Origin of the sequence: Trichodesmium erythraeum IMS101 (genome assembly GCF_000014265.1) — a bacterium.
GTDB classification, from domain to species: domain Bacteria; phylum Cyanobacteriota; class Cyanobacteriia; order Cyanobacteriales; family Microcoleaceae; genus Trichodesmium; species Trichodesmium erythraeum.
Genome location: NC_008312.1, coordinates 2537545 through 3460290 on the forward strand (window position 1 = coordinate 2537545; position 922746 = coordinate 3460290).

565 protein-coding genes, 7 tRNA genes, 2 rRNA genes and 27 pseudogenes (2 of these 601 cut by a window edge) are annotated in these 922746 nt (G+C 34.7%); 300 read left to right on the forward strand and 301 right to left on the reverse strand.

The annotated features are described in order from the left end of the window. From TERY_RS07770 to TERY_RS07780, 3 genes are all read left to right on the forward strand, one after another. A protein-coding gene (locus TERY_RS07770) for a protein kinase domain-containing protein (RefSeq protein ID WP_011611314.1) crosses the window boundary here: on the forward strand, positions 1-1148 show its 3' portion. The gene continues 148 nt to the left of window position 1, outside the view; only the last 1148 of its 1296 coding nucleotides appear in the window; the start codon falls outside the window, past its left edge; the stop codon is at positions 1146-1148. A gap of 491 nt (positions 1149-1639) precedes the next feature. Beyond that, entirely contained in the window at positions 1640-3667 is a 2028-nt protein-coding gene (locus TERY_RS36520) for a CHASE domain-containing protein (protein ID WP_011611315.1), read from the forward strand. Positions 3668-4133: 466 nt separating this feature from the next. After that, positions 4134-4763: a precorrin-8X methylmutase gene (locus tag TERY_RS07780; protein ID WP_011611316.1), complete on the forward strand. Its 630-nt coding sequence runs from the start codon at positions 4134-4136 to the stop codon at positions 4761-4763. A gap of 350 nt (positions 4764-5113) precedes the next feature. On the opposite strand, the gene mfd is transcribed toward TERY_RS07780, so the two are convergent. Then, positions 5114-8656, reverse strand: coding sequence for a transcription-repair coupling factor (mfd, locus tag TERY_RS07785; RefSeq protein WP_011611317.1), 3543 nt, complete (start codon positions 8654-8656; stop codon positions 5114-5116). 261 nt (positions 8657-8917) lie between these two features. On the opposite strand from mfd, the gene TERY_RS07790 reads away from it, so the two are divergent. Then, on the forward strand, positions 8918-10033 hold the full coding sequence (locus TERY_RS07790) for a hypothetical protein (RefSeq protein ID WP_370496829.1): 1116 nt from the start codon (positions 8918-8920) through the stop codon (positions 10031-10033). A 338-nt stretch (positions 10034-10371) separates the two neighbouring features. Here TERY_RS07790 and TERY_RS07795 read toward each other — a convergent pair whose 3' ends face one another. Together TERY_RS07795 and TERY_RS07800 are read right to left on the reverse strand one after the other, a co-directional pair. Beyond that, the gene (locus TERY_RS07795; RefSeq protein ID WP_011611319.1) at positions 10372-10992 is read right to left on the reverse strand and encodes a hypothetical protein; all 621 of its coding nucleotides are present in this window, start codon (positions 10990-10992) and stop codon (positions 10372-10374) included. Positions 10993-12288: 1296 nt separating this feature from the next. Continuing rightward, positions 12289-14100, reverse strand: a complete 1812-nt coding sequence (locus TERY_RS07800) for a hypothetical protein (protein ID WP_011611320.1) — start codon at positions 14098-14100, stop codon at positions 12289-12291. A 231-nt stretch (positions 14101-14331) separates the two neighbouring features. Between TERY_RS07800 and TERY_RS07805 the strand changes: the two genes are divergently transcribed. Beyond that, positions 14332-15399, forward strand: a complete 1068-nt coding sequence (locus TERY_RS07805; protein ID WP_011611321.1) for a hypothetical protein — start codon at positions 14332-14334, stop codon at positions 15397-15399. Positions 15400-15415: 16 nt separating this feature from the next. On the opposite strand, the gene TERY_RS07810 is transcribed toward TERY_RS07805, so the two are convergent. The 9 genes from TERY_RS07810 to TERY_RS07845 all read right to left on the reverse strand — a co-directional run bounded on the left by TERY_RS07810 (position 15416) and on the right by TERY_RS07845 (position 28390). Beyond that, positions 15416-16774, reverse strand: a complete 1359-nt coding sequence (locus TERY_RS07810) for a hypothetical protein (RefSeq protein ID WP_370497177.1) — start codon at positions 16772-16774, stop codon at positions 15416-15418. Positions 16775-17524: 750 nt separating this feature from the next. After that, the gene (locus TERY_RS07815) at positions 17525-18778 is read right to left on the reverse strand and encodes an SGNH/GDSL hydrolase family protein (RefSeq protein WP_011611323.1); all 1254 of its coding nucleotides are present in this window, start codon (positions 18776-18778) and stop codon (positions 17525-17527) included. A 505-nt stretch (positions 18779-19283) separates the two neighbouring features. Next, a complete protein-coding gene (locus TERY_RS07820) occupies positions 19284-20639 on the reverse strand; it encodes a hypothetical protein (protein ID WP_011611324.1) in 1356 nt (451 codons plus the stop codon). Between the two features lie 282 nt (positions 20640-20921). Then, positions 20922-22145: an SGNH/GDSL hydrolase family protein gene (locus TERY_RS07825; protein WP_011611325.1), complete on the reverse strand. Its 1224-nt coding sequence runs from the start codon at positions 22143-22145 to the stop codon at positions 20922-20924. A gap of 802 nt (positions 22146-22947) precedes the next feature. After that, complete coding sequence (locus tag TERY_RS07830; protein ID WP_011611326.1) at positions 22948-24177, reverse strand: SGNH/GDSL hydrolase family protein; 1230 nt, start codon at positions 24175-24177, stop codon at positions 22948-22950. Beyond that, positions 24177-25394, reverse strand: coding sequence for an SGNH/GDSL hydrolase family protein (locus TERY_RS07835; RefSeq protein WP_011611327.1), 1218 nt, complete (start codon positions 25392-25394; stop codon positions 24177-24179). The genes TERY_RS07830 and TERY_RS07835 overlap by 1 nt, the downstream gene beginning before the upstream one ends. Before the next feature lie 314 nt (positions 25395-25708). Then, positions 25709-26911, reverse strand: coding sequence for an SGNH/GDSL hydrolase family protein (locus tag TERY_RS07840; protein ID WP_011611328.1), 1203 nt, complete (start codon positions 26909-26911; stop codon positions 25709-25711). Between the two features lie 900 nt (positions 26912-27811). After that, positions 27812-27976 (reverse strand): DUF5989 family protein, encoded by a 165-nt coding sequence (locus TERY_RS34765; RefSeq protein WP_011611329.1) that lies wholly within the window; start codon positions 27974-27976, stop codon positions 27812-27814. Then, positions 27977-28390, reverse strand: coding sequence for an SxtJ family membrane protein (locus tag TERY_RS07845; RefSeq protein ID WP_011611330.1), 414 nt, complete (start codon positions 28388-28390; stop codon positions 27977-27979). It abuts the gene before it with no gap. 538 nt (positions 28391-28928) lie between these two features. Here TERY_RS07845 and TERY_RS07850 point away from each other — a divergent pair. Beyond that, on the forward strand, positions 28929-29708 hold the full coding sequence (locus tag TERY_RS07850; protein ID WP_196797242.1) for a lipase family protein: 780 nt from the start codon (positions 28929-28931) through the stop codon (positions 29706-29708). A gap of 1451 nt (positions 29709-31159) precedes the next feature. Here TERY_RS07850 and TERY_RS07855 read toward each other — a convergent pair. Beyond that, positions 31160-31600: a hypothetical protein gene (locus TERY_RS07855; RefSeq protein ID WP_011611332.1), complete on the reverse strand. Its 441-nt coding sequence runs from the start codon at positions 31598-31600 to the stop codon at positions 31160-31162. Between the two features lie 299 nt (positions 31601-31899). Between TERY_RS07855 and TERY_RS07860 the strand changes: the two genes are divergently transcribed. The 3 genes and pseudogenes from TERY_RS07860 to TERY_RS34780 all read left to right on the forward strand — a co-directional run. Beyond that, positions 31900-32940 (forward strand): class I fructose-bisphosphate aldolase, encoded by a 1041-nt coding sequence (locus tag TERY_RS07860; RefSeq protein ID WP_011611333.1) that lies wholly within the window; start codon positions 31900-31902, stop codon positions 32938-32940. Between the two features lie 552 nt (positions 32941-33492). Next, complete coding sequence (locus TERY_RS36525; RefSeq protein WP_370497179.1) at positions 33493-33582, forward strand: hypothetical protein; 90 nt, start codon at positions 33493-33495, stop codon at positions 33580-33582. Positions 33583-33899: 317 nt separating this feature from the next. Next, positions 33900-34049, forward strand: a pseudogene (locus tag TERY_RS34780) (transposase family protein); the annotation flags it as partial. Between the two features lie 7 nt (positions 34050-34056). Here the strand turns inward: TERY_RS34780 and TERY_RS30255 are convergent. Further along, positions 34057-34269 (reverse strand): annotated as a pseudogene (locus tag TERY_RS30255) (transposase family protein); the annotation flags it as partial. Between the two features lie 263 nt (positions 34270-34532). Continuing rightward, positions 34533-34916: a helix-turn-helix domain-containing protein gene (locus tag TERY_RS07870; RefSeq protein WP_044137270.1), complete on the reverse strand. Its 384-nt coding sequence runs from the start codon at positions 34914-34916 to the stop codon at positions 34533-34535. 472 nt (positions 34917-35388) lie between these two features. On the opposite strand from TERY_RS07870, the gene TERY_RS34785 reads away from it, so the two are divergent. From TERY_RS34785 to TERY_RS34795, 4 genes are all read left to right on the forward strand, one after another. Then, entirely contained in the window at positions 35389-35532 is a 144-nt protein-coding gene (locus TERY_RS34785) for a hypothetical protein (protein ID WP_196797244.1), read from the forward strand. Between the two features lie 514 nt (positions 35533-36046). Continuing rightward, positions 36047-36295: a transposase family protein gene (locus TERY_RS36530; protein WP_011610837.1), complete on the forward strand. Its 249-nt coding sequence runs from the start codon at positions 36047-36049 to the stop codon at positions 36293-36295. Next, entirely contained in the window at positions 36282-36524 is a 243-nt protein-coding gene (locus TERY_RS36535; protein WP_052845808.1) for a transposase family protein, read from the forward strand. The genes TERY_RS36530 and TERY_RS36535 overlap by 14 nt, the downstream gene beginning before the upstream one ends. Before the next feature lie 157 nt (positions 36525-36681). Further along, complete coding sequence (locus tag TERY_RS34795; RefSeq protein WP_196797245.1) at positions 36682-36837, forward strand: hypothetical protein; 156 nt, start codon at positions 36682-36684, stop codon at positions 36835-36837. Between the two features lie 129 nt (positions 36838-36966). Here TERY_RS34795 and TERY_RS07880 read toward each other — a convergent pair whose 3' ends face one another. Then, entirely contained in the window at positions 36967-37815 is an 849-nt protein-coding gene (locus tag TERY_RS07880; protein WP_011611335.1) for a class I SAM-dependent methyltransferase, read from the reverse strand. Positions 37816-37987: 172 nt separating this feature from the next. After that, a pseudogene (locus tag TERY_RS30275) lies at positions 37988-39033 on the reverse strand (transposase). A gap of 801 nt (positions 39034-39834) precedes the next feature. Between TERY_RS30275 and TERY_RS36540 the strand changes: the two are divergent. Together TERY_RS36540 and TERY_RS30285 are read left to right on the forward strand one after the other, a co-directional pair. Next, the gene (locus TERY_RS36540) at positions 39835-40032 is read left to right on the forward strand and encodes a hypothetical protein (RefSeq protein ID WP_044136577.1); all 198 of its coding nucleotides are present in this window, start codon (positions 39835-39837) and stop codon (positions 40030-40032) included. A gap of 488 nt (positions 40033-40520) precedes the next feature. After that, a pseudogene (locus tag TERY_RS30285) lies at positions 40521-41368 on the forward strand (IS630 family transposase). A gap of 250 nt (positions 41369-41618) precedes the next feature. Here the strand turns inward: TERY_RS30285 and TERY_RS26220 are convergent. The 12 genes and pseudogenes from TERY_RS26220 to TERY_RS07965 form a co-directional block, all read right to left on the reverse strand. After that, positions 41619-42572, reverse strand: a pseudogene (locus TERY_RS26220) (IS5 family transposase). 265 nt (positions 42573-42837) lie between these two features. Beyond that, positions 42838-43089 (reverse strand): annotated as a pseudogene (locus TERY_RS36545) (hypothetical protein); the annotation flags it as partial. A 284-nt stretch (positions 43090-43373) separates the two neighbouring features. Next, positions 43374-44330 (reverse strand): FAD-dependent oxidoreductase, encoded by a 957-nt coding sequence (locus TERY_RS07925; RefSeq protein ID WP_011611339.1) that lies wholly within the window; start codon positions 44328-44330, stop codon positions 43374-43376. 1013 nt (positions 44331-45343) lie between these two features. Further along, a complete protein-coding gene (locus tag TERY_RS07930; protein WP_011611340.1) occupies positions 45344-45823 on the reverse strand; it encodes a hypothetical protein in 480 nt (159 codons plus the stop codon). Positions 45824-46454: 631 nt separating this feature from the next. Continuing rightward, the gene (locus TERY_RS34810) at positions 46455-48668 is read right to left on the reverse strand and encodes a hypothetical protein (RefSeq protein ID WP_196797246.1); all 2214 of its coding nucleotides are present in this window, start codon (positions 48666-48668) and stop codon (positions 46455-46457) included. A 202-nt stretch (positions 48669-48870) separates the two neighbouring features. After that, positions 48871-49347: a hypothetical protein gene (locus TERY_RS32710; RefSeq protein ID WP_011611342.1), complete on the reverse strand. Its 477-nt coding sequence runs from the start codon at positions 49345-49347 to the stop codon at positions 48871-48873. A 245-nt stretch (positions 49348-49592) separates the two neighbouring features. Next, complete coding sequence (locus tag TERY_RS07940; RefSeq protein ID WP_011611343.1) at positions 49593-51545, reverse strand: carbamoyltransferase N-terminal domain-containing protein; 1953 nt, start codon at positions 51543-51545, stop codon at positions 49593-49595. Positions 51546-52424: 879 nt separating this feature from the next. Continuing rightward, the gene (gene leuS, locus TERY_RS07945; protein WP_011611344.1) at positions 52425-55214 is read right to left on the reverse strand and encodes a leucine--tRNA ligase; all 2790 of its coding nucleotides are present in this window, start codon (positions 55212-55214) and stop codon (positions 52425-52427) included. Between the two features lie 647 nt (positions 55215-55861). Continuing rightward, a complete protein-coding gene (locus TERY_RS07950) occupies positions 55862-56653 on the reverse strand; it encodes a hypothetical protein (RefSeq protein ID WP_011611345.1) in 792 nt (263 codons plus the stop codon). A 272-nt stretch (positions 56654-56925) separates the two neighbouring features. Next, positions 56926-58617 carry a hypothetical protein gene (locus TERY_RS07955; protein WP_011611346.1) on the reverse strand — a complete coding sequence of 564 codons (1692 nt, stop codon included), beginning with the start codon at positions 58615-58617 and terminating at the stop codon, positions 56926-56928. 340 nt (positions 58618-58957) lie between these two features. Next, positions 58958-62230, reverse strand: coding sequence for a tubulin-like doman-containing protein (locus TERY_RS07960; RefSeq protein WP_011611347.1), 3273 nt, complete (start codon positions 62228-62230; stop codon positions 58958-58960). 315 nt (positions 62231-62545) lie between these two features. Continuing rightward, the gene (locus tag TERY_RS07965) at positions 62546-63685 is read right to left on the reverse strand and encodes a vWA domain-containing protein (protein WP_011611348.1); all 1140 of its coding nucleotides are present in this window, start codon (positions 63683-63685) and stop codon (positions 62546-62548) included. A gap of 750 nt (positions 63686-64435) precedes the next feature. On the opposite strand from TERY_RS07965, the gene gntT reads away from it, so the two are divergent. From gntT to TERY_RS08000, 6 genes are all read left to right on the forward strand, one after another. Next, a complete protein-coding gene (gene gntT / locus TERY_RS07970) occupies positions 64436-65803 on the forward strand; it encodes a guanitoxin biosynthesis MATE family efflux transporter GntT (protein ID WP_011611349.1) in 1368 nt (455 codons plus the stop codon). Between the two features lie 479 nt (positions 65804-66282). Then, positions 66283-66972 (forward strand): hypothetical protein, encoded by a 690-nt coding sequence (locus TERY_RS07980; RefSeq protein WP_011611350.1) that lies wholly within the window; start codon positions 66283-66285, stop codon positions 66970-66972. 153 nt (positions 66973-67125) lie between these two features. Further along, a complete protein-coding gene (locus TERY_RS07985) occupies positions 67126-67857 on the forward strand; it encodes a DUF429 domain-containing protein (protein ID WP_011611351.1) in 732 nt (243 codons plus the stop codon). Between the two features lie 14 nt (positions 67858-67871). Further along, complete coding sequence (locus TERY_RS07990) at positions 67872-68417, forward strand: hypothetical protein (RefSeq protein WP_011611352.1); 546 nt, start codon at positions 67872-67874, stop codon at positions 68415-68417. A 1248-nt stretch (positions 68418-69665) separates the two neighbouring features. Then, positions 69666-70730, forward strand: coding sequence for a uroporphyrinogen decarboxylase (gene hemE, locus TERY_RS07995; RefSeq protein WP_011611353.1), 1065 nt, complete (start codon positions 69666-69668; stop codon positions 70728-70730). A 164-nt stretch (positions 70731-70894) separates the two neighbouring features. Then, the gene (locus tag TERY_RS08000; RefSeq protein WP_011611354.1) at positions 70895-71869 is read left to right on the forward strand and encodes an NAD-dependent epimerase/dehydratase family protein; all 975 of its coding nucleotides are present in this window, start codon (positions 70895-70897) and stop codon (positions 71867-71869) included. A 130-nt stretch (positions 71870-71999) separates the two neighbouring features. Here TERY_RS08000 and TERY_RS08005 read toward each other — a convergent pair whose 3' ends face one another. The 9 genes from TERY_RS08005 to TERY_RS08040 all read right to left on the reverse strand — a co-directional run bounded on the left by TERY_RS08005 (position 72000) and on the right by TERY_RS08040 (position 82605). Then, entirely contained in the window at positions 72000-72539 is a 540-nt protein-coding gene (locus TERY_RS08005) for a tetratricopeptide repeat protein (protein ID WP_071820662.1), read from the reverse strand. Between the two features lie 206 nt (positions 72540-72745). Continuing rightward, positions 72746-73495: a transposase family protein gene (locus TERY_RS08010; protein WP_011611356.1), complete on the reverse strand. Its 750-nt coding sequence runs from the start codon at positions 73493-73495 to the stop codon at positions 72746-72748. Between the two features lie 53 nt (positions 73496-73548). Further along, positions 73549-75948: a tetratricopeptide repeat protein gene (locus tag TERY_RS08020; protein WP_011611357.1), complete on the reverse strand. Its 2400-nt coding sequence runs from the start codon at positions 75946-75948 to the stop codon at positions 73549-73551. A 4-nt stretch (positions 75949-75952) separates the two neighbouring features. Next, a complete protein-coding gene (locus tag TERY_RS27615; RefSeq protein ID WP_081432419.1) occupies positions 75953-76210 on the reverse strand; it encodes an NB-ARC domain-containing protein in 258 nt (85 codons plus the stop codon). 6 nt (positions 76211-76216) lie between these two features. After that, entirely contained in the window at positions 76217-76840 is a 624-nt protein-coding gene (locus TERY_RS34815) for an ATP-binding protein (protein ID WP_196797247.1), read from the reverse strand. A gap of 126 nt (positions 76841-76966) precedes the next feature. Then, the gene (locus TERY_RS34820) at positions 76967-77329 is read right to left on the reverse strand and encodes a hypothetical protein (protein WP_011611359.1); all 363 of its coding nucleotides are present in this window, start codon (positions 77327-77329) and stop codon (positions 76967-76969) included. A gap of 1674 nt (positions 77330-79003) precedes the next feature. Further along, positions 79004-79207 carry a DUF192 domain-containing protein gene (locus TERY_RS25020; protein ID WP_052845770.1) on the reverse strand — a complete coding sequence of 68 codons (204 nt, stop codon included), beginning with the start codon at positions 79205-79207 and terminating at the stop codon, positions 79004-79006. 292 nt (positions 79208-79499) lie between these two features. Further along, positions 79500-81017, reverse strand: a complete 1518-nt coding sequence (locus TERY_RS08035; protein ID WP_011611360.1) for a GUN4 domain-containing protein — start codon at positions 81015-81017, stop codon at positions 79500-79502. A 103-nt stretch (positions 81018-81120) separates the two neighbouring features. Continuing rightward, positions 81121-82605 (reverse strand): GUN4 domain-containing protein, encoded by a 1485-nt coding sequence (locus TERY_RS08040; RefSeq protein ID WP_011611361.1) that lies wholly within the window; start codon positions 82603-82605, stop codon positions 81121-81123. Between the two features lie 1082 nt (positions 82606-83687). On the opposite strand from TERY_RS08040, the gene TERY_RS08045 reads away from it, so the two are divergent. The 3 genes from TERY_RS08045 (at position 83688) to TERY_RS25025 (ending at position 88345) form a co-directional block, all read left to right on the forward strand. Then, positions 83688-85289, forward strand: coding sequence for a DUF4070 domain-containing protein (locus TERY_RS08045; protein ID WP_011611362.1), 1602 nt, complete (start codon positions 83688-83690; stop codon positions 85287-85289). Between the two features lie 438 nt (positions 85290-85727). Further along, on the forward strand, positions 85728-86900 hold the full coding sequence (gene recF, locus TERY_RS08050; RefSeq protein ID WP_011611363.1) for a DNA replication/repair protein RecF: 1173 nt from the start codon (positions 85728-85730) through the stop codon (positions 86898-86900). Positions 86901-87331: 431 nt separating this feature from the next. Further along, complete coding sequence (locus tag TERY_RS25025; protein WP_011611364.1) at positions 87332-88345, forward strand: hypothetical protein; 1014 nt, start codon at positions 87332-87334, stop codon at positions 88343-88345. A 724-nt stretch (positions 88346-89069) separates the two neighbouring features. On the opposite strand, the gene TERY_RS30310 is transcribed toward TERY_RS25025, so the two are convergent. After that, positions 89070-89273 (reverse strand): Uma2 family endonuclease, encoded by a 204-nt coding sequence (locus TERY_RS30310; protein ID WP_081432534.1) that lies wholly within the window; start codon positions 89271-89273, stop codon positions 89070-89072. A gap of 22 nt (positions 89274-89295) precedes the next feature. Between TERY_RS30310 and TERY_RS34825 the strand changes: the two genes are divergently transcribed. After that, positions 89296-89538 (forward strand): hypothetical protein, encoded by a 243-nt coding sequence (locus tag TERY_RS34825; RefSeq protein ID WP_044136581.1) that lies wholly within the window; start codon positions 89296-89298, stop codon positions 89536-89538. Between the two features lie 4522 nt (positions 89539-94060). Here the strand turns inward: TERY_RS34825 and TERY_RS08065 are convergent. Beyond that, the gene (locus TERY_RS08065; RefSeq protein ID WP_044136583.1) at positions 94061-94939 is read right to left on the reverse strand and encodes a formylglycine-generating enzyme family protein; all 879 of its coding nucleotides are present in this window, start codon (positions 94937-94939) and stop codon (positions 94061-94063) included. Between the two features lie 116 nt (positions 94940-95055). Here TERY_RS08065 and TERY_RS32715 point away from each other — a divergent pair, with 116 nt between their 5' ends. Continuing rightward, positions 95056-95241 (forward strand): hypothetical protein, encoded by a 186-nt coding sequence (locus TERY_RS32715; protein ID WP_155994365.1) that lies wholly within the window; start codon positions 95056-95058, stop codon positions 95239-95241. A gap of 94 nt (positions 95242-95335) precedes the next feature. Here TERY_RS32715 and TERY_RS08070 read toward each other — a convergent pair whose 3' ends face one another. From TERY_RS08070 to TERY_RS08125, 12 genes are all read right to left on the reverse strand, one after another. Further along, complete coding sequence (locus tag TERY_RS08070) at positions 95336-96268, reverse strand: RNA-directed DNA polymerase (protein WP_370497182.1); 933 nt, start codon at positions 96266-96268, stop codon at positions 95336-95338. A gap of 156 nt (positions 96269-96424) precedes the next feature. Then, the gene (gene avd, locus TERY_RS08075) at positions 96425-96766 is read right to left on the reverse strand and encodes a diversity-generating retroelement protein Avd (RefSeq protein ID WP_011611367.1); all 342 of its coding nucleotides are present in this window, start codon (positions 96764-96766) and stop codon (positions 96425-96427) included. A gap of 96 nt (positions 96767-96862) precedes the next feature. After that, positions 96863-99496 carry an SAV_2336 N-terminal domain-related protein gene (locus TERY_RS36550; RefSeq protein ID WP_011611368.1) on the reverse strand — a complete coding sequence of 878 codons (2634 nt, stop codon included), beginning with the start codon at positions 99494-99496 and terminating at the stop codon, positions 96863-96865. Positions 99497-99499: 3 nt separating this feature from the next. After that, positions 99500-100552 (reverse strand): AAA family ATPase, encoded by a 1053-nt coding sequence (locus TERY_RS08085; RefSeq protein WP_011611369.1) that lies wholly within the window; start codon positions 100550-100552, stop codon positions 99500-99502. Beyond that, positions 100549-102480 carry a trypsin-like peptidase domain-containing protein gene (locus TERY_RS25030; protein WP_011611370.1) on the reverse strand — a complete coding sequence of 644 codons (1932 nt, stop codon included), beginning with the start codon at positions 102478-102480 and terminating at the stop codon, positions 100549-100551. The genes TERY_RS08085 and TERY_RS25030 overlap by 4 nt, the downstream gene beginning before the upstream one ends. A 62-nt stretch (positions 102481-102542) precedes the next feature. Continuing rightward, complete coding sequence (locus TERY_RS08095; protein WP_044137279.1) at positions 102543-102893, reverse strand: CU044_2847 family protein; 351 nt, start codon at positions 102891-102893, stop codon at positions 102543-102545. Positions 102894-103326: 433 nt separating this feature from the next. Next, entirely contained in the window at positions 103327-103677 is a 351-nt protein-coding gene (locus TERY_RS08100; RefSeq protein WP_011611372.1) for a hypothetical protein, read from the reverse strand. A gap of 293 nt (positions 103678-103970) precedes the next feature. Next, positions 103971-104120, reverse strand: coding sequence for a hypothetical protein (locus TERY_RS32720; protein ID WP_155994366.1), 150 nt, complete (start codon positions 104118-104120; stop codon positions 103971-103973). Between the two features lie 2180 nt (positions 104121-106300). After that, positions 106301-107488 carry a glycosyltransferase gene (locus TERY_RS08110; RefSeq protein ID WP_011611373.1) on the reverse strand — a complete coding sequence of 396 codons (1188 nt, stop codon included), beginning with the start codon at positions 107486-107488 and terminating at the stop codon, positions 106301-106303. 797 nt (positions 107489-108285) lie between these two features. Further along, entirely contained in the window at positions 108286-108477 is a 192-nt protein-coding gene (locus TERY_RS08115; protein ID WP_044136585.1) for a hypothetical protein, read from the reverse strand. Between the two features lie 338 nt (positions 108478-108815). Next, a complete protein-coding gene (locus tag TERY_RS08120; RefSeq protein ID WP_044136586.1) occupies positions 108816-109052 on the reverse strand; it encodes a hypothetical protein in 237 nt (78 codons plus the stop codon). Between the two features lie 354 nt (positions 109053-109406). Next, a complete protein-coding gene (locus tag TERY_RS08125) occupies positions 109407-109673 on the reverse strand; it encodes a hypothetical protein (protein WP_011611374.1) in 267 nt (88 codons plus the stop codon). A 126-nt stretch (positions 109674-109799) separates the two neighbouring features. On the opposite strand from TERY_RS08125, the pseudogene TERY_RS30320 reads away from it, so the two are divergent. From TERY_RS30320 to TERY_RS08155, 7 genes and pseudogenes are all read left to right on the forward strand, one after another. Continuing rightward, positions 109800-110193, forward strand: a pseudogene (locus TERY_RS30320) (SPFH domain-containing protein); the annotation flags it as partial. A 559-nt stretch (positions 110194-110752) separates the two neighbouring features. Then, positions 110753-110947, forward strand: coding sequence for a hypothetical protein (locus tag TERY_RS34835; protein WP_196797249.1), 195 nt, complete (start codon positions 110753-110755; stop codon positions 110945-110947). 422 nt (positions 110948-111369) lie between these two features. Then, positions 111370-111765 (forward strand): photosystem II protein Psb27, encoded by a 396-nt coding sequence (gene psb27, locus TERY_RS08140; protein ID WP_011611375.1) that lies wholly within the window; start codon positions 111370-111372, stop codon positions 111763-111765. Between the two features lie 1376 nt (positions 111766-113141). Then, positions 113142-114647, forward strand: coding sequence for a hypothetical protein (locus TERY_RS08145; protein ID WP_044137281.1), 1506 nt, complete (start codon positions 113142-113144; stop codon positions 114645-114647). 1549 nt (positions 114648-116196) lie between these two features. Next, the gene (locus TERY_RS08150; RefSeq protein WP_011611377.1) at positions 116197-117111 is read left to right on the forward strand and encodes a 2-keto-4-pentenoate hydratase; all 915 of its coding nucleotides are present in this window, start codon (positions 116197-116199) and stop codon (positions 117109-117111) included. A 72-nt stretch (positions 117112-117183) separates the two neighbouring features. Next, positions 117184-117315 (forward strand): hypothetical protein, encoded by a 132-nt coding sequence (locus TERY_RS36555; protein WP_370496848.1) that lies wholly within the window; start codon positions 117184-117186, stop codon positions 117313-117315. Between the two features lie 977 nt (positions 117316-118292). Then, complete coding sequence (locus TERY_RS08155) at positions 118293-119522, forward strand: bifunctional sterol desaturase/short chain dehydrogenase (RefSeq protein ID WP_011611378.1); 1230 nt, start codon at positions 118293-118295, stop codon at positions 119520-119522. Positions 119523-119859: 337 nt separating this feature from the next. On the opposite strand, the gene TERY_RS08160 is transcribed toward TERY_RS08155, so the two are convergent. The 4 genes from TERY_RS08160 to TERY_RS08175 form a co-directional block, all read right to left on the reverse strand. Continuing rightward, positions 119860-120450, reverse strand: a complete 591-nt coding sequence (locus tag TERY_RS08160; RefSeq protein WP_011611379.1) for a hypothetical protein — start codon at positions 120448-120450, stop codon at positions 119860-119862. A 186-nt stretch (positions 120451-120636) separates the two neighbouring features. Continuing rightward, positions 120637-121770, reverse strand: coding sequence for a type II secretion system F family protein (locus TERY_RS08165; RefSeq protein WP_011611380.1), 1134 nt, complete (start codon positions 121768-121770; stop codon positions 120637-120639). A gap of 435 nt (positions 121771-122205) precedes the next feature. Then, positions 122206-123318, reverse strand: a complete 1113-nt coding sequence (locus TERY_RS08170) for a PilT/PilU family type 4a pilus ATPase (RefSeq protein WP_011611382.1) — start codon at positions 123316-123318, stop codon at positions 122206-122208. 346 nt (positions 123319-123664) lie between these two features. Beyond that, the gene (locus tag TERY_RS08175; protein ID WP_011611383.1) at positions 123665-125836 is read right to left on the reverse strand and encodes an ATPase, T2SS/T4P/T4SS family; all 2172 of its coding nucleotides are present in this window, start codon (positions 125834-125836) and stop codon (positions 123665-123667) included. A gap of 1073 nt (positions 125837-126909) precedes the next feature. Between TERY_RS08175 and grpE the strand changes: the two genes are divergently transcribed. The 6 genes from grpE (at position 126910) to TERY_RS34840 (ending at position 136870) form a co-directional block, all read left to right on the forward strand. After that, positions 126910-127638 carry a nucleotide exchange factor GrpE gene (gene grpE, locus TERY_RS08180; RefSeq protein WP_011611384.1) on the forward strand — a complete coding sequence of 243 codons (729 nt, stop codon included), beginning with the start codon at positions 126910-126912 and terminating at the stop codon, positions 127636-127638. Positions 127639-128502: 864 nt separating this feature from the next. Continuing rightward, positions 128503-130575, forward strand: a complete 2073-nt coding sequence (dnaK, locus tag TERY_RS08185) for a molecular chaperone DnaK (RefSeq protein ID WP_011611385.1) — start codon at positions 128503-128505, stop codon at positions 130573-130575. Between the two features lie 972 nt (positions 130576-131547). Then, positions 131548-132672: a molecular chaperone DnaJ gene (gene dnaJ / locus TERY_RS08190; RefSeq protein ID WP_011611386.1), complete on the forward strand. Its 1125-nt coding sequence runs from the start codon at positions 131548-131550 to the stop codon at positions 132670-132672. A gap of 367 nt (positions 132673-133039) precedes the next feature. After that, complete coding sequence (locus TERY_RS08195) at positions 133040-133309, forward strand: sulfurtransferase TusA family protein (RefSeq protein ID WP_011611387.1); 270 nt, start codon at positions 133040-133042, stop codon at positions 133307-133309. Further along, positions 133306-134430 carry a small ribosomal subunit biogenesis GTPase RsgA gene (gene rsgA / locus TERY_RS08200; RefSeq protein ID WP_011611388.1) on the forward strand — a complete coding sequence of 375 codons (1125 nt, stop codon included), beginning with the start codon at positions 133306-133308 and terminating at the stop codon, positions 134428-134430. The genes TERY_RS08195 and rsgA overlap by 4 nt, the downstream gene beginning before the upstream one ends. 973 nt (positions 134431-135403) lie before the next feature. Further along, positions 135404-136870, forward strand: a complete 1467-nt coding sequence (locus tag TERY_RS34840; RefSeq protein ID WP_011611389.1) for an FkbM family methyltransferase — start codon at positions 135404-135406, stop codon at positions 136868-136870. A gap of 172 nt (positions 136871-137042) precedes the next feature. Here the strand turns inward: TERY_RS34840 and csaB are convergent, their stop codons facing one another. Continuing rightward, positions 137043-138086 carry a polysaccharide pyruvyl transferase CsaB gene (csaB, locus tag TERY_RS08210; protein WP_011611390.1) on the reverse strand — a complete coding sequence of 348 codons (1044 nt, stop codon included), beginning with the start codon at positions 138084-138086 and terminating at the stop codon, positions 137043-137045. 79 nt (positions 138087-138165) lie between these two features. Here csaB and TERY_RS08215 point away from each other — a divergent pair, with 79 nt between their 5' ends. The 6 genes from TERY_RS08215 to TERY_RS36570 all read left to right on the forward strand — a co-directional run bounded on the left by TERY_RS08215 (position 138166) and on the right by TERY_RS36570 (position 142827). Then, positions 138166-138483: a DUF2499 domain-containing protein gene (locus tag TERY_RS08215; protein WP_011611391.1), complete on the forward strand. Its 318-nt coding sequence runs from the start codon at positions 138166-138168 to the stop codon at positions 138481-138483. 171 nt (positions 138484-138654) lie between these two features. Then, entirely contained in the window at positions 138655-138975 is a 321-nt protein-coding gene (locus TERY_RS08220; RefSeq protein WP_011611392.1) for a DUF3593 domain-containing protein, read from the forward strand. 565 nt (positions 138976-139540) lie between these two features. Next, complete coding sequence (locus TERY_RS08225; RefSeq protein WP_011611393.1) at positions 139541-141184, forward strand: SWIM zinc finger family protein; 1644 nt, start codon at positions 139541-139543, stop codon at positions 141182-141184. Between the two features lie 968 nt (positions 141185-142152). Then, entirely contained in the window at positions 142153-142383 is a 231-nt protein-coding gene (locus TERY_RS36560; RefSeq protein ID WP_011611394.1) for a peroxidase family protein, read from the forward strand. A gap of 6 nt (positions 142384-142389) precedes the next feature. After that, positions 142390-142521 (forward strand): catalase/peroxidase HPI, encoded by a 132-nt coding sequence (locus TERY_RS36565; protein WP_011611395.1) that lies wholly within the window; start codon positions 142390-142392, stop codon positions 142519-142521. Between the two features lie 111 nt (positions 142522-142632). Then, a complete protein-coding gene (locus tag TERY_RS36570; protein WP_011611396.1) occupies positions 142633-142827 on the forward strand; it encodes a catalase/peroxidase HPI in 195 nt (64 codons plus the stop codon). A 1223-nt stretch (positions 142828-144050) separates the two neighbouring features. Here TERY_RS36570 and TERY_RS27625 read toward each other — a convergent pair. Further along, the gene (locus TERY_RS27625; protein WP_081432421.1) at positions 144051-144323 is read right to left on the reverse strand and encodes a DUF4209 domain-containing protein; all 273 of its coding nucleotides are present in this window, start codon (positions 144321-144323) and stop codon (positions 144051-144053) included. 662 nt (positions 144324-144985) lie between these two features. Between TERY_RS27625 and TERY_RS08235 the strand changes: the two genes are divergently transcribed. Next, positions 144986-147028 carry a hypothetical protein gene (locus TERY_RS08235; protein WP_011611397.1) on the forward strand — a complete coding sequence of 681 codons (2043 nt, stop codon included), beginning with the start codon at positions 144986-144988 and terminating at the stop codon, positions 147026-147028. Between the two features lie 97 nt (positions 147029-147125). Here the strand turns inward: TERY_RS08235 and TERY_RS08240 are convergent, their stop codons facing one another. Then, a complete protein-coding gene (locus TERY_RS08240; protein WP_011611398.1) occupies positions 147126-147443 on the reverse strand; it encodes a hypothetical protein in 318 nt (105 codons plus the stop codon). Positions 147444-148141: 698 nt separating this feature from the next. Between TERY_RS08240 and TERY_RS08245 the strand changes: the two genes are divergently transcribed. After that, positions 148142-149467 (forward strand): four-carbon acid sugar kinase family protein, encoded by a 1326-nt coding sequence (locus tag TERY_RS08245; protein WP_011611399.1) that lies wholly within the window; start codon positions 148142-148144, stop codon positions 149465-149467. A gap of 851 nt (positions 149468-150318) precedes the next feature. Here TERY_RS08245 and TERY_RS08250 read toward each other — a convergent pair. Continuing rightward, positions 150319-150519 (reverse strand): cytochrome b6f subunit PetP, encoded by a 201-nt coding sequence (locus tag TERY_RS08250; protein WP_011611400.1) that lies wholly within the window; start codon positions 150517-150519, stop codon positions 150319-150321. Between the two features lie 522 nt (positions 150520-151041). Between TERY_RS08250 and hisF the strand changes: the two genes are divergently transcribed. From hisF to fmt, 5 genes are all read left to right on the forward strand, one after another. Then, positions 151042-151812 carry an imidazole glycerol phosphate synthase subunit HisF gene (gene hisF / locus TERY_RS08255; protein WP_011611401.1) on the forward strand — a complete coding sequence of 257 codons (771 nt, stop codon included), beginning with the start codon at positions 151042-151044 and terminating at the stop codon, positions 151810-151812. A 108-nt stretch (positions 151813-151920) separates the two neighbouring features. Next, positions 151921-152133 (forward strand): hypothetical protein, encoded by a 213-nt coding sequence (locus TERY_RS08260; RefSeq protein ID WP_011611402.1) that lies wholly within the window; start codon positions 151921-151923, stop codon positions 152131-152133. A gap of 735 nt (positions 152134-152868) precedes the next feature. Continuing rightward, positions 152869-152941 (forward strand) — tRNA-Ala (locus tag TERY_RS08265). A 163-nt stretch (positions 152942-153104) separates the two neighbouring features. After that, complete coding sequence (locus tag TERY_RS08270) at positions 153105-154352, forward strand: DnaJ domain-containing protein (RefSeq protein WP_011611403.1); 1248 nt, start codon at positions 153105-153107, stop codon at positions 154350-154352. 332 nt (positions 154353-154684) lie between these two features. Continuing rightward, positions 154685-155692, forward strand: a complete 1008-nt coding sequence (gene fmt / locus TERY_RS08275) for a methionyl-tRNA formyltransferase (protein WP_044136590.1) — start codon at positions 154685-154687, stop codon at positions 155690-155692. 485 nt (positions 155693-156177) lie between these two features. Here the strand turns inward: fmt and TERY_RS08280 are convergent, their stop codons facing one another. The 9 genes from TERY_RS08280 to TERY_RS08320 form a co-directional block, all read right to left on the reverse strand. Then, positions 156178-157107, reverse strand: coding sequence for an NAD(+) kinase (locus TERY_RS08280; protein ID WP_011611405.1), 930 nt, complete (start codon positions 157105-157107; stop codon positions 156178-156180). Positions 157108-157528: 421 nt separating this feature from the next. Then, entirely contained in the window at positions 157529-159751 is a 2223-nt protein-coding gene (locus tag TERY_RS08285; protein WP_011611406.1) for an SMP-30/gluconolactonase/LRE family protein, read from the reverse strand. 467 nt (positions 159752-160218) lie between these two features. Beyond that, entirely contained in the window at positions 160219-164241 is a 4023-nt protein-coding gene (locus TERY_RS25040) for a Calx-beta domain-containing protein (RefSeq protein WP_011611407.1), read from the reverse strand. Positions 164242-164760: 519 nt separating this feature from the next. Beyond that, positions 164761-167430, reverse strand: a complete 2670-nt coding sequence (locus TERY_RS25045; RefSeq protein WP_011611408.1) for an FG-GAP-like repeat-containing protein — start codon at positions 167428-167430, stop codon at positions 164761-164763. A gap of 1744 nt (positions 167431-169174) precedes the next feature. Continuing rightward, a complete protein-coding gene (gene surE, locus TERY_RS08300; protein WP_011611409.1) occupies positions 169175-169873 on the reverse strand; it encodes a 5'/3'-nucleotidase SurE in 699 nt (232 codons plus the stop codon). 1343 nt (positions 169874-171216) lie between these two features. Further along, on the reverse strand, positions 171217-172386 hold the full coding sequence (locus tag TERY_RS08305; protein ID WP_011611410.1) for a methyltransferase domain-containing protein: 1170 nt from the start codon (positions 172384-172386) through the stop codon (positions 171217-171219). Positions 172387-173413: 1027 nt separating this feature from the next. Further along, positions 173414-174049, reverse strand: coding sequence for a cytochrome c oxidase subunit 3 (locus TERY_RS08310; RefSeq protein ID WP_011611411.1), 636 nt, complete (start codon positions 174047-174049; stop codon positions 173414-173416). Between the two features lie 338 nt (positions 174050-174387). Continuing rightward, positions 174388-176160, reverse strand: coding sequence for a cytochrome c oxidase subunit I (gene ctaD / locus TERY_RS08315; protein WP_011611412.1), 1773 nt, complete (start codon positions 176158-176160; stop codon positions 174388-174390). 86 nt (positions 176161-176246) lie between these two features. Then, on the reverse strand, positions 176247-177266 hold the full coding sequence (locus TERY_RS08320; protein ID WP_011611413.1) for a cytochrome c oxidase subunit II transmembrane domain-containing protein: 1020 nt from the start codon (positions 177264-177266) through the stop codon (positions 176247-176249). 1771 nt (positions 177267-179037) lie between these two features. Here TERY_RS08320 and TERY_RS08325 point away from each other — a divergent pair. From TERY_RS08325 to TERY_RS08360, 9 genes are all read left to right on the forward strand, one after another. Continuing rightward, entirely contained in the window at positions 179038-179952 is a 915-nt protein-coding gene (locus TERY_RS08325; protein ID WP_011611414.1) for a COX15/CtaA family protein, read from the forward strand. A 552-nt stretch (positions 179953-180504) separates the two neighbouring features. Next, the gene (locus TERY_RS08330) at positions 180505-181491 is read left to right on the forward strand and encodes a heme o synthase (protein WP_011611415.1); all 987 of its coding nucleotides are present in this window, start codon (positions 180505-180507) and stop codon (positions 181489-181491) included. 982 nt (positions 181492-182473) lie between these two features. After that, positions 182474-182641, forward strand: coding sequence for a hypothetical protein (locus tag TERY_RS32725; protein WP_155994367.1), 168 nt, complete (start codon positions 182474-182476; stop codon positions 182639-182641). Positions 182642-182994: 353 nt separating this feature from the next. Continuing rightward, positions 182995-184224, forward strand: coding sequence for an AAA family ATPase (locus TERY_RS08335; RefSeq protein ID WP_011611416.1), 1230 nt, complete (start codon positions 182995-182997; stop codon positions 184222-184224). 89 nt (positions 184225-184313) lie between these two features. Further along, positions 184314-187211: an AAA family ATPase gene (locus TERY_RS08340; protein WP_011611417.1), complete on the forward strand. Its 2898-nt coding sequence runs from the start codon at positions 184314-184316 to the stop codon at positions 187209-187211. Positions 187212-187259: 48 nt separating this feature from the next. After that, a complete protein-coding gene (locus TERY_RS08345) occupies positions 187260-188372 on the forward strand; it encodes an ATP-binding protein (protein ID WP_011611418.1) in 1113 nt (370 codons plus the stop codon). A 169-nt stretch (positions 188373-188541) separates the two neighbouring features. Continuing rightward, positions 188542-189819: an AAA family ATPase gene (locus TERY_RS08350; RefSeq protein WP_011611419.1), complete on the forward strand. Its 1278-nt coding sequence runs from the start codon at positions 188542-188544 to the stop codon at positions 189817-189819. Positions 189820-189851: 32 nt separating this feature from the next. Continuing rightward, entirely contained in the window at positions 189852-191099 is a 1248-nt protein-coding gene (locus tag TERY_RS08355; protein ID WP_011611420.1) for an ATP-binding protein, read from the forward strand. A gap of 29 nt (positions 191100-191128) precedes the next feature. Further along, positions 191129-193057, forward strand: coding sequence for an ATP-binding protein (locus TERY_RS08360; protein ID WP_011611421.1), 1929 nt, complete (start codon positions 191129-191131; stop codon positions 193055-193057). Here TERY_RS08360 and TERY_RS36575 read toward each other — a convergent pair whose 3' ends face one another. The 6 genes from TERY_RS36575 to TERY_RS08380 form a co-directional block, all read right to left on the reverse strand. Next, the gene (locus TERY_RS36575; RefSeq protein ID WP_370496861.1) at positions 193058-193183 is read right to left on the reverse strand and encodes a hypothetical protein; all 126 of its coding nucleotides are present in this window, start codon (positions 193181-193183) and stop codon (positions 193058-193060) included. 6 nt (positions 193184-193189) lie between these two features. Then, complete coding sequence (locus TERY_RS08365) at positions 193190-194608, reverse strand: ammonium transporter (protein ID WP_370496863.1); 1419 nt, start codon at positions 194606-194608, stop codon at positions 193190-193192. A gap of 1028 nt (positions 194609-195636) precedes the next feature. Continuing rightward, positions 195637-195837: a hypothetical protein gene (locus tag TERY_RS36580; RefSeq protein ID WP_011611423.1), complete on the reverse strand. Its 201-nt coding sequence runs from the start codon at positions 195835-195837 to the stop codon at positions 195637-195639. An 8-nt stretch (positions 195838-195845) separates the two neighbouring features. Beyond that, positions 195846-195977 (reverse strand): hypothetical protein, encoded by a 132-nt coding sequence (locus tag TERY_RS36585; RefSeq protein WP_370496865.1) that lies wholly within the window; start codon positions 195975-195977, stop codon positions 195846-195848. Positions 195978-196043: 66 nt separating this feature from the next. Next, the gene (locus TERY_RS08375) at positions 196044-196706 is read right to left on the reverse strand and encodes a TetR family transcriptional regulator (RefSeq protein ID WP_011611424.1); all 663 of its coding nucleotides are present in this window, start codon (positions 196704-196706) and stop codon (positions 196044-196046) included. A gap of 787 nt (positions 196707-197493) precedes the next feature. Next, entirely contained in the window at positions 197494-198243 is a 750-nt protein-coding gene (locus TERY_RS08380) for a tryptophan-rich sensory protein (RefSeq protein WP_011611425.1), read from the reverse strand. 48 nt (positions 198244-198291) lie between these two features. Here TERY_RS08380 and TERY_RS36590 point away from each other — a divergent pair, with 48 nt between their 5' ends. Continuing rightward, complete coding sequence (locus TERY_RS36590) at positions 198292-198414, forward strand: hypothetical protein (protein WP_370496868.1); 123 nt, start codon at positions 198292-198294, stop codon at positions 198412-198414. A 314-nt stretch (positions 198415-198728) separates the two neighbouring features. Next, entirely contained in the window at positions 198729-199700 is a 972-nt protein-coding gene (locus tag TERY_RS08385) for a 3'(2'),5'-bisphosphate nucleotidase (RefSeq protein WP_011611426.1), read from the forward strand. 841 nt (positions 199701-200541) lie between these two features. Here TERY_RS08385 and TERY_RS08390 read toward each other — a convergent pair. The 3 genes from TERY_RS08390 to TERY_RS08400 all read right to left on the reverse strand — a co-directional run bounded on the left by TERY_RS08390 (position 200542) and on the right by TERY_RS08400 (position 204278). Continuing rightward, on the reverse strand, positions 200542-201711 hold the full coding sequence (locus TERY_RS08390; RefSeq protein ID WP_011611427.1) for an FAD-dependent oxidoreductase: 1170 nt from the start codon (positions 201709-201711) through the stop codon (positions 200542-200544). Between the two features lie 1238 nt (positions 201712-202949). After that, the gene (gene psbQ, locus TERY_RS08395) at positions 202950-203393 is read right to left on the reverse strand and encodes a photosystem II protein PsbQ (protein WP_011611428.1); all 444 of its coding nucleotides are present in this window, start codon (positions 203391-203393) and stop codon (positions 202950-202952) included. A gap of 90 nt (positions 203394-203483) precedes the next feature. Next, positions 203484-204278 carry an SDR family NAD(P)-dependent oxidoreductase gene (locus tag TERY_RS08400; RefSeq protein ID WP_011611429.1) on the reverse strand — a complete coding sequence of 265 codons (795 nt, stop codon included), beginning with the start codon at positions 204276-204278 and terminating at the stop codon, positions 203484-203486. 242 nt (positions 204279-204520) lie between these two features. On the opposite strand from TERY_RS08400, the gene TERY_RS08405 reads away from it, so the two are divergent. Beyond that, on the forward strand, positions 204521-205534 hold the full coding sequence (locus TERY_RS08405; protein ID WP_011611430.1) for a patatin-like phospholipase family protein: 1014 nt from the start codon (positions 204521-204523) through the stop codon (positions 205532-205534). A 256-nt stretch (positions 205535-205790) separates the two neighbouring features. On the opposite strand, the gene TERY_RS08410 is transcribed toward TERY_RS08405, so the two are convergent. The 3 genes from TERY_RS08410 to petC all read right to left on the reverse strand — a co-directional run bounded on the left by TERY_RS08410 (position 205791) and on the right by petC (position 210213). After that, positions 205791-206639: an alpha/beta fold hydrolase gene (locus TERY_RS08410; protein ID WP_011611431.1), complete on the reverse strand. Its 849-nt coding sequence runs from the start codon at positions 206637-206639 to the stop codon at positions 205791-205793. Positions 206640-208347: 1708 nt separating this feature from the next. After that, on the reverse strand, positions 208348-209325 hold the full coding sequence (gene petA, locus TERY_RS08415) for a cytochrome f (RefSeq protein WP_011611432.1): 978 nt from the start codon (positions 209323-209325) through the stop codon (positions 208348-208350). Positions 209326-209673: 348 nt separating this feature from the next. Next, positions 209674-210213, reverse strand: coding sequence for a cytochrome b6-f complex iron-sulfur subunit (gene petC / locus TERY_RS08420; protein ID WP_011611433.1), 540 nt, complete (start codon positions 210211-210213; stop codon positions 209674-209676). A gap of 290 nt (positions 210214-210503) precedes the next feature. Here petC and TERY_RS08425 point away from each other — a divergent pair, with 290 nt between their 5' ends. Next, positions 210504-210812, forward strand: a complete 309-nt coding sequence (locus tag TERY_RS08425) for a DUF3067 family protein (protein WP_011611434.1) — start codon at positions 210504-210506, stop codon at positions 210810-210812. Positions 210813-212430: 1618 nt separating this feature from the next. On the opposite strand, the gene TERY_RS08430 is transcribed toward TERY_RS08425, so the two are convergent. The 4 genes from TERY_RS08430 to metG form a co-directional block, all read right to left on the reverse strand. After that, positions 212431-213507, reverse strand: a complete 1077-nt coding sequence (locus tag TERY_RS08430; protein ID WP_011611435.1) for a tocopherol cyclase family protein — start codon at positions 213505-213507, stop codon at positions 212431-212433. Positions 213508-213759: 252 nt separating this feature from the next. Next, positions 213760-214908, reverse strand: coding sequence for an LPS export ABC transporter periplasmic protein LptC (lptC, locus tag TERY_RS08435; RefSeq protein WP_011611436.1), 1149 nt, complete (start codon positions 214906-214908; stop codon positions 213760-213762). A 1142-nt stretch (positions 214909-216050) separates the two neighbouring features. After that, positions 216051-216665 (reverse strand): NYN domain-containing protein, encoded by a 615-nt coding sequence (locus tag TERY_RS08440; protein WP_011611437.1) that lies wholly within the window; start codon positions 216663-216665, stop codon positions 216051-216053. Positions 216666-216783: 118 nt separating this feature from the next. Further along, positions 216784-218376 (reverse strand): methionine--tRNA ligase, encoded by a 1593-nt coding sequence (gene metG / locus TERY_RS08445; protein ID WP_011611438.1) that lies wholly within the window; start codon positions 218374-218376, stop codon positions 216784-216786. A gap of 2071 nt (positions 218377-220447) precedes the next feature. Between metG and TERY_RS08450 the strand changes: the two genes are divergently transcribed. Then, a complete protein-coding gene (locus TERY_RS08450) occupies positions 220448-221236 on the forward strand; it encodes an alpha/beta fold hydrolase (RefSeq protein ID WP_011611439.1) in 789 nt (262 codons plus the stop codon). A 31-nt stretch (positions 221237-221267) separates the two neighbouring features. On the opposite strand, the gene TERY_RS08455 is transcribed toward TERY_RS08450, so the two are convergent. From TERY_RS08455 to TERY_RS08465, 3 genes are all read right to left on the reverse strand, one after another. Next, positions 221268-221720 (reverse strand): DUF2996 domain-containing protein, encoded by a 453-nt coding sequence (locus TERY_RS08455; RefSeq protein WP_011611440.1) that lies wholly within the window; start codon positions 221718-221720, stop codon positions 221268-221270. Between the two features lie 14 nt (positions 221721-221734). Continuing rightward, the gene (locus TERY_RS08460) at positions 221735-222625 is read right to left on the reverse strand and encodes a hypothetical protein (RefSeq protein ID WP_011611441.1); all 891 of its coding nucleotides are present in this window, start codon (positions 222623-222625) and stop codon (positions 221735-221737) included. Between the two features lie 186 nt (positions 222626-222811). Then, positions 222812-223321, reverse strand: coding sequence for a hypothetical protein (locus tag TERY_RS08465; protein WP_011611442.1), 510 nt, complete (start codon positions 223319-223321; stop codon positions 222812-222814). Between the two features lie 391 nt (positions 223322-223712). Between TERY_RS08465 and TERY_RS08470 the strand changes: the two genes are divergently transcribed. The 3 genes from TERY_RS08470 to tatC all read left to right on the forward strand — a co-directional run bounded on the left by TERY_RS08470 (position 223713) and on the right by tatC (position 227089). Continuing rightward, entirely contained in the window at positions 223713-224711 is a 999-nt protein-coding gene (locus tag TERY_RS08470; RefSeq protein WP_011611443.1) for an NAD(P)H-dependent glycerol-3-phosphate dehydrogenase, read from the forward strand. A 1101-nt stretch (positions 224712-225812) separates the two neighbouring features. Then, positions 225813-225956, forward strand: coding sequence for a hypothetical protein (locus tag TERY_RS32730; protein WP_155994368.1), 144 nt, complete (start codon positions 225813-225815; stop codon positions 225954-225956). A gap of 275 nt (positions 225957-226231) precedes the next feature. Further along, complete coding sequence (gene tatC, locus TERY_RS08475) at positions 226232-227089, forward strand: twin-arginine translocase subunit TatC (protein WP_011611444.1); 858 nt, start codon at positions 226232-226234, stop codon at positions 227087-227089. Between the two features lie 930 nt (positions 227090-228019). Here the strand turns inward: tatC and TERY_RS08480 are convergent. The 3 genes from TERY_RS08480 to TERY_RS08495 all read right to left on the reverse strand — a co-directional run bounded on the left by TERY_RS08480 (position 228020) and on the right by TERY_RS08495 (position 234219). Further along, positions 228020-229150 carry an AAA-like domain-containing protein gene (locus tag TERY_RS08480; RefSeq protein ID WP_011611445.1) on the reverse strand — a complete coding sequence of 377 codons (1131 nt, stop codon included), beginning with the start codon at positions 229148-229150 and terminating at the stop codon, positions 228020-228022. A gap of 1010 nt (positions 229151-230160) precedes the next feature. Then, a complete protein-coding gene (locus tag TERY_RS08485; RefSeq protein WP_011611446.1) occupies positions 230161-231696 on the reverse strand; it encodes an AAA-like domain-containing protein in 1536 nt (511 codons plus the stop codon). A gap of 1212 nt (positions 231697-232908) precedes the next feature. Then, the gene (locus TERY_RS08495) at positions 232909-234219 is read right to left on the reverse strand and encodes a D-alanyl-D-alanine carboxypeptidase (RefSeq protein ID WP_011611447.1); all 1311 of its coding nucleotides are present in this window, start codon (positions 234217-234219) and stop codon (positions 232909-232911) included. 573 nt (positions 234220-234792) lie between these two features. Here TERY_RS08495 and plsX point away from each other — a divergent pair. From plsX to TERY_RS08520, 5 genes are all read left to right on the forward strand, one after another. Further along, positions 234793-235815 (forward strand): phosphate acyltransferase PlsX, encoded by a 1023-nt coding sequence (plsX, locus tag TERY_RS08500; RefSeq protein WP_011611448.1) that lies wholly within the window; start codon positions 234793-234795, stop codon positions 235813-235815. A 417-nt stretch (positions 235816-236232) separates the two neighbouring features. Beyond that, positions 236233-237222, forward strand: coding sequence for a beta-ketoacyl-ACP synthase III (locus TERY_RS08505; RefSeq protein WP_011611449.1), 990 nt, complete (start codon positions 236233-236235; stop codon positions 237220-237222). A gap of 809 nt (positions 237223-238031) precedes the next feature. Next, positions 238032-238184: a hypothetical protein gene (locus TERY_RS32735; RefSeq protein WP_155994369.1), complete on the forward strand. Its 153-nt coding sequence runs from the start codon at positions 238032-238034 to the stop codon at positions 238182-238184. Positions 238185-238325: 141 nt separating this feature from the next. After that, entirely contained in the window at positions 238326-238961 is a 636-nt protein-coding gene (locus tag TERY_RS08515) for a 1-acylglycerol-3-phosphate O-acyltransferase (protein WP_011611451.1), read from the forward strand. Between the two features lie 20 nt (positions 238962-238981). Beyond that, positions 238982-239290, forward strand: coding sequence for a DUF2288 family protein (locus tag TERY_RS08520; protein WP_011611452.1), 309 nt, complete (start codon positions 238982-238984; stop codon positions 239288-239290). Here the strand turns inward: TERY_RS08520 and TERY_RS08525 are convergent. Then, positions 239287-239862: an ElyC/SanA/YdcF family protein gene (locus tag TERY_RS08525; protein WP_011611453.1), complete on the reverse strand. Its 576-nt coding sequence runs from the start codon at positions 239860-239862 to the stop codon at positions 239287-239289. The two genes, TERY_RS08520 and TERY_RS08525, sit on opposite strands and share 4 nt — an antisense overlap. A 1419-nt stretch (positions 239863-241281) precedes the next feature. On the opposite strand from TERY_RS08525, the gene TERY_RS08530 reads away from it, so the two are divergent. Further along, positions 241282-244215 (forward strand): alpha/beta fold hydrolase, encoded by a 2934-nt coding sequence (locus TERY_RS08530; RefSeq protein WP_011611454.1) that lies wholly within the window; start codon positions 241282-241284, stop codon positions 244213-244215. Between the two features lie 815 nt (positions 244216-245030). Here the strand turns inward: TERY_RS08530 and TERY_RS08535 are convergent. The 4 genes from TERY_RS08535 to TERY_RS08550 all read right to left on the reverse strand — a co-directional run bounded on the left by TERY_RS08535 (position 245031) and on the right by TERY_RS08550 (position 248665). Further along, on the reverse strand, positions 245031-245234 hold the full coding sequence (locus TERY_RS08535) for a hypothetical protein (RefSeq protein WP_044136594.1): 204 nt from the start codon (positions 245232-245234) through the stop codon (positions 245031-245033). Beyond that, positions 245227-245409: a hypothetical protein gene (locus TERY_RS08540; RefSeq protein WP_044136597.1), complete on the reverse strand. Its 183-nt coding sequence runs from the start codon at positions 245407-245409 to the stop codon at positions 245227-245229. The genes TERY_RS08535 and TERY_RS08540 overlap by 8 nt, the downstream gene beginning before the upstream one ends. 829 nt (positions 245410-246238) lie before the next feature. Continuing rightward, positions 246239-247459 carry a geranylgeranyl reductase gene (gene chlP, locus TERY_RS08545; protein WP_011611455.1) on the reverse strand — a complete coding sequence of 407 codons (1221 nt, stop codon included), beginning with the start codon at positions 247457-247459 and terminating at the stop codon, positions 246239-246241. 678 nt (positions 247460-248137) lie between these two features. Next, positions 248138-248665 carry a DUF1499 domain-containing protein gene (locus tag TERY_RS08550; protein WP_011611456.1) on the reverse strand — a complete coding sequence of 176 codons (528 nt, stop codon included), beginning with the start codon at positions 248663-248665 and terminating at the stop codon, positions 248138-248140. A gap of 91 nt (positions 248666-248756) precedes the next feature. Here TERY_RS08550 and TERY_RS08555 point away from each other — a divergent pair, with 91 nt between their 5' ends. Then, positions 248757-249143 carry a nuclear transport factor 2 family protein gene (locus TERY_RS08555; RefSeq protein ID WP_011611457.1) on the forward strand — a complete coding sequence of 129 codons (387 nt, stop codon included), beginning with the start codon at positions 248757-248759 and terminating at the stop codon, positions 249141-249143. A gap of 870 nt (positions 249144-250013) precedes the next feature. Here the strand turns inward: TERY_RS08555 and TERY_RS36595 are convergent. From TERY_RS36595 to TERY_RS36600, 4 genes are all read right to left on the reverse strand, one after another. Next, on the reverse strand, positions 250014-250217 hold the full coding sequence (locus tag TERY_RS36595; protein WP_063823336.1) for a hypothetical protein: 204 nt from the start codon (positions 250215-250217) through the stop codon (positions 250014-250016). A gap of 300 nt (positions 250218-250517) precedes the next feature. Next, positions 250518-251429, reverse strand: a complete 912-nt coding sequence (locus TERY_RS08565; protein ID WP_011611458.1) for a histone deacetylase — start codon at positions 251427-251429, stop codon at positions 250518-250520. A gap of 351 nt (positions 251430-251780) precedes the next feature. Further along, positions 251781-253277, reverse strand: a complete 1497-nt coding sequence (locus TERY_RS08570; RefSeq protein ID WP_196797251.1) for an ABC transporter substrate-binding protein — start codon at positions 253275-253277, stop codon at positions 251781-251783. Between the two features lie 1402 nt (positions 253278-254679). Continuing rightward, positions 254680-254808, reverse strand: coding sequence for a hypothetical protein (locus TERY_RS36600; protein ID WP_370496880.1), 129 nt, complete (start codon positions 254806-254808; stop codon positions 254680-254682). A gap of 462 nt (positions 254809-255270) precedes the next feature. On the opposite strand from TERY_RS36600, the gene TERY_RS08575 reads away from it, so the two are divergent. The 4 genes from TERY_RS08575 to TERY_RS08590 all read left to right on the forward strand — a co-directional run bounded on the left by TERY_RS08575 (position 255271) and on the right by TERY_RS08590 (position 261914). Then, positions 255271-257244, forward strand: coding sequence for an AMP-binding protein (locus tag TERY_RS08575; protein WP_011611460.1), 1974 nt, complete (start codon positions 255271-255273; stop codon positions 257242-257244). Positions 257245-257346: 102 nt separating this feature from the next. Then, positions 257347-257796 (forward strand): YlqD family protein, encoded by a 450-nt coding sequence (locus tag TERY_RS08580; protein ID WP_011611461.1) that lies wholly within the window; start codon positions 257347-257349, stop codon positions 257794-257796. Positions 257797-258413: 617 nt separating this feature from the next. Continuing rightward, positions 258414-259709, forward strand: a complete 1296-nt coding sequence (locus TERY_RS08585) for a 2-oxo acid dehydrogenase subunit E2 (RefSeq protein ID WP_011611462.1) — start codon at positions 258414-258416, stop codon at positions 259707-259709. 1209 nt (positions 259710-260918) lie between these two features. Further along, on the forward strand, positions 260919-261914 hold the full coding sequence (locus TERY_RS08590) for a zinc-binding dehydrogenase (RefSeq protein ID WP_011611463.1): 996 nt from the start codon (positions 260919-260921) through the stop codon (positions 261912-261914). A 1475-nt stretch (positions 261915-263389) separates the two neighbouring features. On the opposite strand, the gene TERY_RS08595 is transcribed toward TERY_RS08590, so the two are convergent. Further along, positions 263390-264097 (reverse strand): hypothetical protein, encoded by a 708-nt coding sequence (locus tag TERY_RS08595; RefSeq protein WP_011611464.1) that lies wholly within the window; start codon positions 264095-264097, stop codon positions 263390-263392. A 1080-nt stretch (positions 264098-265177) separates the two neighbouring features. Between TERY_RS08595 and gnd the strand changes: the two genes are divergently transcribed. Together gnd and TERY_RS08605 are read left to right on the forward strand one after the other, a co-directional pair. Next, complete coding sequence (gene gnd, locus TERY_RS08600; RefSeq protein WP_011611465.1) at positions 265178-266599, forward strand: decarboxylating NADP(+)-dependent phosphogluconate dehydrogenase; 1422 nt, start codon at positions 265178-265180, stop codon at positions 266597-266599. A gap of 843 nt (positions 266600-267442) precedes the next feature. Continuing rightward, positions 267443-273631, forward strand: a complete 6189-nt coding sequence (locus tag TERY_RS08605; protein WP_011611466.1) for a Ser-Thr-rich GPI-anchored membrane family protein — start codon at positions 267443-267445, stop codon at positions 273629-273631. A gap of 323 nt (positions 273632-273954) precedes the next feature. Here the strand turns inward: TERY_RS08605 and TERY_RS08610 are convergent, their stop codons facing one another. The 3 genes and pseudogenes from TERY_RS08610 to TERY_RS32745 all read right to left on the reverse strand — a co-directional run. Next, positions 273955-274659, reverse strand: coding sequence for a matrixin family metalloprotease (locus TERY_RS08610; RefSeq protein WP_011611467.1), 705 nt, complete (start codon positions 274657-274659; stop codon positions 273955-273957). Positions 274660-274957: 298 nt separating this feature from the next. After that, a complete protein-coding gene (gene glgB, locus TERY_RS08615) occupies positions 274958-277288 on the reverse strand; it encodes a 1,4-alpha-glucan branching enzyme (protein WP_011611468.1) in 2331 nt (776 codons plus the stop codon). Between the two features lie 777 nt (positions 277289-278065). Continuing rightward, a pseudogene (locus TERY_RS32745) lies at positions 278066-278239 on the reverse strand (transposase); the annotation flags it as partial. Positions 278240-279947: 1708 nt separating this feature from the next. Between TERY_RS32745 and TERY_RS08620 the strand changes: the two are divergent. Continuing rightward, positions 279948-280520, forward strand: coding sequence for a hypothetical protein (locus tag TERY_RS08620; RefSeq protein WP_011611470.1), 573 nt, complete (start codon positions 279948-279950; stop codon positions 280518-280520). A 1169-nt stretch (positions 280521-281689) separates the two neighbouring features. Further along, the gene (locus TERY_RS08625) at positions 281690-283576 is read left to right on the forward strand and encodes a penicillin-binding transpeptidase domain-containing protein (protein ID WP_011611471.1); all 1887 of its coding nucleotides are present in this window, start codon (positions 281690-281692) and stop codon (positions 283574-283576) included. Positions 283577-284043: 467 nt separating this feature from the next. Here the strand turns inward: TERY_RS08625 and TERY_RS26245 are convergent, their stop codons facing one another. Then, positions 284044-288075 (reverse strand): HEAT repeat domain-containing protein, encoded by a 4032-nt coding sequence (locus TERY_RS26245; protein WP_011611472.1) that lies wholly within the window; start codon positions 288073-288075, stop codon positions 284044-284046. Positions 288076-288168: 93 nt separating this feature from the next. Here TERY_RS26245 and bioD point away from each other — a divergent pair, with 93 nt between their 5' ends. From bioD to TERY_RS08660, 6 genes are all read left to right on the forward strand, one after another. Next, positions 288169-288903 (forward strand): dethiobiotin synthase, encoded by a 735-nt coding sequence (bioD, locus tag TERY_RS08635; RefSeq protein WP_011611473.1) that lies wholly within the window; start codon positions 288169-288171, stop codon positions 288901-288903. A 174-nt stretch (positions 288904-289077) separates the two neighbouring features. Beyond that, on the forward strand, positions 289078-290295 hold the full coding sequence (locus TERY_RS08640) for an amidohydrolase (RefSeq protein ID WP_011611474.1): 1218 nt from the start codon (positions 289078-289080) through the stop codon (positions 290293-290295). A gap of 111 nt (positions 290296-290406) precedes the next feature. Beyond that, positions 290407-291060 carry an SH3 domain-containing protein gene (locus TERY_RS08645; protein ID WP_011611475.1) on the forward strand — a complete coding sequence of 218 codons (654 nt, stop codon included), beginning with the start codon at positions 290407-290409 and terminating at the stop codon, positions 291058-291060. A gap of 567 nt (positions 291061-291627) precedes the next feature. Beyond that, positions 291628-292563 carry a phosphoribulokinase gene (locus TERY_RS08650; RefSeq protein ID WP_011611476.1) on the forward strand — a complete coding sequence of 312 codons (936 nt, stop codon included), beginning with the start codon at positions 291628-291630 and terminating at the stop codon, positions 292561-292563. A 133-nt stretch (positions 292564-292696) separates the two neighbouring features. Next, positions 292697-293284 carry a methyltransferase domain-containing protein gene (locus tag TERY_RS08655; RefSeq protein WP_011611477.1) on the forward strand — a complete coding sequence of 196 codons (588 nt, stop codon included), beginning with the start codon at positions 292697-292699 and terminating at the stop codon, positions 293282-293284. 91 nt (positions 293285-293375) lie between these two features. Beyond that, positions 293376-293963: a methyltransferase domain-containing protein gene (locus TERY_RS08660; RefSeq protein ID WP_011611478.1), complete on the forward strand. Its 588-nt coding sequence runs from the start codon at positions 293376-293378 to the stop codon at positions 293961-293963. A gap of 95 nt (positions 293964-294058) precedes the next feature. Here TERY_RS08660 and TERY_RS34845 read toward each other — a convergent pair whose 3' ends face one another. Both TERY_RS34845 and TERY_RS08665 read right to left on the reverse strand, forming a co-directional pair. Continuing rightward, positions 294059-294205 (reverse strand): hypothetical protein, encoded by a 147-nt coding sequence (locus TERY_RS34845; RefSeq protein ID WP_011611479.1) that lies wholly within the window; start codon positions 294203-294205, stop codon positions 294059-294061. Between the two features lie 268 nt (positions 294206-294473). Beyond that, positions 294474-295424 carry an RluA family pseudouridine synthase gene (locus tag TERY_RS08665; protein ID WP_011611480.1) on the reverse strand — a complete coding sequence of 317 codons (951 nt, stop codon included), beginning with the start codon at positions 295422-295424 and terminating at the stop codon, positions 294474-294476. Positions 295425-297049: 1625 nt separating this feature from the next. Between TERY_RS08665 and ilvN the strand changes: the two genes are divergently transcribed. Then, on the forward strand, positions 297050-297568 hold the full coding sequence (ilvN, locus tag TERY_RS08680; RefSeq protein WP_011611481.1) for an acetolactate synthase small subunit: 519 nt from the start codon (positions 297050-297052) through the stop codon (positions 297566-297568). Between the two features lie 43 nt (positions 297569-297611). Here ilvN and TERY_RS27660 read toward each other — a convergent pair. Together TERY_RS27660 and TERY_RS08700 are read right to left on the reverse strand one after the other, a co-directional pair. Then, positions 297612-298649, reverse strand: a pseudogene (locus TERY_RS27660) (IS630 family transposase). Between the two features lie 1548 nt (positions 298650-300197). Continuing rightward, positions 300198-300542, reverse strand: coding sequence for a Uma2 family endonuclease (locus tag TERY_RS08700; RefSeq protein ID WP_370497185.1), 345 nt, complete (start codon positions 300540-300542; stop codon positions 300198-300200). Between the two features lie 238 nt (positions 300543-300780). Between TERY_RS08700 and TERY_RS08705 the strand changes: the two genes are divergently transcribed. Continuing rightward, a complete protein-coding gene (locus TERY_RS08705; protein WP_011611484.1) occupies positions 300781-301902 on the forward strand; it encodes an amidohydrolase family protein in 1122 nt (373 codons plus the stop codon). Between the two features lie 657 nt (positions 301903-302559). On the opposite strand, the gene TERY_RS08710 is transcribed toward TERY_RS08705, so the two are convergent. Continuing rightward, positions 302560-303609 (reverse strand): sugar phosphate nucleotidyltransferase, encoded by a 1050-nt coding sequence (locus TERY_RS08710; protein ID WP_011611485.1) that lies wholly within the window; start codon positions 303607-303609, stop codon positions 302560-302562. Positions 303610-303770: 161 nt separating this feature from the next. On the opposite strand from TERY_RS08710, the gene TERY_RS08715 reads away from it, so the two are divergent. After that, on the forward strand, positions 303771-305141 hold the full coding sequence (locus tag TERY_RS08715) for an LCP family protein (protein WP_011611486.1): 1371 nt from the start codon (positions 303771-303773) through the stop codon (positions 305139-305141). A 488-nt stretch (positions 305142-305629) separates the two neighbouring features. Here the strand turns inward: TERY_RS08715 and pyrR are convergent, their stop codons facing one another. Further along, positions 305630-306160: a bifunctional pyr operon transcriptional regulator/uracil phosphoribosyltransferase PyrR gene (gene pyrR, locus TERY_RS08720; protein ID WP_011611487.1), complete on the reverse strand. Its 531-nt coding sequence runs from the start codon at positions 306158-306160 to the stop codon at positions 305630-305632. 1040 nt (positions 306161-307200) lie between these two features. Further along, positions 307201-307623 carry an AbrB-like transcriptional regulator gene (locus TERY_RS08725; protein ID WP_011611488.1) on the reverse strand — a complete coding sequence of 141 codons (423 nt, stop codon included), beginning with the start codon at positions 307621-307623 and terminating at the stop codon, positions 307201-307203. 314 nt (positions 307624-307937) lie between these two features. On the opposite strand from TERY_RS08725, the gene TERY_RS08730 reads away from it, so the two are divergent. Next, the gene (locus tag TERY_RS08730; RefSeq protein WP_011611489.1) at positions 307938-308381 is read left to right on the forward strand and encodes an Rrf2 family transcriptional regulator; all 444 of its coding nucleotides are present in this window, start codon (positions 307938-307940) and stop codon (positions 308379-308381) included. 98 nt (positions 308382-308479) lie between these two features. Continuing rightward, positions 308480-309472 (forward strand): adenosylcobinamide-phosphate synthase CbiB, encoded by a 993-nt coding sequence (gene cbiB, locus TERY_RS08735; RefSeq protein ID WP_011611490.1) that lies wholly within the window; start codon positions 308480-308482, stop codon positions 309470-309472. Positions 309473-310047: 575 nt separating this feature from the next. Here the strand turns inward: cbiB and TERY_RS08740 are convergent. From TERY_RS08740 to TERY_RS08755, 4 genes are all read right to left on the reverse strand, one after another. After that, on the reverse strand, positions 310048-310956 hold the full coding sequence (locus TERY_RS08740) for an AAA family ATPase (protein WP_011611491.1): 909 nt from the start codon (positions 310954-310956) through the stop codon (positions 310048-310050). A gap of 448 nt (positions 310957-311404) precedes the next feature. After that, the gene (locus tag TERY_RS08745) at positions 311405-311674 is read right to left on the reverse strand and encodes an RNA-binding protein (RefSeq protein WP_011611492.1); all 270 of its coding nucleotides are present in this window, start codon (positions 311672-311674) and stop codon (positions 311405-311407) included. Positions 311675-312525: 851 nt separating this feature from the next. After that, positions 312526-313632 carry a bifunctional riboflavin kinase/FAD synthetase gene (locus tag TERY_RS08750; protein WP_011611493.1) on the reverse strand — a complete coding sequence of 369 codons (1107 nt, stop codon included), beginning with the start codon at positions 313630-313632 and terminating at the stop codon, positions 312526-312528. A gap of 89 nt (positions 313633-313721) precedes the next feature. Further along, positions 313722-314639: an MBL fold metallo-hydrolase gene (locus TERY_RS08755; RefSeq protein ID WP_011611494.1), complete on the reverse strand. Its 918-nt coding sequence runs from the start codon at positions 314637-314639 to the stop codon at positions 313722-313724. A gap of 649 nt (positions 314640-315288) precedes the next feature. Here TERY_RS08755 and TERY_RS08760 point away from each other — a divergent pair. The 6 genes from TERY_RS08760 (at position 315289) to TERY_RS08780 (ending at position 319812) form a co-directional block, all read left to right on the forward strand. Next, on the forward strand, positions 315289-315546 hold the full coding sequence (locus tag TERY_RS08760) for an ALF repeat-containing protein (RefSeq protein WP_011611495.1): 258 nt from the start codon (positions 315289-315291) through the stop codon (positions 315544-315546). A 235-nt stretch (positions 315547-315781) separates the two neighbouring features. Beyond that, entirely contained in the window at positions 315782-315991 is a 210-nt protein-coding gene (locus TERY_RS08765; RefSeq protein WP_044136604.1) for a hypothetical protein, read from the forward strand. Between the two features lie 54 nt (positions 315992-316045). Next, the gene (locus TERY_RS32750) at positions 316046-316192 is read left to right on the forward strand and encodes a hypothetical protein (protein ID WP_155994371.1); all 147 of its coding nucleotides are present in this window, start codon (positions 316046-316048) and stop codon (positions 316190-316192) included. Between the two features lie 120 nt (positions 316193-316312). Next, positions 316313-317104 carry a hypothetical protein gene (locus TERY_RS08770; protein WP_011611496.1) on the forward strand — a complete coding sequence of 264 codons (792 nt, stop codon included), beginning with the start codon at positions 316313-316315 and terminating at the stop codon, positions 317102-317104. Between the two features lie 484 nt (positions 317105-317588). Then, on the forward strand, positions 317589-319013 hold the full coding sequence (locus TERY_RS08775) for a MotA/TolQ/ExbB proton channel family protein (RefSeq protein WP_011611497.1): 1425 nt from the start codon (positions 317589-317591) through the stop codon (positions 319011-319013). Positions 319014-319050: 37 nt separating this feature from the next. Then, a complete protein-coding gene (locus TERY_RS08780; RefSeq protein WP_011611498.1) occupies positions 319051-319812 on the forward strand; it encodes a hypothetical protein in 762 nt (253 codons plus the stop codon). A 459-nt stretch (positions 319813-320271) separates the two neighbouring features. Here the strand turns inward: TERY_RS08780 and TERY_RS08785 are convergent, their stop codons facing one another. Further along, on the reverse strand, positions 320272-321858 hold the full coding sequence (locus tag TERY_RS08785) for a DUF655 domain-containing protein (protein WP_370496893.1): 1587 nt from the start codon (positions 321856-321858) through the stop codon (positions 320272-320274). A gap of 1510 nt (positions 321859-323368) precedes the next feature. Between TERY_RS08785 and TERY_RS08790 the strand changes: the two genes are divergently transcribed. The 9 genes from TERY_RS08790 (at position 323369) to TERY_RS08820 (ending at position 334519) form a co-directional block, all read left to right on the forward strand. Next, positions 323369-323575 (forward strand): helix-turn-helix domain-containing protein, encoded by a 207-nt coding sequence (locus TERY_RS08790; RefSeq protein WP_044136607.1) that lies wholly within the window; start codon positions 323369-323371, stop codon positions 323573-323575. A 1216-nt stretch (positions 323576-324791) separates the two neighbouring features. After that, positions 324792-324980: a hypothetical protein gene (locus tag TERY_RS32755; protein WP_155994374.1), complete on the forward strand. Its 189-nt coding sequence runs from the start codon at positions 324792-324794 to the stop codon at positions 324978-324980. Between the two features lie 12 nt (positions 324981-324992). After that, a complete protein-coding gene (locus TERY_RS08795; protein WP_011611500.1) occupies positions 324993-325391 on the forward strand; it encodes a DUF7682 family zinc-binding protein in 399 nt (132 codons plus the stop codon). A 23-nt stretch (positions 325392-325414) separates the two neighbouring features. Next, complete coding sequence (locus tag TERY_RS32760) at positions 325415-325552, forward strand: hypothetical protein (protein ID WP_155994375.1); 138 nt, start codon at positions 325415-325417, stop codon at positions 325550-325552. A 924-nt stretch (positions 325553-326476) separates the two neighbouring features. Further along, a complete protein-coding gene (locus tag TERY_RS08800; protein WP_044136609.1) occupies positions 326477-327676 on the forward strand; it encodes a cysteine desulfurase family protein in 1200 nt (399 codons plus the stop codon). 568 nt (positions 327677-328244) lie between these two features. Next, positions 328245-329087: an SPFH domain-containing protein gene (locus tag TERY_RS08805; protein ID WP_011611502.1), complete on the forward strand. Its 843-nt coding sequence runs from the start codon at positions 328245-328247 to the stop codon at positions 329085-329087. Between the two features lie 1300 nt (positions 329088-330387). Next, entirely contained in the window at positions 330388-332199 is a 1812-nt protein-coding gene (locus tag TERY_RS08810; protein ID WP_011611503.1) for an SBBP repeat-containing protein, read from the forward strand. A gap of 741 nt (positions 332200-332940) precedes the next feature. Continuing rightward, positions 332941-333354, forward strand: a complete 414-nt coding sequence (locus tag TERY_RS08815) for a hypothetical protein (protein ID WP_011611504.1) — start codon at positions 332941-332943, stop codon at positions 333352-333354. A 37-nt stretch (positions 333355-333391) separates the two neighbouring features. After that, positions 333392-334519: a glutathionylspermidine synthase family protein gene (locus TERY_RS08820; protein WP_011611505.1), complete on the forward strand. Its 1128-nt coding sequence runs from the start codon at positions 333392-333394 to the stop codon at positions 334517-334519. A gap of 107 nt (positions 334520-334626) precedes the next feature. On the opposite strand, the gene queC is transcribed toward TERY_RS08820, so the two are convergent. The 4 genes from queC to scpB form a co-directional block, all read right to left on the reverse strand. Beyond that, positions 334627-335295, reverse strand: coding sequence for a 7-cyano-7-deazaguanine synthase QueC (queC, locus tag TERY_RS08825; RefSeq protein ID WP_011611506.1), 669 nt, complete (start codon positions 335293-335295; stop codon positions 334627-334629). Positions 335296-335364: 69 nt separating this feature from the next. Next, positions 335365-335904: a DUF2808 domain-containing protein gene (locus TERY_RS08830; protein WP_044136611.1), complete on the reverse strand. Its 540-nt coding sequence runs from the start codon at positions 335902-335904 to the stop codon at positions 335365-335367. A 511-nt stretch (positions 335905-336415) separates the two neighbouring features. Next, positions 336416-336982: a 5-formyltetrahydrofolate cyclo-ligase gene (locus TERY_RS08835; RefSeq protein WP_011611508.1), complete on the reverse strand. Its 567-nt coding sequence runs from the start codon at positions 336980-336982 to the stop codon at positions 336416-336418. A 258-nt stretch (positions 336983-337240) separates the two neighbouring features. Further along, positions 337241-337762 (reverse strand): SMC-Scp complex subunit ScpB, encoded by a 522-nt coding sequence (scpB, locus tag TERY_RS08840; protein WP_011611509.1) that lies wholly within the window; start codon positions 337760-337762, stop codon positions 337241-337243. 607 nt (positions 337763-338369) lie between these two features. Here scpB and rpmI point away from each other — a divergent pair. The 3 genes from rpmI (at position 338370) to TERY_RS08860 (ending at position 340261) form a co-directional block, all read left to right on the forward strand. Beyond that, the gene (rpmI, locus tag TERY_RS08845; protein ID WP_011611510.1) at positions 338370-338567 is read left to right on the forward strand and encodes a 50S ribosomal protein L35; all 198 of its coding nucleotides are present in this window, start codon (positions 338370-338372) and stop codon (positions 338565-338567) included. 29 nt (positions 338568-338596) lie between these two features. Then, positions 338597-338953, forward strand: a complete 357-nt coding sequence (gene rplT / locus TERY_RS08850; RefSeq protein WP_011611511.1) for a 50S ribosomal protein L20 — start codon at positions 338597-338599, stop codon at positions 338951-338953. Between the two features lie 780 nt (positions 338954-339733). Continuing rightward, entirely contained in the window at positions 339734-340261 is a 528-nt protein-coding gene (locus TERY_RS08860; RefSeq protein WP_011611512.1) for a tetratricopeptide repeat protein, read from the forward strand. On the opposite strand, the pseudogene TERY_RS32765 reads toward TERY_RS08860, so the two are convergent. Beyond that, a pseudogene (locus tag TERY_RS32765) lies at positions 340247-340393 on the reverse strand (SUMF1/EgtB/PvdO family nonheme iron enzyme); the annotation flags it as partial. The gene TERY_RS08860 and the pseudogene TERY_RS32765 overlap by 15 nt on opposite strands. A 501-nt stretch (positions 340394-340894) precedes the next feature. Between TERY_RS32765 and TERY_RS25055 the strand changes: the two are divergent. From TERY_RS25055 to dnaE, 6 genes are all read left to right on the forward strand, one after another. Further along, positions 340895-342661, forward strand: a complete 1767-nt coding sequence (locus TERY_RS25055) for a trypsin-like serine protease (RefSeq protein WP_011611513.1) — start codon at positions 340895-340897, stop codon at positions 342659-342661. 2805 nt (positions 342662-345466) lie between these two features. Then, the gene (fdxB, locus tag TERY_RS08870; protein ID WP_011611514.1) at positions 345467-345766 is read left to right on the forward strand and encodes a ferredoxin III, nif-specific; all 300 of its coding nucleotides are present in this window, start codon (positions 345467-345469) and stop codon (positions 345764-345766) included. A gap of 592 nt (positions 345767-346358) precedes the next feature. Next, positions 346359-346856 (forward strand): IS630 family transposase, encoded by a 498-nt coding sequence (locus TERY_RS08875; protein ID WP_011611515.1) that lies wholly within the window; start codon positions 346359-346361, stop codon positions 346854-346856. A gap of 445 nt (positions 346857-347301) precedes the next feature. Continuing rightward, complete coding sequence (locus TERY_RS08880; RefSeq protein ID WP_011611516.1) at positions 347302-348894, forward strand: helix-turn-helix domain-containing protein; 1593 nt, start codon at positions 347302-347304, stop codon at positions 348892-348894. Positions 348895-349259: 365 nt separating this feature from the next. Further along, entirely contained in the window at positions 349260-349574 is a 315-nt protein-coding gene (locus tag TERY_RS08885) for a hypothetical protein (protein ID WP_011611517.1), read from the forward strand. A 1118-nt stretch (positions 349575-350692) separates the two neighbouring features. After that, the gene (dnaE, locus tag TERY_RS36605) at positions 350693-358747 is read left to right on the forward strand and encodes a DNA polymerase III subunit alpha (protein WP_011611518.1); all 8055 of its coding nucleotides are present in this window, start codon (positions 350693-350695) and stop codon (positions 358745-358747) included. A 712-nt stretch (positions 358748-359459) separates the two neighbouring features. Here the strand turns inward: dnaE and TERY_RS08895 are convergent. From TERY_RS08895 to glgX, 5 genes are all read right to left on the reverse strand, one after another. After that, on the reverse strand, positions 359460-361451 hold the full coding sequence (locus TERY_RS08895) for an Ig-like domain-containing protein (protein WP_011611519.1): 1992 nt from the start codon (positions 361449-361451) through the stop codon (positions 359460-359462). A 106-nt stretch (positions 361452-361557) separates the two neighbouring features. Beyond that, positions 361558-365028: a pre-peptidase C-terminal domain-containing protein gene (locus tag TERY_RS08900; protein WP_011611520.1), complete on the reverse strand. Its 3471-nt coding sequence runs from the start codon at positions 365026-365028 to the stop codon at positions 361558-361560. A 113-nt stretch (positions 365029-365141) separates the two neighbouring features. Further along, entirely contained in the window at positions 365142-367733 is a 2592-nt protein-coding gene (locus tag TERY_RS08905; RefSeq protein WP_011611521.1) for a pre-peptidase C-terminal domain-containing protein, read from the reverse strand. 653 nt (positions 367734-368386) lie between these two features. Next, a complete protein-coding gene (locus TERY_RS32775) occupies positions 368387-376285 on the reverse strand; it encodes a pre-peptidase C-terminal domain-containing protein (protein WP_011611522.1) in 7899 nt (2632 codons plus the stop codon). Positions 376286-378715: 2430 nt separating this feature from the next. After that, entirely contained in the window at positions 378716-380833 is a 2118-nt protein-coding gene (gene glgX, locus TERY_RS08915) for a glycogen debranching protein GlgX (RefSeq protein ID WP_011611523.1), read from the reverse strand. Between the two features lie 202 nt (positions 380834-381035). On the opposite strand from glgX, the gene TERY_RS30395 reads away from it, so the two are divergent. The 6 genes and pseudogenes from TERY_RS30395 to TERY_RS08940 all read left to right on the forward strand — a co-directional run bounded on the left by TERY_RS30395 (position 381036) and on the right by TERY_RS08940 (position 390372). Next, entirely contained in the window at positions 381036-381242 is a 207-nt protein-coding gene (locus TERY_RS30395) for a universal stress protein (RefSeq protein WP_011611524.1), read from the forward strand. 140 nt (positions 381243-381382) lie between these two features. Next, positions 381383-381499: pseudogene (locus tag TERY_RS30400) on the forward strand (universal stress protein); the annotation flags it as partial. Between the two features lie 522 nt (positions 381500-382021). Further along, positions 382022-384223, forward strand: coding sequence for a dynamin family protein (locus tag TERY_RS08925; protein ID WP_011611525.1), 2202 nt, complete (start codon positions 382022-382024; stop codon positions 384221-384223). Between the two features lie 198 nt (positions 384224-384421). Further along, positions 384422-385603: a TRAFAC clade GTPase domain-containing protein gene (locus TERY_RS08930; protein WP_011611526.1), complete on the forward strand. Its 1182-nt coding sequence runs from the start codon at positions 384422-384424 to the stop codon at positions 385601-385603. Positions 385604-386223: 620 nt separating this feature from the next. Then, positions 386224-388740 carry a hypothetical protein gene (locus tag TERY_RS08935; protein WP_155994376.1) on the forward strand — a complete coding sequence of 839 codons (2517 nt, stop codon included), beginning with the start codon at positions 386224-386226 and terminating at the stop codon, positions 388738-388740. Positions 388741-388851: 111 nt separating this feature from the next. After that, positions 388852-390372 carry a hypothetical protein gene (locus TERY_RS08940; RefSeq protein ID WP_011611528.1) on the forward strand — a complete coding sequence of 507 codons (1521 nt, stop codon included), beginning with the start codon at positions 388852-388854 and terminating at the stop codon, positions 390370-390372. 125 nt (positions 390373-390497) lie between these two features. On the opposite strand, the gene TERY_RS08945 is transcribed toward TERY_RS08940, so the two are convergent. Then, positions 390498-393119: a DNA topoisomerase (ATP-hydrolyzing) gene (locus TERY_RS08945; protein WP_011611529.1), complete on the reverse strand. Its 2622-nt coding sequence runs from the start codon at positions 393117-393119 to the stop codon at positions 390498-390500. Between the two features lie 1745 nt (positions 393120-394864). On the opposite strand from TERY_RS08945, the gene TERY_RS08955 reads away from it, so the two are divergent. Further along, a complete protein-coding gene (locus tag TERY_RS08955) occupies positions 394865-395263 on the forward strand; it encodes a response regulator (RefSeq protein WP_011611530.1) in 399 nt (132 codons plus the stop codon). A gap of 780 nt (positions 395264-396043) precedes the next feature. Here the strand turns inward: TERY_RS08955 and TERY_RS08960 are convergent. Beyond that, on the reverse strand, positions 396044-398278 hold the full coding sequence (locus TERY_RS08960; RefSeq protein ID WP_011611531.1) for an amino acid permease: 2235 nt from the start codon (positions 398276-398278) through the stop codon (positions 396044-396046). A 433-nt stretch (positions 398279-398711) separates the two neighbouring features. Here TERY_RS08960 and TERY_RS08965 point away from each other — a divergent pair, with 433 nt between their 5' ends. Continuing rightward, a complete protein-coding gene (locus TERY_RS08965) occupies positions 398712-400349 on the forward strand; it encodes a DUF697 domain-containing protein (RefSeq protein WP_011611532.1) in 1638 nt (545 codons plus the stop codon). A 1827-nt stretch (positions 400350-402176) separates the two neighbouring features. Here TERY_RS08965 and TERY_RS08970 read toward each other — a convergent pair. Then, on the reverse strand, positions 402177-403730 hold the full coding sequence (locus tag TERY_RS08970) for a trans-splicing intein-formed DNA polymerase III subunit alpha C-terminal partner DnaE-C (RefSeq protein WP_011611533.1): 1554 nt from the start codon (positions 403728-403730) through the stop codon (positions 402177-402179). A gap of 2912 nt (positions 403731-406642) precedes the next feature. Here TERY_RS08970 and TERY_RS36610 point away from each other — a divergent pair. The 12 genes from TERY_RS36610 to TERY_RS08980 all read left to right on the forward strand — a co-directional run bounded on the left by TERY_RS36610 (position 406643) and on the right by TERY_RS08980 (position 418351). Then, a complete protein-coding gene (locus TERY_RS36610) occupies positions 406643-413227 on the forward strand; it encodes a Calx-beta domain-containing protein (protein WP_011611534.1) in 6585 nt (2194 codons plus the stop codon). Positions 413228-413529: 302 nt separating this feature from the next. After that, entirely contained in the window at positions 413530-413679 is a 150-nt protein-coding gene (locus TERY_RS34860; RefSeq protein WP_196797252.1) for a hypothetical protein, read from the forward strand. 42 nt (positions 413680-413721) lie between these two features. Beyond that, on the forward strand, positions 413722-413871 hold the full coding sequence (locus tag TERY_RS34865) for a hypothetical protein (protein WP_196797253.1): 150 nt from the start codon (positions 413722-413724) through the stop codon (positions 413869-413871). Positions 413872-413913: 42 nt separating this feature from the next. Next, a complete protein-coding gene (locus TERY_RS34870) occupies positions 413914-414063 on the forward strand; it encodes a hypothetical protein (RefSeq protein WP_196797254.1) in 150 nt (49 codons plus the stop codon). A gap of 42 nt (positions 414064-414105) precedes the next feature. Then, the gene (locus TERY_RS34875) at positions 414106-414255 is read left to right on the forward strand and encodes a hypothetical protein (RefSeq protein ID WP_196797255.1); all 150 of its coding nucleotides are present in this window, start codon (positions 414106-414108) and stop codon (positions 414253-414255) included. A 42-nt stretch (positions 414256-414297) separates the two neighbouring features. Beyond that, entirely contained in the window at positions 414298-414447 is a 150-nt protein-coding gene (locus TERY_RS34880; RefSeq protein WP_196797253.1) for a hypothetical protein, read from the forward strand. Positions 414448-414489: 42 nt separating this feature from the next. Beyond that, complete coding sequence (locus TERY_RS34885; RefSeq protein ID WP_196797253.1) at positions 414490-414639, forward strand: hypothetical protein; 150 nt, start codon at positions 414490-414492, stop codon at positions 414637-414639. Positions 414640-414681: 42 nt separating this feature from the next. After that, positions 414682-414831, forward strand: a complete 150-nt coding sequence (locus tag TERY_RS34890) for a hypothetical protein (protein WP_196797256.1) — start codon at positions 414682-414684, stop codon at positions 414829-414831. Positions 414832-414873: 42 nt separating this feature from the next. Then, entirely contained in the window at positions 414874-415023 is a 150-nt protein-coding gene (locus tag TERY_RS34895; protein ID WP_196797257.1) for a hypothetical protein, read from the forward strand. A 42-nt stretch (positions 415024-415065) separates the two neighbouring features. Beyond that, on the forward strand, positions 415066-415215 hold the full coding sequence (locus tag TERY_RS34900) for a hypothetical protein (protein WP_196797258.1): 150 nt from the start codon (positions 415066-415068) through the stop codon (positions 415213-415215). 2200 nt (positions 415216-417415) lie between these two features. Then, positions 417416-418291: a M48 family metallopeptidase gene (locus TERY_RS27680; RefSeq protein WP_011611535.1), complete on the forward strand. Its 876-nt coding sequence runs from the start codon at positions 417416-417418 to the stop codon at positions 418289-418291. After that, positions 418270-418351: transfer RNA gene (locus TERY_RS08980), tRNA-Leu, on the forward strand. The genes TERY_RS27680 and TERY_RS08980 overlap by 22 nt, the downstream gene beginning before the upstream one ends. Positions 418352-419149: 798 nt before the next feature. Here the strand turns inward: TERY_RS08980 and TERY_RS08985 are convergent. The 3 genes from TERY_RS08985 to TERY_RS32785 all read right to left on the reverse strand — a co-directional run bounded on the left by TERY_RS08985 (position 419150) and on the right by TERY_RS32785 (position 421315). Continuing rightward, positions 419150-419443, reverse strand: a complete 294-nt coding sequence (locus TERY_RS08985) for a hypothetical protein (RefSeq protein WP_011611536.1) — start codon at positions 419441-419443, stop codon at positions 419150-419152. Positions 419444-419519: 76 nt separating this feature from the next. Continuing rightward, a complete protein-coding gene (locus TERY_RS08990) occupies positions 419520-420335 on the reverse strand; it encodes a helix-turn-helix domain-containing protein (protein WP_011611537.1) in 816 nt (271 codons plus the stop codon). A gap of 809 nt (positions 420336-421144) precedes the next feature. Next, on the reverse strand, positions 421145-421315 hold the full coding sequence (locus tag TERY_RS32785) for a chlorophyll a/b-binding protein (RefSeq protein WP_011611538.1): 171 nt from the start codon (positions 421313-421315) through the stop codon (positions 421145-421147). Positions 421316-421484: 169 nt separating this feature from the next. On the opposite strand from TERY_RS32785, the gene TERY_RS09000 reads away from it, so the two are divergent. Continuing rightward, entirely contained in the window at positions 421485-422051 is a 567-nt protein-coding gene (locus tag TERY_RS09000; protein ID WP_011611539.1) for a DUF3611 family protein, read from the forward strand. 1364 nt (positions 422052-423415) lie between these two features. Continuing rightward, on the forward strand, positions 423416-424156 hold the full coding sequence (locus tag TERY_RS09005) for a helix-turn-helix domain-containing protein (protein ID WP_011611540.1): 741 nt from the start codon (positions 423416-423418) through the stop codon (positions 424154-424156). Here TERY_RS09005 and proB read toward each other — a convergent pair. Further along, positions 424153-425262 (reverse strand): glutamate 5-kinase, encoded by a 1110-nt coding sequence (proB, locus tag TERY_RS09010; protein WP_011611541.1) that lies wholly within the window; start codon positions 425260-425262, stop codon positions 424153-424155. The genes TERY_RS09005 and proB overlap by 4 nt on opposite strands. Positions 425263-426046: 784 nt before the next feature. Here proB and TERY_RS09015 point away from each other — a divergent pair. Further along, on the forward strand, positions 426047-427117 hold the full coding sequence (locus TERY_RS09015; RefSeq protein WP_011611542.1) for a Gfo/Idh/MocA family oxidoreductase: 1071 nt from the start codon (positions 426047-426049) through the stop codon (positions 427115-427117). Positions 427118-428126: 1009 nt separating this feature from the next. Here the strand turns inward: TERY_RS09015 and TERY_RS09020 are convergent. After that, the gene (locus TERY_RS09020; protein ID WP_011611543.1) at positions 428127-428480 is read right to left on the reverse strand and encodes a phenylpyruvate tautomerase MIF-related protein; all 354 of its coding nucleotides are present in this window, start codon (positions 428478-428480) and stop codon (positions 428127-428129) included. A gap of 126 nt (positions 428481-428606) precedes the next feature. Here TERY_RS09020 and TERY_RS09025 point away from each other — a divergent pair, with 126 nt between their 5' ends. The 4 genes from TERY_RS09025 to TERY_RS32790 all read left to right on the forward strand — a co-directional run bounded on the left by TERY_RS09025 (position 428607) and on the right by TERY_RS32790 (position 433902). Then, the gene (locus TERY_RS09025; protein WP_011611544.1) at positions 428607-429245 is read left to right on the forward strand and encodes a hypothetical protein; all 639 of its coding nucleotides are present in this window, start codon (positions 428607-428609) and stop codon (positions 429243-429245) included. A gap of 10 nt (positions 429246-429255) precedes the next feature. Next, on the forward strand, positions 429256-432870 hold the full coding sequence (locus TERY_RS25070) for a VWA domain-containing protein (protein WP_011611545.1): 3615 nt from the start codon (positions 429256-429258) through the stop codon (positions 432868-432870). A gap of 15 nt (positions 432871-432885) precedes the next feature. Continuing rightward, positions 432886-433293, forward strand: a complete 408-nt coding sequence (locus TERY_RS09040; protein WP_011611546.1) for a GUN4 domain-containing protein — start codon at positions 432886-432888, stop codon at positions 433291-433293. Between the two features lie 417 nt (positions 433294-433710). Then, positions 433711-433902 carry a hypothetical protein gene (locus tag TERY_RS32790; protein WP_155994377.1) on the forward strand — a complete coding sequence of 64 codons (192 nt, stop codon included), beginning with the start codon at positions 433711-433713 and terminating at the stop codon, positions 433900-433902. A gap of 152 nt (positions 433903-434054) precedes the next feature. On the opposite strand, the gene TERY_RS09045 is transcribed toward TERY_RS32790, so the two are convergent. Beyond that, positions 434055-434534, reverse strand: coding sequence for a flavin reductase (locus tag TERY_RS09045; RefSeq protein ID WP_011611547.1), 480 nt, complete (start codon positions 434532-434534; stop codon positions 434055-434057). A 510-nt stretch (positions 434535-435044) separates the two neighbouring features. Here TERY_RS09045 and TERY_RS09050 point away from each other — a divergent pair. Next, the gene (locus tag TERY_RS09050; protein ID WP_196797259.1) at positions 435045-436850 is read left to right on the forward strand and encodes an ABC transporter substrate-binding protein; all 1806 of its coding nucleotides are present in this window, start codon (positions 435045-435047) and stop codon (positions 436848-436850) included. Between the two features lie 1227 nt (positions 436851-438077). Here TERY_RS09050 and hetR read toward each other — a convergent pair. Both hetR and TERY_RS09060 read right to left on the reverse strand, forming a co-directional pair. Beyond that, entirely contained in the window at positions 438078-438983 is a 906-nt protein-coding gene (gene hetR, locus TERY_RS09055; RefSeq protein ID WP_011611549.1) for a heterocyst differentiation master regulator HetR, read from the reverse strand. A 1284-nt stretch (positions 438984-440267) separates the two neighbouring features. Continuing rightward, a complete protein-coding gene (locus TERY_RS09060) occupies positions 440268-440540 on the reverse strand; it encodes a hypothetical protein (RefSeq protein WP_011611550.1) in 273 nt (90 codons plus the stop codon). A gap of 351 nt (positions 440541-440891) precedes the next feature. On the opposite strand from TERY_RS09060, the gene cysC reads away from it, so the two are divergent. From cysC to TERY_RS09080, 4 genes are all read left to right on the forward strand, one after another. Continuing rightward, positions 440892-441455: an adenylyl-sulfate kinase gene (gene cysC / locus TERY_RS09065; RefSeq protein WP_370497188.1), complete on the forward strand. Its 564-nt coding sequence runs from the start codon at positions 440892-440894 to the stop codon at positions 441453-441455. A 22-nt stretch (positions 441456-441477) separates the two neighbouring features. After that, complete coding sequence (locus tag TERY_RS09070) at positions 441478-443133, forward strand: SLBB domain-containing protein (protein ID WP_011611552.1); 1656 nt, start codon at positions 441478-441480, stop codon at positions 443131-443133. Positions 443134-443969: 836 nt separating this feature from the next. Next, the gene (locus tag TERY_RS09075; protein WP_011611553.1) at positions 443970-446375 is read left to right on the forward strand and encodes a polysaccharide biosynthesis tyrosine autokinase; all 2406 of its coding nucleotides are present in this window, start codon (positions 443970-443972) and stop codon (positions 446373-446375) included. A 463-nt stretch (positions 446376-446838) separates the two neighbouring features. Then, positions 446839-448206 (forward strand): aldehyde dehydrogenase family protein, encoded by a 1368-nt coding sequence (locus TERY_RS09080; protein ID WP_011611554.1) that lies wholly within the window; start codon positions 446839-446841, stop codon positions 448204-448206. Positions 448207-448354: 148 nt separating this feature from the next. On the opposite strand, the gene TERY_RS09085 is transcribed toward TERY_RS09080, so the two are convergent. The 3 genes and pseudogenes from TERY_RS09085 to TERY_RS36615 form a co-directional block, all read right to left on the reverse strand. Continuing rightward, positions 448355-448681, reverse strand: a complete 327-nt coding sequence (locus tag TERY_RS09085) for a hypothetical protein (RefSeq protein WP_011611555.1) — start codon at positions 448679-448681, stop codon at positions 448355-448357. A gap of 202 nt (positions 448682-448883) precedes the next feature. Next, the gene (locus TERY_RS09090) at positions 448884-449144 is read right to left on the reverse strand and encodes a DUF4347 domain-containing protein (RefSeq protein WP_071820676.1); all 261 of its coding nucleotides are present in this window, start codon (positions 449142-449144) and stop codon (positions 448884-448886) included. Then, a pseudogene (locus TERY_RS36615) lies at positions 449132-449448 on the reverse strand (DUF4347 domain-containing protein); the annotation flags it as partial. The pseudogene TERY_RS36615 and the gene TERY_RS09090, both read right to left, overlap by 13 nt. 975 nt (positions 449449-450423) lie before the next feature. Here TERY_RS36615 and TERY_RS09095 point away from each other — a divergent pair. Beyond that, entirely contained in the window at positions 450424-452061 is a 1638-nt protein-coding gene (locus TERY_RS09095; RefSeq protein ID WP_011611556.1) for an acetolactate synthase large subunit, read from the forward strand. Between the two features lie 326 nt (positions 452062-452387). On the opposite strand, the gene TERY_RS36620 is transcribed toward TERY_RS09095, so the two are convergent. The 6 genes from TERY_RS36620 to dndC all read right to left on the reverse strand — a co-directional run bounded on the left by TERY_RS36620 (position 452388) and on the right by dndC (position 460546). Beyond that, entirely contained in the window at positions 452388-452522 is a 135-nt protein-coding gene (locus TERY_RS36620) for a hypothetical protein (RefSeq protein ID WP_370496915.1), read from the reverse strand. 280 nt (positions 452523-452802) lie between these two features. Further along, the gene (locus TERY_RS09100; RefSeq protein WP_155994378.1) at positions 452803-453189 is read right to left on the reverse strand and encodes a hypothetical protein; all 387 of its coding nucleotides are present in this window, start codon (positions 453187-453189) and stop codon (positions 452803-452805) included. Continuing rightward, positions 453146-453328 (reverse strand): hypothetical protein, encoded by a 183-nt coding sequence (locus tag TERY_RS09105; protein ID WP_044136626.1) that lies wholly within the window; start codon positions 453326-453328, stop codon positions 453146-453148. The genes TERY_RS09100 and TERY_RS09105 overlap by 44 nt, the downstream gene beginning before the upstream one ends. Before the next feature lie 70 nt (positions 453329-453398). After that, positions 453399-453662 (reverse strand): hypothetical protein, encoded by a 264-nt coding sequence (locus TERY_RS09110; protein WP_011611558.1) that lies wholly within the window; start codon positions 453660-453662, stop codon positions 453399-453401. Between the two features lie 799 nt (positions 453663-454461). Beyond that, positions 454462-456444, reverse strand: a complete 1983-nt coding sequence (dndD, locus tag TERY_RS09115; RefSeq protein ID WP_011611559.1) for a DNA sulfur modification protein DndD — start codon at positions 456442-456444, stop codon at positions 454462-454464. A gap of 2545 nt (positions 456445-458989) precedes the next feature. After that, positions 458990-460546, reverse strand: a complete 1557-nt coding sequence (dndC, locus tag TERY_RS09120) for a DNA phosphorothioation system sulfurtransferase DndC (RefSeq protein WP_011611560.1) — start codon at positions 460544-460546, stop codon at positions 458990-458992. Between the two features lie 495 nt (positions 460547-461041). Here dndC and TERY_RS09125 point away from each other — a divergent pair, with 495 nt between their 5' ends. The 6 genes and pseudogenes from TERY_RS09125 to TERY_RS36630 all read left to right on the forward strand — a co-directional run. Continuing rightward, positions 461042-462661, forward strand: coding sequence for a DGQHR domain-containing protein (locus TERY_RS09125; RefSeq protein ID WP_011611561.1), 1620 nt, complete (start codon positions 461042-461044; stop codon positions 462659-462661). A 685-nt stretch (positions 462662-463346) separates the two neighbouring features. Next, positions 463347-464237: a GlcNAc-transferase family protein gene (locus tag TERY_RS09130; RefSeq protein ID WP_011611562.1), complete on the forward strand. Its 891-nt coding sequence runs from the start codon at positions 463347-463349 to the stop codon at positions 464235-464237. Positions 464238-465195: 958 nt separating this feature from the next. Beyond that, a complete protein-coding gene (locus tag TERY_RS25075) occupies positions 465196-465474 on the forward strand; it encodes a hypothetical protein (RefSeq protein WP_011611563.1) in 279 nt (92 codons plus the stop codon). A 379-nt stretch (positions 465475-465853) separates the two neighbouring features. Continuing rightward, on the forward strand, positions 465854-466201 hold the full coding sequence (locus TERY_RS32800) for a hypothetical protein (protein WP_011611564.1): 348 nt from the start codon (positions 465854-465856) through the stop codon (positions 466199-466201). Between the two features lie 188 nt (positions 466202-466389). Next, positions 466390-466632 carry a polyprenyl synthetase family protein gene (locus TERY_RS36625; protein WP_370496919.1) on the forward strand — a complete coding sequence of 81 codons (243 nt, stop codon included), beginning with the start codon at positions 466390-466392 and terminating at the stop codon, positions 466630-466632. A gap of 452 nt (positions 466633-467084) precedes the next feature. Then, positions 467085-467442 (forward strand): annotated as a pseudogene (locus TERY_RS36630) (transposase family protein); the annotation flags it as partial. Between the two features lie 413 nt (positions 467443-467855). Here the strand turns inward: TERY_RS36630 and TERY_RS09155 are convergent. Both TERY_RS09155 and TERY_RS09160 read right to left on the reverse strand, forming a co-directional pair. Beyond that, positions 467856-468524 carry a hypothetical protein gene (locus TERY_RS09155; protein WP_011611567.1) on the reverse strand — a complete coding sequence of 223 codons (669 nt, stop codon included), beginning with the start codon at positions 468522-468524 and terminating at the stop codon, positions 467856-467858. A gap of 344 nt (positions 468525-468868) precedes the next feature. Further along, positions 468869-469753 (reverse strand): PfkB family carbohydrate kinase, encoded by an 885-nt coding sequence (locus TERY_RS09160; protein ID WP_011611568.1) that lies wholly within the window; start codon positions 469751-469753, stop codon positions 468869-468871. A gap of 1382 nt (positions 469754-471135) precedes the next feature. Between TERY_RS09160 and TERY_RS09170 the strand changes: the two genes are divergently transcribed. After that, positions 471136-472488, forward strand: coding sequence for a DNA phosphorothioation system restriction enzyme (locus tag TERY_RS09170; protein WP_081432539.1), 1353 nt, complete (start codon positions 471136-471138; stop codon positions 472486-472488). 841 nt (positions 472489-473329) lie between these two features. On the opposite strand, the gene TERY_RS09175 is transcribed toward TERY_RS09170, so the two are convergent. Together TERY_RS09175 and TERY_RS30445 are read right to left on the reverse strand one after the other, a co-directional pair. After that, positions 473330-475999, reverse strand: a complete 2670-nt coding sequence (locus TERY_RS09175) for an MGH1-like glycoside hydrolase domain-containing protein (RefSeq protein WP_155994379.1) — start codon at positions 475997-475999, stop codon at positions 473330-473332. A gap of 609 nt (positions 476000-476608) precedes the next feature. After that, positions 476609-476824 carry a hypothetical protein gene (locus TERY_RS30445; protein WP_044136635.1) on the reverse strand — a complete coding sequence of 72 codons (216 nt, stop codon included), beginning with the start codon at positions 476822-476824 and terminating at the stop codon, positions 476609-476611. A gap of 1348 nt (positions 476825-478172) precedes the next feature. Here TERY_RS30445 and TERY_RS09185 point away from each other — a divergent pair. Together TERY_RS09185 and TERY_RS09190 are read left to right on the forward strand one after the other, a co-directional pair. Next, complete coding sequence (locus TERY_RS09185) at positions 478173-478754, forward strand: hypothetical protein (RefSeq protein ID WP_011611572.1); 582 nt, start codon at positions 478173-478175, stop codon at positions 478752-478754. Between the two features lie 255 nt (positions 478755-479009). Then, positions 479010-479792 (forward strand): ABC-2 family transporter protein, encoded by a 783-nt coding sequence (locus tag TERY_RS09190; RefSeq protein WP_011611573.1) that lies wholly within the window; start codon positions 479010-479012, stop codon positions 479790-479792. A 693-nt stretch (positions 479793-480485) separates the two neighbouring features. On the opposite strand, the gene TERY_RS09195 is transcribed toward TERY_RS09190, so the two are convergent. From TERY_RS09195 to TERY_RS09210, 5 genes are all read right to left on the reverse strand, one after another. Next, on the reverse strand, positions 480486-482180 hold the full coding sequence (locus tag TERY_RS09195) for a tetratricopeptide repeat protein (RefSeq protein WP_011611574.1): 1695 nt from the start codon (positions 482178-482180) through the stop codon (positions 480486-480488). Between the two features lie 686 nt (positions 482181-482866). Continuing rightward, entirely contained in the window at positions 482867-483019 is a 153-nt protein-coding gene (locus TERY_RS32805; protein WP_155994380.1) for a hypothetical protein, read from the reverse strand. A 1604-nt stretch (positions 483020-484623) separates the two neighbouring features. Further along, positions 484624-484827, reverse strand: a complete 204-nt coding sequence (locus TERY_RS09200) for a hypothetical protein (RefSeq protein ID WP_044136637.1) — start codon at positions 484825-484827, stop codon at positions 484624-484626. Between the two features lie 684 nt (positions 484828-485511). Continuing rightward, positions 485512-485733: a ferredoxin-thioredoxin reductase variable chain gene (locus tag TERY_RS09205; protein WP_011611575.1), complete on the reverse strand. Its 222-nt coding sequence runs from the start codon at positions 485731-485733 to the stop codon at positions 485512-485514. A gap of 122 nt (positions 485734-485855) precedes the next feature. Beyond that, positions 485856-487793, reverse strand: coding sequence for a protein phosphatase 2C domain-containing protein (locus TERY_RS09210; RefSeq protein WP_011611576.1), 1938 nt, complete (start codon positions 487791-487793; stop codon positions 485856-485858). A gap of 659 nt (positions 487794-488452) precedes the next feature. On the opposite strand from TERY_RS09210, the gene TERY_RS09215 reads away from it, so the two are divergent. Beyond that, entirely contained in the window at positions 488453-488917 is a 465-nt protein-coding gene (locus TERY_RS09215) for an NfeD family protein (protein ID WP_011611577.1), read from the forward strand. A gap of 180 nt (positions 488918-489097) precedes the next feature. Then, entirely contained in the window at positions 489098-490063 is a 966-nt protein-coding gene (locus TERY_RS09220; protein ID WP_011611578.1) for an SPFH domain-containing protein, read from the forward strand. Positions 490064-490324: 261 nt separating this feature from the next. Here the strand turns inward: TERY_RS09220 and TERY_RS09225 are convergent, their stop codons facing one another. Continuing rightward, the gene (locus TERY_RS09225) at positions 490325-490720 is read right to left on the reverse strand and encodes a transcriptional repressor (protein ID WP_011611579.1); all 396 of its coding nucleotides are present in this window, start codon (positions 490718-490720) and stop codon (positions 490325-490327) included. A gap of 83 nt (positions 490721-490803) precedes the next feature. Between TERY_RS09225 and purS the strand changes: the two genes are divergently transcribed. Beyond that, positions 490804-491067 (forward strand): phosphoribosylformylglycinamidine synthase subunit PurS, encoded by a 264-nt coding sequence (gene purS / locus TERY_RS09230; protein ID WP_011611580.1) that lies wholly within the window; start codon positions 490804-490806, stop codon positions 491065-491067. 252 nt (positions 491068-491319) lie between these two features. Continuing rightward, the gene (gene purQ / locus TERY_RS09235) at positions 491320-492015 is read left to right on the forward strand and encodes a phosphoribosylformylglycinamidine synthase subunit PurQ (protein ID WP_011611581.1); all 696 of its coding nucleotides are present in this window, start codon (positions 491320-491322) and stop codon (positions 492013-492015) included. A 2417-nt stretch (positions 492016-494432) separates the two neighbouring features. On the opposite strand, the gene sigC is transcribed toward purQ, so the two are convergent. The 3 genes and pseudogenes from sigC to TERY_RS36635 all read right to left on the reverse strand — a co-directional run bounded on the left by sigC (position 494433) and on the right by TERY_RS36635 (position 498008). Then, on the reverse strand, positions 494433-495665 hold the full coding sequence (gene sigC / locus TERY_RS09245; RefSeq protein ID WP_011611582.1) for an RNA polymerase sigma factor SigC: 1233 nt from the start codon (positions 495663-495665) through the stop codon (positions 494433-494435). Positions 495666-496376: 711 nt separating this feature from the next. Next, positions 496377-497261: pseudogene (lipA, locus tag TERY_RS09250) on the reverse strand (lipoyl synthase); the annotation flags it as partial. 615 nt (positions 497262-497876) lie between these two features. Beyond that, positions 497877-498008, reverse strand: coding sequence for a hypothetical protein (locus TERY_RS36635; protein ID WP_370496925.1), 132 nt, complete (start codon positions 498006-498008; stop codon positions 497877-497879). A gap of 138 nt (positions 498009-498146) precedes the next feature. On the opposite strand from TERY_RS36635, the gene TERY_RS09255 reads away from it, so the two are divergent. Then, entirely contained in the window at positions 498147-498659 is a 513-nt protein-coding gene (locus TERY_RS09255; RefSeq protein ID WP_011611584.1) for a transcriptional repressor, read from the forward strand. A 156-nt stretch (positions 498660-498815) separates the two neighbouring features. Here TERY_RS09255 and TERY_RS09260 read toward each other — a convergent pair whose 3' ends face one another. The 5 genes from TERY_RS09260 to TERY_RS36640 all read right to left on the reverse strand — a co-directional run bounded on the left by TERY_RS09260 (position 498816) and on the right by TERY_RS36640 (position 504558). Next, positions 498816-500279: a peptidoglycan-binding protein gene (locus TERY_RS09260; RefSeq protein ID WP_011611585.1), complete on the reverse strand. Its 1464-nt coding sequence runs from the start codon at positions 500277-500279 to the stop codon at positions 498816-498818. A 775-nt stretch (positions 500280-501054) separates the two neighbouring features. Continuing rightward, the gene (locus tag TERY_RS34910; RefSeq protein WP_011611586.1) at positions 501055-501231 is read right to left on the reverse strand and encodes a hypothetical protein; all 177 of its coding nucleotides are present in this window, start codon (positions 501229-501231) and stop codon (positions 501055-501057) included. 1167 nt (positions 501232-502398) lie between these two features. Next, positions 502399-502557, reverse strand: coding sequence for an HNH endonuclease (locus TERY_RS27710; RefSeq protein WP_081432424.1), 159 nt, complete (start codon positions 502555-502557; stop codon positions 502399-502401). Between the two features lie 767 nt (positions 502558-503324). Continuing rightward, entirely contained in the window at positions 503325-504008 is a 684-nt protein-coding gene (gene trmD / locus TERY_RS09265; protein WP_011611587.1) for a tRNA (guanosine(37)-N1)-methyltransferase TrmD, read from the reverse strand. 400 nt (positions 504009-504408) lie between these two features. Further along, positions 504409-504558: a reverse transcriptase N-terminal domain-containing protein gene (locus tag TERY_RS36640; RefSeq protein WP_011611588.1), complete on the reverse strand. Its 150-nt coding sequence runs from the start codon at positions 504556-504558 to the stop codon at positions 504409-504411. Positions 504559-505149: 591 nt separating this feature from the next. Between TERY_RS36640 and TERY_RS09270 the strand changes: the two genes are divergently transcribed. Further along, positions 505150-506025: a cyanophycinase gene (locus tag TERY_RS09270; protein ID WP_011611589.1), complete on the forward strand. Its 876-nt coding sequence runs from the start codon at positions 505150-505152 to the stop codon at positions 506023-506025. 310 nt (positions 506026-506335) lie between these two features. Continuing rightward, positions 506336-509044 carry a cyanophycin synthetase gene (gene cphA, locus TERY_RS09275; RefSeq protein WP_011611590.1) on the forward strand — a complete coding sequence of 903 codons (2709 nt, stop codon included), beginning with the start codon at positions 506336-506338 and terminating at the stop codon, positions 509042-509044. A gap of 495 nt (positions 509045-509539) precedes the next feature. Here the strand turns inward: cphA and TERY_RS09280 are convergent, their stop codons facing one another. Continuing rightward, positions 509540-509683 (reverse strand): chlorophyll a/b-binding protein, encoded by a 144-nt coding sequence (locus tag TERY_RS09280; RefSeq protein WP_011611591.1) that lies wholly within the window; start codon positions 509681-509683, stop codon positions 509540-509542. 1169 nt (positions 509684-510852) lie between these two features. Between TERY_RS09280 and TERY_RS25080 the strand changes: the two genes are divergently transcribed. Then, positions 510853-513384, forward strand: a complete 2532-nt coding sequence (locus tag TERY_RS25080) for a DUF4912 domain-containing protein (RefSeq protein ID WP_370496930.1) — start codon at positions 510853-510855, stop codon at positions 513382-513384. A gap of 667 nt (positions 513385-514051) precedes the next feature. On the opposite strand, the pseudogene TERY_RS36645 reads toward TERY_RS25080, so the two are convergent. Further along, a pseudogene (locus tag TERY_RS36645) lies at positions 514052-514231 on the reverse strand (IS1 family transposase); the annotation flags it as partial. A 562-nt stretch (positions 514232-514793) separates the two neighbouring features. On the opposite strand from TERY_RS36645, the gene TERY_RS09290 reads away from it, so the two are divergent. Both TERY_RS09290 and TERY_RS09295 read left to right on the forward strand, forming a co-directional pair. After that, the gene (locus TERY_RS09290; protein WP_011611593.1) at positions 514794-515255 is read left to right on the forward strand and encodes a hypothetical protein; all 462 of its coding nucleotides are present in this window, start codon (positions 514794-514796) and stop codon (positions 515253-515255) included. A 2530-nt stretch (positions 515256-517785) separates the two neighbouring features. Further along, positions 517786-518304 carry a tetratricopeptide repeat protein gene (locus TERY_RS09295; protein ID WP_011611594.1) on the forward strand — a complete coding sequence of 173 codons (519 nt, stop codon included), beginning with the start codon at positions 517786-517788 and terminating at the stop codon, positions 518302-518304. Positions 518305-519183: 879 nt separating this feature from the next. Here TERY_RS09295 and TERY_RS09300 read toward each other — a convergent pair. Both TERY_RS09300 and TERY_RS30455 read right to left on the reverse strand, forming a co-directional pair. Further along, positions 519184-519660 carry an MEKHLA domain-containing protein gene (locus TERY_RS09300; RefSeq protein WP_011611595.1) on the reverse strand — a complete coding sequence of 159 codons (477 nt, stop codon included), beginning with the start codon at positions 519658-519660 and terminating at the stop codon, positions 519184-519186. Between the two features lie 1614 nt (positions 519661-521274). Beyond that, positions 521275-521544, reverse strand: a complete 270-nt coding sequence (locus tag TERY_RS30455) for an SDR family oxidoreductase (RefSeq protein ID WP_052845773.1) — start codon at positions 521542-521544, stop codon at positions 521275-521277. 934 nt (positions 521545-522478) lie between these two features. Here TERY_RS30455 and TERY_RS09310 point away from each other — a divergent pair. Further along, entirely contained in the window at positions 522479-524323 is a 1845-nt protein-coding gene (locus TERY_RS09310) for an AMP-binding protein (RefSeq protein ID WP_011611596.1), read from the forward strand. 407 nt (positions 524324-524730) lie between these two features. Continuing rightward, positions 524731-526365 (forward strand): aminotransferase class I/II-fold pyridoxal phosphate-dependent enzyme, encoded by a 1635-nt coding sequence (locus TERY_RS09315; RefSeq protein ID WP_011611597.1) that lies wholly within the window; start codon positions 524731-524733, stop codon positions 526363-526365. A 248-nt stretch (positions 526366-526613) separates the two neighbouring features. Here the strand turns inward: TERY_RS09315 and TERY_RS09320 are convergent, their stop codons facing one another. The 21 genes from TERY_RS09320 to TERY_RS09420 form a co-directional block, all read right to left on the reverse strand. Next, positions 526614-526811 (reverse strand): hypothetical protein, encoded by a 198-nt coding sequence (locus TERY_RS09320; RefSeq protein WP_044136642.1) that lies wholly within the window; start codon positions 526809-526811, stop codon positions 526614-526616. 136 nt (positions 526812-526947) lie between these two features. Continuing rightward, positions 526948-531732, reverse strand: a complete 4785-nt coding sequence (locus TERY_RS09325) for a pre-peptidase C-terminal domain-containing protein (protein ID WP_011611598.1) — start codon at positions 531730-531732, stop codon at positions 526948-526950. A gap of 478 nt (positions 531733-532210) precedes the next feature. Beyond that, the gene (locus TERY_RS34915) at positions 532211-532375 is read right to left on the reverse strand and encodes a hypothetical protein (RefSeq protein ID WP_196797261.1); all 165 of its coding nucleotides are present in this window, start codon (positions 532373-532375) and stop codon (positions 532211-532213) included. Between the two features lie 283 nt (positions 532376-532658). Beyond that, the gene (locus tag TERY_RS09330; RefSeq protein WP_011611599.1) at positions 532659-542558 is read right to left on the reverse strand and encodes a CHAT domain-containing protein; all 9900 of its coding nucleotides are present in this window, start codon (positions 542556-542558) and stop codon (positions 532659-532661) included. Positions 542559-543401: 843 nt separating this feature from the next. Beyond that, positions 543402-544847, reverse strand: coding sequence for a vWA domain-containing protein (locus TERY_RS09335; RefSeq protein WP_052845774.1), 1446 nt, complete (start codon positions 544845-544847; stop codon positions 543402-543404). Next, positions 544789-545877: a hypothetical protein gene (locus tag TERY_RS09340; protein WP_011611601.1), complete on the reverse strand. Its 1089-nt coding sequence runs from the start codon at positions 545875-545877 to the stop codon at positions 544789-544791. The genes TERY_RS09335 and TERY_RS09340 overlap by 59 nt, the downstream gene beginning before the upstream one ends. Before the next feature lie 54 nt (positions 545878-545931). After that, a complete protein-coding gene (locus tag TERY_RS09345) occupies positions 545932-548607 on the reverse strand; it encodes a hypothetical protein (RefSeq protein ID WP_011611602.1) in 2676 nt (891 codons plus the stop codon). A 262-nt stretch (positions 548608-548869) separates the two neighbouring features. Then, positions 548870-551500 carry a hypothetical protein gene (locus TERY_RS09350; protein WP_011611603.1) on the reverse strand — a complete coding sequence of 877 codons (2631 nt, stop codon included), beginning with the start codon at positions 551498-551500 and terminating at the stop codon, positions 548870-548872. Positions 551501-551505: 5 nt separating this feature from the next. After that, on the reverse strand, positions 551506-552402 hold the full coding sequence (locus tag TERY_RS09355; protein WP_011611604.1) for a TRAFAC clade GTPase domain-containing protein: 897 nt from the start codon (positions 552400-552402) through the stop codon (positions 551506-551508). Further along, positions 552395-553213, reverse strand: coding sequence for a hypothetical protein (locus TERY_RS09360; RefSeq protein ID WP_011611605.1), 819 nt, complete (start codon positions 553211-553213; stop codon positions 552395-552397). Before TERY_RS09360 ends, TERY_RS09355 begins: the two co-directional genes overlap by 8 nt. A gap of 13 nt (positions 553214-553226) precedes the next feature. Then, positions 553227-553973 (reverse strand): hypothetical protein, encoded by a 747-nt coding sequence (locus tag TERY_RS09365; protein WP_011611606.1) that lies wholly within the window; start codon positions 553971-553973, stop codon positions 553227-553229. Positions 553974-554661: 688 nt separating this feature from the next. Next, positions 554662-555258 carry a hypothetical protein gene (locus TERY_RS09370; RefSeq protein ID WP_011611607.1) on the reverse strand — a complete coding sequence of 199 codons (597 nt, stop codon included), beginning with the start codon at positions 555256-555258 and terminating at the stop codon, positions 554662-554664. A gap of 508 nt (positions 555259-555766) precedes the next feature. Then, positions 555767-557521, reverse strand: coding sequence for an NAD+ synthase (locus TERY_RS09375; protein ID WP_011611608.1), 1755 nt, complete (start codon positions 557519-557521; stop codon positions 555767-555769). Positions 557522-559478: 1957 nt separating this feature from the next. After that, complete coding sequence (locus TERY_RS25090; RefSeq protein WP_011611609.1) at positions 559479-560024, reverse strand: DUF928 domain-containing protein; 546 nt, start codon at positions 560022-560024, stop codon at positions 559479-559481. 418 nt (positions 560025-560442) lie between these two features. Further along, positions 560443-562359, reverse strand: coding sequence for a CHASE2 domain-containing protein (locus TERY_RS09390; RefSeq protein ID WP_196797262.1), 1917 nt, complete (start codon positions 562357-562359; stop codon positions 560443-560445). A gap of 568 nt (positions 562360-562927) precedes the next feature. Further along, a complete protein-coding gene (locus tag TERY_RS09395) occupies positions 562928-563368 on the reverse strand; it encodes a pentapeptide repeat-containing protein (protein ID WP_011611611.1) in 441 nt (146 codons plus the stop codon). 670 nt (positions 563369-564038) lie between these two features. Then, positions 564039-565025 carry an arsenosugar biosynthesis radical SAM (seleno)protein ArsS gene (gene arsS / locus TERY_RS09400; RefSeq protein ID WP_011611612.1) on the reverse strand — a complete coding sequence of 329 codons (987 nt, stop codon included), beginning with the start codon at positions 565023-565025 and terminating at the stop codon, positions 564039-564041. A gap of 541 nt (positions 565026-565566) precedes the next feature. Then, positions 565567-566028: a DUF2267 domain-containing protein gene (locus tag TERY_RS09405; RefSeq protein ID WP_011611613.1), complete on the reverse strand. Its 462-nt coding sequence runs from the start codon at positions 566026-566028 to the stop codon at positions 565567-565569. A 284-nt stretch (positions 566029-566312) separates the two neighbouring features. Beyond that, positions 566313-566564, reverse strand: a complete 252-nt coding sequence (locus TERY_RS09410) for a hypothetical protein (protein WP_011611614.1) — start codon at positions 566562-566564, stop codon at positions 566313-566315. 372 nt (positions 566565-566936) lie between these two features. Beyond that, a complete protein-coding gene (locus tag TERY_RS09415; RefSeq protein ID WP_011611615.1) occupies positions 566937-568172 on the reverse strand; it encodes a methyltransferase domain-containing protein in 1236 nt (411 codons plus the stop codon). Positions 568173-569236: 1064 nt separating this feature from the next. Next, positions 569237-570043 carry a DUF1838 family protein gene (locus TERY_RS09420; protein WP_011611616.1) on the reverse strand — a complete coding sequence of 269 codons (807 nt, stop codon included), beginning with the start codon at positions 570041-570043 and terminating at the stop codon, positions 569237-569239. A gap of 456 nt (positions 570044-570499) precedes the next feature. On the opposite strand from TERY_RS09420, the gene TERY_RS09425 reads away from it, so the two are divergent. The 13 genes and pseudogenes from TERY_RS09425 to TERY_RS36650 all read left to right on the forward strand — a co-directional run bounded on the left by TERY_RS09425 (position 570500) and on the right by TERY_RS36650 (position 585531). Next, positions 570500-571228, forward strand: a complete 729-nt coding sequence (locus TERY_RS09425; protein ID WP_011611617.1) for a VTT domain-containing protein — start codon at positions 570500-570502, stop codon at positions 571226-571228. Positions 571229-571964: 736 nt separating this feature from the next. Then, entirely contained in the window at positions 571965-572660 is a 696-nt protein-coding gene (locus TERY_RS09430) for an HAD-IA family hydrolase (protein ID WP_011611618.1), read from the forward strand. Positions 572661-574047: 1387 nt separating this feature from the next. Continuing rightward, positions 574048-574284 (forward strand): hypothetical protein, encoded by a 237-nt coding sequence (locus TERY_RS09435; RefSeq protein ID WP_011611619.1) that lies wholly within the window; start codon positions 574048-574050, stop codon positions 574282-574284. Positions 574285-574609: 325 nt separating this feature from the next. Beyond that, entirely contained in the window at positions 574610-575677 is a 1068-nt protein-coding gene (locus TERY_RS09440; protein WP_044136647.1) for an amino acid ABC transporter substrate-binding protein, read from the forward strand. A gap of 845 nt (positions 575678-576522) precedes the next feature. Continuing rightward, entirely contained in the window at positions 576523-577689 is a 1167-nt protein-coding gene (locus TERY_RS09445; RefSeq protein WP_011611621.1) for an ABC transporter permease subunit, read from the forward strand. Positions 577690-579076: 1387 nt separating this feature from the next. Beyond that, complete coding sequence (locus TERY_RS09450) at positions 579077-580288, forward strand: ABC transporter permease subunit (protein ID WP_011611622.1); 1212 nt, start codon at positions 579077-579079, stop codon at positions 580286-580288. Positions 580289-580508: 220 nt separating this feature from the next. Further along, positions 580509-581285, forward strand: a complete 777-nt coding sequence (locus TERY_RS09455; RefSeq protein WP_011611623.1) for an ATP-binding cassette domain-containing protein — start codon at positions 580509-580511, stop codon at positions 581283-581285. A gap of 153 nt (positions 581286-581438) precedes the next feature. Continuing rightward, a pseudogene (locus tag TERY_RS09460) lies at positions 581439-582083 on the forward strand (IS607 family transposase). Further along, positions 582067-583212, forward strand: a complete 1146-nt coding sequence (locus tag TERY_RS09465; protein ID WP_044137330.1) for an RNA-guided endonuclease InsQ/TnpB family protein — start codon at positions 582067-582069, stop codon at positions 583210-583212. Before TERY_RS09460 ends, TERY_RS09465 begins: the two are co-directional and overlap by 17 nt. A gap of 365 nt (positions 583213-583577) precedes the next feature. Next, positions 583578-584183, forward strand: coding sequence for a DNA-3-methyladenine glycosylase (locus TERY_RS09470; RefSeq protein ID WP_011611626.1), 606 nt, complete (start codon positions 583578-583580; stop codon positions 584181-584183). 237 nt (positions 584184-584420) lie between these two features. Further along, positions 584421-584615, forward strand: a complete 195-nt coding sequence (locus TERY_RS34920; protein WP_044136650.1) for a hypothetical protein — start codon at positions 584421-584423, stop codon at positions 584613-584615. Next, positions 584581-584814: a hypothetical protein gene (locus tag TERY_RS32810; protein WP_155994381.1), complete on the forward strand. Its 234-nt coding sequence runs from the start codon at positions 584581-584583 to the stop codon at positions 584812-584814. Before TERY_RS34920 ends, TERY_RS32810 begins: the two co-directional genes overlap by 35 nt. Positions 584815-585402: 588 nt before the next feature. Beyond that, a complete protein-coding gene (locus TERY_RS36650; protein WP_370496945.1) occupies positions 585403-585531 on the forward strand; it encodes a hypothetical protein in 129 nt (42 codons plus the stop codon). Between the two features lie 724 nt (positions 585532-586255). Here the strand turns inward: TERY_RS36650 and TERY_RS36655 are convergent. Together TERY_RS36655 and TERY_RS09485 are read right to left on the reverse strand one after the other, a co-directional pair. Beyond that, the gene (locus tag TERY_RS36655; RefSeq protein ID WP_370496947.1) at positions 586256-586381 is read right to left on the reverse strand and encodes a hypothetical protein; all 126 of its coding nucleotides are present in this window, start codon (positions 586379-586381) and stop codon (positions 586256-586258) included. A gap of 576 nt (positions 586382-586957) precedes the next feature. Next, positions 586958-588526 (reverse strand): SUMF1/EgtB/PvdO family nonheme iron enzyme, encoded by a 1569-nt coding sequence (locus TERY_RS09485; protein ID WP_011611627.1) that lies wholly within the window; start codon positions 588524-588526, stop codon positions 586958-586960. Positions 588527-589611: 1085 nt separating this feature from the next. Here TERY_RS09485 and TERY_RS09490 point away from each other — a divergent pair. Together TERY_RS09490 and TERY_RS09495 are read left to right on the forward strand one after the other, a co-directional pair. Continuing rightward, positions 589612-590748 (forward strand): quinone-dependent dihydroorotate dehydrogenase, encoded by a 1137-nt coding sequence (locus TERY_RS09490; protein ID WP_011611628.1) that lies wholly within the window; start codon positions 589612-589614, stop codon positions 590746-590748. 52 nt (positions 590749-590800) lie between these two features. After that, complete coding sequence (locus TERY_RS09495; protein WP_011611629.1) at positions 590801-591442, forward strand: ElyC/SanA/YdcF family protein; 642 nt, start codon at positions 590801-590803, stop codon at positions 591440-591442. 1234 nt (positions 591443-592676) lie between these two features. Here TERY_RS09495 and TERY_RS09505 read toward each other — a convergent pair. After that, positions 592677-593681 carry a LysR substrate-binding domain-containing protein gene (locus TERY_RS09505; RefSeq protein ID WP_011611630.1) on the reverse strand — a complete coding sequence of 335 codons (1005 nt, stop codon included), beginning with the start codon at positions 593679-593681 and terminating at the stop codon, positions 592677-592679. A gap of 674 nt (positions 593682-594355) precedes the next feature. Here TERY_RS09505 and TERY_RS09510 point away from each other — a divergent pair. From TERY_RS09510 to TERY_RS32815, 3 genes are all read left to right on the forward strand, one after another. Next, a complete protein-coding gene (locus tag TERY_RS09510; protein WP_011611631.1) occupies positions 594356-595069 on the forward strand; it encodes an NnrU family protein in 714 nt (237 codons plus the stop codon). 47 nt (positions 595070-595116) lie between these two features. Continuing rightward, positions 595117-595503 carry a thioredoxin family protein gene (locus tag TERY_RS09515; protein ID WP_044136658.1) on the forward strand — a complete coding sequence of 129 codons (387 nt, stop codon included), beginning with the start codon at positions 595117-595119 and terminating at the stop codon, positions 595501-595503. Positions 595504-595864: 361 nt separating this feature from the next. Then, complete coding sequence (locus tag TERY_RS32815; RefSeq protein ID WP_155994382.1) at positions 595865-596035, forward strand: hypothetical protein; 171 nt, start codon at positions 595865-595867, stop codon at positions 596033-596035. A 1075-nt stretch (positions 596036-597110) separates the two neighbouring features. On the opposite strand, the gene TERY_RS09520 is transcribed toward TERY_RS32815, so the two are convergent. Further along, positions 597111-598097: a hypothetical protein gene (locus tag TERY_RS09520; RefSeq protein ID WP_011611633.1), complete on the reverse strand. Its 987-nt coding sequence runs from the start codon at positions 598095-598097 to the stop codon at positions 597111-597113. Positions 598098-599613: 1516 nt separating this feature from the next. Between TERY_RS09520 and TERY_RS09525 the strand changes: the two genes are divergently transcribed. The 6 genes from TERY_RS09525 (at position 599614) to TERY_RS09550 (ending at position 605902) form a co-directional block, all read left to right on the forward strand. Then, positions 599614-601101 (forward strand): 16S ribosomal RNA (locus tag TERY_RS09525). Between the two features lie 130 nt (positions 601102-601231). Further along, positions 601232-601305, forward strand: a tRNA-Ile gene (locus TERY_RS09530). A 14-nt stretch (positions 601306-601319) separates the two neighbouring features. Beyond that, a tRNA-Ala gene (locus tag TERY_RS09535) sits at positions 601320-601392 on the forward strand. Between the two features lie 178 nt (positions 601393-601570). Beyond that, positions 601571-604451: ribosomal RNA gene (locus TERY_RS09540) — 23S ribosomal RNA — on the forward strand. Together the 16S and 23S rRNA genes with 2 tRNA genes alongside form the textbook arrangement of a ribosomal RNA operon. Positions 604452-604836: 385 nt before the next feature. Continuing rightward, positions 604837-605184, forward strand: coding sequence for a hypothetical protein (locus TERY_RS09545; RefSeq protein WP_011611634.1), 348 nt, complete (start codon positions 604837-604839; stop codon positions 605182-605184). Between the two features lie 52 nt (positions 605185-605236). Then, positions 605237-605902 carry a hypothetical protein gene (locus TERY_RS09550; RefSeq protein ID WP_011611635.1) on the forward strand — a complete coding sequence of 222 codons (666 nt, stop codon included), beginning with the start codon at positions 605237-605239 and terminating at the stop codon, positions 605900-605902. 395 nt (positions 605903-606297) lie between these two features. Here TERY_RS09550 and TERY_RS26265 read toward each other — a convergent pair. The 3 genes and pseudogenes from TERY_RS26265 to TERY_RS09565 form a co-directional block, all read right to left on the reverse strand. Then, positions 606298-607251 (reverse strand): annotated as a pseudogene (locus tag TERY_RS26265) (IS5 family transposase). A gap of 1129 nt (positions 607252-608380) precedes the next feature. After that, entirely contained in the window at positions 608381-608629 is a 249-nt protein-coding gene (locus TERY_RS09560; RefSeq protein ID WP_011611637.1) for a hypothetical protein, read from the reverse strand. Between the two features lie 569 nt (positions 608630-609198). After that, a complete protein-coding gene (locus tag TERY_RS09565) occupies positions 609199-610377 on the reverse strand; it encodes an NAD(P)/FAD-dependent oxidoreductase (protein ID WP_044136661.1) in 1179 nt (392 codons plus the stop codon). An 82-nt stretch (positions 610378-610459) separates the two neighbouring features. Between TERY_RS09565 and TERY_RS25105 the strand changes: the two genes are divergently transcribed. Further along, positions 610460-611041, forward strand: a complete 582-nt coding sequence (locus tag TERY_RS25105; RefSeq protein ID WP_011611639.1) for a hypothetical protein — start codon at positions 610460-610462, stop codon at positions 611039-611041. A gap of 80 nt (positions 611042-611121) precedes the next feature. Here TERY_RS25105 and TERY_RS27730 read toward each other — a convergent pair whose 3' ends face one another. The 4 genes from TERY_RS27730 to ntcA all read right to left on the reverse strand — a co-directional run bounded on the left by TERY_RS27730 (position 611122) and on the right by ntcA (position 613623). Further along, complete coding sequence (locus TERY_RS27730) at positions 611122-611316, reverse strand: pentapeptide repeat-containing protein (protein WP_196797263.1); 195 nt, start codon at positions 611314-611316, stop codon at positions 611122-611124. Between the two features lie 340 nt (positions 611317-611656). Further along, positions 611657-612058, reverse strand: coding sequence for a pre-16S rRNA-processing nuclease YqgF (locus tag TERY_RS09575; protein ID WP_011611640.1), 402 nt, complete (start codon positions 612056-612058; stop codon positions 611657-611659). A gap of 79 nt (positions 612059-612137) precedes the next feature. Then, positions 612138-612731, reverse strand: a complete 594-nt coding sequence (locus TERY_RS09580) for a DUF3084 domain-containing protein (RefSeq protein WP_011611641.1) — start codon at positions 612729-612731, stop codon at positions 612138-612140. Between the two features lie 220 nt (positions 612732-612951). Further along, positions 612952-613623, reverse strand: a complete 672-nt coding sequence (gene ntcA / locus TERY_RS09585) for a global nitrogen regulator NtcA (RefSeq protein WP_063823337.1) — start codon at positions 613621-613623, stop codon at positions 612952-612954. A gap of 646 nt (positions 613624-614269) precedes the next feature. On the opposite strand from ntcA, the gene fabI reads away from it, so the two are divergent. The 3 genes and pseudogenes from fabI to hisB all read left to right on the forward strand — a co-directional run bounded on the left by fabI (position 614270) and on the right by hisB (position 618532). Further along, positions 614270-615046: an enoyl-ACP reductase FabI gene (fabI, locus tag TERY_RS09590; protein WP_011611643.1), complete on the forward strand. Its 777-nt coding sequence runs from the start codon at positions 614270-614272 to the stop codon at positions 615044-615046. A gap of 840 nt (positions 615047-615886) precedes the next feature. After that, positions 615887-617790 (forward strand): annotated as a pseudogene (gene ltrA, locus TERY_RS25110) (group II intron reverse transcriptase/maturase). 100 nt (positions 617791-617890) lie between these two features. After that, complete coding sequence (hisB, locus tag TERY_RS09605) at positions 617891-618532, forward strand: imidazoleglycerol-phosphate dehydratase HisB (protein ID WP_011611646.1); 642 nt, start codon at positions 617891-617893, stop codon at positions 618530-618532. A gap of 164 nt (positions 618533-618696) precedes the next feature. On the opposite strand, the gene TERY_RS27735 is transcribed toward hisB, so the two are convergent. From TERY_RS27735 to TERY_RS30465, 3 genes and pseudogenes are all read right to left on the reverse strand, one after another. Further along, positions 618697-619152 carry an IS630 family transposase gene (locus TERY_RS27735; RefSeq protein WP_081432519.1) on the reverse strand — a complete coding sequence of 152 codons (456 nt, stop codon included), beginning with the start codon at positions 619150-619152 and terminating at the stop codon, positions 618697-618699. Positions 619153-619160: 8 nt separating this feature from the next. After that, positions 619161-619664 (reverse strand): helix-turn-helix domain-containing protein, encoded by a 504-nt coding sequence (locus TERY_RS09610; protein ID WP_011609939.1) that lies wholly within the window; start codon positions 619662-619664, stop codon positions 619161-619163. 1039 nt (positions 619665-620703) lie between these two features. After that, positions 620704-621495 (reverse strand): annotated as a pseudogene (locus TERY_RS30465) (IS1 family transposase). 79 nt (positions 621496-621574) lie between these two features. Here TERY_RS30465 and TERY_RS09625 point away from each other — a divergent pair. Then, the gene (locus tag TERY_RS09625) at positions 621575-623272 is read left to right on the forward strand and encodes an alpha/beta hydrolase (protein ID WP_011611647.1); all 1698 of its coding nucleotides are present in this window, start codon (positions 621575-621577) and stop codon (positions 623270-623272) included. 2169 nt (positions 623273-625441) lie between these two features. Continuing rightward, positions 625442-627643, forward strand: a complete 2202-nt coding sequence (locus TERY_RS25120; protein ID WP_011611648.1) for a protein kinase domain-containing protein — start codon at positions 625442-625444, stop codon at positions 627641-627643. A gap of 453 nt (positions 627644-628096) precedes the next feature. Here the strand turns inward: TERY_RS25120 and TERY_RS32820 are convergent, their stop codons facing one another. Continuing rightward, positions 628097-632188: a Ca2+-binding protein gene (locus tag TERY_RS32820; protein ID WP_011611649.1), complete on the reverse strand. Its 4092-nt coding sequence runs from the start codon at positions 632186-632188 to the stop codon at positions 628097-628099. An 885-nt stretch (positions 632189-633073) separates the two neighbouring features. On the opposite strand from TERY_RS32820, the gene TERY_RS36660 reads away from it, so the two are divergent. Continuing rightward, on the forward strand, positions 633074-633331 hold the full coding sequence (locus tag TERY_RS36660) for a hypothetical protein (protein WP_370497191.1): 258 nt from the start codon (positions 633074-633076) through the stop codon (positions 633329-633331). 214 nt (positions 633332-633545) lie between these two features. Then, positions 633546-633758 carry a hypothetical protein gene (locus TERY_RS30480; RefSeq protein WP_370496955.1) on the forward strand — a complete coding sequence of 71 codons (213 nt, stop codon included), beginning with the start codon at positions 633546-633548 and terminating at the stop codon, positions 633756-633758. A 383-nt stretch (positions 633759-634141) separates the two neighbouring features. Here the strand turns inward: TERY_RS30480 and TERY_RS36665 are convergent, their stop codons facing one another. The 6 genes from TERY_RS36665 to TERY_RS36670 all read right to left on the reverse strand — a co-directional run bounded on the left by TERY_RS36665 (position 634142) and on the right by TERY_RS36670 (position 646261). After that, positions 634142-638260, reverse strand: coding sequence for a S8 family serine peptidase (locus tag TERY_RS36665; protein ID WP_011611651.1), 4119 nt, complete (start codon positions 638258-638260; stop codon positions 634142-634144). Positions 638261-639093: 833 nt separating this feature from the next. After that, positions 639094-641166: an FG-GAP-like repeat-containing protein gene (locus tag TERY_RS25135; RefSeq protein WP_011611652.1), complete on the reverse strand. Its 2073-nt coding sequence runs from the start codon at positions 641164-641166 to the stop codon at positions 639094-639096. Between the two features lie 869 nt (positions 641167-642035). Further along, on the reverse strand, positions 642036-642935 hold the full coding sequence (gene rimK / locus TERY_RS09660; protein WP_011611653.1) for a 30S ribosomal protein S6--L-glutamate ligase: 900 nt from the start codon (positions 642933-642935) through the stop codon (positions 642036-642038). 365 nt (positions 642936-643300) lie between these two features. After that, on the reverse strand, positions 643301-643747 hold the full coding sequence (locus tag TERY_RS09665) for a RimK/LysX family protein (protein ID WP_011611654.1): 447 nt from the start codon (positions 643745-643747) through the stop codon (positions 643301-643303). 233 nt (positions 643748-643980) lie between these two features. Next, the gene (gene gcvT / locus TERY_RS09670; RefSeq protein WP_011611655.1) at positions 643981-645126 is read right to left on the reverse strand and encodes a glycine cleavage system aminomethyltransferase GcvT; all 1146 of its coding nucleotides are present in this window, start codon (positions 645124-645126) and stop codon (positions 643981-643983) included. 1009 nt (positions 645127-646135) lie between these two features. Continuing rightward, the gene (locus TERY_RS36670) at positions 646136-646261 is read right to left on the reverse strand and encodes a hypothetical protein (RefSeq protein WP_370496958.1); all 126 of its coding nucleotides are present in this window, start codon (positions 646259-646261) and stop codon (positions 646136-646138) included. Positions 646262-647409: 1148 nt separating this feature from the next. On the opposite strand from TERY_RS36670, the gene TERY_RS09680 reads away from it, so the two are divergent. Next, positions 647410-648234: a squalene/phytoene synthase family protein gene (locus tag TERY_RS09680; protein WP_011611656.1), complete on the forward strand. Its 825-nt coding sequence runs from the start codon at positions 647410-647412 to the stop codon at positions 648232-648234. 125 nt (positions 648235-648359) lie between these two features. Here the strand turns inward: TERY_RS09680 and TERY_RS30485 are convergent. After that, positions 648360-649630, reverse strand: a pseudogene (locus TERY_RS30485) (IS701 family transposase). A 250-nt stretch (positions 649631-649880) separates the two neighbouring features. Here TERY_RS30485 and TERY_RS09685 point away from each other — a divergent pair. The 3 genes from TERY_RS09685 to TERY_RS36680 all read left to right on the forward strand — a co-directional run bounded on the left by TERY_RS09685 (position 649881) and on the right by TERY_RS36680 (position 652739). Next, on the forward strand, positions 649881-652031 hold the full coding sequence (locus TERY_RS09685; protein WP_011611657.1) for an EF-hand domain-containing protein: 2151 nt from the start codon (positions 649881-649883) through the stop codon (positions 652029-652031). Positions 652032-652406: 375 nt separating this feature from the next. Continuing rightward, positions 652407-652541: a hypothetical protein gene (locus tag TERY_RS36675; RefSeq protein ID WP_370496960.1), complete on the forward strand. Its 135-nt coding sequence runs from the start codon at positions 652407-652409 to the stop codon at positions 652539-652541. A 66-nt stretch (positions 652542-652607) separates the two neighbouring features. Further along, a complete protein-coding gene (locus TERY_RS36680; RefSeq protein ID WP_370496963.1) occupies positions 652608-652739 on the forward strand; it encodes a hypothetical protein in 132 nt (43 codons plus the stop codon). A 61-nt stretch (positions 652740-652800) separates the two neighbouring features. Here TERY_RS36680 and TERY_RS30490 read toward each other — a convergent pair. Continuing rightward, positions 652801-653476 (reverse strand): annotated as a pseudogene (locus TERY_RS30490) (IS1 family transposase). A 163-nt stretch (positions 653477-653639) separates the two neighbouring features. On the opposite strand from TERY_RS30490, the gene TERY_RS09695 reads away from it, so the two are divergent. The 6 genes from TERY_RS09695 (at position 653640) to TERY_RS09725 (ending at position 662095) form a co-directional block, all read left to right on the forward strand. Beyond that, positions 653640-654308 (forward strand): thermonuclease family protein, encoded by a 669-nt coding sequence (locus TERY_RS09695; protein ID WP_196797265.1) that lies wholly within the window; start codon positions 653640-653642, stop codon positions 654306-654308. 1087 nt (positions 654309-655395) lie between these two features. After that, positions 655396-657090, forward strand: a complete 1695-nt coding sequence (locus TERY_RS09700; RefSeq protein ID WP_370496965.1) for a sodium:solute symporter family protein — start codon at positions 655396-655398, stop codon at positions 657088-657090. 223 nt (positions 657091-657313) lie between these two features. Then, on the forward strand, positions 657314-657967 hold the full coding sequence (locus TERY_RS09705) for a COP23 domain-containing protein (RefSeq protein ID WP_011611660.1): 654 nt from the start codon (positions 657314-657316) through the stop codon (positions 657965-657967). 323 nt (positions 657968-658290) lie between these two features. After that, positions 658291-659118 (forward strand): trypsin-like peptidase domain-containing protein, encoded by an 828-nt coding sequence (locus TERY_RS09710; RefSeq protein ID WP_011611661.1) that lies wholly within the window; start codon positions 658291-658293, stop codon positions 659116-659118. Between the two features lie 182 nt (positions 659119-659300). Next, entirely contained in the window at positions 659301-660485 is a 1185-nt protein-coding gene (locus TERY_RS25140; protein ID WP_052845775.1) for a S1 family peptidase, read from the forward strand. Positions 660486-660805: 320 nt separating this feature from the next. Beyond that, positions 660806-662095 carry a protein kinase domain-containing protein gene (locus TERY_RS09725; RefSeq protein WP_011611663.1) on the forward strand — a complete coding sequence of 430 codons (1290 nt, stop codon included), beginning with the start codon at positions 660806-660808 and terminating at the stop codon, positions 662093-662095. 302 nt (positions 662096-662397) lie between these two features. On the opposite strand, the gene TERY_RS09730 is transcribed toward TERY_RS09725, so the two are convergent. Continuing rightward, on the reverse strand, positions 662398-664290 hold the full coding sequence (locus TERY_RS09730; RefSeq protein ID WP_011611664.1) for a prolyl oligopeptidase family serine peptidase: 1893 nt from the start codon (positions 664288-664290) through the stop codon (positions 662398-662400). 401 nt (positions 664291-664691) lie between these two features. Here TERY_RS09730 and TERY_RS09735 point away from each other — a divergent pair, with 401 nt between their 5' ends. Continuing rightward, complete coding sequence (locus TERY_RS09735; protein ID WP_011611665.1) at positions 664692-665357, forward strand: methyltransferase domain-containing protein; 666 nt, start codon at positions 664692-664694, stop codon at positions 665355-665357. A gap of 500 nt (positions 665358-665857) precedes the next feature. Then, complete coding sequence (locus TERY_RS09740) at positions 665858-667192, forward strand: FAD-binding protein (protein ID WP_011611666.1); 1335 nt, start codon at positions 665858-665860, stop codon at positions 667190-667192. Positions 667193-667453: 261 nt separating this feature from the next. Here TERY_RS09740 and TERY_RS25145 read toward each other — a convergent pair whose 3' ends face one another. Next, positions 667454-669412, reverse strand: a complete 1959-nt coding sequence (locus TERY_RS25145) for a CHRD domain-containing protein (RefSeq protein ID WP_011611667.1) — start codon at positions 669410-669412, stop codon at positions 667454-667456. Positions 669413-670045: 633 nt separating this feature from the next. Here TERY_RS25145 and TERY_RS09750 point away from each other — a divergent pair. The 7 genes from TERY_RS09750 to TERY_RS09780 all read left to right on the forward strand — a co-directional run bounded on the left by TERY_RS09750 (position 670046) and on the right by TERY_RS09780 (position 681755). After that, positions 670046-671461: a heterodisulfide reductase-related iron-sulfur binding cluster gene (locus tag TERY_RS09750; RefSeq protein WP_011611668.1), complete on the forward strand. Its 1416-nt coding sequence runs from the start codon at positions 670046-670048 to the stop codon at positions 671459-671461. A 474-nt stretch (positions 671462-671935) separates the two neighbouring features. Continuing rightward, positions 671936-673006, forward strand: coding sequence for a WG repeat-containing protein (locus TERY_RS36685; RefSeq protein WP_011611669.1), 1071 nt, complete (start codon positions 671936-671938; stop codon positions 673004-673006). A 342-nt stretch (positions 673007-673348) separates the two neighbouring features. Further along, positions 673349-674323, forward strand: coding sequence for a caspase family protein (locus TERY_RS09760; RefSeq protein ID WP_011611670.1), 975 nt, complete (start codon positions 673349-673351; stop codon positions 674321-674323). Between the two features lie 304 nt (positions 674324-674627). Continuing rightward, positions 674628-675764, forward strand: coding sequence for a hypothetical protein (locus TERY_RS09765; RefSeq protein ID WP_011611671.1), 1137 nt, complete (start codon positions 674628-674630; stop codon positions 675762-675764). After that, positions 675761-676753, forward strand: coding sequence for an AAA family ATPase (locus TERY_RS09770; protein WP_011611672.1), 993 nt, complete (start codon positions 675761-675763; stop codon positions 676751-676753). Before TERY_RS09765 ends, TERY_RS09770 begins: the two co-directional genes overlap by 4 nt. Beyond that, positions 676729-679254, forward strand: a complete 2526-nt coding sequence (locus TERY_RS25150; protein ID WP_011611673.1) for a hypothetical protein — start codon at positions 676729-676731, stop codon at positions 679252-679254. The genes TERY_RS09770 and TERY_RS25150 overlap by 25 nt, the downstream gene beginning before the upstream one ends. A gap of 1127 nt (positions 679255-680381) precedes the next feature. Next, positions 680382-681755 carry an FAD-dependent oxidoreductase gene (locus tag TERY_RS09780; RefSeq protein WP_011611674.1) on the forward strand — a complete coding sequence of 458 codons (1374 nt, stop codon included), beginning with the start codon at positions 680382-680384 and terminating at the stop codon, positions 681753-681755. Positions 681756-682670: 915 nt separating this feature from the next. On the opposite strand, the gene pheT is transcribed toward TERY_RS09780, so the two are convergent. Next, positions 682671-685124, reverse strand: coding sequence for a phenylalanine--tRNA ligase subunit beta (pheT, locus tag TERY_RS09785; protein WP_011611675.1), 2454 nt, complete (start codon positions 685122-685124; stop codon positions 682671-682673). A gap of 1759 nt (positions 685125-686883) precedes the next feature. Between pheT and TERY_RS09790 the strand changes: the two genes are divergently transcribed. The 3 genes from TERY_RS09790 (at position 686884) to TERY_RS09800 (ending at position 692935) form a co-directional block, all read left to right on the forward strand. Continuing rightward, positions 686884-688506, forward strand: a complete 1623-nt coding sequence (locus TERY_RS09790) for a protein kinase domain-containing protein (RefSeq protein ID WP_011611676.1) — start codon at positions 686884-686886, stop codon at positions 688504-688506. Positions 688507-689177: 671 nt separating this feature from the next. Continuing rightward, a complete protein-coding gene (gene gatA, locus TERY_RS09795; protein WP_011611677.1) occupies positions 689178-690635 on the forward strand; it encodes an Asp-tRNA(Asn)/Glu-tRNA(Gln) amidotransferase subunit GatA in 1458 nt (485 codons plus the stop codon). A 1853-nt stretch (positions 690636-692488) separates the two neighbouring features. Next, complete coding sequence (locus TERY_RS09800) at positions 692489-692935, forward strand: tellurite resistance TerB family protein (protein ID WP_196797267.1); 447 nt, start codon at positions 692489-692491, stop codon at positions 692933-692935. A 77-nt stretch (positions 692936-693012) separates the two neighbouring features. Here TERY_RS09800 and hpsP read toward each other — a convergent pair whose 3' ends face one another. The 11 genes from hpsP to TERY_RS09850 all read right to left on the reverse strand — a co-directional run bounded on the left by hpsP (position 693013) and on the right by TERY_RS09850 (position 708223). Continuing rightward, the gene (gene hpsP / locus TERY_RS09805; protein ID WP_011611679.1) at positions 693013-694197 is read right to left on the reverse strand and encodes a hormogonium polysaccharide biosynthesis glycosyltransferase HpsP; all 1185 of its coding nucleotides are present in this window, start codon (positions 694195-694197) and stop codon (positions 693013-693015) included. Positions 694198-694265: 68 nt separating this feature from the next. Continuing rightward, a complete protein-coding gene (locus TERY_RS09810) occupies positions 694266-694682 on the reverse strand; it encodes a hypothetical protein (protein WP_044136677.1) in 417 nt (138 codons plus the stop codon). A gap of 339 nt (positions 694683-695021) precedes the next feature. Continuing rightward, positions 695022-695867 carry an SUMF1/EgtB/PvdO family nonheme iron enzyme gene (locus TERY_RS09815; protein ID WP_011611681.1) on the reverse strand — a complete coding sequence of 282 codons (846 nt, stop codon included), beginning with the start codon at positions 695865-695867 and terminating at the stop codon, positions 695022-695024. A gap of 265 nt (positions 695868-696132) precedes the next feature. After that, complete coding sequence (locus TERY_RS32840) at positions 696133-696282, reverse strand: four helix bundle protein (RefSeq protein WP_011611682.1); 150 nt, start codon at positions 696280-696282, stop codon at positions 696133-696135. 142 nt (positions 696283-696424) lie between these two features. Next, positions 696425-699103, reverse strand: coding sequence for an SAV_2336 N-terminal domain-related protein (locus TERY_RS36690; RefSeq protein WP_011611683.1), 2679 nt, complete (start codon positions 699101-699103; stop codon positions 696425-696427). 156 nt (positions 699104-699259) lie between these two features. Then, complete coding sequence (locus TERY_RS09825; RefSeq protein ID WP_011611684.1) at positions 699260-700006, reverse strand: TSUP family transporter; 747 nt, start codon at positions 700004-700006, stop codon at positions 699260-699262. 202 nt (positions 700007-700208) lie between these two features. Further along, positions 700209-700679, reverse strand: a complete 471-nt coding sequence (locus TERY_RS09830) for a cupin domain-containing protein (protein ID WP_011611685.1) — start codon at positions 700677-700679, stop codon at positions 700209-700211. Between the two features lie 468 nt (positions 700680-701147). Next, complete coding sequence (locus TERY_RS09835) at positions 701148-702122, reverse strand: AAA family ATPase (RefSeq protein ID WP_011611686.1); 975 nt, start codon at positions 702120-702122, stop codon at positions 701148-701150. Positions 702123-702208: 86 nt separating this feature from the next. Next, entirely contained in the window at positions 702209-703591 is a 1383-nt protein-coding gene (locus TERY_RS09840; RefSeq protein WP_011611687.1) for a hypothetical protein, read from the reverse strand. Positions 703592-703669: 78 nt separating this feature from the next. Further along, positions 703670-705655: an alpha/beta hydrolase gene (locus TERY_RS25155; RefSeq protein ID WP_011611688.1), complete on the reverse strand. Its 1986-nt coding sequence runs from the start codon at positions 705653-705655 to the stop codon at positions 703670-703672. 657 nt (positions 705656-706312) lie between these two features. Beyond that, positions 706313-708223: an SUMF1/EgtB/PvdO family nonheme iron enzyme gene (locus tag TERY_RS09850; RefSeq protein WP_011611689.1), complete on the reverse strand. Its 1911-nt coding sequence runs from the start codon at positions 708221-708223 to the stop codon at positions 706313-706315. A 901-nt stretch (positions 708224-709124) separates the two neighbouring features. Here TERY_RS09850 and mtnA point away from each other — a divergent pair. Then, complete coding sequence (gene mtnA, locus TERY_RS09855; protein ID WP_011611690.1) at positions 709125-710186, forward strand: S-methyl-5-thioribose-1-phosphate isomerase; 1062 nt, start codon at positions 709125-709127, stop codon at positions 710184-710186. 47 nt (positions 710187-710233) lie between these two features. Here mtnA and TERY_RS09860 read toward each other — a convergent pair whose 3' ends face one another. Beyond that, a complete protein-coding gene (locus TERY_RS09860) occupies positions 710234-710824 on the reverse strand; it encodes an HD domain-containing protein (protein WP_011611691.1) in 591 nt (196 codons plus the stop codon). A gap of 119 nt (positions 710825-710943) precedes the next feature. On the opposite strand from TERY_RS09860, the gene TERY_RS09865 reads away from it, so the two are divergent. The 8 genes and pseudogenes from TERY_RS09865 (at position 710944) to TERY_RS09885 (ending at position 716294) form a co-directional block, all read left to right on the forward strand. Continuing rightward, entirely contained in the window at positions 710944-711165 is a 222-nt protein-coding gene (locus TERY_RS09865) for a thymidylate synthase (protein WP_011611692.1), read from the forward strand. 758 nt (positions 711166-711923) lie between these two features. Beyond that, positions 711924-712094: pseudogene (locus TERY_RS36695) on the forward strand (reverse transcriptase N-terminal domain-containing protein); the annotation flags it as partial. 55 nt (positions 712095-712149) lie between these two features. Next, positions 712150-712257: a hypothetical protein gene (locus TERY_RS27770; protein WP_370497193.1), complete on the forward strand. Its 108-nt coding sequence runs from the start codon at positions 712150-712152 to the stop codon at positions 712255-712257. Between the two features lie 184 nt (positions 712258-712441). After that, on the forward strand, positions 712442-713818 hold the full coding sequence (thyX, locus tag TERY_RS36700; RefSeq protein WP_011611694.1) for an FAD-dependent thymidylate synthase: 1377 nt from the start codon (positions 712442-712444) through the stop codon (positions 713816-713818). 116 nt (positions 713819-713934) lie between these two features. Continuing rightward, positions 713935-714363, forward strand: coding sequence for a dUTP diphosphatase (dut, locus tag TERY_RS09875; protein ID WP_011611695.1), 429 nt, complete (start codon positions 713935-713937; stop codon positions 714361-714363). Next, the gene (locus tag TERY_RS09880) at positions 714360-714902 is read left to right on the forward strand and encodes a deaminase (RefSeq protein WP_011611696.1); all 543 of its coding nucleotides are present in this window, start codon (positions 714360-714362) and stop codon (positions 714900-714902) included. The genes dut and TERY_RS09880 overlap by 4 nt, the downstream gene beginning before the upstream one ends. Positions 714903-715711: 809 nt before the next feature. Next, a pseudogene (locus TERY_RS36705) lies at positions 715712-715969 on the forward strand (YfbK domain-containing protein). Between the two features lie 4 nt (positions 715970-715973). Then, positions 715974-716294 (forward strand): YfbK domain-containing protein, encoded by a 321-nt coding sequence (locus TERY_RS09885; RefSeq protein ID WP_370497195.1) that lies wholly within the window; start codon positions 715974-715976, stop codon positions 716292-716294. A gap of 141 nt (positions 716295-716435) precedes the next feature. Here TERY_RS09885 and TERY_RS09890 read toward each other — a convergent pair whose 3' ends face one another. Beyond that, positions 716436-718211, reverse strand: coding sequence for a DGQHR domain-containing protein (locus TERY_RS09890; protein ID WP_155994384.1), 1776 nt, complete (start codon positions 718209-718211; stop codon positions 716436-716438). A 1530-nt stretch (positions 718212-719741) separates the two neighbouring features. After that, positions 719742-720278, reverse strand: a complete 537-nt coding sequence (locus tag TERY_RS09895) for a P-loop NTPase family protein (RefSeq protein WP_011611699.1) — start codon at positions 720276-720278, stop codon at positions 719742-719744. A gap of 470 nt (positions 720279-720748) precedes the next feature. On the opposite strand from TERY_RS09895, the gene TERY_RS36710 reads away from it, so the two are divergent. The 3 genes from TERY_RS36710 (at position 720749) to mrdA (ending at position 724930) form a co-directional block, all read left to right on the forward strand. After that, complete coding sequence (locus tag TERY_RS36710) at positions 720749-720883, forward strand: hypothetical protein (protein WP_370496979.1); 135 nt, start codon at positions 720749-720751, stop codon at positions 720881-720883. A gap of 198 nt (positions 720884-721081) precedes the next feature. Continuing rightward, entirely contained in the window at positions 721082-721798 is a 717-nt protein-coding gene (rph, locus tag TERY_RS09900) for a ribonuclease PH (RefSeq protein ID WP_011611700.1), read from the forward strand. 1338 nt (positions 721799-723136) lie between these two features. Then, complete coding sequence (gene mrdA / locus TERY_RS09905) at positions 723137-724930, forward strand: penicillin-binding protein 2 (protein ID WP_011611701.1); 1794 nt, start codon at positions 723137-723139, stop codon at positions 724928-724930. Between the two features lie 1012 nt (positions 724931-725942). Here mrdA and TERY_RS09915 read toward each other — a convergent pair. Next, entirely contained in the window at positions 725943-728105 is a 2163-nt protein-coding gene (locus TERY_RS09915; RefSeq protein WP_011611702.1) for a transglycosylase SLT domain-containing protein, read from the reverse strand. Between the two features lie 2168 nt (positions 728106-730273). Between TERY_RS09915 and TERY_RS09920 the strand changes: the two genes are divergently transcribed. After that, entirely contained in the window at positions 730274-731329 is a 1056-nt protein-coding gene (locus tag TERY_RS09920; RefSeq protein WP_011611703.1) for a pentapeptide repeat-containing protein, read from the forward strand. A 1075-nt stretch (positions 731330-732404) separates the two neighbouring features. Here the strand turns inward: TERY_RS09920 and TERY_RS34945 are convergent. Beyond that, positions 732405-732929 (reverse strand): transposase family protein, encoded by a 525-nt coding sequence (locus TERY_RS34945; RefSeq protein WP_011611704.1) that lies wholly within the window; start codon positions 732927-732929, stop codon positions 732405-732407. Further along, entirely contained in the window at positions 732917-733303 is a 387-nt protein-coding gene (locus tag TERY_RS34950) for a transposase family protein (RefSeq protein ID WP_011611705.1), read from the reverse strand. The genes TERY_RS34945 and TERY_RS34950 overlap by 13 nt, the downstream gene beginning before the upstream one ends. Before the next feature lie 422 nt (positions 733304-733725). On the opposite strand from TERY_RS34950, the gene speD reads away from it, so the two are divergent. Further along, positions 733726-734142 carry an adenosylmethionine decarboxylase gene (gene speD / locus TERY_RS09935; protein ID WP_011611706.1) on the forward strand — a complete coding sequence of 139 codons (417 nt, stop codon included), beginning with the start codon at positions 733726-733728 and terminating at the stop codon, positions 734140-734142. 673 nt (positions 734143-734815) lie between these two features. On the opposite strand, the gene TERY_RS09940 is transcribed toward speD, so the two are convergent. Further along, positions 734816-735403 (reverse strand): hypothetical protein, encoded by a 588-nt coding sequence (locus TERY_RS09940; protein WP_011611707.1) that lies wholly within the window; start codon positions 735401-735403, stop codon positions 734816-734818. A gap of 237 nt (positions 735404-735640) precedes the next feature. On the opposite strand from TERY_RS09940, the gene queF reads away from it, so the two are divergent. Next, entirely contained in the window at positions 735641-736066 is a 426-nt protein-coding gene (gene queF, locus TERY_RS09945) for a preQ(1) synthase (protein WP_011611708.1), read from the forward strand. Positions 736067-736264: 198 nt separating this feature from the next. Then, positions 736265-737534: pseudogene (locus TERY_RS09950) on the forward strand (IS701 family transposase). A gap of 1311 nt (positions 737535-738845) precedes the next feature. On the opposite strand, the gene TERY_RS09955 reads toward TERY_RS09950, so the two are convergent. Both TERY_RS09955 and TERY_RS09960 read right to left on the reverse strand, forming a co-directional pair. Beyond that, positions 738846-740306, reverse strand: a complete 1461-nt coding sequence (locus TERY_RS09955; protein WP_011611709.1) for a CNNM domain-containing protein — start codon at positions 740304-740306, stop codon at positions 738846-738848. Positions 740307-740799: 493 nt separating this feature from the next. Beyond that, positions 740800-741468: a hypothetical protein gene (locus TERY_RS09960; RefSeq protein ID WP_044136684.1), complete on the reverse strand. Its 669-nt coding sequence runs from the start codon at positions 741466-741468 to the stop codon at positions 740800-740802. Positions 741469-741639: 171 nt separating this feature from the next. Between TERY_RS09960 and TERY_RS09965 the strand changes: the two genes are divergently transcribed. From TERY_RS09965 to TERY_RS09975, 3 genes are all read left to right on the forward strand, one after another. After that, positions 741640-741712, forward strand: a tRNA-Ile gene (locus TERY_RS09965). 841 nt (positions 741713-742553) lie between these two features. After that, positions 742554-742626: transfer RNA gene (locus tag TERY_RS09970), tRNA-Ile, on the forward strand. A gap of 231 nt (positions 742627-742857) precedes the next feature. After that, positions 742858-744189, forward strand: coding sequence for an MFS transporter (locus TERY_RS09975; RefSeq protein WP_011611711.1), 1332 nt, complete (start codon positions 742858-742860; stop codon positions 744187-744189). A 216-nt stretch (positions 744190-744405) separates the two neighbouring features. On the opposite strand, the gene TERY_RS09980 is transcribed toward TERY_RS09975, so the two are convergent. Then, positions 744406-747582 carry an autotransporter-associated beta strand repeat-containing protein gene (locus tag TERY_RS09980; protein WP_011611712.1) on the reverse strand — a complete coding sequence of 1059 codons (3177 nt, stop codon included), beginning with the start codon at positions 747580-747582 and terminating at the stop codon, positions 744406-744408. A gap of 520 nt (positions 747583-748102) precedes the next feature. Here TERY_RS09980 and TERY_RS36715 point away from each other — a divergent pair. Continuing rightward, the gene (locus TERY_RS36715) at positions 748103-750115 is read left to right on the forward strand and encodes an AAA family ATPase (protein WP_011611713.1); all 2013 of its coding nucleotides are present in this window, start codon (positions 748103-748105) and stop codon (positions 750113-750115) included. A gap of 54 nt (positions 750116-750169) precedes the next feature. Beyond that, positions 750170-753541 carry an ATP-binding protein gene (locus TERY_RS36720; RefSeq protein ID WP_011611714.1) on the forward strand — a complete coding sequence of 1124 codons (3372 nt, stop codon included), beginning with the start codon at positions 750170-750172 and terminating at the stop codon, positions 753539-753541. An 821-nt stretch (positions 753542-754362) separates the two neighbouring features. On the opposite strand, the gene TERY_RS09990 is transcribed toward TERY_RS36720, so the two are convergent. From TERY_RS09990 to TERY_RS10020, 7 genes and pseudogenes are all read right to left on the reverse strand, one after another. Next, positions 754363-757338, reverse strand: a complete 2976-nt coding sequence (locus TERY_RS09990; RefSeq protein ID WP_011611715.1) for an AMP-binding protein — start codon at positions 757336-757338, stop codon at positions 754363-754365. A gap of 795 nt (positions 757339-758133) precedes the next feature. Next, on the reverse strand, positions 758134-759027 hold the full coding sequence (locus tag TERY_RS09995; RefSeq protein ID WP_011611716.1) for a sulfotransferase domain-containing protein: 894 nt from the start codon (positions 759025-759027) through the stop codon (positions 758134-758136). Between the two features lie 409 nt (positions 759028-759436). After that, positions 759437-760714, reverse strand: coding sequence for a nucleotide disphospho-sugar-binding domain-containing protein (locus tag TERY_RS10000; protein WP_011611717.1), 1278 nt, complete (start codon positions 760712-760714; stop codon positions 759437-759439). Positions 760715-760760: 46 nt separating this feature from the next. Beyond that, complete coding sequence (locus tag TERY_RS10005; RefSeq protein ID WP_011611718.1) at positions 760761-761645, reverse strand: sugar phosphate nucleotidyltransferase; 885 nt, start codon at positions 761643-761645, stop codon at positions 760761-760763. A 757-nt stretch (positions 761646-762402) separates the two neighbouring features. Then, positions 762403-762615 carry a hypothetical protein gene (locus tag TERY_RS10015; protein WP_044136688.1) on the reverse strand — a complete coding sequence of 71 codons (213 nt, stop codon included), beginning with the start codon at positions 762613-762615 and terminating at the stop codon, positions 762403-762405. Then, positions 762589-762657: pseudogene (locus TERY_RS36725) on the reverse strand (hypothetical protein); the annotation flags it as partial. The pseudogene TERY_RS36725 and the gene TERY_RS10015, both read right to left, overlap by 27 nt. 25 nt (positions 762658-762682) lie before the next feature. After that, a complete protein-coding gene (locus TERY_RS10020) occupies positions 762683-764233 on the reverse strand; it encodes a mechanosensitive ion channel family protein (protein WP_196797268.1) in 1551 nt (516 codons plus the stop codon). A 347-nt stretch (positions 764234-764580) separates the two neighbouring features. Between TERY_RS10020 and TERY_RS10025 the strand changes: the two genes are divergently transcribed. From TERY_RS10025 to TERY_RS10045, 5 genes are all read left to right on the forward strand, one after another. Next, positions 764581-765963, forward strand: coding sequence for an AAA family ATPase (locus tag TERY_RS10025; RefSeq protein WP_044137363.1), 1383 nt, complete (start codon positions 764581-764583; stop codon positions 765961-765963). Positions 765964-766633: 670 nt separating this feature from the next. After that, entirely contained in the window at positions 766634-766807 is a 174-nt protein-coding gene (locus TERY_RS36730; protein ID WP_370496988.1) for a hypothetical protein, read from the forward strand. Positions 766808-766876: 69 nt separating this feature from the next. Then, positions 766877-767083 carry a hypothetical protein gene (locus tag TERY_RS36735; protein WP_011611720.1) on the forward strand — a complete coding sequence of 69 codons (207 nt, stop codon included), beginning with the start codon at positions 766877-766879 and terminating at the stop codon, positions 767081-767083. 518 nt (positions 767084-767601) lie between these two features. Further along, positions 767602-768798: a 7,8-didemethyl-8-hydroxy-5-deazariboflavin synthase subunit CofH gene (gene cofH, locus TERY_RS10035; protein ID WP_011611721.1), complete on the forward strand. Its 1197-nt coding sequence runs from the start codon at positions 767602-767604 to the stop codon at positions 768796-768798. A 1664-nt stretch (positions 768799-770462) separates the two neighbouring features. After that, on the forward strand, positions 770463-772166 hold the full coding sequence (locus TERY_RS10045; RefSeq protein ID WP_011611722.1) for an alpha/beta fold hydrolase: 1704 nt from the start codon (positions 770463-770465) through the stop codon (positions 772164-772166). A 358-nt stretch (positions 772167-772524) separates the two neighbouring features. On the opposite strand, the gene TERY_RS10050 is transcribed toward TERY_RS10045, so the two are convergent. From TERY_RS10050 to TERY_RS10065, 4 genes are all read right to left on the reverse strand, one after another. Next, the gene (locus tag TERY_RS10050; protein ID WP_011611723.1) at positions 772525-772962 is read right to left on the reverse strand and encodes a helix-turn-helix domain-containing protein; all 438 of its coding nucleotides are present in this window, start codon (positions 772960-772962) and stop codon (positions 772525-772527) included. Between the two features lie 477 nt (positions 772963-773439). Then, complete coding sequence (locus TERY_RS10055) at positions 773440-774051, reverse strand: hypothetical protein (protein ID WP_011611724.1); 612 nt, start codon at positions 774049-774051, stop codon at positions 773440-773442. A 1016-nt stretch (positions 774052-775067) separates the two neighbouring features. Then, positions 775068-776190 (reverse strand): peptide chain release factor 2 gene (gene prfB / locus TERY_RS10060; protein ID WP_155994386.1). Its coding sequence is split into 2 segments (ribosomal slippage): positions 775068-776117 and positions 776119-776190, totalling 1122 coding nucleotides; the frame shifts between segments, so codons are not numbered across the junction. Between the two features lie 655 nt (positions 776191-776845). After that, positions 776846-777580, reverse strand: coding sequence for a Bax inhibitor-1 family protein (locus tag TERY_RS10065; RefSeq protein ID WP_011611726.1), 735 nt, complete (start codon positions 777578-777580; stop codon positions 776846-776848). A gap of 2505 nt (positions 777581-780085) precedes the next feature. Here TERY_RS10065 and TERY_RS10070 point away from each other — a divergent pair. From TERY_RS10070 to TERY_RS10080, 3 genes are all read left to right on the forward strand, one after another. Further along, positions 780086-781309, forward strand: coding sequence for a DUF790 family protein (locus TERY_RS10070; protein WP_011611727.1), 1224 nt, complete (start codon positions 780086-780088; stop codon positions 781307-781309). A gap of 670 nt (positions 781310-781979) precedes the next feature. Continuing rightward, a complete protein-coding gene (locus tag TERY_RS10075) occupies positions 781980-782639 on the forward strand; it encodes a L,D-transpeptidase family protein (protein ID WP_011611728.1) in 660 nt (219 codons plus the stop codon). A gap of 110 nt (positions 782640-782749) precedes the next feature. After that, complete coding sequence (locus TERY_RS10080; protein WP_011611729.1) at positions 782750-783400, forward strand: L,D-transpeptidase family protein; 651 nt, start codon at positions 782750-782752, stop codon at positions 783398-783400. Between the two features lie 865 nt (positions 783401-784265). Here TERY_RS10080 and TERY_RS10085 read toward each other — a convergent pair. The 3 genes from TERY_RS10085 to TERY_RS10090 all read right to left on the reverse strand — a co-directional run bounded on the left by TERY_RS10085 (position 784266) and on the right by TERY_RS10090 (position 786402). Then, positions 784266-785027 (reverse strand): YebC/PmpR family DNA-binding transcriptional regulator, encoded by a 762-nt coding sequence (locus TERY_RS10085; RefSeq protein ID WP_011611730.1) that lies wholly within the window; start codon positions 785025-785027, stop codon positions 784266-784268. Positions 785028-785157: 130 nt separating this feature from the next. Continuing rightward, positions 785158-785292 (reverse strand): helix-turn-helix domain-containing protein, encoded by a 135-nt coding sequence (locus tag TERY_RS27790; protein WP_196797269.1) that lies wholly within the window; start codon positions 785290-785292, stop codon positions 785158-785160. 462 nt (positions 785293-785754) lie between these two features. Next, positions 785755-786402 carry a histidine phosphatase family protein gene (locus TERY_RS10090; protein WP_011611731.1) on the reverse strand — a complete coding sequence of 216 codons (648 nt, stop codon included), beginning with the start codon at positions 786400-786402 and terminating at the stop codon, positions 785755-785757. 403 nt (positions 786403-786805) lie between these two features. Here TERY_RS10090 and TERY_RS27795 point away from each other — a divergent pair, with 403 nt between their 5' ends. Next, positions 786806-786904 (forward strand): peptidoglycan-binding domain-containing protein, encoded by a 99-nt coding sequence (locus tag TERY_RS27795; protein WP_071820751.1) that lies wholly within the window; start codon positions 786806-786808, stop codon positions 786902-786904. A 561-nt stretch (positions 786905-787465) separates the two neighbouring features. On the opposite strand, the gene TERY_RS10100 is transcribed toward TERY_RS27795, so the two are convergent. Further along, positions 787466-787963 (reverse strand): pentapeptide repeat-containing protein, encoded by a 498-nt coding sequence (locus TERY_RS10100; protein ID WP_011611733.1) that lies wholly within the window; start codon positions 787961-787963, stop codon positions 787466-787468. Positions 787964-789457: 1494 nt separating this feature from the next. On the opposite strand from TERY_RS10100, the gene TERY_RS10105 reads away from it, so the two are divergent. From TERY_RS10105 to TERY_RS26280, 7 genes are all read left to right on the forward strand, one after another. Further along, positions 789458-789727, forward strand: coding sequence for a cupin domain-containing protein (locus tag TERY_RS10105; RefSeq protein WP_044136692.1), 270 nt, complete (start codon positions 789458-789460; stop codon positions 789725-789727). 663 nt (positions 789728-790390) lie between these two features. Beyond that, positions 790391-791293 (forward strand): hypothetical protein, encoded by a 903-nt coding sequence (locus TERY_RS10110; protein ID WP_011611735.1) that lies wholly within the window; start codon positions 790391-790393, stop codon positions 791291-791293. Between the two features lie 54 nt (positions 791294-791347). After that, positions 791348-793447 (forward strand): CHAT domain-containing protein, encoded by a 2100-nt coding sequence (locus TERY_RS10115; RefSeq protein WP_011611736.1) that lies wholly within the window; start codon positions 791348-791350, stop codon positions 793445-793447. A gap of 1004 nt (positions 793448-794451) precedes the next feature. After that, positions 794452-795399 carry an AAA family ATPase gene (locus TERY_RS10120; protein WP_011611737.1) on the forward strand — a complete coding sequence of 316 codons (948 nt, stop codon included), beginning with the start codon at positions 794452-794454 and terminating at the stop codon, positions 795397-795399. A gap of 289 nt (positions 795400-795688) precedes the next feature. Further along, positions 795689-796171: a helix-turn-helix domain-containing protein gene (locus TERY_RS10125; protein ID WP_011611738.1), complete on the forward strand. Its 483-nt coding sequence runs from the start codon at positions 795689-795691 to the stop codon at positions 796169-796171. Positions 796172-796413: 242 nt separating this feature from the next. Continuing rightward, positions 796414-796842, forward strand: coding sequence for a hypothetical protein (locus TERY_RS10130; protein WP_011611739.1), 429 nt, complete (start codon positions 796414-796416; stop codon positions 796840-796842). A gap of 242 nt (positions 796843-797084) precedes the next feature. Beyond that, the gene (locus TERY_RS26280) at positions 797085-802820 is read left to right on the forward strand and encodes an SAV_2336 N-terminal domain-related protein (protein WP_011611740.1); all 5736 of its coding nucleotides are present in this window, start codon (positions 797085-797087) and stop codon (positions 802818-802820) included. Between the two features lie 607 nt (positions 802821-803427). On the opposite strand, the gene TERY_RS10140 is transcribed toward TERY_RS26280, so the two are convergent. The 5 genes from TERY_RS10140 to TERY_RS10160 all read right to left on the reverse strand — a co-directional run bounded on the left by TERY_RS10140 (position 803428) and on the right by TERY_RS10160 (position 806942). After that, a complete protein-coding gene (locus TERY_RS10140) occupies positions 803428-804078 on the reverse strand; it encodes a hypothetical protein (protein ID WP_011611741.1) in 651 nt (216 codons plus the stop codon). Between the two features lie 163 nt (positions 804079-804241). Next, entirely contained in the window at positions 804242-805225 is a 984-nt protein-coding gene (locus TERY_RS10145; RefSeq protein WP_011611742.1) for an aldo/keto reductase, read from the reverse strand. A 301-nt stretch (positions 805226-805526) separates the two neighbouring features. Continuing rightward, positions 805527-806189 (reverse strand): hypothetical protein, encoded by a 663-nt coding sequence (locus tag TERY_RS10150; protein ID WP_011611743.1) that lies wholly within the window; start codon positions 806187-806189, stop codon positions 805527-805529. A 241-nt stretch (positions 806190-806430) separates the two neighbouring features. Next, positions 806431-806503, reverse strand: a tRNA-Thr gene (locus TERY_RS10155). A 58-nt stretch (positions 806504-806561) separates the two neighbouring features. Then, the gene (locus TERY_RS10160; RefSeq protein WP_044136696.1) at positions 806562-806942 is read right to left on the reverse strand and encodes a c-type cytochrome; all 381 of its coding nucleotides are present in this window, start codon (positions 806940-806942) and stop codon (positions 806562-806564) included. A gap of 578 nt (positions 806943-807520) precedes the next feature. Between TERY_RS10160 and petG the strand changes: the two genes are divergently transcribed. Then, entirely contained in the window at positions 807521-807634 is a 114-nt protein-coding gene (petG, locus tag TERY_RS27800) for a cytochrome b6-f complex subunit V (RefSeq protein WP_011611745.1), read from the forward strand. A gap of 422 nt (positions 807635-808056) precedes the next feature. Here the strand turns inward: petG and rsmD are convergent, their stop codons facing one another. Continuing rightward, positions 808057-808605, reverse strand: coding sequence for a 16S rRNA (guanine(966)-N(2))-methyltransferase RsmD (gene rsmD / locus TERY_RS10165; RefSeq protein WP_011611746.1), 549 nt, complete (start codon positions 808603-808605; stop codon positions 808057-808059). Positions 808606-808979: 374 nt separating this feature from the next. After that, entirely contained in the window at positions 808980-809624 is a 645-nt protein-coding gene (gene hisH / locus TERY_RS10170) for an imidazole glycerol phosphate synthase subunit HisH (RefSeq protein WP_011611747.1), read from the reverse strand. A 1334-nt stretch (positions 809625-810958) separates the two neighbouring features. Between hisH and rnc the strand changes: the two genes are divergently transcribed. The 3 genes from rnc (at position 810959) to TERY_RS10185 (ending at position 815422) form a co-directional block, all read left to right on the forward strand. Beyond that, positions 810959-811660 (forward strand): ribonuclease III, encoded by a 702-nt coding sequence (gene rnc / locus TERY_RS10175; protein ID WP_011611748.1) that lies wholly within the window; start codon positions 810959-810961, stop codon positions 811658-811660. A gap of 360 nt (positions 811661-812020) precedes the next feature. Further along, positions 812021-813469 carry a reverse transcriptase domain-containing protein gene (locus TERY_RS10180; RefSeq protein ID WP_011611749.1) on the forward strand — a complete coding sequence of 483 codons (1449 nt, stop codon included), beginning with the start codon at positions 812021-812023 and terminating at the stop codon, positions 813467-813469. Between the two features lie 1611 nt (positions 813470-815080). After that, on the forward strand, positions 815081-815422 hold the full coding sequence (locus TERY_RS10185) for a hypothetical protein (RefSeq protein ID WP_011611750.1): 342 nt from the start codon (positions 815081-815083) through the stop codon (positions 815420-815422). A 1011-nt stretch (positions 815423-816433) separates the two neighbouring features. Here TERY_RS10185 and glgA read toward each other — a convergent pair. From glgA to TERY_RS10200, 3 genes are all read right to left on the reverse strand, one after another. Next, a complete protein-coding gene (gene glgA, locus TERY_RS10190) occupies positions 816434-817816 on the reverse strand; it encodes a glycogen synthase GlgA (RefSeq protein ID WP_011611751.1) in 1383 nt (460 codons plus the stop codon). 511 nt (positions 817817-818327) lie between these two features. After that, on the reverse strand, positions 818328-818792 hold the full coding sequence (locus tag TERY_RS10195; protein ID WP_011611752.1) for a DNA phosphorothioation-associated protein 4: 465 nt from the start codon (positions 818790-818792) through the stop codon (positions 818328-818330). Positions 818793-819320: 528 nt separating this feature from the next. Next, positions 819321-819671, reverse strand: coding sequence for a nucleoside triphosphate pyrophosphohydrolase (locus TERY_RS10200; protein ID WP_011611753.1), 351 nt, complete (start codon positions 819669-819671; stop codon positions 819321-819323). A 520-nt stretch (positions 819672-820191) separates the two neighbouring features. Between TERY_RS10200 and TERY_RS10205 the strand changes: the two genes are divergently transcribed. Beyond that, positions 820192-820959 carry a methyltransferase domain-containing protein gene (locus TERY_RS10205; RefSeq protein WP_011611754.1) on the forward strand — a complete coding sequence of 256 codons (768 nt, stop codon included), beginning with the start codon at positions 820192-820194 and terminating at the stop codon, positions 820957-820959. Between the two features lie 556 nt (positions 820960-821515). Here the strand turns inward: TERY_RS10205 and TERY_RS10210 are convergent. Together TERY_RS10210 and TERY_RS10215 are read right to left on the reverse strand one after the other, a co-directional pair. Then, positions 821516-823588 carry an AAA family ATPase gene (locus tag TERY_RS10210; protein ID WP_011611755.1) on the reverse strand — a complete coding sequence of 691 codons (2073 nt, stop codon included), beginning with the start codon at positions 823586-823588 and terminating at the stop codon, positions 821516-821518. Then, on the reverse strand, positions 823585-823830 hold the full coding sequence (locus TERY_RS10215) for a hypothetical protein (RefSeq protein WP_044136698.1): 246 nt from the start codon (positions 823828-823830) through the stop codon (positions 823585-823587). The genes TERY_RS10210 and TERY_RS10215 overlap by 4 nt, the downstream gene beginning before the upstream one ends. Before the next feature lie 1664 nt (positions 823831-825494). Between TERY_RS10215 and TERY_RS10220 the strand changes: the two genes are divergently transcribed. From TERY_RS10220 to TERY_RS10230, 3 genes are all read left to right on the forward strand, one after another. Then, a complete protein-coding gene (locus TERY_RS10220; RefSeq protein ID WP_011611757.1) occupies positions 825495-826232 on the forward strand; it encodes a hypothetical protein in 738 nt (245 codons plus the stop codon). Between the two features lie 684 nt (positions 826233-826916). Continuing rightward, positions 826917-827414: an HAD domain-containing protein gene (locus TERY_RS10225; RefSeq protein ID WP_011611758.1), complete on the forward strand. Its 498-nt coding sequence runs from the start codon at positions 826917-826919 to the stop codon at positions 827412-827414. A gap of 6 nt (positions 827415-827420) precedes the next feature. Further along, positions 827421-828401: an aldo/keto reductase gene (locus TERY_RS10230; RefSeq protein ID WP_011611759.1), complete on the forward strand. Its 981-nt coding sequence runs from the start codon at positions 827421-827423 to the stop codon at positions 828399-828401. 118 nt (positions 828402-828519) lie between these two features. Here TERY_RS10230 and TERY_RS36740 read toward each other — a convergent pair whose 3' ends face one another. Continuing rightward, positions 828520-828648: a hypothetical protein gene (locus tag TERY_RS36740; protein WP_370497000.1), complete on the reverse strand. Its 129-nt coding sequence runs from the start codon at positions 828646-828648 to the stop codon at positions 828520-828522. 393 nt (positions 828649-829041) lie between these two features. Here TERY_RS36740 and TERY_RS10235 point away from each other — a divergent pair, with 393 nt between their 5' ends. Next, entirely contained in the window at positions 829042-829803 is a 762-nt protein-coding gene (locus tag TERY_RS10235) for a class I SAM-dependent methyltransferase (RefSeq protein WP_370497001.1), read from the forward strand. A 586-nt stretch (positions 829804-830389) separates the two neighbouring features. On the opposite strand, the gene TERY_RS10240 is transcribed toward TERY_RS10235, so the two are convergent. From TERY_RS10240 to yvcK, 8 genes and pseudogenes are all read right to left on the reverse strand, one after another. Further along, on the reverse strand, positions 830390-830887 hold the full coding sequence (locus TERY_RS10240; protein WP_011611761.1) for a bifunctional alanine racemase/tRNA (adenosine(37)-N6)-threonylcarbamoyltransferase complex ATPase subunit type 1 TsaE: 498 nt from the start codon (positions 830885-830887) through the stop codon (positions 830390-830392). Between the two features lie 91 nt (positions 830888-830978). After that, on the reverse strand, positions 830979-832973 hold the full coding sequence (locus tag TERY_RS26285) for an SUMF1/EgtB/PvdO family nonheme iron enzyme (protein ID WP_011611762.1): 1995 nt from the start codon (positions 832971-832973) through the stop codon (positions 830979-830981). A 121-nt stretch (positions 832974-833094) separates the two neighbouring features. Beyond that, entirely contained in the window at positions 833095-834426 is a 1332-nt protein-coding gene (locus TERY_RS10250; RefSeq protein WP_011611763.1) for a CHAT domain-containing protein, read from the reverse strand. Positions 834427-834693: 267 nt separating this feature from the next. Next, positions 834694-836646 carry an Mg-chelatase subunit ChlI-like gene (locus TERY_RS10255; protein ID WP_011611764.1) on the reverse strand — a complete coding sequence of 651 codons (1953 nt, stop codon included), beginning with the start codon at positions 836644-836646 and terminating at the stop codon, positions 834694-834696. 359 nt (positions 836647-837005) lie between these two features. Next, positions 837006-837452, reverse strand: a complete 447-nt coding sequence (locus TERY_RS36745) for a hypothetical protein (RefSeq protein ID WP_370497197.1) — start codon at positions 837450-837452, stop codon at positions 837006-837008. A gap of 18 nt (positions 837453-837470) precedes the next feature. After that, a pseudogene (locus TERY_RS36750) lies at positions 837471-837755 on the reverse strand (AAA family ATPase); the annotation flags it as partial. Positions 837756-838138: 383 nt separating this feature from the next. Next, positions 838139-838492 (reverse strand): CU044_2847 family protein, encoded by a 354-nt coding sequence (locus TERY_RS10265; RefSeq protein WP_011611765.1) that lies wholly within the window; start codon positions 838490-838492, stop codon positions 838139-838141. Positions 838493-838640: 148 nt separating this feature from the next. Next, positions 838641-840017, reverse strand: coding sequence for a uridine diphosphate-N-acetylglucosamine-binding protein YvcK (yvcK, locus tag TERY_RS10270; RefSeq protein ID WP_011611766.1), 1377 nt, complete (start codon positions 840015-840017; stop codon positions 838641-838643). 190 nt (positions 840018-840207) lie between these two features. Between yvcK and TERY_RS10275 the strand changes: the two genes are divergently transcribed. The 3 genes from TERY_RS10275 to TERY_RS10285 all read left to right on the forward strand — a co-directional run bounded on the left by TERY_RS10275 (position 840208) and on the right by TERY_RS10285 (position 844620). After that, the gene (locus tag TERY_RS10275; protein ID WP_011611767.1) at positions 840208-840993 is read left to right on the forward strand and encodes an ATP-binding cassette domain-containing protein; all 786 of its coding nucleotides are present in this window, start codon (positions 840208-840210) and stop codon (positions 840991-840993) included. 429 nt (positions 840994-841422) lie between these two features. Next, positions 841423-842868 (forward strand): MlaD family protein, encoded by a 1446-nt coding sequence (locus TERY_RS10280; protein WP_155994388.1) that lies wholly within the window; start codon positions 841423-841425, stop codon positions 842866-842868. A 1266-nt stretch (positions 842869-844134) separates the two neighbouring features. Beyond that, the gene (locus tag TERY_RS10285) at positions 844135-844620 is read left to right on the forward strand and encodes a tetratricopeptide repeat protein (protein ID WP_155994389.1); all 486 of its coding nucleotides are present in this window, start codon (positions 844135-844137) and stop codon (positions 844618-844620) included. Positions 844621-844993: 373 nt separating this feature from the next. On the opposite strand, the gene TERY_RS10290 is transcribed toward TERY_RS10285, so the two are convergent. Further along, a complete protein-coding gene (locus tag TERY_RS10290) occupies positions 844994-848038 on the reverse strand; it encodes a tetratricopeptide repeat protein (protein ID WP_011611770.1) in 3045 nt (1014 codons plus the stop codon). Positions 848039-848385: 347 nt separating this feature from the next. Here TERY_RS10290 and TERY_RS36755 point away from each other — a divergent pair, with 347 nt between their 5' ends. Together TERY_RS36755 and TERY_RS10300 are read left to right on the forward strand one after the other, a co-directional pair. After that, entirely contained in the window at positions 848386-853698 is a 5313-nt protein-coding gene (locus tag TERY_RS36755; protein WP_011611771.1) for a class I SAM-dependent methyltransferase, read from the forward strand. A gap of 35 nt (positions 853699-853733) precedes the next feature. Then, positions 853734-855191: an FkbM family methyltransferase gene (locus TERY_RS10300; protein WP_011611772.1), complete on the forward strand. Its 1458-nt coding sequence runs from the start codon at positions 853734-853736 to the stop codon at positions 855189-855191. 876 nt (positions 855192-856067) lie between these two features. Here the strand turns inward: TERY_RS10300 and TERY_RS10305 are convergent. The 7 genes and pseudogenes from TERY_RS10305 to TERY_RS10330 all read right to left on the reverse strand — a co-directional run bounded on the left by TERY_RS10305 (position 856068) and on the right by TERY_RS10330 (position 863863). Continuing rightward, on the reverse strand, positions 856068-856361 hold the full coding sequence (locus TERY_RS10305) for a hypothetical protein (RefSeq protein ID WP_011611773.1): 294 nt from the start codon (positions 856359-856361) through the stop codon (positions 856068-856070). Between the two features lie 39 nt (positions 856362-856400). Continuing rightward, a complete protein-coding gene (locus tag TERY_RS32870; RefSeq protein ID WP_155994390.1) occupies positions 856401-856589 on the reverse strand; it encodes a hypothetical protein in 189 nt (62 codons plus the stop codon). Between the two features lie 815 nt (positions 856590-857404). After that, positions 857405-858646 carry an FAD-dependent monooxygenase gene (locus tag TERY_RS10310; RefSeq protein ID WP_011611774.1) on the reverse strand — a complete coding sequence of 414 codons (1242 nt, stop codon included), beginning with the start codon at positions 858644-858646 and terminating at the stop codon, positions 857405-857407. An 88-nt stretch (positions 858647-858734) separates the two neighbouring features. After that, complete coding sequence (locus TERY_RS10315) at positions 858735-859721, reverse strand: methyltransferase domain-containing protein (protein WP_011611775.1); 987 nt, start codon at positions 859719-859721, stop codon at positions 858735-858737. A gap of 43 nt (positions 859722-859764) precedes the next feature. Beyond that, positions 859765-860541 (reverse strand): hypothetical protein, encoded by a 777-nt coding sequence (locus TERY_RS10320; protein WP_011611776.1) that lies wholly within the window; start codon positions 860539-860541, stop codon positions 859765-859767. A 668-nt stretch (positions 860542-861209) separates the two neighbouring features. Further along, positions 861210-861978: pseudogene (locus TERY_RS30530) on the reverse strand (IS630 family transposase). Positions 861979-862531: 553 nt separating this feature from the next. Continuing rightward, a complete protein-coding gene (locus TERY_RS10330; RefSeq protein ID WP_011611778.1) occupies positions 862532-863863 on the reverse strand; it encodes a dihydroorotase in 1332 nt (443 codons plus the stop codon). 580 nt (positions 863864-864443) lie between these two features. Between TERY_RS10330 and lepB the strand changes: the two genes are divergently transcribed. Then, complete coding sequence (lepB, locus tag TERY_RS10335; RefSeq protein WP_011611779.1) at positions 864444-865094, forward strand: signal peptidase I; 651 nt, start codon at positions 864444-864446, stop codon at positions 865092-865094. 305 nt (positions 865095-865399) lie between these two features. Here the strand turns inward: lepB and TERY_RS10340 are convergent, their stop codons facing one another. The 3 genes from TERY_RS10340 to TERY_RS10350 form a co-directional block, all read right to left on the reverse strand. Beyond that, positions 865400-866698 carry a dihydroorotase gene (locus TERY_RS10340; protein WP_011611780.1) on the reverse strand — a complete coding sequence of 433 codons (1299 nt, stop codon included), beginning with the start codon at positions 866696-866698 and terminating at the stop codon, positions 865400-865402. A 350-nt stretch (positions 866699-867048) separates the two neighbouring features. Next, the gene (locus TERY_RS10345; protein WP_011611781.1) at positions 867049-867441 is read right to left on the reverse strand and encodes a hypothetical protein; all 393 of its coding nucleotides are present in this window, start codon (positions 867439-867441) and stop codon (positions 867049-867051) included. A 268-nt stretch (positions 867442-867709) separates the two neighbouring features. Further along, positions 867710-869068 (reverse strand): histidine phosphatase family protein, encoded by a 1359-nt coding sequence (locus TERY_RS10350; protein WP_011611782.1) that lies wholly within the window; start codon positions 869066-869068, stop codon positions 867710-867712. Between the two features lie 723 nt (positions 869069-869791). On the opposite strand from TERY_RS10350, the gene TERY_RS10355 reads away from it, so the two are divergent. After that, on the forward strand, positions 869792-871327 hold the full coding sequence (locus tag TERY_RS10355) for a CPBP family glutamic-type intramembrane protease (protein WP_011611783.1): 1536 nt from the start codon (positions 869792-869794) through the stop codon (positions 871325-871327). Between the two features lie 305 nt (positions 871328-871632). Then, positions 871633-872538 (forward strand): EamA family transporter, encoded by a 906-nt coding sequence (locus TERY_RS10360; protein ID WP_011611784.1) that lies wholly within the window; start codon positions 871633-871635, stop codon positions 872536-872538. A gap of 1477 nt (positions 872539-874015) precedes the next feature. Here TERY_RS10360 and TERY_RS10365 read toward each other — a convergent pair. Next, the gene (locus TERY_RS10365) at positions 874016-874417 is read right to left on the reverse strand and encodes a hypothetical protein (protein WP_011611786.1); all 402 of its coding nucleotides are present in this window, start codon (positions 874415-874417) and stop codon (positions 874016-874018) included. A 2099-nt stretch (positions 874418-876516) separates the two neighbouring features. Between TERY_RS10365 and TERY_RS10370 the strand changes: the two genes are divergently transcribed. Further along, positions 876517-877422: a shikimate dehydrogenase gene (locus tag TERY_RS10370; RefSeq protein ID WP_011611787.1), complete on the forward strand. Its 906-nt coding sequence runs from the start codon at positions 876517-876519 to the stop codon at positions 877420-877422. Positions 877423-878460: 1038 nt separating this feature from the next. Then, positions 878461-878925, forward strand: coding sequence for an FxLYD domain-containing protein (locus TERY_RS10375; protein ID WP_011611788.1), 465 nt, complete (start codon positions 878461-878463; stop codon positions 878923-878925). Positions 878926-879008: 83 nt separating this feature from the next. Here TERY_RS10375 and TERY_RS10380 read toward each other — a convergent pair whose 3' ends face one another. From TERY_RS10380 to upp, 3 genes are all read right to left on the reverse strand, one after another. Beyond that, entirely contained in the window at positions 879009-879299 is a 291-nt protein-coding gene (locus TERY_RS10380; RefSeq protein WP_011611789.1) for a YggT family protein, read from the reverse strand. A 711-nt stretch (positions 879300-880010) separates the two neighbouring features. Continuing rightward, the gene (locus TERY_RS10385; RefSeq protein ID WP_011611790.1) at positions 880011-880313 is read right to left on the reverse strand and encodes a hypothetical protein; all 303 of its coding nucleotides are present in this window, start codon (positions 880311-880313) and stop codon (positions 880011-880013) included. Between the two features lie 112 nt (positions 880314-880425). Continuing rightward, positions 880426-881076, reverse strand: coding sequence for a uracil phosphoribosyltransferase (upp, locus tag TERY_RS10390; protein WP_011611791.1), 651 nt, complete (start codon positions 881074-881076; stop codon positions 880426-880428). A 449-nt stretch (positions 881077-881525) separates the two neighbouring features. On the opposite strand from upp, the gene crtH reads away from it, so the two are divergent. The 3 genes from crtH to TERY_RS27815 all read left to right on the forward strand — a co-directional run bounded on the left by crtH (position 881526) and on the right by TERY_RS27815 (position 884618). Continuing rightward, positions 881526-883124 carry a carotenoid isomerase gene (gene crtH / locus TERY_RS10395; RefSeq protein ID WP_011611792.1) on the forward strand — a complete coding sequence of 533 codons (1599 nt, stop codon included), beginning with the start codon at positions 881526-881528 and terminating at the stop codon, positions 883122-883124. 421 nt (positions 883125-883545) lie between these two features. Continuing rightward, positions 883546-884049, forward strand: coding sequence for a helix-turn-helix domain-containing protein (locus TERY_RS10400; protein ID WP_011609939.1), 504 nt, complete (start codon positions 883546-883548; stop codon positions 884047-884049). A gap of 8 nt (positions 884050-884057) precedes the next feature. Beyond that, the gene (locus TERY_RS27815; protein WP_155994678.1) at positions 884058-884618 is read left to right on the forward strand and encodes an IS630 family transposase; all 561 of its coding nucleotides are present in this window, start codon (positions 884058-884060) and stop codon (positions 884616-884618) included. Positions 884619-885156: 538 nt separating this feature from the next. Here TERY_RS27815 and TERY_RS10405 read toward each other — a convergent pair. Both TERY_RS10405 and TERY_RS10410 read right to left on the reverse strand, forming a co-directional pair. Further along, positions 885157-885378: a hypothetical protein gene (locus TERY_RS10405; protein WP_011611793.1), complete on the reverse strand. Its 222-nt coding sequence runs from the start codon at positions 885376-885378 to the stop codon at positions 885157-885159. Beyond that, positions 885375-887180, reverse strand: a complete 1806-nt coding sequence (locus TERY_RS10410) for a DUF5942 domain-containing protein (RefSeq protein WP_011611794.1) — start codon at positions 887178-887180, stop codon at positions 885375-885377. The genes TERY_RS10405 and TERY_RS10410 overlap by 4 nt, the downstream gene beginning before the upstream one ends. Before the next feature lie 358 nt (positions 887181-887538). Here TERY_RS10410 and TERY_RS10420 point away from each other — a divergent pair, with 358 nt between their 5' ends. Next, positions 887539-887874 (forward strand): hypothetical protein, encoded by a 336-nt coding sequence (locus tag TERY_RS10420; RefSeq protein WP_155994391.1) that lies wholly within the window; start codon positions 887539-887541, stop codon positions 887872-887874. 2419 nt (positions 887875-890293) lie between these two features. Here the strand turns inward: TERY_RS10420 and TERY_RS10425 are convergent. The 9 genes from TERY_RS10425 to TERY_RS10465 all read right to left on the reverse strand — a co-directional run bounded on the left by TERY_RS10425 (position 890294) and on the right by TERY_RS10465 (position 899744). Continuing rightward, the gene (locus TERY_RS10425) at positions 890294-891238 is read right to left on the reverse strand and encodes a F0F1 ATP synthase subunit gamma (RefSeq protein ID WP_011611796.1); all 945 of its coding nucleotides are present in this window, start codon (positions 891236-891238) and stop codon (positions 890294-890296) included. Between the two features lie 1226 nt (positions 891239-892464). Beyond that, positions 892465-893982 (reverse strand): F0F1 ATP synthase subunit alpha, encoded by a 1518-nt coding sequence (atpA, locus tag TERY_RS10430; RefSeq protein WP_011611797.1) that lies wholly within the window; start codon positions 893980-893982, stop codon positions 892465-892467. A gap of 185 nt (positions 893983-894167) precedes the next feature. Then, on the reverse strand, positions 894168-894716 hold the full coding sequence (gene atpH, locus TERY_RS10435) for an ATP synthase F1 subunit delta (protein ID WP_011611798.1): 549 nt from the start codon (positions 894714-894716) through the stop codon (positions 894168-894170). Next, complete coding sequence (locus TERY_RS10440) at positions 894713-895246, reverse strand: F0F1 ATP synthase subunit B (protein ID WP_011611799.1); 534 nt, start codon at positions 895244-895246, stop codon at positions 894713-894715. Before TERY_RS10440 ends, atpH begins: the two co-directional genes overlap by 4 nt. Before the next feature lie 91 nt (positions 895247-895337). Continuing rightward, entirely contained in the window at positions 895338-895823 is a 486-nt protein-coding gene (locus tag TERY_RS10445; RefSeq protein WP_011611800.1) for a F0F1 ATP synthase subunit B', read from the reverse strand. A gap of 106 nt (positions 895824-895929) precedes the next feature. Further along, positions 895930-896175, reverse strand: a complete 246-nt coding sequence (gene atpE, locus TERY_RS10450) for an ATP synthase F0 subunit C (RefSeq protein WP_011611801.1) — start codon at positions 896173-896175, stop codon at positions 895930-895932. Between the two features lie 213 nt (positions 896176-896388). Continuing rightward, positions 896389-897138 carry a F0F1 ATP synthase subunit A gene (atpB, locus tag TERY_RS10455; protein WP_011611802.1) on the reverse strand — a complete coding sequence of 250 codons (750 nt, stop codon included), beginning with the start codon at positions 897136-897138 and terminating at the stop codon, positions 896389-896391. A 59-nt stretch (positions 897139-897197) separates the two neighbouring features. Continuing rightward, positions 897198-897638, reverse strand: coding sequence for an ATP synthase subunit I (locus tag TERY_RS10460; protein ID WP_011611803.1), 441 nt, complete (start codon positions 897636-897638; stop codon positions 897198-897200). 894 nt (positions 897639-898532) lie between these two features. After that, positions 898533-899744 (reverse strand): methyltransferase, encoded by a 1212-nt coding sequence (locus TERY_RS10465; protein ID WP_011611804.1) that lies wholly within the window; start codon positions 899742-899744, stop codon positions 898533-898535. 177 nt (positions 899745-899921) lie between these two features. On the opposite strand from TERY_RS10465, the gene TERY_RS10470 reads away from it, so the two are divergent. The 11 genes from TERY_RS10470 to TERY_RS10515 all read left to right on the forward strand — a co-directional run bounded on the left by TERY_RS10470 (position 899922) and on the right by TERY_RS10515 (position 915343). After that, on the forward strand, positions 899922-900128 hold the full coding sequence (locus tag TERY_RS10470; RefSeq protein WP_044136701.1) for a hypothetical protein: 207 nt from the start codon (positions 899922-899924) through the stop codon (positions 900126-900128). 10 nt (positions 900129-900138) lie between these two features. Continuing rightward, a complete protein-coding gene (locus TERY_RS10475) occupies positions 900139-900588 on the forward strand; it encodes a GmrSD restriction endonuclease domain-containing protein (RefSeq protein ID WP_011611805.1) in 450 nt (149 codons plus the stop codon). Between the two features lie 313 nt (positions 900589-900901). Further along, entirely contained in the window at positions 900902-901183 is a 282-nt protein-coding gene (locus TERY_RS10480) for a hypothetical protein (RefSeq protein WP_011611806.1), read from the forward strand. Positions 901184-901292: 109 nt separating this feature from the next. Then, the gene (locus TERY_RS27820) at positions 901293-901427 is read left to right on the forward strand and encodes an HNH endonuclease (RefSeq protein WP_081432432.1); all 135 of its coding nucleotides are present in this window, start codon (positions 901293-901295) and stop codon (positions 901425-901427) included. 1632 nt (positions 901428-903059) lie between these two features. After that, on the forward strand, positions 903060-905168 hold the full coding sequence (locus TERY_RS10485) for a phycobilisome rod-core linker polypeptide (RefSeq protein ID WP_011611807.1): 2109 nt from the start codon (positions 903060-903062) through the stop codon (positions 905166-905168). 106 nt (positions 905169-905274) lie between these two features. Next, positions 905275-908016 (forward strand): phycobilisome rod-core linker polypeptide, encoded by a 2742-nt coding sequence (locus tag TERY_RS10490; protein WP_011611808.1) that lies wholly within the window; start codon positions 905275-905277, stop codon positions 908014-908016. 1031 nt (positions 908017-909047) lie between these two features. Next, positions 909048-909800 carry a hypothetical protein gene (locus TERY_RS10495; protein WP_011611809.1) on the forward strand — a complete coding sequence of 251 codons (753 nt, stop codon included), beginning with the start codon at positions 909048-909050 and terminating at the stop codon, positions 909798-909800. Positions 909801-909836: 36 nt separating this feature from the next. Next, complete coding sequence (locus tag TERY_RS10500) at positions 909837-910358, forward strand: hypothetical protein (protein WP_011611810.1); 522 nt, start codon at positions 909837-909839, stop codon at positions 910356-910358. Further along, positions 910330-911712 carry a VWA domain-containing protein gene (locus TERY_RS10505; RefSeq protein WP_011611811.1) on the forward strand — a complete coding sequence of 461 codons (1383 nt, stop codon included), beginning with the start codon at positions 910330-910332 and terminating at the stop codon, positions 911710-911712. Before TERY_RS10500 ends, TERY_RS10505 begins: the two co-directional genes overlap by 29 nt. A gap of 615 nt (positions 911713-912327) precedes the next feature. Then, positions 912328-913932 (forward strand): AAA family ATPase, encoded by a 1605-nt coding sequence (locus tag TERY_RS10510; protein ID WP_011611812.1) that lies wholly within the window; start codon positions 912328-912330, stop codon positions 913930-913932. 376 nt (positions 913933-914308) lie between these two features. Further along, entirely contained in the window at positions 914309-915343 is a 1035-nt protein-coding gene (locus tag TERY_RS10515; protein ID WP_011611813.1) for a Gfo/Idh/MocA family oxidoreductase, read from the forward strand. A gap of 532 nt (positions 915344-915875) precedes the next feature. Here the strand turns inward: TERY_RS10515 and TERY_RS25170 are convergent. Beyond that, on the reverse strand, positions 915876-917921 hold the full coding sequence (locus TERY_RS25170; protein ID WP_052845776.1) for a sensor histidine kinase: 2046 nt from the start codon (positions 917919-917921) through the stop codon (positions 915876-915878). Between the two features lie 1217 nt (positions 917922-919138). Here TERY_RS25170 and TERY_RS10530 point away from each other — a divergent pair. After that, positions 919139-919363: a DUF2811 domain-containing protein gene (locus TERY_RS10530; RefSeq protein WP_011611815.1), complete on the forward strand. Its 225-nt coding sequence runs from the start codon at positions 919139-919141 to the stop codon at positions 919361-919363. A gap of 126 nt (positions 919364-919489) precedes the next feature. Then, positions 919490-920938, forward strand: a complete 1449-nt coding sequence (gene hemG / locus TERY_RS10535; RefSeq protein WP_011611816.1) for a protoporphyrinogen oxidase — start codon at positions 919490-919492, stop codon at positions 920936-920938. A 723-nt stretch (positions 920939-921661) separates the two neighbouring features. Here hemG and TERY_RS10540 read toward each other — a convergent pair. Beyond that, positions 921662-922746 carry the 3' portion of a tetratricopeptide repeat protein gene (locus tag TERY_RS10540; protein WP_011611817.1) on the reverse strand. The gene runs 1078 nt beyond the window's last position, so 1085 of the gene's 2163 nt are visible here — the last part of the coding sequence; its start codon lies beyond the right edge, outside the window — the gene reads right to left on this strand; the stop codon is at positions 921662-921664.

Below are 922746 nucleotides of genomic sequence, written 5' to 3' on the forward strand. Positions count from 1 at the left end.
TATTAGGGCAAGAATTAGATTTATTTGAGACAGAAGCCAAAATTTTAAAGGCTTTAAATCATCCTCATATCCCTCGTTATCGTGATTATTTTTCCTTAGAAAAAGAAGCAAATTTAGATTTGCCCTGGTTTGCATTAGTGCAAAATTATATTCCCGGTTTTTCCCTGCAAGAATTATTAGATAGAGATAAAATTTTCACAGAAGAGGATGTAGAGAAAATTGCCAAGGAGATGTTAGAAATTCTGATTTATCTCCACGAACTAAAGCCTTCAGTTTTGCATCGAGATATTAAGCCTAGTAATTTAATTATGGGTGCAGACCAAAAAATTTATTTAGTAGATTTTGGTGCAGTACAATCTCAAGGTAATGCTCAGGGAGTAACTTTTACTATTATTGGAACAAGTGGTTATGCTCCCCTAGAACAATTTTGGGGTAGAGCAGTGCCAGCTTCAGATTTATATGCTTTAGGAGCTACTTTAATTCATTTACTAACTGGAATTTCTCCGGTAGATTTACCACAAAAAAATTATCATATTCAATTTCCTGAAAATGTTAATATTAATCCCAGCTTGGCTAATTGGATTAACAAAATAACAGAAATAGATTTAGAAATACGCTTTAAAAATGCCCGTGAAGCTTTGAAATGTCTCAACTCAAAACCAAAATATAAAAATTTTTTAAGTCATCAAAAAAGGTCTCTAATTTTTAGCATTATTAACATCAATAAATCTCCAGATATAATAGAAATATATACTCACGCACCTAGTTTAAGAGAAATCAAAAAATCTGGACTGTTTGGTGCAGTATTTTGTATATTTTTTGGTTTACTGCTAACTAATATTGTTTATGGAATCTTATTCTTTATCATATTTTGTGCTGGGGTATTTATCTTATTGGGGGAAAGGAATTATATTTATTTTGACCATAATTATTTTCGGATAGAACGACGTTTATTAGATTTTGTTTACGGAAAATATCAGGGGAAAACTAAAGATATTGTAGAAGTTGTATCATCTAAATTTGAATCAGGTTATCAAGTGATAGTTCTATCTCAAAATAATAAATATCAACTAGATAAAGCAATGAATATTCAAGATAGTACATCCTTAGTTGAGCAAATTAACGAATGGTTGAATCAGATTAACTAACTATCAGTTTTTAGAGTTAGGGGTTGAAAATGCTCGTCAAAATTTAAGCATAGTATTAATGTGTGAGAATTGGTTTTATATCTTAAATTCTGATCACACACTAAGTTAAATACAATAAACCTCTCCCAAATGCTGATCAGAAAATATTGCTATGAGGGTTTCAGAACCATTACTAAGTTTTTTTAAATAATAGATTAGGAGTTTATAGTAAGTTTAAGATTATCAACTACTTAGTATAAAAATCTAAATCATTAATAATTATTATTTTCAATTATTTTTGATAAACAGACTCAAATTAGATTGGATAGTAATAAATACTACATTAATAAACTAAGTGTTTGGGATTATTATTCTTATGTAATATTTGCAGCTAATAAATTTTTGACATGATTAAACTCAGAAAAATATATGTATAAATAACTTTCAACAAATTCTCAAAAAAAAATGTTAAAATCACCATAATCAGATTTTATTAAAAATCAATTCTAATAATGATGAGAAAACTTTTGTACTTATTAAAACAATATCAAGGGACAGGAGTAGTAGGATTAATTGGTATTACTTTTTCGATTACCGCTATGCTCATAGTTGATAACTGGGAACTAGCAATAGATAAAGAGCAGTTTCAACAACAATCTACTGTTTTGGTAAATGAGTTCCAGAGGCAATTAGATGGTTACAACCAACTAACTAGATCCGTAGGTACCTTCCTAAATATGTCTCAAGAATTGACGAGAGAAGAATTTGAAGAATTGACCAGCCCCCTATTACCTTACTATGATGGTTTTTTAGCATTAGGCTGGAGTCAGAAAGTAAAGAATCAGGAACGATCGCTGTATGAGCAAAAATTACAAGCCCAAGGAATAATAAATTTTAAGATTAGCGAACGTAACCACAAAGGAAATCAAGTACTGGCAGGCGATCGCTCGACCTACTTCCCCACAACCTATATTGAACCCTTAGATAGATGGCAAAACTATATTGGTTGGGATGCTGCTGCAGACAGAAAACGTTTGCTGAGTATAGAAAAAGCAGAACGTACAGGAGTAACTGTAAGTACACCTTTAGTGCAGTTAGAAAATGGCGAACCAGGCTTTGTGCTTTACTATCCGGTCTTTGGTTCTAAGAACTTGAATTCTCAATCCCTTGAATCAGAAAAACTTGACAGCAATAGAGAATTGCAAGGAGTAGTATTTGGTTTTTATGAAGTTATGACTTGGGTTGAAAAAGCCATCAAAAATCTTAACCTTAACGGACTTAATTTCTATCTCTATAGTTTACCAGAAGATCAATTAGATTCTGCTTTAAACAAAACCGCTATTACTGCCACTGACTATTTCCTTGTAGCATACAAAGATGATTCCCAAAGCTTGACAGCATCTCCTCAAGTTGCGAATTTAGCACTCATTGATAGCCCTAAAGAGCAGCGATCACATCTGTGTCGTTATAGCGATGAGTGGCAATTTTGTATTCGTTCAATTCATGTAGGGCAACAGGAATTTTCCTTGCTAATATTACCTGCTTCTAATCGTTCTATAACTGTTTGGTCTTCTGAAATAGTTTTGGTATTAGGATTATTAGTGACAGCCTCTTTAGTAATGTATTTCTTAATTTCCCATCAGGCAACTTTAAAAATTGAAACCAAAAACCGGAAGTTAGAAAAACTAGTGCAAGAAATACAGCAGACTAAACTACAACTGGTACAAACAGAAAAAATGTCAAGTTTAGGTCTGTTGATAGCAGGTGTTGCCCATGAAATCAAGAATCCGATCAGTTTTATTTCGGGAAACATTAAATATGCAAGCCATTATTTTCAAGATTTGTTGAATTTAATTCAGCTCTATCAAGTCGAATATCCCAGTCCTACTCCAAAAATTGAAGCAGCTATTGAAGATATTGGTTTAGATTTTATTGTTCAAGATTTACCTAAGTTATTAAATTCTATGAACGTTGGGAGTACACGTCTGCACGAAATAGTTTTATCCCTGCGTAATTTTTCCCGCTCAGATGAGTCAAAAGTAAAGGAAGTGGATATTCACACGGGTATTGAAAGTACGTTAATGATTTTGGCACATCGCCTCAAGACCCAGCTAGCTCACCCAGAAATTATGGTGACTAAAAACTATGGTAATTTGCCTTTGATTGAATGTTATGCAGGTAAATTAAATCAAGTATTTATGAATATTTTGGCTAATGCTATTGATGCTCTAGAAGATTCAATTCTGGTAGGGGAGTTAAAGGAGCGATCGCCGATAATTTCAATTAAAACAGCTCAACTTAACACCGAGTGGATTACAATCCAAATTGCTGATAACGGTCCGGGTATTGCACCAGATATTAAAACTCAGTTGTTTAATCCCTTTTTTACAACTAAACCAGTTGGCAAAGGAACGGGACTTGGACTGTCAATTAGTTATGACATTATTTGTGATCAGCATCAGGGACATTTACTGTGTTCCTCTGAAGAGGGAAAGGGTACAGAGTTTATCATTAAGTTGCCGATCGCATTATCAACTTAATTCAAGCTAGACGTGATACTAGATTCAGTTGTATTGATTAATATCAAAGGATTACGTACGCAATCTTTTGATAAGATAAACCATTGTTTTAACCATAGAAATCTCCCAGCACTCACATGAAACTACTATAAAAAGGTTAAGTCTTAATTTCCGGAGAAGTCTATTATACAAATACTCAAAAGCTTTGCTATACTTTAACTTTATATTTATAAATGCTATTTCTCAAGGTAATTTTATGGTTTAGTAACCTTTGTCATATTTCTAGTAATTTTTACTACATTATAAGTATAGCATAGCATAACTTTTGAGACAAAGTATTAGACATCAAGGAAAAACCAGAGTTTGTGGGTTCGCCGGCATATGAAGTCTCATTAATGAGCCATAATAAACTAGTTACCTTTAGCCATGTTTAGATGATTCTTGACTCGTATGCCATCTTTTTAAATTTTAGACTAAATTTTACTAAATGATTGATTACATTCGCAACGGAAAAGAAATTTACCGCAAATCTTTTGCAATGATTCGCTCTGAAGTAAACCTAGAGTTCTTGCCTATTGATTTAGCTGATATGGCAGTCAGGCTAATTCACGCTTGTGGGATGACAGATATTCTTGAAGACCTAGTAACTTCACTGGATGCAGTAAAAATAGGTTGCGCTGCATTACAAAAAGGCGCACCCATCCTCTGTGATACTCAAATGGTAGCAAATGGAATTATTCGTCATCGCTTGCCTGCCAATAACAAAGTTATTTGCACCCTCAATTATCCAGAAGTGCCAGAAAGGGCACAACAAATTAACAATACTCGCTCGGCGACTGCTATAGAATTATGGAAACCTCTGATTCATGGTTCCGTTGTAGCTATTGGCAATGCACCAACCGCATTGTTTCACTTACTAGAATTATTAGATGAGGGAATGGCAAAACCTGCCCTAATTTTAGGTTTTCCTGTAGGTTTTGTGGGTGCAGCAGAGTCAAAAGTAGAGCTGGCAACCAATAGTCGGGGTGTTCCATTTATCACGCTGCATGGACGACGGGGAGGCAGTGCCATAGCTGCTGCCGCCGTTAATGCCCTAGCAAAGGAAAGCGAGGTATAACATTTATACCAAGGACTCGGAATGTTTGTTACATCCAGTAGGGATGTTCCATGGAACGAACCTAGGTCATATCATGTCTGCCTAGATACTTAAGGCTTGCTGAAAAAGTATGCATGGGTTCGGGTAGGAGTCATATTTTCCGGTTAAATAGTTACACTTTGGAGGAGGTAAGTAGAAGAAGGATGCTACCGGATATTTTGTCAGAGCCAAGTTGGAGTCAATTTTGAAAGCAAGGGGAAAACGATAACGATAACTGCTCTTTTATAACTTAGAGCTGCTCTTATCAAGATCCACCTTCTCCCTGTTCCCTAAAACGATAACTGCTCTTTTATAACTTAGAGCTGCTCTTATCAAGATCCACCTTCTCCCTGTTCCCTAAATTGACTTTTTGGTATTGCACCCTCCATTTTACTTAACCATTCTATTAAACTTTCTAGCTGTTTATCTGCACTTAAAACACCTAAACCACGCACTATAACTTTACCTTTACTAAAAACAAAACGAGATTGTAAATGACCTGGTAATTTCTCTTTTAATAAATTCCATCCAGGTTCCTCCATTGGTGTTTCTAAAATAACGTGTTGTTTACCTTCTACTTTAATCCGAGAAAAGCCTATTTTTTTAGCAACTTGCTTTAATTCCATCATCCTTAATAACTGTAAACCAGCTTTTGGAATTGCACCGTAGCGATCGCTCCAATCAACTTCTATTTGACTCAATTCTTCTCTAGTATTAGCAGCAGCAACCGAGCGATAGGCACTAATTTTTTGATCTAAATCTAAAATATAATCTGCAGGAATAAATGCAGTCAAACTTAGGTCAATTTTCGTATCATCAACTTGAGGAATTTCCTGACCTTTGATTTCCCGAATTGCCTCTTCTAACATTTCCGTATACAGATCAAATCCAATAGCGTTCACCTGACCAGACTGCTCTGCTCCCAAAATATCCCCTGCTCCCCGAATCTCTAAATCTCGTATTGCCAAATGATATCCTGAACCCAACTGAGTAAATTCCTGAATTGCTCGCAACCGTTTTTGTGCATCATCCGTTAGTGCAATTCCACCGGAGCTCGTGGTAGGATAAAACAACCATGCATGAGCTTGCACCCCTGCCCTACCTACTCTTCCCCGTAGCTGATACAACTGAGACAAGCCAAATTTTTGAGCATCTTCTATTAAAATAGTATTAACTCGGGGAATATCTAAACCAGATTCAATAATTGTAGTACAAACTAAAATATCAGCTTCCCCCGCACTAAAAGTCAGCATAATTGACTCTAACTCTGCTGCATCCATTTTACCGTGACCAATATTAATCCTAGCTCCTGGAATCATTTCTCGCAATTTTCCCGCCAATTCTTCAATACCTTCAATACGTGGCACCACATAAAAGACTTGTCCTCCCCGGTTTAATTCTTGGCGAATTGCTGTACGGGCAGTTTCAAGATCATAAGGTGCAAGGTGAGTTTTAATAGGGCGACGCAAAGGTGGTGGAGTTGTAATCACACTCATTTCCCGAATTCCTGAAAGTGCCATATATAATGTTCTGGGAATTGGCGTTGCCGTCAGTGTCAGCACATCCACTTCGGCTTTGAGCGCCTTAATTTTTTCCTTCTGGTTAACACCAAACCGTTGTTCCTCATCCACTACCAACAAACCTAATTCCCGAAACTGGATCGTCTTACTTAAAATTGAGTGAGTACCGACAATAATATCTAATTCCCCCGTTGCTAACCGATGCTGAATTTCTTTCTTTTCGTTAGGAGTACGGAAGCGGTTGAGCAAACCTATTTCTATAGGGTAGGGAGCAAAACGTTCTTTAAGAGTGTGATAATGTTGTTGGGTTAAAACTGTTGTCGGAGCAAGAAATGCTACTTGTTTTTCGGCGATAACTGCTTTAAAAATTGCTCGGATGGCGACTTCTGTTTTGCCGAAACCAACGTCACCGCAAACGAGACGATCCATTGCTCGTTCACTTTCCATATCCCTTTTCACATCTTGGGTTGCTTTTAACTGATCGGGGGTAGGTTGATAGGGAAATGAATCTTCCATTTCTTCCTGCCACGGGGTGTCGGGAGGGAAACTGTAACCTGTTTGTTGAGCCCGTTGAGCATAAAGCTTCAGCAGGTCAACAGCTAATTTTTTGATTGACTTACGAACTTTATTTTTGGTACTTTCCCAGGTTTTGCCAGTCAGTTTATTGAGTTGGGGTTTTTTATGATCAGTGCTTCTCAACCGCGACAGGGAACTGAGTTGGTCGGCAGCAACTCTAAGCAAACCATCAGCATATTGAATTGTTAGATAGTCGCGAGTTTCATTATTTAGAGTCAGACTTTCTAATTTCACAAATTTGCCAATACCATGTTGGCGGTGAACTACATGATCTCCCGGTTGCAGTTTGTTGGGGTTTACCTGTTTGGAGGTCGCTTGACGGCGTTTACGAATATAGGTAGGAGTAGCGAGGGTATGTTGTCCGTAAAATTCTCTGTCAGTGATAACTGATAACCGAAATGTGGGCAAAATAAATCCTTCTAATTCTGCTAGACCACTATATTTGAGAGCAACAGGGGTATATTGGGTTTGCAGTTTGTCAATGGCAGGGTAGTCGTGGGAGTTGGGAATAAACTGAGCAGGACAGTCGTGTTCCTGAAGTAAAGAGACAGAGCGTGATGGTTGAGCCGAAATTAGGAAAACGGAATGTTTACGTTCTCTTTGTTGGCGCAGGTTTTCTGCTAGTTTGGCGTATTGGTGTGGTATGACTGGTAAAGGGCGACTAGCTAGGTTAATGGTATAGGGAACTGAGGTGGTAATATCACTCTTGGTTTCTTTGGTGAGTTCCGATAAATATAGTCTTGGAAAAAGTTCGGCTTCTGCCAGGGAGTCTGCAAATGTACGATGAATTTTTGGTAATGCTTGAGATCTTTTGAGTTGTTGCCAGTTTTCTTCTACCAGTTCAAACCACCGATCGCCATGGGCAGCACATTGATCTGGTTCGTCTATGGCAATCAGAGTATTTTCTGGTAGATAGTCTAATAGGGAAACAAATGTTGAGTCAGTTATTGACTCTAGATTTCCTAACGCCCACTGACTAAAATCTCTAGGGGTTAATACTATTTGGGCAATTTTGTCAAGAGAACGTTGGGTAGAAGGGTCAAATTCCCGAATTTGTCTGAGTTCGTCCCCAAACCATTCTAGGCGTACCGGTAATTCTGAGGCCACGGGAAATACATCTATAATATCTCCTCGCCGACTCCACTGACCCTCAGTTTCGACTAATGGTACTAGTTCGTATCCCATCTGGACAAGTTTTTCCTCTAAAGATGGACGCTCTAAACTATCAGACTCAGAATGATTTATCTCTATATCTGTGTTTGATATCTTAGTTGAGCCTAAGGTTTTTGAGCTACTAGCAATGCTGGCCATAAGGGTCAGGCAGTAGGGTTGAAATTTTTTAACTGTAGGTAGGTGAGGTTGGAGCGATCGCTCTGTTGCTACTACGGCCATTTTTGCTTTATTGCTACTGTTGCCGTTGCTGGTTACATTTTCTGGGACATTCTCACTTATTAAGTCTGCTAAAACCTGCATTTGTCCCCAAATCATTTCTTCTGAGTTGGAAGGTTCATAAGGGAATGCTTCTGAAGTAGGGTAAAAGTGAACTTTAGGCCATCCTATTGCTTCTAACTGTACCGCCCATCGGCCCGCCTCTTCTAAAGTTGCAGTAACTATCAGCAAATTTTGCTCTTGTTGTTGTGCGAGGGTGGATGTGAGTAAACCTTTAGGTAAACGGGAAGCGCCGTTGAGTCCTAAGCATTGGTATTGTTGGAGTTTGTTTAGGAGTTCGGTTGTGAGAGGCGATCGCCCCAGTAGCCTAATAATAGATGATAGTGTCATTTCAGTTATCAGTTATCAGTTTGGAATGCCAGGCAAACAGAGGAACTTCGCTCCAGTTTCAGCAGGAAGCTTGAGACCTTATTGTTTTGGTCATCAGATTTTTAGTAATTTTGATTAGTATGTTATATTATCCCAGATTTATAACTTAGTTGTCATTTTATGGGTAATTATTTCCAATTCATTAAACCGAAAAAAATCAAATTTTTTTTATTATTAACATTTACATGGATAATTATACCTCTACTATTGGTAGAAATTTTGATGATTTTTTTTGAACCATACCTATTTAAAGGGCTGTATCAATATGACCCAGATCTAGGCTTTCGAGTGCGGCCTTATATGAATGGCAATAATCAATTTGGCTTCAACGACCGAGATTATCCTTTAGAAAAAAACCAAAATAAATTTCGTCTGCTAGTTGTTAGTGACTCCTTTAATTGGGCAGGTGGAAAAGAAGGAAATTATACGGCTTTATTGGAGAAAAAATTTGATAGTTATTTTGGTAAAAGTCAGGTAGAGGTAATTAATGTTGGCTATCCAGGAACTCATACTGGTGAGCAACTAGCTATGTTGAAAAAGTTTGGATTACAATATAATCCAAACTTAGTAGTATTAGGCTTTTTTGTCGGTAATGATTTTCAGGATGCTAACCCAAAAAGGAAACGCATTATTGTCAATGATATATATATAGATATAGATAAGAAAGACGAGTTAATTATTTTTGGTTATCCAATTATTGGTAAGTCTAGATTACTAATGTTTTTACAGCAAAAATATCAAGTTTACCAAAAATTACAAAAGGGTAAACAGGATTCTGTAAAGTTACTAAGTAGTTCTCTAGCTCCTAGTTTAAATTTAGGATCAAATCTAATAATTGACAGGGAAAAATCTCCGGGAATTTTATCTAATAAAGCTTTTCTAAGAGTAGAAAAAAGCCGGCTTAAGTTTTGTAATATTAAAGATTTAATTGATGGTAAATGGGATGAGAATATCAACTATATTTTTCACAGTATTTTAGAGATGCAAAAATTACTAAAATCTCGGAATATTGAATTTATAGTCGCTATTTATCCTGACGAATATCAAGTTAATGAGAAGTTATTAAATGAAATATTTGCAGAGTATGATAATTTACAACGAGAGTTTTATAATTTGACTTGTCAGCAAGAAATTTTGAGCAAATTTTTAGAAGTTAATGGCATCCCTTATATAGATATGTTGGATAGATTTAAAATCGAACAAAATACCCGTCATTTATACTTGCTTAGGGAACCCCATTGGAATAGTGCTGGAAATTTATTAGCTGCAAATATTTTATTCAATCATTTAGTTAAAGATATAAATAAATTTTTTTTTGAAAAACCTCTCTCCCTATAGATCCAGAGGTCGAATTAAACCAGGCTAATTTTTTCCATTCAATTTTTTGGTTTTGACGATTCATTTGGCTTAACTCTAAAAGTTCTTTCCGTGATAAATTAAGCAACTGAATTAATACTTTAGCAGACTCATTAGCAAACAAGTAAAATCTAAGTTTATATAAAATTTAATAACTTTTAGTCTACTTCGCCCCCATCCATTTTTTAATAAGCTTTTCAGTACAATCTTTTCTTATTATTCTCCTCCTTATTCTCCGAAATATTCACCTTATTTCAGATGATCTGGCGATCAATTAAAATTAATTTTATCCTCTAATAAAATGTTAATTACTACTTGATTTATAAACGATTTCTCCAAATTGAAACCTGTCCTAGCGCCCGATTTCTTAAATAGTTTTCTGGTGATAAATCAACCAATTCTAATATAGCTGATTCTTGGGTTTTTCCTTTGTCTAAAATTCTCAGCCAAAGAGTTTCTGGAAGTATTGGTAATTGATTAATTACAATTAGATTTGTTTTCCATCCTACTGGAGAAATATAAACTCCTGTAATCTGATTGACTGGGTTAAGCTGAAAACCAAAACTATTAATTAATTTCTCAGAAGTAGCAGTAGCTATAATCAATAAAGAAGGTAAATCAATTTCATTAATCAATTCTTGGTTCTCTGTGGCTTCTCGCTGCAATTCACTCTGAATATAAAATAACTTCAGCAAACAATTACGAACTTCATTCAAGGTAAGTTTATGCCGAAATGTTTCAATTAAACAATCACTCAATAATATTTTACTTAAAATTCCTAAATTAAGACTAGAAATAGGAGGTTTTGAGGCAGGAGAAAAATAAATATCTGCTTGTCTCCCCTCCCCAGCTAACTCTCGACTAATTTCGACTTGACCAAAAGGTGAAAGCAATTCTTTGAGGTATTGTTTTGCAAATTTATCCTGGAGTTGTATTGTCATTATATTTTCAGTTTCTGTTTAGTAATTCTACAGTTTTACGGAAGTTAAGTAGTCGTGCATTCATCCATTTATGCATCAATATTCAATCGGATAAAAACTTTGACTCACTCAGTAATTTAAGGAAATTATTTAACATTTCAGCTATATTTAATTAGTATAGCTTAAGTGAATAACATGGACATTATAATTATTAATAAATAGTCAAGTTTTTTTGAGTAAAAACTCTCTCCTTATATGTTGAGAGCTCAAATAAACTAAGACTAAATTTTACCTTTTAGTTTTTCTGTTTTGACTATTCATTTTTGATTACTCTAAGAGTTTATTCTGTGACGCTACATTAGTTTCAGGAAATTATTCTACATTTCAGCTATATTGAATCAGTATAGCCTAAGTTAATAAAATTGTTATGAAAATTATCAATAAATAGTCAAAATTTTTTGAGTAAAAACTATCTCCCTACAAAGCGGGCATTTTCATTCTCGGCGAGCGAAAAAAAAATCAAGGGCTCTTTTGTTATTTCTATTAAAAAATAGTGCTTAGTTTTTCTGTCAAGATATTATGGTTAAAAGTATACTTTAAAATTTAAAAAAAATTAATCATTTTTACCTAGAGATAAAAATATCAAAATCAAGTATTATTAACCATAATTTTCTTAAGTATTTTCACAGTAAATAGTAGTTATAAACAGATTAATTGTTTAGTAAAATTCATCCTTGGTAAACTGATAAATATCTTAAATATATCCTCAAAAAAAGGCACCTTAATATAGTACTCTTAGGAACGATAATCTATTGTTTTCAAAGTAGGTGCATAAGTTTTGGAACTCAAAAATAGAGAAAGTTATTCTCAAACAACTATCAAAATCAATATCAATTAAATTAATATTTAGCAATATTAGGGATAAAACACAATTATTGTTATCAAAATTGAATACTAACTTTATAGAAAAATAACGTTATGAACCCTATGGTTTGAGTTTACCTACTCTAGTTTGACGTGAAGTATATAATAAAAGGTTTAGTCTCACATATAAGTATAACTAATTTTATATACCTGGTTAACTATATCCTAATACGGTTCAGATAAGACCAAAACTATTATGATATGAAACCATAATTAGAAGGTCACTACTATTACAGAATTGCAAAAAAAACCTTGGCTGAAATTTATTAAATTATATCCAATTCTAATATATGAGTAAAGCTCATCAGCTAACCTTAGGAGTTAGTTAAATATGTTCAAAAAGATGTTTGCGTAGCATGACCAAGGAAAATCTGAATAGTTACTATTACTTATTTAATTACCTAATAAAACACTAATATTTTCACCATTTTTGTTGACTATATAAATACCAGGAATTTGATAAAATTTAGTTGTATTTGTATCTAATGCCCAAGCCTTTATATAAATATTTCCTTGGGGAAACCTATGAGTAGATAATACTTTTTGCCATCCTGATTTAAAATATTTTTGACTCTTAAATTCTTTGACAAGGTTAGGTCTTGACATTGTCATATCTGCCACAGCAGAAACAATAGGTTCACCTTGCCAATTATCATAACTAAGCACTATTGCATCTACAGGTAAATTTGTATCAGTAAATATTGCCCAACCAGTTGCTAATAAATTATTAGCCCCAATAAATTCTAGCTTTTCAAAAGTACCTTCTACTTGTCTACTATTATTCGTGTCTATTAACTCTGGAATTTGATTAGTCTTGATTAAGCCAGGATCTAAAAAGCCTAATTCTGTTAAGTAATGCGCCCGTTGTTTTATATATTCAAAATAGTAAGAATCAATTAGATTTTGACAGTTGTCATGAGTAAAATCAATTAGTAGTAAACAGCCTTTATATTTCAAAAAATCTTGTTTCCATAACTTCATCTTTTCTACACTATAGGTGAAATTATGTACTTGTATAACAGTTATTATACCAATAAACCAGCAAATAACTTTCGAGAATAAACTTCTATTAATTAAAAAAGAATATTTTTTAATAGCATCTTCTCCCACAATTATCATTAAATGAATTATAGAGATAATAATGTATGTTGAAAATGTTGTATATCTTGATGAAAGAGCTTGATCTATACCAAGTGTTACTCGACCAAATGATGTAACTAAAGCACTAATAACTGTATATGAACCAAGCATAATCCAGCTAATAGTTTTATCTCGTAATTCATAGTCTTTAATATGCCATATTACATAAGAAAATAAACCAATAAATAGAATAATAATTACTGCGCCAAGAATAATTGAATTATTTAGAGGTTGTATACTACTACCAATTCCTAGAGAACTACCTAAAAATGCTAGAAAATATTGGAAAGTTTGATCTGGATATTGAAGTGATTCTAATGGACTAGGGTGAGATAATGGTTTTTGATAATCATGAAAGTAAAAGGTTATATTAGCTATAAATCCAATTATCCAAAACAGATATAAAATTATATTTTTCCTGATCTCTGACCAAGATTTTAGTTTGACTAAAGCTAGTATTGGTAAAACTATTACCCAAGCTAATAAACCATTAGCATAAGAAAAAGTGCTGATGGTTGATAAGGCCATACAAATTAAAATTTTGGCTATATTATTTAGTGGAGAATAAGCAATTAATATACAGGTAGTAATGCAGACTATAGGAGTAAAAACGACTATTTGAATACCCCACAACCAATTTTCATATTGAACAGCAGAAAAGATGAATATATTAGATATTAATGCTATGGTTATACTTTTAATATGCGAACCAGATATTGTTAGTCTATTTAACAGATAAATATTTACAGAAACTATACAGGCTAGTAAAAATGTAACTAACATTTCATATCTAATATTCCATTTAGTGATCAATGCTAAGGTCAGAAAAATTAGCCGGGGAAAAAATTTTCTACTTTCATTATGTTGTGCTATTAAATCATTAAAAGATAGGGTTCCTTGATTGAATTTTTCAAAAATAGCAGAGATTTGCCATTGGTCTTGAATTGGTACATTAATACTATATTTAAGGATAAGAATTCCTAAAACTATAGCTGGAATTATTGCTAGACATAAACTGATGCCTAAAATTAATCTATAACTTAATTTATAATTATTTTTTTGCATATTTTTGTGGAGATTATATTTCAATACGCTTCAGTTAATATTTTTTTGGCAATTCTGTAACCTGAAAAGCTCATGATAAATTAGATACACAAACAATTCTGTCTACCTATTTAAAAAGCTAATAGCTAACAGCTAACAGTTATATGTTATATTAATCTCTTACTGATTAGTAATCTAGATTCACTTTGCTTAAATCAAGCAAAAATATTCATCTCGCAAAACTAAAACTTAATGATGAAAAAGATTTTTTCTCTCCTCCGTCAAACAGTAATTATCTCTTTAATAACATTTGGATTCACAGAAGTTGTATTCAGAATTTACCACAAAATTAATCCTTCATTTATGTTTTATGACCCCTCATCTTATAATCGCTGGCGAGGAAAACCCTTGTCTACAGATTATGATTTTCAGTTAAATTCTAGGGGATTTAAAGATGTAGAATTTACCAAAGAAAAAGCAGAAGGTACATATAGAATTATTGGTATAGGTGATTCTTTTGCCTATGGAGGTATTCCCTACAAACATAATTTTTTAACTCTATTGGAGTCTAAACTAAATCAGGATAGTCAGCAATCTATAGAATTAATTAATATGGGAATAATTGCTATTGGACCGAAAGATTATTTATCCCTATTTGTCAATGAAGGATTAGAGTTAAATCCTGATATGCTTTTGTTATCTTTTTATATTGGTAATGACTTTTCTGATAACTATAAATCAAAACAAGATAGGAAATTACTTACAGTTCAAAGTTCTTATGTTTTATCTTTCTTTGATTTTATGATTAAGGTGAATAGTAAGTTTGAAGGGAACCTCTATCATCATGGTATTGAATATCGAGAAGACTTACCTACTGTACCAGATGACTTTCATTTACAAGAGGCTAAAAATAGAAGTTATATTTTTATCAAAAATCTTGAAAAAACAGATTTTCTAGAACATTTTAATGATGCTTTTAGCGACTTATTAAAAATCAAGGAAATCTGCGATCGCCAAAATATTAATTTAGTCGTAGTCTTAATGCCTGATGAAGTACAAGTCATTAAACCACTCAGAGAAAAAGTAATTACTAATTACAATTTTTCTCCAGAACAATTTGATTTCCGACAACCTAATAAATTACTATCTCAAGAACTGAATAAATACAATATATCTCATCTCGATCTTGTCGAAGAATTTGTTAATACTGGTTCCGAAACTGTTCTCTACAAACCCAATGATATTCATTGGAATATTGCTGGTAATAAATTAGCTGCAGAAGTAATATATAAGTATCTCTCTGGGAAAAAATTTCCCTAGTTTTCAGTAGATTATTTTATTCATTTTTACTATCTCCTAATTGATTTTCATTGGCAGTAAGTGTAGTAAAAATTGAATTGGCTATAAAATCTGACAAAATATTTTCTCCAGCTTCAGTATAATGGCAACAACTATCTATATAAACGATTTCTTTGGCATTATCTAAAATTTTCACACCATTGAAAAAATTCACACCATTTTGTTTTAAATTGTCTGTTTTACTTAAAAGTACAGGATATCCTAATTCTGTTGCTTCTCTAAAAGGACTATCAGAGTCAAAAGCAATTTTCTTTTCTGTTTCAGAAAAAACTCGGTTAGTAAAATAATATTGATTAGGTTGTAAAACATGAAAATATAAAATATTATTACTTGCAGCTATTTGCTCCATCATTATTGATGTTTTTTGCCAGTGTTCTGCCATTGTATCATATAACTCTGATTCTTTTAATTCAGGAGACTGTGCATAAAAATAAACTATACTAGCTTCTGTTTCTCCAGCAGCTTGTGACGCTGCTTTTTTTCTTTCTTTATCAAATATTTTGACATTTTTACGATACTTTTTTGCTAAATTTTGCACATAAATTGATGTTAGGGCATAACAATAAGCTACTTGACATTTATCTAAAGTTTCTAAGGTACCCTTTAACTTATTCTTACTATCGTTAATTTTTAACATAGCTTGAATAGATTTTGTGGAGAGACTATTATTTGCTATATTCGTTAATGGTACAACATGGTTAGTACTTGGCATCATAATATTAACAGCATTTTCGTTGTTTGACTTAGCTATAGTTACCTCGTTAAAACCATCTATATTTATGATCATATCAAATTTCTGACCTATGGAAAGAAAGTAGTTTAATAGTATTAATTGTTGTGGTTGTTTATAGCCTCCTATTGCTAAAGATAAGATAATAAATTCCTTGTCCCGAAATTCTGGAAGTTGCTTTAATTTCTTTTCTAAGATTTGATTCTTAATTTCATATATTGAATAGTTTGAGGCAACTGAACCACCAAAAATTCCGATTATATATTGATTATTATTCTTCTTTTTATAAGGGTAATCATAAGGAGAAATAAAACCAGCATCATTATATTTAAAATCTTCTCTAAAATCTGGTCCAGGTTTTTGTACATACCCAAAGTAAGGATGAATTCTTTCTATTACAGAACTTTCTAACCTAATTCCTGCTAAGTTTATTCCCATGGGATTTGTATTGACATTAGCATTTTTATTTTCATTTTCATTTTCTAGTTTTTCTTCTTGATTGTTTTCTGTTACTTTTTCTCTAGTATAGAAAAATTGCTTATATTTGAAAAAATACCAACCTAAAGAACCTAACTCTAAAAATACAAATAAGAAAATTATATTCATCAAAACAATTTTCCATAGTTCTGAGGTATTTTTCAAAAAACTCAATTTTTTCATGGCAATTTTATAGCAAATAATTTATATATTTTTTCAGTTTTACTCCAGCATAAATACTGGATATTTTGGATTTATATTATTTTGATAATAAGAGTCATACGACGAGGTATTTTTATGATTATATACAACATATTCCTAATTAATAAATTATATATTTAGCCAGTAGTAAATAGGGAAAATGGTTTAGAGGATCTGGAACAGAGAAAAAATATTTACTCCGTCAGTTGTACCACATTAATTATCAAATATACTGTAATAGCCTTTAACCTAATTATTTAAAAGATATCTGATAATTTAATTAAATAATACTTATTTTATAAAAAATCACTAAATTCATGGTATCTAAAACAGTGAACTAGGAAACAAAAAACACATAAAAAAGGTTAATTTTTGAAAAATTGTGAGATAAAAATTTGGCTCTGTAATATTTTTAATTTCACATTTTTTAAAAGCAAAAATGCAAAGCAATTGCTTTTTTGATGTCAGGAAAATACGCGGCTATTGCTAATTTTTTCTCAAACACAGAATATGTCATGAAAAAGATTGATTAAATATAAAACTTTACTGTATCAAAGTTTAACGTTATTTTTAACTTATGTTTTGTCTACCCATATAACAATTTTATTTCCTGCTTTAGGGACAATTAATTAATAGCTAATATCTAATATGTGAGAACTAAATGTACAACATTATCAATCATTTAGAATCGCTATACTTTTCCAATTTATACTGATCACATAAATAATTTGACATGACTTCTCCTACAAATTTATGACCTTCTATATTCCAATGACCTCCACAGGGTTCCCCATTATCAAACCCATATAAACACTTGCCTGTTTTTTTTGCTTTATCTCCTAATTGTCCCGCTAAAATATATACTGGAATATTCTCTTGTTTACCAAACGCTTCTATCCTTCTATCTGGATAATATAAATCTGATAAATTATGAGCATTTTTAAATTTTTCACGATACTCTAAATCAGGATGTACTTGATGAGAATCACTAATTGCTATAATCATAAAATCTGCTCTATTTTTATAGACTTCATCTCTCATTAATGTAATCAAACCTTCCGTTACTTGCCAACCTTTATCCCAGTCGGAATTTGATTCAGGTTCTCGATAAAAAGAGATAATAGTTTGACCATTATAATTTAAAAATTGACTTTGTTTATAATCCATATCAACTTTTCTGATTAGCTGTAAAATTCGGGAATTTCTCACCAACCAAATTGGCAATATATCAACCATTGAAAAAACATAACGCCCTCTTTCCCAAGGTTTCATTGTACGGAATGACATATCTGATTCTAACTGACCATTTTTATAAACAAAATAAGGTCTTAAGTGGTCGTGATCTAGAGGTCGATAATTATTCCGAATATCATTACCAGCATAAAAAGCTAATATAACTAAATCTGGTGAATAATCCCAAACATGATGTCTCAATGTCATTAATTCTTGAGCTGTTCCATAACCCTGTACTCCAAAATTCATTACTTCAACTTTCTGGTCTTTTAAGTCAGGACATTGTTGTAAATTTTGCTCTATTATTGCACCATAAGTATCTTCTAATTTTACATGAACTGCTTCTGTAAAAGAATCTCCTAATAAGGCAATTCTTAAGCCATTTTCTGGTTTATTTTTACTACGTTCATAATCACGAAATCCCCCACTATTCATTTTCAACTCTGAAGGTATACCTTCTCCTGTCCAAAATGCTGTAGCGTTAGAATTTCCTGCCCAACCACGATTTGGATCTTTACTAGTATATAGAGACTTACTTTCTGATTTTTCATCTGTTCTTGGTGGTGGGAGATGTTCAATTCCTGCTATTCTTAATCCTATTTCTCCCACAATCACAACAAATGTAAATGTAGCTATTATTATCCCTAGATTTACTACAAAATTTTGTAGCTTGTTTATTTTTTCTGCTAAGTTTTCCATCTATATTTTCGATTCAACCTGAGAAAGTACTGAGATTATTTTTATATTAATTTTTCACGAAATTGGGGAGAGAATTAAAAAGGTAATTGGTTGGAATTATACCTGCCAGTTTACTAATATAAATGCCTCGCCAGCTCCTGAATATTTTCCATAGGCAATTTATTTATTTAGGATTAAGTTTTTTCGGGTTTTCATTAGCTCTATTCAAGTAATTTTATATCTATATTTTCGATTAAACTATAGATAAAATTACCAAGATAATTAACTACAATTGTTTCTCCCAATTGAGTGAGATAAATTCCCAGTCAATTTCCTAATATTTTGCCTCATTAACTTTATAATTTTGGTTAACACATTCTCACTTTTCTCAAAGACAATCACAGAAATAATTTAACTTATGATTACAGTTATAATTATCCTTAAATATATCAATACTAATTCCTATTATTAAGGTAATGAATTAACAGCGAATAACTAATAAGTGAATGCTTAGGATGTTATTACTCTAATTTACTTCTTTCTTTTCCATAATAGTTTTGATAGAATTAGCAACATACCTTTCTAATATTGTCTGGCCAACCATATTATAATGGCAGCAAGCATCTCGATAAACTATTTCTTTTTCCTCATCAAAAATATTCACAGTATTAAATATATTAACTTTTGCCTCTTGTAAGCTATTAATTTTAGAAAGTAATACTGGATAACCTTTTCTAACTCCTACAGCATAAGAATGATCTTCGATAATAAAAATTTTTTCTTCTGGACTGTAGACTTTTTCTGTAGGATAATATTGATTGGGCTGAATAAAGTGAAGGTACAATATATTTCTATCAGCTAGAATTTGACTCATTGTTAGTGATGACTCATACCAATTTTCAGCAACTTTCTCAAAAGCAACTTTTTCCTCTAATACTGCTGGCATTTTCTTCAAATATACTAGACTATTACTCCCATCAATTTTGCTAGAATTCTTGGCAATTTTTTTATCATATTTGATAATTTCTGTTTTATACCTGTCGAATAATCCTTTAACCTGCAAGCTTCTCCAACCATAACACAATGCTAATTTACAACTTTCCAATTTATTAATACCAGTTGATAAATTATTTTTCAGTTCGCTAATTTGAACTATCGCTGCCATTACGGATAAATCATCGCTAGCTAACTGCGTTAAAGGTAAAATATGTTGTATGCTTGGCAAAGATAAATCTATTCTTTTCTGATTATTTTGGTGAGATAGTGCTACTTCATTGAAACCATCTATATTAATAACTAAATCAAATTCTTGCCCAATAGAAATAAAATAGTTAAGCATTAACAACTGTTGCGGTTGTTTATAACCCCCACTAGCAAAACATAAAATGATAATTTCTTTTTCTTTTAATTGGGGAATTTGTTTTAAATTTTGAATAAATCCTTGATCACCTATGGATCCATTGGAAATTGAATTTACAGCAAAATCATTAGCAACTGAACCCCCAAATACACCGATAATAAACTGATTTTTATTGCTTTTAACAAAAGGATAATCATACATAGATACAAGGCCATAATTATTAACCCTTATTCCTAATTCTTCGTTGGCAAAACTTCCTTGTTTTAGTACATAGCCAAAAAAAGGATGTAACCGTTCTAATATTGATTCATTATTTATATTTTCACCTAGTCTAGTTCCAGTTTTTTTCAACTCTTCTCTAACTTGAGAAATCGTATTTTTTCTCGTATAAAATAGTTGTTTTTCCTGATAATAATAAAATCCTAATGAAACAGCCTCTAAACCAATAAATGCTAAAATTAAGTTAATGCTAGCTAAACTCAATCCTGTTTTTATTACCTGAATTAATTTCAAATTTTTCATCGCATTGCCGAATTTTTATTTTCCTATTTTTTAATCGCCAATAAACAATAGTTAAAACTCCAGTAAACTTATTTACAACAGTTTTCAGGTTGGGAAAATTAAAGAATATAATAACTTTGTAGGAAAGTTATATACCACTTCCCTGGGTTGTGGTTTACTAACATTTAAAAATCTTCTATACGAAGAGAAAAAATAACTATTTCAAGACCCAACTTTCCTAGGCCTCAAGCACCTATAACAAACCCCATAAATAAATAAAGATTTTCCCTTATACCTCCTTTATTATTTTTTGAGTAGAGCAGTATATCTTTGGCATAAATAATTTCCCATTATTTCTCCTACAAATTTATGACCTGCTACATTCCAATGACCTCCACAGGGAATTGCATTATCAAACCCATGTAAACATTTACCTGTTTTTTTAGCTTCATCCCAAATGGGTCCCGCTAAAGTATAAACTGGTATATTTTCCTTTTTCCCAAAATTTTTTAGTCTGATATCTGGATAAAATAAATTTGATACATTCAAAGATTTTCTAAATCCATCACGCCTTTCAATATCTGGTAAAACTTGATGAGAATCACTCGCTGTTATCAACATAAAATCTGCTCCTTTTTCAGAGACTTCATCTCTCATTAATTTAATCAAACTTTCAGTCACTTTCCAGGTTTTTTCCCAATCAGAATTTGGTTGTGGCTTTTTATAAAAAGCTAGATTAATTTCACTATAGTCTTTTTGATACTGACGGTATTTACCATCAAGTTCTACTTTTCTAATTAGTTGTAAAATTCGAGAATTTTGCACTAACCAAAATGGTAAAAAATCTACTAGGGAAAAAGCATAACGATCTCTCTGCCAAAATTTTAAATCGCGGAATGACATATCTGTCACAAGTTGACCGTCTTGATAGATAAAATAGGGTCTTAAATGGTCATGTTCTAAAGTACGAGAATTATTACGAAGGTCGTTAGCAGCAAAAAAAACTAATATAACTAAATCTGGTGAATAATCCCAAACATGATGTCTTAATGTCATTAATTCTTGAGCTGTTCCATAACCCTGTACTCCAAAATTCATTACTTCAACTTTCTGGTCTTTTACGACAGGACATTGTTGTAAATTTTGTTCTATTATTGCACCATAAGTATCTTCTAATTTTACATGAATTGCTTCTGTAAAAGAATCTCCTAATAAAGCAATTCTTAAACCATTTTCTGGTTTGTTTTTACTACGTTCATAATCTCGAAACCCTCCACTATTCATTTTAATTTCCGAAGGTATACCTTCTCCGGTCCAAAATGATTTGCCGTTAGCATTTCCTGCCCAACCTCGGTAATAGTCTTTGAAAGTGTAGGGAGAATTCTCATCTAATTCCCCGTCTATTCTTGGTGGTGGGGAATTCTCAATTCCTGCTGTTCTTAGGCCTATTTCACCTACTGCAACAGTAAATATTAATGTAGTGAGTGTGAGTCCTAAATTAATGACTAAATTCTTCAATTTTTTCATTATATATAAGGTTAGTTGAGCAAGAGATTATTTTTAATCTTGAGAAGAAATTTAGTTAAAACTAAATTATATATAGTACCTGAAAATATAAAATAAACAATTAGGGTAAATTTATAATTTCTAGAGAAATACAGCAAATTCCACCTTGGTGAGATACACTCACCCGGGCAAAATGCCCGCAATGGGAAAATTTAATTGTTAATATTTGTACTTCATATACTGAGAATCTGCTGTAAGCACCATTGTCAAGTTGTTTACCTATACTAATTTGACGTGAGGCTTGCAATATAAGGGATTCAGTCTTAAATAAATGTGTAATTAATTTTGTTTACCTGCTTAAAGCGAGAAATGAGGGTGTCTGGTCTTTTAAGGCTGGACATTGCCGTAAATTTTTTTCTATTGTTCCAGCATGAGTATCTTCTCATTTTATATGGACTGCTTCTGTAATTGGAAAGTACAAAGTTATCCTATTATTTTTTTAAAGACCTTATATTTAACTTTATCTGTCAATAGGTAATTCCTCGAAATCATTAAAGTTTTAAGTGATCGCCCTCACGGAATTATAAGTTAGTTGAAAGCTATATAGATACAAGAAGTTTCTGAATAAATTGAAAAATACTTCAACTAGTAAAGAAAATTGATTCCCCAGGGCAGAGTTAATTCACTTACCTCCAACCTTAATTGATTTTTTATTTAAATAAAAAAATACAAGCAAAATTTGATCAAAAAGGGCATAGTTCCAATAGTTTACCTAGAAAATCATATTGCTTTTTGCAAAAAATAGGATTTGGAAGCTAAACACCTACATTTTTTTTCTCACAAATGATTTAGGAATAGTATATTTATCGCAGAAATAATTTGCCATTATTTCCCCGACCAATTTATGACCTTCCACGTTCCAATGACCACCGCAGGGAAGTGCATTATCAAAACCATGGAAACATTTACCTGTTTTTTTAGCCTCATCCCATATAGGACCAGCTAAATTATAGACTGGTATATTTTCCTTTTTCCCAAAATTTTTCAGTCTGATATCTGGGTAGAATAAATTTGACACATTTAAAGATTTTTTCAAATTATTACGCTGTTGAATATCAGGTAGTACTTGAGAAGAATGACTGACTGTTATCATCATAAAGTCTGCTTTTTTTTCATATACTTCATCTCGCATTAGCTTAATTAAACCCTCAGTTACTTCCCAAGTTTCTGACCAATCAGAATTTGGTTTTGGTTCTTTATAAAAATCTATATTAATTTCCCTATAATCTTTGTTATACTGACGGCGTTTAGCATCAATATCTACCTTTCTAATTAGCTGCATAATTCGGGAATTTTTAACTAACCAAAATGGCAAAAAATCCACCAGAGAAAAAGCATAACGGTTTCTCTGCCAAAACTTCAAATTACGAAATGACATATCTGCTACAAGTTGCCCATCTTTGTAAACAAAATAAGGGCGTAAATGGTCATGTTCTAGACTAGGAGAATTATTACTAAGATCGTTACCTGCATAAAAAGCTAACATGACTAAATCTGGTTGATAATCCCAAACATGATACCTTAAAGTCATTAATTCTTGGGCTGTGCTATAACCACTTACACCAAAATTCATTACTTCTACTTTTCGGTTTTTTAACACAGGACATTGTTGTAATTTTTCCTCCATTATTGCACCATAGGTATCTTCTAATTTTACCTGAAGTGCTTCTGTATAAGAGTCTCCTAATAAGGCAATTCTTAATCCATTTTCTGGTTTATTTTTACTCCGTTCATAATCACGAAATCCTGCACTATTCATTTTTATTTCGGAAGGAACACCCTCTTCCTTCCATAACCCTTTCCCATGAGGTTTTCCTGCCCAACCTCTATATAGATCTTGGAAAGTATGAAGAGGATTTTCATCTGCATCCTTTCTTGGCGCTGGATGCTTAATTCCTGCTATTCTTAATCCTATTTCACCTACTGTTAAAGTAAATATTAATGTACCTAATATTAATCCTAAATTGATGGCTAAATTATGTAGCTTTTTCATTATTGATTATAATTAAATTTGAACTGTTTGCAGAGGTTATTAGTAATAATTTCTCCTGCTAATTGATGCCCTTCTATGTTCCAATGCCCAATACATAATGATGTATTTTCAAAACCGTGTAAACAAGCTTGATTTTCCACAGCATAATCTCGAAAAGGTACTACTAAATCTAATACTGGAAAACCTAAGCGATCGCCCAGAGCTTCTATTCTTTTATTGGGATACAACATATCATTAATATTGTATTGTTTCATAAAAGTTTTTTGTAGATATGGTTGGTCGTAATGTACCTGTTTTGGATCTCCTACTAATACTGCCAAAAAATCTTTTTCTCTTTCTCTCACCTCTGCTGCTATTAATGTGATTAATTCTTCTGTAATTTCCCATGCTTGATGCCAATTATTATTGATTGGTGGCTGAAAATTATACGGTACTAAACCCATAAAATATGCGTCTAATTTTTTTTTCTTTAGATTCAAATCTACTTTTTTTACTACTTGCAAGATTCTGGAATTATTTACCAGCCAACCAGGTATTTTGTCTATAAATGAAACAACATAGCGATTACTTAGAGCTGGAATTAAATCCTGAAAAGACATATCGACAACCAACTCTCCATTTTCATATATAAGAAATGGTCTATATTGACTATACTCCAGTTTTTTTGAGTTATTAATAATATCATTTCCTATAAAAAAAGCTAACAATATAATATCTGGATTATAATCCCAAACCTGATGACGTAAAGTCAACAGTTCTTGCAAGGTGCTATAACCATGAACCCCAAAATTAATTACCTCAACTTTTCTATTAGCAATAGAGTCACATTTTGTCAATTTCTGTTCAATTATTGACCAAAAAGTTTTCTCTATTGGTACTTGAACCGCTTCAGCAAAAGAATCTCCTAATATAGCAATTCTTAATGTATTTTTTGGCTTAATTTTACTATATTCGCGGTCTCTTAAACCATCGCTATTAATTTCTATATAAGCTTCCCCCTCCTCTCGCCACCAAGCAGTGAAACCCGGTTGTAATGCCCAACCACGATGAGGATCATGAGTATGAAATATGGTAGGTCTGTGGGGTTCGTTATTGTTGGCTTTTTTCAATCCTTCTATTTTTGCTACCCTTAATCCTATTTCTCCTGCCAAAATACCAGTTATTAAGGCTACAAATATTAATCCAATATTTATGAGTAAATTATTCAGTTTTTTCATTTTATAAAGGTTTACTAAGCAAGAAATTATTTTTCATATTGAGGACAAATTAAGTTACTGGAGAGTAGAAATTTATGGAAAAAAAAATGATTTACTTTATATACTAAAAGTTGAGTATTTGATATCTTTTTTTTGTTTTCTAAGACAATATATTTATGATTCAAAAAAAATTATACAAGGTTTTAAAATAGCAGCCTATAATTTGTGATAAAAAAACAATCATTAGATGCAATATACTCTACATAATTTGAATAGCAGTCTAAGTTTTTTTGACTTCAAATCTACTATTAACTACCTATACCTACAATTTTTTTTTAAAACCTCTGACATGACTTTTTTGCAATAATTTCTCCAGCTAATTTATGCCCTGTAGCATTCCAATGTCCTGTACACATTGCTGTATTTTTAAACCCATGAAAACAAACTGGATTTTTCTCAATATAATCATCAAAAGGTTTGATTAAATCAATCACATAAAAATTATGAATTTCTCCTAAATTTTGCAGTCTTTTTGTGGGATACGACCAGTCTTGAATATCCATAATTTTCATATATCCTTCTCTCCATCCTTTATTGGAATGAATTTGCATAGGAGTCATCACTGTCGCCAACTGAAATTCTGCGCCTTTTTCCTGCACTTCTTTAGCCATAATTCCTATTAGTTCATCTGTAATTTTCCAAGCTTCTTGCCAAGCAAGATTTCGTGGTTCTCTAAAATTATTGGCTTGTAATTTTTCAAAGTGTCTAGCAGCATTTCTCTTTCTTTGATCTGTCTCTACTTTTTTGATTATTTGTAAAATTCTAACATTATTTATCAGCCAAGTCGGTAATTTATCAACCGTTGTTATCATATAACGATTTGCCTGACTAATAGTTAGCTCTCTAAAGGATAAATCTAACTCTAACTTATCATTTTTATAGATAAAAAAAGGTCGGTAATGATTATTTTCTAACTTTCGAGAATTATCCGTAACATCATTACCAATAAAAAAAGCTAAAAGCACAATATCTGGCTGAAAATCCCAAACTTTTTCCCGGAGAGTTAATAATTGTTGGGCAGTTCCATAACCATCAACGCCAAAATTAATTACTTCTACTTTTTTATTTTTTAAATTCGTACATTTTTGCAATTCTTTTTGCATTACTCCTACAAAAGTTTGCTGATAAGAAACTTGGACAGCTGAAGTAAAAGAATCTCCAAGTACAGCTATTCGCAAAGTATTTTTTGGTTTAGCTTTAGTAATTTCTGGTCCTCTAATACCATGACTATTAAACTCTAAATAAGCCTTTCCTTCACTCGTCCACCAGCCAGAAACATTTGCTCTATATTCCCAACCTCTAACCGGATGAGGAATGGTATGAAATGTGGGATAAAATTCTGCATGGGTACTTTCAGGCATTTTTTTTAATCCCTTTAAACCAGCAATTCTTACTGCTACTTCAGCCATCGCTATCCCTACAAATAAACTGGCAAAAATCATGCCTATATTTACTGCCCAAGTTTTTAGCTTTATCATCCTCTTAGCTATAATTTTTTTTGTAATTTAATCATAAAAGTTGAATAATATTCAGTCTATTCTGTTTTCAGCTATAAAGCTATCAGCTATTGTTTTTAATGCCTGATAATCAAGCTTTATTAATTTAGCAAAATAACACGAAAATTTATATTCACACTAAAAATTTATATTCACACTATACCTGTCTTTTAGGCTATGCTTTAGTAAGCTATCAGCTATCAGCTAGAAGGAGTAATTACCATCCAAAAAGAATTAAAATATAATCAAGAAAGGATTAGATGCTTACTCAAACTTTAATGCTTGTCAGCATTTGGCTGTCAGCTATCAGCTATCAGCTATCAGCTATCAGCTAGAAGGAGTAATTACCATCCAAAAAGAATTAAAATAAAATATAATCAAGAAAAGATTAGATGCTTACTCAAACTTTAACGCTTGTCAGCATAAAGTGCTGAATTTACATGCTTTATAAACATTTTGAAAAAATAGACAAGTGATATGTAGGTCTTGATAGTTTTTTGAAGGGGAAAAAGTATATTTAAGAATACTATTTTTTGATAATTTAAGTAGTTCTATACTCTTTCTCCCCAATCCCCAGAAGCTTTTCATAAATTCCTAATTATACCAATAATTCTCATACATTAATGCTAACTTTTTCTATAACTTCAGTTATTAAATAATTAACAGAAAGGGAATAACTTTTTTCTAAGATTCACCCTTTTTAATTGTGCTAAAATTATAAATTTTGTATGGACTTATTGATGCAATATACCTAACTATTTCTCAGCATCAAAGTGCTAAGTATAAAAGTTTTTGATAATATAATGCAAGGGATAAATATTCAAGGGAGGAGTCTTATTGATATTAACTGACAGCTAATACTGAATATTCTTAGAATTTCACTTAAAACAAAGTATAAATGAATGGAGCAATTACAGAAGACTGGCTTAAAATAATCAAAGCTCCTAACAAAACCAAAGTAATAATCAAAGGCAATAACCAATATTTTTTTCGCTCTCTCATAAAACCCCAAAGGTCTTTGAGAAAGTCTAATATTCCTTCAAACATTTAAAAAGGTCGCTCCATACTCTCTTTACTTTTTAATTGACTCATTACCCGATAACTTGATATTTCAGTATGAAATTGTCGATCCATAGGGTCTTTTTTAAGCATTCGCATAATTAAACCCATTGGCATAACTACAAGATAAAATACTAACCCCATCCACAAAGGAGTCATAATCTTACTCAGGAAAATTCCCACTCGCATCCAAAACCTATACACAGGTCCCAAAGTCGGTGGTGAAACAACTGCCAGTACCAATAGAGGAACAGCAATTACCCAAGGCCATGCAGGTAGAGGCCAATGTTTGTGGAGCAGCGGTAGTAATAGACCGAATAAACCTCCAAAAACACCACCTACTATTAGACCAAATTCCCTGAGACCCTTTTTATCAATTTTTGGTATCTCGCGATCGCTCATTAATTTATTAATAATTAAGATTTGATTAATGCTGTAAAAATATCATAAAAGCTTTTAAAAGTCAAAAAAAATCTATTTTTTGTGATGCTAAGAACTGAAGGCTTATAGAACCTATTTGGGTAGTGTTAAACCAGGGCAAACCTCATATTTACTGAATCCCATATATAGTGTTTTAAAAATTAAATTAACACTATATATGGAAAAATATGATCGACAAGCACAATAAAGCCTAGTTTATTGAAAATTAAATAAGGTATATTGACAAGATGTGTTTGCCCTTAGTATTAAATAAGCAATATAGTAATTTTTCCAATTTCACCTGACTCATTGCTCATGATGAAGTAAGTAAAAATTAAAGCTGAAGTATAATCAAGGCTTATCTAAATATACTTTGATTTTTTGATTGTATTGTGATGATTAATACTTTATTATTTTATTAATTAAGTTATACTAGGTAGGTAATGTTTTTGATTAAAGGAATAAAGTTTTGAAAACAATTGAAAACGACCTGAGAACAATTGAACCTTATAAAACCTTTTTGAGCAAAAATAATGCTTACTGGATGGCAAGAATATCCGATCTTACTTATTGTTGTGGTCAAGATAGTAAACCAGATGAAGAAAAAATCATTGCAGATTTGAAGGCTGAAGATAAAAAGTTCATTTCTGTAACTGGAGAATCTAAAAATAGTTCTCAGGCTATTTTAGTTGAACATGAAGACTATCTTTGTATGGGTTTCCGTGGAACTGATGAATTAAAAGACTGGCTCGACAACATTAATGTGAAGAGGAAAAAGATGCTATTTGGTAAGTTTCATGCTGGTTTTGCTAATTCTCTGAAAGATGTATGGAAGCCATTGTTTAACAAATACCAGGAATTAAGACAGAAGAAAAAACGCCCTCTATTTTTGACTGGTCATAGTCTTGGCGGATCTATAGCTACTGTAGCAGCTGCAAGGCTAATTCACCAAGATTTGCCTTTTATTTCTGTTTATACTTTTGGACAACCCCGTACTGTAGATCGTCGAACTGCACGTGTATTCAATGCAGAAGCAAAATCAAGGTTCTTCCGCTTTCATAATAATAATGATATAATTACTCGTGTTCCAAGTCGTACAGCGGGGTATAGTCATGTAGGTACCTGCGTTTATGTTACACAAGAAATTACACTGCATGTTGATCCTGGTTTCTGGTTTCGCTTTGTTGATGGTATTGATGGTGTCGTTAATGATATATCAAAGTTAAGTATTGATTTTATAGCAGATCATGATATGGGTAAATATTTATCAGCAGTGAAAAGTTGGAATCTTATAACTTAGAGTTAATTGTTAATAATATTGCCCTAACTAGGTAATAAGTTATAATTTTAGTGCTCTACCAATACCTGCTGCAATAATTATTACGTATTTTGTTGCTATTTAATTTCTAGCATTTTTAATATAGTTTTTTTAGTCTGTTTTAAAAGTTTTTCTGGTTGTTCATGCTTTATTCCCAATAAACGGATGTGTCTTACATATTTGCAAAAAGCTCATTGATCAAGCACCCTATTGAGATCAGCATAAGGAAAAAAAAGACTCTTCGGAAGATTCTCAATCCAGCAGTTGTGAACTTGAAATTCTAACTCCTAGCGTTAGTCACTGTTGGTTATGATCTAGTATAATCTAGGATAGCCTGTAAGTTTTCCGAGAACTGGAAAAAATATCAACTCAAAATAGCTCAATCACACAGCCAAATAGATAAGTATAGGGGTCTTTTATCTCTCTTTCAAGCCTCATATGAACCTCCTAACTTGTACAAATTTTTCTGAAGTGATATCAATCTGACATTTCCTTTCTTTGTTCAGTCTCTCTTATATCTTCAAACAAATTCTAGAGTGCTTCATAAAACTGCTACAAAGATCAATAACAGGTAACATTTTAATATTTACTTCCTGCTTTAGCTAAGATAGTCGACTGCTACTCATCCACAGGCATTAACACTCAAACCAACTCCATTTTTTACATTAATACTTGCATATCACAGTAGGACTCTTATGGACTGCCACACTTATTACCATCAGAAGTTCTCAGATTTAATGACATGTCTTTATTATTAGTTAACATAACTAGACTATCATATTCCTTTATTACTTGACTTGTAAACTAAGTCAAAACTACTAATTTCACATCTGGTAACTCTAAAAACTATTTTTGTACTAACATCCATAATATCAAGCGTGAATAAAAAATATTATATCATGTCCGATTGAATGCTTACACTTTGGAGGATTTTGACAGAAGGCAGAAGACAGAAGGATAGAATTGGCACTTACAGGAGAAAGTTTTTCATCACTGATTATCCGGACATAATATTATGAATAGTAAGTTCAATAAAAAGATTTGACATTCTTATATTCTTTTGATAAAAAAGATAATTTCCGACTTAAAAAATGGTACTAAAGCCAATTCATTCTAATCCTTCTGACTCGGTCCTCCTGGCTCCTAAAAAAATCCCCTTGGGTGTGGAAAGCTTGGGTTATCGAAAGTGTTTTTCGCACATCAGTAACCTTCTGTTGAGTTTTTCCCTCGTTCCCCATGGTGAAAAATTATCATACCCCCATATCTTTCACCATTACCAGATCACTACTACTAAAGTGTGGTAGAAGAATTAATACCAATCACCCTCCTAGGAGCTAGGGATGAATCCCCTACTCAAGAAAACTTAGAAAAGTTTTTGAGAAATGGTATAATTTAAGATTTTTTTTACTTTGAACTTCTATCTAGATTCATCCCTATTCAAAGGTCTTCACCTGATTCGGATTTTTGAATAACTCAAAAATGTGATGAATTAGGTTCTTGAATTGTACTTGATGTTCAATATTAGGAGTTGATAGGCCAAAAAACGTCCAATCTTCTGTAGAAAACTGCCACTGCTGCTGTGTCAACATATAACCACATGCATGGACAGTTTGGAGTTGGCAGGTGGGCAGCAATAGATCTTGAGAAAAATTCACCTCCATTAAAACACATTGACATGCAAGGACTCTGAGGTTTTGTGGCAAATAGAAGCTCAAATCAATGGAGTGAGGATCCAATTGAGACTGAGTTTGTTCGTCGGTAAGCCACGGACTTAGATCAACCGTTGATCCAGAAAATTCTGCTCGAAAAAGGAAAGCTAGGTGAGCAATCTTACTGGCTAGTTCGGGGGTAATTGCTTGGCTAGTTGCATTCATAGAACTTTATACAAGTTAAATCTTAAATCTAATTTTTTTTATTAATAGAAATACTTTTCAATAATATAATTAATAAATATGCTTCATAAACTCACATAGATTTTTCCGAAAAGCGATGATATGGGAATATTGTAGAGTATAAAGCTGATACAGCAAACAATCGGGAAAAAAACTACTGTGGCCCAGCAACAACTTTTCTTTCATAGGTTAAATATTGAAAAAAATTTTTATTTGATTAAGGTTCTTATTAAGATATTATATCAATAAGGAACAACTATGCAATTACCTTGAGGAGGTTTATGAGCCCATATTTAGAGGAGCTAAAAGTAACAGCTCAAGCAATGGTGGCCAAAGGCAAAGGCATTTTGGCTATGGATGAAAGTAATGGAACTTGCAATAAGCGGTTTGAGAAGCTTGGCATTCCAACGACCGAAGAGTATCGACAGGCCTATCGGCAACTCATTCTAACAACCCCAGATTTATCTAATTACATTAGTGGACCTATTCTCTACGATGAGACTATCCGACAATCGACAACAGAGGGAGTCCCCTTCTTGAAAGTCATTACCGATGCTGGAATGATCCCCGGAATTAAAGTGGACACTGGGGCAAAGAATTTAGCAAATCACCCTAATGAGAAGGTAACAGAAGGGTTAGATGGTTTGGGAGAGCGCATCGCCGAGTATTATCAGATGGGAGCACGCTTCGCCAAGTGGCGAGCGGTCATTACTATCGGTGACGGAATTCCCAGTCGTGCTTGTATCGAAGCTAATGCTCATGGCCTTGCTCGCTATGCTGCTCTCTGCCAAGAAGGGGGACTTGTCCCGATCGTAGAACCTGAGGTGCTTATTGACGGTAATCATACTCTAGAGCGCTGCTTTGAGGTAACAGATGAAACACTTCATACAGTTTTCAATCATCTCTATACTCAAGGGGTTGCTTTTGACCAGATGATTTTGAAACCTAGTATGGTAATTCCAGGTAAGGACTGCCCGACTCAAGTTAGTGTTGAGGCTGTTGCTGAAGCAACAATTAACTGTCTCCTAAAAAATGTCCCTGTAACTGTAGCAGGTATTGCTTTCCTTTCGGGAGGTCAATCTATAGAGCAGTCTTCAGCTCACTTAAACGCAATGAATGCATTGTTTGGCAGTCGGTGCCCTTGGCCAGTTACATTCTCTTATGCCCGTGCTATTCAACAACCTGCACTTGATTACTGGAGTGGTGACAGTGCTCGGGTAGCAGAGGCTCAACAGAAGCTTTTAGCTCGTGCTAAGTGCAACAGTGCTGCTAGCGTTGGCGAATACTCGGCTAGCATGGATGAAACACCTGTTCTCGTCTAATATTTTCACTGTTGTCTCATAACTGTAAACACTTTTCTGTGTGGAGTATTTCTGGGGACAGCATTGTTCCCAGATCCTTTTTCATTACAGCTAATTTGAAGTTTAAACCTTTCATCTAAGAAGCAAAGTTAATTCGAATTAGAAAATGCTTCTGTTTTTCACAAGAGGAAATCAAAAGTCTAGACTGGGATCTTAACGCAACATGAATGCATTTTTGTTATACAACGTTCCTACAGAGGAATAGACATCTCCAAAATAAAAATTAAGGTATAATTGTCATGAAAATTTTGTAAAAATTATATACTCATGACTCAGATATTAGAATATATTAAGAACCACCCAAAAGAAACAAAAAGAGTTATTGGGATTACCGATGAGCAATTTGAAAAATTAGTAGGAAATGCTTAAAAACTTGCATTAAAAAAAAGACAGGCGATCGCTAGTCAAGAACAAAGACTAATTAAGGCAGGAGGAGGAAGAAAAAAAAGCTTAAAAGTCGAGTAATAAATCATCTTAACTTTATACTATTTACGCCATTTTCCCACATTCCAAATACTAGGAATATGCTTTGGTGTCAGTGAGTCAACGGCAAATAATATTTTTTACCTTGTGGATAGATATATTACAAGAGTTACTGCCTAGTAGCTTGTTAGAACAATTTCAAAAAAAAAGAAGACGAATATTTATGGATACAAGAAATTTTAACAGAACAAGAATTAATTGTAGATATTACATAACAAACCATATATAGGCTATACTCTGATGATAAACAGAAAAAATATTACTCTGGAAAAAAGAAAAATTATACATTAAAAAACCAAATAATAACGACAGAAAAAGGTACAGAAATAGTAGATGTAATTGTCGGGAAAAGAGGTCCATAAAGCGATGTAAATTTACTCATAAAACAACAAAAAAACTTTGATAAAGAACAAAAATTTTAGTGAGATAAAGGGTGTCAAGGAGCACAGAGGACTATGACACCCAAAACAAAGCCTAGAAAACAAGAAATGTCGCCAGAAATGAAAGAAGATAACTTGAAATTAGCTAAAAAAAGAATATTCGTGGAACATGTTATTAGGTTGCTCAAAATATTTGGGATAGCTTGATATTGGTTCAAATTAAAGGAATATAATTATGAATTTGATAATTATTATCTTTTAATCTGAATCTTTCTCTAGCAATTCTAAATATTTTAATTAATCTTATTATATGTTCTACAAATATTCTCTTTCTGGCTTTTTCTTGATTTTCTTCTTTGATTTCTAGCGGCATTTCTTTTTTTCTTGGTTTCTTTTTTGGTGTAGTAGTTCTTTCTATTCCTTCATAAGCTTTATCTCCTTAAAATTTTTGTTTTTTATCAAATTTATCCTGTTGTTTTCTTAATATCTTTACCTCACTTACTGGACCTTTTTCTCCTACTATTACATCTACTATTTCTGTTCCTTTTGGTGTCGTTATTATTTAATTTTTAAAAGTATGATTTTTCTTTTTTCATATTTAATATTTTTCTTGGTCTTTATATTCACTTGGTCTTTCTCTACTTTGTTCTGTACTATCTACAATTAATTCTAATTCTGTTAATATCTCCTTTACCCATTCCAATTCATTTTCTTTTTTTTTACTTGTTCTAATAAACTTGCTGGCAGTAATTTTCTGAAAATATCTATCCAGTAATGAAAAATATTATTAGCACTTGATTCACTTATACCAAAGTTAATTCCTAATGTTTGAAAACTTGGTATTTCATGTAAATAAAATAACGTTAAAATTATTTCTTCTTCCTTTGTTAAATTCTTTTTTCTGACTCCACCTGCTTTAATTAGTCTTTTTTCTGTTTTGGCGATTGCCTCCTTTTTCTCTGATTCTATTATTTGGGCATTTGCTATTAATTTTATTAGCTGTTCATAAGTAATGCCAATAATTCTTTTTGTTTCTTTTGGATGATTATAAATATATTCTAAAGTTGGATTCATTTGGGAGACTTCATACATAAATGGTTTTGATAATTTTACCTTATTTTCTATTTTGGAGATGTCTATTAATATTAGTATGAACCCTACTATATGTAGAAAAGAAGATAACAAAAACAATAGCTCAATATGGTGAATAATTAACAGTAACTATCTCTAACACCATAAAGTATGTAAAAAATGACTATCTGGGGGATTAGGCGCTAATTCCTTGAAAGATAGTCACAGTAAGGGAAGTGAGTATTTTTGGAGATGTCTAATAGGGAAAGTATAGATGAGGTAGTTGGATATACTTGTCCCTTAATTTTTCAGTAGTGTATCACTAAAGTGTGGGATAAGTAATTAAGTCGTTCCCACTCCAAGGAGCGATCGCTTTTCATCCCAAAGTACAGTTGAGTAGGGTGGTAAGTCACACTATTTACAATCACTCTTTAATTTATCAAGATATCATCTAGAATTTGTATCTGGCTCCAGAATGTTGAGCAAGTTTTCTGATTTTTTGGTATGGTATGGTTCAATAAGGACTCATTCTTTATCTGTCAAACTGCTTGAATATGGCATTTATCTAACTCTTGTTTATGATAATTGGCGATCGCTACTTAACTATTTACTTAAGTAAATGCCTTTTCCTCAAAAGATACCAAATGGTTTTTATAAGGCTGGTGATGATGAAAAAGATAACAGGTCGATACTCACACTAGGGATATGTGCAGTTGCTGATTCATCTCGCTCAGACTCTTGAAATATAATTTGGTTTCGCGGTAATACTGACCATGAATATTGCCAATGGTAACAGGCATAAAATCTTCCTAAATTGATCGATCAGGCTCAGAATTTACTTTAGAGAAATATATACCATAACTTACCCACACATATAAAATTATGCACCATTTATAGGGCGCTTAACAGGCGTTAATTTCCTAGAATATTTGGTGGTTATGCGTAAGTCCTGATGCAATTTAATTGAGATTAATAGAGTTGTTGGGAAATAAGGTAAAATAATTTCAGAAAAAATTTGCCATAAAAATGCTAAATATTGAACGAGCCTTAAAACAAGACAGATTACTCAGAGCATTAACACCCATTAAACCGTAAAGCATTTGAATCTTTCTTGGAGTCCTTTGGGCAAATGTATGAGCAAACATTGCACTCGCTCACCTCGTCAACGCTCTGTTGGAGGAGGTCTTTTGGCTCGTTTACGCACTCTACAAGACAAATTGTTTGACATTCTCTTCTACTTTAAATGTTACCCGACTTTTGACTTAGCTGGTATCTTGTTTGATATCGACCGTAGTCAAGCACATTATTGGGTTCATCGCTTACAAACTATGTTAGAAGCAGCCTTGGGAGAAAAAAAGGCGCGATGCATTGCGTCAAATTAACAGTGTCCAAGGATTCATAGAGCGTTTCCCTCGAGTAGAACGAGTGATAATGGATGGCACAGAACGGCCAGTACAAAGACCAACTCACTCTGAAAAACCAAAACTGAATTATTCAGGAAAAAAAAAGCGTCACACTCGCAAACATCTAGTAGCAGTTAATCAAAACAAGAAAGTGCTGGTATTGAGTCAGGCACGAGAAGGAAAGCTGCATGAAGTCGAAGTTCCATGACCAGGAAAAATTGATAGGAAATATACCTCTAGAGATTCCGATAGAAGTAGACAGTGGTTTCCAAGGTCTCCACGCATCAGTATGAAAATATCCGAATCCCCCATAAAAAACCAAAAGGGGGAGAGTTAAGTGAGCAACAAAAACAGATTTTCGGAAATTGAGTCAATCAAGGGTAGTCTGTGAAAACGCCTTGGCGGGCGTCAAGCGTTATGGAGCTATCAGTCAGATTTATCGTAATCACAAGTATGATTTTGATGACAAATTAATGCTAACAGCAACTGGTGAGTGGAACTTATATCTGATGACAGCATAAGTAGTCAAATTACTAGGGAAATATGTCAAGTTTTCGTTTGAGTTTTTTCTCTCCTAAGTTATTTCCCAACAACTCTAATATCAACTTACCAGAGAACCGAAAATCAGTTGTTTGTTTAAGATATTTTTTTTAGTTCTGATTTCGGAATGACAATTTAACGATCGATGACGCGAGAATATTTTTTAGAGGAGTAAAAGACAATATTAATAAAGATAACCATTTCATTACACCACGAGGATAGTTATCATAACCAATATCAACTATTTCCTCTATATTTGTTAACCAACTATTAAGGGTTGATTGTACTTCGTTACCATTAAGTCCCCAAGGCATTTGAGGAACTGTATAGTTTTTAGTTAGTTTCCAACCTTGGGTTGACATAGTTTTGCGTGATACCCAATGAGGAACAATATCAAACATTAAATAACCTTGATTAAATGTATTGGCAATATCTTGAATAATTAACTTAACCTCTTCTAGAGGTAAATACATAAATAAACCTTGGGCAGTTATAAAAACTGGTTTATCTAACGGTACATAATCAAACCACCCACTATCTAATGCTGACATAGAGATATGTAAATGTCTTTGATCAGGTTTAATGAACTGCTCCCTGATTTTTATCGCTTCAGGAACATCGACCGTCAACCATAACCCTTGTTCCTTAGCAATTCGGAAACGGTGTGTTTCTAAGCCTTCTCCTAAATTTACAATTGTGCCATCAGGATATGTACTCAAAAATTTATTAATTTCTCGATCAAAAATAATTGACCTAATAGCAAAGCCAGTATACATTGCCCGCCATAGAGTTCCAAAACTTGCCTCATAATCATAATCAATTGAATTATAAATTTCTATCGCTTTTTCATCTTTAATAATAGCGTCTTCACGCATTGCTTCTACTGCTCTACCGTATAAAGTTGCCAACATCGTCTCTGGTACACCTGTTAACATAGATTTAATTTGTGATAGTGCCATTTCTATTTATTACTTGCCTATTTTTGTGTTTATTAAATCAGGACTTACGCAAAGACACTATATATAGCGCATGACAACTTCGACGAACTTCACTATAGTCATGTGCGTTAGCGGAGCTTTGCGTTAGCAATCGCCTAACTATTTTGACTCAAAAAACCTTGAGTTTTTCAAGTCAAATAACTTTCATTTTAATTGAAGGATTTTTCAATTGATCCGTTAGATATTTTGATAATAATTCATGCTTAACTTGATAAATACTTTTACCTATTTTAGTAGCAAATCTTTTTAAGAAGTTCCACGCTAACATTGCACAAACAATATGATTTTTCTGAATTATTCGCAGACGACACTGACAAAATCCTCAACCTGTTAATTGCTTAATTTCTCTATTAAATTCTTCGATTTTCCATCGAGTTTGAGATTCAAACTCTACATCATAAGAGTGATGATTGAGTCAAGTCATTAGTGACAATATATTCTGCTGAAGTTGGCAGATACACCTAATCCAAAATATTTTCACCTTTTGGCAGAGTGGAAACCCTTTAATTTTAATTATTTTTCCTGACTTTTTTTCAGCTTCATTCCAATTTAAATCTTGAACTTTTTTGTATTTTTCTGCACCTCGTGTATCATCAAAGCGCGCGATTACTTTTTAAAGGACAGTAGTAAATTTTTCCTAAGTTATCTATTAATCCCATTAATCTTTGTGTTGCATACCCAAATCCATTAATACTGTTTTAAATGGTATTTTCTTATTATTTATGGCATTAAGTATCATTTCTTCAACACTCTTCTATTTTTGTTTTCTTGTCAGTATCTGGGTCATAAATTCTATAATCTATAATCCATAATTGTTCATTTTGGGGATTAAAATATACACAATTAACTATTCCAAGACCCACGAACTTCGCAGCTGATAGAACGCAAACAACTTGATGAACCTATACCACTATATTGTCGTCGTGTAAGTTCAATATTATATCCATACTTTTTATTAATTACTGTGTCATCAAAAATTAAATAAGCTTCGGTATCACCAAACAAATTCTTCTTGAACATTTCGCCATAAATCTTCTGAATTTAAAGACTCTGCTCTTAAATAGCGATTTATTGTATCATGGCTAATATTTTCACTCTGGATTTGCGGCGTAGCGTTATAGTAAAATTTGTGTGAGATTTAAGTAAATATTGACAGTAGTCAACAAAATTAAAATTCATATTTTTGAACTAATATAATCCTGTCATTATCATCTAATAATTAAAGCTTTTTAGCAAGTTAACTTAACCTAATTGTAACTTTGTTTAAAGATACATTAAAAGTAATATCTATCTGAAAAAAAACTAATTATAGTATGGAGAATTTCATATCGACAGTACGCTATATATAGCGTACTTGCGTAAGTCCTGTAAATGATAAATCTCGCAAAAGTTATAATTTTAGCAGAAATATGATTATTCATCCATTGACTTTCATTTTTCTTAAACCTTATTTATTGGATTAACAAAACAAACCTAGTCTGCAATATAGAATAGAACTCTTATAGGATAAGATCGAAAAATTGAAGGGAAGATGGGAATATGGGGAAGTTAGGAAATATTTTTTAATTTTTTTCCCCTGTTGCCTATCCACCACGGACGAATCCTAAGAGAGATTTTCAGATACATCATATTGTAGCACTCTATTGTAGTTTACTAATAGACCTCTCCAAAATAAAAATCAAGGTAAAATTATAGTGGCAAATTATATATACCCTGTTTCCAAATAAATAATGTATTAGAATATATTTGTAACCATCCAAAAGAAACAAAAATAATTATTAGTATTACAGATGAACACCTAATAAAATTAATAGAAAACGCTTAAAAAATTGAAAAAAAGACAGGCGATAGTCAGCCAATAAAAAAGGTTAATCAAGACAGGAGGAGGAAGAAAAAAGTCTTTAAGCAAGACAGAAGAGATAATGTTGAGCTTATATTATTTGCATCATGTACCAAAATTTCAGCGACTAGAAGCAATATTTGGAGTTAGCTCATCAACAGCAAATAATATTTTTCAGGCTTTGGATAAATATTTTGAGGGAATTATTACCATCTAGTTTACTAGAGGAATTATCGGGAAAAGAAAAGGAATATTTATGGATAAAAGATGCTTTGACAGAAATAGAATTGAGAGTTGATAGTACAGAGAAAGATAGGGAAAAGCAAAAAAAATGGTGATAAACAGAAAAGGTATTATTCAGGAAACCCAAAAAGTAATAGGTTTAAAAATCAAATAGTAATCACAGAAAAGGCAGAAAAAATAGTAGATATAATAGTAGGAAAAAGAGGTCTATAAAGTAATATAAATTTATTCAATAAAATACAAAAAAGTTGGATAAAAAACAAATATTTTAAGGAAAAAAGGGGTATCAAGGTGGTCAAAAAATCAACAAGCCAAACAAAAAAAGAAGCTATAAAATGTCAGAAAAAGTAAAGAAATAGAATCAAATAAAGCTCAAAAAATAATAGTTTTATAACAGACAATAAGACTGATAAAATATTTATAGTGACACGAGAAAGATTAAGATTTAAAGAGAGTAATTATGAAAAATTAATTTTAAAAATATGTAGTTTATTAAGATTAATAAGAGGAGCATTAATATTATTATATAGCAGTCGAAGCAAAGATTAGGACATAATGCTCGAAAAATTATCTAGGAAAGATTATGCCTTCTCCTTATAGCTATGACTTAAGACAAAAAGTTATTAAGGCCATTGATGGTGGGATGAGTAAAACTCAAGTAAGTTCTATATTTAAGATTAGTCGTAATACCATCAATATTTGGTTACATAGAAGAAGAGAAACTGGGGATATAATAGCATTAACAGGTTATCAAAAAGGATATAATCCCAAAATACCAGACTTAGAACAATTCAGAAAATTTGCCCAGATTAATGGCAGTAAAACTCAAAAAGAAATGGCTGATGAATGGCCAGATAAGGTAAGCGATCGCACTATAAGTAAAGCCTTAAAAAAAATTGGTTATACAAGAAAAAAAAACTTACAGTTACAGAGAAAGAGATGAAGACAAAAGAAAGAAATTTCTGGCCAAAATTCGCGATAAAAGGCCGGAGCAGCTAGTGTATATAGATGAATCAGGTATGGATAATAGAGAAGATTATGGTTATGGATGGAATGAATTGGGAAAAAGATATTACGATTTAAAGTCAGGAAAAAGAAGTCTAAGGGTAAGTATTATAAGTGGTTTGTGTGAAGGAAAATTAGTTGCTCCATTAACATTTGAAGGCTCTTGTAACCGTGTAGTTTTTGAAAAATGGTTGGGAGAAAAATTGTTGCCACAATTAAAAACAGGACAATTAGTAATATTAGACAATGCAAGTTTTCATAAATCCCAAAAAGTTAGAGAATTAATAGAATCAGTGCCAAAGTGAACTTGAATATTTACCACCATATTCTCCTGACTTAAATGAAATAGAACATTATTGGTTTCCAATTAAAAATCAAGTCAGAAAGTCAGAAGGAACAATAGAAAATTTTCGCATTGAGAGTTGATTATGCTGTTAAGTTAACGTCCTAACCTTTGCTTCGATTGCTATAAATCATAAATTTTACTCTCAAAAAAACAATAAAAAACTAGATAAAATAGTAAATAACTAACAGTAACTATCTGTCATACTATAAAGCCCGTAAAAAATGACTATCTGGTGGAGCTGGCGATCGCTCCACAAAAGATAGTTACAGTAAGGGAAGGGCTTTGTTGCATGAAAGTAGTAATCGCCAAAAACTTCCATCAGGAAGTTAACTAGATTTTCACTTTGTGACTTTTGGGTTTACCTGTTTGAATCATACGGTTCAGCATGGCACATTGTATGAACAACTCTACTGCTTGATTTTCGAATTTTCGTCGTCGTAACTGACCTCCAAAGCTCACTTTGAGTCTAAACATTGTGGTTTCTGATAGAGAACGCCGATGGTAACCACTTTCATGCTTCCATTTTTGGCGTCCTACCTTTCTGATTCTTCTGAGGTTTTCATCTCTGGGATGAGGTGGGCATTTGCAGTTGCCGTGTTGACCTATTACTGCATTTTTCCTGGGTGGAATTGTTACTTTTGCTCCTAGTTGGTTAGCTTTCTCGTAACATCTATACTTGTGCTCTGCTCCATCTCCTGATACTTGGGCTATTTCCCCATCTACTCCATTTCTCAAGTTCAGAAAATGCTTGTGAATCACTGACATCATTGGTAGTCACTACTCCACTGACAATCTCTCCTGTAGCCTCATTTACTCCTAGGTGTAATTTACCCCATGTACGCCGTTTACTGACACCATGAACTTTTGTTTTCCATTCACCTTCTCCGTAAACTTTCACCCCTGTAGAGTCTACTACTGTACGGAATAGTTTCATTAGTTGGTATAACTGGCAGTTGGATATTCAGTTTGAGCAAGGGACGGGATACAGTGCTATGGTCTGGTACTGGTAAATCTAAGTCCATCAATTGAAATATAGATTCGACAAAACCTTCAGTCTGTCGTCCGGCCAGACCAAACAATGATTGTATAGTGACCATAAATTCAATGGCCGTATTGCTATAGGTATTTGATGCCCCCCTACGTCCAGTTTTTTGTTGATTTACCCACTGCTCTATGACTTCATCATTCAACCAAAATGTGAGGCTCCCTCTCTGTCTTAGGGACGCATCAGACCTACGACCAGTTGCTGAAGAGGTACTTAGACTTGGACTTGGACTTACTCATCTCTACCCTTACTATAGGTTTCTTGTGCCACACGCTTATTGTTACCATATTTTCTATCTTTATACAACAAAGCCTAAGGGAAGTGATAATTTTTGGAGATGTCTAATAATAAGAACCACTGCATAGCTAGGGCGTGTCATCAATTACAGAGATTGACATGCAGGGGTATTATATGCTGTAGATCGATGGCGATCGCTATGCTAATAAAATTACTGAGGCTACCAAATAAATCCCTCCCAGGAAGTTAACCGAACGTTTATCGTATCTAGTAGCGATCGCTCGATACTGTTTGAGTTTGGCAAAGAAATTTTCGCTCAGATGACGTGCTTTGTACAAGCCTCTGATCATAATTACGCTGTTCTTTTCGGTTTTTTTTCGGAGGAATCACTACTTCTATGCCTCTGTGGGTTAAGGGCCCAATTACCCGCTCTTGAGCATCATAAGCTTTATCCCCTAATAGCGCTTCTGCTTCCACCATCGGTAATAAAACATCTGCCCCCTCCAAGTCAGAGGCTTGAGCTGGAGTTAAAAAAAACTAGTGGGATTACCCAGAGCATCTACTACCCCCTGTATCTTGGTACTCAATCCTCCCTTGCTACGACCAATATCTAATGAATCAGATAAACTAGAGGAAAACAATCTGGCATCTAACTCCCTGGGATGGAAATAACATAGAGGGTTCCATACTAGCTTTTCTAGAGGTATTCCTAAGATTTACTACACCTCAATTAACAAAGGTTAGAGCAGTTTATGCTTTCCATATTCTTAAGGGAACAATATGTCAAACAATGATTTCAGCAGTTACGAATGATCCCAATCTCGCTTAATGCCCTTACGTTTATTGAGAAACCTATCAATTGCCATTGCTGCAATACAGCCATCCGAAGCTGCAACCACTGCCTGCTGAAAAGGTGTATTCCGAATATCCCCAATGGCCCAAACTCCTTCTACATTGGTTGCCATCATCTCATCTACTTTAACCCCACCATTATCGATCAAAATAATATCAGGACTAATGTAGTCTGTGATCGGTCTCGATCCACTTTGGTATACAAACACCCCATCTACCTGTAGGGAAGCAACTTCCGGTTCTCCTCTAGTTTTCATCAAAATATTTGTTACCCCCGACTCATTACCTTGGATCGAAGTCAGGCGGGTAAAATTCCAATGCTTCACATTTGGTTGACTCAGCAATACCTGAACATGGGCATCTTCATGCTGTGGTTCTTTATTTGTCAGCCAATGAACAGTAGACACAAATTTCGTTAGGAACTGAGCCTCTTCAACTGCTTCTTGATTAACTCCATAAACGGCGACCTCTTTTTGGCGAAAAAATGCTCCGTCACAAGTGGCACAGTAGCTTACCCCCCGACCTAGAAATTCTGATTCGCCTCGAAGAGAAGATTTGCGACCCATTGCCCCTGTAGCTAAGACCAGAGATCGCCCCAAAAACGTTCCTTCTGGAGTATAAACTTTTTTTAATGACCCTTCTACATCAATACCAAATACTTGTGCTCGCTGATATTTAGTTCCGAAAGAGATAGCTTGCTCTCGCATCTCATCTAGCAACGCATTCCCGCTAATATTACCTGCTACTCCCGGATAGTTAGCAATTTTATGGGTAATCGCCAATGCCCCCACTGCTGGGTTTTTGTCCAGAATTACTGTTTTTAAATCTGCACGAGATGTATATAGTGCACAGCTACAGCCGGCTGGGCCACCTCCAATAATAACTACATCAAATTCATAAGTTTCCAAAATTTATAGTCCTCAAAAATAATACTTTATAAGATTAAAATACATCTATTATGATATGCTCAGCACATGAGAGGAAGTATTGTAGTGATAGTATACTATCAACAATCACTTCTGCAAATCCATAAGTCTAAAGTGCTACAGGCAAATACATTGAATTGAGATAGAAATATTAGTTGAGTAGGTATCTAAACTATTAATTCTATCCCAGTTGCGGTATGATTTTTTATGTTTTGTTAATTTATAACTATTAGTTAACAAAAAAGTTATGAAAAATCAATGTTAGGTTAGGTAAAACTATAGTGAAACTAAACAAATATTTGTGGGTTTTGTTTAGTCGACCTTGGAAAAGCTGTGGGAAAGGGGTATTTCTTAAATTTAATCTTTGCATACCTAAAAATTGTAAATCTATCAAACTTCAGAAAAGTTAGGAGAGAAAAATTAGCTATCATTGTAAAAGAACTAAAGACTATTTGCCTCTAAAAAAACGAAATGATCAGTATTTGCAGCTTCAAAATTTTTTTTTACTTTCCTCTAGATTTTAAGAATTTATAATATATCACAAAATGGAAATAAAATGCTAAAAAATAGTGAAATTTCCTTGATTAATTGAGATTTTTTTGGATTTTTTTATCATCAAATTCTGACAAAATTAAAAATATTCAAACAAAAAGACTAAAACATATAAGTAAAAGTTAAAAGCTAAAGGAATTTTGAGACTTAGAAGTTTTTGTAGGGATCCCCTTGTGGGGAATGAAATATATTAGTCAAGAGCGATCGCTTGTCTCTGGGCTGCACTGAATTGTGAGACTCAATAAAGGCAAGTCAAATACCTGACAAACCCTTGACGTCAATATTACTGACCGTCATTTCTGCTTGCCACATGTTGTACTGGATTTGCAGGTTTTGCTAACTTTCGTCAGATATACCAGCTTGATAAACTCGTCACCTCGTAAGCTAATTGATCGTTCTAGAGTCAAACAGGCGCAATTATTCCACCCCAAGATGGAAATAAACTATATGCAGATTTGTTTGCTAGGTTGTCTTGCAGTAGCTGGATTAAAATTAAACTGGGTATCTACAAATTCCACACAATTATAAGTATTAATCCACAGATGAGCACCACATTTTGCTGGTTCGTAAGGTCGATAGACGATTAGACAAGGACCTGGAATATATAAATCATAACCATAGTCGTTGCGTTTACCATCCTTAACAGAAACAACTGGTTCTAGTTTTTCTGGAGGCTTACGCTTATTACTTTTAATCTTGCTTTGATTAACATGAATCATTTTAGGTTCAGTGGGTTCTTGCTTGTGCCAAATACCTTTCGGACCGCGCCGAGCCGGAATTATTACAGGCATTCCACTCGAATTAGCTGGTATTTCCCATATTCTACCTTTTTTATCAGCACCTTTGACTCTTCCTTGAGCTAATAAAACTAATAAACGTTGACGAGAGATACCTAATAAAAAAGATGCTTCTCTAGTACCCATGATTTTTTTTTCAACTATTGGACAATAGTTATTTTATAATAAAAAGGTAACTTTGAGAGAGTTACGTAACGGGACTTTAGTTAAAAATATGTTTTATGTTTAAAATAGCATTAAAACCTTACACAGCAATTATTTAACCTTAAATCAACCTGTTTCTTGATATATTTGGGTCTAAGCTATTTTTAGCCTCAACAACGTATAACATTATCTATGTTTGGTTTGAAGCCATTTTCACTTCTCTACTATCAAAGTACTGCTAAAAATAATAGTAAATGAAATTGTTGATTTTGTGGTAGTGGCGTACAAGTAGTAATACTGAGAATATTAACTCAACTAGATACCTTAGAGTATTAAGGGTAAAACCTAAGCATTTGGGGTAAAGCGATCGCTTATCTGCTATAATTTTCTTTAATCTTATTTACCACAAAACTATCATTCTGTCAAACTGCTGAACTGAAAGACACTGGCATGAGCGATCGCTATTCTATCTGCTGCATAGAATGGTGAGATTGGATGAAGGTAAATCAAATGGCGGACAATCTCTCTGAGAAATTTTTAGCTACTTGGTTGTAGCCATGCTTGGACAATTGCTTTCCCAACTTTGAGATACTTGTTTTCCAGAAAAAATTCGTCAATTGCAGTTCCACCTCCCGCCCTTAAAGCAGCAATGGTTCGTTGCTTGGTGACTTGGATAAACTGTAACATCAACATAAGCTACTTGTTCAAGCTCAGTTGCAGAAGGGTTAGTTTTCTCAAGCTGCCTTAGAAGTTTTTGGATCTCCTCAGCAGCCTCTGCAAGAATTTGGCGATCAGAGGTATTAATATTGATAATACCTTCATTTTTTCCAGTTGCTCCAATAACTTGACTGTTAAAGTTCATTTCAACTTCAACATTTTTGGATTCTGTCATGGTACTTACCTCTAAATTAATTGGGCGATTTGCATACTGACGATGAGTAGTAAGTTCTCTACTAGGAAGTAAACCAACAATAGTAAGAATTATATTAATAATCTCTTCCCTAGAGCCTACTACAGCATCTAAATCTAACTTTGCTATTGAGTTTGATAGAATTCTCAACTCTTGATCATTTAATCCGCATAGTATTTCTTCAAAATTTTCTGGATAATTTGAATCAGAAAATATTGGAGGAACAGAATTTGGTCGTGAGCTATTCTGAGGGCTTTCCTTGATTTTCAAGATCTCACTTACAAGCCGTGCTTTAGGGGTCACTGTGTAAGACTTCTGTTGGACATTTTGTAACAATTTGACCCCATTTTCAGAATTGGGTATGGTTTTTGCTAATTTTTGTTCTAATTCTCTAGCTCTTGTGTTTGATGTATTTAGATGATTTTCTCGTAATTTTAATTCAAAAATTTGTGGCAGCGGTTGGTCAATATTCACTTGTTGAATTCTGGGATTTTTCTTGTATGGATAAAAAAACTTGTTAGTAGTCTCTCTATACTCATTCAATAGCTTTAGAAAGTTTTCAATATCTTTTGGTTCAACTAAACGCAAAGATTTTTCCAGACTAGAGCTAGAGTTAGCCAAATTGATTAGTTCATTTTCAATTTCATTGCGTAGATTATACATATTGTCAAGGCAGGTTGAGTATGTGTCTATTTCTTCAGTAGATACATCCAATGGTTGTTTTCTTAGCTTGATTAGTTCAGCTAATGCCTCATCTCTATATTGCAATACTATTCTTTCAGTTTCTGATACTAATTTTTCTTTTTTCTTTTTTTGCTCAACCGTCATATTTTCTCTGATCATTTGGCTAATAGGATGCTCATATCCAATTGAGGCCATAACTGTATCAAAACTAATACTATCTCGGCTCTTAAAGGGAAAAAGAATAGAGATTTTTAGATTAGTTCCATCTATCCATTTAGGAACTTGAGTATGTAACTGTGTAAAAAATTCAGTTAATTGCAAAGAGTATTCAGAGAAATCTATATCAGATTCATCACATAATAGTTTAGCTTTCTCTAAAAATATTTCTTGCCTATCTGAAAATGGTAGTTCAAAAATAGATGCAATAAAATTATTATAATTATTATATTTATATTTGAGAATTTCATGAGACTGAGTATGCAATTCAGATTGTTTTTTATGGGCTTTCTTAAACTTATTAAATGATGGAATACATTTCTTGGTATTTCCCCACCACTGAAATAATTGATTTTCTAATGAGATGAATTTTGAGTTGCTTTTTTGCTTTATACGTTTTGCTGCTTTTTCTAAGATTTTTGATGCTTTTGAAGTAAGAAGTTGGCTTGCTGCAAGAAGACATTCATCATAAATATTGGTGGAGATGGAAATTGTCTTGAGTTTGTTAATAGCAACCTTAAGGTTTTCTTGTTCAAGTTGATGCTTTTCTCGTTTTTTGGATATACTTTCCAAGCGAACGCGACAATCAGACACAATCCTGTTGCATCTCCAAGAAGAAGTACTAAGATTATCAATCAAAGATTTATAGTCTGTTGTCTGCTGTCCTAATTTGCGAAGCTTTTCAATAATTTGGGCGACCAATATCAGTTCATCCCATAATCTCTCGCTTTTATTAATCCAATCCTTAATGTCTGTGAGTGATCGATCAATGGAACTTATAAAGGAAATAATATCTTGCTCAACTTGATTCCATTTGTTCAGTGATACCTGGTTTTCTTGATAGAAGTCGTCAATCCAATATCTCATTTGATAGAAAGCCTCATCGGCTGATAAATTTCCCACAGGAAAAACATCAATCGTTAATTCACCTATATCAGTGAAAAAAACAAAACATGGTACATGACGACCAATTCCTAAGCGTGCAGCAAAACGCATGGATTCACCAATTCCAGGCATTGCAGTATTATTTTTTACATTAAAAGATAACTCACGAGTTCTTTCAGGCGCGTCTATGGGAAACATTAAATCGGGGGTTAGATCGCGCCAACGGTCATCATACATTCGTCGAAAGCGATTCCGCCTTGTCCTCCACTCACGACTTCTCATCTCCTCAATAAGTTGGTATATGCCTGCTTCGAGCTGTGTATCAGGATTATCTTTATGTTGGCAAACTAAACGATAAAGGGCGTCTGCGATCTGTAGGGCCAAACCTCTGAGAAATTCTTGACAAAAAGAAATCTACTTCGTTGTAGTTTCGCCAGTGTAGTGCTTCCCAAAAATCATTCAGTATTTCTCCTATACTATATCTGTCTGATCTAGAGAATCTCTCAATTACTTGGTTAAGAAGGCCATTGTTACGTAGTCTTTTAGCCGAAAAGGAATTAGAGTTCATCCTAGACGCAATATCCTCGAAATATGCTTCAGGAAGCTCTGAGAAGAAAATTATGCGTATGCGATCAGCAGTGCGGTGACAGAGATCTATAAAGTAATGGCTAATCAAGTCCTGGCATACAGGTGAGTCATCATTCACAAAAATAATACTTAAACAAAATCCATCAGTAAGCGATCGGCTATAATTGTCTAACCGAAATAGGTAACGATATATATCTTCTGCTGAAGGTGCTCTATATCCCATCGAAGTAATCCTTACTCAAATTATATTTAGAGGGCAACTCGATTAATTACTTGATTGTGAATAGAAGAGGACTGAAAGTACTATCCAACCCTAGCTATTCTCAACAAGGTTTAAATTTTTCGAGAGGCCCTAGAGTATGGGTCCAAGTACTACAGATGACCTGGAAAACAAATTAATTGTGTCAGTCCATTATAAGAGCTATCGGACTCTAGCTTTGAGCCACATTAACGTTTAATCAATTCTTTCTAATCCAACTCAAACTCCTCCTTCCAAGACTCATCCTTTTCCCAAGGAATTTGATCCGTTTTAGCCATCAAAAAATTCTCCACCACCAAATAATCCATCTCAGTCCGCATAAAACACCGATAAGCATCCTCCGGAGTACAAACAATTGGTTCACCCCGCACATTAAAAGAAGTATTCACAATTACCCCACATCCCGTGAGCTTTTCAAAATGACTAATCAAATCATGATAACGAGGATTAGTTTCCTGATGAATAGTTTGAATTCTCGCCGAATAATCAACATGAGTAATAGCCGGAATTTCCGAGCGTGGCACATTCAACTTCTCAATACCAAACAACTGCCTTTGGTCCTCAGTCATAGGAATTAACAAACCCTCCTGCACCGGAGCTACCAACAACATATAAGGACTAGAATGTTCAATATCAAAATAATCCGAAACTCGTTCCGCCAAAACCGAAGGAGCAAAAGGTCGAAAAGACTCCCGATACTTAATCTTCAAATTCATCACCGACTGCATCTTAGTATTTCGAGGGTCTCCAATAATAGACCGCCCACCCAAAGCGCGAGGTCCGAACTCCATCCGACCTTGAAACCATCCCACCACATTGCCATTATCCAAAATTTTTGCCAACCGAGGCATTAACTCTGTATCTGGCAAATATTCATATTTTGCCTGAATAGCATCAAGATATTCCCGAATCTCCTCATCTTCAAACTTAGGTCCGAGATAAGCACCCTGCATCATGTCATTAGGAGCACTACAAACAAGACGTTTTGCCACAGAAACAGCAGAATTTCTAGACTCCACAGAAGCAGAAACATTGTATTCCTTAGAAATATTCCTAGGAACCTTCCTACTATCAAGCTTTTCTATTACCCGCGGTTGGTCATGGTATTCGTACCAAACAGCCAAAGCAGCACCTAAGGCACCACCAGCATCTCCCGCTGCAGGTTGAATCCAAATATCCTTAAAAATACCTTCCCGTAGAACTTTACCATTCGCTACACAATTAAGAGCAACTCCCCCTGCCAAACAAAGATAGTCAGTATCAAGTTCTTTTTGCACCGTTCGACTCAGACGTAATACCACCTCCTCAGTTACTCTCTGAATAGAAGCAGCAATATCCATTTCTCGTTGACTAATTTTAGTTTCAGCTTTTCGAGGAGACCCGCCAAACAATTTATCAAACTTCTCATTAGTCATAGTCAACCCGGTTGTGTAATTGAAATATTCCATATTCAACCGGAAAGTACCATCAGCTTTTAAATCTATAAGGTTATTTAAAATTAAGTCTACATAATTAGGTTCTCCATAAGGAGCTAAACCCATAAGTTTGTATTCCCCAGAATTGACTTTGAAGCCTGTGTAATAAGTAAAAGCTGAGTAGAGTAAACCTAAAGAGTGAGGAAAATCAATTTCCCACTGGGGAGTAAGTTTATTTCCTTCTCCCAACCAAACTGAAGTAGTCGCCCACTCACCCACTCCATCCAGACACATTACCGCAGCACGGTCAAAGGGACTGGGGAAAAAAGCTGAAGCTGCATGAGCTTGATGATGTTCGGTAAACATCAGTTTGGGGATATGGGATGCTTTACACTGACCCAATGTAGCTAATTCTTTTTTTAAAAGGGTTTTTAAATATAATTTTTCTTTTAACCAGATCGGCATTGCCATGAGAAAAGACCGAAAGCCTTTAGGAGCATAGCTGAGGTAAGTTTCCAGAAGTCGCTCGAATTTAACTAAAGGTTTGTCGTAAAAAACTATTTGGTCTAAGTCCAGTAATTCTATGTTGGCTTCTTTCAGACAATAGGAAATAGCATTTTGGGGAAATCTGGGATCATGTTTTTTACGAGAAAATCTTTCTTCTTGGGCGGCGGCGATAATTTTTCCGTCACATACGAGAGCTGCTGCACTATCGTGGTAATAAGCTGAAATTCCTAGGATGTTCATAGTCTATAAGTTTTCTCCTCTCATGGCTTTAATCTAGTTTTGGCCAATATTTAGTTAAATATCCTCAGATTATAGTTCATCACAGCATAGTCATCTAGACTACGGTGAAAAATTTTGACGAGTAATAGTTAACCAAAAACCTTAATAAACATTTTTAAGGTTACTTATATATATTTATAGACCTTTAAAAGGGTTTTCTCTAAAATTCGTCTAATCTTTTGACAAAATTTGAAATTTAATTTATAATATAGTAATTTAGTTTTTAAAAAAATTAAATTCTCAAAAGCTTACTCTTAATAGTTTTGAGGATTTTAATTCTAAAAAGTACTATAAACCTCGACGAATAATTATTTTAGCTTTTTTTTGCTTAATTCCCAACAAGTCTAAATATATAGATATAGTGACCTATTTTAACAAAAGCTAGTAAAGGCAGGAACTTTGCCTACATAAGTAAGCTAGGTATTTATGGCTAAAATTTAATCTTTTAAAGGTATTTATTAATCCGTTATTATGCACCATTTTAGTTGACTTAGTCTAGTAGTGGACTGTTTCAGCTAAAATAGTGCAATATAACCCAGCAGGAGGATAATAATGGGAAAAGTTGGTGAGATAAAATCTATCTGACGGTAAAACAGAAAGATAATTAGCGAAAAAATCACTTCTTTAATTAAATAACTAGACAAAGCTAGACCTAATGAGAGTATTTTTGGTAGCACTTTAATATTTACTTTCTGTTAAACATTTGTTACTGACCTGTAAGCGGTTTTCACTTTTCTAACATACAAAACTTCTGTCCTCTGCATGAGTGCATAAGTGCCTTGAAGCCAAAACCTCTGTATTGTTGAAAAATGAAAACTGCTATAATATTAACAGTTAGTATTAAATAACCACAAAATTAACCAACTTTCTCGGAACTACAATCACTTTCTTAATTTCCTTACCAGCCAAATGACGCTGTGCTATGTCTGACTCCCGTGCCAACTTTTCCAAAGTTTCCTTATCTGCTTGCGCTGGCACCTGAATAGTTCCCCTAGTCTTACCCTTAATCTGAATTACTAAAGTAATTTCATCTACCACCAAAGCTTCCGGGTCAAATTTTGGCCAAGCATGAGTATGTACTGAACCAAAATTACCAGCAATTTGCCATAATTCCTCAGTTATATGTGGTGCAAACGGTGCCAACAACAATAGCAAAGTTTCCAAAGCTTCAGCATAAATAGGAGAATCTTTGCAACTAGCGTCACCGAGAGCATTACTCAATTTCATCATCTCAGAAACAGCAGTATTAAATTGATAATCTCCATCTAAATCTTCCGTTACTTCCTTGATAGCATTATGCACCGCACGTCGCACATCTTTCTCTGCTTTAGTTAACTCCCCACCAAACCTACTTTTGATCCAAGTCAAAACTTTCTGCAAATCATCCTTAGTCTCTTGTTGAGTTTCAGAATAATTGAACTTAGCTTCTATTGCTACCAACACATCCTCAACAGGATAAACTTTCACCACATTTCTAAGTTTAAACGCAGAAATATTTTTAGTGATTTCAGTGATCAAATACCGAGACCAACCCAAATCTTTCAAGTCGGCTTGAGTAATACCATGGTGTTTTGCCTTCAACTCACTAAAACTATGATTTGCCAAAAATTCCATCACCATTGACCACACTCTGTTCAGGAAACGAAACTGCCCTTGTACATCAGCATCATCCCACTCTAAATCTTTTTCCGGTGGTGCTTTAAACAAAATAAACATCCGCGCCGTATCCGCACCATATGTTGCCATCACATCCATTGGATCCACACCATTATATTTAGATTTAGACATCTTCTCAAAGAAGACTTCCAATTTATCCCCAGTTTTTGGGTCTTTTGGTTCTTGCGGGTTAACATCGGCAAATGGAATATATTTACCAGTCACCGGGTTTTTGTAAGTAACACCTTGCACCATTCCTTGAGTCAACAAATTTTGGAAAGGTTCGTCAAAATCACACAAACCCCGATCGCGCAAAACCTTAGTAAAAAATCGCGAATACAACAAATGTAAAATCGCGTGTTCAATACCTCCCACATATTGATCTACAGGCAACCAGTCATTAACAATTTTCGAGTCAAACACCTGTTCTTCATTTGTCGCATCTGGATAACGCAAGTAATACCAGGACGAATCAATAAAAGTATCCATAGTATCAGTTTCTCGTTTTGCTGGAGTACCACAACTAGGGCAAGAAACATTTACCCAATCTTCCAATTTTGCCAAGGGTGACGGACCACGACCAGAAAATTCAACACTTTCGGGCAACTTTACAGGCAAATCTTCATCTGGCACAGGTACAGCACCACATTTTGGACAGTGAATAATAGGTATTGGTGCGCCCCAGTAACGTTGTCTAGAAATCAACCAATCTCGCAAACGATATTGTACGCGACCTTTGCCATAACCTTCATCTTCAGCAAGTTCAATAATTGCTTTTTTAGCAACAGTAGATTTTTCTCCATTAAACGGACCGGAATTAACCATAACCCCAACATCAGTATAAGCTTCTGTTAGTTTATGATCATCATTGGAGTCATCAGGCACAATTACAGTTTTAATGGGTAAATTATATTGTTTGGCAAACTGGAAGTCGCGGACATCATGAGCAGGTACTCCCATAACAGCCCCTGTACCATATTCATAGAGTACATAGTCAGCGATCCAGATGGGAACTTCCTGATTATTGAATGGGTTGATAGCTTTACCTCCAGTAGGAACACCACGCTTGGGTTTATCTTCGGCGGTACGTTCTAATTCACTTTCAGCAGCTACTTCTTTAATGAAAGTTTCCACAGTAATTTGTTGTTCTGGGGTTGTGACTTTTGCTGTCAAAGGGTGTTCGGGAGCTAAAACAACATAACTAACCCCATAGACAGTATCGGGTCTAGTCGTGAAGACTCCGATTTTTTGATCCATCCCCACTATGGGAAATTCCAGATAAGCTCCAACAGATTTTCCGATCCAGTTTGCCTGCATGAGTTTAACTCGTTCCGGCCAACCAGGCAATTTATCCAAATCATTGAGGAGTTGTTCAGCATAATCAGTAATTTTGAAGAACCATTGACGTAACATTTTACGTTCGACTTTGGCTCCAGAACGCCAGGAACGGCCTTCTCCATCTACTTGTTCATTGGCCAGTACAGTTTGGTCGATAGGGTCCCAGTTAACTGCAGATTCTTTTTGATAGGCCAGACCAGCTTGGAAAAATTGCAGGAATATCCATTGAGTCCAACGGTAGTATTCGGGGGTGCAAGTAGCGACTTCTTTATCCCAGTCGATGGAAAAACCCAAACGTCTTAGTTGTTCTTTCATTTGGGCAATATTTTCCAGAGTCCATTTGGCGGGTGGGATACCCCGGTCAATAGCTGCGTTTTCTGCGGGGAGTCCAAAAGCGTCCCAACCCATGGGGTGCAGGACACGATAACCTTGCATCCGTTTGAGTCGGGCAATGACGTCGGTAATAGTATAGTTACGAACATGACCCATGTGTAAGTTCCCGGATGGGTAGGGGAACATGGATAGAGCATAGAATTTAGGCTGGTTATTGTTTATAGGAGTTTGATCTTGGTTTTGTTCAGCCCAGTTTTTTTGCCACTTTTGTTCAATGGATACAGGGTTATATTTGGAGTCCACTGTTTTTTTCTCCGTAATTATCTTCAGTAGTGTTGTTTTATTAATTATTTTGACATATTCTTCGACTATGAGGATTTATGATTATACTGCAATACAAATGTAATATATAACTTGGAAAAATCTTATTAATTCTGTTAGTTTTGATCAAAATTGTTGGGGGCTTCAGCAGTTGGGAAAAATTGTAGTGAGTTTCTGATATATTTTGCCTCTAGAATTTATGATATAGTTGCTCTAAAAATTATCTGATAACTTGTTGAAAAATAAAAAAATTATTTTTAGGTGACATAGCTGAACTGTAATTTTATCAATGTATATATAAGACTATTCCTGGTTTATAGTTATGGGTGTCAACTTTAATTTTAGATATTTACAACAAGTGCATTTGGGGTTATAAAAAAGTTGATAAAAAGTCGAATATCAAGAATTTTTAGTACGGTTAAAATTAAAATAGTTAATAGTATGGAGATGGGAGTAATTTCAGTTATCAGTTGTTATTAGCTCTGACTAAATTCTCTGGTTTAAAATACTCAATTTAATATTTTTTTATCCCTTTAAAAGGGTAGGCTTTATATCTCATTTTTTGGTAAAATAATCCTCGAATTGTAGCAAAAATTTATTCAAATACTATGATTTCAAGTTCACGAGATCTATTTTTTGTCAGCAGGAGGACTGAAACGAATTTCTATACGCCTTCTCTGAGGATCTGGATAGCGCTGTACTCCCGCATATTCTCCTGAAGGTAGATAAAGTTGTGCTGCTGAATAAGCTCGGAATTTTAATTCTAGTTGCTTTAAACGAGGGTTTTTTTCAAGTTCTTTTACTACTGCTAAAGCTCGCATTAAACCTAAATCTGCATTAGAACTTGGGGTGAGATTACTAATATTTATATTGTTATTAACACGAGCAACTTCTTCTAAAAGATTATCTAAATTACTTACTTGAAAACGATTATTTTTTTGGCCATCAGTATGACCAATTACTTGTACGATATAACCTTCTTTCCCTTGAGCATAATTTTCGATTTGCTTCACTAAATTGTTCTCAATAAAATTAACTAACCCATCAGACAATTCGGCACTACCTGATGGAAATTTACGATTAGATACTTCTGTAATTTCAATTGGTGGTTGGGATGTTAAGCTAGAAATTTCTTCATTTTTTCTCTTGATAGTCTTTTCTTGTTGCTTTATCTTTTCAGATTTTTCCTGTATTTCTTTGTCTTTTTCTTTGACTTTATCCTGCAATTTTTTATTCTCTATTTTTACTAATTTAAGTTCAGTATTGACTCTGGAAATATCTGAATTTACAACTCCTGATTTAAGTAATGCTAGGAACAAAAATAAGCTCAAAATCATAAAAGCGCTCGACATCACATCTGTAAAAGATTGCCAGACATTGAGAGCTTGATTTAACCTTGAATATCGTAAACGGCGACTCATAATTTTTACTTCTTTATTGATCTGAAAAAATCAAAAAGTTTTGGTAATTAAATAGTGGTTTAAAACCTATGGGTATTTACCAAAATTATAACCATATTATAGTTTCATAGAGTGAGCAAATCTTTACCCACTCTAAACTTAGTATTAGATTGACTCTGATATTTAATAGTATTAAGTAATGAGGACTTATTAACTTCCAGAATTCTTCCATAGGAGCATTTCAGTGGGATACTAAAGCGCCAATATTTGTGGTTCATATTTTATCCCAATTTCTAAATAGACTTTCTCCTGGAATTTGCTTCTAATTGAGAGTCTTTAAATTCAGTAGTATTACTTGAAGATTGGAATTGCAATTGTAAGTTTGATTCTAACTTTTCAAACTTGTTTTTTATCTGACTCAGATAATCTACAGATTCTTCAATTTTTCCTCTAAGTGTCCTAATTTCTTGACTATTGTTACCTACCTGTTCAACTAAAGTATTAGTCAAGCGATCGCCTAAATTATCTAAACTTGTAATAGATACCTGAAATTTTTCCAATACCTTCTGAATTTCCTGGTTATTAATATCTACTTTTTGGGCTACGTTATCAATTAGCTTGTTACCAAAATTTTGAATTTCTGTATTGACTTCTTGGGAATTTGCTTTCAATGTTTTTACAATATTAGCTAGCTCTGATTGTATATTTACCAGACTTTCTTCTCTAACCTTAATCTCATTCTGTAGGCTTTGAATTATTTGGGAAGCCGACTTAAAATTATTTGCTCCTTCGTTAAGTTTAGGAATAATATTTTGAAGAGATTTTTGATTGATTTTATGTAATTCAAATACCTCACGATAGTTTTGATTAAAGTTGATAATTTCTGCTGTTAAACTTCCTAGAGTCTGACTGTTTTTATTCGATGATTCTTTAATATCGTTTACTGTTTCTTGTAAAGCAGAAGTTGAGCTAGAAAAATTTTGTTGCATGGTAGCTAAATTTTGAGTAGCTTCTGATAATTTTTTAGGAAATTGACTTTGTTGAAATGTTTTAGATGCCTCCTTAAATTCTTTTACTGTAGGTTTCATCTCATCAGCAATAATATTTTGAAAGTTATTAACAACTGATTCAAATCTACCTGCTGCATTAGATATTGTCCCAGAAGATTCAGTAAATCTTGTATAAACTTGTTTAGCGATATCAGCCGCTTCTTTGTTACCTTCGGAAATTTCTCTTGCTATTTTTCCCAAGGATGATTCCACTGCATTTGTTACATTTTGATGAAATCTATTTAAGAAGTAATTTTGCTGTTCTACCATGCGGTTAACAGCCTTATCAAGTCTAGTATTACCTTCTATTTTTGGTTGTAAAATATTATCGAGGTAATCTTCTAAATAGCTGATTAAATCTTCTCTTGCCAAATTAGTATTCCATTTAAGGTTAATTACTGTTAATAAGGAACTACAAGCTACAGCAATTAAGCTAGTAATAAAAGCAATTCCCATACCTTGGATAGGGTCTTGTAATTGCTCGACTAAGTTATTTATATCAGTTGCTTTAACTTGATTAATTGTTTGAATTAAGCTTGATAAGTTAATGACTATTCCAAGAAAAGTGCCTAATATTCCAAAGGATATTAATAGGTTAGGTAATGCTTGAGAAAAGTAATCCCATTGATGGCATCGTAATGGAAATCCTAAAAAATCAAATTTTTCTTGGCTATAAATTCCATCTACTAATGCTGCTGTATTAACTTCTTCTAAATTTTTACTTGCTATGGAAAATCTTGCCTCTAAATATTCAATTATTTTAGGTTTTCGTCCTGGACTTATCTCGCGAATTAGTCTTCTAACTTTATCATTTAAATATATTAAATAATTGTAGAGTCGGATACGCACTATGGCAGTAAATATAGTGGGAAAGATTACCAATACTATACTCAAGATAAGCAATGGAAATGGAATTAGCTGGAATAATTCAACCATAATTAAAACTCCTTTAGATTAAATCCATAAATCTTTTTTTTATTTGCCACTAAAAATTATAATTTTGTGGTAAATCACATCAAATATAGCATTTCTTAGTTTAGTGAAGTACAGTTATATTTTATCTTTTTTCTTAGTATTTGCCTGTTGATTGTTTTCTGTTGACTAAAATCAATAATTTTTACCTCACAAGTATAATAATTTTTAGATGTCCCAGAATAGAAACAAATAAACTTTGTTTTCCTATGTTTTTTGAGTAGATTCTGCAATAACTTTTCGACTCTTTTTTTTTGTAATTATTTAAAATAATTCAACCATAATTAAAGCTCCTTTATCTTACTTAAATACCTAATATATTTTTCTTAGCTGCCTGAAATTCTGCATCTGTCAAAAATCCCTGTTCTTTCATCCTTACTAAATCCTTCAATTGTTTCATCCGGTCATCTCCTGAATTATGTTGCTTATCGCGATAATTTGGAGAATTATCTAAATCAATATCAACGTCAATAATTTCATCCTTTATTACCTCCTTATTTTCCTCTGTTACAGTAGATTTTGACTGAAGTAATTGTATATTTTTTACTTTTTTTTGTATACGACGGCGAAAGCGATTAATAATTCCTTCCTTTCCAGAATTTTCAGTTGTTGGTGGTGTTCCAACTACCGTATCTTTATAAGGATAATTAAGATCATCTTCCGGTAAATTATCAATTTGTTTAACAAACTTTTGCAACTTCGGTAAATAATAGTTTTCCCAGAGCAGAGGTTCTTTATCTATTTTTTCTACTTCTTTATCCAGAATATTTTTCAAAGCCTCTGTCATATCCTGCCGATTAGCTAATTCCTCTAAAGCTTGATTCCAAACTGAACTAAGCTCCGCAGTGTAATAACTATCTCGCATATCATTGTAATACATAAATTCTAATAACTCATCCCCATTTTTTTGAATTAATTCTAAAGCCAAACAAGGATAAAAAATATCTTCTAACTCTTCTATTTTTGCTGCATCTGGAGGAATAATATCAGCAAAGAAAATCCGATTGTTATTATGGAGAAAAGAAGTAGAATAATTCATTTCTCGAATGTAAGAATTTCTCATTTGCTCAAGATTAGTAATTAGTCTCAAAGGAAAAGCTGCATATTCTTTAACGATTAAAATTTGGTCTTCCGCTTGAGTTGGTTTAAGAGTATTATTGTCAACTCCTAAATCTCCCACCAAAATATCTTTAAATTGTTTAACTCCTTCATCATCAGTATCTTTAAATCCTATTAATTGACTGTGTTTAGAATCCCTATCTCTGAAGTAAATAGCATTAAAATCTAAAGGTAAAAGTGGTTCAGCCTCCTGCATAATTTGTCCCAAACGAGTGCTCCTTTCAACCCTAGAATAGTTCTGTAGAAAACGCTTAATTACAGAATTAACAATATTAGTACTCCGAACTCCAAATAACCTATCTACTGTGAGATTAACTTCTTCTTTTACTTGCTCTTCTTCCCTGACTTTTTCTCTGATAAAAATTGCAATTGATTGCCCGTCTTCAGACGATTTAGTAATTTCCGAACTTAGTTGTACCAATTGTGACTTTAGCTCTTCGAGAGGGAGTAAAATTTGAGAACAGTTATTGATATCTTCCTCCGCAAAAATAGCTTCTCCACTCATTTCATCAAAGTCTAGTTGTTTTAAATTTGCTTGTTCTTTTTCATAGTCATTTTTAAGGTTATTAAGTAAGTTTGTAAATTCTCTTAGTTGGGCAGCAATATTTTCAACATGATTTTGTAAATTTCTTACTATTTCAAGAGTTTCTTGGAAAACTATTAAGTCAAAATTATGTCTAATTAAATCGCAAATTTGTCTGACTATTCTTTTAGCTTCAGCTTGAAATTCTCTATTCTTACCTCCCAATAAAGGCAGTTCAAATTTATTCTCAATATCTGCAATTATCTGTTCGCCATCTTGCCATTTTCTGTCTACATCCTCTAATATCTTACTACCATTAAAATCTACAATTTTTTCTTCAATATCCCTTTGATAATTATTCAGTTCATTTTTCATTGCTTCTAGCCATTCCCGACTACTTCTAATAGAAAAATTATCATTACTCGGACTTAGCAAATCCACAATAAAACTATTAATATTTTGTTGAAATTCCACTGTAATTTTCGGACAAATTTGTTGCAACCTTGTCAACCAAACCCCTCTACTACTATCAGTTGTTCCGGGAATAACCTTTCTAAATTGCTCTCGAAAATCTCTCGGTAATCGTTGCTGTAATGCTATCCGGTCATCCTTATTTTGAGACTCAGAAATTGCCCTATCTAATTTATTTCTCCAAGCATTAATTGTACTTTGAAAATTCTTATTAGACTCTTCCACAGATTCGGCTAATCTTCTACTTAATCCATCTCGTTTTTGCAAGTCATCATGCCAGCGATATTGAAGTAAAAATCTTTCCAGTAATAAAACCGAATCTGGGCTTTGACCTTCACCATTTAACCAGAAATTAACTAAATTTAAACTAATACGATTTAAAGCTATTTGAACAATTTTATCCCGTGGAAAATAAATAGCCGCCATACCAAAAGTTAAGTAGCGTTGAATATTAGGACGAGGGTGATTATCATATTGGATTAAATCTTGTAAAAAATTATCTCTCATACCTTTAACTATAGGCGCTAATTCTCCAGAAAAATCCAAAGCAATTTTATGAGCAATAACATTACATAATTTACGTTGCTCAAGAATTTTATATCCTCCTGTTGTCTCATTAGAAACCAAATAAGCATAATCATAAGGAGGTCGTTCTGATTGAACAATTACTAAGTCTTGTATATCGTAACAAGCTTCAAATTTTGTACCAGGAGTAGTGTAATGATTTAGTTCTTTTAAGGCTGCATAAGTATTAGCTTTCATATTAGTATTATTTCCATATAACTCAGGACTAATTACTAAATAACCAACAATTTTAGTGTTTTGCTGACCATAAGAATGTCTCAAACTATAAGCAACATCTAAAAACATTCCACTGCCAGTACCTCCACAAAGAGAACCCACAATAAAAATATTTACTCCCCCATCTACCCTTAACCCCATTTTTAGTAAAATACCCTCATTTCCTCTAGTTTTTTTTTCCGCTATTTCAATTGCTTTTTGAATCTTACGATAGTTATGAAAAAAAGCTAATCTTCCTACTGGTCTAATTCCTTTTGCACCCTCTTCTATTGCCTTAATATTCCGATTAAGTTGAGGAGGAAACCATTGACGAATATGGTCGTAAGGTCCTGTTCTTTCAGAAGTGGAATGTTTTTCTAATTCTTGAGTAAAATTATCCACATCTCTGCTACTCATTGTGGCACTAACTTTCTCAGCTTCCTTAAAACTAAGGTCAACTCCATGATATGTACTGCCAGTTCTTAAACCAGATATTTGACTAGCTGACTTGTCAGTATCAATATGAACAAAACTCACAATTGGCAGTTTTTCTAAATCCCCATAACTATCTACAATTAATCTACGAATTCGCATCAAAATATCTCTACCAGTACCTCCTATTCCGATACAAATAGTACGATTAATTCCTCTAGACTGGCGTTCTTGACTAGTTGATTGAATCATGGTTTTTACCTCCTTTAATATTGACCACTAAATGCTTACTAGCAATTTGAATAAAACCACATAGTTCTACATTTTCATTTCTACCACATTCTATTACAATATTTACAGCACTTGAAGCACAATAACGACGACTTTAATTAGTCAACCCATACAATTATGGGATAGAAAATGTAGATTTTGCTCGATAAACTTCTAAAGTTCAATGATGGGTTTTTACCCATACTTTTAATTCTTTAAAACCTCTCAATTGCTTTTTATTCCTTTAAAAACAATAAAGCTAATAGCTAATAGCTGAACCCTGAATACTTACCTTTACTATTTTTTAATTTTGATAATTATCTCATAATCGCGATTTCTTCCATCAGGACAATTAAGCCTAACTTGAGAACTAGATATTAAAGTACGACTCAAAACTTTTTTCCCATTAAGATAAATTTCTGCATTCCCAGTTGGTTCTAGAGAAAGTCGATTTCCTTTCCTGATTAAAAAACCTCGAATTTCTGGTCCGGGGGTATCTATTGAATCAACACAAAATTCATCATATTCACCAATAGCAATTTTTTTATTATTCGGCAAACGACAAATTTGGTATTCCTCGATTTTACTGCTACTAAAATCAACAATTAACTCCCATTTTTTTTGCAGACTTATCCATTTTTTTACTCCCACTATAAACCCTATAAAAACCAACAAAAAAATTAACCCAGGTAGCCATAATAACTTCCCTAAATAAGAATTAACCAAACAAGTTTCCCTGCCTCCCGGTGCTGGGGTACAAAATTCTTGAACAGTAGGAGCAATATCCACAACCGCTAGTTGATATTCTTCACCATTTTCTGTTCTAATTAACAGCTTTCTCTCGTCTAAAGGTAAAGCATTTATCCAAGATATTCGCCGTTGACTTTCCTCAGAATTTTCTACTCTAAAAGGGCTATCTTTAGGAGTTTCTATCCACACATTTGAATCAATTCCTGCTGCAGTTAAAAGTGGTGCATCAGTAATCCAAATTACCGACTGAGGTTTAATCGATTGATTTTTTTCTAAGCGACATTGATTAATCTGAGCTAGGTTTTGATAAAGAAATAATTCTGCTCCTTGAATATCCGTATTTTGTAGAGTTAAATTTGGCTTAAATGGCACTAACTCCAAAATTTTACTGATGTCTTGTTTGCCATTAAATTTAACTGCCCCTTCAACTGTCAAGGGATTAATTCTTGGTGCGAGAGGATTAATATTTGTGGCAAAAGGTACAACATAGACTTTATCTCCAGGCCGCAAACTATCTTTAACGATCTGACGCAAACGGATACGACCTTCATCATTTAAGCCTACACTTTCTGTTAAGTCAATTGCTAATACTACATCTCGTCCACCATAAATATTGGCAACTAATTCTAGCCCTGTTTTTTGCCAATATTGGATATTTTGTCCTGTACTAACTATGGAACAATTCACTACAAATAAAAAATTAGAAAATGAGTTAATGGTGATTAATAATTGAATTAATTAAACTATAACCCATCATAGGTCAAAAAAATATAGTCACATAAGACATATTCTCCTGCATTGCAGGTGTTAACCTGACTAGGTGAACTACAACTAATAACTAATAACTAATAATTGATAATTGATAATTGATAATGAATAATTACCTCTAATTAAAACCGTATTGATCCTCACAGAAAGTAACATCAAGTGTTCAATAAATGTTATTTTCGATACTCCAATGAGTTTGAATAGCATGGCGAAGGAATTGGATATTACCAGGTAGAGAGGTCATTTTAGTTATTAGTTATCAATGCTTATCCCTGAAATTGGAGACTTGAAATACCGAATATTTTTTTGAATTGACCACTTTATTTACCTATAGTAGTAGTTAAACATAACGGTTTTATAAATCGTAATTTCGTTTCTTGATAACTAACTTTTGTGAGTCAAACGAAAAATAAATCTATAGGTTCTATTTTTGTAGCATTTAGGTACATATCAATTTTGAATAAAGCCAAAAAATTATCACTTTTAAGGAAAACTTAACCGGAAACAAGGAATAGAAAAAAAGTATTTTTGCCAATAAAATATGAAATGCATTCTAACATCTAAATTATCCAGTATCTAAAACGGCAAATAATTTTGCTTATGCTTTACATAAAATCAGCATAAAATTTGTATGAGCAAACTATAAAAAATTATGAAAAATTTGGGAATATGAAATCTATAATTAAAAATAGCTTTATTCGATTAACTTTAGTCAACATTTTATCTAATTTAATGGTACCTTTAGCAAGTCTAATAGACTTAGCTTTTTTAGGTTATTTAGATGAAATTCGTCATTTAGCAGGAGTTTCCATTGCCACAGTTTTATTTAACTATATTTACTGGACTTTTGGATTTTTACGCATGAGTACAACTGGTACAACTGCTCAAGCTAATGGCAGTAGAAATTACCACGAAGTAAAACAAATTTGTCTACGTAATTGCTTAATTGCTTTAACCATTGCCACAATAATTATAATTTTCCAATATCCTTTACGAGAAATTGGCTTTAATTTACTTAGTGCAACTCCAGAAGTAAAAGCTAGTGGTATTAACTACTATAAAAGTTTAATTTGGGGTGCCCCTGCTACCTTATTAAACTTCGTATTAATAGGTTGGTTTTTAGGACTCGAACAAGGAGGAAAAGTTTTACTATTATCAATAGTTAATAAAGGAACAAATATTATCCTAGACTATATTTTTATTGTTCGTTGGGGATGGGAAAGTAGCGGAGCTGGTAGTGCTACAGCAATAAGTCAATATATAACTTTAGTTATCGGTATGATTTGTGTTTTTAAATTCATATATTTAGCAGAAATTCCTCAGTTAATCAAAAATATTTGGCAACCTCAAGTAATTAAAAAAACTTTTATTCTCAATCGAGATATTCTGATTCGTACTTTTGCTATAATTTCTACTTTTGCTGTATTTACTAATTTAAGCTCATACATAAATACTCTAGTTTTAGTAACTAATACTCTGTTATTACAGGTAGTTACATTAGCCGCTTATTTTATTGACGGTCTAGCTTTTGCCACAGAAAGCTTAGCAGGAAAAAGTTATGGTAAAAGAAATCAAAAAGAATTAAAAGCATTGGTAAAATTATCAGGGATAATTGGTATAAGTATCGGATTAATTTTTGCCTTTATTTTCTGTTTATTCCCGACTACTTTATTTAGTTTGTTGACTAATCATACTCAGGTTATTAACAATATTAGTAGTTATGTTTTATGGTTAATACCTATCTTGGGTTTTGGAGGCATAGCTTATATTTTAGATGGTTATTTTCTAGGTTTAACTCAAGGAAATTTGTTGCGCAATTCTACTTTAGTTGCTAGTTTAATAGGATTTTTACCCTTTGCTATAGTCGGTTTATTGTTAAAAAATAATCATATATTATGGTTATCTTTGGCAATGTTTATGGCAACTAGAGCTATTACTCTAGGTAAGGCTATTCCTAATATAATTGTTGAAAAATTTTCGGCTTCAATAGAACTCATCAAAGACAAGAATAATAAAAAACATATTACTCCTAAATAACTCTTTTTATTCCATAATTTACCACTAAATTAGGTTGGAATTCTACCCTTTAAAGGTGATAACAAAAAGCGTAAGTAGGTGGGTTTAATTATTCCTACAATAATAATAAAAATTCAAAAAGGTGAAAAGCTCTTGAAAAGTTACTTATAAGTCTCTTTTCATATTTTTCATTTTAATCTTTATTTGTGCCTACTTACTTAGTCTTGCTCCCATAATAGTTTTTGAGTAAAATGGAGATGTGGAGTCATGAGATGATGGGATGATAGAATGATAGGGGGTATTTTTCCTGTTCTGGGAACCTGATGCCTGATCTTGAATTTTTTCCTCAGACGACCATCAAAAAATTGCCACGCCCCCATCTCTTTCACATCAATATGCATCACCACTAAACAAAGAAAATTCAGTATTTCAAGCCCTCCCTATTGCGCGAGGCACTGTTAACTGATAACTCATAACTAAAACTATATTAGGTGAACATTATGACAGTAATAATTAACTTCTGGAAAGGTACACTTGGATATACTGCATATAATGCTATATATGGGTTAGATGTAGGTCACGCTTCTATGCAGGTTATTAATAACAAAAACCCCAAAGATGAAATTTATATAAGCCATAACCCTAAAATTAAAAACTCTATAGCTTTTTTGCCCAACTCTCGCAAATATCTTTCTTTAGAATCTATTGTAGCAGATAGTTTTATTCCTAGAGAAAAACATATTTCTTTTGAAAAAGATTGTGATAACCGGGATAGTAAACCTAACAATAAAATTGTTATTTATGGTTTAAATGAATCTCCGATAATAAAGTTTTCTCAAAAGTATTTAAATAATGATTTATCAAAAGAAAAAACTAAATATCATTTTATCAAAAATAATTGTTGTACAGTTATAGTTTATTTGATTTCCAAGGGACTAGACCGTAATCAAAAAAACTCTAAGTTGTGTTCACCTTCGAGTTATCAAACCGATTCATTTTTTGGATATGACTCTAATATTGAGAAATTAGTTATAAGTTTTAATAAAAAATTTTGGTCTCCCCGTTCCCTGAAATCTTTTGTTAAAAAAGTCAAAAATAAAACTGATAAAAAATCCTCTTTACTATCCTTTTCTGTGCCTAAAAGAAAACTCTTATTACCACAATCACTTGAGAATTTATTTGATAGGTAATCCATAGAAAAATGCAATGAAAAGTCATAATAAATATAGTTATAAATGCATTGCATTTTTAAACTTATTCTCTAACTATTCTGTATTTTACCTTCTACTTTCAGTAAAGAGATTTTGATAATTTTTTAAAAGTTTCTCAGTAATTTTTTTAGTATGAAATTTATTGGAATAGACCTAGGTTGGCAGTCTGGAAAAAGCGGTCTTTGCTGTCTACAATACTCAGATAATAAATTAAAAATATTAGACATAGACTGCATACTAGAAATTGAAGATATTCTCAATTGGATTGATAATTTAACTCCCCTTTCAACTCCAGCTCTAATTGCCGTAGATGCTCCCACAATAATTCCTAATAAAACAGGAACTAGACTACCAGATAAACTTACTCATAAATATTTTGGTCGTTATCATGCAGGATGTTATCCGGCAAATCTTAACCGTCCTTTTGCTCAGAGAACAGTCAAATTTGGCATTAGTTTAGAAGCTAAAGAATTTATCCATGCACCAACCATTAAGCCTCAAAAAATAGGACGTTTTCAAATTGAAGTTTTCCCCCATCCAGCTATAGTTAATCTGTTTCAATTAGAAAAAATTTTGAAATATAAAAAAGGTAGGTTAGCCGACCGTAAATTAGAACTTTTGAAACTGCAAAAATACATTATAAATATTCTACCAACTCTAGAGCCCGCTCTAGTAATTTCCCACAACTTCCTAAATACCGAAACAATTAATAGTATCACCACTCTCAAAACTACAGAAGATAAATTAGACAGTTTAATTTGTGCTTATATTGGAGCATATTGGTGGTATTGGGGTGAAACAAAAAACTTGGTATTGGGAAATCACACAACTGGATATATAGTAGTTCCTAAAAGATTAGATTAAACCCTGCTAAAGTTATGAAAGAAAATGTAGACGAACTGAAATTAGAAATAGATACTTTACATAGAGAAATAGATAGTTTACAAAGCCAAATAGAGACACTTAGTCAAAAACGTTCCTCTTTCCAAATAAATATTAGCTTTCCTAAAGATAATACTCCTGAAGTACTAGCAGAATTTCGTCAAAAAAATATCGAAGAAGCTGCAAAGTGGCAAGGAGAAATTCAAAAAATTAATCAAGCTCTTAAAGTATTAAAGCCACAACTTAATCAGAAAAAAATTACCCTACAAGAAAAAAAATATCGACTACAATACCTCGAATTACAACAGCAAGTTTACGAAGGAGCAAAAAATCTACAAGAACAAGTGCAAAAAGTCAACGAAAAAGCTAATCAACTTGAAGTCGAAATACAAAATCTTAAACAAATTTGTCAACAATTAAATCCACTTTATCATCAATGGGTGAAAAACCCAGCCAATATAATGGATTTTAATGCCACAACCATCCCTTATGTTTATATTCAAGATAATAGCTTTGAATTAGGCAATAAAAATATTAAGTAAACTGCCATTACAATTTAAAATCTACTTATTTGCACTTATATGACATCCCTATAAATTTACAACAATATTGTAGTCATATCCTAGGTTGGGTTAAGCGATAGCGCAACCCAACAAATATAACCACTTAAACAAAATTGCTTACTTAGTCTAATTTTATGTCAGATATACAATATAAAAAAATGAGCTCCACAAAATGTGTGATTAATTTTTATCTACCTTCTTAACAAAATCAACAAAAAAAACACTGAAACACTACCCTATTTTTGTTAAAGCTCTTTTAGTTCACAACACCTAACTGAACTTTAAACCAATATACAAATACTAAACTTTTTTATTAATTTGATGATGTATTAAAATCAGCAGATAAAAGTCAGCGTAGAAATTTTAATTCATCTTTTAAAATCCCAATAAATCAGCGATCGCATATAATAAATTTTCACACTAATTCATTAATTTTACTATCTTAGATAACCCTAAAAACAAGCATCTAAAAAATCTCATTACTCCCTTTCCTCTTGATTCGTTTGCCTCATAATTTTTCCTGCTTATGTCAGGATTATTAATTACTTAAAATCTTCTTTTTTTATCTTATAAAATCTGTCAATAATCTCATGATAAAACTGTAAAAAAAATCAGTCCCAAAAATAAAAAAACTCATCTCATACGAACAATTTACCCAATACTTTGAATTATTATCTAGGCAAAAACGTTGAAATTTTATTAACAATATCCAAAATATATTTATCAGTTTACATTCTTAAATAGCAACAGTAATTAAACTCAATTCTTAAAGAAAAAAACGACCTGTAGAGCAAAAACTTAGTAACTTCCAAAAGAAAATAACCAATCAAAATTTTGGCAACTCATTGGAGCTTACCCATAATTTACAGCAAGCACAGTCGTTTCTCTAATCTTCTATTCCCACAGAGCCCCACTCCCTACCCCCTTAAATAGCAATAATAATTAAACTTTTTTCTTAAAGACAAAAAAACCTACCTACCCAACTCCACCTAACAGGAAGAGTTAGGCCTTAGCCCCCTGCTCAAAGTGCTAACTAGAAAAGCTTTTGAGACACAGTAGCCATATTATTATTTCTTACTCCCTTAATAACTTTAAGTAAACTTTCGTTACGATCTCAACCTAAATATTTCCACAAGCGTCATGTCCCTGTAAACTTACAATTCAGGACAATTAAATTGACCTAACCAGTTAAAATCAAAGATTTTAGAAGCAAAAGGTAAAGCAAATATGGCCCAATTAAGCCAAGTACCCTATTTATTACGAGCAACTCGGGGTGAATTATTAGATCGTCCACCTGTATGGATGATGAGACAGGCAGGTCGCTACATGAAAGCTTATCGAGACTTACGAGAGAAATATCCCTCATTTCGCGAGCGTTCTGAAAACACAGATATTGCTGTGGAAATATCCCTGCAACCTTTCCACGCTTTTAAGCCAGATGGAGTAATTTTATTCTCAGACATCCTGACTCCACTCCCAGCAATAGGCATTGATTTTGATATCATCGAAAGCAAAGGACCAATTATTGACCCCCCTATTCGCACTGAAGCTCAAATTGACAAGCTTCATCCCATCGAACCAGAAGAGTCTCTACCTTTTATTAGGGAAATTTTACAAACTCTCAGAAGAGAAGTTAAGAACGAGGCAGCAGTTTTAGGTTTTATTGGGGCTCCTTGGACTTTAGCTGCTTACGCCATAGAAGGTAAGAGTTGTAAAGATTATACCAATATCAAAAAAATGGCTTTTTGTCAACCAGAAATGTTACATAAATTTCTAGGAAAGCTGGCAGAAGCGATCGCCGTTTATGCTCGTTATCAGATAAACAGTGGAGCACAAGTCATCCAAATGTTTGATTCTTGGGCAGGTCAACTTAGTCCTCAAGACTATGAAACTTTCGCTTTGCCCTATCAAAAATTAGTGGTGCAGGAAGTTAAAAAGACCCATCCTAATACACCTTTTATTCTATATATAAATGGTAGTGCCGGATTATTAGAGAGAATGCCCCAGACTGGTGTTGATATAGTGAGTGTGGACTGGAGTGTAGACATAGCCGAAGCTAGACAACGCCTTGGTAATAATATTTGTGTACAAGGAAATATAGACCCCGGTGTACTGTTTGGTTCTCAAGAATTTATCAAATCTCGCATACTAGAAACTATTCGCAAAGCTGGCAACCGAGGTCATATATTAAATTTAGGACATGGTGTTTTGAAAGAAACTCCTGAAGAGAATGTAGAGTTCTTCTTTAAAACAGCAAAAGAAATAAGTAGTTTACTAGCATTAACCGCTTAAGTTTAGTTAGGGTAAATTTGAGATTTCCATGATTTTTTCAGGGGTTAGTTATAACCTAGCCCTAAATTTATTAGTAAGCATTCAACCGAATGCTTACCATAACAGAGAATTAGATTTTAGTAAGAACTAACAACTAATAACTGATAACTGATTAACTGATTTGTATGAGCCATAAACGGATTTTTATCACGGGCGCTAGTGGATGTATTGGTCACTATATTGTTGAATCTTTAATTCAAAATACCCACCACGAACTTTACTTATTAGTTAGGAACCCAGATAAATTAAAAGTTGATTATAAAGCTCGTCCAGGTGTTAATCTTTTAAAAGCAAATCTGAGAGAAATTGAGCAATTTTCATCTTTACTTCCAGAAATTAATGTAGCAATTTTAGCTGCCACTGCTTGGGGAAATTTGCAGGAAGTATTTGATATTAATGTGATTAAAACTCTGAAGTTAATCACATTACTCAATCCTGAAGTATGTGAAAATATAATCTATTTTTCAACTGCCAGTATTCTTGACCAAAATAATAGATTGCTCACAAAAGCTGGAGAGATAGGTACTGACTATATTCGTTCTAAGTATGACTGTATGTATCAGTTATCCCAACTGGATAATTTACCTCCTCTAACCTGTCTTTTTCCTACATTGGTTTTAGGAGGAGATCAGGAAAAACCTTATTCTCATCTCTCTGCTGGTTTACCAGAAATAATTAAACATATTGGTTTAATTCGATGGTTAAAAGTTGATGGTAGTTTCCATTTTATTCACGCTGCTGATATTGCTCAAGTAGTTAGTTATTTAGTCGAACATCCACCACATTCAAAAGAATTACAAAAGTTAATTTTAGGTAATCCAAAAGTTACAGTAAATCAGGTTGTTGAAGAAATTTGTGCATATCTGAAGAAACGAATATTTTTTCGTTTTAATTTAGCTCCTTGGTTGATCGAGGTAATAATTTCGGTATTTAAAATTCAAGTAGCAGCTTGGGATAGGTTCTGTTTAGAATATCGCCATTTTACATATCAAAATCCTATTAACCCTGCTAGTTTTAAACTGCCGAGTTATTGTCCTGCTATCCCTGATATTTTGAGAACTAGAAATTTGAAATTCTCACCCTTAAATCAAAAATTATAATGGGAGTAATGGGTGGAATTTATGATAGTTGAAGTCAGCTCTCTCCTTACTCTGCTTATGACTAGAGATTTACAGTGCAAGAATAACAACAGCAGTAATAGCGGGCAAAAACAGTGATGTCAAAATAGTTTTAATTGTTTTTATCGTTTAAAAATATTTGATAGTTTTCCTGAACTTTTTGAGTGTGAGGATGTTCTTCGCCTAATGATTGTTTAAATATTTCAATTGCTTGTAGCAACAACGGTTCTGCCGCTTCGTATTTTCCTTGCTCACGATATAATTCTGCCAGGTTGTTGAGACTAGCGGCAATATTTGGATGATTTTCAGGGAGGGCAATTTTGTAGATTTCAATAGCTTGTAGCAACAACGGTTCTGCTGCTTCATATTTTCCTTGTGCGCGATATAATTCTGCCAGGTTGCTCAGACTAACAGCAATATTTGGATGATTTTCAGGGAGGGCAATTTTGTAGATTTCAACTGCTTGTAGCAACAACGGTTCTGCTGCTTCATATTTTCCTTGCTCACGATATAATTCTGCCAGGTTGTTGAGACTAACAGCAATATTTGGATGATTTTCAGGGAGGGCAATTTTGTAGATTTCAATAGCTTGTAGCAACAACGGTTCTGCTGCTTCATATTTTCCTTGTGAATAATAGAGCTGTTGGGAAATAACTTAGGTTAGCGAAAAATGAAAACTCAAACTAATTAATTTTGGTTAATGATTTTATTATTTATGCTACCATCAGGTACAAGTTCCATAGTCCAGTTGCTGTCAACATTAATTTGTCATCAAAATCATGCTTATGATTACGGTAAATCTGATTGACAGCCCCATAGCGCTTGACACCCGCGAAGGCATTTTCACATATCACCCGCTTATTGACTCAATGTCCTATTTTCGATCTTTTGCTGTTGAGTTAATTCTCCTCCCTTTGGTTTTTTATGGGGTATGCGGATATTTTCATACTGGTGTTGAATACCTTGAAAGCCAGTATCTACTTCAATTGGTATTTCCACAGGTATATTTCCTATCAACTTTTCTTCGTCTAGGAATTTCTTGTCATGTAACTTTCCAACTCTATCTTGGCTTAATACCAGCACTTGTTTGTTTTGGTTTACTGCTGCTAGATGTTTACGGGTATGACACTTTTTTTTTCCTGAATAATTCAGTTTTTGTGTTTCTGAGTCAGTAGGCCGTTTTACTGGCCGTTCTGTGCCATCCATTACCACTCGTTCTACTCCAGGGAAACGCTCTATAAATGCTTGGACACTATTGATTTGGCGTTCTGGTAGTGCCTTTTTTTCTCCCAAGGCTGCTTCTAATATAGGCTGTAAACGATGAGCCCAGTGATGTGCCTGGCTACGGTCTATATCGAACAAGATACCAGCTAAATCAAAGGTAGGGTAGCATTTAAAATAGAACAGAATATAAAACAATTTTTGCTCAAAAGTCCGTAAACGAGCCTTACGACCTCCTCCAACAGAGCGTTGACGAGGTTTATCCCTCAATGTTTGCTCATATACCTGAGTAAAGGTTAAGAGTAAGGATTGAAATGCTTTACTATTTAATCCTGTTAATGCTCTGAGCAACCTATCCTGTTTTAAGGCCCGTTTAATATTTAGCATTCTTCGTCAATTTCTTCTTAACTTAACTTATTTTAACTTATTTCCCAACAACTCTAATATAAATTTGTCAGGTTGTTGAGACTAACAGCAATATTTGGATGATTTTCAAGAAGGGCAATTTTGTAGATTTCAATTGCTTGTAGCAACAACGGTTCTGCTGCTTCGTATTTTCCTTGTGCGCGATATAATTCTGCCAGGTTGCTCAGACTAACAGCAATATTTGGATGATTTTCAGGGAGGGCAATTTTGTAGATTTCAATAGCTTGTAGCAACAACGGTTCTGCTGCTTCATATTTTCCTTGTGAATAATATAAATTTGTCAGGTTGTTGAGACTAACAGCAATATTTGGATGATTTTCAAGAAGGGCAATTTTGTAGATTTCAATAGCTTGTAGCAACAACGGTTCTGCTGCTTCATATTTTCCTTGTGAATAATATAAATTTGTCAGGTTGTTGAGACTAACAGCAATATTTGGATGATTTTCAAGAAGGGCAATTTTGTAGATTTCAATTGCTTGTAGCAACAACGGTTCTGCTGCTTCGTATTTTCCTTGTGCGCGATATAATTCTGCCAGGTTGCTCAGACTAACAGCAATATTTGGATGATTTTCAGGGAGGGCAATTTTGTAGATTTCAATAGCTTGTAGCAACAACGGTTCTGCTGCTTCATATTTTCCTTGTGAATAATATAAATTTGTCAGGTTGCTCAGACTAACAGCAATATTTGGATGATTTTCAGGGAGGGCAATTTTGTAGATTTCAATTGCTTGTAGCAACAACGGTTCTGCTGCTTCATATTTTCCTTGTGCGCGATATAATTCTGCCAGGTTGCTCAGACTAACAGCAATATTTGGATGATTTTCAGGGAGGGCAATTTTGTAGATTTCAATTGCTTGTAGCAACAACGGTTCTGCTGCTTCATATTTTCCTTGTGCGCGATATAATTCTGCCAGGTTGCTCAGACTAACAGCAATATTTGGATGATTTTCAGGGAGGGCAATTTTGTAGATTTCAATTGCTTGTAGCAACAACGGTTCTGCTGCTTCATATTTTCCTTGTGCGCGATATAATTCTGCCAGGTTGCTCAGACTAACAGCAATATTTGGATGATTTTCAGGGAGGGCAATTTTGTAGATTTCAATTGCTTGTAGCAACAACGGTTCTGCTGCTTCATATTTTCCTTGTGCGCGATATAATTCTGCCAGGTTGCTCAGACTAACAGCAATATTTGGATGATTTTCAAGAAGGGCAATTTTGTAGATTTCAATAGCTTGTAGCAACAACGGTTCTGCTGCTTCGTATTTTCCTTGTGCGCGATATAATTCTGCCAGGTTGCTCAGACTAACAGCAATATTTGGAGGATTTTCAGGGAGGGCAATTTTGTAGATTTCAATAGCTTGTAGCAACAACGGTTCTGCTGCTTCATATTTTCCTTGTGCGCGATATAATTCTGCCAGGTTGCTCAGACTAACAGCAATATTTGGATGATTTTCAGGGAGGGCAATTTTGTAGATTTCAACTGCTTGTAGCAACAACGGTTCTGCTGCTTCATATTTTCCTTGTGAATAATATAAATTTTTCAGGTTGTTGAGACTAACAGCAATATTTGGATGATTTTCAGGGAGGACGGTTTTAACGATTTTAAATGCTTGTAGGTACAATGGTTCTGCTGCTTCGTATTTTCCTTGTGCAAAATATAATGCTGCCAAACAGTTATAAACAGTTGCAATATCAGCATTGTTTTTATCTAGACGTCTTTCTGCTATTTCTCTACCTCTATCTAACCAAGGTTGTGCCAGTGAGTACAATGCTTGACAATGATAGAACCCACCTAAGCTGATAAAAGGTAAAATCAAATCATCATCACTCAAATACTCTGCCAAATTTTCTGCTACTTCCGTAATGTGAGGTATATCAACCTTAACTTCTTTAACTTTTTCCACAGTAATATACTCATCATAAGGAATTTTCCTTACCGCATCTGCTATTACCCCACAAATATTTCCCTTCATTTCCTCAACCAAGTCAAACTCAAGCAACTTATTTTTATTTCTGAAAAATTCTCGTATAAGTGGATGAAACTCATAACAATTTTCACCAAGTGATTGCAACAAACTTAAATTCACCAACTTGTCATCTCGCCTATCCTCCAACTCTACTTCATCAACCTCAGGCAAACATCCCTCCACCAAATACCAAGGAATTCGAGCACAAGCAAACAAACTCAAAAAACACCCCAACTCCTGATCATCCTCATCCAACTCTTGCCAACTAAACTCAAAAGCAGCCGCCACCCCTCTCCTCCCTGTCATATCCTGAGAAAACACCTTGAGAGACCTATGTTCTAATCCTAACCTCTCACCTGTTTTTGCCAAAGATAAACTAGTCTTCCGCTCCAAATAACGCGCCACCAACTCCAGCCCCAAAGGTAAAAACCCTAAATCATTACACAATGCCTCAGCCTCCTCTAGCTCCCCCCCCTATCCGACCATCCCCAACAAAAGAAATCAACAACTCTAAAGCAGCATCCTTATCTAAAACCTCCAGCTCCAACCTCTGAAAAGACTGCCTCAACCATTTTTGGCGAGTAGTCATCAAAACCTTAAACCTAGACCCCCCTGGCGGTAAAAAATCTGAAATATCTTCATAATTAACAACATCATCAAAAATCAGCAGTACATCACCATCCTGCCAATGACGCCAACAAAAATCTATCCGACTCTACAAGTCATCATCCTTAGAAAAACTGAAATTAAATTCAGACATAGCAAAACTAATAATTTGAACCCCCACATTCTGCCCACGACATTCCAACCAACATATACCACCAGCGTATGTACTTTGTTCCCAATGAAAATAAGCATATTGGAGAGCAACTTCAGTCTTACCAATACCAGCCATACCACTAACAGAAGAAATAGCCACCATTTCAGTTGCTCGCAACTGTTCGTGCAAAGTCCTTATGACCTCATCCCTACCAACAAACCTCTTAGCTCCTCGTCTGCGACGAAAATTTTCAGGTATACTTTTTGAAACTTGAGTATTCTTCTCAGCAGTAAAAACTTTTTCACAGAACCTTATTGTAGAAACATAAACCAAATCATTCTTGCCAGCTTTAGCAATAGAAACGTGATCCGCAGGAACAGCAATAGAGTGAACATCCGTAATTCCAGGATCAGCACTATCCTCATTCACAACCAAAACCCCACCCATAGGCTTAGTTTCATAAAACACCTTAGTTAGAATTCCCAACCGCCCAGTATTTTGTCGATACCATTGATTCAAATCTCGCAAATGAGGTGAATGTTCTTTTAACTCCTCAACATTTACCCTAGGTTTAGTCAAAAAACCTATATTCTCAATTAAATTAGCCAAATGAATTCCCCTGTGTGGAGTAGATAAAAAGACAATTCCCTTAATATGTCGAAGAATACCTTGATACTGAGGAAAATTTTGAGCAGTACGAATTACCTATTTAACAATCAAACCACCCAAACTATGAGTCACAAAAATAAAAGGGGAAGCTCCAATATGATCAACCTCAATAGACTCTAGCAAATAACTAGCCTGGTCAAAACGTGAAATTCCCTGACCAGAATACTTCAAACCAGGAGCTTCATATCCAAAGCTCCAGACATTAACATCTATTTCCTTTCCCCGTAAAATCTCCCCCAGCCAAAAAGGCCAAAAATCAGAACCTTCTGTTTTACCTTGAGGATGCCATGTAGCCCAAGGATGTCCCGCCAAACCATGAACAAAAACAATATCACCAATAGAATCAGAATTTTGACAATCAAAAATCCTAAATAAGCCAATTTGATTATGTTTTGTCATCTTATCTGAGTTTCGTATAACTCTATTGTACACTCGAAATACTTGACTATGCCCGCTAGCGGGGTGAAAGTTTGCACTTTGCCCGAAAAATTGAACAAATAAAAGCAGTAATCAATTTTAGAAGAAATTCAACCGTATCACCACCTCAACTGAAACTTAACACCTGCCACCTACTAAATTTTTAATTCTTCGAGAATGCTACCCAAACTTATATGACACCTTGACACCACAAACTATATTTGAGCCGATAAATTTTCATTCTATGGAGCTCCAAAAAAATTAGGGAATCTTGGGAAGAAAATTGCTGAATTTTATGATATGATTCAAATAGTGGGGTAAACATGCCTATATGCATGACTTTTTATTCAACACAATAAACTCTATCCTACTATTGCCAATATTTTCACAACTAGAAAAATGAAAAGGAGTAAAAAGGTTTTCCGGGAAAATGCTACCCAAACTTATATGACACCTTGACACCACAAACTATATTTGAGCCGATAAATTTTCATTCTATGGAGCTCCGAAAAAAATAGGGAATCTTGGGAAGAAAATTGCTGAATTTTATGATATGATTTAAATAGTGGGTGAAACATGGCTATATGCATGACTTTTTATTCAACACAATAAACTCTATCCTACTATTACCAATATTTTCGCAACTAGAAAAATGAAAAGGAGTAAAAAGGTTTTCCGGGAAAATGCTACCCAAACTTATATGACACCTTGACACTACAAACTATATTTGAGCCGATAAATTTTCATTCTCTGGAGCTCCAAAAAGATTAGGGAATCTTGGGAAGAAAATTGCTGAATTTTATGATATGATTCAAATAGTGGGGGAAACATGCCTATATACATGACTCTTTATTCAACACAATAAACTCTATCCTACTATTACCAATATTTTCGCAACTAGAAAAATGAAAAGGAGTAAAAAGTTTTTCCGGGAAAATGCTACCCAAACTTATATGGTACCTTGACACCACAAACTATATTTGAGCCGATAAATTTTCATTCTCTGGAGCTCCAAAAAAATTAGGGAATCTTGGGAAGAAAATTGCTGAATTTTATGATATGATTCAAATAGTGGGGGAAACATGCCTATATACATGACTCTTTATTCAACACAATAAACTCTATCCTACTATTACCAATATTTTCGCAACTAGAAAAATGAAAAGGAGTAAAAAGGTTTTCCGGGAAAATGCTACCCAAACTTATATGGTACTTTGACACCACAAACTATATTTGAGCCGATAAATTTTCATTCTCTGGAGCTCCAAAAAAAATTAGGGAATCTTGGGAAGAAAATTGCTGAATTTTATGATATGATTCAAATAGTGGGGGAAACATGCCTATATACATGACTCTTTATTCAACACAATAAACTCTATCCTACTATTACCAATATTTTCGCAACTAGAAAAATGAAAAGGAGTAAAAAGTTTTTCCGGGAAAATGCTACCCAAACTTATATGGTACTTTGACACCACAAACTATATTTGAGCCGATAAATTTTCATTCTCTGGAGCTCCAAAAAAATTAGGGAATCTTGGGAAGAAAATTGCTGAATTTTATGATATGATTCAAATAGTGGGGGAAACATGGCTATATGCATGACTTTTTATTCAACAAAACAAAAAAACGAGTATAATAAATACAAAAATAAAATCAAAAAGTATTTTGAGACAGAAAAACAGACTGAATATTAATGCGATCGCCAACCCTGAAACCCAACTGTATAGCTCTACCAGCCCTGAGCTCAAGAACCCCATCAACAGGAGTATAAGTTCCATAAGTAGGACAAAGCTCAAACGAACAAAGAGGTAAATTAGAAAAAATTGCCCGAACTGCCCCATTCTTCAAAAAAACCATATCCAAAAGAATAAACACATTTCTCCAAAACAAAAATCACATTACGAAGAGGGTCAATAGAAAATAACATACCCTGATTATCTGGCAACTCAGTCCGAAACATCAAACCCACTCACTGCTCAAATGTAGTTCGCGCCACCTCCAAATTAATAACTTGACCAGAAAAAATTTGCCCTGAAATAGGCAACATTTGATCTAACTCCAACCCAACTCCACCTTACCCAAATAAAGAACTAAAATTCGATTCCTCAAGATTTCTCACCCCTGAACTAAAATAACCATATATTAAAACCTACAAATCTTTGCGTGACAGAAGAGATACAGCCCAACTCACTAAACTCAATAAACTCCCCACCGCCATCTCCGGCCAACTCGAACATGATGGGATATGCCCCTTATAATGCGTATTAATTGAAAAATCCAGATCAGAATACCACAACCATTTTCCTTCTTGACGCCATCCAACTTGATCACTAAAAGCTTCCCATATTTTTCGGTCATACTGCCTAGTACCACCCAAGCTCTGATAAATTTGCTTCTGCACAGAAAAACCAAACTTACCATTACTGTATTTTACCCAAAGTTTGTCAATAGTGCCCAAGTCCTCAGAAGGAAAATTATCTATATCTTCAACTCTCAACCAACCCTCCTCTTCTCGCTGTGCCACTGTCAACATACAATTAGTAGTTTCGAGATCTGCCTCTTTCCACTGTTGTGTAGCCAATAAATAACGCAACTTTTGATATTTTATCTCTCTGACTGAAACTAGAGGTACATCAGTAGAAGCAGAATATTGTGGAAGTTGTTGATTTTTTTTATTATGAGAAGAAGACATTTGAGACTGAGGAAAAAACGGAGAAACATAAGAACTATTAACATTAATAGAAACAGATTGTTTTGTAAGTAATAGATTTTGTTGAGAAGGAGAAAAAATTGGTTTTAAATCATCTAAAACAGACTGAACATTCTGATAACGTTTCCTAAGTTTTAGCTCCACCAAACCATCTAAAACTTTCCCCAAATTATCACTAATAAAAGTTTTATTTAAAAAATCTCGCCATACCCATTCCATTTCTATTACATCATATATATCAAAGGGAGTCATCTGAGTCAATAAATATAAACAAACTAGCCCCAAACTATATAAGTCACTAGCTAATTTTAGTTTTCCTACCGACTGTTCTGGAGGGGAATATTCTGCCGAATTAAGAACCGTTCCTGTCACATTAAAACGCTGAAATTTTGGTATTATTTTAGATATTCTAAAGTCAACCAAGACTAACTTTTTATCAGTCTCTCTCCTAATAATATTCTCTGGTTTAATATCCTGATGAATCACATCATAACTGTGCACAAACTCCAAAAGAGATAATAAGTCTATTAAAAATTCTCGAATCTGAGACTCATTAAAAACACCATAATTATCTAACTCTTGTTCCAGGGTTTTTCCTTGAATAAATTCTTGTACTAAATATTGACGACTATCCACAGTAAAATAAGTATAAAGCTCAGGAATTTGTGGATGCTTTCCTAACAACTTCAACTTTTCCCCTTCCTCTGCAAATAACTCAGCAGCTTTTTCCACATTTTCACTTCCCTGAGCTTGAGATAGAAACTGTTTGATCACACAAAAGGGTTTAGAAGGTTTAAGTTCATCAACTGCTAAAAAAGTTCTGCAAAAATTACCTTCTCCGATAATACTTTTGATCCAATAACGTTCTACAAGAAATAATTTATTTCCACATTTCTGAAAAAACTCAGAATTATCGGAATTAGGACTAGGACATTCAGGGTTAAGACATTGAGACATAATAATAAAATTGGGAAAAACTATCTTTAGACTATTATTCTTTCTATGAATTGCATTACTTCTATTTTAAACATTTAACTATTTCTAAAAATTTACTATAATTTTAAAGTCTACAAATATTTGTGTGATAAAAGAGATATCCTATCCCAAAACGACTCCACTTATTTAATGCCACAGCTGCCGGGAGGTGCCCAATATATCCACATATTTTGAGATTAAAACTTAGCTGAGAGTATCCCAACCACCTTCCCTTTCTACGCCATCCAACTTGATCAGCAAAAGCTTCCCATATTTTACTATCGTACTTCCTTGTACCCCCCAAACTCTGATAAATTTGCGTCTGTACAGAAAAACCAAACTGACCATCACTGTATTTTAGCCAAAGTTTATCAATACTGAGCAAGTCTTCACAAGGAAAATTATTTATATCTTTCACTCTCAACCAAAGTTCCTTTTCTCGCTTTGTAACCTTCAACATACACTTAATAGTTTCCTCATCTGCTTCTTTCCATTTTCCTGTAGCTAATAACTCACGCAAATTTTCATAGTTTATTTCTCTAGCTGACACCAGAGGTACATCATTAGAAGCAGAATATTGTGGAAGTCGTTGATTTTTTTTAGTATGAGAAAAAGACGTTTGAGACTGAGGAGGAAACGTATAAATATGAGAACTATTGACATTAGTAGAAACAGATTTTTTTGTAAGCAATGATTTTTTTTGCACAGTAGAAATATCTGGTTGTAAATCATCGAAAACAGACTGAACATTCTGATAACGTTTCCTCAGTTTTGGCTCCACCAAACCATCTAAAACTTTTCCCAATTTATCACTAACAAAATTTCCATTTAAAGAATCTCGCCATACCCATTCCATTTCCATTACATCATACAAATTCAAGGGACGAATATTAGTTAATAAATGCAAACAAACTACCCCCAAACTATACAAGTCACTAGCTAAATGTGATTTACCTATAGACTTTTCTGAAGCGGAATATTCTGCCGAACCAGTAATTGTTAACGTCACAGTATTACGTTGAACTTTTGGTATAATATTAGATACTCCAAAGTCAACCAAGACTAACTTTTTATCAGTTTCTCTCCTAATAATATTCTCTGGTTTAATATCCTGATGAATCACATCATAACTGTGCACAAACTGTAATAGAGATAATAAGTCTATTAATAATTCTCGAATCTGAGCTTCATTAAAAACCCCATAATTATTTAACTCTTGTTTCAGGGTTTTTCCTTGAATAAATTCTTGTACTAAATATTGACGACTATCCACAGTAAAATAAGTATAAGTTTTAGGAATTTGTGGATGCCTTCCTAACAATTTTAACTTTTCCGCTTCCTGTGCAAATTCATTCTTTTGGTAGGGAAGAATAAATTGTTTAATGACACAAAGAGGTTGAGATTTTTGAAATTCATCTACTGCTAAAAAAGTTCTGCAAAAATTACCTTCTCTGATCAGACTTTTTATCCAATAACGTTCTACAAGAAATAATTTATTTCCCCAATTATAACAAAACTCAGAATGATTGGGGTTAGGACTTAGGCACTTAGAGTTAAAAAAATTAGACATGATAATAAATTTTTATAATCTACTAAAATATATTTTTCAATAATAAATAGGAGTTATGCAGCCAAAGAATAAATCTGGTTTATTACCTTAATTATTATTTTTTACTTACCAAATTTTGTTGAGCGGTACAAACCATTAAATTATTTGTAGAGAATAAGAAATAATTATTTCTTCAAGTAATTGGATTAATTAATCTAGTAAAACATAGAGATGAATTATTGAACTTATTATCAGTTATTTTCCTAGAAAAGTTACCATAAATGATGAATCAGGAGTCATAATGTCCATCAAAAAAAATTATAGATTTCCTAACCGCAGGGGCCTTCTACTGAGGAAATGGAGGGAGTGGATAGGGAATGTTGTAAAAAGGTATCCGTACAAGAAAAAAATCAACATTAATCAGCATAAAAGCACAGAAAGAAGTTATTAGTAGAAGAAAAATTATCATACATTTTACTTTAATTTTGAGTAAATGGGATAATTCATTATAATCTCAAATTAATTAGAATTGTCATGAACAAAAAATTCTAGCTTTAGTTTCGCGATCGCTCTAGCAAAACTAGGTAAATAGATTCAAAAACTCCAAGATAACTACTATTAAAATATAATAGAATTTGGGGGAATAATCTATAACAATTATTTAATCTATAAGGTAAAGCTTTAAATTCCCGTGGCACTCGCAAAAAGGGAAGAGCTAACAAAAATCTCTATTTTTACTTGAAAGATAATAGGGGATAGTAAATATACCATAAAATTTGGGAAATTGTAATAGTTAATCCTGTTATTAAATTATAAATTTTACAGAAGGCTCAAAATATTTGGTTAAATCAAACTTGGCACAATCAAAATTCTTAACAATTAACTATTTTTAAGTATTATTTAAGATAATTGCCAAATTTAATAAGGTCAGAAAAATCCCCATTAAATTCCCCCAAGTCATTATGGTTCCAGAATCCTAACTCCTGACTATTGTTAATATTTAGTTATATTTAGTTAATTGCCGAAATTAACTTAATAAGGTTAAAGTTAGGCTGAGTTTATTTAAACTAATATTTAATCCTAATGTGAGGAGTTAATAATTAATGCGAGTCCTATTAATTTATCCCCTATTTCCCAAATCTTTCTGGTCTTTTGAAAAAATTCTAGAATTGATAAATCGCAAAGTAATGCTACCTCCTTTAGGGTTAGTAACAGTAGCAGCTATCTTACCCCAAGAATGGGAATATAAATTAGTTGATAGAAATGTGAGGTCAGTTACAGAAGCAGAATGGGAATGGGCAGATTTAGTCATACTCTCAGCGATGATTGTCCAAAAAGAAGACTTACATGACCAAATTCGAGAGGCAAAACGACGGCATAAATTAGTAGCTTGTGGTGGCCCATATCCCACAGCTTTACCCCAAGAACAACTGGACAGTGGTGTAGATTTTCTGATTTTGGATGAAGGGGAAATTACCTTGCCAATGTTTGTGGATGCTATCAAGAATGGGGAAACTAAAGGCATTTTCCGTGCAGATGGGAATAAACCGGACGTGACAACAACTCCTCTTCCTAGATTCGATTTATTAGAAATGAAATATTATGAATCTATGTCGGTTCAATTTTCCCGTGGTTGTCCGTTCCAATGTGAATTTTGCGATATTATTGTTTTGTATGGTCGCAAACCTCGTACCAAAACGCCAGCACAATTATTAGCAGAGTTAGATTGTTTATACGATTTAGGATGGCGCGGTTCTCTATTTATGGTGGATGACAACTTTATTGGCAACAAGCGTAATGTTAAGTTGTTGCTCAAAGAATTAAAAGTTTGGCAAGCAGAACATCAATATCCATTTAAAATAACTACCGAAGCTTCCGTTAACTTAGCAGAAGATCCAGAATTAATGCAGTTAATGGTAGATTCTAATCTTAGAGCAGTATTTTTGGGAATAGAAACTCCTGATGAAGATAGTTTAGAGTTAACCCATAAATATCAAAATAATCGTAACCCTCTCAATGAAGCAGTAGAGAAAATTATTAAATCTGGTATCAGAGTAATGGCAGGGTTTATTATCGGTTTCGATGGAGAAAAACCAGGAGCAGGCGATCGCATCGTTAAATTTGTGGAAGAGACGACTATTCCCACTGCCATGTTTAGTATGTTGCAAGTCTTACCAAATACAGCACTTTGGCATCGTCTCAAAAAGGAAGGTCGGCTTTTAGATAAAGGTGCTAATATTAATCAAGTAACGCTGACAAATTTTATCCCCACCAGACCAATAGAAGATATTGCAAGAGAATATGTAGAAGCATTCTGGCAGTTGTACGACCATGAAAAGTTTTTAGATCGAACTTATCGGCATTTTCTTATAATGGGAAGTCCCACTGCTAAAAGTATTGCAAAAATGCCAAGTTGGATGGAGTTGCGAGCATTGTTGATTATTTGTTGGCGACAGGGAATAAAACGGAAAACTCGTTGGAAGTTTTGGCATCATTTGTGGAGTATCAGAAAACATAATCCTAGTATTTTGCCACGTTATATTAGTACCTGCGCTCATATAGAACATTTTTATGAGTATCGCAATATTGTTAGAGAAAATATTGAGGTGCAGTTAGCTGAATATTTAGCTAAGAATAAGCAGTTAAATATAATTAAGGAAAAAGTTAACACTCAAAATCAAAAAACAACAGAAGAAGTAGCTTAATACAGAAAAAAAAGTATTTACATGAAGTTTTTGGCAACCTCCTTATAAATTCTGTATGTATAGTATGTATTAAGCTGGAAAATACTGGGCGTTGCTAAAACATTTGTCATGATTTTTACATTACAGTGCTTTTGAAATTGATCAACCAAATTCTTACAACCAAAGCTTTATAGGGATTAATTATTACAGTTAGTCCTTATTGTGGTCTATTAATTATGAAAGCAACTAACTATAGGGTTATATAGCGGTTACTACTTAATGGGATGTACTAAAAGCTTTAATGAACAAGCTTTTTAGCTTAAAATATGTACTTCACTCTTTAAGGAAATGCTATACTGTTTCACAAAAGTTAAAAGTCATACATTCAAAGGTCATCTATTAAGATTTGATCGCCGAAAACACTGATAATTGAAATGACTCCTCTTAACCTTGCTGAATATGTATCTGAAACATTTACATTTACGACAGTTTAGAAACTATCGAGACCAGCAAGTTAAATTTGATGGTGCTAAAACAATTTTGCTTGGAGATAATGCTCAAGGCAAATCTAATTTACTAGAGTCAGTTGAGTTACTTTCTACTCTTAAGTCTCACCGAGCAATTCGCGATCGCGATTTAATTCTAGATAGTAAACAAGCAAGTAAAATTCAAGCATCTTTAGAAAGACAACTGGGAAATATTGACTTGGCTCTAACTCTGCGGAGTCAAGGTAAACGCACTGTAGCAGTTAACGGAGAAACTATTAGTCGCCATTTAGATTTTTTAAGTATTTTGAATGTAGTTCATTTTTCTAGTCTAGATTTAGATTTAGTTAGAGGTGGGCCAGAAGTACGGCGCTATTGGTTAGATAGACTTTTGGTACAACTAGAACCTGTCTATGCTCACATTCTGCTACAGTATAATCAAGTTCTCCGTCAGCGAAATGCTCTGTTAAAGAAAATTCGCCAACAAAAGATGGCTGCAGAAACTACTGGTTCATCACCTTCTATTCTGACTCAGGAGTTGGCCTTGTGGGATGCTCAGTTGGCAACTACTGGGTCTCGAGTGATTCGACGACGACAGCGACTTTTGCAGAAGTTGGCACCTCTAGCTGGTGAGTGGCATTGTGCTATTAGTGGGAGTATGGAAGTTTTCAAAATGGAATATTTAGCAAATGTAATTGTTGATAGTAACGAGTTAATTATTCAGGATAGTTTGGAAGGAGTACGTCAAGCTTTTTTGGAGAAAATTAAAGTCCGGGCGATCGCTGAACAATATCAAGGTACTACGGTGGTAGGTCCTCATCGGGATGATGTAATTTTTACTATTAATGATACTCCCGCACGACAATATGGTTCTCAGGGTCAGCAGCGCACTTTGGTGTTAGCTTTGAAGTTGGCTGAATTACAACTTATTGAAGAAGTGGTGCAGGAACCACCTTTGTTGTTGTTGGATGATGTTTTGGCAGAGTTAGATCTCCATCGCCAAAATCAGTTGTTAGAAGCAATTAGTAATCGTTTTCAAACTTTGATTACTACTACTCATTTGGGGTGTTTTGATGGTCAGTGGTTACAGGATACTCAAATTCTTTCGGTCAAGTCGGGAAATATTAGTTCTTTTTTAGATTTTTAGGTTTTTTAGATTAAATCTGGTACTATTGATATGAATTAGATAATTAATTAGGAGTTAGTACTTATAAATCAAAAGTTAGGAGCCAGAAAAGTCTGGGAATATTGAGCCATCAGCAAATATTCAACATTTCTTGACGCCTAATTAAGTGGGTTTGATATAATATAAAATACTTTAACGTTCCTCATCAAAGATTAATACTATTTTGGGTAAAATGAGGAAATGATTAAGTTCATCTCTAAGTACATTTTTTCTTTTGATATATATTTATATGAAATTTTGGTGTTTGTCCTGAAGTAATATAGCAGTAAATGAACTAATAAAAAATAGTAAGTAAAGGAGGATCTAAATACTAGCTATAAAAGCTACAGTATCTCAAAAAAAAGTTCTTATGAAGGTTAAGTATATTTTTTTTATCTACTAATTACATAATTATGGGGAATATTTCAGATTTAGAAGCAAATATATCACAAATGCAGCAGTTACTAAACGCTGCACAAAATGATATCCAAAAGAAAACTTTTGAAGAAATTATTAATAGATTATCTCAGGAATTAGAAAAGGAAAAGTCTAAATTAAATTATTCTAAAGTCAAGACTATAGAAGTAGATAAACCTTTAGAAGGAAAGGTGAAGAAAAAAATCATTCAACTGGGAAAACATGAAAGTAAAAAAAATCAAAATTTAAAGCTTAAATGTGACTCTAAAATTGAAGAAAAATCACAGCTTGAAACAGAAGAAATATTATACAATAATGAGGAGGAAAGTCTACCTCCAAAACAGGATTATCTTTTCCACGGTTTAGGGGTTTTGTATGGTAGAATAGTTAAACGATATGAGGATAATGATAATTATTATAATGCAATTATTGATGATAAAACTTATCAGTTAATTATTATTAATCCTAGGGTTAGACATTTCATGAAAGTAGATTATAATCCAGAAAAAAATAGATATTTAACTGTTTATCCTAATATAGTACATTATCCTCAACCTAGAGGTGGGAGGAAGGAGCCGAAAGTTAGTTTTACTATTATTGCTGCTAATGATTTCCCTACCTTAGATCTAGAACCTAATGAGTTTAGATTATTTGGATTATGGCAGTTTATCGCTGTGTCAAGATGTCCTGTAATAAGTATTCATAGAAATAGGAAAAATGATGGAAGCGATCGCGTATCAGTTATCAAGGAAAGGTTTAAGAATAATGATAAATTACATAAGAATTTAACTAGGGCTAATCATGTTCCTTTATTATGGAGAGACTCTCCTGTTAAACCTTTTAAGTTTAATCCTAGATTTGATAAGGATAAACAAGGCGATCGCTACTTTTGCAAAATAAAGGCTAAATTTCTGGCATATAGAGGTGTTTGGGGTTTCCAAGAATTACTTGTAGAACCTACTCTTGATATTCCCAAATTTTATAAGCCTATTAAAATAGCTTTCTCTTAAAATTAAAGGGGCAAATATTACAAAGACTCCTCAAAAGTTGACAGCTAGAGATTAAAAGTCTATTAGTAATATCTGACTAAGTTTTAGAGTGTAGCTATGCCAATTATAAATAATTAAAAAGTTCTCTTAACAAAGAACAGTTATGTTTATTCTTAACTGACTATTAGGACTAACTCATTTGTTAAGTTTTAGTAGGTTTGCTGTTAGAAAACAAAAATAAAAAATGATTGAAGTCAAAGGTAATAGAGAAAAACCAGGATAAAAATTAATGTCTTTAGTAGTAAGCCACTATCAATTTGTTAATTTTTAACCTAAGGCCTAAAACCTAAAACTTAAAGTCTAACACCCAAAACCTAATACCTAAAACGCAAGAGATAGCTTCCAAAAAATTCAGATCATCTATTTGAGAAATATCCGATAATAGCCTGACATATTTATCAGCAAATTTGAGTTTTCATCCTATTTCAATTGCTAATAATAATGTCTGTTGAATTTGAACGTTTTTTTTGGACATCTTCAGAATCTTTGTGGGATATCTCAGCATTCTTTTGGGATATCTCCAGACTTTTTTTCTCCTGCTATTTCATCTCCTTTTTTAATTACATTTCCCGGCTTATCCCAGCAACCCAACTATTTACCATTTAGATTTTTAAAGAGATTGTCCCATAGGGTTAATCCTAGATTAATATGGGCCAACTCAGTATTTTTTTTATTTATTTTGTGTCTACTTATAAAATACCACAAAGCCGAAATATTTGCAAGACATTTTGACTAAATTTTTTAATTGGTTATAGACAACATAATAAGAGGCCCGTAACTTTCTATAGTCTATTAATTTACTTCCTAATTCATTGCCTGGAGTGGGAGAAACTATTTCAATGACTAAGTCTGGTGGTTTGCCAAATTTCCAGAATAAATAAGAACGAATATTGCCTTTGGGCTATTCTTGAGTGCCAATAATATTTAAGCTGAAAAATACATCTGGGACTATTGCTGAGTCTCTTATATTGGAGAATAAACCTAATATAGTTTTCGTAATTTGTCTTTTGAAGAAATATGGGGAATTTGAGAAGCGATCGCCTCCAACTGTTTCAGATCATCTACTTGGGAAATATCAGATAATAGCCCGACATATTCATCACCACACTAGAATTTCAATCCCATTTCAACTACTAACAATAATGCCTGTTTAATTTGAGTTTCTTTTTGGGATATCTCCAGATTTTTTGAGGTTTTAGGTTTGAAGTTTTAAGTCTCAATTTTTTGAGGTTTTAGGTTTGAAGTTTGAAGTTTGAGGTCTCAATTTTTTTAGGTTTGAAGTTTGAGGTCTCAATTTTTTGAGGTTTGAGGTTTTAGGTTTTAGGTTTGAAGTTTGAGGTCTCATTTTTTTGAGGTTTTAGTTTTAGGTTTGAAGTTTTACGTCTCAATTTTTTGAGGTGTTAGGTGTTAGGTGTTAGGTTTTAGGTTTTAGGTTTGAAGTTTTAAGTCTCAATTTTTTGAGGTTTTAGGTTTTAGGCGTTAGGCGTTAGTTTTTAAGTTTGAGGTCTCAATTTTTTGAGGTTTTAGGTTTTAGGTGTTAGTTTTAGGTTTGAAGTTTTACGTCTCAATTTTTTGAGGTGTTAGTTTTAGGTTTGAAGTTTTAAGTCTCATTTTTTTGAGGTTTTAGGTGTTAGGTGTTAGGTGTTAGGTTTGAAGTTTGAGGTCTCAATTTTTTGAGGTGTTAGGTTTTAAGTTTTAAGTTTGAGGTCTCAATTTTTTGAGGTTTTAAGTTTTAAGTTTGAGGTCTCAATTTTTTAAGGTTTTACGTTTTAAGCTTGAGGTCTCAAGGTTTGAGGTTTTAAGTTTTAAGTCTCATTTTTTTGAGGTTTTAGGTTTGAAGTTTGAAGTTTGAGGTCTCATTTTTTTGAGGTTTTAGGTTTTAGGTTTGAGGTTTGAGGTTTGAAGTTTGAGGTCTCATTTTTTTGAGGTTTTAGTTTTAGGTTTTAAGTTTTACATCTAAATTTTTTGAGGTTTTAGTTTTAGGTTTGAAGTTTGAGGTCTCAATTTTTTGAGGTTTGAGGTTTGAGGTTTGAGGTTTTAGGTTTGAAGTTTTAAGTCTCAATTTTTTGAGGTTTGAGGTTTGAAGTTTGAAGTTTTAAGTCTCAATTTTTTGAGGTGTTAGGTTTTAAGTTTGAGGTTTGAGGTCTCAATTTTTTGAGGCTTTAGGTTTGAAGTTTTAAGTCTCAATTTTTTGAGGTTTTAGTTTTAGGTTTGAAGTTTTAGGTTTGAAGTTTGAGGTCTCATTTTTTTGAGGTGTTAGGTTTTAAGTTTGAAGTTTGAGGTCTCAATTTTTTGAGGTTTTAGGTTTGAAGTTTGAGGTCTCATTTTTTTGAGGTGTTAGGTTTTAATTTTGAAGTTTTAAGTCTCAATTTTTTGAGGCTTTAGGTTTGAAGTTTTAAGTCTCAATTTTTTGAGGTTTTAGGTGTTAGGTTTGAGGTTTGAGGTTTGAAGTTTGAGGTCTCATTTTTTTGAGGTTTTAGTTTTAGGTTTGAAGTTTGAGGTCTCAATTTTTTGAGGTTTTAGTTTTAGGTTTGAAGTTTTAAGTCTCAATTTTTTGAGGTTTTAGGTTTGAAGTTTGAGGTCTCAATTTTTTGAGGTTTGAGGTTTGAAGTTTGAGGTCTCATTTTTTTGAGGTTTTAGTTTTAGGTTTGAAGTTTTAAGTCTCAATTTTTTGAGGTTTGAGGTTTGAAGTTTGAAGTTTGAGGTCTCATTTTTTTGAGGTTTGAAGTTTGAAGTTTTAAGTCTCAATTTTTTGAGGCTTTAGGTTTGAAGTTTTAAGTCTCAATTTTTTGAGGTTTTAGGTGTTAGGTTTGAGGTTTGAGGTTTGAAGTTTGAGGTCTCATTTTTTTGAGGTTTTAGTTTTAGGTTTTAAGTTTTACATCTCAATTTTTTGAGGTTTTAGTTTTAGGTTTGAAGTTTGAGGTCTCATTTTTTTGAGGTTTGAGGTTTGAGGTTTGAGGTTTTAGGTTTGAAGTTTTAAGTCTCAATTTTTTGAGGTTTTAGGTTTGAAGTTTGAAGTTTTAAGTCTCAATTTTTTGAGGTGTTAGGTTTGAAGTTTGAGGTTTGAGGTCTCAATTTTTTGAGGCTTTAGGTTTGAAGTTTTAAGTCTCAATTTTTTCAGGTTTTAGGTGTTAGGTTTGAGGTTTTAGGTTTGAAGTTTGAGGTCTCATTTTTTTGAGGTTTTAGTTTTAGGTTTGAAGTTTTAAGTCTCAATTTTTTGAGGTGTTAGGTTTGAAGTTTGAGGTTTGAGGTCTCAATTTTTTGAGGTTTTAGGTTTGAAGTTTTAAGTCTCAATTTTTTCAGGTTTTAGGTGTTAGGTTTGAGGTTTGAGGTTTGAAGTTTGAGGTCTCATTTTTTTGAGGTTTTAGTTTTAGGTTTGAAGTTTTAAGTCTCAATTTTTTGAGGTTTTAGTTTTAGGTTTGAAGTTTTAAGTCTCAATTTTTTGAGGTTTTAGGTTTGAAGTTTGAGGTCTCAATTTTTTGAGGTTTTAGTTTTAGGTTTGAAGTTTTAGGTTTGAAGTTTTAAGTCTCAATTTTTTGAGGTCTCATTTTTTTGAGGTTTTAGGTTTGAAGTTTGAGGTCTCAATTTTTTGAGGTTTTAGTTTTAGGTTTTAAGTTTTACATCTCAATTTTTTGAGGTTTTAGTTTTAGGTTTCAAGTTTGAGGTCTCAATTTTTTGAGGTTTTAAGTTTTAAGTTTGAGGTCTCAATTTTTTGAGGTTTTAGGTTTTAAGTTTGAGGTCTCAATTTTTTGATGTTTGAGTTTTAGGTTTGAAGTTTTAAGTCTCAATTTTTTGAGGTTTTAGGTGTTAGGTTTTAGGTTTTAGGTTTTAAGTTTGAGGTCTCATTTTTTTGAGGTTTTACGTTTTAAGCTTGAGGTTTTAGGTTTGAAGTTTGAGGTCTCATTTTTTTGAGGTTTTACGTTTTAAGCTTGAGGTCTCAAGGTTTGAGGTTTTAAGTTTTAAGTCTCATTTTTTTGAGGTTTTAGGTTTGAAGTTTGAAGTTTGAGGTCTCATTTTTTTGAGGTTTGAAGTTTGAAGTTTGAGGTCTCATTTTTTTGAGGTTTTAGTTTTAGGTTTTAAGTTTTACATCTCAATTTTTTGAGGTTTTAGTTTTAGGTTTGAAGTTTGAGGTCTCAATTTTTTGAGGTTTGAGGTTTGAGGTTTGAGGTTTTAGGTTTTAGGTTTGAAGTTTTAAGTCTCAATTTTTTGAGGTTTTAGGTTTGAAGTTTGAAGTTTGAGGTCTCAATTTTTTGAGGCTTTAGGTTTGAAGTTTTAAGTCTCATTTTTTTGAGGTTTTAGTTTGAGGTTTGAGGTTTTAGGTTTGAAGTTTGAGGTCTCATTTTTTTGAGGTTTTAGTTTGAGGTTTGAAGTTTGAGGTCTCATTTTTTTGAGGTTTTAGTTTGAGGTTTGAAGTTTGAGGTCTCATTTTTTTGAGGTTTGAGGTTTGAAGTTTGAAGTTTTAAGTCTCAATTTTTTGAGGTTTGAAGTTTGAAGTTTGAGGTCTCATTTTTTTGAGGTTTTAGTTTGAGGTTTGAGGTTTTAGGTTTGAAGTTTGAGGTCTCATTTTTTTGAGGTTTTAGGTTTTAGGTGTTAGTTTTAGGTTTGAAGTTTGAGGTCTCATTTTTTTGAGGTTTTAGGTTTGAAGTTTGAAGTTTGAGGTCTCATTTTTTTGAGGTTTGAAGTTTGAAGTTTGAGGTTTTAGGTTTGAAGTTTGAGGTCTCATTTTTTTGAGGTTTTAGGTTTGAGGTTTGAAGTTTTAAGTCTCATTTTTTTGAGGTTTTAGGTTTGAAGTTTGAAGTTTGAGGTCTCATTTTTTTGAGGTTTTAGGTTTGAAGTTTGAGGTCTCATTTTTTTGAGGTTTTAGTTTTAGGTTTGAGGTTTTAGGTTTGAAGTTTGAGGTCTCATTTTTTTGAGGTGTTAGTTTTAGGTGTTAGGTTTTAGGTTTGAAGTTTGAGGTCTCATTTTTTTGAGGTTTTAGGTTTTAGGTTTTAAGTTTTAAGTCTCATTTTTTTGAGGTTTTAGGTTTGAAGTTTGAAGTTTGAGGTCTCATTTTTTTGAGGTTTGAAGTTTGAAGTTTGAGGTCTCATTTTTTTGAGGTTTTAGTTTTAGGTTTTAAGTTTGAGGTATCAATTTTTTGAGGTTTTAGTTTTAGGTTTGAAGTTTGAGGTCTCAATTTTTTGAGGTTTGAAGTTTGAAGTTTTAAGTCTCAATTTTTTGAGGTTTTACGTTTGAAGTTTGAAGTTTTAAGTCTCAATTTTTTGAGGTTTTACGTTTTAAGCTTTAAGTTTGAGGTCTCATTTTTTTGAGGTGTTAGTTTTAGGTGTTAGGTTTGAGGTTTTAAGTTTGAGGTCTCAATTTTTTGAGGTTTTAAGTTTTAAGTTTGAGGTCTCAATTTTTTGAGGTTTTAGGTTTGAAGTTTTAGGTGTTAGTTTTGAAGTTTGAGGTCTCAATTTTTTGAGGTTTTAGGTGTTAGGTTTTAGGTGTTAGTTTTGAAGTTTGAGGTATCAATTTTTTGAGGTTTTAGGTGTTAGGTTTGAAGTTTGAGGTCTCAGGTGTCAAGTGTTATTTTTTAATTGTCATATGTTATCTATTGGGCCATGTTTTCTCATTTTCCCAAAAAATTTCGACTCGCCAAAGGCGAGACTAAATAGGGCAAAAGGGCAAAAGGGCAAAGGGCTATTCAGGAGTCCTGGGGGGGAAACTCACAAGACGAAAACCAACAAAGTCGTTGACCGCCTCGACCGAGAAATAGTAGCCGCGGAACGCAGAGCGACACCACCAAGGAAAGTCGTACCAGGAGCCGCCCCGTAATCTTTTTGTAGTATATTTTGTAGTATTTTGATTACTTGATACCCATGGACTACCATCATTAGGTGCGCCCTCGTAATTATCATGCGAGTCATCTTCGCACCATTCCCAGACATTCCCGTGCATATCATATAATCCAAAAAGATTAGCAACTTTGAAGTAACCAACTGGAGTGGTTTGTTCTCTATATTCTCCTTTTGGGCCTCTGCCGTAAGAGCCAGACGATTTTTTTTCCCCATCATCCTTTCCACGATAGTTAGCGAGGTCTGTGGTAATAGTTTCCCCAAAATGAAAAGGCGTAGTTGTTCCTGCACGACAAGCATATTCCCATTGTGCTTCACTGGGTAGCTGATAGTTTCTTTCTGTCTTCTGACTTAACCGGGCACAAAACTCTTGAGCATCTAGCCAAGAAACTTTCTCAACTGGGCGAGTCCAACGATTATATTTTTCATAGTCATCTTTAAAATATGAAGGGTCAGGCTTAAGGTCACGTTCAATTTTTTCTGTAGTTTCAACAACAGCTTTCCACTGGCCTTGAGTAATGGGATAACGCCCCATAAAAAATTCTGGTACTGTAACTTCATGTTGTGGGCGTTCAGAATGAGTCGAATCTAGCTCATTTTCTGGAGCACCCATAATAAACTTGCCTGCTGGTATCTTAACCATAGCCAGTTCAACATTATTGCCCAGGTCTTCGGTATAGTATTCAGCTTGTTCTTTTTTCTTACGAATAGTAATTCTTACCATGGATCTATATATATATGAAGTCGGGCAACAGTTCAGCATTGCTTACTGGGCCGCCCAACTCAATTTGATTTTCGGATGCCGTTACCAACATCGCCGGAACAGGTCTGGACTCTTCTTTGGCACGCCCGACATATTCCCATATGCCAGTTCTGGCACAGAAGAGTGCTGGGGGGGAAACTCACAAGACGAAAACCAATATTGTTGTTGTCCGCCTCGTCCGAGTTATAGTTGTTGCGGTTCGCAGAGCGACACCTCCTAGGATAGTTGTTCCAGGAGCCGCTGTTTGCCTGCCCCACATTTAGTATAGTTCAAATTGATCAAATTTAACGATTAAATGTTCCCTGTCCGGAGGTCTTGCCGGAAATAGATTTACTTTTACCTTGGTGAATTTCTCATTTAACCCTGGGAACGGGAAAAGCCATAGGATGCAAAAATAGATTGGCGTAATTTATAGGTATCTCCGTGGGACAAGTGGGCTTCCCAACTTTGCATTCGTTCTTTCAATTTTTCTAAGGACAGAGTACCGTTTTGATAATCTTTCTGCATTTGCTTTAGTCGCTTTCGCCCTCGCCTGAGGTTGTCATTGCGGACTCGAATTCTCTCTGGAAATACTCGAAAACCTACAAAGTTTGCTCCGTGGCGGGTTTCAAATATTTGAGTTTTAATGGGATGAATTTTTAAACGTAGAGCAGTAAGGTTTTGTTCTATTTTTTGTCTAGCTTGAGTTAAAGTTTCTCGGTGGTCGCTAAAAAGTGCAAAGTCATCAACGTATCGTAAGTATTTTTTGATTTGCAATTTCTCTTTGACAAAATGATCGAGGCTATCCAAGAAAAAGTTAGCTAAAAATTGACTGGTTAGGTTGCCTATGGGTAGACCTTTTCGCCGGAGTACGGGAGTGGTCGGGTTATCTCCTGGAAAATATTCTAGCACAGGTTCTTGAGGGTTACTACCATCAATAATTGTATCGATTAACCATAATGTGTTTTGGTATTTAGTTTTCGGGCGGTTCTTGGTTTTGAGAATTTCTAGGTCAATACTGGGAAAATATTTCTGAATGTCGCATTGCAGAATATATTTGCTGGAACGAGAAAAGTTGATAAAACGTTGCAGGGCTCGGTGAGAACTGTAGTCTATACGGTTAGCATAGGTATGGTGGATAAAATAATGTTCTACTAGGGGGACAATGATGTTACATAGAGGGTGGTGAACGACGCGATCGCGATAAGGTGCGGCAGAAATTAACGGGGGCTTGGGGTCATATATTCTAAAAGTTTTGTAAGCTCCGGGAGAATAGGTTTTATCTCGCAGTTGGGCTGGTAGTTTGAATATGTTTGTTTCTAAGTTTTAGTTAAATTCTGGGATGTTGTCTCGAAGTCGCTTGCCTTTTTGAGCGTAACGAGCGGCTAAAAACAAGTTTTTCCAGGCTACAATTTGGGGCCAAAGGTTTCCATGACGTTTCATTGGATTTTGTTTTAAGTTTGATTATTAGGGTTCAGATAAGTTTTTAGTCCAACTACCTAAGTCAGATCCTATTCCATTGATCTGTATATTTATATATTTGTAGCGATCGCTGGAAATTAATTCAAAATCTGAGAGTAGGCGAGTTTGGTGCCGAATAACATCAAGTTTAATGTTCAGGTTTTGCAAAATCTCTAATTTTTCACTGGTGCTAAAACGGGCACGAATCAGATTTTCCAGCAAATCATAAAGATGATTAATTATCCGCGTTCCTAAACCAAGACGATAATTCCTTGGCAAACGATTTAATACTGGGACATACCATTTAATAAAATCATAGGTCTTTTGAATAATTGGTAATTCATTCATATTTTTATATTTGGGCCATATTTTCTCAATTTCAAAAAAAATTTCGACTCGCCAGAGGCGAGACTGAAAAGGGCAAAAGGGCAAAAGAGCAAAGGGCTATTCAAGAGTCCTGGGGGGGAAACTCACAAGACGAAAACCAAAATTGATGATGACCGCCCCGTCCGAGCTAAAGTCGTAGCGGTACGCAGAGCGACACCACCAAGGATAGTTGAGCCAGGAGCCGCCCCGTAATACTTTTGTAGAATATTTTGTAGTATTTTGATTACCTGATAGCCATGGACTACCATCATTGGGTGCACCCTCATAATTATCATGCATATCATCTTCGCACCATTCGTAAACATTCCCGTGCATATCGTATAAGCCAAAAGGATTGGCCACTTCAAAACTACCAACAGGAGTTGTTTCTTCTCTATACTTGCCTTTTGTCCCTTGGCCATAAGTATAATTGCCATCATAATTGGCCAGGTCTGTAGTAATAGTTTCCCCAAAATGAAAGGGTGTAGTTGTTCCTGCACGACAAGCATATTCCCATTGAGCTTCACTGGGAAGCCCATAGTTTCTGCCTGTATATTTGGATAGTCTGGCACAAAACTCTACTGCATCATACCAAGACACTCTTTCTACAGGTCGATCATTTCCTTTAAAATATGAAGGGTTAGACTTAAGGTCACGTTCAATTTTTGGCACATTATCAACAATGGCTTTCCACTGACCTTGAGTAACAGGGTAGCGACCCATGAGAAAAGCTGAAATATTCACCTGATGTTGAGGACCTTCACGACTTTCTCGTTCCAATTCATCTTCTGGGGAGCCCATAAGAAACTTTCCTGGGGGAATTTCCACCATTTCAAGTTTAATTCCATTCCCCAAGTCTTCCACAATACCTGTAACTTGTCGGCGTTGTTTTTTGATAGCCCATCGATATCCAAATAATCTCAATAATTCTGAACGTCTTTTTTCCAACCTTGCTAGATCAAACTCAAAGGTTACAGTTTCCTGCACTTCAATGAAAGCAACGTCAAAAGTATCAGTTTGAATTTGAGGTTCTGATCTGACTTCTGACTCGGGAGTTTCAAAAATGGGAGGAACAGAAACAGGTCGAATTTTCTGGGCAACCTTCTCAGCAAACTCAGCATATTCTCCACCTAAATTTTCCAATACATCAACAGCAACTTGAGCAAAAGGTAAGACTTGCTCCCGGTCTTCCTCCTCATATTGAGGCAATAAGGTCAACAAAGCTCGAAAACTACGAATAGGTCGGTCAATTTTTTCAGCGATGTAACGAGAAACAGCATCCAGAACAGCCGTAGTTTCGTTGCGCCCCATTGCCTGGTTCAACTCTTTTCGGACACCAGGAAGAAATTCATAAGTTGGTTGATCATCCTTAGAGTCAGTTGGAGCAAGCAAACCTCCCATATAAACTTCCGCCACATGAACGGTGGTAGCTTCCTTTAAGAGAGTTTTGCGAATTAAGTTAACCACAGACAAATTCACCGGAGCCGCCGCCATCATCCCTGCGAGTCGTTGAGCAGTAATAGAAGTTGTTGCCAGAAATTTTCTCACCCTAGTTGTAGGTGAAATTTCTTTTTTAGGGGTGGGTAGCTCTGGTGGAGAGTCTTCTTGTTTTTGGCAAAATTGCTTTTCAACAAAAGATAAATCAAATAAAAATATAGGTACTCGTGAGTTACTAGCTCCGGACACTATCCGACACCAACTTTTCAAAAGTTCAGGTTCAGGCAGAATGACAGGTAAAACCAAAGCATTCTTCCAGTTTATAGGTATCCAGGGAGGTAAATTTTCCAAAACCAACCGGGGGTTAGGAACTCCTGGTGCAACAGCAGTACCAAAAAATTTACTTCCCACTCCCAGTTGAGTGCTATCCCAAAGATATTCAGGGAATAACTGTAATATTGTTGTGGGGTTTTTTTCTGACCAAACTTTTAACCAGTGGTGAACAGTACCATTTTGCCAAATTTTAGAAGTACAGTCACTGACAAAAATAACTACTCCCCGCTGGTTAGAATGAATTAATTCTCGATGACTATGTTGACGTTGCTTTGGTTTACCGCTGTTATGTCGCCGGACTAATTTTAATTTTTTAGTATTTGAACTGAGCAAACTCCAGACTCGGACATTTTTAAATGCTCCCTGAGTTTCCAAGACTTCTTGCATTTCATTCACCGTCTCTCTCCAAATAAAAGCGGAACTCGACTCTTCTACCACCAGTTCTAAGTCAAGCCAGCGTTCGGGTTCTGGTTTAGTAACGGGCAACCAGATATCCTGCTCGGCAATAACATTAACAGTTTCTTCTTCGTCTAGTGTTTTTCTGGAGAGAGAGGGAACTTTCCGCATCAGAGGACGCAAAGCACGACCTAACTCCAGTACATTCTGGAGAGCTGGAGCCGCGGGTGTTTGGAATGGCAAACCTTTAACTGGAGGTTTTTCGGGGGTTTGGTCTATTGATTCCTCCGTGATCACTGATACTTGAGGTTCTCTCTCGGTAACAGGTTGAGGATCACTGTCTTCAAAAATTATCGGCAGTTGTTCCGGTTGCTGTTCATATTTTGGCTTCGGCTTTTGTGGAGTCTTCACCGTACCCATTTGTAAAGCCAACCAAATACTATCAGCAATATTTTCATCGCTGAGTTCCAGACCTTCTAAAATTCCGGTTCGAGCGAGTCGGTCTATCAAAAGTTTAATGGTGTGCTCAAAACTGGAACTACTCATATTTTAATCTTCAGCCTCAGCTCTTCCTAAGTCTTGTAAAAGTTGTTGTACTAATTCGTCGTCAAAAAAACTTTTACCTTCGGTAGCAGGGATACGACCCTTTGTCACCATAAAAATTGCATTCAATAACTGGTCAGTTGCCAGAGTTTTCTCATCCTGGAGGTCAATAAAATTTTTAATTAGTGTTTGAATTTTTTCTTGTTCAGCAGTATTTTGATTAAAATGAGCAATAACTATTTTGGTCAATTCTTCTTGAGTTGGAGATTTCATCCTTAAAGGCAAACACCGCCGTAAAAAAGGTGCCGGAAAATCTCTTTCTCCGTTACTAGTCATCACCACCAGAGGAAAAGCGGTGCAAGTTATCCGCCCATTCTCAATTTCCGCCTCCATCTGAGAACCTGTCTCGGCTTCAGTTTCATCACTGTAAGCAGTACGAACCGTTACCTTGTTTACCTCTTTTTTTATTCTGACCAACTCTGGAATTTCAAACAACCCCTCTTCGAGAATAGCCAGAAGGTTATTAGGTAAGTCAATATCGCTTTTATCAATTTCATCTATCAGAAGAACCCGGGGATATTTTGAAGGCAACAAAGCAGTTCCCAAAGGACCGAGAGTTATGTATTTTTCAATTTGTTGTATCTGTTCTCGATATTGTTCTGAGGAAAAAGTCTGATTATTTAGTCTTTCCTGTTGTTTAACCTCCTGCAACCGACCAATAGCATCATAACTATATAGTCCCTCTTTCAAAATAGTGCGGGTAGTAACTGGCCAGTAAAGCACTTCTCCCAGTTTTAGTTGTCTAGCCACAGCATAAGCGAGGGAAGACTTACCCGTTCCTGGTTTACCAGTGACAAGTAGAGGTCGCCTCAAATATAATGCAGCGTTAACCATTTTGACTTCATCAGAACGTGCCTGAAAAGTTTCACCACGTCGCTTCAAGCGACTTTCCCCAGGTCTGTTTTCTTGACCAAAAGGTCGCCAACTAGGAGGAGGTGGCAAATTTTGAATACCATCATGAGGTTCTGTGTTTTCCTTAAAAATTTCCCAGTTATTCATGACTCCAACATCCTCAGTTCATTAACAGGTGGAACAATATCAGGATCCTCCCAAAGTAATGATAAGTGATTACCAATATGTCTGTCAATATCTTGTTCCCAAGCTTCAGAACGTTTTGCTTTTATAGCTTTAGGTAAATTTGACAAAGAGTTACAAGCGTTACAGATATTTTGCAGTTCCTCAGCACAGTCAATATTTTCTGCTTCTGGCCTCATCCATAGCGCCACAGGAATTCCAGCATAGTAAAAAGCTTCCATAACTGATTCTCGTTTCTCTGGTTGCAGCACTTCTGTTAATCTTACTGCCGCCACATCGTCAGCAAAAATTTGTCGAAAAAACTTCTTCCTATTACCACTAGTAGCCGAAGGATGAAAAATATCAATTACTCTTGCACTTTGTCTGCTAGTTAGCGATCGCCACTTTTGGTTAAATTTATTTAATTCAGCATTAGAATTTCCAGACAGCCTAAGGCGTTCTGAAAACCTGAGAGTGATTTCACACTGTTCTCCCAATAAAGTTTGAAAATACTCAGGTATATTCGGATCACTTATATATTGATCTACCGGCTTAATATCCCGGTCAATTAATTTATAAGGCAAAAATATTGCAATTTTCTCTAGATTAAAATCATAACGTTCCGAAACATCAGCCCAAAAGAACTGTAATAATTCAGTCAAATTTTTAGCTTGGTTAAACTCCGAAGTATTTTTATTACTAACTATAGTTCCTTTTGCATTCATAAGAACATTTTCTTCATCAATAAAAGAATGGAAACCTTGAGGATTTTCCGGAGTATAATTTTGAGGATTTTCAATTAGCCATGCCTTCAAAATAAAACCCTTACTCTTTTCAATAGCAGCTACTAATAGATAAGGTTCTGGTTGTTTAATCTGAAAATTTTCCTGATTTTTCAGAGCTTTCTCTTTTCTTAAAACAGCCTTCAAATCTTCAATATTTTGCGAATATTTTTCCAACCATTCTGTTAATTTCTGGCAAAGCTCAGAAGGTTTTTTTAAATCCTCAAGATGCAGTAATAAAAAACAGATAAATCTCTCCAGCAAAGAATAATTTTCCTTTGTCCGGTCATCCAAATTTTGAATCATCTCATTCAAAGATCCAGGGTACTCATCTAGAGATTTCCCAGAACTTAAAGGAATAGAAATTTCTGGCAAAGATAGGTTGTAAGCATAGCGTATTTCTGTGGTATAATCTTCAAAATAATTTTCCAAAATAGCGATCGCTCCTTGTATCCTACCATCAACGCGACAAACCGTGGCCAAATCCCCAACTTGAAGTATTAGGTCCGTGGGAATCATAAAAGCCACTTTAGCCTCAGGGCGTTCCTGGTCTGCTTTTACCGCCATACCCACAACACCCTGAAGATTTTTGTCCCAGATAGCAGTACCACTAAACCCTGACTCCAAGCGAAGCCCTGTCTGTTTAGTACCCTCAAGTTGGATAAGACCTCGGCCTATTGGTCCCATCAATTTTCCAGTAGCCCACTCCCCATCGCTCCCTTTTTTTGGGAAACCTAATGCTTCAAACTCATTTTCCTTAAGAGATTGATTTCCTATTTGAATTAAATTAATTGGTTTAGCATCTTCGGGAAGTAGATCAGAATTTATTAGTTTTAATACTGCAATATCTTGTATATTTTCCTGATCATTTAGAGGTCGCCAAAAAGTCACTTTTGTCTCAAGTTTTTCACCTATCTTACCTTTCTCAAAAATAGGAAAATTAACCTCAATAATTTCATCAGGAATTTCTTTCTGCCTCATAATTATATGTGCAGTTTTTTTAGGAGTATCTAAACAATAAGCCACTACATGAGCACAAGTTAAAATATACTCATTAGAAACCAAAAAACCAGAGCCAGCGACACCACCTCCAGATTTAAATATCCTAACAATAGATAATTCTAAAACCATTAAACCTTATCCACTTCCAACTTTTTAAACTCTATAGTTATCCATAGCCAACTTTGCCGTTACTAACCCTCCGTCTTATTCCATTTCAGAGTAATTTCATAGTTAACCTCCGCGCTACCTGATGCAATAACAGCTCCCAGTTCACCACTCATTTTTATCCCAAACTTCACCTCTACAGCATCAGCCGGTTGATTTAAGTCCTGAACCTTTTTGATAATTGCGTTGGCCACCGGCTTAATACTAGAAAGTGCCTTTCCCAGTGTTTGTTTAGCCTGTTGAGCGACCTCATCCCCAATGCCAATTAACTCCTCATCTTCATCTTCATTGCTACTGACTGGTAGCTTTTCATCCACTTCCACATAGACAAAAGACTCATCATCATCATCTAACTGAAACTTAACTAATTTTGTCACTTGTATCCTCCCGTCAGTCAATTTTTTTATATTTCCATATATTCTATAACAACTCGGCAGCCACATTGAGATGTCATTTCATTTATTCTTATGTTGGTGTTAAAACTGCCCGTAAAGATAAGAGTAAAAACTAAAAAATATCCTGCCATCCCATTCAAAACAAATGGAAAAATTACTGCTATATTCGTAGCTTAATTAACTAGGATATTATAAATATTATCAACCATCAACTAGAAAGAAAAATTAGCCTCAACTGTTTACCCCTCCCCCATTCCTCCATTCCCCTACTTCCCATCCTGAGAGAGACTAGGGGAACAGAACCTAATCAAAGTGCCAAATTGAAAATTTTTCGAGCTAAATAGTATACATCCTTAATATATTAGGGATAGTATACATCCTTAATATATTAGCGATAGTATACATCCTTAATATATTAGCGATCGCATATCATCAAAATTCCAGCCTCAGAACCTTGAGGAGAAATGAACCTATTACCTTCTAACGTTGTTTCAGCAATAATCTCACCAAGACCAGTTTGTCTTCTAATTAATTGAGAAGCAAACCTGCCAATATTACAATCAATTTCCACCACCATATAGACCTGTTTCATTCCATCATCTGCCTCCTGATCGTATTGCTTTAATACTTCTGCCCTCCACAAATTGTTGCCCAGGCCTTCAATAGTGTTCATATTTATTAACGTTGTTGCCTTAGTATTATAACCTACAGGCTCCCAATCTAAAATCCCTTGTGTAATAATAACACTAGCCAAAAATTCAAACATAAACTTTGCCTTAAATAACTAATTAAACAGACTTCCTTGAAGAACTGTTGTTAGCTTAACTCACTTTGAACTATTAGTTAAGAAGTGAATTTATCTTTTTCTCTCCCTTAACCGCTGTTATTAAGTATAAGCCCTTAAATACAAGCTGATATTTAATTATTAATGGCAAATATTTAGCTAGTATAAATAGGTGATAGGTGTAATATTAGACATAATCAATTTTCAGTAATATCAACTATATCATTAACTCCTATGACCACTATAATTTTCTTCTTACTGTTTGACTTATAATTTTACTGAACCCCTTGCCACAACCCTTTAATTTCTCCCAAAACAGATGGTTGTGGTGCAGCCACAGTATAAACTTGCAGATTAACCTGAGCGCCAGGAATATTCTGATTCCAAGAAATATTTGCAACTGAGAGCAAATCAATATTGCACAAATACTTTTTGTTTTTCTGGTTGAGTTAAGAAATCTACAAACTTATCAGCAGCAGTAGCAGTCGCTTTATTTATATCCCCTTGTACGTTCGCAGCTGTTGTTAAAGTTTCTACAGTCGGGTTGAGATCATAAACTTGATAAGGTTTATTCTGAGAAGCTCCCGACAGTTGCCAACCTTAAAGAGCTATACCTTCATAAACTGTTGCTACATCTGCATCATTAGGACCAGGAGCAATAAACTCTTGAACAACATATAAGTGGAACGGAGTCGCAAATAAACTGACCATTTGACCTTACTGAATAATGATTCAACGGCAGGTGTATTCAAAAAAAAATCATTTTTTTGATAACATCCATCAATTCATAGTTAGTTACCCACTATTGAAACGAGTGTTGTCAGTGGTGACGAAATCAAAACCACCCCACTGCTGTTTACCACCAATTTTTTTGCCAGTTCCCTGCTATCATTGCTATTTCTAATTTTTGCCAGTCAAACTTGCTATTGGGAAACAAAATTTTTCCTCCTTCTGACCAAGCAATACCTACTAGGAAAGTTTTAGCGATCGCTGTTCACTGTTAATAGAAAGCTTCCCTATATTGTTCCTCCTTCTGACCAAGCAATACCTGCTAGGAAAGTTTTAGCGATCGCTGTTCACTGTTAATAGAAAGCTTCCCTATTATTTTGGCTTTGCTAACATTGGTTTAATTCATCTAATAACTCTCCATTTGCTGGAATTAAAACATTAGGATTAAATTCATTTTTTTATCCATATAATTATTGATAATATCCCGAGAACCTTGAATTAAAATTTCAAGTTTAAGATTGGTTTTTTTTCCTCAAATATAGTTTCTAATTCTTGGATTAGTTCAGCAATTTATGTACCACTAACTATGATAAATTTTTGATTTAACCCGATAATTTGTACGTATAATAAAACTTATCAATTTAATTTTAAGAAGTTAGGAAAGTTTTAGCGATCGCTGTTCACTGTTAATAGAAAGCTTCCCTATATTTTTCCTCCTTCTGACCAAGCAATACCTGCTAGGAAAGTTTTAGCGATCGCTGTTCGCTGTTGATAGAAAGCTTCCCTATATTGTTCCTCCTTCTGACCAAGCAATACCTACTAGGAAAGTTTTAGCGATCGCTGTTCACTGTTAATAGAAAGCTTCCCTATTATTTTGGCTTTGCTAACATTGGTTTAATTCATCTAATAACTCTCCATTTGCTGGAATTAAAACATTAGGATTAAAATCATTTTTTTATCCATATAATTATTGATAATATCCCGAGAACCTTGAATTAAAATTTCAAGTTTAAGATTAGTTTTTTTTCCTAAAATATAGTTTCTAATTGTTGAATTAGTTCAGCAATTTATGTACCACTAACTATGATAAATTTTTGATTTAACCCGATAATTTGTACGTATAATAAAACTTATCAATTTAATTTTAAGAAGTTAGGAAAGTTTTAGCGATCGCTGTTCGCTGTTGATAGAAAGCTTCCCTATATTGTTCCTCCTTCTGACCAAGCAATACCTGCTAGGAAAATTTTAGCGATCGCTGTTCACTGTTAATAGAAAGCTTCCCTATATTGTTCCTCCTTCTGACCAAGCAATACCTGCTAGGAAAGTTTTAGCGATCGCTGTTCACTGTTAATAGAAAGCTTCCCTATTATTTTGGCTTTGCTAACATTGGTTTAATTCATCTAATAACTCTCCATTTGCTGGAATTAAAACATTAGGATTAAATTCATTTTTTTATCCATATAATTATTTATAATATCCCGAGAACCTTGAATTAAAATTTCAAGTTTAAGATTGGGTTTTTTTCCTCAAATATAGTTTCTAATTCTTGGATTAGTTCAGCAATTTATGTACCACTAACTATGATAATTTTTTGATTTAACCCGATAATTTGTACGTATAATAAAACTTATCAATTTAATTTTAAGAAGTGCGGAATATTGGTTTATATATAGCCTATATAACCACACCAAACCAAGACCACCCAGCAATATCGCTTCTTGAAATTGGAATTATCTGATAACCTATGCCATACTTTGCCGACCTACTACCAGATATTTAGGAAAGTAAATTAAATAAAACCGGAAATTTGTAGTTTGTACTTAGGAAAATCATTGGGGGGAATTAACTTTCTTTAGTTTTATTTTGTTTTCATTCCTTATCCTGTTTGTCCGAATCTTTCTAAAGATGAAGATGAATACATTGATGTTGAATCATTAATAATACTTAAAATATCCCAAGCCACCCTTGACCAACTGTAATATAGCTCCGCTAGCTCACGCCCTCTTTTCCCCATTTCTTCTCTCTTGTTTGGCATAGACAACAAATAATCTATACAATCTGCAAATGCACCCGAATTTTCATAGTCTGTGATCACAATACCATTCTTACCAGGAATAATTACTTCCGGGTTTCCTCCCCTACCAGTAGTTATAGTACATAACCCAGTTGCCATAGCCTCATAATGCACCCTAGCTAGAGGCTCTTCCCATTGAGATGCACATACAAATACATCACCTAATAAGAAATAATCTGCAACTTCATATGGGGGAATAAAACCAGTCATCTGAACTGCTCCTCCCAATTGTTCAGCCTTGACCTTAATTTCACGGACATAATCGTTTTCCTCATTATTACCATACCATTTACTACCCACTAGCAATAATACAGCAGATGGGTGTTTCTTGATAACTTTGGTCATAGCAGATATCAACAAATGAGGCCCTTTTTTATCTGTTAACCTGCCCACATAAAGGATCACTTGTTTATCTTCTAAACCCAGAGCCGCCAACTTTTCTTTTCGTTTCCCTTCTAATCCTTCTATCCACCTAGGCTGAAAGAGCTTTAGGTCTACTCCTGCATATACAGGTGTTAACTTATGTTCATATCCTGGAAATAATTTAGCTATTCCATCAGCAATAAACTTACTAACTGTCACCACTTTTTCCACTCGTTCCAAACATAGAATTGCTTCTTCAGGTTCAATCTTCTTAGCATGGAACATTTCATTGTGCATACTCAGTATAAAACGACTGTTTGGTGCAACTTCAGCCACCATTGGTAAATACTTAGGACGATTGTAAATTACTATCCAATCAAACTCTCGTCCTGCTACAAAATTGGTTACAGCGTGATAGTATTCCTCTGAAGTTTTTCTACTAGAACGTTTATAGAGAATATTGTCCCTAATTTCCTGATCTGGTAGTTCTGGATCAGCTACAGAGAATACTGTAACTTCATGATCTCGCTTCAGGAAAGGTAGAATACCATCTATATATGTCTGAATAGCCCCGCCTCGGATACAAGGCACTGGCAATTTTTCTGTGCAGACTAGTAGTATTTTCACGTTATCAATTTTAATTCAATAAGTCATTCATAAGTATAAAGCATTTTAAAATATTTTTTATGATAGAATAAATCTAAATAATCGTATTATTTTTTTTCAATGTAATACTCATGATTAATAGGTTTATGGATCCAAATAAATATGTTATCTCATGTACCCCTGAATACTTATACTTTGGAGGATGTTTCCAGAGGACAGAAGGAAATTCTGCTAAAGGGTTTCTGCCAACTGTCACTTAATTTCATACACAAACGATGCTACCGGACATAATATTAATCACTATTAAGTAGGAGGCAAGAACAACAAGATCAGATCTTGCTGAATAAACTACATAATTATTTAGGATTTAAGTTGCGCGTCTAATGATAATTCAATAAGGATAACTCAAGGCCTACATAGGTTAAATCTAAGCCACCTCAAACTACCAAGTTTTCCCGTAGCAGAAACAAGTGCCGCAGTAATATCACAACCTTCATGGAAAAAAACTAGAGAAATAACATATTCAAGAAAAAAAAGCAAAAACTCACCCCAAGAAGGGCGAGGCTTTAAACCAAATTTTTTGGTAATACTTTATATCGGAATTGGTACTTTCTTAAATTCTTAGTGTTACAGTGGTAAAGAAATAGAATACTTAAGCATTTTCAAAAAAACGTTTTTCTTTGATCATCTCTTCAACGGGAGAATAGTCTTCTCAATTTATACGACAAATACGACAAAGAAGAATACCAAACCTTCACCATGATAGCAAGGCTTGATATTCTCTCATTTTCTTAGTTACTTAGTCTAACAATGTTTACCTACTTACTCTTTTTTCTAACAACTACAATTACAGGTTGTGCATCTTCTGGTGTCTGACCTTCTTCCTTTAGTCCTTTCAGCACTTGATTTACACGCCTCATTATCTTACCATTGCCATCATACAAATCACGAATATCTTCCCTCTTTGTCCCTTCCATTTCCAGAATAATGGTGTTGGCCTTTTGCTTCATTTGATTTCTCCTTAATTTTTACTATTTGTATTGCCTTGCAACATTCAAACTACTCAAAACTAACACCCAAATTATCTACCTTAAATCTGTATGACATCAACAGTTAAAGTAATAGCTATTGTAGGTGATCTCTTGCTAAGAGCAACAAGAACCATAGACATAGTTCAAGTTTTCAAGATCGTATCTTAATTCTAATCGTTCTACTAAACTTACCAAAACTTACTCATACATGGTTATAGGAGTGTAGTAAAGAAATAGAATACTTAAGCATTTTCAAAGACACGTTTTCCTTTTATGATTTCTTCAATGAAGGAAGACTTGATGGAATTATCGTGTACTTAATCAAAAAGACCCCTTTTCTTCTTTTTCTTCTTGGTGACTACTATTATAGGTTGTATATTCTCGCCTACGTCACCTTGTTCTTGCAGTTGTGCTATTATCTGTTCTATCCTTTTAAATAACTTGCCCTCGCCTCTTCTCAAATCACTGATATCATCACTGTCAGCCCCCCCGAACTCAAGCACAACGGGGTTTCTATATTGCTTTCTTTCGGAACTATCACTAGTCATCACCATTTTTTTCGTTCTCCTTAATTTTTACTATTTGTATTGCTTTGCAACATTTAGCCTACTCAAAACCAACACCCAAATTATTTACCTTAAATCTGTATGACATTAACAGTTAAAGTGATAGCTATTGTAGGCGCTATCTTGCTAAGAGCAACAAGAACTATAGACATAGTTCAAATTTTCAAGATCATGTTTTAATTATAGCCGTTTTACTAAACTTGCCAAAACCCTATAATATATGGTTATGCAAGTTTTGAAATTAGCTTACTGTTTCAGCGAAGATCACCCAAGTATTCGTACAACAAAGCCCATCAACAGTTAAAGTCATAGCTATGTTAGTCGCTCTCCTTGAAGGAGCAACTAAAGTGGCTCTATAAGAACAGCCCTCAAACTCTTTCCTTGTTTTTTCTTTTTCTTTTTCGGCTTGCGAGTAGAATTTACACCATTCCGGTCTTTAGGAGAATATCCATAGATAGTTTTTGGTGTACCACCAAAACCCCCTTCACTCTCCAAGATAGTAATAGATTTTGTTTTTTCTTTTTTGGATATTTTTTCTATCTTTTCAGGAGGCTCTCCATCAAGATGAAAAGTTTTTGGTTTACCACCAAAATCATCTTCACTGTCCAAGACAGTGACAATAATAGATTTTATTTTTTTCTTCTTTTGTTTTTTGTTTTAACTCCAATTCTATAATCTCATAAAAGCAGATAATTTTTCCATTTTTCTTAGTAAATTTAATTTTTTATATAGAATTCATTTAGTGTAGATGCTGTACTTTATTAGCCAATTATGGATATGAGGAAAGCTTTTGACAAAGTAGAAAATCTCCAATAGTTAATCTAGTTTTAACCCAAATTCGGGCAGAAATGGGTAAACGAGAATTAGATAAAACTTTTACAGCTCGTCAAAAAATTAATGAGGCATTACTAAGAGAATGAGATATTGCTACTCATCCTTGGGAAGTGAAAGTCACGAGGGTAGAGTTAGGAGATATTACCCCATCAAAAGTAGTACAAGATTCTATGGAATTATAGATGACTGCACGAAAAAACAGGGAGCAATTTTAACTTCAGCAGGGGAAAGAGATTCTGCAAATAACTCTGCTAGGGGTAAGGCAGAATCACCAATTATTTACGCCCAAGCTCATTAAAAAGCAACGGTTTTAGAAGCAGCAGCACAACAAAAGGTAAATGACTAAGCAAGTCAAAGTTTTAGCCTTGAAAAATCTTAGTGCATGACTGTTGACTTCCTCCTTTGGGGAATGCTGATTTTTAAATTTCGTGAAAAAATATTAGACCTCTGGTAAAAATCTCTAATAAAATCAATTCTTATCCACACACAAATTATTAATTAATTCTCCCTATTACCTATTTTCTCTTTTGGGGGAAATATCAATTTTATTAACTATTATCTAGACTCTATTTTAGCAAATATTCTAGTCAATTATTTAGCATTCATGATGCATCACGCCCCATCTAAAAATTAGTTCCCTAAAATTACCCCCCGTGCCTAACAGCCAAGGAAAATATCAATTAATATTATATATTATATCCACTCTAAGAATTACATTTTGGGGAAAAAAGATAGAACATAGAATGCAGGATAGTTTCTTCCAGTTGTGACTTGATTTTTAACACAAACGATGATAAAAACATCACATCTCCATCCTCAAAAGTCCCGTAAATAGGAATCAGCATTGGTAGGTATTGCACAATCAAGTTATGCAACCATTATTTGGCCAAACCTCAAGTGCTTTTCAATTAATAGTTAGACATTTCCCTAGGGATGATCAGCATTATCCCCAACATTTGAAAAATCATAGCCACCCATCACAAACCCCGAAAAATCTGATATTGAAAATTAGAATAGAAGAAGCGGCTAACTTTGAAGATTATAAATAGAATAAGCTACAGAGAAATCTAAGCATTAAACATAATTGGAAAAGCTTAGTCCAACCTATTAGTGTAGTGTTTATGCTTTGCCACTTATTTCAGGACTTAAAACAAAATTGTATAGAATTAACTAAAATTGCTAAAATTGGTGAAAATTTTCTAGAACATTGACTTAATCAAAGAATAAGGATTTAATTGAAGGAAAGGGGTCAGCTTGGCCATAGATAACTGTGGATGAGTAACCGCCGATAACTTCAGTAAAAGCAAAGGACCTTGTATAAAGGTATCCGTATACGTTATACTGAAGTACTTATTTGAGGCTTTGTACCAGTTTTTCAGTTTTTAAGAGTAGAGTAAAATTCCAACTTAAGCTAAACTTTAAATTATCAAAGAATCAAGAACAAATCAGATTGCATATTAATAAAAGTTCCATGAAAAGTTTTATTTCTCGTCTATTAGCCTTAGTTTTAGTTTGCGCCATAGGTTTGATGGGTTGTTCTAATCCCTCAACTTTAAGTGGAAATTATTCAGAAGATACATTAAGCTTAATTAACAGCTTAAAAACAGCTATTGAGTTACCAGAAAATACAGAAGCTAAGAGTGAAGCTCAAGCAATAGCACGTCAAGCAATTAATGACTATGCTTCCCGTTATCGTCGTGATAATTCTGTGTCCAGTCTACCATCATTTACCACAATGCGAACTGCTCTTGATTCTCTAGCAGGACATTATAGTTCTTATCCAAATCGTCCTGTGCCTGATAAATTAAAGAAACGTTTAGCACAAGAATTTAAACAAGTAGAACTTGCTTTAAAGCGCGGAGTATAATTGTTAGTTAGAAGTCAGAAAAAATTAACAATATTTATTCTCTATCTAGCTATTAGTTATTAGTTATTTTTAGATTTATTCAAAAATCAAGAAAATTAGTGTTGCTGATTAGGTGGGTATGATTTTATTAAAGAGCAATTTTGTTCCTATTGAATAACAAACACTTGAAATTATTCAGTTTTTATTGTCATAACCTTTTCAGCAATGCTAAGAAAAGATATTAGCATTTTTTTTGTGTCATACATAGTAGACGGAGATAAGCAAAGCAAAAGTAAAGCTACTCACATACACCGTGACCAATTAGTTATAAATATTTAGTTGGCTATCTTAATAGTTGAAGGTGAAAAAACTCAGCCTCAATTAAGCAAAACAGATTTGGCACAAAAGTCTCAAATTATATTTGTATTACTCCTATCTAGTTGAGCTAACCTTATGTAAGTACTCAGGGATTTAATGTTTACATAATAGTTATTTTAATTATGGGTATTCAACTAGATTTTATTTATCTTCTCTAAAGTCGGGTTTGCTCAATTTATCTCAAAGTTAAGTTTTTACAAATAGTCGAAAAAAGTACCAGCTTTAATGTTCAAAAACCTCACCTATTTTAGGATTTTGAGTATAAAATCTGAAAGAAAAATTTAGGGGTAATTATTCCTTTTATTTTCTCTGTAATTACTGCTGCCCTCACACCTCCACCCCTAAGCAACCTCACTTATCAGATTTCTTCAGCTAACCTAAGTCAGTAAGGCTTTGTTGGGTTGTGCTATGGCTTTTCATGTTACATAACAAGACCTAATCTACACTATTGAACTGACTCCTGGAAACATTTGATAAAAAAAAAGAGAATTAGTAGAGACTTCTTTATACAACCTCCCTACAAGAGAAAAAAATGATGATTTATGGGAAATAATTGATTCTATTTTTGATTATTAGGAATATCTATTTGTAGTAAACATTTATCAAATTCTTATGATACCAATTTCTATACATTAATACTATACTTAGGTAACGCTTCAATAATTTTAGTGATTAAGATACTCTTGTAATAACTTCTTTAAATACTTTGATTCTTGTTAATATTAATTTTATACCTGCTGTACGGATACCTTTATGCAATGTCTTTAATTACTACTGTCTCCTGAGAGTAAAAGGGATTCTCTAGTATTAAGAAATGTAGAAAAGTTTTTGATAAATGATACTATATCTTTTTATAGAAGTTAAAAGTCATCCATTCAAAAGTCATGTCTTAAAAATTTTAAGACCAAAAAACTTTCAGGAGCTCAGTAATTTTAGGCAATTATTTGACATCTGAGGTTTAAGACTATTTGTAAAATTATTTTTTCACCCTTAGTATTATGCAAACAAAGTTTACCTCTTTGAAAAAAATTAAATCTAGAAAATATTTTCATATAAATAGTTTGGGAGCTATTTTATTTAGTCTGGCAGTAAATTTATCCCCGTGGTTTTCAGCAAAAGTACAAGCACAAACAGACATTTATTGTAAGTTACCGCCAGAAGCGATCGCCTCTAAAGAAAATCTTCGCCAAGCAGTTTTAGAAGGAAATAAAAATGCAGAAAAACAATATCAAGATATCCTAATTAAGCATAATAGAGAAGTTGGCAATTGTCGCATGAGAAATTGGCCGAGAACTCAAGGTATTTGGTTGCGACTATATCCTTGTGATGCTAGACCAGGAGAAATTGACAGGATACTAGATAAAATTGTTAATCAAGGTTATAACCAAGTATATATAGAAGCTTTCTATGACGGGCAAGTGCTTCTACCCGCAGCAAATAACCCTACAGTTTGGCCTTCTATACTCCGTGTACCTGGTTATGAAAATGTCGATCTATTAGCTGATAGTCTGAAAAAAGCAAAGGAAAGAGGTTTGCGTGCTTATGCTTGGGTATTTACCATGAATTTTGGGTACACTTATTCTCAACTGCCTAACCGTCAACAAGCTTTAGCGCGTAATGGTAGAGGTCAAACAACCCTGGATGTGATTCCAGATAATGTTAGTTTACAGAACCAGTTAGGTGCGAGTCATGCTTTCCATACTTTTATAGATCCTTACAGTCCCCAAGCACGGCAAGATTATAATGTTATGGTGAATGAGGTTTTAAAACGACAACCTCAAGGAGTTTTATTCGACTATATTCGTTATTTGCGGGGAATGGGGAGTGACTCTGTAGCCGACCAGGTAAAAGATTTATGGATATATAGTGAGGCTTCTCAGAATGTGTTATTGCAACGGGCTAAAAATGAAGCGGGAAAGGAATTAATTAGAAAATTTGTAGACAAGGGGTATGTTACTTCTCAAGAAATTAATGGGAGAACTCCCAAATGGCAACGTTTCTTTTCACCCTCTATTAATAGCAGACTAACGGAGCGAGGTTTGGAAACACAAATTTGGGAATTGAGTGTTGCTCATGCTGCTCAAGGAATACTAGATTTTCTCCAGGTAGCTAGTCAACCAGTGCAAGAAAAAGGTCTGCCTGCTGGTGCTGTATTTTTCCCTGGTGGGAATAGAAGAATACAGAGTAATGGTTTTGACTCTCGCCTCCAACCTTGGGATCAATTTCCGACTTCGATGGAATGGCATCCAATGGCGTATGCAACTTGTGGCGATCTCGATCCCAGTTGTATTGTTTCTAAAGTGGAGAGAGTTATGAGTATGACTCCTAAGGGGGTGAAAGTTATTCCGGCGATCGCTGGGGCTTGGGGAGAACCTTTGAAAAATCGTCCTTCTTTGGAAATACAAATGCAAGCTATTAAAGTCGCAACTCCTCAGATTAATTCTATTAGTCATTTTTCTTATGGTTGGCAAAATATTGAAGAAACCAGGGAACGTAAACATTGTCGGTTGTCAACTGGGAATTAAATAAATATCTGGGGATTAAATAAATATCTGGAGATTAAATAAATATCTGGAGATTAAATAAATATCTGGAGATTAAATAAATATCTGGAGATTAAATAAATATCTGGAGATTAAATAAATATCTGGGGATTAAATAAATATCTGGAGATTAAATAAATATCTGGAGATTAAATAAATATCTGGGGATTAAATAAATATCTGGAGATTAAATAAATATCTGGGGATTAAATAAATATCTGGAGATTAAATAAATATCTGGAGATTAAATAAATATCTGGGGATTAAATAAATATCTGGAGATTAAATAAATATCTGGGGATTAAATAAATATCTGGAGATTAAATAAATATCTGGAGATTAAATAAATATCTGGAGATTAAATAAATATCTGGAGATTAAATAAATATCTGGAGATTAAATAAATATCTGGAGATTAAATAAATATCTGGATAAAAGATTCTCAAACTTTTACCCTGCAATTCTCAAATAGGCATTTTTGGAGAGGTCTAATACTTAAAAACTTTCTCCATTTTTACTAAATTCAGCTATCTAAAAATAAAATCATATCATGAAGCTTGTAGTAGGGCTTTAGCTTTCAAATCAAATCTCATTAATTAGTGATATGAGTCAACTACTTTTAGCTATCTTTAGATAACTTATGCTGTGAGCAAATAAATAATTTTCTTAGCAGATGAAAACAAGTTACAAAAAATAGCCAAAATTTAAAAGCCTACAGATTTAAAATTAAGCTCTCTCTAAAAAATTACTCAATTATAGACTCGATATTTTTATATTGTAATTAATCAATGCAACCTGATAGCAATCTCAAATAAGTTGTAATAATTAAAAAAATAACAATCAACTCCGAAATTATTGACCATTGACAATTTACCCAAGTATATCCCTAAAAATTAATAATGCTTTAGACACAAATCAAATAGGATTGCTATAGATATTGTATCGGCTAAGTCTCTACTCTAAAACAGATACTTTTTGAGCACTTATTATCCGGAAATTATATTACTTATTCTAGAGAGATACTATGGAAATATAAGAATAAAAATAATGATCAGTAAGGAACAACAAACCCTGGAAAAACAAACTCGTAAAGTACGAACTCCATTAATTAGAAGTTTTACGAATTGCTCAGAAACAACTCCTATTGAAATTTTTTGATCATATCTAGAATATCTGTTAAAAAATTCTGCCATTCTAAGTGTATAAGTTTGCTTGCTAATTTTACTTTTATTTTTGGTGTAATAGACTGGTTTAGAAAGGCGTAAATACGAAAAAAAAATAAATTTTTTGCTGTTTGGACTAATTGTTAATGATACTAAAGGCGATAGAAGTGAGGTAGCAAAAATGTCTGTAGAACTATTATTTAAAGGTGAATTTGAGCTAAAGGATCTAGAGCTTAGTAACACTAACCTCCCTGAGATTAACTTCAGTGACTGAAAACCTTTTAAATTATGAGTCCTATAAATTGCAAATCAGACGACTCTCCTACTTAACTGCCACCAAAATATTACAACTTAAATAGAATTGCTATATGTCTAAATATCTGGTTTTACTCTTAGTATCATTACTTTCAGCTTGTAGTTTTGAAACATCAAAAATACAAGCTGAAGCAGAAACTTCAGAAAAAAATTCTAAACCTACAGTTACTTTAGATAATAATTCCCAGTTCGTAGAAAATCTAGTAGAAAATTACTTCCAAAAAACTCCAGTCCAAACAAAAGTAGATCTAACTTTATCCCAAGCACAGAAAGTGCAAGATTTGTTTGTAGCAGAAATTAGTCAAGTTCTCGGTCAAGTAGTTGGTTATAAAGCAGCATTAACTAATAAAAAAGCTCAAGAACGTTTTAATGTCTCTCAACCTTTACGAGGTATTTTTCTCGAAAAAATGTTGTGGGAAAATGGTAGTGTTATTTCTGCAAAATTTGGTAGTCGCCCTATTGCAGAAGGGGACTTAATTATGAGGGTAGGAAGTGCAGAAATTAACAATGCTAAAACTCCTAGAGAAACTTTAAAATATTTAGATGCTGTGCTCCCATTTATTGAGTTGGGAGATTTAGTTTATAGTCAAGATGTTAAATTAGATGCACCTGCTCTTTTAGCAATTAATGTTGGGGCAAGATCCGGAATTTTAGGTAAACCTATTCCTGTCTCTGATACTGATGAATGGGAAAATCGTTTGAAAAGTTTACGGATAGAAATATTAGACCAAAATGACAAGGTATTAGCATCAGGAAATGGTAGTAGTTTATTAGGTAATCCTTTGAATGTTGTTTTGTGGATTAAAGATTCTTTACAAGCACAAGGAAAAGAATTAAAAAAAGGAGATTTACTTTCTTTAGGGAGCATAACTAGCTTTATTCCAGTTAAATCAAATTCTACTATTCGTGCCCAATATATAGATTTAGAGCCAAATAAAACTATAGAAATATTTGTCAAATTTGAATAAAATTAGGTTGAGCCTCATAATAAAATCTAACCTATTTTATACTTGATTAATAAAAAATTATCTAAATATAATATGATTTATATAATAATTTTAGAGAAATTAAAATCTAAAAATTATAATTTGGCGATCGCTCAGTATTTTGAGTTTGATAACTTATTAAATTTTTCCATAATTTTAACTTTTTGGTTAGTATTTATGGCTTGATAAATACTTAAATAATTTGCTCTATTTTGTCTTTTTATACAAAATTATTAATGGTAATTAATTCAATTAAGTATAGTAATTTTTTTTTAAATTATATATAATTTAGTTGGGAATGATTGAAAATTAAAGTAAATAATTCTGACGAAAATATCAGATTAAAATCATTTATAAGCATCTTTATAAAGATGTACAAATTTTTACTTAATAGATTCATGAAAAATTATATTTGAAAGTAAATAATTCTGACGAAAATATCAGATTAAAATCATTTATAAGCATCTTTATAAAGATGTACAAATTTTTACTTAATAGATTTATGAAAAATTATATTTGAAGGTAACTAAGCTCCAAGATTGTCATCATTCAATTTTGCACTAATAAATTTAATGTTCCATAATATTTTCAAAAGAAAATTTGATTAAATTCTCCTTTTATCTCCCGATTATTTGTTACATTATTTTTTGATATTTGGTACCAATTTTATAGATGTTTGCTGCAAATAACTAGGGAAATTTTGAGAAACTATAAGTTATGATTCAGAACTCATAATGAATATATTCAATACTATTTCTAATTCGTAAATCATCTTTTTTGCTCAATTATAAATCTCCTGTAAAATATTTTTCCCTCCCTTACTCTTCAAACGCATTCTTATTTCAATATGGTATGAGAGCGCTTTTCATGATTAGTAGACAACAATGTAGAGTCCAGGCATACAATCTCTCTACGTTTTTATCTCATATTATAAAATTTATCGAAAGTAATGCTATTTTTATAAACTGATACAAATAACTGAATAAATTACATATATTTTTTTGAAAAAAAGTTCTGTAAATAAATAGTATTTAGAAATAAAAAAATCGAATTATAGCAAAGTTTTTGAAATCTGATAGAAGTTAATAACTAATAACTGATAATAGTGCTACCCTAAAATATGTTTATCTTAATCTTATTAATCTTATTTTTTAGTAAACTCTATGGAATTTTACCCACTTAACCCTTGGATAATTAACATTTTTCTAGTTCTAGGTTCTATATTTTTTGCTGAACTGGTACGAGACCTCTATCATGTAGTTTCCCATATTTGGTCGCCCCTATATAAATGGCATGGTTGGCATCATCGCGTTTTTCGCCCTGACTTAACTACTGTCAGTACAGAAATTTATCAAAAAGCTACTTGGTATCATGATGTACCTGAATCTGTCGTCATGTTAACCTTTAGTATACTATTGTGGGTTTTATCTTTTGTCTGGATGCCTTCCTATCAATGGGCAACTCTAGCAGGCCTTCTTTATACCCTAACTTTCTTCTTTCCAGCGATCGCCCGCGCCACAGGTATTCCTAATGCTGACAAACTTACGGATATTAATCATCTTCCTGGTGCATTTTTAACTCCTCCAACAAATTGGTTAGTGAACCGCCCTTACCATTGGCGACACCACTTTGACAATCAAAATGCCTATTTTTGTGGAACTCTCACCTTGGTAGATAAACTTATGGGTACAGCTCTTTCCCTCAAAGGAAAAAAAATAGCTGTTACAGGTGCTTCTGGGAGTTTAGGCCAAAGTCTCTTGCAACACCTTCATCAAGCAGGAGCAAAAGTGATCGCTCTGACATCCAAAGATAGGACTATTACCTTAGATATTAACGGTCAGAACCTAGAAGTTAATACCATAAATTGGCAAATAGGTCAAGAAGAAAAATTAGCAGAATTATTAGAAAAAGTAGATATTTTAGTCTTAAACCACGGCATTAATGTACATGGAGAAAAGACAGCAGAAGCGATCGCTAAATCCTACGAAATCAACACATTTTCTAGCTGGCGAATGTTAGAAATATTCCTCAAAACAGTCAAAACAAATTCCGACATTGCCTGTAAAGAAGTCTGGGTAAATACCTCTGAAGCAGAAGTTAATCCAGCTTTTAGCCCTCTTTATGAACTAACAAAAAGAACTCTCGGAGATTTAGTTACATTACGCAGATTAGATGCTCCTTGTGTAATTAGAAAATTAATATTAGGTCCGTTTAAAAGTAATTTAAATCCTGTAGGAATTATGTCTGCTGATTGGGTAGCCAAACAAATAGTTAAATTAGCAAAAGCAGATGTTAGAACAATTATTGTGACAATTAATCCTTTAACCTTTGTGGCAATTCCTATCAAAGAATTTTTAGTTTTTATGTACTTTAAATTATTTACCTCTAAATAAATTTAGAGCTGCTACAAAATAGAGAAAGTAGGAGGTTTAGGAGTCAATACTCAGGAATCAGAAATTAGGAATTAGGAATAATTTTTAGGTGGAATTTTACAGGAATACTCCTTTGTGAAAACCTTGTAATTGGATTTTATATGACACCACTTTACACGACTAAAGATGAACTATCCGTTGCCCTAGAACATCCAGTTTTAGATCTAGTCAACAATGAAGAATAACGACTATTATTTAGATTAATAACAAGCTTATATGCTGCTTTAGTTATTCCTGTCCCTCTAGTTCGTGATATCCAAGACTTGAAAATATCTCCTAATCATACATTATCTGTTTCTTAACTATCATCAACTCCATCATCTATCTGAGATAAAATTGTCTTTATCTCAATATTTGATTGCTCAACCTCTACTTCTAGAGAATCATAAGTTGACTGAATTACAAAAGGCAAATTTGCTCCCATTAATCCTCTTTTAACTCTTTCTGGAGTTTCGGAAAATAAAACAAATAAAGGATAAATTTCCTCTGCCTCTTGAGAATAAATATGTTTATGAACTTGAGGCATTACCCACTCATATTCCCTATCTAATAAAACCTGAGTTTCTCGCCAACGAGTAAGTATATCAGAAAAATCTTCCTGAGGTCGATAAATAAAAATGAAAATTTCTACCCCAGTCTTAACCTTCCATTCCGGGTCACACATAAAAATCCCTAAATCACAGGGTAAAGGAACAGTTTTCCCAGATTCATAACCTTCTTCCCGTAACCGAATAATTGGTAAAGGAATAGTAACTAAACTATCTTCTGGCCGACGAAAACTAGGCACCATTTCCAAATACAATCTATATTGTTTAAGTAGTGCAATTAAAGCTTTCGAATTACTATACTCAGCCAGCAATGCTTCATAATCTGACTTTTTTACAACCATTATAAATAATCATATTGAACTTAAAATCAAGGAAAAAGAATATGTTAAAATATTAATTTCCCAAGAGCAAAATGTTGCTACTGCAGTTTCCATTAACCAAAACCATTACAATTCACCACCATCAGATACTTAAAATAGAGCAAAATCTTTTTATATTCTGAGTTCTGAGTTCCTACTCCCTATTCCCTAGAGACTTTCAAACACCGCAAACATAGGTAAATACATAGATAGCAAAATTGAACCTACCATTCCACCAATACCCACGATCATTATTGGTTCTAACATACTTGAAAGAGACTTAACAGCCTCTTCCACCTCAATTTCATAAAAAGCTCCCACCTTCATCAGCATCTGATCCAATTCACCAGTTTCCTCACCAATAGCCATCATTTGAATTGCCAAAGAAGGGAACACTTGTTTCTCCTGCAAAGCCAAACTAATCATACCCCCACCTTGAATTTCCTGCCTTGCATACTCAATAGACTGAGCGATCGCCTCATTTCCTGCCACATTTCGGACAATTTCCAGAGACTTTAACATCGGCACTCCAGAACGAGTCAAAGTACCAAAAATCATACAAAAACGAGCTACTGCCGACTTTTCCAGAATGTCTCCAAAAATAGGAAGCTTGAGAAAAACCTTGTCAAAAAACAGTCTACCTTGGTCTGTTTTATAAATTATCGAATAGATAATATAAATAGCAATAATTACACTTATAGTAGTGACTTGGGGAATTGGAGGCCAAGTCCTACAAAACTCACTTATACTTAACATAAACTTAGTAAAAGCTGGCAACTCTGTACCAATTTGTTCAAAAATACCAGCAAAAGTTGGTAACAGAAAAGTTGTCATACCAAAAAACACTGCCAAAGCAATAAACATAACAGTTTTAGGATAAGACATCGCTGAATTAATTTCACTTATTGTCTTCGCATTTTTCTCCAACATAACTGCCAAACGATCTAGAACTTCATCAAGCACACCACCTACCTCTCCAGCAGCTACCATACTTATAAATAATTCGTCAAAACAGGCAGGATGTTCTTTCATTGCTTCTGACAATTCATTACCCTTTTCTACTTCTCCACTTATTTGCTTAAGAGCATACTTAATCTTAGCATTAGAAGTTTGGTCTTTTAAAACTCTTAAACACCGAATCATCGGTACTCCAGCATTAAACATTGCAGCAAACTGACGGGCAAAAATAGATAAATCTTTGACCGTCACCGATGCTATAGCAATATTTATTTTTTCTTCTATTATCTCTAACTGTTTTTCTAACTTACTTTGAGGTTTTTTCTTTTTTATATTAACAGCCATTTTATTCCTTCTTTGTGTTATTTATTTAACTTCAAACAGATGAGGTAGAGAGTAGGGAAGATAGGTGGAAGGATAAAAAAACAAGCAACAATTACCCTGTCAGTTGTGCCACACTAATCACTGAATTTGCTATAATTTTTATGATCAAAAACAGATAGTAAGCAGTAGACAAAACAAACAATAAACCTCCCACAATAGAGAAATTAAATTTGCCAATTTTTACTGTAAAATTAACAAGTTTATTCTTATGAGAACAAAAACAAAGTAGATAGGAAATCAGACCAATATATCTCTTGTGCAACAAAACTATAGCACTAGGAAGATAGGGCGCAGACATTTGTGAATTCTCAAACCCAGCCTTCGCAACTTCTGGCTTGCCCTTAGTCTTATAAAATCTTCCTTCCCCCCTTTTCCTTCATTCTTCTTTCTGCAATATTAATGAGCTCTAGCTTTAGCCTTAGTTTTAGCCTTAGTTTCCCTGGGCTCAGGGCCAATCAAAGCCTCTAATTCATCAGGCTTAACTGCCTTAGCCATAGCATTTGCCCAAGTCACATTCCCTTTTTCATAAAGTTTAGCCAAAGACATTTCCATAGTTTGCATTCCTAACTTAGCGCCCATTTGAATTTGAGAATAAAGCTGAGAATTTTTCGACTCCCGAATTAAGTTAGCGATCGCCGGAGTATTCAACATAATCTCATGAGCCGCACAACGACCCCCACCTGTTTTCTTAACTAAGTTTTGACTACAAATACAAACAATAGAGTTAGCCAACTGCGACCTCATTTGTGGTTGTTGTTCCGGCGGGAAAACATCCAACATCCGGTCTACCGTACCCGCAGCTGAGTTAGTGTGGAGAGTCCCAAAAACCAAGTGACCTGTTTCTGCCGCACTACAAGCCAAACCAATAGTTTCCAAATCCCGCATTTCCCCAACCAGAATAATATCAGGGTCTTGACGTAACGCTCCCTTCAGAGCATTAGCAAAACTTTTCGTATCTTCACCTTTTTGTCGTTGATGAAACAAACTTTTTTGATTGGGAAACACATATTCTATGGGGTCTTCCACAGTCAAAATATGTTCAGTACGAGTACGGTTAATCAAATCTATTAAAGCTGCCATCGTAGTTGTCTTCCCAGAACCTGTTTGCCCCGTCACCAAAAACAATCCCCTGGGTCGCTCCGTCATTTCCCGTAAAATCATGGGAATCCCTAATTTATCTGCATTAGGAATTTTAGAAGCCAAAGCACGCATACAAGCAGCCCAACTACCCCGCTCCCGATACACATTTAGACGGAAACGAGCCAAACCCTTAACACCATAAGCGCTATCAAGCTCCCAGTTTTGTTCTAAATGTTTCCGTTGCATATTATTGAGCATTTGGAAAATCAGAGCTTGTACTACCATTGGTTCCATATTTTCCCCAAACTGAGTTTGAGCAGTCAACTGACCGTTAATACGGAAAAAAATTGGTGCTCTTGCTTGAATATGAACATCAGAACCACCTTGTTCAACTAAAGATTCTAAAACATCCTCAATCATCAAAGACATATAATTTAATCTCCCTTTTATTAGTTATTAGTTACTAATTATTTTGACTTATCAGTTATACCAAATTATTCTGACTATTTACTTGTGGAAATAGTTAAACTATTAGTACTTAGACAAAGAAACCCAACTTCTTGGATAAATCATTCTTTTTAACAATACATATCTACTTTAAAAACCTGGTTTCAGAATTCCCCCGTGTAAGTCCTGGCTATTTTTCGCAGACCTTTGTCAAGCTAGTCTTATTAGTCCTGGGAAAATAATTTTTAACTGTTCGTCTTAAGTATTTATTGATAACAAACCTTTTCCACCCCCTTTTGCCCAACCTCCAACCCTTTACTTTCTACTCCTAATCAAAGCGAGGAGTCATACAGTAAGGACATTCTAACCATTCTGCTTGTAACTCAGCGTTACAACACTTACATATTAGATTTTGTTTAGCCAAGCGTTTCATTTCCGCCTCCAGACCAGAATCAGTAAATGTTACCCGTTCCACCTCCTCAAAAGTTGTATAACCTTCTCGTACCAAATTCAGACTATATTGTAACAGAGGCTTCATCCCCTCTTCTACTGCAGCTTCCTTAATTTGTTCCGTCGGTACCCTTTGAGTAATTAAAGTTTGTAATCGCTCAGTAATTTTCATAAACTCATAAACACCTACACGACCTTTATAACCAATACCATTACATTTGGGACATAACTCTCCCCTTTGTTTTAAATCTTCTCGTTGGTCAATTGGTATAGTATTTGCTTTATAGTATGTAAAATCTTTTTCTTGAGAAGGAACCAAACCATAACGACGAAACTCATCAGGTTCAGGGTGATATTCTATTCGACATTTACTGCAAACCCGACGCATCAGGCGTTGTGCTACTACACCCAACAAAGACGCTGAAACCATAAAAGATTCCACTCCCATTTCATCAAGACGAGCGATCGCTCCGGCAGCATCATTAGTATGTAGAGTTGTCAAAACCAAGTGCCCTGTTAACGCAGCTTCAATTGCCGTTTTTGCCGTTTCCTTATCTCGTGTTTCCCCTACTAGTAAAACATCCGGGTCCTGTCGCAGAAATGCCCGTAGAATATTCGCAAAAGTTAAATCCTTTTCCCTAATTACCTGACATTGAGTAATTCCCGGCAAAGCATATTCTATTGGGTCTTCTGCCGTACTAATATTAATACTTGGGTCATTTCGTTCTGCCAAAATCGAATATAGAGAAGTAGACTTACCAGAACCAGTTGGCCCAGTCACCAGAATTAATCCAAATGGACGACTAGCAGTTTCCCTCACCATTGCCAAAGTGGCTTTATCTGTGATTAACTTATCTAACCCCAGTTGGGTACTAGAGCTATCCAAAATCCGCAAGACTATTTTTTCACCATAGCGACTAGGCAAACTATTGACCCGGAAGTCAATTGTACGCCCCTTAAAAACTTTGCGGATACGACCATCTTGTGCTTGCCTTCGTTCTGCAATATCTAAACTTGCAATAATTTTAAATCGTGAAGTAATAGCCGGAATCACCTTTTTCGGAAATCGGAAATATTCCTGTAATACCCCATCTTTGCGCATCCTGATTCTGATAAACTCTTCTTGTGGCTCGACATGAATATCGGATACACCCTCAGTCAGTGCTTTTACTAAAATAATATTTACTGCTTTAATAACAGGAGCATCCTCAGCAGCAGAGATACTTTCAGCAATATCTTCTACTTCTTTTTCATCATCAGCTTCCTCTAACTGATTATCACTTTCAAAGAAATTAGACTCTAACTCTAGCTCTTTTTGTTCTGCCTCTTTTGCCTTAACAATATTCTTCTTGCTTTGTTCCTCTAAGTAATAGTTAATCAGACTTTCATAATCTTGTTTAGTAATAACCAAGCGTTGTAAAGTTAATCCACGATACCTCAAGATATTTTTTAACTCATCCAAAGCTTGAAGATTATGAGGATTAACCATTCCCATCATTACAAATGGTTGCTGATTTTCATAATCTTTCATTAAACTTGATGGTAATGAATCTCCTGCAAACTTTTCTAATTCATCAACTAAACTACTTTCAGAATCACTGCTTTGCCTCAGTGCCTTTAAACTTTTTTCTTGACTTATCTTTCCTATTTGGACGAACTGATTTGCTAAATCAGTTTCGCGACTAAAGAGTGGTATAATCTGATTCCGACGACAAGTTTCAATAGGAATTATCTTGTCGATTAAATAACATAACTGCTCTAGTGGTATTGGAGTAATTTCTGGGTCAAAAGTAGCTACACCATGTAGAATCATCAATTCAAATAGCTGCTGCTTTTTATAATGCCTAATTAAATCTGGCGGTAAGGGATGTCCTATTGCATCTTCGACCAAATCTGTCAGTGATTTGCCTGTCTTACGGCTTTCAATTTGGCAATGTTGGAATTGTTCAATGTTAACTAAGCCTGCCTGAACCAGTTTATTCCCAAAAGGGGACAGATTACCGAGGGCAACTATAGCGGTGCGTGGATTGCGTGAAGAGCTTTGGGCCATGATGAATAAATTTTTTTCCTTAATCTAAATATTCCCTAAGTTTTTGATAAAATTTATACTTGCTTAATAAGCTGTTAACCGAATTTACTGATTCAATATTTGCTGCTTGTTTTCTAGTTTGATTATTGTATGCACCCTAGTATTTCACTCTAGTTTTTTCCCTACAAAGGGATAGTTTATATTGTAAATCCTTATATCAACTTAAGGCCAACAGTTACTATATTGTAATAATCTTAGCAATTACAGAGATATCTTTCCTGTGTTTGGATAGTAGTGGACTGATACACCATTCTTATGTTTATTAGAAAAAAATGGTCAACCCTTGCCATCACAATAATTATGTAAAAAAAGCTAATGTACTATTTTAGCTAGCTGTGTCGATCCAGTAGGCAAAGTTAGCTATCACTAATCAAAATCTAGACTAGAAAAATCTTTTGCTTTATGGTATAATAGTTTGATATAATTTAATTATTAAGCTGTCACTTTAGACTGCAGTATTGGTAAACAATATAAAGTTATAGAGTTAATGATAATTATATCTTATAAGATTATGATATATAAATTCTTTTTATTTATTCTTGAATTTTGATACTCTAGTTAAAGTTTATGTACAAACCAAGAGAGTTTTTCAAAGCACTACTAAACATAGTATGACCATATTTTTTGAACAAAATAGTAAAATGATTACTTATTAATTCAATCAATTAAAAAATTCTAGTTAGTCAAATTTTCACTATAGAAATAGAGAAAATAAATTTGGCAATTTGAACCCATTGAACCTAAATTGAAGACATGGATTTACAGATATTTGGCTAAAGAAGTAATTTATATAATATTGACTGACTTACTTGATGTATGGCAGAAAATAACTGTATTACCACTTAAATTACAATAAAAAGCTATCAAAATAATCCTTACTCATGTAAACTAAAATTTATTCAATATTGTTAAAGCTTAGTGTTTGTCTATTTGTTGTTGATTATGATACGATTAATCATAGTAAAAACAACTATAAAATAAACAATACACCACAATATAAATACTAATAGCCCTAAGTATCAGGAGAGAATTAAATGGCAGGAGAGAACTCCTCTACAGAAACAAAAAATCAAGAAATAAATGAGAAGACTCCAGAGGTTCAAACTTTTGAAACTAATGTAGAATTCGAGTCATCTCAAAAGGTTGAAAGTGATACAGAACTTTCTGCAGATAATGCCTCTATAGATACAGATATTCAGAGCACTGAATCAACCTCAAAAGAAAAAGATCAGGTCTTATTGAAAGAGGCTTATGAATTATTACAAACTCAGTTAGAAACTACCAAGTATCAACTAGAAGAAAAAGAGAGTCAATACAAAAGGCTAGGCGCAGACTTTGACAACTTCCGTAAACGGACACAAAAAGAAAAGGAAGACTTGGATACACAAGTCAAGTGTTCTACAATCATGGAACTATTACCAGTAATTGACAACTTTGAGCGTGCTCGCTCCCATATTAAACCTGCAAATGATGGAGAAATGGCTATCCATAAAAGCTATCAGAGCGTCTATAAGCAAATGGTAGACTCTTTGAAACGCTTAGGAGTTTCTGTTATGCGCCCTGAAGGTCAAGAATTTGATCCTAATCTACATGAGGCAGTAATGCGAGAGGCAACCGCAGAACATCCAGAAGGAACCGTAATAGAAGAATTGGTACGAGGTTATATTCTAGGTGAGCGTGTACTCCGACACGCTATGGTTAAAGTAGCAACAGCACCAGATACAGATGCTGAGACCGAAAATCAAACAGATCCAGAAAGTTGATACTGGTTAGTGATTTTTTATTGAATTATTCTGCTTTAAGTTGTATTCATATCTATCCAAAATCAGCTACAAGAGAAACACATATGCTAATAGAAAATTTTCAATTTTCGGAAATTAACTAATATTTTTTCTGAGTGCAACTTAAAATAACAAAACATAGTTTTTGAGGCTAATTAAGATTAGCAATAACTTGAAAAAATTCTATTATGAGTTGCTAAATTAGCTGATTTTTTTTGCATATTTGAAAAAAAATATAGGAGATTAATATGTAAAAAAAAATAAATATAATTACATCAGATCCCTAGAATTTTTATTACAAATATTAATGATTAAACTTTTTTCGGGCAGGCATCTTTACCAATTTACAAAAAAAATTAATTGGTTAAAAGCCTTATCCATAAGTTAAGCAATAATTTTTTGAGTTGTTTTTTATAAATACATATGCTATGTAAAAAAATTAATTTAGTCGCGGGCAGCTAGCCCGAGATTCAAAACGGACGCACACCGCAAGGGTAACCACCTCAACCAACCCCAATCCTCTCCTGTGAGGATACTAAAATAGGGAAAGCCGTCTATAAAATATTCAGCATGGGTTTTGCCGAACCTCAAACAACCTTTGATATTCGGCTCGGTAGGAATCCCAGGGCTTAAACCCAGGGAGGATGTTAACTGTTTTACCTGTCTTTATGGTCTTGCCAGATATATATCTATGTTTACCCTTGATGAAGTCCACACTTATCAACTACCAAACCAGAAAAAAGCTATCTCTTTTTATTTTTCTAGTCTGAGCATAAACGAAACTAGAGGCTTTAAAGCTTCATTCCAATAAAAAAAAATTTTGACTATTAAGAACGCCGAAGCACTATGGGAAAAGTCATTGGCATTGATTTAGGAACAACTAATAGTTGTGTGGCCGTCTTAGAAGGGGGAAAAGCTGTTGTCATTTCCAACTCAGAAGGTGGACGTACGACACCCAGTATTGTAGGATTTAGCAAAGGAAATGAACGTTTAATTGGCCAACCTGCAAAGCGACAATTAGTAACCAATTCAGTAAATACAGTCTATAGCATTAAAAGATTTATCGGGAGAAGGTGGGATGATACCGAAGAAGAACGCTCTCGAGTTCCTTATATAAGTATTCAGGGTAAAGATGATACTGTAAATGTCCAGGCGAGGGGAAAAAACTATACTCCTCAAGAAATTTCAGCTATGATTCTGCAAAAAATGAAGCAGGATGCTGAAAAATATCTAGGCGATTCTGTTACTCAAGCTGTAATTACAGTACCAGCCTATTTTACAGATGCACAGAGACAAGCAACTAAAGATGCAGGAACTATTGCTGGTCTAGAAGTGCTAAGAATTATCAATGAACCAACTGCAGCTTCATTATCCTACGGTATGGATAAGCAGGAGAAAGATCATAGTATCTTAGTCTTTGACCTTGGTGGAGGGACTTTTGATGTTTCTATCTTACAATTGGGAGATGGAATCTTTGAAGTTAAGGCTACTTCGGGTAACAATCATTTAGGAGGAGATGATTTTGATAATTGTATAGTTAATTGGTTAGTAGATCAATTCAGAAGTCAGGAAGGGAAAGATTTATCTCCAGATAAAATGGCAATACAAAGAGTGCGAGAAGCAGCAGAAAAGGCCAAAATAGAACTATCCTCTACCGAGAGTACAAATATTAATTTACCATTTATTATCGCTGACGAAAAAGGGCCAAAACATTTAGAAGCTCAGCTAACTCGCCCTCAATTTGAAAAATTGGTTCAGCCTTTGATTGAAAGAACGATTGAACCGGTAAAGCAGGCTCTCAAGGATGCTGGGATGAAGCCAGAAGATATAGACAAAATTATTCTTGTGGGAGGGTCTACTAGAATACCAGCAGTTCAAGCAGCAATAGGTAAGTTTTTTCATGGTAAAGTTCATGATAGTTCGGTGAATCCTGATGAAGCTGTAGCTTTAGGGGCAGCTATTCAAGGTGGTATTTTAGGAGGTGAAGTTAAAGATCTTTTGTTATTAGATGTTATTCCTCTGTCCTTGGGTTTAGAAACTTTAGGAGGAATATATACTAAGGTAATTGAGAAAAATACTACAATTCCTACCAGTCGCTCCCAAATGTATTCTACTGCTGTGGATGGGCAAATATGTGTAGAAATTCATGTCCTCCAGGGTGAGCGACCAATGGTTAAAGATAATAAAAGTCTGGGTAAATTTTTACTCAAAGGAATTCCTCCTGCTCCAAGAGGTGTACCACAAATAGAAGTTAATTTTTATATGGATGCTAATGGAATTCTGAAAGTTAACGCTCTAGAACAAGGAACAGGTAGAAAACAAAGTATTGAAATTAGTAACACAGGTGGTCTGAGTGAATCTGAAATTCAACGAATGCAAAAAGAAGCAGAAACTTATGCACAACAGGATAATCAACAAAAACAATTAGCAGAATTGAAAAATCAGGCACATACTCTGTTATATAACTATGAAGCAACTATTAAAGAACATGGTAGTTTTATTGATCAACAGCTGGTTACAGAAATTGGTAATAGTTATGAGGAGTTAAAACAAGTATTGATTAATTATGAAACTGAAGTTAATTATGACCAACTAAGTCAGCAGATTGAAGTATTTAGGGAACAGCTATTTGCTTTAGGTGAAACTTTATATCAACAAGGGGGAAGTGAAAAGCTAAAATTACCAGAAGAAGATAAAAATTCTCAGGTGCTTCAAAATTCAGAAATTACAAAGCCAGAAAGTCCAAAGGAAATATCTGTTGTAAAAGCAGAAATTACAGAGTCAAAAACTTCTTCTAAAGAAGTAGAAAGTGAGATTTTTGTTGATACTAACTCAAATATAAATGATGTAAATTCAAGCAGGGATCAAGAAACAATAAAAGCTACTGAGAATGAACTTAGCCAAAATCCGTTTCTATAGAAATAGAAATTCTTAGTACAGGACAAAATTTATAAATACTCTAAAAATGCAAGGTATTTTAGATTTAAATCATTTCCTGGGAAGATGAGCAGACAGAGCACATAGAGCGAATAAATCCACTTTTTGAGTTCTCCTAAAGATAGAAGGATGGCAAAAATTGGGTGAAAAACCTCCCACAATCCCTACAGTCTTTTGTTTAGTAATTTTTTATTTGTTTTTTTAGAGTATATATGTTATAATATAAATATTTATTTTTGGAAAATTAGTATGAAGTAAAAAATGGATACACCAGGCAGGGGTAATCCAACTTCAGAGGGGTACAGTACAGCAGCTGATGAAATGTGAACCACCCACCAGCCCTTGGGCTTAGGAACGTTATAAACTCGGTACCAATCAGTCGGGGAGGATTTAAAAGAGACTGTATAGATATGGTAGCAACTCAAGCAAGTTACTCTGTTGAGTGGCATAGAGATAAATTAGTTAAGTGTATCTGAATTATGCAATATTTGACCAGATAAAAGCTATGTATCTGGTAAATGCTTGTCTCATTTCTCAGGAGGAGTCCATGTATCCCTAACCTCACTATTCAGTTAGGAAGTGGGACCTATAACACTTTGAACTCCTCACAAATTAAAGTCAAGCTGCTCAAATTAGCATTTTGTACAATCTAGGTTCAGACCCAATGCCTATTATTTCTTGTTGAAAATAAACATCTTTTGAGACTCAGGATTCTACACAAGCAATTGAAATCTGGAATTTTCTTGACTTGTAACCATTGAAACAGAAGGCTTGAGACCTTAATTTATTGATTATTAATAATAAATCTGTAGATTTATCATAAGTTTGTGCTAGACTAGATAAAGGCGAGAATAAATATACTGGGAAATTAAGACCAAAAAAATGATCGCCTAATAAATACATAAAATCACAAAGTATACATATTAACATTATTAATTCTAGGCAAATAGCTCTATGGCCCGCGATTATTACGAAATTCTAGGTGTTTCTCGTAGTGCAGATAAAGAGGAACTAAAGCGTGCCTACCGTCGCTTGGCTCGTAAGTACCACCCAGATGTGAATAAAGAACCAGGATCAGAAGAGCGCTTTAAAGAGATAAATCGAGCTTACGAAATTCTTTCAGATCCAGAAATGAAGGCCCGTTTTGATCGCTTTGGAGAAGCTGGGGTATCAGGAGGAGCAGCATCAGGTTTTTCAACAGACTTTTCAGATAGCTTCGCTGATATATTTGAAAGCTTTTTCAGTGGGTTTGGAGGAGCGGGAACTCAAGGACGTAGGCGAACAGGTCCAGTAAGAGGAGATGACTTACGTTTAGACTTGAATCTGGAGTTTATCGAAGCTATATTTGGTGGTGATAAAGAACTAACAATTAAACACCTGGAAACTTGTGGAACCTGTAATGGTTCAGGGGCTAAACCAGGTACAAAACCTCAAACTTGCTCTACTTGTGGGGGTACGGGTCAAGTTCGCCGAGCGACAAGAACTCCTTTTAGTAGTTTCACTCAAGTTTCAGTTTGTCCCTCATGTAACGGTAGTGGACAGATAATAGAAGAAAAATGTGTTGATTGTGGAGGCCGTGGACAGAAAGAGGCTACAAAAAAAATAAAAATTACTATCCCAGGGGGGGTAGACAATGGTACTAGGTTACGAGTATCTAATGAAGGAGATGCAGGTCGGATGGGTGGCCCACCAGGAGACTTGTATGTTTTTCTATCCGTAAAAAATCACCCAGAGTTTCAAAGAGATGGAATTAATATTATCTCCCAAATAAAAATTAGCTATTTACAAGCAATTCTGGGTTGTTGTTTGGAAATAAATACAGTTGATGGTAAGACGGAATTAACAATTCCATCAGGAACTCAGCCTAATGCAATTTTAACTTTGGAAGATAAGGGAGTACCTAGACTAGGTAATTCAGTAAGTCGTGGGGCTCATCTGATTACTATCGAAATTGATATTCCCACAAAAATTACTCCAGAAGAAAAAGAGTTATTGGAAAAATTGGCAAAGATTAAAGGTGAACGTACTGGAAAAGGAGGTATAGAAGGGTTTCTGGGAAGTTGGTTTCAACAAAAGTGATTGAAATTAAAAAATTTCCTAATTATCTATCACAAAAATATTATCAGCAGGGTAAAAAAACAGAGGCGTTGCTGAATTATTTTATAATTTTCTGGATGTTGAATTAGATTTATATATTGATTGGTATCTATTCATAACTGAAAATCAGCAACGCTAAAACATGATCTTAAATATTACCTAAGTATACTAAATATGCTTGTTGTTGAAATTAAATTATGGTAAAGAAATTACACAACTAATGATTGTGCTTGATGAGTGTTCCTAAATACCTTTGACAACTTGAATTTTAGCTGTACATACCCAAACGACAATAATCAACTTGATATGAGACTTTGTCTCAGTTTTATAGAGCAGAAAATATTTAACTATGGATTCTCAAGCCCAAATCCAAGATGGACAAAAGTCAGATGCTCAAATAGATCTGCGAGGTACTCCATGTCCAATTAATTTTGTGAGGACAAAACTGTATCTGGAAAAGATGATGCCTGGAGAAATTTTAGAGGTGTGGTTAGACTCAGGGGAGCCAATAGAGCAAGTACCTGATAGTTTGATTGTGGAAGGTTATAAAATAGAAGAAATAAAAGAAAAGTGTGAATATTTTGTCCTCAAGGTGCGTCGCCCAGAAATGGTTGCATGAATTGGAATTCAGAAATAGGTGATGTATTTGAGAAGAACTGGTTAGGGACAGTAGTAGCAGTTCAGGCAAATTTTTACCAAGTTAAGATTGAGAGAAGTTATAACTCAGTAAAAAATGCTAGAGAAAATTTACCTCAGTTTCTTCTATGTACCCGTAGATCGCGTTTGAAGAAAATTGGCCAAAAAGTCATGGTGGGCGATCGCGTAATAATAGAGGACCCAGACTGGGTGGGTGGACGAGGTGCTATAGCAGAGGTTTTACCAAGAGAAACAGAGCTTGATCGCCCTCCTATAGCTAATGTAAACCAGGTAATGTTGGTCTTTGCTTTGGCAGAGCCTAATTTAGATCCTGTTGCTTTAACAAGGTTTTTACTTAAGGCGGAGTCAACAGGTTTAGAGATATGTTTGTGCTTGAGTAAATGCGATCTTGTATCTGCAACAAAAATGGAAGAATGGCGCTCTCAAATTTCTGAGTGGGGTTATGAACCATTTTTTATTAGTCTGAAAACAGATGTGGGTTTGGGAGTAGTTAAGGATGGCTCAAATTCTCTGTGGGAAAAACTGAGGAATAAAATTACTGTGGTTTCTGGTCCTTCTGGTGTGGGGAAGTCGAGTTTAATTAATTATTTGATTCCTGATGTGAATTTACGGGTGAGTGCTGTGTCTGGAAAATTGTCGCGGGGACGACACACTACTCGTCATGTTGAGTTATTTGAACTGCCTAATGGGGGTTTATTGGCGGATACACCAGGTTTTAATCAACCACAGTTAGAATGCGAAGCTATAGAGTTGGCGCATTTATTTCCAGAAGCTCGAAAGTATTTGGCAGATGGGAGTTGTCAGTTTAGTGACTGTTTACATCGGGATGAACCTAATTGTGTAGTAAGGGGTGAGTGGAATAGGTATGAGTATTATTTGATGTTTTTAGAAGAGGCGATCGCACGGCAGGAGGCATTACAACAAAAACCTTGTGTTGAGTCTAATTTAAAAGCAAAAATAAGTTCGGGTGGTAAACAAAAGTTAGAACCTAAGTTAGCTAGTAAAAAATATCGGCGTTCTTCTAGAAAATTAGAGCATCAGCAGTTGCAAGATCTGTGTGAGGAGTTAGTTGACTTTGAATAATTGTGAAGTTAGGCGATCGCTACTCAGGTATGTTATATCAAAGCTGAAAATTATTGTGCAATATTTAAATTAATTACTAATTAAAATGAGGTTAGGCGATCGGTGTTATAAACAGGAGCTGATAACTATCTAAAAAACTAGCCTTAGAGACTGTTTTTCAAAGGAATATTAAATGCAGGTTTGGAGTGGGTGTCGGTTATCGCTGACTTGAATTGGCGACAATAGTTATGATATGGAATCAAAATCTTAACTATCTGTCGTCACCTACCAATATTATAGTAGATTCTACTTTGGTAAGGAACACTCGGGAGCGGGGAAGATGCAGGTACTAAAAACATTTAATTGTTAATAGTAGTAGTTGAGCATTAAATAACTTTTCATCACTGGAATAAGTTTCATTGTTGAACAAATCAAAAACTACAACGTTTATACCTTCCTCGATCAAGGCTTCAAATATATGTGATCCAACAAAACCTACTCATCTGGTTACGATCACAGACTTGCAAAACTCTAGAGTATAAGTATTTTTGGCGTTGCATATTTACGGGGTGAATTACAGTTTTAGAGAAATAGGAAGTCAAGGATGGAATTTCCGTTTTCTGCAAATTCTGCAAAGACTCATCTTTTAGTTCAGCAAAACTGCGTTTTTTTTAATACCTTGTTCAAATATCCTCAGATAATGTTCTTGAAGCTTTGTTTGAGCAAAAACCTATTGCAACATTATTTTGTGGTGGGTTCAAAGTTAATTTTTAAGTATCCGTTACTATCAAGACATCGCCACCAAAAAGAGGAAGAGACTGAACTCAATTTGCTGTGACCGACAAGTAGAAAAAGGAAATTAAGTTTTCAAATAAGAACTGTTGTTTAATTATTAAAGATAATTATTCAGTAAAAAAAAAATTATTTAATGATAAAATATTTACAAGTTAAAAATTTACTATTAACATAATTTAACTGCTTAAAAATATAAACTATGAAACTTGATAAATTACAAATTCAAAAACTGGAACAGTTTCTCGAAAAAATCAAAAATGACACCTATCCCGAACCTTCAACCCTACTTCATAGCCAAATAACTCAACAAATGTTTGATGTATGTTTGAAACAAATATCTTTACCTCCTGCGGCAAAAATCTTAGATATTGGTTGCGGTCAAGGTGTGGCTTTGGAGATATTTAAAAAACATGGCTTTGCACCAATTGGAATTACTTTAAATAACGAAGATGTAGCTATTTGCCAACAAAAAGGTTATGAAGTTTATCAAATGGATCAATCATTTCTAGATTTTGCAGATGACTATTTTGATTTTGTTTGGTGCCGACATTGTTTAGAACATAGCATTTTCCCATATTTTACTTTACAGGAAATTTATAGAGTTATTAAAAATGAAGGTTATTTATATATAGAAGTACCTGCTCCCGATACCAGTTGCCGACATCAAACGAATAAAAATTACTATAGTGTATTGGGTAAAAGTATGTGGCTAGATTTAATTAAAAGAAGTGGATTTGAGATTTTACAAGTATTAGATATTCAATTTAATGTGCCTGCTGGTCCTGATATTTATTGGGGAATGATTCAGAAGAAAATTCGTTCTACTATAACTTCAAAAAATTCTGTCAAAATTATCAATTTTAAATGGGTATCTAACTCTGATAATCAAGAAATTAACCTTTCTCTAGACTCTAATGAATTTACTCAAAAAATGATGCTTAACTATTTTGAAAAGGGGCAAGTTTATGAGTCGGAAATTTTTCAATTAATTTCCAGATTTCTCGAAGTCAATGATTGTTTTATTGATATTGGTGCTCATATTGGGTATTATTCGGTTTTGGCTGCCAAAATAGTGGGAAGTAAAGGGAAAGTATTTGCTTTTGAGCCAGAATTATCAAATCATCAAAAAACTTTAGAAAATATCACTCTTAATCATCTGAATAATATCAAACTATTTAATCTGGCTGTGGGTTCGGAAACTAAGCAAACACAAATATTTGTTAATCAAGATAATGATGGGGGTCATGCTTTGTGGGATGTAGGTAAACATCCATTCAATAAAAAAAGTTTGAATAATCAAACAATGCAAAATACTCAACTATCTACACTAGATAATATTCTCAGCCAAGCTGGAAATATTACTAATTTAAAAATCATAAAAATTGATACTGAAGGAGGAGAACTTGATGTGGTTAAAGGAGCTGTAAATACAATTCGCAAATATGATGTTCCATACATTATTTGTGAGATTAATAGATTTGGTTTACAGCAAATGGGAACTAATGAAACTGAACTCCGGGAATTTATGAATTCTTTGGGCTATGAAACTTATTTGCTCACCTCAAACAGCAGTAACCAGTTAGTTAGGTTACCTATGGGCAAGTATTATGAAACATCCTATGTTTTTAATGTTCTATTTACAAGACAAAGTTTTATACCCCAATAGTTTTCAATAATAGGTAAATTAAGCAGTGACATAAAATTAATTAAATCTATCAAGGTTTGGGGAAAAAATAAACTTCAGTATTTCAACCCTAATACTGAGCACTGCTAAACACTAATAACTAATAACTAATAACTAATAACTAATAACTAAAATGACTAATGACTGAAATAACTTATGAATCAAATAAAACAGAATGTAATACCTCTTTATGAATGAGCGATCGCTCCCGAAAAAAAGCTATTCTATCTGATAATAAAACATCCCCATTTACATAATTCTCAATCCAAGTTTTACTAATTAAATTCGGATCTTCTGGTAATTCTGATAACTCCCATCCCGGCATTTCCAAATCAGTCATTAACTGGCTAACTTTCGGATCATAACTAATAGCAAAACAGCGACATTCTTCTGATGCGCCCATAATTAAACTGTGGAAACGCATCCCTATTACCATTTCCACTCCTCTAAAAACTCCCTTTAAAACTTGAGGATTTTCTAAAGTTAAAATTTTACTATGATTAGGTAATTTTTGATGAATAAATTCGGCAATTTTAAAATCTTTTATAGGTTGAAAAGGTAATAACAAAATAAAGGCTTGAGTTGCCTTTTGAAAAGATATGATTGCTTTAGTTAAAGTTGCTAAACGTAGGGGAGTAAGTTGAGGATGGAGTCTCAAGCTCACCGCTACTCTTGGTGCAGGTAAACTCCAAAGACCAGGGACCGGGGAAGTTTCTAAAGCCCAAACCGGGTCAGGGGCTAAAGTAAAAGGAATGTTCCATTTAGCAATTATTCCTGCTGAAGTTGCATCCCTGACGCTAACAATATTGCAATGCTTTAAACATTGTTTTGCCAAAAATTGAGTACTTAAATGATTTAAAGGCCCAATTCCTTGTGCCCAGGCAATAGTTTTTAAGCCCATTTTTTGAGCAATTCCCATTAATCCGGCATAATAAAAAGGACTAGCAATACTGGTAGCATCTTGAATAAGACTTCCACCACCCCAAATAAATATATCTGAAGTTCTCATAGCTTGGAGGATGGTAAATGCATTGAGGCGATCGCTCGCTTCTACTTGGTAGCGTTGTTTGGTTTCGGAGGGGTTGCCAGATAAAACTAATGGTTCAATATTATCGGGCAACATCTGCAATAAAGATGCTAACAATGCCTCATCTCCACCATTTCCTTTTCCATAGTAACCACATAAAATTGCTCGCATTTGTTTGAATTATTTCCTATTTTGATTTAACCTGATAAAAAAGGAGAAATTAATACTTGAAAATTCAGATTTTTTAAATATGCACGCTTTATCAATACCTACTTGGATTATTCATATTTCTAGCGTTATCGAATGGGTAGCTGCCATCTGGTTTATTTCGATTTATGGTAAAGTTACCCACAATTATGCTTGGTATGGTCTATCATTTGCTATGTTACCTGCATTAGTTAGTGCTATGTGTGCTTGTACTTGGCATTATTTTGATAATGACCCTAATTTAGAATGGTTGGTTACCCTCCAAGCATCAATGACTTTATTGGGAAATTTTACCCTATTAGCTGCCGCTTGGTGGATATTTTCTGAGAGTAAAAAACAAGAGATAGATAGTGGAAGTTAAAAAATTTATAGTATATAAAAATCGTAAATTATTTGTGAAAAAAAATTGTAATAGTTTGTTTTCCCAATCCCATTAAAATTGGGCTGGGAGAGCAAATTTTTACGGTAAAATATTACAATCTCAACACTCATTATTATACTCTATATTGTAATTTTTAAGGCTTCTAAAAGTATGATTTCTAAAGATATTTTATTTGCTCTTTCTTTATTTCCATATTTAGGTTTTCTTTGGTTTTTAACTCGTTCTGGTAAAGCACCTCGTTTAGCTTTATTTGGATTTTATGGCACTTTAGTATTTGTGGGTGTTACTATTCCGGCTGGAATTTATGCTCAACAAGTTTATGGTGAAGCTTTAGCAAATATTGATTGGTTACATGGCGGTGCTGAAGTATTTTTAACTTTATCTAATATTTTAGTAGTGTTAGGTTTTAGGGAAGCTATTTTAAAAAAGGAAGAAGTAAGAAATAAGAAGGAAGAAGGAACAACTTATTAGTAAATTTTCATAAAATAGGAAATAGGTATCGGGGCAATAGGAAAAATTAATTAATAATTTCTGGATAAGAATTAATCGTGTTTTTGATGTTTAGAGAGGTCTGTTTTTCATATCATTTACAGGAAAAACTAAAGATACAGTATAGGAGCTTATAGTTTCATCAAATGATTGTCGGGGGTTAGCGATCGCAATCTAATTTTTAAGGTGTAGATTTATAGCAATTTTCATAAAATTTGAAGCAGACTTCTTTAAACAAAAAACTCTTATAAGAAAATTTTTGGAAATGTCTCGAAACTTCATTTATACATCCTAATAGACTAGATAGATTTAATTAATATTCACAACCAAAAATTTCCTCACCTTATACTATTTTATGGCGTTCAAAAGTCAACCCACCCCCTTATCCTCCAAGACCAAAAAGTTAAAATTTAAAAGTCAGATTTAAAAAAAATAAAACTTTAATTCTACAGTAATTGTAGAAAATTATTTAAGAGGTAAAGCTAAATGCTTAGGTTACATCTAAGAAAAAAAACTGTGAAAATTATTCAATAAATGAAAAAAAATTATGGAATTTAATTACTCTTATAAAGGCAATACATATATTACTGACAATGGCAAAAATACTCAGATGTCATTCTCTCCAGATACCAAACGAGAACCTACCTATTTTGTTGGTGAACTGGGAAAAAATGTCGCATTTCGTGAAGCAATAAGTGCCTTACATGACGTAGTAGTTTCCGACCTCCGATACAAACCAAAAGACAAAGCAGCTTATCAAGAATGGCGTGGCAAACAAAAAGATGAAATAGACTGGAAAAATATTGCAGCTAAACATCAAGAAGTAGCTCGAAAAATAGTAGAAATTAGTACAGAATTAAACCAACTATACAAAAACCGAGAACAACGTTTAAAACCATTTAACCAAGCTCAACAAAAATTCTTTCAATATCTTTATAAAATTGATTATGATGCTTGGTTTGTTTTAGACCCAGTAATAACTGTTCATCCTGATGAAATTTTCTTTGAATGTTTCAGTATTGACGAATCAACTTATGGAAGACTTGGAGCCAGTTATGAACTATTCAAAAATATTAATGATTTTGCCTGCGGAACTACCAATATTGACTATTCTTCAGCCCTCTATCAAGAATTTCAAAAAATTCGTAGTTATAAAACAACTCAACTCCAAGTAGACCCCTCCGGTTTTGAACTTAAAACCACCAAAGAAGAAACTTTTAAAGAAGTAAAAATAGACCTCCCCGATAACTGGTTAAGAGGATTTTTACAAGTCAGTTCAGCTATGTCATTACCAGGGACAAAATTCGACTTGCACCCAATGGATATTTATAATATGTGTTTGGTCTTGCGTCGCAACAAAGAAAAACATGGGCCCCGCAGTATTCGCTACTTTTTAGAACCAGGAGAACCAATAGAAATAGTATTTGAACCATGGAATCTGGAAATAATTTGTCACCGTTCTATTTACACTGGAAATTCCCCTCAACAAATCCGAACTTGGGGGCGAAGAAGACTACATATTTTAGAACGTTTAATTCCTATTGCTAAAAAATTTACTGTTCATTTATTAGGCACAGGAATGCCCTCATTTTATGTAGCAGATTTAGGAGATATGTCTTTTACTTTAGGATTATCAGGATGGACGGCAAATGATTGGGCACAAGCTGGTAATTTTGACTTAATGGCACCCCGTGCTGATGTGGATGAATGGACTCAGAAAATAATATTTAATGGGTTGCGAGAAAACTGGTTTGAAACTGCTAATAGTTTAGCAAAAAGACTTAATTTAAGTCGTACTTCTGTATTGGGTGCTTTGGGTGCTTATACTCAAGCTGGACGAGTAATTTATGATTTAAATAAACAGGTTTATCGGGTTAGAGAATTAAGTCGGGAACCTCTACCAATGGAGAGGTTAAGGTTTGCAAATGCTAGGGAAGAAAGTGCTACTAGATTTTTGCAAGAAAATTTAGTTAAGGTAAATTCTGTCAATGATATTAATGGGGTTTTAAGTATTAAAGGAAACGTCAGAGATAAGGGAATAACTTTTTATTCTTCTTTAGATATTGATCGCGATGAGCGGATAATTGAGGCAAAGTGTAATTGTAATTGGTATCAGCAAAATAAATTGTATCAGGGGCCTTGCGAGCATATTTTGGCCTTGCGGATGCAGCAAGCTCGTCAGAGTCGATAGCAGAAGTTATACGGTTTAATAGAAGTCAACAGTCTACTTATGTGGCCTTACATTAGGCGATCGCCTAATTTATGAATAAGACTTATGCAATACCGCTATATATCCTGAATAAATTCGTCTTGCTCAAGACATTGCAACTACAATTATTGCCGTTGCGTAATTCCTGATGAATTCAAAACAGTTTGATATCTTTAATAATTCAGACTTATTGAGCAACTCTGTCAGAACTTACACAGTTCAAAACTCAGTAGGCAGAAGCTTTAAGGAGGTTGACAGTACAGGTTAATTTACACTAAAATCCATTACTGCTTTTATTTTGTGGTTATTTGTAAAGTTTATTGTAAATTTATTTGATTAAATAATCATAGAAAACAGTAAAAATAAATGTCCATTTTCAAGTGTAGTGATCAAGCGTGGAGCTGGAGATGGAACATCAAACCATAATTGGTGACCTAATAAATTGAAACTGAATATCGTACGCCAAAATTATTCACTGTCAAACCTGATGGGTAAAAGCTTTAATTACATTGAAGAATTTAAAAGCCCTGATCTCAATGTTATAAAGCAAGACATTTTTGACTTAATAATTAAGTCTCAAGATTGTTGGCCTACTAATTATGGTCAGCATAGCATAGTACAGGTACTTATCGTATTGCTGATGACTGTGGTGCTGGAAGCTCTAGTATGTAGGGTTTTCCCCATTGAACAGCTAGGCTGATAATACTAATCTTCACAAAGCCCGTGTATTAACTTGGCCAGTCAAACAAAAATATGGTCGGAAAATTTTTTAGGCAGATTTAATCATTCTTGCAGGAAACTGTGTTCTCGAATCAATGAAACTTAAGACGTTTGGATTTGCTGGTGGACGTGAAGATGTTTCGGAAAAAGAAGAAGATATTAATTGGGGTAGTTAATCAGAATAGCTTGGGGATAAACGATATTCAGGAGATCGAGATTTAGAGAATTCTTTGGGAGCTGTTCAGATGGGATTACTTTATGTGGATCCAGAAGAACCAAATAGAAATACTGATCCATTAGCTGCAGCTCAAAATATTCGTGAAACCTTTGGCCGCATGTCAATGAATGATGAGGAAACGGTTGCCCTAATTGCAGGGGGACATACTTTTGGAAAACCTCACGGTGCTCCTGATCCAGAGCAATATATTGACCGAGAGCCTGAAGGGGCAAAGATTGAATAACAAAGCATGGGTTGGAAAAATACCTTTGTTAGTGGTCATGGTGTTGCTACTATTACTAGTCTTCTAGAAGAGGCTTGGACTAATACACCAACACAATGGAGCAACAACTTCTTTAAAAATTTATTTGGCTATGAGTGAGAACTAACAAAAAACCCTGCCGGCGCCCATCAGTGAATTCAATTCCTAAAGGAGGAGCTGGCGCAGTTACTGTCCCTGATACAGGATTTCTCAAAAAGTCATCCTCCATTTATGCTTACTACAAACCTTGCTTTGCCTTTTGATCCTTTTGATCCTATTTATAGAACTATTTCACAACACTTCTATGAGAACCCAGATGAATTTGCAGATGTATTTGTTCGTGCTTTGTTCAAATTGACACATCGTGATATAGGCCCTATTGCTCGTTATCTTGGCCCAGAAGCACCTAAAGAAGAGTTTATTTAGCAAGGTCTTATTCCTACAGTTACCCATGACTTAATTGATCATCAGGATACCACTGCACTAAAAAGGAAAAATCCTTGCTTCGGGATTATTTGTTTATGAATTAGTTGCTACGGCTTGTGCTTCTGCTTCAACCTTCCGTGGTTCTGATAAGTGTGGTAGTGTAAATGGTCGTCATATTCCTCCGATCAAGAAGTCTTTGACGGGGTTGACCGTGCTACTGGTGAAGTAAAGTGGACAGGTACTCGTATTGATTTAATCTTTGGTTCAAACTCAGAGCTTTGAGCACTAGCTGAAGTTTATAGTAGCTCAGATTCACAAGAGAAGTTTTTTGAGGATTTTATTGCTGCATGGACTAAAGTAATAAACCTAGATCGTCTCAATTTGGCTTAATTACATTCAAAAATACTTCAGTCAAAAAAAGCGATCGCTTTCTTTGAGAATGAAATGGTCTTGCTATATCGCCATCTTTACCTTTAAGAGAATGAGACAGCCCTGGGAAAATAACGAGGCTTAACTTCTGTCAAACAGAATAATTCCTATCTTTAAAACCATATTTTCTAATCAAAATTATGAAAAGCTTGTTATAATAATAACAACACCCATAGTCTAATAATTGGCGAACAGCCTTGCAATTTGGGCGGTGGATCGCCGTCCTTGTGTTAAGTCCACACATGCATCACTAGCCTGCTTTTGACTGTTCGGGTCATCCCATCTATACTGGGCAACAGTTTGGCTTCCTGGAAGCTTTTCCAGTTATAGATGGGAGACCCGTTTGAGTTAAGCAGTCTAGTCCTAAGAGGTCTACGAAGGGGCAACCAATGTCTGTGGGTGTTTTTTCAGCATTATTGAAGACGTAACACAAAGGTACTATATATAGAGTTCAAAAACTATAACGTTATAGTTTTATGCGCTATATATATGGTCTCGGCGTAATTTCTATTGCTCCTCCAATGTAACAAATGTAAAAAATATATTGGTAATTCCCACAACTCTTACTCGTTTGTGAATTTTAGGATGCTTATTCTGCAACAAAGTCACATTATCGCCATCGAGAATACATTTGCTCAGTGTAACTGACCTTCCTCCGCAGCAGTGTCTTGAGCAAAAACTTGTTTATCTACTTCACGTCGGTAAGCAGCTATATTTTCTACAAACTCATCAACTAAGAAATTATCTTTGAAAATAGCTGCTTATGTCTCCCAAGGATCGGATAGATCGACTTGCTATTGATAGATGAACAAAGGTAAATAACATAGTCTCAACGTTACCCACCACAGGTAAGACATCAGAAGACTTGAAAAATCTTCATCATCAAGTAAGCCATGAGCCATAAGGTTTCTCAAATTAGAGCCAGAAATATCAACAAGTAAACCTTTCAAGTCAAAAAGCGTATCTTCATCAAAAATGTCTTTTATTTTAGGGAGGTCAAGAGTCTTGTTTAAATCATCTTTATTCTGAATTATTTTTTCATTATAAACCTCTGATGTACCTAGTATTAACTAGATCTTGCGAGCCAGAGTTAATAAAATCTTCTTTAGTAACAGAAGGATCAATAGACAACATATTTTCACCTTTATTCTAAATTTTGCTAGTATAGTCAAAATTAAATATAAAACAGATAATTCTCAAATAAAACTCAAGCAGCTGCTCACAAAGTATTAATATCACAACCACAATTTTCCTGTAAATAATAAGTTATTATCTTAATTATTTCTAATTCCAAAATTTCATTTTTTATAACGATTTAATGGGATATTTATCAATTCTTTCCAAATTTATTAGACCAGGATTTTCACCCACAAAACTGTGTGATTCAACAGTCTTTATAAATACATGATTTATCGTAGTTATTGCTTCATTTACTGCTTAAAGATCGGGTATAATTATTTATCTATAACATCCAAATATTATTACCAATAAAAGTATTGCCTTTGTCTAGCAAATAATCTGGCATAGCTTTTGCTAAACCATCTGAATATTATATCAATTGTCACAACCAATAGGTAAATTGTTACATAAGATAAATGTAAATTTATTTCTGAAAAGCAATAGCTTAAACTAAGCTATAACTTATAAAATTTTACCATAAACTGTTAAAATAATACTTTTGATATTTATCAATTTAAACTTATAAATTTAAGTGACTCGAAAAAAACAGATGAAACAAATCCTCTACCTAGAAGTACCAACACCAGATACAAAAACCGTTTGTCAATGGCTACAATCTAAATTTGAAGCTGGTTTCGGCGAAAAAAATATAACTCCAGATGGCTTTATTATCAAATTTCCAGAAGCTCCAACTCAGGAAATTTCTGTATTTGTCTGGTCATTACAAAGAACTACCTATTTAAAAGTATTTGCCCAAGGAAATATCTCTCCAATACAAAAAAAATTTACCTCAAACTTAACTACCAATTTGCGAAAAGAATTTCCTTTAAATTATCCAGAACCTCCCACAGTCGATCTATCAAATCAGTCAATTTTTACAGCTTTAGCATCAGATTATCCCCTCACAGTCAAATACTTTCAAAAAATGCCTAGAGGAGAATATGACCTCAACCGTTTATATTGGTGGGAAAAACGTTGGCGTGAAGGAGTTAAAAATCCTCAAAAACCAAAACAAGTACTTTGGAAAAAAGAGTCTGGAACAAATAATAATTCAATTGAATATGACTTAATTTATGTTGGTGGTGCTCTGGGAACTATTCATGCAGCAGTCATGGCAAGACTAGGATATAAAGTATTATTATTAGAACGGTTACCTTTCGGTAAAATGAATCGAGAATGGAATATTTCTCGCTCAGAACTTCAGAGTTTAATTGACTTAGGTTTATTTACTAACGCAGAAATAGAAAATTTAATTGCCAGAGAATATAAAGATGGATTTAATAAATTTTTTGATGCTAATAACCCTGATTTTTGTAAGGCAGCAATTCTCCATACTCCCACTGTTTTAAATGTGGCATTAGATTCAGAAAAATTACTGAATATATGCGGAATAAAACTACAAGAAGCTGGAGGAAAAATCGTCGATGAAACAGAATTTATTAAAGCTGAAATTGAACCAGAAAAAGTTATAATTCACACTCAAAATTTATCTAGCAAAACTGAAGAAATTTTCTGTGGGCGTTTATTAGTAGATGCCATGGGTACTGCTTCTCCTATCGCCTGGCAATTAAATGGTAAACGTGCTTTTGATAGTGTTTGTCCGACAGTCGGAGCAATAATTGATGGTGGATTTGAAGCAGGTGTTTGGGATTCAAATTATGGAGATGTTCTAAATAGTCATGGGGATATTTCTCGTGGTCGACAATTGATTTGGGAGTTGTTTCCCGGTGCTGGAAATGAATTAACAATTTATCTATTTCATTATCATCAAGTTCATCCTGAAAATCCTGGTTCTCTGTTAGAAATGTACGAAGATTTTTTCACTATTTTACCAGAATATCGACGCTGTGACATGGAGAAATTAGTATGGAAAAAGCCAACTTTTGGTTATATTCCTGGGCATTTTAGTATTAAAGCCAGCGATCGTCAAATTGCTTTTGACCGTTTAGTTTGTATTGGTGATGCTGCTTCTCTTCAGTCTCCTTTAGTATTTACTGGTTTTGGGTCTTTGGTCAGAAATTTACCTCGTTTAACCGAGCTTTTAGATACTGCTTTAAAACACGATTTACTTAGTGCTAATCACTTAAATAAAATTCGTGCTTATCAAAGCAATATTGCTATTACTTGGTTATTTTCTAAAGGTATGATGGTGCCCACAGGTAAATATTTACCCCCCCAAAGAATTAATTCTATTTTGAATACTTTTTTTGGGTTATTAGCAGACTCGCCCCCGGAAGTAGCAGATACTTTTATTAAAGACCGAGCTAATTGGTGGATGTTTACAAAATTAGCCCTTAAAGCAGCCAGAAAAAATTCTTATCTTTTATTATGGATTCTAGATTTTATTAATTTTCAGGAAATATTACTTTGGACAATAAGTTATATAAATTTTACTTTGTTTAGTTTGGTAAGTTGGTTATTAGGATGGTTGCCTAACTTTGCCCGTTGGATTCAACCTTGGTTAGAACCTCGTTATCCTGGTTTATGGTTTTGGATATTAGCAAATAGTTATGCCTTAACCTATAATGTCGGTCAACCACAGATAAACTTTAAATTACAAAAGCCATTTCAGTCCGAAAGCTTGTCTGGGTAATAATCACCATTACTATGGTAAATTACATTCATATTTCTTGTATGAGCGACAAAATAATTTGACTTTTTCCCAGGGGTAACAATAGTTCCTGTTAGCTTTACACTCTCATCACAAAACGAGCAAGTAATATAAACTTTAACATTGTTTTCTCTTGCATAATTGTTAACTTTATGCATCGCTGGCTCAAAGTCAGTCGGCGATCGCTCTTCAAGTATTTATTCAGCCCATAAGCATCATAACTCAACCCCAAAGAATTAACTCTTGCCCTTAAACTCCAGCCAAAATCAATACCCAAAGGTCCCACCCTAGGAGAATATAAAGGGAAAAATTTTTTGAATCCCATACTAAAGTTTAGTTGAGGAACTTGATAGACAAATAACTTTGCTTCTTGCCCCAACAGCAATTTAAAAGTCATTCAGAAGTATTAGGATTTGAATAAAAACATTGAATACCTAAATTAAACTCATCTTCAGCTACAGATTTCTTTCTATAAACTAGTTGATTAACACCCTTATTTAATTTCTCAAAAAAGTCGCCAATAACATTAGTAATAGTCTCTAATAAACCTTCTAATTTATAATATTTATATAGTTTTTATTAACCATCCAATTTTCCATAATCAATATCTTATTCTTTTTCTTAATTCTCCAATTTTCCATAATCAACATCTTATTCTTTTTCTTAATTATCCAACTTTCTATCATTAACATCTTTTTCTGGAAGGATATTTTTAACTATAAACGATAAATATAGTTAGCGATCGCTCAACTTAAAAAAATCAACATTAATTAACTTATCATGCCCATCATATTGAACTTCTTTGGTATGTTTAATACTTACAACTTCAACTTTAAACTTTAATAATTATAGGTATTACCAAAAAATCACATCTAAAACCTCCCCTTTTAAAGAAATAAAAAAACATTCATTTAGCGCTCCGCACAACTTCATAATACTAACATTTAGCTCCAACAAACCCAGTTGATTATATAATACTTCCATAAAAAGCAGATTTAATCCAATCAATAATTACGCAAACAGTTGACAGTTTTACTAACTCACCAGAAGATAAGAATATCCCAAAAATTTACTATTTCCTATTTATCCAAAAACATGACTACTAAAAAACCAAAAATTATTGTTATAGATGACGATCCCACAGGTTCCCAAACTGTTCATAGCTGCCTACTCCTAACCAAGTGGGATATAGAAACCCTCAAATTAGGATTACTTGACGAATCTCCCATATTTTTTATCCTCTCAAATACTCGCGCTCTGACTCCCGAACAAGCAGCAACTGTAACACGAGAAATCACACAAAATCTGACAGAAGCGATCGCTCAATCAAACATTCAAGATTTTTTAGTTGTCAGTCGTTCCGACTCTACTCTACGGGGTCACTACCCAATAGAAACAGATACTATTGCAGCAGAACTAGGTCAGTTTGATGCTCATTTCCTAATTCCAGCATTTTTTGAATGTGGAAGAATTACCCGTAACAGTACCCACTATTTAATAGTCAATGGTGTAGAAACCCCAGTTCACGAAACAGAATTTGCCAAAGACTCTGTATTTGGCTACACAAGTAGTTATTTGCCTGATTATGTGGAGGAAAAAACTCAAGCTCAGATCAAAGCAGAAATTGTAGAAAAATTTACACTTAATGACATTCGTTCTGGCAGTTTAGAACGTTTAATGAAACTGACTGGCAACCAATGTGGCGTTGTAGATGGAGAAACTCAAGCAGACTTAGATAGATTTGCCAATGATTTATTGGCAGCAGCAAGTCAAGGTAAAAAGTTTTTGTTGCGCAGTGCTGCCAGTATTTTAACTTCCCTCACTGCTTTGAGTTCTCAACCTGTAGCTGCCGAGGAAATGAGACAATATGTCAGAGGTGGGAAACCAGGTGTAATTATTGTTGGTTCTCACGTGAAGAAGTCTACTCAACAGTTGGAAAGGTTATTACAAGAATCTGAAGTAGTAGGTGTAGAAGTAGATGTATCTCATTTAGTTGAAGACTTTCAAGAGCAAAGAGCCACTTTACTAAAAAACATTCTCGAAAAAGTTTCTGCTGTTAATACAGAAGGGAAAACAACAGTTGTTTATACAAGTCGCAAAGAGTTGACTTTTGAAAATGTGCAGGTGCGTTTAGAGTTTGGTGTAGCAGTGTCGGAATTATTAATGGATATTGTTCGGGGTCTGCCAGAGGATATTGGATTTTTAATTAGTAAAGGTGGAATTACTTCTAATGATACCTTGAGTAAAGGTTTAGCTTTAACTACTGCCAGGTTATTAGGTCAGGTTTTAGAAGGTTGTTCAATAGTGCGGACTCCAGATTATCATCCTCAGTTTCCTGAATTACCTGTGGTATTATTTCCAGGGAATGTTGGAGATGTAGATGGGTTAGTAACAGTTTATCAGCGTTTGAGTGGAAAGTAATTCCAGAAATGGCGAATATTACTCATCCATTGAGTATAGTCATTGACCTGCAACTCGTTACTTGGAAAAAATTAGTTAAAAGCTAAATATAGTAAACCTTTGGGAATTAGTATTAGAGAGAATTATATTCGATAAGAAGCCACCAGACTAATGTACCTACTGATGGTAACAATTAGCAATGAATAAAGCTAAAACACCCATGAGTACGAGTAATAATATTTCCAGAAATTTTTGCTCACACACAAGGCAACAAACTTGAGGCTGAACATACCCAGTATATCTATATTTCCTCTAGTTTAGCACATTAGCTAATTAAGGTAATTTATCTGTAGCAAAAACAACTTCTGATGCTATTTTTAACAGGAATTATGTCAACTCCTAGATCATATCCTATCTGTAGGGGTTAACAACTATTAAACCTGACTAGATATAGCAGTTGGTGCGTAAGTCTTCCTTAAATTATCTTACAATTACACGGGGCTTGACTACCTACACCGAAGTTCTTCGAGAGTAGGCATTTCAACCCCGAAAACTCATCTCTCTCTGGCAAGGCTTCCGTCTTTAGCTATGGCTCTGTTTCCGAAAAATCTGGTTCACCTAACTCCTCAAGAACAGACTCAAACTTAAGCTAATCAAGGTTTGTGAATTAATAACCAATGACTATGGGAAAATTGTCGTAAGTTGTTGAAGTAGTAAGGTGAGTGCCATATTAAATATTATCTTATTTTGGACTTTGCTAAAAAATAATTAGAGATTGAGTATTAGGTAAGAGTAAACTAAAGGTCAAGCAGAACTAAAAGTAATACTTTTTTTCTTGACTCTTATACCCAATGCTCCACTTTTAGTATTTGTTAGGAAGTTGGTTCTATTTCATCTTCAAAAAACCAAGTTCCCATTTTTTCTTCAAATTTTACCCAGAAACCGACTCCACTACCATCTACCATTTTGAATTCTGTGATTGTACCAATGGGATTTTCTTTGATTCGGTTAATCATTTTTTCAGGTATTGGTTGTCTAATTCGACACACTTTTACTTTTTGACCTATTTTCATTTTTATTTACGATGTTCTCCTGTTGGTATTAATTAATCCACAGTTTATCTGAAATTAGTGTTTGAGGATAGCTATATTATACAAGTCAAAAGTCGAATTTTTAAAGTCAAGAGTTAAAATCCCAGTGCAACTGAGGTTTTTTATGAAATCTCGTTCATATAGTAGCATTAACAGTCAAAAGCTCAAATTGAAAAGTCATGGATTCAAAAGTTAAAAGTTAAAATCTTGGTGTAATTGAGGTATCTTATCAAACCTCATTGATAAAGTAGATTAATATTAAGCCTCTAACTCAGGAGATTGAATGTATAAAAAATCGGGAGAAGCAATATTTACCAATTAAATCTTAATCTGATCCAGTTCCTAGCAACTGAAATAGATAAAATTCCGGCTTATCTAAAACACAGGATAATTTTTGCTCCCCCAATAATCTCCCATAAAAACCAATTAGAATTAACTTGATCCATTAACCTCTACTCTAAAATCGGTAATAATATACTCTGAATTCTAAAGTAATTGATTTATATGTTGGCCAAAAGAATTTTACCTTGTCTTGATGTTAATGCAGGTCGAGTGGTCAAAGGAGTTAACTTCGTGAATCTTCAAGATGCTGGAGACCCTGTGGAACTAGCCCAAGTATATAATCACGCTGGTGCTGATGAGTTAGTATTTCTAGATATTACGGCCACTCACGAAGACCGAGATACAATCATAGATGTGGTTTATCGAACTGCAGAGCAAGTTTTTATTCCTTTGACAGTAGGAGGTGGTATTCAATCCTTAGAAAACATTAAAAATTTGTTAAGAGCAGGTGCAGACAAAGTTAGTATAAATTCAGCAGCAGTACGTAACCCTAACCTAATTAATCAGGCCAGTGACCGTTTTGGAAATCAATGTATTGTAGTAGCTATTGATGCTTGTCGTCGTTGTGAACCAGACAACCTAGGATGGGATGTCTATGTGCGAGGTGGCCGCGAAAATACTGGCAAGGATGCGATCGCTTGGGCAATAGAAGTAGAAAAAAGAGGAGCAGGAGAAGTCCTCCTCACAAGTATGGATGCTGATGGAACCCAAGCAGGCTATGACCTAGAGCTTACAAGAACTATAGCAGAAAGTGTTCAGATTCCAGTAATTGCCTCTGGGGGGGCAGGTAACTGCCAACATATCTTTCAGGCTTTAACTGAAGGTAAAGCAGAAGCAGCATTGCTGGCTTCTTTACTACATTATGGTCAACTAAGTATAGCAGAAATTAAGGATTATCTGGCGGGCCATGAAGTCCCTGTAAGACAAAGTTGATTTGAGTTGACTTGTAACTGTATATTCAAGATCTTAATATTTCTTGATATTTAGAAGCATTTTTAATAAATATTGTTAGAATAAGAGAATTGTTACAAACTGTAACTTATGCTGGTCACAATTCTTATACTTGATGTTGCTTTAGTTGCTTGGTCTCTGCATTTAATGCAAGAGTCATTCTATCATAAAGAGTGTTCTCTAATGCTTGCAAGTATCTTAGTCGCTATATCTGCTGTAGCAATGATGGTGGTTTATTTTCTTATGGGTACTTGTATAACTCACCTAACTCAAATGTCTCAACATTCCTACACATATTTTTAATCGTACGATAGTGCCAAAATATTTATAAAAATGTTTCATTAGACTCTATTAAACTTTGATTAAGTGATTGTTGAGATTTAATTAACTCTATCTATCTTTGAGCTATTTATGGCCAGAAGCTGCGTAACCCACCTTACCTCTTGATGGGATGACATGGTATTTTCTCTGTGAAAAATATCAAAGTACCATTAGGCAAATTACTATTAAGCTGGTTATTTAAATTATTAGTTATTAGTTTTCATTACTGTGTAATGTTCCTAAATAGGTCTAGCTGATTAATTCTCAAAGCATTAAGAAAAATTATCCTTTAGCCAATACTTTAAGCTCATCAAAGTACTAAAAGTTCGGTAGCTCAATCTCATACATGGCTCTGATTTTTGGCATCCCTAGGCAAAAAAATCAGGGGACAATTCTTACTGGACCAAACCTGGTGACTAACTCATTTATTGGAGCTTCCCTGTTTCCGTTCCTATCCTTATCTCATTAGACAATATATGTGCTTACCAAAATTTGGCCACATAACATACTATGGCTGAAGTTAAAAGTTGAGAGACTGAAACCATTGTCGTGACGAGGGATAGAACTTAAGTTTGTAGCAGCGACTCAATTTGAAAGACTTAAGAATATTCTATAATAATAGTAACTGCTACAGATGATGGGAATGTGGTAGAATATTTTTGATTAATTTATTGACAAAAGAATAAAAACCAGGTATACTAATAAATGTTTTAGTTAGGGGTTATAGCTCAGTTGGTAGAGCACCTCAATGGCATTGAGGGGGCCAGCGGTTCGAGTCCGCTTAGCTCCATATTACTTATGAACATTTAACAGATGATAGCTTTGGTTTGGTAATCTATCACTTAAGAGAATGGAGAGATAAAGAATAATAGGGAACAGGTAAAAAATATTAATTCGGTAAATCGTAGCACATTAACAATGAAATATAGTATTTTTTCTATTCCCTATTGCCTATGGAAAAAGAGTATAACTATTATGAAGTTCTAAGGGTATCAAAAGATGCTTCAGCCGAACAGATAAAAAAAGCCTATCATAGTTTAGCACGTCAGTATCACCCTGATGTCAATTCAGGGGATATAAATGCAGCAGAAAAATTTAAAGAAATTAATTCAGTATATGAAATTCTTTCTGATCCATTAAAGCGGTCTAAATATGACAAAAATGTAGAGGAAGCACAGGAATTATATAAGCGTGGAGTGTCTAAAAGTCAGCGAGGAAATTATCAAGGTGCAATATTAGATTATACAAAAGCACTGGAAATTAATCCTGACTGGTTAGAAGTTTTGTACAATAGAGCATTTGCTAGTTATAAATTGCAAGATTATCGGAATGCAGATATTGATTATACTAAGGCATTATTTTTAGACCCATACTTAGTAGAAGTTTACTATTACAGGGGCTTATGCCGGATGAAATTAAAATCTATTCAAGCTGGTATGGAAGACTATACTAAAGCATTAGAAATAAATCCCAATTTTGCTCATGTTTATTATCAGCGTGGTTTGGTTTATTTAAAATTACAAGAACATCGTCTGGCAAGATTGGATTTCGGAAAGGCTGCTCAACTTTTTGCAGAACAAGGGGATAAAATTAATTCTCAAATATCCCTGAAAGCTATGAGAAGTTTAGAGAATTTTTCTGTGGCAAAAATACTAGAAATATTCCAGAAAACTTTTCAAGATAGTTGGATTACAGTCAAGACTTTTATACCTAATCCCATAGGTGGTTTATTACCAGCTTTTGTGGAATTAGAACTGAAAAGAGCGCTGAATGTGGCAATTTTATTAGGGATAATATTTGAGGTTTGCTTTGTAATAGGAATTAGCTTAATTTTAGGACGATTGGGTGGAGATAATCATACAGGATTTTTATTGTTAATAATTATTGGTATTATTCCTTTTGTAAATCTAACGGTTACAAGTGGTTTTGCTAGACTGATATTTAAAACTAATGGTAGTTTAACAGGAGATTTGTTTGTTGCAGGTACGTCACTATTGCCTCTAGGTTTACTGGTGTTGATTAGTGGAGTTTTAAATAATTGGATAATTAGTTTGATTTTATGTATATTTGCTCTTTGTTATACAATTTTAATTATGTATAGCGGTTGTCAAAAAATTGCCAATGTTTCTGAAGAAAAATCTGCTCTAATAGTACCTATTATGTTATTAGTAAGTGGCTTACCATTTAGTTTGATTAAGTAGATAAATATTAGATTTAATTTAGATTAATATATCTATTGAGTTAGGAAATTTATACATGAGCTCGTTTAAGGCTATTTTTAAATTAAGTTTTCTTTGTACATATTTTTTGAGAATCTACACAATTGTTTCAAAGAATTAAATTCTTAACTAGATAAATTTCTAATCTTGTTTTTTTTGCATAAGATATATAATCAGTTTTCGCACTACAATATGTCAGTATCAGTGAGAACAATCAAGAAAGTTAACTGGGCTATCGGTTAAAAGCGTTCAGGTCGTTTCCATCTAGCTATTACAACTGGCTAGTTTCCAATTTACAAATACGAGTTTTTATGATGAAAATAATATTTTTTGGTACACCTCTATTTGCTGTTCCTACTTTGAAAAAATTGTTAGATAACCCAAAAATAGAAGTTACAGCAGTTGTAACTCAACCTGATAAACGGCGTGGGCGAGGCAATAAACTGATTCCATCTCCTGTTAAGTCAGTGGCAGTTGCCCATAATATCCCTGTCTGGCAACCACGACGAGTTAAAAAAAATCCTGAAACTCTCAATTTATTGAGAGAGGCACAAGCAGATGTATTTGTTGTAGTTGCTTATGGACAAATATTGTCTACAGAAATTTTGGAGATGCCAAAGTTGGGTTGTGTGAATGTTCATGGTTCAATTTTGCCAAAATATCGTGGTGCTGCTCCTATTCAGTGGTCTATTTATCATGGGGAGGCGGAAACAGGTAATACTACGATGTTAATGGATGTGGGAATGGATACTGGTCCAATGCTCTTGAAGAGTATAATTCCTATTGGTTTGTTAGATAATGCTGTATCTATAGCGGAAATTTTGGCAAAGGATGGAGCAGATTTATTGCTGGAAACTTTGTTAAGGTTGGAGGACAAGGAAATTGAACCTATTCCTCAAGATAATTCTCTGGCAACTTATGCTCCACTGATTCAAAATTCTGATTATGAAATTGATTGGTCGAGGAGTGCTTTGGATATTCACAACCAAATCAGAGGATTTTTTCCTAATTGCTTTACCAGTTTTCGGGGTCAGTCTTTGAAGGTAATGGCGACTATTCCTGTGGGGACTGAATATTGGTCAGAGTTACCTCCGGAATTACAGAAGTTGGAGAAGGTTTGGTCTTCTGAGTCTGAGGTTGTGGGAAATATTGGGGAGGTTGTCAAAGTAATTAAGGGTTTAGGACCTGTGGTGCAAACTGGTAGTGGTTGGTTGTTGTTGTGGCAGGTACAGTTGGCTGGGAAAAAGGTGGTTTCTGGTTGGGATTTTGCTAATGGTACTCGTTTGTTAGTGGGGGAAGTTAGTGAAGTTTTCTCCCGTTAAGTTGGAGATTAAATATTTAGAACTGAAGGCTAACCTAACCGACCCCCAATAAGGGGGGTAGGTACAGCAGCTATGAGATGCCAGCTTAAATGAAGGCTACGGTTTGCTTATTTTTCTCTGCCTAACAACTGGAGAGGTTGTCAAGTTGTTAAAAATCTTTGTATATATTTAATACGGCTTTTTTCTGTAATAGGTAAAGACAAATAGTCTACTAGCCTTTCTATTTTGACAGTTTTCTATATAGGAAATTAGATACTATATAAAGTAATAAAGTATATCATCTTATAGAAAATTTTTGGGCCAAAATCAAACATGATCAAGAGTTACGCAAGGGTCTCCCAAGGATAATCATTACAAGGTATGACAAGTATTCAGTCAACTATCTGGGAGGAATTATTTTGGTAGCTTCAGTTATTTTGATAGCATAGCGATCGCGATATTATATTTTCATAAAATACCTATTTTGTAAATTTTTGAGTTGATGATCAGCTCTCACTATTCCGATGGTAGTTTTGATACTTAATTCTAGCACCAGCCCATAGTAGTTTTTCTCTGAGAGTCTGAAAAAATGAATAATTTTCCCGCAGAATAATAAACTTAGCTTGACAATTTGCCATACGCACATTTACTCTTTTTCCTGGCCATATAGAAGTACATAGAACTCCATCTGCCCAGAGTTTAGTACTTAGATCGTGATCATGTAAAGGCCAAATACTAACTACACAACCAGGAGGAAGTACAATAGGGCGGCTCGAAAGACTTAGAGGGCAAATTGGTGTTATGGAAATGGAAGCCATGCCAGAGTGCATAATTGGTCCATTAGCAGAGGCAGTATAACAAGTGGAGCCTGTGGGACTTGCAACAATTAATCCATCCCCTTGATATTGGTCTACTATCTCACCATCAATTTCTAGTTCTAAAATAGAAGTAGGCATTCTGTCAGCAGAAGCAGGTTTAACGCAAAACTCATTTAAGGCTAAAAAGTTATCGCTGACTGGTTTGAGGTTATAGCGATCGCCATCAAATACTGCTGACTGCAACATCATTCTTAGTTGTAATGCATAGCGGTCTTCAAATAACCTATCCCATACTTTTTCTGTATCCTGAAAATCTTCAAAATTATGGGTTAAAAAGCCTAAATGTCCTCCTACATTAACTGCTAAGATAGGAATTCCATCCGGTGCTAAACTTCTAGCTGCAGCTAATATTGTACCATCTCCTCCTAAGACTACTGCCAAATCAATTTTATTATTGCTAGAAGCGAGAAAAACTGGATAAGGATTATCTTGTGGCCCACTTGGGCCCATTAAGACTCGACATCCTCTCTTTTCCAACTCTCTCGCAGATTGTTCTGCATAACGACGGCTTATATCATCTCTAGCCTTATGAGCAATAATTACTCGTTTAAGATCCATAGTTTAGATTTGAAATATAAATTAGGGTAATTCCTGTATAAATTTTTATTATATAGCTTTTTTATTTGGGTTGTTAGGCAGGAAAAAACTTACTGAGCCTTGGCTCTGATGGGGGGTTGAGGTCTTACGGGCTGTTGCACCCAACCCTCTTTTAGATGGGTTGGGCTGGCCTGTAAATTCGTTTAAAGTCTCCAAATACCTGAGGGTGACTTACCAAAAATTCTTGTTGGTTTTTATTTGTACCTTCAGGGGGTGAGCTGCTCAAAAAATCATGACAGTTTCCTAATTTCAGCTCTCAACTTCTGAGAGTTTTCTATAACCTCTTCTTTTTTAGGGTATTCATGAAACCAGGGGGATGGATAACGGGTCTTAATTCAAGTCTCGTACAAATTAAGAATTTTGAACTTGAAGTTAGAAACTTTTATAAATCAATTTCAAAAAGGTATCCTTGTTTTGACTCTTTCAATTCACTTGCATACCAGGGTGAAAGGCTCTTTCCTCCGAGCCAAGAAACTACAGATGAGCAGGCAAACAATTTGTTGGCTGCTTTAGCATTGGGATTACATTCAGAATCAACAACGCTCACACTAGTAATGTTCATTACAGGTAAAGTCACCTCTCTCAGCCTTGCTTCTGATCGCGGGTGAACACAGATGATTTTACCACCAAACCAAAATGTGAGCCAAAGATAACCAGATCTATCTACAGCTAGTCCATCAAGTACTCCTTCATTTTCATTAGCAACAATAAATTTGTGATGGTACTGAACATCTTTTAGGGTTGCTTCCATTTTAGATGATTTGAGGGTGAAGACATGGATCACCCGTTCGAGACTGTCTACAACATAAAGCGATCGCCCATCTGGTGACGTTCCCATGCTATTAGCATAACCAAACCCTTTAAAAACTTCTTGAACTTGCCCCTGGGAATTACAGCATAGCAGTGCTCCTTCTTTTCCAATTCCTGTGGTGTCTTCATTTATTGTATTAAACCATATGCATCCGGTTTTGTCAATAATTACATCATTACAAACTAATTTTTGACCTTGATATTCTTGAACAATGGGCACTAGCTCTTGGGTGTTGAGGTTAAACTCCATCAACCCTAACTCCCCAGATAATAATACGGTTCCTGTTGCAGATACTGCAATGCCATAAAATGCTGCAGGTAATGAAAACCTTTGTATATTGCGGGTTGTCAAGCACAGTTGAATGAGCTGAAAATTGCCATAGTCTAGACAAAGTAGTTGATTATTTCTGGAGTCATAGCAGAGTCCTTCACCTCCCTGGAGAAGAAGGTCTGGTACTACGGTAATTTGATAGGCTGGTGAGCGTCGTTCTAGTAGTAGTGCATTCCGTAGGTGCTCTCCATAAAATTTTAGGGGAAACTGGCTGGTCCCAAAAAGGTTGAGCTCTGCTAGTGGAGTTGAATGATAGGAGCTATTTTTGATTTGCTCTTCTGGTTTGCAGTTAAAGGTAATGAGCTGTGAGCTGCCTAGGGTTTGTTGAGCCAGACTAAAATCAAGTAGTGTTGAGGCGAGGCCACTTTTACGAGTTGAAAGATATAGGCGAATACTTGTGGGTATTTGTTGTTGTAATGGCTGTTTAGGAATTTGGGGGCAAATTCCCTGAGCTAATTTTAGGGCAGCTAATGGTAAGTTGAAGTTAATACTTTGTTTATATAGAAAGCTGAATGTTGCACTCATACGCGCATTCATTTCAATTAAGATGGGAGGCGTTTGCCCTTGAAGCCAAAATTCAGCGCTGAAAAAGCTGTTATCTAAACCGCTATTTTGAATAAAATTAGTGACTCGCTCATAAATAGCTTTTTTTTGGAGTTCACTGACTTGAGAGGGAAAAATATAACAGTCTACGGATCCATTTGGCGCTTCTACAGTATCTACTAAACCCAGAAAATTAATCTCTCCTTTATAAACGAAGCCATCACAGGTTAAGGGTTCACCAGAAATTAGTTCTTCAACTAAAAGTGGAACTTGAGAAGTTACAGCTAAGGGGTATTTTGTAGCATCAACAAATTCTTGGAAGAAAGTTGAATACATTTGCCAATAAGGTTGATAAGCTGTCGCTAGTTCTGTACATACCTGTTCTAATTGCTCAGGGGTATCAACCGGAGCACAAAACATTCCGTAACTAGAACAAACTGGTTTTATAAATACTGGAAAAGTTAGGGTGTTGAGAGTGGGTTGATCAATGGAAACCTTTTTTTCATTTTCCAGTTGCACAAAACTGTAGCCGGGGGGGTATGAGTCAATTTCACGACCATAAAATTTATGAAAACACTGTAATACACTTTCCAGGGAAGGACCAAAAAGATTGAGGTTTTGACAAACTACAGCGGCTATTAAGTTGCTAATATCAAAGCTGTAGTAAACAACTGTAATATGATGGCTTTGGGCATAAGCGATCGCGTCTTGGCAAAAGGCCACTAAGTTGACTGGACCTTTGAGTGATGGTGGTATTGTTTTTAGTGATGAATATTCTAAACAATGAAAGCAATATTCTGAAAAATCAGGGCTAGAAAATAACTGCTTTTCATTTTCAGATGGTAATAATGCTAATACTGGAATTTTTTCATTGGCTGAATTAATTTCCTGAATTACAGTTACTGTTGCTACTTTTAACATTAACTTATAGTAAACAATTTTGTACTGATCATATTGAATTTTATCAGGAGTTGTTAGGTCTTAGGCGGTAGGTTTTAGATGGCAGGTTTTAAACGGCAGGTTTTAGGCGGCAGGTTTTAGGTGGCAGGTTTTAAACGGTAGGTTTTAGGAGGCGGGTTTTAGGAGGCAGGTTTTAGGCGGCAGGTTTTAGGCGGCAGGTTTTAGATGGCAGGTTTTGGGCGGCAGGTTTTAGATGGCAGGTTTTAGATGGCAGGTTTTAGATGGCAGGTTTTGGGCGGCAGGTTTTAGATGGCAGGTTTTAGGTGGTAGGTAGGTTTTACACAAATGATGCTACCGGATATGATATTATTAAATTATGTTTATTGAAATTTTGTTGGCCACCGACTTAGATTTTAGATAATTTATTAGAGTGCCGATCGCCTCATTAATTAAAAATTAGAAATTAAAATTTGAAAAACAGATACTTATTAACTTTCAACAATGTTAATACTCACATTATAGTCAGTCCGACCACTTCCAATGGAGAAAACTTTCAAATAATAAACACCCTTTTCCAGAGTAGTTTGGATTTTCTCTATGGCAATATCTTCTTCATTTGACTGATTTAAAAAACTCTCATCTTCCCCATATAATTCAATTCCCAAATTTTGAATAAAGCTATCTACAAAAATAGTCACTAAACCTTCTTTTTCTACCTCAAAACGAAAATAATCTTCTGTATTCCGATCTACTGGCCCGACGGGAAACCCAATATTATCTCTGCTAGAGGTTTGCTTTAACTCCAGAACTCCCATATCAACAGCATCTTTGAAAACCTCCGGCACTGGTTTTTCGTTATCTCGAATAATACCGACTGCTTTTGCATCTGCATCTGATAACTTAGCATTTTTCGCACCACTGAGTTTGACCTGAAATTTCTCATTTTTTTCATAAACAGTATCTCCTAAAATGGGAACATTCAGAGTCTTTTTCGTCTCCCCTGGTTTAAATGTCAGGACTCCCTTTTTCTTTTGAAAATCTTCTCCCGCCTTAGCGCTACCATTAATAGTCTCATAATTAACCTTCACTGTTTGACTGCTACTATTATCTAGCTTGACTTCAAACTTCATATTTTTCTCACCCCTGTTGGCTTCAGTCACCCTAGCATCGCCGATGGATATTTGCGGAGAAATGTCGTTATCAATAATTCTGCCTACTGCCTTTTCATCTGACAACTTACCATTTTTGGCATCACTGAGTTTGACCTGAAAGTTCTCGTTATTTTCATCAACCAGATCTCCCAAGATAGGAACATTTACAGTCTTTTTCCTCTCCCCTGGTTTAAAAGTCAGGACTCCCTTTTTCTTTTGAAAATCTTCTCCCGCCTTAGCGCTACCATTAATAGTCTCATAATTAACCTTCACTGTTTGAGCACTACTATTATCTAACGTGACCTCAAACTTCATATTTTTCTCACCCCTATTTGCTTCCGTCACTTTCGCATCACTGATAGATATTTGAGGCGGCTGATCATTATCCTGAATTCTGCCTACTGCCTGGCTGTCTGACAACTCCGCATTTTTGGCACGGCTGAGTTTGACCTGAAACTGCTCTGTATTTTCAACCAGAGTATCTCCTAATATGGGAATATTGACAGTCTTTTTCGTCTCCCCCGGCTTGAATGTCACCACTCCCTTTTGGCTTTGAAAATCTTTTCCTGACTTCGCGGTGCCATCTACTGAAGCATAATTTACTTTGACTGTTTGGTCGCTGGGGTTGTTCAACCTGACTGCAAACTCCATATTTTTCTTACCCCTATTTGCTTCGGTCATTTTGGCATCACCAATAGATATTTTCGGAAGTTCGTCGTTATCAAGAATTATGGCTGCACCATATTGTTTTCTGGGGTCTGCTGGCAACTCTGCATTTTGGGCTCTGGTGAGTTTGACTTCAAATAATTCGGTATTTTCATAAAAAGTATCTCCCAAAATGGAAATATTGATGCTCTTTTTGGTTTCCCCTGGTTTGAATGTCACGACTCCACTTTTCTTTTGATAGTCTTTTCCTGATTTCGCGTTGCCATCTACTGTGGTGTAATTTACTTTGACTGTTTGACTGCTGGGGTTGTTGAGTCTGACTTCAAATTCCATATTTTTCTGACCTCTGTTGCCTTCAACAGTTTTGGCATCGCTGATGGATATTTGAGAAACTTGGTCGTTATCAATAATTTTGCCGACTGCTGTGTTGTCTGAAAAATTTCCATTTTCGGCACCGCTGAGTTTGACTTGAAACTGTTCGTTATTTTCATCAACCCTATCTCCGAAAATGGGAATGCTCACTATTTTTTTGGTCTGCCCCGGTTGGAATGTCAGGACTCCCCTTTTATTTTGAAAATCTTTTCCTGACTTAGCGCTGCCCTCTTGGGTTCCATAATTTACTTTGACTGTTTTCCCGCTGGGGTTGTTTAATTTGACTTCAAACTCCATGTTTTTATGACCTCGGTTTCCTTCGGTAATTTTGGCATCGCCGATGGATATTTGGGGAACTGGGTCGTTATCAACGATGGTGCCTGTAGCTCTCCCATCTTTGATGTTGGCATTTTGGGGGCGGCTCAGATCGACTCGGAATTTTTCCTCGGGTTCGTCTCGGTTATCTCCCAAGATGGGAACTGTGATGTTTTTGTTCGTTTCTCCTGGTCGAAAGGTCAGAGTGCCTTTGGTGAGTTTGTAGTCTTGGTTGACTTGGGCGGTTTGGTTGGCTGTGGTGTAGTTGACTTTGACTGTGGTGGTTGTGGGGTTGTCTAGGGTGACGTTGAATTTGGCGGTTTTATTTGTGTTGCCTTCGGTGAGCTTGGTGTCGGAGATGGTGATGTTGGGGATGATGGTTATGGGGGTTTTGTTGATGAGGATGGATACGTTGTCATCCCAATAGTTCGCCACAGCCAGATCAGGAATGCCGTCTCCATTTAAATCTTCTGCTGCTACTGACGCAGGTCCGTCTCCCACCGGAAAATTAGTACGTCGAGCAAAACTACCGTCACCTTTTCCTGATAACACTGATACGTTGTCATCGCCACCGTTCGCCACAGCCAGATCAGGAATGCCATCTCCATTAAAATCTCCTACTGCTACTGAAAACGGATCGTCTCCCACCGGAAAATTAGTAGCTGAACCAAAACTACCGTCACCTTTTCCTGATAACACTGATACGTTGTCATTCCACCTGTTCGCCACAGCCAGATCAGGAATGCCATCTCCATTAAAATCTCCTACTGCTACTGAGATAGGTCCGTCTCCCACCGGAAAATTAGTAGCTGAACCAAAACTACCGTCACCTTTTCCTAATAACACTAATACGTTGTCATCGACCCAGTTCGCCACAGCCAGATCAGGAATGCCATCTCCATTAAAATCTCCTACTGCTACTGACAAAGGTCGGCCTCCCACCGGAAAATTAGTAGCTGAACCAAAACTACCGTCACCTTTTCCCAATAACACTGATACGTTGTCATCCCGATAGTTCGCCACAGCCAGATCAGGAATGCCATCTCCATTAAAATCTCCTGCTGCTACTGACACAGGTCGGTCTCCCACCGGAAAATTAGTAGCTGAACCAAAACTACCGTCACCTTTTCCTGATAACACTGATACGTTGTCTGACCCGTCGTTCGCCACAGCCAGATCAGGAATGCCATCTCCATTTAAATCTTCTGCTGCTACTGACGCAGGTCCGTCTCCCACCGGAAAATTAGTAGCTGAACCAAAACTACCGTCACCTTTTCCTAATAACACTGATACGTTGTCTGAAGAAAAGTTCGCCACAGCCAGATCAGGAATGCCATCTCCATTAAAATCTCCTGCTGCTACTGAATATGGTCCGTCTCCCACCTTAAAATTACGAGCCTTCTCAAAATCAACCTTTTCACTAGCCTCAACCTCAACCTCAACACCCCCGACCCAAATATCTACCCGATCATCCTGACCCCGAAGCATCATCACCTGAAACTGAGTCAACTCCTCACCCCTCACCAAAGCAGCCAATAACTCACCCTCATCTCCAGGGGAGTCCGACTCAGACAACTGAGAGTCCAAAAAATGCCCCAACTCCTCCAACAGCACATCCACCAAAACCCCATCAGTATCAGGCAATAAAGAATCAGCCAAATAAATTGAACCAGTCAAAGGATCATAGGCACCCACCGCCGGCTCCATATCCGCCGCCGGCAACATAATAACCTCCGGCAAATTTTCCCCAGTCAAAACATCCTTTATCTGCTCCTTTGCCAGCTCCGGGTCCACAGTTTCACCAAAAGCCGTTTTAATATAGTCATCGAACTCCGGGGCCAAGATAAAATCAGCCAATTCGTCACGAACCTCACCCCAGGCACCTTGTATCATCGGGTCTGTAACCTCAGGGTTCGAGTCAGCCCCAGGGAGATAGTGGACATTTAGGGATGTCTCATCTGGTTCCTCGGGAAATAAAGAATGGTCATCTGGAGAAAATTCGTCCATGGGAAATTTAGAGTATAGTTTGACTAAATATTATAATAGCTGACTTGAAATTTGAAAAGGTGTTAGGTGGCAGGTTTTTAGTTTTTGGTTTTTGGTTTTTGATTTTTGATTTTAGATGTGAATAATATTATATTTATGACCAAAATAAAAATGAACTAAGTAGCTTTTTACCCTCAGAAAAAAACTGGGAAATAATAAATAAGCTCAATAGATAATTTGGTAAGTCCGACGTTAGGTAGCAGGTTTTAGGTTTTAGGTTGCAAGTTTTAGGAGGCAGGCCGCAGTTCCCAGCCTGGTTTTACACGAATGATGCTGCCGAACATAATATTAGGAAATTATGTTTATTTAGACCTCAGCTCAAACCTCAGAAAGCTGATACCTTCAACCGCCAACATTCTCATAATTAACCTTCACCACTTCACTGCTACTATTATCTAACTTGACCTCAAACTTCATACTTTTCTCACCCTTGTTTCCTTCAGTAACATTGGCATCCCTGATGGATATTTGGGGAATTATCTAATCTTTGGGAACCCCTTCGTCGTTATCAATAATTCTGCCGATCGCGTTGTTATCCGACAACCTACCATTTCTGGCACGGCTGAGTTTGACTTGAAACTGCTCATTATTTTCATCAACCCTATCTCCCAAAATAGGAATATTCACTATCTTTTTCCTCTGCCCTGGTTGGAATGTCACCACTCCCCTTTTATTTTGAAAATCTTTTCCTGACTTCGCGCTGCCATCTACTGTAGCGTAATTTACCCTCACTGTTTTCGTGCTCAGGCTGTTGAGCTCAACTTCAAACTTCATCTGTTTCTTACCCCTGTTTCCTTCCGTCACTTTAGCGTCCCTGATAGATATTTGGGGAAGTGGGTCGTCATTATCAATAATTCTGCCGACCGCTGTTTTATCTGACAATTTTCCATTTCTGGCACGGCTGAGTTTGACTTGAAACTCCTCGTTATTTTCATCAACCCTATCTCCCAAAATGGGAATATTCACTATCTTTTCCGTCTGCCCTGGCTTGAATGTCAGGACTCCCCTTTGATTTCGAAAATCTTTTCCTGACTTGGCGCTGCCCTCTTGGGTTCCATAATTTACTCTCACTGTTTTCCCGCTGGGGTTGTTTAATTTCACTTCAAATTCCATGTTTTTCTGACCTCGGTTTCCTTCCGTAACTTTGGCATCGCCGATAGATATTTGGGGAAGTGGGTCGTTATCAACGATAGTGCCCGTAGCCTCCCCATCTTTGATATTCGCATTCTGGGGGCTCCTCAGTTTTAGCCCGAATTTTTCCTTGGGTTCGTCTCGCTTATCTCCCAAGATGGGAACTGTTATGTTTTTGTTCGTTTCTCCTGGTCGAAAGGTCAGAGTGCCTGTAGTAATTTTGTAGTCTTGGTTGACTTTTGCGGTTTGGCTGGCTGTGGTGTAGTTGACTTTGACTATGGCGTTTGTGGGGTTGTCTAGAGTGACCGTGAATTTAGCGGTTTTATCTATGTTGCCTTCGGTGATCTTGGTGTCCGAGATAGTGATGTTGGGAATGATGGTTATAGGGTTTTTGTTGATCAGGATGGATACGTTGCCATCCAACCAGTTCGCCACAGCCATATCAAGAATGCCGTCTCCATTAAAATCTTCTGTTGCTAATGAGAAAGGTCTGTCTCCCACCGGAAAATTAGTAGCTGAACCAAAACTACCGTCACCTTTTCCTAATGACACTGATACCTTGTCTGAAAAGAAGTTCGTCACAGCCAGATCAGGAGTGCCGTCTCCATTAAAATCTTCTACTGCTACTGAAAAAGGTCCGCCTCCCAACGGAAAATTAGTAGCTGAACCAAAACTACCGTCGCCTTTTCCCGATAACACTGATACATTGTTTGAGTCTCTGTTCGCCACAGCCAGATCAGGAATGCCATCTGCATTAAAATCTCTTGCTACTACTGAGGTAGGTGTCTCTCCCACCGGAAAATTAATAGCTGGACCAAAACTACCGTCACCTTTTCCTGATAACACTGATACATTGTCTGAAAAGAAGTTCGCCGCAGCCAGATCAGGAATGCCATCTCCATTAAAATCTTCTACTGCTACTGATATTGGTTCGTCTCCCACCAGAAAATTAGTAGCTGAACCAAAACTACCCTCACCATTTCCTAATAACACTGATACATTGTTTGAGTCTCTGTTCGCCACAGCCAGATCAGGAATGCCATTTCTATCAAAATCTCCTACTGCTACTGATCTTGGTTCGTCTCCCACCGGAAAATTAGTACGTCGAGCAAAACTACCGTCATCTTTTCCTGATAAAACTGATACGTTGTCTGAACCAGCATTTGCCACAGCCAGATCAGGAATACCATCTCCATTAAAATCTCCTGCTGCTAGTGACTCTGGTCTATCTCCCACAAAAAAATTAGTAGCTGAACCAAAACTACCGTCACCATTTCCTGATAACACTGATACGTCGTCATCAGCCCTGTTCGCCACAGCCAGATCAGGAATGCCATCTCTATTAAAGTCTCCTACTACTAATGACCGAGGCTCATCTCCCACCAAAAAATCATCAACCTTCTCAAAATCAACCTTTTCACTAGCCTCAACCTCAACCTCAACACCCCCGACCCAAATATCTACCCGATCATCCTGACCCCGAAGCATCATCACCTGAAACTGAGTCAACTCCTCACCCCTCACCAAACCAGCCAATAACTCACCCTCATCTCCAGGGGAGTCCGAGTCAGACAACTGAGAGTCCAAAAAATGCCCCAACTCCTCCAACAGCACATCCACCAAAACCCCATATTCTGCCCCATCAGTATCAGGCAATAAAGAATCAGCCAAATAAATTGAATCAGTCAAAGGATCATAGGCACCCACCGCCGGCTCCATATCTGCCGCGGGCAACATAATAACCTCCGGCAAATTTTCCCCAGTCAAAACATCCTTTATTTGCTCTTTTGCCAGCTCCGGGTCCACAGTTTCACCAAAAGCCGTCTTAATATAGTCATCGAACTCAGGAGCCAAGATAAAATCAGCCAATTCGTCACGAACCTCACCCCAGGCACCTTGTATCATCGGGTCTGTAACTTCAGGGTTCGAGTCAGCCCCAGGGAGATAGTGGACATTTAGGGATGTCTCATCTGGTTCCTGGGGAAATAAAGAGTGGTCATCTGGAGAAAATTCGTCCATGGAAGTCAACTGAATTTAGAATATAGTTTTGACTAACATATTATAATAACTGATCTAAAATTTGAAAAGGTGTTAGGTGGCAGGTTGTTGGTTTTTGGTTTTTGGTTTTAGTTTTTAGTTTTTGGTTTTTGGTAGTTTGAAAAAGTATTAGGCGGCAGGTTTTTGGTTGTTGGTTTTTGGTTTTAGTTTTTAGTTTTTGGTTTTTAGTTTTTGGTAGTTTGAAAAAGTGTTAGGCGGCAGGTTTTAGGTTTTAGGTTTTAGGTTTTAGGTTTTAGTTTTTAGTTTTTGGTTTTTGGTAGTTTGAAAAAGTGTTAGGCGGCAGGTTTTTGGTTTTAGGTTTTTAGTTTTTAGTTTTTAGTTTTTGGTTTTTGGTAGTTTGAAAAAGTGTTAGGCGGCAGGTTTTTGGTTTTAGGTTTTTAGTTTTTAGTTTTTAGTTTTTGGTTTTTGGTAGTTTGAAAAAGTGTTAGGCGGCAGGTTTTTGGTTTTAGGTTTTTAGTTTTTAGTTTTTAGTTTTTAGTTTTTGGTAGTTTGAAAAAGTGTTAGGCGGCAGGTTGTTGGTTTTTGGTTTTAGTTTTTAGTTTTTAGTTTTTAGTTTTTGGTAGTTTGAAAAAGTGTTAGGCGGCAGGTTTTTGGTTTTAGGTTTTTAGTTTTTGGTTTTTAGTTTTTGGTAGTTTGAAAAAGTGTTAGGCGGCAGGTTTTTGGTTTTAGGTTTTTGGTTTTAGTTTTTAGTTTTTGGTTTTAGGTAGTTTGAAAAAGTGTTAGGCGGCAGGTTTTTGGTTTTTGGTTTTTGGTTTTAGTTTTTAGTTTTTAGTTTTTAGTTTTTAGTTTTTGGTAGTTTGAAAAAGTGTTAGGCGGCAGGTTTTTGGTTTTTAGTTTTTAGTTTTTAGTTTTTAGTTTTTAGTGTTTGGTTTTAGGTAGCAAGTTTTAGGTAGCAAATTTTAGGTTGCAGAAGTCAATATCAACTCCCATCAAAGCTACAGCTAATTTTTTAAGGTTACACAGCAGCCGGGGAGGATGTCACCATAAGCGAGCCTTAGCTATAGCAATATTTCCCGATAAACACACTCCAACATCAGTTAGTTTTTAGTTTTTGGTTTTTGGTTTTAGTTTTTAGTTTTTGGTTTTAGGTAGTTTGAAAAAGTGTTAGGCGGCAGGTTTTAGGTTTTAGGTTTTTAGTTTTTAGGTTTTTAGTTTTTAGTTTTAGGTAGTTTGAAAAAGTGTTAGGCGGCAGGTTTTTGGTTTTAGGTTTTTAGTTTTTAGTTTTTAGTGTTTGGTTTTAGGTAGCAAGTTTTAGGCGGCAAGTTTTTGGTAGCAAGTTTTAGGTAGCAAATTTTAGGTTGCAGAAGTCAATATCAACTCCCATCAAAGCTACAGCTAATTTTTTAAGGTTACACAGCAGCCGGGGAGGATGTCACCATAAGCGAGCCTTAGCTATAGCAATATTTCCCGATAGACACACATCAACATCAGTCCCTGGATCAGACTTTTAGTTTTTAGTTTTTGGTTTTTGGTTTTAGTTTTTAGTTTTTGGTTTTAGGTAGTTTGAAAAAGTGTTAGGCGGCAGGTTTTTGGTTTTTAGTTTTTAGTTTTTAGTTTTTAGTGTTTGGTTTTAGGTAGCAAATTTTAGGCGGCAAGTTTTTGGTAGCAAGTTTTAGGTAGCAAATTTTAGGTTGCAGAAGTCAATATCAACTCCCATCAAAGCTACAGCTAATTTTTTAAGGTTACACAGCAGCCGGGAAGGATGTCACCATAAGCGAGCCTTAGCTATAGCAATATTTCCCGATAAACACACATCAACATCAGTCCCTGGATCAGACTTTCGGTTAAGATCGTATCCCACATAAAGATATCCGTTCTCTTTTTTAACAAATTCTGTAAGTAGAGGGCGGTTACAGAGGCGACAAAAAACCATTTCAGGCTCAGGTGCATCAGGTTCAAGGTGGGGAAAATTAACCGTCCATAAAGTTCCTTCCTCAGGTGGTTCAGCTAATAACTTCTTCAAGACCATCACCGTCCACTGTATTGCTCTTTCCCAGTCAATTTCCCAGTCATTTCTCTTAAAATGAGAAAAAGCGATCGCTGGAATTCGATGTATTGTAGCCTCTCTAGCCGCTGCAATAGTTCCAGAAGGATAAATATCCGAGCCCATATTACAGCCGCTATTAACTCCAGAGACCACAAAATTGATATCATCATACAGATAGTTTACCCCCAAACGAACACAGTCAGCCGGCGTACTATCAACACTCACCTCAGTTTCAGAACGCCATTCTACTGGTATAACTGTGCGGATATTGACTTGATGGCCACAGCCGGACTGGTGGTGTTTCGGTGCAACCATAACAATGCGGTCCGAAGTCACTTGGGATAGTGCCTTATGTAATGCACGAATTCCAGGAGCGTCAATACCATCATCATTAGTGATTAAAAAAGACGTTACCATAACATCAATAAATTAAAATAAATTAAACAACACAACTTCTATTTTCTTGAGCAGCAAAGAGAATATACCCAATAGTAAAGGTCAGGTACATCCCTAAGCTATTAGAATAACTGTTTTTCTTGTAGTTATCAGCTTTAAACTTAATTAGCTGAAACCCTTGACAGCAAGACTTAAAACTTGCTATAATAAAAATCTTATGAGCTATAAGAATATTTAGTAATAGTTGTAATAACTATCTACAGTATGAGCGATCGCTTATTGTCACAAAGAAAAACCCTAAGTTTCCAGAAACTATTGGGTTTCAAACTCTAACTTCGGTTCAGAAGCGTTATCTTAAATAACTTGAGAAATTTATTTTTCGTGTTTTTGTAACCCATAAAGCCTTGAACTAAAGCAATAGAGAATAGACAAGATATCTTCAACCATTTCTGCCTCTGGAGATAAGCTGATCTCATTGAGAACCAGCACATTGACCTCCAAAAGTGCTCACACAACCATTCAATAAATAGAAATCCAAATTTAACCGAGCTCTTAGCGTAAGGGAGCACAAGGGTTGAAATCTCCCCTACACTTATGCGTTCCAATATTTTCAGGAACTTACACCGTTTAAAATTGAGCCCACTTCCAATTTCTGAAACAACATCAGCATTTGGGTACTTTACCCGTAGAAACTCAATTTGTTGATCAAAGTCATCTTGTTAGCTATGACTAGATACTCTTGCATAAGCGATCAGATAATAAGCTTAGTTTGAGGATTTTTTTCATCAATATAAAATAGCCGTTAATTTCCTGGAGTTTTGATGCTGCAAACTTTCCTCCCTTATCCCATCGTCTAAGACTGCTGATACTAGCACCATAATATTCTGCCGCCTCTTTTAGTGAGACATACTTTTTAATACCCTATTAAACTTGACTAACTATATATTAGCAGTTATAGAAAGGTTTGAAAGACTTTGTTATGGGGTCAGCCATTGTGGCTATAAAAACTATTTATTTACTAGTGTTCCTAAAGAAGAACTTTTTCCTAGCTAATTATAGCAAGCAATAGTTCAAACATCTTCCCTGATCACAAAATTAGTTAACTTAAGCCTTCCCAAAAAGTTAGAGTCCCATTAACTAGAATTACCCAAACTTATATAATTAGAAATTGCATAAACTTTGGAACTAGCTTCCTGGTTTCACCCTTATGCCACTGACCCCAGTTTTAACTTATCTTTTCTCTTCAAGCAACAAAATTACAAGGAAGCTTCAAGCTACTTATTCATATAGTTTTCGCTTATTATTAATACTGCGACAAAATCCATATATATGTGTAAGTTTCAATAAGTATAGTAAGTTCTTATTTAACTATCAAGTCCCCTAGCATCTAACCACATTACCCCAAACAGATCATGACCAACACCATAACCTGGTTGCTGTGTTGCCTCCAATTTTTGCAATACTTGAGCCAACATGAGCTCAACTTTTTGTCGGCGGGCGTCTTTTCCAGAAATCTGTTGGAACTCTTTATCAAGTTCCGCCTTAAACCCTTGAACCTCTTGAGGCAAGTCAACAAGTTCCACCTCTATAGACTCACCTAAGATAGCCCCTGCCTGACTCACTAATAAATTCCACCAACCGGAGAATTTTTCAAAGAATTCCAAAATATGTTTTGGTGCAGTTGTCAACTCCACTTGAAAAATCAGCTTATTCAACTCTGTCTCTTCACCAGGCTCCATTAAACTGTTAATCAAATTACGATAATTCGGTAATTTTGGGTTAAATTGTCCTGTAGAAGTATGACGCCCCACCATAATTGAGCGATCGAAAAACTGAAATCTCTCAACAGGACAGCCAACAGCATCAGCTGCCTTCTGCATAATATTTTGCAAATCATCATGGGAGTAAAAACTCATCCATGTAGGTTCCGCATGTCCTTCGCTCTCAAAAAAGCTCATAGAGTAGTCCCAACGAGTTTCATTCCATTTAGGTGTCCACTCAATGCTGTAGCGTCCCAATACATCTACAACTACCGCACACCTGGAATTATACTTGCGAACATTAGTAACAATTGTTTTGATGGCTTGGTAAAGCTCATCGTTAGTCAAATGAGAGTAAGGAACTCCACAGGAAAGATATACATCAAAAAAATCAGTAATGTTGCTGTGACGAATATCTTCACACTTAAACCTAACATGATTTTCTTTTGCGTACAAATCATTAGCCGCCTTCACCATTTGGGGGCTAATATCAATGCCAAGATATTCTAGTTGATAATTACTAATTTCCTTATATTCCTTGAAGAGCTTTTTAAGCAACTCATATCCATCCCCTGTGCCGGATCCTATATCAAGAACTTTTAGCTTATCTTTTTTAATTTTATGGGACAACCTAATCGCTTTCTTAAAAACCGAACAAGAAAATGGCTCTTCCCACTCAACTTTTACACCATCACGACGATCTTTAGATAGGTAATGTTCAACGGCATTACTTTTATCGTAATTACTTTTGATACACTCTGATGTAACTTTCATAAAAAACCAATAACTTTATAACTATGGGCAACATTCAGGATGAAGGACTTACGCGAAAACACTAATTAATGATAGTGAATGTATTTCAAATAATGATCAAAAATGCACTATACATAGTGTTACTGCCTAACTCCTCTAACTAGTAAAGCCCTAAAAAGAAAATAGTTAACTCTTTAGTTGAAGGAAAACTTATCAAGTTTCAATCACAAAAGTGTTATGTATGAACAAAAATTTTCCTTATATTTTTAGCTTAGTACTGATGAGAACTTATGTAAAGAGACTAATTGTAGTAGGAATATCTAGAATAATGCTGTAATCATAAGCTATATATAGCAAAACTGCATTCATCCCTATTTATCGTATCTTTCTTTACTTCAACTATAGCTTATCAAAATCTTTCTTAATATAAAACTTGACAAAAATCGCCTAATGTGAGATAAAATGTATTTTTGGAATGCGATCGCTGACTACCAAGATGGCCTCTAGCTCATTGGGCCTGGATCCAGAACTATTGCTTTTCCTTGTTTCGTTACTATGAACGTTAAAGTTTGTCAACAATGCATAATAGAAAGTAGTCAAAATTGGAGGTATCTGCGAATATGTAGAATATTTTTGTGGGTATTACTTTTATATCATATCCAGTTAATAATCAGCGCTCACAGAAGTTAATTGGCAAGACCCAAACTAGGGTTAACTTATCAGAAATTCGACCAGTCATAGTAGAAAAGACGCAAGCAAGTTAGCTAAGATTCGCTCATATTGACATTCTCCCCAGCTATTAGACGCGCTTAAACAACTGAGCCCTAGCCCCAATGTAGGTTAATGTTTGATTACTGCTGCCACCTGTCGCCTTTGCTCTACCATCTCTCAAATATTACCTGTTGCCTGTAACCTGCGACCTGCCAACTACCACCTTAACAGGCAGGCCTACATACATCATCAAATCGGAAATTGCTGCAATAAAAAAACCTCCAACGGAGGCACAAAAATAATCAATTGCTTTATATTCAAAACAAAACTGTCTCAATTAAAGTAGAGTCAAAATATATATTAAAGTGAACAAAACAATCCAAATAATATCAACAAAGTGCCAATATATTTCTGCCATCTCAATACCAACATGCTTTTCTTCATTGTAATGACCAGCACGACGAGAACGCCATAACACCCCAAGAATTAGCAATACACCAACAAAAACGTGGAGACCGTGGAAACCAGTCATCAGATAAAAACAGTTAGAAAAAACATTAGTAGTCAGACCATAACCCAAAGTCATGTACTCATAAACCTGGCCACCCAAGAAAATGATACCCATAATTGCTGTAACTAAATACCATAAACGCATTCCTGAAACATCATTCTTTTTAATCGCAGTATCACCCTTGTGAATCACAAAACTGCTGGAAACCAGAATAATAGTGTTAATTGTTGGCAATAATAACTCTACCTCTGTTTCCTCAGGAGGCCAAACCCCTGCATTCGTTCGATAAATTAAATAAGCAGCAAATAGTCCTCCAAACATTAAAGACTCAGAAGCGAGAAAAGTTAATAACCCAAAAACCCTTAAATCCTGATGTTCCTCGTGATGCTCTGCTTCTACTGATGTTGAAGAAACTGAAGTATCAGCTAAATTATTAGTTGTATCAATGGTTGAACCTTGCATAATATTTTATACCTAAATTAACAATTAACAAAATTAACTTATGAATTGGGATATTTGAATAGTCATACAAATTCTCTCAAGAATTACTACACATCATACCCAAGAATTAAATCATATAACCTTATTAAGATTGGCAGTTTAGCCTAAGTTTATGAAATTAGTATTAGTAGCTTTGTATTAGGTTGGCTTAATTTGCCTTAACCCAATACAATAGCAGCTAGGAAACTTAGAAATTGAGGTGAGGACTTACCTGGATAAATCCTTGTTTAATTCAATAAAAATCTATGAAAAAACAGTTTTTTTTAGCTTTATCCCCGTAAGTCCTGTGAGTAAAATAACTAACTTTTCCTAGTAGGATCCTGAGAATCATTAATAGACCCGGAACCACTATATAAGGATGAAGAATCAGCTTCAGAAACAGGTACACCTGTTTCCTTAACCTTTGAACTTGGTGTAGAAATCAGCTTGAACCGCTCTCGAATAGCAAGAGTTTTCTTAGAACCAAAATCATAAGGACCCTCAGTAACTACTGGTAATACTTCCCAGTTTTCAATAATGGGAGGTGAGCTAGTAGTCCACTCTAAAGATAAACCACCCCAAGGATTATCCCCAGCTTTTGGCCCATACATCCAACTCCAAATCATGTTAATTAAGAATGGAAGTACAGATAAACCTAAGAGAATTGACCCATAAGTACAGATATGATTCAGAGATTCAAACTTAGGGTCATACATAGCAATTCGACGAGGCATTCCTTGTAAACCCAATTGATGCATGGGTAAGAAAGTGAGGTTAGTACCAATTAAAGTGAGAACAAAATGAATTCGACCCCAGGTTTCGTTGTACATTCGGCCTGTGATTTTGGGGAACCAGTGATAGATACCTGAATACAGACCAAATACTGAACCACCAAATAGAACGTAATGGAAGTGACCTACTACATAGTAACTATCATGAACGTGAACATCAAAAGGAACCGTTCCCAGAGTCACCCCACTTAGTCCTCCCATAACGAACATTGCTAATAAACCGACGGCAAAAAGCATTCCACTTGTGAAGCGAATTTTTCCCCCCCAGAGAGTAGCTATCCAACTAAAGATTTTGATTCCTGTAGGAACTGCAACAATTAGAGTAGAGATGGTAAAGAACATCCGCATCCAAGGTGGGGTTCCACTGGTGAACATATGGTGTACCCATACGAACAAACCTACTAAGCAAATAGCAAGACTCGAGTAGGCGATCGCTTTATAACCAAATATTGGTTTACGAGCGTGAATAGGAATAACTTCTGAGAGAATGCCGAATATTGGCAGAATCATCAGATAAACTGCCGGGTGAGAATAGAACCAAAATAAGTGCTGGTATACAACTACATCACCGCCCATCTCTGGTCTAAAGAAGCCGGTGCCAAAGTTGATATCAAATAATAACATGATCAACCCTGCTGCTAAAACAGGAGTGGAGCATAAAGCTAAAACAGAAGTAGCAAGAATTGCCCAGCAGAACAGGGGAAGCTGATCCCATTTCATGCTAGGAACTTTCATTTTCAGAATCGTAGCGATAAAATTCAGGGCACCCAGAATGGAAGAAGTTCCCACTAACACAATACTGAGAATCCATAAAGATTGTCCCCCGTTATTGGTAATAACGCTCAGGGGTGGATATGCTGTCCAACCACTTTGTGCCCCTCCCAGAGATAAACTAGCAATTAATAATGCTCCAGCAGGAGGGTTTAGCCAGAAGGCGATCGCGTTCAAGTTGGGAAATGCCATATCTCTTGCTCCTACCATCAGAGGTACGAGATAGTTCCCGAGACCACCGATGGCAGCCGGAATAATCCATAAGAAAATCATTATAGTGCCATGATTTGTCAGGAAAGCATTGTAGATATCTGGTTCCAGAACGTCTGGATCTGGCGTATAGAGTTCTGCTCTAAGGCCCATTGCCATTAGACCACCAAGCAGATAAAAGAAGAAGGCAGTAACAAGATATTGAATACCAATTACTTTATGGTCTATGTTATAGCCGAAGTAGTGATACCATTTCCACGCCTTCGGGTGTGGTTTTTCCGGTTTTGATTGAGTATCTAAAGGAATTTGTGTTTGTGTCATCCGTAATTATTTTTGAGAATTATGAATTAGCTATTATTAAATGAGGGACTTGAATGATTATTTAGCAAATCCCAGGGCACTTTTTTTTAGTGATAAGTTTGATTAATGTGATTTAAGGTTTCAGAATCAATTCCTATTTCCTCAGAGTATGGTTGGAGGTATTCCGAGTCGGATAAGTCAGCAGTGTTTACTGCTATAGCTTGATTCAATTCTTGTTGTTGAGCAAAAGTATTTTCTTCTATCCAAGCTGCGTATTCTTCTTGGGTTTGAACCACCACAGTTGTTCTCATTGCTCCATGATAAGAACCACAAAGTTCGGCACAATAAACTGGATATTCTCCTATTTTAGTGGCTACAAAACGCAGTTGAGTTTCTTTACCGGGAATGGCATCTTGCTTCAAACGGAAAGCCGGTATCCAGAAAGAATGAATTACATCTTGGGCAGAAAGGTTAATTTGAATATCCTTGTTTACAGGAATATGTAATTCTCCTGCAAAAACACCACTATCAGGATAGTTCATTAACCAACCATATTGAATACCGGTGATGTCTACTATCACATCAGCTTGTTTTCCGGCCCCCTGTGGAGTTGCTCCAAAACCATACTTGCTAGCTACTTTTGTTGCTTCCATTCCTTCAGTATCTGCAATTAGGGGAGCAGCAATAGCAGAACCTCTCATTTTCGCCACTTCCTGGTAAGATGGAGCATGATGATGAGCTACCATTGTACTATTTGGATCAAATCCACCCATTTGTCTATATATATCTACACTATAGATACCAAGACCAATTACAATTATGGATGGAATTGCTGTCCAGAATATTTCTAATGGTAAATTTTCTCTAAAGTTGGCACCATCGCTGTCGTCTCCTTGACGCCGACGAAATTTAATCATACAAAAGACTATTGTGCCTTCTACTATTATAAATAAACCTGTTGCTATAGTAAACATAATGTCAAAAAATCTGTCCACCAGAGGCGCTTGTTCAGATGCTGCCTCTGGTAACAGACCATGATTTTGACCTGCCCATAAGCTAATTATGGTGACTACTATACCAACTACTAAAGTTATTATTGAGACTGGTACTTTTTCTTTTTCTTCCATTTTACTTAGGTTGCTTTGTTATTCTGGTGAAATTCACCAAATTAATTCAAATCTCAGGTTTCACTTTTAGATACTGCTTTGATATTTCTCAGAAAATCAAGTAATTGCAGTCCATAAGTTATGTCTTCCACAAACTTAAAATCTGCGTCAACACCATCTACTTTGACTTAATTGGCTTTTGTTTTAGGTTACAAACTTCCCTGTTTATAGTTTTAGTTGTTAACCATAGCCTAGTAGAGGTTCCTCTGACTTGTTGTCATAGTCAACTATTTAGCTTAAAGTAACCATTTACTTATAACTAAAATATAGTTGTCACCCTTTAGGAATATTTTAGGTTCTTTTCATTTAATCTACAATTTTTCTAAACAAAATTTATTTTATTTTAACTATTGCACCAAAAAACTGCCCCATACTTTGGAGCCACAAAATTAAAATTGAAGATGTACTCTTAAGTTTCATACCTTTTTAGTAATTTAAAATAGAGATCTCGGAAAAATAAAGAAGTTATACTATAGTAATCAAACATATTATTTGAAGCGATTGATTATAAGTAGTATATGAGAATAGGTCCACAGTAATCCTGAATTAACCTCACAAGGTTGATTGAGAATCAAGTATAAATAACAGTAGAGATTATTAACATATCTACCAAAAGTTATTAATGAAACTTTAAGAGAGTAAGATTTTATCTATAGATAGGTATTAAAAAGTCAATTAAAGGCAAAAAAATATATGTATAAAAAACAAGAATAATATGACTTGGGGCAGAAAAAAAAATTAGGGAATAAAAAAAACTAATAATTGTGTTTTCTTTTGGTGAATATATTATTGATATAGAAACTAAAAATTTAGGAAAAAGAGTAGCATAAATAATTCATGTAAAACACAATAAAAATTCCCTTAACAACAAAAAAAATACTTGGGATCAAGCCTAAATTGGATTAGGATTAATCAAAATACCTAAAAAAAACTCAAAAATTCAAGAATTAACTAGCAAAAAAAAGCCGAAAAACCAAGAGCAGACATCTGAAATAATTTTGAACGAATCAGCCTTATTCCTCCATCTCTCTATAAATTTTTGTTTTAGCAGTAAACATTAGGGTATTTAATATAGCTATATTTAGGGATGTAGAGTTTTACCGCGATATGGGCATTCCGAAAATCTTGGTAGTTAGATAGCTCTCTTCAAAATAGTTACAGTAAGTATTTTGCTATTTTTACAAGATTTCTAATACCAATGAGCAAAAATAATGATATGTATCAAATGACACTTAAATTATTAAGTAATTAATATAGGCAGCATCACCTTTTTAATTAATAATGTGTTAATTATTCTCATATTGTAGGGAGATTGTATAGAGCATCCCTTCCTATACAGAAGTTTTATAGAACGCCCCTAACTACTCCTATGCTCCCAGGAAAGATAGGAATAGAACAGTTGTTGAGCAATAGTATAAACTTTAGGAGAAAGCCGGTTTATTTCCCTAATTATTATTGTTAAAATTATGAAATTTCGTATCATAACCCTATGATCGTGTGTAATTCTTAAAAAATAAAGTTTTTTGGGAGTCATGGGAAATTAGTAGCATATATAACAATGAATTATTAAAAAAAAATTTAAAATAAAAAGAGTTTGTAAAGATAGATAACTATGCAAACATTATTGTCTATAGTAACAAACAGTAATAAAAATTATTAACCTTTATTACCTTGTCAATAGTTAATTTTTTGTTAAATTAGCAACAATAATAATGTCAATCATATAAGATTTATGGCCAATTCTATTTTAAATAACAATGGAATTATTTACTCCCAGTCTCAAGCACAGGGACGCATTCGTGGCTTAGTATGGAAACTCTGTATAGCAACCCTAGTATTGATGGCTATTGGTAGTGCTACCAGAGTGATGAATGCAGGTTTAGCTTGTCCTGATTGGCCGTTGTGTTATGGTAAGTTGGTACCAATGGCACAAATGAACCTACAGGTGTTTTTAGAATGGTTTCATCGGCTAGATGCAAGTTTAATTGGCTTGGGCGCGATCGCTATGATGGGTTTATCATGGTGGCATAGACAGGAACTACCTAGTTGGCTGCCCTGGGCATCTACCTTTGCTTTTTGTCTAATAGTCTTCCAAGGTGTACTCGGTGGATTAACAGTTACAGAATTATTACGTTTTGATATTGTTACTGCTCATCTGGGTACCGCATTACTTTACTTTATGACTCTATTAGTAATAGGTATATCAATGCTGCCATACAAAGGGACTGGAAATGTTGGTAAATTACCTTGGGTGGGATTAACTGCTGCTATTCTAGTATATTTACAAAGTTTACTAGGTGGGTTAGTTTCTTCTCAATGGGCATTGCATCAATGTTTTGGTCTAGAAGAACTTTGCACGGTAATGAATAGTCATTTGGCTGGGGTTGTTCCTCCGACTTTAGTAACATTAATATTAGTAGTAATGGTATGGCGTACCTCTGCTTTACATCCGCTGCTGCGAAACTTAGCCAACTGTTCTGGTCTATTAGTATTAGCTCAGATAGGTTTGGGGGTTATGACTTTCCGGTTACGTCTGCAAATTGAGCTGTTAACTGTATCTCACCAGGCTGTAGGAGCTGCATTACTAGGAACTTTAGTAGCTTTTACTGTTATAGCTTTACGCGATCGACAAGCTGTAAATGTCTAATTGTTAATACAGATACAGTAATATACCCCTCTTTTGTGAGTTATTATATTAGAAACGTTAGCTATAACTTTAAGCGTTTAGCTATCAGCTAGCCTTCCACGTAGGAACTGCGTTAACAGCTCAAATAAAAACTATTAGCTCTAAAGGATTTTTGCTTTGCTCAATATCCCAATATCAAGTTGCATTGATTAACCACAATATAAAAAGATGGCATACCGATGAGAGAGTCATTTTTAATATAACTCAAGCTAAAAGCTTAGAGATTTAACCCTTGGAGGTTCAGTAGGTTGGAAGTTTTGTAGCGTTCCAAAAATCAATTTCTAGGCTGCACAGTAGAAGTCATCTAATAGATGACCAAAGATAGCTGATAAATTTGGCTAATTAATGAGACTTGATATAACCTAGATGCGTAGTGCTATACAAGTAACTAAATTTTTCAAATTTGCTAACATCCAAAATGGACTGGCACTAAGATCCGTTTCTATATAGCTTATAAACTTTAGATGATGGAAATTATAACCAGTTTCAATAGAAAATTAACAAATAAAATCCATGCAACAAGTTATTTCTCATAGTCTACCACGGCGCCATAACAATATCCTACAGGTATTTAAAAGCTATTATCAACTTACAAAACCCCGCATTATTTTGCTGCTATTAATTACAACTGCAGCGGGAATGTGGTTGGGAGCAAAAGGAGAAGTATCTCTCTTTCTTTTGTTCGTTACATTAACAGGTGGTGCATTAGCTTCTGGTGCAGCTAATGCTATTAACTGTATCTACGACAGCGATATTGACTATATTATGGAGCGTACTCGCTGGCGTCCTATTCCATCTGGGAGAGTTAAACCTCGTGATGCTCTGATTTTTGCGTTGACTCTGGCAGCAACATCATTTACTTTACTCACAGTTTTTGCTAATTTACTAGCTGCACTGTTGGCCATGTCGGGAATAGTTTTTTATGTTGGTGTTTACACTCACTGGTTAAAACGTCACAGTGTTCAAAATATTGTAATTGGTGGTGCTGCTGGTGCTATTCCTCCGTTAGTGGGTTGGGCCGCAGTCACAGGGGAATTGAGTTGGGCTGCTTGGTTATTATTTGCAATTATTGTGGTCTGGACTCCTCCTCATTTTTGGGCATTAGCAATTTATATTCGTGATGAATATCAGGAAGTTGGGGTGCCTATGTTACCTGTAATTGAGGGAAATGAGGAAACAGCTAGACAGATTTGGGTTTATACTCTAATTTTAATTCCTATGACGCTATTGCTGGTTTATCCGTTGCATGTGAGTGGAGCCATTTATGCAGTATTAGCGACTTACCTTGGTGTAATTTTTATTAAGAAAGCTTGGCAGTTGTTGAAAGATCCTTCGAATAAAGATGTAGCACGATCGCTGTTTAAGTATTCTATCTACTATATGATGTTATTGTGTTTGGTAATGGTCATTGATAGTTTGCCTTTTACTCATGGAATTACTACTGCTTTAGCAGATAGTTGGCAAACTTTTATTGGTGGAGCGATCGCAATTTTATTTTAGGAGCTATATCAAAATAAGTTGTATAAATTTCATTTGAGATGAATTGTGAAATTTAGCTTCTATCAAAAAACTGTTTGAGTTATTTTTACCAAAAAATTGGGTACAAATATAAAGGCTCCCCCTTTGAGGGGGACTTTTAATTTTGAATGTACTTTTTAAGATTTGCAAGTGGTGCGCCTCTAACTAAAGTCACATACAGAGGAAGGACTCCAAAGCAGAGTTTTGTGAGTTTTTGTATATTCTGCTGGGCTATATCATCTACTCGAAACATCTTTAAGATGATTGACAATTTTGTGATCTGGATAATTTGGGTGGGTATTTGATAGCTATATGAACATGATAATTTTCGCCATTAAATTTTAGTATCTTGAAGTTTATCTCTTTACCCCAGGAGGGGAGCAAGAGAAGTGGGTGCAGTACCCTATAAAATTTCAGCCGACATAGGAGCTTCGAGTCGGTTCTTTCTCTGTGTCTGCTTTCTTCAGAAGAGCTTCGTTAACAGGTCCCAGAGAATCTCAAATAAGTCTTTAGTTTCAATTAGACAATATAATTTTGTTTTAGGTAGGCAAAATGCTTACCTTTCCTTTTTATTAGCCTGAGATTATCTAAAATTATTTTTCAAAATATGATTTTTAAAACCATTGCAGCTGATTTTTAATGATAATTTCTTGGCACATATTACTAACCCATTGAATAACCACAGCATTATAGGGATAAGGTTGATATTGAGTGCGCAAAATTGTTTTTCGCAGTTCATTGAAAAATTCAGATTTCGTAACTCTGTATCAACTATTGTCTGTGGTTCCATCTCCAATAGAAGAGAGCACAAAAAAATTCAGTTTACTTTTGACATCTAAACCATAGCGATCGCTCATCAAACTTCTATGTTGGTTTTCACAAATTTTTCTTTTAATATTATTGTAGGCTTGATTTATTTCCTGATAATTGAAAAATCAAAAAAACCACTACAAGCTCTAAATTGTTGGCAACTACACCTCCATTAAAAATTCTATATCCAGTGTATAGTGACTCTCCACTCACTATTAGGAATTGTCTTCCAGCAACTTCCGTATTAGCTTTTATAATGCTCATGGCTATAGATGGAGTTTTAGTATTAGGGAATAAAGCGATCGCTTCTGCTTTATCCTAGATAAAAATTGCTCTGCAGAAAATAGGAAATATAGACAATTTTTGACCAAATAAATAATCGCGTTTATGTAGCAATTCATGATAGTTATACCATGGGTAAATTATCTGTATTTAAGTATATAAAATATCTCTATTTTGGGATGATAAAGGATTACATTTTTCAGAATATTTGACTTTTGATAACAACTGTGAGGATTCATTTACCCTAAAGCAATAAGCGTAGGTTAGGTCTCAGAAAAAAGCCCCCACAAAAATATAGCGCGTATTAGGTTTGACTAGAAATTTAACAACCCTGAATACTCTGATATAATTGAGTGTTATAGTCAAACTAAAGTTCAAATAATTTATCTAATTATGTCATCCAATAAATTCTTTCCCAATAAACCTGTTCCTCCAGAGAAGTTTGTCGGTAGAAAATCTGAACTATACACAATTTTTGACCAAGTTAATAATCGTGGTCATGTGGCTATTCATGGTGCTTCTGGTATGGGTAAATCATCTTTACTCGACTATATAAAATATCCTCATTTTTGGGATGATAAAGGATTAAATTTTTCAGAGGCTTTGATTGTTTATCACAACTGTGAGGGTTCATTTACGCCAAATAGTTTTTGGCAAGAAATTTTACAAGAGTTAAGAAATGAAGCTGAAGGTGATACAGATTTACAGAGTAAGATTGATGATGTCTTAAAATTAGAAACAATAGAAATAAGAGATATACGTCGAATACTTAAACAAATTGGGAAAAGAAATAAATTTTTATTATTATTATTAGATGACTATAATGGAATACTTCGTACACCAGAATATTATAGCAAAGACTATCAAAAGTCTAGAGAAGTACAGACGTTTTTAAGTGGGTTGCGTAATCTGGCAGTTCATAGTACAGAAAGTCAATATTTCTCAACAGTTGTTGCTGCATTCCAAAAAGTGGATGAGTTAGGTCCAGAGATTCCTCGTGGTGGTTCTCCTTGGTATAATCATTATCTATATGTAGATTTAAAACCTTTTAGTCGGGAGGATATTAATAATTATTTTTTTAATTCCGATAGTCATTTCTTTATTTCAATTCCTGAAAATATTCAGAAAGAAAAAGTGTTAGAAATTACTAGTGGATATCCAATCTTACTTCAACAGGCAGGTTATATATTTTCTAAACTGGATCGAGTTATTGATATTAATACTTTTAAGGCAGAACTTAAAAATCAAACTGAACAGATATTTAAGGATATATGGAGAGAATTGACTACAGACGAACAAAAGCTTTTACAGCTCATTGTCATTGATAACTTCAAAGGAGAAGTTAATGGAAAGCGTTATTCTCATGATGGTATAGATCAAGTATTTGAGGAAAATAAGTATAAACTGACAACCTTGGAGCAAAAAGGTGTTATCTCTCAGAGCCCAGACCAGGATAAATATAATTTTTCTTCTTCTTTAATGCAAGATTTAGTTCTTCAAAAATTGGCTGAAAGTATTTGGGACCCTAAAAAGGGTAAAATCTTGTTTGACAGCTTTGGAACCAAGATTAACTATGAGCAGTCCATGATTGAAGAATTATTAGGAATAATCCCTTTTAATTAATCAAAAAATCAAGAATAGTCAACTCAATTTTGGCAATTTTCTTTATACTTAAATAAAAAATTAAACCCTAATATGAGGTAGTACTTCAGATGAGTAATTCAGAATTTATTTCTAACCCATATATTATTGGCATTCCCATTCGCCAAAAAGATAAATTTTATGGACGAAGAGAAATATTTGATTTTCTTGAAACTCAGCTCAGGCAAAATGTAAAAATTATCTTATTACAAGGACAGCGACGAATTGGTAAAACATCAGTTCTTGAGCAGATTAGTAATTTTATTGATTTGAATGATTTTGTTTTTATTCAACTTTCTCTAGAAGATAAAAAATCTACAAATATAGAATATTTATTTGAGGAATTAGCAATAGAAATTCAAGATTACATCACAGATAATCTTGAGATAGAAGAGAGTAGTGTCTCTTGTTATAATAGTTCTAAATTTCCTAATACATTAAATTGGTTTGAGAAAATATTTTTGCCGGAAGTTTATGAAACTCTAGACGGTAAAAATGTTGTTTTAATGTTAGATGAATTTGATAGACTAGATAATATTAATCAAGAGACAGAAAACAAATTTTACAAATATTTGAAGCAGATAGTTACAACAGATAAAAAACTTTTTCTACTGCCAGTTATAGGCAAACCTGTTGAGGATCTTTCTGAATATTTTCAGGACTCTTTTCGGCAAGCAATTTTGCAAAAAATTGGATTACTAGATGATTCATATGCTAAAGAGTTAATTATCAATCCAACGAAAAAACTAAAATATCAAGATGAAGCCATCGAGACAATTCTCAGATTATCAGCTAATCATCCTTATTTTACTCAGGTTTTATGTTTTACTTTGTTTAATAGTGCTAAGGCTAGAGATAGATGGGAAGTAACTTCTCAAGATGTAGAAAGTATTGTTGAAAAAGCGATTACTCATTCTCAAACAGGATTAGCATCTTTAAGAAATTCATTACCAATATATGAAAAAGTTGTTTTTTTAGCAGTAGCAAAGTCTCAAGATATAGATGGTATAAAAGAGCAGTTATTAACTTTAGAAGATTATGGTGTTTCTGTAACGGATGCCTTGAAAAAAGCGTTGAAAAATTTGGATAAATGGGGTTTTTTAGAAAAGCAAAGTTCTAGTTCCCCACAGGATTTTTATCAATTAAAAGTAGAGTTTGTTCGACGTTGGTTAATTACAAATAATTTCATCAAAATTTTTGGTGAGGCAATTCGTGAATTAGAAATTGCTGATTTAGAAGCTAATGAGCTTTATCAGGAAGCATGCAAAATAGGAGCAAGCGATATTAATAGTGAGATTGAAAAGTATAAGGAAGTAATTATAAAAAATCCTAACCACTTTAGCGCTAAATTGAAACTGGCTCAACTTTACTACGAGAATAAAAAATTCGACTCAGCAATTGAATTATATGAAAATATTGACAAACTATATCAAAGAATTGATAGGTTTAGAGAGCATAAAAATATCCAGGAGTTTCTACCATTAAAAGTTGAAAATAATTTGCTTGAGGTTCGATGGAAATATATTGATATTTTATTAGCAGATCCAGAGAATTTAGACTCTTTAAGATTTGCAGAGGAACAGCTCAAAAAAATATCTGAACTAGAGCCAAATAACGAGAAAGTTAATAATAAGTTAAATGATATAAATCTGAAAATTCGTCGCCTGACAGCAAATCCTTTTACGATCAAAAAATATGTTGAACCAGAAGATTTTGTTGGTCGTAGAGATATTATTAGTTATGCTTTCAATCAAATTAAATATAATAGTAATGGTCTTTTTTATGGTACCCCAGGGATAGGAAAATCTTCATTGCTCAGATATTTAGTTGAACCTGCATCTTGGGAGATAAAAAAATACAACGTTGATATTAATGATTACTATATATTGCAAATTGATTGTGAATCTATAGAAAATTTATCTGTTACTAACTTTTGGAAAGAAGTTATAAGAGAACTAGATCTGGAAACTGCAGATGATACAAAGTTAAAAGATAACATTCAAAAAATCTTAGCTCAGGAAACAATAACTAAAGTTGACATAGAGTCTTTATTTAGGTCAATTAGCTCTCAAAAATCCTTGGTACTATTGATAGATAATTATGATGCTTTATTCAAAACCCAAAATAATTATTCCTCAAATGAAGCATTGAAGCTTTTGAGACAGTTGAAAAGTATTAATAATCATAAACGTATAAAATGTTCCCTGATCATGACTTCCTCGGAAAAGGTAGAGAAACTGCTTGGAGAGTTAAAAGAAGATACATCAATTTGCGAATATCTTGTTACTTTTCCTCTCGAACCATTTAATGATAATGAAATGGAAGAATTATGGGAAAGAATGCCAAAAGAATATAGAGATAGAAGAGTTCTACAAAAAAAAGTCAAAGATTTGACTGGCGGCCATCCGGCGCTTTTTCAAATTATTTGTTATTATTTGTACGATTTGTGTAAAGTAAATATTGATAAACAGACACAGAAAAATAAATATGAAAACCTAAATAAGTGGTTTTATGATCAGGCAAAGTTAATATTAAAAGGAATATGGAAATCATTAACTTTGGCAGAACAAGGAATGTTACTTTTAGTTATTTTATCTGACTTAGAAGGGCGTATTAAAAGACATAGGAAGTATGACTTAAGTGGAATTAGAAGGTCGTTTAGAGAACAAGATCAAGTTTTAAATAGTCTAAAATACAGAAAAATAATCACAAAAACTGGTACTGATAGAAACCACGAGGATATTTACGATTTAACGTCAGATGCTTTAAAGGAATGGGTAATTAATGAAATTATCATTAAGGATGTTGATGACGATGTTGCACAGCGGGAAAAAATCTTTTTATTTATCAAGCAAAAAGATGTCAATATGATTAACCAGCTATTTAAAGAATTATGGAGTAGCAAAGATGAAGTTAAAGAATCACTGGTTTGTCTTAAGGAAATATTATCCTTATTTTTTGTGGCATGATCAAGAGTTACGATTTAGTATATTAAATATTTTTAACTTTCAAGAAAGATGAACGATTACAAATACAGACCAAATCCTTATATTTTTGGCAAACCAATTTATCAAAAAAAACAATTATTTGGTAGAGAAAATACTGTTAAAAGAATTCAAAATAACATTAAAAATAATATAAAAATAACTTTGTTGCATATCCAAAGACGTATTGGTAAAACTTCATTAATAACTTGTTTGCCTCAGTTTTTCACTGATGATATTAAGTGTGTTACTTTTTCATTTCAAGGTTATAAAAATAGATCAATACTTGAAATCTTAAATAATCTTGCTGATGAGATTGCTAATACTATTGATGGAGTCCCTAGAGAAGTAAGAGAACTAGCTGATAGTTCAGAAAATTTTTTTCGGATTTTTTTGCCAAGGATTATTAATAAATACTTATCTGGTAAAAACCTTGTTCTTCTCCTAGATGAATTTGATGTTTTAGAAGAAGATCAAACAACGTTTATTCATGGAAAATACTTATTTAATGAATTAAAAAAAGCTGTGAACCGAGAAGAAAAACTATTTGCTATCCTGGTTTTTGGTAGACCATTAAAAGATATGACCTATCTAGGAGAATTGTTACAAAAAGAAGGTCAAGAGACTATAGAAGTTGGTTTGCTGGATAAGAAAAGTACACACAATTTGATTGTTGAGCCAGCTAAGGGAACATTAGAATATGAAGCAGATGCAATTGATGCTATTTGGCAACTATCCGCGGGTCATCCTTCTCTAACACAACTACTATGCTTGTATATTTTTAGGTTTTGTATTCAAAAAGGAATAAAAAAGGTAACTCATACTCATGTCGACTCAATTTTAGATGAAGCAATGGAGGGAGGTAAGGCAGCATTAAAAGGCTTTATAGAACCTTTGAATGAAAACGAAAATTTGTTTTTTCGTGCAGTAGCAAAAGCTCAGAATGAAGTTGGAGAAAACCGACTAAAGGCTAATATAAAAAAATCGCAGTCTGTAGGGAAACGTTTAGCTGAAGAATATGGCTTTTTAGAAGAAAAAGAAGATGGAACAGGCTATAAAATTAAAGTCGAGTTAGTCCGGCGTTGGCTAGTAAAAAATTATCCTTTATCTGACAAAGAAAAGCTGCAAGTGGAAAAAGCTATTTAAAAAAATAAAATCCCATATTTTGTGTTTTGGATGTGGAACTGCTATTAAAACCTAGCCAACTTAATTAAAGTATGAAATATCTGAAAGATGCCGAAGATTTAGCAATTCTGAAGACTCTGATATAATATGAAATTATAGTCAAGCTAAAAGTAAAATAGTTGATCCAATTATGCCACGCAATCAATTTTATCCCGATAAATCTGTTCCTCCAGAAAAATTTGTAGGTAGAACATCTGAACTATCCACGATTTTTGACAAAATTAATAGTCGCGATCATGTTGCTATTTTTGGTAGTTCTGGTATGGGTAAAACATCTTTGCTTCAATATATAGAAAACTCTAAATTTTGGGAAGAAAGAGACTTAGATTTTTCAGAAGCTTTGATTGTTTATCACAACTGCGAGCTTTCAGTTATAGATAGTTTTTGGCAAGAAGTCCTCAGAACATTAATAGATAAAGCTACAGGTGATCAAGATTTAGTGAGTAAGATTAATGCTTTATTAGGGTTGGAGAAAATAGAAATAACAGATATACGGGAGCTTCTCAGAGAGATTGGGAAAAGAGGTAAGTTTTTATTATTATTATTAGATGACTATCATAGAATACTTGGTACACGAGAAGAGTATCCGGAAAACCAGGGAAAAAAATCTAAAAAAGTGCTGACTTTTTTAAGTGAGTTGCGTAACCTAGCAGTTCATAATAGAGAAGGTCAATATTTCTCAACTATTGTTGCTACGTTTCAAAAGTTGCATGAACTAGGTCCAACAATTGTTCCTGGTGGTTCTCCTTGGTATAATCATTATGCCTATCTACCTTTAAAACCTTTTTGTAAAAGCGATATTGAGGGTCATTTTTTTAATCGCGATAGTCATTTTTTCATTTCAGATGCTCCGAAAGAAGAAGTTTTAAAAATGACTGGTGGGTATCCAGCGTTACTTCAGTTTACAGGTTATATATTTTCTCGCTTGGAACCAGTTAATGTTGATACTCTGAATACAATGTTAAAAAACGATGCTGATAGAATTTTTCAGGATGTCTGGAACAATTTTGAAAAAAATGAGCAAGAAATTTTGCAGTTAATTTTAATTGATAAATATAAGGGTAAATTCAGGGAAATTTCTTATTCTATTGCTGGCATAGAAAAAGAGTTTATTCGCAATATTAGCATATTGAAGAGTCTTGAAGAAAAAGGATTTATCAGTCAGGTTAAACAAGCAAATAAATATAGTTTTACTTCTTCTTTAATGGAAGATTTTATTGGTGATCAACTTGCAGAAAAAAATGTTTCAAACGCTAAAGACCGCAAGATAGTGATTAATTTATTTATTATCAAGATTACTCTTGGACTATGGAAGAAAGTTAAAGAAAAAATACAGCCTGTTACTAAGTTCATATCACCTCTTGCTAAAATCATCGATTTAATCGCTAACAAAATAGAAGGCAAATAATAGCAAACGTCTAGTTGGATGTAGTTTTGCAAATGAGAAATTTAAAGGCTTTGATTAAAAATCCCTACACTGTTGGTCGCCCAATTTTTGAACCAGAAAACCTATTTGGACGAGAAACAATTTTAAGTTTTATTCAAGAACAACTGACTTCTGGGGCTAAAGTAATTCTATTGCATGGGCAAAGACGTATGGGCATGACTTCATTTATGAACTACATTGCTGAAGATGTTAGTTTAGATGAATTTGTCTTTGTTCGACTGTCTCTAGAAGATAAATATAATAAATCTTTGGATAAAATATTATATGATTTAGCTAGAAATATTACTGATGAGTTGGGAATATCTAGAACCACCATAACTATTCCTAGTCAAGAAGATTTAAAGGTGGAAACACAAGATTTTGTTAATATTTTTATGCTTCAAGTTTACCAACAATTAAAGAGGAAAAATTTAGTTCTACTTCTTGATGAATTTGATATGTTATGGGACAATAGCTGTCAAGAAATTAACCCCTTTGTCAATTTCTTAATTTCAATTATTAATCTACAAGAGAAATTATTTATAATTTTGTTTGTCGGAAGAGGGGAAACTAATCTAGAGTTTATCCAAGATTTATTCCGGGAAGTAGGAAAATTACCTCACCAAGAATTGGGGTTACTTGATAAGTGTAATACTATCAAGTTAGTTACTGAAATTCCTAGGGAAGCCACGAATTATAAGTACGATCCAGATGCAATTGAAAAAATCTGGGAATTATCGGGGGGACATCCTTACTATACTCAATTACTATGTTCTAATTTATTTCACCAAGCTAGAAATAAAGGCAAATGGAATGTGAGTTATCAAGATGTCCAAGGAGTTATAGATAAATCTTTGGAGCAAGGTGAACCTGCTTTTGTATCTCCTCTAGAAGTTTTATCTACTCAACAAAAATTAATTTTGTCGGCAGTAGCTGAAGCACAAGAAAGAGCTACAAATTCAGAGCATATTGTTAGTCCATTGGTGATACTAGAAATGTATGATGTCAAGGTCACATCAAATTTAATAGAAGAACTAATAACAGCAGCAAAACATTTAGTTGATTTGAAGTTTATAGTGGAAATAGGAAAACAAAAATTCAGAAAAATCAGAGTTCCTATCTATAAAGTTAGAATTGAATTGTTTCGACTTTGGTTATTAAAACAATGTCCATTAGACAAACAAAGAGATTTAATTAATGATTTATTTCCTAAGAAGCCCTGGATCCAGAGGCTTTGGTATATGGCCTTTTTAAATGAATAATATTCAGATAATAACTAAACAATCTAATAATGCAAACTAACAATCATTTATCCATAAATCCTTATGTTTTTGGCAAACCAATTTATGAATACAACAACTTATTTGGTAGAAAAAATGATGTTGATAAAATTAAAGATCACATCATTAACAAAGATATAAAAATAACTTTATTGCATGTCCAAAGACGTATTGGTAAAACTTCATTGATAACTTGTTTGCCTCAGTCTTTCACTGAGGAGCAGAATGGTGTTAAGTTTGTTACTTTTTCATTTCAAGGTTATAAAGATAAGCCAATCCCTGAAATACTAAATTATCTTGCTGATGAGATCGCTGGTACTATTCAACTTCCTCAAAAAGTAAGAGATCAGGCTGATACTACGCACAACTTTTTTGAACTTTTTTTGCCGAAAGTTATCGATCAATATTTGTCAGGTCAAAAGTTGGTTCTTCTCCTTGATGAATTTGATGTTTTAGAAGAAAAAGATAAGAAAGGAAAAGTATTATTTGATTACTTAAAAAAAGCTGTTAAGGAACAAAAAAAACTATTTGCTATTCTGGTTTTTGGTAGACCCTTAAAGGATATGAAGTATCTAGAAACATTTTTACAAGAAGAAGGTCAAGAGACTATAGAAGTTGGTTTACTGGATTATGAAGGTACACAAGATTTGATTGTTGAGCCACTTAAGAGAATACAGAGCGTATTTAGATATGAAAAAAGTGCAATAGATAGAATTTGGGAACTATCTGCTGGCCATCCTTCTTTGACACAACTGCTGTGCTCAAATGTTTTTGTTCATTGTAGGAATAAGCAACAGAGTGTAGTTCGGAAAGACGATGTAGACTCAATTTTAAGTCAAGCAATGGAAGAAGGCCAGGCAATATTACAAGGCTTTCTAGAGCCTTTAAGCGATATTGAAAAGTTATTTTTTTTTGCAGTAGCAGAAGCTCAAGAACAAGGCACAGACCCATTAAAGATTCTGAAAATAATACAAAAAACTACAATAACACCGGCAGATTTTAGAAGAGCACGAGAGCGTTTAATAGAGTTAGGCTTTGTAGAAAAAAATGGCAAAGGTCTTAAAATAAAAGTTGAATTAGTCCGGCTCTGGCTAATAGAAAAAAACCCCTTACCCAACAATAAACAGAGGAAACCGAAGGAAGGAAGAAAAAAGATCAAACGTCATATAACCTCAAGTCAACCCAACAGACCTAACCCAGTTGCACAATTCATTGCTTTTATTGCGTTGATAAGCGTTATAGTTTTTATTGGACAGAAGTTACTCTCTAGGATTGATAGCTCCAAAAACTATGAACGCTTTCAGTCTGACTGTTACAGACTATCAGAGGAAATAAGCAACGCTTTAGAAGAGAAAAAAGATACAACGCAGTTGCAAGTCATCAAAAAAGTTAGAACTGAATGGTCGAGAGAAAAAAAAGGCTTATTAGACAAACAATGCCCATATTCTTATGAACTAGATGCAAAATATAATGCATTACTACAGTACTATGGACAAAGTAAAGTAGATACTGGAAACTTTGATGAAGGTATAGAAGCATTTTGTGAGATTACCAGTGAATACAAGAATTTTTCTGACATTAAAAAAATCTTTGAAAGATGGGTACTAATAGACAAAAGATTATCTAATGAAAGTACAAAAAGGGTGCTGAAGCAAATAATTAAGCAAAATCAATCAGGAAATGATTGCCTTGTTTATTCATTTAAAGACGATAGAAATAAAAATGATCTGTATGACCTGAAAGCTCAAGTTCATGCTGATGATTATGAGTATGGCGAAGCGGTCGAGTCATATTGCAAAATTACAGAAAACTATTATAAGTTTGAGACTGTTGTTAAACAGCTAAAAAAATTGAAACGAGAAAATGTAGAGAAAGTAGAGGAAAAACTCAAAGAATTAAACGATCCGTGTCCAGCATTTCCTCCCTCACCAGACAATTAATTAATATTGCTCCCTTGGATTTTCCCAAGAATTATCGCTACCTTGGAACTCTTCTTGAGGTACTACTTTAATTCCTTGCCTAAATACTCTAGCTATTTTCTTCAATAAGTTTCTTTCTTGAGACAAAATTCTTTATTTTCTAAGTATTTTTTCAAATAAGTATAAGGTAAGCCCAATAAATATCCAGATTATACAACTAACTAAAAAAGTAGTGATAAAAACCACGCCCCATCCTGAAAATTGCCATTCTAATCGCTCCAAGAAATTATAAGTTTTCTCATAAACGATAGTGCCTCTGAGGCTAAAAGATACAGCAATAGTACCCCAGCATCCGCAAAAGAGATGAACAGGAATAGCCCCTAATGGATCCTCAAGTTTTATCCACTTTAAAAGTTTCCTAGTTAAAACGACAACCACTCCACTAACAGCACCTATAAAAATGGCAATAGGAATATCTACATAAGCAGCAGAAGCGGTTATCCCAACTAAGCCTCCTAATATACCATTAATTAGTGATGACAGATCTAGTTTTCCAATCTCTGAGTTGTTGCTAGATCTTTGAGAAAATAATGGGCTAAGTAATATAGCAATAATCCCGCCAGTTGCTGCAGACATAATAGTAGTTATGATAATATGACCTACTTCTTTGAGCTCGGTTGTTGAACCACCATTAAAGCCTAACCAACCTAACCAAAGTATCAGACATCCGAGGGTAGCAGACGTCAAATTTCTTTGATCATAGGATTCCTTTTGACCCTGAGGAGAAAGTGCTTCCGAACCTTCATCCGTTTCTAAATCTTCCCAGGGATCATATCCAAGCCAAGACCATCTTGGCTTAAGTAATATAGCAACTGCTAAAGCAGCAGTTCCTCCCACAGTATGAACAACAGTAGATCCGGCAAAATCTATAAAGTTCAGTCCTTGCTTGAGCCAACCATATTCTGACCATACCCAATGACCGACAATAGGGTATAAAAATCCTACCAAAATAAAACTAAAGCAGAAAAATACCCAAAGTTTCATTTTTTCTGCAACTGCTCTAGAAACAATAGTAGCTGCAGTGCCAGCAAATGCTAATTGAAAGAAAAATATAGAGGCGATAGAACGTTTAGGAAACTGACGCTGCAAACAAGAAAATCCTTTGCTAGGATAACCTAGGGGAGTATCATTTTTTGGCGGTAGAATAAATTGTGACTTTTGCTCGAACTCATTATATTCCATTGTTGGAGAAAAATGTCCGTGATAACTCTGTACTTTTTCATTCTTTTGCTCGAAGTTTCCCCTACAAGGAAGATGATATGAGCTATCCCCAAACATCAAGCCAAAACCAAACATCCAAAAGGCGATCGCCGCCACACAAAAAACGATTAAGTTTTTTGCCAAGACATTAACAGAATTATCGCTGCGACAAAAACCTGCTTCCAACAGAGCAAAACCAGCATTCATAAAAAATACCAGAGCCCCAGCTAACAATAGCCAGATATTATCTACTTTCACAAAATCATCACTACCACCATTAGCTAAAGCTACTTGGCAACCTATCAAAACCACGATAGTTCCCAAAAACAAACAGAAATACCTAAAACGTGAGAACCAGTTTTTATCCATCAATTTTCTTAACATCAAACCTCCGTCAAATAATTAATAGTTAGTATTATACCTTAACAAGCAGCTGGAGAAAACAGCATGAGATTGATCAAATTCTCATAAAATAATATTACCCAAGAGTCAAGGTGAACTCAGATTAAATACAGTTACATCATTAACTGTTTTAATAGTCTAATCACCAGCATTTTGACAAACATCAAATAATATGATAGCAGTATAAGAAAATCTAGAGGAAACGACTGATGAAAATTGGGTTTTGAGGTACAGGTTTAATAGGTCTACCAATGGCTTAAAAACTGTTAGAAGGGAATCAATATTATAAGGACTTATAAACCGACTCAATCGAAATTAGTGTACACATTCAGCAGTCAGCTATCAGATATCAGCCTAGTTAGAAAAATTAGCCTCCAAGAAGAATTAAAAGTCTGACACGAAAAAGATGATCGGCTAAACTTGAATTTTTTGCACAGGATGACCAAGCAAAAGCTTAAGCTTTCAGCATTCAGCATTCAGCTATCAGTTATGAGTTATTAACTCATGATATTGGAAGCAGGAATTAGTCTCCAAGGAAAATTAAAAAGTTATGTTGGCATAGCATGACCTTGGCTCTGCAGTTGCTGTAGCTATTAAAAATGTAATTTTATCCAACAGTTCAAAAGCTGAATTATCCTATCGCACAGTAATTCAAATTTAACTTTTAACTTTCAACTTTTGAATGCATGATTTTATTTGTATATTGGCTGAAGAGGAAACATTTTTTTTCACCGAATTAAGTATATTTGATCTGATATCAGAAATTAGTTTTAACTTTTAACTTTTAAGGCAATAAAATCTTACTTTTGAATAGATGACTTTTGAATGCATAATTTTTAACCTGCCATCCAAACTAGAAAGCTCAAAATATTCTCAACAGGTGGCAATGGATAATCTGTCAAATAAATTGTTACAGTTTGCTCTTCTAGTTTAAGAAATCACCAAACTGTACCACTTGTAACTGCACCGTAGATAGTTGAAATTAATAGCCGTTTTTGTTCATTAAAGCGTTGAGCTGCTACCATTTCTGCTAAACATTGTCCAAGACATGGTTTGATATCTTCTTTTTTGGCTTCAACTAAGACGGGATTAATAATACCTTCAGAACGAGCTGTTTCACTACTAACAGCGATGCCCAAGGTACTGTTTATTTTAGGGTATCTTTAAGTAAAGCAGTAGGATGAATTGGGTAAATGTCTGGGAGAAAGCGATCGCCTGTAACCATAGTCAGTTGAAAATCTTCGAGGGCTTTCCTCAGGGTAAATTTACTATAAGGCATAACTTTGATCAAAGTTTCATCTCAGAATTTTTAAGTAAACATAATATTATTAATTGATATCTAAAATCAAACACTAATTCCATAACTTATAAAAGTTACAAGATGCTCTATAAATTGATCAATAGAATTGTCACTTAATATTTCTGATTCTTCAATTTGATTCAAACTGCGCACTACCATTGCAACTATTAAATCAAGATTCCACTTTAATTCTGTAGGATATTTATGGGGTAGCACTTTTGTTAGTATGTATAGAAATCTTTGTTGAATAGTTCTAAATTCTTGTTCTACCCGTTTATGAATTGGGTGGAGTTCGGTGCGGCAACACCCCATAAATTGTGCATGAATTCGAGATTCTTCTGATCCCTGTTGAAGCATCTTTAGGGGAGGGCTGACAAAAGCTGTTAAAATTTCCGGCAGTGAAGGGAGCTGATCTGACTCTTCTAGAATTTTGAGTTGTCGTAGTTGTTCTTGAACAATGGGTTGTCCTACCCGTCGGACTACTGCAATAAACAGTTCCTCTTTGGAACCAAAGTGATAATGAATGGCCGCCAAGTTTACATCGGCTTCCCGGACTATAGCTCTTAGTGAAGTTCCTGTAAAACCCAGAGAGGCAAACCGTTTTTCTGCGGCATTGAGAATTTTTTCCTTTGTATCAATAGTTGAATTTTTACTCATTGAATCCTGTGTTTGTTTTCCAGAATACGCAGCTTGGTTTGATTTAATCATCAATTAGCTACCCTTCCAGTTTATTTTCAATCTATGTTTTCTTTTCGCAAATAATCACGATTATTTTAAATAATACACTTTTATTCTAACAGGAATTACGAAGTAGGATTATATATGTTGGATAATTTAGTTATGATTCCAGATATAACTACTAATATTAGTCTCATTGTGTAGTTTTTGTCCAAGTTGACTAAATCTTGTACAGACTAATAATAGTTGATCTGTACTGTATAAATAAGTAATAGAAGTTAATAACAAAAAATTGAGTAATAATTATTTTTGCCAGATACGAAATTAGACTATATCTTATTGATTTTACTGATTGCTAAATACCTATTGGTAATAATTCTTATTATTAAATATCTAATTAAATGATAGTATACAGCAATAGTGCTGATGAAATATGTAATAAAAGTTAATAGCAAGAAATTAAGTAATAATTCCTATTGCTAAATACGCAATTAAGTTAGAAGGAAAGAAAAGGCACTTGGAGGAGAAAGTTTTTTGATAACTGATCATTGAGAATTAATATTAGAATAATATCCTGAAAATTCTACGCGGTAATTAATTATTCAATCTTCAAGAGCGAGATTTTACCAAATTAAATTAGGTTTGACTATGCCGATATTTAAAGTCGTTATGGTAGATAACTAATTTGTTCTGCTAATATCAAATATGTTGGCTTCGGAGTCATATAATTCCTATTGTCAGTATGAGCTAAAACTATTCGACTTTAAAATTTAGTAGGAGTTTGGCGAAAAAAACTCCTACAATACTTAAGTATATTTTAGCTAACGTTTAATTTTAGTGGGTATAATGGTTCTTGACCATTCAACTGCCAAATCCTAAATACTAATACAACAGCCACAGTTAACCACACACAAGAAGGAGCCAAAATGATTCCAGCTATAGGGTTAATTTGCCAGTAAAGTATAGTAACTATTAATGCAGATAACCAAGGACCTAAAATAACTACAGGAACAGCAGCACCTAACCTCTTTTGTACAGTAAAGATAGTATTCCAAGTATCTCCTAAAGCAAGATGTAGTGCAAAAGCTATAAAAGGAAGCACTAAAAATTGTTGGTTCATCTGCTGCCAAATTAATAGAGAAGAAATTACTCTTAAAATGGAAATTGTCATCCAAACTATGGGAAAAGCTAGAGGTGGAGGTGCCCATTTTGGTCTAACAATATTATCATAGGTTTTCCTAGTGCGGGTATTATCTAAGAACGAAAAAATTCGCGAACGAATACTCAATAATGTGAAAAATAATCCGGCAAATACAGTGCTTAACCAATTGGGAAAAAAGGAGGAATTATCAACTAAAATTACTAATTTTTCCATTCCCCAGAAAGTGAGAATAATTATTCCTATTTGCAGAATAGTTCCTAATTTATAAATTAAAACTGTCTTCAAATCTAGTTCTTTTGTCGGAACTATTTTTCTGTCTAGAGATTGATTTGTATCTTCAGTTTTTACCCCCATTACTGTATTGACAATATGTTCAATTTTTCCACCATCATTTGATTGATTCATAATTACAATACTCAGAGAATTATTAATTTACGGATAATTAATTATACTATGACAAAATTAACCCCAATTCAACTAGAGGATAATACAACTATTTCTCTTGAAGCTACAGAAAATTTGGATATTTCTACGGTAAGCACTCCAGAAAATATAGCAGAAGAAGGGGGGGGATGAAGTTGCTCCCTTTTAACTTCTGTTCTTACTTTTGATTTTTGATTTTTGATTTTTGATTTTGACTAACTTAAGGCGATCGCGGCTTTAGTCAAACTTTCCCAGAAAGTACCATCTATTTATTAACTTGCCAAAGGCTTTGTTATATGAAGGTAGGGATATGGCACTTGGACTTTGATTTGGACTTATACTTGGACTTACTCATATTTACTTTTGTGCCACATATTGTGATTTTTACACTATGGGCATCCGCAACGCAACAAAGCCTTTACCAAATATAATATATGCTATGAGGAGTACCCAAATCTAAACTACTCATGGCTTACGAACGCGAAAAACAAATAGCAATAGAATCTGCCCTAGCAGCAGCCAAACTCTGCGAACAGGTGCGTATCAATATTCCCCCAGCAATGGAAAAGGGCGACAAAAGTCCTGTAACTGTTGCTGACTATGGTGCTCAGGCATTAATTTGTAAAGCTTTAGCTGAAGCTTTTCCCAATGATCCAGTGGTAGGAGAAGAAGATGCTACTGAGTTACAAACTCCGGAAATGGCAGAAAATTTGACAAAAGTGACAAATTATGTGCAAGAACAAATAACAAATGCTACTCCAGAACAGGTAGTACAGTGGATTAACCAAGGTAATGGTAAAGTTGGACCCCGTTATTGGACGTTAGACCCTATTGATGGCACGAAAGGGTTTTTACGTCAAGACCAATATGCAGTAGCTTTAGCATTAGTCGAAGAAGGAGAAGTTAAAGTCGGGGTGTTAGCTTGTCCTGCAATGCCAGTAGAAAATAATCAACCAGGAATGTTATATGTAGCAGTAAGAGGTGAAGGTGCAGCAATGATGCCAATAGCAGGGGGCGAACTGACTCCCATTCAAGTTGTGCAGGCTGATGATACTGCTCATCTTCGGTTTGTTGAGAGCGTGGAAAGTTCTCACGGCGACCAAGACCGTCAGAATGCTGTAGCAAAAGCAGTAGGTATTACAGCAGCATCAGTTAGAGTAGACTCCCAAGCGAAATACGGTATCGTTGCATCTGGACAAGCTGCTTTGTATTTGCGCTTGCCCTCACCAAAGTCTCCAAATTACCGAGAAAATATTTGGGATCATGCTGCTGGTGCGATCGTAGTTGAGGAAGCAGGAGGGCGTGTTTCTGATATTCATGGCAAACCATTAAATTTTGCTGATGGCGCAAAGATGCTTGAGAACAGGGGTATAGTTGTTAGTAATAAAATAATTCATGACCAGGTTTTATCTATTTTAAAACAGCTTTCAGTTAAGTAGACATCAAGTAGGAATGTTGCATTCAACATTCCTACAGGTTTATCTTTTAACTGGGTAAAGCAATTAAATAATTATCACTCCCTAGGAGCTTGAGTAGAAACAAAGAATTGGCAGATCCAGTCAATGGTCTTGTTAAACCAGAAAGAGAATATATACAGCTAATTTGCAGGAAAATGATGTCCGGCTATATTTGGTAAAAATCATGTAGCGCAGCCATTTTGCCCGCGTTAGCTTACCTCATCAACCTGCAAATTAGCTGTAAGAACTAAGTCAAGACAACTGTTCGCCTATGGTGTTGCTTATAGCAGCTTTTACTTAGGTTGACCACAGTAGGGATGTTGCATAAGGGCGTCCCTACAAGGGTTTTTGTTCAAAGAAGTGGGTTCTATCTTTCTGAAAACCTCTATATATATAATCTAACTGGAGATAATAAATATTTTAATTATGCTAAGGATAGTGTAGCCTATTTGCGAACATTTGCTTTAGAGCAATTAAACCGAAGTTACCTCTAAAGCTTATGCAATTCCCGTATAGGTAAGTTTGGGTAACCTTAGCAGAACGGCCTTGGAAAATTTTCTTAATCTAATGTTATTTAGATTATTTGATCTAGCTTTAGTTGGCTTGTTTTCCTGAGTCGAAGTTCTTTTTGTCGGACGACGGTGTCAAAAACTGAAGCCAAGCTGAACCATATAATTCAAGCAAGTAAACCCAAAAGGCACATAGGCTGAAATCTAGTTAAATATAACTAAGAAGGGCTGTCACCTTAGCAGAGCAAGTACAGTAATTATATTGCCACTTTCATCCAACAAAGTCAAGTGTAAGTATTAAAGCTGACATGATATTACTTGACAATCATTTTTTCAACTGCCTCTGCTGTTGCTGGAGCTAACAACACCCCATTCCGATAATGACCTGTTGCCAACAATATATTTCGCCAACCTTCCAGATAACCAACTGCAGGAGCAGCTTGACCTTCTGGACGAGGTCGTAAACCAGACCATTTCCTAAGAATATTTGCATCTGCTAAACCCGGACAAAAACTAATTGCTCTCGCCATCACGTGATCTAATAAACTGGAGTCAGCTACCACCTCACCGATATCGTTGGGAAATTCAACTGTTGCTCCCACCCAATATTCATTTTCTGCTACTGGTATAATATGCACATCATCCCCAGTGATCACTGGTTGAAAATCTGACTTTCCTAAAAGCGTTGACACTTGCAGATGTAAAGCTTGACCTAATACAGGTATTAGAGTAAATCTATTATCAACATTAGACTTGCGCTTGAGTTGCAAAGAGCGTAGCTTACCCCCTTTTATTCCTTGTAAACATGGTAATGAACCCAAGCCGGCGGCAACAACTAACCAGTCTACATCTGGCAAAGTAGGAGTTTTTTTTGTCTCATCCAAATTTTTTATAGATACTTGGCGACAACGATATTCATTTCTTGGCAGAGAAATAGTCTTATATTCAGCAACTGTGACCCCAAAATGAAAATTCACACCATTTTGTTGAGCCGCTTCTACTAAAGCTAAAGTTAATTCAACAGGGTTAACTTGTAAATCTTCGGGAGAATAAATAGCTGCTATCACCTCTGATATTTGGAGCTGGGGGCAGCGATCGCCTAGTCGTTCTACATCCCACATTTCTAATGGCAAATCATCTGCTTCTCGAATATTTATTAATCTTTGCCACTTGTCGAGATCTTCCCCAGGCAAACACAACTGTAAAATACCTTGACGGTTGTGAGAAATAGAGCGATTTATTTTGGCTTCTAGCTCAGGAATTAAATTGTGATAAGCTTGCACACTCATGCGTCTCATTTTCCAAGGTCTGCCTTTAGCTTTTTGACTAATAACTCCCATCAAAACACCCAAAGCAGCACCCGTAGATCCTTGAGCAGGCATTTGTTTATCTAAGACTGTAATTTTTAAACCTTCTATTTTGCTGAGTTGATAAGCGATCGTTGCTCCAACTACTCCACATCCAATAATTACTATATGACTCATTTTGAATAATTTAAAAAATATCAATTTACTATGGCTTTAAGCTCAAGTAATACCAATTCATGCATTAATGCTAACTTTTTGTCAAACTTCAGAAATTTCAGTAATTAACACAAAGGGAATAACCTTTTTGTACTATTAACTAACCCTCTAGAATTATGTTAATTTTAAAATGTTGTTTACCGACGCCCTTATGCAACATCCCTACCCCTCCAAGGTCGGAGTTACAGCCCTGTCCGTTGTTTAACGGGGTCAAAACGGGGTCAAGAACCCCTACTACATGATTTTCACTAAGTAGGTAGGCATGAAAAAACTTAGGTATATTAAGATTTGTATACTGACTTCAAGCTCCTCTAGAGATCTGATTTGAGGCAAATTTACATTTTGTTATATAGCAATTAATTTCAAAACCGACTTGCTTATTTAAAGAGTAAATAATTTGCCCCAAATTTGCTGTATATAGAATCCAATTATATAGTATATATTTATAATTCTATAATTACTTCAATCAATTACTTCAATTGACTGTAAATAATTTTAATTCAGTCAGCTACAGCTATAGTATCCATAAGCCTAAACTACAAAAGTTTGATTCCATATTCTCTATATCAATTTTAAGTATTTATACTATAAAATCATCTTCATTGACTTTCCTCAGGAGTCAAATTATCAGGAAAATATTAATCATAAATGATTGATTATTTACCTTTATTCACCACTATTATTTTTTTCCGGACTCCTAATTTTTTATACTTGGTTTGGAAGTGTAAAATGTAGATTTTATTATTATTAAAAATAGCCAGGCATTTTTATTATATAGGCAAAGTGCGCTAGTGTATTTAAAATACTTGTTGATGAGGATTTATTTTAAAGGGCTTAGACTGTAAGTATGCCTGATTTCACTGCTATAGCTAATTAATAAGACTTAGTCGAAAAATAGATGTAGAGATATTCTCTGGAGTATCTCTACATCTAGATTTTAGATTAAGATAGTGCTTATTTCATGTCTCTTTGAATACCCACAACAAAAATTTTAGGGAGTTTATCATTGGGAGTAATTGATATAATAAAAGCATTTTTATTATGGTTAATTCATGAGAATTTACCTGATAGCTCAATACTTAAACACTACAAAAAAGTTTGAGGAAATTGAGAAAATTGAAATCCTTGAAAACCAATAGTTTTTACTTGATATGATAGCTGATAGCTAAATGATAAAAGCTATAACTACTGAAAACTATTTAACTATTTTTTGGCACTAAATCTAAGAAAGCATCAAAATCAGCTATTGCTTTTTTGTACTCGCTCAGAGCTTGTTTTTTATTGCCTTCTGTTGCTGCTGTATCAATATCCTCTAAGTCATCAAATATCTTTTTTGCTGCATTCAGTACAGGTGTTTTATCTCTTGGCAACAGTAGACTTTGGGTGAGATAATTAGTCTTACTCCGCAAATCTCCCAAAGGCCCGTGGATAAATGTACGAATATTTACCCATTCGCCTTTCTGAATTAGGCTTTCTAGTTCATCCATGCGATCGCGTAAAGCCTGTATTCCTGATTCAGATACTTCTATTTTTTGTAACTGAGCATCTGAGTAGGTTAGCGGTGGAGTCGGAGAACTACAACTTGCCAAAAATGCTACTAACAGCACTATTACCCATGCTACTATCGACCGTTTGTTTAACATAATCTTTTTTGTTTGTCAAAGCTAATTTTAGTATTCTATTCTTAGATTTAAGATGGAAATGACTTTTTTGGCAATAGGAAGTATATTTACTTACTTATTGGAATCCAAACCTTTAAACTGTTTTTCTACCAAACTAACTAAAGTCTCTCGGGGAAGAAAACGAGAAGTATTAACAATTACCTGATTTAAAAATTCTCCTGTAACAACATTAGACTTATCTTTTTCTAATGCTTCAAGAGCATCTCGTACTACATTTTGTGCAGAGGTCAATTTTGCCTCTGAACCTTCTCGAGCAAACTCCGGAAATTCTGCTTTCTTGAAAAAATCTGACTCTGTTGGTCCAGGACAAAGGGCAAATATCTTCACCCCTGAATCTCGATTTTCTGCCCACAAAGCCTCACTAAAACTTAAAACAAATGCCTTAGTTGCACCATAAACAGACATATAAGGCAAAGGTTGAAATCCTCCAATTGAAGCAACATTAATAATCCCACCAGACTGGCGTTGTTGCATTCGGCCTAAAAATAAATATGTTAATTCCACTAAAGCAGTAATATTTAATTGAATCATATTTACCTGCTTTTCTAGAGGTCTTTGAGTAAAATTTCCATAGTCACCAAAACCAGCATTATTAACTAATAAATCTATAGTTAATCCTTGCTCTAAAACTACTTCAAATATAGACTTTGCTGCTGCTGATGCTGTTAAATCTTGAACTATTACATTGGTCTGAATTTGATATTTACTCTCGACCTGATTTGCTAATTTATGTAATTTATCTTCCGAACGAGCCACTAATACTAGATTGGTTTTTCTCGCTGCTAATTCTTTAGCAAAAGTTTCACCAATTCCAGAAGAAGCCCCTGTAATTAATGCAGTTTTCATTTAGATTAAGATCAAATAGGATATAATCATTATATTTTTATAAATTAATCAGGAATTACCCATAACTAATCTAGAGCAGAGTTAATGACTATTAACCCCTCTAAATACTATATTATTTGATCTTTTGCTTAAGTATTATCAATTAAACTTTATTAATAAGCTTAAATATAAAGTGAATTTTAGGATTACTATTTACTTTACATTTTTAGTATCACAAAATCAAACCCTGGAGGTAATAAACTATGGCTTTTCGTATTTTATGCTTAGATGGTGGTGGTATTAGAGGTATTATGCCTGCCCGTATTCTTCAAAAAGTTGAGGAACGATTAGGTGGCCCTTTAAAAGATCATTTTGATCTAATAGCTGGTACTTCAACAGGATCAATATTAGCTGTAGGAATTGGACTCGGAAAAAGCCCTGAAGAAATGTTAAATCTATATCTGGAGAAAGGTTTGCAAATATTCCCCTATCAATCTCTCTTCTCACTTAAACGACTACCAATCATTTTCAAATATGGTCTTTCTGCTCCCAAGTTTTCCCACGAAGGCTTAATGGGGGTACTTCAGGAGCAATTTGGAGAAAATAAATTTTCTGACATTACATCCGATCCTAATAAATTGATGGGCTCGTTAAAAATTCTTGTTCCTAGCTATGATACCATTAGCCGTAATCCTGTAATATTTAAAAGCTGGGACCATGATCGCTGGTATTCTAAAGTTCCACTCTGGGAAATTTGTCTCTCTTCTGCCTCAGCCCCAACTTATTTTCCGGCCCACCGTATCAAATATGATGGGCGAGTTTACTCATTAATTGATGGAGGGGTTTGTGCTAATAATCCTGTTGCCTGTGCTGTGGCAGAGGCTATCAAGCTATTACGTCAGTATTTGGATCAATCTACAGGAGACTCTATTGAGCAGATTAAAGTAATATCTATTGGTACTGGAGATCCCGCATCTCCAATTCCCTGGGAAAAAGTACGAGGTTGGGGACTGGTCCAATGGGGTTTGCGTATTGCAGATGTATTTATGGATGCTCCCCCTGATATACATCGATATGTTGCCGAACAAATCATAGGTGGAATGGATACTGACAGAGAAAAACGCTATCTTCGTCTACAACTACCTCTCAAGGACCCATTACTAGCAATAGATGATGCTCGGCAAGCCAACTTAGAGAGAATCTTAGAGGCAACAGATGCCTACATTAATCAGGGAAAAGTACGAAAACAGTTAGAAACATTATTGGCTAATTGGTAGCTTTTATTGCTGAAGTTAAAAATTTAAAGTTAAAGCTAAAATTTAAACTTATGCCTTGATATTGAAGCCGTTTTGGGGTTAATGGGGTATAAATTTTGACAATTTTAGCTAATAGGGAATAGAGATTAATATTTGGTATAATTTCTAACATTATTTAAGTGAAGTTGTAAGAGTTAGATAGCAATAATTTTATGTTTAAAAACCGCTATATGGCTATTAATAATTCTAAGGATAAAAAAATTGAAATAAATTCTTTCTAAATCTCTATCATCCGCAAAAATAACAGTAGTTCATCTATAATATTTCCTGACCAATGTTCCTGGGGGTAATGTGCTGCTTCTGGCAATTTAACCAACTTTCCATTCTGACAAATATTAGCTAAATTTTCCCCTTGACTAATATCTAACCAAGGATCTTTTATTCCCCAAATAATTAATGTTGGTTGTTGCCATTCTTTAAAGCCAGATTCAATTTCTGCCATTGACTTTTTTAAATCTAAATTTCTCACAATTGCTAATATGGCTCTACCAGCAGCAGAACTTCTTAAATAAGGACTACGATAAACTTCTAAATCTTGATCAGCAACTGTTAAACGACTACCTTTTTCTAAAGTTCTATCCACAAATAGAGGATCTTGAGTCAGCATATCTCCAATGAAAGGTATCCCTAATTGTTTAATTTGCCAAGGTAATTTTGCAGTCGTAGAAAGAGGAGTATTTAAAATAGTTAAACGTTCAATTTTTTTGGGATTTCGTAAAGCATATTGTAAACCTACTGAGCCTAAAAATCCTTGCACAACTAGATAAAAACGCTCAAGTTGTAGATTATTAATTAACTCTGCTAAAACTTCAATAAAAGCTTCACTTGTGTAGGGAAAATCTCTTTTGTCTAGTTTCGGAGAAAAACCACAACCTATCCAGTCAGGAGCGATCGCTCGATAACCTGCTTGAGCTAATTCAGGCATAATGACAGTCCAACTATGGCTTTGAGAAGCTAATCCATGTAATAGTAATACTGGTAGTTTATCTGTTTTCCCATCGGGTTGAGCTTCCCGATAAAACCATTCTATAGAACCAACTGTTACATTTTTTTTCTCAATTGACATTTATGTTATTAATTTCTTGTAGACGAATGTTGGCAATTGTATCATTATCTGACAATTAGCAGTTAGCGATATAGACCTTCAAATTTTAGAGAAGTTTTTGCTATATTTAACCTCTCTCTGTGTCAAATTTATGTTCATTCAATTATTTTATCTATTTAAGTAGTTATGCGTTTAAATTTATCAGTATGTAAAAAAATGTAAATCTCCATAAATCTCCCCTCCACTCAACTGTTTGTAAGAACCTGAACTTGGTCGATAAAAGTTAATCTAATTAAGTTTTTTTTGCCTACCTACTAATGGTTTTTCTAAGGTTTTAAGTTTTACAAAAAACCATAAGATTTAGGAAGTAAGTATTCATTTTCTGGTGAAAAAAAACAAAATTATAGTATAGTTTTTATACACATAAAAAAAGTATCTTTCCATTTTTATATCTACTATTTTCTTCTATTCACCCTCATAATTAATATAATTAATAGGAAAGAAAAAACGCTATATGTATTGTATTAGTTTGTGGTTGCACTAGATAACCTAGATATAATTTGCTGCTTTACCAGATAAATATGACTACTATTCCAGCGACAATATTTCCACAAAATTTTCCAACTTAAATCATGATCAAGTTTAATGAAAAACTATAAAATATCTAAATTATTAGAGAATAAAACTATTCCTTATTCCCTATAATAAATGAGTTTTAATTATATTTACTATTGTCATTGTTTACTCTCATATAAAACAAATTTTATCATAACAAATTTGGCTAATCATATGAAAAAAGTGAGCCCTACTAGAATTAATCTTTGAAGTGTTAAAATTTTGAAATCACAATATTTATGGCAAAATATTCAAAAATAAATTGTTTATAAAACAGAGAGAGCCATATCTAATTTTTGATGATACAGTTATTCCGAAAAAAAACTTACCTATTCTAGAGTAGCCGCGTAAAAAACAGAAGAAAAAAGTATATTTTGACTTATTAAAAATGAGTATAGTGAAATTATTTTCCCTGCTGTCTGCTCCAACTTTAGCAGAATATATTGTTACTAATTATTTGAGATATTCTAGTAATAATGACATATAAATTAAATCACAAACTAGATAAAAAATTGAATAATTTTACATGATAATTAAGCAATTAAATGACATAGAACTTAAATCACAAAATAGATAAAAAATTGAATAATTTTACACGATAATTAAGCAATTAACTGAGCTTTAGTTTAGCAAATGTCGCCGGGGGAAAATTAAAATCAATCTTATGGCTTGTACTATATTAGTCTGGAATTATTTGAAAAAATTGGCAAATATTCTGGGAAAACTATTGCTCAACTTAAATATGAATTATTATCTAACTATCTAGTCTATGAACTAAAATAACCGGCTATAAAACTTACAGTTATTTAAGTTTTATAGATAGAAATAGAGTTAGTAGTATGAGACGACAGCATCTGCATCAAAAATTAACTAGCGATCGCCTAACTTTAGATATCTCCAGAAAAACTTCTCAAACCTTTACTTCACCCTTCTAAAATTGGCATTTTTGGATGGGGATTTTTGGAGAGGTCTAATAACTAAAGTTTTACAAAAAGTTAGCATTTATCTATGAAAATTGGTATTAAAAAGAGCAAAGCTTCAGAAATGAAGTTTACCTCCACTGCTGATGCTTTGCTCCCCATCAGTCAATTTTCAAGGGAAAAACTCAGACAACCTAAAAATTCATTTCAGCAGCTTGAACTTTCTCCACTTGTTTTTTCTTCAAGACCAACATAATTTGAGCTAGCATAACCAAAGCAAAAAATGCCATTAACCATTTAACTCGGTTTGCATCTTGCAGCACAATTTCCGTATCTGCTTGACCAAAACCACCGACATTAGGGTTATTAGTAATAACCTGACCTGCTTCAACAGTATCTCCTACAGCAACTAAAAGTTCAGGGCCTGGAGGAACTAGATCTACAACAGTCTCACTATCGGGAGTTTCAATAGTGATTTGATTACCTACGTATTCTTCAAAAGTAATATCGGTAATCTTACCACTAGCAGACACGTTATAAGTAGTATTATTGCTCTTATTACCAGCAGGATAAACCTGGCCACGTCCTCGGTTACCTCCAGCATGAACAGCATATTTACCAAAGTGGATAGATTTATCTGTTGCAGGATCTGGAGATAATATAGGGAATACAACTTCTTGGTATTCATCCCCTGGCATTGGTCCGAATAGAAGAACATTTTCCTGCTCTTCAGAGTAAGGCATGAAATAAAGGTCAGCTAGTTCTTCTTGCCACTCTTGAGGTATTCTATCTTCAGGTGCAATTTTAAAGCCCTCAGGCAACATCAATACAGCACCTACATTTAAGCCACCTTTGCTACCATCACCTAATACTTGTTGAACATCAGTATCATAGGGAATTTTAACAACAGCCTTAAATACTGTATCCGGTAGTACAGACTGAGGTACTTCTACTTCAGTTAGTTTGGCACCAAGGTGACAGTTAGCACAGACAATTCTGCCTGTAGCCTCTCTGGGAGTTGCTGGAGCAGTTTCTTGTGCCCAGAAAGGATAGGCATTTGCTGCTGGGGAACTTGTGAGAAATAGTGATATGCATGCGATCGCTACTAAAATTGTCTTGGCGATCTTCTTAATGAAACTACTCCACATAGTTGATAAATTTATTTTTGACATTACCTATTATGTCTTCTCTCAAAAATCAAAAAATTCTACAAATTTGACGTTGTACCACCATTAACCATCGGAGCTATCACAAATAGCAGCTACTTGATCCAACTGATAAAAACGTCACTAATTTAGAAATTTTAACGTTTACTTGCTGGTTCTACGGTAATAGTGAGGAGCAAGACCTTGAAAAGCATTCAGGGGTCTTGCCTAAGTGTATCTCTAACCCTTTATAGTTGCAGCTAATATGCCATCTATTAGATAGTCCATATTCTGGGCAACTATAAAGTTAACAGAATTAATGGCATATTCATTACATAGGTGCAGCTTAAACTTGTCTTAAAAAATAGACAAAACTTAAACCCACCAAGGCTTTTCTCCGGTACGGAAATCTGTCTCTTCCCATTGAGTAAAGACCAGTTTATCATCACTAACATTCGCATGAACTAATGCTAGAGATAAAGGTGCTGGCCCCCTCACTACTTTTCCTGTATTGTCATACTGAGAACCATGACAGGGACAAATAAATTTATTCTCACTACCATTCCAAGGTACAACACACCCTAGATGAGTACATACTGCATTTAACCCATATTCAGCCAAGGTTTGCTCTCCTTCGATCACTACATAAGTAGGGTCTCCTTTAAGTCCTTGGGCTAAAGTTCGTTCTCCGGAGTTGTGATTGGCCAAAAATTCACTGACTATAATATCGTTACCAAGAGCATCTTTAGCTGTTACTCCACCACCAGATCCACCACTAGATGGAGGGATAAAATAGTTAACGACTGGGTAAAGTGCTCCAAGAGCTACTCCTGTTACAGTTCCAAAAGTGAGAAGATTCATAAATTGACGACGACCCATACTGGGTACATCTGGTGTTCCTTCTGCTTGAGCCATGAATATGTTAGGTGTTTTTGTTAATTTACATTTCTATTGAATGAATTATATGCAGACAAAAATATAATTGCTGTTAGCCTGCAACTACGGACAAGTTGACAATCTTCTATTAGATAGAATAATTCTGTCTTAACGCCGTTTCCTGATTATTATTACATTGTTTTAACTTATACTCTTGATTGTCAAGAAATGTAAACAAAAGGATTTTGAATTAATAGAAAAAACATATTATTATATCACAATAAAACTGTGATATAAACTAAACTCAATAGAAAATCTTAGGTGTGGATATGAAGGGCGAAGAATTATATCAATTATTATTCGAAAAGTGGGGTAAGTCTTATGATGTTCAAATACGGCGGATAAAGGACAAAATATTTGTGCAGGTGATGTGGAAGTATTTGGAACAAGCATCCTTTCCTATGACAGAACCAGAATATTTAGCTCACTTAGATGATATAGCTACCTATATCAGTGGTTTTGGTAGCGTAGAAACTGTCAGGAATTATATTGAAAATACAAAGGAAAGACCAAGACTAGGCAAGGCCGTTAGTATTCCTTTAGATCTAGGCGAGAGAGCATCAGAATGGATGTTGTAGTGCTAACCAGAACTCAGAAGTCAAAAGTAATTCTTGAGTAAATTTGAGGGTTTATAAATGTCCCCACCCTATCTGCGTAGTGCGATAAAAAAATTCTGGTGTGACAGGAAAATAAAAACCCTACAAAATTTTTTAACCTATTGATAAATCTTAATCTGATTATACTCAGACAACTTCTCTATGTCCATCACTACCCCTAGAACCAAAACTTAAAAATTGACATACTCCCGACATTAAATTAAAAGTTCGCCAGATAAGTTAACCTACCCGACTCGTCTTCAGAACGGGACGTTAGACTTTCACCTCCCTCTCGGCTCCTCTCCCAGACGTCCTTTTTCATTAGTATATCCTTCTATAAGAGTCAACATATCATCCACCTATAAATAGTTTCCGGTAAGTCCTGTCACCTTGGTTTTGACTAGTTATATTATCTAAGGCAGTTTTTGTATTGTGGCCTCAATGCAACATTTATGTATTCTTAAATGTTTTGTCACCAACTTCAGACCTTAGTGTTATGTCCTCTACTGAGGTTAGGTTAGTTAGTCTAAAATTAATCCACAAAATGCGCATTTATTCTTCTGCCATTTTCAAAGCGCGTTGTGACTTCTTTCCTTATGCCTAGATATTTAGCTACCCTATTCCAATACGTCTAGTCACCATCTAATAGTGCTTTAATTACCTTTAACTTTGATGTACTTTATGATAGGTACATCTGAGTGTAGGTTCAATATATATTTCCCATAGTTAAATACCCAACTTCTGGTTTCTTTTACGTTTATATACTTACCTTTCATCCAGACACTAAATTAAAATTAGAGTGTTGGTCTTTTGGTAATTTTAGATAAAGGTCTGCTCAACTCCTTTAAAGTAAACAATATCTATTTATATGTGTTTTCCCTGACTTTCTGATTTAATTGGCCGGGAAGAATAATTACTTAACTTTGATATTTGTAGAATTTTATATACCGATACTCACGTATAATATTACTTGTAATTTTGCTACTTACAATAGACTCAACTTTTGCCTAATATGGTTTTTATCAAAGCCCAACATATTCAGTTTTATTAATTTTTATTTGGAATTATTAAGCCTTCAGCTTGACCCTTATGATGGCCCACTTATTCTTAAACGTTCAAGAATTCTTGTAAGAGTTTTTTTGAGGCCACAATTCTCCACTCACTCTCCATTCTTTCTAAAACTTTCTTTAATTGTCTTGGTTCTTCTTCTCAGCAGTTTTTGAGCCGAGCTTTTTTTTGTGAATTAAGGCTAATAAAATTTACAACCATACTCTACAACACCAAGCATATTCTACAGGTCAACTTGTAACAGAAAAAAGTAGTATAAGAATCAGTGACTTACTAAGTATTTATAGTATGTAGATATAGAGCCTATTCATTAACTTTTCTCATTCCTCAAATTCTCAGAAAAATATTAAGTATAAATACTTAGTCTTAATTCTTGACTCCATATTGACCACTATGTTTTTTTCCTAACTTCTGAATTCTGATTCCTGATTTTATATTACATCTTGTATTATATATGTAGGTTAAAATTATTGTAGCGGGAGCATCCTACCAGACAGAATTTGTACCTCACTCTTACGCAGGAAATTCTGTATCACTTAACCCAAGCTTGCTCCCAAGATCCGCCACCAACTTCTAAACCACATAGATCGCTACGGGCTTCCAAAATTAACTTTGAATGACTATCCCTAACTTCTTTTAACTTCAAAGTTAAATGACCACGCATAGTATCTCGACACAAAAATATTAACCCTTGTTCTGATGGTGCCCGCAAAAGTGTACCAGAATGATTTGTAGTAGCAGTCAACTCTACCTCAAATAAATCATTTTTTGCCTGCATTTGCCATTCTCCCCAAGGCTGAATTTGCCAATATACTTTAGAGTTCCACGGTACAAACTCATAAAATTTGCCTTGATAATGAATACCTATCATAGCCACTTTTTCCATCCACCACAATACTCCTCGCTTACCACCACCAGCAGTTAAAGTTAAATCTGATACATCATAGAAACTATTGCAGTTAAGCCAAAACCACTTTTTGGGAAATGCACCACCCCAATTTTTTTCACTATACGCTGGTGCATTAGTAAACTTGTAGATACGCCCATTCCATTCTATCCAACCAGTAGCCAGACCATGAGCCATTAATATTTGCCATCCCGGCTCAAAAATTTGTAAAAATGATAACCAACCTGCAGTTGACTGTTGTATTGCATTTGGGTTTCCCCAACCATAGATAGGTTGTGTTTTATATTGCCAACGACAATAATTATTTCTTCTTGGATCCCAGAGAACTCCTTGATGCCAATTGGCAGTAGCTTGATACCCTTCTTTGATTTGATCCTCAAATAATTGTGGGTCTAAATAACCAACTGGACTTGTTAAATTTGTTTGTCCCCAATGACCTAATTCTAGAACCTCTGGAGTTGCCCAAAATTTTTTTACATCTGGGAAGGTCCGACAAAGATATTCATCATTAGGGCCAAGAATTTGAGCGCCACCACCACTATAAGGTTGGCCACCGATAGGATCTTCTATAGAGTACATGAAGGCGAAAGTTTGTTTTTCTTCTGGTAGAGTGACTCGATAATACCAGCCTTCAAAAAAACGGCGATCGCTACCATCCCAATGATAGCCACTATGAGGTGTTTGTAGAGGATATATTTTCACAACTGCTTATTAATTTTGTAGAAATTATTAAGGTTTTTTTTATGACTTTGGTAGCGATCGCATTGTTTTATAAATATTGTTTTATAAATATTGTGCCATCGCAGTCAATAGTTAATATTATATTGAGCTATCTAGGAGGAGCCATCTGAGGGATAACTCTCTAAAGGAAGTAAAAATATCTTCTTTTCAATAATCATACTTTCTAAGCTTTACCAATACTTTTGATATTTAGTATAAGACAATTTAAATACATTATTGAGGAATAATTTCTGTCACTACATTACTATTACCACCTTGAATAATAACTGTGTCATTTTTGAGTTGCCCCACTGCTCGAAGACCCCTAACATTAAATGGTGGATCCACTTGACGATAAAATACATTACCCTCTGCTTCAAAAGTTTGATTATTCAAATACCAAGTTAGGCGATCGCTATTTAATTGAGCTTGATTTTCTTGCCCAATACCAACCACATCTCCTGATAAAACAAAAACATTTTTCTGAAAATTTCCTTGACCTTTATTAGCTTGTAAAACTACTTTTTCTCCTTGTTCTAATACCCTTATCGGTCCTGGTGAATCAATCAAATCTTGTGGCATATTCCAAATCATCAAATCACTACTTATTTGTATTTTTGGGTCAATTCGGAGTAGCTGTACATTTTTCTTCATAGTAGCTATTTTACTTTCTAAATTAAACTCTGATTCTTCACCATAAGCTATGCCAATAACTTGTTTATCTTTTAATTCTTCTATTTTTATTGGTTTATTAGCAATCAATTTTTTTTGATCTACCTCCCAAAATAACTGGTCGGTTTTTATTTTAACCACAGGTTCTTTAAACATAGCTACCACTTGACCATAAAACTCTACTCTTTTTTCTAGACTAATAACTTTTGCCATTTGAGCTGATGCTTGTAACTGTTCATTATTACCTGTTATATTGTTGCGAACAATAATTATTCCTGGTTCAGTTAACCATTCTAACTGTTGTCCTCTGATAATTATTTTATTTTGGATATCATATACTTCTATTTCTTCTATAAGTAAAATTTTGTCTCCATCTTGATATACCTCTCCTTGTAATGCAGTAATTTTATATGCTAACCTTCCATCTCGAAATAATTCACCTTCTGGTTTAGTAACTCTAACTAATTCTTGATTTTTTACATACGAAGCTCGTTTAGATTTTACCCGCCACAACATTTCACCTGCTTCAGACGCTTCTTCAAGAGTAACATCATTTAAGGTTAAATCACTTTCTATCGCTTCATTAGAAATAGATTTTTCAGGAATATTTTCTTGATTACAACCAGTTATTCCTATAAATAAATTCACCAATATTAATAAAATTATTGATGACTTTTGGAAATAAAAATAATCATTATTTGGTATTTTCATAAATAGCTTATTATAATTAGATAATCTTACTCAGGATACTTTTTATATACATCCAAAATAAAGACTAGGGAATATCAGTAGTAGAATAGAGAACAAAAAAAATATTTAATCAGTTGTAAATTTTCACCACATTTTTTTTACAACTTAAAAAATAAAACCCTTATTACTTATTACTTGTGACTTACTAAAACGGATTTTAAATTTGCATACGCTTACCCCATTATTTGTAGCACATTAATTACTCAATCGACTGTATTTCTTATTTTTTTTGCCACTTTTCTCAAGGTAAGCAACCACTAACAAGATATGTAATCAAGATTCTATAGTAATACGCGCAATAGTTGTGGCAAAATTCGATACTAAAAAAGTTTAAGAAAATTGAATATTTGACCATAGCACAAAAATTTAAAATCACTTAACTCTTTTCAAATAACTGGAAAGATGATCAAATTGTCTGATAAAATTTCTGACTTGTAAACAAATATCCTTAACAAGGTTTTTCTCCAGGGCATTCGGATAAAACTTTCTACAATTTATCAACCATTCTTCCTCTAATATATCTTGATTAATTATCATCAAATATTGTCAGAATTATATCAAATTATGATAACTTACTCCGTCCAAATATTATCAATCTTTTCCCAGGAATTTTCTGTAGTAAATATTTAATAAATTCAATAGTATTTTCAGTATTTATGCTGATTTTATTTCACAATAAATTCTTTGCTTTGATAGTCTAATTTTCTATAGTAAGTCGTCCTTTATAAATTATTTTTAATGGGAATCTATATTTTTTTATCTATTATTATCCAAACCTAATACTAATATATCTTCCCCATAGAAAATGACATTTCTCAATCATCAACCCTGTAAGCTTTAGTTATATTTAAATAAAAATCAAGGAAAGTTTTGATCATAAGCACAAACTTTTTCCAGCTTTTAGATGGATAATGCTCAGTTTTAAAACTTTCCTTTTAATGAGTAATATTTAAATTTTGTTTTAACGCAACTATAAAATTTAGTTCACAAAATATTCTAGGTATTAATATGCTAATTTCAAGAAAAATTAACACTACTTTTACATTGATTACTATTCTAAAATTTGCCGATTTTTCCAATTTAAACTAAAGCAAATATTATCTTTAATCATGTTCATCAATTAAACCTATCGCTGATAGAGGACGATAAGTATAGCTAGGAGATTTTGAAGTTTTTTGGATGTCTTCTTTAATTTGTTCCAGATCTATATAGCGGTCAGAAACATTAATTAAACTATCGCTAGTCATAGCTCTAAGACTAACAACTTCAACCCTAACACCTCTATAACTAACAGCATCTACAGCATAAGCTAAATCTCCATCTCCACTGACTAATATAGCAGTATCATAAGAACCAACTAAAGCCATCATATCAACAGCAATTTCTACATCTAGATTAGCTTTTTTAGAACCATCAGGTAATTGTACTAAGTCTTTAGAAATAACACGATAACCATTACGACGCATCCACAGCAAAAACCCCTGCTGTTTTTCATTAGTACGATCTACTCCCGTATAGAAAAAGGAACGTAGAAGACGAGAACCTCCAGTTAGACGACAAAGAAGTTTTGTATAATCTATCTCAATTCCTAACTGTAAAGCAGCATAAAATAAGTTAGATCCATCAATAAAAATGGCTACTCTGCCACGATTTTCTAGAATTTGTTCTGGTGTAAATATTTCATTACACTCTATTTGTATCTGTTGATTATTCAACATGGTTTTTAACCTCAGTTTTTTATTAAATAAAAAAAATTAATTCTTAATCAGAGATAATTTGTAACAGAAAAAAAGCTATGCAGTAGAAAAGGGTACAATTATATTTTTAAGCAAAGGTTTATATCATATCTATTCTTTGAAAAATAGGTTGAGGTTGCCCTAGAAGTTGATTTCCTGGTAAAGCTCCCCAACTTACTTGTTTCACAAAAGTTTCTGAACTATTAATTGCTGATTTATCATTAAAGTTATTTGAGAAACCTAGTTGTTGATAGATAGCATTGCTAATATTGGGAATAATTGGTGACAAAAGATAGGCCACTAATCTAACAGACTCCAACACAGAATATAAAACTTCTGTTAAGGCTTCTAATTGGCCTTGTTTATATAAACTCCATGGAGCAGTTTCGTCTATATATTTATTGCCAGTTCTGACTAAAATTAATACAGCTTCACAAACTTGACTAAAGTCTAAAGAAGTGTAAGCTTGGGTAACTTTTTCACCCAAACCCATGCCTATTTTTTTGAGTGGATGGGTAACTTCTACCTCCTGAACATTAATTTTAGGAATTTGACCATTGAAGTATTTATGAGCCATTTTCAGAGTACGATTTAGTAAATTACCTAAGTCGTTTGCTAAGTCAGCATTTAGTACATTGATAAAGCGGTTTTCATTAAAATCTCCATCAACTCCAAATTCGATTTCTTTGAGAAAATAGTAACGAACTGCGTCAGACCCGTATTTTTGGATTAATTCAAAAGGATCTAAAGTGTTATTTAGGGATTTACCCATCTTCTTCCCATCTTTAGTTAGAAATCCATGTCCAAATACACGTTCAGGTAGAGGCAAATCTGCTGACATTAGCATTGCTGGCCAATAAACAGCATGGAAGCGTAATATATCTTTCCCAATTAGGTGCAAATTAATCGGCCACCATTTCGATAAAGCATTCTCTAGAGTTGGTTCACTATCAGGATCTAAAAGGGCTGTAACATAACCTAATAGAGCATCAAACCAAACATAGATAGTATGACTAGAATCAACAGGTAGTTTAAAAGCCCAATCCACATTAACTCTAGAGATTGAGAAGTCTTGCAATCCTTGGTTTACAAAACTTAAGACTTCATTCCTACGGCTTTGGGGTTGAATAAATTCCTGCCTATCTTGGTAGAAAGCTTGTAGTCGTTCCTGATACCTGGAGAGACGAAAGAAATAGTTCTGCTCATCGCGCCATTCTACTTTTTGGTTGGTATGAATAACACAATGTTTATCTTCGGTAAGTTCCCGCTCTTCTTTAAATTCCTCACAAGATACGCAATACCATCCTTTTTGCTGACTTAAGTAGATATCCTCTTTTTCCCAAACTCTTTGGAAAAATTCTTTGACAATTTTTTCGTGGTTAGGTGCAGTAGTACGAATAAAACGGTCATATTGAATATTTAGTTGTTCCCAAAGAGATTCAAATCCTCTAACTACTGAGTCACAGTGTTCTTTAGGGTTTCTTCCTTTATTTTCAGCTGTTCTTTGAATTTTCTGGCCATGCTCATCTGTACCAGTAATCATCAACACCGATCTACCTTGTAGCCTTTGAAAACGAGCTAACGTATCAGCAGCAATAGTTGTATAAGCACTACCTATATGTGGTAAATCGTTAACATAGTAAAGGGGAGTTGTAATTGCAAAAGTGTTTTTATCTGTATACATGTTTTTCATAGAGAATCAGGCTTAAATACTTTTGATTTGAACTAGCAATGGTAATAATCATAATGAGTTTAGTAGTACTAACCTCGAATAATTTACTACGATGGCTAATTACTTGTTCACTTACCGTAAGCATTCATCTAGCTTGCATTTAGCTTTTCCTAGGTTATAGTATGCAAACAGTTTTGAACATATTTAAGCAACTACTAAAGAAGAAGGATTTTATTATTTATACAAGTTAAACTTTTTAAATTCCATATCATCTGAGTTCTGTAAAAAAACTCTGGACTTGATAGAAAACCCATTCTATCAGACGAACTTAATTCATAACTTGATCATTCTTGTTAGAAACTAATTCCTCCTAGGGTGTGGTAATGAGTTAATATCTCATAATTCATAACTCATAGCTCATAATTAATAGCTCATAGCTGATGGGTGAACGCTTACCACTGTCCTAAAAATTTTTAGATGATTCCCTCGTCAGAATATAATCACCCATCGTAACATTAATGCTTTTATGTTGTTGTTATAAAATTTCTCAAAGAAATCTTAACTTTTGGGATTTTGATATTATTATTCTTACAAGAGACTATTTATTTATTTAAAGTCTAGAATTGAATCTCTAGTTAGAAGCAAAATGGCGAAGCAAGCCAATAATATACTGTTAATTTACCGTTTATTCTTAGAAATGATTAGTAGTAGAACTTTTATTGCACATAAATACCAAATTCCTTTACAACTGAGTCCTGGTATTTCTAGGTAATAAGCTAATTTTATGGACTTTTTGTGACTTAAAGTAGCCTTTATAGTCCTACAGGCAAGCTATATTAGGAGTTACGATAATTGAAGACAGAAAAAACTCAAGAGTTTTAAGTAATTTCTGACTAAATTTTTATATTTAGCAATGTCCTATTAAAAGTCATAAGTTATATCATCCTATTCATAGAAAAAAGCATTTCTTCCAATAGACAATACAACTAATGCAAGCTCAGAAAATATTGGGGATTTTTTGCTGAAGGTACTACCTCTATGGTAAAGCACTAAACGCAAAGCAAAAGTCAAAAATACAAATGTCAAAAATAATCAAATCATTTATGACTTAGTTTGATAATTTAGAAATATCCGTGCCCTTTGCTTATATTATGATAGTATTTATTACTCCTAATTTTATTAGGTAATTTTTGATTTCAGGATTTGCTCATTGTTTTTATGGGAGTGCTAGTCTCAAATTTGGCAATATTATCAGTAGTTTTTTGGTTTATTATGGTGAGCAGTTAGTTTATTAAAGAATACTCTTAAAAATTGTTAAGTTTTTTTAATTATTCACAACCTTTGTTTAATCAATCATCGATAGGACCCTACAGTAGTTGATAAATCCTCTAATATTATGTTTTATTCATTTGGGGTAATAAGTTCACACCGTCGGAATATCAAAATAAATATGCTAAATACCTAGTTAATTATATAATATCAAACCTGGTAGTTTTAATATAAAAAAAGTATATTTCATTCGTTTAAAGTATTAAGTGTCCTACTATGGTAACATTCACCTTCCATAAACCCAGTAATTTCTCGTAATACTCTATTTGAATCGGAGATTTATTCTAAATTATTATGTAAGCTAATAAATTACTAACTTGTTGGCAAAAATCTATGTTTATTCCTTGAATATGTGTGATTTTTAGAAGTTTGGCTTATATTTTTATTTTAGGGAATAACAAAAAAAATTACCCTTACTTATGTAGAAATTGAATGATTAAATAATTAAATAATTTGATTTTTTTGTTGATTATATTAACTAAAAGATTACTACTTCTTAAATAAGAAGATTATGTCGGGTAACATCGTTTGCATATAAAATAAAGTCATAATTGTCAAAAACTATTTGGCATTTATACCTTTTTCCCTCTGGCTTTCTTATACTAAAGTTAAATATTCAAAGGGATATGATATAATTGATAAATTCAAAAAAAAACAATAAAAGTCTCAATCTTGAGTATAAATTGAATAATAACTTACTTAGATATATCAACTGTTAGTTATTAATTTATCAATCATTACTAATTTATATCTGTATTTAATCATGCAAGTGGCAAGTGGTAAAATTAGTTTTTTAAGACCAACTCCCTTTCAACCAGAATTACCTCTGTTTGTTTTCCTATGTGCTATGGATGGTACAGGTAAATTGTTGCGATCGCAAATCTCTAGCTTATCAACTGGTTTCGATATTCGATGTCTGAGTATCCCACAAAATGATTTATCGACTTGGGAACAATTATCAGAGAAAACAATAAACCTAATTAAAATTGAACAAAAAGCAGCACCTAAAAGACCTGTTTATTTATGTGGAGAATCATTTGGAGGGTGTTTAGCACTAAAAGTTGCCTTAAATACTCCTGAATTATTGGACAAACTAATTTTAGTTAATTCAGCCACTTCATTTAGCCAACAACCTATAGTAAAATATGGATCATATCTCACCCAATATCTACCAAGCTATTTATATCAATTATCTGTAACAGCAACTCTACCCTTTTTAGGCGCTTTAGGTCGAATAAGACCAGAGGAGTGTCAAGCACTACTCAAAGCTATGCAGTCAGTTTCTCAGAAAACAGCTATCTGGCGGTTTGAACTAATGCGCTCATTCCAGGTCAAGAAAAATCAACTAAAAAATTTCCCAAAATCTACATTAATTATTGCCAGCGCTGCAGACAGACTTTTACCTTCAATATCACAAGCTAAGTTTTTAGTCAAATATTTGCCCAAAGCTGAAATGGTTATTCTCCCAAATAGTGGTCACGCCTGCTTACTAGAAGCAGACGTAGACCTTTATAAAATTATTCGAGACCAATGGGGCAGTAATTTGGTTTAACTAGGAACAGATAGAGTATCTGCTGAAATATTTAGTTTAAACTCAGCCACTTTTGAGCATTTAAACGTTGAGTTACACCGAACACCAATAACTTCAGAGTAATTTTACGTTCATCAATTAAAAAAGGTTCTAAGGTAGCCGGTTTAGATCCATTATCAGCACAAGAGAAAGCTCTAGGGCCTTTAATATCCTTTTTGGGAAAATAGATATTGAACTGACGCTGGCCTTTTTTAAACTTACCCACAACTTGCCAACATTCTTCAGATGAACTAAAGCCTATCATAGGTAATTTTTCCTTGACTAGGCTGAGATCAAGATCATCAATACCTTGCTCAAGAAGAGCTTTTTGTAAAGCTGGCAAATAATCTTGCTGCACAAACTCAGCAAAAGGCTTACTTTCGACAGCAGGGGGCTTTTCTGGTTTGACCTTACCTCCTGCAGGCTTAGTTTCAGTTTTTTTAGCTTTTTGTTGTTCTTCTGGCATAAATGCTTCCTTGCTTAAATTTCTGCATAAGCTCGTTCTACTAGACGACGAGCCAGGGTTTGAACTCCTGTATGTTCATAATAATTGGTACTCATATCTAAGAATGCAGCCAAATAGTCCAATTTATCATCGCTAAATTCTACGAAACCTTGCAAGCTATTGGCCACGTTTCCTGGTGTAATACCCCGATCACTGACAAAATCTCCCATCCAACTAGAAACAGAACCAAAAGCTTCCCCAATAAAACCTAACTTACTATCTTTATCATCCCCTGGAATAGCTTCTTCAATTCCCCGGAAGCCTTCGTTTTCTTCTAAGTCCGAGGTAGAAAGTCCTTCTATCCAGTTAGCGGCGGAATGTAGGAAATCTGGCCCTAAAGGAATTAAACCATCAAAACAAATTAAGGCTGCTAAACGCATTAAAGATTCTCCACTATAATCTCCTAGAGCGCCGACAAAATCACCAATACTATCTCCGGGAATGCCATTGATGGAACAAAAACCTAATAGTTCTGCAACTATTTTGAGAGATAAATCAATAGTTTGGGCTTTTCCTGGTTTAGGAGTAAGGCTAGTTAACAAACCTCCGATCAGAGGTATTTTACCTCCAACCATATTAGCTAAAGAAGCGGTACCTAAAGCACGACCTGCTCCACTAACAGTTTGATAAAGCCATAAGGCCCGTTGATATCCTTGAGCTTTATCATTGAAGAGAATTACAGCTCGATCGCCTATTTGCTGAATTAGGTCTTCGTCATCTTCTCCTGTTACAGTGCGGATAGTATTTTCAAATCCTACCAAGTTATCCCACTCTCCTGGAACAATGAAGTCTAAAGCACGTAAAGCTTTAATTGTAATATTGTCACTGGGCAGTTCATCTACTAATTCAAAGATGGGCTTACTCATTTAAGGCTCCTTAATTTCAGTTATCGTTGATCAGTTATCAGTAACTCTGGCTAACACCGGAGGTTTTAAGTCTGAAATTTCCTTTTTTTATCCTCTTGGAAGGAGAGGTTGTTGACTTTTTTTTAAGGTAAAAGTTAAAAGTGAATAGAGGTAGACACTTTTTTTCGAGTGTTGGGATAGGATTTTTTATTTGAGACTAGCCAGACCTCTTAGGTTAAATTTTTTTAGCCATGCTTCGCGATCATTTGCAGTAAATGAGGGGTCTTTTGATTGAGCTTTTACCTGAAAACGGTTATCTACTAATACTGCAGTAGTTTTTGTACCTTGCTCAACTGCTGGATATCCTCCTATTTTTTGGCTACTATTTTGGAATTTTTTGGCAGCAGTGGAGGAAGCAGAAATATCATTGATAGACATAACTGCTACTTCTTTACCATCTTTTTTCAGACTTGCTTGAGCAAAACCTTTCTTCTCTTGAGCATAGTTTAGTTTATATCCACCACTTGATGATGGGAAGTACTTGTTTAGACTACCACCTGATACTTGTTTGGCTTTAGAAGGACGTTCTGTTTTGCTTTGTTGTTGGGCCTGGTCAAAACGACTAGGTTGTTTAGCTCCACCACAAGCAGATGTAAACAATAATAAGCAGAGCAATATTGGAGCTAGTAACTTCCGGGCATCACGGCTGAGTATCATTTTTATTTCTCCTCAATTTTTTAGATGTCTCCTACCAATTTTTTCTTAAAATTGTGCAATTTGTGTTTACTTAATTTTTTCTGATAACTTAAGAAATTATATCTATTAACGGTATACTCAATTCAGTTAAGTAGGCCTTGCAGAATTCATTATACATACTTTCAAGCATAAAAGTATATATTCTCTGTTATTTGGAAATATATAATAGTCATTAATTTTCCCTAGCCACTTAGTCAGTTATCAGTTATGAGTATTCCTGTAATAGAGATGCAAAAAAATAGGAAATCTTTTTATTTCTTAAGAAAAATTAAACCTTTTTTTATACCAAATTTAAAAAAGATAGTTACAGTATTTGGCATCAAAACTCAGGAATAGGTAAAATCAATAAATTATGGTAGGTAAAATATCTCAAGCTGATAAAAGAAAGGAAGTTATTAGAACTCTAGAATCTGCTTATCCAATATCAACTGAAAAAGCAAATTTAGCAATTCTAGGTGTAGGTGCATGGGGTTCTGCTTTAGCAGGATTAGTAAGTCATAATCAACATAAAATATCTTTATGGTCTCGTAACTTAAATATCAGTTTAGAACAGGTAATAAAAGATGTTGATATGATAGTTTCGGCAATTTCTATGAAAGGAGTTAATGAAACTATTGAGAAAATTCAAAAGATTGGTTTACCAAAAAAAGTAATTATTATTACTGCTACAAAAGGATTAGATCCAGAAACAACTTGTACTCCTTCTCAGATTTGGGAAGCTAATTTTCCAAATAATCCTGTGGTAGTTTTATCCGGTCCTAATTTATCAAAAGAAATTGATGATAAATTACCAGCAGCAACAGTAGTTGCTAGTAAAAATATAGAAGCAGTAACGGCGGTACAAAATATTTTTGCTTCTGGTTTATTTCGAGTTTATAGTAGTTCCGATCCAATAGGTACAGAGTTAGGTGGAACTTTAAAAAATGTCATTGCTATTGCTAGTGGAGTTTGTGATGGTTTGGAACTTGGTACTAATGCTAAATCAGCTTTATTAACTCGTGCTTTGACAGAAATTATTCGTATTGGTACTCATTTAGGCGGAAAAACTGAAACCTTTTTTGGGTTATCTGGTTTGGGAGATATGTTGGCAACTTGTAGTAGTTCTTTGAGTAGAAATTATCGGGTTGGTTATGGTTTGGCGCAGGGAAAAAATTTGGAGGAAATTTTAGAGGAATTACCTGGTACTGCTGAAGGTGTTAATACTACAAATGTTTTGATTAATATTGCGAATAGAGAGGAAATTTCTCTGCCTATTTCTAGTCAAGTTTTTTTATTGTTGAACGGTAAAATTACTCTAGAAGAAGCTGTGGAAGCTCTAATGGGAAGAGATTTAAAATCAGAGTTTTATTGATTTTTAGATTACTCTTGAAAAAAAAGCCCAAACTATTGCAGATTAGTAATTAGTTTTTAGTTTTAATTGTTTGATTAAACAAATATTTGTGATATAAAGTAGGAAAAATTTCTCACATCCTAATTATCTTTGTGGGAAAATTTAGTTTTTTTTCCTGATGCTGAATTTTTTTCAGGACTTGTCTAAAGCCCGAACAAAGTGAAACTTAACCCTAAGATTAAAAAAGAGTAAAAAAGAGTAAAAATTAGCAAGCCATTGACAGTAAGAATTGAGAGTAAGACAGGAAAAATTTCAAGTATTGCAGATGAGTAATTGGTTTTTAGTTTTAATTGTTTGATTAAACAAATATTTGTGATAGAAAGTAGGAAAAATTTCTCACATCCTAATTATCTTTGTGGGAAAATTTAGTTTTTTTTCCTGATGCTGAATTTTTTTCAGGACTTGTCTAAAGCCCGAACAAAGTGAAACTTAACCCTAAGATTAAAAAAGAGTAAAAAAGAGTAAAAATTAGCAAGCCATTGATAGTAAGAATTGAGAGTAAGACAGGAAAAATTTCAAGTATTGCAGATGAGTAATTGGTTTTTAGTTTTAATTGTTTGATTAAACAAATATTTGTGATATAAAGTAGGAAAAATTTCTCACATCCTAATTATCTTTGTGGGAAAATTTAGTTTTTTTTCCTGATGCTGAATTTTTTTCAGGACTTGTCTAAAGCCCGAACAAAGTGAAACTTAACCCTAAGATTAAAAAAGAGTAAAAAAGAGTAAAAATTAGCAAGCCATTGACAGTAAGAATTGAGAGTAAGACAGGAAAAATTTCAAGTATTGCAGATGAGTAATTGGTTTTTAGTTTTAATTGTTTGATTAAACAAATATTTGTGATAGAAAGTAGGAAAAATTTCTCACATCCTAATTATCTTTGTGGGAAAATTTAGTTTTTTTTCCTGATGCTGAATTTTTTTCAGGACTTGTCTAAAGCCCGAACAAAGTGAAACTTAACCCTAAGATTAAAAAAGAGTAAAAAAGAGTAAAAATTAGCAGGCCATTGACAGTAAGAATTGAGAGTAAGACAGGAAAAATTTGTGGTCGCTGGGGATATCTAATGTCAATAGTACTAGGGTTATACGAAGTGGCGATCGCTTCAACCGACTCAGTACTTGCTTTCAACGGCTCCAAGACATCAATGTGTTGTAAAGCCTTACTATTTCAGCTTCGTGGTATATATAATTATCATAGCTTTCCTTAACAAAAATAGTTGGAGCACTTACCGAGTAGTCTTGTCTTTACGTTAATTACTTTTCTCATAAAATAGAGGTATCGGCTTTACGCTACTGTGAAAAATCAGAAGTTTATATGTATAATTAATCTGAAATATCAAATAAATATGATTAAAAATTTAGGTCAATAGCTTCTCCTTTTAAGGTTTGGGAAAAAAAATGTTCACCATACCTATTCTAAGCCTTTGGCTTCAGTAGGAGATAATAAAAACTAATAATTAATAACTGATAACTAATAATTAAAATGACACTTCCAGAGGACTTAAATAAGAATAGTTTAGCACCTACACCTACAGGTCTAAAAAATCCAGAAATTAGCTCTGATAAAGTGGAGGATATTACTTCCCCAGACTTAGAAGATCCCCGGAATTCGGAAGCAGATGATAATCTTGACAAAGTTCCTGATGAAGTTGAAATGTCGATATTTGAGCATCTCGAAGAGTTACGAATGCGGATATTCTCTTCTTTAATAGGAGCAATAGTAGGTATCTTATGTTGTTTCATTTTTGTTAAACCCATTGTCAAATTTCTAGAAGTTCCAGCTCAAGGAGTGAAATTTATCCAACTCGCTCCAGGAGAATACTTTTTTGTCACTATTAAAGTTGCTGCTTATGGGGGTCTTCTCTTAGCAAGTCCCTTTATACTTTATCAAATAATTAAATTTGTTCTCCCTGGTTTAACGACTAGAGAAAGAAGATTTCTCGGACCAATTTTCTTAGGTTCTACAGTCTTATTTGGACTGGGGTTAGTATTTGCTTATTTTGCAATTGTACCAGCAGCTTTAAAGTTTTTTATTGGTTATGGTTTAGAAGCGGTAGAGCAAGCATGGTCAATTGAAAAATACTTTGAATTTGTATTACTATTAATGTTTAGTACGGCATTAGCATTTCAAGTTCCAATTCTACAATTATTATTAGGTATTGTGGGAATAGTTAATTCTCAACAAATGTTATCCAGTTGGAAATATGTATTGTTAGGATCTGTAGTTTTAGGAGCTGTTTTAACTCCTTCTACTGACCCTTTGACTCAAAGTCTATTAGGTGGAGCTGTAGTTGCTCTTTATCTTGCAGGTACTTTTGTTGTTAAGTTAATTGGCAAATAAAAAATACTGCTAATACTTTAGTAAAAGCAGTAAAAGTTGATAGTTTTTGCTCTATAAGTTCTCAGACAATACACAAAATTAACTTAAATATTGTCATGCTTAATCATTTATAATTACAGCCTTATATTAAATTAGGTTATGCCAATGATTTAGCGATAAGTATTGTTATATTATTCATTTTTTGAGCTATTTTAAGATTTTAAACTAATCTTTTGGCTCAAATTTATGATATGAAATAGTAGTTAGTCTTGCTCTAGAAAGGGTAGTTTTGCTATAAAGTTAATTAGGGGATAAAGAATGTTTAGTCTATTGAATAAGTAGTTCATTTGTTAGTTAAAAAAATCTTAGAAAAATGTCTAGAAAAACCGAAAAAAAATTAATCAAACAGTACCTTTATTTAAGCCTTGATATTATCTATTTGGGAAAGATATATTGTGAGGATAATTATGGAGAATAAGTAGTTAAAATTAACCTGTAAAAATATTTATGAACTCAACGGTTGAAAAACTTAAAATAACAGAAAGACTCTAGAGCACGAGCGATGAAAAATTAGATTACAATATAGAGGGTAAATTTGGGTAAGGAAAAAAAAGACTTAGTTTTGAGAAAGTAATGACTATGCTTACTGAAACTTCCTATGACTGCGATAGAAAGACCTGACCCAGTGCGATTATAATCACTTTTTTTAGTAATTAATCTTTTTACCCTCTTAAAAGAGGCTTTTTCTCTTTTTTTTTACTTTTTTGCAGTTTTTTTAATCATTTAAATTTACAGTTGAATGAATGACAATAATAAAAAAATTATCATAACTTTTCTTTGAATAAAGAAATCAATTATTGTCAGATTTATTCAGGAAATCCTAGTTATATTTGAATAATAATTAAGACAACTAGAGATAAACATTACTATATCAATTTTTTAGTCTGCTTTTCAGCCCTTGAGGTTATTAAGTTCTTCTTTTATCCAATCTTGATTAAATATCCTTTTATAGATCTTATTAAATACTTCTAAGCGCCCATCTTTTTTCACAACTAATCCTGACAATGTCAATTTTTGGTAAACATAATCATCTTTTGACTCAATACTGCCTTCATTTAATATCCTTTCATATAAATTTAATAAAAGGTGTACTTGCTGTTCTTCTCTCAGACGGTTTCTAATAGTTCTTAAATGTTCAGGATCGTCTTTTTCTTCACTTAATCCATTTTCAATTATTTTTTCTTGTACTAAATTATCAAGTTTTATTTTTTCTCTTTTTTCTAGAGAAAAATTCAAACCAGATTTTGCCACTAACTCACATACTTTTTGTGTTAAAAAAGGCTGTCCACTAGTCCAATCAAGAATCCATTGTATAACTAACTCTGGTTCAAAAGCAACATTTTTTAATCCTGCTGCTAAATTAGAACATTCATGACTTTTAAAACCTTCTAATTTAATAGTTTTACACTGAATACTAAAAAGACTATTACCATAATTTTTAATTAAATCAGATGGTGTAGCAACTCCTAATAAACAAAAAGTAAGCCTTCTGTCTTCTTGTCTATTAGAATAAATTTTGTATTCAGAATAGCCTCGAATTAAGTCAAAAAAGTTATCTCTCCAAGTGAACTTAAACAACTCATCAATTTCATCAACAAAAATTATAATTTTTATTCTTTTATTAGATGACAAAACTTTTTTGAAAAATTCTGTTAAATCATTACATCCAATTTCTCTGTTTTGAGCAATAGCTATATAATTTCTAATATCAAGAGTTTTGTCTATGTTAGTCTCTAAACATTTATGACCTATCTTTCTCATAAGAGCTTTATAAAAATTTGATTCATCTTTAGGTTGCTCTTGAAGACTATAGTCAATACATAAAATATCTTTGTTTTCTTTCAATTTTTCTTTAATATTAACTATTAGAGAACTTTTTCCCATTTGTCTAGAGTTAAATACATAAGAAAATCGACCATTTTTTAATGATTTTAGTAAATCTTCATCAGCTTTTCTAGATATATAAACCTCTCGCTTGTTAAAAGGAATAGTTCCACCAATGTGATAGAAATTTTCTGTCATTATTTATGTTCGGCTTAGTTGGAATTTAAAAGCTAGAGAAAAATAGTCAAGGTAATTTTTGAGTAGTTAAACTCTAAGTTTAATGTGATTATGTTTATGTTTATTAGTGATGTGTGTCACTGAATATTAAACCCAGTTGTGAAAATCAAAACCAAGTTCGTTTAGGTAAAAAGCAGCAGGCAATAGACAACAGTATTTTATAGCAGTTTTCATGCTAGGTAGAATATGTAGGGAAAAAGCTTCAACCCCCAGGTGATGACCACAAACATACCACAAGAATTTTTTTGAAAAGAATAAGGTCAATTATAGCTTCTATTATTATTAATAATTGTCAATAGTTGATCTAATAGAACTATTTGTAGTGGGAAAATTTAAAATGTTCAAAATTTTACTCTGTAAGGCTTTCCAGATTTTAATCCTTAAAAGTACTATAAACTTTAACTGATAATAATTTTAGATATTTTTATGGCTTAATTCCCAACAACTTTAATCAATATTTTTACTGATAATTTCCATAATTCTTATTAGGGAAAAGTTTAAATGGTTAGTCTAAGATACTGACCAAATTTGGGTTAAACCGTTTGGCTTTGGCGAAGCAAGTTCGGCAGCTATATTGCTTCTTGCCATTATCAGCCATAGTCTTTAACTAGAGCTACTTATTCAACTTCATAAGTTATGGTTAATAGCTAGATAATATGCCACTAAGAATATTCCATAACATCCCGAATGACTTGATCAAGCTTTTCATTCCTTCTGATGAAATATACTCGTTTTAACTCAAAACTTTTCCCGTTTATTTGATGCCTGCTCATTTCTAGTTACATATAGCAAAGTGCGCTGGTGTATTTACAATTTTTGTTATAAGAATTGACTTTAGAAGCTTTGGACCATAAATATGCCAGAGCTCACTGCTATACATATATATAACTTAATCCTATTTTATCCTAGAAACTGGTGGCGTAGGTGGTTTAAGTCCTAACTATTTTTGTCTTTTTTTGTAACAAAGCCCTCTATTGCAAAATACTAACAAAATAATCACGATATAAACGACAACGAGGTTTAACCTTGTTATTATTCTGAATAATTAAACCTGCATTCTGTAAATGAAAATTTGACATTGGCGAATCTAACTTAACATAATCTTGACTATTAACTATTTTTCTTAAGTCATCTGTTAATTTAGCATCATTAACAATGTTGTAAAGTTGCATCAAATAATCTTTATAAATGCTCTCATTTGTAGTTGCTTTTGCTAAGATATTATCTAAAGATTTTCCTTCAATTGCGACATGATACAAAGTTAGTCTTACTAAATATGGATGTCCTCCGATAAAAGACATTAACTTTTCAAGTTGTTTAACTCCCCAGTCTAATTGATGCTTATCTGATAATTCCTTAATTTCTTGATAACTAAAATCACCTAAATTCCAACCTTCTCCTAAATTAAATAAAGGAGAGCTATTAATATTTGACTTGGGATAATTAGATGTTGAATAAATTAAAATTAATACCAAATTTATCCACTTATGATCATTTTTGGCTTTGTTATCATGCCAACATCGTAACATGCTCGCAAATTCATTAAAATTGGAATATTCAAATATTTTATGGAAATTATCAAAGCTCAAAAAAATAGGCTGATTAATCTCAGACAATATGTGTTTTTCAACAAAGAACGTACAATCATAAACACTTTCTATGGCTTTTCCCCATTCTTTAAGTATCTCTTCTGCATTCAAACCTAACTGTTGACAAAGTTCACGACAAAACCAATCATAAGTTTCAAATTTTTCTTTTTGGAAAGAACTAAAATGTTCTGCTAAATCAATATCAACTACTTTAGCCTTATTATTTGTAACTAATTTATTATTTAATAGCCTATTCTTGAAAGATGTTTTACCCCTCAAATGAGGACCTTTAATCCGAATTAATATAGCTTCCTTTCCTGCATTTTCAATCTTACTCAAACATTGATTTTCTAAATAACAATTTTGGTTATAATATCGATATTGATAGTAGGGAGAATAAGTTGGAATAGAACCTCCTGGGTAGGGAATACGCCCTAATAATTCAAACCTGGCTCTAGCTGCAGAAGAAATCCTATATTGCTTATATTCAACGAAATATTTCATGACAATGAATAAATCTTCTTCTATATTTCTTGTGCTTTTAACCCTAAATTTATCACATATAGCTCGTAAATGCTTACTAAGTAAAGCTTTGCTTTTACCAGATGAAGATTTTCGGAAATAATATAAATCTTCCACCTCTAATTTGAGTTTTTTGAGCTTTTTAATTTGATTATCATTTTTGTCTTTTTGAGCTTTTATTTTATCAATTTTTATATTGATCTGTTCGACTATATCTTTAGGGTTATTATACTTATATACATTGAGATATTCATATACATTTAAATTGAACCAAACTGTTTCATCTGTTCTGATCTCCTCATTTGTTTTACCATCTAATATTCTATTTAAAATTCTTTTGAGAATAGGAGTTAACTCTTCCTGTTCAATGCGTTCAAACTGGTCCCTGCTTAACATTACTTACTCTCTCCATATATTTACCAGAAAATAAGATTTCATACCAAGTTTAGTTTGGTATGATGCATCAAAAAAGTTTAGGAATGAGCAGATGATAAACCTCTGCGGAAACTAAGTTTTTATCCAGTTAGTTGAAGAGTTTGAGATTAATTATCCCAGAGGTCTTTCCAGAGGGCTCATAAGCCTATCCCACTAATAAATTTAGATTAATTCAAATATTTATGATAGTAGTATAATTACTACATATGCTGTGTTACGCCCAAAATTCATTAAAGCAATCAGCAATATACTCTTATCGTAAGACCCACCGTCAATATTTGCATTGAAACCAACCAAAGCATCGCTTTTGTTAAAAACGTGGTAAGGAAATTTTGATTGGTCGTTCTCTTTTTCTGTTTACCTTAAAAACTATTTTTGGCAGTTATGGTTTTATGGTTAAGCCAAAGGAGAATTACTAGTTAATAGTAGATAAATATAGCTATTGGTGGTAACCACTTTGAATCTCTTTCTAGATATTAGATGTGGGCCAGTACTGACTTTGATTATCTATCATGTTTAGTATTTATTCTCTTTCATTGCTATTGTCTGCTTTGGTAAAGTTAGCTAGGCAATACATTGTCTTCTGTTAAAGTATGGATCTAAGTTCTTAACTGGAAAGATGCCATATCTGGTAGCATCCTTTGTCTTAAAAATTCAGTGACAAGTGACAATTGAAAGAAACCCTTCTACCTCCAAAATTTTAGACCCTGTCTTCTTTCAACCCAAGTATAAGTACTCCACCAGACATGAGATAACCTAGCATTAACAGAAACTAAACAATAGGAATTACTAAAAATGGCTATAATTTTTCTTGATCTATGACTCTGGACAGGTCTGATAGCTTGATTTAGTAATGTGACAAATACCAAGAAAATAATTATAAAAGCTTCCGTTACTGGGGCAGACATTCAGTCTGTGCTAGGAATTTAACTTTTGATTTCTCCTCTTAAGTGGGGTAATGGAAGGAGATTGACTTCTAACTTCATATGTATTAAAGCTCTTGTGAATTAAGTCCACAAAATAGCTAAAATCCAAAACAAGTCCCGGTTTAAGGGTTCTTTTGAGCATAAAAATCATGAAAGCTTTATAGTGTAAGCTTTTAAGAATTTTCAGTTCTCTCACAACTAACAGAAATATTATATCACTGTTCTTGACTCCAAACTTTTATCAAATTTAATTTATCGAAAAAAAATGATTTCTCTTACTATCTCCTAAACCTAAGCGATCGCCATTAATCTTAGGAGTAATGGCTCTAGGTGATATTGTTGATCCCCACCTATTAACTAATTGTTGTAAAAACTTATCTTGTTCTGCTCGTGTTTCCTGCCAGTAAGGGCTGCGGTTCACTATCGTAAACCAAACTAAACCCTGTTCCCGGGTTGGAAAAACTCCCGCTAAAGCAATAACATCATTCAAAGTACCAGTCTTCACCACTGTTCCTTGGGGAATAGTTCTTGACTGATCGGTTAAAGTTCCTGTATCGTACCCAGATACCGGAAATAGATCAGCAATAACCCACTGAGAAGTTTGTAAATGCCGTTGAATAGCTATGAACATTGCAGTGACAGCTCTTGGGGAAATTTTATTCCCTAACCCCAACCCAGAACCATTAACTAATTGTATTTCAGCTTCCGGTACTCCAGCACCCCAAGCAGCTTTTTGTTGTACAACTTTTGCTCCTCCCAAACTTTTCGCCAATGTCTGAGCTAAATTATTCTTACTTTCTACATTCATTGTTTTAAGAATATATATTAGGGGTAATGACTTGTGTCTAATCATGGGCTTTGTTTGAGATACAGATTTTTGGGATATAACAGAACCAGCAATTACTACTGTTGGCTTTGGTGTTCCTCGTGGCATTCGGTTATAGATACTTTTGACATTTCTTGACCAAGTTGCTGAATTTATACCTTCTTGTAAAAACTTACCAGCTAACACATGGTTATACTGGTTATTCATCCAAAAATTACCTACTATAACTAAATTGCCCCTAACTTGATTAATGCCCAATTTTTGTATAGCGTTACCTAGGGCGATCGCTTCTTCCCAGACAAAATAGGGGTCACTACCTCCATTAATAACTAAATCTCCTCGTAAGATGCCATTGGTAATTGGACCAGTAATACTAATCAAGGTTTCAAACTGATGTTGCGCTCCCCAAGTTTCAAGTGCAGCTAAAGATGTAGCAATTTTAGTTAAAGAAGCACTGGGAATGAGAGTTGTACCTTCGTGGCTATTGAGGGGTCTTAGTTCTGACTGGATCCAAATACCCTGAGTATTAGGAGTTAGTAGTCCTTTTGTTTTTAAGCCTTCTAAGTATTCATCTACTTTTAAAGTTAATGTTTCATCTGAATTTTCAGGGGAAATTAGTTCAGGTATACCTGCTTGCCATTTGAGTATAGCTACAGTATTTTGGCCGATAGTTTGCATTCCTGCCATCTCTAACCACAGATGTATTACTCCGTAGCTGAACAATTCCCACATAACTCAATCCAATCTTTTCAAAACTGTTGTATTTTAACAAACTTCATTGATACTAACTCTCTTAAGGGGATGAAAAAAAATATTTGATTCAATATTTCCAGCCGGACGTTGAAGGTGTTCGGTACTATTTCCTGATGGGATATGAAAAGCCTAGTTATAATCATTGAAATGGTCATAAGAATGGCCATTTTAGTGATCATACTTATGTCCCAGATTTGGCTTCTACTCTTTTGGCAGAAAATTAATGATTCAGAAGCTAGTTTAATCGTTTAATCAAAAAAAACTTGTTAATCACTATTTCTTCATGGACAATAGTTAAGGATCAAATTTTTGTTAATAATTAACTTGAGCTGACCTATCCTTGTTAGTTAAAATACTTAGTAGAGTATGATTAACGTAAATATACTTACGCAGTTACACAGTCTATGTTTTGACAGAGAATATTTTTCTTTGATGAATTATCTTAATGTCATATCAAACAAATCTATGTATCAAAGTAATTTTTCTCAAGACAAAAAGGAATAAGTAATCAATTAGCTGATAGAATTCTAAAGGTTTATCTAACTTTGATAAATGGGAACAATACCTACAAAAATCGCAATTGACGCTATGGGTGGGGACTATGCCCCATCAGAAATTGTTGAGGGAGCAATCAAGGCCCAAGAAGCTTATGGTGTCAAAGTCTTACTAGCTGGCGACCCTCAGCAAATTAAAGCCTCTATGAATCATAGATTAAGTCAACCTCTGCCAGAGATAGTTCCTGCTGAGGATATAGTGGAAATGCACGAAGAACCTTTGATGGCTGTTAGGCGCAAGCCCAAAGCATCAATTAACATCGCTATGAAGTTAGTAAAGGATAAACAAGCAGATGCTGTAGTTTCCGCAGGTAATTCAGGAGCAGCAATGGCCTCTGCTTTGCTTCGTTTGGGAAGAATACCAGGAATTGATCGTCCTGCAATTGGGGCAGTCTTACCTACTATGATTCCGAAAAAACCAGTTCTGATCCTTGATGTGGGAGCAAATGTGGACTGTCGCCCAAAATATTTAGACCAGTTTGCAGTGATGGGGACAATTTACAGTGAATCTGTTCTAGCCACTGATGAGCCAAAAGTGGGACTACTTAATATTGGGGAAGAACCATCAAAAGGAAATGATTTAGCAGTTAGGACTTACCAAATACTACAAGAAAATAATCAAATTAAATTCATCGGTAATGCAGAAGGTCGTGATGTTCTGTCTGGTAAGTTTGATGTGATAGTTTGTGATGGTTTTGCTGGTAATATTTTATTAAAGTTTGCGGAGGCAGTTGGTGATGCTGTGCTGCAAATGATGAGGGAAGAATTGACGCCTGGTCTTAGTGGGAAAATAGGTACGGCAATATTACGACCTAATTTAAAAAACATGAAACAAAGAATAGATCATGTAGAACATGGAGGAGGATTATTATTAGGGGTTGGAGGAATTTGTATTATTAGCCATGGTTCTTCTAAAGCACAATCTATATCTAACGCAGTTCGTTCTGCAAAAGAAGCTGTTGAAAATAGAGTCTTGGAACGAATTAATTCCAAGTATTTACTTGAAGTTGAAAATCAATAGTTAGTAATTAATAATTCCTCATTTTTAACGAATTCAAAAATTATAACTTTTTGGAAGCTATAATGAGGATTTAGTAAACTTAAATATGAATTTTTTTGATGATAAAAATTTAGTTTGAAAAAGCTTTGAGAAGCATTGAATACAAATAGTAAAGTTGACAGTAAGAAGTGAAAATTATACATATTGAGAAGTAAGTGAAAAAAATTACATCATAAAAATTTAGCAAAACCTAGAGATTGATAATTTGTGGTAGTGGTAAATAAATAATTATTTTTCTAGTCTACCTCGCTTAAAATTAAAGGGCTTTAGCAACTAATATCAAGAAAAGTTTAGGAATGTCGAAAGTTGTAGATTAAGTCTACATTGATATGAATAATAAACAATACTAGAAAATTAATAATAATTAAAAACAGATAGATGACAAATATAGGCGTTTCTATAATTGGAAGTGGTTCTGCAATACCAAAAACATCTCTAGATAATCAACAATTATCCCAAATAGTAGAGACTTCTGACGAATGGATCATTTCTCGCACTGGAATTAATAAGCGACAGCTAGTAGATACAACAGAATCATTATGTAGCCTTGCTACTCAAGCATCTCTAGCAGCTCTTAACCAAGCAAATATTACTCCTAAAGATATTGACCTAATTATTCTGGCTACATCTACTCCTGATGACTTATTTGGTACTGCATGTAAAATTCAATGGGAGTTGGGCGCACAGAAAGCAGTTGCTTTTGACATAACTGTGGCTTGTTCTGGTTTTCTCTTTGCTCTGGTTACAGGAGCGCAATTTATTCGTAATGGAGTTTATCAAAATGTTTTGTTAATTGGGGCAGATATTCTCTCGCGTTGGGTAGACTGGGAAGACCGACGGACTTGTGTTTTATTTGGAGATGGGGCAGGGGCAGTACTTTTACAAGCTTCAGAAAGCGATCGCCTGCTGGGTTTTGAACTTGGTAGTGATGGTAGTCAAAATAGCTGTTTAAGTCTTTCTTACCAACCCCAAGAAAAGAGAATAATTGAGGGAGTAACTGTTAGTCAAGGTACTTATCAACCAATAGCTATGAATGGTAAAGAAGTCTATCGTTTTGTAGTACAAAAAGTACCGGAAGCTATAGAAAAAGCTTTATTAAAAGCTAATATTGATATTGATAAACTTGACTGGTTGCTATTACACCAAGCTAACCAAAGAATCCTTGATGCTGTTGCTAATAGATTGAATATTCCACCAGAAAAAGTTATTAGTAATCTACGAAATTATGGCAATACTTCTGCTGCTTCTATACCGCTAGCTTTAGATGAAGTTGTTAGGGAAGGACTTGTTAAATCAGGAGACATTATTGCTGCTTCTGGCTTTGGGGCTGGATTAAGTTGGGGTGCAGTAATTTTTCAATGGAACTGATAGGATTAATATCAAGATTTTCATCTTGCTTTTTACTTTATTCAAAATTTATACCAAAAAAATTTCTCTGAAATATCGTCCATAAGTGGGCGAATTTTTTGTTTTTTTTTCAATAAATATGTAATAGTAAATGTTAATAGTGTAAAACTAAAATTATCAAGACAAAATTTTAAGTATGGCATATATTAAACACCAGGAAAAAAATACTGAAAGCACAAAAGAAGGGCATTTTTGTGTCTGTATTATTGAGAATAATAGTCTAGTAAAGAAAGTGAAAAAAATAAGTTAGGAGAAAAAAATCAACTAATTTTGAAGGATAAAAGCTTTTTATTTCTCAAGCTAAAGAGAATGAATAAAAAGAATGGTTATCAAAAGTTTCAGTTGTATGATTGCAGCAATATTTGAGAGATTTAAACCAAGTCGATCAAAATTTATTGACTTTGTACGGGCTCCCTTTTTTAAGGTCCTTGGGTAAGGGAAAAAGTAGACATATTTTAAATCCAAAACTCACGCCCCAGGAAATCACCGGCTAACTTCTAGTTTAGTTTACTTACCAGAGTATTTAAGTATATCAAGAAAAACCATATTTAGCAAAGATTGGAAAGTTTTAGATGTTTGGGTATTGACCATTCTTCAGTAACAGTAATTAAAAATTCAGCTAACAGATATTTTTTGAATTTTGTAGTAGAAATACAGTCAGAAACTTTATCTAAAAATGATAATTCAATTGGAATAAATTTAGGACTTAAAACTTTTGCAAGAGTAGGAAGTTTGATAAAAAGCTAGACCTCTCAAGCACAAGAATAGGAATGTTTAAACTCTGGTGGCTAACAGCAATGGTCGTGGAAAATACAGTAATAAAAATATTAATTGTTCCTTGGGCAAAAGGAGATAAAAAAACGGAGGTGGAGGTAAAGGTAACTCACCCTCACCAAGAATCTGTGAAACTTCAACCTACATAGGAGCTACGACTTTGTCGTTTCTGTGCGCTGGCGCAGCCGAGGAGGATCTCAACTAATTCCTAAAAACATGAACATAATTATTTAGTTAAGTAATACTAGAAGAGCTAAAAAGTTAATCATTGAAAATTTGTATAAAACCCTGTGACTAGAAACCGTGAACCACTTAAGAATTTGCTTCTTTATCGCTTATTAAAATGGTCAGTAATAGTTCCTATACTGCATTTTTATTTTCGCAATAATATTTATGGTGCTGAAAATGTTCCACAACAAGGACCTTTACTCATAGTTAGTAACCATGCTAGCGATCTAGACCCCCCAATTTTATCTGTTTGTGTCAGAAGACCTGTTGCTTATATGGCAAAAGAGGAATTATTTAATATACCTATTTTGAAGGAGGTAATTACTTTATATGGTGCTTATCCTGTAAAAAGGGGAGCGGCAGATAGAAGTGCTATTCGTGCTGCTATGAATAGTTTAGCAGAGGGATGGGCTGCGGGTATCTTTCTACAGGGAACTAGAACTCCTGATGGTAAAATAACAGAACCAAAGTTGGGCGCTGCTTTAATTGCTGCAAAGGCAAAAGTACCATTGTTACCAGTTTGTGTTTGGGGTACTCATGCAGTGAAACGTCAAGGTCTAATAGCTAATGCTGTACCAGTAACTGTCAGGATAGCAGAGGTGATACCTCCTCCTGAGTCAACTAAAAAAGAAGAATTAGAACGGGTTAGTCTCAAGTGTGCGGATATAATTAACAAAATGCATGATTTGGGACGTTAATAAATTTAATTACAAAAAAAATGCAAGATATTAAAAAACAATTAGCTGAAAATTTGGATGTAGCTGAATGGAACTGGTTAGTACCTCATGTTAAACGTGATTCTGTGGTAATTATAGACCAAAAATTGGATTTGCTAGATGTGGGAGTGGCGATCGCTTCTGATCATAAGTCTTCTGTAGAAAATTGGATCAGCCAAGAACTTATTTATAAGCCAACAACAGAACAGTTATCGACGTGGAATAGCAATGATACTAAAAAGTTTAATGCTTTGATAGTACAACCTTTTGTTTTAGTCCAAGAATATGAGGAAACTCAAGAGGAAAACTAATGGAGAAGGTTGGCTCCTGTATAACCAGTAGTTAACCAAAGAATTCCTCTAATTCCATCTCGAATTGCTTTTTTTATGGGCTCGGGGGATCGCCCGGAGGGAACTGGTAGGGGCTTAAAAGCAATACCCCTACTACTCAAAACAATTTTGCCGATAACTATAGCGCGACGCATATGGTCATCGGAGGTAACTAAATAAACACTTGTAATACCTTGAGATTTTAGTTTATCTACTGTTGTTGTGAAATTAGTGACGGTATCTACGGCGTCATAGTCTAAATGTAAACGGGTTTGTGATATGCCAGCTTGGGAAAATAACCACTCTGCGTATTCTGGGTTACTGCCAGAAGATACCCAAATATCTAAGTTAGGATGTTGGCGGGCAAATTCGGCGGCAAATGCTTCTCTTTCTATGGCTCCACCAAGTACTAATAATGCTTGAGGAGGTTTAATGGTACCACTAATTTGTTGGTAACTAATCCAAAGAGTAGCTAAAAGTCCTAATAAAAACCACGAAATTAGAGAAATTTTTAATCTATGTAATTTCGTATTGGAAGTTACCCTCAAAACCATATGTTTTCAAATCAAAAACCACCTGTAGTTTTACAGATGGAAATAGCTTCAATATCAATATTCAAAAAGTACTATCTACCATCCGGAGTTAGAAGTGGGGAAGTAGGGAAATAGTGAGCAACATTCTATCAAAATCCCTACAGATGGAGACTTTCCATGGAACTGTCTGAGGTTGGAAGTGAGAATTATAGAGAGGGTAGTCGAATATATTTCTGCCTTGATTTTTTTGCATATTTATAGGTATAAAAAAACGACTTGAGTCAATATCAACTTATTTTTTGAGGTTTATTCAGTCAGCCTCTGATTTTTGGAGGAAAACTATGTTTTATAAATATCTTTCTTCAGATAAGACTTGACAAAAAATATAAATTGTGCATTTGGTGTTATATTAATTATATGATTGTTTTTCTACAGTAAATTTATTTCAAAATTGGTTTTTTTCTGCCAGGCCTAATTCTTTGCTCATTCTCTGTCCCTCCCGCCCGTTTCCAGATCCCTCTATTCAGAACAAGCCTTTAGGAGTCCCAGGGATAGGAAGATAGGGAGGTTGAGTTTTGACTTTTGAATTTTGATTTACGGGACTGGCGCGATTCGAACGCGCGACCTAGCGCTTCAGATTTGTGTGAGTTTCCCCACTCTCTGGACTATCCCTTCACCATAGCTTTTATAGCTTTAGGTGGTGGCCTAACGCTTCAGGAGAATTATCATTACTCCTTACAACTCTAGTCTCTGCACCTTCTTTACCTCATTAGGGGTAAAGCTTGGCTCAAGATTACCTTATCTTTGTAAATGACTTAGGCTTCCTTGAGTTTGACCACATTCACTCATGGAGTTTCCTCACATGGTGCCCGATACTTCAGGAGGCGCTTGCTCTATCCATCTGAGCCACAGCCCCATTGTAAAGCTATAGAAATCTATTAACTTTCAATATACAAAATAAAGATTAGCAGTTAAAATTGCTTTCTTATTTATTTATAATAAAATCTAGTTATAAAATTTGTTGTAATTTTAACATTAACTTAATTAACTACTTATATATCTGTATTTGCCTTTCAATAACTAACTATTGGACTGGGCTTCAGTTAACTTCTGATGTCTTAAATTAACAACTAATTTTATTTGTGCGTAATATCACTTAAAAAATAAAACGCTTGATAACTATAGCATGAATTTTGTGGGTTTGTCTATTATTATTAAAGTTTTTTTTCCCAAAAATGATTATTCTTTGATTCAGTCAATATTCTAGACTGGTTTCTGAATGACTAATTAATAATTTTTGGCCTGCTTGACTAAAAAATAAGGTCTCAAAATTGCTCTTTCAAAGTTCGGGGGAAAAAAATAAATTTCAGTATTTGGCTGCAGACTTCAGCTAGAGGTACTTACTAACTGTTAACTGATACTAAAATAACAAAACATTATATGCTCGGTTTCTTTTTGGTATTTGACTGCAAAAATTATCCTCCTCAAGGGGATGTTGTTTTTGTTCATGGTTTGGCTGGTCATCCTTGGGGTACATGGCATCCTCAAAATAAAAAGGATAAAGAAGATGTTGACTTTTTGCTGTGTTGGTTGGGTGAAGAACTACAAGCACATGGAATAGATGTTAATGTCTGGAGTTTTGGATATGATGCTCCTGGTTTTCAATATTTTGGTCAGGGAATGCCGCGTTTTGATCTGGCTAGTAATTTACTGGAGTATCTTCAGGTTTATGATATTGGCAAGACATCCACTAGTTTCCCCAAACGCCCATTGATATTTGTAACTCACAGTTTGGGTGGTTTGGTGGTGAAGGAGGTAATTCGTACAGCTCAAAGTTTTCCTGAGTATCTAGCTATTGTTAAACAGGTTAAAGGAATTGTATTTTTGTCTACTCCACACACGGGAACTCATTTGGCTAATTTAATTGATCACGTCGGTTTTTTGACTAGACCTACAGTGAATGTTGAAGAGTTAAAAGAACATTCCCCTCAACTGCGAGATCTTAATGAATGGTATCGACAAAATGTTGGCAAGTTGGAAATTAAAACTAAGGTTTTTTATGAAACAAAGTCTCTGAATGGGGTTTTGGTTGTGAATGAGGATAGCGCTAACCCTGGTATTCACGATGTTAAACCTATTGCTGTTTCAGCAGAAGACCACAACTCTATTGCTAAACCTGGAAAAAATGATTTGGTTTATCTTTCGGTGAGAAAGTTTTGTCAAGATATTTTTGCTTTAGAGGAAAGCACTTCTTCTCAATATCTTCACCAAAAATACTATATTCCTGGGGAGGCTAGCTTAGAGAATAAAGTTTTTGTAGGTAGGGAAAAAGAATTAGCTGATGTCGACAAGTTACTCAAAAATTATCAGCGGGTTTCTATTGTTTCTGTTTCTGGAATGGGTGGTGTTGGTAAAACAGAACTTTGCCGCCGATATGCTTATGCTCATAAGTCTGCTTACCCTGGAGGTATTTGTTGGTTGGAAGCGCCGACAGAAAATGCAGGTATTCAGATACTTAGGTTTGCTCAGAATAATTTCCAGCTTGTTTTCTCTTCAGATCAAGATTTACCGGAAAGGTTGCGCTACTGTTGGCAAAAGTGGTCTGAGGGGAATACTTTGCTGATCTATAATGATGTAACTGACTACAATACTCAGGCCAAGCCTTTTTTACCTCCGGACTTGTCTCGGTTTCGGGTGTTGCTGACCACTCGTAAAAGTTTTGGCTCGGCATTTCCGGAGTTGCGTCTCGATGTGTTAAAGCCTTTGGCGGGGATGAAGTTGTTAAGGTCTATTTTGGGTAGAAAGAGACTTTTGCTAGAACCTAGGAAGGCTAGAGAACTGCTGATTTTTTTGGGTTATTTACCTTTGGGAATTGAATTGGTGGGGCGATATTTGGATGAGTATTGGCAGAGTTTGAATAGGGATGGTTTGGCTTTGACAAAAATGCTTAAGCGTTTAGAAAGAAAGAGTCTGGAACATCAGGCTATGTCATCTAATGAGTTAATTAATTATCCTTATGGTGTGGCGGAGGCGATCGCTTTGAGTTGGGAGATGTTGGATGAAAATACTCAGGAAATTGGGTTGAAGTTAGGTTTATATGCTTTGGCACCTATTCGTTTGTGGTGGGATGGGATAGAAGATGATGAAGAGTTGGAAGGTTGGGAAATTGCTCTTGGGAATTTGGAAAATCTGCATTTACTGAAGAGTGTTGAGCCTGGTGTTTATATTTTGCATTCTCTAGTGCGAGAGTTTTTGCAGATGAAGTTGAAAGAATATCCAAGGGCAGATGAGTTAAAGCGGGGTATTTGTCAGGTAGTGGCAGAGGCGGCTAGGAATATTCCTGATAACATTACAGTGGAGCAAGTTAAGGAAGTTGAGGTTGATATTCCTCATATTACGGAAGTGGCGGCAGTTTTGACTGAGTATTTGAGTGATGATGATTTGATTTCTCCTTTTAATGGACTAGGTCGGTTCTATCTAGGTCAAGCATTGTACTCACAGGCACAACTTTGGTTAGAGACAGGTAAAGAAATAGCAGAAAAACGGCTAGACAAAGATAATGCTGACATTGGGAATATCTACAACAGTCTGGCTTTATTATATAAGTCTCAAGGAAAATACGAAGCTGCAGAACCTTTGTACCTACAAGCTATTGAAACCGCAAAAATAGCCCTCCCTGAAAATCATCCATCTATTGCCACAGGCCTCAACAACCTGGCAAATTTATATTATTCTCAAGGAAAATACGAAGCAGCAGAACCATTGTACCTACAAGCTCTTGAAATCAAAAAAATAGCCCTCCCTGAAAATCATCCACAACGTGCCAGCGGCCTCAACAACCTGGCAGGTTTATATTATTCTCAAGGAAAATACGAAGCAGCAGAACCATTGTACCTACAAGCTCTTGAAATCGACAAAATAGCCCTCCCTGAAAATCATCCACAGTTTGCCACTCACCTCAACAACCTGGCAAAATTATATAGATCTCAAGGAAAATACGAAGCTGCAGAACCATTGTACCTACAAGCTCTTGAAATCGACAAAATAGCCCTCCCTGAAAATCATCCACAGTTTGCCACTCACCTCAACAACCTGGCAAAATTATATAGATCTCAAGGAAAATACGAAGCTGCAGAACCATTGTACCTACAAGCTCTTGAAATCAACAAAATAGCCCTCCCTGAAAATCATCCAGATATTGCCACTGACCTCAACAACCTGGCTTTATTATATGAGTCTCAGGGAAAATACGAAGCTGCAGAACCTTTGTACCTACAAGCACTGAAGATATTAAAACAATCATTAGGAGAAGAACATCCTAATACTCAAACAGTTCAGAAAAACTATCAAAATTTCTTAAATGAGAAAAAATGAATCAAAACTCCTTCAAATATTGAACTTGCCAAATAATTTGATGACCCGCCTTACCTCCAGCAATAAAATTCTACCCACCCATTAAAAAGTAACCTTCACCTTAAACTTACCTAGGTTTTCTACCTACTATTTATTCAATTTCCTTAGTAGTCAAAATCAAACCTTTTTCACAACAGACAGTCAGAAAAATCTCAGGATATTAGTTGATATATCCCTGAAATTATCATCAAGTAGACGAGAAAAATGATTGCTTGTTTACAACCACCCCAAACATTTGTTTAATCATCTATATTTTTCTCACAGACACTCAAAATATTCGGGATGCAATGATCACAAACCCCACAATTTTCAGGTATATTTGCGATCTTCCTAAATATCCCTAACAGCGCTTTTAAAATTCATGAACTACATCCCCATAACTAAAACCTCGTAAGAACTTAGGAACTTTGGATGTAGAGACGCATCAGGTCGTCCCCACCGTCCTCTACCGATATTAAAACTGCAGCAAAAAGCCAGACTTGAAAAACCCCCCCACTTTTTCAGAGAAGAAGAGCTAAAACAGTAACCCATAGATTAAATAACTGCCAGATATCACCAAATATCGGTTAAACCTTCAAAAATTAATCATGATAAAATGCTGCAAAACTCAGGAAAACTTATAGAAATTTCTGACAGAAACACTCAATATTTTCCCAAAAATAAACAATATATTTCAGCTAAATTGAGCAAAAGTCATTATTGACTGCCAACTTGTAAACATTCAACCATCAGCCATCAGCCATCAACTAGAACAAGAAATTAGCCTCCCAGAAAAATTAAAACTCCCACAGCAAAAAAATTAAATACTGACTGCAAACTTCACCCCAGTCAGGAAGATAGACACCATCAACATTAAGCACTTGTTCAATATTTTGTAGCAAACTTCCTAACCCTAGATATTTTTGCCCTCTAGGTAACATGTCTATACTTAACTTACTTACCTCTTCCTTAGCCGCCAACCTTGCAAAAAAATTAAACAAAAAAATTAAACATAAGATAAATAGCAATATCTGCCGCGAACTTATCCCCTGGCAACCAACTTTTATCCTCTAAAACATGATCATTGAGTACAGTAAAACCTGCTTTTAACCTTAGGAAAACCTCAATAACTTCCCTTTCTTTCCCTGCCAAACCCCCAAAGCAAATTGGAGACATAAGTTCCCATCAACAGAAAGTAACCATATTTTTAACTTCAGATACCTCTTGGCAAACTATAGCTTTTTTAACTAGTCTTACCAAAAATTCCCACTCAGGAAAAAGAGAATCTAAATATGGTAAAATAGCCATAGATATCACGTACCCAAAAACCTCCATGTTTTAGTAAAAGCGCTCTACCACAATAGCTTCAAGCTAAATAATTAAGTTGCTTATATTCCGCAGTAAATGGAGCTAAATTATGAGTAGTATAATAATATTATGAATTACTAAAGCGAGGAGTACTCCCCAAGCAAAAAAACCACCTTAAAAGCTAAAAAATTCTATTATTAGACATCTTTTATTGAATATTATTCCTAATAAAATCATAAGAGCTTAGTCTTTTCATCCTATTTTTTCTCCTAGGCTTGGATACTAAAGCTCCTAGTATCAAATATTCCAACATATTTTGGTAAAAGATTTGACTTTTTTTAAATTTTTAAGTATAGTATTACTTATGGCTATCAAATAAAAAAAGCTTAGGAAAATGGAATAAACAATTTCCGACTTCTGCAGAATCCGAAATTTATTTCTAATCCTATGCTTTGATTTCTAGATAAGATTATTACATAATATGTGTAACAAAGTTAGGCGCTTTTATTTTTTGTTTAACCAAGAAAAAAGACGCCTTTATTTCTTCTTTGTCTATGGCCAAGAATAAAAATTCCCTGGAGATAGGGAGAAAAAAATTAGCTGTAACATCAAGCTGTTCAGGCTTTCCACCAGAGAAATTAACCAGAACAGCAAAGTCATCCCTGTAACCGGCAAAAAGCTCAGGGTCTTGAGGAACTTACGGAGCTAAAGCATGACCCCGGAGCATACTACCAATAGTTTTAGCAGTTATCTTCATTTGAATTAAAGGGTTAGCAGGAACAACAGTCTTGTACAAATAACTATCAAAAGTTAATTTCTGCACATCCCTATCAGCGCACATTTCCACAAATGCCTCTCGAGTCGCATCAGAACGATAGAATACCCTCTGCAAAATATCCAATACTTTGTAAGTCATGCCATATTTCTTATCCCACCGTTTCAGATAAAGCTTTAAGTCTGCTTCAGTAGGAATAATAGCACCATTGTTAGAAGCCTCAACAATAGTTTCAGCACACATCCGAGCAGACTTAGCTGCAAAATAGATACCCTCACCAGAAGACTTAGTAACAGTACCCGCAGCATCTCCGACTAAAGCAACTCTGCCACGAACCCTATGGGGACGAGGATGTTCAGGAATAGGATGAGCTTCTACCTTAATTATTTGGCCACCTTCGAGGCGTTTAGCTGCACGAGCTCGAATACCTGCTTGTAGCTGTTTAATTTTTGCCTGGTGAACCTTCATTGTACCAGTACCTACAGCCACGTGGTCATATTTAGGAAATACCCAAGCGTAGAAGTCTGGGGAAACATCATCCCCCACATACATTTCTGCAAGGTCTTCGTAGTATGCCATAAGATGGTCAGGGAGGCGGATACGCTCTTGGAAAGCGATCGCGTAGTTATAGTCTCCAGCATCAATAGCTTTAGCCACACGGGAGTTTGCCCCATCTGCTCCAATAACTAAATCTACTTTTAAGGTTTTAGCCGTTCCTTGAATATCTCCTTGTGAATGGTCAGAATAATGAATAGTGTAGGGTTCTCTATCATTATTAGGAAGATCAAGTTTATAAACAGTACCATTAATGAGGTTAGCTCCTAGGGAAGCCGCCCGGTCTCTGAGGAAGCCATCTAATACTTCCCGACGGCACATACCGATATATTCATCTTCTTTTTCTATATGAATATCTACCTCAACATTGGAGGGAGATATCATTTTCATTTTTCTAACTCGGCGATCGATAATTTCTGGTGGGAGATCAAATTCACTGACCATACATAGGGGAATAGCTCCACCACAAGGCTTAGCGTTATTTAGTTTTCGCTCAAATAAATAAGTTTCAATACCTGCTTTTACTAAAGTCTCGGCAGCAGAGGAACCCGCTGGACCTGAACCTACAACAGCAACCCTTAAAGTCAAAGGTTTTCTCCTTATTTTTATTTTTATATACAAGTTGGGATAGTACCACGGACTTAAGACTTGTGATTGATTTTGTCAGGGTATATGAAGAAAATGCAATAGACTTTAATATTTTGATACTAAATGCTATGGTTTTTGATGGACTTTTACCTATAAGAACTTAAAAACTAAAATGCAAAATTCAGTTTTTCTTTATTAAGATTTTCTTTTATATTTTAGTAAAATATGTAATAAATTAAGCTTTGTTAAAAGTTGGGAATTTGGGGTTAGTAAATAAAGGTATGATCAAGAAGGAATGCGATCGCTAAAAAGTTAAAAGTAGTTACAAGTAGTTAAAAGTAGTTAAAAGTAGTTAAAAGTTTTTGAGCTAATAGTATTAGGGACATCTCTGAATTTAAGAACTATGAATTAATAATTTCAATTATTTAGGATTAAATAAAGCAAATACTTATCTATATTACTTGAATTATTGAGTCTATTTTTTACCTCTTTGTGTGGTATTTCCTATGAGCCTCAGATAATGCTACCTTCTCCTTCTCCTCGGGTCTAAGAGTAAGTTGATCGGGGTTAGGGGCCTAACCCTGAACTATACAATAATTATTAAACCAAATTTCAACTTAATTGCTTATTGTGAGTTGGAGCTATGGCTTGAGGCAAGGTACTAGGTTTTAACCTTTGCTAAGTATTGGTTTTGAGTTCCTTCAGCTTTTCTCTAATAGTTTCGACTCGTTCCCGGTTAACACCCAGATCTGATTGTCCCAGACGAGAAGCAGAGCGGACTTGAATAGCATTAGCTTCTTGATCCACATAAAACTCGACATCATCCACATAGCCCATAATTTTCGTAGCAAATTCAGCATACAAATAATTCTCTTCTTCCTTTACAATATTAGTTCGAGGCATTGATTCAATTATTTGTTTTAAATTAGCGATCGCCATCTGCGGTTCAGAGTCATAACTCAGAGAAGCAATACCATGTTCTACATCTTGGCTATAACTACTCACACAATTTGGACTACCAGGACAAGGTGCAAGACGTCCAGAGTTTACACCAATATTATCAGGTCTAGTACCTGCAAATAAAGTGAGTTTGCCAGAAGTGGCAATATTTATTCCGACAACAATGAGAATTATTACTAATAAGAGGGCTATAATATTAAGCATTTTCTGAATTAGGTTAGAGGAATTTTTTTCTGTTGTTTCCATAGTCTATCAAAGAAATAATTTGGTTAAGTTTACCAAGTATTATCTTAACCCCAATCATAACAATTATTGTGGCTCTAAAGCAAAAAAAATTATGAAAGACGAAAACCAAGAAATTTTAGAAGTAAACCAAGCATTTTATCGAGCTTTTGAAAAACGGGACATTATAGCTTTGCATGGCATTTTGTCTCAGGGCATTAGTACAGTTTGTATCCATCCAGGCCGTGGTGCAATTTGTGGTTTTGAGAATATTCGTAATTCCTGGGATTTAATATTTAAAAATACGGATTATATTGAAATTGATACTGATGTTATTATAGCAGAAGTTAATGGAGATATTGGTTATGTTATTTTGGTAGAAAATATCATGCAAATTAGTAGAGATACGACAATAAAAGATAAGTCTATAGCAACGAATATTTTTGAGAAGATGGGTGGAAATTGGTATTTGATTAATCATCATGCTAGTCCTGTGTTATAGTAATTAAACTCGAATTTAACGATAAAATTTTACAGTTTTTTTTCTTTAGTCTAAATTAAACTAATTTTGAAGTTGATGATGTACAAAGTTTGATAATGCTTTTCAGATAAAATAATCTCACAAAAAACTTTTATAGGAGCCCTAAAGTGGTCTAAACATATGAATTATTTGCCAAAAATTTTTCTATATTTGAGTCGATAGATATAGTTTTATGTGGAGTTTTTGCCGGGACAAAAATATGACTATCTTTGACTAATTTTTGTGTTGTTTAATTAATTGCTAATTTTTGAAGTAAGATTACCTATTCATTTTTCTGTTGCATGAGCTATCCACTAAAAAAATTAGGGTAAGTATTCAGCTATTGAATGCTTACCAAAAATTAAACAACTGCTTGAGGATTTAATTGTAATTCACATTGCGTAAAAATATAATTTACTACAGCAAATAGTTAGTCTAAATCTTGAAAACTGTAAAAAGTAATATTTTTGATAAAACTATCTGCTGTTAATTTAGCAAATTGTCAAATTGTGGCATTTGAAACAATGCCAAAAACTATCAATTCTAGATTGTTATTTAATTTTTGATCAGCCACCATTTCTGCTAAATATTTTCCCAAACCTTCATCAAATTTATCTTTTTTTTGCTATGACTAAAAGTAGATAAGGTTTGTCAAAGATAACTTTTCCTAGAGGATAAGGTTTAGCCTGAATATATTCATAAAATCCAAACAGATGATGATTGTAAATTAGAGATTGATAACTCCATAAAATCAACTTACTGCAATAAGACTTCCATATTTATTTTAAAACTGGATAAATCAAATTTTCACAGAATTTTCACAGATAGCAAATTCTGAATTATCAACTATATTTATTTTAAAACTGGATAAATCAAATTTTCACAGATAGCAAATTCTGAATTATCAACTATTCCTTCCCCTATGACTATTTGTATGTCATTTTTGAAATACTCAGGAATATTAAACCTTGTCTCAATAATAAAATCAGTTTCTTTGTAAATAATCTGAATTTTTTGGAGAACTGCACTAATACTTTTGTAACAACTAAAAGACATATTTTTTTAGATACAAAATTACTTATATTTTTGTGGGTTGGGTTTGAAAAACTAAAACTAAAACTAAAACTAAAACTAAAACTAATAAGGATATAAAGAGGGAATTTAATATCTTTTTATAAGCTGTTTTAATAGCTAAATTTAAAATAGCTAAATTAAAGGGATATTACCTTGATTATTTTGAATATCAATTTCAATTTATAAATCTCTCACCCGAAAATTTTAGGGTGGAGAATGAAAACTTCCTAGTTCTGACTTCGCGGCTTCTGACTTCTGAGTTGCCCGTAGCCCTATAACTTCTCAAAGCCGATACTGGTAAAACACGTCTCGGGCAGCACGATGCAATAATGAATGAGTGTAAACCAATGAATTCATATCCTTAGTATAGCCACCGCCAATGACAGAAGCCACTGGATAACCTTTTCCTAGACAGGTACTTAATACTTGCATCTCCCGCCGGAATATTCCTGTATCTGTTAAAGCTAATTTTCCTAAAGCATCATGGATATGGGTATCAACTCCCGCATCATACAATACCAAATCTGGCTTGACTTCTGATAGCAAATATGGTAAGTGTTGTGCTAATGTCTGGAGATAAAGCTCGTCATCCATTCCTTCTGGTAAAGGTACATCTAGATCGCTAACTTGTTTTCTACTAGGAAAGTTTATACCACAGTGCATAGAAAATGTAAATACAGTAGGATCATCTTGAAATATCCAGGCAGTGCCATCTCCTTGATGTACGTCTAAATCTACTATTAAAACTTTTTCAACTAATCCTAATTTTTGCATCACACGAGTGGCGATCGCTAAATCATTAAAAATACAGAACCCAGATCCATAACTGGGAAATGCATGATGAGTACCACCAGCAGTATTACAAGCTAAACCATGTTTGAGGGCTAACTGTGCTGTTAATATTGTACCACCCACAGCAATGCAAGTTCGATTTGCTAATGCTTGACTCCAGGGCAAACCAATACGTCTTTGTGCTTTTGGGTCTAAAGTTCCCTGACAATATTTTTTTATATAGTTGGGATGATGTATTAATTCTATCCATTCTAAAGGTGGAAAATTTGGAGTCAAGAAATAGTTTGTTACCTCATCTACCAATAACATTTCATAAAGTAATTGAAATTTTGCCATGGGAAAGCGATGACCAGGTGGAATTGGTGCCACATAATTAGGATGATAAATAACTGGTAAATTCATTAATTAAGTCAAAAAATTAAAACTAAAAAATTAAAACTAAAAAATTAAAACTAAAAAATTAAAACTAAAAAATTAAATTTTTTCTAAGTATTCAGGTCTTTGCTGACGTTATTTTTACTTATTCTAGATTGTGTCATGGTAATTTTCATGCTTTTGAGATAGGAGATACAAATTCGATGTGTCAAATATTTGCTGTCAAAACAGGAAAAAGTATTGATCAAAAATAGCTATGAATTGTAATCATAATATCTGAAAATTGGTGAATTGAAATATCCTTCAATTAAAATGAAACAAACTTTCTCTTGAATAACCTAAGTTTTTTTTAAATAAATATTTAGGCGATCGCCGAGCCTAGCAGACCACCATATCGCCAAAAATAGAAGGTGAAGTTAGTAAAAATATAAACAAATTCACCATATATAGTGCTACCCCTAAATTCTGAAAACAATCAAGTAAAAACTTAACTTCTAACTTCCGTTTCCCAATATTCTCCTCTTCCACTAATTGAATATCAACATCATAGTCGCCAGTATCTAAAAAATTAACTTTTCTGAGAGCTCCAGATACAGACAAATCTAATAATAATTTCTCCCGAACACCTTCAGTATTTGGTTTAGTTTGCTCGCTAATTGTTTTCCTCAAAGCTATAGTTGCATCATACGCAGTCATAGCTCGCCAACTCACACTTGAGGTTCTCCAAATTTCTTGAGAGCGTTTGAGGAAACTTGAATTAGTCTGACCTCCTTCAATATCCCATGGCATAGCTACAACCATTTTTAAAGCATTATCTTGACTTTGCTCAATAGTCTTTGCAGAATAGATACCATCTCCAGTTACTATTGTTAATTTCCCTTTTTTCCCTCGAACTAATTCCAGAGCTTGATCTAAATAATCTGAACTGATAGCTAGTATTACAATATTTGCTGAATTTCTTTTTGCTTTGCTTAGAACATTAGTCGCTTTCTCACCCCAGTCTTCAAGATTTTCTGACCATGTAGCTAGATCGCAGTCTGAGTATTCGCTCAGAACAACATTCAAATTCCCTAACTCAGAGATAAATTCTTGACTTAGGAATTTGCTGTAGTTGCTATCTGAGTTATAAAACACTACTAGTTTTAATGAATTTAACTGACCTTGAGCATATTTGGCTAAAGCATTTGTCGCAGCTTGATCACTAGGTACAGTAAGAAAAAAATAAGAGGTGTTATCTATCAGATCAACAGAGGTAATAATAGGAGAAATAGATACAAGCTGATAATTTTGATAACTCTTAGCTGTTGGCAGGGAAGTATCACTTGAGTAATGTTCAACCACTCCTAGTATTTCCTTTGTCTTTGCTAACTCTGTGGCAACTTCTTCTGCAATTTGTGTACTGTTATTAGGATCATCATCATCATCAACAATTGTTACCTTCAGCATTCTGCTATCAACTAACCTAGAGTTGTTCCCATGAAACTGAGCATGGGGAACTCCATGCAAAACTTCTAGAGAACCATTCAAATTACTACTAATTTGCATAGATACAGCTATGGTATAGTAGGGATATTCGACTTTTAGATTATTGATAAAAATTCGTGCTTCTGGATGATTAGGTTTTGATTTCAAGTAATTAGTGAAAATTTTAATTGCATTATCATAATTGCCGTCGGCAACTGAACGAACTGTTTTTTCTCTTTGAAGTTTAAAGCTTTTTTGGGCAAATGCTAATGATTTTTCTCCAAATGTAATATTATCTGAAACAGTGCTAACTTCAGGTTGAAAAGGATTAAAAACACATAAAATTATAACAAAGAGTATGAAACTAAGGAGTATCAGTCTTAGCAGTTTAATGTTTAATATTTGGCTCATATAAATAGAAATAAGAAAAATTCCCTTCAAATCAACTAACATTAGTTATTAGGGAGATTAGCATATTTTTTTTCACTTCTCTTCTACTCCCACATTCCCCTTCCTAACGAGGGGTTGAAAGACTTTTTAAACTTTTTTTAGAGAGTAATTGATTTTGATAGCTTGAGTTTGAATTAAGTCAAAATTTTCACCGTCAGTGTTAAGGTGTCCTTTTAGAGCATCCATTGTCAACAAATGCTCCTGAGCCCAGAGGTGGCCATTGTTATCCTGAATAGATTCCCGGTTTCCATATTACAGGTATCACAAACCGTCGGCAAGCCCGAACATCGTCTTGAAAAGCTTCCAGGGTCTCCATTTATATAAATTACTTAAAGTTGTTTTGTGTAGGGAAATCTGCCGTTCGATCTTTCTTTGTGTCCAAGTTTGATTAATTTGCTGTCAACCTCGGCCAGAAAATTGCTCTGCTTCTAAAACTTCGGTTAATAGTTTAATGGCTTCATTTTTTGTTAATCTATTCTTAAAATAAATCTCTTTTGCTAAGTTATGTGCTTCAAGAAATTGTTGTACTAAATAACATTGCTTTCCCTCTTCAAAATATTCAAAAAATGTAGGTATTTGATTATGTTGTCTCAGATTTTTTTTTCATGTTTAACAATCTTTATTTATGACAAGCTTTTAGCGACTAGAAAAATTTGTGTTCGGGGATCTGATGAAGGTATTTGTTTGACAATACATTGAGGGTCATTAGGGTGGTCTAAATTAATTGCTAGGTAAGTAGTTATAAAGTTACCTTTTCCTAACTCAGACTCCTAAATCAGATATAATTTTACAATGATTGATAAGTATTTTGTTAATCATTATTTTTCTGATGAAGTTAAATCAATTTTTATAACTCAGGAGCCATAAAATTAAGTTACAGTAGTTTAATGTTTTTATAAGTATTTTGTTAATTATTGTTTTTCTGGTGAAGTTAAATCAATTTTTATAACTCAGGAGTCATAAAATTAAGTTATAGTAGTTTAATATTTTAGTTTAAATATGTTGACTTTTGCGGGGGATTATTACTCTATCTACTGGGTAATATTTTTGACAAATTCTTTGTAAACTGGAATATAAGTTTTAGGTTTATGAAGTACAGCAAAAGTGATTTATCCAGTAGTTTTTGAACTGTTAAATAAAGGTTTCATTTTTGTTTTTCTGATGTACTTTAATTACTATTGTATGTTTACACTAGAAGCCGTATAATTTTTGAGTTGCGCGATCGCTTTTTAGATTAATGAGCCAAACCAAACTAATTTATAATTATAATATTGTGACTAAATCAATTAATTTTCATTAAAAACAACTTGCTCAAATGGAGTTTTAGTAATTTGAAACACTTGGGGTTGTGGAACTGAACAATTCAATTGTTTAACAAAATATTAAGATTATTAGGAGGCTCTAGAACCATAGCTAAATAAGTAGTTCTCAAACTACTATTTCCTAGCTCAGAGATAACTTGATAATTATGCCTAAGTATTTTGTTAGTCATTGTATTTTAAGAAAGTTAATTTTAATCTTTTACATCATTCACATCAATTTGTATGAGCTAGATTTCGTTGATGTAACAATCACAGGGCAGGAATTTTGACAGTTAATGCCCATAAACGTGTTAGATGAATAAATCTTGATTGACTAATAACTAATGACTAATAAATTATGACTTTTGACTGTTAGCTAATAAAAATCTCATGCCCTGGGAAGATTAGAGAAAATCAATAAGGGGAATAAGTTAATAAGCTTTCCCTAAAATTAGCAAAATTCTTTAAAACTCCCAGATACAAGATTTGTAATAAATAGTTTTAGGAAGTAGACAATGACAAGGTCTACAAAATCTCCCACTTCTCTGGAAACGTGGCAGTGGAATAAGTTAATAAACTTTACTTAAAGTTAGCAAAATTCCTGAAAATTCCCAGATACTAAATTTGTAATAAATAGTTTTAGGAAGTAGACAATGACAAAATCTACAAAATCTCCCACCTCTCCCGAAACCTGGCAAATGAGCGATCGCGAACGTGCGAATCTTAAAAAAGTCACCCTCTACGACTCTATTCAATCTCTCTCAGAAATATGGCCCAGAGTAGCCCAATACTTTGGCCCGATCACAGCCCTTCATGACCCTCACGCTCAACCAGAAGTAAAACTTACCTACAAAGAACTCAATGAACAGATTCAAAAGTTTGCTGCTGGTTTACAAGCATTGGAGGTTGTGTCAAAGGAAAATGGAACATCTCTGCCCACAAGAGTGGCCTTATTTGCTGATAATAGTCCCCGATGGATGATTGCTGACCAAGGTATTATTACGGCAGGTGGAGCAGATGTAGTTAGAAGTGGGACTACAGATATAGAAGAATTAATTTACATTCTTAAAGATAGTGGAAGCATTAGTTTAGTCTTAGAAAATTTGGCCTTGTTGGAGAGATTGAGCGATCGCCTGCAAGATCTACCCATACATCTAATTATTCTCCTATCTGAGGAAGACGCAAACTCTTACAAAAGTCTACCCGTGGTCAAATTTTCCCAAGTCATTGCCAAAGGAGAAGAACGTCCCCTCCAACCAACTAACCAAAATCTTGAAACTCTAGCAACCTTAATCTATACCTCCGGAACTACAGGTAAACCCAAGGGAGTAATGGTAACCCACGGCAACTTACTTTATCAAATAAACTTCCTGGGTACAGTCGTTCAACCCTCTCCAGGAGAATTTACCCTAAGTATTCTGCCAACTTGGCATAGTTTTGGACGTACAGCGGAATATCTTTTCCTCTCCCAAGGTTGTACCCAGATTTACACTAATAAACGTTACCTAAAAAAAGATCTTCAAGAACATAAGCCTCACTACCTTATGAGTGTGCCGAGAATTTGGGAACTAATTTATGAGGGAGTACAAAGGCAACTGCGGGAACAACCGGCCAATAAACAAAAGTTAGCCAGATTTTTTCTTGATATTAGTGAACGTTATATTCAAGCTTGCAGAGTTACTCAAGAATTAGTTTTGGAACTCAACTCACCCTCTGAGCTCGAAAAACTAATGGCGACTTGGCAAAGTTGGCTCTTATGGCCTATTCACGCTTTGGGAACAAAAATTGTTTACCAGAAAATACGGCAAGCTACTGGTGGTCGCTTAAAATTTGCAGTGAGTGGGGGCGGTTCCCTAGGGATGCACTTAGAAAATTTTTTTGAAATAATTGGTATTGATCTATTAGTAGGATATGGTCTGACTGAAACCTCTCCGGTTTTGACAGTTAGACACTATTGGGAAAATCTGCGGGGGTCTTCTGGAAGACCTCTTCCTGGAACTGAAATTAAAATAGTTAATCCAGAAACTTACGAAACCTTAGGTTTTGGAGAGAAAGGATTAGTTTTAGCGCGAGGGCCACAAATTATGGTGGGTTATTATCAAAATCCTGAAGCGACTAAGAAAGCTATTGACTCAGAGGGTTGGTTGAATACTGGTGATATTGGCTGGATAAATCCTAGGAATGATTTGATATTAACAGGGCGCGCAAAAGATACAATTGTTTTGACCAATGGGGAAAATATTGAACCTCAACCTATTGAAAATGCTTGTACCCGTAGTCAATATATAGACCAAATTATGTTGGTAGGGCAAGACCAGAAATATTTAGGTGCCTTGATCGTGCCTAATTTTGAGGCGGTGGAGTTATGGGCTACTCAAAGTCAACTTTCAGAGTCTCAACCAAAAATTGACTGGAAAAGTCAGGCACTTCAAGAGTTGTTCCGTCAAGAATTGAATCAAGAAGTAAAAAACCGTCCCGGATATCGGCCTGACGACCGTATTGGCCCATTTCGCTTGATTTTGGATCCTTTTACCATAGAAAATGGCATGATGACCCAAACTATGAAGATTAAGCGTCCCGTTGTCACTGATCATTACCGCGATCTGATTAACGAAATGTTTAATTAATGACTGTTGGTAACTTTTGATTTTAGATAATTTAGAGGAAATCTAAAATCAAACTTTTAACCCATATTTGTCAACACAAAACAAACTAACAAGAAAAAATTTATGGATTATTCTCAAACACAATTACTTCTCAAGCGAGCGATTAATGTTAAAGTAGTTGTTACACCACGTTGGAAAGAGGAAGCTCAACAACAATTGCAAGCTCAAATTAATAATTTAGATAGCCAATTACAACAGCTAGAAATGCAAGGGCAAAAGGCAATTTCTGATATTCAAAAGCAGAGCATACAACCTCCTAGTACGCAAGTACAACAGCAAATCGAAAACATTCAATTGCAGATAAACAAAAATAAAAATGATCTTTTAGAGCAGAAAAACCAGGCTCTACAACAATTACAACAAGTACAAACATTAGAATTAGAACAAGAAGTTAATCAGGGTCAAATTGAAAGCGTATTTACTGCTGATATTGGAGATAATTTAATCAAAAAAATGCAAGTAGAAATTCTGCTAAGAGATGGGGTAATTGAGGAAGTCCGTGGTGATGTTTAAAGAGAAAAAAGAAGGAAGAAAATGAATTTTTTACGGGGATTTAGGGATAATTAGGAAAAAGTAAAAATTGTATCCAATAAATAAAAAATATTGGATACTGGTGCTATATTTCAGATAGAAATTCTATAGGACTAGCTTAAATATATGGGAGTAAGCTTAACTAATTATCAGCTTTTTAGGACTAGCTTAAATATATGGGAGTAAGCTTAACTAATTATCAGCTTTTTTTTGGTGCAATTCTCCGCCAACAGCATTTCGCTATGGGCTAAAAATTCAAGGCTGGGAAATTTCCTATAGTACATCTTGAGAAGCTGATTGCTCATAACTCAATGGTTATAACTACTCAAAGACTCTCAACAAATATAAAATTTGGTAGTCTTTAAAAACTTGGCGGATATAACATTAAATCTCCGGGTATACAAAGTAGGATTATGCCATCACCCCCCATATTTAATAAAGGCTATAATTTGAAAAAATACTCTTTCATAATTGTGATATTTGGAAAAATATCCCCCACTAAATTAATAAATTCTGACTCCCGACTTCTGAACTCTTTTTTCAAAAATTCTTTCTCAACAAGTCATCAACAAAAAAACTATAAATTATAGAGAACTAACATGATCAAAGAAATATTTATGCCTGCCCTTAGTTCTACCATGACCGAGGGTAAAATTGTTTCTTGGCAAAAAACTTCCGGTGATTGGGTAGAAAAGGGCGAAACAGTTGTGGTGGTTGAATCAGACAAAGCAGATATGGATGTGGAATCCTTCTTTTCTGGATATTTGGCCACAATTATTGTGGAAGCAGGAGATGTCGCTCCAGTTGGATCTACTATTGGTTTGTTAGCTGAAACAGAGGCAGAAATTGAGCAGGCAAAGCAACAAGGTGTGACTACTCTAAACAAAGAACCTGCTAATACTTCTAGCTCCACAACTCCTGTGGCCACAGCTCCTATTTCTACAGCCACAGAAAACCAAGAAAATTCTAGTCGTCGTAATGGACGAATTATTGCTTCCCCTCGTGCCCGGAAGTTGGCCAAAGATTTGAAGGTCGATTTGAGTACCCTCAAAGGTAATGGTCCTCATGGTCGTATTGTGGCAGAGGATGTGGAAATGGCGGCGGGTCGTATACCTGCTGTGGTAGCTGCATCAGCAAAGAGTACTATTCCTACTACTCCAACTCAAGTATCTATTCCTGCTCCACCACCACCACCATCTGTAGTGTCTGCTCCAGTAACTCCTGGTCAAGTTGTGCCAATGAATAGTCTGCAAAATGCAGTGGTGCGGAATATGAATGTAAGTTTATCTGTACCGACTTTCCATGTTGGTTATACTATAACTACAGATAATTTGGATAGGTTGTACAAACAAATTAAGTCTAAGGGTGTGACTATGACTGCTATTTTGGCAAAAGCAGTGGCAATAACCTTACAAAAACATCCTTTGTTGAATGCTGTTTATGTGGATCAGGGTATTCAGTATCCCTCTGGGATTAATATTGCAGTGGCAGTAGCAATGCCAGATGGTGGTTTGATTACACCAGTATTGCCAAATGCTGACAAAATGGATATTTATTCTTTGTCTCGTACTTGGAAAGGTTTGGTAGATAGGGCGCGGGCAAAACAATTACAAGCAAATGAATACAGCACTGGTACCTTTACTATTTCTAATTTGGGAATGTTTGGGGTAAATAGGTTTGATGCTATTTTACCACCTGCTCAAGGTTCGATTTTGGCGATCGGCGCATCTCAACCCCAGGTAGTGGCCACTGATGATGGGATGATTGGGGTTAAGCGACAAATGGAGGTGAATATTACTTGTGACCATCGGATTATTTATGGTGCTGATGCTGCTGCTTTCTTGCAAGATTTGGCGAATTTGATTGAAAATAATTCACAGTCTTTGACTATGTAGTTCAGTAGTAGGGTAGCTATCAGTTTTTAGTCACTATTGGTAGCGTTATAGGGTTTGTAGTTTGAAATTCAAAAGCTACTAATCATATTACAACCCAATGCGCTGCCTTTAGTTAAGGGTGCTGGCGCCCTTGACACTATAAGTAACGGAATTTGGTGTATATCAAGCTAACCACCAATATTGCTAATTAACTTCTCTCAGTGCCGATCACCAAGGCGACATATTTAGTAAGAGCTAAACTAAAATTTTCTTCTCAACATTGGAAGATACCTCTAATATAGACAACTTTCTACTGTGGGTTATTAACAAACGTTAGCACTCATAGTATTGGCAATTTTATAAGAGCAAGACAAGAACAAAAATGTATGAGTTTGTATTCTTTTTGTTCCTACTTCCTTGTCTACTTCCTCTCCCCTCCTCCCCTAGTTATCTTGTCTTAACTTATTCAACTTACTGTTCTGGGGATAGAGTGATGGGGTGATCTGGAAAATTTTTCAAGCTTTTTCCTACCTCCTCTATTCCCAGTTCTTGATGACCACTCAAAAATTTGCTCAGGGTTAACTATAGGAATTTAATAAGTTTGACCTTTTTAGATAAAATAGGATTTTCGCCTTATAACTTACACTTCAAAACCCAAAAACCAAGTTCAGTAATGATTTAAGCTTTGGGTGATTAAAAACACTAGGAATTTTTGCTCTGTTTAGGTTAGAGCAATTTTTTTTCCCTGTTTAGGAACAACTCTAATTATACCAACTCTAATAATTTTTACCTACACATGATTAGACTATTTATTTATTAGGAGTCAGGAGTAAAATGAGAATAGCTTCAGTACCATTTTTCAGATGAGAAATTATTTTTTTGTGTGAAAGGAAATCTTCTGTAAAGTCTTTTAATCACACTTATATTATTTAAACATATTCTTTTTTATCCCTTGGTCTTAAATATTTATTGTGATACTATTATAGTACGTCTAGTTTATTACAGAAGTTCAACCTGAAATAGACTTTAATGCTAGTACATTTGGGAAACTATATAATGTACTTTAGCTACCTTTAGTTTCTAGGAACTTTCAGCCTGTTCTTGAACATAAGTTGCTTAAAAATTAAGTCTAAAGACCTATTATTATTTTTCGTCCTCATGCCAAATTTTCTCGATCAGCCTAGTTTATGGGTAAGTCCTAATACTTTTTAATTTCAGGAAAAATCTACTATGAAAGCAGTTGTAATGATATCACCTGGGACACCAGAAGTTTTGCAAGTACAGCAGGTTGCTGATCCTGTAATTGAAAATGATAGAGAAGTCTTAATCCGTTTAAAAGCTGCCGGAGTCAATCCTATTGATACCAAATTAAGGACTCGTGGCACTCTTTACCCAGATAAAATGCCAGCTATTTTAGGATGTGATGGAGCGGGTATTGTGGAAGCTATTGGTAAAAATGTACAAAAGTTTCAAGTGGGAGATGAAGTTTATTTTTGTAATAGTGGTATCGGAGCTGCTCCAGGAAATTATGCAGAATTGGCTGTTGTTGATGAAAGATTTGTCGAGAACAAACCGAGTTCTTTAAGCTTTGTTGAAGCTGCTGCTGCACCCTTAGTTTTAATTACTGCCTGGGAATCTTTGTATGATCGAGGAAAGTTACAAGCTGGTAGAAAAGTCTTGATTCATGGTGGTGCTGGTGGTGTTGGTCATGTGGCTATACAGTTGGCAAAGTTACAGGGTGCTGAAGTTGCTACTACTATTAGTTCAAAAGAAAAATCAGATTTTGTTAAAAGTTTGGGAACAGATTTAGCAATTTTTAAGAATGAAGATTTTGTGAAAGTTGTTTTAGATTGGACTAATGGGGAAGGGGTAGATTTGGCTTTCGATACTATTGGTGGTAAGGTTTTCTATGATACTATTCCGGCAGTAAAAGTTTATGGAGATTTAGTAACAATTTTAGAGCCTGATACTAGCTTAGGAAATTTGAAAGTTGCTAGGCAAAGAAATCTGCGAATTGGGTTGGAATTAATGTTAACTCCAATGACGAAAGGACTGATGGAAGCTCAAGAAGACCAAGCTAAAATTTTGCAGCAATGTAGACGGTTATTTGACCAAGGAAAGCTGAAGATTCATGTGAATAGAACTTTTGCTCTAGACGACGCCATAGAAGCACATCGAATTTTGGAAGCAGGGTCTATGCTTGGTAAGATTGTTTTGACTATTTAATTTTGAATAGGTAGGGATTTTCCATGGAACGGAACTAAATCTTAGGGTTCAAAGACATAAGATATCTTTGCTCTTAGTCTATAATTCTTAAAAATATTAAGTAGTTAAACAAAATTAATTACATAATTTTTTCGTAATGCAATGAGACAAAAGTTTTCCAGTTGACATAAGCATCTATTCCTAGCTATTCATTTTGAGTAAAACGCCACCAAATTTATCTCAAATTCAACGGTGAAGAATAGGTAGGCAATTCAAAGATAGTAATTTGCAAAATTGAGCACTCTTCAAGTTAATCAAAAATCCCATCACTGTTATGAATAGATAATTGCTCTCAAACAATTTCTGTGGGTTGGTTTATATTAGGAAAAAGTTACCTATATAAAAAATAATTACATCAGAATTAATTTTTGCAGTTGAAACATAACTTTCTCTGATTATTTGGGGAAGAGATTCATCATTCTATTAACATTCAGATCGGTTTATATCTATATGGGGAATTTAAGTATTTCCGGGATACTGCCAGACACTGAGAATCCTAGTAATCATACTAAACCATACTTCATCTAAGTAATATAAATTAATTTTTTCCCCAAAAAACTATAATTTTAAATTCTTCTGTTTTATTAGCTTGTTTTATTTATCTTCTTCACCCATGAGGTTGTATTTCTAAAGCTTTACCCTGATGATTCACTCATCATTCTGAAACTTTTAATAATTCTTGCTAGAGTTTTTTTAAGGTCACAATTCTCCAGATTGATACAGTAGTACATCATTAGTTGTTTGTGTAAGTAATTTTGTTTAGTTACTTACTAAACTTTAGTTAGAGATTAGTTAATAAATATATAGCTATTCTATTTTTACATTGTCAAAAATCTAGCAGCTTTTTGGGAATCATGAAGATATAATAGTTTCGGAGTTTATTTCTAGTGTTTTTTATTTTGACAACCTGGGGAATTAGATTACTATAATATCTTGATAATATATCAGTTTCAGTAGTGGCTTACTTCAAGAAAAGTACTAAAAAATGACAAAATTAATATTGGCTCTCTTGGAATTTTTCCTGGATTTTCCCTGACCTGAGTGGAACAAATATAGAAAAATTAATGTGCTGCAACTATTGTTTATTGGTTCTTCGCCGATCCCGGATCTTAACTAATACCAAACCCGGGTCTAATAGCAGGGTTGTTCCATGACCTAATCCCTGACAGTATTTACCTCTGATGTGTGATGTATATTTAACAGCTCTGAAGAAACCTGCTCCACATAGAGTTTTACTATTCATCTCTTCTACTTATAATGTTGATCCCATAATGTATTTACCAACGGCTGTAACTTAAAAAAAATACTCTCTTACTCTTGGCAGGTTTTGTATCATTTGAGAATTCTATATCAGTTTCGGGAACATAGTAAATTATAAATTTAGGGACGTTCTACAGGAGAAATGAAAAAAATATTTGTATAATTTATGAATTATATTAGCAATCAATATAATATTTAGGAATAACTAAAGTTAATAACCAATATAATTTGTACTTAAAAGTGTTTTTATCTACATTTTTTTCTACAGCTGTAGGTTGTTTCATTACTTGTAATAACGAATTTAAAGCATAATTTTCAGATGAGTTTACTTGCTGATCAAAAAGAGCAATATTGATTGCTAAAGGCAGAGCAATAGCAGCTACATCTGGCTCTAATTCTTCAACTAATAAATCAATAGACTGAGGAACTCTAACTGCAGAACGAATTCCTTGCAATATATTTTCATTTAATCCTAACTGCTGTAAACTAGGATATATTTCGTCCCATTTAACTTTCTGATTGGGTTCTCCTGCTTGAATAACGTAAGCTATCAACCTTTCCAGTTTTCCTTGTTGCTTGGTTGTCATATTTTGGATAGGTTCAGTTTTAGTTAACTCTTGAGAATCATTTTGATTTTTTTCTTGTTTTATACCACTGACAATTTTTTCCCAATCTTGACCATCACAAGATTCGGGTTTTTCCACAGTTAAAGAAATAGTTATTTTTTTGTCTTGACTAGCATCTAGCTCAGTTACCTCTGCTCTGACTCCCAAAAAACCTAGCCATTTCGCAATTGTATGAATTAATGTTAGACGGGTTGAGTGACAGTTTGCTAATAACCGAACCTGGGTCCGAACCATAGGACGAACTATTTGTGTCAGCATTAAAATCCACTTACTATCTTAGCTAAAAGTTTACTTTTTTTATAGTATAGTCAAGGCTTTGGTGATAAATAGCAATTTTAGCTACAGATTTTTTTGACTATTGCCTTCAAATTTAGAAATGATGTACTCTATCTCAATTAAATCCATTGGTCTGAAGTTTAATCCACAAAATGCGCATTTACCTTTTTGTGGTTTCAACAGTGTTGTGACTTCTTTCCTTATGCTCGGGTTTTTGCCAATTCTGCTACTTCAGTCAACCTAGTTACTATCATGGAGTGATTTATTACTTTTAACTTTGACATACCTGATAATAAGTACCTCTAAGTGTTGACTTAATATTATGTTTGTCTTGGTTAAATATCCAGTTTTGGGTTTATTTCACATTGGGAAAATGCTTTTTCCAGACCGGGGTGTCTGTTTTGTTTGAGTGTTTCCTACTTACCCATAAAGCTAGTCTTTGACCTAAGAGGTTATCCAGTTTACTAAACACTTTTTTGTCAAATTGCATATATTGACAAGAATTGTGCACCTTGGTTATCAATTTATATTTGAATGGTATCTTAAAGAGGTTTTCTGGTTCCCTTATGCTTTTTTTACGACTTTGAAAATGGTTGAATCAGGGTTTTAAACCCTTGTTTGCTTGACTTAACCTAACCTTGCCTGACTGTAAAATCTAAAAAATTAAATCCATATTCTGATGAGTCAAATTCAGGATGATTCTCTTTATATTCTTCAGTGGGTATGGCCTATTCTGTTTTTTCCGATTTAAGTTCTAATTCTATGCAGCTTAACCATTACCGTCTCAAGGCTTTTGTTACATTACTACTTTGATATCCTTGTGTAATATTTGGGGTATTTATAGTTCAGATATTTTAATTCATAATTTAACTTTAGTTAATATATAGTCAAATATCATAATTGATTCATATTTTTTTTTAAGTATCAATTTATTTGTATCAAACTATACTTTAAATATAAAAAAAAACTTTTTCTACAAAAAGTACACAAAAAACACTTGTAATCTAAAAACGGTGATAAAAATTTAATTAGAGAACTTAATACTCACAAAAGTAAAAAACTATGGGACAGCAAAAATTTGGTGTTATCGGTCTAGCTGTAATGGGTGAAAACCTAGCTCTCAATGTAGAACGCAACGGATTCCCCATTTCTGTATATAACCGCAGTGACGATAAAACTAAGAAATTTATGGCAGAACGGGCACAAGGAAAAAACGTCCACGCTGCTTATAGTTTAGAAGATTTTGTTCAATCCCTAGAAAGACCCCGCAGAATCCTAGTAATGGTAAAAGCAGGAAATCCAGTCGATAAGGTTGTTGAACAACTTAAACCTCTGTTAGATAAAGGTGACATGATCATTGACGGTGGTAACTCTCTCTATGAAGATACAGAACGCCGTACTAAGGATTTAGAATCCACTGGATTAGGTTTCATGGGAATGGGAGTTAGTGGTGGAGAAGAAGGTGCCTTATGGGGTCCTAGTTTAATGCCGGGTGGTACAGAGGCTTCTTACAAAGAATTAGAAGCTATTTTAACTAAAATAGCTGCTCAAGTTGATGATGGTCCTTGTGTCGACTACGTTGGTCCTGGAGGTGCTGGTCACTATGTGAAAATGGTACACAACGGCATTGAGTATGGCGATATGCAGTTAATTGCTGAAGCTTATGACTTGCTGAAAAATGCTGTAGGAGTTAGCAACGAACAACTCCATGAAATTTTTGCTGAGTGGAATAAAACTCCAGAGTTGGAATCTTTCTTAATTGAAATTACAGCTGATATCTTTACTAAGAAAGATACTGAGACTAGCAATCATTTAGTTGACATGATTGTTGATTCTGCTGGACAGAAGGGTACAGGCAGATGGACGGTGATTAATGCTTTAGAATTGGGTGTTGCTGTTCCTACTATTACGGCGGCTGTTAATGCTCGTATCATGTCTGGTATTAAGGAGGAGCGTGTTGGTGCTGCTAAGGAATTAACTGGTCCGAGTGGTCAGTATGAAGGTGATAAGCAAGCTATGATTAATAAGGTGCGGGATGCCTTGTATTGTTCTAAGATTTGTTCTTATGCTCAAGGTATGGCTTTGTTGGCTCAGGCGTCTCGACAGTTTGATTATAAGCTGAATTTGGGTGAGTGTGCGCGAATTTGGAAAGGTGGTTGTATTATTCGGGCTGGGTTTTTGAATAAGATTAAGAAGGCTTTTGATGAAAATCCTGCTCTACCTAATTTATTGTTAGCTCCAGAGTTTAAGCAGACTATTCTTGATCGCCAGAATGCTTGGCGGGAAGTTGTTGCTTTAGCTGGTAAGTTAGGACTGCCTGTTCCTGCTTTTAGTGCTTCTCTAGATTATTTTGATAGTTATCGTCGGGTAACTTTGCCTCAAAACTTGACTCAGGCTCAACGGGATTATTTCGGCGCTCACACTTATGAGCGTATTGATAAGTCTCGTGGTCAGTTCTTCCATACTGAGTGGCCTACTAAGTAATTTAGGACTACCCGCAAACCGAAACTAGAAACCTGGTTTTTCAGAGATGTCTATTGTTAAAACATAAGATTTTTTGTGAAAACTGGGTTTCTTTGGGTAATATCATGTCCGTTGGTATTGGAAGGTGTCAAAGCCGGGGAGATATCTACTATATTTAAGGTTTTTTTCTCTTAATGCTTTTTCCTTTCCTTTGCACTGAGAATACTGATGCTGCTAACGGACATGATTAAAGTCCGATAATTATTTCTGTTTAAAGGTTAGGCGATCGCTCTTTGGTTAAATAGTGGCGATCGTCTTGAGCAATAACTAATTAGACTGATTTTGAGTAGCTTGTTCCCCTTGCTCAAGGGTTAATTCTAACTGTCGTGCTATCTCTTTTTCTGTTAACCTTGTTTCTTAGAATATAGGCACTCCTTGTAAAATTTTTCCAGGGTTGGAGATTGAACAATGAGTTGAAAATAAATATCAGGCATCTCTAAAAAAAATACTCTGTAAAATATTTTGTCTGTTTTCATCTAAAAATATTTTTGTAAAACTTTTAATTAAATCACGGTGAATAACTAGCTATTAAGGTTTGAAGGTAATTTTAATTTTGTGAAAAATTTGTCGATTATTGAGAGTTTTAAACGTCGACAAAAAATTTACTTATTGGTTAGTTATTAATTGATGAATTTAAGTTATTAGTCGTCAAAAAAATTACTTATCAGAATATTTACTGGTATACTATCTTCTTCAGTTTAAGTAGGATAGAAAAAAGAGTAGATCATTTGTTTTTTTCCAGACTTACTTAACTAACTGAAAAAAACAAAGATTGATCTAAAAAATATTTCTAGGGAAGCAATTGTGGATCCTATATCTGAAGAATTAAACAACTTTAGACAAGGTTTTACTTTTACAGGTACAGGCGAAGTGTTAGCCGAGGTAGATAAATTCGGTGATGAGCTGCGATTTTCTAGTGGTCTTGAATTAAGTCCAGCTAGCGAGGAACTAAAAATTGAAAATATAGATACATCTAATGCTGATGAAAATTTCTTGTTGCCCAAGAGTAATTTGGGAAATTTAGATTTAAATATAGAGGACTCAGAAGATAGGACTTTAAAGACTGAAACAGACCCACTGATAGGACAAGACAATGATCCCGTTCAAGAAGTCGACTCTTTAATTAGTGGGACATCTGATCGGGTAAACAATATACAAACTAGGGCTGCTAAAAAGCGGGATAAAGCAGGTAATAGTCGAGGAAAAGCCCACAACTTAGGAGTTTTAGAGGATGATCAAAAGTTACAGGAGTTTGTCGGTAAGTCTGACCGGAAGGACTTTTATAAGTTTAAGGTTAAGAACAAGACGGATATAGATATTGAGTTGGGCGGCCTCAGTGGAAATGCGGATTTGTATTTGCTGAATAATAGGGGGAAAGTTATTGAGAAGTCTAATAAGGGTGGTAAAAGGGCAGAGGATATTGAGCGGACTTTGAACCCAGGGACTTATTATGTGAGGGTGCAGTCAAAAGGTAGAGCAAATGCTAATTACAACTTGAGTTTGGATAGTGAGTTGTCAGATCTGGCGGGTAATAGTTTGAAGAGAGCTCACAACTTGGGAGTGTTGAAGGATGATCAAAAGTTCCAGGAGTTTGTCGGTAAGTCTGACCGAAAGGATATTTATAAATTTAAGGTTAAAGACAAGACGGATGTAGATATTGAGTTAGGCGGCCTCAGTGGAAATGCGGATTTGTATTTGCTGAATAATAGGGGGAAAGTTATTGAGAAGTCTACTAAGGGTGGCAAAAGGGTAGAGGACGTTGACCGGACTTTAAACCCAGGGACTTATTATGTAAGGGTTCAGTCGAGGAATAAGAGGGTTAATGCTGATTATAGTTTGAGTTTAGATACAAAGAGCCCACATTTGCATATTCACGAACCTATAATTATAAACGCCATCGACACTGCTGCAGATCAACCCGGTACATTAGATGACTCTTCAACAATTGATTTGATGGTTGTTTACACTTCAGAAGCTCGCCGAGCGGAGGGGGGTATAGATGCTATCAAAGATCTAATTGAGTTTGCTGTTGATGACGCCAATGAAGCCTTTGCTAAAAGCGGAGTTCAATCCCAGTTACGGCTAGTCCATACAGCAGAGGTTAACTATACCGAGTCGGGTAAAAGTATTAAGGAACTTGAACGGCTAAAAAACGATTCAGACGGCTATATGGATGAAGTTCACGAACTTCGTAATGATTATGGTGCTGACATTGTAAGTTTATTTGTCAGCAGTCTTGACGATGCTGGTGGTATAGCTTATCCAATGGGCACGCCAGCGTATCAATTTGAAAGTCACGCTTTCAACGTTGTCACCAATTATAATGCCAAAACTCGTCACACTCTTGCTCATGAAATAGGACATAATCTAGGATTAGCCCATGATCGCGATAATGCTGAAGGTCAAGGTTCTTTTCCTTACGGCTATGGTTACACTACTCCCAGTGGCGCGGGAACCATAATGTCTTATGCTAGGAACAGACTTCCATACTTCTCTAACCCTGCTATTAGCTACAATGGTGAAGCACTTGGTCAAACCAACCGTGAGAACTCTGCTTTAGCTATTAACAAAGTGGCTCAATATGCTGCTAACTGGCGACCTTCTGGTGGTACAATTAAATCCCAAGACTCTATCACTCTCAACTCCCCCAACGGAGGTAATACCTTAGAACAGGGTTCTAATTATACTATTACTTGGAATGACAATATTAGCGAAAACATCAAACTGGAACTATACAAAGGAGGTTCTTTCTACAGTACCATTAACAGTTCTACTACCAGCGATGGCAGTTACAGTTGGAGCATACCCACATCCATAACCAGTGGCAGCGACTACAAGTTAAAAATTAGTAGTGTTAGTGATAGTAGCTTGTACGACTACAGCGATAGCAACTTCACTATTGAACCAGAAGAGTTCATCACGCTCACAGCTCCCAACGGAGGTAACAGTCTAGAACCAGGGAGAAGCTACTACATCGACTGGGAGGATAATATAAGCGAGAATGTGAAACTAGAACTGTACAAAGGAGGTTCTTTCTACAGTACTATTAATAGCTCTACCTCCAGTGATGGTCGTTACAATATCTGGACAGTACCCACATCCATAACCAGTGGCAGCGACTACAAGATTAAAATCAGTAGCGTTAGTGATAGTGGCTTGTACGACTACAGCGATAGCAACTTCACTATTGAACCAGAGGAGTTCATCACGGTCACAGCTCCCAACGGAGGTAACAGTCTAGAACCAGGAATAAGCTACTACCTTGACTGGGAGGATAATATAGGCGAGAATGTCAAAATAGAACTGTACAAAGGAGGTTCTTTCTACAGTACCATTGACAGCTCTACCTCCAGTGATGGTCGTCACATCTGGGGAGTACCCACATCCATAACCAGTGGCAGCGACTACAAGATTAAAATCACTAGTGTTAGTGATAGTGGCTTGTACGACTACAGCGATAGCAACTTCACTATTGAACCAGAAGAGTTCATCACGCTCACATCTCCCAACGGAGGTAACAGTCTAGAACCAGGGAGAAGCTACTACATCGACTGGGAGGATAATATAAGCGAGAATGTGAAACTAGAACTGTACAAAGGAGGTTCTTTCTACAGTACTATTAATAGCTCTACCTCCAGTGATGGTCGTTACAATATCTGGACAGTACCCACATCCATAAGCAGTGGCAGCGACTACAAGATTAAAATCAGTAGCGTTAGTGATAGTAGCTTGTACGACTACAGCGATAGCAACTTCACTATTGAACCAGAAGAGTTCATCACGCTCACAGCTCCCAACGGAGGTAACAGTCTAGAACCAGGGAGAAGCTACTACATCGACTGGGAGGATAATATAAGCGAGAATGTGAAACTAGAACTGTACAAAGGAGGTTCTTTCTACAGTACTATTAATAGCTCTACCTCCAGTGATGGTCGTTACAATATCTGGACAGTACCCACATCCATAACCAGTGGCAGCGACTACAAGATTAAAATCAGTAGCGTTAGTGATAGTGGCTTGTACGACTACAGCGATAGCAACTTCACTATTGAACCAGAAGAGTTCATCACGCTCACAGCTCCCAACGGAGGTAACAGTCTAGAACCAGGGAGAAGCTACTACATCGACTGGGAGGATAATATAAGCGAGAATGTGAAACTAGAACTGTACAAAGGAGGTTCTTTCTACAGTACTATTAATAGCTCTACCTCCAGTGATGGTCGTTACAATATCTGGACAGTACCCACATCCATAACCAGTGGCAGCGACTACAAGATTAAAATCAGTAGCGTTAGTGATAGTGGCTTGTACGACTACAGCGATAGCAACTTCACTATTGAACCAGAAGAGTTCATCACGCTCACAGCTCCCAACGGAGGTAACAGTCTAGAACCAGGGAGAAGCTACTACATCGACTGGGAGGATAATATAAGCGAGAATGTGAAACTAGAACTGTACAAAGGAGGTTCTTTCTACAGTACTATTAATAGCTCTACCTCCAGTGATGGTCGTTACAATATCTGGACAGTACCCACATCCATAACCAGTGGCAGCGACTACAAGATTAAAATCAGTAGCGTTAGTGATAGTGGCTTGTACGACTACAGCGATAGCAACTTCACTATTGAACCAGAAGAGTTCATCACGCTCACATCTCCCAACGGAGGTAACAGTCTAGAACCAGGGAGAAGCTACTACATCGACTGGGAGGATAATATAAGCGAGAATGTGAAACTAGAACTGTACAAAGGAGGTTCTTTCTACAGTACTATTAATAGCTCTACCTCCAGTGATGGTCGTTACAATATCTGGACAGTACCCACATCCATAACCAGTGGCAGCGACTACAAGATTAAAATCAGTAGCGTTAGTGATAGTGGCTTGTACGACTACAGCGATAGCAACTTCACTATTGAACCAGAAGAGTTCATCACGCTCACAGCTCCCAACGGAGGTAACAGTCTAGAACCAGGGAGAAGCTACTACATCGACTGGGAGGATAATATAAGCGAGAATGTGAAACTAGAACTGTACAAAGGAGGTTCTTTCTACAGTACTATTAATAGCTCTACCTCCAGTGATGGTCGTTACAATATCTGGACAGTACCCACATCCATAACCAGTGGCAGCGACTACAAGATTAAAATCAGTAGCGTTAGTGATAGTGGCTTGTACGACTACAGCGATAGCAACTTCACTATTGAACCAGAAGAGTTCATCACGCTCACAGCTCCCAACGGAGGTAACAGTCTAGAACCAGGGAGAAGCTACTACATCGACTGGGAGGATAATATAAGCGAGAATGTGAAACTAGAACTGTACAAAGGAGGTTCTTTCTACAGTACTATTAATAGCTCTACCTCCAGTGATGGTCGTTACAATATCTGGACAGTACCCACATCCATAACCAGTGGCAGCGACTACAAGATTAAAATCAGTAGCGTTAGTGATAGTGGCTTGTACGACTACAGCGATAGCAACTTCACTATTGAACCAGAAGAGTTCATCACGCTCACAGCTCCCAACGGAGGTAACAGTCTAGAACCAGGGAGAAGCTACTACATCGACTGGGAGGATAATATAAGCGAGAATGTGAAACTAGAACTGTACAAAGGAGGTTCTTTCTACAGTACTATTAATAGCTCTACCTCCAGTGATGGTCGTTACAATATCTGGACAGTACCCACATCCATAACCAGTGGCAGCGACTACAAGATTAAAATCAGTAGCGTTAGTGATAGTGGCTTGTACGACTACAGCGATAGCAACTTCACTATTGAACCAGAGGAGTTCATCACGGTCACAGCTCCCAACGGAGGTAACAGTCTAGAACCAGGAATAAGCTACTACCTTGACTGGGAGGATAATATAGGCGAGAATGTCAAAATAGAACTGTACAAAGGAGGTTCTTTCTACAGTACCATTGACAGCTCTACCTCCAGTGATGGTCGTCACATCTGGGGAGTACCCACATCCATAACCAGTGGCAGCGACTACAAGATTAAAATCAGTAGCGTTAGTGATAGTGGCTTGTACGACTACAGCGATAGCAACTTCACTATTGAACCAGAGGAGTTCATCACGGTCACAGCTCCCAACGGAGGTAACAGTCTAGAACCAGGAATAAGCTACTACCTTGACTGGGAGGATAATATAGGCGAGAATGTCAAAATAGAACTGTACAAAGGAGGTTCTTTCTACAGTACCATTGACAGCTCTACCTCCAGTGATGGTCGTCACATCTGGGGAGTACCCACATCCATAACCAGTGGCAGCGACTACAAGATTAAAATCAGTAGCGTTAGTGATAGTGGCTTGTACGACTACAGCGATAGCAACTTCACTATTGAACCAGAGGAGTTCATCACGGTCACAGCTCCCAACGGAGGTAACAGTCTAGAACCAGGAATAAGCTACTACCTTGACTGGGAGGATAATATAGGCGAGAATGTGAAACTAGAACTGTACAAAGGAGGTTCTTTCTACAGTACCATTAACAGTTCTACCTCCAGTGATGGTCGTTACACCTGGCTAGTACCCACATCCATAACCAGTGGCAGCGACTACAAGATTAAAATCACTAGTGTTAGTGATAGTGGCTTGTACGACTACAGCGATAGCAACTTCACTATTGAAGCAGATGATTCAAACTCTGATAAATACTACTTTACCTACTTTTATGATCTAGGCGACTCCTATGATGGTTTCTTGTACGAAAAAGCAGGAAGATATTCTTTAGATGATTCATTATACAGCAGTAATGGTCGCTACCAGATATGGGATATTGAGAGTGGCGTGGGTAGTAAAAATGATATTGGCGATGTTTACGTTTATAGCTACTACGATGAGAATTATACTGGTGAAACTTACGAACCATCCTGGTGGACTTGGGGACTTACGGCAGGTGAAAATGGCTTAGGTAGTGAGTCTGACACAATATCGGGTTTCTATGGTGAAGAATATTTTGACCCCTATAATGAAGCTGACGGTTAAATTTAGAGATTAATTTGTCTTGTGCTCAATTCAGAGTAACATTATTCGGCGTTGTTGATGGGCGACTATGATTTTTTTAGCAGGGGTCATAGCCTAATAAAGCGATCGCTCCTGCCAAAACCAATCATGTTGAAGGAGCGATCGCCTTTATCCTTTAAGTGCTATATTTGAAGCATACAGGCTACACTGAAAGTATAAAATATAGGTTCTAGTAAGCTTAAAAAGCTTATTTTTGTTATAAACTATGAATAATTTATTGTTCTTAAAACCAGGAAATTTAGTTGCTCAACTCGGTTTCTGTGTAAGTTATGACTATATTTTTTTTAGCCTAGTCTAGTACTTTGCAAATATATCCGCTTCAGAGTATTAATATCCCTAGATGAAATAGGAGGAGGTTCTGCCACCTGAGAATAATACATAACATCAGTTTTCTCAGGACTATGACCCCAAATACCCAAAGCATGACCAAACTCATGACGAGCAGCAGCAGGCAGATATTTACCTACTTGCATAGGACTCAACCAAATCACAAAATTATGAGATAAAATACCATTCTCATCTTCAGATAACTGATAGCGAGCTTCTGCCGAACGCGCTCTTAAATTTCCTGCTCTCAGAGGAGGTCGCTTGTTAAAAATTTTAATATCAGCAACTTCTGGGCTATCTACCACTTGCAAAGGTAAATAAATATTCCATTCCCAAATAGCATCTACTACAGTCTTAACCCATTGACGAGAGCGAGACTCATCATTATCAGAAGATTCGACATAAACCTTGATCGGAAATTGCGACCAAATTAGATAACCTACATCCTGAACTTCAATTTGATCAAAATAATCACCACTACCACTAGGGTCTTGCCATTGTGCCAAAGTTTCTGGTAGAGGATAAACTTTCAGAGAAGGTAAATTTTGAGGAGTAACTGCTGTAGTCGGAATTGAAAACAAAAAATAGAAAGCTACCATCCAAATAGCAAAACCGAAAAAAAAGAACCGTAAATAAACCGATGCTATCTTGTTAGTAAACATTATACCAAGCTTGAGAAGTGTTTGTTAAAGAACTACTCAGAAGTCAGCACTTAGCCATCAACTGTTTTGAACAAAATACGTCTACGCCAGTACCGGGTTTCTGGGTTCCTCTGTGTAAGTCCTGAAAATATTACATTCCTCTTCAAGTCTAAGAGCTTCAAGAGGGATACCGAGATATTTGGGAAGTCTATTAGCCAGCGTCAGCTTAACGCCACTTTTAAAGGTTGGCAGTATTAATTAAAAATTCAACTACCAACCTTCTCAATTTTACCCGAGTTTTTATTGAGCGAGTTGATCCTTAAGATGCATTTTTAGCTTTAGCTTCCACAGTTTCAACATCTTCAGATTCTTGAATCATTGCTATCGTTTTCTTCTTGTCTAACTGAAACACTACAACACCTAAAGGAGGCAAACATAAATCTAAAGACTGTTGATAATCATGGAAAAACCAATCATCAGTCCACTTACCACCCAAATTACCCATATTGCTGCCACCATAGTTACCAGCATCGCTATTAAATATTTCAGTATAAAACCCTGGTTCAGGTACACCGACGCGATAATGACTATGAGGTTGAGGAGTAAAATTACAAACCGTTACCACAAAATCCTTCCCATCTTTAGCGCGACGAATAAACGACACCACACTATGATTATTATCATTGCAATCTATCCATTCAAATCCTCCCTCATTACAATCTTGTTCATACAAAGCAGGTTCAGAACAATAGAGATGATTCAGATCCCGGAAAAATCGTTTCATTCCTTGATGAGCATCAAATTCGAGCAAATGCCATTCTAAATCACCCCAAACATCCCATTCACCCCACTGAGGAAGCTCCATCCCCATAAACATAGTCTTCTTACCAGGATGAGTAAACATATAAGCAAACAAGGCCCGGACATTAGCAAATTTCTGCCAATTATCTCCAGGCATCTTACCCAAAATACTGCTCTTGCAATGTACCACTTCATCGTGAGACAGAGCCAACATATAGTTCTCAGTATGGTGATACCAAATACTGAAAGTAACATTGTTTTGGTGGAACTGTCGGAACCAAGGGTCCATCTCAAAATAGTCCAGCATATCGTGCATCCAACCCATGTTCCACTTAAAGTTGAAACCCAAACCACCAACATAAGTAGGCCAAGTCACCATAGGCCAAGAAGTAGATTCCTCTGCAATAGAGAGAACACCAGGATAGTAACTAAAAAGCAAATGATTAACTTGACGGAGGAAATCAGCAGCTTCAATATATTCTACACCTCCGTATTTGTTAGCAACCCATTCACCATCAGGTCTCATATAGTTGTGGTAGACCATAGAAGCAACAGCATCTACTCTGACACCATCAATATGATATTTGTCAAACCAGAAAAGTGCATTTGCCGCTAGAAAGTTACGAACTTCATTACGACCATAGTCAAATACTAAAGTACCCCATTGCTTGTGTTCACCTTTGCGGGGATCTGGATGTTCATAGAGGTGAGTGCCGTCAAAGAAAGCCAAACCATGTCCATCTTTAGGAAAATGTCCGGGTACCCAGTCTACAATTACCCCAATACCATTTTCATGACATTTATCCACGAAATACATAAAGTCTTGGGCACTACCATAGCGAGAGGTAGGGGCAAAAAATCCTGTAACCTGATAACCCCAGGAACCATCAAAAGGATGTTCTGCTACAGGTAACATTTCAATGTGGGTATAGCCCAAATCTTTAACGTAAGAAACTAGACGATCTGCTAATTCGCGGTAGGTAAGAAAACGGGCATCTGGCCTGAGTTCCGAGACTTGAACTACAGGCTCAGTTTCCCCATTAGGTAGTTTAGCTGGTTCATGAGCAGAAGCATGAATCCAAGAACCAAAATGGCATTCATAGACGGAAATAGGTTGAGTGAGTGGGTCAGTATGGCGACGTTTCTCCATCCATTCTTGGTCATTCCAAGTATAAGAGTCTAAGTCAACAACAATGGAAGCAGTTTTGGGTCTTACTTCTTGTTGATATCCATAGGGGTCGCTTTTTTCATAGATGTGTCCTTCCCAGTTTTTAACCTCATACTTATAGCTTTCTCCAGGGCCAATATCGGGAATAAATAATTCCCAAACTCCTGTATGTCCTTTGCGCATTTGGTGTTTACGACCATCCCAATAGTTGAAGTTCCCTAAAATTGAAACATTACGAGCATTGGGTGCCCAAACAGCAAAGTAGACTCCTTTAATTCCATCAACTTCGGTAATATGCGCTCCTAGTTTTTCGTAGATGCGGTGATGGTTTCCTTCTCCAAATAGTTGAAGGTCGAATTCTGTGAGTTTTGCAGAGCGAAAAGCGTAGGGGTCATGGATAACTCGTTCGTGTTCTCCTTCTTTGATTTTAAGTTGATAGTTGGCCAGTTTTGGGGTGTTGATGACACATTCAAAAAAATGAGGGTTATGGACTGACTGCATTGGGTACTCTTTGCGGTCTATCGGAGAAATGACAGAGACAGCTTCAGCACTTGGTTGGTATGCTCGGATCACTGTCATAGTTTTGCCACTGAGTTCTATCTGGTGAGAACCCAATACTTGAAAGGGGTCGTGATGGTGATTCCAAGCTATTTGGTTAACTTGATCAGCAGATATTGTCATTTTTGTCAATATATATATTTGTTAACAATTAATTAAGAATGCTACCATAATTGGAAAGATATACTATTATATTATGTCAACTAGGTTGACATCCTCCCCAACTGCACTCCTATGAAATAAGCTATTTCTTAATCCATTTTTTTTAGTAGTTTGGACGCATAAATTTTTTGACTATGTACGGACGCTCTTATGCAAAGTCCCTACCGTAGCAAAAGTTTTAATCCTATTACTTATAATACCTACTAAATTATCAGTTACAGATAAGCTTTCTTGATTGATTTCTACTACAAGACTCTGAAAATAGCTATTAGTAAATACCTATTCGCAAAATTTTTGGTTACTTTTGCTGATGATGGAATGAATGTTGACGTCCTTTCCGGCTTGAAGGCGCGGAGATTTCTACTAAGCTTTAGATCCTTAGCTGGTTGACGTTTTATCGGCTATTGATCTACCCCTATTGCTCCCCTCGGACCAGGGAGATGCTGGTGGCTTAAGCTTCCCTCCACGTCCATTTTTTATCTGGTGACTGCCCGCCCGCGAATAATAATATATTTATTACTGCGTTTTGCAAAAAGGTCCTGTTTAGCTCCACAGTTGAGACATTCCTATTCTCTCACTGAAAGGTCTATTTTGCCTGCGGCTGAAACCATAGTATGAGGATATTTTGGATGCTGGATCCCTGAGACTAATTACTCTGAAATCACGATCATATTTGTCGCTTTTCCTTTTAGAAGTGTTCTAAATTTTCTCCAACCTTAAATATAATATTGCTCTGGATCATTTGCAGTTTTTTACCATATTAGAAACATTTAAATCTGCTAAAACTATTACTTGGTTTTTGTCTTTTATTTTAGGAGATAATTTATGCAGAAAATCTATCTTAGTATCTTTCAATTTTCTATGAAATTTATCAACTCTAACCTGTACTTTTTCATATTGTTTAGATGTTTGAGTTTTCCTGCGATAATGACTTACTTAATTTACCCCTTTTGAAGCTCCTCTAAAAAAGACTATTTTTTATCAGTTTTTTAACGGTTTAGGACCATATTTTTTTTGAATATAGTCGCCCTAGAAGGGTGAAGCTTTAGAGCAAATTTTTTAGTAATTATCTTAAAAAAAATAATTTTAATTTTTCCAATTTTTACTAAATAAACTTTAGTTAACCAACTTTAAAAACACTTTTTTTAAATCTTGTAAATTGTTTTAGCTTTCTACTTTTCAACTTAGGGGTTTTTATGAATTTGCATTTTATTTACCCCTTTTATTGATTTTAAAAAGTTTTTATATACCTGGTTTCAATCATTTAAATACTGCTGCAATGAGATACAAGAAATCTCTAACAACTATCCTCTATCTTCAGTTTTTTTTGCTTGAGTAATTAGCTATTTTGACAAATTGTGATAGACATTATTTTTTCTATCCTAGTTTTTATTTTTCCTGGTAGAAGCCTAAGCTATTATTCCAGATTAAGTGAAAACACTCAAACAATTGTATGAGTTTTGTCGTTTTATATTTATGTTTTTTGTGTGCACTTCATATTTATACCTAGCCTTCATATTTTACTTGGTTTTAGCATGGATAGTAGAACTATAGCATAATAAGTTTGATATGCAACATAATTAAAAAAGGAGACATTCTGTTTCACACTTAAATATAAATTTGTTCTGGATAACTAAATACAGAAAAAAGTACTAAGAAAGAAAGGACTAGAGTTGATCAAAGATTTCTGGGAAACTGTAGTTAGTAAAAATAATTTAAAATAATATTAGAGTTTAATGTGGAGGTTGATTATATTCATTTAGCTATAGGATACTCGCCAAAATTGCCAGTATCTCTCAGATAATAAACCGCTAGTAAACCACCATCTGAAGAGTTAATAGTAGATTTTATGGAGCAGGAAGATACAAAAAACTCAAAAAAACTAATTTGCTCAATGGATCCCATCTTATTTTGCGCTTCCATTGGAGGCGCACCTCTGAAAATTATTAAAGATTACATTTGGCATTAATTGTCCCCCACTGAAGGACTATCCCTGATCAGAAACTTCTGAAAATTTTGTTGGAAAAAGGGAGAAAGAGTATAATTAACAAGGGGAACTAGTTAAGTCTTTAAAAAAACAATGTGCTTAACATAACTTGTCTATTTTTTCAAGTATTATGTTCAGAAAAATCTTGATAAAGCATAGCTAAAAGGGGGAAGTTTGATACCCATTTTTTTTATTTACCTTTTTATAATTATAATCTTAAGTATTTCTGAAACGATTGATAGCTATGAAACTAAATTTTTTGTTTCAGATAAATAACATAAATATACAAATTATGAAAATAATTTTTAAATGATTTTTTGACTGTTTAACTGCTTAGATAGAGATAAATAGAATTAAATCAAAAGAAAGTCTGTTTAATGAAAAATATTACTTTGTAAGGTGAGACAAATATTTTAACTGAAATAGGATAGCTATATTAGTATTCTTATTGATATAATTTTGGCTGCAAAATTTTTTATCTATGAAATAGAAGCAAAAATATTAATCAAATAGTTTAGAAGTGGATAAATATAAAAATTAAAAATTTAATTATAATGGCAGGTTACAACACATATTTAGTAGTAAATACTATTGTATTTTAAATTATATAGATTTCAGTATAGGTACACTATAATGGTCGCAGTTAGAAGTTCATTTCCAACCATAAGCAATAAGTCCACAAAAACTAATTTTTCTGTTGCCTCAAAAAAATCAGTTTCCCCACACAAACCAATAGAAAAAAACTTATCTGGTGGTAACTATACCTCTCAAGAGGGTAAAAACTTACACAAAATTCAAGAGCAGAACCTGGCTCAAGTTATCTCCCTACCACAGTCCCAACCACTTTGGTTAAAATCTTTGATGGTGACACAATTTACTTCGTCCATTGTTACGGTATTATTGGCTACTGCAAGTGTGGCCTTTTACGGCTTAACAATTGCTGGCCAGTCTAAATGGACGATAGAATATCAAGAGTTAGAAAAACTTAGAAAAAAAGAACAGGAGATAAGTGTTGCTAATGAACTATTAAAAAATTACATAGCTGAACAGGCATCAACTTCTGAGAGTAGTATAGCTGCAAAAGATTCTGTAAATAGAATATTTTTAGAACCAGCACCTCCACGTCCTGCTCCTAATGCTCCTCAGCCTTATCTAGAATCTAGTTCAGCTCATAAATATTTTTTCAACACACCAATAGGATATTGAAGTTGAACTTAGTACTTAACTATCAATACTATCAATATATATGTTGGAGTTGTTGGGAATTAAACAAAAAAATGGCTAAAATCTAAAATAAGTCACGGTTCATATCATAGTGTTTTCAGGTATAAAATACTGAAAACTTTATAGAGTAACTTTTTGAGCATTTTAAATTTTTCCAGACCTAACAACTCTATTACCTAAAACTTGGGTTTAGAGAAAACCAAGCCATAAAGCCATAGTACTGGAAGATTTAGAAATAAAACATATGCTCAAGGATCACAAGCCAGCCTCATACCCTTTGATGGGAGGGTAACAAAAGAGATGGGTAGTGATGCTAACTGCGGAGAAATAGTCAGGCCACTAGAGTACTTTGGGAAAGGGAATTAATCAAAATTGATGGATATTTTACTAGTTCCAAAGGTTGCTCTAAATGTGGTCATGTAGTAGAAAAATGGGTGGGGCTCGAAGGCTAGTAATACTGCTAAAAGGCAGGTAAAGTAAGCTTTCTATGGCTCATTTTTACAAGAAGGCTTCAAATATATGGCCAGTGAAAAGCTCTTATATCTTTCTTGTATTCTTGGTGGTCAAATTTCATCGGTCCTATTGTTGGGTTGAGGGCATAAGCCATACAGTAGAAACTAAAAATTAAGAGGATGGACTAACTACTTTAGAATTGGACTTACAAGATATTTAGGAAACTGGATATGTTTTTGTGGAAAATACTATGGCCTTGAATGAGGATCATTGAGATATGATTTTCTAGTCAATTCCCTAATGTTTAATAACTGATGTTATACAAAAATAGAATTAGTTCTTGATTAATGGTTCAGCTCTCAGGTATGAGGTTAAGGGTTGCAAATTTGATAAGTTAATAAGGTCTTACTAGCAAATCTATTAATTTTGGTCTATTAAATAACTATAACTTTTTACGTCAATAATTTTCAAAGTTTGCTCTCTACCACTAAACCTACTCCTTTGTCGGCGCCAGATTATAATTAGTAAATTATTATTCTAGTATATAGCTTATAGTCAGATTTGCCTAGGTAATTTTCTAACTCGAAGGGAGTAAAGCGATCAAAACTACTAACTATCTTTGCTCTCTACTACTAAACTAGCAAACCTGAAACTACTAAATTAACTTTTATGATCCCCTATTATTATAAATAAAACAAATGGCTTCTTCTGACTCTTCTTCAAATTCTAAACTTCGTCGTAGGTATTTAAAGCGCAAACAAGCGGAAAAATTTAGTTCTCATCTTAAAAATCAAAGATATCAAGATGAAATATATTCTGTTAGAAATAATGATCACAAATTAGCTTCAACTCCCCCTGATGAAAACTCTGAAAAATGTAGAACATCTAGGCTTTACCAAGTCTGGGTGCTTCTGATGTTGGGCTTAGTAGTATTAATAACTAACCTATTTCGTTTACAAATTTTGCAAGGAAAAGAATTACAAAAGCTAGCTCAAAAACAGCATACCATAGAATCAAATCCTTTTATTCCCAGACGACCAATAGTTGATAGAAATGGGAATCTTTTAGCAATTGATCAAATAGCATATACTCTCTATGCTCACCCTAAAATTTTTAATCGCCAAAAACAAGAAGTTGCTAATAAGTTGTCAACTGTTCTAGAAGGAGCAAGTTTAAAGAAAAATCTAACTTCTAATGATTTACTTCAAATGTTTCATCAAAGAGAGACAGGTATAAAAATTGTTGAGTATATACCTCAAGAAACTGCTAATAAAATTACTGATCTATTTATTGATGGCTTAGAATTAATTCAACACTCACAACGGCTCTATCCTCAGAAGGAATTAGTGGCGGAAATTGTAGGATATGTAGATGGAGAAAGCAAAGGTCAAGCTGGAATTGAGTATAGCCAACAAAATCTTTTAGAGCGCTCTATGGGAGCAATCAAATTTCGGCGCTTAATTAAAGGTGTTTTGGTACCTGATAAACTAACTAGGGGTTTTTTGCAGTTAGATGACCTTTCCCTTCATTTAACTATTGATTCTCCGTTGCAACGATCAGTACGAGCTATTTTACAAAAACAGTTAGAAAAGTATGACGCCAAGCGGGGTACTGTCATAGTGATGGATGCTACTGATGGTTCTATATTATCTTTGGTCTCGGAACCTTCTTATAATCCTAATAAATACTATAATTATGATGTGACGTTGTTCAAAAATTGGGCTGTAACGGATGTTTATGAACCTGGTTCTACTTTTAAACCAATAAATGTGGCTTTGGCTTTGGAGGTAGGAGCAATTGAAGAAGATAGTGTATTTTATGATACAGGAAGGATCAGGTTTGATCGTTGGTCTATATTTAATTCTGGTGGTGGCGGCGGCGCCCGAACTGTGACTCAAATTATTCAACATTCTAGTAATATCGGTATGGTTAAAATTGTTGAAGAAATGCCGCGCGCTGTTTTTTATGATGGTCTCAAACGTTTGGAACTAGATAGTATTACTGGTACGGATTTACCTTTTGAGGCTGCTAATATTTTGAAGGGTAGAAACCAGTTTTTAATGGTGCCGGTGGAAGCAGCGACTACTGCTTTCGGTCAGGGGTTCTCTCTGACTCCTTTGAAGCTAGCACAGTTACATGCGGCTTTGGCAAATGGGGGAAAGTTGGTGACGCCTCATGTTGTTCGTGGATTATTTGATAGTAAGAAGCAACCATATTGGCAGTTGCCAATGCGGGAACCTAAACAGGTTTTTTCTGTTGATACGACGAGAAAAGTTTTGGCAATGATGGAAAAGGTGGTTGAGAGTGGTACTGGTAAAAGGGCTAGACTACGTGGATATCGCATTGCTGGCAAAACTGGTACGGCGCAAAAGGCTTCTGATACTGGAGGTTATTCTGATGATGCTCGAATTACTAGTTTTGTGGGTATTTTGCCAATGGAGTCTCCTCGTTATGTGGTTTTGGCTGTTATTGATGAGCCTATTAAGGGTACTGGGGGAAAGGTTGCTGCTCCTGTTGTTAAGTCGGTGATTAAGTCTTTGATTAATATTGAGCAAATTCCTCCTTCTTCTATTAGGTCTAAGTGAGGTTAAGGGTTGAATGTTAAGGTTTTTTAAAGGCTGTAGTAAAACTGCTATGTATTGAGTTATTATGATTACATTGATATAAGTAATTCAAAAAACGAACCTAGGAATAGGAAAAAAATCAGTTGTTATTGCTAGCTTTTCTATGGCTTTTAGAATGTCTGCTTAATATGCTCAAGCAGCTGTTCTAAGTTTTGATTTTAATAGCGGATCAAGTAATTCATCTGGAGGTGACTTGGTTTTTAGGGAAACTAATGGATTTCAAGTGACTTTTTCAGATGATCACTCAAATGGATATTCTGGGGGTAATGCTGACTGAGTACATGTTACAAATAGAGGTTATGGCAATGTTAAAGTTGGTCATCCAACGCTGACCTCAACTATTTTGGGGGTTAATTTTTTTTGGTTTCATTGCTGTGAGTTGGGGCGGTAATTTGTTTGGTTTCGTTCTTCAACCCCAACAACTTTTACTAACTAAAGGTTATTCCTCCTCCTCCTTCTATCTTGTCAATAAAGACTTGATTTTTAACGTCTCCACCAGCGGCATTACCTTGTTGTACTGTTATTGCGTTGCGAATATTCTCTTGTGCTTCTAGTTGTATTTTTTCCTTTCCCTCTGCGGGTAAACCTTTGCCTCCACGCAATAATGCTACGGGAAAATCTTCTGTTTGGGAAAAGTCGAATATGGGGGTTTGTTCTCCCCCTTGTTGTTGAGCGCTTTGGGGAACGGTTTTTCCTACATGGTGCATTAGGTTGGAAAGGGTGACATATTTGTCTCCTGGTTTGTTGTCTCCACCTTGTAATGCTTCGAGAAGGTGGTATGTGTAGATGCTCATTGTTTGATCTGAGCGGATCCATGATAACTGGTATCCTGTGGATGAGGTGAATACTGCCCGTCCTGTTCCTTTTTTTAGGTCTTCTATTAGGTTTTTGGGGAGGGCGGTTTGACTGAAGTTTTCGGGTAAGTCTAGTTGGTCTGTTTCTTTGGCGGTTGCCATTCCTTGGGCGTGACAACTATCTATAATTACTAATAGTTTTTGGGCGGATATTTCCTGGAGGGCGTTGTTAAAGTCTGTTGCTGGTAATGCTGTTTTTTGTGTTTTTTGTAGTTTTATGGGGCTGGTGTCGTGGGGGATTAAATAATATTTTTCGGTTGATTTATCTAGCCAACCATGACCGGAATAATAGACTAATATTGTTGCTTCTGGGTCGTTTTTTGCTTGTTCTTGGAGCCAGTTTATGTTGTTTAAAATGTTTTGTTTTGTTGCTTGTTCGTTGCATAGTAGGCGGAGATGATTTTCGTCGTCTATGTAACTGCAGAGGTCGGGGTTTGTGAGGAATGATTTGATTGCTTGAACGTCTTTGACTGTGACGGGGAGTGACCAGTCGGGGTATTTGTAGTCGCCGACTCCTATTAGTAGGGCGTAGTTGTGAGAAAGTGATTTAGACATGGGTATTTTGGGGGTTGGTTTGTAGTATTGGAGCCGTTGTTGGATGGTTTGAATAATTTTGATAATTTTATATAAATCTTGTTTTACAAAACTATCATTTTGTAGTTTTTTTGTCAACTTAATAATTGTGTTTTCTGAACCTATTTTACCCAGAGCTTCTGCTACATGGTCGCGCACCCAATAGTCTGAGTCTTTTAGGAGTGGAATTAATTGTTCAATTGCTTTTTCCGAACCTATTTCACCCAGAACATATGCTGCTCTCGAACGCACAAAAGAGTCTGAGTCTTTGAGGAGTGGAATTAATCCCTCAATTGCTTTTTCCGAACCTATTTCACCCAGAGCATATGCTGCATTGCGACGCACATTAGGGTCTGAGTCTTTGAGGAGTGGAATTAATTGCTCAATTGCTTTTTCCGAACCTATTTTACCCAGAGCTTCTGCTGCAGTATAACGCACATTAGGGTCTGAGTCTTTGAGGAGTGGAATTAATTGCTCAATTGCTTTTTCCGAACCTATTTTACCCAGAGCTTCTGCTGCAGTATAACGCACATTAGGGTCTGAGTATTTTAGGAGTGGAATTAATTGCTCAATTACTGTTTCCGAACCTATTTCACCCAGAGCTTCTGCTGCATTGCGACGCACATTAGGGTCTGAGTCTTTGAGGAGTGGAATTAATTGCTCAATTGCTTTTTCCGAACCTATTTTACCCAGAGCTTCTGCTGCAGTATAACGCACAAATTCGTCTGAGTCTTTTAGGAGTGGAATTAATCCCTCAATTGCTTTTTCCGAACCTATTTTACCCAGAGCTTCTGCTGCAGAAAAATTCACAGAAGAGTTTGAGTCTTTTAGGAGTGGAATTAATTGCTCAATTGCTTTTTCCGAACCTATTTCACCCAGAACATATACTGCACTATAACGCACAAATTCGTCTGAGTCTTTTAGGAGTGGAATTAATCCCTCAATTGCTTTTTCCGAACCTATTTTACCCAGAACATATACTGCTCTCGAACGCACAGAAGAGTCTGAGTCTTTGAGGAGTGGAATTAATTGCTCAATTGCTTTTTCCGAACCTATTTTACCCAGAGCCTCTGCTGCAGCATAACGCACATATTCATCTGAGTCTTTTAGGAGTGGAATTAATTGCTCAATTGCTTTTTCCGAACCTATTTGACTCAGAGCAGATCGTGCAGAAAAATTCACATTAGGGTCTGAGTCTTTTAGGAGTGGAATTAATCCCTCAATTGCTTTTTCCGAATCTATTTTACCCAGAGCCTCTGCTGCAGCATAACGCACAAAAGAGTCTGAGTCTTTGAGGAGTGGAATTAATCCCTCAATTGCTTTTTGCGAACCTATTTTACCCATGGCATTTGCTGCACTCCAACACACAAAAGAGTCTGAGTCTTTGAGGAGTGGAATTAATCCCTCAATTGCAGTTTCCGAACCTATTTCACCCAGAGCATATGCTGCACTCCAACGCACATATTCATCTGAGTCTTTTAGGAGCGGAATTAATTCCTCAATTGCTTTTTCCGAAGCTATTTTACCCAGAGCATGTGCTGCACTCCCACGCATATACTTGTCTGAGTGTTCTAGAAATTGAACCAACCTCGGAACAGTAACCTCCGACATCGTTAACCCAGCCAACACAACCTTCGCCAACCCAGGCAACTCCAACCCATCAACCTCAGCAAACGCCGCTTCCTGAAACTTCTCTTTTACCTCACCCACCAACCTCGCCCCCAAAAACCAATCTACCTCCAACGCCAGCCTTACCACCCGCACCGCTAACACCTCATCCTCAACCAACCCCAACATCAACGCCACCACTTCCGTCCACTTCAAATAATTCAAATAATCCCACTGCAACTCATAGTCACTCAAACCAGACAACTGCGACGACAACCTTTCCGCCGCATAATACTCCTGCAACAACTGATGGCGAAACGAAATCTGACCATCATCTCCCACCTGGATCAAATGATACTCCAACAGATCCTCCAACCAACCCATGGCACAGTCAGTCGGAGCCACCACCTGCCCTCGCAAAAAGTCCGCCAATACATCTTCAGCCTTTTTCCGAGGAATAGCAACCATCATCTCAGTTTTCGACCCCCCAGTTGTCATCACCCACGCCAACTCCTGCAATAACCGATCCCACCAACGCCGAGAACTTTCATCAACCAGAACATCCTGCTTAATACGACCACTATAAGTCTGAGTAAAACCACGAAATACCAACCCCAGATGAGCAGGTATGACCTTGTTATAGTCAAACACCGAACACAACATCAACAAAAACATCGGAGTTTCCCCCAACTCCCGCAACCTCCCCTGTAACTGTCCCCACAAATTTTCACCCTGTTCCGGCAAATAAGCACAGACAAAATCCTGCATTTGAGATTCTGTCAGGGGCTGCATTTCCAGCTTTTTCTCAATCCGCAAGTCTCCCCCCAGACTCAAATCTCGGGTCGAAAACACCATAGCAGTTTCTGGGTAGTCTTGCCGGAACATTCTCACCTGTTGTCGCGCCTCCTCCGACGCCATCTCATTAAACCCATCAAATAGCAGCAAAAATTTACCTTGAAGCAGCAAACTTTTCAGAGTCTCTTCATCTATATATGTATTGTGGTTGTGCTTATCAATAAAAGCTTGAATTCTCGAAAGTACAGAAGATTTACTGTAGCGCAATTCTATGAGAATAGGAATTTGGCCATTTTCCCCAGACCAGACCTTATGTGCCTCCTCCAACAACAACCTGGCCAAAGCAGTAGATTTTCCCGACCCCGGTCTTCCCACCAATAAAACATGATTAGCCGCATATTTCCGTAAACCCTCCAAAACCGTCAACCGTTCAATTTTCTCTTGTGGGTCTTTCCCCTGCTTTTCCTCCGACTTAACCCTTTGTACCATCAAACCCAAATCGAAAGAAGGAAAAATATTTTGCCCTTGCTCATGGGGCTTTTTTCCCGCCACATCCGTCAGAGTATAAACCTCCCACCAACGGTCATACTCTCGGCAAACTGATTCTAGATAGGGCCCCCAATTGATCATATTTAGAATTTAGAAGTTAAAAGTTAGAAGTTTAGACCTTAATTTTAACCTTTCATCCAGACTACTGCCGGAGTTAACCAAAATCCAATAATATTGAATAATTATCAATCAAATCTTCCGATAAACACCTTGAAAGAACTTTTAATTACTGGAACTGATACTGACGCAGGCAAAACAATATTGACCATCGCTCTTGCTGCTTACTGGCAAACTTACTACAAAAACCAGAAGTTAGCCCTGTTTAAACCTATTCAAACTGGTATTGGCGATCGCGAACTCTACACCCAACTATTTTCCCTCGAACAATCTCTTGACGAAATCAACCCTTTATGGTATAAGACACCAGTTGCACCACCCGTAGCATCAGAAAAAGAAGGTCGTCTAATACAATTAGACAAAATATGGTCAACTTTTACAACCTTGCGAGAGCAAAAAGATTTTGTATTAGTTGAAGGTTTAGGAGGGCTGGGTTCCCCTGTAACTAAGGAACTCACCGTAGCAGATATAGCTAGAGATTGGGATTTACCCACTATTTTAGTAGTACCAATTAAGTTAGGAGCGATCGCTCAAACTGTAGCAAACGTTGCCCTAGCCCGTCAGATGAAAGTTAACCTCCGAGGCATTATCCTCAACTGTATCAAACCCTGCTCAGAACAAGAAATAGCTGACTGGACTCCAGTTGACTTAATTGAATCCTTAACTCAAATGCAAGTTTGCGGTATTATACCACACTTAAAAGACATTACCGACTTAGATAAATTAGCAAAAGCAGCTTCTAACCTAGACTTAGAGAAATTTCTGCCAGTAGTGTCAAAAGTTAAAAGTTAAAAGTCAAAAGCCAGAAACTAAAAGTTAAAAGTTAAAAGTTAAATTTTTAATTACTAAGAACTGACCCACAACCACCATATCTATTAGGGACATTAGGAATTTGGCCTCTCAAACCCTCAAAAGAAAGAAGTTAGAATTTAGAAATCAGGAGTTAAATTCTTAATTATCAAAAACATGGTCTCAACTATTCCCAACTCAAATTCCCTTATCGAGTCTCAACTGCGCCCAGAGATTAGAAAAATGCAACCTCTATTAGTTGAGTGGCGACGACATTTGCATCAAAGACCAGAATTAGGTTTCAAAGAACACTTAACAGCAAAATTTATTGCTCAAAAATTACAAGAGTGGGGCATCGAACATCAAACAGGAATTGCTAACACAGGAATAGTTGCAACTATTAACAGCAATAAACCAGGACGGGTACTAGCTATTAGAGCCGACCTAGACGCACTACCAATACAAGAATTAAACGACGTCCCATATAGATCCATACATAATGGTGTAATGCACGCCTGTGGCCATGATGGACATACAGCGATCGCCCTGGGTACTGCCCACTATCTCGCTACTCATCCTGAAAATTTTAGTGGCATAGTAAAAATAATCTTCCAACCTGCCGAAGAAGGACCAGGAGGATCCAAACCAATGATCGAAGCAGGAGTACTAAAAAACCCTGATGTAGATGCCATAATTGGTTTGCACCTATGGAATAATCTCCCCCTAGGCACATTAGGAGTCCGCAGTGGTGCTCTTATGGCAGCCAGCGAAAGATTTAATTGCACAATTTTAGGGAAAGGTGGCCATGGAGCCATGCCACATCAAACAATAGATTCTATTGTAGTAGCAGCACAAGTTATTAATGCATTACAAACAATAGTATCTCGGAATATTAGTCCTATAGACTCAGCAGTTGTAACTATAGGTCAGTTGAACGCAGGTAGAGCATTTAATGTTATAGCTAATACTGCTAGAATGGCTGGTACAGTGCGCTATTTTAATTTAGATTATCAAAATTATTTTAGTAAACAAATGGAGCAAATAATTTCTGGAATTTGCGCAAGCTATGGAGCTAATTATGAGTTGAATTATCAACCACTTTATCCCCCATTAATTAACAACCCAAAAGTTACAGATATAGTTAGAAGTGTTGCGGAATTAATAGTAGAAACTCCTGCCGGTGTCATACCAGAATGTCAAACCATGGGAGCAGAAGATATGTCATTTTTCTTACAAGAAGTACCCGGTTGTTATTTCTTTTTAGGCTCTGCAAATTCTGAAAAAGGTTTAGCTTATCCTCACCATCATCCTAGATTTGACTTTGATGAAACAGCTTTAGGAATAGGAGTAGAAATGTTTATCCGTTGTACAGAAAAGTTTAGTATTCAGGAATAATTTTTTGACTTCTTGAAGAAAATAAAACTGATATTTTAAACTTGTTTTTCCGAAGCATTTAGCACTTGAATACCAACTGTTTTTTTTTAGGAAAAATTCATCAAAATATTTATGCACAATAATATTCAACAAAATTTAAATTCTTTAAGAGTATTAACAATTGCTTTCCTATCTTTCTTAGGAAGCCAAATGCTAAATACTGCCAAGGCAGAGCAATGGACTCCAGGAATTAAAAGCACAAATGAGATATTAATTGCTCAACAAAAACAAGTTTGTAAACTGCAGTCTTCACCAGAAGATAACCGTCAGGGTGTAAGTTTCCGAAATCAACCAGTTGGAGGTCAAAGTATTGCTTTTTTTAATAATGGTACTTCTGTAACAGTCATCAATAGGACTAATGACGGACAATGGACCCAAGTGATAGCACCAAATAATATTCAAGGTTGGGTATATAGTCTCTACCTGCAAAATTGCAATACACTCTCTGCTTCGCAACTACCCAATACAGGGAATACCACAGGTGGAGTACCTATAGGAACAATGTGTCAAGTTACAGGTTGGCCTAACTCCCCCAATATTCCAGTTCAAGACTTTCCCAATGCTCGAAGTAAACCTATGCCCTACCTTTTTAATAAGGGTACTCAACTACAAGTTTCACAACCACCAGCAGGGCAACAGTCTCAAAGAAAGTGGGTTTACGTTAGATCTATGGCTAATTCTCAACAAGTAGGCTGGGTATGGAAGAATTATATTCAATGTAATTAGATATTCAAGGGAGTCAGGAGTCAGAAGGGAAAATTAATGAAGGTTTTTTTCATCTTCTATAACTTCTACTGAATCGTTTCATGTTATAATATCGAGCTAAAAAATTAGCGATGTTTATACTTAACTATTGTTTCCTACTGCAAAGTTTTGCTGTTTATATCCCAGAGAAAAACATAACATAATAACAAATATAACTTACAATTTTAGCTGAAACAATCAACTACTAGATTGATATAGTTAAAACTGTAAGTTTAATTTTTTCCTATAATTCTTATTACAGCAAAGAGAGAAGTTGAACCACTTTTGAATAAATATGCTATTCAAAATAACATTACAAATTAACATTATAGGAATAACAGTCTACTACAATAATCAACCCTCAAATATAGTCCATACTGCGAATTTAACCTGAATCTCATTTTGTGCCTTTGACCTTCTAAAAATACTTCCCATTTTCTTTAATTATCAAAAACCTTGCCCCCAGTGCTAAATAAACCATAGAATTAAAGATTATTACAAATTTGAGGTTGTGCCATATAGGCCATTTTCTGATGGGAGAACAACATTATGACTCATAGTCCAATAATATTAGGTGTTGTAGGTGATAGCGCTGCGGGTAAAACTACCTTAACTAGAGGAGTGGCTCAAGTCTTAGGGCCAGAAAACGTTACAGTTATCTGTACAGACGACTACCATCGCTATGATCGAAAACAACGAGCTGAAATAGGCATTACTGCCCTCCACCCAGACTGTAACCATCTTGATATAATTCAGCAACATCTAAGCTTGCTGAGTACCGGACAACCAATTCTCAAACCTATTTATAATCACTCAACCGGAAAATTTGACCCTCCAGAATATATTAAACCTAAAAAATTCGTTATTGTTGAGGGACTATTGGGTTATTCGACTAGGGGGGCAAGAGACTGTTACCACGTGAAAGTCTACTTAGCCCCTCCAGAAAAACTTAGGGCAAAATGGAAAGTAAAACGGGATACGATGAAAAGGGGCTACACTGAGGCAGAAGTCCTGAAACAAATGGAAAAGCGGGAAGCAGACTCAGACGCATTTATCCGTCCTCAACGCAAGTGGGCAGATGTAGTTGTTAGCTTCTATCCCTATTCTAGTGATATAAATAGTTCTCAACTTAATGTCCGTTTGTTGCTTAGACCAACTATTCCCCACCCAGATTTTTTAGAAATTCTCGATCAAGGTAGTCCTAGTTTTCAACCTGCAGTCCGTTTGGGTTTAGACCGAGATATGGGTAAACCAGTAGATGTATTGGAAATTGACAGTAATGCTACTAAGGCACAGGTAAATGAGTTAGAGATAATTCTCTGCAAGGAAATGCCCCACTTAAAAGATTTCTGCTCCCTGGAAACACATCCAGATATAGGTAAGCTAGTTGGTACAACTGGGGAGTTGCTTCAGAGTTATCCTCTAGCTTTGACTCAATTACTTATTTCTTATCACATGATCAAGGCAACTAATATTTATCTGTAGAATTATTATAGAAGTTTTAAGTACGAAACAGGGGTTAAAATTTCTGGCTTTTGTGAGGGGTAAAACGTCACTAAAACTTAACATATAATAGATGGCTAATATCAGTTATTCAGTAAATTTTGAAGTATAAATTATGGTAAATAAAATTTCTGCTGAAGAATTTTTTGATAGTTGGTCTGTCAAGTATGATGATCTGTTCAAAGATCCTAAGTATTATGTGCGTTACCTCAATGAAGCAGCTAAAATATTCCATCAATATAATTACTATCAAGGTAGTATTTTGGATATTGGTTGTGGTACAGGTTTTCTGAGTGAATTATTACAGGGAAATTTTGAATATACAGGAATTGATATTTCTAGTAAAATCCTAGATTATGCAGCTAAAAGAGGATACAAAACTATCCACAAATCCATTGAAACAGCTTTGTCTGAAATTGATACTCAATCCTACGATTTTGTTTTTTGTCTGGGAGCATTATTATTTGTTGAAGATGCTCAAAAAGCTATAGAGCATATTTATCGAATTGCTCGTAAAGCTATTTTAATAAGTCTTGATGAGACAACCGAGGAATATATCAAAAATTTGGCTGTGCCAGTTTATGACCATTCAAAAATTACAATTAAAAATGCCATTGAAGATTATTTGATTATAGGTTGGACTTCTCCAACTACGGGAATTCCTATCCGAACTCGCATGATTTATATTCAGCAAAAAAACTAAGATAATGGTTGACTAAGATTTAATATTTAATGTTGCCTATTGATCGTATTACATGGAAGAGTAAACATAAGTAAATCTTGAACTATAAATTATGGTAAATAAAATTTCTGCTGAAGAATTTTATGATGATTTTGCTCCTAACTATGATGATGTATTAAAAGACCCCAAGTGTAATGCACAGCACGTCTATGAGGCAGCTAAAATATTTCATCAATATAATTACCATCAAGGTAGTATTTTAGATATAGGTTGTGGAACAGGCTTTCTAAGTGAATTATTAGAGGGAAATTTTGAATATACAGGTATTGATGTTTCGGCTAATATGCTGGAATATTCAGCTAAAAGAGGTTATCAAACTATCCATAAACCAATAGAAACGGCTTTACCTAAAATTGATACTCAATCCTACGATTTTGTTTTTTGTCTGGGAGCATTATTATTTGTTGAAGATGCTCAAAAAGCTATAGAGCATATTTATCGAATTGCTCGTAAAGCTATTTTAATAAGTCTTGATGAGACAACCGAGGAATATATCAAAAATTTTGCTGTGCTAGTTTATGACCATTCAAAAATTACAATTAAAAATGCCATTGAAGATTATTTGATTATAGGTTGGACTTCTACAACTACAGGTATTTCTATCCGAACTCGTATGATTTATATTGAACAAAAAAATTAAGGTAACTGTAAATTAGTAGTGATGATTTCTAGTTGATATCCTAAGAGTGAGAAAGGTATACTGAAAGCATCACTACTTCTAAAAATTGTCTTTTGTTAAAAAACAAAAGGTAATATTGAAGTCGGGGCGGGTATCATTTCAGGACCCCGCATGTCTAATAGTTGTACAATAATTAGATAGGCGATCGCCAAGGCAATAGAAATAGCTCCAGTAATAATAGCCACAATTTTTCCACGATCCATTATCTTTTACTCCTAAAATTATATAATAAGCAAAAAAAAAATTAGCTTTTTGCAGGAGGGTATACCCCCTTAATGAACCTATCCAACTTCAATTGAAACCCTTATATTTAGGTAATATAAAAATCGTGAAATCTCCAAAAATCATCCTTTTTGGGATAGACTCATCTGTTGGTTTGCACTAGGGCTTAACCTAACTTAAAATATTATAACTTTATTAATTAATATTTTTAACTTTTGATTCTTAATTTTTAACTTCTGTCTCAGGCTACTAACTTAACCCAAAACGTTTACGTAAAACCTCCACCAAAGTCAGAAAATCTTCTGGTAAAGGAGCGATCGCTTCTACCAACTCCCCAGAAACCGGATGTTGTAACTCTAGTCGCCAAGCATGGAGAACTTGACCAGTTAAATTCACCCCCACCGAACGACCCTTACCATAAATAGTATCACCCACGATAGGATATCCTACTTGAGCACTATGAACCCGAATTTGATGAGTCCGTCCAGTCTCCAAGCGAAACAATATCATGGAAAAATTTCCCAAACGTTCCTTAACTTCCCAGTGAGTAACAGCAATTTTTCCACCTCTCTCAACTGGTGTCACCGCCATTTTTTTGCGGTCTACCCGATGACGACCGATAGGTAAATTTATTATACCACTGTCAGTTTTGGGACTACCATAAACAACTCCTAAATATTCTCGCCTTGCCGTTTTTGCCTGTAACTGAGCCTGCAAATGTTGATAAGCGTGGTCTGTTTTTGCCACCATTATCGCGCCTGTGGTATCTTTATCCAACCGATGCACAATGCCCGGTCGTTGAACTCCCCCAATACCTGCCAAAGAGTCACAATGAGCTAAAAGTGCATTCACTAAAGTACCTTCTGAATGTCCGGGAGCAGGATGTACGACTAAACCTGCTGGTTTGTTGATAATTAATAAAGCATCATCTTCATAGAGAATATCTAAAGGAATATCATTAGCTTCTATTGCCAAAGGTATTGGTGGTGGAATAACTAAAATAATCTTATCCCCTTGGTGTACTATTGCTTTTTTAGAAGTGCAGAGTTGGTCATTTACTTTCACATTGCCTTGGGATATTAACTTTTGAATATGCGATCGCGATAACTCTAGCATTTGTTGAGACAGCCAAATATCTAAACGTTGAGTTATTTCATACTCACTATTCACTTCTAAAATAATTGGACTTTCATCACTCATAATTTTTGATATTGCTTCTTGAGACTAATATAAAACGTCATAATAAATAACATTTTCCAGTTTACTTCCTGCTTAAACTTAGACTGTGGGCAGCTACTCATCCACAAGCTAAGTCCTCAGCTTTAATGGCATATCTTTAACATGACCACAACTACTTCAAGATGGGTGAAGATGGAAAAATATATCTACTACTACATGATCATAACTACACAACTGAGTCTTATACTGAAGTTGTTTCCTAAATTTCTAAAATCATTGCTCTGCAGCTGATACTCTTACTGAGGATGGGTTATGCTCAGCTCACATTTAAATCTTCATTGACTTTAGTGCCGTGGTTTTTGCCTAGGTCAGTTGTCAATTTATGAAGTAGGTTTTTACGAATATTTCCCTGCGCGATATGAAAAGCTATCTTTCTGTGTATCTTGGCAATTTTAAGTTGTGCTTTTTGCAAATTAGCTGAACCAATAACTTAATTCCATTTTAGAGATTTTAATTTGGAAAGCTTGACTTCAAACTTACGTTATGAGTTCCCACTTTCAACAACTTTCCCATTACTTAAAAATTCCTAATTTTTTAATACCTAAGTCTACACCTACAACTTCAGTAGTTTTTTTCTATTGGTATAAAAGTAAGTTTATAGCTGCAGCTTAAGTACGAATAATTTGCCTGTTTACTAACAGTTATTTTTTGAGTAGTTACCTCAATCTTAGGATTGATCAGTTTTTTCCAAACCAATAAAAGGTAATAGATAATTCTAAGTATTAAGTTCTATTGGTTTTTCACAATTATCAATTGTATTTACTCCCTATTTTCCTGGAAAAGAATCCAAGCTAGCTTTCTTTTTAAACCATTGAGTTTCAATGCATAAATTTATTTAAATAGCAAATTGAATATAATAAATATTAGCAAATTCAACTATTCTAACTCGTTTTATTTGGTTGAGTTGATAGTAGTTAAAATCATAAGTTACTTTGAATTTTCAGGTAACTATATTTTTATTTTCTGAAAAAGTAATTGCTTTTCTGTGCTCTGATAATTTCCCACCATAAGTTTTAGATTTTATGGCACAACAATGATTTTTAAATTTTTGATTTTACCCTTAACTTTTTGTTGCAGTTATCGTAAATAAAATCTAGATATTTTAGACAACACCCTCTTCACAGCAGATTATCCAGACATTAAATTTAGTTTACTAGCAAATTTAAACTCTTTAGCTAATCAATACCATGTTTCTTAAGATCATATTTACAGACAAAATTATATTATTGTCCATTCAATATCATAAACACTTGTTGTGAATAAACTTAGATATCTGAATAGCTTTATTTATTGCTTTATATTGCTGAGATTTAACTTGAACTTTAAACTCGTAAATTATCACCCTGGGTTGACCTATTTTTTTATATTTATTATATATATAATAGCATAATTAACTAAGAAAATGTCAAGGGAAAATAAGATATTTTTACAGTAAATCTTTCGCTTTTCATCCAATTTTTTTTTACCTGCTTTTCCAGCTCTCGTTCCCATTCAATAAAAATTGTTTCTGAAATTATTACCTGATCTAATTCATATTTTAGTATAAGATAACTAAATATAAAATACATTTCTACTGAATTTAGATAATGAAACACACTCTTTCTGTATTAGTTGAAGACGAAGCGGGAGTTTTAACCCGTATTGCTGGTTTATTTGCCCGTCGTGGCTTTAATATTGAAAGCCTAGCAGTTGGGCCAGCAGAACAAACCGGTGTGTCTCGAATTACAATGGTAGTACCTGGGGATAATGGAATTATTGAACAGTTAACCAAGCAACTATATAAGTTGGTTAATGTTTTGAAAGTACACGATATTACAGCTGCTCCCTGTGTAGAACGAGAATTAATGTTACTCAAGATTAATGCTACTACAAGTATGCGCTCAGAAGTGATAGAGATCGCAACTATTTTTCGGGCGCGAGTAGTAGACGTAGGAGAGGACTCATTAACTATTGAAGTAGTGGGAGACCCAGGAAAAATGGTAGCTATTGTCCAAATGCTTTCTAAATACGGTATTCGTGAAATTGCGAGAACAGGAAAAATAGCTTTAACTCGTGAGTCTGGTGTTAATACTGAATTTCTTAAACTTCAAACTTCAGAGGTATAAATTAGCAAAAAGTTAATTATGTAGAATAAGAAATATAGCAATCCTAAGTAGGTTGCGGCAAAATTTCATACTGAAAAAGTTTTGGGAAATTGAATATTTGACCATCCGCAAAAAACTTAAATAGCCACTTAACTACTTTAAAAGAACTGCAAAGATGATAAAAAGTAATACTGAAATTTTTGGTTTGTAACCAAATATCTTCAACAGGATTTTGCTCCGGAGCATTGGGAGCAAATCTTGTACAATTTATCAACAATTCTTCTTCTGATAAGTATTGATTAATTGTCATTAAATATTCTCGAAATTCTTGAGAGTTATGGTAAGTTGCCCCATCCCAAAATATTGCCAATTTGTTGCCCGGTCTTTGCTTCTGCAAATATTTAATAAATTCAATAGTATTTTTAGTATTTCCACTCTCATATTCTTGCACAAGAAATTCCTTGGTTTTATAGTCTAAAGCTCCATAATAAGTCTGTCTTTCTTTTTCATTTTTAATTGCAATTTCTATTCTTTCATCTGTTTTTCCCCAAGCATAACCTAATATGTCTCCCCATAGAAGATGACATTCATCAATCATAAACACTGTAAGCTTTCCAGTTTCTATTTCTGGTTGCCATTTAGCTAAAAATTCCTGTATTTCTTTTCTTTTAACTTCTACTAATTAATCATTTTTAGCAGGATTCTTTTTTTGAGTTTTTTTCCAACTTATGCCCGCTTCTTTAAACAAGTTATAGTAACTTTGATTAGACTCAAAAACCACATCATATTGCTCCTGTAAGTAGTTTTTTAAATCTGATAACCTAAGATAATCTTGTGCTCTCAACCACTCAATTGTTTTCTCTTTTTCGACCGTTTTTAAGTAACCTTGTCTCCCTTGATACTGAAGCCTTAAACTTTCTACACCATGAAATAATGCTTGGTTTTTCCATTCACTAATAAAACTGTGAGAAACATTTAATAATTCTTTGACTTCATGGTAGGATTTTCCTGACAAGGTCATTTTTACGGCCAAGGCCCTTTTAATTTCTTTAGACTCTTTTGTTTGATTAATAAAATCATTTAGTTTATCTATAATATTCATTTTTTGTCTTTTTCTTAGATCTGTTATTCTTACTATTATATCTGTTGCGACCAATATGGGATTGCTATAGTAATTTAAACTTTTGTCTAAATTGAAGTCTTACCATTGTACTTTCTAACAACTTTATTTATTTAAATTGCTAATTATCTAAGTTAAATTTTTAGCTAAGTTATCCTCAGTTAAATTTATTAAATTAGTCAATTACTCCTTGGTTTAGTATTAGGTAATTAGGAGTATTTTTTGATATTTATCGAAAGATTAAGTTTACCTTGTCCGCCCATCGGGCAACTTTTTATTTGTTTGTTTTGAATATATATCTTGTCATTTTATTCATTAATTAGTTGTGGGGGAACAGCCCAAGACAAAAAACGGACAGACTAGACCAGGGTAACTTACCCTATTCCGCTTTCGTCCCATTTTGGGAACAGAGTAAAAGGTTCGGAACTTTGGCTCAGTAGAAGTCCCCCCGTACCTAAAACCCAGAGAAGATATTAATTCCCAAATATAAATTACTACCAAAAAGTCCAAGAAGTAAGTTAAAAACACCCAGGAGTGACAGTTGAATTCTGGGCAACGGATAAACATCCCTTAGGGTTAAAGCCTATATCTAGAAGAAGAGTTTGGGCTCAGTTCGGAGAACAAGCGATCGCCTTCAAAAACTAATCATAATTGTCTTTATTCCTCTAGTCTATTTCTAATTTTTATACATTTATTTTCATCAAATTCAACTAATAAAGTTTAATTGTTTAGAAAAGCTGTATCAGGAAAGTTTTGAAATATCCAGCTATTTAGTGGCTTCTCTAGGAGAGTTTCTAATAAAGACTTAATTCGCCTCCCCCCAAGCATTAAGTTCCTTTTTTCTTTCATACGAATTGATAAAACATCTAAAATAGAGGGTTGAAATTCAATTATTAAATTATATTTTTCTTTCGTTAGTTCAATGTATTGTTGCAAAAAATTCTGTCCAATTGCGATGACAAATTCCAAGGGAAGTAAATCAAAAACAACAATATTATCCCCAAGTCTTCCCAGTAATTCTGTTCTGCCTATATAATTACTAAAATACCATCTAACTTCAGTATCAAAATGACGTTATATCTCTGAATAATCAGGAATATTACCTTCACTAAATGACTCCATAATACCACTACAAATTGTTTATCCTGTGTGATTATTAGTTAAATCTGATGCTCCAATATTGCTAGTAAAAATAATTACAGTTTGTTTAGTAATTTATTTAGATATTTAAACTACAATTAGACCTTTGGCTTCAGTCTTGGTTATTATTAAATCGTAGTCAATGTGAGCAAAAATTGCTCTGTCTATCTTCTGCTTTTGCACCAATTTCTATAATAAAAAAAAACTGCCTATACTGTCTCAATAAAATTCTTAGGTCGGTCAAGATGTTAGTCAGACAAATTTTAGGTTTGACGACTTAGGAAAGAAATAATTTTTAGCGATCGCCTTAGGAAAACCCGTGAATTTATCTTGGCTTACTCCCAGTGAATATAAACCATTAATAGAATGTAATAGCCAACGGGAAATTATTTAAATAGTTGGAAAAACAAAATAATTAGCAAGTTTTTGATCAAATAAAATTTCCACTATTAAACAAATATATTTTTTATGATTTGGCAAAGCTTTATCTCTGGCGTCGCAAATTACCATAATATCAGGATAGAAGAATGTATTAGTAATTTCTATATGAGCCTTCATGTCCGACATATAGGTGCGACCACCACTGTGTCCGAGATAATTTATTAACAGTGCAAATAAGTTGCCAGCAATGGTAACATAGCCATCACTAGCACCTGCCATTGCATATAATTGTCCATCAATATATTTGTGTTTAATAGGGCTAAATTCTTCTTTTAAATATTCTTCAGGAGGAATGTAATTTGTGTTTTAGTTAGCAATCATATTTTTAAAAATAGAAGTTTTGTATAATTATATCATTAGCAATAATAATAAACCAGAAAATCCCTTTATTAAAATATATTCCTCAAAAATTTAGCTACTCTAATTTTGTAATAATTCAATAGCTAAATATTTACCTACTTTTTTGGTTTCCTGGTATCTATTATTATTAGTTATAATCCCAAAATATTGTTCATTAAAAATATAAATAAAAATGGAACTTTGGAATATTCCTGCTATTGACCAACACGCTCATAATTTGTTACAACCAAAAGCGATCGCTCATTATCCTTATGCTGCTGCTTTTACCGAAGCCCATCATACCGATATTATTAATTACCATAGCTGTAATACCCTATTTTATCGTCGAAGTTTACGGGATATGGCAGACTTATTAAAATGTGAACCGCAAGAATCAGAAATATTAGCAAAACGAGATAATTTAGGGTTAGAAAATCTAACCAAAACTTGTTTTAACGCAGCCAACCTAGAGACTATTTTATTAGATGATGGTTTTCTCCCAGAAGAAATTTTACCTTGGCAATGGCATCAACAATTTGTAGGTGTAAAAAGATTATTAAGAATCGAAAATCTCGCCCAAAATCTAATTCCTCAAGTAAATAGTTTTGGCGAATTTTTGGAAAGATTTAGAGTAGAAATTGACCCCCCGTCCCAAGAAGTAGTGGGTTTTAAAAGTATTGCAGCCTATCGCACAGGTTTAGAGATTCAACCAGTCAATATAGAATTAGCAAAATCTCAATTTAATACTATTAAAAAAAATTCAGGAGAAAAATTACCACGTCTCAATCATAAATCTTTAATTGACTTTTTAATAATCCAGACATTGGAAATAGCTGCAAAATATAAAATGCCAATACAATTTCACACAGGATTTGGCGATCCAGACTTAGATTTACGTCAATCAAATCCTCTACATTTGCGATTTTTATTAGAAGATAATCGCTTTCAAAATACTCCCATTATTTTATTACATGCTTCCTATCCTTATAGCCGTGAAGCAGGTTATTTAGCATCAGTTTATCCTAATGTTTATATTAGTTTTGGGTTAGCTATACCTTCCTTAAGTATTGCTGGAATGAAACATGTAGTCAGACAATTAATGGATGTAGCACCTATTAGTAAATTGATGTATTCTTCAGATGCTCATTTGATTCCTGACCTGTATTATTTAGGTGCTAAATGGGGGCGAAAAATTTTGGCATACGTGTTAGAGGAATCAGTCAAAGATGGAGATTTAACTATTAATGAAGCTGAGGAAATAGCTGTAGATGTTCTTAGAAAAAATGCTACTGATATTTATCAATTAGATATGTAATAATATGATGCATCATTTATTCTAATTATTCTTATTTTTGTCACGACAATGTTAGCGAGAGTCTCTTGCTCCCTTATTGAATTGATAATGGATAGTTACCCCTTTAACAATTGATTGTGGAGAAAACATCCTTAATCATAATTGATGTAACTTGTTTGTATCAATGTACACTTATTCGCAGTAAAATAGAGGCATTTCTAGTATGGTAAATCAAACCATTTCACTATTTGTAGGTTGGGTTGAGATAACAAAACCAAAAATATATAGCACAACCCACTAAAATTGGGATATCCTACTATTAATATTCCAATGTTTTTTCAACCAAAATTTATTATCTTATAGTACTTTTCAAATTAATGATCTCACGTCAGAAGCAAAATAGGCGTTGCATAAATAGAGAATAATTTTAGTACTTTTGTCAAATGAGCATCTTGCCTGTTCCTGATATTTTTGGGCTAGTAGAATGTCTGCTCCAATTATATTCATCCCTAAATTCAGCAACACCGCAAAATATTGTAGGGATGTTCGATGGAATATCCCTACTAGCTAAAAAAAATACTTTCATATAAGTTTTTGTTAGGTTAAGCGACAGCGCAACCAAACCTACACCTATTCCTACAACTATTCCCTCCTGCTTCCTTCTTCCTTTCTCCTCCCCTACAATAAATCCTTAAACTTAGGATGATTAGCCAAACTCTTCAAAACCTTCTTAATATCCTGCGATCGCTCCTTTTTAACAATCAAAGTCACATTCCCATCCCTAACAACAACCACATCCTCCAAACCAATAGTTACAATAGTATCATCATCATCGGTAGCAAAAAAAATCGACCTCTTCGTATCCAACCCCAAATGATTAGCCAACTCCACATTCACACTATCCCCCTTAACCAAACGTTCCAAACCATTCCAGTCACCCAAATCATCCCAACCAAAAGCCACAGGTAACACAAAAGCCTTATCAGTCTTCTCCATCACTGCATAGTCAATACTCTTTTTCTCCAACTGAGAATAACCCCCAGGACCCATCGTCTCCAAAACAGTCATCATTGTTGGCACATATTTTCGCAACTCCGCCAACATCACCCCCACCCTGAAAACAAAAATACCGCCATTCCAACTAAAACGCCCCGTTGCTAAAAACTCCTCCGCCTTCTCTCGGTTAGGCTTTTCTGTAAACCGTGCCACCTGATAAACGTCAAACCCGCCAAAATTTCCTGCTTTTTTTCCCTGTTCAATATACCCATAACCAGTAGAAGGAAAAGAAGGTTTCACACCTAGGGTGACAATAGCCTCCTGGTTAGTGGCCAATTCTGCTGCTGCCTCCAGAGTCTTATGGAATATTTCTGGCTCACCGATCCAATGGTCAGCTGGAAAAAATCCAACAACTATATCTTCCCCATAACGATGTGCCGCTTCTATTGTTGTCCAAGCAACAGCAGGAGCAGTATCCCTTCCTTCCGGTTCTGCCAATATATTTTCCTGTGGTATTTGGGGTAACTGTTGTGCCACACCTGCGGCCAACATTGCCGAAGTCACAACCCATAAACCACCCCAATCATTAGATAATGGGAGTAGTCTCTGTGCTGTGGTTTGTAACAAACTTTTACCACTACCGTCAAGAGAAAGAAACTGTTTAGGCCGATGCTTACGACTCAGGGGCCAAAAACGTTCTCCTTTTCCACCAGCAAGAATAACAGGTATCATCAGATTCTAGATTATTTAATAGACTTAAATAATTCCATTTTAAGTTTTGATTGTCAGTTTCTCCAAAATTATTAAGTAGATTAGTAAACTTTTAAACTGCAAGGTCTTAGTTAGAGCAATAATCTTACTTATAAGTTTATGTTTTTATTTTTCAATAATTTATGAATAATAGTTCTTCTAATAACTCCCAGCCTATTTTCTTGAAATTGTGGTTCTGGATACTTATATTACTGTTAAGTGGAACCATAACTACTTCTTTGGGAGCAATAACTGCTTTGTTTGCCCCTGTTGAACCAGAATTTATAACTCAGCTACTCCAAGAGTTTATTCCAGATATTATTGTTTGGCGTAAACGCTTACCTTACCAACTTTCACGACCTATGAATATCCTAGTGATGGGAATTGATGAAGTTCCTGGGGTAACAGAAGATTCTCCTAATGTATTTGAAGGCCGTAGTGATACTTTACTATTAGTACGAGCTAATCCTAGGAAGAAGACTGTAAGTTTACTTTCTGTACCACGAGATACTAAAGTCCAAATTCCTGGAATAGGTCTTGCTAAAATTAATGAAGCTAATCTATATGGGGGACCAAAACTGGCAAAAAATATTTTAAAAAATACTCTGAATAATGTTGAGGTTGATCGTTATGTGCGAGTAAGCAAAAAGGGGTTTCGAGAATTAGTAGAACAATTGGGTGGGGTAGAAGTTTTTATTTCTCAACCTATGTTTTATATTGACAATACTCAGCAGTTAAAAATAGATTTACAGCCAGGTTGGCAAACTCTCAATGGAGAACAAGCGCAGCAATTTGCTCGTTTCCGAGACGAAGTTTATGGCGATATTGGGAGGGTGCAAAGACAACAAGTTTTGCTAAAGGCCCTGCGAAGTCGTATTACTAATGTGACAGTTTTACCTCGCCTACCTCAAATTATTCGGGTGATGCAGAAGTATGTTGATACTAATTTAAGTTTTCCGGAAATGCTGGCTTTGATCAGTTTTAGTCTTGACTTGGAGCGAGATGATTTAAAAATGGTAATGTTGCCAGGAAGACCTAGTTCTAGAAATGAGTATTTTGCTAGTTATTGGATTATAGATCAGGCGGGTCGCGATCGTGTCCTAGAACAATATTTCGATTTCAAGTTAGACAAGTTTAATTATGACAATATATATAAAAAATATAAAAATGAAATTTTGCCACAAGAAAAGAAAATAGCCGTGCAAAATGCCTCTAGTCACCCTCAAGTAGCAACAAAATTTGCTCAGTATTTGCGTAACGAAGGATTTGACAATGTTTATGTAGTTCCTGACTGGTCTGACAAACAACATTTGACTCAAGTTATTGTTCAAGGGGGTTATTTAGATTTAGCAGAAGTTTTGCAAAATACTTTGGGTTTTGGTAATATTGAACCAACTTCTACAGGTGAGATAGGTTCTGATTTGACCATTAGATTAGGGGAAGATTCTATTAATAAAATTAATCTTTTAGAAAAAAATGAAGTTGAAGCCAAAATTGATTCATCAGACCTTTAATATAGAGATTAGAGAATAGGAAACCAGGAAAAACTTGAAAGAAAAATTTCCCGACTATAATCAAATCTCATTAATTAGCCATGCTCAAAATGATTTGATCACATCAATTTCTTCCAATTCCCAATTTCCAATTTCGTAATATTTTCCCACAGTGAGTATTCAAAGAGACATGATATTAGGTAGCACTGCTTGATAAAACCAATATCAAACGTCAAAATAAGTAACATTTTAATGTTTATTTTCTCCTTCTACTGAGGCCGTTGCCGGCTACTAACTTACAAGCATCAAACCTCAAGGCGACCACAAAATTTACTCTTTGACTGACTCCAAGATCCCTATTTAGGACAATCATAAATTCTAGGCTTAACAGCATATCTTGAATGTGAATACAGCTACAGCAAGTTGTTGAGGCTGTAACCCCCAATTTTTCGGTAAATCTTCTTTGGTTGTTTCCTATGCTACTTTCCTTCCTCCCAATTTCCTGCTGTCTATCGAAATAACTCTACCCCATCTCTTCCATCAATAGCTTGCATATAAACCTTCACCTGTTCTTCCTTAGAAGTGGGTAATTTTTTACCTGTAAAATCTGGATGAATAGGCAACTCTCGATGACCCCTATCCACTAAAACAACTAATCTAATTACCTCTGGGCGACCATACTCAACAACTGCATTCAAAGCAGCTCGAACTGTTCGACCTTTATAAATCACATCATCAACTAACACCACAATCTTACCAGTAATATCCACAGGAATTTCTGTTTTTGCCGGGGTTCGCATTCCCACTTGGTCCAAATCATCTCGATAAAAGGTAATATCTAATGCTCCCACAGGTACTTTAACTTGTTCTAGTAATTCAATTTGATTTCCTAAAACTTTTGCTAGTGGCACTCCTCTAGTATGAATACCTAATAACAGCAATTGAGATAAATCTCCTGACTTTTCAATTACTTGGGAAGCCAGACGAGTAACACTACGCCGTAACTCTTTTGCCGATAAAATTTCTACTGTCTTGCTCATTTATTCACCAAAAAAAATTGGTCTGAAACGTCCCCCATAAGTGGGCGACTTTGTAAATTTGTTTTTATTCTATGAGTATTTTATCGTATTTTTAGTTTAAATAAAAATAAGGACAATAGTAAAATTTTCTATCATCATTTATTAATGCCATTAGCCTTTATATTGTATAACAACTGGACATTAATATAGTTTTAAAGAGTATTTTCTTATTTTTCATAGCATTAATCATCATTTCTTCAATTAGCCTGGTCTTGGCTATTGTCTAATCAGCCTTTCAGTAAAAATTATCAGACATTCAGCTAATAAACTAGATAGTAAAAGTTCTGGGAATAACTCTTGCGAGCTTTGACTTATAACAATGTTCTCAGTCATAAATTAACTCAACTTGAACTGTAGGTGCTGTAAGCATTTTCCAGTAATACTTTGATTCTTTATTAGCACAAAGCTACCAGATTTTGGACAAAGTAAAAAATGCTATAGAACTATGAGGTCAGCTTTTTAGGTTACAGAACTGTTAAAGGAAATCCTTAAATAGTCCGTATTGGAGCTATATTTTGGATCAAACTGATATATTTTTTAGATGATATTTCTCTCGAATAATCTCATAAACAACGGTAACTAAATATTTGATAAATCGAACAGTTTAATTCCTATTAGTTTCCTAGATTTTCTTAGAGAGAAATATGCTGAAATAACCCTACCCTTCAGAGAGAGTAGGGCAAATGGTTATGATTGACACAAAATACATTGCGTTTATTTTTGCTCTACATCTGCTGAACAGTATATTTTGAGCCAAGGAGCTATAAATCAAATAATATCCTTCTTCCCTGCAAGTCTTTAGCCTGAGTATTCAGAAAAACTTTGCTCCTACTAACAAAGATTCATTTTACTAAAACTTTTTCTGAGTTGGAGTCAGAAATAATAGCAGAGAAAAGCCACAATTCCTTGAGCTGCTTGATTGAATCTACTTATTTTCCCCCCTCAAAAAGAGATGGGGATTTCTCATGATAAATATGACAATATTTAGTCTTAACTTAAAATCATGTTATTGCCATTTCCTCTTCTAACTCCTCTTCTTCAACATCCACATTCCCATCTACTTGACGCAAATGAATATGTTTACGTCCTAAGGAAATTTCAAACTCATCTCCTGGTTGTAAATCCATTTGTTTAGTATAAGCTGCACCAATTAGTAAATTACCATTAGATTGTACGCTAATCCTATAACTAGCAGAACGTCCCCCGCGCCCATTACCATTTTGTTTCCCATCTAATTTAATACCTTCAGCATCAATCAAAGCATTCAAAAATTTCATCATGTTAACTCGTTCAACACCATTTTTTGTAACGGTGTAGTAGCCACATGCCCTAGCTTTATCTTCCTTAGTTTTATTACCTAAGTCTTTTACTTTTGTAAGTAAATCTTCCCCTTGTAAGGGATCAGGATTTTTCTTTTTTGACATGTTTTCATTCCTATATAACTTTACTACATTTATCAACTTTTGTCTTGGCTTTTTTTAATTCCAATAAACAATAGCTTGATGTTTGCTTGTAAAACTATATTACACTAATTATCCAAATATTTCATTTATTCAATTAAATTTTTAATATAAAAATCTAAGAATAGTGATTGATTAAATTCAGCAATCATCTATATAGTATGTAATATAAGCGTTGAGAGATTAACTATCAACTATTAACCTATTTAGTTGAGTGGCCATTTGATATAGTTACAACTATAAATTACTCTAGCTCCTTTGAATTAAGGTAGTATACAATGAAGTTAACTACTCGTGGACATTATAGTGTTAAGGCACTTTTAGATTTAAGCTTACAACAAAGTAATACACCAGTATCTGTCAAAGAAATAGCAGTACGTCAAAACATACCTGTAGCCTATCTTGAAAAGTTACTAATAGAGATGCGTCGTGGAGGTTTAGTTGTATCATTTCGTGGGGCTCAAGGTGGATATCAACTAGCTAAATTACCAGCTCAAATATCTTTAGGAGAAATACTAGAATCTGTTGGTGAAACAATTGAACCTTTGTTTAAATATACTCCTAATGCTAGCCATGCAGAAGACTGGGTTACTTATTGTATCTGGCATCGGATCCATAAAAAACTTTCTGAAGCTCTTTACAATATTTCCCTAGAAGATTTATACTACGATGTTCGTAGTTGGCAAACTGTAGTAGGAGAAGAAACAAATTTTGTGGTTTAGTTTTTGATAGTTTAAGTCTAAAGTTGTAAAAGTTAATCAGTGGTTAAATGATTAGCAAGAATTATTCACTCAAATAAATTTACAATTATTGAATTACTGTGACTTATAACTATACTTTCATTGTTATTTTTATAGCTGCTTGTCTAGATTATTTGATTGGCGATCCTTGGAGTTGGCCACATCCTGTAAAAGTTATGGGATGGATAATTACTCATTACACTCAAATGATTTTTCAACTCAGTAAAAATTATAGAGAGAACTTCCCTAGCTTTGTACTGAGATTTGCTGGTATTTTACTAACAATCACTCTTGTTTTCGGTAGTGGAGTTATCAGTTGGTTAATTGTTCAAGCTTTACGAATAAATTTTGTCCAATTTCCTTTATTAACTGTAATATTAGAAAGCATTCTATTAGCTAGCTGTTTTGCTGGTAAAAGTTTAAATACTGCAGCTAAAGACGTACTTAAACCTGCCCTAGGTGGTAATTTAATTCAAGCACGCCAAAATTTAAGTTTATATGTAGGTAGAGATACAGAAAATTTATCAATTTCAGAAATATTTCGCGCAGTTTTGGAAACAGTCACAGAAAATGCTACAGATGGGGTAATAGCACCATTATTTTATGCTTTAGTAGGAGCAATAATACCTGATGTAGGCAGTATACCTTTGGCCTTTGCGTACAAAGCTGCCAGTACATTAGACTCAATGGTAGGCTACAAAGAAGCACCTTATACTCATATAGGATGGTTTAGTGCCAAACTAGAAGATATTTTAACCTGGTTACCTTGTCGCTTAAATGTATTGACTATAGCGTTCCTCTCTGGCAAACCTCTATATGTTTGCAAAATATGTCAAAGGGATGCAGTCAAAGACCCAAGTCCTAATGCTGGTTGGAGTGAATGTGCCTATGCTGCAACATTGGGAGTACAAATGGGTGGTGCCAACTCTTACAAGGGGACGGTTAAATATAAACCACTATTGGGAGAAGCGACTCATCCAATTACAGCAGAAACTATTGATCGGGCATTACAGTTAACTCGTTACTGTTTTTTAATCTGGTTAGGATTATTTTTTATAATACTAGGCATTTAGGGTATGAACATTGGTAAATTCTGTTTGCCTAGCATTTGAGCACCAAAAACTAAGTAATTTTAGTTATTATCAGTACTGATCCCTGAAGTCAAGCCTTAAAATACATATCGCGAACATTTTTTTCCTCCTTAAAATAGGCAGGAGACCTAGTTTTTTGCTCACAAATTACTTTTGCAGCAGATGAGGGAACTACCGGATCTATAGGGTAAATGCTGAAAATGTACCTTACCAGCAACACCAAACTGCTGTAATATAGAATCTGATGGCCTTGCTATATCAAAGTATGAAAATCAAAATTGAACAATCTAAACTATTTGTTATTCAATAGTTTAGCAATTACCAAAAATACTAATCATACCCACACTAGAGCAACCCTAATCCAATTGATTATATAATCAATACAAGGGTTACACATAACTAACATATCTACAATATCTAGTAGGGGGTTTCCCGCCGGAAAACCCCTAGATATAGTCTATGATTTGATATGCCTAGCTTAGTTATCATAAGTTTATAATTCTATAATTACTTCAACTTTCCCTACTCTCCTACTCCCAATATCCCAAAAATTTCAACTAGGAAACTGTGATAGAACCCAGTAACCTTTCCACAACTGTTTTCGTCTGTCTTCCTCCTACGGTTATTAAACGATGGGAAAGTACATAAGGAACAAGAAACTTGACATCATCAGGAATAGCATAATTTCTTCCGGATAGAAAACCTAAAGCTTGAGTTGCTTGATGTAAAGTAACTGTTCCACGAGGACTAACACCTAGTGTAATTTCTTCATCTTCCCTTGTTGCTCTAACCAGTTTGAGAATATACTTTTTCAAAGACTCATCTACTTTGACTAAGCTGCATAAACGACGTAACTCCTGTACTTCCTCCAAAGTAATGCAAGCTTTTAGTGTCTTAACTCCTGAACCTTCAGAAATTCTTTGTAGCATCTGAAGCTCTTCCGACTCTGTAGGATAGCCTAATGTTAGAGATAAAGTAAAACGATCCATTTGTGCTTCTGGCAATGGAAATGTTCCCTGATACTCAATTGGGTTCTGAGTTGCAATTACAAAAAATGGGTTAGGAACAGAACGCGACACCCCATCTATGGTAACCTGTTTTTCCTCCATTACTTCCAAAAGAGCAGACTGAGTACGAGGTGTTGCACGATTAATTTCATCCGTCAATAGGACGTTTGCAAAGACCGGGCCGGGTAGAAATTCAAATTCTCCACTGCGAGGATTCCAAATATTAGTACCAGTAATATCAGTGGGTAGTAAGTCAGGAGTACATTGAATTCGCTGAAACTTTCCAGCGATCGAATAAGCTAAAGATTTTGCTAGTAAGGTTTTACCTACACCGGGAACATCTTCTAGAAGAACATGACCCCCTGAAAGTAGAGCTACTAATACTAACTTGATGCCATCTTCTTTGCCCACAATAGCTTGACTCAGATTTTCTTTTAGCTTTTCAATACTTTCTATCATAAAATTATTAATGTAGTCATTTCAAATAAGAATAAAATACTTTTTCACCTAAAACCTTTTCAGAGTAAGAAAGCTTTCTTTCAATCTTAACTGAAATAACTATAGTTTCCATGAATCAAGATTAACCATGAAACGTCCCTACTAAATTATAGGAGGAAGCTTTGCGAGCTTCAGTAAAAATGTTTTATAGTACTAACAAACTTTGTGCGATCGCTATGCAGAACACAAAAACCATGAATCAAATTGTGATTACCTAAGAATATAAAAGGAATAGGATTAATTCCCATCCCTTAAATTAAATCTGATTTTACTTACATAATTTCTCAAAATAATTGGGTATTGCCACTCCACCTTGAATGGCAAAATATTTCTGGAGGGTTGCTCACTCCTATATCATTACAAAAACAACTTCTGACTTCTGACTTTGTTATTGGTCACTAGAGAAGCTCTATCTTCTACCACCACTACCTCGTTCTTCTCGTGGCCTGGCCTTATTAACTTTGAGAATACGTCCCATTAATTCAGAACCATCCAGTCCCTCAATTGCTGCTGTCTCTTCATCTTCACTCTCCATTTCTACAAAAGCAAAGCCCCGGGGGCGACCAGTTTCACGATCATTAGGGACTTGAACTCGCTTAACATTACCATATTTAGCAAAGGCAGTCTTTAGATCCTCATCTGTTGCATCATAGGAAAGGTTTCCAACGTAAACCGACATGATTGACCTCCAAAATAGGAATTTAATATAGAGAGATTTCGGAAGGCCAGTAATGCCAGATGAAATATCATCAAAAAGCTCATCACTGAAAGCAAAAACTGCAACCTATACCTATTCTCAAACTAGATTTTATCATAGATAGTTTGGCTTCAAAATTATATAAGTAATAGCAATTCTTATCTCTGAATGAGATACAAAATTCTTTTGTAGCACGGGAGTAGGGACTAGAATAGAACAAAAACAATCGTACCTCAGTAATTGGAGAAATACTATAAAACTTTCATCTAATTGAAAACTAACAATAAAGTTTTTGATATTCTAGTTATATAAAATCTTTACTAAATTTTCAATGACATCTAAAAATTAAAATTAGGAGTGCTATATTTTATATTTTGTAAGTTTGGTATAATTATCAGTATCATGCTATAGAAATAATTAATTTAAAAATAAGTATTAAGGAACTTGTTGAGCAACTAAATATTATTATTTGAATAAGGTCAAGTATTGAAATCAGTCTACAGCTAGTGGTTCTTAGTATTCATACTCATAAAGTCATCGTAAAAAATAGGTAATAAATAATTCTTTTTTCCCCTATTCCCTGCCTTCTTTGTGATATTTCCTGATATATTCAATCTCTTATACCAAAGAGAAAAAAATAATACACAGTCCATGGTGCATCTTAATTATAGTTGCTTAAAAAGAGCGTATCTAATTCATAAAAAAGTAGTTATTTTTATCCATATACCCCTTATTTTTCAAGACTTACTTTCCTATTGGGTCTTTCTTCTGACTTAGGGATGTTTTATAAAACATCCCTACCTTATGTAATAAAGATTCTAATCTGCTTGGTATTATATAGTTTGATTTTTAAGTATACTTCTAGCAATTCTACAATCTTCATATATTTGAGCTTTCAGTAAATCTAGAGAAGCGAATTTTTGTTCAGGTCGCAAAAACTCTATCAAATTTACAGTTAAAGTTTGACCATATAAATCTTGAGACATATCTAATAGGTGAACTTCAACAGTTGGATCTAAACTATTTAATGTAGGGCGGCAACCAACGTTCATTACTCCTAAATAGGGGCTCTCAGCATGAAGTATTTCTTGAGGTTGTTTTTGTCGAGAAAGATAGACTTCCACAGCATAAACCCCAAAACGAGGCAAGAATTTTTGTGCTGCTAGCTGAAGATTTGCTGTAGGAAATCCTAAAGTTCTACCTAGTTGTTGTCCATGCACCACTTCACCAATTAAACTGTAAGGACGACCTAATAAACGATTTGATTTATCTAGATCTCCTTTTTCTAAAGCTTGACGAATTATAGAACTACTAATACGCTCTCCATTTTCACTATGATATAGAGGTACAGTTGTTACATCTATATCATAGTAACCAGCGATCGCCTGCAAATCTTTGGCCTTTCCTGCTCTTTTTTGTCCAAAACAAAAATCACACCCCACGCTTATTTGATGTACTTGTAAGCCTTTTACTAAAATTTCTTCTACAAATTTATTAGGAGTTAGATCGGCCAAATTTCGATCAAATGGCAATAATACTACTTGTTCAACTCCGATATGTTTAAATATTGCCAATTTTTCTTCTAGTGGAGCTAACAATTTTTTTGGTTTTCCACTAAAAAACTCTTGTGGATGAGGATTAAAAGTAACAACAGTGGAATAAATTTTTTGCCTTAGGTAATCATCATTTTTTCCCAATTCATTTTCAAAATGCCATGATGATAATTTTGAATCTTGATGCCATAATTTAAGCTTTGTATCTTCATCTACTTCTGTAGTTCTTGTCAATTCTGATGGACAAACAGAAAGTAACTTTGATCTACCCTTTAAGTTTAAAATTGGTTCTATTACTTGCCTATGTCCTTGATGTAAACCATCAAAGTTTCCTAAGGCAACTGCTGTTGGAGTTAGAGCTGTAGCTAAAGAAGAAGTTATCCACACACTTTATATTTGTATTAATTTACTCACCTTTTACCAGATCTAATCTGATTTTTTATAAGTTTTTTGTTAGTTTACTTACAAAATTTCAATTAAGCAGAAATTTTAAGTTCTTTTACAACGGTCTTTACTTCTAAGTTTTCTTCCTGATCATTATCCGGAGGAATTAATTGAATTGACAGACCTTCCCTTGCCATCAAACTATTAGGAAATTTTTCTGCTACTTTCTCCCCTACATTATCTAAAAAATCATCATTGTGCAAGGGGTCATGGTGAAAAATAACCAATTTTTTGACTTGAGCTGTTTTAGCAATTTTTATAGCTTCCTGCCAAGTGGAGTGGCCCCAACCTATTTTACTAGACTTTTTCGAGTAATATTCTTCATCTGTATAGGTTGCATCGTAGATTAAAACATCTGCATGACGAGCCAAAAATAAAACATTTTCATCCAAGCGATCTGGAAAATGTTCTGTGTCAGAAACATAAGCAGCGGAATAACCTTGCCAATTTACACGATATCCCACGGCTTCTCCTGGATGATTAAGTAAAGCATTTTCTATAAGTACATCATCAATTTTGATTGACCTACCTGTTTCCAGATCAAAAAATTTTAGTTCAGCACCCATAATTTGCAGAGGGACCGGAAAATTAGGGTTAAGCATTTGGTCATTAAGTCTTTGTTGAATAGTAGCTCCATTAGGAGCTACTGGTCCATATATGTGGAAACGATTATTTTTAACAAAGGCAGGTGCAAAAAAAGGAAAACCTTGAATATGATCCCAGTGTGTATGAGTAAATAACATATGGGCATCTACTGGCATGTGAGATATAAGGGACTGACCTAAAACTCGTAGGCCAGTACCACCATCAAAGATGAGGCGATGTCCACCAACTCGCATTTCTAAACAAGGTGTGTTTCCTCCATATCTTACCGTTTCTGTACCAGGGCAGGCAATACTGCCTCTGACGCCCCAAAATATAATTGTGAATTGATTTTGTTTAAGCAACATGAATTTTATGCCAGAATTTATTCCGTTAAACCATAGATGAGTCAAGTTTTTTTTACTCAAATTAAAATGGCTTTGCTTTGGGAATAAATATATAGATTCCTATCATATTATAATTGTAATCTATAATTTACTATCATTGACATACTCTACGACCTAAAAGTGTTGCTATTCGTAGGTTTCCATAGTTCCTGGGCTAGTTGAAGTTTGATAAGGGTGGACATCTTAGGTAACTCTCAATAATTGTCATCTTTTTTTTATTGATTTTTATGATGTGGAATAGTTTAGGTTCACAATGGGAATATTAATATTAGTTGGAAAGGAAAATAACCTAGAAATAATTATAAAAATATTCTGTCAACAACACTATTTCTCATAACATTAAATCAAATTCAACATGATTTATTAATAATAATAAATCCAAAAAGCTATAATTAAGTGATATAATAATTATTTAAGTTTTTATACAGGCTTAGTTGTAAGTTTAACGTGCTAAAATAACTTTTTATTTATCTTTACAAGAATACTTTATACATATATATTTCTGAATCAACCCCATAGAATTTCCCAATCTGTTAGTGGATCATATGGAGTTTCTTAGCAAGCTGCAAGAGGTAACAACAATAGTCAACTAATAAACCAAAGTGTTCATTTGACTGAGCAGCAGAAAACTCTTGCAGAAGCAGCGACAGAAATTCAAAGGCTTCTTAAGCAGCTAGAAGTTAGCGATCCTAATGCTACTGAAGTTGAGATAGTAGCTTATGTTAATGATGAGACGACTCCCAGTCTTAAACGTCGAGCTGTTGCTGCCTTGAAATCTGGTAGTGAGGCTGCAATTGAAGAGTTTTTGGACAATCCTTATATTAATGTGGGGAAAGCTATTGTTAAAAGTTGGATTAAACCTGAATAAATTTCTCAAGCAGCACTTTACAGGACAACTTATTAAAGTTTTTAATTTAAGAGCTGATTTTTAAACTTATGAAACTCCAAAAAAGGAGGATTTCAAATACATCTAAACGAAAATTCGACTGAATATGGTAAAAGCTTTTTCGTTTAAAGAAATTAAGTATCTCTAGATTGAGTAAATAAATTAGCTCCAAAGTTTTTTTTCGTAATTTCTACTCAGTTAAACAAGTATTGTATTTATGAGCACAGACCCGAACAAGGACCCAACTATTGAGGACCCATGGGGAAAAGATTCTGGAACTGAAAATGGTCTAGATAATCTAGGTAAGAGTGGTCAAGAGCAAGGCAAAAACCCAGAGGAGCTATCTGATCAAAACCCAACAGAATCTGATGATGGACTTAGAATAGAACAAAACGTTAAAGATAATCAAGGGGCTGTTTTCCAATAAACTGCATCAGGCAATAATAACACTCAAGAACAGAGCCAAAATTAGCAAGCTGCTGTGAGCAAAAATGCAGGAAGGGAAACTAGAACAACTCAACAAACTACAGATGGTAATAACAACAACCAAAACTATGTTGAAATTTTTGTTCAAAATCAATATTCCCAATATAAGGATGAAAAAAAAGATGGCTTTAGCCAGAATTAATCCAATGTAAACCAAGAAGTAATTGATCCAATAAAACCTTTACCTCCAAAGTCAAAAAGTCTTCCTGATGTCGGAATTGATGATTTATCTGATTATTCCCAGAAATTACAAGAAGACTATTTGGTTGTTGTTACTTGTTCAGATAATAAAACTGCATATTCAGTTGCCTATAGTTTGACTGAGAAAATTTCAGTCTCAAACAAGAGGTTGTTTACAGGAGGGCTAGGAGCTTCTAAAAAATTAGATTACGCAATAAATATAGATAACATTGTTATTAATTCAGCTATTGGAAAAGAGTCAAGCTTGATTCTTGTAGACAGCTATGAAGCACAAACTTTTTTAGATTCTCTGGCTGTAGAATTTTCTACGGCAGAGCAGATCAAACAACAGTTAAGAAATAGTCAAAGATTTTGCATCTGTATAGCTCAATCAAAAGTATTAAAAAGTACACTAGAAAGGAAACAGATTAAATCTCTGTCATTCCCGCACTTGGAAGTTCCGTTTGTAGAGTCAAAAGCTACAAATGAAAATATAGACCAACAGATAGGTATCTATGAAAAAGAAGATGGTGCTGCACTACATGAGAAAGTAGACGTTCTACGCAAGACTGTACTATATGTAGCAAGATTCTTTCAAGGTTTAAGTATCAGTGATTTTGAGCGCATTGTTTGTTTTTTACTAGGAGAACAAACAACTCTAATTGAGGAGAAAAATAAAGTTGAAACTCCTGTGAATTCTGACTCAACAGTTTCATTAACAATTAGAGATATTATCATGCCTAAAGTTTACGTTTTAGAGAATGTGATTAAAAGAATTAGTGAAAATGAAGCTTCTCAAATAAAAAAACAAATAGAAAAATCAGATACCAAAAAGTTGGTGATTATTGATGAAAAAACTCAGACATTTTTTTAGATAGAATTACTTGAACGAGAGACTCCGTTAAATATTCAAGCGAAGAAGTTAATTAAGGCGCAAGAGCAGATAACTCAAGATCAAAAGCTGCGTCTAGTTGAAACAAGTATATCTTTAGATGAAATTGAAACTGTTTAAAAAGAACTTGAGCTACTCCGTGGACACCTTCAGGATCTAAGTAGTCAGTCTGGCAATGAGAAACGCAAAAATAAATATAGACAACAAGAAAAAGAATTAAAGCAGAAATTATCGGAACTTTTACAAACTAATAAAGAGAAAGCTCATAAGCTTACATCCCAACAATATTCTTTATTAGCTCCTAGCGTAAATGATGATGATGATGATGATTTTGATGCTTTAGTTAATAAAGTAGAACTTGAACTACAAGCAAGTGAAAATACACAGAAAAAATTAACTCGCGACCAAGCTTCGCCTAGTGTTGATAATGATAATTAAGTAATTGATATTTAGAGGAGTGTAGTCAATGAAACAAATTTTAAGTAGATATAAAATTGCTAGTTCCTCTCCACAGAATCTAACTAAAAACCCTTTATTTTGGCTTAACAGTCAGATAGATTTCATTTTTGTATTATTATTAGCAATATTAATTTTAATTGCCTTTTTTAGATATACATATTCTCAGGGTTCAACTATATCAAATGTTTTCAATTTCTTGATCCACTGTTTAGGTATTTGGGGGGTTGTTGTTACTGCTATAGCTATAGCTACAGTAGAAATAAATAGAGCGATCGCGAATGAAACTAAAGAACAAGGTGAAGATGGTCTCCGAAAAAAAAGAAAAGTAGACCTAAGCAAATTAGAAGAAAATTATTTGCCAGCAAATATAACTGAACCTACTTTAGCTATGACTCGCCTTTTTCGTCATGTTTGCAATGAAGCTAAAAACTTGAGGTTTGAGTCAAGTATTAATATTGTTGAGCCATATCGTGATGAATCTCTTGACAGTCTTTTTACAATAACAAATATTCAGAAAATTGCCCTAAGAGCAGGAATTTTCGGAACATTTATAGGTTTACTCGAAGCAATAATTCAACTCAGTCAAATTGGTTCTGAAGTAACTCCCATAGAAGCTATAAAAAACCTTTCAGGAGCTTTATTTATATCATTTAGCACGACAATAGCAGGGTTAGAAGTTGCAATATTACTTGGATTTTTACTGATGATATTGCGTAAACGTCAAGAGAAATATTTTCGAGACATGGAAAGTTCTGTTGAAGTTATTCTCTTGCTAGCTCGAAATGCTGATAATGACGATCAATCAAGAATTTTAGGGGAATTAGCAAAAGTTGAAAGCGTTGTAGAGCAGCTAGGAAAAAGGTTTTACGAAAATACTCAAGAGATTCAACGTAGTATTAGTGCTGTTCTAGAAAGAATTGGAGAACAAACCAATGAGATACAAAAAGGTATGGAACAAATTAAGCAAACTAAAGTAGATTTTGATAGATTTATTAATGAAATAAGTGAAGTTCAAAATAACTTTATTGAGGAAGTAAAAGAAATTTACAGTGAACTTTCTCTAAAAAGTTTTAGAGATGACATAAAAAACGGAATAGTATTTGCCGGGCAAACAATTTCTAGTAAACTTGATGAGACAGAAAATAGTATTCAACAACAGACAGAACACATTGATGCAGGTATTAATACTTTGTCAGAAACCAATGCCAAATTTGCAGATTTTTTACGACAACTTGACTCGTCTCAAGTCAACTTTATGAGAAATATAGAAAACTCTCAATATACATTTTCCATGTTAGAAGCCAATGCTAAACTACGAACTACAATTAATCAAGCAATTCAGCGTATGGAAGAAATTACATATACGATGAGGACAGTCAATAAATCTTTGAATAAACCACTCCTACAAAGAATTAAAAACATATTTAATTAGATAATAAATTAACCATAAATTAGAATTTTATTTGAGGATGAAAAAACTTTGGAATTTTGTTAGTAATGAAGAAGATCCTTTCGGTCCAGGAGTCGATTTAATTGTTTCCTTACTTGCTATACTATTAGTAATGTTGGTGATTACTGCTGGAGCTTATCAAGATATTAATACTAAATATCAGGAATCAGTAATATCTTTAGAATCTTCAGAAAATAGAGTTAAGCAATTAACAAAATCACTAGATTTTGAAAAAGAAAAGAGTTCAGAATTATATAAAAAACTAACTGCTGAAACTTCTGCTAGAATTCCACAATTTCCTCCTAATATTGTTATTACTGCTGCAGAAGGATATGATTTTCCTTCAGGTAGTGCCGAGCTAACTGATGCTTTAAATAAATATATTCGTAATAAACTTCTTAAAAATATTGAGGAAAATATTCAAAAATATGACGTTAATACCGTAGTTGTAATTGGTCATACAGATGGACAACCTGTTGCAGATCCTGTCAGTAACCTTGACGGCTTAGTTGAAGAGGTTGCTAGTGGAAGTAAATCTATAAAAGAATTACAAGAAGGGTCTAATATAGATTTAGGAATTATGAGAGCATTAGCAGTCGTTAGAAAACTTCAAGACATTCAAAAGTCAGAGGGAAGACTTAAAGGTATTGACCCGTTGAAGGGTTTTCGCGCATATTCTTCGGGTCCATTAACCTTAAAAAATGGAGAATTTGCTCAACCTAATGAAAACCCTGATCAACAGAGGCGACGTATTGAGATTCGTTTTACTAATTCGGAGTAACAAGCAAGCTATAATTTATACTAACCATGAGCAATATTTTTTACTTTTTATTGAGTAGCAGACTCACCCGTAACCCTTTCGTTGGATAGGAAGTAGGGCAGAGAAATAAACATAAGAATAATTAACAGGTTTTTAGCTTTTTATTATCAAAAATACTTAGAGATAGAGGCAATAAATTCAATAATATTTCAAGTCATATCAATTATGAAAAAAGAATGTAAAAAATAATTCAAATAACTACAAGTAATTAAAGCTTGTTGATTAAATATCAAAGCATTAACAGATAAAAATTTAAAGCTTTTTTATCGTCAAAAAAGCCTTCTATTGTTGGGATTAGGGATGTGTACATTCCCGGTTATTCTTTAGGGATATTGCATATAACTTCCTACCTATCCTCCTATTTCTCTACTCCTTCAAAAGACTGTTTTGGTAATACCTAATTATAGTTTTTGATCTAAATTACCAAGTTACCCGATCGCTTAATTTATCTAATATTTTAGGTCCAATACCAGATATCTGATCTAGATCTGCTAAAGATGTAAAAGGTTTATTTTTCCTAGCTTGAATAATGCGTTCTGCTAATTTTGGTCCGACTCCAGGAAGTGTTTCTAATTCTTCAGCAGTAGCAGTATTGAGATTAATTTTATTATTAGTATTTGTTAGGAAAATTTCAGTTTTTGTTAATCTATCACCACATTCTTGTTGTTGTTTTTCAACTTTTTTTATCAACCATGATGGTATACCCATAGTTGCTGTTTGATAAAGTCTTTGAAACTCACGTTCAAAATGAGCTGCTACTGTGGAACTTTCTATTACTAATAAAGTTTCATCATTGTTTTTATTAGCTGCTTCAGTCCAGTTGTGAGAACCAGTAATTACAATTGAATTATCAATAATTCCAAATTTGTGATGGAGGCGATCGCCAGGGGGTAAGTTAGGTACACCTACTGTATATATAGGTTTTTTCCAAGTCTGATTATTAGTTTCATATTTACATTTATTTGGCAGAGCAATTCCCATTATATCTAACCCTTCACTATAGTAACGATAGGCAAAACTACGGTCAATTAAACCTTGAATTAATACTCCTTGTAGAGATTTTTTTTCTAGGGTATTAACTAATAGTTGTGCTGAAAATATAAATAGGGATAAATTAATAGATTTTTGTGCTTTTTCTAATGTTTGATTAATTAGACCATTTACACTTTTTTGCCAAGATAGACTCTTAGAAGTAGGAGAAAATTGTACTGCAACTTTTGTATCACCAACCAATACTTCTCTTGTCTGTCTAAATGGTTTTTTGATGCCAAATTTACTATCTAGTTTACCTCCAGGTCCGTCTCCCCATAAGAGATTAAATTCTTCTGTGAATAGTTCAGCTAATTCAACACTTTCTATTTTTAAGAGATTATTAGTATTTCCTTGACTCAGAGACTCCGAAAAATCCCCATGAATACCACTGGTAGTAAAATTAGCCGAGGTGACAATGGTGGTTTTACCATCCACAACTAAAAATTTATGGTGCATCAAACCACTACCCTTAGAGCCATCAGCAGTATCATCGATCAAGGGAACTCCTGCATTGCTTAAAATTATTAGAGCATCCCTATGATTCACTTTATATTGACTAATGTCACCATCTATGTTATTGCTAGAGATACTAATAAATTCATTGTAGCGATCGCGCTCCCGTTCAGGCAGTTGAGAGACTTCAGATGGACTTAAACTTTCCCAGGGAAGATTATAGGTATTTTCAATAATAACTCGTACTTTGACCCCAGCTCGATACCTTTCGGCCAAAGCCTGAGTGATACTTGGTAAACTTAACTCTTGAACCGCCACATACACAGTAGAATTAGCATCAGCAATAGTATTAACAATTATTTCTTCAAGATTATCTCCTAGTCGGGTTTGCTGGCGTAGGACTTCAGTATAGCTTGAAGCTTGAGATTGATTAAAGTAACATTTAATTAGAGGTTCTTGTGGCAATGGGGATAGAGGAGGAACTAACTCTTGAGGTTTATTCAGACAAGCAGTTAGGTTCAAAGTTAATAGTAAAACATAGCTAAATCGCAGTTTCAAAGAATAAAGTAGCACTAATATTAGGAAATCAAGTATTTTATTAAACAAAAATTGATGGTAATTAAACAAGAAGTGATCATTAATAATTGCTTCTTGAAAAAGTTAGATGTATTGTAAAGTTATGGTTAGGGTTATAGCTAAAATATTTATTAATATTAATTTGACTAAAAGAGGGAGCCATAAAAAAATTAGTCTTGTGGCATAATAGCCAATAATTTGAAGTTATTATTATTAACTGCTTCTTTGGCTCTAAAGCATTATTGAATAGCTGAGGGCGATAGATTAAAATTATTGCCCAAATTAAGTTTTGTACTTTGGTTTACCAAAGCAAATCTTGTTTGTTTGAAAGATGAGTAAATGTTTAATTGCAACCCCTGATATTCTTCTTCGTTTACCACTCAAAATTATTGTGAACAGGTCGTCGTTCCAATAAACTTTCCCAAATTTACATAAGGATTATTAAATAAGCTTTGGAGCTAGCTTTGGTGTTTCACTCTGATGCTACTGAAAGTAGTCTATAACTTAATCTATGACTTAGGAACAAAATACTAAAGAAGCTCCAAATTATTCATATAGTTTTCCCTCATTATTCATACTGCTACAATATTTCTCAACTATGTATGTGTAAATTTAGATAACTATAGTGAATTTTTATTTAACTGTCAAGTTCCTTTCAAAACTTTTACTTGACTCTTTTTTTACATTTAATGACCAAGCATAGGCTGGTTCCCATGATGCTAGGTGTTTTTTCAAGGGTTCAAGTACCAATACATAATTGCTGGGACTGGACATTTTGTGACCTGCCTAATGTAGTGTACAGTTGGCCTCGTCAGTTGATTTAAACTTTTTACCCTGGGCACACTAGCTTTTTAAATACAAGTAAGGGTTTTGATTAGATTTTTTGTTAATTTTTTGTAGAGATGTTTTTTGTATTGTTCATTCCATAATCTCTTAGTAAATAATACCATTTATCAAAAACTTTTCGACATTTTCTTGTAGGAAAGTAAGAGAGTAGGGCAGTGGAATTAGGGACATTGCATAAAAACATCCATACAATATAATAATAATTAACATTAACATTAACTTATCTTAAATTAATAAAAAAGTTATTCTCTATATTATATATTAATTATTTAACAACTGAAGTTTTACTTAACTAAAGTATTAATGCATGGTAATTGGTATCAGAATGAAGTGAAAAACTCAGAGCAACTTTGTAAGTAGTCTTTGATATTCACCTACGCCAAGCGCTTAATAGCTAGGGACAATGTCAATATATTTTGTTTTCATCTATGTTATGATGTTAAAGATTGTAAATAGCTATCAGCTTTTAGTACTTAACTATCAGCTTTTTTTTAAGCTTGGATTCAAATATAATATTCCTATAAATATGATGGTTGAGAAAGGGTTGAAAGACCCTTGGCTCACGTGAAAAATTATTCTTGAGGACTCAGAGAATTTGTAAACTCAGATTATGAAAGCTAGATTTAAGTACTGTATATATCCAAATGGGGACAAAAATACCCAGGGGGCAAAGCTATTTGTTTTTGTCCATTTTGTCTTAAATGAGAGTCTAGATGGCTATCAACAAAAGTATAAATTAGGCTTAAAGAAACTATTATTATCTAAGTTACAAAAACTCTTTATGACTCAAGCTAAAAAAATTGAATATCAGGAGTGACTCTCATAAATTTCTAATATTCCTTTGCCAAAATATTTGAATTATTTGAGGTAGCCTTTATGAAATTCGGCATTATTCATAGGTAAATATGGTTTTTCTGATTTGCCGATAACCTAACTATTAACTGAAAAATATTTTAGATTTAGTAAAATAATGTTTTCATAGCAATATTTCATCAATGCCCAATTTTTTTATCTTACTTTTAGGTTGATAAAAAAATGCCTGTCTGTTCAGGCTTATAAATTTAAAAGCCAGAAATCACTAGGGGAACTGCAAGGTTAAGAAAAGGTGGGTTGAAATTTTGTTAACATCAACTTTCTAGCAAAATTAAAGTTATAAAAATCAAAATTATTTGTTGAGATAACTACCTAGTCTGCCTCGCTCTGTCAACTACATTAATTTTAATCTAAGAGATATTTTATTGGTTTTGTCGTAAAAATTAATCCATAATCTTTATTTAAAATCGATAATTATGTAGGTATATATTTGGGCATAAAAACTTTTGCAATGTTGAAATGATGAGCAAAAATTAATTCGCTAAAACTATTGAAAAAAAGTAATTAATAACTAGCATATTTTTGAGGAAAAACATTTTCTGAAAATAACAACTTAGTCAGTAGTTGTCTAAAAATTAGTTAAGTTATCAATGGAAAATTACTAATTTTCAAGGTTAACTTAAAGATACAACATATAGCTTTCTACAAAAATTATTAACTAGTATTATTTTGCACAAAAGTTAAGTGATTGTACTCTAAAAGTAAAGTATTATAATTAAACATAATGAAAATATTTTTCTGGAATTTATTGCTGCCAATTCCCAATCCCCAATTCCCAATTGTCTGAAATTTTCCCATGATTTGGGTATTCACAAACAGAGACATGATCTGAAATTTGAATGCTTCTAGAATGATGAAAAATTTTTACTTAGGGAAAAGTATGGTCGCAAGGGAAATCCCGACAAAACAGTAGATGATCCATGGTAGTTAAGTGAGATAGGTAGGCTACAATTAGGAACACTTCTAGAAGGTAAAATAGAAAAATATAATTGTGACTTTAGAATCATTGTATAGATGGTAAATAACATCTCTTACTTTACTATTGTTGTGAAACTTAATGGTGGAAAGTTAGATCTTTCAAGTAAGAATGGTTTTGTCTTAACACTTGATGATGAATACGACTGCGATGAAAATATAGGGATAAATAAGCGATAAGTATATTGCTGACTCTTTCGGTATTTGGAGAAAAAAACGACGTGGAGATAAATGTAACCTACAACGTACCTATTCACCCATCTCTTGGGGGTGGGTCAGGTTCGGTGCAATATTCTATTAGACGTCAACTCCCGGAGGAGCTTGGGCTCGGTAGAATTCCTGTGCCTGTAGGCCAGGGAAGATGTCAAAACTAACTTTGCTGTTTTATGCCGAAAAGAAAAAGGACTTTTCCGTGTGGTCATAAAGGATATGGGAGAAAATGTCATCGCTGTGAACAAGAGAAAATGGTACAGCAAAGAGCTGAGGAAGAAATAGCGGAAAAGCGAGAAAAAAGGTTAGAGTGGGAAGCTTCCTTCGATTGTGATTTGATAGATTTGAAGGGTCTACCAGACTATGTAGTGGTTAAAGCTAGAGCAATTATTTCTGGGTTAAACAATAATCAAAGCTATCGAGAATTTGGAGGTAAACGGCTGCGCCACAATCGTTTTATTGTGAGTATACCTGTTACTCGTAATTATAGAATGATTTGTCAAGATTATGGGAATTTTGTTGTGCCACAGAAGGTGATGTCCCATGAGGATTATAATATTTGTAAACCCAAGTAGTTAGGGGGCAGGAAGTAGAGATAGTGAAACAAATAGTTCTAGTTCAAAAATTGGATAATTTATTTTTTGCTCCTTGCTGGCTTTTAGTCCCTCTACAAGGAAATCAAAAGATAAAAACTCAAGGTATTATTGCTAATGCTTTGAGTAAGAAGTTTACCTAGCTAAACTAGATAGAGAGCATTACTTTAGATTTTGAATTTTGTATTTTGCGGATACTTTGGTTTTCAATTTTCTTATACAAAACTTCTGTTTTCTCCCTTTTACCTTCTTCTTTTAAGTCAAAATTTCTATATTCTTGAATAATTAAGATTCCTGTAATAAGGTGAGCACTTCAAAAAGTCAATTAGACTATAATATGCTAAATACATTTTTGAGCAATTGAATCCTCAGAGATTAAAGGCAATACAACAAGATTAGAAGGTAATTAAAGAGTTTTTCAGATTTCTTTTTATTGAGACTAAATCCTTAAAGGTTTGAGTTGGATATACTTAGAGCTTATTCGTTAGTTGATGAATTACAGTAGTATTAGACTTTTAAATAGTTTTTAAAGAAAGTCTGGAATCAAGTTGTAATTCTTACTTTTGCTAATTTACTATAGTCACTATACCATGCTTTACTAGGAATAGGTTGACTACAAAAATAAAAAATTATAAGTATGCGTTGGATGTTTTAAGTATGTTCAAATATTTAACTTATTTTATAAGTGATGAGATATTCTTTTTATTTAGGTACAGTTGTTTTTATTCTTTTCTATGCCTACAGAACTAGATTGATTATACCATTGATCAAGGACTTTTCAACTAGGCTATCGAGAAGGTAGGGATTTTCCATACAACGTCCCTAAAATATAAAAATAATTAGTATTAGACCTATGGAAAAATAAAAATTTGAGAAGGATAGTAAAGGGTTTAAAAACTATTTGCGGGAGAGGTCTATTAATGAGAGCAAGTGGAGAGATTGAAGGTTATTCCCTTTGTGTTTATTACTAAGGGTTTCATAAATTGTACAGAAAGCTAGCATTAATGCATGCTACTCCCTAAAACCTAAGTCACTAAAACTTAAAAGAAAACAAAAGGAGAAAGATGATGCAAATTTATCTGGACTATAGTGCGACAACACCAACAAGACCAGAGGCAATCACTACTATGCAGCAAGTTTTGACTCAACAATGGGGTAATCCATCTAGCCTACATATGTGGGGCCAAAGATCGGCAACATTAGTGGAAAAGGCCAGAATTCAAGTAGCAGATCTTATTAATACAGTGCCAGAATCAATTATTTTTACTTCTGGGGGAACTGAAGCTGATAATATGGCGATAATGGGAGTAGCACTTTGCTATGGAAAACCTCAACATATAATTATTTCTAGTGTGGAACATTTTGCTATTTCAGAACCAGCAAGGGTATTAGAAAACTGGGGTTGGCAAGTGACCAGATTACCTGTGGATAGACAAGGAAGGTTAGATCCTCAAGAACTACAAGCTGCATTACAACCAAATACAGTTTTAGTTTCAATAATTTATGGCCAAAGTGAAGTTGGGACTCTCCAACCTATTGCAGAATTGGGCAATATTTGTCGTGATCGTGGGGTTTTGTTTCATACTGATGCAGTTCAGGTGGTGGGACGTTTACCAATAGATTTACAAAAACTGCCAGTAGATTTGTTGTCTTTGTCTAGCCATAAAATTTATGGCCCTCAAGGTGTAGGGGCGCTTTATGTACGACAGGGTGTAAAGTTAGTCCCTTTATTGAGTGGTGGAGGTCAAGAGATGAAGTTACGTTCTGGTACTCAGGCAGTAGCAGCGATCGCTGGTTTTGGTGTGGCAGCAGAATTAGCTAATGAAGAGATAGCTACAGAAACGTCAAGGTTGAGTAGGTTACGCGATCGCTTCTTTGCGCATATGGTAGATAATCCTTATGTAATTTTTACTGGTGATCGATTGTACAGGTTACCTCATCATGTTAGTTTTTGTATAGTCCCTCCTGAGGTTGAAATGCCTAAGGGGAATAATCAGGTTACTGGTAAAACTCTCGTACGACAATTGAACTTAGCTGGAATTGGTATTAGTACGGGTTCAGCTTGTCATAGTGGAAAAATAGCTCCGAGTCCGATATTACTAGCAATGGGGTATACAAAAGAGCATGCTATTAGGGGTGTCCGTTTCACATTAGGAAGAGAAACAACGGAAGCTGATATTGATTGGACGGCTATAGTACTCAAGCAAATCTTGACAAGATTGATGCCTAATGTTAATTCTCAAAAATTTTATTGTATATCTTTGTGATAAGGGACATTAAATACTTTTTGATAATTGCTAAATCTTGATGAACTTTAATTTTCTGTACTTAAAGAGAATGTAAAAAATTGGATATCATAAGGTCAGATCAAGTGTTTTGGTCTTAGCATTTAGCGCTTCAGCAATTAATAATCAATAACTGATACCAATTTTATTAACTTAGTTGATACTACTTGAATATAGGTGATTAAATATAGCTAAAATATGAAATAACTTCTTGATATTACTGAACTTGTCAAAGTTTTGATTCCTTTAAATATTAATCTATGAAATCATGATTTTTAACTTCTGTGAAAAAGTATAATTCGGTAGGCATAAATAAACGTTTTACCAAAAAAATAAAAAACTATAAATAAATCATCAACTAGTTATCAAAGTTTTAAATCTCGATTCTTATTGTACTGATAATTAAATACACTTGCTTATTGCTAGATTTTAGGAATAGTAAGAAATTATAAAAATATTATATAATTTTAGTGGTAATTCTAAACTAGAACTAAGATTAACACAGAAAATTAACTAATGAGTGGTAGTCTCAAATTTCGGAGTAGATAAATTGAAAAGTCAACAACAAAGTTTACAAACATTAATATTAGCAATTGTGTTATCTTTAATATTGCTAATTGGCTTCAATTCTTTTGTAATTATTAACCCTGGTCAAGCTGGTGTTCTGAGTGTTTTAGGTAAAGCTAAAGATGGAGCTTTACTAGAAGGAATTCACTTTAAACCTCCCCTGATTTCTGAAGTTGATGTATATGATGTAACGGTGCAAAAGTTTGAAGTTCCTGGGCAAAGTTCGACAAAAGATTTACAACAATTATCCGCTAGTTTTGCCATTAACTTTCGCTTAGATCCACTGCTGGTAGTAAAAATTAGAAGAGAACAAGGTACTCTACAAAATTTGGTTGCTAAAGTAATTGCACCACAAACTCAAGAATCTTTTAAAATTGCTGCAGCTAGAAGAACTGTTGAAGAAGCTATTACAAAAAGGGAAGAATTAAAATCAGATTTTGATAATGCTTTAGGTTCTCGTTTGGATAAATATGGAATTATTGTGTTAGATACTAGCGTGATTGATTTAACTTTTTCTCCTGAATTTGCTAGGGCGGTTGAAGATAAGCAAATTGCTGAACAAAGAGCTCAAAGGGCAGTGTATATTGCGGAGGAAGCGGAACAAGAAGCTGAAGCGGAAATTAACCGCGCTAAGGGTAAGGCAGAAGCTCAAAAATTATTGGCCGAAACACTAAAAGCACAGGGTGGTCAGCTGGTTTTACAGAAAGAGGCTATAGAAGCTTGGAAAAAAGGTGGTTCTCAGATGCCTAAAGTTTTAGTTATGGGTAGTGAAAAATCCCAAGGAGTTCCTTTTATTTTCAATCTTAGTCAAATGGATGAAAATTAATAGTTTATAATTAGGAGTAAGTGAGAAGGAAGGAGAAGGAAGTGTTCAGTTTGAATCAAATATTCAACTGAATACTATCCGATTTTTTAATATGTTTAATTATCTCAGTTTGAGGTCAATAAGAATGATGGTAGTGGTATATTTAATAATATTTGGGTTAAAATATTGGGATTAATTTCTGTATCAGCTATAGAAAACTCAGTTAATTGTACCTTTCTGATAAAAGAAATCTATGATTGCTAAATTGGTTCCAAATTGAAAATCCCACAGGGAATGCTTAGTAATAACCGATGGATAATTAATGCTACTCCAGCTCAAAAATTAGCTACACAAGGGGCAATAATTGAGAAGGTATGTATAAAATAATTTTAAGCTCTGGTCACAGCCTAAGTATCTGGTTTATGACGAATCACAGATATAATTTAAGTTTAATGGGTAAGGGAACGAATTTGCGCCTAACCCATCTTATACTAGGATTTAATTTTTGTTTAGAGATACCCTCATTAAGCCCCCGTTCTTGTAATTTTTTTACCTTTTAGAGTTGATAATATGTAACTTGTATAAGTTGCCAACTATTTTCTCAGCTTCAATTACTATTTAAGGGAAAATAACTTACATATCGCAAAGTTTTCACAGAAAAATCACAGGGTATGGGGGTTTTTCATTTCGGAAACAATCATACTAATTCTTGTACGTTAATACTATATTTAGTTAGTACTTCAGTTATTCAGTAATTTATAGTATATTTAGGATTTTAAGTAAAAAAACTATTCTGGTTCAACGTGGGAATGGTCAGCTAGTTATAAAGATATTTGTTCTTTAGATAAATGAACTATTGAGAAAATATATAAATATGATGGATCTATGATGTAGATCATTATTTTGTAAATATGTCAAATAATGGTTAGATAAACTGAATAAAATTAGTTGGCCATTATTTAGATAAAAGTTAGGCGATCGCTAATAAACTGAAGAAGACAATGAATATTTGAGGTGTTTGAATTTCATTAAGCAATTAATATCCATAAGGATTATTTTTCACTGATATGATCATGATAAAACTGAAACTGTTGAAACTTTCTGAGCTAGTTCAGCTTTTTTTTGTGTTTTTTTGTGTTATGTTGATCAGAAAGTGAAAAATTTTCAAGGAAAAACCTGAGATTTATTATTAAAACTTCTAGGATCTTGATGACTGGGAAAACTTAACATTTTTTACTTTTTCCTTTTTTTCTTCTTAACACCAAAGGTTAAGTATTCAAGCGGACATGATATACAATAATAATAGAATTTGATAGAAATTATGGATGAACAATTCTTAGGAGATAACTCCTCAATAATGTCTAACTTTTCAGAGCCTTCGGTTGAAATTTTTGACTTGTTAGGAGGTAGTAACTTTGATGAAGGAATAGGAATAACTACTGACAATGAAGGCAATATTTATATAACTGGTAGTACCACATCTACAGATTTTGAAGTGACTCCAAATGCGGTACAAAATAGCTTTGGTGGAGGTGATGAATTTCGGGATGGTGATGCTTTTGTTGCTAAATATTCCCCTGATGGAACTCAAGTTTATGCTACATATATAGGTGGAAGTGGTAGAGATTTTGGTACGGATATTGCTTTAGATACTATAACCGGAGATATTTACATTACGGGTAGTACTAATTCTGTTGACTTTCCGACAGTAAATGCTTTGCAAAATACTTATGGGGGTGGTGATTTTTCTGGGGATGCTTTTGTGGTCAAACTATCTAATGATGGAAATAATATTCTTTATTCTACTTATCTAGGTGGGCAAGATAACGATTATAGTAGTGCTATTGCTGTAGATAATAATGGGGATGCTTATATAACTGGAGAAACTGGTGCCCAACTCCGTTTTCCAATTCAACCTATTCCTGGAGTTGGTGATTTTCCAACTACAGAAAATGCTCTACAAAAGACTCTTGTTAATGAACTTAACCGAGATAGTTTTGTGAGTAAGATATCTACTGATGGAAATCAATTAATTTACTCAACTTTATTAGGTGGAAATGACACAGAAATAAGTCAGGATATTACTGTTGACAATAATGGTAATGCTTATATTACTGGTCAAACTCGTTCCTTTGATTTTCCAACTGCAAATGCAGTACAAAATACGATAGGAGGAGATGGAGATGTATTTATTACTCAGCTTAATAGTGATGGTAGTGACCTGATTTTTTCTTCTTACTATGGTGCTGTAGATGGAGATATTGGTAATGGTATTGCTGTAGATGATATGGGTAGTATCTATATAGCTGGAAGTTCGGGTAGTCAAATTATGGGCGGTGATGCGGTAGTACCTGCAGTTGGTGAGTTTCCTATTGTTAATGCTTTGTACAATACTTTTGGTGGGGGTGAAAGTGATGGAATATTGATTAAGATCAATACTGAGCGCTTAGTTACTTTTGGTGATAGTGAAAGTGATGAAATATTACTTAGGGAAATTGATTATCGTTCTGTTGAATATGCTACTTACTTAGGTACGGAAAATTTAGATTTTATTGAGAGTATTGATCTTGATGCTGCAGGAAATATTTATATTGTTAACAACAATAATCTTTTTAATACTGTTGTGAGTAAAATATCTAATGATGGTCAAGTTATAGAATATTCTATTCCCTTTCGGATAAATGACAATATTGGGTTATTTGGTAATGATATTAAAGTAGATGAAGTTGGTAATGCTTATTTTGTCGGCTTGACTATTCCTAATACTGATTTAGATATAGATAATGAAGATGCCTTTATTGGTAAAGTTACTGCCAGTACTTCCTCTCCTGATCTTCCGATCTTTGTTACTCCTCCTAATATTGGTGAGAGTTTCGACGAAAATCTTTATTTAATAGAAAATCCTGGTGTGGCAAATGCTGTGGCAAACGGTTTTTTTGATAGTGGGTTTGAGCATTGGTTGGAGTTTGGTTTTTTGGAAGGGCGATCGCCTCAGTTGGCTTTTGATGAGCAATTTTATTTGGCTACTTACCCAGGAGTTGCTAGTGCTGTAGCAAATGGTGTTTTTATTAATGGTTTAGAACATTACGTTAAGTTTGGTGAAGCAGAAGGGCGTTTACCTATGAGGAGCTAATAAATTTTTAGTGTTCTATAGGGCTGCGTGCAAGTTAAAAGTTAACAGTCAATTTACCCTCGTAATTTAGGGGTGGAAGTCAATATTTAAAAGTAATCTCTGAGTAAGTTTTTATTGTGGAAATGCTTTGCAAAGGACATTTGCTAATGTCTACGCTCTAAATGGGTAGTGCTATGCTATCGGGAACAAATGATTCAAATCAAATGTTTTTGAATGCCTCTTTTTAATACAGGGGCTAGGTTTTAGGAGCTAAGGATTAGGGGAAAATGCAAAATTATTTCCCCATTCCTTTATTTTTCCTAGTTCTCTAGTCAATACCAGAAGCGATCGCTTATCGTCAACTAAATGTTATAATATTTGACAATTTGAAAGTTTTTTTTCGTTGAACAGCTATCATGAAAATATAAACATCCTAAGCACATGATTAAAAAATAAATAAGGTCTTAATTCTGCCCTTTTCAAGCTGAACCATGATTATAAACTCCTAAAATACTTTAGAGAGAAATGGGGAGTTAACCCTAATCCCTCTCAGTAGGAGAATGGGGGTAGAAAAGCCTGTATTTATTGACGTTGACTCTCCCGACATCTCTATTTAATGGCAAATATTATAATTAATATATAATTTCTCTTTTTCATCAAGTTTTATGTTAAGCTTTTGGAAAAATGAAAAAAATGAACATCAGTATTGAAAGCCGGATACTAGAGGCTGTCGGTAGTGATAACTGATAACGGATAACTGAAATGACTGAGCCAAGAAAAATCAAGAGAAGCATTGTTATTACTCTAGTATTAATATCCTCAATTTCTTTAATAGCCTGCGCATCTCGTAGATACAGGCGCGAAGTCTATAGAAGTCTTGAAGACTGTTACAAAGAATGGGGAATTGTAGTTGAATGCGAACCAGTGACAGACGGAAGTTATTCATCTGAGTATTATTATGGTCCTTACTACTATCAGTCTGGGTATAGTGGTAGATACTTTTATCGAAATAGTAATAGTAGCTATCAACCTGTTCCTAGTAATGCAGGTATTCTCCAAAGTCCTTCGGGAAAGTCTACAACTTCTGTTGGTACGGTTAATAGAGGTGGTTTTGGTAGTAGAGGTGGTAGAGGTAGTGGTAGCAGTTTGGGTGGTAGAGGCGGTGGCAAAGGTTGAGCAAACCCCAAATTAAAATTTCAAAATAAAACAGCAAATGAAACGCATAAATATTGAACCTCGTGCTAACTGGCAGCAGAAATGTGAAGCGGTTGGCTTTCATTTTTATAATATGTACAGTCAACCATATTGGTATGAGTCGGCTTGTTATCATTTTAGCACTTCAGAAATAAATGAACTGGAAGTAGCAACCAATGCTTTACAAGAATTGTATATTGAAGCAGCAGAGCTAATTATCCAAGAAGATCGTTTTTCCCAATTGTGTATTCCGCCAGAGTTTGTGGAGTTATGTCGCCAGTCTTGGGAACGGGATGATCCGAGTCTTTATGGTCGTTTTGACCTTGCTTATGATGGTATCAACCCACCGAAATTATTGGAATATAATGCTGATACTCCCACTGCTCTTTTGGAAACTAGTGTGGTACAGTGGACTTGGTTAGAAGAAATATTTCCTGAAGCGGATCAATTTAATTCTGTGCATGAAAAGTTATTGGCAAGTTTTTTGGAAATGAATGGTTTAGGGGGAGAGACTTTATATTTCAGTTGTGAAAGAGAAACTTTAGAAGATTTGGGAACGGTTGAATATTTGAGAGATTTGGCAATTCAAGCAGGATTAAATACTCAACATATTTATATTGATGATATTGGTTGGAGTGAAGATTTAGAAATTTTTTGTGATTTGGATAATCAAATTATTCGTCACTTATTCAAGTTGTATCCTTGGGAATGGATGATGGGAGAAAATTTCGGGAAATATCTATTATTAGAACCAATGAAAATGATTGAACCTGCCTGGAAATTAATTTGGAGTAATAAAGCTATTCTGCCAATTTTGTGGGAATTTTTTCCCGATCATCCTAATTTATTGCCTGCCTATTTCGACTCTAGCAAATTATCTCATCCCTATCTGAGCAAGCCAGTTTTTTCTAGAGAAGGAGGAAATATTACTGTTTATTTTGGAGATAGAGAATATCAAACCGAAGGAATATATGAGAATGAGCCTGTAATTTATCAATCCTATTATCAACTGCCGAATTTTGATAGTTATTATCCTGTGGTTGGTGCTTGGGTTATTGGTGGAGAAGCTGCTGGTATTTGTCTGAGGGAAGACAAAGAAATTGTGACTCAAGATTTAAGTAGATTTGTACCTCATTATTTTACATGAATTATCAAAAAGTAGTTGTTTGTTGTTGCACTCTCAAAAATTAACCTATTCGATGAGTGATTCTCTGAGCTTGGAACATGAGGTCATTCCCGACCTCTCCTACTCTCCTACATCAAGGGATCTGTTAACCCCAATTCCTGAAAAGCAGTCAACCGCAACTTACAAGAATCACATATCCCACAAGGTTTCTCTCCACCTGCATAACATGACCAAGTTTTTTCCCAAGGTACTCCTAAACTATTCCCCAATTGAATAATCTCAGTTTTTTTCATCTCTATAAGTGGAGCTACAATAGCGATCGCTTCTCCCTCTCTCCCTTGTCTAGTACCTAGTCGAAAAACTTCTTGCATTGCTAGAATATAATCAGGACGACAGTCAGGATAACCGGAATAGTCTAAAGCATTCACCCCAATATAAACCCGACTTGCATTTACAACCTCAGCGTAAGCCAGGGCAAAACTCAGAAAAATAGTATTCCGTGCTGGAACATAAGTAATAGGAATATTTTGTGACATTTCTTCAAGGTCGCGATCGCTAGGCAAATCAATTTGACTATCAGTTAATGCCGAACCTCCCCATGATCTTAAATCAAAACTAACAATATGATGTTCTATCACACCTACAGTATCGGCAATTTTTTTGGCTGAGTCTAACTCTCGAAGGTGGCGTTGTTGGTAGTCAAAGGAAATAGCATAACATTCACAACCATCTGCTTTTGCTTGATACAAAACTGTTGAGGAATCTAATCCTCCTGATAATAAAATAACTGCTTTCATTTTTCTATATAATTCATTTGGTATCTTGGTCAAGATTAAGTTTTTTTGATAACTAGCTTAATATCTATATCAATCATAATTATCAGAGCCATCATAAAAATGAAGTCTGCCATAGCCAAGAAAATAACCATAAGGTTTTTCTCCTACAGGAAAAGCTGTTACTCCAAATAAGTATACCCCCCCATATCTGGGAGTTCGCACTGGACGCAAGCCAATTGTAAAAGTTGTACCTGGAGGCACGGCCGGGTTAAAAAATACTGAGATAGTATTAGTTTTTTTGTCTATCCCTACTTCTTCAACTGTTAACTGTTGACCCTTATTCCGATGGGTTCCTTTAAAGGCAATTATTTTCTTTGAATTATATCGAATATTGTCAGGGCCCTCAGTTTTGCTAATAGTTACCTGTTTTAGTGGTACTCCAGCATCAGGTAATAAGTTGAGAGTAAAGTAATAGGTAGCTCCCCAGACATAAGTCTCGCTTCGGGTAGTCACTGCTTTAACTAGGCGAGGTGGTTGAGCAAAATAAACAGTACCATCTTTTGTCTGAACTCCTAAACTAGGAGTGACAAAAAGTAATAAGGGGAAAAGCAAAAGGGAAAATTTTTTCATAAGAAGAAAATTAGAGATTTTAATGGAAGCACTTGATAATTTCCTGTCTACTAAGATTTTTTTTGTAAAAATGTTGATTTTATACTTACTTAGTAACATGTAGGTGCATCTTTGCTAGCTATAGTAGTCTTAAGTCATTATGTAAATTCACTAGCCTTATTAAAAAATAACTCTTGATCCTTTTTTTTCTGCCTTTTAGCTGCCCATTTCTCTCACTCTTCAGATAGAATTGCGATCTATTTTGATAAAAGGATAAGAAAATTCATAAAATGTCTTAACCCTTCTTTTTTAAGAGGATGTTAAGGGATGAAAAGAAATAATTATGTTTAGTATTGCCAGCTTTTGGCTAAAGGAGGTCGTTACTGATAACCGATAACTAAAATGACCGCTGAATACTTACAGTAATAAATCTACTTTATACGATTTTCTGTTATTGCCAGCTTTTGGCTGAAGGAGGTCGTTACTGATAACTGATAACTAAAATGACTGCTGAATACTTACAGTAATAAATCTACTTTATACCATTTTCTGTACAAACAAAATCAAGAGGTTTATCCCAGGAATCTATAGGTAAGTCTTGTAAATAAGCAAATTCAAATACAATGCCAATAGTAGGTTTTGATGCCCATTCTTGTTGACTTAGCATCCGGTCATAAAAACCTCCACCATAGCCTAAACGATAACCATTAAGATTACAAGCCACAGCAGGAACTAAAATTAAATCTACTTTTGATGACTGTAATAATGGTGCATTTACCTCTGGTTCTAGAAGACCATAAGCACCTTTTTGTAGAGGATTTTCTGGTTGCCAAATATGCCAAAATAGAGACTTTTTTTCGCAGCGTGGAAACCCCCAAGTTTTTTGAGAAAATTTTGTTTGTTCTCCAATATTTGTAAATAATAAACTTAGGTCTGGTTCCTGACGGAAACTAATATAAGCTAAAACTGTTTTAGCTTTTTGGAATAGGGAGAAATTTTGTAAGTAGTAACAGAGGCGATCGCTCTTTTCTTTCCATTCCATCTCAGCCATAGACTGACGTTTTTTTAATAGTGAGCTTCTTAATTCTTTTTTGATCATTAATCTACTAAAATTATAATTAGAAAAGTAAAATGAGTAAGTTATGATTTATTTAGACTTATACTCAAATTGTTCGATATTGTACTTTAAAATAAGGTATCAAGCCTTCCTTTTCAATGGGATGAAAAAAAAAATTCCGGTTTTTAAGCCTTTTGTTTCAGCTAGAGATAATGATAACTATTTCCCTATGTGAGATGAAAAAGCCAGTTACTCGGGAGGAGGCTAACTGACAACTGAAATGGCCACTAAATAACTGGATTATTCTTCTTCATTTTCATTACCATTAGATAAAGAAAATAGATCGAGTGATAATTGTTGGGGGAGTTGATCAAGTTGGAAATATTGATGAAACTTATCTGTGACTTGTAACCAATAGGAGCGAGATTCTTTTTGACGACGTTTACGGATAAAACCTAAACTTACAAGTTCAGGAACATGCTGATAAACTCCCGAGCCACGAATATCTACTAATTCTGATTGGGTAATTCCTCCTTTGAGAGCGATCGCTGCTAAAGTCCTTAGAGCGCCGACTCCTAATTCTGGTTCAATCAAACTTTCTATCAACTCTGTAAAAGTTGGTTTTAGTTGAAGACTATAGCCTTTTTCAGTTTCGACAACTTCTAAAGCAGTATGCCGATGGGCATATTCTGACATTAATTCGATTAGGGCATCCTTTATTTGGCCACGCTCGCACTTAGCAATTTCAGCAATTTCAGAAATGGAGAGGGCTTTTCCCTTGAGATATAAAATTGCCTCAATTTTACTAGAAAGACTATACATTTAGTATCGTTAACTCTTACCATGATTGTATTATGGTCAGAAAACTTCCCCAAGAAAGGGTGAAATTATCTAACCTAATTTTTTCTATCATATATTCTCTTTAATACCAATTTAATAAATGTTAGCTTTAAATGGGAATTTTTAATGATAAGTTATGCTTTTTAATCTAAAGTTTTTGATTTCATCTTCAGGATCAAGTTTTCGATTTCTCTTCCTAATTTCTTCTCCAATAATTAAGGTTTAAAGCCTCGAATTTCAAAAATAAAAAAAATTTAGCTCATCCTGTTCTTAAAAATAAGAGGTAATTATTAATTATTAAAATAAAATATTTATAACATTCTTTTTTTTTATAGTCATTGAAGCAAAAGGTACGAAAATTTCTAAATTATAAAACTGAGTCATATATTATTTTTGTATTTTGGACTTTTAAATTGCGCGTAGGACTATAGGACACCATCAAATTATTAAGTATATAAAATATAGTCACAAGAAGAATTTTAATTCTAACTTTTTGCTTCTAACATTTATTAAAATCTATTAGTAGGCATTTGATTTTTGCAAATTTTATGATATAATAACAGCTTGTGTGTAAAATTAGTGCAAATCCATGCCAAAACTAAAAACTCGCAAAGCAGCAGCTAGGCGCTTTAAAGCCACAGGCAGTGGCAAAATCAAACGTCGTAAAGCCTTCAAGAGTCATCTTTTGGAGCATAAAAGTTCTACTCGTAAGAACAATTTATCGAAAACAACTCTTGTCCATAAGACTAATGAAGAAAATGTACGTTTGATGATTCCATATTTATAATATTTTTATAATATTTTAGGAGAAAAATTATGCCGAGAGTCAAAAGAGGTAATGTTGCCCGTAAACGCCGAAAGAAAATACTGAAATTAGCTAAAGGGTTTAGAGGAGCACAATCTAGATTATTTAAAGTTGCTAACCAACGAGTGATGCAGGCGTTACGGAATGCCTATCGCGATCGCCGTAAACGGAAACGGGACTTTCGTCGTTTGTGGATTACCCGCATCAATGCTGCAGCTCGTCAACAAGGTATGACTTATAGTCAATTAATTTGCAATATGAAAAGAGCAAATATTGCAATTAACCGTAAAATGTTAGCACAATTAGCTGTTTTAAATCCTGAAGCTTTTGCAAAAGTTTTGGAGCTGGCTAGTCTTGCCAAAAAATAATAGAAACTAGAGAGCTATTAGCAGTAGAAAAATAATTTACAAAATTAGACATAATTAAATATTTATGGGAATATCACTAGATTTATGTCTAATTTACGAACAGTATCTAAATCAGTATAACTCCTAGTCCTCAATTGTATGCTCACCTTAGGCATGAAGAAAGAATGCCATTGCCGAAAAATTGAGTTTAAAGCTTTGCCCATAAATATACTATTTTTAGTTGTTTTTTTTGAATACATATGTTATTTAAAAATGCAATTAATTAGTCCTAGGCGGGCAGTCCGAAACAAAAAAATGGAGGCAGCAGGCAAGGGTAACCTACCCCTTTAGTTCCCAACATAAGGAGCACGGAGCGCGTACTAAGTGCAAAACCTCAACACGCCTTTGAGTAATAAGACCCTAGAACCTCCCCAGTCCCTAAAAGTCGGGGAGGCTCTTAAACTAAGGGAACTGACAGATTTAGTACTCCTGGTTTTATTACTATTAGAGATAGAGAGTTGAATGCTGCTGTCAACCTAAAAAATTATCTACCTCAGTAGCTTGAGTTTTAAGGACTTTTCAGCCCGCTCTTGAAGGTAAGCTACAGACTAGGTTCAGTGCTCTTCCGTAAAATAGAAACTGACCTGCCAAAGGCCTCAAGGGTAAGTATGGATAAGTTTAGTCAAACCGAGAGAGAATTTACTTAGTCCCACTGCTATTCCCCTTGACTAAAATAATCACAATAAACCACCATTAGAATACATTACCAGCTAAAATTCAAATTAATCCTGGGTAAAGATTATGGATAGCACTCTACCAGTTTTATACTTATTAATACTGTTACTATTATTGTCTATAACATCTATATTTGTTATCCGTCAAATTACGAAGACAAGAAAAACAGAAAGTCAGCTTTCTAAATTGAAAGATAAACTGACAAAAGAACAGGGAACAGTAGATGAATATTATCAACTTGCCAGTATATATTTAGAAAAAAAATTATATGTTCAAGGAATTGAACTGTTGCAAAAAGCTCTGAGATTAAAAGACCCAGAAAATCTAGAAAATATGGCAAAAATTTATAATGCTCTTGGTTTTACATACTTCACTCAAGAGCAGTATGATATTGCTATTAGGCAATATAAAGAAGCATTAAAGATAGATCCTAAATATGTGACAGCTTATAATAATTTGGGTCATGCTTATGAGAAAAAAAAATTAACTGCTCAAGCTTTAGAAGCCTATGAGTCAGCACTGCAATATGACTCCAAAAATGATACTGCGAAAAGACGTGCAGAATCTATGAGGAAACGTTTAACAACTTCTTGAAGTCAGAATATGGCTCATAATTACTGGATATTTTTCTTGAGTCATTGGATATTTACTTATATAAAAAGGTTGAATAGTTACTGTATGTGGTAGTTCTTCATGGCTATATCTCCCTTTTTCTGTCTGGTGAGAACCCCTGAGAAAACTTCTTTAAGGAATATAAACTATTTTGGGGTTTCTGAATGATGGAATGAATTTGAGGAACCGGAATATCTGCTAAAATGCAGGTAGTGGATCAACGACTGAATAGCAGGCCCCTGTATGTCCAGAGTTTTGGAATAAAACAAGATATTGAAAAGAGTTTTTTCTCTCTTTTTGTGTTTTCTTACCCCAAAGCTGTTTTGTTGATCCGTTTCATTATTTAAATTGATATTTTAGCTACAAATAATAATAAAAAACTATCAACAGTTTCAAAGCTAATTTTGCTAATTTTTATTATAGAGTTAATAGGAGATTAACTAGTTTATTTTTAGATACATATCTGGACGTGGATTTTTACAAGTTTCGATTCGGATGTGGTGAAGAACTAATGACAAAACCAAAAAAAATTGGCGACTTTAAGTTTTTAGTTCTTACTGTTAAGAGTGAGGTCAAAGATGATTAAAAGCTTCAAATATTCAGAGTATATTTTTTATGGTAGCAGTTTCTAGCAATAACTATAACGATGAAAAATTTATCCCCTCTTTTGATGAATTTACTGGAGTTGTCTATTTTGAAAATATTAAGACGCAAGTAAGTTGCACAGGGGCTTTACTAGATAGTAATGGCCTTTATATTTTGACGGCTGCCCATTGCTTTAATAAGCAGAATGATTCGGCAAACTTAAATCCTAACCCTAATAATTATAAAGTCTTTTTTGAAGTTAATGGTACTCTTAAATCAAGACTTGTCGAAGAGATTTTTGTTCATCCTGAGTGGACATCTGATGAAAATAGTAATAACGATATTGCTATCATTAAACTCTCTAATGAAGCGCCTGATGTTGAGAGCTACGATATATATCGTGATACTGATGAGGTGGATCAGGTTTTTACCCGTGTGGGTTACGGTTTCCCTGGAACTGGTAGAGACGGTCAGATTGATGATTCAGGAGAAGACCCCCCTGTCAAGCGTTTTGGACAAAATTATTATGATGCCTTGGGTGAGATTTTCAATGATTATGATTATGATACTCCAATAATAAAAGGTACACAGCTAGCCTTCGACTTTGATAATGGGAAACCAAGGAGGGATGCTTTTGGTCGTGAATACGGTTTGGATCAGTTGGGAGTGGATCAAGAGGTTAATTCTACAGCAGGAGATTCAGGGGGTCCGGCCTTTATTGATGGGAAAATAGCTGGGATCACATCCTATGGTTTTTCTTCAGGTATGTATGATACAGATGTAGATGATGAAAGTGGTAATTCTAATTTCGGAGAATACAGTGTTGATATCAGGGTTTCAGCTTATATAGAATTTATTACAGACATTACATCCTTATCACTTGAGGGAAGTAGGGGTGATGATACTATAAAAGGAGGTATTGGTAACGATACTATTAATGGAGCTTCTGGTCAAGATAGACTTTTGGGAAAATCTGGCAATGACTTCTTAGTAGGTAGCTTTGGTAATGATGCTTTGTTAGGGGAAGCAGGTGATGATATTCTAAAAGGCGGTGGGGGTCGCGATCGCTTGAACGGTGGTACTGGCAACGATACACTTACTGGTGATGGAGGTAATGACCGCCTCAACGGTAGTGGAGGTAATGACCGCCTCAACGGTAATACTGGCAACGATATACTTACTGGTGGTGGAGGTAATGACCGCCTCAACGGTGGTGGAGGTAATGACCGCCTCAACGGTAATACTGGCAACGATATACTTACTGGTGGTGGAGGTAATGACCGCCTCAATGGTGGTGGAGGTAATGACCGCCTCAATGGTAATAATGGCAACGATATACTTACTGGTGGTGGAGGTAATGACCGCCTCAACGGTGGTGGAGGTAATGACCGCCTCAACGGTGGTGCTGGAAATGATATACTTATTGGTGGTGGAGGTAATGACCGTTTTATCTTTAATAGTAATGAAAAATTTGACTCCAATGATTTTGGTATTGATACTATCAAAAATTTTGAACCAGACCTCAGACCTGATGAAGATGGAAGCCAAGGTGACTTAATTGTTCTTGACAAGTCAAGCTTTACTGACCTTGGTAGTTCTACTCGTATTGGTTTCAGTGTTGATAGTGATTTTGAAATCGTTAATACTAATAATAGTATAGATGACTCTAATGCTTTTATTGTTTACAATGAAGAGTCTGGAAATCTATTCTACAAATCAGATGGTGAGTATACTAAGTTTGCTATTCTTAATGGTGCGCCCACTATTACTGAAGATAATTTCCAAATTATCAATTAGGAAGAAGATTTTAACTGAACAGTACAAAGTTCTTAGGAGAAAAAAATATTCCCTGCTAAAAGTTAGGGAATGGTGCATACTAGTTAATGATTCTAAATTGTTACTAGCTAATTTCTGGGGATGCACATAACATATAGTCTAGAGTAAATCTTGACCAACTTATATCCAGTATTTAGTTTTCATGACACTTTTGAATCGTTTGTTATGCTAATTTGGGGCATTCTTTTCTGTAGCCAACATCGGGTAGTTAGCAACTATCTCAATGCTGTGGGACTAACAAAAATTACTACACCCAAGCTTTACAGTAGCTGTATGGCTTGATAGCTAACAAATAATTATGCTTTCAAATGAGAGCACTCTTTCGGCAGCAGAAATTTTAACTGCTTACAGTTGGGATCTTAAGATTGAAGTCACTTTCGGGAACTTAATTCAACTATTTTTTTGTACTTAGAGCCTAGACTATTTACTGCTCAGTGCCTCGTAAATTCTATTATTAGCTTACTTGAAACTGAATCCCTGGGAATTGAAATTAGTATTACAGGTCTTTTTTACTGCCTGGGAATTAATGATTATGAGAGTTGTCCCGGAGCGTTTTTTTACCTGTTGACGTGCTTGATAGTGTAATAAATCTCTAATATGTTCAATTATCTCTGATTCTCGCCACTGTTTATAATGCCAAAATACTGTGGTATGGAGTAAGGAGGTAATCTTTATTATGTTTGACCAATTACAACCATTCTTCAGTTAAGAGAGTACACCGTCTAATATTTGTGTTTTACTCCCTATGTATGGGGCAAGTTTTCTTTTTTTTTTGCAACAATGGTTCAATCATAACCTATTCTTTTTCTATTAAACTACTTGAATATACCATTTACCCACCTCTTGGTTAAGTAATTAGCGTTGGCGGAGGATGGTGGTGGTAGCTAATATCGCTATTTAGTATAACCTTGGAACGAAAAGATACCTGTAGGGGTTCTATAAGATTCTACACTGATAAAATGTTGCAAATAAGGGTTTTCTCTAAACTGTTTTTCCTTTACTTTGCGACTTGTACCTAATTCTTTTTGATTATTAATGCTTCCAGTGCCGTTATAGAACTATAGAAAGTGATTCCAAATCAGTTTATTCCAGCAGTTTTCACAAAAATAGACTACAGTTACAAAAATGAGCAAACTAGTTGCGCAATATTTTAGGAGTGATAGGAGCGATCAAAGTAGCGATCGCCTGTTCCAAATCTTTACGAGTTTTTGCTTGATTGTTTTTTAAATGGGCTTTAAGGCTTGACCAACATTGCTCAAATAGAATAGGGTTTCATAATCGCTTATTTGAGTTTTTCTATTTTCTATAATTGTCTTTTATCTTTATGAAAACTCCTATCAATGGTGTTTGTTTCATTACTAAATTTGTACAGCAAAAACTTTACTGTTTTAAATGCTCTGTTATGGGGATGTACTATAAGGCTATAGATGACATAGAGGAAAGTCCTCTAATTTAGACTAATGAGCAAATTGGGGCAGAAACAGATTTAAGGGGTCAGTTAAGGTTCAATGAAAGTGGCGATCGCATTAATGTGATGAAGTATCGTAAATGTTCATAAATAGCCTTATTTTTAGTAGGATCGTGCTTAGGAGGAGATGGCAAATTAGCAAATTAATTGATATTTTTAGAATATTTTTCCAGCTTAATTATCAATAATACGGTGTAATAATCTCTTGAATAAAAGATGATTAAGAGTGAAAATAAACTTTAGTATAAGTATCTTCTTTCTGATGATAAATATTATTTTAAAAAGTAGTACAAGGCAAGCGATCGCTACTAGGAATAATTTACTGATTCTCTTGATCTGTCAGTCCAGCTACATTTTTTAGTTTTATAGGAAGGTACTCTTACCTTGACGTACTAACTTCGCAACATCAGCATTAATTGTGTCGCAATTAAGTCTTTGCCAGAGAGTTTTCCAGGCCTTACGTTATTGAGTAATTCTGTCTAATATTTTCTGAGAGTCAATTGGATCGGGAAGTATTCATCTATCTTCACCAGAGTCGCTATATTTTAACTCTTTGTTTTACAGTTTTTTTCAAACATTTATTTACGACTAAATCTTATCTAATAATTCATCACATTTTGGCTATAATATGTTTTATGATTTACGGAAAATATATTGATATTTTAAATTAAAATAAAGGCTAAAAGATATATTTTTTATAATAATTTATCTAAAACTACTTATCCTTAAAAAAAAATATTTTTGATATTTTTATATAAAAAATAAATTGTAATTGATGATAAATAAATAGAAATTTATTTTTTACTTTTAATATTTTGAGTGTTTTATCTGTAAAAAATATAGACATTATATGCTAGTATTTAGTGTTATTATCCATTTAATATCCGGTTTAAGCTCAAATCAAATCTGAGGTTAATTTTATAGGGTTTTAGAGTAAATTTTAGTTATTTTTAATTCATAAATTCTCGACTAATAAATGAAAATAATAATTGATATATAAGAGATAAATACTTACATTATAGTGAAAGTTTAAAGATTATAAATATCTAAATTGATCCCCAAATATTGTCAAACTTTGTTGATTTTTTTTGGGAAGATATATACCTGTTTTTTAGATAAACAATTGCAAAATATTTCTAATAATTAAATTAGTAATAAATGGTCAAAAAAGTATTAGACTAAAACCTTGAAAAAAAAGTATAAAAAAATACTTTTTTGCAATAATGAATAGCTATTATATAAAAAGATGCAACAAAACAAAACTAAACAATTAGCCTACTAATCAAGGAGAAGAACTGATGGCAATATTAACAGCTTTAACTAAGGGTGGTACAGCTTGGACTCCTCAATATGTTGAATCTATTGACATGAATAAATGTCTAGGTTGTGGTCGTTGCTTTAAAGTTTGTAATAGAAATGTTCTAGAGCTTAGACCCATTAATGAGCATGGAGAGTTTATAGATGATGATGATGATGATGATGATGAAGTATTAAGAAAAGTAATGGCTATTGCTAATGCAGATGACTGCATTGGATGTGAAGCTTGCGCTAGTATTTGCGGTAAAAAATGCTTCACTCATACTTCTGTAGCCGCATAAATTAGCAAAAATGTTAACTCAGAAGTATTGATATAAAGTTTGTAGAGCTTACTCAAAAAGTTAAACACTCAAACAACTGACATAAAGGGCCAATCAAATTAGTTAAATTATATAGTCAGAAATTGACAACAAACTTAACTAAAAAGCACGGCACCGTTGTGATAAAAAGTTGAAATATGAGTGGTATGCTAGCTAACTATAAACTGATACGGTTTAGTGAAGATTTGTTTGGGCAATTATCTAATCTGAAAAGCTCGTGATGATAGTTCAATACCATAATAGTTTTGGTCTGATCTGAACCGTATTCAACGGCTAAGTTGTATTAAATTCAGGACTTACACACACAGACCTAAAAACCCAGTTTTTTGGTAGATATCTATTGAATTAAACAACAATTTAGGCGTTAGTAATTAGTAAAATGATTTTCTACTATGGGTGATACCCATCACTTACCGTAATAAGATATTTAGAGATATCATAGACAGGTTACTCTTAAAGTTTCATCTCTTAATTTACTAACGCCACAATTTATCCTAGAAACTGGTCGCGTGTGTGGTTAAGTCCTATAAGTGGTTAAAAGAAGGTAGCTGTTATGCCTGCAAAAGATTTTCTCAGTTCAATTCAAAAGAAAAGATTGCAGAAAGCTTTGCGAGAGAGCGGTTGCTGTCATTTCCGAGAAAGAGTATTGATGTTACTCCTATTAAATGACGGAAAAACTTATTCCGAGATTTCTGAATTTATCGGTTGTTCTTATAGAACAGTTGCTTATTGGTGTGTACATGGAGACCCAGATAAATTAGATAGTTTACGAGATCAGCGAGAACATGGTAATTTTCGTAAAGCGACAGAAGAATATATTCAGTTATTAATAGAAGTTACAAAAAAATCTCCTAACCAATTAGGTTATGAATGTAGTAACTGGAGTGGAGAACGTTTAGCAAATTATCTTGCTCAACAAACAGGAATTAAACTTAGTGGTACTCAAGTCAGAAGAATTCTCAAACAAAAAAATATTAGCCTTCCCAAAAGTAGAGTACAACTTTATGAGCGAAAAAATAATAGAAAAAATGTTAGTCGTCCATCTAAATAATTAAGATATATAGTGTAAATATTGATAAATATATCTTTAAATTTATGATTTAAGCATTGTTTCTTTGCTTTTTTTATTTTTAATTAGTACATAAATTAAGCTTCAAATCACTAATTATTGCAAATTAAATGTATAAATATAATTATTTAATAAATAATTTAATAATTACTCTATACTAACAATATAAAGAAAATATTAATTTGCTCGTTACGAACATTTGAGCTAAAAAATTTATGAAATATTAATATTTATTATTAAAAGTTTAAATTAAGGCTTAAGTGAAAATAATTAAATCACTCTAGTAAAGTTTAACATTGTAACTGCTTAGATCGTTAGTTATTCAGCAATCAAGGCATCACTATTTAATATTTAATAGGTAGTAAAAGATGACAAGCAGTATGACTAACACCTAAATGCTCAAGCGTAAAAACAGGGGCTTGATATTATGACTCATAAAATGACTGAAAACTGTCTCGGATGTGCCACCTGTCTACCCAAAATCCAGTGCCCAACAGGTGCGATCTTTGTCGAGAATGAACAATATTCTATTAATCCTGAACTGTGTAATGGTTGTGAAGGATATTATGAAGAGCCTCAGTGTGTGGTTCACTGTTCTATTAGTAGTCCTGTTCCTCTCCAACCTAAAAAAGGTAGGTATAAAGTTGAGACAAGAACGCCTACAAGTTCTGACTTATTTCCTGATAACAAGCACAGTCCCTTTGCTTCTTCTATAGTAATGTGGGAAGCTTGCAATATTCTGGCGCAAAGACAATCACTACTTTGGACAATAGATGAAAAAGGTAAGTTTATTTATCAGCGTTCTATTAAGCAAGGTCAGGGTTCAATTAGTTTGAGCCTCCAACATTTGGAGCACTCATGCCAAACTGATAATGCAACTGTTCTACAAGAAATGGATATTAGAGCAGCCTGTATACACCTAATTTATGCGGCTCATGCCACAATTATTGACAAGCCATGGGAGCAAGAATTTGTTATCAGCGATCAGCAAATAGAAAGATACCTGGGGCTAGAAAAACGTAAAGACCTATCTAAAGCAACTAAACTGAGTTTGATTAAAAATCTTGCTCAACAGCCTTGCCGAATTACCACTACTATTGACTGGCCTCAACAAGGTAGAATAAATGCTTTTTCATTGCCAGAAAGCAAACTCTGGCATATGATTGATATTCAACATCACTTTTCTGAAGATTCCACAGGATGCAAACATCTTGTCGGTCTGACTTTTAAAGTTAGAGCGGGTATCTGGGCTAAGTATTTTCTCAACAAGGAAGCTTGCAAAGACCGTACAGCATTTTATCAATATGGGATTTTACCTAAGTCTGTATTGACTACTGTGATGAGCATTTGGCAGCAACATGAGGGAACTGCTCGAATGCTACTATGGTTACTATTCAAAACTAAGATGGGTCGGGAGCAAAGGTTAACTGTACCTACATTAATGCGAGTTGCTTATGGCGAACAAAAGGTGAGACGAGCATCTTCTTTTAGAGATGATCGAAAACGACTCATGAAGACTTTTGAGAGTGATCTCGAAGTTCTTAGCCATTATGGGATTAAACCTGAATTTGACCCTGTAACTTACCCTCAGGAAATTCAACCAATGTGGGCAAAATTAGCATCTTTACCTGATGATGGTGATGCAGCTTTAGATTTTTGGATTGATGATGGTAGTAACCATCGTAGATTAACAGATTATGGTCCAAGGGGTAAGTGGAATATGTTAATGAACGCTCGTATCCTTTGGTTTCAACTTCCCCAAGAATGGGATCGACATTTAGCAGAATTTGAAAAACATAAGCTACGCTATACTATTAAGCGCAAAAGAACAAAGAAGCTTTCTGTTATCTGTGGCGAACAAATTATGATGGCCAGGAAAAATCAACAGTTAAGCCAGAGACAGTTGGCAACTATGCTGGGAAAAAGCCAAAGCTGGATTAGAGATATTGAAAGTGGCCGCTTTCAACTTAAAGGTGAAGATCAAATGCTATTACAAAACCTTTTGGGTTTGGGAGGATAACTATTAATTGAACACTATTGCTGATTTAAATAGGCGGCTAGTAACTGCTGTCTATAATCTGGTCTTATGATAGACAGCAGTTACTAGCCCTTGCCTGGTGCGTTTGTTTTTTTGTCTCGGACTACCCAAAGAATAATAATTAATTAATAGTACAATAATACATCTATTCAAAAAAAACAAAAAGGTCACCCGATGCTCGGGTCTGGCTTTACACCTAATTTTTCGGTAATTTATCTAGCTAGGTTATTAAATAGGCAATTGAGGAAAACCAGGAGTTAAAACTTAGTATTTAATTGTGTATAGTTAAGTAGACTTGATACAATGTTTAAAATATCAATCACTTAATCCCTTGGCTAAAGCAAAGCATGGATAAACCATCAACATCAACAGGCTTAATTACAGGACTAGTAGCGACTCTATTTTTTAGTATTAGTTTTAGCTTACTAGAGTATACAATAAAATCAAGTATTATACTTGGTTTTATTGGGGGAATTTCTGCTGGATTATTAGGGTTTTGGTCCCAAATAGAATCAAGACCAGAAACCCCAGAAAAAGCAGATGCTAAGTCTGTAGATTCTATCAAATTATCAAAATCAACCTCAGTAATTAAACCACGGCTTCAAACACCTAAAGAGCGTAGTGGTGTTTCTGTATTGAGTTGGTTGTTTAAGCAAAAGTAAATGAGTTTGGTCAAAATCTTATATTAACTATTGGTAAACCCTAAGTATTTATGCCAAATTAATTATATATAATTGCTGGTATTGAACAACTTACAAGTGTCAAAATTACATCGTGCTATGGGAATTTTGCCCTGGGATAAAGTTATATACAGCATATTTTGGTCATATAAGGTATGGGGTAAATAGTGAAAATCAGGTGGTGCGGGCATCTTGCCCGCATATGTATGCTTTATAATAAGGGAAAGTTCTGTAGTTTTTGAGGGGGAATTTACTACAATTATGAGGTTTTTTTTGGGTGAATTTAAAAGTTAGGGGGTAAGCGATCGCTATTGAGTTGACTATCAAAAATCAACAGTAAATGAGTTTGGTCAAAATCTTATATTAACTATTGGCAAACCCTAAGTATTTATGCCAAATTAATTACATATAATTGCTAGTATTGAACAATTTACAAGTGTCAAAATTACATCGTGTTATAAGAATTTTGCCCTGGGATAAAATTACATATTTTTTGAAGTAGCAAGAAAAGCGACACAACAAATTTCTAAAGGAATAGGGTGAACAATGGATTATGGTAAGTTATGAAGTCTGCTAATTTTCCATCTTTTTGGAATGAGTATTATGGTCTTCCTTTATAAACTAGAAGTGATTATTGAGGATATTCTCACAAGAGGTATTTATCATAAGCTCATTAATTAATGGCAGTCCTTGACGCGATCACACTCCATACTTAATAATTTTTTTTCATTTTAATAAGCACCTAAGCAGAGCGAGCCGGATATTTCAAATATACACGAAAATTTCTTGAAAAGCAACCACCCTGTGTTTCTTATATATCAAAACTTTTAACAAATGGCCAATGCAAACGCGATCGCACCCTTTTTACCCCCAATTTTCACCCTAAATAGCTCATTTCAACTTTTTTGGCAAAAATTAGTTTAAATTTTAAATATATTTAATGATATTTCATAAGCCTAACTAATATAAAGATTTTTATTTGATTCACTAAACCCTAAAAACCTTGCAGCAATTAGTTTTCAGTCAAACTAATAGTTAAATGCTGACCGTTAATATATAAAATAAAGCTATCTCAAATATTTAATCTAAAATCTAAAAAAATGTCATTTGTTGGCCTACATATTCATAGCGACTATAGCCTATTAGACGGAGCATCTCAATTACCACAATTAATAGATAGAGCAGTAGAACTAGGAATGCCAGCCATTGCCCTGACAGACCACGGAGTTATGTATGGGGCTATTCAATTAATTAAACTGTGTAGAAACAAAAATATTAAACCCATAATTGGGAATGAAATGTATGTGATAAAAGGAGATATTGAGAAACAACAAAGAGGGAAAAAATTTCATCAGGTCGTATTAGCAAAAAATACTCAAGGCTATAAAAATTTAGTCAAATTAACAACTCTTTCTCATCTCCATGGTTTTCAAGGAAAAGGTATATTTGCTCGGCCTTGTATTAATAAAGAATTGTTAGAAAAATATCACGAAGGTCTCATAGTAACTAGCGGGTGTTTGGCGGGAGAAGTACCTCAAAATATTATGCGGGGAGAATTAGAAGAAGCCAAGAAAATAGCTAAATGGTACAAAGATTTATTTGGGGAAGATTATTATCTAGAAATACAAGACCATGGCTTCCAGGAAGATAGAGTTGTAAATACTGGAATTGTCACAATTGCTAAAAAATTAAAGATAAAAATAGTAGCAACAAACGACTCTCATTTTATTTCTTGTAGAGATGTAGAAGCACACGACGCTTTGTTGTGTATTAACACTCAAAAATTAATTGCTGAAGAAAAGCGGATGCGCTATAGTGGCACCGAATATTTAAAGTCTGCTGAAGAAATGAAGCAACTGTTTAGAGACCACTTAGAAAATGAAGTTATAGAAGAGGCGATCGCTAATACATTAGAAGTAGCAAATAAAGTTAAAGCTTATGAAGGAATTTTAGGAGAACCAAGAATTCCTGATTATCCAATTCCACCAGATCATAATGCTGATACTTACCTGGAAAAACTAGCTTGGTCAGGATTATTAGAAAGGCTAAAACTGAAACAAAAAAGTGAAATTTCCCCAATTTATAAAGAGCGGATGGAAACTGAATTAAAAGTTCTTCAGGATAAAGGTTTTTCTACATATTTTTTGGTAGTTTGGGATTATATAAAATATGCCAGAGATAATAATATTCCTGTAGGACCTGGTAGGGGAAGTGCTGCTGGTTCATTAGTTGCCTATTCTTTGCGAATTACTAATATAGATCCGGTGCATCATGGTTTATTATTTGAAAGATTTTTAAATCCAGAACGAAAATCAATGCCAGATATTGATACGGACTTCTGTATTGAAAACCGAGATGTAATGATTAAATATGTGACTCAAAGGTATGGAGAAGAAAGAGTCGCTCAAATTATTACTTTTAACCGGATGACATCTAAGGCAGTATTAAAAGATGTGGGTAGAGTATTAGGTATTTCCTTTGGAGAAGCAAATAAAATGGCAAAGTTAATTCCTGTTGCACGGGGTAAACCAGCAAAGTTAAAAGTAATGATTTCTGATGAAACTCCTTCCCCAGAATTTAAAAAAGCTTATGATAACCAAGAAACACCAATTGAAGATAATAAAGCGGGAAAAATTAGTACAATTTCTGTCCGACAATGGATAGATATGGCAATTAGAATTGAGGGTACAAATAAAACTTTTGGAGTACACGCAGCAGGAGTAGTAATTTCTAAAGAACCTCTGGATGAAATTGTGCCTTTGCAAAGAAATAATGATGGGTCAGTTATTACTCAGTATCATATGGAGGATATAGAATCTCTAGGTTTGTTGAAGATGGATTTTTTGGGATTGAAAAACTTGACTATTATCCAGAATACTGCCGAGTTAATTAAAAAAAATCATCATCTTCCGTTGGTTCCAGATGATTTACCAGCTAATGAAAGAAAGGCAATAGAAATTTTAGCAAAAGGCAATACTAAGAAAATGCCAGAGGATGTGAAAAAGACTTATGACTTGATTAAATCTGGAGATTTAGAAGGAGTATTTCAGTTGGAATCTTCTGGGATGGTAGATGTAGTGAAAAAATTGAAGCCTACTTCTATTGAGGATATTTCTTCTATCTTAGCTTTGTATCGCCCCGGACCTTTGGATGCTGGTTTAATTCCTAAGTTTATTGACAGGAAACATGGCAGCGAAAAAATTGAATATCAACATCCAAAGTTAGAGCCAATTTTAAAAGAAACTTATGGGGTTTTGTGTTTACCAAAGGGAACTTTAATTGATCAACCAGATGGTTCCCGGGAAGCAATTGAAAATATTAAAAGTGGAGAGGTAATTTTAACTTCGGACGGTAGAAAAGTTTGGGAGGCAAAAGTTGCTAAACAATGGCGGAGTGGTGTTAGGGAAATATTGAAGATTACTTTGTCTAGCGGGACGGTAATTTATTCGGGAAAAAACCATCGCTTTTTAACTCCAGAAGGAGATAAGTTTGCCTGGGAGTTACAACCTCAAGTGGGGAGAGTTAAGAACGCTCTTATTTATGGTTCTGCGGTTTATGAAAAATGGCAAGTTTCTAGTAATCAGAAACAACTCCGTAAAAACGATGCTTATTTGTTAGGGTTATTAGTAGGAAAGAGTAATCTGATTTCCTCAACTCCCAATGTTTCCTTTTCCACACAAGGGGCTATTACTTGGGGGAAAAATTTGATTGATGAAACTTGGGGTGGGGAAGCTAAACATTATTTTGATACTTCTCGCCGACAGGTTTATTTAAACTTTAATACTCAATCCAAACCTACAGCCCTAACCGAGTTTTTGGATGGTATTTATGGCGCTCAAAATTGGCAGGTAGAATCTGTTGCCAAGCATTTACCAGAAGATATTTTAGATTATTCGGAAAAAGACCGAATAGATTTATTGCGTGGTCTCTGGGATAGTGGTGGTTTTGATGGCAAAAAGTTGCTTTATTATCCAGGTTCTTCTCCTCAATTATTGTCACAAGTTTGCCAGCTTTTGGGAAGTTTAAAAATTGATTATTATCTGGCAGATAATTCTGTTAGGATTTCCGATAGGTCTCGGTTTATTGATATATTGGAAAACTACCAAATGTCTAGCCAACAAAAAGAAGAAATTAGCGAAAGTTATTTACCTGCTTCCTCTTGGTTTTTGAAAGGTGGTTCTGAAAATAATATTCAGAAAACAGATAGTTCGAGTCGGAAAACTGGGGAGGCTTCCCAGCAGAAAGCAACTTTATTTACCCAGAATTTATTCTCGGCTCAAACTCCGGCAGAAAATTGGGAAAAAGTCGGAGAAAATCATCTACTTTCCTCTTGGTTTTTGACAGATGCTTCTGAAAATAATATTCAGAAAACAGATAGTTCGAGTCGGAAAACTGGGGAGGCTTCTCAGCAGAAAGCAACTTTATTTACCCAGAATTTATTCTCGGCTCAAACTCCGGCAGAAAATTGGGAAAAAGTCAGAGAAAATCATCTACTTTCCTCTTGGTTTTTGACAAATGCTTCTGAAATTTATCTTCAGAGAATAGATAGTTCGAGTCGGAAAACTGGGGAGGCTTCTCAGCAGAAAGCAACTTTATTTACCCAGAATTTATTCTCGGTTCAAACTCCGGCAGAAAATTGGGAAAAAGTCAGAGAAAATCATCTACTTTCCTCTTGGTTTTTGACAGATGCTTCTGAAAATAATATTCAGAAAACAGATAGTTCGAGTCGGAAAACTGGGGAGGCTTCTCAGCAGAAAGCAACTTTATTTACCCAGAATTTATTCTCGGCTCAAACTCCGGCAGAAAATTGGGAAAAAGTCAGAGAAAATCATCTACTTTCCTCTTGGTTTTTGACAAATGCTTCTGAAAATAATATTCAGAAAACAGATAGTTCGAGTCGGAAAACTGGGGAGGCTTCCCAGCAGAAAGCAACTTTATTTACCCAGAATTTATTCTCGGCTCAAACTCCGGCAGAAAATTGGAAAAAATCCAGAAAAAATCATCTACCTTCCTCTTGGTTTTTGAAAGGTGGTTCTGAAAATAATATTCAGAAAACAGATAGTTCGAGTCGGAAAACTGGGGAGGCTTCTCAGCAGAAAGCAACTTTATTTACCCAGAATTTATTCTCGGCTCAAACTCCGGCAGAAAATTGGGAAAAAGTCAGAGAAAATCATCTACTTTCCTCTTGGTTTTTGAAAGATGCTTCTGAAAATAATATTCAGAAAACAGATAGTTCGAGTCGGAAAACTGGGGAGGCTTCTCAGCAGAAAGCAACTTTATTTACCCAGAATTTATTCTCGGCTCAAACTCCGGCAGAAAATTGGGAAAAAGTCAGAGAAAATCATCTACTTTCCTCTTGGTTTTTGACAGATGCTTCTGAAAATAATATTCAGAAAACAGATAGTTCGAGTCGGAAAACTGGGGAGGCTTCTCAGCAGAAAGCAACTTTATTTACCCAGAATTTATTCTCGGCTCAAACTCCGGCAGAAAATTGGGAAAAAGTCAGAGAAAATCATCTACTTTCCTCTTGGTTTTTGACAGATGCTTCTGAAAATAATATTCAGAAAACAGATAGTTCGAGTCGGAAAACTGGGGAGGCTTCCCAGCAGAAAGCAACTTTATTTACCCAGAATTTATTCTCGGCTCAAACTCCGGCAGAAAATTGGGAAAAAGTCAGAGAAAATCATCTACTTTCCTCTTGGTTTTTGACAAATGCTTCTGAAAATAATATTCAGAAAACAGATAGTTCGAGTCGGAAAACTGGGGAGGCTTCCCAGCAGAAAGCAACTTTATTTACCCAGAATTTATTCTCGGCTCAAACTCCGGCAGAAAATTGGAAAAAAGCCAGAGAAAATCATCTACTTTCCTCTTGGTTTTTGACAAATGCTTCTGAAATTTATCTTCAGAGAACAGATAGTTCGAGTCGGAAAACTGGGGAGGCTTCCCAGCAGAAAGCAACTTTATTTACCCAGAATTTATTCTCGGTTCAAACTCCGGCAGAAAATTGGAAAAAAGCCAGAGAAAATCATCTACTTTCCTCTTGGTTTTTGACAAATGCTTCTGAAATTTATCTTCAGAGAACAGATAGTTCGAGTCGGAAAACTGGGGGGGCTTCCCAGCAGAAAGCAACTTTATTTAACCAGAATTTATTCTCGGTTCAAACTCCGGCAGAAAATTGGGAAAAAGTCAGAGAAAATTATCTACTTTCCTCTTGGTTTTTGACAAATGCTTCTGAAATTTATCTTCAGAGAACAGATAGTTCGAGTCGGAAAACTGGGGAGGCTTCCCAGCAGAAAGCAACTTTATTTACCCAGAATTTATTCTCGGTTCAAACTCCGGCAGAAAATTGGAAAAAAGCCAGAGAAAATCATCTACTTTCCTCTTGGTTTTTGACAAATGCTTCTGAAATTTATCTTCAGAGAACAGATAGTTCGAGTCGGAAAACTGGGGGGGCTTCCCAGCAGAAAGCAACTTTATTTAACCAGAATTTATTCTCGGTTCAAACTCCGGCAGAAAATTGGAAAAAAGCCAGAGAAAATCATCTACTTTCCTCTTGGTTTTTGACAAATGCTTCTGAAATTTATCTTCAGAGAACAGATAGTTCGAGTCGGAAAACTGTGGAGGCTTCCCAGCAGAAAGCAACTTTATTTACCCAGAATTTATTCTCGGCTCAAACTCCGGCAGAAAATTGGGAAAAAGTCAGAGAAAATTATCTACTTTCCTCTTGGTTTTTGACAAATGCTTCTGAAATTTATCTTCAGAGAATAGATAGTTCGAGTCGGAAAACTGGGGAGGCTTGCCAGCAGAAAGCAACTTTATTTAACCAGAATTTATTCTCGGCTCAAACTCCGGCAGAAAATTGGAAAAAAGTCAGAGAAAATCATCTACTTTCCTCTTGGTTTTTGACAGATGCTTCTGAAAATAATATTCAGAAAACAGATAGTTCGAGTCGGAAAACTGTGGAGGCTTCCCAGCAGAAAGCAACTTTATTTACCCAGAATTTATTCTCGGCTCAAACTCCGGCAGAAAATTGGAAAAAATCCAGAAAAAATCATCTACCTTCCTCTTGGTTTTTGACAGATGCTTCTGAAAATAATATTCAGAAAACAGATAGTTCGAGTCGGAAAACTGGGGAGGCTTCCCAGCAGAAAGCAACTTTATTTACCCAGAATTTATTCTCGGTTCAAACTCCAGAGTTGGAAAATTGGGAATGTGAAAAAACTTATTTACAGGATGTCAGAGTTGTTCATGTTGTCTCTGTGGAAGAAGTAGGAGAAGCAGAATGTTTTGATTTAGAAATGGAAGACCAAAGCTCACCTTATTTTCTAGCTGAAGGAGTAGTAGTTCATAATTGTTATCAAGAGCAAATTATGAAAATGGCTCAAGATTTAGCAGGATATTCTTTGGGAGAAGCAGATTTATTACGTCGTTGTTTAAGTGGTTCGACAAAAGTAATAGATGCAGCAACAGGTAACTTGTTTAGTCTGAAAGAAATAGCTGCTCAACCTGAGTATTGGTTGAGTCGAAAAGTCTTTTCTTTAGATCTCAAAAGCCAACAAGTTGTTCAACAACCAATAACAGAAATTCATCCTAATGGTGTGCGAGATGTTTGGCAAATTACTACTCGTACAAACCGGAAAGTTTGCGCTACGGATGACCACCTTTTTTATACAGTTTTAGGATGGAAACCTTTAAAAGATTTTTCTGTAGGCGATCGCTTAGGTTTACCAAATAAAATTCCGATTAATTATAGGAGTCAAATATCTGATTCTAAAGTTAAATTTACTGCTTATTTAATTGGTGAAGGATATCTATATACTAATAGTTTTTCTTGTAGTTATTTCTGTAATAGTGATGGGGAATTAATTGCTGATTTTTATGGTTGTGCAGAGGAGTTATTTGGCTCTTCTGCTCCTATTGAAAAACAGCTACATCTAGGAAATAAATCAGTTATTTATGTTCGTATAGGTTTGATTTCAGGGTTGAAGAATTGGGTTGATAGTTATCTTCAATGTGCTAATTCACGGGTTCAAGAAATTCCTAATTGGATCTTTTCTCTTTCTCAGAGTCAGTTACAACTTTTCTTGGGAATTTTATGGTCAACAAGTGGTATTTTTGACGAAACAATTGGGTATACATATTATTCTTCAAATTCAGAGGTTTTAGTTAGACAAGTTCAACATTTATTTCTACGTTTAGGTATTGTTTCTCTATTCAATGTTAATAAGGTTAAAGGTCAAGGTGAACTTGATGTTTCTTATGTGGTTGAAGTTAGAGGGCGTGAGGATATGCTCAAGTTTTATAAGTTAATTAAGCCATATTTGAGTAGTTACAAACAGGGGCTTTGTGAAAGTTGTTATTTAGTGATTAAATATCAGCAAAGTTATCAATTTAAATATTTTCTAACTCCAGATTTTTTTGACCTAATTGTCAAAGCTAAAAAAGCTAGTTCTATGACTAGGGCTTTGGGTGTATGTGGTGGTGAAATTTCATCGGTTTGGAATTTTCAAAATACTTCAAACCGGAGTTTATCCTTTGATAAATTTAATAATTTTTCGACAGTTTTGGCAGATGAGGAATTAACGGCAATAGCTAATTCTGATGTTTTTTGGGATGAGATTATCTCTATAGAATATATTGGCAAAGAAGAAGTTTTTGATTTAACAATTCCCGAAACTCATAATTTTATTGCTAATGATTTTATTGTTCACAACTGCATGGGTAAAAAGAAGGTCTCCGAAATGGAAAAACACCGGGAAAAGTTTATTGATGGTGCAGCTCAAAGGGGAGTTTCGTCTGTAGTTGCAAAAGATTTGTTTGAACAGATGATTAAGTTTGCTGAATATTGTTTAACTTATGAGACTGAAATTATGACTGTAGAATATGGTCCTCTTCCTATTGGTAAAATTGTAGAATATCGGATTGAATGTACGGTTTATACGGTTGATAAAAATGGATATATTTATACTCAGCCAATTGCTCAATGGCATAATCGAGGTATGCAGGAAGTTTATGAATATAGCCTTGAAGATGGAACAGTTATTCGGGCAACTCCAGAACATAAGTTTATGACAGAAGATGGTCAAATGTTGCCTATTGATGAAATTTTTGAGCGTAATTTGGATTTAAAATGTTTAGGGACTCTTGAACTATGAAAATTGCCTATTGTTAGTTAATATTATTCAACAAGGTAGTCCTATAGTATAACCTGGTAGGGAGTCTAAGTATCTATGACTCTAAGGGTTTTTAGGATTACCAAATGGCATTCCTGCTTACGATACAATTGTCCGAGTTTTTCTATCTTTAGCTCCGGAACAATTACAATAATGTTTCCTGTTATTTTCAATCAATTAGTTAAATAACTTATGGTGAAATCGTAGCAACTTATGGTAAAATTATAATGGTATTTTATAATCAGAAAAATTATCAAAAACTAATTCAGATTCTCAGGGCTTGGGCAACAGCAAACTATCTAGTTTTAGGTCTAGTAAAAGTAGATCAAAAATCAAGTTAAATTACTGCAATTTCTAAACTTCTGAAACTTTTATCTCTTTCTAGTTGTTGATTTCCCATAAAGAAATTTTTCAACAAATTAGAGAAAAATAGGTTAACTATGTAATTACTTTATGTGTTACAATATTTTTAGTTTCTTTGCCCATAACTTTTCTTTATAGTCATTCCAAATAATAATGAAAAATTACAGCACTTTTAAAATTGATAAACTACATCGCTATAACTAAAATCTTGTAGGGACGTCCTTATCCAAGGTCCTTACAGTAGTCTACTAACATGAAAACTACTGTAAAAGACGGTTAGCGCCTGGGACGTAAGCCCTAGCTTGGTCGCGTGATTTACGCTCCATAATAGTTATAAGATAGACAGGTTGTAAGGAGTTCCACTACCTTGATCGAATACGCCAACCACATAGGTATCGGGAAACAAGAAGGTGTTAATCTCTTCAGGAGCATTGCCGGAGTTAGTAGAACTATCAAGGGATACTTTGTCGCTATCGTATAGTTCTAGGTTAGCGTTGCTCCTGAGACCGTCAAGTTTGATGCTGACGAAACTAGGCTCCGGAACAACAAAGTTGTAATAGTCGTTTTGATCAACTTTGCCTCCATTCTTGAAGCCAATATCACTGCTTTGGGTGAGAGGATCAACAACTGTACCAAGAGGGATCCCTGGTGCCTTGTCATCTATATTTCCAGTCAGGGAGTCTCTCTTCTCAGAACCAGCGCTACGCTTAGAGCTTGGCAAGTCCCCAACTCTTTTCAGCATCACTTTGGCTGTATCTGTACCGCCTTTGCCGTCGCTGATAGTATACTCAAAACTCCCCTTGCTGAACTTCTTATGCTTTCCACTAGGGGTAAAAGTTATTTCACCGCTTTTAGTTAACTCTACTTCGCCCTTGGTTGCATTACTGACTTTAATAATAGTCAACTTGTCGCCATCTTTATCTTGATCATTTTTCAGTAACTTTTTTGCTTGGATAGCGTGAAAGAGCTTGGGTCTGACAAAAAACACCTTGTCGTCTTTAGCGATGGGGTCAGAATTATCTCTGACTTGAACTGTAACAGTCGCGCTATCACGGCCTTTATTACCGTCGTCGATGGTATATTCAAAACTGGCCTTGCCCGTAAAGTCTTTATCGGGGGTAAAAGTTACCTTACCATTTTTACCCAGGATCACTTTGCCATTTGAAGCTTTACCTACCTTGCTAATACTTAACTTATCCCCGTCTTTATCCGTATCGTTTGCCAATAGCTCTTTTGGTTTAATAACCAATTTGCTTCCTGCATTAGTGGCGAGGTTGTCATTGCTTGCGATGGGCTTGGTGTTAACAATAGGAGTAACATTAACTTTGGTTTCCCCATAACCCAATACTTCCAGGGAAAGACGGTCTTTTTGGCTAGCATCGAGATCTGTAATACCCAGTTTAACTTCAAAAGTCCGACTTTGCCCAGGGCGGACATTTTCGTAAGTCGTAGGCTTAATACTTTTAATGTAACCAAACTCATCGCTTTGGGGTACTATCGTTAAGTCACTAAAGACTTCCTCCAAGCCCTCTGTTACTACCTTAACTAAGTTAGAACTGTCCCGCGATAACCTTTCTACCGTACCAAACCCCAATTTATCTACGAGTTTTTTGTAGTTTCTGACTTGGTTGCCGGTGACTGCAAAAATGGGAACAATGCCGGCTTCTTGTAAAGCATCTCTTACTTGATCGATACTGGGATAGTCTTCCCCAGTACCGGCTGGCTTACCATCAAGAACTGTATCCCCATTATTGGGAGTTTTGATACCTGCTTTTTTGCCGTCTCCTGCTTTGTGGTAGTTAGCATCTGTAGAAAGAACGACAACGCGCCGAGATTTCTTACGGAAGCCTATCTCTTTTTCTCTGAGAGCTAACTGCATCAATGCCTCAAGCTGTGCCTCAGGACCGTCATTACCGTTACCAATTTTCAAGTCATCCATCGCTTTCTGAAAATCAGTGCGAGATTTAGTGATCGCTGACTCCATTCTATACACAAAATCTTTAGGGCCGCCAAAGGGATCTTTGGGTTTATCTATATATGATGCTAGACCGAATTGACTGTTTGGTTGGATGTCTCGAACTGAGGAAACTAGCTTGGGAACTAAATCCTGTAATACTGGCAGGTCATCCCCATAAGAACCAGAAAGATCGCTAAGAAAAACTAGGTCTAGAGGTAATTTTGTGGAACTTTTTTTAGTAACTTTGGCAGTGATATCAAAGGTCACATTGTCTCCAGGTACAAGAGTTACATCTACTACATCTGGATTTAAGCCTCCTTTGCGATCAACTATATTTGTGATACTGCTTTTAGTTTTCTTCGCCATTACTTTTATTTATAGTCATTCAAAATAATAATGAAACATTAAAAAAAGTTAGGGTGTGCAACCCACGCCCTAACTTTGCCGAGCGACCTACGCTCCGTACTAGTTATCAGAGAGAAATGCTCAGGTCGTAAGGAGTTTGATTACCTAGACCGAATACACCCACCACATAGGTAGTATCGGCACTCAAGAAGCTATTAATCTCCTCAGAAGTATTGCCGGAGTTATTAGAACTGCCAAGTTCTACTTCGCCAGTCTCATCGTATAGTTTCAGGTCAGCGTTATCGCTCAGGTCGTCAAGTTTGATATCTACGAAACCAGCCTGGGTAATATCAAAGCTGTAATAGTCCTTGGTGTCAACTACGCCTCCCTCCGTGAAGCCGAGGTCACCGCCTTGGGTAAGAGGATCAGCACCAACTGTAACCGTACCGAGAGCTATCCCTGGTGGCTCATTGTCTATGCTTTCACCAATTTCACTCGCACTCATATTCAGAGTGTAGTCAGTTTTAGCCGCACCCCTGGGAAACACTCGCACACAATAGTCGCCCGCATCCAAAGTAAGGTTGATTTTTTCGTCGTCACTACCACCATTAGCAGAAGTATTTAGCACAGTGCTACCGTCGCCATCAATTAGCTGTAGGTTGGCGTTACCAGTAAGGCCTGTAAGGTTAATATCGACACTACTCTTAGCGCTCAAAGTAAACTTGCGGTAGTCGTTGACATCACGATAACTGTTTTCTTCACGACCGATGGAGTCCTCCTCTTCGTATGAGGTTAACACGCCGATGTCGGTGACGTTTTCTGGAAGTTTGCCTCCGTCCTCATCCACGCTACTGCCTGGCTCAGGAACCTTAATATTTAGGGTATAGTTACCACGAGCGTTACCTTTGGGTTCAACCCCTACATAGTAAGTACCTGGTTCAAGCTCTTCTTCAATTTTTTCGTTTTTCTTCTTCTTATTGCGGGAATCTTTGATCAAAGTATCAGAACTATCAAGCAATTCCAGATCGATATCAGCGCTCAGTTTATTTAGGGAGATAGTCAGATTCTTGTCTTCGCTTAGTTCAAACTTGTAGTAGTCTACTTCGTCCCGACTGCTACCACTGCCGAAACCGACATTATCTATCTTACTGTAATCTTCAGTGAGGTTACCGATATCATTGTACAAAGAAGTCTCTAGCACAGGACCACCATCTGGATCGACGCTCGAACCACTTGCAAAAATGTCCAAATTATACTTAGTTTTAGCTTGGTTCTGGGGCTCTACATCCACATAATAATCGCCTGGATCCAGAGTGTCGCTAATATTTTCGTTCCTTCTACCGCCTTTCCGAGACTCAAGCAATAAAGTGCCATCATCATCGTACAAGGCAATGTTGGCATTTCTTTTCAGCCCTGTGAGGTCAATTTCTACATTCCTCTCGTCGCTTATGCTGAATAAGTGCCGATCAATAACGTTACGAATACCACCAGAGGTAAAGCCGATTTCCTCGCCCCTGATACTGTAACCATCCTCCAAAGACAAAAGGTCACCAACTGTAAACTCTTGTCTCGGTTCTGGGATCGGTTCAGCATTCACCGAAAAACGATAGTTGCTGCGACTGTTTCCCTTTGGCAATATCTGGACATGATAAGTTCCTGCCTCCAATATCTCAGCAATGTTTTCTGATTTACGACCCTTGTTCCGAGAATTATTGAGAAAGGTTCCGTCGTCATCGTACAAGATCATATCTATGTTTTGACGCAGACGAGTCAGGTCGATGTCAACCAAGCTCTCTTCATCAATTGTAAAGCTGACCCAATCTTCTGTGTCACGACCGGAACGACCTTCAGTACGGCCCATTTCGCCGTTGAAGACCCTTGTCTCCCCAATAGGGATATTCCCGAAGTCTAAAGCTTCTTCAACACTAGCATAGTCATCAACATAAGGAGCAGTCGCAGTTATACCCAAGCGATAGTTACTCTTGGCGCCACCATTTGGGAAAACTTTTATGTTATAGGTTCCTGGTTCCAGCCCTTCAAGTTCTATCTTTTCAGCTTTGCGGCCTGTATTTTTACCATCATCAACTAGCTCGCCACCCTCATCATAGATTTCCAGGTTAAGGTCTTGCCTTAGTCTATCTAGAGTCAGGTTGACATCGCTCTCTATCGGCACAGAAAAGTTGTACCAGTCTACCCTGTCTTTGTTAGCACCAAGTTTACCGGTTTTGCTGACGGGAGTAAGCTCCGTAACTGCCCCCAAGCTAATACCTGGTTCCTGGTCATCTTGTTCATTGGAAAGCACATCAGCGCTCAGACCCAGGCGATAGTCTGTCCTGGCAGCACCTTGGGGAGTTACGCGCACAAAATAATCACCGGGTTCTAATTCCTCGTTAATCTTTTCTCTTTTACGACCGCTATTGTTAGACTGGTAGAGAATAGTGCTGCCATCCCCATCTAAAACCTCAACATTAGCATTTCCCTTTAGCTGGTCTAGGGTAAGGAAAAAGTCACTCTTTTCATTGATACCAAACTTATAGTAATCTTCTTGGTCCCGGTTTTTACCCCGACCGAAGCCTATTCTGTCAATTTCGGTTACTTCTTCGAGTCCGATATTACCTAGTTCTTTAGCGGTATCAGTTGTGTCCTTTTCATCTGTCAGGGCATCAGCACTTACCCCTAAGCGGTATTTTGTGCGATCATCTCCTTCAGGATAAACACGGATGAAATAATCACCTGATTCTAAATTTTCGGTAATGTTTTCCCGCTTCCGGTTCTCTTCAGTTGACTGGAAAAGTACTGTGCTACCATCCTCATCTAGAATTTCAACGTTAGCATTGCGCTTGAGTTGGTCTAGAGTGATGTCAACCTCACTATCCTTGCTGAGAGTAAACTTATAGAAATCTTGCAAGTCACGGACACCACCTTCATTAAAACCGATTTCGTCGGTATTGCGGTAGTTCTTCCGGCTGTTAAGATCGCCAAGATTAATGGCACCGTCCGTTTTTGCTGTGGGGTCTTCAAGACGCTCAATATCTCTGGGTGCTAGTCTAATTTTCGCGAACAAGCTAGCTATGTCTACTTCTTGTTCCATCACCCGAAAGCGGTTTACTAGGGTGTCACCACCATCTTGGCTAAAGCCTGTTAGCTCTAAGGTGTATGTTTGTCCATCAAATTTGAAGGTTTCCGTGGGTAAGACTTTGGGAAAATAGACGAAATCAGACCAGTCATCTATCTCGTCAGAGGTATCCTCCGTAGTGTCTAAGTCCAGATTGAAAGTAAAAGTTATGGGAGAATCTAATAATTCAAAAGGATCTAATAATTCAATCTTCAGCGGTACTGACTCTACCGCTGTATCCGAAAAAATTGAACCGTTAAAGAAGGTTAACTTTCCGACTTCAAACTGCTGGTCAGTTTTAATGCCCCCGCTAATGTCTTCCGCATTAAAGAGTAAGCTGTTTGGTTTCAGGTCTTCCTCTACCGACTCTCCCCAACGAAACGTATTCGGAGGATCTGTAGGATAAATTTTAGGATTCGGGTTTGGCCCTGGCTCGGCCTCTCCCCAGGTGCCACTAAATTCAACTTGAAAAGTCTCCGGCATTTTTTTCTTCCTTTGTTTTGCTTACAAATTCGAGTTTGACTTACTTCGTAGTAATCGCTTTAGGAATTTAAAGCTACTTTCCTTAGAGCTAAAGCGCTTACTACAAAATGAGTTTAGAAAAAATTAATTGTATAGTCACTTTGGGCATCACCGACAGCCTCAACTTGCAGGTAATAATCCCCCGCTTCTAAAGTGGCATTGATCCTTTCGGTATTCGTACCGGGATTAGAAGACTTAAAGATTTCGGTAAAGATTTCGGTTTCGCCGTCACTACCCAAGAGAGTTAAGTCAGCATTTTGGGTCAGGCCGGACAAAATTATCCGGATGTCATCGTTTGCGTCGAGAGTAAATTTATAGTAGTCATTGACGTCATCTACTCCGTCTTCCATAAAACCTATTTTACCACTTTGAGTAAGCAGATCACTTCCCAAATCTGTAGCATCCTCCGGGGTGCCATCTGGGTCTCCCGTAATGGGATCTACTTCCGTTTCATCACCATCATCTCCCATGTCATCATCATCCCCGTCATCCATGTCATCAGGAGGATCAGGAAGCGGGTCGGCGTTCATTTTCAGGAAATAGCTAGTTTTAGCATTGCCCACCGGGAAGACTTGCACTGTGTAGTCCCCAGCATCCAAAGTGTCACTCAAAATTTCTGGAGCATTCTCAGGGTTAAAGCCACTAAGGACCATATCACCTTCGCTATCCAACACCATCACATTAGCATCCCGCGTCATTTCGTCTAGGGTGAGCATGAAGTTGCTGTTGTTATCTAAGGTTAAGTTGTAGAAGTCGTTGAGGTTCCGAGAACCATTCTGGAAATCCCCAATTCTTCCTTTCTTTTTGTACTCGTTATTGTTCAGATCAAGTAAAGAACCGACCTCAAAAGTTTCATCTCCCTCGGCGACTACTTCAGTGTCTATACCCAGACGGTAGGTAGTCTCAGCATTGCCCATTGGCATCACTCGCAAAGTGTAATCCCCTGGCTCTAAGACTTGATCAATTATTTCTGGATTATTTCTCTTTTCCTTGGAGCTGTCCACCAGCATGGAGCCCTTATAAAGCTCTAGGTCAACATTTCGCTTGATTTGGTCTAGAGTGGCATTAAACTCAGTTAACTCGTTGATAGTAAAAGTATATTCGTCCTGTGAGTTGCGTACCCCGCCGCCTTCTCCACCTATTTTGTCGTTATTGCTATATTCTGTGGGAGACTCCAGAGTTCCCAAAGGAAAGGTATCTGTTGGTGAGATGGGTTCATCCGCGCTCAGACTCAGGCGATAGTTGGTATTACTACTACCCCTAGCGACTACCTTTACATAATAGGTACCGGCATCTAGGTTTTCGTTAATAGTTTCCCGTTGCTTACCTTTATTTTTTGATTTGTAGAGCCGTGTAGTGCCATCGGCATCATAAATTTCGGCATCTGCCGCATTTACCCGCAGTTCATCTAAGGTTAAATCGACATTTTTCTCAGCGCTGAGGGTGAACTTAAACCAGTCCGCTTGGTCTCGGAATCGATCGTCTGTCAATAGCCCCACATTATTACCCGTCTCATTAGTGGGTGTAGGTACCAACTCCCCCAAGTCCTTCGCCATTTCTGGAGCGGGGAAATCATCTACATTGATCCTGGCGTCCAATTCCAGTCGGTAGTCGGTCTTAGCCGCACCTCTAGGGCGTACCTCTAGGGCATAGTGTCCTTCAGGTAAAAATTCGCTGATGGTATCTGGTCTTCTGCCTTTGCGGGTAGACTTATTCAACCGGGAACCTAGTTCTTCTGGTTCATCAGGATCATATTCGTATAAATAGATATCAGCGTTCCGCTGTAGTTGATCTAGTTCTGCATAAAAGGAAGCTTCTTGACTCAACTCAAAAGTGTAATAATCCTTTGTGTTGCGCTGCCGACCGCGACCAAAGCCGATATCTTCAATAGCAAAGTGTGGTTCTTCTGAAGCTAGAAGGTCCCCAACATCAGTGCCCGGAAGCTTTTCCGGTGGCAATATTTCGTCGGCGCTCAACCCCAAGCGGTAGGAAGTTCTAGCCCTACCCTGAGGGAAGACCCGCACCAGATAATCCCCTTTTTCCAAGATAGCGTTAATCGTTTCTTCCTGGCGTCCCTTATTTCGAGATTGCAGCAACAAGGTCTTCCCTTTATCGTCCCAAATTTGGACGTTGGCATTCTTTTTTAGCTGGTCTAGAGTGAGGCTGACATCACTATCCTGATCTAAGGTAAAGTTGAAGTAATCGTTTTTGTCCCTTTGGCCTCCCTTGGCAAAACCAATTTCATCGGTAAACGTAACCTCTTCTTCACTATCCAGGACTCCTAGGGAGACACCAGGAAGCTCATCGTCAGTTATTGGATCAGCATTAAGACTCAACCTATAATCTGTTTGTGCCATGCCTTTTGGTAAGACGCGGACAAAATATTCTCCTGCATCTAATTCCGCATCAATAACTTCTCGTTGTTTACCAGGTTTTGTCGACTTGAATAATACTGAGCCATCACTATCTAATATTTGGACATTAGCATTCTTATCTAACTTGTCTAGGGTTAGATTAAAGTCGCTTTCCTCGTCGAGCTTAAATTTGTAGAAGTCGTTGCGCTCCCGTTTACCATCTACTCTAAAACCGATCTGATCGTTCGTTACAGTCGGTTCTAGTTCGATGACTCCCAGGTCTAACGCATCTGCTCTGGTGTCGTTAGCCATAATTATTTTTTTGCTATATAAAACTGATACAAAACGTCACAACGTCACATAAGGTGACAATCTAATTTTTACTTCCTGCCTCCATTTAGACCATCGGTGGTTACTTATCCACAGATATTGATAGGCCTTGCCGGCCTGCATTTCTTAATTATTTGAGTCACTATCGTATTTTAAAATCATCCCAGTGCTGCTCTTACGAGACAGCAAAGGATTCTCTAAAATCGCTGTTAGGGTCTTTCTAATTCATAGCAACCGTCTTTAGAGATTTACTCTCTTCAGTTATAAAAAAGCTGACCCACACTGACACTGCCAGCCCCGCAGCCAAAAAGGTAAGGTTTGTTTGTAACCTACTCGTTTTTGTTGTTTATACCAAGCTTAAGTCATGGTAACTTTGGCATTCATCCCGACACTACCTTATCAGGAGAGCGCAGGCTTTTTGACAACATTTAGATAAACCATAGTTTATTAATAATTATCCCCAACTTATGGCCAAATGCATTCAGATTAGAAGATATATCAAAAAACTAAACTAAGTTGAACTGAAATATTTTTCAGTGATACTATTATACCACTACTATCTGAAAAAGCAACATTTTTTCTCAAAATTTTTTTTGATGACATAATGTCCCAAAATCTCCATCTAGAAAAACATATTAAGTAGCAGACATACTCAAACTGTAATTAGTACCCAAACCATTATAACTCTCGTAAAACACTCCGACAAAATAGTTCCCAGAATTTAACAACCGAGAAATAGAACCCATCTCACCAGAGTTAATTTTCCAAACATAGGAACTACCCTGATAATGCCCATTAGCATCGTAACTAAAAGTGTCCCCAGAGGAGTTATAGAGATACAAGGAAGCCTCGTCACTCAAACCAGATAGCTCAATATTAACAGTCCGTTTTTCACTAAGATTAAACTTATAGTAGTCATTCTCGTCAATATTACTTACCCAGTCATTAAAGGTTTGAACTTCTGCTAGATTTTCCACTGGCTTTGAGGTATCGAATGTATTCCCCGCAGCATCTGGATGTGCTACTGCCGATAGTTGTAAATTATAACCAGTACTAGCATCGCCGATGCTTTCGACCTCAACAATATAAGTCCCTGCTACCAGGTTGCGAGTAATATTTTCCGAAGCATTCAAGAAGTTTGTAGAATCATCTAACCAGTAGTATTCGTTATTGCGTAAGGTTAGATCCGCATTGGCACTCAAACCATTGAGACTGAGGCTGACAGTACTATCCTCCGCGAGGGTAAATTGGTAGAAATCTTCCTTGTCACTGTCGATATTCTGGGAGATGCCGACAAAATCAGTAAAGGTCTGGGCCTCACCCAAAGCACCAATATTCTTAGTTTGAGCTTCCGTATTGCCCACTATATTAGGTGCCGAGTAGGTCAGGGGAGTGGCCGAAAAATCTAGGTTGTAGTTAGTGTGACCACTTGACTGCCATACTAAAGCGTAATAAGTACCCGATGGTAGTTTTTCCGTAATTAATTCGTTATTGGTGTCATCATTAGTAGAACTAACTATCTCGTTTTCTTGGCTATCGTACAAGTAGAGGTCGGCGTCGCTTGCTAAACCTGTCAGATTAATGGTTACTTCGCTGTTTTGGGGGATATCAAACTTGTAGTAGTCATTACGATCTATTCTTCCTACCCAGTCACTAAAGGCTTGAGTTGCGCTGACTGCACCGATATTCCGCGCTACATCAAAATCATTTCCGGCATTATCAGAAATAGGAGTTGCAGTAGCGACGAAATTGTATTCAGTTCCGTTGCCCCAGAAGTTGCTTATCTCAACCAAGTAATTACCTGGGGTTAGATTTTTAGCGATCGCCGTCTCAGTATTCTCGTCATTAGGAGCTGAAGCAATTTCCTCCATGGCGCTGTTATAAAGATTGAAATTGATAGCATCTGTCAAACCAGTTAAGTTCAAACTAACTGCACTATTCTCACCTACAGAAAACTTATAATAGTCTTCTTCATCTATTCCTGGGGATACCCAGTTAGTAGCATTAATAGTAGTCAGCGCTCCCAAATCTAGAGGCGAGTCAGCACCACCAGCATTATCCACCCGGACTGTGGGAGACAGTTGCAAACTGTAGTTAGTACCAAAGTTACCCCTATCATTCCAAACTTGGACGTAGTAAGTTCCGGGATTTAAATCAGCAACAATTACATCATCAGCATTCTCAGTATTTTGGGAATAGAGCAGAGGACTTTCCTCAATATCATACAGTCCAATATTACCATTGCCAGTCATTCCTCCCAGGTTAATGTTGACAGTGCTAACAGCATCTATGACAAACTGATAGTAATCCTTTTCATCAACATTCCCGATCCAGTCGTTAAAGGTTTGAGGCCCTGCTAAAGTGCCAATTAGTCGGGCTGTTCCAACAGTATCTCCGGCACCATCTGGGTGGGCTGTTGCGGACAATTGCAAATTATAACCGGTATTCCCATTCTCTATACTCTTGACTCCAGCGATATAAGTTCCAGCCTGTAAGTTACGGATAATCACTTCGTCAACATTGGTAAGCTGACTAGATTCAGTAATCTGGGAATATTCGCTATCAAGCAGTACCAGGTCTGCATCTGCTGTCATACTCCCGAGATTAAGGTTGACAGTGCTAGTCTCTCCTAGGACAAACTGGTAGAAGTCATTCTTGTCACGATCAACATATTGATTGCCGACAAAATCTGTGAAACTCTGGGTCGCACCCAAAGCACCAATATTCTTAGTTTGAGCTTCGGTGTTGCCGACGATATTATCTGGCGAGTAGGTCAGGGGAGTGGCCGAGAGTTCAAGGTTATAATAGGTGTTGTCCCCACCATAATAAGGAGAACGTCCCTCAACTTTAACATAATAGGTATTACCACTTGCCAAATTATAGACAATAGATTCATCAGCGTTACTATCGTTGTCGGAACTCCCTATTAGTTTCTCCTTGCTATCGTACAAGTATAGGCCGGTATTCGCGGTTAAACCTGCAAGCTTGAGGTTAATAGAGCTATTGGCGGCAACGCTGAATTTGTAGTAATCATCATATTGGAGGTCGCCAACCCAGTCCCTGATAGTTTGAGCGGCGCTGACCATGCCTAAATCCCTTGCCGTTTCAAAATCATCACCCGCAGAGTTGGGAAGAGTGGTTGCCGATGCCGTCAAATTGTAGTTGACGCTAGTTGCTTCCCGGCTATATGATTTATAGCGCAAGATCCTGACATAATATATACCCGGGTTCAAGTTAGTGATAATAGCTTCATCCGTATTGCTGTCATTTATGGAACTTGTCAGTACTTCTCCCTCACTGTCATAAAGATAAAGTTGACCATTGTCATCCATTCCTGTTAGATTGAGATTGACGTTACTATCCTCAGTCAACGTGAATTTATAGTAATCGTTGGGATCGGCACTACCTACCCAATTACTAAGCGTCTTAGGAGTAGATATATCACCCATATCCCCTGCTGTTTCTAGGGTGTCTCCTCCAGAGTCAGGAATAGTGGTTGCCGATGCCGTTAAATTATAGTTAACGCTAGTTGCTTCCCGGCTATATGATTTATAGCGCCAGACCCTGACATAATATGTACCCGGGTTCAAGTTAGTGATAATAGCTTCATCCGTATTGCTGTCATTTATGGAACTTGTCAGTACTTCTCCCTCACTGTCGTAAAGATAAAGTTGACCATTATCATCCATCCCTGTTAGATTGAGACTAACATCGCTATCTTGAGTCAAGGTGAATTTATAGTAGTCATTGGGGTCGACATTCCCTACCCAATTACTAAGCGTCTTAGGAGTAGATATATCACCTATATCCCCTGCTGTTTCTCGGGTGTTTCCTCCAGAGTCAGGAATAGTGGTTGCCGATGCCGTTAAATTGTAGTTAACGCTAGTTGCTTCCCGGCTATATAATTTATAGCGCCAGACCCCAACATAATATGTACCCGGGTTCAAGTTAGTGATAATAGCTTCATCCGTATTGCTGTCATTTCTGGAACTTGTCAGTACTTCTCCCTCACTGTCGTAAAGATAAAGTTGGCCGTTGCTATTCATTCCTGTTAGATTGAGGTCAACCTCACTATCCTCAGCCAGACTAAACTTGTAGTAATCACTGACATCGAAGCTACCTACCCATTCAGTCTGGTTGAAAGTTGTTAAAGCTCCAATATCTTTTGCTGTCTCCAAGTCGTTGCCGACCAAATCTTCTGCCCGGGAAGTAGCTGATATTTGGAAATTGTAGGGGGTACCTACGACTCCACTGTAACGCTCTACTTCAACGAAATAGTTACTGGGAGTTAAGTTAATAGCTATCCCATCATCGGCATTACCCTCTTGTGAAGAAGAGGACAGACTTTTTTCCTTATTATCGAACAGTTTCAGATTAGCATTGCCACTCATTCCCGTCAAACTCATATCAACTGTACTATTTTCACTTACAGCGAACATATAGTAGTCAGTGCCATCAATATCTCCCACCCAATCATTAACTATTGTTTCTCCTAAGGTCCCTAAATCTAGTGCTTGGTCAGGATTTTCTCCAGCACCATTATCTGGCAGTGGAGTTCCCACCACCTGTAAATTGTAGTTAGTTTTAGCGTTGTTAATGCTTTGAACCTCAATAAAATAAGTTCCTGGACTCAAATTTTTGACAATACTTTCATCAGCTTTTTGCAGCGTCTCCGACCTGGCGATACTACTACTGCTTTCGCTGTTATAAAGATATAGATCGGCATTCTTGTTCAACCCCGTCAAATCAATTTGAACCTGGCTACCGCTACCCTCTACCTGAAACTTATAGAAATCATTCAGGTCATCTACAAACCCGTGGGGGTTACCCACATATTCAGTTTTTGCTATGGGAGTAGCACTGACCGCACCAATATTCAGGGCAGTATTGCGGTTCCAGCCCGTAATTTGCGGCACTGGATATTCTAGTGGCAATGCTGACATTTCCAAGTCATAGTTGGTGTTGCCTCCGTCATCCTTCCAAACTAAACCATAATAAGTACCAGGTAATAATTTTATATCAATTGCTTCCTCTTTATTCTCCGACTCCTCAGACTTTTGTAGCAAATCTCCATCGCTGTCGTACAAGTAGAGGTTGGCATTAGCGCTCAAACCCTTGAGATTTAAATTGAGACGACTTCTGTCATCAAGTTCTATCTTGTAGTAGTCGTGGGTATCTTCCGAGACGCCATAGAAATCACCCACCCAGTCTGAGAACTTCTGAGTTTTATTACCAAGGACACCAACTTTTCGCCCTTTATTTAGTTTGTTGCCCGCATTGTCCTGGGGTACAGGACTCAGGGAGACTTTTTCTTTGCTAACATTGTTAGTCTCGTTGACTTCCCTCAATACATCTTGGTCGTCAGCGATCGCCCCAATAAAATATTTCTTAACTCCACTGACGCTGGCCACTGGTAAAGTCAACTGCTTGTTGATGGTAGTACTCTTCTTACCCCCCAAAGATGTGACCATCTTAGAACCGAGTAACTCATCACTGGTAGTAATTTCATTATCCTCTGACACATAAAATCCCACCCGGAAATCATCAAGCTTACCACCAGCATTATTCAAAGTGACTTTGGCATTAAACTTTTGTCCGGGGTTAACAGTTTTTTCCTGCACATCAAAACCGCTAACAATCAAATCGCTGGAAAGATCAACACCCACTCTCTGACTGCCGGTATTATTCAGTTCGTTATTTTCGACAATAGCGTCCTGAACATCCACCATCATACCCAGATAGTAGTCTCCAGAGCCCTGCCAGAAATTGTCCCCGGACTCTGGCAGAGTCAATTGCTTCGCCAACTTCTTGGTATTCTTATCACCGGAAAGAGACTTAACCTTGGCAGTCCCCAAGAGGAAATCTCCCTTGTCTATACCCTCATCTTTGGACAAATAAAATCCAACCTCAAAAGCATCTGCCTTAGTATTACCGATGTTATTAACCTGGTAATTAACCTTAAGTCTCTCCCCGGCTTTTAATCCATCTTGCACATCCAGGGCTTCAAACTTCAAACTAGACAAATCTACAGTTTTCTGTGTTACCCCCAGAGTTAATTCGTAATCAGTTTTAGCTCCAGAAACCGGGAAAATTGCCGCATAATAAGTCCCTGCTTCTAACTTTTTCTTAATATTTTCAGCTTTGAGACCTTTGGCAGTAGATTCATCAAGGGTGTTCTTATTATCCAGCAATAACAAATTTGCATCTCCATCCAGGCCATCCAAAGACAAATTAACATCACTGGTTTCAGTCAGTTTAAAACTGTAGAAATCTGCTTGGTCTATAAGGCTACCTTCTTTGAACCCTACCCTATTGTTTTGTGTCACCTGGTCTTGCAAATTAAGAGTCCCTAATTGCTGGGCATTCTGACGATTATTAAAATCATCCTTCTGAAGATTAGTTGTTACTTCTAAATTGTAATTAGTCTTAACCTTTCCCCCATTTGGTTTCACACCAATATAATAATTTCCTGGCTGCAAAATCTCGTTGATAATTTCATTTCTCTTACCTTTATTGTTAGAAACTTCTATTTCTCCCCCATCATTTCCTACCAAGAATAAATTAGCATCACCGGTTAAACCATCTAGAGTAATATTAACCCCCCTTTGTTCTGCTAAACTGAAATTATAGAAATCCCCAACATCCCGGATATTTTGGGAAGATTCAAAACCAATTTCGTCCTTTTTAACAATCTTTTGATTTCCCAATTCTCCCAAATTCGTCCCCGGCAAAGCATCATCTTTTTCTCCTATTTGCGTATTGCCAGTTACGCTCAATTTATATTTGCTACTGCTACCACCCTTAGATTTTACCTTAATGTAGTAGATACCTTTATCCAAGATACTGCTAATTTCTTCTGGTTTTTTGCCCTTTTCTTTTGAACTATAAATCAGAGTAGTTCCATCTTTGTCGTATAATTCTAAATCCGCATTTTGACTCAACCTGTCTAAAGTAATAGTTAAGTCTGTTTCCTTTGTTAACTCAATTCTCCAGAAGTCACTCGTATCTAAAAAACCTTTTTTCTTTAAACCAATATCGTCAATTCGAGAAATAGTTTTTCCCTTTAATTTACCCAGATTTTTCCCCGGTAATTTAGCATCGGGGTCTTGAATTTTACTATCCCCATCTATAGATAAGGTATATTCTGAGCGATCGCTACCCATTGGCTCAACCAAGGCATAATATTTACCCTTATCTAAAATAGTGCTAATTTTTTCTACTTCTTTGCCCTTATTAGTAGAACTGTAAAGCAAATTTCCTTTACTGCCCAACAACTTCAAATCTACATTTTGGTTGAGACCATCCAGGGAAAAATTTACCTCACTATCCCTATTCAAATTAAATTGATAATAATCTTTTTGGTCTCGCTTTCCACCTACCTCAAAACCTATTTCGTCTCGTTTTTTTATCGGTTTATTACCAAGAGTTCCCAAATTCTCTGCCCGTGTTCGAGTACCATCTGGGTCGTCAATTTTATCCCCATCCAAACTTAGCCGATATTTAGTCCTAGCATTTCCGGTTGGAGTAACTTTCAGGTAATAAGTACCCCCTTCTAAAATTTGGTCAATTATTTCTTTCTTCTTGCCCTTGCTTCTTGACTGGTCGATAATTGTTTTGCCATCTTCATCTAAAAGTTGGATATTAGCATCGTCCTTGAGACCATCCAAAACAATATTTAGATTATTTAACTTTTCGGTTAAGGTAAATTTATAGAAGTCCCTATTATCCCGAGTGCCTTTTTCCTTAAAACCTATCTCGTCCGTAATTACTTTTTTCTTCTTACCTAATGGCCCTAAATTAGTGGCTCCAGGTGATTTGCTATCGGGGTCTTGGAGTATTTCTTCCGCACTAATACTGAGCTCATATTTAGTTTTCGCGTTCCCTTTGGGGTAAACCCGCAAGAAATAAGTACCTTGAGCTAATTCTTGCTCAATGGTTTCTGGTTTCTTACCTTTTTGTGTGGAGTTAAATAAAACAGACTTACCATTTTTATTCCGTAATTCTAGGTTAGCGTTATCTTTCAGGCCATCTACTACTATGCTGACATCATTCTCTTTACCTTTTAGGTTAAATTTGTAGTAGTCATTTTTGTCTCTGGCCTTACCAGATTTCATACCTATATTATCATTGTATGTTATGACGTCGTCTCCCACCCGCCCTAAGTTTAGAGCTGTTTTCACATTATTGCCTGGGTCTTTCTTTCTAGCTTTTCTCTGCTTTATAGTATATGCATTTTTTTCTGGGGGAATATTGGCTTCCTCTGTTGTAAGACCAGTGAGAGGATCTTTACCATCAATGTCCTCTGGTGTTGAAGCAACAGTTGTTAGGTCTAGCTGAGACGAATTGATGATTTTACTGGGCACTATAATTTGTGGCAGTTGGTTGTCTACCTCGTCCATAGGTACTTGTTCCAGCACATCAGGTTCCTGCACAGAATAAACTGGGAACATCATATTAACAGACTGATGTTTTGATTCTAATTCAAATCCTAGTATGTTTTGTGATGGTTCTAATCCTATTACTTCTTCTCTCATAAGAATTATATGATTTATCTATGCATATATATAGTACCACAGACAGCTCAAAAGTAAGCCTACTCTACCCCCCAACTAAGGAGATTAAAAATAATCCCTAAATTACGTTTTTTCATTTGTCGTCATCCTAATTATAATTTATGTTGCTATATTATGTTATTTAGATATTTTTTAATACTAACACTTAATTTAATAGCGATCGCTCCACAGAAAAAAAAATTAATTATTTGTTTGTTTCTGTTAGGTTTTTCTAAAAAAATATTGACTAATTATCTCAAAAATGATATTTATCTATAATTTTCAAATTATTTCTAGCAACAAGAACAGATATAGCACTACACATTTAGAAAGTGAGTAAAAACACGTAAGTAATAGGAAGAATAGCGATCGCTCCACAGAAAAAAATTAATTATTTGTTTATTGTTGTTAGGTTTTCTTCAAAAAATATTGACTAATTATCTCAAAAATAATGTATAAAAAATGATAGTCATATATAATATCAAATTTTTATAGCAACAAGAACAGATATAGCACTACACATTTAGAAAGTAAGTAAAAACACGTAAGTAATAGGAAGAATAGCGATCACTACACAGAAAAATAACAGAAAAATAAATGATTTCTTTATGTTAGGTTTTCCTTGAAAACTATTGACTAATTAGCTTAAAAATGATACTCGTATATAATATCAAATTATTTATAGTAGCAACAACAGATATAACACTACATATTTAGGGCGTAGATATTGGTAAATCATGTTTACTAAAAATTTTCCCTCTGAAAAACTCATTCAGATATTACTTCCCCCACTAGGGGTGCTCATTTCAGTTATCAGTTATCAAGACTTCTGAAACTAGCATCATGTATTCAAAAAAAACAAGTAAAAAAATAACCCTAGAAAAGCGAGGCTTTTAACGATATGGTCGATGCTGCAAAATCATAATTCACACCAATATCGGCGGATTTAATATGAATGAAGTAAGTTCCAGGTTCGTTCATTACAACTAATTTTTTCATTGGCATTACCTCTAGCAAAAGATCCATCTATATATAACTCACTATCCTTGTAAAAGTTCAAATTATCATTGCCATTCATATTGTCAAACTGAGGTCAACTGTACTTTTAGTTGGTAACATAAACCTGTAAAAATCGTCTTCGTCAAAACTACCTACCCACTCAGTCTGATTAAAGTTTGTTAAATTATCAATATCTTTAGCAGCTTTGAAATCATTGCCTGTACTTTCAACTAGTGAAGTTGCAGAGAGTTGTAAGTCATAGTAGGTATTGCCAGGAGCACCATTAACTATGGCAAAATAAGTTTCGGGTTCTAACTTGGTATTGATTACTTTATCAGTATTATCCGAATTTTTAGATAAACCTTTAGAAGATATCTGTAAATAAAACCTTAAGCGACAAGACGATTTAACATCAGTGAAATCATGGCTATATAAATAACGTATTCACTTACTTCCGGTAAACCCTCCTAATCTTTACTGAGTCGTTTGTGGGGTCAAAGCCTACCTAAATTTCTCTCCACCACCCAACCTCAAGGTTCAACCTCAAATTTTTTTTGAGAACCTTCAAGCACCTCCTGGTGAAGCTCCCATCCATTCGTGACTTGCTGTAACCCCTGGCTTTTATAGCCTCATTCAGCCCAAAGCTTTTGTAGGCTTGGAACTGACAGGCTATATTCTGCTAGCAACATCTTCCCAGGTGTGACATCTGATATATTAGCAACATGAACTAGCACCACTAATACCAACCCCAATGTTTATACTAGGATATAGCGTTTCCGACCTTTGACTTTTTTGCCTCCATCAAAGCCCCGCTCTGGTTCTCCTATCTCCGTTGTTTTCACTGATAGCCTATCAATTATTGCCCTTGTTGGTTCTGGGTTTCGTCCCTATTGTTGGCGGACATGAGTTCATAGGCTAGGGTGAATCAGTTGCCAGACTCCAAGAGTTCTGCCATTTTCGGCAAATCACCATACGCAGTCAAAGCCGGTGGGAAATCATGGGGTAAAAGTTCCCAGGTACAACCACTACGACGACTCTAGAGAATACTATTAACAACTGCTGGTAACTCCACGGTTTGTTTCCTTCCTCTAGATGTTTCATATTTAGCGACAGGTAGCATGGGATCTATCATTTCCTAAGAGCGATACCTTAAGTCTGTGGAATAGTTCAGAGCGAGTCATATTCTCAATGTTTCACCTCTAGTTGACTAGTTCCATTTTTTCTGTTTTACTTCCCCATGGTTTTATTTTAATCTTTTTTTTAAAGATACCCTCCTACTCTACAAGGTTTTCAGGATTTTAGTTTAAATAGCACTATAAGTTTTGAATGATAATGGTTATAGTCATTTTTTTCTGAATTCCCAACAACTCTATTATATAACTTCTGACTTCTGAGTTCTAACTTCAGGACTGCCTAATCTCTTTTTGTCATTAAAATAACAGCAGCCCGGGGCTCTAAGCGGTATCTAACACCAATAACTTTTGTTGCCACATCAAGGTTATTAAAATCTTTAGGAGAAGTAAAAGCAGTATTAACAATTAAATACCAATTTTCCCCCCTTTCCAAAGGTGGCAATTCAAACATTAAAGGTTTCCAATAAGCATTCAACATAATGTGAAAATATTCACCACTTTCTGGATGTTTTAAACTAAAAGCTAGAGTCCTGGAACCTACATTCCAATCAGGTATACCTAAATGTATTCCATGCCAACTAATATTAGGTACTTTATTCAAGTTAGTTTTCTCTTTAGTGCTAACCAAAGATGATTCGGGTATCGCTCCTACAGTAGCTAAAACCTTATCTAACTGTGTAATTTGTAATTCTTGAGTGAAATGAATAATCTTTTTGACAAATCGTAATAAATCATTTTGTTGATCAATTTGACTCCAGTCAAACCAACTACTTTTATTATTCTGACAATAACTATTGTTGTTACCTAATTGAGTTCGCCTGACTTCATCTCCCATCAAAATCATAGGTGTACCTTGAGAAAAAAACAGTATAGTAAAAAAGTTCTTAATTTGTCGCAGTCTTAACATTTCAATTTCTTCTTGATCTGTAGTTCCTTCAATTCCACAATTCCAACTAAAATTATGATTAGCACCATCGCGGTTATCTTCACAATTAGCTTCATTATGTTTCTCATTATAAGAAACCAGATCATTCATAGTAAAACCATCATGACAAGTAATAAAGTTAATACTATGATTTGGTTCTCGATCTGGTTTAGGATAAATATCAGGACTACCCATAATTCTTGCTGCCAATTTCTCAACTATTTGGGGATCACTTTTGACAAATTGACGAACATCGTCACGATAATGTCCGTTCCATTCAGCAAAGCGATCGCCAATAAATGAACCCACCTGATAAAGTCCGGCTGCATCCCAAGCTTCAGCAATAATTTTTGTGCCTGCCAAAACCGGATCTGACTCAATTGCCCACAAAACAGGAGGATCTTCTAAGGGATCACCAGTCATGCTCCGAGACATAACAGATGCCAAGTCAAACCGGAACCCATCAACATGCATTTCTCTAACCCAGTAACAAAGACAGTCAACAATTAAGCGATGTACAAAAGGATTATTTGTATTGAAGGTATTGCCACAACCGGTATAATTGCTGTAGTATCCACGATCATTCTTTTCTAGAATGTAGTAAGTTGAGTTTTCTAACCCCCGGAAAGAAACTGTTGGTCCGTTTTCGTTACCCTCTGCAGTGTGATTAAAAACTACATCCAGAATGACTTCTATTCCTTCTTTATGCAATGCCTTTACCATATCTCGGAACTCATCCATTGGTCCGAAAATATCTTTGCGGGAACTATAACTGTGGTGAGGTGCAAAAAAAGCGATCTGACTATAGCCCCAATAATTGATTAGGGGTTCGCGCACATCTTGTTCATCAAATTGCTGGACTGGTAATAATTCCACTGCAGTAATTCCCAATTCTTTGAGATAGGGAATTTTTTCTATTAGCCCAGCAAAAGTACCCCGTTTTTCAGGAGCAACACCAGAATTAGGATGACGAGTAAATCCACCAACATGCATTTCATAGATAACTGTTTTAGCATAGGGAGTTTCTAAAGGTTTGTCATCTTCCCAGTCATAGGTAGTTGGGTCAACTACCACCCCCTTGAGAGCGTAAGCACAATTATTACCGTTACCTGTAGCAGCTTTACGACTATATTTTTCTTGTCCCACTACAATTCTAGCATAAGGGTCAAGTAAAACTTTTGTACCATCAAACCGATGACCTTTTTCTGGGTTAAAGGGTCCATAGACTCGATAGGCATATATTTGTCCCGCTCCAATACCAGAAATAAAAATATGCCAGTAATGATGAGTTCTGTGTTGTGTTGGGTCAAGTAAAATTACTTGCTTTGGTTTAGCTGCTAATGGTTCATCAAATAGTAGTAATTCTATTGCTGTAGCATTTTTGGAATAGATAGAGAAGTTTACTCCTTTGGGGTCTTGGCAGACAGTGGCACCAATGGGAAAAGTATTACCGGGTAAGATATTAAGATTCATGATTTTTGAGTTACGCAAATTGTTAGATAAATTCAGTAATTTTATAAGATATAAGTGGATATTTTAAGATTTACCCACAGTAAATCAGGTTTCGGGAAAAATTATAGTTGTTTTTAACAATATATCTCTACAGAAAAAATGTTTTCTAGGTTCGCTTCTGTCAGTTCTGTATTCAAAGAAACTTAGGGAATATTAATTAATTATGTATAAAAACATTTTAGTTGCTATTGATACATCTGTTATCGGCGATCGCATGTTTAATATCGCTCTACAATTAGCAAAACTTGGTCACTCAAGTCTTCTGTTAGTTCATATTCTCTCAGAAGTAGCACAAGAAAGTCCTCTCAGGTTTTGGCCAATGAATATTGGTTATGATCCACAGATCATGAAGGCAGATCATCATCATTGAGAGAAAAACTTGAGAAAGAATGTTGACAAATGTTGCAATCAAAAGTAAGTAGAGGAAAAGATACTGGTTTTCAAACAGAATTTACTTAGCTAAGAGGCAACCCTGGTCGAGAAATTTGTCTAGCCTAAGAATGGAATACTGATTTAATTGTTATAGGATATCGTGGACATTCTATTTTGAGTGCAACTGTATTAGGCGGTGTAAGTAGCTATATGATTCACCGTGCTCATTGTTCTGTTCATATTTTACGGGGTTAGCATTTCATTTATCAGTTATCAGTAAGTAAAAGTAGTAACTGGTGGCAACTGCTTCTAAATATGAATATTGGTAAAGCGTTTTGAAGGAAAGCTACTGGTGAAATACTTACTGCCATAGTCACGAGCAAATTTTTGGTTCTTTTCTTACTAATCATAAATTTTATCCTATTTATTAAGCTGCTTGAAATTGAAAAACAGTTTACTCTTGGAGGTTTCTTTCCTTGATAGTTATCATTTATGGGATTTGAGGATGAAGATAAAAATAATTGTTGGTGGTGGTTATTATTATCGACAAATTTATTTAACCTAGCTATATATATAAAAAGTACATGAATAAGTTATATTAATTAAATGGGATATTTAACCTTAATTTTATATTGCCAAAATTCGATTACAAAACAAGATATATATCTTCTAGTTTTGGCGAATTTTTGCAACAGTTAGGAATCCATAATTTTCTCTGGTAAAACTAACTAAATTACAGTTTTTCTAGTTTTAAGACAATAAATAAGATTAAAAACTATGCCTGAAATTAATGACATCATTAATAATCGCAAAGCCAACGCTACTACTGCGATAAAAAAGAAGGAAGACTTAGAAGAACTTGAGAGGAAAATTAAGGAGCTTCAGAGGTTAAGACCAGAAATTATTAAAGCACCTGGTATTACTTCTGTCGTCTCTGAGCGCTTAGAAAAAGTTGACCTTCAAGGCATCCTTGATATTATTACTCAAGAACGAGAGCTGTGGGGAAGGATTGAGAAACGCCTGAATAGGGATACTATTAATATTGCTGTTGTGGGTTTAGCACGTCAAGGAAAAAGTACATTTCTACAGCAAATAACTTTGTTGACAGATGCAGAAATTCCTGCCAGTGATGGTCAACCTTGCACTACTACTCAAAGCAATATTTATCATTCACCAAACGAAAGTTATGGCAGAGTTTATTTTCATTCTAAAAGTTCTTTTTTGGAAGAAGTAATTATACCTTATTTCAAGAAATTAGGCTTTACAAGTTTCCCTCAAAGAATTGAAGATTTTGGTCGGGCACAACTACCATATTTACGAGAAAATTTTTCTGCTAATGATCAGTCTATTTATAATCATCTAAAAGATGAGTATTACAGACACTTTTCTGACTATTCCCACCTACTAAAAAATGAAAAACATGTCCAGAAAATTAGACAAGATGAAATTAAGGAGTATGTTTCTCAAAAGTATGATTTGGCCAGTCAACCAACCCTTTTTCATCACTTAGCTGTGGAAAAGGTAGAGATTTTTTGCCCATTTCCAAATAGAGGAGTAGAAAAAATTGCTGTAATTGATCTGCCTGGTCTTGGGGATACCCGGCTAGGGGATGCAGAACGAATGATTAAAGCCCTTGCGGAAGATACTGATTTTATTTTGTTTATTCGCAAGCCGAATGCTACTGGTGATTTCTGGGGACAACGAGATGTTGATTTGTATGATGCGGCACATCAAGCTTTGGAAGATAAATTACCTCTGGAACAGTGGTCTTTTATGCTACTTAATTATGATGGAGAAAATGGGAGAGCGTGTCAAGATTTTCAAAATACGATTAAGTCTAAAGGAATTCATGTTAAGGAAGATCTTCAGTCTAACTGCAAGAATTCAACATCAGCGAAAGAAGTGTTAACAAAAATACTTACATATTTGGAAAGAAACCTAGTCAGATTAGACAAACAGTATATGTCGTCAACTTATCAACAATCATTTAAGCGCCAACAGCAAGTGAAACTAGAACTACAAGGACTGGAGCAAGCAATAGCTAGTTATGGGGATATCAATGCTCAGTATGTAGTGCTCAGAGATAAATTTGTGCTTCAACTTTACAATGATATAGAAAAGTTCCGAGAAGAAAAGCGAGAAGAATTGGACACTTCTAACCCAGAATTTAAAGCTGAGGTTGATGCAGCAATTAACCGGTGCCAACAAGAGTTTAATATTCCTGATTTAGAGCGTTTAAATAGTTGGGCAAGAAAAGATGGAATTAATGCTGTTTATTTTCGAGCTAAACAACAAATGCGTCCGGGAATATTGAAGAATTTTCACTTAATGGAAACTGGTCTCAAAGCTGCGGTTGATCAGACAAAATTAGAATTAGCAAATATTCTAATTCAACTAGGAATTGGAAATATAGTGAAAGATAATGGACTGGAGTTTTTCCCTGCTATGGTAGAGATTTTGAACAAAAGTAGTAGTTTGCCGAATCTTAGGTTTGCCTTTGAATTTATTGATTCTTTTGAAGTTACTTATAAAGGAATTATTCAATACCGAGTTTGGAAGGAGATTGTTGATATTTTACCTCCTAATACCATGACTTTTACTAAGGTATCAGATAATATAAATAATGGTGATTTGTCTCCTAATACTATAGATTTTACTAAGGCATCAGATAATATGAATTTGGTTGTTCATGACCTTCAGAAACTCCATCAAAAAGCGATTGAAGTATGTGAAGAGATTTTAGATGATATAGGAATATACTTTAATAATGGACGAATATCAATGGTAGAAGAATTTGCAGATTACATTACACGTGCAGAAGGGGTACAGGGGGAATGGGACATTTTTTTGAGCAATAACCGCAGTAAAGTTTGGCCAGAACTTAAGGAGATGGAAGAACAAGAGCAGTTACGAAAATATTGGCTGTCTTTAGTTCAAGAAGCACTGGCTATTAATGAACAAATTAAGCTCTCTTTTTGATAACTCGATTGATTTAAAGTGAGTTAAACTAGGCAAAATGTTAGCTATAAATTTAGTTGATTAAGCATATTGAGCAAAGTAACTTAGAACAAGTTATTTGCTCAATAAAAATCAAAAAATGTTAGCTATTCGTTGTTCAGAGAGGATTGCTATATTAACTTGTAGTTAGTCAACCAAACACAGGGGTTATTTATAATCATGGTTCAAGAACAACAACGGCAAAAAAACACAAGAATTAAACTGGGAATTTGGGGAACTAGCAGTGCAGGAAAAACAGTTTATATGCTCATGCTATATCATTACCTTCAAAGGTCAAAAAGAAAAGACAGGTTCTTAGTTAAGGCTGGTAATGAACAAACAGACAAGTTTCTGAAAAAACATTTAATTTCAAGGATTTATAAAGGAGAATTTCCAAGCACAACAACAAAGGAAGATAAATATAACTCATATTCTTATAAGCTGAAAAGGAATAATAGCGACACAATAGTAGAGTTGACCTTTCTCGATCTCTCAGGAGAAATCTGGAAAAGCAGAGGATACAAGGTAAAGACAAATAACAAGAAAAACGAGGATGTAAGTGTAGCAAAATACTTGACACAGTGCCATGGAATTTTAATTTTATTGAGTCCCTTAAAGGAAGACTACCCTCCTAAAAACTCATATTTCTCATTATTAGAAGGCTTATTTAGATTAATGCTAAGAGAAATTCCCGAATCCGAATTCAAACTAGAGCAATATGTTGTTTTTGGTATAACTAAAGCAGATCACGATGAAATTTACCAGCGGACAATAGACAGGAATTTTTATCAATTGATTATGGAAATTATAGGACCCCAAGCAAGCCTAGAAGGGCTCGAAAGCTATTTTCATCTAGAAATAGTGGAAGAGAAAGATGGAACAAAGCGAGTGAATGTAAATGGAGAAAATAATCGTTGCTGTTTTCTTCCTATTTCACCCTTCGCAAAATATTACGATGAAGATGGTGGTAAAATGATATCCCCTGTTATTGAAAATAAAACAGAGGAAGAACCAAGGGCAAATGAGTCACAGCAGGAGCCGCCAAAAGCTGCTGGTAAGCGACAGGAGAAACAGCGAGAAGACCCTTTTAAAAAAAATCTAGGTAAGAAGCAAAAGAATAATGATGATTATGAAACACCCAGTACGGCTGACAATTCTGAAGGTGGTCAAAGGGAAGGCCACAGTAGTGACAATGATGACTATGACACACCCAGTACAACTAATGATGATGAACCAAATCAAAAACAGGGAAAATACAAGATTGATACACGCGTTGAGTGGAGACCTCAAAATGTAGTTGAGCCTATTGAGTGGTTGATTCAGCGTATAGAAAATCATCCTCCCAAAATTTTTGATGAATAGCAACAAACAGAGTAACAACAGTTAATCAATTAGGAGAAAAAATTATGCAACAACAGCAAGAACTAGAGCAGTTTATTTACGGTAAATTTGTCGGTCCAGAAAGCGGATATTGCATCGTTGCCCATAGTTCTAACTTAGAAGACAAACAGGCTATAGAAGAGATAGCCGAGCAAGAATGTCGCTTTTGGCAACAGCCTTCGGATTATAATCTCTGGGGGGTTGGCATTTGTCGAAATAATACTCAGATTTGTCCGGAACAGGAAATTATATTTATTCAAGAAAGGTCGGCTCAGAATTTGAACAAAAGCTTTGTTTTTAGCGGAAGTCGTAGATTTTATCAGCGACTTTATATTTTTGCTTCCGAAGCAACAGCGCTGAAATTCAACAAGATCATTTTTCTGTGGCTTACCAAATTTTCCCTCAACAAAGTGCCTACATTTAAAGCACTCAATAAACCCAATGGTTCCGGTGACTCTGGGTCTTGGTTTTTTCCTCAAAGTGACTTCTCATTAACTGACCAACAGACTGAAAAGGCAAACCCAAAAAAAATCATAGCAGATGTTTGGCAGAAACTTAGCAACAATGAACGAAACCTCTGGGTTCAGGCGTTGGATGCAATTATGAGAGGTAAAAAGCTTTTGATTGCGATCGCAGATAATAAAGATGAAATAAGTAAATTCCTGTCAAAACTGGACAATCTTTTATTACTTTTCATTCCGATGGTTTGGCGAAGTAAACTCTCGATCGCAATGGGAAAAGACATCGATCTAGAAGTTTGTAAATGGGCAAATATAGTAGTTAGTTTTCAGGAAGAAAAACCGAGCTATTGGACTGATGATTGGGTTTGTCTAGATTTAGCATCAACAATAATTACTCCAAATCTAAGTATTGAAAGTGAATACGTTAAAGATTTTATTGAACCACTTAAGGATGATTTTGGAAGTTTAACTATTCTATGTAAAAAATTTGCTGAAAATGAAAATGTTGGTCTTAAACTGAAGACCACCAACAATCAGAAAAACTCATCAGGATTTAGGCCAGATTCGTCTAATGTTAGTCTTTTATTACAGGGTAAGCCTTTAGACTTTAGTCATCCATCTGTTGATTTTATAGCTAATTACCCCAAGGACGATACCTATAAAACACAACTATTTTCCAAATACTTTTTACCCATGAAATCCGAGCTAAAAATCTTTCTTGAGAATGTGGGTAAAGATCAAAAGACAGTGTTAATAATCCTTTGGGAGGCTATCAAACAAAATTTAACGACTGATGCTGATATAGCGGTCCTCTGTTTGAGTAAAATGTTTGCTTTATTAACTAAAGATGAGTTTTTAAAGCGACTTCAGGAACTTAAAGCAGCCGATGTTATGGAGCTAATAAGTCATGGCTTATGGAAAGAAACTCAAAAAAATGTCAATAAAGAAGACTCTTTAGAATTCATAAACAAAGAATTACAACTTATTTCCTTAAAATTCATAAAAGAAGAAAGAAAGAGATACAAATACGAAGAATTTAAAAAATTTGTTAGCATTCATTTACAAGAAATATTTTTCTCAGATGTAGAAAAATTTCAACTATGGGATTCATTTTTAGCTCAGGAAATTGATCGGGAAAAGTTTCTGGATTTGTTTAACGAACAACTTATTCCTTTAATGCCTAAAATTGACTTAGAAATCTTTGAAAACAGCTATCTAATTAAATACCTAAAATCTTCATTTCCTATTGTATTTTTAGGATTGCAAGATGTTTTATCAAATCGAAATTTCTCAAAGCTTTGCCTAGTTTCTAGTGACTTAAAAATAAATAATGCCACAACCAATAAGCTTTACCTAAACTTTTTAGAGTCTCAATCACCAACCTATGAAAGTAGCCAGGATTTGTTAATAGATACTATTAATAGGAGTATCGATCTAAAAACAACAGTCCTTAAAATTCAAGATCTTTCTGATGTTTACCAATGGTTTTATAAGAAGAAACCAGGGTTATTCGATAATTTAAGTAAACTTTATAGCACTAATCCATCATGGTCAGACTGGGAAGAACTTGCATCTTTTTTGTACCCAGATGATCATAATCAAGAAAATAGGGTTTATTTTCTTGACAAAATAGTTGCTCAAAAATTCACCGCTGAGGTTTTAAAAACTTGGTTCAACTTATTAAAAAGTGAACCGAATAATCCCAAGATTAAAGAAAGTTTTTTGAATGGAAAAACCTGGAAGAATTTAAGGGACGAAACTATTAAAAATATGTACTGTTATCTAACAACTGAGGTCCCAGATTATGTAAGTAAGTTAATACAATGGGCCTCTGAAAAAAGTAGGTTTGATTTGATTAACGGAAAACTCACCGAATCTGCCATAGAAATTTGGGAAAATAATAAGACAATTGATCAACAAACTTGGCAAATTTTAATGTTTTCACCAGTACAAGCAAACTTATCCAATGAAAAGCGTTTTAGAATGAGAATTGCTGATTTATTGTGTGAACCAAATTCACTATCCTTGACAAATAATGTTGAAATTAAAAGCCAAAATATTTCTAAAGAAAGACAAAATAAAAGCGAGTCACAGCAAAAAAAACCAAGAGATCTTTTTAAGAAATATACTGCACATAAAACTATTCAGGAAAATGTTTCAAGCACTGATGATCCTTTAACAAACTCGACATCTACTCAGATGTCTAATAATAACCAAAATGAGGGCAAAGTCAACGAGTCCAGGAGAGACTTGCCACTCTACAATAAAGAACAAAAAACACTGCATTTATTAACTGAACTTGCTAGAAAAAAAATTAATAAATTCAAGGACGACCCTGAGAAAATTGAAGGTTTTCTTGAGCTTTGTGAAACCTTTGAAATAAAAATACTGGAAGTTTTAGTGGAAGTGGATTTAAAAAATTGCCCTGGTGTCTTCTTCAAGTATCTGCATAGCAAAAATTATGATAGAAACAGCACAGAATATATTCGTTGCTTTGAAAAAATGTTATCTCAAATTCAAAGCAACACTAAAGAGCGAGACAAAATTATCGATTTTGTGAGAGATATAGGAAAGAATATGATTGGGGAAGGAGACAAAGAGCTTCGGGAGCTAGCTGTTGATTCTCTAGCCTCTTGGGCACGTCAGGGATTGAAGTGATTGCTGTCTCACCATTATAAGAAGTGTAGCCAACAGGGTAACTAGGCTTTTTGTTCAGCTTTAAGGTAGTGCAAGTTAATAAAAACTTAGTCAAATTGGAGTTTTTTTTAAATGATTAATGATAACAGCCAAAATCAGGAAACAAATTTTTGGATATGCAATGGAGAGGAAAAAAACCTGCCTCATCCCCCGCAAATGCTTCATTACGGTGATGAGTGTCCTATTTGCCACAATGTCAAAAAAATCAAACGGAACCCACCTCCTCCAAACCCAGACACCATTAATATTACTAGACCAACCGATTTTGAAGTACCCCCAGAGGTCGACACCAATAGTATTAAAGGTACTAGACCAACTGCTTCTCAAGTATCCCCAACAGGACAAAAGTCAAAACGCGACTGGCCTCTTGTTGGGGCACTTACGATTTTGAACCTGGGGAGTGCATTTACGACTGTTCGTGGTGCGTCGCAAATTCTCCCGAGTTTTGTCGCTTATCCTATGGGTATTACTATTCAGGGAGTGCTATTTGCCTTAATTGCTCGTTTATTCCTGAAACACGCCCCCTTAATTAAATGGGTAGTTGTAGGCTGCTTTTCAACTTTTAGCGTTTACACTAGCTTTTTTGCTTACTATGATTTACTAAATCGAGAGACACGGGAAAAGACTCGTATTGAGCTAGCTAATTCTGGTCATCAAAGCTTAGTAGGAGAATTCTTTACCCCGATTCAAAATAAAGTTAATTCCTTGGAAAGCGAGATAGGTATTATTAACAAAAAAATAGAGAAAGAAACTCAAGGAGAGAGGGGAGGAAGACCAAAAGGTTGTGGAAAAGTGTGTCAGCAACTAAAAGAAGAAAGAGAAATACTCGAAGAACAAAAAGCTCAACTTAAACCATTAGTCAACCGCTTACAGCCTTTATTTAACTACAATGTGGAAGGTAAGTCACCAAAAGAAATTTTTGACACTGACTTCAAAGCTTTATCTAAAGTTGGGGAAAATTGTTTACCAAAAGAGCTGTTATCACAGCTAGAGATTACTTGTTTGCCCGATCAATATTTGAAGGCTTTAAACCCACAAAATTCTGAAAATTACGAAAGGCTAAGATTGACATACATCGATCCAGATCTAGAGGTTGATTTTCTTGCGCCCATTCTTAAAGTCATGAAAGGTGAAGGTTCTGCCATAGCATCTGTCATTATGGCTTTGCTAATTGATGGCTGTATCATTTTGTTAGGAATTGGTGTTGAAATTCGCCCCCAGGTAACTCGTCAACGACAACAAACATTGACCTTGCAAATAAAAGATGGTAAAATTGTGGAGTTTTTAAACCTGTTACTATCGAAATCAGAAAATGAAACTATTGAAATAGAAAAAAGCGATAACAATAAAGATGAATACCAAAATTTGCTCACTTGGCTTTCTGTAAACACTCGATGGATTTGGCAAGATGAAGATAAAAGCTGGTACTTTCGATCTTCCAGTAGTAAAGAGAATTTTCAGAAATGGTTGATAAATCAGATAAATTTGCAAAATCAGGCTCGGGCTAGTACGAATTTATTGGAGTCCTGGAAGAAAAAGCCTCCAGAATATTTTGTGCTTGAGATGCCAATAGTTTCAAAAGATCAGGATTAAGTTTGGCAGAGATTGCTTCCTACTTACTAAGGTACACTTGTGCGGGCAATATGCCCGCAATAGCAAGATAGAAGTTTTAATATCTGTACCTCATATACTGGAAATTTGCTGTAACTGATAACTGATTAATAACCAACCACTTTAATAATTTTTTCTTTGGCACCCAACTTCAGTAGACGATGGCCGTGATCATCTTGTTGATCAACTTTTACCCTGTCAGCAATCATTCCAAAAACTCTACCATCAGTTGTCAACACCTGAACCAGAACATTTGAACTACTAGCAACTATCCCCGCTAAAATATCATCTTGTCTGGTAAACTGAAAAACATTTTGACCAATACCACCACGATTAGCTACTCGCAAAGCAGTAACAGGAATTTGCTTACCATAACTGTGTTGAGAAACTAACAATAAATTACTTCCTATATCCAAAGTCACACAACCAACTAACTCTTCTTGTTTCCTTAACCTAGTTGCTTGAGAACCTTGAGCAGCACGCCCCATTAATGGTAATTTTTCGTCATCTATTTGTAATCTTAATAATCGCCCACCAGAAGTAGCCAAAACCACTTGTTCTCCAGTTTTACCCAAACTAACATAACGTAATTCATCATCTTCTTTAAGCTTAATTACTGTCACTCCACGATTTCTCATATCACTCAAATCAGACAAACATAAACGTTTAATTTTGCCATTTTGAGTCAACATAATTAAGTCTTTATTCTCCTTAGCTTCATTTAAAATAAATTGACCAATAATAATTTCTTTACGAGCATCAGTAATTTCTTTTGTAGCTGATGGGGGTAGTAAAGTTACTAAAGGTACCCCTTTATTTTCATTCCGTATTGTCGAACGGTTAGAAGCAGAAGGAATATTATTGACTTTCAAAGGATATGCTTTACCAGTACGAGTTAGTAATACTAAAGTTTTGTCAGTAGTTGCCTCAATTATATTAGTAGTAAAATCCTCACTATTTTCCATAGTTATATGAGATTTTTTATCAATTTTATACTTCTCAAATCCTTTAGCAGGAATTCGTCTTACATATCCTCGGTGGCTAAATTCTATAACAACTTTTTCTGTAGGTGGCGGAGCAGCTTCCAAAGTCAAAATTGGCGATTTAACTGTTATATTTTTTGATTTTATTACTCTACCTTTTGTTTTTATATCTATTTCTTTATTTCCAGCTTCTAGATATTTTTTCTGTTGAGAAATAGATGCAAAATCATCAGCATTTTTTAATTTTATTTGGTCGATAATTCGAGTACGTCTAGGGTCGTTATATTTACGCTTTAGGGTTCGCAATTCTTTTTTGAGGGCTTTGAGAAGTTGATGGCGATCGCCTAATAAATTTTCTAGCTCTTGTATTTTTCCCATGAGTTGCTCATGTTCTTCCTCTAACTTTTGTTTTTCCAAACCAGTTAGTCTTCGCATTGGCATTGCTAGGATAGCATCAGCTTGATTTTCGCTTAAACCCAAACTTTCTTGGAAGCTAACTTTAGCAGTATTACCATCCGGTGCATTTCTGAGAATATCAATTACTCTATCCAATTCTTTTAGAGCAGTTAGTAAACCTGCAACAATGTGACTTCTAGCTTGAGCTATTTGTAGCTCATGGGTATAGTGACGGGTGAGAGTCTCTTCTCTAAAATTGAGAAATTCTTGTAAAAGTGTTCGCAAAGATAATTGCTGTGGTTGTCCATTAACCAAAGCTAGCATAATTGCACCAAATTTAGAAAGTAAGTCAGTATTTCGGTAGAGATGGTGAAGTACAACACTAGGGTCAGCTTCACGTTTTAGCTCAATAACAACTCTAATACCAGAGCGATCGCTCTCATCTCGCAAATCAGCAATACCTTCGATCTTGCCTGCATTAACTAAGTCTGCTGTTTTTTCTATCCAGCCTGCTTTATTAACTTGGAAAGGTAACTCTGTGACCACAATAGCTGTTTTTGTCCGTCGTCCACGACCTGTAGGCACTTGCTCAATAGTTGCCACACCCCTCATGGGGATGCTACCTCGACCCTTAGTATAAGTATCAATAATTCCATCTGTGCTAACAATTTCTCCTCCAGTGGGAAAGTCAGGCCCAGGAATTAATTCAAATAACTTTTGATCAGAAATATTAGGATTGTCAATTAAAGCAATGAGGCCATCTACGACCTCACCTAAATTATGCGGTGGAACATTAGTTGCCATTCCTACAGCAATTCCAGAAGAACCATTTAGTAATAAAAATGGTAATTGTGCCGGTAATACTTTAGGCTCTTGTTGGGAACCATCAAAGTTGTTGGTAAAGTCAACTATAGCTTCACTAATTTGGGTTAATAAACCTTCATTGCCAATTGATGCCAAGCGACTTTCTGTGTAACGCATAGCAGCGGCAGGGTCATTGTCAATGGAGCCAAAGTTACCGTGGCCATCTAGTAATGGATAACGACTAGAAAAATTTTGAATCATCCGCACCATAGCATCATAAACAGCCTGGTCGCCGTGGGGATGGTATTTTCCGAGAACGTCACCAACTACTCTGGCGCATTTGCGAAATGGTCTATCTGGAGTGAGACCAAGTTCGTGCATAGCGTATATTATTCGACGATGAACTGGTTTTTGTCCATCTCTAACATCTGGCAAAGCTCGGCCAACAATCACACTCATGGCATATTCAAGATATGATTGTTGCATTTCTGTATGGAGTGATGTAGTAATAACTTTTCCGGAAAGTAAATTTAATTTTTTGGCCATGAGTTAGTATTTTAGATAGGGAATAGGGAGGGAATATGGAATAGAGAATATAAATGGGAATAGGGAATATAAATTAGTATTAAACTATACCTCACCATCCTAAAAATTGCTTTAATTTTATTAATTGAGATAATTTTGAGGATATTATTAGGAAATTCAGCCAAAGTAAAAAGGCTAAAGTGTTAGATTCCCATTACTAAATAGGAGTTTAAATATAATTAGATAAGTATACAATTAAGCTAGCTAATGGAAGTAATTTTCTCATATTTTTAGACAAGTTTTTCAAATAGTTATTAATTGAGACATTTTTATAAGAAGTTTAGCTAAGGGATTAAAACTTTTGATATTGTTTCTTTAGAAGTTATATTTATGGCCTTTTTCTTGTTATGTAACCTCAGCTATTATAATTAATTATTAGAAATATCTAATAATAGGTTATTTGTAAAGGAGATACAAAAAACGAAGATAGGAAATAGGGAATGTTTAAGATAGTAAATAACACAGCTAAAACCCTGAAATTTTACGAAAATTGTAGAAAAATTTATTGATATTTATCCAACTATTCTAGTTACCTCTTGCTGCAGAAGCTCTGCTAAATCTACTTATCAGGCATCAGCTTTTTTCATGAATAACTTGCCTGGTTGATTTTTTTTGAGCTTAGTTAAAGTATTGACTAACCTAAAAACATTTGAAATAACTATTCCTCTCCATAAATGTCGATTCAGGAAAGGCAGTTTAAGGGTTTGAGAGCCTTTTATGAAGATATCTATTAAGATTGCTAATTACGGACTGCCTTTTTCTAAAATTACTGTCCTAGCACTCTCAAAGCTTACTAGTATTTTTAACAAAAGACAAATCAAAATATCTGCTAGACTAGTCAAAATAAATACCTACACAAAATTATTGGCAAAACTCGATGTTTATACAAGGATTAGATTTCAGCTTTTAAAGTGTGTAATTTATTTTATTTACTCACTTGATAATTAAACTATTTTTAGGCATAGTAGATCTTCAGTAATACTGAAGTAATTTAAGTCTTACTTTTAACTTACAGCTAATTTTAATACTAATCTATATTCCCAAAATTTGTAAAACTTTGCACCTCATCAACTGAAAAACTGCTATAATAAAATATATATTCTAATTTTAAAATTGTCAGTAAGTATGAGTTTTAATATTTTAGGTTATTTTTTGGGAATTGATTATGCCAGTATTTATGGGATACTTATAGTGGGTTTCATCAAGGGTGAGGTATAGTTGTCACGGGCTATATTTTCCCGTAAAAAAGGTTTGATGGTTTAGTATTTGTATTTGATCAGTGTGGGAATCTGTTGTATTTAATTATAATAGCAGTCATAAAAAAATATATCGTTAACTACTTTATTCTAATATTATCTTACTACTAGGCAACTATCAGTGGGTATTTAAAAGTCCCAAATTAATTTTATCCATGATCCAAAAATTAAGATGTCAAACCTCTTCTTGAATAGGGTATGAAAAAAAATCAACTTGCGTATTTCAAACCTTTGGCTTCATTGGTTGGTATTGATAACTGATGAGGTTAGTAAAGCATGATCAAAACTTGGATCATAGCTGTTTATGAGTTGAGAAAGCCTTCGTTTAATTTTTAGTTCGTTTTATGTTAAAGCGAATTAACTATTACTAGTTAAACCTATGGAATTTAGTCTAAACTTTATGATGGTAGAGTAGTGATTACACTTACAAGTATTTAGTAGGAGAATTATATGAGTACCATTTTAATAGTAGAAGATGATCAGGTTAATGCTAAGGTTTTTTCCAAGATTTTGACAAAAAGGGGTGGTTTAAATGTTAAGCATACAGAAGATGTGGAAGAAGTAGTGAAAATTGCTAGGTCAAAGGAAGCAGATTTGATTTTAATGGATGTTTCTCTAACTCGCAGCGTCTATAATGGTAAGGCTTTTGATGGCATTCAAATTACTCAACTTCTCAAATCTGATCCTCAAACATGTAAGCTACCAATTATATTATTAACAGCTCATGCCATGTCAGGTGATCGAGAAAATTTTTTAAATAAAAGTGGCGCTGACGGTTATATTTCTAAACCAGTAGTGGATCATCAAGAATTTGTCAATCATATCAAGTCATTTTTGAGTGAAGATTAATGAATGGATAAATTGGCCACTGCACTTTATTCAAAAGTAAGATATATTTGAAAAGTACTAGAATGTTCTAGTACTAATAGCGACTGATATACAGACATCTAATTACCATCAATTAGGATTTGCGGAAAAAGTCGTTTTGTAAGGATAAGGAATGGCTAATTGACAGTAAACAATCTTTAGAAACAAGGCATTAGGGAGTAAGGAGTAGTGATAAATAATTAATCATTTGTATAAGATAATTGCTTTGATATTTTATGATCGGAGATGTCTAATACCATTCCTCAAAAATTTTTAAACTTTACGCTTTGAGTGGGGGAGTGGGAGAGAAGTAAATATTTATAAAATTAAAACAATTCTAGAGTGTTAATCGTACAATAAGCAAAAAGTTTATTCCCTTGATGTTAATTGCTTAAATTTATGAAGTTTTACCTAAGTAAACTAGAGTTGTTTGGTGTGGGAAAATTTAAAATACTCAAAAGCTTACTCTATAAGCTTTTCAGGATTTTAATGCTCAAAATCACGCTTAAACCTGTACTTGTTTTGGGTTTTAGACATTTTTTGGGCTTAATTCCCAACAACTCTATTATTAATGGATGGGAATTGGTCTAATAAGTAATAGTTGCGATCTGTGAATTTTTATTGATTTTTTATGGGTTTTGTGGGAACAAATCCCAAGTGATCGAATATTAATCTCGTAAGTTTTGGGCACTTTTCTTAAAGTAAACCATTGCTTAAACTGATATATTATCAGGATTTTATATTTATTCAGTTGGTTCGTTCTTATCGATCGCTGAGAACTTCACCATAAGAAAAACCTGGAGCTGCCAGAACAAAAACTGTAGTAGGAAGACCAAGAGTTTTAGACTGTAAATCCTGATAATATTCGGTAAAATTCTCTCCTGGAGTGCGAATACCAAGGAAAATTAAATCTGCATTCCGAGAAGACTCATGCAAAATATCATAAAAAGAACGACCATTAGAGACCAAAACTTGAGAACTTGCACTAATGCGTAAACTTTGAATTAAATTATCAACATTTGCTTGGGTTTTTTGAGCTGCAGTTTGTTCAGGAACTACTAGTTTTAAGTTAATTTGAGCATTCCGCCAATCCATATCCGTACGCAACAAATAGGCCAAAAGTAACATTAAGCCACCATTATTTTGTAAACCGCCCCACCATACATCTATTCGACGATATTGACCAAAGCCGTGATCGCTATTTTCCCGGAAAATTACTACATTTTTTTTGGCTTTATGAATATGAGCAACCAACTGACAGTAGCGATCGCGACGAGAAGCTTCCTGACTATCTCCAAGCACCACTGTATTTGGTGTTAGTGGTCCAATACCATAAGTTTCTACCAAGAGTTTTGCCCCATCAAAAAAGTCTGTAGCTGTTACAACTCTTACCAACACTTGCACTCCACGCTTTTCAACGTACTCACGAATAGTTTCTTCGGTATCACTCTGCTGAGAAACATCGCGAGATGAACTGGGTAAAACACTACAGACTGTAATTATCCCTCGGTTATGGGTTAGGTGATCTGCAAACCGAATTAATAACCAACGTTTTTTTGGTACTCCAGATAAGACTAAAATATGAGGACGCCAGTTTTTAGTATCTTCTTCACCTAGGAGCAAAATCCCTTCCCGTACTAAGGCCATCCATATTCCTCGTCTAGCATCTCCCCAAGTGGTCTCTAATTCCCGTCTTTGTAGCCAGATAAATATTGTTAGCACTATCACAGCAGCAATAACTGTAGCTATAGCATTAATCAGAAACATTACTGCTAAACAACCCAGGGCACCCAGCATTGATAATGACCAATGGACTTTAAATGTAGGACGAAAAGAAGGACTTTGTAAGAAGCCTTCTATACCTGCTGAGACGTTTAAAACCATATATGTTGTTAAAAAGAACATGGTCAGTACTGGGGCAATAATATTTAGGTCGCCTATGCAAACTGTAGCAGTAGCAACTCCTAAAGTCACTGCTGTACCAATTCGAGGTTCGTCTTTAAGCTTACTACCATTGCCAAGAAAAGATAACCAACGTGGTAAAACTCCATCTCTTGCTAAAGCTTGTAAGACTCTGGGAGCTCCCAATATACTACCGATGGCGCTGGAAAGAGTTGCACCCCAAACTCCAAATAAAATAGCTGGTTCCCAAACAGCCATTTCTTTCATGATCAAGGGTTTTTCTATTAACGTAGTTGGATCTGCACGCATGGCCAGAATAATTGGTAATATCATATAGATTACATATCCTGTACCAACTGCTGCTAGAGTACCTATAGGAATAGAACGGTTAGGTTCTTGCAAGTCTCCAGACATACTGACTCCTGCCATTATTCCTGTTACTGCTGGAAAGAAGACGGCAAAAACTGTCCAAAAAGGTTCTGTAGATTGCTCTGGAGTTGCCAAAATGTCTATACTTGTTATTTCTAGGGGATGTCCAAAGGCAAATGAGATTAGGGATAAGGCGATCGCTCCCATAATAAAATATTGGGCCTTAATAGCGATTTCTGCTGAGGTAAAGGCCAATACTGCTACAGCTATGGTGGTAATTAAAGCTACATACAATTTGTTAAAGCTACCAAAAGTATCTACAATGCTTTCTGCAAAACCAATGGTATAAAGGGCAACAGAGAGAGCTTGGGCAAAATAAAGGGGTATTCCTACTGCACCACCTGTTTCAAGACCCAGAGATCGACTAATCATATAGTATGCTCCTCCCCCTCTAACTATTCTGTCTGTGGCGATCGCGCTAACTGACAAAGATGTGAGCAAGGTAATAACTGTGGAGAGAGTAACAATAAGTAAGGTTCCCAATAAACCTACATTACCTACTACCCATCCAAAGCGGAGATACATAATTACACCCAAGATTGTCAAAATTGAGGGAGTATATACACCTCCGAATGTCCCTAAACCTTTTTCATTTATACGCTCGGGAGATGTTTTGGGAGTGGCTTGTGTTTCTTCTGGTAGGTTTGAACTTTTAAATAGTTTCATAGATCTTCAATTTTAATGGCCATCACGAAAAAGTTATAGAAGTCAAAAGTCAAAATTTAAAAGTCAAAAGCAAGGGAGGCTGGGCTGAAAATTTTGACTTGAGAGTAATTTAAAGGAATTATTTGACATAATAACTTTGAAAGTATTTGTGCCATCAAATTCAGTGAATTGCTATTCAAGAATTAATATTTAGCATTTTCTTGAATTTGCTATAGTTTTCTGGTCTAATAGTTCCTTTATCCTGTTTGGAATTTTATTAGTTTTGTTGGGTGGGAGAGCTAGTACCTATCTCTGGCTAAAAGAAATAAGGGTTTTCCCTACTCCTAGTCTTTGTAGTTAGAGAAGATTAGGATTTTGCTATACAGGAAAATTAAATAAGGGGCAAAGGTTTTCCCTACTCCGTACTCTCTTTTTATTAAGTTGATTTTAGTCAATGCCTACTTCTCGCTTGTTAACACTAATTTTAGGTTTTAGTTTAATCTTATTGTTGATAATTTGGCTGGTTGGTTCTTTATCATGGTTGTACAGTCAAATCTTATGGTCAGCTCCTCCACTTGTGGCCAATTTATTACTACTGTTGTTAATTATGCTCATGGGAATTGTCCTTTTTACTCTTGTCTATTATCTGAGACTATACACAATTGGCAAAAATAAAAGGCAACGATCATCAAAAATTACTATTCCTGTTGTTAAGTCTGAGGCGGTTTCCGAATCTCTGAAGGCGGTTAGGCAGCAAATAATTCAAATACAAGATGAAGTAGCTAGACAAGCATTGTTGAACCGTTCTCAAAAAATAGAATATATTGCAGCACAAGGTAATATAAAAGTTGTAGTTTTTGGTACGGGTTCAGCTGGTAAAACTTCTGTGGTTAATGCTCTAATGGGACGAATGGTGGGAAGGGCGGAAGCACCAATAGGATCGACAAAAGTAGAAGAAACCTATTGTTTAAAGTTATCGGCTTTGGAAAGGGAAATTTTGATTACTGATACACCAGGTATTTTAGAGGCAGGGGTGGCAGGTAGGGAAAGGGGTCAACTGGCAAAAGTTTTGGCGACGGAAGCTAATCTTTTGTTGTTTGTGGTTGATAATGATCTACAACAGTCGGAATATATGGCTTTGAAAAGTTTGGCGGCTATTGGTAAGCGATCGCTTGTAGTGTTTAACAAAACTGATCTTTATACGACTGAAGATCACGAAGCAATTTTAGTTCGCTTGAGGGAAAGGTTAGTTGGGGTTATAAGTAAAATGGATATTGTGGCGATCGCTGCTTGTCCTAATTCTGTGCGACTGGAAACAGGGGAAGTATATCAACCGGAACCGGATATTATAGCTTTAATTGAACGTTTAGCTGCAGTTTTACGACTTGAGGGGGAAGATTTAATTGCTGATAATATTTTGCTACAGTCTCAACTTTTGGGGGAGGAAGCAAGGAGTTTAATTGATAGTCAAAGAAGAAAACGAGGGGAAAGGGTTGTCGAAAAGTTTCAGTGGATAGGAGCGGGTGTGATAGCAGCTACGCCTGTACCAGTTATAGATGTGTTGGCAACTGCGGCTGTTAATGCTCAAATGGTAATAGAAATTGGCAAGGTTTATGGTTGTGAATTAAATCTGAAAAGAGGGCAAGAATTGGCAATGTCTTTGGCAAAAACTCTTGCTAGTTTGGGTATTGTTGAAGGGGTAATAAAATTGATTTCTATGGCTTTACAATTAAATGTAGCTACTTTTATTCTTGGTAAGGCTATTCAAGGAGTAACTGCAGCTTATTTAACTAGAATTGCTGGTCAAAGTTTTATTGAATATTTTAGTCAGAATCAAGATTGGGGAGATGGTGGGATTACAGAGGCTGTAAAAAAACAGTTTCAATTGACCAAAAAAGATGAGTTTGTTAAGTTATTTATTCAGGATGCAATCACTAAGTTTGTTGAACCTTTGACTAATATTTATTCTTCTGATGAAAAAGTTGAAACTGAGTCAGAAGCTGAAATAAATTATTATTCTCAGTCTGATAAAAAAGTATATGATTATGATGATTGGAAAACAGAAAGTCGGAATAAAAAAGAAGATTGGTGATTTTAATAAGGAAGTAGAAAAAAAAGGATTTTTGAAAGGGATATACGGATAATATAATACTACCCATTTAGGTCAGGATATTCGTAAATTCTGAAGTTTAGTCAGGGATTACTTTTAACTTTTGAATGCATGACTTTGACTTCCAGGTAGGACTATGTTCTATGTATTGTCAGCTATTTACGGTTAAGTATATACAATCTAAATTCCGAATACTAGCAAAATCAAAGGAGGGATAACTTTTCAAGTAGAAGAGGATATAAAATAATTTGTCTTCAACAGTGCGTAAACGAGCCAAAATGCCTCCTCGAAAAGAGTGTTGACGAGATTTGTCTCTCAATTAAGCAACCGTTGCTTTTGTTCCAACCTCCTATTGTTGTTGGTGGTGGTGACATAGGTGGCGCAATAGCTGGATTTTCTGTTCCTGTACCTCCTTAACTCAACTCTGTGATAAAACTGTGATGGAACCGGAAGTGAAGGCGGTGAAATACTTACTGAATCTCAAGGGTAAGGAGCTGATGTCCATCTGCAGCAATTGGGGGCATCACTCAGCAAATACTCTTGGGTGATATTTGGAAGTACGACGAACCTAACGGTTTATTTGAATGCTTTTTAGATGATGAATGTTTCCTTCCCTTTGAAGGAACGGTACATTATCAAGCTGGCGATTAGAGTTAAGAGGAAAGCGCGGCAGCTACTCAATGGTTTCAAGCTGCTTGTCACTCTGTGAGCTAATTAAGTGTTGTGCATCTATGGTTGAATAAAAAGTCATATATATGGGCGAGGTAACCCTTATAACTTTCATAGTATCAGAATTTTAGTGAGGATGCAACTGAATAACTACCCTATTTTTTTGAGCTTAATGTAATGACAATAGAAATAAAAATTATAGAAATAAAAATTTTGGTGGTTTTCTGTTAAGGAAGAAATGAAGAATGGATAGAAAAATCTCAGTACATTAAGCTGATTTGAGGTTGAATAAAAAGTCATGTATATGGGCGAAGTAACCCTTATAGCTTTTATAGTATCAGAATTTTAGTGAGGATGCAACTAAATAACTACCCTATTTTTTTTGAGCTTAATGTAATGACAATAGAAATAAAAATTATAGGGATAAAAATTATAGGGATAAAAATTTTGGTGGTTTTCTGTTAAGGAAGAAATGAAGAATGGATAGAAAAATCTCAGTACATTAAGCTAATTTGAGGTTGAATAAAAAGTCATATATATGGGCAAGTTGACCCTTATAAATTTCATAGTATCAGAATTTTAGTGAGGATGCAACTGAATAACTACCCTATTTTTTTAAGCTTAATGTAATGACAATAGAAATAAAAATTATAGAGATAAAAATTTTGGTGGTTTTCTGTTAAGGAAGAAATGAAGAATGGATAGAAAAATCTCAGTACATTAAGCTGATTTGAGGTTGAATAAAAAGTCATGTATATGGGCGAGTTGACCCTTATAAATTTCATAGTATCAGAATTTTAGTGAGGATGCAACTGAATAACTACCCTATTTTTTTGAGCTTAATGTAATGACAATAGAAATAAAAATTATAGAAATAAAAATTTTGGTGGTTTTCTGTTAAGGAAGAAATGAAGAATGGATAGAAAAATCTCAGTACATTAAGCTGATTTGAGGTTGAATAAAAAGTCATGTATATGGGCGAAGTAACCCTTATATATTTCATAGTATCAGAATTTTAGTGGGGATGCAACTGAATAACGACGCTATTTTTTTTGAGCTTCATAAAATAAAAACTAAGGGTCAGGATGGATGGAAATATTTGATGGGAAAGCCTGATTCTAATCTTATATATGATGAATATTAATAAGGAAAAGGAATAATCTTGGCTTCAATTCCTATACCTATAAAACGATTAATAGTTGTCTGCCCATCTTCTACCCAAAATTCACGACCGAATTGTACTAGCTGTTGTCGTTGATCATCAAATATTAATGTTCCAACTGCTACCTTTGCTTTTTCCTCATCTCCAGAAGATTGTTCTTTCAAAATAGCTTGAATTTGTTCAAACAAAGAATTATCTTCAGGAATCTTATCTACTGACAGTTCCAAGATAATTATTTGTCTTTGTTTTGCAGAACTATTTTCAGTTTTTGATAATTCAGTTTTTCTAAGATTTCTTTGAGTCTCTAATTGCTCTACTGGTTTTTCTGCTTTTCCAATATCTTGATATTTTTTTATCTCTTCATCTCTTGACTCATTTTGATAATTATCTAATTCTGTCACTGGTTTTTCCTCTTGTTTAACTGCATCTGCCATTACCTTTTCTATTGTTTCTGCACTCTCTACTAATAATTGACTTTCGTCATCTTTATTATCAACTTTTCCTTTCAAAACTAAAAGAGAATTTTCTGTTAGTAATTCTTTAATTTCTTGATATACTTTTGGAAAAACTACGGCATCTAGTTGCCCGGTCATATCTTCTACTTGAATAAATGCCATAGGGTCGCCTTTTTTTGTAACATGAGGTTTAATTCCAGCTAACATTACTACTAATTTTATTTTGGAATTAGATTTTTTTTCTTTCATTTGAGCGATAGAAATAGCATCTTGAATTTGATTTTGTTCTTGTGCATATTTAAGGGGATGATCAGATACATAAAATCCTAGAATTTCTTTTTCATATTCCAATTTTTCTTTGGCTGGAAAATCTGAAACTGGGGAAGATTTAGGAACAGAATCAAAAGCTGAATTTTTTGCTCCAGGGATATGATTATCAAATAAACTTAATTGTCCTATATTGCGGTCTTTATTTCGATCTTGTGCCCATTTCATTACACCTTCTAAGTCTTTAATTAATTGGTGACGGTTTGCTTCAATTTTATCGAAGGCTCCACATTTTATTAAAGATTCTAAAGTACGACTATTAAGGGCATTAAGATTAACGCGGTCACATAAATCTGCTAAAGACTTAAATTCTCCTCCTTCTTTTCTGGCTTTTAAAATTGCTTCTATTGCTCCTTCTCCTACATTTTTTACAGCGGATAATCCTACTAAAATTTTATCTTTTATTTCTTTTGTGGCTACTTTTGGCAAAGGAGTAAAGTCTACTTCTGACTGATTAATATTTGGTGGTTCGACTTCGATATTAAATTTCTGACAATTAGCAAGATATTTTTGTACTTTATCTTGGTCGCCACTATTTGCGGTTAGTAAAGCTGCCATATATTCGAGTGAATAATTAGCTTTTAAATAAGCAGTTTGATAAGCTACATAAGCGTAAGCTGTGGAATGAGATTTATTAAAACAGTTGGAAGCAATTAACCCGTTTGCTAATACAAAATTATGGTCTTTAGTTACACCAATGTCATAAACATTTTCTGTTTTGGCAAGTTTGCGAGAGACAATTTTTACCACGAGAATAACTCCTTTGTTAGACAAAAATAGAATAGGTTTTAGGTTTTAGGTTTGAGGTTTTAGGTTTTAAGTTTTAGGTGTCAATTTTTTGAGGTTTTAGGTTTTAGGTTTTAGGTTTTAGGTTTTAAGTTTTAGGTGTCAATTTTTTGAGGTTTTAGGTTTTAGTTTTTAGGTTTTAAGTTTTAGGTTTTAAGTTTTAGGTTTTTAAGTTTTAGGTGTCAATTTTTTTTTGTGTTAATTTTCTGAGGTTTTAGGTGGTAGGTTTTAGACGTCAATTTTTTGAGGTTTTAGGTGGCAGGTTTTAGGTTTTAGGTTTTAAGTTTGAGGTGTCAATTTTTTGAGGTGTTAATTTTTTGAGGCGTCAATTTTTTGAGGTTTTAGGTGGTAGGTTTTAGACGTCAATTTTTTGAGGTTTTAGGTTGCAGGTTTTAGGTTTTAGGTTTTAAGTTTGAGGTGTTAATTTTTTGAGGTGTTAATTTTTTGAGGCGTCAATTTTTTGAGGTTTTAGGTGACAGGTTTTAGGTGTTAATTTTTTGAGGTTTTAGGTTGCAGGTTTTAGGTGTTAGGTGTCAATTTTTTGAGGTGTTAATTTTTTGAGGTGTTAATTTTTTGAGGTTTGAGGTTTTAGGTTTTAGGTTTGAGGTTTTAGGTGGTAGGTTTTAGGTTGCAGGTTTTAGGTTGCAGGTGTTAGGTGTTAAGTTTGAGGTTTAAAATTAACAAATTCATAACAGCCTACTACTAACTATCTTAGCCTTCGGTTTGGATACAAAAGCCTGTTAGATAAAATATTATAACATAAGGGCAAATTGTTATATAACGAGGAAATTCCAAAGTTTACTTCTCTTTTTTTGACTTTTTTAGATAACCCTACCTCTTGGGAAAGCTTTTTCAATTATTGAAACTTTTTATGTTTATTTATCTACTTTTTATCTGGTCTATGCTTCTCAATATAGTGGTCTTTTTCTTTTTTTGAACTGTTAATTCAAGGAATGGTTTTTCATTTAATAAAGGTTATTTTATTCTATGGCGTCTAGCGATCGCTTGATCAATTTTTCTTTTCATGACCTCTACTGACTATTTACTTAACTATTGCGCTTGAGTTTTTATATTTTAGATAAAGTGGGTGGGGTAGCGATCGCTTGATCAATTTTTCTTTTCATGACCTCTACTGGCTATTAACTTAACTATTGCGTTTGAGTTTTTAGATTTTAGATAAAGTGGGTGGGGTAGCGATCGCTTGATCAATTTTTCTTTTCATGACCTCTACTGGCTATTAACTTAACTATTGCGTTTGAGTTTTTAGATTTTAGATAAAGTGGGTGGGGTAGCGATCGCTTGATTAATTTTTCTTTTCATGACTTCTACTGGCTATTAACTTAACTATTGCGTTTGAGTTTTTAGATTTTAGATAAAGTGGGTGAGATAGCGATCGCTTGATAAATTTTTCTTTTCATGACTTCTACTGGCTATTAACTTAACTATTGCGTTTGAGTTTTTAGATTTTAGATAAAGTGGGTGAGATAGCGATCGCTTGATCAATTTTTCTTTTCATGACCTCTACTGACTATTTACTTAACTATTGCGCTTGAGTTTTTATATTTTAGATAAAGTGGGTGGGGTAGCGATCGCTTGATCAATTTTTCTTTTCATGACCTCTACTGACTATTTACTTAACTATTGCGTTTGAGTTTTTAGATTTTAGATAAAGTAGGTGAGGTAGCGATCGCTTGATTAATTTTTCTTTTCATGACTTCTACTGGCTATTAACTTAACTATTGCGTTTGAGTTTTTAGATTTTAGATAAAGTGGGTGAGGTAGCGATCGCTTGATTAATTTTTCTTTTCATGACCTCTACTGACTATTTACTTAACTATTGCGTTTGAGTTTTTAGATTTTAGATAAAGTGGGTGAGGTAGCGATCGCTTGATCAATTTTTCTTTTCATGACTTCTACTGGCTATTAACTTAACTATTGCGTTTGAGTTTTTAGATTTTAGATAAAGTGGGTGAGGTAGCGATCGCTTGATCAATTTCTCTTTTCATGACCTCTACTGACTATTTACTTAACTATTGCGTTTGAGTTTTTAGATTTTAGATAAAGTGGGTGAGATAGCGATCGCTTGATTAATTTTTCTTTTGATGACCTCTACTGACTATTTACTTAACTATTGCGTTTGAGTTTTTAGATTTTAGATAAAGTGGGTGAGGTAGCGATCGCTTGATTAATTTTTCTTTTGATGACCTCTACTGACTATTTACTTAACTATTGCGTTTGAGTTTTTAGATTTTAGATAAAGTAGGTGAGATAGCGATCGCTTGATCAATTTTTCTTTTCATGACTTCTACTGGCTATTAACTTAACTATTGCGTTTGAGTTTTTAGATTTTAGATAAAGTAGGTGAGGTAGCGATCGCTTGATCAATTTTTCTTTTCATGACTTCTACTGGCTATTTACTTAACTATTGCGTTTGAGTTTTTAGATTTTAGATAAAGTAGGTGAGATAGCGATCGCTTGATCAATTTTTCTTTTCATGACTTCTACTGGCTATTAACTTAACTATTGCGTTTGAGTTTTTAGATTTTAGATAAAGTGGGTGAGGTAGCGATCGCTTGATCAATTTCTCTTTTCATGACCTCTACTGACTATTAACTTAACTATTGCGTTTGAGTTTTTAGATTTTAGATAAAGTGGGTGGGGTAGCGATCGCTTCACTTGAAGAGAAAAATATGTTCAACTACCTAATTCCCAAACTCCCAAATTCCCAAACTTTCCCAGTTCCGAAATTTCCCACTCCCAAACTCCCAAACTCCCAAACTCCTAATTCCCAAATTTCCCAATTCCCGAGTTTCCAAACTTCCAGCAAGGCTGCTAATATATATAGTTAAATCCAAACCCAAATCCAAGTTATTTCAATGGCCGAGTTCTCTAAAGACGATAATTCATACTATCCCGGGGAGCCAGACCCTCTATTCCCAGAAACTAACTATCATCCTGGCACTGACCTAGACCCTGAAATTGCAGACCCCATCATACAATGTGCCTGGGGTGAGGTTCGTGACCAATTGGCGGACTTTATCTTAGCCCCCGAATTAGAGGCCCATATGGAGATGGCTTTTGGTGAAACGGTGGACTCGGATATGGCTAAAAATGAGATTCAGGACATTTTGACTGGGGAAAATTTGCCTGATATTCAAGTGTTGCCTGCGGCTGATATGGATCCGGTGGTGGGTGGTTTTGATTCTTTGACTGGTACTATTTATTTGGCTGATTCTTTATGGCTTGATACTTGTGGGGCTGAAGATGGGGTTTTGGAGGATGTCCTGTTGGAGGAGTTGGGGCATTTTTTGGATTCCCAGTTGTCTGAGTCGGACTCCCCTGGAGATGAGGGTGAGTTATGGGCAGGTTTGGTGAAGGGAGAGGAGTTGACGGAGTCGGAGGTTTTGCGGCTTCGGGCTCAGGATGATAGGGTTGAGATTTGGGTATGGGGTATTTTGGTTGAGGTTGAGGCTACTCAGGAGGTTTATTTTGAGAGGGTTGGTGATTTTCCGGTGGGAGACGAACCTAAGTCAGTAGCAGTAGAAGATTTTAATGGAGATGGCATTCCTGATCTGGCTGTGGCGAACTACAGTTCAGACAACGTATCAGTGTTATCAGGAAAAGGTGACGGTACTTTTGGTTCACCTACTAATTTCCTGGTAGGAGATTCTCCTAGTTCAGTAGCAGTAGAAGATTTTAATGGAGATGGCATTCCTGATCTGGCTGTGGCGAACTACAGTTCAGACAACGTATCAGTGTTACCAGGAAAAGGTGACGGTAGTTTTGGTTCAACTACTAATTTTCCGGTGGGAAGCTTACCTAGGTCAGTAACAGTAGAAGATTTTAATGGAGATGGCATTTCTGATCTGGCTGTGGCAAACAGCTTTTCAGATAACGTATCAGTGTTATCAGGAAAAGGTGACGGTACTTTTGGTTCAACTACTAATTTTCGGGTGGGAAACTCACCTAAGTCAGTAACAGTAGAAGATTTTAATGGAGATGGCATTTCTGATCTGGCTGTGGCGAACACATATTCAGACAACGTATCAGTGTTATTAGGAAAAGGTGACGGTACTTTTGGTTCAACTACTAATTTTCCGGTGGGAGACGATCCTTTATCAGTAGCAGTAGAAGATTTTAATGGAGATGGCATTCCTGATCTGGCTGTGGCGAACTACAGTTCATACAACTTATTAGTCTTATTCGGAAAAGGTGACGGTAGTTTTGGTTTACCTACTAATTTTCAGGTGGGGGATGGGCCATACTCAGTAGCAGCAAGAGATTTTAATGCAGATGGCATTCCTGATCTAGCTGTGGCAAACTATTGGGATGAAAACGTATCAGTGTTATTCGGAAAGGGTGACGGTAGTTTTGGTTCCGCTATTAATTTTCAGGTGGGGGATGGGCCGTACTCAGTAGCAGTAGAAGATTTTAATGCAGATGGCATTCCTGATCTAGCTGTGGCCAACTATTGGGATGACAACGTATCCATCCTCATCAACACCCCCATAAACATCACCATATCCCCTTTAAGCACTACCAGTCTAGAACCAGGAAAGAGCTATACTCTTGAGTGGACAGACAACTTTAGGGATGAAGTAAAGCTGGAACTATACAAAGACAATTTTTTACAAGCAACAATTTCTAGTTCTACCCCCAGCGATGGCAGTTTCTCTTGGACGGTGCCGACATCTTTAACCAGCGGTAGTAATTACAATATTAAGATGACTAAGGTCAACGATAGTAGCATTTACGACTACAGCAACAACTTCACCATCGAACCCAATAAAGAGGTAAACATCACCTTCCCTTCAAATTTTACCAGTCTTCAAACTGGGCAAAGCTACGATATCCAGTGGACAGACAACATAGATGAAAACGTTAAGCTAGAATTATATAAAGGAGGTTCTTTCAACAGTACCATCTCCAGTTCCACGGAAAGCGACGGCAGTTACTCTTGGGCAGTTCCCACATCCGTGACCACTGGCAGCGACTATCAAGTAAAAATTACTAGCATCAGCGACAGTAGTCTTTCCGACTTCAGTAACAGCAATTTTACTATTAAGCCAGAAGACTTCATCACAGTTAGTTCCCCCGACGGTGGCAATACCTTAGAACTTGGAAAAACCTATAGGATAAATTGGAGCGATAATATAGATGAAAATGTCAAGCTAGAATTGTACAAAGCAGGTTCTTTCTTCGGTACCATCTCCAGTTCCACCGCAAGCAACGGCAGTTACTCTTGGGCAGTTCCCACATCCCTAACCAGTGGCAGCGACTATCAAGTAAAAATTACTAGCGTCAGCGACAGTAGTATTTCTGACTTGAGTAACAGCAACTTCACTATTAAGCCAGAAGACTTCATCACAGTTAGTTCCCCCGACGGTGGCAATACCTTAGAACCTGGAAAAACCTATACGATAAATTGGAGCGATAATATAGATGAAAATGTCAAACTAGAATTGTACAAAGCAGGTTCTTTCTTCGGTACCATCTCCAGTTCCACCGCAAGCAACGGCAGTTACTCTTGGGCAGTTCCCACATCCCTAAGCACTGGCAGCGACTATCAAGTAAAAATTACTAGCATCAGCGACAGTAGTATTTCTGACTTGAGTAACAGCAACTTCACTATTAAGCCAGAAGACTTCATCACAGTTAGTTCCCCCGACGGTGGCAATACCTTAGAACTTGGAAAAACCTATACGATAAATTGGAGCGATAATATAGATGAAAATGTCAAGCTAGAATTGTACAAAGCAGGTTCTTTCTTCGGTACCATCTCCAGTTCCACCGCAAGCAACGGCAGCTACTCTTGGGCAGTTCCCACATCCCTAACCAGTGGCAGCGACTATCAAGTAAAAATTACTAGCGTCAGCGACAGTAGTATTTCTGACTTGAGTAACAGCAACTTCACTATTAAGCCAGAAGACTTCATCACAGTTAGTTCCCCCGACGGTGGCAATACCTTAGAACTTGGAAAAACCTATACGATAAATTGGAGCGATAATATAGATGAAAATGTCAAGCTAGAATTGTACAAAGCAGGTTCTTTCTTCGGTACCATCTCCAGTTCCACCGCAAGCAACGGCAGCTACTCTTGGGCAGTTCCCACATCCGTGACCAGTGGCAGCGACTATCAAGTAAAAATTACCAGCATCAGCGACAGTAGTATTTCTGACTTGAGTAACAGCAACTTTACTATTAAGCCAGAAGACTTCATCACAGTTAGTTCCCCCGACGGTGGCAATACCTTAGAACCTGGAAAAACCTATACGATAAATTGGAGCGATAATATAGATGAAAATGTCAAACTAGAATTGTACAAGGCAGGTTCTTTCTTCGGTAATATCTCCAGTTCCACCGCAAGCAACGGCAGCTACTCTTGGGCAGTTCCCACATCCCTAAGCACTGGTAACGACTATCAAGTAAAAATTACCAGCATCAGCGACAGTAGTCTTTCCGACTTCAGTAACAGCAATTTTACTATTAAGCCAGAAGACTTCATCACAGTTAGTTCCCCCGACGGTGGCAATACCTTAGAACCTGGAAAAACCTATACGATAAATTGGAGGGATAATATAGATGAAAATGTCAAACTAGAGTTGTACAAAGCAGGTTCTTTCTTCGGTAATATCTCCAGTTCCACCGCAAGCAACGGCAGTTACTCTTGGGCAGTTCCCACATCCCTAACCAGTGGCAGCGACTATCAAGTAAAAATTACCAGCATCAGCGACAGTAGTCTTTCCGACTTGAGTAACAGCAATTTTACTATTAAGCCAGAAGACTTCATCACAGTTAGTTCCCCCGACGGAGGCAATACTTTAAAACGAGGAAAAAACTATAGGATAACTTGGAGGGATAATATAGATGAAAATGTCAAGGTAGAGTTGTACAAAGCAGGTTTTTTATTCGGCACCATCTCCAGTTCCACGGAAAGCGACGGCAGTTACTCTTGGGCAGTTCCCACATCCCTAAGCACTGGTAACGACTATCAGGTAAAAGTTACCAGCATCAGCGACGGTAGTCTTTCCGACTTCAGTAACAGCAATTTTACTATTAAACCAGAAGACTTAGCTAAAATTTCCATCGGAGACACGAAAATTACTGAAGGCAATACAAATAAAGCGGCTAAATTCAAGGTCACCCTAGACAACCCCACGACGGAAACAGTTAAAGTCAACTACACCACAGCCAACCAAACCGCCAAAGTCAACCAAGACTACAAACTGACCAAAGGCACCCTCACCTTCCGACCTGGAGAAACGAACAAGACTATAACAGTTCCGATATTGGGAGATAAGCGGGATGAAGCGGAGGAAAAATTTAATCTCAACCTCAGCCGCCCCCGAAATGCAAAACTTAAAGATGCCCAAGCCATCGGAACTATTGTTGATAACGACCAACCTCCGCAAATATCTATTGGGGATGCGAAGGTGACTGAGGGAAATAAGGGTAAGAAAAATATGGAGTTTGAAGTGAAGTTAAACGACCCCAGCGGTAAAACGGTGAAGGTGAGTTATGGAACTGTTGAGGGCAGCGCGAAGTCTGGAAAAGATTATCAAAAAACAAGTGGGGTACTGACGTTCAAGCCTGGGCAGAGGAAAAAGATTTTGAATGTTCCCATATTGGGAGATACTCGCGATGAGAAGAATGAGAATTTTCAGGTCAAACTCAGCGGTGCGAAAAATGCTAAGTTGTCAGATAAAAATGCAGTGGGTGTTATTCGGGATAATGATGAAACGGTTCCGCAAATATCTATTGGGGATGCGAAGGTGACTGAGGGAAATAAGGGTAAGAAAAATATGGAGTTTGAGGTGGAGTTGAATAAGGGGAGTAGTAAAACAGTGAAGGTGAGTTATGGAACTGTTGACGGCAGCGCGAAGTCTGGAAAAGATTATCAAAAGACAAGTGGGGTACTGACGTTCAAGCCTGGGCAGAGGAAAAAGATTTTGAATGTTCCGATATTGGGAGATACTCGCGAGGAGAAGAATGAGAATTTTCAGGTCAAACTCAGCGGTGCGAAAAATGCTAAGTTGTCAGATAAAAATGCAGTGGGTGTTATTCGGGATAATGATGAAACGGTTCCGCAAATATCTATTGGGGATGCGAAAGTGACTGAGGGAAATAAGGGTAAGAAAAATATGGAGTTTGAGGTGGAGTTGAATAAGGGGAGTAGTAAAACAGTGAAGGTGAGTTATGGAACTGTTGAGGGCAGCGCGAAGTCTGGAAAAGATTATCAAAAAACAAGTGGGGTACTGACATTCAAGCCTGGGCAGAGGAAAAAGATTTTGAATGTTCCGATATTGGGAGATACTCGCGATGAGAAGAATGAGCAGTTTCAGGTCAAACTCAGCGGTGCGAAAAATGCTAAGTTGTCAGATAAAAATGCAGTGGGTGTTATTCGGGATAATGATGAAACGGTTCCGCAAATATCTATTGGGGATGCGAAGGTGACTGAGGGAAATAAGGGTAAGAAAAATATGGAGTTTGAGGTGGAGTTGAATAAGGGGAGTAGTAAAACAGTGAAGGTGAGTTATGGAACTGTTGACGGCAGCGCGAAGTCTGGAAAAGATTATCAAAAAACAAGTGGGGTACTGACATTCAAGCCTGGGCAGAGGAAAAAGATTTTGAATGTTCCGATATTGGGAGATACTCGCGATGAGAAGAATGAGAATTTTCAGGTCAAACTCAGCGGTGCGAAAAATGCTAAGTTGTCAGATAAAAATGCAGTGGGTGTTATTCGGGATAATGATGAAATAATTGGAAAAACTCCCCAAATATCTATCAAGGATACAAAAATTACGGAAGGAAAGAAAGGTGAGAAAGATATGAAATTTGAAGTCAAGTTAGACAAAAGTAGTAGTCAAATAGTGAGAGTTAATTATGAGACTGTTGACGGCAGCGCGAAAGCAGGAAAAGATTATGAGAAGAAAAAGGGAGTCTTAAAATTCCAACCGGGAGAGACGAAAAAGACTGTAAATATTTCTATTTTGGGAGATACTGTTGATGAAAAGAATGAGAATTTTCGAATCAAACTTAGCGGTGCGAAAAATGCTAATTTGTCAGATAAAAATGCAATAGGTATGATTCGAAATAACCAGGTGCCAGAGAGTTTCAAAGATGCTGTAGATTTAGGAATTCTTTCTTCAGAACAAACTGTAGTGGTTGATGATATTGGGTTTGCAACTGGACCTGTAAATCGTAATACGGAAGATTATTTCTGTTTTAAGGTAGAAAAAGAAGGTTTAGTGAGTATTTTTGTGGATGGTTTTATTCAGGATCTAGGAATTAAATTGTATGGTGATGATGAGAGTTTACTTAACCAGTCAAACGAGAAAGGTAATACAACTAAAGAAAAGATTAATACTATTTTAGATCCTGGTGTTTATTATTTAAAAGTTTTCCCATTGGGAGTGGCTGCAACTGAATATAAGTTAAGGGTTAATATTGTTGATTCGTAATCAAATTTTTCAGTCATTAATTATCAGTAAATATTCTAATTGGATATCTCCAAAATCAGAGTTAATATTGATGTTAATATTATCGAAAAATTTGTTTAAAGCTATATAATAATGACTTAAATTTGAGAATATTTAATAACCACCCGAAAGAAATAAAAATATTTATTGGTTTTACTGAGCCGGCTGTTTCAAAAATTCAGATAAGGTCTTCAAGTTTTAGCCGAAAATACAAAATGGAAATAGCTGAAGGAGAAAAATGATTAATTACAGCAAAAGGCGATAGAAAAAAAATTAAAATTCGAGTGACTCAGGCATTAGAATATCTCAATAACTATCCGAAAGAAATAAAAATATTTATTGGTTTTACTGAGCCGGCTGTTTCAAAAATTCAGATAAGGTCTTCAAGTTTTAGCCGAAAATACAAAATGGAAATAGCTGAAGGAGAAAAATGATTAATTACAGCAAAAGGCGATAGAAAAAAAATTAAAATTCGAGTGACTCAGGCATTAGAATATCTCAATAACTATCCGAAAGAAATAAAAATATTTATTAGTGTTACTGAGCCGGCTGTTTCAAAAATTCAGATAAAGTCTTCAAGTTTTAGCCGAAAATACAAAATGGAAATAGCTGAAGGAGAAAAATGATTAATTACAGCAAAAGGCGATAGAAAAAAAATTAAAATTCGAGTGACTCAGGCATTAGAATATCTCAATAACTATCCGAAAGAAATAAAAATATTTATTAGTGTTACTGAGCCGGCTGTTTCAAAAATTCAGATAAGGTCTTCAAGTTTTAGCCGAAAATACAAAATGGAAATAGCTGAAGGAGAAAAATGATTAATTACAGCAAAAGGCGATAGAAAAAAAATTAAAATTCGAGTGACTCAGGCATTAAAATATCTCAATAACTATCCGAAAGAAATAAAAATATTTATTAGTGTTACTGAGCCGGCTGTTTCAAAAATTCAGATAAAGTCTTCAAGTTTTAGCCGAAAATACAAAATGGAAATAGCTGAAGGAGAAAAATGATTAATTACAGCAAAAGGCGATAGAAAAAAAATTAAAATTCGAGTGACTCAGGCATTAGAATATCTCAATAACTATCCGAAAGAAATAAAAATATTTATTAGTGTTACTGAGCCGGCTGTTTCAAAAATTCAGATAAAGTCTTCAAGTTTTAGCCGAAAATACAAAATGGAAATAGCTGAAGGAGAAAAATGATTAATTACAGCAAAAGGCGATAGAAAAAAAATTAAAATTCGAGTGACTCAGGCATTAGAATATCTCAATAACTATCCGAAAGAAATAAAAATATTTATTAGTGTTACTGAGCCGGCTGTTTCAAAAATTCAGATAAAGTCTTCAAGTTTTAGCCGAAAATACAAAATGGAAATAGCTGAAGGAGAAAAATGATTAATTACAGCAAAAGGCGATAGAAAAAAAATTAAAATTCGAGTGACTCAGGCATTAAAATATCTCAATAACTATCCGAAAAAAATAAAAATATTTATTAGTGTTACTGAGCCGGCTGTTTCAAAAATTCAGATAAAGTCTTCAAGTTTTAGCCGAAAATACAAAATGGAAATAGCTGAAGGAGAAAAATGATTAATTACAGCAAAAGGCGATAGAAAAAAAATTAAAATTCGAGTGACTCAGGCATTAAAATATCTCAATAACTATCCGAAAGAAATAAAAATATTTATTGGTGTTACTGAGCCGGCTGTTTCAAAAATTCAGATAAAGTCTTCAAGTTTTAGCCGAAAATACAAAATGGAAATAGCTGAAGGAGAAAAATGATTAATTACAGCAAAAGGCGATAGAAAAAAAATTAAAATTCGAGTGACTCAGGCATTAGAATATCTCAATAACTATCCGAAAGAAATAAAAATATTTATTGGTTTTACTGAGCCGGCTGTTTCAAAAATTCAGATAAAGTCTTCAAGTTTTAGCCGAAAATACAAAATGGAAATAGCTGAAGGAGAAAAATGATTAATTACAGCAAAAGGCGATAGAAAAAAAATTAAAATCCGAGTCGGAAATAATATTAAATTTATACTATTTAGGTTATATTTTGACGTTCATTTACTCATTTTTTTGGGAAATTTTGGCAAATATAATTTACTAATATCTACGCCATAAATGCGTGCTTTTATATTTTTTTTGCTCCTATTAATAATGATATTTTATATATTATTAGTATTTTTATTTTATCTATCATTTTTTATCAAATTTTTCAATAATTTTTTGATTAAAAACTAACAACAAAAAACAGTAAATTAATTTTTTTGTGTGTAGCGATCGCTATAATATAGCACCATATAAATACTAATATATACGCCATAAATATGTGATTTTATATTTTTTTGCTCCTATAAATAATTTAGTTTATATATATAAAATTTATTTTTTTTGATGTTATTTTTTAGTAAATTAGCCAATAAATTTTTGAGTAAAAACTAACAGAAATAAACAGATAATTATTTTTTTCCTGTGGAGCGATCGCTATTAATAGTATTATATCAGTGTTTCTACTTACTCCTTAAATGTGTGATGCTGCATTTGTTTTTGCTGCTATAAATTTTGATATTGATATTATATATATAACTATAGTCTAACTGACTTGCAGTTTAGTGCAAATCTCTATTTGTTAGATAAAGAGGAGTTGGTGAAGGCTAAACCTTCACCAACTCCCCTCCTATTTTAGGTTTATTATTGATAAAAAAAATACTTTAAATACTCTTGAAAATATGACAAAAAAGGGTTAAAAATCAAACAAAAAAAACAATAAAAATGAAATATTGGATAATTATTGAGGCTAAAAAAAGCAGAAATTAATTATCGCAATATAGTTTAAATATTTAAAAAAAATTATATTTTATATCAGTCTATTAAACTGTAAAAATATCAGAATAATCAGCTTTTTTTTATCACAATTAAATCTACAAAATTGCCGAAAATACATACAAAATTTTTTAGGATTAAAACAATTTATTTTACCTATATTCTGATTTTTTTAGTCAATATTCTGATAAGAAAATGCTTTTATTTCAATCATAAGTAGTATTAACTTTAGATATAAACTAGTGAAAAAATATCAATATATTAATAATAAGTGTAGTTTAGAAAAAAAGAACATTATCTATATACTAAAACAATTAAGTTATCAATATCCAAGTAATATAACAGAACAACAAGGAGTAATTCGTCATATTTTAAGATTATTGAAAAAATTTAACTAATTTTAGTAATAGATAGGAAATTACATAGTATCCATCTATCATGTTGGTTAAAAAATTATCCTCAAAAATATCTATACTTTCCATTTCTACAAAAAAACGAAATTAAGGGTGCTAGTAAATATTGTAAACTCGAGAAATTAAAAGTAAAATTTGGCTAAAAAAATTATTATTAAATCAAAAAAAATAAAAAAATCAAGCAAGTCTTTCTATGCAATTTGTTGATATATAAAAAGCGCAAAATTAACCAGAAAAATATATCAAAACCTAGTAAATTATTAGTAATTTATTTTCGCTAGATAAAATTAATAAAGTATATAGTCAAAAAATAGAAATCAAGGATATGTTTGAAAAAATGTAATAATTGAAATTACAATTTTGAATAAGCAAAAGCAAACAAAAAAAATGAAATAATTTTATTGTAGTTTTATTCAATAATAGGTAGAGAATTTAGTACATTACATTCTCATAAGCTACCCTATTATCGAAAAGGAATTAAAGCTATCTCAAAGATTAATACTCTGTAGAATCGTTTTCTTGTTTTTTTCTTGAATTATCAACTCTTTTTTATAATCTTTTTAAGAGCATTTAGAGTATTTTTTTTGAATAAATAATCAACTAAAATAGAGGGGAGTTTTTGAAAGCGAAGGGTTCACCAACTCCCCCTTATTAAAAATAAGCTTTCCATTGGACTTGAATTACTATTCAGCTTAACCTGTAAATTCCTTGAGATATTTATTTTCCAGCTAGCTTGTCACCCCGTGATCATTTTTACTTAATGTATGGGTATGAAATGATTGTTATACTTTTTAGTTTAAGTCTTTACAAGCCAACAAGTCGAAAATAATCATTAAATTAAAAAAAACTACTAAAAAGTCGCTTTTCTAGGGCAAGGCTTCAAACCAAGTTTTTTGGTAATATATTATTGTTGATAAGCTAAAACTTAAGCAAATATGGCTCTAACAAAAACACAACTAATTGGTTTAAAAGCAAATCATTTTCGGCATCCCTTAGATCTAGAGGCAACAAATGCTTTGAAGCAACTTCCTGGTATAGACCTCTTAGTTAGACAGTTGTTAAGTCCATTAGGTGAGCAATTTTTCTATATGGAAAATATTGCTTCCAGTGTTCTCGTCAGTGAAGCACAACTGCCAAATTTACACAAAACACTATTAGACGCTTGTCAAGCACTTGACATAGAACCACCCCAATTATATATTCGTCAAAATCCTGTACCTAATGCTTATACATTTGCTATGCGAGGGAAGCAACCTTTTATTGTTGTTCATACATCTCTAATAGAGTTGCTCAACTTAGAGGAGATCCAAGCAGTATTAGGTCATGAGCTAGGACATCTTAAATGTGAGCATGGAGTATATCTTACCCTAGGTAACTTAATTGTACTTGCTGCTGGACAAATTTCGACATGGGGTGGCATAATAGCCCAAAGCTTACAAAGCAAAATACTAGAATGGCTAAGATGTGCCGAATTTAGTTGTGATCGCGCAGCCCTACTGGCCACACAAAATTCTCAAGTAGTTGTATCAGCTTTGATGAAGTTAGCTGGTGGTTCTCCAACAATATCACCTCAACTTAATGTAGATGCTTTTTTAGCTCAGGCAAGAGCTTATAATGAACTTAGTAATACAGAAGTTGGTGAAGTATTAAAGGAAGTCCAAACGGCTCAACTAACTCATCCTCTACCTGTATTGAGGGCCAAAGAAATTGATATGTGGGCAAGTAGCAAAAAATATCAGGATATATTGCAAAATTTAGCAAAAGATGTGTATAATAATCAAAGGATTAAGGGCGGGTGGCGAAATTGGTAGACGCACCACACTCAAAATGTGGCGACTTCGGTCGTGAGAGTTCGAGTCTCTCTCCGCCCATAACAGTTGACTATATAGTTTTAGATTTCTAAGTAGGGTTCAGAATATGGCAAAATATATGAAAAGATTGGAGTATTTTAGTCAATAAAGGGGAAATATTAAAGTTAAGTCAGCAAATTATCTGCAAGATTAGCGCAAAATTTAAAATTAGGTTGAATAGTTAATAAAAAGGGAACAACAAATAAATAGTTCCTTTTTATTAATAGATTCGGTGGATTAACAACTTCTAAATAATCTCTAAATATTTATTTGCTTTTCCTATATATTTGACTAGTAATAATCTACAACTAGTGTTTTTTATTTAAATTCCTTATATTGAAAGGTTTTTACTGATAAAGATCACTATACCTATAGAATTACCCTTTGACTTTTTCTATTAGGACAAACAGTCTCTCTAACCTAATCAGTTCATTGCTGTTACTCCTACTAATTATTAAGAATTTCTTCTAACTCAGTTTTTAAGTTTTCCCATGATTCTATTAAAAAATTAGATATTAGACTTTACTGATTAATTTATGCCGAACCTTTCTACCAAGTAATTAACCTTTATCTATGATGACCAAGATTTCAGCAATTTTCCTTAAGCTTAAACCTAAATAACTAGGACTGTTAGAAAAACCCAGTCTATCAAGCACCGAATATTTAAACAAATGATAACTAATTTAGAAAGTTCTGCATTTAATGCAAGTCAACCATTATCATAATAGAGCACTTAATAGAGCGGGAATATTCGTAAATTAAAAGGTCACTAATAGCAACTACTTGGGTAATTTTTCTAGACTATAAATTCTTTCTAATCTAAGGAAGATGTTTTTTATTTATATTTAGAATTGGTAGTTGTGGACGAGACGAATTAGGAGGCAAATAATATTCTGGAACAGCACTAGATTGCTCAATATGAGAACCCTTGAGCAGATAGAGGCGTAATATAATGGCAACTCCTACAGTTCCCATTCCTAGAAAAAATAAAGACCAACTTGATTCGACACCTCCAATGACGGCATCAACTGCTCCCATTGTCACTACAAAGCTGACTACTGGATCTTTTCGATAAGCTGTTTTAAGAATTTTTAGCCATAAAGCATTGATCATAAGCTTAATTTAGTACAAAATAGATTTTCAGTATACTTATTTATTTGACGTAAGGAGATTGACACTCTCCCGACGCTTATCCTACAAGACATTTGCGGAAAATTCCCAATTCATCAATATTAAGGGCTTTCTGCTTCATCGTACTTGCCCTCCGAGATTTACTCTCTTCAGGTCTTACAGTCGCGACCCAGACTGACACTGCCTGTCCGGTAGCCAAAATGTTTATACTTGCGTTTAGATAACTATCATGGTGACTAGCGCTTTCAGGACAGTCCCATTGTCTAATATTTAAAGATAATTTTTCTACTATATGAATACAATTAGAGTAACGTTTAGAACTAGGAAAATATCTGTCAATTTTTATTAATGTACGACTATACCATTGAGCTTTGTATTCTAATTGCTTCACTAATTCTCCCCAATTAGCATCACTTATTGCTATCGTACTGGGTATACAACCTAGTAGTAATTGCCTGCTCCATCTAATATATAATTGTTCTGCATACTTAGCTAAATAGACTTGACCATCTTTACATTTGAAGGCTGACTTTGTAAACGTAGCACTACCAACATTTCTTTTTTTCTTGGAATTAGGATATTTAGTATGTCCACTAAAAAGGTTATTAGAAGCCGTTTTTAAATATCTTAAGCTTTGCTGTAATACTACACTGCTTACTTCAGGGAGAAAACTTAAATATTCCGGTTTTTTCCAAGAAGTCAATATAGCTGAAGTTTGTTTATAGCTCACTCTTTCTGGGTGTTCATGCCAAGCTTGAGTTCTAGTTGCTAAAGCTTTGTTGTAGATGAGGTGTATACAACCCAAAATCCTCAGCAACAGAATTTCCTGCTCTGGAGTTGGATAAAATCTAAATTTGTATGCTTTTTGGACCATCTACTGCTTAACTTTTAATATTTAAATTTTAGAATATTTTTTGTAAGAACACAACATTGATTGGTTTTCATCTCAAAGCTCCCTTAAAGGAGAGCGCGGGTCTTTAAGCAAAATTGATATAAAGCTTAAAGTCTCATTCCTTTAATCTTAAATTATGTAGACTTACAGTTATAAACTATACTAAATATGAAAATTTAAATTAGTTCAAAGCATAATTATATTGCTTTCTATATTTATTAATCATGCAGATGTTTAGATCAAATAATTTTCAGTATTCAAAGTAATTTTGGGAATTACAATAGTTAATAGTTATAAGTATAAATTATAGAAATACTATTTATTATAGTACTGTTTTCTTATTTTATCACTGTAAGATTCATTATACTTAACTGCTTAATAATTGAAAAAATATTCAAAAAGCTTGTTATATAAAAAAATTGTAGCTATTGGAAATCAAACATAATAATTATTGCTTCTGTGTTTACTTGAACAATTTTTGTTACCTCTATTTAGCAACAACTTTCTTAAAGTTAAGCTGGTTTGTTTTTGAGCTATATGTTATAATATAAAAAATATTAAACTCAGGGCAATTTTTGATAATATGTAGTCTTAATTTGTACATATAATTAATTATTGCTTACTCTAGAGATATTGTGCATTATAATTAAATATTGGAAAGTTGTTGGTCAACTTTATGATCAAAATACTTGAGCTGACCAACAACAATCCTGTAAAAAATTAGAGGTAGACTCTAGCTTTAATATCTATTATAATATATATTTAAAAACTTAATGTAGATATTCAGAGCCCTAATTGAGACCCAACCAAGAGAGCAAACCTTCTCCAGTAAAGTATTCGATTGCTAAAGTCAATACAAAACCAATCATTGCTGCTCTACCATTCAGGCGTTCTGCGTACTGGTTAAACCCAAATTTTGGCTCATCCAAGTTAGGTGTATTAGTAGGTTGTGGTTGTTTCATTATCAATTGGCCTTAAAATTAATAGTGTTTGCAAATAGAGTTGTTTGTTTATAATTATTAAGTATATTTTAAAAGGAGTCGACCCAGTGTCAATATCTCTGTGCAAAAATTTTAGCGAGAGAGTCGAGAAGCTCCACAATTAAAGTTTTCACCGAAAAATTTGGTAAGTATGTCAAATTCATTAGACTCCCCTTCTTCCTTACCACCTGCAGTCGAACAAGTAGCCAAAGCTCTGCGACTAGGTGGATGGATTTGTTTTTGGGTACAACTTGTCCTCGGTATGGTTTCAGGTATAATTTTTATTTTTGCTGTAGGTTTACTAAGCCAGAATACTGGAGCTGGCACAGGAGGTGGACTATTTTTTGCAGTTTGTAGTCTTGTGGTACTAGGATTCAGTATTTTCTTGTCATTTCGGTATACCCGCTTAGCAAGGCAATTGCGATCACAAATATCTTCTTTAAGGCCAAGCAGGGCAGATACAACTCAAAAAGTAAAAAGGACTTTAATTATTAACTTAGTTGGGATGAGTCTAGCTTTATTAGGAGGAGAAGCAATTGGAGGTATTTTATTAGGCAAATCCTTAGTGAGTAAGTCATTTGTATTTAACCCTACAGAACTAGAAAAATTTACACTAGATATTTTTATACTCTTGGGTAATACTCACATAATTGTAGCTCATTTTATTGGGATTATAGTAGGGCTATTTTTGCTTGATAGGGTTTACAACAAGCAGTGAAGTTGACAATAGTTTTCTATTTTGGATATCCTCAAAACTATCTTGAAAGCCTACGATAATATGAATATTTTTTTTAGTGATTGATTGCCTCAGTAGTCTTAATTATTAATCACTTCTATAGAAAAATATTTTGAGAGACAATGCACATTGGTAGAAGAAAAGTATATTAATAATGGATATATCAACTTGATAGCTTTTTACCCAATCCTAATCTCTCTAAAAACTAAATTTGTTTGTAGATTGCTCAAGAATTGTATAACCTTATTCTCAACTTATACTCTCAGGTTTTTTAGGAAAGTTTTCTCTTTCTTGTTATGACTGACTGTGTCGGGTCAAATCTCTCGGAGGGTTCGTTATAGTTACTTACCATTAGCACTCATTCATTTGTTAAGTTTGAGTAGGTTTAGTAGTTTGCTGGTTTGGTGGTATGGAGCAAAGATAGTTAGTAGGTTTGCTGATAGGGAGCAAAGATAGAAAATTATTGAAGTAAAAACTTATTGAGAAAAACCCGGGCTAAAATTGATGCATTTGGTAGTAAGGTATTATCAATTTTTTAATTCTTTAACTCTTAACCTGAAACCTGAAACCTGAAATATGATATCTTAAATCAACAACGAATTCTATTTTATAGAAACTCGGAATTATATCCTATATTCGAGTAGTTACTGACTGAATATTTCATATCCTAGAGAGTTTATTACCTACCTTCCTTCGTGTTTGTGAATGTATCAGTTTGAGTTGGAGGTATTGTTTCTGGTAACTGGTATTTTCCCGGGGTTTAATTTAACTTCAGAGATTGATGTTCAGTTACTATTCTGTGGACTATGCTGTCAACCCAACAACAGAACAGTATAAGATTTCAGCCTACTTGGTCATAAGAGTTATTTATAAGTCGAGGTTGTCCTGATATATTGATTTAGAACGGTCATTTATATCCTAATTACAGGTGTTGTAGCTAATGGGTAGTACTTTGAAGTTAGTATTATACCAAATCCGCTTTAATAAGAAGATAGATATTTACAAAATTCAAAACTCTTGCTTAACAAAGATTTGGGTATCTATACCACTTTTAGTTATTAATCCGGAATCAATACTAACTCACAGAATAAATTACTTAGATTACTCCTATTAAGTAAAAATAGAACTACAACCATAGCCATGGAATTTAAACTTGCATCTAGCTATTTTTTTTACATATCTTCGATAAAATCTGATAATGGATAGATCGAGATAGTTAGCGATCGCTACCCACTCAAATTAAAATCGAAGTCAAAAGCAAAAATAGTCAAGTTTACAGTCTTATATTCAGAAACTTAAAATAGGAAAAATTAATCTCCAAAAATAAAAGTCAGGTTCAATAAAACATGAGTACAAACCTAGCTACTACTATAGAATTAGAAACTTCAACTGAATCAATCATCCTATCTAGAAACTCTGATAATACAGACACTAATCTATCAGAAAATAACTACAATTTATCTCAAGAGTTTGAACCAAAAAGATATCTACTAAAATGGAATAAAAAGCCGACAAAAGCAGAACAAGAAGCTTTGTTGCTTGAGGAAAGAAATACATATCTACAGGAACTAGGCGAAAAACTACAAAAAGCGCGAAAAATGCGTTGTTTATCAATAAAACAAATTCATAAACAAACTTTCGTGCCACTTCATTATATAGAAGCAATAGAGAAAGGTGAAACCGAAAAATTACCAGAAGATATATATCTTCGGGGATTCATCTTTCATCTTGGCAATGCTTTAGGATTTGATGGAGTAACTTTAGCAGCAGCCTTACCTATTTCCAATTCACTTCAAGGTTTAATTCCATCTTGGTCTGAGTCCAATAAAGGCTTTGGATTTTATCTACATCCAGCTTACTTATATTTAGGTTATGCAGCTTTAATAGCTGGAGCAGTAGGTGGACTAAATTGGATATCTCAACAACCAAGTCCTGAAGCAAATCTGATTCGGAAGACAATAGAACCTCCTAATTTAGCTGCCCATTCAAATCAGCATTTAGAAACGACTCAAAGACCAGGATTAAAATACACTAAAGATAGTCTAGTTGTTGGTTCTGATATAGCTCCACCAGAAACAATGATTTAATTTGTCAGCAAAAGATTATTTCTATGTACAACTGTTTCAGCTCCCACATAGCCCAAAATATCAGATATATTTTCTGAGCGACAACCTAGAATTTTTTGCAATTCAATACTGCTGTAGTTCACAAGTCCCCTAGCTATTTCCTGGCCTTTTTCATTGCATAGTTTGACAGCATCCGATGAATTAAATTCTCCTTCTACTTGAATAATACCAGCAGCTAATAGAGATTTACCATACTCAGAAATTGCCTTAACTGCACCTTGGTCTAGATATAGTTGGCCTGCTGGAACTAAAACATTGGCAATCCAATGTTTGCGACCATTGACTTGTTCTGGTTGAGGTTCAAACTGAGTACCTATAGATTCTCCATTGAGGATTTTTTGTATATTAGTGGGTACTTTACCATCAGTAATTACAGTTCGGACTCCAGCAGAAGTAGCAATTTTAGCAGCCTCAATTTTTGTAACCATTCCCCCAGTTCCTCGTCCACTAACAGACTCTCCAACTTGAACTTTAAGTTCTTTGAGTTGTTCTATTTCCCCTACTAAGGTAATGGGTAAAGCATCTGGATTTTTTCTCGGGTCGGCGGAGTATAATCTATCGACATCAGTTAGTATGAATAACCAATCAGCCTCTACTAGACTGGCAACTAAAGCTGATAGAGTATCATTGTCCCCAAAATTTAGCTCTTCAACAGCAGTGGTATCATTTTCATTCACTATTGGGACTACACCTAGTCGAAAAAGTTGTTGAAATGTGTTGTAGGCATTGACATAACTACTACGTCGTGACAGGTCACTTTTTGTTAATAAAATCTGGGCAACTGTTTGTTGCAAAGATGAAAACAAGTCATTGTAAACTCGCATTATTTGTCCTTGACCTACTGCTGCTATGGCTTGTTTCATAGAAATATTTCGAGGCTTTTTGGTTAGTCCTAATATATCGCAACCTACACCAACAGCTCCAGAAGATACTAAAACTACTTGATATCCCTGCTGACGTAAATTGATAATAGTTTCAATTAAGCTAGAAATTGTAGATAAGGCTAAATTTCCGGTTTCTGAATTAGTTAGGCTAGAAGTGCCTATTTTGATCACTATTGTATTCATAGAAATAATTGAATTTTCCACTACTAATTCTCAAGCAAAAAATCAGCTTTGAACTAATTACAAAATATTAATTATTACAATCTCTTGTATAGTTAGCATTGTCAATAATTTCTGATTGATTCTCATGCAAACAACTCCCTCAAGATGATAAAAAATGGGGTTTTTGATTGAGAATATATAGTGCTTTTGGTATAATTTTACTGAGTGGATAAAATACTATTATAAATTCCTAAATCTTGTTTGTATAGCACTTGCTCCCAGATTTCATGCCCTCATAATTTTTCATTATAATAATGGGGATGAGATAGTTAAAAATCATTGTTAACTCTCTTGAGCACTAGATATAATAGGTCAAAATTAATCTAGTTTCTATTTATCAAAGTAAATATATTTATAAAATACTACTAATGGTTGTATTTTTATGGCCATGAAGCAAGTAATTGAGGACTTTACAGATTTATAACTTGAGAATCCCAAGCTTTTTATTGGAAAAAAAGGGTAAGGTCAAAGATTCTCAACTCAAAAATACTATTACTAATTTTGACAATTAGAAACTAGTAAATCCATGTTTTTTTAAGATTATGTGGTATAATATCATTCTTTAATGTTTGTTATCGAAAAATTATCATCATCGACACTCCCTAAAAATTGGAAAACCTAAATAGAATTTCATAGCACTAGCTTCAACTAGCAAATTAAGATAAATTTGCAAAGACTAAACAAAACAAATCTTTAGTCTAATTAGTTAGGTGTGCTGGAGGATAATCTAGGAGTGCTAAATAGAATGTCAACACTATATTCAACTGATTTTACCAAAAATAGTCAAGCAAAACTACTTCGTGTAGGGGTAATTGGGGTCGGTAATATGGGGCAGCATCATACCCGTGTCCTAAGCTTGCTCAAAGATACTGAATTAGTAGGTGTAGCAGATATCAATGTTGAAAGGGGACTAGATACTGCCAGTAAGTATGGAGTTCGTTTTTTTGAGGAGTATCAAGAGCTTTTGCCTCATGTTGATGCTGTCTGTGTCGCTGTGCCCACTCTTCAACATTATGCTGTAGGAATGACCTGCTTAAAGGCGGGAGTTCATGTACTAATGGAAAAACCCATCGCTGCCAGTATTGGTGAGGCGGAGTTTTTGGTTAATACTGCTGCTGAAACAAATAGAATTTTACAGGTGGGTCATATAGAAAGGTTTAATCCTGCTTTTCAAGAACTCAGTAAAGTTCTGAAAACGGAAGAATTACTGGCCTTGGAAGCTCATCGGATGAGTCCTTATTCTCATAGGGCTAATGATGTGTCTGTAGTGTTGGACTTGATGATTCATGATATTGATTTATTACTAGAGTTGGTGGCTGCCCCAGTTGTCAAACTGACTGCTAGTGGTAGTAGTGCTTCTAGTTCGGGAAATTTAGATTACGTTACGGCTACTCTTGGCTTTGCTAATGGTATTGTGGCTACTTTAACGGCCAGTAAGGTGACACATAAAAAACTTCGTTCCATCGTTGCCCACTGTAAAAATTCTTTGACAGAGGCAGATTTTCTCAACAATGAAATTCTGATTCACCGTCAAACAACAGGAGATTATGTGACTGACTATGGTCAGGTTCTTTATCGTCAGGATGGTTTAATTGAAAGGGTTTATACTAGCAATATTGAACCTCTTCATGCAGAATTAGAGCATTTTGTTTATTGTGTAGGTGGAGGAAATAAACCTTCAGTTGGAGGAGAACAAGCTCTTAAGGCATTAAGATTAGGTAGTTTGATTGAGAAAATAGCTATTGATGATTTGGCTTACCATCCAGTAGATTCAGAATTTAATTTGTTGAATAATTCTATGCTGAAAGTGGGGTAAAATATTTTGATAATTCTACTAGGAATTTTTGCTAATAAATATTATACTAAATCTCAAAAGTATTGCTATGTATTTTTGAGGTTAGGATGGAATATTGTATCCAACAATTATTTGGGTATTAGGGTTTTACCGAATAATATATTCTCGCTAAATTTCTATAATTGTTAAAGGTATTACTGAACTTTACTTATTACTTAATAGCTGAAGTTTTGGTCAATTTTCCTATTATTTTTGGGAATTAGTATGATTTTTGGCTGATTTTTTTATATATTACTCCGCCTATATTGATAGATTTAGGCGGATTTTTATGCAAGGAAAGTAACCTTGTTAGTTTAAATAGCTCCTAATACCAAGTGTGATAAATATTTGCTACAAATGACTAGGAAATTTATGAGGAATTAGGAATTAGAATTAATGGTTTCAATACCTAATACCATTTTTTAATTTTCAGGTGAGAAATTATCTGTTTTTGCCAAAGAAAAATTTCCTGTAAAGTATTTCATTTAATATGAAATGACTATAGCAGTTCTTTCATCTATGAGGTACAGTTTTAGATACCCCTGCTCTCCTTTTTAAGCTATCCCTGATCGGGAACTACTGATACCCTTTTCTTTTCTGGTAGTGACATGGGGACATAGCCTTAAGCCCGACTTTAGATAGGAACAGGTGGAAGAGCGATCGCTATTTTCACATAGGGAAAAAAATATCTTGGGAAAAACCTATGTTTAAATACATTTACTATTGAGAAATATTCAATTTATAGTAAATTTGTAACTTCTTTCTTTTGTCAAGTTTGACATTAAAAAATATTTTTATAAACCATAGCTAAAAAAGAGAGGCTTAAAAGCAGCCTCTCTTTTTTAGGGAGAAAACAGGGAATCATAAACGCACCTCATAACTGGGGGAATTGCTATATAAGTATTAAAATTCTTTAATAAATTACTTTTGACTTATGACTTTTTAGTTGCCCGTAGCCTTATAATTTCCTCAAAAAAATCAGGAAAAGTTATCAAAAAGTTGAACTATTCCAACCCCAAAGATAACCTTGAGCATCAGAAAATTCTATATAGATTCGATTTTTAGGAACCCCGAGAGTTTTATTAATTTGTTCACAAAAATCTTGACTCATTTCTTTGGTTTGGTTAGGCTTCATACTACCAATACTTTTAATTTCTATGTAGCAAGTCGGCTCATCACTATTTCCACCAAAAGTCATGGGAATATCAGATTCAAAGGCTGTCATTACGTAAGATTCTGATTTACTAAAATGCTTGGCCATACTAGATGAAAGTTGTTTGAGAAGGTTGTCAATTTTATCTTTTTCTAGTTGGGCAACGGAAGTTTTGACTTTGATTAATGGCATAGTTCGATTAATAGTTGAGGATGAACAAAATAAACTATTTACGTAGGTCTTCAATTATAAAAGTTAACTAATCAATTGTCTATAATAGACCTAAAGAAAGGAAGGGAAAACACATAGAAAAAATATATGAATATCAAACGGGCATTGAAAAGTATAACTAAGGGAGTTTCGACCTTTGCTGGACCTCTGGGGGCTCCTTTTGAAGCATTGCTATATTTCGTTGAGGATAAACAAACACAAGAGCGTGAGGCTCAACTAGATGCAATGATCTTTGAGGTACAAAGTTTGAACCGTGAAACTCTTGAGGAGATATTTCAAGCTAGAGAGGAAATTAAGGAATTGAGGGCACAATTTATTTTGGCAATGGAAATTTGTTTTTCTATTTTAGCTGAAAACAGGAAATTGTTGTTTAGTCCAGATTTAGAACAAAATCTTCCTTTTTTTATTGAACCATATAAGGAACGGTTGGAAGCAAGTGGGTTGATTACTAATGATGTTTTGGCTGATGCACTTTATCATTGTTATGAAAAAGATGCTCGACTTTTTTTAGCACATATTTCTGCTGATTTTCCTGTGGGAGAACTTCGTAGTTATGAGGCTTTACCTGTTATTATTTCTGATTTTTTAACAAGATTTTCTGGTCAGGGATTAAATCAACAAGCTAAAATATTTAAGACTTTAAGTAAGAAAAATCCAGGTAGTAGACCTTTAAGGGTAAAAAGCTTGATGCTTCAAGAACAAGTGATTAATCAAATAGGGAAGTGAGAAAATATTTATGCCTAGTGAGTTTGAAAAGGTTCTAGACGAGATTAGAAAACGAAGTAGTAAATATGAAGATATTGGAGATGTTAAGAGGGAAATTATTAATGCGCTTTCACAAAGATATAAAACACAGGAACGTTTGTTTACACATTATGTTCTAGAAAAAGGGGGATTTGATATTCGTAAATTAACTTTAAGTGACCCTCTGCTAGTAATTATATCTGATTTTTTTAATCAGTGTAATGGTCTAAACAAAAACGAATTATATAAATTTTTTAGAGTGTTATATGATGAAAATAAAGGTATTAGTTTGCTAAAAGAAATTAGAGATACACTTGTACAATTTAAACATCAAAGTACTGATACTCCTACATATACACCATCACCATACATATCAGTTATTACTTCAGAAGCAATAGGCTTAGTAGAAGCAAAATATGGACAGTCTCTAGAACAGGGAAAAAACTTTGCTAAAAAAGTTGATTGTAATAATTTTCAGGATGTACAAGCTTTTTTTAATAATGGGGGACAAGCTGGTAAACAGCTTGCTATTTTGGAGCCAGGAACCTATTACATTAACCCCGAAATATTCACTATTCGTACAGTTCCTATTATTAGGATTCTTCAAGGAGAAATAGGACTGGTAATAGCCAATGAGGGGACTTTTAAGTCTGATGAACAAACGTTAGGTAGAGTGGTGGAATGTGATAACTTTCAGGATGCTGAAGCATTTCTGAAAAATGGAGGACAAAAAGGTAAGCAACTTGCTATTTTGACTGACGGTGACTATAAAATTAACACTGATTTCTTTAGCGTAATTACTACTACTAATGCCTATAAATATAATGAAAATCCAAATAATTTAAAGGTTTATAAAATCGACAAAGATAAAATTGGTATTTTAACTACGATGGTTGGGAAAATTCTCCCTAAAGGTGAAATTGCTGGACCAATAATTGAAGGACACGATAATTATCAAAATGCACAAAAATTCCTAGATTTAGGAGGATATAAAGGATTGCAAGAAGAAGTTCTCCAAGAAGGAGCCTGGAGTCTAAATCCTTGGTTTGTTGAAGTTGAGCAGGTACCACTAACTAGAATTGAGCAAGAAGAGGTGGGAGTTGTTATATCTTTTGTTGGAAAAGAATATGACAAAAATTATGATCAACAGCCCATTTTTTATGGTGCAGAAAAGTCTCTATACCAATTAGTTCCAAAAGGGTACAAAGGAGTTCAAAAAGAACCTCTTACTGCTGGTCAATATGCAATTAATACCAGAGTAAAAACGGTCAAATTAGTGCCAACTACCCAAATTATACTGAATTGGTCAGATCAGAAAAAACATCCCTTAAATTATGACTATGAACTGAAACAAATGAAGCTAATTTCTAGAGACCATTTTGAAATTTTTGTTCAGTTTACCCAAATTATTCGTATTGCTGCTGAGAATGCTCCTAAGATGATTTGTATGGTTGGATATTATACAGGGGAAGACAAAATATATGTTACTGATGATTCTGGGCAAGTTGTTAAGAAATATGCAGTTATTAGAAATTTAGTTTCTCGTGTATTAACAAAAGTTGTTTATAGTCATTTTCAACAAGCTGCTACTGGTAAAACGGCAATACAGTTTCTAAACACAAGAGGTGACTCTCAAAAGGAGGCCGAAAATTATATAAAAACACTTCTTGAAATGATTGGTGTTGAAGGATGTGGCACTTTTATGGTTGATACAGTTAATCTACCTCTAGTAGTTGATTCTTACTTACAAGAGAAACAAAAGCAAGAGGCAAGAGAAGCTCAAGCAAAAGCTGCACCTGAACGGCTTCTTGAACCTGAATTTGTTGAGAATCCTGAACAACGGCTTCCTGAACCTGAATTTGTTGAGAATCCTGAAAACCGTTGTCCCATTATCCTCCTACTGGATACATCTTACTCAATGTCAGGAGAAGCTATTACTGAATTAAATCAAGGAGTGAAAATATTTCAGGCAAGTGTAAAGGAAGATGAACTGGCTTCCTTAAGAGTAGAAATAGCTGTCATTACTTTTAACAGTGAAATTGAAGTAGTTCAAGATTTTGTTACTGTAGATAAATTTATTCCCAAAACATTAGAAGCATCAGGAGTAACGCACATGGGAAAAGCTATTGAAAAAGCCCTAGAATTATTAGAAAAGCGAAAACAAGACTACAAAAATAGCGATATTCAATACTATCGACCCTGGATCTTTCTAATTACTGATGGGCAACCTACTGATACTTGGCAAGATGCAGCAAAAAAAATAGAAGAAGCTGAAACTAATAGAAAATTACTTTTTTTTGCTGTTGGGGTAAGAGATGCAGATATGGAGACATTAAGTGAAATTTCTGTATGCCCTCCTAAAAAACTCAACGGCTTAGATTTTCAATCTTTGTTTAAATGGCTAAGTTTTTCACTTCAGCAAGTTTCAGTTAGCAAGATAGGAGAAAAGAATAGACTTCCTCCAACGAATGCATGGGAAGAAATAACTAGTAAAAATCAAAATACTAAACAGACTCAACAAACTCAACAAAAGACAACAATTCCTAATTCTGACCCTAATCCTGAACCAATTATCCCTATCTTAGTTTTAGATAGAGATATTTTTAAAGATCAACGAATTAAGAGTAATTCGGAGGGAGAAATTTGGATAACTCAAAAATATCGCTACCGAAAGAAATACCTAATAAAAATTTATTATGAAGTTACACCAGCAAGGATAAAAAAGTTAGAAGTAATGGTAGCTTATAAACCGAAAAATTTTCATGGTTCTCAACAAGCGTGGGCTTGGCCTGAGTATTTACTAGCAGATAAAACAGGAAAAATTATCGGCTTTGTCATGGAATTTATTGAAGATAGTAAACTGCTATTTAATATTTATAATCCTCAGCGTCGTAAGCAAATAAATAGTCAACTCCACTGGTCAGTAGACTGGCTTTTTCTTCACCATACTGCTAAAAATATTGCTACTATTATTCAGTCTCTTCATAGTCAGGATTATGTTATTGGAGATATGAAGCCACAAAATATTCTAGTTAACCGATATGCTTCTGCTTCAATAATTAATACAGACTCATTTCAAGTTCGCCATCCTCAGACAAAAGAAATCTATCATTGTTTAGTTGGTTCCGAAGAATTTACCCCTCCTGAACTATTAGAAAAAGAATTAGCAAAAATTGTTCAAACTCCTACCCATGATAACTTTAGATTAGCCCTTATTATCTATCATTTATTATTTGGAGGACATCCCTTTAAAGGAAGGTGGATAGGAACAGAAGAGCCACCCAAAATTGATGAACTCATCCGACTAGGTTTCTGGTGCTATGCTCCCAATAGTAAAATTCTACCAGGACCGAGAACTATTCCCCTTGAAATAGTTCACCCCAAAATTCAAAAATGCTTCCAAAAATGCTTCAACGATGGACACTATCATCCAGAAAAACGACCCACTCCTCAGAACTGGGTTGACGCTTTAGAGAGTGCCATTAATGATTTAGTACAGTGTAAAAGAGTTGATACCCATTGGTATAGTAAAACTTATGGCAAATGCTATTGGTGCGAAAGAGAAGAAAAATTAGAGGTTGACATATTTTCTGATTCCAAAACATAACATTCCCTTGAAAAATTGCTTCAAAATAAAAAGTGGAAAGAAGCTGATTTAGAAACTAAATATATTATGCTAAAGTTTGCAGGAAGAATTGATCAAGGATGGTTAGATAAATCATCCCTAGAAAATTTCCCGACTAAAGTTATTCTTCAAATAGATCAACTTTGGCGACAATATTCTGATGAACGTTTTGGCTTTGCTACACAGAAGCGTATCTATTTAGAAACTGGTAATAAATTAGAACAAATAAATTGGGAAACCTATAATCATTTTGGTGAAAAAGTTGGTTGGCGAGAAGGGGGAATGTGGAAAAATTACTTCGATCTAGAATTTTCTCTGAATTCACCAGAAGGTCATCTTCCATTCTGTTGTGCTGGTTTTAATGTTTGCTTCATTGCTCATCTAGCCCTTCTGAAAGACTTATGATCATCTACATGAATCTTTGATTTTCTCTAAATAATCAGTTCTATTCCTGCTTCACCTCGGCAACCTCAGCGTTCTCTCAAAATCTATAATTTTCTATATAAACTTTCAATTATAGTTATCGTAGTGGAAAATCTTCATATCTTAGGAAGAATATCATATCCGAATCATCAGTGATCAAAAAGTTTTTGTTTGTAGTAAAGCGATCGCCTTATTCGCCGTAAGTGCTAATTCTCTCCTCCTGCTTTCTGCCTCCCGCCTTACCTCCTCCAAAGTGTAAGTATTGAACCTAGAGAGCGAATGCCATGTAGAGGGCGAATGCTAGAAAACCCCCACTAGATATGGGGTTTGTGTGTAAGCCCTATAAATTAACTACTTATTTGACTCTTAACCACAGACAAATAGTAATAGAAGACTTAAATGTATCGGGAATCTCAAACTGTTGATTTGTGTTGCAGTCTTTACTGTTATCAGAACTTGTTTTCAATTGCAAACACTGCAATTAAAGCTCGTGAGCGATACTTGAATGCAGCCTTAAATTTAGCTACAGTTAGTCAGTTCATTCCGTGTGCCTGTGAACTAGATCGCACCGACATTGCCAGAATAAAGTAGGAACAAAAATAGATCAAAAATCAGATAATGATAGATTTTATGAATTTTTTGTAGATTTCTGGGAACGGAATGAACTTGCCAAAATTGTGGTGCACACCATGACCGCCAGACACTAAATTAAAATTATAGCGCTAGTCTTTCGGTAATTTTAGCTAGCCACCATAATTCCAGCCTGTATTTTCTAATAACAGAGGATCTCCCTCACGATGCACACCTGCTGCAATTACTTCTCCTACATACACAGTATGATCCCCTTTTTCGACAGCACCCATAACTCTACATTCAACATAGCCAAGAGTATCAGAAATAATTGGACAACCAGTTTCCCCCAAATAAAATTCTACCTCTTCAAATTTATTTCCCACACGACGTTGAGGTTTGAAAAACTGTTGAGCTAAATCTTTTTGCTCTGCTCCTAAGAAACTAAGGGAAAATACTCCACTAGTCTTAATCATGGTATGGGATATAGAAGATTTATTAACACAGTTAACAATTAGGGGAGGCTTAAAAGATGCTTGCATTACCCAACTAGCTGTAAAGCCGTTTACTTCATCCCCATCTTTAACACCACAAATGTATAATCCATGGGGAATTTTACGCAGTATAGTTTTTTTTGCCTGTTCGTCTAGCAAAGTTTTACCCACTATGTACTAAGAATTTAACATTTTTTATTTTACCTGAAGTGATTAAAATTCATCTTACACTAAACATTTTCAGCGCTTACCCATACTTCACATAAGGACCCCATTTTTAGGAATGAATCGCATTTGTCCTCACGGTCATTACATAGCCGTGGGTAAGTCTTAATATTAGGATTTTAAAATTAAACTAATATCATACCTTAAAGTCTATTATCAACAAGAGCCATAAACTAGAGCTTATTGATAGTTGCCAACTTTAAAAAATAGATAACAAGTTTTGTGGTATAATAAAAAATTTTATTAACTAATTAAATATTTTTAATTACACATTTTTGAGTTATAAACTCTAAATATATTGTGGCACTATAGTTTTGATAATTCCTATATAGTTGATTTACACTTATGTATTTGTGAGTCAGGCAGAAATTTCGTACTCATAAAATAAAAACCGCTATAAATTCTAACCACAACAATAAATATCCTATGTCTTCCCTAAACAAATTGATCCAAAAATTCACTCATCACAAAAATTGGCCCTTCAGATTAATAATATTAACAATTGCTTCAATAGCGATCGCCTGCAACAACATCAAAACCCCCACCACAACCTCAGAAACACTCACCGCTCCCGAAACAGATACTTTAGTTTGGGCTAGATATAAAGACTCCGACACCCTTGACCCCCACAAAACAACATCACCCTTATCCAGACAAATAATAGACCAAATCTACGATACCCTGCTTACTTTCGACGACCAAGGCAAAATTCAACCTAACCTAGCCAAAGAATGGTCAGTCAACGACAATGGCCAAGAATATACCTTCAAACTCAACGAAAACATCAAATGCCACGACGGCAAAACCTTTAACGCTAATGCCGTAAAATTTACCATAGACAGAGCCATAGACCCCGAAACAGAAAATAACATCAAAGACAGTTGGGGGCCAATAGAAACAGTAGAAGTCGTAGACGATCTGACAGTTAAAGTAAAAATGACTGAACCCTTTAGCCCTTTTCCTCGTTTTCTAGCCGACCCTTACTCTAGCATGATTTGTCCCTCAGCCATAAAAACTTACAACAACAAATTTGGTATAGACGGAGTCATAGGTACAGGTCCTTTTGAATTTGTAGAATGGACTCAAGGGGAACAACTTGTACTGAAAGCTAACCCAAACTACAAAAATTATGGGAGACCCGTAGAAAATTCTGGAACTCCTTATATCAAGAAATTAGTAATAAAAACCATTCCGGAAATAGAAGCTCGTTTAGCAGGTATTAATTCTGGAAAAATTCATTTAACTGAACCTCCAATAGCAGAAATTTCTAATCTAAAGCAAGACTCTAATTTAAAACTTTATACTGCTAAAAATACTGGGCAAATAGTATTTTTAGAATTCGTTACTTCTCGAGCGCCTTTCAATAAAAAAAAGGCAAGACAAGCAATAGCTTATGGAATAGATGTGAAAAAAGCAACAGAAGAAATCTTAGCAAATTTAGCTAAACCTGCAGAATGTCCCATCGTCAATGTTATGTTCCCTAATGATGGTAAACTTTGTTCAGAGTTTAGTATTAAACCAGACCCAGAAAAGGCAAAAACCCTACTAAAAGAACTTGGTTATAGTAAAGATAAACCATTAGAAGTAACTCTCCTAACTTGGAAAGGAGGAAACCGTGAAAAAATCCTCGAAAATTTTCAAACTCAACTAAAAGTTGTGGGAATAAAAGCCAATTTAGAGACAATGGATATTGGCAGTCTGAATGCCAGAATAAAACAGGAGAATAGTCAAGCAGAAGGCAGAGGTGTTATTGATATGATGGGATGGTCTTGGTACGACCCAGATTTTCTTTATAAATTGTGGCATTCTCCCGGTTGGATGGGAGGTTATCACAGTGATGAACTTGATAAATTACTAACAGAAATGCGCACTGCAACTAATTCTAAAGAACAGCAAGAAAAAGTTGTGGCAGTTCAAAAATATTTGCTTAATAATGCTGTGATGGTGCCACTTTATAGTCCTGGTTGGATGTGGAATTATGTTAGTAGTTTGAATGTAGAAGGTTTTAATATTGGAGCTTTTAATCGACCTTTATTTAATGATATAAAATTATCGACTACTACGGAAAAAAAAGAAGGATTTCAGTCTCCTGCAAGTTCTGAAAAAGAAGTAGTAGAGGAGAAAATTAATTCAGAAAAAAATATCAAAAATAAAGATTCTGTCTCTGAAAAAGAAGTAATAGAAGAGGAAGTTAATTCAGAAAAAAATATCAAAAATAAAGATTCTGTTGCTTCTCCAGAAAATGAATAGGAAGTATAAGTTTTTCCTTGATTTGATTAAATAAATAATTTAGGGTTTGCTGATTAAATCTAAAAGCATTGACAGATAAAGGCACTTGCTTTTTTGGGGATGAAAAAAGTGCCTAGTATCGCATCTAAAACCCTCAAAAAGTTAATATTTTGGACAGAATAATTGCATAAAAATCAAAGGACAAAATATCCGACCACTTCTCCTATAATACTCTTGAGTTGTTTTTCTAATACATATTTTAAGATTGCTTTTCTTCGCGGGTGGGTAGTCTGAGATCAAAAATGTATAGGTTGAAGGACTATAATGTTGATTAGTCTTGTAATTCTTACTTTGATGACCCTTGATGAATGTATGAATTGAATATACAGACTTTTAGAGAAATGAGAAATTAGTGTAATACTAAATCTGGTTTAGACGGGAGCTTTATTCTCAACGTAAGGCAGAGGAAAAAAGGACTTATGCTGAAAGATTAGAAAATAATTTTAAATATTAGCTTTTGATCACTGGATATGGTATTATTTACATATATGGTATTCCTAAATTTGCTTGTTCCACTAGGAAAAATAGTTAGGATTGGGAAATTTTCAAATATTTAAAAGCTTGTATAGTAAGCTTTACAGGATTTTATCACTGAACAACAGAACAGAACAACACTTCTTCATTGACTCTAATTTTGGTTTGAGTCTTTTCTTCTGCTTCTTGAGTACAGCTTACTTTACTAGTACTTTATTTTTGAAAAATTGTATGTAATGACTTTTGAAGTGCTTATGTAGTTAAGTCAGATTAAGGGTAATAGTCTACAAGCAGTTATTTTTGCAGTTAGGCTCCTGAAAGTGAACGAGGAGATTTAATCATCAATATTACTAAATCTGCATAATAACTATTAAGGAAGGAAAAGGAACATTAATATTGTTATGAATCATAGTTTATGTAAAATAATAAAATACATAGATAAATATGGTAAATAATTAATAATAAATAACTATATCTAATATGGTAAAGAGCACAAAAAAAATAACTATCTAAAAGATTTGTGTTTCGCTTCCCAAAATGAAACACAAATCCTAGCTGCTGCTATGTAAGTCCTTTAAACATAGTTATATTAAGTATTGGATAATTTTTAGAGATGTTTATTATAAAAAAAACCTGATAGTTAAATCAAAATTACTATAAACCAGGAGTTAGAAGTTATTCTAGCTCCCAAGCTATAAAAACTTCATAATTAGACTAATCATCCTTTAAACCAAAAACCATCTGAACTACCATTTGTTTTCCACCTGATTCATGATATCTATCAGCCCAATGTCTAATTATTTCATCTAAGTCTTCTTTAGCTTGTTCAAAGCGATCAGGAGAAATATCAAACTCCTCTAAAATGCGCATTACCTTATTAGTATTGTTATTTTCCGCCCAGTCCTTCATTAACCGGAAATAGCGAGCTGTATCTTCAACCATTATATAAGTGCGTTCTTCTTGACCCTCTGGGGAATAAGAAGAACGAGTCAGAGCATAAAAAGGCATTCCCCAAGGAGAATCTATCTTAGTTACCGTACCAGAATAAATCAAACGACGCTTAATATGTTCTGCCAAAGCTTCACTTAGAGGCATCCGGCGTTCAGGAGGGAAATCTTCTTGAGAACGTCTATGTAGGAACTCAATTAATTCCATAAACTGAAAAGAATTAATCAATCTAGCATCAGGCATATTTGAAGGAAGTTTACCTTCAATATATCGCTTTTCTTCTGTAGTAAGATTATTACCAGGAAGGCGAGAACGACTAGGAGTCCAGGGATATTGTTCTAACCATACATAGGGAAACTGAATTAAGTATCGAGGTTCTTGAGAACCCAACATTTTTAACAATTTACCCTTTGTTAGTGCTTCTTCTACTTCCTGCACAATCACTTTAACCCGTTTGGGTTCAATATGATGTAGGTGTCCAGTCATACGAAGATTTTGACCTTGTTCAATATAGGTCATATAAATCGCACACTTAGCTGCTGTTGCAGCGGCATCTAAAAAAGCTCCATGACGATGCCCACTTGTCCTCATGGCACTAAAGGCTAGATATAACATAATCTGATCCATAGCACTTGGACTCAGACTATTTATTAGATCCGTATCGGTTTTCATCATAATCCTCAAAATTATAATTCTCAAAAAAACAAAATTTAGAAGGTATCCTGTCCTCCCTGATTAACAATGAAAAATGTGCTGACTATGATAATCTTTAACAATACCAGAAAACCAGTCAGTTATAGATGATACACCTACCAATATATCTCTTTGAAAACTTTTTTTCATTTTGCCTTAGAGCAATAACCCTAATATGGCTTGTGAATAGTTTGTTATCTTAGTATATTTTTACACCCTGTATAGTTTTATGGAAAGACGTAATAGAAATAATTGTACAAGTATAGTTTCTACTTGCTGTTTACGAGTTTTGGAATCTCTATAAGCTTCAATTCCCGAATATTATCAATAGGTTAATATTTTTTGATATTAATCTATAGTTTTAAATCTCACTTCAAAAGCTCAACTCTTCCTAAAGGCCATATGATTCTAGTAAAATGGACTAAAGTTAAAATATCCAACGAGAATATTCACAATTCTCATTCTTACTTATTTTGTTAGCTTTAACAAAAACTAAGTAATTATAACCAACCTCAACTTAATAATCATAACATAAAATTACCCAATAAAGGAAATAATTTTAACTTAATGTCAGTTCTTGATTAGAATTGGAGAAGTGACATGCTGAAGAAAAGAAAGGAAATAATTTAGCTACCTCTCCATATGATTAATTATAGATGCTTTGTTTTGTCATGTCGATGATTGTTATCAACAACTTTCCGCGTAGTGAGAATTGGCTATTATTGATGTCTTTCAAGCCTAATAGTGTTTCAAAACCTAGCACAAAGAGGCCATACTTCAATTGATTGATTTGGTTTTTTTTCTTTCTGACTTCATCTGGTTGTTAATGAACCAGAAGCTTATAGTTTATTAACAAAAGCTATAAATCATGTTAAAAATAGGATAAAATCGCTTAATTATAGCATGATTATTTGCAAAAAATGCACTAACTTATAAACCTTCTTATTGGATCTTCTTGATCCCAAACATTCCATTATCGAAACAGTTATTGATTGAAAAATCTTAAGAATATTTTTCAAATAAAAACTCGCCCGTCCATCGGGCGAGGCTTTAAAGCTAATACTAAATCCGGGTATAAATCAGGCTTGTCCCATAGCCCAATACCTTATTTAGCAAAGGCTATAACTTTTAAAAATATCCTTTCACTAATGTGAATTTAGTATTATTTCTAGTTAAGTATTGTAAATTATCAAGGGTAAATCAAATTTGACATTTGCAAGAGGCGTAATCCTTATTTAGAAATTTAAAAAGTAGGAAACAGCCTCAGCGTCCACTACCACGATGAGGGATAAGATCCTGATTATCTTGCCCAGAAGTAGGAATTATACTGAAAAATTTATATTTTTTTCGGATACCTTCTCCACTAGGAACAGTTTCTAAATCTCCATGATTGTTTACAGCATTGCCTCTACCTGCGTGTTGTGTTAAAAAATTTGCAGATAATTCAAGTTCATTTGCAGTCATCAAAGCTTGGCTACTAGAAGTATTACCAAGTAATAATAAAAAAGAGATAATGATAGGCGTATAATTTTGCATAGGTTACGTCCGTCTGAGAGTGTCTACTTTCTGATACGGACTGTTAGGAACAAATCAGGATAGTTAGGAAATAATTTGTCAGTTCAATATATAGAAAAGGCTGTAGTGTACAAAGATATTGAGAGAAATTTTTATCAGGAGTAAATATTAACTTAGAACTTAAATAAATCTAAAGATTATTGCAATTAGCCAGTAAAATTTAAAAGTTTATTCCCATAATTATCGGGTGTTTTACCATTAGATAGTAAATAAAAATATCAAGAACTGAATGGCCAAAAAAATATTGTTTTCTGGCAAAAAATTTGGTTAGACAATATGTATTAACTACTAATTCACAAATACAGGTAAAATATAACTTTAGTAAAAACTAAAAAAAATCAAGCTAAAATGGAAAAAGGATTTATTCTGTGGTTTACGGGGTTAAGTGGAGCTGGTAAAACAACTATCAGCAAAATTGTGGCAGAAAAATTAAAACAAAGAGGTCGGAAAGTAGAAATATTAGATGGGGATATAGTCAGAGAAAACTTATCAAAAGGGTTGACTTTTAGCAAAGCGGACCGAGATATAAATATCCGGCGCATCGGATTTGTAGCTCATCTCTTAAGCAGGAATGGAGTAGTGGCGATAACTGCAGCAATTAGTCCTTACAAAGCAGTACGCAATGAAATTAGAGAAATGGATGAAAATTTTATAGAAGTTTATATCAATGCACCTTTAGAAGTATGTGAACAACGTGATGTTAAGGGGTTATATGGTAAAGCTAGGGCTGGAGAAATTAAAAATTTTACCGGTATTGATGATCCTTACGAACCACCAAATAATCCAGAAATTACTTGTTGCACAGATAAAGAAAGTTTAGATGAAAGTGTAGCTAATGTAATTAGTAGTTTAGAAAAACTAGGTTATTTGGTTTGAAATTAGAGCAAGGGAGTGATCAATGAAGCAACAAGAATCAATAAATAAAGAAGATATCTTTAGCCGAAAATTATCTTTATCCCAGGTTTTAAGTTGTGGAATAATAGTTATATTATGCATTTTTTGGGAAGTTTCATATTCGGCACTTGCTCACACCCTACTCCAGGAAGACCAAACATTATCAGAAACCTCAACCTTACCAAAACTAAGAGAATCTTGGTCTAAAGAGCAAGAACCACAACCAACTCTATTAAATCTACCTCCAGAACTAATACTGATTCCTGAAACAGAAACACCTTTAAGTGTTTCAAAAGAGTACACACTTGGTCCTGGTGATCACGTTCAAATAGATGTTTTTAATATACCAGAATATAGTGGACAAAATGGGCAACATCAAGTACAAATTGATGGGACTCTTAATCTACCATTAATAGGTAAGGTTTATGTTCAGGGAAGGACCTTGGAAAAAGCCAAAGGGTTAATTGAAGAAAAATATGGTGAGTATTTACAAATACCTATAGTTAACCTTAACTTATTAGCTGCACGTCCATTAAGAATAGCGATCGCTGGAGAAGTTCAATATCCCGGTTCATACACAATTTCGCCTATAGTAAGTCTTGGGGGTAGTAGTAAAAGTGGGACTCAAATGCCTACAGTTACTAAAGCATTACAGGTAGCAGGTGGAGTAACAACTTCAGCAGATATTAGACAAATCAAAATTCGTCGTTTCCAACTCAACGCCCCAGAAGAACTAATCAATATTAATCTATGGGAACTTTTGCAAAGTGGCAACTTAGTTCAAGATATTTTTTTGCTGGATGGGGATACCTTATTTGTACCTAGTATTGCAGAAATTAACCCGGTAGAGTTAACTCAACTAGCAAGTGCTAACTTTGCTGGTACTAATAATAAACCTCTCAAAATTGCGGTGGTTGGAGAAGTAGCACGCCCTGGCCCATATATACTAGAAACAGATATTGACCAAAGTCAAGTTTTGCCTACAGCAGAGAAATCAGACTCTAGTGAAGCAGATAGCAATATTTCACTCCGTCAGAATACTAGGCTGCATACTGTGACTAAAGCAATTAAAATGGCGGGGGGTATTACTTTAAGTGCAGATATTAAAGAAATTAAGGTGCGCCGACTAACTCGCGCTGGAGAGAAGCAAATTATTAAAGTAAATCTTTGGGAACTGCTGCAAAGTGGTGATTTAAGTCAAGATATAGTCTTACAGACAGGGGATACAATTTATGTGCCAGTAGCAAATGAAGTTGATTTAGATGAATTAGCTGAAGTTACGACTTCAAGTTTTTCTCTAGGTCAGCTCAAAATTAATGTTATTGGGGAAGTAGTTAAACCAGGAACAATATTGATAGATCCTAATAGTACACTTAATCAAGCTTTGTTGGCAGCAGGAGGTTTTAATCCATCAAGGGCAGAAACAAAAGAAATAGAACTTATTCGCCTTAACCCTAATGGTACAGTTACTCGACGAAAAGTGCAAGTAGATTTTTCGGCAAAAGCTAATGAAGAAACAAATCCAGCTTTATTGCATAATGATGTAATTGTAGTTGGTCGTTCTAGTAGGGCAGCCTTTAGTGATAATATAGGAGGTGTTTTAGCTCCTTTTAATCCAATTAATAGAATTTTAGGGATATTTTTTGATATTTTTGATTGATTTAGTAGATAGAGAATATAGAAGGAATAGAAAGGATAAATTATTATAAACTATTAGAAGTTATTATTAAATTTACCTCACAATCATCAAAAATAATATAAGGTTTTTAATAAAAAAATTTAGGTGGAAAAAATTATTTGTATTGGTTTATTTATTGCCAAAATTTAAATCTATTTTTAGTTATCATTTAAGCTTTGCCTTGAGCAATAGTTTACTATGAGTAAAATTAATTTTAATAGATAATTATAGTAGTTCTCACTTAAGTAGTCCATAATAGGGATGTTCTAAGGAAAGTACCTATAAGGGTTTTTTATTTTTAGGAGTGTGTTCCAAATTTGTTCTTAAGTGCTATTAATTTAAGGCTCAATAGGCTGCTAGTATTAAATTACATTAATTAACTATAATTCAGTAACTATTTATATTACTTTAGACTACTAATAAAGAAGGTGATACCTTAAATAAAATAAGTTTTATGAAGAAGATTATTGTGGCACTATTCAATAAAATTTTAAGTTATACACGGAAAAAAAATTGTTTGGCAAGGAAAATAAAATTGATAAAAAGCTATAATATTGTATGATTAATTAACAATAATAAAAATGCTTTTATGTTTCCAATTTCTCCTATTTCCTGATTTTTTCCCTCAGCGAGTATTCAAAAAGATATGATATTAAGGTTAAGGTTAAGGTTAAAGTTAAATGATAAACTTTTCAATAATTTTTAGTTTTGAGAAATTTATCAATTGCTTTTTCCTCCTTTAAAGGTAATAAAACTGATGCTGACTGCTGAAAACTTAGGCAATAACTGAATTTTTACTTTTAACTTTAACTATAGATATGGAACAAAAAAAAACTTCTTGGTTATCTCTGTATAATAATCGGGATAAACCCTTGGATTCATCCCTAAGTTCTATTCCTTACTCTTTACTTCCTAACCATATATATGAAGCTAAGTTTCATGGATCGGAAGAAAAACTATCTGAAAAAGAAAATAAGATTTGGAAATTAATATGTCATTGTTTTTTCTTGATTTTTAGTGTGACAACTACTACGACAACTGGAGCATATTTCTGGAGTTTGAATCAGATTCCTATATATCAAGGAAAATTTCAAATATTGGTTGAAGGAGTTATGGTTAAGAATTCAGCTAATCATCAATTGACTATGGATAAAAAAATATTCGGCACAAATTTTGGAGAAGATTGGGAAAAACAGGCAACAAAAATTATGGATGGTCAAGATGAAGATATAATGACTTCATATTCACATCAAAATATTATAAAAAATCCAGAGTTAAATAACTATAGCTTAGATTATAAATCACAAATTCAAGTGCTAAAAAGTCCGCATATTATGGAGTCAATAATTGCGGAAATTCAAAGGGAGTATCCAGAAATTAATTATAATTTTTTATTTAATAAGCCAAAAAATGTTTTTTTTACTCGGGAAAAAATTAGAATTCAAAGGTTAGGTGATACGAAAATTTTAGAAGTTAGCTATAATGACTCAGACAAAAATAAAATAAAGTTTGTATTAGATAAACTGGCGGAAGCTTATATTAAATATGGTCGTGAATATAGTCAAAATAATACTGGTGAAGGGTTAAAGTTTGTTGAGGAACAAATTCCTAAATATCAGCAAAAAATTAAAAAATTGCGACAGGAATTACAGGAGTTACAACAAGAGTATCTCTTTATTAATCCAGAAATTAAAAGTCAAGAAATAGCAGCAGAAAGGAATCAAATTAAATCTCAAAAAATAGAAAATAAAATATTGCTTGGCCAACAGCGATCGCTCTATACTATGTTGCAAGGTCAGTTGGGAATTAATCCTGAAGAAGCCTTGATAGCTTCAGCTTTAAGTCAAGCACAAAGATATCAATCATTATTAAGTAAATTGCAAAAACTGGAAATAACAATTGCTATGGAGTCAGCTCGCTTTAAAGAGAAAGCACCTCAAATGCAAGTTTTATATAAAGAGCGAGAAAATTTACTTCCTTTGTTAAATGAAGAGGCCGAAAAAGTTATTGGCAGAGATATAGAACAAGTAAATAAAAATGCTTTAGCTTTTCAAGACTCTATTCGCCTAGAATTAATTCATAAAATGATATTAGCTGCAAATCAAATAGAGGTGATTGCAGTTAGAATTAAAGTCTTGGATGAGGCTGAAGCTAAATTAAATGAATACCAAGAAAAAATGCCAGAATTAGTAAGGCGCTACAGGGAAATTCAGGAAGAATTAGCAATATTAAATAAAAGGATTAAAAATTTATTAGAAAAACAACAAATATTACAAATAGAAGTAGCTAATACAAAATTACCTTGGGAATTAATTGCTCCACCAGAATTGCTAAAAACTCAAAAAGGTGAGTTAGTAATAGTCTCTCCCAATATATTATTAAATATGGCTATGGGATTTTTAATAGGGTTAGTGCTGGGAATATTATTAGCTCTGTTGGGAGAGAAATTTAAGCAAGATGTTTTTGAGACACCAAAAGAAGTAAAAAAGTCTCTTGGTTTGCCTTTGTTGGGGGTCATTCCTATACATGAACAAAGAATGTGGATAAATGAAGAATTGAAAGAAAAGAAAAGTTCATCTTTGGTTTTATATCCCTCAGTTTTTCAAGAAGCTTTTCGGACTTTAAATACTAATATTCGTCTACTAAATATCGAAAACCCGATTAATTCTCTTGTAATTAGTTCTGCTTTACCAGGGGATGGTAAATCTACAGTAGCGGGTCATTTAGCTAGTGCTGCTGCTGCTATGGGTCAACGAGTGTTATTAATAGATGCTGATGTACGTTGTCCACAAATTCATAATATGATGGGATTTTCAAACCAGGAGGGTTTAAGTAGTGTAATTACTGATGGTCTACTAATAGAAGCAGCAATTCAGCGATCGCCTGTGGATGAAAATCTGTTTGTTTTAACTTCTGGACCTATTCCATCTGACCCAACAAAAATTTTGTCCTCAAGGCGAATGTCACAATTGATTCAAGAGTCAGTAAATACTTTTGATTTAGTGATTTGTGATACTGCTCCATTATTGGGAAGAGCGGATGCTAATATATTGGCAGCTTGTACTAATGGATTACTGTTAGTAGTGGGATTGGGCAAAACTGAGCGAGAGGCTTTAAGTTTAGCTCTGGATGATTTGAGTATAGCAGGTGTGCCGATGTTGGGAATTGTGGGTAATGGCGATCGAGCTGATTCTTATTATCAGCGATATTATGATTATGACTAAATTTATCCTCAATATGAAGAAATTAGGTGAGCTACCCGGTTTTGAACTTATGGGTGGTTATAATGATGGGCTATGGCTTCATTGGGGAGCTACTTACTCAAAGATCGATTACTCAATTGAGTATCAATAACTCCAAAACTAATGTAAGTTTTAGTTTCTGTAAATTGAGCACGAAGCTTTTATCCTTTAATACTAAATCCCACGATAGTTTGCAGGTATTTGTCAGGCCTAAGGGTTCCAAACAAGCATTGCCTTTCTATCCCGAATAGTTGGGAATATTTCTGGAAAAATTGAAGTTGAGAAAAGGCAACAAGTTAAACTACATTAATAGGTCAGTGGACAAAAAATTAAAGTTCTTGTGAAAAAAAACATGATAACTTTATGGGAAAGATATGTTGATCTTCATAAGTATTGAATTATGACTTATGAGAGAGTAATTTTGTGTTTTTGAGGAGAATAAAAAATGCAGATCGCTACAGTTAATCCAGCAACAGGAGAAGTCCTGAAAACTTTTGAACAAATTACAGATACACAAATAGAGGCTAAACTAGAGTTAGCAGAAAAAACTTTTCGTGCCTATTGTCAAACTTCTATAACTCAACGTGGAGAATGGTTGTTAGCAGCAGCAGACATTTTAGAAAAAAATGCTGAGAAATTTGGTAAGATAATGACTCTAGAGATGGGTAAAACTATAAGTGGAGCGATCGCCGAAGCTAAAAAATGTGCTCTAGTCTGTCGTTACTATGCAGAAAAGGCTACTGAGTTTCTGGCTGATGTTCCTGCACAAACTGATGCTAGTAAATCATTTGTTCGTTATCAACCAATTGGTCCAGTGCTAGCGGTTATGCCCTGGAATTTTCCTTTTTGGCAGGTTTTCCGTTTTGCAGCACCAGCTTTAATGGCAGGAAATGTGGGTTTATTGAAACACGCTTCTAATGTTCCTCAATGTGCTTTGGCTATTGAGGAAATTTTTCAAGAAGCAGGTTTCCCAGAAGGTGTATTTCAAACTCTTTTGATCAGCTCAGATAAAGTGTCTGGTATTATGATGGATGACCGGGTCAAAGCAGGAACTTTAACTGGCAGTGAACCTGCGGGTGCAAGTTTAGCGGCAACAGCAGGTAGAGCTATTAAAAAAACGGTCTTGGAACTTGGGGGTAGTGACCCTTTTATAGTATTAGAAAGTGCTGATTTAGAAACAGCAGTTACAACAGCAGTTACAGCTAGGATGCTAAATAATGGTCAATCTTGTATTGCAGCTAAACGTTTTATTTTGGCAGATGCGATCGCTGATCAATTTCAAGAGGGTTTGGTAGAAAAATTTGAGGCTTTAAAAGTAGGAGACCCTATGTTGCCAGATACTAATATTGGTCCTTTGGCAACTCCATCTATTCTTGAAGAGTTAAATGCTCAAGTGGAAGCTTCTGTGGAGAAAGGAGCGAAAATTCTCACAGGTGGTCATCTTTTATCTGACCTTCCTGGAAATTTTTACCCTCCGACAATTTTAGCTGAGATACCAATAAGTTCTCCTGCTTATCAGGAAGAATTTTTTGGTCCGGTAGCTTTAGTCTTTCGCGTTGCTAATATTGATGAAGCAATAAATTTGGCAAATAATACACCTTTTGGTTTAGGTGCAAGTGCATGGACTAAAGATACGGGAGAGACGGAAAGATTAATCTCAGAATTAGAGGCTGGTGCTGTTTTTATCAACGGTTTAGTTAAGTCTGATCCACGTCTGCCTTTTGGTGGAATTAAACGTTCTGGTTATGGTCGGGAACTGAGCAGGGAAGGAATTTTGGAATTTGTCAATATTAAGACTGTTTGGGTTAAATAATTATTTTCGACATGATAGGGTATTTAATATTAATTCGGTTTTGATGCTTTATTTATACCAATGCTAACTGATTTAATATAAGGGTCTCATTCACGGGTGGGAGTAGGATGCTCCCACTAACCAACAAAAACAATTATCCAAACATGGTTTAGCTCTCACTTTCAGCAATGAGAAAATCTTCTGGGGTTAGTAAACTAGAGGCTACCCCTGAAACAAGGGCTAAACGTTGGCTGCCAGAATTAATCACTGTATTACCTGATTCTTCGGTTAGAGTCAAATTCTCAAAAGCAATACCCCCATTAAGCTGCAATAAATCAATACCATCCTCAAAGTCCTGAATAATATTGCTACCGTTGTCTGGAGCTAACACAAAGCGATCGCTACCCTGACCACCACTAAATGAGTCATTACCCTTGTTGCCTAAGAGGTTATTCTTACTTATACCTCCGAAAACACGGTTGGCATCTTTCCGCAAAGTAAATCTACTCCAACATCACCTGACAAAATATTGCTAAAATTAGTACCCATAATAACTTGAGCTACTTCTGGTTACTATTCTGGAGACTTTTGTGGATTTTTGGGGTCGATAATTAGCTATTCTCCTGCTTTATCTTCTGGAGTTGAGTTACCTCCATCAAATTCGCAAGTCTTTGTTAATTCATTCTCATCAGGTTTCTTTATCTGGGTAGTCTCATCATCATCTTCATCGTCTTTGATATTAAGGTTACAGTTTTTTTGATTCTGATTGATTCAATATAAACTGTCAAACAATTGATTTTCGGGGATAATGTGCCCATCGCATTTTGCCCCACAACTGATCGCCCCGCAATAGGCCCTGTCTCAACTTCCAAATTCCAATCACTCCTAAGGACACTATTCCCCGTCAAATCATTAGAGGCAGCCACATCACGTCCAATTAACCGACTCAAGTCCTCCACAAAAGACCTATGATTTTCAGCGCATTACATTTATACAATAGAATATCCCCACCATCAACTATAGCTTGGCCCCAGATATCTAAATGGACAATATAATCCTGCAAATTGCCATTATCCAACTGACTATTACTCGAATGCAACACCCCTTCAGACCCGTGGGATAATATTTGGGTATTTTGAGGTTCTGCCGTTTGGCTAAAACATTAATAATGACCTCCATACCATCCTGATGGCCATTAATCAGAATAATTTCAGTACTATTACGGTCTATTTCCTCCATTAAATGTTGGTAGTTAGAAATGCTGGTCTCGAGAAAATTAGGGAATTAGATTGGTTATGCATTACAAAACTCGGTAAGTTTTATATTTTCAATGTCAATTAAAACCCTATAAATTAAGCACTTATAATCATTAAAAAAAAATAACATTTCTAGGGATTGTAAAGTACAATTTATATTTCTTAATCCTTAGGGAAAACCCATTAGTCAAGAATCACGTTTACTACCTGGTACTTTAAGAAAAAATAGGTTAAAAATAAGGTAAATAATAAAGCTTTGTTGCACTATGGATGCCCATAGTGTAAAAATGATAGTACAATATTAAGCCGAATGATTCAAATAGGTAAACCTAAGAATTATATGGGTTAAAATCTAGTTACTTTTTGGGGGAGTGGTTTGCCTTAGGGAGTTTGTGCGGCAGCTATATCGCCACCTTCACACAACAAAGTCGTAAATAAGGTAAAGCTGTCAATAAGGTAAATAAGGTAAAAATTTTTAACAGTAATGTTTTTACGTTAAAATTTACCTCTGGTAAAATATATTTTTAAAATTTACCTCTGGTAAAATATATTTTTAAAATTTACCTCTGGTAAAATATATTTTTAAAATTTACCTCTGGTAAAATATATTTTTAAAATTTACCTCTGGTAAAATATATTTTTTATTAGCGATTTTTAGTACCCTTGGTATTTCCCTTGCTAATACTGGGTTTAGAACCATTTTCGGTGTGAAAAATCTCAAAGTCCAGCTATTGACTAAAGTTTCTCAAAAAAAAGAAGTAAAAAGAAACTTTCAAAGTTCACCTATAGTCTGTTAATGATTTAGGATTACTGTATATCCTGTTGTTAAATTTTACAGAACTTACGTATGGCCTCTATATATAATGTATTTTTGATAATTCTTTCAGATGTTTAAACTGCAATTAGTGTTTTTGCGTAAGTCCTGATTTTTATAATGTTGATTAAGTTTTTAAATACCTTTTATGAGAGGAGAACAATAAAAATGAACACTGCAGAATTATTAATCAAATGCCTCGAAAACGAAGGGGTAAAATATATATTTGGACTTCCTGGAGAAGAGAATTTGAACATTTTAGAAGCTCTGAAAAATTCTTCAATCCAATTTATTACTACCCGACATGAACAAGGTGCTGCTTTTATGGCAGATGTCTACGGTCGTCTAACAGGAAAAGCAGGAGTTTGTTTATCAACATTAGGTCCTGGTGCTACTAATTTAATGACTGGTGTTGCTGATGCTAATTTGGACGGCGCACCTTTAGTAGCAATTACAGGTCAAGTTGGTACTGATAGAATGCACATAGAATCTCACCAATATTTAGATTTGGTGGCTATGTTTTCTCCAGTAACTAAATGGAATGCTCAAATTCTTCGCCCTAGTAATACACCAGAAATTGTTCGCAAAGCATTTAAAGTAGCTCAACAAGAAAAACCTGGTGCGATTCATATCGACCTACCAGAAAACATTGCAGCGATGTCTGTAGAAGGGAAACCCTTGAAGCAGGACAAGCGGGAAAAATCTTATTCTGCTTATCAGAGTATGACCGAAGCAGCAGTGGCAATTTCTAAAGCCAAAAACCCGATGATTTTGGTAGGAAATGGAGCTCTTCGAGGGAATGCAAGTGAAATTGTAACGGAGTTTGCTACACGATTAAATATTCCTGTTGCTAATACTTTTATGGGTAAAGGGGTGATTCCTTATACTCATCCTCTGTCTTTATGGACAACAGGATTACAACAACGGGATTTTATTACTTGTGCTTTTGAGCAAACAGATTTGGTGATTGCAGTTGGTTACGACTTGATTGAATATTCACCAAAAAAATGGAATCCTCAAGGTAAAATTCCAGTTATTCATGTTGGGGCAAAATATGCAGAGATTGACAGTAGTTATATTCCTATCGCTGAAATAGTAGGAGATATTTCTGATTCTTTGAATGAAATTTTGCGACGCTCCGAGCGCATAAATCAATTAAGCCCAACTGTATCAGAGATTAGAAAAAGTATGCGCTATGAATATGAGGGACATGGCAAGGATGATGGGTTTCCAATTAAGCCTCAAAAACTAATTTATGATTTACGTCAGGTTATGGGTCCGGAGGATATTGTCATCTCTGATGTTGGTGCCCATAAAATGTGGATTGCTAGGCATTATCATTGTGAACGTCCTAATACTTGTTTGATTTCTAACGGATTTGCGGCGATGGGTATTGCGATTCCAGGAGCGATCGCGGCGAAGTTAGTTTATCCTGAGCGTAAGGTTGTGGCAGCTACGGGGGATGGTGGGTTTATGATGAATTGTCAAGAGTTGGAAACTGCTTTACGAGTGGGTACTAATTTTGTGACTTTGATTTTTAATGATGGTGGTTATGGTTTGATTGAGTGGAAACAGGAAAACCATTTTGGGGAGTCATCTTTTATTAAGTTCGGCAATCCAGATTTTGTTAAGTTTGCTGAAAGTTTTGGTTTGAAAGGTTATCGAGTTGAGTCTGCTGCTGATTTAATTCCTACTCTGAAAGAGGCTCTTGCTCAAGATGTTCCTGCTGTGATAGACTGCCCTATTGATTACCGAGAAAATTCTCGTTTTAGTCAAAAATCAGGTGGTTTAAATTGTTCTGTTTAGGCTTTGCTGAAAAACTTTTTGGTGAAGGGAAGCAATTGTTGACTTGACAAAAGCTTTTTGAGGTTTAACAGCAGTAAAATTTTTACGAGTTCTAGTTTCCTGAGGTACATCCAAAACTTAACTCAATCAGGACTTACGCAGTGCTGCTTGGTATGGTGTGTTTTTGATAAAAATTTCATATATTTACACTATAATTAATGCCTTTTCGTAAGTCCTTTCAATATAAAGTTTATAGGTTCAAGTTTATAGGTTATGTCACGTACCTCACTAGCTTAAAAAGCTATATATTAGTCAGTTTGATATAATTTTAAACGATAACCTGTATCTTACCTCTCAATATCTTCTAACACATCCTGAAATGGATTAGAAATGAAAAGGTTATCCATTCGGAAATCTTTAGCTTTTCCTTCTGCTTGCATCTGCCTGAGAATTGCTGCAGTTGCATTTACTGCTGACTGCATTGCACTTTCAATACAGCCTCCAGCAAAAGAGCAATTATTTCCAGCTAGATATACTCATTTGTTGAGTTGCTGGTATTGCTATACCAACTTACTTGTGGCATAGTATTGCTTGAGATAATCTATCTTAAAAACTCCAGAAATCATTGGCTATTATTTCCAGCTAGATATACTCATTTGTTGATTTGTTGAGTTGCTGGTATTGCTATACCAACTGATTTGTGACATAGTATTGCTTGAGATAATCTATCTTAAAAACTCCAGAAATCATTGGCTATTCTTGCTAAACAACAGAAGCTAGACGATCATCTTCAGATTCAGAAATAGAATCTAGAGCAGCAGTTATTGGGCTATCTGAGTCCGATCCTTCCAGACCAAACTGATAAGCTTTATTCAGAAAAAAATCTGAACTCTTACTTGGGTAAATAGTCTGATAGCTCTCATAATTCCGTGTAGCCATCATCTTAGTGGAATCATCTTCCCAGTTATACCTGATGAGTATATTGAAAGCTGCATCATCTTGATCTGGATAAGGATCAAGAAAATATATTTGTCGTGCCAGGGTATCTTTAAGAACGCATTTGATTGCTTCTCCTTCATATTCTGGCCAACCTGTGATAGCTCTACTATTTGCCCAAGGTTTCGGATCGCTCAAACCAAACATTGACATTGTTTGAGTTTTCTTGGTCTTCTGCCTGAGAGTAGTCGTCAATATCATTCCAACTGTATTTTAATCCCGGAAAAATTAGCTGTGTAGCAACAACACCGGGGCCAGGGAAATTTTTCTGTCCCAAAGTGATCTCCACCATTTGCCTCCAAAACTTTGGAAAAGTAGTGTCAAAACAGCTTGGAGTTTTCTGGAATTCTCATCGGCCCCATTTAATTCACATATTTTCTTCTATTACTTTTGAATGTAGGAGAATATGCGCGCCCACCAACTAGGACTTGTCCATTTTTTTGTTGGCGAGCTTCATAAATTATGATATCTGTAATTCCTGCTTGATGCAATTCGTAGGTGGCTTTTGCTCCGGGAAAACCAGCTCCTATTATGGCAACCTTTATACTTGTATCTGTCACATTTGCAAAAGGAGCAGAATTATCTCGTACTAATTGAGGATAATTATAAACAAAGGTATCTACCATGGGGGAATATCCCGTATTTAATATGTTTAGTTGCTCTGTTTTTCTAGTAGCTCTTCGACTCTTGGGCTTCAGCTTACCGAAAATACTGCCTACTCCTCTAAGGGCAGACAATGATGGAAATTATAAGTAGGCATAATTCAATTCACTACCTTACTTTACACTACAGCAACTGGATATATTATATTTACAGCTATTTTACCACTATTTTACCATCAAAGAAAATTAAATAATAGTTAAGTTGCTATTTAAGTTTTTTGTGCGATGAAGGTGTTAGGTTTCAGGTATCAGGTTTTAGGTTTAAAAATCAACAAATTGATCATATCTTACTACCAAGTCGATTGATTTTAGTCACACCGTTAAATCTCTATAACTTTTTACTTCAATCAATTTTCTATCTTTGCTTTCTAACTGAAACCTAAAATTACTAAACCTACTCAAACTTAAAATATTTGGGAGTGCTAATGGTCAGCTTATAAAAAATTAGAAAGAAAAAAGTCATTTACCAAAAATACCTTTTTTTGAGGTTTGTCTGATTTTTTTTAGCATCATATTTGAGCAAATATTCGTTAGCGATCGCTACCTACTCAAACTTAAAATATTTGGGAGTGCTAATGGTCAGCTTATAAAAAATTAGAAAGAAAAAAGTCATTTACCAAAAATACCCTTTTTTGAGGTTTGTCTGATTTTTTTTAGCATTATATTTGAGCAAATATTCGTTAGCGATCGCTACCTACTCAAACTTAAAATATTTGGGAGTGCTAATGGTCAGCTTATAAAAAATTAGAAAGAAAAAAGTCATTTACCAAAAATACCCTTTTTTGAGGTTTGTCTGATTTTTTTTAGCATCATATTTGAGCAAATATTCGTTAGCGATCGCTTCTAAATTACGTAGATTTTCTACTTCTGATTTACTAATCTCAGTATCAGTAGAAAACAGAATAACTTGATGACTAGCAGCAGGGAAATAACGTTCAACTAAATTTTGACGATGAGAAGAATCTAACCTACCTAGAGGTGTATCAATAGCCACAGGTAAACGTCTACCAGAAACCCTTGCCAACCCCCATAAAAAAGAAATTGCCAAAAGTTGTTTTTCCCCTGCAGATATTCGATTTTTAGGAACAAGTTGCCCTTGATTATTATAGAGAAAAAGGGTAAAATTATCAGTATCAATAGCCACGCGATGAACTAAGTCTGATTTATGCAAAAGATAACGGAAACATTCAGTTACTTCTCTTTCTAATTTATTCAGCTTTTTCAGGGTTAACTTATGTTTAAATAGCTGTAAAGTCTGCTTAACTTTTGCAGAAGAATTAATTATATGTTGAATATTGTGACGTTCGATAGTTTCGTCAGTATAACTCAACAATTCTTTCTTAGTTTGAGTAATAGCATCCTCTAATTTTTTAGAATCACGCTTACTATTTTCATAAGCAACTTCTGCCCTTGCTAACTCAGTTTGTGACTCTTGCAAAGTAGTTGCTAAAATTTCATAAGCTTCTGGGGGTGCTGCAGCTGCCAATTGCTTTTCCAAAATATCTATCTCTACTTCAAAATCTTTCAGACGAGTTAAACTTTCCCGGGCACTTTTAAGAGAATCTTCAATCTCATAGCGCAATAAATTTTCTAGTAGAATTAAAGTTTCTTCATCAGCGGACAACCAAGGTTCATTAACTTGATTAATATCATCTTTCAGCGTCAAATTTTCTTGATTGAGAAACTCTTCAATTTTGCTAATTTTATCAGTAGAAATAGATAAATCATCCAGATAATTAAGTAGACGTTTATCTCTTTCCTGAAAAGCATCCAAAGCAATTTCTGCTTCATGGCGTAAAATTTCCAAATCACCCTGAGAACTTGCTTGTTCCAAAAGTGGAGAAATTAAAGCTATAGGTAAAGCTCCCCCAGCAAGTTCAACCATTTCCTGACGAGCATTATCCACATCTAGCTCTGTATCTTTCAACTCTTGTTCTAACTGACTCCTTTCCGCAGCAATTTTCCCTCCTTCTGAGACGAATTTTCTCATTGCTTTTTTTTGCTTTTGTTGAGATTTTTTTAATTTTTTTTCCAAGTCTATTTTTTTGTCTTTTATCAATTCTAAATCTGTTTTTTGCTGATTAATTTTTTGTTCAATTTCCTCTAGATTTGCTATTTCTTTAGTCTTAGAAAGTTGTTTCTTTTTCCGAGTAACTAAAATATCTAAATCTGCTGCCAGACGTTCCGCTAATTCTAATCCCAATAATGACTGAATTGCATCTACAACTAAAGGTGGTGGTGTTTCTAATTCAGCTAATTCTTTTACCTGTTCTCCATCAAATAGAAATAGGTTAGAAATTCCTAAAGGTAAAAGATTTTCTATATATTCATCCCAGGTATTTGCTAAGTAATAATCTGGCCATTCTCCATCAAGAATTCCCAGAGTATCTTTGCCGTCTTTAGGATTTTTTTCCCAGGTACGAACAATACGATATTCTACAATTTGGTCATCTTGAATATGTTCAAAAGCTAATTCAATACGAGTTTTTTCTGTCGGTGGAGTATTCCGGTTTACGCACTGAGAAAGAAAGTCGCCATAAGTTAAATTTCCCCTAGTTGAACATTGGGCACGATGACCGTAAAGTGCAAGGCGAATGGCATCTAAAAGAGTAGTTTTTCCTCCTCCATTCATACCTCCAAATAAGATTATAGGGCAGGGGCGATCGCTAAGTGTAGGGCGAAGGTTTATTGTTTGTTTACCGAAGTACGGTCCGAAGTTTTGTAAGACGAGTTCTAAGAATATCATTTCAGTTATTAGTTATCAGTTATCAATACTTATCCCACTCAGTATTCGGCTTGAAATACTGAAGTTTATTTTTTGATTCTTAAGACTTACCTTTTTCCTGTAGAAGGTAAGTCTAACAAATAAAATTTTAATTTACCCCGTGAGAAATTTTTGCCTTTTATCCAAATTTATTTGGGAAAATATAGGTTTACCAGAAATAAACTTTTCAAAGAAAATTTTATAGTTACTCCTATATCAGTTATCAGTTATCAATACTTATCCCACTCAGTATTCGGCTTGAAATACTGAAGTTTATTTTTTGATTCTTAAGACTTACCTTTTTCCTGTACAAGGTAAGTCTAACAAATAAAATTTTAATTTACCCCGTGAGGAATTTTTGCCTTTTATCCAAATTTATTTGGGAAAAGATAGGTTTACCAGAAATAAACTTTTCAAAGAAAATTTTATAGTTACTCCTATATCAGTTATCAGTTATCAATACTTACCCTACTCAGTATTCGGCTTGAAATACTGAAGTTTATTTTTTGATTCTTAAGACTTACCTTTTTCCTGTACAAGGTAAGTCTAACAAATAAAATTTTAATTTACCCCGTGAGGAATTTTTGCCTTTTATCCAAATTTATTTGGGAAAAGATAGGTTTACCAGAAATAAACTTTTCAAAGAAAATTTTATAGTTACTCCTATATCAGTTATCAGTTATCAATACTTACCCTACTCAGTATTCGGCTTGAAATACTGAAGTTTATTTTTTGATTCTTAAGACTTACCTTTTTCCTGTAGAAGGTAAGTCTAACAAATAAAATTTTAATTTACCCCATGAGGAATTTTTGCCTTTTATCTAAATTTATTTGGGAAAATATAGGTTTACCAGAAATAAACTTTTCAAAGAAAATTTTATAGTTACTCCTATATCAGTTATCAGTTATCAATACTCACCCTACTCAGTATTCGGCTTGAAATACTGAAGTTTATTTTTTGATTCTTAAGACTTACCTTTTTCCTGTAGAAGGTAAGTCTAACAAATAAAATTTTAATTTACCCCGTGAGGAATTTTTGTCTTTTATCTAAATTTATTTGGGAAAATATAGGTTTACCAGAAATAAACTTTTCAAAGAAAATTTTATAGTTACTCCTATTTACTATTGCACTTTTTCTGTAGAAGTTAGGTCTAACAAATAGATTTTTTTTCAACAAGAAAAAATTTTGGGATTTCATCTAGAGGATGAACTGAAAAGATAAAATTTCATATTATCTAAATTTATTTGGGAAAATATAGGTTTACCAGAAATAAACTTTTCAAAGAAAATTTTATAGTTACTCCTATTTACTATTGCACTTTTTCTGTAGAAGTTAGGTCTAACAAATAGATTTTTTTTCAACAAGAAAAAATTTTGGGATTTCATCTAGAGGATGAACTGAAAAGATAAAATTTCATATTATCTAAATTTATTTGGGAAAATATAGGTTTACCAGAAATAAACTTTTCAGAGAAAATTTTATAGTTACTCCTATTTACTATTGCACTTTTTCTGTAGAAGTTAGGTCTAACAAATAGATTTTTTTTTCAACAAGAAAAAATTTTGGGATTTCATCTAGAGGATGAACTGAAAAGATAAAATTTCATATTATCTAAATTTATTTGGGAAAATATAGGTTTACCAGAAATAAACTTTTCAGAGAAAATTTTATAGTTACTCCTATTTACTATTGCACTTTTTCTGTAGAAGTTAGGTCTAACAAATAGATTTTTTTTTCAACAAGAAAAAATTTTGGGATTTCATCTAGAGGATGAACTGAAAAGATAAAATTTCATATTATCTAAATTTATTTGGGAAAATATAGGTTTACCAGAAATAAACTTTTCAGAGAAAATTTTATAGTTACTCCTATTTACTATTGCACTTTTTCTGTAGAAGTTAGGTCTAACAAATAGATTTTTTTTTCAACAAGAAAAAATTTTGGGATTTCATCTAGAGGATGAACTGAAAAGATAAAATTTCATATTATCTAAATTTATTTGGGAAAATATAGGTTTACCAGAAATAAACTTTTCAGAGAAAATTTTATAGTTACTCCTATTTACTATTGCACTTTTTCTGTAGAAGTTAGGTCTAACAAATAGATTTTTTTTTCAACAAGAAAAAATTTTGGGATTTCATCTAGAGGATGAACTGAAAAGATAAAATTTCATAATTACTCCTAACATCAGGAAATAAGTTATTACAAAAGTGTGTTGATCACTTAATAACTGAAATGTTACCTAAATATAGGATAAATTCATAATAATTGGTATAACAAATAGATTTTTTTTCTTCAACAAGAAAAAAATTTTGCCTTTGGCATAAACTCAGAAAAATAAATATTTACCAGATAGAATTGTATCTCTCGGAAAAGCTTTATAAATTCCTAGTCATTATAGAATTTTATAGGTAAGAGATAAGTCTTAAAAATATAATTTTATTGTCACTATGTGAGTAATTTTTACCTTTTCTCTTGATTCCAAAAAAATAGAGGTTTACTAAACAATAAAATTCTTGCTTATTCTCACTCAGTATCTGCCGAAATTTGACGAGAAAACTTCATATTTGCCCAACTTAATTGTTTGATTTTTTCTGAAACTTTTCCTCTATCAACAGCTTCTTTGAGGTCTCTTTTATTATGAGCATTTTGAATAGCTTCTTCCTTAGAACGAGAACTTGTTTCAAAACATTGTTCAAGACTTTCATAAATCTTATACCGGTGAGACTTAATATAATATTGCCGTTCTGTGTCTAACAGTTTTGCCATAAGTTCAAGATGCATCTCATCCTGATTACATATTTCTTCTAATACTGACCATTCATCACTACCTAAAAGACTCATTCCTGTACCAGGACGACAGTCTTGAAATTCTTCTCCTATTACTTCTTCATATATACGAGGTAAACTATCATCAAACTCGTGTTTTTCTTCTAACCATATGCGTCTAATTTCACTAAGTTCTTCTGAAGAAATTAGAGTAATACCTCGCATATTTTCTGGAGCATTTTCACGAATTTTGGCTTGAGCTTCTAACAATTTTCTAAGTAAAGTATCTCGCCATTCTTTTTTGTAAGGACCGGGTATTGGTTCTACAGAAACTTCACCATTTATATTCCGTTCAAAGAGTTGAACTTTTCCCCAAATTCGCCGAAAATCTCTTTTATCTCTGTCAGAAATATCTAGTTCTTGACGCAAATTTATTAGAGGTTGTAACCATTCTTTTTCTTCATCATTTTGAATCATTGCTGACATAGATTTATCACTATCTACTAAGGTACAAACCCAACATCCAAAACGAGAACTTCCACAACTAGGAGTAGAGGTATCAACCACTAAGGGACATTCATTATCTTCTGTTGCACCTCGATACATTGCTAGTAAATCTTTATTACTATTTTCCCAAGGATTTTCCCATTGCATTAAATATAGCCAAACTTCATCAGTTCGCCAGTCTTCAATAGGAGTATAAAGCAAAGAATTAAGGAGACTAGGATGAGGGCTTAGATGGTTTCTTAATCTACCAATTTCTCGTTTATTCATTATTGCTAAACGATTAGCACTTTCTGCTTTACGAGTTCCTAAAACAACTATTGTTTCCCCATTATTTCTAACAACATTACGAATAAAAAGATTGGATGGATCTATTTTTAAACGGGGAGTACACCAGCGAAATGTATGACGTGGAGCTGGGTATCCTTTACCAAGTAGTCCTACCCAGTATGTTTGTTTAACTGCTGGTTTTAATAAATGACATTCTATAGGTAGTTTCTGATTTTTTGCAGACTCTTTCATCAACTGTAAAGAGTTAGTTACCCAAGCAGAAACAATGGGATTTTCTACTAATGTATCTGTGGTAATAACGTGGATAGTTTTAATTCGTTTTTTTTGGGGAAGTTCGGCGATCGCATTCCATATAAGCTGCAATGTTGCGGTACTATCTTTACCCCCTGAATATCCAATAACCCAGGGAATAGAATCTAAACAATATAGTTCTTGAATTTCTGTAGTTAGCTTTTTTATATCTTCTACTAATTGGGTAGTAGTTCTGCTTGGAAATAAAGATTGTTGTGTACCTTTCATTTTTATAAATATTCTCGAATTTAGTCAAATTAATTTTCTATGATTATGATCTAAATAGGTTCTAGGGATACTATTGTCAGGTTTGTCTTCTAGATTTTTTTTTAATAAGCAACTAAAGCTGATTATCGTTCAATATTTTTTTTAATTGAATATTGTATGATTCAATCAATTACAGATAGAATAAAATCGGTTTCTTCTTGGCAATACCATTTTTTTCTTTTTGTTGATTTCGGTAAAATGTTGACAGTAATGCGCTAATTTTTTTTCTTTTATCCCTTTTTTTTTTAATTATAAAATTAACTATAATAAACATATTATTTTGAATAATATCAATATTTATCCCTCATTTTCTATCGGTTACTCTTGACATAATAAATATTATATGATTAGTAAAAAGAACTCTACAATTAATTATTATAATAACTCAAAAGTTTTTAAAAACTTTTGTTGACAAAAATTTATATATGTAGTATTTTTCAAAAAAAGATTAAAAATATGTCCAAAAAATTAATGATAAAAAAGGCCAATAAACCGACATCAGAAATAGCAAAAGAAATTTTAGAAAATGATAATCGAGAAAAAGAAGCGATCGCTATCCTATTAGACAAACATATAGGCAAAGACAATAGATTATTAGTACAAAAAACCATGATGGGAAACACAGAAGCTTACATTGGTTCGGTCACTCTAGAATGGTTAGATAGTCGTGTACGCTTTGCCTCTCAACTACCATTATTTAGGCAAAAATTTGACATAGAAACTGATAATATAATTCGGGATTCAGAAACAATAGATGAAATTCAACAACGACCCTTAGACTGGTCTCGTCAAGCTCCATTAACTTTATATTTAGCAACTAGAAAATCCCATAAATTTCCGGCAGTATTAGTAGTAATTAGTCCGAGTTGGGTAGATAATCCTAAGGCAGAAGAATGGAATAAAAATGGTGAAGCAAATAAATCTGCAACTGATTTTTTTTCCCTAGATTCACAGGGAAAAGTAGGATTATTAGACCTACGTTTAGAAGTAGCAGTATTTGCCTTAGATGGTCAACATAGACTGATGGGAATTCAAGGATTAATGGAATTAATAAAAACTGGTAGATTACCAAGATATAACAAACAAAAGAAATCAGTAGGTGCAGCAATTACTATTGATGATTTAACTATAACTCATCAGATTGAATTACCAGAAATACAAAAATTAGCTTACGAACAAATAGGAATAGAATTTATTCCAGCAGTAGTAAAAGGGGAGACAAGAGCACAAGCACGACGCAGAGTTAGGTCAGTTTTTGCTCATGTAAATTTGACAGCAGTAAAATTAAGTAAAGGGCAATTAGCATTATTAAATGAAGATGATGGATTTGCTATTGTAGCGAGAAAAATAGCAATTTATCATCCTATTTTAAAGGAGAAAGATGGTAGAAATCCAAGAATAAATTGGGATAGTGCAACTGTGGCAGCTAACTCTACTGTTTTAACTACTCTCCAAGCATTGCAAGAAATGTCTGAAAGATATTTAAAACCTCGTTATCCCTATTGGAAACCTTCAGATAGAGGTTTAATTCCTATGCGTCCTGCAGAAGAAGAGCTAGAAGAGGGGGTAGAAGAATTTATGGTACTTTGGAATTATTTGTCTAATTTGCCTAGTTATTCTAGATTAGAAAATGGCTCTGAAACTTCGGAATTAAGAAGATTTAGTTTTGAGAGAAAACCGGGAGAAGGTCATGTTTTGTTCCGCCCTATTGGGCAAATTGCTTTTGCTGAAGCTTTAGGGATTTTAATATATAAAAAAGAATTTTCTCTCAAAGAAGTTTTTCATAAATTAAATAAGTATGATGTGGATGGTGGTTTGAGTGGAATAGAATTTCCTGACTCAATTTGGTATGGGGTTTTATATGATTTTAATCGGAAACGAATGTCGGTAGCTGGTAGAGATTTAGCAATGAGATTATTTATCTATATATTAGGTGGAGTTTCTGACAAAATGGAGCGGGCAGAAGTTCGTCGGCAGTTGGCGCAAGCAAGACGAGTTGGAGAGGATCAAGCTGTAGATTTTCAGGGTAAGTTTGTCGAATTAAAAAAAGTAGGATTACCTGAAATTTTATATTAAAGTATGAGTTTATAGAAGTTATATTATTTCACGGAAGTCAAAATTTAGTATACTTTTAATTTAGATGTTGTCTAGCATTTGTATTTTAAGTGTTAATTATCTTAGGTATTGACTTTTAATTTAGATATATGCCAACTATTTTTTAAGTAAAATATTCATCGTCTCAACTTTTTATTTTTAACTTTTGAGTTTATATATTTAGCTATTTTAAATAAATACTTTTCCCAAAACTATTCTTAATTTTGATGATCATATTATTCTCTAGGAATATATTCAGATTAGTATCAATAACTAATTCTTAATATTCATTTCTTGGAAGTCAAAATTTATGATATAATATTCTTTGTATAATAGTTTTTAGTAAACTAGTAATATAACAATGTTTTTATACCCATTGAAAAGGACTAAATATTTCATAAATAAAATTTATCTAATAATTAATTAGAGCTTCCATAATTTGATATCATCTCTGAGTAAATACTATGGATATAAATCAATTCTTTATCTAAATAGATGAAATAGATGATAATCATTATCTAAGAATTGACAGACTAATTTCAGTGAAACTAATTTCACTGTATGTGGCGATTTAGATAAACTTAATAGTATGGTCAATTGTAAGACTACGGATGTTTATTAAAATAGGTAATTTGAGAGCTAGATTAAATAACTCAAGACATATTTTATGGATAGTATTTTTATTCAAATAGTTGCTTACCGGGATTTAGAATTAGTTCCCACAGTTGAAGAGGCGATCGCTCATGCTACTCATCCCAAGCGTCTCACTTTTGGTATTTGTTGGCAGTATGGTACGGATGAGGAAAAAGATTATATTAGTAAACTTAAAGCTATAAAAAATTGTCGTATTATTACAGTTACAGCTTCTCAAGCTCGCGGTGTAGGTTGGGCGAGGTCTCTGGTGCAAAAGTTATGGCAAAAAGAACAATATACTCTACAAATTGATGCCCATATGAGATTTTTACCTGGATGGGATGTGAAATTAATTAAAATGCTGAAAGCCTGTCCTAGTGAAAAACCGCTTTTAAGTGCTTATCCTCCTGCTTACAGACCCCCTAGAGAATTGCTTGGAGATACACCGAGTCGCTTAGAGCCAAGCCAGTTTGGAGATCCTGGTACTTTAACTTTAAAAGCAATAGGAGATTTGAGTAAATGCAGTACTCCGCAACTAGGAGCTTTTGTTGCTGCTGGATTTATTTTTGCAGAAGGGTCAATTATTGAAGAGGTGCCCTACGACCCGGATATTTATTTTACTGGAGAAGAGGTGTTATTTGCTGCTAAAGCTTGGACGAAGGGGTGGGATATTTATCATCCTAATTTGAGTGTTTGTTGGCATTTTTATAATACTGGTAAAAAGCGGGTTGTGCATTGGGAAGATCATCAACATTGGTGGGTCCAAAATAAGGTATCTGAATCTCGTTTTCGTCAGATTTTGGGAATGGAAACTGCAAAGGAGGATTTTGGAATTTATGGATTAGGAAATGTCAGAAGTTTGGCAGAGTATGAAGCATTTGCCGGTGTAAATTTTCAGGAACGTTGGTTTATTCATTTTATTTAGGGAAGTTAGAAGTTAAAAGTTAGAAGGAGGTTAATTAACTACAAGTGTGATAATTTTTTCTTATTAACTTTTTTACATTAGGTTTCTTCATAAAAGGTTTTAAAACTCTGGTTATCTATTTCAAAATCGGTATTTTTAGATAGGTCTATTAGGTGCTTAATAATATTGAGCAACTCTACTATTTAAAAAAAATATAATTAATTCTCAAGCTGATAAATTATCTACTGTCATCCTAAAACCTATTAATTTTTTTTGAGCGACAACAACCTAACTATAAGTAAACATTAAATCTTGATTCTCAGTAACTATTATTATCCATTTCTTCTCACAGAAAACTAACTAAAATTATTCCCCACTAAACTTTATATATTCCTGATCCTTTAGAAGAACATTTTCAGCTATATCTATAGGGGAAATAATCTCTGCATTTAAAGGAACACTCTGAGGCAAAGTAGGATAATTTCCATATTAGACATCTCCAAAAATTATCAAGGACTGACTGTAACTATCTTTTGGGGAGCGATCGCCAGCTCCACCAGATGGTCATTTTTTACGGACTTTATAGTATTACAGATAGTTACTGTATTGTTTGAGAATTTTGGGGAAGTTTTATTTCATTAGTTTCTAACAGTAATAGACCTCTCCAAAATCAAAATCAAGGTAAAATTGTAGTGGCAAATTATATATATCCTGTTTCCAAATTAATAATGTATCAGAATATATTTATAACCATCCAAAAGAAACAAAAATAATTACTGGTATTAGAGATGAACAGCTAATAAAATTAATAGAAAATCCTCAAAAAGTTGAAAAAAAAAGATGGGCGATCGCCAGCCAAAAAAAAGGTTAATCAAGGCAGGAAGAGCAAGAAAAAAGTCTTTAAGCAAGATAGAATAGATAATGTTGAGCTTATATTATTTGCATCATGTACCAACATTTTAGCTACTAGGAGCAATATTTGGAGTTAGCTCATCAACAGCAAATAATATTTTTCAGGCTTTGGATAGATATTTTGAGGGAATTATTACCATCTAATTTACTAGAGAAATTCTCGGGAAAAGAAAAGGAATATTTATGGATAAAAGAGGCTTTGACAGAAATAGAATTGATAGTTGATAGTATAGAGCAGGATAGGGAAAGGCTAAAAAATGATGATAAACAGAAAAAGTATGATTTAGGAAAGCCAAAAAGTCATAGGTTTAAAAATCAAATAGTAATCACAGAAAAGGCAGAATAAATAGTAGATGTAATAGTAGGAGAAATTAGTTTTTCGGGACACCTGGCTCAAAATCAATTTTTCCTAAATATTATATAGAGGGCCAGGGATTAAAAAAAGAATGGGAAGCTTGTATAAAATATGGGCTGTTCTTAGAAAAAAATAAATAGGGGAGAGCTATAAAAGGCCAGGAAGTAAAAAAAGAAGGGGAAGCTTGCATAAAATACGGGCTGTTCCTACGAAAAAATAAATAGGGGAGAGCCCAGGAAAACTACTAACTTTCTGGCCCCCAGTGAAATAAAAAGCTAATTAGTGGAGGTTTTACCGATATAAATCTTTACCGATATAAATATGACACGCATCGTTTTGTTGTGATGAGGATTGAAAAATAGAAAACTCTATGATGTCTGCGATATTTTTGTTTTTTGTAGGCTTAGTTTTCGTAATTTGGTTAAGACACCAGCCCAAGGAAATCTATCTGAAAAATGAAATCTCAAGGTTTACTCAAAGTCGGCCATCGCTCCATGGAGATAAAACCAGCAATGGTAACGTTAACAGTGGTGAAGCTGTAGTAATGGCCACCAAGCAAAAGACATCTCGAAGCAGACACAGACCAGGAGCAGTTAGTGGGGACAAAAACTGCTATCCAAATGCCGAACGGGCTCAACATAGAACCGCCAGACGTGCAAGGGTGCCTTACACATCATTCTGTGAGGGAGAAACCGAATTTAGACAAGACTATTATTAAGGAAACCTTGCTGCATTCTCGTAGTGCTGTAACACAAAAAATCGCTGAATTTATAGTAAAAGAGCGATTTATGGTGGTTACGATCCGTTATACAAGATGCTAAAAGATTATCCTTTCTGTGCGGGTTGCTGCGTCCGACAATGTGTATTAGTGCGGGACGTGCGGTTGGGGGAATGGGAGATAAGACTATGGCAACTGCGACGGCGCTAGAATTATATCACAATGCTTTTTTAATACATGACGATATTGAGAATGGCTCGGAGTCGCGACGGGGTAAAGAAACTCTGCACCAAAGCATCGGCATGGCTCGGGCTATTAACGCCGGCGATGCCACTAACATTTTAGCAGTGGGGATGCTACTGAAAAATTTGTCGTTCATCGGCGTGCAAAAAACGTGGATGCCGATCGCTGGTTTAGCGACTTGCTTTTAGGGTTGGCGGCGCTATCGCCTCCCATCAGCAAAATTTTGGAAGCGATATTTACACACAATTTTAGCTGTGACGCTCTATTAGGTTGGGTGAAGGTTTGCTTACTTAATCCAATTGTTAATTATTAATGGTTTCGCTATCATGCTCGCAATGGGTTGTTTTCGCTGGGGGTGAGGATATCGCTTGGAAGTGGTTTGTGGGTTTTGCGACTTTTAGCAGTGATCGCAATTTGAGTCTGGTTTTAGACCGACGTACTAACAAACATCATTCCGAGTGGGTGTTGTTCTATATCTTTGTTGATTTTGGTAACAAATTCGCAAGTTTTTTTGGGATCGACTTTAGCCATCGACTGGGAATGGTCTCCAGAGGTGTTGTTACCCCTGCGGTTGCCTGGGGTGATGGCATCAGTTTTTGCCCATCGCAGTTTGTCGATGCTTGATGCTTTGCGGGTGGAGATAGAATCAGAAAAAAAGTCGGCGATCGCGAAAACAGAAAAAAGATTAATTAAAGCAGGTGGAGTCAGAAAAAAGAATTTAACAAAGGAAGAAGAAATAATTTTAAAATTATTTTATTGACATCAAATACCAACTTTTCAAAGATTAAGAATTAACTTTGGTATAAGTGAATCAAGTGCTAATAATATTTTTCATTACTGGATAGATATTCTCAGATAATTACTGCCAGCAAGTTTATTATAACAAGTAAAAAAAAAGAAAATGAATTGGAATGGGTAAAGGAGATATTAACAGAATTATAATTAATTGTAGATAGTACAGAACTAGGTATAAAAAACCAGGTAAATATAAAAACTAAGAAAAATATCAAATATTAAAAAAGAAAAGTTATACTTTGAAAAATCAAATAATAACGACGCCAAAAGGAACAGAAATAGTGGATGTAATAATAGGAGAAAAAGGTCCAATAAGTGATTTAAGAATATTAATAAAAAACCGGATAAATTTGATAAAAAACAAAAATTTTAAGGAGATAAAGCTGATGAAGGAGTAGAAAGAACTACTACACCAAAAAAGAAACCAAGAAAAAAAGAAATGCTACCAGAAATTAAAGAATAAAATCAAGAATAAAGCCAAAAAAAGAATATTTGTAGAACATGTAATAAGATTAATTAAAATATTTATAATTTCTCAAGAAAGATTCAGATTAAAATATAATAATTATCAAAAAGTAATTTTAAAAATATATGGTTTAGTGCGACTAATAATTGCCTAATTTTTATTAGTATAAATCATCAAAAACTGAGATAACAAATTCATAATTATAGCAATTTCATCCCTCTCTCCTTTATATGTTCTTGGAATGAGTTCAACTTTACTAATATCTTGAATAGAGCAAAACAATTTTGGTACTTCATCCTCCTGAGTTTGCCTTCCCGACAAAAATCGAAATCCTACTTTACGTTTAGGTAAAATTTCTCTTATTAAATACCTTTTTTTTACTTCACCTTGCTTAATATCCTCTATCTCAATTTCCTCTATACCCATTGCATTATCATTCAAAGGTGGTTCAAAAAATTGTTCTAAAACTCCAACATTTGTAGAAATAAACTCAAAAGTAATTTCTTGATTTTTAATTACTTTTTTACCAGTATTTTCAATGTCGCAAGAGATGACATACAAATCTACAACTTCATAATCTTCACCATAAAGGATACTAATATTTTTCTGGTCTATATCTTTTTTGAATTCTAAAATACTCAATATATTTGTTGTATAGGAAAGCTCCATAGCTTGGTCTTGACGTTGCTTGTTTGATGAGAAATAATTAAATAGAGCTACTGAAAAAGCAGAGATAATAGCAATAGCAACCTTTTGCCAAAAATCACTATTCTTTAATAGTGTTTGAATTGCTGTTAGATATTCGTTTAAGTTGTTCATATTCTGGCTTTAAATAACAATAATTAACTTGAGTTGCTGAATTTGTGATATTAAGCTCTACCATTTAAATTTATATTATATCCAGTTCAATAGTGAAGGCTTGGTAATTAATTCTCAAAGCATTAACATAAATTATGCTCATAGCCAAATTTCGGGCTTTTTAAAAGTATCAGAATAGAGGATTTTGGGTATATCTAGACCAAAAAATCAGAAGACAATTCTTACTACTACCTCCATGGTGACCAAGGCATTTATCCGTGCTGACCTGCTGACCTGCAACAACCCTCACCCCATTAGAAAATAGACGTGCTCAACCTATTATAATTAAAGTTCATAGTAAAGCTTTAATCCTGAGATAAATCCGGATTTTCCCCTACCAAAAATAAATTCCTAGTACCGAAATATTGACAAGAATGAGCAGCAATATTAGCAGCATTTCTCAAAGCTTCTGTAAATTCTCCATCAAAAATATAGTGACAAAATGCTCCATGAAAAATATCACCTGCACCTAAAGTATCAACAACATTAACTTTGGGAATTGCTATATTACCAAACTTACCCTTATTCAAATATTTGATAGATTTTTCCCCTTGGGTTATGGCAATATGCCGGATATTTTGACTTGCTAAATATTCAAAAACTTCCTCTTGACTTTCACAATTAGGAGGATAAAAATTAGCCGAACAAATAGCATAATCAACAAAAGGTAAAATTTCCTCAAACCCTAGTTTCCAACTACCTCCATCTATAACAATAGGAATATTTTTTGACTTAGCAAGTTGAGCAATTTCTAGACTTGCTGCCATTTGATGACCGTCAATTAAGACAATATCAATGTTGTGAAGAATTTCTGAGCTAATTAATTCTTTTGAGATTTGAGACTTAGTAGCATTGATAGAAATAACAGCACGATCGCCTGTATCTTGAGTAGTAATTATTGATGAAACTGGTGGTGGTTCAGAACGATTTTTATCTAAGTCTTGTATTCTCACATTATGCTTTTCTAAATCTGCTTTAATTAGATGAGTTATCGGATGATTTCCTAACACACCGATAAGAGTTGTTTGATTATTAAAGTAGCTAAATGTTACTGCTGCATTTGTGGCAGGACCTCCGGCAGTAACAGCATAATTAGCAGCAACAACTTTTTGATTATTATCGGGATAAGTTGCTGTGAGATAAACTAAATCTAAGGTAATTAATCCAACAAATAGTCCTGTTTTAGTCATGTTTTTTTCTACTTTATAAATTTTCAACAAATAACTTTATAAATAAAGATAAGCATTAAATACTTAACCAATTTTATAGTATTTTCAGTCTTTATAGTTCTTTGATTGAAAAATATTTTTTTTGTTTTAATAGTCTAATACACCATAATAAGTAGGCCTTTAATTTGAAGTTTTGAGTAGAATTTTTATTATTTTATCTATTCTTCCCCAACCACAACCGCTCAAAGTCTCCCCATAGCAGATGATATTAGTAAAACCACGTTATATTGGTTCTGTAAATAGTTTAGTAAATCTGATAATTGCAGATAATCTTTTTCTTTCAAGCAATCAATTATTTGATTTTTTTATTCAGCCTTTAAGCAAACTTTTATTCCTTAATATTGAAGCCTTAAACTTTCTAAATCATGAAACAGTACTGATTTTTTTAATTTCACACCATAAACTGTGAGAAACATTTAAGAATTTTTTGTAATATTTTTTTACTTTATGTAAATATTTCCATAAAAAATCACTTTTATAGCTAAGACTCTTTTTATTTATTTAGACTATGTATGTCTAAAGTATAAAATTATTTAGCTTAATCTCAAAAATCAATTTTTTATCTTTTGACTGGAGATATTTATTATTACTATTATATCTGTTAAGATATACTCAGGACTGCTATATATCTGTCACAAACTATCTGGAATTGCTGCTATAGATGGTTAATCATTCTACTTACGTTCAGTTCCAAATAATTAATCAATATAGCAATTCTTAAATCTGATTTGTAAACTTAGCTTAAAGTCTGATATTACCTATATTTTAGTAATTTTGGAAAAAAATATAACTCACGAAATCTAAATATAGCATAGAATCTAGACTCTTAAAATGTACGTTATAAATCAGCTATTATACTAGTGAAGTACAGAGTTATATCTAATAAAATAGATTGGTAATCCGTGTATATCTAAAAAACTATTTTTCAATTCATAAAAAATATCTATCCAAAGCTCTTTATTACGAATATAAAGTCTTATTAACTCCCACGCACCTTATTAGGAAAAGTTGGGAAAGTGGTCTTTTTTGAAAAGATTAATAAATCACTAGTATACTAACCCTAAATAATTTTTAAGATAAACGATGTATCATGGAAAAGTACAATTACTTAGCTTACCATATTTTACTATATATGATACTTTTTTTTGATATAACTTATAATTAGTATACTAATTCTGAAGAAGCTTATAAAATATTATTTAGTAAATTTATTTAATTATCATAAAGTAAGAGTAAAAACTATTACTAATTGACGGCTAGCAATAGATTTAATTTATCAAAAAGTAGTGTATATAAAAGTAGCAAAAGTGAATATTTTAGTAGAAAATTTAGGAATTCCTAGAATGCCATCTCATTTAACATTACGACCCTATCAGGAACAAGCTATTAATAATTGGTTTGCTAATCGAGGTAGGGGCATTTTAAAGATGGCAACTGGTACTGGTAAAACAATAACTGCTTTAGCGATCGCTACTCAACTTTATCAAAAAATTAGCTTACAAGTATTAATAGTAGTCTGTCCTTATCGTCACTTAGTAACTCAATGGGGAAGAGAATGTGAAAAATTTGCCTTCCAACCAATTCTAGCTTTTGAGAATGTAAATGCTTGGCAAAATCAACTTTCTACCATACTTTATAACATTCACTCTGGTAATAAAAAATTTATTTCTATTATTACTACTAACTCTACTTTTATCTCAGATAGTTTTCAATCTCAGCTTAAATATTTTCCTGAAAAAACTTTAATTATTGGCGATGAAGCTCATCATTTAGGTTCCCCAAAATTAGAGAAAAGCTTACCAAAAAATTTTGGCTTAAGACTCGCCCTATCAGCTACCCCAGAAAGATATTTTGACAGCCAAGGAACTACAGCAATTTTAGATTATTTTGGTCAAGTATTGCAACCAGAACTAACTTTAGCTAATGCCATTCAACAAGGTGCTTTAGCTCGTTATCTTTATTATCCAATTTTAGTAGAGTTGACTGAATCAGAAAGTCGAGATTATGTCAAACTAACCTCTAAAATTGGTTGGGCATTATTATTGTCAGAAAAAAGAAACGTAAAAATAGAGAAAGAAGATTTAACAGCTTTATTAATGCAGCGTTCTCGATTAATTGCTTCTGCAAAAAACAAATTGACGGCATTAAAAAAATTAATGCTAAATCGTTTACAAACAACTCATACCTTATTTTATTGTGGAGATGGATGGGTAGAAAAAAACAATATTTCAAATTTACGACAAATGGAAGCAGTAGTAAAAGTATTAGGATCAGAATTAGGTTATCGTGTTAATACTTATACCTCTGAAACTTCGATTAAAACAAGAGAAAAGTTAAGAAAACAATTTGAAAATGGAGAATTACAAGGTTTAGTAGCAATTCGTTGTTTAGATGAAGGAATAGATATACCAGCAATTAAAAATGCAGTTATTTTAGCAAGCAGTCAAAACCCCCGACAATTTATTCAGAGAAGAGGTAGAATTTTACGACCTCATTCTAGTAAAGAAAGGGCAACTTTATTTGATATGATTGTTTTGCCTCCAGATATGGGTAGAAGTACCTTAGCAATAGAACGAAATTTACTCAAAAAGGAGTTAAAACGTTTCTTAGAATTTGCTGATTTAGCAGATAATGCTGGAGAAGCTAGGGTAAAACTATTAAGCATCCAAAAAAAATACGGATTATTAGATATTTAACTCCGATAAATCTGTAACTAAATTATATCTATATTATATATCGTGTTTCAATACCTAAATTTTCTCTAACTGTATTACTTCCTATCTGTACCAGAATAATTAATTCTTCTGTAGCCATTATTTTTTAATATAAATATTGGTTAAACCCTACTGAAAAAACAAATCATTCGTGACTAATGTTCATGTTAATTTAAGTTTGAATATTAACAGCCATTATCTGAAGTAAGTTAGTTTTTATCATATTTTTTTCTCCTAGCTGAAGATAATTATTAAAACTTTCCTGCAATTTAACAACAATTAAATTTTTTAGTTTCTAGATTTCTTTAGACGCTGAGAAAAAACTAATTAAGCCTAGGTAGAGAGATTGTATGTAACCTCCCTATTCATGAAGAGAGAGATCAACATAAAAATAATTGATAAACTTCTAGCTAATAATTATCAAAAAAGTAACTCAATTTTTGTGACATCAACTTGATAAATGTTTGCTACAAATTTGGAGAAAATTTTTTATAAATTATATCTCAGAAATCAGGAATCATAATTAATAGCTTTAATACCATTTTTTATCTGAAATCATCTTTTTTTTCAAACAAAAATCCCCTCTAAAATCTTTTTATCCTCCTTACAATTGGTAACATTATTTTTTCACCCTTGGTATTAATTACTTAACAATTGAAATCCAACCTAAGTAGAGAATTATTTTTGGGAATTGGTATTATTCGGCTTTAGTAGTTAGCCTCATATCTCCATCTTTCCCAAAAACACATCTCCCGGCCTCTCTACCTGCCCAAAATCCCATAATTAGGAATCTACAGAGACTTAAGATCAACCAGCAAGACAACTAAATCTCACAACTATACTCACTCCGCTGCTGAATCAATTTCGCCACCAAACCAGTCCAACCAGTCTGATGATTTGCACCTAAACCCGCACCCTTATCACCATGAAAATATTCATAAAACAGAATTAAATCTTGCCAGTGATCGTCATTTTGGAACATTTCCGTATCTCCATAAACCGGACGTTTTCCATTTTTATCTTTAAGGAAAATGTTAATTAGTCTCGCTTCAATTTCTAATGATACTTCCCACAAATTCATCATCTGACCAGAACCAGTCGGACATTCTACCCGAAAATCATCACCTAAATAATTATGAAACCTTTGCAGAGACTCTATCATTAAATGATTGATTGGAAACCATATAGGACCTCGCCAATTAGAGTTTCCTCCAAACATTGCACTAACAGATTCAGCAGGTTCATAATCTACTCTGTATTCATCTTCATCAGCATAAAAAATATAAGGATTTTCCGCATGGTAACGAGACAAAGAACGAACGCCATAATCACTAAAAAACTCATTTTCATCTAACATTTTTTCCAGGATAATTTTCAGCCTTTCCGGACTAACAATAGCGAGTAAGCGTTCTGATTCAATTCCACAAGCTTCCAGACAAGCAATATTAGCACTAAGATCAACTCTATTTTGCATAAACCAGTTGACTCTTTTTTTGAATTTCGGTAATTTTTGCAAAGTTTCTGAGTCAATAATTGCTACAGCAAATAATGGTATTAATCCTACTATAGAACGAACTTTTAAGTGTATATCTTCCTTTCCTGGTTCATGCAAAACATCATAATAAAAATTATCAGTTTCGTCCCAAAGTTGAGTACCACCAGGACCTAAATGATTCATGGCATCTACAATGTAGAGAAAATGCTCAAAAAACTTAGACGCAATATCTTCATAAACATCATTTTCGAGGGCAAGTTCCAGAGCAATTTTTAACATATCCAAACAAAACATTGCCATCCAACTTGTACCATCTGATTGTTCAATATGCCCTCCAGTTGGTAGTTCAGAACTCCGGTTAAATACCCCAATATTATCTAATCCTAAAAAGCCTCCTTCAAAAACATTATTTCCCTCAATATCTTTCTGGTTAACCCACCAAGTAAAATTGAGTAAAAGCTTTTGAAATACTCTTTCGAGAAACTTTCTATCCTGGCGACCATAAACTTCTTTTTCTATCTGATAAACTCTCCAAGTTCCCCAAGCATGAACCGGAGGATTGACATCATTAAAATTCCATTCATAAGCTGGTAATTGACCGTTGGGGTGCATATACCATTCCCTAGTAATTAAGTCTAATTGATGTTTAGCAAAATTAGGATCAATTATTGCTAAAGGTATAGTATGAAAGGCTAAATCCCAAACAGCATACCAAGGATATTCCCATTTGTCAGGCATAGAAATTATATCATCATTAAATAGATGAATCCACTCAGAATTTCTAATATTTTTCCTATTTTCTAATATTGACGGCTCTTGAAAATCCCCTTTTAACCAATCTTCTACAACATAATGATAATATTGTTTTGTCCATAATAATCCAGCAAAAGCTTGACGCTGAATATTTCGCAATTCATCCTTCATTTTACAGGGAGAAATCCTCTGATAAAATTCATCTGCTTCCTGAATTCTTCTTTGAAAAGTATCGTCAAACTTGGCATCAAATGGTTGTCTAATTTCTGAAGAATTAGCAAGTCTTAATTTAATAGTTTTAGTTTCACCTGGTTTTAGTTCTAAAAGATAATGTGGAGCAAACTTTGTGCCAGACATATTAGGATTAATAGCATCTTTTTGACCATTTACTAAATAATTATTGATGCCATCTTTCACATAAGGAGAAGTATTTTTTTCTCCAGATAAACGTTGTGCATTTGTTTCATTCTCAGTAAAAAATAGTTCCATAGTTTCCGAAAAATAAAGCCACCTTTTACCTAAAGTAGGGTGGTTAGCTTCAACGAGACCATGATTAATTTTTTTGAGGATAGGCTTCTCTGAATCTTGAGTCCAAGACCAAGTATTTCTAAACCAGAGAGTGGGTAATAAGTGTAACGTTTTAGTTTCTGAAGCTAAGTTATTTACTGTAATTTTAATCAGAATATCTTCCGCTGTAGCTTTAGCATATTCAACAAAGACATCAAAATAACGATTTTCAGCAAAGACTCCAGTATCAAGCAATTCATATTCTAAAGACTTACCATCGCGCTGTTGATTTTCTGTTAATAACTCAGTATAGGGAAAAGCAGCTTGGGGATACTTATAAAGTGCCTTCATATAACTATGGCTGGGGGTATTATCTAAATAAAAATAATACTCTTTGACATCTTCACCATGATTTCCTTGAGTGCCAGTTAAACCAAAAAGTCGTTCTTTGAGCATTAGATCTTCGCCATTCCAAAGAGCGATCGCAAAACACAGTCGTTGATGATTATCAGAAATACCACAAATACCATCCTCTCCCCATCTATAAGCACGATAATGAGATTGTTCGTGGGAAAAATAATCCCAAGCAGAACCATCTTCGCTATAGTCTTCCCGTACTGTTCCCCATTGTCTCTCACTCAAATAAGGTCCCCAACGTTGCCAGTATGCTTTATGGTTAAGATCTGCTTCCAGTCTTTGTTCTTCTTGAGTCAAAATGTTATGGTTTTGAGTATTCATAATCATTGATACTTTAGAATGGCTTAGAATCTTAATTTACTATAACTGTCCTCAAGTATTTGTAACAAAATGATCTTTTTTATCTTTATTAGGATCGTTTTATAACAACAACTTTCCCAAGAGTCGTGAAAAATCATACTTATAGCAATAAACTCAGTTTTTGGTTTGAATTTGTAAGCTCACGGGGTAAGAAGCAACTGAAAACTATTATGAGATGGAGAGGTAAAGATATTCACTCAGTGAAAACTTGACCGTTTGTAAAAAAAAATAATCTTTATTAGTAAAGGTGTAGATAAGCAATATCACCAAATTATTATTTTAACTTTAGCGATCGTCTATGAAACATAATTATTTTATGAATTTACTCATTACTGTTACTATACCTCATAAGGGAACAAAAGCACTGTAAATTTGAGAATAGTTGTAAATGTCAAAGCTCAACAAATCATCATTTTTCAACAACCATCCACATATTATTATCAAATTCAAAAAAAAGCATTGGTAAATGAAGATATGACTAGGAAAAAATGCGACCGCTGTTTCGTGCTTAAATTGCTGAGTCTTCTCAGTATAAGGTATAGGAACACTTCTAAATTTGAGATAGTGAGATTATTGACTCACTGAATTTCTCAGCATCATTTCAGACTTAGAGCAACAAAGGGTTTTTCTTTGAGCAAGCAAGATTATCTCATACTTTGGTGTTTTCTCCCTCAACTCAACTGATGTAAATTTTGCTAACAACTCCATCCGGAAGAAAACTTGGAGTAACTTTCCAGCCATCAGTGACGTCAAAGTAGCATCTCCTTGAGATCCACTATTTCCCATAATAGTTGGAAGGTTTCGACGCAATGATCTTCAAGTAACCTTCCTTTTATGACTTTTTCATATAGGAGCTACAACTTTTGAGAGCAAAATTTTGTTTTTTTTTGATCTCACAGAGACTTCTAGTTCCTCTAATTCTCCCACTTGAACAATTGTTTCCAGCTCATAAGCTTTTTTGTAATAATTTTCCTACTTATTTATACAATTGATAATTGCCAGAGGACTTATGCCTTTTAACTGACCAAAAAAAACCATGCCATCGACGTAATTCATGTTTTAGATCATCTCAATAGCTTCTTTGTGTTTGATAGTAGTCTAAAAAAGGTCTTCTACTCACAACCAACATAGATTTAGACTTAATCATTGTTTTCCTTTCTTTTTTTTCATTTTTATGAATATGAATTGATTAACATCGAGAAAATTGTATTGAAGTTCAACTGGGCTTATTGAAAAAACCATACCCTAATTTACCAACACCCAAAAAAGTGATGCTTCAAGAAATATTTTGACCTGAGCCTTTCAAGAAGTAATATCTTTTAAAAATTTATTAGTGTGATCATAGGTTGGGTAATAGTCATTTTATAGCAATTTCCTAAAGTTAGACTAAATATAACTTGAGCTCTTAGCTTTCAAGCTTAATAGATTTATTTACCAGTAAAATTTCAAGTTTATGAAACAGGTATTAATTATTACTTATTAGTTAGCTGTTGATCTGTATAGTTATTCCATAATCTATTAATTACAAATAAAAAATCAATACGATAAACTCAAAAAATGATTGACAAAAATTTATTTATATACTAGGATTTTAGTTTTGGCGTATAAATTATCTACTCTGAATCCCATCCTAAATATAAAATAGTAGATGGACCTCTTGTCTGAGGAGTGTTGAAAATTGTAGCAACAGTATCATATATGATACAGTTTCTTGACTCACTAGAGATTTATACCAAAACCCTATCGGTTTATCGGTAGGGATAAACAACATCAATAGTCATTCTAGAAGAACAAAAAAATAGAGGAAATAACAAACCAGGTGAGAAGGAAATTTTTCAGTCTTATAGACAAGACATGCAAAGGATAACTCAGCTCTTTAAGAAGGAAGTAAAATCATCCTTTTCTGCTTCCTATACAAGCAGAAAACTGCGAAATATTTATAGTTAATCTTGAAGGATAAGTGGTGTTAAAAAATTAATTACACATCTATACAAGCTGAATTCTTTGCTTTAATTACGAGGGCAAAGATTAAAATAGGTAAATAATTTTGTAATACTACTTATCTACCTGAGAAAAGCCAATTAATTAAACTAAGTCAAAGTCGATTAAACAAACAAAAAAAGGGGGTAATACTATGAAATTAAAAACAAAACTATACACTGATGCTGTCAAAGAGGCATTACTTTCCTTATCAGACATAGAATTTTATAATACTATACACTATTGGCTTGAACGAATATCTAAAAATTATTGGGAAACAGAATTATTAGATGAAATGCAGCTGGCTTTAGGTTATACATTAGAGTCAGGAGAAACCCTACAATCTTACAAAAATTGGGATGAATTAATGTGTGCTGAACCTGACTGTAAAAATGTCTATTTAATCGCACCATCACCTTTAAAATTACGCAGGTACTTATATCAAATGGATTCACATTCTTTTTATGAAAATATAATTTATCTAGCAGGAGTTGCTTATACAGATGGACAAATAGGTGAACCTCCAAATGCTTTTTGTGACGGATATGAATTTATGGAAAACTTAGTTGCAAATCTCAGGAAAAATCAACCTAACCAAGAAATAAATTATCCCCCACAAACTATCCCAATTATGAATCAAATTCAGTCAAACGAAAAGCTTTTTCAAGTATCAGAATATTGGCGGAGTTATAGTGGAGGTAAAGTAACTGATTTTGTACTTTTAACATCTAATTAGAAGGAAAGAAAAAGGAAGAAATAGGAAGCACATCAATATATTGATAGAACTTCTTGTAAATAACTATTTGATCTAATTACCTATTCTCTCATCTGATCAAAACTATTTCTTACTTTTCTAGTTACCAATTTTGTTGTCCAAAACATAACAAAATTAATAGTAGGGGGAATTTATGAATTCCTCTTACAGACAGAAGTAAGATAGAATTGGGTTCAATTTACTTGCTGCTATTATTTTACTTTCAATTAAGTCACAATGAAACGATACTTACAAGTACTAAAATTATTTTGGAGTGCAGCTATTGCGGCTGAATTAGAATACCGTTTCAACTTTATGATCGCAGCCATTAGCAGCATAGGAGGTTTACTAGGTAGCTTATTTAGTTTACTTCTATTCTATAGAACAGGCTACAAATTTCAAGGTTGGAATTGGGAAGAATCTTTAATTATCCTAGCAATTTTTACCATTTTACAGGGTCTTTCAGCAACTTTTTTGATTCCTAGTTTAAACCGAATTGTGAAGCAGGTACAAGAAGGTACCCTAGATTTTGTCCTTCTCAAACCCATTAGTAGTCAATTTTTGCTTTCTACTCGCACAATTTCTCCCTGGGGAATACTAGACATAATTTTTGGCGGGTTCCTCTTAGAATATGCCGGTAGTAAACTTGGTTTAGGAATAAGCAATTATTTGCTTACCATACTTCCAATGGTCTGTGGGATAATTATTCTTTATAGTATCTGGTTTATCCTGGGCTCTACCAGTATTTGGTTTGTCAAAATTTATAACTTAACAGAAGTCCTCAGAGGTTTATTAGGAGCAGGAAGATATCCAATAGTAGCTTACCCTACTGCTTATCGTTTCTTCTTCACTTTTCTAGTACCAGTGGCATTTTTAACTACTGTACCAGCTCAAACCATATTAGGTAAGGCTGGAAGTACTTGGATATTGGGTTCTTTTGTTTTAGCAGGCGGATTATTTTTTGCCTCTATTCAATTTTGGCGACTCGCTCTGCGCTATTATACAAGTGCTTCTAGTTAAAGGAAGAAATAAAAAGGAAGAAAGAAGTTTAATTTCAAAGTTGATAAGATAGGAAGACTTTTCCTCCTAATGACGAATAGTTAGGGGAAATTAAGACCAAGATCAGGGAGACCTTTTTGTAGTATTCTTTACTTCACCTTTGATACAACACCAAAGTCTACGGAAAAGTTATCATGGCGACAATAGGAAAAACTATTGGCCCACCGAAGATAATTGCTCCCTTCCACTACGTTCCAGTAGCTGCAGACCGGCTTTTTTGCGAAAAGAAAGTAAATAGGGTCAAAAAAATTGTTTAGCAGAAAAAAAACTACTCCAAGGTTAGATATTAGTTAAGTCGAAGTCCAAATACAAGTAGTTCCTCAGCAACTAGTCTCAGTATGGTGCTTCTCTAAAGCAGAGAGGAAGTCTTATATTTTGGTGCTTATGATGAAGTAATAGAACATTGGGTAAAGCAACAGAAAACTAGACGTAGGAGAGCATCAAATATCTATAGTGATACCCCCATTAAATTACTATTGACTATACAATTATTGTTTGGTACTGCTCAATAATAGACGGAAGCTTTTAACCGAATCTATATTTAAATTGATGGACTTGTATAGATAAGGTACACTCTACAGACCTATAATAAATGATCTGGATTTGATCTAATTTAAGGATTATCTACCGCCTCAAATACTACTCAAAATTAAATTAAACAGTTAATTCTAATCGTTTTTTTCTTTCAATTGCTTCGTGATAGTCAGGTTTAATTTCTAATACAATTTTGTAAGAACTAACAGCTTCTTGAACATATCCTAATCTTTCCAGAATTAATCCTCTTTTCAACCAAGTTTCATGATTACCAGGCCTTAAAGAAATGATTTTGTTATAGGCAACGATCGCTTCATCTAACCTCTCTAATTTTTCCAGCATTAAAGCTAATTGTAACCAAGCTTGATAATTACTAGGCCATATACTAATAGCTCGACTATAACTCAAAACAGCTTCTTCATAATTTGCCATTTTTTCTAAGTTTAATCCCCGGTTTAACCAACCATCAAAATTATTTGGTTGTTTTTCAATTACCAAATTATAAGCTTCTATTGCTTCAGGATATCGCTCTAACTTTTCTAAAGCTGCTCCTCTCTGTAAACCTACTTTAGCAACAGAAACTCCTTGCTCAAAACTCATTTTTATCACTTTGTCATAAGCTGCCAATGCTTGATCATAATTTTGGACTCTTTCTAATGCTTCACCTCGACAATTCCAAGCCTCTAAAAAATATGGCTCAATACTAACAGCATTACCATAAGCAATAAGAGCTTCATTATATTTACCTAGAGCCATCCATGCTTTACCTCTACCTAACCAAGATTCGGGATAATTAGAGTTAATTGTAATTGCCTTATTAAAAGACTCTAATGCCTCACGATATTTAAATAAATCTAATAAAATATAACCACGACTAATCCAAATTTCTGGTAAATTAGGGTTAAAATTAATTGCCTTATCTAAACAAGCAACTCCTCCTTCTTTCCAATGATTTTTTAAAGCTAATCCTTTATAATACCAAGCTTCATAATCATCAGGATTTAATTTAATTGCCTTATTAAAAGAAGAGACTGCATCGTGATATTTATGTAGTTTACTTTGAGCAATACCTAAGTTAAACCAACCTAGATAATTCTCTGGTTGTAATTCTATAGCGTGGCCATAACTGATAACTGCTTCTGCATAACGTTGAGTTTGAAATAAAGCTAATCCTCTCTTAAACCAAATATCATAATTATCAGGTTGCAGCTTCGCAGCACAATCATAAGCTGCTAATGCTTCAGCATATTTTTGCACATTTAATAATGCTTGACCTTGACCATACCAAATTTCTCCCTTCATAGGTTGTATTTTTAGTGCTTCTTTGTAGCAGTATATCGCAGGTAAATCTTGTTTTAATTCGCTTAAAATAATTGCTTTATTAAACCATGATTGATAATCATTTGGATTAATTTTAATTGCTTTGTCAAAGCAAGCGATCGCTTGCTCATACTGCTTTAAATTAGATAATACAACTCCATAACTATGCCAAGCTTGATGAGCGTTTTGTTTGAGAGATAGGGATCTTTTATAAGCCTCTACTGCTTGTTCATACTTTTGCAATTTAGATAAGGCCTCAGCTAGTTTTAACCAACCTATAGCCCAGTCTGGCTTTATTTTCACTGCATTTTCGTAGTAGGGAATAGCTGACTCGTATCTACCCATTTCATACAGTCTGTTACCACGGTCATATTCTGGGAACGCAGAAAAGATGCTAAAAATTCCCTTAGAAGAGGAAATAGTTTGATTATTTTTAGTATTTAATGTAGTTAAAAATGTCAATTTTTCCGATGATTTAGCATGAGTTTTGCTCATAATTTTTTCCTAGAAGCTGATAGGACAAATTCTGGAATAATATTATATTTTTTGTGATTATTTAATATCTAATTTTTAAGTAGAAACTTATCTCTTAAACTTATCCAGAATATATTTCATTAAGGATTACTTTTTTTTGTTTTTTTTAAAGAGTAAGGATAAATAGGAATTATAAAGCAATACGCTTTATTTAAGGATTTTTTGCCCGATTTATGCTAGCTCAAAAGCCCATAATTTTGGTTCCATGCCTTATAAGTTTTTTTTCTTATTTGAACTGTATTGAATTAACTCAGAGGTATCTAGATATATTTATCCCATGATTTTTCTGCTATTGTCTGATCAAAAGGTTAACTTCTTGAGTTTAAACAATCGAAAAGCTGGCACTTTTTTTTAATCCTAAGAAGCTAAAACCTTTATATGCTAATAATTTGATAGCTAATTAGCCAAGACTCATTATCATAAATCTTCTACTCTTTGGGTCCATCTATCTACCTACTTTTTTCCTCTTTTTGTTTAATACAAAATATTATACTGAATTTACATATTTTTTTGGGCAACTATTCTGATGATAAGTGTTCTTAAGAGAATGTAGTTGTAATTAATATTAATTATATCCATAAAACAAGTTACCGAAAAATTAGGTTGAAACCCTCCCTCGTCCATCGGGGGACTTGAACGCATTTTTATCAACTATCCTTGACTATTCTTAATTTCTGATTTTCCAATTTTTGTTTTTCCCTTAATTGTCTTCCCTTCACTTTTTTATGGGGAATACAGATATTTTTATATTGATTTTGGAGACTTTGGAAAGCACTCATAACTTCTATTGGTGTCTTCATAGGTATATCTCCTATTAATTTTGTCTGATCATGGAACTTTTGATTTTGTCACGGCTGTCACCCTTGTCACTCCTGTGACTTTTTGTGGTATAGTATTAATATTACTTATCATCAAAACTAAAAAATTTATCTATTTCAGAATGATAGTAATAGGTTTATACAAACTAGAAATATGCACAGGCAACTAAAAAAATAGAGGTTCAGCAAAAAACGGGGTAAATGCACAATTCAATTCAATGTATCTCCTACTTCTCTAAGTAAAAAGTTAGCCCAAATTCTATTACCATTTTCCACAAAAAATATATTGTTTATGGATTGACAATTCGTATTCTTATAGGTCAGATAAAAAGTAAGTTTTATAGTATAAATAAATTTAAAAAATAAATGGCAATATCTTTTTAGTAATTTATAGCTTATTAGAAGTAATTTAGAGTAGTTTTTTTATCTTCATGAAAACCTGACATACTCACATCCCAGAATTGCTGAAACTCTGATTATCTCGTTGACTTGCGTTTTTCCCATACTGGGATTGGATTTGAGGGCTATTATTTTAGTAAAAACTGCTATATTGACTTTTTTATCAAAGGAGTGAGTATATTTGGGGGTCTGAAAGTATTGCTGTGTTGTGTTTTAAAATCGTAGATCCCCCCAGCTTCACCTAAAGCGGAATTAATTGGAAATATTCTATCAACTCCCTGAATAGGCTAATTATACTCCGCCCCAGCTTTGCCTGAAGCGGAATTAATAGAAACGTTAAGCACCTGCCTCCTTTTTGGTTCCCCCCCAGCTTTGCCTGAAGCGGAATTAATGGAAACCTGTCCTCTAAATACGGATCAAAATAATCACCTTTAACGTTTATCCCCAGTTTCGCCTGAAGCGGAATTAATGGAAACTTACATTCTGTTTCTGCAACGATAACTCCTTCAGACTACCCAGCTTCCTCTGAAAGAGATATGCCTGTGAAGATTTGGATAGAACTTATAAGTGGTTTCCAAGGTCTCCAAAACTAATATGAAAACATCTGTATTACCCATAAAAAACCTAAAGTAAAACAATAATTGGAGAATCAGAAATTAAGAAGAGCCAAGGTGAGTATATGAAAATGCGTTTGCAGGCATCAAGCGTTATAGAGCTATTAGTTAAATTTAACATAGTCATCAAGATAATTTTGAGCACAAATTAATCTTAATCCTAACAGCAACTGGGTTATGGAATTTCTACTTGATAGCAGCATGAGGACAAACACAAAGGATAATTTTTATCTGACTTGAGGAAACTAGATTTACCTGTGCCAAACCATAGTAACGTATCCCGTAATTTGAGAAAGTTAAATATTGTGATACCAGTTAGACTAATGATACCAAGTTTTTCCCACCGCAGTATATTCTACAGACAGGCGTTAAAACTTACTCCTGTTCGTAAATAGAAAACCAAAACTCATAGATTTTGGTAAACATAGAACATCGCGTAAATTACATCTAGGTGTAAAATGTTGCTAATCATCTATTTAAAATAACTATATTAGAATATTTAGAGCTCGCTAATGACTTAACCCCTTGGACCCTGCTTAACTGGGTACAGCTTGCACCAAGCATATATTCAAACTAGAGAACTTTGAGCTCCTGAAACTGCTTACCCTTGATCAATAAAAAAGTTTGTGTAACCTCAAAAAAAAACAAATTTGGGTCTGGACAGTTGTAAATAGCTAAATGCCAGAAAATCTGAAATTGGTGATAGGCGATCGCTCCCCTCTTCCAAGAGTGAATTTTTCCATCAAATTTTAGCCTCCAGGGACTTTTATTAGCCATTTGCCAACTATTTTTTTTATGTATTTTACTTGCGCCAACTTATCCTGACTTTCAGTATTAATACTTAATTAATCGTGCTCCTTTTCTTACGGTATTTTTGCACTACACTTTAAATTAAAGAATCTGAGTTTAAACCAAAAAGAAGTCAGACAAAAATAATATTACTAAAATTTGCAACTAAACAATAGAACCAGAATTATGAGCCTTTAAATTTTGCAGAACTTCAAAAAAAATCCTTAACTGAATCATATTGTGCTATGAATAAGCACTAGAAGCAGCCTAAGTAGGGCTTGCTGATGAAAGATAAAAGCATTGAAATATAGAGATTTTAGCATTGCTGGATTCCCAACAAACATCTATTTTTGGCGCTCTAGAGCTTTAAAAAATAATATTTTGGGGAGATCACTGAAAAAGGCCACAAGGAAAAAATACATTCAACTACCTCTTCTATAAATTCCCTGTTTTTCTATAGGACGTTGCATGCAACGTCCCTACCCACCTCCCTATTCTCCTACTCCTGAAAAAGATAAAGAAGATCAAACCCTAAATATTTGTAGCAAGAATTTATCAAGTTGCTACAACTCAAATATAACCTCTATAATCTATTCAATAAATAAATAAATAAACAAATAAATCAATAAATGGGGACAGCCCTACATAAACCCCATTAGTATTCACCTCAACTTATGAGATTATTTCTAACTCCTCCTCCTTAAGATGAACTTTAAATTTTGTAAATTTGACAAGAATTGGTAAATTCGCACTAACTGGTCTACCTTTCCATTCATTGATAATATTAATCACTTCTCCTTCGTGATCTTTAATATCAAATGGTTGTCCTTTATGTTCAGGATGAATGTAAACAACAACAGAACTATTAACGCGAACACGATCGCCTAATTTCATATAAAACCTTCTACTATTCTCTCTGATAAATTTTTATGCAACTCCAAGAAGAAATTACAAGCTTATTTAACAATTTTCTTATTTTTGCATAAAACTTACTGTTAAAAACCCTCAAATAAGGATTAAGAACTAGGAGAAATTCTAGTTTCTGAAGGCTCAGGTCTCATAGGACTCTCCCAAGGTGCAGGACTATCCCTAGGAGTTGACTGAAAATTTTCCCAATTGCGCCATACCGATATAATTGCCCCCACCAACAAGATAAATAAGACACCCATCATACACATCCAGGGTTTTAACCAGAAAAAATTTTGGACAGGTTCCAACTGAAATTCAGACTCAGCTTCTGATACTTCTTCATCATTATTGTAAAGAAGCTCTTTAGAAGCCTCAGACAATTCTGTCATTAAAATTTCCTTTTCTGGAGTTGTTACTGTAGGAATATTAGATAAGATTAACTTCTCTGGAGAAAGACGATAGTGGACAAGCACCACCGAAGTATTATCATGACCATTTTTATGATTCGCCAGCTCAATTAAAGACTCTACCCCCTGTTTTAGAGAAATTTCACCCTGGAAAACTTTAGAAGCATATTCAGCCCAAGAATTCTCAACCCAATTATTATCACTCAGGCCATCGGAACATAAAAGTAATATCCCCTCTTGTTCGATCAAAAATCTTTGAATAGTAGGATAAATAAACTCCCCATCTCTTGTACCCAAAGCCTGAGTCAAGGCACCACCATCACGACGTTTTAAACCCTGCCAATACAAACAATGACCCAAACCAACTTCTCTAGAAGCAACATTATCATCCACAGTCAACAACTGACAAGTATTTCTACTTAACCAATAAGCACGACTATCTCCCACATGAACTATATATAACTCATGGGCATTATTTGGACTAGATTCTGGGGAAGGTTTCACCTGTTGGGGTAACTGTAATGCCATGGCTAGTGTTGTACCCATGCGCTGTCGAGACTCTCTTCCTTGTTCATCATTCTCCGTAGCAATCATATTATTGACTACCCGAATAATTTCCTCTAGTTGTTTATTGACTAAGTTTGGGGATGTTAACTCCTCTTGTTGCTCTACCTCTATTAATAAATTTTGAACTAATTTTTTTATTGATTGTACTGCAAGTTGACTAGCTACCTCTCCGCCATCATGGCCACCCACTCCATCACAAATTATTGCTAAATTGGGCACTAGTTGATTACTATTTAAGTCCTCTTCTGTAGGATAACAACAGTCTTCATTATGCATACGCACGGGACCTGTATCCGTCGCCCCCATGATATCGGATTTTAATGGTAATTTGGCTGCCTGTTCTAATAGTAGTTGGTTTAATTTCGGAGCGATCGCCTCTAAAGATTCCCCAATATCACTAATCATATGACAAATCTCTGTCAATGGTTGTTGAACGTTAGGATGAGCTGTCGGAAGCAAATTTGACCAAAAAATCTTAAAATCTCTAAGTTTAGTTTTACGGGTTTCTAGGTTTAACTCTAACAATCGTAATCGCCAATCTTCCACCCGTAAATTATTGGTCAATAAACTAAAAGCTACACGCTCTTCTGATAGAGGTTTCCATAATTGCATCATTTGCCACAACCAGTAGACCTGACGTACAGGACTTGCTGTGGGCCAAGCTTCTACAAGACTAGGAAGCAAATTACCTTTAGAGTCCAGAGGAACATTATCTAATAATAGAATATCTGTAGGATATGTTTCTTCTCCATACTGATAAAAACCATATACATCTGGTGTATGAAGCCTCTCAGGATATAAGCGTAGATAAGGCATAATATAATCTGGAAATTCCTCGTGCATAAATGGAGGTTCACCAGGCTTCGTATCTAGCCAAACTTGTGGAGCTACAACATAGTAGCGATCGCCCAATAACTCCCCTACAGAAATCTCGACTTTTGGAGCAACTGCCCATAAATAGCGATAGATTAATTTAGTTTGGCAAGCTTCACACTCTTCCTGATCCCAAGAGTGAGAAACACTAGAACAATTAATATTTGGACAATGAATTATTGGCGCAGAATTAATCATAGTTGGGAATTAAGTCAAAAATCAAAAGTAATACAATTTACTCTTTATGAAGTCAAAAGTTTTACTATTTAAAAATTAATTTGATAATTTTCGTGTTGGTATTGTTTTTTTGCTTTTAATAAATAAATTACTTAGGAGGTTTTCAGAGGACTTTTTTAAGGTCAAAGCGCAAAGATATATTAAAATAGAACTTGCCTTGATCAATCTTACCGAAAAATTATTGGGTTTGAAGCCTTACCCCTATAGGCTAACTTTTATTTGTTTTGGTTTTATAAATATACTATTATACTATTTATTAGTAGCATTTAAGGTTTTTGAGGCACAAAATAAATGGGTTTAAAGCCAGTATTCAGACTAAAAAAAAATACTAGGGTTCCCTATATGCTGAAAAAGTTGATGCTCCTAAGCCACTTAAGAAACAAATGAATCTGCACAAGTTGTCCACAAAAATAATTAGTGAAAACCAAACAGTTATTAATGCCTCCATACCGGAATGTTCGACTTTGAGCAGCTATGGGTGAAAATCCCTGTTAACTTTTGTACTAGATGTTTTAGACAGGGTTGAAATCTCCTGTTTAGCCTAAAAAAAAATGCTTTTGCTAATTTTGTTAAATACTAACCGCTGATAACTTCTTTAATCTCACTGATCCTATTTATCCGTGCTATTAAATCCAACTATATTTTGGTTACTAGCTGGGGCAACACTTTGTTTTTTAGAATTCTTTGTGCCCACGGCTTTTGTTGAATTTATGATGGGACTGAGTGCCTTTGTTGTGGCACTTGTGTCCCTCTTAATTCCTAGTGTGAGTTTACAGGTAGCCTTGTGGATGATTTTTTCTGTAGCTTCTATTTTTGCTTTCCGTTATCTGTTGCCCCACCGTAAAATAGCTATTATTGCTGATTCCAAGGAAGGAGAAACTTTAACAGAAATATTACCAGGTCAGCCTGGTAGAGTACTCTATGAAGGTAATTCTTGGCGAGCTAAATGTGACGATCAAGATATTATGATTCCTGCTCAAGAAAAAGTTATTGTCCTTAGACGAGAAGGTAATACTTTATTTATATTGCCAGAAAATTTATTAAATTCTTCAGTTTATCTTCCCAACCAAAATCAATTGAAATAACAGCTAATACAAATCCTTAAAAATTTTGCTATACTTAATATTTTCGATCTCTAAATACTATTTATTGAGGTAATTTTATTCTTAACTCACCTCTATGATATTTGTAGTAGTTTTTAGGAAAATCCAAGTGTAGCATTAATTTAGATAAATCTTATAATTTAGATAATTAGGAGATGAAAAATGCAACAGTTTTTTTTACTTGTATTTTTAGTTTTAGGTGGTTCAAGTTTAGCAGGAAGTGTCAAAGTTATTAATCAAGGCAATGAAGCTTTGGTTGAAACTTTAGGTAGATATAACGGCAGAAAATTAGATGCTGGTTTGAAACTTATTATACCATTTTTAGATAAAATTTCTTATCAAGAAACTATTCGTGAAAAAGTATTAGATATTAAACCTCAACCATGTATTACTAGAGATAATGTAGCAATTAGTGTAGATGCTGTAGTTTATTGGCGAATTATGGATATGGAGAAAGCTTACTATAAAGTAGAAAATCTCCAATCTGCAATGACTAATTTAGTTTTAACTCAAATTCGGGCAGAAATGGGTAAATTAGAATTAGACCAAACTTTTACAGCTCGCACGGAAATTAATGAGGTATTACTCAGAGAATTAGACATTGCTACTGACCCTTGGGGAGTAAAAGTAACTAGGGTAGAGTTACGAGATATTAGCCCATCAAAAGCAGTACAAGATTCTATGGAATTACAAATGACTGCAGAACGAAAAAAACGGGCAGCAATTTTAACTTCAGAAGGGGAAAGAGATTCTGCTATTAACTCTGCCAGAGGTAGAGCAGAATCACAAGTTCTTGATGCTCAAGCACGTCAAAAGGCAACTGTTTTAGAAGCAGAAGCACAACAAAAAGCAATTGTCTTGAAGGCTCAAGCTGAACGTCAATCTCAGGTATTGAAAGCTCAAGCAACTGCTGAAGCATTAGAAATTATTACTAAGACTCTCCGTAAAGACCCCAATGCAAAGGAGGCACTCGAATTTTTATTGGCTCAAAATTATCTGGATATGGGTCAAAAAATTGGTACTAGTGAAAGTAGTAAAGTTATGTTTATGGACCCTCGAAATATTCCAGCAACTTTAGAAGGTATGCGTTCTATTGTGACAGACAACAAAAATTCAGTGAGCATTTAGAAGAATGGTAGTTTAGCAAAAAATTTGGTTTAAAGTCTTTCTCATAAGCAGACAATTTATTAGTTGTTTTTTTTGAATAAATATGTTAATATAAACTCTAGTTTCAGTTAGTTGTTTGTGAGTATTCTAGGATAAAAACAGAAATGCACTTCAAGGGGTTTGACTAGGGCCAACCTTTGGAGTAGACTAAGATAAAGGTCAATCCGTATTTTATTAGCTTTAGATTGTAAGACTACCCCAAACTAATAGCTGGGGAGAATGTTAAGAAATATCTTCAGTTAAGGTACAGCGTTCACAAAGCCCAAAAAATTCCAAAGTATGGTAAAAAATCTTAAATTTGTAGGACTGCTGTAATTTATCCTCCAAATTGTAGACAGGACATTTATTAATAGGTATAGAAGTCCCACATTTAACACAATTCAAATAATATTGGTCTTGCTGTAGACAACTATAAACAGATTCACCATTGACCAAAGTCCGAACAATTACTACACCCTCTTTTTTGAGAGCATCCAAAGAACGATATATTGTTGCTAGCCCCAGAGGTCTGTCATATCTGCGTAGTTTTAAATAAATATCTTGAGCAGATAGCGATCGCTTCTGGTTTTTTAGTAATTTTAAAATACGTTCTTGAGAATGGGTGCGCTTGGTTTTCATGGCCAATATAGTTAATTTAGGTTAAACTTAACAGATAATATCTGAGTGAGTAGTTCAATTAAAATCTAAAACTTTGTACTAAAGTGATCAAAAAATATCAGGTATATATTTATGTTACCCTAAGACCATCTGTTTTAGACCCTGCTGGTACCGCAGTTAAATCTGGTTTAGCACAGATGGGACATAAAAATTTAGAACAAATTAGAATTGGTAAATATATTGAGTTGAAACTTAATGCAACAGATGAAGAAACTGCTAGAGAACAAGTAGAATTAATTTGTGATCAATTATTAGCAAATCCTGTCATTGAAAATTATCGCTTTGAATTAAATGAAGTAAAAATATAAGAAGGAAGAAGGAAGAAGTGAGAAAATATTTAATTTAGGATTTTGTTTCTCAGACTAATCTTCCTCTTAATATTGCTAGAAGATATGGGAAAACCTATAAGGAAGACTCTTATGGTAATTGCCATCAATATTGCCTTTAATACCGGCTTGTGTGAAACTTTTACCATAAAATAATTAAACAGTAGATGGTTTAAAAAAACAGACAAAGCCTTCTACATTAGGGTCGGAAGAATGACTTAATTGAAAATTAATATGAAATTTGGCATTATTATTTTTCCTGGTTCAAATTGCGATCGGGATGTAGCTTGGGTAACTCAGGGGTTATTGGGTCAACCAACTCGCATGGTTTGGCACCAAGAAGAAGATATTTCTGATCTGGATGTAATAGTTATCCCTGGAGGCTTCAGTTATGGAGATTATTTAAGATGTGGAGCAATTGCCCGTTTTTCTCCAGTAATGAAAGCAACTATTACCCACGCTCAAAAGGGGAAATTAGTTTTAGGAATATGTAATGGTTTCCAGATATTGACAGAAATAGGGTTATTGCCTGGAGTCTTGGTGCGAAATCATAAATTAAATTTTATTTGCAATCAAACTTATATCAGAGTAGAAAATTCTAATACTCCTTGGACATCTGCTTATAGAACAAAAGAAATAATTAGTTTGCCAATAGCTCATGGGGAAGGTTGTTATTATGTTGATGTAGATACTTTGCAAGAATTAGAAAATAATCGTCAAATCTTGTTTCGTTACTGCACAAAAAATGGTGGAATTAGCCCAGAAGCTAATCCTAATGGTTCTTTAAACAATATTGCTGGTATCTGCAACCGTCAAGGTAATGTGTTGGCAATGATGCCTCATCCGGAAAGAGCATCAGACCCAATTTTAGGTAATACAGATGGCATGAAATTGTTTAAAGGGTTATTAATGGATGTAGTTAGAATATAAACTACAGTCATCTATACCAGTTGCTTTCGTTCTGAAAATAGTTAAACCTCAACGAGTCTATTTCCGATTAACCTTATATAAGGCTCGTTGGCCTTCAAAATCTTGTATAAGACTTTCACCTCACACAACTTCTTTCTTAAAAGTCCCTTAACATAGGTACATCCTTCAAAGTTAGTATATTCCTGATGAGTTCTAATAGTTACTGTTTTTTTATCTAAGCCACCATACTCAAGTTATACAGCATCTTTACTGCATTGACTTAGGTAAAGTTTTAGCACAATATTTAGCTGTTGTTAGTAGAAACAATTACTCATAAGTAGCTAAACTTTTTTATGCTTTGGAAGACCTTTGATTTTTACTATTTTACCTGATATTTTTTCTGATTTATTCTATATTAGTTCAGCAATATTTTTATATACCGCCGGTTTTATCTAGGGACACAATTTATTTTTAATGGGCAATAGTAAATTTTTCACAGTTTAAGTAACTGAACAAAATTAATTACACAAATAACTAATAATATATTATTCTATAAACTGAGGGGATTAAGTATACTATAATATGATATTTTTCAGATTCATAAGAAAGATGATTGACGATTTAAAATGTTATTGAATCTATTCATTTTCAGCTCTGGATCCTGATGATGATTTCTGAGTCCTAAAAAATTCCCCTTAAAAATGTTATTGAATCTATTCATTTTCAGCCTAGGTTTTAGTGACTTTAATTAATATCTGGTTCCAACCGGAAATTATTAGAGTCAGTTAATGACTTTTTTGAGTAGTAAAAATTGATTTACTAACCCAATGTGGTTGATGCCAAGTATTCTTTTCTTATGAGGTCAAATTTATCTCCATACCAACCAAGATTTCCTCAATTTTTCCCTGATTTATTTCTCTGATCAATTGATAAAAAAATATCCGATTAATCCTAATTATTGTGAAGTGTAATTAAGTCTTTTTGTTTAACCTTTTTACCAATAAAATATCATCGACTATAAAAACTATTAGCTACTAATATTATAAATTACAATCTTGGGATCCGATTCTTTATAAGGTTACTGATAGTCATAAAAAAACTCAATACAAATATTTAGGAAAAGCTGATAGTAAAGCTCATATTGATACATTCAAAAAAATGACTCAAAGAAATCTTATTAATGAATTAGAAAGGGTTGTTCATTCCCTTCAAAAAACCTTATTTGGAGATTTGTTTCCGTATAGAAATTAAACTATGCCCATTGTGAAGCTCTTCAATATTCTCAAAAAGATAAAAAATCAAATCATTTTTGGTTTGATTTTGCCTCTAAACTCTTTGAAAAAAAACTCGCAAAAAGAATCCCACTAAAAATGATGAATTAGTAAAAGCAAAAAAAGTTAAAGAGGATAAATCAGCAAAATTGCAAACATAAATAGAACCCATAAGGCAAGTAGTATTTATAATTTACAAAGATCATTATGCTATGGCGATATCTTGATCGGTTATGCTTGGGGAAGAACAGATAAAATAACAGAAATTTCGCTTCACTAATAAAAAATTAAGGCTTACTTATTCTGGCATCTTAGACTATCAAAGCAAAGAATTTATTATTCAATAAAAAAGGTGGAAATACTGAAAATATCATGAAAAATATTTAAGTATTTACAGCAGCAAAGGTAGGGAAAAAGATCAGTAATATTTAGGGATAGAGCCACTGATAATAATTTGAGATAATTTCAAAAATATTTAATAACAAAAAATAGCTAAAAAAATCGAAGAATAATGGTTAATAAATTGTACAAAATTTGCTCTTAATGTCGCGGAGCAAAATAGAGCCACTGATCATAACTTGAGATAATTTCAAAAATATTTAATAACAAAAAATAGCTGAAAAATCTATTGAATATATTTGCTGACAAGCCCAAAATTTTATAAGAGAATTTGATGATCTTTGCAATTATTTGAAAATGGTTAAGTGACTATTTAAGTTTTTTCCCTATAGTCAAATATTCGACTTTCCCAAACTTTTTCAGTATATAATTTTGCCGCAACCAATGCGCAGAATACTATATCATGGCTAACTTTTTCTAGGTGGTTAGCTAAATTAGTTAAAGTATAGTCTTTGTGAGAATTGATTAAGTACTGGTATAAAATAAATATAATTAAAATTAATATTTTTTTTAAAATTAGTAACAATTTAATTGCCTAATAATTAATTATAGCAATCGAAAAAAAGCTTAGGACTCTGAACTATTCCTGATCTGCTCATGTAACCGAAATTAATATCTTAACCTATGCTTCGACTGCTATATCTTATAATTGAGATTTTTTAGGAATTAATTTTATACTTTTTTATAAATATCTCTAATAATGAGTAAACAACATATAGGGTACTTGAATAACTCCTAATTATATTATTTGAGTGATCTCAATTTTTTTTAATTCAAAGATTCTAAATAATCCTGTATTTGATTACGAAACTTTGGTTGACGCAACTTATGTAGAGCCTTGACTTCAATTTGACGTACTCGTTCCCGAGAGAGTTTCAATGCAGACGCAATTTCTGATAAGGAGCAGGCACGACCATCTTCTAAGCCATAACGCATAGTAATTACATACCTTTCTCGTTGAGTTAAATCTAATAGTAACTCTTTTAAAGCTTGTACCAGAGACTCTCGTATTAACATTTCTTCTGGAGAAGCATCTTTAGTTTCCAGAAGTTCCCCTAATTCAGTATCTCTATCCCTACCGACCTTAGTTTCTAAGGAAACCGAGTGTGGAATTTTTACTAACACTTCTCGAACTTGGGCAGCTGTAATTTTTAATTCTCGGGCAATTTCTTCAACTTTAGCCGTATATCCTTTTTCTTGAAAAATTTTTTGTTGTACTTTTTTGATTTTATTTAATTTTTCGCTAACATGGATAGGTAAACGAATTGTTCGACTTTGAGTAGCAATTGCTCTTGTAATTCCTTGACGAATCCACCAGTAAGCATAAGTGCTAAATCTATATCCCCGTTGTGGATCAAATTTTTCAACAGCTCTTTCTAAACCCAAAGTACCTTCTTGGATTAAATCTAAAAGTTCTACACCACGATTTTGATACTTTTTTGCTATTGAGACTACTAAGCGCAAGTTAGTACTTATCATCTGATGTCTCGCTTCAATGCCTTCGGTTTGAATTTGCTCAAGTTCCTTTACATTTAAACCTGTTAACTTTGCCCAGCGAAGTTTTCCTACAGCAATGATCTCTTTCAGTTCTGCCATAGATAAATTTCCTGCCTTTAGCCACCGCTCAAATGATGGTTTATGTCCTAAACGAGCTGCCAGACGATCACGAATCTTGATCATCTCAACATAACGCTGAATTTCTTGTTCTTGTTCAGCGGCTTTGTTGCGTAACTCCAATAAATGTACATAACGTTGAACTTTTTGAGCTGTAGAAACTTCTTGATCTCTTTGAAGCAAATCAACTCGCCCAATTTCTTGGAGGTATGAACGGACTGAATCTCTGCCACTATAGTTAGTGTTTATTTGAGAACTATCTACTTTTTTATCCTCTATTGTTAATTCATTGATAGTTTGACCTAGATGTTCAGAACACTCATTCTGCAAGTTATTAGATTGCAGTGTGTCTTCAGTGTAAGGATAAATTTCTGAGGTAGTGATCATCTCGTTTACTCCTGAAAAGAGGCTACACTTAGTTATGGTCTATTAATAAAATGCCTAATTTATAAAAAGTTGGCGTTTTTTATACTTATGTTTTCTGATTAATAACAACAACCTAGACTAAATGGACTTAGGGGATCGCTTATACTAAGTTTATTAACTCTATAGCAATAGCAGTTCCCAATTAAATGAGGAACACTAAAAGCTTTAATTAATAAAATTTTTAGCTTTAAATAGTTACCTCACTCTTTAGGGAAAGACTGTCGACTATTAAAGTACATTTGTCTATTATTTGTTCTCTCCAGTTAACTTCTTTAGACCTAATCGTTAGTATATTAATATTTATGCAATAAAAAAGTGACCTTCATCAGAAGCTATATTAATACTCATCACTATTAGAGTTGTTCCCGATCACTTCATAAATTTTTTTATTATGGCAGTTAAATTTTTTCTTTTCAGTATTTTTATATTTTTGTAGTTTTAATTTTTCAGAAATATTTCTCTTATATTTTATTTAGTGATTTATATGTAGTATATTTAATATATTTACCTATCTATTTTCAGGTATCAAGTTACTCAGAATACAATAATCATCTCTCAACATCACACTTTACCAGTAACTAGATATACCACCATGAGTGATGGATTATATACCTACTAAGCTACTATCCTTTTCGCAGATTTCATAAAAAGGTAAAAATTAGAAGTAAATTGCTAACTTTTGGTCTTTGGATAATTTACCATCAATTCTTTTACCTCTTCAGCATGATATGAGCTACGAGTCAAGGGCGAAGCCACAACTTGTAAAAATCCCATTGAAAGCCCTATTTTTTTCCATTGATCAAATTGTTCAGGTTTGATGAAAGTATCTACTGGTAGATGTTTAAGACTTGGTTGTAGGTATTGTCCAATAGTTAAAATATCACAGTCAACAACTCGTAAGTCCTTCATTACCTCTTGGACTTCTGCGTCAGTTTCTCCGACACCTACCATAATTCCAGATTTTGTATATATTTCTGGGGCTAATTCTCGAGCTCGCTTCAACAGTTCTAATGTTCGATGATAATTACCTTGAGGCCTAACTCGGCGATATAACCGTTGAACAGTCTCAGTATTATGATTAATAACTTCTGGTTTAGCATTAAGAATAATTTCTAAAGCTTGCCAATTACCACATAAATCTGGTATCAGGACTTCTATAGTAGTCTGAGGTGAAATTGCCCGGACTTGAGAAATACATTTAGCAAACTGAGTAGCACCTCCATCAGTTAAATCATCCCTATTGACAGAAGTAATAACTACATGATTAAGTCTTAATCTTTTTACTGCTTCTGCTAGCTGTTTTGGTTCATTAACATCTAAAGGCTGAGGTTTTTTCTCAAAATTAATATCACAGTAAGGACAAGCACGAGTACAAGCTGGTCCCATAATTAAAAAAGTTGCTGTCCCAGCATTAAAACATTCACCAATGTTTGGACAGGAAGCTTCTTCACAGACCGTTTTGAGACTTAAGTCTCGCAAAATTTCTTTAACCGTACCGACTCTCTGCCATTGGGGAGCTTTGACTCTTAACCAATCTGGTTTTACTACCACTTTTTCCTCTGCTGTAGTTTTATCTACACATTAACCTTAACAAATATATCACCCTACTAACAAGGGTTTTGAGTAAATTTATTTAGATAGTAGAGCTATATAGAAATAATTTGAGACTTTACCTTGATGATAATGAGCGAGGAGTAGATTTAGGAGTAGAAACTAAGCAGTAGTAGAAACATACCTACCCAATATGAATACTCATATCTTGTCACTCTCTTTGAAGTTATCAATTTACTGTTTTGCATTACGCCAGAAACATTTAGTTGCTCCAAGCAAAACCCTTTAGTAAGGAATTACTTAAAGACACTAACTATATAGTGCAGACTTCAGTTTACTTTTGTTTTATTGCTCTTCCGTTGCGAAGAGCGATCGCTTGACTATTCATTAAAAAAGCTTCAGTTATTAGAGTCGGATAAATTTGACTTTAACTGCAGTATCTTTCAATTCTAATGTCAGATAATCTGATCACAATTCCTGATTTACTTGAGCATTGAAATCCTTCTAACATGAAATCAAAAATTATGAAAGACAGATTTCCATCTCTTCAAACAACCTAAATTTTCAGACTCAAAGCTGGTTGATACATGATTTGAATTAGCGCTATGGGCAAAGCGCGACTTACGTTTTCCAAGCTATTCGTTTTGAAGTATCGGTTTGGCCATCCGCGACTAAGTCAGAAAGTGTTAGTTGAATTAGAATTTCTAGTATTTTTTCTTTGACTTTTTCAACTACTAGGAAACCCCTGATCATTAAAATTTAACTTTTCTTCCTAAATTCGGACATTTTATCACTCCTTATAGCAAGTAATTATCAATAAATTACTTTTTTTGACAATCATTTAGTAATTGTGTATCATTGTCAATAACTATAGATTTTTGATAAAATACCGTGGCTCTTTACACACCATCTTCATTTAAAGCAGAACTAAATGAAAAAGGTTGGCGAATGACTCCTCAAAGGGAGACAATTTTGCACATTTTTCAAAACCTGCCAAAAGGCAATCATCTGAGTGCCGAAGATCTTTATAACATGTTAAAAAATAGGGGTGAAAGAATTAGTCTATCCACCATTTACAGAACCTTAAAATTAATGGCAAGGATGGGAATTCTACGAGAACTAGAATTAGCAGAAGGGCATAAACATTATGAAATAAATCAACCTTACCCTCATCATCACCATCATCTTGTTTGTGTACAATGTAATAAAACTATTGAATTTAAGAATGATTCTATTTTAAAAATAGGTCTCAAACAAGCCGAAAAATCAGGATTACATCTTTTAGATTGTCAGTTAACTATTCATACAATTTGCTATGAAGCCCTAAGAAAGGGATGGCCTTCCCTAGTTTCTTCTGATTGCTATTGCCCACGAGCACTTGCAGATAAAGAAAACTGTGAATAGATAAAATTTTATGAATAAAAAATAATCCCACTTTATCTAAAAGTGGGGTCACTTCAATTATCAATTATCAGCATATCCCACTGAATCCAAAATTTTTTATCCCCTAAAAAAGACAGGTTATTGACCTAATTTTTGTATCTATCTAAATTAGAGAAATTAGTCTACAATATCTTTCCCACTAACTCCATAAATTAGTTGAGCTTCTGCTACTGCTGATCTAGTTTGTGAATTATAAACTCCATTCAATGGACCAGTATAAAGGCCTTGTAAACGAAGTCGATTTTGAAGTTCTAATACTTGTGTTTGGTTACCAATATCACTAAATTGCTCCTCAGAAATATTTTGGTTGATAATCAAAGGATGTCTTAAGGCCTGTAATGTATCTATTGTTGCTACTCCAGTATCAACTAGTCCCAAATCCTGCTGAAAGCTTCTGACAGCAAATTCTGTTCTAAGTCCAAAAAAACCATCAATCACTCCAGAATAATAACCCAATCTTGTTAATAAAATTTGGAGTTGTTCAACAGCCCAACCTTCATTGCCCGGTTTCAGTAAACCTTGGTATGAGTAATGTTTCCTAGCATAATTCCCTCTAGAGTAAGATACTGGACCTGGAGGTAGAACTTGATCAGCATCAAAAAGAAATGCTTTAGTTGTTTGTCCAACTATACCTGTAGGAGTAATTCTGTTTCTTTTTTGAAAATCAATGACTGCCGTTTCTGTACTTAGATCAAAATAGTTAGTTATCTGCCTCTGATAATAACCTAAACTTCGTAAACGTTGCTGTAATCTCCTCACATCTAGACCTGTGTTTCCCAGCCTCAAAACTCTCTCCACAGGAATAGTTCTGGTCTCAAACAAAAATTCCCTAGTGGTGTATCCTACCTGACCAGTAGGTGTAATTCCATAAACATTTTGAAATTGGATCACCGCAGTTCTAGTTTTTTGGTCATAAATACTATTGATTTGACCTTTGTAAAAGCCTAGTTCTGCTAATTGTCTTTGAATAATTGCTACTTGAGGATTAACTTCTCCAAAAGATAATACTTTTGTGGAAGAATTGAAGAACCGACTATTAGTTTGGCTATTTTTTCTATCTGGAAATAGTAATAACCAGGTAGTAGGTTCAATTTCACCAGTAGGTTTAAGACCCTTTTCTTGCTGGAACTGTTTGACAGCTATTTCTGTTTCTTGACCATAATACCCAGTTAGATTAGCAGTAAAATAGCCTAGTTCTCTAAGTTCTCTTTGAACTTCTGCTACTATCTCTGAAAAGTCTCCACATCTTAAATACACTTGGCTATTGGGAGTAGGAATTACAGCATTATTATCTAGTCTGGAACTAGACACAAAAGAGTTAGGTGCTACTTGTTCTTGAGCTGTTTTATTATTTTGAGTTCTACTAATATTAAAATCACTATAACTATTTGTTTTAGGAATAGAAATGTCTGACACCTGAGCCAAACTATCATTAATTAGAATAGAGTTAACAATTACTGCTGATAAAAAGTTGATGTAAGTTAAATTGAGAAGTTTTTTCCAGTTAAGTTTTTCAATAAATTTTAAATCCTTGATTTCTTTATTAACTAGAAAAAGTTCTATGTATGCAAGGGATTCCATAAATTCTTCTGGGAGATTTTTGTTTTGAGATTAACAAGGGATATGTAATCATTCAGGGAACAGCTATCAGTTATTAACTCATCATCATCAAATAAAGTATAAATTAGTGACCAAAGGAGTATTTTGGAGCTATGAGAGCTGATTTATAAAGTAAATATTAAACGGTTAAATTATTTACTATACTTAGACTTGGTGATAAGTTTAATTCTATAATACCCCAAATTATTAAAAGCTAGGTAATATAATATTTTAAGCTAAGTTAATAAATCAGCTCTGGATGAAATTGGTCATCACCTCATCTTAGAGCTGATTTATACGGTAAACCTCAAGAAGGTGAATTCCTTAAAAAAAATGCTTAAGTTTTAGCAGTTATTGACCAGTAATTCCAACTTACGAAAAGCTAGGTAATATAAAACTCTCAACTAAGTTTAAAAAACAGCTTTCAGTCCTTGCTTGAATATAAGTAGGTAGGCATAAAAAAACTGAGCTGTATTAAGATTTATATACTGACTTCAATCTCATCTACAGAGTTGATTTAAGGTGAATGTAAATTTTGTTACATAGCAACTAATTTAAACACCGACTTATTTATTCAAAACCTAAAAGCTGAATGGGAATCAGATGAATGCTTATAAGCTAAATTGGATTAAAGTAATTAAATTTTTCTTATAATTAATTTTGTATAACTACAGTAAGTATACCTATAATTGTTTTAGGATTGAAAAATCACCAAAAGTTAAGAAATATTATTATCCTTAAATTACACTTCCTTTACTCAAACTAAACCAGCGCGATCACAAATTAAAACTACGATAGCAGCAAAAATAGTAATTCCCAGAGCAGTTAAGGGATTTTGGCCTTGACTAATAGCAAAAGAAGTAACGACACCAGCTCCTAAACCAGCAGTAATAGCTACAACTAATGGGTCACGGTTTGAATGATTATTATACATTTTTAACCCAGGATATTTTTGTTAAACAATTTATATCAAAGTTGTTTGAAGGTTTGAAATTTCCCTGATCAGAAACTGACCATCCCTTGGGGATCTGAATATTGCTTTGTCATGCTATATAAAACATTGGGAAAATTCAAGACTAACAACTTTTTATAAACCTATCACTGAAATATTATGGAAGTGGCAATTATTATAGTTTTGTAACTAAGATTTAGATAAATCTAAATTTCTTAACAAATACTATCTAGGCTTTACCCTGGATGAAACTGTTGATATAACCCTTATCGTACCTTTGAAGTCTAAGTGTGATAAAAACTTAAAAAAAGTGGCATCAAATAACTAGCAAACCCTAGTTATTAAACCTAAAAAACTTTAATAAAAATCCATAAAACTTTATATAGTAAGCTTTGGAGCATTTTAAGTTTTCCCAGAAAAAACAACTCTAATAATGCTTAAACCTTTGTGTTTGCTCTAAAAGTGCAAAGTTCTTGCTCCCCTAAGTTGAAAATATGAGGATTTTCAGCATCTAAAAGGGGAATTTTTATGGACCATTGACCTGACCCATATCTTCTGTAATTTCCCTAAGCCCTAGTGTCACCCTAAAGACTTTTGAAGCCAGTATGCTTGCTATGACCAGGAATATCCACAAGTAATGCTGAAATACTTAGAGGTACACAAAACATACCGTATTAATTTGCTAGGGATACTTGGAAAATTAACCTAAGCTAGGGTAATGAGAGTTTTGATAGGATTTGCATACCTATCCATGATAGATAACTCTTGTAACTTCGGCTATAGTCCTTTAGACTTGGCTAATAGTTTAGGTCATGTACCCTCAAGTTTGACCCAATTAATCAATTAAGACTTATCTAGTTTCTAATTGTAAAAACTAGTAATAACATTTTTGAGTTGAGAATCTTTGACTTCACATTTTTTCCCAAATAAAAAGCTTGAGGTTCTCAAGTTATGAATCTGTGAAGTCCTCAATTTCTTGCTTAATGTTAAACGTTCGCTACGTAAGTTACCCTACCCGACTTGTCTTCAAACTGGACATGAGACTTGAACCTCACCCGACTTATCTTTTCAATGCCCCTTGTCATGGGTACATCCCTTTCCTCTATTATCAACATATCGTTAATCCATTTATATCTATTAGGTAAGTCTTTATAATGTTGGTTTTGGATATCTTTTGTAATCGAAAGGCGTTTTTGTATAGTGACAATATCGGTGCAAAAATTGTTTATTTTTTATTGTGTTGTCAACACCCTTAAACCTTGTTTTTATATGGTCAACTTTTATGAGGTCAGTTAGTCTAAAGGTCAATCCACTTACTTATTCATGGCCCCTCTGACTTTCGTCCTAAATTCCACAGGTACCTTTGGAATGTTTTTTTTGCGAAAGTTTGATTACCTTCGTGTTCATCAGCCTGTAAGTCTTTGCTAGAAGTCTCACTGATTTTGGTAGTTAGAGCTTCGACCTATTTGAACAAACTTCAATGATTGATTTTCAGTCTTTACTATGTAGCCCACGTTGTCAAACCAACAACAAGGCGGTTAGAATTTCACCAACAAGGAGATAAGTTTATCCTCAAGTCAAAGTGTTAACTTCATGTGTTGATTAGGGAAGGCCATTTATACCTAATTCCTTGGTTTAGTAGCCAACCAGTCCCACGTCCAGAAAAAAAATATCATCATTAGCAGTATTTTATAAATATATATATTAACTTTTGTAACTAGATACAAGAAGTTATTCCTTCTTTTTGAAGAGAGTCTGTGGCAGAAGGCAGAAAAATAAGGGAAGCAGAAGAAATGAGGAGAGCAATTTAACCATTAATATAGTTGTGAGTTATGAGCTCTGATAAATATTAATTCTAATTCAGATATTTGAAGCTTATGGCTTAATGGCTTTCTTGGATCAACAAATCCTACTCAGCAAACTCTAATGAAATTAAGGTTAAAAACCAGGAATTTTTTCCTGATTCATTTGACTGGGAAAAATGCAAAAAATTTTACATGAAAATTATGGGCTATTGCCTATTTCCTATTTCCTGCCTTTAAGCCTTAAAATATTTTCACAAAATTTTGATTCAATCAATTATCATCATTTTTGAGCAAATCTGGACGACGAGATTTTGTTCTCTGAAGTTGTTGTTGATAACGCCATCTTGCTATTTCGGCATGATGCCCTGAGAGTAAAACTTCAGGAACTTTCCAACCACGAAAGTTAGCAGGTCGAGTATATTGAGGATAGTCAAGTAATCCCGATTCAAAACTTTCACATTCTAAGGATTCAGCCTTTCCTACAGTTCCAGGAAGTAGTCGAACTACACCATTAATTAAAGCTAAAGCTGGTATTTCTCCGCCTGTAAGGACAAAATCTCCTAAAGATACTTCTCTACTAACTAAATATTGGACTCTTTCATCAATACCTTCATAATGGCCACAAATTAGAATTAGTTGTTCATAATCTGTAGCTAGTTCTCGAAATAGTCCTTGGTGCATTCTTTTTCCCTGAGGAGTTAATAGAATTACTTCTCGTTTGGAAAGAGTTGGCAATGATTCTACAGCAGCAAATATAGGCTCTGGTTTTAAAACCATTCCTACTCCTCCACCATAAGACTCATCATCAACTTTTTTATACTTATCTGTGGTATAATTACGAGGATTAACTAGATTAACCTTGGCAATATTTTTGTTAAAGGCTCTCCCTAGTAAACCTGAATTTAGAGGTGTTGTAAAAAAATCTGGGAACAGGGTAATAACATCAAATCGCACAGAAGTAAAATTAAGTTATAAGGTTTTATAAAAAATGTATGACATTCTTGAGAGTTACAATAATTGCGCAAAAGGTATGTAATTAATGTAATTGCCATAACTTAGGAAGGAATCTAAAAAACTAATGTATCATAAAAATGCGTAAACCCTGATTGATTTTATAAAGCAGACTATGGGGTTACAAGTCCTTAGACTAAGCAAGCACTTTTCTGGAAAAATTATTTATAGAAACTGTCAAAAGAATTGTTGGATATATTCGGCATCAAGTATATATTTCGGTTTTTTACTAATGTCTCTATGTATAGTCACTATGGCATCATATTTTGATGCTCCTGGTCTAATAAAACTATAATTATTAGATTCAAACGGTGCGTTTTATTCCAGCTCTAACATATTTTGTCTATTTAGAAGGTTTGCTAAGGGGCGATCCCTGTTTGGGAGAAAGCTTTTTAATTCCATCCATCCCAGCAGTTTTCTTACCTTGGTTATCCTGGAATGCCCGTCTAACAGATAGGACCAAGGCATAATAACTTTTGGGCATAAATCTCATTTACCCATCTTGCAGATTTTTCCACGTCTGGATGCTTTGTAAATTAAAAAGCATCAATTTTTGCAACTTAAATATATTCTTCAGAACGCTCTGCCAGTCTGTGTCTTTCAATAAAAGATTAGGATTAACATTTACCTGGAACGTTATAAGGATATAAGAGTTATCTCTAGCTTGGGGTTTTCCTCCTGTATTAAGCTATGATAGATATCTATTGTCCCAATACTGGGCATAAAGTGGGTATATAATTATACCACAATAAATAAATACAAATTTATAGAACCTATTCCATAGCTCCTTGGCTAATAATTAGCCCTAAATTTTATTGTTTTAATTATGATTGGCATAAATAAATAGTTTTCAGTTGTCCATTACAGAAGTTTTAAATGGATAAAATTGCTCAGTAAGCTAGCTACTTCAACAAAGGTATTTAGCTAAAATAAGGAGACTAAATGAGTTATAATTAAAATAATCAAATGTTGAAAAATTATAGAGCAAGTTGGGTACTTGCAAGGTTATAAGATAATCTACTATCATAACAGATTATTAAAATTATCAAAATTGAATGTGTACCTGCTTTCTAAGATTAACAATATGCAGTTAGAGTCTCAAAGCTTAGAACTAGATACATTACGTCCGACAAAAACAACTATTATGGTGATTGGAGGGGCAGAGGATAAAGTTCATGGAAAAGAGATTCTACAAACTTTTTTTAATCGTTCAGGAGGAGTAAATGCTAAACTAGCAGTTATTCCTTCCGCTTCGAGAGAACCGGGATCCCAAGGAGATAGATACCGCAAGGTGTTTAAAGACATGGGTACTCTGAATGATAATATTAGAATATTTGATATTCGGGAAAGGTATCAAGGAGAAGACCCAATCTGGTTAAAGTATTTGGAAGACTGCACTGGAGTATTTATGACTGGTGGAGACCAACTACGTCTTTGTTCCTTACTTGCTGAGACACCTTTAATGGACAATATTAGAAGTAAAGCCCTAGAAGGAAAAATCGCCCTAGCTGGAACAAGTGCAGGGGCAGCAGTGATGGGCTACCACATGATAGCAGGTGGTGGTAGTGGCTCATCTCCCAATAGGTCTTTAGTTGACATAACAAAAGGTCTAGCTATATTGCCAGACTTAATAGTAGACCAACATTTTCATAACAGAAATCGTATGGCCCGTTTATTAAGCGCGATCGCCACTCATTCAGACAAAGTTGGTATAGGCATAGATGAAGATACCTGCGCATTGTTTGAAAGAGACAGTATGATCCAAGTTATGGGTAAAGGTACAGTCACAATTATAGATCCAGTAGAAATGTCCTATACAAATTCAGCAAAAGTAGGGGTAGAAGATCCTTTGAGTTTATCGAATCTCAGAGTACATATACTATGTCATGGTGATGGTTACGATCTCCATTCCCACACTATGAAACCAGGACTTTCTGAAACAATTATGCCTCTAGACTAATAGAATTTCTGATAATTTATCAGTTCTTGAGCAGTTAGTCTCTGCAAATGAGTAGCTGATCTAATTGGTAGACAGGAAGCATAATTATACTGAATACTATGTATAGTAGCCAAAATTAATAGAAAGCCAAAATTCTTCTACCATCAAAGGATTATCAAAAAACTGATAAATTGATCGGATATTTTCAAGATGGAGAAAGGATTAGCGCATCCTCAAAAAAGTTTGTAGTAAACAGTCTAGTCAATGGTATGAGCTGAAATTAAAAATGCCATTGCTTCTCTGATTCTAAGCATTACCTTAAAATCCTCCTATGAAAATCCTCAAACTCCAGACATTACGTGGTCCAAATTATTGGAGCATACACCGCCATAAGCTGGTAGTTATGCGTCTAGATTTGGAAGATCTTTACGAAAAATATACATCTGACATCCCTGGTTTCTACAAAGGATTAACAGAAGTTCTACCAAGTTTGGTAGAACACCTTTGTTCGCCTGGAGTCAAGGGTGGTTTCCTAACTCGTGTGGAAAAAGGAACATTAATAGGCCATGTAATCGAACACGTTGCCATAGAATTACAAGAGCTAGCAGGAATGCCAGTTGGTTTTGGTAGGACAAGGGAAACATCTACTACAGGAGTATTCCAGGTAGTAATAGAATATGAAAATGAACAAGCAGGTCGTTATGCAGCACGAGCAGCAGTAAGGCTTTGCCAAAGTATTGTTGACACAGGTACATATCCAGCAACAGAATTACAGCAAGATTTAGAAGACCTTAAGGAATTAAAAAATCAGGCATCTTTAGGTCCAAGTACAGAAGCTATAGTTAAAGAAGCAGAAGCAAGAGGTATTCCTTGGACTCAACTAGGTGCTAGGTTTATGATTCAGTTTGGTTATGGGGTTAATCAAAAGAAAATTCAGGCAACCCTAAGTAACCAAACCGGAATTCTTGGTGTAGAACTTGCTTGTGACAAAGAAGGCACAAAAAGAATTCTCAAAGATGCAGGAGTACCAGTACCTCGTGGTACAGTTGCTCGTTATTTTGATGAGCTTCAAGATGCTATTGAATATGTCGGAGGCTATCCTATTGTCATTAAACCTCTAGACGGAAATCATGGTCGTGGCATTACCATAGATGTTAAAAATTGGCAAGAGGCAGAAGAAGCATACGATTTAGCTAGAAAAGCTTCGAAAACAAAAACTGTAATTGTTGAACGTTACTACACGGGCAAAGACCACCGAGTTTTAGTAGTAAATGGCAAAGTTGTAGCTGTAGCTGAACGAGTTCCAGCCCATGTGGTGGGAAATGGTAAGTCTACAATAGCGGAACTAATTGAAGAGACCAATAGAGATCCTCAAAGAGGGGATGGACATGATAACATCTTGACTCGAATAACGGTAGATAAGTCTGCCCTTGATATTCTAGGAAAACAGGGATACAGTATAGATTCAATACCTCTCAAAGGAAAAAAGTGCTTTTTAAGAGCAACGGCTAATCTAAGCACTGGTGGTATAGCAGTAGACCGCACTGATGAGATACACCCGGAAAATGTTTGGCTATTATCTAGAGTTGCTAAGATAATTGGTCTAGATATTGCAGGTATAGATGTAGTTACTGAAGATATTTCTCAACCACTACGAGAAGTGGAAGGAGTTATAGTAGAGGTTAATGCTGCCCCTGGTTTCCGGATGCATGTTGCTCCTAGTAGAGGTCTAGCAAGAAATGTGGCGGGGGCAGTGATGGATATGTTATTCCCCGGATCAAAAAATGGACGAATACCAATATTGTCTGTTACTGGCACTAATGGAAAGACAACTACTACACGACTACTGGCTCATATTATTAAACAGACAGGTAAAGTAGTTGGATATACTACTACTGATGGTACTTATATTGGTGAGTATTTGGCTGAAACTGGTGATAATACTGGACCTCAAAGTGCACATTTAATTCTTTCAGACCCTACAGTAGAGGTCGCTGTTTTAGAAACAGCACGGGGTGGTATTTTGCGTTCTGGTTTAGGTTTTTCAAGTTGTGAGGTGGGAATAGTATTAAATGTAACTGCCGATCACTTGGGTATTGGAGATATAGATACCATAGAACAATTGGCTAAACTAAAAAGTGTAGTAGCTGAGTCGGTAATGCCAAAAGGATATGCAGTTTTGAATGCTGAAGACCCATTAGTCGCAGCTATGGCAGATAGAGTTAAAGGTCAAGTTGCTTATTTCTCAATGGATCCAAATAATGAATTGTTATTAAGACATACAGAAGCAGGGGGTCTGGCAGCAATTTATGAGAATGGCTATATTTCAATTTTGAAAGGGGATTGGACTTTAAGAATTGAAAAAGCAGTTAATGTGCCAATTACAATGGCTGGTAAAGCTCCTTTTATGATTGCTAATGCTCTGGCAGCTTGTTTGGCAGTTTTTACTCAAGGAGTAAAGATAGAGCATATTCGGAAAGGTTTGTCAACTTTTGTGGCTTCAGTGGATCAAACTCCAGGCCGGATGAATATGTTTAATATGGGTAGTTATCATGCTTTGGTAGATTATGCTCATAATCCTGCTAGCTATGAAGCATTAGGTGGATTTGTCAGAAATTGGCCGGGAAAACGAATTGGTGTGGTTGGTGGACCAGGCGATCGCCGTGATGAAGACTTTGTTTCTCTTGGAGAACTAGCAGCAGATATCTTTGATGAAATTATTATTAAAGAAGATGATGATACTAGAGGACGACCTAGAGGGAATGCTGCTGAGCTTATTTGTCAGGGTGTAAAACAGTTTTTAAATGGAATAAAAAATTCTGAATCAAAAGCTACTTATGAGTCAATATTAGATGAGACAGCAGCTATTAATACAGCTTTAGACAGAGCTCCAATTGATGGATTAGTAGTGATTTTACCAGAAAGTGTTAACAGAGCTATTAGTTTAATAGAAGGTCGTCACGTTATTCAAGATATTGAATTGCTTCAAGATAGTCAAAGAGAGCCTAAGGATCAAGAAGTTTTAAAAAGTTCAATTTAACACTAAATTATATTAGATCTTCTTGGGAGTGAAGTATTATTGGAAACTGGGTTTATAGAAGATAGATATCAGTATGGTAGTTAATCTATCACTTTCCCCAGTTTCCAGATTTTAGAATACAACCAAGCTGAAGGTGAGACACAAATTTAGTGGGTTAGATGCCATAACAACAAGTTTTTTACTATTAATGACTTGTAAATCATTTTTCCGAAAATGGGTAGGGCTTCAGACCTATCTTATTCTATTGATAAAAAAAAAGGGATTGAAATTGAAAATTTCAATCCCTTTTCTATTTACTGGAGAGTACAAAGTTCTCCTAAAAACTATTGGCTTTGAAGGCTGAAAACATTATAGGAATTGGCTTACAGCATTTATATTTTTTTAAGAAACTTTCTAACCTTCAGATAGCTGTAAGCCTGAGCTAGAAATAGTTCTGAGAAGAACTTTCTACTATTTAGTCTATTTAGTTAAAGTAACAAAAAAATATTAGAAGAATTACATTAAACCAATTTGGGAAAGAATACCTTGACCTGTTAATAGTTCTGTAGCAATACCGATAATAAAACCTAACATAGCCAAGCGACCATTCCAAGTTTCTGCAAACTCTGTGAAACCTAACTTTTTCTCTTGGTTATCCATATTTACTATTTTTATTGTGTTTTAAGTTCTTGTAATATAGCTTAACTTAAAATTTCAAAGTTGGCAACATTATTTAATATTTTTATGTGGCCCAAGAGTGAGGGTATGGATAAAAGGACGAAATAGGTGTAAACTTAATAAATATAATTAAAGACTCTTAAATTTAAGGTAGCCCTTGTAAGTAGGCACACAAAATTAATTACATCTAATATATATGTGAAACTGAACCTCTTATACGATATGCCTTATGTCAAACTAGAATAGATAAACAATTTTGTTTAGCCACTTAACTTATTTATTAATTCTTTAGGCAGTTATGTAGATTTTAAAATTAACAGTAAGAATAGCCAAAGTTTAGAAAACTCAACAAAATCATGTCCACAGTTTAAAAGACTAACAAATTTTCTTAGAAAATAAAAATAAATATGGAAGGTTGTAAAGTTAAGGGTCTGAAGATTGACACAAAAAAACTATTATGTGTTTGATGTTGAAGCTAGAGGCAAAATTCAGAAAGAAACAGTAGTTTCTAAAAATTAGAATAAGGGATATATGTAACTAGAATCTGCAGTAGTTTGTTTAGCTAGCTAAACGATGCAAATCATATTGTTCAACCTATTTTTATGTTTAATATTTGTGGTGGCAAGTCAATTAATAAAAAACTAATTTGAAAGCTGAAGCTAGTTGTTAAACTTTAAATGGTGATGACGATACATTAACTTTAGAAGTGCTAAAAAAACAAATATTTATCAATTTTTATTTGATAGTTACCTTGAAGATAATGAAGGATAATTGATAAATTCAATGGTAAATATGTAAAAATTAACAACTATTAAGATAAAAAATTATCAAAAAAACTCGTCTTAACTAAATTTTTGCTAATACTAAAAATAGATTTAAATAGACTTAAACAAACTATATTTTGCAGTTAATAAAGGTAAACTGAGGATCTAATTACTAAAATCATTTATCAGGAATTTAACCTTCATAGAGTATTTATTTTATCCGTAAATTAATTAGTAAAAAGTACTAATTTTTAATAATAAGTTTATAGGTCAAATTAATGGGTTTTTATCAACTTCAATTTAATAATATTTGATAAATATAAAAGCTATATGAAAATGTATTTCTTTAGGAAAAAATCCGTTCAATTATTAGTAGTATTGCTAACTTTGATTGCTACTCCTAGGCAATTAACAGCTAATAATTTATCTTTTTTAAGTAATACTATCCTAAATCAATCCATCAACTCAGATACTACTTACTCAGCACCTAAATCATTACCAAGTGGCAGAAAAATCAAATTGTTTAGCTCTAGTAGTATGATAGTTATTAATCAAGTACTAAAACAAGTTTACGAAGAAAAATATCCAGATGCTCAAGTTGAAATAACAAGAGGTGATACAAGTGAACTATTAGAAGTACTTCTAAAAGGAGAAACAGATTTAGTAGCCTTGGGACGTCGATTAACTGCTGAAGAAAAAAACCAAGGATTAGTTGAAGTCCCCATTAATCGGGGTAAGATTGCTATTGTAGTTGCCTCAGATAATCCATTTCAAGAAAACCTCTCATTTGAGAAATTTGCTCAAATATTCCGGGGAGAAATCACCAATTGGTCAAAACTAGGTGGTCCACAACTGCCCATTCGCTTAATTGATCGCCCAGAATCTAGTGATACGAGGGAAGCTCTCAAAAGCTATGATGTGTTTAAAAAAAGTCCATTTATGACTGGACGTAACGCTATCCAGTTATCCGAGGACGATACAGCAGTAGTCATAAAAGAACTAGGTAAAAATGGGATTAGTTATGCAATCATGGACCAAGTTCTCAACAGGGAAAATGTTCGGATTATTCCGATGCACAAAACTCTGCCGACTAACCCCCTATATCCATACTCTCAACCTCGTAACTTTGTTTACAAAAATGACACTGCCTCTCCAGAAGTTTTAGCATTTCTGGGTTTAGTCACTTCTGAAGATGGTCAACAAGTTGTGGCAAAAGCAGATAAACAAGGGAGAAGTGATTTAGCAAATCTTAGCTCGACCAATAAAGCGAACTCTTCAGATATAGTAACATCACCTAGTCTTGATACTCAAATAAAGACAGAATTAAACAAACAAGAGAAAACTGATTCGGAAACTTTTGGAGGTCTGGTAACTGCACTTATAGGTGATATTGGTAAGGAAACGGGAACAAAAAGAATTCCCTGGTGGATTTTACTATTGTTGAATATTCCTATTCTTGGAGCATTACTATGGGTATTTCTTAGAAGACGTGGAAATCAGTCAGTAGGAACAGGTGGAACTAGAGTAGTTCCAGGAACAACTACAGATTCAGACTTCACCTCGGTAGGAGAAACTCTTTTTGCTGAGGCTGAAGTTACTGAGGCAAATGATTTAACAGAAACAAGTTCAGAAAATGGTAATGAAGTAGCTGTTGTTGATCCCAGTATAAGTGTAGCAGGGGTAGAGGGAGTAGGAGAATTATTAGCAACCTGGGCTAGCCTTGAAAAAAATAGTCAAATAAGTCTGAGTCCAGGGGAAAGTCAAACAGTATTAGCAAGTTGGTCAGTACCAGAAGCTGATCAACTTGCAGCTAAATTACATGGAGCTAAACAATATCAATTGCGGGTTTATGATGTGACAGATATAGACCTAGATTTAGAACTGGCTGAAAGTATCAAGTATTATAATTTTGAAGATTCGAATCAGCAGTGGCAAATAGGAAGCTTACTGTTTGATCGCGAATATCAAGCTGAAATAGGTTATGCTACCGATGATGATCGATGGTTACTATTGGCTCGTTCTAACCGGGTTAGAATAGATATATCCAAAAATGCTGATTTGGGAAGAGCTGGACAAGGGTTTGATAACCTTTTATTGAGAGATATAACGGTAGAAGATTATGTTAATAAAGATATTGAGGTAGTAAAAGAACCAGATTTAGAAAGGGGAGAAAGAGTAAGAGGGGTATTACTTCCCTGTAAAATTACTATTACTCCTGATGATGCAGAAAATATGATGGTGACTTGGAAAGTTTCTCAAACAGCACAAAATGCATTAAAAGAACAGGGTGGAAAAGAATATCAACTGCGTATTTATGATGTGACGGATATTGACTTAGATAAACAGCCAGCCTACAATGTACAAGGTTATAATTGTCAAGAATCAATTCAGGAAATGCAAGTACCTGTTTTGATGATTAACCGCGAATATCAAGCTGAGATAGGCTATGTTACTGATTATGGCAAATTGTTGAAATTAGCTCGTTCTAATCGTATCCGCATACCTGCTATTGAAATTGATGATGTAAAAACTACACAGCTCAATGTAACTCAGACTAAAGCGGTAATTCAAGAGGAAGCATTGAAATCAAGTTGGGTTATTATAGTTCCTGTTAGTAGTCAAAGCGCCTATGTTCATTGGGGAGTTTCTCAAACTGCTAAAAATTTAGCTAAACAACAAGGTGGACAGCAATACCAGTTACGAATTTTTGATATTACAGATATTGATATAGACTCACAGAACGCTCAAAATGTACAACAGTATGATTGTGATGGATCTAGCCAGAAACAAGAAATTCCTATCAATGTTAGTTCTGTTGGCTATGTTGATTATTTCGCAGAAATTGGTTATGTTACTGATGATTCGCAGTGGTTGATTATTGCTCGTTCTAATCCTCTGCGAATACCTGTTTTGATTTAGGAACAAAAATTCAATAAGATCCATTATTGAGATTTGTGGTTTAGCAATATAATTTTATTGGGGTAAATAATTATTAAAAATAATTTTCCTTCTTGGTTAGCAGCTCTATGATGTGAAATTTTTACTGAGATATTTTAGTTGTTTTTTCAGGGCTTTCTTGATTTGTTTACAAGTGTTTAGTCTTTTTTTTGCGACGTTTAAATGTTGTCAGCCTTACTATTGCCGAGCTTACCAACAAACTTTCACAGAAACTTTTGATGCTCTCTACTATTGTTGACAAATTGAAGCCGAAAAGATTCGTATAGTGTTATGGGTACACGGGGAAGGTAGTAGTTTAAGGAGAGTTAGTCGGACTACGAATCTAGCTTACAACACAGTAGTTATATCAAATCCGTTGGCTTTGGAGTCATATAATTTTTCTTGTCATTATAGGCCAAAGGCCTTTATACCTTAGAATATAGATTTAATTATGCTTCAATACTATATCATACCAATGATACCAAATTTGATATTACTCTAATACGAGTAGCATTAAACAGCACCAATAAATCTGTTTTTCCTGATAATGACCATTTTTGACTACTTTATGGTTTTAACAATAAGGACAATTCATCTCTCAATAAAGTCATAAAATATCATTCTTTATTGTTCAAGACCCAATGACTCAGAATAACATGGGGTTAAGGGGCATTTTTAGACAAAACTCTTTAAGAGCATTAAGAGCAACAGATAAGACACGGGTTTGAAGGCTCATTGACGGCCACACTCACGGCACAAATAACTCTGTTTTCCCTGATAATATAACATTTTTAACTACTTTATGGCTCTGACAATAAGGATAATCCATCTCTCAATAAAATTATTGAATATCATTTTCTATTGTGCAATACTCCATGTCTTATTAAATTTTTATGGTTTACCCTAGCCGTTGTTAACTTAAACCAGCTATATTAAGTCTTAGTATAAAAGTTTATAAATTGATGGATATTTAACCCCATAAATCTACTGCTGATTCATCTCACGGCAAATCACAAATTATGGCGTGAGGGTTCTCGACGGTCTAGCTAAAATACACTTCTAGTTTTAGCACTAAGCTAGGTAAGTCAATCGACCTAACTTTTCTAGCTGTTGTAGTTTTTGTAAGACCATTCCCAAGTGAGTTAAGTAAGGCTAAAAAGTTGTTTAGTCTATAAGGAAAAATTAACCATTACCTACAAACTGTAATAGTTAGAATAACTATACAGATGCTCCCAAGTATATATCCTTTCAGTTAGCTATAGAAAATGGGGTCTATTGTGAATCCAGCATTTTGGAGGTTAGTTGTCATGACAACCATTACTAATGGTAATTGTGGGGTATCCAAGCCGTAAATTTGATCAAGCTAGCATTAGCAGCATAGGAATAAGACTGTGGCTCATACATTTATATTAGAATCAGGCAAGTGGAATATAGCAGGAAATTGGTTAGAACGTAATGGAATGTTAATTACTGTCAAGGGTAAAACTATCGTGACATGGGATCGTACGGATTGGTTCTCTATGGTAACAAAACTAATATTTCCCACTCAAGACCGTGAGGAAATTATTTTACAATACAGAGGCCGTCTTGACAGTGATGAACGACGCTATACCTTTGTTCTTCAGCATAGTGAGCTAGGACAAGTGGAAGGAGAAGGATGGCTTGGTATTGATTCAATTACTCAACGCTATTGGGTACTTGGAAATGATGCACAACGTCGTAGTGGTTTTGAAACCTTACGTCGCTTAGATGAAGAGCGATATTACAGTAATAGTGCGGTTTTAACAGGTCTTTCTTTGCTTAGTGCTATGGAAGCAACTATGGAGCGTATAGAGCCTTATGCAGAGAGTTAATATGATCAGGGCTTACCCAAGCAAGCTATATATAGTGTACTGAAATATTTAATTTTTAATACTATAGTTTGTGGTTTTTCCGGATAGATATTACTTTAGAGATATATTATCTAATAACAATAAAATTACAATTTTTTTAATAGATTACAAACTGTTAAATTAGTTTGATAAAATTTTCCAATAATTAGATAATAATGACATAATTATATTACTTTTCAAAATCATGGATTTTAATTATATTTTCAATTGTTAATATTTACTTAAATCTTATAGGAATGATACAATCAAAAACTTAGTAAGCCTAAATCAAAAATATTAGTCATGATACAATAAACTGTTACCTTAGAACAGAGTCTTTAAATTCACAAGATTGATGGCGAAATGTAAAAGAATAAATTGTATCAAATATAGCAAATTAACAACTTAAGTATTTTTAAATAAGATGTAAAATCAGATTTGATTATTTACTAATAGTTAAATTGTACCCTACTGACTTCTGACTAGTTGGCTTTTGTGTGGATGCCTTGGGCTTGTAAGCATCCAATTTTTTAATGCAACTAAAATGAAGTTTATGATATTAAAAATGATATTTTTTGCTGGTTTTTAAGGTATTCTGAAGACTTGAAAAATTAGTTGATGCCTCATCATTTTTAATCTTTATTCATTTTGGCGATCGCCTCCTTATTTCACGATTTCTAAGAATAAATTATGATTATCAAATTATGTTATTTAATATAATAAATACTTGAAAAAAATGCTATTCTTTTTATCAAATAAAATGAAGTTTATGATATTAAAAATGATATTTTTTGCTGGTTTTTAAGGTATTCTGAAGACTTGAAAAATTAGTTGATGCCTCATCATTTTTAATCTTTATTCATTTTGGCGATCGCCTCATTATTTCACGATTTCTAAGAATAAATTATGATTATCGCATTATGTTATTTTATATAATAAATACTTGACAAAAATGCGATTCTTTTTATCAAATAAAATGAAGTTTATGATATTAAAAATGATATTTTTTGCTGGTTTTTAAGGTATTCTGAAGACTTGAAAAATTAGTTGATGCCTCATCATTTTTAATCTTTATTCATTTTAGCGATCGCCTCCTTATTTCACGATTTCTAAGAATAAATTATGATTATCGCATTATGTTATTTAATATAATAAATACTTGAAAAAAATGCTATTATTTTTATCAAATAAAATGAAGTTTATGATATTAAAAATGATATTTTTTGCTGGTTTTTAAGGTATTCTGAAGACTTGAAAAATTAGTTGATGCCTCATCATTTTTAATCTTTATTCATTTTGGCGATCGCCTCCTTATTTCACGATTTCTAAGAATAAATTATGATTATCAAATTATGTTATTTAATATAATAAATACTTGAAAAAAATGCTATTATTTTTATCAAATAAAATGAAGTTTATGATATTAAAAATGATATTTTTTGCTGGTTTTTAAGGTATTCTGAAGACTTGAAAAATTAGTTGATGCCTCATCATTTTTAATCTTTATTCATTTTGGCGATCGCCTCATTATTTCACGATTTCTAAGAATAAATTATGATTATCGCATTATGTTATTTTATATAATAAATACTTGACAAAAATGCGATTCTTTTTATCAAATAAAATGAAGTTTATGATATTAAAAATGATATTTTTTGCTGGTTTTTAAGGTATTCTGAAGACTTGAAAAATTAGTTGATGCCTCATCATTTTTAATCTTTATTCATTTTAGCGATCGCCTCCTTATTTCACGATTTCTAAGAATAAATTATGATTATCGCATTATGTTATTTAATATAATAAATACTTGAAAAAAATGCTATTATTTTTATCAAATAAAATGAAGTTTATGATATTAAAAATGATATTTTTTGCTGGTTTTTAAGGTATTCTGAAGACTTGAAAAATTAGTTGATGCCTCATCATTTTTAATCTTTATTCATTTTAGCGATCGCCTGATTATTTCAGGATTTCTAAGAATAAATTATGATTATCGCATTATGTTATTTTATATAATAAATACTTGACAAAAATGCCAATTTTTTAATGCAACTAAAATGAAGTTTATGATATTAAAAATGATATTTTTTGCTGGTTTTTAAGGTATTCTGAAGACTTGAAAAATTAGTTGATGCCTCATCATTTTTAATCTTTATTCATTTTAGCGATCGCCTGATTATTTCACGATTTCTAAGAATCAATTATGATTACCGCATTATGTTATTTAATATAATAAATACTTGACAAAAATGCCATTCTTTTTATCAGACTACAAGTATAAAAATGACAAATCCTGATAATAACCCCTGTTTTTTAATAAACCTTTAGATTAAAGTCAAGAGTAAATATACTCATATTGAACAAATTTTTGATATATTTTTAATAATACCTCGAAAAGACAGCAGAGAAAAGCTTAAATATTATAAAGATTTATTTTTGATAGAGAAGTGGTAAAATAGAAAAATAGGTAGTATGCTGGACTCAGTAACCATTACTACTAAAATTATCAAAAATGTTTGATACAAAATCTAAGTACAGCTTATGGGCCATAACTGCTATTATGACCATACTCACCACTACTCAAGCTGGTGCTTCTTCTTTTAAACTAACCTCAAAACAACTTCAATCAAGCAATACCAAAATTATCGCTCTCGATCAAGAAGCTAAAACAGAATTCGAGCGTGGGATTAAACTCTACAAAGAAGGAGATCTAAAATCAGCAGAAGCAGCATTTCGCAAGGCTATTGAACTTGATTCAGAATTTGCAGAAGCTTATGCTAACTTAGGTAGTCTTTTGGCAAGTCAAAATAATTTACCGGAAGCAATATCCCAATTTGAAAACGCTGTTCGTCTTAAACCAGAACTAGCGGTGCTTCATTATCAGTTAGGGGTAGCTTTGTATTTGGAAAATAAACGACCTGAAGCGTTAGTATCTCTGACTAAAGCTAGAGACTTATTAACAAAACAAGGAAAAATTGAAGATGCAGCAAAAATTGAGAAAGCAATAAAAAGGATTCAAGCAGAATCTTAATTGATGTTTTAATACGATAATTTTCGGAAATTATTTCACCGAATAGATATAGGGGAGATTTTTCAGCTCTTTGAAAACATAAAAATATCGAATCAAGTTTCTGAATCTCATTTGGCATTTTAGCCGGTCGCCAATATTTCTGTATAGTATGACGAATAGAAAATTTTGGTTGGCTAAGATGAAAGGCAAATCGTTATTACTAGTTTCAGAATCAGATGATTACTTATTAGACTATTATAATATGTGTTGAAGTGATAAATATAGTTAATAAATTACGGGGTGATAAGCTAGTTAAAAGTTATATATATAAATGGGTGAGCCTTTAGAAAATGAAGAATACTTTAACTAAAAAAAAACTTTATTGACAGTGAATGGGATGTAGTATGAGCCAAAGGCTTGCTCTACATCCCCTACTTTTAGCTGAATTATTTATTTATTTCAGTAATTTTTAAAATCGTTAAAAATATTATAAAAAAGAACTGGTAATTACAAATAAAAATCAATAAATGTGAATATATTAGGCTTTTGTCAAAACCATATTAAGCTAACAGAGAACTTCTATAGTATCTGCTTTCACGTTAGTAGATAAAAAAATTATTCTATCTGTTGAATTTAAGATTTACTTTATGCATCAGCTCTAATTTGTTTTACCAATATTCTTTTTTTAGCTTTCTCTTGGAGATTTCTAGTGAATAATTTAATAGTTTTAAAAGAGGAGTTGCTATGAATAAAAACTTCCTCTTTTTTTGCAAAGGCTAGACCTAACTAGAAAATACAAATGCGACTATTTCAGAGTATAACTACTATCTATTGCGATGGAATAACCTGTAATAAAACTAGCCACATCAGAGCATGACCAAACAAGGGCATTAGCCACTTCTAAATATACTTCCACTGCTTAAAAGTAGCAGCTTGACCACATTGCTGTTGATTTTCATCTAGAATATTCCAGATAATAGCATTTGAAATCCAAAATTGTTTGCCTTTGCTAGAAATACGTATTCCCCGATAATTATCAATATACCCTTGAGTTTTTGCCTGGGTCAGTAATAGCTGGCGATCTTCGCGCTGTAAAGGTTGCGCTGTCTCACAAGAAGGGGTATGAGTGAACTGTTCCCAAGTCATTTCCCACAAATCTAATGCTTGCTGATTACCATAATTTAAGATAGGGTTTTCTTCTATACCGTGAGAAGCAACAACAAATGAAGTTTCCCATAATGCTTGAGCCATAAGTTGTGGAGTTCCATCTATATCGAGTAGACATTGACCAGTCCAATGTTTATAGCTCAATAACAGCCTTTGAGTATGGTGAATGATGGTTTCTTGTTTCCAGGGATATAGGATATTTTCAGTCATTAATGATTTTTTAAAAGTTAATCATCAAGAATTTTATCTTAATTTTTTACTTTTTGAATTAAATTGCCTTTGACTTTTTACCTAGAAATTTGAATTAATGATTCATATTGCCTGAGAATAAAGATGTATGTCAATTTTACAATAAGACTTTGCTAGAAATATGTTGTATGATCTGGCTGTTTCGGAGGACTATGTTATCAGATAATTAATTATTGAAAAAACTAATTTATAATTTTTGGTTGTTACGAAAAAAGATATAATTATGATATTTAATACCTAATAAAGAAATCAGGTTAATTGTTTTGATTTTTATTTTTAAAACTACACAATTTCCTTGATAAACCTTCTCTGTAGCTTCTATAAGTTTCTGAATTATATAAATTAACTGTTATTCAAGATTAATATATTTGCAGATAATGAGAAAAGATTCAATGAAAAAAATCACTAATACACTTTTGATTTAACGAATATTTTTTAACTATATTTTATATTTTAATCCTTATATTTTAATCCTGGGTTTAAATAGTTAATTTTTAATAATTTTAGGGTTTCATTAATCCTACTTTTTAATCTAAAAAAAATAATATTTTCTGGCAATTTTTTTTGTGATTTTGGTAGGGAATAATTTGACTATTCAGTTTATAGTTAAATAGTTTTAATAGAGGAGTTGCTATTTGCAAAATTTCCTCTTTCTGTGCATCTGTTTAAATGTCTACTGATTGTCATGATTTTCATTTTGTTATGATTAGGACATCTGTATTCATGTTATTAAATGATACTTTTTATTTAATCTCACTTCTTGCTTTTTTGTATCAATTAACTTCCAAATATTTTAAAATTTTTTCTAGCTCATGGTCAAAATTATATAGTAATTTTTCATTAAAAATAAAGTGAATATTCAAATATTTCTGGTGTTTTAAAAATATTTCCATATTATTCATCCAATCATAAATAATAAATATTTGTCGGATTTTTGTTTAAATAAGTTGCTCAATTAGTTTCATAAACAGTAAAAGAAGGAAAATATCTTTTTACATAATGGGAAAATACAAAATTAGACTAAGAAATTGATACATATCTAGGATCGCAAACAATATATATTACTTTGTCAAATTTTTGGATAATAGTTTAAGCATTATCGCTGTTCGGGGAATTAATTTCTACTAGAATAGAGCTATTAATATAATGCTCTATATCATCAACTGGATATCTAAATATATTACTTCTTCTGGAAAATACAGCATTTTTTGTAATATCTAAATAATTAATATTAATCTGCTCTTTAAGCTGAACAATATCCCAAGTTTTAGCAACTTGATAATGGGTTGATTTTCAATGAAATTTTTATAGTCAAAATTACTATTATCAATAATAATGGGTTGATTTTCAATGAAACTTTTATAGTCAAAATTACTATTATCAATAATATTATGTAAGATTGTATAGAGTCAAAAGTTATCACTTTTAATTAGCCTAGCTTTTAGGATGTGCATAGTCTTCTCCTGATGAGTTATTAATTCTAGTAAAAGCTATTATTGTTAAACCTATACTTGAGAATTTTGTGGTAAAGTTTATTAAGTTTAGTATTTTTAGATATGCATTGAAGTCAATAATTTATCTTGCCTTGTAATAAGGATGTATATCAATGCTACAACCACTATCGACAAAAAGAGTTTGCCCAGTAATATAACCTGCCTTTTTTGAAAAGAAAAAGTCAATAGTTGCAGCTACGTCTAAAGGTTTACTAAGGTGCTTCATTGGTTTCCCACTTATGCACTGCTTTTCAATTTCACTACCAGGTGGAAAAATATCTTGACCCATTTCTGTTTCTATTCTTCCGGGAGTAACAGTATTAACATTTATTTTACTTGATACTAGCTCCAAAGCCTAAGTAGGAGCTAAACTAATCATTCCTACTTTAGCTACAGTATAACTGGTGAGCTCTTGGGCTCCTAAAGCAGCAATACTGGAAATATTAACTATACGGTCTTACTTTTTCTCCTTCATTGATGGCAACACTGCTTGAACTGTTTGTATAGCAACAGGCAAATTTAAGTCAATAACTGCTTCACATTTATCTAGTTTTACTTATTCTAGTGGCTGTGGGTATACTATTGCTACATTATTGACTACTCTATTAAAAAAATACTGCTTGAGTTTAATTAGCCAGAGTTTCTGTTGTGGCATAGCGATCGCTCAAATTAACTGTGACAAATTCACGAGGGAAGGGTTTTGCTGGAACATGACGTGTTAGGCTAATTACCAGATGTTCTTGTTTGGCAAGTATTCGGCTGTAGAAAAGCTTATTCCTCGACTTGCAATAGTTCTGAGAATAATATGCTGTTGTGTGATTTTTCTTGAGATTAAAATAATAGTTCTAACTACAAATAGATAATTTGGCAGCTTCAGATTAATTTTTGCTCACAAGTAATTCATCGGGAAAATTTGATTATAATTGTGATCTCTACAGATTACATAAACCTTTTTTTAATTCCTTTAGGTAGTTCAATGGCACTATCCTTTTTTGATTCGAGGTATGTATTCTCAAAAATTTATCTGTTGATTTTAGTTGTATGAAATTTCAAAATGTACTCTCTAAAAATCAGTAAAAAATGGTTGATCTCAATTAACAATTGAATTAGGATAATTTCAAAAGTTATAGTTTCCAAGTATGAGAGATATTTGGCAGTATCAATTGATTTTACAATATTATTTATGAGCTTTTTTTATTACTTCTTATTTCTAATAATCTGTATATTTGCGTTAAAATTTGTGTCGTGCCTTTCTAATTATTTTTGTGTTTTTATATCAAAATCAAATGAGTAGTTTAAATAAAAAAATTAAAACATTAGTAGATTTATTACAACATAGAGCTATCCAAAACCCGGAAAAAATAGGTTACAGCTTTTTAATAGATGGAGAAATAGAAACAGTTAACCTTACCTATAAACAACTGGAACAACGTTCACGGGCGATCGCTGCCTATCTCCAGTCAGTATGTCCACAAGGAGAAGTTGCCCTACTCCTCTATCAACCGGGACTAGAATATATTACCACTTTTTTTGGGTGTCTTTATGCAGGGGTTATAGCAATTCCTGCCTACCCCCCTAGGCCAAATCGTTCCCTAGACCGGATCCAAACAATTATTAGAGATAGTAAGGCCAAAATAGCTTTGACAACTAAATCTATCATTTCTAGCCTAGAACCTCGTGCCTCAGAAACTCCAGAATTAGAGAATTTAGGTTGGTTAGCTACTGACCAAATTCCGGACTATTTTGCAGATCAATGGCTTGAACCGAATATTAATGAGAATACCCTTGCTTTTCTCCAATATACTTCTGGTTCGACAGCTAAACCTAAAGGGGTAATGATTACCCACCAGAACCTTTTGCATAATTCTGGTCTTATTCATCAATGTTTTGGACACTCTGGTGAAAGTAAAGGAGTAATTTGGCTACCTCCTTATCATGACATGGGTTTAATTGGTGGAATATTGCAACCCTTATATGGGGCTTTTCCTGTCATTCTCATGTCTCCTTTGATGTTTCTCCAAAGTCCAGTGCGCTGGCTAAAAGCTATTTCTCGGTACCAAGGTACTACTAGTGGGGGACCAAATTTTGCTTATGATTTGTGTGTCCGTAAAATTAAGCCTGAACAGATACAAACTTTAGACTTAAGTAGTTGGGAAGTAGCTTTTAATGGTGCAGAACCTATTAGTGCTGAAGTTTTAGAACGATTTACTAATACTTTTTCTGTATGTGGTTTTCGCAGAGAAGCTTTTTATCCTTGTTATGGGATGGCTGAGGCTACTTTAATTATTTCTGGGGGTAATAAGTTTTCTCCGCCGGTAGAAACTAAGGTTGCAGCTAGGGCATTGGAAAAAAACCAGATTGTTTTAGTTTACCCAACAGAAGGAACAAAAACATTAGTGGGTTGTGGTCAAACTTTGCCAGAGCAACAGATTAAGATTGTTCATCCAGAAAAATTAACTCTTTGTACTGAGGGAGAGGTAGGAGAGATTTGGGTCTCTGGCCCAAGTATTGCTGGGGGTTATTGGCAAAAACCAGAAGCAACGAAGCAGATTTTTGCTGCTTATTTAGCTGAAGCACCCGGAAAAGAGCCATTTATGAGAACTGGAGATTTAGGCTTTCTGGAGGCTGGGGAATTATTTGTGACGGGTCGCCTTAAGGATGTAATTATTATTAATGGTCGAAATCATTACCCTCAAGATATTGAATGGACAGTGGAGCAAAGCCATCCCCTGATTAGACCAGGTTGTATTGCTAGCTTTTCTGTAGAAGTTGGAGGAGAAGAACGTTTGGTAGTAGTAGCTGAGGTAGAACGGAAATTTCGTCAACTCCTTGAGAGAAGTCAAAAGTCAAAAATAAAGAGTCAAAAATATGAATCTACTGATAAATCTGTGGGCTCGGTAGCAGTTGGTTTTTTCAGTGAGCGTAATGGTAAGTCTGAGAATAAAAATTCTGATAATTCTCAAGACTTAATTAAATCTATCCAAAGGTCTGTGTCAATAAATCACGATTTACAGATTTATCAAATATTATTGCTTAAACCGGGAGCTATTCCCAAAACTTCTAGTGGAAAAGTCCAGCGTTATGCTTGTCGCGAAGGTTTTTTAGCTGGAACTCTAAAAATATTTGATTAAAGAAAATGTTTAGGGGCTACATACAAATCAGAATTCAGAAGCCACAAGGAAGGGGCAAAGTTAGAGCTTAGAAGTATTCCCTAAGTGGGCTTGAGGATTTATAAATTTCGGCGCCTTGTTGCAGTAGTACTATAAATATTTGAATCTAGCTGCTTCTGCCTACTTCGTATAAGATAGTGGCACAATAACCATCATACCTTCCCTCGTGTTTTTTTGGGGTGGTCAATCAGTTGAGATAGTTAGCTATTTCAGGTAATTGTTACAACTAAAAAGCTACTGACTTACCTCAGAAGTTTGATTTCTGATTTTCTCAAGTGACTTTTTAACCCTAATTGTGTGCCATTGCCTATAAGCTACTGGAAAAAAACTGAGTGATAAGTAATTTTAATGTGGTGCAGGAGTGAACAATGAAATTGTTGAACCAGCTTGTGAATGAGCAAGACAAACAACATCTGTCCTTAGAGATGACTGATCGAGACCCTGCTTTGCAAGTCCCACAATTATCTCCAGTCAGAAAAAATATTAAGTCCTGGTTGATATCCCAATTGGCCGAACGGCTTGAAATTGAGACCGATCAAATAGATATTCAGCGGGATTTTACTGATTATGGTCTTAACTCAATTGAAGTGGTCAATCTTTCTGGAGAATTAGAAAATCTTCTGGGTCGGCGACTTCCTCCTACTCTTTTGTTGGATTATCCTACTATTGAGTCTTTGGCTGAATATTTAGTAGAAGATACTTCGGAGGATACTGGGCCAAATGTTCACAAAAAATTAGAAGATGAGGTTGAGGTCTCAACTTCTAATCCAACTACGGAAACTGAAGAAATTCCTTTAGAATATTATAGGTTTGACCTCTATCCAGAATATCTACAACTGCAAAAGCAATTGGCAGATATTAATTCTACTGGCATTAGTAGTCCTTTCTTTATACCTCAAGAACGGGTTAATAATAATACTACGGTTATTGGTGGTAGAAAACTGGTGAATTATGCTACCTATAATTATTTGGGTATGTGTGGTGACCCTTTTGTCTCTAACGCTGCAAAGGAAGCTATTAATCGTTATGGTACTTCTGTTTCTGCTAGTAGGTTATTATCAGGAGAAAAGCCTTTACATCAGGAGTTAGAAAGAGAAATTGCTGATTTTATTGGTGTAGAAGATAGTATTCTTTATGTTGGAGGTCATGCTACTAATGTAACTACTATTAGTCATTTATTTGGGCAAAATGATTTAATTCTCCATGACTCTTTAAGTCACAATAGCATTTTCCAAGGTTGTTTATTATCGGGGGCAACTATTATTGCTTTTCCTCATAATGACTGGGAAGCTTTGGAGAAGTTACTGCGCGATCGCCGTCATCGTTATAAGCGGGTACTTATTGCTATAGAAGGTGTATATAGTACAGATGGTGATATTCCAGAGTTACCAAAGTTTATTGAGATTAAAAAACATTACAAAGCTTTTCTGATGGTGGATGAGGCTCATTCTATTGGTACTATTGGTAAACATGGTCGTGGAATTAGTGAGTATTTTGGGATTAACCCTAATGATGTTGACCTATGGATGGGTACTCTGAGTAAGTCTTTTGCTAGTTGCGGTGGTTATATTGCTGGTACTAAAGCGTTAGTGGAATATCTTAAGTATACTTCTCCAGGGTTTGTTTATAGTGTGGGCATTTCTCCACCAGATACGGCGTCGGTCTTAGCTGCTATTCGGTTGTTGAAGAAGGAACCCGAAAGGGTGGCAAAACTACAGGAAATGTCTCGACTATTTTTGCAGTCTGCTCGTGAGCGGGGGCTTAATACTGGTATGAGTAAAGATTCTCCGGTTATACCTATTATTGTAGGTGAATCTATTAAGTCTGTAATGTTGTCCCAAAGTTTGTTTAAGCGAGGGATTAATGTTCCGTTTATGTTTTACCCGTCTGTACCACAAAATGCGGCCAGATTACGCTTTTTTATTACTTGTAATCATACAGAGGAGCAAATTCTTTTTACTATAGATGCTCTGGCGGAAGAGCTGAGTTTAATGGGTGTTTAATAAGTAGCTGATGGTTAATAGCTAATTATATTCTTGATAGAATTGATTATTAGCTATTAGCTATTCTGAAAATTGAAAGTCATTAGGGCTTATAGAGGTTTTCACTTAGTGAGACTAAAGTAGGGACGTTCCATGGAACGTTCCTACAAGCATTTTTGTTTGTAATAAGTGTGTTCTAAGTTTGCTGAAAACTACTATATAAATAAGGGCCCAGAAAAGAGTTTTTTTGACCTTAAGTTCTAGTTTATTTAAAAGAGCAGTTTGGGAATAGTTGGCTCTGGGTGTTTGACTTCAAGTTTTTGATATTTTTTGATAATTTGTGCTAATATTTTTGCTATCATATCAAGTTTAAGTATATTTTTCGTACGGTATTCCAAAAAACATAGTTTCTCCTCTGACTCAATTAATTGTATGAGCAAATTATCAAAGGAACGCTGAGTTTTCATTGCTTTCTATCACCCCTGACTAGCAAAGGTTATTGAGGACTGGTAAAACGATCTTTTGGTCATAACTTATTGTTAGGCTTTTCTAATTTTCAGAGTGATGTTTTATGGTTTCTGACAAAACCCGATGTTTCCTTTATCAGAGAGAAATGCTCAGGTCGTAAAAAGTTTGATTACCTAGACCGAATACACCCACCACATAGGTAGTATCGGCACTAATGAAGGTGAAAATCTCTTCAGGAGTATTGCCGGAGTTAGTATAACTGCCAATTTCTACTTCGCCAGTCTCATCGTATAGTTTCAGGTCAGCGTTATCGTTCAGGTCGTCAAGTTTGATCTCTACGAAACCAGCCTGGGTAATATCAAAGCTGTAATAGTCCTTGGTGTCAACTACGCCCCCCTCCGTGAAGCCGAGGTCACCGCCTTGGGTAAGAGGATCAGCACCAACTGTAACCGTACCGAGAGCTATCCCTGGTGGCTCATTGTCTATGCTTTCACCAATTTCACTCGCACTCATATTCAGACTGTAGTTAGTTTTAGCCGCACCCCTGGGAAACACTCGCACATAATAGTCGTCCGCTTCCAAAGTAAGGTTGATGTTTTCGTCCTTCCTACCACCATTAGCAGAAGTATTTAGCACAGTACTACCGTCGCTATCAATTAGCTGTAGGTTGGCGTTACCCTTCAGGTCAGTAAGGTTGATATCGACACTACTCTCAGCGCTCAAAGTAAACTTGCGGTAGTCGTTGACATCACGATAACTCTTTTCTCGACGACCGATGGAGTCCTCCTCTTCGTATGAGGTTAACACACCGATGTCGGTGACGTTTTCTGGGGGTTTGCCTCCGTCCTCATCCACGCTACTGCCTGGCTCAGGAACCTTAATATTTAGGGTATAGTTACCACGAGCGTTACCTTTGGGTTCAACCCCTACATAGTAAGTACCTGGTTCAAGCTCTTCTTCAATTTTTTCGTTTTTCTTCTTCTTATTGCGGGAATCTTTGATCAAAGTACCAGAACTATCAAGCAATTCCAGATCGATATCAGCGCTCAGTTTATTTAGGGAGATAGTCAGATTCTTGTCTTCGCTTAGTTCAAACTTGTAGTAGTCTACTTCGTCCCGACTGCTACCACTGCCGAAACCGACATTATCTATCTTACTGTAATCTTCAGTGAGGTTACCGATGTCATTGTACAAAGAAGTCTCTGGCACAGGACCACCATCTGGATCGACGCTCGAACCACTTGCAAAAATGTCCAAATTATACTTAGTTTTAGCCAAGTTCTGGGGCTCTACATCCACATAATAATCGCCTGGATCCAGAGTGTCGCTAATATTTTCGTTCTTTCTACCGCCTTTCCGAGACTCAAGCAATAAAGTGCCATCATCATCGTACAAGGCAATGTTGGCATTTCTTTTCAGCCCTGTGAGGTCAATTTCTACATTCCTCTCGTCGCTTATGCTGAATAAGTGCCGATCAATAAGGTTACGAACGCCACTAGAGGTAAAGCCGATTTTCTCGCCCCTGATACTGTAACCATCCTCCAAAGACAAAAGGTCACCAACTGTAAACTCTTGTCTCGGTTCTGGGATGGGTTCAGCATTCACCGAAAAACGATAGTTGCTGCGACTGTTTCCCTTTGGCAATATCTGGACATGATAAGTCCCCTCTTCCAATATCTCAGCAATGTTTTCTGATTTACGACCCTTGTTCCGAGAATTATTGAGAGTGGTTGTGCCGTCGTCATCGTACAAGATCATATCTATGTTTTGACGCAGACGAGTCAGGTCGATGTCAACCAAGCTCTCTTCATCAATTGTAAAGCTGACCCAATCTTCTGTGTCACGACCGGAACGACCTTCAGTACGGCCCATTTCGTCGTTGAAGACCCTTGTCTCCCCAATAGGGATATTCCCGAAGTCTAAAGCTTCTTTAACACTAGCATAGTCATCAACATAAGGAGCAGTCGCAGTTATACCCAAGCGATAGTTACTCTTGGCGCCACCATTTGGGAAAACTTTTATGTTATAGGTTCCTGGTTCCAGCCCTTCAAGTTCGATCTTTTCAGCTTTGCGACCTGTCTTTTTACCCTCATCAACTAGCTCGCCACCATCATCGTAAATTTCGACATTAAGGTCTTGCCTTAGTCTATCTAGAGTCAGGTTGACATCGCTCTCTATGGGCACAGAAAAGTTGTACCAGTCTACCCTGTCTTTGTTAGCACCAAGTTTACCGGTTTTGCTGACGGGAGTAAGCTCCGTAACTGCCCCCAAGCTAATACCTGGTTCCTGGTCATCTTGTTCATTGGAAAGCACATCAGCGCTCAGACCCAGGCGATAGTCTGTCCTGGCAGCACCTTGGGGAGTTACGCGCACAAAATAATCACCGGGTTCTAATTCCTCGTTAATCTTTTCTCTTTTACGACCGCTATTGTTAGACTGGTAGAGAATAGTGCTGCCATCCCCATCTAAAACCTCAACATTAGCATTTCCCTTTAGCTGGTCTAGGGTAAGGAAAAAGTCACTCTTTTCATTGATACCAAACTTATAGTAATCTTCTTGGTCCCGGTTTTTACCCCGACCGAAGCCTATTCTGTCAATTTCGGTTACTTCTTCGAGTCCGATATTACCTAGTTCTTTAGCGGTATCAGTTGTGTCCTTTTCATCTGTCAGGGCATCAGCACTTACCCCTAAGCGGTATTTTGTGCGATCATCTCCTTCAGGATAAACACGGATGAAATAATCACCTGATTCTAAATTTTCGGTAATGTTTTCCCGCTTCCGGTTCTCTTCAGTTGACTGGAAAAGTACTGTGCTACCATCCTCATCTAGAATTTCAACGTTAGCATTGCGCTTGAGTTGGTCTAGAGTGATGTCAACCTCACTATCCTTGCTGAGAGTAAACTTATAGAAATCTTGCAAGTCACGGACACCACCTTCATTAAAACCGATTTCGTCAGTATTGCGGTAGTTCTTCCGGCTGTTAAGATCGCCAAGATTAATGGCACCGTCCGGCTTCGCTGTGGGGTCTTCAAGACGCTCAATATCTTTGGGTGCTAGTCTAATTTTAGCGAACAAGCTAGCTATGTCTACTTCTTGTTCCATCACCCGAAAGCGGTTTTCTAGGGTGTCACCCCCATCTTGGCTAAAGCCTGTTAGCTCTAAGGTGTATGTTTGTCCATTAAATTTGAAGGTTTCCGTGGGTAAGACTTTGGGAAAATAGACGAAATCAGACCAGTCATCTATCTCGTCAGAGGTATCCTCCGTAGTGTCTAAGTCCAGATTGAAGGTAAAAGTTTTGTTTATTGGTGGTTCACCTTCTAAAGTATCTAATTCTAATTTAATTTCCAGGGGTACTGACTCTACCGCTGTATCCGAAAAAATTGAACCGTTAAAGAAGGTTAACTTTCCGACTTCAAACTGCTTGTCAGTTTCAATGCCCCCGCTAATATCTTCCGCATTAAAGAGTAAGCTGTTTGGTTTCAGGTCTTCCTCTACCGACTCTCCCCAACGAAACGTATTCGGAGGATCTGTAGGATAAGTTTTAGGATTCGGGTTTGGCCCTGGCTCGGCCTCTCCCCAGGTGCCACTAAATTCAACTTGAAAACCCCGTTCAAAACTCCTATCAGGTCGACCTGTACTAGTGCAGTCCATTGGGGGGTCATTGGGAGGGATTATTGTTTCAGAATCAACAATTTCAAAGTCAGTGTTTTCTAATGAGCTTTTATTAGTCAATTGAGTAAGTATGACCTCATCATTGGGCTTTTCTGTTTGATTAGCGTATACAAGGCCAGAGACAGGATCATAGATAATTGTTTCTGAGGTCTGAGGTGTGTTCCCCCTACAGCCATAGTTTGGAATTGCTATAAACTCGTATTCTGGTAGAGTTTCGCCAATAGTTATATCTTTTAAAGCCTCAAAATTTTTACCATTTAGAAGTATCTTATCTCCTTCACTCTTATTAAAATCTTCTATGGTGTCATGTCCATAAGTACCATCCTGATCATAAAAGGGGACAAATTTATCAGCCCCTTCACCACCAATAAAAAGATCCGCACTGTCCAGAAGAGCACTAGAATTTTTGGGTTCAGCATTAATAGTCAATCTATAGTCTGTTTCTGCTCCGCCTCTTGGTAAGACGCGGATAAAATATTCTCCTGCATCTAATTCCGCATTGATAAGTTCATCTGTATTCCCAGAGTTTGCAGAGCTGAATAATAATGTTGAGCCATCACTATCTAATATTTCGACATCAGCATTAGCACTTAAATTTTCTAGGGTTAGGTTAAAGTCGCTTTCCTCGTCAAGAGTGAATTTGTAGTAGTCGTTCCTATCAAGTTGACTATTTACTCTAAAACCGATCTTATCTTCTATGACAGTCGGTCCTAGTTCGATGAGTTCCAGGTCGAAGGCATCTGCTATGGTGTTCTTACTGCCGCCGGGGTTTCTCAAAACAGGACTAGAATTTTTGCTGATTTTCTTTTTATGACCTTTACCAGTAGAAGTAAGAAGAAAAATTACGTCAGAATCACCAGGTACTACGCGATCCTTCTCTTCTTTCCACACTTTGTCCTTGCCGGCTCCTCCATTAAGGGTATCGTTGCCGGCTCCTCCATTAAGGGTGTCTTTACCACGACCACCATGCAATCTGTCACAACCTCCATTGCCATACAATCTGTCGCGACCTCCATTGCCATACAATCTGTCATTACCTTGCTCGCCGTACAATTTGTCATTACCTTGCTGACCATACAATTTGTCATCACCATCACCACCATACAATATGTCATTACCTTGGCTAGCATACAATTTGTCGTCACCCCCTCTACCATTCAGTGTGTCATTACAAGAATTATCCTCAGATAAAGGCCACACATTGTCTCCTGGCGTGCCAGACCAATCTACTCCTGTACACGTAGGCATAGTTTAAATACTCCGTTTATTTTTTAAAGATCTACAAAAACTCAATTTTCAAGGAAATATAGCCATCCTCAATGATATTAAAGAAAGTATTATCTGTCCTCAAATAAGGTAGCTAAAAGATTGTATTTTTCCTCAAAATAATTTAAGATTAGTCATGCAAAAAATTCAATCAAGCATAGTTTATTAAGAGTCACCTATAGTCTATTGACAACATAGGCTTGCCCTTAACTTGAAAATGACTTTTCTCTTGACTTTGTCTAATTACAAGTAATTATAACTCGGCTTTTTTTGAATAGATCAAAGGTGAAAATTATTTTCACCTTTTAGTTAAACTCAAAAAAACATGTGCTTTTTCCTTCACTCGTCCAAAATTTTGAAAAAGATTGACAGTAAAAATAGGGCAGACTATAGATGAACTAGATAATTCTATACTTCAAACAAAAGAGGCCACAAAAACATTATTACAGTCCCTTTCAAATTAATGAAATACATCGCCATAACCAAAACTTTGTAGTAACTTTGTATGCAACTTACTGTAGTCTAAGGAGATAAAACAAGGTAACAATGGAAAAAAAACTTCTGCCTTTTGTCTCCTACCTTCTTCCTTACTGCTACCAAAGTCTAATTCTTTAACTGGAAACAATATAATAAAAACCTTAGAGATAAAAATGATATTGTGAGTAAAACCCTCAAAAGAATTATTAAAAGCTTCTTATAGTTTTATTAGTAAATAGAAAAGACCAGCACCTTTTTATTTAGTTGCCAGGCAAAAATTTCATTAGACTATTTAACCATTTTTGCAGTTCTTTTAAAGTAGTTAAATAGCTATTTAAGTTCTTTGCACTATTGTCAAATATTCAACTCTCTAAAACTTTTTCAGCATAGAAATTTGCCACAACCAATGGGCAAATTTCTAGCTACATTTATTACCAAGGACTACCAACCATAGTAAACCCTGCCCAATAATAAGGATGAGATAAATTTTGATTCTCAATATCTGCTAAGGCCGGTGGTAACACCACGTCACCATCAACTCCATTTCTCATCAACTTTCCATCTGTAATAGCCACCTTCCCTTGCAACATTGCTAACTGCGCCTGTCTTAACGCCTCTGACTTAACCTTAACATCATTCAAATGAGTATAAAACTCTGTCATTAACCCCAATGTACCCTCATCATTCACATACCAAACACTTGCTAAAGCTGACTTGACTCCTGCTGCTATTGCTAACCCTGCAAACCCTAACTCTGCCTCTTTATTTCCCACGGCAGTGCGACAAGCAGACAATACCAACAAGTCAACTGATGGGTTACCCCAACCCAACTCCCGAACTTGGTCTAACTTTATTTGTTCGTCACCCCATAGTTGAATGTAAGAGTTGCTTGGTCTTCCTGCCTTAAATTCTGCATGGGTAGCTAGGTGAATAATAGAATAGGGATAATTTTGGCGCTCATTTAACAAATTATTGTGGGTAAATTCTGCATTCAAAAATTGACTCCCAAGCCATAAATTTTGGGAAATTATTTCTAACTCCACAGGTACTGCTGGCAAAGGATTTTTAGCAATAAATTCACTAGCTCCCATAGCTAATACTTGAGTACCTTGAAGTGGGCGATAATTTGTATCCATTAAACTGATACTAGGAATTAAACTTAGGCTATATTTTTCAATTAAAAATTGTTCTCCATCATGTAATGCTGCTACTGGTAAAGCCCGTAAACTTTCACTCATACTAAACAGTAAAGTATCAATATTTGCTGCTTCTAATTCTGCGGATATAGGTGTAATGAACCAATCATATAATTTTTTTGCTGGTGATAAATAACTATTAGTATTACGATAGGCAGGGTTGGTCATAAATTTGAGGAAATTTATAACTACTTTCTCTAATTTTTTACGGTTAGCTTTGGGGATAGTTTTAAGAATAGGCTGACCATCTTTGGTATATAAGACTATTTGTAATTCCTCTGGATAAGCATTAATATAAACAACAGCAGATTCTTTTCCAGTTTTAGAAGCCATATCAGCTAAAATTTCTCGGACATTTTTTGTGCTGAGAAGTTGTTCCTTGAAATCTGTTCCAAAGTAATTAGAATATTCCTTAGTTCGGCTTTTTTCTAAAATTGTTATTACTTGGTCTGAACCAGTCGCAACTGTCAGGGAATTGGTATTTACGGTATCAATTATGTTTAATATTTTTTGGGTATCCGTTGTACTATTAATAGATGATTCTGTTTGTTCTTGAGCTGTATTTGTATTGGTTGTTTGGTTATTGTTGCTAGGGGTAGAAGTTGAAATTAATTCAGACCTTTGAGACTGGGTAAAGTTTGATAAAATGTTTTTATTGTTTGAGGAATTTGTCGTGGAATTATTCTCAATATTGTTATTGTTATTATTAGATAATTTTTCTTGATTAAGTACTTTATTATTAGGTACATTGTTATTAGAAATTGCTGAACTATGATCTAAATTTTGATTAATTTCTTGACCTTGAATATTGATATATTCGTTGCCAAAAGTTTGATTAATTTGCCCAATATTTTGCTCGCCACTTGCGGTTTGAATATTAATGGTATTATTCTCGGCATTTTGAGTGACTTGCCCAATATTTTGGTCGCGACCTGCAGTTTGAATGTTCTTAGTATTACCTCCAGCAGTTTGAGTGACTTGCCCAATATTTTGGTCGCGACCTGCAGTTTGAATGTTCTTAGTATTACCTCCAGCAGTTTGAGTGACTTGCCCAATATTTTGGTCGCGACCTGCAGTTTGAATGTTCTTAGTATTACCTCCAGCAGTTTGAGTGACTTGCCCAATATTTTGGTCGCGACCTGCAGTTTGAATATTGTTAGCATTACCTCCAGAATTTTGATTCACATTCCCACTATTTTGGTCGCGGCCTGCAGTTTGAACATTATTAGTATCCCCTGTTTTTGCTATTTGAGTAGTATTGCCGATATTTTGATCTCTTCCTGACTCAATATTAATATCTACATTTCCCTCTCCAGCATTTTGAGTAACATCTTCTGTAGTAATATTTTCTGTTGCTCTCAGTGTTAAAGCTCCTACTGTACCACCTGATATCATTTCTATATCATAGGTGGCAATGGAACCATCTGTCGCTTCTACATTAATTTCCCCGGCACTTGTTCTGGCGATAGAACTTAAATTTCCCGTACCTACTTCTGTTCCGTTGATAACTATACGACCACTATCTCCCTCCGGAGCTTGTGTTGTGATATTACCTGTATTAACTTCTGCTTGTTGGCTCTGAATAATTAAGTCACCACTTTCTGTCATGCCGTAGGATGATACATTTGCTAAATTTACTCTTTCTGGGGCGTCTACTTTGACATTTCCTCCTCTTCCTTGCTCTGAATATGAGTCTATATTCCCCCTGGACTGAATTTCTCCTCGTTTACTCTTGACTTGAATATTACCCCCCCGTTCCATTCCCTGAGAAAGAATATTATTTGTCTGGATCTGACCAACTGCAGTAATATTTATATCTCCTGCTGTACCTTGTTCAGAGAAAGTTTCTATGTTTTGAGTTGCATTAATTTCTCCTTGCTCACTGGTAATATTAACGTCTCCACCTGTGGTAGGCTTGTCTGGGTTAAGGGCACTTGCTTCTAATTTCCCTGTGGTAATATTTCCTTTGGCATTGATAATAATATCTCCAGTGCCGTCTGGGGAACGAGAATTTATTGTGCCGCCTGTAGTATCTATTGTACTGTTTCTGCTGCGGAGTCTAATATCTCCAGCTTTTCCTTGAGTTGCTTCTCCTTCTGGTTTGGGAATAATAGTAAAGTTTTCGTTGACTTTTTCTTGTTGTCTGACAAAACCTGATACTAAGTCTATCTTACCTGTTTCTATTGCATTATCCGCAGTAATATCAATTGTTCCTGTGTCGCCCTCGTTCGCACCAGAATATATATTAGCTGTTGTAGTATTAATATTGTTGCCTGCTTCTAGAGTAATATCTCCTCCTTGTCCTTGTTTGTCACTGTTCCCCTCATTTGGTGGTTCCGATGCGGAAATAATATTACTGTTTACTTTTATATTAATATTGTTTCCGGCTTTAATACTTATTTGACCTCCATCTCCGTCGGCGTAGGAATAGATATCATTTGTGGTAATATTTCCTTGGGGTGCTTCCATTGTAATGTCTCCGGCGTCACCGCCTCCTGAATAGTTGGCTAAGAAGTTACCACTACTGGTGTCAATGTTTCCGGTTTCTGATGTGATGGTTATTTGACCACCCTCTTGCTTTCCGTGAGAACTTATGGTTTTGGCGGTTATGTCTGTTTGGGCTTTGAGGGTAACGTCTCCAGCGCTCCCTCCTTCTGAAAATGATTGAATTGCTCGGGTAGCGTTAATTTTTCCTTGTTCGCTGGTAATACTAATGCTACCTCCGTCAGCGGTTTCTATGTCATTTTTGGCGGCGGAGGTAACAACTCCTGTAGTAATATCTCCTTGGGCGGTAATATCTATTGTACCTGCGTTGCCGGCGTCGGTACTTTTAGCTGATATCCTACTGTTAGGCGCAATTATTTCTCCTGCTTCAATATTGATAATGCCTCCATCTCCTGTTCCTGTGGTTTCTGTTAAGATTTTACCTTGTAGTTGGAATGTTTCACTAGAGTTAATTTTGATTTCGCCTCCGTTTCCGCTGTCAGATGTGGATGCTGATATTTTTGTATTTTCAGCTATTTTAAGGTTTTCTGTTTCAATGTTAATAATGCCTGCATCTCCACTACCTTTAGCTTCAACTGTTATCCGACCATCTCCTGTAATATTTATATTTTCTGGTGCAGATATATTGATATCACCTCCCTTTCCTAGAGATTTGGTGCGAGCAGAAATGAAGCCTTTTTCTTGGAATTCTATATTTAGGTTGGGGTTGTTTTTATATGGGTTCAGGGTGAGGGTGCCTGCGGGACTTTCTCCTGCTGTTTCCGCGAATATTCCTAGTTTTCCTGAGATTTCTAGGTTATTGGCGTTGATGGTGATGTTGCCACCTGCTTCGTTGTTGGTAGATCCTTCTCTTGCTGTAGCACTTATTTGGGCGTTTTGTCCTATTGTCAGTTTCTCGGTATTTATTTCTATGTTTCCGGCTAGTCCGGCGCTGTTAGTTTCTGTTGTCAGACTTGTTCCTTTTTCTAGGGTGAACTCTGTGGTGTTGATTTTGATTTCGCCAGCGTTGCCTTGGTCTTCTGTAGAAGCATTTATCTTGACTCCATTGGATATTCTGAGGTTGTTGGTTTTGATGTCGATAATTCCGGCGTCACCTGCACCTGATGTTTCTGTTGCAATGAAGCCTTGGCCTGTTATCTTTATGTTTTCTGGGGCTTGTATGAATATGTTGCCTCCGTTGCCTATGGATGAGGTGGAAGCAGAGATAAAGCCCTCGTTTTTGAAAGTGATGTCTAGGTTGGGGTTAGTTTCATAGGGTGATATCCGAAGGACACCAGCGTTTTTGCTCGCTTCGGTTTCGGCAAATATTCCCAGTTTTCCTGTGATATTCAGTTCGTTTGTGTTGATGGTGATGTTGCCTCCTTCTCCGGTGCTGGTTGAACCTGTTAATACTGTAGTGCTGGCTTTAGCGCCTTCTCCTATTTCTATGGTCTTGGCTTGGATGTTTATATCTCCAGGGTTACCGGCTCTTGCAGTTTCTGTTATTAGTTTGGTGTTTTGGTCTAGGATGAGGTTGTTAGCTTCTATGTTTATTTGACCTGCGTTTCCGTCGCCTTCTGTGCTAGCTAGGATTTTGCTGTTGTTGGTGAGTTCTATGTTTTGGTTAGTTTCTAAGGTGATTTGACCAGCGTTGCCTTGGGAGTTGGTAGTGCTGATGATATCAGTATTGTTAAGTGTAATGTTGTCGCCGCTGTAGATGTTGACGTCTCCTGCTGCTTGGTCACTTTTGGTGTCGCTTTCTATCGTAACGTTTTTGAGGTTGAGGTCGCCGGAACTATTGATAGAGACATTACCTGATTTGCCTTTTTCTCTTACATCTATTCTTGTTTCACTGCCCCTTATTCCTAATGTTACTTGTGCACTTGTAATAATGGATGAATCATTGATTTGAAGTGGTTCTTGTGCCTGACTTTCTATTGTTATTTTTCCTGATCCAGAGCCGGAAGATACTGTAAGTATTTCTGTGTTGCTGACATTGTTGGTAGTAATGCTAACGTCTCCACCTTTTCCTTCCCCAGACTCTTTTTTTCCTACTGAAAATGTATTAATTTTTAACTTTTCTGTATTTCCGCCTTCTGGAGGGTTAATTTGTTTTGCATGCAAATTAACGGCTCCTCCATTTCCTGAGTTGCCTCCATTGGAAAAGGAAAAGGAATTGATGTCTTGTGTGGTGATATCGCCACCAGCTACCAAATCAATGGCTCCTCCATTTCCTGAGTCGCCTCTATAGGAAAAGGAAAAGGAATTGATGTCTTGTGTGGTGATATCGCCACCAGCTACCAAATCAATGGTTCCTCCATCCCCTGAGCTGCCTTTACTGGAATCGGAGTAGGAAATGAGGCCTTGTATAGTTACATTGCCATCAGCCTGAACATAAACGACTCCTCCATTCCCTGAGTCGCCTTTTTCAGAACGAGAATAGGCGTTGATGTCTTGTGTCTTGATATCGTTGCCAGCTACCAAGTTAATAGCTCCTCCATCCGCTGAGTCGCCATATTCGGAATCAGAATAGGAATTAATATCTTGTGTATTGATATCGCTATCAGCTTTAGCAGAAATGTCTCCTCCATCTCCTGAGTCGCCATATTCGGAACCAGAAGAGGCATTGAGGTCTTGTGTAGTGATACTGTCACCAGCATCCAAATCAATAGCTCCTCCATTCCCTGAGTCGCCTTTTTCAGAACGAGAAGAGGCATTGAGGTATTGTGTAGTGATATTGCCACCAGCTACCAAATCAATGGTTCCTCCATTCCCTGATTTCTTCTTGGAAAGGGAATAAGAATTGATTTTTTGCGTAGTGATATTTATTCTAGCCTGAACAGAAACGAATCCTCCGTTTCCTGAGTTGCCTTCTATGGAATGGGAAGAGGAATTGATACCTTGCGTAGCAGTAACATTGCTACCGGCATCAATAGAAACGAATCCTCCGTTCCCTGAATTGCCTTTACTGGAATGGGAATAGGAATAGAGGTCTTGCGTAGCAGTAACATTGCTATCACCATCAATAGAAACGGCTCCTCCATTCCCTGAGTTGCCTTCTATGGAATGAGAAGAAGAATTGATACCTTGTATAGTAATATCGCCATTAGCCTCAACAAAAATATGTCCTCCATTCCTTGAGTTGCCTTCTATGGAATAGGAATAGGAATAGAGGTCTTGTGTAGTGATATTGCCACCAGCTACCAACTCAATAGCTCCTCCATCCGCTAAATTGCCTGCATAGGAATCAGAATAAGAATAGAGGTCTTGTGTAATGATATTGCCACTAGCTACCAACTTAATAGCTCCTCCATTTCTTTGTACAGAACTAGAATTAATCAGACCAGTAATAATATTATTATTAGCTTTCAGGTCAATTCTTCCTCCATCAGCAGTTTTGCTAAAACTACGAATATTTCCTACACTAATATCACTATGAGTTGCTTCTAGGTTGATCGCTCCACCATTTCCTCCACCACTCTGAACAAGAGGGTTACGCAGCAACAGTTGTGTACCTATAGCAGTTCCCCAGGGAGCCTGCTCACCAGCTCTGTATAAAATGCCATTGTCTGCCGAGGGATAGGTATCAGTTACCTTCAAAGTCCAAGTTCCTTGAGGATTTTCTCCATTAAAATCTGCTAAACTTTCTTGGGGACGATACGTACCATCAAACGGAGCACTGCCAAGGCCAATAATTCTAGAACCATCATCATCCAACACAGTATCCTGAAAGTTATCTCCACTACGACCAACACTTGCAAACAATTTTACTGCCTTCCCTTGGGGTGATTTCAGACTAACGTCTAAGTCCCCAGTGTAAGTATGTGCCGCAGAAAAGCGAACATCTATATTTTCTACAGTTCCCAAGTCACCATCTACAGTAAAAGTGAATGTGGCAGTACCTTCTGTACCTTCCGGAGGTATCGCCCCCCCCTCATCCACATCGATCGCCTTCAACAACTCCCCACCAGAATAAACAGGGAACCAAGAAGTATCAATATTCCCCAAAACCAGACCAGCACCAGCAATAGTCAAACCTCGCCCATTAGTCTTAATAGTATCCGCCCCATTATCAAAAACATCAGGGTAACTCCCAACATCCGGCTTATTATCCAACATCTTCACAAGACCAAACCCATCCCCATCCTTATCCGCACGAAATTCTATCTCCCCACTCCCAGGCATAAACTCCAACACATCATCCTCTATATCCTCAACAACAATATCATTTGTGGCCGACAACTTAACATCCGCATCCCCAGAAGTCTCATCAAATTCATCATTTATCCTAATATTAGTCCCAGACATAGAAACACCTTCCTTACCACCTTTAATACCACTACCCGTAGCCACAATATCTCCCGCCGCTTCAATATTTATCCCACCACCTGGATCCGTAATTTCTCTACTTTCTTCTGTTCCATTAGTAGAAATAGTTTCATTTAAAGTCACATTTCCCGCGCTCTTAACATCAACATCTCCCCCAAAAGTAGCAATACCAACCACATCCTCACTCACACCACCAATATTCACATTTTTCAACGACTCAAAAAACACCCCACCACTACCAGAAACCGCCTCCAAATTCTGCACATCCAACCGCAAAGGTTCACCAACAAAACCTATACCTCCATTCCCAGAAGTTCTAAACAAAACACTCCCCGCATTTATCAAAGAATTCTCAGAAACTCTAACAATATTTCCCCCATTCGCATCAACCAAAACTTTCCCTGTCGTCCTTAAATTTCCCAGATTTATATCACCTACCTCCCCTAAACTTCCCAACTTAATATTAATTCCACCACTTCCAGCATTTAAAAATGTTCCATCCAATTGATTTATTGAACCTTTCCCATCAGAACGGTTCGCCAAATTCATCTCATCATTATTACCGAATAAATCAATATTCCCATTTCCACTCTTAGTATCAATATCCGCATTTATATTAATACTTCGACCAGCCTTTAACTCCACAGAAGAATCAGTTTCTATCCTTTCATTTATGGTAATATCATTATCAGCATCAATAATCACATTCCCCGATAATTCCCCTAAATTATCCGCCGAAATAGTCACATCAGAATTCTCATCAGCAGGAAAAGGATCAAGAGGATTTTCTGTTTCTTTGTCTTCTAAATTATCAGTATTTTCTGTCTCAGAAACCTCGGAATTCTCCTCAACAATTTCCCCATCATAATTATCAGTATTTTCTGTCTCAGAAACCTCGGAATTCTCCTCAACAATTTCCTTTTCACCTTCCGAATTATCCTCTCCCACCGTCACACTTTCTGGGTCCAATAAAATCGTACCTTCAGTCCCTAAAGCCGCAGTAACATCCACCTTTCCATCAAAGATTAATTGTTCTTTTCCCCCAACTTTAACCAACCCTCCATTTCCCGAAGATGTGCCGCCTTTAGCACTAATATTTCCCGCAAAATTAGTAATGCCATCCGACCAAATTCTAACTTGACCTCCATCACCATTTGTGATAGCATCCGCAGAAATAAATGAATTATTATTAACAAAAGTATGCTGAGAATTAGGAACTATACCCAACCCTTGAAAATCTCCTCCTATTAATACAGTTCCACCCCCATTTTTGCCATCAGCCTTGATGTTTGTATCTATAAGAGCCACGCGATCGCCCCAAACATTAACTTGACCCGCCGTAGGAACATCCCCCTCATCTTGGAGAGAACTAGCAGTAGTTGATACATCTATCTTTCCTGAAATAGTTGCCGTTCCCGGAGTCTCAGCCACCATAGTATTTGAACCCGTCAAAACCACATCACCATTCTCTTTAACAATGACAGATGTAGCCTCAACGATATCTCCTCCACCAGCTAATAATTCTGGTAAAGATAGAGGATCAATATTAGAAATATTTTCTCCATCTTGTAGGGACATTGTATGTGAGACCTCTACCTCCAAACTTAATACATGTCCTGGTTGAGATATTTTCAGGGTACTACCACCTTCGACAGCAGTGACAGTAATATTACCCCCGGGGCTAGAGAGTTTTCCTGTATTAACAACAGCTCCCCCTAATAAAGTTAAATTTTCTCCAGAATTTAAAGTTAAATTTCCTTCATTAACAATAGAACCAGGTTTAGAAACATCAAACCTATAACCACTAGGGCTTCCGAGCAAATTTGAATAGTCATTAGTGCCCATAGCCTTGAACCAGAAATTATTCTGGTCAAAACCAATACCAGTAGCAGTAGTAACACTGAATGACGCAGGTACGTTCAGGCGAGCGTCTCGACCAAACATTATGCCTGCGGGGTTCATTAAGAAGAGGTTAGAGCTGCTCCCTAGAACCTGAATAAGACCATTAATATAAGAAGCACCTCCCTTAACTCGTCCGAGAACGTTGCGAGTATCCGGGGTCGTGACAAAGTTGGCAGTTTGACCAGAGTGCACATTAAACTTATCAAAGCTGTGAAATAGATTAGCACCACTACGAGTCCCACCTTTAATATTAAATTGTTGGCCCTGTGGAGTGACGGTAGTATTGGTCCCATCTTTAGCCGGGGTTATGGGCTGGGAGTTGGCGGGAGCAGTGGCTAATGTTCCTAATATTAAGCTCAGAGCTGTTACCCTATGGAGTCTTAGTGTATAAAAGCTTTTGTCTTTGTAGTATTGATTCATTGTTAAAAATCCCCATGATCTATTAAACCTTTAGTTTTCAACCAGGCTTATAGGCTGTAATACTATTTCTTCAAGGTAATGCTACAGTTGGAAAGCCCCAAAATAATTATCAATAACTATGTATAAAATTTAAGGCTACATCTTAAGCCAAAATAATTAATTATTTTAATCAGCAAGTATTATTGAGTTATTATATTATATTACATCTTTATGTAAATAAAACAATATTAGATAATTTTTAATATCAAAGGATTTGAGTATTATTTATGCAAAAAATCCTATGAAAGTTTTTGCAAAACTGTACCAATTAAATATCTCTGAAAAAAAAGTCTAAATCTTTTAATTTATCCTTATAAATTTGCTCACGTAAATAAACTACAGTACTCCTAATTAACTATTTAATTATACCAATGCTACCAGATGTGCTGATCTAATTAACACCAAAGTAATACTCTTATACTCAAGCTTTTAGCTGCGTTCGACACTTCATATAAGCTAATATTTTTAATGAGTTGATTTTATGAATTTTTAGGGCTCACTCAGGAATGGCTTTTGACTGTTGAATAGATTAATTTTGACTTGCATGCATTACTATACAAGCCAAGAGCGTGTTAATTATTCTGATCTGAAATACCAAAAATTGTACTAATATCCGAATATCTCCCGAGACCAGATCAATATTGGTAGCAAACATTAATAGATTTCATATTATTTTTACAGACCTAGCATAGAACCTTCTTACCTTTAAATACTTTCCATGCCAGGTTTCTACTTACTCTCAATACAATAAAAAACTTTTAATAATCCCTTATACCGTAACTGCTTCCCTTTGTTTGCTTGATTTTACCCTCGTTTCAGAGATTTTGTAAATAACCAGAAAGGAATAAAAATACCTACTATGACCATTACTAATACAAATAAGAATACAACCCCCCGCACTTTTGCAGGTAGCTTTGGTCCAACCCAGGGAAATGTGTAAGATTCTGGTTGAGATTTGATATCACGGCCCTCATCGGGAGACTTAACGATGACTTGAACGTTATGTGCGGAACCGCGATCTGAACTTGTTGGTTGAACATAGGTAATTTCATACTCGTTAAGCATGGCGTTGAGGAAGTCAGTTAAAGCATTAGCCACATCATTAGCGCTAGCAGAAAATTCGTGGACTCCTCTAGTAATTTCAGCAATTCTGACCAAGGACTGTTGATCGACAAATTCTTCGCTAATTTGTTTTAATCTTTTGTAGTTAGTTATATCTGCAACCGGTAAATCATCTTTCAACAAATATAGATTTTCGATATTGGGCTCATCCTTTAAATTGTACTCTTGCTTTAATTCTTGGGCGGTTTTACCGTAACCTATAGTATTTACAGTAATATGAGAATTTTCTTCTAATGCTGGGATAAGTTGGGTTTCAAAATGTTCTCTCTCTGCCTCTGCTTCTGTTTGATATCTTTTTCTTTTTTGTGAATTTGCATAGATGCTGTGATAGCCATCAGAAAGCAAAATAATTGATAACCTTGGTTCCGGTTCTTTTGAATCTGTTGTTTCCAGCGAATCTGCTTTTGGAGGGTTAAAACGAGGCTCATTTTCGTCCCCTAAAAATCTTACTGCTGCCATCAAAGGATCGTAAATATTTGTCGCTCCACAAATATCTTTTGGAGCTGTTTCTTGTAGTTCCTTCAGAATATTTTCAATTTCGTCACTTCCTGCTGGTTTAAACTCATTGAGTGTTTTCCTGCTGACTTTTTTTCCCACACAACTTCCCCCACTTTCACTAAAAGGTACGATCGCTATTTTAGTTTTTTGGCTCCGTCCAGCCACATCCTTACTAAATTTTTGAATCGCTTCAATGGCTCCCTTTAATTTACTTTTACCTGAGCATTGAGAAGATCTTTCATCCCAACTACCCCTTTCCTCGCATCGCTTCATGCTACCGCTAAAATCTAATAAGACAATTACCCAAGCTGGAGGTAGTTTTTCTGGGGCAGGGGTTGTCCATTTTTTATTACCTAATCCTAGTTCTTGGCACTCTTGGTCTTGGGAACAAACTCTCAAAGTAATACTTTTTTCTGGTAATCGCATTACGGCTTTATTATTGCGATCAAATGCTTGAAAGCGTAAGGCTACACTCCCGTCATCTTTATCTGGTTTTGCTTGAATAATTTCTACTCTTTCGACTTGAGCAAAACTAGGATGACTCCCAGAAAACAATAATAGCAAAGATAGACTAACCTTGGGGGTCCAAAAAGCGATTGTAGTAAATAAATCTAAAAAGTTTTTGATCATTATAATTTCCCTGTGGAACATGAAATGTAATCATATCATTATGTTTTAATTTAATCGGCCCTGGGGTTGTTAAACGTAGACCTCTATACTCTATTATTCCATAAAATTTAGGTTGGGGAAATAATAAAGTTTGACCGGGTTTTAACTTTAGTTCGGCCACATTTTCTGGCAATTCTGGAAGATAAATATGTACGTCTTGTCCAGAACCAATTTTTATTTTTCCTCTGGCGGGTAATTGAATAGATAATCCCTCTTCAATTCGATCGGCATAATCATCGCTAACAAATTTTAATGGGGGTTTTTTTGTCTTTTCGATGTGGGGATAATTAGTAGTTTGAGTTAGCAGCGACGAACCATAAAGATACTCAAAACCGGCACCTGCTCTGAGAGCGATCGTGTGACTGGGAGAGGTGGAAAAACTTAAGACTAAACCTAACAAACCTCCCAAAAAAGAAAATCCTATAGGTTCTTCCCAAGCTTTTAATGCTTCTGGAATTTCACCTCCAAAGTTTTGTCGCAACTTTTCAAATATTAATGCTGCAGCTAAGGCGGTCAAACTACTAGCAATAAAACTAGTCCAGAAACGCTGTTGATAACGGCGAGAATCTCCTGCTTCTATGCTACGCCATCGCCAAGTTAATCCTTCTCCTAGACCTACTGCTACTCCAATTAAAACCCACCCTATTATTCTAACAAAAAAGTCTGGTACTTGAAAAACATGATCCCGCAGTTGAGGGTGGAGCCAAAGTTGTACTATACCTCCAGAGGTAGTGCCGATCAATAAACCAAGTCCGGCAGCAATTGTTAAGGGGATAAAACCTGTTTTTAAGTTACGTTGGAATCTGGTGGGGTTGCTGAGAAAAAGATCTATGGCGACTATGCCTATTGCCAGGAAAATTGCCACGCAGGGAAATAGGCCTAGTTCGGGGATGTTTTTTAACCATTGAAGGTCGCTAATGATAACATGACCAAGGATCCACCCGGTGAGGGCGGATGCGATTCCTGATGATATGTAAAGGTAGGTTCTCATGTTTATTTTTTAAGGGTGAGTTTATTGGGAACTATTGTTTGGAATTAGCGATCGCTATTCTAGCAATTGTCTTTGGATATCTTGTTTTAACCTCTGATATGTTTCTTCACTATAATGAATTATGCCATCGCCTCCATTTTGGTATTCTCGAATAGAATTAACAAACTTTTCCACCTCTTGTGGGTTTCCTTTTTCTATAGCACCTGCATAATCTGTTATTCCTACAAAAGTATTTTTGATAGCATTGATAATCTGGCTGCGATCAAACTTTTCTTGTCTTAAGTTTTCATCTTCTAACAACTCTTCTATCAGTTTTTCTAAAGCTGGCTTAGTTTTGTTAGCAAAATTGAATCTTTCTTCATATTGTGTTTTTATTTCTTCTTTTAACCTTTGATATGTTTGTTTACCATAATTAATTATGCCATCACCTCCATTTTGGTATTGTTGAATAGAATTAACAAACTTTTCTACCTCTTTTGGCTTTCCTTCTTCTATGGTAGCTGTATAATCTGTTATTCCCACAAAAGTATTTTTGATAGCATTAATAATCTGGATGCGGTCAATATTTTTTTGTCTTAAACTGTTATCTTGCAACAACTCTTCTATCAGTTTTTCTAAAGCTGGCTTCGTTCTATTAGCAAAGTTGAACAGTAAAGTATTGTTTACTTCTTTTTCAATTCTTTCATCTGTTTCAAAATTATCATCTATGTATCCATACCCTTTTTCTCCTGTGTTGGCTTGATACCAATAGATAGCCTCTATCAATTGCTTTTTGTGATTTTCATTGCCTTGAATTGCGGAGCTATAATCAAGGTTCGGGTTGCCAATAATGGCTTTAATTTCCTTTATTACTTGATTGCGCATTATTTGTGGATCCGCTTGATTAAACTTTTCCGTTAGTTGATTTGTAAGTCTCTTGACAAGAGCCTCCATCACTGTAGCAGTTGTTGAAAATTCACTAGATGCCTTAGTCATAGGAGGAATTATTTCAACTTGTCTCGCAGCATTTAATCCTTCTTGATAACCAACTTGATAGCCCTTGTCATAGCCTTCTTGTTCTCCTGCTTCTCTTGCCTGTTCTAATGTTTCCCCATTTGAGTTTTTTAACCCTATTTTACCTTTACTTTGTAAACCTAGCATATAAGAAAACAAGTTAGTTAGCACAAGAATGAATATTGCCGCCAAAGATAAAGAATATCTTCTCAACAAGTTAATCAGATGCTCATCCCAAGTAACTTCTCTGTTTAGTGTCAAACCCCAAAGATCTGATTTATCTTTGTTTTTAAAAGCTTTCAGAAATAAATTTTTCGGTACCACCCCTTTACTGACTTGGTAAAAATAGGAAGCTAACTGATAGTCACCCAACCTCTCAAACAAATCCGCAAAAGGTTGATAATAGCTATAACGATAGTTGGGTCCCGGAAGCCCACTTTGCAAGTTTTTCCAAATCGAATCTCCACAAGCAAACGAAGGTTCCGACGGGCTATCATCAGAAGAGTTCAAATAGTTATCAATAGCTTCTAAATCATCTCTGACATTTTGCAAAAGTGAGGCGCGATATGACGACCAAAGACTTTTTTGTGCAGTTAATAACCAACTGAATGCTGGAATTGATATCTTCTTCTTCAATATTTGCTCCAGGACACTCTTCATGCTTCCATCAATTAATGGCTCTAGTTGTAAAATATGTTTTTTAAGTTGTCCTTGAAACTCAAGAGAAACTTTTTGCTTATTATCCCCTTTTCCCTTATTTTTGCCATCAATACCAAACCATTCTAGATACTCAGGCAAAGTATCTGGAATAATTATCGCCCTTAAAGTTAAAAGTCGCACCATTTGAGGGCTATAATTTCTCTGCTTAATCCTAGTATGGGCACCTTGATCATCAAAGATTGTTTGGCAATGGTCTGAAGTTACTTGCTCGTTCTGTAAAAGAGCTTGAATCCATTCCTGCTTAATTTGCGAACCACCTATCAAACCTTTTATTGCTAATTCAATAGAGGGTTCATCAACACTTGATAGATTATCAATTGAAGCATTCCCTATTCTTATTAGATCTTGATACGCTTTTTCATCAGCCGCTTGAATAACTAGAAATCTTCTTGCACGTTCCACAGCCTCCACATCATATGCCCAAGATACAAGTTGACCATTAGCTATCTTCTCAGCTACTGCATTAATTGTCTGTAGATCGGAAACTTGTCCTGGTTGAAGAATCAAAGCTCGTTGATAGTTGCTTGTCAAAGAATTTAGCTCTGAAGGTAAGGTTACTAGGGGTTTATTAGAAATATTGTGATAGTTCGGCTTGCCAATTTCCTTAATTTCCGATGGATTGAAAATTGGTAGTCGTCCGTATTTTTGCGAATAATTATCTATCGCATCTAATATTACCCAGAGTCGATCTACTCCCTGGCATAAAATATATCGATAAAAAGAGTTAAAAAGCCCGTAGTCATCCCTTCCTGGAGTCACTACCGCTACCACCGACCAAGCGGGATCTGCATTTTTGCCCCTAACCTCTCGTCCTACAAAAGTAGGTTTTTGACTATGACTATCCTTGGATACCTCAAACATTTTGTTAGCGATCGCTAGTTGGACAACATAGGGAATTTGCGGCAAGGTTGAGTTCATATATTCTCCTACCTTATACCCCCGCGATCTCCAACTGCTATCGGGCAATGTTTCTACATTTATACCAGTGCTGAATTCGTGTATATTATAAGTAGGCATTTGCTTTAATCCTTATCTAATTCTTGATTGCGTTTGCCAGTATAAAGCTAATAAATTTTCAAATATTAATCCTACCACTAAAGCATCAAACTATTATTAGTAAAGCCAGCCCCAAAATATTTTTTATTGTAACGGACTATTCCTATGGCAAGGAAGATTACTACCCAGGAAAATAGGGTGAATGCTATTTCTAATAAGATTTGAAGGTAGGTTATCATTATGTTTATTGATTTTCTGATGTGAAGATAGGTTATCATTATGTTTATTGATTTTCTGGGGAATTTTTATATTTGTTGGGGTTATTTGCCAATTCATTTTTTACCTGTTCCAGCAAAATATTAAACGTATTTTGAATTGTCCTATCTAAAGGTTTTTTAGGCTCATTAATTATCCCATCAGGTTCTCCTTGAATCTTGTTTTTTTGTTGGTATTTATAAATAGCAATAACTAAGGCGTTTTTACCCTCAGGTATCGCTTCTCGTGCCTTTTTATATTCAAAATTCTTCACATTACCAATAGTCTCGCGAATAGCTTGGTGAATCGCTTCTTGATCAAGTCCTAAATATCTCAACTCTGATATAATTCGACTGATTGCTTCGTAAGTTATCTCGTTAAACTTGTCCTTACTAGTAGCAATCTTTTTTTGATCTTCTGTCATTTCTGGTAAACAATTCTCTGGCCAATCTTGCCATTTCCAACTTAGAGATTCAGCTACGTTACACTTCAATAAATTAGCTGTATTATCATCAGGATTTATATATCCATTAGGCGGATTTTTTAGCTTTTCCTGTTTGTTCTGTTGGTATGAATAGATGGCTTTTACCCATTTTTTGCGAGCCTCTTTTCTTTTTTGCTTCCCTACTATCAAAAAATATAGTTTAGTAGTTGCTTGCTCATAATTAAGTGCTGAATCATTAGCAAGAATCTTCTGAATTTCTTGGACAAACTTTTGTTTTTCTAATTCCTCTTGCTTTGCCACTTCTAAAGAAGCTAGATCGGATGTGATTTTATCAATTGCTCTGATACTCTGAGGGAAATTGTCAAGTGCTATATTCATCTCTTTTTCTAATATATTCCTTGGAATAGAAGGACTTGGACTTGGACTTGGACTTGGACTTAGACTTAGATTTGGACTTGGACTTATATTTGGACTTGGACTTGGACTTGGTGTCGTATTCTTGATTTTGTTAATAGCATCTTCTTGTCCCTTTAAATAACCCTGACTATATGCTATTCGTAGCTGTTGTTCCCCTGGTTTTTGTGCTTGAGGTGTTTGATTTTGTCCTTTACCTATCAAATATCCGATTGTCAAAAAAACAATTGCTATAGTCAAACGCAAAGAATTTTTGATCAAGCAACGAATCAGATGTTCTTCCCAAGAAATTTCTCTCTTTAGTGTCAAACCCCAAAGATCTGATTTGTCTTCGTTGTTTTTAAGAGCTTTCAGAAATAAATTTTTCGGCACCACCCCCTTACTGACTTGGTAAAAATAGGAAGCTAACTCATAGTCACGCAACCTCTCAAACAAATCCGCAAAAGGTTGATAATAGCTACCACGATAGTTGGGTTTCCGCAGCTCACTTTGCAATTTTTTCCAAATCGAATCTCCACAAGCAAACGAAGGTTCCGACGGGCTATCATCAGATTTCAAATTGTGATCAATAGTTTCTAAATCATTTCTGACATTTTTCACGAGCGAGGGGCGATACGACGACCAAAGGCTTTTTTGTGCAGTTAACAACCAACTGAATGCTGGAATTGATATCTTCTTCTTCAATATTTGCTCCAGGATACTTTTCATGCTTTCATCAATTAACGGCTTTAGTTGTAAAATATATCTTTGAAGTTTTCCTTGAAACGCAAGAGAAACTTTTTGCTTATTATCCTCTTTTCTCTTATTTTTGCCATCAATACCAAACCATTCGAGATACTCAGGTAAAGTCTCTGGAAGAATTATTGCCCTTAAAGTTAAAAGTCGCACCATTTGAGCACTAGAATTTCTCTGCTTAATCCCAGTATGGGCACCCCGATCATCAAAGATTATTTTCCAATGCTCTGAAGTTACTTGATCGTCCTGTAAAAGAGCTTGAATCCATTCCTGCTTAATTTGCGAACCGCTGCTCAAAGCTTTTATTGCTGTTTCAATGGCCGCTCCATCAACATGTGATGGAAGGGTGGCTTTGGGATTATTAATTGAAGCATTCCCTATTTTCCTTAGACCTTGATACGCTTTTTCATCAGCCGCTTGAATAACTAGAAATCTTTCTGCATCTTCCACCGCCTCCACATCGTATGCCCAAGATACAGGTTGACCATTAGCTATCTTCTCAGCCATTGCATTAATTGTCTGTAGATCAGACACTTTTCCTGGTTGAAGAATCAAAGGTAGTTGATGGTTACCTGCCAAAGCATTTAGCTCTGAAGGTAAGGTTACTAGGGGCTTATTAGAAATATTGTGATGGTTCGGCTTGCCAATTTCTTTAATTTCCAATGGATTGAAAATTGGTGGTTGTCCGTATTGTTGCCAATAACTATTGATCTCATCTAATATTACCCAGAGTCGATCTACTCCCTGACATAAAAAATATCGATAAAAAGAATTAAAACGCCCGTATTCATCTCCTCCTGGAGTGACTACCGCTACCACTGACCAACCGGGAGCTCCATTGTTGCCCCTAACCTCTCGTCCTACAAAAGTAGGTTTTTGACTATGACGATCCTTGGATACCTCAAACATTTTGTTAGCGATCGCTCGTTCAACAACTAAGGGAATTTGCGGCAAGGTTAAGTTCATATATTCTCCTACCTTATACCCCCGCGATCTCCAACTGCCATCGGGCAATTTTTCTACATTTATACCAGTGCTGAATTCGTGTATATTATAAGTATGCATTTGCTTTAATCCTTATCTAATTCTTGATTGCGTTTGCCAGTACAAAGCCAATAAATAGGCGAAACTAAACCAAAAGGCCGCCACATTTTAGGTTTTTCTAAAACCGATGAAACCCCACCCCGATCACGCTCTATTTGTATGGAATTAGGTCTGGGAAATCTATTTCCTAAAACTCCAAAAGCTGAAACGGCAAAATAGTCTATATTACCAGAACCCCCTCGTTCCCAAAACTCCAGCTTTCTGCAAGTTTCTCGGAAGCGAGCTTGAGCCACATATTTTGGTTTCTGTCGATTTATCCACAAATCGGCCAATTCGCACTTACTCAAAACCAGAGCAATTCTCCGCTTTTGAATTTGTGCCTCAGAGCGATCCAACTCTACCAAAAGCTTCTCGATCGCTCTAGCATATTCCCCATCTTTCTGATGGGCCGTTCCATCAATCAATAACAAAATTCCCGATGCCAACAAACAGTCTTCTAAATAGTCCTTAAATAAAGGCAAATCAGTTTGATTCAGCAACTCGCTGAAAAATTCTCCCGAATAATCCTTGCAACTTATATCTAAGTTAACCAAAGACTTCTTTCTATCCAATACCAACTCTTTTTTTAGAGTTATCCTCAAGCTATAATTCTTCAGAGTATAAACATTATCAAGCAACGGAGTTTGTTTCATGGGTTCCCCTTGTTCCAAAATATCCCGAGCTTTTTTGATTAACTCTTCTCCATCTTTATTTGAAGCAGTTACCGCCTCAACCAAACGGGTATTTTGAGAATTTGGCCACCTAGCCAAAGCGGCCATATAAGTAGTCTTACCAGCAGAGCGATCGCCTATCAGCCGCAGGACACCAGATAAATTTTGCTCTTGAGATTCTTCACCTTTATCTTTAAATAGAGATTTAAACACCAGATCGCATCCTCTTACCCGTACTTAACCAATATAAGGGCGAAATCAGCCCGTAGGGTCGCCACTGATGCGGCGATCGTAAAACAGAACGCAGACTCCCCTCCTCATCAGCACGATTCGGACGAGGATTGTTCCTTTCCAGAACCCCAAAAGTAGATATGGCATAAAATTGTAAATTATTCTTAGGAATCCTCTGGCGCAAAATTTTTCTAGTGCGGGGCAAATGTACTTCAAATAAGTCCAATTCCGGGTCCAGACGACCAGGCCAAATTTCTCCCCTTTCGCATTTACTCATTGCCACTGCCAGTCGCAAATTTTTTAGGCGATCGCGCCTGTCCATTAAATCCATAAATCTCCCTATCATCCTCCTGTAAAATTGGTCGTTGCCCAACTCCCATTTATGGAGGAGCAATAAACAGCCAACAATATCTGGAATTAAACATTCATTGAGAAATTCTTGATGTATTTCATTAGAAATTCCCGAGGCCAAATCGTCAAAAATTTCCCCTGGATAATCTCGAACCACTAAATTGATTTCCTCTGGTTTGCGCCACCTCCTCTTTTTTTCTATTTGAAAAGAATACAACGGTAAATCGTAAACAGTTTTAATTTTGAACCCATCTATCTCTGTCCTCCTTAAAGAATCTCCACTAAGAATAATATCTTCAGCTTGATTTACTAAATTTTGTGCCTCTTTTGTGATAGGAGTAACTTCAAAATTTTGGTTATGAGTATCCGGCCAATATGCCAGTCCTGCCAGATAAGTTGTTTTGCCAGAACTCCTCGGTCCGATAATACAAATATTTCCCATATTTCCTCCTCCATTAATTAGCTAAATAACTAGCTAAATAGATCCAGGGCAACTCCAGCAAACTACGATCATAGATACTGGTAATAAAACAGCGAACTGATAACCCAGGCCGACTCCTATTTATTTGTGCTATTTGGGATTTTACCAATCGAAAATAACTATTAACTACATAATTATGACGCTGAAGCCAATTCATCGAAGAACCATCTGGTCGATAAGCCAACCTTTCCGACTCCTCAGAGAGATTGCAATTTATTAGATCCGCCTTGTTCAGACAAATAACAATATGCTTGGCCTTAGGACAATCATCACAAAAAAATCTAGCCCAACTCTCAAAGCCATTACACCACTGCTTTTGAGTCACAAAATTTGTCACCTCCAGATTAGGCAACAATATTTCCCGATAAGGTGGCAAAATCAGCAAAACCCCCTCGCTTTGCCGGACAATTTCTTGAAAAGATTCCCATTCCTGGGGGTGTTCCCACTGCCAAGACCTACGAAAGATTTCCCCTGGAGAGTCGATCCAATCTACGGGAACTTCGTTTAAACCACTAGGCAACCGTACTTGGAGGTTTAGGGGACGATATTGGATGTTTTGAGTTTGTTTGGCCGTTCCATCGCTATTCAGGAGATTGGCCTTAAGGTTTTGATAAGTTTGGCCCACCATAGAAACCTGGACGTATTGCCCCTGGGGATTAACTAATTCTAGGGCTAAATGAGTTTTGCCTACCGCGCGATCGCCTATATAGACGACTCCCACCTTGATCCTCCCTGCTTTTAATTTAAAATTTTCATATTATATCAAATTGAACAAAGAAGCGAGGGGGCTCTCAACAGGAGTTAGGAGGCACGAAGAGTTCATTTCTACATTGAACATTTACCCAAGTACGTTCGTGATGCCTTCCATCTCAATGGAAAGGAACTCCATGAGGATGTCAAAAAGCATATTCAAGAATCTTCAGAAAAACGCAACTACGATCGCCAGGCAAAAATTGCAGCATCTCATCATTCCCCAGAATACTAAGCTTTTAGAGTTCATAAGATTTCCAAAACTCAAAACTTTAACGCGCTCAGTAATTTGAGGAATTTATTTAACATTTGCTGTTAATAGTCATTAGTGTTACCTAAGTTGATAAAGTTGATATCAGCCTATATTAGTAATAATAGGTTTCCATATCTGCCTTTAAAAAAAAATCTTAATAATCAGAAAATTTTAGAGTAATATTGTTAATTAATTAAGCATTTAACCTACTTAATTAACCGCTAATTTATCTCACAGTAAATCACAAATTATGGTGTTAGATAAAATTTGCTTAATTTCATAAAAAAAAATTCTCTTCAGCAAAGGCTGCAAATATTCCTGAATACTCTTTCCTCCTAACTCCCAATTAACCATCTAATTATACAAATTATGCCAGATTGAACATCAGGCAAAATAGTGACTTCAGCTAACTAACTAAACTAATTAAAATGCCGAAAATTTTTGATAAATTATTGAGAGAATATTCTTCTAAGTCTACAATTATAGTTTCAGACTCTAGCTCTAAAAATTGCCAAACCGTTCCTGTGGTGACAACACCATAAACTTTATTAATATTGTTGCCTTTTCTTTTATTAAAAAGTTGAGCTGCTAGCATTTCTGCAATGCATTGGGAAAATCCAGACTTAAGATTATCGTTTTTTGCTTCTACTAAAGTAATAACTGGTGCTTCAATAATAAGTTGTCTAGTAGAACGGCTAATAATAAAATCACAAAAACCGTTTAAACCTTGGTCAGGATTAACATTAAATTCTATTCCTGAAAAAATGCTAATTTGATTATTTAGCTGTTTCTTTATATCCACTAAAATGGGCGCTAAAATTAATTCTGAACGAGCTTTTTCTGAACCGATAGCAACTGCTAAAGGTATATATTCTTTCAAAAGTTCTTGTATTATTTTACTGGGAAAAATTTCAGGATAGTTGTTAAATTTTCCCTGAAATTCGACTAAATTTAGATTAAAGTTTGTTAGTAATTGCTCTAAGCTGAATTTACTATAAGACATTTGTTTATTTCAGGTTTCAGGTTTCAGGTGTTAGGTTTTAGGTTTCAGCTTTTAGGTTTCAGGTCTAAAAATTAATAAATTGATAACATCTTACTACCAAATTTATTAGTTTTAGCCACACCGTTAAATCTTCATAACTTTTTACTTCAATTATTTCTTAGGCGTTAGGTATTAGGTATTAGGTTTTAGGTTTCAGGTCTAAAAATTAATAAATTGATAACATCTTACTACCAAATTCATTAGTTTTAGCCACACCTTTAAATCTTCATAACTTTTTACCTCAATTATTTCTTAGGTGTTAGGTATTAGGTGTTATCTTTTAGGTTTCAGCTTTTATATTTCAGGTCTAAAAATTAATAAATTGATAACACCTTACTACCAAATTAATTAGTTTTAGCCAAACCGTTACATCTTCATAACTTTTTACTTCAATCATTTTCTATCTTTGCTCTTAAAACCTAAAACCACCAAGCCTACTAAAACTTAAAATATTTGTGAGTGCTAATAGTCAGTTAATAACTAATTTTTTAGCAATAGGCATCCGCCAACCTGTGCCAAAAGCGCGAGTACTAATTTTCAAACCTGGGGGTGCTTGTCTACGTTTAAATTCTGCCCTCATGACTAATTTTACTACCTTATTTACCACCTCTAAATCATGTCCTGCAGCAATAATTTTGTCTAAAGATTCGCACTTTTCTACTAACCTAAATAAAATATCATCTAAGACTTCATAAGCAGGTAAAGAATCCTCATCCTTTTGACCTTCTTTTAACTCAGCACTGGGAGCTTTTGTCAGTATATTTTTGGGAATAATATTTTGCTTTTCAGTCATTAGTAAGTTTTGGGATCCAGAGAATTTTTTATTGTTATTAACTGTCTGTTCATTCAACCACTGACATAAAGAATAAACCCGAGTTTTCGGCACATCTGAAATTACTGCTAATCCACCATTCATATCACCATAAAGAGTACAATAACCAACAGCCATTTCTGACTTATTGCCTGTAGATAAAAGTAAATAACCAAACTTATTAGAAATAGCCATTAATAAATTTCCACGAATCCGAGATTGAATATTCTCTTCAGCAATACCAAAATTTGTACCTGTAAATAAACTTGACAGACTATTATCATAATCCTTCATTAAATTCTCAATAGATATAATTTGTTTAGCAATACCCAAATTTTCTGCTAATTCTAAAGCATCTTTTACCGAATGCTCAGAACTGTAGGGAGAAGGCATCAAAATAGCAAAGACATTTTCTTTTCCTAATGCAGCAGTAGCGATCGCTGCAACTAAAGCTGAGTCTATTCCTCCACTTAAACCCAGAACAACTTTAGAAAAACCACACTTTTGTACATAATCTCTTAGGCCTAAAACCAAAGCAGACCAAATTTCTTCATCCTCACTTTCTGGCAAATTTATACTTTTAAAATCTACTGAAATGAAATCTTTTTTTGCTGAATTAAATTCTACAACTGCCAAACTTGTCTCAAAAGCTTGAGCACGATAAACCACATTTCCAGCACCATTAAAAACTACACTACAACCATCAAAAATTAAATCATCATTACCACCCACTTGATTGACATAAATAATTGGTATTTGATAACAATTTGTACTATGTTTTAACATTGCTTCTCGCAATTTTTGTTTTCCAGTTTGATAGGGAGAAGCTGACATATTAATCACAAAATCAACTTTTTGTGCTGCTAATTCTTTCATCGGGTCATAAGCATAATTTCGTTTTCCCCAAAAAGCCTCATCATTCCATAAGTCTTCGCAGATAGTTACACCTACTTTAGCTAAATTTTCTGAGCTGTTAGAATAATTTTCTAACGTGAAAAAATCCCTAGTTTTACCAGGTTCAAAATATCGGTCTTCATCAAATACATCATAAGTAGGTAAAAGTTGTTTATGAAATACTTGTTTGATTTCGCCATTGGTTAATAAAACTGCACTATTAAATAGTGATTTTTCTCCTGTATTAGCGGCTTGATAATTAAAGGTTACAGTTCCTACTAAAACGGCTATTTCTGATGGTAAATATTTGGCTAAATTTTCTAATTCTAGAACTGCAGCTTCAATTAAACTAGGATAAATTAATAAATCTCGTGGGGGATAACCTATTAATGATAATTCTGGAGTTATCATCAACTTAGCATCTAATTTTTTTGCTTTTTGTGCAGCATCCAAAATTAATTTGGCATTGCCTGAAATATCACCAATCACAGGATTAAGTTGAGCAATTGCAATTTTCATAATTTTTACTGAAAAGTTTGGTCTGAGCGATCGCTCTTCTAGGGCGACTTTGTAAATTCGTTTTTATTTTATTAATATGTTATCATATTATTAATTTATAAAACTATTAAAGGTACATTTAAGTACCGTATATATCCCATACTCGGCAAAAAATAAGATTATTAAAGTTGTTTGCTTATATCTATTTTCTTTATAAGAATAGTCTAGGTTGGTGCTAATTAAAATACAAATTATTTTAGAATAAAAATAACTTATATGAGCCACAAAAAATATTTATTACCAAACCTAAAAAACTCGAAAAAAGCAATCTCAAAATGGGAAATAACTGTACCTTAAAGTCAGCTATCAGCTATCAACTAGAAAAAAAATTAGTCTCAAAAAAGAATTAAAAGTCTGACACCGAAAAGATGATCAGCTAAACTTCATCTTTTTGGGCAGCATGAGCTAGGAAAAGCGCTCAAGCTGACTTCTAAAGTGCTGAATGGTTACAAATAATTTTATAACTGATAACTGAATTGGAAGCTAACTATTAATATTTGATTTGATATTTGATTGTGTAAAATACTATTCAGTGATGTTTTACGATCACAAATCTAATATAGCAATTAGTCATGGCTTGGCTTTAGTCAGAGAATCTAACGAAATATCAAACGAAAGATAATTGGAATTTGCTCAAAAAGCAAAATCTACCGTGCTTGGTAAAGAACTACAAAAGCTTGTGCAGAAAGTAATACCCAATTTTCCCAAGTCAATTTCGGAAATTGTTGCCTCAATAATATTAGGTGACATTACCTTCGTTGAATTAAGAAAATGGAAATCTCTTTACTAAATAAGACTATGTAAAAAATTAAAGATAGATGTAGTGAGAAAAACTTGGAAAAGAGATTGACATCTATATCTTCCCTCCTATCAAGAAACACTTACAGACTGAGTCAATGACATAATTGATGAAATTAACGAAAATTACTTCAATTATGTCAAACATACAAGCTAACAGATTTGACAATGAAAAACCTTGACATTAAGACAGTTCTGATTGATCCTACAAATATTAGTCGTAACATTGATGTCAGACAAGGTTTTGGGGATGATGTATTCAGTTTGCTTGATGCTTTTATAGTTATAGTAACAGCAATTTCATGGTATTCTAATGTATGTAGCACTTCCCAGTTTAATTGCAGGTATTGTGCACATGCTCGATGGGCTGTTTTAACTTTTTAGTTGCATTCAGTATTTTCACACTTATAGCGGTCGGCTTAGATATATGGCTTTCAAAAAATACTAGAATTTCAGTTGCCTAAGCTCATGCATAGATCAGATGAGTGTGCTCCGTGCCGAAAGCCGAAAAACCAGAAGACAATTCTTACTACACCGGAGCTGGTGACCAAACCATTTATCTGTGACGATCTGCTGACCTGCAACAACCCTCACCCCATTAAACCATAAATGTGCTAACCCTAATTAATAGTCAAGTTGTAATTGACTTGTTGGATAAATTTCGTCAATATTTATCCATACCTAATCAGATGGAAAAATATACACATTATCATAGGTTAAATAGCGATCGCCTAATCAAATACATTAGACAATTAGCCTTTTGGATTTTTTGCTTTTAGCAAATATTGAATTATCGATCATCCTACTCTCAAAGATGTTAATTTATAGCAGTCGCTATTACTATTAGAACATTCTCACGGTTTTCAAATTTAGTTACAAAAAAAATTTAATCTCGCATCTTGTGACTTCTGAGCTCAGCTATAAATATCTATTTCTGTGCTATAGTTACTTTAATGGCTGTGGCAACTTTACTTATACCTAATGAATTGAGCCATTTTTTTCATTCTGAGTTAAAATTTTTATCGTTGGAATTAGAATGAATTTGTTCTACTACGCTTACCAATGTTTCGTGCTTTATTCCTGCTTCTGAATAAATTAACCAGCGATCACTATATGGAGTTTACTGTAATTTTTTTGTCAAATATTTACTGGGATTAACCCTTGGAATTGAGCCTTCCATCCTAGATCTACGACTAGGAGTTTCACAAATTAACCTTAATTTCCAGTTATAAGTTGTACCTACTTTTAGTTCTGGTTGTTCCCTAGGAATTTTAATATTTATAATTCCCTGACTCTCAGGTAATAATGCTTTATTTTGATATACCTTTTTTTGACTAGAATCTTTTAGGATAAACTCTCCAACGATAGCTTTATTTTCTGGCACATAAATAAACATTTTTGGATGTGATACTAGGGTTACTTTTAATTCTGGTTTTTTGTTTTTTTTCGGAACTAGAGGAGTTATGGTTTTTTTCTTACCACTAAAGCATGGCGTTCCTCGTGTTCCTCCAGGGATACTATTTTCTGTACCTTCATCAGTCTTTGGAGTCACGTTTGCAAACGCACCTCTTGACAAAAAAACAGTAGATAATCCCAGAAATAATAATGTCAGAATAAAAGTTTTGGGTTTGAGGAAAGATAGTAATTTGATGTGATGAATACTCATAGTTAGATAAGGTTTGTATTTTTTCTACTTAAGACTTGCCAAAATAATCTTTTGGTAAGAGTAGGAGTCATAAGTCAGGAACCAGGAGTCAGGATAAATAGAAATTCTAGAGGAGCTGATAGGATACATTTGTCCCTTAATTTTCCTGCCATAGTTAACTTAAGATGCTAACTTTTTGGCTCCTCAGACTCCAAAAGCTATACTTTATTTCTCTCCAAAAAAAGTACCTACCTTTATCTTTCAAGACTTTTAGATTCAATCAGCACATTTCGATCAATTCAATCAGCAAATTAATAATTATGGTTTGCTTGGACAGTATTTTCCCTAAACACTTAAAACTTTTTATTTAATTTTTAGCTTATTAATATCAGTTTGTTACTCAACAGACAATTTAAGAAGAAATTATCAAATTTAAAAATTATTTTTTACCACTAACCAAATATATACTAATCGGTTTTGTCTTCCCTTTCAGACAAAAATTACCCCAAAATTCTACTTTAAATTTTCCATCTAGATATTTGAAAGTTTCCTCAGCAATCAAAACTCGACAAATTCTTCGATGATATTCCTTCTCAAAACTTTCTAACCGGGAAGCAATATTAACACTATCACCAATTACTCCATACTCTAAGCGATTTTTTCCTCCTAAACTACCAACTATTATGCTTCCTGTATAAATTCCTACCCGCATTTTTATTTCTGGATCACCCTGTTTTTGCCACTGACAATTAAACTTCAACAAATATTCTTCCATTTCTAAAGCACAGTTAACTGCATTTTGAGCATCCATAGCAATCTCTTCAACAGTATTACTAGGTACTGGTATACCAAATACTGCCATTATTCCATCTCCAGTAAATTTATTGACTATTCCATTATGATTAATCACAATATCTGTCATAGCACTCAGATATTGATTTAACCAGATCATTAAAACTTCCGATGTTTTTTTTTCTGAGATAGTGCTAAAATTTTTTAAGTCAGTAAATAAGATAGTTGCTGTAACTGTTTTTGCCGGTAAAATTCCAGAATTAATCAACTCTGAACGTTGTTGCCAAAGAGCATTAGCAATCTCTGGAGAAGTTTGCTGACCTAATAATTTCATCACCAGATTTTTCTGTTGCCATGATTCATGCATGTTATAAACTATAACTATCCCACCTGTAATAACCATTCCTGCTAATGGTGCTACCACAGGAATCCACTGCATATTTATAAAAATACCATAACTAATACCACCTAAAATACTAAAACTCAGAAAATTTATTAACATCCAAATCATAGGTTTCCTGATATACCTAGTCAGACTAGCACCAACAATTGACCAAGCTATAATCCATAGTATTTCTATTGATTCATTCCAGTATGAAAATAGCTTTCTATCATCAAGAACTGCACTAATAATTTGACTTGTAATATGTGCATAAAGCTCGACTCCTGCCATTCTTAAAAACTTTGAATTACCAAAACTATAAGGAGTCCAAAATAAGTCATTGCTACTAGGAGCTGTAGTCCCAATCAAAACAATTTTATTTTTGACTAATTTAGGGTCAAAATTATTATTTAAAACATTAGTTATGCTAACTTTGGGAGCAACAGATTTAGAATTACGATAATTTATTAAAATTTTATATCCTGTATCATCAATTCTTTGGTATCCCCCTGAATTTGATTTTAATTCTTTAAATAATACATCACCTAATTTATATTCATTATTTTTAGTGACAACCGGCAATATTCCATAATCTTTCAGGTAAGTAATAGCTAATTTTAAAGAAAAAGCTGTGAATGTTTTATTTTTATGAGAAGTAAATAATAAATAACGACGAATTACACCATTCGGATCAAGATTAATATTATTAAACCCAATTCTTTCTTCTGGTATTGTGGGAGGTGGCAATACTGTTTTATCAAGATCTCTGTGAAGATAAGTAATAGCAAAAATATTCGGTTTTTTCAATTGTTCCAATAATTCTGACTCACCAGGCGGATAAGGAATATCTCGATAAATATCTAGACCTATTACTTTAGGTTGATGCTTTTGTAGAGATACTAAAATTTTGGCCAAAGTTTTATCGGAGATTGGCCACTGCTGTAAAGACTGAATATCCTCTTCAGTTATCTCTACTATTAGAAGCCGAGGATCTGGCTCTTCCATTGACCGCAAACGCATCATCAAATCAAATACTGCTAGTTCTAGTGGTTGGAATACTCCTAAGTATCTGAAAAATAGTAAACCGAGGATAGTAAAGCTAGAAAGGGTAATTACTGGTATTGGTATCCTTAGAGAGTTAATTTTTTTATTGATGCATTGCCAAAAATGTATAAGTCCCATAATTTTAATAGCCATTAACCCTCTTGGAATCAGTTTTAAATAGTTGTTCTCGACACTTACAGCAGATTTTAAGATAGCTATGAACTACAAACATTAAACAAGAGCTCCCCGGTTCAGGGGACATTTTTTAATCAAATCTTTGTAGCGCGCACATTTTTCCCCCCATATTTGTACCCCACTCTTCATAAAATTTGCTGTACATACTAGTTCATATACATATAAATTAATGTTGAGAACAAAAGCATTAAGATTATTGAATTTCATCTCAGTTTACGGAACAACACACTTCAAAGCTTTTCCCAACTATCAGGCGAATTTTTACTTGTGTTTTTTTTAACACATATGTTAATGTTTTACTCATTAATTAGTCTAAAGCGGAAAGTCCGAGGTAAAAAACGAATGCACCAGATAAAAAGTTTAACTAGGATTAAAGTTTCGCACTCGCGACTTAAATTGCATTAAGCCTGTGGAGCGCGTAGCGTATGCTAAGTGCAAAACGTCAACCCGCCCTTGAGAGCAAACCTAACAGTGAATCCCCCTTGCACCTGACAGTCAGGAAGGATGTCAATTAGTCATGCCTAACACCATCTGGCATTATTGTGCCAGTGAGAATTGCTCCTTCTAAACTAGCTCCTTCCAGATTTGCTCCCCCCAGATTTGCTCCTTCTAAGTTTGCTCCTGATAAATTTGCTCCGACCAAATAGGTACCTCCAAGGTTTGCTCCAGCTAAATAAGCTCCTTCTAAATTAGCACCCTCCATATAAGCTCCTCCAAGATTTGCCCCTCCTAAGTAAGCTCCTCCCAAGTAAGCTCCTCCAAGGTTTGCTCCTCCAAGATTTGCTCCTCCTAACTTAGCTCCTGCAAGGTTTGCTATTTGTAGTTTTGCTTCCCCAAGATTGCCTCCTCCTAAATTGACCCCTCCTAGTCTAGCTCCTTCTAGATAGCAGTTTGGACACTCACGAGTTTCTAGCAAAAGTCTAATGTTTCGTTCTACTTGTTGGTTAATCATTATTTGGAATAATTAAAATTTAGGGTAACTATTTATAACTATAGTGAGTAATATCCTGAGACGGAAGTCAAAACTCAACATTCAACAGTATTAATTAGTAATAAGCAATTACCATAGATTAATACTATACTTGGGTGACACTTCAATTACGAAGAGTATTTAGGCGATCGCATATAGAAATCTACTGAATGATAAGTAATATAATTCCGATCGCGTCTTAGGGACAAAACCCTGTTCAAAAGCTCAAACATCAACAAATTATTCGAATATACACTAATTTATCAATGCTACTAGATTTGATATCATAGACACATAACTCTTGTTATAGTTCTCACAGCAGTTTTAATATTTGTCTTCCTCAAAGATCAGAAAGTGCATCAAACTTTACTGCTACAAAAGTAGCAGATAATTTTAGTGACGTTTGTGGCATAAATTTTTAGGATGACTCGCTTATTTAACTAGAGTTAGCACATCTATTTATTGTATAGTGGGTAGAGGGTTGTTGCAGGTCAGCAGGTCAACACCGATAAATCCCTTGGTCACCAGTTCCGCAGGAATTAAATATTTCTTTTTTCAAATTCTTGATAAGAAGTTTCATGTAATTTTCTATATGATTTTTCGGACATTTCTATTACACATAAATAGTTTTTATCATATTACATTGTCTCATTTATACTAGTGCTCCACCGCAGCTAGATCCACAACCTGCGGTACAACCGTAACAATAATTTGCTGTCTGTACTTGTTCAATTATGTCTAAACTATTACCTTCTAATAACTTAGCTACTGTAATTGTTTCACCTTTTGAAGTTTTAGCCGGAATATTTTCCATTTGATTAAAGTCACAGTCATAAACATTACCTAAATAATCAATTGATAACTCGTTCCGGCACATTAAATTTTCTATAGTTTCACCATTAAAATTTGCCTCTAAGAAGTCTAAATAAGGTTGATGTATCTTTAGGTTTTCTAGAAAAAGCCTAGTTCTACCTATAGGTAAATTAGTAATTGTAAATAGTTGATTAAATTTGACGTTGAAATGTTCTTTTAAATAACTTTTATAGTCTTGTTCTAAATTTTTTTGATTGGCAGGAAGTGCAAACTTATAACTATTCGGGACTGGAGGATTATAAACTAAATCTAATATCATACTTTGATTTTGTCCGTATCCTAATCTATTCAACCATTGCAATGCCCTAATAGACTTTTGATAAACACCATTGCCACGCATTTTATCTACATTATCTTCTAAATAACAAGGTAACGATGCAATAATTCTGAGTTTATTTTCAGCACAATACTGTGGAATATCTTCAAACCCTGGCACAAAATAAATTGTCAAATTAGAACGAACAATTACTTCTTTATTATTTTTTATTGCAGCTTCAACTAAGGGTTTAAAACCATAATTCATTTCTGGTGCGCCCCCGGTCAAATCAACTGTTTGAATTTGAGGAAATCTATTAATTAACTCAATTAATTGTTCACAAATTTCTTTACTAAGTTCTTCTGTTCTTTTTGGACTAGCTTCCACATGACAATGAGTACAAGCAAGATTACAACGTCTACCAATATTAATCTGTAAAACAGTAATTTTTTTCTTAGTTAAAGCCTTACCTAGTTTAGCTAAGAAAGGTATAAAAGCTGTTTTTCTCATTGCAATAAATTTTAATAACTAATTGAAAAAATAAAGAAGGGAATAAGTCATATGATCAATAAATATACAAATTTAACTCGAAATTCAACTTTATAAATTTGATTTATAATTTAAAGAGCCCTTCAACTCATACTATTTATAAAAACTTTTCAACCCATATCTTGAGTATGGGATGAGAGGTGGAAGAAGTCAAAAAAAGAAGAATTACTAATAATCATGAAAAAGGTTATAAGGTTATTCCGACTGTGCTAATTACTTAATAATTGAAGTAGAAACTAAATACAGCATTAATGGAAGGTAATTGGTATGAATCATCCGAAATATAGATAAAATACTAATATTATAGACATAAACTTGATGAAGTATTACCTGAGCTTTTTCTTATGAGTTTTTAGAAAATAAGTATTATTTTTCAGCACTAGAAAATTACCATTTTTCCTCTTTCAATTTATAATTTATATTGAATGCAAAAAATTCAATTTAAAGAGTAATCTTTCCCCACTGAATAGAATCAATAACACCTGAAAAAAATATCAACTTTCTAAGCTTTGTTCCACATAATCTTAATTTCATCTGGCATAAACTTAGCTATTTCTTGAATTCTCTGAGTTGATAATTCTTCTTTAACAGCAGAAAAAACTGCTTTAATTACTGTTTCAGCTGCTATTCCTTTAGGAACTCCAGCTTCTTGGCTAACTCGGAAAATAAAAGTCTTACCATCAAATATAAGTGGACGACGAACTTTACTAAGAAAAGCAACAAGTGGGTTGTTATCTTTCCAAAGTTCTCCTATTTCATCTGGGTCTGGTTTTTCACTACTAGAAGCTAAGTCTGAGGCGATCTGATTAGATGCTTCTGTTGTCATCAAATCACGCATTGTCCGAAATATAATAATACTAATATCTCTAGCATCGTAAATATCCGGTAATCTTGCTTGAGTCTGAACTTTTTGGAGAAAAGGTACAAATTTTTCATCTACAGGAACTTTTTGAGAATCAGTCATAATTATACCTTGAATTTTATTAGATTATTAGATGATATCATAAGTTAATATCAAATATTAAAAGTCTTACTATAATTTTATTAAAAATAGGGATTAGAGAAATCAAATTAAGCATAATAAATATATATTCTCTTAATGCCTATAATTATTAAAAAAATTTATATGAGGCACAAAAATTATGGTTTTAAGTAACAGGCAAAAGAGAATAAATATCCTTCTCATTAATATCATAACTACTATAGCTGATAGCTAAATAGTTAAATATAATAATAACGGAATAAGTTTCATTGTCCTAAATCTATTTTCTGTTGATTAGGAGGAGTTGTAAACCCAGTTTTATCAAGAATATAAACAACTCCAACGGATAAAATTGCCCCCACTATTAACCCAACTGCTATTAACATTAAAATAAATCTTTCTAGCATTAACTTAGTTTCAGGGTTATAAGCTTCTATAATTTCCATTTGATCGTTTTCTTCTGAATCAACTAAATTCTGATCACGAGATTTATAATTGGAATTAGGAATTCTATTCATTGGTACTTAGTTAAACTTTCAGTCAAAAAAAAGGAAGTAGGAAGTAGGAAAAATTATTGCTCCTTATTTAATTTTTCTGTATGGCAAAACCTTGCTTTTCCCTAACTATAAAAAAGTTAATTATGAATTCGCAATTCTTAGCCTATTTTTATCTACTTCTATAAATTATTATAGTAGGGGAACAAAATAACCCTACTATTCCCTTGAGCAAAATAATTACGATAGACTACTATCAAAATTAAGGTTAGGTTATAACTTTTTTATTCCCCAGGTCATGCTGTACAAATATAAGTAATAATTGTTTTTGGAGACTAATTTCTCTTCCAGCATGATAAGTAAGTTAGTAACTCATAGCGATAACTCAATAATTACTCAACAACAATCAGAATCAGAAGGAGTACAACAATTACTATTATTATTAATGTTTGTTGTTTGATAATCTAAGCCTTTAGTTTCTCTAGGATGCCGAATTGTGCCATCTTTACAGTCAAATATTTCTGCAACTTCTATGGGAATATTTGCATAAGGTTTAACAGGCAAAATATGGTGGTGGTAAGGACCATTTTTATCTGTATAAATCTGGAAAATTTTATCACAAACAGCCATTCTTTTACCTCTATATAAAGTATGACTGTCATCATCAATTACCTGTTTCCATGGACCTTTATAAATCACAGCTTGATTGCGTTCTAAAGATTCTCCCTCTTTACCTTTAAAAGCACGAACTGTCAGAGAGCGAAACTCTATTCCATCAATTACTTGCCAGGCTTTTTCCTCACGTTTAATAATTTCAATTCCATAAAAACCAGCCTCTTCAAACATTTCTAGAAAAACATCTTCTCGAAATGCCCCTGCAATACAGCCACTCCATAATTCCGGGTTATTCATAATTTTTATAGTGGGGTCTTCATCACAGACAATATCAGAAATAACTGCTCGACCTCCTCGTTTTAATACTCTATGAATTTCGTGAAATAGTTTATATTTATCTTGGGGGCGGACTAAGTTCAAAACACAGTTAGAAATTACGACATCAACACTATTATCTGGAATCAAAGGTTGTTCTTTTCGGAGAGAATTACACTTATATTCAAAAGCAGCTAAAGCATCAAGAGATTTAATCGGATTAGCAGTTAGCCAGTTTTGAATTAAGTCTAAATCTAAAGCCAAATCTTGGATTTTTGCCTTGACAAACTTAGTATTTTTGTATCCAGTTTTTGCAGCTATTTGATCTTGATACTTGCGAGCTAATGCTAACATATCATCATTAAAATCTACCCCTATTACTTGCCCCTCTGCACCAACTTTTTGAGCAATAATATAGCAATTTTTTCCAGCACCTGAGCCTAAATCTACAACTGTTTCTCCAGAGGATATATAGCGGGTAGTATCTCCACAACCATAATCTTTTTCAATAATTTCTAGAGGTAAAATATCAATATAGTTTTCCTCATATTCAGTTGGGCAACACAGCGAACTTTGTACATTTTTAGCCCCTTCTTTATAACGCTCTAAAACGGCACTTTCAATATTATAATTATCAGTCAATTTTTCGTTTGTAGTTGTATTAGTTATGGATAAATTATCTTCAAAGTTTTCCAAGTTCATAATATTTACTAAATAATTAAGCTGGAGAAGCAAACATTAAGCAAAAGTTGACAAATTCTAGTCTAAACCTTTTTTGTTATGCTTAAATTACATCAGTTTAAAAAAATACGCCTACATTAACTTTTTTCCTTTCCGTAAGGTTGGCATAGATAACAGGCAAGATAGAATGATATTTTAAGATTTAAAGAACAAAGGTAAATTTTTACTATTGAATTAACAAAGGTAATTATATCACACTAGCCACTTTTCCATTCCAAGCACTATTAAAGGAAATTACTGGAGCGATAGCTCACTCCAAATAATACCAAATCCAGTGATAGAAAGTAACTTTTTCACATTCCTCCCTAACTTTTCTGCTTTCTGTCCCTTGCCTTCATTTTAGTTGCTGCTGAAAACTCACACTTAAACCTATTTTTAGTGTTGAGAGGAAAACAAATAGCATATAAATTACTTTCCTCAATATATTAAGTTTTTTTGTTTTACTTAATTACTAAAAGTGCAGGTATAATCATCTAATTTGTCTATGTGCTTACAATAATTTGTGACTAATACCTTGAATAGTTTCTGTTTGAGTTTTTATGTTAAATGAACCTGTTTTCCCCACAGCTATTCACAAAAATAATAATCTATGGCTAACTATACCATCCTATAATCACTAGAAATTAGCATATAAAGTAATTAAATATTTTAACGATGAGTAATAAGCAAGAAATTGCTAAAATTATTTCAATATTACTAATACCAATTTTATCAAAAATTACTACAGTGCTTTTCTCAAAAGTGAGACCTAATAAATTAATGCTTTAACGATTTTTTTTGAATTTGCCATAATTTAAAAGTAGTTAATTAAGATAAAATTATTCTTTTTTCTCTTGGGAATAGTAAGTATTAATTATATTTCAGCTCCGTTTATATGCTAGGCAAATTTTTAACATTAGTATTTATTGGTTGCTGACTACAATAAAAATAATAATATTCCACAAATAATACTTAACTTTATGGCATCCATACTTTTTTTATATTCGAGGAAATTAAATATGCTTTATAATTTCTATTATTCAACTTTAACCGCGAAAAATTGGAAATTTTTCACCTTTTAAATAAGCATCAAAATTTTGTTTAAAATAAATCCAAGAATTCATATTCTCCTGATCTAAAAGAGACTTAGCAGCATTTTTAAATAAAGGAACACGAGTATTAATTTCATTTTGAATTAATAAAGGTAATTCTGTCAGACTGGACACCTTCCCACCCCAAGCACTGTAAATTAGATGACCGAGGCGATCGCCCATTTTCATCCACGGCAACCAAGGGCCAACTCTATCCCATGCCAACATCACCTTAGACACAGAAGTGGTCTCAGGATTTTGCAAATCTGCCGTAGGTACTGACAATTTAAATAGTTCGGTCGCTTGATAGAGAGGTTGAGGACTATATCTAGCAAACTTCGGGTCATCCGCGAGGGGGTTAGGATAGTTAGAAAATAAGTCAAACTTATAAGTCGTTAACTCCTCATTAACTAATGCTGGCATTGGCCTTTTAAATAACCCTTGTACCGGATTATTTGCTACATGAACTACAGGCAAAATTTCATCAGTCCAAGGATTTTTCCAAGTATCCAACTTTTCTCCTCTTTCAGGGTCAAGATAAAATGTTAGTTCCCTAGAAGTAAAATCCCAACCTCCCTCAGATTTCGGAATACATCTGGCCACACTCATCCCTACTATTTCAAAAAGATGCTGTTTCAGTTCCCCTGGAATAAAGGCATAAATTGAACCATACCAAGTTAGAAAAGATTGTTGAGCATCGGTACTAGCACGGACTTTCACCCAGTCTTTTGCCTCAAGTAGTTTTTTTGTGAGATTGACCATTTTTTCGCTTTTATAATTTTTTGTTTATAATAATACAGCAATTAAAATTAAGCTATTTAGCTATAAGCTTGATTTTTTTCCCTTTTATTGCCTGGTTTGATAATTAGTGACTCTAATTTATTAACTGAATAAATTGTATATATCTAGGACTTTCTAATTTAGTAAAGTTGTTGATAGACAAACTGAAAATTTATGAGGAAGCTCACGAGAAAAGTGATAAAATGAATATAAAAAGTATCTTTTTTTTAATAAATAATAATAAAAATAACATAAAAATATGATAAAGTAATACGTAATACTAAAAAATAATGCCTTTACCAATCGCAAATATAATTATCAGATAAGTTATCAAAGTAAATATTCAGCTATTATTTATTACCTTTCATCCTAAATTTTGACTTGTTTTTTTATGCTAAATACTTATTAATATAAAGATAAATTTTAAGTTTATATACTATGAACGAAATACAAGAAACACCAAAAAAAAAGCTAACACTAAACAAGCTAATCAAACCCCTCTTAATTATATTTGGAGTAGCTACTCTCTTAACTATTGCTCAGAAATTTTTTAATGCTCAACAACTATTGGAAAATGCCTTAAATTGGATTGATACACTTAGCCCCTGGGGCCCGATAGCTTTTATTACTATCTATATTTTGGCCACAGTTTTATTTCTACCTGGCTCACTACTAACCCTTGGTGCAGGTTTCCTTTTCGGCCCTCTTTTTGGTTCTATTTACGTCTCTATCGGTTCAACTATAGGTGCAACTTTTGCTTTCTTAGTCGGTCGCTATCTAGCACGGGGTTGGGTTTACAAACAAATTGAAGGAAATGAAGAATTTAAGGCCATTGACAAAGCTGTAGCCGATGAGGGATGGAAAATTGTTGGCCTAACCCGTTTGTCTCCCATTTTTCCTTTTAACTTGCTTAATTATGCTTTTGGCCTAACTCAAGTTTCTCTACAACACTATTTTTTTGCATCTTGGATCGGAATGATGCCAGGAACAGTAATGTATGTATATTTGGGATCCTTGGCTGGTAGTTTGGCAACTTTGGGTACAGAAGAGCGATCGCGCACCACCACAGAATGGGTTCTCTATGGAGTAGGTTTAATAGCCACAGTTGCTGTAACTTTTTACGTTACCAAAATCGCTAAAAAAGCCTTACAAAAGAAAATATCCTAGTGTATGTGTTGTAAAAATTAGTAATATTATTTTTTTGTTAAATTTTCTTGGCTTCAGGCTTTTTTTACAATATTTATAAGTATATTAATTTGTGTAATCAAATATTAAAGTATATTGCAGGATTCTTTTTGACTTTAGCACAGGTATCAAGAGTTATATTGCAGAAAATTTTTTGGGTTTTAAGAGTTAAAGGCCAAGTTATTATTCTTGATGGTAACCAAAAAAAACTTGCGACAAACTGAGTGGTTGACAGAAATCTTTAAGAAACCTTACATTAAGTCTTATACTAGAGGTACAATTGAAGCTTAATGAGGAGCGGCAGGATTTGATGCAGTTTTCACTCTCAATTGTCGCTATCTAGATATATCCTGGCTGTATCAGGTTAGTTGTGCCATTAAGCCACCTTTGGATATAGACCAAAATAGCATGCCACAAGTAAACCATAAATGTACAAAATCCGGGTAATGGTAGTGGTTATTTTTATGCTCCTAATTATTATTACAATTGGCACCTATGATAAATATTTGCTATAATTAGAAACTACTTGGACTTTACCGCTAATTTTTTACAGGTAAGTTATTATGTAAGCTGAGGGACAAAATTTATAGTACTTTCCATTGCCTGTAAGGTACAGCAAGAATAATTAGGAAAGCAAGCCTATTTTTGAAATGTTGAAGACTCATTAACTTCAGTGTAACGCCTGATAATTCTACTTAACAAGATAAATTAACAATTTATGACTCTTAAAGCTGTTTTGTTTGATTTTAATGGTGTAATTATTAATGATGATTTTCTGCACGAAAAATTAATAGCACAATTACTGCTTGAGGAAAATCTACTACTTAAAGCAGGAGAATATCAGAAGTTTTGTTTAGGAAGAAGCGATAAAGCTGGTTTGGAAGATCTATTGATTCATAGAGGTAGATATGTTAAGCAAGAGTATTTGGAGCGATTAATCAAACGCAAAACTCTAAGTTATCAACAACAGTTAGAAAGTCTTGAAAAGTTACCAATTTATTCAGATACAATAGATTTTATTTCTCAGCTTTCTCAGACTGATCTGAAAATCGCTTTGGTTACTGGTGCTGTCCGAGCGGATGTAGAATTAGTATTAAATAAAGCTAATTTAGTTGATTTTTTTAAAGTAACTATTACTGGAGATGATATCAAGGCAAGTAAACCAGAACCTGATTGTTACTTGTTAGCGGTAGATATTTTAAATCAACAATATATAGATATTAATCTAAAACCTTCAGAATGTTTAGTAATTGAGAATACTTTTCCCGGAATTAAAGCAGCTAAATTAGCAGGAATGCCTGTAGTTGCTGTTGCTCATACTTATCCATTCCATATGCTCCAACGTTTAGCTAATTGGTGTGTCGATTATCTTTCTGATTTAGAATTGGATAGAATACAAAAAGTTTATCAATAAGTTATACACAACAATACTATTGTCTCAAAAAAAACATACACATAGAATATATATATGTATACATGTAAGTAGGGCTTGCTGATTAATTCTCAAAGCATTGACATAAATTCTGCTCATAGCTAAATTAAGAAGTTTCAAAAAGTACCAGAAGTTAGGCGTTGCTCATTAGTCATGATCTACCCTGATGTAGGAAGAGTATAAAACTTTAGATAGTACATTAGAAGACAAATAGAATATTTGAAAATCTCAAGTTACTTAGACTAACAAAGGGTTTTGTATGGGATGGCAAGCCCAATAATGTAGGAGTCGATTATTTTCCCGTTTCACCCTGGTCATATAAGTTTTATTGACTCAGTGATACTCTCAAGGAATAAAGCAGGGCTATACAGAATAACCATCACTTACATACCAAAAGCTATGCTAATACCTAAATTATTAACCACAAATATTCAAAGGTTTTGCTGCTGTGTTTCGCGGAGCTACATGAAACGCGGTAGCGTTGCCTAAGCACATCGCCTAAAGTCCATAATAATATTCCTTGCCTAGCTTCTCATGATTGATTAGTTTCTAAATCCCAACTTTTTGTTTATTATGGCCTTAAAATATGTAACTCATAAATTTCAGTTATTTTAGGTGTCTCTTTCTCTTCGGGGGGATCTGGTAATTTTTACCTGCATCTTTTAATCCATTTGATCATGGTTGTATGATGAACCTCTGTTACTCTTTGGAAAACTCGTCAACCCATACCATTGGGATACATCTCTAGACACAGTTCTTTTATCTTTGGTAAATAGGGTTGACTCTTAGGGGACTCAAGGAATTGACGACCACAGCATTTAAGATTGGAAAAACTGTTGGCCATGTATTAGGCTATTTTTCCTAGTTTGGGTGGAGTTTTATGATTCTGTCATGTCGTACTTGTTGTTATTCCAGGATTTCAATCAGATATTCCACCAGTTGTGCTACCTGATAACTTTTAGTTGTTACTGCCAAGGAAAATAAAATACTCAAAGTATTTTTTTTAATATGGGCTACATAATTAAGTCCCATTATAAATAAGTAAATAACTACATCATTTTGTAAAGATATCAGTAATAACTATAACTTATTATTTAATACTATCTGTTCTGAGTACTATTCAGTTATTATTTAATAAATGTAAAATAATAGTTAAGGAAATACAGGATTTAAGGAATATATGTATAGAGAAACACTCTAATTATTAGTCTTGGCAAAAAAATAAGGCCTCAAGTTTCCTCTTTTAAGGGGATGAAAAAAAATATTCGCCATTATGTATTCTATGCCTCAGGCTTCAGTAGTTGTTACTGATAACTAGAAATGCCAATCTCCTAAGCAAAAACGGGTATTAAATTTATATGGAGGTTATATGACTCCCACAATGTTACGTCAGCTTTGGTCTATAATAGAAAACTCCCAAGCTACAATCTTAGTATCACTAGATGATGCTACCTTAGTTCAGTGGTTAATCAAACAGCTAAAAACAAGAACTGGCATAAACTGTAGAGATGCAGATTTAATGAATGAATATATTATCTCTCGATTATCCTTAATTCGGGATTTAGCTGAGGAACGTTTAGGAACTAAGACTTCACCATTATTATAATATCTATGTTGAGGTTGAAAGTCAAACTATAATAGACGAGACCTTGAAGGTAATTATAATAAGTAAACCTAATTAGCTATTTTTACTATGCTGAACTTTAAGTCAACAGCAAAAACTTAGAATAATAGTTGATTTAACTCACAGAAGCGATCGCCAAGTATGATAGCCCAAATTATATAGAGGTATCAAAGGTGCATAACTACATTTATTTGAACCAGGAAATATGACTAGGCAATTTTAAGAGCTACATCAAGTTAATATATTTTCAGATTATGGTAGCTTTAAGTAGGTTATTTTTCTCAAAACAAAAAAATCATAATTAACTATGAAAAAATGGCAGTCTATAATAGCAGCTTTGTTGATGATAATACCAATTACAGCTTGTGAAGTTGAAGGTACATCAGACCAAAAAGAAGTTACTCAGGAAAATAAACAAGTCACTAGTCGTTTAGATATTGTCAAAAATCGTGGTAAACTGATCTGTGGTGTAGAAGGTGGTATTCCTGGATTCAGTTTTGTAGACAAGAATGGTAACTACTCAGGAATAGATGTAGATATCTGTAAGGCGGTAGCGGCGGCATTATTCAATGATCCAAATCTAGTAGAGTATCGTAACTTAGATTCAACGGAGCGTTTTACTGCTCTTAACGGTGGGGAAGTAGATATGCTTTCTCGCAACACAACATGGACTGTTAGTCGAGATACTACTGTTGGTCTTGAGTTTGCCCCTACTACATTTTATGATGGTCAAGGCATGATGGTTCGTGCTAATAGTGGAGTTGAATCTTTAGAGGACTTGCAAGGCAAATCAATTTGTGTCGAAGCAGGGACAACTACAGAATTAAACTTAACAGATAATCTCCGCCAACGAAATGTGACAGCTGAGACATTAACGTTTCAACAAGCAGACCCAGCTTATGCAGCTTATGCTGAAGGGCGTTGTGATGGGATGACTTCTGATAAGTCTCAATTATTGAGTCGTCGTAGTACTCTACCAAGTCCAAATGATCATGTTATTCTACAGGTCACTATGTCCAAAGAGCCTTTAGGTCCAGTCACAAAAAATAATGATTCTGCTTGGTTTGACGTGGTTAAATGGGTGACTTATGCTTTAATAGAAGCTGAAGAGTTAGGTATTACTCAAGAAAATGTAGATGACTTGAAGCAAAATTCTGATAACCCTACTATAAGGCGCTTTTTAGGAGTAGATGGAGACCTGGGTGAAGGTTTGGGTTTAAGCAATGATTTTGCTTATAGAGTAATTAAGAATGTTGGAAACTACGCTGAAGTCTATGATCGTAACTTAGGAGAAGAATCTCAGTTTAAGTTACCTCGGGGTATGAATAATTTATGGACGAAGGGTGGTTTGCTTTATTCTCCTCCATTCCGTTAGATATCAAAAAAAGTAAAGATTTGGGAGTTAACCTAAGCTCAATTTCCCAAATCTTTAATAAGTTTAGCTGGTCTCTATAGATTTTGGATTAAGTTAGGAATTAATTAATGATCACTATGATAGATCATCTATTAATAAATTCAGGACTCAGAAGTTATTTTTGTCATAGCAATTTTGAACAACCACCCTCCAAAAATATTTGATCAATAATCAAGCAAGGCGGTATTTTAGAGTATTGCTAAACCACGAGATGAATATAAGTGGCTACCTAAAAATATAAAGAATAGGCAAGATACCTAGGCTATAAAACTATTAATAATAAAGCTATTAATAATAGTATTAAATTATCTTACGTTTATACAAATCCAGTTTGATAATCAATTATTTTGATTAATGTAGATGAGAATAAAAATTTATTGGCAGGACATTGAATAGAAATTATTTGCAGAAGTGGATATATTTTCTCTTAAAAACTTTGCTATTTTCTTGACTTTTTTATACTTAGCACTACCTCCGCGTTCAATCAGAATGCTACTTTCATCTGGCTATTGGCTAGAATAAATATTGGCCCTAGGTTTGATGGGTCTATTTTTTGTCTTGAACTACCGGACTGCTATTTATTAGTTTACTTATATTATAACATATAATTTAAAAAAAAACAACTAGAGATTCCCACGGTTATGGGCAATACTTTAAACTAAATTTTTCCCTAAAGCATTTGCTTTAACTTGATTCTAGTTGGTGACTCTTGACTTATAAAAAGAGTAATGCATAGCTTAGATATAATGAGAAATATTTACTATCTACACTACTTTTTGTTTAACTATTTATTATATCCCTAAAAGATGATTGACGACAAAAATCAAAAAATTCCCCTATGGCGAGATGATAGATTTTGGCGTGTTGCCTTGCAAGTTTTAGCTATCATAATTTTTGTTGTGGTTGTATTTATAATGATTAGTAACCTCAGCCGCAATTTAGCACAACAAGGCACAAGGTTTGGCTTCAGTTTTCTAGACAATGAAGCTGCATTTAGTATTAGTGAAAGTTTGATTCCTTACGAAGCAAGTGACCCCTATATTCAAGTATTATTAGCAGGTTTATTTAATTCTCTGCGAGTAATGATTTTAGGAATTTTCTTGACAACAATACTGGGAATAGTAGCAGGTATCGCTAGTTTTTCTGAGAATTGGTTACTCCGGAATTTGAATCGAGTTTATGTGGAAGTTGTTAGAAATACTCCCCTATTATTACAGTTATTTTTTTGGTATTTTGCCGTTTTTTTCAATCTACCATTACCTCAAGAAAAATTAGAATTACCAGGACCAATATTTATGAGTAAACGAGGAATAGCTATTCCTTGGCCGGAAAATACTGTTAATGTTTGGTTATGGTTAATAGTTTTATTTTTAGGAGCGATCGCTGCTATATTTATTTGGCAATGGCGGAATAAATTAATGACAGAAAAAGCAGCATCTGGTCAACCACAACTTATAGCTATAATTACCATAGGAATTATGGAGCTATTAATTATTATATTTGCTTTGGGTTGGCAAGCACCTATAGCAACAGAAACAGGAGGTACAAAAGGAGGATTAAATTTAACACTAGAAATCTCAGCTTTACTAGTAGGATTAGTATTTTATACGGGTGCTTTTATTGCTGAAATTGTTCGTTCTGGGATTCAAGCAGTGCCAAAAGGGCAATGGGAAGCAGCTAAATCTTTAGGATTAAAGCCTGGTTTAGTAATGAGGTTAGTTATTTTTCCTCAAGCATTACGGGTTATGATTCCATCATTAAATAGTCAATATATGAATTTAGCTAAAAACTCTAGTTTAGCAATAGCTATTGGTTATCCAGATTTATATGCTGTAGCTAATACTACTTATAATCAAACAGGTCGTCCTATAGAAGTATTTATTTTAATTATGGTGGTTTATCTTTCCATAAATTTGATAATTTCTCTATCTATGAATTTTTTGAATAAAAGTGTTCAATTAAAAGAAAGATAATCAAATTAAAAAGTCAATTAATCTATAATCTTTCTAAGGGCTATCCATAATCAGGAATTCCTAAAACTATTTTATGATAGGCAGATTGGTGGTGAGTATATAAGGTCTCTAAGACTTACAAAATAAGCATAATTAACATGATTTATAGAGCAAAAAGGTTATTCTATTTGTATTAATTATTTAATAGAAGTCTAGCTCTATACAAGCTACATTATTTACCTTCCGGTGAGCTAAAATAATTAGAGTTAGCTGAGAAAAATAAAAGTATTTACTTGAATATTACTAAGTGCTTTGTTTTGTGGGAAAAATGCACAATCTTTTGCCAATATTTTCCTCAAAAGCATCAATTTTGAAGAAGCTATTCAAGGCAGAAAAATTAAAAGAAAATACTTCCGAATATATTTTCTGTAGTTTCCATTTATCTGTGCTTTTATTTATTAATTCGATTCTGTTGACTTACCTCCTAACTTTACCGATAAATTTATTCAACAAGTCCTAATTATAATAGGTAAATAATAATACTACAGCACTTAAGGTAACTTTTGATTAAGTAAATAGTATGAATTCATAAAAATTGCTCTAATGAAATATATTTTATATCTCAAAATATCTATTAAATAGCAAATTCGTAAATCCTATATTTTATCAATTTATATGTTAATAAATAAGTTTATAAAGCATAGGTTGAGGGAGAAACTAAAAAGTAAAAGTTGAAGATTTTATAGGCTTAAAGCTTGGATGCTAATTTCAAAATATACTGCTACATTAACTTTTTTCTAGTTAGGAAATATGTAGATTTGGCAATACAGAAAAATTAAATAGAGAACAAGAGTTTTTCTTATTCCCTTTGATATAATGTTGATTTAATAAATGTTTGTTACATTTTCTTGAGTAGGGAACTCAGCCCTAACTCCGACCGTGGAGACTAACTAACTCTGAATATCTCCCAGAAAGGGAAACCAGAAGAATAGATAGGGATGTGGCATGTAATGTCCGTATAAAATTTATAAAATTAATACGCTTTTAGAGTGCTAATTATCAAAAAAGTTATTGGTAGAATGTTAATTACTTAATAATTGAAGTTTTACTCAAGTTAGGTATTCTTTTTTCACTCTTGGTATAATAACCATTACTGAAAATCTTGGGTTTCGGTTGCTCAAACTAGCCTACGCAATAACCTACTTTTTCATAATTATTAGTACTTTGACATTTTTAAGAGCAGGAAAATGCTTATGACTAATATTTTGGGGTAAAGAAAGTTTGTAATTATTACTTACTTGAAACCTAGATAGTTCAGGAAATAGCTTGATTAAATGTCAAACAATTATTATATAAAAGTTTGATAGTATTCAAATATAATTTTTTGCCAAAGTACCATTATGAATGTATGAAAAAAATTAATACAAATGAATTCTATGCTCCACCATTTCCAGAAAATAATGCCATCAAATGGCTCAGAGAAAATTTTTTTAGTACCTGGTACAACACCCTACTAAGCTTAATATTATTCAGCCTAATTTTATGGGGTGTAATTAACTTTATTTCCTGGGCAAAAACAGAAGCAGAATGGCAAGTTATAAAAGTTAACTTGCCATTATTAATGGTGGGTAGATATCCTAGAGACCAATATTGGCGCATCTGGGTAATAGTCGGAATAATTTCTAGTTTATTTGGTTTTTCTTGGGGAGTTATTGCTAGAAATTCAGCTCAACTATTTACGTTGCCAGTTTTAATTGGCATCGCTTTTTTACCTGTAATTATATTAATTATCCCAGTAAATGTATTTTTTAAACTATTACTATTAGGGATGGTAATTTTAGTTGTTGCTACAGCCTGGAGTGGAAAAAAATTAAGCATAAAAAATAGCAAATTAGGGAAATATCTATCTTTTTATTGGTTGATTGCTTTTATCTTAATTGTCTGGTTAATTGGGGGCGGTTTGGGTCTAAAGTCTGTTTCTACAAATGACTGGGGTGGTTTAATGCTAACTGTATTAATGGCTGTAGTTAGCATTTTTTTATCTTTTCCATTAGGGGTTTTATTAGCTTTGGGCAGACAAAGTACATTACCAGTAATTAGAATTTTTTCTATTGGTTATATTGAAATTATTCGTGGATTACCTTTAATTTCAATTCTATTTATGGGGCAAATTCTGATTCCTCTATTTTTGCCAGATGGAATGCGACCTGATAGAATTTTTCGGGCAATTTTAGGATTGACTTTATTTAGTGCTGCTTATTTAGCAGAGAATGTTAGGGGTGGTTTACAGTCGGTACTAAGAGGTCAAAGTGAAGCGGCAAAAGCATTAGGTTTAAATACTCCATTGAGTTTAGGATTAATTGTTTTACCTCAAGCTTTAAAAGTAGCTATTCCCTCTATTGTTGGTCAATTTATTAGTCTATTTCAGGATACTACTTTATTATCAATTGTGGGATTAGTAGAGTTGTTGGGTATTAGTCGCTCTATTTTAGCTCAACCTGAATTTTTAGGAGATTATGCTGAGGTTTATTTATTTGATGGTATCATTTTTTGGATTGTTTGTTATGCTATGTCAGTAGGTAGTCGGCAGTTGGAGAAAAAACTAAATACTACGAATTAATTATAGTTATTGGATATTAGTTGAAATCAAAACTATTACTTGTAAAAGATTTCAATTTTATTAATGTTTTTTCTTACTCGTTCTATTCTGGCTCTATTCTATTTTTCCTAACTATTCTGTACTCCCTACTTCCTAAAAATACTTTTTTGAATAAACCCTAAGCAGATATGATTAAAGTTGGGCTTTTTTTCTAAATCTAATCTATAGCTAATAAGAGAAAATGACACAAGCAGAAACACAAAAAACTGAAACACCAATGGATACTAATATAGGAATTATTGCTACAGATGTCCAGAAATGGTACAGCAATAATTTTCATGTTCTCCGTGGAGTAAGTCTCACGGTAAAACCTGGGGAAGTAGTAGTAATTATGGGGCCGAGTGGTTCTGGTAAATCGACTTTTATCCGTACTTTTAATGCTTTAGAGGAATTTCAAAAGGGTAGTATTATTGTTGATGGTATTAATTTATCCCACGATTTGAAAAATATTGAGGCTATTCGACGAGAAGTGGGGATGGTATTTCAGCAGTTTAATTTATTTCCTCACCTCACAGTTTTACAAAATGTTACTTTAGCTCCTATCTGGGTCCGTCGATGGCCAAAGGTGAAGGCGGAAGAGGTGGCAATGCAACTTTTGGAAAGAGTTGATATTTTGGAACAGGCGAAAAAATTTCCTGGTCAACTTTCGGGAGGTCAGCAACAAAGGGTGGCGATCGCTCGTGCTTTAGCGATGCAACCCAAAATTATGTTATTTGATGAACCAACTTCAGCATTAGACCCGGAGATGGTACGGGAAGTTTTGGATGTTATGCGTAGTTTAGCAGACTCGGGAATGACTATGGTAGTGGTGACTCATGAGGTAGGGTTTGCTAGGGAGGTAGCAGATCGAATTGTTTTGATGGCGGATGGGTTATTGGTAGAGGAGGCGACTCCAGATGAGTTTTTCCAAAACCCTAAGGAGGAGCGTACCCGCAAGTTTTTGTCACAGATATTGTAGGGAAGGTTGCTTAAGTTACTGAGGTACGGTTGTTTTTTTTGTTTTCTATTCGGTATTTCCGGAGTTACTAATATGTACAAGGGTAAATAACAGCTTGAAAAAAATCTATGATTATCTTTTATAATCTATGATTGTCTTGTAAAACTTATGATGATGACTAATAAATTCATTAAGATAGGTGCAGCAGCAGAACTATTAGGAGTGTCCATTGATACGCTCCGAAAATGGGAATTATCTGGAGAGCTGATACCAGACCGAAAAAGTCAAGCTGGAACTAGATTCTATGATTCCTCTAAACTTATCAATTTAGGAGATGGAGACAGTCCTACTATTTGTTATGCTAGAGTCAGTAGTCACGACCAAAAAGTAGATTTAGAAAGGCAACAGGCAATGCTAGAAACTTATTGTGCTGCCAAAGGGTGGATCTTTGAGGTAATTAAAGACTTAGGCTCTGGCATGAACTATCGCAAAAAGGGATTGCAAAAACTATTAGAAAAAATCTTAAGAAAGCAAACTAAGGGATTAGTATTAACCCATAAAGATAAATTGTTAAGGTTTGGTGCTGAATTAGTCTTTTCTTTTTGCGAACTCTAGGGAATTGAGATAGTTATTATTAACAAAGGTGAACAACCAAGTTTTGAAGAAGAACTAGCTCAAGATGTACTAGAAATAATCACAGTTTTTTCAGCTAGGCTTTATGGTTGTTGATCAAAAAAACATAAAAAACTATTACTGGGTTTACTTGAGGAAGTCGCTCAAGTTGTGGGAAAAACTGATAATCATGCTACTAGGATTTAAAACAGAACTCTACCCAAATAACTCACAAAAAACCTTACTAGCTAAACACGCTGGTGTCGCACGTCATGCTTGGAATTGGGGCTTATGGTTAACTAGAAATATCCTTACTCACAATTCCAATAATCCTGATAGTAAACTTAAATTTCCCACATCTATCGACCTGCATAAGCTTTTAGTAGCAATAGTTAAACCTAATAGCTATTGGTATTACGAAGTATCTAAAACAGCACCTCAATATGCTTTGAGGCATTTATCCAATGCTTGGAAACGTTGCTTAACTAAAGTGTCTGCTCAACCTAAATTCAAGAAAAAAGGTAGGGATGATAGTTTCACTTTGGATGGTTCAATTATAGTCGGTTTTAATCAGATTAAATTACCTCGAATTGGATGGGTGAAAACCTTTGAAATTTTGCCAGATAATGTCACTCCCAAGTCTGTAACTATTAGCAAAAAAGCTGATAGATGGTTTGTCAGTTTCAAGATAGAAACAGCAACCATAGTCACTGAGAAATCAGTTGATGTAGTTGGTGTAGATTTGGGTATGAAATCACTAGCTACCCTATCAACTGGGGAGGTATTCCCTGGTGCAAAATCTTATAGAAATTTAGAAGTTAAACTTTCTAGGTTGCAATACTTGAACCGACATAAAGTGAAATTTTCGTCTAACTGGAAAAAAGCGCAACTCAAAATAGCCAAGTTACATAATAGAATAGCTAACATCAGGAAAGATACACTGCATAAACTAACTACTTATTTGGCTAAAAACCACAGTCAAATAGTAATAGAAGACCTAAATGTATCAGGAATGATGTCAAATTACAAGCTGGCTAAGGCTGTTGCCGATATGGGTTTTTACGAATTTCGCAGACAATTAAAGTACAAATGTCAACTGTATGGCTCTAAGTTAACCATTGTGGATAGATGGTTTCCTAGTTCTAAAACTTGCAGTAGGTGTGGAACTGTTAAAGAATCTCTGTTGTTATCAGAGCGCGTTTTCAATTGCGAACATTGCAAATTCAGTTGCGACCGAGACTTGAATACAGCGTTAAATTTAGCTATGGCGGTCAGTTCGACCGTGACAGCTTGTGGACTGGATAACGCCGACGTTGCCAGAATGAAGCAGGAATAGAACAGATAATCATAGATTCATATAGATTATCATAGGTTTTTAATAACGGTTGTGTGCAATATTCCTACTGAAATAAAGGAATGCACATACCTTAATGTTTATCGGAGTTTTTATAGTTAAGTAAAAGTTGGGAAATTTGAATATTAAAAAAATTCTCTGGGGAAAGGCGATCGCTGTTTTGGATAATGAGGTAAAAGACGATAGTTTTGACTAAAATAGTGGGAATTTTATTGACAGTGAGGTATCGCTATGGCGAGCAATATCTTCATACAACAAAGGTTTGATGATTAATATTTGTACAATAGAAAGTTAGAATTTACTGTATTTACCGACTGTCTCTATGAATAATATTGGTAAGGTATTTAATGGCAAACAATGAAGTTATAGAAAATACTTGGCTAGAACGCCCATCACCTGAAGTTGCTCCAGAATTAATAGGTTGTACTTTGGTGCGACGAATATCGGAGGAAAAAATTATCCGTAGCACAATAGTAGAAACCGAAGCCTATGCCCCAGGAGACCCTGCTTGTCACGCTTATCGCAAACGTACTCCACGAAATACGGTGATGTTTGGTCCTCCGGGAATAAGCTATGTTTTTCTCATTTATGGGATGTACCACTGCCTAAATGTTGTTACAGATATTGATGGGATACCTAGTGTTGTTTTAATTCGGGCTTTACAGTTAGAGTCTGTGCCAAATTGGTTATGGGAGCATATTCCAAAACAAAAATCAAAACCTAAAGTTTCTCGTTTGGCTGCGGGACCTGGTAAGCTTTGTCGTCTGCTTAATATAGACTTGAATTTAAATGGTTCTCGTTTGAGAGCAGGACAACCTATGTGGTTGGAACAGCGATCGCCTTCGTTTGAAAAAAATTTGCAAATAGTACAAACAACTCGTATTGGAATTACAAAAGGAACTAATTTACTTTGGCGGTGGTATTTGGCTAACTGTGATGCTGTGTCTAAATAGGGTTTTTGAGTGAGATATGTTGAGCTAAAGACGCCATTAGGTAATATGGTTCAAGTCTCTGAAATGCTCGATAGTCATTAGGGATGATCACTTACTTCTGGTTATTAGGTTAATTTTTTCTCTTTTTGTTAGGGGGTGAGTTTAGGAAACTGCAAAAACTTTTATTGTAGAAAAAAAAGGGAAAGCTACAATAGCTGAAAACTAGAGAGGAAAATACTTTTTAATGTTTTCATCCTGGTGGCAGCAGGTGCTAACACTCCCTATCTTTTGCCACAGCTACAACTTTATATGCAAGTAACTGGTCATCGGGTGTTTTGCCTAAAACCTATAAATTCCAAATATTTTTGGTCTCCTTATTTAAGTGTTTTTGCTGCTGATATTTCTAATTCTGCTTGGTATGGTTTTCCTTTTTCATGGAAAAATTTGGTTTAAAACCGGACTGTTTGAGGGCGACTTTGTACAAGACTCGAAAAGGCTTGAAGGTATTCAACCTGTTGCTATCAGTTACCTAAGAGTAATATTGCGAACAAGCGATCGCTTCCCGAAGAATTATGAAAATTTTGACCCTGCTTCCTCTTATTTTTCTAGGCAGGAGTTCTCGGTGAAAGTTAGCCACTGTCGCCAAATTTAAACTTGGTTTTTTTGGTGACAAAAGTTGAGAATTTATTTCTGTCAATAAACTGTCACCAACCTCTGATATTTCTTTTCGGAGCTTATGCATCAGGTAAAAGCTGTCCTAACTTTTAGCTTGATATCCATGTTTTTTGACTAACAGAAAACCAGGCTTATCTGGTTACGCACTCACTTGATGTACCCAGCAAAATGTTACAGCGCTTTTGAAATTTATGAACTACATCGCCATCACCAAAATTTTGTCAGGAGGTTGCATCTAGTTAGGTTGTATGGAACGCCCCTACTCTGGTCTACCAATGTGAAAACTGCTGTCAAGTTAATAAAAATATCATTTTACTTAGGTGTTCTCGTTCTGTTAAATGAGTAGACTCAAGCTGAAAACCTCTAATGTTTTACGGAGAGCATGATCACAAATAGCACTTATTTGGTGAGGGATATAGCTGCAACCACTATCCTCCGCCAACGCTAACTACAATTAACAATTCTCTTTATTCCGGCTTCAGAGCTGATACATACATCCAAATTACCAAAATACGAGGCTTTTCAGACAAATTTCTGATTTCACTAACGACTAAATTACATCGAAATGCATAGAAAATATCAGATGAAAGTTGCAGTAGTTTCTGCTTTTTGTTTTAATATTCTTGCTGATAGAAAATTGCGAAAACACCTAGAATTAGAATTAATTAAAAAGTTGCGATCGCCTTTCAATTGAGATTCTTGGAATTTTTGGAAATAACCTTTTTAGTAAACACTCAAAAACTCTTTTTTACTTTACCAGAATAATAAAATCATAGAAATAAAGAGATTCAAGTTATAATTTTTGATTAAAATATCACCGATAAATATAATAATTTTTGATTGAGACTCTTAATAATATATCAGCGATCGCTAGATTTTTTTTCTGAGGTTTTTAACAGCAAAAAATACTTCAAATATTAAATGTAAAAAAATGGTGATGGCATAGTTAAAAAAAATCATTAAATTCAATAGAATAATTAATTACAATTAAAATACTTCCAAGGTGTTAATAGTTATTTTTTAATAGTAAAAATCATTCTGAAATACTGCGGTCTAAAGTTTTAAAATCGTTAAAAACTAAAATTTATCAAACTCTTAAAAACCATAATAATTTGTGGTTTTGAATGTAAAAATTGTGCTGCGATCGCTGATTTTTTTGTATTTTCAAAAAATCTGTATTTTAATATCATTTAAACTCGTTTTATTCTCAGAAAAATATGCGGCCGTACAGACTAAAAAATAGAAATTATTATCATAAAAAAATTATAACTAAGAATATATTTTATATTCCCAAAGCAGAACTATGAATATTTATTCTATCAGCATAAATTGTTATTATAACTGACTCAAAAACAAATTTTTCACAGACTATAAAGCCTTTAAATAAATCTCAACTTGCTTTAGAAAACCATGTTTTTCTAGTTCTTAGTCAAACCAAAACCATTACATAAATTTTTCAATTTTTGAATATTTTCTTCTTCAATAGTCTGATAATTAAGCTCCAACAGATTTAGCCTCAGAATCATCAGATAAATTCCTTCCATTAGACTTACCTTCTTTTCTTGACTAATTACTATTAATTAAAATATTATCATCTGACTCTATTTCAATAGTCAATAATTAATAACTAACAATTAATAATTTATCAGCCAACTTTTAATATTTTATGACTTAAAAAACTACACACATAACTAAAACATAAAAACTTAGATATAGCCTAGTTATATAGAATAAAAATTATTCAGATTTATCACTATTAAAAAGTAGCTTTTTTTATTTAACAATACATCTCATATTTGACTGTTTTCTGGGAATAATAATTGTTGAATTAGCAAAAATTATTAGTCAATAAAAAATGGTAATATTTGCTGAAATTAAGAATACTAAAATTACCAAAATGAATAACATTTAATCTTGATTTTAGCTTAATAATAATTTGCGTCTAATGAGACTTACTCATTTTGTACTACAAATATATTACATTGCTAAAAAAAATTCTACCCGCTAAAGCCGGACTCAAAAGAGGAAAAAGAAAAACAGGGCAAAGGGTAAAAGGGGAAAAGAAAAAAGGGTTAGAGAGTTCTCCCGCCATCGCAGACTACACGAAAACCGATAATGCCCTAGCGGTAGTCGCGCCTAACATAGTTCAAGCGAAACGCAGAACGGCAAGAATTAGGAAAGTCGTCCCAGGAACCGCCCCGCACACATGTTATCTCTTTATCTCCATCTAGCCAAACACTGCCATCTGTAGGAGCACCATTATAGTTACGATGCCATTGATCAGCACACCACTCCCACACATTTCCGTGCATATCGTATAACCCAAAAGCATTAGCCGGAAATTGGCCTACGGGAGTTGTTTGTTCTCTATATTCTCCTTTTGGTGCACTACCATAAACATATTTGTCATTATAGTTAACTAACTCAGGCGTTATAGTTTCCCCAAAATAGAAAGGTGTAGTTGTTCCTGCACGGCAAGCATATTCCCATTCTGCTTCACTGGGCAGTCTATAATTCTTTCCTGTTAATTTCGATAGCCTTTGGCAAAACTCTATAGCTTGGTACCAAATAACCTCCTCAACTGGTCTCTGCCATCTATCTATATTTCGGTATGGTTCTTTAAAATAAGATGGTTCTAGCTCTAGGTCTAATTTTACTTTCAAGTCTGCGCAGGAGGCGATCGCTTTCCACTGTCCTTGAGTAACTGGATATTTGCCCATAAAAAAGTTAGGGACAGTTACATCATGTTGGGGCCGTTCATTATTATTGCTATCCACTTCACTTTCAGGAGAACCCATAGTAAAAGTACCCCCAGGAATATAAACCATTTCCAATTTAATTCCATTACCTAAATTTTCTATTTTCTGTCTAGCACCCCCTTGACTACGATTAACAATACTGCCAAAATTATTAACACTTACAACTGCAAAAGTAAACAATTCTCCCTTGTCTAGTTCTTTTGATAATGTAACTTTACTTTCTAAATTATCTTCAATATTTGTACTAGTTAAAACTTCTATTGTTTTTGATTCTCGTTTAATTTTTTTAAAGACTTCATCAGTTATTTCAAACCAAATTTTTTCTAAAGCCTCTATTGATATTGCTCTACCAAACATTCCTACTCCATCAACATCAATTTTATGAGTAACTAGACCGATAACTAGTCCTGTATTAATATCAATAACAGGAGAACCACTATAACCTGAACGGAGACTTCCTTTTTCTATCTCTAACTTTTCAACCGCCACATCTTCTGGCATATTTTCTATTAATTGAAATGCCCTTTCTCCATCAACCTCTACTGTCATTCTTCCTTTTATTGTTTGACGACAAAGTGCATTATTTTGACCCCAAAGATAATAACCAGGAATTTTCACAAGCAAATTTTTTTCTTCCTCTCCATATAAAATCATTAAACTTAAAGATGGAGCTGAAAAACTTTCATTCACCTTTAAAACAGCTAAATCAAAACCCTGAATATCTCCTATCTTTATAACTTCCGCCGGAATATTATTTACCTTTATGTTGTCTGCCCCACCAACATCCTCAACAACATGAGCACAAGTAAGTAGATAAGTACAATTCTGTTCCTTATGAAATATAAATCCAGTACCAATAACATTTTTTCTATTATCTTTAGCACTTGCAATTAAAACAATAGAATCTTCCAACTTTTTTAAATTAACCACTTTTTAATTAATTAGTTCCTTCTTAACTTTATACTAAAGGCTTGAAGCCAGAGCCAAACCAACCTACCAAAAGTAGGAGTTAAATTTTTAAATGTTTTAGAATATTAAACAAGTATTAGCCATAACTGGGATATCCCCGCAATTAGACCCCGCTAAAGTACAATTTAGGAAAAACAAAGTGGAATTAGAGCCAAAAACAGCTTAATTGAAAAATCTAAATTTCTATTTTGTCATATTATTTCAGTATATTTCCTAAAAAACAAAAAATAGGCACTGAAATTTCTGATAATACAGCTTGTATAATTTGCATCCTCAAACTCAAGTTTATCAACAATTTTTGAGAAAATAAACTAAATTTAGAGTATCTACTATTGTAGTTAAATTAATTATATTCAATAGGTATATTTGCAATTATTTCGTAACTAGCTTACCATTAATTTTTTCAGTAAAAATTTAATCGCTTTATTCTCAGTATCTAGAGCAGAAGCCTGTTTATTTTGAAATATTAAAAATTAAAATATTATTCATTAAAAAAAAATATCCCAGAATTAAAAGACATCCTGGTAGTTTAACTTATTTCAAATTCAGGAAAACTTTCCATCTTGTCTGTAGAAATATTTCCTAACTTATAATCATCATTTTTATAAATAGTTATTTCGTCAAAATATCCCTCTATTTTTCCACCATATTTAATGTATTTAATAGTTTTCCAATAACCATTAAGTACCGAAAAAATTCACCAGAATAGATAAGATTAGGAATTATTAAAGAATTTTCATAATAAGAACCTGTTATAGTGAAAAAAAAACCGTATTTTTTGATTTTTTTGATAAGCGATCGCTCATACCTTTCCAAATATCATCAAACACCGCAATTTAGTTAAAATTTTTGCATAATTAAAATAATCACGAAAATAAACACTTGTAACCCTTTAGAATTAAGAATATAATTTAGTAAGTAATTATCAGAAATGTTAATAAGTCAAAACCGACAAACCTTTCCATAAAACTTTAATTATTACATCCCTATTTCCCAACCTCACTAAAATACCTTTTTTGTCAACCCTAACTACCATTAAAAATAAAGTGTTAAATATTTATCGTTCCGTCCTATTTCCTATTATATTTTCCGGTTTAAAAGCCGATCCAGAATGGGCACATCATCAAGTCCTAAATATGCTCAGTTTTATAGATACTCACTCCGACTCTCAACTAGTAAATAGTATTAGGACAACAATGGAAAAATTATTCTGTTTTAAAGACACTCGTCTAGAGCAAAACTTATGGGAATTAAACTTTAAAAACCCAGTAGGTTTAGCCCCAGGATATGATAAAGATGGTCAGGCAATTAATATGTGGCCTCAACTAGGTTTTGGGTTTGCTGAACTTGGTACAGTTACCTTCCATCAACAACCAGGAAATGCGCAACCAAGATTATTCCGCTTACCAAAAGATAAAGCCGTCTTAAACAGAATGGGATTTAATAATAAAGGAGCTGCCGCCTTAGCTAAGAAATTCCAAATTCAAAACAAAAAAAATTCTTTTTTCTTTCCTTATGGAGTAAATATTGGTAAATCTAAAATCACCCCTTTAGAAGCAGCAGCAACAGATTATTTAGAAAGTTTTAGACTATTAAAAAATTGTGGAGATTATTTTGTAGTAAATGTATCTTCTCCTAATACCCCAGGGTTACGTTCCCTGCAAAACACTGATAGTTTAAGTAAAATTTTAGAAGTTTTGCCAAGAGAAAATGAAAGAAAAAAGCCTATTTTAGTTAAGATTGCACCAGATTTAGAAAATGAAGCGATCGCCGCCATAATAGACCTAATTAAAGAATATAAAATATCTGGTATAATTGCTACAAACACAACTATTAATCGTGAAAAATTAACAACTAAAATACTTCCAGCAACAGGCAAACCTATTATAGAAGAAGCAGGTGGAATTAGTGGCAAACCATTAACCAAAAGATCAACAGAAATAATTAAATTTATCTGGCAAGAAACAAAAGGAAAATTACCAATTATTGGGGTAGGTGGTATATTCACTTCAGAAGATGCCTGGAATAAAATTACTGCTGGTGCCAGTTTAATTCAAATTTATACAGGATTAGTTTATCAAGGACCAGGAATAGTCAAACAAATTCTCCAAGGATTACTAAAAAAGCTAGATGAACATGGATTAAACTCCATTTCCGAAGCTGTTGGTCTAGCAAACAAATAAGTTATCAATAAAAATATCTAGAAAGTATTTATTCTAGAATTAATTATTATCTATGTTTTCTAAATTTTTTTCACTTAATCAACCCTTAAATTTGTGGATTTTAGTATTAACAATACTATTAATAACCCTATCTTTAAACCTTTACATCAAAGTAACAACAAGCAACTATTGCTATCAAAATTCAGAAGAAGTTCCAGTTAAAGCTATTGCCATAGTTTTTGGCGCCGGAATTTGGGAAGATGGTACTCCCACACCAATGTTAGCTGACCGAGTACAAGGCGCAATTAATTTATACAATATTGGTAGTATTCAAAAAATTTTGATGACTGGCGACAATAGTACCCCTGATTATAATGAGGTAAAAGCAATGCAAGAATATGCAATTAATCATGGTGTATCTGTTGAAGATATTATTCTAGATTCTTCTGGTTTTAGTACTTATAAAAGTTGTTATCGTGCCAAAGAAATATTTGGTATTACTCAAGCCGTTTTAGTAACTCAAAACTATCACTTACCTCGTGCAGTTTATACTTGTCGTCAATTAGGAGTAGATGTTGTAGGTTTAGGTATGCCAGACTGGGGAAAGTTTAGAAATGATTCTATGAGACGTTATTCTATCCGTGAAGTTTTCGCAGTATTAAAAGCATTCTGGGAAGTTCATATTACTCGCCCTAAACCAACATCAAATTTTTGAGGATATTTAACCAAATAACATTAAATAGCTCAATACTTTAGGAACGAGAATAAAATCAAAATAATGCATTTATAAAAATGTAATATAATCAACTTAACATCACATTCTCTATCATCCAATCCCAGAAATTAAGTACATATAAAATCGTAAATATAAAACAGTAAGAAAACCCTAGAAATTAGCCAAACCAAATAAAATAAAATATCAGGTTAAAAGTCAGATATAAATAATAGCAGAAATTATAGTTATCGAATATAAATAATAGCAGAAATTATAGTTATCGAAAAAAATAAAGCCAATATACTTATATTAGGGATAAATATATTAGATAAAAATGAACTGATTAATTAGCAAGTATTAGAGGAATACAAAACCCAAAAATGTAATGAAAGAGGGTTAATATTTTTTAAATATTTATTGTTTTTTAAATAAACTTATATTTTAGCAAAACCCAAAAATAGTAGAAGCAATAGCAATCATCATGATTGTATTTTTTATCTTTAAATATGGAAAAAAAAGTTAAGAAAAGAATTAGTTTACTGCCGATTATAGCATCATAAATCAAGTCAAAAAAATCACAAATAAACCGACAAAGAGACAAAATGTAAGTTCTTAGTCCCATAGGTACTGTTTAAGAGCAGGTTTTTTCTTATTTTGTGAGGGATATCTAGCAAACCCTTCAACTGTTTTTATATGTAAATTTATAGCAGCACACTTGAGGAGAGTGAGGTATAGTTTAATATTAATCTCTATAAATACTTTCCATACATAGATAATAATACTAGGCGTACCTGTTGCCAAAAAAAACGAGATAACCCTATTACTCCATCTCCTAAATTTCTCGACGACCTGTATCAGAAGTACTTAAAACTACTAATATAGTCACCATACATTTAATAGCCGTGTTACTACAATTATAAGATGCTACCCTACGTCCAGTTTTTTCTGATTAAGCAACTCCTGAATTACCTTTGAAGTTAACCAAAAAGTAAAACTCCCTCTTTACTTTAAGCTTGAATGAGTTATCATACTCATATCAGTTTTTGAGTCAATACAAACATTTAGACCTATTCATATTTACTGAATATAGTTTTGTTTACCATCTTAACTTTTTTATTTTTACCCTATCATTATTCCGTTTAACAAAATCATCAAGGTTAAAAAAATAGTTCAAGTTATAAGAATAGTAAATAAATACATAAAACAGTAATTGTTACTGGTATTCAAAAGTTATTCAAGTTTGACTAACATTATTTGTTACTACCTCTATAGGTTGTATTTCTTTAGATAAAGGCTTAATATTATCAGGGTTAAAATTCAAAGTAGAAAACAAAGGCAAAATTTCCTTACTAAAAGCCTCTGCTGCTTTAGAGCGGTAACGATTAGGATTATAAATTACTGATAATATCCTATTGATAACTATCTGGTCTACTTTTACTGTAGTCATAACCCCAATTTGTAATTCCTTTTCAATAGCAGAAACAGAAACAAAAGCTACTCCCAAACCAGACTGAACCGCATTTTTAATTGCTTCAATTGAACTTAGTTCCATCTCCACTCTTAGACGGCGAGTATCAATGTTACTCTGGGATAATACTTGATCAATTACTTTGCGAATAGTAGATTGAGAATCTAAAGTAATGAATTTTAAATGATACAAATCATCTTTTTGAATTGTCTCCTTTTCTGCCAAAGAGTGAGACACAGGCAAAATTAAGGCCAGTTCATCCTCAGCATAAGGTATAACCTCTAAAGACTCTTGCAATTCTGGAGGAACTTCGCCCCCAATAATAGCTAAATCTATTTGCCCATTAACTACACTCCAAGCAGTACGACGAGTAGAATGAACGTGTAGCTGCACAGCTACATCAGGATATTTTTGTCTAAACATTCCAATCATTCGGGGTAGTAAATAAGTACCAGTAGTTTGAGAAGCACCAACAATTAATGTACCTCCCTGGAGATTTTGCAGATCCTCGATCGCCCGGCAAGTTTCTTGACAAAGAGACAATATTTTCTCACCGTAAGTAAGTAATAGATGACCAGCCTCAGTTAATTGTGCCCGGCGACCACCTCGGTCAAATAAAGGCACGTTCAACTGTCGTTCTAAGTTTTGCACTTGTAAACTAACTGCTGGTTGAGAAACAAATAGACTATCGGCAGCTCGTTTAAAGCTACCTTCAGCAGCGATCGCTTTAAGAATGCGTAATTGGTCTAGGGTGAAAGGAAGCTCAGACATATTGTTAAAGGAAAAAGAAATTTAGGGAGTTGATGTCCAAAGGGTTACCTGATGGACAGAGTATGACCATTTTGCCTTTTATTTGACTCCATAGGTCGTAGAAAAGGACAAAGAAAGTGGGGAAATGTTGACAAAGGGTAAATTTACATTTTTTTGTTGTCTTAAAAAGCTGTTTATTTATAGCAGTAGCTACAAAGGTTAGGACTTCTAGAAAAGCCTAAATTTAGGAATATAGCTAAACTCAGAAGTTCTAAATAGAAGCAAGTGGCCATTCGCCCCCGTACATTTGGACCACGGATTAAATGTAAAACGTGCGAGAATGTCGTAACCGTCCTGACAACTGCTATATCAATAATCTACCTTCTACTTTTTGCTATAACTTAGCTATTTTATAATTTAGGAAAACAGAGACATATCTTTCCGTGCCCCTTATCAACCTCTTTTCTCATCCTTTGATCTTTTCTATAGCACTACGCATTTAGGGTGCGGATATAGCATAAATCCCATTGACAAATACAAATGCATAATGTAAAAAAGTATTTCCGCATCAAAAACTAAGTCAGAGATTACTTTTGACTTGGGCATTCAAGGGATAAAGAGTTTATGTCCCTCTAGCATACTGCTCGAAGATTCATCCAAAAGTTAACTTTTATTATCAATTTCCTCTAGTAGCCATGTTTAATGATTCCTTCACCCCTAGCCATTTGATTATCTTAGGTTTACTGCTAAGTTTCGCGATCGCTCATAGTGGTTTAGCAGCCCTCCGTTCCTGGGCAGAAAACAAAATTGGTCCTAGACTCTACCGCATTTTATTTGCCCTAGTGAGTCTACCATTAGCAGTAATTCTGATTATTTATTTTTTCAATCACCGTTACGATGGCTTACAGTTATGGCAACTGCAAGGCGTCCCAATTGTTAAACCTATAGTTTGGACATTCTCAGCAATTTCATTCCTTTTCCTCTATCCCTCTACATTTAATCTACTAGAAATTGCAGCAATTCAAAAACCACAAGTACATCTTCATGAAACAGGGATTATTCGCATTACGCGCCATCCTCAAATGGTAGGCCAAGTAATCTGGTGTATTGCCCACACCCTTTGGCTAGGAACAAGCTTTACTTTTGTGACATCAGTTGGCCTAATACTCCATCATTTGTTTGGTGTTTGGCATGGCGATCGCCGACTTCAAAAGCGTTTTGGTGAATCTTATGACCAATTAAAGTCCCGAACATCAGTTATTCCTTTTCTTGCCATTATCCAAGGACGTCAAACTTTACATTTACAGGAGTTTATCAGATGGGCTTACCTTGGAATAGGACTTTTTGTCCTTTTATTCTGGCAAGCTCATCCTTTACTAATCCGTGCAACTGGGAACATAGACTGGTAGCATAATCCCAGGATATAAAAAATTTAATTTAAATAGATTTAAACATGATGATTTTGTCAGTTAACGAAAAGACTTTTAAAAAAGAGGTTTTGGAATCTTCTCAACCTGTTTTAGTTTATTTTTGGGCCCCTTGGTGTGGCTTGTGTAAAATGATTGTCCCCCAATTAGTTAAATTTCAATCTGAGTGGAATTGCCATTTAAAGCTGGTAGGGGTGAATGCTGACAAAAGTTTAAAACTTGCTAGCACCTATCAACTCCAAACTTTGCCTACTTTGATTCTCTTTGTTAATGGGCAAATAGTTAATCGATTAGGTTATTTTCAGGCACGAGAAGATTTCCAGCGAACATTGGATGCTTTTATTTCAACTTTAGTTAAAGACCCACCCTCTCAGCCAAGAGAGCATCGGAATGAAAAACAATCAATATTGTGGTGAAATTAAATTTTTTACTAACCTGTCCGGATATATATAAAAATACAGGTTAAGTGAGGAAGAATACCAATTTTGGGAACACTGCACCAAAGATTGGTATCTCACAGAAGAGGACTAGTCACTGGAAACACTCCATACTTGAACTCAACACATACAATAAGAAATTTTTTGTTCAAATCTTTGGGATACTGGGCTTGTAGTATTTAGAACACAGGTCGAATTGTCGATGTACTCTAAAGTAACCATAAGATCAAAAAGAGGAGGGCTTGAGAAATAGCTGAGCTAGTTATTATCAATAAGCATAAATAATTGATATAAAGTTGATTCTATGATCTCAAAAAAAAATTAAGTTGAGATTTGAATAATGGTAGACTATTTTCGACCAGGTATGCTCGGTTGGGTAATTGAAAACCTTAGTGCTAAAGATTTTATTTGTTCTGACAGGCGATCGCTTGTTGATAATGCTATTTCTGGGACAGTAATGGAAACCATATTTATAAATTATTTATTCCTGAGCAGACCAAATTATCAGTAAAACCTACATTACCAGAGTAGAAAGAGAAAATAATTGTTTACTACACTACTTAGCTCGACTGCACTACAAAAACGCCATACCACTCCTGGCTTGGTAGAGATCCTGAAGCATTCCATCAGACTTTCAATTCATCATCTCAAGTTTGGAAATCTACCCCTTCGCTGCCAGATTAGATTCATCTGTAAATTTACCAACGCCCTAATTTCTACTTGTAGCTTTTTCATAGCTTTTTGCCCTTTTAACTAGAATTGTCACCAATGCCTTTTTTTGAGAAGATACTAGATACCAAGCTGACTATTGTATTATAGGCCAGTTTCGCTGTATGACTAATTCCTTTAAAGCTACTACCCTCGACATGATATTGTAGAACTATGAGTATTTTTTATTACCCAATTTGCCAACGATAGTATAGAGTGTCAAAAGTTTCAGTGAAACATTATCCATATTCGGGACAATAGTAACGTTAACGTCCAATACTAGTTTTTCCATACTTATGGGGTTTATCAGTACGGCAAAAAGGACACTCCATAATTATTTCCCCGACTTAGGGACTATATTCATCTCATCATTCCCACACATTCTTACATGTACTACCAAAACCAAAATTTTCACCCTTTCTCTTTTTTTATCTGTTTTTACTCTATCAGCAAAAAATTTTTGAGAATCTTTTTTGACTCAAAAATATTAATTTTTAGTGTCCCATGCATAGAGCAAAAAACTTAATACAATCGCTTTAGCTATTTATAGCATTCTTTTTTCACCCTTAGCATTAAAGCATAGTCTCAGAAAAATGAATAGTGATTTCTGCAGTTATGCTTCTTAAAAGCAAAGGGATTTACTTATAAATGTCAATACGTCTACAGGACTACCAACAAATAATGCACAAGTAGTAAAGACTAATACTCTTGTAGGGCAATCATCTCAGCCACTAAGTGTGTAACTCACGAGTAGAGAAAAATTATGATGTATAAAAATCATCATAACCAATGATTAAATTATTATAGTGAATTTATCAGTTAATCAATTAGCTCAAATTTGAATGCTTTACCAAAATAGATTATTAAATTATAAAGTATTACCTTATTTGCTCATTTCTTTTTTTTGTTTGTTTTTGGCTTTTCCAATCTGCTAATGCTTTTTGAGCAGACTCATAAGTTGGTGTTCCATAAGGAACTAACTCACCAGCCAAAATAGCCTCACTCAAGTTTTTATTCTTAGCTCGTACTTTTGCAATACTAAATATTGTATCACTCCACTGAGCAATCAACTTTTGAGCTTTTTCATATTTAGGCTCACTAGATCGAATTTTACGAGCTTCGTTAATTGCTATTATATAAGAGGAAGCTTGTCCAGGCTTAATCTGTTCCTTCGCAGATTTGAGTAACGCTTCATTAAACCCTTCCTTAACTTTTTTTTGTTTAGCTGTTTCTGTTTGCCATTCTGCGATAGCCAACTGTGCTTCTTGATAAATTGGTCTGACATTTCGAGGTACCAATTTAGCCGCAGCAATTGCACCATCATAATCTCCTTTTAATGCTCGTCCACTGGCTATATCAAGAATAGTCAAACTCCAGTTTTCTATTTGATTTTTTGCCTTAGGGTAGAGTGGATCGCTTTGAGGAATTTCAGAAGCTTTGATTATTGCTTGGCTAAAACTAGAGGCTGAAACTAAATTAAGCAAAGTTAAAGCTTCAGATAATATTAATTGATTTAGAATATCCTTTTTGTTAATAGAAGTCTTTTTCGTAGATTGACCAACAGTCGCAGATACTAAAGGTGATACTGGTAAAGTTAATTCCGATGAAGTATATTCTTCAGTTTTAATAGTAGATAAATTACCTTCATTTACTACATTTTTTCTAACGAATATAGACTTATTGGTTAAGAATACACCTAACAGCAATGCTAAAGAAGTGAGACTACTTCCTATAATTAACTTCTGCAAAAAATATTTATCAAGCTGTATATCTTGAGCAATATTATTAGACATTTCTACTTGTTCTTTTATATTGTTTTTGTTATTTTCTTGAGATGCAACTGTATTATTAATATTTTTATTCATATTCTTATTTAATATGTCTGTCTTAGTAGTTTTTCTCTTAGAGTATAGGAATTTTTATAACTTGGAAAACCTGTTTATTTATTTTAGAATTAATCAATGATTTAAAAATTACACCTGCCTTTTTATACAGTTAAATTTTAATCAAATTAAATTATTTTTTTTGTCAAATTCTCCTATAGTTTATGATAATTAAGTAATTTTGCTTTATTCGTATATGTTGATTACATTATTTTTATAACTATTTACTTTAATTAAAAAATCATCAATATTTTTTTAATGTTATACATTTTCAAAAATGTAATTATTCTAAAAGAGCTACTGCAAGAAACCCTAGACGCAGTGCAGAAGTTTCCGGGGAAATATGGTTAGGATAACATGAGAGTAACAAGAGTATTTCAACTTTTTAGCTATCCCAAGTTTTTGACAACCAATTTAATTTTCAATTCTTATAAAACAGTTATGCTTTATATCTAGCATAACCAACATATACTCTACAAGGGATTTGATAAAATATTCTGTTAGATTTATTATTGATATTCCTATAGTTTCATACTCTTGAGGATTCCCATACATAGACATTAGGTACTCTTTATTTTGATAGCTCAGACCATAACCACTAAAAAAATACCAGAGAAAGCTCTCTACTGACAATTATTTTTGACAAAAGCCTTCCATTAAGATCTAGTTCTTTTCTATTCTATATAGAAATATAGCGTAAATTACATTTATGTTTAGACTCAAAGCAATATTTACAGGGAAGTTGCGACGAGGATAAGAGATATCCTCAAGCAGTAGAATTATTTGTCAAATCTGCAATAGAGTTGTTGGGAATTAAGCCCCAAAAATTGCTAAAACCCAAAAAAATCTAACTTTACATTATATAAAGATAGTATCTGTCTCAAAAAAAACCAGGAAGTAGAATTGAGCTGAATTTACGAAGAAGATACACTATATGTGTTGCGTCAGCGTAAGTCCTGTATTTTTTTTTAGCGTTTCTAGTCCAAGTAGATTATGCCATCTGAGAAAATATTTTTTTTAAATCACCTTGATCATTATTCCAGTAATATTAATAGGCAGCAATATTTTCCTCATAATTTTTTTTCATAAAATTAGTATAAATTTTGAGATAAAAAAAATAGGCATTATTGGCTGAATTTATAGGTCAATATATTTTTTTTGTAAGATCTTAAAGGCCTGAAAAGTCTGCCAAATAGTCAATACAGCCTATATTACTTTAGTAAAAATATCTATTTCCCGAAAAAAAATGAGAAAAGGGGTTGACAGTTCCTGATAGAGTTGCTACCTTAGTAAATGCGCAGGTGAGAGAGACAAAAACCTCAATCCAACGCCTGAACCTAGAAAACTTCATAGTTTGAAAGTTGAAAAGCACTATTATTTATAGTCCTTGTTATAAAAATAATTAACCAGAGTTTAGAAGTAAAATTCTGAATTCAAAGATACAAAAAAAACCTCTTAGTCAATAGACAAAGAGAAAAAACAGAGAATCAAACCAAACATCATGGAGAGTTTGATCCTGGCTCAGGATGAACGCTGGCGGTCTGCTTAACACATGCAAGTCGAACGGACTCTTCGGAGTTAGTGGCGGACGGGTGAGTAACGCGTGAGAATCTGCCTTCAGGTCTGGGACAACAGAAGGAAACTTCTGCTAATCCCGGATGAGCCTTAGGGTAAAAGATAAATTGCCTGGAGATGAGCTCGCGTCTGATTAGCTAGTTGGTGTGGTAAAAGCATACCAAGGCAACGATCAGTAGCTGGTCTGAGAGGATGAGCAGCCACACTGGGACTGAGACACGGCCCAGACTCCTACGGGAGGCAGCAGTGGGGAATTTTCCGCAATGGGCGAAAGCCTGACGGAGCAAGACCGCGTGGGGGAGGAAGGCTCTAGGGTTGTAAACCCCTTTTCTTTGGGAAGAAGATCTGACGGTACCAAAGGAATCAGCCTCGGCTAACTCCGTGCCAGCAGCCGCGGTAATACGGAGGAGGCAAGCGTTATCCGGAATGATTGGGCGTAAAGCGTCCGTAGATGGCCATGTAAGTCTGCTGTCAAAACCCAGGGCTCAACTCTGGTCAGGCAGTGGAAACTACAAAGCTAGAGTTTGGTAGGGGCAAAGGGAATTCCCGGTGTAGCGGTGAAATGCGTAGATATCGGGAAGAACATCGGTGGCGAAAGCGCTTTGCTAGACCAAAACTGACATTGAGGGACGAAAGCTAGGGGAGCGAATGGGATTAGATACCCCAGTAGTCCTAGCCGTAAACGATGGATACTAGGTGTTGCCTGTATCGACCCAGGCAGTGCCGTAGCTAACGCGTTAAGTATCCCGCCTGGGGAGTACGCACGCAAGTGTGAAACTCAAAGGAATTGACGGGGGCCCGCACAAGCGGTGGAGTATGTGGTTTAATTCGATGCAACGCGAAGAACCTTACCAGGACTTGACATGTCGCGAATCTAATGGAAACATGAGAGTGCCTTCGGGAGCGCGAACACAGGTGGTGCATGGCTGTCGTCAGCTCGTGTCGTGAGATGTTGGGTTAAGTCCCGCAACGAGCGCAACCCTCGTCTTTAGTTGCCATCATTAAGTTGGGCACTCTGAAGAGACTGCCGGTGACAAACCGGAGGAAGGTGGGGATGACGTCAAGTCAGCATGCCCCTTACGTCCTGGGCTACACACGTACTACAATGGTTGGGACAGAGGGTAGCGAACCCGAGAGGGGAAGCCAATCCCCAAAACCCAGTCTCAGTTCAGATTGCAGGCTGCAACTCGCCTGCATGAAGGAGGAATCGCTAGTAATCGCAGGTCAGCATACTGCGGTGAATCCGTTCCCGGGCCTTGTACACACCGCCCGTCACACCATGGAAGTTGGCCACGCCCGAAGTCATTACTCTAACCCGAAAGGGAGGGGGATGCCGAAGGTAGGGCTGATGACTGGGGTGAAGTCGTAACAAGGTAGCCGTACCGGAAGGTGTGGCTGGATCACCTCCTTTAAAGGGAGACCAACCGGATCAATACAGTAAGATTAAAAATAGTGTTGTGAAGGTCAAACCCTGGTCGAGCAAGGATAAATAAAAAAAGTAGTAAAGTAAACTTTCAAACTAGAGTTAAGGTTCGATAAATGGGCTATTAGCTCAGGTGGTTAGAGCGCACCCCTGATAAGGGTGAGGTCCCTGGTTCAAGTCCAGGATAGCCCACCTAAGAAGGGTAAGGGGGTATAGCTCAGTTGGTAGAGCGCTGCCTTTGCAAGGCAGAAGTCAGCGGTTCGAGTCCGCTTACCTCCAGGAATAAAAAAGGTAGAAATCAGCAACAAGACCTGAATAAAGCAAGTCATGCTGCTGGTATTCTTAAATACCAGTAAGAACCTTGAAAACTGCATAGTCAAAAAAAGTCAAAGTAACTGAACCAGAGGTTAAGTAAAACCTTAAAAAAAACCTAGTTCAGGTGTAGAAAGAAAAAAGTGGTCAAGTTATAAAGGGCTGACGGTGGATACCTAGGTACACAGAGGCGAAGAAGGACGTGGTTACCTACGAAAAGTTCCGGGGAGTTGGAAGCAAGCATTGAGCCGGAAATATCCGAATGGGGCAACCCAAAAACGACAGGCTGAATATATAGGCCTGCACGAGCGAACCCAGCCAACTGAAACATCTTAGTAGCTGGAGGAAGAGAAAGCAAAAGCGATTTCCAATGTAGCGGTGAGCGAAATGGAAACAGCCTAAACCATGTGTAATTACATGTGGGGTAGTGGGACAACCATTAGGAATAGAATAAAGTTAGATGAAACAGCGGAATACTGTACCAGAGAAGGTGAAAGTCCTGTAGTCAAAAACTAAATTTGATTCCGGTTGTATCCCGAGTAGCATGGGGCACGTGAAATCCCGTGTGAATCAGCGAGGACCACCTCGTAAGGCTAAATACTCCTGTGTGACCGATAGTGAACCAGTACCGCGAGGGAAAGGTGAAAAGAACCCCGGAAGGGGAGTGAAATAGAATATGAAACCGTCAGCTTACAAGCAATGGGAGCTCGATTTAACGAGTGACCGTGTGCCTGTTGAAGCATGAGCCGGCGAGTTATAGGCTGTGGCTGGTTAAGACCAGAAAGGTTGAAGCCAAAGAGAAAGCGAGTCTGAAGAGGGCGTAAAGTCACAGTTTATAGACCCGAACCCGGGTGATCTAACCATGTCCAGGATGAAGCTTGGGTAACACCAAGTGAAGGTCCGAACCGACCGATGTTGAAAAATCGGCGGATGAGGTGTGGTTAGGGGTGAAATGCCAATCGAACCCGGAGCTAGCTGGTTCTCCCCGAAATGTGTTGAGGCGCAGCGGTAAGAGAAAAAGTCTGGGGGTAAAGCACTGTTTCGGTGCGGGCTGCGAGAGCGGTACCAAATCGAGACAAACTCAGAATACCAGATGGAAATCTTACCAGTGAGACGGTGGGGGATAAGCTTCATCGTCGAAAGGGAAACAGCCCAGACCACCAGCTAAGGTCCCCAAATTATCACTAAGTGAGAAAGGAGGTTGGAGTGCATAGACAACCAGGAGGTTGGCTTAGAAGCAGCCACCCTTAAAAGAGTGCGTAATAGCTCACTGGTCAAGGACTCTGGCGCCGAAAATGAACGGGGCTAAGTGATATACCGAAGCTGTGGAATACTAAAAGTATTGGTAGGGGAGCGTTCCGTATTAGTACGAAGCAGTAGCGAAAGCAGTTGTGGACGAAACGGAAGTGAGAATGTCGGCTTGAGTAGCGAAAATATGTGTGAGAATCACATACCCCGAAACCCTAAGGGTTCCTCCGGACGGCTCGTCCGCGGAGGGTGAGTCAGGACCTAAGGCGAGGCCAAAAGGCGTAGTCGATGGACAACGGGTAAAAATTCCCGTACCGTAAATAGTTGGTGCAGAGGGACGGAGAAGGCGTGAGCTAGCCGGAAGATGGTTACCGGTGTAAGCGTTCAAGGTGTTGCGGAATGGAGAAAACGTTCCAAGCTGAGGCGTGAGTCCGAGCACCTAAGGGTGCGAAGTAGTATCTGTCATGCTTCCTAGAAAAGCTCTAAACACCATAAACTATTAACGCCTGTACCCGAAACCGACACAGGTAGGGTAGTTGAGAATACTAAGGGGCGCGAGATAACTCTCTCTAAGGAACTCGGCAAAATGGCCCCGTAACTTCGGGAGAAGGGGTACCAGCGAGAGCTGGTCGCAGTGAAGAGTCCCAGGCGACTGTTTACCAAAAACACAGGTCTCCGCAAAGTCGAAAGACGAAGTATGGGGGCTGACGCCTGCCCAGTGCCGGAAGGTTAAGGAAGTCGGTCAGCGAAAGTGAAGCTGGCGACCGAAGCCCCGGTGAACGGCGGCCGTAACTATAACGGTCCTAAGGTAGCGAAATTCCTTGTCGGGTAAGTTCCGACCCGCACGAAAGGCGTAACGATCTGGGAGCTGTCTCAGAGAGAGACTCGGCGAAATAGAAATGTCTGTGAAGATACGGACTACCTGCACCCGGACAGAAAGACCCTATGAAGCTTTACTGTAGCCTGGAATTGTGTTCGGGCTTCTCTTGCGCAGGATAGGTGGGAGGCGATGAATAGTCCCTTGTGGGGGTCTAGGAGCCATCGGTGAGATACCACTCTAGAGAGGCTAGAATTCTAACTTAGAGCCGTATCCGGCCTAAAGACAGTTTCAGGGGGGCAGTTTGACTGGGGCGGTCGCCTCCTAAAAGGTAACGGAGGCGCGCAAAGGTTCCCTCAGGCTAGTTGGAAATTAGCCGAAGAGTGTAAAGGCAAAAGGGAGCTTGACTGTAAGAGAGACAACTCAAGCAGGGTGGAAACACGGCCTTAGTGATCCGACGGTACTGAGTGGAAAGGCCGTCGCTCAACGGATAAAAGTTACTCTAGGGATAACAGGCTGATCTCCCCCAAGAGTTCACATCGACGGGGAGGTTTGGCACCTCGATGTCGGCTCATCGCAACCTGGGGCGGAAGTACGTCCCAAGGGTTGGGCTGTTCGCCCATTAAAGCGGTACGTGAGCTGGGTTCAGAACGTCGTGAGACAGTTCGGTCCATATCCGGTGTAGGCGTAAGAGTATTGAGAGGAGTCCTCCCTAGTACGAGAGGACCGGGAGGAACGCACCGCTAGTGTACCTGTTATCGTGCCAACGGTAAACGCAGGGTAGCCAAGTGCGGAGTGGATAACCGCTGAAAGCATCTAAGTGGGAAGCCCACCTCAAGATGAGTACTCTCACTACGTTAGGTAGGTAAGGTCACGGGAAGACGACCCGTTAATAGGTGTTAGGTGGAAGTGCAGTAATGTATGGAGCCTAGACATACTAACAGACCGAGGGCTTGACCTCTAATCTTAATCTTGACTTTTGGCTATGCAGCCTTCATGGTTTCTTTTATCCCTGGTGTCTATGAGGCTATAGAACCACTCTGACTCCATCTCGAACACTGAACAAGCTTGCTCAGGATTGAGGTTATCTTACAACTTCAGAACCTCCTGACGAAATACAACTTATCTTTCATAACTCTGGGAAGATCGACAGATTTCCATCACCTTTTTAGCTAGTTTAGCTTGTATTGAAATAGTCAGTAGCGTTTGTTTTACGGTTAATAGCGGCTCCATCTAATCTCTTAGTTCTCCCCAATACTGCTCCAAGTGGTCATGGGACTCCCCATAATCGCTTTATTTTGTTTGGTACTCAGTGGCTTACATTGCAAAACTACATTACCCAGACCATGCAGTTACCTATTAATGAGGGTAATTGGGATGATAAATATGGCGAGTTCTCTGATATATCCCTAGTAGAAGATACCCTTAAAGCAATGAAGAAGGTCCAGGGGCTTTCAGTTCAGTTTGGGAATCCAACTTCAATTCAAGCCAAGCTTGCTCAGGATGGAGGTTATCTTACAACTTCAGAACCTCCTAGTGAAATTTATGGTCATATTATTTGGTTAGCTAGCCAAATACAAAATGGTGCCAGTACACCAGTACATATAACTATACATTTTTGGCTCTCAAGGATATTTTGCATCCTGGAATGGGGACAAAAGAGGAGCGTGCAGAGTATCTTAGGGAAATTTTAGTTGGTCAAGGTGGACTAGTATCCACTGCCGAAGATATGAAGAAACCGATGCCTTGATTAAGAAACTTGCAGATTTTGATGGCCAGATTACGGATGCCAATAAACAATTGCAAACATACACAGGCCAGCAATCGCAGATTTTGACACTTGCTAACCAGAATGTTGGATCGATTAAAACTACGATTGAGCAATTACGTCGTGAAGCTGATGCAGCGGAGAAAACTTGGAAAGACTATACTATTGCAGCGGTAACAACTTCAATTGGAATAACAGTTCTATCTGGAGGATTGTTGTGGTTTGTTGGCGCGGCAGCAGGCATTGGCCTAGGGATCAAGGCTGATACTCAAAAGGCGAAATACAACGCACTCATCGGTGAAATTGGGACGCAAAATGTGGAACTAAGTAAGAAATCGCGCTTAGTTACCGATCTAACAGGATTAAATACTCAGATTGGAAATGTTGCTCCAGCATTAGCTGATTTCAAAAATCAGCTTCAACAAATTCAAGGGGTTTGGGTAGGAGTGAGTGGGAATTTGCAATATATTGCAACTAACTATGGTGTAGACCAGTTAAGCAGCCTTCCCTGGATTACTCAAGCCATGAAAATAGGTGATGCAACTAAGAAGTGGCAGGAGATTGGAAGAACAACAGAACAATTTATAACCCATTCCTTGGTTAGCTATAACCAGGATACTACTTGGGGTCAACAGATTGCTTAATTGTGTTGAGCTGGTGATATTTCATTAATCTGGGGAGATAGACAAATTTCCATCACCTTTTTAGCCAGTTTAGCCTGTTTTTACTAGAGTTGTTGAGAATTAAGATCAAAAAAATAGCTCAAACCCTTATTAATCAAGCTTTATAGCGTTTTTACTCCTAAGATTATGAAAACCTTATAGAGTCAGGTTTTGATCATTTTCAGTTTTTGTTTCCCAATAACTCTACCAAAGTAATCAGGACTTACGCATGAGGTACGAAAAACTAGGATTTGAGATTGCTTCCCTGTCGGTCGCAATGACGAAAATAGGTTGTACTGCGTAAGTCCTACTAATATTAGGATTAGGCTTTGTTGCATGAAAGTAGTGATCGCCAAAAACTTCCATCAGGAAGTTAACTAGATTTTCACTTTGTGACTTTTGGGTTTACCTGTTTGAATCATACGGTTCAGCATGGCACATTGTATGAACAACTCTACTGCTTGATTTTCGAATTTTCGTCGTCGTAACTGACCTCCAAAGCTCACTTTGAGTCTAAACATTGTGGTTTCTGATAGAGAACGCCGATGGTAACCACTTTCATGCTTCCATTTTTGGCGTCCTACCTTTCTGATTCTTCTGAGGTTTTCATCTCTGGGATGAGGTGGGCATTTGCAGTTGCCGTGTTGACCTATTACTGCATTTTTCCTGGGTGGAATTGTTACTTTTGCTCCTAGTTGGTTAGCTTTCTGGTAACATTTATACTTGTCATAGGCTCCATCTCCTGATACTTGGGCTATTTCCCCATCTACTCCATTTCTCAAGTTCAGAAAATGCTTGTGAATCACTGACATCATTGGTAGTCACTACTCCACTGACAATCTCTCCTGTAGCCTCATTTACTCCTAGGTGTAATTTACCCCATGTACGCCGTTTACTGACACCATGAACTTTTGTTTTCCATTCACCTTCTCCGTAAACTTTCACCCCTGTAGAGTCTACTACTGTACGGAATAGTTTCATTAGTTGGTATAACTGGCAGTTGGATATTCAGTTTGAGCAAGCGACGGGATACAGTGCTATGGTCTGGTACTGGTAAATCTAAGTCCATCAATTGAAATATAGATTCGACAAAACCTTCAGTCTGTCGTCCGGCCAGACCAAACAATGATTGTATAGTGACCATAAATTCAATGGCCGTATTGCTATAGGTATTTGATGCCCCCCTACGTCCAGTTTTTTGTTGATTTACCCACTGCTCTATGACTTCATCATTCAACCAAAATGTGAGGCTCCCTCTCTGTCTTAGGGACGCATCAGACCTACGACCAGTTGCTGAAGAGGTACTTAGACTTGGACTTGGACTTACTCATCTCTACCCTTACTATAGGTTTCTTGTGCCACACGCTTATTGTTACCATATTTTCTATCTTTATACAACAAAGCCTTAACAATAAATTAATTCATATGAGTTTTTTAATAAAACTCAGGACTTACGAAGTACCGCTATATATGGTGCAAAAATTATCATTTTCAAGATATTACCACTATACATAGTGCCGTTGCGTAAGTCCTAAAAACTATCAGGACTTACGCAGGTACGCTATATATAGCGTACTGTCAACTCGGGAATTGTCAATTACTTCAATTAGTTCTTTTCGGATAGATATTACTTTTAATATCTATGAAAATAAGGTTACAAAATATTAAATTTATTTGCTAAAAATGTTTGATTATTAGATAATAATGAGATGATTATTTTAGTTCAAAAATATGAATTTTAATTTTGTTGTAACTCGTCAATATTTACTTAAATCTCACACAAATTTTACAATAACGCTCCTTAGCAAACCATCTGGAAAATATCAGCTATGATACAATAAATCGCTATTTAACCCACCCACACGCACTTCCGGTATGTAGTACAAAAAGATACATGAATTATCATTACTATTTTGAGCCAACAAATTAAACAAATTAATTCTATAGAACACAAAAAATTAGTGGCATGAATATTTTGAGCAAACCAGGGATTTCTTTTGGCAGCAGAACATACAGGAGGAACTACAATCCTGTTGTTCGCATCAGTTAATTTTCTTAGTTCTTCAAGTAATGCGATCGCGAAGCGGACTGGAAGTCTATCGCTTCTTATTATTGTTTCCCAGATAATATTTTTGACAACTCGAGGGTAAACACTCTAAAATTAAGCTCCTTTCTTCTGTGAGATTAACCACTTTTGGCGATTGATTAATTCTCAAGAAATGTACGACTTGAAAGCATTGAAATACCCATCTTAATGTCGAAGTATTTGTTAGTTTTCCTAATTGTACTATTGCTTCTTTTTAAAGTTTTTCTCAGTTCTCTTTGGCCTAGATTATATACTAATAAACACAGTGACATAATAAATAGTATTGTTTCTACTCTTTCTGATTTTCTGACAAAAAACTATCAGCAAAAAATTGTGGCTCAATGATTAATCACCAAACCACGTTCACAACTTTGTTAGTTTTTATAATTCCAGAGTATTTCTGAGCAATGAAGGTCTGAAGACGAATCAATATTTGTAGCTAAAATAAATCGGCCAGCTGCGACAGTCCTTCTTTCTATTTCTGAGCCTCTTGGTTTAATTTCCATTTGATGATGATAGACTATAGACTGTTTATTAATTTCTTTTTCCTTGATTTCTAAAGAGTATAAATCCCATAATTTTGGGTCAAGATTTTCAATTGTTATTTCTTCTATTAAAGACATTTTTTGATACTCAATAAGAATGCAATCATCAGCTTTATGATCTCACTTGAAGTGACTAAAGATCATAAGTAATTATGCTTAATTAAATAGATATTGTCTTGTAGCTTTTTATGCTACGTTTTGAAGTGCGGAATGTGGGATTAAAGACATTTTTTTGATACTCAATAAGGATGGAATCATCAGTTTTATGATCTCACTTGAAGTGACTAAAGACCATAAGTAATTCTACTTAATTAAATAGATATTCTCTTGTAACCTCTTGTAATACAATATGAAGTGCGGAATGTGGGTTATAATACAGCTTGAATAATTCTTCAACACGGTTAGGGGGCGTAGTGCGATCGCTCTGACACCCCAGCATTTCCTATTGAGCGTTTTCTTTTTGTTGAAATATTATTCAGTCCCCGAAGGCAAATTCCTCTCTAAATATAGCTTTCAACTAGCTTGTCACCCCATGAGATCAAATGGACATCTCCTCTAAGAGCTTTTTATCACCCTTACTATTCGTAACATTCTTTTTTCAAAACGGAATTTTAGGTAAGGATCTAGCTATGAGGAGAACTAATTAATTAGAGAAACCGACTGGGAGATAATTGCTGGATAATCTGATCATTTTCCCCAGCTACATAATTAGCAAATCTTTTAGCTAGGGGAGGTACCAGTGTAAATGGACTACTAAAGCCAGAAAAAATATGTATTCCTTCTAAATTAGGAATAGCTCCGATGAGAGGTAAGTCGTCAGCACTGTATGCTACTAAGCAGTGATGCCAGGTTGCTGGTAAATCTTCTAGTGCAGGCAAAACTTTTCCTATTTCTACTCGCATAGTGGCTTCACTTTGAATAGGATCAACTTTAGCGTAGGGGTCAGTGAGTACGCGGGAAATTTGACCTATTCTAATGCTATTATTTTTAAATTGAATTGCACCAGGGTCTAAGCTAAACGGTACAAACTCATGACCAGGTTCATCCCACATTTTCTCGCACTCAACTGTACTTGTAGCAATTTCATAATTTAAACGACTTGTTAGTGCTGGCAAAACGATAGTCTTTAGTTGTAGTTCTACAGGAGGAGTTTCTAGCATTTCAGCATGGGTAAAATAAACACGAGTAGAAATACCTGCTGACTTTAGGAAGTGACGGGAAATTCCTCCTGCACAAATAACAACATTAGCTGTGTGATAAGTTTTGCTTTTAGTGTATACCCCGGTTATCCTTGCATTATCACCAGTTTTAACGAACCCAGTTACCTCTATAATTTCAATTTGACCTCCTAACCTAGTAAATGCTTGGAAATATCCTAGAGTTATGGCTTCTGGAGAAACATGACCTTGACTAACAGTAAAAGCTCCTGCGATCGCCTCTTTGTTTAGTAAGGGTTCCATTTCAAAGGCTTCTTCGACACTTATGAGCCGAGGTAAAATATTATACTTGGAGAAATTAGTAGCTATTTTTCCTGGGTCGTCTTCTGGGGCGATAGTTAGCAATAAATCTAACTCTCGAAACTGAGTATCTGCTTCTAACTCTTCAGATAAACAATGATGGCGTTGTTTTCCCTCCTGAACAAGTTGTTTAATCAAATCCGTATTACCTAACCAGTAGGGTAAACTAGCATAACTATAACGAGTTGCATTGTTTAAAGTAGAATATTTTTCTAATAGGAGTACAGTAAAACCTTTTTTTGCTAATTCATAACTAAGAGCTGCCCCAGTTATACCACCCCCAACTACAATCCAATCGTAATTTTTCATTAGCCTTTTCATCTAAAACTTTTCTGATATGATAGTAGGTATTTAATTAAAAACAAATATTAAATTATTTAACCAAATAATTATGCAGTTGATCCATGAATTGTTCGATATAAATACTAGACTAAACATTGCAATTTGTAGACCTATACTTATATTACTATCAAGCATATTTTGGCCTCTCCTTAGCCAAGCACAATTACCTCGTTTTGATTATCCCATACCTCAATCCCCTTCTCAAGGAAAACAGTCTTCAACGACATCACCATCAAGTCCTCTTCAAAGTAAGTCTTCAGAACAATCAATTATTAATGATTCAACACCTTCTTTACAACTAGAAAGACAATTGCCTCTGAGAATTATCAAACCTGTTAATGGTTTTGTCAATATTAAACTTACAAATAAAACTGCTGCTAAAATTTCTTATGAGGTAATTGGAGATACCACACAACGTCAGTTGTCAGGAAAATCAGAAGTTATTTTAAAGACGTTGAAAGTTCCTATAAATATCACTTTCTACAGAGAGACAGGAGGATTTTTATTTATACAAACACTGTTCACTTCTGAAAAGTGTCTTTTAGAGCTTATTATGACTGAAACTAATGATTTTAATTTAGATAAATCTAGTTTGTTAATAGAGGAAACTGGCAGTTTATTTTTAAATTAGTTATTCCTTAAATACTAATATCTTTTAATTATATTAAATTGATTTTTTAATATACTTATTTAGCACTACTTAAATTTGCTCTAGACAATTTTTATCTTATCTAAAAAATATCCACTAAAATTCGTTTTTGTAAAGTCAGGATAGGTTATTACAGTTTCACCCATTTTGGTAAAGCTGAAATTAGACCTATTTAAAAATGCTTGATTGAATTGAGTTTCTGTGAGACAAGATATACTTAAATTTGATCTTATTAAATTAGTTTTTGATAGTTTCACTCCAATAAGAATTACTCTTCTCAAGCCAGTTACAGTTAAACTCAGGCAACTAAAGTCTTTTTGTATCGCTGGAATAGTTATTGTTCTTTTATGGATCTATAATTTCCTGATTTATATATAAATAGGTTATCTAAATAGTTATGCCAAATTAATTACAGATATAACAATCCTATCTGAAAAGTAAAAGAGATGAGAGGATAGAAGTTACTTATGCTGAAGAGATAAACCAAAAGTAACAGTGATTGGAGCTATTTTTCAAAGAACTAGTAATTTTTTGTAAATGATTTAGGATTGCTATATGTAGCAAAATTTATTGATTCAGTTAAAGTTAAGTGTGATGTTAAAATTCATTAATATTTAAATATCTTTCGATTAAAATAATGGCTACAATATCATCTATTGGTTTGGGCGGGATTCGCATCCCAGGTGGAATGAGACGTACAAATCCTTGAGGGGGATTTATTTGCCAGTAGCGATCGCGAGCTTCTAAACTACTATAGCGTTCATCTATTTTTATTATTGGTATTTTTTCTGAGATAATTTCTGTGAGGTTTTGTTGCCAAATTTTTGATGTGGTTTGATCGCCTATAATAATTAAATTAATGTCAAACTGTTGACTTAGTTTTGTAATTGTTATAGTAATTTTGGCAGAATCTACGACTTGGTTATAATGCAATTGCCTATTTTTATCCATAATTGCAATTCCACATTTATCACGACCAGGGTCAAATCCTAAAATCATGTTTAAAGATTTTTTATTACTGACTAAATTAATGCTATTTCTTGATATTTTTTTATGAATGAAAAATGCTATTATACATTTAGTCTTCTAATATTTTTCGACTATCTATTTCTTGCAATTGCTCAATTTCTTGTTTGAGTGTTTCTTTTTCTTGTATAATATCACTTAGTCTACTTTGAGTTAAATTAAGTTTAGCTTCAATTCTAGTTTTCTCTGCTTGAGCTTGATTTAATTGATTTTGAGCTATTTTTAGTCTAGCCTCTGTTTTAGCTTTTTGGTCTAAAGTTTTCTGAAAAGATTGATTAACTTGATTTAACTCGGAATAAGCTAATCTTAAATCATTTTTTAATATTTGTAATTCATTCTTGATTTTAGTTATTTCTAATTCAGCTTTTGTCAGTTCTTTGCTGGTTTGATTAAGCTTGATTTGGATTTCATCTATTCTAAAAACACCTTTTCTTAACGGTTTGCTTGTTGCAAATAAAGTAGCTAAGGTTAAAGCGGAAAGAATACTGCCAGTGAGCATAGATACTAATGCAGCAGTATAGCGGGGTCTGAGGTTAAATAGTCTTAGTCTTGCTTTACCTACTTTTTTACCTATACGATCACTAATAGTAGCGATTACACTACCTAAAAGTAAAATTGCCAATATTAGGATAATACCCGCGGTCATTAATGCCTGCTGGTAATAGTTTAATTGTAAGGATAGCTTCTGATTCTTGTTTCAGGTCATAAACCCTTATCAAATATGCTTTATGTAAAGTAATCTTGATGACTCAATTGATTGTAGTAGATTTAATCAAAAGTAAGTTACAGCCATTTCTGGCAAGATGTCAGCACTATAAAAAGTTGGATGATTAATATTTTTACAAGTATTTATTTTATTTTTTTAATTAAGTAAATTGCTGACTTAAAGCTACTGGGTTATGTACTGTAATTTTCTTTTTATGAATAGATATCATTTCATCTTGCCTGAGGTCTCCAAGTAGACGAGTAACAGTCACCCTTGTTGACCCAATTGCTTCTGCAATTGCTTGGTGAGATAATTTCAAGTCAATCATAATCCCATCATCTCTAGGAACTCCAAAATCTCGACAAAGGATTAACAAAAAGCTAACCAGTCTAGAACCCATATCTCGGTGTGCCAAGGTTTCAATCATCATTTCTGTCTGTAAAATTCGGGATGATAGTCCACGCAATAGAATAACTGACAGTTCTGGATCTTCTCTTAGAGCTTTTTCTACTTGGTCAATTGGCACTGATATTAACTCTACTGGAGTAAATGCCACTGCATGGTAGAAACGATCTGACTTATGGCCTGTTATTAGAGATAGCACACCAAATACACTATTCTCCCTAAGTAAGGCTACTGTAATTTCGTCTCCTGCTTCATAAACCCTAGATAGCTTTACTGCGCCTTTTATTAAGACGTAGACACGCTCGGCAGGATCTCCTGGAAAAAATATTGTCTTGCTCCGCTCAAAAGTTTCTATCACTGGTGGATATGAGCCACCAGATATATTACGGAAAACAGATGCTAGCGGTCTATCATGCGTCACGAGCAATTTCCTTACACTGCTTCATAAAACTGATCTAAAACTTCACTGGTTATGACATTTAAATTTTGACTTCCTGTTTCTACCAAAGTTGTCGGCAGCACGATATTAACAGGTATCAACGTTCAAGCTAACCGAGTCTCTCAAATTTATACTTGCATTTAGATGGCGACATATAGACAAACCAGACTTTTATTAATCAAAAGTTAAAATATTTAATGGCATATCTATTACATAAGCGCAACTATAACAAGTTTTGGAAGATGAAAAAATCTACCTACTTTATTGCTTTTAACAACTGTAGCATAATAATACTTTATGACGTAAGTTGTCAACTAACTCAATTCTCTCATCTAAATTTTTTTCTTTATATTTTTATAATAAGTAATTCACTAACTAAGCAAAGGTAATACTATCAAATTACAAGATATTGCTGTATATTTAGGATTGATTTTATTTTGTTGTAAACATTTATTGAGATAAATTAGCATATTGAAACTGAAAAACTTAATGTTTAATGATGGCCTATTAGTACTATTTTGCTGGTATAGCAAATATACATATAATAATCATACCATCAATCGGTAATACATCATGATCAAATTAAATTTGAAATTTTTGATCAAATTAAATATTAATAAAAATTAATGATATAATGTTAAACTTAACTGGAAAAAATGCTCTGGTGACAGGGATTGCAAATAATCGTTCTATTGCTTGGGGTATTGCTCAACAACTTCATAAAGCCGGGGCTAATTTGGGGGTTACTTATCTACCAGATGATAAGGGTAAGTTTCAAAAGAAGGTTTGGGAGTTAGTCGAACCTTTGAGTCCTTCTTTATATTTACCTTGTAATGTTCAAGATGACCAACAGGTTAAACAGACTTTTGCCCAAGTAGGGGAAAAGTGGGGTAAGCTGGATATTTTAATTCATTGTTTGGCTTTTGCTGGTAAGGAGGAGTTGTCTGGGGATTTTAGTAATACTACTCGTGAAGGGTTTACTCGTGCTTTGGAGATTAGTTCTTATTCTTTGATTGATTTAAGCTCAAAGGCTAAGGAGTTGATGACTGAAGGAGGGAGTATTCTGACTCTGAGTTACTTGGGTGGGGTGCGAGTTGTTCGTAATTATAATGTTATGGGAATTGCTAAGTCTGCTTTGGAAATGAATGTGCGTTATTTAGCAGCAGAACTTGGGCCCAAAAATATTAGGATAAATGCTATTTCTGCTGGTCCAATTAGAACTTTGGCTTCTTCTGCTGTTGGTGGTATTTTGGATATGATTCATCATGTGGAAAAAGTGGCTCCGTTGCGTCGTACGGTGACTCAAATTGAAATTGGTAATACTGCTGCTTTTTTATGTAGTGATCTGGCAAGTGGAATTACTGGTCAGGTTGTCTATGTGGATGCTGGTTATGAAATTATGGGAATTTAGATATTGAACTCAAAAGTCAGCACATTTCTAGTCAGAAGTAAAGAAAGTATAGCTAAATTCAAAATTCAGAAGTAAACAAAAGTAAGTAATAAAGTTTTCTGATTGACTTAAGTTAAGGTTTAGTTTGTTAGGTTGTTGTTGGGGTTTGATAAACAAAACCCAACAACAACTTTATTGCTGATACATTTAATAACATAGTGGGGACAAACTTCCAGCTTGTGGGACATCAATCTATGTATATACGTGCGACTCGTTGGCCACTAAACCAGGAAACTGGGTATAAATGGCCGTTCAAAGTCATCACATGAGGACAACCTCGACTTGTGAATAACTCTTATTACCTTGATGGTGAAATTCCATCCACCTTGTTGTTGGGTTGACAGCATAGGCCATAGGGTAGAGACTGAACATCAATCCCTAAAGCTGGTCTAAATGGGGTCAAAGCTCTAACTACCAAATGAGTGAGACTTCTAGCAAAGGCTGACAAGTGGACGAATAGGAAGGTAATTAAACTCTCGTTATTAGTAACAACTTCAAAGGTAGCTAAGGAGTTTAGGACGAAAGTCAGGGGGTCTTTGAATAATCTTATGTATCTGAGATTATTAACAACCAAGCCGAACCCTCCGGGAGAATTTACCCCACTAAATCAATCGAAATAAAGGAATAATGGAACGAGGAAACCTATTTAAGACACCTAAGTAAATAGGTCGAAAACTTAGGAAACCATTCAAGGTCAATCTACACAAAAGTTGTAGGTCTTAAGGAGATTAGGATTGAGTAAGAAGCATTGCAGAGGCAGACGTACTCACTGTTGAACGTAATATAGAGTAATGATTAGTCATGAAAAAAGCTGAAATACTAAAAAGAAGATTGGGTAATCCAAAACCCTTTTTAAGTGTGGCATGGGACACTTACGATATGCTTGACCAAATTTGTGTCAATCCTAACCTTAAATGGAGGGATATAGACTGGAAAAAAGTTGAGCGGTATGTGTTTAAGTTACAAAAGTTAATCTATAAAGCATCCAGCCGTGGCAAAATCCGCAAAATGCGTAAATACCAAAAACTTCTGACCAAAAGTTATGATGCTAGGTTGCTAGCTGTTAGGCGTGTGACTCAGGAAAACCAGGGGAAGAAAACTGTGGGTATAGATGGTATAAAAAGTCTTCCCCCAATGCAGAGATTTAACTTGGTAGAAATGTTAAAGTCACGATATCTTAAAGCAAGCCCTACCCGTAGAGTCTGGATACCAAAACCAGGGAAAGAAGAAAAACGTCCATTAAGCATACCTACTTTGTATGATAGGGCCCTTCAAGCACTGGTAAAGTTAGGTAGGTCACCAGAATGGGAGGCCCTTTTTGAACCTAATAGTTATGGTCTTTTCCGGAGGTCAACATACGATGCTATTGCAGCAATCTATGACAGCATCAACAAAAAACCAAAATACGTTTTAGATGCTGACATATCCAAATGTTTTGACCGAATTAACCATGATGCGTTGTTGAGAAAAGTAGGACGAACACCTTACAGACGATTAATCAAACAATGGTTAAAGTCCGGGGTATTTGATAACAAACATTTCTCAGAAACTATGGAAGGTACACCACAGGGAGGGGTTATATCACCCTTACTAGCAAACATCGCCTTACACGGGGAAAGAAAAATGTCTAGAAAAATATGCCGAAACCCTTCCGGGAGTAAAGGCAAAAAATAAACAGGCATTAACCCTAGTAAGATATGCTGATGACTTTGTAATTCTACACAAAGATATCAAAGTATTGTTACAAGCAAAAGCCGTAATACAGGATTGGTTAAACCAGGTAGGATTAGAGCTAAAACCAGAAAAAACCAAAATTGCCCACACCTTAGAGGAATATGAAGGGAACAAACCTGGATTTGACTTTTTAGGATTCACAGTAAGGCAGTGGAAAGTTAAGACAACCAAACAGGGATTCAAAACACTGATTAAACCATCAATTAATAGTATGAAATCTCAATACAAAAAGATGGCGGAAATATTTGATGTTATGAAAGCAGTTCCTACCAAGGTACTTATAGCAAAATTAAATCCAATAATCAGAGGCTGGTCTAACTACTTCTCAACCGTAGTCAGTAAAGAGGCATTTATTAAAATAGATAACCTCCTATGGAAAAGATTAGGTCGATGGGCAAACCGGAGACATTCTAATAAGTCAGCAGCCTGGGTAAAAAGTAAATACTTCCCCGCTCTGGGCTCCAGAAACTGGATACTTAACGACGGCGAATATGTATTAAACCAACACTCTAATGTGTCTATTGTGCGACACGTAAAGGTTAAAGGTAATAACTCACCCTATAACGGAGATTGGACATATTGGGGCAACCGACTAGGCAAATATCCCGGTATAAGGAAAGAAGTTACAACACTGTTAAAACGACAGAAAGGTAAATGCGCACATTGTGGAAATTACTTCAGACCAGACGACCAAATGGGAAGTAGACCATATAAAACCAAAATCTGAAGGCGGTGATAACTCAATTAAAAATAAACAACTGTTACACCGACATTGTCACGATACTAAAACTGCTTTAGATAATAAAACATACCCAAAACCTAAGTTACAGGACTTACCTGATGAATATTTATGGGTAAATGATATGTTAATTCTAAAACAGGGATGTACCTATGTAAAAGGACGTTCAGGAGAGGAGCCGGATGAGGTGAAAGTCTCACGTCCGGTTTTGAAGACGAGTCGGGTAGGGTAACTTACTTGGCTTAGTTTAACAATAATGAATAAACAGGCTGTAAAACTGTGCTACTGAAAAAGTAAAATTTAAAATTTATATCTATATTTATATATTTATTATGCAGATAAGCGATCGCCTTTCTTCATCTACTGCACCAATACTGAATTTGCCTGTTAGACGTGCTTCTGTGAAACGAAAAACTGGAGAAACTGATGTGACTGTTAATCTTAATCTTGATGGTGTGGGTAATTGTCAGGCTAATACTGGTATTCCTTTTTTGGATCATATGTTGCATCAAATTTCTTCTCATGGACTGATTGATTTGGATGTCCAGGCTGTGGGGGATATTGAAATTGATGACCATCATACTAATGAGGATGTGGGCATTACTTTAGGCCAGGCTTTAAAGCAGGCCTTGGGCGATCGAAAGGGTATTGTCCGTTTTGGTCATTTTTTGGCTCCTTTGGATGAGGCTTTGGTTGAAGTGGCCTTAGATTTTTCTGGTCGTCCACATTTAAGTTATGGTTTGGAAATGCCAACTCAACGGGTGGGAAATTATGATACTCAGTTAGTACGGGAATTTTTTGTGGCCCTGGCCAATAATAGTTTGATGACTTTGCATATTCGGCAGTTGGGAGGAATTAATTCTCATCATATTATTGAGGCAGGGTTTAAAGCTTTTGCTCGTTCTCTACGGATGGCTACGGAAATTGACCCCAGGCGAGTTGGGGAAATTCCTAGTTCCAAAGGAGTTTTGTAGTTAGTTATCAGTTTTTGACTTTAGCGATCGCCTATGAGAAATTATTTTATACCAATTTCCTAAAGTCCGACTACACATAATGCTTCAAGAATAAAATCATATCCTGTACAAGAAGCAATATCTTTTTGACTAAATCCAGTTAATATATTTCTCAGGATTCTGCGTCAGAAATCTAAGGAATCGAAAACTCGATTTTTCAAGAATTTTTTCACCTCTTTCCACAGTCTTTCAATGGGATTAACTTCGGGACAATAAGGAGGTTGAAATAATAAAATGATGTGATCAGGGATAGATAAATCATTCCCTAGATGCCCTCGCCCGTTATCTAGTTGAATAATATGAATCTCTTCAGGATATGTTTGAGAAAAAAGCTCTAAAAATCTTTCAAAGCAAGGAGTATCTAGATGACTAAATTCATAAAAAAAGGAATCTCCTGTTTTTGGTTCTACTAAACCATAAAGCCATAGATATTTAAATAGCCATTGATATAAACCAATGGGCTTAACACCGCAAGCAGTAATGACTTTACCTGTTATAGTTTTTAATCCAATTCTAGTCTCGTCTTGACACCAATAGCGAATTGGCAGTTGATTTTCCGAATATTTATTAATTAACTTAATTTTCTCTTCTAGTTGAGATGAGAGTTTTTTTTAAAGTTTTCTTGAGCTTCTTTATTTTGTTTTATGTGATTTGGACGTGGAACTTTTAATTTACTTTTTAATTTATATCTGACTAATTGATGAACTGTTCGATAAGACAGCTCGATGTCAAAACAAGTCGTTAACCACTGTTGAATTTCACCATAGCTTTGGAAACCTTCCGGGTTTTGCAATTCTGCTTCTAATTTCTCGATTACATTTGGTGGAATTGAACTTGGCCTCCCTCCTAGATTTTTCTTTGGTTCTAGTAAAAGATTCAGTCCACCTGTACGATATTTCCCTAACCATTTTTGTACTGTGACTCGATTGCGTCCTAACATTATCGCAATTTCTTTTACTGTTTCTACTGTTTGAGTTTTCAACCAGTAAATAGTTTGAAGTCTTTCCTTTTCTTGAGCTGTACTCGCACTTTTTAAAAGTTTTTTGAGAGTTTCTACCGATTCATTTATCTCAATTTTTACTACTCCTGACATGGGGACATTTTCTATAATAGGTTACTTCTAAAAGTGTAGCTTAAGTTTATGAAATTAGTATTACCTATTTAATCATTATTTTTACTTTACCTCACAAACGAACGAAAGTGCTGTAATAAGATTAGCTTTTTTTCTAATATTGTTGGGAATTTTACTTGAAATTTTATTCAATACAAGCGGGAGGTGTGATGGGATACTTCTGATGCAAAGCTCCACAACCACACCACACCAAATCTATTCTCAATAAGCTTTCCTTTTCTGTTAAAGTATTTTTCAATTTCAAGAGGCAAATTATTCTCTCATTGAAACAAATTAATGTTCAAGAAGTAGAGTTAAAATTTGACTTATGTTTTCCCAATTAAGTCCAAGTTAAAGTTAGCTGAAAACAGGAAAAAATAGAAGTATAAAAAAACGATAATGTCAATTTATATTAAAAACAAATATTTTATATCGGATGGCATTAAATACAAAATAAATTTTGTATAAATATCAAGAAAAAAATTCTATCGAAATAGGTTTTAGGTATTTTTTTACTGCCCCTATTTTTAACTGATACTGTCTTCTTTAAATTACTCCATATAATTGGAGTTTTGGGGTTAATTAGGGGTTTATGTTTGTTTATCTATACTGTGGTTCAAGGTCAACTAAGCCAAACTTTAAAGTGTACTCAATATACTGTAAAAAATTAATTGAATCGTCCTACTAATAGACCAACACAACGATTATATATTTCAATATTTTTAGTCAATTTCTTTGTTGATTAATTCTAGAGTTAAGGGCATATCTAATCTAACTTTATAACGTTGGTAATGATTAATTTTTTTTCCTCTAAATTGTTAAAAATACTATCTGCTCAATTGAGAAACATGAGACAAAAGCAGGTAGAGTATGAAAAGAACTAACAATTGAATAATAGTGTAGAATTAAGTAAGGGCTTAACAATTATTAATATACTATCAGTCAAATGAGGGAAAGACTTTGGTAATTTTTGAAATTTTCTCTTAGTAATTTCTGCTAACCCATAGCATTCGGTAGTGGGTCAGTAAAGTGTGGGATAAGTAATTAAGTCATTCCAACTCCAAGGAGCGATCGCGTTCCTCAACTCTTTGCGTAGCAGTATTTTCTTTGCGACTATGAACCCAAATCCAATTAAAGTAGGCCCTCGCCAACCTTACTGTTGGCTCAGTTTGTTGCCAGAACTTGCCAAATTTATTCTGTCGGCGATGCCATCGACCGAGCTGCTGTCTGATAATTCCAACAGGGCAATACTCGTTCATACCCTCCCAAATCATCAGTTAGCCATTTTTACAGCTAGTTTTCCCTTCTGTGTTGACGACCAATTCCTCAATGAACTGATCAGTATGTTGACTTACTCTAGCACTCAGAATTAATCTACTGGATGAAGCGTAGGGGCTTGCCAACCCAAGAATTCCCTTCTCTCAATTCCTGATACTGGCACTGTTTTTGTTTTTTTGAACGAATGACTAAAACTCATCACTGCTGATTTGTGAGGTATTGATATTCTGGAGATGAGCATTATGAATCATTTGTCCTTTTTCAGAGGGAGCTCTCACTAAAGTAACTACCGTATTATCGGCCAAATTCACTGTTCGACTAATCCCTCTTAAACTATTGCCCTCAACGTGAGCCTCTAGAAACATGGGCATTTGTTCAGGTTGAATTGTTCTACGATAGTAGAGAGTGTCAAAAGTATCGGTAAAAGTTTGTAGGCATTCAGGACAATAATATCGTTGACAACATTACTGGTCTTTCCATGTTTATGAGTTTTCTGATGGCCACATAGAGGAAATTTCATGATAATAGAAAGTATTTAAGAACAATGATTATATTACCATTCCCACACTTTCTTGATGCACTACGACTTTATTCATATAATTTAGGAGTTATTGATGAAACTGCAATCATTAAAAGCAAAATTTATTTCATTTTCCTTAGGATTAAGCATATTATCACCTATTTTTACTCCTATTCTTGCTATTGCGGCTGAACAAATTATAATTTCTGTTCCCGATATAAATATTAAAAATCCAATAGAAGTTTATATCCGAGATTTTCAAATTAAAATATTAGTAAAATCTCTAGAAAACTTGGCTGAAGAAGGTAAACAGACAGAAGAATTTAATCTTTATTCGGAACTACTAAAAGAAGAAGTATATGAAGTTCTGCAAAAGCCTTTTAACTTAGATCCTACTTTTGTAGAAGCTTTTATGAAAGAACCAATGGGAAAAGAAATGCTAAAACGTTTAGGTAAAATTATCCAAACAGGAGACAAGCAAAATGGTAGTGAAGCTATCAAAAAATCCTTTCAGTTAGCTCTTGCAGATCCAAATGGTTTAACTATTATTAATTTACTTAATAAATTTCCTGGAGATATTTTTATAGAATTACAAGAAGGTGTGAATTTAGTTGATGAGTTAATAAAAAATTTTGTAGAAAAAAATAGAATTTTAACAGGATTACAAAGACAAGCAGAAGATTTAGCATTAGCAGAAAAAAAACGTAATTTTAAGTTTTTTCCAGACTTAAGAATGCCTGGGAATATAACATTCAAAAAACAATCTTTTAGCTTTAGAAATCCCTATCGTAAACGATCTTCTCCTGTAGATATTTATCTGCCTAATATTTCTGGAAATAACTTAATTCCTGTGGTAGTTATTTCTCATGGTTTAGGTTCAGATATAAGTAGTTTTGTCTATCTTGCTAAACATTTAGCATCTCATGGTTTTGCTGTAATAGTACCAAAACATATTGGTTCAGATGCAGAAAAACTTGAAAAAATGTTTGCAGGTCTTAGCAGACCTGTAGATGGGATGACATTTATTAATCGCCCACTAGATATTAAGTATTCGCTAGATGAAATAGAAGAAAAAATAGGATCCGACCCTATATGGCAAGGTAAGCTAAATTTTCAAAACGTAGGGATAATAGGTCAATCTTTTGGTGGTTATACTGCTTTAAGTGTTGCAGGTGCTCCTCTCAACATCAAACAACTAAGTAAAGACTGCCAATCTGAAGATATTCAGTTAATCTTAAATTTATCCCTGTTGTTCCAGTGTCAAATGACTGATTTAGCGAAAGAAGTTACTCCCAGTTTAGCAGATGAAAGAATCAAAGCAGTTATTGCAATTAATCCTATTAGTAGTATTTTATTTAGAACTGACAGTCAAGGTATGAGTAAAGATATGAGTGAAATTAAAGTTCCTGTGATGATTATTACCGGCACTGAAGACTTATTTGCTCAGCCAATTCCAGAGCAAATTTATCCATTTATTAGCTTAACTACCCCAGAAAAATATTTAGTTATAAGTAAACCAGGAACTCATTTTTCATTTATTCAAGAAGAAGAGAATGTTCCTGTAGAACTACCAAAAAAATTAATTGGTCCTGACCCTAATTTAGCTTATCCATATCTTCAGGCATTAAGTGTAGCTTTCTTTCGGGTTTATATTCAAAATCAATCTGAGTCATTACTATATTTAAGTGAGTCTTATCTACAGTATCTCAATCAAGAACCATTTACTTTTAGTTTACTGAAATCTCTTACAGAAGTTGATATACAAAAAGTGCTTGAGAGTTATTATGAATAAGCTGCATATAAGTAATACTAATTTTATTAAATTAGTGTATACTATTTATATTGTTTAGATTATATGATTTCATTATTGAGCTTTTGTGTTTAGCTAGACTTGAATGAATTGGTGGAATTAGGGTATAACAGCATCCATAAAAAAAGAATATATTTGAATAATTTAGTCAACTAAAATAGTCAACTTTAGACCATATTAAACTTGCTGAAAGGGTATTTTTTCAAGTTACAACTTACAACTTGTTGCTGAATCGTGGATTATACGGTAGTAAAGGTATCCTTTTTACCTATATTTTGTATTATATATATATTGGCTAAAACAGAATTGTTTTAAGGTCAAAAATGATAATAATAGCTCTTACTAATAACTACTATAAATAGTTAAAATATTTGTAGCAAATATTGATCATGCTTGCTATAAAAAACTGTTAAAAAAATGGTATAAAATTCTTGCCCTATCTAACTTAAAAAATATTCAAATTGAGGATTACAACTTGGGGAATGTAGGTGAGATCAAGTTCAGTAAAATTATTAGCAGGAGTAAGGGATCAAAAAGTTGATCCCTTAAACTGATTTACTTTACTCGCTAGTTATTGGGGTTTGCGTACCATAAAGTTGGAACGATAATGGGGTAGGAGAATATTTAGACTACTTAGGGCTGCGCTTACACCGCAATTTATATGAATAAACCATAATAATATAATCAACTAAAGATAGCATTTTCAGTAAAGTGAAGGGCTCGATCGCTTTTTTCATAACTTAATTTGGTTCTTCTTGAGTTCGAGCTTTACAAGAGCGGAGAAACTCCTTGATTTTTTTTGACTAACATAGTTCAATGGTTGACAATAAGAGTGAGTAAGCAGGGAATAAAATTAAGCAGGCTTCTACTGATAAAATTAATTCTTTCATTCTAGAACCTTAGTTACTATTCTTTTTCCTACTTTTCCCGGACTATAAAGACGAGTCATTGCTAAATTAAATTCTGAACCCTTAGACAAAAACTAAATTATTTATATCTACCACATCCAGCTATTTTTATGATTCATAGCGCTTTTATTAAAATTTTCTCTCTCTTTTTATGCTTCATAAAAAATTTTTTTCTAATGATATTAAGTATTTTTAAAGTCCGATACATTGTTGTTAAATTCACTTTTACTCTTGTTTTCATTTCTAAATATTCCAATAACTCACAAAGCTAAATATCTGGTAATTCAAAAAAAATTATGTTCTTGTAAAAAAAACAAAATTATGATCAATTTGATGGCAAAAATTATATGGTTTTCAGTAGTTTTATTAGTATAAAATATAGTGATGGCTATCTGATGATATTTGACATATTTAAGAGATTAAACTTCGGCAATTTATAAATTTTTAAGTGAAATATATGAACAGATTAAGTTGCCTAATTTAGATAAAAATATGCTATTTAAAATTAGCAAATTTGACTGTAGTTAATGATGTTGATAGAAGTGCCAAAATCTATACTGCTTTAGGATAAGTTTATGTAATCTTAGATAGTGATGAGGAAGTAATTTATTGATTAAAACTAGATTTTAATAGTGCTAAAAGTTTGGAATATTTTAATGGGGAGATGAGTTGAAATTATCAGTATAACAATTGAAGTAGCAGTTGGTAGAAGAATAGACGTGGGAATAAGGAATAGGGAGATGTCCTAAGGTATTTGCCTAGCTTGATAATTCTTTACAGATTCAATATTATATTGATTTTGTTACCATCAATACTGAGTTGACTAATAATCATTAAATTTTTCTTGAATTTCCTAGGAATTCTGTAAATTAGAGTGAATCTATACGTACAATAATATCTATAATAATATACCTATAGGTTGTAGAATTCAAAAACTATAAATCAACTTTGAAACTCTTACCCACTGACCCAACTCTTATTTCCTATTCCCAAAAGTTGCAAGTTGCAGGATTTTGGACAAGGTAAAAAAGGATTGCCATATAGATTTTTATTGAATATTGATAAAGAGTATACAATTAAGTCTGTAGAAGAAGAGATATAACTTTCTATTACACTATTTTTGAGGATAATGAGGTACAGTTTAATATTAATTTTTATTCCCTATTTTCTACTCCCATTACTCGTCAAACTTTTTACTATTACAACTATAAAATGTAAATCTTAAATTTACTAATTTTTTTCTATGAGCTATTGCTTTAACCTAAATTGCCAAAAGCCTCAGAATCCCAACGATGTCAAATTTTGCCAAAATTGTGGTTCAAAGTTGTTACTGCGAGGACATTATCAAGGAATAAAACCTATTGGCAATGGCAGCTTTGGTAGAACTTTATTGGCAGTAGATTTAGATAGATTTAATACTCCTTGTGTTGTTAAACAATTGGCTCCAAAAAATAATAATTTACTTTCTAATAATAAAGTATTAGAGTTGTTTAAAAGAGAGGCAAAACAATTACTAAAATTAGGTAAGCATCCCCAAATTCCTACTTTTTATGCTTATTTTGAAGAAGATGAAAACCTTTACTTGGTAGAAGAATTAATTACTGGAAAAAATCTATTACAAGAATTGGAATCAGAGGGTGCGTTTAGTGAGAAAAAAATATGGAAAATTTTATATGAAATATTGCCTTTACTAAAATTTATTCACGAAAATAAAGTAATACATAGAGATATAAAACCAGAAAATATATTACGAGTTGATGGGGTAAATTCACTAAAAGTAGGAGAAAACCAAAAAGATCAATTAGTGTTAATAGATTTTGGTGTTTCTAAGTTCAGTAGTGAGGTTGATTATGATAAAATAGGTACTATTACTGGTACATTAGGATACTCGCCAATAGAACAAATAAGGGGTGGCAAAGCATATCCAGCTAGCGACCTTTATAGTTTAGGTATGACTTGTATTCATTTACTGACTGAAGTACCACCAAATCAACTTTTTGATTCGTTTAGTGGAGAATTAATCTGGCGATCGCATCTAATTAAAAAAGGGAAAAATATTAGCGATCGTCTCGGAAAAATATTAGATAAGTTAGTCAAAGATTTAGTCAAAGAAAGGTATCAATCAGCTACAGAGGTACTGATAGAAATTGCTATAGTTTCTACTCAAAATGATAACCAAATACCTCAAATTAACCAATTAAATTTATCAGAAAAAAAATATTTAGAAAAATCACAAAAATTTCAAAAAAATCCGCAGAAGGAGTCTCCTGTTGATGTGATTTTACAGGTAGAAATTAATAGCTGTAAAAATCAAAAAAAATTATCAGAATTAGGAGATTATAGGCTAAAAGAAAGATATAGTAATAATGGGGATAGTTACCAAGAAATTACAGAAAAACTATCATATAATCACTATCTTCAGTATAACTCTAAATTACTAGATAATGTGATAGAATTTGAACATAAAAAAGCTAACTTTGTTCCGAAAAAAACAAAAATTAGAAACTATGTAGAACTCTCTCAGCTATGGAAAACTGTACAAATTATTAAAGATAATACTGCTCCTATAAATACCATAGCTATAGATACCCAAGATTTGATTTTAGTAAGTGGCAGTGATGACAAAAAAATTAGGTTATGGAATCTGCAAACAGGACAACTTTTGCATAAGTTTTTAGGTCATACTGCTGAAGTTTATGCAATAGCTATTAGTGTTGATGGCAGAAGAATTATTAGCGCTGGAGATGATAGAACAATATTAGTTTGGAATCTACAGAAAAAAACAATTGCAGATAGATTTTATAGCTATTCTGGTTCTCCTTATAGTCATCGCTATGGTGCTATTTTTTCAGTGGCTATTAGTCCGAATTGTGAAACTATAGCGAGTGGAAGTGCTGACCAAACAGTTAAAATTTGGAATCAACGTAATGGAGAATTACTATATAAATTACATGAACATTTAGACAGGGTGTTTTGTGTAACTTATAGCAAAGTCAACAATATTTGTACAGAAAAAAATTCTAATGACATTTTGGCTAGTTGTAGTGCTGATGGTGCTATCAAGATTTGGCAGGTAGGTTGTTGTCAAAGTCTGAGAACATTAAGGGGGCATTCTGGGGATGTTTATTCAGTTGCTTTTAGTTCTGATGGTAAGGCGATCGCTAGTGGTGGTGAGGATAAAACGATTAGATTATGGGATGTTGGTACGGGTGAGTTAGTAAATATTTTTGAGGGTCATTCTCGAGCAGTTTTGTCTGTTGCTATTAGTCCAGATGATCAAATTCTTGCTAGTGGGAGTATTGATGGTACGGTTAAGTTATGGAATTTGCGGACTGGGAAGTTATTGGATAGTCTTTGTGGTTATCATCCGGTGCAGTTTAGTCCGAATGGTAAAATTTTGGTTAGTGGGGGGGAAGAAGGTCGAATATTAATTTGGAGATTCTAGTCCGTTGACATTCTCCCCAGTTTACAGGTGCGGGGATCTATGGCTTTATTGACAAAATCATTATGGTTGAAAGACTCTCAAGTTACTGTCGCTTATTTGGGGCTCAGAAGGCGATCGCAAAGGTACTTACTATTTTTAAAAGTTATAGGTTCAAACTCACTTAGAAGCAAGCTGCTCAAAACTCTTGTAGGATAGAGGTGTAATGGCTTAAGAGGAGTGTTGAAATTAGTGAAGGTGTTGCTTAGATACACTAAACAACACCTCCTTTTTTTAATTGATTTTTATATCAATTTTTGATGATAGCCATAAGTAACATTGCATATTGCTCATATCACAGACAAGTGTTGCATAAATGGGGGATGATTTTAAGACTTTTATCAAATAAGCATCTTGTCTGTTCGTTATATTTTTGGGCTTGTAGAACGCCTGCCCCAATTATATTCATCCCTAAATTCAGCAACACCCACAGTCACCCAGATGCGTAGAGTTCGACATAGGCGTTGCTATTTGTTCAGCATTAATCTCACTGATCGGGATGGAGTGAAGAACCCCAAAGGTAACTCCAGCGCGGACAGTTAAGTCCGACTGTTCAACTAGATCACCATAAACAGTAATTGTTCCTAGTTCATCTTGGTCGTGGGCTCCACCATTACCACCTTGATTACTAATTAAGTGAATAATAGATCCATTTCCATCGTCAAGATTTTCAATCTCCCTGACTTGTACAGTATGACCTAAAATCTGAATTTTATCCCCTTCACTTTTATTAAAGTCAAGGATGACATCATTACCAATAGCATCAACCCAGTGATCATGGGGGTTATCATTTTCGCCAGCGACTCCTTGCCAGTTGATTTTACCAGTTACAGGATCGGCGTGTTTTTGAATAATATTGTCTTTGGCATTAATTAACAGTTTAAACTCAAAAGTATCAGCCCCTGTTCCTCCAGTTAAAGTATCATGAGCTTCAAGAAAGGGTTGCTCGGAATAAACCTTAGGTTGATCTGTATCTTGGGCAATATCTGGTTCTCCTGCATCACTATAACTAATGATGAGGTCATCACCTGCATCTCCTTTGATCTCATCACTCCCATGACAACCAAAAATTGTATCATCACCTTCACCACCAGAGAGGGTATCATTTCCTCCTTCTCCTTTCAGCAGATCGTTTCCTTCTCCACCTGAAATTAGGTCATTACCTTCAGCAGCAAAAAGTTGATCATCACCTGCTTCTCCTGTGAGCTCATCATCCCCATCACCACCAAAAAGTTTATCATCACCACCTCCAGCAGTGAGAGTATCATTTCCTTCATCTCCTCGGAGTAAATCGTTTCCTTCTGCACTTGAGACTAGGTCATTACCTTTACCAGCAAAAAGTTGATTATTACCGGTTTCTCCTTTGATTTCGTCATTACCTTCACCACCAGCAATGATGTCATCACCCTCTCCACCAGTGAGGGTATCGTTTCCTCCATCTCCTCGGAGTAAATCGTTTCCTTCTGCACCTAAGACTATGTCATCTCCATCACCACCAAAAAGTTGATCATCACCTGCTTCTCCTTTGATATCGTCGTTGTCCGCACCACCGTCAATAGTATCATCACCTTCTCCAGCGGTGAGGGTATCAGCTCCTCCATCTCCTCGGAGTAAATCGTTTCCTTCTGCACTTGAGACTAGGTCATTGCCTTCACCAGCAAAAAGTTTATTATTACCGGTTTCTCCTTTGATTTCGTCGTCTCCATCACCACCAGCAATGATATCATCACCCTCTCCACCAGAGAGGGTATCGTTTCCTCCATCTCCTCGGAGTAAATCGTTTCCTTCTGCACCTAAGACTGTGTCATCTCCATCACCACCGAAAAGTTTATCATCACCTGCTTCTCCTTTGATATCGTCGTTATCCGCACCACCGTCAATGGTATCATCACCTTCTCCAGCGGTGAGGGTATCAGCTCCTCCATCTCCTCGGAGTAAATCGTTTCCTTCTGCACTTGAGACTAGGTCATTACCTTCACCAGCAAAAAGTTGATTATTACCGGTTTCTCCTTTGATTTCGTCATTACCTTCACCACCAGCAATGATATCATCACCCTCTCCACCAGAGAGGGTATCGTTTCCTCCATCTCCTCGGAGTAAATCGTTTCCTTCTCCACCCGAAACTAAGTCATTACCTTTACCACCGAAAAGTTTATCATCATCGGCTTCTCCTTTGATGTCATCATCCCCATCACCACCAGCAATGATGTCATTACCCTCTCCACCTGTGAGGGTATCAGTTCCTCCATCTCCTTTCAGTAGATCGTTTCCTTCTGCACCAGAGACTAGGTCATCTCCATCACCACCGAAAAGTTTATCATCACCTGCTTCTCCTTTGATATCGTCGTTATCCGCACCACCGTTAATGATGTCATCACCCTCTCCACCTGTGAGGGTATCAGTTCCTCCATCTCCTGTCAGTAGATCGTTTCCTTCTCCACCCGAGACTAGGTCATCTCCATCACCAGCAAAAAGTTTATCATTATCGGCTTCTCCTTTGATGTCATCATCCCCATCACCACCAGCAATGATGTCATCACCCTCTCCACCTGTGAGGGTATCAGTTCCTCCATCTCCTTTCAGTAGATCGTTTCCTTCTGCACCAGAGACTAGGTCATCTCCATCACCACCGAAAAGTTTATCATCACCTGCTTCTCCTTTGATATCGTCGTTATCCGCACCACCGTTAATGATGTCATCACCCTCTCCACCTGTGAGGGTATCAGTTCCTCCATCTCCTGTCAGTAGATCGTTTCCTTCTCCACCCGAGACTAGGTCATCTCCATCACCAGCAAAAAGTTTATCATTATCGGCTTCTCCTTTGATGTCATCATCCCCATCACCACCAGCAATGATGTCATCACCCTCTCCACCTGTGAGGGTATCAGTTCCTCCATCTCCTTTCAGTAGATCGTTTCCTTCTGCACCAGAGACTAGGTCATCTCCATCACCACCGAAAAGTTTATCATCACCTGCTTCTCCTTTGATATCGTCGTTATCCGCACCACCGTTAATGATGTCATCACCCTCTCCACCTGTGAGGGTATCAGTTCCTCCATCTCCTGTCAGTAGATCGTTTCCTTCTCCACCCGAGACTAGGTCATCTCCATCACCAGCAAAAAGTTTATCATTATCGGCTTCTCCTTTGATGTCGTCATCTCCATCACCACCAGCAATGATGTCATCACCCTCTCCACCTGTGAGGGTATCAGTTCCTCCATCTCCTTTCAGTAGATCGTTTCCTTCTCCACCAGAGACTAGGTCATCTCCATCACCAGCAAAAAGTTTATCATTATCGGCTTCTCCTTTGATTTCGTCATCTCCATCACCACCAGCAATGATGTCATCACCCTCTCCACCTGTGAGGGTATCAGTTCCTCCATCTCCTTTCAGTAGATCGTTTCCTTCTGCACCAGAGACTAGGTCATCTCCATCACCACCGAAAAGTTTATCATCACCTGCTTCTCCTTTGATATCGTCGTTATCCGCACCACCGTTAATGATGTCATCACCCTCTCCACCTGTGAGGGTATCAGTTCCTCCATCTCCTCGGAGCAAGTCATTTCCTTCTTTACCCGAGACTAAGTCATTACCTTTACCACCAAAAAGTTTATCATCACCTGCTTCTCCTTTGATGTCGTCATCTCCATCACCACCATCAATGATATCATCACCTTCTCCACCAGAGAGGGTATCATGTCCTCCATCTCCTCGGAGGAAGTCTTTTCCTTCTCCGCCTAGGACTAGGTCATCTCCACCACCACCGAAAAGTTTATCATCGCCGGCTTTTCCTTTGATCTCTTCATTAACTTCAACACCAAGCAGTCTATCATTACCTTCAGTTCCAGAAATAATGAGGCGCTCATTCTCTCCTTCTCCTTTCTGGGTATCGCTTTCTTCTGTAGCCGGGGCTGGGTCATTACCGTCAGCGCTCATTTCTTCTTTGCTATCGTCGTCCCCTTCATCACTGTTAACTGTCTCATCAGCATCTTCACCAGAGCCGGTATTGTTTCCTTCTTCTCCTTCTTCGGTGTTGCTTTCTTCTACAGCGGGGGCTGGTTCATTGCCTTCAGCACTCGTTTCTTCTTTGCTATCGTCGTCCCCTTCATCACTGTCGACTGTCTCATCAGCATCTTCACCAGCACCAGAGTCGGTATCGTTTCCTTCTTCTCCTTCCTGAGTGTCACTTTCTTCAGCAGCGAGGGTTGGGTCATTGCCTTCAGCACTCGTTTCTTCTTCGCTGTCGTCATCTCCTTCATCACTGTCGACTGTCTCATCAGCATCTTCACCAGAGTCGGTATTGTTTCCTTCTTCTCCTTCCTGAGTGTCGCTTTCTTCTACAGCGGGGGCTGGTTCATTGCCTTCAGCACTCGTTTCTTCTTTGCTATCGTCGTCCCCTTCATCACTGTCGACTGTCTTATCAGTATCTATACTTAGGTCTTTAGGTTCTAGGTCATTACCTTCTTCACCATGAGCACTACTTTCTGTATCAGAAATAAACTTAGCCATTTTAGAAACTCCTTAAAATTTTCTTACTATTTTAGATAAAATATCTTTATGTTTTATCATTAAATATCATAGCATTATAATCAGCGATAAGCAATAGAGAAATTACTTAATTTTAGCTAAATATATAGTAGCAACAAAACTCAGTAATGACTCCCTTCCTAGCATAAAATTATAATCAGTAAATTATTGCAGGATATAGCTTAGAAGTATATTTGCTTAGGTAATCTTCTAGGGTGAAGGGACAAAAAAAAAGGCCCAAAATAAAAAAAATCCCAAAAATGTTTCTAGAAAAGTTAACTGAACATACCTGGGGGGTAAAAAAAGGGTAGCCAACAAAAAGTCTGATGACTAAAACATCACCAAAAAAGATGAATCTAGCTGTTGTCAATAAGACTTATTTAATGATTATGAATAAGTTACTTTCATTGTACTATAACAATATGTGCATTGATTGTTGCAAAATTCTATACTGAAAAAGTTGGGTAAAATCGAATATTTGATCATAGCAAAAAACTTAAATGGCTGTTTAAATAATCGCATATCTAATTAATAAAGGTAAAAATATTAGACATCTCTAAAATCAAAATCAAGGTATGGTTTTAATGAAAATTTTGTCAAAACTATATACTAATGAATCAGATATTAGAATATATTAATAACCACCTAAAATAAATAAAAAAAGTCATTGGAATTACCGATGAGCAATTTGAAAAATTAGTAGGAAATGCTCAAAAACTTGAATAAAAAAAAGACAGGCGATCGCTAGTTAAGAAAAAAGACTAATTAAGGCAGGATGAGAAAGAAAAAAAAGCTTAAAAGTCGAGGGGGGAAATCATCTTAACTTTATACTATTTACGTCTGTAACCCACATTCCAAATACTAGGAATATATTTTGGTTTCAGCTCATCAACAGCAAATAATATTTTTCATGATTGGATAAATATATTACAAAAGTTACTCCCTAGTAGCTTGTTAGAACAATTTCAAGAAAAAGAAGACGAATATTTATGGATACAAGAAATTTTAACTGAACTTGAATTAATTGTATATATTACAGAACAAAGCATATATAGGCCATACGCTGATGATAAACAGAAAAAATATTACTCCGGAAAAAAGAAAAATCATACATTGAAAAACTAAATAATAACGACAGAAAAAGAGACAAAAATAGTAGATATGATTGTCGGAAAAAGAGGTCCAGAAAACGATGTAAATTTACTCATGAAACAACAAAAAAAGTTTGATAAAGAATAAAAAATTTAGGGATACAAATGGTGTTAAGGAGAACAGAAGACTATGACACAAAAAAAAGCCTAGAAAACAATAAATGACGCCATAAATAAAAGAAGATAACTTGAAATTAGCTAAAAAGAAAATATTCTTGGAACATGTTATTAGGTTGCTCAAAATATTTGGAGTAGCTAGAGAAGGGTTCAGCTTAAAAGAATATAATTATGAAAAGGTAATTTTAACAATATGTGGTTTAGTCACACTAAGAATAGGAGCATTAATATTAGCATCAACTCTACTATATGTGGAAAAGAAGATAACAAAAACAATAGCTTAATATGGTTAATAATTAACAGTAACTATCTCTAACACCATAAAGTATGTAAAAAATGACTATCTGAAAAATAGTTACAGTAAGGGAAGTGAGTATTTTTGGAGATATCTATTATACTCCGACCATTTGGTCAGACAGTACTTGGAATTGGACTTGGGCTTAGTCATGTTTACTTTTGTGCTACATACTGTCGTTTTTATACTATGGGTATCCGCAGTGCAACACAGCGGTTTCTGTACATATTTCTGGCATTGGTTAATTTTGCTATGATTTTTGTGTTTAGGGAGTAGATACAGCCCTGCTTTTCTCCATGGTTGCTACTAAAACCTAAATGTGAGGGGATCCCGCGCTGTTTGAGAAAGCAGCGTCGGGAGGATGTTAATGTTTTACATTCCAACTATGTCCCAAGTTGAATCAAGAGATCCAGGGTCAACGATCTGATTACGTGTGCCGTCATCATTCATTAACCAAATATGGTTAGCTCCATTGTTTTCATTGCGCCAGAGAATATCTGCGACTCCATCACCATTCAAATCTGGCATTCCTTTTACATTCCAGGGTGAATCATAACTTCCTAGGCTAATAGAATTCTGAACTTTTCCCTGATCATTCATTAACCAAATTTGGCTACTTCCTTTTTCATCACGCCAGAGAATATCGGCTACTTGATCAGCATTGAAATTTGCTACTCCTACTACATCCCAGCTTGAATTAAGACTATCAGGGCGGGCACTATTATTAACTGTGCCGTCATCATTCATCATCCAAATCATGTTATTTTCATTTTGATCACGCCAGAGAATATCGGCTACTTGATCAGCATTGAAATCTCCTACTCCTGCTACGTCCCAGCTTGAATCAGGACCTAGGGAGCGAGCACGATGATTAAGTGCACCCTCATCATTCATAAACCAAATCTCGTTATACCCGTATTTATTACGCCAGAGAATGTCTGTTGCTTGATCAGCATTGAAATCTGCTACTCCTCCTACAGACCAGCTTGAACCACGACGCTTGAGACGAGCACGACTATTAAATGTGCCGTCATCATTCATAAACCAAATCTCGTTACGTTTGTACTTATTACGCCAGAGAATGTCGGGTACTTGATCAGCATTGAAATCTCCTACTCCTGCTACACCCCATGTTGAATAATTACTTTTCAGGGGAGCACTATTATTAACTGTGCCGTCATCATTCATAAACCAAATCTGGTTCTCTGCATTTGCAGGACTATCTATTTTTTTACGCCAGAGAATGTCTGCTACTCCATCGCCGTTGAAATCAAACTGGACTGGACTATTATTAATAGTCGTAAAGTTCCAGGTGCTGTTGTTTTTAATACCAAGGTAATTATTGCCTGAAGTGTCTTGTATAGCATCTGCTTCTACCTCAACATAATACTTTGTTCGTTCTGCTAAGTCTGCAGTGGGGTTAATGGTGAGGGTATTGTTTGAGATACTAACTAGACTAGAAGTAACATTTATAGTTTCTACTACTGAATTATCGCTGAATTGTTTGATAATTATGTTGCCTGTCCCTGCTTGGATGTTTTCATCAAAGTTTATGACTAAATTAGTTCCGATGGCGATATCTGTGGCATTATCAGTTGGGGTGAAGGTTGCTGCTGTAGGTGCTTTATCGTCAAGATCGTTAACATTAATGGTTAACTGTTCTTCATAACTTGCTCCTTTTCCATCAGTAGTTTTAACTCGGATGCTATAACTAGACTGGGTTTCATAGTCTGGAGAACCATTAATTTTCAGTTGATCACCATCAACATTGAAACCTGCGTTATCCCTATCTCCGACACCTTCTACTAATGCATAAGTAAAGCTATCCTCATTGTCGGGGTCGGTAGTGGAAAATTTGCCAACTGTAGCACCTGGGGTTACATTCTCGTCAATGGTATTGTTGTCAAGCTTGATATCTGTGGGAGCAGAGTTGTCGTCTAAAGAATTAAACATTTCTACAGCACTATTTAGAAAACTTTCATCCTCGGTTGCAAGAATATCGAAAGCAACTGCATTTACTCTGTTTTCATCAGTAATTCCTGCTTTTTTTACCTTTGCCTTGGCTGCTGCAACTTCATCTTGAGGAAAGTCATCCAGCGATATAAATTTTTCAGGAAGATCTATAACAGTGGCTGGATTTTTAAATAAAGATTCTCCTTCTTTTACTCGCCAACTTTCACCATATTGTTGATGTATTTGTCTTACGGTTAAATTATTAGGAAGTTGAGTACCATCACGCAATGCAAAATCATTATTAGGGTTACCGTCATTATTTCCTAACAGCCCTTGCATTCTAGCAGAATCAGATATATAAATGTTGATATAACTGCTCCAATCAAAAGCTGTTAATGTAGTGTCATCAATATCAATAATACCATCGTTTCCTGCGTAGGTAATTGTGTATTTATTGTTATTACGTTCGATTTTACTGTTCCCAATACTCTTAGTCTCACCACTAGCTAAGGGAAAATCAACTCCATCAATTTGGAGCCTGTTATTAGGAAATTTCTGGTTAAAAACTACTCTTTGACCATCAACTAGGGTGGCGAAAGCTGTATTAACAGAAACTGATCTATTGTGTACAAAAGGTTCTTGACGAGTCTGAACTACCCAGTCATCATCCTTACGCGCTGTTTCCGCCATAATAAAATCGCCAAAGGATTGAAGATCATATTTACGACCATCAAAAGTGGCAAAGTGTACGTCACCCCAACCTATACCTTGACGTCTAATTCCCTCATACAAATTAAGGCGACCACCTGTGGCTGTTTTCAAACCATCAATAGGAGTCGTGATCTTAAGAATTTTATCTTTCAGCTCAACAGCACTCAAATCATCCAAAGCTTCATACATAGGACTCCCAACAGGATAAGTCTGCCTCCTGGCTCTTCTTGTCCCCAGCATTAAAGCTGCTGCTCCACTCACATAAGCTGCTGCTGCGGAAGTACCTGCACTGTATTCATAATTACCACCATCAATACCAGTACCAACCGGTACCGTACTATAAATATCACTAGAATCATGAGGGTTATTATTATTATCAGGTAGATTGCTACCACCAGGAGCAGCTAAATCAACAGACTTTCTTCCATAATTGGAAAAAGGGGAAAGCCGATCATTATGGTCTGTTGCAGCTACAGAAATAATGTTGTTTAAATCATAGCTGGCGGGATAAGTTCTCATCTTTAAATTAGCATTATCATTATCATTGCTCTCATTACCAGCCGCTGCCACAAATAGTGGTGGTACTCGTCCTGAAGGATGGTTGACATTACTAATCGCTTCTTTCAATTCTTTAGAATAAGGCGTCCCAACCGGCTTACCCCAGCTAGCATTGATTATATCTACTTGAGCATCGTTAATCGCATAATCTATGGCCTCAATGATATCAGCATCAAACCCTATAGGATCATCATTCTCATCAAAGTCAAAGGCTTTTATTGGAACGATTTCGACATTCCAACTTACCCCAACTATTCCTTCATTGTTATTTCCTATAGCACCAATGATTCCAGCAACATGAGTACCGTGGCCGTCTAAGTCTTCCACTTCCTTAGAAATATTATCTGTATTATTATACCCATCAACAAAATTCCTGGCCGCAGATAAGTCTAAATTATTGATTAAATCTGGATGATCTACGTCAACACCTGTATCAATAACAGCTACCCTAACTTTCGGACTACCGTTATCGTCTACCGGAGTTATGAGTTCTGGAGTTTCATAACCCCAAGCTTTTGGAGCGTTAATATCTGCACCATCTTTTCCCCCAGTTTGTCCTTTATTGTTGAGAGCCCAAAGACGACCTACTCCACGGCCAGGAGGAACAACAGAGTCTGGAATATTATTATAATCTGGATCATTAGGATGATAAAGACGCGACAACCTATTTTTATAGTTGGGCTGAATATCAATTTCCGGACGACTATCATATTCTTCAATAAATTCTTTTACAGTAGTAGAAATTGGTAATTTCCACACTTCACGGTCGAAGGCTTCAATTGTGGAAACTACTTCAATGTCTAATTCATCACGTAAAGATTGAATAGAATTAGAAAATGTTTCATTACTGGGATCTTCAAGGGTAACAATGACTTCGCGTGGTTTATAATGTTCAGGTGAAGGCTTAAGAGTTATACGTGTACTACCTAATATGTCGAAGCTACCGTCATTGACAAAGTAGAAAAAACTTCCAGGGTAGCCTTTACCGTTATAATTTGCAGGGGCGTCATACTCTAACCCCACTAATTCCTCTGATGTTAGTATGTCATTTCTTTTAACTACTGTACCATCAGCTTTAGTTACTTCTCCTAATCTTGGCACTCTGGCGACTCGGATAGTGAGGGGATCTCCATCGGCGTCCGTAGGGGTCGCGAGTCCTAAGGATGTGTTTGTGCTATTTTCGTATACTGTGATTTTGTTTCTATCGACTACCGGAGGATTTTGACTAGAGTTCTGGCGTCCCTGAAAACTTAGTAGTGTTGTACCCATAGTTCTTTAGAAAATTGGTTATTTGTTGTTGTACAAAATTTAAACAACTCAAAGCTATATACTTTGAGTCTGTACTGCATCACCAGTTAAAGTGATGACGGATGACCTATAAAGCTGGCAATTATGATATTACGAGCATTGCTCCAATCCCAGTGCGTAGTATTTCCACACTAAAGGAATTAAAAAATTGAAGCTTTTTGCGGTCTTTTTTTTTTAAATAGCACACTGAAATGATCATTTAGGCTTCTTGATAAAAGTTTACATAAAGTTAATATTTAGTTAGTTTATTACAGCGATTTCCATTGTCATAAAGCACACTAAGTATCAAAAAAAACCTTATGCTATAATATTCTTATCATTTATTTTGTACCTCGTTTTATCTCTCATCTTTTGTATCTATTCAGCAAAAGTAAGTAGAAATAGGCATAAAAATAAAATCAGGACTATAGTATATACTTTTATTTCATCAGGACAGTATAATTCTATTGAGGTCAATCATGATCAAAAACAATCTTCATCTTTGTAGTACAACTCTATTGGAGAGACAAAAGCACTACAAAAAAGTGAAAGAAACGTTTTCAAGAAAACTGACTTTTAACTACAAAGAAAATCAAAAAAACAGTAATTCGAAAACCAGGAATTTTTCCAGGTGAAAATCTTGCTTAAGGTCTTTCAGTATTGATGTTGAAAAGCGATCGTAGCCTAGTCTTTATATCGTCAAAATATTACACATCCTTAAAAGCGAGAAGCAAAAAATAGAAAGCCCCCTCAGCAACCAAGATGATGAAAACCCCTGCTGTTTCATAAAGTAGCGTCGGGAGGCTGTTAATATTTTACATCCCAACTATATCCCAAGCTGAACCGAAAGCTCCAGGGTTAAGGTTCTGAGCACGGGTGCTATCATCATCCATCAACCAAATACGGTTAGCTCCATTGTCATGGCGCCAGAGAATATCTGTCAGTCCATCAGCATTGAAATCTGCAACTCCTGCCACATCCCAAGCTGAACCGAAAGACCCTGGGTTAATTATATCATCATGTGTGCCATCACCATTCATTAACCAAATGCTGTTAGTTCCATTTTTTTTACGCCAGAGAATGTCATCCACTCCATCAGCATTGAAATCTGCAACTCCGGCTACATCCCATGTTGAACCTAAACCTCCGGGGTTAACTGTATTATCAAGCTTGCCGTCATTATTCATAAACGAAATTCTGTTCCGTCCATTGTTATGACGCCAGAGAATGTCATCCACTCCATCAGCATTGAAATCTGCAACTCCAGCTACATCCCATGCAGCTCCAAAATTTCCCGGGTTAACCAGTTGTTTACGTTTGCCGTTATTATTCATCAACCAAATGCGGTTTAATTTTTGATTGTCACGACGCCAGAGAATGTCATCCACTCCATCAGCATTAAAATCTCCCACTCCTACCACATCCCATGCAGCTCCAAAATTTCCCGGGTTTTTCGTACTCTTACGCGTACCGTTATCATTCATCAACCAAACGCGGTTACCTCTATTTTTATTATGACGCCAGAAAATGTCTGCTACTCCATCAGCATTAAAATCTCCCACTCCTGCCACATCCCATGCAGCTCCAAAATTTCCCGGGTTTTTCGTACTCTTACGCGTACCATTATCATTCATCAGCCAAATGCGGTTAGGTCCATTTTCACGACGCCAAAGAATATCTGCTACTCCATCGCCGTTAAAATCAAACTTTACTGGTTGATCTAATGGGTCGAATGGGATGACTGTAACACCTATTTCGGCTGGGTTTGAGACTTCACCATTATTATCTTCTACTGTGTAGGTGATAGTAGCCGTAGTTCCAGCAAATTCTGGTTCGGGGGTGAAGGTAAGGTTGCCAGCATTATCTACTGTGTAGGTTCCTTCATTTGCTACTGTCAGAGTGTTTTGCCGTCCGGCTGTAGATGGGTCTAGGTCTACTGTTGCTAGCTCTAGAGTACCGTCTGTATCTGAGTCGTTTTCCGTAATGCTGAAGGTGACTGCTTGTCCTTTGCTGGTGTTGGTGGTGTCATTTACCGCTATGGGTGGTGCATTCGGAGTAGGTAAGCTGTCACTGACTACATCTAATTTGACATTTTCGGAACTAACTTTAACTTGATAAGTTACTGTATCCCCTGCCTGACCATCCCCATTAAGATCCCCAGAAAAAGTAACATCGTAAGTTTGATTTGGGTCTACATCTAAACTATAACCACCTGCATCCCAAGTGGTGGTTGTGAAAATATTATTACTATTATTAGTATTAACTGCTGTAACTATTATCCCGCTTATTCCTTCACCGACTGTATAGAAATTGTCATCCTTAACAGCATCAGTATAGGCCACACCTGTGATGAATGGGCCACTCGTTCCAGAATAAGCAAAATTTTGGGTAGTCATCACTGTGTTGTAATTTATACCCTCAAATGTAAACTCTCCCTGTAGTGAAGAAATTCCGACTTCCTGAAGGTTACTGCTCATCAGGGTTAGCCGATGACTGTTACTGCGGACGAGGTTTTCGTGGTTTTTCTCCACAAAAGTGGTGAAGTTGGGCGTACCTGTTGTTCCTCTCCAAGCTATATTTTCCCCAGAACCATATGTTCCTGTGAATATGTACCCCGAATCCCGCATACGGTCTCCTGATTTCTTACCATTGGCTCCTGTATGACTAAATATGTTATTATCTAACATCCATTGACTATGACCTTTAGCAGCAGTATTGAGGTTAAGATTAAATGCTAAAGGTTGTTTGGCATCGGAGGAAATTTGACCTTCAGAAAGTCCTTCGTTTAGGTTTCCATCTAGATATAAATCAGCTTCTGCTTGAGGATCTGCTCGACTTCTGTTTACCAATTCGAGCATATATTGGTCTTGAGGAGTTGGTTGTGTCATAGTTTATGTTGTAAATATAAATAACAGTAGTTGACAAAGTAGGAGGTATTTTTTTACCAATCTAATGTAGATTAATATACATTAGATATTTCCTGAATAGTTATGTTCAATATCTTACAATCTTTATTCAGTATACTACTTTTAAGATGATAATTGTAATAATTTTAGTTCTCTTAATAAAAGTTAATGTGTTAATAATATTCCTTGAAAATAATTTCAAGCTTAACTTAATTTAAGACTTTTGACAATATTTAATCTACTAATAATTCAATTCATAGTCCATAAAAATATGGCCTTTAAACTCCTATTCAATTATTAGTCATTGAAGCTACTGCCAATAGTATTTTAATTACTCGTTTAAATAATTGGGAAATTGTTTTAATCAAGTTTAAAAGCCTAAAAATTAGGAGTGAGCTGCTGAAATAATTTTTAGCTAACTTATGATTAGATTGCTCAAAATATTGCAAATACCCCAACAAATATTTAGGCTAAATTCTGATAACTACGCCCAAATAATAACCACTATTGGTGGTATTGTTAGATTAAGTCTATAGTACTTATTTAACTGTAAAAATTAACTATTTTATAGAGATAACAATTGCGACCCAAAAGATAGTCATAGTAAATGTTTGGCTCTTTTCATAAATTTCCAGAGCCTACAATAAAGTCAAAATGGTAAGAAAAACTTCTGCTCTATGCCAACATCCACGAAAATCTAGTTATTTAACCCGACATGATATATAGCAACAGACATATCGGTTAGGACATTGTATTTTGATTGAAACGCAATAGGAAAAAGGCAACTAGTAACAATAAAGCATCCTAACAGTTGTAGCAACTACTATAACTAATAATTGACTTCTTCAAGCTTAAAGGCGATCGCCCAGTGGACCTTTTCCTAAATTCTTCTCTAAAAACTCTATTATTTTGCCAGAAACATCTACTCCTGTAGCAGTTTCTATTCCTTCTAAACCAGGAGAAGAATTCACCTCCATAACTACTGGGCCATGATCAGAACGTAATAAATCTACCCCCGCAACTTTCAGCCCTATTGCCTTAGCTGAACGCATAGCAATTGAGCGTTCTTGTGGAGTCAATTTAATTTTTTTTGCTGTACCACCTTGATGCAAATTTGAGCGAAATTCTCCCTCAGTTCCCTGTCTTTTAATAGCAGCTATTACTCTATCTCCTACTACAAAACATCGGACATCTGCCCCACCTGCCTCTTCAATAAATTCCTGTACCAAAAAATTAGCATTCAAACCAGAAAAAGCTTCAATAACTGACTTAGCCACTTGATAAGTTTCAGCTAAAACTACTCCTATTCCTTGAGATCCTTCTAATAATTTTATCACCAAAGGAGCGCCACCAACAGTATTAATTAAACTATTAATATCTTTAGTAAAATGAGCAAAACTAGTCACAGGCAATTCTATTCCTTCTCGAGCTAATAATTGTAAACAATGTAATTTATCACGAGAGCGAGAAATAGCTAGAGAAGGATTTGCTGTAAAAACTCCCATCATTTCAAACTGTCTAACTACTGCCGTACCATAAAATGTTTTAGAAGCACCAATGCGAGGAATAATAGCATCAAATCCTTTTAAAGATTTACCCATGTAAATAACTTCAGTCTTCATAGAAGTAATTTTCATATAACAGCGTAAGTAATCAATAACATAAACTTCATGACCGCGTTGTTCTCCAGCTTCCAGCAATTTTCTAGTAGAATAAAGACTTGGATCAGTAGATAAAATAGCAATTTTCATTTTGTTCTTTTCTACCTTTTGTAATCAGAAAATTAGGTTTAAAGTTTCCCATTTAAAGGGGAGAATACCAATTTAATAAATGCTTGTTATAGTTTCTTACCACCCCTAAACCCCCAAGGTTAGGGAGTAGGGGGTTAGGTAGGGAAGTTGCATAAATTACAACATAAAAATAATAACACCCTTTTAGATATTTATTATTAAAAAAGCTATTTTATAACTGTTAATTACTTCACAATTTAAATTATACCTAATGCAATAATTTTGCCCTTAGTATAAATAATAATATCCAGTGTTTTAATCATCCTAATTAAATAGAATATACTATCAAATAGTAACTGATTAGTACAAACTAAAATACCACTATATTAACTATTTTTTTCATTCATATCTAAATAGGATTTTCCAGGGTTAATTAAGAAATTATTCTGCATAGCTTGTCGCCCCAATAACATTCTAAATTCCATAAATTCTCGATTAGTTAAGGTTAGTTCAATTTGCAATTTTTTGTTCATTAAGTTAACTTCGGTTAAAATAACAGGACGTAACTCTGCTTTCCCATTAGAACTACGAACTTTTTTTTCATCTATTAGTTCTGCTTCAGCAATTACTATTAGATTAGTATCTCGTTGTTTGGGATTAACTTTAAACTTAACCATCAATTTTCCGTCTTTTTCAAAAGTTTTAATATCAAAAGCGTGTAAAGCAGAATAATGGGCACCAGTATCAATTTTTGCCTTAATGCTAGTAATTCCAATTTCAGGTAAAACTATCCATTCTCGCCAACCAATAATAGGTAATTCTTGATATTTCATTTTTTAGGAAGAAGGAAAAATAAACAAGGAATAAAAAATAACCTTTGAAAATAGTCTAGTAAGGTGTGTTTTGCACAGCTACATGAAAAGCCAAGTGTAACCAACCATTTTCAAGTCTCATAAGATACTGCGTTACGGCGCAATTTTATCTTTTGAGATACAACTATGTAAACATAATTGCACCTGCAGCACCCTATAGACTCCCACTACACACTACTTCCTACCTTTAACTTTTAACTTTTAACTTTTGACTTTTGACTTCTATAAAAGGGGCGCTTAACAACAATAGCTGCATAATTTTTACCCCTAATTTCCACCTCTAACTTTTGACCTACCTTAGCTAATTTTTTAGGTACATAAGCCAGAGCGATCGCTTTCCCTAAAGTAGGAGACTTAGTACCGCTAGTAACTTCCCCTACCACTTTGCCATCACTCAAAACAGGATAACCATGACGAGCAATACCGCGATCGAGCATTTCCAAACCCACTAAACGTTTTGATACTCCTTCCCTCTTTTGTGTTTCTAATACCTCACGAGCAATAAACTCCCCCTTTTTATCCAAGTGAACTAACCAACTTAAACCTGCTTCTAAAGGAGTAGTCTTAATATCAATATCTTGACCATAAAGCGCCATAGCAGCTTCTAAACGCAAAGTATCTCTTGCTCCCAAACCGCAGGGAGTCACCCCAGCATTCAACAAACTGCGCCATAACTCTACACCCACCGGGGGGTCAACCATAATTTCAAACCCATCTTCCCCAGTGTAACCAGTTCTAGCAATGAAACCAGGTTTATCCAATACAGTAATATCTGCATGCCCAAAAAATCCAATTGATGCCAAATTTTCCTTGACAAACTGCTGTATATAAGACTCTGCATCCGGACCTTGGACAGCTAATAACACTTTTTCCTCAGAGATATCTTGGAATTTAACACCACTATTTTCTAGATGACTTAATATCCATCCTTTATCATTAGCTTTAGTGGCAGCATTAACAATCATAAAACCCCGTGCTTCATTAGTTAGAGGGTCATCACTTTGACGATAGAAAATGAAGTCATCAATAATGCCTCCTTGAGAATTTAATAAGACAGTATATTGAGCTTTACCAGGTTCTAAGCCGCTCAGGTCCGAAGGTACTAAATATTGAATTTTCTCAATTAAATCATGGCCTTGAGCAATGAACTTGCCCATATGAGAAATGTCAAACATTCCTGCTTTTGTCCGTACTGCCTCATGTTCGTTGCTGATACTAGTGTATTGTACCGGCATCTCCCACCCAGAAAATTCTACCATTCTAGCCTTAAGTTCAGTGCTTAAGTCATATAGAGGTGTACGAGAAAGAGGTTGTGTATTAGATTCTGTTGATTTGGCCACTAGTATTTTCCTAATTTATTATAAACTTTATTGATTTTAGGACATTGTGGGTATTCACAGAAGTCATAACTCAGGAGTTAGGAGTCAGGAGCTAGGAGAGAGTAGCGATCGCTCCACTGTATTATTGTTTTCTAAACTAGCATCTTGCCCGCCACACGTGCATAAGAATTAGATGAAATTTTCAATATAAGGAAAAAAATTTACTCCTTTTTTAGAATAGAGTTATTGGGAATTAAGCCCAAAAAATAGCTAAAACCCAAAACAAGTCCAGGAGGCCGTGCTTTTGAGAATTAAAAATCTGAAAACTTTATAGAGTATACTTTTGAGTATTTTAAATTTTCCCACACCCAACATTTATAATAATTATCTAGTGATAACTCAACAGAAGTGTTTAGCTCCGAAACTTCCCCATTTTCAAAGGCTGATGCAACTACCAGAAGAATTGACAGTTTAAGAAATAGGAAAAGCTTTTAAAGATTTAATTGATGAAGAATTTGAGCATTATAGTATCTGGCAAGAAAACCAAAAACAGTCTGTTGATGATGAGTGGACAATTGAATTCAAAAACAAAGTAGAGTTAACTATCAAACAATGGAGCCATAAAACAGGCTATGAAGCGGAAAAAATCTTAAAAAGTTTCAAGTTGAAAACAGATCAATGGTGGTATTTTCAACTTCACCTAGAAATTCCGCCCGATAATAACCTCGTAGAACTTTCATTACAGTTGGTATATCATCAAGGACCACTAATTTGGTGCATCAAGAAGCATAGAAAGATTTCAACACACAGCTAATTTATTAACTTTGCTACAAACCTGTCGTCGTCAGGAGTATTCTGTCATTGAGTTCTTGGAAAAATCGCCGGTGGCAAAATTTGTAGCTCAACACTCATCAAGTTTTTCTTTTGTTACTATTATGTTCTGGCTTTTACCACAGGTATACTTATCTGTAAGTTTGTCACACAAGATTAGAAAATAAATTTCTGAATACACCTTACAAATATCGATCTATTAAGTAGGTAACTTTGCAGTAGTTATCAACAGCATTTTTGTGGAGTCAATGGCTAATTCAAGACTTGGCAAATATATTTGTATATCTGCTACTAAACCTTGATGCTCCAATGCTATTTTTCTCAATTTTTATGATGCTACTTTTACACCCAGTTATTTTCTACAGGAATGGTGGTGCAATTCAGAAAATAGTAAAAATTAATGGTCTTGGCAGGATATTTTTTCAGCAACAATTATAGATTTGGCGTTGGTAATTTTGGCTATAATTTTGCATCAATGCTGATCACCTAACTATTAACTGAAAAACATTTTATATTTAGCCAAATTTAGGTTTTATAGCTATTTTCACCAACATCGTAGATTTTATTTACCCATTAATTTTGTTATTCTTCAAAAAATAGAGCAAGATGTCTATGAGTAAAACTTGGGTTTTATTGGTCTTTGAGCTGGAACAGAAGTAGCAATAGCTCAAAATTTCCAAAATCCTAAAATTAAGGATACAAGTCAAATGATTTTCAGTGATGCCTTAAAAGCATTTGTAGGTTTAGGAGTTAGTATTATTATTACTTTTGGACGACCGATGCTAGAAAAAATGATTAGTAAGTAGTACCAGTAATACTTATCCACAGGAAGACTAGTATTTTTACATAGTAAGTAGGGTGAGCACATCTATTATCTAATGGCGTGAAGGTTTTTGCAGGTCAGCATCCAGGCACAGCTCAATGGCCAGGTCACCAAGTCTGATGTAATAAGAATTGTCCCCTGATTTTTATGCTGCCGGTGCACCCAATATCCGTGCATAAGCTTTATCCATCGAACTTATACTGCCTTTTGAAAGCTAGAAATTTAACCTTTGCATAATTTATGTCAATGGTTTGAGAATTAATCCAAAGCCCTAAGTAGTTTAAATTATTTGAGATTACACAAAGATATTTCCTAGGCTTAACTCTAGGAACTATTAATTTTTTTTGGACATTATGATCAAATATTTATTTGAGGACAATAAGATTCAAATTATACTAACACTCTTATGATATGGAATCGTTAGATGAGTTTTTCAGATTAAAGAACTACAAAAAAAATCTTTAACTGAAAAGTATTTAATTTTTAGGATAAAACTTGAAAATTATCATTTTAGAGACTGCCAATAGAGTTATAGTAGACTGGCAGTTTATCCTTAATTTCAGTTTTCAGAATGCCCCAATAATTTAGATCACAGTGGAGCATTAAAACTGATACCCTAAACTAAAAATGGCCGTGAGGAGTTTAATTAGATGAATATACCCAAAGATAAAGATGCCCTAGAGATACTAAAAGAAACTAGCCGAACTTTTTATATTCCTATTAGTCAATTACCATCTGGCCTAAAAGAGGCAGTAGCATCGGCTTATCTTTGTATGCGTGCCATTGACGAAATTGAGGATCATCGAGATCTAGATAACTTCACAAAGGCAAAATTATTACGAAAGATTAGTTTGGCTTTACAGGAAGCAGTTGACCATTCTAGTTTCCTTAACTTTTCAGAAAAATTAGACCTGAATATTAGTCACCTACCAGAAGTAACAAAAAGAGTAGGAGAATGGGCTATACTGGCTTCAGCCACCATAGCACCTAGGATTTGGGGTGAAACTGCAGCAATGGCAGACCGGATGGCTTATTGGGCCGAAAATAATTGGACCATCCACACCGAATCAGATTTGGATCGTTACACTTTTAGTGTGGCTGGTGCAGTAGGTTTATTACTTTCCGATTTATGGGGTTGGTATGATAATACTCAGACTAACCGTACTCAGGCAATTGGGTTTGGGCGAGGTCTACAGGCAGTAAATATTCTCCGTAACCATTCAGAAGATTTAGTTAGGGGCGTAGATTTTTTTCCTTATGGTTGGAGTGCAAAAAATATGCAAGCTTATGCTCAACGTAATCTTTTACTGGCTGATTCTTATACTAATTCTCTTCCTTCAGGACCAGCAAGAAATTTTTGTCAAATTCCTCTTACCCTTGCTCATGCAACTCTAGATATTTTAACAATGGGGCAAGAAAAGCTGACTCGTTCAGAAGTGATGAAATTAATTTCTCGCTGCAATAATTCTGTTTAACTCTCCCGGTGAAAAGTCCCGCGCTCTTGGGAAGGAGAGCGCCGGGATGAAAACCAGACGTTATATGTGTGTAGTTATCCTGATTTTCTCTAAAGCATATGTTGATAACGGGACTTGAGCAAATTTCAAGCCCAAACAAACCCCAAACTCTCTTTATGAGCGGTAAATACGTCGATGTTTTCATCTAACCACTCAACAAAACGATAAGATATTGCTGCATGAAATGCTTCTAAAGTATCAGTAAAGTATTTAATAGTTTGTTAGCCCAACGCCTTTTTATACCTCCAGTTAACTGATGCCAGATAATAAATTTATAAGCACAAAATACTAAAATAAAATGCCTTTTTAGGCTGATTTTATCCCGGAGTTGATATTCTCTTAGTCCTAAGTATCCTTTGGCTTCTAATCACGCAAACTTCCACCCAATTTCTCTTTTTATAAGCAAAATACATCGACTCTGGAGTTACATATTTGTGTTCTATATTAGTGATATAATAGTTAATATCAGTTGTTTCATAAAAACTTTTAGCATTTCATATTGATAGCTATAGTTTTTTTACCTGATATCCGTTATGAGTTATACTTTAATGATTGAAACCAAAACTTTTTTGGCATTTTTTGTGCTTAGTTGAACTAAATTAAAAGCTTGTATAGATATAATTTCAGCTAGCTAGTCTCATATAATTTCTTCTTTAATATTATCCTATTTTTTGATGATTACTTTTCGATTTTTAGCTAATCCTCCTATATAAGTTAAATTTCTTTTTTATAGTTGATTCAAGAATGATGTATTGTTACCATATTCCCTATCAATTAACATAATTTGTGGCTGATGTCCTCTAGACAAAAATTGGTCAACTAGAGACATTGCACTCGTCTGGTTTATTAACAAATTCTGAGTCTTTTTTTATCTAAAGGTAAAAAATCAGCTTTTTGATATAAAGCTATCTCTAAAGGTAGACTTCTTACTCTATCATAAAGATGAGTGGTAACTACAACTACACCATTATCTGTTTTTCCTATTTATCCTATATATTGCCGCCCTACTCCTGCAGTTAAATTATCACTTTTCCTGTGACCTGAATCTCTATAATTAAAGCAATAGGATCGAGAAGGTTTTGTTTGAGGACATTCCCACATCACTTGGAGACGAAACTCATTCACAGCATCTACAGACCAATTTGCTCAAACTAAAAAATGCCGTAATTTTTGGTATAACAGACCTACAGTCTTATTAGACATTTGAGACAAATTTTTTCTTTGACTTTCTCAAGAGTAATCCTCCTATATAGTCTCTAAACCCAGTTTTTTGAGCTTTTGTCTTTAATACATTGTTAAAGCGATCGCACCATCGATAGAAACAAGAGGGCATGGCCACTGAAGTTATTTCTTTCATTGGACTTTCCCCAGGGAGTCATTAACGTAAAATACTTGTCAGCTATAATACATATAACTTTTTTTTTATATTTCCTGACACTAAAGTCCCAATAAGTATACATATATTATAGCATATTTATAGTAATTATGGCCAATTAAACATTGGTCTTATATCAGTTGGATACAAAATCCATATGAGCCTACCAGTGTCAAGAAAAAATAGTCTTTTGCTAAAACTGAAGTAATATCTTGAGAAAAAAACTTTAGCCATGCTGGATAATATTTCTGAAATCAAAATGCATCGAGTACGATGGGTAGTTACACTGAGTTGGTGTCTCCTAATTATTTCATTATTCTATGATCCACTATCCACTCAGCTTACAGAACCTTCCAATGCAGTAAGCCCATTCAGACTCAATACAGAAAACTGTGTCCTGTTACAAGGAAAATGTATTGAAGAGACACCCTATGCAATGGGAGCTGCTATTTTTTGGGGCATGGTCGTACCAACTTCAATTTTGATTTTGCTTGTGTTAGGACACGAATTTTGGCGACGCATTTGTCCCCTATCCTTTATTTCACAAATTCCTCGTGCTTTGGGATGGGAACGTAAACGCGATCGCATCAGTAAAACAGGTAAGGTACGCAAGGAATTGGTCAAAGTTTCCAAAAATTCATGGCTAGCTCAGAATCATCTTTACCTACAATTTGGCCTTTTCTTTGTAGGGCTGTGTAGCCGTATTCTTTTTGTTAACTCTAATCGTTTTGCTTTAGGTTTGTTTTTAATACTTACCATTATTGCAGCAATAACAGTCGGTTTCCTCTATGGGGGTAAGGCTTGGTGTCAGTATATTTGTCCGATGGCTCCGGTACAAAAAATTTATGCAGAACCAAGAGGACTTTTTAATAGTACTGCTCACAAGGGCGATCGCAAACGCATTACCCAATCTATGTGTCGTACAGTAACTCAAGACGGCAAAGAATTGAGTGCTTGTGTTGCCTGTCAAAGCCCTTGTATTGATATAGACGCCGAATCTTCCTATTGGCATGGTATAAGTAACCCACGGCAGAAATGGCTCTACTATGCCTATGTTGGTCTTGTAGTTGGATATTTTGTTTATTACTATCTTTATGCGGGGAACTGGGATTATTATTTATCGGGTGCTTGGGCTCATGAAGAAAACCAACTGGCTAATTTGCTTAAACCCGGGTATTATTTGTTAGATAAGCCTTTAGACATTCCTAAACTCGCAGCAGTACCTATAACTCTGAGTTTATTTACCTTTGGTGCTATAGGCATTGGTGATACTTTAGAAAAGACTTATAAAGCCTATCATCATCGCCATCATAGACATACAGACCCCCTAATCATTCGACATCGAATGTTTACTTTGTGTACATTTTTCATTTTTAATTTCTTTTTTGTTTTTGCAGGGCACAATTTTGTTCACTTGTTGCCATTACCCTTACCCAATCTTTTTTCAGTTTTAATAGCTGTATCCAGTAGCTTGTGGCTCTTCAGAACTTGGCAGCGCACTCCTAGTTCTTATCACCGAGAAAGTCTTGCCGGTCGGTTGCGAAAACAGCTTAAAAAACTCAATTTGGATAGGGCAAAGTTTTTGGAAGGGCGATCTATTGAGGACCTTAGTACAAATGAAGTCTATATTATGGCTAAAGTTTGGCCTGATTTTTGCCAAGAGCAACGCCTCAAAACTTACAAAATTATACTGCGAGATACCATTAATGAGGGTTATGTAAACCCAGCTAATAGTCTGGAAAGCTTCAAGCATATGCGGCAAGAACTGGGTGCCTCAGATAAAGATCACAATGCTATCTTAACGGAACTAGGTCAGCAATATCCTGAGCTTTTCTATTCTCATAAGCTGCGGAATAAAGAAAACACTTCGCGCTTAGAAAGCTATCAAGAAACTCTGCTGGAAATTATCTTACTTGCTCAGAAAGCTAACCCAGATAAAACCTGGGTGACTGACTTGATGAAAGTATTTTCTAGGGAAACATCCTTAGAAGTCTTAGAAGACCTTTTGAAAAGTTTATCTCCAAAAGCTCGTAATTTAGTTCAAGAACTTCGCCAAGAATATAGCATTACTGCAAATGACGAAGCAGATGCTCTTAAAAACACTGACCCCTATCAGTTGTGGAAGGCGATCGCTGAACGTATTGGTTTGCTAGAATACATTAGTACTGGGGGAGAAAAAGAAGTCCGCAAAATTTTTGAACAAATTGATACAGATGCTTCAGGGGATATAAGTTTGTATGAATTAAAAACTTATATCCGTACTATCGATCCCCATGTTACTAATTTTCAAATTGAAAATATGTTGACAGCAGCAGACACCAATGGAGACTATGTAATTAGTTATGATGAGTTTCAAGAACTCTTTAAATCCTTGAAATATTAGACTCTTAATCATTTTTTGTGCATTAATGCTACCTTTGGAAAGCAATAATGCATGAAAAATTACAGGGGTTATCTAAAAATAAAACTGTGTCAATAAATAGTATTTAAAAATAGAAAATCTAAGTGTAGCAAAGATTTTGATAATTAGTATTAGAGAAAGTTAGTAAATATTTATACTTAGGAGTTGATGAATGAAGTATAAGTTGTAGGGGTAGGAGTCAGGAGTCAATATTCAGGAGAAACAGTGATGAGTTTTAGTCATTCTTCCAAAAAAACAAAAACAGTGCCAGTATCAGGAATTGACAGAAGGAAATTCTTGGGGAGGAATTGCTCCTCAACACAGAAGGGAAAACTAACTGTAACAAATGGCTAACTGATGATTAGAGGGTATGAACGAGTATTGCCCTGCGTAATAGAACACATTGTTGGTAAAAACCATTGCCCTGCAATTGGAACGCACAAATGGAATTATCAAACAGTAGCTCGGTCGATGGCATCGCCAACAGAATAAATTTGGCAAGCTCTGGCAACAAGCTGAGGTAACAGTAAGGTTGGTGAGGGTATACTTTAATGGATTTTGGTTCATAGTTGCAAAGAAAATACTGCTGCTCCAAGAGCTGAGGAACGCGATCGCTCCCTGAAGTGGGAACGACTTAATTACTTATCCCACACTTTACTGACAGACTACCAAGAAAACCAGGGAGGATGACTTAAAGGAAATAGGCGTGAAATTGAGTGCTGATGAAAAGAGGCTCTTAGGTGTTGATGAATTAGGGTATGATTTGAGTTAATAGCGATCGCTGTGAATATCTATAAGGAACTGGAACGTCCCAAAATTGATATTTAATGAATCAGTAAGTGAATTGAATGCTTTAACTTCACGTTAGATTTTGAGTAGCAAAGAGTCCTTCGATGTCATCTGGCAAAATAGTGCTGAAGTCTAGTATTTTCTCCAACTACAATGGTCATATAAGTTTTGCTGATAATTTTATCCCCATCATTAATAGGCCTTGGCATATACTTTCCATCCATCTGTAACTTAAAGGAGGACATTCCCATTTTTAACTTGTTCCCATAAAGGATAAAATGCTTTTCCACTAGGATTTCCAATAACCCATTCTAAAATTCCTTTTTTAAAATGATTTAGTGCAGTTCATACCCAAATTGGGTTTTTTTGAGCCTAATTATGTCTATAATTTTTCTAGCTCTCCTACTTGAGGAGTTTTTTGAGGAGAGTAAGAACATGGTAATAGTTTTCCTACTTATTTAATTGAGTTGATAATTGTTTTTATTTAAGCATTTATCTGTGAGTTTATCACTATAACCTCTATAAGTTTCATCGCAATAAATAAATTGACGACCACAATAAACACAGATGTAGTTTTGCTTTCCTTTTTTTTGGCCATTTTTATTGATGTGAGTTGATTGACATTCTGGACATTCTATAATTTTTCTGCCTAAGAGCGCGATCGCTATGAACTCAAATCATACCTTAATTTACCAACGCCGGATTTTTAATATTGCTCAGAAAAGAAGATTATTGAGAGAATAATTAAAAGAGTAAAACTTCGTATTTATGAAAATTATATCTATCATAATCTCACTACTATTGGCTTCATTAATAATTCTTCCTGCACACAGTGAAACTTTAACAGGGAAAATCACAAAAATAATTGATGGAGATACAGTAATCGTTGATAATCAAGGACAAAGGCTAAAAGTTCGCTTGGCCTGTATCGATGCAATGGAATCTAAGGCCCCAATGGGAAAACAATCAACCAAGTTCTTACAAAAACTAATCCCTGTGGGTACTCAAGTCACATTAAATGTTGTTGATACTGATCGTTATAAAAGACTTATAGCAGAAATATATAAAGGGAATAATTTAGTCAATCTCCAGCTAGTACAAGAAGGAAAAGTTGTAGTTTATCAAAAATATCTCAACAATTGCCCAAATAATTCCCAAAAACTACTGGATGCTGAAGCACAAGCAAAAGCCAAAAAAATAGGATTCTGGGGACTACCTGTGAGCGAACAAATATATCCTTGGGACTGGCGACGAGGCAAACGTATAACTCAGCTTCAACCCAATCAAGATTCAACTATGAATCTTCCGTCTAGTTCTAATTTACCAGCTTGTGTAAAAAGTGATTGTAACTGCTCAGATTTTTCGACTCAAGCAGAAGCACAGGAAGTTTTTCAGGCCTTTTCTAATGACAGATTCAAGCTTGATCGTGATAATGATGGTGTGGCTTGTGAATTATTACCTAATATCTAATTTTAAATAATATTAGTTGTTCTCACAACAGCAAATAACTTTTAACAAAAAAAATAGCCAGTGTAATATTTATTTTCACACTGACTGTTTTATTCCCTAACAGATCATCTTGACCTGTACCTCCAAATATTAAGTCATTTACAGATGAACCGCTAATAGTATTATCACCACTAAGAGCTAATATTCCCCCAGGAAAAGAATTAACTTCTTCTAAGTACAGGACAAAAATTTTAAATCCCTATAATAAATCCCTATAAAAATCAGCTATTTTGCTAGGTATATCAAAGAATATATTACGCCAAAAATCTAGGCCATAGGGAAAAAACTTTGGGCCTTATGTTTTTACCACAGAACGATGCTCATCTAACCAAACACCTACTCGGTATGCCCAACATATTGTCAAGGTTAATAAAAACATCATTTTAGTTAGACGTTCTGGTTAAGTTATATGAGTAGACTCAAAGTCAAAATCTTTAATTATAAAGCAACCAAACAACCTTTCAATAATCTTGAATCCCATTTGCCCCTGGCCGGGCCCTAACTACAATTAACAGTTCTCTTGATTCCAACTTTAAAGCTGATACATACATCCACATTCCCCAAATACGAGGGCCTTTAAATAAACTTCTAATTTCACCAATGGTGAAATTGCTGAAAAATCACGAAAAAGGCAAATATTGGCCTCCAACACCAATTAAGTCTGTGTGAAAAATCCTGATAGAAAACCCCCTATTAGCAGAAAGATATTTCAACCATTATTTGCCCACAAATTCTCTATCTGCAGTTAGATATCCTACTCTTTGGTAACCTAACAAGGAAGCAAACTTCTGCTTTTTTTATACTGAATTACTTCAACATATCTGGACTTTTGGAAAAAAGTAAAATATATTTATCTCTATTCTAGAATAGAGGAGGTTGTATCTAAGTGTATCCCCAGATCACCTCTAAGTCAGCTTTATATTGAGCAAAAAATTCTTAATTCTTTTGCCAGCACCGAATTTTGTAGGAAACACCAGCACTATTTTAGATGAAATAATCTACTATTGGGCTGATACTCTTGGCAATTTTAACCCATATAACTACTCTTATGATGAATACAGAAGTTTGGACATTTATTTTTGTGACAATTTCCTTGATGTTGTACCTCTACATTGGATGGCGATCGCGAGTCCAAGATAGTAAAGGTTTTTTTGTTGCAGATCAAGGTGTGCCTGCAATTGCTAATGGTGCTGCTACTGCAGCGGACTTTATGTCGGCAATTTCATTTATTTCTATAGCAGGGGCAGTATCAATTTTAGGTTCTGATGGTTCTTATTATGTAGCAGCAGGAAGTGGAGGTTATGTACTCTTGGGACTGCTGCTGGCTCCATATCTGCGAAAGTTTGGTAAATATACTTTACCAGATTTTATAGGCGATCGCTACTACTCTAATGTTGCTCGTATTATTGCAGTTATTGCTGCCCTCATTATATCTATAACTTTTATTGTCGGGCAAATGCGAGGTGTTGGTATTGTCTTCAGTAGATTTTTGCAAGTCCCTATTGAAGTTGGTGTTGTTATCGGCATGGTTATAGTTGCCTTCTTTGCCATCTTAGGAGGAATGAAGGGCATTACTTGGACTCAGGTTGCTCAATATTTTATACTTATTGTTGCTTATTTGATACCAGCTATTGCTCTTGCTAATACTCTGACAAATATTCCGGTTCCACAGTTAGCTTTTACCTTTAGTGATATTGCAGAAAAATTGAATCAAGTTCAGGTTGACTTGGGTTTTCCGGAATATACTGCTGCTTTCACTCAAAAAACTATGCTAGATGTTCTATTTATAACTATTTCTGGCATGGTTGGTCTTGCTAGTTTACCCCACGTTATTGTTCGTTTCTATACTGTACCTAATTTGACAGCAGCTAGATATTCTGTAGGTTGGGCGTTGTTGTTTATTGCTGTTTTTGCTACAACTGTTCCGGCTTTAGCTGTTTCTGCCCGATACAATTTAATTGATACTTTACACAATACAACTATAGAGGAGGTGCAAAATTTAGACTGGGCAACAAAGTGGGAAAATACGGGTTTGTTAGAATTCAGGGATAAAAATAATGATGGTCGTTTGCAATTAACTCCAGATATGGAGACTAATGAAATCATTATTGACCCCGATATTATTACTCTCTCTACTCCAGAAGTGGCTCAACTTCCTCCTTGGGTAATTGCTTTGGTGGCAGCAGGAGGAGTCGCTGCTGCTTTGTCTACGGCATCGGGTTTGTTGTTGGTAATTTCTAGTGCTATTGCTCACGATATTTATTACCGTTTAATTAACCCAGAGGCGTCAGAGTCACAAAGGTTAATGTTGGGGAGAATAATGGTGGTATTGGCGATCGCTATTGCTGGTTATTTCGGCATTAACCCCCCCGGTTTTGTAATTGAGATAGCAACTTTGGGAGTTGGTGTCGCTGCTGGTACTTTTTTTCCAGCAATTATTTTGGGAATTTTTGATCGGCGCACTAACCGAGAAGGGGCGATCAGTGGTATGATATTTGGTTTGGTGTTTACAACTATTTATATCATAGGTACCAGGTTTGCGGGAATGCCAACATGGTTTTTTGGGATATCTGATCAGGGTATCGGTACAGTAGGAATGTTGTTGAATTTTGTTGTGAGTTTGGTAGTGTCTCGGATGACAAGTCCTCCACCTTTGGAAATACAAAAGATAGTGGAAGATTTACGATCGCCTTTGGCTGCACCTGCTCCTCTTCAGGATATTGGAGAAGAACAGTTAGATTAATTGCTATTGTATAATCTATATATGACAGAATTTACCCATAAAGACTTTATCTAATAGGGGTGTTTATGTTCTGGGGCATTCGCGACTTTTCAACCATACATAAAAACTGTGTATAATTTTATTTAGTATATAAAAATTGTATATAATTTTATGTGGCTGTGTAAGTTCTGCATGAATTTTTGAATATAATTACTATGTTCTTATTAGCAAAGGAGCAGCATATATGAATTTTAAATTCATCAAACAATGGTTGACTATTGGTTGCTTTAGTTTAGCTGTAATTTCTGGCCTAACTCAGCATACTCAGGCACAACAAAGTCGACGTAGGGCTAGTTTTTTCTGTGGTACTGAAGGGGGTCAACCTGCTACTATTGCGCGACTGCCAGAGAAGGATGGCAATACTCCTTTAAAAACTTTAATTATTTGGAAAATTGATGACTTTAAAGGGTATCCTCCTGAAAAACGTTGTCGTCTCGTTTCTCAGAAATTTCAAGATAATCAAAATACGGGTCATTTGAACTATATTGTTTCTGGTCAAGCAAATGGTTGGCCAGTATTATGTGCTTCTAAACAGAACTATGATTATATTGTAGATTGTCCTGACCCTAATGTTTTGATGACTCTTTTACCGGGGGATGACTCCCAAGACATGATTAGAAAACTGGAAAAACTAAACAGGGGTCGTTCAAATGCACCCCTGGAACATTTACCAGATGAAGTATTAGTTCGTAGTGGAAATTTAGACTCAATTAATATTAATAAATGGATAAATAATTCTCCACTACATGGGAATAACTCCCAAGAAATTATCAGAAAAGTTGAAGAACCAAAGACTGATATTGAAGAATCTAATCAATGTATTTGGGGATGCGAATAATTATTCTTTGTAGTTGGGCTTTAGCTCCTCAAATATTAACTTTTGAACTGAAGCTTAACTACAAGCCTAATGCTCTGAAAAATTCTCCAAATATTTGGCAATAGGAATATTTATTTGAATAAGTTAATCAATTTTTTTAGTAGGGCTTTAGCTCCTCAAATCTTAACTTTTGAACTGAGGCTCAACTACAAGGCAAATGTTCGGAAAAATTCTCCAAATCTTGGGGAATAGGAATGTTTATTTGTATTTGGGCTTCAGCTCTCAAATATTTGCTTTTAGGTTAAAGCTGAACTACGAATTTGATTAAAGGAGTCTACCATTTAATGAAACTCAATTTTTCATTCAAAAGAATTAGCATCTTGAGTCTATTTCTGACAAGTTTATTTTGGTCTGATTTAGAGCTAGCGATCGCTCCTTCTCATCATCCTATTTTACCTGAAAAAATAGTTGAAAAACAACTTTGCCAAACTGCTGCTAAATTTACTGTGAAAATTATTTCTGGTGAGGGTTGGGGAACGGGAATTTTAGTGCAGAAACAGGAGAATATTTATACTCTGGTAACTAATGATCATGTTTTGAGAGATAAGACTGAAAATTTTGTTGTGGAAACTGAGGATGGTGAAAAACATCAAGCAAGTTTATTGGTGAGTTTTCATCATAATCAAACCACAGGTAATGATTTGGCTATTTTACAGTTTAATAGTCTGAAAAATTATCCAATTGTTAGTTTGGCAAAGTGGCAAAAGGAAGAACGAGTAATGGCTGTTGGTTTTCCTATAGATGTTAATGTTACTAGTTCTAAAAAGGGCGGTTTAACTTGTACTAAATTGGGTGAAGTTTCTAAATATTTGGCAAGACCAATGCGATCGGGATATCAGATTGGATATAAGTTAACTGTTTTTAATGGTATGAGTGGGGGACCTTTATTAAATAATCATGGTCAGTTAGTCGGAATTATTGGTATGGGGGAGCCAATTATTTTTGTTAATCCTGATATTTATCTATATAAAGATGGTTCCCGGGTGACTGAATCTTTGGATATTTCTTCCGAGAAGGCTTTGGATTTTTTATCTAGTTTAAGTTGGGCAATTCCATCAGAAACTTTGGTTTATTTATCTCCTTCTGGATTAGGTTTGAATTTTGAATTTTGAATATGGTTTTTACGATTTACTCTGTACATTATTTGCCCAAAATGTGCTATGTATAATTGTAATTCCTCTGGTGGTAGTAATATATAATTCTTATGAAAAAAGCAATCTTAAAATGTTTCAAGAAAAAAATAATTATAAAGAAATATATCATCAGACTAACAATTTTACTAACAATATTAACTTTGGTTAGTTGCAATAAAATACCTTTTCTGAACAAACAACCACCACAACCAGAACAACCAACTTTTATTGCCAGAAAATCAGGTACTCCTGTAAATCCTTTTGCTTTAAATAGATTAGCAAAAGAAACGGTAGTAGAAATTGTGAGTGAGGGTTATTTGACTGGAGGTAATAAATATCTTCCTAAAGGTTCGGGAGTAATTATTGGTAGAAAAGATTCTGTTTATTATGTTCTAACTGCTGATCATATTTCTGATATTGACGATGGACTTTCGGTGTTTATTCGCAGTGAAAAACCAGGGAAATTAGGAGAAGTATTACCTCTAAAATTTATTAGGCGTTACCCACGGGAAGATTTGGCTGTGGTGACGTTTCTTAGTTTTACTAATTATAAGGTGGCGGAGGTTGGAGAGGCGAGTCAGCTAGATGATGATAATCAAGTTTATGTGGCGGGCTGGCCTGGGGCTGAGAATAGGCAGGGTTTTCAGTTTACTCCTGCTAAGGTGACCAACCCACAAGTGGGAGATAATTTGACTTATCAACCTACTGAACCTAGTGAGAGTTTGTATAAGGGGATGAGTGGGGGAGCGGTTTTGAATGAGGCGGGGCAGTTGGTGGGTATTCATGTGGGCTTGACGAAGGTTGGTGGAGATGGGAAGGGGGTTTTGATTTCGACTTTTTTGCAGATGGTGCCACCAGAGGTTGAGGAGGTGTTGGGGAGTTCAACTCCCGATGTCTTGTCTTCTTCGAGTAGTGACAATGAGGAAGTTAAATTACGACGACAACTGGAGGAGGAGCGGCGGAAGCGTGAAGAGGCAGAAGGGCTAGTGGAAAAGCTAGAGGCTAAACTTTTCAAAGAGACAGAAGGGCGAAAACAAGAGGGAGAAAAAAAAATAAAAAATGATAAAAAAAGGTTTTGCCTCTGGGGTTATGTTTGGTGGTCGTGGTTCTTGAAGTTGGGTGTGTGGGGGCTGTATGTCGCTGTCGTCGTCGTAGCGTTTCGTTGGGTCGTAGGGGTGTTTGAGGGGATTTTGGTCTCCCGGGAGCAGCGTTGGCCTTGGAGAGGGAGGCTTTGGTGGCTGATAGAGTTTGCTTGCTGGGGGGTGGGAGGAATTTGGGGAATGGTGGGAGGAATTGGCATGATTTTTGTGTGGGATTGGGCTGATGGGTTGGGGGCGTGTAATTAGAAGTCTAACACTAAGTCCTTTCAGCCGTCAAGAAAAAAGTTTGCCAAGTTAATTCGATACCTGGCACCCCGCCGCAAAAATTCTTAGTATTTGTAGGTTGGGTTGAGGTCACGAAACCCAACTTATCCCCCGCTGATGTGTTAGGTTTCACTTCCTTGTTGAGGAGCCTACTTTAATATTGCCAAAACCAATCTTTCTTAACCATGCTAATGTGTTTGGTTTCACTTCATTCTACCCAACCTACTTTTGTAAAATTTGAATATAATTGTAATTGTTAAACATTCCCAAAAGCCATCCTCTCTAACCAACCTAAACCACCAATGACCACAAACCAACTTCTAGACAACCGATACCAAATTATCAACAAATTGCACGAGACAAATTTAAGCACCACATTCCAGGGAAAAGACATCAAAACTGCCACCCATCGCCCATGTCTCATCAAACAACTCAAAACCGATCCCCAAAACACCAAACTACAAAAAGAACAAGAAGAAAGATTTCAACAAGAAGCAAAAATCTTAGAAAAATTAGGCAAACACCCGCAAATACCAGATTCATACGCCTATTTTTCTGTAAATAATCAATTTTATTTAGTTCAAGAATGGATAGCAGGATGTAACCTAGAAGAAAAACTTCAACAACAGGGCAAACTAACAGAAACAGAGGTCAAAAATATACTAATAAAATTATTGCCAGTCCTAGAATTTATTCATCACCAACACAAAATAATTCACCGAGATATTAAACCAACTAATATTATGCTGAACTCCGAAAACTTACCCATATTAATTGACTTCGGCATAGTCAAAAAAATAGTCACTTCAATAAACCCTCAAATCCCAAATACCTTAAAAATAGGAACTCCCGACTTTGTCTCTCCCGAACAAATATTAGGAGAACCAACCTTTGCCAGCGATATATATAGTTTAGGCACTACAGCAATTTATCTCTTAACAGGAGAAATACCCAAAAATAAATATTCCTGGCATTCAAACCTACCAAATATTAGCCCAGAATTTGCCAATATTTTAGATAAATCTATAGAAGAAAAATTGAGCGATCGCTATCAAAGCGCCAAAGAAATGTTAACGGCAATAAAAAGCAGCAAAACATCTTATTCGAGCTCCAAAACCAAACTGCAAATTACCAAAACCCCATCATCTCTACAACCAACTCAAAAAATTTCCCCCGTAACTTTAACAAGCCCAAAAAATAATCAGTGGTTAAAAATCGGAATAGTCGCCATTATCGTAGGAATTATCAGCACAGGAACATACATTTTTTACAATAACAAAAACCAAACCCAGTCAACCTTATATGCAGCAACTGAAAAAGCAGAAAAAGTAATTACAAAAGCCAAAAAAGCCACAGAAAAAAACGAATTAGAAATTGCCAGAAACCAATTAGAAATCGCAATTCAAGAATTAGAAAATATTCCCCAAAACCCAGAAATTAATAATCAAATTCAAACCAAAAAATCAGAGTATCTAAAAACAATGAACCAAATAAATCTGGCATTAAAAAAACAACCCTGTTATGAACTATTGTGGCAAAAAGATAATTGCCAAAAATACCCAATTAAATTAGACAATAGTAGTTTTGATTGAAGATAAAATTGAGAACTAAAGATACAAAAATTGACAACCTTGATCAGATATTTTCAGGGATAAATTAAACAAGTAAAATAAACAAGCAAAACCTTATCCTTACAGTCTAACATTTAGAACTTGCAAATTATCAGCACCCGTTCTACAACACTCTCAGCAAAATATTAGAATGAGGAAATATTAGACGAGCGATCGCCTTTATAAGCCCTATTACCACAAACAAAACATTGTAGGGACAGTCATAAGAATGTCCCTACTATAGCCTACCCAAATAAAAGATATCTACTCAACTAAAAATGATACTACTTAACCACACCAGAGTGCCCATCTATAGAACCCGCCGGTTCAAATTTTCCACCTAAGTATTTTGCCAAAAATTCCTCAGCGATCGCATAAAAATGTAAACGGTTTTCTGGGCGTGCAAAACCATGACCTTCATCTTCATATAAAACATATTCTACAGGCTTACCAGCATCCTTCATAGCCTGAACAATTTGTTCACTTTCTGACTCCTTCACCCGTGGGTCATTTGCTCCTTGGCCAATTAACAAAGGTTTCTGAATTTTATCCACAAAAAACAGAGGCGATCGCGACCTTAAAAACTCTGGCTCTGTTTCAATATCTCCCATACGATGACTAAAAACCCTCTTCAGAGGTTTCCAATAAGGTGGAATAGTTTCCATTAAAGTGATCAAATTACTAGGTCCGACAATATCAACACCAGCAGCAAAGACTTCCGGAGTAAAAGTTAACCCTACTAAAGTTGAATAACCACCATAAGAACCACCCATAATAGCAATTTCATCCTTGTTAGCGATACCCTTTTCAACTAGCCAGTTAACTCCATCAATGAGATCATCATGCATTTTCGCTCCCCACTCCCGGTTACCAGCATTGAGAAAGTCTTTACCATAACCAGTTGAACCGCGGAAATTAACTTGCAACACCACATAACCCCGGTTAGCCAACCATTGAGCTTGCCCTTTATAACCCCAAGTATCCCGAGCCCAAGGTCCTCCATGAACTAAAAGCACTGCTGCAGTTGGAGTAGAAACCCCCACAGGTTTAGTCAAATATCCATGAATAGTTAAACCATCCCTAGCAACATAGGAAATAGGTTCCATAGGAGCCAACTGTAAACCTTCTAGTTTTGGTTGGTTCGTAAACAAAAAAGTTGTAGTTTTAGCAGTACGGTCGTAGGCATAATAATAAACTGGTCCGTCATCAGTGAAATAAGCTACTAACCAGTTAAGATCCTGAAGAGTCCGGTCTACGATGCGAAACTCCCCTTTATGAGCTGCTTTCAGAAATTCAAAATCTGCAGTAATGCTATCGTCCAGAACTTGCCATTCTAGCTTATCTTTGTAGAAACCTACTGCTTGAATAGTACGAGTTGTAGGATGAGTTATGATGCCACTAATATCATATTGGGAGTCTTCAGCAATTACTTTTTCTTGACCATCTCTAAGGTCTAGAGCAAGTAGACGTTGAGCATTAGCATCATGGTTACCCGATATATAGAGAATATTCCCATCATCGGAGAAGAGAACCGGACCACCTTGTTCATCAGGTCCCCAATGACGCAAAGTTTCCCATGGTTTTTCTGTAGTTTCCCGATAAAATAAATTAGAACCTCGATCCTCAGTGCTGGCGATCGCTGCCCGGACTTGAAATTGAGCATCAGCAGTCCAACCAACAATATTACCTGGGTTCTGGGTATCAAATTCTACTGCACCATTATTAAGATCAATGCGGTAAACATCAAAACTTTGGGGGTTTTTTAGATTCATTCCCACCAATATTTGGTCGGGAAAACAATGATCTAAATTTACTATTTGCGCTTTAACTCCTTGGAATGGGGTCAGGTCGCGCACTATGTTTGATTGAATATTTACTTGATAAAGATGAAAGTTTTCGTCACCACCAGCATCTTGGAGGTATATCAGTTGGTCTGGCTTGTAAGTCCAAAGATACATACGAATGCCTCGTTTTTGGTCAGCAGTAACTTGGCGATCGTCTTGTTTACCAATAGTTTGTACCCATACTTGCAAAACGTTTTTATCATCTGGGGCGATGTAGGCAAGATATTTTCCATCGGGGGAAATTTTTGGTTTAGTACGTTCAGGGTTCCCAAATAAAATTTCACGAGGAATGAGAGGTGTGAGTTGAGCCGTAGTTTTTTCTTTGCTGGTCATTTGTAGTTATCACCTTATTAGTTATTAGCGTATTAGTTATCAGGAGCTTTGACTGCAGCCAAGCCACATAGAAATACTGATTTAATTTTCATTTGTAACTGTATTTAAAGCTCCTATTATTTGAGGAGCTTTAAGTATAGATAGGGCTATTGAGTTAGTACAAACCATGTACTTTTTTATTACTTATTATCCAGACATCATATTATACTGTTTCTAAATCATTCTATGTGATCTAAAAGTTAATTTTTGTATAAACATATTTTAGGGACAAATAGTCCTGAAACGGCTTGAGCCATTTTTTTTTGATAGTTAGTATTAAATAGATTTTACTTTGATATTCTACTTTACAATTTGTAATATTTACATACAATAGAAGTAGTGTAAACCTACCTTGACTTTTTATGTTATTAGAAGCTAAACAACGTACAAAATTAGATAATTCTGACGATAGTTTATTTTATTCTATTCCCAGGTTTGTCACCCATGTGGATGAAGGGTTTATTGACCAGTTGACCAATTTATATCGCGATCGCCTCAAACCTAATACTCGAATTTTTGATATGATGGGTAGCTGGGTTTCTCATTTACCAGAAAAGGTAGAATTTGCTCATGTTGAAGGACATGGTATGAATGAGGAAGAGTTGGCCAAAAATCGCCAATTAAACCATTACTTTGTTCATAATTTTAATCAGGACTTAAAAATACCTTTACCAGACAAAGATTTTGATGCTGTGCTCAACTGTGCCTCAATTCAATATTTGCAATATCCTGATGCTATATTTTATGAAATTCATCGTATTCTTAAACCTGGTGGTATAGCAATTATTAGTTTTTCTAATCGGATGTTTTATGATAAAGCGATCGCTGCTTGGCGAGATAATTCAGAAGAGGGAAGAGTAGAGCTAGTTAAGAGTTATTTTGAGTCTGTAAAAAATGCCAATGGTCTTCCAGGTTTTAGTCAAGTAGAAGTAATTTCTCAAAAGTCAAATGTGCCAAGTTTTTTGCAGGCCTTAGGTTTAGGAGGAGGGGATCCTTTTTATGCTGTAATTGCTTATCGTCAGTTTTAATATTAGGTTATAAGTAGTCGGACAAAAGTTTTAGTATCTGTATGAGTTGTGGTCAAAATAGCATAAACTCCTTGTGGAATCACAGTTAGCGTTATATTTGTATTTTTAATACATAAAGAGTTGTTGATTTGTGTCCCACTACTTAGGTTTTAGGTAGTAGCTAGTAAATTAAATAAGTATTTTTTCTGAGTAAAAATTATTTTTTTTTACTATATTTTCTCCACTACCTAATACCCATTCTCTGCATTTTTTTTGATGATATAATTTTTCAAACAAACTAAAATATCAATTCAATGAATCTAAAATAATCAAAAAAATAAAAAAAACATGATATCAAACCATGTAAAAAATAATTTATGATTATATTATTTATAGTCAGATTAAACTTGTGATTTTAATTAAAATAAAAATTATCAATATGGTATAAAAAGAAATAGTAACTATTGTCAATTGCTAACTGTAAAAACAACAATTTTACTCAGAAAATTAATTTAATCAAAGTGATTTCAAAAGAAAATAGACTTAACATACAAGAACTAGAAACTATTGTTGGCAAAGACAACATTAATTTATGGGAAAATATAGACCCAACAAAACAACAACAGATCTCACAGGCGATCGCTCCCAATAACATTATTAACTGTATCATTTATCCAGAAACTCAAGCACAACTATCTGATGTAGTTGCTTACTGCGCCCAAAATAACTGTGTCATATTACCTTGTGGTAGTGGTAGTAAACTTCATTGGGGAGGTTTATTAAAAGTAGATCCAACTACTCACCACCAAAAAATAATAGTAGTCAGTTGTGCTCGCCTCAACCGTCTCATCGAACATGCTGTCGGTGACTTAACCGTTACCGTGGAACCAGGAATAAAATATGCAGAACTACAAGCAACCCTGGCAAAAGTCGGACAATTTCTAGCTATCGACCCGGCCTACTCAGAAAGTGCAACTCTTGGCGGTATTATTGCCACTGCTGACACTGGTTCCATACGTCAACGCTACCGGGGTGTACGAGATATGTTACTAGGTATTAGTTTCGTGCGTTCAGATGGAAAAATTGCCAAAGGAGGAGGACGAGTAGTTAAAAACGTTGCAGGCTACGACCTAATGAAATTATTTACAGGTTCTTATGGCACATTAGGTATTATTAGTCAACTTACTTTCAGAGTTTATCCCATACAAGAAGCATCTGGAACTGTTGTTTTAGTAGGAGAAAAAAATAACATTGCTAAAGCAACTCAAACTTTATTATCTTCTGCATTAACACCTGTTGCTGTTGACTTACTTTCAATGAATTTAGTTCAAGAATTAGACTTAGGCAAAGGGGTGGGATTAATAGTAAGATTTCAAACTGTAATAGATAGTGTGAAAGAGCAATCAAAGAAATTATTAGAAGTAGGAAATAGTTTAGAATTAAACTCCACTTATTATCACGATGACGAAGCAGAATTATGGAATAAATTAAAACAGAAAATTTGCCATGTTCACGGAAATACAAAAATCACTTGTAAAATAGGAGTAATACCTAACAGAGCCGTAGAAACTTTAAGTAAACCAGCTCTAGAAAAAAATTTGGGATTAATTCATGGAGGAAGTGGTTTAGGAAAATTAAGCTTTAATTCTATTACCCCTGAAACTCTTCTAGAATTAAGGCAATGGTGTGAATCTCAAGGTGGATTTCTGACAGTTTTAGCAGCACCATTAGAGATAAAACAAAAACTTGACGTTTGGGGTTATAATCAAAATGCTCTTGATATGATGCGTCGAATTAAACAAAAATTTGACCCCAAAAATATTCTTAATCCCCATTCTTTTGTTGGTGGAATTTAAAAGTATCAGTGGGGTGTATTATCTACTTTTTTTATACAAACTTGCTTGATATATTAAAAAGATAATTGCATTATTTCAGCTATTTTTTAGGGTGCGTTAATTTTCATTAACGCACCACATCTTAAGACCAAAACCACCAGGAACATTTCTATCTTGATATCTTAAAAAAGATAGAATTGGCACTTACTACTTCAATTATTCTGAAGAGCTGTTGAGGAAAAATAAACAACTCTTCTAAAAAGCAAATTTGCTTTCAAGCTTCTACCTAAGTTGAAAATTACTAGTAGCTAAAACTGGACTATTATCTAAATTAGCAAACTCAGCTCCAATACCAAAACCATCTTCACTGCCGTTAGTATTATAATATAACGCTCCGCTAACAGAGTTGTAAACAATAGCAGCTTCAGCAGTTTCGGCATCACTTTCACTAGAGACAGTAGCAAAATCATCTTCAGATAAACCAGCATCAGCAGAACTATCTAGAGCAGTAAAAGTATCCAAGTCAAGCAAGATTCTATCTTGACCAATATTAAAATCAGTAATTCTATCTGTACCTATATCCTGAGAATTAAATTCTTTATTGGTGTTAAAGATAAATCTATCTATACTGGCTCCACCAGTTAATTCATCGTCTCCAGGACCACCATTCAGGCGATCGCGACCTTGACCACCATTAAGAGTATCATCACCCCTTCCTCCAAGCAATATATCAAACCCTGGACGACCTTGTAAAAAATCATCACCATCCTGACCCAAAAGAGTATCATTACCCCTGGCGCCTATCAGAGTGTCATTACCATCATCACCAAGAATTCGGTCATTGCCTGCCAGTCCATTTAGGCGATCATCTCCAGCAAAACCCCTTACCTTATCGTCAGCAAAACCTGCTTGAATATTGTTATCCCGTTTATCTCCATTGAAAACCACATTCTCAACAGGAATTACAGTATTCATATTTTCTAAGATAACCTGTCCGCGCAACTCACCACTCTGATTATTTTGTGTATGCAGGTTAATATAAACTCCTCCTGACTCTACTGCAGCCACTTCAGTCTCATCCAAAGTAAAGTTACCAGAGAAGAAACCAGAGTTACCATCAGTTTCAAATACAGTTAAGTTGCGTAAAAATGCACCATTCTCGCCAATTTCTCCCAAATAAAGTTGAGCCGAGCTTTGAGAATTTCCCTCTGAGTCCTGCTCTGGTCCGACATTAAATAAGTCACTCGACAGCCCAAAAAAACGTCCAAATATATTAAAATTATTGCCCAAAAGTTCACTAGAAAAGACTCCTCCAGCCTGGGTATTTGAATCTAAGTCAACGACTTGAGATTCTAACATTGGTAAAAATCCTACTAGAGCATCGTTCCCTGGAGCTGTCTCGTTGACAAGAACTTGTGCGCGTAACTCACCACCCAGATTATTTTCTGTGTGCAAATTCACATAAAAGTTCCCTGACTTTGCAGCTACGACCTCATCATCACTCAAAGAAAAGGATCCCAAAAATCCACCTGAACCGTCACCATTATCAGTGACATTGAAATTACGGGCAATTCCACCAGTAGAATTAGCTAATCCCTGATGCAAGTGAACAGAACTTTCAGCATTTCCCTCTAAGTCTGTACCTCCCACCGAAAATAAATCGCTTGATAAACCTGAAAAAGTTCCTTGTATTATCAGTGTATTATCATCCAGAGTCGCATTTATTATTCCTTCAGCGGGACTATCTGCTACTGGGGGTACTTCAAAAGATTCTGACATGGGCAACCCAAGGCCAAATGATATTTGTAAACCATCTAAAAAATTTACCTGTCCCCGTAGTTCTCCACTTGGGTTATTTTCTGTGTGGAGATTTATATAAAACGCGTCTGCTTTTGCTGTTTCTAGCTCTGGATCTGTGAGGGTAAAAGCTCCATTAAATCTACCAGAACGATCATCAATTTCAAATCTATTTAAGTTGCGGACAATACCTCCATTCTGACCTATTTCACCCTGATGAAGATGAATGGGGCTTTCAATATTTTCCTCTGAGTCTACTCCTCCTAAAGGAAGTAGAGGACTTGATAGCTCCTTAAATTTGCCATCTATTAATAATATATTATCAAGTAATAATGCAGTAAAACCCCCTACAGCTGGACTATCTTCTACAGGTGGAACTTCCTGTTGTTCTGAGATAAATAAAGAAGGTCCAAAAAAAAATTTGTCAAATGAATAACGAGCCATTATAAATCTCCTTTCTAGTTGTAAAACTAATACAAAGCTTTAAATTCGGTAAAAAATTGATGTGTACAGACATTACATGCAACATCTCTTGCTTTTACTGGAGCCGTCGGCGGTTTTTCATCAATAGGTATTGATGGTTAAGGAGACCGCCCAACCTAAATTAAATTTGTACTTAGGTTTAAGTCTGAATCTATTAGGGACCTACACTGTGAAAAATTATAAGAAAAATTATAAGTTCTCATACTTAATAAGTTTGAGATTTATTCTTATAGATTTCATGTATAAGTGAGTAAATAATATTAATAGATTTTTTGATTATATCGTTATCTTTGATTAAGTCAATGCTCTCCAATTTTTGTATTAGCTTTATATTAGGCTAGTATAACTGACTTATTGAACTATATATAATATAACCTAAAGTTAGTATTGGTGAAATTATGCACACCAAGGTTATTTCATGGAACTTTGAAAATTGATTTACTAATTTTATTTTATTTATTAACTTTTTAGTATGACAGAGCGTAGTATAAAATTATGAGTTAATATTCAATCCTACTTTCATTATTAATTATCAAAAAAATTAATGTATAATATTATTTATGAACTTTAGGATTGAAAAAAATCATATAAAAAATGGATCTCAAAGACATAAGTATTCAAAGTAATCCAACAATTCCAGCGAAAGATAGCAAATTTTTACAGCAAAATCCACACTTGCAATCTGACTTAGATCACTCTAGTTTTGACTCTAAAAATCCACCATCACCAGAATTAATTGGTGCCTGCGTCCACTGTGGATTTTGTTTATCAACATGTCCTAGTTATCGAGTAATAGGCAAAGAAATGGATTCTCCCAGGGGCAGAATTTATGTTATGGATGCTATTAACAATGGAGAAGCATCTTTAAATCAAACAAGTTCTCAACATTTTGATACTTGCTTAGGTTGTCTCGCTTGTGTAACTACTTGCCCTTCAGGAGTTAGATATGATAAATTAATTGCTGCAACTCGCCCACAAGTAGAACGAAACATTCCCCGTTCATTACCTGATAAATTAATTCGTAGTCTGATATTTAATTTATTTCCTTATCCTAATAGATTACGACCTTTACTTATTCCTTTATTTATTTATCAAAAATTAGGATTTAACAAACTAATTCGTAGTAGCAAATTACTTGATAAAATATCTCCTAGATTAGCAGCAATGGAATCTATTCTACCAGAAATTACAGTTGATTCTTTCTCTAATAATTATCCAAATATTATTCCGGCTGAAGGAGAAAAACGTTATCGAGTTGGTTTGATTTTAGGTTGTGTTCAAAGAATATTTTTCTCCTCTGTTAATATGGCAACAATTCGAGTTTTAACTGCTAATGGTTGTGAAGTTGTGATTCCTAAAAGTCAAGGTTGTTGTGCTGCATTGCCAGAACATCAAGGACAAACCGAACAAGCTCATGCTTTGGCAAAACAAATGATCGATAGTTTTGTAAATACAGGAGTTGATGCAGTTATTATTAATGCTGCTGGTTGTGGTCACACTCTTAAAGAATACGATAATATTCTACAGGATGATTCTGAGTATTGTGACAAGGCAAAAGAATTTTCTAATAAAGTTAAAGATGTGCAAGAATTCTTAGCAAATGTAGGATTGACAGCTAAACTTTATCCTTTGGTTGAGGAAGAAGAATTGACTATAGTTTATCAAGATGCTTGCCATTTGTTGCACGGTCAAAAAATTAGTTTAGAACCTAGAAAATTGCTGCTAAAAATTCCTGGGGTGAAGTTGCGTGAACCTATAGATGCAGCTTTATGTTGTGGAAGTGCGGGAGTCTATAATATGCTACAACCGGAAACAGCTAATGAATTAGGAGAACAAAAAGTAGAAAACTTATTGAATACAGGTGCAGAATTAATTGCTTCTCCTAATCCTGGATGTTCTTTACAAATTAAAAAGCATTTAGATTTGCAAGGTAATAATATGAGTTTAATGCACCCAATAGAATTATTAGATTATTCAATTCGGGAGGTAAAGTTAAATCTAAAAAAGTAAATAATAAACTAGTCTAATTTATGTCTAAACAGGAAGCGATCGCTCTGTTTTTGAAAATAAAAAATAGTAAGTATTAGTATTATTAGGCATACTATTAGCCAGAAAAAAATAGATATCGCTTTTCTTTTTTTGTCAGAGATAAAAATCATTCAGGAATTTGAGGAAAAACTGTAGAGGTTTGCTATTTAAACTCAGGGCAAAAATAAGATAAAAAGACAAAACCCCGGGTTGATAAAATCTTATAACCTATTTCCCAAAAACTCTAATAAAAAAAACTCAAAAATATCCCGGCTTCTTACCCGAAAATAATTTTGTGGTCTAATTAAATGAAAAGTCATAAACCACATTGTCACAATCAAAACCTTGTAACGTCCCGACTCTCCTACGGAAAAATTAGTCAGAGATTACTTTTGACTTTTGACTTTCCAATAGGGGATAATTTGTGAGTTAAAAACTGGAGGAAAATTTTATCAAATGAAGCGCTCTCTATTTTTATTTATAAGTTTAGCTGTTTTAAGTTTAACATCCTGTAGCGCTGCCAAGGAAGTTCAGGAATTAATTCAGGAATTAATTGATCCCACGCCACCACAGACATCGACCACATCTCCTGTTAAACAAAAAGAACAAAGAAAGTTATTTCCAATTCAGCAAAAAGGAAAATATGGTTATATCAATAAAATGGGCAAAATATTGATTCCACCAAAATTTGAACAGGTGAAAAATTTCTCAGAGGGATTAGCAGCAGTAAAAATTGGAGAAAAATGGGGTTATATTAATGAAATGGGAAAAATAGTCATCAGCCCAAAATTTGATTCTGCTTTACGTTTTTCCCAAGGGTTAGCACCAGTGAAAAAAGTTGCTCAAAGATGGAGCTATATTAACCAGAATGGAGAAATAGTAATTCAACCAGAGTTTGAAGATGCAGTCTATTTTTCCGAAGGGTTAGCACGAGTTACAATTGATGGTAACTGGGGTTATGTTGATAGAATGGGCAAAATAGTAATCAAATCAAAATATGGAGGACAAACTGGGCGGGGTTTTTTTGTTGAGGGATTAGCTGCTGTGAGGGTCGGGGCTGGCTATAAATATGGATATATAGATCAGGCTGGAGAAATGGTCATTACAGAACAATATAATTTTGCTGGAGACTTTGTTAATGGTTTAGCGAGGGTTCAAATTTTTGATGTTTGGGGGTATATTGATAAAACTGGTAGAGAAGTCATTAGACCAAACTTTGAATTTAGTCAAGATTTTTCTGAGGGTTTAGCAGCAGTTAAAATTAAAGATAAGTATGGCTATATTGATGTTTCCGGAAAAAGAGTTATTCAACCGAAGTATGATTATGCTGGCAGTTTTTCTGAAGGTCTAGCAGAAGTAAGGATAGATGACAAATATGGCTACATTAATGCTAAGAATGAGATCATTATTGAGCCGGAGTTTGATAATGCTTTTGCTTTTTCTAATGGTATTGCAGAAGTGTGGGTAGATGACAAAAAGGGTTACATAGATAAAATTGGTAGGTTTGTCTGGAATTTAAGTAATTGATAGCGCTTATATAGCAACTATCATACTGGAGGGTACAAAGTTGTATCTGGCGCGAGAGTAGGGATCAGGTAGGGATGTGGCAAGTGCTAGCACAAGTCAGAATTCAGCAGTCAGAAGTAATATCTGAGTGCATTTGAGCATTTAGCTATGTGCGCCCCTAATATTCCACAACTATACAACATCCCTACTCCTGCTCAATAGCCCGCGCTGAATTTTTTTTGATAAATACTATATGCTTCCTACTTTTTGCCTTTTACTGTCTAACTTTTGGGAGTTTTTAACGATCATAATAGCTAATGCTATGATTAAATTATATTTTCCATCTTAATAAGAAGCAAAATTATGTCCCAGACTTTCAACCAAGGATACGCTGTTGTTATCGGAGTAGGTGATGATTTGCCGATCACAATTGATGATGCTACTGCCATTGCCAATGTATTGGGTGATTTATCTCGTTGCGCCTATCCTACTGATCAAGTGCGTTTACTAACAGGTGAAAAAGCAAACCGTGCCAATGTTCTATCTGCTTTGAGCTGGCTGGCTGAGACCACGGGAAAAGATGACACGGCGATCGTTTATTTTTCTGGTCATGGAATTGAAAAACCAGATTATTATTTGATGCCTTATGGTTATAATTTAGAAAATTTGGAGGGTACAGCTATTCGAGGCGAAACTTTTACGGAGTGTCTGAGAGCTATTAAAACTAAAAAATTACTGGTACTGTTAGACTGCTGCCATGCTGGTGGACAGGCAGACCCTAAGGGAATTATAAAATCACCTCTACCTCCATCGGCGATCGCTCAGTTGGGGAGCAGTAGTGGTAGGGTTATACTTGCTTCTTCGCGAAAAGATGAACTATCTTGGACGGGAAAGCCATACAGTGTTTTTACTGTAGCATTGTTGGAGGCTTTGGCTGGTTATGGCATATTTGAACAAGACGGCTATGCTCGCGTTTTGGATCTTGCTATGTGGGTCGGACGCAAAGTCCCAGAACGTACAGGGGATGAACAGCACCCTATCATCAAGGTCTCTAATTTAGAGGATAATTTTGCTTTGGCTTGGTATGCTGGGGGGGAGAAAAGTGTGCGCCCATTGCCAAAATGGGAAACTAATATTCCATCTATTACACCAGGGTTGGATATTGAACAGGTGGCTACCTGGCGACGGATGTTGGCTAACTATCGTGAAAATCTTCTGTTAATTGAAGAACGCATGAGTGAATTTGTTGAATTTACTGATGTTCCACTAACACTTTTGAAAAATAAACGTCGGATAGAGGCGGAAATAACTAAGTTGGAAAAAAAATTGGGGGGTTAACTACTGAGGCCGAATAGTTAAAAGTTGGAGAAATGTTAATGAATATTGAAAGTATGCTGATTATCTACTATCATAGATTAAGTTTTTTTCAAAAAATTACAGTTTTTTTTCATGGTTTACCAGCTCAAATGAAGTCAATTAAGACATAGTTAAAAGTTAACAATTACCAATAGAAAAAAAACCATACTTGCCAAATATCTAGGTGTGGTTTGCTGATTTATAGCTTCCCTAATGTCATACTTATAACTGGGGAATCAAAGCTTGTATTTTTGAGTAAGAATAACTAAAATGACTATTAAAGTTAATGGATGAGATTGAATCTATTGAAAAACAAATTAACAATACTAAAAAAAATCTACTTCTGACTGAGGAAAGAATATCTGAATATCCTGAGACTACGAGTGTTCCACTAAAAGACATCAAGAATAAACGAAAGTTAGAGACTAGGTTAAAAAAATTGAGAGCTCAATTAATAGGTCTTGATAAGCATCGCGATCGCTTAAAAGAACGTCGTGATATTCCTCCTTTACTTCCTTACTTTGTTAATCGTAGTAGTCAACAAATTGAACTTAAAGAAGCATTAAAAAAATTGTTCAATCATCCTTATTCTCAGCCACTTTTATGTATAATTCACGGGGATAAATTACAATGTCATGATACATTTTTTCAATTTCTTGAAAAGGAGTTTCTGCCAAAAATATTCAAGGAAAATACCAATATAAATACAAATAATAACTATACAGAATTTATCAAAGAATACCAACTGAAATGGCCGCCGAGAAATACTTCTATAGAAGACTTAAAAAATAGACTAGAACACAATTTAGTAGATACGGTACTTGACAATAAATTTGCTTCAAAAGCAGACATAAATGAGTACCTGGCTAGTATTGGAACAGTTATTATTCACACACATTTGCTCACTGCTGATTTGCAGGAAAATTCATCTATAATTATTGAAAAATTTATAGAATTTTGGCAAGATTGGCCTGAACTTATTCCTAATCAACATCTAATTATTTTCTTGTTTATTAAATACAAAATTGAACCAAAACAAAACTATTTTCAGAAACTACAGAATTGGATTTTTCAGAATCTATTCAAGAATAATTCCAACACTCGAACCGGGAATTATTCTATTCAAAAAAGTATCAAAGATTTGTCTTCCTCTAACTTTACTAAATTTGATAAAATTATCGGGGTAGTTCTGCCCGAACTTCAAGGAATTACGCAAACAGAAGTAGAAGACTGGGCCCGTAGGGAAGAAGTAAAGAATTATTGGGATGAGGAAAATATTCAAGATTTAATTAATATAATTGAGGATATGTTTGAAAAATGGGAGAAACAGCAAGCATCTGATACTATGCCTATGTCTAATTTAGCTATAAAATTGACTGATATTTTGATGGGAAAAATACCTATCAAGGAGGATACTGCATGAATTTTCCATTTTACTTTGGTGACGGAAAACGGAAACCAAATAATACACCAGCTACTCTACCTGTGTCGCGACGAGCCGAATTTATCAAACCAGAAAATTATTTGGCAGATCCTGGTCTTCGCGATGCCTGCAACGTTGCTTTACTCTTGGGTCAACCCTTATTACTTACTGGAGAACCCGGTACTGGCAAGACTTTGTTCTCTTATAGTCTAGCCTGGGAATTGGGTTTTGACGAACCACTGAAGTTTGAAACCAAGTCTACCAGCACTGCCCGGGATTTATTTTACAGCTATGACTCCTTGAAACAATTTCAAGATGCCCAAAACAGTATATTAGACAGAAAACCTCTAGACTATCTGACATACAATGCTTTGGGTCAAGCCATCTTGCTCACTAAAGAGCCCTCTGAAATTGAGAACTTTGTACCTCCAGATTTTTTTCACCCTGGTAAAAGACGCTCTATCGTTCTCATTGACGAAGTAGATAAAGCATCCCGTGATTTTCCTAATGATATCCTCAACGAATTGGAGTATCTATACTTTCGGGTCCGAGAACTGGGCAATATCAAGATTGAAGCTAACTCCAAACTACAGCCTATAGTCGTCATTACCAGCAACTCTGAGAAAGACCTTCCGGATGCATTTTTGCGGCGTTGTGTTTACTACAATATTCCTTTTCCACAAAAAGAGCGCCTTGAGAATATTGTTACCAATAGACTAGGTTTGTACTCTGCTGGTAGTAGTGACTTTCTCCAGGACGCTCTAGATATTTTTTTTCAGCTACGAAAAAGCGGCTTGCGGAAGAAACCGACTACTTCTGAACTTTTGGGTTGGATGATAGCGCTCCAAGAAATTTCAGGCGGTGCAGAAAACCCCCTGGTTCAGTCTGAGCTGGCTCTGCAAACCTTGAGTAATTTGATTAAAACTGCTGAGGATCAAGATAAAGCTAAGGAGATAATGAAGCAATGGGTAAAAAGTCGCCAAAGTTAAGCCCAGGGTGGCTAGAACCAGAACAGTTGATGGAATTCATTGATCAGCTTCGTAGAGAATACAAATACAATATCGGTGTATCCCAATATATTGCAGCTCAAGAGTTGATACTTGCTTTGAGTGCAAAAGGAGAGCAGTTAGAAGAACCCCAGAGGCTTAAAAGTCTTCTCGGTCCCTTGTTATGCAGTTCCCCAGCAGAACAAGAAGATTTCCAACTACGGTTTGACCAATGGATGGAACGTATGGGTTTTACCGTTCGCGAAGTTATTCATGCTGACGAAAATGCTGAGGCTCTTGAACAGGAGTTAAAAAAGATGCGGCAGGAATGGCGATGGCTACGGTGGGTACGTTTAGCGATCGCTGTTTTTCTTGTTATTGTTCTAACCAATTTCCTGATACAGGATTTTTCGGCTTTAACTTCCCGGATGCAGCAGTTTCCCACTCCAACAGTAGATCCCTTGAAACTATTTCCACCTCAAACTCTTCAAGAATGGCGGACTACATTTTTATGGTTAATACTCGTGCCCCCGGTTACATTCTTAGTTTGGAGACTATGGTGGCGTTGGCGTGTGGCTCTATACCTCAACCGTCGTCAGACCAGGCGGCCTCCTGAAATTCAGCGAGTGTCTATATCAGGGCTAAATGAGGAACTATTTCCCAGAGTTTTGTTTTTGCGCATTGCTCAGGGTTTGAGGCGACGTATTCGGGTTCCATCCAATGAACTTGATATTGACAAGACCGTAGAAAAAACTGTCCGGGGAGGAGTTAGGTTTGCCCCAGTATACGGCTACTATAAGCTTCTTCCTGAATACCTGGTTCTGATCGACCGGGCAAACTACAGCGACCACCAGGCGAGACTTGTCAAGGAAATGATTGCTCAATTAACCGAGAACGAAGTCTTAATTATAGGTTACTATTTTGATGGCGACCCCAGGGTATGTTTTCCGGTTACAGGAAAAGGCTCTCCTTGTAAGTTACGGGAAATTTCTTTGAAGTACAGCCAGCATCGGCTCCTCATCTTCTCTGATGCAGAAGGTTTTTTTAATTCCCTGACTGGGGAACTTGAAGCCTGGCTTGATTTATTTTCAAGTTGGTCTCAGCGGGCTGTTTTCACTCCCAAACCTTCGGAACATTGGGGATATCAGGAACTGAAATTATCCCGAGAGTTTATTGTTCTACCTGCAACAAATGATGGGTTAATTGACTTGATACGGAGCATTGAACATGGAAAACTGCCTTATGTGTCTTCAGAAAAAGGTAGGGCACCTTATCCGGAAGCATTGAGAGTGCGGGGGCGGCGCTGGGTTGAGCAAGATCCACCTGAGCCATGGTTGCTGACTAATGTCCTAGGGTCTGTCCGAAACTATCTGGGGGAAGCTGGTTACTATTGGCTGAGTGCTTGTGCTGTATTTCCTGAGTTAAATTGGAATCTCACGGTTTACCTGGGGAATGCTCTTAGTGCTGGTGATGGTCGTTCTTTGCTTCAGGCTTGTCGGCTAACAGTTCTCGCTCGTTTGCCTTGGTTTCGATATGGTTATATGCCTGACTGGCTGCGCTTGTGGTTACTTTCTGAGTTACCTCGCCACCAGGAGGATGAGGTTCGTCAACTGCTTAGAAGTTTCTTGGTGGCAAAACCTGATGAGCAAGGCTCAGTTGGAAGATGGCAATTGGAAATTGCTCGGCAATACAGCAATGTTGTCTCTAGGTTGGTGCAACCACTTCTCCGCTTATTTTCTGGGGAAGCTCCTGAGGATAGTCCTCTGCGGGATTATATTTTTCAGGAGTTTATGGCAGGTCGTAAGGGACTCGCAGTGAGAATGCCGGAAGAGTTACGGGAGGAACTCCGTCGCAAATATTCACAACAAGTAGGATGGTGGTTTTGGTTTCAGTGGGTGTTGGCAAATAGTGTGGGTTTGTTTGTGGGTTTGTTTGTGGGTTTGTTTGTGGGTGGACGGGTTGACAATATTATGGTTAGTTTTCGTATTGCTGTTTTCGGTACTGTTTTCGGTGCTGTTGTGGGATCACTCCAGTGGTGGGTACTTAGAAAACGACTTTCCCAGGCTAGATGGTGGATACTGGCAACTGCCTTGGCATCAGCTATACTATTCTCTACAGCAGAAGTTATGTTGAATGCTGTAAGGGACGTTGTGAGCAATACTGTGATTCAGGTTGTTGTTATATCTTCTGTGGTGGGACTTGTTATCGGATCAGCTCAATGGTTGGTTCTCAGAAAACAACTTTCTCAATCTCACTGGTGGATACTGGCAAGTGTTTTAGGAATAACTGCTACGCTCTTTGCTATTGTTTATTCTTCGCTCTTTGCTATTGTTTATTCTTCGCTCTTTGCTATTGTTTATTCTTCAAGGTTCGAGCTGGGTCTGCTTAAGACTTTTATATCCTTCCTGAGCATTTTCGGCATTATATACGGAGTAATCACTGGATTTGCCTTAGTTTGGCTGCTGCGACAACCGGGCAATTCTGTCATCAACAATAAAAAGTAACATACTTGCGCTGCAGGCTTTAAACATCTCACATCGACGCCTCACATCAGACTCCATTAATTAACCACAATACAAAAAGACAGCACAGACAACCAAACTATTAGGCAAATATCACAGCAACTTTCATATCATTAGACCACAGTAGGGAAATGCAACCCCCCTATCTACAACCTTCCTACAAAGCTTTAGTTATGGCGATGTAGTCAATAAACTTGAAAAGCGCTGTAAAATCCTTGGGTAACTAGGGGATATGATTTTATTATAAACAAGACTTAAGCAAACACCCAGATAATACCCGATCTGTAGGAGGCAAACACCAGAAAACTCCCACTAAATCAGCTATCAGCATTCAGATATCAGCTAGAAAGAGGAATTAGGTTGCAATAAAAATCAAAAGTCAGACACAAAAAAGATGATCAGCTCAACTTAGTAACTTTTCAGCATTCATAATTCACCATTCAGAATTCACCATTCAGCTCGAAAAATAAATTAGCCTCCAAGAACAATTAAAATTCCGACACAGATCTGAGAATTAATGACTAGCAAATATAGCAGTCCTACATCTTATGTAAAATCATTAGACATCTGAACAAAAAACTATTTCTCACACTCCTTCAACATCAGTTTTTCCTGCTGAGAGCCTTCAGCCTTCTGTTTCCAACCTCTTACCTTCTATTGTTTGCCTGAAAGCAGACCCAATATTTCACCCTTCAGATAGGATGAGTAGACCTTTAGTCATATTTAAATAGCTTCTGCTAGTAGCCAAGCAACTTATTTTTTTAACCAATGTACATTTAACTTGCAAGTCATCAAAATAATCAACCTAAATTAGTAGTAAAAATGTAAATTTGTATCTAGTAATAAAACTGTTTTAAAGGTATAATTATCTGGATTTATGCTCACTTAAATTAAAATTTCTGCTTATAATTATATCTAAACAATGCAGTCATGTCAAGACTTATATAAACTTTTTTTCAATCAAAAAAAAAGTAACAATCAATACTAACAATGTTTAAAAAAATATGATAATTTCAAAAGTAAGGTTATAAAGATAACCTCTATTAACGGCAAAAAAAAAGCCATCATATTAATCATAAGAATTACTTAGTTGAAAGAGGGAAATAACTATGAGTCTTAAACCAGGAAAAGCATCAATCTATCTTCAATCTCCTCACCACGTTGTCATCGTTGGAGGTGGATTTGCAGGACTAGAAGCTGCCAAGCAACTTGGGAAAGCACCTGTAAAAGTAACCTTGGTTGACAAAAGAAATTTCCATCTATTTCAACCACTACTTTATCAGGTAGCGACAGGAAGTCTTTCCCCTGGAGATATTGCCTCTCCTCTTCGGGGTGTAGTTGCAGAACAGAAAAACACCCATGTTATTATGGGAGAAGTCGTAGACATCGATCCCGAAGAGAAAAAACTTACCTTACATGATCAAGAATTAAATTATGATTCATTAGTTATAGCCACTGGTGTGAGCCATAACTACTTCGGAAATGATTGGTCAGAAAAAGCTCCCGGACTAAAAACAGTAGAAGATGCATTAGAAATGCGTCGGAGAATATTCGCCTCCTTTGAAGCAGCAGAAAAAGAAACAGACTTAGAAAAACGGAAGGCACTCTTAACCTTTGCTATTGTGGGTGCAGGTCCAACAGGTGTTGAATTAGCTGGTGCTCTAGCAGAACTAGCTCATACCAAATTAAAAGAAGAATATCGTTCTATCAATACCACTGAAGCTAAAATTTATCTGATTCAAAGTGGAGACAGAGTTTTACCCTCCTTCAAGCCTGCTTTATCACAGAAAGCCAGACTAGAACTAGAGAAATTGGGCGTCACAGTAATGACCAAAACACGAGTAACTAATATTGAAAACAATGTAGTTACTGTTAGCTCTGGAGAAACAAAAACCGAAATTCCAGCTCATACAATATTATGGGGAGCAGGAGTTAAAGCATCAAAAGTATCTGAAATCATATCTAACCGTACAGGAGCAAAATTAGACCGTGCAGGCCGTGTGTTTGTCAACAAAGACTTGACAATACCTAATTATTCTGATATATTTGTAATTGGAGACTTAGCCAACTTCTCCCATCAAGGTGACTCCCCAATTCCTGGAGTTGCACCAGCAGCAATGCAGGAAGGATTTTATGTCGCAAAGCTAATTAGAAAGCGCTTGAAAGGTGAAAGTTTAAAGCCATTCTATTATATTGACTATGGTAGTTTAGCTGTTATCGGTCGTCACCAAGCAGTTGTACAGTACAAAGCCATTCGTTTCTCAGGACCTATAGCTTGGCTTGCCTGGTTATTTATTCATATCTACTATATGATAGAATTTGATAACCAATTAATTGTAATGATCCAGTGGGCATGGAGCTACTTTACAGGTCAAGGTGGTGCTCGTCTAATCACTGAAAAATCAATGAAGACACCCAGTTATGAAGAACGTCAAGCTCGCTATACTCCATTAGTACCAAGTAAATCATCTATTGAAACCTAATTGTAGACATTTTTATTAGGTTTAGTTAACCTAGACCATAGTAAAGAAGTCCTCTAAAATATCCTTACAAGATTTTGATGATGACGATCTAGTTCATAACGCGATATCATATCTTGTAAAATAATTTGTGTATAAAATAGTTAAAATTGAGGTAAGCCCTTTTCTATAAGAGCCTTCTGTCTCCTACTTTGCTTCCACAAAGTATAAGTATTCAGGTAGACATCATCCTCAAATATTTTTTAAATTTCTCGTTCTTCCCGACCCCCGACTTCCAACTCCTTATTCCCTCGGAGTTGGTAGATCTAATGATGAATTATAGAATCTATTTGGTATCTTTTTCAAGCTAAATATACTTGCTGAATTAGCTAGTGTATCAAAAATTCGGGTGCTTGTAATGACCAAGTAGAGACTATTTCTGCCAATAGTAACTATAGCTTACTAATTAAGTCTAAAACCATTGACTGACATTAGTAAGTTTTTTTTTATTTGAAAAAAGTATCAGTTTTTCAGTGGGTATTGCTGATGTATGTTAGCATTTTGTGTCCCAGAATAGCCCAAAAATTGAGGAATAAATATACCCCACTACCTCCTAGGTATATCATGTCCGGATAGTTCAGTGATCAAAAAAAAAGCGAACATCAGTGGCAACTCTATTCTCCTGCTCCAGAGCTACCCAGAGCTACATAGCCTCCTGGCAAAATCCTCCAAAGTGTAAATATTCAACCGAACATGATATAATATATACTCCTGACTATGCCCCTCAAAAATTGTCATTAAGGTAAAAGTATAATACCCAATAATTTCTAGAAACCAGAATTTCACAGACCTCTCTAGACCTCTCCATAAAAGCTTCTGAAACCCTGATAACAAAGTTCTAAAACCAGCATTTCTGGAGAGGTTTAACAACTCAAAGTATTAACTTCTGAGATTAACTTTAAATTTATCAACCAAAGCATCCCTAACTTTTTGCTGCAGAGGATCAACATCAGCATCCGTAAGAGTGCGATCGCCAACTCGGTAAATTAACCGAAAAGCTAAACTTCTTTCACCATCGGGCACATTTTCACCCTGATATTCATCAAATAACTCAATAGACTCCAATAACTTACCAGCAGCTCGAGAAATTACCTGTTTAATATCATCCACTGATACCCCAACTGTTACAAAGAAAGCAATATCTCGCGCAGCAGGAGGGAAAGTAGAATAACTACTAAACTTCCGTTTCCAAATATTTCCTTGAGTCATTACCGACACCAATACCCCTAAGTCAAGTTGAAAAACATAAACCTCATCTGGCAACTCTCGCTCCTGCCTTACTTGAGGGTGTAGTTGTCCAAAAATACCCAGATATTTACCTTGCAGCCACAATGACGCTGTCCGACCTGGATGTAGTAGAGAATTCTCTGAGTATGCTTTGTACTCAACCTTCAAATAGAGTCGTTCAAAAACTTGTTCTAAAATACCCTTAGCTTCAAACCAACTCAGAGGTTGTTCCTGACCACCTCTAGTCCAACTTTTACTACCATTACTGATAACTCCAGCGATCGCCTCTGCCTCTTGATATTTTTCAACTTCATTCCAGAATATACGACCAACTTCAAACCCATTTAAAGCTCCATTTCCTTTTTCCAGGTTATATTGAAAAGCATCAATAAGTCCCGTTAATAATTCTGTGCGCAAAGCAGAATATTCTACAAATAGAGGGTTAGCGATCGCTATTTGATTTTCCCCTCCTTGCTTAACCAAAGAATAGTGCATCAACTCTGTCAACCCCGCGCCGCGCAAAGCTGCCCGAATACTACGGACTGCCAACTCTCCTGGAGGCAAATAACCTGCAGCACTTTTACTGGGTAAAGTTTCACAGAAATTATCATACCCATATAAACGTGCAACTTCTTCGATCAAGTCTATTTCCCGTTCTAAGTCTCGATAACGATAAGCAGGTACTGTAACATTCCACCCCACCGCTCCTTTAGCCTCAATTTTACTCAACTCACATCCTAAAGACTTGAGAATACCTTCAACTGCTTCTGGTTGCAGAAAAGATTCATCTAAAGTATTTTCCGAAGGCTTAAGTGGCCCTAAAATTGCATTAATACGCTCTAGACTAAGGGATAACTTACGAGTTGCTGTAATACTATCTGCTTTAGTTGTAAAAGTGTCTTGATAACTCACCTTTCCTCCCGCTAATTCAGTAATTAAATGAATAGCGCGACTACAAGCCAATACTAATTCCGCAGTATTCACCCCCCGTTCAAACCTTGTAGAAGCTTCTGTGCGTAGGCCTTGACTTCGAGCTGAACGACGGATAGCAATAGGAGCAAAAATTGCTGCTTCCAATAATAAATTTGTCGTCTGATCGCTCACCTCAGTTTCTTCACCACCCATAACTCCTGCCAAAGCCACTGGTTTCTCATTCGCCGTAATTAATAAAGTTTCAGTTTCCAGGGTGCGCTTCTGACTGTCCAAAGTTATGAGTTCCTCATTTTCATTAGCATAACGAACTCCAATTGTCAATAACTTATGTCCTATGATCTGCTGAATTTTATCTTGATCAAACCCATGAAGTGGCTGACCCCACTCTAACAGAATATAGTTAGTGATATCCACCACATTATTGATAGCTCTAATACCTGTAGCTTCTAATCGTTCTTTTAACCATTTTGGTGAAGGACCAATCTTTACTCCTTCGATAACAGTACCAATATAAATAGGGCAAGCACTTGATGCCGAGATATCTATTTTGATACTACTATCCCCCTCTTCATCTGGAATCAAAATTTCAGAAACATCTGGTATTCTTAGAGATGCTCCGGTCAGGGCCGCAACTTCACGAGCTACACCAATCATACTCAAAGCATCAGCACGATTTGCCGTTGTTGTCAAGTCTAAAATTACATCATCCAGACCAAGTAAAGGCCCCACATCACTCCCCAACTCTGGGTTTTCCAGATCAAATATATGAATACCTTCAGAATCTTTTGTTAAGCCCAGTTCTGACAAAGAGCAAATCATTCCTTCGGAGTGGACTCCCCGGAGTTTACTTTTTTTAATCTTTAAGTCAATGGCGGGCAAATAAGTACCGATGGTAGCTACTGGGACATAGATATCTGCTGTGGCGTTAGAAGCTCCACAAACAATATTTAATGGGTCTGACTTACCAATGTCCACTTGGCAAACTTTAAGCTTATTGGCATTGGGGTGCTTGTCAGCTTCCAGTATTTTTCCTAATACTACCCCTGCTGACCAAGTGCTTCGATCTTCTATTTCTTCTACCTCAAAGCCTGCCATTGTCAAAGTTTCAGCTAACTCTTCTGGAGTAATATTGATATCTACCAGTTCTTCGAGCCATTTCAGAGAGATACGCATTCTTTAATAATTCCCAATTTTTAGTTATAATAGTGGTGTATGTAAATTTATTTTGCGGGTATCCCCCGAACCCTCTCCTACAAGGTAAATTCCCTGCTCAGGAAGGGGTTTAGATTTTTTCGACCTTTTAAAGTTAGATACGCGCTTTCAGAGCAAATATCTCCCTCTATTAGGCCATGTTTATAACTTCAATTAACATTTTATCTCTCATGATGTCGTGGTTTTCATCAAGTCAGAAGTTGTTTTGATCATGGGAATAACCAACTTAAAACTCACAAATTAGACAACTTTATTTGTAGGGTACCTATTGAAAGCTAAAATGTAGGCTATTAAAGGGATTTAATAATTTATTGCCCAATTAATTATTAAATCCCCAAATTTTTCAGAATATTTTCCACTCCATTTACTAAATTCACATAACTTTCATAAGTTTTGATTAAATATATCCAAAAATTATCAAGGACTTGCTACTTGCTATAAATGTAATTTATCAAAACTCAAACATCAGGGCAAACCCATTTTGTCAATAAACTGGGGATTATTTTTAAGTTATTCATAGTTTTAAGTTATTCATAGTTTATTGTGCTTGTTGGTAATAGACTGTCCACATTATGGCGCTAATAAAATAATTTAAATAATTCAAATAATTTAAATAACTCAAAACACGATAATATAAAGTTAACAGGATTTACCACGCCTGGTAGATGATATCCTATCTGTAGGGAGTGAATGCTTTATGTCCCTGGATATCGTCGTTGGTGCGTAAGTCCTGAATAAGTAAATTAGTAGGTTGACGTCCTCCCCGCCCTTTAGGCACGGGGAGGAATTTCTACTTAGTAGTAGCTCCGAGTCCATTTAAAGTCTCTAAGTCTTGAAATGCCCGAAGGCAACTTACTAAAAATTCTTGTTGGTATTTATATGTGCCTTCATTGCGGGAGCTTCTCCGAAACCTGAAAGCTTTTCAAGTTCAATTCTTAACTTCGGATAGTTTCCTATAACCTCTTCTTTTCTACAATATTTAGAGATAAGGCGGGTATTTGAACCCTAATTATTAAAAAATTCAAAGTTGTCCAATGGGCAGGAGAGGCTTTAAACCCAATTTTTTATTCAAACCAATTTCAAGCATACTTAGGGTTTGCTCAAAAAAAACTAAAAGTATGAAAAATAAAGACTTTAGCCTTTACGTCTGCGCACCTTGAAGTTATAATCTCAAAATTGAGAATTTTGAGGTGTTTCGATCAGAAACAGGTCGGGACAATACTCCCTACTATATCCTTTATAATCCTTATTTATCCTCATTTTGTGTCTTATATCTTTACTCATTAAGGCAAATTTTAGCAAGCCTTACTTATTTTTTTGTTCTAGTTTACCTTTGTAAAAACTGCTATACTATTGAATAGTTATAGTTTAAAAATATAAGAAAAATGTCTTTTTTAGTTAGTATTATAATCATAACTTGAGATATAAAATCATTAAAAAAAGTTCCCAGCTAAGTTGCAATCAAAATTATTTTATGGGAGATATGTTTTGATAACAACTATAGATTTTGATTGATATAATAGATAAGTATAATGTTATTCTGACCAAAAAAAATTAGGTCTAGGTCTTCAGCTTCCTTTCTGTGAATAGGGATTAAAAAAAAATATTCGATTCAGTATTTTAAGGATCTGGCTTCAACAGTCTGCACTAATAACTGATAACTGGAATGAAAAGATTGGTCATTTAAATAAAAAAAATTAATAATATTATTATATTTAAGATGAGCTATTGTATAAATCCTGCCTGTCCTCAACCTCAAAATTTAAATAGTGTTAATAAATGTACTGCCTGTGGTTCACAGTTAATTTTGCGCGATCGCTATAAAATTATTAAACCTATTGGGAAAGGAGGTTTCGGAGTAACTTTTCTAGCCAAGGATATATCTTTGCCAGGAGCTCCCATTTGTGTAATTAAAGAACTACGGCCATCTAGTACAAAAGCAAGTGAATTAGAAATGGCTAGAAAACTATTTCAGCGAGAAGCAGAAACACTAGGAAAAATTGGCCATCATCCCCAAGTTCCCAGATTATTAGATTATTTTGAATGGAAGAAACGTTTTCATCTAGTTCAAGAATATGTAAGTGGTTTAACCTTAAAACAGGAGGTCAAAAAACAGGGAATATTTACTGAAGAACAAGGGAAAAAGTTTCTAATTGAAGTGTTGTCAGTCATAGATTATATACACACTCAAGGAGTAATTCACCGAGATATTAAACCTACAAATATTATTCGGCGGAGTGAAGATGGTCATTTAGTTCTGATAGACTTTGGTGCTGTCAAAGATCATGTGAACCAAACTTATATATCAGGTGGTACAGGAGAAACTGCTTTTACAAATATCTCTATAGGTACTTCAGGTTTTTCACCACCAGAACAAGTGCTTTTGCGACCTGTATATGCAAGTGATATATATGCTTTGGGAGTAACTACCATTTTCTTACTGACGGGAAAAACTCCAAATAATCTTGGTTATAATCAGGTTAATGGCGAAATTCTCTGGCATTCTCAAGTTAATGTTAGTGATATGTTTAGGGAAATCTTGAAAAAAATGCTAGAAGTTTCTGTAGAAGATCGCTTCCAGTCAGCAGAAGAACTTTTAGCAGCTTTGAAGACAAAACAACCTGAGAAAAAACAGGTACAACCCAGACTAGATGATGCTGTTAAAACTATATTTAGAGATGAAATTACAGTTTTTAATGACAATAAAGATAATTTTTCATCGATGTCTGCCAATATTAAAATTGCTCAAAAAATTCGGCAACGCAAATATGGTTTAGAAAAAAACTCTACAAATCAAGTTCTACCTAATTCTGTGAAGACGAAGCCCAAACATATTGAAGGATATTTGACGGTAGTACCTCCAAAAAGCAAAGCAACTAATACAACACAATTGGGTAATGAAACTCCTATAAAATGGACTGCGGCGACCTTGCGCAGTGCTTATATGAAAGGTAGAAGAGATTTTGCTGAGTGTAATTTAATTCGCTTGAATTTGTGCAATGCTAAGTTATCTGGAGCTAATTTTTATGGGGCAAATTTGGGTGGAGCTAATTTGCAAGGTGCAGATTTATCTGATTCTAATTTTGGTCATGCTAATTTAACTAATACTATCCTGAAAAATGCAACTCTGACTAAAGCTTATTTAAGTACAGCCAGTTTGGCAAATTCTAATTTGCAGAACGCAAATATGAAAAATACTTATTTGAGTGGCGCAAATTTAGGGGGTGCTAATTTGTATGGTGCTAATCTCACAAATGCAATAGTGAGCGATCGTCAACTTGAGACAGCAAAAACTAATTGGTGGACGATTTTTCCTAATGGTAAAAGAGGTTCGATATTCTAAAATAGAATTGATTATATAAGCTTACTCCCATAGACCTCTTTTAAATCAAAAAAAATTTAGGTATAATTGTAGTGAAAATATTGTCAAGGCACTTAGTAATCCTAAATATTATCTAAAATTATATGCTTTACTTAAAAAATAACTCCAACTCCTATGACTTCAGCACAAGTGTCTTGGTGCTTCAGGCCTTAAATCAGTAGATTTTTTTTGACTTTGGGAACAAAATCATGAGAAACTTTCAGTGATTCTCTGATTTAATGATCAGAATATCTTTACTCTAGCCATTTTAGCTACCAAAGTTCTTCTGATTTATTTGGCCTCTTTTGTCTGATTAATAACATGATTGAAGTTATCATAAATAACTATTAACTTTGGCCTCAATTAGATTGTCAGAAAAAATATTCTCTTTGAGAATTTAATGGTGATCAAGCTGATAGCATAAAATATTATCGCTTCATCGTCCCAAAGATTTCCTTGAAACTCTTCCGACGGCCAATAGTTGGTAGAAGTAGAACTAAATGCTTGTGGAAAAGAAGCTCAAAAGTAGCTCTTAATAAGCAATAACTAAGCTTAAGGGAAACCCTGAGAAGCAAGCACCTCTCGTTGTCTATACTTTTAACAGTGAGAGTGCCAAAATCTAATAGTTGAATTTTAGGAATGACAGTATAGGCATGGCATCCATTAGCGATATCCATCAACAATTAATCAGTAAGCAACGCTCTGCTGTAGAAATTACCCAAGAAGCTCTCGAAAATATCAACCAATTGGAGCCGAAGTTAAAAAGCTTTATCTGTGTTACAGCAGAAAAGGCCATTGCTCAGGCCCGTCAGGTGGATGCAAAGATTGCTGCAGGAGAGAAAATTGGACTACTAACAGGGATTCCGATCGCTGTAAAGGATAATATATGTACTAGGGGTATCCCTACTACTTGTGGGTCTAAGATTTTACAAAACTTTATTCCCCCTTATGAATCTACGGTAACTCAAAAACTTGTGGATGCTGGGGCAATAATTTTAGGCAAGACCAATTTAGATGAATTTGGTATGGGCAGTTCAACAGAAAATTCTGCCTATCAAGTCACGACTAACCCGTGGGATAACACTCGAGTTCCTGGTGGATCTTCGGGAGGGTCAGCAGCAGCAGTAGCATCGGCAGAATCTGTAGTAGCATTGGGTTCAGATACAGGTGGGTCGATTCGTCAACCAGCATCTTTTTGTGGAGTGGTAGGAATTAAGCCTACTTATGGTCTGGTTTCTCGCTATGGGTTAGTGGCTTATGCTTCTTCTATGGATCAAATAGGGCCGTTGAGTAGAACTGTGAAAGATTCTGCTATTTTATTGCAGGCGATCGCTGGTTATGACCCTAAAGATTCTACTAGTCTTAATGTCCCTGTCCCAGATTACACTAAAAACCTCACACCTAATTTAAGACCTAAAGGGCAAATTAGAATTGGTCTCATTCAAGAGACTTTTGGTGATGGTTTAGACTCATCTGTTCTTCAAGCTTTTACTAAGGCAGTGGAACTAATGCAGGAGTTGGGGGCAGAAATTCAGGTAATTTCTTGTCCTAGATTTAGTTACGGTTTACCTACTTATTATGTTATTGCTCCATCGGAGGCTTCGGCAAATTTAGCCCGCTATGATGGGGTCAAATATGGTTTCCGTGCTAGTGAGTCGGAAAACCTCTTGAATATGTATGCTAAGACTCGTTCTGAAGGTTTTGGTTCAGAAGTTAAACGCCGAATTATGATTGGTACTTATGCTTTATCGGCTGGATATTATGATGCTTATTATCTGAAAGCTCAAAAAGTTCGGACTTTAATTAAGGAAGATTTTGATAAAGCTTTTGCTAAAGTAGATATTTTGGCTTGCCCCACTTCTCCAACTACAGCATTTAAGCTGGGTGAAAAAAGTGATAATCCACTGAGTATGTATTTGTCTGACTTAATGACTATTCCAGTTAATTTGGCTGGTTTACCTGCTTTGAGTTTACCCTGTGGCTTTGATCAACAAGGGTTGCCTATTGGTATGCAATTGATAAGTAATGTTTTGAAAGAAGATTTACTATTTGAAGCAGCTTATGTTTATGAACAAGCTAATAATTGGTATAAATTCCAACCTCAGCTTTAAAAATTTAGTTTTGAGTTTTGAGTTTTTATTGATTAGGTTTGAAGTGTTCATAATAGTGTGTTAGTTAATAGCTGCAATTGGAGCTTAGGAGTTAGGCACACGTTGGGAATAATTAAGTAGTTGTGCTAAGTTAATTACACATCTATACTATACAAGTTAAATTATTTGCTATATTGTAAGATTAGGTAATTCGGGGTTTGCTCACAAAATGAAAGGATTTACCTAAATCTTACTAAGGGCTTTGTTTATTTGTATAAAAAATGTATAAGAAGTTGGTACGAGGATGTTGAAAATTGAGGATTTTCATTCAGCTATTAAAACTAGAAAAATTGAAAGAAAATTCTTCCAATCACATCCTCTTGCTCTTGAATTTTCATTTATCTGTGCCTCTGTGGGTCACTCAATTAGTTCATATCTACCTGCCTCCTAACCTCACTCATGAAACTTATTCAGTAAGTCCTAATAAAATAGGTAAATAATTTTGCTGATGCACTCAACAATATTAACAAGTATAAACAGGAATATACTAAGAGCTTCCATTTACATAATTTGTGAAAAATTAACAAAAAATACCTATAAGTTTTGATAGTTATATAATTTTTTTATCTCTCAAAATAATTTGCTTTGAAAGCAAGAAAATGAATGAAAAAAAGAAGTATTAATATTCTTTTTGCCGACTTATTGACTAGACTGACAATATAATAAAAATTTTTGAAGTTTCTCTAAAATATTAATAGTGAAAAACTGAGGCTGATAATTATTCTAATCTGGTATTAGCTGTGAAATTATTATGAATGGGGTAGAAGAATATACAATATATTTTGTAATGGTACTTAATTAATTAAGGGGACATAATTTAATTATCAACTTTTGTTATTTAGATTATGAAGTTGGTCTGAAAGCGCTTTCGGTTGTTATAAGATAAGGATACGGGGGCAAGATGCCTGCAATACATGATTTTCACTATTACTTTATACATCATTTGCCCGATCGGATGTCTTAGTTGTTGGGATAGTTACTATTATTACTATGGAAGTAGTCACTATTTCTGAAAGACTCATTCATAAAAGAACTAAACTTAAACTATTTATTAAAAACTTTTTTACTTGAGCGAAAATTAACATAATTAGTAGAGCGTTAATCGTGCAAAAAGGTTACTCTATTTGTGTTAATTCTTTAAATTTTATGAAGTTTTATAAAAAGTTTGCATTAATTTACGGGAATTGTTGTTGCAGTGGCGTTTTCTAGATATAGAGGAAGGCTGCAAATGTTACTGATCAATAGTCTCAAAATAATAGTAATTAGCCCAAGTTATCAATGTTACAAAAAAAATTATGATGTCCAAGTCTAATAAAATATTAATAATTATTAGTAGGGTGAATCAAAATTTATTCAAACTAATTAGAGCTGCTTTTTTTTCAACTTAGTTTGTTTAGTCTATCAAGCTCACCTTGGTTAGGTTAGAGTTCTATTTGACTGCAAAAAATAAGCTCTTTTGACTTTAAAGTCTATGTTCATTTTTCTGGCCAGGCCTTAGCTAATAGGAAACCCCGGGTATAAAGGTTGGGAAGTTATGGCTCAGTCCTTTATTTAGGAAGGGCTGTAATTTGAAAAAATATCTTCTTACTAAGGCGCGTTTTTTATGAATGCTTAAGTTTATGAGATACACTATGGAGAAAAAGTAGTCTAGTAATCTTGACAAAATAATTATCTTGTGATATAGTCGACAGACTGTATTAAAGGGGTTATTCAAAATAAATATAATACAACGACTATAAACAATCAATTAGGAGACTATACCTAAGATGAGTTTACTAAATAAGGTATTTGAAGCTTACAATGGACATCGGGTTATGTTTTCACAACCTGAAGCAATAGCTGCAATTGCAGCGTCTGCAATTGCTTCAGATGGTTATCTTTTAGAACAAGAAACAGAGCTGGTTATAACACTTTTATCTCAAATGGAAGTATTTAAAGGCTATTCAGAAAAACAAATTACGAATATGCTTAATAGGTTGTTAAGTACACTCAGCGTCAAAGGAATTAATAATGTAGTAGCGATAGCTAATGATTCACTACATCCGGAGTACAAAGAAGCAGTTTTTATGTTAGCTACTGAAATAATTTTAGTAGATGGGGTTTTATGTGGTAAAGAACAAGCGTTTTTAATTGATTTGTTTCAGGTATTGGAAATCTCTTCAGAAAGGGCTTCACAAATTTTTACCTCTAAATCAGAGGCCTATCGGGTTACTAATAAGAAATCTAAAAACTATAGAATTAATCAAGGTTCTCTTAAGTAGATGAGAATATAGTTTGATCATAAAATTACGAACATAGATATACTAGATAACTTAAGGATCATTTCTTATTGATTAATTTATTTACATGAAATAATTTTTTCATAGGCTTGAATGGTTTGTGTGGCGATCGCTTGCCAACTATAATTATTTTTCGCTAACTCTTGAGCATTCAAACCCCGGCGTTTTCTCTCTGCTTCATCCTGCAAAGCTAATTTCATTAAAGCAGCCATGTCTTCTGTTTTGCAACCACCAACCCAACCTGCTTCTGCATTTGCTACATCTTGATAAATATAAACTTGGTCTGAAATCACTACGGGGGTACCTGCTATCATAGCCTCTGCTACTGCAATACCAAAGTTTTCATAATAAGAAGGTAGTACAAATAAATCAGCAATTCTTAATAAACTTGTCTTTATTTCCCCTGTAACAAACCCCATTATTTTGGTAAACTTAGCAATAGGTGAAGCCTTTATTTGTGAGTAAATTTGTGCCTCATAATTAGGATCTTGAGGATTTGCACCTGCTAAGATAAATTGAAAATCTACCCCTTGTGCTAACAATTTTTCTAAAGCAGGTAATAATAAATCTAGTCCTTTTTTTGGTTCAATGCGAGACATAAATAAAATTATGGGATGTTTCACTTCTACTCCTTGAGATCGGAGACTATTAACTAAATTTTCATCTTGAATATTCTCTAGAGTATTGACTCCATTGGGAATTACTAAGTCTTTTGTAGATAAGCCAAATCTTTCGGAAACTTTTGCCTCTTGTGTTGTGGTAAAATGAAGGGCAGCAGCATGAGCAATATTCCGCTTTTCTAAGAGAGAAACATAAATTTTTTTGAGTTGTTTTTTCTTGCGTAGATCAGCGGGGTCTAAGGTTCCTAATGGTCTTAAAATATAGGGTAAGTTATTGGTTCTAGCAACAGTTGCAGCTATGGTTGTTACTGGTGAAAAAAGAGCATGAATATGAGCTAAATCAAATTCAGTAGCGTGTTCATTTAACCATTGTAATAATTGTAGAGAAAATTTATAACGACGAAACGGAGAACAAGGAAAATAACGAATTTGATAACCATTTTGTTTGACAGGTTTATTGATAGGAACATCTAAGGGTGGCTGACCAGTGTCTCCATTAGAATTTGTGGTGAGAATGGTAACATCTATGTTCTGAGTGGCAAGAGCGGTAGAAAGTCCTATAACCATTTGACTCGGACCGCCATAAACAAGAGATATAGATGGTAATATTTGTACTATTCGCATAACTTTGTCTGGTTTTTCTATATATATAAATGAAATGCTATATAAAACTGATATAATTCCAGTGATATCTACTCACTAAGTAGGGTGCACCTAGGGCCTCTGCCAGCTCTTGCGTTTTCTGATGCATAGCAGGCAATAACACTGAGAGCATTACAAGCTCTGCGATCGCCCCGACGGCAAAAACGTCCTAGGTTCCTTGGGCCGCCACTTTGGTTAATTAGGGCTAAAAAATTACAGGCGCGAGTATTATTTCGCTGTCGGCAATAATAGTTGATCTGAGCAATGCCTCCTTGAGTGGCAGTGTTAACTAAGTTGCAAGCTCGTGAATTTCCCTCCCCGCAAAGAATGCCTAAGGCCGCGCAGCTCTGCACATTTCCGTTTTTGTAGCAACTTTCGTAAAAGTTGTTAAGTTGATTTGATTTTGCAGGTAATATTACGGATAGGAGTGTAGCAACACTAAGCATTCCCAGAAATATCCATTTCATATTTGATAACTGAACTATTTGGATGTGCTCTGAGCATAATAACATGAAAATATGGTTGCTTCCATAGAATTTTTCATTGGTTCACCCTAAAGTTTATTACTTTGTAGCTTGGCTTGAGGTCACTAAACCCAAAAAAGCTAGATAATACCGCTGCAGCAGGAAATTTCAGGAAAAAGAAAAACAGGGTACACAGCAAAAGGGGAAAGGATAAAAGGTTTATTACTTTGTAGTTTGGGTTGAGTTCGCCAAACCCAACAAAGATAGATAATACTGTCGCTGCAGGAAATTTCAGGAAAAAGAAAAACAGGGTAAAGGGCTGAAGGGGAAAAGAGAAAAGGGTTAAAGAGTTCTCCCGCCGTCGCAGACTACACGAAAACCGATAACGTCGTAGTGGACGTCGCGCCCAGCAGAGTTGTAGCGAATCGCAGAACGGCAATCATTAGGAATGTTGACCCAGGAACCGCCCCGCAGCGGTGAACGTTTTTTATTTCCATTTAGCCAAACACTGCCATCTGTAGGAGCATTTTCATAATTATCATGCCACTCATCAGCACACCATTCCCAGACATTCCCGTGCATATCGCTCAACCCAAAAGAATTAGCTACTTTAAAATAACCTACAGGTGTAGTTTCCTGACGATATTCTCCTTTGAGTCCTCTGCCGTAAGAACCTTCATCGCCTGTCCCGTCATAGTTGGCTAAGTCTGTAGTAATAGTTTCTCCAAAATGAAAGGGAGTTGTAGTTCCAGCACGACAGGCATATTCCCATTCAGCTTCCCTTGGTAGTCTATAATTTCTTCGAGTTAGTTTTGAAAGTCGTTGGCAGAATTCTACTGCTTCGTACCAATTCACTCGCTCTACTGGTCTTTGCCATCTATCTATATCTTGGTACGGTTTTTTAAAGTAAGATGGATCTGGGTCTAAATCTTGTTTTTCTTTCAGGTCTGCTCGGGAGGCGATCGCTCTCCACTGTCCTTGAGTAACAGGATAACGGCCCATGAGAAACTCGGAGATAGTTACATTATGTTGGGGTCTTTCATTATTTCTACTTCCTTCTTCAGATTTTGGTGCGCCCATTGTAAAGGTGCCACTAGGAATTAAAAACATTTCCAGAGGCACCTCAGCATATTCTCTGTAACCTCGAATTTTTTGTTTTTGACGTTTTATGATAGGTGTTGTCGCCATGTAACTACTTTTGCAAATGTTGGGGGGGCTGAAGGAATTTTCAGTTTTACTCTATGTTGCTTAAAGTTTCCTCACCTAATTTTACCTTGAAGATAATCTTTTTGCAATTTTTTTAGTCTTTTTCTTCCAGGATGGAGATCACTGTTTCTAACTCAAATTGTTTGAGGAAAAACTCTAGAGTCTAGAAATATAGACTTAGGTTTAAATGCTTTTTATACGGTACAGAAATTGTTTGCAAACCTGTACAGAAGAGCAGGGAATTTACTCACCCCCAACCCCGACGTGGAGGGAAGGTCAAATTATTAGTCGTTATATCTCCGACTATAAATTTATGACTTTTGGGGAATCTTTCAATTATTGGGACATAGTATTTGACTAAATCATAGGTTTTTTGGACAACTGATAATTCTTTCATTTTTTTTTACTTTAGGGTTTTGTCATTTGTCGAAAATTTAAGACACTTGACACTTGGACATCAAAAAAATTTTTCCCGCTTCGCGGGAGGTAAAGGAAAAAGAAACATAGTGTAAAGGGCAAAAGGGGAAAAGGGAAAAGGGTTAAAGAGTTCTCCCGCCATCGCAGACAAGACGAAAACCATCATAGCTGACGTGGACGTCGCGCCTAAGATAGCCGCTGCGAACCGCAGAACGGCAATCAATAGGAGAGTTGCACCAAGAACCGCCCCGCAGACGGGTATAACTATCAGTAGAACTGTCTTCGTTACTATCAACCCAAGCGCTTCCATCTGTAGGAGCTCCCACATAGTTATCATGGCTATCATCAGCACACCATTCCCACACGTTTCCATGCATATCATATAATCCAAAAGCATTAGCAGGAAATTGGCCTACAGGAGTTGTTTGTTTTTTATATTCTCCTTTGGGCCCATCGCCGTAAGTAATATTACCATCATAGTTAACTAACTCAGGTGTTATAGTTTCTCCAAAGTAGAAAGGTGTAGTAGTTCCTGCCCGACAGGCATATTCCCATTCTGCTTCACTGGGCAACCTGTACTTTTTTCCAGTTAATTTCGATAGTCTTTTACAAAATTCTACTGCTTTGTACCAACTCACCGTCTCAACTGGCCTTTGCCATCTATCTATACCTTTATATGGTTTTTTAAAACGAGATGGATCTGGGTTTAGGTCTTCTTTTTCTTTCAGGTCTGTTCGGGAGGCGATCGCTCTCCACTGTCCTTGAGTAACGGGATATTTGCCCATAAAAAAGGAAGGGACAGTCACATCATGTTGGGGGCGTTCATCATCATAGCTACCTTCTTCACTTTTAGGGGAACCCATAGTAAAAGTACCACTAGGAATAGCCACCATTTCTAGACTAACGTTATCTGGAAGGCTTTGAGTAAAGTAAAAAGCTTTATGAATTGTTCTTTCGACAATTTTACCCAGCCTGTTAACAGTAGGAGTTTCAAAACTCCACTCTTGTAATTCTATTTCAACTTCCTTAGTTTCTTCTTCAAAAACAATAGTAGCAATTTCAATTTCAGTTTCAAACTCAATTAAATCTTTTATTTCATTAGTAGAACCAGTATTAGAAGCTCTTATTTGATTAGCAAAATAAGCATAAGAACCCCCTAATTTCTCCAATACTTCTGCCTGAACTTGAGCTAAAGGATAAACCTGTTTAGCTAGCTTATTCTCAGGTTTTGAAGAATCTATCAACAGAGCTTCAAATTCTTTGGGACTTATTCCCATTTTCTCAGCTAAATAAGAAGATACTTCCTCAATAACATCGGTAATTTCATCAACAGTTAACCCACTCAATAGTTCATCCCGCACCCCATCAAAAAACTCAAATTCGATTTCATCTGGATTAATATTAGGGGTGATTTTTTCACTTAAAGGTTTAAATAACCCTCCCATTAATACTTCTGCCACATGACCTTGGTTGAACTGAGGAAGCATAGTATATTGAATTACTCTAATCACAGGTAAAGTAACAAGAACTGCGGAGAGATGTTCAGCTAGTCTAACGGCATTAGGTGAGGCAATTTCTTGAAACCTTTCTACTCTTTCGGTAGCCGTAATTTCTTCTTGAACAAAGTTAGAATAACGATGATTATCAGGCTTAATTCCATAACCAACAGACTGATTATTTCCTACTCCCATTAATAATTTTGACCATTCTTCTAAAATATTAGGGTCAAGACAAAGGACGGGTAATTTAAATTCTCCATCTTGAGAAATTTCTTGTTTTTTTGAACTAGGAATAATAGTTAAATTCTGATTAGAAGTAAGACGAACAGAAGCATTTAATTTTAAAGACTTTTGTTGACCAAGATTAGTGCGGAGCCACAAACGTTCTGGTAGAAGCTGCAATAAATTTACCATCCCTTTTCGCCCCCACTCCTGCAAAAGAGTATAGGTTTCTGGGCGAGACCAAACAGAAGAAACTAGATCGCTTACTAATAGAATTAAAGTTTTTCCACTGGTAGCCCCAATAAATTCTGGAGAGTAGGGACGCATCTGAGGATCATCGTAGTGGAAAATTTCAATCCTTTGGTTTTGAGAGGATAAAATCAAAAATAGTATAAATTCAGGAGATACCCTAACAATAAGTTTAAACAACAATTCCTGATGTAATAGTTGAGAAGAATTAAATTTTAATCCCCTAGTTTCAGTATGACGAAAAATCCCCAAACTTTGGAGAAATTTCCTCAACTCTTTAATAGTTTGTTTCCAAATTACGAGGGAGTTATTTACTTCTATAACCAATACTAAATCTAGCCAACGACGGGTTAAAGTTGGTTGTTTAATGGGCATCCAAATCTTTTGTTCGACAAAAAAATCAATAGTTTTAGCTTCGTTTAATTCCTGTTCTGTTGAGGATGGAAATTTTCGGCGTAAAGATTTTAAAGCAATACCAAGCTCCTGTTTATTGGGAATAGCTGGAGCATCGGGAACTTGTAGAGGGTAACGTTCCTTTTTATTATTGTCTGTTTTAGGTAAATATTTATCAGCAGCAGCTTTCGGATAAAGATCTAAATTTGTTTTTGCTGGAAGTTCAGGAATATTAACTTTTAAATTTCGTCTATTTTTCTCTGAGTAAATTTGATTGTTTGATTCAGATCCTTGAGCATCTTTTTTATCAGTTTCTAATAATTCTAATTCTCCATCCGGCAAAGTTTTTACCCATAACCAAATTATTTCTGCTATTTCTCTAGCAGTTGGGTCATAATTAGCTTTTTGTAATCCTTCTATGAAGTTAGAAATCGACATTAGGCCTTAGGTTTTAGGTGGCAGGTGTTAGTATGCAGTCCGAGCGCTCCCCCCTCGAACTGCACCCCAACATTTCTCAATAAGCGTTTTCTTTTTGTTGAAATATTCTTCAGTTGCAGAATGCAAAACCCCTTCTATATATAGCTTTTAATTAGCTTATAACCCCGTGAACATTAACAGACTCCTTTGTTCCCAGAGAAGAAAAAGACCACTGAAAATCACAAAAGCAGTTACTAATTGACGGAACAGCTGAGGACTAATTTTTTCTAATACTAAATGACCCAACCTATTTCCTGGATAAGCAGCTACTCCTATGAGTATCCCATATCCCAAATAAGGTAAAGTTAAATTACCAAAAATTGCATAAGTAATTGCCTTAAAAATATGAACTACCATCCGGTTAACTGCTTGAGTTCCCAATAATTCTTCTTTTTCCAAACCATAATTCAGGTAAAATGGTGCAAGTAAGGGTCCCATACTACCAATAATTCCTGATAAAAAGGAATAAATAAAACCTGCAGGCAAAAAATACCATGCACGAACAGTAAAAGATTTTTCTTGATTTTTAATAATTAAATTTATCCCAGAGATCAATAGAAATAATCCTACTAAAAAACTGAGCCATCTGACAGGAATTTGAGTGAAAATAAAAGCCCCTAAACAACCACCAAAAATAGCACCAGGTAGTTCCCACAAAATGACAGTCCAGTTAATTTTTTGCCAATAAGCAAAAACACGTTCAGCGTTACCAAGAATTCCTCCAGTCGTAATGACTGGTGGAATAGCTATAGTTCCTAAAAATAAACCTACTATTGGCATTAAGAGAAAGGAACTACCCCCACCTGCTAGGTTGCTGACAAACCATCCAACCATACTTGCTAATGCTAACCAGAGATTGGTCATATTACTTGATTAAGTTATAATTTTTTACTATAGTTCCTTTTTAGCTTAAATTTCTGAATTTTAAATATCAACTAAAATTCAGAAATTATCTTTAGAATTTGCCCATAGAAACATTTAGTTAATTTAGTAGTTTCTAAAGAACAAATCTCAACAAAATTAATTCAGAAAAAAATTTACCGTCCTCCCTGTATCAGACAGTAAGCTATTCATAAAATAATCCTTCTATTGGCACACCATCTTCATGTTTATTTTCCTTAGATTTTCCTGGTAATGAATTACCATCAACACCTATACGATGAACTGGAAGTTTGTCTTTTTCTGCGCCTACCCGTAACAAGACAAGAGGTTCATCTCCACAACTTTGAAACTTATAAAAGCATCCTCTGGGAAGCATAATACCTTGATTTATAGAAAAGACACCAACTTCACCATCTTTGCCAAAAAATCTGGCTTTTCCTGCTAAAACAATAAAAGTATGATCCTCTCCTGGATGAGAGTGCAAAACATTTTCTCCTCCTTGAGCGTAACATTTAATTCTCACGCTCATTAAATCAGTTTTCGCAATAGTATAGTCGCTCCGGCCTTTACTCAAAAGCTGGGTTTTAAGTTGAAAAACTTGTGGTTCTAGACTTTGATTGGAGGATTTTTCTATGGTTTCTTGATTAGCAATCATAAGAGATTTTTAAAATAAAAATTAATACAAATTCCTAACTATTAATTATACATACCCTGTCCCCAATATCCGAAAATATCCTAGAATATCTTTATAATCATCCAAGAGAGACAAAATTATAACTATAACTTACTTAGACATTATATGAGAATGCAGTTGCTGTTTGTGCCTGGTTAATAATTTTTACTTTTTGAAGTGCCTATAAAGTGAGAATTTTTATTCTGGCTCCATCCCAATAAAAGTGGTTTATAAAATTTTTTTGTAGTCAAATAACTTCCTAAATATTTAGGTTTTAGGTGTTAGGTTTTAGGTTTTAGGCGGCAGGTTTTAAGCGGCAGGTTTTAGGCGGCAGGTTTTAGGCGGCAGGTTTTGGGTTTTAGGTATCATCATAAATTTGAAATTGGAGGTAAGAGCTTAGTTAGATGAATTTTAAAATTAGAACTTATAACTAATAATTAGTAATTAACTTTACCTTCGATCTAAAGACTGCAATAAACATTCAAGTAGATTTTTTTTATCCTGTTCTGAGGGAGACTTTTTCTTAGTTAGCATAAATATAAAATTAAGTAACTGATCGGTGGCGAGATTTTTACCCCCTTCTCGCTCTCTAACAAATCTTTCAATGAACTCTTTTGCTATATTTAAAGTATCTGTATCTGACTCTAAATTATCAAAATGAGATTCAACAATTTGAGCAAGTTGTTCTCTGGTAGGTTCAGGCATTTCTAGTTGCAAACATCGCCGTAAAAAAGGTGGAGGAAAATCACGCTCCCCATTACTTGTCATAATTACTAAAGGAAATTGTTGACAAGCAACTTTTCCCTCGTAAATATCAACTTTTTGATTATCATAAGTTCTCAAATTAACAATTTTTTCCTGCTCTGATATTCTTGCTAATTCAGGAATTTCAAATTCTCCTTCCTCAAATAAATTTAATAGATCGTTAGGTAAGTCAATGTCACTTTTATCAATTTCATCTATTAATAATACCCTTGGATATTCATTGGGAAGAAATGCTGTTCCTACTGCACCTAACTGTATATATTTACCAATATTTGGTTTGTTTCCTAGTTGAGCATCTTGTAAACGACCAATAGCATCATAACGATATAAACCATTACTTAAAGTAGTGCGGGTATTAATTGGCCATGTTAATACTTTTCCTAATTTTAGTTGATAGGCGATCGCATAAGCCAAAGAAGATTTTCCAGTTCCCGGCTTTCCTGTCACCAAAAGAGGGCGACGCAAATATAAAGCGGCATTAACTAACTCAACTTGCCTATCCGAGACTTGAAAGGTTTTCCCTTTAATTTCTTCCCGAGACTTTTTTTCAGTAGTTTTGGCTTCAGTATTAAAACTTCTCCAAGGTGGAGGCTCTGGTAAATTTTTTATCCCATCATGTGGCTCATGATCTTTGTTAAAAATTTGCCAATTTTCAGTCATAATTAATTAATTTATAGTTAATAATTTAATAAATTTATACAAGTTTAAAGATATGAGAAAAATACTTTTATTTTCTCATATAGAATTTAAGAACTTAAAGCATATTTAGGCTCACTAGGTTCCGGTGGCATTCTCTCAGGGTTATCCCATAAGAGGCAAATATGCTTTCCAATATGTTCTTCTCCTTTTGCCTTTTTTCTCTCATCTGTTACTTCCTTTGGTAACTGATTAAAATTACCTTGAACATTCCTGAGTATTCGATTAATTTCATTTTGGCAAGAAATGGTTTGTAAATCACGCCTTGACCAAATAGCAAGAGGCAGAGAGTTGAGTACAATTAGGTCAAAAAACTTAGTTAGTTCAGAAAGTTTATTTAGTTTAATTCCTACGGTTTTATTTAGCCCTAATTCATAATCATCTGTGTGATAAAAATCTACCACATTACCTTGATTAGAGTTTAAATTTTCCCATTTTCTTTGCCAAGCTCCCCCTAAATCTTGAGCTGTATATTTTAACCTTTCAGCTAAACGAAAAGTAACAATATATTGCTTACACATTTTTGCAGGACGGTTGAGCTTTGTTACCTCCAGCCAATCAAAATAAGAGTTACTTTCTATAAGCAAATTAGTATCTAAAAATAACTCTATCCTCAAGTCTTTACTGCCAATTTTTTTCATTCTCTTATTGGATTCGTCTATCAGTTCTGTTAATTTTTTAGATAGATATTCCCGTTCAATCAAGTCTTTTTCTTGAATATTACGGATTAATTGACTAGACCAAAACCAACTTTGTATTTGTAAAGAACTATAATTCTTTTTCTTAAGCTCAATCAACAAATAAGATTCTAGTAACTTGGGATTTTGGGTATCAGGTGAAGATTTTCTAAAATTTGGTGTTGCTGTTTCCTTAAACTCAGAATATCCAAAAAAATTACCGTATTCTTCTAGCCATTTATCTAGGGTTTTTTGTAGATTTGAATCAGAAACTTGTTGTTGAATTCCTACTACAAATGGAATAATAAGCCGATATTTTTTTAGGGGAATAATACGATTTAGTTGAGTCAAAATATCATCAATATTCTTAACTGTTTTATCTGCCATTTCAGGGCGACATGATAAGTATATTTTTTCTAATTTTTCAAAAGATTGATTCTGTAAATACTCTCCCAAATCATTAATTGCTTTATCTTCTTTATTCCTAGAACCCGATAAGTTTGTCTGTTCTTGTCTGTCAGTCTCAAACTCATTAAAAGCCTTAGGATTGATTTCTTGAATTTCATTTAGTAAATCATCTATTTTTTCGTGTTTATCAATATAATCAAATAAAATTCGGAATCTTTGATTTTTACTTTGTCCATTTATAAATTGGCTATAAACATCATGAAAGCTATAAAAAACTAAATCTTCAAATTCGTCTGGTCCTAGAGCTTTGTTAATTAAATTCCGAATAAGTTTAAGATCATATTTCATTATAAACAAACAAATAAAAAAACAATGTAATAGACTAATTAATCACCAAACAAAATGATAACTAATAACTAAAATATCTTACTGCCGCATAATCCAATAACCCCCCTCTTCCGACGGTTCTAACCGACCTCTTCGCTGCCCTGGGGAAGTATTATTAATTAATAAGTCCCGTATATCTTCAAGTACCAAACGAGCATCAGCAAAATAACCATGTCCTAATAAAGTTAAATCTATCTTAGAAACTTTTACCGTGTCTATTCCTTCTACAACAGTAACAGGGGGGAAAAAACCAGCTCGGCCATGCTGATGAATAAGCGCTGAAGTTGCTAAGGCTTTGTCTTTTGATGATATGTATAATGTAGTTCGTTCTGCTAATTGATGATATCCTTTAGCTAACTCTTTAAACAAGTCAATATCTACATCTGGAGCGGCTAAAATAATTTGCCCAAAAGCAATATTAGTTATTGTTTGAACTTGAGAAATAATTCTTTGGACTGCTCTGAGTAAACCTCGGTTTCCCATACTATGAGCAATAATATGAATTTTCTCAATGTCCGTTTTTTCGGCTAGGTTGAGTAAAAATTCTGTCATGTACTTTTCGCTGGCTTCAATACTTGCCTCGTCTACCGGATATGCTGATAATTTCCCTTGAGATGGCCAACTATAAAAGGCTGTAATTCCTGGCACTTGCAGGTCAAACCCCATTTGTGCGGCTCTAATAGCTGCATCTTCAAAATTGACGTTGTATCCATGAACAAAGACTAAAGCAGACCTTTCATTTATTTCATGGTCTTTTAATTCTTCGTTGATATTTTCCCAAAATAGTTCTTTTTCCAGAATTTGCAAACTTTGAAAATGTAGTTTGAGGCGATCGTCTTTGAAAGTAATTAATCTTTTCCACAAAGGGGAACCTATAGAGCCTATTTTATGAGATTTAGGAACAGCTACTTGACAAATACCATAGTGAAGTTTGTCATCTCTTTTTCCGGAAAAACCTTTGGATATATTATTTGTATCTACAGGTTTTCTGTTGGTACCAAACCATAAAGGATATATAGTTGCTGTTGTTTCTTTAGTATCTTTTAAAATCAGAGATCTTTTGACTTTTACGGTTTCTTTTTTCTTTATTGCTTTCTTTGTTACGGCTTCTTTTGAAGTCAAATAACCGTTGGTTTGATGACTTCTTAAACTGACAGTTTCTGACTCTAATAATGATGTATCAAAAGGAATAAAATGAGGAATTGGACTATCAGGTAATCTTAAGCGTTCAATTCCATTTATACCTAGTTGAAAAGCTTGATAATAGCTCCTTTGATATGCTAAACCTTGATAAAATTCTTCGGCAAATATCAAAGCAGAATCATCACCAATCTCTTTTTTCATGCCAATAACACAACCTACCTGGTGAGCGACTGCATCAGCTTTTTTCAGAGAAAAACAGGCATTAAATACAACACATTCTATAGGTTTTCCATCTTTTCTAACAATAGATAATAATTCTGATAATGTTTCGAGGGATAAAACCTCTGCCTCACCTTGACGGTTGTTTAAAATTATTTCACCTTGAGAATTACCATGACCGCTAAAGTGAAGAATTCTAGGCTCATATTTCAGCAAATATTGAGATAAATCTTCTATAAAAGCATTTTCTTCTCCATAAACAATATAATTTTTTCCAAATTCTGTCTGCTGTAGTTTTTCCCTAATTAATTCAGTTTCTTTTTTTAATTGTAGTGGCTGTGTAGTTGTAGGGTTTGCTGCTAAAACCAAAACATCACATTTTTCAATTGGAGGCGGAGGGGGATTTTCTCCTAATTTTGACTCATACTCTTGATAAACTTTTGGATTAATATTTTTAATGCCTTCAAGTAACCGCTCAATTTCTCTATGTTTGTCAGCATATTCAATTAAAATTCTGACTCTTTGCTTTTTATTTTGTCCATTTGTAAATTGGTTATAAACATCAGGAAAATAATCATAAACTAAGTCGTTAAATTCTTCTTCGGGTAGATCTTGATTAAGTAATTCCCGAATGACTTTTCTGAGTCTGAAATTATATAACATACGCTTTTTAAGTATTAATTATTAGGTGAACTCCGACGGCTTCTGGAAAACTAGACAAAGCTAGAAATTTGCTGTCGGTCATGGGCAACTGCAAATCAGTAAATCTCTTTAATTAGAATTATATTCTATCAATAAATGACTTATTCAAGACTTGCCTAAAGATATTCCATGAATAGGAAGGCTGTCACCAGGGGCAAATGATGTACAAGGTAAATGGTGAAAATTATGTAGTGCGGGCATTTTCTCCCGGTGAGGGTGGCTTTTGGTAAACTACGCTTTTACAACCAAAGCTTTGTCGAGAGGTTCGATGCAAAGTTCCTATATGCAAGGTCTCTGCTGTGGTGGACGGAGATGAAAAATGCTGGTGTTTTTCTTCGAGGCTAGTTTTTTTCTTCTAACTCATAGCTGAGTGCTGACTGCTGAGTGCTCACAGTCCCTGTACCTATTTCCTGTGACTAAGGTCTAAGTATTTAGGGGGATGTGATATCAGTTGAGAGCATCAATAAGTTTAAACTTGACATCATACTCCACGTTACATTACAAAAATTACTGCTTCATTGCTTTCAGCGTAATACATTGTAGTATTGCATGATGGCAAAAAATTTCGACTCGCCAAAGGCGAGGCTAAATAGGGCAAAAGGGCAAAAGAGCAAAGGGCTATTCAGGAGTCCTGGGGGGGAAACTCACAAGACGAAAACCAAAATTGGAGCTGACCACCACGACCGAGACATAGTAGCCGCGGCTCGCAGAGCGACACCACCCAGGATAGTTGAGCCAGGAGCCGCCACGAAGCACTCTACCGCTACTATCGCCTCCATTTACCCAAGCACTTCCATCAACAGGTGCTCCATCATAATTACTATGCACAACATCCTGACACCACTCCCAGACATTCCCATGCATGTCATATAGACCAAAAGCATTAGGTGGAAACTCACCTACAGGAGTTGTTTGTTCTCTATATTCTCCTTTTGGTTCATCAGCATAAGTCTCTGAAGCTCTATAATTAGCTAATTCTCCTGTGATAGTTTCTCCAAAATAAAAAGGTGTAGTTGTCCCAGCACGACAGGCATATTCCCATTCTGCTTCACTCGGTAGTCTATAGTCTCTTCCTGTTTTCTTAGAGAGCTTTTGACAAAATTCTGTAGCGTTATTCCAACTTACTCTTTCCACAGGGCGATTTTTTCCTTTAAATTTCGAAGGATCATTTCCCATTATTGCTTGCCACTGTTGTTGAGTAACGACATACTTTCCCATCCAAAATTCTGGCACATCTACATGATGTTGCGGACCTTCATTATCACTTCTCTGTGCTTCCGTCTCTGGAGACCCCATCAGAAAACTACCACCGGGTATTTTTACCATTTCCAGAGTAACTCCATTACCTAAATTTTCTATCATTACTTCTGCTTCACCTTCAGAGCGGCTTATTATTTCTCCTTTCCTGTTAACTTTAGGAGTCGCAAATGTATGAATAGTAATTTTTGGCTGTGACTTTGTTTTTATTTGTGAGTTTGGTTCTAACTTCCGTTGTGACTGTAGTGAAGTTTGAATATTTGAACCTTCTAATACTTCTGTTGATCTTGGTTGTTGAGTTTCTGAAACCGGTAAATTCTGAAAATAACCTAGATCTAACTGTGGGGTGGAAACCAACTGAGATCTAAACCGATCAACAGCAATTTTCTGCAGAGCCTTAACTGCTTCAAGATCCAAACCTACCTCTAAAACTCTTATCCATAGTTGTTCTGCCCAATTAAAATCTCCATTTGTTTGAGCTCTGTAAGCGTCAATTTTCAGAGTAGAAACATCAGTTTTTGTTGCATACTTCGGCATTAAAATTAAATGAGACTTTTCAATAGGGTCAGCAATAATACGAGGGGTCTGTCGTTTTCCTTCCTTTTGAGCTAGCTCTTGCACCCGATACTTCAGATATTCATTCAGTCTTTCTGCAGTTGCTTTTTGACCCTTACTACCTAACCCCTCTAATAACGCATAAGTAAAAACTCCCTGTTGCAACTCTTCTAATTCCCAAGAACGTTCATTTGGACTACAAGAAAAAATAGTTACTATCCCCTTTTCACGAGCTTCTTGTTCTGTTTGCCTTCCTAGTCCTTCTCCCCCTTTTCCCCCATCACTTTTGTTTCTACAAGCATCCAATATTAGAACTATATTATCTGCTCCAGATTTTTGCAGTTGTTGAATAATATAGTCAACAGAAATTCCACTTCTTTCAACATTTGAATGACCATCAATAGGAATTAAATAATCAATATTATTATTCTCTCTATGACCATGGCCGCTAAAAAAAAACCAAAGGTTATCACCAGTTTTCAGAGATAGTTTTTTAACTTCATCTTCTAACACCAATTCTAAGCGGGAACGAGTTGGGCGAGTTGAAGCACCATTAATTTTTGGAGAATTATCTGACAAGTAAAAAACGTCATCAAAATCTGCTTCGTCGAGCAAAAAATCCCTCATTTTTTTAGCGTCATTAGCTGCATATTTTAGAGGAGTCAAAAACTCATATTCCTGAACTCCTATAGTAATTGCTATATTTTGATTGGTCATCGTTTCTCTGCTGTGATTTAAATTTCAACTTAGTAGCACTTTTTCCTGACAGATAATTCTGTTGAACCAGGTTAGCGATCGCTAACTCAGGTTTAACTTAAAATCAGCGATCGTACAAATTAGAAAATAAAAATAGATTTTACTATTAATTTTATATACAAACAACCCTGTTAGATATGACATTAATAAATTATAGTAATATATTTTAAAATATTGAGTCAGGTTAACTCTATCAATTATTTTTTTGAGAAACACAAATAACCATAATTTAATTCAAGAAAGTTGAGACTAAAAGCAATTTGAATAAATAAAAATAATTGAGTAACTCCTGAAATTGTGCAGTTTTGTTTAATAAGTAAACTACATTTAGGATTTTTTCAGCAAAACCAGACTAACCTTGGACAAAAAGTCAGTAAATAAACTAATTTTGATCATTCTAATATTGTAGCGGCCTCTGAAAATAGATAAGAACATAGATTAGAGTCCGGTCCAAATTATCCTTATAAACCTTTAACTAACAGAGCATTACCACCTACTTATTTATTAAGTTTTGTAAATTTAGTATTTTAGTAGTTTAGTGGTTTAGTGGTAAACAGCAAAATATAGAAAATGATAGAAACCAAAAATTATTAAGATTTAAGAAGCCAAAATCAACAGAATTAGTATTCAGATATAGTCTACTTGTTAAATTTTCAACCTGATACCTAACATCTGACATCTAAAACATGACATATAACGCATTAGACCTCAAACCTAACAGCTAAAACGGAAGAAAACCTAAAACTTAACACCTAAAACGGAAGAAAACCTAAAACGGAAGAAAACCTAAAACCATAATAAAATCTAAAACCTAACACCAGGGTGATATATTGTATTTACGTTCATCAAAAAACCATGGAAAATGATATATAAATTCAGAAAAGTAAACCCCATTACTTGGAAAAATGACCATGTTGTATTAATTGATCAAACTTGCTTACCAGAAGAATATAAAACAGTCGAAATTAGCAGCTATGAAGAAATGGCAGTAGCTATCAAAACAATGATAGTTCGTGGAGCACCAGCCATCGGTGTATCAGTAGCTTATGGAATGTATTTAGGAGCAAGAGAAACTGTCACAAATGATAGAAATGAATTCTTAAAACAGCTAGAAGAAATAGCTGTAATTTTCCGAAGAACTCGCCCAACTGCTGTTAATTTATTTTGGGCAATAGAGCGAATATTAAAAGTAGCAAATAAAACTAATGGAACTGTAAAAGAAATTCAAGAAGCGGTATTAGAAACTGCTAAAAAAATTCATCAAGAAGACTTAGAAACCTGTAAAAATATAGGCGATCGCGCAGTTGAAATTTTACCAACTAAACCCGAAAAATTGAACATATTAACCCACTGTAATGCAGGAGCTTTAGCAACAGCAGGCTATGGTACAGCATTAGGAGTTATTCGTTCCGCCTGGCGAGATGGAAGGTTAGGCAAAGTCTACGCTGATGAAACTCGTCCCCGTCTCCAAGGAGCAAAACTTACCACCTGGGAATGTGTCCAAGAAAACATACCCGTCACCCTAATTAGCGATAACATGGCAGCCCACTGTATGAAACAAGGCTTAATTCATGCTGTAGTAGTAGGAGCTGACAGAATAGCAGCAAATGGAGACACTGCCAATAAAATTGGTACTTATAGCCTAGCTATTGTCTCTCAAGCACATAATATTCCCTTGTATGTAGCTGCACCCCTATCAACTATAGACTTTAAAATCTCTGATGGTAGTGAAATACCCATAGAAGAAAGGGATACAAAAGAAATATATCAAGTAGGAGAAACACGCATTTGTCCAAAACAAGTAGAATTTTATAACCCGGCATTTGATGTTACACCTGCAGAACTAATTACAGGAATAATGACAGAACATGGTACAGTTCTCCCAGGAGAACTAGAACAATTTCGGGTCAAGCAGTTAGTTTAATTTAATAAAAACATTAACTAACAACTGAAGCGGCCAGGGAAACAACCTTAACCAACAGTTGGAGCCATATCTATCTCAACTAACCCTTCTAATTCTGTAACTAAACGATCTAACTCTACTACCATCGGAGTAGAGCCAGCCTGATGAAATGCAGTCACAAGAGATCGATAATACCAGAGCGTACCTTCTTTACCACCCTTAAATATATTCCAAAGTACATCACCTTGGGTCCGATAGTCTTTTAAAATAGACCTCACATTATGTAGTTTATCTGCTAAAGAAACCAAGCGTACTGAAGGTGAAGCATTAGCAAGACGAGCAATATAAGCTTTTTTACGTTCTGCCCAAGGAGGTTTAGGAGTAATATCCGTTTCAGTGCAACCATCCACTATTTCAGTCACTCTCTCCCCAAAACGTGCTCTAATTTCTCCACGAACAGTTTCCCCACCTTGATCTTCTATAGCATCGTGGAGCAATGCTGCTATAGCTTCATCTTCATCAGCGCCATACTCGAGGGCAATGCTAGCCACCCCCAAAAGGTGAGAAATATAAGGAACCTTACTTCCTTTGCGAACTTGATCAGCGTGTAACTCCGCGGCGTATACTAAAGCTTGTGTAAAATGGAGCGAAAGCATCATTTTTTTAGTCAAAAGTTAAAAAAAATTACAATATAGAGCAAAAATCAATCTGTCACTTTTTAGTGCAACAATAATAGATTATTTTGCCCTTGTATTCAACTCAAACTGAGAATAATTTTATGGATAAATTTCAAGTAGCAGTTATTGCTAAAACAGCAGATCCTCAACAGGTAATTTATGCAGCTTTACATCAAGATTATAGTGAAGGATTTGTATTTGATCAAAAAAATATTTGGCCTTCAGAAACCAAATGTGGGGAAATTCTTGTTAAACGACTTTTAGTAGGCGATCGCGGACATTATGGATGTCTTGAACGTGCGACTCGTTGGCCAAGAACCTAGGACAACCTAGTATAAATGGCCATCCTTAGTCAATACATGAGGATAACCTCGACTAATGGATAACTCTTATGTCCTTGGTGGTGAAATTCCATCCGCCTTGTTGTTGGGTTGACAGCATAGGCCACAGGGTAGAGACTGAACATCAATCCCTGAAGCTGGCTTAAATGGGGTCAAAGCTTTAACTATCAAATAAGTGAGACTTCTAGCAGAGACTAACAAGTGAACGAACAGGAAGGTAATTAAACTCTCGTAACATTCATTCATCCCAAAGATAGCTATGGGTTGTAGGCCAAAAGTCAGAGGGTCTTTGGATAATAATGTGTTCAAGCTATTATCAACAACCATACCGGATCCTCCGGGAGATTTTACCTCACTAAATTAGTCGCAATAAAGGCATAAGGGAACGAGGAAACCTCTTTAAGACACCCAAGAATATAGGTCAAAAACTTGGGAAGCCATTCAAGGTCAATCTACGCAAAGCCCGTAGGTCTTAAGGAGAGTAGGATTGGGTAAAAAAGCACAATTTATGCAGACGTACCCACTGTTAGACGTAATGTAAGGCAATAATTAGCAATAAAAAAAGCCAAAACACTAAAAAACATTTAGGGTCACCTAAACTATTTTTAAGTGTGGCATGAAATACAAAAGATATAGGTTCCTAAAGCAGTTTTAATCCAAATTTGAAGTGGAAAAATATAAACTGGAAATTAGTCCTGAAAAATGTATTTAAGTTGTAAAAGTTAACTTACAGAGCATCCCGTTGTGGCAAACTCCGCAATATGCGTAAATACCAAAGACTTCTGAGCAAAAGCTATTACCCTAGGCTGTTAGCTTTTAGGCACGTGACGCAAAGTTACCATAGCAGAAATAGTAAATATCCAGGGGTAAAAAAAAGAAGTCACAATACTGTCAAAGCAGCAAAAGAGTAAACATGCATCTTGTGGATTATATTTTTGACCAAGGGTATAAATTGAAACAGACCACATCGTTCCTAGGTTTGAAAGTGGTGACAACACCTATAAAAATCAACAGTTGTTGTACCAACATTGCCACAACGTTAAGACTACCAAAAATTTAAAAGCAAATTATTAGGACTCATTAAGTCCAAAGTAGAACTTTAAGGATGTGCCCTTGAATAGGGACGTTTAAGAGAGGAGCCGTGATGAGGTGAAAGTCTCACGTCCGGTTCTGAAGACAAGTCGGATCAGGTAACTTATCTGGCTTAGTTTAACACCCTCAAATTACTTTTAATTGTGGATTTTTTCCCCATAGTGTTATGCAGCAAGCAAGAACTCATAGAATAGGTTGCTGTTTGTCGGGCAATACAAAAGTTAGATTTAGGTATTCGTCTTCATCCCAAGAAGCGAAATATTATGAGGAAACAATTGAAAAATTAGCTAACTTATGGCATTACGGGAGCAAAAATCAATATACTTCTAAAGATGCAAAATGTATGCAAGAAAATATATCTAGCCGTAATATTTTTACTCTAGATACCCAAACTAACCAAATTGTTTCTAGCAAAATTACCAACATATATATTAATGGTGAAAAAGAAACTTACACAATAAAAACTGTTTCTGGTAAGGAAATAAGAGCTACCCTAGAACACCAGTTTTGGACTAACCAAGGGTGGAAACGATTAAAAGATTTTAATAACAGCACTCAATTATGTGAAGTGCAATTAGCTGGAAATAAAGTTACTCCACAAGAAGTTAAATTTCTCGAAAAAGAAATGTTTAATGAAAAGTGGATCCCAGTAAGAAATTATGACGGATATAAAATTTATAGCTTAGATATTTTGAATTCTTACCTTATTCAAAAAGAGAATAAAGAGCATTCACGGAGCAAATCTAAAAATTGTTTACTTCCCAATTTAAATTATGGAATTAGGTATGATCGACTTTCAGAAGTAAATATAAATAGATTAGTAATGGAAAACTTGAAATTATTAGGAGAATACAAGGAACTTGAAGTCAGACATTTAAATGAGAATAGTTTTAACAACAAGCCAAAAAAATTTGCCTGGAATTCTAGCAAAAGCGACCAAATTGACAATATCAATAACAATAGTTTCTCTGATAATTCTGGTGTTTTTGTAGAGATAGAATCTATTGAAAAATTTGGCAAAGAAATTACTTATGATCTTGAAGTCGAACACCCAGAACATAATTTTATAGCCAATGGTTTAGTTGTTCATAATTCTTTCGATGTACAAAGTTATCGGTTTTGTTCGGGAAAAGTTATTGCAGTAGCAGATGGAAAAACTGATATAGAAACTGCTTTTTACTTACGTCCAGTCGGAGAATATTCTGACCGCAAAGGTAAAAAATATTATTATTCCGCCGAACAACGAGAAAAAGATTTATATTGGTGTTTAGAAGCAGCTAAGAAATACAAACTTGATATGGAACTTGGAATGTCTGAAGAACATGCCAGAGGAAAAATTCCTTTTGATTATCGTCAGCATTTTGTTGTCAGTTTTAATTGTCGTAGTTTGCTACATTTTTTAGATTTACGTTTTAAAAAGAATGCTCAATTAGAAATTCAAAAACTTTGTGAATTAATGTGGCCTCATTTTCAAGATTGGGTTCCCAATATAGCAGAATGGTATGAAAAAAATAGACTTAAAAAAGGCAAATTAGCACCTTAAAAACAACCCTAAAAATAACTGATAAATGATAACTAAAATCACACATTTTTCAACGATAATCTAAAATCAACGAAACTCCCTATTCTCAATAAACTCCCTATTCCTTATTACCTATTATGAAACTGAAAATCAAAAAGTTAGATGAATTAGCAATTATTCCTTTTTATGCTCATAAAGGAGATGCTGGATTAGATTTATTTTCTATTGATGAGTCAACAATTAATCCAGGGGAAAGTAAACTGATTCATACAGGTATTTCCATAGAATTACCATCAGGAACAGAAGCACAAATTCGCCCGCGAAGTGGATTAGCATTAAAACATCAAATTACTGTTTTAAATACCCCCGGAACTATCGACGAAACTTACCGAGGAGAAATAGGAATAATTCTGATAAATCATGGCAAAAATTCTTTTCAAGTAACAAAAAGAATGAAAATAGCCCAAATGGTAATAACGTCAGTTTTATCTGTTAAGGTAGAAGAAGTCAATCAATTAAGTACAACTCAAAGAGACATTAATGGATTTGGTTCAACAGGAACATGAGAGAACAAATATATCAAAGACCAAGCTGGGATGAATACTTTTTAATGATTGCCAAATTAGCTGCTACTCGCTCAACTTGTTTAGCTTTTCCAGTAGGAGCAGTTATAGTTAAAGATAAACAAGTTTTGGCAACTGGTTATAATGGGCCTCCTTCTGGTTCTAATCATTGTACAAGCCAAGGTTTTTGTTATCCTGAATTAAGTAGTTGTGATGCCAGTAAAGCTTTACCATCTCGTTCTGTTCATGCAGAAGCTAATGCTATTGCTCAAGCGGCAAAACATGGTATTTGTACGAATGGAGCAATTATTTATGTCACCTTAGAACCCTGCATTTATTGCTTAAAATTAATTATTTCTTCTGGTATTAAAGAAGTTTTTTATGAGACGTCTTTTAATAGTGGGGGAAAAGCGGCTTTAAGAGATTTATTTATTCAAGATGGTTTAGTTTCCCTTAAGCAAGTTTCTCTCTCAGATACAATTGCTAAAAAAGCAGCAACATTTCTACTTGATCCTACTTCTATTAGTAAAGTTTCTCGGTAGTACTAAACAAGTAATGATTTTGTTTATTTACCTTATAGTAATTCAAGGGATATATCAACCTACATCCTGACATTTTTAAGACTACCAGTTTTTCAACTTGAAGAATAACAATAGTAAACCCGTTAAGGATAGAAAGTAGGCACTATGAAGGTAAATAATTTATGTTGAATAGTTATAAAGTAATTGAAAAAAATGCACTTTTGATAACCGGAATAGGCTAATATACAGTGCATTTGCTAGTTTATGAGGTGAATTAGTATTAGCTTCTTAGATAGTTTTTAAAGTATAGAATTAAGTTTTAATTTTTGTTGATTCAATCTACTGAAATAACCATACTATACTTTACTAAAAATAGGCTATACTATATTTAATATATAATAATTATAGCATTTATTCATGAAGTTTCACTTAATATAAAGATCAGAATAGTCAGTTTAATAAGGCCTTAAGTAACAAAACTATAATGATGAGGAAAAATTATTAATTGTCTTCTTAAAAAGAAATATTATTAGTAGGTAGGCATAAAAAAGTTTAGCTATATTAAAAAAAAAATTCTACTAATTTCAAGTTCCTCCAAACATTTTAATGGAGGAACTATTTGCCTTTTGTGACATAGGAAAAAAATTTAACCCTAGCTGACTTAGGAGATTAATTATTATCACTAAATTGGGGGAAATGATCGTTATTCTCTGTAGTTTATAGCCTATGCCATATATTTTTCAGTCAATATGCTCTTACCCTATATTTAAAAATAGAAAGCACATTATGAAAAGTAAAAACATCATCCTTAACCCAATTTTGCCAGTCAAATTTTTAGTAAGTTTTTTACCTTTGCTAAGAATTTGAAAATTCAAGTTGAATTTAATCCGGCAAAAGTACAAGCTTATCGTTTAATTAGCCATGAAAATTGACTGTTACGTTCTCAAGATTTTAATGACAATACAAAAGATGCGGGAGATTTTGGTACAGGATATTTGGTTACGGCACTTTATGAAATTATTCCAGTGGGAGTAGAAAGTAATATGAAATTATCAGAAGTTTATCAATTGAGATATCAAGATAATTAAGTTTATCAACCAGCTTAATAATAGTGGTCAATTAATATTAGTTAAGTTGTGTTATAAGGAGCAAAATGGTAAAAATTCTGAGTTAATTCAACAGCCCGATGTTAATAAGGGAGTAAGTTTCAATAATGCTTCAAATGGTTTTAAATTTGCTGCTGCTGTGGCTGAGTATGGAATGATTTTACGAGATTCTGAAAATCAAATTGATGCTAGTTTAAATAAAGTATTGAAGTTAGCAAATGAGTCGAATGGTTTAGATTTAGAAAGTTATCGGAGTGAGTTTATTAATATGGTTGAAAGTAGCCAGAAATTGATGGGTCAAAAGTAGACTATAAATTTAGATAAAACTTTTTCTATTATAGATTAATATAGATCACAATTTTTTGCTTTAATCCCGCTACTCCCTTTATACAGAGAATGAGTAATTTTTGATTGAGCTGTTAATTGAATAACTTATATCATTTTAAGTTTATTTTTCAACATCTTGAATAGAACAAGATTCTTTTCTATTTTTATTCAAAAAGTCTCTAATTTTTATCGGAGAAGAACTTGCATCTGGAATTTTAGGATGATCTCGTTGAAACAAAGATTCATTGTATGCTGCTTCAGTAATTTCTAACAAAGCCATAACATTTTTTTTGATATTGTTAAGCTCTTGTCTGATTTCCTCCCAGTCTAAACCTTCTTCTATAAATATAATGAGTAAATTAATCCAACCACCCCAAAATTTTGAGTAAATAAAAGAAGTATTTCTTGTTTTATTTCTACTTTTTAAGTTATCTTCATCTCTATTAAAAGTTGAAAAAATATAGTTAAAATAACGCTCAAATAAAGCTGTTCCTTTTTCTACTAATGTTTCTTTTTCAGATAATTTTTCTATAGTTGAATCAAATAATTTCTCATATCCATCTTTTTTTAAAAGAGTATTCCTAACTTTGGCTTTTGTTAACTGTTCGATCTTTGTAATGTTTGTAATTTTTTTAATTGCCTCAATAATTATTCCAGCATCAATAATACCTTTATTTGCTTTATCCGACGTTAGATTAAAAAATTGCTTAAAGTTTTGTCTAGTATTTAAATTGACAATAATCTTTGTAGCAATTACTTTTGGCTCTTTACTTCCCAATTCATAAGCAATTTTATCTGTATGAGTTATTTCTACTTTTGTTTGATTCATATTGATTTCTAGAAATACTTTAGCGCTAAACTTATTAATAATTTCTTGATTCTCAGTTTTAAAATCAACTGCTGTCACCATTATTTTACAATCATTTTGCATAATTGATTTGACCTTTTGATCCGCATAAGAAAATAATCTATGTTGACCATCAATTACAGAAATACTTCCATACTTTCTAGGAATATACAAACAACCATCGTTACGTTCGTCATATGTACATTCTTTAGATAGAACCACCAAAATATTAGATGGGAAAATAAAATCAGGATTTGTTAATAAATTTTCCCTGATTTTTTTTAATTTATCGGGTATTAAAGGTCTTTGATAATTATAGGTTGAACTATCCTCTAATAAAGGAAGTTCATCTTGTCTATATACACGAACTATATTTAGTATCTTGTATGGGGATATAGTAAATGTATACAAATCTGATAAAGGTGCATCATTATCTTTTTTACTAATTTGCTTATTAGTACTTCTAATTAGTTGATGATATTTCTTATCAATTGAAATAGAAGTTTTATCTATCTCGTCATCGATTTTAAATAAATTTAAAAAATAGTTTCTAGTGTATTCTCCTATATCGTCAGAATATTCCTTTAATCTCATATAATCTGATTTATAAAATTTAACTATATCCCTCGCTTCTGGTAAATCAATTCTGCCTTCTCCATTGCCTTCTTCTACAGTTGTAGTAATGAAAAATCCTTTAATTGACTGTATATTTCTAAATTTTCTTATATGTTCTGTTTTTATACCTAATTTTTGCCAAATATAATCGGAAAATTCTAACTTTTTAATTATATTGATTTGATTAATAAACTTTTTATACTTTGTATTGATTTTTCCTTCATCTCTTGATGTTATTTCACCTATTAAACAAACTTTATCTATAGGTATCATGTAATCAAATTCAAGATGCTCGTTGTTTGGATATTCTGGTGCTATATCTTTTAACTGTACTTGACCTAAATCATTAAAACAATCTAATCCAATAGCTTCAAAAATACATTTTCCTTCTTGTTCGAGTTCTTTTCCTGATTTTCCTTGTAAAGATTTATTCATATTTTGCAATGATGTATAGCTAAAAAATCCAAAATTTATATAAATATAAATATAAATATTAATATTTCCTCTGTACATCACCCTCCTGTTGAAAAGTATGACTAATTTATTTTAATTATAAAATATTTACAATACCATACTTTCTATTGAGTAGCGTTGATAAAATTTAGAACATTTCAATAAATCAAATTATTCTGTACTAATAATATATATGCCCTCCCTTTTCAAAGTAGTTTAGGAGGATATTTTCTAGGATAATCTTTAGTATTTCAGATTACGAGAATTTTTGCGGTATTATCGTCAAGTTCAATATAACCTCACTTGGAGAGGATCCATATCCATCGCTCGGAATTTTTTTTTGCTAACTTTTCAGCCCTTAGACGCCCTGTTCAGCTTTTTGACTTTTTTGTGCCAACCTTTCTTCACTTGTAGTTAACAAATTACCTTCACTATTCTACCAACTTAACTAAGGTAGTTCCACCTTGTGATACCTACCAGATCAAACGCCTAAGTCTACTCCTAATAGTCCAATTAAATAATAACCCCGATCATTTGCCTATATTTGTTCTTACAAATTTATACACTTCTACTCCCGGGTTTTTAATTTCATAAATAGTATAAGTGCCTAAAGAAAACTAATTACATATTTTTGCTCAAAATTATCAAGCACTTTTTTGAGATAATTAAGTAAACTTTCTCTATTCTCATAAGCATCAAATTCAATCCATTCACATTCAATAAATTTTCCAAAAATCTAAACAAAAATCTCAATTAAGTTTTGCTTAGTTGAGTAAATAGGTAACTCAAAAATCTGGAAATTTATTTACTCCTATTCCTCTAACTTTTTAATTAACTTATCACCCTTTATAATTGAGGATTAAACCATAATTACTACTGTAGTTTTAGACAAATTGTAACTAAATATATCTGAAAACTATCGGAATATTTAACTGTTGATAATTCTGCGGTTAACTTCATAATATAATTCATTTATACGATTCATTCACCCCGAGATATTAATTATTTTACTTTGACAACTTTTAGCAGTTATTATTAGTATTTTTTCCGTCCCAGCAAACATAAAACATCAAATAAAATCCACTAATATATCCTCAATATCTGAATTCAAATTATCCCTTTTCCTTTGATTTTTATTTCAGCTCTAATAATGTAGTTTTTTTTTACTTATACTTTCCAGCTATCAGGAGTTTTACTTAGTCTTCTTTTCAATTGTTTCTACAGTATATTCAATTTTTTTATAATTATTTTTATCATTTATTTGTTAATATCTATTCCCTACTGTGGAAGTCTTATACCCACCTGTTTCAAATTCTTTTCTTTTTGATTATATAATCCTAAAAAAACTTGGATTTTTCCATATTTTCAACTAATGATCAATAGTTCTTCTGTTAACTTCAAAAAAAAATTATTAATTCCGAAGTCATCAAAAATAATGTAGAGATATTTTATGAGATATCTCTACAAAAATTAGCTGAAAAAGTTTTTATAGTTTCTAGAGAAATCTATATACTATGGTCTATGACTGCGACGAATTTCTGTAATTTGGTCTGCTATATCCAGAATTACTTCAGGCATATTTGGTCCTGTTAAAATTACATCTAAATTACTAGGGCGTTTTTCTAGAAAATCTAACACTTCATTTTCAGGAATTAAACCAAAATTAATAGCTAAACTAAGTTCATCAAGAACTACTAACTCATATTTTCCTTCACATACAACTTTTTGAGTATAGGACCACAAATCTAGCAGCGACTTTTTCTGATTTTCGTCTATCTCTGGGGCATCAATACAACTAGAAATATCGCAGCGAACCCAACTCAGATTTTGTCCTAGTTGTATTGGTTGTTTGTATCCTTGCTTAATTCCCCCTTTAAGAAACTGTACAATTAATACAGTTTTTCCCTGGCCAGCTATTCTCAAGGCTTGAGCCATAACATCAGTAAAGAAATTGCGTTGACCACTTGTGAATACCTGCACTAGACCAGGAACTGTGTATGGTAAGTCACTAGGAACGCTTAGAGAAGGGGTTTGTAATTGTGCAACCATTATGAATGTTAAAACTTGACTATTTTGAATAATATATTGATTTTTCCAACTTGATAAGCTGGACTGAAAGCTTGTCCTAGGACAACATTTAATTTACAATATATAGTGCTTTTTTTTATTATATGTTAAATTTAACACTATATGTATGTCAAATTTAAAGATAATAGGAAGAATGAAGTTAGAGTTTAGAACTTAGAAATTATTTTTGTAAAGGTATCGGGGTGAGCAACCCTCCAAAAACTGGTTTCAGTCCTAATTATTTTCATCAAGTATAAAAATTGCTATGAACGATACCAAAGATTTATATAGAATAATTAACTATATATTATATAGATTGTAAATAATTCAGTTGAGGGATTGTGAGACTAATAACTTTAGGTAGTTTAGGTGCAGGGAAAGAAACTAAAAAAAATTACCCTGTCAAGACCTATAGATTGCTTTGATATCTTTTTTATGATATACTAAAATAGTTGGCTATTACTAAAATAATATTAGGCCAAATTAAACAACCTTTTGTGGAAAAAGAAAAAAAAGAAGAGTTGATATCATACCGGAAAATCATTCAGTTTGTTCATCAACTACTTTTAGAATCTGATGTTAGTTAAGGTTAGTTAATAGATGGTTATCCTAGAACAGCTTTTCAAGGAAAAGAACTGCATTTTTGATGATTATAATTTGGGACAAAAATTAGACTGGGTAACTTCTCGAAAAAGTATCTGAAGAAGAACTTATAAATTGATGTGAAGGAGCGATTAGCTAGTTAAGTATATAAACTACATAATTCATAAAAAAAATAATTTATTATGTCTTGGCAACGTCCAGATGGTAGAAAGTCAAACCAATTACGTCCTATTAGTTTTGAATTAGATTACACTAAATTTGCCACCAGTTCTGTCTTAACCAAGTTTGGTGAGACAAAGGTACTCTGTAATGTCACTATCCAACCAGGAGTACCCAAATTTTTGGCAGATACAGGCCAGGGTTGGTTAACTGCAGAATACAGAATGTTACCAGCTGCAACTTCCGAACGTCAACAACGGGAATTTATGAAATTATCTGGGCGAACTCAAGAAATTCAAAGGTTAATTGGACGCAGTTTAAGAGCTGCTCTAGATATGAATTTATTAGGGGAACGTACTATAATAGTAGATGCCGATGTTTTGCAAGCAGATGCAGGTACTCGCACTGTTTCTATTACTGGAGGATTCGTGGCAGTAGCAAATGCTATTAGCAAGTTGATAGACCAGGGAAAGTTGGAGCGATCGCCTATTTTGCATCAAGTTGCTGCTGTATCAGTAGGGTTATTAGAAAAAGAACCTTATTTAGATTTGAATTATCCTGAAGATGTCGCCGCAGAAATTGATTTTAACGTGGTGATGAATGACCAACCTGCTTTAATTGAGGTTCAGGGAACAGCAGAAATAGGTAGCTTTAGTCGTACTCAACTTAATCAAATTTTAGATTTAGCAGAAGCAGGAATTAAAAAATTATTTGATGCCCAACGTCAAGTTATCTCTTGATTAGATACAAAGTTTTTCAAAGGCTTTATCCTTTTGAGAATCAAAAAAGTGCCAGGATTTTTGCCAAGGCTTGGGCAAAAAAAATCAAGGGATCATTTTTACTTCTACTGGTACTTAAACATTTTCTAGTAGAAAAGAATGACTCAAAATCAGTCTAAATAAGAGAATTAATTAGATGCTCTAAAAGAGTTATAATCCTTGTTTTCCAACATATTTATACCTTTTGCCTTTTTCCATCTATTGATAATACGAATTTCCATGGACTGATGCTATGCTCAGGTAACACTTCATTTATTAAATAATCAATACCAATTTTATCAACTTAGTCTACATTACTTAATCTTAATAATATGATATGATTTCATTCTTGAGTATGATGTGTAGCAATCTTAAAGGAAATTGGTTTCACAAAAAGAGAATAACCTTGTTCACGATGAACGCTCTCAAATTGTGTTAATTATTCTGATGTTGTACAGACATCTCATAGAATATGCTTACTCCTCCATGGTCAGGTCTAGGGATGAGTCCCCTGCTCAAAGTAGCAAGTGGAAAAGTTCTTTGATAAATAGTATAATTTGAGCTTATTATTTTCTAGTTTCCTGGCTGTTTAAGTCCTACTAACTCATAAATATATCATCATGATTCTATATTAGTTTAAGTGTTCGCTTACCTGGAGAAAAGTGCAAAAAAAAAAATTACAAAATTAAGATTTGCGCTACTTGGGATTTTTCCTGACTTGAGTGAGAAAATACAGAAAAATCAATAAATCAAGACTTATAGAACCAAACAAGAAACCGGGTTTATTGCCCTGATCCCCGTTGTTGATCCTAATGGGAAATTTCCTCTCATACCAATGGGATTGGAATGTTTATAAAAAATGCTAGAGACCTTGGATAGAGAAGACTTAGGTCAAACCAAAATTAGAAGACTAAAGTTTGAGTAAATCTTGAAAAAAAGGGGGATCGGGATATAAATAACTGTATTAAATCAATTAGATATGTTTTGTTTAATATCTCCAATTGAGATTAACTACCGTGAAGTGTATTTTTTTTCGCGGGTATTATCATAACCAGTTTGATGGGTAAGTGCTCCAAATCCCACTATTAAGCTATCGTACATCTAAATTTTATATTTTCTTAACTTTTTGTCTATGATTTTGTTCTCAAAAAAACTCAAAATATGGTTTAAGTTATAAAAAGCTTACCTATTACTCATTTCCAGCCCTCATTAACAGACTGTTTCTGTAGATCCCAAGATATACAGATAAAAAGTGGTTAATCTTCCGGAATATCAGCAAGGATCAAAGAAAAATCAAGATAAAACACTTATGAAATAACAATGACTCAAGATTTTGGTTTATGTTCTAAATTTCCCTACCTGGCTAGAAGTACTGTAGAGGAAGGTATATCAAAACGTCATCGCTTAGGACAAGCACTCATAATGATGTTATTGATTACCAGCTTTATTAGTATCCATGCTTATCGTATAGTACAATTACAATTAGTTCAAGGAGAATATAACCGGGAACGTGCAGACAACAACCGTGTTCGCTTAACACCAGTACCATCAAGTCGTGGCACTATCTACGATCGCAAAGGTAAAGTATTAGCAGGTAACTTCCTTTCTCGCTCTGTATATTTATGGCCAAGCGAATACTCACCTGCAAAATGGTTGGAGGTAGCAACGGAGCTTAGTCTAATCTTAGATATTCCAGTGGCTGATATTATTAACAAGTTAAATAAAGCTGGCTATAAATCAGCCTTACCCGTCAGAATTACCTCAAACATGGACCGCACTACTTTTGTCGCATTAGCAGAAAAAGTAGGTGAGACAAGAGGAATAGAGATTCGTACTGAAAATACTCGTTACTATCCTCATGGCACTCTAGCAGCTCATTTATTAGGATATACTGGTGAAGCAACCAAAGAAGAATTAATCGCTAACCCCAAATATCCAATGGGAATGATCGTGGGAAAAATGGGAATCGAATATTCAGCAAATTCAAAACTAGAAGGAGTTTGGGGTAATCGTTTAATTGAAGTTGACGCCAAAGGTAATGAAATTCAAGAGTTAGGAATAGAAAATCCGATTCCAGGCAAACCAGTAAAATTAACCATTGATTTTGATATCCAAAAAACTGCAGAAAAAGCGTTAGGAAATCGCCGGGGTGCCGTAGTTGCAATTAATCCTAAAACAGGAGAAGTCTTAGCAATGGCAAGCGGACCCACATTTAACCCCAGTATATTTGCAGGCCAAGTGACCAGGGAAAAATGGCAACATCTTCAAGGTGCAAGCAAGCCTTTTTTGAATCGCGCTCTTCAGGGTTATCCTCCAGGAAGCACTTTCAAAGCTGTTACTTCTGTTGCGGCCCTACAGTCTGGCAAATATTCTCCTAACTCCAAAGTTGGAACTTACAATGCTGTAACTATTGGTGGTATAACTTTTAATGAACATAGTGGTGGTTATGGATTAATTGGCTTTCGGGATGCTTTAGCTTACAGTAGTAATACATTTTACTATCAAGTAGGTGTAAAAACAGGCCCGGAACAAATTTCTAAGTGGGGGCGAGAGTTAGGTATTGGTGGCAGTATTGACTTCAAACTATTCGGACTCAATGGTAGTCATGGTCAAATCCCTACTCCCAAGGAAAAAGAAAAAATATATGGGGAACCTTGGCATATTGCTGATATTGTGACGATGGGAATAGGTCAGGGTTTGGTATTGGTAACACCTTTAGAATCTTCAGTTATGGTAAGTACGATCGCTAATGGTGGGTATCGAGTGCAACCTCATTTATTTGCTTCTGACACTAATACTGATACTACTAAACCAATTAGTACCGGACTAAAACCTTCAACTCTTAAAACAGTGCGAGAAGGATTAATTGATGTAGTTAGGAAGGGTACTGCTCGTCGGTTGAATGATGGTACTATTCCATTATCCGGGGGTAAAACTGGTACAGTGGAACTTCCAGGGCAAGCTGATAACGCAATGTATATAGGTTTTGCACCTGCCTATAATCCTGAAATTGCTGTAGCGATTGCAGTTGAAGGCGGTGGTTACGGTTCGGTAGGAGCTGCTCCCATTGCCAAAGCAATTTTTGATACCTATTTTGGTAATCAAGGAAAATAATTAATCAATAAAATATTTATGTCATGTTTAGTATAGTTTATGTAATAGGTCGTAGGTTTTAAAGAGAGTAGGATAAGGTAAAAAGCTATCAAGCTTACCTACTCACCTTTGGACATAAAGTGAAGTAATTACTAGCAATGAAAAAGGCTAGAACACTAAAAAATAATTTTGAACACCCCAAACAATGTTTAAGGGTGGCATGGGGTTTAGACGATATTCCAAGCAAAGTATGCGTCAATCATAGTCTTAAGTGGAAGAACATTGAATGGAAAAAAATAGAAAAGTATGTGTTTAAGTTGCCAAAGTTAATTTACAGAGCTTCCAGTCCTGACGAAATCTGCTTTTCGGCGCAAATACTAAAAACTTCTGAGCAAAAACTATTACTCAAGATTGCTTGCTGGCTGTGACGCACGTGAACAACCAGGGTAAGACAACTGTGGGAGTAGATGGAATTAAAGACCTAACTTCTATGCAGTAGCTCAACCTAGTTAATAGATTGAAAAGGTTTCACCACAGACTGAAAAAAAACCGCAGAGTTTGGATATTTCAACCAGGTAAGGATGAAAAACCAGCACTAGGCATACCAGCTATGGAGGATAGAGCGTTATAAATCTTAGTAAAAAGGATTTCAACTTGTTGAGGGAAGCACTTTTGAACTGAATAGCTATGGTCTTTTCCGGAGCTCAATACATGATGCTATCCAAACTATCTTTTAGGGCATATCCACAATATTTAAGTATAGCATATTTCGGATATATAAGGTATAGGCTAAATAGTAACAATTATGTAGTGCGGGCATATTGCCCGCATTAGCATAACTCATAACAAGGTCAAGCGCTGTATGTTCTGGATACTGACATAGCAAAATGTTTTGAGCAGATTAGCCATGAAGCGTTATTGAAGAAAATAGGGGATACACTATATAGGCTATTGATTAAACAGTGGTTAAAGTCTGGGGTTATGGATAAGCAAAAACTGACCGAAGGCACACTATAAGGAAGATTAATTAGTTTTATTGATTATATTTAGCATAATGTTTTTCCATTAACTGAGAAACTTCAGGGTTATAAATCTGCAAATAATTCCAATAATTTTCAAAGACAGACTCCACATAACCCCTTGTTTCTGGATAAGGAATTTTCTCCACAAAAGCATCAGCATCATCAAACCCAAAACGTTTTAACCAACTATTTATAGCATTCGGACCGGCATTATAACTAGCAATTGCCAACATTGAATTATTCTTATACTTTTTATGAGTAAAATCCAAGTAATAAGTACCTAAATTAACATTATCATTAATATTCTCTAAATCATAACTAACAAGATTAATTTTCTTAGCAGCCTCTTTACCAGTTTGTGGCATTATCTGCATTAGTCCTGTTGCTCCCACAACTGATTTGATGTTTGGCATAAAACGAGATTCTTGACGAATTAAAGCAGTCACCAAAACAGTATTTAGTTTTCGTTTATTAGACCATTTAACAATAGTTTCCAAATAAGGAAAAGGATACAAAGTTTGCCAATAAGTAGACTTTTCTTTTAAAGCTTTATACTCAGCTATCTCCTCTGGAGATTCCCATTTACTCAAGCTAGTTAGCATCCAAATACCATCCAAATTATCCCCCACACCAACCCTCAATACGCCATCAGTATACTGTTGAGCGACAGTTGGATTCATGCGGTCTTTAAATTCTACTTGCCACTGTTTCCAAGCATCCCAGTCTTGTCCAATCTGATATAGTTCCCGCAATGTTTCAGAACCAAAAGGCAGTGGTTCACGGTCTTTCCTTTGTACAACCTCTGGAGATAAATTCCTAACTGTCGTAAAATCCCCTACAGGCCAACCTAGCATCACTGCCGATCGCCAAGCATAATAAGAGTGAGGATATCGTAAAATCATATACTCAAAAGCTTTTGTGGCATCCTCTGTCCGCCCAAGTTGTTGTGCCCACTTACCTACCCAGAAACCTGCTTGCGCTGCCAACTTATGATCAGGATTATTCACAGTCAACTCTTGCGCCCACTTCCAAGCCACTTGTAAATTACCACCTGCGGCAGCTTGTTCAGCTAACTTCCAGCGTAGTATAGCCGCAGCATCAGAATTACTATATTCTCTCAACAATTGTTGACGTAACAGAGAAGCTGACTTAGTAGAGTCAAGTTTATCAAGCAACTTAGACTTATCTAACAATGCTTCGGGTGCTAAACTGGGGAAGTTAACAATTACCCTGTCAAGATAAGGTATAGCATCTTTTCGATCAACTAACCTCGACAAACGAATTAAACCCAAAGCTGTATCTTCTCCGCCATTAGGAAATGTATTAATTAAAGTTTTATAAGCTTCGCGAGATTCTTTGATTTTTCCTCCTAACCATAAGCCCCTGGCATAACGATATAAATTTTGGGGAGTCTTGGTTGCTTTCTGATATGCTAAGGCACCTTTACCATAATCTTGTTTTTCCCAATACCCAAAAGCAACCATTTCCCAATCTTCGGGAGTCAACTCAGAAGCATATTTTGTTCTAAGTTGTTCTAATACCGTGCTATATTCAGGCACATGAAAACCATACTTAGCAATAAGCAATAATAACCGAGGTTGATTAGGATTTTGCTTTAATTTTTCCTGAGCAATTTTAACTGTAGCTGGATAACCAGGAAATTTAGCGATCGCCTCATCCCAGTATTCCGGGTTTTCTTTTCCTAGTATATACAAAGCTTCTACCACCACAGCTTCTTGTGGATCGTATCTTAAAACTTCTTGCCAAACTCTTTTTGCTTTGTCTGTATCCCCTATTTGTTCGTAAGCTTGCGCTCGTTTAACTAGAATATATTGTGCTAGAGTTATATATTCTTTTTCTAAATCTTTCAGTTGAGCGATCGCCAACTCAGCCTCTCCCTGTTGAATTAAATCATTAGCTAGAACATAACGAGCACGACTAGTGTTGAGAGATTTTCCAGTTTTGATCGCAGTTTCCAACCTACGACGACGTTCCTCTGGTTGCAGTGACACAAAACTTACTACATTTAACTCTTGATTAAGTTTTTCTTTTTGGGTAGTCTTTTGGGAGTTTTCGTTATTGCTAGTAAATTGTACCAGAAAAACCCCCGATAACAGAGCGCTAACAGAAGCGACTATTACTATAGAAACTTTTGTTATGTTTTGCTTTAACATTTACTTGCCATCAGTTAATTTTCAATTTTTTTCAAGTGTTAATTTTCTCCCCTAGGGACAATTTAAAGTATGAATTGAAGATTACACTCCTAGAAAAAGTACATTTTTCCATTCATCTATAATTTTTTTATCCAGAAGTTAATTATAGCGAATTTCCTCTCACTTAGGTATACTACTAGCAACACTACAATAGCAATCTTAAATATTCAGAACTCGTTCTGCCAAGAATTAGTTGTCTAGAGATGCTGGTTCAGCTAATGCTTAAAGCAAACTATAACTCTGGTGCACAATAAGTGTGGAGGAAAGAAGATTTTTAGCTAAAGTTGGCCTGAAAATAATTAATAAATAATAGAGTTGTTGGGAATTAAGCCCCAAAAATGCCTAAAACCCTTATGAGTCCAGTTTTAAGCGTGCTTTTGAGTACTAAATACTGAAAAGCTTATATAGTAAATGAGTGAGAATTTTAAATTTTTCCATACCAAACAACTCTAATAAATTTGAACATTATTAAGCATCAACTCCAAAAAAAACCCTATAAAGAGCTTAAAATTTCCACACTTAGTTCATTATCACACTGTGGACTATTTTTTAATTTATTTCTAGAGGCAAAGAAAAATCCTACAATACCAAATCCCCATACATAATAATACTTACTATTTATCAAAAACTTTTCAACTTGGCACTTTGAGACAGGGACTCACCCCTAACCCCGATCATGAAAAGGTCAGGACATTACATGCAACGTACCTGCAACAATAATTTCAAAGAATATATAATTAGAGAGCCTCAACCTTGTGTAAAAGTTTATTTCCTTCGTGTCAATTACTTAATTTTTTTAAGTTTTACAAAAAGTAATCCGATCAAAGAGTTGTAATAATTCAAAAATCAAAAAATTTACTCCCAAACTCTGAGTCATTACCCCAAGTCCTCTCAACCCTCATCCAAAAAAGTTGCAAGATTTTAAAAAACTTAAAAATATGGGTTTGTCGAACCTTAAACTCGAAAAGCTCTACAGTATTTAATAGCAGAAGTTAATACCAAGTGATTAAATTGAGTATACGAAACTTTTGCATTAAAAGTGGGATGACTAGAAACAAAAAAATTATCTTAGTAGAAGATAGATTCTAATAGCACAGAAGTGAGAAAGTTAAAACCCCATTAGGGATAATTAGACAACATTTACCCACTTGAGAGTACAAAGTTCTCCTAAAAAACTATTTGCTTTAAAGGCTGAAAGTATTATAAAAAATTGCTTACAGCATTTATAGGTATTTTGGGAAAGTTTCTAACCTTGAGGTATCTATAAGCCAAAGCTCGCAATAGTTATTCCCAGAATTTCCCACTGTCTAATTACCTACATATTTCCCTAAATTACACTAGCTATTGAATGATGAGTATGATTAGATAAACTTCTGATATTAAAAGTATAGAGGAAATAAAAGAGATTTTTATTCAAACAAATGTGCGGTACTAAGTTCAACAATGACAAGAGAAATCAAAAAGTTAACCAATTATTCTAAATATTCAATATACATCTTTTTTTTCCCAGATTTGGTATAAACTGCACAAAACTAACTTTTAACCCTCTAAAGTAAAAATTTAGAGTCGAGTCAACTAACAAAAATTTGTCTAATCATCAGTTTTCAGCTATAATTTTTGTAAATTGGGCAGCTAATTTCAACAAAAATTAGACACTGATGGATAAAGTAGGTATAAAGAATAAATGTAGTACAAAAGCATCAGATACTCAAGGCTCAGCTTCAAACGAGCCTGGTAGTTTTATGATTGTGCAGCTCAATAAAAACTTGCAATCTAGTTCTCCCGTTAACTATAAGGAGGGTGACACTAGTTAAACAGACCTGTAGCAAAAGGTCGATCTCTATAGTACAAAAAAATTATCAGTATAATCCTAATAACCAGTAAATACAATAAGTGGTAATTAGTCATTTGGGTAAAAATATCTCTAATCCAAGACTTATAATTATAAACCTCTGCACACTAGGCACTCCCAAATAGAGGCTGTAGTGATCAGCCTTGTATAGCATTAACAAAACATAATTTATTTTGAAAGTTTAAGTCAACATGGAACCCTTAGAACTGAATTTTTTGCAGTACCTAAGAAATCAAATATATTAACATAAATTCATACCAAATCACAGATTTATTTTATGAATGCTAGCCAGCTTTTAAGTGCAAATGAACTGTTATTTAGACATTCCCAAGGAGAAAGAAATTTTCAGGGTGCAAACCTAATTGCCGTTAATTTAAGTGCAGTCAACCTCAATTGTAGCAATCTAAGTAATGCTAATTTTAAAGATTCATACTTAGGTAAAACAAAACTAATTGGATCTAATTTAAATGGTGCAGATTTTAGTTATGCTAATCTGTCCGAAGCCAAATTTATAGAAGCTAATTTGAGTGCTGCTAACTTTACTAAAACCACACTTATTGCAACCGATATAAGTGGAGGAATTTTGAGTGGGGCAATTTTCTCAGAAGCTAATTTAACAAGAGCTATTCTCATTGGTACTAGCATGGTTGGAACTTCTTTACTAAATTGCTCAATATTAACCAAAGCTAACCTCACAAGAGCTACTCTTTCTCGTGCTATTCTTAGTGGTGCTGACTTAACACAGGCTAACTTGAATCGGGCAATTATGACTGAAGTGGACCTAAGTGGCACTTTGCTAAATCAGGCAAGTCTAATTCGAGCCTATCTACAACGGGGTAATCTCAATGGTGCAAAACTAATCAAGGCAGATTTAACAGAAGCCACTTTAGTACAGGCCAACCTTTGTGCTTCTGATTTAACTGGAGCAGAGTTGCAAGGTGCAAATCTCAGTTATGCTAATTTAAGTGGGTCAAATTTGATGGGAGCGAATCTACAGGGAGCAAATCTCAGCAATACTAATCTTAATGGTGTTATTCTCCAACAGGCAGACCTGCAAGCTGCTGACTTGAGCAAAGCTAGCTTACGAGGTGCTAATTTAAAAGCTGTTAATCTCTCAGGGGCAAATTTATTGAAAGCTGACTTGCGCGATACTAACTTACAAAAGGCTAATCTTTATGGCGCTGGTTTATTGTTAGTATCTCTCAAAGGCGCCAACTTAAAAGAAGCCTGTTTATGTAATGCTAACTTAATTGGGTCTAGTTTAAATCTTTCTAGTCTTCAGGATGTTTGCCTAGAAAAAACAATTATGCCTAATGGTTCAATTCATGAATAGAGTTAGAGTCCTTTTCAGGGCTAAATACGGTCAGTGAGCTTCAAAAGCTAGATTTCAAATAAAGTAGTTCTAATTAATTAGAGTTTGCTAAGTGCGACTTGTTGGGCTAAAAAAGCTAATAAACACTTCTAGCCCACATCTATAATAATCACCAGAGGTGACATAAGATAATAACTAGCAATTCCTGATAGCTTAAACTCCTCTCCATTCCTTTCTTGCTTAAGGAATAATGACTCCCGAGGTCAGGTAATTTTAAGGAGGGCTGATTAATCTCGGTGCATGGCCTTAATATCAGCAAAGGCTAAAGCACTGTAGCCAAAACTGCAAGATTTCTCACCCCAAATCCAGTGAATATCAATCCTATGAAAATTGTCGTCACCCTAGTTCAGGGTAATTTTCTCAAGCTTCCTAACAAACCATGCCTTTTTGGTTTGCTTGCTCCTGAGTATTTCAGCATTCCTCACAACACTCTTGGTAAAACCCCCACCCATTTTAGGAGTCCTAGCCTAAGAAGCGAAAAGGATTTTGGGAACGAAGCCACCTCTTTAGTCCTTCTGTCTTTGGAGGTATGGCAAGGTTACACTAGAAGGCTTAAGAATTAAGGATGTCCCAACAAGCAAAAGCCCAACCTCAGAGCTGAAATATGCAAATATGGGAAGGTACTAGAGGCATTAGCCTTAATTGAAACTACTTACAACAGCTAAAACCTAACTATTAGTATGAATGGCAAGCCTTAAAGGTATATCCATTATCAGGAGCAATGAGGGGCGAAACTCTCATGTATGGTGCAGAAGAAAGGAGAGGTAAGGAGGTAAAATCCCCTATTCACTAGATCAAAAGTATTTTTGTGCAGTCAGCTAAAAACTATTGAAATTTTATATTTCCTGTTATCTGTTGCCTATTAGACATCTCCAAAAATACTCAAACGCTTATCCTAACTATCTTTAGTGGTGCGATCGCTACTTATGAAGATAGTTAATTTGTACAGTTTTATGGGCATCAGAGATACTTTGTGTTACTAATTCAAATATTTATTGTACTTTAATTTATTCTTTTTATCTCAGCTTTTGATGGTTTATGCTAATATAAAAGATCGAATTCTTAGTCGCACTAAACCACATATTGTTAAGATTACTTTTTGATAATTATTATCTTTTAATCTGAATCTTTCTCTAGCAATTCCAAATATTTTAATTAATCTTATTACATGTTCTACAAATATTCTCTTTCTGGCTTTTTCTTGATTTTCTTCTTTGATTTCTAGCGGCATTTCTTTTTTTCTTGGTTTCTTTTTTGGTGTAGTAGTTCTTTCTACTCCTTCATAAGCTTTATCTCCTTGAAATTTTTGTTTTTTATCAAATTTATCCTGTTGTTTTCTTAATATTTTTACATCACTTACTGGACCTTTTTCTCCTACTATTACATCTACTATTTCTGTTCCTTTTGGTGTCGTTATTATTTGATTTTTAAAAGTATGATTTTTATTTTTTCCTGAGTAATATTTTTCTTGGTCTTTATATTCACTTGGTCTTTCTCTACTTTGTTCTGTACTATCTACAATTAATTCTAATTCTGTTAATATCTCCTTTACCCATTCCAATTCATTTTCTTTTTTTTTTTTACTTGTTCTAATAAACTTGCTGGCAGTAATTCTCTGAGAATATCTATCCAGTAATGAAAAATATTATTAGCACTTGATTCACTTATACCAAAGTTAATTCCTAATGTTTGAAAAGTCGGTATTTGATGTAAATAAAATAACGTTAAAATTATTTCTTCCTCCTTTGTTAAATTCTTTTTTCTGACTCCACCTGCTTTAATTAATCTTTTTTCTGTTTTAGCGATCGCCTTCTTTTTCTCTGATTCTATTATTTGGGCCTTTGCTATTAATTTTATTAGCTGTTCATAAGTAATGCCAATAATTCTTTTTGTTTCTTTTGGATGGTTATAAATATATTCTAAAGTTGGATTCATTTGGGAGACTTTATAAATAAATGGTTTTGATAATTTTACCTTATTTTTTATTTTGGAGATGTCTATTGCCTTTGATAAAAATTGGATATATCACTTGAATTGAATGCTAAATAGCTTAGGGAGTAATTAGGAACTTTCTATGTAATGTCCCGACCTCAAAATGAGAATTATAGAGGAGCTAGTCGGATAAATTTCTTCTTTAACGCCCTCTGTCATAATCAGCCCAAAACATATATCTTTATGTGAGCTTGAAGAAGTGAAAAGCTGGTGAAGGCGTTAAACCCTGCCCACAAAGGCTAAGGCCTTTAGATTTAAATTCTTTAAGAGTTAATCAGCTAGCCCTAATTACTTATACTTCACAAATTGAAAATTTTGTGATTATAATAAATATATCTTATCAGGTAGAGGTATAACAGCGCAGAATGAAACAATTGGGAACTCATCTAGTAGTTGATGCCTGGCATTCTCCCACAGAACTGCTCAACGACACTGAATTTATACGTCAGTCTTTAATGAAAGCAATTTCAGCAGGAGGAGCAACTCTTATAGATTTATGTGTTCATCAGTTTAGTCCTCATGGAGTAACAGCAACAGCAACACTAGCAGAATCTCATATTGCCATCCACACATGGCCTGAGTTAGGTTACTTTGCTGCAGACTTATTCTTTTGTGGTCATGGGAGTCCGCATAAAGCTATAGAGATTCTACAAACGGCTCTTCAAGCTAAACAAATGAAATTGACAGAGATTAAGCGCGGTTTTGAGCAAGAGATGGCAGTTCAAGATACTGTTACAACACATCATAATGCCAAAACTCTGGCAAAAATCAACTTTAGTTAGTGTAAAAACAACCAACTTAAAGTTAATTTGTCAATAATCCTCTTGGATGAGTTTGAATAAGTTTTGCCGAACAGATTAGATTAGATTCTCAGGAGTATAGTCATATTGAACAGGAGTATAAGTTGTGAATCTAACCTTTAGTTTTTAGGTATAAGAAGGTTTATAAGCTCTTGAGTATTTAAATCATAAATTCAATTTCTGTCAAAAGCAACAGACGACAGGCAACAGGCAAGAGGGAATTAAAAATTGAGATATATGACAGATTAGTAGAAAATGGTTGGTTTTAGTTAATAGTCTCGCGGCTTCGGTCGTGGGATTGTGAGTATATTTTAACTTAGTTGATTTGCTTTACACTTTATATTTTTGATATCCTTCTCGACTGTTAGGCGTAAGGTAAATTCTACCTAGCCGAAGCTCAAGGGCTGGTTGAGGTTTTTCACTTAGCACGCCCTCTGTAATACACCGGCTGTTGTAATTTATCGTCGCAAGGCCGAACTTCACCCTAGTCAAACCCTTTTCTGAAACACCCGTTTTTTGTCTGGTGACTGCTTATCCGCCACTAATTAATTAATAAGTGAAATAACATATTTATTAAAAAAAAACTAAAAAGTTACTTAATAAGCGGGGCAGGCTTTAAACCAATTTTTTTTACAAAACAAAGTTGAACAGACTTCTATCGCTGATTTAATTTTGGTCGCACTACCCAATAACCAGCACCAAATGCAGCAATTACAATTAAACAAACAGCAATTACTAAGGATATTCCATTCAAATTAGATACTTGTGTACTATTGGTAAATCTACTGTAGTAACTTTTGTCTGGTTCTTCTGTAAATAAATGTTCTGGAAAGTTTGGCTTTTTTGCTCTAGGTTCGGTAAATGGTAGAGAGGGAGAAGAATGGGATAATATTTCAGGAGAGTTCAGCTCAAAATCAGAACTTAAGTAATTAGAGCCCGTAGTATTAATCCTCGGAGAGTTCGGTATAGAAGGTATTTGCGGTTGGGTTACCTGGATGACTGATTGGGCAGTATTTAATGTTTCTTGTAAATGTATTGCAGAATTAATAACTTTTTCAATTTCTTTTCTAAGTTTTTGATTTTGTTGAATTAACTGTTCATTATGAACTTTAAGGGACTCTAGCTTGATTTGAGTTGCTTGTAATTCAGCAGTAGTTTCTCTATATAAAGAAATAGGTACAGATGGAGAGTAGTTATTTTCTGATACGGGTTTAGTTTGACTAGATGTGCTAAGATTTGCCATTGTTTTACTAAGTAATACTAACAAGTCAAAAGTTCAAAGTAATCCCTGACTAATTTATTAGTGCAGAAATATTTGACCAACAGCATTTACTAAATTTACTAATGTTTATGTCCTAAATATATAGTATTATATACATATAATTATACCATAACACATAAATTTGTCAAGTCATAATCAAAAGAATTTACTCAGATAAATTGCATTTCCAAAGAATTGAATCTTGTTTAATTAATATCTATGAATTACGATGAAACTAACAATGAACTATTTCAAGAGTCAAATATGCAAGAACTTAAATATGGAGAGCGGAATATATTGGAGGGAGAGTTAATTACTTTTCCAAATCCCCGTATAGGACGACGTTATGAAATAAATATTAGTTTACCAGAATTTACTTGTAAGTGTCCTTTTTCTGGTTATCCAGATTTTGCTACAATTCATATTAAATATATTCCCAATGAACGAGTAGTTGAGTTAAAAGCTATAAAGTTATATATCAACAGTTATCGAGAACGCTATATTTCCCATGAAGAATCAGTTAATCAAATCTTAGATGACTTTGTCGCAGCTTGCGATCCTTTAGAAGTCAAAATTAAAGGTGATTTTTTGCCTCGGGGAAATGTTCATACAACTATTGAAGTTGAACATTATAAAGCAAGCTAGAGAAGTAATATTACCAGGATTTTCCCAGGATAACTAAGAAACAAAGTTTATATTATTAACAACAATTTATCCGATAAACTGGACACGGGCTACCTTATAATGCAAATACCGGGACTTTAGTGAAAAAATAGTAAAAAAAAGGGTATAATGTATACCTGATATGTATTTTACGTTAATTACTGGCCTGGGAAAAGTTTGATGAAAGAAACAACTTCAGTGGCCATGCCCTCTTGTTTCCATCGATGGTGCGATCGCTTTAACAATGTCTTTAAAACAAAAGCCCAAAAAACAGGGTTTAGGGAATATATAGGAGGATTACTCTTGAGAAAGCGATCGAAAAAACTTGTCTCAAATTGCCAACAACACTGTAGGTCACACGTACCACAAATTACGGCATTTTCTAGTTCGAGCAAATTGGTCTGTAGATGCTGTGAATGAGCGTCGTCTTCAAGTAATGTGGGAACGTCGCCAAACAAAACCTTCTCGATCCTATTGCTTTAATTATAGACGATTCAGGCCACAGAAAAAGTGGTAATTTTACTGCAGGAGTAGGGCGGCAATATATAGGAGAAATAGGAAAAACAGATAATGGTGTAGTCGTGGTGACAACTCATCTTTATGATGGAGTTAAAAGTCTACCTTTAGACATAGCTTTGTATCAGAAAGCTGATTCTTTTCCAAAAGGAAAAAAAGACCCAGAATTTGTCAAGAAACCAGACGAGTGCAATGTCTCTAGTAGATCAATGTTTGTCCAGAGGACACCAACCAGAAATTGTGTTAATTGAAATTTGGCTATGGTAACAATACATCATTCTTAAATCAACTAGAGAAAAGAAGTTTAACTTATATAGGAGGATTAGCTAAAAATCGAAAAGTCATCATTAAAAAACAAGATGACATTAAAGAGGAAATTAGATTAGACAAGCTGGCAGAAAGTATACCTCAGAAAGCTTTCAACTTAGTTCAACTAAGTACAAAAAATGCTAGAGAAGTTTGGGTAGCTACATTAGAAGTAGAAATATCTAGGATGTCAGGTCAAAAAACTATAGCTATCGTTATGAATGCTAAAAGTTTTTCTGAGGCCACTGATATTAACTATTATATCACTAATAGAGAAGACAAATATGTAACTCCTGAGTGGATATATTCTACTTATTCTCAAAGAAATTGGGTGGAAGTTTTCTACAGGGAAGCCAAAGGATGGTTAGGATTAAGAGAATATCAAGTCAGAGATAAAATCAGCCTTAAAAGGCATTTTATTTTAGTATTTTGTGCTTATACATTTATTATCTGGCATCAGTTAACAGGAGGTATAAGAAGGCGTTGGGCTAACAAACCATTAAATACGTTTACTGATACTTTAGAAGCATTTCGTACCGCAATATCTTATCGTTTTGTTGAGTGGTTAGATGAAAACATCGACGTATTTACCGCTCATAAAGAGAGTTTAGGGTTTGTTTGGGCTTGAAATTTGCTAAAGTCCCGTTATTAGAAAAAATCAAGGAGTGTAAAAATTAAGGTAAATTAATTATAGATGCTACCTAAGCTCCTGCCGATATGAACTATCTGACCGACTTAAATCTATTAAATAATGGCAGAATTAAAACCGAAATCATCTAAGATATTCTCTTAAAAGGCTGTTAAAAGCCAGTTTCATCTAAAACTCATTACTCACCGTTAAACAGCAAAAAAAAAGAATATTTAAAGGTAGGCAAAAAAGACAGCCAACTTCTAATGCAATTAGGAAAGTAATCAAAAAAACTGAAATATGTAAGTAAAAACTTAAATACTCAAAAGTCTGTTAATTGAGAATGGTAGCCGTCATAAAAGTTTGAGTAGTAGACAATATAAAACATTTTTGGGTTTCTGTGAAATTTAGCATCAACAACAACTAATGTGGGATAACAAATAACAACGAATAGATGAAACAATAGTAAGTTTAAATCAACCTGATATGCGTCCAATAGTAAGAGTAAAAAGGGAGAAAATACAGTGATTTGGAGCTCAAATATCTGTAAGTTGTATAGATGGATATATATTTTTACATAGAATAAGTTGAGATAACTATAAGGAATCTCAAGATTTAAAGGCTCAAGTTGAAGAATGGAAAAACTACACAGGTTATTATCCAGAGTGAGTTTATAGAGACTAAATTTATTTAACATGAGAAAACCAAAAATTATCTAAAAACAAAGGTATTAGAATCAGTGGTTTATTAGGGAAGAGCACCCAAAAATATTGATAAAGAACAGAAAAAACAAGCTCAGGAGCGATGAAAGATTAGGCGACCATATTGAAGGTAAATTTGGCAGGCGGCAAAAGAGGATTTAGTCATCAAAAAAAGTAATAGCTAAACTTTCTAAAACTTCCACAACTGCAATCGCAATTACTTTCTTAGTAATCAACCTTTCTACCCTTTTAAATGAAACTTTTTCTCTTTTTTTATAATTTTTTTGTCTGGGTATTTTTAATAATTTCAACTTCTATTTGAATAAATGATGATTCTGATTTGAGAGCCATTATTTTTTTGAATAAAAAATCAACTACTTTCATGATTTTTCAGCAAACCCTACTTAAGAGTAGTATAACAAAAGTTAATTATGCCCTTGTAAGATATGATCTAATATTATATAGAATGTTATATAATTAGTAGTCATAAAACTAAACTTAAATCAAATATTTTTTCAACAGTCATTAGAAATATCAACAATATTAATTAAAATCCTAACTATCAAGCTTCCGTTGAGAAGAGAAATTATCAATTAGCTGATATTATGAATTAGCTTTGCTTTTTGCCCGCCTCATCCTCTAAAACTAGATTAATAGTTGTTTCAGTTTCTGACCCTTCTAATTGACAAATATTGATTTTATCTAGACGTTGACCTTCAGCAGAGATGACAGTAAATTCAAGATTTTTGTAGTGTAACTTTTCTCCTTGAGTGGGAATTTTTTGTAATTGATAAATCAAAAACCCTCCCAAAGTCTGATAGTCCTCAGTCACTGGCAAATCTAAATTTAAAAGTTCATTAACTTCTTCAACACTTAATTGTGCCTGTACAATAAAAGTCTGATCATCTAACATCTGTAAGGTAAGTTCTTCAGAGCCTGTTACTTCATAACTATCACTACTAATAATTTCAGCAATTAAATCTTCCCGTGTAATTAATCCAGCAGTTCCACCAAACTCATCTACCACTATTACCATTTCTGGGTGCTGAGGACTATTTGAAATTTGACGCATTCGTTGCATTAATGATAATAACTCATTCAGATAAGTTTGTTCAGAAACAAATCTTGCAGGTCGAACCCAAGATAAAATAGAAGTTTTTGGGCATAATAATCCTTTCGCTAAAGGTTTAGCTAGTTCTTTAAAGTCAATAATGCCCTGAATATCATCTATTGATTCACCAACTACAGGATATCTGGAATGACCAGATAGCTGAACTTCATTTAACAAATCTTGAAAAGTAGCTGTACTAGAAATAGTATCTATATTTGTCCGTGGGACCATAATTTCTACAGCTAATACTTCCCCAAATTCAAATACATTACTAAGTAGTTGTCGTTCTTCTGCTTCTAAACCTATTGATTCTGTAGAAGTAGAGATAATTAATTGCAATTCTTCTGAAGTAACAGGTGCTTTCCAGGCACTACCAGTAGATCTAATTCCCAGCAGTCTTAATAACCAATAAGTAGATTGATTTAAAATCCAGATAAACGGATTAAACAAACGAGAGATGGCTATACTTAAAGGGCCTAATAATCTAGATAACTGTTCTGAATAAATGAGTGCTACTGACTTTGGGCATAACTCTCCGAGCACAATTTGTAGGTAAGCCAAAATCAAAAAGGTGACAATAGTAATAGCTACGGAGTCATCGTTCCCTTGACCAATATGAATAGGTAATGGTATGGTTTTTATAGCATTTGTAACGATTTCTACCATAGTTTTTGCACCTATCCAACCCAAAGTAAAACTAGATAAAGTAATACCTAACTGAGTTGTCGATAGAAGTCGCTCTATGTGTCTTTGAAGTTGTTGAACAATTTTTGCTTGAACATCACCTGCATCTACTAATTGATTAATACGTGACCTTCGCACAGAAACAATAGAAAATTCGGCCAATACAAAAAATGCATTAATAGTAATTAGTAAAAAAACTAACAAAAATTGTGACAGTATATCTAAATCTGGTATCTCCGTCATAAAACTAATATAAAATGTCACCATTAGTGACATTTTAATGTTTACTTCCTGCTTCTATCGGAGTTGTGGGCAGCAGGACTTTCACAGGAATAACCGTTATAGCCAACTGCATTTCTCGCTCTTCATACTTATGCTTCTATAAATCTCTAATGAAGGCCTTATAGATAGACCTAACGTACTTCTTGCAATCAAAGCTTAAAAAACTTAATACTATATCCATTATTTGACCACAACTTGAACTTGTCTTAGCAGATGGAAAATATTTATTTCCTAATACTAATTTAGAACCATACCAACGATCTTTATGTTCTAATAGTATACCTTCTGTAAAAGAATATCTTTATTCTGGGATTAAGTCAACAGCCTGAACCTTACTATCATTGATTATGCCTTAGACCTCCAAACATTGTTTATTTATTTATTTATGTCTAAAAAACGCTATTTTTTTTACAGTCTCAGGCACAATTCTCAAATATATGTATCTTTAAATTGCAATATTTTGGGCAAGAAAAAATCAAAAATTTAATTAATCTATTTTAATTTTAGATATTTTTAAATCTAACTTTTGATCGGGATAATCTGTAAGTTCTAGGGAAATTTCTTTAGCGTTATCTAATAAAGCAACAGGAATTGTGATAATACCATAATATCTTCTAGCATTGGGTGGAAGTTCTCCTGGTAAATCTTCTGTACTAGCACTTATCACTCTTCCTTGTTCATCTTTAATATTCAAGAAACTGTATAAGAATCTTACAGCTCGGTCTCCTTTGTTTTTTAAATTAACATCCAAGACTATAGAATTACCCCACCTACGAATATCATTAATTTCCAGCACTACTCCGGCATCACTACTGATAATTGGAAAAGTTTGCTGAGGCTGGTTTATTTGACCAGATTCTACCTTACCTTGTTTTTGATGGGATTCTCCAACAGTTGTCTTTTTCTCTACTACTCCACCATTTATTATAGTATTTTTGACATTGAGAACAATTTTTTCCTCCTTTAATAAAACTAGCTCTTCTCGACGATTTGAATTACCTTGAGTACCTGCTAAATTATTAGTGGGACGAGTATCTGGTTGAGTAATTCCCTTTAAAGCCTCTCTGCCCAGTTTAAATCCCCAAGAAGCACTACTCAAACCAGCACCAAACATTAGAGCCAGTAAACCTAGAGTTAGGAAAATACTAGAATTCATAGTTTTTTTCTGTCTTAGGTATGATTTGATTTTTTTTATGATATACTATAATTTATCTATATAATAATCTATAATCTTCTATATTTAATTACTTGACTATATTGAAGATTAATTGTATAGTATTAATTAAATTTATCCTTGTAGGACTAGTAAATTTATAACAAGGTATAAGCGCCTTTGGCCGATTGGGGAGGCAGCGAGCTCATAATTCGCTTTCAGGCTGGTTCGATTCCAGCAGGGCGCATTTATTTAATAATAAAGGTGAAAAATGTTTTTTATAAACTTTTCATATTAGGTTTTGCTCAAAACAAAAACTATTTTTTAAGAGTAGTGATTAGAGGAGTAGGCTGGTAATTCAGCCAAATGAGTTTTTTCTAGAGGTTGGTAAGTAGTATTTATGGCCTTAGTGAATGTATATAAAAAATCTAAGTTTGGCCAAAAATAAAATTATTTTCAGTTAATAGTTAGGCGATCGCCACCAACTGTATTTCCTCTCCCATTATTCTTTATGCTTTATTCTTTTTTGTGATTGAGCCAATACACTTGATCCCTTAGCTGGTCTTGGCCGCCATAAATCATTGTCTACCCAATTTTATTGAGTACATACTATATTTATGTGATGACAAAAGGGCTAAAAAGCAATCAAGAGTAAGGATTGACCAAAAAAAGTTTAAGAAAAATGAGTCTAGGTATTGTAAACTAGACTCATTGAAAAGATTATGAACGAATTAGCTATATAATACTATAAATATAAATAAATCGTCAAATAAGAGTAGCAAATTCTGTAAATCTCAACAGTGAAACTCTAAAAAAATATCAACAACATAGCTATTGTTATATAGGAAATGAAGTTCGAGGTTGGTTGAATGGGGTTAGAAATTTTGGCAGAGTGAAGATGAGGGACTAATGGCCAATTATCTGATACATCGGCTGAATTATCAGAAAGGTAAAAGAGCTAGACCTATTGTCAAAGTGAAATGAGCCTTTTAGTCTTTTGTGCCACCCTTTCAGTGTTTGTTATATATTTGTGATAAATAAGAATAATATTGTCTAAAGAGTGATTATTAATGTATAATCAAAAATAAGCGCCTTTGGCCGATTGGGGAGGCAGCGAGCTCATAATTCGCTTTCAGGCTGGTTCGATTCCAGCAGGGCGCATTTGTTTGGTATTTAAGGTGTCAAAGCTTTTTTTAATTTTCGATTTTCTGGGCTTTCATATTTAATCACCAAACCTAAGATAGGACATAAATGACTTGTTGGGATTCTATGATAATAATTTCATAAATCCCTTAATCTTAAGTAAATATAGAACTAGGTATAATTTTTAATTCATCTACCTATCATGAAATATAATATCATATTTCGCACCCAAGGGCATAAACAAACAAGATGAATCTCAGCAAAAAAACTATTGTAGCCTTTGTCTCTCCAGGAATACCCCTTTCTGCTCTTGGCCTTCCTCTTTTAGTCTATCTTCCCCCATTTTATGCAGAAGAAATGGGACTTGGCCTGTCTCTAGTAGGCACAATTTTTATGATTGCCCGTTTGTGGGACGTTTTTACTGATCCAGTTCTTGGTGTTTTCAGCGATCGAGTCACAACTCCACTAGGTCGTCGGCGCCATTGGATTATATTATCTGTCCCTATTTTAATGATTTGTGTTTATAAAGTGTTTATGCCAGGAGCACAAATCACAGGAAATTATCTTCTGTTTTGGATGCTGTTGTTGTATGTCGGTTGGACTCTGCTGAGTATCTCTCATATGTCTTGGGGAGCAGAGTTATCATCAGATTATTATGAGCGATCGCGAGTTCAAGGTTGGCGAGAGTTTGCTTTAGTCTTTGGTATGTTAGCGGTTTTGATACTCCCAACTATTCTGGAACAGACTGGAGGTGTTGATAGTAGTACGAAAGTTGCGGCTATGGGTTGGTTTACAATTATACTGCTGCCTATTACTGTAGCGTTCGCTGTGAGTAATGTTAAAGAAAGAGCTGTGGAACCATCTTGCCAACTTGGTTTCTTTGAGTCAGCTTCTATACTGTTGAAAAATAAACTACTAATACAGGTTCTACTAGCAGATTTAATGATTGGTCTAATTCCTGGAATTATTGGATCAATCTACATTTTTTTTGTGACTTATGTCATGGAATTAGGTGAACAGTCTAATTTGATGCTTTTACTGTATTTTACGGCTAGTTTTTGTGGAATTCCTGTTTGGATGCGTCTTAGTTATAAGTTGGAAAAGCATCGGACTTTTGGTGTTGCTAAAATATATGGTTGTATAGTTCTTGCTAGTTTATTCCTTGTTCAACCAGGAAATTTATGGTTGTATGCTTTGGTTAATATTCTTTTCGGTATTGAATCTGGTTCGGGAGCATTTTTATTGCGCTCAATTATGGCAGATGTTACGGACCATGATAATTTGGAATCTGGGACACAACGTACAGGTCTTTACTATTCACTATTAACCATGACTACTAAAGTTGGTTCTGCTTTGGGAGTTGGGATAATTTATCGTATTTTAGATTGGATAGGTTTTGACCCTGGGGTGGAAAATACTGCGGGAGCAATTGAGGCTCTTAAATATATATTTATTTTTGTACCTATTCCCATTAGTATTTTGGCAGCGATCGTTATCTGGAATTTTCCACTAGACAGCACTCGACAAAAAGAATTACGTCGTTTACTGGCAGAACGTGATTCTGTGATTAGCTCAAAATAATTCGAGAATTATCAGCTAATATGATTTTGCTTTCTGAAGGTTCAGGACTTGGTCAGGAACCTAGTTTATGGGAGGCAGATTTTTAGATAGTCAGGACTTACGCTTAGGAACTAATTGTATTGTAAATATATCAAAAAAATTCCAAACATACAATATACATAGCGGTATTGCGTAAGTCCTGATAGTCAAACATCAATCTAGGCTGCTAACACTTGCCTAACCAGTTACGAATGGATCTACGTTGGTAATTCCTGTCAATTTCTTAACCTTGACTTTACCGCCATCTTCAGCCAGAATGAATGAGGGTTGATAAACGTCTGTGCCGTAAAAATTGGTTAAGCGCGGCAAATTCACTACACTTCCTTCTCCGGTGGCGGTAATATCCACATCACCACTAATAGTTCTCGCACCTAAAGTCAGTTTACCTTCATTCCTGGCTTTAATGACAGTATCGCTTTTACCGCTAAAGCTGTTGACTGCTGAAAAACTCAATGTGCTGTTATCGGCAGACAAATCTACTTCCTTGAGGGTTTTCAGCTTCTTAGCTGTCACCGAGCCGTTATTTTCAGTCTTAATAAATGAGGGTTGATAAACGTCTGTGCCGTAAAAATTGGTTAAGCGCGGCAAATTCACTACACTCCCTTCTCCGGTGGCGGTAATATCCACATCACCACTAATAGTTCTCGCACCTAAAGTCAGTTTACCTTCATTCCTGGCTTTAATGACAGTATCGCTTTTACCACTAAAGCTGTTTGCTGATAAATTCAATGTACCGTTATCGGCATACAAATCTACTACCTTGAGGGTTTTCAGCTTCTTAGCTGTCACCGAGCCGTTATTTTCAGCCTTAATAAATGAGGGTTGATAAACGTCCGTGCCGCTAAAATTGTTTAACAGGGGCAAATTCACTACACTCCCTTCTCCGGTGGCGGTAATATCCACATCACCACTAATAGTTTTGGCACCTAAAGTCAGTTTGCCTTCATTCCTGGCTTGAATGACAGTATCACTTTTACCGCTAAAGTTGTTGACTGCTGAAAAACTCAATGTGCTGTTATCGGCATACAAATCTACTACATTGAGGGTTTTCAGCTTCTTAGCTGTCACCGAGCCGTTATTTTCAGCCTTAATAAATGAGGGTTTATAAACGTCTGTGCCGTAAAAATTGTTTAACAGGGGCAAATTCACTACACTCCCTTCTCCGGTGGCGGTAATATCCACATCACCACTAATAGTTTTGGCACCCAAAGTTAGTTTGCCTTCATTCCTGGCTTGAATGACAGTATCACTTTTACCACTAAAGCTATTTGCCGATAAATTCAAGGTACCGTTATCGGCAGACAAATCTACTACCTTGAGGGTTTTCAGCTTCTTAGCTGTCACCGAGCCGTTATTTTCAGCCTTAATAAATGAGGGTTTATAAACGTCCGTGCCGCTAAAATTGTTTAACAGGGGCAAATTCACTACACTTCCTTCTCCGGTGGCGGTAATATCCACATCACCACTAATAGTTTTGGCACCTAAAGTCAGTTTGCCTTCATTCCTGGCTTGAATGACAGTATCGCTTTTACCGCTAAAGTTGTTGACTCCTGACAAACTCAATGTGCTGTTATCGGCATACAAATCTACCTCTTTGAGGGTTTTCAGCTTCTTAGCTGTCACCGAGCCGTTATTTTCAGCCTTAATAAATGAGGGTTTATAAACGTCCGTGCCGCTAAAATTGTTTAACAGGGGCAAATTCACTACACTTCCTTCTCCGGTGGCGGTAATATCCACATCACCACTAATAGTTTTGGCACCTAAAGTCAGTTTGCCTTCATTCCTGGCTTGAATGACAGTATCACTTTTACCGCTAAAGTTGTTGACTGCTGAAAAACTCAATGTGCTGTTATCGGCATACAAATCTACCTCTTTGAGGGTTTTCAGCTTCTTAGCTGTCACCGAGCCGTTATTTTCAGCCTTAATAAATGAGGGTTGATAAACGTCTGTGCCGCTAAAATTGTTTAACAGGGGCAAATTCACTACACTTCCTTCTCCGGTGGCGGTAATATCCACATCACCGCTAATAGTTCTCGCACCTAAAGTCAGTTTGCCTTCATTCGTTGCTTCAATGACAGTATCGCTTTTACCGCTAAAGTTGTTGACTCCTGACAAACTCAATGTGCTGTTATCGGCATACAAATCTACCTCTTTGAGGGTTTTCAGCTTCTTAGCTGTCACCGAGCCGTTATTTTCAGCCTTAATAAATGAGGGTTGATAAACGTCTGTGCCGCTAAAATTGTTTAACAGGGGCAAATTCACTACACTTCCTTCTCCGGTGGCGGTAATATCCACATCACCACTAATAGTTCTCGCACCTAAAGTCAGTTTGCCTTCATTCGTTGCTTCAATGACAGTATCGCTTTTACCGCTAAAATTTTTTACTCCAGGTAAAGTAAGACTGGCGTTATTCGCAAATAAATCTACCTCTTTCATAGTGAGCAGTTTATTTGCTTTAAGTGTGCCACCATCTTTCACCGTAATAGATGAAGGCTGATATAGGTCTTTGCCTGAGAAAGTCTTTAGATCGGGCAACTTAACTACACTGTTTTTTCCTTCGGCTAAAATATCTGTGTCGTTCCCTACAGTGGTTAGTCCATTTAAAGTTAGAGTTCCACCATCCTTAGCCCCTAAAAACAAATCTTTAATATTAGGGTTTCCCTTGGAAAAGTTAATTTTGATGTTTTGACCAAAAACTTCCAGAGTTACATTATCGCTAGACTTGGGGACTTTACCACCGCTCCATTTACTAGGGTTATACCAATCACCGCTACCTCCGAGCCAGGAAAGGTTTGCTTGTTCGATGGTAATAGTATTACCATTTAAGAAGACTGTGGCCCAATCATCCTCGACCTTCATCCGCAAAAACTCAGACTCGCTCAACTCCTCTCCCAAAACAAAACTGACAAAAATTTCCCCTTCATCCCCAGGGGTATCAAAACTATTAACTTCCCCATCAAAATAATGAGCGTACTCTTCAAGAATTATAGGAGCGATCGCCCCTACATTCCCAGCATTATCTTCAACAAACTCTTGTGCTAAATAAATGGTCTGTGTCTCTCCAGCAAAAGCACCATTCGCTCCATTAATTTTACTCTCAGAAACAATTTTTATCTGTGGCAAAAAGCCGGCATGTTCATTTTGCCAAGTACCAATTAAAGCATCAGCTTTACTAACATCATAACTCTCTCCAAAAGCCAGATTCATTTGCTCTTCAAAATCTACTTTACTAGAGAAATTGTCAAGCAAATGTTGAACTATTGGCAGAGCATTTTGTACTACAGAAATTAAATCAATATTACTGCCAATTAGAATATCTGTATCATCAGAATTCTCCTTTTGAGAACTACTCAAATTTTTTTCTGTAGCTTCATACTCAGGATTTAATATATTTTGTCTAAGGTCAGTAATTATATTTATAGGTGGAAAATTAGAATCATTACTAGGTAATAGGCGATCATCACAAACAAGGCCTAATCCACAAAGGCCATCTCCTGAAACAAAAGGGGATATTTCCTGTGCAAAAATACATTCTATGATAATTTCTGTTAATCACTTCTATTAGGAAGTATTACATACTGAATTAACTCTATTATCAATAATCCACGTTTGCTTAAAAAAAATTAATAATCGCCCAAAACCAAGGTATAATAGGTATCGATAAAAATATTTTGAAATTTTTTTAAAGATAGATAAGATTCAAAATTTAGGAACAGGGTTGATGTTAGACTCTTCTATCTGTTATTATTTAAAGTTTACTAAGTTGGATAATTTAAGAATGCTCGCGCTAGTATAGACTAAATAAAAACTAAAAATACTTTAGTTATTAAAACTTCTGTAGTTCTTATAGAGCAATAAACTTATTTATTTTCCTATGATTAGAATACCATTATATCAGATAACTCAAGAAATTTATACTGGAACAAAAAGTAAAGTTTATCGTGGAATAAATACCATAACTCAACAACCAGTAGTTATTAAAGTTCTGAAGAAAGAATACCCGACCTTTTCTGAGTTATTACAATTTAGGCATCAATATACAATTACTAAAAATCTTAATTTGGCTGGAGTTGCTAAACCTCTATCTTTAGAAAAATATGGTAATGGTTATGCCCTAATTATGGAGGATATTGGGGCAGTTTCTCTCAATACTTACCTGAGTAACCAAAAACTTAATCTGCAAAAGTTTTTGGAGCTGGCAATTTCAATGGTTGAAATTTTAGAAGGTTTATACCATCATCAGATTATTCATAAAGATATTAAACCTTCTAATATTCTAATTAACCCAGATACTGGGGATGTGAAGTTAATTGACTTTGGTATTTCCACATTATTAACTAGAGAAACTCAAGAAGTTATTAACCCTAATATTCTGGAGGGGAGTCTCACATATATTTCTCCGGAACAAACAGGAAGAATGAATAGAGGTATTGACTATCGGAGTGATTTTTATTCTTTAGGTATTACATTCTATGAGATGCTGACAAAGCAATTACCTTTTGTATCAAGTGACCCCATAGAATTAGTTTATTTTCATATTGCTAAAGAACCTACTCCACCTGCTAATTTAAATAAAGAAATACCTTTAATGGTAAATAATATTATTCTGAAAATGATCGCTAAAAATGCGGAAGAACGCTATCAGAATGCTATTGGATTAAAACATGATCTACAAATTTGTTTAAATTATTGGCAAAACAACAAAAATATTCCTTTATTTGAGTTAGGAAAACGGGATATTTCTGACCGCTTCAGCATTCCAGAAAAGCTTTATGGTCGCCAAAATGAAGTTAATAATTTATTAAGTGCTTTTGAAAGAGTTGCTGCAGGTAAAAGTGAAATAATGTTAGTAGCTGGTTTTTCAGGAATTGGTAAAACAGCAGTAGTTAATGAAGTTCATAAACCAGTAGTTCGTCAACGAGGCTATTTTATTAAAGGTAAGTTTGACCAATTTCAGTGCAATGTTCCTTTTAATGCTTTTGTACAAGCATTTCGTAATTTAGTGATACAATTGCTAAGTGAAACGGAAAATAATTTACAGAAATGGAAGACTAAAATTCTCTCAGAATTGGGTGAAAATGGGCAAGTTATTATTGAAGTTATTCCTGAACTAGAATCTATTATTTCTCCTCAACCTGCAGTGGCAAAATTATCAGGAACTGCGACGGAAAATAGGTTTAATTTATTATTTTTAAAGTTTATTAAAATATTTGCTTCTCAAGAACATCCATTAGTTATTTTTTTAGATGATTTACAGTGGGCAGATACAGCTTCTCTAAAATTAATGGAATTGTTGATGAGTGATAAAAATAGTCAGCATTTATTATTGATAGGAGCTTATCGGGATAATGAAGTAAATCCGGCTCATCCTTTAATGTTAACATTAGAAGAAATAGGCAAAAATTTAGCTGTAATTAATACTATTATTTTAAAACCACTAGAACTAACTTCTGATTTAAATCCCTTAGTAGCAGATACGTTTAATTGTTCTCAAGAAATAGCATTACCTTTGGCGAAGTTAGTCGGTCAAAAAACTCAAGGGAATCCTTTTTTTATTACTCAATTTCTCAAAGCATTGTATCAAGAAAAATTAGTGACATTTAATTATAAGGCTGGTTATTGGGAGTGCGATATTGCTCAAGTAAAATTATTTTCTCTAACCAATGATGTTGTAGAATTTATAGCAAATCGTATCCAAAAGTTGTCATCTGAGACTCAAGAGGTGATGAAATTAGCGGCTTGTATTGGTAATAAGTTTGATTTAGAAACTTTAGCTATTGTTTCAGAAAAAAATATTGTAGAAACAGCTAATAACTTGTGGCAAGCATTGCAAGAAGGATTAATTTTACCTGTTACAGAAGTCTATAAGTTTTATATTTCAGAATAGTCAAGTGCATTAGCAACTTTTCAGACAATAGAAACTGAGGCTAGTTATCAGTTTTTGCATGATCGGGTACAACAAGCAGCTTATTTGTTAATTCCAGAAGAGCAAAAACAAGCAACTCATTTAAAAATAGGGCGATTATTGTTAGAAAATATCCCAAAAACTGAAAGACAAGATAGGATTTTTGATATTGTTAATCAGTTAAATTATGGGATGGATTTAATGAATAATTCTATTGAGCGAAAACAACTTGCTGGGTTAAATTTAATTGCTGGAAAGAAAGCTAAGGTTTCTGGTGCTTATAATACTACAATTAATTATTTCAATACAGGTCTAGAGTTGTTAACTGTTAATAGTTGGAAAACGAATTATGATTTAACATTATCCCTCTATGTAGAAGCCACAGAAGTGAGTTCTTTGATAGGTGAGTATGAGCAGATGGACAAATTAGCTGAGGTTGTATGTCAACAAGCTAAAAGTTTATTGGAGAAAGTTCCAGTTTACATGAGTAAAATTAAATCTGAATTTGCTCAAAACCAAATGATGAAAGGTATTGATCTAGCTATAGTAGTTATTAAAAATTTAGGATTAGAATTATCTCCTATATTGGAAGAAGCAGAGTTATCTGCTGCTATTGCAGAACTCCAGTCATTGATATTTCTGAGCGATCGCTCCACTGAAGACCTCAAACAACTTCCAGAAATGAAAAATCCTGAAAAGTTAGCTTTAATAGAACTTTTAGGGTTAATAGGAGCAGCAGCTTTTGTTGTGGGTTCCCCACTATGGTCGAGTATAGTTTTTGCTATGGTTACTTTATCTATGGAGTGGGGTAATACTCCTGTTTCTGCTTACGGTTATAGCTCTTACGGAATTTTCCTCTGGAGTAGAGGAGAAATTAAAGCAGCTTCTGAGTTTTCTGAGGTAACATATAGACTATTCGAGCGCTTCGGTGGAGATACTCTCAAAGGACTGACTGTCGCAAACCTCCATCTGCGCCATTGGAAAGAACATTTAGGAAAAACTTTGCCTTTATTTCTAGAATGTTATTCCCTAGCTTTGTCTAGAGGAGACTTGGAATTTGCTAGTTATAATATTTCTTTACACTCTTTTTATTCCTACTTTATTGGGTCAGAATTAACAGAGCTTTCTCTAAAGCTGAATAACGCTATTGATGCTGTTTTTCAAATGAAGCACAAAGTTCCTCTAACCTGGTTGCAAATGACTCAACAAACTATTCTGAACTTAAGCGATCGCTCTGAAAATACCTGTTTATTAATTGGTGAAGCTTTTGATGAGACAAAAATACAGCCTCAAGAAGATTTTGGACTGACATACTTACATTTTTATAAACTTTATTTATATTATCTGTTTGGCGACTACCAAGAATCTCTAAAATTTTGTCTAGCAGGACAAACATATCTGCATTTTAGTAGTTCTGACTATAGTCTCATACTTTTCTATTTTTATGGCTCTTTAATTCGACTTGCTTTGTACAATGAAGGTTCAGAAGAAGAACAACAACAGTGGTTAGAACAAGTGACCTCTTACCAGAAACAGATGAAAATTTGGGCGCACCATGCTCCTATGAACTTTTTACATAAATTTCATCTAGTAGAAGCAGAAAAACATCGGGTGCTTCATAACTATGTTGAAGCAATTGAACTTTATGAACAAGCGATCGCTGGAGCTACAGAAAATAAATATATTCAAGAAGTTGCCCTAGCTAATGAACTTGCAGCTAAATTTTACTTAGGGTGGAATAAAGAGACTATTGGCCAAGCATATTTAATCAAAGCTTACTACGCTTATGCTCAGTGGGGAGCTACTGCTAAACTTAAACATCTAGAAAAGTGCTACGGTGATCTACTTAAACCCCTACAGGAACAAAAACCTAATTTGACTTCTAGCTTAACTACTGAAACTATCATATATACAAGTAGTGATACCTCTTTAATTTTTGACTTCAAGAGTGTGATGAAAGCAACTCAGGCAATTTCAGGAGAAATTAAACTTGAGAATTTACTCTCGGTTTTGATGCGAGTTACCCTAGAAAGTGCTGGAGCTAAAAAAGGTTATTTAATCTTACCCCAAGGGGAAAATTGGGTAATAGAAGCTGAGGCTATTCGTAATAGAAACCTTGAGGGAGAATTACAGCTAACAGCAAAACAGTCTATTTCTATTAACTCCACAAATAAGCTTTCTACTTCTGTTGTTTATTATGTGGCGCGTACTCAAGAAATTGTTGTACTTGATGATGCTACTAATGAAACTAAGTTTGCTGCTGATACTTATATTCAAAGGTATAAACCTAAGAGTATTTTATGTATTCCCATTATTAATCTTTCTCAATTTATTGGCATACTATATCTAGAAAATAATCTGACGGTAGGAGCTTTTACTAGGGATCGCCTAGAAGTATTAAAATTTCTCACTACTCAAGCAGCTTTATCCTTAGAAAATGCCAGGCTTTATGAAACCTTATCTATTGCTAAAAATCAACTTGAAGAATATAATCAGACCTTAGAGGAGCAGGTTAAAAAACGTACTGAAGAATTAAATGAAAAAAATGTAGATTTATCTGAAACTATCAAAAAACTACAAAAGGCTCAAGGTCAATTAATTCAAACGGAAAAAATGTCTAGTTTAGGGCAGATGGTAGCGGGAATTGCTCACGAAATTAATAATCCAAACAATTTTATATATGGCAATGTTAATCACGCTATTGAATATAGCAAAAATTTACTTAATTTAATCAATCTTTATCAGGAAGAATATCCTCATCCGACAATTAAAATAGAAGAAATGACTGAAGATATAGATTTCTATTTTTTAAGAGAAGATTTATACAAATTACTAGATTCTATTAAAGTAGGAGCTGAAAGAATTCAAAAAGTTGTGCTATCTCTACGGAATTTTTCGAGATTAGATGAATCAGATATGAAGCCAGTAAATATCCATGAAGGTATTGATAGTACTCTACTAATTTTACAAAATAAACTTAACTATAAAATTGGAAAATCAGAAATTAAAGTAGTCAAAAACTATGGGCCTCTTCCATTAGTAAACTGTTACGCTTCTTACTTAAATCAAGTATTTATGAATATTTTAATTAATGGTATTGATGCTCTAGAAGAGGCGAGAAAAAATAATAGTGAATTAGAAGAGCCTATTATTATTATTAGTACAGAAATTACTCAAGACCAGACTGTAACAATTAAAATTTTTAACAACGGCCCTAGCATTAGTCTCGAAAATCAAAGGAAGATATTTGACCCATTTTTTACTACTAAACCAGTGGGTACTGGTACAGGTTTAGGTTTATCAATTAGTTATTCAATTGTTGTTGAAAAACATAAGGGTAAGCTAACTTGTAATTCTTCATTAGGGAAAGGAGTAGAATTTGTGATTGATATTCCATGTGACCTATAAAGAAGTTAAGCATTCAAGCATTGGCTATCAGCTATTACTTTTATTTGAGGTTCAAAGGTGTATTAATTGAGCCAGAATTAAATCTTAAATAAAAAAGTGGATTTCTTTGATATTAAATCTAACTGAAATATCAATTATTATCCAACTCTTTAGCCTAGCAAATTCAATTATTCTACAATTAAATTTATATATAGTTATTTAAGTTTTAATCGATAGGGATAGAGTAAGTAATGTAAGGCGATCGCATGAATATTTAATCAGGGGTTTACCCTTCTCTTTGCGACATCAAAAGAATATTACAAATAATTAGGGTACAAAAGGAATATTTATTCAGATTTTCCCCTTGATTAAAAAAAGATATTTCAACCAACATAATGATATTTAAACTATCTATTCTGACTTATGAGTACTGTCTCCTAACTCAATAGTGATAACCTGAATTCAAAGAGTAAAAATTAATCTTCGATGGTCAACCATTAAGGGTTTAAAGGGCGTGTTGTAAATTTAAAAAAACGGTTTAATTTTGATTAAACAGCACTTTTGCTTTAATTATTTGTTTTTAGAGTAGTGAATCTAAATATTTAAAAACTTCTCAACTTTTTTAGGTCTTGAAAAAGTGTCTGGTATTACATCCAAAAACCTTCAGATAAGTTAGCATTTTGGGCAGAATAATTGCAGATGGCAGCAAGAGACAAATATATCTGACTACCTCCTCTATAATTCGGCCTTCATCCCATCCCAGGAGGGATGGGTTGGGGGTACGTCTGCGCACTCAACGTTCAGAGATGGAGATGAGTCTCCTACTCCTTAACAAGAGAACCCTAAATAGTTAATTTTGATGGCATATCAATATAAGTTTTGAGTCTGGAAGCTAAAACCTGAACATGGGGTTCAAGCATCATGGTAATATGATCCCCAGGAACAGTCTCAAGTTCTACAGAACGTTGAGAAAGTTGCTCCCAACCCAAAAAAGAATTCTTTTGCAGTTGGTTGCGAATAGTATCAGTCAAACCAATGGCGCTATTCCAAGTACGAACATCACTACTACGGAAAAGAGCAATAGGAGTCGGATAAAGTTTCTCTGGGTGATAATGACCCATCGCATAAACACTAGCTTTTAAAACTTTGACAAAACTATGCACTTGTCTTTTAGCTGCCTGAGAAGAACGTACATGAAGCTTTTTCACTAGTTGCTCAGTTACATAATTTAATTGCTCATCAGGAGAGAAAACTTTCAGATCATTATAGGATATCTCTAAATTTTCCTTTAAAAAGTATTCAAATAACCTCACGACCTCACTCATATATTTAGTATCATCCCAACCCGCAATTATAAAACTACTAAATAAAGGGGCAGGAATATCAAAAACAGCAAGTAAACCAATTTCATCTCCCTGTTTTTGTAACTGTTGGGATATTTCAAAAGCTACTTGCCCACCAAAAGAATGACCACCCAAAAAATAAGGACCTGTGGGCTGAATCTTTTTTAATGCGTCAATATAGTCGGCAGCGATCGCCTCAACATTTGTTTGAGGTTCTGCTTGATCATCCATTCCCCGTGCTTGTAGTCCGTAAAATGGTTGGTCTTGACCGAGATGAAAGGCTAGAGAATGGAGATAAAACGCAGTTCCCACACCCCCAGGGATACAGAAAAAAGGAGGCTTAGAACCTTTTGCTTGAATTGCTATTACAGGAGTAGCAAAACCCGAACCTAAGTTTCCATCTGCAACTAACCCTATATCATAATTTGCAGAAGGTTGTGGGGAAAGCACTTCTTTTGCCAAATAATTAGCTAGAGCTTCAACTGTGGGATATTCAAAAATTAGTGTTGCCGGAAAAGAAGTTCCTAAGCTATCTTGGAGAAGATCGCTCAACTCAACAACTGTCAGAGAATCTAATCCCATACTAGTTAAAGGTTGTTGCCAGTCTAATTGAGATTTATTTACCTGGAGAATATTTGAGATTAAAATCTGAAGATGAGATATTAGTAATTCTTGACGTTTTTCAAGTGTGGTAGCTAAGAGTGTTTTTCTATCTAAGAAAGCTTCTTTTTCCTTTTCCAACAGATCAAATTCTTGGTAAATACTACTGCCAACAACATCAAGACTTTGCTCTAAAAAACCTACTTTGCAAGCATGACGCTGAATCTTGTTGCTAGAAGTTTTAGGAATAGTTCCTGTTTTCAATAATAATATCCCATAAACTTGTAACTGATGCTGTTGAGATACAGCTTGACGGATAGCGTTAACAACCTCATCTACATCCAGTTTATCTAAGTAACTTTCCTGAACTTCTTGAACAATGACCAACCTTTCCTCACTTTCCAACTCTACGGAAAATGCTGCACCACAACTAGGTCGTAAAGCTTGATGACTTCTGTCTACAGTTAACTCAATATCCTGGGGATAATGGTTACTACCTCGGATAATAATTAAATCTTTGAGACGACCAGTGACAAATAATTCATCATTGAGCAAAAATCCTAAGTCACCAGTCCTGAGAAACGGACCCTCCTGTGTATCTTTTAAGTAATTTTGAAAAGTTTCTGCTGTTGCTTGGGGTCTACTCCAATAACCTTGAGCAACACTAGGACTAGAAACCCAAATCTCTCCCACTTGGTCATCTGCACATTCAGTTAAAGTTTCCGGGTTAACAATGAGAATTTTTTCACCTGAACTAGCGCGACCACAACTAACAATTTTTTGGGTACTATCATTCTCGTCAACTGTTACCAAAACCCGATTTTTAGTAAATTCAGCCTTGTCAACATTCAGAATAACTGGGGGTTCTGTTATTAAGCCTAAAGTAATACCGACAACACTCTCTGCCATCCCATAGCCTGCAGTTAAAGCCTCTGGGCGAAAGCCATAGGGTTTAAAAGTCTTGATAAACCGCTCAAATGTCTCCGCACGAATTGGTTCAGCACCGCTAAGAGCTAACTCCCAATTACTTAGGTCAAGCATTGCCCGTTCTTCAGGGGTTGTTTGAAAACAAACTAGGTCATAAGCAAAGTTAGGAGCTAGGCTTTGAGTAGCTTTGTAATGAGACATAGCCATTAGCCAACGGAAAGGTTTTTGCAGAAAATCCAATGGCGACATAATTTTAACAGGGAAATTACCGTAGAGAGGTTGTAGAACTCCCACTAATAACCCTGTATTGTGACTAAAGGGTAACCAAGTCACTGTAATACTTTCAGGTGTAATATCAGATTGTTCATAGCCCATAGCTAAATTGTGCAGAATATTTTTGTGGGTGATCATTACACCTTTAGGTTTTCCAGTTGAACCGGAAGTGTATTGAAGAAAAGCCAATGTATCACCGTTGATATTAGGTTCTTGCCAATGGGACTCCAGATTTTGAGCAATAATATTATCGGTATCTAACAGCTGTATTGTTGCTAACATGGGATTTTCCGCAAAGCGACCTTTTAAGTAAGGTAATAGAGGTGTAGTGGTAAGAATCAACTTTGCTTGAGCATCTGCTGCAATTGCTTCTAATTTTGAGAGGGACTGATCAGGGCGTGGTGGATAGGTTGGTATAGCGATCGCCCCCCCATACAAACAGCCAAAAAATCCAGCCATCAATTTTAGTCCAGGGGGGTACAACAGCAAGACTCTTTCACCTTTAGCATTTAGGGACTGAAGATTTGCTGCTATGGCCTTAGCGTGTTGTTCTAATATTTGATAGGTAAGACTATCAGCTTCTGTTTCACCATCTTTGAGAAAAGTATAGGTTTTTTGCTTAGGTTGATCTAGGGTTCTATGGTGTAGGAGGTCTATTAAAGTATCAAATTGCATAATTAAAAAAAAAGCTAAACATCTTGATATTAAAACTTCGGAGTTAATACCCCTACTATGTTTTTCTGCGCTGATAGTTTAACATAAATGTATATTTGTTTCAAGTGAAAAATAATCATTCAAAAAATTGGAGTAACAGTATACGATATTTCCTGCCCCAGCTACAAACAATAAAACAATTGGCTTTAGTTTTTACTCTGTTAGCTGTTGAGGCACTGAAATATATATTTTTTGATCTATGCCAATTAGTCTTTTAGCAGCAATTATTATCTATAAATTTCCACTATACAGGACTCAAAAAAAAATAATTTTTTTGTATTTATCCAAGGTATATTTGACCAAGTTTAGTGCAATATTACTTTGATTACTTTTGTACAAGGATTTCGTAATTTAATATAAAAATTTCTGAATAAAACATAAATTAAATCACAAAAATTGAAGAATGCAATTATCTCAAAATTTAGTAATAATAGGTAAAATATTATTTAATTTATATTTTTATAATATCTTGATAATAAGTACAAAAAACCTTTGATCTTTAAACCTATTTTTCCTTGAGTATAATTGCCTTTCTTCCTACAAAATGTAAATATTCACCCATAAATAATATTTTTTATAACTAAATATATTATTTATTTGTCCTCAACTTGCGGTCAAATAATTACCAGATAATAGGCTTGATAATTGCTTTGATCTACTTTTTTTAAAGGCTCATTGATTTTCCTAGAGATTTATAGTTGGTGGAAATGTCTGAGACAAATGGTAATGAATATAAGTTGTTCACAATTAGGTAACCTAATCAAATGCTATTGAATTAATTTCAGGTAAAAATCCAGCATTTTTTACCCACTTAGCACATTCTGTTTCTAACTCTTCAGACATAATTATATCATATCTTTTGAGCTGTTCAGTAGTTAATAAATTGTGCCAGCGACCATTTACTCCTTTATTAATAAAAGTATTAGGTTGAAAGACTCCTTTTTGCTGAAACTTTTGCCAATTTGACTTCATATATTCTAGAGAACTTTTTTCTAAGACCATCTCTTTTTTTGAACTATTGATATTTAGATTGAGAAATTCAGAAATTCTGTCAATTTCTTGAGATTTATCATAGATTAAATTATGATAGTGGACTAAAAGTACATTCGGTAAATTTCTTACCTGCCACCAACTTTTTATATGTTTCCAATAAGACCAATACTGATTTTTATCCTCTTTTGTTTCTACAAAATCATCCCAAAAAGCCGCAAAATCTTGTGGTAAATTTTCATGGAAATATTCAGGCAAGAAAGATTGATAATGATGATATAAAGATAATCCCACATCTCTGCCATCTCTTACTAAATAAATATATTTCCATTCTGGGTAACATGGTAAAGCTTCAAACAATAGATGACTTTTTAAAATTCTGGGGCTAGACAAACTTTCTATCCAAGATTTTTTATTTTCTGGGGGAGTAATAAAAATTTCTTCTACCCAGGGACTAAGATCATGGAGAGATTCAAAATCATCATGGCCATTAACCATTAAATTAACTATTTGTTGAGTTAAAGTTGTGCCTGACTTATAACAGGAGGAGATGACAATATCAGTATTTCTAGGCTTAATTAAATCCCAGATTGTTGAATTCTGTAGCTCGCTTTTTATTACTATCCGGTTTTTCGGTAATGATTGATAATTTGGCAGCATAATAATTTTCTAAATTTTTCCCGTTTAGTTGCTTTATGATTTTTAGATTAATTATCTAAATAATTAGATTAGTTTAATGCTAAAAAAATCAAGATCGTCTTTTTCTGGGATATCAAAAAAGATTAGGAATTACTCAATATTTTTGACCCTTTTACCATTATATAGCTAACTAGAAAGTAATGGCAAATTTTTACCTAGGGCTTGCTAATTCAATATAAAAGCACTAGCACATAAAGGCTTTAGTGTTTTTTAATCGAAAAAACTACCTGGTTTCCGATCCCTGAAGCTAAAAAAGCTAGCATTTCGAGAACTCCTATGCCAGAAAAATCAAGAGACAAATAATATTCCACCGCTTCCTCTACCTACTTCCTTACTTCTTAAACAGACTTTTTTAGCAGACCCTAGCTAGTTATATAGTTCCTGTTAAAACTGGTTTACCTGTTGATACTGCCTGTTCAATAATATCAGCAGCACGAGTGACTCCACCTGCTCGTTTAATTGCTTTCTGTAATCTCAAAGCATTTTGCTTATATGACGGTTGTGTGAGCACCTGAGAAATAGCTGTTCGTAACCGAGGTACTGTTAAACGTTTCAGTGTTATCGCTACTCCAGCTCCAGCCCAAGCTATTCGTGCCGCTACTCCTGGTTGATCGTTAGCAATAGGAATAGCAACCATTGGTACTGCATTACTTAAACATTCTAGAGTTGTATTCATACCTGCATGAGTAATAGTGAGAGTAGCTTTTTGCAGTATTTCTAATTGGGGTGCATATTCAACAACTAGAGGATTTCCTGCTAAGTTGGGTAGAGATTCTGGAGTGGCAGAACCTCCCAGAGAAATAACTAACTGAGCATCCAACCCCTCACAAGCTGCTGTAATTTGATAAAATACCTCAACCAAACGATTTTGTATAGTTCCCATAGAGGCATAAATTAAAGGTTTACCTGTCAACTGTTCCCAAGGAAAGGAAACAGGTTCTCTAGTACCTGAATAATGATAAGGTCCTGTGAAATGAAAACACTTAGGTAAATTTTCTCTGGGAAATTCTAACTCAGCAGGTTGCTGACTAATTTGAGCCAGTAGAGAATAAGCATCATTGGGGTCAGAGTACAAAGGTAAATTCCATTGACGACGATACTCAGCTACTACCTTGTTAATAGGTTTGCCTAAGATTTGATAGAAACTCCAAGTAGCTCTATTACGCAGTTTTGCCCACCAGGCGGGGTTATATTTCCAGTTGCTTACAGGGTGGGGAACATTCTCATCTTGATTGAGTACCAGTGCACTACAAATAGTAATAAAGGGAATGTCTAGAAAATCCCCTATAGATTCTCCTAATGAAGCCTGGTCGATTAACAAAGCATCTACACCAGCATTTTTGATGACTTGCGGAGCATCCCGAAGCAAAACATTTGTCCAGTCTTTTAATAGTGTAATTGTATAGCGAAATGCAGCTAACCCGCTGAGTTTACTCAGGTGATTTAAAGCTTCTGCTGTGCTGCCCTTAGAATATTCTTCCGTGCCATAGGCAACAAATTCTAATCCTGCTGCTAGTGTCTTAGCTTCAGCGTCAAGTATCCCTATCGTCGTGACACGATGACCACGCCTTTTTAATTCTTGTCCTATGGGAAGCATTGGATTTAGGTGTCCTGTCAATGCCGGACAAATCAGACCAAAATGAGTCATAGTAAGTTTTTTCCTGGTTTTCTGATTTTCCCCTACAATCATACTATCAAGCATTACGAAAATCAATCATTGTCTGCCAATACACATCTGGCATCCCCGTATCAAAACATCGCCCTTTGACTAAATACCCTGTCATTCCTTCTGCTTTTTGTAATTTATCTAAACAAGATGTCAGTTGAAATTCTCCTTTTTCCCTCGCATTTTGTTTAATGTTTTCTTCTAGGTAATCAAATATTCTTGCGGTTAATACATATATCCCAAAAACTCCTAAAAAGTGTTCTTTTTTCATCCCTAACACATGAAGCTTTTCTCTGGCATAATTTAGGTCTGGTTTTTCATAAATTGTATCAATATTAATTAGACTATCGGCAACTAAAGTTCCACCAATACAACCATAATGATGTATTTCTGTTCCTGGGATAATTCTCACCCCAAGTACACTTTTATTCGTCTGTTCATAGACTTGCAAAAATTGACTTGTACAGGATTTTGTGACCTCAGAAGTATAAAGATGATCCCCCAGTAATAGCAAAAAAGGTTCGTCTCTTACCCAATCTTTAGCACAGAAAACAGCATGACCATAACCAGCCTGCTGCTCTTGAGTTAAGAAAGTAATTTTATTACCTAAATTTTGTAAATATTGGCAATATTCTTGTTTTTCCGGGGAGAGTTTTTCATAATAACTAGGAACACCTTGGAAATAGTCTGTAAAAATTTGGCGATCGCTTTCCTGTACCACCACTCCCACCTCTTCTATTCCACCACTTATAGCCTCTTCAATAATTATTTGAATTATTGGTTTAGCTCTGCCATCTTTGTCTATTATGGGAAATAGTTCTTTTTTCACAACTTTAGTAACTGGGAACATCCTTGTACCGAAACCTGCCGCTGGAATTACTGCTTTTCTTACTTTAGCTGTTGTTTCTGTCATATATTTTTGATTTTTTGGTTAACTAATAAATAAAAATTAGTAAAATTTAGACTTTTAAACTTGTATAAATTGAATTTTTAAGAAAATTTGTTTACTATTCTCTGCTATTTCTGAAAGCTATATTTTTTTTCATTTCAGCGTAGAATATGTATTTTTCCCAAAGTACATTATCATCAATTATTGACTTAATCAAAGTTTTTATGATCATTTAATTATAGAATCTAATAATGAACATTTATTATTGGAGTGGTAACAAATATTTTGATATTGGAGTAAGCTGTCAGCCATCAGCTATCAGCTTGAAGGAAAAATTAGCCTCCAAGAAGAATTACAGCGCTTTTCAAATTGATAAACTGCATCGCCATAACCAAAACCTTGTAGGAGCGTTGCATAACAAAAATGCGTTTCATGTACCATAGCGAAACGTCCCTACTGTAGTCTACTGAAATGAAAATTGCTATAAAAGTCTGACACCGAAAAGATGATCAGCTCAACTTAGTAATTTCTTACTTTCATGGAGCTTTTTGGGCACCATTAACAAGAAAAAGCTCTTTAGCTAAGTACTAATAGCTGAATGTTCACATATGGCATCAAATTTAGGAGGGAAATAATTATCGCATCAGACTAAGTTAAAGGCTTTAAGATTTTTGAGAGATAAATGTGATCTAAAAGTATGAATAAGGTGGTATTTCTGACGATGAACCACATCATCATCAAAACAATGTAGGGACATTCCATAGAACGTCCCTACTGTGGTCTAACTATTAAAAAAAACACTGTAATTATTTAATTTGCTTCCATCTCCAAAATACAAAATAATCAACTTACCATCTTTACCACTGCTAATGAGCTTGCTATCAGGAGTAAACGCTACCGAAGTTATAGCTCTTGTATGTTCCTTACATATAGAAATAGGTGTTAGCCTTTTCAGACTCCAAACTTTAATATTTCTATCACTGTCTTTACTCACAATTAACTTTCCATCGGAGCTGAAAGCTAGCGAGTTAAAAACAGCTGAATGTGTTCTACGGTAGTTATCATGTTGCCGATCTGTTTGAGGATGCCATTACCTTTACTCCTGATGTCTCGAGAAGCTTGTTAATTTTGAGCAGTATTTCTTGTTGGACTAAAATAGATTCAGCTAAATCTCTAGTTAGGATATATGTGAAGATATCAATATCAACGATTTCATGACTCAAACTGCTAATACCAACACTTTCTTCGGAAAGTTTTGGATCTTGAGCGAGGACATTTCGTAGCTTCTCCATGATTTCTTCTAAGTCTTCGTGAACACTGTCATAGCTCAATGAAAGTGTCTTGTCAAAATAATAGTTGTCACGCTTACTATGATTGACAATTTGCGATGTGGATACTACTGTATTAGGGACAGAAATGAGGTAGCGTTCTGGCGTGCGAATCAATGTTGAGTGTAAACTGATGTTTTCTACTGTACCGGTAACACCACCTAATTCACAAAAATCGCCAATCTTTATTGTGTCAGTTAACAATAAGGTTAAACCACCTACTACATTTTCTATATATGGTTTAACTCCAAACCCAACAGCAACACCACTAATTCCGAAGCTAGCTATTATTGGTCCAACAGCTATGCCAATTTCTTTGCTGGTAATATAAAAAACTATTAATCCTGTTACAGCTCCTAGTAAACGAAATCCATTGTGAATCATTACTTTTTTCAAGTCTCTATTCTGTTCAGCCATTCTGAAGATAATAGTAGAACTAATGGCATTGAATACCATAAAAGCGAGCCAAGCTAAAACAAGACCTTGCAGAACAGTTGATAATGTCAGTAGATTTTCTAGGAGTTTGCCCGTGATATTAATAGATTGATCTATGATATATTTCCAAAAAGTAATCAAGCAATATGTGAAAACTGGTATAAATAATCCCAACCATGATTTTTTCTGGGGATCAGTAATTTTTCCTTTGTGCGAGACTTTGAATATCAATTTGTCGGCAAAAAAAACGGTAGGGAATATTATCAAGGTTACTATAGCTAGACTAAACCATTGCCAGAGGGTTTGGCCATACAACAATATAATATTTTTCCCCCTTGGTAGCCATGTATTCCATTTGGGAGGTAGGAGATGGCCAGGTGTACTGATATAGAATTTGTAGAACCCTGGAGATGTTTTCCAGTAATTCGATTCATTATAGGGATATTTCTTGATCAATTGATAATATTTTCTGATCCGCTTCACTGTTTCAGGGGTAAAGAGAAATTGATTGGCATTGAAACCTTTCTCAACTAACTGCATTTTAATCTCAGTTTCTGGAACTTCCCAGCGTGTTAGGGATCTAGAGAAAACATCTTCTTGACTAGGAATCATACTGGGTCTAGGTAATTTAAGGCGGTCTAATATCTCTTTCAGCATTAATGCAGATTGTGTACCAAACTCTTGAATAGTAACTGGGGAAACATCTACAAGATTTAAGGCCTTAATCGCCCGGTTAAGAGCTAAGTTTGCTTCATCGGCTTTTTTTAGCACTGCCTGAGAATGCCATAATCCCCCGTCTTTTTTTGACTGCTCTTCAGCTTCCATAATCAGTGTATAAGCCTGATTCATATTATTCATAAATCCTGACATGGTAGCACGGGGACTATTAGTGTCAGGTGGCCTAAGTGGGTTAAAGTTTGAGCTTATGCTAATAACGGCATGCTGAGTCAGCAGAATTATTATTACAACAGTGAGAATTTGTAAAAAGAGTTTTTTTATGAGTTTCATACTGAGAAAGTCTCCATAACTTGCAGATTAGTCTATTTATTTAAGTCTTAAGAGTCCATTTTTCCTGATCAATTCTGGCTTTGTCAGTAGGAAATGTGAGAAATTTTCCCTCAATTTATTTCTAAAATTTGTAAGGAATGTATGATTTGTTTGCTATAATTTCCCAAAACACTAACATTTTCCAATCTATGGATATTAAAGAAGTTTTGAAGTTGGTTGAGGAGCTAATTTATGACCATACCGGAGAAAATTTAGACTATCTGCCAAAAACTATATTGCAAGGCACTTTAGAAGGTCAGACTTACAAAAAAATTTCTGAGGAAACTTACGCTAGCGAAACCCATGTTAGGTATATTGGTGCTAAATTATGGAAAACTTTATCGGAAATACTCGGTGAAAATATTACCAAAGCAAATTTTAGAACAATTTTAGAAAATACAAATATTTACAATTTTGTACCTGTTGTTTGTAGAGATAATGCAACAAATAACATTAATATCTGTCCGTCAAACCCTCACGCTTCCGCAATAAAAACCAACTCTGAACAAACACCAACTCAACATATTATTGACCTAGACAAAGCGCCAGAAATTATCAACTTTTATGGGCGCACAGAGGAAATATCAACCATGACAAAATGGATAGTGAGCGATCGCCTCCGTGTCATTTCCCTTTTAGGAATAAGTGGTATCGGCAAAACGACCCTTTCTCTAAGATTAATTCAACAAATAAATGGGTTAGAAAACCAAACCCCTACCTTTAACTACATCATTTATCGGACCCTACGCTTTTCTCCCACCCTCACCACAACCCTCACTAACCTCCTGCAAATTTTCGCACCAGAAACAGAAGTTTCCCACAATATCGACATCCTATTATCACAACTACAAAAATACCTAGCAAAATATTCTTGCTGGATCATATTTGATGACGTACACAAATTATTTACTCCGGGAAAACTTGCTGGTCAATACAAATCTGGTTATGCAAATTATCGGGATTTTTTTCAACTATTTGCCACAGTCTCCCATCAGAGTTGTCTACTATTAATAAGTAGAGAAAAAATAGCAGAAATTTTCAAATTAGAAACAGAAAATTATCCAGTGGAAACTTTAATTTTAGGAAGTTTAGGAGCTTCGTCTAAAGCAATCTGTCAAAGGCACAAGTTAGTAAATCAAGAATCCTGGGAAAAATTGATTAATAATTATCAAGGAAATCCGCAATGGTTAGATATAACAGCAACAATAATTCAAGAATTATTTAGAGGTAAAGTAGCAGAATTTATGGAATATAAAACCCTAATTTTACCAGAAGCATTACAAGCCGAATTAGAACAACAATTACAAAATTTATCCCCTCTTGAAATCAGAATGATGAAGCAAATAGCCAACCAAAGCCAACCTATTTCAATAGCGGAAATAAGTAGACAATCACAACTATCTATTCAGGAAAATATTAACTTAATTCAATCCCTAAAGAAGCGGTTATTATTATATGGGCAGTTAGAGAATAATTTGACAGTATTTACTCTGAATTCAATCTGGAATCAATACTTAAAAAATAAAAATTAGTAGGATAAAATTTTTATTTTTTCTACATGTCAACTTTTTTTCATTATCACCTTAAATAATATCATTATAAATAATATTTTCAACTAAAAATTATGCGATATCATGCAACAAGGAGTTATATTATATCTATTGAAATAGTTAGAATGAAAACTTGAAGTAAGACTTGAGCAGTAAAACATATATAGAAAATTCTAAGTATATAAAGTTGAAATATTAAGAATAAATATTTTGTAATTTCGCTATATTAACTGTCATAGCTATACCTAAAATTTGATCAAATATTCTGTATTTTATAGGCTAAATCCCTACTAAAAACAAAAAAAATATCAAAATTTATCACTTGTTATCCAGATATAATATTACTTATCAATAGATTTATAAGAGTAAATTTCCTGATTATAAAAACAAATAATCATCAATAAAAATCTAGTTTATTGTTTAATATCAGACAATTATTAGCAACAAAATCCACTCAAAAAATATGGCTCAAAATATTCCAGCTAAAAATATCAACATTCTCTAAATAATAAATAATTCAGGAATTAAAAAAAACAAAGGTAAATAATTATTCCGGGAATTGCAAGATAATTTACTAGAAATTACTGACTTATAAAAAAACTCCTATAACAAGCAAAAACCGGTTTTTTTAAACCTAATAGATTATCCGCCATTGCTAGAAAATATTGTTAGGATGTCAGTAGTTAAACCCATCTTATTTATTGGTAATTTTTGTCTGTATCCATTGTATATTCGTAAGGAAATTACAGTTAATTTAGCTCTTGACAATGAGGATATTATTATTAAAGGTAAGATTGATAAATTAGCGTTAAAAGACCAATTTTAGAGAATAGTAATTGAGTCTAAAAAAGCTGAATTTTCTCTAGAAGCTGGGCGGGGTCAAATTCTTGCTTATATGTTAACAAATCCTCATTCAAATCGGCCTAATTATGGAGCGATTTCTACAGGTGACGGTTTTATGTTTATTAAATTAGTTAATGGAGAAATACCGCAATATGCTCTTTCTCAAGGATTTTTTACTTTTCATCCTGGTAATAAACTTTATGATGTACTTCCCATTCTCAAACCCTTAACTGAAATTGTCTTAAAAAGAATTGAATAGAGTATAGCTGAAGTCATTTCAGTTATCAGTTATCGGTTATCAGTATCTCTGGGTTCAGCTAAAGGCTTGAAATGCTGAAGTTTATTTTTTTCCGAACCTTGAAACGGAAAGCTTGAGACCTAATTTTTTTGTGAGAAGTAGAAACCCTAAATTCTTAGGGCGAACTAAATTTGAGAGCTGCGATAATTTCCTAACCATCTAAGCGACTGCCATAAGAACTGATACCAAATTTGCTGCTGCTTTTGGAGTATTACAGTACTTTTCCAAACTAGAAAACCACAAATAGTGAGTGTTGTATCCAACATTCCTATAAAGTTATCGCAGTCGAAGTATAAGTTAAGACATCAACTTCAGCTTGTCTCCAAAATTGGGAATAATTCAGCGTCGTAAACCTTTATTCAATTGCTATATCATTTCTTTGATGTGGTTCATTGGCAGAAAAATACTGTATAAAAAACTAGGTTTATAGGATACAGATGTTAGTATAGTAGAGCATTTAATATAAAATTGATATCAACATGACTACTTTCAATTTGACAAACCAAAACCTAGAAACAAACCTGGAGACAATTTTAAACCGTGCTCTCCAAGGTTATGATCTATCTCCAGCAGAGACACTTTTATTGTTATCCCCAACTACGAAACCTAATTTGGGAAAACTTGCCTTAACTGAACTTCCAGCAGAAATAACCGCTATCCAGAAAACAGCAGACCAACTCCGACAACAACAAGTAGGTGATACGGTAACTTACGTGATCAACCGTAATATAAATTTCACCAATATCTGTGAACAACATTGTAGTTTTTGTGCATTTCGCCGAGACGACGGGAAAACAGGTGCATTTTGGTTAGACATCAATCAAATTTTAGCAAAAGCTAACGATGCGGTGCAACGTGGAGCCACAGAAATTTGTATGCAGGGAGGATTAAATCTTCAAGCTAAAGTTGCAGGAAAATCTTTACCTTATTATTTGCAACTGGTAAGAGAGATTAAAAATGAGTTTTCCCATTTGCACTTACATGCTTTTTCTCCCCAGGAAGTTCAGTTTATTGCTAGGGAGGATGGGGTGAGTTATGAATATGTAATTGCTGCTTTACGGGATGCAGGGGTACATTCAATGCCCGGTACTGCTGCAGAAGTTTTGGATGATGCAGTCAGACGAATTATTTGCCCGGAAAAAATTGATACAGGAACTTGGTTAGAAATAGTGGGTACAGCCCACCGGTTGGGAATGCCAACCACAAGTACTATGTTATGCGGTCATATTGAAACCCCTAAACAGCAGATTTTACATTTAGAGAGATTGCGATCGCTACAACAAACTGCTATTGAAAAAGATTATCCAGCAAGAATAACAGAATTTATTTTATTACCATTTGTGGGACAAGAAGCACCTGCACCTTTACGTCGGAGGGTAGGGCACGACCAACCTATTTTGTTAGATGTTTTATTGTTAACAGCGGTGTCGAGAATATTCTTAGGAAATTGGATTATTAATCATCAACCCAGTTGGGTGAAAATTGGTTTAGATGGAGCAAAAGAGGCATTAAAGTGGGGTTGTAATGATATTGGTGGGACTTTAATGGAAGAACATATTACTACAATGGCTGGTGCTATTGGAGGTACTTTTATGGAAGTCAAAAATTTACAGGAAGCTATTACAAGTTTGGGGAGAAACTATCAACAAAGAGATACTCTTTATAAATATTTGTAGGTTTGGTTGAGGTACCGAAACCCAACAAAAAAAGTAAAAGTTATATACAGATTTTTTGTTGGGTTGCTCTGTCATTGATAGCCTACAACTATATTTTGATATTTTGATATTTAGAATTTACAAATATGAATGTTAAGATGCCTCTAGGTAGATCACATCAGGAAATTATAAAGTCTCCAAGAAGAAAACAAAAGTCATCTCAATATTTTTAAGGTGTTGTTGACATCCTCTCGGGCTTTTAAGAGTAGGGATATAGCCGAGCTATAGCTACTCAGCGAGTTTACCTTCAGAAGCTGTCACTACTTTGGCACTGGTCTCGAATTACTTCTACCTCCTTTTTTGTCTCCGTTTAGCTTTCCCTTCGCGATATAAAACGCTATATAAAAAGTGAAGTTCCTCCGAAGGACGCATGCCCAAGGAGCCAGCAAATTAGCAACATGCAGAACTTATGTATTGAAAAAAAATCAGCTAAAAAGTTTTTCTTTTCCTACAAGGCTTTTTTTAGGAATATTTTGTGCTATAATTAAAAAACTTTTTTCGTATGAAACCGCTCTCAAAATAAGCGGCTACCTAATTTTAGGTTTTGTAACTATTAAACTAGAATTATGGGTTTCGATAAGTAATGCTTCTAGTAAGAATTTCTCTAGGCAACAAGTACCCGAGAACCAAAGTTTTTTAAAGAAAGAAGCTGTATCCTAGGGCATGGAGGAATATATTTAAGGAAAAGAGCAAACTTTTGGGGAGAAAAAAAAGAACTTGATATATATTGTTTTGAAAATTCAATAAGCACCATAAGTAGAAAATATATTGTCAATAAGCGCAATAAACTACCGTTTATCAAAAATTTACCCTAGTTTATTGAAAATATACGTTTGCCCTATTCAAGCATAGTGGAGATAAGTTATACTAATTCCCATAAATAATGCTTTACTTGGGTAAAACTTCAGTGATTAAATAACTCATATAAGAAACAGAGTTTTTTTACTTTCTTTAGGTAAGTTAATGTTAATTATTTGTTTACTTATTCTCTACTTTTTGACTTAATAAAATGTAGAAAAATTTTTGAGAAATGATCTTAAAAGTCAGAGGTTCAAGGTGATGAGTCAGGCTTCTACCTCTATGTACTCGCTAATTATTAGAGCCTTCAATATTTGAAACACTTGCCAAATTTGAGATGACTGGGATAGTTTTTTCTCTGCATACTAGCGACATCATTACTATGATCATTTTCTCACTGAAGCGTTATAGATTGTGTTACAAAAATTTACAAAATCAGAGGTATTTTAATGATTACCACTATATCTAGTAATGAATGCTCTACTTTTTCAGACCAACTTTATGGGAAAATTAATAGCAATTTTAGAGAAAAAAATCAGTATCAAACACTGCAAAATATTGATTAACACTCTGTCATACTGAATTATAGTCGATCTTAAGATATTATTATTTCTGAAAAACACTTAGAGAAAAAAGTCAATATTTATTCTGTAAACTGAAATCTATCTTAACTATTTACATAGAATTATCCCTCCGATAAAACAGTAATTTATCAGGGGATATTACAGCTATTTGAAAAGAAGCAACAACAATTGGTTATCATCTTTCTCCAAAAATATTAAGAGAAAGATGAAAAGTTATTTATTAATTATAAGGGGTAATTAACCATGGAAAAAGTAGCTCAAAAAAACAACAACCTTACAAGTAATTATTATGGTTTGAGCCGTTGGTTAAAATCTCTAACTCTAGGCATAATTCCTGCTATTTTAACTGCTTTACCAGTGAATGCAGCCAAGCATATTTCTGTTGGTCACGAAGGTTTAAATACTTTGATTTCAGTATCAGCATTAGAAAGTTATGTTCAAAATGGAGAAATTAACTATGAACTAGCTAGCTATATGCTACTTTTAGAAGCTGAAGACGAACAGGAATACCGAGACTTCTTGCAAACTCGCTACAATTTTCCACCTCAAATAGTTGCTCAATTTCTTCACTCACCTATGGGAAAATTATTCCTCAACAGTTTAGGAGAAGTAATTAAAACTCATTCAGTTAATAGTGGTTCATCCTCTATTGAAAATGGTGCAGAAGCAATTAAAACAGCCTTATTAAAATCTGCAAATGACTCTGCAGGCTTAAGTATTATAAATTTTGTCCGTCATTTTCCCAGTGATGTTATGTGGCTAGAAGCAAAAAAAATTGTAGCTGTGACTGAAAAAATTTCTACTGTAGAACAAGAGACAAAAGCTTTGGTTGAAACAGTAGCAGAACTAACATTAAAAGAAGCTAATCAAGAAAAAAGAGTAGATTTCTCGCAATTACCGGATATTAGGAAAAAGGGAAAATATAGCTTTTCACAACAAAAAATTACTCTAGAAGATACCGGACGTAATCGCAATTTTTCAGCCCAATTTTATTTGCCAAATATATCTTCAGAAGAAACCTCAATTCCTGTAGTAGTTATTTCTCATGGTTTAGGTTCTAATGGGGTAAACTTCCAGAGCTTGGCCGAACATTTAGCCTCTTATGGATTTGCTGTTGCCCTACCTCAACATAGAGGTAGTAATTATGAATATATCCAGAAATTCTTAGCAGGTAAAACTCAAGATATGTTTCAAGGGAATGAGTTTATCGATCGCCCTTTAGATATTTCTTTCTTATTAAATGAATTAGAACAGTTAAATAAATATCAATTACAAGGTCAGTTAAACTTAGAAAAAGTTGGCATATTTGGTCATTCTTTTGGAGCCTCTACGGCCTTTGCCTTAGCAGGTGCAGAGATTAACTTTAATCAGCTCCAACAAGACTGTGGTCCACAAATGGAAATTTTGAATATGTCGCTGCTGCTACAGTGCCGTGCTTTGGAATTGAAACCACAAAAATATAACTTGAAAGATGATAGAATTGGAGCAATATTTGTACTTGACCCAGTGAATAGTAGTTTATTTGGAAAAGCTGGTATCAGTCAGATTAAGTTACCTGTTTTATGGGGAAGTGGGAGTGAAGATAAAATTACTCCCATAGTTTTAGAACAAGCAAACTCTTTTACTTGGTTGCCAACTACCAATAAATATTTGGTATTAACAGAGGGAGCAGATCATATTAATATTAATCTGGGTGCAGTTAACAAAAATGCCTTTACTTCTTTAGAAGAGTTAATTAAGCCAGACCCAGAAGTAGTAGTTGGTTATGCTAATGCTTTTGGTTTAGCATTTTTCCAAAGCCACGTTGCCGATCGCCCTGAATATCATTCTTATTTACAAGCATCTTATGCTAAGGCGATCAGCGAGCGACCTTTTAATCTGAGTTTAGTGCGTTTTTTGCCAGAAACTCAGTTAAACAAAGTATCAAAACAAGCAAGGAAAGACTAATTAAGGTTTATTGAAAAAGTCTTTTTGGGGAATAGGGAATAGAGATAAATAGAAATTATAGAGCAGGTGGTTGGATATATTTGTCCTTTGCGAACCTCTACCATAGTCAAGCTAAAATGATAAATTTTTGAGCTTGAGCAAGGGAAAAGAATGAACCAGATCAAAAAAAAATGATCGTCCGCTCTGGGAGTTGACATTCAACGTTCCGCTCTTCCTGGTTTAATAATAATGAAAAGCATTGAAGGTCTCTAGTGTGGTCGACCGAGGCAGGTCCTATTAGACTTCTCCAAAAACACCGATCAAAGAAAAAACTCCCTGCTCCCTAACCCCAAAAACCATTCTGCTTCAGGAACACCTATTATTTTTTGACTAATTTAGTCTTTAACTGATACTTAACAGTAGCATAAACTGCTTTGTAAGAAGCATTAATATTATACTCCTTTTGTAACCATGTTTGAATTTCTCCATAACTTTCAAAACCGTTATCAGGATCATTCAGTCGTTTTTCCAACTGATCTCGTGCCTCTTCTGGAATTGCTGGTTTGCGTCCCCCATTTTGTTTAACGTGCAATAGTCCTGGAAGTCCTTCCTTGCGATATTGTCTTAACCACCGTTGCACTGTAATTCGATTTACTCCTAGAGTAATTGCCAATTCTTTAACAGTTGCTACTTGACCAATTTTAAATAAATACAATGCTTGAATCTTCTGAAAACCACTAACGGTCTTTTGATGATTTAACAATGTTTTGAGTTCTGGAACTGTTTCTGTAATTTCTATTTTACATACCCCGGCCATATTTATTTCCTTTTACCTTTGTACTACTGTTCTAAGATTAAAACTTTTTCCATAATATCTGTAGCATACAAAATAATAAATTACTACTATAATATTTTATGGTAGATTTTTAGCATAAAAAGTACAAATCTTCATGATCAATCAAACCTTTGTAATGCGATAATTTTGCTTGATACAGCTATACCTCAGGTTTGATGATATACAGCAAATTTAATTGACTTAGTATTTAACCAATTGATTGGTTTAAGGTAGAACAGGATATCCTAAATGATTAGCAATTGAGCTTTGAGAGACAGATATCAGAGTCTAGACTAGTGAATTTAATAATAATATATCAGAACATCGTTTTACTACTAAACTAAACTTGTTGAACCTCCGCCATTACCCTAAATTTTTTTTTAATTTACAGCTAAATGAAATTTGTGCAGCATTCCGTCAAAAAAAAAGCTGATAGCCAGTTAATGAAAAATTAAGATCTCAACAAATAGGTTGTTTTCCTGGTTTGACAGCATGAATATACTCACTACCAGAATTAGGCCAACCTCTCCGATAAGCTGCTGACTCTGGTTTTCCCCATCCCAATTGTAGAAGCATCTCCAAAAAGCTTGATTTTTCCCATTTCAGCATATTGACCCATTCTGTACGTTGAGCGATCGCCTCTACCTCATATATCTCTATTTGGCGAAAGTCTCGACCATGACTCACACTTAAATACAAATCCATTCCTATCGTCACTTGGTTCCAGAAATCTAACACAGAAACCTTTGCTCCCTGCAAAATTTCTAAGTCATCGGACAAAGCAATTAACTGTTCATGCACAACAGGAAAACTAATAGTTCTACCATTAACCATAACTTGTCGCCAAACAATACCAGAGACCAAATATTCTCTTTGGTAGCGATGAATAGCAGCTTTAAAATCTTGATAAGCAGTAAACTTTTGGAAAGCTTCTGGTTTGAGAAATTGGTCAACCACTGGGTTTCCAGTATGGGGAGTTGCAGCCAAATTAAGACGTTGCCCTAGAAGACAAGCTTGGCGCTCTGTAGCTAAGATATCTATTAGCTCGTTAGTGCTGTAGACCTTTGACATAAGAACACAAATTAGTCAGGGTTCAATAATATCCTTTTATTTTGACACATTTTTAGCTAGGGAGTAGAGAATCAATCAATCAGAGTAAGTTTTTTTTCTTTCTGGTTGTAAGGAACAATAATTAGCTAAAAACTAAGGGTTGTGCATCAAGAAAGTGTAGAAATGGTAGTATAATTACAGTCCTTCAATACCTTTAATTCTTGTGGAATGTCCTCTGTGTGGCCATCACAGAACTCCAGTCTTATAGAAAGACAAGCATTGTCACTCAGGGATATAATTGTCCCAAATTCCTGCAAATTTTCAGTGACACTTTCAACGCTCTATACTAAAGTAGACAAGCTCAACCTGAACAAATATACTTCTCATACTTCCAAAGAAAATACTGTTGCACAAAGAGCTAGATTCTGGTTTCGCTGCGCTACATAGGTATATGCAGTAAGTGTCGCAGCTATATCGCTCCTTGGGGTGGGAGAGACCTAATTACTCATCCCGAATTTTGCTGACGCACCACTTTTTTATCACTTTAGTAAATAGAGTTGTTAGGAATTAAGCCCAAAAAATTCCTTAAACCCAAAACAAGTTCAGGTTTAAGCATAATTTTAATTATTAAAAGTCTGAAAACCTTATATAGTAAACTTTTGACTATTTTACATTTTCCCAGACCCAACAAATCTAATAGAGATCAGCAAACGCTTCAAAATACTCCTGGTCATTAACTTTCAGTGTTTCTCCCCTACCCCCTCCCATACCAGAGCCACATCTCCCTTTTCCTCTAGATGTTTTATCAACAGGTCACAAAGCATTGCGACTAATGTCAAAAGCTCTACAAACATCAATCTTTCCCTAACCTTAATCATAGGTAGCTACAGATTTCTTTCAATATATCTATACTATAAGCAGATAGCATAATCAGCGATCGCTACTTTAACCCATTTTGTATTAGATCCTGAGTTTTTCTTACTCTTGAAATCTTGAAAATATCTTAATTCATAGCTTAGTTCACCCACACCACTAAATTAAGTAGACTGACTTTCGACCATTTGATTTTCCTGGCGTAAATAAGCCTCAATAAATTGGTCTAACTCACCATTCATCACATCATTAATAGCAGTAGTTTCCTTCTGAGTCCGTAAATCTTTAACCATTTGATAAGGATGGAAAACATAGTTACGAATTTGATTACCCCAAGCAGCTTCTACCATATCACCGCGAATTTCATTAATTTCTTGAGCACGTTGCTCTTGAGCAATTATCAGTAACCTAGCTTTCAATAATGCCAAAGCTTTATCCTTATTTTGTAACTGACTACGCTCTTGGGTACAACGCACAGAAAGACCTGTAGGAATATGAACTACTCGCACCGCCGTTTCTACTTTATTCACATTTTGACCACCCTTACCCCCAGAACGAGAAGTTGTAATTTCGAGATCCTTCTCTGGAATATCCAATTCTACAGAATGGTCTAATATGGGCATCACCTCCACACCAGCAAAACTAGTTTGTCGTTTGCCATTAGCATTAAAAGGTGAAATTCTGACTAAGCGATGAGTACCTTTTTCCGCCTTCAAGTAACCATAAGCATACCGACCAATAATTTCTAAAGTTGCAGACTTAAGACCTGCTTCATCCCCCTCAGAAATTTCGGCCAACTGCACCTTATACTTATGCTCTTCTCCCCAGCGAGTATACATCCGCAACAACATTTCTGCCCAATCTTGAGCATCTGTACCTCCTGCCCCAGCATTAATAGTCACCACTGCTCCATTTTGGTCATATAGACCAGATAATAATTGCTGCAACTCCCATTGGTCTAACTCCTGGTTGAGATTAGCAATTGTTAAATTAGCTTCTGCTAGTAAAGATTCATCTGTTTCTAGTTCCAATAACTCAACGATCGCTCTAGTATCTTCCAGATTATTTTGCCATTGTTGATATTGCTCAAGATGGGATTTCAGATCATTCAGTTGTTGCAGAATCTTTTGTGCCGTCGTTTGGTCATCCCAAAATTCCGGTTGAGCTGCAATTTGTTCTAAATCTTGGATTTTAGCTTTTAATGCAGGAATGTCAAAGATAGTCCTGGGTTGTGCCCAGGCGAAAGGACAAATTTTCTATTTCTCGTTTAATGGCTAATACTTCCATAGAGATCTCTCCTAAATTTAAAACTAGACTTAGTACTATAATCAAAATTATTTGTAGTATAGCATTCAGCTATAAGCTATCAAATCAAGTAAAAACTATTGGCTCTCAAGGACTTCAATTTTCTCAATATCTTAATAATTTTAGGACTTACCCAGGTGCGCGACCAACTTCTCAGATAAATTATTGTTTTTGAGAAAAGACTTTACAAAAGAATTGACAAAAGACTTGGGCAAAAAAACTTAGTTTCTGGATTAGCCTGGGTAAGTCTTGACTTTTTTGTAGTGTTATAGGATAATGTAACTGAAGTTAAAACTTTTTTTTGCAATTGGCGTAATCTGAAAAGTTGATCATTATACTTCCATAATTACTAACTTTGTTGACAAATCTACTCAAACTTTATCAGGCTTTAACCTTACAAAACTAAATAGAAACCTCTTGATCAGCTTTCCATCAAAAACGGAGTTACCAGCTTGCTCGTGGGTAAAATCTTCAAGAAACCATTCACATCTCCATTGTATTTGATACCTTGGGATGATTAGAATAAACCACATAGTTCTTAAATTTTAGATAAAATGCCCAGAGGTAGGGGTTTAGTAGCGAAACCCCTACAGCAGCAGTAGAGTTATTTCATCAACTGCTCACTGCTATTAACAACCTAGTCGCGACTACCACCACTAATTGCAATTAGAAGTCGTAGAATAAATATGAATAGGTTGATATAAGTTAAGTACATTGAGAGAGCTGCGAGAACATACTGATCGTCGCGATAAGTACGGGGCATAATATAGAAATCTACTACTGCAGCACCAGCAAATAAAAATACACCAATACCAGAAATGGCAATTTCTAACCACCCTGCAGTATAGACACCAAAAAATCTCAAAATAACTTGGCCGATAACCGCCACCAATAATGCAGTTATTCCTAGGCTCACAGTTCTTGTTAAAGCCATTCCATCTTCTTCAGACAAATTTGATCCTATTTGACGAGCTGCAATAAAGGTGACACCACAACCACCAGCTGCAAAACCTAGTCCCCCAAGACCTACTCCTTGCGTATTTAAAGCTATATATACTAAACCAGCCAGGGTATATCCTGATAGCAAGCTATAAGTAGCTAATAAAGGTAGAGCCACATTATTATTACCCTTTTCCGCAATTGTACGGGCAACAAAAAATAGGGCTAATTCTGCTACCAATGCTATCCAGAAGGTAGTTTGAAATAGACCAGGGTTAGATTTTAAGACTCCTAGGCCACCAAATATACCTACTGCTGTAAGAACGAGGCCACCGCCTACAAAAGGTAAAGCATTAACAATGACATTAGGGCCAACTAACGATTGGCCTTTGGCATCACGCATTGCTTGACGGAAATTACTGGTATTAGCCATAATTTTTTCTCTTAGTTAATCAAAAAGAATTTCTATTTATAATATTGTGACACTGGAGTTGATTTTGTGCATATACCAAATCCACTATTATGTGAAGTTGACGTACAAGCAAATTTAGGATTCGATGGCTCAGTAACAAACGTTGATATTAGACTTCTCCTCCAAAAAGCTTCTCAAACCCTTATACTCCTTTTCCAAAATCAGTATTTTTGGATATATATATTATAATGAAACCTGACGAAACATTGCTTGAAATAACGACATTATTTAAGTTTTGGTGTAGTTGTTACAGGTTTAGTTGCTACCCATCCTCAGAAAAACTCCTAGGCAAAATTTCATAAGACAATTTGATTATTTTTGCAGTTCTTTTAACATAGTTAAGTTATTTGATTTTTTTTTCGTTATGGTCAAACAATAGACGTTTTTGTATTTTTTTTAAAATTATATCTGCTATATTATATCTGTGAATTAATATTAGTTATTGTTCAGTTTTTCATTTATATTTTTACTTTTTTGTCAGAGCAAGATTTTTCTATTCATCATTATTATCTAGCCTATATATATTTCATTATGTACTATAAAAATCGTAAATTATATTAGATAAAGTATGATATATATTCAAATTAGCTACCCTTAACAATTGTACTTTTCTATGATACTTTATTTACATTCAAAATTATTTAGGATTAGTATATATATAATCAATTATTGTTTTGTTATAATTTATTTATTGTGCCCATAAATATTCATTTTTTTATCATAATTGTTCTGACAAACTCGATAGCAATAATTATTGCAATATTTATATCAAATAATCAAATATATTGTTGATAGTGAACTCACCTACACCAAAGTTAATTCCTAGTATTAGCAAATGTGGGTATATGATGTAAATAGTATGTATAAAGTTAAAATAATTTGCTCTTCTACTTTTAGTCATTTATTTAGACCTCCTCTTAATTTAATTATTTCTTTTTTTATTTGAGCTATTTTTAGCTTTTTTATTTTTATCTATAATTTTAGCATTTTTTACTAATTTTTTTCCATTTCTTATCAGTAAGATTAACAATTATTTTTCTTTGTTTTGGATAGTGATTAATATTTTCTAATATTTGATTCATTAGGAGATATTTTTTACAAAATATTCACTACGATTATAGCTTAATTTTTATTTTAGAGATATCTATTATGTAAAAAGTACTTAATACTAATTGCTATAAATAATGCCAAGTTTGGTAAAAGTTTAGTTATTCAAGAATTCAGAGAAAATCAACAACTTTTTTACTACTATTACTTCAATTAATATTAATTTTTAATTTTACTTATTGTCTATTATCCCGCTAACCTTACCCTACTTTTATACTCAATAAAATGTAGATTTTTTTTTATAAATGTCATAATATAGGGCTACGCAGTATTATTAATGCAATGATATAATGATAAAAATTAAACAAATAATGGAAAAGAAATTCTTCAGCCTTATAGTTATAATTTACACTCCTTCAAATTAGTATTCTCAAGCATTAAATAACTTACGCAGTCACCATAATATATACTAGGGGGCAACAACCTTAATACTGATAAATAGTATATGATTTAATATTACTGAGTAAGTATATATCAAGTCTAAATAATATCAAAATGACTTACACAAAGGCAATAAATATAGTGCAAATATATCAAATAATCACCATTATTAATAATAAAAATGTCAGATAATTTTAAGATAAATTTAGAGAGAATTTGTCTAGATATATAGATAGCAATTATCCCTCAAGACTCAATTATAAAGAGTGATAATTTAATTAAAAAGCTATAAAAATGAGAGCAAATAAATTTCCACATTTTTGGGTTGCCTAATTAATCAATTAAGAAAAACTTAATTGAGACTCTCAGGAAATTTATTAAATATGAAAGGATTAAATTTGATGCTTATGAGAGTTTGCAAAGTTTACTATGGTAATTTTCAGTTAAAAATATATCATTAATTTTGTTTAGCCACTTAATTTTCCTTTGGTTAAAAAGCTAAACTCTATAACAAGACAAGAATCAACCCATAGAACATGTAATCAATTCTATGATTCTACAAGAATTGTAGCCCGAATCAATCAAGTAAAAAAGGTGCTCCAAATCCCCAAATTCAATTATCTAGTAGAGTACAAAATAACTAGTTATCAAGTATTTCCAGAACAAAATACAATTGAGTTGCAAAATAGTTTTAAAGCTAGTGTCTTTGACTTATGAACTAACCATGATTTAGTCTAGTGCTCAGAATAGTAAATAAGTCGTATTAGAGTTATTAGATTTGAGGCGAGGTTATTCTGCTCAGTTTTTAGTAAACCTTGAGAGAAAAGAAACTCATAATTTTGAAGAAAATTTAGTAGGAATTAATTTAAGTTTAAATGCTGTTTATACTGATAATAATAATAATATTAAAGTAATTATATAATTATAAATATATACTTTATAATAAATGCTAAAATTTTGTAATAAAAATCGTAAATTATGTTGCCAAACGACTTACTTTCTCATCGTCAAATTGGAGAAACAATCATTCCTCAAAAGCTAAAAATAGATGCCAAAAATTTAACTATTGCCATGGAAATGATTAATTGTTTCCAAGAAACATTGGGAAAAACCCAAGGAAAACTTGATAAACGTTTACAGTCAATTGAAGGGGATGACACTAATTATCGCTTTAAACGAGGATTAGCACATATTCTCAGAGGCAGTTTTTCTACTTTTGAAATAATGAGTCCTCTTGAACCGATAGAATTAAGAAATCGTGTTTTTGCTATGGCAGCAGAAGTTGCTCCTAGTATTAGAGCGACACAATTAACTTTAGAGAATTTAGCAACTAAATTAAGTCAGGAGTTAAACCAAGAAGTTGTACCTGATGAAATTAAAAAAGGTCTCTATGCAGACTTACAAGAAAATCGAATTTTGACTCAATTTGATGCTCCTAAACCAGAAGATTTATTACATAGATATAACCTTTCTCAAGTTCAAGGTATTTTTTATAAAGCTAGTCATATTAAATTAAATGCTTATCGCAACGATCCAGGAGAATATAAACTGTTATTTAGATATGTGAAATTATTTCAATTAATGACTTATATTGAAGGAGATGCCGACAAAGGTTTTACTCTTACAATAGACGGTCCCTATAGTTTATTTAAACCTAGCATTCGTTATGGTTTAGCATTAGCAAAAATGTTGCCGGCATTATTGCATGTTACTAAATGGAATTTACACGCAACTTTACAAAATCGTGACCCTTTTAGTGGAGCTTGGAAAACAGGTATATTTAGTCTTAATTCTGATTGTGATTTAGTTAGTCATTATCCACCAGGAAAACCTTATGATAGTATGTTAGAAGCATCATTTGCAGAACGTTGGGCAAAGTTAAAAACTAAGTGGAAATTAGAAAGGGAAGTTGATTTAATTCCTATTCCTGGTAGTGTCATGATTCCTGATTTTAGACTAATTCATCCTAACGGAGTATCATATTTATTGGAAATAATTGGATATTGGCGACCAGAATATTTAAGAAAGAAATTTGCTCAGGTGCGTAGTGCTAAATGTGATAATTTAATATTGGCTATTTCTGAACGATTAAATTTAGAAAAGGCGGGTGTAAATGTCAAAGATGTATCAGTGCCTATTGTGTGGTTTAAGAATAAGTTATTACCTAAGTCAGTGTTGGAAATTTTAGACTCTATTGAGTAGATTATATAACCCTAAAGATAAGTCAAAATTTCTCTTTTTCAAGTTGATAAAATTAACATAATTCGATACTTTTAATTGTTAAAAATATTAAGCACCTAAACAGAATTATTTACATTAAAACTAGGGTTCAGCTCCTATAAAAGTAACCTGGATAAAAGTCTAAATCTCACTTTTAACTATCTTTGATTAAAACTATTACATACTTATAATTAAATTATTATATACCATCCTCGAATCCTAGGATTAGGTCTATGCTTATTCGGTGGACGATGATGAAAGTATCTCTTTCTACACTGTCTTTCTCTATTACTTCTTCTACCTCCATTCAAGGTATAATATCCCGTACCACCTCTAAGGATTTCATCAACATCCTTACCCAATAGTTGATTATTACCTCAGTTTTTATAGGGTGTATTCTTGCCTTCACCTTTATCTAAGACGTCGTTATTTTTACTGCTACTTACTTTCCCTTCCATACAATGTATTTTCTCTAGGGTTGCCGTCTACTTTATTACCTAATAATGCTGAGTAAATTTCTGTACTGCTGCTCTCTGCAAAAATATTGTTACCAATAGTTTCTTTTATTATGTTAATATAAACAGTTATTTATTGGCAACTGCTTCCCAAAAAATAATTCTAATATTTTTGTAGTTTAGGATATACTTCTTGTATGAAAAAGTTAGTAATAAAAACTTTAAAATGTGAAAATATTATTTCAACCTATATAAAATTTAGTAATTTATACAGACTAATATTTTTAAGTTTAGGAATAGTTCTTGTAATCAGTTGGACACAGCAACAAGTTTATGGCTATACTCCAATCAAAAATAAATCTGTAGTTGATACAAATGGGAAAAAATTAATCGCAAAAACTCCCAAGATAAAGCCAAAATCAATAACTATAAAAAAAGCACTAAATAAACTTTATATTAAACCTAATGAAACAATTTCTTTAGTCATAAAATTAAGCGATCGCCGTGTCTATGTCTATAAAAATGACCAATTAAAAACCAGCTACCCAATAGCTATTGGTAAAGAAGGATGGGAAACTCCCACAGGAACCCATAAAGTTATCCAAAAAATACCAAATCCTTCTTGGACACATCCCTTTACAGGAGAAATCATACCTCCTGGACCAGAAAATCCTTTGGGGGAAAGATGGATTGGTTTTTGGACAGATGGCACGAATTATATAGGTTTTCATGGAACCCCTAACGAAGAAACTGTAGGACAAGCAGCCTCTCATGGTTGTGTGAGAATGTTCAACCAAGATGTGCTAGATCTATTTGAAAAAGTAACCATTGGTACAATTGTCGTAGTAGAACCTTAAAAAAATACAAGTAAAGTTTAATTAAAACATTTTTAATATCCGAATTGTATTAAAATATTATCTCACTAGTTTTCAGCTAACTAATTAAGTGGGATATTTGAGGAGTCAAAATGATACAATCTACTACAAATAAATGGCTATATTTTATTCGCAAAATCATCCAGGGAAAATATAATTTAACAGCTATTGTCCTGACCACAGCAATTATTTTATTTAGTAAAAGCTTCGCTATAGCTTCTACCCCTACTACTGAGACTAGCAATAATAATCAACAAACACAGATAGATACCAATTTACCATCTGATAGCTTAATGCCCAAATTAGATCAAGCTATCAAAGACTTTCAAAAATATTTGGGTATAAAAGCAGAAGAGTTAGTTCGTGTCGTACTCCGCATCGGTGAGAGGCGGGTATATGTATACGAGGGAGAAAAAGAAGTTGCTAGTTATCCTGTAGCAGTGGGTAAACCAGGTTGGGAAACTCCCAAAGGCAATTTCAAAGTTATTCAAATGGTAGAAAATCCTAAATGGCAGAACCCCTGGACGGGTGAGGTAATGCCAGCCGGACCAAATACTGCCCTGGGACTGAGATGGATTGGTTTTTGGACAGACGGTAAAGACTCCATTGGCTTTCATGGTACTCCAACTGTAGGATCAATTGGATCTGCGGCTTCCCACGGTTGCGTGCGGATGTATAATGAGGATGTGATTAAGTTATTTCAGAAAGTACAAGTAGGTACCGAGGTGGTGGTAGAACCATAGTTTATAGGGAATGTAAGGTATTGACTATAATCTGGTATTATCTATCTCTATCTGTAGTTACAGCAGCAGCACCGGAACAATGATGTATAAAGTAAGCTTTAAAAATTATTTGGTGTGGGCATTTTGTCTGGGTGGGCATATATCATGACAATGGAAAGCGCTGTATCTTTATTCATGCTAATTGGACTTAAAACTGAACTGTACCCAAATAACTAGCCCAAAACATTGCTGGTTCAACATGATATCTGTAGCCTGTCATGTAAATAAATTGGGGTTTGTGGTTAAGGAAAAATGTCCCTTTTTTATAGCTTCTCAAATCTCTGAAGTGTAAAATGAAATTTATCACTACCATTGACTTATATTACATAAGCTTTTGGTTGAAGTTAAACCGAAAAATTACTGGCCTGTCTGAGGTATTATTATCTGCTCAGTAGTATGTGTTCTTCAAGTGTGAAGACTGTAGTTTGAGTTGTGAAGCGAGGCTTAAATGCCAGTTTAAACCTAACGATGGAGTTCAGTTTCAAGAGTATCCTAGGGGAGCTTGATAATCTTAGGTAGCCAAGGTAAGGCGCCGAATAGAACTAATATAAGCGAGTATCTTCAGAGATCTATATAGATAATTGTAGGTTTATCAGAATAGTTTTCATAATCACCCGTTATGGGACGTTGCATAAAACGTCCCATTTTTTATATTCTGCTAACATGAAAACGCTGTCAGCTATTTTTAAATAGTTGAAAGATATGGTGTGGGCACTGCTAAAAATTGAAACCACCTCAGAAATTACTTCTAATTTTTGACTCCTGTACCTCGCCCATCTAACTGCTATCCTATCTTACTTGCTCCTAGCCCTATAACTTAGAATATTCAACTAGCTAAAGTCTTCAAAAGTTTGTTTGCTATATCGAAATTAGCAGTAATATTCTGCACATCATCAAGATCGTCAAGAGCATCCATTAACTTGAGAAGCGATCGCGCCTGTTCCGGATCACTCACCTCAATAGTATGAGCAGAAACCCACCGAAATTCTACCTCACTAATATCAAAGCCCTTCTCTTGTAATACCTGACTCAAATTTTCTAAATTAGTAGTTTCCGTGAAAACCTCCACACCTTGAAAATCATCTTCTGCAATTACTTCATAATATTCCGCTTCCCCTTCCACAGATGCTTCGAGTAACTCATCCTCATCATAACTTCCTGTAATACTAACCACACCTTTTTGGTCAAACATCCAACTCACGCAACCAGTCTCACCTAAATTACCACCATTTTTGGTAAACGCACTTCTTAGGTCTGCTGCTGTACGGTTGCGGTTATCTGTCAAGGCCTCAATTATAATTGCTATACCTCCAGCACCATAGCCCTCATAACGAATCTCCTCCAATTGACTGCCATCATTTAATTGGCCTGAACCTTTAGCGATCGCTCGTTCAATATTATCATTGGGAATACCTACTGTCTTTGCCTTCTCTATCGCCGTGCGTAACTGAAAATTACCAGCAGGATCAGCTCCACTGCGAGCAGCAACAATAATTTGCCGAGATACTTTAGCGAAAACTTTTCCTTTAACAGCATCAACTCTTGCTTTTTGGCGTTTAATATTGGCCCACTTACTATGTCCTGCCATAAAATCAAATCTTGTAAAAAATATATCCTAACTTCAGTAATTTTCATAACTAGTTACACTTGACATACTCTGTACCGGGAGCTGAAACAATGTACTCAGACTCAATAGAGCAGCGATAAATCCGGTATTTTTAGGAGTTAGTCCAGTCTTTCCTCTCTCTAAGTGCATAGTTATACACAAAGTGATAAATATCTAGCCATCTGTCAATGGCAGAAGTTTCCTCAATAATAGGTATCAACCTATCCTGATAATTGAGAGTTAGCACAGGAGAGAAAATTAACTATTTTTTTCTAACTATAGCATAGAAATGTAAAGCCCTCCTAGAAGGACATTCCTCTAGACCCAGGATTTTCAGTAAAAAAATGTTCTAAAATAGTTACTAAATTGTTAACCACAATTATCACATCTCTAACTCAAAATTTATCTAAAATTTATCTAGCTTCGGTCTTAGGGTCTTATTAAAGAGGACTTAAAAAGAGACTTAGGATTTAGTTTTTCCCATACTTTTAACTCATAATTATAGAATCCTGTTATCACTTCCTGCACTTCCTACTATTGATAAGGGATCCCATTAAATGGGCAAAATGCTTATAATACAAGAGTTATACCCTTCAACCCTTGTAAATCATTTGTGGAATCCCCGCTAATCATTGTTTATAATTATGCCTATAATTTCAGTATTTAACCTTCCCTAATTTCTAATCTCTACTCCTTATTCCCCAATTCACTAAACAAACCTGACAGTAGTTTCTCTATTATCTAGATGGGAAGTATCCCCACTTAATTCCATTACCCACTGCTCTTCTTGCAAAACAATTTTGACCAAACAACAAAGAGGAGCCTTGAGTTCAGTTTCCGCAATTTCACCAACTAATCCAGCAGCAGTACCAATAACTGAGACACCGTGCCCCACCAATAAAATATTTTCTGTAGGAAACTCTTTCACCAAACCCTTAGAAACTTCTCCTGTGCGTTTCATACAATCTTTCCAGGTTTCGGGATATTTGGGAGTACCTCTATCGTAAGAAAGGTCGATTCTAGGATAAGTTTGGGCAAGATTTTCTCTAGACAGGGTTTCTGGCATAGCAGGCATCCATTTTGGATTTAACCATTCACATAAACCCCAATCTAATTTGATGGCTAAATCAAGAACTTTTGCTATTTCATTGGCAGTTTGTACAGTTCGTAAAAAGGGAGAAGCAAAAATTTGGGTGATATTTTCCCCAATTAAACGTTTTGCTAGTTGTTGTGCTTGAACAACGCCATCATCTGAAAGATGGGGATCGTATGGTCTTTTGGCAGTGTTAAACCATTCAGGGTTAACAAAGTCGATACGGTTTCCGTGTCTTGCTATCCAGACTGTTTGTTGAAACATAAATTTATTTGTGACAGGTTGTCACCTTAATATATAGTAATTAACATATCTCAAGGAATTAAATTTTCAGACAGTAGCCATAAATCTGCTGTTGCTCTACCAAAAATTTATTAAATTATTGAATATCTTTACCAAATCTTTACAACACCAACAGGTAAGGAAAGGAATATTATCCATAAATTCCTCAAAAAAATATCTCATTCTAAAACTTACTTTAGTTGCCTTGGGAACTGCTATTTTTTTAACAACTTTAATTAAAATAGAACATTCTGCAAATTCTTTTTCCCTTGAACTTGCAGAAAAAATTGCTCAACTCAGAAATGCAGAAAAATTTTAGGGTGCTAACCTTTCAGATCTATATACCACTGAAAACCATCAAGAAAATGACCAAGAATAGGATCTTATTAAGCTACAGACTAATTTAAAGCAAAAAGGTTACTATCTAGGAACTGATAATGGAACTTACGGAAAAGAAACAGAGAAAGCAGTGTATATATTTTAAAATTAGTTTGGTATTTCTAATAGCAACAGGAATGGTCTATCCGGGAACCTAGGCTTTTATTGAAAGCGGTATCTGATAGTTTTCCTCCATAACCTCCTGTTGTAGTTGTGAGTATAATAGTCAGTGTAATCACAGTTAATCTCAAAACATTTAAGCTATTGTTATACAGCTTAGCTGGCAATATTCCTGTTTCTGCCAAAACACCAATAAGGTGATACTTAAGAATATAGGATAAGAATTTTTAATAAAATTCATGAGCTTTATTACAGGTAAACACAAAAAAATTTGCTCCTACCATATTGTAACATTTTTCCATATTTAACTATCTCAGGAGTACAGTCTGGCAGTTTTCCCAATAAGCTTTGAGTCGAATATCGAATATCAGTAGCATTAATTAAAACCCAAATAGCATGGAGGCATCGTTAACAGCTCCTCGCTCCCCTCCCTATTAAAGGAAATTAACCAAGGTTCAAATTTCATAGCCATCCGTGGGCCGACTCCCCGGATAATTCCTGGAATTGCTTTTTGCTGAATCTCTTGTTTTATAATTAAGATGCCAGCTCATGAACAGCCTAGACTCTCGCGAGTTTCTACTCCTGTTGTCTTATTCTTTCCTGAAGCTGTTTCACACATTAATTTTATCTGATAGCGGTCTACCATTGCTCCAGAAAAATCTGTTCCTATCACTGTTGCATCACGGAAGGTGCTACTCATTAACATGGCATCTGTGAAAATAGCATTAGTTAAGTCACTTTTATCAAAGCTAACTCGGTCTGCAAAAGTCCCAGTAAAGTCTGCTTCTGTTAAATTAGCTCTTAAAAAATCTCCTTTGGTAAGAATTGTGTTTTGTAGATTTGCACCTTGAAAATTTGCCTTCCACATTGTTGCACCTGCAAAGGAAGTACCATGTAAATCTTTATAAGAAAAATCCCGGTTGTTTAAATCTGTAAGGGTATAGTTAACATTATTTTCTACTGCTTGAACTGAATAGATATTCATTACCCAAAAACCAGCAACTGTCAAAATTAAGATAAATGTCCAAATTCCTTTTTTTAACATTACAATAACTACTCCACAAATTGAATCTAACTGAATTAGGACTTATGCAAAGAAACCGGGTTTCTCGGATCAATTGTTATTTTAAGAATAGACTAAAAAATCAGGTTTCTGGGTTGACCCACGTCAGTCATTAGAATGATAAGTATAGCAAATAATATATGAATTCTGAGAATTCAAAAGTTAGCTCCTATTATATCATATCTCTTTGAATAACTAATGAATGTCTGTGAGAAAATTTTTGGGAATGGAAATTGAAAGTAATTGATGTAATCAAAGAATTTTTTATTATGGCTAATTAATAGGAATTTATTTAAGTACCTAGATAAAATTAATTACTATTATTTATTGATTTATTACCAAATCACAAAAAATATATGTTTTTCAGCTTGAAAGTATGTGTAATTAATTCTACATATATAGTTATAATTTAAAGCCAAAAAGTTAGGGATAATTATTTTGATAGTAGTACAAAAAATCATCAAATAAGACATTTAACTATAGTCAAAATTACCACAAACAACTGACAACTGGAAACTGGAAAATATTTATTTAATCTATAATTTTTATTGATTTTTATAAGGTTTTATTGTTTAATTTAAGCTATTATTAATGATGCTGTTGATTACTCCCAAAATATCCAACAAAAACTTAAACTATTCTTGATAATGCTATTGATTATTCCGAAAATATTCAACAGAAAAAAGAATATTAAAAATAGAATAACTTTGAATTAACTAACTTCAGCGATCGCTTTTCCCTACAGTGGAACCATTGTACAAACGAGACATGGAAATAGACAAAATAGTCCTACTTCCTAGTTACTCATCCCTTACCATTGGCCTCAATAATCAGGCTTTATGACAGCAAACATGGAGCAAATGATGTACAGAATAAATAGTAAAAATTATGTAGTGTCGACATCTTGAGCATTTGGGTGTACCTCACCAGTAACGGAAAGCCCTGGATATTCTTATCAAAAGAGATACAAGGTAGTGGAACTATTGCATAAATAAGTACTGAAGATTTTTGAGGAGAAATTAGGTAGAAAAAATTATTATACTAAGACTATAGAATAAAATTCCTAATATTATCGGCAACAAAAATACAACTAGAAAGGGATTGAGGGATTTGGCCACGGATGTACGGATAATATAAAATATTAATTTGTTGATAATATTTTTCTATTAGATGAGGTACACCTGTAATTCCAATATTATGAGCACTAAAAATTATGAACAATGCACAGCAAAATTAACCGGGTTTGGAGGTATCTCTCAATATCTACTGTAAAAACCTGTAGATAGTTTTCAGTACTAGCCTCGCCTTGGTGCCTCAGTGTTCACAGAAGCTTCAATTACTTGACCATATTATTCCTCTTGTCCAGGGACCTGTTAAAAAGGGCAGTAGGGCGAATAAAATATCTCAAAAGAGCATATTCAAGAATTGCTATATCAGTGCCAAAAACTGTTTTTATATCTGAACTTTATCAAAATCATGGAAGAAACATTTATAAATTTATTATCCCATAAAAACGTCAAAATTAACAAAATAATTTCACCCCCAAATTTTATCAGTGAGGAGTTTATCCAAGACGAAGATGAATGGGTAATATTACTTCAAGGTTCCGCTATATTGGAAATTAATCAAAAAACAAAAAAATTAGTCAAAGATAGTTATATTTTTATTCCGGCAAAAACTCCACATAAAATTATATCAACAGATCCAAATATAAAAACAATTTGGCTAGCAATTCATATTTATTAATAGCTTATATTATACTGTATTAATTAACTACAATATAATAAAGATAAGATATATAATTAAGTGATATAAATATCACTAAAACTAGCTAATTTATTATGACTAATGAATGATTATTTATAGTTATTTTCATTATAGGGATAAAACTTTTAGGTAATTCTCTTAATTTTATATAATTACCTAATTTTTAAATATTAAAAATCAGCATTTAGCAGTCATATATCAGCTATCAGCTATGAGTTATTAACTCATTATAAAACAAGAATGCGTTTGGATAGTAAAGGGAATAAAAAAAATTACAGAATATGTTTAATTGAGCAAAAAAGATGATTTACAAATTAAAAATTGTCTTGAGTTTACTCCTTATGAATTCTGAATCATAAATTCTGAGGTCTAAAAATTTGCGTAGCTTTTTGTAATAAAAATTTATCACGCTAATTGATCACGCTTGGTATAAAGCCCAGACTGCAAATTGAGCACTAGTTTATAGTAGGCTAAAACCTCAATATTAGGAAGAGGAATAAAGCCCTAATATAAGTTTAGCACTTGTTAGTAGTAGGGCAAAATCCTAAGATAAACACAAGACTAAAGTTTAACTACAAACTATAATATAATTATATCACTCATGAATTATATTGTTGTTATTTGGCTTACTCAAAAAAATTAATGAATACTAAATTCGATTCACCTGACTTTATTCAAGCAGAAAGTTTGCTACAAGAATTATTTGAAGAGTTACAAAAACAAGAAGGTTTATTGGCTGGGGGTCAAAAGCTGGGAATTACTACCAGTATAATTAAAGATTTACAGGAGACTAAAGTTAGTTTTGGCAACCCTAAAAATGAGTTAATTCCCTTAACAGAAGAAATATTTAAAGAGGCTGAGATAGAGTTAAATCATCTAATCAAGCAACAAATGAAGGATGATTATAATTTTTATTATTTGACTCTAAATGTTAATTTGCTTCCCCAGCCAGGAGCTAAATTTTGGCGTTTAACTTGTAAACTTAAGTTAAGTGAAGAAAAAACAATCATTCAAAGTATTTTTCCTGAACATAAATGGCAACCAGTTATCAAAATTGGTGTGGGTATGGATATAGGAATTAATCAGAATTTAACTTGGGATGCTGGTATTGACTCTTCCATGATAACAGAGGTCTTGAAGTTTGTTCCAGCTAATTTGAAAGCTAATATTGTAAGTAAAAATAAATTTAAAGCTTTTGCTGTTATTCCTGACTGTAAATATGAGTTAGGTCGTCCAGAAATTGTAGCTGAAGGAATAGGTTCACCAGAGTGTTATTGGCGAATTCAAGACAAGAACATACAGAAAGTTGGTACGGTTAAGTTTGGAGTTATTTTCAAAGTTCCTAAACAAACAAAATCTATTACTTTAACTGGAATAACTTTGGCTAATATAGATATTAATTTGTTGACAGATAATATTAGCGATATTGTTTTAGCTAGGCTTCCTGAAAAAATTCAAGAGTGGTTAGGTTTGGATGCAGAAGAGTCAGCTAAAAAATTTTTCAGAGGTGACAATGAAAAGTGGGATTTAAAGCTGCCACAGTAAATGTATCTTGTTGTTTAGTTTGATATTTATTAATTTTTAAATAAGTGTTGACTGATGTCTAATAGTTATTATATTTATCGTATTCATCTGAAAAATCATCATAATGTGGAAATTGAAAGATATAATCATAAAAAAAAATTGCCAGGAAGCTCGTCTGGAAAGTTTTGTTATCAAGAAAAAGAAAAAGAAATTCAAAAGCTTTTGGAAGTTGCTATTAATAATGAACTAAATGCAGAACAAACCAGTCAGTTGGGGGAAGCTTTATTTAATAGTTTATTTGATTCTAGATTATGCCAAGATTTTATTAATTTTTACTTTGAAGTTGTACAGAAAAAAAAGCAAAAATTACGAATAGAATTAGATATTGATGAAAAAGAAATGCCAGAATTTGCTGCTTTACCTTGGGAATTTTTATGTATTCCTGAAGAAGTTAATCAAGGTACGATTTGGTTAGGAACAGATCCTAATTTAATATTTTCTCGCCGTCGTGCTTTATGGAATTCTGCTAAGACAATACAATTAGAAAAAGATGAAAAATTGAGAATTGCTTTAGCTATTTCTGCACCTGAAAATGAAGGTCCTGTCGAATATGCAGAAGTACAAGAGTATTTAGAAGAGTTGGCTAAGAAACAATCTGAACAAATTGAATTATTACCTATAATAAATCCAGCTACAAAAATTGAAATTGATAGATTATTAGAGAAAAAACCTCATATTTTTCATTTTATTGGTCATGGTCGTTTTGAGGATGAAGCAGAGAAAAAAGTAGGAAAAATTGCTTTAGGAAAAAAAGTTGGAAAAAAAATATTAGCTAGATGGGTTAGTGAGAAATTCTTTGCTCAATTATTTGTTCGTCATCGTCCTGGTATTGTTGTTTTACAAGCTTGTGAAGGAGGAAAGCAGTCTGCATCTGAAGCTTTTAAGGGAGTTGCTTCTAAAATTGTGGCTCAAAGTATTCCTGTGGTAGTGGCAATGCAATATAAGGTACAGAATGCTACAGCTAATGCTTTTTCTACGGAATTTTATAGGAGATTAGCAAAGGGTGAACCTGTTGATATTGCTGCTCAAAATGGTCGTCATGATGTGGCTTTACAAACTGATTATTCAGGTAATGATTTTGCTACACCTGTTATTTTTATGAGTGTAGAAGATGGTTGTTTATTTCAAAAGGAAGAGGTTCAAAAAAAAATAGTATCTGATTCTTTTTCGTTATCTGAAATAAACCCCAACCAAACGTTTAATATTATTGATGATAATGTTGTGGAAAATCAGAAAAATCAGTGTCTTGATGATAATAATTATGTTTATTTGGCGATAGATTTAAAATTAGAAAGCACAAAAATTCAGAAAAATGATGCAGACAAATTCCTGGTTAATACATGGTTGGCAATTCCTCAATCTTCTCAAAGTTTTTATCATAAAAATTTGTTAAATACTTTTGAATATAATCGAACTTATAGTCAGGCAGAGGTTGAAGAAAAAATTATGAAACTAATTGCAGAATGTAATGAAGAATTAGCAAATATTTTCCCTCCAGAAAAAGATTGGGAGATTGCTATAGAATGGGTTCTTCCTAATAATTTATTATCTCTACCTGTTGACTGTTGGGAGTATCGAAAAAATGAAAGGATAGGACGTGGTAAATTTCTTTCTGTTCATATTCGTTCATCTCAACGTTTACACATAGCTTATAAACATTATCATAAATCATGGAAAGATAAATGGAACTATCTTCAGGGAAACATACAAAATATTAATTTGGGTAACTATATTTTAGCTTGCCAATGTCAAAATATTAATGATAATTATTTGAAAAATATTGATAATAAAAAGAAGATTCTGGGGATTAATTTCCCCTTCAAAATAGAAGAGTTAGAAAATATTACTTATGAGTTAATGATAGAAACAGGAATTCCTATAGCTTTGTGGTCTAGATGTAAAGAGTCTAATGTGAATCACCTTATAGATTTAGATACATTGATAAACCCCAATAATGAAAATGTTTTAAATCTACAAAATTTACCTGAATATGTGGAACAGAAGAGGTTAGACTCTCATTCAAATGACCCTCATCATTTAGGACATCATCTTTGCTTTTTATGTGAAAATCCTTATAATTATCCAATAAAAAGAAAATTAAATTTTGGGTATTAATTTAGTACTGTTTATTAGCTGACCTTGTGGGAAAAATTAATGGATTTGGTAGTAACATTTTATCAGTTTATTAATTTTGAAACCTGAAACATAACACCTGAGAAAAAAAAGAATGAATTTTGTTAATTCTTACACCTAATACCTAACACCTGAAACTTAAAATTTTAGAAAAAAGAAAAAATTTTGTTCCTTTTTAAACCTCAAACCTAAAGCCTAAAGCCTAAAAACTAAAGCCTAAAACCTAAAACCTAAAACCTAAAGCCTAAAACCTAAAACCTAAAACCTAAAACCTAAAACCTAAAGCCTAAAACCTAAAACCTAAAGTAACACCTAAAACTCATGAGTAAAAAGAACAAATTTTGTTAATTTTTAAACCTAAAACCTAAAGCCTAAAACCTAAAACCTAAAACCTAAAGCCTAAAACCTAAAACCTAAAGTAACACCTAAAACTCATGAGTAAAAAGAACAAATTTTGTTAATTTTTAAACCTAAAACCTAAAGCCTAAAACCTAAAGCCTAAAACCTAAAACCTAAAACCTAAAACCTAAAACCTAAAGTAACACCTAAAACTCATGAGTAAAAAGAACAAATTTTGTTAATTTTTAAACCTAAAACCTAAAACCTAAAACCTAACACCTAAAACCCAATACCTAAAGCCTAAAACCTAACACCTAAAACCTAAAACCTAAAGCCTAAAACCTAAAACCTAAAGCCTAAAACCTAAAACCTAAAGTAACACCTAAAACTCATGAGTAAAAAGAACAAATTTTGTTAATTTTTAAACCTAAAACCTAAAGCCTAAAACCTAATACCTAACACCTAAAACCTAAAGCCTAAAACCTAACACCTAAAACCTAAAGTAACACCTAAAACTCATGAGTAAAAAGAACAAATTTTGTTAATTTTTAAACCTAAAACCTAAAGCCTAAAACCTAACACCTAACACCTAATACCTAAAGTCTAATACCTAAAACCTAAAACCTAACACCTAACACCTAAAACTTATGAGTAATTGGCAAATTTTTAAGGGAAATAATACACCTCATACTGTTAGTAAATGGCCGGAACCTCCCCCTTGGCGGAATTTTAATCAACAGCAGGAACCAAAGAATAATTTTCAAGCAAATGAGAAAGTTATTAACGCTGTTAATATGGCTATTTATTTACATCGCCCACTTTTGGTAACAGGAAAACCAGGAACCGGTAAATCTAGTTTAGCGAGGGCGATCGCTTCGGAATTACAATTAGGAAAAGTCTTACATTGGCCAATTAATACCCGGAGTACTTTACAGGAGGGATTATATTATTATGACGCGATCGCTCGTCTACAGGATGCTCAAATTAATCAACAGGAAAAAGATAAGTTTAATATTGGAAATTATATACGTTTAGGAGCTTTAGGAACTGCGATGTGTTCTTCTGAAAAACCGAGGGTATTACTAATTGATGAAATTGATAAAAGTGACATTGATTTACCTAATGATTTACTCAATATTTTTGAGGATGGCTATTTTATTATTAAAGAACTACAAAGATTGAAAAAATATCAGAATTCTCAAAAAATAAGTGTTGAAACTTATGATGGTAAGACTCATAAAGTTGAGGATGGAATGATAGCCTGCAAGAAATTTCCTATTGTAATAATGACGAGTAATGGAGAAAGAGAATTTCCTTTACCTTTTAAGCGTCGCTGTATTCAACTAGAAATTAATGAACCTAATATTGAGGAACTAACTAATATTATTAAAGCCCATTTAGGAGATGATTTAACTCAAGATATTGAAGCAAGAATTTCTGAGTTTGTGAAAAAAAGAGACAAGGGACCTTTGGCAACAGATCAATTACTTAATGTGGCATTTATGTTGATGAATAAGCCATTGCCTAATGCTGGGGAAAAAGAGGAAATAATTCAACGTTTAATGGCATATCTCAACACAACTGGAGAAGAATAATAATTAAAATGATAGCTTGTAGTATTGGGCTTAAGTTATTAGATAAAGTAGTTATAGAACAGCTCGCAGTAGATGGCTGCAGTTATTAGAAAAAGTAGTTATAAGATAGCTAGTAGTATTTTTTTTAGATATTAGAAAAACTAGTAGAGTTTTAGCCCGAAGATCCAGCATATTTCACCTGGATGAGGTTAAATTACTCCAAGTAATACACCTGTCTATTGTTGATAAATATTCTACAATTTATACAAAATAATGTTATACTCTAATGGCTGTTAAAATAGTGAATAATATGGTTTGTTACGTTAAAATAGATATTATTGAATCAGCGGAAGAACTAAAAGAAATATTATCTCGACAGACAGATATAAAGCTCAAGCAAAAAGTACAAGCATTATATTGGCTTAAAATAGGAGCAGTAAATACTATTGAAAATATATCAATATTATTAGGATGTCATCGAACAACTGTATCACGATGGTTTAGTACATATAGAAAGTTGGGTATAGAAGGTTTATTGAAGAAGAAAAAAATTTTGGGTAGACCTAGAAAAATATCACCTATGTTAGAAAAAAAACTTAGAGATGAGCTAAAAGATATAGAGAGTTTTAAGAGTTATAATGAAGTGCAAACATGGTTAAAAGCAATGTGGGATATTAATCTGCCATACTCAACAGTACATCGGTATGTTTATTATAATTTAAATACTAAATTAAAAGGGTCACCTCCAATAAGTAGTCAACAAAATTCAACAGCAGTTGAGGACTCAAAATAAAATATTTTAACTACTATCGAAGGTAATTGAAAAATTGAAAATAACGGGTAAGTAAATTTTGGAACAGAGTTAAGTTTTACCTAACTATTTAACTATCAGCTATCAGCTATTGAATGCTTACCTAATTATTTATCTCTACTTTATATACTTACTAAATACTTAATAGGCTAAGTTTCTACTACAAAAAAAATTATTACTTATTTACTGTCAGGTTAGTTTTTCCTTCTATTGCCTACTAAATTATGTTTGAAAAATTCATAGCTTTTATAAAGACAAAAGAATGGCAACTTGATTCGATGCAAATAGCAGAAGTTTTATGGTTTGTGCACCAAGTTAGTGAACAAAAACAGGAAGAAAATAATTCTCAAAATTTAGTTTCAAGTAATACGGAGGAGCTAGCTGAAAACTTTGATCAATCTTATGACTTTCAACTTTCAAAAACAGCTAGTATTCAACAACCAAAAAAAACGCCTACTAGGTCTTCGTCTTCTCAATATCCTTTAACTACTTCATCATCAAATAAATCTCAAAATACAGAAATTCAACCAACATCTTTGACTACTGAAAAATTGCCTATCAAATTACCAGACATAGCAATTTTGCGTAATACTCTAGAATTAAGTCGCCTAAGTAGTCAACAAAATTCAACAGCAGTTGAGGACTCAAAATAAAATATTTTAACTACTATCGAAGGTAATTGAAAAATTGAAAATAACGGGTAAGTAAATTTTGGAACAGAGTTAAGTTTTACCTAACTATTTAACTATCAGCTATCAGCTATTGAATGCTTACCTAATTATTTATCTCTACTTTATATACTTACTAAATACTTAATAGGCTAAGTTTCTACTACAAAAAAAATTATTACTTATTTACTGTCAGGTTAGTTTTTCCTTCTATTGCCTACTAAATTATGTTTGAAAAATTCATAGCTTTTATAAAGACAAAAGAATGGCAACTTGATTCGATGCAAATAGCAGAGGTTTTATGGTTTGTGCACCAAGTTAGTGAACAAAAACAGGAAGAAAATAATTCTCAAAATTTAGTTTCAAGTAATACGGAGGAGCTAGCTGAAAACTTTGATCAATCTTATGACTTTCAACTTTCAAAAACAGCTAGTATTCAACAACCAAAAAAAACGCCTACTAGGTCTTCGTCTTCTCAATATCCTTTAACTACTTCATCATCAAATAAATCTCAAAATACAGAAATTCAACCAACATCTTTGACTACTGAAAAATTGCCTATCAAATTACCAGACATAGCAATTTTGCGTAATACTCTAGAATTAAGTCGCCTTATTAAACCCTTCAAACAAAAGGTAAACTCTCGAGTTGCTCAGGAATTAGATGTTAATGAAACTGCCAAAATAAGTGCAGAACTTAGTACCCTGAATTTTCCCCGTTATTTTCCAGTTTTAACTCCTAAAAAAGAACGTTGGTTAGATGTTGTTTTGCTCATAGAAGATAGTGATTCAATGATTCTTTGGCAGTCTTTATTGCCAGAAGTTAGAGATTTTCTAGAACATTTAGGAGCATTTCGAGATATCAAACTTTATCGCATAAAATGGGATAATAATTCAGAAAATTTACAAATTTATCCTTTTCATTCTCCTTCTCTGACTCTATCTCCTCAAGAATTAAATTCATCCGATCATAGACGGTTAATTTTGATGCTTAGTGATTGTATTTCCCTAGCTTGGATTAATCAGAAATTTATTAATATTCTTCAAAAATGGGCAACAAAAGAAAAGTTGACTATCCTCAATCCTTTTCCTGAAAGAATGTGGGAAAATACAAATCTTTGTTATGCAATTAGACTGCGATTAGGAAATAATAAAAAGCAAAATTCGACTCAAAAATGGGATGCAATTCCTATTGAGTATTGGCAAGAAAAATACCTTAATCAACAAACAGTTAAATTACCAATTCTAAATTTAGAACCAAAGTCAATGGCTGCTTGGGTTAATGTTATGGTAGGAAAAGGAATCAGTTGGTGTGCTGGTGCTGGGTTAGGTTTAGAATTGATGGGTCCAGAGCCAGAAGAAGAGGAAGAACCTCTCACTCCTAGAGAACAAATTAATAATTTTTATGCCACTTTTTCCAAGGAAGCTTGGCAATTAATTCAATGGTTATCTGCTATTCCAATTAATCTTTCTACTATTCGTTTAATACAACGAGCTTTATTACCAAAGTCGACTCAAATTAATGTCGCAGAAGTATTAATGGGAGGATTATTAAGTCCGGTTAAACCTTTTAATTCTTATCGTTTTCCTCATCAAATTGAGTTTGAATTTCAACCGGGAATTAGGGAGATATTTTTAGACCGTTTAGGAGGAAAAGAATTTTGTATTGGGGTTATTGGTCGTTTAACTGAAAAAATTGCTAGTCATTTTGGATATGAAACTATTCGAGAATTTGAAGCAATTCTATTAAATGAACCTTGGAATTTTCGGGATGATCAAGATATTAGATTAATTCACACTTTTGCGACTATATCTATCTCAACTCTTAGGCAATATGGAGATAAATATACTGATTATATTCCCAAGTTAGATAGAAGTCGCGCTCAGTTATATTTGATGTCTGAAGTTCCAGGAGAATCTATAAATTGGAGAGATTTTCTGGAAAAAGTCGCTCAAAAATATCGTTTAAGTTCTATTCAAAAAGAAATTTTAATTAATCTATTTCCAAGTTCCCAAGAATTTCTTTCTATTTCTGAACTAGCTCAAAAACTTCTCAGTTCGGCTTCAGTTATTAAAGGTCGCTTAAATCATATTTTTCCTAAATTTGAAAGTAAAAATCCAGATTTATTTGCATCTCAAAAATATTCTCGACTAGAAGCTCTGCATTTATTTTTATCTTCTGAATATAAAAATTCATATATTCCTCAAATTCTTGAAAATGATCAAATTGAGGAAAATTTACAAGACTTGAATTCTGAAGTTCCAGGAGAGTCTGTAAAATGGAGAGATTTTCTGGAAAAAGTCGCTCAAGAGTATGATTTAACTTCTATTCAAAAAGAAATTTTAATTAATCTATTTCCAAGTTCCCAAGAATTTCTTTCTATTTCTGAACTAGCTCAAAAACTTCTCAGTTCGGCTTCAGTTATTAAAGGTCGCTTAAATCATATTTTTCCTAAATTTGAAAATAAAAATCCAGATTTATTTGCATCTCAAAAATATTCTCGACTAGAAGCTCTGCATTTATTTTTATCTTCTGAATATGTAAATTCATATATTCCTCAAACTCTTGAAAATGATCAAATTGAGGAAAATTTACAAGACTTGAATTCTGAAGTTCCAGGAGAGTCTGTAAAATGGAGAGATTTTCTGGAAAAAGTCGCTCAAGAGTATGATTTAACTTCTATTCAAAAAGAAATTTTAATTAATCTATTTCCAAGTTCCCAAGAATTTCTTTCTATTTCTGAACTAGCTCAAAAACTTCTCAGTTCGGCTTCAGTTATTAAAGGTCGCTTAAATCATATTTTTCCTAAATTTGAAAGTAAAAATCCAGATTTATTTGCATCTCAAAAATATTCTCGACTAGAAGCTCTGCATTTATTTTTATCTTCTGAATATAAAAATTCATATATTCCTCAAATTCTTGAAAATGATCAAATTGAGGAAAATTTACAAGACTTGAATTCTGAAGTTCCAGGAGAGTCTGTAAAATGGAGAGATTTTCTGGAAAAAGTCGCTCAAGAGTATGATTTAACTTCTATTCAAAAAGAAATTTTAATTAATCTATTTCCAAGTTCCCAAGAATTTCTTTCTATTTCTGAACTAGCTCAAAAACTTCTCAGTTCGGCTTCAGTTATTAAAGGTCGCTTAAATCATATTTTTCCTAAATTTGAAAATAAAAATCCAGATTTATTTGCATCTCAAAAATATTCTCGACTAGAAGCTCTGCATTTATTTTTATCTTCTGAATATGTAAATTCATATATTCCTCAAACTCTTGAAAATGATCAAATTGAGGAAAATTTACAAGACTTGAATTCTGAAGTTCCAGGAGAGTCTGTAAAATGGAGAGATTTTCTGGAAAAAGTCGCTCAAGAGTATGATTTAACTTCTATTCAAAAAGAAATTTTAATTAATCTATTTCCAAGTTCCCAAGAATTTCTTTCTATTTCTGAACTAGCTCAAAAACTTCTCAGTTCGGCTTCAGTTATTAAAGGTCGCTTAAATCATATTTTTCCTAAATTTGAAAGTAAAAATCCAGATTTATTTGCATCTCAAAAATATTCTCGACTAGAAGCTCTGCATTTATTTTTATCTTCTGAATATAAAAATTCATATATTCCTCAAATTCTTGAAAATGATCAAATTGAGGAAAATTTACAAGACTTGAATTCTGAAGTTCCAGGAGAGTCTGTAAAATGGAGAGATTTTCTGGAAAAAGTCGCTCAAAAATATCGTTTAAGTTCTAGTCAAAAAGAAATTTTAATTAATCTATTTCCAAGTTCCCAAGAATTTCTTTCTATTTCTGAACTAGCTCAAAAACTGTCTCTTTCAACTTCAGCCATTAGGGGTCGCTTAACTAATATCTTTCGTAAATTTGAAAGTAAAAATCCAGATTTATTTGCATCTCAAAAATATTCTCGACTAGAAGCTCTGCATTTATTTTTATCTTCTGAATATAAAAATTCATATATTCCTCAAATTCTTGAAAATGATCAAATTGAGGAAAATTTACAAGACTTGAATTCTGAGGTTCCAGGAGAGTCTGTAAAATGGAGAGATTTTCTGGAAAAAGTCGCTCAAGAGTATGATTTAACTTCTATTCAAAAAGAAATTTTAATTAATCTATTTCCAAGTTCCCAAGAATTTCTTTCTATTTCTCAAGCTGCTCAAAAACTGTCTCTTTCAACTTCAGCCATTAGGGGTCGCTTAACTAATATCTTTCGTAAATTTGAAAGTAAAAATCCAGATTTATTTGCATCTCAAAAATATTCTCGACTAGAAGCTCTGCATTTATTTTTATCTTCTGAATATAAAAATTCATATATTCCTCAAATTCTTGAAAATGATCAAATTGAGGAAAATTTACAAGACTTGAATTCTGAAGTTCCAGGAGAGTCTGTAAAATGGAGAGATTTTCTGGAAAAAGTCGCTCAAGAGTATGATTTAAATTCTATTCAAAAAGAAATTTTAATTAATCTATTTCCAAGTTCCCAAGAATTTCTTTCTATTTCTGAACTAGCTCAAAAACTTCTCAGTTCGGCTTCAGTTATTAAAGGTCGCTTAAATCATATTTTTCCTAAATTTGAAAGTAAAAATCCAGATTTATTTGCATCTCAAAAATATTCTCGACTAGAAGCTCTGCATTTATTTTTATCTTCTGAATATGTAAATTCATATATTCCTCAAATTCTTGAAAATGATCAAATTGAGGAAAATTTACAAGACTTGAATTCTGAGGTTCCAGGAGAGTCTGTAAAATGGAGAGATTTTCTGGAAAAAGTCGCTCAAGAGTATGATTTAACTTCTATTCAAAAAGAAATTTTAATTAATCTATTTCCAAGTTCCCAAGAATTTCTTTCTATTTCTCAAGCTGCTCAAAAACTGTCTCTTTCAACTTCAGCCATTAGGGGTCGCTTAACTAATATCTTTCGTAAATTTGAGAATAAAAACCCAGGGTTATTTGAATCTAGAAAAGGCTCTAAATTAGAAGCTCTACAGTCATTTTTATTTTCTCAATATGTAAATTTAGATATTCCTCAAACTATTAAAAATAATCAGTTTCAAATTGGGGAAAAATTACAACATTGGAGTTTTAAAACCCCTACTGTTAACCGACGTGGAAATATTATCAACACCAGAACTTATACTGCTTCTTATTTCATCGAAATTCTTGGGCCTGATATTAATTTAGAAATGGTAGCTATCCCTGGTGGTACTTTTACCATGGGTTCTCCTGAAAGTGAAAAGTATAGCGAAGATAATGAACGGCCCCAACATCAGGTAACTGTTCCTTCCTTTTTTATGGGCAAATATCCAGTAACTCAAGGACAGTGGAAAGCGATCGCCTCTCGAACAGACATAAAAGTAGAAGGAGACCTAGACCCAGAGCCATCATATTTTAAAGAACCATACGAAAATATAGATAGATGGCACAGACCAGTGGAGCGGGTTAGTTGGAACCAAGCAGTAGAATTTTGTCAAAGACTATCAAAACTAACAGGAAGAAAGTACAGGTTGCCGAGTGAAGCAGAATGGGAATATGCTTGTCGTGCAGGAACGAGTACACCATTCTACTTTGGAGAAACCATAACACCTGAGTTAGCTAACTATGATGGGAAGTATACTTACAGCGATGGGCCAAAAGGAGAATATAGAGGGCAAACAACTCCTGTAGGTAAATTTCCACCAAATGCTTTTGGTTTATATGATATGCATGGAAACGTTCATGAATGGTGTGCTGACGACAGGCATGATAACTATGTAGGAGCTCCTACAGATGGAAGTGCTTGGATTAATAGTAATACACATAGTGATACTAAAAGTAGAAAAATCCTTCGTAGCGGCTCCTGGTACGGCTATCCTTGGTGGTGTCGCTCTGGGGACCGCAACAGCTATTTCTCCGTCGAGGCGAACAACATCATTTTTGGTTTTCGTCTTGTGAGTGTCCCCCCCCAGGACTTTTGAATAGCCCTTTGCCCTCTTGCCCTCTTGCCCTATTTAGTCTCGCCAAAGGCTAGTCGAAATTTTTGAGCTTATGTAGTATTGTTGTAATATGTTGCGTGCTATATTCCAACTTAATAGAACAAAGGAGTCTGCTATACAGAAATTTTCCTCAACAGAAAACCACAGTAAGGACGCCCTACATGCAAAGTCCCTACATGTAACCTCCCTACATTCCGAAAAAACTAATTATTCATTTCAAACTCTAAACTCTCAACAAAATAGCTGAGTATTGGCCTCAAAGCTAACTCTTTATTCTAAACTGTTCATTCTAAATTCTGAAAAAAACTTCTGAGTCCTCGTTTTTGCCTTATCTGCGATCGCCTGATAACCCTCTAACCCTTTTCTCCTTTCCCCTTTTGGCCTTTAGCCATAATTTCTTTTTCCTAAAACTTCCCCCCTTGAGGGCTTGACATTTTTTAAAATCAATGATATAATTATAACAGCTTATTACTTAATAAATCCCAACTTAACCCCGTAAAGAGGCCTCCCATACAGAAAAACTCCTGCATAGTAGACCTCTTTATAGATGTTCCATTTAACCTCCCTAAATTCGGAAAAAACTAATTATTCATTTTAAACAGCTTATTTTCAAATCTTGAGGAAACTTCTCAATTAAAGAACAATCAAAATAATAATTACACCAAAACTCAGACACCTCTAATAACATAGGAACAGAAGCAGGAATTAACCCACTACCATAACTTGGCTCATAACGTACAACATATACCATAGCCAACTTATAAGCCCAGCTAGAAAAATCTTGTTCAACAAAACAGCGCAAAGCATAATCTAACTTAAGTAAATAACCACTACGAAAAAAACTTACAGTACTCCAATTAACCCTACCATAATGATTACTTTGTAAACCATCAATTCTTCTCAACAACTCCCAGAAAGAGTGCTTTTTTTCAGCAGTAGGATCTGCTAAATAATCCTCCATTTGAGCAACAGTATCAGAAATCAAATTAAGGCGAATTGACCATTCTTCTTGAGTAAATTCTTTATAACGTTTAACTTCATTCATCTCCTGCTGTAATTTTTTAGCAAGATGAAAAGCAAATAATTCTGCTGCTGTTTTATCTTGAATTAGACTTTTAAGACTTGTTAAACGAGTAGTAGGTATAGCAAAAATAAAATCTCCATTATTAAGTTGAGATACTACTTGAAGCCATTTTTTAATTTTGTTAGCTATTGCTTTATCAGTACATTTTTGTTTCATCAGAATATATTTTAATCTGCTTAAATAATAGTCATAAAAATATGCACAAATTAAAAGCCAGAAATTATCCCTGACCAAGTTTTAACACTGAACTATCTGTGCCTAATATTCAACTACTACAATTGTTTTATCGAAGTTTTCTAAGCATAAACAGGAATCTTTATTAAGCCCCACCATTGTAAGTTCCATGCACCTTACCATCTAACCAAAGTTCTTGTAAATGTCCCAATACCTCTTCAGAAAGATCAGGCAACATAGTCACAGAAGCATTATCGCGAATATGTTCAGGGCTAGATGAACCTGGAATAACCGAAGTCACCGTTTTATTGTTCAAAATATATTTTAAGCCTATAGTCCACATTGGTAAGTTAGTATTTTTGACGATCGGTTTAATATGATCCACCATTTCCATTTGTTTAGCCACCCAATCATGAGAAGTCCATAAGCCCCGCCAGTCTCCTTCAGGAAACTTATGAGAAGATGTCCAATTACTCACCAATGCACCAGAACTAAACGGACAGCGTGCTATTATCCCCACCTGATGTTTTTTAGCCATCGGCAAGAGAGTATATTCTGGCTCCTGTTCCAAAACATTATAAACAGCCATTACCACATCTATCCGTCCTGCTTCGATATGACTATTCGCTTCAGAAGCACGCCGGTCCCCCACTGATACCCCGATAGCTCTAATTTTTCCCTGTTCTTTTAGCTTGACCATCGCCTCATACCATTCCGTGCGATCGCCCCAAGCCACATTCCAAGTATGCAGAAATAAAATATCAATGCATTCTCGCCGTAAATTTCTAAGTGTGGTCTCGCAACATTTATTTATCCAAGCAGGGGAAAAATAATCATCAATATTATCTTGAGGTTTTGGTGACCATTCATCACATTGAGGAGGTATTTTACTAGAAATAACCACAGATGGATATCTCTGTAATACCTTTCCCACAACCTGTTCACAATAGCCATTTCCGTATTCTAAAGCCGTATCAAAATAATCAATACCCGCCTCTATTGCCACCTCGATCCCCCGACAATATTCAGCCTCCGTTTTTTTCCCCCACACATCCCCTGACATTTGCCAAGTACCCAAGCCAACCTCACTAATTTTGATATCCGTATTTCCCAACTGACGTTTTTTCATATTTACTGGCAAATTTTGAAGAAAAAAAAGCTCGACTAAAATTATCAGGGAACAAAAAGCAATTATTAAACCAGTTTTACGGTTATTAAAAAAGATCAGCTTATTATAACCTGCTATAGTCCCAGTCTTGAGTCATCAGGATTTTCTGTTTGTTTATTATTTAGCTTAAGCTTACTCAAGACTTACCCAGAAAAGCAACTCTAATATTTACCTCCTACAGATAGGGTCTTATCCAGTAGTTATTTATATCCTATCTCATAGTAGAATTATTTACATATTTTATCATTATTCTTTAATTAAGTCAAGACTGAGAATTACTTAACTCATTATATTTTTCACAAATTGCTTTTACCACTAACTGTTGTACCTGATAACAACTAACTACCTGAGAGAGTGGTAGACGCCTTAGTAACCACCAACCTTTTAAATTACAGTCCTCTTTGTGGGGATCGAAATGACCTTTTAACCAGCCATCCTCAGTTTCCTCATCCATTAATTGTAACCGAAAGTGATTCCAAATATTTTCAGCTACATCCTCCAACCTCTCCGAAGGGTTTTCTACTTCTGGCTTCGTAACAGCTAACCAACATTCAGGCTCTTTTGTATCTGGGACATGAGGATCATTGCATCCTATCCAATTCCAAACAAACGCTATATAATCTAATCGTTCTATGGGACAATCTTCTATAGCCGTATCTGCGGGGATCTTCTGGGAATTTACATAAAAACGACCATACCATTGTGGAACCCAAAGATATATAGGATAAACCTTTTTCTCATAAATATCATAATCTTGGGAAATCGCAAAAAGTCCATTACGAATGGGTTCTAATTTTACTCCATATTCCCGCGCCTTAAATTGTGCATCTAAGAATTGGTAAAGTTCCTTAATCTGTTTTTGATATCCTACGACTTGCCAATAGCTATCTATTAAATTATTTAATTCATCTGTTTTAATCAGCATATTAATCCTGGATAATATATAGTTAATTTAGCATTTCTATATCACCCAGACGAGACAATTTATTACAGAATTATCCCACAAGATACATGAGACTCTGCACAATTTTCCCATTTACCAATTCATAATTTTTGACTTGATTTTGCCCAATCAATTACATTCTTTAAGTAACTATATTATAACTAGCCTCAGCAATAACTTAATTAATTAATCAGAATTATATAGGGCGAACCAATTAAAAAAGAGCCGGTGAGGAGACTCGAACTCCTGACCGTTCGATTACAAGTCGAGTGCTCTACCAACTGAGCTACACCGGCAACGTTTTTTAATATAGCAAAAGTAGAGCTATTTTGGCAACCCCTATTTCATTTTTAATTATATTTTTTTTAAATAGCTTAATAAATCGGCCATTTCTTGCTCACTAGGTTGAAATTGCGGCATAGGTGGTGTTTGGCCACTAACTACTTGTTTAATAATTGCCAAGTCCGACTTATGTTGGGATACTCCCTCTAACCTTGGTCCAACCTGACTATCCATAGATGATTTGTGACAACCTGCACAATTGATCTGAAAAATATCTTCACCTTTTATGGGGTCTGCCTCAAGAGACAATACATCTTTGCTATAAGGATCAGACACTTGAGATGGCTCAACTCCTAGAAATATAAATAAGATTACTAGAAGAACAGCAGAACCAACTAAGCTGATCCACTGCAGCGGGACTTCTTTTTTGATTTCAGCAAGTTGGTTATCCAAAATCTTTTAGAGCTCAAAAATTATTTACAGAAAAATTTAAAGTTTAATATTGATTTGTACATCTTAACAGATGTAATATTTTCAGTGGTAATACTTTGATTGAAAGTTAAATATTTTTTGAAAGTCCTAAGTCTATAACAATATTCTTCTAAAATAGCTTTATATTTTTATGTTTAAGGAAGAAAAAGACAGTTAGTTTTCTCAAGTGCTAACTTTATGAGAGATTAGTACAAGTTGATGCCGAGCTAGAATCAAAACTCTAATGTTCTCTGCTCATACTGTAGTGCCAAGTTCTCTTTCCCCGGTTATCTAAAGTTTTTATCCTAGCAAACTATTTTTCCTCACCTCTGTCTTTGTTGAATTTTCTTGAATTGTTTAATGCCCAAAATGTAGAGGTTAGAACCTGCCTCCCCCAAGAGAAATATTGTCACAACAATAATGTTTACCTGAAAAAAAGAACTAGACTCACCATCTCAAGACAAAGTACAGGTTTTGATCAAATTGATCGTTAGTTTAACTTTAATCCACTATATTATTGATCAATAACAAACAAAAATTTCATCAAAGGAGTTAGCTTCGTGGTAGAACCATTACTTTCTGGAGTAGTACTAGGTCTAATCCTCGTAACATTGTCAGGACTATTTTTTGCAGCTTACCAACAATACAAGCGAGGTAACCAATTAAATGGTTAAATATTAAGGAGCAATAGTTAACCAAAACCAAAAATACAAAACTTTTTAAAGTTACTAATATGTCATTATGTAGCTTTAAAAAGCTTACCTTAAAAAATTTAGTTAGCCCTTGACAAAAGCTCTATATTGAGGTATTGAAATCACAATTATAACTTGTTTAAAAAGGAAAAACTAAAAGCTATTACTTATATATGACTATTTCTAAGTTAAGGGACATAAAAGAAAGGAAACCATTCTTGTTACAGTGCTGGGAGTGAGTAAGCAACATACTCCAAATTATCAACCAGTGTAATATGGGTTTTGTCCTCAAAGACCAAGACAATACATGTAAAAACCATCACTTTTATCCCTCAGTGATAGTATACATATTCAAGACGTAGAGATGGAAAGAAAGTTAAGTTTTTCCATAAATTTATCTATGCTCAGTTCTGAAAAAGACGAAAGAAAGTCAAAGCTGTATTGCCATAGACTTTCTGCCGACAAATTTCTAAATTGGGAATAGATTTAACTGGCCATATTTTGGGACAATGTTCTACTGCTAGCTCGCTGGTTAGCCCTAGAAGTTGATATTGAGCGATCGCCTCCAATACTGGTTGATATAAATTACTAGTATAGGGGGGATCAAAATAAATCAAATCAAACTTCTGGCCCACTAAAACTTTTAACCGTTTTAAAACATCTCCCCGCAAAACCTGAAATTCCTGGGATGAACTAGCCACCAGTTGCCAATTTTGGCGAATTAAAGTACAAGCAGGGCTATATTGTTCCATAGCGATCGCTATGGATGCTCCTCTACATAAAGCTTCTGCTCCCATAGAACCTACACCAGCACATATATCGAGCCATCGACATCCATCTATATTATTTTGCCAGATATTAAAGACTGCTTCTCGCACCTTAGCCAAAGTTGGTCGAATTTCCATTCCTGGTAAAGTTTTTAACTGACGGTTACCATATATTCTTAAATTCATATCAAAAATTCACCTCAAAAATTCATCTCAAAGACTTATCTTAAAAAAAAAAGAAGTACCAGGATATCAAATTAAAAATTAAATTAAAAATTAAATTAAAAATAATAGTCATTTCACTATAGCTTGCTAATTAAATATCAAGCCATTTACTGATATTTACAAATACCTTTTTAAAAGTCTAATAAAGTGTAATTTTTTCAGTACCTAAAGCTAATACATATTAATATCAACAGCAGAATAATTGCCCAAAAATCAAGGGCAAATATATCTGACTACTTTCTAATTAATTCCCATTTAGACCTAAGTAAGTTCCATGAAATGTTCCCACCTATTTCTGAGTTCTAACTTCACTGCTCAGACTTTTTCAGCAAGCCTTAACTAGCTAAAGCCAAATTTTTAGGGATAACTTTACTAACAAAATTTGACAAAATTTTTAATCCGGCAGTAGAAGATTTTTCTGGGTGAAATTGTACTGCTATTAAATTATCTTTTCCTACTGCTGCAGTAACAGTTTGATGACCATGGGTGACAGTTGCTGCTGTAACTTGAGAGTCTGTAGGATCAACATAATAAGAATGAACAAAATATACCCAGGGTTGAGAACCTATTTCACTCCACAAAAGATGTTCTGGTTGAGTAAATTGTAATTTATTCCAACCCATTTGTGGAATTGTCAGGCCAGGTTCAGATTTAAACCGACATACTTTTCCAGCAAATATTCCTAAGCCTGGTTCTTGACCTTCTTCGCTACTTTCAAATAATATTTGTAAACCTAAACATATACCTAAAAATGGTTTTCCAGAAGCAATAACTTGTTTAATAGGTATTTCTAAGTTGCGTGTTCTTAAATGTTGTACTGCTGGATCGAAAGACCCTACCCCTGGTAAAATCACTGCATCAGCCTTGTCTATTTCTATTGAAGAATCTGTAATTTTTGGAGTTGCTCCTGCTTTTTCTAAGCCTTTACAAACGGAGTGCAAGTTACCCATATCGTAATCTATAACTGCAATAGTTGACATATATTCATTATCCTAATTTTATATTTAGTAACTTTAATATTATATGTAAAAAATTACCATAATTGAAAGGATTTACACTTTTTATAATTTGGTGATAATTCACAGATAAAATTAAAGTTTTACTCATATAATTTAATATTTAGAAACCTAAAAATAAATGTAATTATTCTGAGAAATTATTAAATATGATATTTTCCCAAAAATCAACTAATTACTGTCTAAATTTCATAAAAAAGTTGGCTATTGATTAATAAATTGTGATTTCTTAATCAAATAGCACAAATTAATCTCAATAGAATTATTGATTCTAGGATGAAATAAATATTCCTGACTGGTCCTCACTTAATCAGTAAAATTACTAATAAATTAATGAGAGGTCAAATGTCAAGAAAAAATAAAAGTTAGCAAAAAAAAATTAATCTGAGAACTATTGACAAAAATTTTATATCTTTGCTATTATTCAAATTAATAAAGTATAAAATTTTAGAACCTATAGTCATTAGTTGGCTGCTGTCTCATCCATGGTAGATATATCAAGTTTATTTGTGTATCCAATCTTTGTAAGTAATCTCTAGCATAAATATATAATTATTTATTTAGGTAAATAGTTCAAAAGAATAATAATTTTTAAGATAGTTATTTCCAACTATGATATGAGCAAATAAGTTTTTAAGTTTCTACTTAACTAAAAATATCATAATTCTTTATCTAAAAGAAAAGTAACTACAAATGAGATGAAAGCAATAAGTGTAATATATGGCAATCTACCATTGATAAGACATTAGCTTAGCTGAGGAAACTTAATATAATGTTTGCTCAGTTTGAGTGGTTCTAATTTGATAAAATTTTATGCCGAAAAACATACCAATATTATTAGTAATTTTGGAGTGATATTACAGCTAATTTCGGGCATAAGATGTACGGCTGTATTTAGAGAAAATTATGCATTGCGGGAATCTTGCTAGGGTGAGGGTATTCATAAAGTTGAAATATCCTGTATTTGTCACTCTCAATATATATTTTTTTGGTAATTGTCTATCAAGAGATGGGAGTTTTTTTTATTTATACACTATTAAAAATAGATATCTAATATTCCCATATGTAAGTATTCAGTTATTAGCAGTCAGCTCTCAGTTTTTCCCAGCATAACCTTGTAAAAAACATGGATAAAAGTAATAAATTACTAAGTTTAGCTGATCGTCTTTTTCGTGTTGGACTTTTAATTTTTTTTGGAGGCTCATTCTTCCTTTTAGCTGATAGCTGATAGTTGATAGCTGAATACTTACCCAATATAGATAAATATAAATAAATATCAATAAATTGAAAATTAGCAAATGATAGATAAAATACCTGAGTTTAAAAATCAAAAACTTCTTCAACAAGCTCTAACCCATCGTTCCTATTTAAACGAAAATTATGGAGATGAGGAAGACAACGAAAGTCTAGAATTTATCGGCGATGCTTTACTAGGTTTCTTAGTAGGAGAATTGCTATATAGAAGATACAAAGAAGAGCATAATCTCAAACCCAAAGAACTTACTCGGATCCGTTCACTTTTAGTAGATGAAAAACAATTAGCAAAGTTCGCAGTTCAATTGGGAATTGGTGCAAAAATGCGCTTAGGTAAAGGTGCGGAAAAAGATGGTGGAAGGAAAAATCCAGCTTTACTAAGTGACACTTTTGAAGCAATAATTGGAGCCTATTTTTTGGACTCAAATTTAACGAAAGTTAAACCTTTTATTAAAAGGCTTTTTGAACCTGTTGCAGATAATATAATTTTGCCTAATTATGGTGATAATTCACAACCAAAAGATTTAGTAGATACTAAGGGTAAATTTCAACAGTGGGCACTCGCAAAATTTGGAGAAAATCCTAGATATGAATCTAATAATGGAGAAGGTTTAGATCATGCTAAAATATTTACTGCGGAAGTTAGAGTTAGAGGAAAATTATATGGTGTTGGTAAAGGAAATCGTAAACAAGAAGCAGAAAAAAGTGCGGCAGAAAAAGCTCTGAAAAAAGTAGGGTTAATTTGATTGAATAAGGAAAAACTAATTTGGATAATTTCCTAGATTCATTTTTTTGAAGAGCTTAATTTTTTATTTGGGCAAGTCAGCCAATAAATTTTTATTTAAAAAGATTTAACTTAAAAAAAAGCTGATAACTCAATACTAATTGATATAAATAATTTTGAAATCTTAACTTTTGAGTTTCAACTTAAAATTACCAAAGAAATAAAGTTAATCTTTTACTCTTTCAACAGAATAAAAAAAACGAAATTTGGGATTTTTAGGTCTCCCTATTACTGGAAGTACTGTTGCCCTACGCGATATGAAAAGCCCAGTTCCTCCTCCAGGAAGCTAACCAATAAATGATAATTGATACTGATAACTGAAATGACGGATCAGCCAAGCTCCCGCAAAGAACTATATGCTCGTATTCGCGAAATAGGCCGGGAAGAATTTCTCCTCGAAGAAATGACTCGCTATGGCTTTTGGCCAGAAGGTGAAGAAATGCCTCTAGACCCTGTCGATGAAATTCAGCGTCGTGGGGAACTAGAACAACAACTGAAAAAACTTCGCCAAGAAAATGCCCACCTTTTTAACTTAAAGAAACTGGGTCAAGAAGCTTACAAACAAAGATTAGTTGAGTCACGTCGCAAACAACAAGAAACTAAAGAACTTCGGGAAAGAGAAAGACAAGAACGCGCTAAAGCATGGCAAGAAAAAAAAGAAAATGACATTATTTATCTAGGGGAAGAGATATCTGGAGGACTGAATAATGTTGAAGGGAATATCTTTCGTCTCGAAATTTACAACCTCCCTATCCTTAATACTGCCCAAGATATAGCTAATGCTATGGATATTACTGTGGGAGAACTTAGGTTTCTGGCATTTTCCCGCCCTACTTCTACAGTTTCCCACTACATCCGTTTCAAAATTCCTAAGAAAACAGGGGGAGAAAGGCAAATATCTGCTCCGATGCCACGTTTGAAAAATGTTCAAACTTGGATACTTGATAATATTCTCTGTAATGTTCCCCTCCATGAAGCAGTTCATGGTTTCCGTGCCGGACATTCTATTCTTACTAATGCTGAACCTCATGTGGCTAAAGATGTAATTATTAATTTTGACCTAAAAAATTTTTTTCCCTCTATTTGTTACAAGCGTGTCAAAGGATTATTTTTTTCATTGGGTTACTCTGAAGCTGCTGCTACTATTTTTGCTCTTCTTTGTACTGAACCTAATGTCGTAGTAGTAGAGTTAGACGGACAGGTTTATTATGTAGCTCAGAGCGATCGCCACTTACCTCAAGGTTCTCCTGCTAGTCCAGCAATTACTAATATTATGTGTCGTCGCTTGGATAAACGTCTAAGTGAAATGGCAGCCAAACTTGATTTTGTTTATACTCGTTATGCTGATGACTTGACTTTTTCTAGTTCTGGAGATAGTCTCCGACACATTTGCAATGTTTTCCGACGTACTGAGTCTATTGTTAGTCATGAAGGGTTTACTGTAAATAGAGAAAAGACCAGACTTCTTCGGGGCAAGTCTAGTCAACTTGAAGTTACTGGTGTTGTGGTGAATGAATTTCCGAATATTTCTCGCAAAGAGTTGAAGAGGTTTCGGGCAACTTTATATCAGATAGAAAAGGACGGACCTCAAGGGAAAAGGTGGGGTCATAGTGATAATGTGATAGCTGCAATAGAAGGTTTTGCTAATTTTGTGGCGATGGTCAACCCGGAAAAAGGTAGGGAGTTAGTGAGGCGGGTGAAACAAATTAAGGAAAAATATACTGGGAGAAGGAGGCGATCGACGAAAATTTTGGAGCACGATGGTACTTAGTTTACACCAGTTTAAGTTGTAATATTTTGCTGGCAGTTAAGACTCAAGAGTCAGGAGTCAAAATTTCAGAGGTTTTCAGTTAAAATTTTTAGTGAAAGATACAATTAAAATATAGCCAAGTTTTTGAGAATTGGTATAAGACTTTTAAGTTAATTTTTATTTAATCTTCTGTATTAACGAACCAAGGAGAATTAGTTTGAATTGCTCAATATTACCGAAAGTCTCTCCAAGTGGCTAAAGACTTTACAAAAACGTTGATACTGAAAGAAAAAAGGCAGCAACAGATGGTTAAAAAATGTTTGCTCAAATGTGTTTTGAGTAAGCAAAGAAAGACTATCTAAAATTTAAAATGAAGCCGGTCATCTTATATATTTATCTTAGTTAGGAATAGAAAACCAATGCTATTAAAACTATCGTTACCTTAGTTTAGGGTAATTCTCCAAGTATTCCCGAAAAACCATACCATTTTAGTTTGCTTGCTCCTGGGTATTTCATCATGAATTAGGATACTTCTGGTAAAACCGCCACAGTTTAGGAGTTCTAGTCTCAGACACGGAATTGTATGTGGGAACGAAGTCAGTCCTTGAGTCCTCATCTGTTTAGAGGTAAGAAAAGAGTACACTTGAAGGCTCAAGAATTAAGGATATTCCAATAAGCAAAAGCCTAGCCTTATAGCTGGGATACCCAGGCTTGGGAAGGTATTGGAGGTATTAGTCTTAGTTGAAATTACTTACAACGGCTAAAACCCAGCTATTAGCAAAAGTGGGATCTATTACTATGGGCGAACCCTTAAGCGTATATCCAGTATCAGAAGCCATGAGGGGCAAAACTCTCATTTATGGCGCATAAAGGAGGGAAGTAAGGGGATGCAATCTCCCCCATTGACTCTATGATAAATATCCATTGGTAAGGGTAGGAGTAAAGATTAGGGAGAGACTTTGCATCAAGGCGCGCCTAGTATATAATAGTGGGAATTACAGAGGATGTAGTTGAAAGAATTGCCCCTTAATTTTCTGCCCTTGTCTCTCACAAAACTCACATGCTCAACTATGGGAACTATGGGAAGAAAAAAGCTCGCAATTTTTTCCCAGATGCAAAGGCTAAAGTCTTGATATGTAAATGCTTTTAGATTTAGTCAGTAAGCCCTAATTAATTAAAGATGGATGGATACTTACTAATTATCCTGATTTGATTGAATAGACCTCTTCAAAAACTAAGTTTTTACTTAGGTATTTCAAGGGTTTGAGATTAATTATCTCATAGATATAATATAGAAAATAAAACTCTATTCTGCAAAATGGGTGTTTCACATATAGTATTTGTATTTAACACCCCAATTAAATTTTGAATCCATTTTTGATTAATCGTATCTCTTTCTATATTCAATCCAATATTTTTTCTTGATAGTGAAGTTTCTACTTAAAGCTATGATTTGAGAACTGATAACTGATAGAGTTATTTCCTATATATCCTTGTCTAAAAAGTTAGATAACTTTCCTGAATTGATCTAAATATTAGCTAGAATGTAACTGATGGCCATAGATTTGTTTAATTTCTGTATTATGATATTTCAAGAATAATGAAGTAAATTTACAATAGGAGGTGAGTCCCATGTTAAAGGAACAGAATCACAACCTCAAGGTTGTTAAACTAACAGAAGGAATATTAGTCCGTACTCAACTAAAAAATGCTTATATTCCTGCGCTGCGTTCTGGATTTGCCGGATACCCAGTCAATCCTCGTTGGAGTGGGGTCAAGTTTTGGGCCTGGAAGACAGGGAAACAATGGCGAAAAGCTTTATTAAATGGAGAGATGGTAGTGCGTTCGACTGACTCAATATTAGTATCTGTCGATCAACTTCCAGACTCGGAAAAAGATTCTGATGCTGTAGAGTGGCTCTCTCAAAATTCATTTCTAGATAACTTACTTAAGCGAGAAAAATTGACAGTTTGACAGTTTAATTATTTAACTATTTTGTTAAGTTGTTTAGAATAGCTGATTTTATGGTTTTGTAACAATACAACCTAATGCTTCAAAAAAAACCTTATTACCCCGTAGAAACAAGAAAAATTATCTGCGGGGTAATATCATTTTCAGATAGACTGGAACTCCCAGAGGCTTTAAATTGAGTTTAGGTGGTAAAAAAGCTAGTCTAAATAGAATGGCAAGTCTTCTACAAGGATTTATGCCACTAAAATTAAAATACTCTAGAAGATTATCAGTAAAAGAGTATAGAATCAAAGAAAAATTATAGTTACACGTATGGAGTATTGAATAAAATATTTGGCAGCTAAAAATAAGTGTTTACGGATATCTACCCCAACTTACCTATGATTATGATAGAGTTAACATGAATGGGTTCCCTCGTATTGATGGGAAAATCAGAATCAACATTGAGGCGCTGGGATTAATTATAGAGGGAAATTAGTAGGGAACTTGAAAGTTCAATAGAAATTAACGATACTTATTTAAAATTATATATACATCTACATAGCGATACTGTAGCAGTATGGGTAATGAGTGAAAAGTATGTGAATAAGTCGCTTTAGCTTTCTGGGGATTTGAAGCCTGGGTCGTAGATAAGTAGAAAGACTGCGGCCTAGTGACATAAAGGTGAAACACCGAAGCTAGCTCCAAAACTTATAGGATCACGCTTATGTAAGTTTGGGTAAGTTTAGTCAAACGAAAATGTTCCCTCGGAAACCAAAGATATTATGATGAAAATAATTTAGAAATCGTTTTAAGCTCTTTACTTGGAATGCTATATGGAAGTTATGGAAAGAAATTGAGGTATTTTACCTCAACTCCTTTCCCCAGACTATAGCAGATCCGCTCCTGAATGCATTACCTTTTTCAAGTTCTTCTCTAGCTCTTCTGCCTTAACTTCAAAAATTATGCTTCTATCTAAACCAGATTTAGTCTTAGGTATTATTGTGCTAACTCAGGCTCTTTATCTGCTACAATTTATTCTTCAGGTAATCCGAGCATTGATTTGTACATTTTGATATAACCTTGAGCTGACTTATCCCAGCTAAAGTTCTCTCTCATGCCACGCTTCTGTAACTCCTGCCATTGATCTTTGAACCGGAAACCTTCATAGGCTCGGACCATTGCAGTAAGCAGGTCTAGTGGTTCATAGCGATCAAAAGAATAGCCAGTACCTACATTATTAATAGGATCATAGAAAGAGACAGTATCAACTAACCCACCTGTGCGACGGACAATAGGTATACTACCATAACGCATTGCCAATAACTGACTAATACCACAAGGCTCAAATCGACTGGGCATTAAGAAAGCATCAGTACCTGCATATATTCGTCGGGAAAGGGCATCATTATGTAAAAGTTGGACACTCATCCGACCAGGATAACGACTTGCTATTTGCCACATTTGGGTTTCATAGAAGCGATCGCCTGTACCCAACAAAATAAACTGAGTATCAGTATAAGCCATAAACCGATCTAAGACTTGCAGCATTAAATCAAGTCCTTTTTGTTCTACCAGTCGGGAGACCATTCCCATGAGAAAGCTATTTTTGTTAACTTCAAAACCTACTTCTTCTTGAAGAGCAATTTTATTGTCAACCCGTTTTTCCAGGGTATTGACATCATAAGTTTGAGGAATATATCTGTCATTAGCTGGATTATAAAAGTTCATATCAATACCATTGAGGATACCGTGTAGTTTCCCCGTAATAAAAGACATTAAACCATCTAGATTTTCTCCGTAGGCAGGTGTTTGGATCTGACTAGCATAGGTTGGAGAAACAGTAGTTACCCGATCTGCAAACTGAACTGCTGCTGCCATTGTATTATGCCCTTCCATGTACCAAGGACACCAAGTAATTCTTTCCAAGTACCAGCGCCAAGGTCCTTGATAAGCTAGGTTATGAATAGTAAATACGGTTTTAATGTCTGGAGTTTCGTGCATCCAAACTGGAATCATGCCAGTGTGCCAGTCATTACAATGAACTATCTCTGGTTTCCAGCCATTCCAGCAAAACTCGGCCGCCCCATTAGCAAATAGAGTGAATCTCCAGTCCTCATCATCTCCATAGTAAATATGACGTGGCCAAAAAGCCGGGTGACCAAATAGGTACAATGGCACGTCACTTTTTGGTAGTACCGTCTCATAAATCTTAAAGTTTTGATACATGGCCGTTCCTTCCCAGATAGGTTCCTCAGGAACTTCCATCTTGTCGCCTAAAAAGCCATAATAAGGCATGAAGATACGAACATCGTGACCCATTTTCCGTAGTACTTTGGGTAAGGCACCCACTACATCTGCCATACCACCAACTTTTGCTAAAGGAGTCGCTTCAGCAGACACAAATAAAATTCGCATAATTTTTGAGTTTGCGTTCCCTTTTTAATTTTAAATATCGTCATCATAGTTTATAAAAATATAGTCACATAAAATATATCTTTATTTTGCAGGTGTTATCCTGGCTGGTTTAACTACAACACCCTCACTCCCATAGTTAAAGACATAAGGGAGCTGTTTTTATTATGATTTTCTCTGAACTGTTCACATCAGCATTTGTTGCTCTTTTGCTTACGGTACAGTTAGATTCGTCTTTTTAGTCTTTTTTTTCCAAAAAAAGTACTTTGATTGTTTTTACCTTTTTTTGTCAACTGGAATAGTATTTTTATCTATAAAAATTACTTTAAAGATATTATCCTGCTTCTAGTCTAGATTATGGCCAATTATCTTAGTATGGGCATACCTATAGCTGAATTCAGAACTCAGAAATTAGAACTCAGAAGTTAGAAGTTAGACTTCAGAGGTTAAATTCTTTGTTTTGCTTGTTCCCTATCACCCCATCATTCCTATTCTCTCCAAAAATCCGAATCTTTTATCCCAAAAATTTAGTTAAATCAAATTCGGCTTCTGCCTGAGGTTTCTGATATCTTTCAGAAATTAAAACTAATAAAAGACGCTCTGAATAATTTACTGCACCTCGCAGTTCATCTTGTAATATTTCCAATCCCCCATTAGCATACTCTTCAAATATTTTAATCCGATTTTCCTCTATTTCTTCATTAGTTTGGGAGAGAATTTTTGTATCTCTTGTGTCGGCGATCGCAATTAATTTAATAATATTTTCATATCCCCTAGACCAAAACACCTCAATATTAATTGGCCCTGGTTCTCTTATAGAAATTTCTGTCACTGGAATTCGCTTTTTTTTCTTAATAGCTAAAGATGCAGCAAATACTATTACATCTGCATAGGTTTTAAATGGGCCTGTTTTTCCTTCTGATTCAGTTAAAGCTTTAACTAAATCTGCTTTATCTTTAGCAATTCTAATTCTGTTCATAACTCAAAAAATTAAGGTAGTGATTAAGAACTAATTCTGACCATAAAGAGATCGATAAAAAGCAATATTTAATTACCTTTTTTTATTGCTATTTTCGAGCCATCTAAATAAATATAAAACCTTAATTATACATTATTTTAATTCGTTTAAACCTTAATAAAAGTACCAAACAATTAGGGAACTAATATTCGCTTCCTGAGGATTTTCTCTAATATTAGTGAGTGAGAAAAATGTACAAACAAAACATACTGCAACTATTACAAACAATCATATTCTTGATTACTCCCTGTCACTAACATACTTTTTCATAAAAGTCTATTTTAGCATTACTAAAATTAAATATTTATAGCAATTTCACAAAAAATATAGAAGATTACTCAAAACTTTATTTCTTAAGTAATAAGTAAGTAATAGTAGTTTTTTTTTACGATTATATACTTGTAAATACCTCTTAATATCTACGCTTTTTTCTTCCTTATTAACAAATCCAACAAGTCTAGTCACAACCAGAAAGTTAAAAACCTCCCCTTATGAAATATTCCTACTCCTTACTCTCTTTTCTTCTGTCCATAACAACATAGTTTTATTATCAAAATTTCCTTTACTTGCTCGCTTTTTATCTTGTTCTAATCTAACTCTACCATGAGAAATACCATAACTTCTTAGTAAAGCATCTACTACTTCTAATAAATCTGCTATTTCTATTACTAAATCAGCGTTATTTGCTGCAGCAGCTTCTTGAGCTTCTTCAATAAGTTTCTGTCGTAGCGCTTGCTGATATTCTATTTCTGATAGAGTTACAGTTTCACATTCTATACCACTTTTAAGGATAATTTCTGGGATGCGATCGCGGACTAATTTATTATATTCTTGACGCATAATTATATTGCCTTATTCAGTAAGTTTTGTTTATTAATTAAACTAACACAAACCATTATATATAAAATATATAGCAATTATATAAAACGGTTATAAAAATTAAAAAACTCAAAATAAACTTTGAAACTCTTGCTCATTGCCCTCATTGCCCGTTGCCCCAAACCCTCAAAAACGCCAATATTTTGGACAACATAAATATAGGATAGCTATCTACCAATTGCTAAAAATATGCTTATTCTCAAGTCAATGTTCCGTGGTTTATTTGTAACAAAGGTTCATCAGAACTATAATGTTTTATTAAACAGACTTTGGATTGCATCGAATTTATGTTTGTTTTTTTCTTTATAATGTTTAGTATTATTTCCCTTATTCAAAATTAATTTTATTTATGACCAAAAAATCAGGTCTCAAGTCTCTGAATTAAGCGTTCGGTACTGATAACTGTTTAACTACAGGAGATGAAAAGGGAAGCTCCGACCCAAGAAGGCTAACTCATAACTGAAATAACCAGGTATTTGCTATGACTAAAAATATCATAAAATTTATAGAAAATTTAGGAAAAATTTTATCTCTATTGCTGCTAGTTTCGACTCTAGCTTCTTGCGCCATTAACACTGGTATAGTTACCAATTCAGATAGTATTTACCAATATAGAACTATTCATAATTATGAAGGTATTGGCAAATTTTATCTAGGTCGAGAAATTGCTAAAGTAATGGGGCATGAAGGCGCAGGATGGTTAGAAAGAGATAGTAGAACTTATCAAGAAAAACCTGAAAGTGCTATTAATAATCTTGAATTAAAATCAACAGATATCGTGGCAGATATTGGTGCTGGTACTGGCTATTTTACTTTTAGGATGAGTCCTTTAGTTCCAGAGGGAAAGGTACTAGCAATAGATATACAGCCAGAGATGTTAGAGTTAATTAATTTTGTTAATCATGAGGAAAATATTACTAATGTTGAGACAATTTTAGGTGATGTAGATAATCCAAAGATACCGCCATCTAGTGTTGATATTGCCTTGTTAGTTGATACTTATCATGAGTTTGAATATCCACGAGAAATGATGTTAGGAATAGTTGAGGGATTGAAACCTGGTGGGCGAGTAGTTTTATTGGAATATCGGAGTGAAAATCCAATGATTATGATTAAGGGTTTACACAAAATGAGTGAAAAACAGGTAAAAAAAGAAATGAAAGCTGTTGGTTTGATTTGGCAAGATACTAGAGATTTTTTACCACAACAGCATTTTTTAGTGTTTAAAAAGCCTGATATTTCTTTGTGAAACTAAGGTTAAGAATAATACTAAGTTAATACTATTAGATAATTCAAGAAAAACTACTATAGCAATCTTATTTGAATTCTGAGAATTTGTAGATTTTTGGTAACAAATAATAGGGCAGAGGATAGATATAAAAACTATATCTGATTAATATAAAAAGGGTGATGTTCTAGATTTTAAGAAATAGTCAAATTATCCTATTTAATTCATGATACCCTTATGAGCAAATCTCATAAATTTTTAATCAGGTCTTTTCGGGTATATGTGTAAGCCACTAAGATAAAAAATTTCTATTGTCTAACTTTCACATTTTATATGTCAGGTTTTAGGTATCAGGTGTCAGGTTTCAGGTGTTAGGTATTAGTTTTAAAAATCAATAAATTGATAGCATATTACTACCAAATATATTGATTTTAGCCCGTTAAATATCAATAACTTTTTACTTCAATTCACTTTCAATTATTTCTAATAACCTGAAACCTGAAATCACCAAACCTTAAACATTAAACCTACTAAAACTTAATATATAAATGAGTGCTAATGGTTAGTTATTATATGATTAAAAATCATTATTATCTACCTCAAGTAATTCTGTATATTCAAACTCATTTGGACTACGTTTTACCAAAGGATAAGATTTACCACCTAACTCAATAGCATCTTCCTCACAATCTGATTTTGGAGAATTATAAGAAAGCACATATTCCCTGCCAATATAATCAGCCATTTCCTCAGCAACTTCACCTCGCCATTGAGTCTTAGTTACTAATACAACTAATTGATTTGCTAATTGAGGAATTATTTTAGCAATTTTTCGCCGATAAATCTCATCTAAACTCCCAAAAGGAGAATCCATTACAATAGGAAAAGTACTACTGTCAGGACCCATTAAAGTATTTTTTTTACTCCACTCTCTTACCTGATCAATAATGCTACCAATAAATGCCAAACTGAGGATTTGATTCTCTCCTGTAGAAGCAGCAACTAAGTCATTTTTACTACTAGTATTTTCTACTAAAGTTAACTCATAGTTTTTATTTAGCTGAGGAATATAAGGAGTAAAAGAAATTTCAGAAAATAACTCTTGTACCCGTTTTTCTAAAGAAATTCTAAATTGTTTTTCTAAACGTAAACGTACTTCGTTTAGCCTCTCAATAGCATCCTGAGTAGCAGCAATTCGTCTTTGAGATAAAACTTGCCTTAACTCATTCATAGTTTGGCGATCGACTTGTTTATCTAAAACCTTAATTTCTTTATGTAAAGTTTCTAACTGTAGACTATTTGAACCAGTTTCTCTATTTAAATTTCCCACCTTAATTTCAATTTCATCTAACCTTTTTTGTAACTCCTGAATATCCTCATCTGGATAAGAGCGTAATTTTTTTTGAACTATTTCCAATTCATTTTCCACCCCTGAAAGCTGATAACGTAATTGTTCTATATTTCCTTGTTGTCTATCAACTTCATCCCAAAAATCTACAATTTGCTTATCAACTTCATCCATTTGTACAGTCATTCTAATTGCAGTTTCTTCAACATCAGCAACCTCTACTTTTTGCATCCATTTTTCTACTAATTTTCTCCCATTAGAATCTATAGTTAATTCAGTGCCACAAATACAACGTTGTTTTTCTAATAACTGTTGAACAAACTGCCGATTAATTCCTGTAAGTAACTCACCTTTTTCCTTTAAATGACTAAATAATTCTCGAAATTCTACTATTGCTTCTGATAAAAAAACCATATAACCACGAGTTGATATAGCTCTTTTTAAACTCTGATTTGCTTGTACTATTTGTTCTTTTATTTCCCCAATACGAACCTTTAATTTGTCTCTTTGTTGAGGCAATCCTTCTGCACCTTTAAAATCTAACAAACGACTATTAATTTCTTTTTTAAATTTTCCATGATGTTGTAATTCTTGATCTATTTCTTGTTGGCGTTTTGATAATTTATAAATTTCCTGTTCAATTTTACTTTTTTCTTTCAAGAACTTTTTAGTCTCTGGATTCCCAATCAATCTTAAATCAGTTTCTAGGGATTTTTTAGCTTCCCCTAAATGTCTAACAGAACGATTTAATACTTCAATTCCTAATAATTCCTTAGTAGCTTCTGCAATTTCACTTTTTTGGTTATCCCTAACAATATATTCAATTCTTTCACCGTCAAAAAAGAAATATCGATGTAAACTTTCTGGCAGAATTCTACCAATAATATCATCAGGATGTTCTGGTGGTGGAGACCAACGTCCATCATCTCCAGCTATCTGCATATATAGCTCACTTTTGCCATGTTCAATTTTATTTTCTTCGTTTCTATAAGCTCGACATAAACGCTTTGCTTGATAACGTTTATGATTATGTTCAAATATAATTTCTACCCAACAAGCAATAGCTTTACCCGCTTTTGCTTCTGTAATTGCTCGTTTATTTACCAATTGAGTTTCTGCAGCAAAAGCTGCACTAAATTTCTCATAAAGTACCCAGGTAAAAGCATTCATGATAGTAGTTTTACCGGCACCATTGTTGCCATGAATAATTGTCGTATTTTGTTTCCCTGAAGCACAAATTATTTCTGGAGTTTTGCCATAAAACTGGCGAAAGTTACACAATATAATTGACACTAATTTCATTGTACTGCTTCCTTAATAATTTTGAGAATATCATCATTAATTCGAGGAGTTTTTTTATAAAGCCTGTCTTTTTCTAGTTGTAATACTCGGCCAATGATATACTTTACTTCTGGAGGTGCAGTAGTAATTGGTTCTTGAATATTATTTAGCTTACTTTGACTTTGAGCATTGTATGTTGAATGCTTCTCTGAAAAAATATTTGATATGTTTATGATTCCTTTGTCTGAGTATTTTGAAGTCATTTGAATTTTAATAATAAGTAATACCTCATGTTCTTTATGTACCAAATTTTTATCAAAGATGGCTACATATCATGCTCAAAAACTAAATCACACAATTTTTTAAAATATTTAGTGTAGCCTAAGTTAGGAGTTATATATGTGTAGCAATATTCACAATAAAATTCCTTTCATTCTCACAAGCCTAACTGCAAAAATCACTACTTGTACACTACTACCCCTAAATTAATGAAATTGGAATCATTATACTGGGTTGCTAAGTATTAGTGGTAAGTATTACAGCACTTTTCAGATTTATGAGCCATACCTTCATAACCAAAAGAAAATCCTGTAGAGGCATTTTCCTGTAGAATACTATGTAAACATATTGAACAAAAAAAGGGCCATTTACTCTTATTCAAATCTACTGAAATGAAAACTGCTGTATGTATATAAGTGGTAGGTATTATGTACATTGTTTTCAACAACAAATTTGGCTAAGGTTAAGAAATAGTATTTATAGGGTTAATTTAATTGAATACATTCAAGTTTTGTTAACAGATTTTAATTTGTATTGGCATAAAAAAGCTGGCTTCCTAATATACTAAAATCTTAATTGTAAAATTTTAGTAGCGGGAAAAATCAGGTGATAACTGAATAAATACAGCAAAAAACAAGCACTTAGAAAAGTTGATAGGTTTTATCCTTTATCAAATATTTACTTTAACTATGTTTATCTATCGGGTTTTTAACTATTGTCTATAATTTGGTATGATATACAATTATCTCCTATTATCTATTTATTTTATGTTACTAGTATATAGAAAAATAGCTAACATCAGAAAAAATACATTGGATAAACTGACTACTTATCTGGTTCTTAAACAAACAGATAGTAATATAAAATTTGAATGTATGATTTAAATGTATCAGGAATAATATCGAATCATAACCCACTCCCAAGAGGGAAAATATTGCTCTATTTACCCTGTTTGCAGCGCAAATTTGCCCGGCACCCGAAATTTATACCTTTGAACCCATTCCGTCAATTTTCCATAGCCTGCTTTTCAATGGAGAACTCTAGGACTTCAAAGGGAAACTTTTAATTGCAGTCTGGCTGACAAAACAAAGCAAGCTACTTTTACCTATGATTCTAATATGTCAGTAATTTCTAGACGGTTGGCAGAGCTTGAGTCAGAAAACCTGATGGCTAATTGTTATTTACTCTTAATGCTTATTCTGGTGGAGTTAATTTACTAATCTTTACTCCGCCAGCCTACGATAATAGTTGCAATGATCCCATTCTTGTTAGTAGGTTAGGTATGGTTTTCTTGAGCTAACTATCAAACTGTGATATGTAGCTGATAGCTCCTTATTATCAACTATTGAAACTAAGGGTCAGGCTTATTCAGTAGTCTTAGCTTTCAACAACAACGATCATAATTATTGAATTTTGGGAATAGTAAGAATACTTTTTCCCAGTATGAATTCACTAGTCTTCGTTCCTGATGGTACTACTATCATTAGTGGTAGCGACGATCATAGAATCAGATTTTACTAAGTATCATAGCTTGTTGCTCTCAGGAAATAGTTACCCCACAACAACCTTTAGAAGATATATAATTTTACTCCCCACAACATTGTACTAAAATAAGAACGGCTATAACCAATACTAAAAAAATTACCCAATGACACAATCAAATTTGCCAAAACAACAAAATTCTCCCATTATCTCTATCTTACTCTGGCTATTATCAGCAACATATATCTACATTCTCCTACTTTCACCCCAAGATCAACTACTTCCTAACGGACCAATTTGGGCGGTTCAACCTGAAACTATTAAAGAAGTCATTGAGGTATCTATCAATTTTTTCTTCATTCTTCCCATCTTTAATGTTATTGGTATAAAATATATGGAAGCACCGATCGTACATCCTTGGTTAGAAAGTTTATTCAACTTTGCTGAAGCTTGGATATTTATGTTTCTTCCCCTCCTGCTTGTCGATCGCCGTGGTGGAGAACTTCCAAAAATCTTGATTTGGAGTATGGCAATGTTCCTTACCAATACTTTCTTACTACCATACATGGCTTGGCGCAGCACTGCAACTGAACTTCCTATAGAGGAACAAATGAGTAAAGGTTTACTGGCGAAAATATTCGGTGTTGTCGGATTAATTATAGGCAGCATCGCTATAGTCTGGGGAATTTTCGCTAGACCAGAATTTGGCGATATCGCTACTAGGGGAAAATTTTTTATACAAAACTTTCAGAGCGATCGCCTCACCATTGCCTTTTGTGTAGATGTAATTTTATTTGCCATTTTTCAAGCAGTATTAATAGGAAATATTGAACCGCCAGAAAGTGGCAAACGTTGGTTAAGATTTATACCATTTTGGGGATTAGCTGTTTGGCTAATTTTGTAGAAGTTTTGCTTCTATATTGTGTCTCCCATTTTTAGTAGATTTAGGAAGTAGGTACTTGGGCAAAAAAGAGGTACAGTTTAATATAAATCTCCATTCCTTCTTTTCTGCTGTTTTATAAAACTGATACAAAGGATCACATAACGTTATCAATTGATGTTTACTTCCTGCTTCTACTGAGGCTGTCGGTAGTTACTCATGCACACACATTCACGGTCGAGCTGACCCCATTTCTATTTTTTGTTTTTATGATGAAAATTGGCAAAACCCAGAAGAAACTTGCCCGCCAGCATTACATCAGGCTAAAATTGATTAAATAGCTTGACACAAAAGTAATTTTATGATAGCTATTCACAATATCTAGAGGCGCAATATAAAAAATATTAAGATGTAGAAAAATCAAAAGGAAATTTCTGAAAATCAAATTTAATTAGAGGTTGTGATAAGAGCAAAAATATAAATTTTACATTTGTTAAATTCTATTGTTAAATTCTATTATACTAAATCCGGCTTTTAAAACCACTTTATAATCTTCGTTTAATTCTCTTTAACTATAAAGTTAAAGTCTAAAATAACAGGTTTATAAAAACCGGATTTAATATTATTTGGGGGGTTTTTTTCCCTAGCAGAAATGATAATGATATAATTTGAATTAGTAAATTGACATTCAAGCAGTTGAGATATATCATGTGGGTTTTCCTAGATATTGATGGAGTATTAGTACCAGAGAAAAAGTTTGATAAACGAGTATTACAAAAAGACATAATCAAGTTCGATCCAGGTTGTTTAAATGAATTTGAAAATGTCTTGCGTCGTTATCCGAAGACTAAAATAGTTATATCCTCATCCTGGCGAGAAATGTATTCTCTGCAGAAAATTTCTAGCTTATTTTCACCGGATATTGGTATGCGTGTTATTGGAGTAACTCCATATTTACACCCGATAGTTATTGAAACAAATCAACATATTCGGCAGCAAGGAGTTTTGGAATATCTCAGACAAAAAAATGAGAAAAATCCACAGTGGGTAGCTATTGATGACATTGCTGAGTTCTATGAGCCAGGTAGTCCAGTTATTGTTACCGATGCTTATCATGGTTTTAATCATAATTCTGCCCAAATGCTCGATCGCTATCTTGCCTCGTTTTGTGAGAAAATAACATCAGGTAATACTATTGGACAATAGTTAAGGATGCAAACTAACCAAAAACTTATCTTGCCAAAAATAGGTTGTGGTACATGGGCATGGGGTAACCGACTCCTGTGGGGATATGACGAAAGTATGGATAATGAACTGCAGAATGTCTTTAGCCTCTGTGTTAGTAATGGGGTAACCTTATTTGATACGGGCGACTCCTATGGAACTGGTAGATTAAATGGACGTAGTGAAATGCTGTTGGGAAAATTTTCTCAAGGATATATGGGTGCATATCAGGATAATATTTGCATTGCCACAAAACTTGCAGCTTATCCTTGGAGGTGGAGAGCTAAAGCAATGATTTCGGCTTGTGCAGCATCTGCTCAACGTCTAGGTAAAAATGTTGATTTGGTACAGATGCATTGGTCTACTGCTAATTATTTTCCCTGGCAAGAATGGGGACTTTTGGATGGTTTAGCCGATCTGTATGAACAAGGAAAAGTTAAGGGAGTGGGGTTATCGAATTACGGACCGAAACAACTGAAAAAAGTTTATAAAAGGTTTAGCGATCGCGGGGTCCCAATTGCTACTTTACAGGTTCAATATTCTCTGTTATCAACCTACCCAGTGACAGAATTGGGAGTCAAAGAAGTATGTGATGAATTAGGTATTAAACTAATTGCATATAGCCCTTTAGCTTTGGGAATATTAACAGGAAAATATTCAGAAAAAGGTTCTTATCCTAAAGGAATTAGAGGTATTTTATTTAAGCAAATATTGCCAGGCATTCGCCCATTATTATTATGTTTAGAAGCTGTGGCAAAATCAAGAAATAAAACTATGTCACAAGTAGCAATTAACTGGTGTGTTTCTAAAGGTACAATTCCTATTCCAGGAGCCAAAAATCAAGTTCAAGCACAAGAAAATATTGGTGCTTTGGGTTGGGAGTTAGACTCTGGTGAAGTTGCAGAATTAGATAAGGCTGCTGCGAGTACAGGCAAGAAAATGGTGCAAAATATTTTTCAAACTCAGTAACTTCTTTCTGAAAATAATTAATAATAATAAAAATTATTTAGATGTATGTCTTTCCCCTATTCATCTCTAATATCCCGTGGCGTTTAAACTACATTTCTCTCTGCAAATTCGCTGTTCTTCAAGTTTTATAGTTCATGGGATGACAACCTAGTTGAAAGTAATAATAGACTGGGTCTTTTGGAGATTCTTTTGGGGATAATATCCAATTGGTAGCGATCGCTCGAAAGAATATAGCAATTGTTTCCAAAGTTATACAATTTAGATGATGGTGGTAAATTAGCACTAGGAATTTAGGGAGCTCATACCAATTCTCAAAAAGAAATCAAAGATGAGATTTTTTCTGAGCAGAAAATTATATAAAATTACATCCCCTCTTAAAAAATAGCTCCTGTTTCAATTCTTTCTGTTTTCTGCCTCCTACTTTCTAGTCGCCTATTTCTCTCACTCTTTATATAGGATTATTGCTATGGTAAGGTAAGAGTGATAAGATAGATATTTTAAGGGCTAAAACCCTACTGCAAACTATATACTTTTGGTTGAATTATTTGCTATTAAAAGTTTAAGTCTATTGCAATTACTAGTTTGCTTAAACTAGTCTAGGAGAGCCAAAAAAACTACTGATAATCTATTTATTTAGGTTTTGATAAATATACCCATAAATTGGGTTGAGTTAAACATAATTGATGAGAATAAAGAAATGATTAATGAGTATGTTGAGATAGCTAATTACTATGACAACGTATTGACAAGTGGATACTATGACTTTGATTCTCTTAGCAATACTTTGTACAATTTACTTGGTGCTAGAAGAAAGATTTTAGATATTGGCGTAGGAACTGGGTTACTTACTGAAAAAATGCTTTCTTTGGCAAACTATAAGATTGTTGGTGTTGATTTTTCTTCCCGAATGTTGGAAATTGCTAAGAAAAGATTGGCAATTTCAGATGTTAAGTTGATTTGTCAAGATATGACAGAGTTTGAAACTGAGGAAAAGTTTGAAGCTATAGTTTCTACGGGAGGTGTTATTGCTGCTGTGGAAGAAGAAGGAGAATATAGAATTTATAGTCATATAACTGATCCAGAACAAAATAAGCAGTTGCTGGCAAAGTTACACAGTCAGTTAGATGATGGTGGATTATTAGCACTAGCAATTCAGGGACCTCATAATAATTATAAAAAGGAAATTAAAGATGAGATTTTTTATGAGCAGAAAATCAAGAAAGAGGGAAGTTATGTGGATAAGTGGTATGTTTTTTCTCAAGCTAATGGAGAAGTTCTTAAGGAACAATTTTGCCGTTTTTATTTTTTTGATGGAAAACAAACTAACCAAACTTTAATTGATGCTGGATTTCAGCAAGGATATCAGATTATTGATGGTAAGTTTTTGGTTAGTTACAAATAGTCTGCTAATATCTATTTAAGATGTATATTAGAAAGTCATAATTTCAGTTATAATTTATCTGAATTATGATTTCTGTGAGATGGTATCAGTACTACTAAAAATGAGCGATCGCTTTTGGTTTTGATGGATATTTTTTATTGGTTGATTTTCATGATGATTGTCTTTTTTTCAGAGATTAATTAATCACAAAATCTGGGTATAGTTTGTTTTTTTTGATGGAGCTTGACTTTTTGCTTTACTATTACTCTTATTCGGAAATAAGTGGCTTTTTATTGTGGTAGATTTTAATTCTGATATTAGGGCTTGAATTTTGACATTTTCTGAAGCTCAAGATTTTTTTTCGGCGGCGACTTTTTTTTTGCTTTTGCTTGACTTTTGTTTCCCTTGACTGGTATTATTATCATAATGGAAGTGGTGACACATTTAAAAATTTTGCTTCTATTCCCATTATCTTAATTATAGCTGTCAAATGCAAGACTTGTCAACTACTTTTACCCTCTTTTTTCAGAAAAATTTTCGAGAATATATAAAGTTACAGAAAGACAAAATGATCTTCTATTTGCTCGAAAGAAATCTGCTGTAAATTTTAGATACTAATTAAATTTAAATCAATATCCAACTTACCTATCGAAGTCAATTTAGCATAGCGTCCGTGGAGAGTTTCGTCAAAATTATCTCCTACACTAGAAAAACTCAAACAAACTTGTAAAAAATCTGGGGGATAATAAACTAACTTCTCAGCCCATTCAATGGCGAGAATACCTAAAGGTACTTCTAAACCTTCCCAATAAATCTCTAAATTTAGGGCTTCTATCTCTGAACTTTCTAAACGATATAAATCAAAATGATAAAGAGGAATTCTGCCAGAAAAATATTCATTAATTAATGTGAATGTGGGGCTATCAATTGTTTCAGTTATTCCCAAACCTATCCCAAGACCTTGAACTAATGTGGTTTTACCAGTACCTAAATTTCCCTCCAATAAAATTACACCACCAGCAGGTAAAAATTTTCCTAAACTTTTACCAAGGTTATAAGTAGCTGCTGCATTTCCTAGTGACAAAAATACTTCTTGACTTTTCATTTAATTCTTAATTGGTAATTTCAGTTATTAGTTATTAGTTATTAGTGAAAAAAAAACAGGGTAAAGGGCAAAAGGGGGAAAGAGAAAAGGGTTAGAGAGTTATCCCGCCATCGCAGACAACACGAAAACCGATAAAGATGAAGTGGTCGTCGCGCCTAAGAGAGCCGCTGCGAAACGCAGAACGGCAATAACTAGGATAGGAGACCCAGGAACCGCCCCGTACTAAGGCCCCAATTTCGGTATAATATTTTTTATTACTAGCAACCCAAGGACTTCCATATGTAGGAGCATAATGATAACCATCACGGGAACAATTATCAGCACACCATTCCCATACATTTCCGTGCATATCATATAATCCAAAAGCATTTGGTGGAAATTGACCTACAGGAGTAGTTTGGTTTCTATATTCTCCTTTGGGCCCATTCCCGTAATAGTTGCCATTATAGTTAACTAACTCAGATGTTATAGTTTCTCCAAAGTAGAAAGGTGTAGTGGTTCCTGCACGGCAAGCATATTCCCACTCTGCTTCACTGGGTAGTCTATAATTCCTTCCTGTTAATTTCGATAGTCTTTCACAGAACTCTACTGCTTGGTACCAGTTTACCTTCTCAACTGGTCTCTCCCATCTATCTATATCTTGATATGGTTCCTTAAAGTATGATGGCTCTGGGTCTAGGTCTAAATTTACTTTCAAGTTTGTCTGAGAAGCGATCGCTCTCCACTGTCCTTGAGTAACCGGATATTTGCCCATAAAAAAGGGAGAGACAGTCACATCGTTTTGGGGGCGTTCATCATGATAGCTACCCTCTTCACTTTCAGGAGAACCCATGGTAAAGTTACCACCAGGAATAATTACCATTTCTAGTTCTAACTGTTGCGCAATAGTTTCCCTAAAGTATTGGGTAAGCTTAGTATCTTGCTTGATAATTTTTCCCCCTCCGTCAACTGTAGGTGTTGTATACTGAAAAACCTGAAAGTCTGAAGGAAAAGGAACCCATTCTCCCAAATTTTTGGGAGAAATAAACTTTTGTAGAATTTGCCTCTGCTGGTTATTCCGTTTGTTAAGTTCCCGACCGCGATCGCTCAAAAACTTCTGAAGTTGATTTATACTCAAACTCCCTTCACTCGACCGGAGTGCTTCGTGTAAAGCATAAGTAAAACTTCCCTGCTGAAGTTGCTCAACTTCATTAGCTTCTTTACTCAAGAAAACTATCAGTTCCTGCCCATCTTTAACAGAAAAAGAAAAACCGGAAAAGAAAGAAATTTCACCAGAGATATAGTTAGTATCTAAGAACAAAATTACTTTTCCTGCACCAGAAGAAAATAATTTTTCTACAAGAGAATTAACAGAAATAGCAGTTGTTCTGAAGTCATCCTTTTGACTATCTGCTGGGATGAGATAGTCTACATCTTCTATACACTCACCGTAGCCACTAAAGAAAAACCAAAAATTATCTTCTGCTGAGAGGAAAGGTTTCTCAAATTTCTCTGCCAAAAACCTCTTAAGTCTCACTGAAATTACTTCTGTAAATAAATCAACCTTGCTAAAGTTTTTCTGCTCAAACCAATTTTTTATTACCTCTGCATCTTTAACAGCATATCTTAGAGATGGTAGATAATTATATTGGTTAATGCCCATAGCGATCGCGTGATTATTTCTAACCTTAACTCCAGCAATAATTGAGTCATCTTGTTTATCCGCAACTACAGCCACATTCTCCAAACGCAACCTTTTGAGAGGTACGCCCCAACCATTAACCAAAGTTACTCTAATCTCTCCTTCCATCTCCTTTTGAGCAGCAGTTAATAAAAATTTTGCCGGGCCGTAAGTCCCCCCAAAGCGATGTAAAACCACTGCAGGTTCGCCGATAATTTGAATCTTAAATAATGGAGTAGTATCTCCTTGACAATAGGTATCTACCCGAAAATAAATAGGATATTCTTCCTCCTCATAATTCCATTTTTCAAAATCCTCAGTTTGTTTAATATCAATTTCCATCAAATAAGTTTTACCCACTTCTGCCGAATGGGGATAGTTAATTATAGGTTGAATTGATATAGGTAGTTGTTGAGTTTCATTCATATTTTTGGGCAAGTCAGAATTCAAAAATGATAATAATTATGTGAGAATAACTATGTATATTATTAGTAAAAGTCATTAAAAAAACAGATCACAAATAACAGATAATTAAAAAAGCTGATATTTAAATACCTTCTTTTTTCAAAAGCTCCAATTTAGCCATAGGGTTCCCATAATAAATATACATAAAGGTATAAATAAATAAATATTTATTCTCATCATTACCTTTCTGACGCTGATATTCATCAGCAGCTTTCCGTCGGAGATTTTTTAAAATTGTAGCGACAGAAAGATGGGGATATTTTTGACATTCTTGAAAGAAATTACGAGAAATTTTAGCTGCATATGTATCATAAACTTCACATAATGTTCCTATGACTCCCTCAGCTCCTTTTTCTAAGAAAAATGTAGAAAACCCTATGGGATATTCTTGTCCTATTGTAGGGTTAGTATCAATAATTTTTAAAGTATCATTTTGTTGTAAACGTCCAGAGTTACAAGCATTCATAAAAACAATTGAACCTTTTTTGAAAAAATTAAAATCATATTCATATAAATCATATACAGATATTTGTTGTGTCTCATCTTTTTCTCCTAGTTTACTTTGAGATAAATCCTTATCAAAAAAACCATGACTGGCGATAAAAACTAAACTAACCTCTGAATTAACTTGATCTAAATTAACTTTATCTAAATCATCAAAAAAATTTCGTACATTGTCATAAATAGTCGAATGAAAAACTTCTATAATCTCCTTTTCTTGCTCAACTTCGGGTAAATCTTTAGTATTTAGATAAGCTACTATTTTACCGCAACATTTTTTTTCTGTAACTTCTAAATTAATGAAGCCATTAACGTTATCTAAATCTTCTGGATTTGTAATATCTTGCCATCTGACTGTAACGAGAGAAGCTCCTAAATAATCATTATTTTTCAATTCCAACATTTCCCAAGGAATTTCAAAAGTTGTACGGTCATTAATAATTAAATAAGAGAAATTATGTTGTCTTTCTTGTAATTTTTCTTGTAATTTCAGTAGCCATCCCCTAATTTTTTTAGCCTGAGAATTTTTCTGAGAAAACATCCGCATTATACCGGGAGTTTCTTCTAGATTTAGATTGATAATGTTATCAAAAGATATTCTTGGAGCTGGAGTAGGGTCAGTATGTAATTGTTCGCCTATTTTTAACGAGCCGTGACGGCAGCGAATAATTATATTATCATTATTATTATTAGGAGATTCTACTTCTAAAAAAGCAAATTTCCAATCAAATTTTCCATCTAATTTAATGCCAAAACTCTCAGAAAGTGAGCTTTTATTATTATCAGTCAACCCTTCAATTTTTTCCAGCTCTAATTCTTGATCATTGAGTAATTTATCCGGAGATTCTCCTTGGGCAAATAATCTACTTGGATAAGGACTTTGTTGATTTTTTAGCTTTTGAATTGGATTCATTAAACTAATAACTAATAACTAATAACTAATAACTAATAACTATAGCAACTTCCACAGTATTTTGAGTATATCAAACTTGCTGAGGTACAACTAGTAATATACACCTAATCTTGGTGAGGCACACCTATCCCGGGCAAGATGCCGGCACTAGAAACATTTAATTTTTAATATTTGTACTTTGTATACTTGGAATTTGCTGCAAAATTTAACCTTTGACTTAATTTTGACTTTCTTCTAGCCTTTTACTTTTTAGTTTTGATTTTTAAATTAATTGTGACTTGTAATTTCCCAATTTTCCACAGGTGGAATAGACAAAATTTTTGCTCCTAATGCTTTCGCTAATAGTAATGGTAAATCAGGATATTGTTTAGATTGAGGATTAAGAAATATAGTTTCTAAATTACCTAAATTACTAATTTTTCGAGCAACTTCCAAAGCATCTTCTACCCCTTTTTTCCCCACAGGAGGCTTAATTTTTCCTACATGACTTGCTTCCAAAGGAACATTACCTCTACCATCACTAACTACCACTAATACCGCTTTTTGTACAGTATTTTTCCCATGTTGTAAAGCATGACGAAGAGTTTTCAAAGCCAAGTCAAAGCCATGTGCCAAAGGTGTAGCTTTACCTTTTTTAGTCTTTTCCAAGTCTAGTCCCATGGCAATTGTAGGTACCAGAATATTTTGACCAGATATTTTTTTAGCCCGTAATTCTACAGGATTAATTGTAACATTTGACTGGTTATTATCTAATACGATAGAGTTCGGAGCAATACCAACTTGAATTAAACCAACACTTGCTCTTTGGCTGTAAGCCCAACTAAGATAGGGCAATAATTTTTCTTCCCATTGACAATATTCTAAACAAGTATAATCTAGTAAAAGCATGAACATCTGTTCCGCAACGGAAGCGCGACGATAACGATATAAATCAGAGGGCAATATTTTCAATTTATGATAATTATTACCCTGTTTTTTCTGACGAATTTTCTGAAATTTAGCTGCTTCTAATAGACTCCTAACTATAGCTAAATCATTAGCGTTAGTAGTTTTTTCTAGCCCAAGAATTGTGCCACAATGAATAGTTTTAGATTGAGAAATACGGGTAGGTAATTTAAGGGAATCTATTTCTCTTTCTAATGAAGTAGTATCTTCTATATAAGGATTTTCTAAAAGTGTAATTTCTGGCAAATCAGTATCTGGAAAATAATTAGATACCTGTGATTGATAAACAGGAATTTCTGGTGGATTATTTGATAAAGATTCGTCTTTAATTTCTGATAATTCGGGTGATCTTCGTGGTTCAAAATCATTATCTTCTGTCTCTGGTTGTGGATTGAAACTCTTAAAATCAATAGAATTATTAATATTATTTCTTTCTAACTTCAATCCCATAATTTTAGCTACTTTATCCACATGCTTAACTGTGACTGAATCTGCTGCTTCTAATTGAGCATAGGTACTTGCAAAACGAGCCAAAGCAATTTCTCGCCGATGATAAATATTTGACTCATAATTATAATTTAAAATTGTCTCCAAAGCTGATGGTGTCATACTTGGTAAAGAGGAACGAATTTGTCTCAACCATTCCTGTAATTCTGGTTCAATTTTCCTTTCTTCAAACAATAATTTTTGTGGTTTTTCCGGACTATTTAATAACTTTTGAATCTGAGTTACTCTCTTATCATTATTCTCAATTTGTTGTATATTGAGACGCAGGGCAAACCTATCTAATAAATGAGGTGAAATCTTACCAATTTCCTCATTCTGACTCGAACAACCAACTAACCAACAAAAATTAGGTTGCCAATATTTATGTTGTCCGTGACGCTCTAAATGTGCGACATCTGCTCCCATCAATACAACACAAGCCCTCATAGCTGCTAAACTTAATTTAGTCAGATCTGGAATAATTACTAACTTAATTTCATTCGTATTATCTGCACTACTAAATAATCCAAATTGCCAATTAAAAGCTTGTTTTTCCAACTCATCCCCTAGCCCAACTTGCCCCCATAAATTATCCTCTGATTCAAAAGTTCCCAACTTCAACGGAACAACTTTTTCACATTCTGTTGTTACTTTAAGTAGAGACACTAAAATACCAGCAACTTGCTGCAAATTATTAATAGAAATATCAAACAGCAAAATACTGCGTAACTTGGAATTAAGCGCTACACAACAAAGAGATTTCATTAAAGAGCTTTGAATATTTACCATAATTATGGAATAGTAATTCTGTGATTAATTACCGGCTTTTTCTGTGACTTTTTGCCAAGGATATAATTAGGGTTTGCTAACTAAATGAGGACTTACCCACGGGCACTACACGAGAGCAAAGGCGAATGCCAGAAAGTCTCTACATATAGTATTTTCAAGGTGAATTGGTGTAAGTCTTGTCAATATAATTTCCCGTTGCTCTGTAGGAATGTTGCATGCAACCTCCCTACTTCTCATCCTGGGAGATAAGATGTTAGCAGTGGGTCTACTCCCAGGAGTGGTTAGGAGTGCTTCCACCAGTTCCCCTACCTAGAAGGAAAAAGCCTTATGCCCTAACATATATCGCGGTTCTGGGCAAGTTATGTTAATATATTCTTTACCTTATTCTCATCTTCATCAGTCCAAGGAGGTTGGGTACTTTGGAGAAATTCAGGGCGACGGTGTTGCAAAACTAATTGAGCGACTGCTTGAATATGCTCAATATTTACCTGTTGAAAACCATGCAAAGCAGCATAGGCACGGGAAGCTAGGGCAATTACATAATCTGCTCTGTTTCCTTCTGCCTGAAAAGCCGCCGTCAACTCTACACAATATTCGATCGTATCCTTTGGTATTTTTATCTGACGAACATTATTTTTTGCATCCTCTAACTTTTGTTTGTATGCTTGATCCTTTTCCCTAGCTTTATCAATATATTCAGAAGATGTACCTTGAGAAAAGTCGAACATTGCCTGATCCCATTCCATAACTGTTTGTAAAATTTTCATCCGTTCTTGGCGGTCAGTTTGTGCCTTGATATCCACCATCAAGCCAAACCTATCTAATAACTGAGGACGCAAACCCCCCTCCTCAGGGTTCATGGTACTTACCAAAGTAAACGATACTGCCTCTTCCATTCGTTTTCCTTCTCGCTGCACCACTAAAACTCCCGTAGAAGTAACATCAAGAATAATATTGACAATATGATCGTCAAGTAAATTCACTTCATCAATATAAAGTAACTTATCATTAGCTTCTTTGAGCAAACCATCTTGCCATTTTGCTTCACTCTCCATTAACTGACTAATTTCCCAACCTCCCATCACCCTGTCTTCTGTAGCATTTATTGGTAAAGTTACAGGTAATTTTTGTCCATCATTACCGAAAACGCTCTCACTGCAGTTGACTTACCTGTTCCTCGCTATCCGCTTAACAAAACTCCCCCAATACGAGGAACAATATAAGCTAATTCTAATGTAAGTTTTAACTTTTCCTGACCAACAAGCAAAGTGTAAGGTAATATTTTTTTTTGCTATGGGATGTTCCATCGTCAAAAATTAAGGTAGTTAGAAACCAGCCAGTTTTAAGGGCTGGATGAAAACAACAGATATAGCTTAATGGAAAAACTAAGTCAAAAGAAAAAAAGAGTGAACTTTCTTAATTTTTAAACATGATACCTAATACCTAACACCTGAAACCTAAAACCTAAAACCTAACATCCTATATATAAATATTACTCTTTTAATTTCCATTTCATGGTAACTTCCATTTGCGCTTCTGCACCTGCTTTTGCCAACATTGGTACACCTGCCTCAGAATCTAAAGTAATTGACAATTTCATTTCAAATTCATTAGGTTTAATATCATCGCTCATTTGGTTGACACTTTCTATGACTTTAGCAGCACAATTACGAGTTAAAGCCAAACCATCCCCAAATAAATCCTTTGCTGCCGCAATAACTTCTTTTCCCGAATTACCTCGAGACAAAGGCTTAGGATTATTTTGAACTTTAAAATCATCATTAACCTGAATATTGATTTCAATTTTTTCATTGCCAAGTTGGCTAATGGTTTTAACAATTGCCACAAATCATATCCTCCAAAAATTAACATTATAACTGACCCACCTCCACAGCTCCCCTTTTACGGATGGGATGGGGACTAGTAACCGGTGGCTATAATCTCTGATAGTCTCTAATAATCTCTAAATAATCTCCAGTTATTGATAATTTATCCTAACTTCCACTATACCACTGAAATAAAACCTGAGCCAACATCGTAGAATCATGGCGAACAAAACCATTTTGTTCGTCCTCATACATAACATTAGTTAAAAGAATTTTCCGCCCCAAATTGTTAACTGCTTCTCGGTCAAGAAAAACCGGATGAGAATTTTCTTGAGCATACTTAATTAATGCTTGTGCCGAAGGACTTTTTCCCTGTACTAAAACAGTATCAAATAATCTTTGACCACAAGCAACATCAATAGCACAAATATGGTCAGCCACACTATATCCAGTAGTTTCTCCAGGCTGAGTCATAATATTACAAACATAAATACTAGGAATATTTCTACAAGCGATCGCCTCAGCAATTTCAGGTACTAATAAATTAGGAATAACGCTAGTATATAAACTACCAGGACCAATAATAATATAGTCAGCTTCTTCTATAGCTTGCAAAACCTTAGGCAAAGCCGGAGGATGTTCAGGAGTACAGCCAATTTTAACAATTTTGCCCCCTGCTTCAGTAATATTAGACTCCCCCTCAATGTGTCGTCCATCAGCTAACTCTGCCCACAAATACACATCAGTAAGAGTAGCAGGCAAAACCTGACCTTGGACAGCTAAAACCTTTGAACTAGCAGCAACAGCCCGTTCCAAATCTCCTGTCACCTCACTCATAGCTGTCAGAAACAAGTTGCCAAAACTATGCCCTACCAAACCATCACCAGCCTTGAAGCGATACTGAAATAATTCAGTTAATAACTTTTCCTCGTTAGCTAAAGCCGCCAAACAATTCCGAATATCTCCTGGTGGGAGTACCCCTATTTCTCGGCGCAACCTACCAGAAGAGCCACCATCATCAGCCACCGTAACAATAGCAGTAATATTTGCACTATAACTCTTGAGACCCCTTAATAAGTTGGAAAGACCAGTACCCCCACCAATAGCGACAATTTTGGGACCTTTATTTAATCGCCGATGAGTGAGTAACCGGTCTACAAGTTGTTCATCTCCTTCTGGCATTAACGCTTGGGTAATAGTTTTTAAGCTGCGGTTTTGGCCTAGAAAGATTAATAGTAAGCCAACAACAATAATTATTGGGCCAGAAATGTACTTAGGGACTATTGTTGTTACCCACCCTAAAAATTCCCTAATTGTTTGTAGGATGTAAAAAATAGGAGTCATTCCCGTCCATATTGCCAGCCCTAAACTAGTTAGTAGTACACCAGCAGCACTTAAAAGTAACCACCGTTTGACAAATAATCCTGGGGCGAGCCATTTGAACCATTGACTAACTATTTGATAGTTACTTTTTTGAGGTTTTGTAATAGGGAAGTTTTTCTTCAGAAAGATACGTAGAGTTTTCTTAAATAAACTAGTTGACATAATAATTTTTATAAAAATATTTTTTACATAAAAAGAATTCTGGCATTATTATGACTCTTCAGGACCAACTTTGTTTTAGATGAAATCTAGCAAACTCAAAATATTTATAGGGAATAGAAAATATAAGGATGTTTTCAAGTATTTGCCTAGTCATTTATAATATAGTGGGAAAAAAGTCAATTTCTAATCTATGAACAATGAACCTTTAATTCAACTCAAGGGAGTTAGTAAGTCATTCGGGCAAAACGTTGTGTTAGATGAAACAGACTTAACTATTTATCGTGGAGAGGCATTAGCTATTATTGGTCCATCAGGAACTGGTAAGTCTACAGTTCTGAGAATTATTGCTGGTTTATTAACTCCTGATGCTGGGGAAGTTTATGTGCAGGGAAAGAAACGGGTTAGATGGATAGATGATTTAAAAGATCCAATAACTATTGGTATGGTGTTTCAGAATGCAGCTTTGTTTGATTCTTTGACAGTAGAAGAAAATGTGGGTTTTCTTTTGTATCAACATTCTAAGTTGTTACGTCCCCAGATTCAGGAATTGGTCAACCAGAAGTTGGAAATGGTGGGTTTGGGTAATATTGGCGATCGCTATCCGGCGGAGTTATCTGGTGGGATGCGTAAACGTGTTAGTTTTGCTAGAGCAATTATTACTAATCCAGAAAATCCCCATCATGATCCAGATGTATTATTATATGATGAACCTACCGCTGGCCTAGACCCTATCGCTTCTACTGTGATTGAGGATATAGTTCGTCATATACAATATGTAGATGGTGGCTGTAATACTTATGTGATGGTGACTCATCAGCATAGTACTATTCGTCGTACAGCGGACAGAATTGTATTTCTTTACCAGGGTAAGGTGCAGTGGGAAGGTACTGCAGATGAAATTGATACTGTGGATAATGCTTTGGTCAAACAATTTTTTACGGGTAGTGTAAATGGTCCAATTCAGGTGGTGGGTTAATTAAGTTATTTCAGTTATCGGTTCTCGGTATCTCTGAGACTCAGCATCCAGGTTGAAATACATAAGGCGAATATTTTTTTTTAACATTGAAATAGTAGGTTATTAACCTGATTTTTTTGCTCAGAAGTTAGGAAACCAAAAATTGTTTTAGTTATTAGTTATTAGTTATTAGTACTGAGTAGCCCTCAGCATCTAGATTGAAATACACAAGAGGAATATTTGTGTCCAAACCTTGAAAGGGCAGCTATTATCAGAATTTTTTGGTAAATTGAACTCAGAAGTCAGAAGTTGTTTTGGTCACAGGGATAACTAAGTCATCAGCTAAACATCAAAATTTTCACCTTGACACGAATAGAAAATAAAGATGGATATTATACCATAAGTTGATTGATTATCAAGTAAAATTTTTAGGTTTCAATACAATAAAAGTTGGTTGGGGAAATTATGCGATCGCGAACAACTAGAGAAGGTTCAGTAGGTTTATTAACTTTATTCGGACTGGGTTTGTTTGGTGCTTTAATGCTTTGGCTCAAAGGAGTAGAATTAGGCAAACGTAGTTATAAATTCATAGTTGAATTTGAAAGTGCATCTGGTATTGAGTTAGGTACATCAGTTAGATATCGAGGTATTGATGTTGGGCAAGTAGTAAAAATCAAACCAGGGTCAAATGGAGTAGATATTACCCTAGAAATTCAGCCAGAAGATTTAATTATTCCTCGTGATGTATACATTCAAGGCAATATATCTTCATTTATTGGAACTGCGCAAATAGATATTATTCCAAGAAATAGAATACCAGAATCAGAAATTTCTGCTACTGCCTTATCATCTAATTGCCCTGAAATAATTATCTGTAATAATGACCGTTTACAAGGAGAGGCCGGAGTAGAAATGCAACAATTATTAAGGGCAGGAATACGTTTAATTGACCTCTATAGTGACCCAGAGTTATTTAATAATGTGAAGATAATTGCTGAAAATACAGCTAATGCATCTGCTGAAGCTTCTAAGTTAGCGAAACAACTCTCTGATTTATCAGAAACTATTAAAAAAGAAATGAAAGGTTTAAGTCAATATCTAAGAGAAGATATTGATAATATAACAGGAATTATCCGCACAGAAGTGGGTAGTTTAACTCAAACATTAGAAGGAGAAATTGGAGGCTTAACTCAAACATTAGAAGGAGAAATTAGTGGTTTAACTAATACAGTAGAGAAAGACTTAGATAGTTTGACTAAAACCTTAGAAAAAGAAGTGAATGATATTTCTAATCAAGTAACTACTGTGACTGAAACCATGAAAGAATCTACAAAAAAAGTTTCTTCTGCCGCAGTCGCTTCAGCAAATTCTGTAGAAGAAGTAGCTAATCAATTTAGTTTAACAGTTGAGCAGATTAATGAAATTGTTAATACAAATCGTTCGACTCTAGTTGCAACTTTAAATAATATCGAAAAAACAACTGAAGAATTAGTAGGACTAGTGGCAAGTTTAAGTCCGATGATTGGTGAGTTAGAAAGAGGAGAATTTATTAGTAATTTAGAGATATTATCAGAAAATGCAGTAGAAACTTCTGCGAATTTACGAGATATTTCTACTGATTTAAACAGCCCAACAAACATAATTATGTTGCAACAAACATTAGATTCAGCTAGAGCAACATTTGAAAATGTGCAGAAAATGTCATCAGATTTAGATGATATAACAGGGGATGAAAGATTTAGGAAAAGCCTCAAAAAAATTATTAATGGATTAGGTGATTTATTCTCTTCAACAAAGCAGTTAGAGAAGCAAACTCAGACGGCAAAAAATATTGAAAGTTTGTTGAAAGAGAGTAGCAGTTCAGAGATTAGTAAATTTACCAAAAGTTATGAGTAGCTTTGAGGTTTTAGATGTGAATTTTTAGGTGGGGATAGAATGGAAATATTACTGTTTTTATTAACATAGTATTTCTATGCCGGAATGCTCCACAAATAGCTATCAGCTATCAGCTATTAGCTATTAGTTCTAGTCAAAACTATTGGTTGTAAAAGATTTCAATTTTATCAATGTCAAATGTACTTTTTTATAGTTTTATACTTTTTATCCTAGGAAAATAAAAGTGGAGGCGATCGCTTTATGACTCATAGTAAGGTCAATGAAGCAGAGGCTAAGACTAAAAAATTGCTAGAAAGGTAAAGGTTGCGATCGCTAGGCATTAACCCAGAAAAAATTGTTTGAGTTTTATTCCTCAAATAAGGAAGTTTTTATTCTTTGACATCCTCTAGTGGCTGTTAGTTCTGAGGGGGGTTATACCAAACCAAAGCTCCTACATGGGTTGAGTCTTTTGCACTTAGCACGCGCTTCGAGCTCTACAGGCTGCTATACCTCCTCTGGGGGCAAGTTTTCCTTGTCTCCGTGTCTGTTTTTTTGTCTTGGACTGCCCACCTGCGACTAATTAATTGATAGAATAACAATATATGTATTCAAAAAAACAACTAAAAAGTCTCCTATTTATGCATCAAACTTTCAATCCAATTTTTAGGTAAAAAGTTTTGATAAAGTTGATTATTGATGGGAATTATTGCTTCTTGGAAAAGTCTATATATTAGAGGTTTGACTCTAGTAATTTGCAGTTAAATTTTTATTATCAACAACTCTTATAATCATTATTTAGCCTTAAAATATATTCAATAATCTAATTTTAATCAGGTATCAATATTAGTAATAAAATAAAACTTGCGAATAATAATTATGGGAAATTGAGAAATTTGAATATTTATAAATTATGGCTAAATTATTTAAAATTGAACTTAAGATATAAATCTATTTTAATAAATTAGCATTGAAATTATAAGAAGCTAAAATTTAACCAATATCGAATTTTGATACTACTAGTTTTATTTTGTTTATAGAGTAGCACAGCCAATTCTATTTTTAATTCCTATTCTGTAATTTTGGCAGCTTGCAAAATGTTTTTAAGAATAACAAAAATAATTGTTTTTTTGTTGGGGCTGTAAAACTAAGTAACTACTATAATGATACAATAATAATTTAACAAAAAAAAATATTCTCCTTTTTAAAGAAGACAAAAAAATAAAATTCAGTTTATTGTTAATAGTACTGATAACTAATAACTAAAAAGGCCATAGTCTCTGGACAGTCGTGGGACAAGTAATAAATGCTGAGGAGGCGATCGCTTTTTGGTTCAAACTGGGAAAACTGGATAAGGTAGATGTTAAGAGTAGAATGCTAATGCAAGGAACAGAGAAAGAGTACATGGAAGCCCGTAAGCAGCGAAGTAAAACATTGAGAAGAATAATGTCCTTAGTCGGGCTTATATCTTTTGGGAGTGCTGCTTTGTTTGGGATAGCGAATATGTTTAAAAGTGCTTTACAGGAGTCTCAAAAGGTAGAAACGGACACAGTTGTTTCGGTAGAGGAGCAGCTGCAGAAAATAGCTCGGGGATATGAGGGTGTTTTGGAGCGAGAACCTGAAAATGTGACCGCTTTGGAAGGGTTGGTTAAAGTAAGGTTGGAGATGGGGGATAGGAAAGGGGCGATCGCTCCTCTGGAAAAATTGGTGGGGTTGTATCCTCACAAAGATGATTATAAAGTTGTATTGGAGCAGCTAAAGTTGGAGGTTGACTAACATTAAAGATAATAATTAACTAATTTCTGATGTCTAGGTAGTAAATTTGAAGAAAATTTTATGATTTATAAAAAAGATAAATCTGATTGGTTATATTTGCTATCATTGGTTCAGAAAAAGCTATTGATTATTCTATAATTAGTATTTGTTAGTAGTTGGTTTTATGATACCTTCAACTTAAATAAATATTGGAGTCCCACACTATAATTTTAATTTAGTGTCGGGAATAATTTATAAACAACGATAATATTTATTGTATGTAGAATTTACCCACAGGCAATATATTTATATCATTACGATCCATAGGGAAGTCATCTCAAACTAATACTTTCCTAGTGGATGATTAAGGCCTGGGATAGTTATTTTTCATCATTCACCACGAGGAATATTTTCGGACTATTTGTTGATAAAAATCTTCTAAGGCATTGACACAAGTTTGGTCATCAAATAGATAATTATGGCGTAAACTCATCCTCTGAGAAATGTCATTTCGCCAAGCAGTTTCTAAACCTAATTTAACAGCAATATGAATATATTCTGCTTCATCTTTAGCAATAGTATCTATAACTCCCAACATTTTTAAGAAACTATCTGCATGACGACTGCGCATAAATTCTCCAGGACAAGTTACTATCGGTAAATTACAAGCGATCGCCTCTAAAGAAGTATTCCCACCAGACCAAGTAAAAGTATCTAGAAAAACATCTGAAAGTAGATTTAACATCAAATAATCTGACCTTTCTGGAATCTTTAAATGAACACAATAATCTTCACTATTTAACCCTCTAGAATAAAAAGCTTTTTCTAAACGAGGTTTTAATAAAGTTCCTCTGAGAAAAACAAATTTTGCTTGGGGAACTCCTAAAGCTATTTCTGGGAAAATATAATCATATTGAGGCAAATATTTAAAAGGTGCTTGACAGCATAAATAAATAACTCCATCTTCAGGTAATTGGAATTTTTTTTCGCCCCTAACGCTCTTTGGAAAAGGGGGAATAGTCTGTTTTTTTGTCAGGTTAGTAATGTCTTTAGGTTCAGGATAAGCCACCCCAATATTAGGTAGTTTAATTAAAGTTTCTGAGTAATGTTCTTGAGCATTTTCTGGCTCCATTAATTCACTGGATAGAAAATAATCAATAGTTGGTAACCCTGTAGTTACTGGATGGCCCCAGGCAGTACATTGTATAGGTGCTAACCGCAAGGCTGCTATTTGCATTGTGGGTGGGTCCATACCTATTTCGGGATAGACTAATATATGTAGTTTATCATTTAATATTTGTTGGCAAACTGCGGGTAAATTGCCTGGAATATGATGAAATTTATGGCTATATTGACGAAATTTTTCTGTTATTGGGTCAGGAGAATTACCAGTATAATAACAGTAAATTTCAAAATTTTTATGGTCAGCATAACGTAACCAACCTATTAACCACAAGCTGCCACTATAAGAATGTAAATAGTTGGAAATATAGCCAATGCGGATTTTATTTTCTACGGGTGGAATGGATAATGGTTGTATGTATTCTGGATAATTAGCTCCTAGAATTTTATGGAGAAAATTACCATAGATAATTTGAGATTTTTGAACATTATGAGCTTGATAAGCTAAGTAAAAATTAGTGAATCTGCTAGTACCTAAAAGAGCGTTTTTTCGCGATTCAGTATTTTCTAAATTGGTTGTTTTTATGAGGTTTTGTATTTCGGTTTCAAATCTTTGGCGATAAAAGCTGATTGATTCTGGACTGTGGTAAATAATGGGAACTATTAAATGTTTTAGGAGTTTAAATGTGTAATCTTGGGGCAGGTTTTGTAAAGCTATTTCTGCTTGAGATATTGCTTGTTCAGTTCTCCCATTTTGTAATAGGGTCATAATTAAGTTAAAATGGAGCTGTCCTGAATTGGGGCAGGTTTGGGTACCCTCTTGGAGAATGTTTATAGTTGCTTGTTTTTGGTCTAATTGTTGATAACATTCTGAGAGAAAAGAATAGACTTGAGTATCTGTTGGTTGAAGTTCTAGATATTTACGATATTCTAAAATTGCTGTTTCATATTTTCCTAATTGTTGCAGTCTTCGTGCCCAATTTAATAATATTGGGGCAGGGTTATTTTTTGCTCGAAGAGCGATGTTGAGATTGTTAGCTATATCTGAATTTTCGGGATTGATTTCTAGGGCCTTTTCATAATTAGCGATCGCCAACTCAACTCGATTTTGTTCGAGCATTAAATTACCTAGATTAATATAACTTCCCCAATGGTTGGGGTTAATAGAAATGCTCTGGCGATAAATAGTTTCTGCTTGTTCAAATTCACTTTTTGTCTTGAGGAGATTGCCTAAATTATTATAAGGATCTATGAAATTAATATCTAGTTTAATTGCTTGTTGGTGGGAGGCGATCGCTTGTTCAATTTGATTGATTTTTTCTAACCCTAAACCCTGGTAGTAATATCCATAACTTGATGGTTCTATTTCTAAAGATTTAGATATAGCTGAAATAGACTGTTGATAATTTTCTATTTGATAATAAAGCACTCCTAATTGTAACCAAACCAGGGAATTATTAGGTTGCCATAATAATAACTCTTGATATTTTTTTTCTGCTAATTGCCATTGCTGTTGTTGGTGTAAATATATTGCTTCTTCATAGAACAACTGCCTGGATGATTCTGTCTCCCATTGTTGTAGATTAGAAATGGCTGTAATGACATTTTGTTGACGATTATTAATAATCCTAGAAGGTGGATAATTATGATTTCTTTCACTGTCAAAACTTAGGAGTTGAATCCCATTACCAAATAAGTGATTTATTTGTGCAAATTCTGGTAATTCTGATAATATTTTATATTGAGGAAAACTAGCCATTAAATCCCAATAAGCTTGCTGTACTAGACTTTTATTAGAATTATTAATAACCACTAATGCTTTTTTAGATAAAAAAGGCTTAATTAACATTAATCCTAACAGTACGGAGCGATATTCAGGAGAGCCATTATAGAAATAGACACCAATATTATTTTCTGTTTCTATTTCTCGTAATTCTAATAAAAATTCTTCTAGATCTTGGTCACAAAAAAAGACCTGTGATTCAAGATTAAATTGCTGCAAATTTTCTAATAGTTCTTGTTGTAGTTCTCCAGTAGAATCAAAGTTAGAAAAGTTGTTAACTGCATAGGCCATTTTTTCGGTATGCTCAAATAATGCTCCGATTAAAGTGAGACCTTGAGTAGTGCCTATCTCGCAGTAAATCTCATCTGGTTCTGTGTGTTCTACAGCGCTGTTGAGTAGTTTCATGAGGTTGAGGGTGTTGACGTTGGGTTTAGGGGTGAGGGTTTTTGGCCATTGGTCAGATGGTTGAAGGGAGTTATTGCCCCAGTTTTGGTAATTAGTGGGAAGTTGTTGGATGAATTTTTGGTAGTCCATTTTGGTATGTTGCTTCTTTGGGGTTATTATAGAGGTTGGTTGAGTGGGAGGCGATCGTTTTTGTGGGGAAATGGGGAATAATTGGGAATATCGAGTTTCTGAGATTCAAACACTGATTTTTAGGAGCTTGAATCTAACATAAAATAGTTAATAAAAAAGAATTTGATTATTTCTCAAAAAATCAATCTTAATTCTTTTATTTGACATCAGAGGGAGGATTATAAAGTGGTGTTGGATTAGGTAAGGCTAAGGGTTAGAGAAAAAGGAGTGGATGGGAGCAATCTAACCTTTAAAGTTATTAGTAAGATTATTACCAATAAAAATAAAGATTATTAAAGAAAGGAAAAATGTCAGAGGATAAAGTATTGGAGGAATTAGAAAAAGCTTATAAATTATTTAGGCAAGGTAAATTTAAGGAAGCAGTGCAGTTATATAAAGAATTAATCACTAATAACCCTGACCTAGCCAGGAGTGGAATCAATATTAACCTAGCACATAGTATTATTTTATCTACAGATTGGTCTGATGTTTCACAAAACTTACCACCTGGTATAAATTATCCAGAATCATCAGGCTGGATAAATTCCTTAATGACTGGTTTACCTATCAATTATGATTCAAAACCTATCCCCTGGTACACCTATCCAGCTATAGAGTTTATAGAAAATAAGATAGCATCAGATTTTCAGGTTTTTGAATATGGAAGCGGGCAATCAACATTGTGGTGGGCTGAAAGAACATTAAAGGTAATTTCGATTGAAAGTAATCGAAACTGGTTTTCTGATCTTCAGGAAAAAATCCCCAATAATGTAGAACTAAGCCTTAGTGAGAATGAAGAAGAATATGCAGCCAACATCAATAGATATCAAAATAACTACTTTGATGTAATTGTTATAGATGGTATTAATAGAAATAGGTGTGTAGAATTAAGTTTAAGCAAGCTCAAAGAAACAGGATTTATTATTTTTGACAATACAGATGATTATCAGTACGACTTGGGTGTAAGACTTTTAGAATTGAAAGGATATAAAAGAATAGATTTCTATGGAATGATTCCAGGGTACACTTACAAAAATTGTACGTCAGTTTTTTTTAAAGATAGTAAAGTTTTAGATAGGGGAGGATTACCTAGCGAGAAAGAGTCTTGCTTAGGACTTTCTTGTTTTCAAGTAACTAGCCCTAGATCTAAAAATAATTGTATGTTAAAAGAATCTAATATTGCTGAATGTCAAGCTAAGTTTAATCTTAGTTATCACGTTCCTTTTGCCCGTATATGTCAAGATTTAGTAGGTTTTGAAGGTAAAGATGTTTTAGAAGTAGGTGGGAGTTTACCACCAGAATTTGTTTTTGATTATCTTCATGTTAAGTCTTGGTCAGCAATAGAAACTCCAGATTATGAAGAATCCCTCAAGGAAGCAGGAGGACTATCTCATACAGGAACAATTATTCCTAATATTAAAGATACTTCTAATTTAGGTTTTGATAATAGAAAACTAGAAAAATATAATTTCTTCTTAGAAAATATAGAAAATCTTCCCGAGGAATATTACGGAAAGTACGATCTAATTTTTTCTATTGCAACTTTCGAGCATATTCATAAATTACCAGCTGCTTTAGATAAAATGTTTCTGGCTTTAAAACCAGGAGGCAAATTATTCTCTATGTTTTCGCCTATTTGGTCAGCCTACGATGGGCATTATTTGCCAAAAATAACTGACCAAGCAGGCAAAGTTTTTAACTTTGGCAATTCGCCTATCCCACCTTGGGGACATTTGTTAATGAAGCCTGATGAACTATGTCATTATTTATATCAATATACTGATCAAGAAACAGCAGAATTGATGGTTGATTATGTTTATAATTCACCTCATATTAATAGGTATTTTACAGAAGATTATCTAGAAATTGTTAAAAGGAGTAAATTTCAAAGTAAGCATATAGAATTAATATTTGAAAATCCTATTGATGAGAAAACTCAAGAGAGTTTAGAACAGTTATATCCAAATAAAAGAGAATTTTCCAACAATGGAATATTAGTTGTACTTGAAAAAAATAGTTCGGAAGATAATATGATGACTGAGCAAATAACTATGATACCAGCTTACCAAAGTACCAAACAAGAACTCGCATCTAAAGTGTTCGACTCAATAACCAGTCCGAAAGTTAAAGAAAGAGTTTACTCTGTTATTAGCCTTTTAACTCAGGATCGTTGGTTATCCAATGATTTGAGAAATTATTCAAGTTCATCTGCTCAAACACAATCAAAATGGTTTGATTTAATTTCGTTTTTAAACTGGTGTGGGCATAATTTTAAACCTAAGAATTATCTAGAAGTAGGTGTGCGTCGGGGGCGTTCTATGGCCCAGGTTTTAGTAGAATCCCCCGATACTAATGCTTATGGTTTTGATATGTGGATACCTGGGTATGCTGCTGAAGATAATCCCGGTCCTGAGTTTGTACGTTCAGAGTTAGAAAAGTTGGGAATCAAAAAACAGCCAACTTTAATTAGGGGTGACTCTCACGAAATGCTCCCATCTTTTTTTGCTAATTCAGATAATCCCCAAGAATTTGACCTAATTAATATAGATGGAGACCATACTTACTCCGGTGCCAAAATGGATTTGGATATCGCCTTTACTCATTTGGCATCTGGTGGAGTATTGGTTTTCGATGACATTGCTCACCATGCTCATCCTGAGTTGGGTGTTTTGTGGAACGAGTACAAGAGCAAATATCAAGATTATTTATTTATTGATGATCACTATGCCACAGGAACAGGAGTAGCTTTTAAGCCTCCTTTTTCTAAGTTATCACAAATACTTGCAACGTTACCCATTCATTTCTTTACCATTGTCCTTAACGGCCAACCATTTATTCGCTACCACATCGACATTTTCAAGCAACTTCCCTTTAAGTGGCATTGGCATATTATTGAAGGTGTAGCTGACTTAAAACACGACACTGGTTGGAGCTTGCAGTTAGGGGGAAAAATAACCGATGAAATTCATAAACAAGGTCGCAGCAAAGATGGTACATCGGAATATCTAGACGAACTTGCAGCCAAATACCCAGAAAATATAACTCTTTACCGCAAACCAGAAGGAGAATTTTGGGATGGCAAACGGGAAATGGTTAACGCGCCTTTGAGAAACATAAAAGAAGAATGTTTGCTGTGGCAGGTAGATGTTGATGAAATCTGGACTTTAGAACAGATTTGTAATAGTCGGAAATTGTTTATTAAAAATCCAGAGAAAACGGCGGCGTTTTATTGGTGTTGGTATTTTGTGGGAGAAAATCTGGTTATTAGTAGCCGCAACTGCTACACACAAAATCCCAAACAAGATTGGTTACGCACTTGGAGGTTTAAACCAGGATACCTTTGGGCAGCCCACGAACCCCCAGTATTAGTAGAAAATTTGCCAGATGATCAACAAAAAAATATTGCTGCTATTAATCCTTTTATGCACGCAGAAACAGAAAAAGAAGGTTTAATTTTCCAACACTTTGCTTATGTCACCCCAGAACAACTAAGCTTTAAAGAACAATACTATGGTTATAAGAATGCCGTCAGTCAATGGCAAACCTTACAGTCACAAACTAAGTTTCCAGTATATCTGCGGGATTATTTTGCCTGGGTAGGAGATAACACGATGGTCGATAGCACTGAGTCATTAGGCATAGTTCCACTGGTGCAAAAAGATGTAACTGGAGATAATTGGAAATTTTTGCAACCAGAATATTTACAACAACCAGTGAAGAGGGAAAGGCGATCGCCCACTATTCTTATTGATGGTGTATTTTTCCAACTTTATAGTACGGGTATTGCTCGTGTGTGGCGCTCTGTCTTAGCAGAATGGGCTAAAACTGAATTTGCTAATCACATAATATTACTTGATAGAGCAAATACAGCAAAAGTACCAGGCATCAGATATAGAGCTTTACCAGCATATAGCTACAACAACACCGATGCCGACAAGCAAATACTCCAACAAGTCTGCGACGAAGAGGGAGCAGATTTATTCATCTCCACTTACTACACAACTCCCATATCAACACCCTCAGTATTTATGGCTTATGATATGATTCCGGAAGTATTGGGGGCAAATTTCAACGAACCAATGTGGCGAGAAAAACATCACGCTATTGGTCATGCTTCCTCCTACATTTCCATATCAGAAAGTACTGCTCGGGATTTGGTTAAGTTTTTCCCAGATATTACACCAGATGATGTGACTGTAGCTCATTGCGGTGTTGCTCCCACTTTTACTCCAGCTACAACAGCAGAAATAAGTGTGTTTAAATATAAATACGGCATCAGCAAACCTTATTTTCTTTTGGTAGGTGCTGGAAGTAACTATAAAAACGCGATTTTATTTTTCCGAGCCTTTGCCCAACTCCACAGCAAACAAGGTTTTGAAATAGTCTGCACAGGTAGCGGTGTCACCCTAGCTAACGAATACAGACAATATGCCTCTGGCAGTGTCGTACATTCACTCATACTCAGCGATGAAGAATTGAAAGTTGCTTATTCTGGTGCAATAGCTTTAGTTTATCCTTCTTTATACGAAGGTTTTGGAATGCCTGTTGCCGAAGCATTAGCTTGTGCTTGCCCGGTGATTACTTGTGCCAATGCTTCTATTCCTGAAGTTGTCGGGGAAGCTGCTATATATGTTGATGGCAATGACGTAGATGGTTTGACGGATGCCCTGTGTGAAGTGCAAAAGCCAAAAGTGCGTAATTCTTTAATTGCTACTGGTTTAGAACAAGCGAAGAAATTCTCTTGGGGTAAAATGGCTGATATTATGAGTATTGCTTTAATGAAAGCAACTTTAGGGCATTTAAATCTCAGGGATATTAATTTAATTATTTTCCCAGACTGGACGCAACCAGAAGAAACAGTGGGATGGGAATTCCAAGAGGTAATCAAAAATCTGGTGACTCATCCAGATAGAGCTAAGATGACTTTATTAATAGATAACAGCAATATTATTGCTGAAGATGCAGATTTAATTTTATCTAGCGTGGCAATGAACTTGTTAATGGAGGAAGAATTAGAGGTAGATGAGGGACCAGAAATTGTTTTAGTTGGGGAGTTGAGTCAAGTGCAGTGGTCTGCTTTAATACCTCAGTTACAAGGTAGGATTAAATTGGAACATGAGAATGGGGAAGCGATCGCTGTTGTTGATAAAGATCTCCCTGTTTATGAGATTCAAGGTATAGAGCGATCGCGATCTCTTAGGCTAGAAACTGGTAGATGGGAACTTTTTAAACTAAGCGAAATTAATTTTGTTATATTCCCAGACTGGTCCCAACCAGAAGAAACAGTGGGATTGGAATTAAAAGAGGTAATCAAAAATCTGGTGACTCATCCAGATAGAGGTAAGATGACTTTATTAGTAGATAACAGCAATATTACTGCTGAAGATGCAGATTTAATTTTATCTAGCGTGGCAATGAACTTGTTAATGGAGGAAGAATTAGAGGTAGATGAGGGACCAGAAATTGTTTTAGTTGGGGAGTTGAGTCAAGTGCAGTGGTCTGCTTTAATACCTCAGTTGCAAGGTAGGATTAAATTGGAACATGAGAATGGGGAAGCGATCGCTTCTGCAAAAGCAAGTCATATTACTGCTCTAAGTCTGAATGATTTAGCTAATAGTTAAAGTAAAAAAACTGAACAAAAGAGGAAATTTTAAGGATGCCAATATTTGTTGATAACTTAAAGAAAAATAGAAAAATAGATGATATTCATTTAACCATAGCCATTGTAGGTTCTAGAAAGCTTGAACAGTTTGAAGAAGAATATATCAATCAAGGATGGGGTTTAATGTCCCCCAATCTGACCATATACGGTTTTGATGCTGATCAAGACGCGTGCAAGAAAATGAACACAAAGCTGCAAGAACAACAAATCAGCCATCAAGAAAAACACATACCCTTGGCTCTTTGGGATTCTGTAGAAACTGCTACTTTGCACATTACTAAATTCCCTGCTTGTAGTTCTTTGTACCCTCCAAGTCAGTCATATATTGATCGCTTTATTGGAAATTCCCCACTTATGGAATTAGCATCCACCCAAGAGATTCAAACAACAACTTTAGATGATTTTTGTCATTCTGAGGAAATCAGTGAAATTGATTTTATACAAATTGATACTCAAGGAGCAGAACTCAAAATTTTAGAAGGTGCTAAGGAAATTTTAAAAAGTGTTTTGTCACTAAATGTAGAGGTAGAATTTACGAGTCTCTATGATAATCAACCTTTGTTTGGGGATGTTGACTTGTATCTGAGGAAAAAAGGCTTTACCCTATTTGATTTTGGAACTTTGTATCGAGATTCCCGTCGCAGAAGTTCCATATGTTCTCAAGAGCATCCCGGTCAATTAATATGGACAGATGCTTTTTACTTTCAGGATTTGATCCAAAAGTCATCCGCTCAGGAATCGTGTAATAAGACTCCAGAAAAGCTGTTAAAGTTAGCTTGTATTGCCGATATCCTAAAATTTCCTGACGTAGCAATGGAAGCCCTGGAGTGCTTAACTTGGAAGTATGGTGATAATCCTAAGTACAATTTTGCCAACAACATAGCAGAGGTTTTATCCCAATTCCACAATTTGGCTAAGGAGGGAGTGGGCGCTTTACCAGCGATGGAAAGAATCAAAGGTTATCTCAATAGTAAGTATTTTTTAAATCAGCCAGTGGTTAAAGAAGACGAGCTACATTCAAGGTTAAAATTCAGACAATTTAATCTGATAATTTTCCCAGACTGGACGCAACCAGAAGAAACAGTGGGATTAGAATTACAAAAAGTAATTAAAAGTCTAGTGACTCATCCAGATAGAGCTAAGATGACTTTATTAATAGATAACAGCAATATTACTGCTGAAGATGCAGATTTAATTTTATCTAGCGTGGCAATGAACTTGTTAATGGAGGAAGAATTAGAGGTAGATGAGGGACCAGAAATTGTTTTAGTTGGGGAGTTGAGTCAAGTGCAGTGGTCTGCTTTAATACCTCAGTTGCAAAGTAGGATTAAATTGGAACATGAGAATGGGGAAGCGATCGCTCAAATTAAAGCAGAAAATATTCCTATTATTGAACTCAATAACTTGGCAAGAAAAAGTTTTTGTATTCATAAAACCGTTGATTTCACCTGACAAAATGCTCAATTGTCGACCGTCTCGTAAATAGCGATCGAGTATTTAAGAATTTAGTCAAAATTAGTCCTGACCAACTTTTGTCTAAAAGATACTTCCTCTGTTAGCTGTTGTGTTAGTAAAACTATCTCTTCACTCAGATAACCATTAGAGGGTAAGGTACGAAACTAACAGGGGAAATACTTCCATACATTCATAGGCATCTCTAAACTAAGCAATTGTAAAACACCTAGAGCTAAGTGTTGATGAAAAACCGTTCCATTGCCTCTGCCTCAACTTTTCTCTGAAACTGTTGTTATTGTTTTTTCGGATATTGACTGAGAATTAAGTCTTTCGGCCACCCCTGAGTCCGAGTCATATCTTTCATCCAAAACTGATAGCTAAAAACCGACAATAGTTGAATAAGTTCCGGAAAGTAACTTCAACCTTGAAACGCCAACTGTAAGCGGTTAAAATTTATGCTGCTGATCAAGTGACATCAGTTGAAAGCAGGATTATTTATTTCCCCGACCGCCACACAGCTAGTACAAAGCGAACTTTTTGAACAGAAGAGTCCTAATGCAAATCTATACTGTGACTGTGGTATTTGAGCTTCACCATGTTGCCATAAAGTAGTAGAGTTTCTGTAGTAAAGCAGTCTTTCTCGTCAAACAAGTTCCGTAATTTGACTGATTCACCCCAGATGCGAGGCATGTCCCGACTGTATTTGAGTGGTGGTGGCAGTAAAGGATATTTATCTACTGCATTGATGCGTACTCTGGTAATTAAGTGTATCTAATAATTCCTAAAATCTTCAATCAAGTGTTTAGAAGCATAATAAGCATCCAGAATGATATCGCTACCAGCATAGATAAGTTCGATACACAAAGTAGACATTCACTCTACTATTATAGTTTCATCATCCTCAGCCATCTTGATACCATCTTGTAACCCCAAAGTCACAGGAACTGCTTTTAAACAAGAGCCTGTAACTGAAAGTAAGGCGAGAGCTCCAAAGTAATGACCTCGTATCCACTCTGGTTTGGTGACATTTTCTGATTCATTATGCAGTTTTTTCACCGCCGGCATTTTTCTTCCTTCCTTACCGACTTTAATACCATCACCTAGATAAACTAGTTGACCTCTGAGACGGTAGACTTTTGGGTGAGTGATTAACCACTTGTGCCACATGGTGGATAATTTTTAGACACTAATTCCCTTTGAATGAAATCAGTGTAAAGCTTGGGTGTAGTAATTTTGTGTTACTCCCACTGGGTTTACATAGCTGGTAACTGCCCGATGTTGGCTACATAAAAGAATGCCCCAAATCAGGATAACAAAACATTCATAAGTGGCATGAAGACTAAACACTGGACTTAAGTTGGTCAATATTTGCTCTAGACAACGTATTATGTGCATAATAAAGATTAGCTAGTCAAATTTAAGAATCATTAACTAGTATGCACCATTCCCCGACTTTTAGTGGGAAATGTTTTTTTTTACTCAGAACTTTGTACTGTCCAGTTAGTAGGTATGAGTGAAAAATTAACCCTCATACCAAACTCAGGATACCAGGTAAAAGTCACCGTACGAAAAAAACTGTAGAAAATCGTAACAGCTTTTATCTTGATATTGGATTAAGCTATACAGGCTCTACCGCACAGCTCACTATTCCCTCGGCAGTAAATGCCTCTGGGAATTTCTTGTCTTAAATTTGAATACTGCCATTGATATCGGCATTAATGACTATACCAGTTGCACTCCTGAATAAACCACGTTTGACTCATTTACCCCCATAAGTTTCATGTTTAATTGGTAGCTCTTGCTCAAGTGCAGAAGTTTTACTGGTGTAACAATATCCGTTTCAATTGAACCAGTGGGGTTAAATTCCTAATCTGTCTCCAGCCCTCGGAGCACAGTTATGAATATCACTCAATCAATAGGACAATAATAATAATCCGTGAGAAAGATAGTTTAAACGTTCTACTTTTACCCTTCGATTTAATCAGTTTCCTTGGAATGTTCTACAAGATTTGTATAATCTAGTTTATCGCTCTATTGATAAGATCAGCTTATAGGTTTTCATTACAAGAAACATAAGAGAACCTACTTATAAGCGGCTCTACATAAGGGTTTTAAAATTCGATAGTCATCATATATGATGAGTCAGTAATCATATATGATGACTATTTCTTCGAGAGCGTGATGAAACGTAAAAATATAGCCTCAGTAGATCAAGACACAGCTGTTTTTACATCAAAATCATAAATCCAAGCTGTTTTTTTATTCAGTAGACTAGGAACAGTCGTCGATACTACACCCAAAGCAAAATTTCTGATCGCTGCTTTCACTCCTGAAGCATGGAAGATATTAGCGTTATTTATCGATACTTGCTGTACTTTTGTCGTGCGTTTGATTCGGGCTTGTTGATACTTGATAAAGGCTTTTTCTATATCCCTTTCACTAGCTAGATACTTAGCTAAGACATAAGCATCTTCTATTGCCATAGCTGCTCCTTGCGCCTGAAACGGAAGCATAGGGTGGGCTGCATCCCCTAATAGTGTTACCTTACCTCGCGACCAATAAGGTAGTGGTTTATGGATAAATAAGCCCCATTTGAAGCAAGGTTCGGGACTTGCTGCCATATCTTCTAAAATCTCATTAAGTTCCTCAGATTGGTTGGCAAAATCCCTAGCTACAGCTTTTTTATCCGCAGGAATTGTCCAACCCTGCGGATTCCAGTTTTTATCTTTGACAACTAATACTAAGTTGAGCCAAGATGTTGAGTTCTGTTCGTTACCATTAGGATAGACTACAACGTGATGATTTTTTCCCATCCAAACAGTTGCTTTACCCCATAAAGGAAGATATTTGTCTTGAAAAGGTAAAATTGCCCTGTATGCAGCATAGCCAGCGTATTGAGCTTGATTTTGGGAAAAGACAGATGTAGCGCTATCTTGCGGGTTTTCCCCATGGGCGACAGCATTAAAAAGCGATCGCCTGACGAGCGAACGAACCCCATCTGCTGCCACCAATGCTTTTGCTGTTGTGGATGGGAGGTTGTGCCAGGAAAGCAATAGTTGGTCATCCTTTTCTTCATAAGACTCCAAACATCGCGAGAAATGAATTCTACTTTTATCTTGGATCGAATTAAATACTAAGGAGTGTAAATCTGCCCGTCGGCATTGATAATAAGGTGTATCGTTGTCAAGTTGCCATGTCGCTAAAACTCTGTTGGAGTTAAAAGAGCGCAATTCAAAACCCAGACAAAGATGAGATACTTCCTCTAGCTGTTGTTCTAAACCTAATTCCCTCAACACCCGAACCACATTAGGGCTTACTTGAATCCCGTATCCTAAAGCTTCAAAAGAATCTGCTTGCTCGTATAGTTGAAAATCAATGCCTTTTTGTTCTAAAGCACAAGCTAAAGTTAAACCACCAATACCAGCACCAACTATGATAATTTCTTCTTCCATTTGGTTTTTTCTCAATAAAGAATGCTACAGATTATTAGCTTTGCTTTTCATCTGTAGCAAATATTTGCTGAAATCAGTATTTAATCTCTTAAGCGTTAGCTACTTCAGTGGTAGCAGTCTCTGTTGAGACAGGTACTGAGTTAGACTTAACAGCGCGGAACATTCCAAATCTGCACAGCCCAGCACCAAATCCCAATCGCATCAATAACATAGTAGGTACTTCTCTGAGAGATTTAATAAACCCTGAAAAGCCAAACTTAATCAATCCTTTGGGTCTAACAATTCCTTGCCAAATTGATTCGAACCAAGAAGGGAGAGTTTCTTGAGTCCAATCTGCGGTGGCTACTTCTCCTTCGACTAACCCAGTTTCCGCTATTTGTTCCGAAAAGCCTTCGATACTAGAAAAGGCAGGATGTGACCACTGGTCCAATAATTGACGCATTACGGGTTTTTCCCAATAATTCAGGGGTTTTTGACGGTCATCGCGCTGATTCCAATCAGCTACGACCAAAATACCGCCAGGTTTTAAGACACGCATCATTTCTGAACCATACTTGACCTTATCCGGCATATGAGGTCCAGCTTCAATCGACCAAACCACATCAAAACTATTGTCTGGGAAAGATAGTGCCAACGCATCATCTACCTGGAATTTAGCCGTAACTCCTTGAGGGGTTAATTCTGTTGCCCGTTGTACCTGTTTGGGGCTAATGGTAACCCCCGTAACTTCAAACTCGTATTCTTTGGCTAAGATACGGCTGCTGCCACCAATTCCACAACCGACATCTAAAACAGTAGTACCACGAGGTAATTTGTCTAAACCACCCCACTTGACCATTTCGTGAACGAAGTCAGCTTTGGCTTGCAAAAAATCTTTGCGTCGTGGTGGTGAACCATAGTGACCTAAATGAATATGTTCGCCCCAGTAAAATTCTAAAATACCGTCTTGAGTCCAGTCGTCATAGGAATTGGCTACCGTATTAGAGGATTCATAGCTACGGGGAGTGATTAAATAGATAACTATGCCGAGGGCTACGAGTAATAATATAAATCCAAGAGCGTAATATAAGTACATGAAGAAAACCGTAATATTTATTTATAATGTTCTGTATATAATATCAACTTTCGGCAGTGCACAGCTTCTTGCTTGTGAGCAAGTTTTTTGTGTAGCTAACCTTTTCGTCCACAACCAGGGGGACGATAGCCTGAGTAAGAGGTAAAGAAGGATAAGAGTAGTTTGGTATAGTCTGTATTAACAGCCAGACAAAACTAGAGTGAATTGCTGATAAGACAACAGCCCAGACAGTATCTTTTAGGAAAATACCCCTAAAAATTGTGGAACTAAACCCATGTCCACCCGTTAACAGAGCAATCAACACGATACTGCCCTGATAAATAGCATAACCACCGACAACAGCGATCGCTAACCACAGTAAATAACCCCGAAAACTACGAGGGCTAAATTTTAGTCGTAGGGTAATTAGCCAAGTAATCAGCAGTGTTCCCAAACCCATTACTAGCCCACAACTAAAAGACTCAAAAGTACAGGGATATTGGCGAATGGTGAAACCATAAAGCTGATTGGCAAACCAGATACTTGTAACAGTAATAAGCGCTTTTTTGCGAGTCAAAGTGTTACCATATACCGCAGCAAAACCGACTAAAGGCACATGGGGATAGATAATACTGCTAGCACTACCAATAGCAATTAGAGATAGCTGCCACTTATTGCCACTACTCACCATTTCTCCTACTGTTTGCCATAAATTAAGCTTACTCAAAGCAGCCAATGAAAATTTTTTAGATGGTACTTTGAATGAGAATACGTAAGGATTCAGAGCAGGTTGTGAATCAACTAATCTCGAACTATCCAGTTTTTTGATCTGGGAATTCATCTTTGAGTTCTTTTGCTACGAACATCACTTAGTAGTATTATAGCAATTTTTAAGTAGTCTAGCATAGGACTGAGCCAATAATACCCAATTGTCTTGACAACTCCCGTTGCTCAAAGCAAGGGATTTTTCCTTCATCATTCAATACCTTGCAAAAGCAGTACCTTTGCTTGGTATTACTCGAACTCCAGAAGCGTTAGAGAGATGCCCTCCCGCCTAAATTCTTAATCCTTCATACATGATATAATTCAAGCTAAAAATTAACGTTTAGTATCACAATCTCTATTCTAAAAATTTACCCCTTCAGACTGCAATCGGAAGAGGGCAGAAAAAAACAAACACTAAAAACATAAACAAATAAAATTTATAAACAGAGTCCATACCGAAATATGGTTTGATGCTGAATAGGGACCTAAAGGTCATCCAATATCAGTTACTCTAGTCACAATGAATAAAGTATATCACATCATCGACAATAAATACAAGAACTCTCACAATTACAAAAGGCACAAATTCGACAGAAAATACAAAAGAATAATAAGATTTTGTGATCTAAAAAAGACGGAAATTATACCTAAACTTTGTATTAAAATAGGCATACATCCTTATCACAATAGCAATGTTGATATAGCAATCGAAGGAAAGGTTAGGACGTTAACTTAATAGCATAATCAACTCTCAATGCGAAAATTTTCTCTTGTTCCAACGGACTTTCTGAGGAGGTTTTTAATTGGAAACCAATAATGTTCTATTTTATTTAAGTCAGGAAAATATGGTGGTAAATATTCAATTTCACTTTGGCACTGATTCTATTAATTCTCTCATTTTTGGGAATTTATGAAAACTTCCATTGTCTAATATTACTAATTGTCCTATCTTTAATTATGGCCACAATTTTTTTGCCAACCATTTTTCAAAAACTACACGGTTACAAGAGCCTTCAAATTGTGTTATGGGGCAACTAATTTTCCCTGACACAAACCACTTATAACACTTACCCTTAGACTTCTTTTTCCTGACTTTAAATCGTAATATCTTTTTCCCAATTTATTCCATCCATAACCATAATCTTCTCTATTGTCCATACCTGATTCATCTATATACACCAACTTTTCCGGCCTTTCCATGGGAATTTTGGCCAGATTTTTTTTCTTTTGTCTTCATCTATTTCCCTGTAACCGTCAGTTTTTTTTCTTGTATAACCAATTTTTTTTAACGCTTTACTTATAGCGCGAGCGCTTACTGATTCTGGCCATTCAGAAGCTATTTAGGAATAAGTTTTACTGCCATTAATCTGGACAAATGCTCGCTTATTGTTCTAAGTCTGATTTGATAACCTGTTAATGCTACTATATCCCCAGTTTTTCTTATTCTATGTAACCAAGTCTTGATGGTATTACGACTAATCTTAAATATAGAACTTACTTGAGTTTTACTCATCCCACCATCAATGGCCTTTTAAACTTTTTGTCTTAAGTCATAGCTATAAGGAGAAGGCATAATCTTTCCTAGATGATTTTTCGAGCATTACATCCTAATCTTTGCCTCAACTACTATATCTCAATATTCAATTTACTTAGAGGACAGGACAAGGTAGTGTAATCTGGTACTGGTAGTTCTAACCCAATTAAGGCAAATATAGATTCCAAAAATCACTCGGTTTGTCGTCCTGCCAAGCTAAACAGAGATTGTAGGGTAGCCATTGATTCAATATTTTTCGTTACTGTAGGTATTAAATGCCCCCCGATGTCCAGTTTTCTCTTGGTTGAGCCACTGCTCTATGATGTCATCACAAGCACCAAAATGTTAGATTCCCCCTTTGTTTCAAGGAAGCATTGTATTCAGACCAGTTACTGACTCTGTATTTGGACTTGGACTTACTCATATCTAAAATAGGTGCAGATTTTTTGTACTATAACTATATTTTTAGTCCATTTTCATCTTTTGTGCAACAAAGCAGCAAAAAAATCCCGAAAATTACTGTCAAAATTGTTTAGGCAATTTCCGAAAAAATCAAAGCTCGACCCCGAACTTCAGAATTAAATTCACCACGATTAAAAGCAACCTCTCCCCCAACAATAGTAACAACAGGCCAACCAGTTAAACTCCATCCTTCAAAAGGACTCCACCTACATTTTGTCATCAATTCCTCTCTTAAAACAGGGCGATAATTATTTAAATCAACTAACACTAAATCTGCATCAAAACCAGGAGCGATCGCACCCTTTTTCAGAATTCCATAACCCTTAGCCACAGCAGTAGACATCCAATTCGAAACCTGAGCAACAGAACATCTTCCCTCAATAGCTTGAGTCAACATCAAAGGCAAAGAAGTTTCCACCCCAGGCATTCCCGAAGGAGTATTCGGATAACCTTTACCCTTTTCTGCCAAAGTATGAGGTGCATGATCCGTTGCAATAAAATCAATTACTCCATCCAACAAAGCTCGCCATAAAATATCATTATCACCAGCAGATTTTAAAGGAGGATTCATCTGAGCTAAAGTACCAATTTTTTCATAAGCACTTGTATTTAAGAACAAATGTTGAGGCGTAACTTCAGCAGTTACCCAACTAGGCTTATCCTGACGCAACAATTCAGCCTCATCTCCAGTCGAAGTATGCAAAATATGTAACCTCCGCTCATACTTCTTAGATAATTTCAAAGCCATCTTAGTTGCCAACAAAGCAGCTTCATTATCCTGAATTTGTGAATGAATAGCAGGATCAGAAATACCAGCAAACTGTTTTTTCCTTTCATCAATTCGAGCTTGATTTTCAGCATGAACAGCAATTAATCTTTTTCCCCTAGCAAAAATTGGCTCTAACTTTTCCTCAGTATCCACCAACAAAGGTCCGTGCATAGAACCCATAAAAATTTTAATTCCAGGAGTAGGATTAGCTGTTAATAAATCAGGTAAATTCTCTGCCGTTGCCCCAATAAAAAAACCAAAATTAGCCACGCATTTTTGCTCTGCCCGTCGTAACTTATCATCCAATGCTCCTTGAGTTGTAGTCAAAGGTTTAGTATTAGGCATTTCTAGAAAAGAAGTAACACCACCCTTCACACAAGCCCGACTAGCAGTAAATAAGTCCTCCTTATGTTCCAACCCAGGTTCCCGAAAATGTACTTGAGGATCAATTACTCCCGGTAATAAAGTTAAACCTTCAGCATCTATGATTTTTTCTGGAGCTTCAGAAGATGAAATCTCTGGAGCAACCTGAATAATTTCTCGGCCTTGAGTTTGCACATCACCAATCAAAAATGTCCCATCCGGTAAAAGGATGCGGGCACGACGAATCAACAAAGAAGAGATAGGAGCCATAATAAAAATTTGGTTTGAAAACTAGAGAAAGAAAATTTGGTTTGAAACTTATTATATTATTTTAGGAATTAAAGATAAAGGACTAGGAGCTAGTAATTCAGTAAACAGAAATATAGAAAATACGAAAAAACCATACCTCAATAACTAGAGAAACCGTATAATATTATTTTTATTAAGACTATGGTAATATTTTAAATTATAAGCACTACAAAAACTAAGACGTTATAGTTTTTATTCACAATCTCTACTAAAGTATTCCAACCATAGGTTGTAGTATTTTATTGTAGGGCTTTGGTCTGCAAGCCGAGGACAAAAAAATGGCATGAAAAGACTAAACTCAATTCCGTTTTTTTCACAATTTTTTTAGGATTGTTATAATTATCCCTATTATGACTATCAACTCAAAAACATAAAAAATCAAAATATCACTATAATACAACATGAACTTAAGATGATTGAAATTCTCGGCTATTTTCAATGCTTAGACAGGGTACTTAAAAAAAATCCTGAATCATTAAGGGTTAAAAAACTGTTAAATAAAACCAGTATTTTCAGATTAATTCTGTGATTGATATAGATAATGAATAAAGAAGAAAAATCAACACATAAAGAAAATCAAAATGAAGAAAATCCTTTGATTGAGTCAATAAAAACTATTGGACTTAGCGTGATTTTAGCTATAGGAATTCGTCAATTTGTTGCCGAAGCACGTTTTATTCCCTCTGGTTCGATGCTACCAACATTACAAATTAATGACCGCTTGATTATAGATAAATTGGGTTATCAATTCCAAGAACCGAAAAGAGGAGATATTGTGGTTTTCAACCCAACAAATGAACTAAAAACTCAGTATAAAGATGCTTTTATTAAACGGATAGTTGGATTACCTGGAGAGCGAGTAGAATTGAAAGATGGAAAGGTATATATAGATAATCAGATAGTAGAAGAAACTTATGTTGCTTCAGATTCTAATCCAGCAGAACTTGAAGCTAGAAAAACTAATCACCAACAAACAAGAATAGATGTCTGCCCTCCTGATAAAAGATTTCTTTCTCAACCTGTGGAAGTGCCTCCAAATTCTTATTTGGTTATGGGGGATAATCGTAATCATAGTTATGATGGCCGATGTTGGGGTTTTGTACCTTATGAAAATATTATTGGTCGAGCTATATTTCGCTTTTGGCCTTTTACTAGTCTTGGTACAATAGATGAACTACCATTATACGAGTAAGAAGCATTTTAGTTATTAGTATCAGTACTGAGCCCTCTAAGGCAAAGGCAAGAAAAGTGTATGGCGAATATTTTTTTTATCCTCTGTCTCAGGGAATGCTTGCAGACCCTATTTTTTTTATCAAAATTTGAAATTTAAAGCTCAAGATTAAGGTTTAATTACAGTCGGGGGAATTAAGGGATTAAACTTGAATACCTCTAAATCTGAAAAACTTTTAAAATATCAAAAGTTTTTATCAATTTCAAGGTAATGAATTCCTTAATTCATATCTTCATGTCTAGGTGCTTCATAACAAATAATATCCTTTAAAACTCCCACTCTAGGACACGACCTTGAATTTGTTTTCCTAACCAAGGTGTATTAAAAGAACGAGATTTCAAAGTTTGTTTTTCTACTACCCAAGTTTCTTGAGGAGCAAATAAAGTCACTTCTGCTGACTTTTGGGGTCTGATATCTCCAGGAATTAATCCTAAACATTTGCTAGGAGACGTACTTAATAATCTCCATAACTCTAAAGCCGACATCTGTCCTGTGTTGACAAAACTCTGCCATAATAAAGGTAATGCTATTTGTAGTCCTATTGCTCCTGTGGGTGCTTCAGAAAAAGCAACAGTTTTCTCTTCATAAGTATAAGGAGCATGGTCAATAGCAATAGCATCTAAAACCCCATCCCTAATACCTTCAAGTAAAGTTAAGCGATCGCTCTGACTTCCTAGAGGAGGTTCCAAACGTAAATTCGGGTCATAAGGAAAAAAATAATTATCCAGAAGAGACTTACCCTCAATAGCCAGACTATCCAACAACAAATGCATCCAAGTCGTACTAGCAGTAATAGGCAAACCCCTACTTTTAGCATTTGCAATTAACTCTACACTCCGAGCAGTAGAGACCCGCATAATATGAACCGGAGTACCAATAGCATCTACTAACTCTAAAACAGCAGCCAAAGCAGAAGTTTCAGCCATAGTCGAAACCCCAGGCAAACCCAAACGAATAGAATCATACCCCTCTCGCATCACCCCATTACCTGCTAACCCAGAATTTTTGCAAAATAAAGCAACAGATTTATTCAGAGGTTTCAAATATTCCAAAACTCGTCGTAACAAACCAAGATTTTCTAGAGCCAAACCATCAGCAAACCCTATAACACCTGATGCAGCTAATTCCCCCAACTCAGTCATTTCCTTACCTTTTACACCCTGAGTAATAGCACCCCAATAATAAAAGAGAGGAAAAGTAGAATTATTATTTACCTGAGTTGCCAAATTTTGTAATCTTGCCAAACCAGACAAATTATCCACAGGAGGAAAAGTATCCGGCAAAATTGCTAACCTGGTAAAACCACCTGCCTTAGAAGCTTGCATTAGAGATTCTATAGTTTCCCGTTCCTCAAACCCAGGTTCTCCGCTATGACAATATAAATCTACTAAACCAGGACCTAAAATTAATCCCTGACAGTCTTGAATATCTGTTTTAGTTGGAAACTCGGAAATATTTTCCTCAACTGTGGCTATTTTTCCATCAATAATTAAAACATCAGCAACTCTGTCTGTGTCGTAAACAGGGTCTAATATTCGGACTTTTTGAAGTAATTTGCTATTCATTTCTATAGAAGTCAGAAGAATGTAGGTTGGTTAGAACGATAGTGAAACCCAACAAAACCTTGTTATGCTAATTTTGGGTTTCCATACCTCAACCAAACCTATACCTAATATTCGGATTTGTTGAAGTAGTTTGCTGTTTATTAATTATATACAAGTCAGAATAATGTAGAATGTAGATTAAGTAGAACGACAGTGAAACCCAATAAAACCTTGCTAATGTTGGGTTTCGATACCTCAACCCAACCTATACTTATCTCTTAGCCGAAACATGTCCCATTAGCGAAACAACCTAACCTAGTTCTGGACTTTGCGTCAGCAAAAATGTAACTTACAGGACTTTTTCATAATTGTCAATCAAAGTAAAATTTTGATGTAGGAAAAAATCCATGATATTTTTTTCCATTGCGCTCTAATACTCCACCATCACCGCTGAACCTCAATTTTGTGGGATGATTAGGGTCTAAGTGTTGAAAATCTTGACCACAAGGACGCCATTTTTCTTTACTTCGGTCCCAGTAAAAACATTTTCTACTGGTAACTGGGACAAAACAGGTTGCCATTTTTATTCCGGGATTAAAGAACCCTCCATAAGAACCAGAAATATCTGGCACTACGTGATAAAAAATGTCTGGCAACTCCTTAAAATAATCTACGTCGGTTCTAAAATCTTCTTCGCAACGATGAATTGTTTGAGCGCTAGCAGGTTTATATGTTATGAGATTAGGAACACTACTCCAAAGCAAACAGAAGAAAAAGAAACATAAAAAGATAGTGGCTTTTGAAAAGTATAATTCTTTTCTCTTATGATATGGGAAAATATAAACCTCATTTTAGTATATGCAAAGTATAGCAATCAATTAAAATGGTGCATTACCACAGATTGTTAAATCATTAGAAAAATTAGTCATTCCAGTAGCATCGAAATATATTAAATGATAGGTGCGTTACATTTCATTTTCATGTCACGCAGTGAAACGCACCCTACTCTCCTTCGGTTTGGAGACCAAACTCCTACAAAGCTCCAGCAGCAGTTTTATCCAAAATACCCCCAGACAAATGAGAAGTAATATTCATCACCTCCAATACTGGAAGTCCATCTGGACCTTCAGGATAATCAATCACACTAACTGCCCCATTACCCTGCTTAAAATTCCAGAAATGTTCCGGTTCCAAAGCAAATAATTGACAAAGGATAGCCTTATTAATAGCATCATGGGCAACTACAATACCAACACCAGAAACCGACCTAATAATCTCATTCCAAGAAACCAGCGCTCTTTTCCAAACTTGCTGTAAATTTTCTCCCTCTGGCATTTGAACCGATGCCGGAAATTCCTTCCACTGTTTCAACAACCCAGGAAAACCCTCTTCAATTTCTGACTCAAACTTTCCTTCCCAGAGACCGTGGCTAATTTCCCATAAACCATCCAATAATTTTAACTCTACATCTGGATGATGCTGCAAAATAATCTCAGCCGTTTCTTTGGGACGTAACATCGAACTACTCACAGCAAAATCTAGATGTACATCCTTAAGAAACTCCCTAGCTTGATTAGCTTGCACTCGACCATTATCATTAAGTGGTACATCAATTTGTCCCTGAAATTTACCATCTCGGTTCCAGTCAGTCTCGCCGTGACGCACCAGTAACAACCGGGGACCTTGATGGTTACTTCTAGGTTGAGGAAACTTTTCACCAAGCTGAGTAGTGAGATTCATTGATTCTAATTGTACAGGTCCTCCTGGTTCATTCTCTCCAGAAAAAGAAGAATAAGGAGGAGTAAAGTTTAGTATATTAATACCACAATTGGACTGTTGAATAGAGTGGTAATAAGATGGCTTTATTCCTAAAGCTGTAGAAATGAGGCAGCGATTAATACCGTTGTGGGCTACAAGTAGAATAGTTTTATGATCATTATTATTCAAAGTCTCTGACCAAAATTTCTTAGCTTGCTCAAACAGAGATAATATAGGAAAGTGCTTGATTTGACCCTCTGGTTTGGAAACCTCCATACAAAGTTCCTGGGGACTGCTTTTCCATAAACTATAATCTTCTCCATATTTCTCTATCACTTCTTCGCGCATCATTCCTTCCCACAAAGGTAAATCAATTTCTCTTAAATTTTCTTTGATTTGGACCGGGGGTGGAGAGTCTAAATAGGAATGAATAATTTCAGCAGTTTGTTTTGCTCTTTGTAGGGGACTGCTATAAATAGCGTCAAATTTTAGGCTTTGAAGAGCTTCACCTACTTGACGAGCGGTATTTTGGCCTGTCTCAGTCAGAACTGAAGCATCAAGGCGACCTTGAATTCGGCTTTCTATATTATAGGTGCTCTGGCCATGACGCACAAGGATAACACGGGTACTCATCGATAATTTATATTATAGATTGATTTGGAACTGTGAGACAGAGTGCATTTTACACTGTTTTAGGTCTTAATAGCTGAACTTAAAAGTCAAACCTCCCTGAGCTATCTCTAATCAGGAACTTCTAACACCCTTTTCTGATAGGGAGGTGGGGAAGTGGGGGGTTTTACAAGTGTATGTTTTTTAGAATTATGCCCTTGAGTGTGGGGAGTGTAGGAAAAGAGGTAAGTATGGGAGGATTTTTTGACCATTTTTTTGTATAAAAAAAAGTACTCTTTTCGGATTGATTTGATACTGAATAAAGGTAGTTACTCTACCCATTTGTTAAAAACATACCCCTATAAGAGTGGGAGATGTGGGAAAAAAGCGATCGCTCAATTACATACGGCAGAAAAAAAACGTATTTTTAAATACATTTACTGTTCCGAAATATTCACTTAATAGTAGATCCATAACTTTTTTCTTTTGTCAAGTTTTATGTTAAGAAAGATGTTTATAAAGGATAGTCCTCTAAAGGGGAAGTCGGTAGGGGTTAATGGCCATTCGTCCCTTGACAGTATGGACTATATTTGAGAATGTTCGCCCCGTACATCAGTAGGTGGAGTTATCACCGATGTTAAGTCTTTGGAGAGAATAAGGTTACAGACTTTGCTCAGTGATGATTCACAGAAGCAGGAAACTAGCTCTAAAAAGCTGTTGAATAAGTTTAGTAGAACGGAGATATTAATGAAAATTAAAAAGTTAATTTTAAGTATTCTGACTATTGTAGCGATCGCTTATATTAGTTTTTCTTTAATTAGTAGTGTAACTCAGCCACAAATTCAAAGTCGTCTGGAGTTATATCAGACAAATTTATTGTTGCAGGCTGGGGAATGGAAACCTCAAGATTTAGATAGTAAAAATTTTTATTTAGCTAGTAAAACTTTGATTGGTAATGACTCTAAGCAAATTGGATTAATACAATACAAAAATGCTCGTGATTCGGCTCAAAAGCAATTGGAAAAACAAGAAAAAGATTTACAAATTTTATCTTTAGAGGAAGGAATAACAGCACAAAGTAAAAAGTTAAATGATGATATTAATCAGTTAAAAAAGTTAATTAATGAATTTGATCTTAATATTGGTATTTTGCAAATAGAAAAAAATCAAATAAATACAGCTCAGCAAAGTTGGCAAAATTTAACTGAGTCAGAAACTGCAAATAAACCTTTAGGAAAAACGGCAAAAGTTTTAGCAGAAATCTGGAGTACACCAGCCAAAATTTTACCTAATGCAGAATATTTAATCGAACAAAATTTAGATGGATGGTTTCGTTATAGTGCTTTTAAAAAACTATATAAATTACAGGAAAGAGAAGAAGATTTAGCTCAACTGCAAAAACAGGAACAAGAGATAGCAGAACAAGCAGTATTAAAGTTAGCTATTATTGCCGGTGTGCCGGGAATAGGATTAACATTTGGAGTAGGATTACTAATATTTTTAGGAGTGCAATGGTTAATTTTAGGAAAGGAATCTTTATTGTTAAAAAATGCTGATTTACCTTGGGAAGTCAATTGGAATGGTGAAACAATTTTACAAGTATTTGTTGTCGGTTTTTTCTTGGTCGGGCAAATTATTGTTCCTTTTGGATTAGAGGTTTTTAAAAGTTTCACAAATTTGCAACCTGCAATGATGGGAGTGCGAGTACAAGCAGGGTATATTCTTAGTGCTTATATTTTGTTTTCTCTAGGTGGTTTATTAGTATTGTATTTATCATTAAAGTCGTTTTTTCCCTTACCGAAAGGTTGGTTTAAATTTGATTTACGTGGTGGTTGGTTTTTCTGGGGTTTAGGTGGTTATTTTTTAGCTTTACCAATGGTCATTTTAATATCTCTAATTAATCAACAATTATGGCAAGGTCAAGGTGGTAGTAATCCCATTTTACCTATTGCTTTAAACGGGCAAGATGGTTTAGCTTTAGGTCTATTTTTTGTTACTGCTTCTATTGCAGCACCAGTTTTTGAGGAAGTTATGTTTCGCGGATTTTTGTTACCTTCTTTGACAAAATATATGCCTATTTGGGGAGCAATTATTGTCAGTGGTTTTTTATTTGCGATCGCACATTTGAATATTTCTGAAGTCTTACCTTTGGCAGTTTTGGGAATAATTTTAGGAGCAGTTTATACCAGGTCTCGTAATCTTTTGTCTTCTATATTGTTACATAGTTTATGGAATAGTGGAACCTTGTTAAGTTTGTTTATTTTGGGAAGTGGAAATTCCTAATATTTATCAAGAATATAGCCGGACCCAAAAATATCAAAAACAGGCAAGATAGGAGCAAGAGAGCAAAATATTGCCACTGTTCCCTTGACCAAAATAATTATAATAATGGGATTTAGCCATAACCAACATATATATTAAGAATTTTCATTTTTTCAGCACTCAAAACTTAATATAAATAAAGTATGATTTAATACTTTGGGTAAGTCCTGAATAAATCTATCAATGGTAATTTCTGCTCTAAAGGCAATGAATTACAGCACTTTTAGGACTCACCCTCTTTCTTAACTTATCCAAAGTCAAAAATTATGCAACAATGGGTTACTAATTTTCAAGGAGAACTAGCTGCCTTAAGTGGTGCATTTTTGTGGGCAGTATCTTCAGCAGCTTATAGCTTACTTGGTCAAAAAATATCTGCCTTAAAATTAAATTTATTCAAAGGTTTAATAGCGATCGCTCTGATTTTTCTAACTTTAATTATTAGTGGCAAACTTCAGACAGAACTAAACTTATTTACAATAAATTTACTTTTAATAAGCGGTATTATTGGCATTGGTTTAGGAGATACTGCATTTTTTTATGCCCTCAAAAATATGGGTGCAAGAAGAACTCTTTTAGTGGGAACTTTGTCTCCCCCAATAACCGCTTTACTAAGTTTAATTTTTTTAGAAGAACAATTAACCTTTGGTGCTTGGTGCGGAATTTTTATTACAGGAATAGGTGTAGCTTGGGTAATTTCAGAAAGAACTCCTGGTGTAGTAATTAGTAATATTAATATCAAACAAGGAATAGTTTGGGCAATATTAGCAGCAATAGCTAATTCTACTGGTATAATTCTTTCCCGTTTTGCTTTACTTTTCTCAGAGATTATTCCTTTATGGAGCACTTTATTCAGATTAATAGGAGGCATAATTATTGTTGTCTTTTTGTTACTTCTCCAGAGAACCAGACAGGAAAAATCAGAAAAAATTAATTGGTCAATAAAACTTAGAATAGACATTTTTATTGTAACTTTTGGTGGTACTTATTTAGGTATTTGGTTACAACAAACTTCTCTCAAATATGCTTCCGCAGGTATCGCCCAAACTCTTTTAGCTACAAGTCCAATATTTATCATTCCTATTGCTGTTAAAATGGGAGAAAAAATAAGTATTAGGTCAATTTTTGGAGTCTTAGTAGCAGTAATAGGAATTAGCTTTTTATTTACTTTTTAGTAACAAATTGAGATAGAATATTAGTATGATAAATATTACCTATAAGAACCAAAAAAAAACTTGATTTTACCATATTTTTGAACCGATGTATCCCTTACTTCTAAATCCAAAATCATAGTATCAAGACTAACCCATAACCACCATAATATAGTAGGATTTTTCATACTTTAAATGTCAAATAATTTTCTGAAATTACTGGGGCCGTCAAAGTTGTAAGCTGATAAAATCTTAATGCACGACTTCCGTTAAGCTTACAGCAGTTTTCATGCCACCATATCACAGTAGGGACGTTACATAAAAGCGTCCCTACAAGATTGTAGTTATAGCGATGCAGTTCATCAATTTGAAAAGCCTTGTAACGAGACATTGACGTTCTTCAATTAAGTTAGTAATCTGCTTATTTCCTTTCTATATATAACTTTTACAGGACTTATCCATGACTTCTAGATAATACCCTATCTGTAGAGGGCAAATGCAATTCATTCCCTATTTGTAGAGAGTTAATGATCATTAAAACCTACTAGATGTGGCGGTTCTGGGTAAGTCGGTTTCAACTAGCTGATAACCCCGTCAGAGCATTATCTCATGCCTTACACATTTTCTGATACTCCCGCTGAATTCCTTGTAAAATATGTTCCATCGTTACCGCACTATCAGCTTCGGCAGCTAGGCAAGCAGCAGCTAAGGCAATATTTTGAATATTCCCATCACTGTGAAAACAAGCTTCACGAAATAATAATTTGAGCAGTTAGTCAAAATCTTGCTTAATTGCTAAAGCTTGAGCTAAGTCGGTAATTAATAACTACCTGTTAAGTTGAGCTGCAAGAGCGATCGCTCCACAGCGTTTCTCAGGAAGGTGCAAGCTAGAGAAATAGATAAGTAGATACTGGTGTATATTTTGAGCTTGGGTGATTAATTTAGGAAGTATCTGCTTGATTTCATCCCGAATGGGAAATTTTTCCTCAATAGCAGGATGAGTTAATAATTTATACCATAATATAATCCTAAGCTGTTTTCAAGTCCCTTTTGGTTTAAGAGAAAATGGATCATCTGGTCGTCTAGTTTCAAATAATAGGATAATATTGGTGGCTTAACCTGATGATGTTCAGGAATTAAGAGAAGTAAGCCGTATTTGATTAAGAGTACATCAGGAGCAAAATTGATTCGTTGCAGCAGTTTCGCTTCAGGAGAGGGACAGAGTCAGTTTAGAGCTAAATCAACACTGGACCCCTTGGAAGTGAAATCATCCTGAAGATAAGCGTATAAGCGATCGTAACGCAAATCAATTTCTGGAGCTAGGGCAATGAGCATCAAGCATCAAAAGAAAACTCCACTATTTTACTAACTAGAGTTTTCAATTAATATGCATTAACCCAAGGGGTGGGGGAGGGAATTTAATGCTCAGTATCTTCAAATTGAGGATTAGATTTCACTTCGTTCTACAAAAGCAGACATTTTTAGGTCTGTTATGCTACTACTACAATTTTTGCTGTAAATATTTGTACCAATTAACAGCTAAATCAATATCTGTAAAGGGAACTTGGATATTTTTAGAATCAGAAAAAATAAACTCCAAAACTACCTTACCCCGAGTAGGAAGATTTTCTAGATCTACTAGCTTATTATTAACTAATAATTGTAGCGATCGCACATCTGACAAAGAAAATGTCTCCAAATTTACAGGTTCCTTGCGTTTAGGTTTTCCCCAAGTTATACTTTCACCATTCTGACCCAATACCGCATAAATATCATATTTAGCTTTCTCAAAAGGTTTTGCCCAAACACGGTAAGCTTCCAACTTTTGATACTCATTCCAACCTGCCCAACTGAGCCAAATAAACACACCCAATAAGGGCAACCATAATAAACCTCTTTCCATTTTAGTTCTCAGATTTTCTACTTATAATAATAACTGAATATTTGAGTAAGCAATAACTTAAAGTAAAACGAAAAATTCTGTTTCCAGTCTTATTTTTACATAAAAAAAACAGATTGTAACATTATTTAATTAAATAATAACTTTAATTGTAATTGCCTTATTGCCAGATTGAAGTTTATTCGTAGATATTATGATAGAAGTTAAACATCTTCATAAAAAATTCTCTTATCTCCTGCTTCTTTCCAAATCAGCATTTTAGAGAAGTCGATTTATGTTTTTTTTAATCTGATAAATATATTACCCAGCCATTACTGTTATATATAACTTATAACTTTGTCATTTTCAAGACATGCTCACTATAATTAGTGCCATTGCGTAAGTCATAAATAGTTTTTTCTCAAGTATGAGCCCAACTTTTGATATGGTTTTTTACCTAGTGTCTAGTTGCAAAAGTTAATATATTTATTATACCAATTCAAGTGATAGTTTCCTTGTGAATAACTAAGATAAAAAAATGCCCCATCGAGCTCTACTGGTAAATCTGAAAGCAGAAGAAAGATCCCATCTTATATCTTTTGTCTGGGCCGATAAATCACAAGCTTAAGATGCACTTCGTGCACAAATCATACTTCTGTGCCCTCAAAGATATACTAATCAGGCAATCACCTCATTAGCTCTCAATGAATGTTTTGAGTATTAAGTATCGGGACCAAACCTTTGGTCAAAAAAAAAGCCAGTTTATCTAGTTTACTTTGGAGTGGGAAACCAAAAAAGTATCAAATACATGAAGGCATCCCATGACTCAAACTTCTAAAAACTCCTCCACCTCAAGGTTGAAATACCCGGGTTCTTGAAATATAGGAGATGTTTAGGGTTTTGATTTAGCTGTTTTTAAAGTCAATAATACATCTTCATCTCCATCTTTAAACTTAATGACTTTATATGGAGAGAAAGAAAAAAAATTAGGTGTTAAAATTCATGCTTATTATCTTTTTTGGAGGAATAAAATACGTCTTAGTCAAACAATAACAGGAAAAAATATAGTGAAATTGGATATATAAAGAGCATCTCAAATAAGATAAAAATTACTATAGCAAGTAGGATTTATAAAGTTAGAAATAGAAAGAGTAAGTCTTCATTAATTAGGTAGTTTATTCCAGGAAAAAGATGATTTATAAGTAGCTGCTAATGTCTAATGGAAGTTTTTAATCATTTATTACCTATATAAAAAAATAGTATGACAATTAATTTAACTAAAAAAATTTTTTTTTAAAGATAATTTATAAGTATCTGCTAATGTCTAATGGAAGTTTTTAATCATTTATTACCCATATAAAAAAATAGTATGACAATTAATTTAACTAAAAAAATTTTTTGAGAAGATTTAAGACAAAGTTTTAATTTATATTTATGTTGAAACTTATAATAATTTTTAATAATTATAAAAGAGATATTTGACAGAAAAAAATCATCTAAACCCTTATTGAATTGATATTAAATTTTAGATAATATGTTAGATAATTCAATGAAAATCAAGTGATACTTTTGACTATATTATTGGCTTTAATATCCCTTAATGTAAATTATTAATACAGAAAGAATATTCTTTTAAACATTAATTAATCAAGCTATAAAACCAATTTTTTGTAAAATATAAAATGTTTAATTTATGATTTAAACCAGCACTATTAAAGTCAAATTATAGCCATGCATTAGACGGTATCTGTAAAAAAAAGATTAAAATCAAACAACGGGAAAGTAAAACAGAGAAAATGGAACTAGTCAACCAGGTGTCAAACATTGAGTACATAACTCCCAAAGCCTATTTCACATATCTCAAGTATCGCTACTTGGGAAACGATAGCTCCCATACTACCTGTGGCCAAATCTGAAACATCCAAAGGAAGGAAAAAAACAGTGGAGTTACCAGAAATTGTTAGTATTATTTTCTGGACTGGTATTAGTAGTGTTAATTCATAGTGCCAATTGTAATTATGCTCAGAATTGTTTTACTCTAGCGCTATAGTTTTTTTGAATTTTCAAAATATCAACAAATATACTAAAATATAGCAAATACCAGTTTAAATTTATTTTCGCAAATGATTACAAGTAAAACAAAATTATTAGGAGTCATTGGTTATCCTCTTGAACATTCTCTGTCTCCTTTAATGCACAATGCTGCAATTCAAGCAATAAATGCTCAACAAGCTCAACAAAATTTAATTGATTATATATATCTACCTTTCCCTATTAAACCAGAAAATTTAAACGCAGCTATTACGGGATTTTCTGCTATTGGCGTTCAGGGTTTTAATATTACTATCCCTCATAAACAAACAATAATGCCACTATTATCAGAAGTTTCCGATATCGCTCAGGCGGTGGGAGCAGTTAATACTGTTTATAAAACACATTCTCATAGAACACATCAAGGATGGACGGGGACAAATACAGATGTGGCAGGATTTCTGGCCCCACTACAAACCTATCGTTGGGATATGCATCAAAAAGTAGCAGTAATTTTAGGTAACGGTGGTGCTTCTCGTGCAGTTGTTGCGGGTTGCATTCAGTTAGGTTTTGCAGAAATTCATATTATTGGTCGGTCAATAGAAAAATTAACTGCTTTTCAGCAAAGTTGGCTTAATTCTCCTCTAGCCATAAGTTTGAAAATACATAAATGGGATAAACTGTCAAGCTTAATTTCACAGGCAGATTTGTTAGTTAACACAACTCCTATAGGAATGTACCCAAACATTCAGGAGTCTCCAGTAGATGAGAAGGTTTTTGACAAATTGTCGCCAGGGGCGATCGTCTATGACTTAATTTATATTCCTAACCCTACTAAGTTTCTTCAGCAAGCTCAGGAGAGGGGAGCGATCGCTATTGACGGTTTAGAAATGTTAGTTCAACAAGGAGCTGCTGCCTTAGAACTATGGTTACAACAGTCTGTACCAGTGGATGTTATGCGCTATTCTTTGCATAAACATTTAGGATTAAATAAATAATTAGGACTGGTTCAAAAAAACTATAAGTGGACATATAAATTTCTATTTATACCAGTTTCAGAGGGGCGTAAAGTAAAAAAAACTTGATGACTTTAGACTTAGAGCAAAGAGAGATTAGTGTTTAACTGTAATTTACCATCCCCGCCAAATGCTCTAATATTCCTGATATTTTAATCAAAACCCTTGAAATTTAATTTTTAACAAGAGACAATACACACTATAGATTTCCTGATTTTTATTATATACGCCAAACAGCTTACTGAACTCAGGTACTAGCCTCAACGCTTCTTCCACCCTAATATTTCACCCACTGCTCCAGACTTTGCTCCCCACAGTTGCTCTTGTAGGGTGCGTACATTTCATTAACTTCCCCCTTATTTTATAGTGTTTCCCGATAGCTACGAATCATGCTAAACTCTTTTTCTCTTGACAAATTTCGTAATCAGGTGTTATAATAATCCGGTATAGAAAAAATTCAAATGATAGAAAGTTTACTATATAAGACTTTCAAGATATCAGGCATCAAACAAATACCATAAAGCTAAACTATAAGGGTTTTAGCCATTTTTTTCTTAATTGCTAATAACTATAATGAGTATAGTGATATTGATATAGCACCATTGAGTAACTAGTGCGATCGCTATATCTAAGTTTATATGCGCTCTCTACTGATGGTATGAGCGGTACAATTCCTGAAAAAATTATTCAGGTTAGGTTTTTTCTCAGAGGGAAATCAAATAATAATGCATACACATATACTAAAAATTAATATTTATAACTTTAGCATTACAGGACTATACAAAAAATGTTAAACAAACAGCCATAGTATTTAGTAAACACTTATTACCTCTAAAGAATTTTAATTTTATCAAAATCCTAACACTTTTTTATAATGCTATAATATTATATCTGAAGCAAAGCGTGATTCATATTCCTTTGAAGAAAGGCTAGCAAAATCATGTTTTTGTCCACTAATATAGCTAAGTTTTTTGATATAAGCTAAAATTATTATGCTCAGTCTAAATATTAATTAATGATATGCGATCGCGATTCCTGCCTAATATTATTATCTCCGGCTTAATTACAATAGCTATTTGGTTGTGGAGTAGCCCTGCGTGGGCATTAATTCAACTTAAAGTTTCCGATCTAAACTATAAAGATTGCCCTACAGAAATAGGAAAAGGGGCAATTACCAGTGGTTCTAGTCTGGCAGCTAATTGTTTTATTATTAGTGGGAAAGCCAAAAATACTTCTAATAAAACTGTGTATGATGCTGATGTTTATGGCCGTATCTATGACGCTAACAACAATAACGTCATGCAAAATCGTACCAGACTTGGAGCAATTGAAGAAGTGCCTGCACTTAGTACTACCGATTTTGAAATTAGAGTTTCAGTACCAGCAAATCTACCTACTCCCTTGAAACTTAAGCAGTTTAAATCATCTGGTTTTCCTAGTAAAGCTCGTTGGGATCAAACTATTGAAGAATTTGATGGATTTTAATGATTAAAGGCAGATAGAATTATAGGAATAAATACCTTTTGATCATCTGCCCCAAAGTTTTTTCTCATGAAAGATTGTAGATATTAATAAACTGGCAAAATCAAGCTATTAAGTAATCCAGTTAAAAATTGAGCTCCAAATTGGAGAGCAAATATAGCAATTATTGGAGAAAAGTCAATACCTCCCAAGGGTGGAATAACAGAACGAAATACATTTAGATAAGGGTCTGTCAACTGACTCAATACAGAAAATGGTGGATCATACCAGTTAACATTAGGGAACCAACTTAACAAAATCCGAATGAACATCAGAACCAAATAGATGTTTATAAATGTTGTTAACGTCCCGACTAATATTCCTATGGAAGCACTCATAAGTATTTTTATTTTTCGTGAAACTACAAATACATAATTATACAATAGATATTAGCATAGCTTTACCAATACTATGAGTACTAACAATTGTTAACAATTCACAGTAAGATATACCTTGCATTGGTAGTATCTCCCAATACCTAATTTAGAAAACCTGTAGACGCTTTTAAGTACTTACATCGCCTTGTTGGATCGGCGCTCACAGACAGAAGTTTAATTAGTTGGCCAGGTGATTGGGCAACAGAGAGTATTAATTCAATTCGGTTACTTAATGCTTAGTAAATTATTTCATACTACAAAAGTACCCCTAATAGTATAATTATACCACAATTAATTAAGTTTGATAACCCTAGCTATATCAGCATATATAAATTTATATCAATAAATATCAGCAAATCAGTAATAGTTAAATAGGTGTATTAAGCTCTGATATAGAATATGCTTGATTCGGAGTGTTATAATAAATTTTGTTTATACTATACGAATATCAGTATGGTAAGACACTTAATACTTTCCTAAAATGGAATATATTTTATCTATACTAGAAATACTGGATTTAATATAAAGTCTATACATATAGATATATTAAAAATATCAAATAATTCAATTCAAATGATTTTTCGCTTTAGATGGCTATAAAATCAGTATATTACGAACAATTTTATATATTCTAAAATTTAGATATTTATTAGATATTTAGTGGAAATTTCTTCAGAGCGATCGATCAGTATTTATCAAATTTCCATTAACATTGTCTATTTGTTGACGCACTTCATCAATTGCTTGATTCAACTGTGCTATTTGAGCTTCTAAACTCTGATGAGCTACTTCTGTACTGTCTAATTCTGTTATTGATTTTTGTTTTTCTGTATCTTGACTATCTAATAGATTTTCTACTAATTCAGGATCATCAGATATACTTGTTCCAATTAAAATTCCTAATAATCCACCAGCCAAGCTACCAAATGCTGCCCCCGCAATTAAACCACTCACAAAACTATCTTTATTACTCATATTTAGCAAATAGCTAATTACTTATATTACATGTTTATATATCTAGAATAACAGATTATGAAATTTAATGTCAAAATTTAATTAAGATTAGGTAAGTCTTAGTGGCCAATCACTAAGTACCAAAAAATCGATCCCCCGCATCACCAAGGCCCGGCACAATATAACCAACATCATTTACAATCTCATCAATAGTTGCCGTATAGATAGCCAAGCTAGGATAAGTGCTACCCAGTTTTTGTAGAGCAGGTTTAGCAGCTACTACAGAAATAATTCTTATAGCAGCAGGGTCAACTCCACGATGAGTTAATTCCGCCATTGCCTGCATAATTGTGCCACCAGTAGCTAACATTGGGTCGCAAATCAAAACCCGAACATTCGAGTCAAATTGGGAGGGAAGCTTATTGAAATAACAATTAGCTTCGAGAGTTTCTTCATTCCTGACCATTCCCAAATGATAGATAGATGCCAAGGGCAAGACAGTTTGAGCGCCTTCTAGTAATCCTAGACCGGCTCGGAGGATAGGTATTACTACCATGGGAGCTTGAGGATGGACAAAAGTAGCCGAACATTCAGCTAAAGGAGTCTGTACATTTGTTTCTACGACAGGTAACCAATCTCGAATTGCTTCATAAGTTAACCATTTACCTAACTCTGTTATGGCAGAACGAAATAGAGGAGAAGGCGTATTAAGGTCACGAGCTACTCCTAACCAATGTTTGACTAATGGATGGGGTGGGACATAAACACGAAGTTGCAAAGCCATGATTACAAAAGTAAAAAAAATTAGTTTTAGGACTTATGTAGAAACTTAATCTACAAAACTTTCTGAGTTGAACAAAAAGTCAATATAGAGCAATAAATCCAGTTTTTTGTTGGGTGGGTAAGTCCTGAGTTAATTAGAATGTTAGCTTTTTAAGCCTATCTCTCTGGTTACAGGAGTGCCTAATAATAATAACAATCAATGTTGATTATCTCACACAAAAGAATAGGTTAAAATTAAAGAAAGTGAAAGTATTGATAAATTTAATAAATCTTAAGGTATAATTAAGAGTTAAGTATTGGTGGATTATGGCAAATTTTAGTATTTTACTATTGAGTTTAACTAACATGAGTTTTTTAATTATTAGTTAATACTTAACCAAGTTTACACTTCAAATTAAACACTATTATAACCACTAGACTAAAATCAAGAAAAGTATCAAAGGTTTTACTATGACAGTCTCTAAGCAATCTACCTCATTAACTGATAAATTATCAGCAATACCTGAATATGATGCAGTTATAATTGGCTCTGGCATTGGTGGCTTAGTTACAGCCACTCAACTTGTAGCTAAAGGAGCAAAAGTTATAGTCTTAGAAAGCTATATTATTCCTGGTGGTAGTTCTGGTTACTTTGAAAGAGAAGGATACACATTTGATGTTGGTGCATCAATGATATTTGGTTTTGGCAAGAAAGGTACAACAAATTTACTTACTCGTGCTTTAGATGCTGTCAATGTGAGCCTAGAAACAATTCCTGACCCGGTACAAATACATTATCATTTACCAGATAATTTAGAATTAAAAGTTTACCAACACTATGAGAAGTTTATAGAAGAATTAACTAAAATATTTCCCCATGAAAAGAAAGGAATTAGACAATTTTATGATGAATGTTGGGCAGTATTTAATTGTCTCAATTCAATGGAATTATTATCTTTAGAAGAACTGCGATATCTTTCCAAATCATTTTTTCAAAATCCTGGTTCTTGTTTAGGGCTATTGAAGTATTTGCCTCAAAATGTTGGTGATGTTGCACGTCGATATATTAATGATTCTAAGTTATTAAAATTTATTGATATGGAATGTTATTGTTGGTCAGTAGTTCCGGCCAACTTAACTCCAATGATTAATGCTGGTATGGTATTTTCTGACCGACATTATGGTGGTATTAATTATCCCAAAGGTGGGGTGGGAAAAATTTCCCAGAAATTAGTGGAAGGTTTGGAGAAAAATGGAGGAAAAATTAAATATCAAGCCCGTGTAAAAAAAATTATTATCGAAAACAAAAAAGCGGTAGGAGTGGAATTAACTAATGGTGAAATTTATCGAGGTAAACGAATTATTTCTAATGCTACAAGATGGGATACTTTTGGCAAGTTAGTCCCTGAGAAAAATATGCCCCCAAGTGAGATGAAATGGCGGAGTAATTATCAAAAATCACCAAGTTTTTTAAGCTTGCATTTAGGAGTCGAAGCAACTGTATTTCCCCAGGGTACAGAATGTCATCATATTCTCTTAGAAAATTGGGAAAAAATGGAAGCAGTAGAAGGTACAATTTTTGTTTCTATTCCTACATTATTAGACCCAAGTTTGGCGCCAAAAGGATATCATATAGTTCATACTTTTACACCTAGTTATATAAAAGATTGGCAAGGACTAAGTATAAAGGAATATGAAGCTAAAAAAGAGGCAGCAGCAGGGCGAGTTATTGAGAGATTAGAAAATATTTTTCCCGGTTTAGATGCAGGTTTAGACTATGTGGAAGTTGGCACTGCGCGATCGCATCAAAGATTTTTAAATCGTGCAGATGGAACTTATGGACCTATTCCTCAACGTAAATTAAAAGGTTTATTAGGAATGCCATTTAATCGTACTGCAATACCTGGTTTATATTGTGTTGGAGATAGTACATTTCCTGGTCAAGGTTTAAATGCTGTAGCATTTTCTGGTTTTGCTTGTGCTCATAGAGTTGCTGCTGATTTGGGTTATAACTCTAAGGGCAAGTCAAAAGTCAATATAAACTTTACAAAAGTCAAAAATAATCTTTGACTGAGTTTTTTGTCCCTTATGTGGAGCAAACAGTATTTATAAATTTCCCAGCCTTAAATGCCTAGTACTAAAAAAATTATATTTTATACTACATTTTATCCTATAAAATATATAAGTCAAAAATCATGCATTTAGGCCTCCCCTTTTTATTATTTCCCAAGGGGAAAAGTCACCCCAATTTGAAGAAAATTATAGTCGTCAATAGGATTCAATGATTTAGTTTAACCAAGCTACGGATTTTATACGAGTTTTTATGTTACAAATTGAAGTACGGAATGTGGGATAAAAAAAATTGACTTCTCCTGTGGCTAAAGGCAAAAGTCTGGTGTTGCTGAAATAGAGGATGAATTACAAGAGATTATACTAATTTCATAAACTTAAGCTACACTTTTAGAAGTAACCTATTATAGAAAATGTCCCCATGTCAGGAGTAGTAAAAATTGAGATAAATGAATCGGTAGAAACTCTCAAAAAACTTTTAAAAAGTGCGAGTACAGCTCAAGAAAAGGAAAGACTTCAAACTATTTACTGGTTGAAAACTCAAACAGTAGAAACAGTAAAAGAAATTGCGATAATGTTAGGACGCAATCGAGTCACAGTACAAAAATGGTTAGGGAAATATCGTACAGGTGGACTGAATCTTTTACTAGAACCAAAGAAAAATCTAGGAGGGAGGCCAAGTTCAATTCCACCAAATGTAATCGAGAAATTAGAAGCAGAATTGCAAAACCCGGAAGGTTTCCAAAGCTATGGTGAAATTCAACAGTGGTTAACGACTTGTTTTGACATCGAGCTGTCTTATCGAACAGTTCATCAATTAGTCAGATATAAATTAAAAAGTAAATTAAAAGTTCCACGTCCAAATCACATAAAACAAAATAAAGAAGCTCAAGAAAACTTTAAAAAAAACTCTCATCTCAACTAGAAGAGAAAATTAAGTTAATTAATAAATATTCGGAAAATCAACTGCCAATTCGCTATTGGTGTCAAGACGAGACTAGAATTGGATTAAAAACTATAACAGGTAAAGTCATTACTGCTTGCGGTGTTAAGCCCATTGGTTTATATCAATGGCTATTTAAATATCTATGGCTTTATGGTTTAGTAGAACCAAAAACAGGAGATTCCTTTTTTTATGAATTTAGTCATCTAGATACTCCTTGCGTTGAAAGATTTTTAGAGCTTTTTTCTCAAACATATCCTGAAGAGATTCATATTATTCAACTAGATAACGGGCGAGGGCATCTAGGGAATGATTTATCTATCCCTGATCACATCATTTTATTATTTCAACCTCCTTATTGTCCCGAAGTTAATCCCATTGAAAGACTGTGGAAAGAGGTGAAAAAATTCTTGAAAAATCGAGTTTTCGATTCCTTAGATTTCTTACGCAGAATCCTGAGAAATATATTAACTGGATTTAGTCAAAAAGATATTGCTTCTTGTACAGGATATGATTTTATTCTTGAAGCATTATGTGTAGTCGGACTTTAGGAAATTGGTATTAGAATACCCAATTCAAGGTTCCCCTATGCAATGTCCAGAACCAAATCTGGCCATATTTCTGACTTAGAGTAACAAAGGGTTTTTCCTTTGAGAGGAGGAAGATAACTCGGCAGTTATATCGCAACTTTAATGCAACAAAGACCTTGATCTTTATTATGCAGGACTACTAAAAAAACAACTAAAAAATCGCCCTAGAAGGGCGAGGCTTTCAACCCAATTTTTCAGTAAGTCCTGAGTTAGTCTCATGTTCGATATAACAATTATAATTAAGTTACTAGTTTTGCTTTAGCCCTTAAATACTTGTCTTAGAACTAAAGTAAACTACAAATAATAACTCTATTATAACTAATTATCTAAACATGATCACGACTCATAAATTTTAAGAAAAGTCAGGGTTTGAGATGTCTTCCTTTTGTCCCAATAAATGATATTAATTCCGTCGGTTTTGTGTAAATCATGATCCAATAAGAAAACTAAAATTTTCAAAGCTCAAGGTTTTTTTGAGGTGATAGCTGACCTCTAAACCCTATGATAATAATTCAAAAGATTGAACTTCCAATACAGGACCAATCATTGCTATCGTCATTACATCATCTCGCACTATACCTGAAACTCTTGCCTTCTGGTCAGACTTACATAGATCCGTAGGAGCATCCTTTAATTCATAAGTTTCACCATCAGTCACTAACGCCCAAGTACCAGTACCAAATCCTTGTTTTTCTACCGAACCACTCACTGTGATATTCATGCTAACTTTTCCTCTGTTCTAATTGCCAAACGTGCTAAACCTAAGCATAACAGGGCATTCACAACTAGGAAAATTTGAGCTGTTATACCAGTACCTAATCCCCAAACTGCAGGATCGACAACTGCACTCACAATTAAACAGCTAGCAACACCGATAGTAGTACCGATCGCTACCCACTTCCATTGCTGATGACCTAATAACAACAGAATTAATAACGCTGGAATCAATACACTAGCAAAAATGGGATTCAAAATACCACTACCTTGAATAGCTCCACCAAGTTCGGGTAAAGAACTACCCATTAAACGCATTGGCCATTGGGGCAAATCAAAAACATAGAAACCACGCAAGAAAAATAACCCACTGCTACCTACAACTAATCCAGTATGTAAGGGAAAACTCCAACTGAAAGGAAAATAATTCCGCAGCAACCAAGCTAATATATAAGATCCTAAAACCATTCCTAACTTAGGCAACAATGCTATGGCGCCACCATCAAGCCAAAAACCAGGATTGAGATAACCATTATCATATAACCACCGGAAGAAGTCGCGGAAAGTTATTTGACCTTTAAGTGCCAATTTGACTGCTGCTGCTGCATCTAACTGACCTGCACCAAAATGGTTGAGGGGGTCTTCTTTAACAGTTCTAGCAGATTTTTTGAGAATGTTGGTAATTTCCTCTGGGTCTTGAATTCCACTAGATTTGATTAATGCTACCACTCCTGCAACGTGGGGAGATGCCATACTTGTTCCTTGGAAGGAGGCAAATACACTGTTGCCATTTTCTGGGTTAATGGTTTCTTGCAGGATACCGCCAGCTTCATTTTTATCTTTAGTGGAACCGCCAGGAGCAGAAATATCAACCCCTGCACCGAAATTGGAGTATGGAGCTTTTTCTCCAGAAGCGTCAGTGGCGGAGACACCAATAACATGAGGATAACGAGCGGGGTAGCTGGCTGAATTTTGGTTAGCGTTGCCTACTGCAGCAATGATAACTACACCTTTATTATGAGCATAATTAATTGCTTCTTTCATGATTTGGCTTTCACCGCCACCACCTAGACTCATATTAATAATGTCTGCACCATTATCAGCAGCGAATTTTATAGACTCGGCAATATCGGAAACTGTACCACCTCCACTAGCAGATAAGACTTTTAGGGGCATGATGCTAGCTTCGTAGGCGATACCTGCTACACCATAATTATTGTTAGTAGCTTGGGCAATAGTGCCTGCAACATGAGTACCATGACCGTTGTCATCAGTAGCTAATGTGCGATCATTAACAAAATCGTACCCGGGTACAAATTTTGTTTTTTCCAGGTCGGGAACTTTGGAAACACCTGTATCAATTACTGCTACAGTTATTCCGTCGCCTTGGGTTTCATTCCAGGCAGATTCGACATTGATGCTACGCAGGTTCCATTGTTTCCCATACATGGGATCGTTAGGAACGCCATCACCACTATCCAAGATAATGGCATCGGTATTGTAAATATAGTTTGGTTCTATGTATTCAGTATATTTGCCTAGAGAACTTTTGAGGTTTTTGAGGAGTTGGCGATTACCCTTGACAATATATACATTATCTGATATTGAAAATTCACTATTTAGGCGAGGTGCGACTTGGTACTCATCAGAAATTGTCCTGATTTGATCGAAAATTTTAGTAATTCCGATATCTTCACGGAAGTCTAAGACAATTGAGTCGTAGACTCCTTTATTGGCCAAACCAGAGAAGTTAGATAAGGCCCAACCAAGCCCAATTAAGAATAAGCAGACAAACAGAAATTTTTTCATTGCTTAAGATATCTACTAATATACTGAGGACTTTTTTACTACGATAGCTTATTGTTTGGTGTCTTGGATAAAAATGTGGTGTTGCCTAATTCCCTGGGGCAAACTTTTAGGGGCATACCCCCCCATAGTTGCCTTTAGTGGTAAGTAGCTGAACAAAATTAACTATACATTGAACATCTCAAGAAAAGATTCTCTTGCCCCTTGCACTGATGTTCGAAGATAAGCATTTTTGGAGATTTCTATCAATCAAAGGTGATGTATCATTTATAAATGAATACTTATCTAATTTATCACTGACTCACTCAGATATTAGTGCATGGTTAGCTCCTATAAAAATTAATAATCAAAAATGTTATGCTTGGGTAATTGGTCATCGTCTGCACTTATGGATGTTCATTCTAGGTTTGAGCAAGGGAGTGTAAAAGTTTGTGAAGATCCGATATTAATGTGTAAACAAGAACTAAAGCCATTAATGTTTATTGAAACTATAGGTGTTTCTCGGTTTAAAGAATCAAATTTATCTCAAAATGTTGATAATTCTTATAACCCTGATGATTTTGCTATTTTTCAAGTTGGTTATAAAAATCCTAACAAAAAGATTGAACGTTTTGATCAAAGATTAGTCCTCAATTTAACTTTACTTAAAAACAATTTTAAAAATTCTCTAAGAATAGGATCAAATTTTATTGTTTAATTACGAAGAATTGACTTTAATTTTATTAATATTGAAGCTGAACTTTTAGCCATATTACACGCAGAAGGATATAACAGAGGATATTTTGCTAGAACTTGGCTATTTAATAATAATAAACGTTGTTTGCTTCATCAAGCGGTAGAGGAATTTCTTGCTTGTTTAAACGCTATTAAATGGTCTGAATATTTAGGTTGAAATGATTATAAAATGAATATTTTAGCTTTGGGTATATTTGCTGTTAATTTTTTTTAATTTTGGATATATATCATATATAAATCCGGTAAAAAATTGTCATAATATTTGTGGAATTTCGATAAAATTAATGTTTTTTTTAAGCTATTAAAAGAAGCTAATATATTGCAAGTCAATACAGATAGTATATTTAAATATTATATTCAATATAAATTTTAAATAAGTAAAAATATTAAGCTAAATAAGAAGGATTAAAATATTACGATAAATAAGAATTTATTTATATAAAATTGCATATAATCATGCCAACTTTTCTCTAAAAACACAAAAAATATACGCTCAAATTAAGGAAAATAATCTTCCAATATTAAATGCTATATTTTTTTAATATGGAGTCAGTTTTTTTAGCTAGTTTATAGTCAGATAATTGTTAATCAATGAAGTAGATTTATGAATTATTTGCCAAATTTTTCTTTGTATTGCAACGGAAAATTTTACTATCGCATGATAAAATTTGATTCTATTTTTTTTGACATATCCTTAATTTTTGGCTTCACATAGCTAAAATTTATAGTCTTACTTCAATTAACGATAGGCTGCATCATCTAAAAGTAGGAAAAAGCAAGTATTATTAGTTTAAAAAAGATTAAAACGCTTTGAAAAATAAAATACATAAATTCGTATTGATATTAATAAAGCAGTAGAATTTTGCTTATCTTTAAAATCTTTTGACAAGAAAGTTATGACTTTTCAACACCTAAGTATTATGGGATTAATTCAACCTTTTACTGCTGAAGTAAGATTAGGAGATCGCATTGCGTTTATTGGTGAAATAGTATAGAAAAAAGCCCTTTAATCAGATTTATTGCTGGAGATACAAGTGTTAACTATACAGTTACTTTTACTTTAGGGGCTCGTGTTCAATAGGTTACTTTAATCAGCTACACGATCACCCTAATTTTTGGGGTAAAACTCCAGTAGAAATATTAGCTTATAATAAAATCCCAATGGAACAAGCGATGCCTTTATTAGCTCGTTATGGTTTAGCTGCAAGATATAATGTAAAGTTTGAGTATCTTTCAGGTGGACAACAACCTCGTTTATAACTAGCCACCATTGAATCCTCAGAAGCTACCTTATTATTATTAGATAGAACCTACTGATAATCTTAATATTATTTCCGCAGGAGAATTAGAGCATTAACTGAATGAATTTCAAGGTACTGAGATTTGTTAGTCACGATCGCTGTTTATGAGAAAATAGTTTTGATACTTAGCTGGTTATGAGAAAATAGTTTTGATACTTATTGGAATCTCAATGATGATGTAAAAATTGAAAAACTATCTGAATTACCTGAAAGTTATTATTGTTAATACTTATAATTTTGACCAATTTTCTAGACATAAACCCTCAAGTTTAGCTAAATTAGGTATCATTATAAAGCACAAGTAAATCCTGAAAAATAGCGTTCACTGCAATTACAGTATTTTCGAGGATAGTGAGGTACACTAACAGTAACGAGTAAATCGATAAAATAATGTGTTATGGGTAATACAGCTGTTGCTACGCTTCGCGATCGCTAGAGTCAAAGCAAGAACTAAGTAATTTGGTCAAAGTTAAATTATTATCAGTTATTAAAAATCCAAATTTTTAACTAAAATAAAAGCTTATTTTCGATAATCTCAGAAAAAAAATATTGAAACATATTTGAATCAAAAAAAGCTCAAGAAAGTCAACTAGATTTTAGTTTTCAAGTGGTGAGTAGTCTTATACAAAAACTCATCAAGAGATATGCTTAATCAAGTCCCTCTGCATTTAAAATATTAATCGTTATAGAACCCCTTCAGGTATCTTTTAAGTCCAAAGTTATAAGGATTAGCGATCGCGAATTATTAAACCAAGAGATAGGTAAATGCCTATTCCTGGATAAAGAGGTGTAAAAGCTTGACCAAAAAAATTGATTCTAACCCACCAACAATGCTACTGCTAAAATTAATCTTTGTTTGATGCGACTGATGCTTAAGAGATTAGCTCATATGAGTTAAGTGCAGTAGCTATATCGCTTAATTTTTTTAAAGATACCTGCAGAAGTTCTATATGATGTCCGAAGCATAAGTTATAAAAAAATTTTTGTTTGTAGTAGGGCTTTAGTTCACGAAATATCTATTCTTCGCGAATTTGCCCTACCACTAGATTTCATTTCAACCGGACATAATATTATTGATGGCTACAGAGCATTAGCACCACCTACAACCTCAAGAATTTCTTGAGTAATAGCAGCTTGCCGAGCCTTATTATAGGCCAAAGTTAATGTACCAGCTAATTCACTAGCATTATCGCTAGCATTACTCATTGCGGTCATCCGAGATGCCAACTCGCTAGCAGATGATTCTTGCCACGCTCTCAATAACTGGTTAGTTAAAAATAATGGCAACAAAGCATCTAAAATTTGAATTGGATCTTGCTCAAAAATCATGTCGCGGGGAAAACTTTTAACAGCTGCAGAAACAGTTTCTCGCGATACTTCAAACTCACCACCTTTGGAAGTTAAACGAAAAATTTCATCATCCTTAACTTCCAAACCTTGAGGATCTAGAGGTAACAGAGTTTGAATTACAGGTTTAGAGCTAATTAGGGAAATAAACCTAGTAAAAATTAACTCTACCCTATCTATTGAACCTGCCATAAAACCCGCCAGAATTTCATCAGCAACTACTGAAGCATTATCTGCCGTAGGAATTTTTTCAGGGTTATCATAAGTATTTAAAATTGGAACTTCTCTACGTTGAAAATATTGAATAGCTTTCCGTCCAATTAACACATATTGGCAGTTAATTCCTTGTTGTGTCAGCTCACGAGCCCTCATTTCTGCACGTTTAATAACATTAGTATTATAACTACCACACAGACCACGATTTCCAGAAATTACTAATAACCCGACTGTTTTAGCTTCTCTTTTTTGGAGTAGAGGTAGGTCTAAACTTTCAAACTGTAAACGTTCAGCCAACCCATATAAAACTTGAGCAAGGCGGTCAGCAAAAGGTCTTGTACCAATTACTTGTTCTTGGGCACGACGCACTTTAGCTGCTGCCACTAGACGCATTGCTTCTGTAATTTTTTTCGTGTTTTTGATCGACTTAATGCGATCGCGAATAGCTTTTAAATTAGGCATTGTTTTTTAAGAAGGAAGAAATAAGAAATAAGAAAGAAAATCCTTGACTTTTTCTTATCAGTCAACTATATTTTACTTTATTGAGATACTGCTTCATAAAACCTATATAAAACGTCAAAATAAGTAATATTTTAATGTTTATTTTCTGCTTTTACGGTTACTATCGACATCAGGAATTCTATTTTTAAGGTATTGACGGTCAAGCTAACCGAATTTATCGCTCCTTATACTTGCATTCTTATCTTAATTAATAGATAGATATACATTCAGAGCAGTTTTGAGGTGAGGTAATATCTCTATTGATAACAACCCTAGCCACCCTAAACGATGAGTGCTAACATTTGCTAACAATGCACAGCAAGAGCAATTGGCTTTGGGGGTATCTCCCAATATCTACAAGAAAAACTGTAGACCCTTTTTAGACCCTTTTAAACACTTACATCACCTTGATTATAAGCTAAACAAAACTTTTAAACATGCGAATAGTCACTTAATCAGGAAGTCGGTTAATTAGTGGCCTGGTTTTACACCACAAGTTACTCTATTTATCAGATTTTAGCATTTATACAACTTGATTAGTATTACTGTATCAATATATACAAGCTTATATCAATAAATATCAGTCAACCAACAATAGTTAATTAACCCAATTCCATTCTACTAACCTTACCCCAACTTATATAAGCGTAATTGCATAAGCTTTGAAACTAGCTTCGGTATTTCACCCTTATGCCCATTGATCCCAGTCTTCAACTTATCTTCAAGACCAGGCTTTAAAACGCAAGGAAGCTCAAGCTACTTATTCATATATAGTTTTCGCTCATTACCCATACAGCTACAATATTCCTATGTATTTGTAAGTTTAAATAAGTATAGTTAGTTTTTATTTAACTATCAAGTCTCATCCCAGGAGAGAAGCTAGATTGGTAAATGAATTATAGCATTGTCTAGCTCTTGACTAGGTTTAGGTCATAAACACCTTTCATCTCGTGGAGCTAAACATTTTGATTAGCCTTTAAGAACTCTATTTAGACATTCCCAATAATATTGAAACGTCCCTTTAGATTCTACCTTGATCACTCCCTTTCTTTGTTTCCCAGCTACATACTCCAACACTTTAATAACTGGTTGCTTGTTTAGGTCCATAAGTCCATTAATGATTAGTGGCTAATTGTTCTTGATCATTAACAACTAACCACTAACCCTTGATATCTCAAAGCAACATACTAAGCTGATACCAAGAATGTCTGCTTATACTCAGTGATCCCCTCTTTTAAGAGAGTTTGTGCTTCATCAGTAAGTACCTTTTCTGTTTTAATGATTTCACCAAACTTAGGCTTACTATTGTTTAAGTAATCTAGTAAACCAGCAATAAACTTAGCCGCTTTTTCCAGAGGAATATCATCTAAGTAACCATTAATACCAGAATAAATTGCTGCTACCTGCTCAGGAAGTGACCTAGGTGAATTTTGAGGTTGCTTCAAAATCTCCCGCAAACGCTGACCCCGTGCCAGTTGGTTTTGAGTAGCCTTATCCAGGTCAGAAGCAAACTGGGAGAATGCTTCTAATTCAGCAAACTGAGCTAGCTCTAACTTAATTTTACCAGCAACTTTTTTGATAGCTTTAGTTTGAGCCGCAGAACCAACCCTAGATACAGAAATACCAGCATTCACCGCCGGCCGGAAACCTGCATTAAATAAGTCACTAGACAGGAATATTTGACCATCAGTAATGGAAATTACGTTAGTAGGGATGTAAGCTGAAACGTCACCTGCTTGAGTTTCAATAATTGGTAGAGCAGTCATACTACCTCCACCAAGTTTGTCATTGAGTTTAGCAGCTCTTTCTAGAAGACGGGAGTGGAGATAAAACACATCTCCTGGATATGCTTCCCGACCTGGTGGGCGACGTAATAGCAAAGATACCTGACGATAAGCTTGAGCTTGCTTGGAAAGGTCATCGTAGATTACCAAAGTTGCTTTGCCTTTGTACATGAAGTATTCGGCAATAGTAGCACCAGTATAAGGAGCTAAATATTGTAGAGTTGCTGGATCACTAGCGTTAGCTGCTACTATCACCGTATAATCTAGTGCGCCTTTTTCTTCTAGAGTACCTACTACCTGAGCTACTGTAGAAGCTTTTTGACCAATAGCTACATATACACAGATAACATCTTCACCTTTTTGGTTAATAATAGTATCAATGGCGATCGCTGTTTTACCTGTTTGTCTATCACCGATAATCAGTTCTCGTTGACCCCTACCAATAGGAATCATAGAATCAATCGCAGTAATACCTGTTTGCATAGGTTCATAAACAGAACGGCGATCGATAATTCCTGGAGCTGGTGATTCCAGTAGACGACTATCAGTAGTTTTCATCTCTCCTTTACCGTCAATTGGACGACCAAGGCCATCAACCACCCGGCCAACCAACGCGTCTCCTACTGGCACCTGGGCAATTCTACCTGTAGCGGTTACAGCAGAGCCTTCTTGGATTTCTCTGCCTTCACCCATTAATACTGCACCTACATTATCCTCTTCTAGGTTTTGGGCAATACCTACAGTACCATCTGCGAACTCTACCAGTTCTCCAGCCATTACTTTGTCTAACCCATAAACACGGGCAATACCATCACCTACTTGAAGAACAGTACCAACATTAGATACTTTTACATCTTGCTCATACTGTTCTATCTGGTCGCGAATAATTTGGCTAATTTCGTCAGGTCTAATTGATACCATTTTATTTTTATTTTGTCAAGCTTTTTACAAAAAATTATCGGGTATTATATAGCAGTTGCCAGGGCAGTTCGGACATTCTTACTCCTCTGAAATATAGTCACAGCAATAACTTAATGGATAATTGCCATTCCCACCTACTAAATTTACCTTAATTAGGGGTAAAGAGGGCGGACTTTTTACTTCTGCTATAGTGTTTTGAGGCTGATGCCAATACGACGCAGTTGTCCTTGCAGACTAGAGTCAATTATCTGAGAACCTATTTTGATAATGACACCACCCAATATACTTGGGTCGACTTTAGTTTCTATTTCCACTTCCCTTGCACTAGTCATTGATTTGACTCGTTCACGGATTGTATTTTTTTGGTTTTCATTCAATTCTACTGTGGAGGTCACTTCTGCTAAAACAGTTTGATTGAGTTCACGCAATAGTGCTAAGTATTGTTTCCCTATCTGTTCTAGAAAAGTAATCCGACCTTTATCAATTAGTAGCATTAAGAAATTACGCATTAAGGGATCAACCTGTTCTCCCAGCATGCGTTTTACCACTGCTTTTTTATCCTCTTGCTTAATAACTGGATTTCCCACAAATTGCTTAAATTCCGGGGATTCATCCAGAATATTAATCAGGCTCCGCACATCTTCGGCAAATTTATCAGTCAAGTCTTTTGATTGAGCCAAGGACATCAGAGCTGCTGCATAAGGTTCTACAATTTCACCAGCTATTACACTCATAATTGACCTCCTAATCGCCCTATGCTACTATCTATTAATTGTTGCTGGGCATTCTCATCTAAAGTTTCTTGCAATTGAGATTCTACTTTTGCCAATGCTTTAGATGCCAGAATTGAGCGCAGTTGGGCAATAGCCTTATCTTTTTCAGAATCCATTTCTTGGTTAGCAGCTGTCTTCATCCGCTCAATATCTTGTTCGGCCTGAAGTTCAATTCTTTGTTTAACCTCCTGAGCCCTTGTTTCAGCAAGAGCTAGAATTTTTTCTGCCTCTGCTTGAGCTTGGGTCAAATTTTGTTGTTGCTCTGCTAATGCTGTTGCTGCTTCTTGTTGACGCTGTTCTGCTTCTTTTATTGCCTGTTCAATAGTAGCTCGTCTTTCACTCAGGATCTTCCCGATAAAGCCTGGAGCAAAATACAGCAAAACTGCAATTAGAATTCCTAAATTAATTAGGTTTGTATCTAAAAGATCCAGGTTTAGACCAAAACCTTTTTCAGCACTAGCTTCTGTCGCTAGTAATAAAACATTTACCATTATATTCTGTGATAGTCAGCCTTTAATTATCTTGTTAGATGTTGAGCTTAGTTATCTAATCATTCAACTCTTCAACCTGGATTTTTTTTGGCTATCTGACCAATTCTGGTCCTAATAGTTTTTCTAGAATTTGGCGACTTAGAGAGTCTACCTGTTCTTCTAACTGTTCCAAAGCTACTTCCTTTTGCTTTTCTATTTCTTGAGCTGCTTGTTCTCTTTTCACTTGTGCTTCTTTTTGAGCAACAGCCACTTTTGTAGCTGCTATTTTTTCAGCTTCTGCTTGAGCCGCAACAATAACAACCTGAGATTTCTGACGGGTTTGTGCGAACTCTTGCTCGTATTGTTCAGCTAATTGTTTAGCCTTTGCCAAACGTTCTTTTGCTTTTACTTGATTTTCGCGAATATAATCTGCACGAGAATCTATAGCTTTACCCAGAGGCTTATAAAAAATTTTGTCCAAAACAAAAGCCAGAAGTAAAAACTGAATTGCCATTAGTGGTAGAGTTGCGTTGATGTCAAACAAACCACCCTTTTCTGCTACTTCTTCAACAGCTAGTACAATTGTCAAATTTATCATTTTCTCTAATTTTTGGTGGTTCCCATAGTTTTTGATTTAAAGATTTTAGATTTTCAATCTCCTAAATTAAAAATCTAAAATCTCTACTTTCTATAAATCAGGGTTTTTATGCAAAGGGGTTAGCAAATAGTAACACCAGTGATACCACTAGACCGTAAATTGTTAAAGCTTCCATAAATGCCAAGCTCAACAGTAATGTGCCTCGAATTTTTCCTTCTGCTTCTGGCTGACGCGCAATACCTTCTACAGCTTGACCTGCTGCATTTCCTTGACCAATTCCAGGACCAATAGCACCTAAACCTACAGCTAAGGCAGCAGCAACAACAGAAGCAGCAGCAATCAATGGATCCATAATAATTTTCTTTCCTTTGAAGTATGAACTTGACGATTATAAATATATTGATTACACTGTAGTGCAATCAACTACATAATGTTGACATCCTTCCCGGCCTTTAGGCACAGGAATTATTTGCGAGCCTTAACTCCTCGGCTCACCCCACTAAGAGCTTAGAATAACAGATTTTGAGTTTTTTTTAGCAAGTTTTTTTACTACCTACTTATTCTCTTAATCGTGATCTTCTGCGCCGTGCTCTTCTAAGGCTTCTCCAATATAGTTAGCAGCCAGGGTAGCAAAAATTAGCGCCTGAATAGCACTTAAGAATAGACCCAAAACCATTAGTGGTAGGGGGATAAACAGAGGTACTAACAGAACTAGTACTCCTACTACCAATTCATCCGCGAGAATATTACCAAATAAACGGAAGCTCAGGGATAAAGGCTTAGTAAAATCTTCTATGATTTTAAATGGAACCATAAAAGGTACTGGCTCGGCATAACCTGCAAAATATCCTAAGCCTTTTTTACTGATACCTGCATAAAAATATGCTATGGAAGTCAGTAGTGCTAATGCCACTGTAGTATTAATGTCACTTGTGGGGGCCGCTAGTTCTCCTGAAGGTAGTTCTATTACTTTCCAAGGGACTAACGCTCCTGACCAATTTGACACAAATATAAATAAGAACAACGTACCAATAAATGGTACCCAAGGGCGATAATCTTTTTCACCTATCTGGTCTTTTGTCAGACTGCGGATAAACTCCAGGACAGACTCCATGAAATTTTGCATCCCACTAGGAATTCGCTGCACATTGAGTGAGGATATAAAAGCAGCCAAAAGTATCAAGGCAATTACAAACCAGGATGTGAGTAAAATTTGCCCATGTATTTTGAAACTACCTAGCTCCCAGTAAAAATGCTGGCCAACCTCCAACTCAGCCAGAGGTAAAAAGTTAATAGTGTTTAAAACATCTAGCATTTTGGTTCTCAGGCTTCCAGATTTATATCAAAGTGTGGATTAATTAATATTCATAAGACTTATGAGTTAGGCATAAGTGATGTTCGCAGTACATATATTATTAAGGCTGCTTTGTAAGTCAGAAATCCTAGGAAAATCGGTAAAATTTTTAGCTCATTTAACTGAGCTGCTAATATTATTAACCCAACAAGTATAGCTAGTCTTGTTTTGCTCAGACTTCCTTTTTCTCTACCAATACGTTCAACATCTTTAGCCAACATTCTTAAGTAAACCACACTTGTAGTTGCTCCTATCAAATAGTTTAGAGCTATGTTTAAGGAGTAAAAAACCCAGACAAAGATAAATATTATACCTGTAATTGTAAGGGTAATTACATATAATTCCTCTTGTAGTTTGTAATACTCTTTCATTGAAGGATTTGGCTCTTCTGGTAGAGCACTAACTTCTGAAGTATTACTTTCAACAGTTATTGATTCTGGTGATGTATCAGATGTATTCACAAAAAATTAGATACTAATCACAAGTGGTAGGCTTTTTTTTATATGCCAATAGTCATCATACCATGTTGAAGCCAGCATACCTAACATATATTGAATTGATATATATCTATCCATAAGTAATAAGGCATCCTTCTTTAGTCATAAGTCTGAGACTAGGAGAACCATAACATAACTTAGTTGACAATTTAGGAATTTAAGGGTTTTGAATGCCCTAGTTATTCATTCGTTATGATTATGCTCAAGTATATCAACTCGCTTTTTTGCTGCTGACATAAGTTTGAATTAATGTAACCACTAGCTAGTCAAGTAAGAATAAAGCAGTCACATAATAATAGCTTATGCTTTATCAATATCTTCCTTAACATAAAAAGTGGACATTATAGATAAGTTATTTACTTACCATTGAATAGATATTTTGAAAGAGTAAATGTATTTAACAATACCTTTTTTTCCTGATGAGTCAAACTAATTCCCATTCATTAATGCTGTACTTAGGTAAGACTTCAGTTATTAAGTAATTAAGAAAAAAAGAATAACTTTTTTACTAACTTGATCATAATTAATTTGTCTGTTCAATGCAAAGTCCCTAATCCCCTGATCAAAGTGTGAGGTTGAAAAGTTATGGATAAATGTTTAAGTTTTGGGCTTCCCTTGCCCCCTACTCTCCTATCTAATACCGTTTCACGAAAGTCAAAAGTCAAAACTCAAAATTTAAAAGTTAGATTGTATATGCTCAAAACTTTGATTAAACAGTAATTTCAGGAAATTATTTGACATTTAAAGTTGTAAACTATTTGTGACATCTTAAAAGTGAACTATTATTAGAAAAGGTTTTTAGGAGTTCCTCATCATAGATATCTTTTAAGGGGGTAAGGGGAGAGTTAACTGCTGAGTTTAGTGATAACCGGAGTTAGGACTTAGCAAAATTAAAAGTCGGGACTGAAGCGATCGCACAGTTTCTACTCCTACTGGTACATCTGTTAATATCTCCCCTACGGTGGACTGAGATTTGTTGCTTACTCCTTGAGTACAAGCTTCTAGAAATTCATATTCTGGCCTTGACAAATTTACTAATCTATAGTCACCATCAAAAATATTTTCACTAGGCCATCCCTGGATACAAGGACTTAATTCAGGTATTGCTGCCTTGAGCAACTCATCATGAGACCAATCAACCTTTTGTAGAGGTGGTCTTCCCAAAAAAAACTCGTAATGACTAATTTGAGGGTCTAATAACTCAATCAAACGATAACGTTCTTGATCATTCAAATCAATTGCTCTTTCTATCAATTCGGGAGATTTTCCCAGAAGTCGCCCTAAGTCCCAGTATTCCCAATTGGAAAATCCCAGAAACTCCAAACCAGATGCTTCTATTAACTCAAACAAGGTATCAATATTGTAGTGAATTTCCTGGGGATGAACATACATATCGGCAAAACACTCATCTTTTTTATTTTCCCAAGACCATCTTTCTTTTTCATACTTGACAATACGGTTATTCTCTGGTAAAGAAGCAAAAAGTTGACGTCCGATTTTCACTCCATCTTTGTAGTTGCCACGTTCATTACCTTGAAGGATGGCGATCGCCTGCTGCATGAGTCTAATTTCCCAGCGCCCCAACTCTGCATAAACAAAAATGTGCATAATCCCACCAGGGGCCAACTTCAAAGCGAGATTTTGGATACCTCGAATTGGATCTGGTAAATGGTGCAGTACCCCTACACAATTAATAAACTTAAACTCTCCCTCTAGTCTACCTACATCATATATGCTGAGATGATGAAAATCAACGCGGGAAGCTCCGGAACGACTACACCTTTCCTTTGCCACCCGTAAAGCACCACTACTTAAATCAATTCCTACTACAGAAGCTTGAGGGTTAAGGTGAACCAAATAATCTGTACTAGAACCTGTACCACAACCTGCATCTAAAATTCTAATATCTTGTTTTTTCGGTTTTTGACCAGTGCAAAAACTATAAGCTACTGGCCAACTCCAACGCCAGTTGTATCCAGGAGGCGCTTCATCTGTCAAAGGGTCTGGAGGAAATGGAAAGGTATCATAGAGTCCCTCAACAGCAGAACTAATATTAATTCTATCTTTCATCTCGTTTTGGGTTTAATAGTTACTAAATATATTTGCTAAAAATTATAGTGCTATATTTGTAATTATTTAAATGAAAAAATTTGCAAGTTGTTGTTAATTTTGCTGTGTTATTCTAGAAAAATATTATTACAAAGATACAATGATTGCCTCAATTATTAATATTAAGTTATAGGTAACATGACAAATTCTTTCTCGCCTCTAGTACAAGATGCGACAAAAGCTCAAAATGAAAGTATAAGAACTATTGTGGGGAAATTGGATGATAAAGAGGTATATATTCCTGGTTATCAAAGAGACTCTGAACAATGGGATGATCGTAAACAATCTCTATTTATAGAATCTTTACTAAACAATCTCACCATACCAGCTTTCTTTTTTTTGTGAAGGTGAAGACTTGAATGATGAGGTAGTCGACGGTCAACAACGTCTTAGCACTATCTGGAAATTTTATAAAAATGATTTAATTATGAGTGCTAGTCATAAGGTTTCTTATATAGCACCTCTATCAATCTTATACAGTGGTAAAAAAATTAAGGATTTAGATAAAAAACTACAAAAAATATTCTTGAATTATCCTCTGACCATTATTTATCTTCCTAAAGACTTAAAACTAGAAACAAAACTGGAAATATTCAGAAGAATAAATGAAGGTGGTACACCTCTTTCTGGTCAAGATATTAGGTTAGCTTACTATAGTAAATCAAAATCAGTTACTTTGATTAGATTAGTAGGTATTCACAAAAATACTACTACTTTCAATGATGAGGATAGTGAAGATGATGAAGATAATAAGAAGCCATTTCAAAGAATAGTTGAAATGGCTGAAAAAAAAAGAGCTATCTAACCCTTAGTAGAATTTTACTAATGCTAGAGAAAAGTGGTACGAATGGTGGAAAGAACAAAAGATATCCAAAGGTCAAGCACCTTCTTTGATGTTTTTATGGTATCTAGTTTGTCTTGATAGACAAAAGCTTAAAGATTTATTGCAGAATCCAACTCATCTTAAAATTAGATTTGGAGGGTCAACAGAGAATGCTTTAGATATTTACTGCGCATAACTTAAACATCAAGACTTAAATCAAAATGAAATACCATTAGTTTCATCTTTCCATAAAATTCAAAATCACTACTTTACAAAATTTGCGGAATGGATAGAGGTGATTTTAACTAGAAAATTACTAGGAATTAGCGTTAATAAATATAAACAGTTAGCTTTGTTTATTGCTGGAGCAGTTGAGTTAGATATATCACCAACAGAATTATCTGACGAACAATGGAATGTTACCGGAAATTTTATTAGAAGTTCTAGAAAGGTTGGTAAAGAATTATTAGATGGTGATAATTATCCAGAACAAAAGGGGCTATGGATTGAAAAAAGCGGGCAATTTAAACAGTGCGATGCCACAGTTGAAATTGTCAGAAATATTTTTAACAAGTAGAATTTTTATGAGAGAAATTCCTGAAGGTTTATAGCTATGTAATTCCCAGGCAATAAATTTTTCTATGAGTTGGAAAAAAGCTTATTTCAGATGAAATTTTAATTCAAAATTGGAAGGGTATATTTGTCAGATTTGCCAAAAGTTATTTCTAAGTTCTAAGGGTTTTAAAGAATTTAGGGCTGATCATATTCACCCTTTCAGCAAAGGTGGTTTAAAAACTTGGAATAATATGCATTTATTGTAATGGCAAAAAGAGTAACACGTTAAAGTAGTAAAAGCTATATATATTTCCGTTTTAAGTACGTATAGCTATCAGAAATAACTCACGAAAAATATAAAAATAGATAAAAACTATGACACTGTTACCTCTGCCGGTTGGTACTTGTTGCTTAATTCCAATAGTTTTTTTCACGACTATACTGAAACTTCCTATTTAATATAGGGTTTTTGTCTAAGTCAGATTAAAAAAAATATTAGTCGGTGTACATAAATTATGAGTTAATTTTTCAGTAATAATTCAGAACTTTAGCAGTCAGCTTGAGCACTTTTGCCTGCTCTAGCTGCGCAAAAAAGATGAAGTTGAGCTTAACATCTATTTCCTGTTGGACTTTTAATTCTTCTTAGAGGCTAATTCTCCTTCTGGCTGATAGCTGATAGTTGATAGCTAAATACTAAATGCTTAAATTTTTCATGGCAAAAAAAATAAGTTCAATGCTTTATCTTGGATAGCTATTGCTGATTAACTGTGGCCAGAGAATATTTGTTACTCCAAATTTTATGTTTAGTAATTTTGATGAGATAAATAATTTTTAAGTTAGTAGATTTTCTCTAGTGACCGTAAATATACCTGGCCTTGAATAAGGAATGAAAAAAAATATTTGGCATAGGTATTTCAAGCTAGATGTTAAGGATGGCTGGTAATGTTTTGCTACGGGACATGATAGACGCAGTTTATCTTCCGGAGGCTCACGGACAATTGACATGGTCTAATATCCTAATATTATCAAGAATTACTTAACAAAATTTATTATTTTTTTTAAAATAAAAGACTATAAGTCTATAAAATAAAAATCTGTAAGGTTTTTCACAAAAGCAGGTAGTTTAAGTAGGTAAGTTTTGAAATTTGTCGCTATGTAAAAAAATGTAAATTTACCTCAAATCAACTGTGTGGAGGAGCTTGGAGTCAGTACATAAATCTTAATATAGCTAAGTTTTTTCATGCCTATCTACTTAGCTCAAAAAATTTTACCTGAAAAACTAGATAGGAAAAACTATAAAGTAAAAATAGCAACAATAGCTAGTTTATTAGGCCTGAAGATTTAGATCAAGTTACTGTTATGAAAACCCAAGTTTAATAGTAAAAAAAATGATACCAATAAATTAGGGTTTTTAGGCGGTGCGATACCTAAATCTTAAAGTAAACTTAGGCGTGTCAATACTTTAGCATAATACCTAATCACAAATAAGGTCTAAATTTCTGTAAAGATTATTGGGAAAATATCAAAATTAAAAATTTGATGTCAACTTACAGTTCTTTAACGGTATAATTTAATTACTAGTGGTGTTATTTAAAGGGGAAAGAACACATAAAGCTTATTTAAGTACATAAAACCACCTAAATAATCCATAAACTCTAAAAGATTACAGGAGCTAGACAATAAATCAAATCTTCTGTAAAAGTGTTAAAGCCAAAAAAATTATCAATTATTGATTTGGTTTTAATATTAGCTTTTATGGCATAAAATATATTAAGGTAAATCTTAAAAAACTATGCTTTTATTCAAAGTAAAGCTTGTTTAAAATGCCATAAAAACTGCAGCTAAATAATCGAATCGGGAAGCTATAAAAATTTAAAATAGGGAGCGAAAAAAATCAAATGACTATCAAAGCCAGTAGTGGAAGTTCAGTTGTACGTCCGCAATTATATCAAACCGTACCAGCATCAACTATTTCTAAAGCCGAACAACAAGATCGCTTTCTGGAAAAGGGTGAAATAGACGAGCTAGCAACATTTTTTAATTCAGGAGTTAAACGTTTAGAAATTGCTCAGATATTGACCAATAATTCAGAAAGAATTGTTTCTGTTGCCGCCAATACTATTTTTACTGGTGGTTCTCCTATGACTTTCTTGGAAAAGCCAGATGTACCAGAAATGGCCATGAGTGCTGTTAGTACTAGCACAAACTCAATTTCTGAAGTCATGAACCTGGATGTAGAAAACAAAGGTGGAAATAACTTATTTCAAGGTGTACGCAGCCTATTTAATAATTTAGCTGCTGGGGGTTCTGGCCCTATACCTACTGGCTTCCGACCAATTCCTGTATCTAAGTATGGCCCCGCTAATATGACTAAATCCTTGCGGGACTTATCATGGTTTTTACGGTATATTACTTATGCTATTGTGGCCGGGGACTATAATATTCTCTCGGTAAATGTCCGTGGTTTAAAAGAAATTATTGAAAATGCTTGTTCCACTGCGGCTACTATTGTGGCTATTCAACAGATGCGACAAGCTTCAATTAAATATTTTCAAGACGAAGAAGCAAAGGATATTGTTGCCCAATACTTTGATGTAGTTTTGACTGAATTTCGTGGGTCAACACCTTCTAATAAGCAACGTCAGGGTCAAAGTTCAGCTCAACAAGGGCTAGAATTACCACAAATTTATTTCAATGCTGCCGAAAAACGGCCCAAGTTTGTGATGAAGCCTGGCTTGTCTAACTTTGAAAAACAAGATGTTGTCAAGGCGGCTTATCGGCAGGTATTTGAACGTGACATTACCCGAGCTTATAGCCTGAATATTTCTTATCTAGAATCTCAGGTGAAAAACTGCGAAATCTCAATGAAAGAGTTTATTCGTCGTTTGGGCAAATCTCCTCTTTATCAGAAACAATTCTATGAGGGATTTGTTAATAGTCGTGTAGTGGAACTGGCAACTCGTCACTTCTTGGGTCGGGGCTTAAGTTCACCAGAAGAATTTAGGAAGTACTTTGACATTGTTACTAAGGGTGGTTTGTCTGCTTTGGTAGATGCAATGGTGGACTCTCAAGAATACTCTGATTATTTTGGGGAAGAGACAGTACCATATTTGCGTGGTTTAGGTCAAGAGGCTCAGGAATGTCGGAACTGGGGAGTACAATTTGATTTATTTAATTACAGTGCTCCTTTGCGTAAAGTACCTCAGTTTGTGACTTTATTTGCTGATTATAATCAACCATTGCCAGACCAGCATGTTTATGGTCAGGGTAATGACCCATTGGAAATTCAGTTTGGGGCAATATTCGCGAAAGAAACTCGTAACCCTAAAACCCGACCGGCACCTTTTGGTAAAGATACTCGTCGGATTTTAATTCGTCAGGGTGCTGGTATTGATAGCCAAATTAGTAACCCTGGTGCTAGAGCTAAAAATCCTGGTTCTCTTGGTCCAAAGGTTTTTAAACTTGATCAAGTTCCTGGAGGTTATGTTGGTAGTGGTTTTAGTAATTCTGGTGGCAGTAATGGTGCTAGCGTTAAGTTCTCTGAAAGTTCTACTCAAAAGATTATTATTGCTGCTTATCGTCAGGTGTTTGGTCGGGATGTTTATGATGGTCAACGCCTCAAAAGTGCTGAGAATAAACTTGAAAACGGGGATATTACTGTTCGGGAGTTTATTCGTGTTCTAGCAAAGTCTGACACTTTCAGGAATATGTATTGGACTTCCTTGTATGTATGTAAGGCAGTTGAATATATTCATCGACGGTTGTTAGGTCGTCCAACTTATGGGCGTAAAGAAATTAATTATTACTTTGATATCTGTTCTAAGAAAGGTCTGTATGCTTTAGTTGATGCCATTATTGATAGCCAGGAGTATAATGAGGCTTTTGGGGAAGATACTATTCCTTATGAACGTTACTTAACTCCTGGTGGTTTGTCTTTACGTAATATAAGGGGCAGTATTGGTAATAAAAATTTGGAAGTTGATAAAGAAATAAAACCAAGGTTTTAAGAAAACTATACTTTTATTCAAAATAGAGGGTCTTTGAAGTCTTATAAAAATTAAAAGCCAAAATGTCTGAATAGAAGCCGTAAAAACTTAAAATAGGAACTGACAAATGACTGTCAATGCAAGTAGTGGAAGTTCAGTTGTACGTCCGCAATTATATCAAACTGTACCAGCATCAACTATTTCTAAAGCTGAACAACAAGATCGCTTTCTGGAAAAGGGTGAAATAGACGAGCTAGCAACATTTTTTAATTCGGGAGTCAAACGTTTAAAAATTGCTCAAATACTAACCAATAATTCAGAAAGAATTGTTTCTGTTGCCGCCAATACTATTTTTGCTGGTGGTTCTCCTATGGCCTTCTTGGAAAAGCCATCTGTACGAGAAATGGCTATAAGTCCTGTTGATGCTACAACAACCTCAGTTTCTGAAGGTATGGAGCTAGGTACTATTAGTTATTTAGAGGACAGTGGTAAAGGTAAACTATTTCAAGGTATACGCAACCTATTTAATAATTTAGCTGCTGGGGGTTCTGGCCCTATACCTGCTGGCTTCCGACCAATTCCTGTATCTAAGTATGGCCCCGCTAATATGACTAAATCCTTGCGGGACTTATCATGGTTTTTACGGTATATTACTTATGCTATTGTGGCCGGGGACTATAATATTCTCTCGGTAAATGTCCGTGGTTTAAAAGAAATTATTGAAAATGCTTGTTCTACTGTCGCTACTATTGTGGCTATCCAACAGATGCGACAAGCTTCAATTAAATATTTTCAAGACGAAGAAGCAAAGGATATTGTTGCCCAATACTTTGATGTAGTTTTGACTGAATTTCGTGGGTCAACACCTTCTAATAAGCAACGTCAGGGTCAAAGTTCAGCTCAGCAAGGGCTAGAATTACCACAAATTTATTTCAATGCTGCCGAAAAACGGCCCAAGTTTGTGATGAAGCCTGGTTTGTCTAACTTTGAAAAACAAGATGTTGTCAAGGCGGCTTATCGGCAGGTATTTGAACGTGATATTACCCGAGCTTATAGCCTGAATATTTCTTATCTAGAATCTCAGGTGAAAAACTGCGAAATCTCAATGAAAGAGTTTATTCGTCGTTTGGGCAAATCTCCTCTTTATCAGAAACAATTCTATGAGGGATTTGTTAATAGTCGTGTAGTGGAACTGGCAACTCGTCACTTCTTGGGTCGGGGCTTAAGTTCACCAGAAGAATTTAGGAAGTACTTTGACATTGTTACTAAGGGTGGTTTGTCTGCTTTGGTAGATGCAATGGTGGACTCTCAAGAATACTCTGATTATTTTGGGGAAGAGACAGTACCATATTTGCGTGGTTTAGGTCAAGAGGCTCAGGAATGTCGGAACTGGGGAGTACAATTTGATTTATTTAATTACAGTGCTCCTTTGCGTAAAGTACCTCAGTTTGTGACTTTATTTGCTGACTATAATCAACCATTGCCAGACCAGCATGTTTATGGTCAGGGTAATGACCCATTGGAAATTCAGTTTGGGGCAATATTCGCTAAAGAAACTCGTAACCCTAAAACCCGACCGGCACCTTTTGGTAAAGATACTCGTCGGATTTTAATTCGTCAGGGTGCTGGTATTGATAGCCAAATTAGTAACCCTGGTGCTAGAGCTAAAAATCCTGGTTCTCTTGGTCCGAAGGTTTTTAAACTTGATCAAGTTCCTGGAGGTTATGTTGGTAGTGGTTTCAGTAACTTTGGAAGCAGTAATGGTGCTAGCGTTAAGTTCTCTGAAAGTTCTACTCAAAAGATTATTACTGCTGCTTATCGTCAGGTGTTTGGTCGGGATGTTTATGATGGTCAACGCCTCAAAAGTGCTGAGAATAAACTTGAAAACGGGGATATTACTGTTCGGGAGTTTATTCGTGTTCTAGCAAAGTCTGACACTTTCAGGAATATGTATTGGACTTCCTTGTATGTATGTAAGGCAGTTGAATATATTCATCGACGGTTGTTAGGTCGTCCAACTTATGGGCGTAAAGAAATTAATTATTACTTTGATATCTGTTCTAAGAAAGGTCTGTATGCTTTAGTTGATGCCATTATCGATAGCCAGGAGTATAATGAGGCTTTTGGGGAAGATACTATTCCTTATGAACGTTACTTAACTCCTGGTGGTTTGTCTTTGCGCAATACAAGGGTAGGCAGTATTGGTAATAAAAATCTGCGAGTAGAGAAAGAAGTAACACCAAGGTTTGTGGAGTTGGGAACTCCTAGGATATTTCGCACTGAACCTGATATTAAGTTCCGAGTTAGGCAAGGTGTTAATAAGCAACGGGAGCAGTGTAAGGTATTTAAGTTGATAAATACTGAAGATCAGCAACAGTTGAATTTAGTTATTGCTGCTGCTTACCGTCAGATTTTTGAGCGGGATATGCCTCCTTTCATCATGAGGAGTGAGTTCTCTTTTCTGGAGAGTAAGTTAAAGAATAATGATATCAATCTCAAGGAGTTTATTGAGGAATTAGGTTGTTCTCAAGTTTATATTAAGGAGTTTTACACGCCTTATCCTAATACTAAGGTTATTGAACTGGGTACAAAGCATTTTTTAGGTCGCGCTCCTCGTGATCAAGTTGAGATTCGCAAGTATAATCAGATTCTAGCAACTTTAGGTATTAAGGGTTTTGTCAATGCTATGGTAAATAGTGATGAATATATTGAGCTCTTTGGAGATGATACTGTTCCTTATCGCCGTTTCCCCACTCTCCCTGCTGCTAATTTTCCCAATACTGAAAGACTGTATAATCAGTTGACTAGGCAGAATGAGGATTTAGTTATACCTAGTTTTGAACCGATATCTTTGACGGATCGCAGTTAAGCTATTGGTGATTTTTTTGGTTGGAATTGTTACTGTTCCCCTGCTATAGATTTTTATAGTAGGGGGTTTTTTTGATAAGTTTAGGGAGTGGGTTTTATAGGTCAACTGAAAATTTACGGGCATTAATGCTAATTTAATTAACTGAGATTACACTAATGATCTCAATAGAGCATAAGTTAAATAATTTCCTGAAATTACTGAATGTGTTAAAGTTTTGAGCCGATAAAGTCTTACTTTTAATTTTTAACTAGTGAGTACGTACAAAAAAGCTGCACTATATTAAGTTTGATCAACTAACTCCGAAATATTCCATAGAGTTGATTTGAGGTAAGTTGATATTTTGTTATGTAAGGAGGTTGCTGAACAAGGATCACGATAAATTCTACCATGCATTGCTGAAATTCGCGATCAAATTTGTTCTTGTCGCAGTCGATCTAAATTAAAAGTTAGTTTACTGCTAAAAATTCAGTTTCAGGGTAGTGTTGCTAGTGAATCAGTAAAATACTAGCAGCATTGAAGAAATTTCAAGGGTTAATTGATGATTTGAAGTTCGGCTGATCAAATATTGATACTGAATATCAAGTTTTAATTGACTAACAGCTGCTCGTTCGCTTAACTGTAGATGAGGTGCTTAAGAAAATTAAATGACTGTTTAATAATGGTAATTTGGCGGAAGCTCAGGGTTATTTACAAGTTGGGGATGATGCACGAATACAAGTTATGCAAGGATGAGGAGAATAGTGGGTTGATCAAATTGAATATGTAGAACAAAGGCTAACAGGTTTGCATTGCCTGGAGCTTGAGGTTATAGTTCAAGAACTACACAAGGGAAAGGGGAGGAATATTTTCCTTTTCTCTTATAGGAGAGGGGTCGGGGGAGAGGTCTTCCGGGTTGCTCAAATTTACCTACAATTGTTTTAGTTAATTTTATAAGTATTTTTTATGAGTAAAGTTATTGTGATAGGCGATCGCCAAGTTGGTCAAACAAATATTCTTCAAAGTTTGGCCCAAATTTATGATAGGAGGTGGGAATGAGTGTGATAGTGATAGGCGATCGCGCCGTGGGCAAAACTCACATGGGATTGGCCTTGGCCCAGCCAATTGGTGAATGGCGGGTTAAGATCATAGACCCATCTTATAAGACGCTGAGAGAAAAACTTCAAAAAGTAGATACTGGTGATATGGTTCCAACTAGAGACATGATAAGAAGACCAGTCAGGCTAGAAGTTCAGTTAAATCACCGCAAAATTATAGAATCAGTTTGGGTAGATACTTCTGGGGAAATCTGGGAAACTGAATGGCAGGAAAAAAATGAAGATGATTGGAATGACTTTAAGGAAAAAATCGGTCAAAATATAGGCATCATTTTGTTATTACCTCCCTATAAAGAAATAGTGCTCAATCATTTGCTCAAGAAGGCATCCTCAGGTATGACTTTAGATCCAGACCAATTAATGAATGCTCAAGGGTGGTCTAATAATTTAGAAGATTGGTTAAGGTTTTTCAATCAATATTGTAGTCGAGTAGATAACATTGCTATTTGCCTACATAAAGCTGATTTATTCTGTGAAAGTCTTGACGATGAAGCAATAAAAATGCAGGGACATCCCGTCGAGCGTCAAAAACAAGTACGCAATAGATATTTTGCTGTTGCTAAAGAAGTAATAAACAGAAATAACCGAGAGGTAAGGCCTTTTCAGTTTTTTATTACTAGTATTAGCAATTGTACTTTATTAGAAGCACCCTGGCTTTATTTAAGTCCTTTTATTCTCCATTATCGTTAAAAGTATGACTCAGATTAGTATTATTGGTACTAGAGCTTGTGGCAAGACAACCTAAGTTTAGGAGCTGCTCCTAACTATGCAGTAGCTTTACGAGCAGGTGCTGGTTTTGAAATGACGGCAGAAATGGAAGAAAGATTTGAACAAGAACAAGACAATTTGACTAGTCCTAAATTACCTCGTATCAGAAATGTCTATCGCCTTCAACTAGTTACTGAAGACGATCCACATACTCCTATTGAAGAAAACTTATCTATTAAACTGCCATATCATACTAAAGGTAAACCAATAATTATTGGTGGTGATGGTAGTGATTATACTGATGTAGACATTTACTTGCCAGGTATTGCTGATAGATGTGCCTCTTTATCTGTAAATAACCGTGTCGTTGAAATTCAATGTTGGGCTACAGGAAAAGTTCAAATTAATCGAACTTTAATGGAAAGAAGGGGAAAAAAGTCACTCCGCCACGGTCAAATTATAACCTTGTTACGAAACGATAAACCAGACAAATATTACTGTTTTTGCTTCTATGACACTTTATATGATCCGCAAAGCTAAACTGTTAGCAATAGCAGTTTTTTCTGCTATATTACCATTCGGTTGTGCCGCCATACCTGAAAATATAATTAGTCAAGATGACTGTAGTAATACTAAAGAAAATCGTCAAAAATGCCTGGAAATTACTCGTATAATTACAGCAGAAAAAAATACAGTCAAAATGCGGATTAAAGTTTATAATAAAGCAGGAAACTTTAATCCCAATTTACAAGAATCAGATTTTTCTGTAGAAACCATTAGTGAATTTGGTAGCAAAAAAACTATTAAACCAACTGTTATTCTCCCTACTGATACTAGGGCAAAAACTACTCCCGCTGACATAATTATTATGTTAGATATGAGTGGGAGTATGAAGTTTAGAGATTCTAGTCCAGGTAGAAGACGCATTAAATTTAAGGGTGCTATTAATGCTATATACAAATTTATTGATGCCGCTAATGATAAGCCAAATTTAACTGTTAGAATAGGTTTAGCACCTTTCGGTAAAGGAGGTAACCAGTTTAAAGTAAGTAATAAAAGTTTAGATGCCAATTTTTACCCATCTAACAGTGAGAAGCTAAAGGAAAAAATAGAAGAGTTAGCCAATCAAGAACTCAGCGCTTCTACTAATTTATATCAGCCACTAGAAACTGCTGTTAAATATTTGATAAATTCAGTTAATTCGACCTCCGATAGTAATAATAAAACTGATGATTCTCAATCAAAACAGTTAGTGGTAATTGTGTTATCTGATGGGTTTCATAATCACGATCGCGACACAGAAGAAATACAATTTGAAAGATTAAAAAATATTCTCCAGCCTCAAGATTCACAAATGCCAAAGGTTAAAGTTCACACATTAGGTTATGGTCAATCTCTAACAGAAATATACAATAGTTCAAGATGTAATATTGAATTTACTGACGCACAATTAACAATAGATGAAATAATTATTAAAGACAAAGTTATCAATAAAATTATTGATAATTGTAAACATCCAAGAATAAGGATTGACCAATTAATCGTAGATCAACCACGTTTAAGAGAAATTGCTGATTCAACGGGAGGTATTCATCAATTTCCAGATAATGCTGAAGAGGTAGCTCAGAGTTTAATTAAATTCCTAGAAAGTCTACAAGAATATGAATTAGAATATAAGCAACCAGATGGCGATCGGGCAACTAAATATCAAGTCAAAGTTTTAGTCAAAGGTCTTACTTCTAATGCCCAAGATTACCGTATTACTAACATTGGCTACGAACCTTTAGAATTCAAAACTAGGGGATTATTAATATTGGTAGCTCTAGTTATTTTTGGTATTATAGGAGTATATCCCTTCATCGAATGGAGTAAAAAATTACGGGTAGATAGATAAATTATGATAGAATATACTTTAATCTTAAAAATACCCAATCTCGGTCATAAATAGATTTACTATTCAGTGAATCTAACTGGTAGTGATATTAATTATCCAGAAGATTATTTTCATAATCAAACTGATAGAGGACAAACTAATAGATTAAATTTGCGTCAGGAAATAGAAAAGCAATAATTACGACAAGTAAATAAGGAGCAATTTAACCGAATTATTAATTAATGGAATTACGGTATTAAAAATGGTAAAAGTAATTTCATAAATGTTATTATATCCTTGGAGCTTTTATCTTTAGAAAATAATAATAATAAAGTTTCGGTTTGCTCGAATACAACCTCGACTATTGAGAAAACTTTTACATCTGCTAATTACAACAATTCCCCAAGATAACTCAAACAAATCCAGGGGTTATGCCTAAGCTTAAAAACCTTTTTTATAACCAAAAATACAAAAAAATGTTAACCTAACATCGAGGAAATTTTGATTCCAAATTCATAAAATATGATGCCTATATTTGAAGCTAAATATAATAACAATTAAGCCTGTTTTTTATGGATTTATTTAAAATAAAATTAGTTTTAAAAAATCATAAATAAAATATTATAATCAAAAAATATGGAACTTCCTTACAATAAATGCCAACGAGAACTACAAGAACTTTTACAAGCTCAATATCCCTTGATTTTCTTACGTTCATCAGAAGAAATTCGAGCAATTAATTGCATAATAGCTGCCTATCGTTCTCTATGTAATAATAATATTATTGAAGGAGAACTAGCTGAATGGAGAAGTATTAATGGATTTTATAAATTAACAACAGAAAACAATTGGCAAAGCACAAATTATGCACCACAACCAAACACCGATCCAATAATTTATGCCCTTGATTTTTTACAGACGCAATTACAAAATCAAGCCAGGAAAAACATAGACCAGCAATACACCTATATTCTACCAGACTGGTCAAAACTCATAGAACCAACTTTTTATTTAACTACCCGCAAACTCAAAGAATTAGTCCTCGCGATCGCACAAACAAAACCCAGACCCAGAATGAACTTAATAATAGTAGGTTCTGATTGGTCAATTCCTACAAGTTTGCGTAATTATATTCACATATTAGACCTGCCCCTACCCATTGGAGAAGAACTTTATCAAAATATCTTTAAACTTGCTGTTACTAAATACAATTTAGCAGAAAATAGAGCCAAAGACCTTGCAGAAAAAGCTCAAGGAATGAACTTTCAAGCAGTAGCACAAACCGCAAAATTAATCACAACAAAAAAGCTGTGGCAACAACCAGAAGAAGCTTCCAAACTATTATTAGAAGTCAAAAAACAAGAAATTGAAAAAATCGGCATCTTAGATTATTACGAACCACTAGGAGAAGGACTCCAAGAAGTTGGTGGTTTAGAAAACATCAAAACTTGGGTCAAAGAACGTTATCCTTGGTTTGAACAAGATGCAGACCCAGATATGCGCCCCCGCGCTCTTTTACTTGAAGGGTTTCCTGGATGTGGAAAATCTTTTATTGCCAGAGCGATCGCTATTGAATGGCGCGTTCCTCAAATTAACTTTGAAATTAGCAGATTACAATCTCAATGGGTAGGGGAGTCCGAAAGCAATACATATCAAGCTCTCAGAGCAATTGAAGCTTCCGCTCCCAACATTCTATTTATGGATGAAATCGAAAAAGCTTTTGCAGGAGTTGGTGGTGATAGTAGCGGTACTACTACCCGACAGTTTGGCACATTCCTAACTTGGCTTAATGACCACAAAGAACCAATTTTTTTTATTGCTACATCCAATGATCGTTCCATGCTACCACCAGAAATATTTCGTGCAGGGCGTTTTGATGAAACTTTTATTGTTATGCCTCCCACAACTAAAGAACGCTACGAAATTATTCAGAAACGAATCAAAGCTCGTCAACTCAAGCCAATTTCTGATTCACTTTTAGAATATTTAGTAAAAAACACTCTCGGATTTTCAGGAGCTGAACTTGATAAATTAGTTAAAGAAACCAAAATTTTAACTGGACTTAATCAAGAACCAACTGAAACTAATTGGCAAAAAGCTCTGAATAAAATTAATCCACAATATAAAAATCCTAGAATGAAAGAGCTTTTAAAGTCTTACATAAATTTAATTGTAGAAGGTAATGTACAATCAGCATCCGAAGTTGAAGAAGGCTTTTTTGAGGAACTATTATCAGAATAATATTACCCAAAAATTGGGTCTCTATTATCTCACCCATAAGCGGGCGACTGTTTAGTTGTTTTTTTGAAATATATCTGTTATAATAATAGTTAATATTAACAAAAAATGCCATTGAGCGAGAAAACTTATGAATGTATTACTTGTGATTTGACTATAGACAGAGACTTTAATGCTGATATCAACGAGCAAAAAGTATATGAATAAGTAGTTTTAGCTAACTTAGGATTTTGTGGCCTGGGTCTTATATCAGTTACAGACTGTGCTTAGTGGCATCAGCGTGAAATATTGAAGCTAGCTCTCAAGCTTATGCAATTCCTGCATAGGTAAATTTGGGAAAGCTTAATAGAACCGATATCAAGTTACAAAGATTATAAAAATGGAAATAGGAATTGCTATATTTGGTGCAGGTCGTTGGGGAGTTCACTTAGTTCGTAATTTTCTCAATCATCCTCATTCTCGTGTTATTGCTATAGTAGATCCTCATGCAGAACACTTACAAGTAATTCAAAAACGCTTGCAATTGGACAAAGATATAGCCTTAGTAGAAGATTGGATAGAAGCTTTAGAGTTACCAGGAATCTCAGCAGTCGCGATCGCCACACCAGCATCTACTCACTATGAGATTATTAGTGCTGCTCTCAAAAGAGGTTATCACGTTTTTTCCGAAAAACCTTTAACCCTTGAGTATTCTGAGTCTATTGCACTATGCAAATTAGCAGACAAAAAAAAATTGCAACTATTTGTCGATCATACTTATTTATTTAATCCGGTCATAGAAACTGGCAAAACTATAGTTAATCAAGGTAAATTAGGAGAATTACGCTACGGATATGCGACTCGAACTCATATTGAACCTGTTCGCTCAGATGTTGATGCTCTCTGGGACTTAGCAATTCATGATATTTGTATTTTTAATAGCTGGTTACAGGAAACACCAGTCGAAGTAGAAGCAAATGGTACAATTTGGCTTCCTCAAAAACCCCCACAATCAGATTTAGTTATGGCTAAACTGATTTATCCTAGTGGTTTTCAAGCTTTTTTACATCTTTGTTGGCTAAACCCTGATAAACAACGTCGTTTAGGAGTAGTAGGTAGTCAAGGAACATTAATTTTTGATGAAACCTCAGAAACTCAACCTTTAGTTATTCAGCATGGTCATTTAGAATATTTGAGCAGTCGTTGGAAAGCAGTAGATGTTGTTCCGGAGGTTATAAGCATCAAAAAAGCTGAACCTTTGGCTCAAGTGTGCCATGAATTTTTAAATTGTATTTTGACGAATACTACTTCAAAAATTTCTTCCGGTTGGGTAGGTGCTAAATTAGTAGAAATTCTCTGTGCTTTGAATAATTCTCTTCAGCAACAAGGAAAAGCAATTCGATGTGACCAAGCTTACAGCGGATTTTATAATTAGATTAAGTACTTGGACAAAATTAATTTAACATTTTTCAGAGAGTGGGTAGTAGGAAGTCGGGAGAAAGGGAAAAACATATTTGATCAGTAGATCAAAAATAATTTCGCTTACCTACTTTGAGACTATTTGTCAAGTTAAGATTAAGACAGGTAGAGTGTTTAATATTATTGAGTTGCCGCGGAAAGTTAATAGTTGGCTCTCTTGAATATATGTTGCCTCCTAACCTATCCTACTGGAGTGACGCCCCTAAAAATGTAGGTTCTATAAGAATGAAGTGAAATTCAACAATGGCTCTGTTGTTGTTGGGTTACCCTGATAGAGTATTATTACGTTCGATGCTACCTAACCTAGATTTATTAAACCATTATAGCTGTGTCGGTCTGCTACTAGACTGATAGACCTTTACTAGGTTTGAATAAATTTTCAATGTCAAAAACTCAAACTATTCTTAGGACATTGGTCAAATTAAAATTATTGACAAGCCATGTAATATTAGGAAAACAAAAAAACTAATTGCTATTAATTCATCCTTTTAATTCAATTTAATTTCTGTTGAAATATCCTGTTTTTTCTCCAATGATAATCTTTCCTGAATTGGTATAGTAATATAAACTGTAGTTCCTCGCCCTATACCTTCACTATAGAGATGAATATTACCATTCATCATTTCCACCAGTCCGCGAGCCATAGCTAATCCTAATCCATTTCCACCAAATTTACGAGTTTTTGTACCATCTACCATAACAAAAGGCTGAAATAATTTATCCTGTTCTTCTGGATCAATACCAATTCCTGTATCTTGAATAGTAACTAAAACTTGATTAACTTTATGAGTATGAGCATTAACTAAATTATTCTGATTTTCAGAAAAAATACATTGATTATATTTTCTACAAATAGAGATATCAATATTTCCTTTTTCTGTAAACTTAATAGCATTACTAATAACATTTTCAAAAACCTTCTGTAACTCTTTTTTGTCAACATAAACAAGTATTTTTTCTTCAGAAGCATTTAGTTTTAAAACCAAAGATTTTTGTTCAAGATCGTATCTAAATATATCCACAGTTTCTTCTAATAACTTGATGATATTGATATTCTCAAATGTCATATATAAATTTCTTGCATCAATTTTACGAATATCCAGGATATCATCAATAATTCTTAGCAAATGAATAGCTGAATCATTAGCTTGTTTCAAGAACTGTATTTCTTCTTCCCTAGTATCACAAAAACCATCATAAATTATTTGCAGTGAACCAATAATACCATTAAGTGGAGTTCTTAACTCATGGGAAATATTAGCTAAAAATTCACTTTTTAACTGGTTAGCAACCTGAGCTTCTTTAGAAGCTACTTCTATTTTATCAGCCCACCTATTTAGCCTTTCTACCATCTTCTGTAATGAAACTGCTAGTTGATTAAACTCAGGAATTTTTAGATCTTGAGGTACTTTACTGGGAGCATTTAAATCATTTAAAGTAATAGCATAATCTCGGAGTTTCTTCAAAGGAATAGCTAAATCACGAGCCAAAAAAATACTTGCTATGATACTAGCACCAAGTAAAAATAAAATTAGAATAATTAGAACCTTTTGAACTTCTCTAAGACCAGATAAAGCAAAATCTATAGGTGTAATTGCTAAAACAACCCACACTTTATCATTATCTCTATCTATAGGGCTAGGAATAGCAACATACCCTGCTAAAAATTCATTATCTTCTGATAATTTAAGTCTTAACAATTTAGGCAATATCTCTTTTAGTTTATCAATAATTTCTCTGAAAGTATTTTTACTTCTATCACTTCCCTGATTTTTACTCAGAATATCTGTTTCCTCAATAGAAAATATATGGGCAAAATGTTTTTGACCTTCCTCTGCCTTTTTCATAATACTTTCTAGTTTCTTTGCAGTCTGTGTGTCTGACAATTCAGAAATCCTACGCCCTAGTTTCCTAGAATCTAGACTAGCTAATATCCTGTACTCGGGGACATTAATTACTACAGTTGAACCTGTAAATGAGCCTCTTTCTCTATTTGTTGGCATTGGTAAAGCTGACTTAATACTTAAGGCATATCGCAATTTTCTTTCGCCAGCTTCACTAACATACACTGGTACACTCCAAACTAAGCTAACTTGTGTTTTTTGATTTACTTTCTGACCATTTGATTCGCTATCTGCGCTTAACAGTTCTAGGATGCTGTAACTCACATAAATATTATACTTGTCCCTAAAAAGTTGTTTTTGCTGTTGAGGCCATATATTTTCCGGTAAAGAATCTATTCTTTCAGTACCACAAGTATTCGCGACGATCTCCTCAGTCCGTAAGTTACTCAATTGAACGCAACTTATCTGAGTAGATAACATTTCGTCTAACCGTTTAATATAACTTTGATGCTCTTCAACTGTACCAGATTCAAGTACATAGCTTTCACTCGCACTAACTAGACTTGACTTTAGTGATGTTGCCCATTGTTGAAGATATTCCGCTTTTCTATCTGCACTTTCTTTAAGGTTTTGACGAGCAGTGTTTAGAAAAGTAGAACGTGCTTGTCTGTAAATTATATACTGACCCAATACTAGTCCTGATATCGTAAGTAGTAAAATTCGCGACAATAGAATCCTATTAAAAGAGGATTGAAATTTCTTAATCATAGCATTTTTTTACCGAAAATTTTGTTCTAGAGTAAAGCCTGAAAACGACGATAGGTAGTTGTGTAAAATTAGTGATTTGTGCAGTCGGACTTTTCGCGCTGAAAGGAGTTTACTGATCAATATCACTATATTAACTGCATCTACGGGACTACGGGAGAATTTAATGTTGTAGCGCTAGAAATTAGATTTGTCTCAATACCTAGACGAGAGAGAAAAGACAAGAAACTAAATTATTAGCCAAAATTATACCAAGGGTCAAAAAAAAGAATCTGTTTGAATAATTAAGTGTGATTCAACAACTTTATAGGGGATATTTCTTTGACAAAAGAAGTAATTTACGAATAAAATATAATCTTGAACCAATTCATTCCTTGACTTCTGACTTCTAATAAAAAGCCTAGTTATTTGCAGTAAATTTTTATTACACCTGGTATAAATACCCTGTAGTCGGGAAAAAAATTAATTATAAAATATTTTTCTGAAAAAAAAGTTGATTTCATAACTATAATAAACCACAATTAGCTTCTAAAACAAAGATAAAATTTTCACAAATCAAACTCTAAATAAACTACATGAACATTAGATGTATCATAAAATCTGTTTAGGCTTATTTAGAAAAAGTCACCTGTGAAGAGTTTAAAAATACCAAAGAAGCAGAAAATACTTTTATTAAAAGTAGAATTTATTGCTATAATAATATATTTTTATTTTAAACATCTTTATTAACTTTAAATTGAAGTAGTTCAGAATTCTTATCTTTTATAGTAATTTTCCACATAGATTCCACAGTATTTCCACAAAGAACTTCAATGTTTTCCACAGGTTAAACAGAGTTTTCCACAGAGTTCAACGACATGATAATACTCTTGTAACTAAATTGGGGATTTTGTTCACTCACAGGTAAATAAATTAATATTGGCCAATATTAGTAAAGTTTTGTAACAAAAAATGCTATGAAACATTTATTATTTCGTAAATATTTTATTTCTAGAAAGCAAGTTGTAATATTTCTCAATATTGACAAACCTACCCCCTCTTAATGCACAATGATGCGACATCAGTAGTTCAAAGTTAGTGGTTCATGGCCACAACTAAGGACTATAGAGAAAAAAAATATACACAGAGCCTTACTTATAAACATGAATGTAACTGTTAGTATTCTGGCCGAAATTCCTGAAGCACTGCACGAATCATTGAAAATCTACTTAGAAAATCACTCAGACTGGGATCAAGACCGGGTGTTTTCAGCAGCTTTATCACTATTCTTGTTACAAAATGGAGATAGCGGTACACCAGAAACATCTCCCTATTATCGACAAGCTGCTAGAGTTTATCTAGAAACCCTTTTCCAAAATCATTTATAACAGAAGCTAAAAGTTAAACTCCTAGTACGGACTAAATTTGAAGGTTTGGGAATCTCAATCCCGCCCTGGGGACTATTATATAAACAACATCGTGAAAAATAGTATGCTAAATATATTTAAGAACAAATGACTGAAATATTAGATGTCTTAGTCGTGGGTGCAGGTATCAGTGGCTTGAGTTTAGCCCATAAACTGACAAAATTAAGTAATAATTCACCCTTGAAAATTTTAGTTGCTGAGAGCCAAAACCGAGTCGGGGGTAATATCACGACAGTTTCTCAAGGAGAATTTCTTTGGGAAGAAGGTCCTAATAGTTTTTCTCCCACCCCTGAGCTTTTAAAGTTGGCTGTAGATGTTGGCCTCAAAGAGGATTTGATTTTTGCAGACCGTAAGTTACCTCGTTATGTTTATTGGAATGGTCAATTACTACCAGTACCAATGAGCCCAAAGGCAATGTTACAGTCTCAACTACTGAGTAATACTGGAAAGTTACGCGCTTTAGTTGGTGCTTTGGGTTTTGTTCCACCTGTTGTTGGTATGGATCTATCTCAGGAAGGGGGAGAAGAAACTGTATCCCAATTTTTCCAAAGACATCTTGGTAAAGAGGTAATGGAACGATTAGTTGAACCTTTTGTTTCTGGTGTTTACGCTGGAGACCCTAGTCAACTTAGTGCTACTGCTGCTTTTTCTAAAGTGGCTCGAATGGCTGACCTTGGTGGTGGACTTTTGGCTGGTGCTGTTTTGTCTGCTCAAAGAAACCCTAAGTCAAAGGCTGCTGCTAATTCTAATATTCCTAAAACTAAACCTGGAGAGTTGGGTTCTTTCCGACGTGGTTTGGAGGTATTGCCAAAAGCGATCGCTACTTATTTAGGACAAGCAGTCAAGCTCAATTGGTCTCTCGTGGGTCTTCGTCCGACAGAAAAACAGACTTATATAGCAGAATTTTCGACTCCCAATGGTTCTCAGCAAATAGAAACTCGTACCATTGCCCTCTCCAGCCCTGCTTATGCCTGTGCTAAATTATTTAGACCTTTACTTCCTGAAATTGCTGGTACTCTTGATGAATTCTATTATCCTACTGTTGCCTGTGTAGTTTTGGCATATCCTGTTTCTTCTATCAAGGCCAAGATAGATGGCTTTGGTAATTTGATTCCTAGAGGTCAAGGCATTCGGACTCTTGGTACTATTTGGTCTTCTGCTTTATTTTCTGGTAGAACACCTCTTGGATGGCAAATTTTTACTAATTATATTGGTGGTGCAACAGACCCAGAAATTTCTCACTTAGATAGTGAAGCCATCGTTGCACAAGTTCATCAAGACCTTTGTCAAACTCTATTAAACCAGAATCCTGAAAAACCAAAAGTTCTGGCAGTACATATATGGTCTCGTGCTATTCCTCAGTATAATTTAGGTTATAGTTCTAGGCTGGCTCAGATTAATCATGGCTTAAAATCTTGGCCTGGAGTATATCTATGTAGTAATTATATTGGTGGTGTGGCTCTGGGAGATTGTGTTCGTCGTAGTATAGAAGTAGCGACTGATATTTATTCGGGTATGGGGTTTGGGGAGCTTTAACACCCCCCTTGTTTAAGGCTGGGGATAAATCGACTCCCGAAGAGATAAAATAGACAGCTCAATTTTGTTTATTTTGTCATCTTTACAAAGGAGATTTGTATCCCTTTGCTGATATTTGCAAAGTTTAATGCTATTTGTACTAGGTAAGTTGACATCTAATACTACTAAGTCTGGGGAAAACTTATTGAATAACTCTAGGGCTAGAGTGCCATTTCTAGGAGGCTCTACTTAAAGGTATACTACACACCTCTCTATCTCCCATTCGATTAAACTCAGAGCGAGAATACTTTTGGTGAAAATTTTTGACGAAACAATCACATCAGCTTGTACTAAAAATCCCTAATTTATTTTATAGAAAGTTCTCTTTATTCTTCTTTTTTTCCTATAAACTCTTCCTTTTGTGCCTCTTTCCCATAATATGGAAGAGGATATAAGTAAATAATAAAAATTGAATTATCTTGAGATTATTGTTTATAGGTATTTTGGTGACAAGTTGATTTAAATTTAACGAAAGATTTCTGTTTTCCTCTATATTTTGGGTATTAACTATTTACTTAGTATAGCAACTCAAATACTTTGATATATAAAATAATATACTTAGCTTATTTAATCATCATAAAAATAGTTGACTCACATTCAGTTTTATTCAGTCCTAGTTGAAAAAAATTATCCTATTTTATGGATGGAATTTTTAACAGGAATAAGAGTTTTATTATGGTAATTCTAGGGCGAGTGCGATGACAACATCACTAAAATTTTAGGTAATAAATTACTTGGGATTTTAGAAAGAGCTAAATTTTGCCCTTGTATTCCATACTTATTGTAGAAGGTACGAATAATTCTGAGAATATAATTTACACTAACTTGTTCTTCTTGCATTTTGTTAACATTAGTCTGGGGTTGATCACCATAACCTAGTAAGTGATGATCTAAAGCTGCTTCTAAATTACTGATTTGACTTTTTTTGTCTAATGTGGTATTGCTAATTGTTGCTATTTGATAGTAGGCAAGTCCAATATTATGATGAGTGGCCAATAGGTCGAAAGTAAGTTGAGAAGGAGAAAAATGTTGAGCGATACTTACAGCTTGAGAATAAGCAGCGATCGCTTCATGGAAAATTTGAGCGCGAATTTGATTTTCCTCAAATTGGTTAGCCAGATGCCAATAGGCAGTACCTAAGTTATTTTGTGTCGCAGCATAAGCAAGAGGAAAAGCTTCTCGAGTACGATACTTCAATGCGAGTAAATAGGCATCAATAGCTTTGAGAATTAGATTCTCTGATACTTCTGTCTGAAATTGAGCTAAGTTCCAATAAGCTATACCTAAATTATTTTGAATCATTGCATAGTTAATTGGTTCAATTTCTGGCGTAAAGTAATCTATAGCTTCCTCATAAGTAGAAATTGCTCCTTGTAAATGCTCAATATCTTGAGTATATTGAGCCAAGTTCCAATAAGCTGCTCCTAAATTATTGAGAGTAGAAGCATAATCTCTAGGAGCAGCTACTTTATCTAGATAAAAGATAGCTTCCTGATAAGCTCTCAGGGCTCTTTCCCAATTCTGTTGTGGTTGCTGATAAGTAGCTAAATCAGCGTAAGCTAAACCTAAGTTTTTTTGTAATCTAGCATAAGTGTATTTTTGAAACGAATTAATTTCCCCCATAGCCACTTGATAAAGAACGATACTTCGCTCCAAATAAACTAATAAATCAGACTTGCTAGACTTGATTTGACGAGATAACATCCAGTATAAAGTACCAAGGTCATTAAAAATGTCTTGAATAGGAATTTGGTATCTAGAAAACTGAC

Excerpts from the sequence above, each read along its gene's own strand:
- TERY_RS36520 (WP_011611315.1), top strand. The coding sequence starts at position 1,640 with ATGATGAGAAAACTTTTGTACTTATTAAAACAATATCAAGGGACAGGA.
- TERY_RS07780 (WP_011611316.1), top strand. The coding sequence starts at position 4,134 with ATGATTGATTACATTCGCAACGGAAAAGAAATTTACCGCAAATCTTTT.
- mfd (WP_011611317.1), bottom strand. The coding sequence starts at position 8,656 with ATGACACTATCATCTATTATTAGGCTACTGGGGCGATCGCCTCTCACA.
- TERY_RS07790 (WP_370496829.1), top strand. The coding sequence starts at position 8,918 with ATGATTTTTTTTGAACCATACCTATTTAAAGGGCTGTATCAATATGAC.
- TERY_RS07795 (WP_011611319.1), bottom strand. The coding sequence starts at position 10,992 with ATGACAATACAACTCCAGGATAAATTTGCAAAACAATACCTCAAAGAA.
- TERY_RS07800 (WP_011611320.1), bottom strand. The coding sequence starts at position 14,100 with ATGCAAAAAAATAATTATAAATTAAGTTATAGATTAATTTTAGGCATC.
- TERY_RS07805 (WP_011611321.1), top strand. The coding sequence starts at position 14,332 with ATGATGAAAAAGATTTTTTCTCTCCTCCGTCAAACAGTAATTATCTCT.
- TERY_RS07810 (WP_370497177.1), bottom strand. The coding sequence starts at position 16,774 with ATGAATATAATTTTCTTATTTGTATTTTTAGAGTTAGGTTCTTTAGGT.
- TERY_RS07815 (WP_011611323.1), bottom strand. The coding sequence starts at position 18,778 with ATGGAAAACTTAGCAGAAAAAATAAACAAGCTACAAAATTTTGTAGTA.
- TERY_RS07820 (WP_011611324.1), bottom strand. The coding sequence starts at position 20,639 with ATGAAAAATTTGAAATTAATTCAGGTAATAAAAACAGGATTGAGTTTA.
- TERY_RS07825 (WP_011611325.1), bottom strand. The coding sequence starts at position 22,145 with ATGAAAAAATTGAAGAATTTAGTCATTAATTTAGGACTCACACTCACT.
- TERY_RS07830 (WP_011611326.1), bottom strand. The coding sequence starts at position 24,177 with ATGAAAAAGCTACATAATTTAGCCATCAATTTAGGATTAATATTAGGT.
- TERY_RS07835 (WP_011611327.1), bottom strand. The coding sequence starts at position 25,394 with ATGAAAAAACTGAATAATTTACTCATAAATATTGGATTAATATTTGTA.
- TERY_RS07840 (WP_011611328.1), bottom strand. The coding sequence starts at position 26,911 with ATGATAAAGCTAAAAACTTGGGCAGTAAATATAGGCATGATTTTTGCC.
- TERY_RS34765 (WP_011611329.1), bottom strand. The coding sequence starts at position 27,976 with ATGTTTGAAGGAATATTAGACTTTCTCAAAGACCTTTGGGGTTTTATG.
- TERY_RS07845 (WP_011611330.1), bottom strand. The coding sequence starts at position 28,390 with ATGAGCGATCGCGAGATACCAAAAATTGATAAAAAGGGTCTCAGGGAA.
- TERY_RS07855 (WP_011611332.1), bottom strand. The coding sequence starts at position 31,600 with ATGAATGCAACTAGCCAAGCAATTACCCCCGAACTAGCCAGTAAGATT.
- TERY_RS07860 (WP_011611333.1), top strand. The coding sequence starts at position 31,900 with ATGAGCCCATATTTAGAGGAGCTAAAAGTAACAGCTCAAGCAATGGTG.
- TERY_RS07870 (WP_044137270.1), bottom strand. The coding sequence starts at position 34,916 with ATGAATCCAACTTTAGAATATATTTATAATCATCCAAAAGAAACAAAA.
- TERY_RS34785 (WP_196797244.1), top strand. The coding sequence starts at position 35,389 with ATGTTGAGCAAGTTTTCTGATTTTTTGGTATGGTATGGTTCAATAAGG.
- TERY_RS36530 (WP_011610837.1), top strand. The coding sequence starts at position 36,047 with ATGAGCAAACATTGCACTCGCTCACCTCGTCAACGCTCTGTTGGAGGA.
- TERY_RS07880 (WP_011611335.1), bottom strand. The coding sequence starts at position 37,815 with ATGGCACTATCACAAATTAAATCTATGTTAACAGGTGTACCAGAGACG.
- TERY_RS07930 (WP_011611340.1), bottom strand. The coding sequence starts at position 45,823 with ATGGGTACTAGAGAAGCATCTTTTTTATTAGGTATCTCTCGTCAACGT.
- TERY_RS34810 (WP_196797246.1), bottom strand. The coding sequence starts at position 48,668 with ATGCCTGGAATTGGTGAATCCATGCGTTTTGCTGCACGCTTAGGAATT.
- TERY_RS32710 (WP_011611342.1), bottom strand. The coding sequence starts at position 49,347 with ATGGGATATAGAGCACCTTCAGCAGAAGATATATATCGTTACCTATTT.
- TERY_RS07940 (WP_011611343.1), bottom strand. The coding sequence starts at position 51,545 with ATGAACATCCTAGGAATTTCAGCTTATTACCACGATAGTGCAGCAGCT.
- TERY_RS07950 (WP_011611345.1), bottom strand. The coding sequence starts at position 56,653 with ATGAGTCGCCGTTTACGATATTCAAGGTTAAATCAAGCTCTCAATGTC.
- TERY_RS07955 (WP_011611346.1), bottom strand. The coding sequence starts at position 58,617 with ATGGTTGAATTATTCCAGCTAATTCCATTTCCATTGCTTATCTTGAGT.
- TERY_RS07960 (WP_011611347.1), bottom strand. The coding sequence starts at position 62,230 with ATGATTCAATCAACTAGTCAAGAACGCCAGTCTAGAGGAATTAATCGT.
- gntT (WP_011611349.1), top strand. The coding sequence starts at position 64,436 with ATGAAATCTATAATTAAAAATAGCTTTATTCGATTAACTTTAGTCAAC.
- TERY_RS07980 (WP_011611350.1), top strand. The coding sequence starts at position 66,283 with ATGACAGTAATAATTAACTTCTGGAAAGGTACACTTGGATATACTGCA.
- TERY_RS07985 (WP_011611351.1), top strand. The coding sequence starts at position 67,126 with ATGAAATTTATTGGAATAGACCTAGGTTGGCAGTCTGGAAAAAGCGGT.
- TERY_RS07990 (WP_011611352.1), top strand. The coding sequence starts at position 67,872 with ATGAAAGAAAATGTAGACGAACTGAAATTAGAAATAGATACTTTACAT.
- hemE (WP_011611353.1), top strand. The coding sequence starts at position 69,666 with ATGGCCCAATTAAGCCAAGTACCCTATTTATTACGAGCAACTCGGGGT.
- TERY_RS08000 (WP_011611354.1), top strand. The coding sequence starts at position 70,895 with ATGAGCCATAAACGGATTTTTATCACGGGCGCTAGTGGATGTATTGGT.
- TERY_RS08010 (WP_011611356.1), bottom strand. The coding sequence starts at position 73,495 with ATGCTAAATATTAAACGGGCCTTAAAACAGGATAGGTTGCTCAGAGCA.
- TERY_RS34820 (WP_011611359.1), bottom strand. The coding sequence starts at position 77,329 with ATGACAAAACATAATCAAATTGGCTTATTTAGGATTTTTGATTGTCAA.
- TERY_RS25020 (WP_052845770.1), bottom strand. The coding sequence starts at position 79,207 with ATGGTTTTTTTGAAGAATGGGGCAGTTCGGGCAATTTTTTCTAATTTA.
- TERY_RS08035 (WP_011611360.1), bottom strand. The coding sequence starts at position 81,017 with ATGTCTCAATGTCTTAACCCTGAATGTCCTAGTCCTAATTCCGATAAT.
- TERY_RS08040 (WP_011611361.1), bottom strand. The coding sequence starts at position 82,605 with ATGTCTAATTTTTTTAACTCTAAGTGCCTAAGTCCTAACCCCAATCAT.
- TERY_RS08045 (WP_011611362.1), top strand. The coding sequence starts at position 83,688 with ATGCGAGTCCTATTAATTTATCCCCTATTTCCCAAATCTTTCTGGTCT.
- recF (WP_011611363.1), top strand. The coding sequence starts at position 85,728 with ATGTATCTGAAACATTTACATTTACGACAGTTTAGAAACTATCGAGAC.
- TERY_RS25025 (WP_011611364.1), top strand. The coding sequence starts at position 87,332 with ATGGGGAATATTTCAGATTTAGAAGCAAATATATCACAAATGCAGCAG.
- TERY_RS08065 (WP_044136583.1), bottom strand. The coding sequence starts at position 94,939 with ATGGTAAGAATTACTATTCGTAAGAAAAAAGAACAAGCTGAATACTAT.
- avd (WP_011611367.1), bottom strand. The coding sequence starts at position 96,766 with ATGAATGAATTACCAATTATTCAAAAGACCTATGATTTTATTAAATGG.
- TERY_RS36550 (WP_011611368.1), bottom strand. The coding sequence starts at position 99,496 with ATGAGTAGTTCCAGTTTTGAGCACACCATTAAACTTTTGATAGACCGA.
- TERY_RS08085 (WP_011611369.1), bottom strand. The coding sequence starts at position 100,552 with ATGAATAACTGGGAAATTTTTAAGGAAAACACAGAACCTCATGATGGT.
- TERY_RS25030 (WP_011611370.1), bottom strand. The coding sequence starts at position 102,480 with ATGGTTTTAGAATTATCTATTGTTAGGATATTTAAATCTGGAGGTGGT.
- TERY_RS08100 (WP_011611372.1), bottom strand. The coding sequence starts at position 103,677 with ATGTTTGAATTTTTGGCTAGTGTTATTATTACACAAGGGATTTTAGAT.
- TERY_RS08115 (WP_044136585.1), bottom strand. The coding sequence starts at position 108,477 with ATGAAGCAAAAGGCCAACACCATTATTCTGGAAATGGAAGGGACAAAG.
- TERY_RS08120 (WP_044136586.1), bottom strand. The coding sequence starts at position 109,052 with ATGGTGATGACTAGTGATAGTTCCGAAAGAAAGCAATATAGAAACCCC.
- psb27 (WP_011611375.1), top strand. The coding sequence starts at position 111,370 with ATGAAAAGTTTTATTTCTCGTCTATTAGCCTTAGTTTTAGTTTGCGCC.
- TERY_RS08150 (WP_011611377.1), top strand. The coding sequence starts at position 116,197 with ATGTCTAAATATCTGGTTTTACTCTTAGTATCATTACTTTCAGCTTGT.
- TERY_RS36555 (WP_370496848.1), top strand. The coding sequence starts at position 117,184 with ATGATTTATATAATAATTTTAGAGAAATTAAAATCTAAAAATTATAAT.
- TERY_RS08155 (WP_011611378.1), top strand. The coding sequence starts at position 118,293 with ATGGAATTTTACCCACTTAACCCTTGGATAATTAACATTTTTCTAGTT.
- TERY_RS08160 (WP_011611379.1), bottom strand. The coding sequence starts at position 120,450 with ATGGTTGTAAAAAAGTCAGATTATGAAGCATTGCTGGCTGAGTATAGT.
- TERY_RS08165 (WP_011611380.1), bottom strand. The coding sequence starts at position 121,770 with ATGGCTGTTAATATAAAAAAGAAAAAACCTCAAAGTAAGTTAGAAAAA.
- TERY_RS08170 (WP_011611382.1), bottom strand. The coding sequence starts at position 123,318 with ATGTCTTTGATGATTGAGGATGTTTTAGAATCTTTAGTTGAACAAGGT.
- TERY_RS08175 (WP_011611383.1), bottom strand. The coding sequence starts at position 125,836 with ATGGCCCAAAGCTCTTCACGCAATCCACGCACCGCTATAGTTGCCCTC.
- grpE (WP_011611384.1), top strand. The coding sequence starts at position 126,910 with ATGGCAGGAGAGAACTCCTCTACAGAAACAAAAAATCAAGAAATAAAT.
- dnaK (WP_011611385.1), top strand. The coding sequence starts at position 128,503 with ATGGGAAAAGTCATTGGCATTGATTTAGGAACAACTAATAGTTGTGTG.
- dnaJ (WP_011611386.1), top strand. The coding sequence starts at position 131,548 with ATGGCCCGCGATTATTACGAAATTCTAGGTGTTTCTCGTAGTGCAGAT.
- TERY_RS08195 (WP_011611387.1), top strand. The coding sequence starts at position 133,040 with ATGGATTCTCAAGCCCAAATCCAAGATGGACAAAAGTCAGATGCTCAA.
- rsgA (WP_011611388.1), top strand. The coding sequence starts at position 133,306 with ATGAATTGGAATTCAGAAATAGGTGATGTATTTGAGAAGAACTGGTTA.
- TERY_RS34840 (WP_011611389.1), top strand. The coding sequence starts at position 135,404 with ATGAAACTTGATAAATTACAAATTCAAAAACTGGAACAGTTTCTCGAA.
- csaB (WP_011611390.1), bottom strand. The coding sequence starts at position 138,086 with ATGCGAGCAATTTTATGTGGTTACTATGGAAAAGGAAATGGTGGAGAT.
- TERY_RS08215 (WP_011611391.1), top strand. The coding sequence starts at position 138,166 with ATGCACGCTTTATCAATACCTACTTGGATTATTCATATTTCTAGCGTT.
- TERY_RS08220 (WP_011611392.1), top strand. The coding sequence starts at position 138,655 with ATGATTTCTAAAGATATTTTATTTGCTCTTTCTTTATTTCCATATTTA.
- TERY_RS08225 (WP_011611393.1), top strand. The coding sequence starts at position 139,541 with ATGGAATTTAATTACTCTTATAAAGGCAATACATATATTACTGACAAT.
- TERY_RS36565 (WP_011611395.1), top strand. The coding sequence starts at position 142,390 with ATGGGTTGGAAAAATACCTTTGTTAGTGGTCATGGTGTTGCTACTATT.
- TERY_RS36570 (WP_011611396.1), top strand. The coding sequence starts at position 142,633 with ATGCTTACTACAAACCTTGCTTTGCCTTTTGATCCTTTTGATCCTATT.
- TERY_RS08235 (WP_011611397.1), top strand. The coding sequence starts at position 144,986 with ATGAAACAAATCCTCTACCTAGAAGTACCAACACCAGATACAAAAACC.
- TERY_RS08240 (WP_011611398.1), bottom strand. The coding sequence starts at position 147,443 with ATGACTTTTAAATTGCTGTTGGGGCAAGAAGCAAAGTTATTTGTCTAT.
- TERY_RS08245 (WP_011611399.1), top strand. The coding sequence starts at position 148,142 with ATGACTACTAAAAAACCAAAAATTATTGTTATAGATGACGATCCCACA.
- TERY_RS08250 (WP_011611400.1), bottom strand. The coding sequence starts at position 150,519 with ATGAAAATAGGTCAAAAAGTAAAAGTGTGTCGAATTAGACAACCAATA.
- hisF (WP_011611401.1), top strand. The coding sequence starts at position 151,042 with ATGTTGGCCAAAAGAATTTTACCTTGTCTTGATGTTAATGCAGGTCGA.
- TERY_RS08260 (WP_011611402.1), top strand. The coding sequence starts at position 151,921 with ATGCTGGTCACAATTCTTATACTTGATGTTGCTTTAGTTGCTTGGTCT.
- TERY_RS08270 (WP_011611403.1), top strand. The coding sequence starts at position 153,105 with ATGGAAAAAGAGTATAACTATTATGAAGTTCTAAGGGTATCAAAAGAT.
- fmt (WP_044136590.1), top strand. The coding sequence starts at position 154,685 with ATGAAAATAATATTTTTTGGTACACCTCTATTTGCTGTTCCTACTTTG.
- TERY_RS08280 (WP_011611405.1), bottom strand. The coding sequence starts at position 157,107 with ATGGATCTTAAACGAGTAATTATTGCTCATAAGGCTAGAGATGATATA.
- TERY_RS08285 (WP_011611406.1), bottom strand. The coding sequence starts at position 159,751 with ATGTTAAAAGTAGCAACAGTAACTGTAATTCAGGAAATTAATTCAGCC.
- TERY_RS25040 (WP_011611407.1), bottom strand. The coding sequence starts at position 164,241 with ATGGACGAATTTTCTCCAGATGACCATTCTTTATTTCCCGAGGAACCA.
- TERY_RS25045 (WP_011611408.1), bottom strand. The coding sequence starts at position 167,430 with ATGGACGAATTTTCTCCAGATGACCACTCTTTATTTCCCCAGGAACCA.
- surE (WP_011611409.1), bottom strand. The coding sequence starts at position 169,873 with ATGGTAACGTCTTTTTTAATCACTAATGATGATGGTATTGACGCTCCT.
- TERY_RS08305 (WP_011611410.1), bottom strand. The coding sequence starts at position 172,386 with ATGAAAGTTACATCAGAGTGTATCAAAAGTAATTACGATAAAAGTAAT.
- TERY_RS08310 (WP_011611411.1), bottom strand. The coding sequence starts at position 174,049 with ATGCAAGGTTCAACCATTGATACAACTAATAATTTAGCTGATACTTCA.
- ctaD (WP_011611412.1), bottom strand. The coding sequence starts at position 176,160 with ATGACACAAACACAAATTCCTTTAGATACTCAATCAAAACCGGAAAAA.
- TERY_RS08320 (WP_011611413.1), bottom strand. The coding sequence starts at position 177,266 with ATGGAAGAAAAAGAAAAAGTACCAGTCTCAATAATAACTTTAGTAGTT.
- TERY_RS08325 (WP_011611414.1), top strand. The coding sequence starts at position 179,038 with ATGGCCAATTCTATTTTAAATAACAATGGAATTATTTACTCCCAGTCT.
- TERY_RS08330 (WP_011611415.1), top strand. The coding sequence starts at position 180,505 with ATGCAACAAGTTATTTCTCATAGTCTACCACGGCGCCATAACAATATC.
- TERY_RS08335 (WP_011611416.1), top strand. The coding sequence starts at position 182,995 with ATGTCATCCAATAAATTCTTTCCCAATAAACCTGTTCCTCCAGAGAAG.
- TERY_RS08340 (WP_011611417.1), top strand. The coding sequence starts at position 184,314 with ATGAGTAATTCAGAATTTATTTCTAACCCATATATTATTGGCATTCCC.
- TERY_RS08345 (WP_011611418.1), top strand. The coding sequence starts at position 187,260 with ATGAACGATTACAAATACAGACCAAATCCTTATATTTTTGGCAAACCA.
- TERY_RS08350 (WP_011611419.1), top strand. The coding sequence starts at position 188,542 with ATGCCACGCAATCAATTTTATCCCGATAAATCTGTTCCTCCAGAAAAA.
- TERY_RS08355 (WP_011611420.1), top strand. The coding sequence starts at position 189,852 with ATGAGAAATTTAAAGGCTTTGATTAAAAATCCCTACACTGTTGGTCGC.
- TERY_RS08360 (WP_011611421.1), top strand. The coding sequence starts at position 191,129 with ATGCAAACTAACAATCATTTATCCATAAATCCTTATGTTTTTGGCAAA.
- TERY_RS36585 (WP_370496865.1), bottom strand. The coding sequence starts at position 195,977 with ATGCCTTATAGTAAATTTACCCTGAGGAAAGCCCTCGAAGATTTTCAA.
- TERY_RS08375 (WP_011611424.1), bottom strand. The coding sequence starts at position 196,706 with ATGATTAAATCAAACCAAGCTGCGTATTCTGGAAAACAAACACAGGAT.
- TERY_RS08380 (WP_011611425.1), bottom strand. The coding sequence starts at position 198,243 with ATGAATCAATCAAATGATGGTGGAAAAATTGAACATATTGTCAATACA.
- TERY_RS36590 (WP_370496868.1), top strand. The coding sequence starts at position 198,292 with ATGACAAAATTAACCCCAATTCAACTAGAGGATAATACAACTATTTCT.
- TERY_RS08385 (WP_011611426.1), top strand. The coding sequence starts at position 198,729 with ATGGCTTACGAACGCGAAAAACAAATAGCAATAGAATCTGCCCTAGCA.
- TERY_RS08390 (WP_011611427.1), bottom strand. The coding sequence starts at position 201,711 with ATGAGTCATATAGTAATTATTGGATGTGGAGTAGTTGGAGCAACGATC.
- psbQ (WP_011611428.1), bottom strand. The coding sequence starts at position 203,393 with ATGTTAAACAAACGGTCGATAGTAGCATGGGTAATAGTGCTGTTAGTA.
- TERY_RS08400 (WP_011611429.1), bottom strand. The coding sequence starts at position 204,278 with ATGAAAACTGCATTAATTACAGGGGCTTCTTCTGGAATTGGTGAAACT.
- TERY_RS08405 (WP_011611430.1), top strand. The coding sequence starts at position 204,521 with ATGGCTTTTCGTATTTTATGCTTAGATGGTGGTGGTATTAGAGGTATT.
- TERY_RS08410 (WP_011611431.1), bottom strand. The coding sequence starts at position 206,639 with ATGTCAATTGAGAAAAAAAATGTAACAGTTGGTTCTATAGAATGGTTT.
- petA (WP_011611432.1), bottom strand. The coding sequence starts at position 209,325 with ATGTCAAAAATAAATTTATCAACTATGTGGAGTAGTTTCATTAAGAAG.
- petC (WP_011611433.1), bottom strand. The coding sequence starts at position 210,213 with ATGGCTCAAGCAGAAGGAACACCAGATGTACCCAGTATGGGTCGTCGT.
- TERY_RS08425 (WP_011611434.1), top strand. The coding sequence starts at position 210,504 with ATGAAGGGCGAAGAATTATATCAATTATTATTCGAAAAGTGGGGTAAG.
- lptC (WP_011611436.1), bottom strand. The coding sequence starts at position 214,908 with ATGAAAATACCAAATAATGATTATTTTTATTTCCAAAAGTCATCAATA.
- TERY_RS08440 (WP_011611437.1), bottom strand. The coding sequence starts at position 216,665 with ATGTTGAATAATCAACAGATACAAATAGAGTGTAATGAAATATTTACA.
- metG (WP_011611438.1), bottom strand. The coding sequence starts at position 218,376 with ATGAAAAACATGTATACAGATAAAAACACTTTTGCAATTACAACTCCC.
- TERY_RS08450 (WP_011611439.1), top strand. The coding sequence starts at position 220,448 with ATGCAAGTGGCAAGTGGTAAAATTAGTTTTTTAAGACCAACTCCCTTT.
- TERY_RS08455 (WP_011611440.1), bottom strand. The coding sequence starts at position 221,720 with ATGCCAGAAGAACAACAAAAAGCTAAAAAAACTGAAACTAAGCCTGCA.
- TERY_RS08460 (WP_011611441.1), bottom strand. The coding sequence starts at position 222,625 with ATGAGTAAGCCCATCTTTGAATTAGTAGATGAACTGCCCAGTGACAAT.
- TERY_RS08465 (WP_011611442.1), bottom strand. The coding sequence starts at position 223,321 with ATGATACTCAGCCGTGATGCCCGGAAGTTACTAGCTCCAATATTGCTC.
- TERY_RS08470 (WP_011611443.1), top strand. The coding sequence starts at position 223,713 with ATGGTAGGTAAAATATCTCAAGCTGATAAAAGAAAGGAAGTTATTAGA.
- TERY_RS32730 (WP_155994368.1), top strand. The coding sequence starts at position 225,813 with ATGTCAATAGTACTAGGGTTATACGAAGTGGCGATCGCTTCAACCGAC.
- tatC (WP_011611444.1), top strand. The coding sequence starts at position 226,232 with ATGACACTTCCAGAGGACTTAAATAAGAATAGTTTAGCACCTACACCT.
- TERY_RS08480 (WP_011611445.1), bottom strand. The coding sequence starts at position 229,150 with ATGACAGAAAATTTCTATCACATTGGTGGAACTATTCCTTTTAACAAG.
- TERY_RS08485 (WP_011611446.1), bottom strand. The coding sequence starts at position 231,696 with ATGTTAAGCAGGGACCAGTTTGAACGCATTGAACAGGAAGAGTTAACT.
- TERY_RS08495 (WP_011611447.1), bottom strand. The coding sequence starts at position 234,219 with ATGTGGGAATTGTTCAGCTACGGAGTAATACATCTGTGGTTAGAGATG.
- plsX (WP_011611448.1), top strand. The coding sequence starts at position 234,793 with ATGGGAACAATACCTACAAAAATCGCAATTGACGCTATGGGTGGGGAC.
- TERY_RS08505 (WP_011611449.1), top strand. The coding sequence starts at position 236,233 with ATGACAAATATAGGCGTTTCTATAATTGGAAGTGGTTCTGCAATACCA.
- TERY_RS32735 (WP_155994369.1), top strand. The coding sequence starts at position 238,032 with ATGTTTAAACTCTGGTGGCTAACAGCAATGGTCGTGGAAAATACAGTA.
- TERY_RS08520 (WP_011611452.1), top strand. The coding sequence starts at position 238,982 with ATGCAAGATATTAAAAAACAATTAGCTGAAAATTTGGATGTAGCTGAA.
- TERY_RS08525 (WP_011611453.1), bottom strand. The coding sequence starts at position 239,862 with ATGGTTTTGAGGGTAACTTCCAATACGAAATTACATAGATTAAAAATT.
- TERY_RS08530 (WP_011611454.1), top strand. The coding sequence starts at position 241,282 with ATGCTCGGTTTCTTTTTGGTATTTGACTGCAAAAATTATCCTCCTCAA.
- TERY_RS08540 (WP_044136597.1), bottom strand. The coding sequence starts at position 245,409 with ATGTCTCCAATTTGCTTTGGGGGTTTGGCAGGGAAAGAAAGGGAAGTT.
- TERY_RS08550 (WP_011611456.1), bottom strand. The coding sequence starts at position 248,665 with ATGGAAACAACAGAAAAAAATTCCTCTAACCTAATTCAGAAAATGCTT.
- TERY_RS08555 (WP_011611457.1), top strand. The coding sequence starts at position 248,757 with ATGAAAGACGAAAACCAAGAAATTTTAGAAGTAAACCAAGCATTTTAT.
- TERY_RS36595 (WP_063823336.1), bottom strand. The coding sequence starts at position 250,217 with ATGTCTTTTAGTTGTTACAAAAGTATTAGTGCAGTTCTCCAAAAAATT.
- TERY_RS08565 (WP_011611458.1), bottom strand. The coding sequence starts at position 251,429 with ATGAATTTACCAGTTATTTATCATCCTAATTATGTGGCACCAATTCCA.
- TERY_RS08570 (WP_196797251.1), bottom strand. The coding sequence starts at position 253,277 with ATGAGCCAAATATTAAACATTAAACTGCTAAGACTGATACTCCTTAGT.
- TERY_RS36600 (WP_370496880.1), bottom strand. The coding sequence starts at position 254,808 with ATGACTAACAAAATACTTAGGCATAATTATCAAGTTATCTCTGAGCTA.
- TERY_RS08575 (WP_011611460.1), top strand. The coding sequence starts at position 255,271 with ATGACAAAATCTACAAAATCTCCCACCTCTCCCGAAACCTGGCAAATG.
- TERY_RS08580 (WP_011611461.1), top strand. The coding sequence starts at position 257,347 with ATGGATTATTCTCAAACACAATTACTTCTCAAGCGAGCGATTAATGTT.
- TERY_RS08585 (WP_011611462.1), top strand. The coding sequence starts at position 258,414 with ATGATCAAAGAAATATTTATGCCTGCCCTTAGTTCTACCATGACCGAG.
- TERY_RS08590 (WP_011611463.1), top strand. The coding sequence starts at position 260,919 with ATGAAAGCAGTTGTAATGATATCACCTGGGACACCAGAAGTTTTGCAA.
- TERY_RS08595 (WP_011611464.1), bottom strand. The coding sequence starts at position 264,097 with ATGCTGACACAAATAGTTCGTCCTATGGTTCGGACCCAGGTTCGGTTA.
- gnd (WP_011611465.1), top strand. The coding sequence starts at position 265,178 with ATGGGACAGCAAAAATTTGGTGTTATCGGTCTAGCTGTAATGGGTGAA.
- TERY_RS08610 (WP_011611467.1), bottom strand. The coding sequence starts at position 274,659 with ATGTTTACTAACAAGATAGCATCGGTTTATTTACGGTTCTTTTTTTTC.
- glgB (WP_011611468.1), bottom strand. The coding sequence starts at position 277,288 with ATGACAATATCTGCTGATCAAGTTAACCAAATAGCTTGGAATCACCAT.
- TERY_RS08620 (WP_011611470.1), top strand. The coding sequence starts at position 279,948 with ATGGTCGCAGTTAGAAGTTCATTTCCAACCATAAGCAATAAGTCCACA.
- TERY_RS08625 (WP_011611471.1), top strand. The coding sequence starts at position 281,690 with ATGGCTTCTTCTGACTCTTCTTCAAATTCTAAACTTCGTCGTAGGTAT.
- TERY_RS26245 (WP_011611472.1), bottom strand. The coding sequence starts at position 288,075 with ATGATCAATTGGGGGCCCTATCTAGAATCAGTTTGCCGAGAGTATGAC.
- TERY_RS08640 (WP_011611474.1), top strand. The coding sequence starts at position 289,078 with ATGGTCTCAACTATTCCCAACTCAAATTCCCTTATCGAGTCTCAACTG.
- TERY_RS08645 (WP_011611475.1), top strand. The coding sequence starts at position 290,407 with ATGCACAATAATATTCAACAAAATTTAAATTCTTTAAGAGTATTAACA.
- TERY_RS08650 (WP_011611476.1), top strand. The coding sequence starts at position 291,628 with ATGACTCATAGTCCAATAATATTAGGTGTTGTAGGTGATAGCGCTGCG.
- TERY_RS08655 (WP_011611477.1), top strand. The coding sequence starts at position 292,697 with ATGGTAAATAAAATTTCTGCTGAAGAATTTTTTGATAGTTGGTCTGTC.
- TERY_RS08660 (WP_011611478.1), top strand. The coding sequence starts at position 293,376 with ATGGTAAATAAAATTTCTGCTGAAGAATTTTATGATGATTTTGCTCCT.
- TERY_RS34845 (WP_011611479.1), bottom strand. The coding sequence starts at position 294,205 with ATGGATCGTGGAAAAATTGTGGCTATTATTACTGGAGCTATTTCTATT.
- TERY_RS08665 (WP_011611480.1), bottom strand. The coding sequence starts at position 295,424 with ATGAGTGATGAAAGTCCAATTATTTTAGAAGTGAATAGTGAGTATGAA.
- ilvN (WP_011611481.1), top strand. The coding sequence starts at position 297,050 with ATGAAACACACTCTTTCTGTATTAGTTGAAGACGAAGCGGGAGTTTTA.
- TERY_RS08705 (WP_011611484.1), top strand. The coding sequence starts at position 300,781 with ATGGAACTTTGGAATATTCCTGCTATTGACCAACACGCTCATAATTTG.
- TERY_RS08710 (WP_011611485.1), bottom strand. The coding sequence starts at position 303,609 with ATGATACCTGTTATTCTTGCTGGTGGAAAAGGAGAACGTTTTTGGCCC.
- TERY_RS08715 (WP_011611486.1), top strand. The coding sequence starts at position 303,771 with ATGAATAATAGTTCTTCTAATAACTCCCAGCCTATTTTCTTGAAATTG.
- pyrR (WP_011611487.1), bottom strand. The coding sequence starts at position 306,160 with ATGAGCAAGACAGTAGAAATTTTATCGGCAAAAGAGTTACGGCGTAGT.
- TERY_RS08725 (WP_011611488.1), bottom strand. The coding sequence starts at position 307,623 with ATGTCAAAAAAGAAAAATCCTGATCCCTTACAAGGGGAAGATTTACTT.
- TERY_RS08730 (WP_011611489.1), top strand. The coding sequence starts at position 307,938 with ATGAAGTTAACTACTCGTGGACATTATAGTGTTAAGGCACTTTTAGAT.
- TERY_RS08740 (WP_011611491.1), bottom strand. The coding sequence starts at position 310,956 with ATGATAGAAAGTATTGAAAAGCTAAAAGAAAATCTGAGTCAAGCTATT.
- TERY_RS08745 (WP_011611492.1), bottom strand. The coding sequence starts at position 311,674 with ATGTCGGTTTACGTTGGAAACCTTTCCTATGATGCAACAGATGAGGAT.
- TERY_RS08755 (WP_011611494.1), bottom strand. The coding sequence starts at position 314,639 with ATGTTGCTTAAACAAAATCAATTCACAATTATATTTTGGGGCGTCAGA.
- TERY_RS08765 (WP_044136604.1), top strand. The coding sequence starts at position 315,782 with ATGAGCACAGACCCGAACAAGGACCCAACTATTGAGGACCCATGGGGA.
- TERY_RS08775 (WP_011611497.1), top strand. The coding sequence starts at position 317,589 with ATGAAACAAATTTTAAGTAGATATAAAATTGCTAGTTCCTCTCCACAG.
- TERY_RS08780 (WP_011611498.1), top strand. The coding sequence starts at position 319,051 with ATGAAAAAACTTTGGAATTTTGTTAGTAATGAAGAAGATCCTTTCGGT.
- TERY_RS08790 (WP_044136607.1), top strand. The coding sequence starts at position 323,369 with ATGAAAGCTAGATTTAAGTACTGTATATATCCAAATGGGGACAAAAAT.
- TERY_RS08795 (WP_011611500.1), top strand. The coding sequence starts at position 324,993 with ATGCCGAAAAGAAAAAGGACTTTTCCGTGTGGTCATAAAGGATATGGG.
- TERY_RS08800 (WP_044136609.1), top strand. The coding sequence starts at position 326,477 with ATGCAAATTTATCTGGACTATAGTGCGACAACACCAACAAGACCAGAG.
- TERY_RS08810 (WP_011611503.1), top strand. The coding sequence starts at position 330,388 with ATGGATGAACAATTCTTAGGAGATAACTCCTCAATAATGTCTAACTTT.
- TERY_RS08815 (WP_011611504.1), top strand. The coding sequence starts at position 332,941 with ATGACTGAGCCAAGAAAAATCAAGAGAAGCATTGTTATTACTCTAGTA.
- TERY_RS08820 (WP_011611505.1), top strand. The coding sequence starts at position 333,392 with ATGAAACGCATAAATATTGAACCTCGTGCTAACTGGCAGCAGAAATGT.
- queC (WP_011611506.1), bottom strand. The coding sequence starts at position 335,295 with ATGAAAGCAGTTATTTTATTATCAGGAGGATTAGATTCCTCAACAGTT.
- TERY_RS08830 (WP_044136611.1), bottom strand. The coding sequence starts at position 335,904 with ATGAAAAAATTTTCCCTTTTGCTTTTCCCCTTATTACTTTTTGTCACT.
- TERY_RS08835 (WP_011611508.1), bottom strand. The coding sequence starts at position 336,982 with ATGATCAAAAAAGAATTAAGAAGCTCACTATTAAAAAAACGTCAGTCT.
- scpB (WP_011611509.1), bottom strand. The coding sequence starts at position 337,762 with ATGTATAGTCTTTCTAGTAAAATTGAGGCAATTTTATATCTCAAGGGA.
- rpmI (WP_011611510.1), top strand. The coding sequence starts at position 338,370 with ATGCCAAAACTAAAAACTCGCAAAGCAGCAGCTAGGCGCTTTAAAGCC.
- rplT (WP_011611511.1), top strand. The coding sequence starts at position 338,597 with ATGCCGAGAGTCAAAAGAGGTAATGTTGCCCGTAAACGCCGAAAGAAA.
- TERY_RS08860 (WP_011611512.1), top strand. The coding sequence starts at position 339,734 with ATGGATAGCACTCTACCAGTTTTATACTTATTAATACTGTTACTATTA.
- TERY_RS25055 (WP_011611513.1), top strand. The coding sequence starts at position 340,895 with ATGGTAGCAGTTTCTAGCAATAACTATAACGATGAAAAATTTATCCCC.
- fdxB (WP_011611514.1), top strand. The coding sequence starts at position 345,467 with ATGGCAATATTAACAGCTTTAACTAAGGGTGGTACAGCTTGGACTCCT.
- TERY_RS08875 (WP_011611515.1), top strand. The coding sequence starts at position 346,359 with ATGCCTGCAAAAGATTTTCTCAGTTCAATTCAAAAGAAAAGATTGCAG.
- TERY_RS08880 (WP_011611516.1), top strand. The coding sequence starts at position 347,302 with ATGACTCATAAAATGACTGAAAACTGTCTCGGATGTGCCACCTGTCTA.
- TERY_RS08885 (WP_011611517.1), top strand. The coding sequence starts at position 349,260 with ATGGATAAACCATCAACATCAACAGGCTTAATTACAGGACTAGTAGCG.
- dnaE (WP_011611518.1), top strand. The coding sequence starts at position 350,693 with ATGTCATTTGTTGGCCTACATATTCATAGCGACTATAGCCTATTAGAC.
- TERY_RS08895 (WP_011611519.1), bottom strand. The coding sequence starts at position 361,451 with ATGGCGAAGAAAACTAAAAGCAGTATCACAAATATAGTTGATCGCAAA.
- TERY_RS08900 (WP_011611520.1), bottom strand. The coding sequence starts at position 365,028 with ATGCCGGAGACTTTTCAAGTTGAATTTAGTGGCACCTGGGGAGAGGCC.
- TERY_RS08905 (WP_011611521.1), bottom strand. The coding sequence starts at position 367,733 with ATGGCTAACGACACCAGAGCAGATGCGTTAGACCTGGGAGTCATCGAA.
- TERY_RS32775 (WP_011611522.1), bottom strand. The coding sequence starts at position 376,285 with ATGAGAGAAGAAGTAATAGGATTAGAACCATCACAAAACATACTAGGA.
- glgX (WP_011611523.1), bottom strand. The coding sequence starts at position 380,833 with ATGAATCTTAATATCTTACCCGGTAATACTTTTCCCATTGGTGCCACT.
- TERY_RS30395 (WP_011611524.1), top strand. The coding sequence starts at position 381,036 with ATGTATAAAAACATTTTAGTTGCTATTGATACATCTGTTATCGGCGAT.
- TERY_RS08925 (WP_011611525.1), top strand. The coding sequence starts at position 382,022 with ATGCCTGAAATTAATGACATCATTAATAATCGCAAAGCCAACGCTACT.
- TERY_RS08930 (WP_011611526.1), top strand. The coding sequence starts at position 384,422 with ATGGTTCAAGAACAACAACGGCAAAAAAACACAAGAATTAAACTGGGA.
- TERY_RS08935 (WP_155994376.1), top strand. The coding sequence starts at position 386,224 with ATGAGAGGTAAAAAGCTTTTGATTGCGATCGCAGATAATAAAGATGAA.
- TERY_RS08940 (WP_011611528.1), top strand. The coding sequence starts at position 388,852 with ATGATTAATGATAACAGCCAAAATCAGGAAACAAATTTTTGGATATGC.
- TERY_RS08945 (WP_011611529.1), bottom strand. The coding sequence starts at position 393,119 with ATGGCCAAAAAATTAAATTTACTTTCCGGAAAAGTTATTACTACATCA.
- TERY_RS08955 (WP_011611530.1), top strand. The coding sequence starts at position 394,865 with ATGAGTACCATTTTAATAGTAGAAGATGATCAGGTTAATGCTAAGGTT.
- TERY_RS08960 (WP_011611531.1), bottom strand. The coding sequence starts at position 398,278 with ATGAAACTATTTAAAAGTTCAAACCTACCAGAAGAAACACAAGCCACT.
- TERY_RS08965 (WP_011611532.1), top strand. The coding sequence starts at position 398,712 with ATGCCTACTTCTCGCTTGTTAACACTAATTTTAGGTTTTAGTTTAATC.
- TERY_RS36610 (WP_011611534.1), top strand. The coding sequence starts at position 406,643 with ATGGCCGAGTTCTCTAAAGACGATAATTCATACTATCCCGGGGAGCCA.
- TERY_RS27680 (WP_011611535.1), top strand. The coding sequence starts at position 417,416 with ATGGCTCTAACAAAAACACAACTAATTGGTTTAAAAGCAAATCATTTT.
- TERY_RS08985 (WP_011611536.1), bottom strand. The coding sequence starts at position 419,443 with ATGATCAATGCTTTATGGCTAAAAATTCTTAAAACAGCTTATCGAAAA.
- TERY_RS08990 (WP_011611537.1), bottom strand. The coding sequence starts at position 420,335 with ATGGTCCAAAAAGCATACAAATTTAGATTTTATCCAACTCCAGAGCAG.
- TERY_RS32785 (WP_011611538.1), bottom strand. The coding sequence starts at position 421,315 with ATGAAACAACCACAACCTACTAATACACCTAACTTGGATGAGCCAAAA.
- TERY_RS09000 (WP_011611539.1), top strand. The coding sequence starts at position 421,485 with ATGTCAAATTCATTAGACTCCCCTTCTTCCTTACCACCTGCAGTCGAA.
- TERY_RS09005 (WP_011611540.1), top strand. The coding sequence starts at position 423,416 with ATGAGTACAAACCTAGCTACTACTATAGAATTAGAAACTTCAACTGAA.
- proB (WP_011611541.1), bottom strand. The coding sequence starts at position 425,262 with ATGAATACAATAGTGATCAAAATAGGCACTTCTAGCCTAACTAATTCA.
- TERY_RS09015 (WP_011611542.1), top strand. The coding sequence starts at position 426,047 with ATGTCAACACTATATTCAACTGATTTTACCAAAAATAGTCAAGCAAAA.
- TERY_RS09020 (WP_011611543.1), bottom strand. The coding sequence starts at position 428,480 with ATGCCATTAATCAAAGTCAAAACTTCCGTTGCCCAACTAGAAAAAGAT.
- TERY_RS09025 (WP_011611544.1), top strand. The coding sequence starts at position 428,607 with ATGAATATCAAACGGGCATTGAAAAGTATAACTAAGGGAGTTTCGACC.
- TERY_RS25070 (WP_011611545.1), top strand. The coding sequence starts at position 429,256 with ATGCCTAGTGAGTTTGAAAAGGTTCTAGACGAGATTAGAAAACGAAGT.
- TERY_RS32790 (WP_155994377.1), top strand. The coding sequence starts at position 433,711 with ATGTATCGGGAATCTCAAACTGTTGATTTGTGTTGCAGTCTTTACTGT.
- hetR (WP_011611549.1), bottom strand. The coding sequence starts at position 438,983 with ATGAAAACCGATACGGATCTAATAAATAGTCTGAGTCCAAGTGCTATG.
- TERY_RS09060 (WP_011611550.1), bottom strand. The coding sequence starts at position 440,540 with ATGCAAAATTATACGCCTATCATTATCTCTTTTTTATTATTACTTGGT.
- TERY_RS09070 (WP_011611552.1), top strand. The coding sequence starts at position 441,478 with ATGAAGCAACAAGAATCAATAAATAAAGAAGATATCTTTAGCCGAAAA.
- TERY_RS09075 (WP_011611553.1), top strand. The coding sequence starts at position 443,970 with ATGGAACAAAAAAAAACTTCTTGGTTATCTCTGTATAATAATCGGGAT.
- TERY_RS09080 (WP_011611554.1), top strand. The coding sequence starts at position 446,839 with ATGCAGATCGCTACAGTTAATCCAGCAACAGGAGAAGTCCTGAAAACT.
- TERY_RS09095 (WP_011611556.1), top strand. The coding sequence starts at position 450,424 with ATGAACACTGCAGAATTATTAATCAAATGCCTCGAAAACGAAGGGGTA.
- TERY_RS36620 (WP_370496915.1), bottom strand. The coding sequence starts at position 452,522 with ATGCAGTCAGCAGTAAATGCAACTGCAGCAATTCTCAGGCAGATGCAA.
- TERY_RS09100 (WP_155994378.1), bottom strand. The coding sequence starts at position 453,189 with ATGTCAATGTTTGGTTTGAGCGATCCGAAACCTTGGGCAAATAGTAGA.
- TERY_RS09105 (WP_044136626.1), bottom strand. The coding sequence starts at position 453,328 with ATGGTGGAGATCACTTTGGGACAGAAAAATTTCCCTGGCCCCGGTGTT.
- TERY_RS09110 (WP_011611558.1), bottom strand. The coding sequence starts at position 453,662 with ATGGTAGATACCTTTGTTTATAATTATCCTCAATTAGTACGAGATAAT.
- dndD (WP_011611559.1), bottom strand. The coding sequence starts at position 456,444 with ATGATATTCTTAGAACTCGTCTTACAAAACTTCGGACCGTACTTCGGT.
- dndC (WP_011611560.1), bottom strand. The coding sequence starts at position 460,546 with ATGAAAGGTACACAACAATCTTTATTTCCAAGCAGAACTACTACCCAA.
- TERY_RS09125 (WP_011611561.1), top strand. The coding sequence starts at position 461,042 with ATGTCCAAAAAATTAATGATAAAAAAGGCCAATAAACCGACATCAGAA.
- TERY_RS09130 (WP_011611562.1), top strand. The coding sequence starts at position 463,347 with ATGGATAGTATTTTTATTCAAATAGTTGCTTACCGGGATTTAGAATTA.
- TERY_RS32800 (WP_011611564.1), top strand. The coding sequence starts at position 465,854 with ATGATGTCTGCGATATTTTTGTTTTTTGTAGGCTTAGTTTTCGTAATT.
- TERY_RS36625 (WP_370496919.1), top strand. The coding sequence starts at position 466,390 with ATGGCAACTGCGACGGCGCTAGAATTATATCACAATGCTTTTTTAATA.
- TERY_RS09155 (WP_011611567.1), bottom strand. The coding sequence starts at position 468,524 with ATGAACAACTTAAACGAATATCTAACAGCAATTCAAACACTATTAAAG.
- TERY_RS09160 (WP_011611568.1), bottom strand. The coding sequence starts at position 469,753 with ATGACTAAAACAGGACTATTTGTTGGATTAATTACCTTAGATTTAGTT.
- TERY_RS09170 (WP_081432539.1), top strand. The coding sequence starts at position 471,136 with ATGCCATCTCATTTAACATTACGACCCTATCAGGAACAAGCTATTAAT.
- TERY_RS09175 (WP_155994379.1), bottom strand. The coding sequence starts at position 475,999 with ATGAATACTCAAAACCATAACATTTTGACTCAAGAAGAACAAAGACTG.
- TERY_RS30445 (WP_044136635.1), bottom strand. The coding sequence starts at position 476,824 with ATGGGAAATAGTGGATCTCAAGGAGATGCTACTTTGACGTCACTGATG.
- TERY_RS09185 (WP_011611572.1), top strand. The coding sequence starts at position 478,173 with ATGAAATTAAAAACAAAACTATACACTGATGCTGTCAAAGAGGCATTA.
- TERY_RS09190 (WP_011611573.1), top strand. The coding sequence starts at position 479,010 with ATGAAACGATACTTACAAGTACTAAAATTATTTTGGAGTGCAGCTATT.
- TERY_RS09195 (WP_011611574.1), bottom strand. The coding sequence starts at position 482,180 with ATGAGCAAAACTCATGCTAAATCATCGGAAAAATTGACATTTTTAACT.
- TERY_RS32805 (WP_155994380.1), bottom strand. The coding sequence starts at position 483,019 with ATGAAGACACCAATAGAAGTTATGAGTGCTTTCCAAAGTCTCCAAAAT.
- TERY_RS09200 (WP_044136637.1), bottom strand. The coding sequence starts at position 484,827 with ATGGCTAATAAAAGTCCCTGGAGGCTAAAATTTGATGGAAAAATTCAC.
- TERY_RS09205 (WP_011611575.1), bottom strand. The coding sequence starts at position 485,733 with ATGAAATTAGGCGATCGTGTTCGCGTTAATAGTTCTGTTGTTGTTTAC.
- TERY_RS09210 (WP_011611576.1), bottom strand. The coding sequence starts at position 487,793 with ATGATTAATTCTGCGCCAATAATTCATTGTCCAAATATTAATTGTTCT.
- TERY_RS09220 (WP_011611578.1), top strand. The coding sequence starts at position 489,098 with ATGCAACAGTTTTTTTTACTTGTATTTTTAGTTTTAGGTGGTTCAAGT.
- TERY_RS09225 (WP_011611579.1), bottom strand. The coding sequence starts at position 490,720 with ATGAAAACCAAGCGCACCCATTCTCAAGAACGTATTTTAAAATTACTA.
- purQ (WP_011611581.1), top strand. The coding sequence starts at position 491,320 with ATGAAATTTGGCATTATTATTTTTCCTGGTTCAAATTGCGATCGGGAT.
- sigC (WP_011611582.1), bottom strand. The coding sequence starts at position 495,665 with ATGATCACTACCTCAGAAATTTATCCTTACACTGAAGACACACTGCAA.
- TERY_RS36635 (WP_370496925.1), bottom strand. The coding sequence starts at position 498,008 with ATGATCAGGGGTTTCCTAGTAGTTGAAAAAGTCAAAGAAAAAATACTA.
- TERY_RS09260 (WP_011611585.1), bottom strand. The coding sequence starts at position 500,279 with ATGGAATCCCTTGCATACATAGAACTTTTTCTAGTTAATAAAGAAATC.
- TERY_RS34910 (WP_011611586.1), bottom strand. The coding sequence starts at position 501,231 with ATGTATAATAATCATTCAAACCGTGACCCATTAGTTGTAGCTATTACT.
- TERY_RS36640 (WP_011611588.1), bottom strand. The coding sequence starts at position 504,558 with ATGAGATTTATGCCCAAAAGTTATTATGCCTTGGTCCTATCTGTTAGA.
- TERY_RS09270 (WP_011611589.1), top strand. The coding sequence starts at position 505,150 with ATGCAGTTAGAGTCTCAAAGCTTAGAACTAGATACATTACGTCCGACA.
- cphA (WP_011611590.1), top strand. The coding sequence starts at position 506,336 with ATGAAAATCCTCAAACTCCAGACATTACGTGGTCCAAATTATTGGAGC.
- TERY_RS09280 (WP_011611591.1), bottom strand. The coding sequence starts at position 509,683 with ATGGATAACCAAGAGAAAAAGTTAGGTTTCACAGAGTTTGCAGAAACT.
- TERY_RS09295 (WP_011611594.1), top strand. The coding sequence starts at position 517,786 with ATGTTTGATACAAAATCTAAGTACAGCTTATGGGCCATAACTGCTATT.
- TERY_RS09300 (WP_011611595.1), bottom strand. The coding sequence starts at position 519,660 with ATGACTGAAAATATCCTATATCCCTGGAAACAAGAAACCATCATTCAC.
- TERY_RS09310 (WP_011611596.1), top strand. The coding sequence starts at position 522,479 with ATGAGTAGTTTAAATAAAAAAATTAAAACATTAGTAGATTTATTACAA.
- TERY_RS09315 (WP_011611597.1), top strand. The coding sequence starts at position 524,731 with ATGAAATTGTTGAACCAGCTTGTGAATGAGCAAGACAAACAACATCTG.
- TERY_RS09320 (WP_044136642.1), bottom strand. The coding sequence starts at position 526,811 with ATGAAAACTCAGCGTTCCTTTGATAATTTGCTCATACAATTAATTGAG.
- TERY_RS09325 (WP_011611598.1), bottom strand. The coding sequence starts at position 531,732 with ATGCCTACGTGTACAGGAGTAGATTGGTCTGGCACGCCAGGAGACAAT.
- TERY_RS09330 (WP_011611599.1), bottom strand. The coding sequence starts at position 542,558 with ATGAATCAATACTACAAAGACAAAAGCTTTTATACACTAAGACTCCAT.
- TERY_RS09335 (WP_052845774.1), bottom strand. The coding sequence starts at position 544,847 with ATGATCAAAAACTTTTTAGATTTATTTACTACAATCGCTTTTTGGACC.
- TERY_RS09340 (WP_011611601.1), bottom strand. The coding sequence starts at position 545,877 with ATGAGAACCTACCTTTACATATCATCAGGAATCGCATCCGCCCTCACC.
- TERY_RS09345 (WP_011611602.1), bottom strand. The coding sequence starts at position 548,607 with ATGCCTACTTATAATATACACGAATTCAGCACTGGTATAAATGTAGAA.
- TERY_RS09350 (WP_011611603.1), bottom strand. The coding sequence starts at position 551,500 with ATGCATACTTATAATATACACGAATTCAGCACTGGTATAAATGTAGAA.
- TERY_RS09360 (WP_011611605.1), bottom strand. The coding sequence starts at position 553,213 with ATGGGAAATATTTGTATTATCGGACCGAGGAGTTCTGGCAAAACAACT.
- TERY_RS09370 (WP_011611607.1), bottom strand. The coding sequence starts at position 555,258 with ATGTCTTATAGTAAATTCAGCTTAGAGCAATTACTAACAAACTTTAAT.
- TERY_RS09375 (WP_011611608.1), bottom strand. The coding sequence starts at position 557,521 with ATGAAAATTGCAATTGCTCAACTTAATCCTGTGATTGGTGATATTTCA.
- TERY_RS25090 (WP_011611609.1), bottom strand. The coding sequence starts at position 560,024 with ATGAGTATTCATCACATCAAATTACTATCTTTCCTCAAACCCAAAACT.
- TERY_RS09390 (WP_196797262.1), bottom strand. The coding sequence starts at position 562,359 with ATGGGACTTATACATTTTTGGCAATGCATCAATAAAAAAATTAACTCT.
- TERY_RS09395 (WP_011611611.1), bottom strand. The coding sequence starts at position 563,368 with ATGATTAACCAACAAGTAGAACGAAACATTAGACTTTTGCTAGAAACT.
- arsS (WP_011611612.1), bottom strand. The coding sequence starts at position 565,025 with ATGAGAAAAACAGCTTTTATACCTTTCTTAGCTAAACTAGGTAAGGCT.
- TERY_RS09405 (WP_011611613.1), bottom strand. The coding sequence starts at position 566,028 with ATGACTGATTCTCAAAAAGTTCCTGTAGATGAAAAATTTGTACCTTTT.
- TERY_RS09410 (WP_011611614.1), bottom strand. The coding sequence starts at position 566,564 with ATGAATAGAATTCCTAATTCCAATTATAAATCTCGTGATCAGAATTTA.
- TERY_RS09415 (WP_011611615.1), bottom strand. The coding sequence starts at position 568,172 with ATGAACTTGGAAAACTTTGAAGATAATTTATCCATAACTAATACAACT.
- TERY_RS09420 (WP_011611616.1), bottom strand. The coding sequence starts at position 570,043 with ATGGTCAATCTCACAAAAAAACTACTTGAGGCAAAAGACTGGGTGAAA.
- TERY_RS09425 (WP_011611617.1), top strand. The coding sequence starts at position 570,500 with ATGAACGAAATACAAGAAACACCAAAAAAAAAGCTAACACTAAACAAG.
- TERY_RS09430 (WP_011611618.1), top strand. The coding sequence starts at position 571,965 with ATGACTCTTAAAGCTGTTTTGTTTGATTTTAATGGTGTAATTATTAAT.
- TERY_RS09435 (WP_011611619.1), top strand. The coding sequence starts at position 574,048 with ATGACTCCCACAATGTTACGTCAGCTTTGGTCTATAATAGAAAACTCC.
- TERY_RS09440 (WP_044136647.1), top strand. The coding sequence starts at position 574,610 with ATGAAAAAATGGCAGTCTATAATAGCAGCTTTGTTGATGATAATACCA.
- TERY_RS09445 (WP_011611621.1), top strand. The coding sequence starts at position 576,523 with ATGATTGACGACAAAAATCAAAAAATTCCCCTATGGCGAGATGATAGA.
- TERY_RS09450 (WP_011611622.1), top strand. The coding sequence starts at position 579,077 with ATGAAAAAAATTAATACAAATGAATTCTATGCTCCACCATTTCCAGAA.
- TERY_RS09455 (WP_011611623.1), top strand. The coding sequence starts at position 580,509 with ATGACACAAGCAGAAACACAAAAAACTGAAACACCAATGGATACTAAT.
- TERY_RS09465 (WP_044137330.1), top strand. The coding sequence starts at position 582,067 with ATGCTACTAGGATTTAAAACAGAACTCTACCCAAATAACTCACAAAAA.
- TERY_RS09470 (WP_011611626.1), top strand. The coding sequence starts at position 583,578 with ATGGCAAACAATGAAGTTATAGAAAATACTTGGCTAGAACGCCCATCA.
- TERY_RS32810 (WP_155994381.1), top strand. The coding sequence starts at position 584,581 with ATGGTTTTCCTTTTTCATGGAAAAATTTGGTTTAAAACCGGACTGTTT.
- TERY_RS36650 (WP_370496945.1), top strand. The coding sequence starts at position 585,403 with ATGCATAGAAAATATCAGATGAAAGTTGCAGTAGTTTCTGCTTTTTGT.
- TERY_RS36655 (WP_370496947.1), bottom strand. The coding sequence starts at position 586,381 with ATGGAAGGAATTTATCTGATGATTCTGAGGCTAAATCTGTTGGAGCTT.
- TERY_RS09495 (WP_011611629.1), top strand. The coding sequence starts at position 590,801 with ATGTTTTCTAAATTTTTTTCACTTAATCAACCCTTAAATTTGTGGATT.
- TERY_RS09505 (WP_011611630.1), bottom strand. The coding sequence starts at position 593,681 with ATGTCTGAGCTTCCTTTCACCCTAGACCAATTACGCATTCTTAAAGCG.
- TERY_RS09510 (WP_011611631.1), top strand. The coding sequence starts at position 594,356 with ATGTTTAATGATTCCTTCACCCCTAGCCATTTGATTATCTTAGGTTTA.
- TERY_RS09515 (WP_044136658.1), top strand. The coding sequence starts at position 595,117 with ATGATTTTGTCAGTTAACGAAAAGACTTTTAAAAAAGAGGTTTTGGAA.
- TERY_RS32815 (WP_155994382.1), top strand. The coding sequence starts at position 595,865 with ATGGTAGACTATTTTCGACCAGGTATGCTCGGTTGGGTAATTGAAAAC.
- TERY_RS09520 (WP_011611633.1), bottom strand. The coding sequence starts at position 598,097 with ATGAATAAAAATATTAATAATACAGTTGCATCTCAAGAAAATAACAAA.
- TERY_RS09545 (WP_011611634.1), top strand. The coding sequence starts at position 604,837 with ATGCAGTTACCTATTAATGAGGGTAATTGGGATGATAAATATGGCGAG.
- TERY_RS09560 (WP_011611637.1), bottom strand. The coding sequence starts at position 608,629 with ATGTCTTTAATAGAAGAAATAACAATTGAAAATCTTGACCCAAAATTA.
- TERY_RS09565 (WP_044136661.1), bottom strand. The coding sequence starts at position 610,377 with ATGAAAAATTACGATTGGATTGTAGTTGGGGGTGGTATAACTGGGGCA.
- TERY_RS25105 (WP_011611639.1), top strand. The coding sequence starts at position 610,460 with ATGCAGTTGATCCATGAATTGTTCGATATAAATACTAGACTAAACATT.
- TERY_RS09575 (WP_011611640.1), bottom strand. The coding sequence starts at position 612,058 with ATGATTTTAGGATTTGACCCTGGTCGTGATAAATGTGGAATTGCAATT.
- TERY_RS09580 (WP_011611641.1), bottom strand. The coding sequence starts at position 612,731 with ATGACCGCGGGTATTATCCTAATATTGGCAATTTTACTTTTAGGTAGT.
- fabI (WP_011611643.1), top strand. The coding sequence starts at position 614,270 with ATGTTAAACTTAACTGGAAAAAATGCTCTGGTGACAGGGATTGCAAAT.
- hisB (WP_011611646.1), top strand. The coding sequence starts at position 617,891 with ATGCAGATAAGCGATCGCCTTTCTTCATCTACTGCACCAATACTGAAT.
- TERY_RS09610 (WP_011609939.1), bottom strand. The coding sequence starts at position 619,664 with ATGTCAGGAGTAGTAAAAATTGAGATAAATGAATCGGTAGAAACTCTC.
- TERY_RS09625 (WP_011611647.1), top strand. The coding sequence starts at position 621,575 with ATGAAACTGCAATCATTAAAAGCAAAATTTATTTCATTTTCCTTAGGA.
- TERY_RS25120 (WP_011611648.1), top strand. The coding sequence starts at position 625,442 with ATGAGCTATTGCTTTAACCTAAATTGCCAAAAGCCTCAGAATCCCAAC.
- TERY_RS32820 (WP_011611649.1), bottom strand. The coding sequence starts at position 632,188 with ATGGCTAAGTTTATTTCTGATACAGAAAGTAGTGCTCATGGTGAAGAA.
- TERY_RS36665 (WP_011611651.1), bottom strand. The coding sequence starts at position 638,260 with ATGGGTACAACACTACTAAGTTTTCAGGGACGCCAGAACTCTAGTCAA.
- TERY_RS25135 (WP_011611652.1), bottom strand. The coding sequence starts at position 641,166 with ATGACACAACCAACTCCTCAAGACCAATATATGCTCGAATTGGTAAAC.
- rimK (WP_011611653.1), bottom strand. The coding sequence starts at position 642,935 with ATGAAAATTGCTATTTTATCTACTGATCCAAGTCTTTATTCTACTAGA.
- TERY_RS09665 (WP_011611654.1), bottom strand. The coding sequence starts at position 643,747 with ATGAAATATCAAGAATTACCTATTATTGGTTGGCGAGAATGGATAGTT.
- TERY_RS09680 (WP_011611656.1), top strand. The coding sequence starts at position 647,410 with ATGAATATACCCAAAGATAAAGATGCCCTAGAGATACTAAAAGAAACT.
- TERY_RS09685 (WP_011611657.1), top strand. The coding sequence starts at position 649,881 with ATGCTGGATAATATTTCTGAAATCAAAATGCATCGAGTACGATGGGTA.
- TERY_RS36675 (WP_370496960.1), top strand. The coding sequence starts at position 652,407 with ATGATTAGAGGGTATGAACGAGTATTGCCCTGCGTAATAGAACACATT.
- TERY_RS09700 (WP_370496965.1), top strand. The coding sequence starts at position 655,396 with ATGATGAATACAGAAGTTTGGACATTTATTTTTGTGACAATTTCCTTG.
- TERY_RS09705 (WP_011611660.1), top strand. The coding sequence starts at position 657,314 with ATGAATTTTAAATTCATCAAACAATGGTTGACTATTGGTTGCTTTAGT.
- TERY_RS09710 (WP_011611661.1), top strand. The coding sequence starts at position 658,291 with ATGAAACTCAATTTTTCATTCAAAAGAATTAGCATCTTGAGTCTATTT.
- TERY_RS09725 (WP_011611663.1), top strand. The coding sequence starts at position 660,806 with ATGACCACAAACCAACTTCTAGACAACCGATACCAAATTATCAACAAA.
- TERY_RS09730 (WP_011611664.1), bottom strand. The coding sequence starts at position 664,290 with ATGACCAGCAAAGAAAAAACTACGGCTCAACTCACACCTCTCATTCCT.
- TERY_RS09735 (WP_011611665.1), top strand. The coding sequence starts at position 664,692 with ATGTTATTAGAAGCTAAACAACGTACAAAATTAGATAATTCTGACGAT.
- TERY_RS25145 (WP_011611667.1), bottom strand. The coding sequence starts at position 669,412 with ATGGCTCGTTATTCATTTGACAAATTTTTTTTTGGACCTTCTTTATTT.
- TERY_RS09750 (WP_011611668.1), top strand. The coding sequence starts at position 670,046 with ATGGATCTCAAAGACATAAGTATTCAAAGTAATCCAACAATTCCAGCG.
- TERY_RS36685 (WP_011611669.1), top strand. The coding sequence starts at position 671,936 with ATGAAGCGCTCTCTATTTTTATTTATAAGTTTAGCTGTTTTAAGTTTA.
- TERY_RS09760 (WP_011611670.1), top strand. The coding sequence starts at position 673,349 with ATGTCCCAGACTTTCAACCAAGGATACGCTGTTGTTATCGGAGTAGGT.
- TERY_RS09765 (WP_011611671.1), top strand. The coding sequence starts at position 674,628 with ATGGATGAGATTGAATCTATTGAAAAACAAATTAACAATACTAAAAAA.
- TERY_RS09770 (WP_011611672.1), top strand. The coding sequence starts at position 675,761 with ATGAATTTTCCATTTTACTTTGGTGACGGAAAACGGAAACCAAATAAT.
- TERY_RS25150 (WP_011611673.1), top strand. The coding sequence starts at position 676,729 with ATGGGTAAAAAGTCGCCAAAGTTAAGCCCAGGGTGGCTAGAACCAGAA.
- TERY_RS09780 (WP_011611674.1), top strand. The coding sequence starts at position 680,382 with ATGAGTCTTAAACCAGGAAAAGCATCAATCTATCTTCAATCTCCTCAC.
- pheT (WP_011611675.1), bottom strand. The coding sequence starts at position 685,124 with ATGCGTATCTCTCTGAAATGGCTCGAAGAACTGGTAGATATCAATATT.
- TERY_RS09790 (WP_011611676.1), top strand. The coding sequence starts at position 686,884 with ATGAGCTATTGTATAAATCCTGCCTGTCCTCAACCTCAAAATTTAAAT.
- gatA (WP_011611677.1), top strand. The coding sequence starts at position 689,178 with ATGGCATCCATTAGCGATATCCATCAACAATTAATCAGTAAGCAACGC.
- TERY_RS09800 (WP_196797267.1), top strand. The coding sequence starts at position 692,489 with ATGTTTTCACAACCTGAAGCAATAGCTGCAATTGCAGCGTCTGCAATT.
- hpsP (WP_011611679.1), bottom strand. The coding sequence starts at position 694,197 with ATGCGAATAGTACAAATATTACCATCTATATCTCTTGTTTATGGCGGT.
- TERY_RS09810 (WP_044136677.1), bottom strand. The coding sequence starts at position 694,682 with ATGAAATGGATATTTCTGGGAATGCTTAGTGTTGCTACACTCCTATCC.
- TERY_RS09815 (WP_011611681.1), bottom strand. The coding sequence starts at position 695,867 with ATGGCGACAACACCTATCATAAAACGTCAAAAACAAAAAATTCGAGGT.
- TERY_RS32840 (WP_011611682.1), bottom strand. The coding sequence starts at position 696,282 with ATGAAAGAATTATCAGTTGTCCAAAAAACCTATGATTTAGTCAAATAC.
- TERY_RS36690 (WP_011611683.1), bottom strand. The coding sequence starts at position 699,103 with ATGTCGATTTCTAACTTCATAGAAGGATTACAAAAAGCTAATTATGAC.
- TERY_RS09825 (WP_011611684.1), bottom strand. The coding sequence starts at position 700,006 with ATGACCAATCTCTGGTTAGCATTAGCAAGTATGGTTGGATGGTTTGTC.
- TERY_RS09830 (WP_011611685.1), bottom strand. The coding sequence starts at position 700,679 with ATGATTGCTAATCAAGAAACCATAGAAAAATCCTCCAATCAAAGTCTA.
- TERY_RS09835 (WP_011611686.1), bottom strand. The coding sequence starts at position 702,122 with ATGACTGAAAATTGGCAAATTTTTAACAAAGATCATGAGCCACATGAT.
- TERY_RS09840 (WP_011611687.1), bottom strand. The coding sequence starts at position 703,591 with ATGAAATATGATCTTAAACTTATTCGGAATTTAATTAACAAAGCTCTA.
- TERY_RS25155 (WP_011611688.1), bottom strand. The coding sequence starts at position 705,655 with ATGTTATATAATTTCAGACTCAGAAAAGTCATTCGGGAATTACTTAAT.
- TERY_RS09850 (WP_011611689.1), bottom strand. The coding sequence starts at position 708,223 with ATGACCAATCAAAATATAGCAATTACTATAGGAGTTCAGGAATATGAG.
- mtnA (WP_011611690.1), top strand. The coding sequence starts at position 709,125 with ATGATATATAAATTCAGAAAAGTAAACCCCATTACTTGGAAAAATGAC.
- TERY_RS09860 (WP_011611691.1), bottom strand. The coding sequence starts at position 710,824 with ATGATGCTTTCGCTCCATTTTACACAAGCTTTAGTATACGCCGCGGAG.
- TERY_RS09865 (WP_011611692.1), top strand. The coding sequence starts at position 710,944 with ATGGATAAATTTCAAGTAGCAGTTATTGCTAAAACAGCAGATCCTCAA.
- thyX (WP_011611694.1), top strand. The coding sequence starts at position 712,442 with ATGCAGCAAGCAAGAACTCATAGAATAGGTTGCTGTTTGTCGGGCAAT.
- dut (WP_011611695.1), top strand. The coding sequence starts at position 713,935 with ATGAAACTGAAAATCAAAAAGTTAGATGAATTAGCAATTATTCCTTTT.
- TERY_RS09880 (WP_011611696.1), top strand. The coding sequence starts at position 714,360 with ATGAGAGAACAAATATATCAAAGACCAAGCTGGGATGAATACTTTTTA.
- TERY_RS09890 (WP_155994384.1), bottom strand. The coding sequence starts at position 718,211 with ATGAATAAATCTTTACAAGGAAAATCAGGAAAAGAACTCGAACAAGAA.
- TERY_RS09895 (WP_011611699.1), bottom strand. The coding sequence starts at position 720,278 with ATGGTTGCACAATTACAAACCCCTTCTCTAAGCGTTCCTAGTGACTTA.
- rph (WP_011611700.1), top strand. The coding sequence starts at position 721,082 with ATGTCTTGGCAACGTCCAGATGGTAGAAAGTCAAACCAATTACGTCCT.
- mrdA (WP_011611701.1), top strand. The coding sequence starts at position 723,137 with ATGACTCAAGATTTTGGTTTATGTTCTAAATTTCCCTACCTGGCTAGA.
- TERY_RS09915 (WP_011611702.1), bottom strand. The coding sequence starts at position 728,105 with ATGTTAAAGCAAAACATAACAAAAGTTTCTATAGTAATAGTCGCTTCT.
- TERY_RS09920 (WP_011611703.1), top strand. The coding sequence starts at position 730,274 with ATGAATGCTAGCCAGCTTTTAAGTGCAAATGAACTGTTATTTAGACAT.
- TERY_RS34950 (WP_011611705.1), bottom strand. The coding sequence starts at position 733,303 with ATGAATCCAACTTTAGAATATATTTATAACCATCCAAAAGAAACAAAA.
- speD (WP_011611706.1), top strand. The coding sequence starts at position 733,726 with ATGAAACAATTGGGAACTCATCTAGTAGTTGATGCCTGGCATTCTCCC.
- TERY_RS09940 (WP_011611707.1), bottom strand. The coding sequence starts at position 735,403 with ATGGCAAATCTTAGCACATCTAGTCAAACTAAACCCGTATCAGAAAAT.
- queF (WP_011611708.1), top strand. The coding sequence starts at position 735,641 with ATGAATTACGATGAAACTAACAATGAACTATTTCAAGAGTCAAATATG.
- TERY_RS09955 (WP_011611709.1), bottom strand. The coding sequence starts at position 740,306 with ATGTCACTAATGGTGACATTTTATATTAGTTTTATGACGGAGATACCA.
- TERY_RS09960 (WP_044136684.1), bottom strand. The coding sequence starts at position 741,468 with ATGAATTCTAGTATTTTCCTAACTCTAGGTTTACTGGCTCTAATGTTT.
- TERY_RS09975 (WP_011611711.1), top strand. The coding sequence starts at position 742,858 with ATGAATCTCAGCAAAAAAACTATTGTAGCCTTTGTCTCTCCAGGAATA.
- TERY_RS36715 (WP_011611713.1), top strand. The coding sequence starts at position 748,103 with ATGATTAGAATACCATTATATCAGATAACTCAAGAAATTTATACTGGA.
- TERY_RS09990 (WP_011611715.1), bottom strand. The coding sequence starts at position 757,338 with ATGCAATTTGATACTTTAATAGACCTCCTACACCATAGAACCCTAGAT.
- TERY_RS09995 (WP_011611716.1), bottom strand. The coding sequence starts at position 759,027 with ATGCTGCCAAATTATCAATCATTACCGAAAAACCGGATAGTAATAAAA.
- TERY_RS10000 (WP_011611717.1), bottom strand. The coding sequence starts at position 760,714 with ATGACTCATTTTGGTCTGATTTGTCCGGCATTGACAGGACACCTAAAT.
- TERY_RS10005 (WP_011611718.1), bottom strand. The coding sequence starts at position 761,645 with ATGACAGAAACAACAGCTAAAGTAAGAAAAGCAGTAATTCCAGCGGCA.
- TERY_RS10020 (WP_196797268.1), bottom strand. The coding sequence starts at position 764,233 with ATGAATCAGGCTTATACACTGATTATGGAAGCTGAAGAGCAGTCAAAA.
- TERY_RS10025 (WP_044137363.1), top strand. The coding sequence starts at position 764,581 with ATGGATATTAAAGAAGTTTTGAAGTTGGTTGAGGAGCTAATTTATGAC.
- TERY_RS36735 (WP_011611720.1), top strand. The coding sequence starts at position 766,877 with ATGTTAACAAATCCTCATTCAAATCGGCCTAATTATGGAGCGATTTCT.
- cofH (WP_011611721.1), top strand. The coding sequence starts at position 767,602 with ATGACTACTTTCAATTTGACAAACCAAAACCTAGAAACAAACCTGGAG.
- TERY_RS10045 (WP_011611722.1), top strand. The coding sequence starts at position 770,463 with ATGGAAAAAGTAGCTCAAAAAAACAACAACCTTACAAGTAATTATTAT.
- TERY_RS10050 (WP_011611723.1), bottom strand. The coding sequence starts at position 772,962 with ATGGCCGGGGTATGTAAAATAGAAATTACAGAAACAGTTCCAGAACTC.
- TERY_RS10055 (WP_011611724.1), bottom strand. The coding sequence starts at position 774,051 with ATGTCAAAGGTCTACAGCACTAACGAGCTAATAGATATCTTAGCTACA.
- TERY_RS10065 (WP_011611726.1), bottom strand. The coding sequence starts at position 777,580 with ATGGCTAATACCAGTAATTTCCGTCAAGCAATGCGTGATGCCAAAGGC.
- TERY_RS10070 (WP_011611727.1), top strand. The coding sequence starts at position 780,086 with ATGTTGCCAAACGACTTACTTTCTCATCGTCAAATTGGAGAAACAATC.
- TERY_RS10075 (WP_011611728.1), top strand. The coding sequence starts at position 781,980 with ATGAAAAAGTTAGTAATAAAAACTTTAAAATGTGAAAATATTATTTCA.
- TERY_RS10080 (WP_011611729.1), top strand. The coding sequence starts at position 782,750 with ATGATACAATCTACTACAAATAAATGGCTATATTTTATTCGCAAAATC.
- TERY_RS10085 (WP_011611730.1), bottom strand. The coding sequence starts at position 785,027 with ATGGCAGGACATAGTAAGTGGGCCAATATTAAACGCCAAAAAGCAAGA.
- TERY_RS10090 (WP_011611731.1), bottom strand. The coding sequence starts at position 786,402 with ATGTTTCAACAAACAGTCTGGATAGCAAGACACGGAAACCGTATCGAC.
- TERY_RS10100 (WP_011611733.1), bottom strand. The coding sequence starts at position 787,963 with ATGTTAAAAAAAGGAATTTGGACATTTATCTTAATTTTGACAGTTGCT.
- TERY_RS10105 (WP_044136692.1), top strand. The coding sequence starts at position 789,458 with ATGGAAGAAACATTTATAAATTTATTATCCCATAAAAACGTCAAAATT.
- TERY_RS10110 (WP_011611735.1), top strand. The coding sequence starts at position 790,391 with ATGAATACTAAATTCGATTCACCTGACTTTATTCAAGCAGAAAGTTTG.
- TERY_RS10115 (WP_011611736.1), top strand. The coding sequence starts at position 791,348 with ATGTCTAATAGTTATTATATTTATCGTATTCATCTGAAAAATCATCAT.
- TERY_RS10120 (WP_011611737.1), top strand. The coding sequence starts at position 794,452 with ATGAGTAATTGGCAAATTTTTAAGGGAAATAATACACCTCATACTGTT.
- TERY_RS10125 (WP_011611738.1), top strand. The coding sequence starts at position 795,689 with ATGGTTTGTTACGTTAAAATAGATATTATTGAATCAGCGGAAGAACTA.
- TERY_RS10130 (WP_011611739.1), top strand. The coding sequence starts at position 796,414 with ATGTTTGAAAAATTCATAGCTTTTATAAAGACAAAAGAATGGCAACTT.
- TERY_RS26280 (WP_011611740.1), top strand. The coding sequence starts at position 797,085 with ATGTTTGAAAAATTCATAGCTTTTATAAAGACAAAAGAATGGCAACTT.
- TERY_RS10140 (WP_011611741.1), bottom strand. The coding sequence starts at position 804,078 with ATGAAACAAAAATGTACTGATAAAGCAATAGCTAACAAAATTAAAAAA.
- TERY_RS10145 (WP_011611742.1), bottom strand. The coding sequence starts at position 805,225 with ATGAAAAAACGTCAGTTGGGAAATACGGATATCAAAATTAGTGAGGTT.
- TERY_RS10150 (WP_011611743.1), bottom strand. The coding sequence starts at position 806,189 with ATGCTGATTAAAACAGATGAATTAAATAATTTAATAGATAGCTATTGG.
- rsmD (WP_011611746.1), bottom strand. The coding sequence starts at position 808,605 with ATGAATTTAAGAATATATGGTAACCGTCAGTTAAAAACTTTACCAGGA.
- hisH (WP_011611747.1), bottom strand. The coding sequence starts at position 809,624 with ATGTCAACTATTGCAGTTATAGATTACGATATGGGTAACTTGCACTCC.
- rnc (WP_011611748.1), top strand. The coding sequence starts at position 810,959 with ATGATAGATAAAATACCTGAGTTTAAAAATCAAAAACTTCTTCAACAA.
- TERY_RS10180 (WP_011611749.1), top strand. The coding sequence starts at position 812,021 with ATGACGGATCAGCCAAGCTCCCGCAAAGAACTATATGCTCGTATTCGC.
- TERY_RS10185 (WP_011611750.1), top strand. The coding sequence starts at position 815,081 with ATGTTAAAGGAACAGAATCACAACCTCAAGGTTGTTAAACTAACAGAA.
- glgA (WP_011611751.1), bottom strand. The coding sequence starts at position 817,816 with ATGCGAATTTTATTTGTGTCTGCTGAAGCGACTCCTTTAGCAAAAGTT.
- TERY_RS10195 (WP_011611752.1), bottom strand. The coding sequence starts at position 818,792 with ATGAACAGAATTAGAATTGCTAAAGATAAAGCAGATTTAGTTAAAGCT.
- TERY_RS10200 (WP_011611753.1), bottom strand. The coding sequence starts at position 819,671 with ATGCGTCAAGAATATAATAAATTAGTCCGCGATCGCATCCCAGAAATT.
- TERY_RS10205 (WP_011611754.1), top strand. The coding sequence starts at position 820,192 with ATGACTAAAAATATCATAAAATTTATAGAAAATTTAGGAAAAATTTTA.
- TERY_RS10210 (WP_011611755.1), bottom strand. The coding sequence starts at position 823,588 with ATGAAATTAGTGTCAATTATATTGTGTAACTTTCGCCAGTTTTATGGC.
- TERY_RS10215 (WP_044136698.1), bottom strand. The coding sequence starts at position 823,830 with ATGACTTCAAAATACTCAGACAAAGGAATCATAAACATATCAAATATT.
- TERY_RS10220 (WP_011611757.1), top strand. The coding sequence starts at position 825,495 with ATGACACAATCAAATTTGCCAAAACAACAAAATTCTCCCATTATCTCT.
- TERY_RS10225 (WP_011611758.1), top strand. The coding sequence starts at position 826,917 with ATGTGGGTTTTCCTAGATATTGATGGAGTATTAGTACCAGAGAAAAAG.
- TERY_RS10230 (WP_011611759.1), top strand. The coding sequence starts at position 827,421 with ATGCAAACTAACCAAAAACTTATCTTGCCAAAAATAGGTTGTGGTACA.
- TERY_RS10240 (WP_011611761.1), bottom strand. The coding sequence starts at position 830,887 with ATGAAAAGTCAAGAAGTATTTTTGTCACTAGGAAATGCAGCAGCTACT.
- TERY_RS26285 (WP_011611762.1), bottom strand. The coding sequence starts at position 832,973 with ATGAATGAAACTCAACAACTACCTATATCAATTCAACCTATAATTAAC.
- TERY_RS10250 (WP_011611763.1), bottom strand. The coding sequence starts at position 834,426 with ATGAATCCAATTCAAAAGCTAAAAAATCAACAAAGTCCTTATCCAAGT.
- TERY_RS10255 (WP_011611764.1), bottom strand. The coding sequence starts at position 836,646 with ATGGTAAATATTCAAAGCTCTTTAATGAAATCTCTTTGTTGTGTAGCG.
- TERY_RS36745 (WP_370497197.1), bottom strand. The coding sequence starts at position 837,452 with ATGGTGGATATCAAGGCACAAACTGACCGCCAAGAACGGATGAAAATT.
- yvcK (WP_011611766.1), bottom strand. The coding sequence starts at position 840,017 with ATGTCAACTAGTTTATTTAAGAAAACTCTACGTATCTTTCTGAAGAAA.
- TERY_RS10275 (WP_011611767.1), top strand. The coding sequence starts at position 840,208 with ATGAACAATGAACCTTTAATTCAACTCAAGGGAGTTAGTAAGTCATTC.
- TERY_RS10290 (WP_011611770.1), bottom strand. The coding sequence starts at position 848,038 with ATGGACTACCAAAAATTCATCCAACAACTTCCCACTAATTACCAAAAC.
- TERY_RS36755 (WP_011611771.1), top strand. The coding sequence starts at position 848,386 with ATGTCAGAGGATAAAGTATTGGAGGAATTAGAAAAAGCTTATAAATTA.
- TERY_RS10300 (WP_011611772.1), top strand. The coding sequence starts at position 853,734 with ATGCCAATATTTGTTGATAACTTAAAGAAAAATAGAAAAATAGATGAT.
- TERY_RS10305 (WP_011611773.1), bottom strand. The coding sequence starts at position 856,361 with ATGTGGCACAAGTGGTTAATCACTCACCCAAAAGTCTACCGTCTCAGA.
- TERY_RS32870 (WP_155994390.1), bottom strand. The coding sequence starts at position 856,589 with ATGCACATAATACGTTGTCTAGAGCAAATATTGACCAACTTAAGTCCA.
- TERY_RS10310 (WP_011611774.1), bottom strand. The coding sequence starts at position 858,646 with ATGGAAGAAGAAATTATCATAGTTGGTGCTGGTATTGGTGGTTTAACT.
- TERY_RS10315 (WP_011611775.1), bottom strand. The coding sequence starts at position 859,721 with ATGTACTTATATTACGCTCTTGGATTTATATTATTACTCGTAGCCCTC.
- TERY_RS10320 (WP_011611776.1), bottom strand. The coding sequence starts at position 860,541 with ATGAATTCCCAGATCAAAAAACTGGATAGTTCGAGATTAGTTGATTCA.
- TERY_RS10330 (WP_011611778.1), bottom strand. The coding sequence starts at position 863,863 with ATGGCTCCTATCTCTTCTTTGTTGATTCGTCGTGCCCGCATCCTTTTA.
- lepB (WP_011611779.1), top strand. The coding sequence starts at position 864,444 with ATGAATAAAGAAGAAAAATCAACACATAAAGAAAATCAAAATGAAGAA.
- TERY_RS10340 (WP_011611780.1), bottom strand. The coding sequence starts at position 866,698 with ATGAATAGCAAATTACTTCAAAAAGTCCGAATATTAGACCCTGTTTAC.
- TERY_RS10350 (WP_011611782.1), bottom strand. The coding sequence starts at position 869,068 with ATGAGTACCCGTGTTATCCTTGTGCGTCATGGCCAGAGCACCTATAAT.
- TERY_RS10355 (WP_011611783.1), top strand. The coding sequence starts at position 869,792 with ATGAAAATTAAAAAGTTAATTTTAAGTATTCTGACTATTGTAGCGATC.
- TERY_RS10360 (WP_011611784.1), top strand. The coding sequence starts at position 871,633 with ATGCAACAATGGGTTACTAATTTTCAAGGAGAACTAGCTGCCTTAAGT.
- TERY_RS10365 (WP_011611786.1), bottom strand. The coding sequence starts at position 874,417 with ATGGAAAGAGGTTTATTATGGTTGCCCTTATTGGGTGTGTTTATTTGG.
- TERY_RS10370 (WP_011611787.1), top strand. The coding sequence starts at position 876,517 with ATGATTACAAGTAAAACAAAATTATTAGGAGTCATTGGTTATCCTCTT.
- TERY_RS10375 (WP_011611788.1), top strand. The coding sequence starts at position 878,461 with ATGCGATCGCGATTCCTGCCTAATATTATTATCTCCGGCTTAATTACA.
- TERY_RS10380 (WP_011611789.1), bottom strand. The coding sequence starts at position 879,299 with ATGAGTGCTTCCATAGGAATATTAGTCGGGACGTTAACAACATTTATA.
- TERY_RS10385 (WP_011611790.1), bottom strand. The coding sequence starts at position 880,313 with ATGAGTAATAAAGATAGTTTTGTGAGTGGTTTAATTGCGGGGGCAGCA.
- upp (WP_011611791.1), bottom strand. The coding sequence starts at position 881,076 with ATGGCTTTGCAACTTCGTGTTTATGTCCCACCCCATCCATTAGTCAAA.
- crtH (WP_011611792.1), top strand. The coding sequence starts at position 881,526 with ATGACAGTCTCTAAGCAATCTACCTCATTAACTGATAAATTATCAGCA.
- TERY_RS10400 (WP_011609939.1), top strand. The coding sequence starts at position 883,546 with ATGTCAGGAGTAGTAAAAATTGAGATAAATGAATCGGTAGAAACTCTC.
- TERY_RS10405 (WP_011611793.1), bottom strand. The coding sequence starts at position 885,378 with ATGAATATCACAGTGAGTGGTTCGGTAGAAAAACAAGGATTTGGTACT.
- TERY_RS10410 (WP_011611794.1), bottom strand. The coding sequence starts at position 887,180 with ATGAAAAAATTTCTGTTTGTCTGCTTATTCTTAATTGGGCTTGGTTGG.
- TERY_RS10425 (WP_011611796.1), bottom strand. The coding sequence starts at position 891,238 with ATGCCTAATTTAAAAGCTATTCGCGATCGCATTAAGTCGATCAAAAAC.
- atpA (WP_011611797.1), bottom strand. The coding sequence starts at position 893,982 with ATGGTATCAATTAGACCTGACGAAATTAGCCAAATTATTCGCGACCAG.
- atpH (WP_011611798.1), bottom strand. The coding sequence starts at position 894,716 with ATGAGTGTAATAGCTGGTGAAATTGTAGAACCTTATGCAGCAGCTCTG.
- TERY_RS10440 (WP_011611799.1), bottom strand. The coding sequence starts at position 895,246 with ATGGTAAATGTTTTATTACTAGCGACAGAAGCTAGTGCTGAAAAAGGT.
- TERY_RS10445 (WP_011611800.1), bottom strand. The coding sequence starts at position 895,823 with ATGATAAATTTGACAATTGTACTAGCTGTTGAAGAAGTAGCAGAAAAG.
- atpE (WP_011611801.1), bottom strand. The coding sequence starts at position 896,175 with ATGGATCCATTGATTGCTGCTGCTTCTGTTGTTGCTGCTGCCTTAGCT.
- atpB (WP_011611802.1), bottom strand. The coding sequence starts at position 897,138 with ATGCTAGATGTTTTAAACACTATTAACTTTTTACCTCTGGCTGAGTTG.
- TERY_RS10465 (WP_011611804.1), bottom strand. The coding sequence starts at position 899,744 with ATGAAAGATAGAATTAATATTAGTTCTGCTGTTGAGGGACTCTATGAT.
- TERY_RS10470 (WP_044136701.1), top strand. The coding sequence starts at position 899,922 with ATGACAAATTCTTTCTCGCCTCTAGTACAAGATGCGACAAAAGCTCAA.
- TERY_RS10485 (WP_011611807.1), top strand. The coding sequence starts at position 903,060 with ATGACTATCAAAGCCAGTAGTGGAAGTTCAGTTGTACGTCCGCAATTA.
- TERY_RS10490 (WP_011611808.1), top strand. The coding sequence starts at position 905,275 with ATGACTGTCAATGCAAGTAGTGGAAGTTCAGTTGTACGTCCGCAATTA.
- TERY_RS10495 (WP_011611809.1), top strand. The coding sequence starts at position 909,048 with ATGAGTGTGATAGTGATAGGCGATCGCGCCGTGGGCAAAACTCACATG.
- TERY_RS10505 (WP_011611811.1), top strand. The coding sequence starts at position 910,330 with ATGACACTTTATATGATCCGCAAAGCTAAACTGTTAGCAATAGCAGTT.
- TERY_RS10510 (WP_011611812.1), top strand. The coding sequence starts at position 912,328 with ATGGAACTTCCTTACAATAAATGCCAACGAGAACTACAAGAACTTTTA.
- TERY_RS10515 (WP_011611813.1), top strand. The coding sequence starts at position 914,309 with ATGGAAATAGGAATTGCTATATTTGGTGCAGGTCGTTGGGGAGTTCAC.
- TERY_RS10530 (WP_011611815.1), top strand. The coding sequence starts at position 919,139 with ATGAATGTAACTGTTAGTATTCTGGCCGAAATTCCTGAAGCACTGCAC.
- hemG (WP_011611816.1), top strand. The coding sequence starts at position 919,490 with ATGACTGAAATATTAGATGTCTTAGTCGTGGGTGCAGGTATCAGTGGC.